This window comes from Rheinheimera sp. (assembly GCF_965283995.1).
Taxonomy (GTDB): domain Bacteria; phylum Pseudomonadota; class Gammaproteobacteria; order Enterobacterales; family Alteromonadaceae; genus Pararheinheimera.
This window is the reverse complement of sequence record NZ_CBDIQG010000001.1, coordinates 3,914,635-4,724,341: the sequence shown is the minus strand read 5'-3', so window position 1 is coordinate 4,724,341 and position 809,707 is coordinate 3,914,635. Positions and strand designations below refer to the sequence as shown.

The window sequence follows — 809,707 nt, the reverse complement described above, 5'->3', positions numbered from 1 at the left end:
CGGAACAAACGCTGGAATGGCAAGATTCAGCCGTGGAAGGCGCAATGCGTTTCCTGCGCCGGGTCTGGACGTTGGTCAATGAATTTAACGCGTTTGGTCCGATTGACAACCAACTTGCTGCGCTGGATAAATCCGCATTAAACGCCGACCAGAAAACGCTGCGCCGTGAACTGCACAAAACTATTGCCAAAGTAACCGACGACCTCGGTCGTCGTTACACCTTCAACACCGCAGTTGCCGCCATCATGGAGTTGATGAATAAACTGCAAAAAGCCGCGACTGAGACCGAGCAGGACAAAGCCGTACTGGCTGAAGCCATCATCGCCGTGCTGCAACTGCTGAACCCAATCACCCCGCATTTATCGCAATATCTGTGGAAAACGCTGGGCCATAGCACTGAGCTGGAACATAGCGGCTGGCCGGTGCTGGACGAATCTGCATTGGTAGAAGATGCCAAGCTGGTAGTAGTACAGATCAACGGTAAAGTGCGCAGCAAAGTCACAGTCGCGCTTGATGCAACGCAGGACGACGTGCTGGCGCTCGCGATGGCCGAAGACATAGTGCAAAAGTACTTAGAAGGCGTCGAACTGAAAAAGGTCGTCTACGTGCCGGGTAAACTGCTGAGCCTGGTGGTCGGCTGATGCGCGGCTGGCGTCTGTCTGCGCTGATGCTGCTGAGCCTGTTGCTCAGCAGCTGCGGCTTTCAGTTGCGGGGTTCATTACCGCTGGAAAAATATCCGGCGGTGTACCTGCAAGGCGACAAGCATTCAGAACTGCTGCAGCAATTAGGCACGCAGCTAGAACGCAATCAAGTCAAACTGCTGGACAGTTCAGACGCTACCGCAGCTATTTTTGTGCTGGATTCAGACAGTCTGCAGCGTCGTACCCTGTCGTTGTTTCCAAACGGTCAGGTCGCGGAGTATGAACTGATTTATAAAGTGAATTACCAACTGATATTGCCGGGGCAAGAGCCGCGGCCGTATCAGATTGAGTTGTACCGTGATTATCAGGACGACCCGTCCCGCGCGCTGGCGAAATCAAAAGAACTGGATCTGATGTTGACCGAGCTGCGCTCGCAGGCGGTCGCCCGCATTATCCGTCAGTTCGGCCGGCTGTAAGCCATGCAAAAACTCTATGCCAATCAACTGGCGGCCAGCATAAAAAAACAGCTGGCCACTGTTTATCTGGTATTTGGGGAAGAACCGCTGCAAAAACTGGAAAGCCTCGACGAGATCCGCCGCGCGGCCAAAGCGCAGGGGTTCACTGAGCGGCAAAGTTATCTGCTCGAAGCCCAACTCGACTGGGACAGCCTGTTTGGCGAATTTAATAGTCTGTCTTTGTTCTCTGATCGCAAGCTGGTTGAACTGGATCTTGGCAGCAGTAAAATTACCCCGGCACAACAAGACCAGCTGAAAAAAATCCCGGCCATGCTGCATCCGGACATTTGTCTGGTGCTGCATGGCGCCCGCAACAGCGGTGAATTCAGTAAAACCAGCTGGTTTAAGACCTTGTCAGAACAAGGCGTGCAGGTGCAGTTTTATCCGCTGGATGACCAGCAGTTTATGCGCTGGCTGAAAGAGCGGGCGCAGCAACTAGGTCTGAAACTGCAAACTGACGCGCTGCAATTACTGCAACACCATGCCGCCGGCAACTTACTGGCAGCGCGGCAAGAGCTGGAAAAACTGGCGCTTACAGCACAAGGCCAATGGCTCGATGGCGCGTTTTTACAACAATATCTGGCAGACCAATCGCATTTCACCGTCTTTCAGCTGGTCGACGCGTTGCTGGCTGGTCAAGGCGAAGAAGCACTACACCGGTTAGATCGGCTGCTACAGCAAGATACAGAGCCGGTGATTATCGCCTGGCAACTGCAAAAAGAAGCCACTACCTTACTGGCGCTGCAACAGGCCGGCCAGGTTGGTGATGAACAGTATAAAAAATATGGCATCTGGCCGAAGCGCCAGCCGCTTTATCAGCAGGCGCTGCTGAGGCTGTCACCGAACTGGTTGCATTTTTTACTGCAGGAACTGCAGACCTTTGACCGCGGTTTTAAATCCGGTCAGTTGACCCACACCGAAACTGCACTGGCGCATCTGGTGACGCTGTTTATCAAACCAGTGCCCAAAGTCTTTGCACTACAGCAACTGATAGCCGGGGACTAAGACGATGGCAACGCCTGCCCCATCGCCCAAACTCCGTGGCTTTTACGGCGGTACTTTTGACCCTATTCATCAGGGCCACCTGCAGTCGGCGTTATTTGTGCAGCAGTATTGTCAGCTCGATAGCCTGGATCTGCTGCCTTGTCATTTACCGTCGCATCGCGACTCGCCAAGCAGTAGTCTGCACCGCGCCGAAATGGTGCGCCTGGCCATCGCACCTTATCCGCAGCTGCAGCTGAATTTACTAGAGTTATCACGGCATACACCGTCTTACACCGTCGATACGCTGGAACAACTTCAGCGACAATATCCCGGCGATATCTTGTGCTTTGTCATCGGCATGGATTCACTGGCCTATCTGACGCGCTGGCACCGCTGGCGCGAGATTCTGGCGCTTTGCCATTTATTGGTGTTAGCCAGACCCGGTTACAGCAGCGCAGATGGTGATGCACCAGTGTTGTTGCAACAGTTTGGTGCGGCCAGTTTTGCCCAGTTAAAACACATCGGTTGCGGCCATATTTTACTGCTGCCCAATCCGCCGGTTGATGCCTCCGCGACGGCGATTCGCAGCGGTCAGGCCCCAGCGGCGCTGCAAATTTCAGCAGTGCAGGCATACATCCGCCAACATGGTCTGTATCCAAAGTAAAAATTGCGCAAAAGCCGGCACAAAGCCGGCTTCGCCGCTTTGGTTTGACCGGCAGAAACTGTTAACATGCAGTGTTAGCAACTGAAGGACTCCGCTCTGTGCACAGCCACCAATTAGTCGCCTTTGTGGTCGACAAACTCGACGACATGAAAGGCCGCGATATCATCCAACTCGACGTCAAAGGCAAATCGTCAGAAACCGAATATATGGTGATCTGTTCCGGCACTTCAAACCGCCACACCCGCTCTGTCGCCGGCTATCTGGTCAATGAAGCACGCAAAGCTGGCTTGCATATCATCGGCACCGAAGGCGACCGCGGTGGTGAATGGGTACTGATTGATTTGGGTGACGTGGTGGTGCATGTGATGCAAGAAGAATCCCGTCAGTTTTATCAATTGGAAAAACTCTGGGCGGCCTGATCAATGAAGCTGATGCTGATTGCCGTTGGTACCAAAATGCCGGCCTGGGTAACCACCGGCTTTGAAGAATATGCCCGGCGTTTCCCACGTGATATGCCGCTTGAGCTGATCGAAATAGCTGCCGGCAAACGCGGCAAAAATGCCGACATCAAACGAATTCTGGATCTCGAAGGCGAAAAAATGCTGGCAGCCGTGCCCAAAGGCGCCCGCATCATTACGCTGGAAGTCGAAGGCGGATATTGGTCCAGCCCACAACTGTCGCAAAAACTGGTGCAATGGCAGCTCGATGGCCGTGATGTTTGTTTGCTGGTCGGTGGGCCTGAAGGCCTGGCGCCAGCCTGTATCGCAGCCAGTGAAGGCAAGTGGTCATTATCTGCTTTGACTTTGCCACATCCGCTGGTTCGGGTGGTATTGGCAGAGAGCCTGTACCGCGCCTGGAGTATCAGTACTAACCATCCTTATCATCGCGAGTAACGGATGCGTAAATCCCGTATTGCCATCGCCGATCTGGCGTTTGAAACCCTGCTGTTTAATCGCCGGGCCTTGTTTGCTTTTGGTTTTATCCTGCTGTGCTTTGGCATCCTGATCGCGAATCTGTATAACCTGCAGGTGGTGCGTTACGAAGAGTATTCCACCCGCGCCGACGGCAACCGCATCAAACTGGTGCCGCTATCACCCAACCGTGGCATGATTTTCGACCGGCGTGGCACTTTACTGGCAGAAAACGCACCGGTGCACTCGGTGGAACTGGTGCCGGAACAAGTACCGGATCTGGCAGCCGCCGTGGAACAAATTGCCGCCATTATCGACATCACGCCGGAGCAAAAAGCTGACTTTTTTAAAGAAGTTAAAGCACAGCGCCGCTTTAAAAGTATCGCGCTGAAAGAACTGCTGAGTGAGCAGGAAGTTGCGCGTCTTGCCGTGCACCTGCACAAACTCAAAGGCGTGACCCTTGAAGCACGCTTAACCCGCCATTATCCGTACGGTGACTTGCTGACGCATGCGCTGGGTTATATCGGTAAAATTAACGATAAAGAATTTAAGAAAATCGAAGAAGACGGCCTGAGCCCAAACTATGCCGCCACCCGCGATATGGGCAAAATCGGTATTGAACGTTACTACGAACCCCAGCTACACGGCACCGTCGGTTTTCAGGAAGTGGAAGTGAACAACCGCGGCCGGGTGATCCGCACATTGCGCGAACAACCCGCCGTTTCGGGCGATGACCTGTATCTGACACTGGATTTAGGTCTGCAATTAAAAGCGCAGGAAGCGCTGGGTGAAAACCGCGGCGCTATTGTCGCACTTGACCCGCGCACTGGCGGCATTCTGGCGTTTTATTCCAACCCATCTTATAACCCGAATTTATTTGTTCATGGCATTAGCGGCAAGGATTACCGCATGCTCCTGAATTCTCCTGACCGCCCGCTGGTCAACCGGATGACCCAAGGCGTTTACCCACCGGCATCGACAGTCAAACCGCTGATGGCAGTAGCAGGTCTGGAAGCTGGCATCGTCACCGAGCATACCCGCGTCCCCGATCCGGGATTTTATCGTTTACCTAAAGTCAGCCGCCCATGGCGCGACCATGTCAAATATGGCCATGGTTATGTCGACGTGTACACCGGCATTATCAAAAGCTGTGATACCTATTTCTACGACCTCGCCTACAAAATGGGCGTCGACCGTATTTCTGACTTTATGCAAAAAGCCGGTTATGGCCATTTGTCTGGCATTGATATCGGCGAAGAAACCGCCGGTCTGATGCCTAGCCGCGAGTGGAAAAAAGTCCGGCGCAAACAAAACTGGGGCCCGGGTGATACCATCAATATCGGTATTGGTCAGGGTTACTGGCAATCCACCCCGCTACAAATTGCACTGACCACAGCGACACTGATTAACGATGGCGCCCGTATCACACCGCGCTTGGGTGAGAGCTTTCGTAACAGCACCAGCCAGACGTCGTTGTTAATGCCATTGCAACAGGTGATTGAAGTGGTCAACCCGCAGAACTGGGCGATCGCCCGCGACGCTATGTACCGCACGGCACATCAGGAAGGCGGTACCGCACGCGGCGCTTTTATCGGCGTCCCTTACACCGTGGGTGGTAAAACCGGCACGGCGCAGGTAATTAATATCGCCGCCGGCGTGAAATATAAAGCCACCAACATCAATGAACGTCATCGTGATAATGCATTGTTTGTCGGTTATGCGCCGCACGACAAACCGGAAATTGTCATTTCAGTCATTGTTGAAAACGTCGCCAGTGGCGGCGGTGGCACCAATGCTGCGCCTGTAGCACGACAGCTGATGGACTACTATTTCTCCGAGCAATACAACACACCGCAGTTACCAGACCGCGCGACCGTGCAAAAAATGCAGACCGAGCGTGCGCTGGCGATGGTTGCACGTGAACAGCGTTATGCCGAACAGGCCGCACAGGAGAAAGCGGAAAAAGAGCGGGCAGCGATCAAAGCAACTACGGCGCCATCGAGCCCAACAACACCGACAATTCCGGCAGCAGCGGCGGAAACCAACACCGACAACGTACCGGCGCGTGGTCAGCCACAAAATGCCGCACCGGTGATCGTCACACCGGAGCCGGAAAATTTACCGGCACCGCAGCTGGACGATGAAACCCAACAAAATGGTCAGCAGAACCGACAGCAGAATGGCGGCAATAACGCCGCTACTCCAACCGGAGGCGGTCTATGAATAGTTTCGCGGAAACCAGCAGCAACCGCCTGCAGCGCTGGCACATTGATTTACCCTTGCTGATTGGTTTGCTGTGCGCAACGATCCTGGGTCTGATCACACTGTACAGCGCTGACGGCCAGGACCTGATCAAACTGGAACAGCAAGCGGCACGACTTGGTTTCGCCCTGATTGTGATGTTTGCACTGGCCCAGATTAACCCCAAAACCTATCAGCACTGGTCAGTACCGCTGTATTCTGCCGGTGTTGTGATGCTGGTGCTGGTCGAGTTGTTTGGCTATACCGCCAAAGGTTCCACCCGCTGGCTCGACCTTGGTTTTACTAAATTCCAACCCTCCGAAGTGATGAAACTGGCAGTACCAATGGCCGTCGCCTGGTACATGGGGAATCAACCGATCCCACCACGGATCCGCGATATTTTGGTTGGATTTGCCATCTGTCTGGTGCCGACGTTGCTGATTGCAAAACAACCGGATCTCGGTACTTCGATCCTGGTCTGTGTCGCCGGGGTCTTCGTGATTTTTTTAAGCGGCATGAGCTGGAAGATCATCGGTGTGATTGCGGCGCTAATCGCCGGCTTTATTCCGATTCTGTGGAATTTTTTGATGCATGATTACCAGCGCCAGCGCGTGTTAACACTACTCGACGAAGAACGCGATCCTCTCGGTAAAGGTTTTCAGATCATCCAATCAAAAATCGCTATCGGTTCCGGCGGAATTGAAGGAAAAGGCTGGTTGCACGGTACTCAATCACAGCTGGAATTTTTGCCGGAACGCCATACCGACTTTATTTTTGCGGTTTATTCCGAAGAGTTTGGTCTGATGGGGGTACTGGCCCTGCTGGCGATTTACCTGTTTATTCTCGGACGCGGCCTGGTGATCGCCAGCCAGGCGCAGGACAACTACAGTAAGTTTCTCGCCGGCAGTATCACCCTGACGTTTTTTGTCTATGTGTTTGTCAATATCGGTATGGTATCTGGTATCCTGCCGGTGGTTGGTGTGCCTTTACCGCTCATTAGTTACGGCGGCACATCGATGGTTACTTTATTGGCCGGCTTTGGCATTCTGATGTCGATCAGTACCCACAAACGGATGTTAGCAAAACAATCATGAAATACAGCCCTGTTATTTTCTCCCTGCCCTGTGCCGGCAAAAAATTCTCCGTCATTGCGTTTGCGGTATTAATCAGTGCCTGTTCCAGCGCACCAGAGCAATCAGACTCAGGCCTGCGTGACAATATGGATCCGAACGCTGGCCGTTATTCGCAGGACAAAGACAGTATTCCACTGCGTTTACCAACTGAAGATGAACTGCGTGACCCGGAGCCTACGGTCGAAGGCTTAAGCCGCGGCGGCAATAAACCATACAATATTTATGGCGTGAATTACTCACCACGCACCGATATTCTGCAGTACGAAGAAGAAGGTGTCGCAAGCTGGTATGGCAGTAAGTTCCATGGCCATTTGACGTCAAACGGCGAAGTTTATAATGTATTTTCGATGACCGCGGCGCATAAAACCCTGCCACTGCCATCTTATGTGCGGGTGACCAACCTCGACAATTACCGGACGGCTATTGTGCGGGTCAATGATCGCGGGCCATTTCATGACAACCGTATTATCGATTTGTCTTATTCTGCAGCGTACAAACTGGGCATATTTCCGGGTGGTACCGGTCGGGTCAAGCTGGAATTAATCTCGTCACCGGCGATGGCATCGCAGGAAAGTTTCGCCACCCCAATTGCCAAATTGCCGGATATTCCATACCAGCCGGTGACCCCCAGCGAACGCCCGAGCCGTAGCAGCAATGAATTTGTCGAGCGGCCTTACAACCCGGCCGGGACAGCCACTGTCACAGCACCACGCGCCCCTAGCCAAGTCACACCAACCCGAAACATACCGGCTCAGGCGCGCAATTCAGCAGCGAGCCGCCCGCAGCTTGCTACGGCCTCAAGTGCCGAAGGCTGCTATATCCAGCTGCTCGCCAGCAGCGACAAAGCCAAAGTGCAGCGGCTCGGGAACGAATTGCAGCAGCAGTTGTCCGTACCTACAGCGATTGAAACAGTGAATGGCTTGTTCCGGCTGCTGGCCGGTCCGTTACAAAACAATGCACAGCATGTACTGGACACTGTGCGTTCCGGTGAATATCCAAATGCATATTTCACCAATAAAAGCTTATGTGGCTGAAAAGTCGAATAAAATTAACCTGTTAGCACAATAAGAAAGAGTCTCATGAATCAGTATCGTCGTCTTTTACTTGCCAGCAGCCTGAGCTGCTTTAGTTTTTTTGCGTACAGCCAGGCCGTGCAGATCACACCTACCGCGCCGGAAGTTAATGCAAAAGGTTATATCCTGATTGATTTTCATACCGGTAAGGTATTGGCAGAAGGCAATGCTGATGCATCCTTAGCGCCAGCAAGTCTGACTAAAATGATGACAAGCTATGTCATCGGCACTGAAATTAAAAATGGCAACGTCAAGCCGACTGATCAGGTCACGATCAGCGAAAATGCCTGGGCGAAAAAATATACCGACTCATCAAAGATGTTTATCGAAGTCGGTAAAACCATTTCAGTGGAAGAGTTAAACCGCGGCATTATTATCCAGTCCGGTAACGATGCCTGTGTGGCGATGGCTGAACATATCGCCGGTACTGAAGGCGCATTCGCTGAGCTGATGAACGCACACGCTAAACGTCTTGGCATGGAAAATTCACATTTCACCAACTCACACGGTTACCCGGACCCGGAGCTGAAAACAACACCACGTGATATGGCAAAATTATCCGTGGCCTTAATCCGCGACGTGCCGGAAGAATACAAAATCTATGCGGAAAAAGAATATGTGTTTAACGGCATCAAGCAATATAACCGCAATGGTCTGCTGTGGGACAAGAGTCTGAACGTTGACGGCATTAAAACCGGTCACACTTCTGAAGCTGGCTATAGTCTGGTTACCTCTGCCACCAAAGACGGCATGCGACTGATTTCTGTCGTAATGGGTACCGACAGTGCCAAAACCCGCGAAGCCGAAAACAAAAAACTGCTGACCTATGGCTTCCGTTTCTTCGAAACTTTCTCGCCATATAAAGCAGGTGAAGAATTTGCTTCGCAACGGGTCTGGCAAGGCAGCAAAGAAATGATCAGCCTGGGTGTCTTGTCTGAAACGCCGATCACCTTACAACGTGGCCAGCGTAAAAACATCAAAGCCGATTTTAAATTGAGCCAACAGTTGGTCGCGCCTATCGCCAAAGGCCAGGTGGTCGGCACTGTTTACCTGAAACTCAACGAAGCAGATATTGCTGAATATCCGCTGGTGGCGCTGGAAGATATTGAACAGGCAGGTATTTTCGGCCGCCTCGTCGATTATGTGAAGATGCAGCTGCAATAAACGCTGTCTCGACAACAGCGTTATGCAGAAAGTCCCGGCACGGCCCGGGACTTTTTGTTAGAATAAGGCCCGGTTTTTTTGCTGTGCAACACAGCTTCGCGGAGGTATGCAATGGTCACAGTGGTGAAAGATACCAAATTTGACGAATATCTGGAGTTTCCTTGTGCCTTTACGTTTAAGGTTCTGGGTGTGGCGCACGAAGACTTAGTGACGCAGGTCATTGCTGCCCTGCAGCAACATGCCGGTGCCAATGACTATGCCCCAACGATCAAACCATCCAGTAAAGGCAATTACCATTCAGTATCGGTCTCAGTGACTGTGCGGGACAAAGACCATATCGAGCTGCTATATACCGAACTTGGCCGGCTCGAACTGGTCCGCTATGTCATGTAACCGTGGGGTAATGCTCGCGCCCGGCGACACACTCCGTATAATGTCGCCGTCTCTGTTTTGACGATTTCAGCTGAGGAATGCATATTGCCCGGTTCTGCTGCGCTGATCATCCGTGATTTGGGTCAGGTCGATTACACCTCGACCTGGCAACGGATGCAGCAATTTACTGATCAGCGTGATGACAGCACTATCGATGAGATCTGGTTGCTGGAACATCCGCCCGTATTCACTCAAGGCCAGGCTGGCAAAGCTGAGCATCTGCTGTTTCCCGGTGACATTCCGGTGGTCCAGGTGGATCGCGGTGGTCAGGTGACTTATCACGGCCCGGGACAGCTGGTCGCCTATGTGCTGTTAAATATCAAACGTCGCAATCTGGGTGTCCGCCATCTGGTGAACCTGATTGAACAAAGCATTATTGATACGCTGGCGGCCAATCAGGTCAACGCCTATGCCAAGAGTGACGCGCCCGGTGTCTATGTTGATGAAAAAAAAGTGGCCTCATTAGGCCTGCGCGTACGTAAAGGCTGTACCTTTCATGGTTTGGCGCTGAACGTCGATATGGATCTGTCGCCATTCTCCCGGATTAATCCTTGTGGTTATGCCGGCATGCAAATGGTACAAAGCAAAGATTTGGGCGGACCTGTCAGCATGCTGCAGGCAAAACAACAACTGACCGCACAGCTGGTAAAGCTGCTGGATGTCAGTGAATTTCAGGAAATAACAGGGTTTTAGTACAGATGACCAAAACTGCCCGTATGGAACCAGGCGTCAAGCTGCGTGATGCTGACAAAATGGCGTTAATTCCGGTAAAAGTATTGCCAACGGAACCAGCAGAAATGCTGCGGAAGCCGTCCTGGCTGAAAATCAAATTACCGAAAAGTTCTGAACGCATCGACGAAATCAAAGGCGCACTGCGTAAGCACGGCCTGCACTCTGTCTGTGAAGAAGCGTCCTGCCCGAATTTAACTGAATGCTTTAACCATGGCACCGCGACTTTTATGATCCTCGGCGCCATTTGTACCCGTCGTTGCCCGTTTTGTGACGTTGCACATGGCCGTCCGCTGCCACCGAGCGCCGAAGAGCCGGAAAAGCTGGCGCTGACCATCAAAGATATGAAGCTGAAATATGTCGTGATCACCTCGGTTGACCGCGATGACCTGCGTGATGGTGGCGCTCAGCATTTTGCCGATTGTATCAGCGCCATCCGCCGTGAAACGCCGGCAATAAAAATTGAAGTGCTGGTACCGGATTTCCGCGGCCGCATGGATACTGCACTGGACATCCTGACCCAAACACCGCCAGACGTGTTTAACCACAATCTGGAAACTGCTCCGCGACTTTACAAACTGGCGCGGCCGGGTGCTGACTACAAATGGTCGCTGGAGCTGTTACGTCGCTATAAAGAAGCGCATCCGGAAGTGTCGACCAAATCAGGTCTGATGGTTGGCCTCGGTGAAACCACCGAAGAAATCATCGAAGTGATGAAAGACTTACGAGCCCATAATGTTGATATGCTGACGGTAGGTCAATATCTGCAACCGAGCAAACATCACCTGCCGGTCAAACGTTACATGCCACCGGAAGAATTTGATGAAATCAAACGGATCGGTTTTGAACTTGGTTTTAAACATGTTGCCGCCGGCCCCTTTGTCCGGTCCAGCTACCATGCTGACCGTCAGGCCGCCGGCGAAGACATCAGTTAATACTGATTAGTATTTCTGCGTTGATCCGAAACAGGCTGTGTCGCAACAGCCTGTTTTTTTTCAGCAAAAGAGCTTATGCTCTTAAAGTTTCTCAAGGAGCTGTCATGGACAACCGTAAGTTCAGCCGTATTTTATTTAGCAATCAGGCGACCCTGCGTTTTCAGGGGCAGAATTTCTTCACGCAAGTGACAGATCTGTCGTTAAAAGGCGCGTTGATCCAACGCCCTGCTGAATTTCAGGGGCTGGTTGGTGAGCATGCCCAACTACAATTTCAGTTAGATCAGTCCGAATTAGTGTTAGAAATGGATGTCAGCATCGCACATTTGCACCCCACCACCATCGGGCTGCGCTGCGAGCGTATTGATATTGAAAGTGCCAGCCACCTGCGGCGGTTACTTGAACTGAATCTTGGCGACGCTGAATTGTTAAGTCGTGAACTCAACGAGCTGTCGAACTAAGCCCTGCCGCGGTCAGCCCCTCTAGTGCGGCCGGATAGCCAAATGCGGCAGCCTGCTGCATCAGTTGTCGCCAACTCACCATGTCCTGCCGCTGGCGTGCAAGTGCAGCAAAATAATACTGTACAGGCATCACCTGTTGCGGTTGTTGCAATTGTTGCTGCATCAATCTGATGTAAAGATCCGGTACCGGCAATTCAAAGTGTTGCATGTGACTATCCGCCTCAATCACGCGGAATGCCCGCCGATTTACAGCGTCACAGGTAGCGACCGGCGTTAAACGTAACTGCTCGCCGGTGAGTTGCCAATAGTCGGCATATCGCGCCATATCAGCGGCGTTAAACAGAATATTCGGCGTCAAATCTGTCCGCAGGCATTCCGCTGCAGCCACAGATGCCGGTAACGCATATTCATCCAAAAAGCCCAAGGCATGACTGAATTCGTGGCGAAATAGAGCTGGCGTGAAATTCTCCGGCAATTGCAGCCAACCATTGTTAAAACTAGCATTGCCGCGTCCGCCAACGACCATCAGCAGCTGCGCGCTGCCTCTGCTGACAATCCCCTGCAACACCTGAGCATCGCACTGAATTCGACTGCCTGCATGCTCAGAACATTGCAACGCCCGGCTATCGACAAAAGCTGGCGGCAGAAAACATAGGGATAACTTGGCAAATGCAGAGGTAGGCCAGTCTTGCCGAAACCGCTGCCAATGACTGATGGCCGAGGCTGAGGTCAGTACCGGCTGGATGTGCAGCTGGCAATGCGAAGCAACTGGCTCCGGCGAAAGCTGTGGCGCTGCCAGGCCCGGTTGCTGCCAAAGTCCCAATACCGCAGCAGAATCTGGATCTGGCGGCTGCTGACGCCATTGCTGTAGTTGCTGATACTGCTGCAGCGGACCTTGCTCAGGTTGCGTCAGCCGCAGCCATTGTATTGCAGCATCTGGGTGGCCCTGCTGAATTGCCACCGCAAGGTGTTCTCCAGCCTTAATCGGCAGCTGCGCCTCTATCGCCTGCTGCGCTTTGGCGAACTCCAGGGCTCCAGGCACAACTGTCTCGTTGGGCTGACAGGCAGTTAACAGCAATAAAAAAAAGCCAGCAAGCCGGCCTTTTTGTTGTGACAGCGCCTGACTAGTGCGCATGACCACTGTCCTGCGGGTCTGCAGGCTCATGTTGATGATCATCTGCCTGTTCGACCACGGCCTGACGCAACCGCGTCATCTCCAGCCGGGCATAACGATGTTCAACAAACTCGTAGACATTGGTTGCCAATGACTTTTTGTAATAAGCCACTGCCTGCGTCGGGTTTTGCTTCAGGCCATGCCAACGCGCCAGATAAAAGTACACTTCACACAGTTGTTCAGCCAATTGCCGCGGTTCTGTGACATCGGTACTGGCTGCTTTTAACAGATCAGCCTCGCTGATTTGACCGAGGTAAAACGCCACAATCTGCGACGACCAGGCTTTTTTATCCAAAGCGCTCTGATGTTTAGTCAGAGTTTCCAGCGCCTGCGGGGCTGACTGTTCGACCTGTGCCAGATACAACCACAGACTGCGATATGGATCGTCCGGTTTCATTGCCTGAAACTGTTGGAAATCATTGATTGCCAGTGCCAGCTTGCCATCATATTGCAACGCAATGCCGCGATTCAGGTAGGCATACTGATACTTAGGTTCCAGCTCTAAAACCGAATCAAACGCATCGTAGGCCTGCTCAAAATCACCGCTGACTGTATGCTGGATCCCAATAAAATTATAGGCATCCGCCATATCTGGCTGTAAACGCAGCGCACGCATAAAATCATAACGCGCTAACGCCGACAAGCCGACGCTGTCGTACATTACTCCGCGATCATAATGCAGGCGGGCACGTTCAGGCTCAGACAGTTTGGCATTTTGTAACATTTCGCTGATGCGGGCGACCGCGATTTCAGTGCGAAATGGTGCAGCAAGAGGTTCTGGTTCAAGCGGATCTTCAACGAGGATACCAACTGGCGCTTTTGGCACCAGTTGGCAGGCAGGCAATGCCACTACTGCAGCAAGCAGTAGTGGCGCCAGCAGCAGCTTAGTTAACTGCTTCGGCATGGGCTTCGCCCGCTTTGCTGTTGGCTTCTTTGATAGACAGACGGACACGGCCTTGTTTGTCTACTTCCAGAACCTTCACTTTGACTTTCTGACCCAGTTGCAGGTGTTCTGCCACATTGTTCACGCGCTCATCAGAGATTTGTGAAATGTGAACCAGACCATCTTTACCCGGTAATACGTTGACGAAGGCACCGAAATCAACAATGCGCACCACTTCACCATCATAAATCGCACCGACTTCAATCTCAGCAGTAATCGCTTCGATTTTTGCGATAGCGATACCAGCAGCCGCGCTGTTGGTTGCAGCAATTTTCACGGTACCATCATCTTCGATTTCGATAGTCGTGCCTGATTCTTCAGTGATCTGACGGATCACCGCGCCACCTTTACCGATCACATCACGGATTTTCTCCGGGTTGATGTGTAAGGTATAGATGCGTGGTGCGTGCTCAGACAGCTCTGAGCGATGCGTGCTGATCGCTGAATCCATGACGCCCAGAATATGGATACGGGCGGCTTTGGCTTGTTTCAGTGCGATCTGCATGATTTCTTTGGTGATACCTTCGATCTTGATATCCATCTGCAGTGCAGTGATACCAGCGGTAGTACCAGCCACTTTGAAGTCCATGTCGCCCAGGTGGTCTTCGTCACCGAGGATGTCTGACAGCACTACAAAGTTGTCGCCTTCTTTAACCAGACCCATCGCGATACCCGCGACAGACGCTTTGATTGGTACACCAGCATCCATCAGAGCCAGAGAAGAACCACAAACTGATGCCATTGAGCTTGAACCGTTTGATTCAGTGATTTCAGACACCATCCGTACTGTGTACGGGAATTTTTCGAAGTCTGGCATCACTGCAGCAACACCACGTTTCGCCAGACGGCCATGACCGATTTCACGGCGTTTTGGTGAACCGACCATGCCGGTTTCGCCAACTGAGAACGGAGGGAAGTTGTAGTGGAACAGGAAGTTGTCGGTTTTGTCTGACAGCAGATCGTCTACTGTCTGCGCATCACGGGCAGTACCTAAAGTACAGGTCACCAGTGCCTGCGTCTCACCACGGGTAAACAGTGCAGAACCGTGTGTGCGTGGCAGTAAGCCAGTCATCACAGATAAACCACGGATCATTTCGTTGTCACGACCATCGATGCGTGGCTCGCCGGCGATGATACGGCTACGAACAATTTTTGATTCCAGATTGTGGAAGATGTCGCCAGCTTCAGTTTCATTGAAACTTTCGCCTTCAGCCAGTTCAGCTTTGATTTTGGCGAACACTTCAGCTTTGATCGCGCCGATACGCTCGTAACGTTTTGCTTTTTCAGTAATACGGTACGCTTCGCCCACAGCGGCAGTCGACAGCGTTTCAATTTTGCTGATCAGTGCGTCATTTGTTGGTTTTGCAACCCAGTTCCAAGCCGGTTTTGCTGCTTCTGCGGCAAACTCAGCGATGGCTTTGATGGCGATTTGCATTTGGTCATGACCATAAACCACTGCGCCTAACATCACGTCTTCTGACAGCACTTCGGCTTCAGATTCAACCATCAGTACTGCATTGGCAGTACCGGCAACAACCAGATCCAGTTTACTTGATTTCAGATCGGTTTCTGATGGGTTCAGTACGTACTGGTCATTGATGTAACCAACGCGGGCAGCGCCCAGCGGGCCGCTGAACGGAATACCAGAAATGGCCAGTGCAGCAGAAGTACCAAGCAGAGAGATGATGTCCGGCTGGATGTCCGGCTCAACAGAAACAACAGTCGCGATAACCTGAACTTCGTTCGTGAAGCCTTCAGGGAATAATGGACGGATTGGGCGGTCAATCAGGCGTGAAGTTAAGGTTTCGCCTTCGCTTGGACGGCCTTCACGTTTGAAGAAGCCACCTGGAATACGACCGGCAGCATACATCTTTTCCTGATAGTTTACGGTCAGCGGGAAGAAGTCCTGACCTGGTTTTGGTTCTCTTTTACCTACAACTGTCACCAGCACTGCGGTGTCGCCCATGCTGGCTAATACGGCACCGTCAGCCTGACGGGCAATAACGCCTGTTTCTAAGGTGACAGTATGCTGACCAAACTGGAATGATTTTACGATAGGATTCACTTGATATTTTTCCTTTGTCTTGTACGCGTGGATGAGGGCGCCTGATGGGCCTTTTACGCGGTGTATTTTTGGCTCGATAATGCGCGGCACAGTATAGCTGTTTAAGCATGAAAAAAGATAGGTCGGCGCCAGAAGGCGGCCGGAAAAAACCGAGGGGTTATAGTCTTGATGTGGAGAAGCTAATTTAGGCAACAGCTCAGTCGATTTTCAGTGGCGCTAAAATACAAAAAGGGGCTAGAAGCCCCTTTTTATTGGTTTGGTCGGTTAACGACGCAGACCTAAACGCTCGATCAGTGCAGCGTAACGTGCAGAGTCTGAACGCTTCAGGTAGTCCAGCAGCTTACGACGCTGAGAAACCATCCGCAGCAGACCACGACGTGAGTGGAAGTCGTGTTTGTGTTCAGCGAAGTGTGGTTGCAGCTTGGCGATAGAACCAGTCAGCAGAGCAACCTGAACTTCAGTAGAACCTGAATCAGCTGCGTTTGCACCGAAATCAGCCAGAATTTTTGCTTTTTCAGCAGTAGTTAGTGACATAGTATCCTCCAGGATATTAATACGATTGCAGCCAGGCACTAATCCAGCCTACAACCAAAAATGAGCGCGCATTCTAACACAGCGCGCTCTATGTACAAGGATTATCTCAGCTATTTGCCGTGTTCAACAGGCGACGGACTTTAAGCTCAGCGCCGTCTTGCATACCGACGCCAATAAACGCCTGACTTTCGTCATAAAGGGCGATTGCATCACTCGGTCCCACCGGCAGTAACTCAAGCAATGCCGGGGTCAACAACACTGTCTGGCCATGCCGCAAACGTTTGACCGCAGCCAAATCCAGCGTTAAGCGGGGCAAACCGGCCAGGGCATAGTCCATCGGCAACAACAAAGCATCGAGACCCGCCCAATCCTGCACCTGATTAAGCGGCGCCAAAAATTCGTCCGTCAACATCTGACTGGCCTGAAACGGGCCGACATGAGTACGGCGCAGTGCGGTGACATAAGCGCCGCTCCCCAGAGTCTCACCCAAATCATCGATCAGCGTACGAATATAAGTGCCTTTGCTGCAGTGCACGATAAAACGCGCATCCTGACCGTCAAAGTCGAGCAAATCAAACCGGAAGATGTTGATAGGCCGAGCTTCGCGCGGCACCGTGATGCCCTGCCGCGCATATTTGTATAGCGGCTGGCCCTGATACTTCAGCGCCGAAAACATCGTTGGCACCTGCAGCTGTGGACCGCGCATGTTTGCAACCGCAGCCTGCAGCTGATCCAGTTCAAAGTTAACCGGCTTTTGGCTAATTACTTCACCGGCAGCATCTGACGTGTCGGTACGCACACCAAAACGCGCACTGACTTCATAGGTCTTGTCAGTATCCAGCAGAAACTGGCTGAATTTAGTCGCTTCACCAAAACAGATCGGCAACAAGCCAGACGCCAGTGGATCTAAGGCGCCGGTATGACCGGCTTTCTCCGCCTGAAATAACCAGCGCACCCGCTGTAAGATACCGTTACTGGACACTTCCAGCGGTTTGTCTAACAGCAGAATGCCATCAACGATACGACGCGCCATGGTTATTCTTCTTCGTCTGACTTGGTCTCAGCACCTGGTCTTGGGTCCAGCTCCTGGCCTGCTGCAACGCGTTTCTGCTCGTCACTTTTCCGCACATTTTCAACCAGATTCGCCATCCGGATGCCTTCATCCAATGACTTGTCAAAGTAGAAACGCACCGTTGGGACGATACGCGCCTGGATCCGCTTCGCGATCAGACTGCGGATAAAACCACTGGCATCATTCAGAATGTCGAGGTTTTGTTTTACCTTATCGGCTTCCAGACCAAGGAAAGTCACATAGACTTTGGCGTGCGATAAGTCTTTTGACACGTCCACATCAGACACAGTGATCATGGTATGTAAGCGTGGATCTTTGATTTCCCGTTGCAGAATCAGCGCCATTTCTTGCTGCATCTGCTGGGCGAGCCGGTCAACCCGGCTAAATTCTTTTGCCATAATTCTCACCTGAAATCAGAAACAAACAGGGGCCGCTGGCCCCTGCTTCATTCAATAATTTCTGTTAACTCAATCAATTACAGTGTACGTTCAACCTGAACCACTTCGAAAACTTCGATTTGGTCGCCTTCACGCACATCATTGTAGTTCTTCACGCCGATACCACACTCGAAGCCGTTGCGGACTTCCGAGACGTCATCTTTGAAGCGACGCAGTGATTCCAGTTCGCCTTCGAAGATCACCACGTTGTCACGCAGTACACGAATTGGTGCGTTGCGCTTGACGATACCTTCGGTGACCATACAACCAGCAACGGCACCGAATTTAGGTGAGCGGAACACGTCGCGAACCTGCGCCAGACCGATGATCTGCTGCTTGAACTCAGGTGCCAGCATACCGGTCATTGCCGCTCTGACTTCGTCTAACAGTTCATAAATGATGCTGTAGTAGCGTAAATCCAGCGCTTCGTCTTCGATGATCTTGCGGGCATTGGCCTCGGCACGAACGTTGAAGCCGATCACGATGGCTGAAGACGCTGCAGCCAGTGTGGCGTCAGTTTCGGTGATACCACCAACACCACTACCGATGATGCGGATCTTCACTTCATCTGTAGACAGACGTGACAGCGATTCGCTGATCGCTTCGACAGAACCCTGTACGTCAGCTTTCAGTACGATGTTCAGCTCGGCCACATCGCCTTCGGTCATGTTGGCAAACATGTTTTCCAGCTTGGCTTTTTGCTGACGTGCCAGTTTGACGTCGCGGAATTTACCCTGACGGTACAGGGCTACTTCACGGGCTTTACGCTCGTCACGGACCACTGTCACTTCATCACCCGCAGACGGAACGCCAGACAGACCCAGAATTTCGACCGGGATTGACGGACCAGCTTCTTTCACGTCCTGACCATTTTCGTCGCGCATCGCACGGACACGGCCATATTCCAGACCACAGAGCACGATATCGCCCTGGCTCAGCGTGCCTTCCTGTACCAGGATAGACGCAACTGGACCGCGGCCTTTATCCAGACGCGATTCGATGACAACACCACGCGCCATGCCTTCACGAACTGCTGTCAGTTCCAACAATTCAGACTGCACCAGCAATGATTCCAACAGGTCATCAATACCTAAGCCCGTTTTTGCAGAAACCTGCACGAACTGGGTATCGCCGCCCCATTCTTCCGAAATCACGCCATATTGCGACAATTCGTTACGCACACGGTCCGGATCTGCATCTGGTTTATCAATTTTGTTCACTGCAACCACGATTGGCACACCGGCTGCTTTCGCATGCTGAATTGCTTCTTTGGTTTGTGGCATCACGCCGTCATCGGCAGCAACCACCAGCACCACGATATCTGTCGCTTTAGCACCACGGGCACGCATCGAAGTAAATGCCGCGTGACCTGGCGTATCAAGGAAGGTGATCATGCCACGGTCGGTTTCGACGTGGTAAGCACCGATATGCTGGGTGATACCACCGGCTTCGCCTGCAGCCACTTTCGCTTTACGAATGTAGTCAAGCAATGACGTTTTACCGTGGTCAACGTGACCCATTACAGTCACGACCGGCGCACGATGTTCCTGCGCACCTTCGCCCTCGCGATCAGCCATCACTGTTTCTTCCAGCTCGTTTTCACGAGTCAGCGTAAACTTATGGCCCATCTCTTCACAGACGATAGCGGCAGTTTCCTGGTCGATCACCTGGTTAATAGTCGCCATAGCGCCCATTTTCATCATCACTTTGATGACTTCAGATGCTTTCACAGCCATCTTGGCAGCCAGTTCGGCTACAGTGATCGTTTCACCAATCTTCACTTCACGCTCCACCGGCTGAGCTGGCTTATTAAAACCATGCTGCATGCTGGTTGGGGTTTTCTTTTTCTTGTGGCGATTGGCGCGGTTAAAGGCGTCTTTATCGTCCGCATCGTCTTTTTTCTTGGCTTTGCCCACTGGCGCTTTTTTGCCATGACGACGACCACCACGCTCATCGCGTGAATCCTCTTCGTCTTCAGCCTGTTTGGCGAAAACGTTGCTGGTCAGGTGGTAGTCACCGACTTCAACCGCTGGCGCAGCTTCTTGCGACCAACGTTCTGCGTTTTCTTCTGCCAGACGACGGGCCTCTTCAGCCTGACGCTGTGCATCCAGTTCCAGCTTGCGCAGACGCTCTGCGTCTTGCTGCGCGATAATCCGCTCAGCTTCGCGTTTGGCTTCTTCTTTTGCCGTGCGACGTGCCGCTTCTTCCGGGTCATCTTTTGCCAGCTGAGCGCGTTCTGCTTCACGGCGTTTAGCATCTGCTGCTTTACGTTCCGCTTCGGCTTTACGTTCCGCTTCGTCGCGGGCGCGTTTTTCAGCGGCCTGACGTTCTGCTTCCAGACGCGCTTCTTCTTTCGCTTTTTCTTCGGCCAGACGCGCTTCTTCTTCGGCTTTTAATGCAGCTTCATCAAGGATCGGGCGTTTGACATAGGTTTTTTGCTTGCGCACTTCAACCTGAATTTCGCGGTTGCGACCTGCGCCGCCGCTTACGCTCAACGTTGACTTTTCTTTGCGCTTCAGCGTCAGCCGTGACGGCTCGCTGCTGGCACCACCATGTTGTTTACTCAGGTGCTCAAGCAAAGATTTTTTCTCATCTTCGCTGACCATCTGACCAGACTGCTTTGCAATGCCTGCATCAGCAAATTGTTGAACCAACCGATCAACAGTCGTTCCCACATCACTGGCCAGTTTTTCTATCGTGACATCTGCCATGTAATAGTTTCCTCCGTTGACCTATCAGTTCTGCTCGCTAAACCAAACGATATTGCGCGCAGCCATAATTAATGCAGCAGCTTTTTCTTCTGCCATTTTTTCAATTTCAATCAAATCATCGACACCTAATTCGGCCAGATCATCGAGCGAAACCACACCTTTACTGGCCAGAACATAAGCGGTGTGGGTCTCCATTCCTTCCAGATTCTGCAGCGCTTCACTTGGCTGTGAACCTTCCAGTGATTCTTCACTGGCCAGCGCGCGGGTCGTCAATACAGCTTTGGCGCGCTTACGTAACTCTTCGACGGTGTCTTCGTCCAGACCATCGATACTCAGCAACTCAGACACTGGCACATATGCAACTTCTTCCAGCGTAGAGAAACCTTCGTCGACCAGAATTGACGCGAAATCTTCGTCGATTTCCAGCGCATCCATAAAGACGCTGAGAACTTTAGATGTCTCTTCCTGGTGTTTCTTCTTCATGTCAGACACTGACATCACGTTCAGTTCCCACTGTGTCAGCTGACTGGCCAGACGCACGTTTTGACCGGCACGGCCAATCGCCATCGGCAGATTTGAATCTTCAACAGCGATATCCATGGCATGGGCATCTTCATCAACAATGATTGATGCCACTTCAGCAGGCGCCATGGCATTGATGACATATTGTGCGGAGTTATCATCGTACAACACGATGTCCACGCGCTCGCCACCTAATTCACCAGACACAGCCTGAACACGTGAACCACGCATACCAACGCAAGCGCCAACCGGGTCGATCCGGCGGTCGTTGGTTTTCACTGCGATTTTGGCGCGTGAACCCGGGTCACGGGCTGCGCCGCGAATTTCAATCATTTCTTCGCCGATTTCCGGCACTTCAATGCGGAACAGCTCGATGAGCATTTCCGGACGGGTCCGGCTTAAGAACAGCTGGGCACCGCGGGCTTCCGGATTCACTGCATACAGCAAAGCACGGATGCGGTCACCAGGACGGAAAGTTTCGCGTGGGATCATCTCTTCACGGGCTAACATCGCTTCTGCGTTGTTGCCAAGGTCGACAATCACACTTTCACGGTTTACTTTTTTGACCACGCCGGTAACGAGCTCACCGACCTGATCAATATAAGCTTCAACAACCTGAGAACGTTCTGCTTCACGAACTTTTTGCACGATAACCTGTTTGGCCATCTGCGTAGTGATACGGTCGAATTGAATCGAGTCAATTTGCTCTTCGACATAATCGCCGACATTTAACTCTGGTTCGTCATACTGCGCCGCAGACAAAGTCATTTCGCGGAACGGGTGTTCCTGCACCTGGTCGTCCGGGATCACCAACCAGCGACGGAATGTTTCATAAGAGCCAGTCTTGCGGTCAATCGAAACACGAACTTCAATATCGCCTTCATTTTTCTTTTTGGTAGCTGCAGCCAGCGCAAATTCAAGCGCCTGGAAGATCTTTTCCCGCGGAACCGATTTCTCGTTTGAAACCGCATCAACAACTAATAGTATTTCTTTTGCCATGATTTATGCCTCACTAGAGCCGCGGTTCTACTCAGAACACCGGAACTACGTTTGCTTTCTCTACATTATCCATAAGCAAACGATATGGTTTGCCATCCACTTCGATGACTAGCATGTCATCTTCAATCGCATTTAGGATCCCTTTGAAACGACGACGGCCATCTTGTGGGATGGCCAGTTTGACTTCAATTTTTTGTCCGACAACTTTGGCAAAATGTGCCAGCGTAAACAAAGGACGATCCAAACCCGGAGATGAAACCTCCAGATTGTATTCGTTAGGAATTGGGTCTTCGACATCAAGGATGGCGCTGACTTCACGGCTGATCAACGCACAGTGGTCAACATTAACCCCGTCCGGATGATCAATAAATAAGCGCAAGGTGGAATGCCGCCCTGCCGCCATGAACTCGATGCCCAGCAGTTCAAAGCCATTGGCTGCAACTGTGGGTGCCAACAGCTCAGTTAAACGCTGTTCTTGTTTAGTCAAAGAGACCTCCGGAAATAAAAAAAGGGCATATAGCCCAGAATAGTAGTACAACGTTACCCCAGATATAAAAACGCCCCGACAGATCGGGGCGACTTTACACCGGTAAAACAGGATATCGCCAATCCCGTTTTAAATCTGGTTGCGAACTGGAAGTTAACACTTGCGGTTCGCGACAATGATGTTTTCAAGCTGAAATTATCATTGTCGGTGAAAGTGGTTGCGGGAGCCGGATTTGAACCGACGACCTTCGGGTTATGAGCCCGACGAGCTACCAGGCTGCTCCATCCCGCGTCCGTAACTGGCGTGCATTATATAGTGGTGACCACTGTATCGCAACATATTGTTTTGGCAGTTGACCTCAGAGTCTTACTGCAACATTGCTGTACTCTATCCACAGCAATATCAAGAATTGGTGCCGAGAGCGGGACTCGAACCCGCATGCCTAGGGCACTACCACCTCAAGGTAGCGTGTATACCAATTTCACCATCTCGGCATTATTCAGAGGGACTTCCGGTAGATTAATTACCGACCGGAATATCTTTTGAAGCTTCTTTCTTCTCTTCTGGCTTGGCTGGTGCGGTTTCTGCAGCAGCTGGCGCAGCGATATTTTCAAACTCAGATTTTTTCTGGATGTGCGACGTGTTGTAGTTACCTAAAATCAGGCTTAACACAAAAAATAACACTGCCAGAATACTGGTTGAGCGAGTCAGGAAATTACCGCGACCTGCTGAACCAAAAATTGTTGCCGAAGCACCGGCGCCAAATGAAGCGCCCATGTCTGCGCCTTTACCATGCTGGATTAAAACCAGACCGATAATTGCCAGCGCGACGATTGCGTATAATACGATAATAATTTCGTACATCATTATTCCTTTGCCATCTGGCAAATTGCAGCAAACTCTGCTGGTTTTAAACTGGCGCCACCGACCAGAGCACCATCAATGTCTGGCTGGCTAAACAGTGTTTGCCAATTTTCAGCGTTAACACTGCCACCGTATAAAATTCTGACCTGCGCTGCGGCATGTTGGTCAATGCGCGCCAGGTGTTGCCTGATGAATGCATGCACTTGCTGTGCTTGCTCAGGCGTTGCTGTCAGGCCTGAGCCTATCGCCCAAATTGGTTCGTAAGCGATAACAGTCTGGGCCAACAAATCAGGGTGCGCAGCATACACTGCATCCAAATGCTGTGCAAGAACCCACATGGTTTTTTCTTGCTGCCTTTCGGATAAAGTCTCGCCAAAACAAATAATTGGCGTAACCCCTGCTGCAATCGCCTGCTGAGCTTTCAGCAAGACCGTCGCATCAGTTTCACCGAATAAACTTCGGCGCTCGCTGTGACCGAGAATGACATAATCGGCCCCAACGGCGCGAATCATATCAGCACTGATTTCACCTGTGAAGGCACCGGCCTTCTCACTGCTGGTATTTTGAGCGCCCAGGCAATAATTAGTTGATTTTGGAAAGTCAGACAGAAAGATTACAGGAGGACAGATCAGAATTTCATGCGGGCATTCGATACTTTGCAACATCGTAGCAGTGGCCTGCACCAACTCACGGTTCCCATTCATTTTCCAGTTTGCAGCGATAAGCGGACGGCGAAATGTCATGCGGACTCCCCTGTTTAAGCCGGCGCGATCTTAACGAACCTCGCCGCTGCAGACAAGACAAAGCCGGAAAAAAACCTGTTTACAGGTATTTTTCCGGCTTTTGTTCTGTCGCACCTGATCCTGCAATTCCTGCAGCGGACCTGACAATTTCACCGCAGGAAATTTACGATTTTAGACTCAGTGATCAGCTTGCTAACTTCACTGCTGCGGCGATCCGCTCGGCATATTCCTGTACCTGGTCCTGTTCTCTTCCTTCGACCATTACACGAATCAACGGCTCAGTGCCGGATTTGCGGATTAAAACCCGGCCCTGACCATGCAATTCAGCTTCAACTTTGGCAATCACTTCTTTCACATGCATGTTGTCGAGCGGCGCCGAGCCTTTTTCAAACTTCACATTCACCAGCACCTGAGGCAATTTAGTCATGCCGTGGCTTAATTCAGCCAGACTCAGATTAGTATCCATCATCGATGCGAGTACTTGCAGTGATGCAACAATGCCATCGCCGGTGCCGGTATGATCGAGATTTATCACATGACCTGAATTTTCGCCGCCAATACGCCAGCCTTTTTCCTGCAGCAATTCCATCACGTAGCGATCACCGACTTTACTGCGCACAAAGGGGATATCAAGTTCGGCCAATGCCAGCTCAAGGCCCATATTGCTCATCAGCGTACCGACCACCCCACCGGTCAAACGACCGCGTTGTTTGGCTGAACGGGCAATCATATAAATAATTTCATCACCATCAATCTGCCGACCCAGATGATCGACCATCATGACGCGATCGCCGTCACCGTCGTATGCGATGCCTAAATCTGCACCAAGTTCCACCACCGCCTTTTGCAGCTCATCGGTGTGAGTCGCACCGCACTTTTCATTAATATTCAGACCGTTCGGGGTACAGGCAATGGTATGTACGTCAGCACCAAGTTCGCGAAACACGTTCGGTGCAATGTGATAGGTCGCGCCATTGGCACAGTCCAAAACGATTTTGTAACCACTGAGCGACATGTGGTTTGGCAAGTGGCTTTTGCAGAATTCGATATAACGTCCGGAAGCATCTTCGATCCGCTGGGCTTTACCGAGCTTTTCTGACGACTCACAAACCATAGGCTGTTCCAGCTCAGCTTCTATCGCCAGCTCAATCTCATCGGCAAGCTTGCTGCCATCGCCGGAGAAAAATTTAATCCCGTTGTCGTAGTACGGATTGTGTGATGCGCTGATCACGATACCAGCTTCGGCACGGAAGGTATGAGTCAGATAAGAGACAGCCGGCGTTGGCATTGGTCCAAGCAGTCGTACGTCGATACCTGCCGAGATCAACCCGGCTTCCAGTGCAGTTTCCAGTAAATATCCGGAGATCCGCGTATCTTTACCAATTAATACTTTGTGGGTACCGCGCTGCGAAAGGACACGCCCCGCAGCCCAGCCCAATTTCATTGCAAATTCCGGTGTGATTGGAAACTCGCCAACACGGCCACGTACACCATCAGTTCCAAAAAACTTCCTGCTCATTAAATGACTCCAGATTTGGTCGCGGCAACAATGGCTAATGCATCTGCCGTTTCTTTGACATCATGGACACGAATGATCTGTGCCCCTTGCATAGCGGCTATTGTGGCACAGGCAATACTACCTGCCAAACGTTCTGATACATCACGCTTAAGTAGTTGTCCAATCATCGACTTACGTGACATTCCTGCCAATACCGGATAGCCGGTGGCAACAAATTCCGGCAATGCTGCCAACAGCTGATAGTTGTGACTGAGACTCTTACCAAAACCAAATCCCGGGTCCAGCATAATCTGTGAGGACGCGATGCCCGCAGCTTCACATTGCTGTGCACGATGGAGCAACCAATCCAAGACCTCGGCGACCACCTGGTCATAGTCCGGTTGATGTTGCATCGAACGCGGCTGCCCTTGCATATGCATCAGACAGACTGGCAGCTGGCTGGTTACAGCAACCTCAAGCGCCCCAGGTTCCTGCAGAGCGCGCACATCGTTGATCATGTCTGCCCCTGCCGATGCAGCCTGTCGCATCACTTCGGCTTTGCTGGTGTCCACCGATATAATCACATCAGGAAACCGACGACGTATCGCTTCAATCACCGGGATCACCCGCTGAAGCTCATCATCGAGACACACATCTTCCGCGCCCGGCCGGGTTGACTCACCGCCGATATCAATAATCTCAGCGCCGCTGGCGATCAATTCAGCCACACGCGCCAGACACGCAGTTTCTCCGGTGAAACAGCCACCATCAGAGAAAGAATCAGGTGTCACATTGAGGATCGCCATCAGTCGGCTTTGCCGCAAATCCAGCCGGCGCTGGCGGGGTAATAATAATTCCATTGAGACTCCAAACAGAAAACCCCGGCGGACCGGGGTTTTAATTTAACAACAGAGGCTTAACTGCCGTGGCTTTCGCTTGGCGTTGCATCCGCTGCCGGAGCTGTAGTTGCCGCTGCGCCACCAGAACCAGGTGCTTCCGGCTTTTTATCCTTTGGCTCCCAATGCTCTGGCGGACGCACATCGCGACGTGCCATTAAGTCATCAATTTGTTTGGCGTCAATCGTTTCATACTGCATCAGACAATCTTTCATCGCATGCAGAATATCGATGTTGGCTTCAATCAGCTCTTTGGCTCGCACGTAGTTACGGTCAATAAAATCACGGATCTCATGATCGATCATTTTGACTGTATCTTCCGACATGTGTTTGTTTTTGGTGACTGAGCGGCCTAAGAATACTTCACCTTCTTCTTCGGCATATAACAGCGGTCCTAATTTTTCCGAGAACCCCCACTGCGTCACCATCTTACGTGCCAGATTCGTGGCGCGTTCAATGTCGTTGGAAGCGCCGGTACTGACTGCCTCGCTGCCGTAGATGATCTCTTCGGCGATCCGGCCACCAAACAACGAGCTAATCATACTTTCAAGGAAACGCTTCGAGTGGCTGTAACGGTCCTGTTCCGGCAAATACATGGTGACACCCAGGGCACGGCCCCGTGGAATGATACTCACTTTGTACACCGGGTCGTGCTCAGGCACCAGACGACCGACAATGGCATGACCTGCTTCGTGGTAAGCCGTCATCTCTTTTTCTTTCTCAGTCATCACCATGGAGCGACGTTCAGTCCCCATCATGATTTTGTCTTTGGCTTTTTCGAACTCGTCCATCGACACCACGCGACGATTGTTGCGTGCTGCAAACAGCGCAGCTTCGTTGACCAGATTGGCCAAATCAGCGCCAGAGAAACCTGGCGTGCCCCGAGCAATCAAGGATGCGTCCACACCATCACCCAACGGCACTTTACGCATGTGAACTTTCAAAATCTGCTCACGGCCACGTACATCTGGCAAGCCTACAACGACCTGACGGTCAAAGCGGCCCGGGCGCAATAATGCTGGATCTAAGACGTCAGGTCTGTTGGTCGCAGCAATCACGATAATGCCTTCATTACCATCAAAACCGTCCATTTCAACCAACATTTGGTTCAATGTCTGTTCGCGTTCGTCATGACCACCACCAAGACCTGCACCGCGCTGACGGCCGACCGCATCAATTTCGTCGATGAAAATGATACATGGTGCAGCTTTTTTCGCTTGTTCGAACATGTCACGGACGCGGCTTGCACCGACACCAACAAACATTTCGACAAAATCAGAACCGGAAATGGTGAAAAACGGTACTTTGGCTTCGCCGGCAATGGCTTTGGCCAGCAGCGTTTTACCAGTGCCCGGTGGGCCAACCATCAACACGCCTTTCGGAATGCGGCCACCTAGTTTCTGGAAGCGTGACGGATCTTTTAAGTAATCCACCAGCTCAGTGACTTCTTCTTTGGCTTCATCACAACCGGCGACGTCCGCAAAAGTCGTTTTGATTTGGTCTTCACCCATCAGGCGGGCACGGCTTTTGCCAAAGGACATCGCGCCTTTGCCACCGCCGCCCTGCATCTGGCGCATAAAGAAGATCCAGACGCCGATTAACAGCAGCATTGGGAACCAGGAAATAAAGATCTGACCCAACAGACTGGTTTCTTCCGGTTTAACACCGGTTGAGTCCACGTTGTTCTTGATCAGATCGTCGAGCAGCTTTTCGTCGTAGCCGCCAGGGATTGTAGTTTCAACCCGTTGCCCGTCTTTGCGTATCGCGCGGACAACACCGCCACGATCCACCTGGACTTCACGGATTTGGCCCTGATTCACATCATTGATGAATTGGGTATAGCTTGTTGTTCTGTCAGACCGGTCGGCCGGACTGAAACTGTTGAACATCGTCATCAGTACGACGGCGATCACCAGCCACACCATCAGATTCTTTGCCATGTCGCTCAAGGAAATAACCTCTTGTTACCAGAATTGCTTCTGTTGCTACTTTACTAGAGTTTGAAACCTGTCGCCACGATATATGTCTCGCTGGAACGGGCGCGGGACGAATCGGGTTTGCGGATCCGTACATTGGTAAATACGTCGCGGACCTGCTGGACAAAGGCATCGAACCCTTCCCCATGGAACACTTTGACGACAAAACTACCGTTTTTCTTCAGCACTTTGTTACACATATCCAGTGCCAGTTCGATCAAATACATGCTGCGACTCTGGTCTACCGTCGCATTACCACTCATGTTTGGAGCCATGTCAGACAACACGACGTCCACATTACGGCCATCAATCCGGTGTAATAACGCTTCCAACACTGCATCTTCGCGAAAATCTCCCTGCAAAAACGCGACACCAGCCAGCGGATCCATCGGCAGGATGTCGCAGGCAATCACGACCCCTTCGCGTCCAACCAGCTCTGCAGCCAGTTGCGACCAGCTGCCGGGAGCAGAGCCAAGATCTACGACCGTCATGCCGGATTTGATCAGTTTATCTTTCTGCTGGATCTCTTCGAGCTTAAATGAAGCCCGGGAACGCAGCCCCAGTTTTTGTGCTTTGTGCACAAAGGGATCGGTCACATGTTCTTGCAGCCAACGACTGGAACTGGCCGAGCGCTTTTTCTTTGTCATGGAAACACTCTTAATTGGTCTTCCCTGCAAGATGGCGGTACAATGACGCTATTTCAAGCTTTCCAAACGGAAAAAGTCATTTTATGAGTCTTACTAACAAACAAAAGCAATTTTTAAAAGCCAAAGCGCATGAGCTGAAGCCAGTGATCCTGCTCGGCGGCAATGGTCTGACAGAAGGTGTGATGGCCGAAGTTGACCTGGCGCTGGAACATCACGAACTGATTAAAATCAAAGTCCCGAGTATCGATCGGGAAGAAAAGATAGCAGTCATGGACGCCATTGTCCGTGAAGCGAAAGCCGACAAAGTGCAGGTGATCGGCCATATCCTGGTGCTGTACCGCGCCGCCAAAGAGAAAAAGCTGCAACTGCCACGCGGTTGATCTCAGTCCACTCAGCCGGTTTTTTGTTCATCCGGCAACACATTCACAGCGAGAAAACCTGCCGCAAATAAATTGCGGCGGGCCTCGTCTGCCGTGTCTGCGCGTTGTCTGACCAATGTCTCTGGCATCTCAATCGCGGTTGCTTTGAGAAACTGCCAACCAATCACATGATCGGCTGGTAACAAAGCAATGACGTGGGCAAGCCGATGTTGCACGCACCAGTTGGAATTATCAGTTACACCGGCGAAGATTTCTTTTGGGCTGGTTTGCCAATCCCGCACATCTAATACCAATGCCCAAGGCCGATTGATAATTGGCTGAACTAAGTCGCGGAAATCCCGGATATATTCCTTGATATCACGGCTGGTCCAGACCCCAATAGCCCGCACCCACAGCGTTTGCTGCTCCAAACATAATTCATAAGCCGGATTGACAACTTTCATGACAGACTCCTCAGCGCTCTGGTACCGGGCAATAGCGCCAGACTGCTGGTACCACAACTCGCTGCGCAATTTAACCATATCTCTTTGTAAATAAAACGACAAAAGCGGCCGAAGCCGCTTTTTTCCGTCAATCCGAGACTAAAGTCGTACTTAAAGGTACTTCACGTCCGTGATTTCAAACTCGACCACGCCGCTTGGTGTGGTGATATTGACGACGTCATCCTGCTGTTTACCAATCAGGCCACGTGCGATCGGCGAGTTGACCGAAATCAGATTGTTTTTAATATCTGCTTCGTCATCGCCAACGATCTTGTAAGTCACTTCTTCCTCTGAATCCAGATTCAGAATGGTGACTGTGGAGCCGAAGATCACTTTGCCGTTATTGGTCAGCTTGGTGATGTCGATGATCTGAGCATTCGCCAGCTTGCCTTCAATATCCTGGATCCGGCCTTCGCAGAACCCTTGCGCTTCACGCGCAGCATGGTATTCAGCGTTTTCTTTCAGATCACCGTGTTCACGTGCATCGGCAATCGCTTCGATAATTGCCGGCCGTTTCACTGTTTTCAGTTCATGCAGTTCATCGCGCAACCGTTGTGCGCCCTGAACTGTCATCGGGATTTGACTCATCCGTTTACTCTCTTATGTAACTCCTGCACCGAGTTCACTGTCGCAAACGCATTGGCAGCGTTGGCTTTACAGGTCGCAAAAGCGGCATTCAGGGTCGTGGTGTAATTGGCCTTATGTTGCAGAGCGCCACGGCGTAACACTTTGGAATCTTCAATGGCCTGACGACCTTCGGTGGTGTTCACGATGTAGCTGTACTCACCATTTTTAATCCGATCCAGAATGTGCGGACGACCTTCAAATACTTTGCTGACTGCACGGCATGGAATACCTGCAGCCTGCAATGCTTTCGCAGTACCGCCGGTGGCATCCAGTTCAAAACCAAGGGCGACCATGGTTTTCGCCAGCTCAACGACGCGCACTTTATCGCTATCACGTACTGAAAGTAAAGCGCGACCACCGGTTGGTATCAACGTCCCGGCGCCTAACTCTGCTTTGGCAAAGGCTTCCGCGAAAGTTTCGCCCACGCCCATGACTTCGCCGGTAGAGCGCATTTCAGGGCCAAGTAACGGGTCAACACCTGGGAACTTATTAAATGGGATCACCACTTCTTTCACCGAGAAATACGGTGGAATAATTTCGTTGGTGACGCCTTGTTCTTGCAGCGATTTGCCAGCCATACAACGGGCGCCCACTTTTGCCACAGCAACACCGGTCGCTTTTGACACAAATGGCACGGTCCGGGCAGCGCGCGGATTCACTTCAATCAGGTAAACTTCACCATCTTTAACGGCAAACTGAGTGTTCATCAGGCCGACAACGCCAAGTTCCAGTGCCAGTTTACGCACCTGTTCGCGCATCACGTCCTGAATTTGTTGACTCAGGCTATGTGGTGGTAACGAACAAGCCGAGTCACCGGAGTGCACGCCCGCCTGCTCGATGTGTTCCATAATGCCACCGATAATTACTTCAGTACCGTCACAGATCGCATCGATGTCTACTTCAATTGCATCATCAAGGAAACGGTCCAGCAATACCGGCGAATCATTGGACACGCTAACGGCTTCAGTCATATAGCGGCGTAAATCCTGGTCGTCGTAAACGATTTCCATCGCACGGCCACCGAGGACATAAGACGGACGCACCACCATCGGATAACCGATATCCGGTGCTTTCGCCAGCGCTTCTTCCATGCTAGTGACCGTGGCGTTTTTCGGTTGTTTCAGGCCAAGACGTTCGACAGCCTGCTGGAACCGCTCGCGGTCTTCTGCCCGGTCAATCGCATCCGGTGAAGTACCAATAATTGGCACGCCGTTCGCTTCCAGTGCGCGTGCCAATTTCAGTGGCGTCTGGCCACCGTATTGCACGATCACGCCTTTTGGCTGTTCTTTACGTACGATTTCCAGCACATCTTCCAACGTGATGGATTCAAAATACAGCCGGTCTGAGGTGTCGTAGTCAGTCGACACTGTTTCCGGGTTACAGTTGACCATAATGGTCTCGTAACCATCTTCGCGCAGTGCTAACGCCGCATGGACACAGCAATAGTCAAATTCAATACCTTGACCAATGCGGTTCGGGCCACCACCGATAATCATGATCTTATCGCGGTTGCTCGGTGCAGCTTCACATTCTTCATCGTAGGTGCTGTACATGTACGCAGTGTCTGAGGCAAATTCTGCCGCACAGGTATCGACGCGTTTGTACACCGGGTGCAGACCATAGCCATGGCGCTTTTTCCGCACTTCGGCTTCAGCAACGCCCAGCAGGTCAGCTATCCGTTTGTCTGCAAAACCTTTGCGTTTGAGTACCGTCAGACGCGCTTGATCCAGGCCGGCAAAACCCGCGGCCTGAATGGCAGCTTCTTCTTTGATCAAATCTTCCAGCTGGATCAGGAACCAAGGGTCGATATTGGTCAGCTTAAAAATCTCATCCATCGTCATGCCAAAACGAAACGCATCGGCGATGTACCAAATCCGGTGTGAGCCGGGTTCACGCAGCTCGCGGGTGATTTTCTCTTTTGCTTCCGGTGCTTGAATATCGATGATTGGGTCTAAACCACAAACGCCAATCTCGAGACCACGCAGCGCTTTTTGCAGCGATTCTTGCTGATTGCGGCCGATCGCCATCACTTCACCGACCGATTTCATCTGCGTCGTCAGGCGGTCATTGGCACCGACAAATTTTTCAAAGTTAAAGCGTGGCACTTTGGTTACCACATAGTCGATGCTTGGCTCAAACGACGCTGGCGTGCGACCGCCGGTAATGTCGTTGGCCAGCTCGTCCAGCGTGTAACCAATCGCCAGTTTCGCTGCCACTTTGGCAATCGGGAAACCGGTAGCTTTAGACGCCAGCGCTGATGAACGCGATACACGCGGGTTCATCTCGATGATCACCATGCGGCCATCAACCGGGTTGATACCGAACTGCACGTTGGAACCGCCGGTTTCAACGCCGATTTCACGCAGCACTGCCAGGGAGGCGTTGCGCATGATTTGATATTCTTTATCGGTCAGTGTCTGTGCTGGCGCGACCGTGATCGAATCACCGGTATGCACGCCCATTGGGTCAAAGTTTTCAATCGAACAGACGATGATGCAGTTGTCGTTTTTGTCACGCACCACTTCCATCTCATATTCTTTCCAACCGATCAGCGATTCGTCGATCAGCAGCTCTTTGGTCGGTGATAAATCTAAGCCGCGGCCACAGATCTCTTCGAACTCTTCACGGTTGTAAGCAATACCACCGCCTGAACCGCCCATTGTGAACGATGGACGAATAATGCATGGGAAACCAATGGTTTCCAGCACCTGATAGGCTTCTTCCATTGAATGGGCAAAACCAGCACGTGGACAGGCCAGACCGATCGAGCGCATCGCTTTGTCAAAGCGGCCCCGGTCTTCGGCTTTGTCGATGGCGTCTGCGGTGGCACCAATCATTTCGACATTGTATTTCGCCAGCACGCCATGGCGCTCTAAATCCAACGCACAGTTCAGTGCGGTCTGGCCGCCCATGGTTGGCAATACCGCACATGGCCGTTCTTTTTCGATGATTTTCTCTACCACTTGCCAGTGGATTGGCTCGATGTAGGTCGCATCAGCCATTTCCGGATCTGTCATGATGGTCGCTGGATTCGAGTTTACCAGGATCACCCGGTAACCCTCTTCTTTCAGCGCTTTACAGGCCTGAGCGCCTGAGTAGTCAAATTCGCAGGCCTGGCCAATCACAATTGGACCAGCGCCGAGGATTAAAATACTTTGAAGGTCGGTACGTTTTGGCATAGCTCTCTCAATCCTGGCTTATTTGGCGTTACGCTGTTGCATCAGTGCGATAAAGTGATCAAACAATTCACTGGCTTCATGCGGGCCCGGACTCGCTTCAGGGTGGCCCTGAAAGCTGAATGCCGGTTTGTCCGTGCGATGAATGCCCTGCAGGGAGCCATCAAACAGTGACTTATGCGTCGCGCGCAACGTGGCGGGCAACGTGGCTTCATCAACAGCAAAACCGTGGTTCTGCGCCGTGATTAAAACTTTTTTACTGTCGAGGTTTTGCACCGGGTGATTCCCACCGTGATGACCAAACTTCATCTTCAGGGTCTTGGCACCGCTGGCTAACGCCAATAACTGGTGGCCCAAACAAATACCAAACACCGGAATGTCGGTTTCAAGGAAAGTCTTAATCGCTTCGATGGCATAAGTACAAGGCGCCGGGTCACCAGGACCGTTCGACAGGAAAATCCCATCCGGATTCAGCGCTAACACGTCTGCTGCTGGCGTTTGCGCCGGAACTATGGTCAGGCGACAGCCACGATCAACCAACATACGTAAAATATTGCGTTTCACACCAAAATCGTAGGCAACGACGTGAAACACTGACTCTGGTGCTTTTTTATGACCGAGCCCCAGTTCCCAGCTGCCTTCGCTGAAGCTATATGGTGCTTTGACTGTGACTTCTTTGGCCAGATCCATGCCGGACAACCCCGGGAAACTGCGGGCCAGTTCCAGCGCTTTGGCTTCGTCGATATCACCAGCCATCAAGCAACCGTTCTGAGCGCCTTTTTCACGCAGAATGCGGGTCAGTTTACGCGTGTCAATGTCGGCGATGCCGAGCACGTTGTGATCTTTGAGGTATTGACTAAGGGAACGTTGATTACGGAAATTAGAAGCAAGCAGAGGAAGGTCGCGAATGATCAGGCCCTTGGCCCAGACTCTGCCGGATTCTTCGTCTTCATCATTGGTGCCGGTATTACCAATGTGGGGATAGGTCAAAGTGACCATTTGTTCTGCATACGAAGGGTCGGTCAGGATCTCCTGATACCCGGTCATTGAAGTGTTAAACACTACTTCACCAACCGACACACCTTCAGCGCCAATGGCTGTACCACGAAATACGGTGCCGTCTTCCAGTACGAGCAGGGCGGACTTAGTCAAGATAACCTCCAAACAGCAAAAAACGGGCGTAAAATGCTGCTGTTTTACCACCCGTTTTGACCCAGAAATTGTGTACTCAGTTCTGCCTAGGCAAACCTGCTTATTCTAGGTCATTTGCGCTCTTTGGTCTAATTATATTTTGGTATTTTGCAAAAATAACGACTTAACAGACAAATTGCGTTAAAAACGGCAAAAATCTATGTTAAGTCTGCCAAACCCAGCACTTGCTGCATAGAATAAAGTCCGACCTGTTGATTTTTCAACCACAAGGCTGCGCGCAGTGCACCTTGGGCAAAAGTGTTGCGGCTGGATGCTTTATGTGTAATTTCGAGGCGCTCGCCAAGGTCTGCAAAGAGTGCGGTATGGTCACCAATGATGTCACCGCCGCGCACTGTGGCAAATCCAATTGTCTGTTGGTCACGCTCGCCGGTGATGCCTTCGCGGCCATAAACAGCACATTGGCTTAAATCACGGCCAATCGCCTTGGCAATGCTGTTGCCAATTGCTAACGCCGTGCCGCTGGGCGCATCTTTTTTAAACCGATGATGTGCCTCAATGATTTCGATGTCGGCCGTCTGCCCCATCACCTGTGCCGCGGTTTGTACCAAATGCAGTAGTAAATTAACGCCAACACTCATATTGGGTGCCCAGACAATGGGAATAATCCGGCTGGCCGCTTGCACTTCAGCATATTGCGCATCGGTGAGCCCGGTGACACCTATTACCATGGCTTTTTTTGCCGCCACCGCCAGTTGCAGATGCACCAGCATGGCCTCTGGCATGGTGAAATCGACCCAGATATCGGCTTTTTCGACTTCGGCCAGACTGGTTTCGGTTAATGGCAACTGCAATTTGCCGCATCCAGCCAGTTCGCTGGCATCGGTCCCGGCAAGATCAGAACCTTTACGTACAGTCGCTGCAGTCAGTTGCAGTTGTTGCTCTTTTGCTACTGTAACGAGTGCACGGCCCATCCGGCCATTTGCACCAAAGATGCCAATTGTAGTCATCGGTAAGTTCCTGTTTTGCCAAAATGGCAGTCCAGACCGCCATATTTAAAAAAGTGGCTTATTAAAGCAAAAAACTGCCGGCGGCTCTAATCAAATTTGCAGCCATTGCGTTCGTCCTGTACATAAAAAATTGTCTGGAGCAATTTTTAACAACGCGAAGCGTTGGTCCGTAGGAGGAGCGCCAGGGATGGCGCGAATAAAAAATTGCCTGGAGCAATTTTTAACAACGAGAAGCGTTGGTCCGTAGGAGGAGCGCCAGGGATAGCGCGAATAAAAAATTGTCTGGAGCAATTTTTAACAACGCGAAGCGTTGGTCCGTAGGAGGAGCGCCAGGGATGGCGCGAATAAAAAATTGTCTGGAGCAATTTTTAACAACGCGAAGCGTTGGTCCGTAGGAGGAGCGCCAGGGATGGCGCGAATAAAAAATTGTCTGGAGCAATTTTTAACAACGCGAAGCGTTGGTCCGTAGGAGGAGCGCCAGGGATGGCGCGAATAAAAAATTGTCTGGAGCAATTTTTAACAACGCGAAGCGTTGGTCCGTAGGAGGAGCGCCAGGGATGGCGCGAATAAAAAAACGCACCCCGGAGGGTGCGCAAGTCAGACAACAACACTCACTCAGTCGGTGGGCGGGTCTGTTTAGTTGTAACGGGCTGGCAGAAACCGCAAATTATTTTAGCAATGGCTGCAATTGGTCTTGCTGCGCCAGTAGATCCAGGTAAAGACGCAACTGGTTTTCTGCCCGCTGCAGGTTATGGTTTGGTCTGTGCACGGTAAAATAGGTGTCACCATTTAAGTGGTCGGCAAGAAAGCGGATACCAATCATCAGGCACATCACTTTGGCGCCCAACCACAGACTTTGGCGCTCAGCCGCGGTGATGATACCGGCTAGCCCCTGCAAATACCCTTGCGCCAGCGCGGTAAAAATCTCCGGACGGATCCGCACGCCGGCCTGATTTAATGAATCTTCCGGTTCCGGCGAACAGCAGGTACGTACCATATCGCCAAAATCAAACAACCAATAACCCGGCATGCAGGTGTCCAGATCAATAGCGGCTATGCCGCGGCCTTCCACATCGGAGTACAACATGTTATTGATTTTGGTGTCATTGTGACAAACCCGCCGCGGTAAAGTGGCACAGGTTTGTTCCAGCTCATTCACCAGCGAACGCTGCGACAGGCAATACTTCACCAATTCGTGACAATCAACCAGCCGGCCCGCTTTATTGGCAGCAATAGCGTCATCGAGCTGACGGAAGCGGAAACCGAGATTATGAAAATCGGCGATCACTGTGTGCAGATTGTCGGCAGGAAAATCGGCCAAAGCTGCCGCAAATTGACCAAAAGTCAGCGCTGCAGCAAAAGCCTGCGCAGCCGTTTCAACGACTTCAATACTCCGTCCGCCGTCAATAAACGCCAAAGCACGCAGGTCGGCAGCGGGCCCACTTAAATAGCGGCCATCTTGGCGCGCTTGCTGACGCAAGATCTGCAATGGATAGCGTCCTTCGGACTGCTTTTGTTCAAGATGCCGCTCAATCCGCAGTGCATTGTCGACTAGCTGCTGCGGCAAGGGAAAAATCTGCGTATTGATTTGCTGTAAAATAAGCTTTTGTTTCGAATTTTCAATCAGATAAGTCCGATTGATATGACCATTACCAAACAACCGGACCGAAGCATCTGGTAAAAACTGATAAGCCGCCAGCACATCGGCTGGCAACAACGACGACACCGCAGCGGCGGTTGATTCAACTGACATAGAACTTACCTGATTAAAAGACGGGTCACGCAATAGCGAATTCAGCCTGCTATTGTGCTTGATTACATCTTATTGTCAAAAAAACTGCCAAGGGCGGCCAAATCTGCCGGATAAGTAATGCCCCGCCAGGCTTCTGTCGACACCTTGACGTCAAGGACCTGACCTTGTTGCAACGCCTGGTCAACCGCATAAGGCAGATATGATTCCGCTTTTTCACCTGGCCCATTCTGGAAAAATTGCTGCAACTGCGTTTCAAGCCGTGGCAGTAAATCTGGTGTAAAGGCCCAGATATTCATTGATACCAGCTGCTGCGCTGCTAAAGGCAAGGAGTCACCGGCGCTGTTACGACCACGCAGCTGACCAGTCGCATCGGTAAGAATTTCAGTCCATTCCTCAACCTTGCGCAGCCGCCCTGCCACGACATCACAGCAACCGCGATTGACACCACCATGCTCAGATAAGGTTAACTCCAGCGGATAAGCCACCATCGCCCAGTGCGCATTGTGTTCGGCAAAATGCTGCACCAGCTGTTGCATCGCATTGGCACCGTAATAGTCGTCCGCATTGATCACAATAAAAGGCTGAGTGAGCACATGGCGCGCCGACCACACGGCATGTGCGGTTCCCCATGGTTTCGTTCTGGTTTGCTCAGGTAATGTGCAAAGAGCCGGTATATCTTGCAGTTGTTGCAGCACCAACTCGACGGTTAAATCTGGCGGCAACGCCGGCAGTACCTGCTCTAAAAACACTGCCTGTAAATTCTGCCGGATCACCAGCACCAGATGGCGGACTCCCGCCTGATAAGCATCCATCACACTGAAATGCAGCAAAGGCCGCCCGGTTTGACCAACGGTTGCCAACTGCTTATCGCCACCAAAGCGGCTACCCATGCCACCCGCGAGTATTAATAATGAAACTGCTGTCGCCATTCCCTGCCAACTCCTGAAGGCTTTGATACGACGACGCCGGCAAAGCCGGCGTCGTTACAGATATGCACAATACTGTACCAGAAATTGTCAGACGCAGTCGCCTGACCAGATTTTACAATGCGCGCTGCAGGATCTGCGCAACAACGTCTGGTGTGATATCACCGTGCTCGCCAAGCCGATCTGCTTTTAATTCGGCCAACTTCGCCACGACCGCCGCTTTGGCTTCGGCTGTGATACCGTAATCCGCCAACCGCGTCGGCACGCCCATTTGCTCGAAGAACGCCCGGGTGTGGCTGATTGCTTCGTCAATCAACCGTTCTTCGTCGTTGTGCTCCAGACCAAATACACGACGGCCATACTGCAATAACTTATCGCGTTTTTGTTCGCGCTGCTGTTGCATCACCGCCGGTAACACAATGGCCAGCGTCTGAGCATGATCCAACCCATACAATGCGGTCAGCTGGTGCCCAATCATATGGGTCGACCAGTCCTGCGGCACGCCCACGCCAATCAGACCATTCAACGCCATCGTCGCGCTCCACATCAGATTTGAGCGGATATTGTAATCCTGCGGAGCCTGGACCGCTTTCGGTCCAAATTCCAGTAATGTCAGCAGCAGGCCTTCGGCGAAGCGGTCTTGCACAGCGGCGCCTACCGGATAGGTCAGATACTGCTCCATTACATGGATATAGGCATCAACAACACCATTTGCCAGCTGTTTTGCCGGCAGTGAATAGGTCACCGTTGGGTCCAGTACAGCAAACTGCGGATAAACCAACGGGCTGCCAAAGGATAATTTCTGCTGCGTCGCCTGTTTCGTGATCACGGCAAACCCGTTACTTTCCGAGCCAGTCGCCGGTAAGGTCAGTACGCAGCCCAAAGCCACAGCTGCTTTCAGTTTGACTTGTTTACTCAGAATGTCCCAGCCTTCGCCGTCATATCGTGCGGCCGCAGCGATGTATTTGGTGCCATCGACGACGCTGCCGCCGCCGACTGCCAGCAAAAAATCAATGCGCTGCGCATGGACCATTTCCACCGCTTTGCTCAGCGTTTCATAACTTGGATTGGGTTCAATGCCACCAAATTCAAATAGCTCGATGTCCGCCAGCGCGGCTTTTACCTGATCATACACACCATTGTGTTTGATCGAGCCACCACCATAAGTCATTAACACCCGGGCCCCGGCAGGGACCAACTGGCGTAGCGCTTTAATTTGGCCTTCGCCAAACACAATACGGGTCGGATTCTGGAAGGTAAAATTCAGCATAACGGGCTCCGGGAGAAAGGTGAAAACACAGGAAACTGCAGAACGGTCAAACAGATATGGTCGCAAAATGGTGTATTTCAAGGCAAAACATTCGGCATTTGCCGCAAATTGCGGTAAAACATCGATATAAGCAAGTCCGAATTCATATTGACAGGACTTCTGGACGTCCTTATATTCCGCAAAATTATTAAAAGAACAAATGTAATTAATTTAGTCATTTCTGCTGTGGCACCATGACGGGACACAGCATTGGAAACCGAGGTTCACCATGTCCGTAGTAGCTGTCGGCGCCAAACGGTCGTTATTGCCGTTGTTGCTGTTTGTAGTGTTATTTTTAGGCACTGGCCTGTACCTGCAAAGTCAGGGCGTAGCCTATGCGTTTTACCAATTACCGGGACCGGTGGCGATCCTGCCGGCATTAGTGCTGGCGGTCTGGTTACACCGGGCGCCGCTGACCGAGTCGATTGACCTGCTGGTCAAAGGTGCCGGCAACAGCAATATCATCACCATGTGTATCATCTACTTGTTGGCTGGCGCTTTTGCCACTGTGGCGCAGGCCACCGGTGGTGTTGATGCCGTCGTCAATGCAGGTCTGAGCCTGGTGCCGGCAAGCCTGATTTTGCCGGGTCTTTTTGTGATCTCCGCTGTTGTCGCAACGGCAATGGGCACATCAATGGGCACCATTGGCGCATTAGCGCCTATCGCGGTGGGCTTGTCGCAACAAGCGCAGATTGAGCCGGCGTTGATGGCGGGTGCATTACTGAGCGGCGCGATGTTTGGCGACAATCTGTCGATTATCTCCGATACCACCATTGCGGCGACCCGTACTCAGGGTGCAGAAATGAAAGACAAATTCCGCGAAAATCTGAAAATTGCCGCACCTGCAGCACTACTGACCGTGTTGTTATTTGCCGGCTTGGCCACCACAGATCAGGTGATTGAGGCCAAAGCGTTCAGCTGGACCGGTGTGCTGCCGTATGCCGCTATTTTGGTGCTGGCGATTGCAGGCATGAACGTGTTTGCTGTGTTGCTGCTCGGTATAGTTCTGGCCGCGATGCAAGGTGTGATATTTGCCGATTATGCGGTGGCGAATCTGGGGAAAGATATTTTTAAAGGTTTTGGCAGCATGCAGGAAATCTTTCTGCTGTCGATGTTTGTTGGCGCTTTGGGCGAATTTGTCAAAGCACAAGGCGGCCTGGCCTGGGTTGCCGGTGTCATTGATAGCTTGGCGAAACGCCTGACACTGGCCGGTAACAAAGCACAGCAACTGGCCATTGCGGCACTGGTGTTTGTCAGCAACCTCTGTATTGCCAATAACACGGTGGCGATTGTCATTGCTGCCGACGTTAGTCGTGATTTGGCTGAACATCATGATATCAGCCCAAAACGCAGCGCCAGCTTGCTGGATATCTTCGCCTGTATCAGTCAGGGCCTGGTGCCTTATGGTGCGCAAGCCCTGTTGCTTGGCGCCAGCTTTGGCCTGTCACCATGGGATGTGGTAACACAAAGTTATTATTGCCTGATTTTACTAGTCGTGGCGCTTGGCGTTGTCCTGCTGCGGCCGGCACGGGGTCACTGATGCCTCGCTGCTTTAAACCCGCATAAAAAAATCCCGCAGTTGCGGGATTTTTTTTACCTGTTGGTTCGTGCTGCAGTTCAGCGCTATTTATTGCAGGCTGGCAAGCCGCCGCTGGCTTTGCGTTGCTGATATTCAGCAGCGGCCTTTGGCATATTCTTTTGCAATGCTTTAATCCGGTTTTCCGGTACCGGGTGACTGGATAAAATCTGCGGTGTACCGCCACTGCCCTGCTTCGCCATGTTTTGCCACAGCTCAACCGATTCTTCCGGTTTAAACCCAGCCTTGGCCATCAGATCAAGGCCAATCAAATCGGCTTCCGATTCATGTACACGGCTAAACGGCAGGATCACGCCAACTTGCGCGCCCAGACCAAAAGCGGTCGACAGCTCGGTTTTAAACCGGGTGTCCATCGCACTTAACGCCACATCGGCTACGCCTAGCGTGGTCTGCACCGCCTGATTACTGGACAGGCGTTCATTCGAGTGACCTGACATCACGTGCGCAATTTCGTGGCCAATGACCGCTGCCAGTTGATGCTGATTTTCGGCAACCAGCAGCAAGCCGGTATACACGCCGATTTTGCCACCCGGCAGTGCAAAGGCGTTGACCTGATCGCTGTCAAATACCACGATTTCCCAAGGGTTTTGCTGGTATTTCGCCGGCGTGACACTGAGCACTTGCTTCGCCACGCACTGCACATACTGATTGGTTTTTTTGTCTTTGCTGACCGGCGTTTTTGCTTTCAGATCTTCAAATGTCTGAATGCCCATTTTGTTGACCTGGGTTTGATCAAATAACATCAGTTGTGGCCGGCCGGTTGGCGATTCAGCACAGGAGCTCAGCCCCAGCATGATTAAAGCAGCCATACCCAGCGTGAATGGTTTTTTCATCAGAAATCCTGTTCGTAAAAAAACTAAAATATTCTCTGGCCTTACAAACAACACCGCCAGCAATGCTGGCGGTGTTTCAGAGCCTGAACCTTAACCGGTTAAATCATCAAAGAACTTCTTCACACCATCGAAGAAACCTTTCGATTTGGGTCTGTGGGTCGCTTCACCGTCGCCGCCCCAGCTTTCATCCAGCTGACGCAACAGGTCTTTTTGTTTTTCTGACAAATTGACCGGCGTTTCCACCACCACTTTACAGACCAAATCACCGACACCGCCGCCACGTACTGACTGCACGCCTTTGCCGCGTAAGCGGAACATCTTGTCGGTCTGGGTCTCGGCCGGGATCTTCAATTTGACGCGACCATCCAGGGTCGGTACATCAATTTCGCCACCAAGGGCGGCAATCGAAAAACTGATCGGCACTTCACAGGCCAGATTGTTGCCATCACGGACAAAGATCGGGTGGTCTTTGACATGCACCTGCACATACAAATCGCCCGAAGGCGCGCCATGCATGCCCGCTTCACCTTCACCGGTTAAACGGATCCGATCGCCGGTATCAACGCCTGCCGGGATCTTCACTTTCAGCAGTTTGCTCTTTTCGATGCGGCCATCACCATGACATTTCGGGCATGGTTCCGGAATAATTTTGCCGCGACCGTTACAGGTTGGACAGGTTTGCTGCACCGCGAAGAAGCCCTGGCGCATAGTGACCTGACCATGGCCCTGACAAGTGCCGCAAGTCTTGGCCGAAGTGCCTTTTTTCGCGCCGGAACCATCACAGGTATCACAGGCCACCAACGTCGGAACTTTGATCTCCAGCTCTTTGCCTTTGACTGCTTCCTCGAGGCTTAATTCCAGGTTGTAGCGCAGATCAGAGCCGCGCTGTGCACGCTGTCCGCCGCCACCGCCGCGCCGGCCACCGCCGAAGATGTCACCAAACACGTCGCCAAAAATGTCGCCAAAGTCGCCGTTGCCACCGCCAAAACCACCGGCGCCACGATTTGGGTCGACACCGGCATGACCGTATTGATCATAAGCGGCGCGTTTTTGGTCGTCATTCAGGATCTCATAGGCTTCCTGAACTTCTTTAAACTTCTCTTCCATGGCTTTATCACCCTGCGTGCGATCAGGGTGATATTTCATCGCCAGGCGCTTATAAGCCTTTTTGATTTCTTTTTCATCGGCGCCTTTGCTGACGCCTAACACTTCGTAATAATCACGCTTTGACATAATGCTGCTTCAACTATTCAGGGTCTGCGGATAGACAAGCGACCGCCGTGGCGGTCGCTTTCCCTGTAACACTAACATTCCGGAAAACCGCAGCTTAATGCTTCGACTTCCTGAAGACAACGCTTACTTGTTGTCTTTCACTTCTTCAAACTCAGCGTCAACCACATCGTCGTTGGCGTTTTTGGCATTACCTGCCTCAGCACCCGGGTTGTGTTGTTGGGCAGCAGCCTGCAGTTTTTGCGCGGCCTGCACCAGCGCCTGAGTTTTGGCTTCGATCTCAGCTTTATCGCTGCCTTTGATCACGCTTTCCAGCGCACTGATCGCAGCTTCAATTTCTTGCTTGTCGTTGGTTGCAAGGTTGGCACCTGCCTCTTCGACCTGTTTACGGGTCGCGTGCACCAGTGCATCAGCCTGGTTGCGCGTCTGCACCAACTCTTCAAACTTTTTGTCTTCTTCCGCGTTCAGTTCAGCATCGCGTACCATGCGTTGAATTTCGTCATCGGTCAGACCTGAAGAAGACTTAATGGTGATCTTCTGTTCTTTACCGGTGTCTTTGTCTTTCGCAGATACGTGCAGAATACCGTCGGCATCTAGGTCAAAAGTCACTTCGATTTGCGGCTCGCCACGGCGACCGGCACGAATGCCTTCTAAGTTAAACTGACCCAGCGATTTGTTGGCAGACGCTTGTTTACGTTCACCCTGCAGTACATGGATGGTCACGGCAGACTGATTGTCTTCTGCTGTTGAGAAGGTTTGCGACTTCTTCGTTGGAATAGTCGTGTTTTTCTCAATCAGCGCTGTCATCACGCTACCCATCGTTTCGATACCCAGTGACAATGGCGTCACGTCCAGCAGCAACACGTCGGTCACATCACCAGACAATACTGCGCCCTGAATGGCCGCGCCTACGGCTACAGCTTCATCCGGGTTGACGTCTTTACGTGGCTCTTTGCCGAAGAAAGCGGTCACCGCTTCCTGCACTTTTGGCATCCGCGTCTGACCACCAACCAGAATGATATCGTTGATATCACTGACTGACAGATCGGCATCTTTTAATGCTTGTTTCAGCGGCTCAATGGTACGAGTGATTAAATCGTCTACCAGTGCTTCCAGTTTGGCGCGTGTCACTTTGATGTTCAGGTGTTTTGGACCTGTGGCATCAGCAGTGATGTACGGCAGATTCACTTCGGTCTGAGAGGCTGAAGACAGCTCGATTTTGGCTTTTTCAGCAGATTCTTTCAGACGCTGCATTGCCAGCGGGTCGTTCCGCAGGTCAATGCCTTGTTCTTTCTTGAACTCGTCTACCAGGTAGTTGATCAGACGTGAGTCGAAATCTTCACCACCTAAATGCGTGTCACCGTTGGTCGACAGTACTTCAAAGGTTTGCTCGCCATCAACATCATCGATTTCAATAATCGAGATATCGAAAGTACCGCCACCTAAGTCGTACACCGCAATTTTGGTGTCGCCTTTTTTCTTGTCCATACCGTAAGCCAGCGCCGCAGCGGTAGGCTCGTTGATAATGCGCTTCACTTCCAGACCTGCAATACGGCCGGCGTCTTTGGTCGCCTGACGCTGTGCATCGTTGAAGTAAGCAGGAACTGTGATCACCGCTTCAGTCACTGGCTCGCCCAGGTAATCTTCCGCAGTTTTCTTCATCTTTTTCAGCACTTCCGCAGAAATTTGCGGTGCTGCTAATTTTTTGCCTTTGACTTCAACCCAGGCGTCACCATTGTCGGCACGCACGATTTGGTAAGGCATGATTTTGATGTCGCGCTGCACTTCGGCGTCTTCAAAACGACGGCCGATCAGGCGTTTGATCGCGAATAAAGTATTTTTCGGGTTCGTGACGGCCTGACGTTTTGCCGGCTGACCGACCAGTACTTCACCATCTTCGGCATAAGCGATGATGGATGGCGTAGTGCGCGTGCCTTCAGCGTTCTCGATCACCCGAGGTTGATCGCCATCCAGAATGGCCACACAGCTGTTTGTTGTACCTAAGTCAATACCAATAATTCTGCCCATAATTTACTCCGCTCTATAATTTGGAACAATTTCATTGTGTTGACCAGTTAATGGGGTTAACCCCTAATGCATTCAAGGTTATTCCAATAAATTTTTTCATTTTTCTGCGTTTAACGGGGCGAAAACGTGGTTAAAGGCGGGAACTTCAGCGATTTGTAAGAGTCCGCCAGTCTGATACCACGGAATTTTCGTACCCAAGGCCAGACGGCGCCGCTATAATCGGCTCACTTGCTTTTATGGAGATACTTTGCATGCCATTACTCGACAGCTTTACCGTTGACCACACCATCATGAAAGCCCCTGCCGTGCGCGTGGCGAAAAAAATGACCACGCCAAAAGGCGACGATATCACCGTATTTGACCTGCGCTTTTGTGTGCCGAATCAGGAAATTCTGTCGGAAAAAGGTATCCATACGCTGGAACATTTATTTGCCGGTTTTATGCGTGACCATTTAAATGGTCAGGGTGTTGAAATCATCGACATCTCGCCGATGGGCTGTCGTACCGGCTTTTATATGAGCCTGATTGGCACACCAGACGAAGCGCGCGTTGCCAAAGCATGGCAGGCCGCAATGAATGACGTACTGCAGGTCCAGGATCAGAACAAGATCCCGGAATTGAATGTCTACCAATGCGGTACTTATGAAATGCATTCGCTGATCGAGGCCAAACAAATCGCCCAAAACGTGATTGACCGCGGCGTAGGTGTTAACCGCAACGAAGAACTGACGCTGGCGCCGGAGTTTTTACAGCACTGAGTGTCAGGCTGGTCTTCGCATTAAACGCCACTGCTGTGGCGTTTTTTTATGGCCGCAGCAAAAGGCGGGCGTTTTTCATCCCTGGATATCGCCGAAAATTGCTCCTGCATTTCCGGCATACCATCCGTCCCTGGATATAAAAAACCGGTCCATTGCTGGACCGGTTGGCAATACCTCCGCCGGACAGGATGCCGGCCGAAGTTACATCGCACTCATCACAGCATCATTGGCAGGCTGCACCTTTGGTCCAGACTTCGTTGGTGCCCGGCGTATTACCTTGTGTCCACCAGCGCGCGGTATAAATAAAGCCCTGATAGCTCACCTTATTCCCACCGACATAGACTTTGGTCGCTTCCCAGACCGGCGTAGTACAGCTGCTGCCCGCCTCAAAACTGACCACCACTGTGCCATTAGCTTTGACCTGAGTCAGCGTCAGACTATTGCTGACCGGCTGGGCCACGCCATTCACCAAAATGGATTTCACCTTAAAACCGGCATTCGGCGTGATGGTAAACAGCTGATTGGTGTTGTCCCTTACCTGCACTGCACCGCTTGGTGAAATCACGCCGCCACTACCGCTGACGCTGGCATTGATGGTGTGATAAATCGCATTGGATGGGTCATCAATAGTCACATCACTGAAGCTGCCACCTTTGAGGCCATAAAAATTCGCTGCGGTTAAATCTTTAACTTTGGTATTGAGCAAACGCAGCGTCTTGGTATCGCCCTGGCCCTGACTGCCAACCAGGCTGACCACAGTAGTGGTGCCATCCTGTGTCAGCTTCAGCGTGCTGAAGGTATAAGGGAAGGCACTCAAATTCAGCGTCGTATCTGCCGCTTTAAAATAGTCGACCGTTTTGGTCTGGCCCCAGCTCCAGCTGGTATTGGTCAGCAAAACAGTGAAACCTAAACGGTTGTAGCTGCCGGTCACATCAACAAACATCTCCGGGTTCACCTGGCTGCGATTGACGCCTTTGAGTTCAATCCAGGAATAAATGCCACCGTCTGCAGCCTGAGTGCCAACAAACAGACTGCCATTGTCCTGGAAGGCTTTCAGGTGTTTAAAGTCGATGCCAGCGGTGCCACGAATTTGGTCGGCTTGCGGGTTAAAGTTGTTCACGACAGATTTACCACTCCAGGCCAGCGGATAAATTTGCCCGGCCTGGATCACGGCGCCAACATTCGCCTGTACTTGCGCGACTGTGACATTTTCCAGAACCAGCGTCTGGCCGGCAAAACTCAGTTCAGCGCCTTGTACCCCTTGGGTCACAATCAGATTCGCCAGCGGATTGGCCACCGACCAGCCGCGCAGGACCACGCGGTCATCACCGACGGTAAAGCTTTTCACCAGCGTCCGGCCATTGGCACTTTGATTCAGCTGGATCAGATCTTTGCCGCCGCCGGTCTGTACCACATCATTGCCCCAGCCTGCCGCTAACACTTCGTTGTACGGACTGCCGCTGATTTGGTCATTGGCCGGCGTATCAAAAATAGTATCAAAACCACCAAACTTGTGAATATAAGTGGTGATACAGGTACCGAGCTCATCACAGCTTTGCTGGTTTTTGATCAGTAAATCGGCTGTGCCCCAGGCACCACGCAAATGGGCAGCCGCCAGTAAACCCGACATCGTCGCCTGAATGGTGATGTTATTGCCGGCTTCGTCTTTGCCCGGCCAGCTTTTTGCTAAGGCCTGTGCCCAGGTCATATTGGCTTTGGTCAGCAGTTCTGTCATCACGCCATAGTTAAACCGCATCACGTCGCGGATCACCACTTCTTGTTTATCGGGCACTTTTAAGTCGGCAAAACTGCTGACGCCGTTTTTGCCAACAAAGCTGCCTTGCCAGCGGTTGGTATCAGTCGCCAGAATAAAATTACCGCCAGAGCCGGGAATTTCGGAACGGGCTTGTTTGACGCCATTGGCCCAGGTGCTGTCCGGCATAAAAATATAAAAGCTATCGAGCGTTTCGTTGCCGGTGGTAACTTGTTTCGGGCTGTAATAACCGGCCGAAATCAACACCGCCTCACCGAGCTGGTAACCGATAAAACCCCAGGCATTCAGCGAGTTGTATTGCATGGTGCGGAACATCGCCGCTTCGTTGGCCGGAAATTCACTATAAAAAGACGCTACACCAAGTTTTTGGAAAAATTCGCGGATGGTGGTGGCTTCAGAAATCATCGAGCCGGTCACCGGATCGCGAATGATTTGGCCCGGCGCCGTCACTTTGGCGTAGTTGTAGACCGGCTGATCCAGGTTCTGCCGGTAAAAAGCGGCTTTGGCCGGGTCAATGCCCGATTCAAAAGCACGCATCGTATCGAGAAATTGCTGGAAACTGCCCTGCGCGGCCAGTGCCTGCGAACTTAAGCCCAAGCAACAGAAGGCGAACAGCCGGTTTAACGGCCGCTTTTTAAATGAAATAGGCATCGAAAACTCCTGCGTTTAATAAGAAGGTTGGCGAAAGCCATCGCGTAATACCCTGAGCCCGGGCCCGGCTCAGGACGCAAAGCCGTGAAGGGATACCGACAGCACAAAACTTCCGGTATCAGCCCGTCAACTGTCCTTGTCAGAAGTCGTAGCCAAACCGCACGCCGTACATCCGTGGCGGGTTGTAAGTAGAACGGATAAAACCGTCACGGAACTGGAAGTAGTTGGCATTGCGCACCACTTCGTCAGTCAGGTTGCTGCCATAAGCTTCCAGCCACCAATTACCTTGCGCCGGCAATAACCGCACGCTGGCATCCACTTTCCAGTAGGCGTCCTGAGCATCCGATAAATGCGCGCCATCGTAGTTATTCAGCGAGGTGTACATTTTGCTTTGCCAATGCGCGGTGATCTGCGGCTCCAGCGCATAACCCTGGGTCAGTTCCAGCGTATGTTTCAGTGTCAGACTGGTAGACCAGTCCGGTGAATACGGCAGGCTGTTGCCGCTGATGTCGACTTTGCCGGCACAAGGTTTTTGGCCATATTCCAACCGTTCGCTGCAGTAATAGGCATCTTCAAACGGAATGTCTTCGACCCGGGCGTTCAGCCAGGCGACATAACCGGTCAGCCGGCCACCGACCCAGGGAATATAATCCAGTTCGAGCTCCAGGCCTTTTAACGAGGCTTCGCCAATGTTGGTGGTGACGTTGTGCGTCTTTTCACTGCCATCCGGCCGGGTGCCGACTTTCTGGTTGTTGGTGACCTGCATATCGGTGTAATCGCTGTAAAACAGCGCCGCCGACAGGTTCATCTTGCCGTCCAGCAGACTGCCTTTGTAACCCGCCTCGTAGTTCAACACTTCTTCCGGCCCATACGGCAGGTTGGAGTACTGACCACAATCACAGATATCAAAATCTTCGAAGAAACCACCGGCTTTAAATCCGGTTGCGGCAAAGGCGTACAATAAGTCGTTGTTATCGAGGCGATAATCGGTGCCCAGTTTCCAGGTGCCTTTCTTCCAGTCTTCACTGGCATAGGTACGCCGGCCGGCGGTTAACACCTGGCCAAGTGGTGGATAGGTGCCCATCTCTTTGGTCAGACTGTCGCCCTGAATACTGCCGTTTTTGGTCGGGTCATATTTGCCGTTGTAGTATTTGTCGCTGAACACCAGCTCATAACCGACGCCGCCGTTATCGATTTTCTCGTCACGGGTCTGACGGTAACCAAACGTCAGCTGCTGTTTGTCACTGAGCTGATAGTCGAACTGGCCAAAAACGGCATCTGCGTTGGCGCGCCGGTCGTCCTGAGGATAAGAAAATGCTGCCGGGTGATAACCAAGCGCGGAATGGCGCAGGCCGTGCACCAGTTCAACATCAAACTTGATTTTGTTTTTCTCGCGCATCGAAAACACACCGGTGACAAACTTCAGGTCGTTGCTGGAATAGGTGAACTGCAGTTCGTGGATGGTCGATTTAAACTGCGCATCGGTGCGAGCATAACGGTCAAACAATAACGGATGACTGAAGCTGTCGAGCTTGGCGCGACTTGGCGCGGCAGCAAAACCGGCGTCTTCGTCAAACAACTGATAACGTTCCTGATCGGCCACGCTGAAACGGTAGTCAGCACTCCACAAATCATTAATTAGCCAGTTCAGGTGTGAACGCGTGGTGTCGATGGTCATATCCATATCGCCCGGCACGTTAATGTTGGCGTAGAACTGTTGCTGCGTACATTGATCGACAGTGCCTTTGGCCTGCTTACAGTCTTTTAAAAACAACTCACCGGCACTTTTATCAGCAAAGTGTTCCAGCGTCAGATCCCAGGTCAGTTTGTCGGTTGGTACCCAACGCGCCAGAGCCCGCACTGCCTGTTTATCGGCATTGCTGTAATAGTCTTCTTTACCGACGCGGCGGTTTTCACGCTGGTCGGTATCGGGCCGGCCATCGGCGACCATCGGCTTGCCGGTAAATGGATCTTTGATGTCCGGTCTGTTGATATCCCGTACGTCATAATCCTGCTGGATGTAACCATCACGGCGGTCCGCCATCAGCGCAAACCGCAGCGCAAAGCGGTCATTGACGGCAATATTGGTCAGGCCACGCAGCTGTTTATGCGCGTAGTTGCCATAACCAAGCACCACGCTGGAGTAAGAATCTGAGGTATCGGCTTTATTCGGGATCACGTTGATCGAGCCGCCAGTCGAGTTGCGACCAAATAAGGTACCTTGCGGACCGCGCAACACTTCAACCTGCGACACGTCATACAACAGCGCCAACGCACCTTGGGGCCGTGGTGAATAAATGCCGTCGATATGTACGCCGACTGCCGGATCACCAATTTCAGTGTTGTTGCCGGAACGCACACCGCGAATCGATGCCTGAATACCGGAATCGGTGCCGGAGACCACAAACTGAGTATTTGGAATGCTGGTGGTCAGTTCACGTAATTCTTTGATGCCGCCACGGGTCAGCTGGTCCTGGCTAATCGCCGTGATCGCGCCCGGTGTTTCCATCAGGTAGGTTTTGCGTTTGCTGGCGGTGACCGAGATCCGTTCAATTTTGCCATCGTCTGCGCTTACATTTTTGTTACTTTGCGCTACTGCGGTGCTGCTTAACAACGCAGCGGCCACGCAACAGCCCAGGTAAGTCATTTTGCCGTTCATCTGTAGTTCCCCGTGTATTATTTTTGGTTTTGGACAGTTACAGCGCTAGCAATATCAACAAGTTACTACTCAGCTCGAATGCTTCCCGACATCAGAACTGCAACATTATTGTCTTACCTTTGCTGCTTAAATTTTAGTCTATTTGCTTTACTAATTATTTGTCAATTGTTTTGACTATTTATTTCATTAAAATAAATAGCGTTTTGTTTACAAATTTATGATCAGTTCTGACTGTGGTTCTGCCTGCGCTACAACAGACTGCCCCAATAACATCGCGGTGGCCGCCAATGCACTGCAACGCCGGCTGGAATAGCTGCACAGATAAGTTTGCAGCTGTGGATAAGCGCTGAGTTCTGTGTCAGATCGCAGCGCCAGCAGCAGTACTTGCCCACCCCAGGCTTGCAGACATTGCTGTACTCGCTCGCGCTGACGCGGCAGATTGAGCCGGCTGCCCGGTAACGGATAGTCTTCACTCAGCAGCAACAATGGCAAATCCGGACGTTGACCGCGTTCCAGCCAGCCGGCGAGCACGGGCCAGCTGAGCACTTCGACTTGAGCGCCAGCCTGTTGCAGCGCTTCCAGCACCACACTGCTTGCCGGTATCGCGTCGTTCGGACCAATGCCGCGGCTATTGCAGATCTGCGCATACTCTACCGGATCGGCCATGCAGGCCAGATAAAATGGCTGCTGTAGCGGCAGCAGCCCAGCCTCATCACGCAGCACCCGACAGGCGCGGCGGGCCGCTGCAGCAGCCAGCACTGCACCATCCGGCACTGGCCGGATTTTGGGCTCCGCCAGCAGATAACGCAGCAGCAACACCCGCTGCAGCGCGGCATCAATGACACTGTGCGCCAGGTCACCACTTTGTACTGCGGCAATTACGCCCTGGATGGTCTGGCGTTGCAGCGTCTGATAGTCGGTGACGGCGTTTTCGTAGTGCTCTTCACTTAACATGATCATGTCGGCACCGGCGCGCAGCGCCTGCACTGCGGCCTCCACCGGGCCATAATGGCGGCGCATCGCGCCCATGTTCATGCTGTCAGTCAGGATCACGCCATCAAACCCCAGTTGCTGCCGCAGCAAACTGCGCAGAATGACCGGCGATAAGGTGGCCGGAAACTCAGCGTCCAGCTGTGGGTAACAGATATGGCTGGTCATCAGTAATGGCACGCCGGCTTCAATCGCTGCGATAAATGGCTTTAGATGCGTGTCGAGCAATTCGGACAGCGCCAGATCCACCACCGGCAGGCCATTGTGGCTGTCAGTGGCCGTATCGCCATGCCCCGGAAAATGTTTGGCACAAGCCAGCATGCCGGTTTGTAAAATTGCCGTTACCGCTGCACGGCTATGGCGTGATACCAACGCCGGCTCGGCGCCAAACGAACGCTGGCCGATAATCGGATTATCCGGGTTGCTGTTCACATCAACACAAGGCGCCAGTACTGTATTGTAACCAAGCGCCTGCATTTGCAGCGCCATACTTTGATACTGCCGCGCCGTCAGCGACACGTCATCGACGACACCCAGCGCCAGATTACCGGGCCCGGTGTCGGTATATTTTGTCAGCACACTCCAGGCACCTTCCTGATCCACGCCCAAAATCAGCGGCGCATCAACACTGCGCAGCGCCGCCAGCTTTTGCAGCTCCAGATTAAGCGCGGCCGCATGCTGTGGGTCGGCAGCATTGTCGTCGGTCAGATAAAAGCCACCAATCTGATATTGCTCGACCAACTGGCGGGCATAAGCCAGATCTGGGCCAGCAAACGCCAGCATAAACAGCTGACCGACTTTATGTTCCAGCGGCAGGCTGTCGATCAGCTGCCGGATCCGATGTTTCATTATTGCTCCTCAGGCGGCCAATGCCGCGCCGGTAATTAGTGCCACCAGATGTTCTTTGCTGACGTCGCCAAGCGCGACATCTGCTACCGAACAGCCCTGATACAACACCACGGCCCGGTCGCAGGTTTCCAGCACGTGCTGCATGTTGTGACTAATTAACAGCACCGCCACGCCCTGCGAGCTGATCAGCCGGATCAGCTCGTTGACCTGAGCGCTTTGCTCTACACCCAGTGCTGCGGTCGGCTCATCCATAATCACCAGATCGGCGCCCCAGTTGACGGCACGCGCAATCGCGATCGCCTGGCGCTGACCGCCGGACAGACTCTGCACCCGCGCGCTAAAATCTGGCATCCGGCTATTCAGCCGGTGCAGCGATTTGCGTGCCTGCCGCGCCATCGCCGCTTTGTCCAGCCAGCCAATCGCCCGCAGCAACGGGTTTTTGCTGAGAATTTCCCGGTTTAAATACAGATTGGCGGCGATATCAAACTCCGGCACCATCGCCAGATCCTGGAACACCGTTTCAATGCCGAGGGCGCGCGCCTGCTGTGGATTAGCCAGTTGCACCGGCTGACCGTTAAACAGCATGTCGCCGCGGTCCGGCTGATGGATACCGGCCAGGCAACGCACCAACGTGGTTTTACCGGCACCATTGTCGCCAAGCAGCGCCACCACTTCGCCTTTTTGGATCGAAAAGCTGACGTCTTTTAACGCCTGTACCGCGCCAAAAGATTTGCCGAGATGACGGATCTCTAAGGCGACCTGCCCCAATGCATTCCTAACCATGTTTCACCTCCCGCACACCAATTGCCACCGCTACAATCAGGATCACGCCACGCGCCACCATTTGTTCATTGGTGGAAAAACCAGACAGGATCAGGCCGTTATTAATCATCCCCATCAGCCAGGAGCCAAGCACGGCGCCGAAAATGCATACCCGGCCGCCAAACAGACTGGTACCGCCAATCGCTACTGCTGCGATCACTGTCAGTAGGTCCGCTTCACCCAGTGTATAACGCGCGCCCTGCAACCGGCCTGCGTACAGCAAGCCGGCAAGCGCCGCACCAGTGGCCGAAATCATCAGCGCCTGCACCCGCAGCCGTTGTAATGCAATCCCCATCGCGCGGGCGGCCTGCGGCTGACCACCCACCGCCAATAAATGCCGGCCAAACCGCAGCTTGTTCAGTAACAAATAGCCAAGCAGTGCCATTGCAACGGTCCACAGCAACAACGTCGGAATTCCAAACAGCTCACCGCCGCCAAACCAGAAAATAAAGCCGTCATGTAGTACCGGCACCGATTCCATCCCAGTCAGCTGCCGCGCCACGCCAGCCAGTACACTCATAGTGCCAAGCGTGATCAGCAGGCTAGACACCTGTAATTTTTCCGTCAGTACGCCATTGAGAAAGCCGACCGCTGCGCCGAGCCCCAGTGCCGCCACGGTCGCAACCAACACGCCATACTGCGGTAACAACAATGCGGCGACCAAAGCACTGACCGCGACCACGGCGCCAATCGACAAGTCAATGTGGCCGACCGCCAGGGCAAAACACAGCGCCACAGCCATCACAGTCACCGGCGTGGTCTGACGGACAATATTCAGTAAATTGTCGAGGCTTAAAAAGGCAGTATCATGCAGCAGCACTGCAAAAAAACTGAGTACAATCAAAAAGATGTAATAGATATAGGCGTCGCGGCGCAGGAGCAGCTGCTTCAGCATCGTCGCCTGGGTCTGAGTGGTCATTGGCTGTTCTCCGTTGCAATAAAAGGTTGTAATACTGGTGGCAGCGGGCTGTGAAAGGCCCGTAACCAGCCTTCACTGATGTTGTGGCGATGCACGGTGTCAAATGGCACCAGCGTCAGGGCCGGTGTTGGCTGTTGCAGTTCGGCCAGTAACGCGACTTTGGCCATGGTCTGGCCAATCAGATAAGGTTGGTCCGCGATCGTCGCCAGCATGTTGCCGCCGCGGGCCAGATCCAGCAGATTGTTGACCCCCAGATCATGGGTGACCACGCGGATATCCTTGCGCCCGGCCGCGCGCAGTGCTTCCAGCACGCCTTCGGCTGCGCTGTCCCATGACACATAAATCAGCTCCAGTTCCGGATGTTGCAGCAGCAAGGCCGCCGCCACGTCACTGGTTTCCTGTTCGCGAACAAACCCTTTCCGCGCAACCAGCTGCAACTGGGGATGGGCCTGTAGTGCTTTAGCAAAAGCCTGGTCGCGTGTATTGGTGATGAAATAGTCGGCATCATGAAAAATCATGCCAACTTTTAAAGGCTTGTTGCTGTACTCCGCCAGCACCGATGCTGCACGCTGGCCCATACCCAGCATGTCATCGGTGACAATGCCGGCGTAATCAGCCGGATGCTGGAAACCGGCGATCGGATTGCTGAGCAGCACCAGTTTTGCGCCCTGTTTCACCGCTCGTTGCAAGCTGCTTTTGACGCTGGAAGGATCAATCGCCAGTGTCAGAATAAAATCGGGTCGCATCGTTGTAACATTTTCAATGTCCGCCACTTGCCGGGCCGGATCAAAATTGGCATCGGTCACTGCAACCACATCGACGCCGGCAGCCGCAAATTCGGCGCGGGCACCGGCTGTCACCGCATTGATCCAAGCGCTGGAGCCGTGCCAGACCAGTGCGGCACGGCGCTTCGTCGTGTGCAGTTGTTGTTGCTGGGCCGGTGTCAATATCACCTGTTCCGCGCGGGCTGCACGGGTTAAATCCAGCGCAGGCGTCGACGCACTGACCAGCGGGCTGAGGATTGGCAACAGGCACATCAGAGCTACCTGCCGCCACTGCAGTATTTTTTGTTTCACTCGACACCTTTTATTCACAACTTTGATAGATTGGTTATATTCCAACCAGTATCATTAAGTCAATCATTTTTACTAATAACTTTAAGCTGACAAATTGTTTGCGTTTGCCGACGCTTCAGGTCAAGAATGACGGTCGATCTCCTGGCACGTAGTTCGTGCACAAACGCCAGACAAGGCCCTTGCATGAAAGGCTCTAACTCTAAACAAAACAAATCGTTAAATCTTCGGCTGGTGCTGTCACAAGTGGCTACCCAAAGCCCGTTGTCGCGCGCTGATCTGGCACGGGCCACCGCATTAACCAAACAGACCATCACCAATCTGGTTGATGAGTTGATCTCGCATCAACTGGTGATTGAGACAGGCCAGCTGAAATTAGGCGTTGGAAAACCGTCGACAATGCTGATGCTAAACGGTCCGGGCTTGTTCAGTCTGGGCATCCGGGTCTGGCCAACCCGGATTGAATTGGCTTTAAGCGATTTAACCGGTCAGTTGTTGCAGCATCAGACGCAGCCGCGACAAAATGATGTCAGCCTGATCAGTCAGATTGGTCAGTTCAGTACGCTGTTTTTGCAACAGTCGGCGCATAACCACAGCCAGCTGCTGGGTGCCGGCCTGACCATAGTGTCGGCCTCGGTCAGCGAGCCGGAGCAACGCCATCAGGAATTGCAGCTACTGCAACAACAGCTTGCCACTGTATTGCAACTACCGGTCTGTGCCGCTCATACGGCGGCGGCCTGCGCAGCCTGGCAACTGTTGCACGGTGAGGCGCGCCAGCTGAACAGCTTTTGTTATATCCATCTGGGCCAGCAAATTGATACGGCGATTGTATTTGAACGGCGGTTATTGCAGGGACAACATGGCTTAACAGGGGCTTTGGGTGAGATTTTTGTTACACCAGACCAAGATCACAGCAACGGTGATTTCGGCCGGCTGAATGATTTTGCGTCAGTGCGATCACTGCAGCAATTTGTTGATAAAAAACTGCCGGGACTGCAGCTGGACTCCGCCGACGGTTTTGACCGTCTCGCCGCGCAGGCGGACAAACTGAACCTGTGGTTTGACCGCGCCACCGAACCAATGCGGGTGGCAATCCATACCTTGGAAACCTTGTTTAACTGTCAGACCATTATTATTGGCGGTGAAGTCAGTACCTGGTTTCTCGATAGACTAATCAGCAAATTGCGGCCATTTATTCCATCGATCGCGCAATATGGACCGCGTGATGTGCCAAGGCTGATTAAAACCCCACAGGTTGAACAAGTCGCGATGCAAGGACTGACGGCGCTGCCGTTACACGCGGCTTTGCGGCCGGATCATGCCCGGCAAGTGCAATTGCCGCCCCAGTCACTGCTGGATGCACGTCAACAGTTGTTATTTTGCCTCGATAGTGTCGACGCAGCAGAGGACGAACAGTAAAGCCGATCAGGCCCGCCGCAAATTATCGTGCAACAGTTGGCGTAGCGCAGACGGCTGTTTGGCGCGGGTGGCCGATGTCGCATAATAGTTGGAGGTGTCGTTTTTTACCCGGTTCAGGATCACGCCACCAATATTGACGCCAGATTGTGATAACAGCTCCATTTTGGCAGCAAAATCGACCAGTGGTGTTTTTTTCACATCGACCACCAGTTCCAGTTTACCGACACATTTAGCCACGACCATCGCGTCAGATACCGATAAAATCGGCGGACATTCGATAATGACGCGATCATACTTTTTCGCCAGCACTTTGAGCACAGCGTCAAATCGTGGCATCGACAAAAACAGCAACGGGTTCATCGGCCGGATGCCGGATGGCAGTACATCGGCGTTCAGCTCTTTGCTGTAAAACACACATTGCTCAAAAGTATGGGTTTTCGCCAGCAGGTTGGTCAGGCCTGGCCGGTGCGGATTTTCGCCCAACGCTTCCGCCAGCGCCGGAAAGCGTAAGTCGGCGTCAATGATGATCACGCGTTCCAGCTCGGAAAACGATTTCGCCAGCTGCAGACAAATACTTGATTTACCTTCATTCGGTGAAATGGATGTCAGCGCCAGCAAACGTTGGGTACTGAGTTGTTTATCCAGCAGAATGTTGGTCCGTAACGAACGGATGTATTCCTGATACAAGGTGTATTGTTTGCCGGACTGCTGGATCACCGGCAGATTGCGGTCGATGCCTTTGATGCGGATTTGTGGCACCACGCCGAGTAACTTGTACCCATAGCGCGTGGCAATATGCCGGTACTTCGAGGTGACATCGGCAAAAAAGTGCAAACAAAGGACTAGAAAAACTGCGCTGATAATGCCAAGAACAAAAGCAGCCACTGACAACAACAAACGTTTCGGCCCGATAGGGTTGACCGGGACTATCGCCGGATCCACCACAAAAATGCTCGACGTTTTATTGATGTCTTTCATCAGTTCGGTTTCTTTCATTTTGTCCGACAATGTCGTCAGCAAATGCAAATTGGCCTGAATTTCAGCTTCGAGTTTTTTATGCGCCTGACCAACACCAACCAGTTGCTCCAGTCGGGTCGTTGCAGCATCAGCCTTCACAATGATTTCCTGCAAATTGCGTTGTAAATCGCGTTGGCGGATCAGGAAATTGCCAGATAGTTTGTTTACTTCGCTGTTAAGTTGCTGGCTGGTCACTTCTATTTTGCGATTGGCAGCAATATAACGCGGGTGTTTTTCCAGATAACTCAGGCGCAGTTGGGCAAATTCGGCTTGTTGCATCGCCAGTTGCTGTTGCAACGAAGCGATCACTGGCACTGCCGCCACTTCAGCGATGTTGATCAGCACTTCATAGTTCTGGCCCGCCTGTTGAATTTTGCCCAGTAGCACTGACAATTCATCGGCTTGTTTTTGCAGCAAGCGGCGTTCACTGAACAACTGGGAGATCTCGTGCTTACTCAGTTCAATATCGCTGCTGATATCGACAATGTTGCGTTCCTGACGGAACTGCTGCAGCTTTTGCTCCGACTCGGTCAGCTTATTCCGGACTTCATCGACCCGCTGTTTGATCCAGTCATTGGCCTGATGGTTGTGATGTTGCATCAGGTCGGTCTGATAATTCATGAAATGAGCCGCCAGGTGATTGACCACTTCGGCAGCAATAAATGGATTGTGGTGCTTATAAGAAATTTGCAACAACGTGGTTTTTGGCACCGCAGCTACCGATAAATCCGCCAGCAAAGCCTGTACGTCATCACGACGCATGTCGTTTGGTAAGCCGAGTTCCAGATCGGCGGGCAGATTTTTCACCACATCCTGCGCAAATTGCGTCGAGGTCAACAGCTTAATTTGCGTATCAAGTTCATCGTTACCACCGCCCATACCGGGGATCAGCGATTGCAACGGATTGGCAGACAAACCGCCTTTTACCATCAGCGTGGTGTCGGCACGAAACACAGATGGCAATTGCGATACAAAAGTAGTGACCAATGCAAAAATTACACTGGTGATTAGCACAATCAGCCAACGCCGCGCAGATAAGATTGCCAGAATGACGCTTAATTCGATCGCGTCATTGGACTGTTGCACCTGTTGCTGTTGCTGCTGTGACTGCATCAAAAAAAGCTCTTATCGATTTTGATCACATCACCGGGCAGGATGATCGTGTCCGAGCTGGCTTTAAACGTTGCTTTGTCGGCGCCACGCTGGATCTGCCAGGCGCTGCGCGAGGCCCGATCTAGCAAGCCGCCTGACAGCGCTATCGCCTGCTCCAGTGTGATATCCGGCTGATAGGAATAGCTGCCCGGATTACGCACTTCGCCATAGATAAAAAACGGCCGGTAGCTGTCGACAGTGATCGAAACACTCGGCGCGACCAGATAGCCATCTTTGAGTCGTTGTTCCAGGTATTCTTTGGCACTTTGCTGGGTGTGGCCGGTCAGCCGGATACTGCCGAGTAAAGGCATATCAATGAACCCTTGCTGGCTGATTTCAGCGGTCACCGACAGATCTGGTTCCAGATAAACACTGATTTTAATCGAGTCACCCGGGCCAAACTTGTAGCTTTGTAAGCCTTGCGTAGCAGGGGTCTGTGCCTGCACAGCGCCGAGCAGCAACAGGCTGATGAAAGCGCACCACCACTTCACCATGACCAGCTGACCTCAGCCATCAATTCGACACGGTCGCGATTTAATTGCTGCTGTTGACGCTGCCGTACCTGACTGAGTTGGACCAGGCTTTGCCATTGCTGTGCCCACTGCCAGCGCCAACCAGCACCGAGCGCATCGCGAGTTCTGTGGTAATCGTCCTGATCAAGCCGGGATGTCAGCTGGCTGAGTTCAATACTGAACTGATGTGACTGATCATATTGCCAGCGCATACTGGCGGCATGGCGGGTATCGAGCTGGCTGACGCTGCCGGTGGCATAAGACAATACCGAATTGCGACCGCTTTGCAGCTGGAGTTGCCAGCGTTGGTCAAACTGCCAGACGTTTTCCAGCTGCCAGTAACTTCCCGTCACTTTTGCCAGTTGATCGGCCGCATAGCTGCGCGAAAAGCGGCCACCGGTCAGGCGAAAAAACTGCTGGCCGGTCCACTGTACTGCGAGACCGCCACCATACTGAGTCAAGTCGGTACTCAGTTGGTTTTGTTGTTCCTGGCGTCTGGCGACATCCAATACCAAAGCGACATTTTCGTTTAATTTATGGCTGTATTGTGCTTCGGCAAAATCGCTGTCTAATGTGGAATATCTTTGCTCTTGGACATCTTGCTGACGTCTGTCTGTGCCGAGTGTGACCCGCAGATTCTGAATGTCTGGTGCACGACCAAAACTAAGCGCAGCCTGTGCACCGGTTTGTTTTGCAATTAACGCCCGCTCGGCAGCAGACAAAAACTCTGCCGCGCTATCCCCGGCCAGATGCTGGTCTTTGCGCAAGGTGGCCTGCAACGATAAATCAGTTTGTTGCGTCAGAAACAAACGCAATTCCGGCTGCAATTGATACAGCGTTTGCGCTAAGTCGCTGCTGTCCCGGTATTGTTGGCGGTTGATTTGCAGCGGCAGTTGCAGGCCATAGCCTTCAAACAGACCGAGCCAATCCCAGCGGATGCCCGCGGTGCCACTTTGATCTGACTGACGCTGCATTGCGGTATTAAATAAATTGGTATTACTCTGCACACCAAGGAAGGCACTGAGATCGTTGTGGGCCTGATCCCAGTCAGCAGCTACGCTTTGCGCTGAGGTGATTAAAAAAAGCGGTACAAATCCGACTAAATACGACCTGTTCATTCAAAATGCTCTTGAAAAATAAAATATCCATATTTTCCTTTTATTTTTCCCTTACCGCATGGTAATGGAGAACGGAAAAAAAACAAAGCCTTTATCCCGCGTCCGGTGCATTAAAACCGTGTAAAAATATTGATCGGATCAAGACCAGCAAGATCGGCTGCCAATACAACAAAATATGGCCTTTGCTGCTCTGTGCCATGAATAACAAAACGGCCGGAGTGTTACCACTCCGGCCGTTTTATGCTGATTCACCAAGGCACGATTCAGATGCGGAACTGTGCGACCACCTGATTTAACGCAGAGGCCGAATTATCCAGCTGACGCGCTTCCCCAGTCAGTTCCAGCGCATGATCTGCTGTATTGTCAACTAACGCCGTGATCGCGGTCAGGCTGCGGTTAATGTCGTCAGCCACAATCGTTTGCTGCTCGGTCGCCACCGCAATTTGAGTGCTTTGCTGTTGCACGACCATGATCGCTGCACTAATCGCGGTTAATGACTGCTGCATCGCCCGGGCACGCTCCGCACTGACCTCCGTCTGGCTGCGTCCTTGTTGCATCACGTCTTCCGCCTGCTTCGCAATATGTTGCAGTTTTTCCACCATCCGGCGGATATCATCCGTGCTTTCGCGCGTGCGCCCCGCCAATGAGCGGACTTCATCAGCGACCACTGCAAAGCCACGGCCTTGTTCACCGGCACGGGCCGCTTCGATGGCGGCATTTAATGCCAGCAGATTGGTCTGTTCGGCAATGCCTTTAATCACATCGACCACAGTGCCGATGTTTTCTGATTCTTTCGCAAGCCCTACCACAACATCAACGGCAGACACCATGCTTTGATTCAGCGATTCCATATCGTTAACTGCCAGCGCAGACAATTTCGCCCCTTGCTGACCACGCTCATCCGCATCCGCCGCAGCCTGGCTGGTTGATTGCGCATTGCGGCTAATCTCCTGCACAGTCGCAGCCATCTCAGTCACCGCAGCAGAAACTGAGTCAATCTGCGCTTTCTCATGCTGGATCTCCTGATTGGTCAGCCCAACCACCTGGTTCAGGTGCTCACTGGACAATTTGACCTGTTCAGCCTGCTGTTGGGTTTGTGCCAGTGACTGGCGTAATTTGCTGACAAAGGTATTAAAATGCCGGGCTAATGCGCCCACCTCGTCTTGTTGGGCAATATCGATGCGTCGTGTCAGATCGCCGTCTCCGCTGGCAATGTCCTGCATAGCATGAGTCAATTGTTGCAGTGGTTTGGTGATCACGCCGGTGGTGATCATAATACTTGCAGTGATCAGCGCCAGGATCAGCAGCGCGCCAAAGATTGACCACTGTACCGTCGACTCAATTGGCGCATCGATTAACGCGGCCGGGATCAGGATCCCCACCAACCAGTTCATTTGCGGAAAATCGCGGCTGACCGGCTGGTAAGCGACGTAATAATCCGCACCATTGAGGCGGATCTCGGCAAAACCTGACTGACTTTGCTGTGCCGCTTTCGCCAACACGGCAAAACCACTGCTGTCATTGTTTTTGTTGTCCAGCCCCTGGATCGGGTCATTCGCTTTAGTGGTGACGCCCGCCCGCTCGGAGAAATGCACAATCTGGCCTTTCCCATCGAGTAAAAACGGCAAGCCCTCGCCCTGATAGCGAATGGTTTCCACCTTGTCCCCGACTTTATTGATATGCAGATCGAGGCCACCCACACCGAGCAAAGTACCATCCGGCAGGTAGACCGGACCTTCCACGACGGCTGAGACGATGCCGGTGGTAAAATCTGCCGACGGTGAACCGACGAAAAACTTATTGTGTTTCATCGTCTCGATATACCAGGGCCGTTGGCTGGCGAAATAACCTTTGTCCACCACACCTTTGTCTGGCCCATCCACGTCAACACCGGTTCTGGAATCTTCGCGGAAATACTCGTCAGAGCGGGTCAAGGCAAAAAATGCCGACAGGATATTGGCGTCGCCGCCACTAATGGTTTTAAAAGTCTGATTAATCTGCGGATAACCTTCAGCGGTTGCCAAATCGGTGCCACGCCCCGGATATTGCAAAAACCATTGCTGAAATTGCGGACTGTGTAAAAAAGTCTTCGCGACCTGCGCATACTCCGCAAAGAACTGGCCCACAGCCACAGATTCTTTCTGCATCAGGCTATTTGCCTCTGCTTCAACCTGCGCTCTGGTTTGCGCCGCGATATGCTGGATCACCAGTAATGCGGCAACTGCTAATAAAATGGCCGTGGAGCCACCGACTGCAAACAAAATTTTCTTTTTTATTGATGTTATTTTTTGATACAACATAAGACCCCCAAACAAGTGCCGCTCCATCAAATCACAACAATTGAATTAAATCCAGCAGTTCAAAACAGACAATTAAATATTTGATCTATAAGAATTTATTGAATTAGAAACTCAAAATTCGCACCACTTTGACGCATCCTGGCTGTACAGCCTTCGGCCAAGCACACAAATAGGGCATAAAACTGCGCCGGCCGCGCTGTTTTGACGCAGCAAATTGGGGAGAACTGTATCGATTGCCGACATTTTAGGCAGCGCTACTGCCGAATTTTGCCCGGATAGCTCAGGACCGCCCCTGAGCTCGCTAAATGCAGAAGATATAGGATGATTTGTCTGATTGGTGTTTGTGGTACTGGAAGACGCCGGTAACGCCGCTTTGTTTGATGCTTTGACAGCGTCCAACCGGGAAGAAGCAAGCTCAACCCGACATCCATTTAGCGTGCTGCCGGCTGAACACGACGAGCTCCGCAAGGAGGGACGTTCTCACCGCCTGCGTCATCAGTTCTTAATTCAGGGGCTAGTTTTAAACAAAAAAACCTGCACTAAGCAGGTTTAATGGGTGAAATCAGCAGCGTGCGAGCCAACATTTTGGCTCGCACTGATTTCACGCCTGTTGCTCTGCAACAGGCCGGAGGACGCAGGAGGATTACAGCTGGCTGCGCCAACTGCCCTTCGGGTCGCGCTGCGCGCGCTCGGTCGGCAAAGCCGACACGTCGAACCAAACGGAGGTTCTCACCGCCTGCGTCATCAGTTCTTAATTCGGGGACTAGTTTTAAACAAAAAAACCTGCACTAAGCAGGTTTAATGGGTGAAATCAGCAGCGTGCGAGCCAACATTTTGGCTCGCACTGATTTCACGCCTGTTGCTCTGCAACAGGCCGGAGGACGCAGGAGGATTACAGCTGGCTGCGCCAACTGCCCTTCGGGTCGCGCTGCGCGTGCTCGGTCGGCAAAGCCGACACGTCGAACCAAACGGAGGTTCTCACCGCCTGCGTCATCAGTTCTTGATTTGGGGACTAGCTTTAAACAAAAAAACCTGCACTAAGCAGGTTTAATGGCGGACGCAGGAGGATTCGAACCTCCGACCGCTCGGTTCGTAGCCGAGTACTCTATCCAGCTGAGCTATGCGTCCTGGGAGTATGTCTTGCGACAGGTCTTACAACTTTCAATCTTGCAGGTAATGCCAGTGTTTCAGATGGCGGACGCAGGAGGATTCGAACCTCCGACCGCTCGGTTCGTAGCCGAGTACTCTATCCAGCTGAGCTATGCGTCCATCTAATCTAAAAACAACTGGCGGAGGGAGAGGGATTCGAACCCTCGATAGAGTTTCCCCTATACACCCTTAGCAGGGGTGCGCCTTCAGCCACTCGGCCATCTCTCCGCGCTACGTTGCGGTGCGTATATTAATGTCTCAGGAAAATATGTCAAACAAAATTTTGAACCTGACTGTGCGATTGCCGACCTTTTAGACAATCTGCACAATTAATAACGTAAACGACTACTTTTTACACAACAAAACAATAAAAACAATGATTTACGAAAACAGACTTATTGATCATCATCCTGGCTGTAACTGCCTGGTGTGCCCTTTTCCGCTTGTATCCGCATGTAGATTTCTTCACGGTGCACAGAGACTTCTTTTGGTGCATTCACACCGATCCGTACCTGATTGCCTTTTACGCCTAATACAGTGACTGTCACTTCATCACCGATCATTAATGTCTCACCAACGCGACGGGTCAAAATAAGCATTCGTTTGCTCCTATCCTTTAGTCACAGCTATATAAACGACGCTTAGCCTTTCACCAACGCGTCCATGTTGCCAATCATAACTCAGCATTCAAATTTATGAAAATCCAGCGATTAATTATCACTGTTGAACAAAACCTGATGCAATTTTGCTGCAGCACCTTCAACCAGCTCCGGTGCCATTAATACAGAAAACCGACTTTCAGTCTGCGTCATCGCCCAAATCTGAATATTCAGCTGGTTTAACAGCTGATGGATCCGCGCAACAACATCGGGTTGTGACCTGATGCCGATACCTACCACCGACAGTTTAGCAAGATTTGCTTGAATGCGGTGCTGAGCGTCCCGACAATTTTTCAGCAAATTCTGTACATCGTCAGCAACTTGCAGCCAATCGCTGTTGGTCAGCACCAATTGCACTGTCAGCTGATCGGGCCAAACGCCATACTGTTGTACCATATCCGTTTCAACGTTGTGCGCAGCTAAAAGGTTCAGTAGCCGGCAAAAATCAGTATGACTCAACGCCTGTAACTGCAGAAACGTCAGGCCATGCTGGCAGGCAATACCGGAAATTAACGGTAGTTGCATTGGATTTTCCTCGTAAGTCATCAGCGTGCCGGCATCCGGCCTGAAGGTCGATAACACGCGTAACAGCACCCGATGACGACCAGCGTATTCGACCGAGCGCGAGTGCAGCACCTTCGCACCAACACTAGCAAGCTCCAGCATGTCACCAAACGGGATCTGTGGCAGGCGGCGTGCACCGGGGCAAATCCGTGGGTCTATGGTATATACGCCATCCACATCGGTATAGATCTGACATTCGTCAGCCTTTACCGCTGCAGCGAGCGCGACGGCCGACGTATCGGAGCCGCCGCGTCCCAGCGTCGTCAGATTGCCTTCGATATCCCGGCCCTGAAAACCAGCGACCACGACAATATGGCCTTGTTCAAGTTCCTGCGCCAGCCGCTCTGTATCCACCCGCTCAATTCTGGCTTTGCCAAACTTGTTATCGGTGTGAATACAGACCTGATCGGCTAACAGAGATACCGCAGGGTAGCCACGTTTCACTAAGGCAATCGCCAGCAATGCGATAGTGACCTGTTCACCGGCAGCCGCCAGCACATCCAGCTCGCGCGCGCTGGCCTTCACGTCGATCCGTTGCGCCAGCCCGAGTAACCGGTTGGTTTCCCCGGCCATCGCTGACACCACTGCAATCACTTTATGGCCAGCCTGCACAGTGCGGATAATTAAATCCGCCACTGCTTCAATCCGTTCAGTGGTCCCTACTGAGGTACCACCGAACTTTTGCACCAGTAATGCCACCTGTTACAGCTTCGCTGCCAGATAGTCTGTGGCCGCCGCGAGTACCTTACCAAGACCTGCAACGTCGGTGCCTCCGGCCTGCGCCAGATCCGGTTTGCCGCCGCCTTTACCGCCCAGTTGTTCGGCCGCCCAGCCAACCAGCTGGCCGGCATTGACTTTGTCGGTCAGATCTTTGGTCACGCCCGCGATCAGGCTGACTTTACCGTCGCTGGCGGTGCCAAGCAGAATAACGCCGGAGCCGATGTTGTTTTTCAGCTCGTCGACCATAGTGCGGAAACCTTTTGGATCGACACCGGACAGCTCTGCAATCAACACTTTAGTGCCGTTCAGCACGACGGCTTTCTCCAGCAATGAAGCACCGGCAGCGCTGGCCATTTTCGCCTTCAGTTGTTCCAGCTCTTTTTCCAGCAGCTTGCTGCGGTCTAAAGTCTGTACAACGCGATCCGCAATCGACAGCACATCGCCTTTGAGTAATCCGGCAACTTGCTGCGCTTGCTGTTCCAGCTTGTGTAAATAAGCCAAAGCGCCCGCACCTGTCACCGCTTCTATCCGGCGTACACCTGCGGCGATACCGCTTTCCACGACGATTTTAAACAAACCGATATCACCGGTGCGGGCCACATGAGTACCGCCGCACAGTTCAATCGAGAACTCCCCCATTGATAAGACACGAACGTCGTCATCGTATTTTTCACCAAACAGCGCCATGGCGCCGGCAGCTTTAGCGGCATCCAGCTGCATCAACCGGGTCAACACTTCATTGTTGGCCTGAATTTGCGCATTGACCAGCTGTTCAATCTGGCGAACTTCGTCGGCTTTCACTGCTTCAAAGTGGGCGAAGTCAAAGCGCAGGCGGTCAGGCCCCACTTGTGAGCCTTTTTGTACCACGTGCGCGCCCAGTACCTGCTGCAGTGCAGCGTGTAACAAGTGGGTTGCGGAGTGGTTTTTGCGAATAGCGCTGCGCCGTTCGTTATCAATCTGCGCATCGACGCGCTCACCGACGGATAAAGTGCCACTGATGCTGCCGCGATGCGCAAAAGCTTTGCCGATTTTCAGTGTGTCAGCCACGGTGAACACGGCGCCGGACGCCAGCGTTAATGTACCGGTATCGCCCATCTGACCGCCGGACTCGGCATAAAATGGCGTTTGGTCGAGGATCACCAGCGCTTGCTGGCCATCGATAATTGAGTCTACTTTGTCACCGTCACGGACGATTTCCAGCACCACCGCATTGCCGTGCTGCTCGGTATAACCGGTAAAATCCGTCACTTGCTCAGAAGTCACCGTTTGGTTGTAGTCCTGGCCAAAGCTGGAAGCGGCCTGAGCGCGTTTGCGCTGGGCTTCCATTGCGGCTTCAAACCCAGCCTGATCAACGGTCAAACCTTGTTCGCGCGCGACATCGCTGGTCAAATCGACCGGGAAGCCATAAGTGTCGTACAGCTTAAAGACCACTTCGCCCGGAATCTCTTTGCTATCGCCAAGCGCAGCCAACGCATCTTTAAGCAGCAGCAATCCGCGTTCCAGTGTCTTGCCAAACTGCTCTTCTTCCATCCGCAGCACTTTTTCGATAATGGCTTGTTTCTCAATCAGTTCCGGATAGGCTTCGCCCATCTGGACTGCGAGTTCAGCCACTAACTTACTGAAGAATACACCTTTGGCGCCCAGCTGATTGCCGTGACGCACCGCGCGGCGGATGATGCGGCGCAGCACATAACCACGGCCTTCATTCGACGGCATCACACCATCGGCGACCAGGAAAGAACAAGAACGGATATGGTCGGCGATCACGCGCAGCGATTTGTTGTCCAAATCAGCAGTGCCGGTAACGGCTGCAGCCGCTTTGATCAGGCCCTGGAAGATATCGATTTCATAGTTGCTGTGTACGTGTTGCATAATAGCGGCAATACGTTCCATCCCCATGCCGGTATCCACGCTTGGTTTTGGCAGCGGTTCCATCCGACCATCGGCGTGGCGGTTGAACTGCATAAAGACGTTGTTCCAGATCTCGATGAAACGATCGCCGTCTTCCTCTGGTGAACCCGGTGGACCGCCGTAGATATGGTCACCGTGATCATAGAAAATCTCGGTACAAGGACCACAAGGACCGGTGTCACCCATGGCCCAGAAGTTGTCTGATGCATATGGTGCGCCTTTGTTGTCGCCGATGCGGATCGCCCGTTCGACCGGCACGCCAATCTTCTGGGTCCAGATGTCAAAAGCTTCGTCATCAGTGGCGTACACGGTGATCCACAGCTTTTCTTTCGGTAACTGTAAAACTTCAGTCAGGAATTCCCAGGCAAATTTGATGGCGTCTTCTTTAAAATAATCACCAAAGCTGAAATTCCCCAGCATTTCAAAAAAGGTGTGATGACGGGCGGTGTAACCGACGTTTTCCAGGTCGTTATGTTTACCACCGGCACGCACACAACGCTGCGACGTCACTGCACGGTTGTAATTACGTTTGTCCTGGCCAAGAAACACATCTTTAAATTGCACCATGCCGGCGTTGGTAAACAACAGCGTCGGGTCGTTGCCCGGAATTAACGAGCTGCTGGAAACAATTTGGTGGCCTTTGCTGGCAAAGAAGTCCAGAAAGGCGCGGCGCAGTTGCGCAGAGGTCATGTACATAGGCTGTCCTAACTATCTGAATGTTGTAATGCGTAGCGGATCTGCTCCGAATTGAAGCCACGGCGCTGTAAAAACGCCATCCGTTTTAATCGTTCTTTGTCTGAACCGGCCGCCAGCTCGCCGAATTTCTTCTGCGCACAGCTACGCGCCAGTTCAAACCAATCGGGTTCAGCGCTGTCGAGCGCTTGTTGTAACAACTCCTGGTCCAGCCGGTGTTGCCGGCTTAACTGCCGCAGCACCGCAAGACCTTGTCCTTTACTGACACAGTGGCGCAATAACATCTCGGCAAAACGCTGATCTGACTGATATTGTTCCAGTTGACAGCGTTCCAGTGTCGCCTGCGCCAAATCGTCATCGGCGCCACGCTGGCGCAGCTTATCCAGCAGTTCGTGACTGCTGTGCTCGCGCCGGCTCAGCAAGCCAATCGCCAGTTGCCAGACTTGCTGCGCGGTCAGGACTTCAGCGTCAGACTTCAAACACTGCCGCCTCATCAGGCCGCGCCGGCGTCAGCACAAAAAATTCCCGAAATGACAGGAAAAAGCTGATGGCAAGCCATGGCAATATCAAAATCCACGAAATCATCATGGTAAAAGGGCCGGTCATCGCCAGCAGCACGGAAACAAGACCAAACACCGTAAGGGCCGGAACATTGCGCCAGCACGCCATAAAACTGGCTTGCAGCACCGGCCACAGCCGTTGCTCCCGCAGAAAATAAATCACCGGCACCGCATAGGCAAATAACATCGCATTGACCGACGCCATCGCCACCAACGCAAATAAGGCCAATAAATCTGCCTCGCCGGTTTGCCACAGTGGCACTTGTTGCGCCAGCAACAACTGACTCGGGATTGATAATAGAATATTCAGACCCGCCAGCCGGATAAATGCTGCGCGATGGCTACTTTCCTTTAACGGTTGCCATAACAGGTCCAGCGTCAGGGGTTTCTGTTGTTGAGCCCAGACGATGCCGTCATAAAAACCAGCCAGTAAAAATGGCCCCAGCAGCGCCGCAACCACCGCCAGTAAAGGATGGACCAGCCCCACAAGCGACACGGCCAGCATCAACCAGAACATTGCGAGCAACAGCATATGCTGGCGCAGCAACAGCCAGCCTTGTTTCAGCCAGTCCAGACCGGCTTTCGCCGGCGCCCGGCGGATCACTAATTGTAATTTCATCCGGCTATCTCCTGCCAAGTCGGGCTGACGTCGCCCACGGTTGCAGCGCAAAGCCACTGTTGAAAGAACGACGCCTGCGCGTCCTGCTCAGTCGGTGCAAAAGGGGCAAAATGCCGCGGCTGCGCCGGGTCAAATGGCCCTTGTTTAACTTCAAGAAATACGGCGCCCGGCGCACGCGCTACTACGGTATGCCACTGACCCGGAGCCAGTTCCAGACCGGTTAAAGCCGAACCGGCACTGAGTTGCCTGCGTGCAGTGACAGTGCCGGCATCGTCAAATTGCAAAAAATCCACCGCGCCAGCCAGCATCACAAATAATTCCCACTGGTGTGATTCGGTATGCCGATGTGGTGGGACATAACTGTCTGGCTGCATCGCAATGACCACCCGCTGCACCGGCTCTGCGAAATTCTGATGTAAATTCAAAAATGTCCGGCGCCGCGGCTGTTGGGCCGCTGTCGCAAGTAATTCAGTAAATAAGGATTGATCTAATAACATGCCAGCAAAAATTCGGTTTAATTGCGGTGAATAAGGCGGCCTATCATACTGCAAATGTCGGCGCTTCCCATAGTGCTAAATCAGGGCAAAACCGCAGCCAGACTGACAAAAAAGGTGCCGTTGGCACCTTTTTTTCTGCTGATCGCCGCTTCAGCGGTATTTACTCGCGGACAATGTCCATCTCAGCGGTCAGATTGGTCGCGCCATCAACTTTTTCCATCTGCCACAGCAAGTACCGGCTATCGACATGGATAGAGCGGTTCAGCGCTGGATCATAGTCATAATTGCCAATAATCCCTTCGATCACACCGTCAAACAGCAGGCCCACCAGTTCAGCTTTGCCGTTTAACGTCGGCGAGCCTGAGTTACCGCCAGTTGTGTCGACTGTACTTAAAAAGTTCACTGGAACTGTATTCAATACCGGATGAGTAAAGCCGCTGACATCGGCTTTGGCAATGGCCGCCAGCTGCGCCGCAGGTGCGTTAAACGGAGTTTGGCCTGTCTGTTTTTCACTGATGCCCTTCAGCGTGGTAAACGGCTGATAGGCCACGCCATCGCGCGGCTGATACCCTTTCACTTCGCCAAAGGTAACCCGCAACGTGCCGTTGGCATCTGCGTACACCGGCTTCTGGCTGGCTTTGTTAAACGCAATCACAGCTTCCATTACTTTGGGCCGCGCAACGGCCAGCTTGCCGGCGTGGTTTTTGCTGTCGTTTTCCAATTGCAGATCAGTCTCAGCCAATGCAACGGCAAACTGAATGGCCGGGTCCTGGCTGGCCTTGAACTCTTCAACTGATTTGCCGATCCAGGCCAACCGCTCGATCTCATCACCGAGCAGGCTTGCCTGATAAATCTGCGTCAGTTTGGCGCGCACTGCAGTTTCGTCGAACCCTTCGGCAATGCCGAAATATTGATCCAATGCAGCCAGGCGCTGTGGTTTTGGCAGCGCGGCATAGTGCTTCAGGAAATGTAAGGCGATTTCCAAATCCACCGCACCATCAAAACTCCGTGACATCCGCTTCAAGCCAGCTTTGAACCGCTCCTGATCGCGCTGCTGAAAGCCGGTTTCGCGTTCTTCATCCGGTTTTTGTTGCTCCAGCGCCAACCGGTACAATTTACGACCGGTACTGAACAACTGGGCATAGTCGAAATAATTCAGGATAAGGTCGCGTTGTTGGGTGGTCGTTTCCACTTCAAGCAATTGCTGCAGGCTCAACAGTGCCGGTTTGTATTTGGCTTTGCGCGACGGCTCTGCTTCGATCCAACGCTGCAGGATCGCTTCAAATTCATCTTTGCGCTGTTGCGTGCTGCCTTTTTGATAGGTCTGGATCATGCCATCATAGTTTTTTGCATAGTTGGCAAGGCCGGCAAGAATAGACTCATATTTGATCCGGGCTTCTGTGCCTTCTGCCGCATGCTGCTTAATCAGCGCGATGGCTTCGTGGCGGTACTGCCGTGCAGCCGGCAGCACAGTGGTGAACTGGTTGCGGACTTCAAAAGCAGTGTTGTAACGGTTGGTGCGGCCCGGATAGCCCAGCACCATAACAAAATCGCCTTCCTGAATGCCTTTCGCCGACACCTTCAACGCACTGGGCGGCACAAAAGCGACGTTATCGGCACTGTAATCTGCCGGCTTGCCATCTTTGCCGACATAAGCGCGGTAAAACGCATAATCACCGGTATGGCGCGGCCACATCCAGTTATCAATGTCACCACCAAACACACCAACCCCACCCGGCGGCGCATGTACCAGCCGCACGTCACGGATCTCCAGTTGTTTGATCAGGTAATATTCCAACCCACCGTGAAAACTGTAGACGCCGCAGCGATAACCGGCAGTCGCTTCACATTCAGCCACCAGCTCTTTGCGCAGCTGGTCGATTTTTTCAAACCGATCTTTGCCCTGCAGTTGCGGCGTCAGCTCCTGTTTAATTTGCTGCGTGACATTGCTGACCGCTTCGGTCACTAAAATTTTGCTGCCAGGCGCAGCCGGCAATTCTTCAGCCGGCGTTCTAGCCAGAAAACCCCGCTCAATCAAGTTGTTCTGCGCGGTGCTATTGTGCTGAATACTGCTGTACGCACAGTGATGATTAGTCAGCGCCAGACCTTGTTTAGACACAAAAGATGCAGTACAGCCACCGAGGCTAATCACCGCATTCATAGGGAAAGCCGTCAGCTCGGCGATAGATTTGGCATCTATTTGCAAGCCTTTGGCTTTGAGTACGGCTTCCAGTTCCGGCAACTGATGCGGTTGCCACATGCCTTCATCGGCGTTTGCCACAGCGGCCGTCAATACTGAAACTACCGACAACGCCAGCACAGAAATTTTCATTCAACGATTCCTTTAGATCCACCCGCGCCAGCAAATCAGCTGACCAGGTCCACGACATGGATGATTTATCTGGATTTTGCCGCATTGTGCGATAAATCAGCCGGCAAATAACAGTCCCAACCGCAGAAAAAATACAGAACTTGAAAAAGCTGGCAAGATCCCCCAGATCCAGTGCAGTTTTAATGACCGGACGCTGCAGTAAAGACGATGGAAAAACAAATTGAAAAACTAATGTACGCCAGCCGTTGGTTGATGGCGCCGATTTATCTGGGACTGAGCCTGGTACTGATTGCGCTGGGTATTAAATTTTTCCAGGAAATTTTCCATATCCTGCCCAATATCTTCGCCATCAAAGAGGTTGATCTGATCCTGGTGGTTTTATCATTAATTGATCTCGCTTTGGTCGGTGGCCTGATTGTGATGGTGATGTTTTCCGGCTATGAGAACTTTATGTCGCGCCTGGATATAGATGAGTCGTCAGAAAAACTGACCTGGCTCGGCAAAGTGGATTCAGGTTCACTGAAAAACAAAGTCGCGGCGTCTATTGTGGCGATCTCTTCGATTCACCTGCTAAAAATATTTATGGACACGCCGAACATCGATAACGACAAAATTATGTGGTACCTGTTGATCCATATCACTTTTGTCTTGTCTGCCTTTGTGATGGGCTACCTCGACAAGCTGACGAAAGAGCGAGTCTGAAATTGACCCGGACGGATGGCTGAGTTAGTTTAGGAGATCCGCGCTCTGCGTGGTCAGTCATACGTCAAGAGGTTTTGCTGTGCAGGGATCCGCGCAAGTTTTTTACCGCTTCATTCAGGCCGCAGTCGTCACACTGCTGTTGTGCAGTTATCCGCTGTGGTCGATGGAAGCTGGCCTGCCACTGTTAAAAAACTTTAAGCCAAAAGATTACAATGCCGGTACGCAGAACTGGGCCATGCTGCAAGACAGCGATGGCTTGATTTACGCCGGTAATAATGTGGGTGTACTTGAGTTTGATGGCGTGCACTGGCGCGTCATCGCGACGACGAATCAGTCCGTCGTGCGTTCACTGGCGCTTGGCCACGACGGCAGGATTTATGTCGGTGCCAAAGGCGACCTCGGCTATATCAATAAAGCCCGCCCGCAAGGCGCCCAGTTTGTTTCGTGGCGCGACCGCATCCCAGCCGCTTACCGCAATTTCCAGGATATCCGCCAGACCTTTGTCACCGAGCAAGGGGTGCTATTTGTCGCCCGCTCCTATCTGTTTTTAATCAACGATCAGGAAGTGCGCAGCTGGACCAGTGAATCCGCCTTTATGAAAGCCTTTCAACTCAATGACCGGATCCTGATTAAAGAACAGGATACCGGCCTGCTTGAACTGAAGGACGGCCGGCTGGAGCCTGTCAACAGCACGCAGCCACTGGCGGATAAAGCGGTTTTTGTTGCGGAACAATGGAACGAAAATCAGGTGCTGATCGGCACGCGCGACGCCGGATTTTTTCTGTTGGGCCCAAATGGTATGGAACCATTTCAGATGCCCGCCAGCACTGAACTGGCGCAAGCGATGATTTACACCAGTCAGCGTCTGCGCAACGGCCTGCTGGCGATTGGCACCGTGCGGGATGGCATCTATCTGCTGGACCAACAAGGCAATATCCACAGCCATATCAATAAGTTTTCCGGCATGCTCGATGACAATGTGCGCGCACTGATGGAAGACCGCCAGCAAGGCTTATGGGTGGCGATGGATCATGGTTTGGCGAGGGTCGAAGCGTCCTCCGCCATTTCAATGTTTAATCATGTGATGGGCCTCAAAGGCAACGTGTTGTCGTTACACCGCTATCAACAACAGTTATTTGCCGGCACCAGTCAGGGCCTATTCCGTTTGCAGGCTGATGGCGTGAAAGCGGCGCATTTCAGCGCCATCGAGAACTTCAGCAACCAGACCTGGGATTTTGCTGATTTTGCCGACAGTATGCTGATCGCCAACAATAAAGGTGTTTATCAGTATCGCGATGGCAAATCTGAACTGATCTTCGACGCGCCGATACCGGCTAAAGTCTTGCTGGTGTCGCGCCAGCAGCCCGACACCGTCTGGGTTGGCCTGCAAAATGGCTTGCTGCGCCTGCAATACCGCGACGGTCAGTGGCGCAATCTCGGTGTAGTCGCCGGCGTGGTCGGCAATCTGAACAGTCTGATTGAAGAAACGGACGGTAGCCTGTGGATCGGCACGCTGGCGCACGGCGTTTACCGGCTGCAATTCAGTGGCGACACAGAACAAACGCCTTTATTGGATAACTTTACCGAAGCGGCTGGCTTACCCAGTCTGAACCGCAACTCGGTGCATCGCTGGTCTGGTGGTTTATTGTTTGCCACTGTGGCCGGTTTGTATCAGTTTAATCAAAGTACTCAGACGTTTGGCATCCATCCGGTGTTCAGCGGCCTGTTTGCGCAGCAACCCTGGGTCCGCTCGCCGACACAAGACAGCAGTGGCCGTATCTGGATGATTAACTGGGACAATCAGACCGGTGAACGTCAGGCCGGCGCTGCTGAAAAGCTCGGACCAGACCAGCCCTATCACTGGTCCACCGCACCATTATTTCCGCTGGCTGATACCCCCCTGGATGTGATCCTGGCCGAAGATGCGGCCATCACCTGGTTTGGTGGCGCTGAGGGTATTTTTCGCTTTGATGCCAGCCGGATCAGTCGCAGCATTGTGGCGCACCCTCCGCTGATCCGCCGGGTAATTAGCCGTGACAATCAGACGCACTTTGCCGGCGGTCAACTAGCCAAACTGCAACTGGCGTCTGACCAGAATTCACTGCGGCTTGAATATACAGTGCCCCGCTACGGCCACCTCGATACCAACCTGTTTCAGGTGCAGCTGATGGGGAATGACCCGGCCTGGTCTGATTGGCACAATGAAACGTACCGCGATTACACCAACTTAGCACCGGGCAATTATCAGTTTAAATTGCGCTATAAAAACGCTTTTGGTGAGATCAGCGAAGCGACGCCATTACATCTGCAAATCGCCTCGCCCTGGTATCAGAGCTGGTGGGCCTATATGGTTTACCTGCTGCTGGCACTGAGCCTGATGAAAGTGCTGGTTGGCTGGCGCGTGCGGCCGGTGTTACAGGAAAACAGCAAGCTGGAAGATTTGGTCAGACAACGGACCCAACATCTGGAAGACACCATGCAGATGCTGGAAGGCGCCAAACAAAAAGCGGAAACCGCGGCGGTGGCGAAAAGTGAGTTTCTGGCCAATATGAGCCATGAGATCCGCACGCCGATGAATGCCATTATCGGCTTCGCCCAGTTGGCGCAAAACAGTGAGTCTTTTGCCGATCAACAGCTGTACTTAAGTAAAATCACCGCTTCCAGCAAAATCTTATTAAGTATTATCAATGACATCCTTGATTTCTCTAAAGTCGAAGCCGGCAAGCTCGAGTTGGAACAGGTCCGCTTCCGGTTGCAGGATATGCTGCAGCAGATTCGCGATTTGTTTATCGAACAAGCGCGGCAAAAGCGGCTGGAATTGCAATTCAGCGTCGACCCGCAGGTGCCAGCCTGGCTGATTGGTGATCCGCTGCGGTTAAGTCAGGTACTGATTAACTTACTGAGCAATGCGGTGAAATTCACCGGTCAGGGCAAAGTGGTCCTGCGCGTTGATCTGGCGTTACAGGTCAACCCGCCGGAAACAGCAGCCGAAGTCTGGTTGCATTTTGCTGTGCAGGACACCGGCATTGGCCTGAGTCCGGAGCAATGTCAGAACCTGTTCCAGGCGTTTAGCCAAGCCGATACATCCACCAGTCGCAAATATGGCGGCACCGGCCTCGGCCTCAGTATCGCTCAGCGTCTGGTGCAGTTGATGGGCGGACGGATCGAGGTACAAAGTCTGGCTGGCATTGGCAGTACTTTTAGCTTCAGTATCCGCAGCTATCGCGCCGAAGCAGGCGGGCCGGTCAAATTAGTTGCTGAGCCGCAGCTGCAGGTCAATGCCACTGCGCCAGAGGGCGATGCAGCGCCTAAAGGCCGGATCTTACTGGTTGAAGATAACAGCTATAACCAGACTCTGGCGCGGATCATTCTGCAGCATGCCGGCTTTGCGGTGGATGTGGCCGATCATGGTGAACAGGCGTTACAGCAACTCAGTCAGCACCAATATGCGCTGGTGCTGATGGACGTACATATGCCGACTATGGATGGCTATACCGCGACCCGGATCTTACGCCAGCAAGCGGCGCATGCCCGTTTACCGGTGATTGCTTTGACGGCGCACGCCACCGAAGAATTCCGCCGCGAATGTCTCGATGCCGGTATGAACGATTTTATTGCCAAGCCATTTGATGCCCGCACCTTGCTCAGCAAAGTGCAGGAGTGGGCGTAGGGCTTTCAGGTGGATTTGTCAGCGCTACCGCGTCAACGGTATTGCGCCAGAATTTGTTCCAGCTGGCCTTGCTGGCGCAATGTCTCAATCGCCTGGTCAAGCTGCAGCACCGTGGATTCAGCCAGCATCGGTGAATACATACATTGGATCTGGTTTCGTTCGATTTCAACCGCATGCAGTCCGTGCTTATTTTTCAGCAAATAGCCATATTCAAATTCGGATACCACCACCGCAGTCAGATGCTTTTTCTGCAGATGGCGCAGACTTTCCGCCGGCGAATAACTGTCCACGCGCTGCAATTGGCCGCGGGCGAACATTGCACTCAGCGTCGGATAGACATAACCAAAAGTGGTCCCAACCTTGCCTTTACTGCGCCGGCTGAAATCAGTGAAATCGGTAAAAGCTTCTGCGGAGATATACAGGTCACGGTGGACAAATAGCGGCGGGCTCCAGCGTAATTGCGGCTCGGTGAACCACTCCGGCGTGCCGTTGCAATAAAAATCCAGCTGCCCCTGCAGCAATAAATCAGTGACCCGCTTTCGTGGGATCGCTTCGATTTGCATCGGACGATTTAAAGCGCGGGCCAGTTGCTGATAGATATCAAACAGGATGCCACCGACCGGAATTTGCTGTTCGTCGGTCAGCATAAAAGGCGGCGCATCGGCAATGTGCGGCACCCGCAGTGGCACATTGGTTGCCAGCGCGGATGGCGACAGCGCCAGATACGAGATACTCAGCCAGCAGCAGGTTTTTACATTCAATCCGACGGCTCCAGTGTCCCCTGAACAGACACTGAGCATAGTCCTAACAACAGACTAACTGCAAACCCGGTTGCGGCCCTGCGCTTTGGCCTGGTACAGCAATTGATCTGCCCGACTCAGCAGTTTGTCGTAACTGCCGACCTCATCGTGTTGTGCCACGCCAAAACTGGCGGTCACCTGCAAGCCTGGTACAGCGGCACTAAAATCCAATGCCGCGATCGCCAGCCGGATCCGCTGGCAGATCTCAACAGCATGCGTCAGATCAGTTTGCGGCAACAACAACGCAAACTCTTCCCCACCCCAGCGTGCGATACGGTCGATATCCCGCACCTGCTGGCGTAATAACTGCGCCAGTTGCTGTAACACCAAATCGCCGGCCTGATGCGACCAGCGATCGTTGATAGTTTTAAAATGGTCGATATCCAGCATCACCAGACACAATGGCTGGCCTGTGCGTTGCGCCCGGCTGAATTCAAATGCCAGTTGTTCATCAAAGGCGCGCCGGTTGGCAAGGCCGGTCAGGCCGTCTTCCCGGGCCTGTGCGGCAAAGGCCTGCGCCTGCAGTTGTAATTGCTCCGCCAGCTGGGTCTTTTCCGTCACCGCCTGACGCAATGACTGGGCCTGCGCCAGTAACTCGGCGGTTTTGCCGGCGACCTGCAGTTTCAGCCGCAATTCCGACTGGCTGAGCCGGTACAGCCGCCAACGGACAAAACCAAACACCGTACACAGGATCAGCAGCACCGCCAGCGTCTGCACCCAGCCTTTTTGCCAGAATAGCGGCAACACGGTAAATTCCACCCGTGCCACGTCGCTACTCCAGTCACTTTCCGGATAAGCCGCGCTGACCAGCAAGCGATAATCGCCGGGTGGCAGATTGGTGTATTCGGCATGATTGGCGGTGCCCCGTTCGACCCAGTCCTGTTCAAACCCCTGCAATTGTGTGCGGTACAAAATACGCGATGGCATCACATAACTAAGCCCGGCATACTGAAATACGACACGCAAAGTTCCGGCCGGTAATGTGGTGTGCTGCAACGAAACGGCGCGACCATCCGCGCTGAGTTGCTGCACCACCACCGGCGGCGGTTTCAGGCTGAACTGGGCCAGACGGGACGGATCAACCGTCGCGACGCCCTGCGAGGTGGCAAACCACAAGGTTCCGTCGCGACGCAAAGTGGCAGCCGGCACCGATCCACCATTACACTGCGAACTGAGCATGCCATCGGCTTCGCCAAATATATCAGTATTGCCCAAGCTGGTTTGCCGGCCATCTGCCACGGCATCGGCCTCGGTTTGCATGATCCGGACAATACCGCGATTACTGCTCAGCCAAAATGCACCGGCACTGTCGGCCAAGACGCTAAAAATTTTATCCACCGGTAAGCCGGCGGCGCGACCAACCAGCCGCAATTGGTTCTTCTGCTGGTCATAACGCACCAAACCACGGTCGGTCGCCAGCCACAACATATCCGTGCCGGGTGGATGATAAAAATCAAACACATACTCGGCTTGCTCCTGGCTGTGCAGATCCATTGGCCGGATCGCTCCGTCCGACCAGACGGCTGCCCCGGTGCCGGTGCCAATCCACAGCTGACCGGTCCGATCAGGCTCCGGCGGCTGATAATACAACGCAGAGACAAACAAACCGGGCAGCCCATCGGCCGTAGTCAGCGTGCTGATTTTCTGCTGCCACAACATATTGAGCCCACCCGAAGTGCCAAAAAACACCCGTTCGCCGGCCAGCGCAATAGCGCGCACTTCATTACTGGCCAGGCCGTTGCTGCGATCATAACGTTCAATCACCTTGCCCTGACGTAGCCGGTACACCCCATCACCGTAAGTGCCTACCCAAACCTCGCCATTTTCACCCTCAGCCAGGCTTAACACCGACACGCCGGCATGCAATGTCACCGGCTGCAGTTTGCCCGCTACCCAGCGATCCAGGCCGCCGGCGCTGCCGATCCAAACACTGCCGTCCGAGTGTTCCAGCACAGTGCGGACATAGTTATCCACCAGGCCTTGTTGTTGCGTCAGATTGGTAAAGGGCGTTTCGCGCAGCCGGTATAGACCGGCATTGGTGCCGACCCAGATACTCTGCTCAGTGTCCTGAAAAATGCTCAGCACCCGGTTATTGGGCAGGCCATCCTGCACACCCAGTTGCTCATAGCCCAGTGCACTGATCCGTTGCAGGCCCTGATTAATAGTGCCGATCCAGATCTGTCCGTCTGCCAGTACATGCAGCGCGGTGACGGCAACATTCGCCAGTGCCGGATGTACCAGCGCAAATTGCTGGCCGTCCAGACGGAACAGCCCTTGTTCTGACCCGACCAGCAACTGACCCTGCGCATCCAGTGCCAGCATAAAAGCTTTGAGATCCGGAGCTCCGGCCAGCAACGATACCTTTTCAAACCTGGGTTCAGCCGCCGTCGGATCGAGGCGATAGACGCCCTGCAAAGTCGCAAACCATAAAATACCTTCACGGTCCTGCAGCAGCTTATAAACCACCCGCACCATCAGGCCATCCTGCACGCCAAACCGCTGATATTGCCCGTCGGCCAGCTGACGGACCACGCCGCCGCCTTCAGTGGCAAACCATAGTTGGCCGCTGCTGTCGCGCAGCAAATCATTAATCAGATAGCCAAGAGGCGGAAAACGCTGCCAATTTCCTTTACTGACCCGGCTAAAGCCGCCGCGGGCGCCAGCCACCAGCATGCTGCCATCGTTTTCACGGTAAAAAGTCCGCACCCCGACATCCGGCAATCCGGTGACACTGTCGCGGCCAAAAATGGTAAAACTGCGGCCATCATAGCGCGCGGCGCCTTCCCAGGTGGCCAGCCACAGATAACCGTCGCCACTTTGATGGATGTTGTTGATGGTGTTATGGGGGAGTCCGTCGCGCGTAGTCCAGCTTTCGCGGAAATAGTCATGCAGCGGCGTGACCGCCTGAGCCGGACTGGCCAGCAGCGCGCTGATGCCAAGCAATAACGTAAGGAAAATCCATTGCATTTGCTTCTCCGGTCACGACAGCCGATAAACACGGCTGACCTTATTCAGCTAATTCCCAGCACAAGTGCTTCAGTTGCAGATAATCTGCCACGCCATATTTTGAGCCTTCCCGGCCAAACCCGGCACTGCCAACGCCGCCAAACGGAATGCGGGCATCCGAAATCGCCGTGGCATTAATCCCGACCATACCGGCTTTGAGCTGACGCGCCAGCCGATAATTGCGTTTTTCATCCCCGCCATACAGATAAGCCGCCAGGCCGCCATCGGTCTGATTGGCCAGTTGCAATGCCTGTGCTTCATCGGTAAAACACTGCAGGGTCAACACCGGACCGAAGATCTCCTGCTGACAAATCGCCATCTGCATCGTCACGTCGGCCAGCAAAGTCGGCGGAAAAAAATAACCGCCAGCCGGTCCTGGCTGCAACGCTGCGGCTAATGTCTGCTGACACACCAGTCGCGCGCCCTGTTGCATCGCCCCGTCAACCAGTTGCTGCACCTTTTGCACTGCTTTGGCCGAAATTAACGGCCCGATTTGCACAGTGTCAATCTGACCTGCCCCGACCTGCAATGCCATCACCGCCGCAGCGAGCCGCTGTTCCAGTGCTGGTGCGATGCGGGCGTCGGCCAGTACCCGGTTAACACAGATACAAGTCTGGCCGGCATTGCGGAATTTGGCCGCCATAATCCCGGCCACCGCGACATCAAGATCGGCGTCGGCGAATACCAGCACCGGGGCGTTACCGCCCAGTTCCAGCGACAGGCGTTTTAACGTGGCAGCGCTTTGCTGCATCAACAAGCGGCCAACAGCAGTGGAACCAGTGAAACTGACTTTGGCCACAGCTGGCGATGCGATCAGAAATGCCGCCAGCGGATCCGGTGTGGCACAAGGCAGCACCTGCAACACGCCGGGCGCAATGCCAGCTTCGATTGCCAGTTCCGCCAGCGCCAATGCGGTCAGTGGCGTCGCCTCCGCTGGTTTTAACAACACAGTGCAGCCGGCGGCCAATGCCGCGCCAAGCTTGCGCGTCACCATCGCAGCGGGGAAATTCCACGGCGTCAGCGCCAGCACCACACCAACAGGTTCAGGAATATTCAAGAGTTGCCGGCCCGCGACACTCGGATGTTGCCAGTCTCCTTCCAGCCGCAATGCTTCGCCGGCAAACCAATTCAGATAAGACGCCGCATAATCAATTTCCGCCCGAGCTTCGGCCAGTGGTTTGCCCTGCTCCGCGCAGAGCAGTTGCGCCAGCCGTTCACGCTGTTGCAGCATCAGCTGATGCCAGCGCTGTAATAATTGCGCTCGTTCAGTGGCGGTACTGCGCCGCCAATGAGCAAAAGCGCTGGTCGCGGCGCACAGAGCCTCTGCGGCATCGTCCAGCGACGCCGAAGCAACATGAGCCAGCACCTGACCATTGGCCGGATTCACCACGGCAAAGCTGGTACTGCTTTGCCGCCATTGACCATTAATCAACAAAGCACAAGGAGGCAACTGCAGTGGCGCCGGCGTGGCAGCGGATATCAGATCCATCAGAAATTCCTAGTATTCGATCCTGCCGATAATACCCGCATTTATCCCAACATTAGCAACGACGCGGATAAAAAAACCGCCAGGAGCGGTTTTTAACAACGCAACGCGTTGGCCTGAAAGGTAAGCGCCAGAGAAGCGGATACAAAAAAACCAGCCGAAGCTGGTTTTTTCTCAACGCATGGCGTTGGCTTACAAAGTAAGCGACCGGTTAATCCGGCTTTTTCGACACGCCGACCATCGCCGGGCGCAATAAACGGCCGTTCAGCTCGTAGCCTTTTTGCATGACGAAAATAACCGTATTTGGCGCCAGATCAGCATTTGGCTGAATTGACATCGCCTGATGGAAATCCGGGTTAAATGGCTGACCTTGCGGGTCAATTTGCTGGACGCCGTATTTGGCAACAGTATCAATCAAGCCTTTTAACGTCAGTTCCACGCCTTCGGCCAGCGCTTTAACCGCTTCATTGGCCGGATCGATAAAGCCTAACGAGCGTTCCAGGTTGTCCAGTGCCGGTAATAAATCGCCGGCAAATTTTTCCAGCGCGAATTTATGTGCTTTTTCCACATCCTGCGCCGCACGACGTTTCATATTCTCAGCTTCAGCCCGTACCCGCAGCGCTAAATCGGTCTGTTCAGCCGCTGTGGTCTTTGCCTTTTCCAGCTCAGCTTCGAGTTTAGCGATAATCTGTTGCTCATCAGACAGTTGCACTTGATCCTGCTCTGTTTGCGTTGCTTGTTCCGCGCTTTGTACCTTGTCTTGTTCGTTCATTGCTTACTTACTCCGAAATGAATGCGGCTATTATGGGGATTGTCACGGCTGATTCAAGTGCTTTGATAACTGCAAGCCAACCGCTTCGACCAATGGGATTAAATGCGCGTAATGCATCCGGCTCGGGCCCAGCAACGCCAGCACGCGATGTGGCTCGGCCTGATAGCGCAGCGCAATGATGCTGACATTGTGCAGTTCTGTGATCCCCGACTCGCGTCCCAAAATTAATTTGGTGCATTGATCCTGCAATACCGGCGCTAAAATCTGCAGCAAACAAGCAGGCTGCTCCAGCAATTGCACCACTTGTTGCAACGCGGCATCAGGCTGATGCTCGGCTTCCTGTAATAAATGATGCTGACCATACACCAGCGGCTGATTCTGCTGCATCTCGTCCAGACTGAGCTGCGCCATCACGTCCAGCAGCAAGCGTTCGGTATCGCCGCCCTCGGTGCGCGCCATCAGCGCCAGCCGGCCAATCGCATCCGGCCAGCATTGTCCACACAGCGCCGCATTCAGCACACAGAGGCTGCGACTTAACGTTTGTTGCGGGATATCGGCATTCTGTGCCAGCACGCGGTGTAACACGTCGCCTTCGGCATCAATGACCACCAACAGCAATTTATCCATTGCCAGCCGCACCAGCTCCGCCTGACGGATCACGCGGCCACCAGCTTTTGGTGGACTCAGCAGGCTGACCAGACCGGTTAAGTTCGCCAACAACTGTCCGGCGCGCTGGATCAGCACCGACGGTGGCAATTGCGGCAGCAAAGTCTGCTGAATTTCATTGAGCCAACGCTGTGGTACTGCTTCGAGCTGCAACATTTTATCGATAAACAGCCGGATCCCCTGCGTGGTCGGCACGCGGCCGGCCGAGGTATGCGGCGACCGGATCAACCCCATCTGCTCAAGCTGGACCATGGTATTGCGCACTGTGGCCGAGCTGACCTGCAACCCGCCCTGCTCGGAAATAAATTTCGACGATACCGGCGCTCCATCACTCAGGTACTGCTCAACGATCAGTTTCAGGATCAGCTCGGGCCGGCTCAGCATCGGGTCTGTTGCTCGTTAGGAATAAAACACTTGTCTATAGTGGGGATATAACCGAAAAAATCAATGACCTGATTTGCTGCAAGCGTAGCCGGCAAATAGAACACCAGCGGACCAGGCCTGACACTCTGCTGCAGGAAAGTCTGGCAGCCACCGCCCCGGCTTTGTATACTCGGCCGATAAGCAGCAAGCGGAATGTCCTGCATGACTACGAGTTTTCGCACCATTGGCCTTATCGGCAAACCCAATCATCAAGGCGCTAACCACACGTTGGTCAGTCTGTATCACTTCCTGTGCAAATATGATGTCCGCATTCTGGTGGAAGAACGCGTGGCCGCAACGCTTGGGCTGCCAGCCGTTGAAGCGGCAGATTTAGTCGATTTGGGCAAACAATGTGATTTGGCGATTGTGGTCGGTGGTGATGGCAATATGCTTGGCGCAGCGCGGGTGTTGGCACGGTTTGGCGTGGCGGTGCTTGGCGTCAACCGCGGCAATCTTGGTTTCCTGACCGACTTATCGCCGGAGAGTTTTCAACTACCGCTGTCGGAAGTCCTCGCCGGCCAGTTTGTCACCGAAAAACGCAATTTGCTGGAAATCGAAGTGCATCGCAATGATGCAATCAAAAGCAGTAACAGCGCGGTCAACGAAGCAGTACTGCATGCCGACAAAGTCGCGCATATGATTGAATTTGAAGCCTATATCAATAATGAGTTTGTGTTCAGCCAACGCAGCGATGGCCTGATTGTCAGCACGCCGACCGGTTCTACCGCTTATTCATTGTCCGGTGGTGGCCCGATCCTGACGCCTGAGCTGGACGCAATGAGCCTGGTGCCGATGTTCCCGCACACGCTGAGCAGCCGGCCGCTGGTCGTTGCCGGCACCAGCGAGATCCGCTTAAAAGTGGCGCCAAGTAATGATGCCCACCTGCAGATCAGCTGCGACAGTCACGTGATCCTGGCTGTGATGCCCGGCGATGAAATTGTCATCCGCAAGCATCCGAAGCCACTGTTTCTGGTACATCCACCGGGCTACAGTTATTTCCACGTCTTGCGCAATAAGCTCGGCTGGGGTTCAAAACTCTATTAATCGTTGTGAATCATCACTTTATAAATTTTTTCGCAATGCAGCTTGTCAGCCCGAAAAACACTGTATAAATTAACAGTTATTATCCGCCATGACTGGAACTGACATGCTGACCCATCTCCACATCAGTAACTTCGCGATAGTCCGAGCCCTTGAAATCGAATGGCAAGCCGGGATGACCACCATCACCGGCGAAACCGGCGCCGGCAAATCAATTTCCCTCGATGCCCTGGCATTGTGCCTCGGTGAGCGGGCCGACGGTCTGGCCGTCCGGCCAGGCGCTGACAAAGCCGATCTGGTCGCCACTTTTGATATCAGTGCGTTACCGGCGGCACAACAGTGGCTGGCAGAGCAAGACCTGGCGATGGGTCAGGAATGTATCGTGCGGCGGGTCATTGGTCATGAAGGCCGCTCCCGCGGTTATATCAATGGCGTGCAGGTGCCGGCGCAGCAATTAAAAGCCTTGGGCCAATACCTGCTCAGCATTCACGGCCAGCATGCCCATCAGCAACTATTAAAAAGCGACTATCAACGCCAGTTACTGGATGCGTTTGCCGCACATCCGGAGTTGCTCAGTCAGTGCAAACAACGCTGGAAACAAGCCCAACAGCTGAAAAGCGAATATCAGGCTCTGCAACAAAATCAGCAGCAACGTGAAGCACAGCGTCAATTACTGGAATATCAGGTAGCTGAGCTCGACCAGTTTGCGCCGCAAGAAGATGAATTCGCAGCGCTTGAAGCCGAACATCAGCGGCTGAGCCACAGCTCGGGCCTGATCCAAAGCAGTGAACTCGCGTTGCAGCTGCTGTATGACAACGACGAATCCAATGCTTTTGCCATGTTACGCCAGGCATGTTTTGCCGTGACCGACAGCGCTGCCGTCGATGCGCAGCTGAGCCCCATCGAGCAGATGCTGCAGGAAGCATTGGTCCAAATTGAAGAAGCCAGCCGCGAACTGCGCCGGTATGCGGAACGGGTTGAAATCGATCCGGAACGCTTACTTGAAATCGATCAGCGCCTCAGTCAGTGGCTGAACCTGAGCCGTAAGCACCAGATCGCACCAGACACGCTGGCGCTGCACCATCAGCTGCTCAGCCAACAATTACAGGCGTTAGCCGGTGATGATGAACGCTTAGTCGAACTGGAACTGCATATTCAGCAAGCGCTGCGCGAATTCAGCAGCACGGCGGAACAACTCAGTGTCAGCCGGCAACAGGCTGCGCTGGAGCTGTCCGCCCGGATCGCCAGCAGTATGGCCGAGCTCAGCATGCATAACGCCCGCTTTTTTATTGATATCCAGCCGCAGGCACCAGAGCGCGCCAATGGAAATGGCTGGGATCAGATTGAATTTTTGGTCAGCACCAACCCGGGCCAACCGCTGCAGCCGCTGCACAAAGTGGCTTCCGGCGGCGAGTTGTCGCGCATCAGTCTGGCGGTACAGGTGATCCTGGCAGACAAGGTCACCACGCCTACGCTGATTTTTGATGAAGTCGATGTCGGCATCAGCGGCCCGGTCGCTGCCGGTGTCGGCCGGATGCTGCGCCAGCTTGGCAGCAGTACCCAGCTGATTTGTGTCACGCATTTACCGCAAGTGGCGAGCCAGGGCCATCAGCAGCTGTATGTCGAAAAATACACTGACGGCATTCACACCGAAACCCGCATGCGCACACTGACCGACGATGAACGGGTGCAGGAAATTGCCCGCTTATTGGCCGGAGAAAACGTCAGCGCGCATGCAATTGCGAATGCCCGCGAACTTTTATGCACACCATAAGTCAGAACTTGGCACTTTAATCTTGGCCGGCGCTTGCGGTATGATGCCGGTCACTTTGCTAACTAAAGCTGATAATGAAGAGAATTATGCGCGAGTTGACGTTAAAAAAAGCCGGAGCCTGGCTGTTTGCCTCTGGCCTGATGCTGTCCGTGACAGCTTGCAGCAGCTGGATTTACCGGATCGATGTACCACAAGGCAACTTCCTGGAACAAAAAGACATCGATAAATTGCGGATCCAGATGAGCAAAGAACAAGTTCAGTATGTGCTCGGCAATCCGGTCGCTGAAAATAGTTTTGAAGACAACACCTGGCATTATTTTTATGCGTTAAAAGGTGGCCGCGGCGACAATTTTGAGAAGCAGCTGGTGCTGAATTTTCAAAATGGCAAGCTGGTAAAAATGAGCGGTGATTTTGATACGCCAAAAGAATTTAATGTGCCGCTGGATCAATAATCCAGCCGTCAGTCAGGCCCTGCTTCGTACTGGGTCAGATTTAAAATAAAAAACCCGCGGTTGCGGGTTTTTTATTGGCCTGTGCGGCCCTCAGCAGCATGTTGGTTTGTCCGGCACCTGTGACGCCATTTTACCGCACGCCAGTGTCAGTGCGTGGAGTCCGCACCATCCTGCTCGTGATTTTTGTGCTGTTGTGGCCGGCCGCCAGTAGTTTTATCGGCTCTGCCTTCTTCTTTGGCTTTATCCGCCCGCTTTTTACGCATGTCTTTAGGATCAGCGATTAGCGGCCGGTAAATCTCAATCCGGTCGCCGGCGTTCAAAGTGTCTTCCAGCCGCACCGTCCGGCTCCAGATGCCCACCTTATGCTGCGTCAGGTCAATTTCCGGATACATCCGTAAAATGCCCGAGCTTTCAATCGCCGATCTGACCGTCGCATCCACCGGCACACTGACACTCAGTAACGACTGACGCTGCGGCAACGCAAACGCCACTTCAATCAGAATGACATCAGCCATGTGACACCCCGTAGACTTGTTTGGCTCTGTTGGTAAACGCCTGCACCATGGCGCCGGTCAGCTCATTAAACACTTTGCCAAAGGCAAATTCGATTAATTTACTGGAGAATTCAAATTCCAGTTCCAGCACTACTTTACAGGCCTGGTCGTTCAGCGGCACAAACCGCCAGCCGCCGCGCAGAAATTTAAACGGGCCGTCGACCAGCTCCATACCAATGCGCTGATGCGGCTCTAAGCGATTGCGGGTGGTAAAGCTCTGGGTGATGCCGGCTTTACTGATATCTAAACGGGCGGTCTGTTCAGTATCGGTACAGGACAACACCACCGCATGACTGCAACCCGGCAGAAACTGCGGATATGAAGGTACGTCGTTAACCAGTTGATACATCTGTTGGCAGCTGTAAAAAACCAGCGCGCTGCGCTCAATTTGTGGCATACTCACTCCCCTGGATCAGGTCGGCGATTGTAACAGATCCTGCCCCTGTCACAAGTTTTCACGGCAGCGACACAGGCTGTGTTGCAAAGGCCCGCAAGTCTTCTCTGAGTTAGCATGACTAAGAAACAAAACCAAAAAGATCAGGGCGGTACCATCGCCCTCAACAGAAAAGCCCGCCACGAATACTCTCTTGAAGACAGATTCGAAGGCGGCATGGCATTGCAAGGCTGGGAAATTAAAAGTATCCGCCAAGGCAAAGCCAATATCGCCGATTCCTACGTCATTATTAAAGATGGCGAAGCCTTTTTGTTCGGCGCCATCATTCAGCCGCTGAACAGCGCTTCCAGTCATGTGGTGTGTGATCCCGAGCGTTCACGCAAATTGCTGCTGAACAAACGCGAAATAAACAAACTGATCGGCGCGAAAGAACGTGATGGCTACACCATGGTCGCAACCGCGATGTACTGGAAAGGCCCGTGGGTCAAACTCGAATTCTACCTGGCCAAAGGTAAACGCGAGTTCGATAAACGCGACGACATCAAAGATCGCGACTGGTCACGCGAAAAAGAACGGATGATGAAGCATTCCAAACGCTGATTATTTTTCGGCGCAGAGTTGAAACTGGCGAATAGATCGCCATTTAGAAGAAATGCAGTACAGAAAGGCGACAAAGCGTAAAAGCATTGCTTGCCGCGACGTGCTGCAGGGCATAGAATGCCCACGTTACTGAAGCGTTCGCTTCACGAAGAATTCGGGGCTGATACTGGATTCGACGGGATTCACGAACTCCTAAGTGCATGCCGAGGGGCGGTTGGCCTCGTAAAAAGCCGCAAAAAAGTAGTCGCAAACGACGAAACATACGCAATCGCCGCCTAATAAGCGGTAGATGCTCTTCCCCTCACGCATGCCTATAAGCTGAGACTCTGGAAGATCACCCCTAATAGGATCGCATGGCGGCTTTGTCCGGAGCCAAGATGCTAAAACCAATCGGACTCGCCCAACGATAGCCTGCCATTCGGCGCTCTTAGGGTTAACCAAACGAATGGATAAGCATGTAGTACTGAAGACGTAGGTTTTTCGGACGGGGGTTCAAATCCCCCCAGCTCCACCACTTAAAGCAAAAGGCCACCTTCGGGTGGCCTTTTGCTTTAAGTGGTAGTGTTGTGGCGGACGCGAAGCCACGTTCGGGGTTCAGCCGGAGCTTGCGCAGCAAGCGGAGACAACGCCCGCAGGGCGGCCTCTCGTTGTCAAACGAGAGGTGAGCGGCAAAGCCGCGAATAAATCCCTCCACTCGGGTGGCCTTTTGCTTTAAGTGGTAGTGTTGTGGCGGACGCGAAGCCACGTTCGGGGTTCAGCCGGAGCTTGCGTAGCAAGCGGAGACAACGCCCGCAGGGCGGTAAATCCCCCCAGGCCTCCTGATGGCACTTTGCTTTTGGCGGTAGTATTGCGACGGACGCGAAGCTACGTTCGAGGTTCAGCCGGAGCTTGCGTAGCAAGCGGAGACAACGCCCGCAGGGCGGTAAATCGCCCCAGGCCACCTCCCGGTGGCCTTTTGCTTTTCTGGCCGCTACCTAAGACATTTACACAATAAATCCGCCGAATTGTGCCGCCGGCTATTTAGTGTTCAGTATGTAAATGGTTACTATGGTTTTTATGCGGGCTTAGATCCCTGGAACAATATTGTGACAACCTCATTCAACACCGAATTAATCCTGCGCCTGCTGCAACAGCGTTTGCCAAACCTGCTTGCAGTCTATTTATTTGGCAGTCAAGCCAGTGGCCAGGCGACTCCGTCCAGTGATGTCGATTTGGCGGTATTAATGCCGGGTTATCTGGACCCGATTGAACTTTGGGATATCAGTAGCGATTTAGCCGAAGTGCTGCAGCTGGAGGTTGATTTACTCGACTTTCGCGCCGCTTCAACGGTGATGCAGCATCAAATTCTCAGCACCGGCATCCGCTTATTAGCGACCGATCCGCACATCAACAGCTACGAATCTGGTTTATTGTCCGATATGACGGATTTAAATGAAGCCCGGCAGGGTTTAATTGATGACATTCAGCAACAAGGCACAGTCTATGGCAAATGAACAGACAAAGGCGCCAGACGATGTGGTGCTGAATAAAGCCGCCAGCATCGAACGCGCGGTAAAACGGGCAGCAGAAGAATTTCATAAAGATCCGGCCAGTTTTGCCACCGATTTTACCCGGCAGGACGCAGCGGTGCTGAATATCCAGCGCGCTTGTGAAGCTGCGCTGGATATCGGCCAACATCTGATCCGCAAACACAAATTAGGCGTGCCACAAAGCTCACGCGATGTGTTTACCCTACTCGCCGGCGCCAGTTTTATCCCGGCAGATCTCGCTGAACAGTTGAAAAAAATGGTCGGATTTCGCAATATTGCTGTGCTCGAATATCAGCGTCTGCAGTTGCCTATTACCGAGCACATTATTCAACATCGCTTGGTCGATTTTCAGCGCTATTGTCAGCTGCTGCTGTGCAATCCAGAGCTTTAATCCGGTCCTCTCATCAGGTACTTTAGTTTCATTGACCACAGCACAAAACGGACATTGTGCTGCAATAACCAAGGAATGCGATGCTAGCAGGCAGCAAACAAAAAGGTAAAATCAGTCAGTGGGATGACGACAAAGGCTACGGCTTTATTGAACCTTGCCTCAAAGGCCCCCGACTTTTTGTTCACATCAGTGATTTCAGCCGCAAACCGCGGCGCCCGGTGGCCGGCGATATGGTGGTGTATCAGCCGACACAGGGCCCCGACGGCAAACACCGCGCAACCAATGTCATCTTCAGCGCGCTGGATAAAGCCTCAGCCGAACCGACAACCAGCAAGCGTAAACTCAGCAGTCTGCTTTGCCTTGGCTTTGTGATCTTATTCGCCATCGCCGTCTGGCTGCAAAAAGTACCCCTGCCACTCGCCTACTGCTACCTGGCATTATCGGTACTGACCTTCATCCTGTACTGGCATGACAAAGCCGCCGCCCGGCGCGGCAGCTGGCGCGTGCGGGAATCGACTTTATTACTGTTTGGACTACTCGGCGGCTGGCCCGGTGCCGTATTGGCATAACAACTCCTGCGGCATAAATCAGTTAAAGCCACCTTTCGCAACTGGTTCTGGCTGACAGTCGGGCTAAATATCTGCCTATTATTGCTGTGGTATGACCAAAGATTTATTGGTTTGCCCACCGGGTTATTTCACTAATCCCGGCACGTTACTATCAGAGCTGCTTTTGGCAGTTTTGCGGGCAGCAGATATTGGCCTCTATACTCTGAAAACCTAAAGCTATTCAGCGAAGGCTTTTTATCATGGCAACCGGAACCCTGTTTAAACACCACAACACACAAGCCGTTCGCCTGCCGGTTGATGCGCGTTTTCCCGACCACGTGAAAAAAGTCAGCGTGCGCATTGTAGGCCAAGACCGCATTCTGACTCCCGTCGCCAATACGTGGGATTCATTTTTCCTGCAAGTCGCACCTGTTACAGGTGACTTTATAACTGAGCGGGCAATCCAGGAACAGCAAGAGCGGGAATCGTTCTGATGCTGAAATTTATGCTGGACGCCAATATCTATGTGATAAGACGCCGGCCTATTGAAGTGCTAGCGACGCTTTACAAGTTTGCCGGCACTTTATTTATCCGCTCTATAACCGAAACATCCGGAACTATCATCCGAACCAAGCGCCAACTGTTCGGATATTTCTCGCCACAACAACGATGAACGCTTGAAAATACGACAGAGCTCAGAGGGAGCACCACTGGAAACCAGCATTAAATACTGAAGGTGTTCACTCGTTTTTAAAGCTTCGATGGCGAAACTGGCTTATTACAATCGATTGTTACTATTGCAATATTCCTATCACTATTAATTGATTGAAGACTATTTTCAAGTTCAACCAGGTCGTCATATTTCGATGGTTCATTAAATACATAAGGAATCGTTTTTCCTTTAAACCAAAGAACTAGAAACACACCTTGTTTTGCTCTTTCGGCTTTCATATATCTCGGCAGTTGTTTAGTTAAACCTTCTTGTAATTTTGCATTATGAGCCAGTTTCATTTCTACACAGACTCTAAGGGGGTCGTTTCTTGTATTTCTGTACGTAACCAAAAAGTCGATTTCGCCATTTGCCGACACACATTCACGAGAAATCTGAATGCCCATAAACTCATATATAACCTTTAGAAGGCCTAAAATATACGGTTGCATATTTGGCTCGCTGTGAGGTACGTTATTAACACCTCCTAATTCACACCATAGGTATCGATACCCCCCTTCATCTTCAACATTTTTCTTAACAACCAGCTCTAATGTTCTAATTACAAACTCTTTCAGATTACGTTCTGATTCAATTGCCGTGTTTTCAAGAAGTTGCCTGACACCAATATATGCATCGTTCAAATTTCTACTTGATAGCTTTTCCAAAAATTTTGATCTTGCTTTTGAAAATGAATCGTGACAAGTTAGCGCTATCATCTTTTCATATATTTTCTCCATTTTTCCACTATCGACATATTGAACAATATAGTTGGAAAACATGTTTGCAGAAATATCATTTCTACTCTTAAGACGAATTGCATCTTTAAGCACATCAAATCCATCCAGTAATTTTTTTACTGCAAGTTCTTTGTGAGGATAGTATGCTCTCCCCTCAATCTGCTCCTTTTCTTTAAAATCAACACTCCTATATGTATTTTCAAGTAGTTCTACGTCTGGAGCAAACAATCCATCAATTTCGATAATCACGTGACAAAATCGCCCTTCTGAGTCGGAACTTAGATCTGAAAAATAGCTCCACCCTACACCTCCAATTTTGTAGTCCATAAAAAGTTCAAACATTGGGTCAGTCCAAAACTCACGTATTGGTACTATGGTGATCTTTGTCTTGTCCTCGTCATTTTCAATTGTTACTGGTTGGTCATAAATGCATTCGACAGGCATCGAAAAACTAATCCACGTTTTTATCGCTTTACCCTTGGTGCTTTCAAGTGACAGTACTCCTTTACCCGTCTCAATTGAGAGAATATTAAGTGCCATAGCATCTGCATGTATCTCTGAATTCAAATACTTACTTTCATCGACACTTAAACTCTCACCAAACTCGTCGAGTTTATCTTCTAGATCTCTTTTGCTAAGTAAATTGTAAGATGTTGAAAAACCAATTAAACTTTTCAATAGAATTGTTCTTTGCAATGCAGAAGTTGCATTTTGCAAGTTGTTTTCAAGGTAGCTTAGACACTGAATTAACTGACCTTTTAAAGTCATTAACCTCAAAAATTGGTCAACAAAAAACGAATAGACGTGAACTACAGCGTCACTTGGGCATAAAGATGAATGTGATTCAGAAGATAAATATGAACAGATCAACTCTATTCTAATATGCAAACTTTCTATATTGAAATCTGCAAACTTGAAGTAATTTTCCAATACTCCCTCAGAATCTATCACTTCAAACAATATCATTTGAACTTTCAAATTTAATGGAATCAGAACATTCTTTAAGAAAAAATCCGTGGTCTGAAAATAATATTTTGCATCACGGAAAGGAGGGAATTTTTTTAAATTAAAAAACACTGGACCAAAAATTGGAGAGCTGTCTTCAAGCAAATTAAAATCATGCTTTTGCCCATCATGTACTAGACCTACCCGCAGCGCAGTACACTTCATTAATACGGCATCTGCAATAGTTCGAGCAAAATACTCTAAAACCTGAATGGTTTCTATATCAAACTTCGGCTTTTCCTCTGCCCTTAAACTTTTAAAGCGATTAATAAATTTTTCTAATTGCTTTTCTGTCATTAAAATAACTCCATCTTATAAAAGTCAAAGTTGATAGAGAATGAATTTACATTGAAAACAGTCTCTAGAAATTTAATAGATTAGTTTTTCAGTTTACACTCTATCAAAATAACTCTGTACTTGAAATGTTCGAGGCACTGGCAAATGAATGATTTATTTGAGAAAGGTATGGGGTCAAATTCCCCATTCTCCATCTAACTCCCCAACCACCATTCCGGGCCTTTTGCGCATTCCCCCCCACCCCATTCATTTAAAATTCATCCGCACCCGGTAGGCTGCAGTTATCCCTTGCTGCACATGTCCCGGAGTCTGAAATGGAAAAGCCTGTTTTACGCACTTTGTTAATTCTGACCGGCGTTGTGACATTTTCGATTTCGGCCTGGTCGTCGGCGCCGGCGCGTTGTCTGGGCTTGGCGGAAGCTGATTTAAAGGCGATGTGCCTCGCGAAAGCGCAGTTGGATGTCAGTCGTTGTGGTGATATCAGCAGCCCGCTGTTGCAGCAACAATGTCAGGCGTCTATCCAAACGCCATTCTGATCTCCCTGGTATTTGATTTCTCTGTAGTCTGATTCCCCTGCTGGCAGCCTGGTCTTTGTTGTCCTTTTGGCTGCCGGCTTTTTATTGGTCTGTTTCTTTCTCTGTTGTGGCGCCAATGCCTTGCTGTGGTGGCGCAATTCTGGGTATGTTGGTTTTATTCCCTGCCCACTGAAGCGACTTGCTGCCGATGCAGATCCCTGACCAGCCCCATCATTCATCGCCAACGTCTCCGTCTGCCGGGCTTGCCATCGCGCCGTTGCCGCGTCAGCTTGGCTTCTGGAGTTTGTGGTTACTGGTGATTAACGGGCTGATCGGTGCCGGTATTTTTGGTCTGCCGGCTGGTGCGGCGCGGCTAGCCGGTGATTTCAGTCTGTGGTTGTATCCACTGTGTGCGCTGTTAATACTGCCGGTGCTGTTGTGTTTTGCTGAGCTGTCGAGCCGTTTTGCCGGCAGTGGCGGCCCGGCGGTGTATGTCAGTGCGGCCTTTGGCCCGGCGGCCGGTTTTCAGGCCGGCTGGTTGTATTATCTGGCCCGGCTGGTTTCTGTGGCGGCCAATACCGTGTTGCTGGTCGATTCGGTTAGTTATTTTCTGCCGGCACTGCAAACAGGCCCGCTGCGGTTGTTATTGCTGGTGGTGGTGCTGGGGGCGATGACGCTGCTGAACGTCTGGGGCGTGCGCAAAACGATGCGCTGGCTGGGCGCTTTAACTGTCGCCAAGCTGGCCGTATTGGCGGGTTTTGCGCTGGCTGGCTGCAGTGTGTTGTTGTGGCCCAGCTTGTTGATGTTGCCAGCAACCAACACTGTGATACCAACGTTAAACACTACTTTAGATACAGCGGTGCAATGGCAACCGCTGCTCAGCTACCCGGATATTGTCGACGGACCGGCAGCGCTGTTGTTATTGGTGTATGCCTTTGTCGGTTTTGAATCAGCGCTGATCCCGGCCGGTGAAGCCGAAAACCCGCAACGCGATTTGCCACGGGCGCTGATCTCGGCGCTGTTGCTGGTCACGCTGTTGTATATGGCGGTGCAGGCGGCCTGTCTCGCCTTATTACCCGATCTGGCGCAAAGCAAAACGCCACTGCTGGACGCCACAGCGCAGCTTGCGACACATTTGACCCCACACATATCCACTGAGTCCGCAGCAGCATTGGTCAGTATCGCGACATCGTTGCTGATGCTGGGCATTATTGCGTCTGTAGCCGCTAATCTGCTTGGTGCGATGTTTTCCACGCCGCGGTTAAGTCATGCCTTAGCAGAACAAGGCCAGCTGCCGGCCTGGTTTGCCGCCGTGCATCCACGTTTTCTGACACCGGAGCACGCCATCTGGTTTTTTGGCCTGCTGGCCTTGCTGCTGGCAAGCCTCGGCAGCTTTTTATATCTGGCGGCAGCGACTGTGCTGATCCGCGCGCTGTTGTATGGCCTGTGCTGTGCGGCTTTACCGGTACTGCGCCGCCAGCAACAATCCCCGCTACAACTGCCGCTGGCCGCACTGCTGCCGCTGCTGGCGATCCTGGTCTGTCTGTGGCTGGCATCTCAGGTCAGTAGCACCTCAGTCTGGCTGACTGTTGCGCTCATCGCCTTAGGGCTTGTGCTGTCGCTGCTGGCCAAAAGCGCGTCAACACGCTGACAAGTTTATGCAGATCAAACGAATCGCAAGTTGTCGGCGTTTTTCTACCATATGTCGCCTATAGCACCGTCAGCGGATCCAGAACCGGCTATGCTGGGGTTTCACGCCGTTCGTTTGGCCAGCAGGAAAATTGGCGGCAGCAGGCTTTAAATTCGCCGCAGCTGACACCACAGTAACTATAGCGACATCAATCAAGGGCTTTGGCTCTGGCATCCGAGGATTTAATATGGCGAAGAAACAACCGAAATCAGCGCAACTGGATATTGGCATTTCACTGGAGCACCGGGAGAAAATCGTCAAAGGCTTGTCCGCACTGCTGGCCGACAGCTACACGCTGTATCTGATGACCCACAATTTTCACTGGAACGTGACCGGGCCGCAATTTAACAGCCTGCACAATATGTTTATGACGCAGTACACCGAACAGTGGAATGCGCTGGATATTATTGCTGAACGCATTCGCGCACTGGGTTTTCCGGCGCCGGGCACTTACAAAGAATTCGTCAAGCTGACGTCGATTAAAGAAGTCGAAGGCGTGCCAACCGCCAACGAGATGGTGCAACATCTGGTCACAGCGCAGGAAACCACCGCCCGTACCGCACGCAGTTTGTTTGAACTAGTTGGTGACGCCAATGACCAGCCGACGGCCGATGTACTGACGCAGCGGCTGAACGTGCATGAGAAAACCGCCTGGATGCTCAGAAGCCTGTTGGCGGAATAAGCCCATCCGATGCCGGCAGCATGGCCTTGAAGCCGCCATGCTGCTGACATTTTCAGCAAACTGTCGCAGCGCTGCCGGTGCAAGGTTGACAGCACCAGCCATAGCAATGAAGATAACAGCCTGAATCCGCGCCCGCGTTGCTCCAGCGCTTTATTAAGGTTGTCTTGTGTCTGCATCTCCCCAACAAACATTTCTGCAAGGCCTTGGTCTTGGCATCGGCGCTGCGGCGTTATTGTTTTATTTCTGGCACACCGAAACGGTGTATCAGCTGCAGCAACACTGGCTCAGTGAACAAAAAGCGCTGCTGACGCCAGCAAAACAAGTACCTACCGCGGCCGACAATATCGAAACCATTGATTTACTGATGCGCACTTATGCCGTGACCCCAGGCACCGAAGATGCGGATATGCGGGAAGCGCTGATCCGAAGCCGCCATCTGACGTTACTGCAGCAATTGCAGCAGACTACCCAGGTTGATATCAGCGATTTGGTTGACCCGGCCCGGCCTTTTAATGCCGCCCAGCTGTATGCCGCTTTGTTGCGCATCAAACAACAACAGGAAAAACTGCAGGCGCGTAAGCTGCTGGACGCCAGATTGCAGGCAAGCGCACCGCCGCCGGCCGCCGTCAGTCCACAGCCCTGATCCAGAAATATCTGTGAAGAAAATATCGCGCTCTGGCCTTTTCTGCGTAAACTAGGAACAGCATTTCCTCAGTCACGGCAGCTATGAAGGCTTTAATTCCACACAATGAAACTGAAAGACTGCAGGCACTGCGCCAGCTGCATATTTTAGATACGCCCGCTGAAGCCGCCTTTGATGCACTGACGGAGATCGCCGCTCAAATCAGCGGCGCCGGTTTTGCCGCATTAACACTGATTGATCAGAACCGGCAGTGGTTTAAAAGCACCTTTAATTTCTGTAGTCAGCAAAATAGCCGCGACGACTCCTTTTGTTCCCACGCCATTTTAACGCCAAGCCAACTGACCTATATTCCCGATGCCCGCCATGATCCCAGAGTGGCCGACAATCCGCTGGTGACCAGTGCTGACGGCATTCGCTTTTATGCCGGCGCACCGCTGGTGCTGCAGGATAATCTGGCGCTTGGCACTTTGTGTGTATTTGATACCAAGCCGTTAACTTTAACCGCAGCGCAGCAAAAATCGTTACTGCAACTGGCAGATCAGGCTGTGTTGCTGATGAATAACCGGTTACTGCAGCAACAAAGCGCGGAACAAAACCTGCATTTGCAGCAGGAAAAAAACCGCATTGACGCCATCATCAATGGCACCAATATGGGCACGTGGGAATGGAACGTGCAAACCGGCCACACCGTTTACAACCAATATTGGTACGGCATTCTGGGGCTGGATCCGCTGGTACAATCGGACGTCGAGATCTGGCGCAGCCGGGTGCATCCGGAAGATTTGCCGGCTACCGGCGCCGCGCTGGAACAACATTTTGCTGGCGTTTCACCATTTTTTGATGCGCGTTTTCGCATGCAGCATCAGCTGGGGCATTGGGTGTGGATCCATGCGGTCGGCCGGGTCATGGCCTGGACCGACGACCAACAGCCATTGCTGATGTTTGGCACGCACCGCGACATTACGCAGGAACGCCTGCAACAACAGGAAATGCAGCGCACCCGCTCGCATTTGCAGGCGATTATCGATTCATCGACCGAAGCCGCGATGATCTCCACCGATATTCATGGCGTGATCCGGCTGTTTAACCCCGGTGCCGAGCGGATGCTCGGTTATCAGGCCGCTGAGCTGGTTGGCACCGCGACACCGGCGATCTTGCATGATCCGGACGAAATACGCGCCCGCGCAGCGCAGCTCAGTGCCGAATATCAGCTGCCGATCGATGGCTTTGATGTGTTTGTCTATAAAGCGCGCCACGGCACCAGTGAAACGCGGCAATGGACCTATATTGGCAAGAATGGCGAACGTAAGCAGGTTCGCCTCAGCGTATCGGCCATCCGCACCGATCAGGGCGAGATCCGCGGCTATCTGGGCGTCGCCATCGATATCACTCAACTGGAACAACTGCATCACGCCTTGTTGCTCAGCGAGCAGCGTCATCGTTCCATGCTGGAAAACCTGCCGGGCGTGGTGTACCGCTGCATCAACGACTCGCAGTGGACCATGTTGTTTATCAGCGATGAAGTAGAAAAACTAACCGGCCACCCGGCGCGCAGTTTTATCCGCAATAAAAAGATTAACTTTGCCGAATTACAGCTAGCTGAAGATCAGCCTTTGCTGCGCGAAGTGGTCGACCGCGATCTGACTAATCACGCGCGCTTTAGTGTCGAATACCGCATCCGTCATGCCAATGGTGCCGTACGCTGGGTGCAGGAACTCGGTCGCGGCATTTATGATCCCAATGGCGAACTGTTGTATATCGATGGGTTTATCTGGGACGTCACCGCGCAAAAAGAAGTGCAGCTGGCGCTGCGCGCTGGCGAACAAAAACTGGCCTCGTTGTATCAGCTGGCTCCGCTTGCGATCTTACTCAGCCAGTTTGACAGCGGCGACATCCTCAACGTAAACCCGCAGTGGTACGAGTTATCCGGTCTCAGTGACGAGGTCCCGGCCCTACCGCTACCGACGTTATTGTCGTTTAACCAGAGCCAACTGGAAGCGCGCCAGCAAGCGCTGGCCAGCAATGCCAGCTTCGGCCCGATCGAACTCGAACTGAGTCATGTTGAAGGGCAGCAAATTCCGGTGCTGCTCAGTGAAGTGCTGATCCAAAACGCCAGCGGTACGGCGCAGGTCTGGTCGATTATTCAGGACATCACCGAGCGACGTCGTGTTGAGCAAATGAAAAACCAGTTTGTCTCGATGGTCAGCCACGAATTACGCACGCCGCTGACCGCTATTTCCGGCGCACTCGGCCTCATCAGTGGCGGTGCACTCGGTCCATTGCCGGACGCGATGCAGCCGATGCTGCAAATCGCCTGCGATAACAGCGAAAAACTGACGCAGCTGATTAACGATCTACTCGATATTGACAAACTGGTGGCCGGCAAAATGCAGTTTGAACTGCAGGATTGTTCGGTGCGTGAACTACTGACGCAAAGTGTGCGGCACAACCAGCCGTACGCCGACAAATTTCATACCCGGATTGTGCTGGAACCTGGTCCCGATGCCATGTTGTTGCTCGACCCGATGCGCTTCCACCAGATCATGGCGAATTTATTGTCCAATGCGGCGAAGTTTTCGCCGCCGGGCTCAGTCGTGGCGGTGCGGACTGAAAAAATCGCGCAAATGCTGCGGATCAGCGTGCAGGATCAAGGGCCCGGCATTCCCGACAATTTCCGCGCGCGCATCTTTGAAAAATTCTCCCAGGCCGATGCCGTGGACGCTCGCCAGCGCGGCGGTACCGGCCTTGGCCTCGCGATTGTGAAGGAACTGACCAACCGGCTTGGCGGTGAAATTGGGTTTGATAGTGTCACCGGCCATGGCAGTTGTTTTTATCTGGAATTTGCCCTGGATCAGCCAGGCGAAGAGAACAATGCCGGCGCTTTACATTAAAAGCACCGGTGCTGGCCTATGGATGATTAGTCGTTCAGGACCGGAGATGGCGGCTGGTACAAAATAACCTGATTGCGGCCGGCGCCTTTGGCCTGATACAGCGCCTGATCGGCATGTTCCACCACCACATCCACCTGCTGGCTGTCGCTGCCACTGGTGACACCGGCGCTGAGCGTGCAATGGAACGTCTGGCCATTACTGACAAACGGAATGCGGGCAAAGGCTTCACGCAGCTGATTGACCACCTGACAGGCTTTATCCAGCTGACACTCCGGCAATACCAATAAAAACTCTTCGCCGCCATAGCGGCCAATCAAATCGGTTTTACGCAGTTGTTGGCGTAACAGGTTGGCCAGACTGCTGATCACCTGATCGCCGGTCAGATGGCCGTAGACGTCATTGACCTTTTTAAAATGGTCGATATCCAGCATCGCCACGCTGACATTTTGTTGCAACCGCGCAGCGCGTTCCAGTTCCGCACCCAGCCGCTCTTTGATATGCGCATGCTGCAGCAGGCCGGTCAGGCTGTCTTTGGTCATCACCTCGGCCAACTGGCGGGCACGCTGGGCGCGGGCAAAGATTGCCACCACCAGCGCATTGTCACTGATTGGCTTGGTGAGGAAATCATCACCGGCTTTAATCAGCGACGCCATCTGGCGTTCACTGTCGGTTTCGGAGGATAAATAAATGATCGGCACACCTAGCCATTCATCCTGCAACCGGACCGTCTGCGCCAGTTCTGGCCCGGAACATTCCGGCATATTGACGTCGAGCAGGATCACATCCGGATGAAAGCGCCGCAGGCCCTGAAAAATTTCCGCCGGATCGGTCAGGATCTCGGCGCGTAGCCCGGCATTTTGCAGCACCAGCGCATAATGCTGCGCCAACAGCATGTCATCATCGACGATCAATACCCGAAAGGCGTCGCGCTCACGCACCGACAACAAGCGTTGTAACCGCGCTTCCAGCGTGGCCGGATTCAACGGTTTGACAAAATAACCAATGACTCCGGCGCGTACGGCCTGCAAATAATGGTTAAATTCATCATGCGACGACAACACAAACAGCGGGATCGGCTGGGCTTGCGGACATTGCAGATTGCTCAGCGACTGAAAGGCCGCAGTGGAATCGTCCAGCGCATCTAAATCAACAATGATCACGTCAGGCGGATCGAGTTTCGCAGACGCGACTAACTGCGTTAAATCGACAAAACGTTCGACCTGATGGCCAAAGGTTTTTAACGTTTGGCCCATCGGCTGTGAAATTAACGGGTCGTTACACAACAACAGAATGCGGGCGTCGGTTTTATCCTGACGCTGCGGCTTGGCTTTACTGAAATGTTGCTCGGTTGGCTGACCGGCGGCCTGCTGCATTTCGACAAAATACTGCTGCAGCAGCGCGTGTTCTTGCCGATCCGGCACTTGTTGCTGACTGAGCAGCGCTTTGACTTGTTTCTCAATACTTTTGGCCACGGTACCAACACGCGCCAAACCAAAAGTACCGGCGGAACCGGCTAAGGTATGAAAACGCAACACCAGCACAGCAGCCTGTTCACGCCATTCGAGCGGCCCTGCCTGGATAAACTGCAATAGCAGCCACTGCAACTGCGGGATCTCCTGTTGCAGACGCCGCAGATATTGCTGATTCAGTTCAGCCAGTTGTTGTTCCAGGTTTGCCGGAGTTCCCTGCATGCACTTCCCACATCAGTATCAAGCAATTACTGCCTACTATAGCAAGGGCCGCAGCGCGACTCCAGCACCGTCACAATCGCACTTGTAAACCCTGATTCAGACTTTGCCGGTACGCTTGTATCGCTGGCACTGCACCAAGCAACAACGCCAGACCGGCGACTATGCCAAGGCCTGCTGCAGTATGCGGGTGCCAGGCGAACAGACTGATCACCAGACCATATTCACTGCTAAGCCAGGGTTGCAGCGCCGCCAGACTACCGGTCAGCAGCAAGAAGGCACCGACGATACTACACAAGGTCAGGATCAACACTTCCAGTTCAATCAGCAGAAACAATTGCCAGGGCCTTGCGCCAATGGCCCGCAAGATCGCCAGTTCCCGCGCCCGCTCGCGCTGGGCTGCTAACAAAGTGGTCGTCAGACCAATCAGCGCCGCCAGCAATACCAACGCCGTGATCACCAGTAGCAGGTTTTCGACCACCACCAGCATCTGCCACAGCTCCGCCAGCGCGGCACCAGGCAAGATCGCCGTCAGCGGTTCGGCTTTAAATTCATTGATTTGACGCTGTACGGCAAAAGTTGCCACTTTTGATTTTAAGCCGAGCAAAGCGCCGGTCAGCACGCTGGGTTGCAGCGCCGCCAGCTCAGCGTCAGTCAGAGTTTGTTTGGCTTTACGCATCGCCGGTGCGCCGTTTTGCCAGCCTTGATGAATGGCTTCAATACCGGTCAGACTGACATGCACGGACTGATCAACCGGCGTACCTGTTGGTGCCAGGATCCCGACCACAGTAAATGGCTGGTCTTTATGCTGACTGAAACTGACTTTGCCCACACCGTGCGACAACACAATATCCTGCCCCAGCTGATAGCCAAGTTTTTTCGCCACGTCTGCACCGAGCACGGTTTCATACACAGAGGCAAATTCACGACCGCTACTGAGGCGCAGTGATTGTTGCTCGCCGTAGCGGAAATAACGGAAATAGTCGGTGTTGGTGCCCAAGACGCGGAAACCACGGTGCGAATCGCCGAGCGCCAGCGGGATCGCCCAGCGCACCTGCGGATGGCGGCTGATTTGTTCAAAATGAGCATAACTGATGTTATTGGTGGCATTGCCAATGCGAAATACAGTGTACAGCAACAGATTAAGCTGACCGGAGCGCGCACCGACAATCAAATCTGTGCCGGCCACTGTGCTGGTAAAACTGCGTTTGGCTTCTTGACGCAGATGGTCAATCCCAAGCAATAAGCTCAGCGAAATGATCAGTGAACACAACGTCAGCCAGGCCGTGCCGCGCCGGCTCCATAAACTCTGTCGGGCCAGTTTCAGCAGCATGATGCCTCCGCGATCACTGGCGTTACGCCATCCTGTAAACGATTCATATCCAGCTGAAAACCAAAATACTGCGCCAGCGCCTGATCATGACTGACAAAAATCACCGTGCTGCCGGCGTCATTGGCCTCTTGCAGCAGCACCCGCATAAAGGCATCGCGGTTGTCGGCGTCCAGCGCGGATGTCGGTTCGTCGGCAATCAACAAGGTTGGTTTACCGAGCAAGGCCCGCGCAATCGCCACCCGTTGCTGCTGCCCGACACTGAGCTGTGCCGCCGGCGCCTGCCAAAGACTGCCCGGCAACTGCAAGGCGGTTAGCAAAGCGCGGGCGCGCGCCTCATCAGCGGCGTTGCCGGAAAAGGCCTGCCCCAACACCACGTTATCCAGCACCGATAGATACGGGATCAGATTCAGCTGCTGAAACACCACGCCGATCTCGCGCGCGCGGATGCGGTCACGCACGGCCGCTTTGTTGGGCTGCAAGCGCTGTTGCTGTAACCAGATCTCGCCTTGTTGCAGCGTCAGCACCCCACACAATAAATTTAATAACGTGGTTTTACCGGAGCCGGAAGCGCCCCGCACAAACAAATGTTGTCCGGCGGCTAATTGCAACGCCGGGATCTCCAGCGTGAAAGCCTGCCCCGGCCATTGATGTCGCAGATTTTTGAGTTCAACTGCGGGAATATTCAGATCCGCGGCCACAAGCTGTCCTGTGAAAAATGATATGATGCAAAGAATCGTGATTTTATAACATATTGTCGGGAAAAAGCGCTTATGTTCAAACCGTTGTTAGTGGGATCCTGGCTGGTATTGGTCGCATCGGCGCCATTACAGGCCGCTGAAACAGCAAAAGCCGCAGAAAAAGCCGCAGAAAAAGCACCAGCAGCGCGGGTCCTGCCCGCCGATAAAAGCAAAGTCATCGAGCTGGAATGGACCGATCTGCTGCCTGACGCCGATTTGCAAAAAATGGAAGCATTACCGGAAGTCAGCCATGAAGGTGGTGAAGCTGCCGGCTCTGCGATCAACAAGAACCTCAATACCAGCAACGATCCGTCAATGAAAGCCTGGGCAGATGTGATGTCATCGGCCAATGTGCGTGGCGAGTTGAACGGCCGCCTCGTCAAAATTCCGGGCTTTGTGGTGCCGATTGAATACGATGCGGATCAAAACATCACCGCCTTTTTCCTGGTGCCATATTTTGGCGCCTGTATTCACGTACCACCGCCACCACCGAACCAGATTGTTTATGTCAGTGGCGCGAAAAACTTAAAAGCCGATTTGATTTACAACCCGTTCTGGATTGAAGGCACTTTAACCACAGATACGATGAGCCATGATCTGGCCAATTCGGCGTATAGCCTGAAAGTGAGTAAAATCAGCGAATACGTCTACGAATAAATTCGTGGCGCACGTCAATAAAAAAACACCGCTCATGCGGTGTTTTTTTATGCCGGTATTTTTTTTATTAAAGACCGCGTTAGTTGGCCGGTGCTAAGCGAAATTCGCGTTGTTTTGGCGTTAGCGTCGCTGCGCCCTGCTGCTGTCCACTCACCCATTGCACGTCAACCTGATGCAAATCGGCAGCATGACGAAACAGATCTAACCGCACCTCCGTCAGTGCAGCCGGGGTACTGCACTGATAAGTTAAACTCAATTCGACATCGGCATGGTGATGCGGATCCGCCGACTTCGACCAGGGCTCATTCAGCTGCTGTTGCTGCAACTGACAATTCGCCGCAGCCGGCAACTGTAACCACTGACCGCTTTGTAACAGCGTCTGGCTTTGTTGCCAGGCCGCTTTTTCTGCCGCGCTGCCGGGGGCATGTTCAAAACCGACTAAATTCACGACCGGGCTTTCCAGCAGCAGTTCGACTTGCTGCGCATCGGTGGCAAAGCTGAGCTGCGCCTGACCATGGACATGAGCCCCATGCGAGCTGCTCTGAGCAGGCTCTGCCGCAACGGCGGTGACTGGGATACTAAATACCGCCAGCAGCGGAATAACAGTGTGACAACGCATAGCAAAATCTCCACATCAGCAATGCCGCCGTTTCCGGCTAAAATGTGACACTATAACAAAACCATCGAACTGACCAGTCGGTTACGCCAGACAACTGATTTGCAGGCCGAAACCCGGACCGTCCAGCAGCCGCAATTCACCACTGAGTTTTTTCTCGACCAGTTGGCGCAATATCGACATGCCAAGGCCAGTACCGCCCTGATTCGGTTTCGTCGTGAAAAATGGTTCAAAAATCCGCTGGCGTACCTGTGGCGTCAGGCCACTGCCATTATCGCGATAAATAAAACTCAGCTCATGCTGCTCATTTAACGTGGCGCTGATGCTCACCGATGGATACGCGGTGTCCGTGAATGCATGCAGACAGCTGTTAATCACCAGATTGGTCAGAATTTGCAACCAGACATCGGCTGCGGTGATCAACATCAGATTCGGATCGATATACACATCCGGAAACACCGGTACTTGCCGGGTGGCCGGAGTCAGGCTGGCGAGCAAATCCACTACCAGCTGGCGAAACGCGACCGGCGCGGATTCAACCCGGGTCTGATGGGCGGCGGTGTCTTTGAATTGCTCCATTAAACGCTGCGCCCGCTGCAAATTCGCGGTCACTAACAACGAACTTTCATGCATCTGTTCCAGCACGCTCATCGCCTGAGTTGCGCTGAACGAGCGCTGGCGCATACCGTGGATAAAATCCTGCAGCCGCTGTTCCAGCAATGAATTGGCGGTCAGCGCCACGCCAAGTGGTGAATTCACTTCATGCGCCACACCGGCCACGATGCCGCCCAACGTGGCAAGCCGGGCCTGTGCTTCCATCTGCTGATGAGCGCGCCGGACAATTTCATCCGAATCAGCCAGCTGCTGGCTGCGTAGCATCACCCGTTGCTCCAGCTGCAGATTCAGTTGTTCCAGTTGGCTTTGTGCACTGAGAAACCTATCGGCATTTAGAGCGCGGCCGACCTGATCAGCCAGTGCAGCAGCAAAACGGACTTCACTATCCTGCCAGTAGCGCGGTTGCCCGGTCTGCTCACAACAAATAATGCCGATCATTTTGCCAAGGTGGCGGACCGGTAAATCCAGCATGGAAAAAATCTGATGTGAGCGCAGATAAGGTTCCAGAAACTCGGCGGTGTTGGCGTCATGACGGGCATCATGCGCCACAATCGCGCGCTCACGGCGCAGCGCCTGAAAATAGGCCGGAAACTGGCTGGCGGTTAACCGCAAAGGCTCTGTCGCCACCGCATGGCCATCCAATAACAATTGGCAGACCATGCTGTAATCATCCTGATCATACAGCCACAAACTGACGCGCTGCACCTGCAAGCCGTGTTGTACGCTTTGCAGAATTAACTGACTGGCTTGGTCCCAGGCGCCAAGATCAATCAGCGGCGATGCAGATACATCCAGTAAAATTTGTTCCAGTGGATCCACAACCCGCCCCCGCTACCTGTTTGCTGAAAAACTAACCTAACGAAAAGTGGCGCCGTTGTAAATTGATCTGCCGGGCTGAAACATTGATCCAGCGCAGAAAATCTCGCGTAGTCATTTCACAGATGCTGCTTTTGCGATGAAATTCCCCAAATGTTATACAAATCAATGAATTCCTACTGATGCCGGCGTTAATTCTGCTGACGGCCGACCAACTGAGCCCCGCGCTGAGTTCGCTGCGTGCGCTGCAACCCGGCGACCAGATCGTCATGGCGGAAGTAAAGGCCGAAGCCCATTACGCGCCGCATCATCAGCTCAAACTGGTGTTGTTGTTCAGTGCCATGCGTCACTTTGCCGCCACGCTGCAGGCGCAGGGTTATCAGGTGCATTATTTCGACTACGAACAGCAAGTGCCCTCCCTGCTGGCCGCAGTCCGCCAGGTGCTGGCGCAACAGAGCGGTATCGACAGCGTCCGCCTGACTGAATTGGCCGAACACCGGCTGGCGACTGAGATACAGACCTGGCAGCAACAACTTGGCCTGCCGGTGGAAATTGTCGAAGACGACCGGTTTATCTGCAGTCACGCCATGTTCCGGCGCTGGGCCGACGGCCGGCAGAGTTTTCGGATGGAATACTTTTACCGGGAGATGCGCCGTTACACCGGCCTGTTGATGGATGGAACTGGTCCGGTCGGCGGGCAATGGAATTTTGATGCAGAGAACCGGCTGCCCTGCCCGCCCGATTTAGCGTTACCACAAGCGCCAGAATTTGCGCCGGATGCGATCACCCTTGATGTGATCCGCATGGTGCAGCGCCATTTCGCCGGCCATATGGGCCAGGCGGAGCGCTTTTGTTTTGCTGTCACTGGCAAGGACGCCAGAGCAGCTTTTTTACATTTTGTGCAGCATCGCTTACCGCTGTTTGGCAAATATCAGGATGCGATGCGCCAGGATGAAGCCTTTTTGTTCCATAGCCTGGCCGGCATGTATCTGAACTGCGGCCTGCTTGACGCACGCTGGGTTTGCCTGCAAGTAGAACAGGCATGGAAAGCCGGCGCAGTGCCGCTGGCCGCCGCCGAGGGCTTTATCCGCCAAATCATTGGCTGGCGGGAATATGTGCGGGGTTTGTACTGGCTGAAGATGCCGCAGTACCGCGAGTTAAACTTTTTCGATGCGCACCGGCCTTTGCCGGGCTGGTATTGGCATGCCGGCACCAAGATGAACTGCATGGCTCAGGCGGTCCGTCATACTATCGATCATGCCTATTCGCACCATATCCAGCGCCTGATGCTGACCGGCAACTTCGCGCTGCTGGCCGGGTTATCCGTGGACGATGTGACACAATGGTATCTAGCGGTGTATGCCGATGCCTATGAGTGGGTCGAACTGCCAAATACACTCGGCATGGCGCTGTTTGCTGACGGTGGCGTGCTGGCGTCAAAACCTTATGTCGCCAGTGGCAATTACATCGCCAAAATGAGCAACTACTGTCAGCACTGTCACTACGATGTGAAACAAAGCACCGGCCCGACCGCCTGCCCGTTTAATGCGTTGTATTGGGACTTTATCGCCCGCAACAGCGACAAACTCGGCAGTAATGCCCGCATGCAACTGACCTATCAGCAATGGCGCCGCAAAAGCCCCGACGTACAGCAGGCACTGCGCGATAAGGCTGCTGACCTTTTGATCCATCTGGAGCAACTATGACCCGTTGGCTGCTGTTCTGTAATGACCTGTTGCGGCTTGATGACAACGCCTTACTGAGCCTGCCGGCAACACGCGATGTTGCGCTGCTGGTGTGTATTTTGCCTGCCGCCGAATTTCGCAAGCAGCGGGCCAGTTCCCGCCGCTTGCAACAGCAACTCGGCCTGCTTTATCAGTTTCAACAGCGCCTGGCTAATCTGGGGATCCCGTTATTATTGCGCCATGGCAAGCCCGCGACAGTACTGCGCCAGCTCTGTGCGCAATATCAGATAGACCGGATCGCCGCAGCCGAACCAACCGCCATTGACGAGTATCGCTGGGGCACAGATCTGCCGATGCAGTATCTGGATCTGAATTCACTGCTGGCCGACGAATTAAGACCGGACCTTGCTACATTGCCCCGTAGCTTTACCGCTTTTCGCCAGCAACGCGAGCCGCAACTGAATGTGCGGCCGCCACAGCATCAGCCTGTCGCGGTTTCACAGTTAAACGGCATTTTGGATGTCGCCACCGCTATCGCTTTATCAGATCTTCCGGCCATGCTTGCAGCGCCACCGGTAACAGTAGCGCCTGCGCTCGCCGCTCAGCTGAACGCAGGGATCATGGACTGGCAGGCACAAACCGAAACTGCCGCACTGGCCCGTTTTGAGCAATATCTGCAGCAGCATTTATCACATTACAAGCTCAGCCGTAATGCGCTGATCGGCACCGATTTTGCCAGTTTCCTGTCAATCCCGCTGAGCAAGGGCACGTTGTCGGTGCGTCTGGTATGGCAGTTGATCTTGCAATACGAGCATAAGTTTGGTCAGAGTGAGTCCAGTTACTGGTTGCGGTTTGAACTGCTGTGGCGCGAATATTTCCGCCATCTGCAACGCAAACATCCACTGGCATGTTTCCGCCATCAAGGGCTCGGGCTGCATCTGGTCCCCGGCCAACCCGGCGTGGCAGGAGAAGGTTTCGAGCGTTGGTGTCGGGGTGAAACCGGGCTGCCGTTTATTGATGCCAATATGCGGCTACTGGCACAAACCGGTTGGATGTCTAACCGTGGCCGGCAGAATGTCGCCAGTTATCTGATGTTTCAGCTTGGCTGTGACTGGCGCCTCGGCGCCGCCTGGTTTGAACAGCAGCTGCTGGATTACGACGTTGCCAGTAACTGGGGCAACTGGGCCTATATTGCCGGCGCTTTGTATTCAGCACCGCGCAGTTTTAATGCGCTGAAACAGGCGCTGGAATATGATCAGGCCGCTGCCTTTACCAGCTTACTGCTCGGAAAAGCGGACGACGGTCAACATCGCCATCAACCCTACGAGCAACCAGGCTGGCCGGCACCACAAGCCTGGACCTGGCAACAGTATTTACAACAGCTGCAGCAACTGCCGGAACACTGAGTCATGCTGACGCTGGTCTGGTTTAAACGTGATCTGCGGATCGACGATCATGAGCCGCTGGTGCGCGCGCTGCAACAGGGGGCAGTCCTACCGCTGTATATTGTTGAACCGGATTACTGGCAGCAGCCAGACACCTCGGTGCGCCAATGGCAATTTGTGCGCGATGCCGTCTATGGCTTACATCAGCAGCTCAGCCAATTGGGCCAACCTCTGCTCGTACGGCGCGGGCCTGCAACCCGTGTCCTGCGCGAACTGTGCCGCGAATTTCCGCTGCAGCAAGTGGTCAGTCACCAGGAAACCGGCAATCTGTGGACTTATCAACGCGATGAAGCGGTTGGCAAACTGCTGCGGGAACTCGGTCTGCCGTGGCAGCAATATCGCCAGCATGCGGTCAAACGTCGTCTGCAGCATCGGGATCAATGGTTCGAACAAGCCGATGCGTTTTTACGGAGCCCTTGTGTCGCCGCTCCGGCTGCATTGCCCTTCCTGACCGCAGCGCCTTGGTGCGAATCGTTGTGGCAAGTGCCGCAACGCCGCGAATTACCGCAGATGCTGCAGCTGCAACAAGCGCAGGCATTACAACCGACATTGGATTCTTTCTGGCAGTTTCGTAGTAAACATTATCAGCGCGATATCTCGATTGCGGCACGGGCCGGCCAGAGTTGTTCCAGACTCAGTCCTTATCTGAGCGCCGGTCAGCTAAGTCTGCGCCAGCTGCAGCAACACACTTACCTGCAGATGAAACAACAAACCGATCCGCGACAGCAGCAGGCCCTGGCGGCTTTTTTTAGCCGGCTGCGCTGGCATTGCCATTTTATCCAGAAGCTGGAAGATGAACCACGCATTGAATTTTTACCAATGCAGCCGCTGTATCAGGGCATGCGGGACCAGTTTGAACCGGCGTTGTTTCAGGCCTGGCAACGCGGTGAAACCGGTTATCCACTGATCGATGCGGCGATGCGGTGCTTAGTCGCCACCGGCTGGCTGCATTTTCGCGCCCGCGCGATGTTGGTTTCTTTTGCCAGCTATCAGCTATGGCTGGACTGGCGCCCGGTGGCTTTGCATCTGGCCCGTTGTTTTACCGACTACGAACCCGGCATTCACTATCCACAGATCCAAATGCAGGCTGGCACTACATCGATCAATCCGAACCGGATGTATAACCCGCTGAAACAAAGCCTGCTGAAAGATCCACAAGGCCATTTTATCAGGCAGTGGTGTCCGGAACTGGCGCGACTGCCGAACGACTGGCTACACCAGCCCTGGTTATTGCCCGCCACATTGCAACGACAATATCAGTGGGTGCCAGGTCGGGACTACCCGCTGCCCATCGTCGATTTAGTTCAGTCGACCCGATTAGCGCGCAGCCGGCTGACCCAGTGGCACAGCCAATATGACAAACAAGTCTGGCAACAAGGCCGCGAAGAGGTGCGGGAACGCCATGCCAGCCGCAAGCGGCCACTGCAGCGGCGCCCGCTCAAGACCGCACCAGCGCCTCAGTTGACGCTGGATTTCTGAGCCGCAGCCAGTTCAGCAAGCGGTAATGCATCAGCCCAGCGCCGGCTTTGCTCAATCAATTCAAGGGCAGCGCGGAAATAATCCGGATCAATCCGTTGCCAGTCATCTTGTGGCGTATGGTATTGCGGATGCACGTCGACACCAAAATACAAATACGGCATGCCGGCTTTGCGAAACACCGCATGATCACTAGCGTTAGCCCAATCAACGGCGGCGTTGCTGTGGCGACCGAGTCGTGACTGACGGCCGTCATGCGCCAGCGTCAACTTTAACGGCGTTTTTGCGGCGGCAGCGAACGTATTCAGCTGTGGTAATTGTTTTTTACCCGCCAGATACAAACGCTGATTCATTTCGCCGCGGCTGATCATATCCAAATTGATATTCAGCAGCAGTTGCGCACGCGGCACCGGCGGCGCCGCCAGAAACGCTTTCGCCCCGTCCAACCCCATCTCTTCGGCATCGGTCGCCAGAAACCAATACGAATAGGCCGGACACTGTGCCAAAGTTTGCGCGGCCAGATACAACAGGCCGGCAACGCCAGACGCATTGTCATCGGCACCATTAAAGATTTTTTTGCCGCGGGGTTTCAGATGATCGTAATGCGCCGTGACGACGATATAGCGGTCCGGATGCACACAGCCACGCCGCAGTCCCAGCACGTTGACGCCCTGGCGTTGACTGAAGCCTTCTGTAAAGGCAAAGGGTTGAAAATAGCTGTCGCCAGCTGTCAGCAGTTGTAACTCAGCAAAACGCGCCTGCAGATACAAACGAGCCGCCTGATTGCCGGCAGTCCCGGTAGCGCGGCCAGCCATGTCGTCCGCTGACAACTGCTGTACATCCTGCCAGGCCTGCAGCCAGTAAGTGTCGTGCTGCGTGGCATTGTCGCCTGCCGTTGCGAGCGGTACGACCATGCTCGGTACGATAACGCAGAGCGACAGCAGCAAGCCGATGCGCACAAGCTGCTGTTTAATCAGCTTGCGCCACAGCATTCAGCATCTCAATTTTATGGTCATACAAGCGGCGATCAGCACCCGGCGCAGCATGCAGTCTTGCACGCTGCAGATAACCAGACGCGGCGGCATAGTCATGCTGCAGCATCGCCACACGGGCTAGACCAAACAGCGCCTCCGGCATTTTCGGTTCTAAACGGATACTGCGGTGAAAGGCTATTTCAGCATCAGTAAACCGCTGCTGGCTCAGAGCTTCATTGCCCTGCATAACAAAATAATACGGATTACGCAGCCGTGTTTGCTGCACTTTATCGATAAGCCGCGTCGCATCGGCATGACGGCCGAGCAGGTCATATAAAATCGCCAGGTTTGCCATGGTATTCGGGTGGTCCGGTTCAAGTGCCAGGCTCTGTAAATATGCCAGCTCGGCAGCTTCGGGCATATTGCGCTGGCGATACAGCACCGCCAGATTATTCCAGGTGGCTGCGACTGTCGGCGCTACGGCAGCAGCCTCCTGCAAATAACGATAAGCTAAATCAAACTGCTGTGTCAGCATCGCATCAGCTGCTTTATTGTTGTAAAACAGCGCCACGATATCCGCTTCGCGAATTTTACGTACCGGCAGACGCTCACGCGAGCCACCTGCCCGTTCAAAATCAATCAGGAAATTGTGCGAAGCCGAGATAAAAGTTTTGGCCAGCGTTTGCAGATAAGGTGGAGTCACCACCAGATTGACGTGACCATTCAGCACGCTGGTGCCATTGCGGGTGATCCAGTATTCGGGGATTTGGACGTCCTGAAACTGCACGCGAAATCCCAACGACCGCGCCAGACTATAAGACAAGATGGTCAGAGACAGGCAATTGGCTTCGCGTTGCTCATAGGTTTGCAGTGCCGTCAGTGTGGCATTATTGACGTATTGCAACGGGTCGGTCTGCTCGCGAAAAATAAACTTCAATAACGCCAGACTACGTTCACGCGGATCCGAGTAGGCCAGTATTTCCTGGCGCGCCTTCAGCACCAGATCTTCTGGCAGGTTAAAAATCTGCTCACGCGTTTCGATGGGAGTATCAACCGGCATAAATGCCTGATCTTGTAATAAATCGTCAGCAGAACGCAACATTTGATTCGCCGGCGTCTGCTGACAGCCGGTGAGCGCTGCCACCAGCAGCATCAGTACTATTCGCCACATCACACACCTCCACCACCGCTGAAGTTGTCGCCCGTAGGATCTCAGGCAAGCAATATTTCAGCTTAGTGCTTTGTGACCCTGTCATGGCAAATATTTGTGATAAGCAGGGCGAAGAAGGGATGAAAGGACGACAACAACACTGGCAAATTCTGGCAACTTAACGTAACGCTGCCGAATGATTATTCAACGCATCAGCTGGCAAGGTAACGACCACAGCAAACGCCAACCTGCCTGCGCGTCATATTGCACAGCGACCAGCGTGCCCTTTTTCACCGACAATTGATGTGCACTGCACCCCAGCATCAGCGCCAACAACTGGGATAACTCAGGCTCGTGCCCGACCAGGAGCAACGTAGCCGGCCAGTCTGCCCGCGCTTGCTCGATTTGTGCCAGCTGTATTTCCGCGGCGGTGCCATGTGACAGCCACAAAGTCTCCTGGACTTGCGTTTGCAAATCGGCACTGGCACACACCAGCATCGCAGTTTGTAAGGCTCGGGGATAAGGACTGGTCAGCACCAGATCTGGCTGCAATTGCTGACGGCGAATAAAATTACCAATCCGCAGCGCCTGCTGCCGGCCTTTCTCCACCAGACAGCGATCGACATCAGGTCGCAACACCGATCGGTCTTCTGCTTTGGTATGACGTAACAGGTAAATGGTCTGAACCGACATAAGCACTCCGGGTACAAGTCAGCCCACAGTGTCAGCGATCCAGATGACAACAACAAGACAGAAAGCAATGAGAAAAAATACCGATTGAACGCTGTTGCAAGCGAGCGGCTCCCGCAGGGACATTTTACAGGGATGTAAAATGCAAAAAAATCGCCAGGAGCGATTTTTGACAGCCACAGGCTGGTTGCGAAGCAATTTTCTACATGGATGTAGAAAACACAAAACCGCCTTCGAGCGGTTTTGGACGGCGGAACGCCGGTCCCGCAGGGATTTTTGGCGAACGCCAAAAACACAAAAACGTCCGGAACGTTATTCACTCGCAACATCCGTGTCGCTCGCCTGACGGCAGCTAAAGCTGTGCAAAACGGCAATCCTACCGTTTTTTGGACCGCCATTGGGTGAAGCCGGTCTTTCAGCAAGCCAATAGTTTGGCTTGCTGCCGGCTGAACGCCTGCGCTTCTGGTGCAGGCCGGAGGGTCCCGCAGGGACATTTTACAGGGATGTAAAATGCAAAAAATCCAGCATTAAGCTGGATTATTTGGTGCCTAGGGGGGGACTCGAACCCCCACGCCGCGAAGCGCTAACACCTGAAGCTAGTGTGTCTACCAATTCCACCACCGAGGCATGTGTTCTGCGTATTTTGCAATACGACTTTATTTGTCTGCGACTTTGGTGCCTAGGGGGGGACTCGAACCCCCACGCCGCGAAGCGCTAACACCTGAAGCTAGTGTGTCTACCAATTCCACCACCGAGGCATATGCCGCCGACGCCGTGCATATTATGCGCCAGTGACAAAGTCGTCAACTGCTGAATGCAAAAAATCTGGCAAAAGCAGGTTGATTGCACAAATCATCAGCAACCTGCAGAAATCTGCGGCAGTCCCGCCCGATATGTCATTTTTAACTGTCTGCTTCGTTGTGCTGCCGGCATAAAAAAACGGAGCACTTGGCTCCGTTTTTCAGCTCAACACAAAGATCAGTACTTGGCTTTTTTCAGCAGACCAATTTCTTCCAGACGTTGTAATAAATAGTCGTTGGAATTAATCGGTTCCGGATAACGGTCCGGATTCTCAGCACTGACGCAAGAGCTCAGCGTTTCGATGACAAAATCCGGATTCGGGTGCATGAAAAACGGGATCGAATAACGTGGCTGACCTGCAGCAGCGCCAGCCGGATTCACCACGCGATGCGTCGTTGACGGCAGCACATGGTTGGTCAGACGTTGCAGCATATCGCCGATATTGACCACGATAGTGCCCGGAATGGTCGTTACCGGCAGCCAGCTGCCGTCGCGACGTAAAATTTCCAGACCTGATTCGTGCGAACCCACCAATAAGGTGATGAGGTTAATATCTTCATGCTGCCCGGCGCGGATACTTTGCGTCGAAGTATCCTGGATCGGCGGATAATGGATCGGCCGCAAAATCGAGTTGCCGTAATCCACTTTGTCAGCGAAATATTTTTGTTCTTGCTTTAAGAACAGCGCCAAAGCTTCCAGCACTTGGCAACCGAGGTTTTCCAGCGCCTGATACAGCGTATAAGTTGCCGCTTTAAACTCCGGCACTTCACTTGGCCAGACATTCGGATACAAGCATTCATGCTGGGCTGGGCCATTCAGCTCGCGGCCAACATGGAAGAACTCTTTTAAATCCGGATGCTTGCTGTCTTTGGCTTTCTCAACGCCAAATCCCGTGTAGCCCCGTGCGCCACCTTGACCCGGCACATGGTACTGCTGTTTTACTTCAGTCGGTAAAGCAAAAAACTGTTTAATTGCTTTGTAGGTTTCCCCAACCACTTCGTCTGCTATGCCATGGCCACTAATGCCACAGAATCCAAACTCAGTGTAGGCTTTGCCAATTTCGGCAACAAAGGCGTCTTTGTCGGTGGCAAACCGTCTGATGTCCAACGTAGGGACTTGTTGTTGAGTCATAATATCGACCTGTTTTTAACTTAACGAGAAGAAAAAGCCTGCGATGGCCGCACTCATCAGATTCGCTAATGTTGCGGCAAACAAGGCTTTTAAACCCAGCTCTGCGATATCACTGCGCCGACTTGGCGCCATGCTGCCAAGACCACCCAGCAAAATGGCAATCGACGAGAAATTCGCAAAGCCACACAGCGCTATCGTGACAATAATCTGCGTATGCGCCGACAATTCACCGGCCTGCACATGCTTCATAAAATCAACGTAAGCGACAAATTCATTGATCACCAGTTTCTGCCCGATAAAACTGCCGGCCAGACGTGCTTCTTCCCAGTTGACGCCCAAAATAAACGCCAGTGGCTGGAACAAATAACCAAAAATCAGCTGCAATGTCAGACCTTCAAAACCAGCCAGACCGCCGACCCAGCCAACGATACCGTTGACCAGTGCGATCAGACCGACAAAAGCCAGTAACATCGCACCCACATTCAGCGCCAGCTGCAAACCGCTGGCTGCGCCTGATGCGGCAGCATCGATCACGTTAGTATTGCTTTCGTTCGAACTGATTTCAGTTAGATCGTTTTTCGGCGTGTCCGTTTCCGGCAACAACAGTTTTGCCATCAGCAGACCGCCTGGTGCCGCCATAAAGCTGGCTGCAATTAAGTACTTCAGCTCAACCCCCATGCCGGCGTAACCTGCCAGTACCGAGCCAGCAACAGAAGCCAGGCCCCCTACCATCACCGCAAACAACTCGGAGCGGGTCATCGTTGGAATAAATGGCCGCACGACCAATGGCGCTTCGGTTTGGCCCACAAAGATATTGGCCGCCGCGCTCATCGATTCCGGCCGGCTGGTGCCAAGCAGTTTCTGCAAGCCACCACCAATGACGCCGATAACCACTTTCATCACGCCGATGTGATACAGCACAGCAATTAATGACGAAAAGAAAATAATGACGGTCAGGACGTGAATGGCGAACACAAAGCCATATTTTTTCGCGCCAGCGTCACCGAATAAAAATAAAATACCCTGGTTGGCATAACCAATGACCGAGCCAACTGCGTCTGACACACTAATCAGCACGTCTTTACCGGCCGGGACGTATAACACAAAAGCGCCAATCGCCAGCTGAATTGCAAAAGCACCACCGACGGTACGCCATTTAATGGCATGGCGGTGCGCTGAGCAAAGATAAGCGATTAATAAGATGGCAGCGATGCCAACTAAACTCATCATATTGATTTTCCTTGGATTTTAGGTCCGCTACAGCACTGCGGAATTATTGTTCTTGTGATGCTGAAATCCTAGGATAGCATCAAAAGATCAAGTAGTTACAGTTTCAAAGCGGGAGCCTGAGCTGAGTGCTCGGGCTTGGAATTGCTCTTATGGGGTTGTCTGAACTTGAAGTTTTGCCGGACAATTATATAGCAGAATACTTGCAGTTGAAAAGAGACTAATTTAACAGCAATGCAAACAAATAGATGGCTGGATATCACCGCAAGTTCGCTACCAGATCAAAGAAAATCACCGACAATCACTAAAAACAACAAATCCCGCCTTAGCGGGATTTGCTGTCGCATTTGAGGCCAGATTAATTAGCCAGCAATGCGCGGATTTTGGTTTTCAGAATATCAATCGCAATCTGGTTTTTACCACCGCGGGTCACCACGATGTCGGCATATTGCTTAGATGGCGCAATGAATTCAAAAAACGCCGGCCGGACATAGTTTTCATATTGTTCAGTAATCGAACTAATAGTGCGACCACGGTCTTCTACGTCGCGTTTAATCCGGCGCAATAAACAGATATCCAGCGGCGTATCCATAAACACTGTGATATTAAACTGCTCACGCAGACGTGCGTCGGTCAGCAGCAAAATGCCTTCGACTAGTACCACTTTGGCTGGTTGCACCTTAATCGTTTCGGCTTTACGGGTATGGGTTTTATAACAATATTGCGGCATTTCCACCGCACTGCCGTCGCGTAACTGCTGTAAATGCTGCGCCAGCAATTCGTGTTCAAAAGCTGCAGGATGGTCATAGTTGGTCAGCACGCGCTGGTCCATCGACAGATGATCCTGATTACGATAATAAGCATCCTCTGCTAACACGGAGATGCGTTCTCCGCCAAATTCTGCCACCAATTCCTGATAGACGGTGGAAGCAAATAAACTTTTGCCAGACGCTGAAGCGCCGGCGATAGCAATGATGGTAGGTTTGGCCACGATGTTTTTCTTCTTTTAGGATAGTTCGCTAATTATCGCCAATTCCGGCCAGATTAGAAACTGCCAGAAGCGGGAAAATGCGCCTGTCAGCCGGTCGGTGGCAGATAAAACAAAAACGCCGGCACAAGCCGGCGTTTTTTCAATCAACAACAGTTCTGATTAGAACTTGTAGCTGACGCCTACTTTGATACGCCAGGTTGATTCTTCAGTGTAGAACTTGTCCCAGTTACGGGTGTTGCTAGTCACGTTGCTGTACACATACTTGTTGTTGGTTTGATTCAACGTGAAGTTCGTCAGCGTCAAATCACCAAAGTCATCACCGTATACTTTGCCTTTATCTTTGTCGATCAGGTTCAGCAGGTTGTCGACTGTGAAGTAAACAGACCCTTTATGACCGTCGGCAAAACCAGGAATTTCCTGACGCACAGACAAGTCCAGCGTCGTTACCCAAGGCGTAGTGTTCGCGCCTTTTGGCAAGTATTGCCCCTGGTATTTGTCAAGGCCTAACGCAGTGACCGTGTTCCAGAACGCAGTTTCAGACGCTGCATCGGCGAACGTTACAACACTGGTATCACCCTTTTTCGGAATGAATGGCAGGAAGTAGTTGTTGGTCGTGCCCGGGCTTAACTGCAGGTACGGGTTCACTGCTTTGTTGGTGCTGTTGAACTCGGTGACACCCAATACATAAGTAATTGGCTTACCTGATTTACGCTCGTAGAACAGGTTGAAGTTAGTCGCGTAGTTGGCGAAGAACTCAGTTTCATAACCCAGGTTCAGTACAAAACGGTGTTCAGTTTCAAATGCACCACGGCCAATCAACATGTCGTTGCGGTTGATCACCGCATTGTTACCGAAGTTAGAACCAGCAGTAGAGCTAGTCGCAGGTGCACCTTCAGTGATGTCCATGTTGGTGTACGACGTGCGTAAGCTGACGCCGCTGTCCCAGTTTTTCGCTAACTGGGTGCTGAATACTTTAGAACGGCCGTCTTGATCAGCATTGGTCAGCATGATATCAACCACACCGTCAGCGTCGTTATAAATCACCCGTTGACCGTCTGCTGTAGTACCCACTTTTTCGCTGTCAGCCAGCGACAGGTCTTTCCACACTGCACTGTCTTCTTTCTTGATATACAGATATTCAGTGGTCCAGGTGATGTCATCACCAATCAGCGGCAGACTGAAAATGTAATCAGCGCCTAACTGCGCACGCCAGTCAGAAGGCAGGTTGAAGTTCGGGTCAACCAGGTTGGTGTTACCGCCAGTCGTGACACCAGCAACTGCATCTTTTAATGACTGTGGTACTTGGCTCAGGCTGACGTTCGCCACGTTGCTTTGTGAACGGTCACCGGTTCCGATCCCTGGGTTTGAGTAGCTGTTAGACACCCAAACTGTTGGTTGACCACCGGAGAAACGACCGACACCACCACGGACAGTCAGGTCTTCGGTCATCAGGTAGCTGAAACCAACACGTGGTAAGAAGATATCGACGCCATCCAGGTTCTCGTCGTTACGCAGACCAGTACGGGCTTCAGAGAATTTGTTATAGGTTGATTTATCGTTAGAACCTAAACGCTCATAACGCAGACCGTAGTTTAACGTGAATTCGTCAGTAACAGCCCATTCATCCTGTGCATACAGCGCATGTTCGTCACGCACGAAGCTCGCAGCGATATCATCCGGGTTGTGTGTCACAGAGTTCTGGTAACGCACTGATTGTGCTAAACGGTTTTGGAAGTTCGCGATGCTGCTGAAGGTGTACTCACCTTTAGTGCGTTGCAGGAACAAGTTAAAAATGTCGAGGCGTTTCATCTGGTAACCGAAAGACAAACGGTGCTCGTCCATCAGATACTCACCATCAGCGGCGATGATCCAGGTTTTCTTTCTCAGGTCATTTGAATGACGGCTAACATCGCTGCCGATATTCACTGAAGTCGTCTGAGTCGCAGTACCACCTACACGTGGCACGTTGATAATGGCTTCGCCGTAATTGCCCAGAGATGCCTGAACAGTGGCAACGTCCATATAAGTGGCGCTTAACTGGGTTGAGAACTCTGAAGTCCAATCTGAATACAGTTTCACTGCGTGGTTGTTCAGTGTTTCTTCTTTGTTATACCAGTTAGACGACAGGCGCATCCGAGTCGTGGTTGACTGGTTATTTTGCGTCTGGTTGCCTTTGTTGTACTGATAGGTGTAAGCCGCACGGTGAATATCAGAAATGTTCCAGTCCAATTTGACCAGTAACTTTTCATCTGTTTCTTCCGGGTTCACATTCCAGTCACCAGCGTCAACACCGTAGACGTTCTTGGCGATTTGCATGATCTGGTCAAGATCTGCCTGGCTGACTAATGCAGCGTTTGACAGACCAGAACCAACCGGACCCCACTCCAGCGGAGGCGTTGCATCATATTGCTCAGCAGCAACGAAGTAGAACAGTTTGTCTTCAACCACTGCACCACCTAATGTGGCAGCCCAGTTTTTGTTTTCAAAATTCAGTGGCACTTCACCCTTTGGATTGGTTGGAGTGGCTGCGAATTGGTTTTCTGGTGTACCGGCCAGACTGTCGTTTTTGATTTCATAACGCAGTGAGCCAAAAGTATCGTTGGCGCCAGACTTGGTCACAGCGTTGATATTACCACCCTGGAAACCACCAGCTTTGGCGTTAAATGGTGATACATCCACAGTAACCTGGTCGATAGCATCAAAAGAAATTGGTGTACGGGTCGTTGGGTAACCGTTGGCGTTCAGACCGAAATCGTCGTTCTGAGAGATACCATCGACGCTGATACTGTTAAAACGTGGGTTAGTCCCTGCCACGCTCAGCTCGCCGTCTTTTGGTGACAACACTGCTAACGGGTTGTTTTTAACGATGTCTTTTAAATCGTTGTTTAAGCTTGGCGCATTTTCGATTTCTTTGGCGCTGAAATAACTTGAACTGCCAGTCGCAACAACAGTTGCAATTGCAGAACCTGTCACCGCAATGCGTTCAACTGAAGCAGATTGCAGTTGACGGTTTAACTGGTAGGTATCGCCCAGTTGCAGGAAGACGTCGTTGACGGTTTCGTCGTTGTAAGTCTCTGAATCAACGATAACTTTGTATGGACCACCAACACGCAGACCGGAAGCAACAAAGCTGCCGGATTCGTTGGTGACGACAGTGCGGCTGGTGCCTGACGGCACGTGCAGAATGATGACTTTGGTTCCTGCAGCGGCTTCGCCTTGAGGATTCGAAATACGACCGCGGATTGCTGAAGAAGTATCAGCGATGGCATAGCTAGAACCTAAGGCTACGGCAACGGCCATAGCAATATGTCTGATTTTCATATCGTTTTTCACCTGGTAGTTGTAGGTATTGTCAAACCCTGAATAAAACCAAACTGTGTGTCCAATTTGGGTGGCAAGCTTAACGCAGTAACATTACGTTTTTCTTACACAAGCACTTACTGATGAAATATTTATATCAGTTTGCGGAACTAACCCGCACATCTGCAGTCAAGAGCCTGTTGTCATGCGAGTGTAACATATCAGACCAGAAATATGCAGGCAGGCTAAATAAGTTTGTTTAAATTTTCGCTGCATTTTGGCGACATTTGCAGCTATCCAGCCATCTAAATCCGAAATTTCTGGGATAACGCTGCAAATCTGGTTAGGCTACACTGGTCTTTTTCTGTCGGATTTTTATCAATGAAATCACTGATCACAAGTCTGTTAGCCGGACTGGGGCTCTGCGGAGGTCTGCACGTGCATGCAACTGAACTGACTATTGCCACCTTTAATGTCAGCATGGAATCCGAGAACTACGTCGCCAAAGGCAGCCCGCTGGGCCCGCAAGTACTGGCCCGCGAACTGGCCAGCGGCCAGAATGCGCAAATCCGTAATATCGCGGCGATTTTGCAGCAAGTGCGCCCGGATATTCTGTTATTAAACGAATTTGATTACATTGCCGATCCGGCGCACGGGGTAAAGCAATTCATTGCGCAGTATCTGCAGAAACCACAACACGGCGGTCAACCGCTGCAATATCCCTACTTTTATTACCAAACCGTCAATACCGGCCAGCCGAGTGGTTATGATCTGAATAGTGATGGCAAAGCCGCAGGCGCCGAAGATGCCTGGGGATTTGGGCATTATCCGGGCCAATATGGCATGCTGGTGTTATCGCGCTACCCCATTGACTCTGACAAAGCCCGCACCTTTCAGCATTTTAAATGGAAAGATATGCCGGGGCATAAAACAACCAAAAAAGCCGATGGCAGTCCCTGGTTCAGTCCAGACGCTTGGGCCAACATGCCACTATCCAGTAAATCGCATTGGGATTTACCGGTCAATGTCGATGGCAAACCACTGCACTTATTGATCAGCCACCCAACGCCACCGGTGTTTGATGGCGCGGAAAACCGCAATGGCCATCGCAACCATGACGAAGTCAGATTCTGGGTCGATTATATATCCGGCAACGCCGACTACATTTATGACGATAAAGGTACTCGCGGTGGCTATCAGAGTTCCGCTCCATTTGTGGTGATGGGCGATCAGAACTCGTCGCCGGATGAAGGCGATGCGCATCGAGATGCGATTCAGGCGCTGGTGAATCATGCAAAAATCCAGCATGAACCTGTGCCGCAAAGCGCTGGTGGAGCAGCGCACAGCCCGGATAATCCGCTGGCGAAATTCCACACCGCCGGCTGGCGGATGCGTGCTGACTATGTATTACCGTCAAAGCAAGGTGTGACTGTGCACAATAGCGGCGTGTTCTGGCCGGTTAAAGGCGAAGCCTTGTTTGATGCAGTCGCCAGCCGCGGCGCCAGCTCAGATCACCGGCTGGTTTGGGTCAAAATGAGCTTAACCGGCGCAAAATAATAAGCCGGTATTCGCTGTTGAGCAGCGACCGGCGCTTTCGCTCCGAAAAAAAACAGCAGCCTTGGCTGCTGTTTTTATATCCAACACCATTACTTAACGTGGTTGCTCTGCCAGCGGCGCACTGTACGCCAGCTCCATATCCCAAGGCAGATGGATCCAGGTGTCCTGCTCAATGTCGGTGACATATTTGTCGACCAGAGCTTTACCTTGTGGCTTAGCATAAACAGTGGCAAAACAAGCTTTAGGAAAGCGTTCACGCAGTGCGCGGGCGGTTTCACCAGTATCAACCAAATCGTCAATCACCAACAGCCGCTCCGAATCCGGCAGAGTGGCATCTTTGAGTACCTGCAACGAGCGTTGTTGATCATGGTCATAACTGGAGACACAAATCGTATCCAGCACCCGGATGTTCAGTTCACGCGCGATGATCGTTGCCGGCACCAGACCGCCGCGGCTGACCGCGACAATACTGTCAAAATTACCGTGCAGACACATTTTCGCCAGTTCTTTGGTCGCGCGGTGAAACGCTTCCCAGGACACATAAAAGTTTTTATTGCCGGATAAAGACATGTCAGAACTCTCCTGTTACACCAGTGCCAAAGCGATTTCGACCATTTCGTTGAAGCTGGTCTGGCGCTCATCCGGGCTTAACGATTCGCCGGTGCGGATATGATCAGAGACCGTCATGATCGCCAAAGCATTGATGCCATATTCGGCAGCAACGCCGTACAAACCGGCCGCTTCCATTTCCACGCCGAGAATGCCGTATTTTTCCAGCGTATCAAACAGCGTGTCGCTTGGGTTGTAGAACAAGTCTGACGTAAAGACGTTACCGACTTTCACGCCGATATTTTTCGCCCGGGCCGCAGCGACTGCGCGCTCGAGCAGGTCATAACTTGCCAGCGCGGCAAAATCCATGCCCTGCAGACGGTTACGGTTGACGGCAGAATCGGTGCTGGCACCCATCGCAACAACGACTTCGCGCACTTTGACCGACAGCGGCAGGCCGCCACAAGAACCAATACGGATAATATTTTTCACACCATAAAACTTCACCAGCTCAGTGGCATAAATCGACATCGACGGTACGCCCATGCCTGATCCCATCACGCTGACCGGCTTGCCCTGATATTTACCGGTGAAGCCATACATGTTACGCACCGTGTTAATGCACTGCACGTCAGTCAGGAAAGTATCAGCGATATGTTTGGCGCGCAGCGGGTCGCCCGGCATCAGCACGGTTTCAGCAAAAGCGCCGGCAGCGGCGTGGATATGTGGAGTGGTCATAAACTTAATTCTCTGATTATTTAATGAGTACGGGTGAGTTCTGTCAAAAACGACTGACCATATGCCAGCGCGTCCAATGCGAAATACTCAGCAAAGGTCTGGCCCATGTCGGCAAAGCTGGCGCGCTCGCCCAAAGAACCGGCGTTGATTTGTGGGCCGTAACACAATACCGGCACATATTCGCGGGTGTGTTCGGTGCCGATCCAGGTCGGATCACAGCCATGATCTGCAGTCAGCAGCATCAGACTGTCCGGTTCAAGCATCGCCATCAGCTCCGGCAGCCGGCTGTCGAAATACTCCAGCGCGTCGCCATAGCCAATCGGATCACGGCGATGGCCATAGTTCTGGTCAAAATCGACCAGATTGGTGAAGATCAGGCTTTTATCCGGCGCGGCGTGATATTCGCTGATGGTTTTGTCGACCAGCGCTTCGAGGCCATTGGCCTTCACCGCTTTACTGATGCCCTGATGAGCGTAAATATCAGCGATTTTACCGATACTGACCACGGTACCACCGGCTGCGGTCAGTTTGTCCAATACTGTCGGCGCTGGCGGCAACACGGAATAATCGCGGCGGTTACCGGTGCGGGCGTAGTTGTTCGGTGTATCGCCTAAAAATGGCCGAGCAATCACCCGACCGATATTGTAATCATCCAGCAACTGGCGGGCAGTTTCACAGAACTGATATAAGCGGTCCAAGCCAAAATGGCTTTCGTGGGCAGCGACCTGAAACACGCTGTCGGCCGAGGTATAACAAATTGGCATCCCGGTTCGGATATGTTCGTCACCGAGGCGCACCAGAATATCGGTGCCAGACGCATGACAGTTGCCCAGAATGCCGGGCACGCCGGTACGGCGGCATAATTCGTCGATCAGTTCCTGCGGAAAACTATGTTGTTTGTTCAGAAAGTAGCCCCATTCAAACAACACAGGCACCCCGGCGATTTCCCAATGGCCGCTCGGTGTGTCCTTCCCACTGGACAATTCGCGGGCATAACCAAAAGCGCCAACGGCGGGTTCATTGTCAGTCACGCATGCCATTTCAGAAGAGGCCGCAAACGCGGCTTTGACGAGACCCAGTCTCGCCAGGTTCGGCAGTTGCAACTGCCGGCCTTTATGATTGGCAAAAGCGCGGGCAATACTTGCAAAGGTATTGGCCCCGCTATCACCAAATTTATCAGCGTCCGGCGCACTGCCGACACCAAAACTGTCCAATACCAGAATCACAGCTTTTTTCATGGATTGACCCCTACAGCGCTTGATCTGCAAGCCAGTGGACTCACAGCAGATTTGATAACCATAGCTGAAGCGGAAACTGTTGAAACTCAGTCTGCACTGACCGCTGCTTTTTTCAGCAAAATGGCACAACCAGTCCCCTGATGCAGCGCGAATGCAAAAAGGGGCACGCAGATTAGAACGAATGCGACAAATTAGCAACTACTTAACTGATTGCTGACAACACAGGGCTGATTGCAGAACGTGATGTCGCGATGACAAGGCAAAAGCGAAACTGACAGCGTTGAAAAACAAAAGCCCCGGACACAGTCCGGGGCTTGTTGTTTTGGTGCCCAGAGGCGGAATCGAACCACCGACACGCGGATTTTCAATCCGCTGCTCTACCGACTGAGCTATCTGGGCAAAACTGGTCTTAAATGGTGCCGCTTATCCGAGTCGAACGGATGACCTACTGATTACAAGTCAGTTGCTCTACCAACTGAGCTAAAGCGGCATATATCAAGCGAAACGGTTTTTTGCTTGGCTAGCGAATTGATGAGGAAAATCAACACACTAAAAATTTGTGGTGCCCAGAGGCGGAATCGAACCACCGACACGCGGATTTTCAATCCGCTGCTCTACCGACTGAGCTATCTGGGCAACGGGGGGTATTAAACGGATTTTGCCGGATCAAGTCAACTTTTTTTTGGCCAGAACCTGCTGACCGCTTATGGATTGAACAAATCGAACGATTCTGCTGAAACTATCAGCATTTTTTCAGCAAGTAACAGCAGACACCAACACGGCCGAACTTTACCCATGCACGCGTTAGTCGCAAATTTTCTGAAAGTTCTCAGATAATTAGAAAAAACTGATTAAAATGAAAGGACTTTCACCTATTCGTACAAATCCGTATGCCGCAATCGAGCTTTAAAATGCCGCTGTTGGTCGTCTGGCTATTAGCTGTTAGTAGTTGTTTGGTATTCAGTGCGCTGTGGTGCCATTCCTGGTATCAACAACATCAGCATGATAATGGACAGCGGCTGCAATTACAGCATCAGCTGCAATTGGTGAGTCAGCTGGTGCCGGCGAACATTGCCGCGATGCCGCTGGAACAAGCAAATCAGCAACTGGTAAACCTGCTGGCTGGCGAGCAGCAACAAGCCTTGTATCTGCTCGGGCCCAACCAGAAGGTGCTGGCGCACACTCCCGGACTCGCGGGTTTTAATCCGTTACAGCCTGAAACACTCGCTGCAGAATTGCTGCTGGCACGTCAATCAGTGCCGCAAGGGGAACTGATCCTGGTCGCACAACCGCTGCAGAGCGACTGGCAACTCTGGTTCTTGTTCGCGGCGGCAGGCGCAGGCATGCTGCTGCTATTAGGGGTTGTGCCGATGCGCTTATTCGAGCGTCGCCTGCAACAGCAGCAGCAACAACTCAACGACCAATTACTGCTCTGTGTTGGCAGGCAGCAGTTTGAATTGGTGCTGACCTTGCCCGGCAGTCTGCAGGCGCTGGAACACCCGCTACAGTTGCTATTACAACATTGCCGTGAACAACAACTGCTATTGGAAAAAGCAAAAGCCGATTGCACCCTGTTACAGCTCGAACTGGATGATAAAATCCTGCAACGCACCGAAGCACTGGCCAGCGCCAAAATCAGTGCAGAGCGGGCAAATGAAGCGAAATCGACGTTTCTCGCCACGATGAGTCATGAGATCCGTACCCCGATGAATGGCATCATCGGCACCGTCGATTTGCTCAGAAATACCATGTTAAACAGCAATCAGTTCCGTCTGACCAATACGGTGCGTGAATCCGCCTTTGCGCTGCTGCGCATCCTCGACGACATTTTGGATTTTTCCAAAATCGAAGCAGGCAAAATGGAAATTGAGCATATTCCTTTGTCGCTGAACGAAGTGGTCGAAGCCGTCGCCCAAGTTATGTTTACCGTCGCATTACAGCGCCAGCTGCAGCTCAGCATCTTTGTGGATCCGGCCATTCCGGAAAGTCTGCTCGGTGATCCGGTGCGCTTGCGGCAAATCCTCTATAACCTGACCGGCAATGCGATTAAATTCACTGAAACCTTGCCGGGACAACGCGGCAAAGTGCAGATCAGAGCTGAACTGGTCGACAATAATATGGAGTTTTGTCAAATCCGGATCTCGGTGACAGATAACGGCAAAGGCATGACCCCGCGGCAGTTGAACCAGTTGTTTCAGCCCTTTTTACAAGCAGAAGGCTCCATTACGCGCAAATATGGTGGCACCGGTCTGGGTTTGTCGATTTGTCAGCATCTGACAGAATTGATGTTTGGCCGGATTGAAGTGCAAAGCGTGATTGGAAAAGGTAGTGAATTCAGTGTGTTGTTGCCGATGCGCCACGCTGAAGAAACGATCCCGCGCCAACAACCCGATCTGCAAAACCAGCGGGTATTGATTTGCAGCGATGACAGCGCACAACAAGAACTGTTGCAGCGGTATCTGGCATCTTTTGGTGCAACGCCGGTACTGGTCAATCTTGCAGAGCTCTGGTCCCCGCAGCATGGCGCAGATCTGGTCGTGCTTGACTGCAGTCAGTCGCCGGAAAGTACTTTGCAACAATTACCAGCGCCACTACCGCTGCCGACTTTATTGCTGGTCGCCGTGGAATCAGCGCTGCGCAGTGCGCCAGCCGGCAGCGAAGTGCTGGAGCTTAATCCACTGTGTCGTAGTAGCCTGGCCACAGCGTTGTTAAAACTGCAAGGCCAACTGAGCAACAAACCTGCGCTGCAATTTCCGCAAGCGCTGGACAGCGGCCCGGCCGTCGCAGGCGACAATGCGCCATTGTTGTTATTGGCCGAAGATAATCCGATGAATCAAAAGGTCTTGGTCGAACAGTTACAAACGCTCGGTTATCGGGTTGAAGTAGCCGACGACGGCCAAATCGCTCTGGATAAATGGCGTCAATATCGCTATCCCCTGCTGCTGACCGACCTGCATATGCCAAACCTCAGCGGCTATGATTTGGCCCGGGCGATCCGCAAAGAAGCCGCACAATATGACGACGAAGACATCGTCTTCACCCGCATTGTCGCCATTACCGCCAATGCCCTGAAAGGTGAGGCACAAAAATGCCTGAGTGTTGGCATGGACGACTATCTGACCAAACCGGTCGAATTGGCGAAATTGCATGCCGTGTTGCAGCGTTGGCTGCCGCTTGCTGCGCCTGAAGCGGCAGAGCCTCAACCAGCAACGGTACAAATCACGCCGGCGGCACCGGACGTTGCAGAAGTAAGCCCCATTTGTTTTACCACTATTGCCAATTTCCTAGGGCCGGATCCGGCAAAACATCAACAATATCTGAATTATTTTGTCAGTCATGCCGCCGATCTGCTGGTGCAACTGCAGGATGCGCAGCAACTGCAACAAGCAGAGGTCTGTCGCAGTCTGGCCCATCAATTAAAATCGATGGCAAAGAGTGTTGGCGCTTTAGCATTGTCAGAACTGGCATTGCAGCTGGAACAACAGGCAGAGCAGCCCTACTGGCCCGAATTGAGCGCATTGGCCGACCGCTTACAGCAGAGTTATCAACAAGTGGTGGTGTATGTGCAGGAACGTTACAAACGCTGAGCATCGCGCTGCAGCGTTTGTAACGGTTAAGGCGTATCACTTAATTGGCAGAAGTATCCAATGGTGCAAAGGATTTCACCAATTGATCCAACGCCTGCATTTGTTGCAGATAGTCTTCCAGCTTCGCCAGTGGCAACGCACACGGGCCATCGCATTTAGCCAGATTTGGATCCGGATGCGCTTCAATGAACAAACCGGCCAGTCCTAAAGCCATGCCTGACCGTGCCAGCTGTGCCGCTTGTGCGCGACGACCATCGGCCGAATCGGTGCGACCGCCTGGTTTTTGCAGCGCATGGGTCGCGTCAAAAATCACCGGACCATATTGCTTCATTTCGTCCATGCCCAGCATGTCAACGACCAGATTGTTATAGCCAAAACAAGAACCACGCTCACACAGGATCACTTTGTCGTTGCCGGCCTCGGCAAACTTGGTGATGATATGGCGCATTTCATGCGGGGCCAGAAATTGCGGCTTCTTCACATTGATCACCGCACCGGTATTAGCCATCGCCACAACCAAATCCGTCTGGCGCGCCAGAAATGCCGGCAGCTGGATCACATCGACCACTTCAGCGACAGGGGCCGCCTGATAGGGTTCATGCACGTCCGTGATCAGCGGGATATTAAATGTGCGTTTAATCTCTTCAAAAATCCGCAAACCTTCTTCAAGACCAGGCCCACGATAAGAATGCACGGACGACCGGTTGGCTTTATCAAAAGACGCTTTAAACACATAAGGAATACCGAGCTTTTCGCAAACTCTGACATAGTGTTCTGCCACCTGCAGCGCCATGTCACGCGATTCCAGCACATTCATACCACCGAACAACACAAAAGGTTTTTCGTTGGCAACTTCCAGCTTACCAATCTGAATATTCATCGACGCCACAGGGGCCTCCTTCAATAACACGGCTGATTGTTGCAGCCGGACACAAGTCCAAACTTAGCCAAATAATACCGGCGTCTTGGTGATTGCCACGCGGATCATCAGTGCCAACCAACCGAGGGCGCCGAAAAACGCGAACACCCGCAGCGCTTTGGTGCGGCCTTTTAACGCCATCACGCCAAGGGCGATGTAGGCCAGTAAACCGATAAACTTTTCTGTCAGCCACGGCGTGACAAACGGATATTGCTGAATGGTCAGCATCAGGCCGGCTGCAGATAACAACAACAAGGTATCAATCACATGCGGCAGCACTTTGAACAGTTTTTTCTGTAACAATGCTGAGTCACGCAGGCTCAGGACAAAGCGAATAAATAACAGGGAAACACTCAGGGCAACCAATAACAGATGGGTATGTTTTAATGCCATATACATCGCAATATGCTCCGGGATCTGACTGAGCAGTCGCATGCTGACGACGCGCAATCAATGGACTAGTTGAAGAAAAACGCATTTTGCATGTTAGACGCCTGATCGTCCATGCTTATCAGCAACAAAGCCGCCAGAAGGTGGCTTTGTCAGTCGTGTTGCGGGTTTATTCCTCGTCGGGATACTTGGTTAAAATCGCTTCAATTTTATCGATGCGGGTTTTCAGGAACTCAATCAGGCGCGGGTCAAATTGACGCCCTGCTTCGCTTTCCATATGCGCCAGTGTTGCATCGGCAGTCCACGGCGATTTATAACAGCGACGGTGCCGCAGCGCATCGTAGACATCAGCGACTGCCGCGATCCGGCCATACACATGAATTTCTTCGCCGCGTTTACCGGCCGGATAACCACTACCATCCCATTTTTCATGATGATCACGGGCGATCACCGCCCCCGCCTGAATAATGGCACGCTTGGAGTTTTTTAAGATCTCGTAACCGATACTGGAATGGGTTTTCATCACTTCCCACTCATGTTCAGCCAGTTTCATCGGTTTATTCAGGATGCCATCCGGGATCCCTACTTTGCCGACATCATGCAAAGGCGAGGCAAACATCAGTTTTTCTGCCTCATCCACCGGTAATCCATAAGCCGTTGCCAGTTCATAACAAATAAACGCAACACGTTTGACATGGTTGCCGGTTTCAATCGAGCGTTGCTCTACCGCTTCACTGAGCCGGTACACAATCTCACGCTGGGTATCTTCAATTTCATGCTGCAACTGCACGTTTTCATAGGCAATTTGCACGTTTTGCGAAAACAACTCGATCAGCCGTTTTTGCGTTTCATTGACCAGAGTCGGCAGACCTGACACATACAACAAGGAGCCATGAGTGAATTTACTGGTGCAGTAGGCCACCAGATAGTTTTCACGATAGACAATGCTGCGGCTTCTGAGCGCCTGATGGAAAGCATCCATCAGCGTATGGTCCAGTACATCAGATACCGCGCGGCCTTCCTGGTGTTCAAATTCACCGAGACCGGCAAATACCACCAACTGATCCGGGTCGGTATTTTCGTGAATATTACCGGCAACCAGTGACGACGTGACCAACAGTGCATTGTCATCGCAGCCAAGAATAGAAGTCAGTTGTTGCAGGACGCCATCAATGAACTGTTCCATCGAGTGCGACGAAAATAGATCGGCCGAGGCGGTGATAATTTTTTCCAGACCGCGCCGGCTGTTATCGATAGACAGAATATCGCGGTACGAGCGCAGGCTCGACATGATGACGGTAAAGAGTTTTTGCGCGGTCAGTTCGGTCTTGGATTTGTAGTCGTTGATGTCGTAATTGACGATCACCTGCCGCTCCGGCGCCTGTCCCGGCTGCCCGGTACGCAGGATAATGCGAACATAATGGTTGTGCAGCTCTTCACGGATGTAACGCGCCACAATCAAACCAGCGTCGTCTGACTCCATCACCACATCCAACAGAATGATGGCCGCGTCGTGGTGCGTTTCGATCAACTTTTTCGCTTCAGTACCGGAATAAGCGCTGTAAAACTCCAGATTTTTGCCCTGAAATGCGAAATCACTGAGTGCCAGTTTCGTCACAGCGTGAACTTCAGGTTCATCGTCGACGATTAGGATCTTCCAGCTGCCGTTATGTTGCGGCGCCTGCTCGTCTGGCTCATCCGCAAATAAAAAATCATTCGCCACGCTTGTTCCCTCTTGAGCTTCAGCCACTCGACTCTGGTAGTTTAAGTGATTGAGATGAATTAATTATTTTAAGAATAAACTGCAGTAGTTATATGCGTTAATCAAGCGATGGTCAAAAAGATTGCTGCAAATATCACTGAAAATATTCAGGAAAAGACTGAGGGTGAATACGTGTTAAAAGCGGGATAAGATCAGCGCGGCCAACAGCCACCGCTGATGCGCCAGTTGCCGCCGTAGTCGCGGCGGGATTGGATCGCGGTGAAGCCTGCTTGCTGCAGGATCAGTTGCACCGCTTCGTGCTGCTGATGACCATGTTCGAGCCAGAGCCAGCCGCCTGGCCGCAAATGCAGCGGCGCTTGTGTGCAAATGAGCCGGATGTCAGAAAGACCGTCATCCGCCGCCACCAGCGCACTGAGCGGTTCATACCGCACATCACCTTGTTGCAGATGCGGGTCCTCCGCGTCGATATACGGCGGGTTTGAAATGATTAAATCAAAACATTTCCCGGCAACGGCCTGATACCAGTCACTTTGCAAAACACAAGCATTGCCAAGCTGTAAGCGGCTGCGATTGCGTTCGGCCAAGGCGACGGCTTCTGCAGAAAAATCGACGGCAGTGACATGCCACTGTGGCCGCTGTGACGCGAGCGTCAAGGCAATTGCACCAGTACCTGTTCCTAAATCCAGCACTTTGGCATCTAACGGCAACGACAGCGCTAAGGCTTGCTCCACCAGTAACTCGGTATCCGGTCTTGGGATCAGCGTACAAGGGGCCACTTCGAGTTCCAGGTCCCAGAACCACCAGCGCCCAGTGATGTAGGCCAGAGGCTCGCCAGTGGCGCGCCGCTGTAACGCGGTATTTAAGCGGTTTAATTCAGCTTCGTTCAGTGACTGGTCCAGGTACAAACGCTGGCTGGCCGGGTTTTTATCCAGCACATCGGCCCAAAGCCGACTGGCTTCAAAAGCCAGATCGGAGGCGTGCGGGTCTTGCTGTGCCAGCGCCTGCAGCGCGGTTTCTGCCTGCTGCAGCCACTGACGCAATAACATCAGCGGTTTTCCTCGGCCAGCGCGGCCAATTGATCAGCCTGATATTCGTGACTTAGCGGACCCAATATCGGATCCAGATCACCTTCCATCACATCCAGTAATTTGTAGATAGTCAGGTTGATGCGGTGATCAGTCAAACGGCCTTGCGGGAAGTTATAGGTACGGATGCGCTCTGAACGATCCCCCGACCCCACCAACAAACGGCGCGTTGATTCTTCCGCCAGCCGGTGTTTTTCATCTTCGGCCGCCTGAATGCGCGACTGCAGCACCGACATGGCGCGAGCGCGGTTTTTATGTTGCGACCGTTCGTCCTGACATTCCACTACAATGCCAGTTGGCAAGTGCGTAATACGGATCGCAGAATCGGTCCGGTTCACGTGCTGTCCACCGGCGCCGGACGCACGGTAGGTATCCACTTTTAAATCGGCAGGATTGATTTCAATCGCTTCACTTTCCGGCACTTCCGGCATGATTGCCACAGTACAGGCTGAGGTATGCACCCGCCCCTGTGATTCGGTGGCTGGCACCCGTTGCACGCGGTGACCACCTGATTCAAACTTCAGTACGCCATAAGCGCCGTCGCCCTGCACACTGACGATAATTTCCTTGTAGCCGCCGTGTTCACCGTCGTTAAAACTGATGATCTCGGTTTTGAAGCGGCGTTTTTCACAATAGCGGCTGTACATGCGGAATAAATCACCGGCAAAAATGGCGGCTTCATCACCACCGGCACCAGCGCGGATCTCAAGGAAGCAGTTGTTGTTATCGTTCGGATCTTTTGGCAACAGCAGGATTTGTAATTCCTGATCCAGCACTTCAATCCGTTCTTTGCCAGATTTAAATTCTTCCTGCGCCATCTCCCGCATATCCGGATCGGCGTCTTTCAACATTTCTTCGGCGCTTTGCAAATCGTCCTGCGCCTGACAATACAGCGCGAAATGCTGAGCGATCGGCTCGAGCTGACTGTATTCGCGGGATAACTCGCGGAATTTATTCTGATCAGAGATCACGGCAGCGTCGCTTAACAGCGCCTGCACTTCTTCATAACGCTCGACCAGACCTTCGAGTTTGCGATATACCGATTCTTTCATGGAACAATAAATACCTGATTAAACATCCAACTACACATCTAACAGCGTGTTGATCAATGTTTGGGGTTGAGTAGTGTCATCTTGCAGCAACTGCCGGATGGTCCGGGTTGGTGCATGCATTAACCTGTTGCTGAGTTTAGTCGCTAATTCAGTCATCACCTTATCGGCGCTCTGGCCGCTGGCGAGCTGATTCAGCGCCCTTTGTAATAATTCTTGCTTCACCGCATCGCAGCGCTCGCGGTAATCCCGCACCCAGTCGATATTGCCCTGCAGCGCCAGCCACTGACTGAAATCTGCCACGCCAACGGCAATCATCTGTTCGGCCTGCTCGGCGGCTGCCTGGCGGGATTGCATATTCTGCGCAACGATATTCTGTAAGTCATCGACGGTATAGAGATACGCATCTTCAAGCTCTGCTACTTGCGCTTCGATATCGCGTGGCACGGCTAAATCGACCAGAAACATTGGCTTGTGCCGGCGTTTTTTCAGCGCTTGCTCCACCATCCCTTTACCAACAATCGGCAAGGTACTGGCGGTGGAACTGATCACCACATCGGCATCGACCAGCGCCTGCGGCACTTGTGCCAAGCTCACCACCTGACCGTTAAATTGTACCGCCAGCGCAGCAGCTCTGTCATACGAGCGATTTGCCACCGTCAGATGCGCCGCGCCTTGTTCCAGCAGATGTTTAGCTACCAATTCAATCGTTTCACCGGCACCAATCAGTAACACTTTGACATCATTAAGTTTGCCAAAAATTTGCCGCGCCAGCGTCACTGCGGCAAAAGCCACCGACACGGCACTTGCGCCAATTTCAGTGTCAGTACGAACCTGTTTGGCCACCGCAAAAGTTTTCTGAAACAGCCGTTCAAATACCGGCTGGATAGTGCCCAACTGGCGCGATTGGCTATAAGCTTGCTTGACCTGGCCAAGAATTTGCGGCTCGCCGAGCACTAGTGAATCTAAACCACAAGCGACCCGCATCAGATGCGTTGAAGCGGCATCCGCGCTGTGCAGATACAGGTGCGGCTCAACGTCTTGCAAGTTCAGCTGATGAAATTGCGCCAGCCAGTCAATCACTTGTTTCGATTGTTCGCTGCTACCGCTAAAATACAATTCAGTTCTGTTGCAGGTGGAAACGATCACAGCATCAGTCACCGCCGTTTTGGCAGTCAGATCCAGCAGCGCATCAGCGACTTGCTCTGGCGCAAAAGCCAGTTGCTCACGCAGGGCGACCGGCGCAGTTTTGTGATTGATGCCAAGTGCAAAAATAGCGATTCACCTGAAAATAAGTAAGGAAACTTTGGCAGGATAACGCCAGAGTACCGGATAAAGGCCGGATTGTACGAAAATCCACGGACGCTGAAAAGCCTGCTGCAACCGCTTGCAGGTCCGGCGCATCATTTTGAAGCAGGAAAAACTGTGTTTTTGAAGCAAAATCTCTGGGCCGGCTGTTTGCTGGGTCTTTTGTTAACCGGCTGCGCCAGCCAGCCGGCTCCGCAAGTTTCACGCCCCTTGCCCGCCACTGAACGCGAGCAGGCACTCGATGCGATGACCGAATATAAAGTGGTCGCTGCCCTCGGCGTCAAAGCGCCAGGAGAAAATGTCAGTGGCACGCTGAACTGGCAGCAACACGGCGAATATTATCAGGCATCCATGACCAACTTCCTTGGCCTGACCGTGTTTGAACTGGAGACACATCAACAAGGCGCGACAGTCAAAGTCGATGGTCAGACCCATCAGGCCATGTCTGCCGGTGCCTTGCTGGATTATTTATCCGGCTGGTCTTTGCCGATTGAAGAAATGCAGCTGTGGCTGAAGGGCCTGCCAGGCCCCAGCAGCGAAAACTTACAACGCGACGGCATGGGCCGCCTGACCAGTTTTACCCTGACCGACAGCCGTGACCGGCAATGGCAGGTCAGTTACAGTGATTTTTTCCCTGACGCCAAATCGCTGCCGCGCAAAATGCAGCTGCAATCCGGCGACACCCGCCTCAAACTGGTGATCCGGGAGTGGCAACCATGACAGGCACTTTCATCAATAACATGCTGACATTACCGGCCCCGGCCAAACTGAATTTATTTTTGCATATCACCGGGCGGCGCGCGGACGGCTACCACAATTTGCAAACGCTGTTTCGCATACTGGACGTCGGTGACGAGCTGATTTTTCGCGCCAATCAAAGCGGCGCTATCGATTTTCGCTGTTCTGATGCCAGCATTGCTGGTAGTGATAATCTGGTGGTGCGTGCTGCTAAGTTGTTGCAGCCGATGGCCACCGGGGATGCGGGTATTGAGATTTATCTGGAAAAACGCACGCCAATGGGCGGTGGGCTTGGTGGTGGTTCGTCCGATGCGGCGACTACTCTGCATGCATTAAATTTATTGTGGAAACTTGGATTATCAACCCAACAACTTGCCGATATCGGCTTAAAACTCGGGGCGGATGTACCGGTGTTTGTGTTTGGCCAGACTGCCTTTGCTGAAGGGGTTGGCGAGCAGTTGCAGCCGGTAGAACTGCCGGATTGCTGGTATCTGGTGGTCACGCCGGATGCGCATGTTTCAACCGCAGCGGTCTTTACTCATGCCGATTTGATCCGTGACAGTAAAGCGCTGACGCTGGCAGATTTAATGACCAGTCCGTGGCGAAATGACTGTCAGCCACTGGTTGAACGTCTGTGTCCGCAGGTTGCAATAACCTTACAGTGGTTGGTAGAATACGCGCCGTCTCGAATGACGGGTACTGGTGCCAGTGTTTTCGCTGAATTCGCCGATGAACTCAGTGCTCGTCGCGCCCTGGCTGACTTGCCGGCAAATTGCCGCGGATTTGTCGCCCGGGGGCTCAACCAGTCGCCGCTGCTGACTGCGTTACGACATGCCGTATGACGAGGGATCAGCGCCCTTTTGCTGCCGGGTGCTGATTTCAGATTTTAACCGGAGCAATCCCTGAGGATCCTACCGTGCCCGACATGAAGATATTCGCTGGTAACGCCGTACCAGAACTCGCCAGAAAAATCGCCAGCCGCCTGTACATCAAGCTCGGCGATGCCGAAGTTGGCCGTTTCAGCGATGGAGAAGTCAGCGTTCAGATTAATGAAAACGTCCGTGGATCGGACGTTTTTATTATCCAGTCTACCTGCGCCCCGACCAACGATAACCTGATTGAACTGATCGTGATGGTCGATGCGCTGCGCCGCGCTTCTGCCGGTCGTATCACTGCGGTGATCCCATATTTTGGTTATGCCCGTCAGGACCGTCGCGTCCGTTCAGCCCGGGTACCTATCACAGCGAAAGTTGTGGCAGATTTCTTGTCCAGCGTCGGTGTTGACCGCGTGTTAACCGTTGACCTGCATGCTGAACAAATCCAGGGTTTCTTCGACGTCCCGGTCGACAACGTTTTCGCATCGCCAGTGCTGCTGGATGATATGCGTAAGCGTGAGTTCCAGGCGCCTGTGGTGGTGTCGCCGGATATCGGTGGTGTGGTGCGGGCCCGTGCTATTGCCAAACTGCTGAACGATGCCGACCTTGCCATCATCGACAAACGCCGGCCAAAAGCCAACGTGGCTCAAGTGATGCACATCATTGGTGACGTGAGAGATCGCGACTGTATCATCGTCGACGATATGATCGACACCGGTGGTACGCTGTGTAAAGCCGCTGAAGCCTTAAAAGAACAAGGCGCCCGCCGCGTGTTCGCCTATGCGACGCACCCGGTCTTCTCTGGTAACGCCGCAGAAAACATCGCTAACTCAGTGATCGACGAATTGATCATTACTGACACTATTCCATTGTCACCAGCCATGCAGGCAGTGAGCAAAGTGAAACAGCTGACCCTGAGCGAGATGATGGCTGAATGTATCCGCCGTATCAGCAACGAAGAATCAATTTCTTCGATGTTTGATTAAGCGTCCGCATTGTTGATAAAAGCCGCTCCCTGAGCGGCTTTTTTGTTTGCCTGAACATAGGGCCGGTGCTATTATGTCGCGCTTTTTTCCGCCAGAGCGCCTCGCGTTTTTGTGGTGAGAAAAAAATCTGAGCTGGTTTTCTGGTCGCGGAAACCGGCATTCTTAATTTTTGGAGATCCAAATGTCTGAAGCCATTTACACGTTAAATGCCGAAATCCGTAACGACCTGGGGAAAGGTGCGAGCCGCCGCCTGCGTCACGCGGACAAAGTTCCTGCAATCATCTACGGTGGCCACCAAGCGCCTCTGTCAGTGACTCTGGAACACAACAAACTGATCCAGGCACAAGCCAACGAAGGCTTCTACACGCACATCCTGACTATCAACGTCGGCGGTGAAGAAGTAAAAGCAATCGTTAAAGCCATGCAACGCCACCCGTTCAAGCCAAAAGTAATGCACGTTGACTTCCAACGCGTTGAAGCTGGCCACGAGCTGCACACAATCGTTCCTCTGCACTTCGTTAACGAAGCTGCTGCTGGTAAAAAAGGCGGTATCGTTGCTCACCACATCAACGAAGTTGCTATCACTGTTCTGCCAGCAAACCTGCCAGAATTCATTGAAGTTGACCTGGCAAACGTTGAAGTTGGCGTAACACTGCACCTGTCAGACCTGAAAGTTCCAGCCGGCGTGACTATCGCTGAACTGGCAAAAGGCGCTGGTCATGACCAAGCCGTTGTTTCTGTCAACAAACCAGCCGGTAAAGCAGACGCTGAAGCCGCTGAGTAAGCATGACTGAGAACATTCAGTTAATCGTGGGCCTGGGTAATCCAGGCCCCGAGTATGAAAAGACCCGACACAATGCCGGACAGTGGTTTGTCGAACAACTGGCCCGCCGCTACAACGCCCCGCTCAAAGCTGATCCGAAGTTCTATGGTTTGTCAGGCAAGATTGTCTGCCAGGGCCGTGAAATTAAACTGCTGATCCCGACCACTTTTATGAATTTAAGTGGCAAAGCGACTTTGGCGCTGGCGCAATTTTACAAAATTCCACCTGAGCAGATCCTGGTTGCGCATGATGAAATGGCGCTGCCGGCCGGTACGGCGAAAATCAAACTCGGTGGTGGCCACGCCGGTCACAATGGTCTGAAAGATATTGCCGGCAAATTTGGCAACAACCTGAATTTTTACCGTTTGCGGCTTGGCATCGGCCATCCGGGTCACAAAGATAAAGTGACCGGCTATGTGCTGGGTAAAGCGCCGCAGGCGGAGCAAAAACTGCTGGATGAAGCGCTCGACGAAAGTCTGCGCTGTTTTGAACTGTGGCTGGAACAAGGCCTGGTCAAAGCGCAACATCGGCTGCATAGTTTTAACGCGGCTCCGGCGCAAGCCTGAGCCCTGTGCAAAAACGCACAACATCTTTTTTCTGGTCAGCACGCTGACCCCGGATAACACAGGATCTGAAAAATGGGCTTTAAATGTGGCATCGTTGGTTTACCCAACGTCGGTAAATCGACTTTATTCAATGCTTTGACCAAAGCTGGCATCGAAGCAGCCAACTTCCCGTTTTGTACCATTGAACCGAATACCGGTGTGGTCCCTGTGCCGGATCCGCGTCTGACGCAACTGGCTGACATCGTCAAACCACAACGCATCCTGCCAACGACGATGGAATTTGTTGATATCGCAGGCCTGGTCAAAGGCGCGTCTAAAGGCGAAGGTCTTGGCAATAAGTTCCTGGCCAACATCCGCGAAACCGACGCCATCGGCCACGTGGTGCGTTGTTTTGAAGATGAAAACGTGATCCACGTTGCCAACAAAGTCGACCCGGCTGACGACATCGATACCATCAATATGGAATTAGTCCTCGCTGATATGGATAGCGCGGAAAAAGCTATTTTCCGCGTCAGCAAAAAAGCCAAAGCCGGTGACAAAGATGCCAAAGCTGAAATTGAAGTGCTGGAAAAAGTCAAAGCGCACTTAGAATCAGGCCTGACGCTGCGCCAGCTGGAGCTGTCTCCAGAAGAAAAAGCGCTGATTTCTTACATGAATTTCCTGACCATCAAACCGACCATGTACATCGCCAACGTGCTGGAAGATGGCTTTGAAAATAACCCACACCTCGATGTCGTGCGTGAAATTGCCGCCAAAGAAGGCGCTATTGTCGTGCCAGTGTGCGCCGCCATTGAATCAGAAATTTCTGAACTGGAAGATGACGAAAAAGCCGAATTCTTAGAATCAATGGGCTTAAATGAACCTGGTTTAAACCGGGTGATCCGCGGCGGTTATTCGTTATTGAATCTGCACACTTATTTCACCGCTGGTGTGAAAGAAGTGCGTGCCTGGACTATTCCGGTTGGCGCGACAGCGCCTCAAGCAGCTGGCGTGATCCACACCGACTTCGAACGTGGTTTTATCCGTGCTCAAGTGGTGTCTTTTGACGACTTTATCGCCTGTAACGGTGAAGCCGGGGCTAAAGAAGCCGGGAAGCTGAAAGTTGAAGGTAAAACTTACGTCTGTAAAGACGGCGACGTGATGCACTTCCTGTTTAACGTCTGATTCATTTCTTGCAAAAAAAGCCCGCAACGCGGGCTTTTTTTATGGGCACACGGCGCTGATTAACCCGCAGCCCGGTAGTTATCCACCAGCTGATAACGCCTTGCATATAACGCGAACACGGCGGCAGCCACCAGCGCAAAACCTGCAAAAAAGTACATCAAAAACGCAGTTTGACTGAGACCTGTGCTGTCGACATGCGATAACACCGACTCACTGCGGATACTATTATTGGCGAGCAGCACCCACAGGTTCCCGACAGTGACCGACAATTGCCAAAATGCCGTGATAATGCCTTTCATCGTGGCCGGCGCCTGACTATAGGCAAATTCCAGACCGGTGGCAGAGACCAGGACCTCGCCAAAGGTCAGTAAGGCATATGGCAGCATCTGCCATAAAATACTGACAATATGGCCGTTATCCAGCCAAACCTGCAGGCTGCCTGCCACTATCCAAGCAAAACCGGAAAAAGCGATCCCCGCCCCCATCCGGCGTAACGCTGTGATTTTTAAGCCAGATCGTTCTAATAACGGATAAAGCACAAAGTTATTAAATGGGATCAGGATCATCACCAGTAAAGGATTCAGTGCCTGCATCATCGCCGGTTCAAACCACTCCGGCCGGCTCATCAGGTTTGCTTGCAGTACCCAGGTAGAGGCTTTTTGATCAAACAAAGACCAGAATGGCGTGACCAGAGCAAACAGCACTAATACCCGCAATACCACCCGCACACCATCTACTGCTTCGTCCGGATGTATTCCCCGCGCACGCTCAAGCTGCAAGGCGGCACCGCCTCCGCCAAAACCAATCATAAAAACTAAAGCCAGACAGAACGCCGCAACAAACCCTAAGTTCGGTGTTTGTGACAATGAAAACAGCGCCAGCGCCACACCGGCGCAGGCCAGATATAAACCTTTATCTGCGTGACCAGCCTGTTTGCTCAGCAGCGCTGTTTTCGCCACCTGCAAAAAGCTATGTGGATTATCCGGCTCCGGCGCAACGTGTACGTAGCGGCTACGTCCAAGCCAGAAGAACAACGTAGCCAACGCCATCAGCGCGCCAGGCAAACCAAAGGCCCAGGCCGCGCCATAGTGTTTCAGCACTAGCGGCATCGACAATGACGCGAAAAACGATCCGAAATTGATGGTGAAATAAAACCAGTCAAAGGCTTTGCGGGCCAGATGTTTATTCGACTGGTCAAATTGGTCACCCATAAAGGCCGACACCAGCGGTTTAATACCGCCTGAGCCTAAGGCTATTAAAAACAAGCCGGCATAAAAGCCTTCTTTGTTGGTCTCAAAGACTGCCAGAAAAGCATGACCAATACAGTACAGAATGCTTAAGTACAAAATAGTGCGGTATTTACCGAGGAATTTATCAGCGAGGTAGCCACCAAGCAGCGGGAAAAAGTACACACCGATAACAAAGGAGTGAAAAATGTCTTTAGCTTCACCGGCGCGGAATTGTTCCGGCACCGACAACAGCAACGCCGTCATTAAAAACGGCGTCAGAATATTGCGCATGCCATAAAAGCTAAAGCGTTCACAGGCTTCACTGGCAATAATATATGGTAGTTGGCGCGGCCAGCGCGCAGTTTTATCTGTCATTGGTCATCCAAAGGCAATTTTTTGCGTATAGAGGTAGGTAGCGATACTAACGCAAAAGAGCAAAGTGCCAAACCTTATCAGCCTCAGCGGCGATGATTTGGCCAGAAATTGCTGCGAACTGCAGCAAGGCGAACATAAATTCAGCAAACGATTCAAATGCATGGATTTGTGGTAAAAAAACGGTTGACGCAAAAAACATGGATGAGCATAATACGCGCCACTTGCTTAGGACAACTAAGACGCAGTGGCTACATAGCTCAGCTGGTTAGAGCACAGCACTCATAATGCTGGGGTCGCAGGTTCGATTCCCGCTGTAGCCACCACTTTCTCTGCGTTGTTCGCCGTATATTGCGGAAATGGCGAAATTGGTAGACGCACTGGATTTAGGTTCCAGCGCCGCGAGGCGTGAGAGTTCGAGTCTCTCTTTCCGCACCAAAGCAAGTAAGAATTCTGCAGTTTCTGCAGGGGTATAGCCAAGCGGTAAGGCAGCGGGTTTTGATCCCGCCATTCTGGGGTTCGAATCCCTGTACCCCTGCCATTAATTTTAGTGGCAGTATGGTCATCAGTTCATACGTTACAGCCACATGTGCTTCTGCAGGGGTATAGCCAAGCGGTAAGGCAGCGGGTTTTGATCCCGCCATTCTGGGGTTCGAATCCCTGTACCCCTGCCATTCTTTGATAACCCAGCTTCGGCTGGGTTTTCTTTTTCTGACGTTTTGAATAAATTCAGCCAGCTATTCAAATCCGGACAAAGCCTGACAGCACCGCAGTCGCTACTAACAAACTGCTGTGGTAGAACATCGCAAGCCTTGGTCTGCCAGCTGTTAGACGAAGCCCAAACCGTTTTTCCGCCAATACATAAGCGCCCATCAAAGCGAACCAGGGTGTGAAAAACAAAGCAACATCCTGTCGTACCAGCATCGTTACTGCATCATGCAACATGCCATTGCCAACGAAGGTTAACCACAGAGCCAGTGATTGCGGCAGTCGTCGCTGTAGCGGGCGATACAGCCACAGCTGCAAATAAAAACCAAACAGCGGGTTCCAGATCTGCCAGAAACGGCCGAAGCTACTGGCGGTGAAGGCCCGATAGAGATTTTGCCGTAACTCACCACGGCTACCGACCGGTAAACCGGTCCGGCGCGCAGCATAGTCACGCCATCCAAGACTCTGCATGCGATATGCCTCAGTGATCCAGCTGACCCCAGCGTAAAACAATGAAAACCGATAAGGCAAGCACCTTGTCCAGCGCAATCAATGTCTGAGTACTGGCGTCAGACCAGACCCGCCGCATATTTTCCCACATAAGTTTTCAGTGGCCCTGCCTTCGCGGCCACCTGTAAACCGAGCCGGCGTAGCTGTACCAATGGAGTCAGTTTGCTGCTGAAGACCTGATAAAACACATCCATCGCGGACATCATCAATAGATTCGCCTTACGCCTTTCACTCTCATATTGCGCCAACAACGCAGGGGCTGCCAAATCAGCACCAGCAGCGAACTGTTTAATCAGTAATGCCGCCAGGCACTGCGCGTCGGCAAACCCCAGATTAACACCCTGCCCGGCTAGTGGATTGATGGTATGCGCCGCATCACCGGCTAGCACCAGCCGGCCTTTGACATATTGATTGGCGTGGCTGCGGGTAAGCGGGAAATAACCCTGTTTGAGCACGCTGAATTCACCAAGCTCTGCCGGGAAATGCTGCTGGATTTGTTGTGCGAGCTGTTGCGGCGGGAGCGCTGCAAGTTGCTGAATGCGCAGATGGTCGTCATACCACACCAGTGATGCCTCGCGGCCCGGCAATGGTAAATAGGCCCGTGGCCCTTGCGGTGTAAACTGCTGCCAGGTCATCGGCAATGCGTCGTAGCTTGTACTGACATGCACCAGCAAACAGGCCTGGCTATATTGCCACCCTTGCGAGCCAATCCCTGCCAGTTGTTTCAGTTGCGACTGCGCGCCGTCGGCGGCGATCAGCAAACGGGCTTTTATCTCACCCTGATCAGTCTGCAGACTGGCATAATCGTTCATCTGCTGATAGCCCTGTAGTTGGACCGGGCAAAACCGTTCGACTGTATCTGGCAATTGCTGCCATAACGCTTGCTGGATATGTAAATTCTCGATGATGTGACCGAGGTGATCTTCACCCAGTTCGGCGGCAGTAAAATCCAGCGGTGCCGCATCGCCTTCAAAAGCACGTAATGTGGCATACGGAGCCAGCCGGCTGGTCATTAATTGCGGCCAGGCGCCAAGATCTTGAAGCCATTGCTCGCTGCGACGATTGATTGCACTGACCCGCAAGTCCACTTCACTGTGTTCACTGATCGTGACTGGCATTTGCCGCTCCAGTAACGCGACTTTCATACCAGCTCGCGCCGTTGCTACAGCCAAAGCCGCGCCAACCATGCCGCCACCGACAATTGCAATATCAAACACGCTGACCTGCCTTATTCATGATGACCATCAAACACTTATCCTGAGCCGGTATTTTACGCAGCTTCCGCAGCTGAAAGCTGCGATAAATCACAAAATGATAATTTTTTTCACAGCGCGAACGAAAATCCGGCGTGAACAGGTCTTGTGATCCCAGTGACTTTCATCAATCAAAGGCCCAAGTTATGACCCGTTACCGACAGATGTTGTTTTCCATTTCACTGCTGCTCAGCACTTTTTTTGCCGGTGCGGCAGAAATCGCGTTAAAACCCGAACAGATTAGGCCTCTATTAAACGGTCAGTCAGTACCTAGCGGATTACAGGTGCAAGATAGTAAAGGAGCGACTATCGATTTGTCGGCCTTGTTAAGTCAGCAAAAAACCATTCTGGTATTTTATCGTGGCGGCTGGTGCCCTTATTGCAACACGCAACTGGCGGGCCTTCGCGACATCGCACCGCAATTACAGAAACTCGGATACCGCATTCTGGCCGTCAGCCCTGAATTACCGACAGCCAGCAGCAAGTCTGAACTAATGACTAAAGATGCCGCGCTGAATTATCAGCTGTTGTCTGATCCTCACCTGAATGCCCTGCAAGGTTTTGGTGTGGCGTATTACATGGATGCCGCGACAGAGAAAACCTATAAAGGTACTTATGGCATACAGCTGACGTATGACAGTACAGGTCAGGCTGTGCTGCCGGCGCCCGCCGTTTTTATTATCAATAAAAGCGGCGAAATTCAGTTCAGTTATGTGCATATCAATTACAAAACCCGCCTGCAACCTCGGTTGTTGCTTTTGGCTGCTGAATTGGCAAATCAATAGACCTGGCGAAAACAGCATAAAATCCTAATGAATATCCGCGAATGCCGCATAGAAATTCGCGGATAATTCATCTCAGCCAAGGTGCGGAAAAATCAGCAGAATTTCATTGACCCGCGGGGAAAAATCCGGCATTTTGCGCGGCCAAACTGCATTATGTGCCAGTCCATTACTGCCCGTCAGTCTTTGCTGCGGTGACGATAAGTGGCTAAAGTAATGTGTCTATTTTGTTCTTTTGCCAGGAGATGCTTTGCATGCGTAAGGTAACTGTTGCTGCCACTCAGATGATCGGTGGCTGGAATGTAGAAGAAAATATTGCCCGCGGTGAAAAACTGGTGCGTGATGCCGCTGCAAAAGGCGCCCAAATTATCCTGCTGCAGGAACTGTTTGAACGTAACTACTTCTGCCAGAAGCAAAAACCAGAATATTTAGAATTCGCCACACCGCTGGAAAACAATCAGGCAGTCGCGCATTTCACTAAAATCGCTAAAGAACTGAATGTGGTTCTGCCAATCAGTTTCTATGAGCGCGCCGGTAACTGCCTGTATAACAGCGTTGCAGTCATTGATGCCGATGGCTCTTACCTCGGCACTTATCGCAAGAGCCACATCCCGGACGGCCCGGGTTACAGCGAAAAATACTATTTCACGCCGGGTGATTCCGGTTTTAAAGTCTGGGACACCGCCTACGCCAAAATCGGCATTGGCATCTGTTGGGATCAGTGGTTCCCGGAATGTGCCCGCACTATGGCATTGATGGGCGCAGAACTGTTGTTCTACCCAACGGCGATTGGCAGCGAACCGCATGACCCAACCATCTCTTCGCGCGACCACTGGCAACGTACCCAGCAAGGTCACGCCGCCGCCAACCTGGTGCCGCTGATTGCGTCAAACCGCATCGGTACTGAATCTGAACAGGATTTCTCTATCACTTTCTATGGCAGCTCCTTTATTGCCGACCAGTTTGGTGCCAAAGTGCAGGAAGCCGACGAAGTCAGCGAAGCAGTACTGGTGCACAGTTTTGACCTCGACGAGCTGGCACACATTCGCCGCAGCTGGGGCGTTTACCGTGACCGCCGTATCGACCTGTTTGACACGCTGCTGACTAAAGATGGCAAAACAGTGCCTAAAAACAGCAACTAAGCGCACTGCGGTACCACCGCAGGATATCAGCGACAGATAAACACTCAGGCCGGATTATTCTGGCCTGACGACTTTTCAGCAGCAGGCTGAACATTGAACAAGGAACCTGACGTGAGCGGATTTATTTCAGATCGTACCTTAACCAGCACGCCACGCGCGGAAGGCTTTTATATGCCTGCCGAATGGGCCCGCCACAAACAAACCTGGCTGGTGTGGCCGGAGCGGACCGACAACTGGCGCCTTGGTGCCAAGCCTGCACAGCAAGCCTTTACCGCCGTGATCCGCGCTATTGCCCGGTTTGAGCCAGTGACAGTGATGGCGTCAGCCCGTCAGTTTGCCAATGCGCAGGCACAATTGAGCCTGCTGGAAAGCGTGCATCCAATCCGTGTCGTTGAAGTCTCTAACAATGACGCCTGGTGCCGTGATACCGGCCCCACTTTTGTCACCAACGGCAAAGAAGTCCGTGGCATCGACTGGACCTTTAACGCCTGGGGCGGCCTCAATGGCGGCCTGTATTTCCCGTGGGATCTGGATGACCAGGTCGCGCAAAAAGTGCTGAATATTGAAGGCCTGCCGCGCTATCGCACTGAAGGTTTTGTGCTGGAAGGCGGCGCCATTCACACCGACGGTGAAGGCACTTTATTGACCACCGCCGAATGTTTGCTCAATCCAAATCGCAACCCGGATTTGACCAAAGCACAGATTGAACAACAACTCAGCGATTACCTCGGTATTGATAAAGTCATTTGGCTGGAAGAAGGCATTTTTAATGACGAGACCGACGGTCATGTCGATAACATGTGCTGTTTTGTCCGCCCCGGTGAAGTGCTGCTGGCCTGGACCGATGACGAATCCGACCCGCAATACGCCCGCTCGCGCGCGGCGCTCACAGTGCTGGAAAACAGCACAGACGCCAAAGGCCGGCCTTTTATCGTGCACAAACTGCCGGTACCGGGCCCATTACTAGCCAAAGCCGAAGAATATGCCAGTGTCGACTTAACAGGTGCTGCAGTGCCACGCGAAGCAGAAGCCCGTCTGGCCGGTTCTTACATCAACTTTTATCTGTGTAACGGTGGTTTGATCCTACCAACCTTTGACGACCCGATGGATAGCGTTGCCGCTGATATCCTCGCCAAGGTATTTCCACAGCATCAGGTGGTGACTGTGCCTGGCCGCGAAATTCTGTTAGGTGGCGGTAACGTTCACTGTATTACCCAGCAACAACCGGCGTAACGACAGTTACAACGTGAAAAAGGCGCCATCAGGCGCCTTTTTGTTATCGCATGGACGTAGGCCTGATTAGGCCGCTTTTTTCGCCGCGATATATTGGTCCACCACCCGCTCCAGGATCGCCAGCGGCATCGAGCCGTTTTGCAATACCACGTCATGGAAATCGGTCAGCTTAAATTTATCACCCAGTTCCTGCTGTGCTTTGCTGCGCAGCTCCAGCAACTTCATCATGCCGACTTTATAAGCACAAGCCTGGCCCGGCATCACGATATAACGCTCAATCTCCGCTTCGACATCCGATTTCGCCATGCCGGCATTGCCAGACATATAAGCAATCGCTTGTTCCCGGCTCCAGCGTTTGTGATGGATACCGGTATCAACCACCAGCCTGATCGCGCGGAACAACTCGGCCTGCAGCCGGCCTAAATCGCCAAAGGGGTCATCTTTATACAAACCCAGCTCTGCCATCAGTCGTTCGGTGTAAAGCGCCCAGCCTTCGGCATAGACGGTAAACGGCAGAATATTACGGAAAGTCGGCAGGCCTTTCAGTTCCTGCTGGATCGCAATCTGGAAATGATGACCAGGAATGCCTTCATGCACTGCCAGTGTTTTCATGCCAAATTTGGGGGTGGCACGGATGTCATACAGATTGGCATAAAACAGCCCCGGCCGTGAACCGTCCATTGCTGGTGCATAATAATAGGCGCCTGGTGAGGTTTTTTCGGAAAACTCAGGTACGCGTTTTACTTCTAAAGCAGCTTTAGGCCTGATATTAAAAGCTGGCGCCAAAAGCTGCTCATTTGCCTCTAGTAGTGACCTATAGTCAGCCAGGATCTGAGCACGTCCCTCGTCTGAATCCGGATATTGAAAACGTTTGTCATCGCCAAGTGCAGTCATCATTTGTGCAACATTGTCACCATTGATGCCTTGAGAATGCAAAATCGTCAGCATTTCCTGTTGGATACGGTCAACTTCTGACAATCCCATCTGATGGATTTGTTCAGGTGTCATATCTGTCGTGGTATGTTGTTTCAGAATATAGGCATAGTACTGATCACCATCCGGCAACTTCCAGACACCATCATCCTGTGTTGCGGACGCCACAGTATCAGCCCAAAAATCAGTCAATTTCTGATAGCCAGGTGATACTGATTTTTCCATCGCGGTTTTGGCATCCGCAGCGATCTTTTGCCGCTCTGTGTCTGTAAGCTCTGGCATTTTTGCCATCGCTTCGACCAGATGTTTATACATCATATTTTGCTCAGCACCGCCCGCAGTGAAGCCTTTTACCTCAGCCAGAACTTTTTCAAGAACAAAACGGGGCGGTACAATCCCCTTGCCAGCCCGAATATTTAAATCTTCAATCACCTGGCTAAAAACTCGATCAAACTGATTGAGCCTGCTGACATATTGCTCAGCGTCTGTTTTATCTTTTAATCGGTGAGTGGTGGTCATAAAGCGCGGCAATACATTCTGCACGCCAAATAACTGATTGACCGGATACTCGTGGTAACGCCACTTTTCCCCTTCTGCCTGATGGGCCATAAACCATTCCAACATGTCGTAGTTGAGTTTTTCACTGTCCGACATTCCGTCCCGGTCATAACTGCGCAGCGTCGCTAAATCTTGTTTCATTTTGGCATATTGTCTGTCACCGGCGGCTTGAGAGCGGTCATCCAATTCAGCATTGTGACTACGTAAACCAAAACTTTCTAACAATCCGAGTTGGCTCAACAATTCGGGACTATTGAAGCCAAATTCAAGGAAAACTCTTTCGTAAAACACCCGGGCTGATAGCGGCTTAAACCAAACCGCATTCACGACAAACGCTGTCACAACGAGCACTGCCAACAGCAATAAACGCCCCAACCACTTCCACATATCAACTTTCCTTTTTTTAGTTATAAATTAGTTATCCAGATACTTTTTTGTTACATCTTTACCATACCTGCAACTGCTGAAAAAAAACACAGCCAAACAGGTCCGATTAGCAGGTTTTTTTCGTCGTGAATTTCGATTAAACTACGCGCCCATTGCAAAAGGTCCGCCCGGGAAGGCAGAGCTGCTCATTTTAAGTGGTAGGAGTACTCAGTATGGCCAAAGCCTGTGCATGTCATATCCTGGTCAAGACCCAGGAAGAAGCGGAACAACTGAAAAAACAACTGGCCAAAGGCGCCAATTTTCAGGATCTTGCGAAGAAACATTCATTATGTCCTTCCGGCAAAAAAGGTGGTGATCTCGGTGAGTTCAGACCGGGTCAGATGGTCAAAGCCTTTGACGAAGTTGTATTCAAAAAGCCTGTCCTGGAAGTGCACGGCCCGGTGAAAACCCAGTTTGGCTTCCACCTGATTAAAACCTTATATCGCGCTTAACGCGCAGACAAAGCGAGTGCTGCATGCAGATTATTCAGTGTCAGTTTGAGTCGGAAGCGGCGCAGATCCTCGAGATCTTCAACCACGCCATTTTGCACACCACGGCACTGTATGAATACAAACCCCGCACCATGGCAACCATGCAGCAGTGGTTTGCTAATAAAAGCGCCGGCAACTTCCCCGTCATCGGCATTAAAGCCGACGACGGCACACTGCTGGCTTTTGGCAGTTATGGCACTTTCCGTGCTTTTCCGGCGTTTAAGTACTCAGTTGAGCATTCGGTGTATGTGCATCCGGAACATCAGGGCAAAGGCCTCGGCAAACAGATGCTGCAACTGCTGATTGAAGCGGGTCAAGCACAGGGCTATCACTTATTGATTGGTGGTATTGATGCGGAAAACAGCGGCAGTATCGCGCTGCATCAGAAGCTCGGTTTTGTTCATAGTGGCACGATTAAACAAGCTGGCTTTAAATTCGGCCGTTGGCTCGATCTGGCGTTTTATCAGCTGACACTGCCGACGCCGCTACAGCCGCACGACGATTAGTCCGTGAAATACCAAAAGCCCGCTCAACGCGGGCGTTTTTTTCCAGTCAATTCAGCACGTAAGCGCGATTTTTCCTGCGACAGTTTGCGATTGTTGGATAGTTTTTTCTTCAGCTGGATCTCTTCCTGCTCATCGGCGGATTTGTGGGTGCCTTTGCTGGAATGATTAAACCGCGGGTCGTGCTCATAACCGGGAAATACCTGTTGTGGGATCACCTGCTTGGTCAACACCTCAATCTCTTTGAGCATCGACAAATCGTCTGGAGTCACCAGCGTCACGGCAAGGCCAATATTGCCCGCCCGGCCGGTGCGGCCAATACGGTGCACATAGTCTTCGGCCTGATGCGGTAAATCAAAATTGACCACTATCGGCAGCTCTTCAATATCAAGGCCACGCGCAGCAATGTCAGTCGCCACCAGCACCCGGACTTTGCCTTCTTTAAAATCCTGCAACACCTTGCTGCGATGGCCCTGGCTTTTATCGCCATGGATCGCCTGCGCATCAATGCCATCGAGCTGTAGCTGTTTACTCAATCGGTCGGCACCAAACTTAGTGCGGCTGAAAATCAGTACCTGCTGCCAGTTTTTTTTGCCGATGACTTCAGAAATCAATTCGCGCTTACGCTGTGAATCCACCCGATACGCCAGCTGCTCGACCCCTGCAGCAGTGGAGTTCGCTTTGGCCACTTCAACCAGCACCGGGTTATTCAGTAATGAATCTGCCAGCGTTTTAATCTCAGGTGAGAAGGTGGCGGAGAAAAACAGTGTCTGACGCTGTGCCGGCAGTTTCGCCATAATGCGGCGGATATCGTGGATAAAGCCCATATCCAGCATCCGGTCGGCTTCATCCAGCACCAACACTTCGAGCTGATATAGGCTGATGCTTTGCTGATGTAAATGGTCCAGCAGCCGCCCGGGCGTTGCGATCAGAATATCGAGACCACCAGCCGCCTGCTCCAGCTGCGGATTAACCGATACCCCGCCATAAAACACCGCGGTTTTCAGCGGCAAATGCCGCGCATAAGCCGCGACGTTATCAGCCACTTGCTGCGCCAGTTCGCGTGTCGGTGTTAAAATCAGGCAACGCACCTGTTTTGCTACTAACGGCGTGGTGCCGGCAATCAGTTTTTGTAAAATCGGTAAGGTGAAAGCCGCGGTTTTACCGGTGCCGGTCTGGGCACCACCTAGCACGTCTTTACCTTGTAAAATCAATGGGATCGTTTGTTGCTGAATAGGCGTTGGCGTTTGATAGCCTTGCTCGGCGATGGCCGCTAAAATAGACGGCGCCAGGGCCAAATCGGTAAATTGCATAACACCTCAACGAACAACCAGAATGCAGGAGCACAATTGCAGAACGCGATTATAGCAGAAACAGACTCGCTGCCGAACACTCAGTGGCAGCTCTATGTGCTGCGCACCGCGGCTGGCAATCTCTATACCGGGATTTCAACCGATCCGCAGCGTCGCCTGCGCCAGCATCAGGGTGAACTGACCGGTGGCTCCCGCGCTTTACGTGGTAAAGGCCCGCTGCAGTTGGTCTGGCTTTTTCCGGCGCAAAACCGCAGCCACGCCAGCGTGCTGGAGTATCAACTGAAACAACTGAAGAAGACCGATAAAGAACGGCTGATCAGCGGCAGCTGGCAACCGGAATGGCTGCAATCCACGTCAGAGCCTGCGACAACAGTAACCGCAACAACAATAGCTTCCACCGAAGTCGCATAGTCAAGACAGGCTAAAACCGCTAATCTGCCTGCAAAGCCTGTCGTTTTCTTCGCTGAGATTTGTTGCACCTTGGACAATTTTATCCTGATCCTGATTTACCTGAGCCTTGGTTTTGCCATGCGCCGGGTGCCGAAATTCCCGACCGAAACACCGGTCGTGCTGAATACTTTTGTCATGTATGTCGCGCTACCGGCGCTGGTGCTACAGAAAATCCCTGCATTGCATTTTTCCTGGGATTTGTTGATCCCGGCGTTGGTGCCATGGATTTTATTATTGCTGGTCAGTGCGCTGATCTTAGTGCTGGGGCGTCTGCTGCACTGGTCACGCGATATCATCGTCGCGCTGTTGATTGTACTGCCGCTTGGCAATACCTCTTTCCTTGGCTTCCCGATGATTGAAGCGCTGTTTGGTGGCGACTGGCTGCCTTATGCGATGATTTATGACCAAGTCGGTTCTTTTGTCGCGCTGGCGACCTGGTCAACAATCTTGGCCGCACTCTATGGCACCGCACAGATTGGCCCGGACGGCCGCAGTCAGACCGCACAGAAAGTGTCAGCTGCGGCCATGGCGATGCGCATTCTGACCTTTCCGCCGTTTCTGGCGTTGCTGGCAGGTTTACTGCTGAAATCCTGGACTTATCCGCCACTGCTGCAAACGACGCTGGACAATCTGGCGGGCACCCTGGTGCCGCTGATTATGTTTGCCGTGGGTTTTCAGCTGAAGTTTTCTTTGGCGGGCGAGCGGTTGTCCCCGCTGCTGAGTGGTCTTGGTATCAAACTGCTGCTGATGCCGCTGCTAGTGCTGGCGGGTGCCCTGCTGCTGGGATTGTCGGGCAAAGCAGTGCAAGTCTCAGTGTTTGAGGCGGCGATGCCACCGATGATCTCGGCCGGCGCTATTGCGATGATGGCTGGTCTGGCGCCACGGCTGGTCGCGGCCCTAGTCGGCTTCGGGCTATTGTTGAGTTTTATCACGTTGCCGATTTGGGCCTGGTTGCTACACCAGCTCTGAGCCGCCCTCTGCCTATTCTTTAGTGCGCAGTAGCGCTAAATCCGCGCTGTCCAACAGCAGTAACGCGGTCAAAATGGTATCGCTGACCTTGTGATAAAAATCGACATCAGCGCGCTCAAAAGTATCTGTCGGCTGATGATAATCCGGATGATCCGGCACACCGAAATAGACAAAAGGCACACCGTGGCGGGCAAACACCGCGTGATCACTCGCGCTGCTCCAATCCTGCGTCTGCCCGACCAGTGAGGCCGGTCGGTCGTGACCGAATTTGACCGCGACCAGACTGTCCTGTTGCAGCGGCTGCAACAGCGGCAGCAACGCCGGATGCTGATAAGTGCCAACCGCAAACAAGCGGGCTTTGCTATCGCGACTTAACATGTCCAGATTCACATTCAGCGCCAGCTGCTCAGGTTTGAACAGTTTGCCGTCGAACAACTGCTGACTGCCACGCATGCCCTGCTCTTCATGGTCTACCGCCGCAAATATCAAGGTATGGCGCGGCGGATGCGCCTGAAAGTACGTCGCCAGCGCCAGCAATGCAGCAACTCCAGAGGCATTGTCATCCGATCCCGGGTACATCCGGCCTTGATGGACACCTAAATGATCATAATGCGCAGTGATCACAATCGCCGCTAACTGCGTTTCAGCACCGTTGATTTTTCCGACGAAATTCACACCAGCACCGTTATCATCGGTCTGATAGGCTTGCCGAAAGCCATCACTGCCAGCCGGCACTAAGCCCAATTCGCTGAAACGACGCTGCAGAAAGTCCCGCGCCAGATCACTGCCCGGTTGACCAGGCCGACGCCCTGCCATCTCCGTTGACGCCAGGGTACTGAAGTCCGCCGTTTGCTGCAGTTGGTCAAGCCTTGGCTGATAATCGCTGCGGCTTACATCAGGCTGTGCATCAATTCGCGCTTGCTCTGCTTTAGCCAGCTGCTGCTGACTCACCTGATAAAAAGGCCAAATGGCCGCGACCAGCACCAGGCCTATGGCGGCGGTGGATAGCAGCAAGCGGCTACTGCGGCGTATCGATAAAGACATGATCTGACTCCTGTGCATGCAATAGTCATCACTGGCATATTGGCGGCGCTATTGATGATCAAAAAGGGCTACGATCAAAAATGGCGGCCATGCCGCCATTTTTTGCTCTGACTACAGAGATAGCCGCCGGTTAATAATCGCGCGCCAGCTGTAACAACTTCGGTAAAAACTCTTTGTCCATTTTCGCCAGCGCCACTTGCTCATCCAGCACATCATGCAGGATTTGGTCAGTGGTAAGTGGATTCGCCAGCACAATTCGGAACACAACCGTATCCTGCCGGTGATAACGGGCCGGCGTCAAGCGCGTGCGCGACACAAAGGATTTGCCCTCTTCGCGCTGTCGCTTCTGGATAAACTTGGTCAGACCGCTCAGCAGATCATTAAACTTCTTTAAACGCTCAAGCTCGCCGGCAGCCTTGGCTTTTTGCATCGCCTGCTGCACTGTTGCCGGCACGTAGCGATAGGTCAGCAAACACAGCTCAGGCGCCGTCACTAACTCAAAATCTGCATGTAAATCAATCAGACCAGCAAAATAACGCGCTTTTTCCAGACTGCGGTTAATCAGAATTTCATAGCCTTTGCGGCCAATCACCTGTAAACAGGCATGGACCAGCATCGCCATGCCGGGACGCGAACCTTCCAGCGTCTGGCTACCCAAATCCTTGGAGCCTTTGCGCAGAATATATTCGGCATGATGTTCAATCGCATGCGCACTGGATGGATGTTTAAACACCACCATACCGGCGCCCATCGGCACGTACATTTGTTTGTGCGCATCGATCGTGACAGAGTCCGCCAGCTCAATACCTTTGAGTAGGTAGCGGTATTTCTCCGACAACATAGTCGCGCCGCCCCAGGCCGCGTCGACATGGAAGTGACACTGCAGTTCGGTGGCGAGCGCGGCAAGTTCTGCCAGCGGATCGACATTGCCGGTCTCAGTGGTGCCGGCCACACCGACAATTGCCATCACGCGGATATGCCGCGCCTGCAGTTCCAGTGCTTTTTCACGCATTTTAGCGACATCGACTTTGTTGTCGGCGTCGGTTGGGATCGGGATCAGCATGTCGCGGCCAATGCCGAGGATATCCGCCGCTTTTTTCAGGGAATAATGGCCGCGCTCTGACACCAGGATCGCCAGGTCGTCATAACCATAATGCCGCATGGCACGGAACAAACCTTCTTTGGCCACGCCTTTAAAATCACCGTCTGGCTTCAACAAGCGGTTACGGGCGATCCACAACGCCGTCATGTTCGCGACAGTACCGCCCGAGCAAAATGCGCCTAATGAATGATTGGCACTATGCTGCCATTTTTTGTAAAACCCTTCGCTTTCGCCATAGACCAAATGGTGCATCATGCCGAGCACCTGGCGTTCCAGCGGGGTAAAGGCTTTGGATGTTTCGATTTTGACCAGATTCTGGTTCAGCCCCACCATCATTTTGGAGAGTGGCAGGACGAAATACGGCAAGGCCGACGTCATGTGACCAATAAAACTGGGCGCTGCCGTGTGAACTGAGTGCGCGACCAGCTTTTCCATAATGTTTTCGGCGTAATCCGACACAAAGCTCGGTTCTGCCGGGATCTGATAGGCCTGGAAATCACGCTCGATTTGCCACAGCGGTTTTTCCACTGCCACAATGCTTTCGCGCAGGAAACCCGCCAGATTCTGCGAAATGTTCTGCTCGATAATGCTCAGCGTTGAATCCGGTGCTTCAGGGACGGTAAAGATCCGCCACAGAGCCTCTTCGGACGCTGTTGCCAGTCGTTTGTTATCTGTCATTTATCCTCGCCGTGGTAAGCTCAGACTCTGCGGTCTGTTGGCGCTGTTATGCGCATGGGCACTGATTTGGCCCAAAGGAAGCAATGTACTAAAACACATTACAAATGTCTTTAAAAAATATCCCGACTGGTCCGTGCAGTGTGGATATTGCCGTCGGGATAGCGCAGAGCGGTCAACTGGCGCTGACCACTCTGTACCCGCCTTTCGCTAACTACGCAGCCCGGTGCCGCGGCGGATCAATTGCATCGCCACCGCAAACAACACAACAATCAGGCCAATCAGCACTGAATAGGCCAGTGGCAGGCTGACGTCGGAATGGCCGAGAAAGCCATAACGAAACGCATTGACCATGTACACAATCGGATTGAGCGTCGACACGCCCTGCCAGAACTCCGGTAATAGGCTCAGCGAATAGAATACGCCGCCTAAATAGGTCAAAGGTGTCAGCACAAAGGTTGGCACTATGCTGATGTCGTCGAATGTCTTGGCATACACGGCGTTAATCAACCCGCCGAGTGAAAATACCGCGGAAGTGAGCAATACAGTACTGATAATCACCCACAGATGATGGATGCGGATATCGACAAAAAACAAACTGAGGATGGTGACAATCAACCCGACCAGCACGCCCCGTGCCACGCCACCACCAACAAAACCGAGCACAATGATGTAGTTCGGTACCGGCGCGACCAGCAACTCTTCGACATTTCGCTGAAACTTCGCACTGAAGAAACTCGACGCCACATTGGCATAAGAGTTGGTGATCACCGACATCATAATAAGGCCAGGCACAATAAATTCCATGTAGCTAAAGCCATGGATTTGACCAATCTGGCTACCGATTAGATTGCCGAAAATGACAAAATACAACGTCATTGTAATGGCTGGCGGTACCAGCGTCTGCACCCAAATCCGCAGGAATCGGTTGGTTTCTTTATTCAGGATACTTTGCAGTGCAATCAGATATCTTGGTCTAAACATCAGTGTTTCCCCTCACCTATCAGACTGACAAACAGCTCTTCCAGCCGATTGGCTTTGTTTCGCATCGACAACACTGTGATGTCCTGTTGCGCTAAAGCGCTGAACACGGCGTTCAGACCCTGATTTTTCTCGACGTCCACCTCAAAACTTTGTTCATCCAGTTTGCGGGTAACAAAGCCAGGTAGTATCAACTCAGCGCGGCCGGCTTTTAAATCCAGCACAAAAGTTTCTTTGTTCAGTTTGCCGAGCAAGGCCTTCATCGAAGTGTTTTCGACGATGCGGCCTTTGTCGATGATGGCGATATTGCGACACAGCATCTCTGCTTCTTCCAAATAATGCGTGGTCAAAATGATGGTTACCCCCTGCGCGTTGATCTCTTTGAGGAATTCCCACATCGAGCGGCGCAGTTCGATATCAACACCGGCGGTTGGCTCATCCAGAATTAACAGCTTAGGCTCATGCATCAAAGCGCGAGCGATCATCAGACGACGTTTCATGCCACCGGACAGTTCACGCGACCGCGCATGACGTTTTTCCCACAAGCCGAGTTGCCCGAGGTATTTTTCGGCCCGGACCAACGCGACACTTTTCGGCACGCCGTAATAACCCGCCTGATTCACCACAATCTGCAGCACCGTTTCAAACTGGTTAAAGTTAAATTCCTGCGGCACTAAACCTAGCTGACTTTTGGCATCTTCAAGATGGGTATCCGTATCAAAATCAAAGACCTTCACCGAGCCCGATGTCTTGTTGACGAGCGCACTGATGATACCGATGGTGGTACTTTTGCCCGCACCGTTGGGCCCCAGTAACGCAAAAAAATCGCCTTGCTGCACGTCAAGGTCAATGCCATTTAAAGCTTTGGTGCCGCTTTTATAGGATTTGTGTAAAGCGCGGATCGATAAAGCCAGCGTCACAGCGTACTCCTCTTAATCGCCAGGCGATTTCATCTTATGATTGGACTAACCCGTGACGGGTCAATCCCTGGTGGTGTGTGGTTGATAGCCCCAACGCGGCATCAGTTGCTGCGGTAGTCCCAAATGGTCCAGCAACCTGGCCACAATAAAATCAATCAGGTCTTCAATGGTCTTGGGCTGATGATAAAAACCTGGCGCAGCCGGCATGATAGTGGCGCCTAACCGCGCTAATGCCAGCAAATTCTCCAGATGCAGCGCGCTTAATGGCGCTTCCCGTGGCACCAGAATCAACTGACCTTTTTCCTTCAGCACCACATCGGCCGCCCGTTCGATCAGATTGTCGCTCATGCCATGCGCGATAGCAGCGACAGTGCCGGTTGAACAGGGGCATATCACCATAGTCTTCGGCGCTGCCGAGCCGGACGCGACCGGCGAAAACCAGTCATCTTTGCCATAGACAGCCAATAAATGGGGAGCACAGCCAAAGATTTCAACCAGTTGGGCCTGGCAAGCCTGTGGATTGCCATTCAGTTTCAAATCGTGCTCAGTGGCAAACACCACTTTTGCTGCGCTGGAAATCAGCAAATGCACCTTCACATTCAGGCTCAGCAGCACTTGCAGCAAGCGCCAGCCATACAGAGCGCCGGACGCACCGGTAAAGGCCAGCGTGACTTCACGCTGGGGGGAAACACTGTGTTGAACGTTCAGATCATCACTTACATGCATAAAAGTGCCTTCTTGCTGAATGCATCTGCCGGCAGCGGTCTGGATTCAGACGTCTGCAGACAGCGGCAAAAACCGGCTGGCTCAACCGCCAGCCAGCGCCTGTAATAACTTATCGTGAATGCCGCCGAAGCCCCCGTTGCTCATCACCAGAATCGAATCGCCTGGCTGTGCCGCCGTAACAATCCGCTGCACCAGTGCCGCAATATCCTGTTCAACCAACGCCGGAACGCCACATTCCTGGCTGATTTGGCCGGCGAGCGCGCCAAGCGACCAACCGCTATTGGCCGGTTCAAACAAGAACACCTGATCGGCATTTTGCAGTGACGCCGGTAAAGCTTCTTTGTGCACGCCCATCCGCATCGTGTTTGAGCGCGGTTCCAGTACGGCCAGAATGCGTTTTTGGCCCACCCGGGCGCGCAATCCGGCCAGTGTTGTTTCAATCGCGGTTGGGTGATGGGCAAAATCGTCATAGACGCTGATATCGTTGACGACGCCTTTGAGCTCCAGCCGGCGTTTCGGAGCAATAAACTGATTCAATGCTTCAATCGCGATGGCTACAGGCACGCCGGCATGTTGCGCCGCTGCCAGCGCCATCAGGCCGTTGTCGACACTATGCTGGCCACATAAAGCCCAGTTGACGGTACCTTTAACTTCGCCACGGAAACTGACTGCAAAACTAGAGCCATCGGCTTGCAGCAACTGCACCTGCCAGTCGGTACCGCTTTGTTGCTGCTCGCTCCAACAGCCCATGTCGAGCACTTGCTGCACGGCCGGAACACCGGACTGCGACAGCACTAAGCCGTTCCCCGGCACCATACGCAGCAAATGGTGGAACTGGCGCTGAATGGCGGCAAGGTCCGGGAAAATATCAGCGTGATCAAATTCAAGATTATTCAGAATTAACGTGCGGGGCCGGTAATGTACAAACTTACTGCGTTTATCAAAAAATGCGGTGTCGTATTCGTCCGCTTCGATGACAAAAAACGGTGCATCACCGAGGCGCGCCGACACATCAAAATTCTGCGGGATCCCGCCAATCAGAAAGCCGGGGTTCATGCCGGCAAATTCTAAAATCCACGCCAACATCGTTGTCGTGGTGGTTTTACCATGGGTACCTGACACCGCTAAGACCCAGCGATCTCTCAGTACGGTTTCCGCCAGCCACTGTGGGCCGGATGTATAGGGAATATTGCGGTTCAGCACATACTCGACACAAGGGTTACCGCGCGACATCGCGTTGCCGATGATGACCAAATCCGGTGCAGGTTCCAGTTGTGCCGGGTCATAACCCTGCGTCAGGCTGATCCCGAGCGCTTCGAGCTGTGTGCTCATCGGCGGATACACATTGGCGTCGGAACCTGTGACCTGATGGCCTAAACTCTTGGCGATGGCAGCAATGCCGCCCATAAAAGTGCCGCAAATACCCAAAATATGAAGATGCATTGAATAGTCCTGCTATTTATGGACCGGCATCTGACTGCGTCTGACCACAATCGCAAGCCTTTTAGCCGGTGTTTTAGCGCATTGTAACAAAAGAACAACCGGCTTTTTCGAAATAAAATCGGCGATAAAAATGCAATTTTTAGCCAGATTCTTTAAACTCTGGCCGGATCCAATGTCAGGTCGGCCAGCAGAGCCCTCGCAGAAATTCAATGATGACCGGCATAGTCCTCAACCTTACATCAAACAGAAGGAAACACCGATGCGCCGTCTGGCTCCCGTATTGCGACAAGATGGGGTCGATACCGACCTGATTGCCCTGATTAAAACCATTCTGGCAGCCTGTAAAGAGATCTCCTTCCGTGTTGGGCAAGGCGCGTTGGCTGGCGTATTAGGCTCCACGCTGGATGAGAATATCCAGGGCGAAACGCAGAAAAAGCTCGACGTACTGGCCAATGAATTGCTCAAAGATATGATCCTGGAAACCGGTGTGGTCAAAGCCATCTCCAGTGAAGAAGAAGACAATACGGTCGCCGGCAATCCGCAAGGCCGCTATCTGGTGACGTTTGACCCGCTGGATGGCTCGTCGAATACTGATATCAATAGCCTGATTGGCACCATTTTTTCCATTCTGCCGGCACAAGCCGGGCTCGACGCTGCAGACCCGGCACAGTTTTTACAGCCAGGCACCGCGCAATTGGCCGCCGGTTATGTGTTATACGGCCCGTCAACGATGCTGGCGCTGACCACAGGTAAAGGCACCCGCCTCTACACGCTGGATAAAACCTATGGCGGATTCCTGTTAACTCAGGAAGAAGTAGCCATTCCGTCAGTCACGGCTGAATTTGCCATCAACATGTCCAATCAGCGCTACTGGCAGCCTGGGATGCAGGCTTATGTTGACGATTTATTGCTGGGCAAAGCCGGGCCGCGTGGCAAGAACTTTAATATGCGCTGGATTGCGGCAATGGTCGGCGATGTCCACCGCATCCTGTGTCGCGGCGGCATCTTTATGTATCCGACTGACAACAAAGATCCAAACAAACCAGATAAATTACGTCTGATGTATGAAGCCAACCCGATGAGTTTTCTGGTCGAACAATCTGGCGGCGCCAGTTCAACCGGTTATCAACGCATTATGGACATTCAACCCGTGGATATTCACCAGCGCGTTGCGGTGATCCTGGGGTCGAAACACGAAGTCGACAGTTGCCTGAAGTATCATCAGGCCTGAATAAAAGCGGCGTCAGACCAAAGTCAGGCCGCACAAACATAGCCATTTTTGACGCCGCCGTTATAATAGGCGGCATATTTTTTAATGCATAAGGAAGCATCATGAGCTTAAGTCTGGTTCCGGCAGGAAAAAATCTGCCAGATGAAATCAACGTCATCATCGAAATTCCGGCCAATGCCGACCCAATCAAATATGAAGTCGACAAAGACAGCGGTACTGTTTGGGTTGACCGTTTTATGTCGACACCAATGTTCTATCCATGCAACTACGGTTTTGTGAACCACACGTTGTCACTGGACGGTGACCCGGTTGACGTGCTGGTGCCAACACCATACCCACTGGTACCAGGCGCAGTGATTAAATGCCGCCCGGTTGCAGTGCTGAAAATGGCTGATGAAGCCGGTGAAGACGCCAAAGTTCTGGCAGTACCAATCAGTAAACTGACCAAAATCTATGACCATATTCAGGACATCAATGACGTGCCTGAACTGTTAAAAGCGCAAATCCAGCATTTCTTTGAGCGTTACAAAGAACTGGAACCAGGTAAATGGGTGAAAGTGATTGGCTGGGGCGACAAAGCCGAAGCCAAAGCTGAGATCCAAACCTCATTCGAACGCGCACAAAACAAATAAGCAGATTAGTTTTGCGAAAACAGGCCCGCATGTCGGGCCTGTTTCATTTATATAAGCAAATCACGAATTTTCTGCACTATCCCTTTCTTTACATTAAGAAATTCTGTTCTAATGCGTTGAGATTGCAGCGGCAACGGCATTTGCTGTCTATACTGGCAATTGATTTCAAATCAAAGACATTCAAAATAAAACCGGCCATTGCGCTGATCCAACGGGGTATTCATCTATGGAATTTTTGCAACGCCTTTCGATTGCGAAAAAAATCTATTTAATTCCCCTCATAGGCACCCTGATGTTCGTGGTGTTTTTGGGGCTTTCGACTAAAACCGCACTGAGCAACGTAAAAACGTTGGAAAACACCAGGGATATTCAATTCCCGGTGTTGCAAGCTTCTGAAAGCGCTCTGGTGTCATTGGAACGGCTGAAGGAATCGCTCGCCAGCGCCGTGACGACGGGTGACGAAGAAGCCCTGAATGGCGCCAATAAACTCGCCGAGCAAATGAAAAAACAATTAACGACGGTCGGCCAGCTCGAATCTGAAGTGAGCCGCGAAGTCAGTCAGATCCTGCAGTCATTTGATGCGTATTACGCTGTTGCGTTTAAAGTGTCACAAGAGATGGTCAGCAACACAGCAGACATGGCATCGATTGGTGAACGCTCGCAAAAAATGAATGCGGATTACGAGAACACCGTGAAAAAACTGACATCTTTTCGCGATGTGCAGCTGAACGAGTTCAAAAATTCGATTGATGATGCCAATGGCCAGGCTTCACAGATGATCACCGTCGGTGTGATCATGATGGTGATCACCGTGCTGGCCTTATTTGGCACCGCATTGCCAGTGGTACGCGGCATCGACAGCAGCCTTGGGCATATCATCCGCTCATTACGCGACCTCGCCAAAGAAGACGGTGATTTGACCGTTCGCATCGAAACCAAATCTAAAGATGAGTTAGGTGACCTTGCCTACTGGTTTAACTCATTCATGGAGAAACTGCAGGGCGTCGTCAAGGAAATCGTCAACACTGCGCTGCCATTATCCTCATTGGCCAAAGACTTAAATCAGCTGACAGACGACACCAACAGAACTATCGCCGTGCAGCGAAGGGCTGCTGATCAAGCCAAAATTGCCGTCGATGATATGAGCAATAGTGTAATTGCCGAGGCAAGCAGCGCCAATGAAGCATCCAGCGCCGCCAATGACTCCAATACAGCGGCAGATCGCGGTCAGCAAACAGTCGGCATCACAGTCAACAATATCCGCCAGCTGGCGACCAACGTGCAGGAAGCATCGGAAGTAATTCTGAAACTGGAAACTGATGCGAACCAGGTCGGCGCTGTGCTGGATGTGATTAAAGGCATCGCAGAACAAACCAACTTGCTGGCACTAAACGCAGCAATTGAAGCGGCACGTGCGGGTGAACAAGGCCGTGGCTTTGCGGTTGTAGCAGATGAAGTCCGTACGCTGGCGTCAAGAACGCAGAAGTCTACTGAGGAAATTCAGAAAACTATTGAACAACTGCAGTCTGCTGCGCGTTCAGCAGTACAGAAGATGCAGCAAAGTACCGTACAGGCTGATCAGAGCGTGACTTCGGCCAATCAGGCAGGTGATTCACTGCAGGCCATCACCACCAGTATCCGGCGCATTCGCGAGATGAACCAGCACATTGCCTCAGCGACCGAAGAGCAGCAAGTGATGGCAGGCACTATTGTGGGTCACGTGGTGGACATTGTGAAACACACTGAACACACTTCGCAAAGCGCGGGTCATATTGCCAAGGCCAGCCGCGAACTGGCAAATCTGGCGCAGAACCTGGAAAATATTGCCCGCCTGTTCCGCGTTTGATCCGAAAAAATACAGCGGCGGACGCCGCTGTGCCCAATAAAAAATGCCGCTGAATGCGGCATTTTTTATTGGGCACACACAATGTTCAGGGCTGCCAGTTGCGGATAAACGCCAACAAATCAGGAGTTGGCATCGGCTTCGCGTACATAAAGCCCTGTACTTCGTCACAGCCCATCGCTTTTACTGCAGCAGCCTGCTCCGGAGTTTCAATCCCTTCAGCGATTGTCGACAGACCTAAGCGCTTACCGAGGCTGACAATAGTCTCTGCAATCACAGAGCCGTTTGGCTTGGCAAAATCGCGCACAAAGGCGCGATCTACTTTGATCCGATCCAGTGGCAACTGCTGCAGATAACTCAGGCTGGAAAAACCAATACCAAAATCATCAATTGCGACCTTGATACCATAGGTTTTAAGCTGATTCAGCGCTTCTATCACTATTTTCGGTTCATCCATCACCACAGATTCGGTAATTTCCAGCTCAAGCAACTGCGGATCAATTTGCGATGCCTGAACTGCTTCGATGACGGATTTTACAAAATGCGGACTTCTGAATTGTGGCATCGATACATTGACAGCGATCCGCAAAGGTTCCAGGCCTTGTTCTGCCAGATACCGAATTTGCCGGCAAGCCTGACGGATCACCCAATCGCCAATCTCAACAATCAACCCCGAATACTCAGCCAATGGGATAAAAACAGCCGGCGATATATAGCCACCCTGCCCATCCGGCCAGCGTAACAACGCTTCCATGCCAATGACTTTATTATCACTGAGTGAAATCTGCGGCTGATACCAAAGTGCCAGCTTGTCCTGACTAAAGTCCTGTCGCAGTCGGCGCAACAGAGCCAAGCGTTCAGCCATCTGATCTTCAAGCTCTGCATGGTAATACTCATAATTCTGCGCCAAGCTCTTTTTCGCCCGGTTTAAGGCGATGTAGACCTGTTTGAGTATACCCAGTCCTTGTCGCACGCTATCAGTCAGGCGGCAAAAACCGAAGGTCGCGTTAATTTGCAGACTATGCTCCGACGCCTGGAATGGCTCGGCAAACACCGCATTGAGCCGCTGTGGCGTCAAATCAGCTTCCGGTCCGATCAGACCAAACACGTCAGCACCAATCCTGGCAATTTGCGCCACGTCACCAAAAGTGACGACCAGACGACGGGTCACGGACACTAATAATTCGTTACCAACTTCCTGACCTAAGCCATCATTGACGTCAGAAAAATGATCGATATCGATCAGCACTGCAACGGTATTCTCCGGTGCCAGGCGGCGGGTCTCCTGCAATAACTGCGTGTATTCGTTTCGGTTCGGCGTTTTTGTCAGCGGATCGATATAGGCCGCATGCTTTAATTGCTGAAACAGCGTGACGTTCTCATAACCGATGGAAATATTGCTTAAAAAAACCTCAATCAGCTGGCGATCAAAATCTTCAATGGGCCGGTTAGTTTCGATATAGACCGCCGCACAGTGTTCGGCATTGCCGAGATACAAGACGGTATCAAATGCAGTAAAAATATGCCGTTTCTCGGCAAGACAATGCAGGATTTGCTGGATAATGCGCTCGTTACCAAGACGTTCCAGTTTGCACTTGATATAGGGAGCATAATGCCCTGCCGCACCCAGCATTTTCACTGGCTGAGCCGTCGTCTTCAATCTGCGCGCACAACACACCTTCGGCATGCAAGCCGATCAGCGACGAAATTTGCGTCACGACGCCTTCGGAAAACTCGTGTAGCGAATGCTGTTCCAACAAATTGGCGCCGGCATTGATAATTTTCTGCAGTCCCAGTCGATTCTGATTAATAGTGCGGATCTGCTGGTAAGAGCGAATGGAAGAGATAATGGATGTGACCAGCTTGCTGCGGGTCAATTCTGTTTTGGTTTTGTAATCGTTGATGTCATATTCTTTAATGACACTTTCTTCCGGGGCGTAACCAGGCTGGCCGGTCCTTAATACAATGCGGACTTCGTCCATACCCAGTTGTTCGCGGATCTGCTGGACAACAAGCAAACCGGCATCATCAGATTCCATCACCACGTCAAGTAAAATGACCGCAATATGTGGGTTTTTCTTTAGGAATTCTATCGCGGCGCGGCCTGAATAGGCATGGTGAAATACCAGCTTACGACCCTGTACTAATAAGTCACTTAACGCCAGTCTGGTGACAGTATGGATCTCTTCATCATCGTCAACGATCAGTAAATGCCATTCACCCGTCACCTGCGGCGCGGGTGTGTACACGCTATCGTCTTCTGCGAGGAACAGAAAATCATCATCTGTTACTTTTGACACCATTCAACGACCTTATCCTTAGAGTCTCACCGGGCAACACTGCGTGGTCTTCCATGATGTTGTGCCTGAACGTATCCGTTCATACTACCTGTGAGTCAACATCAACGACTGATTTTGTGCCTTATTACACTATACCCTTAAGTAAAAATTGCAATCAATTTTGCGTCAGCCAATGGTTGCGGCTGCAGCTAAAATGCCGATGACCGTATAAATTCAAATGTTTTTAGCCGGATCTCTGGCGACGGGTCATTGCGGGCCGATACAATCATTTCAGCAGTCGCAGCAGGAATAGTCTCTGATGAGCAAAATTCAACCCATGTCTGGCCAACAACGCTTACGACAACTGGCAAAACGCCAGCTCGGTCAGGAACTGGCATCCCGCCCCCGCCAGGATCACCAGGACAATACCATCTCAATTCAGCAAGTCCGCCAGGCCAGTGCCGTACATCAACAGCTTTCCTCACGTGCCGGTGTTGGCGCGGACCTCGATGTCCCCGAAGACACCTTAAGTACCCGCGCCGAACGACGTCGCCAAATGACAGTCGAGCGCCAACAGTACAATCTGGAAAAAGTCATGGTGCTGGCACAAGAATATTGTACCGATCAAGCGGTCAGCCAGGAGTTAGACCCAGATTGGTTTTATCATTTTTGTGAACTGGTACAGAACATTTCGGCGTTGTCGATGCAAAAACTCTGGGCCCGCATCCTCGCCGCCGAAATTAGTATGCCTGGCAGTTTCTCTTACAAAACGCTGAATATATTACGTCAAATGCACCACAAGGACGCTCAGGCGTTGCAACTGGCCAGTAGCCTGAGCTGCCGCATTTCTGCGCAGGAGCCATCACACATTTATTTTAGCTATTTACAACAAGGTTCATTTTGGCAATGGATCCGCGGCCGGCATCGCGGTGTGTTAAATCTGAGTCAATTCGGTTTAACTTACCCTCAGATCCTCAGTCTGACCGATCTGGGCCTATTGCATCCGGCAGAAATTGAAAGTGGCGTAATGAATAAAGGACAGGCATTGCAATGGATGTTTCCGCAAATGCCACTGCAGGGGCGGCTGAAAGCCAACGGCATTGTGTTGCAGTATTATAAATTTACCAATAATGGCGCCGAACTGATGAGTCTGTTAAACAGCCCCGTGCAGCCACTTTTCCTACAGGCGTTACAGACTTTGTTCGGCAGCGTTATTGAGTTTCAGCCAATGGCCTGAGCCGCGACATAATATGGGCTATTTTGCGGGCGTCTAAAGGTTTAGTCATGACGTCATCCATCCCGGCGAGGCGGAAACTGACTGCCTCTTCCGGTAATGCATGCCCGGTAAATGCCAATATGACTGTCTGCTGGTGGTGGCGTAATTGCCGGATCCGTTTTGTAACTTCAATGCCGCTAAGATCCGGTAACTGAATATCCATCAGGATCAATTGGTAACGGCTATGACTGGCCATTTTTAACGCTTCATGACCGGTGGTGGCAAAATCAATGCTGATGCCCTGCCCTGATAACATCGCGCGGACAAAACTCAGATTGGTTGGATTGTCATCGACGATGAGCAGTTGCTGGCTGGAAAACTGGCTGCCTGGTTGTGGCAGGTCCTGCAGATCCGCTAACAGCAGCGGCGAGATAAACTGCGTTCCGGACGGCTGCGTACCAAAACGTTGCTGTAAACCTTCGGGTGCAAACAAGATGAGCTGATAACGGCTACTGATTTGTTGCAGCTCCGCCAATTCGTTATCAGACATCTCTTCATAGTTCCAATGCACCACGACGGTATCAATCAAACGACTTTTTAACGCAGCTTGCAGCTCCGTTAAACTATTGGTTGCAACAACCTGCTCACTGACACCAAGCAGACTATGGCGCCACAGCTCTAACCGACATGGTCTTGGGTCATAAATGACCAAATTCTGGAAACGCTGGTTTAACAGCGGCTGTTGTCCGCTGACCCGGATACTCAGCTCCAAACGAGTCCCCAAATCAGCAAGCTCCTGAATCTGTAACTCAGCAGACAGTTGCTGCATCAGGCCACGGCAGACTTCAAATGGAATATCTTCCCATTGCGGCTCAGCCAGACCGCCCTGCGCTAACACCTGACGATTACGGGCACTCAGACTCTTGCCAGTGTATTGAATTTTTAATTGCAGTTTATCGCGCGCGCCAAAGTAAAAGCGGTAGCTAATTAACAGTTCTTTGCCATCGATCAGTGGCTTCACCGCCAACAGCAATGAATGCAGCAGTTGCTGCATGAGCTGTCCATCCATCTCGGCCTGATAACGACTCGCATCCGGATCTTCGTCCGGCAACAACAAAATTCCTGCAGGCCACATTGGCAGGATTGTGCGGATCGTTTGTGCAAACCACTGTGGGATGCCCTGCAATGCCAGATTCGGCTCGGCCGTTTGATGCTGTTTGCGGTTTAACATCGCCAGCCAAAAAGCCAATTCAGCTTGCGGCAACTGAGCGGCCTGACCGGCCAGACTCTGCCAACACTGCAAATCACGGCTTAGTTGTAAGGTTTTCCGCTCAGATTGCGTTAATTGTTGGCGGATCTCAGCCTGTTGTTCCACATGCAATTTTTGCTGACTCTGCATAATCTGCAAATTCAGTGTTGCCTGATGAGCTGCCACGTCATGTTGTGTTGCCAGTTGTCTGACAGCAAGGCTGAGTCGATTGACTTCAGTTTCAGCCGGATCCTGCTTGCGATGTGGCTCGGGAATACTCTGCCAAATCTGATAGAACAACCGCTGCAGCCGACGCTGCATTAACCGGCTAACCAACCAGATTGTCAAAGCAGCAGCGAGTAACCCATAGACCCAGACATATGACACAGCCGGGTCCGCTGCGCGGATCACTAAAAGTCTGCCATCGCTCAGTGACTGATGCCACAGGGTTGGACTTTGTTGCTTAGGATTTCCAGCCAGGAGTGAAGAGCTCTTTACGCTCTCGCCGACTAAAACCAGTTGTTTCCCGTTGGTATCAAGCAACTCCAGACTCAGTAGCTCAATAGGAGAATTTGTTCTGGCAAAGGTCATCAATTCTGCCGCATAAAGCGGTTCTGCAATCAAATGATGACTGAGGTGTTCTGCCACCCGGCTCAATTGCACTTGCTGATTTTTCGCCTGCTGCTGGTACTGTAACCAACAGACTGATAAAGCAGCCGTCAGCAAGGCTATGGCCAGAGCAATAAGCAATTTAGGCTTGAGCATCATTCGGTTCCGAATCACCACCGGGCACCCACAAAAGCGCGGCAGGAGCTGGGCACAAGAAAAACGTCAGTATAGCGGCGTTGGTTTTATTGCAGCAACCGTCTGCGATGCTAGTTTTACGAATTTACTGTACATTTTTTTAACAAAATTAAAAATCGACATCAATGCCAATAAAACCACCATCATTGGCAGCGACAAAATCTAACTGATCGCGATTGCTGACATTGGTTTGGCCATGCTGCCAACCAGCGCGCAGATGTGCCTGAAACATCGCAATATCAATAAACCGCCAGGCGATGCCACTGCGCCAGTCATAATTCAGATCGCTTTGATACCGACTGTAATTGCCAGTTAGAAACCAATGAGTATCGGTGCGCCACAGCCCGATCTCCGCATCGACAAATAACATAGGTAATACGACTGACAGATCACGTGCCGCCGCAGTGGAAGGCGTTGCCAACCGAACATCAGACTGTAATAGACGCGCTGTCACGCCCAAATCCAGTCGGAGTACAGGGTTGTCAAAAACTTCGTAATATCCTGTCAAATCAGTATATTTAAGTGAGTTGTACTGTGAGGTTATTGTACTGGCTGCGAAAGTTTTTTGTGCGAGCACCACTGTGCTGGTCAGCATCGCATCAGCACTTACTGCAGCACGTTGGTAGCGTACAGCAATATTGGGAAGCAACGGCAGCGGATGTTCAAATCGGCCATACCAGGCCAGTTCATTAGCATCATCCAATACTAACTGACCCGCCTTACCCGGATCACCGGCAGAAACCTTAGGCTGCGCCTGCCAATAATCCACACCAATTCTGGCACCGAGCATATCAGCCTGAGCGCTGCCCGCTGTAATGATGAAGCCCAAAACCCCCCCGGTAACAACCCGCATTATTTATCCTTGTGCTAATAATTCAGTCAAATCAATCAGCGCCGCATTGGCTCTGGAAATATAGTTTGCCATGACCAGGCTGTGGTTAGCCAACATACCGAACCCACTGCCATTTAACACCATTGGCGTCCAAATGGTTTGTTGGGTAGATTCCAGCTCGCGAATGATTTGTTGCAGGCTGACAGTCGCATTCTTCCGTTGCAATACGTCAGCAAAATCTACTTCAATCGCCTTTAGCAGATGCAACAGCGCCCAGCTGGCTCCCCGGGCTTCATAAAACTCATTATCGATCCGCCACCAGGACGTTTTAATCATCATCTCGTCTGGTGTTAACGTGGATTGTCGAGCGGCAATATCGCCGGCTAAATCGGTATTAAGGCGGTCTTGGCCAACGCTGGCACTCAGGCGTTGGCTATAACTACCTAAGCGTTTTTCTGCTTGTTTCAGCCAATCTCTTAAATTGTCAGCTCTGGCAAAAAACTGATGCTCTTGATTGCCAGCAGCCATCAACCCCTGCCGATACTGCCGCAGCAGTTTAATTGCTGCAGTATATTCCTCTTCCGGCGACGGGATCGCCCAACTACGATGTTCAATATTAAATTTCGGCTGGATCTGTTTAAGTAGACTGTTTTCAACCGATTGCGACTGCGAGCGGCTCAGGTCCGCCCGCATGGCCAAAGCCATGTCTCGGATCATTTCCAACGCACCCAGCTCCCAGGCTGGCATATCATCCATCAAAACAAACGGCGGCAAAATATCATTGCTGATAAAACCGCCGGGCTTATACAGCAGGGTCTCAGTAATGTGAATTAAGGTATTTGTCGTGGTAAAGCCCACCACAGCTTTTTCACCCGCGGCCGCAGTTTGGGCTACAGCGACGACATCAAATGTGGCAGGCTCGTCGCTGTAATAGAGCGTCATCCCCCATCCAATCAGCACTGTTGTGAAAAACAATGCCAGAGCAATCATCAGCTTATGCATATCTGGTTCCTACTGTTTGGGGATCCGCGTCACGTTTGCACTGACAGATTGCACAGTTCCATCCGACCAACGTAATTGTAGCGGCACCTGCTGACCAAGCTGGATCGGCTGGGTCGGGCCAAAGAGCATCAAATGCAAACCGCCCGGCTGCAGGTGCACAGTTTGGCCCGGCGCCACGGCAATTTTTTCGACTTCGACCATTTGCATCATCCCGTCCATCATCTGGTGAGCGTGAAGCTCAACCGAATCAAACTGAGGGCTGGTCACTGCCAGCAACGCAATGGGATCAGTGCCGGAATTCCTGATTGAGAAATATCCGGCGCTCAGAGTTTTACCTGGCAGCGGCTGGCGTACTGTTGCATTGCTGATCTCAGTCTGAGCAGCCAGGACGTCCAGGGTACAACAACTTAGAATTAACATTATGAGATGACGCATCAAAAGCTCCTGCGAGTGTTATCGCAACATCTTACACAGGAGCCAGCAATTTGTCAGACAACATAACGGCTTGGCAAAATTAATGCTGCTGCCAGGTATGCGACAAACATGACGCCTGGCAAAGCTAAAAATGCCAACACGGCGATACAGCGGATCAACGTTGCATTGTGGCCATAAGCCCGGGCTAGACCACTGCAAACCCCTGCAATCTTGCGATCCGCTTTATTACAATACCAGCGATTTTCATGGCGAGTTCTCATCGCGTTCTCCTGATTGTTGAAATTCAAGGAAAGACAATCAAATGACATGCCAAGTATTTTTTCATTAAAAATCAGATAGATAAACAAATAGGCAGCTATCGCTTATAACATAGGAAGGGAGGGCGCTAAAAATAGGCTATAAATGCTAAAAAGTGATTAATTTGACTAATAACCAATAGCAGGGCAAAAAAAACCCGGTACTGCTAAGACCGGGTTACGGGAGGGATATCAGCGGGCGGCAATAACCACAACCAAATTTTTGCCGTAATGAATATGCTAAACACAGGGAGCAAAAACATCCCAAGCAGCTGCGGAGACAGCGCCAGAATCACAACCTTACTCCACAGCAGCGACAGTGTTACTGTCCAGACCGGCAACGATATCCACTTGCACTGTCTCTGCTTCATCAGTCACCGCTTCTGCCAGACTTTCAGCCAGAGATTGTTTTAATTGCTCAGCAATATTGTTTTTCATTTCAGCTGCTTGCTCAGCAATTTGTGCTGTGGCGATAGCTGTCAGCTCACTGACCGGATCTGCATGTGCAATGCTGTGACTAAACAGGACAGTGGCGGCAAAAACGATTGAAGTAATTGATTTCATGATGGTTTCCTCGTTGGTTAATTTAACTGACTACAACCAATCAATTACAAACCTTGTGCCAACTCAGAAAACTATTTTATCTCGTTGTTTTTTATGCAATTTTTTTAGTTAACCATTTGAACGGCAACAGAGGCATAAAGGGCAAAAAACAAAAAGTGGTTAATTTAACCACTTTTTAGTATCACTCGGGAACTTTCGCTAACGCAGCGAGCATCACTTCAGGCCCACTCGTTGGCAAGTGACCTGTTTCACTCAAATGGCGTCGCCACAGCCTGGCTCCCGGTACGCCCTGAAATATTCCCAGCATATGCCGCGCAATATGCCAGAAACGTGCGCCTTGCTGCATCTGTTGTTCTATATAAGGAAGCATCTCACGTACCAGTTGATGTGGTGTTGGTACTGGTCGCGGGTCATCATAGAGAGCATGATCGATCTGTGCTAATAACAATGGATTGGTGTAAGCCTCCCGCCCGACCATTACTCCGTCCAGATACTGCAGATGCGCCAGACATTCTTCGACAGTCTTTACTCCGCCATTAATCGAAATATCCAGATCCGGAAACTGTTGTTTCAGCTGGTAGACTCTTGGGTAGTTCAGTGGCGGCACTTCGCGATTTTCTTTTGGACTCAAGCCCTGTAACCATGCCTTACGCGCATGAATGATAAATTGTGAACATCCGGCATCCCGGACAATGCCAACAAAATCTGTCAAAAACTGCATATCGTCAGAATCATCAATACCGATACGGGTTTTCACTGTCACCGGAATATCAACTACGGCGCGCATCGCGCTGACACACGCAGCGACTTTTTCAGGCTGAGCCATCAGACACGCGCCAAACATACCATTCTGTACCCGATCGGACGGACAGCCCACATTGATATTAATTGCATCATAGCCACGCTGCTGACATAACAGTGCGGACTTCGCCATCGCCTCCGGATCGGATCCACCAAGTTGCACAACAACCGGATGTTCTTCTTCGTTAAACGACAGATAATCACCCTGACCAAATAAAATAGCGCCGGTCGTGACCATTTCGGTATAGAGCACAGCATGGTGGCTTAATTTACGATGGAAATAACGACAATGTTTATCAGTCCAATCCAACATTGGCGCGACAGAAAATTTATGATTCAAGATGACCTCCAGCTAGGACCGTCATTTTAACCTGAATCACTTAGTTTTGTGACAGGCATGCCGATTTATCCGATTTTAATCTGTGTTACACTCGTAAAAAATAATGAAGCAGGTACAGACAGACATGTCAGTAGAGAGCTTAGTGCTGCGAGCACAACGCATTTGTGATCAAAACGGTGCCAGATTTACTTCAATCCGGGAAAAGGTATTTCGTTTGCTCGCTGGCACTCATAGTGGTGTTGGCGCCTACGAATTACTGGAACAACTGAAGCAGACAGAACCAGCCGCCAAACCTGCTACGATTTACCGGGCGCTGGAGTTTTTAACGGAGCAAGGTTTTATTCACAAAATTGAGTCCAGCAACGCTTTTATGCTGTGCCACCATTTTGACCATCATCACCCAGCTCAGTTATTGATCTGCCAGCAATGCGGGCACGTAGAGGAGTTGCATTCAAATGTGCTTTTTAAAGAATTCAGTAGCTTAGCTGACGCAAAAGGATTTAGCATTCAGCAGCAAACAATTGAAGCCCGGGGCTTGTGCAAGAACTGTCAGAACTAGTGATTTTTGTGTACGGTAACTGACTCGGCAGAGCAAACGGATTTATTTCGACAGATTTTTAATGGAATTCACTACGAAACTATCTCAAAAACAAAGAGCTAGTCTTGTTTATTCTATAAAATCTGCCTAACCTTAACGTCAGGGTAAAAAGCCAGGTGACGAACCAAAGCAGCGGGTCTTTTCAATGAATGTCGAGTATGTAAATCCATTCTTATCGTCGTTAGTGAATGTGCTGAGCACTATGGCCAATACAACAATTGTGCCCGGTCAGCCCCGTATCAAAAAAGATGAAGTCGCCCGTGGTGATGTATCAGGCTTAATCGGCATGATCGGCCCCCAGACTAAAGGATCTTTTTCGGTGAGTTTTGAAGAATCACTGGCATTGGAAATTATGAACCGGATGTTGGGTGAGAAGCCAAAAACCATCAATGAAGAGGTGACAGATATGGTGGGTGAAATCACCAATATGGTCACTGGTGGGGCAAAACGAATTTTGGGCGAAAAAGGCTATGAATTCAGTATGGCAACACCTGTTGTTGTATCTGGCAAAGGCCACACTATCACCCATAAATGTGACGGTCCGAAAATCCTGATGCCATTTGACTCAGAATTTGGCAAAGTTCACATCGAAGTCAGTTTTGATAATCAAGGCGGCGGTTAATTCTAAAGCTGCTGATTTATGAAACTAAAAAGCCGGTTATTGCACCGGCTTTTTTGTAGCTGAAACAACGACTTAATCGCCTATATATCTGAATTGCACTCTGCTGGTAATATTGCACAACAGCTCATAGGGAATTGTCTGGACCAACTCAGCTATTTCTTCAACTGGCAGTTCCTCGCCCCATAAAATCACTTGAGCTCCATGCGCAATATCAGCATCACCGATATCCACAGTGGTCATATCCATCGAAACCCGACCGACAATTGGGTAGCGTTTACCATTGATTAATACCGGCGTGCCGCAAGGTGCATTACGCGGATAACCATCACCATAGCCGATAGCAACTACTGCCAAACGTGTATCTTTAGCTGCAACCCAGCTGCCTCCATAGCCAACTGCATCGCCCTTGCGCACCTGCCGAACCGCAATCACAGAACTACTGAACGTCATTACTGGCTTTAAGCCATGGGTAGCCGACCGGCCAGCCTCCATTGGTGACACGCCGTATAATGCCAGGCCTGGTCGGATCCAATCACCATGACTCTGCGGCCAGGCCACCACGCCAGCAGAGTTGGCGATACTGAGTTCGCCGGCGGCATCGCCAATAGTTTGCCGGAACAGCGCCAGTTGACGGGAGGTCGCCGGATTATCTTTCTCGTCAGCACAGGCAAAATGAGTCATCAGTCGCATCGGTTGCAAAATATTTTTACACTGACTGAGTTTCTGATAAATCTGATTAAAATCGACGGGCTCAATGCCAAGCCGGTGCATACCACTGTCGATCTTCAACCAGACATGGATCGGAGATTCCAGCTCAGCCTTGAGTAAAGCTTCAACCTGTGCCGGATGATGCACTACGACTTGCAGATTTGATGCGACTATCTGAGACAACTCATCTGCGTGAAAAAAGCCTTCCAGTAGCACTATTGGCTTCACAATGCCACCGGCGCGCAATGTCAACGCTTCATCAATCCGCGCAACACCAAAGGCATGAACATCTTTCAGCTGCGCGGCAACCGCCAGCAAGCCATGGCCATAGGCATTTGCTTTGAGCACAGCAAGGATCTTGCTATGCGGTGCCATATCCCGAATCCGTTCTACGTTGTGTAATAAGGCGCTGGTATTGATTTGCGCAAGAGGTCTGCGGCTCATCAGTACTCATCCTCAAAGCGGGCCGTGCCGGCATAGTTGTCAAACCGGGAGTATCTGCCATGGAATGTCAGGCGGACCCGGCCAATAGGACCATTCCGCTGTTTACCGATAATGACTTCTGCGGTGCCTTTGTCAGGGCTATCATCGTGATAAACCTCATCACGATAAATAAACATGATGAGGTCCGCATCTTGTTCAATGGAACCGGACTCACGGAGATCCGAGTTAACCGGTCTTTTGTCAGCCCGTTGTTCCAACGAGCGGTTTAACTGTGACAGCGCAACCACAGGCACTTTTAGTTCTTTCGCCAGTGCTTTTAAAGAGCGTGAGATCTCAGCGATCTCCAGCGTACGATTGTCTGATAACCCCGGCACCGTCATCAACTGCAGATAGTCAACCATGATCATCGAGAGTCCGCCATGCTCCCGCGCAACCCGACGCGCCCGCGACCGCACTTCCGTCGGCGTCAGGCCAGAGGCATCGTCGATATACATTTTGCCTTTGCTATTGAGCAGTTCAATCGCTGAAGATAAGCGGGCCCAGTCCTCATCGTCGAGCTGACCGGTTCGGACTTTCGTTTGATCTATACGGCCAAGCGAGGCCAGCATCCGCATCATGATTTGTTCAGACGGCATCTCTAAGCTGAAGATAAGCACTGGCTTATCACTGCTTATCGCTGCATGTTCGCAGAGGTTCATCGCAAAGGTAGTTTTACCCATCGAAGGACGCGCGGCAACAATAATCAAATCCGACGGCTGCATACCGTTGGTCATTTTGTCGAGGTCCATATAACCGGTCGATACCCCGGTCAAACCGCCCGCGCTGGGGTTACGAAACAGTGCATCGATCTTGTCGATAGTCTTGGCCAGAATGCTGTTGATGGGCTCAGGGCCTTCATTGGCGTCAGCGCGTTGCTCGGCAATCTTAAAAACTTTCGTTTCAGCGAAGTCTAATAATTCAGCACTACTACGGCCTTGTGGGTCATAGCCGGCGTCAGCAATGTCATGCGCAACAGAAATCATATCGCGCACCACGGCTCGTTCACGCACAATATCAGCGTAAGCCAGGATATTTGCCGCACTTGGTGTGTTTTTCGCGATTTCACCGATATAGGCAAAACCACCGATATCGTCGAGCTGTTGATTACGTTCCAGCCATTCTGAAACAGTAATGAGATCTATCGGCTGGTTCAGCTCAGCAATTGCAGTCATTGCTTTGAAGATATGCTTGTGGGAACGCAGGTAAAAATCCTGCTCTACGACCTTTTCGGACACTTTGTCCCAAGCATCATTATCCAGCATCAGGCCGCCGAGCACTGATTGCTCGGCTTCAATAGAATGCGGCGGCATTTTTACCGCAGCGACTTGTTTATCTTTTATGTTTGCCATAACACCCAATAGCTTGAACTGAGCAGAAAACCGGAGAGATCAGGCGTTGGCTTCCACGATGCTGTGGCAGCAAGCAGACGCTGAAAATACGAAGCCTAGCCTAGCATTTTTCATCGAACAGAGCAGCGGAAAATTTATAGGTCATCAGACGTCTGTTGCGAAAACAGACAAGGTGATACATCTGGTGAAGAAATCAAAAGGGGAATTACAGAAGGGGAGATACTGACACGATAACAGCGTTACCGTGTCAGTTAAAGGCTTACGCCTCAGCAACAACAACCAGTTTAACGGTTGCAGTAACTTCAGCATGCAGCTGCAGGTCGATGTCAAAAGAACCAACGTCACGCAGAGTACCGTTTGGCAGTTTAACTTCGGCTTTAGTCACAGCTACACCGGCTTCAGTGATCGCATCAGCGATGTCACGAGTACCGATAGAACCGAACAGTTTGCCTTCATCACCGGCTTTAGCAGCGATAGTAACTTCGCCCAGCTCAGCAACTTTAGCAGCACGTTCTTGCGCAGCAACCAGGTTAGCAACCAGTTTGGCTTCTAACTCAGCACGGCGTGCTTCAAATTTTTCGATGTTAGCTTTGGTCGCTGGAACTGCTTTTCCCTGTGGGAATAAGAAGTTACGGGCATAACCAGATTTAACAACCACTTTGTCGCCTAAACCACCCAGGTTAGCAACTTTATCCAACAGAATGATATCCATTGTTTAATCCTCTCTGTATCGTTGAACCAGGCTTATGCGTGTGAATCGCTGTATGGCAGCAGAGCCAGGTAGCGGGCGCGTTTGATTGCACGAGCTAATTGGCGCTGATACTTAGCGCTGGTACCAGTGATACGGCTAGGAACAATTTTGCCACTTTCAGTGACATAATTTTTTAAAGTAGCGGTATCTTTGTAGTCGATCTCTTGCACGCCTTCGGCAGAGAAACGGCAGAATTTACGGCGACGGAAATAACGGGCCATGAACTTTCTCCTAACTTAAAATTTCAATCTGTTGGGCATGGAGCACAAGCTTTGCCTGACCGCTCCGGGTCTGATGCCGGTTTAAAAAGCCTTGCACCCTGACCACACTACCCTGCATCAAATTGTGACTTTGTCTGCTCAACTCGCCTGTTACCACCACATGAATGCGCAGGTAACTTGCTCTGTTGTATCCGGCTTCCAGTTGCATCGACTTGTGCTCAAGCACTAAGTACAGATGCGGGATACCGGCAGGACTCTCGTTCCGGTCGGGCTGACGGCATATGACGCCAGTAATGACCAGACAGTTGTCCATCAGATTACTCGTCGTTTGCTACCTGCTCTTCAGAGTCACGCGGAGCACGGTCACGACGTTCTTCACGTACTTTTGCCATTGGTGATGGCTCAGTGACAGCACCGTTTGTGCGCATGATCAGGTTACGCAGTACAGCATCGTTGTAGCGGAAGTTAGTTTCCAGTTCATCGATCACTGCTTGTGGCGCTTCTACGTTCAACAGAACATAGTGGGCTTTGTGCAGTTTTTCGATTGGGTAAGCCAGTTGACGGCGGCCCCAGTCTTCCAGACGGTGGATAGAACCGCCAGCTTCTTTGATAGCACCAGTGTAACGTTCGATCATACCTGGGACTTGTTCACTCTGATCAGGGTGAACCATAAACACGATTTCGTAATGACGCATGGTAGCTCCTTACGGTTAATTAGCCTCGGGTGAGCTCGACCAGACTCGCATAGAGGCAAGGAACATGGATGTGGGTCGAAGGTCGCGTATTCTACGGATCGATCGACCGAAATACAAGCAGTTAATCAGTGTTGGCGCAAAACAGCCGGCTGTTTTCCAGATTTAGCCGGTCGTGCGCTGCCGTACTGCTTCATACAAACAAATCCCGGTGGCAACCGACACGTTTAGGCTCGATACCGCGCCAAACATCGGGATTTTGACCAGGCCATCACAGAGTTCTTTTGTCAGGCGCCGCAGACCATCTCCTTCAGCCCCCATCGCCAGCGCCAACGGACCGCTGAGACTGGCCTGATAAATAGTGGTCTCAGTTTCACCGGCAGCACCCAGCACCCAAACACCAGCATCTTTTAATTCCCGGATAGTGCGGGCCAGGTTAGTCACGGCGATAAATGGCACCGCTTCCGCTGCACCACAGGCGACTTTGCGCACCACCGCGGTGAGCTTCGCGGCCCGGTCTTTGGGTGCGATCACAGCATTCACACCCGCTGCATCTGCACTGCGTAAAATGGCGCCGAGGTTATGCGGGTCGGTAATACCATCCAGAATCAACAGAAACGGCTGCGACTGAGTGTCGAGGATCCGTTTCAAGTCATGTTCGTCGCCGGCGTCAGACAAACGGGCTTTGGCAACAACGCCCTGATGCTGCGCGCCGTCGACTTTTTCATCCAGCGTTTTACGCTGACAGAACTGCACTGAAATACCGGATTTACGTGCTTGCTGGATTAGCGGTGTCATTCGCTGATCTTCGCGGTCCTTTAACACAAACAGCTCCAGCACATCCTCTGGGTGACGTTCCATAAAAGCGCTGACCGAATGCAGGCCAAAAATAAAATCTGTGCTCATAAGAGATCTCAAAATGCAACAGGCGCTTAGGCGCCTGTTGTGGTCGATAACCAAAGATGGTCAGGTGAATGGACGGCAGTGTAGCAAAAACTATGTGTTTTTTCAGCCCGCCGCCATTTGTCCCGGCTTACTTACGTCGCCGTGGTGCTTTTTTTGCGCCACCATCAGCTGTTTTAGCTCCCGATTTGGCGCCTGGTTTACTGCCACTGCGGCCAGCTTTAGTCTTGCCGGGACGCTGGGTTGGATCTGCAACAGCGCGGCCTTTTTTCGTGGAATGACCTTTACTTGCTTTACTATCAGTGGCCGGCGCTTTTTTTCCGCCCCCTCTGGCACTTTGCACTGTGGTCACGACACCCAAATCGATTTTGCGCGCTTCGAGATTGACCGCCAGCACTTTTACTTCCAGCAAATCACCCATGCGATAACTTTGCTTACTGTGTTCGCCCATCAACACCTGGCGTTCAATGTCAAAATGATAATAATCGTTCGGCAGTGACGTCACATGCACCAAGCCTTCAATATACAAATCAACCAGGCGTACAAACAAACCAAAGCTGGTCACAGTTGCCACCACGCCCTGGAAAGTGGCACCGAGGTGGTCCTGCATATACTCGCATTTCAGCCAGTCAGAGACTTCACGGGTCGCATCATCGGCGCGGCGTTCGGTCATCGAGCATTGTTCACCCAGCGGCACCATCTGCTCATGGCTATAACCACGGGCGCCGTTCACAGCTTCACCTTGTTTATGCAACACGGCTTTAATAGCACGGTGCAGCAGTAAATCCGGGTAACGACGAATTGGCGAGGTGAAATGCGCATAAGCTTCCAGCGCCAGACCGAAGTGGCCCTGATTATCCGGCTGATAAACCGCCTGTTTCAGCGAACGCAGCAATGTCGTTTCAATCAGTTCTTTGTCCGGCCTGTCGCCAATTTTTGCCAGCAACTGGGTCAGTTCCAGCGGTGTCGGTTCTGTTGGCAAATCAGCAGTGATGCCAAGCTCCAACAAGAAACGTTTGAAATTAGCAAACCGATCCGAATCGGGCTGTTCATGTACGCGGTACAGTGCCGGTGCTTCGTTTTTCTCTACCAGTTTTGCCGCTGCAACGTTGGCCAAAATCATACATTCTTCAATGATTTTATGCGCTTCGTTACGGTGGATTGGCACAATCTGCTCAATCTTGCGGTGACTGTTGAAAATAAACCGCGTTTCTACCGTTTCAAACTCAATCGCACCACGACCGGCGCGAACTTTGGCCATTTGTTTATACAGCGAATTCAGGTTGTCGATATTAGTCAGATTCTCCGCGTACTGCTGGCGCAGCTCGGGGTCCCCCTGTAAAATCGCATGCACTTTGTTGTATGTCAGGCGGGCTTTGGAATGCATCACCGCTTCGTAAAACCGGTAACTGCCGAGTTTGCCCTGCGCACTGATATGCATATCAGCAACAAAACACAGGCGGTCAACATGCGGATTCAGTGAACATAAGCCGTTAGATAAGGCTTCAGGCAACATCGGTACCACGTGGTCCGGGAAATAGACTGAGTTGCCGCGATCTAATGCTTCACGATCAAGCGCGGTATCTGGCTGCACATAAGCCGTGACGTCCGCGATCGCGACCCACAGATGCCAGCCACCGTCTTCTTTGCGTTCACAATACACTGCATCGTCGAAATCACGCGCATCTTCGCCGTCGATGGTGATAAGACCAATATCGGTTAAATCAACACGGCCGGCTTTAGCCGCTGCCGGTACTTCTGCGCCAAACTGACTGACCTGCTGTTCGACCGCCGGTGAAAAAGTATGGGGAATGTTGTGATTACGGATCGCTACTTCGATTTCCATTCCAGGCGCCATATGTTCACCCAGCACTTCCACGACTTTACCGACCGCATTGATACGTTTTGACGGCCGGCTGGTCACTTCGGCCAACACAATCTGACCATGGCGTGCGCCGTTTTCGTCACCGGCCGGGATCACGATATCCTGGGCAATACGCGGATCTTCAGGCACCACAACCGCTAAGGCAAAATCTTTAAAATAACGGCCAACAATCGGCTCTTTACGCGGCTCGAGCACCCGGACAATCCGTGCTTCGACTTTATCTTTGCCTTTAATCTCACCGGCACTGGCCAGTACAACGTCGCCCGGTAGCAAACGTTGCATTTCAAAATTCGGAATATACCAATCAGGTCCGCCCAGCTCTCGTTTCAGAAAGCCAAAGCCTTCACGATGGCCCAGCACGGTACCTTTAACCAGATCCAGGTCGTCGACCAGGCCATAGCGTTTGGTTTTGGTGAACAACAGCTGGCCATCTCGCTCCATCGCGCGAAGACGTTTTTTCAGTGCGAATAATGCTTCTTCGTCGCTCAGGTTAAGTTCTGCCGCTAATTCGTCGAAGTAGGCAGGTTGTTGCCGCTGTTTGATGTGTTCGAGGATAAATTCCCGACTCGGGATAGGGTTTTCATATTTTTCTTGCTCACGCGCAAGATGCGGATCTTTGATCGTCATGGAGACTCTTTCGTTGAATAACTGCGGCAAGTTTAACAGTCTGGCGCAGAATTTTCACTGAAACTGCAGAAATCTTCAGCAAACTGTCACAAAACCGAGGCGTAAACACAAATTATCAGACGAAATAGGGTCACGCAGTATGACAATCAAAGTGGCTTTTTCGCTCTGGCAACCACGCTCTCAGGCATCCGAACAGCAAGCCCTTTGAGCGCTCTATCGATGCGTGCATGCATATCCTTGTCAGCTGTTATGGCATGATGCAACCAGCGATACACTGTCTCGTAATCTGTCGGGCTGCCCTGGTTAGCCAGAAACAACTCCGCAAGGCGCACCTGAGCATTCAGATTGCCCATAGCACCAGCCTGATATAAATACAGCTGCGCTTTTGCCAGGTCCTTTTGCACTAATTTACCTTGCTGGTAATAACGACCAACCTGCTCCAGCCCTTCTGGCAAGCCTTGTAAAGCCGATGCCAACATCAAATCCCAGCCACGTTCAGCGTTTTTTGGTACACAAATGCCGAAGGCCAGCATGTCACCGAACAAAAACTGATAGGCCGGCAGTTTCATGATGTCTGCACGCGCTTCAATATCTTTGACCAACTGACATTCATCAGCCTGCACGCGTTTTAGATGAGTATTGGCGCGAATCATTTCAAGGAGCTCGTCTTGGGTATATAGCTGGACAACACCCAGCTCAGAAAGCGCTTCCTGCGCCAAGGCAGGTTTGACAAACATCACTCCGGCCAAAACCATTGCGTAGCAAGACCAAACAAACTTTTTCAATGCAGCCACCCGATCACAAAAATGGCGCTATGCACCCGCACAGCAACTCAGTTAAAAGAATACAAAATTTGTGCCTGAATTGCATCGTCATCAGCAACGCTTCGCTACCTCGCTGAAAAACACTGGGTACCGCGTGCCGGTGTTATTGGTTTACCGTATATGCTGAACATAAAAAAACGCTGCCGGAGCAGCGTTTTTTCTGATTACGCCTCGTAAGGGTGGCGTAGGACTATCGTCTGAACCCGATCCGGGCCAGTCGACACGATGTCGATTGGAACTTCAGTCACTTCTTCCAGACGCTTGATATAGTTACGGGCAGCCTGTGGTAAACCGTCCAGCGACTGCACGCCAAAAGTCGATTCACTCCAGCCAGGCATTGTCTCATACACTGGCGTCACTAACTCATAGCCCTCAGCAGCCATCGGCGGCACGGTGGAGACTGAACCATCCGGTTGGCGATAACCAACACAAATCTTCACTTCAGTCAGACCATCCAGCACGTCCAGCTTTGTCAGACAGAAGCCTGAAATACTGTTCAGTTGCACCGCACGGCGCACAGCAACCGCATCAAACCAGCCGCAACGGCGTTTACGGCCCGTGGTTGCGCCAAACTCATGGCCTTTCACGCCAAGGTACTCGCCGATCTCACAGCCCAGTTCTGTCGGGAATGGACCTGACCCGACGCGTGTGGTGTAGGCTTTGACGATACCGAGTACGTAATCCAGATAACAAGGACCGAAACCGGCACCTGTTGCAACACCGCCAGCGGTGGTATTCGATGATGTCACGTAAGGGTATGTCCCATGATCGATATCGAGCAGAGTCCCCTGCGCGCCTTCGAACATGATTTCTTTGCCTGCTTTACGGGCTTTATCCAGCAAATCAGTCACGTCAACAACCATCGACTTCAGCATATCGGCTAAGGCCAATGCATTATCCAGAGTGGTCTGATAATCCACCGCATCGACTTTATAATATTGCGTCAGCGTGAAGTTATGCAGTTCCATCAGCGCTTTTAATTTCTCAGCAAACAGTTCTTTATTGAACAGATCACCGACGCGCAGACTACGACGAGCCACTTTATCTTCATATGCAGGGCCGATACCACGGCCTGTGGTGCCGATTTTCTTGTCGCCACGCGCCTGTTCACGGGCAACGTCTAAAGCGACATGGAATGGCAGGATTAGCGGACAGGCTTCGGACAGCACCAAGCGCTCACGCACCGGTACACCGCGCTGTTCCAGCATGGTCATCTCTTTGAGCAACGCTTCCGGAGATAACACCACGCCGTTGCCAATCACACATTTCACGTTGTCACGTAAAATGCCTGATGGGATCAGGTGCAGTACGGTTTTTTCCCCGTCAATCACCAGAGTATGACCAGCATTATGGCCGCCCTGGTAACGCACAACGAAACTCGCCTTGTCGGTTAATAAATCGACAATCTTACCTTTTCCTTCGTCACCCCATTGGGTGCCGAGCACTACAACGTTCTTGGCCATGGTTCCTGCATCATGGAAAAAAATTAGGCGGGGATTCTAGCAAATTCAAAGTCAAAGTTCAGCCGCAAGGGCAAAAAAAAACCAGCTTATATTTCAGCTGGTTGATTTCACTTGGAATTAAAATGAAGACGTCTGGATTTCTACGGCGCCAACAGCCACCATAACCAGCAAATACCGGCAAAAACCAGCACCAGACCGAGCTGACGCAGATTTTGCACCGGCTCTGCTGACAGCTTGCGTAAATAGGCCTGCCAGCGGTTTGGAAACAATAACGGCCCGATACCTTCAACGATCAGCAATAACGCCAGCGCCGGCCAAATCCAGTCGGTGGTCATGACTGAACCTGGGTCAGGCAGCCTAAGTTAATATCTTCCACCTGATGATAAAGCGCAAAACCAAAGCGCAAACGGTCGCCCCGATAATCGGTTTCGATCTGGTTTTGCTTTAACAAGGCCGATAATTCAGCCACTGCGCCGGCATCAGGTCCGCGAAATGTGAAGAAATGACCATGCACAGCTAAATCTTCAGCCAATAAATGCGCCCGGTTTAACCAAGGGTGCTGCAACGCATCCAGCGCCTGCAAAAAAGTTTGCTGCAGTAGCTGTACATGTTGATGAATGGCACTGACCGTCAGACCATCTGCGGCAAATAACTCCAGCACGGCCTGCAAGCGGTATAGCGCCGTCAGATCCATCGTGGCGCCGGCAAATTGATAGCCGTCTGCAGCATATCCAACTTGCTGGCTTTTCACGCCTGCCAGGGCGCCAAACTCAGCAAACCAGCCGGTATACACTGGCCTGAAGGCATTGCCTGGTGGCACCAGCATAAAACAACAACCTTCGCCGCCTTGCGCATATTTATAGGCTCCGGCCAGATAAAAAACTCGGCCTTCCAATGCACGTAGATCGGTCGGCAATGCCATAAAGCCGTGATAGCCGTCAATCGCGATTGTCGCCTGACACTGATGCTCTAGCTGTGTCACCAAACCAGTCAGGTCAGTAACGACGACGCCTGAGTTAAAAAATACCTGACTGAAAAATACCAAATCCGGTTGCAGTGCTGTGGCCGCATCGACGAAACGCTGAGGAAAAGTGGCATAAGGCTCAGTCGGCACTTTCACGACCTGCACCCGAGGGTCTTCCATCAACCGGTTTATCTGACGGGAAAACGAATGAAATTCGCTGTCTGTCGTCAATACTTTAAACCCGGCAGACCAGTCAAAGCAGCTGAGCAACCGAAACAACAGCTCATGTGTATTGGGTGCAAACACCAACTGCTGTGGCTGTTTGATGTTCAATACATCGGCGATGAGCTGTTGTACCCGCGGGACTTTCTGGTCAAACATCATGTCCCACTTATCATCGACCAATGCGGCGGTATCATCCCAATACTGCAACATGGCGTCTCGCGTGACGTCAGGCCAATAATGGTGCGAATGACAGGCATAATGCTGAGTATTTGGGTGGGCGGCGAGAAAGCGCTGATAGTATTTTTTGTAATTCATTCATCACTCCGGCAGAGCAAAATCACGGGAACAGCGCTACTTACAGCAAGACAGATTGACGCTATCCAACGTTAAAAAAAAGGCCCGCAAGCGGGCCTTTTCCGGCAATCAACTCAGTTGCCTGACATTGACTGCATATGCTTAAAGAACTCGTTATCCGGCTGGATAATCATCACGTCTGATTTATTCTGGAAGCTGTTGCGGTAAGCTTCCATGCTTCGGACGAAGCTGAAGAAATCGGCGTTTTTACTGTAAGCATCGGCATATGTCTTCGCAGCTTCGGCATCACCTTCACCTTTGGTGGTGCGGGCGTTACGCTCAGCATCTGCCACCATAATGGTGACTTTAGCATCCACATCAGAACGCAGTACTTCGGCTTTTTCCATGCCGCGTGCCCGGTGTTCTTTGGCCACTGCAGTTCGTTCAGCACGCATCCGCTGGAAGATGTTGTTGCTGATCTCATCTGGCAGGTTAATTTTCTTCACCCGCACGTCAACGATCTCAATACCAAGCTCATCAGAACCTTTAGAAGCCTGCGCCATCGCGTTGACCATCAGTTCAGAACGCTCGCCAGAAACAATTTGCTGAATAGTACGGGTACCAAATTCAGTACGCAGACCGTTGTTAATATACTGCTTTAACAAGTTTTCAGCACGTTCAGTCCGACCGCCGGTTGCTAAATAGTACTTACCGAAGTCTTTAATCTTCCACTTCACGTAGCTATCGACCAACAAGTCTTTTTTCTCTGAGGTCACAAAGCGGTCCGCTGGATCGTCCAGTGTTTGCACTTTAGCATCGAGCTTACGCACAGTCTCAACCAGCGGTAACTTAAAATGCATACCTGGCTCGAACACCTGGATAGCACCGTCAGTGGTCCGCTGAATTTTACTGAATTGGAACACAATACCGCGTTCACCTTCCTGAATCACAAACACAGAAGACGTTGTGACAAACACACCTACAGCAATAAGGCCTAACAGGAAATTTTTCATGTCTTAACCTCTCCCTGTCCGACCGCTATCAGACCGTGGCGTCGACGTGCGAGCATCCACAGGCCGATTTTCAGGTAACTGCAACCGTGGCTCAGCAGACTGTGGCTGCGTTACTGCACCAGAGTTAGATTGATTAATCATTTTATCCAATGGGATATACATCATGTTATTGCCGTTTTTCACATCGACCAGCACTTTAGACGTGTTGGCGTACACTTGTTCCATTGTTTCGATATAGAGACGTTTGCGGGTCACTTCTGGTGCTGCCAGATATTCAGGCAGTAATTTCTGGAACCGGGCCACTTCACCCTGTGCTTTTAACAAGGTTTGTTGCTTATAAGCTTTGGCTTCCTGCTCCATCCGATAAACCTGGCCACTGGCTCTGGGTTCGATTTCACGGGCATAAGCCTCAGCTTCACGAATGAAACGTTGTTCGTCTTCCTGTGCGGCAATTGCATCGTCAAAAGCAGCTTTCACTTCTTCCGGCGGTCGCGCATCACGGAAGTTGACATCAACAATCTGCAAACCGAGATTGTATGGCTTGATGATGTTTTCCAGCTCGACGCGGGTATTTTGGCGAATCAACTCACGGCCTTTCGTCAGCACGTCGTCCATGATGGAATGACCAACAACATAACGCAGCGCTGCATCCGTCGCCTGTAGCAGACTGCTATCCGGATCAACGACTGCAAACTTGTATGCCCGCGCATCTTCGATTCGGTATTGAACTTCAAACGTCACGCGGACTAAGTTCTGATCCTGTGTCAGCATAAAGCCATCAGTTTTCAGTGTCTCAACGCTCGACACATCAACTGGTAACACCCGGTCGATGAAAGTTGGCTTCCAGTTAATGCCTGGATTCACCTCACCATGATATTGGCCAAGGCGTAACACCACTCCGCGTTCAGATTCTTTGATCGTGTAGATACCGCTGGCCAGCCAGCCTAACAACGCCAGAACCAAGACTAGCGTGATTATTGCTGAGCTACCGCCGCCACCAGCACTGCTGGCACCACCGGAACCGCCACCGCCGAAGATACCACCAAGCTTTTTGCTCAGATTCCGGAATACTTCGTCCATATCTGGTGGGCCCTGATTGCGCCCTCCCTGATTCCAGGGATCATTATTCTTGCCGTTATTACCCGGCTCGTTCCAAGCCATACGTTACTCCGTGTTGCTTCAGAAGGTTAAAAGTTACTATATCAAAATCTTAAGTCGTCAGGACACAGCTTTGTAACAGAGCCTGACTTTGTTTGTTCAGCCTTTCCCATAACGCCAGCGACAACTGGATGTGCAGCAAACAGTTGCCGTCTTCATCAAATAACTCCTGCCGCACGCAGCCTGCTTCATGCAACTTCGCCCGCCAGTTCAATGCATCAGGTGACAGTCGTAACTGCATAGACAGATATCGGTCTGATAATCTGGCCACGATAGCACGGGAAAGCAAATCCAGCCCCACGCCATTTTGTGCCGAAATATATACGGCCTGTGGTACACCATATTCATCATATTCAATGCGCGGTTCTTGCTCTGTCCGGTCAATTTTGTTGTAAACCCTCAGCTGCGGCAAATCATCGGCTTCGATTTCATGCAACACATGCTGGACCTGAGCAATATTGTCGTCCAGCCTGGGGTCGGACACATCAATCACATGCAGCTGTAAATCCGCTTCACGGGTTTCCTGCAACGTCGATTTAAATGCCGCCACCAGATCATGGGGCAGATGACGGATAAAACCAACGGTGTCCGCAAAAATCAATGCACCAAAATCCGGAAAACGCACTTGACGCAGTGTAGGATCCAAAGTCGCAAACAGCTGATCTGCGGCATAAACATCAGCCTGTGTCAGCTTGTTAAACAATGTCGACTTGCCGGCGTTGGTGTAGCCTACCAGCGACACGACAGGCACCTCAGCACGTTGCCGCGCTTTGCGGCCAGTTTCACGCTGACGACTGACCTTATCAAGACGCTGCATCAGTGCACTGATACGGTCCCGTAACAAGCGCCGATCAGTTTCCAGTGCGGTCTCACCTGGTCCACGCAAGCCAATACCGCCTTTTTGCCGCTCATTATCAAAACCGCGGATTAAACGGGACGCAAGATGTTTTAACTGCGCCAGCTCTACCTGAAGTTTCCCTTCGAAACTGCGGGCACGCTGAGCAAAAATATCGAGGATCAAGGTGGTGCGATCGATGACTTTGCATTGGCAAAGCCGTTCAAGATTGCGGGTCTGTGCGGGAGACAAGCTGTGGTTAAAGATAATCACGTCTGCAGAATACTGCTGAACTGCAGCCGCAATTTCTTGGGCTTTACCGCTGCCAACAAACAAGCGTGCGTCTATGGTCTGACGCGGGCCTGTTACAACTGTAGCAGCGTGCACGCCTGCGGACGAAACCAGCATCCGCAGTTCATCAAGATCTTCCCGCGCATGTTCCTGCGGAAAGGTGATATGGACAAGGATCGCTTGTTCAGCCGGCTGATGAAGGTCAAACAAGCAATATAGTCCTGATTACTCTTCCAGCTCGTCGTCACCAGAGCCACTGCCGTGCGTGGTCATAGTGTTTACCGCACGTGCCGGGACTACGGTTGAAATCGCATGCTTATAGACCATCTGGCTTACGGTGTTCTTCAGCAGAATGACAAACTGGTCAAATGACTCAATCTGGCCTTTCAGCTTAATCCCATTTACAAGGTAAATGGACACAGGAATACGTTCCCGCCGTAAAGTGTTTAAAAATGGGTCTTGTAAAGATTGGCCCTTTGCCATTTGCCGCTTTCCTTTTTCTTTGTTCTGATTCTTGATATATGGATTATTATATTATTTTCAAGTCGTTAAATAACGCTTTTTTTCTTCACTAATTTAGCGTAGCGAAGTTAAAACAGCTTGCAAGTTTTCTTGCTGGGTTAAATCAGCATTTAACCAGCTTAAATTCTGCCAACTGCGAAGCCATGTCAGCTGGCGTTTTGCCAGTTGTCTCGTTGCGGCAACACCACGATACACCATCTCGTCATAAGGCACTAGCCCGTCCAGATAGTCCCACATCTGCCGATAGCCCACACAACGTATAGATGGCAAATCAGGATGCAGATCAGTACGTTGTTTTAAAAGTCGCACTTCCTGCTCAAAACCTTGTGCCAGCATCTGTTCAAACCGTTGTGCAATGCGCCGGTGCAGTTCGGCGCGCTCGGTCGGCGCGATAGCAAATTGACAGACCGGATATGGAAAAGGTTCACCTTTTTCTGCCGTCAATTCAGTCAGACTGCGTCCGGTCAGACGATAAACTTCCAAAGCGCGATTGATCCGCTGCGGGTCATTTGGATGAATTCGCTCGGCTGAAACCGGGTCCACCTGTGCCAACTGCCGGTGCAGCGCGGCCCAGCCATGCTCAGCTGCTTCAGCTTCAATCTGAGCACGGATTTCCGGACAAGCTTCCGGCAATGGCGAGATGCCTTCCAGTAACGCTTTGAAATACAACATCGTGCCACCAACCAATAATGGCAGTGCACCGCGTTGTTGTATATCAGCAATAAGTCGCAATGCATCTGTGCGAAAATCTGCCGCCGAATAAGCCTGCGCCGGATCGAGAATATCAATCAGGTGATGCGGCACTGCTGCCAGCTCCGCCGCGTTCGGTTTCGCGGTGCCAATGTCCATGCCCCGGTAAATCAGCGCACTATCAACGCTGATAATCTCTACCGGCTGCTGTTCGGCCAGTGCCAGCGCCAGCGCGGTTTTACCGGAGGCAGTCGGCCCCATCAAAAATACGACCGGCGCAGTCATTGGATTTTCTCCTGTAGTTGTCGACGTGTTCCGGTTAAATCCACCGGCACGGCGTACCAATGTTCCGGTTGTTGCAATAAATCCACTTCGGTCTGCAACAGCAAGTGAAGTGACAACAACTGCTTACTTAACAACAATTGCAGCAGTTGTTGCCACATAAGCGTCAGCTTTGTTTGCGCGGGCCAACCCGCCCACCACAATGGCAATACATGACTTAACGGCGTGCCCTGCAGTAGTTGCGGCACAGCGCGGATGATCAGGACCTGATTGCTCAGCACCAGATCAAATCCCATTTGACAGAGCAAGCCTGCGCTCGCGGTTAACAAGTTGACTTCTGCCAGTTCCAGCCGCAACCGCTCCGGCAATAGCAACGCCGCTGATGCCATATTTTTTGTGGCCAACAGCGGCGCCACACTGGCCGGAACATCCAGTAACCACAGCTGATCTTGCTGCATCACCAATAGCTCTGTGTTGCTGACCATCAGGCTGCCAGACGGCGTGTTGACAGGAGCAACCACAGCAGGCGCGATTGGTGGAGTGACCCGTTGCTCCTGCACTAATGCGGTCCAGTCACTGCTGGCTGGGATCTGATTGCGCACCGACGCCAATCCCGCATAACTGCGGGCAGAGGGCGCGCCAAAGCTCCTGGTATTACTATTTTCAACATCGTGACTGCTTGGCGCCACTCTTTGCAGCGCTGGTGACAATGGCTGGCTTTGCTGCACAACCTGGCTTTGATTCAACTGCTCAGCCAGCAATAAATCACTTTGCGCCGTTTGCGTCAGCATCTGGCTCAACGCACTAAACACAAAATCATGCACCAGTCGCGCTTGATGAAACCGTACTTCGTGTTTGGCCGGATGCACGTTGACGTCGACCTGCTCCGGGTCAATTTGCAGATACAACACAAAAGCTGGTAGTGCTTCCGGTGCGAGCATCTCGGCGTATGCCTGGCGGATGGCGTGATTGAGCAATTTGTCACGCATCATGCGGCCATTGACGTAGCTGTATTGGCATTGCAATTGTGCGCTACAGGCTGCAGCCGGCAGGATCCAGCCACTGAGCTGCATGTGCTCATACTGACTTTCTACATAACAGGCCGCCTGCGCGAAGCTGCGGCCACATAACTGCTGAATGCGTCGTTGTCGCCCGGCGTCGTCGGTCACCGCTTTGAGTTGCCGCACCAGCTGACCATTGTGTGTAAGCGTCCAGCTGACATCGTCACGACTGAGCGCCAGCCGTTTCACTAACTCTTCAATATGACTGAATTCGGTTTTATCGGATTTCAGGAAACGCCGGCGGGCCGGTGTATTAAAAAACAAGTCCAGCACTTCAATACTGGTGCCAACCGGATGCGCCGCCGGCTTGATTTGTACCGCCATATCACGGCCTTCCGCCATCGCTTGCCAGGCGGTGTCCTGACTGGCCGGTCTTGATGTGAGAGTCAGTCGTGAGACTGAACTGATACTGGCCAGCGCTTCACCGCGAAATCCGAGGCTGACAATATGCGACAGATCGGCAAAATCGTGAATTTTGGAAGTGGCGTGACGACTGAGGGCCAGCGTCAATTGATCTTTGGCAATGCCCTGGCCATTGTCCCGCACACGCAATAACTTGCTGCCACCTTTCTCGACATCGATGTGAATATCGGTAGCTCCGGCATCGAGACTGTTCTCTACCAGCTCTTTAATCACCGACGCCGGCCGTTCTACCACTTCACCGGCAGCGATCTGGTTTGCCAGTTGCGGGGGTAGCAGCCGGATGGTCATGACTGTGGCACCAGCAGGGTCTGACCGATGCGGATATTGTCAGACTTCAGTTGATTGATCTGGCGCAGCCGCGACATCGGCACACCGTATTTGCGTGCCAGCATCGACAAGGACTCGCCGGATTTGACTTTGTGCGTTACCAGCCTTGCGCTGCCTTCGCTTCGAGCCGGCAGTGCAGGACCGGCGACTGTTGCCGTGTTGCTGCGCGGGCCCGATACAGTCGGGCTGGACGATGCTGGCAAGCTGGCACTGGCGCTGCTATTCCTTGCTGCGGCCGATTCAGCCGGCATCTGCAGATTACTTTTGCCCCGCCACTGCGCGAGCGCACTGTCAGCCGGCGGCGATTGCTGAAAATGTTTTTTCAGCGCGCGAAACATCGCATTGGCCAGCTTCTGCTGGTGCGAGGCAGTTTTCAGCTTTTGCTCTTCATTGTGATTGGAGATATAACCGGTTTCTACCAGAATCGACGGAATATCCGGTGCTTTTAACACGCCAAGACTGGCCGCCTGTGGCTGTTTTTTGTGCAACTTAGTGACACTATCCAGCTCCCGTAATACCGAGGCTGCCACTTCAAAACCGGTCGTCATGGAATGATTCATCGACAAATCCAGCACCGTCTGCGCCAAATAACGCTCGTTGGCAGAATCTTTTATCACTTCGGCCACACCACCGAGCAATTCAGAATGTTGCTCGGTCTGTTCCATCATCCGGCCAACTTCCGTCGTGGCGCGTTTTAATGACAATACCCAGACCGATGCGCCACTGGCTTTGCGGTTTTCTGCCGCGTCGGCGTGAATGGATATCAGCAAATCAGCTTGTTTGCTGCGTGCGACATCAGGTCTTTTACTGGGATAAATATAATAATCGCCGGTACGGGTCTGCACCGCTTTGAATCCGGGTTCTTTGTTCAGTAACGCGGCCAGTTTTTCCGCGACAGCCATCGTGATGTGTTTCTCGTAGGTGCCTTTAGGCCCAACTGCACCTGGATCATGGCCACCGTGACCGGCATCAATGGCAATAATAATGTCACGACCACTGCTGCCCGCAGTGCGTCTGGGCTGCGGTGGCGCGACAAAGGCTTTTTCCGCCTGAACATCAGTCAGATCAAGCACCAGCCGGTGGCCATATCGGTCTGAAGGCGGCAATGCAAAAGCTTTTTCTGTGGATTCCCGGCTTAAATCCAGCAACACGCGGATGGAAGTTTTGCCTGCAACTTTTTGCACCCGGATCGACTTCACTAGTTCCGACGCGCCGGACATTTTGCCAAGTTTCGGCTCACTGACGCCGTCAATTTCCAGCGTCACTAACGAGCCTTGTTTGGCCAGCAAGCGGAACACAGGTTTTTGCTCGACATCAAACACCACACGCGTACTGTCCGGTGACGGCCAAATCCGTACGCTGTCGATTTTATTTGCCGCCAAAACGACAAAACTGCAGAGCGTCAGGCACAAGCCTAATCCAAACATCCGGAAAAAATTCATATCAGACAATCAGTTCCAACATCGCTGCGCCACGCGCCGTCAGTGCGTTGATTTGCAACTGACGGGCCGAAGCGCTGGTTATTTTCAGTTGCAGGTCCAGATCAGGCACCGGCAATAAAGGCTGGCCACGCTCGGGCCATTCCACCACACATAAATGTTCAGGGGCAAAATAATCGCGGATCCCCATAAACTCGAGTTCTTCCGGATCATGCAGCCGGTACAGGTCAAAATGAAACACTGCCAAAGTATCCAGCTGATAGGTTTCTACCAGGGTATAAGTCGGGCTTTTGACGTTGCCCTGATGACCCAGCGCCTGCAACAAATATCGGCTGAAGGTGGTTTTACCCGCTCCCAGATCACCATGCAAATAAATCACCGCACCGTGCCGACAGCTTTGTGCCAGCTTACTTGCCAGGGTCTTCGTGGCAATTTCATCACTGAGATTTATCTGAAGGGTAAGTCCGGACATGGGCGGTTTGGCCTGTAAAACATCAACACAATGCTAATGCTACCAAAATCAACGCGTCAGCACTACCGCGCTGCGCACCGGACTGTGTGGTAATATCTGGCGATACACGACGTTTTATTCTCTGATATGACCAACACCATCAGCACCGACTGGTCCGCACTGGCGGCAGAAATCAAAGACTGGGCCCGGCAATTGGGCTTCAGCGCCTGCGGCATTACCGATACTGACCTGCAAAACGAAGAACCCAGGCTGCAACAATGGCTGGATGCCGGTTTCCATGGCGAGATGGATTATATGGCGTCACATGGCATGATGCGGGCACGGCCGCAGGAATTGCAGCCCGGCACGCTACGGGTCATTTCGGTGCGGATGGACTATCTGCCGGCGCAGGCAGGTTTTGCCACCAATCTGGCCGATCCAAATCTCGGCTACATCAGCCGTTATGCGCTGGGCCGCGATTATCATAAAGTACTGCGACAACGGCTGAAACAGCTTGGCGAGCGAATTGCAGTCAGAGTCAGCGATTTAGGTTTCCGGCCTTTTGTTGATTCGGCACCGGTACTGGAACGCCCGCTGGCCGCCAAAGCCGGTCTCGGCTGGGTTGGCAAACATAGCCTGTTACTCAGTGAAGAGGCCGGTTCCTGGTTTTTCCTCGGCGAACTTCTGGTGAACATTCCACTGCCGATTGACCAGCCAATCGAAAAAGACTGCGGTAACTGTGTTGCCTGTATCACCAGTTGCCCGACTGGCGCTATCGTGGCGCCTTTTGTGGTCGATGCACGACGCTGTATCAGTTACCTGACTATCGAATTAAAGGATGATATTCCCGAAGAATTGCGGCCGTTGCTCGGCAATCGGATCTATGGCTGTGACGATTGTCAGCTGGTGTGCCCGGTGAACCGCACTGCCCCACTGACGCAGGAAGCAGACTTCCAACGCCGGCCACAATGGCGGGACCAGTCATTGCTGCACTTATTCGGCTGGAGCGAAGCCGAATTCCTGCGACTGACCGAAGGCTCGGCCATTCGCCGGATTGGCTTTCAGCGCTGGCAACGCAATCTGGCAGTGGCGCTTGGCAATGCACCGCACTCGCCACAAATTCTGCAGGCACTGCAGGATTATCGCGGCGACGCGCTGGTCCAGCGGCATGTCGACTGGGCGGTGTTACAGCAACAACAAAAGGCTACGCAGGTGCTCAGCCGGGCGCAACAACGCCTGATACGGATTATTCAGGTCGGTTTGCCGCGCGACGCCTGAGCTGGCTGTCCGCCATCTGTTGTAAACGCTGCTGCGCCCGCTGCAATATTTGCTGTTTTTCCTGCTCATTGACCTCGCGCCAGCCGGTGATCTCCGGCAATGATCGGCCACAGCCCAGACAAACATCCGCAGGATCCAGGCAACAATTACGGACACACGGCTGCTCGGTCATATAAAAGCCTGTGGTTGTTGTACCAAAGACACAAAATCAGCTGTTGCCAGTGGCCGCGCACAGTAATAACCCTGAATGTAATCGCAGCCGAGTTGCAGTAATAAATCAAACTGCTCACGGGTTTCCACCCCTTCCGCCACGACCTGCACATCCAGCACTTTTGCCATATTAATCAACACGGCAACCAAGGCACAGGCTTTATCCTGCTCGGCTATATGATTGATAAAACTCTTATCAATCTTAATAAAATCAACCGGATAGCGGCTTAAGTAATTCAGTGCCGAATAGCCGGTACCAAAATCATCGATGGCCAGCTTCACGCCTTGCTGGTGCAGACTCAGCACATTAGATTGTTGTACCGACACCGTATCCATAAACACCGATTCGGTGATCTCCAGAATCAATTGTTCCGGCAGCAAACCAGCGCTACAAAGCTGTGCCAGCCATTCATCGGCGACTTTGCTTTGATTAAACTCTTGGCTACTGCGATTGACTGAAATCTGCAAATCAAGCCCAAGCTGTTGAAATAGCTGCATATCAGCAATGGCCTGCTGTAAAATCCACTGACCAAGCGGCCGGATGGCACCGGTGCGTTCCGCGACCGGAATAAAGTCAAAAGGCGAAATCAGGCCGCGCTCCGGATGTTGCCAGCGCACCAAGGCTTCACCTTTACTGAAGCGTCGGGCAGCGACATCAAAAATTGGTTGGTACACCAGAAAAAACTGACGCTGTTCGATGCCTTTGAGTATTTCATGGTGCAGGTGGACAAAATGATCGGCTTCTTTTTGCATGCCTGCGTCATAGAAATGAAAAGTATTGCGGCCCAGATGTTTAGCCGCATACATGGCGCGATCCGCATGTTTTAACAAATCAATCGCCAGCAAACCGTCACTGGGGTAAATCGCTACGCCGATACTGGTTGAGATCGACAATGGTGTATTGCGCACCATAAAGGGTGCTTGAAACGATTTTAATAGCGTCTGGCAGAAATTCTCGAGCGCTTCGCTCTGGCTTGACGTCGGCAAGACCAGCACAAACTCATCTCCGCCGGAACGCGCCACCAGCTCTGGGCCGTGCAATTGCTCTAATAACCTGTCCGCAACTAATTGCAGTAACTGGTCACCAACCGGGTGACCAAGGCTTTCATTAACCTGCTTAAATTCATCCAAATCCAGACTGAGTACCGCTAATTGCGTACGCTGCGCTTTGGCGTGTTTGAGCATCAATTCAAGCTGGCCTAACAACACAGAGCGATTCGCCAAACCGGTCAGCGGATCAAAACTAGCCTGCCATGCCACAGTTTGTAGCGCTTGCTGCCGTTCTTGTGACAAACGCAGCAACACATATAGGCCCGTACTCAGTAAAAAAATCACTAAGATACCGGCGGGTAGAAATAATGTGGGCAACCCGGCCAGCAGCGGCATATGTTGTTTTGGAAACGCATGTAAGCGCCAGTGGCCATTGGGTAATCGAATATTAGCGTATACGGACGGCAATCCCTGCAGGACCTGATCGCCCCAAAACAGTTCCGGGTTGTGCATGTCGCCATCGCGACCAGACAAACCCAGGTAATAATCAGGCTGTAGTTTTTCCAGTTGGGTTTGCTGCAGCAAACGTTCCAGTGGGATCACCGCCGCGATGATCCCCCATAACTGTTTATCCGCCAGAAATACCGGCACCCGCAGCACCAGGCCGCTACCGCCCTGCACCAGTTGCACCGGCCCTGCTAGCAAAGGCCCTCCGGCGGCGACCGCTTTTTCAACCGCAGCATATTGTTCCGGTACCAAGCGGTAATTGATACCCAGCGCGGCTTCATTGCCAGTCAGGGGATAGACATAACGGATCACCAGATCCGGCGCCACAGCAATGTGGCGAAAAAGAGGATAATCATCTAATAACAAGCGGATACGGGCATCAAGCTCGGACAGCGACTGAGCGGGGTTTAATACGATTTCGGTGCGCAGCGATTCACTGACTACCACCGCAGTGCGCACTGCAGCTTCTACGGCCGCCGCGTGGTGACTGATTTGCTGTAACAGCTGATAGCGTTCGACTTCAATATTTTTTTGCTGCTGTTGCCACACTAATGCGCCAAGCAGCAACACCAATAACAACGCCAAAGACACAGCAACACGCTTAGGGTGTCGCACCAGCCACGACAAATGTAAATCTTGACGGGTACCGGGGAGCCTGCTGCCTGCTTTGAGCTCTGTTGTTGTCACTTGCCATTCCTGTCGCCTGTCCTGTTGCCAAATCTAACAGGGATCAGACTGGCCTGCCAGTTCTCGCAACAATTGGTTATTTGCGAACTTTCGGGATCCATGCCCAGGTAAACAGTGCTTCGACGGGCTCGACACCCAGCTGGTCTTTGATTAAAACCCGAATCACCACTTCACCTTTGTCGGCAGTGCGGATCTGACTGATCTGGTCTTCGTCCAGCTGCGCCTGCGCGGTCAAAGCTCCGGTAGATCGCTTTAAATACTGGATTTGCATTGATTTTAATAACGGAATTTTGTCATCCGGCACATGCATGCCCAGTAAAAAACCGCTGGCAGATTCGCCTAATAAAGCGGTGGCGGCGGCATGAACCGAGCCAATATGATTCTGTACTTTTTTGCGGTTGGGGAGTTTTAACCGCGATTTATGCCAGTCAAGCTGTTCCACTTGCACACCCGCAGTCCCGGCAAACTTAATAGTGCGACCGAACAACAGCGACAACAGCCAACTGCGGCAAAAAGCCGGCGCTGAATTTACTTTCTGCACAAGACGACTGAGTTTATTCTGATTTTGCATACTGGTCATACCTGAAAAATTTGGCGCTACGCTAACAGCCCGCGCCATAGAGTTCAAGTATGCGAGGTCTTGCTATGGATGCAAATTGGCATAAACAGGAAACAGGAAATGAACAATAGCGACGATGAAACGCAAGGTTGTTTATGGAATGATGCTTGATTAAATAATGGAAACGAAGAGGGATTTCGACTGGAGCGGGCAACGAGACTCGAACTCGTGACCTCGACCTTGGCAAGGTAGCGCTCTACCAACTGAGCTATGCCCGCTCTCTGAACCGAACAACTTTTTAAATTTGGAGCGGGCAACGAGACTCGAACTCGTGACCTCGACCTTGGCAAGGTAGCGCTCTACCAACTGAGCTATGCCCGCATCCAGGCTGAAGATTTTGGAGCGGGCAACGAGACTCGAACTCGTGACCTCGACCTTGGCAAGGTAGCGCTCTACCAACTGAGCTATGCCCGCATAAAATCTTCAGCAGCGCTGCTTCAGTTCAAACGAACTTTGTGAAGCAAGCGCGGCGCATTTTACAAAATCACTCTGAGTTTGCAAGCCTTTTATGCAGGCAAACGGAAAAAGTGCTGCTGATAGGTGACTAATTCAGCAATTGAGTCGCGAATGTCATCCAGCGCCAGATGGCTTGATGATTTATTCACCAGTTTGGTCACTGCCGGATTCCAACGCTTCGCCAGTTCTTTTACCGTACTGACATCCAGATTACGGTAATGGAAAAACGTTTCCAGTTTCGGCGCGTACTTCACCAGAAAACGCCGGTCCTGACCGATACTGTTGCCGCACATCGGCGATTTGCCGGCAGAAACATACTGCGATAAAAAGGCAATCGTTTGCTCAACAGCGCTGTCCAGATCGGTTTCGCTGTCGCGGCAGCGTTGAGTCAGGCCACTTTTGCCATGCTGTTCGACACACCAGGCACTCATGTTGTCGAGGATATCGCCCGACGTTTTAATCGCAAAAGTCGGACCTTCCGCCAGAATATTCAGATTGCTGTCCGTGACAATAGTCGCCATTTCCAGGATCACGTCGGTGTCCGGTTCTAACCCGGTCATTTCCAGATCGATCCACACCAGATTGTTGTCATTCACTGCCATTTGCCGCCCCTTGCGCTTGTACTTTGTTAGTTTGCTGAATGCTAGTATGATACTACGCCCCGTGCCATCTGGAAAACGCCGCGCCCGTCGCCGTGACTTCCTTTGCAACAGACAGATTAAGCGTGACTAAAAAGAAACACCTGACACAACGCCAAAACGACCGCATCGCCGGCAACCAGCAAAAACGGCTGGACCGCCTGGCACAAAAAGCGGCCAAAGCCGATCAACAGATTGAACAGGCTGCTTTTAGTGAGGCAGAACCGGGGATTGTGATCAGCCGTTTTGGCCAGCATGCTGACATAGAAGCAAAGGACGGCACTATTACCCGGTGTAATTTGCGACGCACCATCGGGTCACTGGTTTGTGGTGACGCTGTCGTGTTTCGCCGCGCGCTGCAATCCCAGGGCACTATCGACGGTGTGGTCGAAGCGGTGCAGGAGCGCAGTTCAGTGTTAAGCCGGCCCGACTTCTACGACGGTTTAAAACCCGTTGCCGCGAATATCGATTTATTGATTATCGTCTCTGCCGTTCTACCGGCATTGTCGCTGAATATCATTGACCGTTATCTGGTTGCGGCCGAAACCATGCAAATCAAACCATTGTTATTGCTGAACAAAATTGATTTGCTCAATGAGCAGCAACGCACCGCGGTTGAACAACAACTCGAGATTTACCGGAAAATTGGTTATGAAACCTTGCTGCTCAGCGCCAAAAGCGGTGAAGGCATGGCTCAGCTCGATCACTATCTGAGCCAGGGCACCAGCATTTTTGTTGGCCAGTCTGGTGTTGGTAAATCTTCTTTATTAAACAACCTGCTGCCAGAAATGGGGGTTGTGACTCAGGAAGTGTCTGATGTGTCAGGCCTTGGCCAGCACACCACCACAGTGGCACGGCTTTATCATTTAACACAAGGTGGCCAGTTAATTGATTCGCCCGGCATCCGGGAGTTTGCCTTATGGCACCTGTCCGATGAAGAAGTCAGCTGGGGTTACCGCGAATTCCGTCCTTGGCTTGGCCGCTGCAAATTCCGCGATTGCACCCATGGTAACGATCCGGGCTGCGCGCTGCATCATGCGGTTGACACCGGCGATATCGCTGTGGAACGTTTTGACAACTATCATAAAATCCTGCTCAGTATGGCGCAGGACAAGCCTTCTTATCTTTAAATTCACGAGGTTATTTCCCCGATGGACCAGCTTAAAATTACTCTGCAATACATTCTGCCCAAGCATTTGATTTCTCGGCTGGTCGGTTATCTGGCCGCAGCCCGGCTGGGATTTATCAGTCATGCACTGATGAAACTGTTTATCCGCGCTTATGGCATTAATATGGCGGAAGCACGCTATGAAAACGCCAGCGATTACGCCAGTTTTAATGAGTTTTTTACCCGGCCGCTAAAAGATGGCATGCGTCCTGTGGTACAGGACGAACAAACTCTGGCACATCCGGTTGATGGCGCGATCAGTCAGGCTGGCGCTATTGCCGGTGACCAATTGCTGCAGGCGAAAGGCCATTTTTACACCGTCAAAGCTCTACTGGGCGGTGATGATGCGACCGCAGCTGAATTCACCGACGGGACTTTTGCCTGTATCTATCTGGCACCAAAAGACTATCACCGTATTCATATGCCAATCGCAGGCACCTTACGTGAGATGATTTACGTGCCGGGCGAGTTGTTTTCGGTCAATCCACTGACCGCAGCCAATGTGCCAGGCCTCTTTGCCCGCAATGAACGCGTAGTGACGATTTTTGACACCGAAGCGGGCCCGATGGCGCTGGTTTTAGTCGGTGCAACCATTGTTGCCAGCATTGAAACGGTCTGGGCCGGCACTGTCACACCACCGACGGGCAGCGAAGTTTTCCGCTGGCAATATCCAGCGGAAGGACCAAACGCAATCCGGCTGGAGAAAGGCGCCGAGATGGGCCGCTTTAAACTGGGTTCTACTGTAGTACTGACTTTTGCCAGAGATGCTGTCGAGTTGCTGCCGACGAATTTCCCGGGAGCCGTGACGCGAATGGGCACAGCGTTTGCGACTAAACTTGACTGATTGATACACCGTCAGCCAGAGGCTTGCTGATGAAAATCTTCGCGCACCGCGGTGCAAGTGGACATTATCCGGAAAATACGTTGCTGGCATTTACCGCAGCGCTTAACTCTGGCTGTGACGGTATTGAGCTGGATGTGTTTTTACATGCCGGTGAGCTGGTGGTCATACATGATCGTCAGGTCGATCGAACCACCAACGGCAAAGGCTATCTGGAAGATTTCAGCCCGGCAGCACTGAAGCAGCTGGACGCAGGCAATGGTCAATCAATTCCAACGCTTTGGCAGGTATTACAGCTATGCGCCAACAGGCTGGAAATCAACATCGAGCTTAAAGGCCATGATACTGCGGCCCCCGTGGCCGCGTTATTACAACAAGCGCAGCAGCAGTTGGGTTTGCGTCTGGACACTATTTTGTTGTCCTCCTTCCACCATCCGCTGCTGTATCAGCTCAAATCGCTGGATCCAAGCCTTCGGCTTGCAGTGTTAATCGGCCATTATCCGGCAGATGGTGTTTCAGTCGCGACGCGGCTTGGCGCGGTCGCACTGAATTGTGATCGGGGTTTTGTCGATGCAGCGCTGGTGCAGGCGGCACATCAGGCAAAGTTAAAATTGTACGTGTATACCGTAAACCAACGACGGGAACTGCTGGCTCTGCGCGATATTGACGTCGATGGGGTGTTTTGTAACTACCCAAAAGAGGCGCTGCAGTGGCTAGATGGTCACAGCTAAATTAGTGAGTCTCGCAACTAAATTAGTGCGTCTCGCAACTATGGCATTGATTGCATAAACGGATATTGAGAATGTGCGCCAGGACCACAAAAGCAGCGCCTACTATCAGCACAAAATGTTCGTATTCATGACCCAGCAAGTCTTTTTGCCAGTAAATAAACCCGCCAAGAAATAACGAATAAAACGGATAGAGTTTGCGATGATAGCGATGAAAACCGGCGAACAGCGTGATGAATCCCAGCACCATCGTTATAAGCAGAATGATCCGCTCAAAAGCATGGTTGTGCACTGACGTCAGGCCGAGTAAAGGTAATACAGGCAACAATACCGGCAGCATAATGCAGTGGATAGCGCACAAAGATGTGACGGCGATCCCTACTTTATCTAAAGTGTGGCGAATATTGTCGAACATAAAGCCCCCCAGGCGTACAAGGATTGAGATGATATAACAAATCCGGCTGCATTTGAATGGGTACAGCAAAAAAGACTGCCACTGCAAGTCCGGCTGTCTCTGTGGCATAATTCGGTTTTTATTGATGAGACCACGCGATGGAACAACTACTTCAGCAACTTGACCAGAATTTAAAAGAACTTTACCGTAAAGCGTTGGATGCGGATGCGACACTGGACGACCTGCAGCAACAGGGACATGGTAAATATCAGCAAATATTCCCGGCCGGATTATTCCAGATCGAAAGCAACAGATTCATGCCGTACCTGTCAGAAACCGCAGAACAAATCTCAGCGATCCGGCAAACTCAGCAATTTAATACCGCCACTCTGGAAAATGTAGTCAAGCAGTTACAGCACTTACACAAGACGCTGGCAGAATTCCGTGCAGCATTGGTGAGGTAATCTATACTGCCTGATGGCTGTGGTGATTCGATGAGTTGGCAAGTCTGTGGAGGTGCATATGATGACAACCACCAGCGTGTTATCGCAAGACGCCTTGCGAGTTGCGGCGCGAAGTCAAAGCAGCACTGAACAGCCAAAAACAGATACATCAGTACAACGGCAGCAAGTGATCAATAATGTTGTGGATTCGCAGCAAAAAAACCAACTGAGTGCACTGCCGGAAACACCATCTGCAAATCCATCTAACGATAGTGTCCGCGTCAGCAGCACTATCGGTAAAGCTGCCAGCAGCGGTATGTTAACCCGCGACGAAGCTGTCGCCATCTACCAGAAAATAGCGAACATGCTATAAAAACTATTTTCACCACCAAGACATAATCCAATAAAAAACGCTGCAGTCGATTATTCGGGGCAGCGTTATTTCGTTGAACAGTTCAAGGTATCGACCGATGTTTTATGGTTTGCTGAACTTTGGTGTCAGGTGCTTTTGGAACCAATTTTTCAGCATTTGTTTTTCGTAGATAAACTCGGTGTTGCCGAGGCCTATCGGCGACGAGTTCATAAACCCCATATCTTTCACTTTAACATCCTGTTCAGCCGCAACAACCTGGCCTGTGCTGTCGAGTAACTGATAATCAAAGGTCATCCGCGGAAAATAGATTTCTTTAATCACCCGAATATCGCTATGGTCAATCCGATACATCGGATTGACGTCACCAGCCAGATCCAGATCTTTTACTGTGACTTGCAATGTATGTCCGGCAGGTAATTTTTCAGCGAAATCAGCCCAAATTTTGTCAAAGGCTGCGATCACGCGTTTTTGATAAGATTTTTTTGTACCGGAAGATGGACGGATGTCGCTATATTTTTCCGGATGTTGCCAGTTGACCTTGATTGTCGGTTCTTGCTGACTGGCTGCTGCATTTGCGCTCATGAATATGCCAAGCATTAAAAAGACTAAGGTTCGCATTGCTAAACTCCTGAAATTGCTTTACCGGTACTATGACGATGAACTCACAACATTGCCACAGCGACTCTGCACACTATATCGCCATTTGATCCGAACTGCAGTGCTGAAATGTCAGAAGCTGTGGTGTTGTGTAATCCAGCTTTACATGATTCTGACATCGAGACTAGCGCTCTGCCGCCGACTTGAGCGGCAAGTAACGAATTTGCCACTCCAACGGTATGCCATGAACTGTTTTCAGCTGCTGCTCGGCCTGCATCAGTGCAGCGACGCTTCCTGTTAACAGATAGGTTGCTGCCGCAATTTCACTGACAGTCACTTTCTTATTGTCTTTTACGTACTTACGCAAAAACGCCGTGGCAGGCTCGCCCGTGACAACTAGCTGATTTAATAGATGGACTGTTTGAGATAGCTGCATGTCGTAGAGCACCCAATAATCCGGATAGCGCTGCAACAAGCGGTATTTTGTGCCATTGATGTAAACAAAGGCTGCCAGTTTGCTGCTATTTGACAAGGGGGCTGACAAGGATTTGGCTGTTGCAGGCTGGGCTGCGGTTATTGGGATCCTGAGGCAAGCACAGGATAGACAAATGAATAACAATAATTTAGGCCATCTCATACCGACGTTCCCCCACACTGCTGGTTAAAACTGCAGCATTCAACTGACTTCCGATTATCAGTTATAAAACTTCAATTGCCAAAACATTCACGACAGAGTTATAACTCCGCATGGCTATACCTACAAATTTTAACAAAAAATACAAAGGAACATGAATGAGTAACTTTAAACGTTCAGCAATCGCAATCTTTGTCAGCACGGCAGTTGCGCTGCCAGCTGCATCCGTATTCGCAGATACGTTACAGCATTATGCTACTGAGCAAGGACAAGCAGTCCAGGTTGTACAAGAAACGCCTACAGTCTCTGGTATGCGCAACCAGTACGATGCCCAAACCGGTGAGGCTACTTTTAGCTGGGCACCAACAGGTTTACAAAAACCAAACCTGACTGCGGTCGCTGCTGAGCACCAACTGGAATTCGCGGCTACCCATTATCTGAATGCTCTGACAGGCGCGGCAGCCAAAGGCGAGCTGGCGCAATTAAAGCCGGTGCTGGCGCATTCGTATCAGTCCGATGACGGCGTCAAAACGGCAAAATTCCGTCAGCAGTTTATGGGGATTGAAGTTTTTAACAAAGAATACAACATCCTGATGGATGCTGAATTTAATCTGGTCGCAGGTTCTGGGCGTCTGGCGGCTGTCAGTCTGGCGAAAACCACATTAGCGGCCAATCCGAAATTTGCTTATGCCGATGAGGCTGTCAGACATGCTTTCTCTGCATCAGGTGGCAATGGTGATCAGTTGTCACTGAGCGAAACTGAAAATACTGACGGCTATGCTATTTTCAGCGTCAACAACAATGATGCAGATAAAAAAGTTCTGGGGACGCCGCGGGTCAAACCGGTTTTCTTTGAGAAAAAAGGCAAACTGGTTGCTGCTCAGTACGTAGAAATTGAGACCTCCAACCATAACGATACCGACTCCGATTATTTTGCTTACGTCATTGCCGGCGATACCGGTGAAGTGTTGTTCAAAAACAACCTCAAAGCCCATGCTGGTGAGTTTGAATACCGCGTGTATGCCAATGCAGATGGCCGCCCATGGGACGGTCCGCATGGTAACGTCGTGCCGGCAGAATCGGCTGAGCAGGTTGACGCCACCGCCTACCTGACTGCACCGCTGGTTAAAATCGCCCATGGTCCAATCAAAACTAAAGATCTGTGGCTGAAGAGTGATGCAACCATTACGTCAGGCAACAACGTCTTTGCTTATGTAGATGCCATCGCGCCAAACGGTTTTAGTACCGGTGACTTTGCCGCTGAAACAACAGGTCCGCTGGTATTCGACTATAAGTACCGCACCAGTGAACCAGAATCTTCAGTGAACAACCGCAAAGCGGCCATTGTTAACCTGTTTTACATGAACAACTACCTGCACGATCAATTCTATGACTATGGTTTTGACGAGAAATCAGGCAATGCCCAGTTGGTCAACTATGGCCGCGGCGGTGTAGAAGGTGACCCAATCAGAGCTGAAGTGCAGGACAACTCAGGCTTCGATAACGCGAACATGTCAACGCCTGCCGATGGTGGCTCACCACGGATGCAAATGTATCTGTGGGCCAGTAAAGATGCTTTGTTCGGCAAAGATTTAGGTATCACGGCAATGACCGCTGATGGCGTGGCACTGCCACTGACCGCGATGCAGGGTGCAAGCTTTGGTCCTGGCCAATTTAGTCTGCAGGGATCAGCTATCGCATTCACCGATACTGCAGCACCAACCCGTGATGGCTGTACGGAAGCAGCAACGCCAGCGAATGTCGCGGGCAAAATTGCGATCATCGATCGCGGCACTTGTACTTTTACCATCAAAGTGAAAAATGCCCAATTAGCCGGTGCAATTGGCGTGGTCATCGTGAATAACTCGGCCTCAGGCCTGCCAGGCATGGGCGGTGCTGATGCAACCATCACTATCCCAAGCGTTGGTGTCTCACAGGCTGAAGGCAAAGCAATTTATGATGCGCTGGCAGCTGGCAAAGCTGTCGACATCAAAATGTTTAACAACAAACCTTACAAAGACAGTTCGTGGGATAACGCCATCGTATCGCACGAATGGGGTCACTACATCAGTAACCGCTTAGTCGGTAACGGTAACGGCCTGTACAACAACCAAGGCCGTGCTATGGGCGAAGGCTGGGGTGACTTCCACGCCCTGCTGACAGTGTCAGACGCATCAGATCTGAAACTGCCAGGCAATGACAAACTGCAACGCGCTTATGCTGCCATCAGTTATGTCGATTCGTTCTATTCCGGCATTCGTTCATTCCCGAACGGTAACAGCCTCGAGATCAACCCTCGTACCTTTAAACATATCGCTTTAGGTGATACCTCACAGTACTTTACGGCGCAAGATCCGGACACTGGCAATGCCCAGGTGCACTCTGCCGGTTCTGTCTGGGCTCAGATGCTGTGGCAAAGCTTTGTCAGTCTGGTTAATCACCACAAAGACTATGACAAAGCAAAAGATCGGATGATGGGTTATCTGGTCAACGGTTACAAACTGACCCCTGTTGGACCAACTTATACCGAAGCACGGGATGCGATCCTTGCTGCCGCCTATGCACGCGATCCAGAAGATTACAAAGTGATCCTCAAAGCCTTTGCTGACCGTGGTATGGGTCTGGGCGCAGTAGCGCCAAAACGTGACGATGGGAAACATACCGGCGTCGTAGAATCGTTCAAAACTGAACTGAGCACTTTTAATGTCACGGCGCACAGCCTCGACAAAGCGTTTAGCGATGCAACGACCGGTTACTGCACCAACAACAACACACTGGATAATGGCGAGACTGCCACTGTTCAGTTCAAAGTGACGAACAAAGGTTCGGCAGTGCTGAAAGATGTGAAGGCCAAAGTAGAAGTCACCAGCGGTCATCAGGTGACGTTCGCAAATGGTGGCGTCATTACTCTGCCTGAGCTGAAGCTGATGTCTTCCGTGACAACTGCACCACTTGCACTGAAATTGGATGGCGCAAAACCAGGTGATGTACTGAAACTGAAATTGTCTTTCCCTGAGCTTAGCGAGTCGGTCGTCACCAGCGAATACAGTCTGTCAGAGCGTGTCAACTTAGGTTTCAGCCCGGTTGCACCAGCGAACATGCAAAGTACTGACAACATGGAAACGTTAGCCACATTGAAAAATTTCAGTGAAAAAGTACTGAACGGTGGCGATTTGGCGAAAGATAGTCGTCAATTAAAACAAGAATTTGCCAGCTTCTTTGCCAGCAAAGGTCATCCGGTTGGCAGTCAATACATGCAAATTGCCAACAACGGTTTTACTTCTGATGTCGTTTATGAAACCAAGGCATTTACCGTCGGTTATGCTGGTGATTTCACGATGAGCTTCTGGCACTACTTTGAATTCGAAGAAGGCTACGATGGTGGTGTTTTAGAAATTAGCATCAATGGTTCGGCTTGGACTGATGTAACGAAAGTGATTCGCAGCGCGTCTGGTCAGCCAGTGCAATATGCCAACTTCAGCAGCCAAGGCTATACCGCTGAACTGGACGAATTGCTGCCAGGCCGTAAAGCCTTCACCGGCATCATGGATTTTGATGCAAAACTGGGTTCAACCACTTTTGGCCGTACAGAAACTGTTAACTTCGGCGCTGCACTGAATGGCAACGAAGTGAAGTTCCGTTTCCGCGCAGTGTCAGATTCAAACTCAAATGAATCTGGCTGGTACATTGACAATGTGCAGTTCAAAAATATCACCGCGCCAGTGTTCCATAGTGTCGTGTCAGGAGATGCCGTCGCTTGTGATAACCGCGCACCACTGCTGTCGTCAGCGAAAGCCAGTGTCGCAGAAGTCAATGAAGCAGGTACTTTCACATTAACTGCGGCAGCGACAGACCGTGATACAGCAGACAAGCTGAGCTACAGCTGGACACAATTGAGCGGTACAGCAGCCACTCTGGCCAATGCGACAACTGCGACAGCGACAGTGACTGCACCTTCTATTGCATCTGGTTCTGAAAATCTGGTGTTTGAAGTGTCAGTATCTGACGGAACTGCTGCAACAAAATCAACAGTGACAGTGAAAGTCAACGACGTGCCGGCTCCTGTCGTCGTGACTCCGGAGAAGAAAAGCAGCGGCGGTAGCTTGGGTTGGTTCACCCTGCTGTTAGCACCGTTAGCTTTACTGCGTCGTCGTAGTAAATAATCCTTCCCCCACGTTTTAACGATGCAAAGCACCACAGTTCACTGTGGTGCTTTTTTATTTGGGGTTACATCTGAGCAAGGCTGCATTTTTCTCGACAATAGAGTACCTGATCAACGATACAGGTTTAACAAACAACAAACCCGGCAGAAGCCGGGTTTGTTTTAGATAAAGGCAGTTGCCACTGTGGCTTACACCACAAGGACTTCTGTTATCACATCATGCCGCCCATACCGCCCATGCCGCCCATATCAGGCATTGCCGGCGCATCTTTCTTCGGCAGTTCAGTAACCATTGCTTCAGTGGTGATCATCAGAGAACCCACAGATGCAGCGAACTGCAGTGCAGAACGCGTCACTTTGGTCGGATCCAGAATACCCATTTCCAGCATGTCGCCGTAGATACCGGTTGCAGCATTGTAACCGTAGTTGCCGCTACCGTTCTTCACGTTATTGACGACTACTGATGGCTCTTCACCGGCGTTATCAACGATTTGACGCAGTGGCGCTTCCATTGCGCGCAGCGCAATTTTGATACCATGGTTCTGATCTTCATTGATACCACGCAGTTCACTGAGCTTACCGGCAACACGCACCAGCGCCACGCCGCCGCCAGGTACTACGCCTTCTTCAACGGCAGCACGGGTGGCGTGCAGCGCGTCTTCCACGCGGGCTTTTTTCTCTTTCATTTCGATTTCAGTCGACGCGCCGACTTTGATCACTGCGACACCGCCGGCCAGTTTAGCCAAACGTTCCTGCAGTTTCTCTTTGTCGTAGTCAGAAGTCGCATCTTCCACTTGCTGACGAATTTGTTTAACGCGGGCGCTGATTGCATCCTGGCTGCCGGCACCGTCGATCACTGTGGTGTTATCTTTCGTGATCACTACGCGCTTGGCTGTACCTAAATCTTCTAATGTCGCTTTTTCCAGCTCCAGGCCGATTTCTTCTGAAATCACCACACCACCAGTTAACACTGCGATGTCTTGCAGCATGGCTTTACGGCGATCACCGAAGCCTGGCGCTTTGACAGCTGACACTTTGACGATACCGCGCATGTTGTTGACAACCAGCGTTGCTAAGGCCTCGCCTTCTAAATCTTCAGCGATGATCAGCAGTGGTTTACCTGACTTGGCAACACCTTCCAGAACTGGCAGCAGTTCACGGATATTGCTGATTTTCTTGTCAACCGTCAGGATGAACGGGTTATCCAGCTCAACCTGGCCAGCTTCTGGATTGTTGATGAAGTATGGTGACAGGTAACCACGGTCAAACTGCATACCTTCAACCACAGCCAGCTCGTTGGCCAGACCTTGGCCTTCTTCGACCGTGATCACGCCTTCTTTACCGACTTTGTCCATCGCGTTAGCGATGATTTGACCGATTTCGTCATCAGAGTTGGCAGAGATAGTACCTACTTGGGCGATTGCCTTAGAGTCAGTGCAAGGCTGTGACAGCGCTTTTAACTCAGCAACAGCAGCAATTACCGCTTTGTCGATACCGCGTTTCAAATCCATCGGATTCATGCCAGCTGCAACAGCTTTAACGCCTTCGTTGATGATGTTCTGCGCCAGAACTGTCGCAGTGGTGGTACCGTCACCGGCTTCGTCGTTGGCTTTAGAAGCAACTTCTTTCACCATCTGGGCGCCCATGTTTTCGAACTTGTCTTCCAGCTCGATTTCTTTCGCTACAGATACACCGTCTTTGGTGATCAGCGGTGCGCCGAAAGATTTGTCCAGAATTACGTTGCGACCTTTCGGGCCCAGAGTTACGCGCACAGCGTTTGCTAAAATATTGACGCCTTTGAGCATCTTGTTACGGGCTTCATCGCCAAAACGTACGTCTTTTGCAGCCATTTTCTAATACCTCAAATCAATTCAATGCGTGGGAAAGGATACTACTGAATATTATTCAGTGATGATGCCAAGGATGTTGTCTTCTTTCGTGATCACATATTCCTGACCGTCGATTTTCTCAGAACGCTCGACGTAAGCACCAAAAATCACTTTATCGCCTACTTTCACTTCCAGCGGACGCACAGTGCCGTTTTCCAGAATACGGCCATTGCCTACTGCAACAACTTCACCGCGGGTTGACTTCTCAGCTGAGGCGCCAGTCAATACAATGCCACCAGCTGATTTGCTTTCGGCTTCCAGACGCTTGATGATGACGCGATCATGTAATGGACGAATATTCATGTTTAAAGCTCCTGAACATGGTTTGTGGTTTTACACCCAAATACTGGGTTAAAAAATTTTTGTATCCGGGATATGGGGTAAAGTCCGTAAAAAACCAAGGGGATTGGCAGAAGATTTTTAAAATCGCCGCAGCCGCAGGAATAAAATAGCGCGAAGGACGGTCTGGTAGCAGGACGTCGTATTGGCTGATTGCTCGGTAATTTTAACTAAGCGACTGAAGAGATGGAGCTTTCTGTGATGACAAATTTGCAGATTATTTTATGTAACTGTCCGGATGAACAGATTGCCGAACAGATCGCCAGACAGTTGCTCAGCGCGCAACTAGCAGCTTGCATCAATATATTGCCTGGCGTCCGTTCGATTTATCGCTGGCAAGGCCAAATAGAGACCGCTGTGGAAGTCACGCTGTTGATTAAAGCACCGGCGGCACAGTTTGACGCAATCAGTCAGACCATTTGCCGGCTGCATCCGTATACTGTGCCGGAAATTATTGCAGTCCCGGTCAATCAGGGCTTTTTACCTTATCTGAACTGGGTCAATGAGGAATGTTTACCGAATGAATAAATCAAAGTTGCTGGCAACAATATCAATGTTTGTCTTGTTGTCGCTGAGTTTGCTGACCGGCGCAAACGCCGATCCGCTGCAAAGCCCGCAAAGCAGTCAGAACCCGTTGCCGGCGCAAAATATCCTGAACGCGCTGCAACAGCCGAAATTTTTACCGGTCGATCAGGCGTTTATGCTGGATTTTGCCCAAAGTGGTGAGTCCGTGCGCATTAGTTTTCAGATTGCTGACGGCTACTACTTATATAAGCACAAACTGAAAATCGCCGGTGTGGCAGTCAACTTCAGTAATCCGGCGTTGCCGGCTGGTTTGCCGCATGAAGACGAATATTTTGGCAAAACCGAAATCTACCGCCATCAGTTGGTATTCGATGTCAAACTGGCCAATATCGATGCCGACGCCAAACTAAAAGTCCGTTATCAGGGCTGTGCGGAAGCAGGCTTATGTTATCCGCTGGAAACCCGTGAAATCCCGCTAATAAGCCAAGCCGCTGCCAAGCCTGCCGCAACCGACAGCAGCGCGGCGACAGCAAACAATGCCGCACCGGTCTCCAGTCAGATTGGTCTGGCGGAACGGCTCAGCACCGATAAAAGCCTGCTGACCTTAGGGTTGTTTTTCTTGCTTGGCTTAGGCCTTGCGTTCACGCCTTGTGTCTTTCCGATGTACCCCATTTTGACCAGTATTATTGTTGGTCAGGGCCAGCAGCTCAGCCATGGCCGCGCTTTTCGCTTATCTTTTGCTTACGTGCAGGGTATGGCGCTGACCTACTCTCTGCTGGGACTGGTCGTTGCCAGTGCCGGTGTGAAATTTCAGGCCGCCTTTCAGCATCCGGCCGTGTTGATTGGCATCAGTGTGTTATTCGTGCTGCTGGCTGGCGCGATGTTTGGCTGGTTCAATCTGCAGTTACCGGCTCGCTGGACTGAAAAACTAACCGCGACCAGCAATCGCCAGCAAGGTGGTTCACTCAAGGGCGCGCTGGTGATGGGCGCATTGTCCGGACTGGTGGCATCCCCCTGTACTACGGCCCCGCTGACAGGCGTACTGCTTTATATCGCACAAAGCGGCGATTTAGCTTATGGCGCGCTGGTGCTTTACATCCTGAGCCTCGGTATGGGCCTGCCGTTATTACTGCTCGGCAGTAGTGGCGGTAAATGGCTGCCAAAACCCGGCGCCTGGATGGACGTGATCAAAGCCATTTTCGGTTTCCTGCTGTTATCGGTGCCACTGATGCTGCTATCACGCATTGTGCCGGCTGAAGTCTTGTTGGTGCTTGGCTCCTTGTTGGCTCTGGGCTTTGCGCTTTATCTGCAGCAAGTACAGCAGCTGCTGAAAACTGCCGTGGCAAAAAGCCTGTGCTGGCTGGTCGCCACGCTTTTAGTGTGCGCCGTTGTGATGGCGAATTATCAGCAATGGTTCGCCCCGGAGCCACAGGTTCAGTCTGCCGCGGCAAATACGCAACAAGCCGGCCAGTTTATCGACATTAAAACGCTGGCGGATTTGGATGCACAGCTGCTAGAAGCCAAAGCGCAAAACCAATATGTGATGCTGGATTTGTTCGCTGAGTGGTGTGTCGCCTGTAAAGAATTCGAGCACATTACTTTTGCTGACGGCGGCGTTAAAACCGAAATGGCGAAAATCCGCTTATTACGCATCGATGTGACCAAAGCGACTGAACAGGATCAGCAGGTTTTGGACAAGTTTCAGGTGCTCGGTTTACCAACTTTACTGTTTTTTGCACCGAACGGCAGCGAATTAACGACATCGCGCATCACTGGCTTTATGGGTCCAGCTGAGTTCAAAGCCCATTTAATCCAGCTGCAGCAATAAGGCTACAGCACCCGACTGGCGTGGTCTGCGAAACTGCTCAGACCACGTTTTCTTCCCCCTGTTCAGCCCGATACAACAACAGCGTCGAAAAGTTCCCATCTGCTGATAAGACCAGTATTTTGCTGCCATTTGCTGCGATTTCACTATAATGAGGCGCAAATCTGTAAATGCCGGCCGCATTTCTGCGAAAAAGATTGTTTTTTCGCCGACCTTTGGCAGGATGGAAGCAGATCCAGAATTATCAACGGAATAATCGACAAATGACTGCCAAATTACGGATTTTGCTGTTAAACGGTCCGAACCTGAATATGCTGGGGCAACGCGAACCACATATTTATGGTGCTCAAACGCTGGACCAGATTGTCAGCGACTTACAGCAATATGCCAGCACATTGCAGGTGGAGTTATCCCACTTACAGTCCAATGCCGAGCATGAGCTGGTCGGTGCTATCCAGCAAAGCCTGGGACAACAGGACTACATCATTATCAATCCAGGCGCTTTCACCCATACCAGTGTTGCGATTCGCGACGCCTTACTGGCGGTGGCCATCCCATTTATTGAAGTACATTTGTCGAACGTACATGCCCGTGAAGCATTTCGCCGGCATTCTTATTTATCAGATATCGCAAAAGGCGTGATTTGTGGTCTGGGGGCAAACGGTTACCGTTATGCGCTCGACTCAGCGGTGGCAACACTGACCAGCACGCCACGAAACCCATAAATTCCAACCAAGTTAGGCGCAAACGTCATGGATATTAGAAAAATTAAAAAACTGATCGAACTTCTGGAAGAATCTGGCATTAATGAGCTGGAGATCACCGAAGGTGAAGAATCTGTGCGCATCAGTCGCGGTGGCCCGGTGCAACAATACGCTCCAGTGCACTACACCGCAGCACCCGCTGCACCAGCCGCTGCTCCGGCACCTGCAGCAGCGCCTGCTGCACCAGCCGCTCCAGTGGCAACAGGTTATCAGCTGCGCTCACCGATGGTGGGTTCTTTCTACCGTGCCGCGTCACCAACGTCGAAGAACTTCGCTGAAGTGGGTCAAACGGTCAAAGTCGGCGATACGCTGTGTATCGTTGAAGCGATGAAAATGATGAACCAGATCCAGTCAGACAAAGCCGGCGTTATCACGGCCATTCTGGTAGAAAACGGCGAGCCGGTTGAATTTGACCAGCCTTTATTTGTGATCGAATAACCGAAAAGGCCGACACATGTTAGAAAAAGTGCTGATAGCCAACCGGGGCGAAATTGCGCTGCGTATCTTACGCGCGTGCAAAGAACTCGGTATCAAAACTGTCGCGGTGCACTCCACCGTCGACCGTAACCTCAAGCACGTGTTGCTGGCGGATGAGACCATTTGTATTGGCCCTGCCCCATCACCACAAAGCTACCTGAATATTCCGGCGTTAATCGCCGCCGCAGAAGTCACCAATGCCCAGGCCATTCACCCTGGTTATGGCTTCCTGGCTGAGCGCGCCGATTTCGCTCAACAAGTTGAAGACAGCGGCCTGGTATTTATCGGTCCACGCCCTGAATCCATCAGTCTGATGGGTGACAAAGTCTCCGCCATCGAAGCAATGAAAAAAGCCGGCGTGCCTTGTGTACCAGGTTCTGACGGCGCGGTCGGTGACGATGCTGACACCAACAAAGCCATCGCCAAACGTATTGGTTACCCGATTATCGTCAAAGCCGCAGGCGGTGGCGGTGGTCGTGGTATGCGTGTGGTGCGCAGTGAAGATGAACTGGTGTCGTCGATTGAGATGACCAAAGCCGAAGCCAAAGCTGCTTTTGGTAACGACATGGTTTACATGGAGAAATTCCTGGAAAACCCACGTCATATCGAAATTCAGGTATTGGCAGATGGTCAGGGCAAAGCCATTCACTTAGGTGAGCGCGACTGCTCGATGCAGCGCCGTCACCAGAAAGTCGTCGAAGAAGCGCCAGCTCCGGGCATCACCCAGGAACAACGCGACTTTATCGGTGGCCGTTGTGTACAGGCTTGTATCGACCTGAACTATCGCGGTGCCGGTACTTTTGAATTCCTGTATGAAAACGGTGAGTTCTTCTTTATCGAGATGAACACGCGTATTCAGGTAGAACACCCGGTCACAGAAATGATCACCGGTGTGGATTTGATTAAAGAACAGCTGCGTATCGCTTCAGGCATGCCGCTGACTATCAAACAATCTGATATCGTCATTCGCGGCCATGCGGTGGAATGCCGGATCAACGCTGAAGATCCAAAAACCTTTATTCCATCGCCGGGTACTATCACCCGCTTCCACCCACCAGGTGGCAATGGTGTGCGTTGGGATTCGCATATTTATGCCGATTACACGGTACCGCCAAACTATGATTCGATGGTCGGCAAGCTGATCACTTACGGTGAGAACCGGGCTATTGCCATCGCGCGTATGCGCAACGCACTGAGTGAACTGCTGGTCGGTGGCATCAAAACCAATATCGATTTGCATAAAGAGATTATGACAGACGCCAACTTTAATCAGGGTGGCACCAATATTCATTATCTTGAGCACAAGCTCGGTATCAAATAAAACGAAGGCCTCAACTGAGGCCTTTTTTTATTGCGGCGATCATGAAACCAGCATGCGATCCGACCAGGCCGAATGCGCAGGTCGGGACGAAGTCTGCAGTGGATAACGCTGATGCACGGTCTTGGTCGTTGCAGCGCCTGACAGCCAGTGCAGCACATCCTGCTGCCAGTTGATCGCAGCCAGGTCCGCAGACAAAGTCTCCAGCCGTTGCATTCGAAGCGGGTTTTCTTTGCCAACCCGACGCAACACCCATTTAAACCAAGGTTGCTGGCGTAGCCAAAATACCGGCAGACCGTAATCCTGAATCAATTCCTGCTGTGTCGCAGCTGTGCAGAATTGCGGCAAACTTTGTAATTGCAGCCCGTGCAGGTATTGTCTGCAATGCTGGCTGCGAGCCGGTTCAGCCAGATTGGCAAAGCCATAATCCGCTTTCAGATGTTTCAGGTGGCAGTACAACACACCGAGGTATCGTTTTGGCAGCAGCGCTTTTTGCTCGCCAAACTGCAGCGTTTCAAATTTTTCCGCCTGTACAAAAAAGATTTCCGGATGAATTGGGAAAAACATAATGTCGCCAGTCCCGACCAGCGGGCAATTTCGGTACACCTGTGGTGCTGCCAAATTCCCGGCCAGATTAAGACCAGAAAAACGGAATAATGCCATCTGCCCTGCGGCACTGGCGGCGCGAACCGTGGCGACGGCGCGGCTCATATTGGCAGCGATGGCCAGATGGTCGTCATCCAGTTTTACCGCTAATTGGTAGCGACACTGCGCGAGAGCATAATTGTAGTAATTCGCCATGCTGTGCAGGCAAAAGGTCGCAGTAGAGGCATGGGCAGTACTGAGGATAGGATGGACCTGAGGTTCATAATGAAATATGCGGATTTTGTCAGGAAATTCAGTAGCAAGCTGCGTCAGGATCTGCGCGGTCTGGTCGGTGCAATCGTTGTAACAAGCCACAATTTCATCAAAATAAACCAAATGGCTGCGAATGGTTGCTTCGAGAAATTCAGCGCCGTTTTTAATCCGCATCACAGCGCTTATTCCCGGTAACCGGGGGCTGGCCAGCTGCTGCGGCCTGAACAGAAAATCCTGCACGAGTCGGAACCTATCAAAAAATATCGGGCCTGTCGGAATGCGCGCAGTTTACGAAATTAATATGTCAGAATTGGTATTTATATGTAAACAGATGCCCGATGGGTGACACTTTTCTGCCAGCGCCCAATGTGGCAGGGCCGATCGGCCGCATGCCAAGGCCGATAAAAACTGCTAAAATCGCCGCTTTTATGCTTTGCCAACCTGTCAGGAACTGCTGATGCCCTGGATCCAACTTCGTGTTCACACTACAGAAAAACATGCTGAGACTGTCAGCGACATGCTGATGAGCTGGGGCGCCCAGGCCGTCAGTTTTGTCGATGCGCACGACACCCCTATCTATGAACCCATGCCGGGTGAAGTGATTTATTGGGCAAATACCGTGGTGGTAGGTCTGTTTGATGCGGAACATCCGATGGATAAAGTGATCCGCAAACTCGAACAGGTCAGTTTGTTTAAACATGGCGTGCAGTACAAGCTGGAGCAACTGGAAGACAAAGACTGGGAACGCGAATGGATGGACAACTTCCACCCGATCCGCTTTGGTCAACGGCTGTGGGTTTGCCCGAGCTGGCGCGAAATTCCGGACCCGACAGCTGTCAACGTGATGCTGGACCCAGGCCTCGCCTTTGGTACCGGCACGCACCCAACCACCGCTTTATGTATGGAATGGCTCGACAGCCAGGATTTAACCGACAGTCTCGTCGTCGATTTTGGCTGTGGTTCCGGCATTTTGGGTATTGCCGCATTGAAACTGGGCGGCAAACGCGTCGTCGGGATCGACATCGACCCGCAAGCCATTGAAGCCAGCACCGCCAACGCGGCACGCAACGGCGTCGCCGGGCAGATTGAACTGTATTTACCGAAAGACCAGCCAAAGTTGGAAGCCGATGTGGTGGTGGCCAATATTCTCGCCGGCCCGCTGGCTGAACTGAGTCAGATCATCAGCGCTTATGTCCGGCCGGGTGGTTTACTGGCATTATCCGGTATTCTGGAGAGTCAGGCGCAATCGGTGATTGATGCTTACAGCGATGAATTTGACTTTGCCCCGGTTGCCGTCAAAGAAGAATGGGTGCGCTTAAGTGCGCGCAAACATCAGATCGGTTGAACCGGTTGCGTCGTCAGACAACACCAGCGTATACAGCTGGTGCTGTCGCCAGAAATAACGCCCCCGAAATAACTGGCCCTGTCGCCAGCGTTCACTCCAGGGTTGTGCCAGCCGTAGCTCAAACTGCTGCTCGGTGATCCCGACTAATTCAGCCGCAGTAAAATCCATCAAGCGCCGGCATTGCGGATATAAAGCTTTGTACAGACTTTCTTTGGCTGAAAACCCCAGCGTCAGCAAGGCGTTGTCTGTTAAACCGGCCGCGCGCCCCACCGCCCGTTCAGCGGCAGAAAGTAGTTCAGAGCCTAGCAGCTGCTGTTGCTCCAGCCTCAGAGCACTCTCGACATCAACACCAAGCACAGACTGATCAGCCCGCGTGACAGGCTGCAGCGCAGCAAATAACTGGCCAGCACTGTGCGACAAACTGCCAATCTGACCTGGTGGCCAGCGTGGACAACGATCGGCCGAGGCCAACAGTGGGAACACCGTCAGCCCGCAGTGTTGCTGTAAATAACGCACCAGCAAGCGGCCAGCGAGATATTCGGCCTGACGCGATGACACCGATGCCTGAATTTCAGCCGGAAACACAATATTGCATTGCCTGAAAGCATCACTGTTGTAATACGCCGCCCTAAAGTTCGCGATGGCAAAAGTTGCCGCTCCTTCGCGCCAAACCAGCTCCGGTTGCCAGAATGCCGTTTCCCTCCATGCCATGATCAGTCCTCTGCAGCGTCGGCCCCGTTATTTTGCAATATATTTTTTACATTCAGCAAGCACAACAACAACCTCACCACAGATCTGCCGGGCTGAGGCTATGCCCACTCATGCGCCAATGGGCAGTTACAAGACAGTTTCGTCACTTTGTTAATATTTTTAAAACCATAAGTTTATTTTTATCTGATATCAGCAGACCGCTCGCCCGGCCATGAAATCCCCTTTGTTATTCTCGCTGCCGCATAAACCACATCTCTGCCGTCATCACATGGCGGCAGAGAAACAACATTGAGGCGGCCAGCGGCCATCTGTCTATAAAGGAGAGCAGGGTGAATACCGAAACACGGAAAAATGAAATAGCGATTATTGGCATGGGTTGCCGCTTCCCTGGTGGTGCTGATGATCCGGCCGCTTTCTGGCAAATGCTGACCCAAGGCGTTGACGGCATTGTCGACGTGCCGCCCGAGCGCTGGGATATCCGTAAATACTACGATGCCGATCCACACAAAGCCGGCAAAACTTATGCGCGCCAGGGCGGCTTCATCCGCCAGCGGCTGGATCACTTTGACCCACAGCCTTTTTTGATGTCCCCCAAAGAAGCCGAAGTAATAGATCCGATGCAGCGACTGTTACTCGAAGTCACCTGGGAAACCCTGGAAGATGCCGGCATGCCGCAGGAGCTGGTGAAACAAAAAACGACAGGCGTGTTTATCGGCGCTTTTGCTATCGACAATAAAGCGATCCAGCTTGATGGTGACAACTTATACGAAACCGACTCTCATACCGCTTTTGGTGTGACTATGGCACTGTTGTCCAATCGAATTTCATATGCCTTTGATTTAACAGGACCAAGTTTTACCGTCGATACAGCCTGCTCAGCGTCAATGACAGCATTGCATCTGGCGGTGCAAAGCCTGCGCAATGGCGATTGCGAAATGGCGCTGGTCGGTGGCGCCAATGCCATGATGACGCCGCATTATCCGGTGGTGATGAGCAAAGGCCAGTTTTTGTCGGCTCACAGTCGCTGTAAGGCTTTTGATGCTGATGCCGGTGGCTATGTCCGGGCCGAAGGCGCCGGCATGGTGCTGTTAAAGCCGCTGTCGGATGCAGTCCGTGATGGCGATCACATTCACGCAGTGATTGTCGAAACCGGCATCAATCAGGATGGCCAGACCAAAGGTATCTCGCTGCCAAATCCGGATGCCCAGTTCCGGTTGCTGCAGCAGGTGTATCAGCGTGCCGGTGTAGCCGCAGAACAGCTGAGTTATATCGAAGCGCACGGTACCGGCACCCGGGCCGGTGATCCACTGGAAATTGCTGCACTGGGCCGTGCTCTGGCTGGTCGCTCATTGCAACAACCTTGTCTGGTCGGTTCGGTCAAAACCAATATCGGCCATACCGAAGCCGCATCCGCCATGGCGGGTCTGATTAAAGCGACATTGGTAGCGCGGGAAAAACAGGTACCAGCCAACCTGCACTTTCACACGCCAAACCCGGAGATCCCCTTCGCGCAGTTACCGCTGAAGGTTGTCACGGCATTGACGCCGCTGGATGCGGATAAAACCCATTTTATCGGGGTTAATTCATTTGGTTATGGTGGCAGTAATGGCCACGTCATTGTGCGCAGCGCCCAACAGCACGAATTACCATCGCCAGGACCGGCGCGGCAAAACGAATCGCGGCAAATGCTGGTGCCCTTCAGTGCCCGCTCGGAACGGGCGCTGCAGGAAGTTCTCCAGCGCTTTTTGCACCAATTGCAACAACAACCGGATATTGCGCTGGCGGATTGGGTTTATAGCCTGAGTGCAAGGCGGACCGCACTGACTCATCGCCTTTGCCTGCAGGCCGACAGCCCGGCCGAGCTGTTGCAGCAGATACAGCAGCAGCTCAGCCAGTCATCGCAGGTCCGGCAATGCCACCAGAAACTGCAGCGCCTGGCGATGGTCTGCACCGGCATGGGACCACAATGGTGGGGCATGGGTCAGGAACTGTACCGTACTGAACCGGTCTTTCGGGCAGCACTGGAGCGGGTTGATGAGGTCTTTTATGCAATAGCCGGCTGGTCTGTGCTCAGTGAAATGCAAAAAGATGAAGAAAGCTCCCGCATGCACGAAACACAAGTAGCGCAGCCGGCGAACTTCGCGCTGCAGGTGGCCTTGTTTGAGCTTTGGGCCCATTTTGCTGTGAAACCGGTGGTGCTGATTGGCCATAGTGTCGGTGAAGTGGCTTCCGCTTATCTGTCGGGTGCGCTAAGCCTGCAGGATGCCTGTAAAGTCAGTTACCACCGCAGTCGCTTACAGCAGCAATGCGCCAACCTTGACGGTGGCATGCTGGCCGTAGGTTTGACGGCAGCGGCTTGCCAAGCCTGGTTGCAACAATTCCCGACCATTGAAATCGCCGCGTTAAACGGTCCGGAAGCATTGACACTGGCCGGCCCACGCCCGGCGCTGCTGGCTCTGGCACAACAGCTTGAACAACAGCAGATTTTCTGCCGGATATTACAGGTTGAAATCGCTTATCACAGCAGTCAGATGCAACAGATCGAAAACGAGTTGCTGGAAGTCCTGTCAGATCTGCAGCCACGCGCCTGCAGCATTCCGCTGGTGTCGACCGTCACAGGTCAACAAATCTCCGGCGAAGAACTCGGTGCCGATTACTGGTGGCGCAATGTGCGCCAGACCGTGTTATTTGCCAGTAGTTTTCAAAGTGTATTGACGCTCACACCGGATGCGGTGCTTGAACTGGGGCCACACCCGGTACTGAAACAAAACATTCGTGAACTGCTGAGCCAACAAGGACTGGACCTGCCGCAGCTGGCCAGCTTACAGCGTAAAACACCGGAGCAGAGTTTTTTCCTCGGCGCACTGGCCAGTTGGTTTCACCAGGGCGGTGCGTTGCACTGGCCGGCCTTTTATGGCCCTTCGGCGCATTATGTGCCGCTGCCGTTGTACCCGTGGCAACGGGAACATTTATGGCGTGAATCCGGCCGCTCGGTGGAACGTCGTATCGGCCGTTCCGGCGCAGTGTATCTGAACGAACAATTACCTGGCTCCGGTACCGCCTGGGGCGGCGAGATCAACCGGCATTTTATGCCATACCTGCCTGACCATCAGGTCAATGCCAGTGTGGTCTTTCCGGGGGCGGCCATTATTGACGCGCTGTTCTGTGCGGCGGCGGAACTTAGTGGTGCAGCCAGCCTGACGCTGGAGCAGCTACAGATTGAAAAAATGTTGCAAGTGCCGGCCCAGGCAGTGATGAAAACCGAAATCCGTTATCACGAAGCGCAGCGTCTGCTGGAATTATCCAGCCGGGATCAGGCTGACAAACTGAGCCGGTGGCAACGCAATGCCAGCGCCCGACTTTGCCAGTATCCGGTACCAGTGCCTACGCTGGATGGTCAGCATTTACTGCACTTGTCCGCAGATCCAGCGCAAATACAGCAATTTTATCAGACTGCCGCCGGCATTGGGCTAGAGTATGGTCCGGCATTTCAGACGCTGACAGCACTACAGGTTCAGCCGGACAGCGTCAGCGCCCGTCTGGTGCTGGGTGAGGCTGCTGCACAGGAGGCGGGCCAGTATCTGTTGCACCCGACCCTGCTCGATGGCGCCTTTCAGTCATTGCTGGCGCTGGTTGGCAACGGACCGGCTTATGTCCCCCACAGCTGCGGCCGTCTGACGCTGCTGCAATTGCCTGGTGCAATCTGCTTCAGCCACTGCCGGCTGCTGGAGAAAACCGCACGCAGTCTGCATTGTGAACTGGCACTTTACAACGATGCCGGCGTACTGTGCCTGTTACTGGAAGATCTGGAATGCCGCGCTATTGAACTGGCTGGTGAGCAGCAGCCAGTGCAGAATCCGGTCAATTATCAGTTGCAATGGCTGCAACAGCCGGAAATACAGGCACTGCAGGCGCTGCCACGCCGGGTACTGATCATCGACGACGGCAGTGAGCTGGCATTTGCCACTAATGCAGCGCTGCAGCAACGGGGCGTCCTGGTGCGCAGTTATCGCGTTGGCAGCCTGCCGCCACAAGGACTTGAGCAACCGGACGTGCTGCTGGATTTCAGTACCTGTGGCTGGTCACAGCAACCTTGGCAGGAACCAGCACTGCTGCTGAGCCACCTGTCCGATTCCATTCAGTTCAGTCGTGCCGTCTTGCAGCGGTTAGATGATGGCAAGCAGCCATGGCGTTACCTGCGTCTGAGTATCGACGCTTATCAGGTCCTGCCGGATGAGTCCGCAGAAGCCTGGTCAGCCGCCGCACTGGCCGGCCTCAGCGCCGCCATCATCAATGAATATCCGGCGGTCTTTTGCCAGAATCTGGATTTAAGCAGGAACACCCAAACCGCGTTACAGCAGCTGTTGAAGGAGCTGCAGATCGCCGATCAGGCCAGCGATGTCGCCTGGCGCGAACATAGCCGTTACCGGCGTGAACTCTGTGCCGAAGCGGCGGAAAGCAGCACCTGGCAGCAAATTGCTGCAGATACCGACAGTGCAGTTGAGCTGCGTCAGTTTACGGTGGCCACTGCGCAGGACAAGGCACAACCCGATAGTTTCACCGGCTGGTCTGCCAGCTCGGCGACGGACACTGTTGACGCTCCCTATCAGCTGACACTGCACAGCGCGGCTTTATCTGATGCGCTGCGTCAGGCTCAGCCGGCGGATTTACTCGCAGTCGCGCAAATCAGCCAGGCGCCAGCCGCTGCAGCATTTAAGCACGGGGAGCTGGTGCTGCTGCGTCAGCGCCAGCAACGGCTGCAAAGCCAGCGCACCGCCACTGATGAGGAGATGTTAGCGCTGCCGGCCGGCTTTTTGCCAGCGCAAGTAGGTCTGATTGAGCCTTGTGTACAGGCCCTGTACTGCCTGACCGGGTTGTCTGCACCCATGGCAGGCCAGCGTTTGTTATTGGCCGATCTGCCTGCCGATCTGGAACATGCATTGCGGCATATTGCCGCCACCATGCAGCTGCAGGTCACAGTGCTGCATGACCGCACCGACACATCCGCCGACACTGCCGCCGTCCGGCTGTTTGTACAACAACAGTTTGGCTGCTACGACCTGAGCTTTTTCCGGCCATTGCTGCAACAGCCGCCATTTGACCTGATGATTTCGGCAGCCAGCAGCGAAATCCGCGACAAATTGCTGTGCCTGCCCGGCAGTCAGCGACAATTGATTGACCTCAGCCAGCAGCCACTGGACAGCGCCCGCTTCAGCCAGGACGACTTGCTCTGCCAGCCAGATCTGTCTGGCCTGCTGCATAGCCCTGAGCACACCAGGTTTATCAGCGCTGCGCTGCAATTTATCGTGGAGCACAGCAACGCTCTACGCGCAACACAATGTTGTCCGGCTGCATTACTGGCCCAAACTGACAAGCTCAGTGATAGCTTCGACAGCGTGTTGCTGTATCAGCAGCCCCTGCTGTTATTAGCGCCTTTTGCTACACCGTGGCTGCCGCCTCAAAGCTCAGTGTTGATCACCGGTGGTACTGCCGGGTTTGGTCTGACACTGGCCAGACAGCTGGCCGATTGGGGGGCCGCCCGTCTGGTGTTGGCGAGCCGCAGCGGTCAGGTTGATGCAAAAGCATTACAGCTGCTGCAAAACCGCGGAGTACAGGTCGAGACTGTCGCACTTGATGTAACTGATGCCGGCGCTGTCAACAACGCAGTGGCTTTAGCCAATGATCCGGCGATGCCGCTGCGGATAGTGGTGCATTGCGCCGGCGTGCTGGCAGATGGTTATCTGCGTGATCTCAGTGCAGACGCCTGCCGCACTGTGCTGGCCCCGAAAATTCTCGGCGCCCTGCATTTACATCAGGCGCTGGCAGCACTGCCACCACAGCAGCTGCAGCGCTTTATTTGCTGCTCATCAGTATCGGCGCTGGTCGGTAACCCGGGTCAGGCGAACTATGTGGTCGCCAACAACTGGCTGGATGAATTTTGTCACTGGCGCCGCCGGCAAGGTTTACCGGCCTTATCGGTGAACTGGGGGGCTCTGGCCGGTGCCGGCATGGTGGCCCGCGATGCCCAGGTCCGCACTATTCTGGCCGGACAAGGCGTCCACGCCATCAGCGACCATTATGCGTTTGACCAATTGCGGCATGCGCTGAGCAGCAACGCAACCCAGATCGGCATTATGGATATCGAATGGCCGTTGTGGTTCAACGCCAATCAGGCAGCCCGGCGTTCCGGCCGCTTCCGCCAGATAGTGCAGCAGTTTGGCCAACAACATAGCGCTGGCCGCCTGTTTCGCCAGCAATTACTGACCATGCCCCAAGCGGAACGCAAAAACGCTTTATTACAGGCGTTACAACAACAAGTTGCGGCCCTGCTGCGTTACCAGCCGGAGCAGGTTGATGTGCGCATCAGCCTGACCCAGCTTGGCGTCGACTCTCTGACCACCAACCAGCTCAGTAAACAGCTGCTGACCCAGCTGGGGCTGGCCATTTCCAGTATGAGCCTGCTGGCAGGTCCGTCGCTGGAACAACTGGCACAGCAGCAGCTGGCCGGGCTTAGCGAAGACGCCGCCCTGGTTTGACATATTGCCCGCACAGGCTGGCCGCTCTACGGCCAGCCTGCCAGATCTCAAAAACAGAAGGAGTTATGATATGTCTTTACTGCTCACGCCAAGCCCCATCCTGAAAGCGCTGCGCTGCAATGATCCGGCAGCGCCAGCCGTGGTGGTCTTTCATTATGCCGGCGGCAACAGCCGGATCTTCACCCCTTGGCTACAGGCATTGCCTGCCTCATTCAATCTGCTGGCCGTGCAGTTACCAGGCCGGGATGAACGCAGGCACGAACCTTTGCCGCAGGATCTGCGTCAGCTCGCCCGCGAATGCGCCGGCGCACTAAAGCTCTGTCCGGGCGAATTACTGCTGTTTGGCCACAGCATGGGCGCGCTGCTCGCTTTTGAAACGGCGCTGCAACTTCAGGCGCTTGGCAAACCAGTGCGGCATCTGCTGCTGTCGGCACGGCCGGCGCCGCAACTGCCGGTTCGGTCCCGCCGTTCGCACCTGACCAATGACATGCTCACTGATGAGCTGCGCCGGCTTGGCGGCACGCCGCAGGAACTGTTGCAAAATCCACAATTGCTAGCGCTGGTGCTGCCGGTACTCAGAGCAGATTACGCCATGCTGGAGAATTATCATTATCAGTCCCATCCGGCCGCGCGACAGCTGAGCGCAACTTTATTAGCAGGCCGGCAGGACCGGCTGGTCAGTCCATTTGAGATCACGGCCTGGCGTCAGGTGCTGGCAAACGACACGCCGCTGCGCCAGTTCGACGGTGATCACTTTTACCTGCACCAACAGGTCAGCGCCTTGTGCCAACTTTGCGCAGAACTGCTGCAGCCGGTGATGGCAAATGCCCGGGAGGAACTGGCATGACTGAATGGCAACAAGACCCGCGGGTGAAAGCACCGGGCAAAATAGCCTTGACGCTGCACAAGCTGGGGGGACTCACAATGGCGCTGCTGATCCGGCTCAGTATTCAGCTGCGTTATTGGCGGGCTTACCGCCATGCCGACTCTGCGCTCGAGCGTGGCAACTTGCGGTTACAACGCGATTTTCGGCTGAATTTTGCGCTCAGCGGAGACACAGCTATGCGCCGCTTTAAATTCCGCTGCCGGTATAGTCGCTACTATCAGCTGCAGTTACTGCGCCAAATCCTGCAGCAACAAGCTCAGACGGTGTTTGGCCGCGAACATGGTTTTGCCGATATTGAGAGCCTCAGACAATACCGAGAGCAAGTGCAGTTGCAGGATTATGAAACGCTCAGACCTTATATTCAGCGCCACCTGCAAGGCGAAGCCGACGTGCTGTTGCAAGGCAAACCCTGTTATTACGCCACCACCAGCGGCTCAACCGGCGAACCGAAATTTATTCCAGTGACCCGGGCCCAGCAGCAATCTGCCCATCAGGATGCGGCCCGGTTATGGGGCTACAGCCTGCAGCAGAATCATCCACGGGCTTTTGCCGGCAAATCGCTGGTGATTGTGTCACCGGCAGTGGAAGGCCATGCACCGGACGGCACGCCTTTTGGTTCGATTTCCGGCCAGTATATTCAGGATCTGGATGAGGCCATCAAACACAAATATCTGCTGCCTTATGCGGTGTACTGCATCAAAGACTACGATGCTCGTTATTACACCATATTGCGGCTGGGGATGGCTGCGGCCGATGTCAGCCTGGTATCGTCAACCAATCCATCGACATTGAGCCTGCTGGCCGAAAAAGGCGTTTTGTGGCAAGACATGCTGCTGGACGATTTGGCTCATGGCGGCATTAACAGCCAGTTTGCGCTGGAACCGGAGATCCGTGCCGTATTGTTACCGCTATGTCAGGCCAATCCGCAACGGGCAGCAGCACTGCGCGCTCTGCAGAAACAGGACCCGGAGCAGCGGCTACGGCCTTACCACTACTGGCCACAGCTGGCGGTGATCGCCTGCTGGACAGGTGGGAACTCCGCATTTTTCCTGCAAAAAATGCAGCAGTGGTACGGCCAGGTCCATATCAAAGATCTGGGGTTTCTCGCCTCAGAGATCCGCGGCTCTATACCGCTGGCACTGGACCAGAGCGCTGGCCTTTTGACCATTGAGGACAATTTCTTTGAATTTGCCCGGGTCAACGATGTGCAACAAGGCGATTTAAACCCTGAGCAACGGCAATATCTGCTGGCCGACGAACTGTGTACCGGCGAGCGCTATTACCTGTATTTCAGCAATATCGCCGGCCTGTACCGCTATGACCTGAACGACATTATCGAAGTCAAAGGCTTTCACGGCACGACACCGCTGATTGATTTTGTCCAGAAAGGTAAAGGGGTTACCAATATTACCGGGGAAAAAATCTACGAGCAGCAAGTGCTGGCAGCGATCACCGTTGCACAGCAACAAACGTCGCTGCACTGTGTATTTTTTCAGTGTCTTGCCTCTGCCCCTCAAGGCGGTTACCAGCTGTTTGCCGAGTTCAGTCAGCCACCAGCCCTCCAGCAACTACAGCACTTTGCCGGCGCCTTTGAACAAGCGCTGCAACAGCAAAACATTGAGTATCGCAGCAAACGTTTGTCACAACGCCTCAGCGCGGTGCAGGTCCATGCACTGGCCAGTGGCACATTGGAGCAATTTAAACGCCGCCGGGTCGCCGCTGGTGTCCGCGAAGCCCAATTTAAGACTGTCCCGCTGACGGCTGACGCCAGCCTCAGCACTGAATTTGTCATTATCAGCAGCACTGCTGCTAAGGAAAATCAATATGTTGCATGAATTTTACGCTGTGCTGCACCGCAGCCTTCTCTGGAGTTTGTTGTTGGTCTCGCTGTTGGGCTCGACGCTCAGCCAAGCCACCGGAAGCGCTTTTTTTCAGCTGAATCACTCGGGTCGCCAAGGGGTATTGCATTACAGTGACCCATTGCTCAGCCAGGCCGGCCAACCTGTGAATTACCAGCTGCGCTACACCTACTGGCTGCCCGGGCGCAGCAATGGCAAGGTTATTGTTTACAATCACGGCCTGCAGAGTCATCGCGGCTGGTTTTATGGCAGCGCGGAGTATCTGGCGATCCTCGGTTATACCGTGTATGCCTTTGACCGCGTGGGAGCTGGTCAGTCTTCGGCCGGTATCTCGCTGCAGCCGGACGATGGTAAAGACAGTGACAAAGCCGCCGGTTTGATCCGCCAGCAGGGCCATGTCGATCGCTGGCAGGTCTGGACCGACAGTCTGGCTCAGATGGTCCGGCTGGTGCGCAAACGCCATCCATCGCTTGAACTGAACCTGTGGGCAAACAGCTTTGCCGCGCATATTCTGACCGGATATATCAACAGTTATCCGCCTCAGGGCGTGCGCCGGCTGGTGTTTACCACTCCCGGGCTGTTTTCCCGCCTGCCGTTACCTTTTACTATTCCTGAGCTGATAGCTGCGGCCCCCGGCCAGTATTTTGCCTCAACCATTCCGGAACAACAGGGCGACAAAGGCGCCACACTCTTTACTTCAGATCCGTTTTATCAGTGGGCGATCAGCACTGATGGATATTCGCAGCGCCGTTTCAGCCGTGAGTTTTATCTGGCCGTCGGCAGTCTGACCCAATTTAACCTGTTACGTACCAGCTTCTCTACAGATCCACTGGCCCGTTACCCGCGCTTCTATTTGTATGTGCCGGCCGACCCGATGATGGACAATCAGCGGCTGCGCAGTTATCTGACGCTGGCACCAAACAACACAGTGGCTAAGGCTTACAGTGGCGGCGACGATCACCGTCATTTGCTGGCTTTCACTGCAGATATGCAGCAGAGTATTCTGGATATTGATGATTTCCTGCATGACCGGCCGGTGCAGGGACAAGAGGTATTGCAGGCGCCGGCACAGCAGCCATTACTAGTGTTACCGGAGCATTGGTTATGATATCTGATCTGCCATTTCAGCCGGAACTGCAGATCAGTGCGATCCGGTTGTATCAGACCGAAATCCCGTTTCAGCTGAGCTTTAATCACGCCACTCAGCAAAGAGCAGCAGTGACCGGCATCGTACTTCAATTCACATCGGCCTGCGGCCGGCATGGCTTTGGCGAAGTGCTGCCACGAGCTTATGTCAGCGGTGAGACTGATGCTTCTGTTGTGGCGGCGCTGCGCGACGAGGTGCTGCCGGCGCTCGCCGGCCAGTGCTTTGCCAGCGTTGGCGCTATCCTGCACTACCTTGACCACTTTTATCAGCAACACCCTGCTTTAGCGCCCACCGCCAGCTGTGTCAGGACTGCGGTTGATCTGGCGCTGCTGGATTTGGCCGGTCAGTGTCTGCAACAACCACTGATGGCACTACTCTCAGGCCGGCTGCCTGAAATCGGCATCGCTGCTATACAAAAAGAGGCTCTGCAGTACAGCGGTACTTACGGCCTGGGCGATGCCGCGCTGATCAACCGCTATCAGCGGGCATACCAGGCGCTGGACCTGCAGGCGTTTAAGCTGAAGGTCGGCATTGATCTTGATGCGGAGCTGGCGCTGCTGTACAACTTACAGCAAGCCCATCCGCAGGCAAGCTGGCGGGTTGATGCCAACGGCGCCTGGTCACTGACTAAGGCTCGTCAGGCGATCCCGCAGTTCCTGGCGCTGGGGGTTCAGTGTATTGAACAACCACTGGCTGCCAGTGACCGGGCTGGTTATCTGGCGCTTTTTGCTGATTTTGGCGAAGCTGTGCCCCTGATGCTCGATGAGTCCTTTTGTCGATGGTCAGATCTGACATATCTGCTGGACGCCGGGTTTAAACCGGCGCTGAATTTACGGGTTTCCAAGTGCGGCGGGATATTGTCAACTCTGGCGTTGGCCACACAGGCGCGACAACATGGCCTGATGTATCAATTGGGTGCTCAGGTAGGGGAAAGCGTGATCCTGACGCGGGCCGGCCAGTTGGTCGCAACACTGCTGGGGGACTGTCGCTATCACGAAGGAGCTTTTGGTGATTATCTGCTGTGTCATGACTTGCAGCAGCCATCCCTACGCTTTGGCGCGAAAGGACTGCTCCCCACTGCGGAGCTGCAAACCGCTCCCGGGCTGGCCCTGCAGATAGACCAGGCGCTGCTCAATGACTGCTGCCGCTACTGCGACAGCTGGTATGCCGGAGGACGATGTGGCTGACCTGATCACTACGGCACAGAAAAAAACCGTTGCGGTCCGTCACAGACATACTGCAACAGGCCGGCGTTGCAGCGGCCTGTGGCAGTATACGCAATTTGTGCCGCTGACTTTTTTTGTGCTGTACGCCAGCTGGCAGGGCCAGGACAGCTTTGCGCGCTGGCTGCAGGCCTTTGAATACAGCGCAGGGCTGGCGCTGCTGCAACTGTGGTTGTGCCGGCACCTGCGACCTGTTAACAAACTGATGCTGGCAGCCAATCTGTATTTGTTACTGGGGGCTGCCGCCAGTGTGTTGCAGCTGTCAGTGCTGCAGTGGCTGCTGGATCTATGGCGGGCGCAGGCGTTGTTTGTCGGTATTGTGCTGGTCAATCTGTTGTGTTTGTGTGGTCACCCTGCCGGCTGTCTGTCGGCATATCCACAACATCGCAGCAGTGACAAAAGGGCTTCATTGTTGTTATTTCTGGCCAGTCTGTTGGCCATGTTACCGGCCATGCTGACCCAATGGTCCCTGTTGTACAGTGCATTTTTACCCTTGCTGCTCTTGTCGTTGCTGGAAAAATGGCTGAGCCGGCAGATAACTCAGCCCAAGCGCCACCCGGCATAACATCCTGCCGCCAGCCGGGATTGACCTGGCTGGCGGCAGTTTTACTCAGAAGCGGATACTGATGCCCAGTCCGGGGAACGGAAAATCCGGGAACTCATAATCTTCTTCATAACTGGTGTAATCAGCATTCCACTCTTGTTCCTGCACTGTTTTGTTGCCATACAGATTCAGCACTTCAAAGTACATGGTCACCGGATACTGGCCCCAACGCGTGTGGTAATCGACCCGAGCATCCAGCCGATGCAGGGCATCGCGCCGGGCACCATTAAAGGTTCCCTCGGTCGGGTCATAAAAAATCGGCGCTTTACTTAAATCCGGCTGACCGTTGATCTGCGGATAGACAGGCCGGGCACCAAAAATTTCGGTGTAGCGCCGGCCACTCTGGAATCGCCATTTAAACCCCAGCTCCCAGTGCTCATCCCATTCGTAATTCACCACTGCATTGACGATCAGCGGAATGTCCCACTCATAGTTAAAATCCTGCCCGATCAGGTCGTTCCGCCGCTCAGTTTTGGCATAGCTGACACTGAACCAGCCATACCAACCATCGGCCAGATCCCGGTTTAACAAGAACTCAGCACCACTGGCAGTACCGCTGCCACCGTTTAAAAACGCCGGAGCCTGCAGCTGACCGGGCTGGGACAATCCGCTGGACTGACGGGCCGGATTGCTGACAAACAACTTATCCAGTTTTTTGTGGTATAAATCCAGTTGCCAGCGCCATAAATCACTCAGCCGGTGCTCCAACCCCAGTCCCAGCTGGTCGGCGGTTTCCAGTTCCAGGTCCGGATTGCCAAATACCGAAGACAGCATTTCGACCCGGCGAAACCACTGGTGATGCTGACCGGCTGTCAGGTCCAGCTGCCAGTCCGGTGCCAGTTGCCAGGTCAGTGCCAGCCGAGGTTCAGCAAAAGATTCACGAGTAAAATCATTATGATCCAAAGCCACACCGGCTTTCAGCTGCCACGCTGCCGCCAGTGGCCGCTGGTAATTCAGATGACCGCTGACAAAACGCACGTCAGTACTGGCGACATCTGACAGGATCGGGGCGTAATAACCCGGCGGGCATACATTTAATTCCGGATTACAGGGCTGCGCCCGCCCTTTAGCCTGCCAGTCGATATTCTGCTGACGCAGTTCCAGTCCCCAATGCAGTTCAGCATCACCAAGCGGGCTGACAGTGGCCGATTTGAGCAGCCATTCGCGGATATCATTTTGCAGGTTCCAGGCAATGCCTTCTTCGATATTTTCGCTACGATCAAGCAGGTTAAACGCCATTTTACTGTCACCGACAACGCTTTGATTGTCCCACAGCACACCAAATTGGCTGTAGCTACTGCGATAGCCCTCGCCTGTGGCCAGATCCGGATTTTTTGCTACATCGCGGCTGCCCTCGTCAAAGCGGCGCCTGACTTTGTCACGCGCACCGGTGGCAATCAGCCGCAGCTGGTTCTGTGCGTTGATATCCCAGACCAGCTTACTTTGAAAATCGTTGTTACGCGGTGGCGTGGAAAAATCGAATTCTTCGTCTTCGATAAACTGATCAATATATAAGTGGATAAAACTCTGACGCAGCGAAAAGTAAAACGCCGCCTGCGGGCTGATCTGACCTTCGTACATCAGTGAAGAGCGAATCGCACCGGCATCCAGAAACCAGCCGGACTGCTCAAATGACGGATCCCGCAGCTCAGTCACAATGACGCCGCCGGTGGCATCTTTGTACTGCGGACTCCAACTGCTGCTGTACAGGCTGAAACTTTGGATTAATAACGGGTTAAAGGTACTCAGACCATCATTGTGAAACACATAACCGACCGGCAGAAAATCAGTCTGATATTCATTATCCACCGGTGAACTGCCGCGAATAGCCGGCTTTGCGACAGGTCCGCCGGTACCAGGCGTTGCCAGCGTGACTCCGGGTAAAGCTTCCAGCGCCCGCAACGGATCGTTACCGGCGCCGGCAACGTTCAGAATTTTTTCGCTGCTGAGCGTCAGGCCGTCCGGCCGCCGCCCTAATACCTGGATCACTTCGAGCGGCTCTTGCGCAGGGATTGCAGTTGCAACGCTAGCGGGGGCGGTCTGATCTGCAGCCTGGTTTGCCGGCAGTGTAACGGCTGCGGTCTCGCCTGGCTCAGCACAAACGGGAAGCTGGCAGAGAAAACCAGCCAGTAAGGCACAAACAGGGACCGGTTTGTGATGAAACGTCATAGTACCTCCATGGATCACTGATAGTCAGATCAGATACACTGGGAAAAACATCTGATTAACCTGAAATCAACCTGTGTTATTCAAATCGGCAACTCAGGTTGCGCGCCTTAGGATACTGAGGACAAAAAGTCAGTTCGGTGACAGATGCACCAGTGGGCATAGTTTTGCACCAATGGGCATTAATGGCGCCGCGAGATACATCATTGGAGCAGTGGGAGCATAGGGATAAAATGTTGGTCACAGATTTATCAAATCACGAACTGAACCCCAAACATTATTTCTATTCGGTGGGATTTGTGCTGGCCCTGTTATTTGCCTTGCTGGATCGCAATGCAGAACAACTGGAATTTCCGCTGCTGCTGGGTATCTGGTTGCTGCAGGGCCTGTTGCCGGTGACTTTACTGATCCTGTGTCAGCAGCATTTGCAACATATGCCGGCACTGCAACAACGTGCGGCCTGGCTGAAACTGCTACTGTGTGGCCTCAGTGCCAGTCTGTTGTTTGCCGGTCCTGCATTGTTACTGGATGTAGCACTGGGTTTAGATCCGCGATATCAGGGCTGGCAAAACTGGGCCGGCGCCTGGTGGCGTGAAGTGCTGGCAGTGGCTCCGCTGATAACGGTGGCATGGATAGCGGCGAATGCGCCCTGGTTATTTGGTTTTCGGCTCATCCGGCCACGACAAAGCCCGGATGTCCCCCATATTCAGCCACTTGCGGCAAGCGGACAAGCGGTCACGCCAACCAGTTCATTGCCACTGACAGCTGATTTCAGCAGTCTGCAACGTCAGTTGCCACCAGAACGACGGGGTGAGCTGCTTTATCTGAAGTCAGAACTGCACTATTTACTCGTCGTGACATCGCAGGGGCGCAGTTTAATCCTCTGCAATCTGAAGGACGCTATCGCAGAATTACCTCAAAACAGTGGTTTTTCCCCACACCGCTCTTATTGGGTTAGCATCATTGCAGTGCAGAAATTCAGCCGGCAGGGACGACAAGGCCAGCTGCTATTGCAGGATGGTAGTAAAGTCCCGGTCAGCCGGACACAACTACCTATGGTGACTGCCTTGTTGCAAACACGACTGCCATAAGCATCGGCCGAATAGTCAGCGCCACAACCTGACTGGTGCAATGTTTTGTAGTGACGTTGAACCGTTTATCCGTCACAGCAACACTTTATCTGCTGACACTACCGACAATCTCATCACAGAGCGCCAGCATGCACAGACCATTACAGTACTGCTTCCTGATGCGGATTCTGACAAGGTGTCTGTATGTCTGTGACGTTTTGCCAACTCTGAATAATGCTACCCTGCGCCAGCATTTTTCTCAGTCTGCACTATGTTGTCGTACAAGCGGAACCCTGGCAGTTTGAGGCCGGCGCCGGTGTGATCGGCCAGCAGCAAATCTGGAAAAAAATGCCAGCGGTCAAAAACACAGTACCGTATTTTACTGCCAGCCATGGCCGATGGCGGCGCGGCATAGGTCAAGGTGATCTAGTCAACTATAGTTTTTATCAGCATAGCAATGTCAGGATCCAAGGCGGAGTTGGGATCCGTGACAACATCGACTACCGCGTGTCCGTACAAAGTTTGCTCCGGCTGGACAAAAACGGCAGCAACCATCTGATTTATGACGTGAAAAATGACGATGACCAAACCGTCGTAGCCTGGCAGGATCAGAGTGCTTATCGCATCAGTGCCTTTAAAAAACAAAGCAGTGACCAAAGCGGCGTGTACCAGGTTCGGTTTTTTGCCACCGCCAGTGGTATTGAAGTCAAAGCCGGCGGCAGCACGCAATTGCTGGAAAAGGGCCAGCCAAGCAACTGGTTCAGCCTGCAAAACTGTAAAGGTGAATTCAGCATCAATGGCAAAGCGCTGGATCTGTGCCAGGCCAGCGCCGGCCAGTCGTATCTGGCGGTGATCGATGCTGGCAAAGTGCTGAGCCTGAGTCGCGGCTGATGGATGCCGCTATTGATCGATACTTTTGAGTTATTTGTCGAATCAGCTTCGATTGACCTGTCGAAATTGAACGAAATGTTATACTATAACACTTGTGAGTTGTCGGCAGGCACATACAACTCTGAAAGCCAAAAACCATGTTCCTGGGATTTTCGCCTGTGGCACCTGAATATTCAGGTGCTTTTTTTTATGTCCATGGATGGACGGTACACGGAAAACGCAGGAGCAGTTTTCCGGGATGGACATGCCGTTTGACAGAGCGTGAACACCATCTGTTCGAAGACTCGCGAAGCAAATTCACCCCTTATTGCTTCTGGCTTGTGGTGACATTTTGCACAGCAACACAATTATCTGCGGGAAATCTTCACGCCAGCCCGCATTCCTAAATCCGATAAGTCCAGTTTTCAGCCGTTTAGCGATTGTCAACCCGCCAACTGCGGATAAATTTATATTTTTGTTTAAATATTAGCCTTTGCATTGTTGGCAAAAATCCGTAAACTTAGCGCCCCTTGAGGGTAGACCCCAGAGATAGAGCGGTGCGCATCGGTCCTTATCAACTTGACAACAATGTGATTTGTGCCCCGATGGCTGGTGTAACAGATTTCACTTTTCGTGAGCTGTGCCGCCGGTTTGGTGCCGGTTTAGCTGTATCAGAAATGATGTCCAGCAATCCTTTGGTCTGGCAAAGCGAAAAGTCATTGAAACGGATGACGCATGCAGATGAATCGGGTTTACGCTCGGTGCAAATTGCAGGTGCCGATCCGGAACAAATGGCGGATGCTGCCCGATTTAACGTCGAACATGGCGCCCAGATTATTGATATCAATATGGGTTGTCCGGCGAAGAAAGTGAATAAGAAGCTGGCGGGTTCGGCACTTTTACAGTACCCGGATTTAGTAAAGCAGATTATTCAGGCGGTTGTCGGTGCAGTGGATGTACCGGTGACGCTGAAAATCCGTACAGGCTGGGACCCGGAACACAAAAACGGGGTTCAGATCGCACGGATCGCCGAGGATAACGGCATTCAGGCACTGGCGGTACATGGCCGTACCAAAGCCTGTATGTATAAAGGTGAAGCCGAATACGACACGATCCGCGCAATTAAGCAGGCTGTGGCTATTCCGGTGGTCGCCAATGGTGATATCGACAACGTACAAAAAGCCCGGTTTGTGCTCGATTATACCGGTGCCGACGCCATTATGATTGGCCGTGCGGCGCAGGGCCGGCCCTGGATTTTCCGGGAAGTGGTGCACTATCTGACCACAGGACAAGAACTCCCTCCGCCTGCATTGCAGGAAGTGAAGGAGATTTTGCTGGAACATGTCCGCGGTCTGCACCAGCTTTATGGTGATGTGTTAGGTCCAAGAGTCGCCCGTAAACATGTCGGGTGGTATTTGGCCGAACAAGACAGCGCGGGACTGTTCCGCAGTGAATTTAATGGTATTGAGGATGCCAGCCGGCAACTCGATACTTTAAATCTGTATTTCGAACAACTAGCAGCAACCTAACGTAAAAGAGACTAGGCAATGTTTAATCAAAACGTGACTTCGCCATTTATCACCAACGCCCATGTACAGACTCAGGAAAAACCGCAGCCTTTAAGTAACGCGGTACAAAAAGCGGTGGCGAATTACCTGCAACAGCTGAACGGTCAGGACGTCAACGACCTGTACGAGCTGGTCCTGTCAGAGCTGGAACGCCCTCTGCTGGAAGAAGTGATGAAATATACCCGCGGCAACCAGACCCGGGCCGCCAACCTGATGGGCATCAACCGCGGTACGCTGCGTAAGAAGCTGAAACAATACGGCATGAGTTAATGCCCCCGCGGGAGGAGTCCCGCCAGAAAGCACCTTCGGGTGCTTTTTTGTTTCTCAAAGCCTGGTTCTTGCTGTGACCAGCTTTGACAGGACAAGCCAGGTTTCCCCGACTATTCTTCTGCAACCCTTGGCTGTCCATTCCTAAATTTTTAATTAACAGAAGAGACTGACGATGAGCTCAAACTTACCAATCCGTCGCGCGCTGCTGAGCGTGTCTGATAAAACTGGTATCCTGGAATTCGCCACTGCACTGCATGCACAGGGCGTTGAACTGCTGTCGACCGGTGGTACCGCGAAATTACTGGCCGATGCCGGTATTCCGGTCACTGAAGTATCTGATTACACCGGTCACCCGGAAATTATGGATGGCCGGGTCAAAACCCTGCATCCGAAAGTTCACGGCGGCATCTTAGGCCGTCGTGGCACTGACGAAGGCGTGATGACAACACACAGCATCAAGCCTATCGATTTAGTTGTGGTGAACCTGTATCCATTCGCGCAAACCGTGGCCAAAGCCGGTTGCACGCTGGAAGACGCGGTCGAGAACATCGATATCGGTGGCCCAACGATGGTACGCGCTGCCGCGAAGAACCATAAAGATGTGACTATTGTGGTCAATGCCGGCGACTACCATAAAGTACTGGCAGAAATGGCTGCCAACAATGGCGCCACCACGCATGCGACCCGTTTCAGTCTGGCGATCAGTGCCTATGAGCACACCGCGCAGTATGACGGCATGATTGCCAACTACTTCGGCACTATGCTGAGCGCCTACAACACCCCGGAAGCAGCGCCAAGCAAGTTCCCGCGCACCTTCAATAGCCAGTTCACCAAGAAACAAGATCTGCGTTATGGCGAAAACAGCCATCAGGCCGCCGCTTTTTATGTAGAAAACAGCATTCAGGAAGCATCGGTAGCAAGCGCGACCCAGCTGCAGGGCAAAGAGCTGTCGTACAACAATATCGCCGACACGGATGCTGCGCTCGAATGCGTAAAAGAATTCGCTGAACCGGCCTGTGTCATCGTCAAACACGCCAATCCTTGTGGTGTGGCGATCGGCGACGATATTCTGGCTGCGTACAATCGCGCTTACCAGACTGACCCGACGTCAGCCTTTGGCGGCATCATCGCCTTTAACCGCGAACTGGATGCCACCACAGCCGAAGCCATTGTCAGCCGTCAGTTTGTTGAAGTCATTATCGCACCAACCGCCACTGCCGAAGCAGCCGCAGTCGTCGCGAAAAAGCCAAACGTCCGCCTGCTGGTGTGTGGCCAGTGGTCAGAGAAAACCACTGGTTTTGACATCAAACGCGTCAACGGCGGTGTGTTGGTGCAAGACCGAGACCAGAAAATGGTCGGTCTGGATGATCTGAAAGTTGTGACTAAACGTCAACCAACTGCTGAAGAACTGCGTGACCTGCTGTTCTGCTGGAAAGTGGCCAAATACGTCAAATCAAATGCCATTGTTTATGCAAAAGATTCGATGACCATTGGCGTTGGCGCCGGCCAGATGAGCCGTGTCTACAGTGCAAAAATTGCCGGTATCAAAGCGGCCGACGAAAACCTGGAAGTCAAAGGCTCAGTGATGGCATCTGATGCCTTCTTCCCGTTCCGCGACGGCATCGACGCAGCAGCCGCCGCCGGGATCAAAGCGGTGATCCAGCCAGGTGGCTCGATGCGCGATGCTGAAGTGATTGCTGCGGCTGACGAGCACGGCATGACGATGGTCTTCACCGGCGTGCGTCATTTCCGTCACTAAGCGTTTTGACCAAGTTTGTATCTTGAGCAACAAAAACGGCAGCTTTGGCTGCCGTTTTTTATCCACAGAACATCAGGCAACCAGACAGATGACCAATATTCAATTCCCCGCTTTATTTTGTTACTCAGGTGCGGATGAGATGCTGCGCCTCGACAACCGGGCTGCGCTGCAAAGTCTATTGGCAGAAACACATGCGATGCTGCCGGACGCTGATTATATTATCGACAGCAGCGGGACCGAGTGGCTGTTCAATCACGAAGGCATGCCATACCCAACCACCCGGCGCTGGTCGTTGCCACAGCTGATTATCAGGGTTCAACAACACTTCTTCGCTCAGGCACAAAGTTGCGTCAGCAAAATTCAGGCGGCCGATTTACCGTCCTTGATTCTAATGGTTGATAATGATGAAGAACTCTGACAAACCAAATGTCTCAGCATGATTTATAGATGAAAAAAGCTTTATAAGCATTTTAACCATCTAAGGTAACAGGAATACACAGCCACAACCAATAAAAGCAGTCTATAAGCAAAGTTATAATTTAAATTAGAAAACATAACCAACTGTATTTATTATGCTTTTATACATTATTGTCATAATTAATGAATTATTTATTGAAATGACAACCTAATGCCTGCATTTTAGTGTTATCTGCGCACGTTCTATGTCAGGAGGCCCGCTATGGACGCGACAACCATCAATCATTTATTCCTGTTGGGAGCCGTATTGGTCGCGGCCGCCATCATGATGAGTTCGGTCGCGAGTAAAATTGGCGTGCCTATTCTGGTTATTTTCCTCGGTGTTGGTATGTTTGCCGGCATCGATGGTCCCGGCGGTATCGCTTTTGATGATTATTCGATGGCCTATCTGGTCGGCAACCTGGCGCTTGCGGTGATCTTGCTGGACGGCGGTATGCGCACCAACGTCAAAAGCTTTCGCGTCGCTTTAGGACCGTCGTTGTCGCTGGCGACAATCGGTGTGATGATTACGGCCGGCCTCACCGGTGTTGCCGCCGCCTGGCTATTTGACCTTACAGTACTCGAGGGCTTGCTGATTGGCGCCATTGTCGGCTCAACCGACGCCGCGGTTGTGTTTAACTTATTGAATGGCAAAGGTCTGAACGAACGGGTTGGCGCCACACTGGAAATCGAATCAGGCAGCAACGATCCGATGGCGATGTTTCTGACTGTTACCTTGATTTCCATTATCGCCAGCGGCCAAACCAGCCTTGACTGGTCCGTGCTGACCAGTCTGGTTCGGCAATTTGGTGTAGGGATTTTGCTTGGCCTGGCCGGTGGTTGGGTGCTGTTGAAACTCATCAATAGAATTCAGATTGCCGATGGCCTTTATCCGTTGCTTGCAGTCAGCGGTGGTTTATTCCTCTATGCCGTGTCCGGTTCTGTCGGTGGCAGCGGTATTCTCAGTGTTTATGTCTGTGGTCTGGTGCTGGGGAATCAGCCGATCCGGAACCGGCATGGCATAGTCCATATGTTTGACGGCCTGGCCTGGCTCAGTCAAATCGGTATGTTCCTGGTATTAGGCCTGTTACTGACCCCCAGCCAGTTGCTGCCGATTGCGGTGCCGGCGCTGCTACTGTCGTTGTGGATGATTTTGTTTGCACGGCCCCTGTCAGTATTTATTGGCTTGCTGCCGTTTAAAAGCTTCACACTGCGGGAGCGCACTTTTATCTCCTGGGTCGGCCTGCGTGGTGCTGTACCGGTCATTCTTGCCGTATTCCCGCTGATGGCGGGCCTGCCAAACGCCCAGCTATTTTTTAACGTGGCGTTTTTTATCGTGCTGGTGTCGTTACTCCTGCAAGGCACCACGCTGGGCTTTTTTGCGAAAAAAGCCCATGTGGTGGTGCCGCCAATGCCATCGCCCATTTCACGCGCCGGTATCGAAGTGCAGCTGGCCAGCCAGTGGGAAATGTTTGTTTATAAACTGAACCCGGATAAGTGGTGTATAGGCAGCGAACTGAAACAGCTAAACATGCCGGACCATACGCGGATTGTGGCACTGTTTCGTGACAATCAGCTGTTGCACCCCTCTGGCAGTAGCAAGCTGATGGCCGGCGATGTTCTGTGTATCATCGGGCATGATGCCGATTTACCTGTACTGGGCCGCATGTTCAGTGAAACGCCGCAACGTAACTTTGATTTTGAGTTCTTTGGCGATTTTATGTTGGACGGCGCTGCCCGACTGGATGATTTGGCCATGTTCTATTCGCTGGATTTAGCCGACTGCGGTGACGCTTTGACCCTGGCAGATTTTATTGCGAAAAAACTCGGTGGGAAACCGGTCGTCGGCGACACCTTGCAATGGTCCGGCATGGGCTGGACCGTGGCCGAGCTGGACGGTGAGCAGATCCGCCGCGTGGGTGTAAAGGCACAGGGCGAAGCGGAAGACTGACCAAAGCGATGAGCGCAGGGCCTGAGCCGCATCAGGCCATGTTCTGCAGACCGCTATGCAGCCGAAAATCACTTTACTTTTACCACCTAACGGCTACAATACGCGCCGCTCTTTTGACTGTTCTTTATACAATAAGGTATTCACTCTATGCATCCGATGTTAAACATCGCTGTTCGTGCTGCGCGTGGCGCAGGCAATATCATCGCCCGGGCCTGTGGTCAACTCGACATGGTTCAGACCAGCCAAAAAGGCACCAACGACTTTGTCACCAACGTCGACAAAGAAGCAGAACAGGCAATAGTGCAAATCCTGCGTAAATCCTACCCAACCCACGATATCGTTGGCGAAGAAGGTGGCGATTACGGCAGTTTTAACAGTGAATACCAATGGATCATCGACCCGCTCGATGGTACCGCCAACTTTATCAAAGGCATCCCCCACTTCGCCGTTTCTATCGCGCTGCGCCACAATGGCAAGCTCGATCAGGCCGTCATTTATGATCCGCTGCGTGGTGAAGTGTTCACCGCCAGCCGTGGTGGTGGCGCGCAATTAAACGGTCGCCGTATTCGCGTGACCAACGCCACTGACTTAACCGGCACTATTCTGGCAACAGGATTCCCGTTTAAGCAAAAGCATCATCTGGATGCTTATACCGAAACTTTCAAAACTTTCTTCACAACAGCTGCTGATGTCCGTCGTTCAGGCTCGGCTGCGCTGGACCTGGCTTATGTTGCCGCAGGCCGCTTAGACGGTTTCTGGGAAATTGGCTTAAAGCCATGGGATATCGCTGCAGGTGAACTGATTGTGCGTGAAGCCGGCGGCCTGGTCAGTGATTTTGTAGGCGGCAATAACCAGCTGAAAAGCGGTAACGTTGTTGCCGGCAATCCAAAAGTGCTGGCAGCAATGTTAAAAGGCATGCGTCCGCACCTGACTGAATCGCTGATGCGCTAAGCAGCAGAGACAAAAACGCCGGCGATTGCCGGCGTTTTTATGTACAGGATGTACGGTACGGTGAATAAGGACATTCGTAACGCCAATCAGTTGGCCTTACGCCTGATGAACGCCATGAGCTCCGCGAATGGCCGGCACAAATGCAGGCACTTGGTGCCCAGAGCTTTGTGGCGATTTTCAGCTGATAGGCAGCTCAATCATGCGCTACCGGCAAACCGGCATTGACCCAGGCGGTGTAACCACCGGCCAGACTCAGCACATCGCTGTAACCCATTTGCTGTAATGCATCGGCCGCCAAGGCTGAACGAAAACCACCCCCACAATACAAAATTAAAGTCTGTTGCTTGTCCTGAACTTTAGTCTCGATGTCGCGTTCAATCACACCTTTGCCAATATGCATCGCTTGTGGCAAATGGCCTTTTTGCCACTCCAGATCTTCCCGCACATCAATCAGCACACAAGGCGCCTGATGCGTATTGTATTGCTCAATAGAGATCTCACGCACCCGGCTTTTCGCTGCGTCGACCATCGCCAGAAAACCGGCATTATGTTGTTTGCTCATCTGCAACTCCTTCCACAAAAACCTGTGCAGCCACTACGCGACTGCCGGTAAGCCTCGGTATCTTATGCTTCAATCAAAAAAAAGCCAGTCACGAGACTGGCTTTCAGCGAGTTAGATGGACGGTGTATCCGCCCCTTCTTTCTCAATCACAGTGGGCATCAAATCTTCACGGCTTGCGCCAAGAATGACAGCTAATGCCGATGCGATGAAGATTGAAGAATAGGTACCAATCGCGATACCAAACAACAGCGCCGTGGCAAACCCGTGGATCATAGCGCCGCCCATAAAGAACAGGACTATCAAAGTTAATGCCGTAGTAAAAGACGTCATCGTGGTTCGGCTCAGCGTTGTCGTAATCGCTTCATTCACTGACTCATCGGTGGTCAGATCACGCATTTTGCGGAAAGTCTCGCGGATCCGGTCGAACACAACAATAGTGTCGTTGATGGAATAACCAATCAGCGCCAGAATTGCGGCCAGTACCGTCAGGTCAAATTCCATGCCTGTTACCGAGAACAAGCCCAGCGTGATAATCACGTCATGTAACAGAGATGCCACAGCACCGACCGAGAAGCGCCATTCAAACCGGGCAGCAACGTAAATTAAAATCCCTACCAATGCCGCAAGCACAGCCAGAAAACCATCTTCTTTAAGCTCATCACCAACCGCAGAACCCACTACGTCAACTTTGTTCACTGTGACCGGAGTCGCTGCGACAGTGTTGATGACGGTAAGGATTTGCTCACCGATGGCTTTTTGCTGTACCCCTTCACGTGGTGCGATCCGGATCATCACGTCCTGACTGCTACCGAAGTACTGCACCTGCGCATCAGCAAAACCAGCTGCAGCCAGCGCATCACGCACTTTGTCTAACTCAGCCTGTTGTTCAAATTGCACTTCAATGACGGTACCGCCGGTAAAATCCAAGCCCAGATTCAAGCCTTTGGTAAATAGACTGACTAATGAACCCAGCACCAAAAAGGTGGAGAAAATCAACGCCGGCCATTTGAACTTCATAAAGTTCAGCGCGTTTTTATAGATAAATAGACGCATCTTGCGCTCCTTAAACCGGCAGGTCAGCGCCGCGGCGCTGGCCCCAGACGGCATTGACGATCAAACGCGTGATCACAACCGCTGTGAAAATAGACGTCAGAATACCGAGCGCTAATGTCACCGCAAAACCTTTGACCGGACCTGTACCGACACCAAACAGAATCAACGCGACCAATAAGGTGGTGATATTCGAGTCAGCGATAGTAGCAAAAGCACGGTCATAGCCTTCATGGATCGCCTGCATCGCAGAACGACCATTCGCCAATTCTTCACGGATCCGCTCGTTAATCAATACGTTAGCGTCCACCGCCATACCGACAGTCAGCAAGATACCGGCCATACCAGGTAACGTCAGGGTCGCACCGGGGATCATCGCAATCATACCGACCAGCAACACCAGGTTACAGGCCAGCGCAATATTTGCGACCACACCAAACCACTTGTAATAGAACACCATAAAACCAACCACAGCCAGCATGCCCCAAAGAATGGCGTTCATACCCAGGTCGATATTTTCTTGACCCAAACTAGGGCCAATGGTCCGTTCTTCCACGATTTGGATCGGCGCAATCAGGGCACCGGCGCGTAACAACACTGCCAGATTCTGGGCTTCACCTGGCGCATCGAGGCCAGTGATGCGGAAGCTGCGGCCTAAACGAGCCTGAATAGTGGCGACAGACACCACTTCTTCTTTTTTCTCCAGAATCGTTTTGCCATCAGCGTCTTTTTTACCGGTTGGCTTGTATTCGATAAATACAGTGGCCATCGCTTTACCGATGGCGTCTTTCGTCGCCAGCGAGAAGCTATTGCCGCCTTTGGCGTCCAGATCAATATTGACCTGAGGCCGGCTGTATTCGTCAAAACCAGCATTGGCACCAACGATGTGGTTACCCGTCAGCATGATACGTTTTTGCAGCACGACCGGCGCACCACTGCGGTCATAAAAAAGCTGTGAAGCTGGCGGAACGCGGCCTGCCGCAGCACTGGCAACATCGGCAGATTCGTCAACTAAACGGAATTCCAGAGTCGCTGTGGCGCCGAGAATTTCTTTTGCGCGAGCGGTGTCTTGTACGCCAGGTAATTGCACCACAATCCGTTCAGCGCCCTGACGCTGTACCAAAGGTTCAGCCACGCCAATGGCGTTAACGCGGTTACGGATAATGGTAATGTTCTGAGCGACAGCGTCTTCACGCAGCGCTTTAACTTTAGCTTCGCTGAAACTAACCAATAAAGTATTGTCAGCACCTTCGGTGTACACCATATCGCGGTCTTTTTCTGACAAGACTTTCTGCGCTGCGGTGACATCTTCTGCACTGCGGAACGTTAACACCACCTGCTGTTTTGGCAGATCGGCAGTGACAGAGCGGTAGCGCACTTTGGCTTCACGCAAATCGGTGCGGTAGTTCTGCACCAGGTCGTTGACGTTTTTATCCATCGCGGTTTTCATGTCAATTTCCATCAGGAAATGCACACCACCACGTAAATCCAGACCCAGCTTCATCGGCGCAGCGCCAATGCTGTCCATCCAGGCCGGCGTCGCCGGTGCCAGATTCAGCGCCGTGACGTATTTGTCACCAAGCAATTGCTCAATGACTTCACGCGCTTTTAACTGGTCTTCGGTACTCAGAAAACGCGCCAGCACCTGACCGTCTTCTAGCACCACGCTTTTGCTGTTGATTTGTTTGGCAGTCAGTTCAGTGCTAATTTTGTCGACCACCTCGGCACTGACTTCAGCACCGCGGGTCGCATTAATTTGCAGCGACGGATCGCTTGGGTAGATGTTCGGCAAGGCGTAGATAAAACTAACCGCCATCACCACAACTACCAGCAAATAACGCCAGATTGAGTTTTGATTTAACACATTAAATTCCTTTCAGCCGTCCGCTTTACAGCGATTTCATCGTGCCTTTCGGCAACACAGCGCTGATCGAGCCTTTTTGCACTGTCACTTCAGTGGTGTCGTTCAGCGCAATCACGACAAAATCTTTGTCGTCAGCGATTTTGGCAATACGACCAACCAGACCGCCCTGCGTCAGCACTTCATCACCTTTTGCCAAAGACGACATCAGGTTTTTGTGCTCTTTCATCCGTTTACTTTGTGGACGGAAAATCATGAAGTAGAAAATCAGACCAAAAGCGGCCAGCATGATCACCAGATCAAGGCCACCACCTGGTTGGCCAGCAGGTGCAGTTTGTGCATGTGCATCAGAAATAAAAAAACTCATTGGTATCCCCTTAAATTTTAAAGATTAATTTCAAATTGTTATTCAGCAGACGCAGTCTCTGAGCTGTGCTCCAACACCGGCACTGGTGCATCAAGCGCCGGTACAGTCAAACCACGACGGGCATAAAAGTCAGTGATAAAGTCCTGCAGTGTGCCTTGTTCAATCGCATTGCGTAAGCCCTGCATTAATTTCTGATAATGGTGCAGGTTATGGATAGTATTCAGCCGGGCACCCAGGATCTCATTACAACGATCGAGATGATGGAGATATGCGCGCGAATAGTTTTTACAAGTGTAACAGTCACAATTTTCATCCAAAGGCGCGATATCGTCTTTGTATTTGGCATTACGGATCTTGATCACACCACTTGTCACGAATAAATGGCCGTTGCGGGCATTCCGGGTTGGCATCACACAATCGAACATATCAATGCCACGACGCACGCCTTCCACCAGATCTTCCGGTTTACCCACGCCCATCAGATAACGCGGTTTGTGCACCGGCATTTTGTCAGTGGTGTGATTGAGGATTTTGATCATTTCATGTTTCGGTTCACCAACCGATAAACCACCGATGGCGTAACCGTCAAAACCGATGTCTTCCAGTCCATTCAGCGACACATCGCGCAAGTTCGGATACATGCCGCCCTGAATAATGCCAAACAGTGCGGAAGGATTATCGCCATGTGCGTCTTTACTGCGTTTGGCCCAGCGCAATGACATTTCCATTGATTTTTTTGCTTGCTGCTCAGTGGCAGGATATGGCGTACATTCGTCGAAAATCATCACGATATCCGAGCCTAAATCGCGCTGGACTTCCATCGAACGCTCTGGCGTCAGCTGGATTTTTTCACCGTTCAGCGGGGAGCGGAACGTGACGCCTTCTTCTTTGATTTTACGCAGTTCGCCGAGGCTAAACACCTGAAAACCGCCGGAGTCGGTCAGGATGGGTTTGTCCCAGTGCATAAAGTCGTGTAAATCACCGTGTTTACGGATGATTTCAGTGCCAGGGCGCAGCATCAGGTGAAAGGTATTGCCCAGGCAGATTTGGGCGCCGGTCGCAGCCAGTTCTTCCGGCGTCATGCCTTTCACTGTGCCGTAAGTACCTACTGGCATAAACGCCGGGGTATCGACCACACCGCGGGCAAATGTCATACGTCCCCGCCGGGCTTTGCCGTCGGTCTTCATTAACTCAAATTTCATTGTGACCTCATTGACCGGAAAAACAGTCCAGCCTTTTAAAAAAACGCCCGATTGTAGCAGAAAGCCAGGCGGATGTTGACAATCCGACCTAGCCTCGACGCTTAAAGGATCAGCATCGCATCGCCATAGGAATAAAACCGATATTGCTGCTCAATCGCTTGCTGATAGGCATGCATGATGATGTCCCTGCTGCATAGCGCCGACACCAGCATAATCAGCGTCGATTCCGGTAAATGGAAATTCGTGATCAGGCCATCGATAACGGCAAACTGATAGCCCGGATAGATAAAAATCTGCGTATCACCATAATAAGGCTGCAACGGCTGACCGGCGGCTTTCGCGAACTGCGCAGCTGATTCCAGTGACCGCACCGACGTCGTCCCAACTGCAATCACCCGGTTGCCACGTGCTTTACAGGCTTCGACGGCAGCAACCACTTCCGGTGGCACTTCGATATATTCGGCGTGCATCTGATGCTCGAGAATATTGTCGACCCGCACCGGCTGAAAGGTACCGGCACCGACATGTAAAGTGACAAAGGCAAATTCCACACCTTTGGCTTTAAGTGCAGCCAACAGCGGTTCATCAAAGTGCAGACCGGCTGTTGGTGCCGCCACAGCGCCGGGTTTAGCGTTATAGACAGTCTGATAGCGTTCGCGGTCGCTGGCCGCATCCGGTCTGTCGATATAAGGGGGGAGTGGCATATGACCCAGTCGTTCCAGCATCGCCAGCACTGGTTCGTCGGATAACAGCGTCAGTTCAAATAACTCACCGTGACGGCTGGTCATCTCGACTTCGGCATCCTGCTCCAGAATGAGGCGATTACCGGGTTTAGGCGCTTTGCTGGCGCGGATATGCGCCAGAAACCTTTTGTCGTCGAGCAGGCGCTCGACCAGTACTTCAACTTTGCCGCCAGACGCTTTCTGGCCAAATAACCGCGCTGGGATCACGCGGGTATTGTTAAATACCAGCAGATCTCCTGGATTAACTGCATCCAGTACCGCTTTAAAGTGGGTATGTTCAATGTCACCAGTCTGGCGTTGTAGTTTTAACAACCGGCTGGCAGAACGTTCTGGCTGGGGAAAACGGGCAATCAGCTGCTCGGGCAGCTCAAAAGAAAAATCAGTTTTTTGCATCACAGGTCCGCTTTACTGACAAACACTGAAGGGGGCCATAGTCTAATGATTCACGCTGATTTTCTCAATGATCCTGCGGCTTTTGGCTTACAGAAATAAAGTTCAGAATCGCCATGGCTTCTTTGCCGACTGCTCTATAATCGAATTAAGCGCAGGACGCGCTGCAACATTCGTATTTGTAGATACAGGGAGTCACTATGGATATCTGGTTTAGTCTGATTTTGTTGGCTGCGAGTCAAATCATCTTATGCTGGTACAGTTACCAGCTTGCCATTGAAAAAGGCTACCCTGCCCTGCTGTTCGCCGGTGCGGGTCTTCTACCACTGCTCAATCTGATTGCACTGATGCTGTTACTATTATTACCAGACCGTCGATTGGCCGAGCATCAACTGTATTTCAGTAAATTCCGCCAACGCCCCTAATAGCCTTAGTGCACCGGTTTAACCGGTGCACTTCTGTTGCAACACTTCAGAGATCAGTGTTGCCATCAGGCGATAGTTGCGTGACTTGCTTGAGGTGGGTCGCCAGGCTACACCGATATCACGCGCGGCGCCGCTGCTGGCCGGCGCCTGACTGATAAGTTCCGTCCCCTGCAACAACCCGCTGTTGATCGCCATCTGCGGCATAAAAGTGACACCGAGTTTGTTATTCACCATTTGCGTCAACGTATGCAGGCTAGTGGCAAAAAACGGGTTCACTTTGCGCGAATCTTCCAGCTCACAAGCCTTCACCGCATGGCCGGTCAGACAATGTTCCCGCTCCAGTAAAAAGATACTTTCATCCGGCCACTGCGAGATATCCTGACTGAAACCGCGGTCCTGCCAGTCTTTGTGTAATACCAGTTTAAAGCCGTCTTGTGCCAGTACTTCCGTATGTAAAGCGCCGGTTTCATAAGGCAGCGCCAGTAATACCATGTCCAACCGGCCTTCAGTCAGCGCCCGTAATGAGTTTTCCGAGGTGTCTTCGCGCAGTAATAATTGCAATTCCGGAAAACGTTGACGACACAGCGCCATCACTTCGCTCAGCACAAAAGGCGCAATAGTCGGAATACAGCCGAGACGAAACTGTCCAGTCATCGGCTTTCCCTGATTCCGGGCAAAATCGGCCAATTCCTCGCATTGTTCAATGATATACCTGGCCTGACGCACCACATCTTCACCTAACGAGGTAAAAATAAAGGTCTTGTGATCACGTTCCAGCAACTGGGCGTCGATGGTTTCTTCCAGATTGGCAATGGCGGCGCTTAATGTCGACTGTCCGATGTAGCAGGCATCGGCTGCACGGCCAAAATGCTGATGTTCGTGCAGAGCAAGCAAGTATTGCAGTTGTTTCACACTGGGCAGTCGTTTCATCGTAAATTCCGTTATAAATTTTGATTTACCCGCAAGGATAGCGATGAAGATGCTAGTGCACTGAGCTCCCCTCTGCAACCCAAATACGTTAGGTTTTTCAAAGGATGAGGGCCATCGACTGCTCGACCCGACGAGGAGATGTCCAGCAAAAAAAAACCGCCCGAAGGCGGTTTTTTTTAAATCAACGCGCTTATAACGCTTCCATAACAGTCTTGATCACATAGAAGAATATGATCGACAGAAATGCGCCGATTGGCAATGTCACAACCCAGGACACGAAAATATTCCGGATGACACCTAAGTTCAGTGCGGCAATACCACGGGCCATCCCGACACCAAGTACCGCACCGACCAGAGTTTGTGTCGTGGAAATAGGCAAGCCCATACCCGAGGCTACAACAACAGTCGTTGCTGCGGCAATTTCAGCCGCGAAACCACGACTTGGTGTCAGATGGGTAATATTTTCGCCGATGGTTTGAATGACTTTTGCACCCAGAGTTGCCAAACCGACGACGATACCGATAGCACCAAGAGGCAGGATCCACCAATCCAACGACACTTTATCTAAGATCTGACCACCAGATTGGATGATGCCAACAACTGCAGCCAAAGGCCCGATTGCATTGGCTACATCGTTAGAACCGTGTGCAAATGCCATACAGCAAGCAGTGAAAATCATCAGGATACCGAAAATTTTCTCCACGTTGGTAAAGTGCATTTCCTTATCTGCATCCGGATCAATTTTCAAACGGCTGATTGCAAAAGCACCAATCAACGCAACAACCAGAGCGATGGCAAAACACAACAAGATGCCTTCGTTGGTAGATAAATCCAGGCCAACGTGTTTTAAGCCTTTGGTTACCGTGACATAAGACATAATGTAGGCGGCAAAAAACATATAGTAAGGCACAAACTTCTTCGCTGCTTTGAGCGGACTGTCTGTGTTAAAAATGAAATGCTGCGCACTCATAAAGATCAAGAATGCAAGCACCCCGGATAGCAAAGGCGTCACCACCCAACTACCGACGATCCCGCTGACAGAATCCCAGTGCACGTAGTCCATGCCAACGCCAACGGAAGCAAAACCGATGATAGCACCAACGATCGAATGCGTGGTCGATACCGGCCAGCCATAATGAGACGCAACCAACAACCAAGAACCTGCAGCTAACAAAGAGCCGATCATGCCGTAGACCAACAATTGCGGAACTTCTTTGAAGGCTTCCGCATCGACGATACCACTGCGAATAGTTGAAGTGACTTCGCCACCGGCTAACCAGGCGCCTGACGCTTCAAAAATCGCGGCGATGATCAGTGCTTGTTTTAGAGTTAAGGCTTTTGAACCGACTGAAGTTCCCATTGCATTGGCAACATCATTCGCGCCAACACCATAAGCCATAAAAAAGCCAAATAGTGCGGCAACAATTACCAGCACATGGCCATATTGAGCCAAAATTTCCATGAATTTTTACCTTTAGCGCTTAACGAGCCAACATGATTTCGAGACGTGAGCCTACTTTTAACGCGGTATCAGCTAAATCGCCGACCCACTCTAAAGTGCGGTACAGAAACATCACATCAACAGGGTTCAATGCACTTTCAGATTTGCGTACGAATTTGCGCAAACTGATTTGCATTTCGTCAGTGTCGTGTTCGATTTCGTCGATTTTTGCGATCATTTTGATCACCATATCGACTTCGCGTCCACGGAAACCAGTTTCCAGCAATTCGTCCAGTTCGTTGATCGCTTCGCACGCTAGGGCGACGGCATCGATACAACGTTGCAGGTAAGCATTAAATTCTTGTTGGATAGGTGCCGGGATTTCCAGCTCACGGCCCAATACACGGCCGGTGATATCTTTGGTTTTATTAGCAATTTTATCCTGTTGCGACACCAATTCCAGAATGTCAGTGCGATCAACAGGTAAAAACAAGCCGCGCGGTAAATGCACGCGGATATCGCGTTTCAAAGTGTCAGCTTCTTTTTCAAGGCTAACGATTACTTTTCTTACTTCCGCTGCAGTGTCCCAATCCTTGTTATATACGGCTGCGAAAAACGGCAGTAACTGCTCGCTCGCCGCCAGGACTTTGCGAATATGTTCTTCAATTGGTTTAATTGGAGATTTTGCGAAAACAGCCAAAAATGCACTTGGCATAGCTTTGCCTCTTGGTTTTGTAGTGGACGAAAGTCGGCGCGCATTGTACTGCAACCGTCGCATAATAAAAATGTCATAAAGCCGTAAAAATGCAAAAAGCCAGGCTGATTATAGTCAGCACTGGCTTTTTGGGCGCCTAATTCAGCGATTATTCAGCTACGGGCATTTTGTTCCAAGCTGTCTTCATCACTGTGGCGCACATCGCGGCCTTTAACAAAAGAGATCACGTACTCAGAAATGTTTTTACAGCGATCACCGATGCGTTCCAGTGCACGGGCGGACCACAACACATTCATGATTTTTGGAATTGAACGTGGATCTTCCATCATGTATGTCATCAATTGACGGGTAATAGCTTCATATTCGCGGTCGACTTTTTTGTCTTCTTTGTAGACCGCTAACGCTGCTTCAACATCCATCCGGGCGAATGCGTCCAACACATCGTGCAGCATCTGTGCAACATGGCGGCCCATATTCTCCAGATTGACCAGCAGATCCTGCTGAGCGCTGCTGAACGACTCCAGTGCGACTTTGGCGATCCGCTCGGCTTCGTCACCAATCCGTTCCAGATCCGAAATCGCGCGAATAATCGTCAGGATTAAACGCAAATCACTGGCCGCAGGCTGACGTTTCGCAATAATGCGCGTGCATTCTGCGTCAATTTTGATTTCCCAGTCATTGACCAGCAAATCATTGGCAATCACCTGTTGTGCCAGTTCCGCATTGCTGCCAGCGATTGCATTCAGTGCATCCGACAGCTGCTGCTCGATCAAGCCACCCATCGCCATAATGTGGTTACGGATCTGCTCGATCTCGTCATTAAACTGGCTGGAAATGTGTTTGGTTAAATTCAGTTTGTCCATGTGAAACCTCTGCTTAAGTCTGGTAATTAACCAAAACGGCCAGTGATGTAGTCTTCAGTCTGCTGTTGCGACGGGTTGGTAAACATCTTGTTCGTCGCCGCGTATTCCACCAGATTGCCCATGTACATAAAGGCAGTATAGTCCGATACCCGCGCAGCCTGCTGCATGTTGTGCGTGACAATCACAATGGTGTAGCGTTCTTTCAGCTCGTTAATCAACTCTTCAATCTTCAGCGTCGAAATCGGATCTAATGCAGACGCCGGTTCATCGAGCAATAACACTTCAGGTTCAATCGCGATAGCGCGAGCGATCACCAGACGTTGTTGCTGACCACCAGACAGACCAAAAGCATTGTCGTGTAAGCGGTCTTTCACTTCGTTCCACAATGCTGCGCCTTTGAGCGAGGTTTCTACCACTTCGTCCAGCACACGGCGGTCATTCACGCCTTGCAGGCGCAGGCCATAAGCGACATTTTCGTAAATAGTTTTTGGGAACGGGTTCGGCTTTTGGAACACCATACCGACCTGACGGCGCAGCTCAGCGACGTCGACCGCTTTATCATAGATATTCTGACCGTCGAGCAGGATCTGTCCTTCAATACGACAGATATCAACCAGGTCGTTCATCCGGTTAAAGCAACGCAGTAAGGTGGACTTACCACAGCCTGACGGCCCGATAAATGCCGTCACGCGTTTTTCCGGGATGAGCATGTTAATGGTTTTTAACGCCTGCGATTCAGCGTAGTACAAACGCAGGTCTTTCACTTCCAGCTTGATTTTTTCGTCTGCCAGATTCAGCTCACTGTAGCCGTTCAGAGTTTGTTGTGTGGTCATACGTCAGTTCACTCTTAAAATTCAGTTCAGGTTCTGCGGCGGGATGCCACGCATCCCGCGCCAGGTGCCCAACGGCACCAATTTCCGCTATGGATTCTAGTCAGACTCGCTGCGATATTTTTCCCGCAGTTTATTGCGTAAATGAATCGCCGCCATATTCAGCAGGACGATTAACACCACCAGGACTAATGCTGTGGCATATAACAACGGTCTTGACGCTTCAACGTTCGGGCTTTGGAAACCAACGTCAAACACGTGGAAACCTAAGTGCATAATTTTCTGATCTAAATGAACAAATGGGAAGGTACCGTCCACCGGTAAGGTTGGCGCGAGTTTCACCACGCCGACCAACATTAACGGCGCCACTTCACCGGCGGCCCGGGCGATCGCTAAAATCAGGCCGGTCATCATCGCTGGTGTCGCCAGCGGCACTACGACTTTCCATAATGTTTCAGATTTTGTCGCCCCTAACGCCAAGCTACCCATCCGAATCGTACTTGGGATCCGTGACAAACCTTCTTCTGTCGAAACAATCACCACTGGTAATGTTAACAATGCCAGTGTTAATGAAGCCCAAAACAGACCAGGAGTACCAAAAGTTGGCGCCGGCAGTTTCTCTGGGTAGAACAGCGCATCAATATTGCCGCCCATAATATAAACAAAGAAACCTAAACCAAACACACCATAAACAATCGATGGAACGCCCGCTAAGTTATACACGGAGATGCGGATAATTTTTAGCATGGTGCCTTGCTTGGCATATTCACGCAGGTAAATCGCTGCCAACACCCCAAATGGCGTCACAATGATCGACATCAAGATCACCATGGTCACGGTACCGAAAATGGCTGGGAAAATGCCGCCTTCGGTATTGGCTTCACGCGGATCTTCGCTCAGAAAGTGCCAAATCGCCGCAACATAGTGCACAGACTTATCCAGTACTGACATCCGGTTCGGCATATGCGCGTGGACAATATTAGACAGATTAATTGTCAGCTCTTTTCCTTCAGCCGTAACAACTTTCAGACTGTCACGCTTGGCTTGGGTGTAAAGCGCTTCTAATTCCTGCTGTAACTCGGCATATTGCGCATCCAGTGCCGCCTGGTCTTGCGCGGCTTGCTGCGCATAGCGGCTCAATTCTTCAGCGTTGGCCCCGTTCAGTTCAAGCGTCCGCTTGCCTAAACGCAGCGCTTCTAACGCCTTGTTAATTTTACCGATCTCACCATTTTCAATTTCACTGATGTCGTCGTGTAACGCGTTTGCACGTGCTATTGCTACCTGCAGTGCCGGCCACAATGCTTCACCTTCGGCCATCACTTTGTCTTGTTGCAACAGCTGCAGTGGGAACCCCTGGAAATTACCCCACTCACGCCGTTCAATCACGATGGCGTTGTCTGGTTTTTCCCAGTTTGACAAATCGTAATCCAGGAACCACGCAAAGTCGCGACCATACACGTCACGGTTGGACACCTTTAACAAATGCCGCGCATACGATTCTGCATTGTCTGGCAAGGATACGCCTGAGTCTTTCAGCGTGACCGCACTGACCTGTTCTGTGCGCACGTGTTCAGCCAGCAGCAATTTTTTGCTGCCATCTGCTTGCACCGCCTGCACACGTTGTAAATCAGCAGGCCAAAAGTGACTACCACCTTGCACTGCAATCAATCCAAGAACCCCAATCACCATCACCAAACACAAGGCGATCGCACCGGCGTTTAACCAAATCCACGGAGTACCCGTTTTAAACCAAGCTTTCATGCCGTTCACTCCGAATTACAGATTACTGAAGCGTTGACGTAACCGCTGCCGGATCACTTCAGCAAGCGTATTAAACACAAAGGTAAAGACAAACAGCACCAAAGCAGCCAGGAACAACACGCGGAAGTGCGTACTGCCTACCGCAGTTTCTGGTAACTCGACCGCAATATTGGCGGACAAAGTGCGCATACCTTCGAACAAATTGAAATTCACGACAGGGCTATTGCCGGTGGCCATTAACACGATCATCGTTTCACCGACCGCCCGACCGAAACCAACCATGACCGCGGCAAAAATACCAGGACTTGCCGTTGGTAAAACTACGCCCATCATGGTTTGCCAAGGAGTTGCCCCCAGCGCCAGTGAGCCTTGCGTTAAATGGCGTGGCACGTTAAACACTGCATCTTCAGCAATCGAGAAGATGTTCGGGATCACGGCAAAACCCATTGCGATACCAACGACTAAGGCGTTGCGTTGGTCATAGGTGATACCGTTATCGGTAAACCACTGACGCAAACTGCCATTAAAGAACAACTGGTCAACTGCTGGACTTAAACTGACGCACAGCCAAATAAAACCAATAATCACCGGGATCAGCAGCAACACTTCCCAACCGAGACCAAAACGCTCGCGCCAAGACAGCGGCGCAAAGCGCCACAGATACGCCGCAACCAACATCAGTAACGGCAGCAACAGCAGAATGGCGAATACCGCACTGAGATATTTCTCGATAAAAGGCGCCAACCATAAACCGGCGAGGAAACCCAAAATCACCGTTGGTAATGCCGCCATGATTTCAATGGTCGGTTTCACCTTGCCGCGTAATTTCGGTGTCATAAAATAGGCGGTATACAAAGCGCTCATAATGGCCAGCGGGGTGGCAAACAACATGGCGAAGACAGCTGCTTTGAGCGTACCCAGCGCCAGTGGCACCAGGCTCATTTTCGCTTCAAACTCATCAGAGCCTGAAGAGGCCTGCCAGATATAGTCCTTCTCGCCACGACCTTCATACCAGACTTCATTCCACATCGCTTTCCAGCTAACGTCCGGATGCGCATTTTCCAGCGCAAAACGCTGTACTTTGCCATCGGCGGCAAAAGCCAGTAACGCAGTATTGATCGGGCTGATCGCGATACGCTCAAAACTGGTGCCTTCCAACAACGGTTCCAGCGATAAAGTGCGGGCTGACGTGCCGTAATGGATGCCAAGGTTGGCAGCAGCATCTAATACCAGGAAACCTTTGCGGGAATACTCAGGTTCAATCTGGCGAATCGGCGCAGGATGTTGTTCAAAATCACGGATATGTTTTAAATGGAAGTTGTTGTGCTCATCGCGTACCAGAAACCACTGACTGAGACTACCGTCCGAACCACCGACAATCAGCGAGACCGCACCAACCAGAAACTCGACCGCGGTCACTTGCTGACCGGCAGCTACCGCACTGACTGCTTCAACATATCGGGCCTCTGCGGGATTTGTGACGTCATAATAATGAATCTTTTCATTACCTTCGGCGATGAACAGATTGTGCAGCGTGGTATCAAGTAAAATCCGGCTGACGTTTTTTGGTGCATCCGGCAACGAATAATCGGTACGTACTAACGTCGTCTCACCGGTCATAAACTCGGTTTGCGCTTCAAATACGTGGTAGCTCAAACGACCATCAGCGGCAAACGCGACTAACGCGGTACCCGCGCTGCCTTCCTGTACCGCCAGGCTCTTTAACGCCTGACCCGGATTTAAATCCAGTGGTGTTTCACCCAGTGGATAAGTGACCACAGGCACCACTTTGCGTTTGTCGTCCGGATAACTCAGGTTGTATTCGTGTTTGATCACCAGCGCCTGGCCATTGGATAAACCAAGTGCGAGTAAGCCTGAACGGGGTTCGCCACGGGCAAACGCTGAAATCGTGGTTTCTGGCGGCAATTGCAGCTGCACTTTTTCGCCGGGCTGACCAGTCAGCGCATCAAAAAATTGCAGTTCACCGGCTGCCGAGACATTCAGCCCCACTTCACTGTAGCGTTCCAGATTGGTATACAGCGGTTTGCTGCTGTTGATCTGGTAGCTTTGCTCTGCTTCCACGCTGGCTGACGAGAAAATCGGCCCAACTTCAGAAAACAGATAAACAAAAATAGTCGCAAAGGCTGCGACCACACTGATGCCGGCAAATGCGATACCGTATTTGGACATTTTATCTTTAAAACTGCGCCAACGGCGCAGACGGGCCCGTTTCTCACCGCTTGGCAATAATGATTGCCTTGTAGTGACAGGAGCTGACGTGGAGGTCTGTTGCATGTTTACACATCCAGTACTGACTTTTCGGATGCTGCAAAGCTTAGACGAGATTTATGTCAGAAATATTACAGCGCGGATCTTTGTCATAAATTAGCCACATTCAGGATCGGGCAAACTGGCAAATCGCAAGTTGGCAGCCGCGTTCCATGGGGCCCTAATGCAAAAGGCGCCCGCAGGCGCCTCAAAAAAGAGCAGAGATTTATTTGATACCAAGTTCGGCCAGTACTTTCGCCGCAACTTTGTTCGGAACTGGTACATAACCGTCACGAACCACAATCTCCTGACCGCGTTTTGATAACACCAGTTTGATAAACTCGCGTTCCATTGGTGTCAGTTCTTTGTTCGGGTGTTTGTTAACATAAACAAACAGGAAACGCGACAGTGGGTACTTGCCATCCAGCGCGTGGTCTGCGGTCGGTTCAACAAAAGGTGAGCCTTCTTTTTTCGCCAGTGGCAGTGCGCGAACACCAGAAGTCACATAACCGATACCTGAGTAACCGATACCGTTGATCGACTCACTGACACCCTGCACTACTGAAGCAGAACCAGGCTGTTCGTTGATGCTTGATTTAAAATCGCCTTTACATAACGCATGTTCTTTGAAGTAACCGTAAGTACCAGACACCGCGTTACGGCTGTACATGGTGAAATCGCGGTTCGCCCACGCACCATCCAGACCTAATTGACCCCAGCGCGTTACGTCTTCTTTGTAGCCACATTTGCGGGTTGCAGAAAACACTGCGTCAACCTGCGCCATGGTCATGCCTTTGATTGGGTTATCTTTGTTGACGTAAACCGCCAGTAAGTCGACCGCAACCGGCACTGCAGTTGGTTTGTAACCGAATTTGGCTTCAAACGCCTGAATTTCGCTTGGTTTCATCGCACGGCTCATTGGGCCGAAGTTTGAAGTACCTTCAGTCAATGCTGTTGGCGCTGTAGAAGAGCCGGCACCCTGAATTTGAATATTCACATTTGGGTACAGCTTACGGTAATCTTCAGCCCACAACGTCATCAGGTTGTTCAGCGTATCAGAACCGATACTGGAGATACTGCCCGATACGCCAGAGGCTTTCTGGTAGTCAGGTAAAGCCGGGTCGACTTTAGTCACCGCAGCGGCTTGAAAACTGAAAGTGGCAGCGATAATGGCTGCAGTCGATAAAATTTTAAAAGTTTTCACCTTAAAGTCCTCTTGTTGGCAATCGCAAGCCTGTGCCTGCAGTTCACGCTACACATCATATTTCGGTAATATGACAATAATATGACGAGAAAACAGTCTGGTGAATTTCTAGCAAAAATCGACCAGCAGTGTTGTTTTTTTGAAGTGGCTGGCTATAGTTTCGGCAGGCTGGGCGCCCGGATGGTTAACCGTTTGGCCTCTGGTCAAGTTGTTTTAATAACAAAAATTAAATTTTAATATGATATATTTTTTACGCTGAATCCAGCTAGTCGTGGGATTTCCAGCGCCGTACTAAAACAAGGAAATGCGCTATGAAGCAGTTGGTTTTAACGTTGATTGGTCAGGATAAAGCCGGCCTGGTCGAACAACTTGCAACGTTGATTGCCGAATATCACGGCAATTGGACCGCAAGTAACCTGAGCCATCTGGCTGGTTACTTCGCCGGGATTTTACAGGTTGAAGTGGCAGAACAACATGTAGCGGCTTTAACCGCTGCCCTGCAACAGATGAAGGATCTGGATATCCGCGTACAACATGGGGTGGACTCCCGCGTCAACGAGCAGAAACTGCTAAAATTCGTCATCACCGGCAACGACAGACCGGGTATTGTGCGTGAACTGTCGTCGGTCATTAAGCACAAAGGCACCAATATCATTCACTTTGAAAGCTCTAAGCAAAGCGCACCGAATTGGGGTGTGCCGCTGTTTAATGCGATCGCAACCGTCGAGTTACCAGAAGGTTTGAACAAAGACGAAGTGGTACATGCGCTCGAAGACATCGCCTCAGATGTGATGGTCGATGTTGAAAATCTGAACTGAAACGGTTCTGTCCAACAATAGCCCGTGCATGTTCTGACGTGACGGGCTATCTTATTCATAATTCTTTCATCAAATTGCCATAGATTAGGCTCAGCACCTCCCCCGCAGTGATGGAACTGATATGGAACTACCAAACAATTCAGAACACCCGATGCATTATTTCCCAAAAGAATTAAGCTGGCTTGCTTTTAATGAACGCGTATTGCAGGAAGCTGCTGACGAACGCAACCCATTAATTGAGCGTCTGCGTTTCCTCGGCATTTATTCCAATAACATGGACGAGTTCTACCGGGTGCGGGTTGCGGACGTGAAACGACGTATCATGCTGCAGATGTATCACAATGAAGACGCCAGCCAAACCGAACATTTATTAAAACAAATTCAACAGTTTGTATTGCGCCTCGGAGCCAAGTTCAATGCCATTCATATGGACCTGCAACTTGGATTGCGTAAACATAACATCGAGTTTATCGACCAGCACAAGCTGAACGAATCGCAAAGCGCCTGGGTGAAATCCTATTTCAAGGAAAAAGTCCTGCGCCACATCTCACCGGTACTGCTATCGAATGAACATCTGCAGTTGTCAAAACGCCTGGAAGACAATGCCACTTATCTGATGGTGGAAATGACCGGCCAAGGCAAGCCGGAATATGCCATAGTGCAGGTTCCGACCGATGATGTGTCACGTTTTCTAGAACTGCCGATTGCATTAAACCGCACCAAACGCCGCGGCAGGTATCGCCATCAGTTTATGATGCTGGACGATGTGATCATCCACTGCCTGCGCGACTTGTTCGCCGGTTTCTTTGATTTCTGTGACATCCAGGCCTACTCGATGAAACTGACCAAAGATGCCGAATATGACTTAAGCGAGTCATTGGATCAGAGCCTGCTCGACAAGATGTCGCACGGCATCCGGCAACGGCTGGAATCAGAGCCGGTACGACTGGTCTACGACGTGTCGATGCCTGAGCATATGCTGAAAATTTTGCGTAAATTGCTGGGTGCTAACACGCTGGACGCGCTAATTCCCGGCGGTCGTTACCGGAATTTCAAAGATTTCATTAATTTTCCGTATACCGGCCATGCCAGTCTGGAATTTTCGCCGCTACCGCCGTTGCCAAGCCCGGATTTTGAACAACACAACACCACCTTTGATGCGATCCGCAGCAATGACGTGTTATTGCATTACCCCTATCACAACTTCACTTATTTCACCGAATGGGTGCGTCAGGCGTCCTTTGACCCGCGAGTGAAGTCGATCAAAATGACGATGTACCGCGTGGCAAAAAATTCGCGGGTGATCCATTCCCTGCTCGATGCGGTCAGAAATGGTAAAAAAGTCACAGTGGTGGTGGAGCTCAAAGCGCGCTTTGATGAAGAAAATAACATCCAGTGGGCCAGACGGATGACTCAGGCTGGCGTGCAGGTGGTGTTTGGCCTGACCACACTGAAAATTCACTCGAAATTGTGCATCATCAGCCGCGAAGAAAAAGGCGGACTGGTGAAATATGCCCATATCGGTACCGGCAATTTCAACGAAAAAACCGCGCGCATTTACACCGACATGAGTTTGTTTACTTGTCACAAAGAAATCTGTGATGAAGTTGATCAGGTATTTGAGTTTGTTGAATACAGTTACAAGCCTTTTGTTTTTCAACACTTAATTGTCTCGCCGACCTGGAGCCGGCCAAAGCTCAACAGCTTAATTCAGCGCGAAATTGACTTTGCTTTGAGCGGGCGCAAAGCCGAAATTGTGTTGAAGCTGAATAATCTGGTCGATGACCCTATTGTTGATCTGCTGTATAAAGCCAGTCAGGCTGGCGTGAAGATCCGGATTATCGTACGCGGTATGTGTTCGTTGATCCCGGGTATCCCGGGTAAAAGTCACAATATCAAAGTGATCAGTGTGCTGGACCGTTACCTGGAACATGCGCGGGTTTACCAGTTCTTTAATGGCGGCGACATTGATTTGTATTTATCATCCGCAGACTGGATGACGCGCAATATCGAAATGCGCGTCGAAGTAGGCGTGCCGATTTATGATGCGCGGATCAAACAACAGATTATGACAGTGCTCGATTTGCAGTGGAATGACAACGTCAAAGCCCGTCTAATCGACCAAGAACAAAGCAACCCTTATGTCAAAAGGGGCAACAGAAAAAGTATCAGGTCTCAGCAGGCGATTTATGACTATCTCGCCAGCCAGCAGCTGGGACCGACTATTCAGGCAGAGTTATGACCCATTTGACGCCAAATGCGTTGTCTGCCGCCGAATTAATTGCGGCGGTAGACTTAGGCTCCAACAGTTTTCACCTGGTGATCGCGCGTATCGTTGACGGCGCGCTGCAATTGCTACACCGGGAAAAACAAAAAGTTCAGCTGGCCGATGGGCTGGATGAACAGCAGATGCTCAGCGATGAAGCGATGCAGCGTGGCCTGGCCGTGCTGCGTCAATTCGCCGATACGCTCAAAGATATGCCACCGCAATCCGTGCGCGTGATCGCCACCTACACCTTGCGCCGGGCAAAAAACAGCGCGCGCTTTTTGCAGCAGGCGCAGGATGTATTTCCGTTTCCGATTGAGGTCATTGCCGGGCAAGAAGAAGCGCGACTGATTTATCAGGGCGTGGCCCACTTTGAAACATACACCGGTCAACGCCTGGTCATCGATATTGGTGGTGGCAGTACTGAATTTGCCATTGGTGTGGATTTTCAGCCACTGAAACTGGCCAGTCGCAATATGGGCTGTGTCAGCTTCGCCAAATTCTATTTCCCGCGTGGCCGCATCAGCCCAAAACGGTTTGAACGGGCATTGATGCATGCCGAACAGGAACTGGAAAACATCTACACCGGTTATAAAAATACCGGTTGGCAACAGGCGGTAGGTACGTCCGGCACCATCAAAACCATTAAGGACATTGTCAGCGGACTGGGCTGGCATCCGCATGTGATAAAGCTCGAGCATCTGGAAAAACTGCAACAACTGTTGTTGGAAGTGGAGCTCTGCGATGCGTTAAATCTGCCTGGCCTGACCGAAGATCGTAAGCAATTACTGGCACCTGGCCTCGCGATTTTACTGGCATCCTTCCGGATGCTGGGGATCGACGAGATGGTGTATGTCGACGCTGCCCTGCGCGAAGGCGTGTTGTATGAGATGAGTGACCGGCTGCAACATCAGGATATCCGTCAGCATACGATTCAAAGCCTGATTAAACGTTATGTCGTCGATGCAGAACAGGCTGGTCGGGTCAGTCAGACCGTGCAGACCTTATGGGCACAAACGCAAACCCAATGGCAGCTCAGTGCAGAATGGGGACAACTATTACAGTTTGCCTGTTATGTCTATGAAATTGGCCTGCAAATCAATTCCTCCAGCGTACAGCGCCATAGTGCCTATATCCTGAACAACTCCAACTTACCGGGCTTTAACCAGGAACAACAGCGGGTACTGGCCAGTCTGGTGCGGTATCACCGGCGCAAAATCAAACCTGACGATATCACGCCGTTTTATCTGTATCGTCAGAGTGATTTTTACTACGCACTGAGTCTGTTTCGGCTAGCAATATTACTGAATCAGAAACGCCGGGAAGATATTCTGCCGGAGCTCCAGGTGCATGCAGCTGCGCAGCAACTGACGTTGTTAATGCCTGACAGCTGGTATCAGCAGCATACGGTGCTGGCCGCAGATTTACGCTCAGAGCAACAGTTTATCAAACGAGTAGGTCTGAGCTTAATTTGTCCGGGCTTGCCGGAACTCACTGACGAGATATGACGCATAGCGCTGCGGAACATACCGCAGCGCTATGGTTACTTGTTTACTGCCGCTATTTATCGTTTTGTTGTCCGCTTTCGGACTTTGCTTTTGCGGCAGCTTCAGCTTCTGTGAGATCGGTCACCGTCACTACCCCACCGCGATTTTCATGGTTAAATTTCATTTCTTTGAGTTTTTGTACCTGTTCGGCCGAGAAACGGCCATAAGTGACCGACTTCGCCTGGACTGTACTTGCCATCAGTTCCAGATTGGTCACTTCTTCGGATCCGAGCATAGTGCCGCCCTGCGAAAAAGCGCCAAGCAAAGCGGCGTCATTGGTCGCGGCGCCGCCGCCATAATTGCGGCTGGTGCCGTAGATGTCGGTCACCGTCCAGTCGTCGATATCAGCCACCAGCGTTGTCGCTTCATCCAGCAACGGAATTTCATCTTCACGCAGATACTCACGCAGGTGATTGCGCAGATCCGTCTCAAAGTCCGGGAAATAGCTGGCATTGCGCTGATAAAAACCGGCAACCCGGAAAGTCTTGCCGTCCGGGTAAGTGCCGCGATTGGTGTTGATAAAATCGTTGGCGTTAAACTGCAGCGAACGGTTAAGATTTGCGCCGGTATAAGCATATTTGCGGATGCTGGGGCTACCGATATAGCCCTGATATAAGCCGTAAATCACCAGCACTTCATCCGGATATTTCTGTTGCAGTACGCCGTACTGGATGTCGTTCAGACTCAGCCGCATACCGGCAGTGTTGATCAATTTTTTGCTGAGCACACCGTCTTTGGCCGTGACAAAATCTTCGAGACTTTTCAACGGATAGACTTTATTGATTTCATCAATCACCACCACGTTGTACAAATTTAACCAAAATGCGATTTGTTCTTTTTTGCTGAGCTGATTCAGTGGGATCTCAGCGGGTACCGCTTCCAGGCTGGTGCGGATCGTACTGATCACTGCCGCCATCGCAGGATTTTTCTTAAACTCCTCAAAAAACAGCCGGTTACCGGCATTGGTCGTCAACGGATTAAAATTATTTTTCAGCCGGGTACTGACTGTAGAAGATGATGACTTCGACTTTTTCCGGCTTGGCGGACCCGACATCAGCACCGCAGCATTTAAGACATAGTCCAGATCGTCATAATTAATGGTGATCGCAGAATCCTGAGTTTCGCCTAACCAGGCGTCCGGCAACGTCAGATCACTGGCTTGCGCCGAAAAGCTTCCAACTAAAATCAGGCACCACAGCAACGATGTTCGCAGCATTTTTCATTCTCCTTTTTGTCGCCAATCACCACATTAGGCGAATAAATCAGCAGTCTCAACTTTTGTTGCCAGCAATAGGTTGCGGTATTGGTCGATCCGCTGTTCTTATTTCTGGCCAGACGTCTATCTATGGTTGGCAAGTGTCGATTTACTGGTTAAGTTACCCATTGTCCCTTTTCTGTTATTCCCAGTCGGAGTGTTCCATGCGTGGTCGTCTCACCTCACTTGCCATCGCCTGCGCGGCTTGTTGCGCCGGTCTGTCAGCTGCACAAGCTGCTGATATTAAAAATGATTTAACTCCTGCCATCAGCGCCGTGATGCCGCAGGTGATTAGCTGGCGTCGGGATTTGCACCAACATCCGGAGCTGTCCAATCGGGAAAAACGCACCAGCGCGATGGTCGCCGCTGAGCTGAAAAAACTCGGGCTGGAAGTGCAGACCGGTATTGCCCATACCGGCGTGGTGGCACTGTTAAAAGGTGGGAAGCCAGGCAAACTGGTGGCGCTGCGGGCCGACATGGATGCACTGCCGGTGAAAGAACAAGTCGATCTGCCGTTTGCTTCCAAAGCCGTGGCAGAATTCAATGGCCAGCAAGTCGGCGTGATGCATGCTTGTGGCCACGATGCGCATGTCGCGATGCTGTTAGGTACGGCCACAGTGCTCAGTAAGATGAAAGCGCAGCTGTCCGGCGATGTGATGTTTATCTTCCAGCCGGCCGAAGAAGGCCCGCCACCGGGGGAAGAAGGCGGCGCTAAGCTGATGCTCAAAGAAGGTATTTTTGCCAAGCGTAAACCCGATGCCATTTTTGGTGTGCATGTCTGGCCAGGCCCTGCCGGGCAGTTACAGGTAAAGCCGGAAGGCATTATGGCAGCCGCGGACAGCTTCGAAATCATCGTAAAAGGCGTACAGGTGCATGGCTCCAGCCCTTGGCGTGGTATCGATCCTGTTGCGGTTACCGGACAGCTCATCACTGCACTGCATCAAATTCCGGCACGCCAGCTCGATGTGACGCAAGCGCCGGCGGTGATGTCGATTGGTCAGGTGAATGGTGGCGTGCGCTGGAACATTATTCCGGACGAAGTCAAACTCGGCGGCACCATCCGCACCTTTGATCCGGTGATGCGTGAACAGCTGATCAGTAAAATGCAGCACACCAGCGAACATATCGCGGCAGCCAGCGGCGCGACCGCCCACTTTCATTCGCAAAGTTTTGCGGCAGTGACCTGGAATCACGCGGGCCTGACTGAATGGGCGATGCCGTCGCTGAACTGGGCCGGCGCGAAAGCCGGTGTCAGCCCGATTAAGCCGATCACCGCCTCAGAAGATTTTTCGTTTTTCCAGCAGGAAGTTCCCGGCGTGTTTTTATTTCTTGGCATCGCCGAGCCGGGTCGGCCAATTGAGAAGACGGCCCCCAATCACTCGCCATTTTTCCGCGTTTATGAACCGGCGATGGAAAATGGTGTGAGGGCAATGGCAGGTTTAGCGGTAGATTTCCTGGCGCAGGCGCCGGCGTTGAAGTAGTCCCGACAAGCGTACGGCGGCGCTTCCGCTTGCCGTACCTACCTGACTCCATTTTAATGCCTGCGACTCAAGCAGCTTATTTCAGCTTTTTAGGTAACTTCGGTTGCGTTGCTGTTAACTCACCAACCACCAGTTCCGGCGGCAGTGCAAAAGAGAATGAACTGCCACGTTTCGGTTCACTGAAAATCATCAATCTGCTCTGATGGCGCGACAACACATGTTTGACGATGGCTAAACCCAGGCCTGTACCGCCAGTGGTGCGGGCCCGCGCCTGGTCAACACGGTAAAACCGCTCGGTTAAGCGTTTCACATGCTGCGACGCTATGCCTTCGCCATTATCGGTTACGGTAAACACTGCTTTGTGATGTTCACGTCGCCAGCTGACTTTGATCTCGCCGCCGTCCGGCGTGTATTTAATCGCGTTCGTCACCAGATTGGAAAAGGCACTGCGCAGTTCTTCGGTAATGGCGTTGACGCGCAAATCGAGGTCAATATCAAAACTGATTTGATGCTGTTTTTCCCGGTTCAGGCTATGCGCTTCCTGCTCCAGTAACGTCAGCATTGCCGGTGCATCGACGTTGTCGTCGTAGTGCACCTTGGCCGCAGCTTCAATTCGCGACAGAGTCAGCAGCTGCTGTACCAGATTGTCCATCCGTTTAGTTTGGTCGAGCATCACGGAATGGGCTTTTTGCCAGATCGCCTGCTGTGGCAGATGCTCAGGTTCCATCATTTCCAGATAGCCCTGCAGTACCGTCAATGGCGTACGTAATTCATGCGACACGTTAGCAACGAAGTCTTTGCGGATTTGTTCCAGCTGTTTGAGCTGCGTGATATCGCGGATGATCAGCAGATATTGCTTTTCACCATATTGCAGCACACGATATTCCAGCGTCAGATCTTCAGTCAGCGGCGATGGTAATTCAATCGCCTGCTCGAAGTTTTGCTGTTGCAGGTATTGCTGAAATTCCGGATTGCGAATCAGGTTATCAATGCGCTGGCGTTCATCCATGGGCCAGCGTAAACCCGCCATCTGTTGGGCCAGCTTGTTGCACCAGACGATAGTCCAGTCCAGACTCAGCACTACGATTGCATCCGGTAAGGCTTCGGCACCGTCGCGAAAACGCCGGACCAGCGCTCGTAAATCCTTGTTTTTCTTTCTGGCTTTTCGTTGCCGGTAGTTAATACCGTCGAAAATTTGCTGCCAGCTACCGTCACCGGCCGGCGGCGACAACTTGCGGTCCCGCCACAACCATTTATCCAATAAAAACAGGTGCTTGTAGTGCCAAAAAATCACACCGGCCGCAAAAACCAGCAGAAATTCACTGGTCAGGTCTAATAGCCAGCCTAAAGCCGCAGTCAGCATCGCTAATCCGACCAGACGTGTCATGATAGCCCGTTTGGACAGTAATAAACGCATATCACCTACTTGGTTGCGATGGCCTGTGACAACCACAGACCATCCGGCGGAATAAGGTTATTTTACCGAAAAACGATAGCCAGAGCCACGTACGGTTTGTACTAACCGATCATGACCGCCATGCGAGATGGCTTTGCGCAGGCGACGAATATGCACATCGACCGTGCGATCTTCGACATAAACATTGGTGCCCCAGACATGGTCCAGTAATTGTTCGCGGCTGTACACCCGCTCCGGATGTGTCATAAAAAAGTGCAGCAAACGGAATTCAGTCGGGCCCATATCCAGTGGCTGGTCTGTGGCGGTCACGCGGTGTGATACCGGATCAAGTTTCAGTCCCTGCACTTCAATCACTTCATCCAGACTGGTTGGCGCGACACGGCGGATCACCGCTTTAATCCGCGCCATCAGTTCTTTTGGCGAAAATGGCTTGGTGACATAATCATCCGCGCCCACTTCCAGGCCACGCACTTTGTCTTCTTCTTCACCGCGTGCCGTGATCATAATGATCGGAATGCTGCGGGTCAGTTCATGTTGTTTCATTTTTTTCGCGATTTGGATACCGCTGCCACCTGGCAGCATCCAGTCCAACAACACTAAATCCGGGTATGGTTCTACCAGTTGATTAATCGCGCTGTCAAAATCTGCCGCTGTACTGGCCTGATATCCATTTTGTTCCAGCACAAAACACAACATATCGCGAATTGGTGCTTCATCTTCCACTATCAGAATTCGTCTCGACATAGCCTGTTACCATCATCCGAGGTTTTGGGTACTTCAATCAGTATCCCGCCTAATTATGACATAATTATGAAAGCCGACTGTTCCCGCATCGACTTCTTCACAACTCGTTTGCATACATGACAGCCGTATGCTGTTTTTGCGACGCACTTCGCTGCGGCAGCGCAAACCACGGCGACAAAATATTACGAACCGGGAAGACAGTTCCGTGACTTTTTTATGAAGTATTTTTGACAACCCCCACGCTAGCAGGCGTCATTGCTGGACTTGGGGCTACTGTCATCTGCCTGCCAACATTCTGTCATAAAACAGTCACGCCCGAGATTTACCGTCTGTGCAGTTTTTTTACTGACCCACTGCATCGACGGAGATTAAGATGGCATTCGGCAAGATTTTAAAGTTAAGCGCAATTTCTACTGCTTTGTTCCTGGCTGGTTGTGGCGGCGGTGACATTGTGATTAGCACTGGCGCTGGCGGAACCACTCCTACTACACCAACTACACCAACTACGCCAATCAGCAAATGCCCGAGCTTTGCCAAAGAAGGCGCAGCAGTCGGTGGCATCAGCAAAACGATTTGTGAAGTCACCGGCACGCTGACCGCCGACGCGACTTTCACTTCAGGTATCGTTTGGGCTTTAAGCGGTAAAGTACAAGTCGGTAACGACAACGCCAACAGCGCAACGCTGACGATTGAACCAGGCACCACTGTGTTCGGTAAATCAGGCGCCGATTTCTTAGTAGTCGCCCGTGGTTCGAAAATCAGTGCCGTTGGTTCAGCCAACGCCCCTATCGTGTTCACTTCTGTCAACGACATGATTGGCACAGCCAATGATGCTTCTGCCGGCCAATGGGGCGGTATCGTTCTGCTGGGTAAAGCACCAACCAACAAGTGTGACGCAGCTGCACTGGCCACTTGTAAAATTGAAGCTGAAGGTAACGCCGGCCCATACGGTGGCGACCGTCCAACGGACAGCAGCGGGATCCTGAAATTTGTGCAGGTGAAATACGCGGGTTATGAAGTAATCAAAGATAACGAATTAAACGGTGTGACTTTCGCCGGCGTTGGTTCTGGCACTGTGGTTGATTACCTGCAAGTGCATAATAACTCAGACGATGGTGTTGAATTCTTCGGCGGTAACGTTGATGTCAAACACTTAGTGCTGACCGGTAACCGTGACGATTCACTGGATTGGGCTGATGGCTGGACTGGTCGTGTACAACATGTGCTGATCCGTCACAATCCGAACAATCTGGAAGCCAACCGCGCGATTGAAGCGGACAACCAGTCTTCTAAATTTGACGCTGCGCCGGTATCTAAACCACGTATTTCCAACATGACTATTATCGGTAACGCCTTTACTTCAGCGGCCGCCGATTCTGAAGGTATCCTGCTGCGCGCCGGTACCGCCGGTGAGATTTACAACACCATCATCACCGGACCAAAAGGCATGGGTGAGTGTTTTGAAATCGAAACGCCAGAATCCGTTGCCAATGCTAACAACGGCAAAATTATCTTCCGTAACTCTATCGTGAACTGCCCGGAAAACTTCAAATCGCCAAAAGACGCTGCCGGCAACACGCTGTTAGACGTAGCGAAATGGTTTGCCGCACAACCAGGCAACAGCGTAGCTGACCCGTTATTAGGCGGTTACATGCCAGCTGCAACTTCACCTGCGCTGGGCAAAGGCTACAACATGCAGAACTTTGTTGACCCATGGTTCGACAATACCAACTACATCGGCGCTTTTGATGGTGCAACGGACTGGACCAAAGGCTGGACGCACGGTTTACACGCCAGCAATGCAGCACTGACCGCTTGCCCGGCTGGTACTTCAGAAGTCGCGTCACTGACCGGCAAACTGAACTGTGAAGTCAAAGGTACTCTGACCAGCAACGTGGCATTAAAAGCCGGTGCTGATTACGTGTTAAACGGCAAAGTGACTGTCGGTGGCGACAATACAACGCCAGCAACACTGAGCATTGACCCGGGCGTGCGGATTTACGGCAAATCAGGTTCTGACTATCTGGTTGTCGCCCGCGGTAGCAAAATCATGGCTGAAGGCTCACCAACAGCACCAATCGTGTTCACTTCACTGCAAGACGTGATTGGCTCAGCCACCCGCGCCGGCCAATGGGGCGGTATCGTGGTACTGGGTAACGCACCAAGCAACAAGTGTGACCAGGCAGCAACGGCTTGCTCTATCGAAGCGGAAGGTAACGCCGGTCCATACGGTGGTTACAAAGCTGATGATAACTCTGGTGTAATCAAATACGTGCAAATCCGTAATGCGGGTTATGAAGTCATCAAGGACAACGAGCTGAACGGTCTGACTCTGGCTGGCGTTGGTAAAGGCACTGTGGTTGACCACATCCAAATCCACAAAAACCTCGACGACGGTCTGGAACTGTTCGGCGGTACTGTCAACGTGAAATATGTGGTGTTGACCGGTAACGAAGACGATTCACTGGACTGGACTGACGGCTGGAACGGTAAAGCGCAGTTCCTGCTGGTCAAACACGATGCAGCAAACACGGTAACCAACCGCGGTATCGAAGCAGACAACCAGTCAACGAATTTTTCTGCGACGCCACTGTCTGAGCCGACGGTTGCCAACATGACCATCATCGGTAACACCTTTAAGTCTGCCGATATGGATTCTGAAGGCATCCTGCTGCGCGCTGGTACTTCTGCCAAGCTGCACAACATCCTGATTGCAGGTCCAAAAACTGACACTGGCGCCATGGGCGAGTGTCTGGAAATTGAATCAACGCAATCTCAGGCCTTAGCAGCCAGCGCCAAACTGGTGATGACGCACTCAGTACTGGGTTGCCCGGAACCGTTTAAAGGCACCGTATCGCCAACTATGACAGTCAAACAATGGTTTGAAGGTCAGCAAGGCAATAAAACTGCCGCAGACCAAGCTGCAGTGCTGAACGGTCTTTACACCATCGACACGACAGCAGCCAAAGATATGGCCGCAGTCGACAGCTTCTTCACCAAGACCACCTTTGTCGGCGCCATGGATGCGGCCAATGACTGGACCAAAGGCTGGACCACTGGTTTAGGCAACTAAGCATGAAAAACAGCCGGCTTTTGAGTAATCAAAAGCCGGCTTTGTGCTGACGAAGACTTTTGTGAAGAACCCGGCAATGACCGGGCAGATAAAAACTCAGGCTGGAATTCGCAGCCGACAGGATTCAGAAAAAATGAGCAGCTTGCACCCATTTGGCCCATTTCATTTAAACCGCAACCGCGTCACCCGCGCAGTTCTGCTGGCCCTGAGCGCCAGTACTGCCCTGCCGCTGACTGCGGTTGTTGCACAGGAAGCCGCAGCACCGGCAGTAACAAGCCCGGCGCCAGCCAGCGACACTCAGGCCGTAGAACGGATCAACGTGTCCGGCCGTCTGTTAAGCTCAGCTGCCGCCACTGCCGAAGAACGTCGTCAGCAACCATTTGTCGCTGAGTTGCTGGGTATGGACCAAATCTCCCGCGCCGGTGACGGTAGCGCAGCCGCAGCACTGCGCCGCGTGACAGGTCTGACGCTGGTCAAAGATAAGTTTATTTATGTGCGTGGCCTCGGTGAGCGTTACTCATCCACGTTACTGAACGGCGCGCAGGTGCCAAGCCCGGATCCGACGCGTAACGTTGTGCCAATGGATATGTTCCCGGCCGGTATCATCGAAAGTATGGTGGTGCAGAAGTCGTATTCGCCGGAATTACCAGCCGCTTTTGGTGGTGGTAACATCAATATCCGCACCAGCAGTATCCCGCTGGAACAAGTGTTCAGTTTCTCAGTTGGTACTGAATACAACAGCCTCAGCAGTGACAAAGGCCTTGATTATACCGGCGGTGGCGATGACTGGCGTGGTCGTGATGACGGCACCCGCAGTCTGTCGGAGCCATTCCGTGACGCAGTGGCCAAATATGGCTCACTGGATTTAGTCACTATTGCACAAGGCCTTGGTGGCGTCAGCGCCGACAATCTGGCAAAAGCTGAGCTGATTAACCGCAATCTGGGTCTGGAAATGAATCGCCAGCTCGATGTGAATGAGAAAAGCTTAGGCCCGGCCTATGATGCCAGCATGTCCTGGGGTAACCGTTTTGATATCGGTGAGCGCGTGTTTGGTGTGATGGCGGGTGTCAGCTACGACCAGTCCAGCGAAAACAGCAAAGATCAGGAACGTTATTATTCCATCACGACCGGCACTGAGTTAACGCCGCTGAATCGTTACGATAACATCCTGCGTACCGAGCATCAGGTTAAATTGTCCGGCATGCTGAACTTTGGTTTTGAGTGGGACAACAATCACCGCTTTGAAACCTCCAGCATCTACCTGCAGGACACTAAAGATCGGATCAAACGCAAAATTGGTGACTCGATTGAGACCATCAACGAAGCAAACCGTGAAAACGAATTTTATAACATTCTGTATGAAGAGCGCTCCATGCTCAGCAACCAGATCCGCGGTAAACATACGCTGGATTGGGCAGGCGACCTGAATATTGACTGGCAATACACCGACGCTAAAGCTGAACGCAGTGCGCCGGGCGAAGTGGAATATCTGTATGTCCGCAGCCTGGATGATGCCGGTAAACTACAGAGCAAAACGATGCGTCGCAGCGACAACGCGGTGATTTATCAGTTTGGCGACATGCAAGACAATACTGAAAACGTCAGCTGGAACGCCAAGTACCCAGTGTCGACCGAAAAAACCGAATGGACGTTTAGCACTGGTTACAGCTACTTCGAACGTCAGCGTGACGCCAGTACTGCGCGTTACAAGTTTGATACCCGTGGTTTCTCCAACGACGACCTGAGTCTGGCGTATAGCCAGGTGTTTGCCGATGCCAATATCCAGAACGCCGCCAAGCGCTTCCAAATCTCTGATGTGACGGGCGATGCGGACGATTACAAAGCGGCTCAGATGATTGATGCGGCTTATGTCTCGATGGAAGCGACTTATGACTACACCTGGCGCGTCAATCTGGGTGTGCGTTATGAAGATTTCCGTCAGGTCTCTATCCCGCTGAACCCGTCAACCGGCGCGGTGCAGGGTGATATCACCAAGATGCCGATCCAGGAAGATGACCTGTATCCGGCCCTCTCGGTAACCTGGATGCGTACCGAAGAAACGCAACTGCGCTTTGGTTTCAGTGAAACCGTGGTTCGTCCTGACTTACGTGAAGTGACGCCGGTGTTGTTTATCGACCCGATCACTGACTTTAAAGTAATGGGCTTTGCCGACCTGAAGAGTACCGATATCAAAGGCTACGACATGCGGTTTGAATCCTATCTGGATTCGGGCAGCAATTACAGCATCGGTGTGTTCTACAAAGATATGATCAACCCGATTGAGGCCATTGAACTGAAAGGCTCAGACGGCAACCTGCTGATGTCATTCCGTAACGCCTTAGCCGGTGAAGTCTACGGTGTTGAAGCAGAAATGCTGCAAAAGCTGGACATGTTCGAAGGCAGTTTTGGCCAGTTTGTTGATAACTTCTTTATCAACACCAACCTGACGCTGAGCAAATCAGAAATCGAAATGCAGGCGCTCGGCGAGTCAAACCTGACCAACCTGGTACGGCCATTGACCGGTCACAGTAAAAACGTGGTGAACTTCCAGCTCGGTTACGATTCCGACAATGAAGACCATACGGCTACTCTGACTTATAACGTGTTTGGCAAACGGATCGCCTTCGCCGGTATTGATGGCAAAGATGATGCGTATGAACAGCCGTTCCACTCGCTCGATTTCACTTACAGCTACACAGTGCTGCCGGAAGGTAACCTGAAGTTCTCGGTGAAAAACCTGCTGAACGAAGAAACAGAAATTCTGCAACAAGGCGAAATTCTGCAAAAACGTGAAGAAGGTGTCAGCGTCGGTTTAAGTTACAGCCAGAAGTTCTGATAAAGCCCTTTAGGGTTGCACCACAACGGTTGGAGAACCGCGGACGCTGGCATGGATTGCCACTCCGCGGTTCTGTTTTTTTAACAGGTTTCCCCTGCTGTTCTGACCAGCTTTACCTTGACCAGACCGGTACGGGTTCTTTAAGATCAACCTAACTTATTGCCAGAGGCTGCATTTCCTTGGACATACCCAGTCGACCTTCTTTGTTGTAATTCAGTCTGCCGCCTCTTCCTGTCTTGTTTAGCCAGGTCAGTTGCAGTCTGACCGGCCTGTTGCCACCGCAAAGTATTTTCTCGCACTGTGTCATCCATAGGACCTCGTCTTTTTACCGGGAGTCACCTGATGCTGCGGATCTTCACCGTACAACAACAAAAACTGGCACGGCTCGAACTGCAAAGTGCTGAGCAGGTGCAGCAGGCGATTTGGCTCGATTTACAGGAGCCGGATGAAGCCGAGCGTAGTTTCATTAGCGACCAGTTTGGTCAACAACTCGCGCTCAGGGCTGAACTGGACGATATCGAAGCGTCAGCGCGTTTTTTCGAAGACGAAGACGGCCTGCACGTCCACTCGTTGTTTTTTTATCAGGAAGACCGCGCTGCGACTACCACTGTGGCATTTACCATTCGCGATGGCCGGCTGTTTACCCTGCGCGAACGCGAGTTGCCGGTGTTCCGTCTGTACCGGATGCGCGCACGTAATGCGCATTTGCAAAGCAGTAATGCGTTTGAGCTGTTACTGGATTTGTTTGAAGTGAAAATTGAACAATTAGCCGACAGCATCGAAGAGATTTCGCTGGCGCTCGAAGCCATTAGTCAGGTGATTTTGCAGGGCAAACAGAATGAAGCCTTTCAGGAATCGCTGTCTAAATTGACCGAACTGGAAGATATGAGCTGGAAAGTGCGGCTGTGCCTGATGGATACCCAAAGGGCTATCAGCTTTTTATTACGCAAAGCCCGTTTACCGGCCGATCAGCTGGAGCAGGCGCGTGACGTGTTACGCGACGTGGAATCTCTGCTGCCGCACAATGAATCCTTCTCGCAACGCGTTAACTTTCTGCTGCAATCAGCGATGGGTTTTATCAACATCGAGCAAAACCGCATCATCAAAATCTTCTCGGTCGTCTCGGTGATTTTTCTACCGCCGACACTGGTGGCCAGCAGCTATGGCATGAACTTCGCGCATATGCCGGAATTAAACCTGCAATTTGGTTATCCACTAGCGCTTGGCTTAATGCTGATAGCCGGCCTCACGCCTTATCTGTTTTTTAAGCGAAAGGGTTGGCTCTGAAAACAAAAAACCGGCAAATGCCGGTTTTTTGTTGTTGATGAGAGCATCAGAACTTATGTTCGATACCAATCGCCAGATAATCGGTATCGGCTTTGTTATAGAAATCAAAGCTGCTGTACCAGGCGAATAATTTCGTCTCTTTACCGAGTTTGTAATCAGTACCCAGGCTATAACCGTCGTGGTCTTCCAGCGTTTGGTACTGTGCTTTCACTTCAAACTTATCCAGTGGATAAGCTGCGTTCAGCAGATAACCATCTTCTTTTTTGCCGCCTGCCATCACTTCCTGTTGATGTAAACCAGCACCCAGTTTGATTTTCGCAACTTTGCCTTGCACAAACACGCGGCTGCTATCGTAACCATTCACATCGTTGTCCATAGACACTGAAGCGAACAGCGGGCTGTCTTTCAAGCCGTCATCGCCGTACATCAGTGCAACAGATTGACCATCCTGACCTTTTTCTGAGTCTTCCATAATGTGGCTGACCATCAGCGAGAAACCGGCAAACTTCGGCGTGATATAAGCCAAAGAATTGTTCATGCGGTTTTCGCCTTTCCACAGCGTTTTAATGTCGGCTTCGTAGTCGTTAAACAGGTCCATTTTGCCTTGCGACAGCTTTAATGCGGTGTCGTTGCGGCCGGCTTTAATGGTCCCGAAACTACCTGTTAAACCAATAAACTGGTCACGGCCTTTGATATTCTTTTCGTTCGCTTCGTCGGTCAGGTCCACTTCCCATTCCAGCTGATAAATCAGCGTCAGGTCGTTTTCCAGTTTGTAGTCACCTTTGACGCCAAAGCGCGAAGCATTGCTTTTTAATTCGGAGAACTGACCGGCGCCATCATCTGAGCTTTGCGCCGACACGTTAATTTTACCATAAACGGTCAGTGGATCAGCCTGCACAGTGCTTGCAGCACCGAACAGACCCAACAACACGGCAGCGGCCACAACTTTTTTTGCGAACATGGTTAAATCCTTCTTTTTTATGAAGAACGGCATTCTTGCAACAGAATGGCTTCAGTATAAACAGCGCCAGCAATTTGCAAGGGATGCGCGTGTAAAAACAGGTGTTTTTATGACGCAATGACAGTTTCATGAACTTATTAAGTATTTTTCATGGCGTTGTCATGTCGGTTGGATGGCTATTTTATGGCTTATTTATGACACCTTCATGACAAGCTATTTATTGTCACTCGTATTAGTACTGGTCTGACCCTGCGGCAATAACCGGCACTGCCCGCTTTTCGCCGCCCGATCAAAATCGATACCAGTCCAGAGCTTGCGCGATTGTGGCCTGAAAGCCGGATCGGCGAAGCTCATGGCTGTTTGCTGAGACGGATAGTGAATGTCAGCTAGTTGCAACATGGTATGGAATGTCTGGCTGGTCAGCAGCGGCAACTGTGCGGCTTTATTCAGCTGTTGGGTTTTCTGTGGAAACTGTTTACTGAATAGTTCCGACCCCCACCACAGCGCCCCGACACGATAATCAAATTCAGTGTTATGGCCATGACCGCTTTTATCGCAGTTGCCATCAAAGATGTTTTCGCCATGATCGGAAACCAGCAACAAACTGGCAATAGCCTGCTGCGACTGCAATTGTTTGATAAGGCCGGACACAACAAAATCGGTATAGAGCACCGTATTGTCATAGGCGTTATTCAATAGTTCGCGGTTGGCGCGGTCATGCATGCCTATTTTCTGGCCTTTGCCCGAGGGCAAAAACCGGTCAAACTCCGGCGGATAGCGATCGGTATAACTGAAATGACTACCGAGCGTATGCAATACAATCAACTGCTTTTGCTCGTTGCGCGCTAGGACCCGCTGGAAAGCATCCAACAACACCGCGTCGTAAAAGCCTTCTTTTTTATATCCGACCGGATTCAGATACTGCACTTCATCGGCTTCGCTGGCATGCAAAGCGACCGAGGAGTCGTGCACGCCGAGTGGGCTTTGTGTCGATAACCAATAAGTACGAAACCCTGCTTCAGTAAAAGCCGCAACCAGTGATTTTTCATTGAAAAAATAGCTGTGGTCTGCGGCTGTTTTACGCGAAATAATCACCGGCACCGACATCCGCGTCCAGGCCCAGGGACTGATCATATCCTTAAAGCTGACCACACCCGGGATGCTGGCCAACTCAGGCGTGGTGGCACGCGGGTAGCCATTGAGCTGCAGCCGGTCTGGCCGCAACGTTTCGCCAATCACCAGCACATAGATTTGCCGGTCGCCCAACACTTCTGGCTGGGCAGCACCGAAACGAAAGTCACGGCTTTGTGCGGCAACTGCACTCAGCGCTTGTTGTTGTACCCGATATTCGTTGCCGGCCAACAGCAGATTGAGCGGAAAACTCTGGTAAAACAGGTTATGACTTTGTGGTAAAGGTCGCCGGCTCAGCGCCGTCTGAGTCGCGTCAGCCTGCTGCACCACCGGATAGTCGATGGCGTACTGACGTTCCTGCAGCACGACCCAACCCACACCAACTACTGCGCAGCTCCAAATCACCGGCCGCAGATAGCGGGGCCAATACAGCTGTGCCGCGAACAGCACACTGCTGGTCAGGCCAAATAACAATAAAATGCCTAACAAGGCCGCAAACAACAGCCAGCCAATGCCGGACAAGTAGCCGGCGGCTTCGGCCAAATCAGTTTCGGCAATAATTGCCATCGCGTGCGCATCGGTGGCTTTGCCGTAGGTCAGCTGATAAAACCATTCCTGTGGTACTAACAGTGCTAAAGGCAACCACAACCATATTGAACGACCGAACGAGCGCTGCAGCGACAACAGCACTAACAGCAACAGCACTGCCGGCAGCATACCGAGCCGCAGCCAGGGCCCAAGGTCCTGCCCGCGTTGCAGTACCAGATACTGTGGCGATATCAACAGCAGCAACAAACACAGCAGCAATACAACGGCCAGTGGGCGGCTTTGCGGCAGTTTTTTTATCATCCGGTGCAATATCCTCGTTGCAGATCAGCGGCAGAATTGGCGCAAATCGGCGGCATTATTCATAAATTCAGCCTGTTACTCAACCAGTCTCGATAACAGCTGGCGAGCCATGCAAAGCACGTAACATTTTTCTGCTGAAGGGCGCTGGCATTCTGTCATATTTTTATAGTATGGTGCTCGCGACTTTATAAAAACCGGCCACCATGCGGATGCCCGTCAATGCTGGCCTCAGACAAGATCCAAAGGAAGTAGTAACATGCTCGCTCAACCAGTCGCTCTGACCCAGGACCAACACAAAGATCTGCGTATCCTGCCAAAATTCTCCGTTGAAATTCTGGAAAATCGCCATGTGGCGCCATTGATGCTGCAGGAATTCACCGCTGCTGCGCCATTCTATCCAATTTTCTTCTTAAAGGCCGGTGATGCCGACGTTTACAACCCGGTTGCAGTGTTTGGTCTGCAGGAAGCACAAAACCTGTTTTTAGAAAACGGCGAATGGAAAGGCGAATATGTCCCAGCCGGCATTCGTGCTTACCCGTTCACGCTGGCACAAGCGTCTGACGAGCAGTTGGTTCTGTGCGTGAACGAACAAGCGGACAATGTCAGCCGCACTGAAGGTCAGGCCTTGTTTGACGCTGAAGGCAAAGCCACTGAATTCTTTGATGGTATCAACAGCTTCTTCAAAGACTATATCGATGCTAACACTGTCAGCCGTAACATCCTGAACCAAATCACTGAGATGGGCCTGTTTAAAGCCGATGGTCTGCAATACCGCGACCTGGCCGGTAACGAGCGCCGCCTGAACGGTTTCCATGTCATTGACCGCGAAAAATTCGACGCGCTGAGCGATGAGCAATTCCTGCAACTGCGTAAGTTTGGTGTGTTACCGGCGATTTATGCCCATTTCACGTCACTGGAACGAATTGGCGTACTGATCGCCCGTTTACCGGCTGCTGCAGCAGTCTAATTGCGGATGATTGCATAAAAAAAGCGACTTCAGGTCGCTTTTTTGATCCGGCCAACTATTGAGGTTTATGCCATTCAGGTTTATACCACTCAGGTTTATGTCATTCAGGCATACTCACTGGCCAGCTGAACGCAATTTTTCCCGGCGGCTTTGGCGTCGTACATGGCGCGGTCTGCCGCATCGATCAGCGCTTCAGCCGGTGTTTCACCACCTGCACTGATCGCGACGCCGATGCTGACGCCGATACTGATTTGTTCAGTGCCATGATAAAACGGCAGCTGCATTTGTTTCAGCAGGCGTTGTGTTAACTGCACCAGCACAGCACCGCGACTGAGTCCTTCGCAGATCAACAAAAATTCATCGCCGCCAATCCGACAAATAACATCTGTTTCCCGCACCGCGTCGCGTAAACGCTCACTGGCCTCATACAACACTTTGTCGCCCACCAGATGACCAAGCTGGTCATTCACGGTTTTAAACCCATCGAGGTCCAGATACAACAAAGCAAGACTGCTGCGCTGGCGTTTGGCACGGGCTATCGCCTGATGCAGCTGCTGATACATCGCATTGCGATTTGCCAGGCCAGTCAGGGGGTCCGTGGTAGCGAGCAGCTGCAGGCGCACATTCATCGCTTCGAGTTCGGCGGTGCGCTCGGTCACTTTCTGTGCCAGTTGATTTTCGTGTTCACGCAGCTGCTGCACCAGTTGTTGCTGCGCGTCGAGCATTTGTTGCTGCGCCTGGCTGTGTTGCAATTTTAATTGGTTAAAACGCGCTGCCAGGCCAAAAGACACTAATAACATTTCCAGCGCCGACCCCAGCTGCATCGCGTGAATGGTGAAAAAATTTGACGGTAACAAGCCCAAATTGCGCAGTGACATCACAATTGTACCCAACAACAACATTGACCACGCCAGTGCAAACAACCGGGCACCAGGCGCACGGTTTAACACACTTTGGATCGCGCACAGCGTCAGCACCAGCACAATCAGGATGCCAATCAGCGACATCACAATCAGCGCCTGCTGCACCGTCATTACCAGCACAGCGAGCAGTGACGCTGCCATTAGCCACGCCATAGGCCGCAAGAATTTATCCCATAGCGGGCTGAATTGCGGTGTATCCAGAAAAGCACGGGTAAACAATACGGCCATCAGACTGGCACCGGTAAAACCCAGCGGTAACATGCGGTTCGATAACTCGGGCAGATCCGGCCACAGATAAATCGCGCCCAGTCCGTTTAACGATGCAGATCCGGCGCCAAAACACAGCACAAACAAGACATACCACAGGAAGACTTTTTCGCGCAGCACCATAAATAACAGCAGGTTATAACCAGCCAATGCCAGTAAAGCACCAAAATACAAGGCGGGCGTCAGGTAATTCTGCGCAGTACTCAACACAAAATCGTCGTCACTGAGCAGTTGATTTTGCAGGGTCATACTGCCCTGATTTTCCACCCGCAACCACAACGTAGTCGTATCGTTTTGGCTTAAATCTAATGGGAATACCGCCTGACGATGCACCAGTGCGCGCTGTTGCAGCGCCACCATATCGCCGCTTTGCATCTGCCGTACCCCTTGGCTGTCTTCCAGATACAGGGTTAGCTGGTCGAGCGAAGAATAGGTAAACAACCACCACCAGCGGCCAGAACGCTCTGGTGTGACCTTTAATAGTAGCCAAATGGCTCCTTGCCGGTAGCCATAACTGAGATCTTCGCGCAGCGGCATCTGAAAATCGGCCTGCGCTGCCCGCACTTGCTCGAACGTCAGCTGGCCTTGCGGATCAAGCAGTACCCGCACGTCCTGCTGCGTCTGACAACAATTGCTTCCCTGCAACAGCAACGGCTCTGCTACCGCGCTCCAGGTCAGCAACAATAGACAAAGACTCAACCATCTACCGCGCAACAATTCAGCCTCCGTACCGTGGTGCTAAAAACCTTGGTAATGACTGTACCTGCCCACTCCAGACCGGTCAATCAATGACTCAGCGGTAACGACACTGGCGTAGCAACTAACATTCAGGCAGCATAACCGGATGCTTTCGCGACAGAGCGACATGGTGATGAGAAACCGTTTTGGTTATGTTTTGGTCTTGCTGAGTGTCAGCCTGCTGCCAGAACTCGCTGCGGCGCCGGCGCATTGGTACAAATGGCAGAGCGTTAAGACCGGCAATTACATTTGCAAACAAACAGAACCGGGGCCCGGCTGGGTGCGTCACAGCGGGCCATATCTTGATGGGGGTTGTCGGAAATTACAAAAACCGCCGTGAGCGGGTTAACTTTGGCCGGCCGGAAAGGCTCTGAGTGCGGTGCGGGCAATATTATGTAACTGCTCAGCACAAGCCCCGTTGGTCGCCTGTACGGACAGGCCCTGTAATACAGTAATGATAAAACCGGCCAAGCCTTGCGGATCAGCATCGGCGGGCAAATCACCGCTGCTTTTAGCCTGTTCAAACCGTTGCACCAGCTGTTCAAAGCCGGCTTTACGCCGCGCAATCAACGCATCTTTCACCGACTGACCACTGTCACTGCAGGCCAAAGCCCCCTGCACCATCAGACAGCCCGGCGGATGCAGTGGATTACTGTGCTCAGCTGCCGCGCCCAATAAAATCCGTTCCGCCACCCGATACGCCGTTGGTTCCTGCATCGACGGATAGAAAAACGCGCTAGGCCGGTTTTCATAGCGTTCGATGGCTTTGAGAAATAACTGTTCTTTGTTACCAAAAGCCGCGTACAGGCTGGGTTTATTGATACCCATGGCTTCGGTCAGATCAGGCAAAGAAGCGCCTTCATAGCCCTTTTGCCAGAACACTTCGAGCGCTTTTTGCAGCGCAGTTTCCAAATCAAATGCACGCGGCCGGCCAACCGGCGCTGCGTTATTGCATGTGGTGCTGTTTAGTGTATTTGCACTCATCACTACCTCTGTGGCGGCCTCTGTAGCGACATAAAGCCGGGATCGCGGCCACCCTTCATCTGCATGGGCCAGAGAATAACGCAGCAGCCCGGCCGGGTAAACAGTCCGTCTGCACCGGACGTGCCGGCACGGCTGCGATGCTTATTCACTGACAGCTTTTTTTCTGCATATAACCCACAGAATCGCTGCCCTGCGAAAAAGTTCCAAAGATTCTTACCAATCAGTACAAAATTAAATTGACTCTGCGCCGCTTTTCTATATATTTACCGGTCAGTACATTATACCAATCAGTACAGAAGTCAAGCAATACAGACCTTCAAGCGGCATGGTGCCAAAACTCTCATGATACCGAACCTGATAAAGAGGAATTTCCGATGATGGCCAGACCCCAGTTAAGACTGCCCCGTCGCCTGCTGTTAACCAGCCTGGCAGCCTTAGTGCTTGCCGCCTGCCAGCCTGGCGCCCCAACTGCAAGTGGCCCGACCGCTGTGAAAGTCGATGTCGCTACAGTCCTCAGTCAGCAAATCAGCGAAACCGACGAATATACTGGCCGGTTACAGGCGCCGGAATCGGTGAGCCTGATGCCACGAGTGTCCGGTTATCTCGCTAAAGTACATTTCACTGAAGGTAGCAAAGTGGCCGCCGGTGATTTGTTATTCAGCCTCGATAACGCGCCATTTGCCGCCGAAGTGGCGCGCCTGAGTGCCAGTCAGGCCGAAGCCAAAAGCGCACTGGCGCTGGCTGAACGCGAATATCAGCGCGCGCTCAGCCTGAAAAAGCAAAATGCGATTGCCACAGAGTTACTCGACAGCCGCTTCAGCCGCTTTGAACAAGCCAAAGCGCAGCTCGCTGCTACCTCAGCTGCGTTGAAAAAAGCCGAGCTGGACTTGTCCTATACCGAGATCCGCGCACCGATCGCCGGCGTCGTCTCTAACGCTTTTATCACTGCCGGCAACTATGTCCATGCCGGTCAATCCGTGTTGACCAGTCTGGTATCCACCGGCCGCATTTACGCCTGGTTTGATGCCGACGAACAAAGCCTGTTGCGTTATCTCGGCCTCAACAGCGGTAGCGCCAGCCAGCTGCAGCAACAGCAGCGCCCAGTGTTACTGGCGTTAAGCGGCAGCACTGAATTCCGTCATCAGGGCACTATCGACTTTATCGACAACCAGCTCAATGCCGCCACTGGCACTATCCGCATCCGCGCCAATTTTGATAACAGTGATGCCAGCCTGCTGCCCGGTTTATTTGCCCGGCTGAAACTGACCGGCAGCGCGCCTTATCAGGCCGTGCTGGTCGACGACAAAGCCATCGGCACTGATTTATCCAACCGCTTTGTACTGGTTGTCGATAGCAAAGGCACCTTGCAATACCGCCCGGTGACGCTCGGCGAAAAAGCCGGTGGCCTGCGTATCATCAAAAATGGCCTGAAACCAGCCGAGCAAGTGGTCGTTAATGGTCTGCAACGGGTTCGTCCCGGTGTCGTGATTGAACCGAACCGGGTCGAAATGGCCACGACACAGCAGCTGGCCGTTCTTGCAACTGAACAACAATCCTTTCGCATCGCGCAGCAGCCGGCTTCCACCCAAGGAACCGGCAGCAGTAGCGCTAGCGTGAACGCAAGCGGCGCCGGTCAGTAACGGCTAGCCTCTGGGAGCATCATGATGTTATCGAATTATTTTTTACGCCGGCCGATATTCGCCGCCGTGCTGTCGCTGCTGTTTGTCATCAGCGGCGCCATTGCGGTCTGGCAACTGCCAATCACTGAATATCCGGAAGTAGTACCGCCAACTGTGGTGGTCACCGCCAGCTATCCGGGCGCGAACCCGAAAGTCATCGCTGACACAGTAGCAAGCCCACTCGAGCAGGAAATCAACGGCGTGGAAAACATGCTGTATATGTCCTCGCAGGCCACCAGTGATGGCCGCATGACGCTGACCATCACTTTTGCCATCGGCAGCGATATCGACAAAGCGCAGTCGCAGGTGCAGGCCCGCGTCGACCGTGCTAAACCACGCTTGCCGCAGGAAGTGCAGCGGCTTGGCATTGTCACGGAAAAATCCTCGCCGGATTTAACCATGGTGGTGCATTTAACCTCGCCGGATGACCGCTATGACATGCTGTATCTGTCGAACTATGCCGCGCAAAACATCAAAGATGAACTGGCGCGGATTGACGGTGTCGGTGCTGTACGCTTGTTTGGTGCCAGCGAATACAGCATGCGCGTCTGGTTAGATCCGAATAAAGTCGCCGCGCTGGGTCTTACGCCGCCGCAAATCGTCAATGCTATTCGCGAGCAGAACCAACAAGCTGCGGCCGGTAGTTTAGGCGCGCAACCGTCCGGTAGCAGCGAATTTCAGCTGCTGATTAATGTCAAAGGCCGGCTGACCTCCACCGAAGAATTCGGCAATATCATTATCAAAACCGGTGCCAATGGCGAACTCAGTTACCTCAAAGATGTGGCCCGGCTGGAACTGGGTGCCAGCTCTTATGCCCTGCGCTCTTTACTGGATAACAAAGACGCCATCGCGATCCCGGTGTTTCAGGCGTCTGGCTCCAATGCAATCCAAATTTCTGATGATGTGCGGGCGCGGATGGCTGAACTTTCACAGAATTTCCCGGAAGGGTTGAGCTACGACATCGTCTACGACCCGACCGTGTTTGTGCGCGGTTCAATTGAAGCGGTGGTGAAAACGCTGTTTGAAGCCATCTTATTGGTGGTGCTGGTGGTGGTGCTGTTCCTGCAAACCTGGCGTGCGTCGATTATCCCGCTGGTGGCGGTGCCGGTGTCATTGATTGGTACTTTTGCCTTTATGCACTTGTTTGGTTTTTCACTGAACGCACTGAGTTTATTTGGTCTGGTGCTGGCGATTGGTATTGTCGTCGACGATGCCATCGTCGTGGTGGAAAACGTTGAACGGAATATCGAAGCCGGTTTAAGCCCGCTCGCCGCTACCCAGCAGGCGATGAAAGAAGTGACAGGCCCTATTATTGCCACCACGCTGGTGCTGGCTGCTGTATTCGTGCCGACCGCCTTTATGACCGGTCTGACCGGCCAGTTCTATAAACAGTTTGCGCTGACCATCACCATTTCGACGGTGATTTCCGCACTGAACTCGCTGACGTTAAGCCCGGCTTTAGCAGCCCTGCTGTTAAAACCGCATGGCGCGGCGCCGGATAAACTGACAGTGCTGCTGGATAAGTTGTTTGGTCGTTTTGTGTTCCGACCCTTTAACCGCTTATTCGCCCGTGGCAGTGAGGGCTACGGCAGAGCTGTCCGTAAGATTATACGCTTTGGTGGACTGACCGGCGTGTTGTACCTCGGCCTGTTGGGTCTTACCGGTGGAATTTTTGCCAATACACCAACCGGTTATGTGCCACAGCAGGACAAACAATATCTGGTAGCTTTTGCCCAGTTACCGGACGCTGCCTCGCTGGAACGCACGGAAGCCGTGATTAAAAAGATGTCAGAAATTGCGCTGAAACATCCTGGTGTGGCGCATTCAGTGGCATTCCCGGGCTTGTCGATCAATGGTTTTACCAACAGCCCGAACGCCGGTATCGTGTTTACCCCGTTAAAAGACTTCAGTGAACGGCAGGATCCGTCGTTGTCTGCCGGCGCTATTGCTGCCGACTTAAACGCCCAGTTTGCAGGGATCCAGGACGCATTTATTGCGATCTTCCCGCCGCCACCGGTCCAGGGTTTGGGCACTATCGGCGGTTTCCGCCTGCAGCTCGAAGACAAAGCCAACCTCGGTTATGAAGAGCTGTACAAAGTGACGATGGCAGTACAAATGAAAGCCTGGCAAACGCCGGAACTGGCCGGGGTGTTCTCGGGATATCAGGTCAATGTACCGCAGCTGGATTTGGATGTTGACCGCGTTAAAGCCAAAGCACAGGGAGTGTCATTAGACGATTTGTTCGCGACGTTGCAGGGTTATCTGGGCGGTACTTATGCCAACGATTTCAACCAGTTTGGCCGCACATATCAGGTCAATGTGCAGGCGGACGAAGCCTTTCGGCAAGATCCGGCACAAATTGCCAACCTGAAAGTGAACAATCAACAAGGTGAGCTGGTGCCAATCGGCAGCTTCGTCAACGTCAATTACAGCGCAGGCCCGGACCGCGTCATGCATTACAACGGCTTTACCACCGCCGAAATTAACGGTGGTCCGGCGCCGGGTTACAGTAGTGGCGAAGCGCGCGCGGCCATTGAGAAAATTCTGGCCGAAACGCTGCCACCGGGTATCAGCTATGAATGGACTGAGCTGACTTATCAGCAAATTCTGGCCGGTCATGCCGAATATCTGGTGTTCCCGCTGGTGCTGTTGCTGGTGTTTATGGTGCTGGCTGCCTTGTATGAAAGCTTGCGTTTACCGCTCGCTATCCTGCTGATTGTGCCGATGACACTGTTATCCGCGATGATTGGCGTGTGGATTTTTGGCGGTGACAACAACATCTTCACCCAAATCGGTCTGATTGTGTTGGTCGGTCTTGCCACCAAAAACGCCATCCTGATTGTCGAATTTGCCCGCGAAAAACAACAGCATGGCATGACTGCGCTGCAGGCCGTGCAGGAAGCAGCGCGTTTACGTTTACGCCCAATTCTGATGACGTCTATTGCTTTTGTGATGGGTGTGGTGCCGCTGGTATTCAGTAGCGGTGCCGGCGAGGAAATGCGCCAGGCCATGGGCGTGGCAGTATTTGCCGGCATGATCGGTGTGACCTTGTTTGGTCTGCTGTTAACGCCACTGTTCTACACCATGCTGGCTGGCAAAAAACCAGCGCAGATCAGCGAAAATACCAACCTGCCAAACCATGCCGGGGTGACTCATGACTAAGCTGTTTCGTCTCTCTGCCATTGCCCTGCTGCTGAGTCTTGGCGGCTGTGTCAGCAGTGAATACCAGATCCCGGCTCAACTGACTGCCGAACAGCCATTGCCGGCACAATATCAGCTGGAAGCTGCGCCGGCGCGCTGGTGGCAGCAACTGAATGACCCGCAACTGATGACGCTGTTACAGCAGGCCGGTGCGCAAAACGCCAGCTTGCTGGCGGCCAGTGCCAATGTAAAACGCTATGCCGCGCTGCAAAGTGACGCCGCAGATAATGATCTGCCACAGCTCACCGCAGCGGCAGGCATGGAGCGCTCACAACAAGGCAAAGACGGCGTCGTTTCCAGCCGCTATCAACAAGGCGCCAGTCTCGCCTGGCAACTGGATTTATCCGGCGCGGTTGCGTTGGCAGCAGAAGCTGCGCAGCAAGATCGCGAAATCGCGCTGCTGCGCCTACAGGAAGTGCAACTGGCCGTGCTGACGCAGGTTGCCCGGCACTACGGCGACTGGCTCGGTGCCCAGCTGCAGATTGATGTGGCGCAGGCCAATCTGGCGAATCTGGCCAAGACCCGCACTATCGTGCAGGCGCAGCTCGATGCCGGCAGCGCTTCTGCACTGGAACTGACCCGGTTGCAGGCGCAGGTATATCAGGTTGAAGCCGGACTACCTGCGCTGTATCTGCAGCAGTCGCAGGCCCAGCTGGCACTGGCGGCACTGACCGCGCAAACGGAGGTGCAGCTGACCAAGCGCAGCCTGCCGCAATTCAGTCAGCCACTGGCGCTGTCGCAGTGGCAGGACGCGCTGACCAAACGACCGGATCTGGCGATTGCTGAACGGCAGCTCGCCAAAGCCCATACTCAACTGGCGATTGATAAAGCTGCCTGGTATCCGCAGTTGTCGCTGCAGGGTTTTCTTGGTTTTGTGTCACTTGGTAGTGTCAAAACCGGCAGCGACCAGCAAAGCTGGAGCCTGGCGCCGAGTCTGAGTCTGCCGGCGGCGGATCCGATGTCCGTAGCCGATCGCATCGACGCCAGCAGCGCTGGTACTGAAGTGGCGCTGCAGCAGTATCGTGCGCAGGTGTTTGCGGTGATGCGGGATGTGAAAGGCAGTCTGGACACTTACAATCAGGGCCGGCGCGCGCAGTTGCTGCAGCAGCAACAGTTGGCTGCCAGCGCAGAAGCAGTGCGGCTGACGCAATTGCGCTATCAAAGTGGCATGGCCGATTTTCTGCAATTGCTGGATGCTGAACGTGAGCTGCTGAGTGCCCGCGATCAGGCCGCAAGGCTCAGCCTCGCCAACTATCAGCATCTGGTGGGGTTGTATCAGGAATTCGCCGCCGGGCTGGTGTTATAGCCCTTTAGCTGCAGGCTGCACTCCGAGCTGCCAGCTGTATTTTTGCAACAGCGCTTTGAAATCGCCATGACTGGCGCGGGCGCTGATGTAATTATCTAACAGCTGGCGCTGCAACGGTTTTAAGCGCGGCGAATAGACACAATGCAATTGATAATGCGTCAGCTGCAGCTGTTGCAGCCGGTTCACCGGTAACAGGTAATGCGCCTCAATTTCTGACATCACCACAGTGTCTGCTTTGCCGGCAAGGAAGGCAGACGCTGCTTCTTCTGGCGATAAATAATCCTGTCGGGTTAACCGCCCAGCCCGGAATAACGGTTCCAGTTCCGGATACTTATATCCGCTGGTGGTCGCAACTACGGATTTTTGTTGCGCCAAGCTCTGTAGATCCTGCAATGGCCGATGACTCAGCAATACATCGGCATAAGCAAACAAAGGCGGGCTCCAGCGCAACAGTGGTTCGGGATACCAGGCCGGATTTGCCCGGCAATACACATCGGCGGCGCTTTTTAACAATGCGCCGGCGATATCAGCGCGGCGAAATGCTTTCAGTTGTAACTGCATGCCAAGCTGTTGACTCAGCTCGCGATAGATATCAATCAGATAACCAGAATCTGGCGTGGTGTCCGTACCGCGGATAAAGGCAGGAGGCGTAATAAAGTCACCGTAGACAGCAACGAGTGTCGCATCAGCCGCCTGAACCGGGCCGGTGATCAGGCAGGCGCCCAGCAATGCCAGAAATTTCACTTTTTTGCCCACAATAGCAATCCCTGTGGTTTTTTTGACCAGTCTACGCGCTGAAGAGCTGACTGACCAGTCAGATCTGTGGCTGTGCCCGACCTGCATTTTCACGGCGGCGATAGGTAGGATGTTTCACAGCACTCTGTCCGACCTGGAAGCGCTGACAGAAGAACTGCAGTACCGCATCCACGCTTAAACGGGCATAAGGTAAATGGTGCCGGGCAATCACGGCGGCACCGAGTTGGGTCAGGATTTGCTCCAGCGACTGGCCGGTTGGTTTGGGTAAACGATAAAGTTGAAATAGAAAATTGATAGCCGACACTGCATAAGAAGCGCCTGTCTGTACCCGGATCAATTGCAGCTCCTGTAAGCGGAAGCCAATGTCGCGGATACGTTGTAAGCGGAGGTGCTCGGTCATGATGCGGGTCCTTTATCAAACTGCAGATACCGCTGTATCGGGCATGGCCGGTCAAACTTGAGCGACATTCGTCACTCAATCTGGGGCATAGACTTTAATCCCAGCCAGATCAGCGAGTTAATTCTGAAATGGCAGAGACAGTGTGAACACAGGAAAAATATTTCTGGCCGCCCCTTTAATAACATCATGTGATTAATTAAGCTGTAGGTCTTATCTAGACGAGGAGAACAGCATGATTGCGGTGATTGGCGAAAACGTTATTGATATTTTTACAGAGGCGGATGGCCGTTTTATCGCGAAAACCGGCGGCTCTCCACTGAATCTGGCAATTGCCTGCGCGTTGCAGCAAGTGCCGGTCAGTTATCTGTCGCCGTTGTCTTCCGACGCGTTTGGCGATGCGTTTTTGCAGTTATTGCAGCAACGTGGCGTCACTGCCGGCTGGCCACAGCGTTCGGCCGCGCCCAGTTCACTGGCATTTGTCCGCATCGATGCCAATGGCCAGCCGAGTTACAGCTTATACCGCCAAGGTATTGCCGATCGTGATTACACGGCAGAACAACTGATTGCCGCACTGCCGGCGGACTGCCGGATTTTACATACCGGCTCGCTGGCATTAGAACCACAGGATGCTGGGAAATTAATGCCGGTGTTGCAGGCAGCGAAACAACGCGGCATTCGTCTCAGTGTTGATATCAATGTGCGTTTGCAGTTTGTCACCGATGTGGCAGCTTATCGCACGCACATTGAACAAGTGCTGCAGCTGGCTGACTATATCAAGGCCAGCGATGAAGATCTGGCGGCGCTCTACCCTGCGCTGGATCTGCAAAGTGCGGTCGACAAAGTCCGCGCACTGGCTCCAACCGCTTTGCTGGCGCTGACCTGTGGTGCCGAAGGGGCGACGCTATACCTCGGAACTCAGGCCATTGCACAAGCCGTGATCCAGCCTGAAATCTTCATCGACACCGTCGGTGCCGGCGATACCTTTTTTGCCAATCTGCTCGTGCAGCTGCTGCAGCTACACCCGGCTGGCGAGGCGCTGAGCACGCTGGATCTGACGCATTGCCGCAGTGCGCTGCAACGTGCTTGTCTGGCTGCCAGTCTGAATATCGCCAAAGCTGGCTGTGAACCGCCGGATAAAGTCAGTCTGGATCAGGCACTGGCTCAGCTATAAGCCTGGGTACTTGGTCGGGCACAAACTCTTTGTTATGCTGCGGTTAATACATAATATTTGGATCTGTGGTCGATGAAGAAGTTATTGATTTATATCGCAAACCGGCTGTGGCTTATTATCGGTTTGTATGCTGTCAGCCTGATTTTGGGTGCTGTGAGTTTTGCTGTCCTTGAACAAAAGTCCCTCGCCGACGGTCTGTGGTGGGCCACAGTGACGTCGTTGACGATTGGCTATGGCGACCTGACACCGGTCACTCCGGCCGGTCGCATTGTCGGGATTTTATTTGGCCACTTCTGGATTTTTATCGTGATCCCGATGATTGTCGCCAACATCATTATGCATCTGGTCGAAGACAAACATCTGTTCAGTGACGAAGAACAACGCGAGCTGATGCAGCGCTTAAAACGGATTGAAGCCAGACTGACTCAACAGGAACAGGACAATACCCGTTCCTGAAATCAGCCTGTTTACGTTCCTATTCTTGCGCCTGTCAGCGTTTAGCGATCTGCTGCTGATAAGGCGCCAGCCACTGCGCAGCTTGCACGTGGACAGACTCCAGCTGATGCCACTGTGCCAGACAAGCCTGTGCATTGATCTGCAGCAGCAAATAACCGCGGTGTGCCAGTTCGCACCACTGCAATTCATCAATCAGCTGAGGCAGAACGGTCGACAGTTCTGCCGCCTGCGCCGTATTCAGTTGCAAGTATTGCTCGATGCCTGGCGAAGAAACAGACGCGGTCGCCAGCTCCGTCGCGACATAATCGCCATTGCTGGTTTTCAGTTCACTGTGCCAGGCATTATGCGTATCACCGGCTAAGACAAGCACTTGCCGGCCACTGGCCCGCAACATCTGGTACAGCCGTTCACGCTCAACCGGGAACCCATCCCAGGCATCGAGGTTATAAGGCAAAGCACCCGCCAGCCGTTGTTGCTCCGTTTTGCTTAAACGGCCTGCAGGCCGTTGTTTCAGAGCCGCCAGTTCGCCCAGTTGTGTCGCCAGCGCCGGGCCAGGTTTGGCCAGCGCAGCCAGCGCTTCACCCGGTAATTCCATCCGCGCCATCAACACCTGCTGCGCCAGGACCTGCCAATGACAGCCGGATTGCTGTAAGCCTTGCGCCAGCCAATCAAATTGTGCGCTGCCAAGCAAGGTGCGGGCAGGATCCTGCACCGCTTTGACCATGGCCGCGACATCCAGTTGGCCATCACGCTGAAACTGCGGGAAATCCAGCCACTGGCTGCGGGCACAGACCCGGGTATCCAGCAGATAGAACTGGACTAAATCACCATAAGCGAGACTACGGTACAGCGGTTCGCCGCTATGGACCTGCGGCCGGATCGGCAGCCATTCGTAGTACGCCTGTAATGCGGCCAGTTTGCGTGCCTGGAAATCGCCTTCGGTGGCACTGTGGTTTTCGGCGCCGTCAGTCCAGGTGTCATTGGCAATTTCATGGTCATCCCAGACCAGTAAAAACGGATGGCGGCCGTGCAGTTGCTGCAGCGCCTGATCCGCGCGATAACAGGCGTAGCGACGACGATAGTCGTTTAAATTCAACAGTTCACACCGATTGTCCGGCGCATATAAACGGCCAAATTCCGCTGCCCGTTCCGTGGCATAGCCATCAGCGGCATATTCGTACAGGTAGTCACCGAGGTGGATCACCGCATCCAGATCCTGGCGTTCTGCCAGCTGCTGATACACATGAAAATAACCGGCCGGGTAATTACTGCAACTGACGACTGCAAAACGGGCTTCGGCTAATGAACCCTGCGGCAGGGTGCGGGTGCGTCCGACCGGCGAACTGACAGTGCCGGCGCGGAAACGATAATAATATGCGGTGCCGGCAACCAGACCTGCGGCGTCGACTTTGCAGCAATAATCCTGCTCTGCACGCGCAACACAATCTGCGGCCACCACTAACTGGCTGAAGGCGGCATCAGTGGCGACCTCAAGCCGAAGCGTCACTGTAGCCAGCGGCCCTGCCGGGGTGACACGGGTCCACAACACCACCCGGTCATGCAACGGATCACCGCTTGCCACGCCATGGTCAAAGCTCAGCGGAAATGCAGGTTCAGCGCTGGCAGCATTCGTTGCCCCCATACTGACGCAACCGCTGACCGTACTAAAACCGCCGGCCGCCGCCAACATGGCAGATACCCGTAAAAAATCGCGACGACTCCACTGCTTCATAACAAACTCCTGATTATTTTCCCAAGGGCGTGTTGACGTTTGGTGATTAAGTTTTGTTCGTTTCGGCCACCGCGTGGTGGTGGCGCTTTGGGCGCGAAACGAGGCGCGTGGCATAGTCATTCTATGTGAGCAACGAGTGAAGCTACCGCGTCCTGCTCTCGCCCCTGACCTGCATCCATGCAGGCCACAAAGCCCAAAGCGCCACCAAACGAACCCGCAGGGCAGCGTTTGGCAGCTCTTTCTGCGGCGTTAGTGCTCGTTTGTGTAGAATGACACACTGGGTACCACGTACAGCTCTCGCACTGCCTTGCATGAGCCGGCCACCGCGTGGTGCCAAACTGCTGCAAAAACAAACACTAAACGTCAACACGCCCTAGAGTTTGCAAGCGACAGATGACGGCCAGATGACGGTTGCAACAATGATGGCAGGCCATAAATCTTTCACAGAAATGTCAGAATTTTGCCGCACAACATTGCCAGAATGCGCTCGGCTTCTTCCTGTGGCCCGGCTTAAAAAGGCTGAGTTTGTTGTGTATCCTTGTCCTTGGTCCCTGCAGAATTCTTGGGATCCATCCAGGCAGCGTCTGTTGATGCTGCCTTTTTTATTTGCCATCTGCTGCCATGGTCAGCGCGGCCAGAGTCTGCTTGTTCTGGATGCTAATTGCGGATGCTAATTCCGGACACGCACTAAAGTTGTGCTGCCACGCGGGACTGATTCAGGCAATGATTGATTCAGGGAGTGCCTGTCTGCGGGAAAAACGTCTGCCAGGGTGCCGGATGCCCCAAGCCATAGCCTTGACCATAATGCACACCGATACTACGTAGCAGTACGCAAGTGGCCTCATCGGGCACGAATTCAGCAATGGTCTGAATTTGCATACTGCGGGCAATATCAGCCATGGCCCGTACCATCACTGCATCAGTGGCATTTTGCGTCATCGCTTTGACAAATGAGCCATCGATTTTCAGATAATCCACCGGCAAATGCTTCAGATAAGCAAAGGACGACATGCCAACGCCAAAATCATCCAACGCGAACTTGCAACCAATCTGCCGCAGACTGTCGATAAAACGATTGGCAGCCGCCATATTGGTGATCGCCGCCGTTTCGGTGATCTCAAAACAAATCTTCGCCGCCGGAATGGCAAACAGCTGTAACTGCTGCTGAATAAACGGCAATAAGTCCGGGTCGCTCAGCGACGGGCCTGACAAGTTGATGGCGATTTTGTCCAGCATCGGCAGTTGCGCAGGTGTGGCCGCCAGTTGCTGTAACACCCGGCGGATCACCCAGCGGTCAATCAGGCCCATTAGCCCCTGCTGCTCTGCCAGCGGGATAAACAAGGCCGGACTGACCATAGCGCCATCGGTATCACGTAGCCTCAGCAGCGCTTCGAGGTGCAGCCCCTGCGGTGGCACCGACAGCGACACTATCGGTTGGGCATATAATTCAAAGCGATGCTCGTCCAGCGCGGTATGTAACAACGACAGTAATTGCCGCTGTTGCTGCAAATGGTTCAGTTCAGGCCCATCCGCGTCGACGATAAAATAACGATTGCGGCCCTGATTTTTCGCCAGATAACAGCCGCTGTCAGCGGCCTTTAACAAGTCGGTCAGACTGCCCTGTTCGCCGCCAAGCGCCACCACACCAATACTGGCGCCGATAGTGAAAATCTGTTGATCCCAGCTGAAGCGGAACGCTGCAATACGACTGAGCAGTTGTTGCAAGTGCGTACTGACGGCTGAGATGTTGCGCCCAGCCAGCACCAGACAAAATTCATCGCCGCCGACGCGGGCCAGAATATCGGCGTGGTGCAAATCAATACTGAGCAGACTGGCAACATTGCGCAGCAACTCATCCCCGGCCAGATGGCCGCAGCTGTCATTGATGTGCTTAAACTGGTCCATGTCGATGTAGCATAATGCGCCGCCCTGCGCAGTGGTCAGCAATGCGGCCAGCCGTTGTTCAAACGCATAACGGTTTAACAGGCCGGTTAACTGATCATGCTCTGCCTGATAGCGGATCTGTTGTTGCAGCGCATGCTCGCGGCTGACGTCGCGAAATGTCAGCGCCAGACCCTGTGCCGATTTCACCACCTGCAAGCGCAGCCAGCTGGCATGAATGAGACCAGACGGCTGTGGCAGCACCGCTTCAAACGGTTCGCCGGACTGATCGACGTCAACACAGCGGCGGAAAAACCAGTTGGCACTCAGTTCTTTACACAGCTGCGCCAAGGACTGACCGGCCAGCAGCAGTGATGGATCACACAACTCTGCCGCGACTTTATTACTATGTTGCAGCAGAAAATCCGGCCCGTCCGGCCCCTGACAACGCGCTAGCAGCAAAATTGCATCGAGCGACGCATCAGCGGCGGACTGATACAGTTGCTGGAAACGCCGCACCTGCGCATCTTTGGCGAACTGGCGGTACAACAATAAACCGATACACAAGGCGATCAAACTGCCAATACCGCTCAGCCACCAGCTGGTTTGCCAGATATCAGATTGGCTTTGCACACTGAAATGCCAGCGCCGGCCGGCAAAATCCAGCGGCTGGATGACGACAGGCGCACTGCCTGACAAAGTACCGGATTGATGCAGCACTGCGTCACCGTCCTGCATCAGGAAACTAAGTCCGCCTGCATCCAGTTCACTGGTATACACGCCCAAAATAGTGTTGATATCGAAAAACGCCGCGACATAACCATGCGGTTTGCCTTGCATACTGATAGCGCGCATCACAATCAGACTATGCGGCCGATCGGGCGGGTACAATACGGCAGTGGTCGCGCCGGACGGCACTCCCAGCAGTGTTGGTAAATGTTGTCGCAGCAACTGTTTGCGGTTTTGTGGATCAATCGACCACAACACATGGCCCTGGCGGTCCAATAACGCCAGATCGCGTAAGCCTGGCAGCATTTTTGCCAACGTCACCGCCCGGACATTAAACCAGTCAATTTCATTGGCGCTGGCCACCGGCCAGTGTCCGACCAAATCATCGAGCGCACGTACCCGATCTGCCGCCATAATTTCCAACGCATTGCTGACTTGCTGCGCAACAGTGCGGGCTTTGATTTCACTGGTTTTCTGATTACTGATGCCCAGATAAAACGCGACAGCCAGAATACCCAGCGTGATAACAACAGTAGCGAAACTGGCGACAAGAGCGGGACGACGTTGCATAGACTTCTCCGGTAAACCGGGGCAGTCTATGTCGTCAATATGACAAAAATAAGTCGGTAGTACCGGGGTTAAACCCCGGCCCAGTGGCTGGCCTGCAATTGTGCCCGCCCCTGTTGCTTGGCTTTGTATAACAATTGGTCAGCCTGCTGCAGCAACTGCCGCGGCTGATGCTGTTCCTGCGGTACCGTGCTGGACAGACCGGCGCTCAGTGTAATGATGCCACCGGGAGTTAACGGATGAGGGATCGCCAGCTGAGTAATTTTTTGTAACATATTTTGCGCCAGATACTGCGCGCCGGTCAGATCGGTACGCGGCAATAACACCGCAAATTCTTCACCACCAAACCGCGCCAGTAAGTCGTATGGCCGACCTAAAGCTTGCTGCATCGTGCTGGCAACCTGGCGCAGGCACTCATCACCAGCCAGATGACCAAATTCATCGTTATATTGTTTGAAATAATCGATATCCAGCATCAGTAACGACAGCGGTTCCTGGGCGCGGCAACAAGTGCGCCAGTCCAGTTCCAGTTGCTGGTCAAAACGCCGGCGATTGGCGATCCCGGTCAGACCATCAACCTGTGAGATCCGCCGCAGTAAATCTGCTTGTTGCTTCAGTTGCAGCTGCGTTTTCACCCGGGCCTTGGTAATAATCGGATTCACCGGTTTATGGATAAAATCCACTGCACCGAGCTCAAACCCATGAACTTCGTCCGCTTCATCAAAATGTGACGTGATAAAAATCACCGGAATATCCGCCAGTTCTGGATCAGCTTTTAAGCGTCGGCACACTTCATAACCATCCATGCGCGGCATCACCACATCGAGCAGGATCAGATCCGGGTGCAACTCGTAACATTTCTCCAGTGCCTGTTCACCATTCAGTGCGATGAACACATCAAATTCATGCCGGAACATTTCGTACATCACGCGGATATTCAGCTGATGGTCGTCTACTAATAACAAACGGGGCTGACCGCCCGCTGCAGCATACCATTGGGTGTAATGAGACATCAGTGAACCTTCCTTGTTGGTAATTGCGGCGCCTGTTGTGGCAATGTCAGTTGCTCTAACATATGCAGGGCTGCCGTGAAATTAAGTTTTTCAACCTGCGCAGACAACTCAGCAAAGGCGGGATCCATCGCCGCCAGCCTGGCTGCTAAATCAAGTGCAGTTAAATGTTGTTGGGTCAGTGCCAGTTGCAATTGCGCCACCAATTCAGCCAACGCCGGCTGTTCTGATTGCAAAGATTCTGGCAGGTTCCCGGCCTGCTGCAAGGCCGCAGCGACCTGCGCTTTCAGCTGCGGCTCAATTTCAGCAGTGAACTGTTGCAGGCTTTGTGTCACCAACGCCGCGATCTCCGTCAGATCCGGCGACAGCCCTTGCCGTAACGCCTGACCAGCAGCACGCAGTACCGCCGCCAATTGCACTGCGCCCAAAGTCGCCGCGACGCCCTGTAAAGTATGCAGAACGGCCTGACGGCCGTCATTGTGCGCCGATGCCTCGTACAGCTGACGTTGTTGCTGCCATTCCTGCGGCAACTGAGCCCAGGCTTGCTGCAACAAGCCGGCATTCTGACCAAAGCGCTGCAGCATCTGCGCCAGTGGTTGCAGCACGGCTTGTGGAAACTCCGCATCGAGCGTTGATACCGGCTGCGCTGCGGCCAGCGCCAACTCGTGCCGCTGCTGACACAGCGCCAGTAATTGCGGACATAAGGTTTTCAAATCAATCGGCTTGGCGATATGCGCGTTCATGCCGGCAGCCTGACAAGCAACCTGATCATCGGCAGTGGCATTGGCGGTCATTGCTACTATCGGCAACTGCGCTGCATCAAAGCGCTGACGGATCTGCCGGGTAGCCGCTAACCCATCCATCCCCGGCATTTGTAAATCCATCAGCACCAAATCAAAAGGTTGCTGCTGCACCAGTGCCACCGCCATAAAACCATCCACCGCGAGTGTAACGCGCGCGCCAGCCGACAACAGCAGTTGCTCGGCAACCTGGCGGTTCAGGGCATTGTCTTCGACCACCAGCAGTGACAAGCCCTGCAGCGGCTTTAATGTTGCTTCGGCCGGCGACATCAGCCGATGCTGTCCAGGCTGCAACACCTTTTGCAAACGCTGTTGTAATTGCTGCGGGGTAATAGGTTTGATCAGCACATCGAGCACAGGTTGGTCACTCTGATGAGCCAGCTGCTGCAATACTTCGCTCTCAAATGCGGTGACCATCATCAGTAACGGCGGTGTGCCTTGGTTGCTTTGCTGCAAAATACTGCGCGCCGTTTGCAGGCCATCCATACCCGGCATGCGCCAGTCCAGCAATACCAGTTGATATGGCGAGTCTGTCTGCTGTGCCTGCCGGACTGCCTGTAATGCCGTCTCACCGTCGCTGACGGCAGTTGCCTGACAGCCCAGCTGCTGCAAACTGGCAACCAGACTCTGACGCACCATTGGTTGGTCATCGACCACCAGCACGCGCAGGGCCGCCAGCGCAGATGGCTGCAACATCGGCTGGGCATCCAGCACCGGCAAGTCGAGGTCAAAACTGAAACAACTCCCCTGACCAGGTTCACTCTGCAGCTTCAGCTCTGCCGACATCAGCGCCAGCAAGCGCTGACAAATCACCAGACCCAACCCGGTACCACCAAAACGCCGGCTGATCGAAGCTTCTGCCTGGCTAAAGGCGCTGAACAGACGTTGTTGTTGTGCGCTGGAGATGCCGATGCCACTATCTTCGATGCTAAAACCAAGCCTGACCCGGTCTGGGGTGCCGTCCAGTCGCCGCACACGCAGCTGCACATAGCCTTGCTGGGTAAACTTCAGCGCATTGCCGCCCAGATTGACCAGTACCTGCTGCAGCCGTAACCGATCGGCCAGCACCACCGCCGGCAGGTCCGGCGCCAGGTCGAGTAATAGTTCTACATGTGGATTCTGATGCGTCGCGCCGAGCAACACCGCCACGTCATGGAAAAACGCCGCCAGTGGTAACGGCGCCAGATCCAGCTCAAGCCGGCCCGCATCAATTTTGGAAAAATCGAGAATATTGTTCAGCAGGCCCAACAGCGCCGTAGCCGCAATTTGCGTTTTACTGGCATAGTCGGCCTGTAAATCGCTGAGCGCGGTTTGCTGCAACAACTGCAGCATACCGAGCACTGCATTGAGCGGTGTGCGGATCTCGTGGCTCATATTTGCGAGGAACTGCGTTTTCGCCTGATTGGCTGCATCTGCCTGTTCCTTGGCCTGGCGCAATTCCATTTCCAGCTCGCGCTGCGCGGTAATATCCAGATTGATTCCGGTCATCCGCCACGGGCTGCCGTCCGCTTTACGCTCTACGGTGGCGCCGCCCTGAATGTACCTGACACCATGGTCCGGCGTCACAATGCGAAACACCGGGTCATACAGCAGGACACCGTCCAGTGCCTGTTGCAGGCGCGCTTCGGTCGCGGCCAGATCGTCCGGATGCACCCGCTCCCGCCAGTGCCGATAGTTCAGGCTGCCTTGCGCTAACTGCGGATCCTGCTGATAAATGTCAAACATCCGGCCATTCCACCACAACTCATTGTTATCCGGATGCCAGGTCCAGACACCCAGCCGGGCCACATCCGCCGCGATGCTGAGCTGATCGCGTAACATGGTCAAATCCAACTCTGATTGCAGTTGCTCGCTGAAATCCAGCGCGATCAGCAAGAAGCCCAGCAATTCACAGCTGGTATCGCGGATCGCCGTCAGCGTTAGCAATACCGGGACAGAGCCGCCATCCTGCCCAATCAGCGCACTGCGCCAGGTCTCCGGAGTTCCGGTGCGAGCCAGATGTGCCAACATATCGCTCTGTGTTTCGCCACTGAGCCCTAACTCGCGCGCGCGCAGCGCCAAATCAGCCGGGCTGAGCAATGTGGTTAACTGCGAGCGGCCGGCCACATCGGCGGCTTCAAAACCTAACATCAGTTCGGCGCCGCGGTTAAACAACTGCACCTGACCTTGGCGATCCAGACTGATGATGGCCACTTCCGAAGCGGCACTTAATACGGTGTCAATCAGCTGATGTAATTCGGCACGATGCGCTTCGGCCTGTTTGCGCGCCGTGATGTCACTGGATAAAGCAATATACCGTTCGGTCAGCCCTGCCGCATTGCGTAGCGGCATGATCACCGTATCGTACCAGCGCAGCTCACCACTCTGATGCCGGTTACAGATCTCACCACGCCAGGCCTGCTGTTGACCGATTTGCTGCCAGACCGCCTGCCAGAACAGCGGTGGATGAACCCCGGCATTGACAAGCTGATGCGTCTGTCCGATCAGTTGCTGGCGGCTATAACCAAGACTTTGGCAAAACACCGGATTGACATCGAGGATCCGGCCGGATGGATCGGTTTCCACATACAAAAACTGCGTATTGATGGTTTCAAGCAGAGTTTTATGTTGCCGCAGTGCCTGATCAAGCTGACGTCGGCTCGCAACCAGTTCACCGATATCCCGTATCGTTTTTGCTGCTGCGATGATGCGGCCTTTTTCATCAAACACCGGCGACACATTGACCAGCACATCCAGCAGAGCACCGGATTTGTGTCGGCGCTGGGTGACAAATTGCTTCACACTGTCGCCGTTTCTCAGCTGTTGCAGGATCTGCAACTCCTGATAACCAAGATCTGGCGGAATGATCAATGCGGTCAGCGGCTGACCGACCGCTTCATCCGCATCCCAGCCAAACATTTGCTCAGCGCCCTGATTCCAGCTGGTGACTATGCCCTGCAAATCTTTACCGATAATGGCGTCATTCGAGCTGCGCACAATCGCCGCCAGCCTGCTGCGCTGATCATTAAACTGCTGACGCGACAGATAAATCCGCATCCCCATGCTGGCACTGAGCGTCAACAGTAAGGTCAGCAGCAAGCCGAGCAACACGTGTAACCGGGGTGACGGCAAACCGAGGCTTTGCACATAAGTTGGGTCTGAGCGCAATGTCCATTGCCACTGGCGGCCAAACACCGAAGATTGCAGCACCACTTCAGCGGTCATCACTTGCGAAGACACCATCTCTGGCACTGACTGAAAAAATACCGTCTGATCGCCGGTGATGTCTGCCATCTGCAGATGGACCCCGCGGTTTTGTGGTAAGAGGTCCTGTAACATTTCGCCGGAAATGAGCGGCGCATAACTCCAGCCCTGCAGCATCAGCTGACGCTGCGCCACTGAGTCCGGCGTCACCCATTCGCGATAGACTGGTAATAACATCAAAAACGCTTGCAGCGGCCTGCCGCTAGCCTGTACCAGCGTGACAGGCCCGGTCAGCCGCGGCTCACCACTTTGCATCGCATCCATCGCCGCAGCATACCGGCGGGGCTCGGAGCTGATATCCAGTCCGACTGCGGCGCGATTGCGCGCCAGCGGTTCAATGTACTGAATGATGAAATGTTCATGCGGATGGGCGGCAAGTTCGGTCAACTTAAAATCGGCTGAACCGGTCTGGCGCGCCTGTGCTAAAAACGCTGGCAGTTCAGCAGGCGCGACCCGGTGGATATAGCCAAAACCATGAGCTCCCGGGAATTCGACCGGCAGATCACGGGTTTTGCTATAGCGGGCAAAGCTCTGTTGATTGAGCGCCGGGCCAGCGGTCAGCACATGCCCACGCACACCGCGCAGACCGTATTGATAACGCCGCAGTCTGTCTTCGCTTTGCTGGACCACCTGCCGGGCAACTTCGGTCAGAGCCGTCAGCGTGCGTTGTTGGTTTTGCTGTTCCAGCCAGCCGGCGTACAGCAGGCTGAGCACCACGCCAATGCAACATAAGATGCTGGCCAACCAGAATGGCCAGCCGCTGATACTCCGGGGGCTGCCTTCCCGGCCTGAAACCCTGTGAAACTGCAACATGTGGCTGGTTATCCCCGCTGATCCCTGAGCGGCTGTCATCACTGACCCCGGACTTTTTAAGCTAGCAGAGCCACAGTGGATGTCCACTTTTCGGCTACAAACAAACGGAAAAAGCTGGTGTTGCCGGGCCGAAAACCTTACATTCAATCAAGCGAATGTTGCAGATAACTTCTGGCAATCTGCAGCGAACTAACAATAAAAATTGATAAAAAAACATTCCGGGAACTTCTGATGCTAAAAAAGATAATCTGGACAGCGGCTATAGGGCTGCTGTTATTAGTGGCGGTTCTGGCAGTGCGAACCCTAAGTTTCACCCCAGTGGCGACGACGCCGGTGAACCCGGTTACGCTGAACGTTGATGTGGCAAGCGTCAGCCAGCATTTGTCGGAGGCGATCCGCTTTCAAACCATTTCCTATGACAATAGTGCCAAACGGGATGTGGCAAAATTCCGTCAATTTATTCAGTGGGTACAACAAACTTACCCGCTGCTGCAACAACAGCTGGAGCTGACACCGGTCAATGAACTGACGTTGTTGTACCGCTGGAAAGGCCAGGACAGCAATAAAGCGGCCGTGCTGTTATCGGCTCATTACGATGTGGTGCCGGTCACGCCCGGTACAGAAAAACTGTGGCAACAAGCGCCTTTTTCCGGCGCCATCGCTGACGGATTTGTCTGGGGACGTGGTGCGATGGACGACAAAGGCGCCGCCGTCTCGATGCTCGAAGCGATCACCTTGTTGCTGCAACAAGGATTTCAGCCGCCACATGATGTCTATCTGGCGCTGACGCACGATGAAGAGATCGGCAGCAGCGAAGGTGCCGCAGCGGTCAGTGCCTTGCTGCAGCAACGTCAGGTCAACCTGGCCTGGTCGTTAGACGAAGGTTCATTTGTGTTGCGTCAGATGGTGCCGGGTGTCGCCGCCGATGTGGCCAGTATTAATGTGGCCGAAAAAGGTTTTTTGAATCTGCAGTTAACGGTGCAAAGTCCTGGTGGTCACAGCTCGATGCCACCGGCGCAAACTGCCGTCAGTATTCTGGCTCTCGCGTTGACCCGACTGACCGATCAACCGGTTGCAGGGGGCATTGACGGCCTCACCGCCGACTTTTATGACCAGCTGGGGCCGCATATGGCCTGGTTACAACGCATGCTACTGGCCAATCGCTGGTTGTTTGGCCCGCTGCTGGAACATGAGCTGAGCAAAATACCGACCGCCAATGCCATGCTGAGAACAACGACTGCACCGACGATGCTCACCGGCAGTATCAAAGCCAATGTGCTGCCGCAACAAGCCAGCGCTATTGTCAATTTCCGTCTGCATCCGCGCGACAGCATTGATGCCGTACTGGCACATGCCAGCAAGGTAATTGCAGATCCGCGGGTAGAACTCAGTGTGGTACAGGGCATGGCTGCATCCAGAGTGTCCGATCAACAGGCTATAGGTTTTGCCAGGATCGGTGATGCGGCGCGGCGCGCTTACGCAGCACCGGCCGGAACAGCAACAACAGATTTGATTGTGGTATCAGGCCTGACCATCGGCGGTACCGACAGTCGGATGTATGAAGCCGTCGCCAAAGACAGTTACCGTTTTAACCCGATGTTGCTGACCTCGGCCGAACTCGGCGGTTTTCATGGCAATAATGAACGCATCAGCCAGGACAATCTGCACAAAGCAGTACTGTTTTACCACACGCTGCTAGGCAGTCTTTAAGCGTCATTTCGCTTCATTGATCATCATTGCACAGCAAGCCCGAGCAGGGCTTGCTGCCATTTTAGGTCCGGCGTTGTACCGGACCGGCATCTGCTTCAATTTGTTGTTGTAACGGTTTGGCAAAACCGGCCATAAACGCCCATTCCGCCACAATAAACAACGGTCCAATCAGCAGGCCCATCAGATCATCGACAAACGCCGGCTTTTTGCCCTCAAAATAATGACCAATAAACTGTAAAACCCAACCGATGGCAAACACGGCCACCGACGCCCATAACCATTGTGCTCCCGCCCATTGCACCAGTTGCTGCGACAGCGCATAACACAAGCCACTGAACCCCAGCATCAGCACACCGAATTTCAGATCCAGCACCAGGTAATACAGGTTACTCAGTACAAATAACAGCAAGGCAGCACTGATCGCCGTGCCGAATACAGGAAATGACAACATGCCAAACACACTGATCACAATCAACGGGATGCCGGCAAAGTGCGTCTGAATATTCCGCGGGTCGCGATGGTAGCGCGCATATAAACTGAGTTGTTCTGTCAGGGTCCGCATTGTTTTTCCTTATTTTTATTGATGAGGGTATTGTTGAGACAGCCAATGTACGATCGGTTCTGGCGGGATTCTGTCAGGTACCCGACAATTTGCAATTTGGCAGTTACAGCAGCTCAGGACACCAAAGTGCCGTGTTGTGCCAGCTGCAGCAATGCCGGCCGGTTTAGCACTTCGATGGTGCCGTAACGGGTTTGCAGCAGTCCGGCCTGCGCCAGCTGACGCAGCAGCTGGTTGGTGGTCTGACGCGATAGCGATAGCAACTGGCCTAGCTGCTCCTGCTGCAGCGGGATCTGCAGCTGCTGATCTTGACTGAGCTGACACAGTCGCCGCGCCAGCCGTTGCTGCGCAGGTAACAGCGCCCGGTCTTCCAGCTCGACAAATAACAGCCGAAGTTTTACCGTTAACAGCTGGCCAAAACGCTGCCACCACAGCGGGTCTTGATGTACCAGCTGTTGCAATGCCGCTTTGGGAAATTGCAGCAGCTGACTGTCGGTCAGTGCCTGCACGTCATGGGTACGCGGCATTTGATCAAACCAGGCGATTTCCCCCAGCCATTGCCCCGGCGTCAGCAGTGTCAGCAATGCTTGCTGGCCGGATGGATGTAAGCCGGAGATCAGCAACTGGCCCTGCAACACCACATAAATGCCGCAGAATGGCGCGCCACGGGAAAATAGCGGTTGGCCTGCGCTGAGCACGCGACGCCGGCCTTGTTGCAACAGTTGCTGCTGCTGTGCGTCAGAAAAACCGCCAAACCAGGCATCGGTTTGTAACATGTCGCGTTCAGCAGGGTTCAGCACTGACAAATCCAGTTCAGCCTCCAACAGGGTTGGCAGGCGCTGCCGGCCAATAGGCCCGAAGACCACGAGCAGTCAACACCGCATCCAGCGCTGCGTCCGGCGTTGTAGCAGTTTGACGTTGGCGGGCCAGATACAGACACAGCGCCAGCGGTCGGTCAGCACAAGTGGCCAGTGCCTGCTGTTGTAACAGCAGATCGGCCAGTCCGGGAGCAAAGCCCCATAACGTCAACATGAATGCCCCCGCCTGAGCCGGATCAACGGCACTGATGTCGCCGGTCGCGCCTTGCAACAAAGCCATGCCAAGCTGATGAAACAGTGCCGCGACGACGATTTGCTCTAGCGCCGCATTATCGAGGCCAAGCCACTGCCCCACTTGTCGACAGCTGCTGGCCAATCGTAGCGAAGCCAATTCACTATCGGTGGTGCGATTATCACCGGCTAACGCCGGCGCTACACTGAGCGCCAGTAATAAGCCGTATAGCAAACTGAGACCAAGCCGGCTGATCGCCATCTGCACCGATGCCGTGTCGTGGTTAAATCCCATGTAAGCCGAGTTTGCCAGCTGCAACAACCGCGCACTGAGCACCAGATCCTGCTCAATCACAGCCGCCAGCCGGTCGATCCGTACATCCGGATCCAGCAATAACTGTTGCAGCTGTTGGATCACCGGCGGGATCACTGGTAAATGGGTGCAGGCCAGCAGTTGCTGATGACAGGCGGGCGGCAGTTTGAGCGCTGCCAGGGCCTGCGCGATCTGCATCAGCTGCGGCAATGCCTGTAGTTGCAGCGGTTGTGGATAGAACAAGTGAAAATCAGCGATATACGGCAGCAGTTGCTCGTCCTGACAATCTGGCACTGTCAGCACCCGGATACTTTGACTGCCGAGCACAGCAAGTTCGGCGACGGCTTGCTGTTGCAGCTGATCGACGATCAGTAAGGTCGGGCTTGGCTGGGATTGCAGCGCCTGTGCCGTATCGAATCGAAACAAAGTCCAGCCGGCAGGCAGTTGCGGCGGACTATCATCCGCCATGCCGGGCTGATCATCCGCCGGATACGGTTCGCAAATCCAATAAATCTGACCTGACACGCTCACCTCCGTCTGTGCTGCTGAAGCGCGCTGACTACAGGCGCTTGGTTACAGTCAGCAATGTTGTCGTTGCAACAGATCGATGCAAACCTTCACGGCACCACAACATTCAGCGCTTTCCGCAGGGTTCAACTGCCCCTTCGGACGAGCGTCGCGCTGAACTGTAGAGCCCCTTGCTCCAAGTGTATCGTTTTTTCGCATAACCAGATCAACAGCACCGATTTGGTTTTATTGTAGCCTTTTTGCCTGTTCAATGACCTGCAGATAAGTCAGACCATGAGTCTGCTGGCCAAGAAACTGATAATTAACATGCTTCATGGCACTGTCGCTATGCAATAACGCTGCAGCCTGCTGCTGGCCGGATTGTACCTGAATCTTCACCAGAGCCAACAAGAATTCGGCTTGCTGTGATTGCGGCATACTACGCACAATCCGCTGCACACTCTGTTCTGTGGAGGCTGCGCTGCTGCCATCAATGGTCAGACTTCGATAGGTCTGTGGTGCGCTGCAGGCCTGTAGAGTCAATAATATCAACACCAGTACAGCGCTTTTTATCGCAAGACCAACTCTGATGACATTCCGTCTGATTAATGTGTGTTTTCGCATTCCTTCGACCTCACGCGGATTAATGTTAACAATGTGTACTTTTCAGCTCTTTCTGTTGTAACAAAAAATCTCGTTGTCAACCAGTCAAAGTGCGTGGAAATTTTCCACACAATTTGTAGATCAGTAGCAGCGACCGCTTTGGCCCCTTTGGCGATGGCCGTCTTGATCGTCGCAATAACTATCTAGATGTGTTTGTTGTGATGGAACCTCTGGCCTTCAGGTCGGTCAGACAGCGCTACAGGTGATGTGAAGTCAGGGAAAACTGTTGTTGCAGAACAAGTTAAATTCATTTTTTGCCTTAGTGCTTTGCTCTTTATTGGCACATCTGGCGCTGGTCGCGCTGGTGCTGCAACAGCAGTTTGTCTACCAGCCGCTGCAGACTCTGCCGGCACCATTACAGGTATTTGCGGTAACCCGTGCTCCACAGTTGCCGCCGCCAGTTACGCTGCCTGCTGCAGAACCTGCAGCCAAGCCGCCAGCCCCGACATTCGCGCCGGCGCCACCAAAACAGCCGGAGCCAAAACGAGCAGCGACACGGCCAATTGTCCAAGCGGCCGCAACTCCAGCCAACATCAATCCGGCAAAAATCAGCCCAGCCAGCATCAATCCAGCCAATAGCAACACAGCGCCAGCTCCAACCTCAGCCGCGCCAGCCGACCGGCCGCTTGATCTTTCTGCCGTATTCAGCAGCGTGCAGCAACAGTCGGCGCGCCGGGAATTGTCTGCAGCAGAACTGGCGGCATTATCAGCCCCAAAAACTGAGACAATCACACCATCCCACGCAGTCCGCCGACCAACATTAAAACCAGGTAGCGGCCCCGCCAGCGATGTGCTGGAAACGCTGGCAGACGGTACGCAGCTGGTGCGCGTTGGAAAACAATGTGTGTTAGCCGCGCCCGGCGCCGATCTGCGTAAAGATATTCACAGCATGAAACTGGTTGGTTGTGGCGCCGGTGGCAATAGCGAACAAGATAAAATTGATGCACACTTTGAGCAGGTGATGTCAGGCGTAGGCCAGCACCGCTGAGCAGTAAATTCTCGCCTGCTTATCCCTTTGCCCGTTATCGCGAGTACCCGCACGACGACACTGTTGGCAATTCGTCAATTGTCGTACTGTGAGAACACCTGATGGTCGGTCTGATACTGAAATACCTGTTGTTACTGTCTGCTCTGCTGACCAGCCTGACCCTGGTTGCGTTGCCTGCCGGCTCCCGGCTTTATCCGTTGCCGGATGGCGCCTTACATGTGCGATTGCTGCAACCGGATACATTAACAAACCAAAGTGTCGACACTGCCATTGTGTTCATCGCCGGGCCCAATCAGAACTTCCATGCCGACAGCGCCTGGTTTGCCCTGCTACAACCGTTGCTGGCAAAGCAGTACCGCACTTATGCCGTCGATCGGCAAAGCAGCGGTTTCAGCTCGGACACGCTACGCCCGTCCTATCGCAAATTCGCCACCGATTTGGCCAGAATATTGCCACAGCTGCAGGCCAAAAAGTTTTTGCTGGTCAGCTTTGCCAGTAGCAGTATCACCGCCCGTTTGCTGGCTGATGATCCGGCCATAGCCCCGCGGCTGGCAGGTCTGGTGCTGATTGACCCGGACGTGCCGACCGCCACCGCGCAGGCACTGTACAACGGTTATCCGACGGACTGGTATCGCGCCAATCTCGCAGCGCTGTTACCTGAACTGGCCAAAGGTGTCTGGAATGAGCGCACGGCGCAAAAACTCAGCACAGAACTGATGCATCTGCGTCAGACGGTGCCCGCAGCATTGCAGCCGCAAACCGACTGGGATTATCTACAGCAGATCTTCACAACGCGTCAGCGTATTTCGCGCCAGCAGGCCCGTGCCATTGAAATTGCTGAATATCAGACCGATTTGACGTTGTACAACCAAAGCCCCTGGTTACACAGCCCGGTACCAGTATCAGTGGTGGATGGTGATTTTGAAGCGCCGCTGATCGCCGCAGCGACTGAGGATAAAGCCTTGCTGCAGCGCTGGCGCCAAGAGGGACTGGACTGGGGGAAAACTTTGGCCGGCAATAGCGGTGGCAATTATCTGGCATTGGCAGGCACTGAACATCTGTTGATGTTCAGTGCCGGCCCAGCGCTGGCCGATTTCATTAACCTGCTGATGGCTGCCGCGATCGCAACAAAAACAGCGTCCCGCTAATGCCCTAGCTCTGGCGGTTACAGCACACGCGGTTACAGATAATGACATCGCATTTCAGGCTGCCAGCCGGGCGCCCAGAATCGCCGCGCCACGTTCACCGCTGGCGGCGCCATATTCGGCCCGGCGCACCGGCGGTACCGTCACGCCACTGAATAAATGCCGGCCAATCGCGCCAGGCAAGGCCTGGAATATTTCATCAATGTCGGACAAGCCGCCACCAATCACCAGCACGTCCGGATCATACGCCAGCACTTGGGCTGCCAAAGCAGCGCCGAGGGCATCGAGATAACAGGCAAAACAATGTTGTGCCACCGGTTCGGCACGGCGCAGCGCCTGCAGCCAGTCGTAAGTGGTGTTGTCCTGCTGACTGAAATGGCTGTACAGCCGCGCGAGACCTGTCCCGGAAATGTACGTTTCGGCGCAACCATCCAGACCGCAACCACAGCGATACAGCGGCAACTGATATTGCATCAGCACACGCGCAGCAATGGACTGATGCCCGAGCTCACCGGCCAGCTGATGGCGGCCCTGATAAATCTGACCGTCAACACATAAACCGCCGCCGGCACCTGTGCCGAGAATAACGCCAAACACCCTGCTGAAGCCGCGGCCCGCGCCTAATAACGCTTCTGATAACACAAACAGCCGGCAGTCATTGCCAATCGCCACCGGTCGTTGCAATAGTGCGGTCAGATCAACACCAACCTGCTGTTGATTCAGACAGGCTACATTCGACGAGATCACCAGCCCCTGTGCTGCCACGACACCTGGCAGCGCGATACCAACTGGGGCTTTTGCACCAAATTTGGCATCAGCCAACTCGATCTGCGCCTGCACGGTGTCGAGAAACTCGACGTAGTCCGTGGTCGGGGTCGGCACACGCCAGCGTTCGGCCAGCACAAACTGCTCATCAAAGACGGCGATTTCGATTTTGGTGCCACCAATATCCAGGCCATAAATCATCTGGCTCACTCCGTGTCTGCGCTGGGCGAAAATGGATACAAGGTCACGCCCTGCACTACCCGATTCACTTCACCGGTCGGGCACGGATTGTCCGGCGAAATCCCCAGCTGCAGCGCCTTAAAAAAAGCCAGTGCCTGACAATACACAATCAGTGGCAGCGCCAGCCAGGCATCCAACAGTACGTCACCGCCTTTATAGCTGTCGGCATGCAACAAAGTGGTATAAGCCGCCCGGCGGTCTCGCGTCACTTCTTCAAATAAATCAATGTCATACTTTGCTGTATAACCGTCGTTGGATCGCAGAATAAACACCTGCGTCTGCGCATTCACCACTGATTTCGGCCCGTGGCGAAAACCTAGCGTGCTTTCATAAAAGCTGGTGATTTGGCCAGCGGTCAGTTCCAGGTATTTCAGCGCCGCTTCCCGCGCAATGCCGGCCAGCACGCCGGAGCCCACAAACACCACGCGCTCGGCTGGCAATTCAGCCTGATGGCGGATCGCAGAGCATTGTGCCAACAGCTGTTCAGTCACGGCGACCGTGCTTTGCAGCTGCACGGCATCCGGACAAAACAGCCACAAGGTCGCCAGATACATACCGGTAAAGCTGCTGGTCATGGCAAAACTGCGGTCATGACAGGCGTCCGGCAGTTGTAACACCGCACTTTGCCGGTGTTGTTTGCCATATTGCGCCAGCTGGCCATCAGCATTACAGGTGATCACCAGGTGCCGGCAATCCGGTAACAGCTGATCTGCCAGCTGCACCGCTTTCAGACTTTCCGGGCTATTGCCGGAACGGCCAAAACTGACCAATAAAGTAGGCTGATCAGCATGGAAATATTGCGCCGGATTGCTGACCAGATCTGTAGTGCTGATCGCCTCCAGTCGCTGCGTGTTTAACGGCGATTGTGCTGCCAGCTGCGACGCCAAATGTGGTAACAACGCCTGACCGATATAGGCCGAGGTACCGGCGCCGGTCAGAATGATCCGCAGGCGCGGTTCGGCCAGTTGCCCCTGCAGATAATGATTCAGCGCAGTATCTGCGTTGATTTGCGTGACAATTTGCTGCCATAGCGCCGGCTGCTGGGCAATTTCACGCGCCGTCCACTGTGCTGCAGCCTCACGCAGCGCGTTGCTGCCAAGACCAAGCCAACGATCATCCGATAAATTAACAAGTCCCACGGCCATTCTCCTGTACTACTTTTCAGGCGGCTTCTGCACGCTGTGCATTGACGCGACAATCACCAGCCAGACCACAGGCACTGGCATACATCTTCAACACCAGACCGATGTGGTGCTGCAGTAGAGCTTCTGGCGCACTGCTCAGCTCGCCGCTTAGTTCGCCGTTTAGCAGCGCCTGATATTGCAGCGGCATAAACTGACTGAGCAGCGGCAACGGTATTGCCACGCTACTTAGGTTTTGCAGCAGACGGTTGACCGCCTGTTGCAGCTCAGGCTGCTGCCAGTAGTAGCGGATGCGGTCGCTGAAGCTGTATTGCCGCAGCAGTTGCTGCTCGACGGCATTGCCCGGATAAAATTTCTGCCAGTGCGCCGGCTGCAGTTGCATCACGCGTTCAGACACGGCGATCAGGTGCGACTGCTGTTCCACCGGCACCAGCTGCTGTTCGATGTAACAGAGCGCAAATAAGGCTTCACGCAGCGCAAAGGTCAGCTGCGGCCCGACTTTGAGAATGGCAAAATGCTGCTGCACCAGTTGCTGATAGCGGCTTTGCGGTTGGAAATCGGTCGAATGCGCTTCAAACACCAGCTGTGGGTCTTTGGCAATAAAATCAGCCAGTTCTGTACTTGCGACCGCGTCAAAGGCATGCACCTGAGTGTTATCAAACTCGACACCGGGTTGTACCACCACCGCGATGACTTTCTGCCAGACATTAACGCCAAGCCCCAGCGCGGCAAACGCCTGCTGATGCAGGTTGATGGTATGCGCCACATTAGCCACCGGCGTTGGTTGCAGTTGATGCTCCAGTGTCGCAACACCACCTGGCGCCGGCACTTCAGTGCCAATGACGTAACAAAGCTGAGCCGGGGCCGGCAGGCTGGCAGTTTCGGCCATGCTGGCGGCAGTCTGCTCGGCAACCTGACACAACCGGGCGGCGCGTCCGGCGATGAGCGCATCCGGCAGCGGCTTGGGATCATCAGCACAAGGCATGCTGGTGTCGAGGTGAATTTTGCCAAAACCGGCACGGACATAAGCTTCAATCAGCGTTTCCGCTTTGGCCATGGCCTCAGCGGCTGGCAGTGCAGTCCAGCAAACCGGACCTAAATGATCACCACCAAAGCAGAGTTGTTGCTGCGACAGCCCAAGCGCTGTCGCCATACCTTCGACGAATTGAATAAAATCAGACGGTTGCATACCGGTGTAACCGCCGTCCTGATTGACCTGATTGGCAGTTGCCTCAATCAGCAGCAAGGAGTTATCCGCTTTGGCCTGTTGGATGGCCGCCCGAAGCACCATCGGGTGCGCCGAACAAACCGCATATATTCCTTTGCTCTGGCCTTGTTTATTCGCCCTGAGCAATTCAAGCAAAGCGTTCATATCTCTCCTTATGGACTGATGATATGCACCTGCACCCCCATTCTGGTCAGCTCTTCCACATACTGCGGCGGAATGCCAGCGTCTGTTACTAGGGTGTGCACTTGCATGGCACTGCAAATCAGATGAAAACCACGGCGTTCGAACTTGGATGAATCGGTGACCACAACCACTTCGCGGGCCACTTCACACATCAGCCGGTTTAACGTGGCTTCCGCTTCAAAATGGGTCGACAAGCCGGTTTTTAAGTCAAAGCCGTCAACGCCCAAAACTACTTTGTCGAATTGATAGTGCTTCAGTGCCTGTTCGGCCTGCGCACCATAAAACGACATCGATTTTTTCCTGAGCGTGCCGCCGGTCATCATCACTTCGACTTTGTCGACCTGCGACAACTCCAGCGCGATATTCAGACCATTGGTCATCACAATCAGGTTTTTGTGTTCGCGTAAATTCGCTGCCACTTCTTCGGTCGTGGTGCCGGAATCGAGGATGATGCGTTCATCATCTTTAATCAGCGCCGCTGCAGCACGGCCCAGCCGCTGCTTTAATTCCGAATGTTTTTGTCGTTTCTCTTTTAACGACAACTCCCGGCTCAGGTCATCGTTGACCATGGCGCCGCCACGCGAGCGCACCAGCAATCTTTTGCTGTCCAGCACCGCCAAATCGCTGCGGATCGTCACTTCAGACACACCAAAGCGTTGTGACAACTCCGTCACTGACACTTTGCCCTGCAGGTTGGTCAGCCGGACAATTTCCTGCTGTCGTTCAATGGTATTTAAGGTTTCCACCTCATCTCCCTGCCCACTGTCGGGCTGTTGCGTTGTACCTTACCAGCAAAAACAAAACTTTCAATATCTTTCGATTCATTTCTTTTGCTGCATTTTCAGTAAATCCTGCTGATATTTAAAAGTCTAAATGAGCAAATCGCAATAAAGAAAATTTAAATATCAATTAAAAATCAGATGTTTATATATAACTCTGGCAATTCCACAATCATACCAGCATAACTTTCAGATCTATTCGAAGCTGATTTTAGCGTCAAATCTTCTAAACGAAAACAAAATATATCTTGCGAATGTTTTCGATTCAGCATTATAAAGAACCTCGAAAGGTTTTGATTGCTGTCGTAATCGCCAAACTGTCATCAAACTGTGCTTTCACAGCAGTTTACGCCAACTGACGTCCTGACGATATCTGCTTTCGGAATTTTCAAAACAATAAATAACCACAGCGTGGAGGGACTATGTCACAGGGTAAATTTCGTTATCACCAGCTGGCGCAGCTGGTGATGCTGGCCGTACTGGCACCGCAGCAGGCTTTCGCGGCCGACGCGGACAGCGACAAACAAAAGCAGAAGAAAGCCAAAACCGAGCAGGTCGAAAAGATCCAGGTCACCGGTATTCGCAGCAGTATTAAAGAAGCGCTGTTTATAAAGCAAAACGCCGTGTCGGTGATTGACGTCGTCGTCGCCGAAGATATCGGTAAATTTCCTGACGAAAACCTGGCCGAAGCCCTGCAGCGCGTACCTGGTATCACCATTACCCGTAACGGCGGCGAAGGTCAGAAAGTCATTGTGCGCGGCATGGGCGATGGCTATAACGTGACGACCGTCAACGGCCGGCGTGTGGCCTCAGAAAACAGCGGCCGCGATTTTAACTACGACACCATCGCCTCTGAATTGGTCAATTCCATCGCGGTGTATAAATCACCGGAAGCACGCTTGCAAGAAGGTGGGATCGGCGCAGTCGTCGACATCCAGACCCGCAAACCACTGGATTTAGAAGGTTTTACCCTGACCGGTTCTGCCAAAGGCGTCTATGAAAGCCGTACCGGCGATACCCAGCCGCATGCATCTTTTCTGGTCGGTGATTTATTTGAAGATGGCAAACTCGGCGTCATTTTCACCGGGGCCTATTCTGAACGCACCATCCGCAACGACACTTATTCCGCCGCTGGTTTTTATGACGAACAGGAAGGCGTCACCGAAGCCACGCTGCCGATCGATAAAAACAATGACGGCAAAATTGACCAGGCCAACGAATTATTCCCGTCCAAAATCCCGGCTTATATGTATTACGCCAACGCGCAGGACGTGCGCGAACGGATGGGCGGCACGCTGTCACTGCAATATCAGCCGAACGACTGGATTGACCTGAGTCTGGATACTATCTACTCGCGTTACACCACCAACGGCAATCGCTACCAGATTGGCTTTGTGAACTATGACGAAGACTGGACGCCAGGCACTCCGCTATTTAGCAACGCCACTTTTGGCAATGACGGCCGGGTCCTTTCGGTCACTCAGACTGCCAATCCGATGGTGGAGCTGCTGAACTTAAGCACGCCACGCAAAACAGACACCTGGCAGGTCGGTGCCAATGCCAAATTTCAACTCAGTGACGCGCTCAGTGTCACGGCCGATGTCTCCAGCTCAGAAGCCAAAGATCAAAACAACGGCGACAACCGCTTTATCGTCGCCCGTGGTTTTGTTGACTCAATCAAAATCGACTACAGCAAAAACAATAAATTGCCGGACGTGACGATTGCCCCGGCACTGAATGCCGACCAAACCTACGGTGCGCATTACAGTTACAACAGCGGCACCGGCGTGACGGATAAAGTCGACGAAGCCAAGTTAATCGGTCAGTACAAAATCGACGATTCAGTGCTGACACAGCTGGATTTTGGTGTGACTTACGGCAAACAAAGCAAAGGCCGCAGCGAATATTCGTCAAAAAATGCCAGCCAGTTCAGTCGCGGTGGTTTTTACCTGGCCCGTGATAAATACACTTTTGACGCCAGCTCGGTATTTAAACAAGGCGATTTTGAGCTGTTCCGTATTCCAAAATCGGTGTTTGTCGCGCCGAATTTCGACAACTTCCTTGAAGGCGAAAACAGCATCCAACCCAATCCGTGGCCAAGTTTTGACTACGACAAACTGTTAGCCTTTTACCGTTCTATCAGCGCTGAAGCGGCAGATAAAAGCATCGTCGCGAGCTTAAATCAGGCAGGCGCTTTTGAAGTCAGTGAAGCCGTGACTGCAGCCTTTATTCAGGCGAATTTTGAAGACACGCTGTTTGGCCTGCCCTACTCGCTGAACCTGGGTCTGCGTCAAAGCAAAACCGAAGTCACCAGTGAAGGTTATTCTTATGACTTCAGCAAGTTACAATTAGATAGCGCCGGTCAGCCGACCAATAACGACTGGCGCACTGTGAAACGCATCAGTTACGAAGGCAGCTACAATAAGCTGTTACCGAGCATGAACTTTAAGCTAAGCCTGCAGGATGATTTACAGTTGCGCGTGTCGGCCGCAGAAGTGATGAGCCGCCCAAGTCTGGACCAGCTCAAACCCTGGGCCGCACCCAACTTCAGTACTAAGGTCAACGGCCTGCCACAACTGGACGTGCGGTATCCGGGTCTGGCGCCTGAACTCGCCAAGCAATATGACGTCACGCTGGAATGGTATCTGGCCGACAGCTCGCAGCTGGCTTTAGGCTATTTTGTCAAAGACATCGACGCCTTTATCGAAACGAAAAAAGGCAAAATCAACTTCGGTGGCATCGACTACTGGGGTACTTACGCCTCATCCGGTCAATACGGTGCCAACATCAATGGTTTAGAAGCAGCGTGGCAACAATCACTGGAACAATGGTTACCGTCGCCGTTTGATGGTTTTGGCATCCAGCTGAACTATACCTATGTCGACAGCAAGTTTGACGACCCTAAACTGAAAAACCTGTCGTACACCGGGATGTCGAAAGACTCCTACAACGCGGTGGTTTATTACGAAAAATATGGTGTGCAGGCACGATTGGCTTACAACTGGCGCAGCAAGTTCCTCAGCTACCCTGGTGATTGGGGTGGTGACAGCTGGACTGCGGCTTATGGCCAGCTGGATGCGAGCGCCAGCTACGACATCAACGAACACCTGACGGTGTACAGCGAAGTGTCGAACCTGACCAACGAGCGGTATTGGGGTTATGTCAAACAACCGGATCAGGTGAACTGGCTGGAACGGTTTGGCACCCAGGTGGCGGTTGGTGTACGCGGCAACTTCTGATGCCACGCAGCTAGCCCGATGCTGGCATGGCCAGTTGTAAACAAGTTGTAGGCTGCCCGGCTTTCGGGCAGCATCATTCGATGCCGCCGTTCCGGGCGGCACTGCTTTATCTGAGGAATTCTGAAAAATGCTGAAGTTGGCTGCAAAGTGTCCGCCCGATACCAAGTTTCAAAAACGCCCGCTGGCTGCTTATGTCTCTGCTGTTTTGCTATTAGCGCCATTGAGCCAAACCACTAGTGCTGCGCCGGTTGGCAATCTGACCGCACTGCAACCGCAAACAAGCTCGGTACAACTTTCCACAGATGCCAATGTGGCCATCGAGATCCAACTGTTAAAACCGGATTTATTGCGCATCCGCGCCGGCCTCAACGGCAAACTGACGGACGAAGGCAGTAAAGCCGCGCCCATAGTCATCAAAACCGACTATGCGCCGGTCACTTATCAACAAAAAGATATGGGTGACTATCAGCTGGTCAGCACCGATGCGATGGCGCTGCGCATCTATAAAAAACCACTGACTTTTGCGCTGTACAAAGCCGACAATCAGACGCTGATCGTGCAGGAACTGCAGCCGTTGGAGCTTAATGACAGCAAAGGCAGCGCGCAAAGTGTGCAAACGCTGAGCACCGCGCCGGACGAGCGTTTTTACGGCGGTGGTCAGCAAAATGGTGCCTTTGAATTTAAAGGCAAAAGTATGGAGATTTCCTATTCCGGTGGCTGGGAAGAAGGTGACAGACCAAGCCCGGCACCGTTTTATTTATCCAGCAAAGGCTACGGCGTGCTGCGCAATACCTGGGCCAACGGCAGCTATGATTTTCGCTCGGCTGAATACTTAAACTTGTCGCATCAGGAAGGCCGCTTTGATGCTTATTTTTTTGTTGGTGGCTCAGTTCAGGACGTCTTAGCGGATTACACCGAACTGACCGGCCGCGCCAAACTGATCCCACGCTGGGCCTTTGAATATGGCGACGCCGATTGTTATAACGACGGCGATAACGTGAAAAAACCCGGCACAGTACCGGATGGCTGGACTGACGGCCCCACCGGCACCACACCGGATGTGATTCAAACTGTTGCAAAAAAATACCGTGAACATGATATGCCGGGCGGCTGGATTTTACCGAATGATGGCTACGGCTGTGGTTACACCGATTTGCCCACAGTGGTCAAAGGCCTGGCCAAATACGGCTTTCGCACCGGCCTTTGGACCGAAAACGGCGTCGACAAAATTGCCTGGGAAGTTGGCACCGCCGGCTCGCGTGCGCAAAAACTCGATGTTGCCTGGACCGGCCAGGGCTACCAATTTGCCTTAGATGCGAACAAAGCTGCGGCCGACGGCATTTTAGATAATTCCGATTCACGGCCTTTTTTATGGACTGTGATGGGCTGGGCCGGCATGCAGCGCTACGCCGTGACCTGGACCGGCGACCAGTCGGCCAGCTGGGACTATATCCGCTGGCATATTCCGACGCTGATTGGCTCCGGCTTATCCGGTCAGGCCTACGCCACTGGTGATGTCGACGCTATTTTTGGCGGCAGCCCCGAGACTTATACCCGCGATTTACAGTGGAAAGCTTTTACGCCGGTGTTAATGGGCATGTCCGGCTGGTCGAAAGCAGCGCGCAAACACCCATGGTGGTATGACGAGCCCTACCGCAGCATCAACCGCGATTATTTAAAGCTGAAAATGCGCCTGACCCCTTATATGTACACGTTGGCGCATCACACCGAACAAACCGGTGCGCCCATTGTACGCGGCCTGATGTGGGATTATCCGCACACACCTAAAGCCTTGACCGAAGCGCATAAATATCAGTTTTTGCTCGGCCGCGATTTGCTGGTGGCGCCGGTATACCGTTCACAAACGGCCAGTCAGGGCTGGCGCAAAAACGTGTTTTTACCAAAAGGCCAATGGATTGATTATTGGGATGGCCGCGTCGTCAACGCACCTGAAACGGGCCAACTGCTCGACTACTCCGTGGATTTAAAAACCATCCCGCTATTCGTCCGCGCCGGCGCTATTATCCCGATGTACGACGCGATGTTGTATGACGGCGAAAAACCCAAAGATGTGCTGACGCTGGATATCTACCCGCATGGCGACAGCGAATTCACGCTGTATGAAGATGACGGCAACACACGCCAGTATCAGCAAGGCGCTTTTAGTACCCAGCAATTCAGTGTCAAAGCGCCGTCTTTTGTTGCCGGCAAGGCCGGTGATATTCAGATCGATATCGCGCCGGTGACGGGCCAATACCAAGGCCAGGAAAAAGCGCGGGTGTATCAGCTGCAGCTACATAGCCGGGTCAAGCCCGATGCAGTGAAGCTGGATGGTAAAACGCTCAAAGCGCTGCCAGATGCTGCAGCCTTTGCGAAAGCGAGCAGTGGCTGGTATTTCAGCACGGAAAAATACGGCTTGGTCCATGTCAAAACAGCGAAAACCGATATCCGCCAGCCGCTCAGTTTCAGCGTACAAATCGATGGCGCGCACAGCCTTGCCACCACTAAAGGCTATGACAAAGCGCCGGACCTTGGTAATGAAATCGCTGCGGATAGCATTCTGGTGCTGAACCGGCCGGCCGAAGAATCCGGTCATGTGCTGGAAAACGCCTTTGACGGCAAACCAGGCACCTGGTTTCGCACTAAACGCGATCAATCGGTGAAAACCGGTGCGCATGAGTTCACGCTGGCGCTCGGCGAACGGCGTATGGTGAATGGCTTTGAAATCGCGCCGCGCAATGACCAGCACTGGCAATATGGTCAGGTCGCCGATTATGAAGTGTATCTTGGTGATAACAATGGCGAATGGGGCCAGCCGGTCGCACGTGGCCGCTTACAAAAGCTGCAGCACAAACAAAAAGTCGAGTTTGCCGCCAAACCCGGTACTTTGTTCCGCTTTCGCATCTTAAGCACACAAGATCAAGCCGAAGCCGATCCGATGGTGACTGCAGCAGCACAAGGCACCGCCAAAGCCTATAACGCTCTGCTCCCGAAAGTGGTCAGCCCGATTGCAATTTCCGAGTTCCGCGTGCTGCAACAACCGGAACCTGAAACTGAGCCGGTCCAGCTGTTTTTAGCCGAACAAACAGCGCTGCGAAGCGACAATGCCATTGGCCCGGTGGAGCTGAACCAAAGTAATGGCGGCAACAAAGCCAATGATGGCAGCCTGATGTCGATGAACGGCCTGAAATTCCGTAAAGGCCTTGGCGTGTCGGCGCAAAGCCGGATTGATTATCAGCTGACAGGCCAGTGGCGCCTGCTACGGGCCGATGTTGGCATCGACGACAGCTGCCGTGCTAAAGGCGGTGTGCAGTTCCAGATCTTCGGCGACGACAAGTTGCTGTATGACTCAGGCCTGGTGCAGGCACCGGCGGTGGTCAAACCTGAACTCGATATCCGCGGTATCCGGCTACTCAGTTTGCGAACCACTGGCGGCAAGTCAGGCGTCTGTGCCAACTGGGCCAATGCGTCGGTACTGGGGTACCCGGACAAAAACGGCAAACTGTAGACGCTGACCTGTTCGATCAAGCCGGCCATAGTGCCGGCTTTTTTGTGACACTATCACACTTCATCGGGCAAAAATGGCATTCAGCCGCATTCAGTGGTATCCGCCCACCGTTCTGACGTATCAAGAGAACAATTTTGATTGTTTGAAGGAAACTTTATGCGTCTACGTCATTCTTTTGCCATGCTAGCCATCGGCCTCAGCGGTCTGGCTCAGGCCGCGATTGATCCGCAGTATCAATACCTGAACGCGCTGCCTGCAGCGCAGGATACGTTGGTACTGCCGCTGCGCAGCAGCGACCTGAAAAGTGGCAGTCACAGTTTGTTGGCCGACCCGCAGCTGAAACAACAATTAACTGCTGCCGGTTTTACCGGTAAAGCCGGCAGTATCAGCCAGCTGTATAGCGTTGCCGGTTACCAGCGCGTGTTGTTATTGGGCCTTGGTGACAAACCAGTCATCAGTGACGACAAGCTGGCCTCTTATGGCGCGGATCTCGCCGCTGCACTGGACAAAAACAACGCACAGCAAGTCACCATCGACGGTCGTTATCTGGCAGCCATACCGCAGCTGGTGCATGGTCTGGAACTGCGGGCCTACCGCTTCGACCAGCTCAAATCAAAAGCCGAAGCGCCGCGTAAATTAGCGGTCGACGTCGTGGTCGCCGATGTAAAAAGCGCCGAACAACAACATCAACAACTGCAAGCCATTGCCGATGGCGTCTATCTGGCTCGGGATCTGACCAATTTGCCGGCCGCCGACTTAACGCCGCAAACCTTCGCTGAAGCGGCGCAAGCGCTGGAAAAACTGGGCGTGAAAGTCACGGTTCTTGACGAAAAAGCGATCAATGCGTTAGGGATGGGGGCACTTGCTGCCGTTGGCCGTGGTAGTGATCGGCCACCCACGCTGGTGATCGCCCACTGGCAAGGTGACAACAAAGCGCCCCTGGCATTAATTGGTAAAGGCATCACCTTTGATACCGGCGGCTACAACCTGAAAACCGATGGCGAATCTATTGTGCGGATGACCAGTGACATGGCGGGCGCTGCAGCAGTGCTTGGCACCGTCAAAGCACTGGCACTGCAAAAAGCCAAAGTCAACGTGGTTGGTGTGATGGCGATGGCAGAAAACATGATTTCGTCGAACGCTTATTTACCGGGCGATGTATTAAAAACCGCGCAGGGCCTGACCATCCAAATCACTTCGACCGATGCCGAAGGCCGTTTAGTGATGGCGGATGCGATGTGGTATGCCCGCAAAGAGTATAAACCGCGGGCGATGGTGGATATCGCGACATTAACCGGCAGCAAAGTCGGTGCCTTGGGCAACTACTATGCCGGCCTGTTCACTGAAGATGAAGCGTTAAACAGCTCACTGCAGCAAGCGGCAAAAAACAGTGGCGAACCGTTGTGGCGCTTACCGCTCAGCGATGAATTTGCCAGCGAACTGAAAAGTGATGTCGCGGATTTACGCAATACCGGCAAAACGACGGGCGCTTCTACTGCAGCCTGGTTCTTAAAACAGTTCGCCGGTGACACACCGTGGGCCCATCTGGATATCGCCGGCAATGCACTGGCCAGCAGCGACAAAGGCGTCAACCCGGTTGGCGCCACTGGTTTTGGCGTGCGGCTGTTAACCCACTGGACCTTGCAGCAGCCATAACTCCCCTCGTTCGAAACAGCCCCCTGCGACTTATTGTCGCAGGGGGCTTTTTTCTTGCTGCAGCGCTGGTAAAGTATTTTTCTAATAAAAATCTGAGCCTTAGCTATGCCATTTTCATATCTGCGCCGCGAGCGCTTCTGGCGCAACCTGCACTTTTATCTCGGCCTGATATTGTCTTTGCAGCTGATTGCCTGGTTTGCCAGTGGTGTGGTGATGAGCTGGTTTCCGATTGAGCAAGTCCGGGGCGAACATTTGCAACGACCGGCGCCTGTGGTGCGCTGGAGCGATGTAACAGTGACACCGGCCCGTGCTTTACAGCAAGCACCAGCCGAATTTCAACAAGCACAGCTGAGCCTGAACCAACGCGGTAGTGAACCGGTTTATCAGTTACAACAAGGCGAGCAACAGCTGTTTATCAGTGCGGTGTCCGGCCAAATACTGGCGCCACTGACTGAACAAGACGCGCAGATGCTGGCGCAGCAACGCTATCAGGGCTCAGGCACGGTCCAACATGCCAGCCTGTTACAACAGGCGCCTGCCGAAGTTCGTGGATTAAACCCGCCGCTGTGGCAGGTGCAATTTGCTGATGCTGAGCACAGTGCTTTTTATTTTCATCCGGTTACCGGGCAGTTACTGCGGGTGCGCACCGACACCTGGCGTTTGTATGACTTCTTCTGGATGCTGCATATCATGGATTACGAGGACCGTAGCGACTTTAATCATCCGTTGCTGATCATCAGTGCCGTCAGCGCCTTAGGCTTTACGCTGGGTGGTTTTGTCTTGCTGGGCTTTCGTATCGCGCGGGGCAGCCGCCACCACAGTAATGTCAACGGCTAGCTTTTCGGTCACGGCAATGAAACCGAAACAGCTCTATACTGTCTGAAAATTAACCAATGACAGTGGAGGTGTGACATGGATACCAGTAAACATAATCTGTATACCCTGTTCGACCAGCTGGGCTTGCCCAGCGATGACGCAAGCATTGAACGCTTTGCCCGGCACTACCGGCTCACTGACGGCCAAAATCTTTATCAGGCGGAATTCTGGACACCAGCACAAGCCAGTTTTCTGCGCGACGCCTTTCACCAGGATGCCGAGTGGTCTGACGCACTGGACCAGCTGAATGGCTTGATGCGTTAGCTGATGATTCAGGGCTTAATCTGATACAGCGGCAATGCATTTAACCGACGATCGATTTCGGCGACCATTTGTTGATAAACCGCCGAATCGATCGACTGATACTGCTGCTCAAACATGGCTTGCGGTAAACCTTCCGGCAGGCGGCTTTTATTCGGAAACAATTCCTGCTCGGTCCGGTCTTGCTGCGTAAAGAATTGCTGCACCGCGCGGGCCGATTGCGGTGACGCAGCGGCCAAGCGGGCAAAACGAATACCGGCCCGGTCAGCCAGTAAATCAACAAAACTAAAACCACTACCGCCATTGAGTGAATCCAGCAATTCTTTTGCTTCACCAACTGCAGATGACAGCCGTTGATTACCGAGTACATGTAAACTGGCCGAATAAACAAAATGCTGTTGTAAATCCGGCCGGCGCGCCAGCGTCACCCGCGGCACCTTGCCTTGCGGATTAGTTTTGACTTCATTGACCAGCAGCTGCAGATTCCGTCCACCTAACAGCTGCGCCAGTGCCAGGATCACAGCCTGATTTTCCCGTACGGCCTGTTCCGGCGTATCTTTGCTGCGCCGGTCGGCTTCCCGCAGCAGCACTTGCAGATAACTAATCAGGCTATGTGACGACTGGGCGGCTGCCTGTTGTTGGCTGTGCGCCAGCGCCAACGCGTAATAATGTTCAATCAGAGCCGTTTGCTCATCTGAGCTAAACCATTGCTTATACAGACTGACGCCAGATTGTTTCAGCTCACTGAGACTAAACCCTTCAGACTTACTGAGTTCAACCTTAACCGCATCCTGCTGCACTGTCACCGAGCGGACTTTCGCCAATAACGCGGCGCCTTCGCCAGGTCCCCACAGCTGATCCGCGACCCAGCCCAGCAGACCCAGCGCCATATCACCCGGCAACGTCAGCCGCCCCAGTTTTACCTGACGCACCTGCAAAGGTCCGGCCGAAGGTTCAATTTGAATATCTGCATTGATATAAAGCTGGTAGGACAATAGTTCCAGCGGCATCGTCATCAAAATGGTCAGACCCGCCGGATTAATCTGCGTTTTGCCCTGAAAGCCCGGTAAGGTGCGGCTGGCCAGCGCAAAAGCTGCATTGAGTTCGTCAGCATTGGTTTGAATGACCAGCTGTTGACCCGGGTCACGCATCGATTGATTCAGATTGTTGAATAACTGCTGGCTGTTGCGCACCGCAGCCGCATTTAACTGGCCAGTTTCGCTGAGCAATGGTGTTTGTTGCAGCAATAACACCGCCAGCAATGCCAGTACAGTGGCAAGCAACAGCAGTAGAGTCAGGATCTGACGAAAAAGATGCTGGACAGCCTGCATCAATCAACCTCAAGTGGCGCAAAGGCCTTTATCTTAACAGAAGGATTTGCTGCGACGCGACGATTTCTGCCGCAGCCTGGTTTGTAACTAAATATTCTGCTAAACAGGCACTTGCTACTACCCCTTCAACTGCTTTTGTGGCTAAGATAACGGCAATATCGCAGATGCGAAGCGCCCGTGCCCGGTGCTATTACAACGACAATAAATTCGCTGAGGAGTTCGATTGAACCGATTTATCGCCGTCATTGGCCGTGCTCTGCTCACCCTTGGGTTTCTGCTCTGTACCGTTCGCGCAGATCCGCTGGACACACAGCTGGACCAGTTTCTGCGGCTGACCAATGAACAACCGGCACAGGCGTCGGCATTAATCCAGAGCTTAGAAGCGCAACTGTCGGCGGATACTGCGGCGCTGACCCGCGCCCGGCTTTGGTCCTATTTGGGCGGAGATTATCGCGACAAACAAGATTTCGCCAAAGCGCAGCATTACATTGACCTCAGTCTGGAACTGGCCGAGCAGGTGCAAAGTGACGACATCCGTGCCGAAGCGCTGACCGATCAACTTACGCTGTACCGCGCACAAAATCTACCGGGCAAAGCCCGCGCCCTGGTCAGCCAACTGCAGGAAACCCTGGCGAGCGCTAACCTCGAACGTATCCGCTATTATGCGGCCAACACGCTGGGTAGTTTTTTACAGGCTGAAGATCAATACGAACAAGCACTGCAGGCTTACTATCAGGCATTTCACGCCGTTGAAAATTCAACAGATCCGCGCACCGCAGTACGCAAAATCTACCTGCAGGGCGCTATCGCCGGCCTCAATACCGTCTTAGCTCAGTATTCAAAAGCCGATGAACTGCTGCAAGTCGCGATCAAACAGGCAGAGGCGCAAGAGACGCTGAACTTTCTGTTGCCAGAGCTTTACCTGCAACTCGGGGTGAACTTCGCATCACAACAGTTAAATGCTGAAGCGGAACAGGCTAACCAACAGGGCTTAGAGTGGGCGCGTAAACTGAACAACATTTTTTCGGTCGCAACTCTGCTGAATAATCTTGGCGATCTCCGGCTGAAACAGGGGCAATATACTGAGGCCGTGCCACTGTTTATCGAAGCGAAACAGCTGGCCGAACAACAACAATATACTGCCATGACGCTGACGGCCGAATTTAATCTCGGCTATATCAAAGTGTTGCAAGGCAATTTTGCCGAAGGTCTGGCGCAAATGGCCGCGATGGTTGCGAAAGCACGCGAACTGCAAATGGCGGATACCGAATTACTCACTTACGTCGGGGAACTGGCGGATGCCTATGGCACTGCGAAGGCATATGCCGACGAAGCCCGCTTATTGCGTGAGTACAATGTGCTCAGCCAGAACATTTTTAAAACCGACCGGGACCAGGAAATCAGTGCGTTGCAGGAAGCCTTTTCTGCCAAGGAAAAAGCCAAACAAATTGAAAGTCTGCAGCAACAAAACCAACTGAAATCGGCAGAAATCGCCCAAACACAATTACAACAACGCGTGATGTTTTTATTTGGTCTGGTTGTATTGCTGGCGACCATTTTGTTGTATCTGCTGTATCGCAAGGTCCGCAATGCCAACCAGCAGTTACGTCACGCCAATGACCAGCTGGCCTATAACTCGTTGCATGACCCGCTGACCGGGTTGCTGAATCGCCGCTCTTTGCACGAATTTATGCAAAAACGCACAGAACAAGGCGAACGCCGGCAGTTACCGACCGCGACAACCGATGGTTTTATCCTGCTCGATATCGATTATTTTAAGCATATTAATGACCATCACGGTCACGCCGCTGGTGATGTCGTGCTGATTGAAGTCGGCCGCCGGCTGAAGCAGCTGACCCGTCAGGGCGATATGGTGCTGCGCTGGGGTGGCGAGGAGTTTCTGATTGTCCTGCGCAATCTGAATCAGACGGCTTTGACCAACTTCACCAATCGTGCGCTGCAAGTGATTGGCAGTGAACCTGTGATCTATCAGAGCGTCAGTATTAAAGTAACCGCCTCGGCTGGCTTCCTGACGCTGCCATTCGCCGGTGTCGACGAACACCAGCTGAACTGGGAGAAAGCACTCAAACTGGCGGACATGGCGTTGTATATGGGCAAAGTGCATGGCCGGAACCGCGGTTATGGTCTGGTCGCCTTACACCGGCCTTATGAAGAACTGCGGGCGCAGCTGGAAACTGACCTCAGTATGCCTATCGAACAAGGCCATCTGGAAATCACGCTGGTACTGGGTCCGCCACAGGCCTGATCCGACCAGATTCGCCTGCAGGCGCCGCGTTCTATACTGCAAAGACTTGTTCTCACAGGCCTTTTTTATGTCTTTTCGCTTTCTGCTGCTGACACTACTGTGCTGTTCCTGCTCTGGCATTGCTGAAGTTCTATGGCAGGACTTTCGCCTGACTTATCTAAATGGCAGTCATTACCGGCTCGGTGATCCACAGCGCCAGGTGCTGACGATTGAACATGCCGCTACCACGTCCTGGGGCGACAGCTTTTTTTTTCTCGATCATATGAAATCAAGCAATGGCCAGCACAGCAATTATGCTGAACTGCAGCCCCGCTTTAGTCTTGGCAAAAACGGCTGGTTGGCACCTCCGGGCGGCCTCATCAAGGACGTGTTGCTGGCGAGTCATATTGAGATGTCATCGCAACGCACCAACCTGCTGTATGGCGTCGGGTTTGATTTGGCGGTGCCCGGTCTGAAGTTTACCCAGCTGAATTTTTACCGGCGTAACAATGAACAAATCGCCGATAACTGGCAGGCCACCCTGGTCTGGGGTGCACCGCTTCAAGTTAGCGGTCAGTCGTTTTTGTATGACGGTTTTATCGATTGGGCCAGCGGTAGCACGGACCAACACGCCAACCTGAACTGGACCTCACAACTGAAGTGGCTGGCAAGCGCGATGTGGCAAGGCAACAGTCAGATCTGGCTCGGTGTGGAGTACGTCTGGTGGCGACATAAGTTTGGTGTAAGCGACAGCCCGCAGCTGCGCAGCCACGAGAACAACGTCAATCTGCTGCTGAAATGGCATTTCTAAAAACAACAACGCCGGCGCAGGGCCGGCGTTGTGAAGCAAGTAATCAGCAAGACTACTCCCAGTTCAAAACCACTTTGCCGCTCTGACCGGAACACATAATGTCAAAGCCTTGCTGGAACTCAGCAACCGGCATTTCATGGGTCACGATTGGCGTGAGGTCCAGACCGGATTGGATCAGGCTCGCCATTTTGTACCAGGTTTCGAACATTTCGCGGCCATAAATGCCTTTAATCACCAGGCCTTTAAAAATCACTTTGTTCCAATCCACCGCCATATCAGACGGCGGAATGCCTAACATCGCGATCTTGCCACCGTGATTGATGGTGTCGAGCATCGAGCGAAACGCCGACGGTACACCGGACATCTCTAAACCGACATCAAACCCTTCGGTCATGCCTAATTCGGCCATCACATCAGTCAGATTTTGTTTACTGACATCGACAGCGCGGGTCGCGCCCATCTTCAGCGCGAGCTCGAGCCGGAATGGATTGACGTCCGTGATCACAATATGACGGGCACCGACATGACGGGCGACGGCCACAGCCATAATGCCAATCGGGCCGGCGCCGGTGATCAGCACATCTTCACCGACCAAATCAAACGACAGTGTGGTGTGCACAGCATTGCCGAACGGGTCAAAAATTGCCGCGATATTGTCCGGGATATTGTCCGGAATTTTAAAAGCGTTAAAGGCCGGGATCACCAGGTATTCAGCAAAAGAGCCCTGCCGGTTCACACCGACACCAATGGTGTTGCGGCACAAATGCACGCGACCGGCGCGGCAGTTGCGGCAATGACCACAGACTAAATGGCCTTCACCTGACACGCGATCACCCACAGAGAAACCGCGCACTTCCGAGCCCATGCCAACAACCACACCGACATACTCATGACCCACCACCATGCCGTGTGGAATGGTTTTTTGTGCCCAGTCGTCCCACTTGTAGATGTGGACGTCAGTGCCACAAATGGCGGTCTTTTTAATTTTGATTAAAACGTCGTTAGGACCGACTTCCGGCATTGGCACTTCGGTTTGCCAAATCCCCGGTTCTGCTTTTAATTTCGCTAATGCTTTCATGTTGCTACCTTAAGAAATCACGCCCATGTCTTTACCGGTACGGATAAAAGCGGCAATGGCTTTATCCAGCTGCGCTTTGCTGTGAGCGGCCGAAATTTGTGTGCGGATCCGCGCCTGCCCTTTCGGTACCACCGGGAAAGAGAAGCCAACCACATACACGCCTTGTTCCAGCATGCGACGGGCAAACTCACCGGCGACTTTTGCATCGCCCAGCATCACCGGAATAATCGCGTGGTCTTTCCCGGCTAGCGTGAAACCAGCTGCCGTCATCTGCTCACGGAAATACGCCGCGTTCTCCCACAGTTTAGCTCTGAGCGCATCGCCCTGCGCCAGCATGTCGAGCACTTTGATCGACGCGGTGACAATGGACGGTGCGAGGCTGTTGGAGAATAAATACGGCCGTGAACGCTGTCTGAGCCATTCGATCACTTCTTTTTTACCAGAGGTATAACCGCCTGAAGCACCGCCTAAGGCTTTGCCCAAGGTACCAGTGATGATGTCGACCCGATCTAACACATCGCAGTATTCATGGGTGCCGCGGCCATTTTTACCGACAAAACCCACAGCATGGCTGTCATCGACCATTACCAGAGCATTGTATTTGTCGGCTAAATCGCAAATGGATTTGAGGTCGGCAATGACACCGTCCATTGAAAACACGCCGTCGGTCGCGATCAGTTTAAAGCGTGCACCATCGGCATCGGCTTGTTTTAACTGCGCTTCTAATTCTGCCATATCGTTGTTGGCATAACGGTAACGTTTGGCTTTACACAGCCGTACGCCGTCGATGATCGACGCATGATTCAGTGCATCAGAAATGACTGCATCTTCAGCGCCTAAGATGGTTTCAAACAAACCACCGTTGGCATCAAAGCAGCTGGAATACAGAATAGTGTCTTCAGTACCTAAAAACGCACTGATGCGTGCTTCGAGGGTTTTGTGGATATCCTGAGTACCGCAAATAAACCGCACAGAGGCCACGCCAAAGCCATGGCTGTCGAGGCCTTGCTGCGCCGCCGCAATCAATTCAGGCGAATTGGCGAGGCCCAGATAGTTGTTGGCGCAGAAGTTTAAAACCTGCTCGCCATTGACGGTGACATCGGAAAATTGCTGCGACGTGATGATCCGCTCGCCTTTGTACAGGCCTTCGGCTTTGACGTCGTCGATTTGTTGCTGGATATGGCCGAGGAACGCGGAATTGCGCATGGAGCCTCCTGTTGGGACATTGGTATTTATACCCTTCTTCCTTGCGGATATGGCGTTGTTGGCTGCCTGCACTCACTGCGATCACATAGGGAGCTATGCTGATGTTTGAAAATCGCCGCAGATCCGTTTAGTTGCCGTCAGGCCAGTTCTTCAAAGATTTGGATATATCTTATTATCGAAAGCATTCGAAATCATCATTTATTTTCGATAAACAATGCATCGCTGCTTCTTTAGGGTTTGGCGCCGATTGTACCGCAAAGATTGGCCGATCGCAGTGAAATTGCGGCTGGTCGGTGCACAACCGGGATTAGTGTCAGTGCAGGTAGGGTTGGTCGCTGGCAGAAATAACAAAGGCCGCAGTTGCGGCCTTTATCAGGTCAAAAGAAACTTATTTCTTTTTCGCTTTTGGATTTGGCAGGTCGGTGATTGAACCTTCGTACATCTCAGCAGCGAGACCAATAGACTCGTTCAGCGTTGGGTGCGCGTGGATAGTCAGTGCGATATCTTCAGCATCTGCGCCCATTTCGACCGCTAAACAAATTTCACCCAGCATTTCACCGGCATTGATACCAACGATAGCGCCACCCAGAATCCGGTGTGACTCTTTGTCGAAAATCAGCTTAGTGAAGCCTTCAGTGCGGGCTGAAGCGATAGCACGGCCAGAAGCAGCCCATGGGAAAGTCGCGGTTTCAACAGCGATGCCTTTCTCTTTGGCTTCTTTCTCGGTGATACCAACCCAGGCCATTTCCGGATCTGTGTAAGCCACAGACGGAATGCAACGCGGGTCGAAGAAGTGTTTCATGCCAGAAATCACTTCAGCGGCAACGTGGCCTTCGTGGACGGCTTTGTGCGCCAGCATTGGCTGACCAATCACGTCACCAATCGCGAAAATGTGTGGCACGTTGGTGCGCAGTTGTTTGTCGACGTTGATGAAACCACGCTCATCGACGTTCACGCCTGCTTTCGCTGCATCCAGCAGGTTGCCGTTTGGACGACGACCCACTGCAACCAGAATTTTGTCATAACGAACCGGTGAAGCCGGTGCGTTTTTGCCTTCGAAGGTTACATACAGACCGTCGGCTTTGGCTTCAACTGCCGTCACTTTGGTGGACAGCATCAGCGTGTAATTGTCTTTGTTGTACTTGGTATAGGCTTTCACCAGGTCAGCATCGGCTGCAGGAACCAGCTGGTCAGCGAATTCAACCACAGACACTTTAGAGCCTAAAGCACGGTATACAGTGCCCATTTCCAGACCGATGATACCGCCGCCTAATACCAGCATTTCGCCAGGAATGTCTTTCAGTTCCAGCGCGCCGGTAGAATCGATGACGCGTGGGTCATCTTTTGGAATAAATGGCAGTGCAACTGGCTCAGAACCGGCAGCAATGATGGCGCTGTCAAAAGTGATAGTGGTATCGCCCACTACCAGCGTGTTCGGGCCAGTGAATTTGCCGTAGCCGTTCACGACTTTGACTTTACGCATTTTAGCCATGCCATTCAGACCGTTGGTCAGCTGACCTACTACTTTGTCTTTCCAGGCACGGATTTTATCTAAATCGATTTGTGGTGCGCCGAAGGTCACACCATGAGATGCCATATCGCGGGCATCGTCGATGACTTTGGCAACGTGTAATAAGGCTTTTGACGGGATACAGCCTACGTTTAAGCAGACACCGCCGAGGGTGCTGCGGGCTTCAACCAAGGTCACTTCCAGACCTAAATCGGCTGCACGGAATGCAGCTGAATAACCACCAGGGCCAGCGCCCAGCACTACTACCTGAGTTTTGATTTCGTTGCTCATTGTTTTACCTTGCTATTTTAGCTTGCAATTTTACTTGCTTCGGGCTCGTAGGTTGCCACGGCAGCGCCGGTGGCACAGCGTAAAAGTTGGCGGATTTTAGCACCCTGCCTGAAAGATGTCCCGTAACTTTTCAGCCACATCAACATCAGCTACATCAACATCAGACCGGGTTTGTTACCACCGCAACAATAGCGGCAGCCGAGGCTGCCGCTGACTGCATTACATAATAATCTGACGGATATCGGCCAAATAAGATGCCAGCGTTGCGGTGAAACGCGCCGCTAAAGCACCATCGATGACGCGATGGTCATACGACACCGACAACGGCACCATCAGACGCGGCTGGAAGGCTTTGCCATCCCATTTCGGCTTAATATCCGATTTGGATACGCCAAGAATAGCGACCTCCGGCGCGTTCACAATCGGCGTAAACGCCGTGCCGCCAATACCGCCGAGGCTGGAGATGGTGAAACAACCACCCTGCATATCCGCCGCCGTCAGTTTGCCTTCGCGGGCTTTGACTGAAATTTCCTGCAGCTCGCGCGACAGTTCGATAATGCCTTTTTTATTGACGTCACGAACTACCGGTACTACTAAGCCATTTGGCGTATCCACCGCAATGCCCAAGTGCACGTATTTCTTCAGAATGAGGCTCGCACCATCTTCCGATAACGAGCTGTTAAAGGTCGGGAATTCTTCCAGCGCCTTGGCTACAGCCTTCATGACAAACACCAGTGGCGTGTATTTGACGCCGAGTTTTTTCTTCTCTGCCAGGCTGTTCTGATCTTTACGGAATTCTTCCAGATCAGTGATATCAGCTTCATCGAACTGGGTCACATGCGGAATACGCACCCAGTTGCGGTGTAAATTGGCACCGGACAACTTCTGGATCCGTGACAGTGGTTTTTCTTCCACCGCGCCGAACTTGCTGAAATCGACTTTTGGCCAGGCAATTAAATCAAAACCAACACTGTTGCCACTGCTGGCCACACTGCCTTTGCCGGCGGCGACCTGGGCAATAATGTTTTTCACATAATTCTGCACGTCTTCACGTTGCACCCGGCCTTTACGCGCAGTCCCTGTCACTTTAGACAGGTCAACACCAAATTCACGCGCTAAGCGACGCACTACTGGTGATGCGTGAGCAAAAGCGGCGCTTTCTGTCACTACACTGTCAGCGACGGCAGCTGCCGGTGCTGAGCTTGCAGCAGGAGCCGCAGGTGCCGCAGCGACCGGAGCCGCTGCAACAGGAGCTGCTGGTGCTGCGGCAACTGATGCTGGTGCTGCTGCACCTGTTGAGAATACAAAGACTAACGAGCCAGTTTGTACTTTATCGCCGACTTTGACTTTGACTTCGGTCACAGTCCCGCCGAAAGGTGCCGGCACTTCCATCGCCGCTTTGTCGCCTTCGACCGATAACAGTGATTGTTCCGCTTTAACCACGTCGCCGACTTTGACCAGCACTTCAGTGACTTCCACCGCGTCACCACCGATATCCGGCACTTTCACGTCTTTGCTTTCGGTAAGCGCTGGGGCAGTAGCCACAGGTGCTGCAGCAACCGGCGCTGCTGCAACTGTGGCAGCAGCAGGAGCCGCCGCCGCGCCAGCTGGTACCGAGTTGGCACCGGCAAACAGCATAATCAGCGAGCCGGTTTTAACTTTATCGCCAGCCTTGACACGAATTTCCTGCACCACGCCCGCCTGGGCTGCTGGCACTTCCATCGAGGCTTTATCGCCTTCAACTGACAGCAGTGATTGGTCCACACTGACGGTATCGCCGACTTTCACCAGAATTTCGGTGACTTCCACTTCATCCGCGCCGATATCCGGCACAAAAATTTCGATTGTCATTGCCATTCCTCTTATGCGAACAGTGGGTTCGGCTTATTGGTGTCGATGCCAAAACGCACGATGGCATCGGCGACCAGTTGTTTGTCGATAGTGCCTTGTTTGGCCAGCTCACGCAGCGCAGCCAGCACCACGTAACCTGCGTTCACTTCGAAGTGACGACGCAGGTTTTCGCGACTGTCTGAGCGACCGAAGCCGTCGGTACCCAGCACTTTGTACGACACCGCCGGCACAAAAGCGCGGACCTGGTCGACATAGTTTTTGATGTAGTCTGTTGCAGCAATGGCAGGCTCTTTGCCCATCACTTGCGCGATATAAGGCACTTTTTCTGCTTCGTTTGGATGCAGCATATTGTGACGTTCACAGTCCTGACCATCACGCGCCAGCTCATTAAACGAAGTCACTGAATACACGTCTGAGGCAATGCCGTATTCTTCTGACAGAATTTCAGCCGCACGGCGCACTTCATTCAGGATGGTGCCTGAACCCAGTAACTGCACTTTGCCTTTGTTGCCGGTCAGCGTTTCCAGCTTGTAAATGCCGCGACGAATGCCGTCTTCAGCACCTTGTGGCATCGCCGGGTGATGATAGTTTTCGTTCATCACAGTGATGTAGTAATAAATGTTTTCTTGCGCCGGGCCGTACATCCGACGGATACCGTCCTGCATGATCACCGCAAGCTCGTAAGCGTAAGTCGGGTCGTAAGAGATACAGTTTGGTACTGTGCCTGCCAGAATATGGCTGTGACCGTCTTCGTGCTGTAAGCCTTCGCCGTTCAGCGTGGTGCGGCCAGCAGTAGCGCCTAACAGGAAACCACGGGCTTGTTGATCGCCCGCCAGCCAGGCCATATCGCCAACACGCTGGAAGCCGAACATTGAGTAATAAATGTAGAACGGGATCATCGGCAAATCGTTGGTGCTATATGACGTCGCCGCCGCTACCCAAGATGCCATTGCGCCCAGTTCGTTGATACCTTCCTGCAACACCTGACCTGAAGTTTCTTCCTTGTAGTAAGAAACAATCGAGCGGTCTTCCGGCGTGTACGTCTGACCGTGCGGGTTATAAATCCCGATTTGACGGAATAAACCTTCCATACCAAAGGTACGGGCTTCGTCGGCAATAATCGGCACAATTTGCTGGCCGATATTCGGGTCTTTTAACAGGATGTTCAGACCACGCACAAACGCCATGGTCGTCGAAATTTCACGTTTTTGCTCTTCCAGCAGGCCTTCAAATGCCGGTAATTCCGGCAAAGTCAGCGCTTTAGTGAAATTCGGCAGGCGCACCGGCGTGTAGCCGTTTAAGGCATCGCGGCGGGCATGCAGGTACTGATGCTCAGGCGAACCTTCCGGTAACGTCAGGTACGGCAGGCTGTATACGTCTTCTTCTGACAGATATTCTTCCAGATTCAGACGTTTACGGATCTGCAGCACATGCGTCATATCCATTTTCTTCACCTGGTGGGCGATGTTTTTGCCTTCGGCAGCTTCACCCATGCCGTAACCTTTGATGGTCTTGGCCAGAATCACGGTCGGACGACCTTTGGTGTCTTGTGCCGCTTTAAAGGCTGCGTACAGTTTTGACGGTTCATGACCACCGCGTTTTAACGCGAAGATCTCTTCGTCAGTCATATCGGCAACTAATGCCGCAGTTTCCGGGTAACGGCCGAAGAAATGCTGACGCACATAAGCGCCATCTTTAGATTTATAAGTCTGATAATCGCCGTCGATGGTTTCGTTCATCAGCTGCAGCAGTTTGCCGGTGGTATCTTTGGCCAACAGCTTATCCCAGCCACTGCCCCACACTACTTTGATCACGTTCCAGCCGGCGCCACGGAATAAACCTTCCAGTTCCTGGATGATTTTGCCGTTGCCCATCACCGGGCCGTCTAAACGCTGCAGGTTACAGTTGACCAGGAAACACAGGTTATCCAGTTTTTCCCGCGCGGCGAATGACAACGAACCACGGCTTTCCGGCTCGTCCATTTCACCGTCACCGAGGAAGGCATAAACACGCTGTGCGCTGGTGTCTTTCATGCCACGGCCGTGTAAATACTTCAGGAAACGCGCCTGATAAATCGACGTGATTGGACCTAAGCCCATCGACACCGTCGGGAACTGCCAGAACTCCGGCATCAGTTTCGGGTGCGGATATGATGATAAACCTTCGCCACCGACTTCCTGCCGGAAGTTGTCCAGCTGGTCAGCCGTTAAGCGGCCTTCAACAAAAGCACGGGCGTAAATACCCGGAGAAATATGGCCCTGGTAATAGACTAAATCGCCGCCGTCTTTTTCGTTCGGCGCGCGGAAGAAGTGGTTAAAACAGGTTTCGTAAAACGCGGCAGCGGACTGGTATGACGCCATATGGCCACCCAGTTCCAGCTCTTTTTTCGACGCGCGCAGCACGATCATGATGGCGTTCCAGCGGATCACCGAGCGGATCTTCTTCTCAAGATTCACATCGCCCGGATAAGCCGGTTCCTGCTGCGGCGGAATAGTGTTGATATAGTTGGTGGTGATGCCGGTCGGCATGTCCACACCTTCCAGCCGCGCCTGTTCCAGCACCTGCTCGAGCAGGAATTGCGCCCGCTCGACACCTTCGGTGCGTACTACGGATTCCAGCGCTTCCAACCACTCCTGGGTTTCGAGCACGTCGACGTCAAGCTTATTGACTTCAGACATATCAATTTTCCTTTCAAACCGTCCTGCCGCGCAGGACCTCAATGTTATTGTTCTGCTAGCGCTTAGTTCTGTTGCGAACGACGCAGCGAGCGTTCAAGTCGTGAGCGTTCCCGGTCGGCTTCCAGCAAAGCCTCTTCAATAAAGGCCAGATGGCTGTTGCTGGCTTGCCGGGCTTGTTCCGGCTCACCATTGATCACCGCTTCCATTAACCGTTGCCGATGTGAATTCAGCTGGCCCACAATGCCGTCCTTCTGCTGCAGAATTTCCAGGTTCAACCGGATATTCTGCTCCACCAGCGGCGTTAAGCCGCGCACCAGATGCAAAAGCACCACATTGTGTGATGCTTCTGCCACTGCTGAATAAAAACTTCCAACCGCCGCAGCTTCGGCATTGATGTCGTGTTGCTGCTGCGCCAGACAAATTTCGTCGTAGCGTTGTTTAATCTGCCCGTAATCGTTGGCAGTGCCACGCAGCGCCGCGTAATAGGCGCAGATTCCTTCTAAGGCGTGACGAAATTCCAGTAAATCAAATTGCGATTCGGGGTGACGGCCAATCAGCTCAAACAACGGATCAGTGAGGCCGCCAACCATAGTGTCACAAACAAAAGTACCGCCGCCTTGTTTGCGGCTGACCAGTCCTTTGGCTTCGAGTTTTTGCAGTGCTTCGCGCACCGATGGCCGGGACACTTCAAATTGTTCCGCCAATTCGCGTTCGGTCGGTAATTTCTGGCCAGGCGCAAAGCTGCCTTCGAGCAACATTTGCTCCAGCTGTCCGACGATTTGATCCGACAATTTTGCCGGTTTGATTTTGAGTGCGTTTTTCATGGCTTCAACAGCGTAGCAAAGCCGCGCTGTTTGTCATTCCTGTCCAAGACTGCTGTTATTGTCGGCGCTTTGACTGTCACGCCGTGTAAATTGGTAAGACCATTTTACTTTGTTGCGCATCAAATTAGCAGAAAAGGCTGAGGCTGTAAATCAGTCAACGCGACGCTGGGGGAATTTCAGTCATAAAACTTAGAGTTTAAACTCTAGAAAACCGATCGGTCAGTGAAATAACTCAATTGGTCAGACCATTGATGAAATACAGGTCTATCGTCCACGCGACGACCTGGTGATCGCGCGATATGCAGAATAAAAAAACGCCACAGTGTGGCGTTTTTTTACCAAGGGTTGGGTTAACTCAGCCAGCCACTAAGTGTCAGAACCGCCACCAGGGCAAGGAAAAACAGCACGTTGCGTTTTGCTAAAGCCACAGCGCTGACCGCAGCTTCCTGCGAATTCAGCAGTTCTTCCGGGACAGGCTCCGCCGCCTGGCTCAGTTCAGTCAGTAGTTGTGGCGCACTCATCTGCATAGCCCCGGCGTGTTGCAGTAACACCGCGCTGGTGCGGCTGAAATCACCAACCAATGCCAGACCTAAACCAAACAAGCGCACCGGCAACCAGTCAGCCCAATGCAGCAGATCATCAGCAAACAAGCGCCAACTGTTTGCTGCCGTTACAGGATCAGCAGACGCGGCCAGCGTTTCAGCCGCAGTCTCATCGGATAAACCGGCCGGATCTGTCGCAGCCGGCGTTGGCGAATCGTCTGCTGGCTGGGAGATATTGCGGTCATAAGTCAAAGGTTCGGCTAACTGGCGCAGACAGGCATAAGCTACGGCGCCAAAAGCGCCCAGCAGTGCGTACCAGAACAACACGGCGGCATAATAGCGAAAATTCAGCCAAATCAGTTGCGGGCCATAAGTCAGCTCCGGCGCGCCTTGGGCCTGCCGCATTTGTTGCATGGACAGAAAAGCCGCCTGCTCATCATCACGCTGACAAGCATTCAAAAATTGCTTGTACTGCTGCCGGTAATGCCAGCTGCCAATACACAACAGTAGCACCACAGTATTCAGCACCAGCTGAAACAACCAAAACTGCACACTATATATAAGCAGCGCAATCACCACTGCCGGCAACAACCAACCCACTAACAGAAAATAGGGTTGCTGACGGATACTGCCAACGCTGCCCGAACTACAAAAACGCAAGTATGGCTGCAGGTAAGTCACCAGCTGCCAGGCGCGTCCGCGCACCGCGAGACGCTCGACAATTAATGCGATCAGCATACTTAACAACGTCATAAAGATTCTCCTGCGCTCGGATCAGAATGGGTAGAGTTCGCCGGCGCCATGCCAAGCAATTGAAAATAATGCGGCCAGTTAAAAGCCGGCCCCGGATCGGTTTTGCGACCCGACGCAATATCACAGTGGCCGACGATCCGCTGTGGATTAATCGCCGGAAACTGTTGCAGTAACTGTCGGCTGAGACTGGCCAGCGCATGATATTGCACGTCGGTATAAGGCAGATCGTCGGTGCCTTCCAGCTCAATCCCAATCGAAAAATCATTACATTTATCGCGCCCATCAAACAAACTAAGGCCAGCATGCCAAGCGCGTTTGCTGAACGGCACATATTGCCAGATGCGGCCATCCCGATAAATTACACAATGCGCGGATACACGCACCCCCTGCAGCCGGGCAAAATATGGATGCGCCGTGCAATCCAGACGTCCGCCAAAGAAGTCATCAATATAAGGTGTGGAGAAAGTAGCAGGAGGCAAACTGATATTGTGGATCACCAGCAGACTAATGTCGGCCGGATCGGGTCTGTCGTCATAATGGCTGCAGGGCCGACTGACCAGTTCTACCGGTTGCGGTTGCTGTAATGCCGCATCGAATGCGGGATCCCGTGGAGCCATACTTGGCAAAGCCTTTCCTCAATGGTTATGCTGTCGCTTTATTCTCTGCGCCATGGCAATTGAATGCAAGCTTCAGATCCGTCTCCGTCGCAACAACCACCTGACAGTACCGCTCGTTTTGGCCGCAGCTTTGCGTGGATTGCATGGCTATGTGTATTGGCGCTGGTGTATCTGTTTTTTGCTGATGCGCTGGAGGAACAACGTAAGCCGAACCAACAATTGCAGCAAGAACTCGGTGCCGCGGGCGAACGGGTGGTCGTGTTGGATGCCAACCGGCAAGGTCATTATGTCGGGACTTTGTTACTGAACGGCCAGCCAGTCGAATTTCTGCTGGATACCGGCGCCACCGCAGTAGCGGTCTCTGAACAAGTTGCAACGCGCACCGGCATGGTCAAAGGGACGCCTTATCAAAGCGCGACTGCCAATGGCGTGGTGACAGTCCATCGCAGCCGGATCGCTGAGCTGCGGCTCGGTGACATTGTGCTCAGAGATCTGGATGCCAGTATTGTTCCCAATCTGGCAGGTGCAGAGATTTTGCTAGGAATGAGCGCATTAAACCATTTAGAATTTACTAAACAGCAGCAACAGCTGCGGCTGATCCAAAGATAAGCAGCACTCAACGATAAGAATGTTATGCAAAGCACTGATACCGAATTAAGCCATCAGGAACGCCTGATGCAAGAAATACGTCGTGGCGTCAGTCACGCACTGGCAGAAGACTTAGGTTATTTACCGATCCAACAAGGCGATATTACCGCTTCGTTGATCCCAGCAGAGCAACAAGCCACGGCAACAGTCATCACACGGGAAGATTGTGTCGTCTGCGGCACCGCCTGGGTTGATGAAGTGTTCGCCCAGCTGTCAGATCAGGCGGTGATCCAATGGTTTGTGCAGGATGGTGACAAAGTGACGGCAAATACTGTGCTGTGTGAAATCAGTGGGCCGGCCCGCATTTTACTGACCGGCGAGCGCACAGCGCTGAATTTCCTGCAGACCTTAAGTGGTACTGCGACGACAACCGCGCGTTATGTCGCATTATTAAATGGCAGCAAAACCCGATTGCTGGATACCCGTAAAACCTTACCCGGCATGCGGCTGGCGCAGAAATACGCCGTTAGCTGTGGTGGCGGCAAAAATCACCGCATTGGTCTTTACGATGCCTTCCTGATCAAAGAGAACCACATCGCCGCCGCCGGTTCTATCGCCAACGCCGTGCAAACTGCCCGGCAAAACTTCCCGGGCAAAACGGTCGAAGTCGAAGTTGAAGACTTAACCGAGCTGGAGCAGGCTTTGGCAGCCGGTGCAGATATCATCATGCTGGATAACTTCCATATCGCCGACATTATGCAGGCAGTGGCGCTGAATCAGGGTAGAGCCAAGCTCGAAGTCTCCGGCAATGTGACGGCCGATTCGCTAAAAGCCCTGGCCAGTACCAATGTCGACTATATTTCCAGCGGTGCTTTGACCAAAAATGTGCAATCTATTGATTTATCAATGCGGCTGCGTGTGCGCTGATTGAGTAACTTGAATCGGGCAAGTATAAAAAGATAAAGCCAGCAACAGCTGGCTTTTTTTATACGCTTGAACCAGAAAAAGTTGCGCTGTCAAGTCCAGTATTGGCCTGCCGGCAAGACACAATGCAAACCCATTTTATTAACAAAAACTTATTTTCTATACATTTCAATGATTAAAAAATATTGGCTTATAAATTGCATTTTATTCAAAACTTAAACCAACCTGCCAAAAACGCCATTCCCAAAACGGAAAAACATCTCAAAATAAATATATATTTCATAACGTTACAGTAAGAAAAAATAAATAATTACAAAATCGAATTTTTTTCTTGCGTAACATTTAAATTTGTCCAGAATAGAAAACAGCCCCCCGGGTTCATTACTCACAAACGGAGATGTACTATGAAACGTAACCAAGGTTTCACCTTAATCGAATTAATGATCGTTGTTGCAATCATCGGTATCTTGGCAGCGGTCGCTCTGCCTGCGTACCAGACTTACACCGCAAAATCGAAGTTCTCAGAAGTTGTGAATTCAACTGCAGCATTGAAAACAGCTGTTGAATTGTGTGCTCTGGACAAAGCGTCAGTGACAGGTTGTACTGACGGCGCGACAGGACCAGGTTATAGCATCGCAGCACTTGCTGCCTACGGCAAAGTAGCAAGCGTCACCACGACTAATGGTGTGATTACAGCAACAGCAGTCACTGGCCAGGGTTTAGCGGGTGAGACTTACATCCTGACCCCTACCTTTGCTGCTGGTCAGACTAAATGGGCGTCAAGCGGTACCTGTTCAGCTGCTGGCTTCTGCTGATAGCTCTCTCGTATAAAAGCCGCTTTATGCGGCTTTTTTTATTGCTGTTGGAATACACTCTGCTGAACTCGCAAAAATATGCCCCCTATCTGGCCAATCGCCATAATTAAACTTGAATCAGTTACTTTTGTTGGCATAATCAGAGATATACTGATTTTTTGCTGTTTTGCAGGACCGTTTTTATGGCACTAAACCCACAATCCATTCTGCTGCGTCGACTGAGCCAGGCAGGTTTAGTGGATACCGGGTTGGCCCAACGTTTAATCGTCGAAAAATCCCATCAATATCAGAACGTTGCTGAACTTCTTATCGCTGAGAAACTGATTACTGCCAAATCTCTGGCCGAGAATGTCGCGTCCTTCACCATGCATAGCCTGATCGATCTGGATTTTTATGATCTGGAATTTGTACCCGAACAGGAACGCAACGAAAAGCTGATCCGCAAACATCAGGTGCTGCCACTTGGTAAACGCGGCCGGACTTTATTTCTTGGCGTGGTTGACCCAACCGATATGCAGCCGGTGGAAGATTTTGAGTTCAGCACTGGTCTGCACGCCGAACTGATTGTTGTTGAATACGACAAACTGCTCAAACTGGTTGACCGGGTGTTTGACAGCAAAAATGCTGACAGCTTCGCCGGTTCGGATTGGGATTTATCCGCGCTGGGGGTTGGTGATAGTGACGACCTCGATGAGAAACCCGGCAGTGAAGCAGAAGATCAGCCGATCATCACTTTTATCAATAAAATGTTGCACGATGCCGTCCGCAAAGGCGCGTCGGATCTGCACTTTGAACCTTACGAAAAAAGCTATCGAATCCGCTTTCGTATTGACGGCATTTTACATGAAGTCGCATCACCACCGGTGGCGCTGGCGGGCCGGCTGTCTGCCCGATTGAAGGTCATGTCACGGCTCGATATCGCGGAAAAACGCGTACCGCAGGATGGTCGGATCAAACTCAAACTGTCGCAGAAAAAATCTATCGACTTTCGCGTCAGCAGCTTACCCACGTTGTGGGGCGAAAAAATCGTAATGCGGATCCTCGATTCTGACAGCGCGATGCTGGGTATCGATATTCTCGGTTATGAAGAATCGCAAAAACAACTGTATCTGAGCGCGCTGGAACAACCGCAGGGCATGATCCTGGTCACAGGCCCCACCGGTAGCGGTAAAACAGTCTCGCTATATACCGGTCTGAATATTCTGAATACCGAAGAGACCAATATCTCCACCGCCGAAGACCCGGTGGAAATTAACCTGGCCGGCATCAACCAGGTGCAGATGAACAACAAAGCCGGTCTGACCTTCCCTATCGCACTGAAAGCGTTTTTGCGGCAGGATCCGGACGTGATCATGGTTGGTGAGATCCGCGACCTCGAAACCGCCGAAATCGCCATTAAAGCCGCGCAAACCGGTCACTTAGTATTAAGCACGCTGCACACGAATTCCGCGCCCGAAACACTGACCCGTCTGTTAAATATGGGGGTGCCGGCTTACAACGTCGCAAGCTCGGTGTCGTTAATCATTGCGCAGCGGCTGGCGCGGCGCTTATGCAATCACTGTAAAAAGCCAGAGCAGTTACCGGAAGCAGAATTAATGCGCCAGGGCTTTACTGCTGAGCAGTTACCCACAATGAAACTATTTAAGCCGGTCGGCTGTGAGTATTGCACCGGCGGTTATAAAGGCCGCGTGGGTATTTACGAGGTCATGCCAATTTCGACACTGATTGCCGAGAAAATTATGGCCGGTGAGAACTCGTTAGAAATCGCCAAACAGGCACAGCGCGAAGGTATCAATAATTTACGTCAGTCCGGTCTGGCAAAAGCAGCTGCAGGCCTGACCTCTCTGGCGGAAATTAACCGGGTGACCAACGCCTGACCAGGCATGTAGACGTCAACAGGCTCAGCACAAGGAATTTTTATGGCGGCCGCTCCAAAAATAAAAGAGTTGGATAACTACGACTGGAAAGGCATCAACCGCCGTGGCAAAAAAACGCAGGGCGAGATTAAAGCCAGTTCCATCATGGAAGCCAAAGCTTTGTTGCGCCAGCAAGGCATTACGCCATCACTGGTGCGGAAACAGGCCAAATCCCTGTTTGGCGGCGACCCGAAAATTGTGCCGGTAGATATCGCCATTGTCACGCGGCAAATTGCCACGATGTTGCAAGCAGGTGTGCCATTAGTCCAGTCGATTGACTTGATCGCCACAGGGTCTGAGAAAAAAAATCTGCGTGTGTTGATGCAAAAAATATCGCTGAAAGTGCAAAGCGGTTTACCACTCTCTGAAGTGCTGCGCGAACAACCCAAGTATTTTGACGAGCTGTATTGTGACCTGGTCAAATCCGGCGAGCAGTCCGGTGCCTTGGACCGGATTTTTGACCGCATCGCCATTTACAAAGAAAAAGCCGAAGCACTGAAATCAAAAATCAAAAAAGCGATGTTTTACCCAATCGCCGTTGTCATTGTGGCGCTGATCGTCACCTCGATCCTGCTGATTTTTGTCGTGCCACAATTTGCGGAAATTTTTGCCGGCTTCGGCGCTGAGTTGCCGGCATTTACCTTGTTTGTCGTCAAACTGTCAGAACTGATGCAGGCCTATTGGTGGGTCGTACTTCTTAGTCTTGTCATTGCGTTTAAAGTGATCGGCAAAATGTATAACACCAGTCTGTCATTTCGCACCGGCGCTGATGCGATGATCCTCAAAGCGCCAGTAGTTGGCGATATTCTGAATAAAGCCGCTGTTGCGCGTTATGCCCGCACTTTGTCGACGACCTTTGCCGCTGGGGTGCCGCTCATCGAAGCATTAGAATCGGCGGCCGGTGCTGCGGGTAATGAAATCTACCGCAATGCGATTATGGAAGTGCGCGCCGATGTGTCGGCCGGTGGCCAGATGTTCAGTTCGATGAAAACGACCAACCGGTTCCCGGAAATGGTTATTCAGATGGTATCTATCGGCGAAGAATCAGGTTCACTCGATGATATGCTGGCGCGGGTTGCCAATATTTATGAACAGGAAGTCGACGATGCGGTGGACGGTTTAACAGCCCTGCTGGAACCGCTGATTATGGCGGTGCTGGGTGTATTAATCGGCGGTCTGATCATTGCAATGTATTTGCCAATTTTCCAAATGGGTGCGGTGATCAAATAATGCCATTTTCCGAACAGTTACAACTTATCCTCGCCTTTTTACAGCAACATCCGCTTTGGCTGCTGAGCACTGTGTTCGTGTTCAGCCTGTGTGTCGGCAGTTTCCTGAACGTGGTGATTTACCGGCTGCCAAAAATGATGGAACAAAGCTGGCAACAGGAGTATCAAGAGTATTTTCATCCAGCTGATAGCCACCCGGCTGACAATCAACCTGCTGCACCGACATTTAATCTGGCCACGCCACGTTCACGCTGCCCACATTGCAATACGCAGTTGTCGGCACTGGACAATATTCCACTAGTCAGCTGGATAACGTTAGGTGGTAAATGTCGCTACTGTAAAGCGCCAATCTCCGCCCGTTATCCGGCGGTTGAGTTGCTGACGGCGCTGTTATCGACCGTCGTGATCTGGCAAGCCGGCGCGACAGGCCTTGGCGCGCTGATGCTGGTCGTGACCTGGTGTCTGGTCGCGCTGACGTTTATCGACATTGACAAAATGTTGTTACCGGACCAAATCACCTTACCACTGCTGTGGTTGGTCTTGGCCGCGTCCGCTCTCGGTATTGGTATAGCCCCGCAACAGGCCATTATTGGCGCGGCCTGTGGTTATTTAGCGCTGTGGTTGGTGTACTGGGCCTTTAAACTACTGACAGGCAAAGAAGGCATGGGTTATGGCGACTTTAAGCTGCTGGCCATTTTTGGCGCTTTATTGGGCTGGCAGCAACTGCCGCTAATCATTCTGCTCTCGTCGTTGGTTGGCGCGGTAATTGGCAGCGTCATGTTGGCGGTGCAGAAAAAGCAACAAAGTACCGCCATTCCATTTGGACCTTATATCGCAGCTGCCGGCTGGATCGCGATGTTGTGGGGAACGCAGATCAGTGATGCTTACCTGCGTAGTATTGGTCTGTAAAGCAATGAGATCGGCGCTGTGAGTCAATTCTGGGTGGGGCTGACCGGTGGTATTGGCAGTGGTAAGTCCACTGTCGCTGCGGAATTTGTCCGGCTCGGTATTCAGCAAGTCGATGCCGATATCGTCGCCCGGCAAGTGGTCGCACCGGGTACTACTGCGTTGGCTGCGATAGTGCAGCAGTTTGGCGTCGCTGTCACCAGCGCAGATGGCCAGCTGGACCGCGCCAAATTACGCCAGATTGTCTTTAGCGACGATGCCGCCAAAACCTGGCTGAATCAGTTATTACATCCATTGATCCGTCAGGAAATGCTCAGGCAGCTGGCAGATGCCACCTCCCCTTATGTATTGCTGGTCGCGCCATTATTGCTGGAAAACAAACTGGATCAGCTGGTAGATACCGTGCTGGTCGTCGATGTGTCTGAACAAACCCAAATCAATCGCACCAGCGCGCGCGATGGCAGCCCCATTCCGCTGGTCCAATCTATCATGGCGGCGCAGTGTAGCCGGCCAGAGCGGCTGGCGCGCGCCAACCAGGTGATCAGCAACGAAGGCAGCACGGAAGCCTTACAGGCGAAGGTGGCAGAACTGCACCGGATCTTTCTGCGTTTGGCAGAAGAAAAACTAGCCAAATCGTTGACTTAGGTTTATTTTAATCCAATTATATGCTTTAAAACGGAGTATGCGACTTTTGACAGAAAGCTGCCTGGTATACGAACACCCGCTGAATGAAAAAGTCCGTACTTATTTGCGTGTCGAATACTTATTTCAACAAGTTCATCACCAGCTCGCGTTAGCCAACGAATCACAGCAACTTGGTTTTTTTACCTCATTGTTTGCCTTGATCGAAGTGTTGGATCGCAATGACATCCGGCCTGATTTGATTAAAGATGTCGAACGCTGTGAAGGCGCCTTAGTGAACTGGTCGCGTCACCCACACATCTCCGATGAATTGCTGAGTAACATGCTGCAAAGATCCGTGCGTCTGCAAAGCGAGTTGCTGCGCGGTGCCAAATTCGCGAATGTGCTCAAAGATGACAAGTTTCTCGGTCCGCTGCGGCAACGCTTTTTTATCCCGGGCGGCACCTGTTACTTTGACCTGCCGCAACTGCAATATTGGTACACGCTGGATTTGGCCACACGGCATAAACAGGCACAGGATTGGATCGCGCATTTAACGCTGGTTGAACAAGCTATTAGTTTTGTGCTGACGTTCATCCGTGAGCGCGGGCAATTCCAGCCTGCCAGTGCAGAAAACGGCTTTTTCCAAAGCAATACTGAACAATTTGAATTGTTACGTGTGCGCTACCCACTCAGCTATGGCTGTTATCCAACCATCAGTGGCAACAAATATCGTTATGCCATCCGCTTTATGCAGTTGTGTGATACGCAAGGCCGTGCCACCACCGATCAACAAATTGGTTTTGAACTAGCCTGCTGCTAGAAAGTTTAAAGCGCGACTGCAGATGCCGTATAATAGCGCTCTGTTTTTCCCGCGATGAGTAACCTCCTGATGTCTCCTACTATTGTGCAATGCCCGACTTGTCAGACTGCTGTGATCTGGCAGCCGGAGTCAAAGTACCGGCCCTTTTGCAGTGATCGCTGTCGCTTAATAGATTTGGGTGAATGGGCCAGCGAGAGCCGGCGCATCGCCGATAAACAACCTCTAGAAGCTGGTATTGGCGACGCCGACCTGTTGGCACTGGAAGATGAACTGATGCAACAGGACAATCAGTTCTTTAAAGACTGAGCGGAATGTCGTTAAAACAGCGTGGCAACAGCGGCCAGGATCGGGGCATTTGCATCCGGAAACTGATGCTCCTGTAACACGCTGTGATGCACCCAGGCCACTTGTTGGCCTTCACGCCCCTCACCGTCGCCTTGTGGGTTGCTCACGTGCCATACATCCAGTAAGACACGTTTTTCGGGATAATCATACTCCAGCTGCAATAACGGCACTGCGTCTGTCACCACCAAGCCAACTTCTTCCCACAGCTCGCGATGCAATGCCTGCAATACCGTTTCGCCGCTCTCTACTTTGCCGCCAGGAAACTCCCAGCGCCCGCCTTGATGCAGCTGTTCCGGTCTTTTGCTGATAAACACTTGCTCACCACGCGTGATCACGCCAACAGCGACATGGATAGATTTCATCGTTTTTCCTCATTTGCCGGTGATTCTGCCTGAATACCACCGAAAAGCTCCGGGTCCCCCCGGACATAAAAAAAGCAGAGCGAGCTCTGCTTTTTCCCTGGTTTGGCTGGCTTTATCAGCTCAGCTTACCATGACACTGTTTGTATTTTTTACCCGAGCCACAAGGACATGGATCATTCCGACCAATTTTTTCAGCTTCGCGGAATACTGGTCCTGGCGGCGTCGCCGGTACTTCACCGCCGATATGTTCAGCTTCTTCGTGTTGATAAGCCATTTCGACCTGATCGGCTTTGCGGCGTTGCTCTTCAACAGCTTCTACATCTTCCGGAGCACGGATTTGCACACGGCTCAGTACGCCAATCACGTCCAGTTTCAGCTGATCCAGCATCGTCGAGAACAGTTCAAAGGCTTCACGTTTGTATTCCTGTTTCGGGTTCTTCTGCGCATAACCACGCAGGTTGATGCCCTGACGCAGGTGGTCCATAGCCGCCAGATGCTCTTTCCAATGTGTATCCAGGCTTTGCAGCATCACGGCCTTCTCAAACTGACGCAACACCTGCACACCCACCATTTCTTCTTTGAGCTGGTAAGTTTTATCGACTACATCCTGAATACGCTCACGCAGCTTCTCTTCAAACAGTTTGCTGTCGTCCGCCAGCCATTTTGCAATCGGCATATCGATGCCAAAATCTTTGCGGAACCGCGCTTCCAGGCCCGGAATGTCCCACATTTCGTCTAAAGATTGTGGCGGAATATACTGGTTAATGACTGTCTCAACGACATCCTGCCGCACGGCAGCAATAGTTTCGGTAATATCATCGGCAGCCAGCAATTCATTGCGCTGCTCATACACCACTTTCCGTTGATCGTTGGCAACGTCATCAAATTCAAGCAGTTGCTTACGGATATCGAAGTTACGCGCTTCAACTTTACGCTGGGCGTTTTCGATGGCACGGCTGACCAGCGGGTGCTCAATCGCCTCGCCTGGCTCCATACCGAGTTTGCGCATCATGCCGGCCATGCGGTCTGAAGCGAAAATACGCATTAACGCATCGTCCAAGGCCAGGTAAAAACGGCTGGAACCGGCATCACCCTGACGACCAGCGCGACCACGCAGCTGATTATCAATCCGGCGCGATTCATGCCGTTCAGTACCGATGATGTGTAAACCACCGGCGGCAATTACTGCATCGTGGCGTTGTTGCCATTCTGCTTTTAATGCCGCAATTTGTTCTTCGGATGGATTGTCCAGCTTCGCAACATCGGACTGCCAGTTCCCGCCCAGCACGATATCGGTACCACGACCCGCCATGTTTGTAGCGATAGTCACAGTGCCCGGACGGCCGGCTTCAGCAATGATCTGCGCTTCATTGGCGTGGAATTTGGCGTTTAAGACCTGATGCGGGATCTTGTCTTTATGCAACAAGGTCGACAGGTATTCTGAACTTTCAATCGAGGCGGTACCAACCAGCACCGGCCGTGCCGCAGCGCGTGTCTGTTCGATATCTTTGATAATCGCCTGATATTTCTCTTCCGCTGTCAGGTACACCAGATCCGGCATATCTTTACGGACCATCGGTCTGTTCGTTGGTACAACGATGGTTTCAAGACCATAAATCGTCTGGAATTCAAAAGCCTCTGTATCTGCGGTACCGGTCATGCCGGCCAGTTTGTCGTACAGGCGGAAATAGTTCTGGAACGTGATTGAAGCCAGCGTCTGGTTCTCGTTCTGGATCCGCACGCCTTCTTTGGCTTCAATCGCCTGGTGCAGACCTTCAGACCAGCGGCGGCCTTCCATGGTGCGGCCGGTATGTTCGTCGACGATAACAATCTGATTTTCTTTGATCACATAATCAACGTCTTTCTTAAACAGATTGTGCGCGCGCAGACCAGCATAAACATGGTGTAACAAGGTGATATTCGTCGCTGAATACAGCGAATCGCCCGGCTGCATCAGACCACGCTCGACCAGAATCTCTTCGACGCGGATCTGACCACGTTCAGTCAGATAAATCTGCTTGGCTTTTTCGTCGATGGTGTAGTGGCCATCGCCCATTTCGCCTTCTTCATCTTCTTTTTCCTGACGCTGCAGCATCGGTACCACCTGGTCAATCTGGCGGTACAACTCTGAGCTGTCCTCAGCCTGACCTGAAATGATCAGTGGGGTACGGGCTTCATCGATCAGGATGGAGTCGACTTCATCGATGACGGCGTAGGCTAAATCACGTTGCACGCGGTCCGGCATACTGAATGCCATATTGTCGCGCAGGTAATCAAAACCAAATTCGTTATTGGTCCCATAAGTGATGTCAGCGTTATAAGCCTGCTGCTTTTCCATGTGCTGCATGCCGGGCACGTTGACACCCACGGTCAAGCCGAGGAAATTAAACAGCGGCTCATTGGTCGCTGCATCGCGACGTGCCAGGTAGTCGTTCACGGTAATGACATGCACGGCATTGCCGCTCAGTGCATTGAGGTAGGCTGGCAGCGTTGCAGTCAGCGTTTTACCTTCACCGGTACGCATTTCAGAGATTTTGCCCTGATGCAGGACGATTCCGCCAATCAACTGGACGTCAAAGTGACGCATGCCAAACACGCGTTTACTGGCTTCACGGACAGTGGCAAAGGCTTCAGGCAGTAAATCATCAAGCGAGATACCATCGGCATACCGTTGTTTAAAATCCGCGGTCTTCTGCTGCAGTTCAGCATCAGACAAGGCGGCAAACTGGCTTTCCATTGCATTAATCTGATCGACTGTTTTGCGCAGTTTTTTCAGATAACGATCGTTCCGGCTACCAACTAATTTGGTAAAAAGCTTTCCTAACATTGTCCTGGTACCACTATTTTAATGTTGAGACCGCAGTGCGGTCCTGGCAGAGCCATATAGTCTGTTATTGAGCGGGCCGATGAAAGCCTGCGGATTCATTTGTTTACCATTTCTGAGCACTTCGTAGTGCACATGCGGGCCTGTTGATCGGCCGGTGTTTCCCAGCGTTGCAACCTGTTGCCCTTTGTCGACCAATTGACCAATCTGAACGTTTACCGCTTTTGCATGCGCATACCGGGTACGATAGCCGCCTGCATGTTCAATTTCCACCATCCGGCCATAACCAAAACGTTCGCCCGCCCAGGTCACGATGCCACCGGCCGTTGCAATGATTGCACTGCCTTCTTCACCGGCAAAATCAACACCTTGGTGAATGGCGGGTTCTCCGGTAAACGGGTCGGTCCGTACACCAAAAGCCGATGACAAATAACCAGCAAGTACCGGCCGGCCAGACAACTGACTGTTTAATCCGATATGGTGATTCAGATCGAGAGATTCAAGCAGACTGAAGCGGGATTGTTCATACACCAGATCCTGTTCCAGTTCAGACATCCGTTGCAGCATATCAGTGACTTCAAACAAACCTTCGATACTAGTGGTCTGCGCCGGCCCGCCCATTGGTGGTGGCTGACGCAGATTAAACTGTTCCGCGGAAAGGTCCGCGGCATCGATCAAGCGTTCCCCGACCATATTCAGCCGATTTACCTGTGCTTGTAACGAGGCAACTTTTGCGGTTAATGCGGCGATTTGATGCTCGGCTTGTTGGCGGATAGCCAAAACCTCGGCGTTTTCAACTGCAGCATCAGGCAGTGGATTCAGCGGGTAAGTTGTCGGATCTGTCCAGATCCGGCCTAAAGCCACACCTGCACCGACGGCAATACAAAACAGCAACGCCGCACTGACCAGCCGCTGACTGGCGGTGGTTCCAAAACGACCGCTATGATGTCGGTCATCCGGAAAAACTGTTAGACTCATGGGACCTCAGTTTCTGTGTTTTTGTTATGGCCCGCTATTCGCGCAAACCGGTCGACCTGATGACGCTGTTGCAACAAAACCCTGTGTACCAGGGGCAACAGCAAGCAGATATAGTGCGACACCTTAATACCGAATTAATGCAGATTCTGCAACTGGAAAAGCTGACTTTCTGTAAGGTGAACCGGGTTCAGGCCGGCCGGGTACAAATTATGTGCAGTTCTGCAAGCTGGGCAGTGAGCCTCAAGATGCAGAACGGCGACATTCTAACGAAATTCCGCCAGAATGTCCTGCCTGAATGTATGGGCATTGATATTGAAGTGAATCCTAATCTGGATTTACGTTATCAGACTTTGAATCCAGCCGCCGCAGACCAGCCAGCCGCACGTCAAATCAGTGAACAAGCCGCAGGTTATTTGTTAGCGAGTGCCGAGAATGCTGACCCAATACTGGCAGATAAATTACGTAAACTGGCGGCATTGGCCCAAGCCGGCAAAAAGCCCTAACGGGCTGACCGTCATCAAAAACAAAAGGCGACCGAAGTCGCCTTTTTGTTGAAATCCTATCCGGTTTACGCCAGTTGCGGTGCCAGATAAGAAATTGGCAACTGTGCCGGTTTGTCGAAGGTGACAAACTCCCAGTTTTCCTGATTGGCTAATACCGCGCACAACAGCTGATTGTTCAGCGCATGACCGGTTTTATAGGCTTTGAACTCACCCAAAATGCTGTAACCGGCCATATATAAATCGCCGATCGCATCCAGAATTTTGTGTTTGATAAATTCGTCGTCGTAGCGCAAACCATCCTGATTCAGCACGCGGAACTCATCCAGTACCACAGCGTTATCAAAACTACCACCTAACGCCAGATTGTTCGCCCGCAGGTATTCAATATCCTGCAGAAAACCAAAAGTGCGTGCACGGCTGATGTCTTTGATAAAACCAGCAGCAGAGAAATCAACTTTCATATGCTGACGGGTTTCAGCGATGACCGGGTGGTCAAAGTCGATCGCGAAATCGATACGAAAACCGTGGTGCGGCTTAAACTCAGCCCACTTGTCGCCATCTTCAACGCGCACGGATTTCTTAATGCGGATAAATTTTTTCGCCAGTTTCTGTTCAGAAACGCCAGCTTCCAGCAGCAGGTACACAAACGGATTGGCGCTGCCATCCATGATCGGGATCTCGGCGGAATCAACCTCAACAACGAGGTTATCAATACCGAGGCCGGCGACCGCCGCCATCAGGTGTTCAGTCGTCGATAACCGGACGCCCTGAGGATTAATCAGACAGGTACACATCACTGTGTCACCCACCAGTTCTGGTGCGACTTTAAAGTCGACCACCGGGTTCAGATCGACACGACGGAACACAATTCCTGTGTTGTCAGGCGCAGGTCGGAGAGTAAGCGTAACCTTTTCGCCTTTGTGTAAACCCACTCCGATGGAGCTGATGGTCTTCGTGATAGTGCGTTGTTTAATCATCATTTTTTCCTGTTCAAAAACTGAACAATCCCAAACGGCGGCGAAGCATAGCATATGTTAACAAACTTGCCAATGCTACAGGTCCGACTTCAGACTAGCTTTAAAGCTGAAAGTTTCAGCTTATATCCAACGATTTTTTCGATTAATCGGCTTGCTTGCGCAGGAAGGCCGGAATGTCGAAAATATCAATATTGGCTTTGTTATCGGCCTGTGGTTTGCTTTGTGGTGCTTCCACTGCCGCCATTGCTGGCTGCGCATCACGCATTTCACGGGCCGTGTTACCGGCGTGGCCATATACGCTGCCGCCATGACCATAACCCGAAGGCGAGCCAGCGCTGTAACCACCGCGTACTGGCTCGGCACGGTGATGACCATGCACCAGGCTGATATCAGGACGACGCTCTGCGCCAATACCGGTTGCAACCACAGTCACGCGCAGCTCATCTGACATTTCTGGATCAATGACCGCACCAACAACAACAGTCGCATTCTCAGACGCGAACGCTTTGACGGCGTTACCGACAATCTCAAATTCTTCGATGGTCAGATCTAAACCAGCAGTGATGTTGACCAGAATGCCTTTCGCACCTGACAGGTCGATGTCTTCCAGCAGTGGGCTGGAGATCGCTTGTTCGGCAGCTTCTTCGGCACGATCCGGACCAGAGGCACGGCCAGTACCCATCATCGCAGTGCCCATTTCTGACATCACGGTACGCACGTCGGCGAAGTCGACGTTGATAAGACCAGGACGCGTGATCAGTTCAGCAATACCCTGCACCGCACCAAGCAGCACGTTATTGGCGGCTTTAAATGCATCGAGCAGGCTGGTGCCTTTGCCGAGGACTTTTAATAATTTATCGTTTGGAATAGTGATCAAAGAATCGACATGTTTTGCCAGTTCATTGATGCCTTCGTCCGCATAATTTGAGCGCTTCTTGCCTTCGAACGGGAATGGCTTGGTCACGACAGCAACAGTCAGAATACCCAGCTCTTTGGCCACTTGTGCGACGATTGGCGCAGCACCAGTACCAGTACCACCGCCCATACCGGCAGCGATAAACACCATATCCGCGCCCATGATGGTCTTTTTGATGGTGTCACGGTCTTCTTCAGCCGAACGACGACCGACGTCCGGGTTTGCACCGGCACCTAAACCTTTGGTGACGTTAGCGCCCAGCTGCAGCGTCACATTCGCGGACGAATTACGCAGTGCCTGCGCGTCCGTGTTGGCGGCAATAAATTCCACCCCTTCAATGTTGCTGGCAACCATGTATTCGACAGCGTTACCGCCACCGCCACCGACGCCAACCACTTTGATGACAGCTTCTTCGCTGTGGTTTTCCATTAACTCAAACATGTTGCTCTCTCCGTTTTACGCTTACTCAAAACTCGCCTTTAAACCAGCTGGTCAGTTTTTTCACAAAACCACCAACCGACTCCCGTGCCGCCACTGCTTTTTTCTGCTGGGCACGTGCATCTTTGCCATACAATAACAGACCGACCACACTGGCATAAGCCGGGTCGTTCACATACTCGGTCAAACCGGTAATATTGGCCGGGAAACCCAACCGCACCGGCATCTGGAAAATATCTTCGGCAAATTCGACCGCACCTTCCATCTTGGCGGTGCCGCCGGTCAGTACCACGCCGGCAGCAATTTGCTCTTCCAGACCACTGGCGCGGATCTCTTCCACCACCAGTTCAAATAATTCCTGATAACGCGGCTCAACCACTTCAGCCAGCGTGTGACGTGACATGCTGCGGGCTGGACGACCGCCGACGCTTGGCACTTCAATGTTTTCTTCTTTGCCAACCATGCTGCGCAGCGCACAGGCATATTGAATTTTAATATCTTCAGCATGACCAATCGGTGTGCGGAAGATCTTGGCGATGTCGCTGGTAACCTGGTTTCCGGCCACCGGGATCACTGCGGTGTGACGCAGCGCGCCATTGGTATAAATCGAAATATCGATAGTGCCGCCGCCCATATCGACCACACAAACACCCAGCTCTTTTTCATCTTCGGTCAGGATGGCAAAGCTTGACGCCAGCGAGCTGAATATCAGCTGATCAACATGTAGACTGCAGCGCTCGACGCATTTTTCAATATTTTTCGCCATATCGTTGGCGCAAGTGATGATGTGCGCCTTGGCTTCCATCCGCACGCCAGACATGCCAATCGGGCTTTTGATGCCTTCCTGCATGTCGACCGAAAATTCCTGCGGCAGTACATGTAATAAACGACGTTCTGCTGAAATCGGCACCGATTTGGCGGCGTGGATCACATTCGCCACATCTTCTGCGGTCACTTCAGTGTCGTTGATCGGCACCATACCACTTTCGTTCTGACAGCGGATATGTTTACCGGTAATGCCTAAATACACGGAAGACACCCGACAATCGGCCATCAGTTCAGCTTCATCGATGGCGCGTTGCACCGATTGCACCACCAGATTCAGATCGTTAACACCACCTTTATCCATACCGCGGGCAATGTGCGTACCGACGCCGACAATCGCCAGCTGGTTATCTGCGGTGATCTCACCGACGACGGCTTTAATTTGCGAGGTGCCGATATCTAAGCCAACAATCAGATCCCGATCTAACGACTTGGTCATGCTTTTCTCTTTTCCGTTATCACCGGAGGCGCGTACTGCACCGCCAATCCTGTGTCATACCGTAAATCGACTTGTACTATCGCTTCCGGTTTATGTTTTACCACCAACGGATACAGGTCGATAAATCGCTGTACCCGTTTTAATGTATCTTCGCGGCCCAATTTCAGGGCGATACCGTTACTCAGCTGCACTTCCCAGGCAAAACGCTCAGTGACCGATAAGCCTGCGGCATCAAACTGATGTAACGCCAACAGTGCCTGCACTTTACCGTACATACTCAGTGCGTCCTGCTCTGCCCCTTCCGGGCCAAACAGTTTTGGCAATGAAGCCTGCAGTTGTTCCAGCGGCGCGCGGAACACTTCGCCGCGTTTGTTCAGCAGATAGTCTTTGTTCCAGATCGCCACCGGGCTATGTTCAGTCACCACTACTACCAGAGTACCGGGCCACTGTTTGCGCACTGCCACTTGATGTACCCACGGCTGTTGCTGCAAAAAAGCGGCGACTTCGTCGACATCCAGTTTGAAATAGTTGCCAACCAGATGCTGTTGCAACTTGCTGTGCAGTTGCCCCGGCTGGATATGGCCGAAATCACCGTAGAGTTTCACTTGTTTGATCGGAGCCGTCTGCTGGTGCTGTACCCAGTGACTGACCTTGATCCCAAACCAGATAACTAAGGCTACTGCGCAGAGAAAAAACACCACTCCACCGACAAATGCCGGCGTGTAAGGCGTTTTCTGGCTCTGACGCAATGCTTTCATAGCGCCTGCTCTAAAATTCTTGCCACAAGCTGCTCAAAGCTGTAACCGGCAGCACGGGCAGCCATCGGCACCAGTGATTTTTCGGTCATGCCCGGCACCGTATTCACTTCCAGCAAGCGGAACTGACCGTCACTGTCGAGCATCGCATCGACCCGGCCCCAGCCGCTGGCACCGACCGCTTTAAAAGCGGCCATCGCCGATTGTTGCAGGCTGGCTGTTTGTTCAGCGCTGATTGGCGCCGGACACAGATATTCAGTGCTGTTCGACTGATATTTGGCTTCGTAATCATAAAAAGCCCGCGGCGTGCGCATTTCAATCACCGGCAGTGCCTGACCGTCCAGCATTGACACGGTAAATTCACGTCCGTTGATCCACTGCTCGACTAACACAGCGTCATCATATTCAAACGCCAGCGCTAACGCCTGTTCCAGCTCTGCTGCCGTAGTGGCCGCAGACATACCGATACTGGAACCTTCATTGGCCGGCTTAACCATCACTTTGCCATTGAGCTCGGCCAGCATTGCGGCGTAATCAATGTCGTCGCCTTTTTGTGCGACGCGAAATGGCGCTGTCGGTAAGCCATGCGCGCTGAACAGAAACTTGCAACGAATTTTGTCCATCGCCAGGGCAGAACCCAATACACCAGAACCGGTATACGGCATATCATGCAGTTGCAGCGCGCCCTGCATGGTGCCATCTTCACCACCGCGGCCATGCAATACAATAAATACCCGGTCAAAAGCCTGAGTTTCCAGCGCACTGAGCGGTTGGTCTTTTGGATCAAAAGCGTGTGCATCAATGCCTTGTGCCTGTAATGCTTTGAGCACTGCAGCACCCGACTTTAACGACACTTCCCGTTCTGCGGAAGTGCCACCAAACATCACAGCGACTTTGCCAAATTTACTGCTCATGATGCTCTCCCGGCACTTTGTTTCATCAATTCGATATTCAATTGCTGTGCGGCCAGCTGTTTCGCCAGTGCACCGATATTCCCGGCGCCCTGCGTCATCAGCACATCGCCGTCCTGCAGTACATCCGCTAAAGCTGCCGGTAAGTCGGCTGGTGTCGCGACATAGATCGGGTCAAGCTGACCACGGGCCCGAATGCTGCGGCATAAGCTGCGGCTGTCAGCGCCAGCGATGGCCGCTTCACCGGCACTGTAGACTTCAAGTAACAACAGGCTGTCGACTGTCGACAGCACCTTGGCAAAATCTTCGTATAAATCGCGGGTGCGGGTGTAACGGTGTGGCTGATAAGCCATTACCAAACGGCGTGTTGGCCAGGCATTGCGCGCGGCCGCAACTGTCGCCGCCACTTCACTCGGATGGTGGCCATAATCGTCAACTAACAGCACTTTGCCACGACCGGTGTCAAACTCACCATACTGCTGGAAGCGACGACCGATACCTTCAAATTTACTGAATGCCGATAAGATGGCTGCTTCGGCAACCCCTTCATCCTGCGCCATGGCAAATGCAGCGGTGGCGTTTAACGCGTTGTGACGGCCCGCCAGGTTTAATTCGATGCTACGGCTCTGTTTGGCCGGATCTGTCACGACAAAATGCGTTCTGGTACCGGACTGACTGAAATCACTGATGCGATAGTCCGCATCGTCGCTAAATCCATAAGTGATCACAGTGCGGCCAATCCGCGGCATCAGTTCGCGGAGTACCGGGTCATCGATACACAGCACTACAGCGCCGTAAAATGGCAGGTTGTGGCAGAACTCCAGGTACGTTGATTTCATTTTCTCGAAATCACCCTGGTAGGTTTCCATATGGTCCGGTTCGATATTGGTAATAATGGCGGCCATCGGCTGCAGATGCAGGAAAGACGCATCACTTTCATCGGCTTCAGCAATCAGGTAACGACCTGTGCCCAAGCGTGCATTGGTGCCGGCTGAATTTAATAAACCACCAATGACAAAAGTCGGATCTGCACCGGCTTCAGCGAAAATTGACGATACCAGGCTGGTCGTCGTCGTTTTGCCATGGGTTCCGGCGATGGCGATGCCATGACGATACCGCATCAGTTCGGCCAGCATTTGCGCGCGGCGCACCACTGGGATGCGTTGTTCCAGCGCCGCATTCACTTCCGGATTGTCCGTTTTGATTGCACTGGAGACCACAACCACGCTGGCGCCCCGGATATTCTCCGCTGCATGACCAAACTTGATTTCAGCGCCCAATGACGTCAGGCGTTCGACTACCGGATTCGGGCCCAAGTCTGAGCCAGAGATTTTGTAACCTTCATTGAGCAGGACTTCGGCGATACCACCCATCCCTGCACCACCAATCCCGACAAAATGAATGCAATCAACACGTCGCATTGCAGTTTTTTCCGGGTGCATGGTTTTCATTATCATATTAATTCACACCTGTCAGACGTCGACAAACAACTGCAACCTGCTCGGCTGCATCGTCGATGGCACAAGAACGTGCCAGTTGTGCCATGTGCGCCAGTGGAGTCTTATCTGACAACCAGCTTTGCAGCAGCGGCACTAATGTTTCCGGTTTTAATTCAGCCTGAGGCAGCAATAACGCGGCCTGTTTCGATACCAACACACTGGCGTTTGCCGTCTGATGGTCATCGATTGCAGTCGGCAGCGGCACAAACAGCGCAGCCACTCCGACACAAGCCACTTCACTGACAGTCAGCGCGCCGGCACGGCAAATCACCAGATCAGCCCAACGATACGCTTCGGCCATATCGTCAATAAAAGCAGTGACTTGCACTTCAAGATTTGCCGGCTTGGTGGCATATGCCAATTCGGTTTGCGCCAGTTCAAATTGCCCGGTCTGATGGCGCACCTTGATCTGGCCAGAAGCCGCGGCCTGCTTCAGGATCGGCGGTAAGACCTGATTAAAAACCCTGGCTCCTAAACTACCACCGACGATCAAAATATTTAAGCTTTTCTGCAAATAATTCTGCGGATTTAAGCCGATCAGCGCCTGGCGTACCGGATTTCCCAACACAAGTCGCTGTGGCAGATTGGAAAAGGCTTGTGGGAACGCGACCAGCACCTGATCGGCGATCCGCGCCAACAGTTTATTCGTTGTTCCGGCCACGGCATTTTGCTCATGGATCACCAGCGGAATGCCATCGAGCCAGGCCGCCAAACCACCGGGACCACTGGCGTAGCCACCAAAACCAAGTACCAGACTGGGCCGTAGTTGCTTCACCAGCGAGCGGGCCTGAGCGACTGAACGCCATAACATCCATGGCGCCTGCAACAGCGAGCGCCAGCCTTTGCCACGTAATCCGGCAACACTGATCGTGTGCAGCGGGTAACCAAATTCCGGCACCAGGCGCGCTTCCATCCGATCTGCAGTACCGAGCCAGTGCACAACCCAACCATCAGCAGCCAACACATCGGCTACGGCGCGCGCCGGAAAAATATGACCACCGGTACCACCGGCCATGATCAGTACTGTCGGCCTCAGCGCGTTCGCCGGAACCTCCGGCATAGAGAGTTCAGGCATGAACGCCTCCGCTGATCGCATGTTTACCTTTGAGGCGTACTTCAAAATCGATTCTGAGCACAATCGCAGCTGCCACCAGCATAATCACCAGACTACTACCGCCAGAGCTGACAAATGGCAGCGTCAGGCCTTTCGTTGGCAAAGCACCGGTCGCAACACCGATATTGACGAAGGTCTGACAGCCAATCCAAATCGCGATGGAATACGCCAGAAAGCCATGAAAACTCATGCCTTTTTGCACCGCGCGTTTCCCAATCCACAGGGCTCGCACCAGCATCAGAAATAACAAGCCACCAACAGTGATGACGCCCAATAAGCCGGTTTCCTCTGCGATGATTGCGAGTATAAAATCGGTATGTGCCTCCGGCAGGTACTCCAGCTTTTGTACCGAATTTCCGAGGCCCTGGCCGGACAAACCACCGCGGCCAAAGGCCATCAGCGATTGCGTCAGCTGGTAACCGCTGCCAAACGGGTCAGCCCAGGGGTCCAGAAACGCGGTCACCCGTCGCCAGCGGTATTCGCTGTAGACAATCAATACCGCCATCGATGCAAGGCCGGTCAGGATCAAACCAAAAAACTGCCAAAGCTTGGCACCGGCTAAAAACAATAGCACCACGCTGGTGCCGAACATCACAATCACGGTGCCTAAGTCGGGCTGCATCAGCAGTAACACCGCAAACACAAATAACACCAACAACGGTTTTAAAAAGCCTTTAAAGTTTTCGATGACCTCTTCATGCCGGCGCACCAGATAACTCGACAGGTAGATAAAAAAGAATAATTTAGCCGGTTCTGCTGCCTGAATACCAATAGGACCAACATAGAGCCAGCGGGTACTGCCGTTGACGTTACGGCCAAAAGCCAATACGGCGATAAGCCCGAGGATCCCCAGCACCAACAACACCATACTGCCCTGCAACCAGCGGTCTATCGGCACATTCAGCGCTAGATAAGCACAGCCAATGCCGATCACGATATACACCAGATGACGGATAGCATAATGCAGCGGGTCACCAAATAACCGTTCCGCCACCGGCACTGAGGCGCTGGTCACCATAACAAAACCAATACCGAGCAACAGGATCATCAGCGTAAAGAAAAAACGGTCATAACTGACGCCATCTTCCGCCCGCCACCAGTCGACCCAATGTTCGATTAACTGATCGCCCTGCTGCACTAACCACGCTTTCATTTGATCACCTGCTGCACAGCATCAGCGAATAAACGGCCGCGTTCTTCGTAATTTTTAAACATATCGAGGCTGGCACAAGCCGGCGATAACAACACCATGTCACCGGCGCGGGCCAGTGCCGCAGCCTGTTTAACCGCAGCCGTCAGATCGGCCACTTCGATGCTGCCGGGCACTAATGCCGCTATGGCCGGACCATCGCGTCCAAGCGTGATCACCTCATCAACCTGTTGCCGTAAGACCGTTGATAACTCCGTAAAATCAACGCCTTTACCGTCGCCACCGGCGATCAGAATTAACTTGCCCGGTACATCAGCACGCAGGCCTGCGATCGCCGCCAGCGTCGCGCCGACATTGGTCGCCTTGGAATCATTGACCCAACGTACACCGGCATGGTCAGCCACCAAAGCACAACGATGCGGTAACGGCTGATAGGTTTTTAACGCCTGTACCAGCGCCTCGCGGCTGCAACCGACCGCCAACGCTAAGGCACAGGACGCCAAGGCGTTAAATTGATTATGCCGGCCAACCATCGACATCTGGGCTACCGGTAACAAAGCGGCACCGTCGACCAGCAGCCAGGTTTCGCCCTGCTGTTGCACCAGACCATAACCATCCTGCGGTTGTTGCAGGTTCAGGCCGATCTGTGGCGCTGCACAACCGAGCGGACGAGTCAGTGGATCTTCGGCGTTGTAGATCGCCACATCGGTATGCAGGAAAATCCGTTGTTTGGCCGCGGTATAGGCGGCCATCGTGCCGTGACGGTCGAGATGATCTTCCGTCACATTCAGATTGGCAGCAGCACGCAGTTTTAAACTATGTGTGGTGTCGAGCTGAAAACTGGAAAGCTCCAATACGTAAACTTTCGCGTCGGTTCTTTCCAGCGCATCGAGCACGGCCAGACCGATATTCCCTGCAGCTAAGGCATTGATCCCACTACAATTGAGCATATGTTCGGTCAGCTTAGTGACCGTCGATTTGCCGTTTGAGCCTGTGACTGCCACCACCGGCTTTTCATTGCAAAGGGCAAATAACTCCACATCGCCCATCAGCTGAGCGCCTTGTGCTGTGGCAAAACGGATCGCCGGATGGCTGGTATCAAGGCCCGGACTTACCAGCAGCACATCCATCCGCGCCAGCCGGTTCGCATCCAGTTCACCAAAATAAATGCCATCGACTTTTTCCGCCGGAATGGTCTCGATGCCCGCGACTTTTAAGCGGGTATCCATCAACACCGGCTTGACGCCTTGTTTCAGCAAAAAACGCACAGTAGCAAGCCCGGTCACCCCAAGCCCAATTACCGCTACTCTTTTGCCCTGAAACAGCTTTGTCATGCGGGAATTTTCCTTTTGCGTTAACGCAGTTTTAAGGTCGCTAAACCAATCAGCACAAAAATAATCGACAGGATCCAGAAGCGTACAATCACGCGCGGTTCCGGCCAGCCTTTTAATTCATAATGGTGGTGAATAGGCGCCATGCGGAAGATGCGCTGGCCGCGTAATTTGTAAGAACCGACTTGCAGGATCACCGACATCGTTTCGATGACAAAAATACCACCCATCACAATCAGCACAATTTCCTGCCGCACCAGCACTGCAATCACGCCCAGCAATGCGCCTAAGGCTAAAGAGCCCACGTCGCCCATAAACACTTGTGCCGGATAGGTGTTAAACCATAAAAAGCCAAGGCCGGCGCCGACCATACTGGTACAGACCACCACTAGTTCTGAAGTTAAAGGTAAATGTGGGATATTCAGATAGTTGGCGAACACCGCATTACCACTGACATAAGCAATGATGGCAAATGCCGCCGCGACCATCACGGTCGGCACTATGGCAAGACCGTCCAGACCATCGGTCAGGTTCACCGCGTTGGAAAAACCGACCATGACAAAATAAGTGGTAACGAGGAAAAACAGCCCAAGCTGCGGCAATACGTCTTTGACAAAAGGCACCAGTAAAGCTGTTTCCGCCGGCCGTTCTGCGGTGACATACAGGAAAATCGCCGTCACCAGCGCAAACACCGATTGCCAGAAATATTTCCAGCGCGCGATTAAGCCTTTTGGGTCTTTGCGGATGACTTTGCGGTAGTCGTCGATAAAACCAATCCAGCCGTATGCGACCAGCACAAACAACACTACCCAAACGTATTTATTACTCAGGTCGGCCCACAGCAGTGTGCTGATACCGATTGAACCTAAAATCAGCAAACCGCCCATAGTCGGAGTGCCTTTTTTAGAAAAATGGCTCTCCGGCCCGTCATTGCGCACGGTCTGGCCGATTTGCAGACGTTGCAATGCAGCAATCAGTTTCGGGCCGAAATACAGACTCAGCAATAAAGCGGTCAGTACGCCAAGAATGGCGCGGAACGTCAGATAGCTGAAGACGTTAAAAGCATTGATATATTGAGTCAGAAACTCGGCTAACCAAACTAACATGCGCGTGTCTCCTGCTGACATCTTTCTAGCAAGTCCTGAACGACTAATTCCATCCGGGCGCTGCGCGAGCCTTTGACCAGAATGGATACTTCTTCTTTGTGCTGTAACAAGGTATGCAATTTGGCCAGCAGATGATCGCGGGAACTGAAATGCGCGCCTTGCTGATGGAATAGCTCGCTGGCGTTCTGTGACAACACGCCTAAAGTGAACAGTCCATTAATTCCCGCCTGTTTGGCATGGATACCCACTTCTTCGTGGTAAATCCGTGCGTCCGGGCCCAATTCGCCCATATCCCCCAGTACCAGATAACGCTGACCGCCATAAGAGGCCAGTAAATCAATGGCCGCTTTAGCTGATTCCACATTGGCATTGTAGGTATCGTCGATAATGCGCAGTCCGGCTTTTGGCTGATAAACGTTAATGCGGCCTTTGACCGGCTGCATTGCAGCGAGGCCAAGCTGCACGTCAGTCAGACTGGCACCGAGTGCCAGCGCTGCGGCGGTGGCTGCTAAGGCATTATGCACATTGTGTTTGCCCGGCAACGTCAACTGAATAAAGCAGTGACCTTGCGGCGAATGTAACTCAAAACCGGCACAGCCTTCGGCGTCCAGTTCGATATTATCGGCATAAATATCAGCAAGTTGGGTGGCACTAAAGCTCTGCACGTTTAAGTGCTGAACCTTAGGTAACCAATAACCATAATAGTCAGAATCCAGCGGCAGGATCGCGGTACCGCCGGCAGATAAACCACTGTATATTTCACCTTTGGCACGGGCGACACCAAAAATATCGCCAAAGCCTTCAATATGCGCCGGAGCGACTATGGTAATCATCGCGACATCCGGTTTCACCAGCGAGCTGGTATAAGCAATTTCACCTAAGTGATTGGCGCCGAGCTCCATCACAGCAAAATTGTGGCTTTCGTTCAGCCGCAATAAGGTCAGCGGTACGCCGATCTCGTTATTAAAATTGCCGGCTGTCGCCAGCACGTTGCCAATGCGCGATAAAATCGCGGCAATCATTTCTTTGACCGTGGTTTTACCAACGCTGCCGGTCACTGCAACAGTTTTCAGCTGCAGCTTACTTTTAACCAGTGCACCTAACTGACCTAACGCCAGCCGGGTATCCGCCACTATTAATTGTGGGACCGGCACATCCAGGTGCCGGGTCACCACCAGCGCACAGGCTCCTTTATTCACAACTTCTTCGGCAAACTTATGGCCGTCAAAATTCGGCCCTTGCAGGGCAATAAATAAATCACCGGGCGCGATGTGCCGGCTGTCCGTACTGACGCTGTTAATTGCAACATCAGCACCGACTAAGCGGGCCGATAACGCTGTAGCTATTTCACTGGCCATTAATGTGATCATCAGCTCATCTCCGCCAATAAATCATTGATAAATTTACGTTCGTCATAGTCCCGTACGATATTTCCCAATACCTGATAACTCTCGTGGCCTTTACCGGCCACCAGGATCATGTCATGCGCGTGGGCTTCAATCAGGGCCAGTTTAATGGCGGATTCCCGATCAGGTTCGATCTGGCAGTTGGCGCCGGTTTGCATACCGGCAGCAATGTCTTTACAGATATCGAGTACAGCTTCAGTGCGGGGGTTGTCAGCGGTAATGATAACATGATCCGCGTGCTGTTCGGCGATTTGTCCCATTAAAGGTCGTTTGCCTTTGTCGCGATCGCCACCACAGCCAAATACACACCAGATCCGGCCACGGCTTTGTTGCCGCAGTGCCTGCAAGCTTTGTTTCAGTGCATCAGGTGTATGCGCATAATCCACCACCAGCGACACATGGTCGGGAAAATGCCACAGTTCCATCCGGCCGGCGACCGCTTTGAGTTTTTTCACGGCGTCAACAATGGCAGACAGTTTGTGGCCGCACTGTAATAACGCGCCAACTGCGGCCAGCACGTTTTGTACGTTAAATTCAGCCAGTAACGGAATTTGTAAATCGAAGTCACCCAGATGACTGTGCAGGCGCAGCTGAAAACCTTTGCCGTCTGAGCGCAGGTGGTCATAGCCCAAATATTGTGGATAACCGGCACAATCAGCCAGACGGCCATAGACCAGCACCGGTACTTCGCATGCAGTAGCCAGAGTTTTGCCAAAGTCGTCAGTCACGTTAATCACCGCGGTCTGACATTGCTCTGCACGAAACAGCTGTGCTTTGGCAGCGCCATAAGCTTCCATCGTGCCGTGGTAGTCCAGATGATCACGGCTTAAATTAGTAAACACCGCGACTTTAAACTGCAGACCGGCCACGCGCTGTTGCACCAGTGCATGCGAGGATACTTCCATCGCACTGCGCAAACGACCTTGCTCGCAAAATCCATAAAAAATGCGATGTAAATCAACCAGATGAGGCGTGGTATTTTGTAACGGCGTCAGCGACTGATATGAACCATAACCCAAAGTGCCAATGACCGCAGCCGGCTTGCCAAGCAAGTCAGACAGCTGATTCACAAAAATCGCTGTACTGGATTTACCGTTGGTGCCGGTGATACCAATCAGTTCCAGCCGCTGGGCGGCATCCTGATAAAAACTGCTGACCAGCGCCGGTAACACAGTCAGCAAATCCGGCCAGACACAGACCTGTGGTTCCAGTTCAAGACCGGCGTCGCTGTCAGCCAGACTATCGGTCAGGATCAGCGCAGCTCCGCTATTAATAGCCTGACGGATATAGCGGTTGCCATGACCACCGACACCGGGCAGCGCGAGAAAAATATCACCATTTTTCAGATGTTTAGAATTGTACTGCAGATCTGCAGTGGCAGTTATTTCTGGCAGCTTCTCTAACGCACAAAGCGACTGCCCTGCGGCAGTCGCTTTGAACGGAGTCAACCAGCGCTGGAGTCGGTTAACCTGCATCGGGACCTCCGGTCACCTTGGTAATACGGCTGTCATTGCCATCAGGTGGTAAATTCAGCAGTTGCATCGCAGCTCCCATCACAGTGCTGAACACCGGAGCCGCCACTTCACCGCCATAATAATAATCACCGCTGGGTTCGTTAATAATCACTACACAGGCCAGGCGTGGGCTGGAGATCGGCCCAATACCGGCGAATGAACCGATATAGTCATTACCATAACCACCGGCAATGGCTTTTTTCGCAGTCCCTGTTTTACCGCCAACGCGGTAACCCGGTACGCGGGCTTTAGTTGCTGTACCGCCTTTTTCTGTCACTTGTTCCAGCATCTCAACCATGGCGTCGGCATATTGTTCCGAAACCACTTGTTTACCGGCTGGTGGCTGGTCAGATTTTAACAGCGTGAGTGGACGGACAACGCCACCATTAGCAATCGCCGAATACATTTTAGCCAGTTGTACTGCAGTCACAGACAAGCCGTAACCAAAAGATAAAGTAGCGCGTTCATGATCAGACCAGCGCGCGCGTTCACGCAACATACCAGCACTTTCACCGACCAGGCCAAGACCGGTATCAGAACCAATCCCCATGTCGTAATACATATCAAGCAGTTCTTCGTGCGGCATGCCGAGCGCCAGGCGGGTCACGCCAATGTTAGATGACTTGCGCATAATACCGGTCAGATCCAGATCGCCATAACCATTGGTGTCCTGCACCCGTCGGCCGCCGACCATAATGGTGCCGTGGCCGGTCGCAATGACGGTATTCATATTAGCAGTGCCATTTTCCAGTGCAGCTAAGACTGGCAACGGCTTAATGGTTGAACCCGGCTCAAAAGTGTCGGTGATGGCCCTGTTACGGAAACGGTGTACCGCAGTATTCTTGCGGTTATTTGGGTTATACGACGGACTATTCACCATCGCCAACACTTCACCGGTATGCACATCGACCAGCACCAGCGAGCCTGAGGCTGCACCAAAGGTCAGCACGGCTTTTTTCAATTCGCGATAAGCCACCGCCTGGATCCGCTGATCAATCGACAGCTGTAAATTGCGGGATGCTGTGGCGTCTTCCTGCTCCAGCACTTCAATTTCGCGGCCTTTGGCATCTTTACGCACCAGCTTACGACCCGGCGTGCCTTTTAAAATACTGTCAAACTGCCGCTCGACACCTTCCACGCCGTGATCGTCAACGTTGGTGAAACCAAGGATATGCGCGGTGACTTCACCTGATGGGTAATAACGTTTAGATTCCTGCTTGAAATAAACACCCGGCACTTTGAGTTTGCGGATGTAATCTACAGTCGCAGGACTGGCCTGACGCTGCAGATAGACATAACGTTTTTTCTTATCGCTGGCGATTTTCTTGGTCAGTTCTTCCGGTGTCACCTGCAGCATTTCTGCTAAGGCATGCCAGCGGCGCTGATCTTTATTGGCACCGGCTTCAATCACCATTTTTGAGTCGGCATAAATCGATTCAACCGGCACGCTGACGGCCAGCTCTTCGCCATTCCGGTCGGTGATCATGCCGCGCAGTACATCGTCCGACTTGACGCGCAATGAGCGTAAGTCGCCCTGGGCAATCAGTTTGTCCGGCTCAATCACCTGTAAATAAGCGGCACGCGCAATTAATCCAACAAATACGGTGGACAGTGTCAGCACGACAAAAGCAAAACGCCAGCTGATTAAAGTGGGTTGTTTGCGGCTCTTTGCCTGACGGCCGTTGCTCTTTCTCATGGTTCATCCACCACTATATCTTGCTGTCCCAGCGGACGAACCATCAGCAGCTGTTTCTTTGCCAGCTCTTCAACGCGGCTATGTTCAGACAAAGCACGCTGTTCGACCAATAAATTGCGCCATTCCATATCCAGCGCATCCCGTTGTTGAAATAATTTGTCCTGGCTAATCGTCAGCTGCCGGTTCATATGCGTCAGCTCAATCACCGCCAGTGCCGACCCCATAGCGCCTATCAACAGCAGGATCACCAGCTTGTGCTGGGCTAAATCCTGCAGGATCAGGCGATTGAGCCGAATCGCACTCATGCTTTAGCCTTTGGCGAGCTTGCCGCCATGCGCTCTGCCACCCGAAGCACCGCACTGCGTGACCGTGGATTGGCGGCGAGTTCCGCATCCGACGGCATCATCGCTTTGCCAATCAGCTTCAGAGCCAAGTCCTGACGCATTTGCGCTTCGGTCAGCACAATGCCTTTAGGCAGTTGTGCCGGCTTGCTGTGTTTGCGCATAAATTGTTTAACCAACCGGTCTTCCAGTGAATGGAAGCTAATCACGGCCAGACGTCCACCCGGTTTTAACACCGTCAAAGCCGCTTCCAGCGCCTGATTGACCTGTTCCAGCTCACTGTTGATATAAATGCGAATGCCCTGAAAACTGCGGGTGGCCGGGTGTTTTTTCTCTTTAAAACTTTTTGGCACGACACGGGCGATTAACGCCGCCAGCTGTGCAGTGCGGGTAAAAGGTTCAGTGGCGCGGGCTTCAACGATCGCATTGGCGATCTTCCAGGCGAATTTCTCTTCACCGTATTCGCGCAGCACAAAAGTGATGTCTTCGACGTCGGCTTTGGCCAGCCAGGCGGCTGCGGAAATACCCGAGGTTGGGTCCATCCGCATGTCTAAAGGACCGTCGCGCATAAAACTAAAACCGCGTTCAGCATCATCCAGTTGCGGTGATGACACGCCTAAATCCAATAAAATGCCATCGACTGCACCGGTGATTTGCTGGTCTGCAGCCACAGTGGCCAATTCAGCAAAAGCACAATGACTGATATGAAAACGCGCGTCTTTGGCGAACTCATCGGCGGCAGCTGCAGCAATGGCTGACGGGTCACGGTCAATAGCAAACAAGCGACCTGCTGGACCCAGCTGGCTTAACACCACCCGGCTATGCCCTCCCCTGCCAAAGGTGCCGTCGACATAAATGCCGTCTGGCTGAATGGCGAGGCCTTCGATGGTCTCGGTTAACAAGACTGAAATGTGTGCGGGCTGGCTCATAAGGACAAATCCATTAAACGTTCTGACAGCTCGGCATCACCGGCCTGGGCAAGTTCCTGTTCAGCAGCCATGTCTTCAGCAACGCGCTGATGCCAGGTCTCTTCATCCCAGATCTCAAATTTGTTCAGTTGTCCCACCAGGCGCAAGCCTTTGCTTAAGTGCGCATGGGAGCGCAGCGTGGCGGGCAGCAGAATGCGGCCGTTTTTGTCCATTTCACAATCGGTGGCATGGCCCAATAACAGTCGTTTTAAGCGTTGTTCTTGTGGGTTAAAGCTCGACAGCCGTTTAAGCTTCTCTTCGATTTCTTCCCATTCGGACAATGGATACAGCAGTAAGCAGGGATCTTTATGGTCGATCGTACAGATCAATTGGCCGCTGGCGTCAGATAACAACAGGTCACGGTAACGCGTTGGCAGCGTCAACCGACCCTTGTCGTCCAGGCTCAGAGCAAAAGACCCACGAAACATGAATTGATCCCACTTGATTATTATTTGATCCGTAGAAGATCCACACTGACCCACAATCTTCCACAATGTCACAGTTTAGGGCTGCAAATTCAGCATTGTCAAGGCGAAACCCCACTGGATCGATCGAATAAGATCCAATAAAAATGCGGCTTGCGGCCAAGGTGGGAAAAAAGGGGGAAAAAGTGGGAGAAAAATCCACGTTTAAGCAGATCAACAGGAAAAAGTGCCGCGTAACTAGTCGCAACAGACAGTGGCAGCGAATAGATTCGTTTGGCTGTCCAGCCATCCGTGTCCCGTATTACCCTCAGTGCAATAGCGACATCGGGTGATGGACGCCACGTGGTGGCCTGCGGGCTGCGCTTGCCGCTACCTAAGATTTGGCATTATGGTTCGGGGGAATGGAGTTGTTGGACGTCACACGTTGGGCATCACATGCTGGACGTCACACGTTGGGCATCACATGCTGGACGTCACATGCTGGGCGTCACACGCCCAATGCGATGGGCGTGGACGCCAAAACATCTTGTTTTATTGCACGCCGGCGCGACTGCCGGCCAGTTTAAACTCTTCGTTACTGAGCACACGCACAGCCGCGCCATCGGTCAACGTATCCGCGCCGCGAACCACCAGCTGGTCACCACTGCTAATCGCACCTTCAACCTGCAGCCACTCTCCCTGGCCTTGGCCTAATACCACTTTGACCTGCTGTGCTTTATTGCCGGCCACTTTAAATACCGTATGTTGTTGCTGCGCCAATACCAGCGCGTCACGGTGGATCACCAGGCTATCACGCGCGACAGCAGTGGGAATGCCGACGCTGACCAACTGGCCGACCTGAAAACCGCTGCCACCGGCCTGCAGCCGCAGTTCAAACGTCTGCGAACGGTTGTCCGATACCGGGATCGTCGATTGCACTTGCAGCGAACGCTGGCCCTGCTGATCAAACACACTGACCTGCTGGCCCGGCTGTATATAAGCCGCATACTGCAGCGGCGCATAGACCCGCACTTCCAGCTGTGCCAGATTCACCAGTTGCAATAATGGCGCACTGCGGCTGATCTCTTCGCCAATTTGATGAAAACGCTGGCTGACCACACCGTCAAACGGCGCCTTTAATTCAGCCCGGTTCAACTGATCCTGTAATTGCGCCAAAGACGCCTGGCTCAGTTCGATATCCGCCCGCGCCAGATCGGCTTCTGCCTGCGTTTGGTCGACTAGTGTTTGCGACACCAGCGCTTTGCTGAGCAAACTGCGTTGGCGCGTCAATTCTTTATCCAGCCGCTGCGACTGAATATGCGAGCGTTTCAGCTGCGCCTGTAACTCCGCAGCACGTAGTTGCAGCGGTTTTAGATCCAGCCGCGCCAGCACAGCGCCGGCCTGCACCTGCTGACCGGGTTCTGCGATCCAGTCCAGCCGGCCATCCACGCCAGTACTTAAATTCGACTGGTACTTACTTTGCACCTGACCGGAGACCATCATGGTCGGCGCGATTTGCATGGTCCGCACCGCAGCAGTGCTGACCACTCTGGCTGCAGCCTGCTCCTGCGCATGCAATGCAGGTGCTGTCAGCACAGCACCAAACAACAGGCTTAACAGTAATTTTTTCTCAGGCAATTTCATCAGCAACCTCGGCAACATCAACTTGTTTTTCCCGGCGTTTGGCGGGCAAAGCCTGCAACATCGCAGGTACTAAAATCAGACTAAACAGCATACTGAATGTCATGCCACCAACAATGACAATGGCCAGACCGCGATAGATTTCGGTACCCACGCCAGGGATCAGTGCCAGCGGCAGCATGCCAAAAATGCTGGTCAGGGTACTCATAAAAATCGGCCGCGCACGAATTTGTACTGCAAATTCAATCGCCTCCAACTGCGCCATGCCAAGCTGCAACGACTGGCGATACTGCTCTACCAGCAAAATCGCATTGTTGACGACCAGCCCAAGCAAGATGATAAAGCCGATCATTGTCAGTAAATCCAGCGACTGAAAGACAAAGAGATTCAGTAGTTTCAGGCCAATCACACCGCCAACCAGCGCCATTGGCATCGTCAACAGCACCAGCAAGCTGTCACGTGCCGATTTAAACAGTGCCGCCATCAGTAAAAACAGAATCATTACGGCAACAACAAAGTTGGCCAGCATCGAATGCATGGCTTTTTCCAGCCGGTCGGCACTGCCGCGAAATTGCACTGTCATGTCGTTACCATGCTGGTTGCGTAATGGTTGCACTATGTCCTGTTGCAACACATTGACCACATCTTCCAGCGCCATCGTTGCCGGCGGCGACACCTGCAAACTGACCGTGCGCAGGCCATTAACGCGTAATAACGTGGTTGGGCCGACCGTGCGCTGCATCTGTGTCAACTGGCCCAACGTCTGCACACCGGCTTGTTGGGTGAAGATTGGCGTGGCTTGCAATTGCTCCGGATTGTCCCATGGGAGCGCGCGCAGAATAATGTCCATCCGCTCGTTGCCGTCAAATTGTTCACCGACATAAATCCCGTCCGTCACCGCGCGAATGGCGGTTGCTACCGAAAAGCGGTCAATGCCGGCCTGCGCAATATTGTGCTCATCCGGCAGGATGCGCAGCTCCGGTTGATTCTGCTGTAAGCCCGGTTCGGCCTGCACGTTGGCGCCCGGCAGCTTTTGTTCGATCAGCGTTTTTGCAGCAGCAGCCTGTGCCATCAGGAAGTCGGTGTCCGGCCCCTGAAAATCAACAAACATCTCCCGGCCCGAGTTAAAACCAAAATTCAGCAGACTGGCGCGGAAACTAAAGGACTCGGTATCCGGCAGGTCTTTTAAGATTTCCGTGCGTAACAAGGTCATCATATCGTCAACCGCCCGCGGGTCTTCCGGATAGACAAACAACACGTTAAAGGCAGAGAACATCGACAGGTTGTAGCCTTTGATCGCCGGATATTTTTTCTCTTCGTAATAAGGTTGCAGCCGTTTGACCAATAACTGGCCAATTTCCTGCTCCATCACTTTGATATTGCCACCCGGCGGCAAGGTAAAACCGGTAAAAATACCGTCACCATTGGCTTGCGGCAGGAAATCGGCTTTGGGCAATAACAACATCATCAGCAACACGGCACCTGGCACTAAAGCCAGTGACCAGCCGATGGCGCGGCTTTTGCCTTTGGTCAACTGCATCACCCATTGCGCCAGTTGGGTCCAGCGCGCTGCCAATGGGTCGGCTTTGATGTCACCGGCTTTAAACCACAGCATGGTGCAAACCGGTAACAGCGTCAGCGCCACCAGCATCGAGGCCGAGATCGACACGGCGAGCGTCAGCGCCAAATCGTAAAACAGCTGACCCTCGACCCCCTGCATATAAAGCACCGGCAGGAAAATCGCCACAGTCGTCGCCGTGGACGCTAACAAAGCACCACCGACTTGCCGGCAACCAAGTTTAATCGCGGCTCCAAGCGCCAGTCCCTGTTGCATCAGCCGGACAATGTTCTCTTGCACCACAATCGCCGCATCGAGCACCATGCCCACGGCAAAGGCGAGGCCCGCCAGCGAAATGACGTTCAGGCTGCGGCCAAATGCCTGCAACACGACAAAAGCAATCAGCAAGCAGACCGGAATGGTCAGACCGATAAGCGCGGTAGCCTTCCAGCCGCGCAAGAAGATGTACAGAATGCCAAGACTGAGTGCGACGCCAAGCCACAGGTTAGAATTGACCAGTGCAATGGCGCGGCGGATATGAATAGAAGCGTCAAAGCTCAGCTCCATTTCCAGTTGTTTTGGCGCCAAAATGTCGCGATTCAGCTCAACAATGGCTTTATTCACTTCATCCAGAATCGCGACAGTGTTGGAATTCTCGCCGCGCTCCAGCGTCAGATAATAAGCCGGCAGGCCGTTGCGTTTGGTAAAGCCATTGATTTCCGGATAACCCAACTCAACTTCGGCGATTTCCTGCAAATACACCGGCCGGCCCTGATTGTAAGAGACAATCATCTGGGCGTAATCGGCAGGTTCAAACTGGCCTTCAAACCGCACTGTGTATTGCCGGCGACCGACCTCGGCAAAACCACCAGACATATTCACTGAGCGGCTGATACTGCTTTGCAGTTGTTCAATACCGATGCCCAATGCCGCCATTTTGTAAGGATCAAAAGTGATATGCAGTTCACGCGGCAAATCTGACGCCAGCTCGACACTGCTGACACCCGGGATCGCGCGCAGACGCGGCCCGACGTTGTCGCGGATTAGTTTCAGGTAAGGGCCAAAATCATCGCCGGCTTGCGGGTTCATTTGTTTAATCAGAATCGAGGCGACATTGCCGCGCCCGCTGCCCACACTAATTTGCGGCTCTGCTGCTTCGCGTGGTCGCGGCGGCGCCTGATTCAATGCGTTGATGACATCCAGCATAGCGCGCTGCATATCCTGACCGACTTCAAAAGTCAGTGAAATTGAGCCATAACCCTGGCCGACATTACTTTGGATCTCAACCACGCCGGGTACATTGCGCAGGGTATTTTCCTGCGGTTCGATAATAGTGGCTTCCATCTCCTGCGGCGCTGCAGCCCGCCAGCCATTATTGATAAAGATTTGTGGCCGGTCTAAATCCGGCAGCAACTGAATAGGCAGTTTGTAAAACGCCAGCAGGCCAAATAACACAATCAGGCAGACCAGCACAAAGGTGGCTGCTGGGTTTTTGCAGGCCGCTCGCGTCAAATTCATCGCTTATCATCCACAACTGTCATGCGCCGAGTATATGAGCCCACCTTGAAATTCCCAGCAAAAACTGGGACGGAAGAGGGATTAAATGCAACAAAATATTAAGTTGGGTGCTTCGTCGTATTCTGTCTGTCATTGACCGCAGGCCACATGTGTTTATTACCTTCAGTCGGCTCAGCCCGCGGCTTCAATGCACGGACGCAGTGCATCTGCGCCACATCGCAAGACTTAAGCGACTCAATGTGGCCAGATGCGGCCGCGGATTGGCCTTGATTCGGCGCTGATCACTGCTTTAAATCAAAAAGCAGCAGACTTTAATCAGCTAGAATCACATATCGAAGTAAATCCGGTGTCTGAAGTGATGAATCCAAAATTCTATTTATGGTGCGAACAGCGGGTCATTCTGGCTGTGGTGAATGGAAGCTGGGACCGACGAACAGCCGAAGAGTATTCGGCCGCATTTAAGCAGTTGGCCACGCCTCTGGCCGGCGCTGATTGGGCTCATATCGTCTATCTCGACCAATGGGAACTGGGTGTCCCCGCCATTGAGCCCGTTATTCAGGAATTAGTGCAATGGTGTATCCAGCATAAACTCAGGTGTGCTGCACAAATTTACTGCCCGCATATGGTGAAAAAATACCAACTGGAGCGCATGATTGTTGACCATACCGGTGCTTTTGAAAAACGGGTTTACCCAACACAACACGAAGCATTTCAATGGTTAGCAGCGGAAGGTTTCGATATGGAAACTCAAGACTTCCGGCAAAAAGCATCTTAGATCCGCAGTACCACGTTGCTGCTGAATAAAGCCTGTCGCCGGCAGGCAAACAAAAAAGGCACCACAGAGACCTGCGGTGCCTTTTTGTTGCAATGAAGTGTGAGTCAGCCGGTAAGCCGGGTTCTGTGCTCTGTTGCCAGAGTAGCAATCATTCCTCTAGGACGTACGTCGCCGCACGCCTCAAGCAACCTACCCGCCCCCAACGCGGGCCGCGCCAAAGGGGGCCTATTTGGTCTTGCTCCGGGTGGAGTTTACCGTGCCACGAACTGTTACCAGTCGCGCGGTGCGCTCTTACCGCACCCTTTCACCCTTACCTGATCCCTTGCGGGCCATCGGCGGTTTGCTCTCTGTTGCACTGGTCGTAGGCTCGCGCCCCCCAGGCGTTACCTGGCACCCTGCCCTGTGGAGCCCGGACTTTCCTCCCCCTGCTTGCGCAGGCAGCGATTGCCCTGGCCAACTCACGGCGCGGATTATACGCAGATCTTCTGCAGAACGCAGCAAGCTTTCTTTGCTTATTATCCCGATCGCCACGTTTTAACAGCACAATAAGATAATTACTTTCGCTGAATACACCGATTATGTAACATGGGTTGCTTTTATTTTTATAAGGACATACAAAAAATGTTAAACAAAGCTATTTTCGGTTTTATGCTGCTGGCTGCAGGCGCTGCTCAGGCGGAATCGGCGCATCCGTTGTACGCAGGGCTGGTGTTGCAATCCAATACGTTGAAAGTCACTGCAGTCACAGGTTACGCCAAATACGAACCTGCCATGACAGGTGTAACGCTTGGTTATGAATTTGCTGACTATTTTGCTGTGGAAGCTCGTGCGCTGAAAGACAGCAATTCAGATGAAATCCGCCCGGTGCAACTGAAAGTCAACAGCCAATTCCAGCTGCAGTTGCGCGCACATTACCCGGTGCTGGAACAAGTGCGGGTCTATACCACACTGAGCCATGTTCGCTCGAACTATGAAATGCACGCAGCACCAAACGGCAGCGGCGGTTCCACCACGCGCTTTAGCCAAAGTGGCGCCGGTTATGCTGCCGGCATCGAATATCTGTTGACCCCACAATGGAAATTCGCGGTCGAACAACAATGGTTACCAGAAGAAGATCTGAATGACCGTCTGACCGGTACCGATATCAGCACAGACGCCAAAGCACTGACGTTCACCGCCAGCTACGCATTCTGATTACTGCTCGCTAATCTGAAAAAAGCGCCTGGTGGCGCTTTTTGATTGCTCTGGTGAAATCAGCGTTCACCTTGGGTCAGCGTTGCGGTAAAAGCTGCCCTGCGCCACTATTCATCCTGTCCGCTCCAGCTGAGTCCCAGCTTGTATAAAGCATTTTTCTTTTCGCCATGAATTTCGGCGGTCAGCGCCGCAGCTTTTTTCAATGGCAATTCAGCCATCAGCAGTCGTAAGGTTTGTTGGGCTACCGAGGCTATATCATCGGCAGCTTTCTCCGCAGGCGGCGCGATCATCAGCACCATTTCGCCCTGACAACGCTGCGGATCTGCTTCCAACCACGCGATAATGCTGGTCGCAGTACCATGTTCGAAATGTTCAAAAGTCTTGGTCAGCTCTTTTGCCAGCACCAGTTCCCGATCGGCGCCGTATACGGCCATCACATCCTGTAAGGTATCGATGATGCGCCGCGCTGCTTCATAACAAATCAGCGTGCCGACTCCGGCCGGAATGTCTTTCAGCACTTGTTGGCGCTGACCGGATTTAGCCGGTAAAAATCCGATAAAATGAAACTTGTCTGTGGGTAAACCGGCGCAGCACAGCGCGCCAATCAAGGCGCAAGGCCCCGGAATGGGCACTACCCGCACGCCGGCGTCGCGGCATAATCGCACCAGACTGTAACCCGGATCTGAAATCAGCGGCGTCCCGGCATCACTAATCAGCGCGACGTTTTCGCCGGCTTTGATTTTCTCGACCAGACTGGCGGCGCGTTGTTTTTCATTGTGATCATGCAATGACAAAAACCGCGCTGAAATACCTAAATGACTGAGCAGTTTCCCGCTGTGCCGCGTATCTTCTGCTGCCACCCAGGCCACGTCACGCAGCACCTGAATCGCGCGCTGACTGATGTCATCCAAATGGCCAATCGGCGTGGCCACGATATATAAAACAGCTTCGGCTACAGACATGAAAATTCCCGGGTGATGGACAGAGCATTAAGGCAAGCAGGCCGGTGCTGCCACTTGCCAGCAAAAGGTCTGCTGCGTTGCAGGCAGGATGACCGGTCCGGACAAATGGTATAAACTAACGGCCATTCAATCAGCTATTGTACCTGCGCATTGTGAAATCCAGCAAACTCAAGCTTCGTTTATCTGTCCTGCTGCCGATTGGCGTCAGCCTGCTGACCGGTTGCGGCAGTACGCCGGCCCCAGTCGAAACCACGACTGCAGCACCAGTGCAACAATCCGCCCCAGTCAACAAAGCACCGACACCGGAAGCCTTGGCCGAGCCGCTGGCACTGGAACCGGCCGACGTCAGCTATCAGGCCGTCACGACCGCCGACGAAGCGGTGGCACAAGACGCGGACGAACAGCTGCAACGCGAATTACTGCAACAGGCCAAAGCTGCGCTCAGCACCGACCCTAAACGCACGCTGGCCATCTGTTTTGAGCTGCAACAATCGCTGTACAGCCAAATCCGCGCGCAAAATCAGCTGCCATTATTACAGTCAGCCCTGGCCGATAAACAGCATGCATTGGTGGCCCGCTTGGCTGAGCAAACTACCTTTACCGACGTGCCGGAAACCGACCGGCAAGCCTGGGCGCTGGCACTTGCTCAGTACTTCCAGCAACAGGATGACAATGTCAGTGCCACCCGCACTTTATTAGCGCTGGATGCCTGGCTGGGCAACAGTGCTGACAGCACAGCACAAGACCTGCTGTGGCAACAACTGGTGAAGTTATCCGACGCCGAACTGCGTGAACTGGGCCAGCAAAATCATCCGCGCGCGCAGGCCTGGCTGGAACTGCTGCAACTGACACAGAGTTTTGCCGGCGATCAGCAAGCCATCACGCAGGCACTGACCGATTGGCAACAACGCCACCCGATGTTGCCGGCCATGGATAAACTGCCCAAAGACGTCAAACTGCTGAGCCAGACACCCGCCTATAACCCGGAACGTATCGCCGTGTTATTGCCATTATCCGGCCCGCTGAAAACGCTGGGTGACGCGGTGCAATACGGCATGGCCGCTGCAGCGGCGAAACAACAACGCACACTGGTATTTATTGATTCGACTAAACCGGCGGCAGAATTGCAGGCTGAAGTGACTGCGGCGCAAGTGCAGTTTGTCATCGGTCCTTTGCTGCGTGAAGACATCGACAAAATCCAGCAATTACCAGACTGGCAATGGCCGACGCTGTTTTTAAATGGCAAAGGCGACTTGCCGGTGAAGCCGGAGCAATATTTCTTTGCGCTGGCCTGGGAAGATGAAGCCAGCCAGATGGTGCAAGTGTTCCGTCAGCGTCAGTATCAGCATCCGGTGCTGATTTATGCCGTCAATCCGATTGGCCAGCGCATGGCGCAGCATTTCCAAAGCCGCTGGCAACAAAGCGGTGGTCAGCCGGTCGAAACCTACAGTTATGGCTCGCAGGAACAGCTGCAGGCGCTGATTAACAAGTTCCTTGAAGCCGAAGCAAGCGAGGAAAGAGCAAAAGAAATCAACCGGTTAATTGGTCAGTCGATCAAAGCTGAGCTGCACAGCAGGCAGGATATCGATGCGATTTATCTGATTGCCGACCCGGTGCAGACGCGTTTTTTCAAACCATTTATCGATGTCACCGTCAGTCCGACTGCCCGGCGTTTGCCGATTTTTACCAGTTCGCGCAGTCATAGTCTGAAGGTCGATAAAACCGACCAACGTGATCTGGCCGGTCTGACCATGACGGAAATGCCGTGGCTGTTGCCGCAGGCTGCCATCGCACCACCGCTGCGGCAGGAATTCGACAGTTTGTTTGCCGAGCAGGACGAACAATTACAACGGCTGTTTGCCATGGGGCACGACGCGCTGATGCTGGTTGGACATTTGAAGCAACAGCAGCAATTTCCGGCCATGGCCTATCACGGTCTGACCGGCAGCCTGCGCTTGAGCGATGGCCACAGTATTTCGCGGCAATTAACGCTGGCACAATATCGTCAGGGCAAATTGCAGCTGGTGGACAAAAAAGCGCCGTGAGCCGCGACAAAGGTCAGTTTTTTGAAACATTAGCCGGGCAGTATTTGCAGCAACAAGGTCTGCAATTGCTGGCGCACAACGTCAGCTGCCGTTTTGGCGAGCTGGATTTAGTGATGCGCCAGCAGGATTGTCTGGTATTTGTCGAAGTGAAATATCGTCAGTCCAGTGCTTTTGGCGGCGCTGCGGCGATGGTGACCACCGCAAAACAACAAAAATTACGCGCGACCGCCCACTGGTATCTGCAACAACAACAGTGGCGCGGTGCAGCCCGGTTTGACGTGCTGGCAATTGAAGGCGAAGCGCCTTATCAGTTCAGCTGGCTAAAAAACGCATTTTAAGGATCCACACTGATGCAGGAACATATCCGGCAGCTTTTTTCCGAAAATATCCAGACGATGATTGCCACCGGCGAAGCATTGGCCGGGCCAATTGAAACGGCGGCGCTGACGATTGTGCATGCGTTGATCAACGACCGCAAAGTACTCTGTGCCGGTGAAGGTGCCGCTAATGCACTGTCCGGTCATTTTGCCCGGCTGCTGCTGGACCAGTTTGAAACGGAGCGGCCTTGCCTGCCGGCGTGCGCACTCAGCAACGACAGTTGTGGCCTGGTCCATCTGTCACAGCAACAGGATTTTCTCGCCCGCCAGGTGCGGGCATTGGGTCAGGAAGGCGATATTCTGCTGGTATTGTCGTTAAGCGGCGATGAAACCAGCCTGATCCGCGCCGTTGAAGCGGCACTGACCAAAGATATGACGGTAATTGCACTGACGGTCGACAATAACGGCGAGTTATCCGGTTTGCTCGGCAATACCGACGTTGAACTGCGGGTACCGGCGCACCGGCCGGCCCGAGTCTATGAATGTTATACTTTTTTATTACATTGTGTTGTTGAACTGATTGATAACACGTTGTTTCCACAGCAAGATGTGGATCCCATCTAACAGGAGAATCTGATGTTCAAGCTGCGAAATCTGTTGAAAGTGGCTGCGCTTGCCACGCTGGCAATTGCACTACAAGGCTGTGCGGCCAAAGACCGCCGGACGCTGGGCTCACAAATCGACGACAACAGCATCGTGATCAAAGCCGGCAATGCGATTGAAGCCAACAAAACACTGGACGAAAAAGCCAATATCAATGTGTACAGCTACAACGGCGTGATCCTGTTAACCGGCCAGGCGCCGAATCAGGCGATGGTGGAAGAAGCCGGTGAACTGGTGCGGCCGGTACAGGGTGCAAAAGACGTACAAAACCAAATCCGCGTCGGTAATCCAACCTCATTTACCACCCGCAGCCGTGACAGCTGGATCACCACCCGCGTCAAATCCCTGCTGTTGGCGGATAAAGAGATCAGCGCGCTGAATATCCGCGTGATCACCGAAAACGGTGAAGTATTCCTGATGGGTATCGTTGGTGAGCAGGAAGGCGATAAAGCCGTTGAAATTGCGCGCCACGTCAATGGCGTATCACGCGTGATCAAAGCCTTCGAGACGCAATACAACTGATTGATTTTATACCCTGATATGACGAACATGCACCGTGCATCCGGCAGGCACGGTGCGTTTTATAACGCACCCTACCGCAGATCCCGCAACGCGCTGCACCCTGTCATACATCCTGTAAAGCTTTTAACGCCTTGGAATGAAATTCACGGTGTTTCATCACAAACAACACGACGATCGTTGCCGCCATAAACAACCAGACATCGATAAACCACGCCAAAGTCGCCAGCGAAAAATAAATCGCCCGTAAACCATAGTTAAATGAGTGCGCAGCCTGATCTATCACCTTCGCGGCCTTATTGGCATACAAACTACGATCCGCCGCTGGCAACTCGCGACCATCCGGCGCGGCACCGATCAATACGCCACCAAAACCATATTGACGCAACGACCAGGTGAACTGAAAAAAGGTGAACACGTAAATCAGCACCAGGCAGAGAATTTTAAACTGCAGCAAGCCATCGACATGGTCCAGCCACGGCATTACCTGCATAAGCACTGCGGCAATTTTGTCACTGGACGCCAGCGCCGTCAGCAAACCCGCCAGGATCAGCATCGAACTGGAAGCAAAAAAACTGACATTGCGTTCTAACGTGGAGATCAGCGCGACATCGGCCATCTTATTGTCCCGGATCAGCATCTGCTCCATCCAGGCCGTGCGTTTGCGGCGTAACTCATACGACAAACAACTGACTTCACGGGCACGGCGTTTGGCAAACAGGGTGTACCCCACCCACACACCGACAAACCAACAAAGCGCGATTAAATCCAGATAAGGTAACTGCTGCCAGCTCACGACAACTCCTGTTGTTGCACTGCAGTGGCTGCGGGCGCAGCTTGCAGTGGTAATTCACAATAAAAACAGGCGCCACCCTGCTCTGCGGGCTGATAAAAAATAGTGCCGTGCATCCGCTCCAATAACTCTTTGCAAATCGCAAGGCCGAGGCCACTGCCACTTTGCAACCGGCTGTCAGAACTGTCGGCCTGCGAGAATTTCTCAAACAAACGTGGAATAAAATCTACCGGCACTCCAGGTCCCTCATCGCTGACCATCAGCTGAACCACATCGCCGGTTAACAAAGCCCGTAAGTGCACAGTGCTGTGTGGCGGCGAAAAACGGATCGCATTCGCCAATAAATTTGCCAGGATTTGCAGCAGGCGGCTGCCGTCGATAAACAAGGTTAGATCCGGTGCGATCGCCGCTTCCAGCGTCAGTTTGACCTGGCGGGACAAGGCTAACGCACTATGGCGCTGCAGCGCCTGCTGCAACAACGGCAGCAATAACTGCTGTTCCGGCTGCAGCGATAACTTGCCGGCCTGCAGTTTTTCCATATCCAGAATATCATTGACCAGATTAATCAACTGGTCGGCATTACTGCGGGCGATATCCAGCATCTGCTGCTGTGCCGGTAACAAGGCCCCGACCGCCCCGGCGGTAACCAGCGCCAAAGCGCCGTTGATGGCTGTGAGCGGCGTACGCAGCTCGTGACTGACTGTGGAAACAAATTCGCTTTTCAGTTTTTCCATGCGTTTGCGTTCGGTGATGTCGCGAAACAGCAAGACCTGTAGCGTCTGGTCTTGTAGCTGAATTTGGGTCTGCAGCAATTCCACCTGCAAGGTTTCACCGTGCAGCCGCTGCGCGGTCAGTTCCTGGGCGCCGCGGCCATGTTGCAATTCAGGTGGTTGTGGAAACAGGATCTGAAACGGCAGCCCACGCAGCTGCCGCGCCTGATAACCAAACATCTGTTCAGCGGCGTTGTTAAAGGTATGGATTTGCCCGGCCGGATTCAGCACGACGATGGCGTCGTCAACGTTATCCAGCACTGTCCGGTAATATTTTTCATTTTGTTCAAAGGCTTTACTGGTGTCTTTCCAACGCTGATTGGCGCGGAACACACCGGCGATCAGCAGCACCAGCATCAGACTGGTACTCCAGCCTATCAGCCGGAACCAGCCCGACAGGCTGTCCGCCTGCAACAGCGGCCAACTGGCCAGCTGCCAGTGCGCACCAGCGATATTCAGATCCAGCACCACGGCCGGTGCCTGAAAATTCAGGATCTCGCCGAACAACATGTCGCCCCAGTTTTCGCCGCCGGCGCGGCGTAATGCCACCCCAACATCCAGCTGCTGCGCTTGTTGCTTCATCAGCCGCCAGACATCGTCAACGTTGATCACAGTGCTGACAATGCCCCAATAGCTGCCATCATGCAGATACACCGGGATGCGGTAAACAAAAGCCCGGCCGCCCTGCGCCAGCTCCAGGGGCCCACTTAGTTTGGCTTTGCGACTCCGAATCGTTTGTTCAATATCCGGCCATTGTGACGCCAGATCGGGATAATACAGATTCAATGCTGCTTCATTGCCGGCCAGCGGATAGAGGTAAGTCAGGCGATTGCCGGGCGCGACGCCCATATTGCGGATATGTTTGCCCTGACGGACCAGATTGGGTAACAAAGTATTGAAATCTTCAGCACTGGCTTTGCCGGACAAGGCCTGCACATGAGCCACCAGACCCTGACTGAGCTGCAGTGGCGCATTTAATTCCATCTCCAGCAAGGCACGCAAACGGGCGGCACTTTCGGTCGTTTCGCGGACCAGCAGCATGTCATTACGCTGCTGCTCCTGCCGGGCCAGATACTCCACCACAGCGCCAAACAACAGCATCAGCAGCACTAACATTGCGCTTTGTAGCCGACTAAACCCGTATTGCCCTGCCTGCAAAATGCACCTGCTCCCGTAGTTTTTGCACAAATCAGGCGGGCTGAACGCTGCCTGCTCACACCGGATAATGATACACTCGGCTCTCTATTGCGACAGTTAATTTTTCACCGAAGGAGCCTGCTGTGACCGAACTGCTGCTGACCACCCCAGACGACTGGCATTTACATTTTCGTGATGGCGATATGCTGAAAGAGACCGTTCCTGCCACTGCGCGTTGTTTTCAGCGGGCTGTAGTGATGCCCAATCTGGTGCCGCCTGTCACTACCGGTGCTTTAGCCAGCGAATACCGCGCCCGCATTCTGGCAGCGCGCCCGGCCGGCAGCAGCTTTGAGCCGGTGATGACCATTTATCTGACCGACACCACCACAGCACAGGATATTGCCGAAGCTAAAGCCGCCGGCGTGCTGGCCGCCAAGCTGTATCCGGCCGGCGCCACCACCAATTCGCATTCAGGTGTCTCTAGCCTCAGCAAGTTATATCCGGTACTCGATGCCATGGTCGAACATGACATGTTGTTCCTGGTTCATGGCGAAGTGACCGACAACCACGTCGATATTTTTGACCGCGAAGCGGTATTTATCGAACAGCATCTGCGCCAGATCGTCGACCGCTTCCCAGCCTTACGTATCGTGCTGGAGCATATCACCACTGCCGATGCGGTGGAGTTTGTTAAAAACGCTGGGCCGAATGTCGCCGCGACTATCACCCCACAGCATTTATTACTGAACCGCAATGACATGCTGGTCGGTGGCATCCGTCCACACAACTACTGCCTGCCGGTACTGAAACGCCGCACGCATCAGGAAGCCTTGCGCGCCATCGTTGCCAGCGGCAATCCAAAGTTTTTCTTAGGCACAGATTCCGCGCCACACGCCAAACACCGCAAAGAAACCGCGTGCGGCTGCGCCGGTTGTTACAGTGCCTGGAGTGCTATTGAACTGTACGCACAGGTGTTTGAAGAGCTGGGTGTTATTGAAAAACTGGAAGGTTTTGCCAGCCACTATGGCGCCGATTTCTACCGCCTGCCACGCAACAGCGGTCAAATCAAACTGGTGAAACAATCCTGGACAGTGCCAGAAGAAATCACGCTGCCAGACGGCAGCCCGATAGTACCGTTTTACGCCGGTCAGACGCTGCACTGGCAATTGCAGGCCTAAATCAGCGGGTTATCAGCGCCAGTCTGGCGGTCTGTGACAGGGCCGCTATACTGGCAAAAAAACCTGTCTGAAGACATCGGATGAAATATTGCTGCTACGGACTGCTGGCATTGCTGAGCTGTTCCGTTAGCGCAATGCCAGAGCCTGAATTTGAACAACTGCGCGGGCCTTTGCTCAAAGGCGCTGCCGCCAATTACAGCCAGGCGGTCTTCGACACCGACAAACTGCTGCAACAACACCAACTAAAGCTAACGCTGGAGCAACAGATCCGGCTGAACTATCACAAAGCCATTTTTCAGGACCGCAGTAACCAGACGGAAACCGCCTTACAAACACTGGCCTTGTGCAAAAGCCTGAGTCTGGAATCAAAAGACCGCGGTATTTTATACAGCTACCACAATATTCTGGCCGGCATCTTTGCTAATCAGGGCTTATATCAGCAAGCACTCACGCATTATCAGCAAGCGTTGCCGCTGGCCACTTTATTACCCAACCCGCATTTTTTAGCGCAGACCGAAAACAATCTGGCGCTGGTGTTACTGAAACTCGGCCAGACCGGCGAAGCCAAGGCCTATTTCCAGCGTTTTTATCAACAAGGCCTGCAAACCAGCGATGCCAGTGTGCAGGCTATCGCGCTGAACAACCTGGGTGAGTCCGCGTTACAAGCGGGCGAAGTCAGCGCGGCGGAGCGGTATCACCAACAGGCGCTGGCCCTGCGTGGCGCCCATCAGCTGGAAGCCTCATGGTCCTTTTTGAATCTGGCGCGGGTTGCCCTGGCACAGCAGGATGCTGCACGCGCTGTGTTGCTGGCTCGCCATAGTTTGTTACTGCGGCGCAACAGACCGGAACTGGAACAGGCCGAAGCCGGTTTATTATTGGTGCAGGCGCTGATGCTGAGCGGCGACTTAACCGCAGCGGATCAGCAACTGCAGCACAGCCTGCAACTGGCCAAACAAATACAGGCACATCCGCTATTACAACAAGGCTGGCAGCAACAAGCTGAACTGGCGATGCGCCAGCAGAACTATGCGCAGGCTGTGATCGCGATGCAACAGGCGCAACAGGCTCAGCAACAGGTTGCTGATCAGCGCTTTAATTTGGCCGTGGCGCAACAAAGCGCAGAGCTTGGCGTGACGACGCGGGAAATCGAAATCAACCGGCTGCAACAACAGCAACAAGCCCAGCACGAGGCCAGTTTGGCCCGCCAGCAACGCTTATGGCTGCTGGTTGGCGCCGCAGTGCTGGTACTGCTGATAAGCCTTGGATTCAGCGCCCAGATCCGCCGCAAAAACCGCGCGCTCGCACTCAGCCTGCAGGAACTGGAACGCACCCGGCAGCAGCTGATTGAACAGCGCAAACTGGCGGCCCTCACCCATTTGGTCAGCGGCATGGCCCATCAGCTCAACACTCCACTAGGCACTATTCTGACCGCAGTGTCCTGCAGCAATGAGCAACTGCAGATACTGGCGAAAAAACTCGCGGGCAAACAGCTGAATTTGCAGGAATTGCAGCAGTTTATCAGTGAACAGCAGCAGCTAATGAGCCTGGCTGAGCAAAGCGCGCAACGCACTTCCGCGCTGGTGGAACGGTTCAAACTGATCTCGGCACAACGCCAGCTACCCGGCAGCGACAGCATCGAACTGAATAGTTACCTGCAGCAATGGCTGCAAACCCATCTGAGCATGCAGTCCAGACCGGCAGAGCTGACCATCAGCGGGCCTCTGCTGCGCGGTGTTTTGGATGTGGCCTTGCTAGGTAAAGTGCTGTCAGCGCTACTGGACAACGCTCTGCAGCATGCTGAACCGCCGTCAGGCCCGCTGCAGATTGAAGTCCGGCTGGCCAGCCAGCAGATCACATCGGGCGAAGCCCTGTGGCTACTGTATTTTTCCGACAATGGCGTCGGCATTGAGTCAGAAATACGTGACAAAATTTTTGACCCGTTTTTTACCACAAAGCTGGGGCAAGGTAATCTTGGGCTTGGCCTGAATATCGCCTATAACCAGCTACAACTGATTGGCGGTAGCCTGGAATATCTGCCAGACCAACCCGGCTGTTGTTTCCTGATCCGTTTACCGGCACCAGCCTAGTCGCTGCCACCCCAGCGCGACCCACAGCTACAGCTGCAGCGCCGCCAGCTCATCTGTCACCCAACAGCGCAGCTCATCGCGTAACATCAGCACCGCCGGCGTCACCTGATGGCGGCTGGCACAGACCAGGTGCAGCTGCAGCTTCGGCGCCGGATAATCCTGCAGTAACGGCACCACATAACCGGCGCGTAAATCAGCCGCCATATCCAGCGCCGATTTCAGCGCGATGCCATGACCGGCCACCGCCCAGCGTCGCACCAGTTCAGCGTCGTTGCTGATGCGGTTGCCCTGCACATTGACCTGCAACAGGCCCTGCGGCCCGCTGAAACGCCAGCGGTCAAAGGTGCGCTCGTCAATCATATACAGCAGGCAATTGTGCTGTTGCAGCTGCAGGGGTTGCTCCGGCGTGCCATAAACTTGCAGATATTGCGGAGCGGCACAGACGATGCGCGGCACTTCGGCAATAAAAAACGCCACCAGCGCCGGATCGGTCAAAGCGCCATACCGCAGCGCCACATCGACCTGTTCACGTTGTAAACCGGCCACCCGGTCGCCGAGTTCCAGTCGTAATTTCAGCTGCGGAAAACGCGCCAGCAGCGTATCGAGTTTGGGCAATAACCAGTTGCGGCCCAAGTCGCTGGGCGCGGCCAGCCGTAACTCACCGCCGATATCAACCGCCAGCTGTTGCATCGCCTGTTCGCCTTGCGCCAAAGCTTCCAGCGCGTTCTGGCAATGCTGTAAAAACAATTCACCAGCCGGCGTCAATTTTAAGCTGCGGGTACTGCGTAGCAATAACGCCGCACCGAGGTGCTGCTCCAGCCGTTTTAGCGCCGCCGAAGCCGCTGCCGGGGTTAAATCAAACTGTCGCGCCGCCGCACTGATATTGCCGGTGCGGACTATCTGCTGGAATAAAGCTAAATCCTGAACTTGCAGCATTTTCAAATTTCATTTGATAAAGAATGCTTAATTATGCTGTTTTTCTATCAATGTCAATCCGGCACAATGTGCAGCATCTGTTGAACATGGCTGCAAGCACGTGCTTGCAGCGGCCCTTTTCGATTGAACTATCCGGAGTTTTTATGTCAGCTACGCCATTAATCCCAACCATGATGCCCGCTGTGGGTTATCTGCAATCGCTGCCGATCAGCGACGCGGAAGCCCTGATTGATTTAGCCTTGCCGGTGCCGACACCCGGCCCGTATGACCTGCTGGTCAAAGTCGAAGCCATCGCCGCCAATCCGGTCGATTATAAAATCCGCCAGCGCCGTGCACCGCAAAGTAAAGACGGTATCGTCAGTGCGGAAGTGCTGGGCTGGGACGCGGCAGGTGTTGTGGTCGCGATCGGTGAGGCGGTGACAGGTTACAAAGTCGGTGATGCGGTATTTTATGCCGGTGCGTTAAACCGGCCGGGCGCCAATAGTGCTTATCATGTTGTTGACGAACGGCTGGTCGGCCCTAAACCACAAAGCTTGTCGTTTGCCGATGCTGCGGCGTTACCACTGACCGCAATCACTGCCTGGGAATTATTGTTTGACCGCCTGCAACTTGAGCAGCCGGCCCCGCAGTTCAAACGCAAAGTGTTGCTGGTCAGCGGCGCCGCCGGCGGTGTTGGCTCAGTATTGATTCAGCTGGCGAAATTAAAAACCGACGCTTTTGTCATTGCGACCGCATCACGGCCAGAATCACAGGCCTGGGTCAGCGCTTTAGGCGCCGACGCGGTGATTAATCACCAGCTACCGCTGCAGCAAGAACTGGCGCGGATTGGTGTCGAGCAAGTCAGCCATGTCGCCAGTCTGGTTGATACCGCGGCTTATTATCAGCAGTTTATTGATGCGTTAGCGCCGCAAGGCAAACTGGCGCTGATTGATGACCCGGTGGAAGCGCTGGATATCCGGCCGCTGAAATTAAAAAGTATCAGCCTGCACTGGGAACTGATGTTCACTCGTTCATTGTTCCAGACACCAGACCAAATTGCCCAGCAACAGCTGCTGCGCGCAGTGTCGGCGCTGGTCGACGCCGGTTTATTAAAAAGCACCGCAGGCCAGCATCTGGGGGTTATTAATGCCGCCAATCTGCGTCAGGCCCATACACTGTTGGAACAGGGCTCGGTGATTGGCAAGTTGGTGTTGGCAGGCTTTGGCGATATTTAACCTGCGACTCGCGGAGTGCGACACCCGGAGTGCGACTCGCGGAGTGCGACTCGCGGAGTGTTTCGCTGCGCTCTACTCACCCTACCAGTATCAAAATGAACCTGTGTAGGGTGAAATAAGCGCAGCGCATTGCACCGCACGCTGTTACAGCTGCACCTGTGACTGTGGCCGCACTTGCAACTTGTCGTCGATCAGACTTACACCCGGGGTGTTCCACACGGTCTGCACCAGCAGATGATGCTCTGGCAAGCTGTGTACGTAGCCACTCAGCGTTACTTTGTCTTTAAAGACGTCGAGCGTCACCGCAGATGTATCGATATCTCCCTGGCGCAGAAACGCAGCCTGCAAACTGGCCAGAATATCGGCGCTGGTCGGGCTTTGTGACAGTTCAATCTGATTGGTAACACCGCGCACGCCCATCAGATAACGCACCGAATCAAACGCCACCTGCCGCAAAAACTGCCACGGCACTTTGCCGTACAAAGTCACCCAGCCTTTTTCGACTTTGAGCGTCAGCTGATGCAACGCCTGATGATGCGACCAGTGCAAAATCGATTCGATACGCTTGGCCAGATCGACGTCAGATCTGTGGTCCAGCTCGGGCAGACAAACCTCCAGCTCGACCACTAAAGCGCGGACACCAGCCACCCGTAACGCGGCACGCTCCGCATTGGCTTTCTCGGCCAGCGACGCCACAGTACCGGTCAGCACCACCAAATCACCCTGCACATTGACCCGGATATCACTGGCATTCACCGACGCTTCCCAGCTCAGTTCATCCAGTACTTTTTGTTGTAATTCCATTGAAAAAATCATCAGCGCAACTCCATTGGTCGGAGCTTCAGCATGACAGCGCAACGACCGCCTGACCGTGCGCTAAGCAGCACAGCCAAAGTAATCAGACTCAGGCACAGCTCTGTTCGACGGCGCACGGACAGCCCGTCACGAATACGTCAGGCTCTGTGTGACGGAATAGCGCAGACCTGCAACTGCCACTGGAACAAGGAAGTCCCAACCCAGCGCTACCAACTCAGTGAGCAACACAGAGTGAGCTACGCAGAACGCAGGCAGAACACAGGTAGCTGTCTGCAAAAGGCGTCTTTTCGATAGCTCGCTTGCAATGAGGTTGCCGGCAAAACTTCATTTTTTGTCAGGAGTTCATGTCACGAGGCAGCGTACCTAGTAAAACCTCAACCCACGCCGCGTCTCACCAACTCCGCCATTGGCACCACTCGGTTTACTTTCAGCCGGGCGCTGAGGGCAAAACCGCCGGGATTGAGCAGGCTTTCGATGATGGATAAACGTGGGTCGGTTTTGCCTTTTTCGACTTCGCGCAGAGTTTTCTCTGACACTTTGCAAATGCGGGCGTATTCGACCTGGGTCATTTGATACAACTCGCTGCGGATCCGTTGCACTGCCTGGCCTAACGTCAGCTCGCCGCTACTGAGCTGTTCCTTAAGGTGCTGTTGCCACTGTAATTTTTCTACGGGTGTCATCGCAGTTTCATCCTGTGCAGTTTGTCAGGCAGATGTGCAAAGCCTATCGCCGGGAAATGCAGGATCTCTTCCGGGCAGCTATGTTGTGTTAATAGTTCCGGCACCTGCAACAGTTGCTGAGCCATGGCTCGCAGCGCCGTTAACAACAGGTCCGGATCAACCAAATCGGCAAGGCCTGCAGCGACGCGCTCGAAATTGACTTCTCCGGCCAGTTCCGCCCCCTGACCCCATTTAAACAGCCGGGTGACTTGTTCAGGATCGGCTTTCATCGGGGCGAAATCATAAATCGGTGCAAAGCAGACTTTGCCGGCGTTTTTCAGAAATGACATATTCCGGCCGTGGTTGTCGGAATTGCCAAAGACCAGATTCAGCAAATCGCGCAGCACATATTCGGTGACAAACTGCTCCCGGCTTTGTTCCAGTAATCCCGCCAACTTTTGCCACAGCTGCCGCACCACATCGAAGTGGTCCCATGCACTGCCGGGGCCGACATCCAGAATTGAATACACACTTTCCATAGCAAGGCGGTGCAAATAACCATCCTGCTCGACAACGTCAAACCGGGGCAACCACAAGCTGACCTGCCCTTCCACTTGATAGATTTGCATCTGCTGACTATCGATACTGCGGATCCCGCTCTGTTGCAGCAGCGTTGGCAGCACCCGGTAAAAAGCACCTTCTGCCAAGAGCACCTGATTGTCACGCGCGGTACGCAGATTGCGGGCGAATTTCACCAAAAATGGTCTTGCGGCACAGGGTTTTCCAGCAAAATCGCCGTCGATATAAACCTCATTGCCTTCCAGCATCAGCAATAACTTGGGTGCAACGCCGGTAGCACCTGTGGCACCACCGACAGCAGCCCCCTGGCTATTGGCGTATTCGAGAAAATCATGTTGCAAGCTGCACACTTCCCGGATGGGAAAGCGCATCAGCGCCTGCTCTGCAGGCTGCACGGCTTCTTTTATCCGGATATTGCCAACCGGCGACATACAGGTATGGCGCAGTAACTGGCAATCCGCTTCAAACACCGGCAAGTGGCCGATATCGAGCCGGTTCAGCCACCATTGTCGAGTTTTACCTGCAGGCAATAAATCGTCCAGCAGACCTGGCCAACGCGGGTATTCAGTTGGGATTGCCGTCACCGCAGCATTTACCGATACAGCTTGTTCACTGAGTGAATGATACTGCACTGCCTGATTTCGCAGATAATCTGGCAAATAGTCGAGATAAACGGCGCTGTCTTTACCAGTTCCGGCAAAACTTAATGTCGCAGCGTCATGCCAGCGCCCCGCCCAGTACAATTGCAGTAACATGGATCAGCACCTGAATCAAAGAAATGAAACGGTAGTTTAGGCCCGTTTTTTTCTGATGAACAGTAGTTTAATACCGTTTTCAGGTAAGATTAGGTTGATTTTCGGCAGTTTGTTACCGTTTCCGGTTTTTAACTGCCTTAAAACACACGCAAGCCGCAGCTGCAGCTTAAAACACCAGCTCGGCCCACAAAGCCAGATGGTCGGAATTTCGCGTCGGTGGGCCATCGGCGATAATGCCGGCGGCTGGCACTTTGAATTGATCGCCGCGCAGCAGGATAAAATCGAGCCGCACGGCGTCGGCTTCGCTGCCGCGCCACGGGATAAAGCTATAGCTGGGGCCTTGTGGCTTGGCGGTCAGCTCAAGTGCGTCCTGATACTGCGGCAATGAGGTGTTAATTTGCGCCAGCAGGCCATCGCCGGCGGCTGGATTAAAATCGCCGATGATGACCACAGGCGCGGCGGAGCTTTGTTGCCAGTGGCGGACTTTGGCGGCAATCAGCTGCACCGATTCGCGTCTTGCCAGCGCGCCCTGATGGTCCAGATGCAGGTTTAACACGCGCAGCGCTTTGCCGCTGTGTTTATCCTCAAGCAAAGCCCAGCTGCAAATACGTGGCAAGGCGGCGTCCCAACCGGCTTTTCCTATTAATTCATCGCCGATTTGCTCAGTACCCGTTGAGGCGATATCAGGGGCCCAACTCGGGTGAAACCAAAAAGTGCCGCTGTCTTTGATGGCAAAACGGCTGCTGCGGATCAGCAAAGGGCTGAATTCGCCGGCATTTTTGCCATCATCGCGGCCAACGCCAATGCGCTGAAAGCCCGGCATCGCGCTCTCAATCCGCACCAGCTGATGCAACATCACTTCCTGCAGGCCAACAATATCCGGCTGTTGTTGCTGCAACTGCCGGATCACGTTGCCGGCGCGATGCGGCCAGGCGAGTTCGGCGTCATGCGGTGTGTCGAGGCGGATATTCCAGCTGACGGCCTTGATCGGCTCGGCAATGGCCGCTGACGCCGCCAATAACAACACCGCCAAGGTAAACAAACTGCCTAAACGTCCTTGCTGCATCCGCCGCCTCCAAGCCAAAGTTACAGTTAAAACCGAAAATCAGAATTCAAACACCAGGTCACCGCCTTGCATCAGCTGACGATAATCGACGCTGATCGGCAGTTCAACCCCGTTCAGAGTCCAGCGCTTCACAGGTTTAAGCCGGTCGCCACGTGCCAGAATCCGCAGCTGTTTGCCATTATCCAGCAGTAGTGTGACGGATTGAAATTGCGGCGTGCCGCGCACATAACCACTGTCGACCGGATTCACCGGATAAAAACCAAGGCTGCTCAGCACATACCAGGCCGACATCTGGCCCAAATCATCGTTGCCGGCCAGACCATCCGGTTTGGCGTGGTACATGGTGTCGCGGATGTGGCGGATGCGCGCTTCGCCTTTGGCCGGCGCGCCTGCCAACGCATACAGATAAGGCACATGATGCACCGGCTCGTTGCCATGTGCGTACTGACCAATTAAGCCGGTGATATCCGGTGACACATCGCCTTCCATATGAGAACTCATGTCAAACATTTGGTCGAGCCGGGCGACAAAAGCCTGCTGGCCGCCATAACGCTGGATCATCGCGTCAACCTGATGCGGGACAAAAAAGCTGTACTGCCAGGCATTGGCTTCGGTGTAGTCGGTGGTGCGATGCGCAACATAAATCGGGTTAAACGGGCTTACCCATTCGCCTTTGGCGGTTTTGCCACGCATAAAACCTGAAGACTTATCAAAGAGTTGCTGCCAGGCCGCGGCTCTTTGGTTGAATTCAGCCGCAGTGTTCGCATCACCGGCAGCCTGTGCCAACCGCGCAATCGCATGATCATCAAAAGCATATTCCAGCGTTTTTGATACCGCTTCAACGTCTAAATCGGACGGCACGTAACCATATTTGCCGAATAAATCGATACCAAAACGGGGCTGACGCGCCGAGGCCAACGAGGCGTCCAGTAACTGTTTGGCGCTTAACGTGGTCAAGCCTTTAAAATAGGCGTCGGCCAGCACTGGCACTGCGTGATAACCAATCATCACGTCGGTTTCATTCGACATTAAATCCCAGGTCGGCAGCAGGCCTTGCTCCTGATAAAAACCATACAGCGAATGCATCATGCCATCGACCCGGCCCGGATCTGTGATGGTCAGAAGCGGATGCAAACCACGGAACGTATCCCACAACGAAAACAGCGTATAACGTGGCTGCTGCGGATCTTGCTGGTGCACAGCACCATCAGCACCAAAATAACGGCCATCAACATCACTGAATAACTGCGGCGCTAAATAGCTGTGATAGAGCGCGGTATAGAACTTGGTTTTATTGGTTTCGTTGACGGCATCTGCTGTGGCTGGCGCTGTGCCGGCAATAGCAGCTTCACCAGCATCAACCTGAAAGCGGCCCAACTGTGCCTGCCATTTGGCGGCCGCTTGCTGTTTGACTGCAGCAAAATCCAGTACCGGCAGTTCAGCGGCCAGGTTTTTTTGTGCGCCTGCAATACTGACATAAGACAGCGCCACAGCCACTTCGAGCGGCTTTTGCCGTAAGTCACCAAAGTTCAGCACCGCCGCGGTTTTTTCGCTGTGCAGCAGCGTGCCCTTTACGGCAACCCCATCCTGATACAACTGCGCCTGAAACGGCTGGTTAAAACGCGCGACAAAATACAACGGCTGCAATTTGGCCCAGCCGGTTGAAAAGCGATACCCCACCAGTGTCTGCGCGTCGACCTGCCGGATAAAGCCCATCACCGCTTTGTCGTAATTCTGCGCATAGCCTAAATCAATCATCAGCTGAGCGTCTTTGGCCTGACTGAACTGATAGCGATGCACACCGACCCGCTCTGTGGCGGTCAGCTCGGCGCTGATGCCCTGTTCTTTGAGCTGGACTGCATAATAACCGGGACGCGCCTGTTCATCGGCATGGCTATAAATCGCCACCGGCCGACCGGCCGGGCTCTTCAGTGCGGCCGCATAATCACCGTGAAACGGCAGCACTAAAATATCCAGCAGATCACCGACACCGGTGCCGGACAAATGGGTGTGACTAAACCCCAGCAGCTCACTGTCGGAATAGTGATAACCCGAGGTCCAGTCCCAGCCTTTGGATTTATTGTCCGGGCTCAACTGCACCATGCCAAACGGCACCACGGCGCCCGGAAAGGTATGGCCATGACCGCCGGTGGCGATAAAGGGATCGACATACTTGAGTACGTCTGGCAGCACATCGGTGGCAGGTTTTGCTGCAGATGATTCGGGCTGTTCGGCTGGCAAAGAGCAAGCGTTCAGCGTCAGCGCTACGGCAAAGCCGAGCGCTGTTGATGATATTTTCAACATGTTGATTAGTCCTTCAGGGTTTTATACCAGAAGCGGTACAGCCACAGGCTGGTCAACGCAAAGAGTGCAGTTGCCGCCCAAAAGCCAGACCACTGGCGGATCACCAGACAAATTGGCCACACCACCAGGCAGAGTTGCCAGGCCATGCCGACCAGGATATTCAGCGCATCGCGTCCCGGCGTCTGATCCGGTACAAAACCCGGATCTGCTGCCTGCACTTTGGCTGCGATCGGCCCCCACACACCCCAGGGCCGTACTTGTTTGTAGAACTGACAGAGCACCGCGTCCGGCTCAGGTTTGGTCAGCAAAGTACCAGCGACCGATCCCACCAGCCCCGCCACTAACAGATAAGGAAAAGCCTGCAGCGGTGGTAGCTCCGGGAACAACAACGGCAGCGCCAGCGATGCGATGAGGCCGGTCAGCATGCCGGCGGCATAACCCCAGGCGTTAAAGCGCCACCAGTGCCATTTCAGTAAATTGGCAGCAGCATAACCGCCAAACAAGGCACCAAAAATCCACTGCATAATGTCGTTGATGCTATTGAGCATCAGGCCGAGCAAAGTGCCGACTACCACCAGCGCCACTGCGACATAACGGCTCAGGCTGACATAAAATTGCTCAGATCTATTGGGGTTGATGAATTTACGGTAGACATCGTGCACCAGATACACCGGCGCGGCATTCAGTGACGCTGAGAACGTCGACATAAAGGCCGCCAGCAAACCGGCGATCAACAGCCCGGCCAGACCTGCCGGCACAAAACGTTCAATCGCCACCGGCAACAGCCGTTCAAAGTCAAAATTGCTGCCAGCTGCGGCGATTTCCGGGCGCAAATACACCAGCGCCAGCACGGCAAAACCGGCCACCATCAGATAACGCGGAATAAACATCACCAGCGACACTACAGCGCTCATTTTGGCCGCTTCACTCGGTGATTTCGCCGCCAGAATGCGCTGCATATCGTAGTTCGGCACCGGGCCTGCCATGCTAAATAACACGCCTTTACACAACATCAGCATGATCATGATGCCAAACAGCTGCATGCCGTCTTTTTCAATCTGCGCTGCTGCTGCCGGCAATTGCGCCGACCAATCCAGGTCTAAGTTCCAGCCAAACCATAGGGAATCCCAGCCGGCCGGGATCACTGCAGCCAATTGTTCCGGGCTGACCTGCTGCATCGCAATGACGCCAACAGCTACAGCGGCCAACGTCATCAGGATAAATTGCAGCAGCTCGGTCATCACCACGCCGTACATGCCGCCTTTAATCACATAGAGCGTGGTCAGGGCAAAAATAATCAGCGCATAAGTGTCAGACGATAAATCCCACGGCAGAAATACCGCAGCGAACTTACCGATACCCTGAAAGCCATAGGCAACAAAACCCACAGCACTGACCACGGCAAATAACACCACTACGCCTTGACACCATAAACTGCCGGGGCCGTCGCCAAAACGGCTTTTCAGCCAGTCGGCGCCGGTTAACGCGTTGGAGCGGCGCAACCAGGCCGACAGATACACCATCAGGAACACCTGATTAAAGATCGGCCAGACCCACGGCAACCAAGCGCTTTTCAGGCCATACAGAAAACAGACCGTCACCAGCCACATAGTGCCGGCGATATCAAACATACCGGACGCGTTGGAAATACCGAGCAGCCACCAGGGCATGGTTTTGCCGGCGAGGAAGTATTCCTGCAAATTGGCACCGGCCCGGCGCGACACCCACAGGCCGAGCCACAAAGTGCCCAGCAGGTAGGCAACAATGACGCCGCCATCAAGCCAGCCCAGTTGCATTGCGGTTTGTCCGTTATCCATCAATGTGTTCCTGTTGTATCGGCAATGGAGTAGCAGCTTAGTGAGGCCATCAGCTGCTGACACTGTGCATCGGTGCGCCCGGCGACGTCCAGCGTGACGCTGCGTGCTTGCCCCGGCAACAGATCAAAAAAGTTATCGGAGAAATTCCACACTAAAGCCGGTTCATCCGCCAGCGCCACCGCCAGCCAGAGCTGGCGCAGCAGTGCTTTACTGTGCAGCGTTAACTGCAGCTGGTTGCCTTGCCGCTGCCATTGAATTTCAGGCGCGCCGACAGTCAATTGCTGCGCCAGTGGCGGCACAAAATACCACAGCTGCTCGGCCAGTAACTGTTGTTCTGCGCCCTCCTGCTCACTAGGCTGCCAACTCAATAACCGCGCCTGCAGCACAGACCGTGCCGGTGCCACGACCTGCGGCTGGCCCTGCCAGATAGTTTCACTGCTAAGCTGCTGTACCTGCAGCTGTTGTTGCTGTTGCCACAGCACCTGACCATCAAAATCCAGCAGCTGAAGCTGCAGGGTCGCAGTAAGCGGCGCGCGGCTATCGGAGACTAACTGCAGTTGCAGGCTGCCTGCATCATCGACCGCACTGTCTGATGCACTAAAAACCAGCAACTGCGGCGCAAAGGAGCGTTTCGCCTGATAATGCAGTGCTTTCCACTGACCAAAATAATCGATACCAGACCAGCTTGCTGCCGGCCAGGTGTCGTTTAACTGCCAGTACAAAGTGCCCATACAAAACGGCATGGCTTTGCGATGTGCTTCAAACGCCTGGCGCATACCCTGCGCCTGCTGCACCTGGCTTAAATAAGTCAGCGCTTTAAAGTCAGCCGGCGGCGCATATTCGCCCTGCATATAACTGCGAATAAGCTGATTGCCGCGCGGATGTTTCTGATGCACTTTAAAAGCGTCGGCCTGTAAATCCCAGTCAGCAGGTGCAAGGAAACGATCGAAACTCTGCGGTAACGGGAACGACTGAAAACCATATTCGGTCATAAAACGCGGCACGCGGCGGGCAAATTCGCTAAACGGCGCTTCGCCATGCCAGACGCCCCAGTAATGCTGATTGCCAATATGGTCGGCATTGTCTTCCCAGAAGCCCTGCGGACTGGATCGCAGATAAAAACTCGTTGGATCAAGCTGTTGCATCAGCGTAGGCAACAACTCACCAAACAAACGATGATAATCCTGCTTCAGTTGCTGCCACTGCAAGTCGCTGTAACCAAACTTGGCCGGCCAGTCCCACCAGCTAATGGCCATATCCACTTCATTGTTGCCACACCAGAGCGCGACTGACGGATGCCGGCGCAGGCGGCGGATATTGGCGCGGGCTTCGCGCTCAACATTGTGCAGGAACTCCGGGGTCGCCGGATATAAACTGCAAGCGAACATAAAGTCCTGCCAAATCAGAATGCCGTGCTGGTCGGCCAGCTGATAAAAATACTCATCCTGATAATAACCACCACCCCAGACCCGCAGCATATTCATGCCGGCCGCCGTCACTGCAGCAAATTCAGCTTCGAGCCGAGCTTTGCTTATCCGGGCCGGAAAAGCATCGGCCGGAATATAGTTGGCACCTTTGCAAAACACCGGCACGCCGTTCACTTTGAGGTAAAAACATACGCCGTCGGCGTCCGGTTCGTTGATGACTTCAATCTGACGGATGCCGACCGGCAACGGCTGCACATCGATCGCCTCGCCGGCTGCTGTTGGCGTGACGCCAGCGCGCAACGTCAGCACAAATGGATATAAAAACGCCTCGCCAAAACCGGCCGGCCACCACAGCTGCGGATTGTCGACCTGCACTTTAAATTGCAGCGTCTGGCTGCCGGCTTTAGGCGTGACCGCAACGATTTGGCGGCAGTGCAGCAGGTCACAAGTTAATTCAAGCTGCAGCTCTGCCAGTTGCAGCTCAGCAGCAGTAGTCAGATCAACTTCAGCTTCAATCAGAAGCTCTGCCGCAACATCGCTGACTGACAACACTGTGGCATGGCTATCGATAATCTTTCCATGCGGCACACATTGCAAACTGATCGGCCGCCAGATGCCGCTGGAGACAAAGCGCGGGCCCCAGTCCCAACCAAAATGACAAGGCGCTTTGCGCACAAACACTGACAACTTGTCGTCCGACTTATCGTTCTCGGCCGGATAAATCAGTCCGGCGGCCTGTTGCAATGGCCTGGCGCGCAGAATGGGTGAGCGAAAAGTCAGTTCCAGCTGATTGCTGCCGACCCGCAATGCGCCAGCCAGCGCAAACGACCAGGGCACAAACATATTGTCCGTCTTACCGAGCAACACGCCGTTTAAGCGCACCTCACAGAAAGTATCGAGGCCGTCCGCCTGCAAAAACCATTGGCCCTGCGCCAGATCTGCTGCGCTCAGGTCAAACTGACACTGATACAGCCAATCACTGAGTTCAATATCCTGCAACTGGGTTTCATTGGCGCCAAAAAACGGATCCGCAATAGCGCCGGCGGCCAACAGATCGGTAAAGTTACAGCCCGGTACTGTCGCCGCAATCGCGTCTTGAATGCGCAAAAATGGCGTCGCGGCGGTGGGCAACTGGCGCAATTGCCAGTCGGTCAACGCCCGTTCTGAACAGGCTGCAGACATAACAAGGGCAGAGGCTGGCGCTGGCGCGACAGCAGAAGTGTTTATATTCAAACGATAATCCTCAGAAAAAATCAGCCTGGCTGGCAACTCAATGGGCTACTTAACGGGCTACTCAATGGGCAACTGAGTTGCGTGAACACAGCCTGTAACAAATCGGCCTGAAGCCTGCCCTGTCGCTGGACTGCAGAATGCAGGTGAAAGGAATAAGCGCTGCCCTCCGGCAACTGCGCCCGGATCGCGCCGATATTGCCGGCATTAACACCACCGCCAATCACCAGTTCAGGTCCGCCAGCGGCCAGAAATGCCTGCAACTGCGCGATACCCTGATTGGCCGGTAACTGGCTGTGCCAGGGCGTACCGGCGCTCAACACCCGCGCGACGCCTAGCCGGCTCAGTTGTAACCAGCTCAATGCCGGATCTGCGCTGGCATCAATGGCGCGGTGAAACGCCACTGTCAGCCCCAGTACAGCGGCGAATTCCACCAGCTCCCTGATCGCGCTCTGGTGTAACTGATGTTCAGCGGTTAACAGCCCGAGCACGACACTATCGGCTCCGGCAGCCGCCAGCTGTGCCATGTGTTGTCGCAATAACGCTACCTCTGCCGCGTCATAACAAAAATCGCCACCGCGTGGCCGCAGCATGGCCACCAGCCCGGGGCCGTCGCCCCAATGCTGACGGGCCACTGCGACCTCTGCCGGGCTTGGTGTCAGGCCCGACAGATCCATCCGGCTGCATAGCTCCAGCCGCGCCACGCCAAACTCGCGCGCCAGGCTGACATTGGCCGCCAGGTTGGTTTCCGTTTGTAGGCATAATTCCAGTGCAATCATGGTTTCACTCCCTGAACTGCCAAATCAGCTGCAACCGACTCAGGCGCAGCCGCATCAGTCAGGGCTAGATGACCCAGCCTGAACTGCAACTTCGCCGGTCTGCCAGCTTGCAGCGCCAGACTGATACGTTGTAATTGCTGACCTTTGAGCGCCGAAATATCAATGGTTTGTGCCTGCCATTGCTGTGCTTGTCTTTGCTGCGCCACCTTTTGTTGTGCAGGTGCCACATTGCCAAGCGGGAAACGATGGACACCCTGGTCCGTTTGCAGCAGCAGCTCGACCGCCCCCGGCGCGTCCGTTTGCAGTTGCAGCTGTAACTGCGCGGTAGCCGGCAGCGTCAGTGCTAATTGATACAGCGGCACCGTCAAATCACCGGCTTTACGCACCTGCAGTAACAAACTGCTGCCGCCAGACCAGCCATGATGAAAGTCGTATTGCATAGTCGACGCGGCGGCGGCACTGCCTTGCAGCGCAAATTGCCAGGTCGGTAACAGGTCCTGCTGACTGATATCGCTCCAGCCGCTGCTCGTCGCCGTCGCATCTTTTGCGCCGGTCAAAAATGGCGCAGGCTGGCGCTCGCCCTGCTCAAACCAATACAATCCCTGGCCGGTATTAAAACTGCTGACCAATGGCAGCCGGGTCAGTACGGTTTTTGCACTCAGATAAGCGCCAAGACCAGGCCAGCGTTTGGCTGGATCTGGTACCGCCACATTCAAATCATCGCCGGTAAACAAGCGTTGCTCCGTCTGATAAAACCGGTCGATATCCTGCGGATCTTTGGCAAAAGTGCTGTAAGCCGGCGTGGATTTATCCCCGGCAAAGTTAAAATTCACATTGGGCGCAAACAGCGCGATAGAGGTAAGTGGCTGTTGTCCGTCTGTTACATTGTGGTCAAACAAATCGCGCAGCCACTGCGTCTGGACAAAGGCCTGCTGCGCGTCACGCTGCGGCCATAAATCAGCGCCAAAAAACAGCTGATAAGGCGACACCCCTGTGGCTTTTGCCCGCTGCACCGACTGCTTGACCATAGCGCCATTCCACCAGTAATTCAGGAACATCGCATGCGAGCCGGCGGTGCCGCCTGCTTGCGCATCGGCTTTTAAATAGGCCTGATTGTTGGCGTTCAGTTCGTTTTGCCAGCGCACAGTGCCGTCGGCAATCATCGCGTCATACCAGTGTATTTCGATGCCGGCCGGCGCTTTTGCCGTCAGATACTGCATAAAGGCCAGCATTTTCGCCGCCAGTTGCTGACCGCGGACTTTGTCTTGCTGCGGTTTACCATTGGCCGCCAGGACCAGCTGGTTGTTCGCGTCTTTGACTGCAGTTAAATCCGTTTCCTGATTGACCAGCCAGCCGTCAAAGCCGTAATAACCGGCAATACGCAGCAGCTGATCCGCCATGATGAAATTACCCTCTGCGTCCTGCTCCAGCAGCTTTTCGACTGTGTCCGGGTTGCCACCCCACTCAGCGATGCCCAGAAACACCGACCCCAGCACTTTGACGCCATTTTTATGCGCCGTTTCGACCCAGGGCCGCGCCGGAATTTGCACCGATAAATCAGCGGTGCCGGCAAACCAGTTCAGCACATCGATTTGCGCCCAATTGCTGAAGCTATACAGATTGGCTTTGGGCTGCGGTTTTAAATAATTACCGAAATTGTTCATACCGTCCGGCGCGTACAGCACCTGCGCCTGCTGATTCATCGTCAGTGAAGAGTTCAGCGGCGCGGGCAGTCGCTCTGCCAGCGGCACCTGGCTGATATTGGCTTTGCTCGCAGTCGCGCCATGCGGCGTCCAGGCTTTGGTTTGCGCTAACGTCAGTGCAAACGGCGGTTGGTCCGGTGTCAGGCCAGTGATCTGAGTCGGCGTCGCCTGTAGCAGCAATGCCTGAGACTGCGCTGCCATCAGCAATGTGACGGTGAAAACCAGCGCCTTCATGCCACCACTCCCGGTAGCAGGTGCGTTGCATCGGTCAGCGTCGCACCACTGGCATCCTGCACCGCATAGTTAAAACCACCATGCAGACAATAAGCGCCCACTTCACCGTTGACACTTAACGCCAGAAAACCGACCTGTGCCTCGGCGGCATTGGGGATTTTTGCCGCGATGCGCTCAACCGCACGCTGACAAGCCAGCTGCGGGTTCAGGCCCTGGCGCATCAGTTCAACCACCAGATGGCAACCGACGGTTTTAATCATCAGTTCACCCAGACCAGTGGCCGTGGCGGCGCCAACATCCTGATCGACATATAAACCAGCGCCAATCAACGGCGAATCGCCTACCCGGCCCGGCAGTTTATAAGCCGCGCCACTGGTGGTGCAGGCACCGGCCAGATGACCGTGACTATCGAGTGCCAGCATGCCGATAGTGTCGTGATTCTCCAGATTAATCTGCGACTTCGCTTTGCCTTGTTCGCGCCACAGCAGCCAGTCTTGTTTACTTTGTTCGGTCAGCAGGTTCTCTTCGACAAAGCCCTGCGCTTTGGCAAACGCCAGCGCCCCTTCGCCGACCAGCATCACGTGCGGCGTTTTTTCCATCACGGCCCGCGCCACCGAGATCGGATGTTTGATGCGCTTGAGGCCAGCCACAGAACCGCAATTGAGCTGGTGGTCCATGATGCAGGCATCTAAGGTCACTTCGCCGGAGGCGTCCGGATAACCGCCAAGACCCACAGTCCGTACTGCAGGATCAGCTTCCGGTACCCGCGCGCCTTGCTCGACGGCATCGAGCGCACTGCCACCCAGGCTTAATACCTGCCAGGCCGCCGCGTTTGCCGGCATGCCATGTTCCCAGGTTGATACGACTATAGGTTTACGCACCGCTGAATTTTTCGGTGCTGGCGTCACAGCGACACTCGCTGGCGTTGCCGGCGCTGTTACGCTGGCGCAAGCGCCCAGACTACCCGCCAGCGGCAACGCCGCCGCCAGTTTTAATAAATCGCGACGGCCTTGTAACAGTGATTTTCTTTGCTTCGACGAGGTGGACTTATGAATCGTGGACTTGGTCATGCCGGCAACTCCGCCAGTTTTTGACTTAACCAACACCAGCTGCCGCGTTCACCGGCATTGGCAACAAAATGGCACGGCAGGCTCTGCTCCAGCAGCGGCACTAACTGACCGGCGATGCCACCGACCAGCCCTACTGCCGGCGCGCCGACCGCCAATAACCGGCGAACCACAGCTTCAACAAACTGCACAGCTTCTGCGCGAATACGCAATGCGACGGCATCGCCGTCCAGCGCCGCCTGCAATACCAGCGGAGCCAGCCGGGCATACACGGCCGGGCCCTGGCCCAGATATTGATTGGCCAGACTGGCCGAGGTCGCGGCGTCCGGCACTCGTTCGGTTAATACTGTGGCTGGCGCCAGGCCGTCCCGCGCCAGCAACACTGCCTTTACCGCTTCAAGGCCAAACCAGGAACCGCTGGCGTTGCAATTAATGGGAAAACCATAACCGCCGAGCTCAATCCGATCGGCGCCAACACTGGCTAACGCACTAAAGCCAGTGCCCAGAATGACCACTGCGCCATCCTGTTGCTGATGCACGCCGTATGCGGCGATTTGTAAATCGGTGGTCAGATGCAGACTGGCAAACGGATGTTGCCACTGCTGAAATTGCTGATAAAACTGCGGTAAATGCAGGCCGGCAAGACCGGCCGCCAGCGGCAGCTGCGCCAGCATACCGGGTGGTAACGCGGCGTCCTGCACTGCAGCAACAGCGGCGTCAGTGATAGCGGCGAAACTTTCGGTTAAGCCACCCACCGGATTGGCCGGGCCACTCTGGCCCTGCCCCAGCACCTGCCCTTTGGCATTAAATACCCAGGCGCGGCAATGACTGCCGCCGCCATCAATGCCAATCCCCACCGGCAGCGAGTCCGCCACGCGGGGAGCTTTAGATAAGGCAGTTGCGATCGAATTCATAATATTCCTCAACAGGAAAGCCTACAGCTTCAGGCTTTTCGCGGAAAAAAACCGGTGCAGAAAGACTGCACCGGGGGAAACACAAAACCGGAAACCGGTCGGTCAGGATTGGAATTTGGGGCCATCATTGGCCCCGCCTTCCATGCACACAGGTCACACAAAAGATACAGCTTAAAGTTCTGGCTAGGGCCCTAATCAAGGTAGAACAGGACCAATCAGTTCAAATTCAGCGACTTGCATCAAGGTATCATCGCCTTTGTTTTTGGTGATGTTGATGCGATAGCTGCTGTAAGCAAAGCCATTACCCATTTCAAACAACTTGCGTTCAAAGCGTTTATCAAACCCTTCACCGATCCAGCTGCCGAGGCGTACCCAGGTTGTGCCGCCATCGTTAGAACCTTCGATGTTAAAGTTCTCCGGATCGCGACCCGCTGCATCGTTAGCGCTGGTGATAGCCAGGCTCGACACGATCTGCGCTTTTGGCAAATCGATACGGACCCAGGACGGATTGGCTTCAGTCGGCGCGCCTTTCCAGTCATTATGGTCCAGCCATTTGGTATTGATATCATTATCAAAAGCTTTGCCTTCCGCTTCGGCGGCGCCGATACGGTTACGCGCAGTGAATGTCACGCCAGCCGCGGCCGAATGGTCCACTGACTGATACTGCGGGCCAATCATTTCGATTTCGGCAATTTGCATCAGCGTGTCATCGCCTTTGTTTTTGCTGATATTGAACCGGTAGTAGCTAAAGCCCAGGTCGTTACTGAAGTTAAACACCTTGCGCTCAAAACGCTGGTCGAAACTTTCACCGATCCAGCTGGCCAGTTTTATCCAGTTTTTGCCGTCACTAGAGGCTTCAATATTGAAGTTCTCCGGATCGCGCGCTGGTGCGTCGTTGGCACTGATTAAGCCAAGCTTGTTCACGGTCACCGGCGTTGGGAACTGCACCTGCACCCAGCTTGGTGCAGCTTCGGTCGGTGCGCCTTTCCAGTTATTGTGATCCAGCCACTTGGTGTCTGAGCGACCATCAAAGGCTTTGGGTCCGGCTTCACCGTCGCCAATAGCGTTACGCGCAGTGATCACCACACCGGCCATCAAACCATGGTTCAGATCCGGCAATTTCGGCCCAACCAGACCAATTTCCGCTACTTGCATCAGCGTGTCATCGCCTTTGTTTTTGCTGATATTGAGCTTGTAGCTGCTAAACGCCAGTGAGTTCGCCACGCTGAACTGCTTGCGTTCAAAACGTTTATCAAAACTCTCACCGATATAAGCCGACAGCGTGGTCCAGGTTTTACCGCCGTCGTTACTGCCCTGCAGGTTGAAGTTTTCCGGGTCGCGCGCCGGTGAGTCGTTGGCACTGGTCAGTACCAGCGTATCCACCGCTTTGGCTTCAGGCAGATCAATCTGCACCCAGGCTGGATTCGCCGCAGTCGGTGCGCCTTTCCAGTCGTTGTGATCCAGCCACTTGGTGTTGACGTCGTTATCAAAGGCTTTGCTTTCAGCTTCGCCGGCACCAATGCGGTTGCGTGCCGTGATGATGCCGGTACCAACCGGATCGGTGTGATCAGCGCTGGTATAAACCGGTCCAACAAACTCAATCTCCGCCAGCTGCATCAGCGTGTCATCACCTTTGTTTTTCGTGATGTTGAGCTTGTAGTAGCTGAACTCGAGGCCATTCACAAAACGGAACTGCTTACGTTCAAAACGCTTGTCAAAACTCTCACCGATAAACTCGGCCAGCGTCACCCAGTTCGTGCCGTCATTGGACGCCAACACCTGGAAGTTTTCCGGATCCCGCGCCGGCGCGTCGTTGGCGCTGGTGATCAGCACACTGTTGACCGCTTGCGGCTCGGCAAATTTCACTTGTACCCAGCTTGGTTTGGCCACGCTTGGCGCGCCTTTCCAGTCATTGTGATCAAGCCATTTGGTGGCAGTGTTGCCGTCAAAAGCCATCGCTTCGGCTTCAGCCGCACTGATGCGGTTGCTACCGGTGATCACGGCACTGGCGACTACCGCGTCAGTGGTGATTTCACGCACCGGGCCTGAGCTGACGGCAGCATCAATAAATGCCAGTTTCAGGTCGACCACGTTTTCAGCTTTCAAACCGACTTTCGCCAAATAGGGCAGACCACTGATCGCCGCCAGCATGCGCTCGCGCAGTGGGTTTAATACCGTGACATCCCCTTCCTGCGCCAATGGAATGGCTGCAGCAACGTCGTTCATCAGTTGGTTAAAGCTTTCGCCTTCAGCAATGCCGGCAAAGGCCGCATTTAACAGCGACAGTTTGATAATGTCCGGCGCAACTAAGGTGTCCTTACAGACGTCTTTTTCGCAGGTCTCGCCTGTGACCATGTTTTGATAAGCCTCAGCACTGACCAGCTCTGTGGTAAACACGTTGGCTTTCACAGCAACACCCAGCGCTTTGAGCAGCAAGGCCGAATTATCCGCCAGAGCCATCTCATATAAAGGACGTACCGACACATTGCGGCCCGCCGCGACATCCGCAGCTACCAGCTTACTGGCGATAGTCGTCAGCGCATTGGCCTGGAAGCGCGCATCCACCACGCCGTCTGATTTTGACGCATATGGCATTTGCACCCAGGTCAATGTGGTAAAGCTGGTGCCGGTCAGCGCGGCGCCACTGACAACATCGCCTAAAGCCACAGTGCCGCATTTGACTGCATCACAGACCATGCTGGACTGCGCATCGGCCAACACCTGCACTTTCAGCATACTGTTCAGGCCAAAACCTTCTTTGGCTGTGACCGAAAATGCCACTTTGCCGTTATTGCCGGTGCGATCACCGCTGCCGATAGTGATGGCAGAGCCATTCAGTTGCGACACAGTCACTTTGGCATTGCGTAAGGTGCCTTTGACCGCCGAGCCGCTGATGTCAGCAGCCGTGGTGTCCAGCGTCACCGGAATATTGGCCGGATCTGCTTCACCAGCACCGCCGCAGCCATACAGCGAGGTCAGCGCCAGCGCGACAACCCCATACATCATATTGATTTTAAACTGTTTCATCATTAATCCCTCTGTATCTGAGCCTTAGAACCGGTAAGTAGCACCCATGTAGTAACGACGACCGCCATAAGCGTTCTGGATAAAGCGCTTGTCGGTATCGTTACCAAGGTGGACATAGGTTTCTGACTTGGTCAGGTTGATGACAGAGGCTGATACCACCAGCATTTCGGTCAGGTTGTAGTTGGCGTTCAGATCGATTTGGTCATAAGCCGCGCTGTAGTAGTTGGTTTCCCACGACGCGTTATAACCGCCGACACTTGGCCCGCGTTTGTTGTAAGAAGCCCGCAGGTTAAACAGGTCATCTTCATAAAACGCCGAGAAGTTCAGCTGGTACTTCGAGCTGCCGATTAATGGCGACTCACCGACTTTCTGACCGTCCAGCTCGACATTGGCCTGGTTGGTATTGTTGCGGGTGTAGTTAGCATACACACCAAAACCGCCGCCGAAGAAATGTTGCCAGAACACTTCCGCGCCTTTGGAGGTGGCGTTGGTGCCGTTGGCGACGGTGCTGAAGTTACGCACCGTCAGGCCATCACCACCGGCCGTAATTTGCTTGCCACCGGCGTTTGGTAACGTGAAGTTCACCACAGGTAAGTCACGCACTGTGTCGATGATCAAAGGCACGACAAAGTTGTCGACATCCTTCTTAAACACGGCGATACCAAAGCCTGAGCCTTTGCCGTAGTAGTATTCCAAGGAGCTGTCGAACTGTGTCGATTCCAGTGGTTTCAGCGCGCTGTTGCCGCCTGAACCGACCCAGCCTTCACCGTCATAGATCGGGTCAAAGTCATCGGCCGCAGAGCGGTCGGCTGAGTATTCGTTGGACGTATAGCGCAGCGTCTGGAACTGACCAATATCGTCATAACCCGGCCGGGCAATGACTTTGGCGGCGGCAAAACGCCAGACCCAGTTGTCATCGATATCCCACACCAAGTTGGCGCTTGGCAGCACTTTGTTCTCAGTGTTTTCTTTTTCGATATAAACGAAATTCTCTACGCGTTGTTGCGCTTCCGGCAGCTGATTGCCTTTGGCGTCTTTCCAATCTAAGCGATACAGAATTTTGTCGGACGAGCCTGAGGTCGTCGTGGTGCGGACAAAACGCAGACCAAAGTTACCGCGCAGGCTTTCGTATTTGTAGTCGGCCTGGGCATAAGCTGCGGCGATCTCTTCTTGCACGCCATACACGTAGTTCGGCTCAATCCGCGTATATTTCTGGAAGTTATTCACCAGATGTTGCTGATATTTATGCCAGTCCACTGCCGGGAACAGGTTGGTATTGATCACGCCGGACAAATTGCCCAGTGATTCTGGCCGCACCACAGTGGTGATATTCGGGATGCCGCCGTTGCGTGAATAGTCGTCGTCCAGATCGATGCCACCGGCAGCTTCTGCCGCAGCCACATCAAAATCTTTGGCCAGATAAAAGGTGTTACGCGAATCACGGTGAATTTTACCGTCACGATATTTCGCGCCAAAGCGGACCGTATCGACAATCCCCCAGTCGGCAAAATAATCGATATCGAGGCTGGCGTATTTCTCTTCCTGCGTACCGGTAATAAAGCTGGAATCTGTCGCCCCCACATCGGCCTGACCACCAATCCCTGCTACCAGGTTATTGATCATGTTCGGGTCCATGTAAGTGGTCATCTTTTTGCCGGATAAGTCGTAGCCATAAAATGCCGATGCTTCATTGGCATAATAAGCAGCACGATATTTCTCTGACGGGCCACCTTCGGCTTCGGTGCAGCCAAAAGTCAGTTTCGATTTAACATCGTCACCTTCATATAACGCATAAAAATCAAAGGTATCTGAGGTCGATTCTTCGATTTTGTACTCGCCGTTGATCCGCGGGATCGGCGACAGTTTCTGCGCACCGGACACGCCGGTGGAGTAATCAATCCCGGTGACAAACTCGGCCTCTGCATCGACCCGCACATCAGTCCAGTAGTTGTCGTTGTTGTTCCACTCCGGATATTCCAGCTGATTCAGAATTGAGTTCTGCCCCAGCGTGAAGCGGAAGTAATTCATCCCCACTTCCAGTTTGTCAGTCAGACGCCACTGGCTGGTGAACTGGAAGCCTTCGCGGTTACGCTCTTCTTCCAGCACTTCCTGCACCATACTTTGCGCGGCATAACCTTTGGCGCCGTTCGCGACCAGCTGGTTGTCCTTGCGCTCCTGATACAGGAAGTTTTTATTCATGATGTTGACGCGCGAACTTTGCGAGCGGTTGGTGCGGTCCTGCCGGGTATATCCGACCAGCATACCGAAGGTGTCCGCATCATTTTTCCACGAGTAAATGCCGCTGTACTGCGGTTCATTTTTGTCGGTGATATCGGCGTTGCTGTATTCGACGTTCAGCACGCCGGAGCTTTGATCCATCGACAGCGGTTTACGGCTGTGCATGATCACGGTACCGCCGATGCCGCCTTCATCAAGGCGCGCTTCGGAAGATTTAAATACTTCCAGCCGCTCGATCATAGTCGATGGCAATAAGGCATAAGAGAATGACCGGCTTGGTTCACCCGGTGAAGAGGCAATAAAGTTGCCGTTGAGCTGGCTTAATGTCAGATCAGAGGACAGACCGCGAATACTGACAGTGGCGCCTTCCCCACCGTCACGCTGGATCACGACGCCCGGCACGCGCTGCAATGAATCGGCGACGTTTTTATCCGGGAATTTACCGATGTCTTCGGCGGTGATCACATCGACCACGCTGTCGGAAGCGCGTTTGTTCAGTAAGTTCTCGCTCATACTGGACAAAATGCCACGCACTTCAATGACTTCGATTTTTTCTTTTTCGGCGGCTTTTTTCTTAGCCGCAACAGTTGCCGGCGTGTTGTCTTGCTTCGTCTGCGCTGCTGCCGTCTGTACCGGTGCTGCCTGTTCGGCCGCGACCGGATTCAGACTGGCGATCACCGCCAGCGACAGCACAGATAATTTTAACCCTTGCTGCCACATAGTCCTGTCTATCCTGTTAACCATGGTCTTCTCCACAGTGAGATGTGAAAACGCACCGGTGTGTTCCGGCTTGTCCCTTTATTTTTTATTATTTTTCATGGTGTTGGTTTAGGATCCGCCAGCCATCCGGCCAGTACAAATCCGTCTCCCCTGCAACGCCATAAAAAAATCTGGATGTTGCGTCTGATGCGGTTCGATTAAATGTAATCGATTACATGACGTACTTGATACTAGCGAAGCGGCAAATTGCTGTCAATCTGTACAATCGCGAAAAGTTCAAATCAGTGCAAACAAAATGTAATCTAATATTTTTTATTTAAATTCAATTACATAAAGATCGATTATTGCGTCAGATTGGTGCAAGACGGCGCGAAAACTGCCCGTTTGCGGGCTGTTCAGACCAGTAAATTTTGGCAAAGATGGGCAATTGTAATCGGTAACAGCCATCTGGATGTGCAGGAATAGAGGGTATCGCTAACGGCAAGGTCACGGTGCAATTCGCAGGCTGGCAAAACGTAGGGTGGGTAGAACGAAGTGAAACCCACCGGATACGGGATACCGGGTATCGCATAACGGGTGTCACATCTCGGGTATCACACCGGTGCCGGGCCGCTACTTTCGCGTTCAATCAATTGAAATGGCAGGACTTCTTTACTGCGAGCTAAGGGTTCACCGCGGATTTGGTTGACCAGTACTTCGACCGCGCGCCGGCCCATGTCGTACGCCGGCTGGTCCACCGTAGTCAGCGGCGGATCGATAAAAGCCGATACTTTGATGTTATCAAAACCGACGACCGAGATATCTTCCGGCACCCGCAGTCCGGCTTTTTTAATCGCATGGACGGCACCGATAGCGATGTCGTCGTTAAAACAAAAGATCGCAGTCGGTCTGACCGACTGCGACAATAAATGCGTCGCACCGGCAATACCGGCTTCAATGGTGTAAGCGCCACCGGTGATTTGGCTTTGCTCAAACGGGATCTGTTCTTCCTGCAGCACACTGCGGATCCCGGCTAAACGTTCGCGGTAAATCTGACTGCTGACCTGACCGACAATGGCGGCGAAGTGCTTGTGGCCATACCCCAGCAGATGGTGCGCCAAAGCACGGCTCGCCGCATAGTTATCCAGCTCAATCACCGGATATTTCTTCTCGCTGTGGATGCGCTCACACACACTGACCATCGGTAAATCACCGGCTAAATCTGCGTCTGCCGCTGAAAACGGAAACGAATGATCGAGCTGAATCAAGCCATCGGCGCGGTTGGTCAGCACCATGCTGGCATATTCATGTTCGCGTTCGGGCGAGCCTTGCGTATCGCCGAGCAGCACCGAAAAGCCTTTTTCCTGCGCCGCCTGTTCAATACCGCCAATAATGCGCATAAAAAACGGGTTCACCAGGTTGGGCACCAGCACCACAATGGTATTGGAGCGGCCAGATTTGACGCTGCTGGCCAGCCAGTTCGGCCGGTAGCCGGCGGCTTTGACCGCTTCCAGCACTTTTTCCCTGGTCGCTGCCGACACCTGGTCCGGTGATTTCAGCGTGCGGGACACTGTTGCGGTCGACACACCAGCCAGCTCACTGACTTTTTTGATATTGGTCATTGCGGAACCTTCCCACAGCGGAATGTAAATACACAGATCTGCCTGTTCGCATTATTCAGATTCATCTGTTACAGAAACAACTGTAACAGGATCATCTTATTAAAGATCAGCAAGTTATTCGGCCATCTTAGCGCGAATTCAAACACGGCAAAAGCTATATAACCATTGCCGCAGCTAATGCGCAAGTATTGTCGCACAGCACAATGTAAACGGTATCATCGGAACAAAAACCAGCATAGTAGTAAAACACCCCGCCATACCCAATAAGCTCTGCCGTCACACTGGCTGTACCAGCCGAAAATCCGCTGGACAATTTTAAATGTAATCGATTACAGTCGGGCAAATTTTATCCGTTCTTGCAATTTTTGGCTGAGAGGTTCCGGCGCAATCGCTGGCGCAGCTGCGTTGAAAATACTGGCAAGAACTCCAGAAGAGGCTGAAACTTCATGTTTAACATCAGAACCTTACTGCTGTGCAGTAGCATCACTGCGCTGCTGGCCTGCCAACAACAGGGCCAGGCTTTGACGGCTACAGCTGCCCGGTCGGAGCCATCGTCTGAGCAATCGCCGGCACCACTGCCCACTGACCAAATCCGGCCGCAACAGAACTTATTGAGTTATGTCGACACCCGGATGGGCACCGACTCCAGTTTTGAACTGTCGCACGGTAATACCTATCCGGCAGTGGCGATGCCATGGGGGATGCATTTCTGGACGCCAATGACGGCGAAAATTGGCGACGGCTGGACCTATCAGTACGATCAGCACAAACTCCGCGGCATTAAACAAACCCATCAACCCAGTCCCTGGCTCAATGATTACGGTGCTTTTGCGCTGATGGCGGTGACCGGCGATTTGAAGTTTAGTCAGGACGACCGCGCCTCCTGGTTCTCGCATAAAACCGAAACGGCCAAACCGCACCATTACAAAGTCTATCTGGCCGATTATGACGTCACGGCCGAAGTCACACCGACCGCCCGCGCCGCTCAGTTCCGCTTTACGTTCCCGGAGCACAAAGCCTCTTACATTGTGCTGGACGCTTTTGACAAAGGCTCGATGGTCAAAATCCTGCCGCAGCAGCGCAAAATCATTGGCTACGCCCGCAATAACCACGGCGGCGTGCCAGACAACTTCCACAATTACTTTGTCTTAGAATTCAGCAAGCCATTTAAGCTGCAGCACACCTTTGGCGATGGCTACAAGTTGCAGCCCAATAGCCTTGAACAGAGCGGCCAGCATGTCGGCGCTATTCTGGGTTTTGACACCGCCAAAGGCGAACAGATTGAAGTAAAAGTGGCGTCGTCTTTTATCAGTCCCGCACAGGCCGAGCTGAACCTGCAGCAGGAAATTGGCAGCGATCGTTTTGCCGACACGCTGGCGAAAGCCGACACCGAGTGGCAACAACAGCTTGGCCGCATCCGGGTGCAACAGGGTTATCCGGACGACATCAAAACCTTTTATTCCGCCTTTTACCGGGTGTTGTTGTTTCCACGGCGGTTTTATGAAACTGACGCCGCGGGCCAGATTGTGCATTACAGCCCATACAATGGTCAGGTGCTGCCTGGCAAGATGTTCACCGATAACGGGTTTTGGGATACCTTCCGCGCCGTATTTCCGTTTTTCCATCTGATGTATCCGGAACTGGCCAGCGACATCATGCAGGGTCTGGTCAATACCTACAAAGAATCCGGCTGGTTGCCGGAATGGGCGAGCCCGGGCCATCGTGACGTGATGATTGGCTCCAATTCAGCGGTGATCATCGCCGACGCTTATGCCAAAGGTATCCGCGGTTTTGATATCGACACTTTGTATCAGGCTGCGCTGAAAAACACCCGGGTTGAAACTGGCCGGCCGGCCAAATCAGTCGGCCGTGAAGGCCTGAAGTTTTACAATCAGCTCGGTTACGTGCCTTATGACGTCGGTATTCACGAAAACGCCGCCCGTACGCTGGAATACGCGTTTGCCGACTTTAACCTGGCGCGCTTAGCCACGGCTTTGGGCAAAACCGACGATGCCAAACGCTTTACCGCACAAGCGCAGAACTATCGTCACCTGTTTGATGCCGACAGCGGCTGGATGCGCGGTCGCAACAAAGACGGCCAGTTCCAGAGCCCGTTTAATGCGCTGAAATGGGGCGATGCCTTTACCGAGGGCAACAGCCTGCATTACAGCTGGTCGGTGTTTCACGACATTGCCGGCCTGAAGCAACTGATGGGCGGCGACGAGCTGTTCAGCGCCAAACTCGACACGGTGTTTAACATGGCACCGGGCTTCGATGATTCCTACTACGGCTTCACTATCCATGAAATTCGCGAGATGCAGATTGTCGACTTTGGCAATTATGCGCATGGTAATCAGCCCATTCAGCACATGCCGTACCTGTACACCTATGCCGGCAAACCGTGGCGGACCCAGGCTGAAGTGCGCCGGATCATGCAAAAACTCTATAGCGCAGCCCCGGATGGGTATGCCGGCGATGAAGACAACGGCCAGACCTCAGCCTGGTATGTGTTTTCCGCGCTCGGTTTTTATCCGGTCACGCCAGGCGTGCCGGAATATGTCATTGGCAGCCCGCTGTTTAATGCAGTCACGCTGACGTTACCGCAAGGTAAACAGTTGCAGATCAATGCATTCAACAATCAACCCGACCGGCCTTTTGTGCAGGCATTGCAATTGAATGGCCAGCCGGTCGAACAGAACTTTCTGCGTCACAGCGCTCTGCTGCAAGGCGGTGAGCTGCGTTTTGACATGAGCGCCACGCCCAATACCAGCCGTGCGATCAATGCACAAAGCCGGCCGTTTTCAGTTTCAACATCGGCGGAAGCAACCACAATGGCGGACAGCCACCTGAATAAGGACACCCACTAATGGCTTTTATGCCCACTGCCGCGACTGCGGCAAACAACGCTGGTGACGCCCCACGCGGTCATTTCGCTTTTCTGGCGATGACGTCGTTGTTTTTTATCTGGGGTTTTGTCACGGCGTTGAATGACATTCTGATCCCGCACCTCAAAGCAGCGTTTGACCTGAGTTATACCCAGGCCATGCTGGTGCAGCTGTGTTTTTTTGGTGCCTATTTTTTGCTGTCGCCACTGGCAGGCCGGCTGATTGAACGGATTGGTTTTCTCGGCGGCATTCTGACCGGTCTGGTCACGCTGGCAACCGGTTGTCTGCTGTTTTATCCGGCGGCGGAACTGGCGACCTATCCGCTGTTTCTGACTGCGTTGTTTGTGCTGGCCGGCGGCATTACGCTGCTGCAGGTGTCCGCCAATCCTTATGTAGCCGCTCTCGGGCCGGCCCATACTGCGGCCAGCCGGCTCAGTCTGGCGCAGGCGGTCAATTCACTGGGCCATACCCTGGCACCTTTATTTGGTGCGGCTTTGATCTTCGCGGCTGCCAGCGCTGGTGCGAAAGCAGTACAGCTGCCCTATCTGCTGCTGGCCGGATTTTGTCTGGTGGTGACCGTGATCTTTGCCCGGTTAAAGCTGCCGACTTTGCAGGTCGAGTCTGAGGCCACAATCACAGCTTCGGCCACAGATTCGGCCAAACATGCAACCACACAACGGCTGCCACTACATTTTTACGGCGCCGTGGCGGCGATTTTCCTCTATGTCGGTGCGGAAGTGTCGATTGGCAGTTTCCTGATTAACTATCTGGCGTTGCCGGAACTGGGTGCACTCAGCGAACAAACCGCAAGCCAGTGGGTCAGTTATTACTGGGGCGGCGCCATGTTGGGCCGCTTTGCTGGCGCCGTGATCACGCGCTATATCAATGCGTTACTGGTGCTGGCCGTATACGCGGTCGTGGCTATCGCGCTGTTATTGCTGACGATGAGCCAGACCGGCATGCTGGCCGCTGTGGCAGTTATTGCCATCGGCTTTTTTAATTCAATTATGTTCCCGACTATTTTCACCCACGGCATCGCCGGCTTGGGTGCGTTGACCAGCCGAGGCTCGGGCTTATTGTGCCAGGCCATTGTCGGCGGCGCGTTGATCCCGCTGCTGCAGGGCGTCGCGGCCGACACTGTTGGCGTGCAACAGAGTTTTATCGTGCCGCTGCTGGCTTATATCTATATCGCCGGTTATGCGCTGTGGCACTGGCGCCAAAGCCGCCAATAAATTCCATGTAATTTCGAAAAAGGTGACCCAATGAACTTTTATACCTCAGAGTTTTTATTGCAGCATTGCCAGGACATTCTGAAGTTCTACGACGATAAAGTCGTAGATCCGACCGGCGGTTATTTTCACAATTATCTCGATGACGGCACTTTGTTTGCGCCGGGTTTTCGCCAGCTGGTCAGCAGCACCCGCATTATCGTCAACTATGTCAGCGCCGCGTTGTTGTTTGGCCGTGACGACTATAAAGCCATTGCTGAGCATGGTCTGCAGTATCTGGAACAGGTGCATTGGCGCGAGCAGTTAATGGCCGACGGCTCCGGCGGTTATGCCTGGACTCTGCAGGACCACCAGCCGCTGGATAACACGCAGCAGGCCTATGGCTATGCTTTTGTGCTGCTGGCTTATGCCGCGGCGGTCAAAGCCGGTCTGCGCGACAAGGCGCAGCTGCACCGGGTGTATCAGTTGCTGGAACAACGCTTCTGGCAGGCTGATTTTGGTCTGTATGCAGACGAATTGAGCCAACAAGGCGTGCTCAGCAGCTACCGTGGTCAGAATGCCAATATGCATTTATGTGAAGCGATGCTGGCCGCGTTTGAAGCCTGTGGCGACACACTGTTCCTCGACCGGGCTTCGACTCTGGCGGAGAATATCGCGGTGCGGCAGGCCGATCTGACCGACGGCTTGGTGTGGGAACACTACACGCCGGATTTCAACATCGATTATGACTACAACAAAGACGACCCGAGAAACCTGTACCGGCCATGGGGATTCCAGCCGGGCCACCAAACCGAGTGGGCCAAACTGCTGTTAATTCTGCACCGGCACAAAAACGAAGCCTGGATGCTGAACCGAGCCCGCGCACTGTTTGACCGGGCTTATGAGCAGGCCTGGGATCATCAGCATGGCGGTTTGGTCTATGGCTTTGCGCCGGACGGCCGCTGGTGTGACGACGACAAGTATTTCTGGGTGCAGGCCGAATCGATGGCTGCCGCTGCCCTGCTGTATCAGGCGACCGGCAGCATCAGTTATATGGCGGCATATCAGGCGCTGTGGCAATACAGCTGGGAGCATCTGGTCGACCATCAGTATGGCGCCTGGTTTCGCTTGTTAACCCGCGCCAACCAGAAAGTCAGCAATGAAAAATCGGCGGCCGGTGCCAAATGTGATTACCACACGCTGTGCGCCGTGATTGAAGTGCTGCGCGCTATGGGCGTCACCACGCTGGGCGTCACAGCTGTTTCAGCATCTGTCACAAGCAGCGAGGCTTAATATGGCACGGGGTCGAAAGTTGCAGTTGGTATGGCTTGCTCCATGTTTAGCGGTTTCAGGTGTGCTGCTAAGTGCTTGTCAGCAGCAAGTCTCATCCTCGCCACCAACATCAGCTGAAGTTGACGATCCGCTGCAGTGGGTCAATCCGTTTATTGGCACCGACGGTAAAGGGAAAACTTACCCCGGTGCGACAGTGCCTTATGGCATGGTGCAGTTAAGCCCCGATAATGGCCGCAGTGGCTGGGATTGGATCAGCGGCTACTTTTATCCGGATAGACAAATCGCTGGTTTCAGCCATTTGCATTTATCCGGCACCGGCGCCGGCGATTTATACGACATCTCGTTTTTGCCGTTCAGCGGCGACTTTTTTCAAACCTTGCCGGCGGCGGGTGGCAAGGATGCGCAGGTGCGGACTGAGCGCTTCAGCCATAGCAATGAAAAGGCCAGCCCCGGTTATTACCGGGTGCTGCTTGAGGACAGTCAGATTGACGTAGAACTGACCGCCGCACTGCGCTCTGGCCTGCAGCGCTACCGTTATTTGCAAGCTGACACGCCGGCGATGTTGCAGCTGGATTTAACCTATAGCCGCAACTGGGACAGCACCACGGCCACTTGCCTGTATCAGCCGGACGCCTACACGCTGGCCGGCTACCGCTTTTCCAGCGGCTGGGCCTCCGATCAAAAAGTATTTTTCTACAGCAAAAGCTCGGTACCACTGAAAGCTGCACGCAGCTTACCCACAGCACTGCCGGCGGACTTAAGCCAATGTGCACAGGCCGGCCCCACGCTGTTTCAGCTGCAATTTGCAACCAGCGCAGGCCAGGCGCCCAGCGAAGTATTGCTGCGCACCGCCCTGAGCTCTGTCAGCGTGGCCGGCGCTGCAGCCAATTTAACCGCCGATCTGGCGACAGCAACCACCACAGCTTCGGCGCCTGAACAGCAAACCGACCAGCAAACCGGCAACTTCGCCACCACACTGGCACAAGCGCAGGCGGCGTGGCGCGCCGAGCTGTCGCAAGTGCAGATTGATGCCGATGCGCAAACCAAAACCCAGTTTTATACCGCGCTGTATCACAGTGCCTTAGCGCCCCGCGTTTACAGCGACGCCGATGGCCACTATCGCGGCCCGGACGGCCAGGTGCACCGGCTGCAGCGGGTGCACCGGCTTGCGCGCACCACTGCCGCACTCAGCAGTGACCAAGGCAACAACAGTGCCGGACAGGCGCTCAGCAGCAATCAGCATTATGACTTTTTTAGCCTGTGGGACACTTTCCGCGCGCAGCATCCATGGAAAACGCTGTTTGATACACCGCGCCATCAGGCGATGATGTACAGCTTGCTGGAGCATTATCAAATCGCCGGCCGGCTGCCGGTGTGGAATTTTCAGGGTGTTGAGACCGACATGATGCTGGGTTATCACGCCGTGCCGGTGCTGGCCGACAGCTACCTCAAAGGTTTGTTGCCAGATCCGGATGGCAAACTCGGCGCTTTGATTTTGCAGGCTGCCTTAGATAGCGCCAACGACGTGCAAAACAACGAGAAGTTTGGCATCCAGAGTTACCGCCGCCTCGGTTATGTACCTTATCACGAGCGGCCCTGGAACGTGGCATTGACGCTGGAATATGCCTTTGACGACTCCGCCATTGCCCGCCTCGCCCACCGGCTTGGCAAGACCGAAATCGCCGCAGAATTTAGCCGGCGCGCACAAAACTACCGCCAGCACTATGATGCGGCCAGTGGTTTTATGCGCGCCAAAGACCAGCAAGGCCAGTTCCGGCTGCCATTTGACCCGGAGGCTTATCACCCGGAAGACTATTGCGAAGCGAATGCCTGGCAATACAGCTTTTTTGTGCCGCATGACGTAGCCGGACTCATCAGCTTGCATGGCGGCCAGCAGGCTTTTGTTGCCAAACTGGATGCGATGTTTTTAACCGGGCAACAGAAAAAAGGCGTGAAAGACCCGGTGCATAGCACCAGCGCGCTCGGTGACAATCATGGTCTGCCGGAATGGATCTCCGGTTTTATTGGCCAGTATGTGCATGGCAATGAACCGAGCCATCACGTGCCGTATTTATACGCCCTCGCCGGCCGGCCGGATAAAACCCAGACTTTAGTGCGGCAAATCATGCGCACGTTATATCAGCCGATCCCGGATGGCCTGGCGGGCAATGAAGACGCCGGCCAGATGTCGGCCTGGTATTTATTCAGCGCTTTGGGCTTTTATCCGGTCGACCCGGTGTCCGGCGACTATGTGCTGGGCTCCCCGCTGGTGCGGCAGGCGACGCTTCGGCTTGGCAATGGTAAAGTGCTGAAAATTATCGCGAATAACCAAAATGAGCAGCATCCGTATGTCAAAGCGGTGCGGCTGAATGGCAAGCCGCTGACCGGCGCCGTGCTTTCACATCAGGCACTGCTGCAAGGTGGTGTGCTGGAGTTTGATATGAGCGCAAGTCCAGCGCCAACCGGGAGTTTTTGACGATGCGCAGAAGTTTGGTTTTGTTTTTCAGCTCGCTGATAGTCCCGGCAGCCGTGGCAGCAACGCCAGCGCCTTATAGTCCGGCGCCTTCGCAGTATGTCGACCCGATGATTGGCACCGCCAATTTTGGCGCCACTCACCCCGGCGCCCAATATCCGCATGCGCTGCTGTCGGTCTCGCCGTTTAACGTAGCCTTTGGCGGCAAGCTCAATCCGTTTGACAAAGACGCGGCCTGGAATTCGCGGGTCTATGTCAAAGAAAACCAGTTTTTAACCGGTTTCAGTCATGTCAATTTAAGCGGCGTCGGCTGCCCGGATCTCGGTGTGTTACTGGCGATGCCAACCACAGGTCCGCTGCAGCTCGACCCGGCTTTGTACGGCAGCACCTATCAGCAGGAGCGCGCCAACGCCGGCTATTACGCGACAACGTTAAGCAAATATCAGACACGCGCCGAGATGACCAGCACGTTGCGCAGCGGGATCAGCCGCTATACCTTTCCGGCCGGTGAAGCGCATATTCTGCTGAATTTAGGTCTTGGCTTGAGTAACGAAAGCGGTGCGATGGCCAAACTGGTGTCTGATACCGAAGTGGAAGGTTATCGCCAAATCGGCACTTTCTGTTATCACAGCGAGCAGGCGCGGCCGGTGTATTTTGTCGCGAAGGTTAATAAAGCGCCCAAAGTAGCAGGCCTGTATAAAAAAATGCCGGCAGTGCGCGCCGTTGAAGCCGACTGGAGTTCGCATAACCAAAGTTATAAACCCTACCCGCAGTACCGCCAGGAGCTGGCCGGCGATGATATCGGTGCTTATTTCAGTTATGAGCTCCAGCATGGCGAACAGATTGAACTGCAGCTGGCGATTTCTTTTGTCTCGATCGCCAACGCCCGGCAGAACTTAGCGCAGGAACAAGCCAAATTCGCCTTCGACCAGACGCGCAATCAAGCCCGTGACGCCTGGGACCAACTGTTAAGCCGCATCGATATCGACGCCACCACTGAAGATAAAATCCGCTTTTATACCGCGCTGTACCACAGCCTGATCCACCCATCGGTGATCAGTGACAGCAACGGCGATTATCCTCAGTTTGGCCCGGCTGGTAGTGGCAACGGCAATAGCAGCAGCCCGCGTTACAGCGTGTTTTCGTTATGGGACACCCACCGCAATCTGCATCCGCTGTTAAGCCTGGTGTATCCGGCCATTCAGACGCAGATGCTGCAGTCGGTGGTCGCGATGGGCACTGAAGCCGGCTATCTGCCAAAGTGGGAACTGGCCGGCATGGAAAAAGCGGTGATGGTCGGTGACCCGGCGACGGTGATGGTCAACGACAGTTATCAGCGTGGCCTGACCGATTTTGACCACAACGCTGCCTATCAGGCGATGCGCCGCGCCGCCACAACAGTGTCCAGCGTCAGTAAACCAGATTTCAGCGCCAAACCGGGCCAGCAACAAGCGGCGCGGATGCAGGCGAAAAATCCGATCCGGCCAGAAAACAGCGATTATCTGGCGCTGGGTTATGTGCCGGTTGATGATGAAGGCCCGTTTGATGGCTCAGTGTCGACCAGTCTGGAATATTATCTCGCCGACTTTAATCTGGCGGCTTTTGCCAAAGTACTGGGACACGACGCCGATGCGGCGTCTTTTGCCAAGCAAGCGCAGCTGTTTAGCCATTTATTCGATGCGCAAACAGGCATGTTCAGACCAAAACAAAAAAACGGCGAGTGGCTTAGCGGCTTTAATCCGGATGCTGGCCGCAATTTCGAACCGACACAGGGTTACATCGAAGGCACGGCCTGGAATTATCGGTTTTATCTGCCGCACGCGATGCCGCAACTGATTGCTTTACTCGGCGGACCGGAAGCCTTTCGCACTGCACTCGACCAAACCTTTGATTTAAACAAATTTGATATGGCGAATGAGCCGGATATCAGTTATCCATTTTTATACAACTACTTAGAAGCAGACCGCCCCGGCAGCCGCGCCGCGACCAGCCGCAGAGTTCAACAGTTAATCCAACAGCATTACGGCCTGACTGCGGCCGGTTTACCGGGCAACGACGACGCCGGCACGCTGTCGGCCTGGTTGGTATTCAGCATGCTCGGCCTCTACCCCACCGAGCCGGGCACACCGAATTACACGCTGTTTCAACCCCGCGTCAAAGCCGCCCGCATCACGTTAGACCCGCAGTTTTATCCGGGCAAAATGATTGAAATCAAACAGAAAACCAGTGGTCAGTTGTTATGGAAACAACAGGCGCTGCCAACGCCCTTTGTCACACATCAGGCGTTGGTGCAAGGTGGCGTGCTGGAATTAAGTGCCAAGGATTAACCGAGAGAAAGCAATGGTTCATAACGCACATATTTAGCAAGTAGGTAGCGGTAAGCGCAGCCCGCTGGGCGTCACACGCTGGGCGTCACACGCTGCGCATCACAGGCCCTACCGTAACCGTCAAAATCCAAACACCAGTGCGCAAAACCCGAGAAACAACACAACAAGTATGCCCCACAACAACAACGGCGAAGTCGCGGCCGTTAATGGTGTGCGGGCTTTTTCCGCGACGACCTGACGCGCGTCATAGCGGATCGGAAACAAGAACAGCGCCGCCGTAGCAACCGCCGCCAAAACAGCAAATAAGCCTGGGTAGACCGTAAAAAAAGTCGCCAGCACAAACCCAAACCATAACAGCACCAGCGCTAAGCGCGGCTGTTTCAGGTTTAACATCAACGCACTCCAGTCATAGTGGCAACTCAACGGCTTATATTAGGTCCACAGCATCTGTTGACTACGCCTTACTGGCCAGCGCATAAGCCGCTATCGCATTGGCATGACCGTGTCCCAAACCATGTTCGGTTTTGAGCAAGGCCGCCATTTCCATATGCTTCATCGGTGGCAACCCGGCCACCAGCGTCAGCCAATGGCTGATCGGCTGGCCATATTTCTGCTCAATCGACGGAAAATAAGACGCCGGGCCTTTTACTTTTTCATTCACAGTCGTCGGCACTCCTTGATTGCTGCGGGCGGTTTGCAGCCGTTGGTTAGCCCGTTCTGCTGTAACTGATTTACCAATGCGCTTTTATTTTATGCAGCCGGATTAAATACGGAATTTGCACTAAAGGTTCTAACGCAATTTTGATGCCTTCAGCAAAGAACATCGACATGATAGCCAGTAGCAATCCGACATAACCAAATAGGATACAGGCCGTTAATCCCCAGTCTTTTGCAAACAAAAGTCCATAGGCGCAACACGCATTGATCAGGATCAGTGCGCTGATAAACATGGCCATCATTGCCAGAGGCGGGCCTTGATAACTCCAGCCAAACATCATGTAAGTGCCGACGCCACCGGTAAATATCACATAGAAATGAAATAGAGGCAGGATAGCCCCCATGACAATAAAGAGCCAACCAATCACCTTTATCCAGGTTGGGATCAACGATTTCCTTCGACTGATGATTTCATCGGATAGAGTTGGATTGAGTACATCGGATTGCATCAGAATTCCTTGAAATAAACTGAATAGGTTTAAGCGCCTGATTGCCGCTGACTTGAGAAACCGGGCTTACGCCATGTTTCAACATGCCTGCAGCAGTCCGGCAGCACACTCAGGGCGTAATTTTATAAATCACATTGACCGTTTTGGAGATTTCAATAAATTGCGGCACCAGCACCTGCTGGGCAGATCCGGTCCTCATCTCGGCGTTAACCAGCGTGCTGTCACTGACGCCAAAAGTGGCAAAAAAGCTGTTAAATGAACCGGAATCATTAAAGGCAAATACGCTGTGGATTTTTACGCCCAGCCCTTCTGCCATCTGTTCAGCTTTTTTGCGCGCTTGCGCCGCCGCTGCGCTGATTAAAGCGGTTTCAACCGCATCGCGCTCACTGGTGTCAAATACACTATTGAGATTGTGCACGTATTCAGCGACGTATAGCTGCGCCAGCAAGGCCGGATATTGTTTCAGTGAACTGAGACGGACTTCAAAGCGGCGGTTTAAGTCATAACCGAGAATTTCCAGCTCGTTATAGTTGTCGTCGCGTTTACGTTTTTCCGACTTCTCCAGCTCATATGCAGTGACCTGCTCATCACTGACGCCATTGGCTTTTAATAATGCCAACACCTTAGTGCTGGCCTGACTGAGCTGCGCATTCGCCACTTCGGCAGTCTGGTGAAAGGTGGTAATGCTAAAGGTCAGTGTCACACTGTCCGGCGCCACTTGTTTACTGCTTTGGCCGGTGACGGCGACAAAAGGGAAATCCGGCAACGGCGAGGCCAGACTAACAAAACTACTTAGCGCGAGGGCTACAGCGAGAACGAATTTCATAAATACAGCTCCTGATAAAAGTAGGAAGGCGTGCGTTAGCGGGACAGCACTACTAGCTTTGCGCCATCGGCGCATCTTTTAAATCCGCCATATGGCGGTAAATCCGGTAATACAACAACAAGCCCCAGGCAATAAATGGGACCAAGATAAAAGCATCACCAACAGCCGACTCACCGCGCATAGCAGCAGAAAAACTGAAATAAACCCAGCCCGCAATCAGTGGCAGTATGAACAGCAAAAAACGAATCGTCATGATCAGACTGACTGCAAAAAACTTACCGACAAAATCTCGACCCGCGGCAGCGCCATTAGCCAGGTAGGCAACATAAGTACCAACACCAACCAGCGATACAGAGTAAATCGACAGCAAATAATCACGAAGGCCGGCCTCGGCTCGCGCTGTTGTCGTTAAATATTCTAGTGTCACCGCGTTTAACAACAGGTACATCAGCAAATAGATAAAACGATCCCGCTCGCTGAAGTTACCAGTCAGTATTTTATTCTTTAATTTATTGATATTTAACAGATACATAAAAGTCCTCAAACGATGATAACCAGACTTAAAAATTTCATCAGTGTCCCTATTTTAACTTCCATGAAAAACGATTTGCTCAGCGACTATGCCGTTTTATTCTTCGACTCCAGCATCCAGATAAAAACGCTTTTTATCTTTACTGCGTGCCTGCTGCTGGTGATAAAACGCAATGGCTTTGTCGTTGTCTGCCGGAGTCTGCCACTGCAGATGCGAACAGTTCAGTTGCCGCGCCAGGGTTTTCAACTGATTAATAAACTGCGTACCAAGCCCCAAACCCCGCGCTTCGGCGCGCAGATACAAACAATCCATATGCAGGTAGTAGTCGGCATCCCAGGTAGAAAATTCTTTCGTCGCAGTGGCATAACCCAACAGGGTGCTACCTGAAACTGCAACCAGACAATGCAGCACGGCAGGGTCGGCAACTAATACTTGCGCCAATTTCTCCGCCTTCCCCAACGGATCATAAATCGCCCCTTCATACTCCGCGTGCAACTGACACAACTCGACCAACTGCCTGATATCAGCAGGCACGGCCTTTCTTAATAACACGTCCGTCATAAAAACCTTGTAAGCACTTAAAAGCTGAATTTGGCGATGTGGCGGAATGCCGCATTGTCAGACTGTAGCCACGACATTGGCCGGTGCCAGTTGATAACGTCGCCGCACCTCATCAATCAGGCGATGTCGTGAGCTTTTCGCCCTCTCGTGCGGCGCAAACAACGCACTGGCCGCATCTAACAGGTCCACCGCCGCGGTCAGCTTAATGATTTGCTCTGCAGACAAATCATCGCAGGCTGTCAGCTGGTTAATTTCAAGCACGGCCAGTTCTTTGGCAGCGATATCTTCCGGCAGGCCGGTTCTGGTGCATAAACCATAAATACCAGCCAGAAAATGTTGCCACTCCTGTTGCAGGTGACTATCCAGTTCGCTGGTGAGTTTTGTACTGTCTGCATGATGGCCTTGCGCCTGCAGCTCGCTCAGCGTCTGGCGGTATCGGCGGGAGAATATGCTGAACACTTCATCTGCAGATCCGACATGTTGCAGCAGCACCAACCAGGATGCATAACCTTTTGCATAATACTCAATGACTTGCTCATCAGTATGCACACCAAAAAATGAATCGCTGCACAGCTGCAGGTTTAACTTGTATGAACATTTTGGCATCACTGCGCCGGCCTGAAAGCGGGCAAAATCTGCCTCTGTCACTTTAGTCAGCGCAAGCAATTCCTGGCGGGTATAAAAGTACTGATTGAGGTAGTTAATTAATTCCAAGACCGAACTGCTCCATTGCACAACATCAAATCAGGACAAATGGCTATTCGGACCTGATCACAGTGCCTGAACATCATTTTTTAACAGACCGTTACGCTACCGTAAATAACTCGCTGTCTCAAGCTTTTTACCTGCCGCCAACCGCAGCTGAAAACCACAGCCCGGTGGAATTACGCTATCGGTTTGCTGGCGCACAGTGCGCAGCGCAGATCACAGATATATTCAGCGAAAGCGCCGGCGCAGCGTATGGCCGCAGCGATATGTGACCCACGAAGGAGCAACGGCATGAACTATATCAGCGGCAAAGATAACACCAGACTTTATGTCAAAGACTGGGGCAGCGGCCAGCCGGTCATTCTGATCCATGGCTGGCCCTTATCGGCCGACAGCTGGGATGAAGTGGCGATGGAAATTGCCAATGCCGGTTTTCGCGCTATCGCCTATGACCGGCGCGGATTTGGCCGCTCGGCGCAGCCGTGGAGCGGTTACGACTACGACACACTCAGTGACGACCTGGCCGCGGTGATCGACCATACCGGAGCCTCAGACGCGATCATTGCCGGCTTTTCGATGGGCGGTGGTGAAGTGGCGCGTTACATGTCGCGCCATGGCGGCAAATCTGTGGCCAAAGCTGCGCTAATTTCCTCGGTAGTCCCATTTCGGCTGAAAACCCCGGACAATCCGGCCGGTACCGCGCAATCGGCGTTTGACGACACCGCCCGGCTGCTGCATACCGACCGCGCCAAATTCTTCAGTCAGTTTTTCCGCAGCTTTTTTGGTGCCGACCAGCCGGGCCGTCAGATCAGCGCCGAGTTACTGGCGCAGATGCAGACGATCGCGCTGCAGGCCAGTTTTAAGGCCACGCTGGCTTGCCTGAAGTCGTTTTCCAGCACCGATTTCCGCCCGGATCTGGCTCATTTTAAAGTGCCGACGCTGATCATTCACGGCACCGAAGATCACACAGTGCCGATCGACGCCTCGGCCCGGCTGGCCGCCAAGGCGATAGCCCAAGCAACCTTGCTGGAATACGCCGGCGCGCCGCATGGCCTGTTTGTCAGCGATAAACTGCGACTGATTGAAGATTTGCTGAATTTTATCCGCCAGCCGTAAATAAGGCGGCGCAGAAAAAACAATGCCGCCAACAGCAAGCTGTGGCGGCATTAGTTTTATCAGAGCAGTGAATTAAGAAGCGCGTTTGCCACGGCCATTGCTGTTACCAGCGGCCGGTTTTTTTGGAGCAGTTGGCTTTTTCAGCTGCTGTGGTCTTGCCGCTGGCTTTTTCGCTGCGTCGCTGCCGGCTTCATGCGCTGGTTTGCTGCGACGTGGTTTGCCTTTTGGCTGGGCGTTACCTGAACTGCCCAGTTCAATAAAGGTTTCACTGGCTTTGTTCGAACGGCCTGAGACTACTTTGCGCGAAATGCTTTTCAGTAACGACACGCGGTTGCTCACTTCAAAACCTGGTTTAATCACGCGGCTGATTTTGCTGCCAATCAGTTTCTGGATGCGCTCTAACGTCAGCTCTTCTTCGCGGCTGACAAAAGACACGGCATGACCAGAGGCACCGGCGCGACCGGTGCGGCCAATGCGGTGCACATAATCTTCCGGTAAATACGGCAGGTTAAAATTCACTACGTAATCGAGGCCCTGGATATCCAGGCCGCGGGCCGCCACTTCAGTGGCGATCAATACCTGTAATTTCGCTGATTTAAACTCAGCAATGGCGCGGCGACGTGCGCCCTGGCTTTTATCACCATGGCAGACAGCGGCATTGATTTTACGCTGTTGCAGACCGGCCAGCAGACGGTCGGCCTGCTCTTTGGTACTGGTGAATACCAGCACCTGGAACCAGTTCTGCTCGGCCAGCAGCTGTTCAAATAATTCGATTTTGCGGCTTTCTTCCACCGGATACACCACATGGTGCACGGTGTCTGCGGTGCTGTTGACCTTGGTCACACGAATTTGCTGATGGTTATGCAGAATTTTATGCGACAGCTCATTCACCGCTGGTGAAGTGGTAGCAGAAAACAGCATGGTCTGACGTTTAGTCGCGGTCATTTGCAGCAGTTTCAGCACGTCGGCGCTGAAACCCATATCTAACATCCGGTCAGCTTCATCCAGCACGACAAATTCGACGTCAGATAAAATCACATTGCCAAGCGACATATGCTCTAACAAGCGGCCTGGTGTGCTGATCACAATATCAACACCGGCATTGAGTTTATTGGCCTGACCGCCCATTTTCACGCCGCCGTATAACGCGGTGATACTGATTGGTAAGTGTTTGGCATAGGCCGTGATATTGTCGGCGATTTGTTCCGCCAGTTCACGGGTTGGTGTCAGGATCAGGCAGCGTGGCCGTTTTTCCTGGGTAGGTTTTGGCGTGTCGAGCATGCGCTGTAACACTGGCACCGCAAAAGCAGCGGTTTTGCCGGTACCGGTTTGCGCCGTAACCTGTAAATCTTTACCACGACGCGCCGGCACAATGGCTTGTGCCTGCACCGGAGTCATTTCGCTGTAGCCGCATTCTGTCAGCGCGCGCTGCAGATCCGGAGCCAAATCTAAAGATGAAAATTGCATAAAAAATCCTCTGTAGAATTGCTACAGTCAAAAAATGAGGGGCGGAATATACAGCATTTCGCCGTCCAGGCAGAGCTTTGTTTGCATTTTGTGCAACGCGGCTGATTTACTCTGCGTTTGTGCGTGGCTGATGCTGACAAGCACGGGCCAGAATTTCGACATAAAACTCAGTCAGTTCCTGCGCCATTGCCGCATCAATATGTTTATTGATTTCAGGGGTAAACACTTTTGCGGCTGTGTCAGCGGACGCGCCAAACCGGCAATCAAAGGTCCAGTAATCCATACCAGCCGGCAGCGGCTTACGGCGTTCCCGGTTTAAGTATTTTTTAATTTCATGTTTGATCGAGTCTGCAACGCGGGCAGGTTGCAGTTTAGGATGGGCGAAAGTGAAGGTTTTTTTCATCGGAATTCCTACAGAGGGGCAGTCAACAGTAAAGGCGTAAAGCCTGAACCCTCGATTGTACACGCAAGGGCGCTCCTTGGCCGCCTAAATCTGTAAATGCTGACAAAAACTGAATGCAGTTTACCAGTCATTCTGACGATGAAACCAGAGTTGTCCTTTTTTCTATTACTTGTCGAACGACTGGAAATTGCGCTATTTCGGCTCTCACATACCTAAACATCTTAAGGATGAAAAAAACATCCGTCAGTAATTAAACTGTTATACATGATGCAAATACGTCATTTTGCACCTAAAATAGGGTTGATTTGTGATATGCATCACATGATGTATGTTATGCGCAGCTTCGGGCTTCACCGATGATTTTTTTGCCGTTAGTCAGACACCAAAAATTCAATAAATGCAGCTGTCAAAGGATTTGAATGTGACGCAGAAGTATCATTTTATTTCAGGATTACCCCGCTCCGGGTCAACTCTGTTATCCGGCATTTTAAAACAAAACCCGAAATTTCACGCGTCAATCAGTAGTCCCGTGGCTGCACTGATGAACGGCGCACTGGAGCAAATGGGTGCAAACAGTGAATCCTACACTTTTTTTAATGAACAAAAGCGCAAAGCGATTTCGAAAGCATTGTTTCAGGCTTACTACAGTGATATCTCAAACCCGGTTATTTTCGACACCAACAGGCAGTGGACAGCCCGGCTGCATCAGCTGGTGGAGTTGTTTGATGACTTTAAAGTGATCTGCTGTGTGCGAAACCCTGCCTGGGTGATGGATAGCTTCGAAAAAATCTACCGGAAAAACCCTTTTGATTACAGCCGGATGTTCAACGCAGCCTCCCGCCAGACAGTGTATAGCCGCTGCGACTCTTTAATTAGTGCAAACGGCACTGTTGGTAGCGCCTGGACCGCATTAAAAGAAGCCTATTATGGTGAGTTTTCCGATCGTTTATTGCTGGTCGATTACGACCTACTAACACAAAAACCAGCCAGAACCATTGAACTGATTTACCAGTTTATTGGTGAACCACTGTTTCCCCATGATTTTGACCAAGTGGACTACAACGAGAGCGAATTTGACCAGCAGCTTGGTGTGAAGGGCCTGCATCAGGTCAGGAAAAAAGTGGAATTTAAAGCCCGGCGCAGTATTTTGCCGCCTGACTTATTTGTGAAGTACCAAGAAATGGATTTTTGGCAGGATGCAACCGGCACCGGCGCCAATATTATCGCCAGTAAAAAGACACAACGTCTGTTGTAATACCATTCAGGACAGGAAACTATTATGGCTAACAAACTACTGATGGGGCTTTCCTCGTTGTTGATGCCTTTAGGGCTTTATTGCGGTCCCGCGCAATCAGCCCCTGGCTATCAGCGCTCATATCTGAATGCCGGAACGCCTGCGTCTGGTGCATTTGATAAACCTGTTTTAATCAGTAAGAAGTCTCGCGACTCTACTCTAGCCAGCACTGATGAGCTGGGCATCATGTCCGCAATGCCGGCTCATGAATTAGTTATTATCGATGCGGCGGTCCCAGATAAACATCAATTTTACCGCGCGGTAAAACCCGGCGTAGCTATTGTCGAAATCTCCTCTTCAGCTGCCGGACTGACACAACTCAAAGCTATTTTAGCGAATTATAAGAACCTGGCAGCATTGCATATTGTGTCGCACGCGCAGGCTGGCCAACTGCAACTTGGCAACTCAAGCATCTCAGCCGAAACTCTGAAAACTGAAGTGGAAATGTTTGCGGCCCTGAATGGCGCGGTGCGCGAAGGCGGCGATTTACTGTTGTACGGTTGTGATTTGGCCGCAACCGAAGCTGGCGAAGCCTTATTGGATATTGTGCAGCACCATACCCATCTTGATATTGCCGCCTCCAACGACCTGACCGGTAACCTTGCACAGGCAGCAGATTGGGATTTAGAAATCCAACGCGGCAATATTGAAACGGAATTAGCGTTTTCGGAAAAGGCGTTGAAGGATTTTTCGGGTGTGCTGGCGAGTTATAATCTCTCCACTTTTACCTATCATGCGGCCAACTCTACAACCAACTGTCCCGATGATACCCCTTCAAATACGTATAATTACAAATCGCTTTCGCAAAGTGGTTATATCGTTTGCGGTTTCGTGCATGACAATGGCTACGGTGGTACCACCGTTGGCGTCTCGAATGTTCCTAACTATGCCTATGCGGCACCGACGCTAAACCAAACCGTGACCGGGACGAACCACATTGAGGTGAGACGATCCAGCGGCTCATTTCAACTAAGCCAGGTAGTCGCGCAGGAGTTTGCCGGTAGCTACACGTTTAGCAGTGTGAAAGTGATTGGTTACGTCTCCGGCGGCGGGACAATAGAATCCACAGCCATCACCAACGACACCGCTGCGGTGAATAATTTCACCTTTACCTCGGGGAGTCACCTGGCCAACTTTGTCGGGGTCAACCTCACAAAATTCCGACTGACATTTGTTAATGCTAGTGGGTCGCATAAGGCGTATTTAGGTCTAAAAAGCTTTGATGCCACCCAAGACGCAACACCACCCACCGTCAGCTCGGTTAATTCCAGCACGGCCAATGGCACTTACAAAGTTGGCGATGTCATCAGTGTGCAAGTGAATTTCAGCGAGAACGTTGTTGTTGCCAGCGGTACGCCACAATTAACGCTTGAAACCGGCGCTACGGATCGCACTCTAAATTATTCGTCCGGATCGGGTTCCAGCACATTGAACTTCAGTTATACGGTCCAGGCGGGTGATACCTCTGCTGATCTGGATTATGTGCCAAGTTCATTGGTGCTGAATGGCGCCACTATTCGTGACAGTTCGTTCAATAACGCCGTCTTGACCTTGGCAACACCCGGTGCCGCCAATTCGCTGGGGGCCAATAAAAATATCGTGATCGATGGTGTTGCCCCCACGGTTTCCTCGGTCAGCTCCAGCACTGCCAACGGTAGTTATAAAGTGGGCGATGTCATCAGTGTGCAAGTCAATTTCAGCGAAGTGGTTAACGTGACAGGCACGCCACAATTGACGCTGGAGACCGGCAGCACAGACCGCACGGTTAACTACGCTAGTGGCAGTGGTTCCAGCACGCTAACTTTCAATTACACAGTGCAGGCGGGTGATGGCAACGCTGATTTGGACTATGTAGCAACCAATTCCCTGGCATTAAATGGTGGCACTATCAGCGATGCTGCTACTAATAGTGCCATCCTGACACTGGCAAGTCCCGGAGCTGCTAACTCATTAGGGAATAACAAAGCCTTAGTGGTGGATGGGCTCACCCCCTCAGTCACCAGTACGGCGCCAGCAGGCGGTGCATTGTCAACCGATAGCAGCGTGGCTTTCATTGTAAACTTTAGTGAGTCAGTGGCTAATATTTCGACCGATGACTTTGCACTGGGTACAACAGGTGGCGCTACCGGCACTATCGCCAATGTATCTGCAACTTCAGGCTCAAATGTCACAGTGACAGTGAATGGCATTACAGGCAGTGGCACTATCAAGCTGAACCTGAACGGCTCAACCAATATCAGTGATTTTGCCGGGAATGCCGCTCCGGCAGCCTATACCAGCGGGACTTTTCATAATGTCGCGATACCAACAGCACCTGATGCACCGTCTATCGGCACGGCAACAGGGGGGGATGGTCAGGTCTCTGTTGCCTTCACAGCACCTGTGAACAATGGCGGCTCAGCGATCACCGGTTATACCGTGACGTCGACCCCGGGTGGAATTACGGCGGGTGGCAACGGCTTTACCAGTTCACCAATTACAGTAGCTGGCCTGACTAACGGCACCCCTTATACATTTACGGTCACTGCGACAAATGCGATTGGCACCAGTACAGTGTCAGGTGCGTCGAACTCAGCAATACCAAAAGGCAATCAAAGCATTACCTTCGCGAATCCAAACGCGCAAACCTTTGGCACTTCGCCAACACTGACCGCAACAGCGACCTCTTCCACCGGGACTGATGGCTTGCCCGTTTCTTTTGGCTCGTCGACAACGGCTGTCTGTACCACCACCAGTGGCGGCACTCTGACTTTTGTCACTGCCGGTAGCTGTACTATTGATGCTGACCAAGCGGGTGATGCAGCAACCAGCCCGGCCCCCAGAATCTCCCACACATTCAACGTCAACCCGATAGCCCCAGATGCACCAACTATTGGTACTGCAACAGCAGGGAATACCCAGGCGACAGTGACCTTTAGCGCGCCGGCCAGCACCGGAGGAGCGCCTGTCCTTGCTGGCGGCTACACAGTTACCGCCAACCCTGGTGGTGCAACCGGTACTGGTTCGGCTTCGCCAATTACGGTGACAGGCCTGACGAATGGTGTCACCTACACCTTCACGGCCACTGCGGCCAACTCGGCGGGGCCTAGTGCAGCGTCTGCGCCATCCAACGCCATTACGCCAGCGGCGCCGCAAACCATCACCTTTAACACGCCGGGGGCACAAACCTTTGGTGCCACACCAACATTGATGGCCAGCTCTTCAGCTGGCGTGGGATATAACGTCACTTTTACATCCACCACACCCCTTGTTTGTACTGTGACCAGCAGCGGGGTCCTGACCTTTGTCAGCGCCGGCACTTGTACCATCAATGCTAATCAGGCGGGTGATTCTGCTTTTCTACCGGCCGCTCAGGTCAGCCGGTCTTTTCTCGTAAACCCAATACCGCCCACAGTCCCAACCAGCGTGGTAGCCACAGCTGGGGATACTCAGGCGAGCGTGGCGTTTGCGCCCCCTGCGAATAGCGGCGGCACCAACATCACTGGCTATGTCGTCTCTGTCACTCCGGCTGATGCAGGACCTGTAACGGGCACAAGCTCACCTATTGTAGTGACAGGGTTAACCAATGGCCAGACTTATACCTTCACGGTCGAAGCAGAAAATATGGCAGGTTTTGGCCCTGCCTCTGCCGCGTCGAATTCAGTGACACCAGCAGCACCCCAGACGATAACCTTTAATAACCCTGGCCCACAAAACTTTGGTACCACGCCAACGTTAAGCGCAACCACAAATGCCTCAGGCCTGACCGTTGCCCTTACCTCGTCGACGACTTCAGTCTGTACCATCACTACCGGTGGGCAACTAACTTTTGTGACTGCGGGCACTTGTACCATCCATGCTGACCAGGCAGGCAATGCCAGCTATTTAGCTGCGACTCAGGTCAGCCGTAGCTTCACTGTGAATGCGGTGGTACCGGGCGCGCCAGCTGTTGGCACTGCCACGGCAGGAAATGCCTCAGCCACGGTCAGCTTCAGTGCACCAGCCAGTGCAGGTGGCGCAGCAATTACGGCTTACACAGTCACAGCGAGTCCAGGGGGGGCGACCGCCACCGGGAGCGCTTCACCTTTGACTGTCAGCGGATTAAACAATGGTACTGCTTATACGTTTACAGTGACGGCAACTAACTCGGCAGGCATCAGTACTGCGTCAGCAGCATCAAATATCGTCACGCCTGAAGTGCCCAACTCAGCACCGACCATCAGTGGCTCACCTGCGACCACTGCGATCGAGGGGGCTGGATATAGTTTTGTGCCGGCCGCAGCTGACTCTGATGGTGACACTCTGACCTTCACTATCAGTAACAAACCGGCCTGGGCCAGCTTCTCTTCCAGCACTGGTGCCTTATCTGGCACACCGGGCAAAGCGGACATTGGCACCACCAGCGGTATCGTAATTAGTGTCAGTGACGGTGTGACCAGTGCCAGTCTGCCTGCGTTTAGTCTGACGGTCCTGCAGGCGAACCAGCTACCGGTCATCAGCGGTACACCGGCAAGCACTGTGGATACAGACGCGCTCTACAGCTTTACGCCTGTGGCGAGCGATGCGGATACTGCGGATACCCTGAACTTTAGCATCAGTAATAAACCAACCTGGGCGACCTTTAATGCCAGGACGGGCCAGTTAAGTGGTACACCGGCCAGCGCTGATATAGGCGTGACTTCAGGCATCGTTATCAGCGTGTCCGATGGTAAAGCCAGTGCCAGTCTGCCTGCGTTTAATCTGACAGTGAAAGCCAAAAATGTTGCACCTGTCGCGTCAGACAGCACAGCGACGCTGGCAGAAGACACAGTATTGACACTGACCCTGACGGCGCGGGACGCCAATCAGGATCCGCTGACTTATGACATCGTGTCACAACCGGCACATGGCAGTGTGACGCTGCAAGGCGCAACGCTGACCTACACACCGGCGGAAAACTACAATGGCACAGACAGTATTGGCTTTGTGGCGAAGGACGGAGCCTTAAGCTCAAATACTGCTACTGTCAGCGTGACGGTGACAGCGGTCAACGATAATCCTGTGGTTACCGATGACAGCTTTAACCTGCAACGCACAGCCAATAATCAGTACCAACTGGCAGTGTTAGCCAATGACACCGATATCGACGGTGACAAGTTAAGTATTGATGGTGCATCAAGTTCAGTCGGTACCGTCAGCTTTAATGCCCAAGGCTTAACTCTGACAGCTCCTGCGCTCTATGCGGGCCCTGTCAGCCTGCGCTACACAGCTACGGACGGTAAAGGTGGCCGTGATACTGCCACTGTCAACCTGACGATTAGCGGAGGCGATGCCAGCAATCTGCCGGTCATTACTGTGCCGGCCGATATCACCACCAATGCAACAGCGCTGTTTACCCGGGTGCCGCTAGGCACTGCTACAGCGGTTGACCGTAATGGTCGCCGGCTACGCGTGGGGCTGATCAACGGTAGTCTGTTCTTTGCACCAGGCGAGCATATCGTTTACTGGCAAGCAACTGACTCTGAAGGCAATACCGCTACTAAAGCGCAAAACGTGCGGGTCAACCCGTTAGTATCGCTGAGTAAAGATCAGCTGGTCACCGAAGGCAATGAGGTTGAAGTTCAGGTACTTTTAAACGGCCCGGCGCCGGTTTATCCGGTATCTGTGCCTTATACAGTCAGCGGCAACGCTGGTGGCAACGATCACACACTGACATCAGGTGTGGCTGAAATTAGCTCAGGACTGTCCGCAATCATTCGCTTTAACGTGCTGGAAGACGGAGTTGCGGAAGCATCTGAAGACATCGTTGTGACGCTGGATAGTAGTGTGAACCGTGGCAGTAAGCGCAGTAGCCGCATTCAGATCAGTGAAGCCAATGTCGCCCCTGTTGTGTCATTAAATGTGCAGCAGAAAGTGGAAAACCGCCTGACCGTGTCTGCCGCAGACGGCGTGGTGACTGTGACTGCTACGGTGACGGACAGCAACCCGCAAGACCAGCTGAGCGGTGTCTGGAATGGCGGCACACTGCAAAATAGCAGCGCAGACCAGAGCCAATTCAGTTTTGACCCGGCGCAACACAGCCCAGGGTTGTATCAAATCAGTTATACAGCCACAGATACCGGCACCCCCAACCTGTCGGCGACCTCACAGGTCTTTGTTGTGGTCCGGCCTGCCCTGCCGACGCTGGGCACAACCGACAGCGACGGCGATTTAATTCCGGATAATCAGGAAGGTTTTGCCGATTCAGACGCCGATGGTATTCCGGATTATCAGGATGCCATCAGCGAATGTAACGTGATGCCAACCGAGTTACTGGGACAGACTCAGTTTGTCGCCGAAGGTGATCCGGGCGTCTGTTTGCGGCTCGGAACTGTGGCAGCGTCCACTGATGCAGGTGGCTTGCAGATAGCAAAAGATGCCATAGAAACCGATAAAGCTGCCGTCAATATCGGCGGGATTTTCGATTTCATCGCGTATGGACTACCGGAACAAGGTAAGAGCTATAGTCTGGTGATCCCACAGCGGCTGCCGGTACCTGCCAATGCAGTTTATCGCAAGTACAATGACGTGACTGGCTGGGTCGATTTTGTCAGCAATGAACGCAATTCATTGTCCAGCGCGGCCGGTGAGCGTGGCTTCTGCCCACCACCGGGCGGCTCACAATGGAGCGCCGGCTTAACTGAAGGTCATTGGTGTGTTCAGGTCCGGGTTGAAGACGGTGGCCCGAACGATGCTGACGGTATTGCCAATAGTGCTATTGTGGACCCGGGTGGTGTTGCGGTCCGGCTGAACGGTAACAAGTTACCGGTAGCTGTCAAAGATCAAACCTCGGTACGAAAAGACAGCAGTATCGATGTCAATGTCCTTGGTAATGATACCGATGCTGACGGTGATAAGTTAACTGTCACTCAGGCCATCAGCAGCTTCGGCACTGTCACCATTCTGGCTGACCAGAAGTTGAGCTACAAACCTAATGCCGAATTCGTCGGCACTGATACGGTAATTTACACTATTACTGACGGCAAAGGCGGCACGGCGAGCAGCGAACTGATCGTGACAGTATTCAGCAATACTGCACCGGTGGCAGCACCGGATAGCGCAGCTACTGATGACAGAAGCCCAATCCTCATCGATGTATTGAAAAATGATACCGATGCCGATGGGGATGCACTGAAAGTCAGTGCTGCCAGCGCGCTGCAAGGGACCGTGACTATCGAGGCAGATCAACGTCTTCGCTACACACCCAAGACAGGCTTTAATGGCGTGGATACCATTAGCTACACCGTGAAAGACGGTACTGGTGATACTGCGACGTCTTCAGTCTCAGTGACAGTGCGGGCTTATCAGGATGTTGTGGTCGATAACAAATCCAGCGGTGGTAGCATGACGACCTGGATGCTACTCGCGCTCGGCGCAGTTGTGCTGACGCGCCGGCGTTCAGCCGTCGCTGGCGCGGCGCTGGTGTTACTGTCATACAGCGCAGCTAGCCACAGTTCAGACTGGTACCTGCAAGGGGCCTTTGGCTATAGCGACACAGATGCACAGCGAAACCAGCTTGCCGCTCAGTTACCCTCGGGCAGCCTTAGCGCTTTTGATGACAAGGACCAGACTTTTGGTCTGGGCCTCGGTTATCAATTCAATCACTATATGGCGCTGGAACTGGGATATCAGGACTCTGGTGAAGCCAGCAGTCAAATCAGCGCTGACAGTCTGACGCCACAGCAGTATCACGAGCAGGTCAAGGCGGTCAGCCCGGTTCTCACTCAAGGCTGGACTGTCGCAGCTCGTTTCACACCGTGGCAGAACGCGCAGTGGAGCCTGGAAGTTCCTATCGGGATCATCAATTGGGACCATGAAATCAGCAGCCGTGTGAGCAACACCACTCTAACCTCCAAACAGGATGGAACCGACTTGTTTGCCGGTGCGCAGCTAAATTATCGCCTGGCAGCGAGCTGGCAGACCGGTCTGGGTTATCAGCAGCAATGGCTTGACGCCAATACAGTCCGCAGCTGGTTACTGAGTGCACGTTATGCTTTTTAGTGGGTAATCAAATCAGATGACAAAGGGCGGTCCAGACCGCCCTTTTGTTTTTCTGCCGGAAAAAGCGGATGCTAATTTAGCCTGGCTCAGTTGTCCGATAGCGACTCAGGCACCAGCCAATCAGGCGAAGCCGTCAGCTCTGCCGCAGCTAGTGGCCAGGTCACAGCACTGTGCAAATACCAGTTGTTAAACACCAGATCTATCTGCTGTAGCGGCAGGTGACCAAACAGATAATCCTGATACTGCCGACACAGCGCCAGCACCGCTTCTGGCTGTTGCAGCGGTCGGGGGAAGCGACACAACGTCAGGTGCGCGCTTTGTTGGTGGTAACGACTGTCCATGCTGTGATGCAAACCACTTTGGCGATAAGCCTGACGTAGTTGGTCGCGCAGCCGGTTCAAACCTTCGCCTTGGGCAAAACCCTGCAACAAAATACAGGATGGCGACGCGGTAACTCCGCGCAATTCAATCTGCAGCGGCGGGATCCTGCGCTCGATGATGTCTTGCTGCAGCATAGTCAGTACGCGCTGAAATACTATGGCGTAAGCCGCCGCGTCACTCTGCGGCAAGGTAAATCCGCTAATGCAGGAAACAATCGACAGCAAGGTCAGATGTAGCTCGCTGGCCGGTTGCAGATATTGCGCCGGTTCCAGCGCAGCCAGCTGCTGCTGAAAAACCTGCACTTCGCTGCAGGCCGCTGGGCTATTCGGCTGCAAAAAAGCCAGAGCGGTAATACCCCGCCGGTCGTCAGCCAGGTTATCCAAATACGGGTCAGTGACGATTTGATGCTGAGCCAAGGCACACTGAAATTGCTGCCACAGCTGCTGATAGATTTCTGCTGACATACACTGCGTGAGTTATCTGAAGTCAGCCCGAGCTTAGCAGATCCAAAGTTGCATATTGGCGCTTTGTTCAGTCCTTCTCACGACAAGTGCAAGTTGCTGTTCAGATTGGAGTCGGATGCGTTTAGCGAAAAAACACCGCGCTTTACAAGCTGTGCCGCGTCGCAGCGCCCTGCTGCAAGCCCTTGCTAAACTCTGCCGAAATTGGTGGTAAGTACATGCTTGCGATAATGATTCCATTACAAACCGCCAGTAATTCATTCAGCGCTGACTCCCAACCGAATTCAATCGTTGGCCCCATTAGCGCAATCCACGGCAAGCCAACCAGAAAGCCTAAAACAGTACAGGTTCTCCCCCAGTTTTTAAACAGCAGCAACCCTGCAACAGACGCAACCCATATAGCGATTATGCCGGTCAGCACAATGACACCTAACAAGGTATCAGACAAATAGCTTTCAAAATCAGAACTTTGCGGCAAGGCTGCATAAGCTGCCTCCAGTTGCTGATTGTCGAGGAAAACAAAGATAAAGGCAGAAAGGACATAGGCCAAATTTGTGGTGATGACTAAAACTCTAAAGATATTTCTATGATTCATGGGGATGGAAGTACTGGTTGGAGTGTGTAAAAAATTAGTGATAAATAAACTAGCAGAAAGAAAACAGAGAACGCAACTTGGGTTTTAATTTTGTCTAGGCGAGAAACCGCACGAATAAAGCGACCTAATCTGGTGTTGGCTGTTAAACCTGTCGAAAACTTTAAAAACCGATTAAGGGCTCACGACTGACTAAAACGCAGAGGGGTGATTGCGCCGACGTCGTTTTAAGCCATTTGTTAGGGTAATTTGTATTCATAGATTCCATTTCCCATATTAAATATGGCCTTTCTTACGGTGGGGTCATAGCTAACAACTTCAGTAATTTCTCTCTTCAAAAAATCACTTGGTAGATCTTCTATTCTGAAATCTCTTTGATAAAGAACGAGCCAGCCTTCACTAGCTACTCCATCTTTATTTTTTTCAATCTGTCTTAGTTCAACATCTATAGAATAATAATCTGGAGTCTCATCATTCTCATCTTTATAGATTCCTGGCCCTATAGAAGCTATAAGGCACGTATCCCCCAGATAGGTACGTTGGGAATTCCATTCAGCAGGGCGGCCATGTTCATGTAAGCCAATTTCAACATCAAATGCATTCTTACTAGGCGATTCTGACACCAACCTATTACATCGGTCCATTTCCGCGAAATATCCATCAGGAATAGGAAACGAATTTTGAGAGTTGCCAGATCCGCCAAAATTGTCCTCGCAACCTAATAGAAAAATTGCCAAAATTAATACCGTATTCTTCATGTATTACCCTAGCTATAAGCGCACGCGCGCGAACCTTAATGAGCGTTGCCGTGGCCGCAGGCCGCAAAGTGCCGCGCCTTGTTAAATTATTTTTCACTGACAGGCAGTGCTATTGGTATAGAGAAACTTAAACGGCTGGCTGTATCATTTGAGCTTACTTTGTCAGTGTCCTTGCCCAGTTTAATGCCAGCAACATTAACGCCTATACCCTCTTTGCCATTTTGTTTGGTTGTAGCCGTTACGGATATATCAAAGCTCAACATATGAACTGGCCTTAGAAAGTTTGGGTCTGAATTTTTACTTCGCGATATGATGTAGCCCAGCAAGTTCGATTTGTCATTCTTTTCTATTTCAACTCTTCGCGGATTAACAATTACACCACGATCCTGTAGCTCAGAATTACTCTCAGTAATTGCTTCAGAAATATCTTTAATTGCTTCCTTAATGAAATCTTTGAGTTCCATTCATACTCCGGAATAATTTAACAACTTCATCAAAAGAACGAACCGCGCTTTTAAACGTGGTTCATCCTCGATTTCTTTTTCAGATAACATCACGCTAACGCAAAAATCCAAGGCTCTCAAGCGTTTGTACCCAATATTGTTCATACAGCTCGTACCAAGTGCGGGTATAGCCTCTGGGTTAGTTGATTACCTTCCATTTACAACATCTTTAAAACTGCTGTCGGATTGATTGGCTGGTGTGACGGGTTTTGATCGGCGGTTGGGTTTGGCGGGATTTGGGAGTTGTTAACGCGAGGCCGGTGGTGGCAATCGTACGGCGACGCTTCGCTTGCGCGTACCTACGCAAAATATGGTCCGTTTAAGATCTTGGTTGTTGAGTTTGCGATCTCCTAAAGTCTCGAACTTGCTGGATTCGATAGCACGCCACGTGGTGGCCATCGTGTGACGACCAGCGACGCTACATGTACGGCGGCGCTTCGCTTGCGCGTACCTACCCGCGTACCTACACACGTATCTAACCTCCCCCCATCCCACCCCGCTGCTTTTATAACCAATTCATCTTAAAAACCTGAAATTCCGCGCAAAATAAATCCATAAAAGGATATTGTATACAATATCCTTTGTGCTAAGTTTGTGAAGCCTGCGCAGGCGACACAACGATAACGACACATAACAGGGAACAAATAATGAAACTCAAACCTCTTCTACTGCCGCTTTTGCTCGGTAGTGGCCTGGTCATGGCGCAGGAAGTGAATTTGTCGCATCCGGGACAGATTAATCAGGATTTACAGCAACAACACCTGCAGCAGCGTTTAGCATTACAACAAGCGCATAGGGCCACGTCTACTGCGCAACATAGTACTCAAACAGCACCGCAACAGCCGCGGTTGATGTCGCCGGCTGAATTTGAAAAAGTGCAGGCGCAGATTTATGCCGAACATCAGGGCGTGACATTATCGGCCAAGTGGCAAACAGCGGCGCAGCAGGCGTATTTAACGGCCGATGTGCAATCCGCAGCGGCTTTAAGCGCTCAAGCAAAATCAAACCTCAGCAACGACGCGCAGCCAAATAACAGCCAGCTGGCTGCGGGATGCGCCAGCCCGGCTGATTTGTTGCCGTTACAGGATCAGGCGCTGATTGATGCGATCAGTAACAGCAGCCTGACCGGCTGTTTGTATCAGCTGTACAACATGGCGTATGTCGGTACTGCGCATTTCAGCGATCAGAAACTGCTGACCGTCGCCACGGCGATCAATAGCAAACTGGCCGGATTTGACGGCTCAGACGCGAGCGGTGCTGCGGTGCTGGAAAAACTGGTTACTTACCTTCGTGCTGTGCACTGGGCCGAATCCGGTGGTGGCCGCACTTTCCAGAGCAGCTACAAAACCCAGCTGCAACAAGCATTTAGCCAGTATGTCAACGGCGCGCATTTTGTGCAGTTTGATGGCATGGCGTCGCGCAACTTTATGCTGCGTTATGAAATGCTGATTTTAATGAACAGCTCTGGCACCAACCCGCTGCAGTTTTTACCGCGCATCAGCGCAGCAATCACCGGTTATCCCAATACCATTAACCGCGCCAATAACTGGGGCGTCGCCTATGAAGAAAACGGCATGACCCAGCTGCTGACGCATTATTTTAATGCAGTCAATCAGGGTTCTGACGAACTGCAAACCTTGCTGGCGCAACAGCCGCAAATCGTCACGCGGCTGCGCGATTTTGTGTTAAGCGATGGCCAGTGGCTGCTCGGTCATACCCGCGAATATCAACTGAATGATGCCGTGTCTGAACTGGGCCGGCTGCTGAAACTCGGTGGCGCGGTAGCGGATATGGTGCGGCCGGCGCTGCAGCATATTCTAAGTACCTATAGCTACGGCGGCACCGGCTCACAAGCCTGGGTCAATGCGCAGGGCATGGTCAAAGCCTACGACAGCGCCAACTGCGCTTTGTACGGCAACGCCTGCGCTTTTAATCTCGAAGATACCGTGTTATCCGGCAGACATCAGTGCAGCGACACGTTAAAACTGCGTTATCAGGGCAGTATCAGTGCCGCGAACTTAAGCCAGATCTGTAGCAAACTGGGTGCGGAAGAGCAGCTGTTCCATCAAACCTTTGGCACTAACAGCAATCAGCCGGTGGCCAATGATCAGAATACCGATCTGGAAATGGTGATCTTCAAATCCTCGACCGACTACCAGAACTATGCTGGCCAATTCTTTGATATCAATACCAATAATGGCGGGATGTATCTCGAAGGCACGCCTTCAGATCCGGACAATCAGGCGCGTTTTATCGCTTATCAGGCCACCTGGCTGCAGCCGGCTTTTGTGGTGTGGAACTTAGAGCACGAATACATCCACTATCTGGACGGGCGTTATAACCAGTGGGGCAGCTTCAGCGATCAGCCGGAAAATTCGGTCTGGTGGAGCGAAGGCCTGGCTGAATATCTGTCACAACCGCCGACCAATGCCAATGCGTTGGCCGCAGCGCCACAAAAAACCTATCAGCTCAGCCAGTTGTTCCAAACGACCTACGCCAACAGCAATACCAGCCGAACTTATCACTGGGGTTATCTGGCGGTGCGTTACATGTTTGAGCGTCAACGCGCTGAAATCAACCAGCCACTGCTGCCAACCTTACGCGCCGCGAAGTATGTGATTTCTTCTGCACCGTGCAGCTTTGCCTGGGGCTGGCAGGAAAAACCGACCGCGATCGCCAATAACTGGAGCTGGTTATATGACGACAGCGCCTGGGGTTCAGGCTATTGGGTCTGGACCTGTGGCCAGCAAAAAACCGCTGAGCCTGAGCTGCCGCCCTATACACCTTATCAGGACATCCTGACGCGCTGGGGCAGCAGTTTTGATGTGGGTTTCCATCAGTGGCTGGATTGTCTAATCGCAAAAACCGGCAACTGCAGTCTGTTCCGTCCGGCTGACTTAGATAAAAACGGCGCTGTCGACAGCCGTGATATCGACCTGTTTAACCAGCGCCTGCGCACTAAAACCAATCTGACGATGGATTTGGATTTTAACGGTGACAAAAAGGTCGATCAGCGTGACGTCACCGCAATGAGCAAACTCTGTGACCGCGCCCGCTGTGCGATCGCGCCTTAATCTTTTAATACTGGGAATAACATCATGAATAAATTTAAAAAATTACTGGGCGGTCTGTTGCTGGCTGCCAGTGCTTGCGGCCTTTGCAGCACGGCCCAAGCCGGCGTCATTCAGATTGAAACCAACAAAAGCAGTTATCAGCACGGCGAGCTGATCACCGCAACACTGCGCGCCAGCGCGCTCAGCGACGTGCTGACCGGTTTTTTCCTGGCACTGCAATATCAGCCAACCCAGTTGGCGCTGCAGAACTTCAGCTTTGGCAATGGCTTTGATGATGGCTTTGGCTCTTATCGGTTCTCTTCTGCCGATCAGGCCGGTGGCAGTCTGGCGCTGGAAGAGTATGCCGACTGGGCAGCGGCACTGGCCACTTTGGCGGCGCAGCAAAACGGCAGTTTTATTCTGGCAACCATCCAGTTTAAAGCGCTTGGCACCGGCCAGTTCAGCCTGAATCTGGACCCGGCCTATCTTGGTTTATTGACCGCAGGCGGCGATTTACAAACGCCGGATTGGCTCGGTGCCAGCTTTCAAGTCACAGACGGCGCCACAGTGCCGGCGCCGGCCCCGCTGGTGCTGATGTGTGGTTTGTTATTACTGCTGGCGCGGCCGCGTCAGACGGGCCAGATCAGCTAACAGCGTTAAACCCGTGAGGTACCAGCTGAAATCACCTAGGGTGCAATAAGCGCAGCGCATTGCACCTTTATCACTGTTCGGTGCGTTGCGCTTCGCTGAGCCACCCCCTACCCGGCGAGGTCAAGATTGCGCCTTGTTATTGTGCTGCTACAACGCTTGATCCAGGCTTTGACCCAGACTCTGCGCCGACCATTCGCGCCGTTTATCATCGTCCGGGTTGTTTTTTGCCAGCTCGTATTCGCGAATAAGCTGTTCCAACTGCTTCTGTAACTGCTTGATTTGCGTATCGATTTGCGTGATGGCGGTGGTCAGTTTGGCTGAATCGCCGCCCTGACTGGCCTGCGCCATCAGCTCTTTGCGTTTAAGCTCCAGCTCGGCAATTTTTTCTTTCAGCCGGTCCATTTCCTTTTTATTCAACCCAAGCCGGTTGGCCAACAATTGCTCCATCAGGCCATCAAGAAATTTCTGCGCCTGCTCGCTGTTTTGTTCGCTATTGGCTTCTTTGCCTGCAGATCCGCCGGTCTGGCTGTTGCCGCTGACACTCTGACCGTTACTCTGGCCGGCGCCAGACGGACTGACGGATTCCTGTTTCTCTTTCTGTTCAGCCGGCGCAGCAGCGAGTTGCTGTTGCACTGTCTGTGATTGCGCCATCGCCGCGGCAAAATCGGCGCTAAGGTCGTTGCCGTTTTCTGCCGGATCAGCGGCATTTTGTTGCAGTAAGCCAAGATTGCCGGATAACCCGGTGGTAGACGACCACAGGCTGGCTGTGCTCTGGAGTTGCAGTGACATGTTATTCCGCCTCAGGTGAAGATGCCTGAGGCAGAATTTGCAAAGGTTGTGCCGGGACCAGCCCGTGTTTAGTTGCGCAGCCGACCCAGCTGGCCATTGATATCATCGGTGATATTGCCAATCTGCTGACTAATTTGCAGATTGTCGCCGGATAACTGCTCCAGCTGCCGGGTGGCATCATCAATCGCGGTGATATTGCGGTTGATCTCTTCACTGACCTGATTTTGCTGCTCTGCCGCCGCCGCCACCTGAAAGGCATTATCGGCAATCGCCGAAATGCCGCTGGTGGCTGCCGACAACTGGGTATAAGAAGTTTCCGCTTCCTGCAGCGTGACCGTTACTTTGTTGGTGTTGGCGGTGATTTGACTAACGGTGCCGGCCACCTGCTTCTGCAAATCGTGGATCAGCTTTTTAATCTCGTCGGTCGAGCTGTGCGTACGGGCCGCCAGTGAGCGTACTTCATCGGCGACCACGGCAAAACCGCGGCCTTGCTCACCAGCGCGGGCTGCTTCAATGGCGGCATTCAGCGCCAGCAGGTTGGTTTGCTCGGCAATGGCCTGGATCACTTCGATGATGCCGTTGATTTGCTGACTGCTTTGCGACACCGACTGCACGGCCTGGCGGGTTTGTTCAAAATCGGCGGCGACCGTTTCGAATGCCGACACTGTGGTGCGGAACAACTGATTCGCCTGTTGCAACGACTGCAGGCTAGACTGCGCACCCTCCGCGGTGCGGCTGGCCAGGTTGGCCACTTCATGCGCCGTTGCCGTCATTTCATGCATGGCCGAGGCGACACTTTGCACCTCAGCCGCCTGCAAATGCGTGGCGTCATTGGTTTTCTGACCGATTTTTACCAGATGATCTGACTGGCCCTGCAGCGCCACCGACGATTGTTTTAATGCAGTGATCATCTGCCTTAATTTCGCTGTGAACGCATTAAAACCCTCGGCCATCAGCCGCAGCTCCAGCGCTTTGTGGCTTTGCAGCTGCCGGGTCAGATCGCCCTCGGCGCCCGCCAGCTCCTGCATCAACTGGCCCATCTGCATCACCGGGGTCATGGCACGTTTAAGCCACAGTGCAACTATTAATACCCCAGCCACCAGCAGCGCCAGACCGAGCATTAGCATGCGGCCCGACGTGCTGTCGGCGGCGCTGTTCAGTTGTTGCTCCAGCTGTCGCGCTGCCGCGAGGGCTACTGCGCGCGGGACGGCAACAACCACCTGCCAGTCGGCATTCGCCGCATCGACCCGCAGTGGGCTACTCATCACTAAATCGTCCTGATACACAGCAAGTTCGGCTTTGTGTTGCTGCAGATGCTGGTGCAACCCTTTATCCAGATCCGGCAAAGCTTTACCAAGATCCTTTGCCAGCACATTGCTGGCAAGCACCAGCCCATGTTTACTGAGCAGATACAGTTTTACTTTGCCGCCATACAACTGCGCCGCCTGCCGCTCGACCAATTCCTGCAACACCGGCAGGTTCATATCGACACCGGCGACACCGCGGAAAGTACCATTGCTGACCACCGGATAGACCAGCGACGTCAACAACACCGAATTACCAGGCGCGATCTCCCATAAATAAGGTTCCATCAGACAAGGTTTCAGGCTGTCGCGGCTGCACAGGTACCATTCCGCTTCGCGAATGCCATATTGATTGCGCGTTTCGACATATTTCACCGCTGGATCCGGCACCTGAACAAACTTAACGTCCTGGCCATCGCGCACCCAATAAATTTCCATGGTGCCTTGCTTTGAGCTGTGTTGCTGACTGCCGTCGTGCTGACTGTCTGCCTGGTCGTAACCATTGGCTTCAAACTGGGCGTACAAGGCGCTGATCCCTGCATTACTGCGTAGCAAGACACCGGCCTGTTGCTGCACCCGCTCACGGCTGTAAGGAGTATCACCACTGCCATGCGCTGTGCTGCTGAGCAGCGCAGACATCGACCGGGCCAGGTCAAAATTGCGGTTAATCAGCGCAGATGTCTCTTGTGCGATCCCACCCGCTGCATCAGAAAGCGTCGCCTCAGCCTGTTGTTGCAACGACTGATTGAGCAGCGCAATCGCCACATCATTATTACTTTTGGTAGAAAACCAACCAAGCACGGTCAGTAAAGACACCACCAGCGTGATCAGCACCGCCATACCGGCGCTTAATTTAAAACGTAACGAATCGACCTGCATAAAGCACCCCAAGCTAAGAAACGGCAGTTACCACTGAAAAGTTTTGCTGACACTGAGCGACAGCCGGGCATCACCCAGCACCGGTAACTCAAGATCTGTATCATCAAACGCCAGCAGGAAATTCATCCCCCATGCCGCTTGCTGATAGGCCAGCCGCCAATGATGGTAAGTGCCGTCATTGTCACGCATAAATTTATCGGTTTGAGTGGAAGTAGAACGGTCAACCTGTAACAACAGTTCTCCGTAGCCAAGCGGTATGCCATGATTGAGCGCGACGATATAATGGCCACCACCAGCGCCAAAATAATCTGAGGCATACCAATAAGATAACTTGGTTTTGCGATAAGCAATTTTCAGATACGCCTCAGGAAAATTAAAACCACGGCTTTGCGCGCCGTCGGAGCCATGATAGGTGTATTGCGCGATCCCGGCGTCCAGCAGCCAATCGTCATTCAGCTGCCACCAGTGGCCGACAGTCGCATCGAATTCCAGATCGGTGCCGTCGGCAAACTTGACATTAGACGCCCAGAAACCGGCGTATAAACCGGAGCCGTTGTTCCAGTCCAGACTAGGCTGCAATGCCGGGTCGTGGTCGGTCAGGGTCACCCCGTTAAATAAATAGTCACTGGTCAGTGTCACTGTGGAACTCAGTTCCGCCTGAGCTGCGGCGGATAACAGCACAGTAAATACAGAAAAAACTGCTGCAATCTTTCTCATGAAAACCTCGTTTGGAGCAGGCAATGAGGCCGGTCAGCCAACACCTGTAGGGCCTTCCACGGCAGACAAGTGTTTGTTTATCCTGCAAACACTGAAGTATGAAACTGATCTATAGCAGTAATTTGACTGTGGCGCCTGCTAGGGGCATTGATTCGGATCTGTTGCGGCAGCAATCCATGCCACAGCGTCTTTCGCCACCCACCTGACGGCATTCAACGCGACAAACAGAAATTGGGTTTGAATTCGGCGGCTAATTTAGCGACAATGACAATTATTATCATTTAGCTTGCCGGGAGTTTGTGCCTGATGAATGCTCATACCACCGCTATCCAAACGCCAGTGCGGCACACCTTATGGGATGCGCCGAAAAAAGCCTCGGTCTTAGTCGTTGAATTGCTGGCAGGGTTAAATCCGCTGGTCGTCAACCGGTTACGCGAAATGGGACTGGAACCGGGGCAACAGCTGCTGAGTCTGGGTCGGGGTCCGTTTAACGGTCCGCTGGTGGTTCAGATCCAGGACTGCGTCTACACGCTGGAGCGGCAAGTCGCCCAACATATTCTGATCCAACCGCAGCTCTAAACAGTTTTTGCTGGCTCAGATCAACCGATCTGCCAACACTCAAAGCGCCTTGTCCAGACAACTGGCGCCACGTTGTATAAAAGGCTTCTGATGAAAAAAATCGTTCTGGTGGGCAAACCCAATTCTGGTAAAAGCCTGTTATTTAATCAGCTGACCGGTTTACGGCAGAAAGTTGCGAACTACCCCGGTGTCACGGTCGAATTGAAATCCGGCCGCTTTGAACAGTTTGAATTGATTGATTATCCGGGCGCTTATTCACTCAGTAGTTTGTCGCGCGATGAAGAAATCGCCGTCAGTAAACTGAACGACGCGTTGCAGGATCCGGCCACCGCACTGGTGATTTGTAATCTGGATGCAACGCGGCTGGAAAGCAGCCTGATGTTTGGTTTGCAGGTGCAGGCATTGGCCCGCCGCCAGCAAAAAGCGGTGGTGTTTGCGCTGAATATGGCCGACGAACTGCAGCGCTTTGGCCATCAGCTCGATACCGTCGCGCTCAGTGCAGCACTTGGCAGCCCGGTGTTTGCCATCTCGGCCAAAACCTTATTGGGCATTCACGAATTCCGCCAGGGCGTGCTGGCGCTGGCCAGTGCCGCTGAGCCGGCAGTCCCTTCAGCCGATCATGGCGATGAGCAGGCAGTACGCGATCTGAGCCGAAGCCTGTCCCGTCAATACGGTATTCAGGCCAGCCTAGTGCTGAAAAATCAAAACCGCATCGACGCCTTTATGCTGAACAACCTCAGCGGCGGTCTGGCGTTTTTGGCAGTGATGTTTTTGTTATTCCAGAGTATTTTCACGCTCGCCGCGCCTTTGATGGACGCGGTGGAAGCCGGCATCGGCGCTTTGGCGCAGTTCGTCACCGGCTTTATTGGTGCAGGCACCACCACCGATTTCCTTAACGACGCTATTTTTGGTGGCGTCGGATCATTCCTGGTGTTTGTGCCGCAAATCATGATGCTGACGCTGATCATCGGTTTGCTGGAAGACAGTGGTTACCTCGCACGGGCCGCGCTGATTTGCCACCGGCCTTTGAGTTTTTTCGGCTTGTCCGGCCGCAGTTTTATCCCGTATTTATCCGGCCATGCCTGTGCCATTCCGGCCATTATGGCGGCGCGCACGATCGAATCGCCGCGTAAACGCTTAATCACGATGATGACCATTCCGTTGATGGCCTGCTCGGCGCGGCTACCGGTCTATGCCTTGCTGATTTCGGTGCTGATCCCGGAGCGCGCTTATCTGGGCGGACTGGTCAATTTGCAGGGCGTGGCGTTTTTTGGCTTATATATGATGGGGATTGTCATTGCGCTGCTGGTCAGCCTGATGTTGTCGCGGTTTGTGATAAGCCGCGACGAAAAATCCGATATGCCGTTTATTCTGGAGCTGCCGAACTACCGGCTGCCGCACTGGAAACCGCTGATTGTGCGCGTCATTAGCGCCGCGAAAAGCTTCGTGTATCGCTCAGGCCCGGTGATTTTTGCCGTGACTGTGCTGATTTGGTTATTCGGTTATTTCCCGCATGACGCCGGTGGCCTCGAGCATTCTTATTTAGGCCAGATTGGCCATTTTATTGAGCCGGTATTTGCACCGCTCGGTCTCGACTGGCGTTATGGCGTGGCAATTCTGATGTCCTTCCTGGCACGTGAAGTCTTTGTTGGTGCACTGGGCACGCTGTTTGGTATCGACGGTGCCGACGAAAACATCGCCGGTCTTGCCGCCAATATTCAGGCCGACGGCCTGGCGCTCGGTGCCGGTGTTGGCCTGTTACTGTTCTACGTGGTGGCGCTGCAATGTGTCGCCACAGTCGCCACCATCCGCGCCGAAACCGGCAGCAACCGGATCGCTGTCGGTCTAGTCGTCGGTTACGGCCTGCTCGCGTACGCGCTGGCCTATCTGGCTGCGAATCTGCTGTAACTGCTCCCGTTTGGGCGATTGCTTGCTGGCAATCGCCCATTCTATCCCTCTGCCATCTGCCATCTGCCATCTGCCGTCTGCCATCTGCCGTCTGCCATCTGCCGTCTGCCGTCTGCCGTCACTATCCGTGTTCATCTTGGCGTCCAGAGGCAAGTTGCAATCGTTTGACAGGTTCTGTACGGCGGCGCTGACGCTGGCCGATACCTACGCTACGAATGAATTAGTAGGTATCGGCGAGCAAAGCGTCGCCGTACACTGAATCCCAGTTTTAATGTCCGCAAAAGCTACCAAGCCAATATTTAACTAGCCGTAAGGCCAGATCAACCTAACAAACCCAGCAATCAAAAGTATTTATTACTTAATAATCAAACACATAACCTGCATTCATTCAAATTACAAAAATTTTGCTTGCGCGATAACTATTATCGCGATATCTTTATCTCAAGCCAGAACACAAATGACCTGGTGAACAGACTGCGGCACGGTAAACACCATACGGGCAACAGCAAAACAAAGGTTGTTTTTTTAGGTAAACAGTTATCGCGATAATATTTTGCGAAATACGCAAGACGCGAAACCATCAACATAATCAGGAGCTCTATCATGCAAGTTATCTATAAAGCAGTTGTAACCAGTACTTCAGGCCGTGACGGTCGCGCTGTGTCCAGCGACAACAACCTGGATGTGAAATTAAGCACGCCACGTGAACTGGGTGGTGCCGGTGGTGCAGCCACTAACCCGGAACAACTGTTTGCTGCTGGCTACTCAGCCTGTTTCTTAAGCGCAGTCAAATATGTGGCTGGCCAGAGTAAAATCGTTATCCCTGCTGACGCCAATATCCGTGCTGAAGTTGGTATCGGTCAAATCCCGGGCGGTTTTGGTCTGGATGTTGAACTCTTTATCGACCTGCCAGGTGTTGCTGCCGACGTAGCAAACGATTTAGTGCAAAAAGCGCATCAGGTATGTCCGTACTCAAATGCGACCCGTAATTCACTGCAAGTCCGTCTGACGCTGGTGTAACCAGCGTCCGTCCCGGACGGATTTTTTTTCAGTAAATAGTTATCGCAATAATATTTATCGAAGCAGCATAAACAAACATTAACCCAAGGCGTGCCGCAGGCCGCGAACTGAATACCGGAGCAAGAGATGAAAAATTTACAGAAATCTATTGGTTACAGCATTGTCGCATTTGGCCTGCTGAGCGCCGTTGGTAGTAACACTCTGTACGCTGCAGAGATCCCGGGCGTAGAAAAGAACACCGAAGCCTTTTTAAATGTCCTGGCACAAGGCGGTGGCAAACCACTGGAACAGTTAAGCCCAAAAGACGCCCGTGCCGTGTTAACAGGCGCACAAGCTGGTGCCGCCTTACCGGCAGCCGATGTCAGTGAAAAATGGATTGTCGCCGATGGCCAGAAATTAAAACTGGTGATTGTGCGCCCGGCCGGTAGCAAAGGCACGTTGCCCGCCTTTATGTTCTTCCACGGCGGTGGCTGGGTACTGGGTGATTTCCCAACCCACGAACGCTTGATCCGTGATTTAGTCGCCCGCTCCGGCGCAGCGGCTGTGTATGTTGATTACACGCCATCACCGGAAAGCAAATATCCGACCGCGATTAATCAGGCCTATGCTGCAACCAAATGGGTGGCGGAACATGGCGCAGAGATTAAGGTCGATGGCAAACGCTTAGCGGTCGCCGGCAATAGTGTTGGTGGCAATATGGCGGCAGTGGTCGCGCTGAAAGCCAAAGCGGCCGGCATGCCAGCGCTGAAATTCCAACTGCTGATGTGGCCGGTGACCGATGCCAGCTTTGAGAACGGCTCTTATCAGCAGTTCCAGCAAGGCTACTTCCTGACCCGCAATATGATGCACTGGTTCTGGGATAACTACACCGCCAATCCGGCTGAGCGCAACGAGATTTATGCGTCGCCACTGCGGGCCACGACTGCCCAGTTGCAGGGTTTACCACCAGCCCTGGTACAAACTGCTGAGCTGGATGTCCTGCGCGATGAAGGTGAAGCTTATGCAATAAAACTGGATCAGGCCGGTGTGACCGTGACCTCGGTGCGATATAACGGTATGATCCACGACTTTGGTCTGTTAAATCCGCTGAGCACAGTGCCGACAGTTCAGGCCCAGCTGGACCATGCCGCCAGCGCGTTGCAACAGCACCTGAAATAAGGCAGATTTGACACTGCTCCCGATAAGCCGGCACTGCCGGCTTGTTTCATCAGAGCGAATAAATCAGATAAAAGAGAATTGAAATGGCAGATGCAAAAAAGTCCCAATCCGAGCCAAAGCAGTTAAAACCACTGCTCATCGATCCCGGCTGTGCCTGGCCAGCCAGCGCTTTGCATCTGGATAATCAGCTATGTTTTGCGCTGTATTCCGCTTCACTGGCAATGACTAAAAGTTATAAACCACTGCTGGAACATATTGGACTGACCTATCCGCAATATCTGGTGATGCTGATTTTATGGCAACAGGACGGCGTGGCCCTGCGCGATATCGCCGAAAAACTGCATACCGAATCCGGCGCCTTAACCCCGGTATTAAAACGGATGCAGGAGATGGGTTTACTGATCCGCGCCCGCAGCCCACACAGCGAACGCACGCTGGAGATCCGCTTAACCGACGCGGGCCGCGCGATGCAGCAAGAAGCGCTGAAGATTAATCAGCATATCGCGATCAATTGCGGCAGTACGTTGACAGAGATTGACGCGCTGCGCGACCAGCTGATTAAACTGCGGCAGACTTTGACGGCGTGATGGTGGTTCTGATGGGCAACTGTTGAGTCTTTGTCTCGTTTTCGACTTTGCAGCGAGATCGTTTGTCGCGGCAAAGCCAGCACCGCCACCACCATGTTCGCCCGTCGCGCCTCCAGCGCTCACTCTAAACCGTTCACTCCGCTGCTGCCGATGGTGGCTTTGTTGGCGTTTGGGATGGCTGATTTGAGCGAGTTGCGGCTCTCCGATCTGTTGTAGGGGTAGGCCTTGCGCCTACCCGAATTTCGCGGACTACGGGTAGGCGCAAGGCCTACCCCTACGGCTCATCAAATGTCCGCAATTGGCACATTCCAGATCGCCGTCCATTGCTAAAAAAAGGGCATGCAAAAGCACGCCCTTTCTGAAAACTTCGCAACCCCTACTTTTCCACGCTCAGCATATATTTCGCCACCGCCAGCCGGGTTTCGGCGTCGAGATAATCCTGTTTTGGCATCGCCGGATAGTCTTCGCGTTTTTTCACCGGGTTGGCGATAAAGTTGGCCAACGCCTGCGGGTCATCCATGTACAGCGATTGGATCACTTGCACCGGTGGGCCAATCAGCCGGCCGGTGTAGGCGTGGCAGCCGGTACAGATGCCAAGATAAGCGTATTTGCCTTTGTCAGCAGTTGCGGTGTTGCGCGGCGCGGCCGGTGTTTCCAGTAAATAACTGACAACCGTATCAGTGTTGGTGAAACTACAGGCTGGCCAGTCGCCGACGCCTGCCGTGACATAACGCTCCGGGTTGGCGATACAACTTTGTGTCACTTTACCGACCCGCACAATATCCGGCTCGCCTTGTTTCAGTTCTGCACCGAGCAGCACTTTAGCTTCAGGAATTGTGTCAAAACCGTTGTGATACATCAGGTTATTCAACAGCTGGATTTTATCCGGCGTCGGGTCTGATTCCGGATCTAACGAGGCATTGGGCGCATTTTCGTGGTCCGTAATAATAATGCCGGCCACTTTGTTATCAACGATCAGGTTGTCTTCAACGATCACATTATCCGCCGCCATGATCAGGATACCGGTGCCGGCCGGAATGCCCGACACCATCGAACCCGGCGCACCAAAGTTGGCGGTGTTGTTATTGCGGATCCAGTTATTGCGGATAATGACTGTGTGGGTGTCTTTAATTGGCAGGCCTGGCGTAACAAAGGCGAGAATGCCGCCGGTGTTGTTATGGACAAAGTTGTTTTCGACCACGGCATAGCGGCTGTTTTCGATTTCAATACCGGCCACGCTGTCGAAAACTTCGTTATTGGCGACATGGATATGGTCGCTCATGCCGACATAAATCGCCGCATCTTCAATACCAGACACAATATTGTGTTCAATCAGACCGTTTTCGCCGAGCTGCGGGAAAATGCCGTACACGCCGGTGTCGTCGATGATGTTATTGCGAATTTCAAAGTTATTACCGGCCTGGCCCATGATGCCGTTGCCTTTGTATTTGGTAATCAGGAAGTTCTCAATCAGGATATTGTTGCCTGAATACAAAATGGCGTCGTTGAGGCGTTCTTCACCAAACAAGCGCGGTCTTTTGCCATCAATAATGACGCCGCTTAAGCGGATGCCGTCTTTGTCGATGTAGACGGTTTCAACGTAATCGCCCGGCCAGACCTGGATCACATCACCCGGCGCGGCCGCTTTCACCGCATCCATTATCAGCATGCCCGGTTTGACCTGATGCACTTTGCCGGGCGGCGTATCCGGTAGCACTGACTTTTTCGCGTTGCTGCTAACACCTGAATTGGCGCCACTGACTTGCAGGCTGGCTTCTTGCACCACGGCCGCCGGCGCCTGCGGTTTTTGCCCCCACAGATACCCACCGGCTAAAGTGACCGGCAATAGTGCCGCCAAAATCCAGTTTGTTTTCATTATTTGTGCTCCCCGTTTTTCGCTAATTCTGCGCCTTGGCCGATTGAGTTGTTTGGTGTGGGTGTCCACGTTGCAGACCGTTTTGGTGTGTTGTTTGAAGTGGGTGTCCATGCAGTGGTTCGTTCGTCGCCAATGCTGCGGCCTGGCTGATTGCTTGTTGTGTCTGTTGCGATGCTTGTTCTGATGCCTGCTGCGGTCTGACTTCAGCCGGCAGTGGCAAACCGGACGGCAGCTGCTGCGGCAACTGCGGGGTCAGGCTTTGATCGGTTAAGGTCTGCAAAAACGCAGCAATTTGCTGATTTTCTGCCGCGCTTAATTTGGGTTCCCAGATATGCCAATGCAGTAGCAGCTTCTCGCCTTTTGGCACGGCGTGACCCCGGCCTTTGCTGTAGAACTCGGCCGCTTCCTCTAAGTTGGTAAAACGGCCGGAATGCATATAAGGCGCGGTCAGCGCGACATTACGCAGTGTCGGCACTTTAAAACCACCCCGCAGTTTGGCGGTTTCCTCAGTGGTGCCGGCACCCACATCAAAAGGTTTGCCTTCAGGTTCCGGCGTGCCAATCACGGCAATTTGCTGATTGGTAAATAGCGGCGGCGTATGGCACTCGGCGCAGCGCGCAACAAAAGAGCGGAACACATTCATGCCTTTGATTTCTGTCTCATTCAGCGCCTGATGAAAGCCGTGCGCATAGTGGTCATAGCGGCTATTGAGGGAAATTAACGAACTTTGAAAAGCGGCGAGCGCCGTAACGATCTGCGGTAGCTCAATCGGCCCTGCCGTTGCAAAAGCTTCAGCAAACAAACGCGGATATACCGCATTGGCGTTTAAATCATGTAGTAGTTTTTCTGGCGTATTGGCCATTTCATCGGGCGCAAACAAAGGCCCGGCCGCTTGCTGTTCCAGACTGGGGCTGCGACCGTCCCAGAACAGTTTTTGCAAAAAGCCGACATTCCACAAAGTTGGTGCGCTGCGTTTGCCCTGCTGACCAAAAGCGCCGGTACTGACGGCTTTGCCATCGGCAAAGCCTTTGTCTGGCTGATGGCAGCTGGCGCAGGCTTGTTGTTTATTGGCAGATAACAGCGGGTCAAAAAACAGGAAACGGCCGAGGTCAATCTGCTGCGGGCTAAAGCCATCGCGCGCGGCCGGCAACGCAGTTTTGGTGCCACCGACGCCTTTGTTCTGCAACGAATCATATTGCTGATACAGATTCACCAGCTTGCACTGCTGGTCCACCAGCTCGAAACTGGGCGGACACTGCGTTGACAGCTGAATTGGCGCAGGTGCGACGCCAGAAAAATCCTCGCTGGTAAAACCGGCACCGGCCAGCCGCGGTGCTGCCGCGACAGCTGCAAACTGACACAGGACAGCACAGCACAGCAGCGCAAGACTCAGCCAGCTTTTCATGGCAAAGACCTGATATAGGCAATCACCTGAGTGATCTCCTGCTCGCCAGGAAGGGTGCGCGCCATCATCGCCATCTGCCGGCCCGGTTTGTCGGTTTTATCGCTGCCGCGCACGCCAGTGCGGAAATACTCGAGCTGACGGGTTAAATAAGCCGCATCGAGTTGGTGCAGCGACGGCGCTTTCAGTGCCGCAACGCCTTCGGCTTTGGCGCCATGACAAGCACCGCAACTATTGATGTAAATACGCCGGCCTTTGTCGACCTGTACCGGATCTGCTGGCTGCGTCGTGGTTTTGGCCGGCAGCGGCAACCCGGCAAAATGCCCGGCCAACGCCGTTAGTTCGTCTGTGGATAAATTCGTTGGCAGAGCCGCCCGCATCTGCGCCCCCGTCGTGTCTTGTGGGTGGGCACCACGCAAGCCAGTTTGAAAATGCTGTAACTGCCGCAGTAAATAGTCCTGCTGCTGACCGGCCAGCGCCGGCGCCTGCAGCACAGCGTTGCCGCTGCCATCCGCCTGATGACAGCTCTGGCACAGCGGCAATGCGGCCTGCGCAGCAGCACCGGCCGCACCAACCACACTAGAGGCCCACAACATAGTGAAACAAAATCTGTAGATGTTCACGCCAACTCCTGTGCCGTCATCACTGCGCTGACGATGCAATGCTGCATGTGTTCAGCGAATTCACCGCGCGATCCGAATCAGTTCCTGGTGCGCTTTTGATGTTTGTAGGGTGCGTCGGCGAGCAGTTCACGGCAAACAAAATAGTGTACAAAAGTGTACAAAATCGGGCCGAAAAACCGGCATTTCAGCGTGTTTGATTGCTGCTGAAACCGACTGACTGTGCTGGCTTAAACCAGTCTGTAACCTTTGTGCTGTATGAGTTTCCCTATTTGCCAGCGGCCAAATCGCCGCCATGTTTCTGCCATTTCGGGCCTCGCTACAAATAGCTGGGGCCGGCGGTGGCTCTGTTGCGTTCAACCTGCACACCGATATTATCGGGAAAGCCGGTGTCACGGCGTTGTTGTCGTAGCGACAACTGCGTTTGCGGGCGCCTTTTCGGCCCCCAAGGCAGACCGGTATCTGCCGACCATAACTAAAATAATCCGGAGAACAGAGATGACAGGTGTGAACAAACAACACAGGAAGACTCCCCTGGCGTTTTACATCGGCCTGGTCTGCAGCAGTGCGCTGTACAGCCAGGCCAGCAACGCGTTAGAGCAACAAAACAACGACAAAAACGCTGACTCAGCAATCGAAGTGATGACTGTCACGGCACAAAAACGGGTGCAAAACCTGATGGATGTGCCGGTGGCTATCGATTCGGTATCCGCCAAAGATTTAGAAGAAACCAACTCGGTGCTGCTGGGCGATATCGCCGACTACACGCCGGGCTTTAAATTCAGTAAAGACGGCGTGGCCCAGGCGACTGCGACGATGCGCGGCGTGTCGAGCTCGAATATCAGTACCGGCGGCGACCCGTCGGTCGCGATTTTCTACGACGACGTGTATCTGCCGCGGGCCGCACAAAGTGTGTTGTTTGCTGATATGCAGCGCATCGAAATATTAAAAGGCCCGCAAGGGACTTTGTTTGGCAAAAACGCCGCGGCCGGTGTCGTTAGCATGGTGCCAAACGGGCCAGAGCAAAGCGACGAAGCCTTTGTTAAAGGTACGCTCGGCGACTATGGCTTAAAACGGTTTGAAGGCATGGCGAATACCGCGTTATCGGACGAGTTCGCGATCCGCATCAATGCGATGTCGAACCAGCGCGACAGCTATCTCGACAACGTCTACCAAGATTATCGCGGCGAAGAACTCGGCAACGCCAACCATCAGGCCGCCCGCGCTGCCGCTCTGTGGACACCCACTCAAAGCACCAAAATCCAGCTCAGTTACGACTATGACGACATGGACCAGGGCTATTCACCTGCCATCGGCCTGAGCCCCTACGCCTACAGCATGAACCCGCTCGACCGCACCATCGAAAACGATGTGATAGACGGCCACGAGCGCCGTGACATGGACGCCTGGACGTTAAAAATCAATCATGAATTTAATAGCGACTGGTCCGGTAAACTGATCTCCAGTAAACGGCAATGGCAAGTGTCAGGCCGCGATGACGCCGACGGCACCGCCGATAAAACCCGTTATCTCGATACCATTAACTTCGAAGATTCAGACATTTTCTATAACGAGCTGCAAATCAACTACAGCCACGACAAGCTGAACTACGTCGGCGGTATCACCTACAGCAAAGAAAACGTGCATCAGACCACCACGCTGGATATCACCGCCGATACCATTGCGCGGCTGACCAGCGATAACCTGAACCAGATGCTCGGTGGCGCCCTGATGCAAGCCGGCGTGCCGGCCGAAGCATTGGGTCAGATGGGCCTGCCGATTGACCATATCTGGAAACCGGCCGACTGGGCCAGCGTGCTGAGCATTCTGGCGATGGTCGACCCGTCGGTGGCCGGTCTGCTGCAACAGCTAGGCGCTGAACCCTTCAGCCCGGAACTGGTGGCTGCGATCAGCGCCACCGGCGACCTGACCTATCAGCTGATTGGCGGTGGCCTTGGCATCGCCGAGATTTTTGGCCCTTCCTACGCCGGTAAGATGTGGAGTGAAGACATCATCAACAATGGTGTGTTTAATTCCTACGGCATCTATTCCGATGTCGATTATCAGTACAACGACCAATGGGGCTTCACCGCTGGCCTGCGCTATAGCCGCGATGAAAAAGACTTCAGTTGGGATATCCGCGAGCGTTCGTTTGGCGCGTCACTGCCAAGCCTGACTGAGTTTTTATTCCCGCTGGTGACGAATCTCAAAGCCAGCAAAGACTGGAGCAAACTGACCGGTCGTGGTGTGGTGCGCTTCCAGCCGGATGCAGATCAGCTGTGGTTTTTATCTTATTCAACTGGTTATAAATCAGGTGGTTATGATTCGTTAGACCCAACATCTGCTGCCAATCCCTATGCGCCGGAAGAAGTCACAAATATCGAGTTAGGCTACAAAGCCGAACTGTGGCAAAGCGTGCGGGTACAAACCTCGATTTACAATATGGACCTGACCAACCGCCAGCGTTCAGTCAGCAGTAAAAGGCCGGGCGACGGCGTCGCCGTGCCGCTGATTATCAACGGCGACCAGGATATTCGTGGCATGGAGCTGATTGTCGACTGGCAGGCGACTCCCGCGCTGAAACTGGGTGTGGTCACGGAATACCGCAAAACTGAATCCAGCTGGGAGCAGTTTTATAACGGCGACGGCGACTTAATCACCGATACCGAAAAAGACTCCAGCGCCGATGCTTACACGCTGACCGCCGACTGGACGCCAGACTGGGCCTTTGGCGACGGCCAATGGAAAGTGCATGTTGACTACGTTTATGAAGAAAACACCCGTGCCGACGACCCGGACATTCTGGCCATTGCCAAACAAATTCCGGCTTATTTTGCCGACAGCAAAAATCTCAATGCGCGCATCAGCTGGCAAAGCAACAGCGACCATTGGGAAGTCGCAGTCTTTGGCAAAAACCTGACGGATAACGAAATGACCGGCGGTATCGGTGGTTTCGCCGCAGCAGTACTCGGCACGCCAATTACGTCACTGAATCCGCCACGCACCGCCGGCGTTGAAGTGAAGTACCAGTTCTAACCCGCTTTTAACCTGTAACCTGTGGCAGCGCGCTCTCCCCTTGCTGCTGCAGGTTTTTTCAGCAACTTACAGCACGCATGAAACATCGGGGTTCACCACTAATTCGGCCATTCTTTCAGCGCTTTTTTTAATGCGTTGTCTGGAAGCTGCGCAATCAGATTCCTGAAATATTCATCGCTGATGCCATCAACCAGATAACCCGATAATGCGAGGACTAATGCAGATTCGTCTTGCTGCAGGTAGTTATCGTTCTTGCTATCGAGGATCAGCTGAATGATATCCTCTTCATAGCCCCAGGACGTTAGTAAGTACCAACTTAACAACGCTTCAGTTTTGATCCCAGACAGCAAGTCTGGTAATTGCACATGTTGATCTTTAAGAGCTAACGCTGCCAGCCGGCCTAAACCCGACAGAATGGCTGCGGTGAAGATTTTTTCCTGCTCATCATGGCATAGCCCTTGTGCCTCTGACAGCACCTGGCTGATGGTTGCCTGCTGGAACGCTTTTTCATTCGCAGCTCTGTAATGCGCATGCTCAGGCAAATGCGATTCGAGAGCCATCGCCGTCACAATCACTTCAACCAGACTAGTCCCCAACCGCATCAGACAGACGGCCAGCGAATGTGTCGGGTGTTTGAATCCTAAAAACGCGGAATTTGCCAGCTGCACCAACCGCGCAGAAATCACAGTATCCTGCGAGATCACGACGGCAATTTCGTGAATATTCACCTCTGGCTGGCGGATTTTTGCCCGGACTTTTCTGGCAATGAGCGGCAAGCCCGGTAAGCGCAATCCACTCGTTAGTTGAGCACGCAGCGCATCGGGTAGATTGAAACTCAGCAATCTGCTGAGGGCAACAAAGACACTATCAATATCGGCGTTTTGAAAAGGTTTGCTCAGCACAAAATGCGCATCATGACTCGCATCGCTGATAATCTCCTCACTCAGGTCACCGGTTAACAGCACTCTCAGACAATTTGGGTACATTGTTCTGCATTCAGCCAGAACTTTATCCCCTTTGCAGCCGGGCATTAAAAAATCGCAAAACACGATATCGGGTTGCACATCCACGCATGCGGCCTGCCAGACTTTGGGCTCATGACAAGTCAAGACTTGCCAATCTGGCCGCAACATTCTGGCTATCCGCTCCAGCGCTTTGAGCATAAAGGGGTCGTCGTCGATAAAGAGTACCGTGGCTTTCATCTTGTCCTTTCAACCAAGAATATGTATCTGATTGATTCAGCTATCCGGAGCATCACTTCAGACTTTAGCACTGAGAAGCTAGTTCCCACTACAAATCCAAAGCACTCGCTGTGCATTGGTAACTACGCATGTGGCCTGCATTGGAGCCACGCAAAGTATCAATTTTTCGCTGCGCCCAGTTTAATCAATTAAGACAATTGAGACAAGAGCGACAGATGAGCCAAGCAACGCATGCAGGACCCTATCAGGGTGGAGCGATACCGCCGAAAAACAGCCTCTAGGTCATTTGCCTGATATCCAGTTTTAGCTGTTCAACCTAGCATCAGAACCAGTAACTGGTGCCCACAGAAGGTTGAACGACATGACAACGCGTATTTATGATTTACCCACCCGTATGTTTCATTGGCTCTTTGCCGGAAGTTTTTTAACAGCATTCACCATCGCCAATACGATCGACGATGAATCAACAGCCTTCGCCTGGCACATGCTGGCCGGGCTTATCATGGTGTTTACTGTGCTGTTGCGGATAGTCTGGGGCTTTGTTGGTACGAAGCACGCGAGATTCAGTGATTTTCACCTCAATCCAGCCGCGCTTTTTCAATACATTAACGGAGTGTTTACCGGAAACAATATTCCCAGAGCAGGCCATAATCCAGCGTCGAGCTGGGCTGCGATGCTGATGATGCTTCTGGCTATTGGCCTTGGGGTGTCGGGTTATCTGATGGCATCAGGTTCAGCAGGAGACGTGCTGGAAGATGCCCATGAACTCATGGCTGACCTGTTTATTGGCGTGGTGATCCTTCATCTTGCAGGTCTCGTGCTGCATAACCTGAAACATCAGGATCAACTCAGTAAAAGCATGCTATCTGGAGATAAACAGGGTTTAGATCAAAGCACCCAGAGTGTTCGCTCACATAGACTGTTGGGGTTGCTGTTTGTCTGTCTGACATTGAGCTTTGGAATGTACCTGCAGCAGAACTTCGCCCCCGCCACCGGAACTCTTCATCTGTTGGGAACGACCTTACAACTCAGTGAAGCCGGGGAACACAGCAGCAACAAAAACGCATCCGAAGAAAACGATGACGATTAGAGAATCACTATGCAGACAAATGAACGCTGGGTGTTGTTGTTAACCTTACTGTTGATCGTGTTGGTTGTGGCGGTAGATCTTATTACTGACACTTCGCAGGGCGTTATTCTGTGGCATATTCTGGTCGAGGGATCTGCCGGAGTTCTTGCTCTGGTCGGAATTCTGTATCTGCTTCATCAACAATTTCAGCTCAAAGGCGCTCTGCAAACAGAGCGTCAGCTATCTGCGGCCTGGCAACAAGAATCGGAACAATGGCGCGCGCAATCAAAAGCCTATCTGGCAGGCCTATCCGTGATGATTGACCAGCAACTGCATGCTTGGGGCCTCACGCCTTCGGAGCGGGAAGTTGCCTTTTTCTTACTCAAAGGGATGAGCCTGAAGGAAATTGCTTCGCTTCGAAATACCAGCGAAAAAACAGCCCGTGTGCAATCCACCGCGATTTACGCCAAGTCTGGCTTGAATGGCCGCTCTGAATTGTCAGCATTTTTTCTTGAGGACCTGCTGCCTGAAACGGACGCGGGTCATTAACCTCTGCGTGTCGTTTTTTCTCCAATTTCGCGGATTGCCGGCAAGGGCGATCTTGTGACGACCAGCCAGCCCCCAAGCATCGTCACAAAATTCACAAGCGGCAGAGACACCAACCTGAGCCAGAAAACCGACCACAAAACCCCATAACTCTGACTTTGCATAGCGCCTCGCCCCCGCCGAAAGTCTAAGTTCTTTGCTACCGAAAACCCGCTACAGTCTGTTTTGTATTTTTCGTCGGGGAACATCTGCCATGACCAGCACTAATCAGCCACTCAGCACTTATCAGCAACTGCAGCGCCATGCCGCCAGCGCGCCGGAACTATTCTGGCAACAGCAGGCCGCGCTGCTCGATTGGTTTGAAGCGCCGACGCAAATTTTAACGCAGCAGGATAGCGATCATTACCAGTGGTTTGCCGATGGTGTGCTCAACACCTGTTATCTGGCGCTCGATAGTCAGGTCATTCAGGGCCGGGGCAATCAGACAGCACTGATTTATGACTCGCCAGTCACCGGCACTAAACGCAAGTACAGCTATTTGCAGCTGCTCGATGAAGTGGCGCTGTTTGCCGGTGTGTTGCAGCAACAGGGTGTTGGCAAAGGTGATCGTGTGGTGATTTATTTGCCGATGACGCCGCAGGCGGTGATTGCGATGCTCGCTGTGGCGCGGCTTGGCGCCGTGCATTCAGTGGTATTTGGTGGTTTTTCCGCGCATGAACTGGCGCTGCGTATCGACGACGCCACGCCCAAAGTTATTGTCAGCGCGTCCTGCGGCATCGAAATTAACCGACTGATTGCTTATAAACCGCTGTTAGATGAAGCGCTTGAATTAGCCACGCATCAGGTTGCACATTGCATTATTTTCCAGCGCGAACAGTTATTGGCCGAGATGCAACCGGGTCGCGATTTGGACTGGAACCAAGCAATGGCCAGCGCCAGCCCGGCCGCTTGTGTGCCAGTCAAATCAACAGACCCGCTGTACATCCTCTACACCTCCGGCACCACCGGTAAACCCAAAGGTGTGGTGCGCGATAATGGCGGCCATGCAGTGGCGCTTAGTTACAGCATGCGTACCATTTATGACTGCGGCCCCGGCGATGTGTTTTTTGCCGCGTCCGACGTCGGCTGGGTAGTCGGTCATTCCTACATCGTCTATGCACCGTTGTTCGCCGGCTGCACCAGCATTTTGTATGAAGGCAAGCCAGTATTTACGCCGGATGCCGGCGCCTTCTGGCGGCTTTGTGCCGAATACAAAGTCAAAGTGTTATTCGCTGCCCCCACCGCCTTTCGTGCGGTGCGTAAAGAAGACCCGGATGCAGCCTTACAAACTTATGATTTGTCGGCACTGAAATACATTTTTATGGCCGGCGAGCGCTTAGATCCAGCCACTTATTTTTGGGTGACCGACAAAATTGGTAAACCGGTGATTGACCATTGGTGGCAAACCGAAACCGGCTGGGCCATCAGCGCCAATCCGGCCGGTGTGGCGCTGTTACCGGCCAAAGCCGGCTCCGCAACAGTGCCAGTACCTGGCTATCAAGTCGAGATCCTCAGCGACAACGGCAGCCTACTCGGCCCGAATGAACAGGGTTACATTGCGATCCAATTGCCGCTGCCGCCGGGTTGCCTCAGCACCATTTGGGGCAATGACGACCGTTTTGTCGACGGTTACCTGCGCACATTCCCCGGCTACTACGCCAGCGGCGACGGCGGTTATCTCGACGAAGACGGCTATTTATTTGTGATGGGCCGCACCGACGACGTGATCAATGTCGCCGGACACCGCCTGTCGACCGGCGAAATGGAACAAATCGTCGCCAGCCACCCGGCCGTGGCGGAATGTTGCGTGATTGGCATTCATGAACCGATCAAAGGACAACAACCACTGGCCATGGTGTTATTAAAAAATGGCAGCGTTATCGCAGAATCTGTGCTCGAAGCGGAATTGGCGGCGATGGTGCGAAAGGAAATCGGCGCTTTGGCCTGCTTTAAAAAGGCGATTATCGTCAAACGCTTACCGAAGACCCGTTCCGGTAAAATCCTACGTAAACTGCTGCGACAAATCGCCGCCGGCAGCGAGTACAGCATTCCGTCGACCATCGATGACCCCGCCTGTCTGGCAGAGATCCAACACATCATGGCGGAAAAGCAATTGGTCGGGCAGCTGTGATGGCTGCCTACCGCACCCACTGAACCAGCAGAAATGGAATATCATCGCATTTTATCCGGCAGCGGCTTGTCGCTGCCAGCCCCGCCGGTTAGGGTGATAGATCATCCCTCTTTGCGATCTGAACAAGGCTGTTATGTCCGGTGTAAAAACTTTACTCACGCTGAGCCTGCTGCTCAGCAGTACCGTTGCTGTCGCTGCAGTGCAGCAAACCAAAGGCGATTTTGTCGACAAGTTCCGCCAGCTTGATGAAGAATTGCCAACACCGAATATCTACCGCAACGCCGCCGGCGAACCGGGCCAGCAATACTGGCAACAGCAGGTTGATTATCAGATCAAGGCTACGCTAGACGAATCTAAACGCCGGCTCAGCGCCAGTCAGCAAGTGACGTACCGCAACAACTCGCCGTACTCGCTGAAATACCTCTGGTTGCAGCTGGATCAGAACGTATTAAAAAACGATTCGATGGCGGAAATGACCGAGACTTTTGGCGCTGCAGAATTACGCGACGGCAAACCGGCGCGCATTAGCCTCGACCAGTTGCGCCGTCAGCAATTTATGGCCGATACGGAACTCGGCTACAGCATCAATAAATTAGCCAGTGATGGCAAAGCGCTGCGTTATGTCATCGTCGGCACGCAACTGCGGATTGACCTGCCAACCCCGTTAAAACCGGGCCAACAAACTGAATTCACGCTGGATTATGCGTTTAACATCGCCGAAGAAGATGCGGTGAATGAACGTGCCGGCTACGAGCATTTCCCGGACGATGCACGTAAAGGCGGTAACGATATTTTCCTGCTGGCGCAATGGTTTCCGCGCCTGGTGGCTTATACCGATTACGAAGCCTGGACCAATAAAGAATTTCTCGGTCAGGGCGAATTTACGCTGGAATTCGGCGATTACGATGTAGCCCTGACAGTCCCGGCCGACCATATTGTTTCTGCGACCGGTGAGCTGCAAAACCCGGCCGATGTGCTGACCAGCGCACAACGCCAGCGCCTGGAACAAGCAAAAACCGCCAAGGGCCCGGTGCTGGTGGTCACGCCGGCTGAAGCGCTGGAAAACGAAAAAGACGGCAGCAACAGCCAAAAAACCTGGCGCTTTAAAGCCGACAATGTACGCGATTTTGCCTGGGCTTCCTCGCGCAAATTTATCTGGGATGCCAAAGGTTATCAGCAAGGCGGCAGCGAGCAGCCTTTTGTCATGGCGATGTCGTTTTACCCGAAAGAAGGCGGCGAGTTATGGCAGAAGTATTCCACCGAAGCCGTGATCCACACGATGCAGGTGTACTCACGCTTTGCCTTTGATTACCCCTACCCGATTGCGCAGTCCGTCAATGGTCCGGTCGGTGGCATGGAATATCCGATGATCACCTTTAACGGCCCTCGCACAGAGCTGCAAAAAGACGGCAGCCGCACCTATTCACTGGCGGAAAAACTGTTCCTGGTTGGCGTCGTGATCCATGAAGTCGGTCATATCTATTTCCCGATGGTGGTGAATTCTGACGAACGGCAATGGACCTGGATGGATGAAGGCATCAACAGCTTCCTCGACGCTGTGGCCGGTCGCGAATGGGACCCGAAAATGCCTTGGGGCGTCGAAGCGCGTGATGTCGTTGATTATATGAAAGGCGACCAGCAAGAACCGATTATGACCCAGTCCGACAGCGTGACCAGCCTGGGACCTAATGCCTACACCAAACCAGCCGTGGCGCTTGGCATTTTGCGTGATGTCATTCTGGGACGCGAATTGTTTGATTTTGCCTTCCGTGAATACGCCACGCGCTGGAAATTCAAACGCCCGACGCCGGCCGATTTTTTCCGCACGATGGAAGAAGCCAGCGGCGTCGATCTGGACTGGTTCTGGCGCGGCTGGTTCTACAGCACTGACCATGTCGATATCGCACTGGAAAAAGTCTACAAACTACAGCTCGACACCGAAAACCCTGATATCGATATGGACCGGGAACGGCAGGAAGATCGGAAAAAACCGGCGTCCTACTTCGCCGAACTGAATGTCAAAGAAGGCAAAACGCCGTGGGTTGACAACAACAAAGACGTCACTGATTTTTATGATAAAAACGATCAGTTCACCGTCACCAATAAAGAGCGCAACAGTTATCAGCAATTCCTGAAAGACCTGAAACCCTGGGAGCGGCGGGTACTGGACCGTGCGGTCAAAGAAGACAAAAACTATTATGTGCTGCAGTTCCGCAATCAGGGCGGTCTGGTGATGCCCATTCTGCTGCAACTGACCTACGCCGACGGCTCAACCGAACAGCAATATATCGCTGCCGAAATTTGGCGCCAGTCGCCGCATGCGGTCAGCAAACTGCTGGTCAGCGACAAGGTATTAGTCAAAGCCGAAGTCGATCCGAAATGGCTGACTGCTGACGTGGATGTTGATAACAACGTCTACCCACGGCAGATCATTGAATCGCGCATCGAATCCTTTAAACGGGAAAAACGCAAAGGCCACACGCAGCGCGACATCATGCAAGACAGCAAAACCAAGCTGAAAAGCGCCGATGACCAAGACGACAAAGCTGAGAACCAACCATGATGCGCCAGACCTTTTGGCTGCTACTCACTGCGCTGTTGTGCTTTGGTGCGCCATTGCAGGCGCATCAGATGAAAACGGCCATCACTAAGCTGCTGTTTAATGATCGCAGCGGCCAGTTGGAAGTGATGCACCGTTTTTATCTGCATGACGCTGAACATGCGGTCAAACACCTGCAGGGCAAAGCCGCCGATATCCATCAGCAGGAAGCCGCACGGGCGCAGTTTGCCGCTTATGTCGCGACGCATTTTAGTCTGACCCTGAATGGCGAACCACTGCAGCTGAAGCTGCTCGGCAGCGAACTGGATGGCCGGCATATCTGGGTTTATCAGGAAATTGCGTTGCCAAAGGCAGAACTGAACACGCTGAGCGTGCGTCATGATTCCCTGATGAACATCTGGCCGGCACAAATCAATGTGGTCAATCTCGAAGGGCGGGGCCCGGTGCGGACTCTGAAGCTCAGTAAGCAGGAACCGCAGCAAAGCTTCAGTTTCAGTGCGGTGACCAAGCCAGACTCGCCAGCCCAACACTAACGCTCTGACATCGATTGCTGCCGACATCGTTTTATGTCTGTCATATCGCCCGTTGCATCAGGCAACGGGCCAGAACTACAAACACGCAGCTGCGCAATAGGTCAGCTCGCCTCTGGTAGCCTGACCTATACTGTCCCTTCTGGCAGAAAAAGAGGGACATTTGATGACCACCCGCACCGAATACGACAGCATGGGGGCGCTTGAGGTGCCCCAAAGCGCTTTGTATCAAGCGCAAACCCAGCGCGCTGTGCAGAATTTCCAGATAAGCCCCAGCCCAATGCCGGCCGGTTTTATCCGCGCCATGTTATTGATTAAACAGGCCGCCGCCCACAGCAACAGCGCGCTTGGCCTGCTCGATGCCGACATCGCCGACGCCATCATTAGTGCTGCCGCAGCTCAGCTGGCAAACCCGGACTGGTCGCAGTATCCGGTGCCGGTGTATCAGACCGGTTCCGGCACCAGCAGCAATATGAATGTTAATGAAGTGCTGGCGACGCTGGCCAGTGATGCACTAGGCCGGCCGGTGCACCCGAATGACCATGTGAATCTCGGGCAAAGCAGTAATGACACAGTGCCGACCGCTATTCACGTCAGCGCGGCCCTCGCTATCCAACAGCAACTACTGCCGGCACTGCAACAAATGCAGCACGCCATCGCGGCGCAAAACGCCGTATCCGGCACCATATTAAAAACCGGTCGCACCCATTTAATGGACGCGATGCCGGTGAAATTTTCGCAGGTATTCGCCGGTTGGCAGGCTCAACTAGGGCATGTCGAAACATTGCTGCAGGAACAGCTGCCGCGTTTACAACAGCTGGCACAGGGCGGAACTGCAGTGGGGACAGGCGTCAATGCGGCGCCCGGATTTGCCAATCGCTTTGCGGCGGAACTCAGTCAATTAACAGGCCTCTCCTTTATACCAAGTGCCAATTTTTTCTTTAGCATGGGCACTCAGGATACTGCGGTGGCCTGCTCTGGCGTGCTGAAAACGCTGGCAGTGGCGCTGCTGAAAATTGCCAATGACTTACGCTGGATGAACTCCGGGCCTTTGGCGGGTCTCGCTGAAATCGAATTACCGGCGCTGCAACCGGGTTCGTCGATTATGCCGGGGAAAGTGAATCCGGTGATCCCGGAAGCAGTGGCGATGGCTTGTGCTCAGGTGATTGGCCATGACGCCGCCATCACGATCGCCGGACAGTCCGGCAATTTTGAACTCAATGTGATGTTGCCTTTGGTGGCCAACAATCTACTCGGCAGCATTGATTTACTCAGCGGTAGCTGCGAGGCCTTTGCCCGGCAATGCATTGCAGAAATGAAAGTGCGCGCCGACAACACCGCCCGGGTGCTGGCGCTCAATCCAATTCTGGTGACTGCGCTGAATCCCCTGATTGGTTATGAAAAAGCGGCACAGATCGCCAAACAGGCCTATCAGCAGCAAAGACCAGTGCTCGATGTGGCGCTGGAATTATCCGGTTTACCGGAAGCGCAACTGCGGCAATTGTTAGATCCGGCTCGGCTGGTTTAACACTGTGATGTGCGCCGTCTCAGCGCGGCAACAACACCTGTGGTACCACTTCACCGGGAATAGCCGGGGCAAACCGGAACAGCTGCCCGGCCAGCGGTTGCTGTTGTAACTGCACAGCAGTTAGACCGACCCGGGCTGTGGTGATGTAAAGCTGGCGCAGGTCTGGTCCGGCAAACGCCAGATTCGTCACATTACTGACTGGCAGCGTAACACGATTTGTTAGCAGGCCATTGGCGTCAAACCGGCAAATGCCGCTGCCCTGCCACTGTGCCACCCACAAGCCGCCCGCAGCATCCAGCGCCATCCCATCCGGAAAGCCCTGCTCTGCTGTAAAACGAATAAAACACTGCTTGTCCGACAGGTCGCCGTCGGCAGAGACGGCAAAACGATAGATTTCACGGCTGGCTGAACTGGCGTGAAACAGCTGACGACCGTCAGCGCTGAACACCGGACCATTGCTGACGACATATCCGGTGTCGACACAATACAAACCACGTTGATCCAACCGGTAAAGTTGCCCGGTCGGCGCTTGTTCAGCATTGTCCATAGTGCCAAACCAAAGCCGGCCCTGGCGATCCGCCCCACCATCGTTCAGCCGGTTACCTGCAGGCTCTGAGCTCAACAGCGCCGGATCTAATGGCGTCACCAGACCCGTGTCCGGATCAAGCCAACCAATGCTGCGACACATTCCCAACAGGAATAATGGCCCCTGACTACCGACCAGCCAGCAGCCGGGTTCCTGCAACGCAATACGGCCCGCCAATTGGCTGGCAGGTTCAAACCAATATAACCAGGGATGCAGGATATCGACCCAAAACAAACGTTGCCGCACGGGATCCCAATGGACTCCTTCTGCCAGCGCGGCGGCAGATCCGGGGCAGACTTGCGCTTGGTCTGCAGCAATAACTTGACTGGATGGCATCTGATACTCGTTGTTGTCATTCTGGACGCGCCGGCGACGGTTTACAGCACTATAGACAACAGGCCGGCAGCAAAGGCTACCAGCAGAATCAGCTGCCGTAAACGTTGGCCAGGCAGATGGCGACCCACAAAACCCGACATGCCCCAGCCGATCAGCAGGGCCGGCACAGATTGCAGAAACAACCAGAGATCAGCCCAGCCGGAAATGCCCCCCAACCACAACACCACCATGCCAAACACATTGATATAAAGAAAAAATACACTGAGATTTGCATTGCGCTGTTTTGACGGCGCATGCTGATACAACAACCCCATCGGTGCGCCACCCGCAGATGTGGTAGTCCCCATAAAACCGGAAAAGATACCGGCAATAAAGTTATTGCGTGGACTCAGTTGCGGCCTCGCCCCAATCACTGACAACAACACTGCAATAACAATCAACGCGCCAAACAACATGCGATATTGCGAAAAAATCAGCACCGACATCAGCAACGCCGCGCCTAACACACCGACAGTGCCACCGGCCAACGCATAGCTGGTTTGGCGCCATTGCAGATCCTGATGGTTGCGGATCGACATCAGCAACGTCAGCAGCAAAGCATTTAGGATCATCGGCCCCGGCACATATTGCGGCGCCAGCAAAAACAGCAGTGGTGCACTGAACAGGCCAAGACCAAATCCCAATAAGCCCTGCAGACAGGCGCCAATCAACAGGATCAGGTTTACCAGTAATACTTCAATCAATCAGACAGCCTCTTGATCATCGCGGCACAGAAAGTAAATCATTTTAATATTATAATACAAATTGAAAAATACAAGAGAAGACATCTACTTGCAACATCAGACCTGGTGAATTTCCGCAAGCAGATTGGCACATTGACGTTGGATAAGGGGGAATAACCTATATACGGCGTGTGACGACAAGCGTGTGACGCCCAGCATGTGACGAGCATCGTGTGACGCCCATCGTGTGACGAGCAACAGCTTCAATTGCGCGTAGCTACTATCGCATTCGACCGCTATACCGGCTCAGCGCAGCGTCAGCGTAAATTTTCCAACATCAGCAGCTGATAGGTTTGTATAAAAGGAATTGCGGGCGACTACACCCAGCCGCCGTCAACAATGACACTTTGGGCAGTCAACATCCGGCTGTCGTCGGCGGCGAGGAATAAAGCCATATCGCAGATGTCGTCCGGCTCCAACGGTTGTTTGATGGACTGATGCCGGTTGATTTCTTTTACCGTATCAGCGTCCAGCCAGCGCGCCAGCTGGCGTTCAGTCATGACCCAGCCCGGGATCAGACTATTGACGCGGATATGGTCGACGCCATAACGGCCGGCCAGTGTGCGGGTCAGGCCTTCAATCGCTGCTTTGGCTGTGGTGTAAGCCGGCATGCAGGTTTGTTTAATCCGCCAGCTGATCGACCCCAGATTAATAATACTGCCGCCGCCCAGCTGCTGCATTTGTGGTAACACCGCTTGTGCGGCGAAAAAATAATGGCGCAGATTTACCGCAAAACGTTCATCCCAATACTCTACGGTCAGCTCTTCAACCTGATGGCGGGTGTCGTCGGCCGCATTGTTAATCAGCACACTGATCAGGCCAAAATGCTGCTGCGCCTGACTGATGCAGGCCTGTAATGCGTCGATGTCCCGAATGTCACAATGCATAAATAATGGCGGGTGGCCACCATGCTGGCTGACCTGACGCACCAGTGCTTCACCGGGCTCGCGGGCAATATCGACAAAAGCCACCTGAGCGCCCTGCAGACAAAAGCGTTCGACCATCCGGGCGCCAATGCCGGTGCCGCCGCCACTGATAAACACCACTTTGCCGTTCAGACTGGGGTAACTCGCTTTGTGGTTCAGCTGTTGTTGCATAGTGATCCCTGTGTACTGCCGGCGAAGTCGCTTAGCTGCGTCTTTTAATTTCAGCTTCGATAAAGGTCATCGCTTCGTCAATCAGATGCGTCATCAGATTCTTCGCGCGCTCTGGCTGACGATTACGGATCGCTGTGCAGATTTTGGCATGATCTTCTGCCACCGCGACATCATTGGCCTTAGCCGGTGTCGTGTGCTGAATACTGACATTCAGCGCCGTGCTGATAAAATCGCGCAACTGGAAAAAGAAGCGGTTCCGACTGGCGAACAACACACTGGTATGGAACGCCAGATCGGCATCATGCATGCTGGCGCTGGGGTCTACCGCTGCGACGCGCATCGCTTCAACGGCTTTTTCAATCTGATCGATGTCTTCATCAAGGGCGAATTCAGCGGCCAGGGCCGCGGCCTGGGGTTCAATCGCCAGGCGCATTTGCAGGAATTCTTTTAATACGTGTAATGACGGACTGCTGTCGAGCAACCAGCTCAATACGCTGGTGTCATACAGGTTCCAGTTGCTGGGCTGTTCAACACTGATCCCCTGACGCGGCCGGGATGAAATCAGGCCTTTGGCTGCCAGCATTTTTACCGCTTCACGCACTGCGGTGCGGCTGATACCGTATTCCTCACAGAGCTGTGCTTCCGTCGGTAAACCTGATTCGCAGCTGTATTCACCGGCCACAATGGCACGTCCCAGGTCGTTGGTCACTTGCTCGGACAGATTTAAATTCTCAATGATACGAACCATGATGGCTCCTCCAGACAAAGTTGGGCTGGCGTCTGATTGCCGCGGATGCTGTCATATTAACATATGTTGTGACGATATCCGCCAAACACCTGCACGCCCACATGGAATGAGACTCAGGCTCTCGCTCGGCGCTCGCGTACACATCAGTCGTCGCAATGTACCAACTTGCCGAAAAACCAGATGAAATTCAAGCTTTAAACCTATTTTCCCCCGACATCCTGCCAGTGACAGCCCCACCGCTTTGACCGCTGATGATCGACACCGATCAGGCTTCCTATTATTAATTTTGTATTATAATATGCTTTATGAACAATAATTGCCCATCCAGTGCCATGGTTCAGCTGCCAAGGCGGCGTGATGAGCTCAAAAAAGGACAGAGGACATGGTTGAACTAAGTACGATGGACTGGCTGGTACTGGCTGGTTTTGGTTTGCTGATGATCGGGGTCGTTGTCGCCTCGATGCGGCAAAAAGAAGAAGATACCGCCGATTATTTTCTGGCTGGCCGTAATGCCGGTTGGTTGGTCATTGGCGCGTCGATTTTCGCCTCCAATATCGGCTCCGAACATCTGGTCGGTTTGTCCGGCTCCGGCGCGGAATCCGGTATGGCGTTGGCACACTGGGAATTACAATCCTGGATCATCTTGTTGCTCGGCTGGCTCTTCGTGCCTTTTTACTGGAGCAGCAAGGTCTACACCATGCCGGAGTTTCTCGAGCGGCGCTTTAATCCACAATCGCGTAGCTTCTTATCGGTGATCTCGCTGGTTAGCTATGTGCTGACGAAAGTGGCCGTCACTGTCTATGCCGGCGGTGTCGCCTTTAAAACCATTCTGGGTATTGAAAGTATCTGGGGCATCGACTTTTTCTGGATCTCGGCCGTAGGGCTGGTCGTACTGACAGGTATCTACACCGTGCTCGGCGGCATGAAAGCGATCATGTGGACGTCGGTGATCCAGACGCCTGTGCTCATTATCGGTTCTGTGGTGATCCTGGTGGTCGGTTTGGATAAAGTCGGTGGTTGGGCTGAGATGGAACGGCTGAACGGTGAAAATATGCATCTGATGCGTGCCGCCACAGATCCGGATTTCCCTTGGCCGGGCATTTTGTTTGGCTCTTTTATCATTGGTTTCTGGTACTGGTGTACTGACCAGTACATTGTGCAGCGCGTGTTGTCAGCCAAAGGCATTCAGGCGGCACGACGCGGCGCGATTTTCGCCGGCTATCTAAAGTTATTGCCGGTATTTATTTTTCTGGTGCCAGGTCTGATCGCCCATGCGCTGCAGGCGAAAGGCCTGATCTCATTTGATAGCGCCGATCAGGCGTTCCCGACGCTGGTCGCTGAGCTGCTGCCATCCGGCGTCAAAGGCATTGTCATTGGCGGCCTCGTGGCCGCGCTGATGAGTTCGCTGGCATCTTTATTCAACTCATCTGCGACGCTCTTTACCATCGACTTCTATAAAAAATACAAACCGGAATCCACTGAACAGCAGCTACTGAAAGTGGGTCGTATCGCGACAGTGGTGGTTGTGGTGCTGGGCATTTTGTGGATCCCGGTGATGAGCCTGATCGCCGACGTGTTGTACGAATATCTGCAAAGTGTGCAGTCGCTGATTGCACCGGGGATTGCCGCAGTGTTTTTATTGGGGATTTGCAGCAAGCACATCACGCCAACGGCCGGTTATGTCGGCCTTGTTGCCGGCTTTGTGCTTGGCATGATCCGCCTGGTATTACTACCGTTTCGTGAAGCGATTCATGGCACGCCCATCGCCTGGATCGTCGAAATGAACTGGCTGTATTACTGTGTCTTGTTGTTTGTGGTGGTCTGTATCATTGTGATTGGTCTGAGCTTCGTCACCAAAGCCCCGAGCGAAGAGAATGTGAAGGGTCTGACATTCTCGACCTTAGGCAAAGATACAATGCAGCAAGTGATCCAGGGACTGGATAAATGGGATTACATCCATTCCGGTATCATTCTGGGGATCACTGCCTTTATCTACTGGCGCTTCTGGTAAAGAGTCACCGCTGTGCGGAAGCCGGCACTGCCGGCTTCCGTTTTCAAGCTTTAATCCGCCTGTTCCGGCGCAAACATTGGAAATCCTTCTGCATCAAATGGCAACACCCGCAACCGGGTGTGGCGGTTCGGATCCGTCAGCGGCGTGCCCTGCAAATCCCGATAGTCTCTGCTGTGATAAACCATCAAGTCGGTTTTGCCATCTTCGGCCAGCACAAAACTATTATGCCCGGGACCAAAGCGTTTTAACGCAGCATCGCTTGCAAACACAGGCTCGGCACGCTTCTGCCAGCTGGCCGGATTGAGCAGGTCCGTGTTGGCATCCGCCCAGAGCAACCCCATGGCATAACGATGATCAGTGGCACTGGCTGAATAGGTCACCAACACCCGGCCATGCTTCACCAGCACCGCCGGACCTTCATTGACCTTATAGCCCTGAGTTTCCCAGGGCAAAGTCGGCTCACTGAGTTTCACCGGCGTGCCTTTGATCTTTGTCGGGCCATCCATCGCAGCTATCCACAACGCTGAGTTATAGGTTTGGGCCAGATCCTGTTGTGCCCACAGCAGGTAACGCTGCCCACGATGCTCAAAAGTGGTGGCGTCCAGCGCAAAGGTATCCAGATGGGTGCTGAGTTCACCTTCTTCCTGCCAACTGCCCTGAGTGGGGTCTGCCGATTTGTTCGATAACACATACATCCGGATGTGGAAGGGGGCATCGATGCGGCTGGCGGCAAAATACAGATACCAGCTGTTGTTGATGCGGTGCAGCTCCGGCGCCCAGATATTGGCACTCATGGGGCCGCTGGCTTTTTTCTGCCATACCCGCACCGCTTTCGCCGTTTTTAATCCGGCCAGACTGCAGCTGGATCGGATCTCCAGTTCAGAAAAATCCGGTACTGTGGCGGTAAAGTGATAACAACCGCTCTGCGCATCGCGATAGATAAAAGGGTCTGCCCGTTGCAGCAATAACGGATTTTGCGGCAAAGTGACGGCAGCACCCACCTGAAATGCAAGCAAACCGCCCAAAGTGAAAACAGCCAAGCGCATCGTTCAATCTCCTGTGGTCGCCGCTCTTGTGAGCGTCGGATCTATTCTGTACTATTAATATTGTATTACTTATTATCAAGAATCAACCGGGCAGGAGCAGCTAAGATGCATTATCGGATCACCACCACATTGACCACTCTCGCGCTGTTATTGTGCAGCCCGCTGACCCAGGCAAAACAACTGGAAGTGCATGATCCGGTGATGGCCAAAGCCGGTGGTCAGTACTATGTGTTCAGTACAGGCCCAGGCATCACCATCTATCAGTCCAAAGACATGCAGCACTGGCAACCTGCCGGCCGCGTGTTCGCCACTGAACCGGACTGGGCAAAACGCATTGCGCCAGGTTTTGACGGCCATCTGTGGGCACCGGATATCTTCGAAAAAGACGGTGTTTTTTATTTGTATTATTCGGTCTCTGCATTTGGCAAAAACACTTCAGCCATCGGGGTAGCCACCAACAAAACGCTGGACCCAACGGCGAAAAACTACCAATGGCAGGACCGGGGCATTGTGCTGCAATCAGTGCCGGAGCGTGACCACTGGAATGCCATTGATCCGGCGATTATCCGCGATGAACGCGGCGATCACTGGATGAGTTTCGGATCGTTCTGGGAAGGTTTAAAACTGGTCAAACTGGACGCCAGCCTGACCCGTGTGGCCGAACCGCAGCAGTGGCACAGCATCGCGAAACGGCCACGCAACCCGGCGCTCCCTGATGGCGAGCCGGGTGATGGTGCCATTGAAGCACCATATATCTTCCATAAAAATGGCTATTACTACCTGTTTGTCTCTTTTGATAAATGTTGCCGCGGCAAAGATAGTGATTACAAAATCATGGTCGGCCGCAGTAAAAGTCTGACCGGGCCTTATGTCGACAAAACCGGTAAAGCCATGCTGCAGGGCGGCGGCTCTTTAGTGTTGCAAGGTGACAAAGACTGGGTCGCGCTCGGTCATAACGCCGCTTACAGCTTTGATGGCAAAGACTATCTGGTGTTTCACGCCTATGAAACTGCGGATAAAGCACTGCAAAAACTGAAAGTGCTGCCAATGCAATGGCAAGACGGCTGGCCTGTGGTCGAACAGCAAGCGCTGAATCAGTACCGGACTACCTTGCAGTCGAAATAACCCGACAGCAAATAACATCCCTTCACCAAGCCGGCATCTGCCGGCTGTTCAGTACCTTCAACAATTTAGGGCTTTAACAAACGAATGCCATAAATGCCGCCGGCAACCGAGCCGGGTTTGGCGATAAACTTCAACTGATGTTTGCCGTTCGTGCTGCGCTGTAACAACGTTTTGGCGATGGCGTAGTCGATGCTGTAGACACCGGTTTTAAGTTGTGGCTGTAAAGTCACGTCCGCCAGCAACTGGTCATTGAGCAGCACGGAAAACTGCCGGCCAGCGTCACCGCTGAAATATTCCAGCCGCAGGATTAAGTCTTGCTCCGCCGGGGCCGTCAGCTGATAACTGAACCAGGCTCGACTGTCGCGCCAATGCCGGCCATTGTTGTTGCCACTTTGGCTGTCTGCCCCCTGATACTGATGTTCCACTTCCGGTTGTTGCTGACCCGGCTGGATCTGATCCAGCGTCCGCCTGGCCAGTGCGGCTTCGGCATCAGCCCTGGCTGTCGCTGCGGCGACAAAAGCCGGATATGCATCGCTGGCCACTTGCTGCAGATAAATTTGATAACGCTGGTCGTGGACCCGGAAAAATGGCACCAATTGCGCCACCGGTTGCTGTTGCCAGATCTGTGGCCGCGCGGCCTGCAGACCAGGGGCCGCAAAAGCTAACAGCCCGGGCAGCCGACGCAGGTTTTGTAAAAATGCTGTCGGTTCCCCAACCAGCAGCGGTGCCGCACCTTCCGGGCACAAAGCGCCGGCAGCGATATGTCCCATCCGGCTATCATCCGCGACAAACCGCAGCTGCTCGCCCTGTAATGGTGGCAGCGGCTGCGCCAGGGCGATTGGACCATACAACACGGCATAGTTGGCCTGTTGATCGCCAGTCTGCCGACCGGGCAATCGCTCCAGCCGCAGCAGCGGATCCAGTGTAAAACTCAGCACGTCACCGGCGCGTAACGCCAGATCCACAGTCACATAACCAGGCCTGGCTTCCCGGGTATTGACCGCCTTGCCATTGCGCAGAAGTTGCAACGGCGCCCCCTGCCATGATGGCCGGCGAATACTGATCTGCTGGGTTTCACCTGAAGCCGGCGCTTGCAGCACATGAAGCTTTACCTGATTGTCATCGGGAAAAGCCGTTTCGAGCGCCAGTTTCAGCCCCTGCTCCGGCCATGCCAGCGTCGACGGGATAAACAGATTCACCAGCAGTTCCTGATCAGCGCGGGCGTAAATCAGCTCGGCATATTTGCTGTGATTTTCCAGACCCGACCCGACACAACACCACATCGACTGGTCATGCGATGAATACATCCGGTAATGGCCGGCACGCAGCGGGGTAAAATAGACCAGACCACCATGCTGCGGATGCTGTGACGCGAGAATATGGTTATAGCTGGCACGTTCATAAAAGCTGAGATATCGGGCATCACCACTTTGCAGATAAAGCAGCTTCGCCAGCTTTAACATATTGTATGTATTACAGGTTTCTGGGCCTTCGACATCTTCCAGCATCGGGCGAAAATCGTCCGCCTGATGAAAATGTTCCCGTACGCTGTTGCCGCCAATCACTACAGATCGGCGCTCTGTCACGGTTTGATAAAAAAACTGCGCGGCCTGCTGCCACTCGGGTAAGCCGGCACCAGCGCCCACGCGCCAAAAACCAATCACCTTTGGAATTTGTGTATTGGCATGCAGGCCACTGAGCTGATCTTTTTTCGCTAACAGTGGCTGCAGCAAGCTTTGTTGTGAATAACGCCGCGCCAGCAGCAGATAAGCCGGATCTCCGCTGATCTGTGCCAGATCAACCAGCGCTTCATTGATGCCGCCATGTTCGCTGATCAGTAGTTGCTGGATTTGCGCATCGGTCAGTGTGGCGTTGACGCGCAAAAACCACTGCCCGAGCTGCAGCAACAGCACTTTCGCCTGCGGTTTGCGCGTCAGTAACCAGACGTCGGCCAGACCCGCAAAAGTTTTATGCAGGTTATAAAGGGGTACCCAGCGCTGGTTCAGGCTGAATAAATCGCTGTTGATCTGACCGGCGCGGATTTGTTGCCACAGCAGGCGACTTCCGGGGATGCCACCGAGATAGCCCGAATCTGGCCCGCTGCCATAAGCTTGCTGCACTGCGCCAAGCCGCTGTAGCAGCGTATCCAGCCGCTCGTTGAGCCCGGCATCACCGGTCGCGGCGACAGCCAGTGCCAGCGCCGACAGATAGTGACCACCGATATGGCCATCGAGGCCACTATGCTCCCAGTTACCGTAGCCGGTCGCCTGAGGTGTTAAGCCTGCTTCGCGTTCAAAAGGCGCCAGCAGGCGATTGATCTCCAGATCGCGCAGGTATTGCAGATTGGTCTGCTGCGCCTGATAAAAAGGCCCGGCCGTTAAGCGCACCTGCGTCAGGCCAAACGGCTGCACCGCAGGTGCTCCGGCGCTGGCGGTCAGAGACCATGCGCTGCTCAGTAGCAGCGCGACACCAAATGAGATCAGGCGCATCAGGGGTTCCTGGCAGGAGACTCAGGGCTGGCCGGGTTTACCAAAGCGCGGCATGCCGTCTTGGTCCCACTGGATGGTTTTCACGAAGGTGTGCCGATCCGGATTCCATAACGGATCGCCTTCGATTTCGGTGTATTGCCGGCAATGGTATACCAGCACATCGGTGCCATCCGCCAGCGTGGTAAAACTGTTGTGGCCGGGACCAAACATTTTCACCGATGCATCGGTCTGAAACACTGGCTGCTGCGCTTTGCGCCAGCTGGCCGGGTTCAGAACATCGGCGTTGTCGTCGGCGCAAAGCAATCCCATGCAGTAGTTTTCGTCTGTCGCGCTGGCCGAATAGCTGATGAAAATCTTGCCATGACCTTTAAGTACCGCCGGGCCTTCATTGACCCAGAAACCGCGAATTTCCCAGTCCAGCTCAGGCTTCGTCAACAACACAGGCGTGCCTTTAATCGCCACAGGTGAGGCCATTTCGGCGATGTACAAATTCGAGTTCCCGGTGATACCCGGGCCTTTTTGTGCCCACAGATAATACAGTTTGTCCTGGTGGTAAAACGTCGTTGCATCCAGACAAAAGGTATCGATGCCGGTTTCGACCTGACCGACGAATTCCCAGGCGGCCGTTAATGGGTTATCCGCTGTGGCCCGGATCACATACATGCGGTGCTGAAACAGATTGTCTTTAATGGCGCGGCTTGGCGCCGCAGCAAAATAGACATACCAGCTGCCCTGATGAAAATGAATTTCCGGCGCCCAAATCAACTCAGAGTAAGGCCCTTGTTCAGGTTTACGCCAGACCATCACCGTTTGGGCGGTCGCTAAATCTTGCAGCTGCCGGGCGCGGCGCAGTTCAATGCCATCATAGGCAGGCACTGACGCGGTGAAATAATAAAAACCATCGGTATGCCGGTAGATAAAAGGGTCAGCACGTTGTGGAATTAAAGGTACATTGCTGTTAAGCATGAGTCGGAGTTCCTTCTGGGACTGCAGATGAAGCGGGAACGGCTTGCCGGGCCACCGGCGCAACCTGTAATTCAGCCAGTAACTGGCGATAAGCGGCATCAGTAATGCGATAGCGCTGCATCAGCACCCCAACACCATAGTGGAACACGCCCGGGATCACGGTCAGCATCAGCGCGATGCCGGTCAGTGCAAGTTCTGATTGAGCGACATCCGGCTGATAACCAAAACCGGCCAGCAACCAACCCACCACGGCGCCAGCTACACCCATGCCGGCTTTCTGGCAAAATGAAATGCCGCCGAATGACAAACCCGCCACGCGTTGCCCGGTTTTGTGTTCACCGTAATCGACCGCTTCGGCAATCGCCGACCAAAACACCGGGGCATGTAAATCAACCACAAAAGAAATCAGGAAGAACAGCACAAACGCCAGCACTACATCACCGGGGCCGACCAGCATAAACATCAGCAGACTCAGCACGCCCACAGCCATTTGGCTGTATTTAAACAACTTGACCTTGCAATACACTTTGGTGATCCAGGTCGAGGCCACCATCGACAAAATCGCAGCGCCGACACCGGTCGACAAGAACAGCGACTGCATGGTGGTGTCACCGCCCAAGTAGTATTTGGCGTAATACAGCGCCACAGAACCGCGCACGACATAACCGACAGTGCCCAGCACACAAACGCCGCACAGCACCAGCCACTGGTCATTTTTCAGTAGCAGCGCAAATTGCTGCGCCAACGGCTGCTTATCCACCTGATGTTCCAGCCGCTCTGTTGTGGTGAAAAAGCAAAACAGGAAAAACAACACGGCCAGGACCGCCATCAACCCCATCGCCGCCTGATACCCGGCCGCACGATCACCTTGCCAGTAATCGGCTCCGGCCAGAATGGGCACGATAATAGTGACTAAAAAGGCGGCAATTTTGGCGAAGAACAAGCGATAACCATTGGCGGATAACCGTTCTTTCGGGTCATCCGTCAACACGCCGATCAACGAGATGTAAGGGATCGTCACCGCCGTAAACATCAGCGTGACAAAAATATAAGTACTGTAAGCCCAGACCAGCTTGGCGTTGTAATCCAGATCGGGCGTACTGAAAGTTAAGAACACCGACAGACCAAAAGGCACGGCAAACACCAGCAAATATGGCCGGTAGCGGCCCCAGCGACTGGTATATTTATCGGTGATCATGCCCATCAGCGGGTCGGTAATGGCGTCGAGGATCCGGACCACCAATAACATCAGTGCCATATCCGAAGGCTTCATCCCGTAGACGTCGGTGTAGAAGAACGTGATGATTAGCATCATCGCCGAGATCACGACGTTGACCGCCATATCCCCGGCACCAAAGCCAATTTTTTCCAGATGCGATAATTTATGCGCGCTCATCACGCGGTTCTCCCCTGTCTGTCGGGCGCTTGCAATGCATTGACCCGTACTTGTGTCTGGCAACCTGAAGCTGCCTTATTGTTGTGTGTTCAAGATAATATTGTAGGATAATTGGTGCAACCATTAACGCTGAAACCCGGTTAAAAAAAGCCCCGCTTGGCGGGGCTAAAACACATCACACCAAATCAACTATCACATGGAGTAGCGTACACCGAGCGCAAAAGTGCGACTGTACAAGGCGGTACCGAAGTTATTTGTTGTGGCATTGCTACCGTAATAACTCTGATACAACTCGTTGGTCAGGTTGGTACCGTCCAGCGTCACTTCGAAGTTGTCGTTTAAGCGATAGCTCAGCTGGAAGTCCATACTGGCTTCAGCACGACGGCGCATTTCCAACGGGTTGGCAAACAGCGCGGCTTCATAGTTCGCCAGGAAGTCATCCCGCCATGAATACGACAACCGCATGCCTAACTTGTCTTTGTCATAAGCCAGAACAACGCTATATGACGAGTCCGACACACCAAACACATCGGTATCTTTGTAGCCGGTGATTTCACCTGCAGAGTTGGTATCCGGTGTGGTCTGCGACGACGACAAGCGGGTGTAGCTGGCTTGCACGCCAAAACCATCCAGCAATTGCGGCAGATTCTCCGGGAACCAGACCAGGCCAAGCTCAGCACCGGACAACTCGCCGTTGGAAGCGTTGTACGGCTGGGTCAGAATAAATTTGTATGGCGTTGGGTCTGTCGCAGACTTGTCATGCGTCACTGCACGGCGAAAGCCAACGACAAAACCATCGACATCACGGCGGAACAGCGTGCCGTATAACGAACTTGATTTGGCGAAGTACCATTCCAGCGACAAGTCATAGTTTTGCGACTCGGTAGGTTCCAGATCCGGATTACCACCACCGGCGGTACCGTAGCCAATCCCGGTCACGTCTTCGTTATAGATAATCAGCGGGTTTAAGTCGCCGAATGATGGATAACGCAGGGTCTCGGTATAGGCAAAACGTGCCTGCAGATCGTCGGTCAGTTCATAACGCGCGGTCAGACTTGGCAACAGTTTGCGGGTTTTGCTGTCACCGCCGGTGACCGGCTGTGGTACGCCCGGTGCGGTTTCCTGGTAAAACAACGAATCAGTGTCGATACCGGTGTAACGGACACCGATCTCGCCATCCAGAGTACGGCCGGCCAGTTCCGTTTCGTATTTCCCTTGCAGGTATACCGATAAAGTGGTGGATTCAATGTCAAAAGAGCGGTTTAAACCCAGCTTGGTCATGCCATAAATGCCGCGGTATTTATCTGCATTGCCGCGGATCTCGTGGCCATTGGCGACGGTCCAGCTACTCGGTACATTGGCTTCGCCATCCATAAAGCCGCTATTGGTGTAGGCCAGGCCTTCCAGCGACGCGACATTCAAACCACCGCCGCAACAGCGATCCTGCCGGCTGAAGGCCGTTTCAGCACCGCGTTTGTCGTAACGCACACCGGTATCAATCCGGGTGATAAAACCACTGCGGCTGTAACTCAGATCTGAAGTGAAAGTCACCGCATCGCCCTGATCGCTGTTGGCATTGTCGTACATACCATCAATCAGATAAGACGCCGGATTGACCATATCCGCTTCGTTTAACGCCGCAGTCGCCGGGTCATCTTCAAAATTAAAGCCAGGCACACCACCGTGTTCGTTAAAGTCCACGTTCAGTTTGTAAGTCGCACCCGGGCGAATAAAGCGCATTGCAAAGAAATCGCTGTCGTATTGGCTGTCCTGATACACCACTTCTGATTTTAACGTCAGATCTTCATTTAACTGCCAGGTTCCGCCTAAGGCGTACAGGTAACTGTCGGTTTTACCGGTTGATAAGTCACCGCTGGTAAAGACCCACGGATGTAATACCGAACGTGATTTGACGATATTAGTGCCTGGATGCAACACCACGTTACCAGCCGCTTTCGCTTGAGCTGCATTCATACCGGCATAGTCGCCCCACCAGTCGGCGAAGGAGAAAAACAGGCTGTTAAAGCCTTCGTTACGATAACCGTTGTAGAAAGTCTCAAACACGTATTCAGAGTTTTCATCCGGGGCGAACTGGAACGACAGATTAGCTGCCGGACGTTCACGTTCACCGTTGTAATCGCTCTGGAAAATTGCATCACGGCCCAGCATATAAGGCGTGGCTTTGCCATTGATGTTAAAAGTCGAGCCTGCCGCTGAAGGTAAACCTTCCAATAAGCCGGCCTGCCAGATTGGGTCTTCACTGACACCACCCCGGTTTGGCCAAACCCGCTCAAAAGGGGTAAAAGGCGCGGTGGTGCTCTCTGTCATAAAAGGCACCATAGCCCCGGCAGTCACGCTTTGATCGCGATAACGCAGACGGGAATAGGATAAGTTCACCAATGCCCCCACCTGACCTGCGCTGGTGGTCCACTGATTCGACGCCAACGCACTGATAGTCGGGTTGGTTTCTTCGTTTTGTTCGGTGTAAATGCCGCGGCCGGCTACGATAAATTTCGAACCTTCAAAATCAAATGGCCGCTGCGTTTTCACATCAATAGCCCCGGCAATACCACTTTCAATCTGGCTGGCAGACCGGGTTTTATAGACATCAACCTGCTTTAACAAGCTGGCTGGAATATCCTGCAGCGCAACAGCGGTGCCTGCAGCGGTGAAGATGTTGCGACCGTTCACGGTCGTGGTGATATCACTTAAACCACGGATGGATACGCCGGATACTTCGCCGGAGCCGCGGTTGGTAACCTGAACGCCGGTCACGCGCTGTAGCGACTCGACGACGTTGTTATCCGGAAATTTACCGATATCTTCGGCAACGATAACGTCAACAATCTGCTCTTCCAGACGTTTGACACCTAAGGCTTTATTCAGACTGCTGCGGATCCCTTTCACCTGAATCACTTCAATCGATTCAGCGGTTTCTTTGTCTGTTTTGGTGGTTGCAGCTTCCTGCGCATAGGCAACCTGGCCGGAAAGGACCAGCAGGATGGCGCTGGACAAGTGGCTTCGCTTAAACATGGGTCGTCTTCTCCCGTCATTGTGTATGAACGCCGTGTAAGTCCATTACAACCCGAACTCTTCCGGCTTATTGTTTTGTCCATGTACAGGTTGCAGAGCACTGATACCACTGCAAAACCGATACTGTCAAATTATTGTAGTTTTATAATACTATTGTATGATTATTTAACTGTCAACAACAGTTGCTGTTTCACTACATTTTTATTTCGTGATTTAAATCAATTATTTAGGTGTTTTCTGCCTAAAAAGGGACCGCGTTAGCGGATCCCTTCACTCGTCATGATCACGCGTTGTAGCGTACCGTCCGCGTTGTAATGCAATGGATCTATCGCCACAGATCGCCGGAAACGGCCGCCACTCGGCCGGCCTTCTGCCGGTGGCACTGCGCCTGTGTGATAGATGAAGTAGGATTTGCCCTGAAATTCGATAATCGCTTGGTGATTGGTTTCTGAATTGCCGGCAATTTCATTCAGAATGCCCTGATATTGCCAGGGGCCATCAATACTGCGGCTGCTGGCATAACAGATCTTTTCCGGAAAGCCGCAGGCGTAAGACAGATAATAGGTATCGCCTTTGCTATGCACCCAAGCAGCTTCAGTAAAGTCTTTTAAATCAATAGCTTTAATTTCACCATCGAGTTCAGTCATGTTCGGTTTCAGCTTGACGTACTTGGGGACCACATTGCCGAAAAACAGGTAGGCCTGGCCGTCTTTATCAATAAATACGGCCGGATCTATGTCATCCCAGTCGTTTTTGGTCTGCGTGGTCATGTCATTGGTGACCAGCGCTTTACCGATCGCGTCTTTAAAGGGGCCAAGCGGACTGTCCGCAACGGCCACCCCGATAGCGAAGCCGGGTTTGTCGTCTTTATGGCGTACCGTGGTGTAGAAATAGAACTTGCCGTTGCGGGCGATCGCATGGGCTGCCCAGGCATCCCCTTTGGCCCATTTGAAGTCGGTTGCTTTCATCACCGGCCCATGCCGCTGCCAGGTTTTCATATCATTAGAGCTGAATAACAACCAGTCATGCATGACAAAAAAACCATTGTTATCAAGGGCTTCATCATGGCCTGTGTACAAATAAACCCTATCACCATGCACGAGAGCGGCGGGATCCGCCGTCAGCACATCAGTAAACAACGGATTCGCCGCCTGCACGGGCGCTGCCAGCTGCAACAACATGGCGAGACTACTCAACAGCAGCGGTCGGATTAAAAATGAATGCATCAGGTTTCCTTTTTCTCTGCAGATGGTTGGGCGCACTCCGCAGCGTCAAACCATCATATTGTACTATTTTAAACGAATGAGACAGGCTTAAGGCGATACGCTTTGCTGGTACAACTGCAACACATCTTCAGCACTGATCGCTTCGCTGTAGATAGTCACTTCATCCAGCATGCCTTTAAACGGGGTGTCCCAGAAGTTCACGCCAAGACCAAAGCCTTTGGTGCCGGTTGCGCCAAATACATTCGGGAAATTACTGCCGCTGAACACCACCTGGCCGTTCAGATAGATCTTCACAGCGCCACTACTGACGACAAAGGTCAGATGCGACCAGCTGTTCAGCGCCACCCGCTGACCGATCCCGGCGTCATACCAGGCCGTTCCTGACCACAACATGGTATTTTCGCCAACGCCGCCATGGCCACGCGGTACCAGGCTGACCCAGCTGCTCAGATTGGCATAACCAAAAAAGGCCGTGGTGTAATTGGTTAACTGCGCCGGATTCAGCCATAACGCCACACTGTAGCTGTGGTCTGTAATGAGGTTATCCGGCAGCCGGACACCCGAACTACCATTGAGCACCAGCGCCTGACCCCGCACGCCCGGCTGGTAACTCAAAGCACCGCCAGCCTGATCCAGTTTACTGCCGGTGCTGCTACCCGCGTTAAAACGGCCCGTCGCATCGGCGAGGTTATTGAGGTCAAAACTGAAGTTCGCCAGCGGCGTTGGCGGCGCTAACGAACGCACGGTCACGACAAAATCACGGCTCTGTTGCAGACCATTCAGATTAACGGTTGCCGTCAGTGTTACCTGCCGATCCGGCTCTGTCAGGCCAGGTCGTGTCACTTTGCCTTGCAGGTCGATCGTGCTGGGATCTGAAGATTGCCACTGCACGACACTGGCAAAGGCAGCACTTCGCGGCAGCGTTAAGTCGGCGCGCACGGCCGTGATGTCGCCGAGATTGAGATTGTTGACGGCGATTTGCAGTAGTTGCGCATCCTGTAAGCGGTCCACATCCAGTGCTTTGATCTCAGCTGCTGACAATGCCGTTTCATATACAGCCAGTTCATCGATCGCGCCGTTAAACGGGATATCCCAGTAGTTCACCCCGAGCGCAAACACCGCCTGTGCCTGACTGAACAGGTCACGGAAGTTACTGCCGGTGAACTTCTGTACGCCATTGATATACAGACTGAGCTGGCCCTGCTGCACACTAAAAGCCACGTGCGTCCACTGATTGAGCGGAATTTGCAAACCGGCGCTGCCATCAAACCAGACCTGGCTGCCACTCCACAACATGGTGTTTTGATCCCAGCTGCGCGGCACCAGACTCAACCAGTTATCCGGGTTGGCTGCGGCAAAAAAAGCCGGCGTAAACTGAGTCAGTACTGCTGGTTTCAACCACAACGAAACGGTGTAGGTATGGCTACGAATTAAACCATCGGGCAACCGCACGCCGTTCTGACCGTTGAGCTGCAATGCCTGCCCGGCTTTACCGCTGGCAAAACTGACAACTCCGCTGCTGTCTGGTCTGCTGCCGGTCGCCTGACCCGGTGTTAGCAACCCCGTACTGTCGGTCAAGTCTTGTTCAAAGCGATACAGTGCTGTGCGGTTGTAGGCCTTGCGCGCTTTGACCAGCACACTGAAGGTTTTTTGTTGCTGGACGCCCAGCAGACTGACGGTGGCGGTCAACTCAACGACGGCGTCGCTGCTGCCCGCCGATGGCGCTTCAACTTTGCCGTTCGCCGCAATGACCTGTGGTACGGATGAACTCCACTGGATCACCGCACCTTGTGCGCCTCGGGTTGCCAACACCAGATCTGTCACGGTTTCAGCCGGTAACGTCAGGCTATTCAGGGTTTGTTGCACTAAATCTGCCGCGCTTTGCACCGGCAGACGACTGCCCCAAACGGCCTCACCTTTGATCGATAATGCACTGAATGTCGGTACCAACTGTGCCGTATTGTCGTTGTATTGCCAGGACCGCACGCCGTTAAAACTGCCAACCCCGTTGATATTCAGCGTGATTTGCTGCTTATCGCCAAGCTGATAGCTGCCAGTAAGGTCGCCGCTGATGCTACCGTCGGCGTTCAATGTCAGGTAGACCGACCGGTGCGGGGTCCGGTTGATGTCTTTGCCGTGATTGATGAACTGATAAGTGCCCAGCACATCGGTTTTATCGACCACATTGTCGCCCTGCACCGGCGCATAGCGGTGTGGCGCCGCGACCAGCCAGCCGTCTGCATTGACAAACAACTGATGCACGCGAATTTCATGGCCTTCGCCTTTATCCGGGAAGCGCGCATGAAAAATGACAAAGTGTTGTTTGGTTGCCGCATCGTAATAAGCGGAGTTATGGCCCGGTGCCATATACCCGTGATCGGACCCCGGATCGCCTGGGTTGTGCTCAAACAGGTGTCCACCCATCAACTTCACACCAAAGGGGGCAATGGACGACCAGCCACCGGATGCGCCCAGCATGTTACGACCTTCGGCATCAAGGAAAGGGCCTTGTGGCGTGCGCGCACGTGCGATGCGCATGTTGTAGCCGTCCTTCTGAGCGAAACCGCCAAAGGACGTAAACAGATAGTAGTAATCTGACTCCGGGCTGTAGAACATAAAAGGCCCTTCAATCGCACTGAAATAGCCACCCATAATCTTGGTGCCATAGCCCTGGCCCGGTAACGCAAAGCCGGTTTGCGGATTCAGCTCCAACACAAAAATGCCACCGGAATAAGAGCCATACACCATCCAGAGCCGGCCGGTTTTATCAAAAAATACATCAGGATCTATCGCATTCGGATGAATATTGCCGTTGTAGACATTGCCGTCCACGCCAGGGTTTTCGCTGCCGCGATGGCCACTTTTCAGCATTAAACCCAGATTGCGGTATGGGCCTTCGATCTGTTCTGACACCGCGACGCCCAAATACGAACGTGACGAGTCACATTCGCCGTTTTCCGGCGAGGCACAGTGGTTGTAATAGAAATAATATTTGCCGTCGGCGAGCTGGATCACGTCGGACGCCCAGGAACCGGCATGGCCACCGGACCAGGCGATGCCCTCAGCCGCCTCACTTTGATAGGTCGCAAACAGCGGGTTGGCGTTGTTGACGCCTTCTGCCACCAGCTGCCAGTTCATCAGGTCGGTGCTTTTCGCCACCGCCAAATGCGAACCAAACACGTAAAAACGACCATCGGTCAGGCGGATCACCGATGGGTCATGCACGGTCGCGTTTTGATAAGACACCGGCGTTTGCAGGGTCGGATCCGGCAGATTATTGTCAGACAACTGCTGAAACACTGCGGCACTGTAACTAAAAGTGCCACGACTGTTGGCGAAGTAGACGCGAACCGGAGTGGTCAGTGCCGCTACATCAAAATAGGGCCGGCCGGCACTGTCTTTGCCATGCGCATTGGTCACAGCATAGGTGCTGCTCATAATCACCAGTCGCAGCGGCTGTTCTGCTGTCGGCGCCGGAGCCTGCAGGATTTTGTTGTCGGTGTAGTAACCGACATTTCGTACTGTTACCCGGGCCCCCTGCTGCACCGTCGCGCCGGTCAGTTGTTGCCACTGTGCGGCCTGGACACTGAACAGCAGCGCAGGAGTCAGGCCGAGTAAGATCAATGAAAGCAACTGCTTAACCATGATGCTGCGCTCCTTTGGTCGGTGCAGAGCGTCGCAGCAACAGCAGTGCACTACAGACTAACAACAGACTGGCCGGCGCCGGCACATCTTGGGTGTCAAACTGTAGCTGACCGAAGGTCAGGGTATCACCAAGGACAAAGTCATTGTCCTGCACCCCAAATTCCAGCGTCAGATTGCGGCCAATCCAAGCGGTCAGATCAAAACGGCCACCTGCGGATAAATCCAGCACGTCGTTGCTGTCCAGATCGCGCAGCTGGGCGAAATAAAAATCATCAGTGCTGCTCAGCACAGCCTGAATATCCAGCTGCAGCCACAATGCCTTGCCGGCACCAACTGTATTTAATTGCAGGTCCTGATACATCAGCAGGCTCCACAGCTCACGCTGCGCTTGCAGCGCTGTGCTCAGCGTCACACTGCTGCCAGACTGGCTGAATGCTGCCGGGTAGGTACTAAAAAGGTCGCCGCTTTCCGTTGCAGAGCTGCCATCTTGCAGATCAGTCCAACTGACCGCCGCTTGCCAATGTTGATAGCCCTGACTGAAATCAGCGTTAAGCAGGCTTGCCTGTGCCATGCCGGAACATCCGAGCAAAATGGGCAGCAGACACCGCCGGAGTGTCTTGTTCATCGTCTTCTCCTGTTGTACCACCGATCTGGCGGTGGCCTTGTTATCTGCCCGAATAGACGGGCGATGCTCCTCTGTCTGCGGTTTTCCACAGACATGAAAACTGCGGGTCTGAAATCGTGGGCCACACAGCGCTGCCTGTGCCAGTGAGACAGGCGAAGGAATACAAGGCCGGAGGACGTCAGGCACAGTTCGGTGTTGCGAACCACGCAAATGCAATATTGTATTACAATATTAATAAACTAAGATCTGGGTTGCTGTAAAGAGATCAAAGCGGGAATTTTTGCGGATGAATTGATGGGTGTCCTGGGAATTGATGGGTGTCCGAGAAATTGTGGGTATTTCCAGTACGGCGGCGCTTTGCTTGCCGATACCTACGATCTGCGGATGAATCGGTGGGTGTCCACGGAATTGGTATAGTGGGGTAGGTACGGCACGCGCCAGCGCCGCCGTACATAGATAAGACAAATGCAGACTGACACACTCCACTATCTCATGCTTTTTTAGGGTTATTTCACCGCCCGCAGATGGAAAATCTGACAAACACTGCCATTGGCAGGCGCTTGCGCCAGCGCGGTGCCATCGGCCAGGCCACAATGCGCCAGATCGACCACCAGCTTGCTGTAGCTGTTAGTCAGCACCACGCCACCGCCGGGCTGTGGCGTCAGTTGCCAACGGGCCGTTTTTGCATCACAGCTGCTTGGCGTGAGTACTGCGCCCGGCACTATCGCATCGCCTTGCACCGCCAGACAGGCTTCAGGGGTATGGCTTGATTTCAACAAAATACTGCCGTCAACCCCAGCACTGTCTTTGCGTTGGGGAGCCTGCACTGCCTGCCATTGCTGGCAAGATCCAGCACGCCAGCCTTGCTGCGTCACCCGATCTTTTGTTTCAGCACTACACCCCGCAGCACTCAAGACTTTACCAGACTGCTGGCTGGCCACAGCAAACACCGCGTCAGGAACCAGCTGCCAGGGTCCGCATTGGGTTTGCCCGCTACCACAACGCAGCTCGGCGGCATCAGCCTGATTCGTCAGCGTCAGCCAGCCGTCAGCGGCCGCTTTCAGTTGCCACTGCTGGCTTAATTCATCACGCCACGGCTGTAACTGCTGGCTACCAGGCTGTCGAACAGAACCCGCTCCCAACACTTTGCCTGTTGCTTGGTCCAGTAAACGCACGGCATCGGTCGCCATCGCATCCGGTTGCCAGCGGTTTGCCGTCGGACAAGCGCTGAGTGTGGTCTGGCCTTTGTCGTCAACAGACAAACATTGGCCGGAGTTTTTGTCGCGTAACTGGTACGCCAGCCCCTGCACTTTGCCCACGCGCGGGCCTTGTTCGCCGGAAGGCCGCGCCACCTGAACACCCGGTGCCAATGGTTTGCCAAACTGCGGGAAGCCTTGCTTATCCATGGCAAATTTCTGCGCCCGCAGCGAGCGGGTGGCGCCACAGCCCTGACTGGCTTTGTCGTTGCCGTGGTAAATCAGCCACTGCTCTTTGCCATCCGGTGATTTGAAAAAACCGTTATGCCCGGGCCCAAACACTTGCTCAGTCCGGCTAAACACCGGCTGGTCGTATTTTTTCCAATGTGCCGGGTTCAGCGCATCCTCGCCGACCAGCTCCAGCAAGCCGAGTTTATAGTCCGGCGTGTCACAAAAACTGGCAGAGTAAGTGACAAAAGTCCGGCCCTGATAGGTCAGTGCGGCAGCGCCTTCTGTGACTTTGCGCCCACTGGTCTCCCAGTCGAGCACAGGCCGGGTCAGCACCTGATGCGCTTTGCCAGCAGTTAAGGTCCAGGGATTATCCATCTGCGCCATCAGATTGAGCTGTTCGTCGCCCTGCCACTGCGAATACAGCAGGTAGAGTTTGCCGTTGTGTTGCAAATAACTGCCGTCGATGTTCCAGCTATCCGGCATCATCGCCGCTTTATATTGGTAAGGCCCCATCGGATCATCGCCGGCGCTTTCCAGCACGTTCAGATGCTGGTGATCTAAAGTGCCGTCTTGCCCGGCGGTATACATCAGGTACCAGCGATAACCATTCGGGCCTTTGAGCCGGTGAAATTCAAATGCCCAGAAATTGCAGCAGCGTTTTGGATCTGTATCTGACCAGACATACACCGGCGTCGCGGTCGCAAGGCCCGCCAGCGTCGGTGATTTACGCATCACCAGCTGCGAGGTCCAGGTCGTTGTCGTCAGATAATAGTTGCCGTCGAAATACTCCAGCCAGGGATCTGCGCCATTTTCAAACAGCGGATTGGTAAAAGCACCGGCAGCTGCTGCCGGTATGGTCGTTGCCGGACTGGTGCTGGCCGTATTGGTCTCGGCTTGCGCCAGTACTCCAAGCGCCGAGACGCCGAAACTGGTCGCCACCAACAAAGCACTCAGGGGCAGCAGTAAGTGTTTCATCCGTTACTCCTTCGTCGCTTGCGTGCTGAAACGATAGACAATCCGGCTCTGATAGGTTTGACCCGGCTCCAGCACTGTGGATGCAAAGCCTGGCTGGTTGGGCGCATCCGGGAAATGCTGCGGCTCTAAGCAAAACCCGCTGCGATGCCCGTAAGTCTGGCCCTTGCCTTTGAGCGTGCCATCCAGGAAATTACCGGAATAAAACTGCACTGCGATGTCGTCGGTCAGTACTTCCAGCACGCGGCCACTGTTGGGCTCAAACACCCGGCCCGCCAGGATCAGATGCTGGTCCGGGCTGTTTTTCAGCACAAAGTTATGGTCATAACCGAGGCCTAGTTTCAGCTGTGCATCTTCCGCAGCGATATCGCGGCCAATGGCTTTGGCGCTGCGAAAATCAAAGGGAGTGCCGGTAACGTCCTGCAACTGGCCGGTTGGAATTAAACCCGCACTGACCGGGGTGATCCGATCCGCCGGGATCATCAGCTCATGGCTGAGAATATCGCCGCCACCGGCCAAATTAAAATAACTATGCTGCGTCAGGTTCACCACAGTGGTTTTGTCGGTTGTCGCGACAAAGGTCATCTGCAACTCGTTGCTGTTGGTGAGCCGGTAAGTCACTTCAACGTTCAGATTGCCCGGATAGCCCTGATCCCCATCGGGGCTGAGCAGACTGAGTACCACGCCGACCGCATCTTCCTGCTGAAAGGTTTTCGCTTCCCAGAGCTTTTTATCAAACCCCTGCACACCGCCATGCAGATGATTCACACCATCATTGGTAGCCAGCTGATAGGTGGTACCGTTTAAAGCAAATTTGCCAGCGGCGATCCGGTTACCATAGCGGCCAATAATGGCACCAAAATATGGGTTGTTTTCGACATACTGCGCCAGGTTGTCGTACCCCAGCACGATATCTGCGAACTGGCCTTTTGCATCCGGCGTGACCAGGCGGGTAATGATGCCACCATAATTAGTCACATCGAGCGCAACACCATTGGCATTGGTTAACTTGTATAAACTGACTTCCCGGCCGTCCGCCAGTTGGCCAAAACTCTGATGTTGGATTGAAAGCGTCATAGCGGTAGTTCCGGCTAAAGTGGCGGTCGGGGTTGGGATTGCGGCGTTACCTGGCACAGGCGCCGGACTACAAGCCGTTAATTGCAGGCAGATACAGGCGCTATACAACAGCGGCCCTGGCGTCCATCGCTTGAAAATCTTCATCATCACACCTTGTCTGGTTCGTTTATTTTTGTATTGTAGTTTTATAATACAATTAACCAGTTCAGTACAAGGGGCTACAGCGTTTTATTCATCGACGGGCTAGGGCGTGTTGACGTTTGGTGTTTGTTTTTGCAGCAGTTTGGCAGCTTTTTATGCAAGGCAGTGCGAGAGCCGTGTAGTTATTCTACACAAACGAGCACTAACGCCGCAGAAAGAGCTGCCAAACGCTGCCCTGCGGGTTCGTTTGGTGGCGCTTTGGGCTTTGTCACTCGTTGCTCACATAGAATAACTATGCCACGCGCCTCGTTTCGCGCCCAAAACGCCACCAACTCGAACAAAACTTAATCACCAAACGTCAACACGCCCTTGCGCAGCAACATGCCGTTCTGCACCAGAATACAGTCCATACCTGCGGCGGCGGCGGCTTGTTGGCCAATCGCCGTATCCTCAAACACGACACAGTGCTCTGGCGCGACACCAAGCTGGGCCGCCACTGTTAAAAAGGTTTCGGGATGTGGTTTGCCAAAAGTAACATCAGTGGCCGTCACCACCGTATCGACCTGAGTCAGCAGACCGGTTTGCGCCAGCATTTTCAGGGCGTGAGCTCGGTCGGCCCCGGTGCCAATACCGATTTTTAACCGGCCACGATAATACTGCAGCACTTCGACTGTGGCCGGGATCAGCATTGGCACTTCATCGAGCTGCTCCCACAACTCGCGTTTGAGCCGCGCCACGGTTTCGACATCATGCGACAAGCCATATTTTTCATTCAGCAGCACCACGGTCTGATCAGTGGGTACGCCGCCAAGGCTATGCATATAGGCCGGATCAAACGGATAGCCATAGCGCTCACATGTCTGACGCCAGGCAATACCATGGCTGCCCATCGAATCGATTAAAGTGCCATCCATATCAAAAACGATGGCTTGATAAGCGGATAAATCCAGCATCGGTACTCCGGTCAAATGCGATCTTTGTTGAGGTCAAAAAGCGCTGCAGCGCCATAAAAAACAACAGGCCCGCAGGCCTGTTGTTTGTCTGAGAGCCGCGGCAATGCCGCAGACTATTACAGTCCTTGTTTCAGGAAATAATAAGCAGAGCTCTGCCGCAATTCGTTTTTCAGCTGACGGATATTAGTGGCATCATCGATGATCACCGTTTCCACGCCGGCCATTTCGGCAAAATCGACCACCATGTCCGTCGTCACCGCCTGGCTAAACACGGTATGGTGTGCGCCACCCGCGTGGATCCAGGCCGCAGCCGCCACGCTTAAGTTTGGCTTAGGTTCCCATAAAGCAGACGCCACTGGCAACTCTGGTGTGCCTGCCGGTGGCACAACGGTGTCCACTTCATTGATCAGAATACGGAAGCGGTTGCCTAAATCAATCGGCGAGACGTTAATCGCCGGGCCTGGCGCTGCACTAAACAGCAAACGGGCAACGTCACATTTCACGCCGATAGTATGGCGATGCACTTCCAGCCGTGGTTTGGCGGCAGCAATGGACGGGCATACTTCCAGCATATGCGCACCCAATACCTGGTCGCGGCTGCCAAAGTTATAGGTGTAGTCTTCCATAAAAGAACAACCACCGGCGCGGCCCTGCCCCATCACTTTCATGATGCGTACCATGGCCGAGGTTTTCCAGTCGCCTTCGGCGCCGTAACCATAACCCTGAGCCATCAGACGCTGCGTAGCTAGCCCCGGTAAACCGGTTAAACCCGCCAGGTTTTCAAAGCAGTTGGTAAAGGCTTTAAAACCGCCTTTTTCCAGGAAAGTGCGCATGCCCAGTTCGAGCCGCGCTTCGTTTTTCAGCATCTGCAGCGCGTAATCATCAGTAAATACGGCCGGCGCAATCTCATAATCCTGCCGGTACAAGTCGAGCTGGCTGATGATGTCACTGTCAGACACGGCGTCGACCACAGCCACCAAATCGGCCAGGCTGTAAGCATGCACTTCATAACCAAACTGAATTTGCGCTGCGACTTTGTCGCCTTCGGTCACGGCCACCTGACGCATATTGTCGCCAAAGCGGGCGATTTTCAGCGAGCGGCTTTCCGCCCAGCCCAGTGCAGCCCGGCACCAGTCGTCCAGTTCCTGCACCACGGTCGGATTTTGCCAGTGACCCACCACCACTTTGCGTTCTTTGCGCATCCGGGTGCCGATAAAGCCAAACTCACGGCAACCATGGGCGCTCTGGTGCGTGTTCATATAGTTCATGTTGATCTCAGCCCATGGCAGCTCGGCATTGAACTGAGTGTGTAAATGCAGGAACGGCTTGCGCAGCTCATTGAGGCCAGCGATCCACATTTTGGCCGGTGAGAAGGTGTGCATCCACAGCACCAGACCGACACAATCAGGATTGGCATTGGCTTGCTGGCACACGGCGAAAATCTCTTCCGGGCTTTTCACTGTTGGCTTGACGACCAACCGCACCGGCAGTTTGCCGCTTTGATTGAGGCCAGCGACGATAATTTCGCTATCCTGCGCCACGGTTTGCAGCACTTTAGGGCCATATAAATGTTGTGAACCGGTGACGAACCAGACTTCTTTGTTACTCATCATCTTCAAATTCCTCTTGGCTGCGGCCGGCTCAAGCCTGACCGTAATAAGCGTTTTTGCCGTGTTTACGGAAATAGTGTTTGTCCATCACCGAACGCGCTAACAGATCGCCCTGTGGCGCCAGCGTGCGGGTTAAAAAAGCCATCCGCGCAATTTCCTCGAGGATCACTGCGTGATAGACGGATTTCGCTGCATCTTTGCCCCAGGTAAAAGGCGCATGACCGGCGACAACCACCATCGGCGCCGCCAGCGGGTCCCGGTCGGCGAAGGCGCGCACGATTTGCACGCCGGTTTCTTCTTCGTAGTCGCGTGCCACTTGCTCCGCACTCATCTCAGCGGTACAAGGCACTTCGCCATAAACAAAATCGGCGTGGGTAGTGCCGAGGCACGGAATGGCTAACTTGGCCTGTGCCCAGGCGGTCGCATGGGTGGAATGGGTATGAGTCACGCCGCCAATCGTGGCGAAGTGGCGGTATAAATGGGTATGGGTTTTGGTATCAGAGGATGGCCGCAAAGTGCCTTCAACAATCTGATTATCCAAATCGACAATCACCATGTCATCGGCGCGCATGTCTTCATAAGCCACACCGCTGGGTTTAATGGCGATGACGCCTTTGGCACGGTCGACTTGCGACACATTGCCGAAGGTGTACATCACCAGTCCGCGTTTTTGCAGCTCTAAATTGGCCTCAAATACTTCGCGTTTTAATTCGGTATAGCTCATACAGCCCCCTGACTTTCCACGGCAACACTGGTATTCACAAAATCGCCAAGCTGCTGATATTGTTTGTATAAACGGTCATAAACTGCGGCATTGACTGCGTTAGGCTGATAGGTCTGACACACCGGTGAGGCCATGACGGCCTGCGCTGCTGCAACAGTAGGGAACACGCCGCCAGCCACTGCGGCAAAGATGGCAGCGCCCAACGCACAGCTTTGTTCACTGTCGAGCACGGCGATCTCGCAGTTCCAGACATCGGCACAAATCTGCATCACCAGTGGCGATTTTTTCGAGATGCCACCAATAACGACAATGGAATCGACCGGCACGCCCTGTTCACGGAAACGTTCGGTAATAGCGCGGGAACCGTAGGCGGTGGCCTCGACCAAAGCGCGGAACATGTGCGGCGCCTGGCTGCCCATTTTCAGGCCGCTAATGGCCATGGCCACCCGTTGGCTGGCATCCGGCGTACGCCGGCCATTGACCCAGTCCAGCGCGGTGATGCCGGTTTGTCCCGGCGTCAGCTTGGCAGCTTCCAGCGACAAAGCCGGAATGATCTGCGCCTGCAAGGCTTCCAGTGCCGCAGGGGTCAGAGATTGACCTAACAATTGCAGCGGAAAACTCAGCAGGTCGCGAAACCATGCATATAAATCACCAAAAGCCGATTGCCCTGCTTCGAGGCCAATCATGCCGGGCAGCACTGAGCCGTCGACCTGACCGCAGATCCCGCGTACCGGCTTGTCGGCCAGCAGCTCTGGGCTTGCCACCGTAATATCGCAGGTGGACGTCCCCATCACTTTGGTCAGCACGCCAGGCCGCACATTGGCGGCGACCGCGCCCATATGGCAGTCAAAGGCGCCATAACCGATGGCGATGCCACGGGGCAAATCGAGGCGCTGCGCCCACTCCGCACATAAACGGCCGGCCGTTTGATCGGAAGTACGGGTGTCAGCGTTCAGCCGGGTAGCGAAACCGTCCAGCACAGGGTCAATGCCGGTGAAAAATGCATTGGGCGGAAAACCACCCCAGCGTTGATGCCACATCATTTTGTGGCCGGTGGCACAGCGCCCCATGACAAAATCAGCGGGAGCTGTGGTATCGGTCAGCACTGCCGTGATCCAGTCGCAGTGCTCAACAAAGCTATAAGCCGCAGCCCGCACAGCAGCGTCCTGGCGTAACACGTGCAGCGCTTTGGCCCAGTACCATTCGGATGAATAAATACCGCCGATAAACTGCAGATAATTCGGTCCGGCACCGCGAGCAGCATAATCATTCGCCGCCGCAGTAATTTCTGCTGCTTCGGCGACGGCAGTGTGATCTTTCCACAGCACAAACATCGCATTTGGGTTTTGCGCGAATTCCGGCAATAACGCCAGCGGTACCCCGGCACTATTAATAGCGACCGGCGTAGATCCGGTCGTATCCACACTGAGACCCACCACTTTACTGCTGCTGCCGGCCGGCACTTGTTGCCATAAGGCCTGCAACACCTGCTCAAGACTATCCAGATAATCCTGCGGATGCTGACGGAACTGGTCACGGCCCGGTTCACAATACAAGCCCTGACTCCAGCGCGGGTAATGCACCACAGCGCTTGCCAATTCGCGGCCGCTGCTGGTATCCACCAGCAAAGCCCGGACCGAGTCCGAGCCATAATCAATCCCAATTACATAAAGCGACATAAGTACCTTTCTCTGTCAGCATCGACATCACACATCATTAATTGTATGATAATATCACCATTTAATGACTGTAAAGATCATATAAAAATATATTTTGATTTTCACTGATGTTTTTTCGTTATGACTTAGCAAATATAAGGTGTGCAGCATTGAAATCAGCGTCATCCCATGCAGGAGTAGCGCTCAAACACAGAGTTTTCAGGCCGTTTTGCCACAATTAAATATGATAAATGAGGAAGTTATGTCAGACCAATTGAGCCAGTTAAAGCAGTTCACCACTGTCGTCGCCGATACCGGTGACTTTGCCGCCATTCAGCTGTATCAGCCACAAGACGCCACGACCAACCCATCGCTGATCCTGAAAACAATTGAACAGGCGCAATACCGCCATCTGGCGGCGGAAGCCTTACAGTGGGCCGCAACAACGACCGACGGCGATGCACGCATCACACTGGCAGCGGACAAACTGGCGGTGCTGATTGGCCAGCAGCTGATGGCACAGGTACCGGGTTATGTGTCCACTGAAGTCGATGCACGCCTGTCTTTTGATACGATGGCGACCATTGAAAAAGCGCATCAACTGCTGGAGCTGTATCAGGCACAAGGCTCAGATACCAGCCGGGTGCTGATTAAAATTGCCGCCACCTGGGAAGGGATCCAGGCAGCGCGCGTTTTGGAGCAGCAAGGCGTACGCTGCAACCTGACGCTGATTTTTAGCTTTGCTCAGGCACGCGCCTGCGCCGAAGCCGGCAGTTATCTGATTTCGCCTTTTGTTGGCCGGATCCTCGATTGGTACAAAAAGCAGCAACCGGCGCAAGATTTCAGTGGCGACCAAGATCCCGGTGTGCAGTTTGTCCGCCGCGTTTACCACTATTTTAAAACCCATCGTTACCCCACCATCGTGATGGGCGCGAGTTTTCGCAATAGCGAGGAGATCCGCCAGCTGGCCGGCTGCGATCGGTTGACGATAAGCCCAGCCCTGCTACAGGAACTCGCCGACAGCACAGGCCCAGTGCCGCGCCGGTTACATGCCGAGGTCCCGGCTGAAGAGACTCCGTCGACCTTGACTGAAGCGCAATTCCGTTGGCAAATGCTGGAAGACCAAATGGCCAGCGACAAACTACAGGAAGGCATCCGCCAGTTCGCCGCCGACCAGCAGAAACTGGAGGATATTCTGCGGGGGATTTGACGCTACGCTTGGCTTTGTCGCTACGCAGGCTTTGCCCTGCGGGCGGCTTTGCTCTACGTACTCATTTTTGCTTGCAGCCGCTAGATCGCCTAGCAAAGATTTCACCTGACGGTGAGGTACTTATTGCTGACGCTGATTCTTTACCCTGCGGTCGGCACTTGGTTTATTTTGCGTTTTTACATTCGCGGTGAGACCGTCTAGCAAAGATGTCACCTGACGGTGAGTTCCTTTCTTTTGTCTTGCCAAAAGAAAGGAACCAAAGAAAAGGCGTTACCCGATTCCGCTCGAAATCCCGTCTGAAAAATCGCTGTCCAAGGCGAAAATGTAACTCGCACGGCGCTAGCGTCGCCGTGCTCAGACACCCATTTTCTTAAAACCTTGGCCAACGATTTTCAGCCGGCTCGCTTCAACGGGGGGAAGGTTTTGAAGATGGTGTCGATGAAACAAACTAAAGCAGAATGCTGCAGTAGTTGGCTTTGCTTTTAATTGTCTTTCGTCCAAAACAAAAACAACTAAGAGAACCAATTCCCCGTTGAAGCGAGCCGATGCAAATCAATAGTTTGAGGTTTTAATCGTGCGACGACCGGCCGGGAGTGTTTGAGTGCGGCGACGGTAGTCGTGTGACGCCCAACCGCGCGAGTTGTCCCAGCGCCTCAAACTTTTGATTTTCAGCGGGCTTTCGAGCGGAGCCGAGGTCGGTTTTTCTTTGGTTACTTTCTTTTGCTGAAACAAAAGGAAGTGACTCACCGTCAGGTGAAATCTCTGATAGGCGGACTAGCGGCAGCAGGAAAAAATGATTCCCAAACCGCCGCCCGCCAGGGCAAGATGCTAGACCAGCAACTGCTGCGCAGCAGCCACAATATTCTCCACGCTAAAGCCAAAATGCTGCATCAGCGCCGGGCCTGGTGCTGATTCACCGAAGCTGCGCATGCCGATGATGGCGCCGTCGCGGCCGGTGTATTTGTACCAATAATCCTGATGCGCTGCTTCAATCGCCAGGATTTTGCTGCCTGCCGGCAACACCGTGGCCTGATAAGCAGCATCCTGAGCATCGAACACATCGGTGCTTGGCATCGACACCAGTCTTACCGCCGTCCCCGCTGCAGCCAATTGCTGATAAGCCTGTAACGCCAGCCCTACTTCGGCGCCGGTCGCCAGCAGAATTAATGCCGGAACTGCCTGTTCACCGCTCTGCGCCACCACATAAGCGCCGCGGCGGATCAAACCGACATCCAAATCTTTCGGCACCACCGCCTCGGTATTTTGCCGGCTGAATACCAGCGCAGTCGGGCCATGCTTGCGTTCGAGCGCATGTTGCCAGGCCACAGCAGTTTCGGTGGCATCGGCCGGCCGCCAGGTTGATAAGTTCGGCGTCAATCTGAGGTTAGGGACTTGCTCGACCGGTTGGTGCGTCGGTCCATCCTCACCCTGCGCAATCGAATCGTGGGTATAAACAAAAATACTCTGGATCCCCATCAGCGCCGCCATCCGCACAGCATTGCGGCCATATTCCATAAACATCAGGAAAGTGCCGCCAAAAGGCACGAAACCACCATGCAGCGCCACACCGTTCATGATGCTGTTCATACCGAATTCGCGTACACCGTAATGTAGATAGTTGCCGTCGGCATGTTGATGCAGCGCTTTGGCTGCAGGCCATAAAGTCAGGTTGGAACCGGCTAAATCGGCCGAACCGCCGAGAATTTCCGGCATCATCCCGGCAAACACGCCAATACTATTTTGCGACGCTTTGCGAGTCGCCATCGTCTGTGCCTGCTGCTGACAATCGAGGATATGGCCGCGTGCAACGTCGGCAAACTGCGGCGGTAACTGCCGATCCATTACGCGGCGGCTGAACTCTGCGGCCAGCTGCGGGAAGCGGCCCTGATAGTCCTGCCATAGCTGTTGCCAGACTTGTTGCTTGGCGACGCCTTTGGCACGCTGATCCCAAGCAGCGGCGATCTCGGCCGGGATCTCAAACGCTGGCCAGGGCCAACCGAGTTGGGCGCGCACTGCGGCGACTTCGGCCTCGCCTAAAGGGGCGCCGTGACAATCATGACTGCCGGCTTTGTTCGGCGAACCAAAGCCAATCACCGTTTTGCAGCAAATCAGTGTCGGTTGATCGGGATTGGCCTGCGCCTGACGGATCGCTTCCGCAATGGCCGCTGCGTCATGGCCGTCAACCGCAGAGATCACCTGCCAGCCATAAGCCGCAAACCGCTGTGGCGTGTTGTCGGTAAACCAGCCGTCGACATGCCCGTCAATCGAAATGCCGTTGTCATCCCAAAACGCAATGAGTTTCCCCAGCTTCAGCGTGCCGGCGAGTGAGCAGGCCTCATGCGACACCCCTTCCATCAGGCAACCGTCGCCGAGGAAGCAATATGTAAAGTGATCGATCAGTGCAAAACCGGGCTGATTAAACTGTGCAGCCAGCGTCTTTTCCGCAACGGCCATACCAACCGCATTAGCGATCCCGGCGCCCAGCGGGCCTGTGGTCGTTTCAACGCCCGGTGTATAGCCATATTCCGGATGGCCCGGAGTTTTCGAATGCAACTGGCGAAACCGTTTCAATTCGCTCATCGGCAGGTCATAGCCGGTCAGATGCAACAGCGCATACAGCAACATAGAGCCATGACCGTTCGATAGCACAAAACGGTCGCGATCCGGCCACGACGGGTCATGCGGGTTGTGTTTTAACACGTCACGCCACAGCACTGTGGCAATATCGGCCATGCCCATTGGCGCGCCTGGGTGGCCTGATTTAGCCTGTTGTACTGCATCCACGGCCAGTACGCGGATTGTGTTCGCCAGCTGCTGTGGCGATGTTGTTGCATGCATGATGTCACCCATTGTTAGCACTTCACATTATTAATATTGTAATACAATATAAGATTGCAACGACAAAAGAAAGCCTCCGACAGCCATAACAAGTGATACAAATGCTAATCGAAGACGTTACGTCTTCAGCTAGGCAGCTCAGCCAGCTTTTTGCGAAAAAATCGAAACAATATCATAGGTTTTTCATCAGTTTTACCTCAGGCAATGCGTTAGGATAAGCAGCACTGAACGCCGGAACTGCCGGTAGTCGCAAAACGGAGTAATAACGATGGATCTGTGGCAATGGCTGACGCTGGCAGGTGCGGTGATGCTGTCCGGCATCTCAAAAACCAGCTTTGCCGGCAGTTTGGGGCTTTTAGCCATGCCGTTGTTATTACTGGCTTTTCCGGCTGACCGGGCATTGGCACTGCTATTGCCGGTGCTGATCTTATGCGATGCATTTACGTTGCAAAGTAGCTGGAATAAGTGGGATTTGACTGCCCTGCGGTTTTTATTGTTGCCGGCCATTATCGGCATCGTCGCGGCCAGCTTTGTATTATTGCTGGTGACTATCCAGCAATTACAGCTGTTTATCGGTATCGGTGCGACCTTGTTCGCCCTGCGTTATTTTTATGGCAATGCCGATTTACGCCTGTTTGCCGGCGCCAAAGCCGGCATCAGCCTGGGCTTTATCAGTGGCGTCAGCTCAACGCTGCTGCACGCCGGTGGCCCGCCGTTGTCCCTACACTTATTGGCCCGCCAACTGCCGCCGGTCAGCTATATCGCCACCAGTGCAGTCTTTTTTGCCGTGTTGAATCTGCTGAAAGTACCGGCTTACTGGCTGACCGGTCAGTTTGACCCGGCCGATATTCTGCGTGTTCTGTACTGCACGCCGCTGGCATTTATCGCCGTGCGGGCTGGCGTCTGGGTGCAGCGCAACCTGCCACAACAGTATTTTATCCGCTTGTTATATTTGCTGTTATTACTGAGTGGCCTGGCGATCACCGCCGGGGCATTAAAGTCTTAAACCGGGCCTGCGGGGCCTTAAAATTCTTTTGCTGTGACCAAGGAAGTGCCGATGCAAACACAATGGCTAAATAAATACTGGAGTCAGGGGATCCGCGCGATGCCACCGCGGGATGTACATGAACATCACCGCGCCTCGACGCCATTAGAACTGTTGTTTGACCTGGTGGCAGTGATTGCCATCGCCGCTGCCGCCGGCGAGTTGCATCATGCTGTTGCGCATGGTCATGCGCTTGAGGGCGCCGGCAAATTTGTGCTGGCATTCTTTGCCATCTGGTGGGCCTGGATGAACTTCAGCTGGTTCGCCTCGGCCTATGACAATGATGATGCGATTTTCCGCGTGCTAACGATGGGCCTGATGATGGGGTCATTGACCATGTCAGCCGGTATCGCGCCGTTTTTCCAGCAGGGAGATCTGCAGCTGATAGTGCTGGGCTTTGTCTGGATGCGGCTCTGTATGGTGTTGCTGTGGCTGCGCGCGTCCCGCCATCATCCGGCGCTGCGTCGCACCACATTGACCTATGCGCTGGGGCTTGTGCTGGTGCAGTGTTATTGGGTCGGCCTGATGTTGGCGCAACCGCTGTCTTTACCGGTGTTATTGTTGCTTTTTGCCTTTGGCGCCGTGCTGGAACTGGCGGTGCCTGCGATCGCTGAACGTCAGGGTATTACGCCGTGGCACCGCCACCATATGATGGAACGCTATGGTTTGCTAAACCTGATCGTGCTTGGTGAAACCTTATTAGCTGGCTCTGTTGCGATTAGTCAGCTGCAACAGCTGGCGCAAAGTACAAGTGGCTTCTTACCGCTGCTGACGCTGGGCCTGGTGCCGCTGCTGGCGATGATCCTGCTGTTTTGTTTGTGGTGGCTGTATTTCTCCCGCGAAGAACATTTGCAGCAACAAAATCTGCGGATGGCGCTGACCTGGGGCTATGGTCATCTGCTGATTTATGCCGCAGGTGCTGCAGTCGGCGCCGGCATTGCCGTACAGGTTGACCTGCTGACTGGTAAAGCGCACATCAGCAATGTTATCGCCACAGGCGCTGTGGCATTGCCGGTCGCCTTATACCTGTTTGGCCTCTGGCTGGTGCGCGACCGTTTTGTATTTCGTGGTGCCAGCCGTTATTTACTGCTTGGCTTTGCCGTTGCATTGCCCCCCATCAGCCTGTTCGCTACCGGGTTTGGCCCGATTGCCGGGCTGCTGTGCATTACCCTTTGCACGCTGCTGGCCGTCTTGTTACGGAGCAGCCACGCCTGTTGTCAGGCCCATCATTTATCAGTCAGCGGAGTAGAACAATGAGTAACTTAACCCCAATGAATTCAGGTAACTATGCAGGTAACTATGCAGGTAACTATGCAGGTGAATATTCTGGCGACTGCACTGAAGAGCCAGGCTGTGGCGCTATTTTAAAAGTCATCCGGCCAAGGGAAAAAGACTTGGGTGGTTTTTCCGTACGCCGGTTGTTGCCAGTCGCCGGCCAGCAGATGGTCGGGCCCTGGATTTTCTTTGATCACATGGGACCGGCATTTTTTCCGGCGGGCTCTGGCATCAATGTGCGGCCACACCCGCATATCAATCTGGCGACTGTGACTTACCTGTTCGAAGGTGAAATTCTGCACCGCGATTCACTCGGCAGCCTGCAGCCAATAGTCCCCGGCGATATCAATCTGATGGTGGCAGGTAAAGGCATTGTGCATTCCGAGCGGGAAAGACCGGAAGTGACCGCAGTGGACCATCAGCTGCATGGCCTGCAACTGTGGCTGGTGTTACCGGAAGCCGACGAAGAAACAGAACCGGCGTTTTATCATTACCCGAGTGCACAGATCCCGACGGTCAGCGTTAACGGCGTATCGGTCAGGGTCATTATGGGTAGTGCTTATGGCCAGACCTCGCGAGTGAAACAATTTGCCCAGACGCTGTATATCGAAGCCCACCTCAAAGCCGGCCAGTGTCTGGCGCTGCCACAAGCAGCGGAGCGCGCGCTGTATGTCGCCAGTGGCCAAATTCAGCTGCGTGACGATCAGATTGACCAATACGAGATGGCAGTTTTAGATGCCAACACCATTGTGACCATTCATGCCAAAACCGACAGCCGCATAGCGCTGATTGGTGGTGAAGCGATGGCAAAACGCTTTATCGAATGGAATTTTGTCTCCAGCAAACGCGAGCGCATCGACCAGGCTAAGGCTGACTGGCAACAAGGCAATTTCCCGACCGTGCCAGGCGATGAAACCGAGTTTATTCCGTTGCCGTAATAGCGTCAGGGCTGTGCAGCATTTGGTGAAGGTTTTGCGCCAATTGTGGAAATTCGGTTCAGATTGTCTGAAGCCGTGACGGGTATCACGGTGCAATTTGCAAGCTCATTGCACCCTACCCCAACAAAGACAAACGTAGGGTGGGTAGAGCAAAGCGAAACCCATCGGTTGTCGAGCAACGGTTGTCGCACAACGGTTGTCGCACAACGGTTGTCGCACAATGGTGCAGCTAAAGCCCGCAATTGGTCCAACCCAGTCGCTGCTGCGTACACAGCGCACAAGTCACCAACTAGCATTCGCCGATGCCAACAGAATTCAGCCCCGCCGACTTATCCCGCATTATCGAAATGGCGTGGGAAGATCGCACGCCGTTTGAGGCAATAGAACAGTTATATGGCCTGAATCAGCACCAGCTGATCAAGCTGATGCGAAAAGAATTGAACGCCGGCAGTTTCCGCTTATGGCGCGCCCGCACCAGTGGCCGCAGCACTAAACACCTGGCACTGCGCTCACCGGAGATCAACCGCGGCTATTGCCCAAGCCAATACAAACGCTAAGCGCCCCCTCGCAGCCGGTGCTATAAATCGGCTACTATTGGCCAATGTTTCTGTCGTCCATAGGCAAGCTCCTATGCGTAACATCATCTGCTTGATTCTGCTTCCCCTGTTGCTGCTGTCCGGTTTTGCTCTGCAGGCCAATACTGAGGATCAATGGAGTGAGGAGCGCTGTGCGCAGCTCAGCCAGTCAGACCCCGCCGCTCAGCAACTACGGCAACAACATTGCGCTGAGACTGTAGCAGCACCGGCCAATGTTATGCCGGTGCAACTGGATGTCCAGTTGGACAAGCCAGCCGCTGTAACCGAGGCGCCTGTACCTGTGCAACGGGTGCAGCACAACAGCACGCTGGAGACGCTCGGCAGTGCGATGTTGCTGGTCTTAGTTGGTTTTTGGTTGTGGATGGGGCGCAAATAACTGCACCCCATCGGTGAGATTTTTAAGTAAAAGACCTCGACATCAACGTTGTGCAGCCGGCGTCAAATTGGCAATAGTCGACGCAACCGTATTGGCAACCGATTCAATTTTTTCCTGCGAATCATAGGCTTCATTGACTAACGTTAAGCCGTTTCCGGAAAAACTACTGGCATTTTTCATTCTGTCGAGCACGTCATGTGTCAGCTTCATATTGCGTTCGACGACTCGCTCAATCTCGATAGTCGATGCGCTGGTCCGCGCGGCCAGATTCCGCACTTCGTCGGCAACAACGGCAAAACCTCGCCCTTGATCCCCTGCCCGGGCCGCTTCAATGGCCGCATTAAGCGCTAGTAAATTCGTTTGTTCAGCGATGGACCGAATCGTGGTGACAATTGCAGAAATCGCTTTAGATTCAGTATCAAGTTGCGCGATTGAGCCAAAAGCGTGCTGCACCTCTGACGAAATCGATTCTGAATTCTGTAAGACCGATTGCAACAGCATTTTGCTTTGTTCTGCCACAGACACTGTTTGTTTTGACGACTGCAACGCCATATTCGCGACTTTTTGCACATCTTGTTCATGGGTTACTTTGTCGCTGATGTTGCTGGCAAACTTAATGACCTTCACGACTCGGCCATTTTCGTCAAAGATCGGATTGTAAGTCGCTTCCAGCCAAATGGTTTGACCGGCTTTGTTGACTCTTTCAAAACGGCCGCTCTTAAACTGGCCACTGGCCAGTTCAGCCCAAAACTTCGCATTGTGCGCCAGGTCAGCGGTGGTGCAGAACATGCGATGATGCTGGCCGACGATTTCCTGTAGCTTGTATTGCACGGTGTGCAGAAAGTTACTGTTGGCGCGGACAATAGTGCCGTCTGGTTGAAACTCGATCACCGCCAGAGATTTATCAAGGGCATTGATGATGGCTTGTTGATCTTCTGCCTGACGATATTCCTCAGTTACATCTGAGGCAAATTTCACCACCCAGCGCACCTTGCCATGCTCTTTGACGGTGAAGTAATTTGCTTTCAACATGATGGCTTGCCCATCTTTTTTATATCTGGTGAAGGTACCAGGCTGCGCGATGCCCCGGCCAAGCTGGCGCCAGAATTGGCTGTACTCTGCTTTACTGACATCAGCCGCGGCACAAAACACCCGGTGATGCTGGCCCAGCAATTCATCGCGGGAGTAGCCAAGCATGGTTAAAAACAACGGATTGGCATCAACGAACTGGCCATCCGGCGTAAAAACACACATCGGAGCTTCCTGGTGAACGGCGCTAAAAAACAAATCCTCAAGAGTTGCTGAAGGGGCTTCGACCTGTTGTTTCTGACGACCAAATATGTTGCGAAACATAGGACTACCTCACCGGAATAAGTTGTATCAGTAGAAAGTTGTTCAATGCATCCCCAAAACAACTTCACAGTATTAGATTATTCGCTTAAAAAAGGGGCTCCATCCCGGAGCCCCGGTCACGACTACATCGACTTCCTTCGGCCCCCCAGCTTCCGGTCGGTGATGTATCAGCGAACGCATTAACAGCAGGCGGCCAAATTGGCAGGCAGCCACCTGATGCGGTATTCAGTTAGACGATAAAGCGCACGACCAGACCGTTGAGGTCCACCGCCAGGCGCGACAAGTCATGCGCGGCCGCGCTGGTTTCATGCGCGCCAGCTGCGCTTTGTGTCGCTAAATCACTGATATTAATGATGTTGCGATCTACTTCGCGCGCCGCTTTCGATTGTTGTTCCGCGGCGCTGGCAATAATATGGTTGCTGTCACTGATCCGGCTGATTTGCTGGGCAATCATGTCCAAGGCATCACCCGCCTTGTTCGCCTGGTCTAAAGCCAGCTCAGCTTTGTCCCGGCTATGTTGCATCGAAGCAACGGCAGCCTGAGTACCGCCACGAATGTTCTGGACCATCAGTTCGATTTCTTTGGTCGAACTTTGGGTGCGATGCGCCAGCGCCCGCACTTCATCTGCAACCACAGCAAAGCCCCGTCCGGCGTCACCAGCCCGCGCCGCTTCAATCGCTGCGTTCAGTGCCAGTAAGTTAGTTTGTTCAGCAATAGCCCGGATCACATCCAGCACTTTGCCGATATGCTGCGACTGCTCAGCCAGTTCGCCAACCAGGCCGGCACTAATCGCCATATCTTTGTTGATATCTTTGATGGCCGTGACTGTCTGTGCGACTTGTTGTTTGCTGACTTGTGTATTGTGAGCAGACTGGGTCGACGCTTCGGAAGTTGCCATGGCCGTCTGTGCGACTTCATCCACCGCTGCACTCATTTCAGTAATGGCTGCAACCGCTTGCTGGATCTCATCATTTTGCTGCGTCATCCCGGCAGCAGCGCTGTCGGTTACGGTATTGAGTTCTTCTGATGCGGACGCCAGCGTTTGCGACGACGCCGCAATATGCCGGATGGTTTCGCGCAGGTTTTGCTGCATGGTCCGCATCGATTCGGCCAGTTCTGCTATCTCATCTTTGCCGCTGACTTCAATCGATTGGGTTAAATCACCGCCGGCGACTTTCTGCGCCAGACGTAACGCCCGCCGCACCGGGATCACAATACTGCGGCTCAGCACCACAGATGCAACGGCCGCCATCACTACACTCACCAGGACAATGCCAATAACATAACTCCAGCTGTGGCCATAGCTTTCTTCTGACAATTCGGCCTGCTCCGTGGCGTGCTTGGTGATCATCTCATTTAGCTGCAAAAGTGCTTTGGCCATGTCATTGGCGGCATCAGCCAAACTGGTGTTCGCCAATGTGGTCGCTTCCTGATGACGGTTAGCGTCCACTAGGGTCGCAACCTCAGATTTCAGCTGGCTGTAGCGTAAAAAAGCGCTGCCGAACTGGTCATAACTTGCTTGTTCACCATCAATGGAAATCAACGGCTCATAAAGCTGGCGGGCATCTGCGATATGCTGATTGATTTCTTTAATTGTATCTTTGGCAACCTGCAGCTCACTGTCGTTCTGCGCAATAAGTAAGCGCAACGTAAAAACCCGCATCCGCATCACATTCAGATTCAATGCGGCCAGATGTTCCAGACTTGGAATAGTTACTTTATCTATTGTTTCGGTGATTTTGTGCATCGAGTTCATGCTGTATAGGGCAAATGCGCCCTGAATCAACAACAAGATCCCGAGAAAAGCAAAACCTATCGTGAGTCGCACACTTATCCTGAAATTTTGTAACTGCATGACTTCAACCTCGTTTGGGGGGAACGAATTTCACTGGATCGTTGCTGATCGCTGACTGACAATATAGGGGACAGTTGAGACACTAGCAACATTTGAGACATTGTTAAATCGTTTAAGCTGGGCTATCAATCATTAAATTTGGCAGCTTTTTTGTACGACAAGGACATTTGAGACAACACTACGAAGAGAAATTCTGGTAAAACAAAATCTGGGTGACTTGCATCTGACTATCCATTGTCTGCGTAATCTGAACACTGGCAGGGCGATCTCTGCCGGGTGCACTAAGATGATTAGTCTCAGTTACGGAAACACTAGTTCGGGAATGCTGGAAATGCAAAATTTGATCGACGCAAAACTCTTAATGAAAGTTTTTAGCAAAATTGAACAGCAGGGTGAACCGGCTGAAACACCGGTCGGCAACGGTTTTGCCCTTGCCGGCATGCAAATCGCCACTGGTTTTGACGGCTACGATTTGTATTTTTTTGCTGATGGCGTCAGCCTCACTTTGGGGTTTCACCAGAAGTATCATATTGATGCCGCCAATGAGCAGCAAATCGATGCGTTTATCCAGCGCTTAAAACAGATCGATAGCCGCTACTGACCCATCGCGGCACTGCGCTTGTTGCTGCAAGCACCGGGTCATCCGGCGCCTCACATACATATTCCTCAGCCATAACTTTGTGCCAGCGCAAAAAACCAGCGCCTTTGCGCAGTTACACTGTCGTCACAGACTACACTGTGACCTGCAGTGTACCGACTCATCATGCGGAGATTTCTGATGGCAGATCCAGCTCAATTCAGCGTCCAACTTCGGCTGTTGGACGGTTACAAATTCGAAATCGACTTTGGCGATGCCGGTCAGCTGTTCAGCGATGAACCCGCGCCGCTTGGTGAGGGTACCGGGCCGAATCCTTCACGCTTATTGGCTGCAGCTGTGGCGAATTGTCTGGCCGCCAGCCTGCTATTTTCAGTACGTAAATTTAAAGAAGATCCGGGACCGGTCACTGCCGAAGTTCGCGGCGAGCTGGAGCGACAAGATGGTCGCTTGCGGATCAGTAAACTGCAGGTAGACCTGCAACTAGGTCACAACGCCGTTGAGATCCCACATCTGGAGCGCGCACTCAGTCAGTTTGAAAACTTCTGCGTCGTCACTCAAAGTGTGCGCCAGGGCATAGAAGTCAGTGTCCAGGTGCTGGATAGTGATGGGCAGCTGGTGCATCAGGGCTGAAGCGGACCCGGACACAGTCAGCAACAGACCGGCCCTGAAAAGCCCGATAGATGGCTAACAGACAGTAATTAAATCGTTATATACAATTTTAGAATAAGCATATTCCATTTATTGATTTATGCCCAATCACAGTCTATGTTGAATTATATTAGATATTACTAATTAAAATGAATCAGTGCCGCCCAGACAGTAAAGTGGCAGGTGCTCAGCCATCCAGTGAGGGTAGATATGAAAAGAACTGTGGTCGTAGGTGCCGGTTTAGGCGGTATGTCTGTGGTGTATGAGCTGCGCGAAAAGCTGCCAAAAGATCATGAAGTCATGCTGATCGGCGAAAGTAACGAGTTCCATTTTATTCCCTCAAACCCCTGGGTCGCTTTAGGCGAAAGAACTCGCGATCAGGTGATTCTGGACCTGACTCCTTATGTGAAGAAATACAAAATCCCGTTTAACGGTACTGGTGTCAGCCACATCGACAGCACCACACAACAACTGACCACCGGCGATGGCCAGCAATATACCTATGATTATCTGGTGCTATGTACCGGACCACGTCTGGCCTTTGAAACCGTGCCGGGCGCCGGACCAGAGCATGGTTTTACTCAGTCGATTTGTACAGTCGACCATGCGGTGAAAGCTTATGAAACCTATCAGCAATTACTGAAAAATCCAGGCCCTGTGCTAGTCGGTGCCATGCAAGGCGCCAGCTGCTTCGGCCCGGCCTACGAATATGTACTGACGCTGGAACATCTACTACGTAAGCAGAAGATCCGTGACCGCATCCCTATCACTTTTGTTACTTCTGAGCCCTACATCGGCCACATGGGGCTCGGTGGTGTTGGCGACTCCAAAGCACTGATGGAACATGAATTCCGCGACCGAGGCATCAAGTGGGTATGTAATGCCCGCGTCAAAGAATTTACTGACGGTATGGCGCATGTTGAGGAACTTAATCGCAAAGGCGAAGTGGATTTTAACCACGAATTGCCCTTCCATTTAGCGATGTTCCTGCCCTCATTTAAAGGATCTGAAGCCGTTGCGGCAGTGCCAGACTTGTGCAATCCAAAAGGTTTTGTCATCACCAACGAATTCCAGCAAAGCCCACAACACCCAGCGATTTTTGCTGCCGGCGTTTGTGTCGCATTGCCGCCACTGGAACAAACGCCGGTGCCGGTCGGCGTCCCCAAAACCGGCTTTATGATTGAGTCGATGACCACAGCCATCGTTGAAAATATTCTGAGCCTGGAACAAGGCGAAGTAATGAAAACCCGCCCTACCCTGAATGCGATTTGTCTGGCCGATATGGGCGATAAAGGTGCTGCTTTTGTTGCCTTGCCGCAAAACCCGCCACGCAACGTCAACTGGACGTCGATGGGTAAATGGGTCCATGTGGCCAAAGTGGCGTTTGAAAAGTACTTCATGTACAAGGTCAAACACGGCACCAGTGAACCGATTTATGAAAAGTATGTATTGGGTGCCGTTGGGATCCACCGCACCAAAGAATAAGGTTCGCCGCCTTAAAAACGATAAGCCCGCAACTGAGGGCTTATTGTTAACAAGACAAACTCAGACTTCCACCGGCAATCCGGCGTCCAACCAGGCCTGAAAGCCGCCGGCGACTGAGTAGACTTGGGCAAACCCCATCTGTTGCAGGCTGAATGCGGCGAGAGCAGAACGGGCGCCTGATCGGCAGATCAGGTAAACCGGACGCTGTGCCAGCTCAGTCAATGCCTGCAGCGGTTCGCAGTGGGCTGCGACCGCCGGGTGCTGGTGAATTTTCATTTCCAGCACGCCGCGCGGGTAATTCACGGCGCGATCGACCCGGCCTTGCTGAAATTCATCAGGCTCCCGCACATCAATCAGGATGGTCTGATGGTCAGCCAAAAGTGCCGACAGCTGCTGCACTGATACTTCTTTTATCTGTGCACGGGCTTCTGTCACGAGTTGTTGCGATGATTTGATCATGATGGTTCCCAGAGTCAATCAATGAAAGAGCAGATATTGATGCTCACTTGTTATCAGCATCCTATATTAGACATGCCTAAAATAAAAGAACCCGGAGGTATTTTGGCTAATATACGCTGAAACAACCTTGTTGCCATCTGACGGGTAAAACAACTGCCGGGCAAGGGCGGCTGAAAATACTTCATCGATTTAGCGTTAAATCACATATAATTCTAAATCAATCAATATGTTAATTAATAGTAACCAGGGCGAATATGCTGACAAACAGTGATGTAGTTTCCAGAAATAATGTCACGATCACCGGCACTGGGGATCAGGTCTTGCTGTTAGCGCATGGCTTTGGCTGTAATCAGCAGATGTGGCGTTTTTTGTTGCCGTTACTGAGCCCGCATTTTCGTATCGTGCTGTTTGATTATGTCGGCTCCGGTGCGTCTGACATGCAAGCCTACAATAAACAACGCTACGCCACCTTAGATGGGTATGCGATTGATATTATTGAAATTTGTACAGCGCTGAATTTAGAAAACGTCATTTTGTGCGGCCACTCGGTCAGCAGCATTATCGGCTTATTGGCAGCACAGAAAATCCCGCAGCGGATCCGGGCGCAAATTATGATCTGCCCTTCCCCCTGTTTCCTCAATTTGCCGCCGCATTACCAAGGCGGTTTCGCCGAAGCTGATCTGCAGGAACTGATGGATTTAATGGATAAAAATTACATCGGCTGGGCCCAGTATCTGGCACCTTTGGTCATCGGCGATCCGGATGCGGGGCAATATAGCGCAGAGTTATCTGACAGCTTTTGCAGTACCAATCCGGTGACGGCGAAAAATTTTGCCAAAGCGACGTTTTTTTCCGACTACCGGTCTTTGTTGCCTTTGAATCAACATCCTGTACTGTTGTTGCAAAGTGAGCGGGACGCACTGGCTTCGTTATTTATCGGCGAATACATGCAGGCACACATGCCACAAAGTGAACTAAAAGTAATTGAAGCAAAAGGACATTGCCTGCATATGACCCATCCTCGACAGGTAGCGGATCAGATCCATGCATTTTTACCACGACTCACTCCGACAATGGAATAAACCATGGATCCGGTGTTTACGCCCGATGTCTTTCCCTGTGGCTGCCTCGTCACCACGCTTTCAGAGCAAGTGATCCTGCGGGCGAACCCGTATTTTTATCAGGAATGCCAGCAAACCCCAAAAGCAAAGCAGCGGCTCAGTGATGTGCTGACTCCGGCATCAAAAATCGTGTTAGAAAGTTTTGTCATGCCGATGCTGTTGAACCTGGGACATTGTGAGGAAATCCAGCTGACCATTCAGAGCAACAGCGGCGAGCGTTTGCCGGTGTTAGTTAATGCCCATGTTCAGCACGGAGATGAGCCGCTGATCTTCTGGGTGATTAACAGCGCCAAACAACGTGACAAGCTCTATCAGGAACTGGTCGATCTGAGAAATGCGCTGGAAGAAAAAGCCGAGCGTTTGGAGTTATTGTCGCAGACCGACGAACTCACCGGTCTGCTCAATCGCCGCGCCTTTATCAGCCGGGCACAACTACTGCTGAAGCAGGCGGACCGACATCAACAAACCTGCTCGTTTCTGTTGCTTGATATTGACCATTTTAAGCAAATCAATGATCTGCACGGTCATGCCTGTGGTGATGCCGTGTTACGCCAACTCGGTCAGCTGTTGCAGACCAATTGCCGTGAACATGATGTGCTGGCTCGCATTGGCGGCGAAGAGTTTGCCATCATTTGCATGGATAGCCCCAGCGACTCCGCAGCTGCTTTTGCCGAAAAGCTGCTGATGCTGGTCAGTCAGCAACCAATAGAAGGTATTGCGGTGACCGTCAGTATTGGGGTCGCAACCGCCGGACAACTGTCTTTTGAGCAACTCTATAAACAAGCAGATTTATTATTATACGAAGCCAAACATGCCGGCCGTAACCGGCTTGAGGCTGCCTTGTATCCAGCGAACCCATCACGATTGAATCCTGATATCTGAGCCGACCCGCGAAAAAACATAAACCGGCGATCAAAATGCGCCAGTGTCAGCCGCGTGGGTAGTTTGTACTGTGGTCGCAGTATTTCTTACCCGCGATGAGCACTTTGATGAACCAACTTGAACAACTCCGCAGCTTAACAACGGTCGTGGCTGATACCGGCGATATTGCCGCGATCCAACAGCTGCAGCCGACTGAAGCCACCACCAACCCGTCGTTAATCCTGCAAGCCAGCCAGCTCCCGCAGTACCAGTCGTTGTTACTGGACGCCTACCGCGCCCATCCGGACTCACTGGCAGCCATTTCTGAACAGGTCACGGTCAATTTTGGCGCCGAGATCCTCCAACATATTCCAGGTCGGGTTTCGACCGAAATCGACGCGCGGCTGTCGTTTGACCGTGCCGCCAGCGTGGCAAAAGCACAAAGCATTATTGCGCGTTACGCTGCCAAAGGCATTGATAAATCACGGGTGCTGATCAAACTTGCCGCCACCTGGCAAGGGATCCAGGCGGCAGCTGAACTGGAACAACAAGGCATCGCCTGTAACCTGACGCTGGTGTTTTCACTGGCGCAGGCGAAAGCCTGCGCCGATGCGAAGGTCACACTGATTTCGCCTTTTGTTGGCCGTATTCTGGATTGGTATAAAAAACAACAGCCTGCAGCCGACTTTAGCGGGGCAGCGGATCCGGGTGTGCAGTCAGTCCGGCAGATTTATCAGCATTACAAAAGCCATGCCATCCGCACCGTGGTGATGGGCGCCAGCTTTCGTAATATCGACCAGATCCGCCAACTAGCCGGCTGTGACCTGCTGACGATTGCACCGGATTTACTGAATCAGCTGCAGGCTTCAGACGCTCTGCTGCCCCGCCAGCTACAGCCTGATGTCGCGCCGCCAGCCACACCAACGCAGCCGCTGACTGAAGCTGAATTCCTTTGGCAACTGAATGAAGATGCTATGGCCTGTGAAAAACTGGCCGAAGGCATCCGCAAATTCGCGGTGGATCAGCACAAACTAGAACTGTTGCTGCAACAGCTGCAGCAACAACTCTGAGTGAAAACCCGGTGAGGTTTGGTAGTAAAGTTTGATGGTGCAATTCGCGTCGCTCATTGCACCCTACGCTTTGGTTGATCTGGCGTAGGGTATGTAGAGCGCAGCGAAACACATCGGTTACCGCGTAATGGGTGTCGCACACTGGGTGTCACACACCGGTTACCGCGTAACGGTTACCGCGTAACGGTTACCGCGTAACGGTTATCGCGTAACGGGACTGCCTCACGGGCGGGCATCAACTGCGGCCGGCTTTGCAGTGTTCGTTGATAAACTGTTGATGAGACGGCATATAATCGACCGACTTACGGATCACCTGACGAATGCTGTCGAGCCGGCCCTGCACCTCCTGCTCACTGAACATATCCACCAACGGGTGATAACCGTCCGGCACTATGCCCTGACCATACATCACTTCAAACCAGCTTAAGTCGCTGAACATTTCGTTGTTGTGGCGAAAGATCCGGCCTGACGCCCGGAACTGCTGCAACTTCTGCGTGAGCTCAGCCGGCACCGCCATCGTCCGGCAGTACTGCCAGAATGGTGAGTCATTCCGTTGGGTCGCGTGATAATGCAGGATCAGAAAATCGCGGATCCGCTCATAGTCAAAAGCCATTTGGCGGTTAAATTCGTCTATATCGGCCTGCGAAAAGCCCTGCTGTGGAAAAAAGCTGAACATCTTGGCAATAGTGGCCTGGATCAGATGCAAACTGGTCGACTCCAGTGGTTCCATAAAACCACCGGACAGCCCAACCGCCAATACATTGTTTTTCCAAAACTGTTTCCGTTTCCCCGTGACGAAACGGATCTCACGCGGCTCAGCCAGCGCGGCACCATCGAGGTTTTGCAGCAAAATCGCGGTGGCTTCATCCGACGACATAAATTTGCTGGAAAATACATGGCCATTACCGATGCGATGCTGCAATGGAATGCGCCATTGCCAGCCGGCACTGTGCGCAGTAGCGCGGGTATAGGGCAAAGGTTCACCGGCACTGGCACAAGGCACCGCGATAGCCCGGTCGCACGGCAGCCAGTGTGACCAGTCGTCGTAACCAGTTTTTAATGCCTGCTCAATCAGTACGCCGCGAAAACCCGAACAATCAATAAAAAAATCAGCGTCATGCACAGTACCATCGGTCAGCTGTAATCCGCGAACAAAACCATTGTCATGTTGCAACACCTGCTCTACCTGACCTTCAGTACGCCGCACTCCCCAGCCTTCGGCCAGTTCGCGCAGATAGCGGGCAAACAACCCAGCATCAAAATGAAAGGCATAAGCGATATTGGAAAGCGGCGAATGGCCGGCATCGATGGAGCGCATAAAACGCTGCTCATTGCAGGCCAGTGAACTTAAGGTGTATTCATCAAGCGGCGCGGCCTTACCGAGCGCCCGCATTTTCAGCCAATAGTGGTAAAACTGGATCCCTTCCATGTTTTTACCGACCTCACCAAAAGCGTGATAATAGCGACTGCCGATTTCCGACCAATTCACAAACTCGATACCGAGCTTAAAAGTAGCCTGGGTGCGGCGCATAAACTCGTTTTCGTCGAGGCCAATTAAGTCGTTGTACAACATGATTTGCGGAATAGTGGCTTCGCCAACACCGACAGTGCCAATGTCATCAGATTCAATCAGCTGGATCTCGCAATAGCGATTTTTAAGCACTTTGCCTAAAGCTGCGGCCGTCATCCAGCCGGCTGAGCCGCCACCTAATATAATGATTTTTTTAATTTTATTGATCATAACAACCCTGGGGACTGTTGCTCCGGTGCAATTCACTGCGCTTATTGCACCCTACACAACTTCTGGTTGTGTAGGGTGGGTAGAGCGAAGTGAAACCCACCACTCGCCCTACCACAACGCACCAATCAGAAATTGGCCCGCATCACCAGCGCAATACGCCGATCTGAGACAAACCAGGACCGCCCGGCTGTTAAGCCAGCATCATTGAGCATCATCAGCGTTTCCGACTGCGAATTGGTGATGTTGGTGGCCTGCAAACCGACACTGATATTGTCGAAGTTGTAAAACACCGAGCCGTCCAGCTGACCGTGGTCGTCATACCACAACGGCGCTTTACTGATCACATCACGGGTGGTCAGCAGATACTTCGAACGCCAGTTGTAAGCAAGCCGCGCACTCCAGCCATTTTTCTCGTACATACCAACAATGTTAAAAGTTTTATCCGATTGGCCCTGCAGCGGTACGTTCGCCATGTTGACGCGGATACCGGTATCGGTGAAGTCATCACCGAGCCAGCTCTCATCTTCGACATCGACCTGATTATTCGGTACACCACCGGCGTCGATGTAGGTAAAACTTGCCTGTAAACCTAAACCGTTAAAGGGTTCAGGCAACTGGTCAAAAAATTGCTGATAGGCCAGTTCCAGACCGTCCATTTCGCCTTCACCGCCATTGATGGTGGTTGATACCAACGAGGTTTGGTTGGCGCCTGTGCTCGGATTCGTCACATTCTGCGCAAATGCACCCTGAATGAAGTAATTCGACAGATCTTTGTGGAACAGTGTCGCACTGAGCTGGCCCACATCGGCGAAATACCATTCGATCGATGCGTCATACTGCAATGATTCCATCGGCTGCAGATAAGGGTTGCCGCCACTACCAGTCCAGGCGGGTACATAAGCCCGGGTGACCATGTTGTCTTGCGGCAGCGGCGGGTTAGCCGGATCTATAACCAGAATTGGCCGTTCCGTTTGCACCGGTTCACTGCCCAGCGTCAGCCGGTTTTGCACGTCGCCCATATCCGGCAGCGCGATGGCTTTAGAGATGGCGAAACGCGTAATGAGTTCGTCGGTCAACTCGACTTTGAGGTTAAAGCTTGGCAACCAGGTCTTGTACTTGGATTCAGCAGTTAAACGGTCTTCAGCATCGTTGCCATAGGCCCGGTCCGCATCTGGCAGGTAGTTCACCGCATCGCCAATCCAGCGGTTTTCCGGCGCTTTTAAGGCGTCTTCAACCGAGGCATATTTGCCGGCACTTAACTGCTGATTGACCCAAGTCAGCACTTTATCTTTGGTCAGTTGCTGATTGCGCAAGCCTTCCGGCGGCAGGAAATCCGGTAGCAAGTCCGGGAATGTCACAAAACCATTGGCCTCGCGATCCAGTTCAACATATCGAATACCAAAGTTCCCGGCGTAGCGCATCGAACCGGCATCGCCTTCAAAATTAAAGCGGGCATAAACCGCTTTGTTGGTTTCCGTGGTGTCATTCACTTCACCCGGTGTGAAAATGCCATATTGCGCATCAACATTGCTGCGCTGTGGATAAGGCGTCCAGTTGCCGCCCGCCGACTTAAATGGCTGGCGTGCCGGATTGGCTCCCATGATCGAGCGCACATAAGCCTCTGTCATGTGGATAGTTTGATTACCCGGAATATTGGCGATACCGCCGCCATGAAAGTCGGACCAATCGACCATTTCATAATCTTTGGCATCCAGCGGGATTTTATCCAGCCAGCCGGCCGGCGCGGCACCTGAATATTCCGGCGCTAATGCCCCCCAGTTCCAGCTGGTCGACCGCACGGTTTGTTCCCGTTTGGCATAACGTAAACCGGCTTGCATCGAAGTCAGAATACCGAGATTATCCAGTTCATAACTGGCATCCAGCCGGGTTGCCACCGAATCGCCTTCTGAGCGTTCATAGTGGTCCATCGCGCTGCGCAAGAAATAGGATGTCGGGTCCTGGAAGTAGTTTTTATCACCATTTGCATCGCCGCTAAACCCCGGGTAGCCGGTGGCAAAAGCAGCCGGATTGGCATCACGATGACCAAACCAGGGTTCCAGTAACGTCATCGTCGGCGTCGAACCTGACACATCGTATTGCTGACCAGCAAAAGCGGCGGTATGCACCACGACGTCGTCGTCCTGCGTATCGGCTTCCACCCACTGCACGTCGCCGGTCAGTTTCAGTTTTTCAGTCACTTTCCACTGCAGGTTCAACGACATATCTTCAACCAGTGTGTTGGTATCCTTGATGCGGCTGTCAAACTGCGTGACATAACCAAACTGATTGCGGGCATTGGTGCCCCAGCCACGGGCGACCCGGTCGACGTTGCCGTCGGCGGCGCGCCAGCCATCGACACCCTGCACGATACTGCCAGACTCAAACAATCCTTGTTCATCAAACTCAAATTGAGTACCGGCAAGTGGCCGCGAGCGCCGGCCGGCGATATTGTAATAACCGCCCTGATATTTCACTGCCTGTTCATGCCAGGATAACCGGGCGTCCGAGCGGATATACTGCAGCGTACCTAACAAAGTTTCGTCTTTGTTTTGCCACTGTAGCGCACTGGAAAAACCGGTGCGCTCGCGGTCATCAAATTTTTGCAGCAGGTTGGCAGCGTTTGGCATCCAGACGGTGCCTTTATTGTCGGCACCGGCAAAAGCTTCAGCGCCGGCCAGGGTATTGGCTAAAAACGGCACATAAGCATCGGACTGGATGCCATGCGATTTGCCATAAAGCTGGGAATGGGCGGCGTTAAACAGGTAACCAATTTCGCCGCCGCTGTCTAATTCAAACCGGTCACTGAACAGACCGGACATGGTCGGGCTGCCTTTTTCTGCCAAGTCGCCATAAGACCAGTCGCCGCTGATCGCAAACACCCGGCCGTCGGAATCAAAGGGTTTGCGCGTGCGCAAACTGACAGTGCCGCCAATGCCGCCCTCAATCATATCGGCCGTTTGGTTTTTAAAGATATCAACGCCGCCCATCAGTTCAGGCGATACGTCCTGAAACGACAAACCGCGGCCTGAGTTGGCCGTAAATGAATCGCGACCGTTAAATTCACTGCGGGTTTGTGTCATGCCACGGATAATGGCGCCACTGCCTTCGACGCTGAAATGGTCCGGATCATCCGGGCCGGCAAAACGCTCGACCGAAACCCCCGGCACACGTTGGATAGCCTCCAACACGCTACGATCCGGCAGCACTCCGATATCTTCTGCCGAAATACCATCAATGATCGTGTCCGCCAGCCGTTTGATATTTTGTGCGCTTTGTAAATTGGCACGGGTGCCCTTGACTTCAATCACTTCGACGCTGGCTTCGTCTTTGGTCTTTTTACTGTCGGCTGGCGCGGCTTGCTGCGCATAAGCGCCAACCGACCACCCCAGCATCGCCATCGCCAGCACCGAGCGTTTAAACGCCGGTCGTTGTGAAGCAGACCGCTGTGCAGTCTGCTGGTATAAATCGCCTTTCCTCATCGCTTGTGTCTCCGCACTTATTCTTGTTTTTTTGCCAGTGCGAAAAATTCGGGGACAGCCCAATCCCGACACACAATCGCCTGACTCATTGATATCGCAGCAGTTTCTGGTGTGTTATGTATCGTTCATCTCCATCAGATCCGACATTGTTAACACCAGCGCTGGCCGATCTGATATTGCGGGGCGATGACAAAGCGGTCAAACCAAGTGGCAAAAAACGCAAAAGAGAAAACATAAAACGCACGGGGTTGTTGCTGAGCGAAAAAACGGGAGGCGCAAAAAAGACCAAGATCCAGCCAATCGCTGAGCAATGTTGTATCCGGTAAAAAAACATAAGCGTCAAATCAGCAATGATGCTGGCTGCGATGTCCGTTGATGCCTTAAAACAGCATGGTGGTCATTGATACAGGAGTTCAGCGATGCGGGTCATGTTTAACGGTTTCATTCTGCTGCTGGTTTGCAGTTTGGCTTGCTGTGTCAGCGACACAACACCGTCAACGCCGGCGCTACTGACTGAACGTATTCTGCTGGACCAACAATGGCGTTTTTTTAAATATGCCGATGCCAGTCAGGCCGATGCCCTGATTTACGACGTACGTCCGCCCCTGTTGGATGATGAAGACGGCAAAGCCGCCGACGCCGAGCCTGATGCTAAAATAGTGCTCACCGCCCGCCCCGATCAGCAAATATTGAAACCCTGGATCCTGCCGGGGGCGAACCCATTTATTGCCGATCCCACCGCAAGGCACCAACGCCCGGCCGGCCCGTCACCAGGCCAATCGTTTCCGTTTGTGCAAAGTAGTTTTGATGATAGCCAGTGGCAGCAAGTCCGCTTGCCACATGACTGGGCCATCAGCGGGCCTTTTTTGACCGGCGATGATGCTGCAGTCGGCGGAGGAATGGGACGTTTACCTAGCCCGGGAGTTGCCTGGTACCGCCGCCAGCTAGAGTTCAGCGCGGCGGATGCCGACCGACAGCTCTATCTGGAAGTCGAAGGGGCGATGTCTTATGCCATGGTCTGGCTGAACGGTCAGTTAGTCGGCGGTTGGCCTTATGGTTATGCATCCTGGCGCCTCGACTTAACCCCATATGTCCGGTTCGATGGGCCGAATCAACTGGCGATCCGGCTGGACAATCCGCCGGCGTCGTCACGCTGGTATCCAGGCGGTGGCTTGTATCGGCCGGTCTGGCTGGTGAAAACACCCAAACTGAGTTTTAGTCAGTGGGGACAGACCATTACCGCAATGCCACACCAGGCTCGCAACGGCAGGGCTGACAGCAATATTCAGCTGCAGACCCGGCTTAGCAACCAGAGCACAAGTCCGCAGCAAGCGGAACTGCGCGTTCACATTTATGCCCTGGAGCAAGGCCAGCCCGGCAGCGAAGTGCTGGCCCGTTTGCCGCTGACGAAAACTCAGGTGCCGGCTGGTGGCGAGATAACCCTCAGTAGTGCAGTCTTATTAAAGCAGGCCAAACTGTGGGGACCTCGCCCCAGTCAACAACCGCATATGTATCTGGCGGTTAGCGAAATTTGGCAAAACAATCAGTTAGTTGATCGGCAACAGCAACGCTTTGGCATCCGGGATCTGCAGTTTGACGCGGCAGCTGGCCTCAAGGTCAACGGCGAAAAAATCTATCTGCAGGGCGCTAACCAGCATCATGACCTGGGTGCACTTGGCGCTGCTTTTCATCCCGCCGCCGCCAGACGCCAGTTGTTGCTGCTACGCGAGATGGGCGTCAATGCGATCCGGCTGGCGCACAATCCGCCGGCACCGGCTTTACTGGACCTGACCGACGAACTGGGTTTCTTAGTGATCAACGAAATCTTTGATGCCTGGCAACGGAAAAAAACACCACTGGATTTCCATCTGATTTTTGATGACTGGTCCGAAGCCGACCTGCGCGCGTTGATCCGGCGTGACCGTCATCATCCATCCGTGATCGCCTGGAGTGTTGGCAACGAAGTTGGTGAGCAATATACCGGAGAAGCAGGGGCGGTGGTCGCGCGAAGGCTGCATAAGATCGCCAAATCTGAAGATCCGTCGCGCCCCACTGCTGCCGCTTTTAACTATGCCAAACCCGATATGCCCATCAGCGCGGTGATGGATTTGGTCAGCCTGAATTATCAGGGCGAAGGCATTCGCAATGCACCGGCCTATCAGCATTTAGCCGGTATTCGTACCAGCCCGCAGTATCCGGCATTTCGCCGGGCATTCCCGCACAAACTCATGCTCAGCAGTGAAAATGCAGCAGCGGTCAGCTCCCGCGGCGAGTATCTGTTCCCGCTGGCCGCTGGCAACAGTGCTCCGGTTGCCGATGGCGCCGGCGGGGATCCACATAGCCAGCAGGTCAGTAGCTATGAAATCTACACAGCCCCTTTTGGCTCTTCCGCCGACAAAGTACTGGCGTCACTGGCGGCCCATCCGGAAGTTGCCGGTGGCTTTGTCTGGAGTGGCTGGGATTATCTGGGCGAACCCACGCCTTATTATGGCGCCCGCAGTTCGTATTTTGGCGCCATTGATTTAGCAGGTTTTAAAAAGGACCGATTTTATCTGTATCAGGCAGCCTGGCGGCCGGATCTGCCGATGGTGCATATTCTGCCGCACTGGAATTGGCCGGACCGGCTAGGTCAAATCACGCCGGTTCACGTCTTCACCAGCGGCGATGCCGCCGAATTGTTTATCAATGGCAACAGTCAGGGTCTGAAGCAGAAAAAGCCCGGCGAATACCGTATACGCTGGGATCAGGTGCGCTATGAACCCGGCCGGCTCAAAGTTGTGGCTTATAAAAATGGTCAGGTCTGGGCAGAACAACAAATCGCTACCACCGGCGCACCTTGCCGGCTGACGTTACAGACCGAGCAGCCTGAACCGGCGGCCTTACTGTTCGTCACTATTCGGGTAGAAGACTGTGCAGGCCAGCTGGTCCCAACCGCTAAACTGCCGTTTCAGATCGATCTGCCCGGTGCGACTGATGCGGAGTTATTAGCCACTGATAATGGCGATCCGACCGATTTCACACCTTTCCCGGCCAGCGCCCGCAATACGTTTAATGGCCTGGGACTGGCGATTATCAGACCGGCGGCGGGTTCTGCTGTCACCCATATCACTGTCAGCTCCCCGGGTCTTATCCCGGCGCAGCTGACATGGCCTGCACGTCCGGCAAAGGAGCAGCACCTTGATTAAATCGTGCACCGGCCCCCTGAAATGGGCAGTCCTGCTCGCCAGCTTGTTCATCTGCAGCGCAGTCGCTGATCCAGCCCGTTACCGTGTCATTGTCGATAATGATTTTGGTGGCGATCCGGACGGACTCTACCAATTGGTCCATCAACTGTTATCTTCTGCGACTGAAGTTCGGGCCATTATTGCATCTCAGCATTATCCAACAGGTTTTTATGGAGCTCCCGGTGATACGGCTTATAGCCTGACGCGACTGCCGCCGCTGCTGGCGTCGCTACCTGCCGCGATCAAGCGCCCGAAAATCTTCCCCGGTCAGGCCAGCAACGCCAATGAAGCAGGTGCTGCTGCGACTTTTATTATTCAGGAAGCTTTGCGCGAAGATGATAGCAGGCCTTTATTCGTGCTGGCCGGTGCGGGGCTAACCACTATGGCCGCGGCACTGCGTCAGCAGCCGGATATCGCTAATCGGCTAACGCTGATTTGGATTGGTGGCGCCGAAGATCCGGCGCTGGCAATGCCACCTCCTGGCGTGCAGGGTCTTGAATACAACCTCGGTATCGATCCAGCTGCCGCCAATCTGGTGTTTTCGCAGCAGAACCTGGCGATCTGGCAGGTGCCGCGCAATGCCTACCGGCAAACTCTGGTCTCTAACGCTGAACTGGCCGCCCTGCAATCTCGCCCGGCTGTTGATATGTGGCGGCAGATCCAGACCATCCAGCAAAAAGAACAAGGCCGGCTCGGTGAAACTTATGCGCTGGGGGATAGTCCGCTGGTGCTGCTGAGCGCCCTGCAAAGTGGCTGGCAACCTGATGCGTCGTCCAGCCACTACGTGCTGCGTCAGACAGTTGGTTTTGATGCCATGGGCAAGCCGGTAGAAGCGAAACGGGTTACGCCGGTCCGGCTGTATCATCAGCTCGACACTAGGCTGATGCTGGCAGACTTTTTTGCCAAAATGCGGAGACTGGAGGCTTCAGACTGACAGCCATTTAGCGGATGCCTGAAGGCGCGTCCCTGCGCATCCAGCCACCGACTGGTCCGTTACAGACCTAAATCAGGCAGCGGCAACTCTATCTGCTGCTGACTGACCTTACCGCTGCGGATAAATTGCTGGATCACCGCAAGCACTTCAGGCGAGCTTTCCAGCAGGTTATGCCCGCCATATTGCACTGTGACCTGCTGGCGTGCAGTTAATCCGGCGACCGCCTGCTGTTGCTCCGCCAGGTAAGTGCGGCCATCGAGCGTACCGCTCAGCACCAGCGTCGGAATAGCATGGCTGGCTTCCTGGCGGAATGCGTCGCCAAGGTCTAAACCGGGCACAATATTGCTCAGCTGCGGTACCGGGAAATTCAGCATACCGCCGAGCAAAGCGGACGACTGCTGCTGGTTGAACTGCTGTAAACGCGCTGGTGAAATACCAGAAGCGACATCCATCATTAATGACATCATCTGCAGTTCAATCGGCCCGGCCATGAAACCATCGAGCATGCCAGTCCCGAGGATCTCTGCCAGTACCGGCTTCATCGCCTCCGGTTGCGCCTGTAAGCCCTGATACAACTGCAGTAATCTGCCCAGGCGCTGGTTAGGGTCGGCCAGCGACATCGACGTCAGCAGTTGCAGATGCAGGCGTTGAAACAAAAAGTCGCGACTGCTGCCATCGGCTTGTTTCAGGCTCAGCAGCAGTGGCGTTTTGTCGAGCTGCGTCAGGACCTGCTGCATCAACGCGGCAATATCCGGAAAACGTGCCTGCAATGCCGGGTCCAGCGCAATCCGCTGCTGCAGACGCGTCAAATACAGCTGGGTCTGTGCCGGCATTTTCACTGTCTGGTCCAGACCTTCCACACTGGCCAGCACCAGTTTGTCGAGGCGCTCCGGGAACAGCTTGCTGGCTGCCAATGCTAAATGCGTGCCGTAAGAAATGCCCCACAGTGTCACTTTGTCAGCGCCCAAATGCTGGCGCAGTGCATCGAGGTCTAACGCGTTCTGCACTGTGGTATAACCCAGCAGATCGACCCCTTGCTGCTGCCAGCGTTGTTGGCACTCGGCTGCAGCCTGCTGGTACAGTGCGGCAAATCGCGGCTCGTCGATCCGCTGATTGGTCGGCACCACAACAGACGACTGGCAAGGTTTCACGTCCGAAGACAAGCCGGCACCACGCTGATCCAGCGCAATCACATCGGCCTGAGCGGTCAAACCGGTAAACAATGGAAAACGCGGGCCTTTCGCGGTATGAATGCCGGAACCACCGGGGCCACCAGACAGATAGATAATCGGCGAGCCCGGTTGCGCTGTTGTGGCCGGGAAACGCACATAATGCAGTTTCAGCAAGCGACTGCCAGCGCGCTGCCGGTTCTCCGGCACTAAAAAGAAACCGCGAAAGGCATCGGTGCTTTCGCCATTGCCGGCAGTGAAGCGAAACGCCGTTTCATTAGCATACCGCTGCGCTTTGCTGTCCGCGGCCAGACTTTGCGCGCTTTGACCGGCCATCAGTAAACCCATCACAGCTAACACTATATTCCGCGGCAGCGGGCGGCGGGACAAACTGCTTGTCGATAGACATTTCAATGACATAACATGCACTCCTTGGTTAACTTTCCCGCAGTAAAACAAGGCTGGAACTGATCCGCGAGCTGTCATCTGCCAACGGTAGGATGTTTTGCAGCGGCGGCGCTGAACGGTCGTGTTTTTTCCGCTAAACGGCAGAGCTTTTCTGTCACCGGAGCCATCGATGCAGACCTTTGCCCTGCCCCGCAAGCAGCTGGCCCGCAGCAGTGCGCTGGCTGTGCTGCTGATCATCCTGTTCAGCTGCTTTGCGCTGGTGCTGCACCAACCGCGCGCGCTGCCGCAATTGCAGGAGTTAACCATTAAAGCCTGGTGTGATGGCGGGCAATTCCAGACTATCCCCAGCAGTTTCAGCGTGGCAGGTTGCCAGCAGCAGGCCGCGCAGCCGGCCGATCCACAGGGCCGCTTGCTGTGGTTAGAACTGCCGTTTGAACTGCCCTCCGGAGCCACCGAGCAACCGCTGGCGCTGTTTATTTTTGCCAAAGCCTCCAGCGCTGTGTATTTAAACGGCCAATTGGTAGGGCAAAATGGCCAGCCCGGTGATGCCGCCACTGAAATCGCCGGCCAGATGGACAGCCGGATTTACTTACCGTCCGAGTTGCTGCGCACCGGCAGCAATCAACTGGTTTTGTTGATGTCGGCACAACAAGGCTGGTTCAGACTGGCGCAGCCGATCCACTTTATCGGCATTGGCCCTTATGGCGATGTCAGTGTTTATCTGCAGCAATACACCGGCCTGGGTTTGTTAATCCTCGGCGTGTTATGCACCGGCCTGTTGTATTTCAGCGCGCTGGCATTGCTTGGCAATAGCTCAGCGGTCACCGGCGATGCCGCCCCCATATTTGCTGTTCGTGGCCAGGATGCGTTGCTGGCGCTGTTGTGTCTTTGTGCTGCGGCGCAGTTATGGCTGGAAATGAGCCGGGGACTGCTCGGATATGCATATCCGCTGCATGAACTGCGACTTTGCGCCATTTTGTTGTGCGCCTGTGGCTTTGGTTTTGCATTGTTGTGGCTCACGCTGCTGCGTTATCAGCCACAGCGCTGGCGCTTCTGGACGCTGCTGACGTTGCTGGTGCTGCTGCCGGTGCTGTGGTGGCTGGATAGCTTTGATGGCCGCATCGCCATCGCGACCTTGTTGCCGGCCGCTTTGGCGGCCCTGATCGCCGCCGTCCACTGGTATCAGGCGGAGCACAAAGATACTGCAAGCACAGAAGGCGCCGGTACCAGTGCCGTGTTGCTGCTGCTTTATCTGATCCTGGCGGTAGTGCTAAACGGTATTTTTCAGGAAATTCTGGCGTTTTTGCTGGTGACTTTGCTGCTCTGTGGCCTCTTTATCGAGCAGGCGCTGCAACGTCAGCAACAGCTCAGACAGCAACTTGCCGACCAACAACTGATCCTGCAACTTCAATTGCAATTACAACAAAATCAGAGCGCTACGCCCAAGGCCAGCCTGACCTTAACCAGTGCCGGCAAGGTGCAGCGGCTGCTGGCAGATGACATTGCTTATTGTCAGGCCGCGCGTGATTACAGTGAGATCTGGCTGACGGATGGCCGGCAACATTTGTACAGCGGTACGATCAAGGCGCTGGAACAGGAATTACCCGGTCACTTTATTCGCGTGCACCGTTCTTATCTGGTTAATGCGCATCAGGTCCGGCAATTTCGCACCACCACGGACGCCGACAGCGGCAGTGGTGCCGTGTTAATTCTGGCCAGTGGCCAGCAAGTCCCGGTCAGCCGGCGCTTAATCCCGGCGGTGCGCAGTGCCATGCTGACTCCTGCTGCTGCGAGCAGCTAGCGAGCACAGAGGGCTGGTTAGCAGCTCAGTTCAGCAACGCCGCTAATACATACACCAGCGGCGCATTCCAGTTAATCGCCACTTCGTTACTAGCATAGCTGCATTCGGTGTCACTGTAGGATTTGGCCGGCGCTTTGGACGGATAGACACAGCCGTCCTGCTGGCCCGGATTGGCACCACCGGCGAGCCAGCCTGGCACCGGCGCGGTCACCCCATCCGCTTCTGACGGCCGGTGATGCAGATGCTGCGGCGTTTTGCTGCCAAAACCACTGACATAGCTGTAACCGGTCGGATTGCGGCCCAGCACATAATCGACTAAACCCTGCGCTGCCTGCTGATATTGCTGCCGTTGACTGTTGCCAATGGCATCTGTGCCTGACAGCCGTGCGCTTTGTAATAACAGCATGGCTTTATTCAGCGCCACGGCATTGCTGCCCCAGACAAAATCGCTTTCCACCAGCGCCAGCGCCGCCGGCGATTGCTGCTGTTGCCGGACAAATTCATTGGCCAGCCCGGTCATTTGCTGTTGCAGGGTTGCCCGCAGTGCTGCCGGGACAACGGGCGTCGCGGCGAGTTCTGCCACGACCAGCGCCAGCGGATTGGCCCAGCCAGCCACCTGTAATGGCCCGGCTTTTTGCCTAAAAGCTTCAAAAGCCGCCAGATAGTCGGCCCGGCCGTTTTGCAGATACAAAGCACCGGCGGCAAAAGCGAACTCATCGCTCAGCACATCGTCGCCATAAGCACCGGTTTTCACATCAGCTGGTTGCCGGTACACCACGTCAGGATGAGCGAGTGCCCAGCGCCAGGCAGCTTCGGCACTTTGCGCATAATCAGCGGCCCGCGTTGCATAGCCGGCGGCCTGAGCCCGGTCAGCCGGAAATGCCGCCAACACCCGGCTGGCTTTGGCCATGACTGCGGCGTAATTCAGCGCCGCCGCCGTGGTTTTTTGCACGACAAAACGCGGTTTGCTGGCATCCTTTGGCATCACCACGCCATCAAACGTCAGATTGGTCAGTTTGTGATAGACGCCTCCGTCAAACGGGTCCTGCATCGCCCGCAGCCAGTCGAGGTTCCACTGCACCTCAGCCAACAGGTCCGGCATGGCATTTTTTGCTGAACCTAAGCCCGACTCCGGGATCTGCCATTGCCTGTTGGCATAAAAGGCCGGGAAGTCGCTATAGGCCTGCAGCAAGGTGTAAGTCGATACGCCGGAGTTCACCACATATTTGTTGTAATCACCGGCGTCATACCAGCCTTTTGGCGCTGAAAACTGCGTCCCGGCCGGACGGCTGGCCGAGGCTGCCGAGGCGTGTACAATCACCTGCTCATCCGGATGACCGGCCGCTCTGGCATAGGGCCCGGCGTGTTCCGGGCTTAACGCCGTCGACGCGCGGTTAAAATAAAACGCTTTGATGGCGCCATCATGCACAGCGCTGTAAACCGCAGGCGCCACCCGAAATGGCGTCAGCGGGCAGTCGTTTTGTAATTGCAGCTGATAAAAACCCGGTTGCTGCAGTGCGCTGAAATCCAGCGTCGCGACCTTTTCTGCAGCTAACGCCCAGTCAGCAGGCGCTGAGCTTTGCCCCGCAAACACCACAGTACCGCTGGCATCAAAGATGCGGAACTGCTGCGGCGCGATTGCGCCTTGTACCAGCGCCTGCTTGCTGGCTGACGGCAAATAGCCGGTTTGATTGACCTGCACCACTGCGCATGATGTACCGAACTGTTGCGCCAGCTGCGTTAAGGCCGCCACCGCAGGTTTGGCTTGCTGCTGCCGGTCAAACAACAACGGGTAGTCGGTGCGGCCCAGCATCGGGAAATTGTTCAGCCAACTCTCCGCATCATGCACGCCCCACAAAGTCACTCGATTGATACTGGCCTGATATTTTAAAAATAACCGGAATAAATCGACGTATCGCTGGCTATGCTGTGCCGCCACATCTGCCGGCAAACCGGCGACATAAGGGTTTAACTTTTGCTCCAGCGCCAGCTTGTGCGAAATCTCAGCACCGCCGGCAACTTGCTCGGGCCAGGGCAACACTGAGATATCAAGCTCGGTGATCATTACCTGAGCGCCGGTCGCGGCATAAGCGCGGATCGAGTCTTCCACCTCGCTCAGTAGCGGTGACTGCAGTCCATAATGGCCTTGCATACCAATACCAGCCACGCGGATGCCGGCGTCCTGCAGTTGTTTCACCAGCCTCAGCACGCCCTGGCGTTTTTCCGGTTTATACAGGTTAAAGTCGTTGTAATAGAGCTCTACCGCCGGGTCGGCTTCCTGTGCCAGCCGAAAAGCGGTGAGGATATAGTCATCACCAAGGATTTGTCGCCATTCGCTGTTACGCAGGCTACCGTCTTCATTCAGCGCTTCATTGACCACGTCCCAGCCTTTGATTTGGCCGCGATAACGCCCGACCACAGTCTGAATGTGCCGGCTCAGCCGTTCTAACAGCAACGCTTTGCTGGCTGGTTGACCGTCAGGGCCAAGAAATACCCAGGCCGGCGTTTGTTGATGCCAAAGCAAAGTATGCCCAATCACCACACTGCCCTGCGCCTTGGCCAGTGCTACCAGCGCATCACTGCCGCTAAAATCAAACTGGCCCTCCACGGGTTCAATGTTTTCCCATTTCATCAAGTTGGCGGCGGTCAGGCTATTAAAATGCTGCGCGAGCAGTGGCTGAATGCTGCTTTCAGCGCCGCTGATTTGTGCCTGACTCAGCGCTGTCCCCAGCAGAAAATATGGCGCAAAGGCATGACGCAGGCCGGTTGCAGTGGCTGGCTCTGCTGCCATTTGCTTCGCGGCTGTTTGTTCAGGCTGGCTTGGCTCACCGGCACAGCCACTGAGGCTCGCCAATAGCGGACTACACAAAGTGATGGCACAAAAAGTCATGGATAAAAAACGCAGTTTCATTGGTTCTCCTGTGGATGCAAGCGGCGGCTCTGCACCGGCCCTACATAACCCGGCTGTAATGCGCCGGTATCAATAGTGATTTTTTGCAACACCACTGCCGGGTCGACCAGATAAACCCGTAGTTGATGTAAACCCGGGCTGGCGACCTGCAGCCGGTGACTGAGGATGCGGATATTATCCAGCACTGATTGCTGCCAAACTTTGTCGTCGTAATTGGCCATCAGGTCCAGTAGCTGTGGCTCTGCATCGCCGAGCGCGACCGCGAGGCGCACGCCACGGCCCGGCGTGATTTGCAGCGCCGGTGACAGATATAACTGCAGATTAAATTCGCCGGCCTGCTGGAAATACAACGGGAACTGCAGTCGCGGCGCTTGTTTGATGGCAGCTGGGCTGATTTCGGCCGAGCTTGTATTGGCCGGGCTTGTATCGACCGGATTTGTATCGCCAAGCTGATCCACTGGCGTCACCGCCACCATGCTGCCCGCCTGCTCATCCAGCAAGAAACGACCGAGACCTGCGACCTGCTGCCAATAGCGTTCTGTACTGTTGCCTTGTACCTGTGCACTGCTGGCGTTGACTGCAATATAACCATCGGCGTCAGCAAAAGGCGCGTTCTGCCGTGCGGCCAATGCCGCCTGAATGGCCGGCGCGCGCGCGGCCGGGCTATCCAGTGCTGTCACTTTGATTTTGGCCCAGCCATAGCCGGTACCTTTCACCCAGACTTCTGCCTGATTCAGCCCCGGTTGGGTTTTGCTCCAGTCGATGCTGACTTTGAGCGGATAAGAGGTTTTCACTTCAGCTTGGCTGGCGCTGATTTGTAGCCAGCCTGCCTTGTTCTTACCAGAACTGGCATCAACCACTTTGGCTTCAACCACTTTGGCTTCAAACTGAAATGACTGGCTGCCACGATTAAATATATCAATGACACGTTGCTGCGTGCCAAGCCGGTCAAACCGCGGCAGCGTCAGGCTGTGCCCTAAATCATCACTTTGCGGCCAACTTGCGCTTGAACCTTCAGCCGCCACACCCATATCCGCCGCTTCGATAGGCTGGTTGGTCAGTAAAACGGGCATGGTGTTAGCTTCCGGATTACGCCAATACCGAAGGCCAATATGTGGCTGCGCCATCATCTGATCCCAGCGCCCGGCTTTATCCGACGTGCTGCCGATGGCGTGATAACGCGCCGTTAAAGCCGCATCGCGGTCAAACCAGCGTTTGACGTCAGCTGCGGCGGCATTGGTTTCGCGCCTCCCTTGACTCGCCAATAACTGATTACGCGCCTCGGCGTGATACAACTCAAACAAGGCTTGCGTCGCCTGTACCGGATGATCAACAAGCTGAATAAAGGCATCCTGTTGATTTTTAGGCAATTTAGCCAACAATGCGCTCGAGCGCTGCGCCAGATCAGCCAGCTCTGTACTGACCCGCGCAGCTTCCTGATTAGCCAGCAGCGGATAACTCTGGGCCGTCATCGCTTCAGGCCGGCGCCGGCCATTATGGCGGCTATAGCCTTCCAGTAACCAGGCGATCTCTGTCGCATGCTCAGGGCCAAACTGCTGGGTGGCAAAATCGCGGGCGTATTGTTCGAGGTTGCCCGCAGTAAACCGTGTCGGGTTCCAGGCCATCCGCAGGAAAAAGTCGATCGGATACTCCATCGGTTTTAAATCGCCGACATTGACTATCCAGATGCGGTCGGCCTGATAACGCCAGGCCAGATCCATTTGCTGCCAGATTTTGGCGATGGGCGTGGAGTTGATCCAGGTGTAGGAACGCGGCCCGCCGACATAATCAAAATGGTAATAGACCCCGGCACCACCGCTACGGCTGCGCTCTTGCGCTGTCGGTAAACGGCGTAAATGGCCGAAGTTATCGTCGGACCACAGCAAGGTTACGTCATCCGGCACCCGCATGCCGCGCTCGTAAAAGCCCTGCACTTCTTTATACAAAGCCCAGACTTGCGGCACCGTTTTAATGTCCCGATCTTTGAAGGTCTCCGTCAGGATCTGGCGTTGATCGGCGACAATTTTTTCCAGCAGGCCGATATTTTCGCCTTCACTCATCGGCTCATCTTGCTGACCGCGCATGCCGAGCGTGAAGATGCTCTCTAAGTTTTTGTGCCGTACCGCACCTTGTTGCCAGAACTGATAAATCGCCTCGCGATTTTTCGAATACTCCCACGGGCCTTTGCCATAGCGATTCCATTCTTTGTCCGCCCGCAACATCGGCTCGTGGTGGCTGTTGCTCATCACGATGCCCATTTCGTCGGCTAGCACGGCATTTTGCCAGTCGTCGTCGGCAAAAGCGTTGTTCCACATCGCCGGCCAGAGAAAATTGGCTTTGAGCCGCAGCAACAGTTCAAACACCTGCTGATAAAACTGATGGTTATAGCCACCGTATTTTTGCATCACCCAGCTGGTTAACGCCGGATATTCATCGTTGAGGAAAATACCGCGGTATTTGACTTTTGGCGCGTCCACTTTATGTGTGCCCGCTTTGATATACAGCACCTTGCTGGTTTTTACCGGCACATCGGCCCACCAAACCCAGGGCGACACGCCCATCTGCTCGGCCAGATCATAAACACCAAAAATTGCACCGCGTTTGTCGCTGCCGGCGATCACCAGCGCTTGGCTGATGCCAGGCATTGGCGCCTCCACCAGGCTGATTTGAAAGGCTTCCCAGCGGCCTTTGATAGCACTGACATCGAGTTTGCCGCGGGCGACCAAATCCGCCAGCAAGGCGGATTGGTCCAGACTGCCGACAATCAGCGCCAGATCTGACGCCGCGCCTGCAGTCACGCTGTGGTGAACAGGCAGTTGTTGGCCTGTCACTTTCTGCAGATCTTGCTGTAACGATTGTACGGCACGTTGCAGACCCGGATGATCTTTCGCGTTGACCAGGATCTGCGCCGTTGCCCTGTCACCAACCAGTGCAAAATCAGCAGGGTCCACAGACGCTGTCACTACATAAGGTTCGGCGGCCAGCACAAAGCTGCCGCTCCACCACAGGCATAACGCCGCACAAAGCCCCAACCGCATCAGGGTTTATCCGTCGCTGGGACAGTACTCTGCACCGCAGGCTCCAGCCGGCTATGCATACCGAGCATGGTGCCAACAAACCCTTTGGCGACCTGCGTACTGAGGATTTTGCCGTCAAACACCGCGCCTTGCAGGCTGGTCAAAGGCTGCCAGTCGGCTTTTGCATGATCGCCGCCCACGCCACCCGCACCGCCCAGCGCATAAAAAAACCGCACTTCGCCTTTGTCACCGGCAATTTTCAGCTGGATCTGTTGCTGCGCTCCCTTCACCACCTGACTCAGCAGTTGCTGCACAGCTGCACCTGCGGCCTGCTCAACAAAGATCTCAGCCCCATCCGGATGACGGCGCACGCCGAGATAATAATGATATTGTTCATTCTGGAACGCGGCGATCCCAGCCGAACTGCCGGCAGCCGGTAGCTGCAGTGCCGTGCTGGCATCATAATGCAGATGCTGCTGACGCCGCGCCACAAAGGCCGGTTGCTCCATAGTCGCCAGTGCCGCGGCCGGCTTCAGGTTTAACTGCTGGCCGTCCAGTGTGAAGCGGGCTTTGCTGTGTTCCCGCAGCTGGTACCAGTGTTTGGATAGCTGCTGCGCGGTGAATTCATCGCGCCAGCTGAAATTGCCGGTCAGCGGGTCGGCGACTTTCGGCATTTTACCGGCGAGACTGGCAGGAAGCGCCGGTCGCATCGGGATCACTTCCCCTTGCGGCAGAATCATCGGCCAGCCATCCTGCCAGCTGACCGGTAATAAAAAGGTCTCGCGACCGGCATTAAAATACTGCTCATCGTAGGCGCGCGTTGCCAGAAACACCGCCCACCAGCTGCCATCCGCCAATTGGACAAAATCAGCATGGCCGGCCGTGGTCACCGGATCGGGCCGGTTCGGTGCCAAATCTCGCTGCGTCAGGATCGGGTTTTTCTCCCAGGGCACAAAAGGCTCGTTCAGGCTTTTGCTGCGGAACACCACCTCAGAATGCTGGTCGGCGGTGCCGCCCTCGGCGCAGATCAGATAATACCAACCGTTGTGTTTAATCAGGTGCGGCGCTTCAATCCAGATTGGTTTTTTCGCCAAATCCACGCCGCCATTGACCAGCAGCTTTTTCGAATTTTTCAGCACGGCTTTTTGCACCGGATCGTATTGCCACATCCAGATAGCGCGATGGCCTTCGTACAGCGCTTCACCCGGCGCTTCGGCATTGTGGGTGATATAGACCTTACCGTCGTCGTCAAAAAAGATATCCGGATCTATGCCCGGCACTTCCGGCAACCAAATCGGATCAGACCAGGGACCGGCCGGATCGGTTGCGGTCATAATAAAATTGCCGCCTTTGGTCGTTTGGGTCGCGACTGTGGTGTTAATCAGATAAAACACGCCGTCGTGATAACGGATTGTTGGCGCGTAAATACCTTGCGAGATTTGCTGGCCGCGCATATCAAACTGCGAATCGCGTTCCAGCGCATGGCCAATCAGCTGCCAGTTCACCAGATCTTTACTGTGCAAAATCGGCAGACCCGGCGTCATGACAAAAGACGACACCGCCATGTAAAAATCTTCAGAACCGTCGGCATTGGTTCTTTTGGTGATGGTCGGATCCGGGAAATAACCGGCGAGTACCGGGTTCTGGTAAGTGCCGGCCGTTAATGGCGCGGCGAACTGCGGGTCACGGCCTTCATAACTGAACCAGTCAAATGCCGCAGCAGCAGGTGCTGCTTGAACAACAGGCGTTGCCGTCGCGGCTGGGGCAACCACCTTGGCATCCTGACAGGCGCCAAGGTGCAGACCGAACATTGCGATGGTGCTGAGTTTTCCAACCAACTTCAATGAGTAATTCATCAGTGTATCTCCATTTTTCCTGATGAATTAGAAGGAAAAAACCGCCAGGCGGCAATGCTTTGGCGGTTATGAAAACACATCAGCGCTGTGCGATTTTTGGCCGGATGCATCGCTAATCAAAATCGTACGGTGACGCGTTGCTTACCGTACCTACGATGTTCGAATGACCGTAGGTACGGCTAGCGCAGCGCGCTGGCCACCACGTGCCGTACGCAAGTGACCACCGAATAGGCCGTTCGGACAGCTACACTTTAATTTGGAACACACCTAACGGAGGCAATGGAATGCCAAACTATCGTCGGGCCCAAATTACAGGCGCCTGTTGGTTTTTTACCGTCAACCTGCAGCAACGCCACCAACACCTGCTGACGGAACAGATTGATTTGCTGAAATCTTGTATTCGCGATGTCCACCAACGACGGCCCTTTTTTATTGATGCATGGGTCGTGTTGCCGGAACACATGCATTGCATCTGGACTTTACCGGCAGGTGACTGCGACTTTGCCGGGCGTTGGCGTGACATTAAAAAAGCATTTTCGCGGGCAATTCCTGCCGGCGAATATCGCGCAGCCAGCCGGGAATTACGACGTGAACGCGGGATTTGGCAACGACACTACTGGGAGCATCTAATTCGTGACGCCAGTGATTACCAGTATCACTTTGATTATGTGCACCGCAATCCACTGAAACATGGTTGGGTACAACGGGTGCAGGACTGGCCGCATTCAACTTTTCATCGCTATGTTGCAGCAGGTGTGTACAGTGCAGATTGGTGTGGCGACAGTAAAGGTGTCATTCAAGGTGATGCCTGATCTACGTGCGCAGGAGAGAGCGTAGGACGGTTGAAAACGTACGGTGGCGCTTCGCTTACCGTACCTACGAAAAAATAAGTCGGTAGGTACGGCTAGCGCAGCGCCGCCGTACATAGCGAAGTCATCAGCCTAATCATTCACCGCCTGATCCACAAAGGCTTCACCGCGGGCCATGCGGTATTCCTTCGGCGTCTGACCAAAATGGCGTTTGAATACCGCGTACATATATTGCAGTGACGGGTAACCACAGAGGTTGGCGATTTCGGTTGGATTGACCTGGGTGTCGATCAGCATTTTGCAGGCACGGGTCAGTTTCTGATTGTGCAGCTCGGTGTGGATCGAATGGCCACGTTCGGCGCGAAACCGTTGCTCAAGATTGGACCGCGAGATCCCCACAAAATCGGTGACCTGCTCCACCTTCACACCACGGCTGGCATTGCGGCGGATGTAGTGCATCGCCTGAATGACATAAGGGTCGCGCAGTGCTTTAAAGTCGGTGGACTGCCGGGACGCTACGCCGACCGGCGACACCAGAATACGCTTGCGGCCGACATCGATATTATTGAGCTGAGTATGCAGCAATTTCGCCGCCTGATAACCCATTTCAAAACAACCCTGCGTGACCGAACTTAAGCTGATGCGGCTTAAATAACGGGCGATGTCATCATCGTCGATACCGATAATGGCGATATTGTCCGGCACTATAATGCCGACATGCTCACAAGCCTGCAGCAGATGGCGCGCCCGCGAATCGGTCACAGCGATAATACCGATAGGTTTCGGCAGGGACTGGATCCAGTCGGTCAGCCGGTTCATCGCATATTGCCAGGTTTCAGGCCGGGTGCAATGACCGCTATAAATCTGGCAGTCGTAGCCATCTTTGGCGGTCAGTTTTTTGATAGCGTTTTCGCGCTCGGCGGCCCAACGATGGTTTTCATCAGCCGGCACGCTGTAAAACGCGAAACGGTCCAGACCTTTGCGCTTTAAGTGCTCGTACGCGGCCTGTACCAACGCATAGTTGTCAGTGGCCACATAAGGTACCGGCGGATAATCCTGCGCATTGGCATACGAACCGCCGACCCCAACCACGGGTTTGCTGGCACCGGCTAAAGCGCGCTGGATCTCCATATCGTCGAAGTCGGCGATAATGCCGTCGCCGCCCCACTCCTGGATATGCTCCAGCCGGCATAAAAAGTCTTCTTCGAGGTACACATCCCAGTCGACTTTCGACGACTGCAGATAATGCCCAATACCTTCAATCACCTGTCGATCGTACACTTTGTTTGCGTTAAACAGCAGCGTAATACTGTGTTTTGCCTTGAACATAATTCCACCGTCTTTATCTTTTTTGTTTATCAGTAAAATCGTCTTATCCGCATCGATAATAGACTGACAAGGATCAAGACGGGAAGTCGAAAGCAGAATTCAACAGCAAATTATGAATTTTCATAATTGCCGCAAACCAGCCAAACCCCAAGCATGAGCCCATCTTTTCCAGGTAACAGAAGTGATTTGGCCCATGTATATAGGCATCGATTTAGGCACATCCGGCATCAAAGTGATTTTGCTGGATGCGCAAGACCATGTAATTGACCACGTGATAGACAGTGAGAGCGCGCCGCTGACCGTCAGCCGGCCACAGCCACTGTGGTCTGAACAGGACCCCGCGCATTGGTGGGCAGCCTTACAACAATGTTTGGACGCTTTAAGCGCCCGCCGCGACTTAAGCAGTGTCCAGGCCATTGGCCTGGCCGGTCAGATGCATGGCGCAACTTTACTGGATGCGCAGCATCAGATCCTGCGCCCGGCGATTTTATGGAACGATGGCCGAAGTGGCGCGCAGTGCCAACAACTGACAGAGCGCGTGCCAGAACTTTCTGATATCACCGGCAATCTGGCGATGCCGGGTTTTACCGCGCCAAAATTACTCTGGATACGTGAACATGAGCCGGACATTTTTGCCCGCGTCGCGATGGTGTTATTACCCAAAGATTACCTGCGGTTTTGTTTAAGCGGCGACTTCGCCTCAGACATGTCTGACTCGGCCGGCACTTTGTGGCTGGATATGGCCGCCCGTGACTGGAGCGATGAACTGCTGTGTGTCTGTGGCCTTAGCCGCAATCAAATGCCAAAACTGTATGAAGGCAATCAAATCACCGGTGTACTGAGCAGCGATCTAGCGGCACGCTGGGGCATGGCGCAAGTGCCGCTGGTGGCTGGTGGTGGTGATAATGCCGCTGGTGCGGTCGGCGCCGGTATTTTAGCGCCGGGTCAGGCGATGTTATCGCTTGGCACGTCCGGGGTTTATTTCGCGGTTAGTGATGGCTACAGCGCCAATCCGGATTCCGCCGTGCACGCCTTTTGCCATGCGCTGCCAAACAGCTGGCATCTGATGGCCGTCACCTTAAGCGCCGCCAGCTGCCTGCAATGGTACAGCGAACAACTGATGAAAGTCCCGGTGGCGGAGCTGTTAGCAGAGCTGGAGCAGACCCACGATTGGCCTGACGGCATTCCTTCAGCGGCACCGATTTTCCTGCCGTATTTATCCGGCGAACGCACCCCGCATAACAACCCCAATGCCCGTGGCGTCTGGTTTGGCCTGACGCACGACACCGACCGCGCCGCCATGACTTATTCGGTGCTAGAAGGCGTCAGTTTTGCCTTAGCGCAGGGCGCAGCAGCGCTACATAGCGCCAGCGGCATCCCGCATGAAATTAATCTGATTGGCGGTGGCGCGCGCAGCGCCTACTGGCGCCAGTTACTGGCCGACGTGCTGAATTTACCGCTGAATTTTCGCGAAGGTGGCGAAGTAGGCCCGGCACTCGGTGCGGCCCGACTGGCAGCGCTGGCGATGAATCCGGATGTCGCTGCGGCGACCTTGTGTCCACCGCCGCCGCTGGTCAGCGCGCACCAGCCGGACCCACAACGTCATCAGGCGCTGACAGCACGTTACAACAGCTTTAAAGCCTTGTACGACGCGCTGAAGCCACATTTTTAGGCCTATTGCCTGCGCGGCAGGCGCTTGGGGTCTCAGCGCCCCCCTTGTGATGAAAAGCACAAGATTGCTCTGAAAAAACATAATTGTGGGAATGCCAGCCAGCGCCCACCATGACAACAACAGCACCAACCGTATCGATGATATTCAGGAGAGCAGCGTGGCTCAGTATTTCGACAACTTAGACAAAATCGTTTTTGAAGGCGCCGACAGCACCAACCCACTGGCGTTTAAACATTACAACGCCAACGAAAAAATCCTTGGCAAAACCATGGCCGAGCATTTACGCATGGCCGCCTGTTACTGGCATAACTTCTGCTGGAATGGTCAGGACGTGTTTGGTCAGGGCACTTTTGGCCGGCCATGGCTGGAAGCCGGTGATGCGATGGAACGGGCCCGGCAAAAAGCCGATGTGGCTTTTGAATTCTTCAGCAAGCTGGGCATTCCTTATTACTGTTTCCATGACATTGACGTGGCGCCGGAAGGCAACAGCATCCGCGAGTACATCAATAACTTTGCGGCGATGACCGACGTACTGGAACAAAAACAGGCGGAAACCGGCGTCAAACTGCTGTGGGGCACCGCGAACCTGTTCAGTAACCCACGTTATGCTGCAGGTGCAGCGACCAACCCGGACCCGGAAGTGTTCAGTTACGGCGCCACTCAGGTGTTCCATGCAATGAATGCGACCCAGCGCTTAGGCGGCGAAAACTACGTGCTGTGGGGCGGCCGCGAAGGTTATGAAACACTGCTTAACACCGACCTGCGTCAGGAGCGCGAGCAACTCGGCCGCTTTATGCAGATGGTGGTTGAGCACAAACACAAAATCGGCTTTAAAGGCATGCTGCTGATTGAGCCAAAACCGCAGGAACCGACCAAACATCAATACGATTATGACTCGGCCACTGTGTACGGCTTCCTGAAGCAATACGGCCTCGAGAAAGAATTCCGCGTCAATATCGAAGCCAACCACGCCACCCTGGCCGGCCATTCGTTCCACCATGAAGTGGCCACCGCCATTTCGCTGGGCATCTTTGGCAGTATCGACGCCAACCGCGGCGACGCGCAAAACGGCTGGGATACTGACCAGTTCCCGAACAGCGTGGAAGAACTGAGCCTGGTGATGTACGAAATTCTCAAAGCAGGCGGCTTCTCGACTGGTGGCTTTAACTTCGACGCCAAGTTACGTCGTCAAAGCGTAGACCGTTACGACCTGTTCCACGGCCACATCGGCGGCATGGACCACTTAGCCTTAGCTCTGAAAAAGGCCGCGCTGCTGATTGAAAAAGACTTCCTCGGCCAGGCCGTTGCCAAACGCTACGCCGGCTGGAGCGCCCCGCTTGGTCAGGGCATTGTGCAAGGTCAACATTCGCTGCAATCGCTGGCAGAGCTGGTGGAACAGAAACAACTGAGCCCACAAGCCGTCAGTGGCCGGCAGGAATTGCTGGAAAACCAGGTCAACCTGGTGCTGTACCGCTAACCCCGTAGTCCCGGTGATCGAGGCCTCCCTGCCCCGATCACCAGTTAGTCCCAGTGTGTGTGATGTGTGTGTTTAACTGGTTTTAGCCCGGCGGTTTCGCCGGGCTTTTTTTATGCCGGGAAACCGGATTTAGCGCAGATGGGAGGCGCAGGTACCGGTCGTAGGTACCGGCAAGCAAAGCGTCGCCGTACACAATCAGGCAGTTTTCGAATCCAATGAATCCAAGGACACCCAAATTCAAAGGCGAATCCAAGGACAACGAATCCAAAGACACCCACATTTACGAATCCAAAGACGTGAATCCATGGACACCCACATTCAAAACGAACACCAGACTAAGACCGCAGCAAACGGGCGTCAGCGGCGTTCCAGGGTTTTGCAGAGCAAAACCCGTTCAGTCGGCAACAAGTCAGATTGCTGACTTGTTGAAATCCCGTCTTCACCCTTCCGCAGAGGGTCTGCTAACGTTGTCGTCCCACCGTTTTGCGAGTTCGTTTGTGGCGTCGCTATGTGCCAGTTGCAGACATTTGATGAACCGTAGGGGTAGGCCTTGCGCCTACCCGTAGTCCGCGAAATTCGGGTAGGCACAAGGCCTACCCCTACAACAGATCGGAGAGCTGCTATTCGCTCTAAACAAACATTTAAAGTCCCAACAAACTTGGTTCCCTGTGACATACCAAGCCAACGACAAGCTTTTGGGTCGTTGCAGAGCTGTACATGTTGGCGCGTCGACTAAATCGGGTGGGTGTCCTCGGAGTATCTTCTCGGAGTATCTGCGAACTTCACAATTCCAACTGAAAAATCACAGTGTATTGACACAAGGTTACAGTTGCCCTGAACAGTATTTCATAGGCTAAAAACTCCTTTCACTGCCCGGGAGATATCGCGATGAAGTTGCCGTGTTGGTTGCTTTTACCCTTTTGCTCAACCTTGTTTCTGACTGGTTGTGATCACGAAATAAAATCTGGGGATCATACCGATGTGATGAGTTTTGATTTCCGCCATGGTAGCCAAAACTGGACAGCAGGTTTTAGTGATTATCTGTTAAAACACGCTCCGCTCTACGAATTGGAAAGTGGCCTGCGCGACTTACCAGCAGGCTTTCAGGGGACCGGATTTATGCTCAGTGGCCACAACCGCAGTGCTGACCTCTTTATGTTCTTAAAACGCAAAATCAGCGGGCTCTCGCCGTCCAGTCGATACAGGGTCGAACTGAAAGTCACCTTCCTCAGTCCGGCAAGTAAAGACTGTGTCGGCGTAGGTATTGGTGGGTCGCCCGGTGAGTCAGTCTGGTTAAAGTTTGGTTATGCCGACAAAGAGCCACAACAGGATGGGTTTACTCTCAACGTGCCAAAAGGTGATCAGTCGCAGGACGGGACTCAGGCTAAAGTACAAGGCAATATTGCGACAGATGCCGGTAAATGTGACAACACTGTCTACCGGGCCAAGACATTAAAAAACACCGAAAAAGCCCTTGATTTGACCACCGATGCACAGGGTTCAATTTGGTTATTTGTCGGCACTGATTCTGGTTTCGAAGGTAAAACCACACTGTACTACCAGCAGATCGAAGTGAAGTTTACTCCAAGGTAAATTCGGACTGCACTGGCGCAGGTCAGGCAACTCTTAGTGGATACGTATTTCTCACCCAGCGCTGCTAGCTGGGTGTGCCCTTTCGGGGGTTCTGCTCGCCGTAAGGCAGTGTACTGCTCATCAACCTCAGCGAATGCCAGATCCGGCGGGATCTGGTCGCGCGGCGCAGCCAACTCACTCAGGCCGCCGGCGCCCTGGAAAAAATTTCAGGGCGTTGAATCTAAAACCACATCCCTTTGCATCAGAGTCTTTGCAACCAGTATTGGACTGGACGGAGATAGAACATGCATTTTTTCAACAAGAAAATTTCCCGGCTGACTTTGCTTTGTGCGGCCTTCGCTACTGCGACGGCTTGGGCTGAAATCAGCTGGCCACAGACGCCGGCGGCACAACTGGCGAAACAGCGGCTGGAGGCTTTTAACACCGGCGATGCAGCCAACTTACAAGCGTTCAAAACAGCACATGAACCCGATATGCAACTGGAGCGTGAACTGGCTTTCCGGCAGATGACGGGCGGCTTTGAGGCGTTGCGTGTAACGCAGGACAATGCCGGACAAGTCACGGTGATTATTCGCGAACAAGATGGCGACCGGGTCGGCAGCATGACGCTGCAGCTGGATGACAAAGACTCAACGCGGGTCAAATCGGTCAGCCTAAAGCCGATGGCAATTGTGCCCGCGGATTTGATGCCTACAAGGTTGTCCGAGCACGCTGCGCAACAGCGGCTGCAAAGCAAAGCGCAGAAACTGCTGGCAGAGGAACAATTCGCCGGCAACCTTTTGGTCGCTCGTGGCGGCGACATCCGTCTGCAGCAGCATTTTGGTGACGCCCGTCGCGACCCGGCACATAAAAATACCGCCAATACGCAATTCCGGCTCGGCTCTATGTACAAAATGTTCACGGCGATTGCCGTGCTGCAATTAGTGGAGCGCGGTCAGTTGCGCCTTGATGCGCCGTTGGTCACTTATTTGCCTGATTATCCTAACAAAACACTTGCCCAACAAACCACGGTGCGGCACTTGCTGACCCATACCGGCGGCACGGGCGACATTTTTACTGATGAATATCAGCAACAGCGACTGAAAACCCGTGAGCACGCTGATTATGTCCGGTTGTTTGGACACCGCGCGTCAGAGTTTACCCCCGGCAGTCGTGAGGCGTATTCCAACTACGGTTATGTGCTGCTTGGTGCTGTGATTGAACGGCGTACTGGTCAGTCTTACCACACCTATGTCCACGACCATGTCTTCAAACCGGCCGGCATGCACGCCACTGGTGCTGAACCGGAAGAACAGGTACGCACACAGCTATCGGTCGGCTATATGCACACAGAAAAAGGCTTGGTGGACAATCGCGATACCTTGCCGTGGCGCGGTACTGCCGCAGGTGGTGGCTATTCAACCACCGGCGATCTGCAACTTTTTGCACAGGCCTTGCTCAGCGGGAAATTGATATCAGCAAAAACACTGACAGACGCAACCCGCAGTCAGACGCCCAGTGGTTTGTATGGCTTTGGTTTCCAACTGGGTGGTGAAGGCACCGCCCGTCACTTCGGCCATGTCGGCGGTGCAGAGGGCATGAACGGCGCTTTACGCATTTATCCGGCGACAGCAGATGTGGTGATTGCCCTTTCCAATATGGACCCGCCCGCTGCAGAATCGCTGGTTGAATACTATGGTAACCGGATGCCGCTGGTGACGACTGTTACCACACAATCCAAATAGCCCCGCATAAAACAGTAGGTGTTTGCAGATGACCATCGAAATGATGATACCGCTTTTAGTACTGGCAACGCCTGTTGCCCTGGTCGCCCTTGCCCTGCGCTTTGTTCGCCAGCAAACCGAGGCGCGTTATCGCACCTTGCTGCAACTGGCCGACAAAGGCGTCGACTTACCCTTAACGGTTTTGGCCGAGCAGCACCAACCCCATGCTGATCGGCGGCGCGGGCTGGTTCTATTATGTGGTGGCATCGGTCTGATGCTGAGCTTACTGGTGTTGCCAGTGCAGAGTGATGAAGGGCAGCAGCTTGCAGATCTGTGGGGCCTCGGCCTGCTGCCAGTCATGCTGGGCCTTGGTTATCTCAGTAATTGGTGGCTCGATCAGCGTGCAGGCGACATGCGTGGTACCTGAAGTTGAGTCGCGCCTGGATCTTGCGCTGGTTAAACGTGTCCTGCTGCATGAAGACCGACAGGCGTTTAATCAGCTGGTCCGCAGGCATCAGAGCAACGTGCGCGCCCAATTGCGACGCCTGTGCCGGGATGATCACGCCTGGGCAGATGATTTAGCGCAGGAAACCTTCCTGCTGGCATGGCGCAAATTGTCGCAATTTCGCAGCGAAGCGCGGTTTTCGACCTGGTTGTATCGCATCGCACACAATTGCTTCCTGCAGGCGTATCGGCAGCAACCCATACACGAAATGCAGGAAGAAACTCTGCTTGATCAAGCCGCAGGACCCCGGCAGCGAGCGGGTTTGCAGCGTGATTTGCAAAAGGCGCTGCAAGCGCTGCCTGAAGGCGAGCGGGTGGTGATGCTTTATCACACGCAGATGGGACTGAGTCATGAGGAAACTGCCGACATCACCGGGTTGCCCCTTGGCACGGTTAAAACGCACGCAACACGCGGCAGTGCGCGTTTGCGTCAATGGTTGAAAGACTACCAAAGCAACGAGAATACAGGAGTGACGACATGAGTTTAAGCAAGGAAGATCAAGACGATGACCTGTTACACCAGCTGCTTCGCGACAGTGCAGCAGATGCAGTCCCAGATGACGGTTTTGTCGATACCGTCATGTCGCGCTTACCAGCCCCGCGCCGGCGCTCTAACCGCGCAGTGTGGTTGGGGCTGGCCTCAGGTGTTGGATTCGCGGCCTGGCAATTACAGGATAATCCCATGCTTAGTCATGTCGCCCGCGACTGGTCGGGAGGACAGTTCAGCATGGCAAGTGCATTAGTGTTGGTGCTGGTCGTCATAACAGCTTGCTGCACCAGCACCGGAGTACTAACGAAGTAATCTGTAGTGTTCGTTTTATTCAGACCACGGCATTGGATATCCATCAGCCGCTTTTGCCAGAAGCGGACATTTTTAATCGTCATGTACGGCGGCGCTATCGCTTGCGCGTACCTACTCGCTAATTAAGATCGTAGGTACCGGCAAGCGAAGCCCGCTGGGCGTCACACGCCGTACATTACCCCATATTCGATGACTACAACTCGCTCATAGCAGGCTTCTCCAAACCCCAACAAAGCCAGCACCGGCAACCACGGAGTGAGCGGTTAAGAGTGAGCGCGGGAGGCGCGAACGGGCGAACGGGCGAACCGGCGAACGCAGTGGTGGCGCTGTTGGCTTTGCCACGAATGGCGGGCTGTTCACACAACACAGCCATCAGTTCACAACCCGAATCAGCCCCGCCCACAAAGTCCAACCTAACTCTTAACGCCCAAATAAAACAAACCGTTTACCCAGTTTCATAACAGCCTTGCCGTTCCGTTTTGGCTGAATTTTCAACACACTAACTAACACTATTTGTTATCAGCCAGGGCTCATGGTGATGTTGATTTTGTCCTCTTTTCGCGCGGTAAAATCTCGGTTCGCATCGGCGTTATTGCTGGGCGCTATGCTGCTTCATCCCGCTACCAGCGCTACAAAAAACGAAATCTCAGCACCACCGACAACGACGCCAAGCCAGTTCGACAACCCAATCATTAAATCCGACAGCAAAGACCCAACATCCCCAAACGGCCCGCTGATTTACACCGCCGATCCGGCGGCGCTGGTGCATGACGGTACTGTGTACCTCTACACCACCCACGACGAACAGACCGCACAAGGCAAAGATTACCGCATGTATGACTACCGGCTTTGGACCAGTACCGACCTTATCAAGTGGCAAAATCATGGCGCCGTGTTTCGCTCCGCTGATTTTGGCTGGGCGCGTGGCGACCAAAAAACCGGCAATGCTTACGCCCATCATGTGATTGCGCGCAAAGATGCGGCCGGTAAAACCAAATTCTATTTTTATGCTGCGGTTGAAGGCGGCCAGACCGGCGGCGCCTTTAGCTTTTCGATTGGTGTGGCCGTGGGCGACAGCCCTTTAGGGCCTTTTACCGACCCACGCGGCATGCCGATGATTTTGCTCGAAGATACCGCCAAAGATAAACAACACAGCTGGCGCAATATTGACCCGGCGGTGTTTGTTGATGACGACGGCCGCGCTTATTTGTATTGGGGCAATCAGCAGTTATGGTGGGCAGAACTTGAACCTGATTTGGTCCATCTGAAAGGCGAAAAATACCAGCTGGATGCAAAAGGTCGGATGCAGAACCGCGATAGCAGTCAGGTCAACATCAACAAGGTGACGACTTTACCGAACTTCGAAGAAGGCCCGCATCTGTCCAAACATAATGGGATCTATTACCTCGTGTATGCGGCCGGCTTTCCGGAAAGTCTGGCTTATGCCACCAGCGACTCTGCCAGCGGCCCTTGGCAGTACCGCGGTGTCATCATGGACCCGCTGCCGGGCACGACGACCATCCATCCGGCCCTGTTTGATTTTAACGGCCAGACCTATCTGGCTTACCACAATGCCGACTTACCCGGCGGCGGCAATTACCGCCGGTCCGTCGCGCTGGACCAGGTGTTTTTTAATCCGGATGGCAGCATCCAGCCAATCATCCGCACACACAAACCCTAGTCGCAGCCATCGTGATGCACAGCAACCAACCAGGAGAAGGATAAAATGCACAACCTGAATAACAGACACAGGCTCTGCTCTGCCCGCCCCCGCTTGTACTGGCAGCAGAAAATACGCCAGTCGTTCTTACTCGCACTTTGCCTGTGTACTTTTAAGGCCGCCGCGCAAGCCAATGACCAGATGACGCCGATCGCCAAGCCGGAGCAGATCCAGGCGATTGAACTTGGCACGCCCACCCTGCCCGGCGCAAAGGCGCAAGAATCCTGGCACTCGCAATATGGCAGCCGCTTTGTGCGCAATGTTACAGTAGCAACCCTGACGCCAGTGTTGCCGGCGCCCGGCAAAGCCAGTGGTGCTGCGGTGATAGTGGCCCCCGGTGGCGGCTTTCGTACGCTGTCGATGGACAACGAAGGCTGGGATGTCGCCAACGCGCTGGCAAAACAAGGCATCACCGCTTTTGTGCTGAAATATCGCCTGAACCAGACCCCGGCAGACATGGCCGGTTTCCAGCAGGCGATGCATGAGATGTTTTCCGGCACTGCACGCCGTCCACCACGGCCTAATCCGGCAACAATGGCTACGCAGCTGGCGCCACAGTTAGAAGATGTCCGCGCCGCTTTTGCGCTGGTGCGTAGCCGCGCCGGCGAATGGCAAGTCGACCCGGACCGCATCGGTATGATTGGTTTCTCGGCTGGCGCTATGCTGACGATGGCAACCACGCTGGTCGGCAAAGATGCCAAACCCGCTTTTATTGCCAATATCTATGGCCCGCTCGATGCCGTGACCGTGCCGGCGGATGCGCCACCGTTGTTTGTCGCCCTGGCCGCCGACGATCCGTTTTTTGCTAATGGCAAATTTGGCCTGATTGAAAGCTGGCATCAGGCGAAAAAGCCGGTTGAGTTTCATTTTTACGAACAAGGCGGTCACGGCTTTGGCATGTACCCCAAAACCACCACCAGCACCGGCTGGTTTCCCGCATTCACCAACTGGTTAACGATGCACGGCATGCTGACGCCCAAAGGCTGAATATTTGGCTGAGCGCTGACTGCTTGGTCAGGATTGTGGCAATGGCGGATACAGCACATCCGCCATTGCCACTTATGTCAGCACCAACAGCATTACCCCGGTATTTTTTCGGCGTAAATACCGCTACAGTCTGTATCAACTCAGCCTGCGGAGATTGCGATGCTGCTTAATCACTCGACGTTACACTGCCATATTATGCAAAGTTTTGTTGATACCGGCACAGCGCCAACCATTGACGAAATGGCAACAGCCTTTGCGGTCAGCACCACTGAGCTGACGGCGGCGCTGGAAGATCTGCAGGATTACCACGGCGTGGTATTGCAGCCAAAAAGTAAAGAAGTCTGGGTGATGCACCCATTCTCAGCCGCCCCGACCAACTTTTTTATCAAAGCCGATCACTGTTGCTGGTGGGGCAATTGTGCCTGGTGTTCGATGGGCGCCGCCGCATTGTTAAAGTGTGACCTGACCATCACCACCACGGCCGGCGCTGAGGCTAAACAGTTGATAGTCAAAGTCAAAGATGGACAGCTAGAACAAAACAGTCTGTTGGTACACTTCCCCATTCCGATGCAACACGCCTGGGACAATGTCACTTATACCTGTAGCAATATGCTGCTGTTTGAATCGGAGCAAGACATTCTCAACTGGTGCCAACGCCACCGGATGCCGGTGGGCGATATCCAGCCACTACAAAAAATCTGGCAGTTTTCGCAAGTCTGGTATGGCAACCATATGCGGCAAGACTGGCATAAATGGACTATCGACGAAGCCAGAGCAATGTTTCAGCAATTTGGTTTGCAAGGGCCGATTTGGGATTTGCCGGTGCAACAAGGCCGGTTTTAGCGCGCTGCGAAAAATCGTAATGGCAGCCAGCTGCCTTTCGGCACTAAATTAAAGCACCCACTTATTTTTGGAGCCCATATGCAAATCTCTACTTACCTGTTATTTGATGGCCAATGTGCAGCGGCTTTTGCCTTTTATCAGCAAGTGTTTGGCGGCGAATTGCAGCTGACCACAGTTGGTGATTCACCGATGCAGCAGGCTTTTCCACCAGCGCTGCATGCACGCGTGGTGCATGCCCGGCTCACTTCCCCTCTGATTGATATTGCCGCGTCAGACTGGCTGCATCCGACAGAGCAACCACAGCCTGGCAATCTGATGTGTCTGTATGTCAGTGGCGGCAGCGCGGAAGAAACCACCAGACTGTTTCAGCAGCTCAGTGCTGGGGCGACCGTCACAGACCCACTGACGCAACACCCCTTTGGTTTATATGGTGCATTAAACGATGCGTTTGGCGTGCGCTGGATGTTTCATGCCTGAGGGATTGAGTAGCGCTCGGCGCAATTTCACTCATAGCGCTAACATGGCTTAGCCCAACATGCTAATCACAACTTTGCCTTTGGCACGGCCTTGGGCCAGATAGGTCAAAGCGGTTTTTGCTTCCGCAAATGGAAATACCTTGTCGATCACCGGCTTAATCTTTTCAACTTCCAGCAGTTGGCCGATCGCGGCGAGCTGCCGGCCATCAGGGCGCACAAAATGAAAATCGTAGCCGATGTTGCGTTGCCGGGCGCGGCGCAAAATGCCCAGACTCATCAGACCGAACACCCAGCGCAGCACAACATTTAACCCTTTTGCCCTGGCAAAACCGGCATCAAGCGGGCCGACAATAGATACAATCTTGCCACCAGGTCGCAGAATACCAATCGATTTTTCGACATTGTCGCCCTTCACTGTGGCAAGCACAGCATCGTAATCGCGCAGTATCTGTGCAAAGTCGTGCTGTTTATAATCAATAATTTCATCAGCGCCAAGGCTGCGGACCCAGTCAATATTGCCGCTACTGGTGGTCGTAGCAACTTTGGCCCCCAGCACTTTGGCCAGCTGGATCGCAAAAGAACCAATGCCACCCGACCCCGCTGGAATAAATACTTTTTGTTCTGGCTGAAGCTGCAGCCGTTCAGTCAGGACTTGCCACGACGTCAACCCCACCATAGGCATCGCGGCGGCCTGGACAAAATCCAGGTTAGCCGGTTTCAGCGCTGCGGCATGTTCCGGCACGACAGCGTATTCGGCGATGGCGCCTGTGCCCAAATCAAAAATGCTGGCATAGACCGCATCACCTGGCTTAAAGCGACTGACCTGACTGCCCACCGCAGTTACCACACCGGCCAGATCACTGCCAAGTGTGGCCGGCAGCTTAAAATGCAGCACAGGTTTAAACGTGCCGCTGGGGATGAGGTTATCGATTGGATTGAGCCCGGCCGCATACACTTTCACCATTAATTCATCCGGTTGCAGGCTGGGTCGCCGAATTTTGCTAAATCCAATCTCTGGTGATTTGCCATAACGTTGGAAGGTCAGGGCGTTCATTGTGGTGCTGTTATGCATAAATAATCCCGTTCTGGTGTCGCCTGGTGGCAATGCGCTGGCTATTTAATTGTCTAGTTGCAGATTTTTACGCAGCCCTGCATCCAGTAACCGGGCTGGAGCGAAGCGCCGCAAAAATTGCAATCTGGCTGCGGCTTTACCGGCGGTGTAATGCCGCTTCGGCCGTGCCGCCAAAAGCGCTTGTAACACTACATCGGCGACTACTGCGGGTTCGTCACCACCCTGCATCGCCGCGCTGACGACGTGTGCCAGATGCGCGCGGATCGGATTGTATTCTTCCAGCTTAGCGTCGGGTTCCAGGTTATTTGCCTCAAACTGAGTCCTGGTAAATGCCGGTGCAATCACCGAAGTTCTGATGCCATAACCACGCAACTCATGGTCCAGCGCTTCGGTATACCCTGCCACTGCATGTTTGCTGGCGGCATACAGTGCGACATACGGCATCGGCACCACACCAAGAATCGAGCCGATGTTAATGATGCGGCCACTGCGCTGCGCCCGCATTTGCGGCACTACGGCTCTCGTCATGCGTACCAGGCCAAGAAAATTGGTGTCGAAGATAGCTTTTGCCTGCTCGATAGAACTCTCTTCCGCAGAAGCAGGCGCCACGCCAAAGCCGGCGTTATTGACCAGCACATCAATCCGACCTTCAATTGCCAGCAGTTGATTCACCGCCATTTCAACCGATTCATCGTCGGTCACATCCAACGCCAACATCGGAAAGGCCGTCGCGCCTGCCTGACCGCCTCGCCTGCTGGTGCCATACACCCGGTAGCCAACTGCGGCAAGTTTGTGGGCGATAGCTTCGCCGATGCCCGACGACGCGCCGGTCACCAGTACCACAGGTTTTGTTATATTCATCTGAGTGCTTCCTGAAAGTTCTTGCATTAGTCGTAACAAGTGCGTCTAAACCGCAGTTGCAGACACCACAACGCAATGATGACGATCATAATCTAAACTGTCAATCCATTTGATTACGATCATCATCAATGTATAATCACCTGCATCTGGCAAGACTCAGGAGAATGCAATGAAAGTGTCGAAAGCGCAGGTGCAGGAAAATCGGGCGCGTATTGTCGGGACAGCATCAACCCTGTTTCGTCAGCGGGGCTATGATGGCGTTGGGGTTGCTGAGTTGATGGGTGCGGCCGGTTTAACCCACGGTGGTTTTTACAAACATTTTCGTTCTAAAGCCGATTTGATGGCTGAAGCCGCGGCAGAGGGCCTGGCACAATCGACCAACCTTGCCGCTGGCATGGATTTTAAAAGCTTTGTCGAACAATATCTGTCCCGCCAGCATCGTGATGCACCGGGCCAGGGCTGCACGATAGCCGCACTTGGTGCTGATGCGGCGCGTCAGTCCGACAACGTCAAAACGGTTTTTGCCGGCGGTATCGAACATCAGCTGGCGATGCTGGCGCAGAACGATAAATCGAGTGAAACGGGCACAGCGCCCACAAGAGCCATGTTGATTAACACCATTGCCCAGGCCGTTGGCGCTATGGTGTTATCCCGCGCCTGTCCGGATGATTCGGCTCTGGCCGATGAATTTCTGCAAACATGTCGACAGAGTATTCTGAGTCAATATCTGACAGGCCACGACAGTCAGGCCTCTGCCCATAAGGTCGTTAGCAACCTTTGCTCAGCACATAGCGGATCTTCGCCACAAAGGGCTGACCCGGCCGGGTGAAATGGAATGGGAAGCCTTTTTGGTTTGGTGAGTCGGGGAAAAACTGCGGTTCTAAACAGATTCCCTGACGCGCTACAAACGGGCTTTTGAGATGATCGCCGGTATAGACCTGCAGGCCGGGATAATCCGAGCTGACGCTAAGCGCTAAGTCGCCTTGTGGGCTGGTCAGTACGGCAGCCGCTTGCTGCAAATGACCATGTACCACAAAGTTATGGTCAAGCTGGGTGTCCGCCAACAAGCGCGGCTGGTGGAAATCAAAGGCCGTGCCCTGCACTTTGCGCAGTTCACCGGTCGGAATACTGTTCTCATCGACCACTGCATAGTGCGCCGCGGCCAGCTGCAGCTGATGCGCGTTCACATCTGCAGCGCTGCCGCAAAGATTAAAATACGGGTGTAAAGTCGGACCAATCAGCGTGGCGCAACTGCTGCTCGCTTCCAGCGTGACTTGCAATTCAGTTTGCTGCGCTGTGGGCGCACTGAACTGATAACGAATACAGAATTTTATGGGCCCGGGATAACCGCCCTGCCCATCTGGGACTTCGGCCGCTAACACCAGACTATCAGGGTTGTGTTCCTGCAGCTGCCACATAAGCCGGTGCAAGCCGATACTACCACCATGCAGATGCTGGGCCCCTTCATTTTGTTCGAGTTGCACCAACTGCTGGTCCAGCATAAAGCAACCACCGCCAATGCGGTTAGCATAAGGACCGACCACAGCCCCCAGATAAAACGGGTCCTGCCGGTAATATGCCGGCGCCGGATATCCTAAAATCAGCTCACGCCGCGCGCCGGCGAGCACCGTCGACCAGCGCTGTAGGATAGCGCCTTGTGCTAACACTACCAGTTCATCGCCATGCTGATTGATCAGAGAGAATTGTGTCATCGCGTCGCCTTGTCCGCCGAAAGTTTCAGCCTAGCCTGCGATTTCAGTGCTTTGAATGACTTTTGTTATTGATGCTGTTACGGAATTTGGTTGTTGGATGGATGGCAGCTGTGCAAGCAGATCTGCAGGCCTGCCGTGACCGCAGGCGGCTCACACTTTATTTGCTCCATTTACATTGCGAGCAGACACGCAGATGGAGGCCAGCAAAGCGAGCTGGCCTCCATCTGACAGGTATTGCAGTAAAAACACAGCTGCGACTTCGCTGTTTTATTCCATCTCTTCCAGCTCTTTGCCTTTGGTTTCATGCACCATTTTCAGCACAAAAAACACCGACAACAGCGCACCCAACGCATACAAACCATAAGCCCCGGCAAGGCCAATGCCGGTTAATAACAGCGGGAATGTCATCGTGATCAGGAAGTTACACAGCCACTGCGCCAAACCGCTGACCGCGAGGCCGACACCACGGATTTGATTCGGGAACATCTCGCCAAGCATCACCCACATTACCGGGCCCCACGACAGGTTAAAGAAAAACACATAAGCATTGGCACTGACCAGCGCCAAGGTGCCATAGTCGCCGAGCAGCAGATTGCCGGCGGCATCCTGATCGGCATTGGCGAACGCATATACCACCAGCGCCAGCGTGACCGTCATGCCAACAGAGCCCCACAATAACAGCGGCTTACGGCCGATGCGGTCAATCACCAGCAACGTCAGCACACAAGCAGCGATACTGATACCGCCACTGATCACATTGATCATCAGGGCGTCGGATTCGGAAAAACCGACCGCTTGCCACAACACGGCACCGTAATAAAACACCACATTAATGCCCACCAGCTGTTGAAAACTGGCGAGGCCAATGCCGACCCACACCAGTTTGCGTAATTTACCGGTCACAGGATCAAGTAAATCGGCCAGCCGTGGGGCGTGGTCAGCCTGCAGTGACTCGCGGATCTCCTGCACTTTGCGGCTTGCCGCCGCCTGACCATACAGCCGTTGCAGTACATTGGCACCAGCCTCGTCGCGGCCTTTTAACAACAGAAAACGCGGGCTTTCCGGAATAAAAAATAACATCAGCAGAAACAGCACCGCTGGCAGCAGTTCCATCCAGAACATCCAGCGCCAGGCTTCAAAGCCCCACCAAAACATTTCAGTTGAAGCACCGGCAAATTCGGCCAGCAGATAGTTGCTGACAAAAGCCATAAACAGGCCAAGGATAATGGCGATTTGCTGCAACGTCGTCAGCATGCCGCGATAGCGCGCCGGCGCCACTTCGGCAATATAAGCCGGCGTGATCACCGAAGCTGCACCGACCGCAAAACCGCCCAGAATGCGGTAAATCACAAATTCCAGCGAGCCGTCGGCAATACCAGAGCCCCAGGCGCTGACGATAAAAAACACGGCCGACCACAACAAAATCACTTTGCGGCCATAAATATCGGCCAGCCGGCCAGCGAAATAGGCGCCAACGGCACAGCCCAGTAACATACTGGCGACATTAAAGCCGGTGCCGACACTTTCAGATTGAAACGCCTGCTGCAGGCCATCGACAGTGCCGTTGATGACGCCGCTGTCAAAGCCAAATAAAAAACCACCAATAGTGGCGACCAGGCTGATAAACAGAATTAATGTTTTGTTTTCCTGCGCATGCGCCAGGTCTTTTAGTAAATGGTCTTGTTGCGAATTGCCGGCCGTTGGGGCCAGCGGATCATTTGCGGATTGCACGGGGTCGCTCCTTGTCAGATTTCTTGTTGTTGTCAGATGCTGTTATTTTCGCCAGCATAAGTTTTCTCTGTCAGGAACACACTGGCGATGTGAAAAAAGATAATTCTTTCAGAACATTCCGTTAGACCAGCCCCTCGGTTGTTCTTGTATGGTAAGGCTGTCATCTTGGCAACGGCGCGGTCGGCGCGGCAGTACTGAGCAGTATCTTGCCTTCGCAACTGCGGCAAAAAAAAGATAATAAATTATTGAAATAAAACATAATTATTAAAAAATCGATCACAGCAGGCGCAGACAGCCGGCATAGTGACAACACAGCGCTTTTAATCACAGGCAATAGACGATGCAAACTGCAGGACAAAACTTAAGTGTGACCGAGAAAATCGGTTATAGCCTCGGCGATTTGGCCGCCAATCTGATTTTTCAGACGTTGATGACATTTCTCGCTTTTTTCTACACCGATGTCTACCAGATCCCACCGGCTGCTGCGGCAACCATCATTTTCACCGGCGGTTTAATTGGCGCCTGTTTTAACCCGATCATGGGCATCATTGCTGACCGCACGCAAACGCGCTGGGGTAAATTCCGCCCGTGGATTTTGTGGACAGCCATCCCATTTGGTGTGATTGCGCTGGCCGCTTTCAGCACCCCGGCATTTAGCCCGGAAGGCAAAATCGCTTACGCATTCTGTACTTATGTATTGCTGGTGTTGGTGTATTCGGCCAATAACCTGCCCTACTCGGCGCTCAGTGGTGTGTTAACCGGCAATATGGCCGACCGCAACAGTTTGTCGGCATACCGTTTTGTCGCGGTGATGGTGGCGCAGTTTATTATTCAGGCGCTGTTGCTGCCGCTGGTACTGATTTTGGGTGATGGTGATAAAGCCGTTGGCTTTGAAAACACCATGACGCTGTTTGCCTGCGTCGGCATTGTGTTTTTCCTGATCACCTTTCTGACGACCCGCGAACGCGTGCTGACCATCGCCGCGCAGTCGTCCAGTATCCGCCAGGACATTGGCGACCTGCTGCATAACAAACCCTGGCTCATCATGTTGATTTTAACGGTGCTGGTGTTTATCACGCTGGCATTAAAAGGCGGCATGTATATTTTCTATTTTGAGAATTATCTCGATGAAACCAAGGTTGCGACTTTTCTGCAGGATATTGGTTTTAATGGCTTTATTGCTGGTCTAAATGCCGTGCTGACCAGCATAGGTTTAACCGAATTCCTATGGCCCAAAGATGCGGCGACATCAGGTTTCAGCCTGTTTAACGCCGGTGGCATCATCTGCATGATCTTCGGCATCGGCTTTTCCAAACCGTTGGCTGACCGCTTTGGCAAACGTGATGTATTTGCGGTGGCACTGTTGGTATCAACGCTGTTTATTCTGGCGTTTTACCTGTTTCCGTCCGATGCCATCGGCCTGGTGTTTTTGTCGCAAATTCTGCACGGCTTTTTCTACGGCATCACCATCCCGCTGCTGTGGGCGATGATCGCCGACGTAGCCGACTATTCCGAATGGAAAAACCACCGCCGCGCCACCGCCATCATTTTTTCCGCGATGATTTTTGGGTTGAAACTGGGCCTGTCGATTGGCGGCGCCCTGGTCGCCGGCATTCTGGCCAACGTCGGTTATGACGCCAGCCTTGCCACACAAAGCGCGGATACCATCGGCGGCATCAAATTATCGGTCAGCCTGTATGCCGCGCTGCCGTTTTTGCTCGGGGTTGGCATCGTTTGCCTGTACGAAATCAATAAACACAAAGAAAGCCAGATTGAGCGCGAGCTGAGCGCACGGCGCGCTGCCGCGGCACGGCTGGCAACAAATTAAAGTGAGTGAACCTGATGTCTGAATACACCAAAGCAGAACTTGCCGCGCTGAAACAACAAGCTATCTCCAGCGATTTGGTCGAGCATATTTACACCGCAGATCCATCTGCCCATGTGTTTGACGGCCGCATTTATATCTATCCGTCACACGATATCGATGCCGGCATTCCGTTTAACGACAACGGCGATCACTTTGGCATGGAGGACTATCATGTGCTGTCGCTGGCTGCGCCTGGCGAACCCGTGACAGATCACGGCGTGGCGCTGCATGTCAAAGACGTGCCCTGGGCCACGCGGCAAATGTGGGCACCGGATGCAGCGAAAAAAGGTGAGCAGTTTTATCTGTATTTCCCGGCGAAAAAAGCTGACGGGATCTTCCAGATTGGCGTCGCGGTAAGCGACAGCCCGACCGGCCCCTTCACGCCACAACCAGAACCAATCGCTGGCAGTTATTCGATAGATCCGGCGGTATTTGCCGACGATGACGGTGCATATTATCTGTATTTTGGCGGCATCTGGGGCGGACAACTGCAGCATTACCGCGACAACCAATGGCATGCCGACCATCAGGAACCGGCCGCCGCTGAAAAAGCGTTAGGCCCACGAGTAGCGCGGCTGCGCGACGATTTACTCGAATTTGCTGAAGTGCCGCGTGAAATCCTGATCCTGGATGAAAATGGCCAGCCTTTGCTGGCTGGCGATACCGCCCGACGCTTTTTTGAAGCGTCGTGGCTGCACAAATATCAGGGTAAATACTACTTCTCCTATTCAACCGGAGACACCCACTTATTGTGTTACGCCACGGGTGACAGCCCATACGGACCTTTTACTTATCAGGGTCATATGCTCGAACCTGTGGTCGGCTGGACGACCCATCACTCGATCGCCGAGTTCGAAGGCAAATGGTATCTGTTCTACCACGACTCGATTTTGTCGGGCGGCGTGACGCACCTGCGCAGCATCAAAATGGCCGAACTGCAGTATGACGCTGACGGCCGCATTGTGCCGCTGAAGCCTTATCTTGCATGAAGAGTTGTACATGAAGAGTCGTGAATAAAACACCGGGCTGTAGCGATTCACAGCCTGGCGTTAAACCGGTCAATTCAAGGAAGTTTTATGCGTAAATCGATCCTCAGTGCGATGTCAGCAGCCGCGTCAATTACAGTGCTAAGCGGCGCTGCCGTTGCCGCAACGTCAAAGTTGCCTTATCAGGACCCGGCGCGTTCCGTCACTGAGCGCACTGAGGATTTATTAAAACGCATGACGCTGGAAGAAAAACTGGCGCAGCTGCAGAGCGTCTGGCATCAACGCCGGCAGATTGAAGATGCAAAGCTGCAATTTATTCCGGAAAAAGCCGCCAGCCTGATGCCGCATGGCATTGGCCATATCGCCCGGCCCAGTGAATACAAAACACCGCGGCAAACCGCTGAGTTTAACAATGCGGCACAGCGCTGGCTGCGTGAACACACCCGGCTTGGCATTCCGGCGCTGATGCATGAAGAAGCACTGCATGGTTATGTCGCGTTTGATGCCACCAGTTTCCCGCAGGCGATGGCACTGGCCAGTAGCTGGTCGGCCGATGATGTACAGGCGATGTATAGCGTCGCCGCGCGTGAAATGCGCGCCACCGGTGCGCACTGGGCCTTAGCGCCGGTGCTGGATATTGCGCGCGACCCGCGCTGGGGCCGGATTGAAGAAACCATGGGGGAAGACCCTTATCTGGTAGCCACACTGGGGATTGCCGCCATTCGCGGTCTGCAGGGTGAACCTGCGCCAGAACATGGCTGGGACCAGCGCTTTGCCAATGACAAAGTGGTCGCGACGCTGAAGCATTTAACCGGCCATGGTCAGCCGCAAGCGGGCGTCAACACGGCGCCGGCTCATATTGCGCCACGCGAACTGGCCGAGGTGTTTTTAACGCCGTTTGAAGCCGCGGTGAAGCTGGCGCATGCCGCCAGTATTATGCCGTCTTATAACGAAGTAGACGGGTTGCCGTCGCATATCAATCAGCCGTTGCTGCGCGATGTGGTGCGTAAGCAATGGGGTTTTCAGGGTGCTGTGGTCAGTGACTATTTTGCCATTCAAGAACTGCGCAGCCGCCATCAGCTCTATGCCGATGACGCCGCAGCCGCCAAAGCCGCCTTGCTTGCTGGCGTCGATATGGAAACACCAGATCCCAAAGCCTACCCGCTGCTAGCCGAACAGGTCAAAAGCGGCGCGCTGGACTTGGCGGTGATTGATGACGCGGTACGGGTGGTGCTGCGGTTAAAGTTCCGCCTTGGTTTGTTTGAACAGCAGGACGTGGTGGTTGCAGAGGCAGATCAGGCGCTTGGTAGTGCGCAAAGCCGCAAACTGGCACAAAGCATCGCCGAAAAATCTATTGTGCTGTTAAAAAATGACAGCGTTGCAGCTTTGGGGGGCAGCGCTACCCTGCCACTGGATGCAAGTAAAATCCGGCATCTGGCCGTGATAGGCCCGCATGCCGATGAAACCTTATTAGGCGGTTACAGCAGTATTCCGCGGCAGACCGTCAATGTGCTACAGGGTCTGCAGGTCAAATTACAAGGCAAAGCCAAAGTCAGTTTTGCCCGCGGCGCCCGCATCACCACCAACAACTTTCTGCAGACTAAAAGCGCAGCCACAGCCACTTCAACAACAGACAGCACCGACACCTCCAGCACCAATGCGCTGCAAGCCGCTGCGGCCGCTGCCATCCAGCAGCGCAGCCAGCACGCCGGCACTTATTCGATGCTGCGCTGGAATCATGACGACACTGTGGCGGCAGATCCTTTAGAAAACGCCCGGCTACGCGCTGAAGCAGTCGCGCTGGCGAAAACCGCCGACGCCGTGGTGCTGGTACTCGGTGAAAACGAAGGGCTGGCCCGCGAAGCCTGGGCCGACAAACATTTAGGCGATCGCACCACGCTGGAACTGAGCGCCGATCAGCAACTGCTGGCCACACAAGTACAGGCCGCCGCCGGCAATAAACCAGTGGTGCTGGTGCTCAGCAACGGCCGGCCGCTGACGCTCGGCAGCCTCGCCACGCAAATGCCGGCGATTGTCGAGGCCTGGTATCTGGGGCAAGAAACCGGCAAAGCGCTTGCCAATATGCTGTTTGGCGACGTGAACCCATCCGGCAAATTGCCACTCACCTTCCCGCGCAGCGCCGGCCATATTCCAAGTTTTTATAATCACAAAGCATCGAGCAGCCGCGGTTATCTGCACGACAACATCAGCCCGCTGTATCCGTTTGGCCATGGCCTGAGTTACACCGAATTCAGCTACAGCGACCTGAGCATCAGCACGCCACAGGTGCAAGCCGGTGGTGAAGCGCTGATTAAATTTCAGCTGAAAAATAGCGGTCAGCGCGCCGGCACTGAAGTGGTGCAACTCTACGTGCAGGATCCGGTGGCCAGTTTAACCAGGCCGGTGCAACAACTGGCAGGCTTTGCCCGCGTCAGTTTAGAACCCGGCCAAACCGCACAGGTGCAATTTAATCTGCCGGTTAATCAGCTGGCCTTTCTCGACAGTCAGATGCGCTGGGTGGTGGAACCGGGTGAGATTCGTGTCATGATTGGCAGCTCGTCGGCTGATCTGCGCCTGCGCGGTGGGTTTAACATCGGTGGCGCAGTGCAGGATGTCAGCGCTGCCCGCGCTTTACAAAGCCGGGTTGCCGTCAGTTATGCCAGTCCGTGAACTATAAATCGTAGCGCCCCATGAAAAAACTGGCCAGCGTGGCACCACAGCCGAATTTATCAGGAGAACCCATGAACAAAGACCTCAGCACCGGCTTATTGCTGTCCGCCAGCCTGGCCTTAAGCGCCTGTGGCAAAGCGCCAGAGCCAGGCAGTACATCCGCTGTAGCGACTGAAACATCCGCAGTGGCAGCAGATCCTGCAACCGATGCAAAGGCAGCAAAAGTGCCGCAAATCGAAGCGAAAAACTGGCCATTGCAACCGTCCCCTATCGCCCGCCAACCAGCGGTCGAGGAGAAAATCAAAGCACTGCTGGCGCAAATGAGTCCAGAGCAAAAAGTTGGTCAATTAATTCAGGCCGACATCGCCTCAGTCACGCCACAGCAAGTGCGCGATTATTATCTTGGCAGTGTGTTGAACGGCGGGAATTCAGCGCCTGGTCGTGACAACAGAGTCGGCCCCAAAGCCTGGCTGGAACTGGCCGACGCGTTCTGGCAAGCCAGTACCGACACCAGCGACGGGCGGCCTTATATTCCGGTGATGTGGGGCACAGACGCAGTGCATGGCCACAGCAATGTCAAAGGCGCCATTATTTTCCCGCATAACATTGGCTTAGGCGCAATGCGCGAGCCAAAGCTGCTGCGCAAAATCGGCCAGGTGACGGCAATTGAAATGCAGGTGACCGGCCTCGACTGGACGTTCGCCCCGACCATCGCCGTCGTGCGCGACGATCGCTGGGGCCGCACTTACGAATCTTATGGCGAAGATCCGGCGCTGGTCGCCTCCTACGCGCCGGAAATTCTGCAGGGCATTCAGGGCGAACCGGGCAGCGCCGACTTCCTGCGTGGTAACCACATGCTGGCGACCGTCAAACATTTCCTTGGCGATGGCGGCACCATTGACGGCAAAGATCAGGGCGACAATCAGCATAGCGAAGCCGACTTACGTGACCTGCATGGCCTGCCCTACTACAGCGCGATCAAGGCCGGTGCCCGCGTGGTAATGGCGTCTTATAACAGCTGGTACGGCGAAAAAATGCATGGGTTCCAGCCAATGCTCAGCGACGTACTGGTTGGCCGGATGGGCTTTGACGGTTTTGTCGTTGGCGACTGGAACGGCCATGGTCAGGTTAAAGGCTGCACGCCAACCGACTGTGCCAATGCATTAAACGCGGGCCTTGATATGTTTATGGCGCCGGACAGCTGGCAGAAGCTGTACGACAACACGCTGGCACAGGTCAAAGACGGCCGCATCTCGATGGCCCGCCTCGACGAAGCGGTCAGCCGGGTGCTGCGCATTAAGGCCGAAATGGGCCTGTTTGAGCAGGTACAACCGTCCAAACGTCCGCTCGCCGGCAAGTTTGATTTGTTGGGGAGCGCAGAACACCGGGCGGTGGCGCGCGAAGCAGCGCGTAAATCCTTGGTACTGCTGAAGAACAACCAGAAGCTGCTGCCAATCAAAGCGGGCAGCAAAGTGTTACTGGCTGGTGATGGTGCCGACCATATCGGCAAACAAAGTGGCGGCTGGACCTTAAGCTGGCAAGGTGCCGGCAATAAAAACAGCGATTTCCCGAATGGTGAATCGATTTATGCCGGCCTTCAAGGCGCGCTGGCAGCCGGTGGTGGCAGCGTTGAACTCAGTGAAAACGGCCGCTTTACCAGTAAACCGGATCTCGCCGTGGTGGTGTTTGGTGAAGAACCTTACGCCGAATTTGTCGGTGACCGCGCCCATCTGGCGTTTGACGACAGCCGCGCGCTGCAGGTACTGACCGAGTTAAAAGCGCAGGGCATTCCGACCGTCTCGGTGTTTTTATCGGGCCGGCCTTTATGGGTCAATCCAGAGCTGAACCAGTCTGACGCTTTTGTCGCGGCGTTTTTACCGGGCTCTGAAGGCGGCGCTATCGCTGACGTGCTGGTACGGGCGCCGGATGGCAACATCCGTTTTGATTTCCAAGGCAAACTGCCATTTTCCTGGCCGGCAGATGCCACCGGCAAACCGCTTAATATTGGTGATACGGACTACAAACCACAATTCGCTTTTGGTTATGGCCTGAATTATCAGGATGATGTTGTGGTCGCTAAACTGAGCGAAAACTCAGGCATCAGCGCCGATTTGGTAGTGAACTTCAGCCGTTACCTGCATGCCGGCAAAGCAGTGAGTCCATGGCAGTTGCATCTCATTGACGGCGATCAGGTCACGATAGTGACAGATCCGCAGCAACAATCGGCCACAGGCGCTCTGACCAGTAAAGCGACTGATCGGCTGCAGCAGGAAGACTCAATACTACTGACATTCAACGCACCAGCCACGGCTGCTATTGCCCATGCGCAGCAGCAACAGATTGATCTGGCCCGCCAGGCCAACGGCGATATGGTGCTGGAGCTGGAGTATCAGTTATTGGCAATGCCGGAACAAAACGGCAAAGTACAGCTCGGCATGCGCTGCAGCGCTGATCAGCCGGGCTGTGAAACCCAACTCGACTTCAGCGCTTACTTCGCCGGCCAGCAAGGCAAAGGCTGGCAACAACTGAAGATCCCGCTGCGCTGTTTTACCGAGAACAACAAAGCCTTTGACCTGACCAAAATCAGTCATCCATTGCTGATTAGCGCCGGCAAAGGCCTGCAACTGCAACTGGCCAGAGTTCGTTTGACGGAGAACGAAGGCAACGGGATCTGTGGCGGCGGACAATAGCAAGCCAGGTGGTGGCCACCACGTGGCTTACATTGTTGATTGACCGCAACTGGCACAAGTACATTTGTGCCAGTTGCGGTTTTGCAGCAGAAGCGTTTGGCTTCAACATTTCAATACAACTAAACTGACTTCGGAACTAGCCACCGCTGGTCACTGCATTCGCCCGTTCGCGCCTCCCCACTCATAACCGCTCACTCCGTAGATACAGATGCTGGCTTTGTTGGAGGTTGGGGATAGCAACTTTAAGTGCATAACGATTGTTTAAGGCAGGATATCTAAAAAAAGCAAATATCGGCTTTGCCTTAACTGCGGACATTCGTTTTTGCGTGCATTTGACATGCAATAATATAAATCCAGTAATCAGGTAATCGATTTCGGTCTGCAACTACAGCCCCGTTTGAATAAACGGTTACAAATGCACGCGCAGAATAAGTACCGGTACCCTATTTTTCACACTGCTTAAGTTTCTCGATTACAGGCGCGGCGCTGTGCCATTCGATATCCAATAAGATTTTCCCATTATCGGACAGCCTGAATCTTTGCTTGTCACTCATCCCATTTAGCATCGCCGCCAGTCCAGGAACGGCAAACATGATAGTACCAACCTCCCTTGTTTCCATGTAATTAAAGACCTGCAGGGTTTGAGCGGGTTCGTTATCCTGCTGAAGAGTGATTTCCATTTTTTGAACGCTTTTCGGCTTTGGAAGCTTCGTACCTTGAAATATCAACCAAGCATCAGACTTTGGTTGTTGAAATCCCATGACGGTAATCACGCCGCCTATTACACCGTCACGAAAGCTATTTGTATATTTTGCAAATACTGCCGCACATAGATTTCCTTCGGGTGTGGGTTTGGAATCAACAGCCCAGGTACCTTTTTCAAGTAACAGCGTTTTTTCTTCTTTTTCTTTTTTTCTTTTTTTAGTTGTTTCTCGAGCTCTATCCTTTTGCGAATTTCCTCAGGAGAGGCTGAACTTTCATAGCTACTTTTATAGATTGAATCGGACCCGATAGCTTCAATGGCTGCACGACGGTCACGCATTAAGTCCCACCCCGTGGGCTACAACCGTTCCCGTTGAACTGCATGCCGATTGGGCATGCTATCGCTGTCAGTGGCAACTGTAAGGCAGTGAAAAAAAGAATCGCTAGCGGTCTCATATTTGCGCACCTGAATAAGTTATTTCACGGGGGTATTTCGTTGGCTCTAAGTCATTAACAAAAAAGACAGCAGTAGCAAGTCTAGCCCACGCTTCTTATGGATATTTTCTAATTGCCTTGTTAGCGCTTTATTTCAGATATAAAAAATGACCAATGTTGAAATTGGAATAACTTGCAATAGACGGGTTGGGAGCTCATGGCAAAATGCCATCGACTCGATGGCATTTACATGCAAACAACGGATACCAGAGGCAAAAATCTATAGATACATTCTCTATTGAATACTCTGATTATATTTGATGAGTGCTGATCTTAACTTTTAATCGTAGACCGGCGGGAATAGACAAGTCCTGCCAGACCTACTAGTAATAAAACAAGTGTTCCGGGCACAGATACTGGCGTTGGAACTGTCGTCTGCATCCGGACTAACGCAATACCAACTCCATAGTCTCTCTGAGTATCGGAATATAGTCCCTCATAAATGATAGCCTCGTGCGGTGCCTGATTTGAAGTGAATTCATCGTAATGATACAAACTGTCGTCAACTAAAGACGCCAGGTTGTAGTAGCCATCTTTGTTCAAGTCCGAGCCAAAAAAAGCCATGGCACTCCTATATGGATCAGTCGTTTCATAACAATATTCAGGCACATTAGTCCCACAATCCGACTGCCCCACAGCACCAAACAAAGAGAAGAATGCGTTGTAAGAACTATCTTCGCGAGTGTCCCATGCTTGGGAGGTATATTGTGTTTGGCTTTCTATAGAATTCCAGTCATTTTTACCGAATTGAAAAGAATTAAACAAACTAGCCATCTGAACATTCGTAGCCAATACCCACCCATCTTTAGTGAACTCGTCCAACGCGCTACTAATACTCATACCTTTTGTAACATCCCACATTAACCACTCAACACCGCCACCGGTGACTACTTTGTTAGTGCTTTCGGTATCGCGAGAGTACCCATAATGTGAAATAATACCGGCATGCGATGCAACACTAGTGAAGAATAAACAAGACACAATTAGAATTTTCTTTAACATTTTTCCACTTTCCATTTAATTATACTGCCGACGCAATAAGTGACAGCTTTCATTCAGTTGAATCTGGATCATCACATTATTCAAGCGACAGGCTTAAACGGTGTGGACAAATCCCAGATAGTTTATGCCCTGCCTGCCGCCTTATAAATTCACTTCCGATGCACAGACCTCTTGTATGTAATTTTTGCTAAAAAGCACGGTACTCTTAGCACTTACCTGCAGCATGAAGCAGGCTGTTGCAGTTCGGCTTAGTTTGTGGCGCAGTGGAGGTAGACCCGCCCGACGAGATCGAGCTGCACACCGCTTCAGAACCAGTGGCCATTCCCCAGCTCATAAATTTGCCGAAGCCTGATGGCTCTAAGATGTAGCAGCTATACTTCACCCCATCATTGGTCATTACCGAGTAATCAGTTCTGTTGGAACCGCCTGGCGCTTCAGATCCCTGCTGACTAGTGATGTTGAAAGCGTCGGTTTCTCGGCCGATGGCAAAACCGATCTTAGATTTCACCTTTGCCACATCAGTCGATGGGTCTTTGCCAGCCAAGGTGGTTGCACAACCACTTAGTAAGCCTGCAATCAAAAATAAAAATATTGGGTGATTCGGAGATTTGACCATTAAATTTTCCTATATAATTTATTGCCCTTGCGACTCATTGCAAAAGGCAGAGTGATTCACAAATAATTAAAACATTTGTTTGGACATACTAGTTAGAAGTGAACTAACTGCTCTACATAGCGACTCATTAATAAAAATAAAGCCTGACTATATCCTTACGAGCTCTACAACTTGAACAATAAAATTACTTAATTACATTCACACATCGCACCATGTTAGATAACTTCACCCTAAACTTGAAAAATAAAAAATAACAAAAAAAATTTAATATCGTGAAAAGCAAAACAAGGCGAAGGTCATAATTTATCGAATCAATATCATCCCCAGGACACACACCCGACTCAGCTACCACATTAAAAATTTCAGGTGAACAAGTTACAGCTCGCGGATTGACATAAAAATAATAGGCAGACTCAACCTTTAAAACATGCAACAAAACAGAGCTGGGATTTCATCTACTGGAAATAAATTATGCAAAAACAAAATCACCGCCAAAATATGTTTTATTACTAAGAGCAATTTTGTTAATGAATTCATAAATCCTCCTTCAATGTCTCTTTTTCTATTTCACTAGATAAAACTCTCTGTTTTGTAAACGACAATCGACAAATCCAGAAAATTGAAATGAGCACCACCAGAATCTGCGGAGCAGATAGCAGAGGATTCGCACGAATTGATTCAGGAAACACAATTGCACCGGGGCCCGTAAAAAGTGACGAGACAGCAAAAAACAGCCCACAGCTCAGCCGCCACACATGCCTGATAATTCTGTGCTTGCCACGGACACCGCCAATAAAAATGTTATGCACATCAAGGATCATGGCGAGAAATGCCAGAGCAGAAAAGAAAAAATAAGCTCTACTTAGTGGCAAGCCATCTTCTCCGATCTCGTCGCCGAGCGCGCTAAAGCCCATCATCAAACCGGCAATATAAATACAAATTGCGGCAACAGGTGCGACAATATCCAGAAGTCCAATGCCAGGTTCGGAACGGTGGATAGTCGACCAACCAGATACAACCAAGTAGACAATAAAAAACACAAAGAAAATGCCCAATGCAGATATGCTGCCGGGTGAGAGCCATGCACCTGCAGCAACAACCGGCCCCATCAATACCATCGATGCAACAAACAATCGGCCTGCTACTTTGTGCTGCGAAGAGCCCTTAGTAAATAAGAGGGCCATCGCACCGCTTAATACAACAGCAGAACCAGTCAGCATATGCACGGCTACTATGAATGAAATGTCAAAAATCATTTATTTACCAACTGGTCATTGAATACAAAAAGATATCCCGCAAAAGGCTAAGCTCAATATAATTAAATTTCTCTGGACACTATCTGTCGCAACCTATATTGACTAGTCTTTACATCAAGAACGCATGCGCTTACCACGTAAAGCCCAAACCGATACCCAGGACTGCTGATTGGCTGTCGTAAAAAGTGATATTTGCATCACTCTTATTCCAAATTGCCACTCCTAACAGGCTCCAATTTTTGTACCCCAGCGGTTCCGAGTACTTATACACGGCATCTAGCGAGAGTGTTCTGTCGTCCTGCGGAAGGTTAAAAATTGGATTTTCAAGACTGGATTCCTTTTTTCCAACACGCATTGATGCACTTAGGAAGTGTCTTTCTTTTATGTAAAGGGACTGCAGGATTAATGTCCCCTCAGCGAAATCATTCGCATCGCCTTGGGCTTCGGATGTAGTAATCTGCAGGCCGGGAACAAAAAAAACACCATCACCAACAGTGAAATTCATGTTGACATTAAAACGATGGAACTCTGCGTTTCGATTAAGCATCGAACGCTGCGGTTGATTCAACTGCATCAAGGATCTTCCACTTTCTTCTATATCTATGCTGTTTTTCGCAAACGCATACTGTACGTCGAAAGGATAGTCACCTGCATGTTCAAACTTGAGCCGCCCCCCCGCGGCTCTTTCATTCGTCTCCTGCCGGTCTTGTCCAGTCAAGAAAGGGTCTTTCCAGGTTTCTCCAGAAAATGGCAACTCAGGAAACATTGCGAACGTTATCTTGCTATGTTGGCTCAGTGAATGAACCAGGCCAAACTCCAAAGCAATCTGCCGTTTGGTCACGTTGTCCTGTCCATTACCAAAAAAGAAACTGGTTTGCGAGCTACCAGGCGTGTATTCCAGACGAGTTAAGGGAAATGCACTAAACAGATTGATCGTTTTTCCTGAATTATTCAAATCAGCAGTGCGCCGATTCTCATGTTCGGCTGCAAACTGCGACTTCTGCGTGAGGCTTACAGGCACAAGAAAGACTTCACCGCCCCAACCGGCTTTGTCAGCAGAAGCCGCCGCGAAAACTGAATAACATGGCAAGCTGAACGTCGCTGCTAAGACATAAACCGCTGGAGAGAAAACAGCCTTTTTTGAAATCATTACCTTCCCCAAAACATTACCCCTTCACACAAGCGCCATTGGACAAATACACACCTTTTACTCCTAAATTCTATCATGCCTAAAAGCATATCAAACCCTCCAAAGTCGACCATGCAAATGCATATATGCATGGTTTAGACCTAACGAAAGCCATGCATATTTGAATAATTAATGTGCGTTGTCAGCCTATGGAACATAGTTTTCAATGCGGTAGCATCTATCAACTAGTTTGCAGATCGGTGTCGGTTGTGATGGTTTTTGTCCTCATGGAATAGCTCTTCTTGCATCCAAAACAGAGCCCCTGCCAAGGTGAATATCCACAATTGATGGAACCAGTTAGTCGTCAAGTTGGTGCTCGCAACAGGCTTGCTATGGCTAAATTTTTTCCATTTTGCCTGCGTAAGCCAGAGATCTGTACCTTGCATTTCATTCGCAATGATTGAGTGGTTTCCAGTGGAAACTTGAATTCCTCACAGCTAAGTAAATTTCAACGCTACAAATCACTTTTGATTAAAAGTGGGATAGAGAAATATTGGTACTCTCAAAATATAAATATGGAGGTGTGGTTTATGCGGGGCGCCAGATTTACTTATCAAACCCTAGTCCGAAATGCATGGGATACACTTTTCCGGGAATTTTAGAATAAATTTCGATCTGCTTTCATGTGCTGCTGATGAGCGAGAGAGACAAAAACTCTTAGCTCAGTAATTTTTAGTGTGTTCGATTGTCGAGAAACAGTTTCGCAGTCTGAGTGCACAGCTTTGTGGGTGTGTTGTTATGCGGTTTAGTCAAAAAGTAGGTTTGATTGCGTTGTTCTCCAGTCTGATTCCCGCTATTAGCGTGTTATTGCTACTTTCCTGGCAGGCGTCTGAGAGTGTTGCTGACCTTAATCAAAAGCGGTTAGTTGTTGCCAGGGATATGAAGGCAGATCAAGTGACTGACTTCTTTGACCGCAGCGAACAAGGCCTCAAAGCTATAAGGGAGTTATTAAGACAGAGATTTACCCGAGAAGTGACCGCAACTCTGTCAGCTGAACTCGAATCAGTTATGGAAAAGCTTGGATATTACGATATTTTTATCATTTCCCCGAATGGACTTGTTGTTCACAGTGTCACAAAAGAGCCTGATTACCAGACAAACTTACTCTATGGTCCTTTTAAAGATTCGGGTTTAGGAAAAGCTTATAAAAACGCTATACGTACACAAGCCCTTGCTGTTGTCGACTTTTCCCCGTATGAGCCATCAAAAGGACAACCCGCAGCATTTATGGCGATTCCAATGAAACTGGGGAATGAGATTTGGGTAGTTGCAGTACAACTTTCGATCGAACGGATTAATCAGATCATGCAAAAGCGTTCGGGCATGGGACGAACAGGGGAAACTTATCTTGTTGGTCCGGACTATAGAATGCGATCTGACTCATTTTTGGCTCCAATCACACATTCGATCACAGCCTCTTTTGGCGGTACAGTCAGTGAGAATGGTGTGAAAACAATAGCAGTGGATAGAGCTTTAAGCGGCAAATCAGGTGTAATAGAAATTATAGATTACACCGGAAATAGCGTACTTTCGGCATACAAGGCTATTGAATATCATGAAATTCAATGGGCGCTGCTAACGGAGATGGATATCGCTGAAATCAATGAACCCCTCTACCAGCAAATTAGATGGTCAATCGTATTATTGGCAGGAGCAGTTTTGGTTGCCCTACTAGCCGCAGCCAGACTGCGCCGCCTTGTTATGCTGCCGCTCGGCGGCGATCCCCAGGAAATGCGTAGTCTGATGATGCGCCTTGCCGAAGGCGATCTGACGCAACGAATTTTCACTACAGATGATGGTAGCCTCAAAAGTCAACTGCATCAGACACAGCAACAGTTACGACAAATGCTGTTACAAATCGCCAACTACACCGACAGACTTGCCTCAACATCGGAAGAACTCAGCACTGTTACTTCGCATTCTACGATTACTATCCATCAGCAAGTCACGGAGCTAACTCAAGCAGCAACCGCTATGACACAGATGTCTGTAACTATCGAAGAAGTTGCCCGAACAACTATTCAGGCATCAGAGAATTCAATTGCTGCAGATTCGTCGGCGAATCAAAGCATTGAAACCATGGATTTGACCGTTAAACAATTGAACCAATTAGTATACCAAATCGACCATAGTTTATCCGGTGTCGATAGCCTTGTCTCCGGTGTAAATAGTATCAGTTCGGTACTGGATGTAATCCGCTCTATTGCGGATCAAACGAACTTATTGGCACTAAATGCCGCTATTGAAGCCGCCCGTGCTGGAAACAGTGGTCGCGGTTTTGCTGTTGTCGCTGATGAAATCAGAGCGCTTGCACTGCGAACCCGCCAATCAACCACCGAAATAGAATCGATGATCCATAGTATCCAGGAAAGTACTAATGATACCGTCAGAGCTATCGCCGAGTCAGAAAATCAAGCTGAGTTTACTGTAAAAAGTATGGAAGAAGCATGCACGGAAATGCGCGTTATTGCTCACTCACTCAATGAAATCTATCGCCAGAATGCTGCTATTGCAGCCGCAGCGGAGCAACAGGCTGTTGTTGCAAAACAGATTGACCGGAGTCTGCAATCGATTCAGGAGCTTTCTTCCTATTCCGCAAGCGGTGCCGAGGAAAACAGTGCATCAAGCGCTGAGTTGGCCAGATTGGCTGAAGAGTTGAATAGCTTATTACATCGTTTTAAGGTCTGAGACATAGATAAATCTCTTTCAACAGACTTTCAGATGATTGAACCTGAAGCGCAGAGTACAAATAGTGAGAACTACAACAACAGCATTCTCTGCATGATGTCATAGCTAACCCGAACTTTGGATGATGATGGGAAAGTTACTGGAAGTTAAGATAATAAATAAGGCAAGTAAGTAAGGTCAGTAGACCGCCCGAAGATTAAGTATTGTTCCATTTTTCATTAATAATGAGGTTTTTAATGTTTTATATGGTTCTGCTTGGTGGAAACCACCCTGCTACAAAAATTGAAGTTCACGACGTCGTATTTGTACTAGCTGATTCATTAGTAGATGCTTACCCGCTATTAAAAAGCAGATGGTTTGGTGACAAAGGCAGAGTTCATATAGATTGCTGGATGTTAATTCATGGCGTAGATGGGTATCGAATAGAATTTAGGGATACCCCATCTGATTCAGAGCTACACTTATATTTCGTGAATCTAGGAGGCTATATTCAAGGGCAATTTGGTGAAGAGCATAAATACATGATTGTCTCAGCAGAGAATGATATTATTGCAAAATCAAAAGCCAAAACAGCCGTTATAAACTTGTGGGATAAGCCACACAAAGATCATCTTACTGAGATAGATGATTGCATCAGACTTGATGGTATTGACGGGCGATTTATCCACTTAGTTACCGGAGATTACCCCAAAAGCGAGCTCAAACAAGAGCACATTGTTCTATGATTAACCTCCTTCTTAAGGTTTAGTAGCTCAGACTTGATCTGATCGTTATAAGTTTCGTGCTGGTGTCTGTCAGATTAGATTCAGGTCAGATTCTTTTCTGCCCAAACCCGTTTCCCATCAATCAATGTTTCAACTGGCATTCTGCCGTTGAACATTTTGTCCTGATGAGTTCGTTCATTGTTTTAGTAAGGCAGTCACTCGTCCAGATCTTTTTGCAGCTCCTCCAAAGTTTGGTAAAGCTTTTTACGGAAGGTCACCTGATAAAACTCGTTAAGGATCGTCTTATGGAAAAGCTCGCAGATGCCGTTGGTTTGCGGCGACATTGCTTTGGTTTTCGTGTGGTCGATATCATTAATAGCCAGATATAGCTGGTAGTCATTGCGCTCGACCTTGCCGCAATACTCTGTGTAGAATGCGAAGCACTGGCAACTGCTGTGACTCGTAAAGCGGCAATACTTTGTCGTTCAATAAGTCTGCTGCGGTGATCGGTGTTTTCGTGTTGTAGTCTAGGGATAGGTACTAAATCTTCCCTATGTAAGCCCTCAAAATTTTGAACTGAAGAATAGTGCTTTGTTAAGAGTTAGTGGATCAGATTAATAACCTACCATCGAATTAAACTCTTCTCAAAGTCAATCCTAAAATAATTATTTTTATAGAATCACCCATGCGAATAATAATATAGAGCGAAAACTAAATAAGGTTATTCTTGCAATGGCAGATAATAATTCTTTGCCAAAGAAAGCATTTCAATGATTTTTCTGGAACAATGCTAATGCAAATTGAGGGGAAGCCCTATTTTTTAACAATAAAATCCCTCACTTTAATCAATGCAGTCGCCACATATTTTCCCATGTATTTCTCAACAACATATAAATCACTTATCTTTGAAAAATGAGACCTCTCCTTCCCGACCTTAATTACAAAAATCCAAGCCAAAATGCTTTTATAATTATTTTCACACCTAATAAATATGCATTATCTCCGTCACACTCCTCCAAAAAACCTCTAAATAACTTCTCATTATTCCTAACGACACATAATTGCTCCATGCAATCTATTGCTGCTTGTCTTGTATTTATTTCGCCAAACACAATCATTGCTAAGGCACCATTATATTTCAAGTAGCAATTTGGCAAGAAACTGACCGAGACCATATGGTATGGTGTGCTATTTAAAACCATCTTTTAAAATATTTTTGGGGGCATTCCCCCAAAATTGGTAGACGACAAAATACATAATTGAAACTGCTGTAATGACGGGTTATCCGGCATGATAGCTACCTGCGGAAGGATAGTCAGCGGTGTTTCACACTAGGAAAAGCGCTTAAGTTAGCTGCGGACCTTTTGCGAATTGCATCTTCACTATGCCATTAAATTCTTCGCCTTTTCCTTCAGACTGATGAGTGCGGTAATTGAAATCACGCCTAATTTTTGACTGCAGGTCGCTCGCGTAATCTTCTGGATATAGTGCTTGCTCCATGGCGGGTAGTTCCTTGAAATGGTCGAGGACGGAGCCGAAAAAATTAGTCAGTTTCCCCGTGCTATTAAACTCCGCTATAGCCTCTGCGATCACTTTCCTCCGCCAAACTTCTTCCTGTTCGCAAGACTCTCGCCAGGCAGCTTGACGCTCATTGACCGTATACGAACCGCTTTCGTCGGTAAAAATGTTCGACAATTGTTCTCGTGATAGACCGGAAAATGGGTTTTTTACCGACTGCCCACCTTTTGCTGCATCATTAACAAATCTCGTTGCTTGCTTGGCTCTTGACAACAATTCTGGGTCAGTTGTTTTCGGGACCTCGCCGTCATGCAGTGTTTTATTTGCATAGTATGAATCTCCGACTATCTGGTTCAGTACGCTTTTTGCCTTGTCGGCCATTTCAGAGCGGGTGAGTGTTTTATCTCGTTCGTCGGCACGGCTCGCGCTCGCCGCTAGTTGACTGGCCATCGTAGAAATCGTTAACTTGATGCTGTTTTGGATGCCTGATGCACCTCGATTTACCGGAGTGTCAGAAATTTGCTCAATCGTCGAAGTTAACTTTGACGATATGTAGCTACCCGACCGAGCTGTCGAATACTGATTTATAGAGCCCGCCATAGTCGCTCTCCTGGATGACTGAAACGTCATAGTTAAGTGGTATTCGAAGTTGTCTGGTTTACGAATGTGATCCACAAGCGCTCTAGTCGCGTGTTTGTGCTGTCTTCGCAATTGTTCGGAGTGTTGATGGGTTGGACATCACGGCCTCTCGGAGCAAAAACAAGTCAAATCACAGTATTGTCTGTTGCGTATCATGGTTTCAAAAAATTCAATCAACTATGTGTGTTATTCTTAAATCCACTAGTTCATACGGCTATATTGATTCTGTCAGGAACCTTCGTTCCGTCTATTTCCTTCAGTTTTTTAAGAACGTTTTCTAGATAAGAGGCGTTTCTACCGCTGCTTTTTTCGAAGTCTATGTATCCTTGCACTTGGCCGAGATAATCTATTTTTGTATTGGCAGCATACTCATAACCTCGTTGATCATTATTCTGCGTGGCCATAGAAGGAATTGAGTTAAATTGCCCGGGCATATTTGGGACAATATCAAGAAACCCTTCAACTCCGGCCTTGATCAGTTCATTTATCTCATTAAAAGAAATGCTCCGCAGATCTATGGTTTTAGTCTTTGGCTCTGGCTCACTCGCCTTAATATTTTCCTCGCTATCTGGTTTGAACAATCCATTTGCATTTTGAATAGACGTTACGGCAAAACCTGGCCGTGAATTAGAAATATACAAAATGAACCTCCTGTTTTGGAATATGCAAGAGCTTTTCGACACAGGCTTGCAATCGGCTTTATCGTGTTCCAACAAAGCCGATCGATAGCCTACGCAGCCATGAACCGCTCAACACATGTAGGCCAAACTAATGATTCAATTTAGTGACATATCATCGACTATTTGAATCAACGGCAATTTATTCTATGGTTTTCCGGCGTTAATTCAGTGATATACGCCAGATTTTTGACTCACGGATATGAGAAGTTTATGAAGCTCTATACATGAGCATTGATGTTAGTTGCCTGCCCTTGGTGTCGATACATCTTGTCTATCGCAGCCTGCATCTTCTTGGCTAACGCTGGATCGTTGCTCGAGCGTGCGAACTCAATACTGGAACTCGCCCTCTCAAAAAAATCCATGGGTGAAGGATCGGTACTCATAGCAATTGTTTGACCTTCCTCCAGCGGGATTTTCAGACTCATCAACCGGAATGGAATACTTTCCTCAAAAGACATGTCTCCACTGCGGATTTGGCTGTTCGTCCATTCAGCCATATCCTTGCGGGTCATGTTGTGGAAATCAATTTGCTTGGTGGTTGACGAATCAGCTATCGCGGTTGAGAGCGCAGAGGAAAAGGATATGGCATTAGTATCTAAGGCCTCGACAGCACCGATGTGTTGAGTGTTGTAAGTATGACTTGATTCTATGTTAATCTTCATAAAAGCCTCTTTATTGTATCTAATCAATTATCTTTTCTTTCAGAGTGGACCATATAAAAATCCGTCGCTAACTGTGCTTTGGTAATGCTTTTTTGAACGCGTCCCAAAAAAAAATTTTATAAACCACCTGACGTCTCACTAAGACAGAGCAAGAGAAAGGCGCTGACAACTGTGAGCTCTAAATTTGGAGAAATGGCACAAAATAAAAGCCACTCTACTTACTACTTTTTTCCGAGAGCGTGGGAAACGCCATAACTGAGCGGTATAGAATACAGAGCGCAATTGTTAGATCATCAATTGATGCCCTATAAACAGACCTTTTCGAAATAGTTGAGAGCTTCACTGATACATACCGACTGACATGTCATTGAGCTCCAGAATTTAGCATGTTAAAATGCATATTCAACCTACAAAAACGCCCATAAGGTATGCAAACACGCATGAGCTGGAGTTCAGTACAATTCGATTGGAACAATGCATTAGCCTTTTTAGTCACAGCTGAGGAAGGTTCTCTTTCTGCCGCGGGCCGTGCACTTGGGATTGCTCAACCGACAGTGGGTCGGCAAGTTGCCGCTCTGGAGAAAGAACTCGATGTCATTCTGTTTGATAGGGTTGGCAAACAGCTGGTACTGACTGAGATTGGTCTTGAGTTGCTTGAATACCTGCGTCAGATGTCAGAAGCAGCATCTCGCGTATCAATCGCTGCCAGCGGCCGCTCTCAAGAAATAGATGGCGAAGTTTGCATCTCTGCAACCGATTCAATAGCTGCGCTTTGCTTACCCCCTATCATCAAAAAATTACGCGCGTGTTATCCGGAGATTAAAATTAAGGTTATTGCATCCAATGAACTTACCAACCTGGGGCAGAAAGAGGCGGATATTGCTATTCGAAATATCCAACCCACAAATCCTGATCTTGTTGCTAAGAAAGTTTGTGATGCAGCTGCACGTCTTTATGGGGCCATTGAATATATTGATAAATTAGGTCGCCCCATTACGGCTGCCAAACTTACAAATGCTGAGTTTGCATGGTTTGACCGAAGTAAAGAATCTATCAGACCACTACAGAATCTTGGTTTATCAATTACGCAAGATAATTTCTCAGTGATTTCTGAAAACCATTTGGTGCAGTGGGAGAATACAAAATTAGGAATTGCACTGGGAATCATGATAGAAGCGGTTGGAGACAAAGAACCACTTGTAGAGCGTGTACTTCCGGATTCTGAAGTAATTATTTTCCCGATCTGGCTGGTCGCTCATAAACAGCTTAAAAGCAGTAAGCGCGTTCGAGTTGTATTCGACCTGCTAGCAGATTCGCTGGCGGAATTGTCGGTGTCTGATACCACGCGAAATTAGCTGTAATCGCTCGGTTTGAATCGATGGGTTTAACCTCAGTTTCTCCTTCATGAGATCTTGGCCGGTTGCGGTTGCCCCCAACAGGCCGGATACTTCACGAGTGATGCCAAAAACTACGATAGGTTGACACCGTTGCTAGTCAAAAGCTGCTGATGCTGACCTTTCCCCGAGATTGGCACCAATCCGTGGATCATATTTTCCTGCTTATGACAGAAAGCGTCTACAACATCCATGCATAACTAATTTTAATGAAGACCGATCGTTCCAGAGCAGTCAAGTCTTGGACCTCATCATCTCTTACTGCATTATCACTGTAACCTGCGAAGAATAGTGTTTGTGGGTTAATTTTATATGAATACAGAAGCTGTGAGCCCAATGATGTTGAACGCTCAGATACTTCACCTACGTTATTCAATGGGTTTTGTTTGATATCCGAATAAATCAGAGTTAAACGTAGGTTGCTGCGAATTGAGAACTGATAACTTAACCTGAGATCTGTCAAGTTTGCAGAAAAGACTTGCGCAGATTCAGCATTGAGGGAACGATAAATATGCTTGGCGCGAACTTGAAAATGCTCATCAATATTCCACTCCAGTTCTGGAGCAAGTTCTAAACCGTCACCCATGCGATTATTACGAAAATCCAGCTTTTTCCCTGCTTCTGCTTCAATTCCTAAGAAAACACCAGCATACGGTTGAATTTCGAAACCGGAATTGAAGAGGTACTCTGTATATAATTGACTATTCCCATCTATAGAAAGATGCCCGTCGTCTAATCGGCTTCCAACTCGTTCACGCTCAATAAATCCAATAAAACCATCGGATTGTGAAATGCCCCTTACCCTCACTTCTAACTCAGATTCTTTTTCCAACAATGTTCCATCGGTATCATGGGTTATACCCCAGTTGCCTCTAAGTTGTAGTTGATTCCACCACGATGAGTCAGAAAACCACCGATAACCGCTACCATGCATCTGTTGATTGAAGTCAGTTTGTGGCTGATAGCCCATGTCAGCACGGAAGTTTTTATCCATCGCTAGATAGGTGCTATACCAATTCCAGTTTCGGTTTTCATGCTGATAGTCGAAGTATTGTGAGCCATCACTAATGTCAGTTTCTGCAGTTCTAAGAGACGCTTCGCCGTTTAATTTATCCGAAAGTAAACTTGGATAACGAGTGTCGCTTTGCAATATTTGCGCTGTAAATTTATTTTGGTCGGTCAACAAGAATCGCATATCCATACCATGCACATAGTTATGGTAATCATCAGACTGACGTAGTGTGCTTATCCATCCCATCGTAAACTCCGGTGTGATATCGTTTCGATAACGTATTACTGCGTTGTCACTTTTCTGGTCTAAAAAGGCGATACCAGAACTAACGTTTCCAGGCACAATAAATGTTGTGCTTTTATCATTGGCAGCAAAAAGAGCGAAGGATTGAAGTTCGTGGCGAGCCGTAAGCTTTACGCCTCCATCGGGTGATGCAACATTACGCGTATAAACTAAATCGAGAGGCGAAGTGAAATATTCGGCATTATCAAGGAAAAATGGCCGTTTCTCTTTAAGAAATAATGCAAAGGTATCATTGAGTGACACCTGAGATTCGTCTGCTTCTAGTTGGGAGAAGTCTGGATTAAAGGTTGCATTTAAACTCACATCGGGGGTTATACCCCATCTAATATCCGCACTCGGTTCGAGATTATCTTCTCTATTCCAATCACGAAGACTGGTTTTCGAAAGATCGCGTTGCTGGCTGGTTCCTGCGACCAGCGAAGGTACTAAGGTCAGGTGATTACCTTGCTTCACATCAGCAAAACCAGTCGCGATTGACATCTGGCAAGCAGCGCAAGGATTTTCCCGATTATCTTGGTTACTAGACAAGCGGTGTCTCAAATCACGCGGATAAAATCGGAGTAACTCGATCTTCCAAGTTTGATTTGGTAATCGATCATTGAAGTTAAGCATACGAAGTGGAATCGCGACTTCAACTTGGTAGCCAGTTGCCGTTACTTTTCCTGCACTATGCCAAATGCCATCCCAGGTTTCATTGTCTGTCCTGGTAATTTCATTTTCAATACCATCATATTGCACACCAAATGGATTAATAAAGAACTCATAGATCAACTTACTGTCGTTATATGTATCGAGTTTGAGGCCAACTCTGTCGTCATTTTGAATGGTGTCTCGGTCACGGTAGAATGCTCGAATTTGAGTTGGATCAGGGTCTTCAGCAATAAAGGCTATATAAAAAAAATCGCCGTCTTCCATAACCAATGCCGTCGTTTTGACCGGGGCTTTGGTGTTTTCACCTGGAGATGTTTCATACGCTATATCTATATTTTTTGCGCTCTTCCAGGCAATTTCAGATAAGTTCGCATCTATATTGACCTGACCACCAGCAGTCGTAATTCTAGGAATATCTATCTCACTAGCCTTGGATGATGAAAAAAACATGCTTCCAAGTAAAAGGATACAAGAATAAAATTTAGTCATTTTCAGACCAGCCTCATTTATATAGCTATTCATTAGTCAAAAATTCTAATCAAGTGTCATTACGGTCTATTTAGTGAAGGGAGAAAGCGACTAACTAAACCACATTTTTTCATGAACTAGCCCAATCAATTAGATCTCATCTTGGGCAATTTATAAAACCCTCCTCCTTACAAATAAAGTAATGACGTCTTTATGATAAATAATCATCACTTATATTTTACCAGGAGGGTTTTTAGGATTTGACACTATTAAGATTTATCGCGCTTGATAGGTGATTTTGAATAATCATGTAGAGAAAAAGATATAGACTTACCCGTTCCTGACTCCCCTACATATGTAGTCGAGTCAGGATTGGCAGTTAAATCGATCAAGCCGATTTTAGTTACCATAATTAAGCGCTTATCGTTTGCTGAGCGAAATGAATATAAAGGCCAGTTAGAGGACTTTTGTGGAGTTGGGTTAAATTTTTTCAGCCATGTGGATAATTTGCTCTTATCATCGTCTAAATTACATATTGCATTTGCACATTGCACCTGACCTTTAGTGGCCTCTTTTTGATACAAAAGATCATATGTCTGTCCACCAAAAACTACTTCAGGCTGTGAATCTGACAAGTACAATTCAACTAGCGTATTTGCAGTTTTTTCAATCGATGACACCCAACTGCTGTTGGATAAAAAGGCGACACTCAAATCCTGCTCTGGATAAATGATTAAAACAGAGCGGGCGCCGAAGGTTACTCCGGCGTGATGGTAAATTGTCTTACCCTGCTCGCTTTTTCCGATACGCCAACCAAAACCCAGCTGCTCTTTCGTTTCATGCAGGACTAAACTACCCTCGTTGGTTTTGACTGGAGTAAACAGCAAACGTTGATAACTCTCAGAGTTCTGACTTTTCTTAAGAACTTGTGCACCAAAGTATGCTAGGTCTGAAGCAGTCGCGGACAGACCTGCGCCAAAAACACTGAAAGAGTTATCATCAAAGGCAATCTTCTTGACGGTATCCCCATCTCGTTCATAAAGATTCGAACTCATCGGATGCAATTTATGAATATTCTCAACCAATGGGGTCGATTTGCCGGTTAGCGTTTTAATGTATTGCGGTAAGCTAGATTGCAGTTTTTGGTCGGTTATTTGTTCAAGGATTGCCCCAGCCAAGGTATAACCATGCGTGGAGTACTCATATTTTGCGCCTGGGCTGGAAAGTAAATGCCGGTCTTTCAGCGTAGTTAGAGCCGCAGTAGCAGAATAGTAATGATCTTTTCCAATGACCGTGTCCGTTAGCTGGTAATGCGGCATTCCCGAAGTATGCGCCAGCAGTTGCCTCATCGTGATCGCGTGATATCTTGGGTTTAATTCTGGATAGTAGTGACCAATCGGCTTATCGGGATCGAGCTTGTTATCCAGCACGGACTCAGCGATCAACGAGGCCCCAACGACTTTCGACACGCTCGCTAGGCGGAATAAATGTTCTGGCGTGGCAGGTTGCTTCTGTTCTTTGTCAGCATAACCTGCAGCGGCGGCCGCAACCAATTGTCCCCGGTGAACAATTGCAACGGAAAAAGCGGGTACCTCAGTAACGTCCACTAAACTTTGCAGAAGTTTTTCCACCTGTTGCTGGTAGGTCAGCGTTGGGCGGCTTTGAGGTTCCTCTAATGCTGAAACGCTCAGAGACATTGTTGAGAGCCCAACCAGAACGGTCAGGCTGGCAACTTGCTTTTTAAATAGATATTTCATGACGTGAATTCCTGTAGTTTCAAGACACAGGAACTACATCAAATCACGGGCGAAAGACCCAGTAAATTTGGGTTATGCGCAGTCAAGATTAGTTATGAAGCTGGTTAACGGCTGCTTTTTTGCTGAGCCAGGTTCTTTAGCTCCAGCCAAACAGGATCCTCCGCATTTTCTCGTTGCACTATTTCTAAGCTGAGTTTCCCTGAAGCAATCAAAGCCTGAATACTGGCGATCTGGTCCTCCATGCTCTGTTTAATTGTCGGATCGCCCGGAGTTAACAATTCGCTACGTAAAACTGTCGCGGTTGAACCTTCAATGATGCTAAGCCTCACCGATAAAATGTCGTTTTGATGCACCACTTCAAAAAGACTTATCAAAGCCGCTCGGCTTTTCCTTGCTTGCATTGACATTGGAATGTCGTCTTGAAGCTCCGAGAAAATCACCTGATAATTTTGTACAGTTTGGTTTGTTGTGATAAAACTGCGCCAAGTTTCATATGTGTCCAATGCTATAGCTGGCATCAAGCGAGCAGGCATGTTGGACCAAAGGACAACTCGATTATTCTTGTATAAATTTGATTGGCCATTTGTGAAGACCACCAAAGTGAGAATCATCAAAATAGCGGCTGCCACTGCGGTTACTGCAATAGGTAAATGCCATCGACGAGTGCTGAATTTGCCGTGTTCGGTAACTACCATTTGTGGTTCAATTAATAGCCGATAGCCTTCACCTCTTATCGCCTGGATTGATAATCCAGTGAGTTCAGACTCTTCTATAGCCTTACGAAGGACAAAAATCCTTTGCTTCAGTGTATCTGGGCTAACAGTGACACTTCCCCAAACCGCTTCGATTAGCGTATCGACTGCAATGACATCGTCAGGCGAGCTCGCGAGGGTTTCCAGTAGTCGAAAAGATAAGGGCTGTAACTTGATTACGCTGTTATTTAGGCTAACGGTATAATTAATCTTGTCAAAAATCAGCGCTGTGCCATTCCGATCCAAGGACTCTTTTGTCATAAATTGGTTCCGTAGTAGTCCCGAATTTCAAATAATTGTTCGCATCAAGTCTAGTTTCATACTTTTCTACTCTCCAGAATTCGTCCTGAGCAGCGAGTATGTCTTATGTGTGGCAACACTGCCTGTACATACAGAGCATAATTCTCCAGACAGCTAACGTTGCGATAGCCGGTGGTCTTTTTAGGCAAGTAAAGTGGAATGGGCTGCAATAACATGCCATTGATTTTCAGTATTTAGTGCCCAAACTCTGGTAAAACGAAAATTACCGTCAGCACAATTACCAGCAAATTTTCCTGATAGTTTTACTAATGCAGAAACTACAATGGTATTCCCACTAACGCTAGATATTTCTTCCAGCGTTTCAAGTGAGCTGATTTTCAATAACCCAGACTTGTGTAATTCAATGTCTTGAGATTTAGATACAAGTTGACCTAGATGGTTTGTAAAAATTAAATCTGGCGATAAAAGCCTATCTAACGTTGCCACATCAGATGTAGACATTGCGTTTTTAAGTTGCTCTTCAAGTCTTTTTGCGGTTACCACATTTTCCTTTTTTGGTGACTAACGATCAGTCCAGCCGCAGGCTAAAAGTTGATTTCTTGTGGAAAACTTTTGTACAGTAAAACCATAAAAAATCGCCTTACAGCATGTCGAGCGCACGAAGTGTGCGGTGCTGCAGTGCCTTGCTATATGCTAATTTACAGTGTGCGCTGAAACTGACCATTTTGATCTTCGAAACCCAATTTTTTAAACAAGGATTGAGACCGAATATTACCTTCATCTATATCGGCAAATAAAATTTTAATACCCCACGATTTTGAATGGAAAAACAATAAACTAAGCGCTTCTGTCATATAGCCGTGTTGCCAATATAATGAATTCAACAAGCATCCGACTCCACATGATTGACCACAATCACTAAAAATATGTATACCACAAGTGCCGATAACTTTATTTGTAGTCCGGTCAGCAATAGCCCATTCGAATGACTCACCGGATAGCTCTAGCCGAATTACGCTTTCCAACATCTCTTTAACGGTATCTTTTGATATGAAAACCGGGTCTGAAGCAAATTCCATTGTTTTAATATTGCTATAAATTTCAAACAATTCGTCGATATCATTCATTTGTATCGACCTTAAAATAACTCTACTTCCAAATAAATCAGGTTTCATATTTCTTGCTTTTCGTATATCACCCCGCGCATGCGCGCGAACATAATAAGTGTCTCTGGGGTCGAAGGCCTCGTATGACGCGGATTGTTATGTGTTTAACTAAGCGGGTACATTCTAAAATCAGCAAACTGCCCCCACTTTTTAACTACTACATTCCAGTTACAGTAGGTCGCATCTGAAATGGCATATACCAGACCTGCCTTTTTCGCCAGTCAGCTTGCTTCCACTTCCTGCAAAACTTCAATGATTTGTGTTTCTGTACAACGTGACCTTTTCATGTCGCTCTCTTCAGACGTAATTTACGATGGAGAACTCAAATCAAGATGCAACTATTTTAGGGGATGTTTAAAAGCCGACCCACGAAGCAGGTTCGGCTTTAAGGAATTGTTAGCCCGCAAGCGCTAGACCATCATTCTTTGGTGGCTTTTGTGGGCTTCTTCAAGCTTGCTGCATGCTTCCACAGCGCACCAAAGATTTTTTCAGAAGCTCCTTGGTCGGCCTCGCTGAGGGATGTATTCAAAAACAAAATGACTCCGACCTCTTTTGAAAGGTCCGAAAGCATTACTGTCTGGACGCCCGGATCATTGCCGCCGTGGCCAATCAGCGTACCGTTGTACTTCGTTCGCCAGAATAGCCCCGAGTTTCCGTCCGCTGCCGGAAAGTTCTCGAGCCGATTCGCATCGTTGAACTGGAATCGCAACATTTCCTCGGTGCTATCGGCGTCGAGGATGCGTAAGCCCTGATACTCGCCACCGTTCAACAGGGCGATGAAGAACTTTGACAAATCTGCAACGGACGTAAGCAGGCCACCGCCCGGATAAGTGGTGTCACCATAATATTGGATGGGAATGGAAAAGCCATCCTGCGCGACGTACAGCGTCGAAAGGTTTTTCGGGTCGACTTCGGACAGGAACCACCCGCTTCTCTTCATCTGAAGCGGCTTGAAGATGTGGGTGCGGGTATAGACATTTAGTGGTTCACCAACGGCTCGTTCCACAATGAACCCTGCGAGACCGGCTCCGATGTTGGAATAGTCGCGTTGAGAACCAGGCTTTGCATCTAGGAAATTATCCGGGGAGTAGTGTTTACCATCGAGCGCAAAATAATCCTCGAGGAAAGACCCCAGCGGCTCGGGCGAGTCGCCACCGTAGTGATAGGTGCTCCCATAGGCCTCCCATCGGTCGGTGATGCTAGAACTGTGGGTCGCAAGATGCCGGAGCGTAATTTTCTCCTTAGGGTAGTGCGGATTGACCACTCGGAACGGCAAATATTTGTTGATGTCCTCGTCGAGCGAGAGCTTTCCATCATGGACTGCACGCATCATTGCCACGCCGGTGAAAGGCTTAGCGATGGAGGCGACTTTCATAACCGTATCTGGGGTGAAAGGAGCCTCGCGCTGCTTGTCGGCAAAGCCGTATCCCTTCATCCAGACGACTTGCTTGTCCACGATGATGGCTGCTGCTAGACCCATGATTCCGACTTCACTCATTTGTTGCTCAATAACGCTGTCGAAAGTTGAACTGGCGCCAGCGGATTGTGGTGCCGCATCACTTGCCGCGGAGCACCGAACAGAAGTAAAGACGGAGATGATGATGGCTATAGAACAAATACTTTTTAAAATGTTCATCTGAACCTTCTTTATTGTTGAATAATCTAGCTTTGAATATTCTATCTGTAGTAACAAGTATCTAACATTGCGAATAAAGTGCCGTTATTCTGATTGAAATGGACCAAGAAGTTAGTGCTTGCGTATCACTGAACAATTTTTCAAGACAAAACACTGCATACAACTTAAAAAATGGCAATGTGCTAACGCTCAAACATAGGTTATTTTCACGGTTTAGCTACGTGTTACTTAGCTTAAACCGCTTTGAGTTTATCTCGGAACTACCGAACCAATTGGAACATTTCGATAGTTGGCGGGTTCACCCTGTATTTCAACTTGTGTTTCACTCCCAACAACTTTAACAGCTTCAAAAGTGAACACAACCAACCATAAACGCACATAAGCTATGCACATATGCATACATGGAGTTCAATTCTTGCTCTTGGTAACTCATTTAAATTTACCCGGCTTAGGTTTTGAATTCGTTAATCCAGAGTCAACTGGCAGCCCGGTTACAATCCTAGAGCGTTTTTCAAGCTCCATATCTACAACTATTTAAAACGAATTACGCCATCTCCGTTACCAATATCTACTAATATAATCAAATGTTTATTGTTACTCATCGTACTCTCGCTGAACCAGATGTTTCAGCAATCATTCAGTTACTTGATAGCTAGTTTTGTCCGAATTGCGGACATTTGCCTGATTGTGTACGCCACGTGGTGGCCAGCACGCTGACGCTTGCCATACCTACCGAACAGCTATGTATAGTAGGTACGCGCAAGCGAAGCCCGCCGGGCGTCACACGCCGTACATGACGTTTAAAAAACGTCCGCAACTGGCACAAAGCTCAGTTACAGACCAGATATTGCTCGGCGACGCCCTAACGTAAAGATCACAACATCTCACCAAAAACCATCCTGATGGCGCGCTAACCCGCCGTCAGAAACACAAGTTCTGATGATATCAATGCCCCGCATGCCCCCAAACTCCTGACATTTGTCACCCGCTCTTGCTGATGTCTGACACTGCCGATCTTGCTGCCGGCGCGCCATCATGCTTGCAACAACGCCAGGGTGGCGTTTTTCAGGAGCACATATCATGACAACCACAACACCTATTGCATCGAAACACACTGCATCGAAACACACTTCATCTACCCCATCGCTGCGTCTGGCTTTGCGCTCAGTTTTTTTGCTGGGGGCTCTGGCGGTCAGTCAGCTGGCACACGCAGCCGAGCCAGCAGTCAATCATCTCGCCGCTATTGACCTCGCCAGCCAACAGTTGGATGTCCAGGCCCTGCAGCAATTCAGCCAGCAGGCGCAGGATGATTATCAGTTCGCTTATGCGCAATATCGCCTGGCGGTCACCGCATCGGTGCGGGCGGATGAAGCGGTGTTAAAGCCGGCTTTATCGGCTGCTGCCGAGCGATTGGAGCAGCTGATCGCCAGTGAACCGGCAGCAACTTTACAAGCGGAAGCACTGGCCTTGCTGGCGCTGACCCGCGGTATGCAGGCTGGTTATTACCCGATTAAAGGCATGTATTACGGCCAGCTTTCCAGCAAAGCGCTGGCTACCGCGACCGCGCTGCAGCCGCAAAACCCGCGCGTCACGCTGGCTGCCGCGATTCTGGCTTATCAGACTCCCACCTTATTTGGCGGCGATAAAAAAGCCGCGTTAAGCCACGCCAATGCCGCCATTAGCGCCTTCGCCGCACCTTGTCAGGACATCTGCTGGGGCCAGGCTGAAGCTTATGTCTGGCGCGGTCTGGCGAAAAAAGCAGACGGTGACTTGAGCGGTGCCAAAGCCGACTGGCAACAGGCGCTGCAACTGGCCCCGGACTATGGCTGGGCGAAACAGCTGCTGCAAGGCGCTTAAACACCAAAGCGTCATACCCACAACAACACCGGGCTGTGCCTGCCCGGTGCTGTTTTTCTTGTCTGGGAGCGAACCATGCAAACAAACGCCATGCGCCGCGGTTATCTGGTATACCTCGGTTTTTATTTCCTGCCGCCACTGCTGCAACCTACAGCGCTCTGGCACTGGGCCATTCTGACGTTAGCGCTTGGCGCTTTTTTGTTTATCTATCAGAAGCTTGATCAGGCCAACCCACAGCAGCGCTGGTGGTGGCTGGCTGGGTTATGGGCCATCGCCAGTGCGGTGACGCCACTCAACAGCGGCAGTATGGCGATGTTTGCCTACCTCAGTTTTTTCCTCGGTTTCTGGCTCAGCGGCGCTCGTTTTGCTGCCGCCATCATGCTGTTATTGCTGTGGCAGGCCGCGTTATTGTGGCTGTGGCACCCGACGCTATGGTTGCAGGCCTATGCGGTGATAGTGGCGGTTGGTGTAGGAGTGACCGGTATCGTTGAGCGGATGCGTTTGCAGCATCAGCAAGCACAGCAGCGCAGCGACGCCGAACTGCAGTTGATGGCCCGCCAGCTGGAACGCGAACGCATCGCGCGCGATTTGCATGATTTACTCGGGCATAGCCTGGCCAGTATTGCGTTAAAAGCCGAGCTCGCCGAAGTCTGGCTGGCACAACAGCAGCCGCAGGCAGCACGGCAGCAACTGGCAGAGTTGCAGCAGCTGGCGCGACATAGCCTGCAGCAGGTCCGCCAGACCATCAGCGGCTACCGTCAGCAAGGCTTGGATGTGCTGTTACCGGAATTGTTAGCGTTACTGCGCAGCAACGGCTGGACTTGTCTGGTCGATGCGGATTTAACCACGTTGGCCGCGCAAAGCCCGCCGGAGCTGGAGCTCTGTCTGACCGAGCTCTGCACCAATCTGTTAAAACACAGCGATGGCGATGAACTTTATTTGCAGGCCAGCAGCGATGGCCACCACTGGCAACTGCAACTACAGGACAACGGTCCCTGCAGCAACCTGCTACCCGGCAGCGGCTTGACCGGCATCCGCCAGCGCCTGCAGGCGCTGGGCGGTAGCTTCAGCTGGCAGTTGGAACCCACCCGTTTTGTCTTGCGCTGGCCTTGTCAGCAATCCCCCGCAATCACGGAGCACGCCGCATGAACATTTTATTTGCTGAAGATCAGGCCATTTTACGCAGCACGCTGGCGACCTTATTGCGAATGCTCGGCCAGCATCAGGTCACCGAAGCCGAAGACGGCCAGCAAGCGCGGCAATTGCTGCGCCAGCACAGCTTTGATTTGTTGCTCACCGATATCGAAATGCCCGGTTTCAGTGGCCTGGAACTGGTAGAAATGCTGCAGCAGGAACAACAGCACAAGACTGAACGTCAGCGCTGCAAACTGATGATCCTAACCACCTTTTCACGCGCCGGTTACGTACGCCGCGCCTTGCAGGCCGGTGTCGACGGCTTTGTGCTAAAAGACAGCCCGGCCACGGAATTACTCGCCGCCATCGATAAAGTGATGGCCGGCGGCAAAGTGATAGCACCGGAACTGGCGATGCTGGCACTCGGGCAGGACAACCCGCTGCACGACAAAGAGCGCCGCGCGCTGCGGCTGTGCAGTGAAGGCAAAAGCACCAGTGACATCGCAGCGCTGTTGTTTCTGGCAGAAGGCACAGTGCGTAATTATTTGTCCGATGCGATCAATAAGCTTAATGCCGCCAACCGCGTCGACGCCGCACGCATCGCGAGGCAGCGTGGCTGGCTTTAACTGGCGGGCTTTTAGCAGGCAGCGTTCACCGCTGTTTTACGAAATTTCGCGACCGGCTGACCTTAACTGTCAAATGGCTTGACCTGCCGCGGGTACGTGGCAGTCTGGAGTTTTGTCCGATCTTGCCAAGGAACTGACTGATGCCAAAGCTGTTTTTGTCCGCCCTGCTCACTTTATTCATCACAGCCCCGCTGCAGGCGGACATCCGCCTGCCCAAACTCATCAGTGACCATCTGGTGTTACAAAGTGGTCAGCCGCTGCCGCTATGGGGTTACGCCGCACCGGGTGAACAGGTCACTGTCCGCCTGAATGACTCCGCTGCCGGCACAGTCACAACCGATGCAAACGGCCGCTGGCAACTGACTTTGCCACCGCAAGTGGCCGGTGGGCCGCATCTGCTGGAGTTTCAGGGTCAGAACCTGTTCAAAGTGCAGGATGTCTACTTCGGCGATGTGTTTGTCGCCTCCGGTCAGTCCAATATGGAACTGACGATGGCGCGGCTGGAAGAGGCCTATCCGGCGGACCTAGCGAGCGCCAACTATCCGCTGATCCGCCAGTTTAATGTGCCGCAACGCTATAATTTTAAAGCATCTCAGCAGGAGCTCCCTGAAGGGCAATGGCTGGTCGCCAGTCCAAAGACCATCCAGCATTTCTCCGCGCTGGCCTTTTATTTCGCCCGCGATTTACAAGCGCACAGTAAAACAGCCATTGGCATTTATAACGCCGCACTTGGTGGCTCACCGGTCGAATCATGGCTGGATGAGACGACACTGAAACAGTTTCCGGACGCTTATCAACTGGCGCAGATTTACAAAAGCGATGCGTTAATCCACGATATTGAAGCGGCAGATCAGGCCAAAAATGCCCGCTGGTATGGTGATTTACATAAAAATGACACGGGCCTGCATGCCAAAACGCCCTGGTATTCGCCGGCGCTCGATGACAGCAAGTGGGCGGATTTTACCGTGCCTGGCTTTCGGCAAGATGCCTTCACCGGCGTCTGGTGGTTGCGCAAAACCGTTCGCTTAACAGCAGAACAAGCCGCGCAGGCGCGGATTTTGCGGCTCGGATCTATCGTTGATGCCGAAGAGGTGTACGTCAACGGCAGTCAAATCGGCAATACCACTTATATGTATCCGCCGCGGCGTTATCCGCTGCCACAGGGCCTGCTTCAAGCCGGCGACAATCTGATTGCGGTTCGCGTCACGGTCACCAATGGCGCGCAGAACCGCAGTGGTTTTATCCCGGATAAACCTTATTGGCTCGGCACTGACAGCAATAAATTCGATTTAACCGGCCAGTGGAAAATGCAGACGTCGACGCCTGCCAAAGCGCTACCGATGGATGCTTTTATCCGCTGGAAGCCGCTTGGGCTCTATAACGCGATGATTGCGCCACTGCAAAAATTGCCGGTCAAAGCGGTGTTGTGGTATCAGGGCGAATCCAATGTTGGTGCCTATCCGCACTATGAACAGCGCTTTCGCGCCATGATCCGCCAGTGGCGGCTCCAGTGGCAGCAACCTGAGTTGCCGGTGTTATATGTGCAGCTGGCCAATTATCTGCCCAAACAGCCAAACCCGCAGCAAAGCAGTTGGGCTGGTCTGCGTGAAGCACAGGCCGCCGTGCTCACCGAACCGAAGACTGCCATGGTGGTCGCTATCGATACCGGCGAGTGGAATGACATCCACCCGGTCGACAAGCGCACACTCGGCAGCCGCATGGCGCTGGCAGCAAGGGCGGTGGTTTATGGCGAAAAAGTTGAATATCGCGGGCCTGTGCTGCATGGCTTGCAAGCTCAGGGCACATCGCTGCTGCTGAGTTTCCATCACACCGAGCACGGCTTGGTGCTGAAACCCGGCAAAGCCTTTGCCATTGCCGGCGCGGACGGCCAGTTTGTCTGGGCTGATGTTAGCCTAGAAGACGGCCAAATCCGCTTGTCTCATCCGCAAATCCCTGCCCCGACGCAAGTGCGTTATGGTCATGCCGACAATCCGGATGCGGTGCTCTACAACAGCGCCGGTCTGCCGGCATCGCCATTTAGCGCCCGGCTGGCAGAGTGATGGCTTGAGGTCCGCTGTTGGCTCTTTGCGACGGCCACTGCCGCGAACCGTCTTAGCCGCTAACACAGTCAATAAAACTGGAGATAGTCAGCCGGCCCTGCCGCGGATCTGGGGACAGTGGCGTGTCTGCGGTGACGATACCGCTATGCAGCAGGTGGCGCGGGTAGAAGATGATGCGGTTAAACACACCATGGGCGGCGCCGATTTGTTCAAATAACGCGGTGCTGCCCTGAATATAACCAGCATCGGCTTTGGGCAAATTGGGGCCGTCGTTTTCACTTTCTAACGCGCGGTAATAAGCCAGTTCCCGCTCGGGGGTAATGCATTCAAAACCAGTTTTACGGTGCCGGTAAAAAGCGGTACCGCTGGCACTGTTTGGCGTTGTCCCCTTGGCGTGAAACAGATAATGCACCGCGGCTAACGCATGCGGCGTGGTGGTATCAAAATGCGGAATGCGTTGCAGCAGTTTCAGTTGCGCTGCTGGTGTGGTGATCAGGGAAAAGTGACAGACTGACAAGCTCAATGTGCGGGCTGGCAGCTGAAAAAAATTAATCAGCGTCTGCTGTAAAGTGCCGAGCAATAGCTGACGATAAGCGGCGGGCGCTTCGGCGCGTACACCCGGGTAATACGGCGAATTCGCGACAAATTCAGCGCGGCATGCCGCATCGACCAGATGCTGTGGTTCTGCTACAAACTGATCGGCGATCAACACGGGCGTGCGCTCCGCACCAAAGCGCAAGGCACTGAGCTGCAGCGCCGGATGCAGCTGCAAAGCTGATGCCTGAACAGACTGATCCTTACAAGACTGAGCGCCAAAAGACCCTGTGTTCAAAGGCTGCGCCATCACTGCAAACCCGATGCGCAATAATGTGCAATAAATTCACGATGTGACGGCAGGCGTTCAACAGCACGGCCAATCGTGTCGCGGATTTGTTGCAGATGGCGGCTTAAATCCTGTGGCGGGATCTGCTGCACCAGCTGATGATAACTCTGCGGTTTTAAGCGCTGCCCGAGCAGTACATGAGTCCATGATTCCAGCCGGAACATCTCATCGCCGGTTTGAAAAGCCAGGGCGCTGTCGCGGAATAACTCAATCCGCTGCGCCAGACTGTCCGGCACTGTCATCGTGCGGCAATAGTCCCAGAACGGGCTGTCGCGCCGTTCGGTCTGATGATAATGCAGGATAATAAAATCGCGGATCTTCTCCAGCTCGCGCACCGACTGCTGGTTATACTCCGCCGCCAGCGCTGGCGTAACGCCGGCAAACGGAAACAGCCGCAGCAAACGGATCACGCTGTTCATAAACAGATAAATACTGGTCGATTCCAACGGTTCGATAAAACCACTCGACAGCCCCATCGCCACGCAGTTATTCAGCCAGACCTGTTTGCGTCGGCCGGTCTGATAGCTGATCACCCGCGGCTCCGTCAACGCCGGCGTTTCGAGACCATCGAGCAGGCGTTGCCGCGCCGCTTCGTCTGACAAAAAATCAGCGGCATAGACCAGACCATTGCCAACCCGGTGCTGCAGCGGGATCTTCCACTGCCAACCGGCGTCGTGCGCCATCGCGCGGGTATAAGGCGGCAAGGTCGCAGCGCTTTGTGTTTGCACCACCACGGCTTTATTGCACGGCAGCCAGTGATCCCAGCGTTCAAAGCCAGCATGCAGCGTTTGTTCAATCAGCAGCGCGCGAAAACCGGTGCAATCGATAAATAAATCGCCACTGACTTCCTGACCATCGTCCAGCACCAAACTACGGATATCGCCATTGGTATGCTGCGTCACCGTGTTGATTTTGCCTTCGATGCGCACACAACCGAGTTTTTCACTGAACTGGCGCAAAAACCGGGCATAGCGGCCGGCGTCCAGATGATAGGCATAACTGAGTAGCGGCGCCTCGCCCTGCCCCTGCGGTTTGGCGAACTTGTGCGCGCGGGCGGCCTGTAATTCAACACTATAATCGCCAAAAGGCGCATCAATGCCCTGAGTCAGACCATGCAGATAATAGTGCTGGAAATCGGCGAGAAAACTGCCTTTGCCGGTGGTGCCAAAAGGGTGAATGTAGCGATCGCCAACCTGCCCCCAGTTTTCAAACGAAATCCCCAGTTTAAAAGTGGCGTCGGTCGCACGCATAAACTCCTGCTCATCAATGCCCAGCAGGTTGTGAAACAAGGTCACCGGCGGGATCGTCGATTCGCCAACACCAACGGTGCCAATTTCCTCAGACTCGACCAGCACCACGTCGACCAGCCCCTGCAACCGTTTCGACAACGCCGCTGCGGCGACCCAACCGGCAGTGCCGCCACCGGCGATCACCACTTTTTTTACTGCACCTGAACTGGACATCTGCACTCCATTAAAAACCGGTATTCAGCGATTTAATCTGTTGATTAGCATGGCGCGTAATTGTCGCGCCATGCCTTCGTCTAAGTCTGCCAGCACGCCACGCGCTGCTGCCGGCAAATGCGCGCCAGCCTGCTGCGGGTCGTCAAACACATAAAAATTTAATAGTGCCTGCCAGCCGCGCCGTTCGTGCTCGGGTTTGTCGCGCAGGCACAGCAGCGCGTGGTACAGCAGATTCATGCCGGAGCCGGTATAACGCGGCGCACTGCTCCACCAATGGTTAATCAGGATATTAAAAGGCCCGGGAGCTTCGACCTGATGCCACCACATTGATGGCAAATACAAGGCGTCGCCGGGCGTCAAATCGGCGATTTGGCCAGCGGCCAGCGCTTTGGGGAAATTCGGGTATAAGGTCAGATCCGGTGCAGCAAAATCCACCATGCTGATGGCCTGGCCGCCCGGCGTTGGCTCCAGCGGGCCCGGATACAGGTTCGCCACCTGCTCCGGCGGAAACAAGGTAAAACGCCGCTTCCCGCGCACGCAGCAAGCCAGATTGTCCGACGCATCATAATGACAGGCCGCCAGACTTTGGTTGCCAAGCCAGATGCTGACGCGGTCTGGCGAGACGCGATCCGGCTCAGTCGCAAATGCTGCTTCTGTTTTGGGTATCGCCACACTGTGGCTGTCCTGTAAGCCGGGGAAATGGCTTTGCAGCAGATTGGAAGCAATATAAACCGAAGGCGCGGCGGCCGGATCCGGCAACTGCAGCGCATCGAGTAGTTGCGTCAACACGGCATCGACCTGACCGAGCTGAGTGTCGTAATTCAGTGCGGTGCGGCTTTCATTGTAAAAATAACGGCCGCGTTGCCCGGCGGCGCCCTGGTAGATCTGAGTCGGCCGGCCATTATAAAAACCAAGCAGATACTCCGCGCAGGCTTTGGCATTGTTTACAGCTGTGTCTGCTTCCTGCAGGCTCAGCTGTGTCAGTGGCCAGTGCAGCACCAGCCCGCGCAGGATCAATGGCGCTTTGGCTGCGGCTATCACTTCGGCAAAATCAGCCGGTAACTGACCGGCAGTGCACTGCACTTCAGCAGTGCGTTGCTGAATTCCGCTCGCGACATACAACTCGGCCATCTGCTCCTCCTTTTGCTACCGGCTCAGAGTTGCTGCTGGCGCAGCCGCTGATTTTTCCGATCCACTAACTGCTGAATATTCGACAAGGAACTTAACTGCGCATACAGCAGTGGCAAAAAGCCGGACTGATTGAGCCGTTGCAGATCAGCACCGCCAAGTGCAGCCAGCCGTGCGCTGCTGATGCTGTAATTACCGGTCAGCCGGTGTTTTTCGCCATTTTCCAGCGAAAATTCAATATTCAGTGGTTCGATTAAATCCAGCTGCTGCAGTGCCTGAAACAATACCGGCGCTAACGCCAGGCTGTGCTGAATTTGCTGCAACCGGCCAGAGATATACTGCAGATAAGGGCTGGCGCCACCTTGCGGTAAAAACAATGGCAGTCCTGCAACAGCGCGAGTCACTTTCGGATGCTCAACATCGATATGCACCACGGCATCACGCGGATCGGGTTGCTGCTGCTCAGTGACCAGCATGCCACCCGGGCGCTGAAAACCAATTAAAAACGGGCCTTTTTCGGCCGCCAGCGGAATATAACGGGCATCCCAGCCATTCGCGGTTGGATGTTGCGTTGGCGCTGTGGTTAAAAACAGATTTTCATCGGGGGCAAATCCAAGCAGCACCACCGCCTGAAAGCGCGGCTGTTGCGCAGCCGGATCCGCGACCGCACGCAGTAAAATCGGATAGTTTTTTTGCAGTTCAGTCCATTCCAGCGCAAAGGCCGGTAATACAGCGACCGCATCACCAAAGTTGCCGGCGAACTGATGCAGCACGCGCAAGTCCTGATGGTCGATATTATTCAGTAACATATGTCTGGTCATCAGCAAATCCCGGTCAGACAGCAGAAACGGCAACAGCCGGTGCCTCGATCGACAGGCCGGCTGTTGCTTCCCCCCGTTGCCTGCCCTACCGGGCAGCAACAGGTTTTAGTCTCAGAACTCGTAACGCATGCCAACCTGATAACGCGCATCAAGGTCAGTTAAATACCACAACATGGATTCGTTCCGGGCATGCGAACGGCTGTTCTCGCCGGTCAGGTTCAGACCTTCAACAAACACTGTCATCTTATCGTTGACATCGTAACTGAGGTTGACGTCAAGCTGCCAGTAGTCCTCTTCAAAGCGTGGGTTGTTGGAACCACCTTTGTTGACTTCTGCGAGGTATTTGTCACGCCAGTTCCACGCCACTCGGGCCTGCCAGCCATCTTTTTCGTAAATACCAATCAGGTTGGCAGTATCGCTAAGGCCGATCAGGGCAAACTGCGATTCCGCCGGATTGGCATTCACGTCAAAGCCGACGTCGCCGCGCACAATGGTGTAGTTCGCCTGCACACCAAAACCAGTTTCACCAAAGAAGTGCTGCACCGCTAGTTCGCTACCGTAGATCTTGGCGGATCTGTTGTTATCCGGCGTGTTGGTGCGGAACGTCATTTCCGGGTCATCACTGGTCGCGACTAAATCAAAGCCAGGGTTGTTGGCAAGGAAATCAATCTGTGCCTGGGTTGCAGTGAACTGTGGATTGGCGCCATATTTTGCAATCATATCCGGATGAGTACGGAACTGGGTGAACACCATCATCGCGTACAGATAAGTATCATCCTGTGGCAAACCGGCTGCGCGCAACGCCTGAATCGCTGATAATGCGCGTGGACCTGCCGTCACATCACGAATACCCAGCAATTTCTGGTCAACCTGCTTACTACCGATAAAGTTCACCACGTCTTTCTGGAACACACCGGCCGACACATAGCTGGCATCGTTGTAATACCATTCCAGCGATAAATCGTAGTTCGATGATTCCAGCGGTAATAATGCCGGGTTCGACGCATTCGCGGTCGGCTGCGCGCCAAACAGCGTAGAGCCGCCGCCACCACCGAAGTTCGATGCCGACACGCCGAGGCTGCCTAAACCAGCCCGCGCAATGGTTTTGCTAAACGAGAACCGGCTGATTAAGTCGTCATCCAGGTGCAGCGTTAAGTCGAAACTCGGCAACAGGTGGTCATAGTCATTTTCAGCACTGAATGGCGCTGCCGGCTTGCTGCCGTCGACATAAGATATGATGTCGTTGTTATCTTCCCAGCGGAAATACACTGAGTTCACCAGCGAGCTGGACTCAGACTCGGTTTTTTCGTAACGCAGACCGGTTAACACATCAAACGGCATCTTGCCGAGTTCACCATTCATCGACAGCTGGAAATATGCTGCCATGGTGTCTTCTTTGACGATGTTGTCAGACGACAAGGATTTTTCTGCCGATGTTGGGATCTTCGGATACAACTTCAACGCCGCGTCATACAAAGCCATTGGGTTAGCGATAAAGCCATAACCACCGGATCTTGGGCTGTAATCTTTAAATTCGCCCGGTAAATCAAACGGCTGGATTAAAGCGCCAAATTCACCCGGATTACCGACGTTCCAGTTACCCAGCGCAATGTTATTGCCTGCAGTCTGGATCGAACGCGATTCCATCGCACGGGTTTCTACACCGAAATCAAAACGACCGCCTTCAAGCTCATAGAGAAAATCGAGTTTGACCTGCTGAATATCGCTTTCCTGACTGGCGTTACGAATACGCGCAATCGATGAGCCGACGTCACCGGCATCAACCATGCCATTGGCATTGGCGCCTTTGCCCGGTACTTTGTCGTTGTAGACGTTTTGGTAGGTCGGCAGATCGGCGCCCCAGAACCATTCGCGCGACGTGACAATTGGCGCACCTAAACCAACCGCAAGTTCACCAGAGCCACGTGGGCCTGTGCCGCGGCTATACATGTTCGAGTCGTGCGCATCGAGCACAATAGTCAACTCGTCGTTGTATTCGTAAGCAAGATTAACGCCTAAGGATTTCAGTGTGTTGGTCTGCTCGCGCCACTGTTGCTCGTAACCTTCGTCGACCGCACCTGAGTATTCTTCTTTGATGTAACTTGGGGTTTTCACCAGATTGTTATCAAATTCAACAATCTTGGTGTTGCTGCCGGTTTGCACCCAGTTGGTAATTTCACCGCGGTGTTCAACCAGGTTGTTTTCGGCGTAGGTATAGTCGCCGGTCATGCTCAGTTTGTCAGACGGTTTGAACTGTAACGTCAGCTGGCCATTGTCACGCTTGCGCTGTGAATCAGAAAAAGCATAACGGATATCGTTCGGGCGCGCGTAAAGCTGGCCTTGGGCCGGTGCATTTTTCACTGTCGTTGCGGTGTTGTTCCACAAGCGGTTTAAGTCGGCCACGTCATCCCAATAATCGACCTGCCAGTCGTTGACGGTGGCGCCGGTATAACCAGAATCCCGTTCCTGATGGCTGGCTGTGATGCTGACGCCGAATTTACCATCGTCGGACGCCTGACTGAAAATACCGGAAATTTCCGGCGTGATGTCGTCGCCGGCGCGGTTGGTGGTGTCATGCGCCGCTTTCACGCCAATGCTGGCGATGTCGTCTTTGCGCTCGAGTGGCCGTGAGGTTTTCACGTTGACCGTCGCACCGATCCCGCCGGTGGCGATATTGGCTTTACTGGTTTTATACACTTCAACGCCGCTGATACTTTCTGATGCCAGGTTCGAGAAGTCAAAAGCACGGGCACTACCGCCGCGTGTTGTACCGTCCGCACCGGAACCAGCGCCGTAAGTGGTGGCTGACGGCATAGTACGGCCGTTCAGCGTCACCATATTGTTGTCGCCACCGAAACCACGCACTGTCACTTCAGCGCCTTCACCGTTGGTGCGGCTGATTGACACGCCGGTGATCCGCTGCAGTGATTCAGCCAGGTTGGTGTCGGGGAATTTGCCGATGTCTTCGGCCGAGATGGCGTCGACGACGCCCATCGATTCGCGTTTGATGGCGGTGGCTTGTTGCAGGCTGCCGCGCATGCCACGCACCTGGATCACTTCGATGTCGCTGGTTTCAGCTTTTTTATCGGCTGCCGGTGCTTGCTGGGCATAAAGTGGCAGCGCCGCAGTTCCGGTCAGCAGCAGGGTTACAGCCCTTGCTACCGCGGTTCTGGTGAATGTTTTTTTATTGTGCATCTATCCGTTCCCTATTGATTTATTGTGAGTCAGTCAACTCAAACCACTGGTCAGTAAGTGTGGATACGACTGTAATTGTTAGATAATGACCATCGGTTCGGGGTGTGGGATTGCAGTATCTTTTACCTGTACTTCTTAATCAGACGGATCTGTCCCACCCAAAACATTCTAGAGAGGAAGCTCCTCGAAAGTGTTTGCCAAAATGCGTTACCTTTTTGCTTTTTTTGTTTTATTCAGCCACCGGTGGCAGAACAGTTTATAGCAAAATGTGCTGGTTTTTGCGACGAAACTGACCACAGTTGGTTGACGGCAATGCATTTCAGCAATAGCCTTCTGTAAGCGCTTTCAGAAAGCGCTTACAGCAAATTGCACGCAACACAAAAAGATAAAAACAAACTGAGGCGTGGCTGGTCGGTTGTTATTCAGCCGCCGAACCACATCAGCAGTTCACCAGTTAACAGGACAAGCACAATGAACAAACGACACCCGCGAATGACGCCGGCGCGCACGTTGACACTGACAGGCGGCCTGTCCGGCGCCCGGCTCAGTAAAACGCTGTTTTGCTCGGCACTGCTTAGCAGCACGCTGCTGACCGGCTGCGGCGGCGACACCGCCACCCAGACTGATCTCAGCAAAACCGAAACCAGCAAACCAGCCACCGGCTGGAATTTAGTCTGGAGCGACGAATTCGACGGCCAAAGTATCGATAGCAATAAATGGAACTTTGAAGTGAACTGCGCCGGCGGCGGCAATAACGAAAAACAATGTTATACCGCGGACAAAGCCAACGCCTTTACCAGTGGCGGCATGCTGAATATTGTGGCGAAACCAGCCGCAGCAGGTGCTGAAAAACCTTATACCTCGGCCCGTATCACCACGAAGAAAAAAGCTGATTTTAAATATGGTCGCTTTGAGATGCGCGCCAAACTGCCATCAGGTCAAGGCGCCTGGCCAGCATTCTGGATGATGCCAACCGATTCTGTGTATGGCGATTGGCCACGTTCCGGCGAAATTGACATCATGGAAGCGGTGAACCTGAAGGTCAAAGACGCCAAAGGCAACGTCGAATCCAATGTGCACGGTACGCTGCATTACGGTAAACCCTGGCCGAATAACAGCAGCTCCGGCAAAAACTATGCACTGCCTGGCGGTAAAAATCCGGCTGACGACTTCCATACCTATGCGGTGGAATGGCAACAAGGCGAGGTCCGCTGGTACGTAGACGATTACCTCTATGCCACGCAGCGTCAATCCGAAGTGCGTTATAACAGCAAAGATCAGGCGGTGGGCCTGAAACATCGCGGCTGGTTCACTGAATATTTTGACCAGACCAGCGGTAAGTTAAATACCTATTGGACCAGTGCACCTTTTGATCAGAAATTCTTCCTGATCCTGAACTTCGCAGTCGGCGGTAACTGGCCGGAAAACGTCAATAACAAAGGCATCGACGCAGCAGCTTTTGCCAACGGCCAAAGCTTTGTCGTTGATTACGTCCGCGCCTATCAATGCGCCGCTAATCCGGACACCGGCAAAGGCTGTGAAACGATACGGCCTGGTTATGACAAAACCAGCGACGCTTTAGTCGAAGGCAAAGCGCCCATTCCGGTTCCACCATCAGATGGTGTAGCTCGCAATCTGGCTATTTTTGACAATGCCGAAAATCCAAGCTGGCCAGGCTGGGATTGCTGCGGTGGCAGCAAGCCAACAGTGGTCAATGACAATCAGCGTGGTGGCGTGATGGAATTCCGCGTCGGTGGAGCCCCTACCGTCAACGGTTTTATCAGCCGCGCGGAATTTATCAAAGATCCGGCCGGTACACCGTCACCGTTTGACGCTTCGCCGCTGGCCAATACCGGCAGCTTAAGTTTCGCCATGAAAGCCGTGTCGCTGCCGAACAACGCTGCAGCTGTGTGGAAATTGAAAGTTGAAAGTAACAACGCCGCCAGTGCGGTAGAAATGGACTTAACCGCGAGCAATGAAGGCAAAGCGCCGGCCGCCGGTGTCTGGCAAACCTACACCTTTCCGCTGAAAAAACTGGCCGATGCCGGCCTCGATTTATCATCGATTGATGTGGTGATGATTTTCCCAATCTGGGGCTCAGGCGAAGGCGCCGTGTATCAGGTGGATGATGTCAAAATCGCCGGCCCTGGCAGTGCTGCCCCGTCCTTAACCCTGTTTAAGGACAGTCAGAATCTGGACTGGCCAATGTGGGATTGTTGTGCCGGCAGTAAACCAACTGAACAGCTGGACGACGCTGCACATGGCATGACCGCTGAATTTACTATTGGCGGCGCACCAACGGTGATGGGCTTTATTACGCGCCCCAGCAATAACGGCGGCAACAAACCTTTTGATGCCAGCGCTATTTTGGCCAAAGGCGTGGTGAAGTTTGACCTCAAAGTTGTCAACGCGCCCAGCGATCCGGCCTCAGTGTGGAAATTTAAAGTCGAAGCCAATAACGCCGCCACCGCTGTGGAGTTGAATCTGACCGACAGTGTCGAAGGCAAAGCGCCGGTCACCGGCCAATGGCAAACCTACACGTTTAAACTCAGCGATTTAGCCGCAAAAGGTTTAGATGTCAGTGCCATCGACGTCGTGATGATCTTCCCGGCCTGGGGCACAGGCAATGGTGCCGTGTATCGTGTCGACAACGCCAGCATCGGCGAACCGGCTTTGCCGAGTAACAGCGGTCTGACACTGTTTGCCGACGCCGCGGCTGCCAACTGGTCGCTGTGGGATTGTTGTGGTGGCAGTAAACCAACGGTCGAAGACGACGATGCGGCACATGGCAAAACGGCCCAATACAAAATCGGTGGCCAACCAACAGTGATGGGCATCTTTGCCGCTGACGGCACTTATTTTGACGCCAGCAACATCCTCAACACCGCTGTGGTGAAATTCGAGATGAAAGTCGTCACACCGCCAAGTGACAGCAGCGCTGACTGGCTGTTTAAGATTGAAGCCAAAGACGCTGCCAGTGCCGTTCAGCTGAAACTGAGCGAAAGCCTCGAAGGCAAAGCACCGGTGGTTGGTCAGTGGCAAACCTACAGCTATCGCTTAAAAGATTTGGCCGACAAAGGTCTGGACGTCAGTGCTATCGACATCGTGATGGTATTCCCGGCCTGGGGCCAGGGTAATGGCGCTGTATACCGGCTCGACAACGTTCAGATCAAATAAGCATGCAAATTAAATGCGTTTACAGATCAAATAGTTGAACTAGAAACACCTGATCATTAAACAGATCACAGTCACCCGGCCCGCTGTCGTGTCGCCGCCGGGTGCAGTGAAAACAGGATTGCGTATGAACAAAACAATGTTTAGTAAAACCAAGCTCGCCAGCGCGATACTGCTGACGCTCGGCGCCGGCTTGCCGGCTTATGCCGCACAGCAGCAAACGGCCGCCAGCGCTGCAGAAGAAAAAGTAGAAGTGATTGAAATCAAAGGTATTCGCGGCAGTTTAATCCGCTCGATGGATATCAAACGCGAAGCCAATGGTGTGGTTGATGCGATTTCCGCTGAAGAGATGGGGAAATTCCCGGATACCAACCTGGCTGAATCGCTGCAGCGGATCACCGGCGTGTCGGTCAGCCGCGCCAATGGCGAAGGCAGTCAGATCACGGTACGCGGTTTTGGCCCGGATTTTAACCTGGTGACGCTGAATGGCCGGCAAATGCCGGGCACCGGCTATACCCGTTCTTATAGTCTGGAAAACTTATCCTCCGAAGGCGTCAGTGCGCTGGAAGTTTACAAAACCGCCCGCGCCTCCAACCCGAGTGGTGGTTTAGGCGCGACCGTCAATATAATCACCAGCCGGCCGCTGCAAAAACCGGGGTTACATGCTTCTGCTACTGCGAAAGCCATTTACGACAGCTCGAATGAGATTGGCGATGATGTGACGCCGGAACTGGCGACAGTGCTGAGTTCGACGATGTTTGACGACAAAGTCGGTCTGGCGTTGTCTTTGTCGCATCAGGAACGCGACTTCCAGAAGCAACAAGCCAACGTGCAAGGCTGGCAGGCCAATGTGGCGCTGCCAACGCTAGCAGCAGATAAAGTCAAAGACGCCCGCCCGGTCGGCGCGGACGGCAAACCAACCGGCAATTATTATTTTGCCAAAGACATGAACTACAGCATTGAAGACGTACAACGTGAGCGCAGCAACGGCCAGCTGACGTTACAGGTGCGGCCAATTGACGCCTTTACCGCAACCATCGACTACACCGCATCGCGCGCCATCACCGGCAGCCAGAGTATCGGCTGGGGCATCTGGAACGAGTTTGGCGGCAACATCAACGGCTATGAATTAGACGCCAACGGCACAGCCCTGTACGCCGATATCAGCGGCAACGACGGCTCGTTCACTGCCAGCAAAGGCACCACCGAAGTCAAAGCGGCATCGGTCGGCGTGAACTTTGACTGGCAGGTGTATGACGCGTTGCAACTGACGCTGGATTACCATGACTCGGACAACAAAGCCGACAATGGCGCCGACAAAGGCCTCGGCAGCCAAGGCCAGGTCATTTTGGGTTCAGACCAGCTGCTGCGCAAAGTCTACGACTACCGCAGTGGTGAGATCCCGCAAGCGCTGGTGTACTGGAAAAACGGCACCACCACGCTGAACCCGGGTGAGATTGACTCGAACTTCAGCCAGTTTATTCATTCACCGGGCAAAGCCGAAATTCAGCAATGGCAACTCGATGGTAAATGGGACAATGATTTCTTCAAGTTCCCGCTGACCGATGTCGGTTTTGGTATTGCGCGCACTGACCAGACCATGGGCGGCCAACAAGGCTGGAGCGGTCTGCGTGGCGGCCCGGGCTTTAACCCGGCATATCCGCAGATTTTCCCGGATGCGATGTTTATCCGTCATAGCACAGCGAACTTCCTCGACCAGTTCGCCGGCGGTGGCAATAATCTGCAACCAAACTACTACTACAGCTATGACTTTGACGAAGCCGTTGCCCGCCAGCTGGCGTTCCTGACCAAAGCCGTCATGGGCGCCGATGAATATTCGATTGACCCGTACATCGATGGCATCGACAGCGAAAGCTATGTCAACGAAGTCACCGACAGTGTCTATTTGCAAGGCCGTTTTGATTTCACGCTGAAGGATATCCCGCTGCAACTGAATCTGGGCCTGCGCTACGAAGAAACCAGCGTCGACAGCACCGTGCGCCAGCGCGTCGAAACACAAGTGAACTGGGAAAGCCCGTCCGAATGGATCACGCAGTATCAGCAAGGCGGCACAGCCAACTTCCTGGCGCAGGAAGGCAAGCACGACGTGTTATTGCCGATGTTTGACCTCAAAGCCGAACTGCGTGAGGACTTAGTCGGTCGTTTCTCTTATGGCAAAAGCATCACCCGGGCACCACTGGGCTTTCTGGCCGGTGGCCGTAGCTTAAGTGGCAGTCCAAAACCAGATGCGCGCAGCGGTAGTCAGGGCAATACCAATCTGTTGCCGTTTGAATCGACCAACCTCGATCTGAGCCTGGAATATTATTACGCCGAAGGCAGTTATGCCGCCGTCGGTTATTTCCGCAAAGACGTCGATAACTTTATTCAGACGACTATCACCCAAACGACTATCGAAGGCCTGCGCGATATCCTGAACGGCCCGCGCTACAAAAAAGCCGTGGCCGACCTCGCGGCCCGTGGCGAGCAAGCCACCAGCAGCGCGATTTATGCGCAAATGCTGGCCAATGGCAATGGCAACGCACAAGGCAAAATTGAACCGGCAGCGGATGATCCACTGATGGTGTGGCAAATCAGCCAGCCGGCCAATACCGACAGTAAAGCAGTGGACGGGTTTGAAGTGGCCTTCCAGCATCTGCTCGGCGAAACCGGTTTTGGCCTTGGAGCCAACGCGACTTTTGTACAGGGTGATGTCGAATTTGACGTGATGAGCCTGAGCCAGCAAGCGCCGCTGACCGGTTTGAGTGACTCAGCCAACATGCAGCTGTTTTATGAAAAAGACGGTCTGTCAGTCAAAGTTACTTACGCCTGGCGGGATTCATACCTGATCGGCGTCGGTCAGGCGCAAGGCTCCAGCGATGCACCACCGCAATTTGCTGAAACCTTTGGCCAGTGGGATTTGAGCGTCAACTACGACATCCTGCCAGAACTGACCGTGTTCCTCGAGGGCATTAACCTGAACAACGAAACCGAACGGGGTTACGGCCGCTTCGAAGAGCAGTTCCTGTTTGCCCGCCAATACGGCCCGCGCGTGGCGCTGGGTGTGCGCTACCGCCTGGAATAACCAGGCAGTGGCAAAGAAAAAACGCGGCGAAAGCCGCGTTTTTTTTTCAGCGGCAACAGCTGCTGGGCTTTTCAGTCAAGGCGCGCTTATTCAGGTTTAATGGTCAACTCGTTGTGCACGGTATGCACGCCGGCAGCCCCTTTCGCCAGAGTGAGTGCGGTATCCATTTGACTCTGAGTCTCGACCACACCGACCAAACGGACATCGCCGTTGGTGGTCAGAATTTCAATATTCAGATTTTTCAGTACCGGGTCATTCATCAGCGCCATTTTTACCTGCGTGGTCACGTCCAGATCGACCACTTCCGTTTTTAGCGGCGGTGTTGGCGCCGGGTTACAACCGGCAAGAAGCGCTGCCGTCATAAACAGCAGACCGGTAAATTTGTATGAGCCATAAAGTTTCATTGGACTGTCCTTGCTTTGAGGTCGGCAGATCATCACCTGCCCTGCCCAGACTAGCGCCTGCAAATGCAAAGCTCGGTGCGCTGGCACGCCAGACTGCAACATCATCAAGTCCTGTCTGCCGCCGGTTCAGCAATAATCAGCCCATCCACCACGTTGATGGTTCTGTCGCACCGGCTGGCAAGCGCTTCGTTATGCGTCACAAACAACACTGCCATGCCGGCGCTACGGCTGATGTCACGTAACAGTGCAAACACCGCATCAGCACTGACCGTATCGAGGTTGCCGGTCGGCTCATCAGCCAATAACAACGCCGGTTGCATCGCCAGCGCCCGGGCTAAAGCCACCCGCTGCTGCTGACCGCCCGATAATTGGGTGGCAGGTTGTGCCAGATAAGCGTGCAGACCGACCTGATCCAACAGATCCGTGGCGCGCTGCACCATCTGCTGATTGACGGAGCCGGCGTCGGCCAGCATGGGCATCAACACATTTTCCAGCGCGGTAAAAGCGCTGAGCAAATGATGATACTGAAAGACAAAGCCAATCCGATGGCCACGCAATTGCGTCAACGCCCGGTCTGCCAAGCCCTGCGTCAGTTGACCGCAAATGGTGACAGTGCCGGCGGTAGGCCGGTCCAGCAGCCCGACAATATTCAGCAAGGTACTTTTACCGGAGCCTGACGGCCCGACGACGGCACAAAATTCGCCGGCGTGCAGTGTCAAATCGATACCATGCAGCACTTCCACCGCATTTGGCAGGTCAGCATTAAAGGTTTTACGCACGCCTTGCAGTTGCAGTACCAGCGCGGGCACATCGCCGGATTCAGCCACGAATAGCCACCACAGGGTCTAACCGGGCGGCCCGCAGTGCCGGGATAAATGCCGATACTAAACCCGTCAGCATCGACAGACCTAAGGCACTGATAAATAACACCGGATCGAAACTCAGCGGAAATAATGGCGTGCCATCGGCATTGCGTTGCAGTTGCTGCCACAGCAATAAACCGAGCGCGCCCAGCACGGCGCCAAGAACAGCACCGCCCAGCCCCAATACACCGCCCTGCAACAAAAACAGCCGCAGGATCTGGCCACGACTAATGCCCATCGCCCGCAGGATCCCAATCTCCCGCGACTTTTGTACCACCGAAACCACCAACACACTGGCGATGCCAAGTGCGACCGACAAAGCGACAAATAAACGGATCACGGTATTGGAACTCTGTTGGGCGCCGACCGCGACAAAAAACTGCGCGTTGGTGGCGATCCAGCTTTGTGCGTCGGTGCCGGTCGCGGCACGAATACGCAGCGCGATGGTTTCGGCGGCATAAATGTCCTGCACCGTCACATCCAGCACTGACACGCCGCCGACCAGACCGAGCAGACTCTGCGCAGTGCGCAGTGCAACAAAGGTCGTTCGGGCATTGGCGCCTTTATTGCCAAGGTCAAATATGCCGGTCACGCGTAAAATTGTGGCAGTGCCGGAAGCCGCAGTCACATGCAACTGATCGCCGGTGCTGACGCCCAGATCGGTCGCCAGCTCAGAGCCAATTAACATATCAGCCCCGGTCAGGCGCAAACTGCCGCTGATGATTTTGTCGGCCAGCGGCACTATCTGAAAATACAGTTCAGGTTTGATGCCAATCACTGAGATAGCCCGGCTGGTGTCACCACGCAGGATCAACCCGGCTCCGGTTGCCGCCGGCGACACCACCAGCACTTCAGGCATCCGGCTGATCTGCTGCGCAATGCTTTGCCATTGATCGATACTTTTCAGCCGTTGCAGCGGCGCCTGCACTATCGCGTCATACAACACAGTCGCCGCTGTACCGGCGTTTTTACCTTGCTGCGGCCGCACCACTTCTTTGGCTGGCAATAACTGAATATGGGCCTGCCCGGTCAGCACGCGCTGCATAAAATTGGCCTGAACGCCGACCAACAGTGCTGACATAAACACAATGACCGCCACGCCGAGCGCGATGCCACTGATGATAAATGCAGTTTGAATACGGCCTTCGCGTAAAAAACGCAACGCCACAATCCATTCAAAGGGTTGCCAGGACGGCAAGGTATAAGCAACCGCTCCGCTCTCTGTCATTTGCTGACACCTGCCACAGCTGGCAGTTGCCGGATGCGCTGGCCTGGCTGAATTTGGCCGTTACTGACCGGCACCAGCCAGTCTCCCGGCTGCAATCCGCTCAGCACTTCAGACCAGCCTCGACTGCGCAGGCCCAGCTGCACATCCTGCCGCCGCACCCGCCAGCCATCCAGTAACAGTACCCAAGGTGCGCGCGGATCGTTGTCATGCACGGCGCCAGCCGGTACCAACACCGCCTGTAGCCGCGATGCCACCACTATATCCACCGACACCGTCATGTCCTGGCGTAAATACGCCGGTGGCGTCGCGACCGCCAGTTTGACTTCAACCACGCCACGGCCGGCATCAATACCGGGATTGATGTAGGTCAGCATTGCCGGAAAAGAAACATCGGCGTAGGCGTCGGCCGATACCAGCGCCCGTTGGCCAAGCTGAAGTAAATGCAGGTTTTTCTCTTCAATCTGCACCACCAGTTGGGTGCTGGTCGAAGGCGCCAGCTGCATCAGCACCAGACCCGGCTGCACCACACTGCCGGGTTCGACCTGCCTTGAGATCAACACGCCGGCGACCGGCGCTGTTAGCCTGGTGTAAGACAACCGCGCCAGCGCCAATTGCAAGCTGGCCTGCGCCTGTTGCAAAGTCACCGCTGCCAGCTCAGCCTGACTGCCCTGCGCGCCCGTGCTGAGCAACTGCTGCCGAAAGCTGCTGACTTTACTGCGCGTCACTTGCTCCGCGCGCTGCGCTTCGTCGAGCACCGACTGACTGATCATGTTGTCGGCTTTTAATTCCTGCTGACGTTGCAAGATCCGCAGCGCTGCCCGTTGATTTGCCTCGGCCTCTTGCAAAGCCAGTGCCGCCACTGGCGCCTGAACTTCCTGCAATTGGCGTAACTGCGCCCGGGCCAGCGCTACGCTGGCTTGGGCTTGTGTCACCACCGCCTGTAATTCGCTGGCGTCCAGCTCAATCAGGATGGTATCCACGTCGACCTGTTGCCCTTCATCAACCGGCACCCGTGCCACCGTGCCGGTGATTTGCGCACCGACACTGACGCGGTGCGGTGATTCCACCCGCCCACTGGCAACCACCGACTGGACAAAATCCTGTTGCACCACCTGCAGCAACGCCACTTGCGGCCCGCGCAATAAACGCGGCCCCAACCAGATGATGGCGCCGATCAGCACCACAATCAGCAGTACACCACGCCCGTAACGCTGCACCAGCAGGCGCCAGCGCGCTGGCTGAGTATCTGCCGGCTCAACCGTCGGAACAAACGCTGTTGCAGCAGGCGGAGCAGCAGTCGTAGCAGCGCCGGGCGATTCCGCTGATTCCGTTGGGGCTGCTGGTTTGGTCATACGACGGGCTTTGCCGGCGCCACCGCACTGGTCCGGCGCAGCAATTCAAGCCACAGCAGCATCAGCACAGCGCCAACCGCGGCCACCATGAAATCGGTCCCGGCCGGCGTTATAGTCCCCATCACGGCCCCCAGCGGCCGCAACCACATCAGCAGACCCAGCAGCAGAATCATGACCAGCGCCAGCCGCACCACCCAACGATTCTGACTGAACAGCCCCGACAAGGCCGGACGCGCGCGATCACGATTAGCCAGGATCAGCAGAAACACACTTAGTAATAACATCAGCACAATCAGACTGCTGCTGCGCACACCGGCGCCGTGCCGGGCGAATAACCAGCCGTACATGCAGAGTAAAATCACCGCGATGCCAGCGCCCTGCAACAAGCCCTGCCCCAGTTGGCGCAGACTGAATGGCGAGGTGTGAAGATCCCGGGGTGGCCGTTGCATCAGGTCGGTGGCGCCGGGCTCGGCTTCAAAAATAATGGAGCAAGTCGGATTGATGATCAGTTCCAGCAACACGATATGCACTGGCAATAACAACGCCGGCCAGTGCAGGAAAGCCGGCACCAGTGCCAGCGCAATAATCGGCATGTGTACCGCAAAGGTAAATTGGGTGGCTTTACCGATGTTGTCATAAATGCGCCGGCCTTGTCGGATGGCGCTGACAATGCGGCTGAAACTGTCGTCGAGCAACACCAGCGCGGCCGCTTCGCGCGCCACATCGGTGCCACGTTGCCCCATGGCAATACCGATATCCGCCGCCTTTAACGCCGGCGCATCATTGACGCCATCGCCGGTCATCGCCACCACTTCGCCTTGCTGTTGCAACAGCGTCACCAGCCGCAACTTGTCGCTCGGTTGCAGTCGGGCACAGATATCGGTTTTCTGCAGCCGCGCGGTTAAGGCCGCGTCATCCAGCGCGGCAATGTCGGCGCCGGTCAGCACTTCCGGCCGCTCGGACAAGCCAATTTGAGCGGCGATCGCCCGCGCCGTGTCGGCATGGTCGCCGGTCAGCATCAGCAGCCGGATCCCGGCCTGACGACATTCCGCAATGGCAGCCGGCACTTCGGGCCTTGGCGGATCGGCCAGCGCAACCAGACCACAAAAGCTGAAATCAAACTGATGTTGGCTCTCAGGCCAGCCGCTGTCCCGGCCATTTTGTTGTTGCCACAGACCACGGGCCACGCCCAACACGCGCCAGCCGCGCTCAGCCATGGCGTGGACCTGCGTTTGGATCTGCACACACTGTGCCGGCGTTAAATGACAAAGGTCGGCAATCGCCTCCGGGGCGCCTTTCGCCGCCAGCAGATATTGCTGCGGGGTATTGCCGGCAAAAACTTTGGTCATCGCCAGAATATCGGCACTTAGTGGATACTCCCGTTCGGGTTGCCGGCCATCCCGCACATGTTCAGTACCGGCTAACCAACGATCACTGAATTGTTGAATGGCTTGTTCCATCGGATCAAAAGGATCGCCCGGCGTCGCCAGCATGGCGAATTCGGTCAGGCTGTGAAAAGTTTCCGGCAGCAACTTAGCCTCTGCCGGACTAAACAATTCAGCGCTGTCTTGCCCCGTTGGAATAGCCAGCGCAGCCACCTGCATCTGATTCAATGTCAAAGTGCCGGTTTTATCTACCGCCAACACCGACACCGCACCGAGCGACTCCACTGCCGCGACACGGCGCGTCAATACTTGTTGCTGTGCCAGACGCCAGGCGCCCATCGCCAAAAATACCGTCAGGATCACCGGAATTTCTTCCGGCAAAATCGCCATCGCCAGCGCAATTCCAGACAGCAAACTAGGCAACAGTGGCTGTTGGTCCCACCACCAGGTCAGCAACACCTGACAAAGGGCAATCACTAATGCCAGCGCACCGAGCCGGCGCACTAATTGGCCGGATGCAGTTTGCAGCACCGATGGCTGAATTTGGCTCTTCGCCAGATCTTTGCCGATCTGACCAACGGCAGTCGCTCCTGCCGTCGCATGCACCACGGCTTGCCCCAGCCCGCTGACGACCACAGTACTGGCAAACAATGTACTGACATCAGCAGCTGCCCCGGCAGAAGCTTGCACCGATACGCTGGCATCCTGGTGCTGCTGCCGGGTCATTTTCGATACCGGCATCGCTTCACCGGTTAACAGCGACTCATTGACGGCGAGTTGTCCCGATAACAACGTGGCATCGGCGGCGATCCGATCGCCTTCACGCAAAATGATGATATCGCCGCACACCAGATCGCGGGCAGCAATGCGTAGCGTCTGTTGATCCCGGATCACCAGCGCCCGCGGCGCCGACAAATCACGCAACGACTCCAGCGTGCGCTGCGTTTTGCGCTGTTCCAGCCAGGTCAACGCTATCACCAGCACGACAAAGCCAAGCAGCAATATCGCTTCGGTACGATCGCCCAGCGCGAAATAGATAGAGCCGGCGGCCAGTAACATCAGAAACATCGGCTCAGTCAGCACCTGGCGCAACAGCTGCAGATTCGATGTTGGAGCATTGCCGGGCAGCTCATTCGGACCGTCGGCCGCCAGTTTTAATGCGGCGGCTGCAGCGGACAGACCTGCCGCCGGGCTCGCTGCCTCCCTGTTTAACGCTGGCGGTTCAACCAGCTGATTTTGTGTCCTATGCATTGCCAACACCCCGCTGTAACAGCGCTGGTCAGCGTTGTTTTATGGCAACGATAACAGCCTGCATCAAGCGGATATGTGCGTTGACACGCCTATCCATCCGGCCAGGCGCAGAAAAACAACTGGCGCAGTAAGTATGCGGGTCTTGAAGTGAACGACGCCAAGCAGGATGAGCCGTCCCAACAATGGTTGCGCCAGCAGCTCGAAAACCTGTTGCTCTGCTTTTAATTGAAACATTTCGCCTGAGTGAATAGGCTGTTTGCAGGTTGGGGGGTTGAGTCGCACCGCATTAGGGTATTAGCCCAAAAACATCGATAACTGCGTCCGGCAACGACTAAAGGCATTGGCGATCCAATATCCGCGTTACGGCTAACAACAGCACTGTATTTACCAGTAAGACTATGTACTTAATAGAGCAAAAAAACCTGCGGGAGTCTCGGATTGATTTAGCCTGGTAAATCAGGGCATCCAATAGATTACGACTCAAACACCGGGCATTCTCGAAATGGTCGTGCTTTTATATCCTTCGCAGACAGTATTGGCGATTCTACACACAGAGGCCACTGAATACCTATTTCAGGGTCATTCCATAGCAGGGCGTATTCATCGTCCGGGGTGTAATAGTCTGTGCACTTATACTGGAACTCTGCCGTTTCACTCAGAATATAGAATCCATGAGCAAAACCTGGTGGTACCCACAGCATTTGCTTATTCACATCATTTAAATAGCTACCCACCCATTGACCAAACGTCGGTGAGTTTTTGCGCATATCCACTACCACATCAAATACTTCACCACGACTCACACGTACTAATTTGCCCTGTGGGTATTTATACTGATAATGCAGACCACGCAAAATACCTTTGCCCGAACGTGAATGGTTGTCTTGCACAAACTGAAAATGACCGCAATGCTGCTCAAACTCGTTCTGACGAAAAGTTTCCATAAAAAAACCGCGTTCGTCATCAAACACTTTTGGTGTCAGCAATACCACATCCGGTATTGCAAGGCGGGTAAACTGCATGGTTCAGATTCCAAATCGTTGCAAGAAAATTCGTTAAGTACAGATCATTCTGTGTTGTCAGGTAAAGACGAGCCTGATGCTTTAGTTGCTTGCCGTGATTCAAGTCATAACGCCAGATCATTTCTTCTAAACTAACCAACCGCTGCTGATGCTCTGTGGTGCTCACAGGAACCGGCTTTTAGTAACGAACCATGAACGCTTCTATCCAGAACAGCGCCCCATGCGTTTTACCTCAACTTCGACCTACTATTGCGAAGAAGCCTTACCCACTCAGTTGATTTCCTGTTCGCCACGCACCGAAGATTGTATCAATTTAGCGATGTCACTGACCTGACTATCATAAAATTACAGACCTGTATTTCGGCTTGTTTTTCTAAAACAGCTTACCGTTCATATCAAGCTCAATCACTCAAAGGATGCAAGCGGGTGCCGGAACCGCCGGCAAACACAATACCTTTACGCATTAACAACCATCCTTATGCATATCATGATGAAAATACAGCATCACGATATTCGTGAAATGTCTGCGCTAACTGGCTGTGCCAGTCAGGCAGTGACAGACCAAAGGTCTGCTCTAGTTTAGACAAGTCTAATCTGGAATTGGCCGGCCGTTGCGCCGGTGTCGGATATTGTGCGGTGGTCATAGCGCTGAACTGTTGTTCTTGCAATGCCAGCGGCACTCCTGCCTGGCGAGCCATGGCAAAAATGGCTCCAGCAAACTGATACCAGTTGGTATAGCCCGCTGCCGCCAGATGATACACACCACTTTTATCGCTGCTTTTATCGCTAATGTGACCATCGTTGGCTTTAGATGATGGTGCCAGCACTTGTTGCAGTGCCAAAGCCGTCACATTGGCGATTAAGCGTGCTGGTGTCGGAGCGCCAAACTGGTCAGCAACCACACTGAGGCTTTCGCGCTGCGCGGCCAATCTCAGCATTGTTTTCATAAAGTTATTGCCACGGGCTGCATACACCCAGCTGGTGCGGAAAATCAGATGGCGCGCCCCGCTTTGTTGGATGGCAAGATCGCCGGCCAGTTTACTGGCACCATAGACAGATAAAGGTGCTGTAACGTCATCTTCGCGCCACGGTTGTTCACCTGTGCCCGGATAAACGTAGTCGGTGGAATAATGCACCAGCCAGCAGTTTAGTTGCCTGGCGATCGCTGCCAGTGCGCCGGGTAAAGCCGCGTTCAGCAGATAAGCCGCGTCCTGCTCGGTTTCGGCTTTATCCACCGCAGTCCAGGCCGCCGCATTAACGATAAGATCCGGTTGTAATGCCAGCACCTGTGCACTGGTTGCTGCGGTATCGCGAAAATCCACGTCTGCGCGGCTCAGGCAAAATAACTGTCCGAGCGGCGCCAGACTGCGCTGCAGTTCAAACCCAACCTGGCCATTTGGCGCCAACAATACAATGCGACGCATCATCTTTGCCCTGCCGGCTTTTGTTGATAAGTGTTGTCGAGGATCGCTTGCCACCAAGGCTGATTCTGCAAATACCACAACACCGTTTTGCGTAAGCCGGTTTCAAAGCTTTCCTGCGGCAGCCAACCCAGTTCATTGGCAATTTTGCCGGCATCGATGGCATAACGCACATCATGGCCGGGGCGGTCTTTGACATAAGTGATGAGGTCGGCAAACTGTGCCACTCCAGCCGGTTTATGCGGCGCCAGCTCTTCCAGCAACGCGCAGAGTGTTGTGACCACTTCAATATTCTGCTTCTCGTTGTGACCGCCAATATTGTAAGTTTCGCCAACTTGCCCGGTCGTTGCCACCAGCACCAAAGCGCGGGCATGGTCTTCTACATACAGCCAGTCGCGAATTTGTTTGCCATCGCCGTACACCGGCAGCGGTTTGCCGGCCAGCGCATTTAAAATCATCAATGGGATCAGTTTTTCCGGGAAATGATAAGGACCATAATTATTTGAGCAGTTGGTCACAACAGTTGGCAAACCAAAGGTGCGTAACCAGGCCCTCACTAAATGGTCCGACGCTGCTTTGCTGGCTGAATACGGGCTGCTGGGCGCATAAGGCGTGGCTTCGGTGAACAGATCATCAGTGCCATGCAAATCGCCGTACACTTCGTCGGTCGAAATATGATGGAAACGGAATGCCCCCTGTTTGGCCGCATCGAGTTGCAGCCAATAAGCGCGGGCCGCTTCCAGCAAGGTATAAGTACCGACAATGTTGGTCTGGATAAATTCACCGGCGCCGGTGATAGAACGGTCAACATGACTTTCAGCCGCCAGATGCATCACGATATCAGGTTGGTGATCGCTAAATATCTGCTGCAGTTTGTGCTGTTCACAAATATCAGCCTGAACAAACTGATAACGATCAGAAGCTGCCACTGATGTCAGCGAATTCAGATTGCCGGCGTAAGTCAGCTTATCCAGCACCACCACGTTGTGCGCAGTATGTTCAATCAGGTGACGTACAACAGCAGAGCCAATAAAACCGGCACCACCTGTGACTAAAAAAGTTCTAACAGACACGCATAACCTCTGACTTTAATTCCGGATATAACTGTCACTACCGGTGAAGCAGAACAATTTGTTCCGCAAGCTAAAAACCTTAGACAACAGCGCTGGCAAGCAACAATTTTAACAACAACCACATGAGTCACATCTGCGATGGCACAGCTGTCGTTTCAAATGTGCAGGCAAATGTTGAGGCTAAAGCACAGACTTCACAAAGCGACTCAATTTGGCGAAACCATTGAAAATGTCAATATAATCATTAATTTACCACTCAACACATTGCAGTCTTTTGGGGTCGTGATAAGTGCATGCTGCAGCCTGTCTGGCCAGCGGATGATGCACTTTGGGGTTTGTCGGGATCTGCAGGGCTTTTTCAAGCGCTCACAATTCCGGCTGTACTCGTCTGCCAGTTAACAATGACCTGGAACTGGTCACAGCGCTGGTATCCATCATCCAAATGATTGTCAAACTTCCCTGTAAATCAGCGTCGAAATTGTCTTGCCATCAACGAAAGTGGCTATTGTACTCTTAAATGCCCGTGGTTTTGTAGCCCGCACAGCGCAGCTATCTGCCGGTCAAACGTGGTTACGCGGATTGTCCAGGCGGGATAAACCCTGGGCAAGCTGGTGACCCTTTGAATACTTGCACTAGAGCCGGTAACTGCCCCTGCGCGACAACTCGTTAAACGCCAATTGTGCGATATCCGACAATGGACAAACCCGATCAACGGCCCCGGTCAGAATGGCTTCTTTTGGCATGCCAAATACCACACAACTATCCTCATCCTGTGCAATCGTATAGCCGCCCGCATGGTGAATCTCCTGGATCCCCATTGCACCATCTTTGCCCATCCCGGTTAGAATCGCCGCGACTGCATTAGGGCCTGCAGCTTTTGCCACCGAGCGGAACAACACATCAACCGATGGCTTATGCCCGCTGACCTTGTCACCGTCGCTCAGTTTCAAGCGAAAATCAGCACCGGAACGCACCAATTCAAGATGGAAACTACCGGGCGCAACGTAGATATGTCCTGGCAATACCCGATCATTATCTTCTGCTTCTTTCACCGTATGCGGGCATAACTTGTTCAGGCGTTCAGCGAAGGTTTTGGTAAAACCAGCCGGCATATGCTGCGTGATCAGCACGCCCGGGCAGTCTAGCGGCAAGGACAGTAACAATGTTTTCAGCGCTTCGGTGCCGCCTGTCGAAGCACCGATGGCGAGAATTTTCTCTGAAACATTGAACTGTTGCTGGTTCTTAACCTGCTTTACCGCGCTGCGCTGACGATTGCCGAGCTTGGCCTGAGCTGCACTTTTTATCTTAGCGATAATCTCCTGCCGGTAAGCTTCAATCCCGGCCGCGACGTCGATTCTGGGCTTCGCTATATAATCTACCGCGCCGAGCTCGAGCGCCCGCAAAGTCACATCTGCGCCCCGCTCTGTCAGGGTAGAAATCATCAGCACCGGCGTAGGTCTTGCTTTCATTAATCGATCTAAAAAGGTCAAACCATCAACTTTTGGCATTTCAATGTCTAACGTAATCACATCGGGCTGATACTGATTGACCAGATCTTTGGCCTGGTAAGCATCGGCAGCGGCACCGACTAAGACAAAACCAGGCTCAGATTTAATGATTTCAGTCAGTAAACTTCTGATCAACGCCGAATCATCAACGATCAATACCTTGGTCAAATGTAGTCCCTCTACTCATCAAATAATTCCACGTCACCGGATTGTCTGCTTTGCCGCAGTTGCATCCGGTAAGCACTTTCACGATCGATAATTGTGCTGTTGTGCAGATTTTTAATCTTACGCACCAGCACCTGACCTGTTTCGGCAAAAAAATACACCTTGCGCGGATACACATCGAGTAAGTCTTTGCCGATCACCGGAATGCCTTCAACTTTCAGATAATCCAGCACAAATTCCGCATTGCGCTCACCGACGTTGGTGGTCGTGAAGCCCTTCAGTACATTGCCGCCGCCAAAAACTTTCGCTTCGAGCCGATGTCGCGCTGCACCCAGCTTGAGCATATGGTTAATCAAAATATCCATGGCAAACACGCCATATCGGGCAGATTCAGACAACATGTCATTTGAACTGCCCCCTTCGGATGGCAACAGAAAATGATTCATGCCACTGATATCTGCTACCGGATCACGCAGACAAACAGAAACGCAAGACCCTAACACCGTGACAATCAACATTTGCTGGGCGGTGACGTAGTATTCGCCAGGCAAAATTTTCACGGCTTCTTGTTCAAAATGCCGGTCAAAGTAGCGGTTCGGTGCTAAATGCGGGTTATTCAGATCAAAATCCACCCATTAACTCCTGTTTGTTACCGGCTTATAAGTCGTTTTACCACTGGGTTTAACCAGATGGCTGGCATGAGCAAAATTTTCCGAATGGCCGGCAATATACAAACCGTCCGGTGACAATCGTTTCACCATTCGCTCCAGTATCTGCAGCTGCATACTTTTATCAAAATAAATCATCACGTTACGGCAAAAAATAACGTCAATCGATTCTGGTAGCGGCCACTTTTGGTCTAATAAGTTTATCCGGGTAAACTTCACCATGGCCGCCAGCTCAGGGACGACCCGCACTTGTCCTGCTTGTGCTGCAACACCGCGATGAAAGAAGTTTTTCAGCTGGGTCTGCGATAAATTCTCTACCCGTTCCTGCGGATAAATGCCTTTGGTGGCGATGGCCAGCACCTGGCTGTCGATATCTGAAGCGATAATGTCGATCGGAACCTGAAAGCTGCCAAAGTGTTCAGCCACCGTCATCGCGATGGAGTAAGGTTCTTCACCTGTACTGCTGGCTGCGCACCAAATGGTCTTGCAAGCCGGATGTTGCTTTAGGTACTGCGACAACACGTCAAAATGATGCGCTTCACGAAAAAAAGAGGTTAAGTTGGTCGTTAATGCATTGATAAAGTGCTGCTCTTCCTCCGGATGACGCGCAAGATATTGCAAATAATCGGCGAAGCCAGCCAGTCTGAGCGTGCGGATCCGACGCACTAAACGACTGTAAACCATCGAATCTTTGCTGGGATTTAATCTGATGCCGGCTAAATCGTATAAACGCCTGGCGATTGCCTGAAAGTCAGCAGCGGTAAAACTGAACTCTCGTTCCTGAACCAGCGCTGCAGGCTTATTCAACATACTTGTCCTCACCGGGTCTGAAACAAATGCAACGACGTCCCTTCACACAGCTCTGTGTAAAGGGACCACTGACAGCGCGCTCACACCTTATATCCGGTTAGAAGCTTTCCCACTCATCATCGCCAGGAGGAGCCTTCGGTAGTGCCTTCACCGGCTTGCCTGGTTTAGCCGGACGTTTTGGTGCAGCAATAACCGGCGGTTTTCTCACGCTGACCTGACGGGTTGTTGCTGGTTTTGGTGCTTTCATAGCTACACGCGGTTCTTCCGCATCATCCAGTTTGAACATGGCAACATGCTCATTTAACTGCTCCGCCTGCGCCAGCAGGCTTTCTGCGGCAGCGGCAGCTTGCTCCACTAACGCCGCATTTTGCTGTGTCATTTCGTCCATTTGATTAACAGCTTTGCTGATTTCATCAATACCGGTTGATTGCTCAAGCGACGCTGCAGCAATTTCAGCCATGATGTCATTGACCCGCTTAATCGAGACGACCACGTCTTTCATCGTGGCGCCGGATTTATCGACTAAATCATTGCCGTTGCGGATCTTGTTCACTGAATCCGAGATCAGCGCTTTGATGTCTTTGGCCGCATTTGCCGACCGTTGTGCCAGCGTACGAACTTCAGAAGCGACAACGGCAAAACCGCGGCCCTGCTCGCCCGCCCGCGCCGCTTCAACGGCAGCGTTCAACGCCAGGATGTTGGTTTGGAAGGCAATACCATCAATGACTCCGATGATATCCGAGATTTTTTGCGCCGATTCATTGATTGAAGCCATCGTCGCGACTACCTGCTCAATCAGCTGACCACCACTGACAGCCACTTCAGAAGCTTTTGCAGCTAACACGTTGGCCTGTCTGGAGTTATCCGAATTCTGCCGCACAGTGCCCGTTAACTCTTCCATACTGGACGCAGTTTCTTCCAGATTCGACGCTTGCTGTTCCGTGCGATTGGACAAATCAGTATTGCCTTCAGATATTTCACTGGCAGCGGTATTGATCGTTTCTGCAGCATGTCTGATTTCACCGAGCATTCTGGCTAAATTCTCAGCAGTTGCATTACAGCTGTCTTTTAACTCGCCAAACAAACCAGCGAAATTGCCTTCGATTCTCTCAGTGAGATCGCCGCTTGCTACAGCTGATAACACGCTGTTGATTTCACTCAACGCCGTTTCAGCTGTGGAGGTCAGCTCATTGAGCCCTTTTGCCAACACCAGCATAAAATCAGCTTTGTCAGCCTCATCAATCCGCTCCGCAAAATTGCCCTGGACTGCAGCCTCAACAATGCGGGCAATATCCTGTTCAACCAGCACTTCAGCGGTCCGGTCTTTCCATTCGACGACAGCACCAATCCGCACACCATCATCGTTAAACACCGGATTTGCCGTAAGCTTAAACACCCGGTTGGAGATTTTTATCGTCGTGGTGTAGGTACTGGATAGCTTTTCTAACAAGCTACGTTGGTGTGCCGGATTTTTATGGAAGTTATCGATACTTTGACCCAGCAAATTATGCGCCGAAAAGTTTGGCAGTGACTTGCGTAAATCAGATTCTGCTGTCTGCAGCATATTGATAACGGCTTTATTCATGTAAATGATATGGTTTGTTTCATTGGCAATCATCACGCAGGTATCGATATTACCCAGCGCGTCACGAATTCGCAGATTTTCATTGTGAATGGTGCGTTCTTCATGCCTGCGAGCCAACTCCTCCGTCATGTCATCCCATTCAACAACAGTACCTATTCTTTCATGCTCAAGGTTAAAAACCGGAGTCGCAATCAGATCAAAGGTTAAATCTCCGACTTTTATTTTTGTATTAAATGGAGTTTTAAGCTGAGCCAACATACCCCGCTGATGACTGGGGTTCTTGTGAAACACATCAATGTTAGTCCCAATCAATTTATTGCACTCAAATGCCGGCAGATGTTTTCGCAGCTCAGATTCATTGATGCGAAACATTCGCATCAGGGATTCATTGATATAAACAATATTAAGCTCTGCGTCGGCCATCATCACATTGGCCTGGCACACATCCAGCGCATTCTTCATCCGTTGATTGACGCTATTCATGAGCGCGGCCTGGGCCAGCTTGGCCAGCTCTTCAGTCAGGTCCTGCCACTCAACAACAGTGCCGAGCCGCACCCGGTTATGGTCAAACACCGGGGTCGCTATCAATGCAAAAGTGAGCGGGCCAATTTTGAGCTGGGTCTTAAAAACGTCTGTCAGGTTCGAGATCAGTCGTCGTTGATGAGCCGGATTTTTATGGAATGAATCAACATTAGTCCCAATCAGGGTCTCAGCACTGAAGCCGGTGATATGTCTCTGTATTTCAATTTCATTCCTTTTCAGCATCGCTTTCAGAGAATGGTTTACATAGTTAATGACCATATTCTCATCGGCCATCATAATGTTTGCCTGGCAAACATCTAACGCCGATTGCAATGCAAAAGCTTGCGCAGCCAGAGCACGTCCATTTGAATCATCACTATCTTGCCGATTGAATATATTACTCAAAAAACCCATGATGTAGACTCCATTATTCTGATGTTCTGCGCTATTAAAAATGGCAATACCTGTTACTTCATCAGGCTCTGCCGTACTGCGAAATTGAATATCGCGCCTTTAGCCGGAGATACCTCTAAATTAAATTCAGAATATATCCATTTTGCACAAATAATAGCACCCGAATTGGCTAACACTGCATTTCCTGAGAATCCACACCACATACTCATACTCGGAAATGATTCTTAACTGACCGAAATTATTATTTCACTGAGTAATTCCTGCAAGCGAGAATGCATTTTAACATTCCAGCACAACTCAAAAACGTCACAACCCAATAACTGAACAAGCATTTTATTCTATAAAACTTAAACCAACACAACTCCTTTCGAATAATTATATTGGTTAAATTTCGCGAGAAAATCAGCAATTTCCGGCACTGAAAAATTCAGTGCTAACCCAACGAAATATAAATATGATATTGAGCCACAACAACCTCTCACAGCGTCAAACACTGACTGAATTTTCAGCTGAATCAAAAAGCCCAAGCTCTTTACTTGAAATGAGAGACTCAATATTCAACAAAATAACCATAGTATCGCCAACTTGGCTTAACCCGTGTAGAAATTGATGATCAAAAGCCGCGCCAAACTCCGGCGGCGGCTTAATATCATCTTTTTGCAATCGGACCACATCTGACACTGCATCCACAACAATACCAACAATCCTTGCACCGATAGACAGCATAATTACAATAGTAAACTCATTGTATATTGCACTCCCTACATTAAATTTTAAGCGCAAATCTATAATTGGAACTATATCTCCCCGCAGATTCAAAACCCCTTTGACAAAAGGTGGGGCATTGGCAATTTTTGTCACAGCTTCATAACCACGAATTTCTTTGACCATCATAATTTCGAGACCATAATGCTCGTCTCCCAATGTGAAGGTTAAAAATTCCTGACTGTTATCTGATATTGATCCTGACATGCTGGCTCCTTAATTGATCGACGTTGCAGGAATGTCAGCCAAAGATTCGACATCAAGGATCAATGCGACACTGCCATCACCCATAATAGTCGCCCCCGCGACGCCATCTACCCGCCGATAGTGTTGCTCCAAACTTTTGATCACAACCTGTTGTTGTCCAAGCAAATCATCGACCAGCATCGCAAAACGGTTGCGGCTACTTTCGACAAGTACCAGGATCCCAGTCAGTGGGTCTTTGATGGCGTCAGGTAGTTGCATCAACTCACCTAACTTCACAATCGGCCAATACAAATCCCGCAAAAACAACATTTGCTGGTTGCTGATCAGCATCAATTGCTCTGACGAGGGTTGCACTGATTCAACAATATTGACCAAGGGCACAATGAATTGCTGGTCCGAGACGCTGACTGACATGCCATCAAGAATCGCCAGCGTCAGTGGCAATCGAATATGGATCACGGAGCCTTGACCAGTGCTTGATGTGATATCAATTTTCCCGCCCATCGCTTCAATATTCCGCCTGACCACGTCCATGCCAACGCCACGACCTGAGACATCGGTGACCTGTTCAGCAGTCGAAAAGCCCGGCGCCATGATCAGCTGCCACACCTCGCTGTCCGGCGCAGTCTCGCTGATCTCAATACCGCGCTCCCTGGCCTTTGCCATAATCTTCTGGCGGTTGAGGCCGCCGCCGTCATCATGTACCGAAATAAGCACATTCCCGCCTTTTTGTTCCGCTTTTAATATCAGCCGGCCGGTTTCTGCTTTACCTAACGCCCGGCGGGTCTCCGCGGGTTCAATGCCATGATCAAGACTATTGCGCACCAGGTGGGTCAAAGGGTCCACCAGTTTTTCGATTAAACTTTTATCAATCTCGGTATTCCCTCCCTCAACCACCAGCTCTACCTGTTTGCTGAGTTTTTGCGACAGATCGCGCACTACTCGGGGAAAACGATTGAAAACAAAAGACATCGGCAACATGCGAATAGACATGATGCCTTCCTGCAGGTCACGGGTATTGCGTTCGAGCTCACGCAAAGCGGTGGCAAGACGCTCGCTGAGATTCTCTGCCAGCTCTTCGCCGATGAGGGTCAGCATCGATTGGGTAATGACCAATTCACCAACGAGGTTTACCAGACTATCTACTTTGTGGATATCAACCCGAATACTGCTGGTGTCAGTGTCGGTTTTTCGTCTTTCGACCAGAACTTTCTGCTCAGCATCAACCGGCGCAGGCTTCAGTTCTGTGTCTTTTATGCTCGGGACTGCCGCCTGAACTGCGGCTGGGATGGTCTGCTCCGGCCGGTCAGAATGGTCGCCGTTGGCAGGAGCGGTAAGGGGTTCAAAGAAACCAAAACCGTCATCTTTAATTGCTTGCGGCAAAGGCTCAAAAAAACCAAAACCGTCATCTTCAGTGGCTTCCGGCAATGGTTCAAAAAAACCAAATGCGGCGTTATCCGCCTTAGTTGCCAAGGGTTCGAAAAAACCAAAGCCTTGCTCCGGCACATCCTTCACCGCAGCTGCCGGCTGAAGCAGGTTGTTTACTTTTTCAGTAGCATCCGCGACTAACTGCCAATTCACCGCTTCATTGCTGCCATAGGCGGCTAGCAAGCGGCGCAGCGTATCAACAACCACCAGTAAGTCGTCGACCACTTTCTGGCTGATATTAAATTGGCCCTGACGGGCCAAATCAAACAGGTTTTCCATGACGTGTGTGACAGAAATCAGCGCGTCAAAGCCAAAAATGCCGGCGCCACCTTTAATAGAATGTGCGGCCCTAAAAATGCAGTTCAGGTCTTCAATCTCGGGCTGTTCGGGGTCTAACGCCATCAGCAGATGCTCAATATCATCCAGATGTTCTGCGCTTTCTTCCAGAAAAACACCATGAAACTGACTCATGTCAATCGTCATAGAGGCACCTGCAGTTGAACCGTTAATTCAATACTTTGGCTGCGATTTGCAATAACTTTGCCGGGTCAAACGGCTTTACCATCCACCCCGTTGCCCCCGCAGCCCGTCCTTGTGCTTTCATCGCGTCACTGGCTTCAGTGGTTAACACGACGATCGGAACCGTGCGGTAGTTACCTAAACCCCGCAGAGATTTAATCAGCGTCAGGCCGTCCATCCGGGGCATATTCTGATCCGTCAGGACAAAATCGAAAGCTTTGGTCTGACATAACTCATAGGCCTCCTGACCATCTTTCGCTGCGGTGATCTGGTATCCGGCGGATTTCAGCGTCACCTCAACCATTTGCCGGACAGATGCCGAGTCATCCACTATCAATATATTTTTTGCCATATACTCATCCTATTATCACGGCGGTTACTTCATTGCCGCAGCCTTTAAAATTCACCTCGGTGCACAAGGAATAAATCATATTAATTCCCCGCCCATAGAAAAATTCATCTGTTGAGCGTTGTTCATTCATCACCTGATAATTAAATCCTTCACCAGAATCCACGACATCGATATGGATAGAATTATTATCCATCGACCAGTCAATGGTGAGTGAAATGAAATCATCTGATGTCAGAGACAACAAACCCTGCTCTCTTAAAAGGTAATAGTTGCTAAAACCATCTTCTGCCTGCTTTATTGCAGAATCTAATTTTAAAACGCCATGTTCAAGCGCATTTAAGTACAGCTCAGTTAACACAGAAAAAAGTGTATTGGTCAGATTTTTAGGCATTCCATAAGCGCTGAATGTCTGAACAATTTTCAATGGCGCATCAACTTGCGACAATGCAGATCCCATTGTTTTAAAATCTAAACGCAGGCGCCCGTCTTTTTTATCATGCACCTTCATATCTGCTAAAAGTGACTGGAAATACTGATTAAAATGAATAGAAAAAACTGAAATGTCGTCGACTGTCTGTGATAACCCATCAATGCACTGCTCGAGACATTGAAAAGCCTCTTCTGGCTGTTTCAGCCAGGTTTCAGCTAAGAAATCCGCGCTGAACTGGCCATGACCAACAAACTCCGTATCAGTCAGGCCGTCGGTAAATCCAACCGCATAGCTACCAGTAGTCCATTTGAACTTTTCCACGCTGACATCGATTTCCTGTTCATCGAGGATCCCAAGGGCCATATTCTTTGATTCAGCTTTTAAGATGCTTTTCTGCACGCTGTCGATGATTAATAGTGGTGGCATGCCACCGTTCCAGACTTCTAACTCCAAAGTTCTTGGATCTAAACGGATAAAAAGAGCGGCAACAAAACGGTCTGCCGGCAATTGCCGGTTGAGCTTTTTATTCAGTTCAAACACGATGTTAGATAATGGCAACGATTGCTGGCTCATGCTCTGAAACACCTCGAGCACCGGCATCAGTGAAATAGCGGCCGCTAAGCCATGCCCCATCGAATCAGCAAGCAACAGATACTGAGAGCCATCCTGGCCTTGTTGCTGTAACAAAATATCTCCGCTAAAACTGCTGCTCGGTTTGGTTTTCACCTGAATATATGCCGGCATTTGTTGCAAGCGCTGCGTTAAGTTTGCCAACACATGCACTGCTAATGCTTGTTCCTGTTGTTCCTGCGCCACCCAATTTGCCAACTCAGCCTGCTGCTGCCGCGATACACGTTGCAATTGGCGGACTTCAACCGCCCGGCAGATTTTGACCCACAACAGGTCGACATTCACCGGCTTCACCGCATAGTCATCCAGGCCCGACGCATAAGCCTGTAAAAAGAAATCAGCACTATCGTTTGCACTTACCATCAAAATCGCGGCGTCAGGATACTGCCCGATAAGCGGCGGCACTAACTGCAGGCCTTCTCCATCAGTTAACTGGTTATCCAGCACAATAGCGTCAAACTGAGCACTGGATTTCAAAATATCTCGTGCCTCAGCAATACTGTAGGCCGATACAACATCGACGCCTTTTGATTGAAAAAATATAGAATAAAACTGATTAAACAATAAATCATCTTCAACTATCAGGATATTCACAATGACGCCCTGATCACTTAATTGAATATAATTTGTTTAAATTTGCCATCATCAGTATATCTAATGCTGTCCCCTGGGCACCTTTTATCGATACAGATACATTTTGAGTTGATGCTTTTCTCGCTAAAAGTACCAACATCCCCAAAGCCGAACTATCAAGATATTGGACCTGAGAAAAATCCACTTCAATAGACTTCAGCTCACTCCGTACAAATGCTTCTTCTGTATGCTGAGAAAATAATTTATGATGACTAAAATCAAACCGATTCGGTAACCGAATAACTGCAATCGCATCAGCCATAAAAAATCCTTTAACTAAAATAATTCTATGTCGCCAGCCTGCACAGAATGTGAAGATACTGGATTTGCGCGCCGCTCATTATGTTTGGATAATAACTGCCGGGCGTTATTTATCTCATTGACTAACTGGTTTTCGTCCGTGATTTTTAATAATGACTGTTTAATATTCGATAAATCTTCGTTTATAAATTGCAGATGTTGGGCATTGATATCGCCAAACTGCAAACCACGAATGGCCTGATTAATTGAATCGGCTAAATCCTGAGCTTTTTCATCCAGCTGTTTGGCGATTTCCGTTTCAGCCGATGATTTACTGACTAACTGGGCAAGTGCAGCCTGTACTTGTTTTTTCGATGCCATGACATAGGTCACATCCTGAGAAGCAACTTTGCCGATATCAGCAGACAACTGTTCAATCTGCACTGCGATATCACGCAATTTCTGCTGGATTTGTTCACTAAAGCCAGCACTGCGATTTGATAGCGCCCGGACTTCATCGGCAACAACCGCGAAGCCTCTGCCCGCATCGCCGGCCCTGGCTGCTTCAATCGCAGCATTTAATGCAAGTAAGTTGGTTTGAGAAGCGATTTGGTCGATGTCTTTGAGTGCTTTCATAATGTCCGGCACGGCATTATTCACTTTGTCGACTTTATGCACTAAGTCCATCGACGCCGCCGACATACTGACCGTGGTCTCGACAAAGCGCTCCAACGTGACTGCGGTATTTCCGGCAAATTCGCTCATCCAGGAGACGCCTGTCGATGACTCTTGCCCCCCCTGCAACAGTGCCTGGATGTACTCCGTTTGTTTTTGTGTGGACTCTAACAAACCGATGAAGCTATCACTGAGGGTGTTGACTGCATCAGTCTGAGTTTGTTCGATTTTTTGCAAGTTTTGCTGGCCTTGCTGCAAAACGTCTACCAGTAGCTTTTTGTATTCCGCAAAATGGCTGACGAAGCTATCCAGATCTGCTGCGGGTTCCTGCCTTGCTTGCGGCACAACAGCAACGTTAACAAACAACTGGCGCCAAAACAGCAGCGCAGGGCCCCCTGATAACAACAGCAACGCGCTCACTTTGAAATCAACCAGAAATAACATCCAGGCAAATAATACCAAGACTAACAATGCGATTTTATGGGTCAATAACACGAGGCCTTTCTCCATGTTCAGGGAATATGCATTCTCTAAAGGGTCTATTGTTTATAGTCAGCACCACCCTAAATAGCCAATACACCTAAGTTAAATTGCTGATATTTATAGGATGGCTGCACGTAATATGTGTCGACTTGCTTCGAGCACCTGCTGTAAATGCAGAATTGTGTTGCATATGTACAAAGAGTTTGCGGTCGATCGCAAATCAGGTTGCTGTTGACTCAGACCTTGCGCGTATTGTTCAACTACGGCGGCAGCCTCTTTCAGCTCCGCCAGCAGCAGTTGACCGGACGACCCTTTTAACGAATGTGCTTTTATTTGAATTCCCCGCCAATCCTGCCGGGCGAGCATGTCATCCAACGTGGTCGCAATCGAATCTGTTTGTTCAAGGAATACCGGGATCAACTGCGGAATAAGACTTGCCATTGAACCAAACTGGCTCTGTAACGCGGCCAGATCCCAGCTAACTTGCGTTATTGAAGGAGGGGTGATTGCAGTGGATACTGACCCGGTCTGGTTGCTTGCAGATGAATTCTCAGACGAAACTTCCGGACATAAATACTCAGCGATTTTTGCTAACAATACCTTGGCCTGGATTGGCTTACTGAGAAAGTCGTTCATGCCGGCATCACGGCACTTTTTCTGCTCTTCAACGATAGCGTTGGCCGTTAAGGCAATAATCGGAATGGTTTGCCGGCAGGCGCCGGCCTCACCGCGCCGGATTGCCCGGGTAGCGGCAAATCCATCCATTTCCGGCATCAGGCAATCCATCAGTATCAATTCAATTTGCGCAGTCCCAGCCGACGACTCTGCTGCGAGTACTCGCAAGGCATCAAGCCCATTTTGCGCCTTGCTCACGACAACGCCTGCCTCTTGCAACATCATGCTGGCAATCATCATATTGACTTCATTGTCTTCCACCAGCAGCACTTTGCGCCCCGATAAGGCCTCAGTCCGCTGCGGATAAATCACACTACTGCGGCTTTTATTGGTTAAAGCAGTATCGAGTGCCACATAAAAACTAAAGCACGACCCCTGACCTAGCTGACTGCTTACCGAGATGTCCCCCCCCATCAGACGGCATAACTGGCGGGAGATCGCCAACCCCAACCCAGTGCCACCAAATCGTCTGGTGGTGGACACATCAGCTTGAGTAAAGGGACTAAAAAGGACATCCTGTTGCTCGGTCGACATGCCTATCCCCGTGTCAGTCACCTGCACATCACAAATCACTTTATTTCCCTCGAAGCGGCTGCTCAGTTCAATGGTCACCGCCCCTGCGCTGGTGAATTTCAGCGCATTCCCCAACAGATTACTGATGATCTGTTTAAACCGAACCTCATCCCCACAAACGTCGATCTGCTGCAGCGGCCCATATTGCACATGCACGGCGACATTCTTGGCGGCGGCGACATGGTCCAGCAAACTGACCACATCTTGCACGGCGCCGGTTAACGAAAAATCGGTTGACTCTAATGACACTTTACCGGCTTCAATTTTGGAAAAGTCCAATATGTCGTTGATAATACTCATCAAAGACTGGCCCGAGCGGATAGCAACCGCTAAGTGCGCCTGCTGCTGATCAGTTAGCGGTGTCCGGGCTAATAAATCGAGCATGCCAATGACGCCATTGAGCGGGGTACGGATCTCATGACTCATATTTGCCAAAAACATCGATTTCATTTGCGCTGCTGATTCAGCCATGGCTTTGGCATTTAACAACGCGGTTTCCGTCGCTTTCCGTACTGAAATATCTTCGACAATCGACCAAATCAAATCCCGGCCACTGCCATCTTTAAACAACACACCATTGAGCACGACCGGATAACGGCTGCCATCGCGTCGCAGATACTCTTTTTCGTATGGCCCATATCGGCCGGTTTGTTGCAGGATCTGCAGTTGTTGCTGCTCACGTTCAGCATATTCAGGCGGCGTCAGCTGCCAATAATCCAGCTGCATAAACTCATCAATTTCATAGCCTGAAGGTTGAACCATCGCCTGGTTTACGTCGACAAAGCGGCCACTGCGCAAATCATTCAGCGCAATCCCGACCGGTGACAAGGCAAAAAAGCTGCGTAATCTGGCCTCGCTCGAGGCCAGCTCAAGTGCGGTATTTTTTTCTTCTGTAATATCATGAATGTAGCCGTGCCAAAGGGTACTGCCGTCTTCCAACCTTTGGGGTTGCGCGCTGCCTTCGAGCCAGCGCACGACACCATCGCTTAACAAGGTACGATACACACAATGCCAGCGGGTTAACGTCGCGCTGGAGTCTTCAATCGATTGTTGAATTTTTGCCAGATCATCTGGATGCAATTTACTAAAGGCGATGGTTGCATCTTGCTCAACTTGCGCCGGCATCACTTCGTAAATAGCCCTAATGCCGGGGCTACTGTATGGGAAGGCGGTGCGGCCATCTGGCCAACTCTGAAACTGGTAGAGCATGCCTGGCAGCTGTGATGTGAGCCGTTGTAGCTGAGCTGAATGTTCAAATCGTTCTAAAGTTGCGTTCAACCAGCGTACAAACAAGGTGACAAACATTTTTTCAGAAGAAGTTAAGTTCAGTGTGAACCAGACATCCGTCGTAAACATCAACATGCCTTGCTGCTCACCCCAACGTAAGTACACCGCATAAACACAAGACCATTGATTAATCGCAAGCCAGGGATCAAAAGCGGCATTCATACCAGGACGGATTTCCTGTAACTCAGCGGCATTGAGCTGCTGCAGCAACGCAATGGAAGCCGGCATCGGTGTATAACTGGGCGATTTGTGGCACGAGAAAGCCAGCTGCAGCATGCCATTCCTTAACTCTAGAACCATGGCATCATCAAATCCCAGATGAGCTGTAGTTTTCATCAGTGCATCGCTGATCTGCAGCTCAGCATCGAGTTCGGCGGTCGATGCAATGTCACTGAGCGTCTCCAGAGCTGTAAGTTGACGTTTGATCGTTTGCTGAGCAACAACTTCATCAGAAATATCCAATAAAAACCCGTCGTAGCCAACACACTGTCCCTGCTCATCAAAACGCTGATGTACCCGCTCGTTCACCCAAACCCAATGCCCATCGCGGTGACGCAGGCGGAAGTTGGTATTCCAGAAGCCCTGAGTTGATGCCGTTGTCTTCACAATCTGATAGTCATCCAGATCATCCGGATGCATCAACTCAGTCAACAGCCGGCCATGCAACTCAAATTCAGCATGGGAGTGGCCAGTCAGCTGCTGGATTTGCGGACTAATAAAGGAAAAAACCCCATGCGCCGTTTGCCGGTAGCTGACAGCGGGCATGTTTGTTAACAAAGACTCCATGTCATCTTTATTTTGCTTCAGTGCCAGTTCAATCGCTTTTTGGGCGCTGACATCGGCATGAGTGCCATACATCAACAATGGCTTACCATCCGCGGTCCAGGTTTTCACCTGACCGCGATCATGCACCCACACCCAGTGCCCCTGTTTATGCCGCATGCGGCAGTACAGATCATAGTGACTGGTTTTGCCGGCAAAATGCTCTTGTAACGCGGCATTACTCGCTTCTAAATCCTCAGGATGGGAGAACTGCACCCAGGTATTGATCGAGAGCGGCTGCAACTCAGCCAGACTGTAACCGATGATGTCAGCCCAGCGTTCGTTGTAATTGGTTTCGCCGGTTTGAACATTCCACTCCCAGGTGGCAATTTGCGTCGCATCGAGCACTGCGGTTAAACGCTGTTCATTTTGTTCGAGCAGGGCGGTTTGCTGACGTTCGGCGCTGATATCACTCTCAATGGCAATAAAGCCCTGCAACTGCCCGTGCTCATCCAGCACCGGGTCACTTTGAATGCGCACCCAATAAGGTTCACCGGCTTTGGTGTAATTGACGATATCAACTTTGAATAGTTGTTCTTGCTGGATTGCCTGTCGCATCACGTCAATTTGAGTCGGATCCGAAGCCGGGCCTTGCAGCAAATCGCCGGGCTTCTGCCCTATCACTTCATCCAGCGTATAGCCGGTCAACTGCTCAAACGGCTGATTAACCCAAACAATTTTGCCGGAGACGTCAGTCAAAATGACTTGATTGGTAGTTTTGGTCGCAACGGCAGACAGTTTTGCCAGCTCCGTCTGGTATTGTAGATTTTGTGTTTCGACGCGACGGGCATGCACTAACTGACCAATCGCAACAAGCAGTGGCTGTAAAAATTCTACATCAGCTGCGCTGTAACCCTGCGGTTTATTGGCCAGACCGACCATCGCATTCATACTGCCATTAAAAAAAACCGGTAAACCTAAAAAAGAATTTAATGGAGGATGACCGGATGGAATACCGGTCGCGCGAGGATCAGTGGCAGGTGCATTGGCCATCACCACTTCGCCGGTGCGGATGGCAGCACCAAACAAAGTGTTTAAGTCGCGAAACTCCAGTGTCGTCGGCGCATTTTGTTGGTAAAAAGCCCGGGTGGTGTCGTCCCAGGAGATATTGGTCAATGCAAAGGTTTTTAAATAAGGCTGCCCTGCACTATCAATTAAGATCTCACCAACAAAGCCATATTCACTGTCCATGACCTGTAACAGCTCTTCGAGTAACTGATCATAAGCCTTATGGTTGTCGCGGGTTTGAATAAAAGCTGACTGCAGCTGCGTGACCGCCGAAACTAGTTTTTTACTTTTAATCAGACTCAGTTGCGCTTCATAGAGCAAAGAGTTTTGCAGTTCACGCTCACACAAAGCAGCAAAACCTGCCAACCGCTGTTTTTCCTCTGTATTTAATTGACGCGGCTCGCTGCCAATCAAACACAAAGTCCCCAGAGCATAACCATCAATACTTCTTAAAGTATGACCGGCGTAGAAGCGGATAAACGGCGCAGCTGTGACTAACGGGTTGTCGGCAAAACGCGGATCTGCGGCGGCATCACAGATCTCAAACAGACCGTCTTGCAAAATCGCGTGGCCGCAAAATGAGATATCACGGGAGGTCTGGCAGGCATCCAGCCCCTGACGGGACTTAAACCATTGCCGATCAGCGTCAACCAGCGACACCAAGACAATTTGGCAGTTAAATGTCAGGCTGACCAGAGCGGTGATCTGGTCAAAACGACTTTCAGCAGGCGTATCCAGCACGTGCAGATCTCGCAGCGCTGTTAAGCGGTGGATCTCTGTATCAGGCAGCTCTGGCTTTAACAAATACCACCTCGCTTGGCGTCGTCACTACACTTTGAATTGATCGGCTGACTTCAGGCTGCAGGAGCGTTATCAACAGCTTTGCAGCTTACTCATCACTTTTTCGATCAATTCTTTTTGCTGCCGACCGTTGGCAATACTCTCGTCAAACAAGTCACTGGCCTGCCGCAAGCCTTCGTCGATATGTCCAAGCAGCACTTCTTCTTCACTTTCAATTAAATTGAACTGAGCCAGCTCGGCTTTAATATTGGTCTGCATGTCGAGCATAATTCGTTCAAATTGCTCGGAATAGGCGCGACTGCTTTGTTCACTCTCTAATGCAATCGCAGCCAGAACATTAGAGGCACTCTTCATTTTAGCTTGCTTTTCAACGTCTTTACGCTGCATCAGCAATGTGGTCAGCCGAGTATCCATGCCATTGAATAACAAACAAATTTGATCTTTCAGTACGCCATAACGCTCTTCATCTTGTAACGGCATATTGTGAAACAACAAAGAGACATAGTCATAGTTGAGGAACGTCAGCTGCTTCCAGTGATACATTCTGCCTCTGGCGCGTGTTGCCAGCATCGTTTCGCGCTCTATCGACTTTTCCAGGCCATCAAAGCGGAAAAACAATGGCTCAGTCTCGTGGAAAAACATCATGGAGGCCTGCAAGTCGAAATGCTGCAACACCTCAAAACTAGCTGCCGCAATGGCTGCCGCATCCGGCAAACGGTGAATATTTTCCTGATAACGCAAGATTTCGCCTAATTCAGACGATGTACGCATCGCGCTAAAGGCCATTTGCATCGCGGCTTGCGCCTGTTCACCACGGCTGACAAACTCAATGCGCTGCTGATGTACCTGTTGTAGCTTGATACTCAACTCAGCCAAACGCACTGGCTTCACTAAATAGTCATCAGCACCAACCTCAAAGGCCTTGATGATGTCTTCATCATCCATCAGACCTGAGGTGAAGATCACGCCGGCGCTGTCCGGTAAGTACTCCTCCCTGAAGCGCTGACATAACTGATAGCCGTCAGTACCGGGTAAATTCACATCCAGGATCAGAATATCCGGCATGTCGGGCATTTGGTCGCGCACAGCACTAAAGCCGTTAGCCGGCCACTGGTCAAAATGGACCACCCGATGTCCCTTTGATTGCAGGTAGTCCAACGTCATGGCAGCAACCTGATGATCGTCTTCAATGTAGATAATTTTTAATTCGTTCGTATCGGTCATCAGCATTTCCTTATAGTACGACAGCTTTGAGTAGTTCTGTGGCCTGCGGGACAGTGAGCGGCGGGTGGAAAAAATAGCCTTGCGCATAATCACAGCCTATGGCCTGCAATGCCTGTAGCGTCTCCGCGGTTTCGACCCCTTCGGCCACAGTCCTGATGTGCATTTTGTGCGCAAGATTGATACACGTTTCAACAATAGCCTGACTTTCGGCTTCATGCAGAAAATTGGCAATAAAACGCCGGTCAATTTTTAACTCGGTAAATGGGATCCGCTGCAGTTGGGCTAAAGATGAATATCCTGTGCCAAAATCATCGATAGATAATTCAATACCGTTCATCCGTAAGCGGATCAGAATATCTAACGCTGTGACCACTTCATTCATGAAGGCTGATTCGGTCAGTTCCAGTACCAGTTGCTGCGGTTGTAGCTGATGACATTTGAGCTCGTGCAATAACCTTGCAGGAAAATTGATATTCTGCAGATTGATCAACGATAAATTCACCGCCACACAAGTTGATAATTTTTGCTCCGCCCAGCAGGATAGTTGCGCGATGACCTCGGCTAACACCCAGTCCGTCAATGCATCAATAACACCTGATTGTTCGGCCAGTTGAATAAAAACCGTCGGCGGTACCTGACCAAACAGCGGTGATTTCCAGCGGGCTAATGCTTCAAACCCAACCAGTTTGTTGTCTGTCAGCTGATACTTCGGCTGATAACACAAACTGAGCTCATTGCGCTGCAAAGCCGCCACCAGATCAGCCGCAGTGATAGCAGGTTGGTTGCCGGTCCCGGCTTTCGGTTGTAGCTGCACTTGCAACAGTTGCTGAATTTTCCTGCTAAATGCCTGCATATCCAGTGGCTTGGTCAGCGCGTCCGCCACCTGTAAGCCCTGCGCTTTGGCCAGTTCGCGGGCAGCATGCACAATAGAAATATCATGACCACTGACAATCACCAGGTGGCCTGAAAAAGCTTGCCGACTTAGCCAGCGCAGCGTTTCAACACCATCAATATGTGGCATATCCAAATCTAAAATCACCACTTTGGCCTGACAAACCGCATCGGCAGCATCATGCAGACAAGTAAAACCCTGCACGGCAATATCGGCAGAGGCCAAAAACTGCGAACACATCTGTAAATAATCGGGGTCGTCGTCGATCATGCAAACAAGATGCGACATCATATTGCACTCCGTATCCTAAGAAACTTTTGACAATAATTCCCTGACCCGCTTGATTAACAACGAGGCCCGCACTGGTTTCTCCAGACGTTGCTGGTAGCGTATTCGGTTTGCTTCATCGTCAATCAGGTTTTCATCGGCAAAAGCACTGACCAGCAGCATGGCTAAATCAGGCTGCTGCAGCGCAGCCGCACTGCATAACTCAAAGCCATTCATCTCAGGCATCAAGATATCGCTAATCAACAGCGCAAAGCGTTGTTGTTCCAGTTGTTGCAACGCTGCTTTAGCGCTGTTACAACTGCAAACGCTAAAACCGGCGGCCTCTAAAATGGTCGCGTGCACATCGAGTAGCTCAACATCATCGTCAACCAGCAGAATTTGCGCCGCCGTCGCTGTTGGTGACTTGTCTGCGGCCACGGGACGAAACGTCTCAGACTGCGCAGCCGGCACAGGGGGGCTTATCTGTGTGGCGACCGGCAAATAGAGTTCAAACCGGGTCCCCACCCCTTCGGTGGACTCGACCGTAATGCCACCCTGGCTACGCCTGATAAAGCCAAACACCTGGGCCAGACCCAACCCGGTGCCTTGCGCACCTTTGGTCGAAAAAAACGGTTCAAAAATTTTATGCTGAACTTGTTCAGACATCCCCCGGCCTGTATCGCTAATCGTCAGGCAGGCGTAATGCCCCACCGGCACAGGTTCGACAAAATGCACGGAATCCCGGACTTCTTTCTGGCAAAAACCAACCGTAATGACACCGGCAGGGGCTGTCGCATGGACCGCATTGATCACCATATTCAGCAGCACATCTTCAAGGCCACCTTTTTCAACAGTGACCCACAGCGGCGCTGCTGCTGGCTGCAAGACCAGCTTCACACCACTGCTGGGGCCACAGGCCTCTTTCAGCATCGGTGTTAACTCTTGCAACAATTGTCCAAGTTCAGTGGATTGGGTTTGCCGGCTGCGATTCGAAGAAAAATCCAACAAGCTTTTGGTCAGCGCACTGCCCCGGTCCGCCGCCTTGATCAGGTTATGAGCAGTCTTCACCACTTTTTCATCTGACTGCATACTGAGCAATTCAGCGTATCCGCGCACAATGCCCAGAATATTATTGAAATCATGGGCGATCCCGCTGGTCAGGGTGCCAATCGCACTCAGTTTACTCGCCTGCACGAGCTGATCTTGCTGCTGCTCGGCCTGGGTCAAATCATGCAAGCTGCCGACAAAAAACCGCTGCTGCAACTCGTCCATCGGTAATTCTGCGATGGATATCCGGATCGGAAATTCGCGGCCGGACTGATGGCGGGCCAGTATGCGCCGGCCTTTGCCCAGAATATGTTTTTGCCCGGTCTGTAAATAACGGTTCACGAAGTCCTGATGCTGACGGGAATCAGCCTCCGGCATCAGAATTTCAATATGTGCACCCAATAACTGCTCAGCCGTATAGCCAAACAACTGACATACCGCGGTATTAAAGCTGAGGATTTCGCCCTGCGCATTGATAGTGACGACGCCGTCAGTCATCGCCTGCAGCGTTTCACTCAGATGCTTTTGCTGACGGGCTAACGCCCGGGACAGCCGGTCCTGCTCGAGTTCGGCCAATTTACGCGCAGAGATATTGGTAATGGCTCCATATGAACTGTTTGCATCATCTGACTGGGTTCTGCGGATATCCTTGAGCCATAAATAGCTTTGCTGCGCGTGCGACCAGAATCGATATTCCTGAGAGTTTTCAGGCCATTCCTGTGTTAATAAGCTTTGGTCCTGCGGGTGCACCTGATGGAAGAAAAACATCGGATCTGACAAAATTTGCTCAACAGTACATCCCAAAATATCTGCCGCATTCGGACTGACGTAGAGAAAACCGTTACGCAGGTCGCCCATTGCCTGATAAAGCACAACCGGGCTGAAATTCAGTAAGTTCTCCATATGTTGGCGCATTTCGGACAGCACTTGTTGCAACTGAAATTGCTCTGACACATCCAACAACATACAAAACGCAACGACTTCAGGGTTATCAATGGTTTGCCGCAGCTGCCCGCGGCAATCGATCACCTTTTGCGATCCATCCGGAAAATCCAGCCGAAACCGCACCAGCTGCGTTTTTGTCAGCGCTTCCAGAAACCCTGATGGATCAACCCTGACAACATTGTCATGGTCGGTAAATTGCTGAAACACTACATGATGTAAGTTAAATTTGTCCGCGGGGTGGGTTTGCGCGGGCAACCACAGCAACTCGCGCGCAGTGCTATTGGCAAATACCAGTTCCGAGTGTTCATTCAGGCCAATCATCCCGGCCAGATCACTATCAAATAGCCCGTGTAACAACTTGTCTTGCTGCTGCAGATGACGTACCTGACGTTCAGCCGTGAAATCGGCCAATGTCAGTAACCATTGTTCTGAGGACATGTGCCAAAGCCTCAGCTCACAGAGGTTTGTGGCATGCAACAACCTGACGGTGGCCAGCTGCTGCGGCTTTAACCCTGCCAGTTGCTGCATCAGCCAGCACTGGATATTGTCATCGTTGAAAAACTCGGCCCTGGACGTGCTAAAAACATCAGTGGTTGCCAGCAGTTCGAGCCGGCCATCCTGCCATTGCACAAGTGCCTGACCAGACAAATGTTCAGTCTGATGAAATGGCCAGTGGCTTTTCAGATGCGAAGTGCGCTGCAACTGCCGGATCTGATCCATTGAGACTATTTTCATCGCGGCATGCGCCAGCATATCCATCGCTTGCTCTTGCAGCTCAGTCAGAGCCACCCGCGTATTGCGCACCATCAGCACGGTGAAGTTTAGGTCGCTATCGGTGCTTGATATCGTCTGATAGCAACAATGGTACCCCGGTAAAAAAAAACGCAATTCCTGCAGCCCGCTCGGCGCCGTCACCCCGGCCTGAGTAAACACCCAGGCGACCCACTTCGCGCGGTTCTCATCGCTCGCCAGATAATATTGAGTGCTTTCACTACGGACGACAAATAGCACAAAAGCCTGCTCAAACAAGCCACTCATCAGATTGGCATAGTGTTCGAGTTGCCGTGTCAGGCTGAGGTCAGGGAAATGCAAACAGAGATTGATGGGGGGCGATATTGAATCCATGCTGTGCCGCTTATCGAGAATCCGTCGCTAAAACCTAGTTCAGCCATTTCTACTTAGCAAATTTGCCGGAGCCTGCTCCTTTCCCAAAAAGCGACAACCGCAACTCGGCCTGGCGTTACGGTGTGTGACGGCCACGATGGCTTAACGACTGTATGGGCTAGAACACGGGCAGAGTTGGTTTGGCAACGGGTAGATAGCAGAAACTGGCAAGGCTTTATCAAACTGATGGGCGGCTCTGTTGGTCAGTGCAAAGACTAGCCATTACACCTCTACCGCAGATAAAAGCTGAATCAGGACAGTGGCGAAAGCAAAACCGGCCGATTTGACGGGCTGATCCTGCACAGGCTAAAAGGCATTTTAAGCGCAGGCAAAGCCGTGATCACCCGGCTACCCAATGGCGGCTAGAGCAGGCCAAAGGCCGCTCTACGCTTTTACTTGGAGTTCTGTAAATAACTGTACTAAACACTGACTATCTTAGTCGAACCAAATGGACTGATTCTAAACTGAAAAATATGTGTCCCTTTGCCTTTGTTAAAATTCCACTGCATTAAAATCACATCACATGCAACACTTTTTATATTTTTTTCCACTATGGCATGGACAAGGTTCGTTTCGACCAATTTTATGTCTTATCTTGTTTTTTGATTTATAGTCTATTTTTTGTTGTAGTTTAGGCAAATATCGAACTATTTCGCCCATCTTTTCTGAATACTTCCATTCAAAATCTAAGGTAACCCCAAATCTAAATGCTCCATCTTCTGGTTGAAGGCATATACCATGCCACCTGCTAGCTTTAGATGTATATTTTCTTTTTTCGCAATGTTCACTAAGTGCTTTAAGTGCAATTTCTTTGGGAAAGTAGTTTGTATGAATGGTAAAGCCACAATTTGGTTTATCAAAAAACAGTGTCAGGTCATGCGTCTTCCGATCTTTTCGCGATAACTCTGTAATTCGTTTAATTGCATTATTTATCTGCTGGATAGCTTCACCACTAAGAGAATGGAGTAAAAAAGCAAAATCTATGACATTACTATTTTCAGTCCTCTCAATCTGCTTAAGGATATGGTCTATGGGTGTGTCCTTGTACTCAGTCAAAATGCCTTCAGGTGTATCATTTCCGGGGATCCCCCTTCTACGTACCATCATTGCTAAATCTAATTCGGCAGAAATATCATCTCCGAGGTGCATATACGATAAATCATCTTCTATCCAAAGATTTTTCCTTAGATGATATGACAAAACAGTTAGTTCAAATGATGCATGAACTTGCTTGCTATACGTTGCTCTTCTATTTATATAGCTAAGAAAACTTAGTGGCCTATCCAACATTTCTGTGAGGGTATCTAAGAAGAAAACATCCATTACATACGGGGATAGGATTCCTTCGCAAACATGAGTTCTAAGAAACTGGCGTGATTGAACAAATAGCGCGGGGTAGTGATCTGACACTAAACATGAGATGTAAAATTCTTTTAATCCCCCAATTTTTTTTAACTCAATACCAGTTTCATGGTGCTTTAGATTGTATTTATCAGCTTGCCGCATAAATTGAGCACAGGCAAAGCCTTGGTCATAAGCTGCTTGTACAGCCTTTTCAAAATCACTTTCTAAATTAATTTTGTTACCTTGCCTTGCTTGCAAAGTAAGCTTTTTAGATTTTGCCTGTAAAATAATTGCTCTGTCCGCATATAGAACTAAAACATCTATTTCTCCAGCAATATTGCCATCAGGACCGAAAATATCGATGTTCTTATACACATTATTCTCGCCAAAAACCCGAACTAACCGCTCAAAAGCAAAGTTTTCTGTAAATTCACCTCTATTCTTTAGTGCAGTGGCCTTATATTCAGCGCTTTCTAAAAACCAAAAAAAAGGTGTCTCATAAAACGCTTCAACAATAGAGTAATATTGAAATAGCAAAAACTGACATTCATTCAACTTTATTACTGGATATGCATTAGCAATATTGAAGCTATCAAGAGATTTATATTCTTCATTCGAACCAAACGCTGTAAAACTATCCAAAACATTGCGAACAACATATAACTCACAATTACAAGCTTTAGCAACATCCTCATAATTAAAAGTAAAGGCTGGCAAAAAAGTCCATTCTGATGGGTTCTTTTCTTTTATAGCCTCCAAGCAATGGTTAAAATTATCATTTTGAATCTCCTCCAAACAATAAATAACTTCATAAGCTTGCTGAAGTGTATAGCCTTTTGTCTCTAAGAAAAATTGGCTGTCTCTTTCATATTTCTTTAAGCACAGGTCTCTATATTGAAAGTGATAGGCTGATTCACCACCGTAAAAAATCGCCTCACGCAACATTTCTCCACTATTAATCATCTCCTGCATTTTTTCTGGTGTAAATTGACCATTCACAAAAAATCTTTCAGGTGATGGCATAATAGCGCTATGATGATCACGCAAAAGATATTCTGCTTTATCTACATATTTTTGTAGCTCTTGCGGCTCTGGTATTTTTAAGTCAATTTCATGCTTAAATGCTAACCCGATAAGAGCTGAAATTTCTGTACGTACAAGTCTTTCCGTAGAAAACTGCTTTAAAACATCTTTGCTCTCAAGCCCTTTATCTATGTCATATGAAATGGTGTTATCTCTAAAGCAAAAATAAGCAATAGCATGAATGAATCCTGAGGACGCACTTAACTCACTAAGCTCATTAAATATTTCAGATTCACTCCTAACATCTGTAGCCATCATAATATTCCTTTATATTTTTGAAGTAATCTGCAGATATCCAATGATCCCAAACGCAACAATGGCAAGCAGGTTGACAAAACCAGATTTGGTCTGACGAGAAAAATCTCTGACAAAAGGCAGGCTATACACCAACGCAAAGATGCATACATAGGCCGCTACAACCGATACCGCAAAAGTGATTACTGAGCCACTCAGTTGGCTCATTGCTTCCGTTGCCTTGCTCATGGACTTCCATTCCCTGAAATAGAAAATTATTCCTTACTTTGAAGAATATTAACCAAGTTCGCAAGGCTGTGGTGATGAAACCGTTTGATGGACCAGAGTGCTTACAGTTGATCTAGCTTGGTCTTTTCGGTCTTAAGACCGCTATAAATCTGCTACATAGGTGCTACATGGAAAAATTGCAGGCATAAAAAAACCACTTGAGTTGCCTCTAAGTGGTTGATTTAAATGGCGCACCCGTCAGGATTACTCGGCGCTTCCTGCGCCTCGCCCTTCGGGCCGTCTTCGCAAGCGAAGACGTTCAAAAACGCTCCCGGCGTTTTACTCGTATCATCCTGATACTCGCTCTGCGAGCCGGCTGCGCCGTTCCGGTTTGCTCCAGGCAAACCGGTGTCGAACAACAGGTTCTCATCCGACAGGGTACTATAAACGCAAAAACCGCCGAAATGGCGGTTTTGACCGAATATTGTGACAGCATCGCATCAGGATTACTCGGCGCTTCCTGCGCCTCGCCCTTCGGGCCGTCTTCGCAAGCGAAGACGTTCAAAAACGCTCCCGGCGTTTTACTCGTATCATCCTGATACTCGCTCTGCGAGCCGGCTGCGCCGTTCCGGTTTGCTCCAGGCAAACCGGTGTCGAACAACAGGTTCTCATCCGACAGGGTGCTATAAACGCAAAAACCGCCGAAATGGCGGTTTTGACGTTTATGGCGCACCCGTCAGGATTCGAACCTGAGACCTCTGCCTCCGGAGGATGTTCGTACTGAGCTCAAATAGACACCAGCAAAGCGTAATTTAATTAATTATATCAACAATTTAATGATAATCAAAGATTTTTACAGCAACCGATTTACTGTCACAAAAGAGCGCTTTTTTACCCATTTTGTCACAGGCAACTGTCACAGATTTTTGTCTAAAAATGACCTCTGCTCACGACAAAACCGAAAAAAATGACCACAAAATTCTGAGTTTTTTTGTCGCATTTTTTCGACAGCTTTGACGTAGTTTAACTCAATAAATCTTGCTAATTGAAGTAGAGACCAATTCAAGCAAAAAGCCGTTTTACTTGATTGACGATGCGAGGCGGTAAAAAAAACTGGCAACAAAAGATAAATCGTCACCGTAAAGTTCATTTTTACCAAAAGTATCCATTTATCCCCTGCAAGGGATAACTTGCAAATAGCCCCTGTAGGGGTTATTGTTTATATATGCCTTATAGGGGATAAAATCAGGAGTTGGACGATGAGGATAACATCAGCTGCAGCGCTCGCGAATGCTGTCCGCAACCAGCGTAAGTTAGTGCAGAAAACGCAACGGGAAACTGCTGATCTGGTTGGCATCAAACAAACCACAGTCTCTGACTTTGAGCTTAAACCTGAATCGACCAAACTCGACACGTTATTCAAGATTTTAGCCGCATTAGATCTTGAGCTGCACGTCAGCAAAAGAGGGGCAGAACTGACTGATGGTAACAATAAGAAGCGGGAGTGGTAACCCATGCGCCTGCAGAGCTTAATGGTGGCGATGAACGGTGAGGAGGTTGGAACCCTCTATCGCGACGGTGACGGTGCCATGTCATTTCAGTATGCCACCAGCTGGTTGAAGGACGTCGATGCTCGTCCCATTTCATTATCATTACCACTGCGTTCAGAGCGCCATCGAGGCACCGCAGTATTTAACTTCTTTCAAAATTTATTGCCGGATTCAGATGCGATTCTGACCCGGATGCAGACTCGGTTTCAGGTTGCAACGACTCATCCATTCGATCTGCTTGCAGCAATAGGCCGTGATTGCGTCGGCGCGATTCAGCTCTATCCCGCGAATAGCCAACTGCCCCCAGTGACGTCGATGACAGCAACCCCGCTTACCGAGAGTCAAATTGCAGCGCTATTGGCAGGCTATCAAACAGCGCCACTCGGCATGACTGAGCACAATGATTTTCGTATTTCATTGGCGGGAGCGCAGGAAAAAACAGCACTGCTCTGGTTTCAGGGACTATGGCAACAACCGTTAGGCAGCAGCGCGACCAGTCATATCTTTAAATTGCCAATTGGCCGACTGGAACACCATAACATCGACCTTTCCGACAGCTGCGAAAATGAATGGTTATGCCTGCAAATCGCCAAAGCGTTTGGCTTTGAGGCGGCCAACGCCGAACTTGCCACTTTTGGCGACAAAAAAGTACTCATCGTCGAGCGGTTCGACCGACGCTGGTCCCAAAACGGCCAATGGCTGATGCGCCTGCCGCAGGAAGACTTTTGCCAGGCTATGGGAATAGCGCCCGCATTAAAGTATCAGGCTGATGGTGGGCCAGGTGTCGCGGATTCAATGAAATTACTGATGGGATCACGTTTGGCTAGTGCTGATCGGGAGACTTTTTTCCGCACACAAATTCTGTTTTGGTTGCTGGCCGCCATCGACGGTCACGGTAAGAACTTCAGCTTGTTTATCGAAGCCGGCTCATCCTATCGGCTAACCCCCATTTACGACGTGCTCTCAGCTTTCCCACTGTTTGCATCAGGGGGTATTCAGGAGAAGAAAGCCAAAATGGCAATGGCATTAGAGGGCAAAAACCGTCAGTACCATGTCTCTATGATCCAGCCCCGACATTTTATCAGCACCGCCGAAAAGGTTGGTTTCTCCGTCCCAAAAACCATCGAGATGATGCAGCAAATGGCAGATGCGGCTGAGCAAGTGGTCACACGGGTTCGAGCCAATTTGCCCGCGGGCTTTCCTGAATCGATTAGCAACGCCATTTTTGACGGCCTGAATGGGCAGGCAGATAAAATAAAGAGAGCCTTTTAACCAGAGAATGCTGTAGCGACTAAAACTGAGAACAAAGAATTTTTTCCGGGTCCGTATGCACTTTGGTGGTGCGATATAGGTCGTACGCTACTTGGTAATTCATCCATGCTGCAGCGCTTATCGAGGTAGCGGCCTCAAGCTTACGGGCAAATTCAATAGTGACGGGGGCATGGCCATTCACAAATCTAGAAAGGTGTTTTGTAGAAATACCAATTTTTTCCGCTACTGTCGCACGATTGAGATTAACTTTATCAAGAACCCTTCGCTTGAATACACTTCCAGGATGTGGTCGCGGAAGGTGTTCAGGAAGGCTTGTTGCAACCGCAGGTACCAGCTCTGCCTGTCGGTTATTGAATTCTTCAAATTCCTTTGTTTGGTCCTCATACCGGGTAATCACATTGCTCAGTGCTTCAATCACAACCAGATTCGCATCATAATCCTCGAGCAATAAGTCCATAAGTGCCAACGCCTGCTCATGCTCTTCCGCTGTGTGAATACCCTTAATAATTGGTAAATTGGCGACTATGCTCGCTGCAAGTTTTGTGACTTCGGCTATGGCTGACATAGTCCCCTCCTCGCCCTACATAGACGTTATGCTTCATTCCCAACAGTTGGAGAGCTATCCCATGCTGTCAACTCTTGCGGCATTGGTGCCGATGTATCGCACTTAGCCAGAAGATCCACCAATGTGTATTTCTTGCGCTTCTCGGCCAGTGCAATCACAAGCTTACTCTCAACAACAGTCATATCCAGCTTATCACCAAGCTGAAATCCCAACTCTTTGATTAACTCGTCGGCCAATATAATGCCTTGTGAATTATCGATTTTACGTAATACAGTTTCCATAATTTTCTTACTCAACCACGCGCTCAGTTCTAAGCGTAATGCAAATCTCTGTTGTATCAAAAACGACCTTTTGGGCATTCTTATCAGCCAGCAAAATTGGCTAGGTCAATCGGGTCATCCTTGAGAGTCAATGGTTTCATCCTTATACTCAGGTAACATGAAACCCGCTACTAAGGTGAAACGTGAGCGTAGAAACCTACAGCATTGTTCTAGTGATTGTTACAGTGTGCCTAGTGGTTGGTATCTTGGCATATGGTGAACGCATCGCGCGCAAAAAGTTTCTTAAATAACCGGTGGAAACACGCCTAGCGCTGAGTTCGAATATTCTGCTTAATCTAAATTATACTCAACATCCATATTTGCATTCGGGGAGCCATTCATGACCATGCAGCAAATCTCAATACTTATTTTGGTCGTAGGCTTTGCTCTTATCGGCCTGATTCTTTTTGCTGCTTACAAAGTGGCCGAGTACAAGGATATGAAGAAGATGCATAAATCTCAGAGATAAATTTACCCACCATAAAACCCTTTAATCGACGAAACTACATCGGTACTCAATCGCCATTCATTTCAATATCGTGTATTTCCAGAAAATCTGCGATATCACATTTCAAATACTTACATAAGACTTCCAAGGTCTCGAAATCTATCCGAGTTGTCTGCTCGTGATACAGCCTCGTTAAAGTACTGCGATTGATCCCTGTGTCTCTTACAACATCAGTAATCTTGAGTTTTCGAGCGCCCAGAAGCGTTGAGAAATTACATTTTATCACTTTAAAACACCAAAATGATTCTTTAAAGAATCAAAAAGCAGTTGACAAGAAACTCCAGAGCGCTTTAATGTATCTCTAGAGAATCATCATGATTCTTAAAAGGAGTAAAAATATGTTGCTAACTTATCTAACCACAAGCGAGTTGTCAAAACTCATCAAGTACAACCATCGGACTATCCGCGAACAACTGAAAGACCGTGTCCTATTTGAAGGGATCCACTACATCCGGCCATTTGGTGGCCGCAAAATCTTGTTCATTTGGGAAGCGATTCAACGCGACCTTCAAGTCCCGCAACAGCAACTTCAACGCGAGGTGATCCCGATGGCAAATGGTGGGGTGGCCTATGGGGCAAATTAGAGCTCGGCGGGAAACCGGTAATTTACTGATCGATTTTCATTTTCAAGGTGTCCGCTGTCGGGAGCAAACAGCATTACCGGATAACCCTGCGAATCGGAAAAAGCTGCAAAAGCTCCTTGATCAGATTGAGTTGGAAATCAAACTGGGACGTTTTGTCTATGACCATTACTTTCCGAACAGCAAACTTGCAGACCAGTTTTGTCAGCACCAACGCCACTTACTGGCCTTGAATAAAGCCGGACGCTTACCCACTTTTGCAGAATTCACGGAGATTTGGCTTGAAGAGATGGCCGTCACATGGCGAACATCCTACAAAGATACGGTAGTGACCTTGATTAAGCTTCGGATCTTACCGACGTTTGGAGACAAGTTGGTCGACCGCATCACTAAAGCGGACATCATGCAATTTCGCGCCTCACTCGGCAAAGTACGTCGCGAAAATGGCACTGGCTTGACCGCAGGGTACATCAACCGACACACCAAGATCATTTACATGATCCTCAATGAAGCAGCCGACCGGTACCATTTTACCGCGCCTGTGCGCCTCAAACCACTCAAAGTTCAAAAGACTGACGTCGATCCGTTCACGATGGAAGAAGTTGAATTGTTTATCAATCATGTAGACCCCCGGTTTCGTGATTACTTTATTGTCCGCTTTTTTACCGGGATGCGGACCGGCGAAGTCGATGGCTTGCAGTGGCGCTTTATTGACTGGACTCGCGGCATCATTTTGATCCGCGAGACCTGGGTCCGCGACCGTCTGGAATACACCAAAAACGATGGCAGCCAACGCGAAATCAAAATGTCCGAGCCCGTTCGAAACGCCCTGCTTCGTCAGCGCGAACTCACTGGCAAAGCAAAGTTTGTGTTTAGCACCAAAAAAGGCACACCTCACAATCATCGTAATGTCACGCAACGGATTTGGTACCCCACGTTACATGCTCTGGAATTACGCGACAGAACGCCTTATCAAACTAGGCATACGGCGGCCACTCTGTGGTTAGCGGCTGGCGAAAACCCCGAGTGGATCGCGCGGCAGATGGGCCATACCACCACAGAGATGCTCTTTCGCGTCTATAGCCGCTACGTCCCCAATCTGACCAGACAAGATGGCTCCGCAGCGGATGCATTACTGCAACGTTTTGAGTTTGGAGGTATTCAATGATTATGATTGAACAAACTGCCTGGTATAAGCAGTGCCTTGTTGAAAAAGAATTCGAACGGCGAATTCGACTACTTGGCACTTGGCTGATGTCAGAAGCGAACTTGACCCCGCATGGTCTCGAGCTTGCAATCGCATCTGATGACTTTGGTGACTGTTGCAATGAAGAGTACATCTACAACTGGCTCCGGGCGGCTGCCTGCTGCCCGAGTTGCCTTCGCGGCATGGGCAGGCAGAAGTTAAGGAAGAAATTCATTTACTGGCTGCTTGACCATCATTTTTACATAGAACCCCACTGACCGATCGGTCGCACTTTAAATGCTGAGTGAGGATCCACTATTTACTTTTAAGCAAAATCTCAATATCGTTAAGTCGTAGGCTCTGTAATTAAAGAGCTTCTGCATCGGGCGTTCCGGGACTTAGTCTGATGTAGCTGGACAGGTGTTCTAATCCGGAAGAACACTGGTAGTGGCAGCACCTAAAGTGCTGGTTTCCGAACCATAATGCTAAGGAAACGCTTCGCCTACCGCCTACATACAAAACGCGCTATATGCGCGTCTTGTGTTTCATACGTCTCAGGTTACGTGAGCTCATTCGAACGCGTTTACATTTCGCAGCAGCCTTTACCTGTCTATTGTTGTAGCTTGAGCAGCTATTGCCATTTGTCAGTGCAAAGCGCCACGTACCAACCAAACCCCTGCCCCGCCCTTTATTCGGATTGGCCGCTCGAACCAATATGTAAAAGAAGACCTGGATCTATGGCTGGGTACGTTATCCAATCAGCAACACCTGAAGCAAGTAGATTGATCTGCTAAAGCCTGCACCATCGAATTTTCGCAAAAGCTACTGCTGAAGTTGACAAGGCAGGTGTATGTGCGATCATAACTGTATATAGATACAGTTATTGGTGATTATGTCCGTTTCTTTTCTTGGCGAGTCTGCTATTCGCAGCACTCTGAAATTGCCACTTTTTGTCAGTAAAGTTTCGGCAGGTTTTCCGTCGCCGGCGCAGGACTACGTTGAGCAAACGCTGGATTTAAACGAACTGTGTATTAAGCGCCCGGCCGCGACTTTCTTTGTTCGGGTTGAAGGCGAATCCATGATTGAGGCTGGTATTTTCCATAACGATATTCTGGTGGTGGACCGCTCAGTGAAATCAGTCCATGGCGATATCGTCGTGGCGCAGGTGGACGGCGAGTTTACCGTCAAAGAACTGTGCTTGAGACCAAAACTGATGTTGGTGCCGCGCAATAATGCCTTTCAACCCATTTGTTTTGCCAACGACAATGAGCTGCAAATCTTTGGGGTGGTGACCAACGTCATCCGGCAGATGAGTCGCTCGCATAAAAACCTGTAGCGATGAACAGAACCTTTGCGCTGGTTGATTGCAATAACTTTTATGCCTCCTGTGAAAAGCTGTTCCGGCCGGACCTGGCCTGTACGCCGGTTGTTGTTCTCTCGAACAACGACGGCTGTGTGATTGCCCGCTCACGCGAAGCAAAAGCGCTGGGGATTAAAATGGGAGTGCCGTACTTTCAGGTGCGTGAGCTGATTGAAAAACACCGCATCGTGGTGTTTTCGTCTAACTATGCGCTGTATGCCGATATCTCTTCCCGGGTGATGTCGACGCTGGAGCAGTTGGCGCCTGCCGTGGAAGTCTATTCGATTGATGAAGCCTTCTTGGATTTAACCGGTGTTGACCATGCGGTATCACTCACTGAGCTGGGTTTAGATATCCGCCAGACCATTCAAGATTGGATTGGTATGACGGTGTGTGTCGGCATAGCCCCTAGTAAAACCCTGGCGAAACTGGCAAATCATGCCGCCAAGAAGTGGCAGAAAACCGCAGGCGTAGTCGATTTAACCAGTAAAGAACGGCAGCGCAAACTAATGGCATTATTGCCAGTAAGCGAAGTCTGGGGCGTTGGTGGCAAACTCACAAAACGCCTGAACGAGTTAGGTATCCACACTGTACTTCAGCTTGCAGATGCTTCGCCGAAAATGTTACGCCGGCAATTTTCGGTGGTAATTGAGCGCACCGTGGCAGAGCTCAATGGCGAATCCTGTCTGGCACTAGAGGATGTGGCAGCCAACAAAAAGGAAATTGTCAGCTCCCGCGCTTTTAGTGAGCGCATCACTGAGTTGAGTCAGATGCAACAGGCTGTGTCTGAATATGTGCATCGCGCCTCAGAAAAACTGCGTAGTCAACACAGCAAGGCCAAGCAGCTGACGGTATTTATCCGCACCAGCCCTTTTAGCAATCACGGCCAAGACACGTTTTACAGCAACTCTGCAACAGGCATCCTGATAAGCCCTACTGACGACACGCGCGATTTTCTGCACTTGGCCGGTGAGCTTTTAAAGAAAATCTGGAAAGACGGCTACCGCTATGCCAAAGCTGGCGCAATGCTGGCCGATTTCTACAAAGAAGGGATTGAGCAGTTGCAGTTATTTACTGATGCGGCCAGTAGCTGCGTCCATGAAGCAAAGCCCGCTTATCGAACAAACTCAGCACTAATGACAGTCCTAGATGAAATCAATCACAGCGGTAAAGCCAAAGTATTTTTTGCGGCTAAAGGCCTGCAACAAGACTGGGCAATGAAACGCCAGCTGTTATCACCGGCGTACACGACGAAGTGGAGGGATATCCCGAAGGTTAGCTAAGAGCGAAAAGCAGACGATAGCACGGCAAATTTGTGCAAAAACCGAATGTTCGAAACAGATTCATAGCGGACATTCATTTTTATGACATGGTTCGCAAAAAAATTTATGAGGAAAGTCTAACTTTGGACGCAGTTTTCTCAAATGTACTTGGAACGAATGAAGAATTGAGCTCGGTTTTATCTTCTATACATCACGCAACAGATGATGCTAAAGCATGGTTTCATGATCAATTAATAGGCAAAGACCCATTAATTCAGATTGCTTTAAGTTGCTAGAAATTGAACAAATTTATTTATAATCAATTACTTAATTAAATCGACTTTGCGTTCGCTTATGCTTAATTGAATTCTGTACCTGTTAGCGTTTGAGTTCAAAGAAAAGCCCTGTTGTTACTCAGGGCTTTGGATTTAATGCTTTTACTTCGGAATGACAAAGCATTCGTTAATTAGATTTAGTTCACTTCGAATAAATCAATACGTTTCGCGCCAATAGAAGAGAAACATGCCGTACATTCCTTTTGACTTCCTTGGAACTCAGTGGCTATAGCGCCAACTAAAATGAGATCACCGGACTCGATAACAAGCCCCTTGTGATACTCGCTGAAGGCTTTATCAACTTGTAATAACATTTGCTTGCTTGGTTGTGCAATTTTAATTAACGCGTATCGGTCGGTAGACAAAGGATTGAACAGATTACCTACGACGTTACCTAAAATGATTGAGTCAGTGTAGGCGGCGTAAAATAAGCAGTATCTTCTGCCTGTTGCCACTTTGCGTAAGCACATGAAATAACCTGCAGCGCCTGATGAGAAGCACCCAAATGCAGCTCCGCACCCTGCGGTCAGGCTTTCATAACTGACATTTAAAAAAAGATTTTGGACTTTGCTTTGCTTTGAGATGATGACTTCCTGATTGATCTCGGCAAAGCTCACGTGGTTGGACGATTTGTAGTCCGTTTTCATTTCTAAATATAAAACGCCACTGTTTTTATCAATTAGGTGCTCCGCCTTTAATGTTGAATTATTTTGATAATTTTTGGTGATGTTCCATCCTTTGGTATTGTCAGAAAAATCATAATTTTGGACAAGGTGCTTGTTCTTCCATGGCAAATAACGAGCACAAATAAATGCTACTTTACATCGAGTATTTTCATTTTCGAATGAACTAACCGACTCCGCAACTACAGCCTCTATAAAGGGAACTGCTTTGCCATTGGAAACAGATTTCATGTCGGCGCTAATGCTTCTGTAGTAGTCGAATTGTAGAGATGAATCGCTGAAAGAAGCATGTATTTTTTCATACTTAATAAAATCAGTTTTAAGGTTATCTTTATAAATGGCACCCGGATATGCGCTGTCGATGATCTTGGAAGCGTAAGTTTTAGCTTCGTTATAGGTTCGGCCTGCTTTCAGTAACCCTAGGATGATTTCGCCATGTATCGAAGATATCAGGTTGACGTCATAATATTTGCTGTTGACATATGCCTGTCTAGAAAAATCCCCTGTGACCGGATCTTTGATAACGCCAGCAGGCTCCGTAGCCTTCCATAGGTCATAGTGCAGTGGGATCAGTATGGTATGGGCATCATCAATGCTGGTTTGGTAATTTGCATAAACACATTTTAATAATAAATAGCCATCACTGCCTTTGAGCTTGTTTTTTAAGAACTCATTGTAACCATTTACTTGGCCAGGCCGTGTGTTTTCGTTGTTGACAAGGTTATAACTCCATCCAGAATCAAGGGACAACAAAAGCTCTTTTAATGAGCCTTTGTTATCTAAATGACTGATTTCAAATTTATAGGGGCCCGAAACAGACACCCCATTTATAAAATGAGAACAAGACGCCGTTATCGTGAAATCTAAATCATAGTTTGTAACAGCCATCGAATTGGCACTTAGCACACGCTCCCCTGATTTAGCGCCAGTAGTAGCGACAGGTACGACGGTCACGGTAATTTTCTTGTTCAAATCATTGGGGCTGATCTGATAGCGTTCGCGAGTGGCTCCATCGATGACGACCCCATCGCGATACCATTGGATTTTTGAATAGCCTTCGGCATCGTTCTCTGGATCTTTGTAGGTATATTTGACTTGTAAAAAACCGCCGACGTAGTTGTCGCCACTTACAGTCACATTGGATGCAAGTGGTGGACTGTTCGAATTGCCCCCGCTACTCGACTTATTATTAGACGATTCGTCTTGACCTCCACAGCTAGCGAGAAACAATAGCAGAAATACGTTACTTAAAATCCTTGGATGTTTCATTTTCAAACCATTTACTCCTGAGGGATAAATCATTTTCATAGTTCAGTTTAAGCTAGCAACATGGCAACGTTTTAAATAGCTGTTTGTTGACCCGAATGCTTTAGCTTATAGAGGCTGTAACGTAAGGGGCAAGTTTTTCTGTAGGGATTTTAAGCCGCTTTTTTTAACTCATTATATTTTTGATGTGGTGTCTTTAGGAAATCTTCGCTCTCCAGCAGCTCTAGTGCTGGCTATCAAATGTGAATAGTAAAATTAACAAGACTTCATCGCCCATTCCAAAGTTGGATACTGATTTTTAGTGGGGCTTGCAGAATGATGAGCCACATACTCGTCCCTATAGCCTTTCATTTCGTCCCAGTAATTCGACCACTCAGATTCAGTGCAGCCAACACACTTCAACAACTCATTTTTGAACTTGGCATGATCTGAAATCATACCTTTCCAGTGAGTTGGCTCAGCGTTTGAGCCAAATATCTTCGTCCATTCAAGAACTGACAAGTCCAACAGAGTTCCATGCATTAGACGCCAAAAATTGACATGTGGATCTGGATTTGTATTGGTCAAGACGCGCTTTAGATGAATACATCTAGCAATCTGAACCACCATCCTGATCTGGGTTTCTAGTTCATCCATGGCGAGGACCTCGGGAGACCTAACACCGCTTTCATCGGCTTGTCCGCTGCAATGCATGATTTGCAGCGTTCTCAAGCTCAAAGTAATCGAGCTCCCATGAGTTATGACTAATGCCGCAACCATAAACATTTATCTGTGGTTGATATTTGCGTATTTCTTTTATTAATCCCAGAGACTTATTGGGATCATTTAACAGCTGAGAGCGAGCTCCAATGTATACTTCTTTTATTACGTTCTTAGGTAAGTTCAGTAGGTACAAAGGCCGACCATCCACATCAATTTTAGTAAACTTGCCGCTTATAATAGAATTATTGTCTTCAATTCCTTTTATACATTTTGCAACTCGTACTTCTTCCTCATAGGCCCAACATGCTGGCTTATAGAGGAACATACGTTGTAAACGTTCAAGCTGCCCTGAAGGAAAATGAAACGTGCCACCCACTTCAATCGTCTCTGCAGACTTACTTAAGAAGGGAGTATCTGGTTTCTTGTTTGTATATATAACACTGCCATATTGAATAGGAACTAAATTGGTTTCTTCACAAGTAAATTCAGTTATTGAAGAATCAATACCAATAACCATTCCTTTGTGTTCGCATCCGTAATGCGCCCACATGAGAGGATTGAGTGGTTGCCTTGTTAAAGAAAGAATACCCGTATTTTCCTTCCAAATACCTTTTTTTCCCCAGTTTCGGATACTATTTAGCATAATATCTAAAGAATTGGTTCCTTCGGTTGAAGGGTATGCAGCTTCTACTTCGAAAGGATCATTGAAATGGCAAGGCTGCGTAAAACCTATAGATCCATTCTGAATAATCTTCATTCCTGCGTCATATGATACATACTTGTATAGAATCATAGCTATCCTTCGTTCATCCTAACCATTTCATCAAAAGGAAAAAACACGCATTTAAGCAGGGTTAGCCTTTTTGAGTTTTTAACATCCTGCAACGCTAACTTGAAAATAAATTCATATCAAGGCTTTATTGGCAAGCGCCTTGCGGCGTTAAACACAAAGCAGGCAGGAATTGCGCTTATTTTTTAGTCCGTGGGCAATACAAAACATCTCGAAAATTTCGAGCCCCATCTGAGCAATTACTTAGCAAACGTCCGGTTTCAGTGACAAGCGCCGTTGTAATCGAATCTTAGTGAATTTCCGCAATTGGCACAAAGCCGCGATCCGACGAAGTGGAACATTCCGTGAAAGTGGTGGTGCAATTAATTTGCAACACGTGGTAAGGAACGGTTACAAGGAGGTGGTAGACTAAATGCAATTATCCAGAAAGGATAAAAAGTGCCCGGCTCTAACAACTGGCCGGGCTAGTAGCATCATGAAAATGTCTGGCTAGTTTAGCCTGAATTTTGCGACAGTAGCATTCATTTGTTCTGCCAGTTCGGCCAATTGCTCACTGTTCTCTGCATTTTGCTGAGCCGCTTCGCTGGTGTCTTCCGCAACGGTGTTGATGCTTATGATTTTCTGGTTGATATCCTCGGCAACAACAGCCTGTTGCTCAGCAGCTGAAGCGATTTGCGTATTTTTGTCGCTGATGGCCTGGATGTTCATCAATACCGCCGCTAATGTCTGACCGACAGTTTCGATGCGGTTATTTCCCTCGCTCGCTTTAATTTGGCTTTTTGTAATGGCATCAGCAGCTTCTTGGGAGCCACTTTGAAAGGCTGAGATCATCTGTTGGATATCTTTCGTGGATGCGGCAGTGCGACTAGCAAGCGCTCTCACTTCATCGGCTACCACTGCAAAGCCTCTGCCCTGCTCGCCCGCCCGGGCCGCTTCGATTGCAGCATTCAACGCGAGTAAATTGGTTTGTTCCGCAATACTATTGATAACATCCAAGACAGCTGTAATTTCTGTACTTTTGCCTTTAAGAAGCTCAATAACCCGGGCTGTGGCACTGACTTCCTGAGATAACTCGCCAATCAAAGCGATTGTTTGTAGTAATTGCTGCTGACCCTGCACTGCATTTTTCTGCACAAGCTCTGAAAGCTCTGCAGCTTCTGTCGTTGTCAAAGCAACATCACGAACCGTCGTGCTCATCTCATGCATAGCGGTCGCTGCGAGTTCCGTATCCTGTTGTTGACGTTGGATCCCTTTAAAGGTCTGCGCTGTCACGACTGACGACTCTTCGGCAGCTGCGGCTAATTGGGCAGATGCACTACTCAGTCCACCAATCACTTTTTGCAACTGTGTAACTAAAGATGCTGTGGCCCGGGCTATATTCCCAAACTCATCATCGCCGGCACCTGCAGTGATTTGGTGGGGATCCATGGTTAAATCACCTGATGCAACAGCCACCAGCGTTTGTTCTATCGTAGTAACAGCATCGGTCATGGAGTGAATCATTTTGCGAATGACAATCACAGTGACAATACCGAGCAAGCTCAATAACACGGCCAAAAACATCAGTTGATTGAGCGCAGTTCGCTTTAACTCAGCAGCCTCTGCAGAAAGCTCATCAGACAACACTTTCTCGAACTCTGTGAGTTTGGCAATTCGTGCAGTAGCCAGGTCAAACCAAGCTGCATCATCAATTGAAAATTCTGTCGCGGTTGCTTTGGCAAAAGCTTGCTGATGAATATCGGCGACTTGGCGAAACTCCGGGAGTAACTGCATGTCATCCCAGCGTTTTTTCTGTGCTGCTGTGAGCATGCCAGACATGCTTTCAGCATAGGCACGATAAGCCCCCAGATTGTTGGCAAAAGTAGTCAGCGTTAGCTCGGTAAAACGGCTCTGGCTGAACACTATGCCTAAAATTGCGCGCTCCCGTCCGGCTCTTTCTTTTGTTTCAATGAGTTTATTCAGCGTGGCCAGGCTTCTACTTAACCCTAAGTGCTCAAGCTGAAGCTCAGCTTGATGATCATTAGCGATAAGATCTGCGATCAATTTGGTGTAACGGGTAGCAGATTCAGCACTCGCCACTGAAAGCCCGTCTATTTTTGTCCTGAGCTCATTTACTTCAACTTGAATGGCTGAAAATTCTTTGATACCGATTGGTCTTACTAAGCCAAGAGCGTCGTCTGTTTTGTTGCGCAGTCCGGATAACCGCTCTTTGAAGCGTGATCCCTTACTTGCCAGAACGACACCACTTGCGCCTCGTTCAGCCTGTAAGGTGCCGATCAATTGGCTTACTTTCACGGAATGGCTGACGGTCGTTTCAACCTGCAGTGCGATAGTGTAGTTTCCCACATCCATCAAAATACGATTGAGTGCCAACCCAAGCAGAGCCAGAACAGGCAGAGTGAGTAACAAGATTAGTTTTGCTTTGACTGTAAGATTGCGGATTTCCATCGTCATGATAGGCCTTCTATTTTTCCCTGATAGAAACAACATAGGAGATGCTCGGAAAAAGGCAAACAACTACCACTTTCGGATTAGACCTTGATTTAACTACCTAGAAAGTGCAAATAGCTGCCACATTGATCACCTATATTTCACTTGGGGCGCATGATTGTTTAAGCAGGCAACACTGTAAGTAAGCCGATATCCAAGCACTTAAACTCGTTCGCGAAGCAAATTATTGCGCAACAACGCGCGCCGGACGCTCAGACACATTTTTCCGAATCGGCGGATCTCGTCAAATTTCGGGCTTACACCACGTTTCATCGCACACTCCCAATAACAGATCTCGCTATCCACCATTTCGAGTAGCTTTTTAGGGCAGCCGGCACAATCAGTATTAGCACCACAAATAAAGGTGCTCGGCTCATACAACGGAAATTCAGCTTTTACCTGCTCAATAATCTCGCGCATTGCAGTCATGCGATCCGGCTTCATTATCGGCGCTCATTTGCATTATCTGATGCAGGAGGTCGGGTAGACTGAGCGTTTATAGCGGCATGCCTATCCGCTATTTCCTGTGCTATTAGCTCCTGAAAAAACAGCAGGTGCTGATTGAGTTTCAGAATGCCATCAAGCAATTGTTGCTGGGTGTTGAGCAGCCGAGCTTGGGCGTTTAATTCAGCAAGGCTCAAAGGTATTTGGTCTCCCTGTGAACATAGACCGCAGGATAATGTTATTGATTTCTCAATACTACCCGGACACAGGGATGAAACTTGTTTATCACGCGTAGACACTTATCCACCGAGACTTCATGATGAGTCGCTACATCATGAAGCCCGGCGCTCTTTGTGCCAATTCACCTTAAGAGGTAGTTCTTGTAGTTCTAGGCTGGAACTTTCTGCGCGAGGTACTCAGGATAAAACCTGAAATAGACGCCGGTGCCGCCTTCAGTACGTCGCTCTACCCGCAGTTCCCCGTGCAGTTGCCGGCTGCGTTCCTGCATGATGGCAAGACCATAATGATTGAGCTTTTCCGCTTTATCCGGAATACCAATGCCGTTGTCCTCAACACAAAGCTCTATCCATTTGTCCGGATGTTGTTTGAGTCCAACCAATACTTCGGATCCCTTACTATGGTGTACAGCATTCTGACTGGCCTCCCGCACTATTTGCAGCAAGTGGATTTCTTCTTGTGGTGACAGTGGAATATTCGCTAACTGGTAGTCGATGCGAAACCGCATTCCCGACTGCTCAGCTAACACGGTCACGGCCTGCTGCAGCGCAGCCTCGACACCGCCGCCATCTACTTTTAGTCTGAATGTGGTTAATAACTCACGCAGCTGACGATAGGCACTATCAAGCCCCTGCTTTAGTTCATCAGTGATTTCCTGCAGAAGCTCGGGGCGTTGTTTTTCAATAGCTTTATTCAGCCTTGTCACCTGAATTTTCAGATACGACAACGCCTGAGCTAAAGAATCATGCAGTTCACGGGCAATGACCGTACGCTCTTGCATTAAAACTAACCGGCGGCTCTGCTCTTGTTCTTGCTTTAAACTCAGCGCTATCGCGATATGACCTGCAACACTGCGGAATAACTGCAGCTGCCAATCACTTAAGGATTCTGTACTGTGAGTACGGACAACTAACACGCCATGATGCTGAGTCTCGCGCTGAACCTGAAATCGATACACCCAGCCACTATTATCCATCTGACCACTATCACTGGCCGAAGTACAATCACCACAGCTAGAACGTCCGCATTCTTCATGACTGTTATCAGGCAAGATTTGTAAATAAGGCCGGCTGCCCTGCTCGGTCAGTAGGCACAACTCAATGTCTGCCACCGATACAACCTGCTGTAATTGCTGCACTATGGTGTCCAGTCTATTGCGGTCCACAGTTTCAATAGTCAGGTCCCGCACCATATCGTATAAAAACTGCAGTTTCGTATTAGAAATTTGCAACGCCTGAGTTTGAGCGTCCACCCGTTTTTGCAAGGTGCCATACATAGACGCAATAGCGTCTGACATTTTATTCAGCGTTTGGGCCAAAACTCCCAGTTCATCCTTTTCCTGTGGCTCGACACGACAAGTAAAATCACCTTGGCCGATCCGATGCGCAGCGCGGGTTAATTCACTTAATGGTTGCTCAACCCTATTGCGTAACCAATGCAGGACCACAGCGGCGAGAAACACTGTGGTAAAAAGCGCGAAGATTTGCACGATGCGTAATAAGCGGACCTTATGCTCAGCATCCTGCTGAATGGTGCTGACCAATACTTCGATATCATTCACCTGACGCTGCGCACGAAGAAAGCGCTCTGATGCCGACAGTTGCTTCAGCTGCTGGTCCAGTTGCAGCCAATTTTGCCTCGCTTGGACGAACTGCAAATTCAGCTGTGGATTGGCCGTTTTCATGTGGCTGAATACCGGGTGCTGCCAGCTCTGTATCAGCTTTTCCCGCGCAGCCAGAAAATCTGTACTCGATGGCTGTTCACTTAACATCACCACTTTGAAAGTCTGCATCCGCAGTGACCCGGCGACGTTGATCGCTAACGCATCACTGTCGGCCCGTTCGGACAGCCAGTAGGAAATAATCATGGTCCCTAGCGCTAAAGTGACGATGATGCCAAGAGCGATGCCAATGCGACTGACAATTGAAGACTGATGCTTCAATAGAGGTTTGATTTTTGACATGCCGGCTCCTCGGGTTGATAACCGGATTCTACCTCTTTCTATGACCAATTTCAGGGGCTACTCCTTTTGCGCCAGACCTCAAACCACCACCAGCCCGACCGATTTATATTTTATATATTCACTAATTAATTCAGATAGATAGAAAAATACGAAACTACCCACTTAGTGGTACTTTCAACCTATTGTACCTTTTTTGACTCCGTGGATTGCTTGCGCCAAATCAATCATGATTCTGCTTGCGCATTCCAAACTACTGGCAAGTTCAGCAAATGATCCGGCATACCAATATCAACCGGGTCGGCAAGCAGGAGTAATACAATGAGTCACTTGCTCGACAAACTGCGTTTTTTTAAAACGCGCAGCACGCCATTCGCCGACGGGCACGGCGTTACCACCAATCAGGACAGAACCTGGGAACAGGGTTACCGCCAACGCTGGCAACATGACAAGATTGTCCGCTCCACTCATGGCGTTAACTGTACAGGTTCATGCAGCTGGAAGATATATGTCAAAGATGGTCTGGTGACCTGGGAAACCCAACAAACTGACTACCCACGCACTCGTCCGGATCTGCCGAATCACGAACCGCGCGGCTGTCCTCGCGGCGCCAGCTACTCATGGTACATCTATAGTGCGAACCGACTGAAATACCCGAAAGTTCGTCAGCATCTGATGAAACTGTGGCGCGAAGCCAAAGCGGTACATCAGGACCCGGTCAAGGCCTGGGAGTCGATTGTTTCTGATCCGGTCAAAGCCAAAAGCTATAAAGAACGCCGCGGTTTAGGTGGTTTTATCCGTGCCAGCTGGGATGAAGTCAATGAACTCATCGCAGCAGCCAATATTTACACAACCAAACAATATGGCCCAGACCGTGTCACCGGCTTCTCGCCGATTCCGGCGATGTCGATGGTGTCTTACGCCGCTGGCGCGCGTTATTTGTCGCTGATTGGCGGCAACTGCTTAAGTTTCTACGACTGGTACTGCGACTTACCTCCATCGTCACCACAAGTTTGGGGCGAGCAAACTGACGTACCTGAATCGGCCGACTGGTACAACTCCAATTACATTATTGTCTGGGGTTCCAACGTGCCACAAACACGGACACCAGACGCACACTTCTTATCTGAGGTGCGTTATAAAGGCACCAAAACCTGTGTGATCACATCGGATTATTCCGAAGCTTCCAAATTCGGTGACACCTGGCTCGCGCCAAAACAAGGCACTGATGCGGCCCTGGCCATGGCTTTTGGTCATGTCATTTTAAAAGAATTCCATGTCGACAGCCCAAGTAGTTATTTCACTGATTACGTGCGTCGCTATACCGATATGCCGATGCTGGTTTTATTGGAAGAACAAGACGGTAAGCTGGCTCAGGGCCGTTTCCTGCGCGCAGCAGATCTGATCGATAACCTAGGTGAAGCCAATAATCCAGACTGGAAAACGATTGGTGTCAAACAAGACGGCAGCCTGACCAGTCCAAACGGCGCCATTGGTTACCGCTGGGGCCAAAACACCGATCAGGTCGGTAAATGGAACCTGGAGCAAAAAGACAAAGACGGCGACGTTGAACTGAAACTGTCGTTAATTGACGCGCACGACGCTATTGCTGAAGTGGCCTTCCCGTATTTTGGTGGTGCGCCACATGAATACAAATACTTCCAACATACCGAACATGACGAAGTACAGATCCGTCGCATTCCGGTGCGTAAAGTCCAACTGAAAGATGGTACTGAAGCCTTAGTAGCCACAGTATATGACCTGACGCTGGCGCATTATGGCGTCGATAACGGCGCAGCTTTTGGTCTTGCCGATCCACATCGCGCCGCTTCATATAACGACAACGTGCCATACACTCCGGCCTGGCAACAAGCTATTACCGGCGTCGAGCCAGAAGCTGTAATTCGGGTGGCTCGCGAGTTTGCCCGCAATGCCGACAAAACTCGTGGCCGTTCTATGGTCATCGTCGGTGCTGCGCTCAATCACTGGTACCACATGGACATGAACTACCGCGGTCTCATCAATATGCTGATGATGTGTGGTTGTATCGGTCAAAGTGGTGGTGGCTGGGCACACTATGTTGGTCAGGAAAAACTGCGGCCACAAACTGGCTGGGCGCCGCTGGCATTTGCCACAGACTGGCAGAAACCACCACGTCACATGAACGGCACCTCATTTTTCTATAATCACGCCAGCCAATGGCGCTATGAAAAACTCGATATGGCTGAGGTGGTATCACCGCTGGCCAATAAGGAAAAATGGACCGGCTCCATTATCGATTTTAACAGCCGCGCCGAACGCATGGGCTGGTTGCCTTCTGCACCGCAGCTGGGCACCAACCCACTGCATCTGGCGGCCAAAGCCAAAGCGGCTGGCCTGGATTTAAAAGATTATGTGCTGCATCAGCTCAAATCTGGTGACATTAAGTTCGCCTGTCTGGAACCAGAAAATCCACAGAACTTTCCGCGCAATATGTTTATCTGGCGCTCAAACCTGCTGGGTTCCAGCGGCAAAGGCCATGAATATATGCTACGTCACCTGCTTGGCACCAAACATGGGTTGCTCGGCAAAGACTTAGGCGGTTTTGGCGGCAAAAAACCAGAAGACGTGCAATGGACCGACGCACCAGCCGAAGGCAAAGTTGATTTGTGGGTGACACTGGATTTCCGCATGTCGACTACTTGTCTGTATTCCGACATCGTGCTGCCAACAGCGACCTGGTATGAAAAAGACGATATGAATACCTCGGATATGCATCCGTTTATTCATCCGTTATCAGCTGCGATTGACCCGGTATGGGAAGCGCGCAGCGACTGGGAAATATTTAAAGGCATCGCCAAAGAATTCTCGCGGTTATGCCCGGGCCACTTGGGGGTTGAAACCGATCTGGTCACCACGCCAATGCACCATGACACCCCGGCAGAGCTCGCCCAGCCGTATGGCGTCAAAGCCTGGTGGAAAGGTGAATGTGAGGCCATTCCTGGCATCACCATGCCACACCTGAATGTGGTTGAGCGCGATTATCCTAATACCTATCAGCGGTTTACCTCGCTTGGGCCTTTGCTGGATAAAGCTGGCAACGGCGGTAAAGGCATCAGCTGGGATACCAAAAACGAGGTGCATTTCCTCAAAGAGCTGAACCGCACCCATACCGCTGAAGGCGCCAATAAAGGCCTAGCACGAATTGAAACTGCGATTGATGCCTGTGAAGTGATTTTAAGTCTGGCGCCGGAAACCAATGGTCAGGTTGCGGTGAAAGCCTGGGCGGCTTTATCGAAAATTACCGGCCGTGACCACCGCCATCTGGCGCTGAACAAAGAAGATGAAAAAATCCGCTGGCGCGACATCGTGGCACAACCACGTAAGATCATCTCCTCACCAACCTGGTCAGGCTTGGAAGACGAGCATGTCTCTTATAACGCCGGCTACACCAACGTGCATGAGCTGATCCCATGGCGCACCATCACCGGCCGCCAGCAGTTTTATCAGGACCACGAATGGATGCGAGATTTTGGTGAACAGCAATGTGCTTACAAGCCGCCCATCAACTTAAAAACCGTGGCACCGGTGCTGCATAAGAAGCCCAATGGCAATAAAGAGATCGTGCTGAACTGGATCACACCGCACCAGAAGTGGGGGATCCACAGTACTTACTCTGACAACTTGCTGATGCTGACCTTGTCGCGCGGTGGCCCGATTGTCTGGCTGAGTGAGTTAGATGCACAAGCGGCAGGTATCGAAGATAACGACTGGATTGAGATCTTCAACGTCAATGGTGCCATCGCAGCAAGGGCGGTCGTTTCGCAACGCGTACCGGAAGGCATGAGCATGATGTATCACGCACAGGAGCGGATTGTAAACGTACCTGGTGCAGAGACAACAGGTACCCGCGGCGGTATCCACAACTCAGTGACCCGCGCTGTGATGAAGCCGACTCACATGATCGGTGGTTATGCTCAGCAAGCCTATGGCTTTAACTATTACGGCACTGTCGGCTGTAACCGCGACGAGTTTGTCATCGTGCGCAAGATGAGCAATGTCGACTGGTTAGACACCAAATAAGGTTGGAGTAAGAATTTATGAAAGTCAGAGCCCAAATCGGCATGGTGTTAAACCTCGACAAATGTATCGGTTGCCACACCTGCTCTATCACATGTAAAAACGTCTGGACCTCACGGGAAGGCGTGGAATATGCCTGGTTCAATAACGTCGAAACCAAACCAGGCATTGGATTTCCGAAAGAATGGGAAAACCAGCAAAAATGGCACGGCGGCTGGACCAAAAATGGCAGCGGCGAGCTGGAATTAAAAATTGGCGGCAAACGTCGGGTGCTGGCGAATATTTTCGCCAACCCGGACCTACCGGAAATCGACGACTACTACGAGCCGTTTGATTTTGATTACCAATATCTGCATAACGCACCAGATAGCAAGCACCAGCCTGTCGCACGCCCGCGTTCACTGATTAGCGGCCAGCGCATGGAAAAAATCGAATGGGGGCCAAACTGGGAAGAAATTCTCGGCACCGAATTCGAGAAACGCAAGAAAGACCAGAACTTCAATGACGTGGTGCAAAAAGACATCTACGGCCAGTTTGAAAAAACTTTCATGATGTATCTGCCACGGCTCTGTGAGCACTGTCTGAACCCAGCTTGTGTTGCGGCATGTCCAAGCGGTGCCGTCTACAAACGCGAAGAAGACGGCATTGTATTGATTGATCAGGACAAATGCCGCGGTTGGCGTATGTGTGTCTCAGCCTGCCCGTACAAAAAAATCTATTACAACTGGAAAACCGGTAAATCAGAAAAATGTACTTTCTGCTTCCCGCGGATTGAAGCCGGTCAGCCGACTGTCTGTTCGGAAACCTGCGTTGGCCGCATCCGCTATCTAGGCGTATTGCTGTATGACGCAGATAAAATCGCCGCAGCCGCCAGCGTCGCTAACGAGCAGGATCTGTATCAGGCACAGCTGGATATCTTCTTAGATCCAAATGACCCGAAAGTCATCGCCGCCGCCCGCGCCGAAGGCATCAGTGATAACTGGATTAAAGCCGCGCAGCAAAGCCCGGTGTACATGATGGCGATGGAGTGGAAAGTCGCACTGCCGTTACACCCGGAGTACCGCACACTGCCGATGGTTTGGTATGTACCGCCATTGTCTCCAATCCAAAGCGCAGTTCAAGCTGGCCATGTCGGCATGAACGGTGAAATCCCGGATTTAAAATCGCTACGTATTCCATTGAAATATTTGGCGAATTTATTAACAGCCGGTGATGAAAAGCCTGTGGTGCGGGCCTTAGAGCGCATGATTGCAATGCGGGCGTTTAAACGGGCACAACAGGTCGACGGCGTCGAAGATCTCGCAGTGCTGAAACAGGTTGGTCTGAGTGCGATTCAGGTTGAAGAAATGTATCGCTACATGGCTTTAGCCAACTACGAAGACCGATTTGTTATTCCAACCAGTCATCGTGCTTATGCAGAAAATGCTTATGACCTCAAGAGTTCATGTGGCTTTAGCTTTGGTAACGGTTGTGGCGATGGCAACAACGGCGTGAATCTGTTTGGCGCAAAAACTAAAGGCGTCCGTCAGGTCATTCCAGTAGAGATTAAGGATTAATATCATGCAAATACTTCAGGTGATTTCGTTATTACTCGACTACCCGACTGAGCTGTTGCATGACAGTCAAAACGAGCTTGAACAAATAGTGGAGGCGTCGGTGTTGTCCGACGCCGCCAAGAATGCACTATTGGCTTTTATCAAAAACCGACTGGACAAAGAATTAATGGACTGGCAGGCCGAGTATGACAGCCAGTTCGAGCGTGGCCGCAGTTTAAGTTTATTGCTGTTTGAACATTTACATGGTGAGTCACGGGACCGTGGTCAGGCCATGGTAAACCTGCAAGCGCAGTATCGCGAAGCTGGACTCGATATTTCACAAAAAGAATTACCGGATTATCTGCCGCTGTACTTAGAGTTTTTGTCGACGCAAGGTGATGACAACGCGCGCTACGGTCTGCAGGAAGTTGCTCCCATTCTCGGCTTGTTGGCAGCCCGGCTGGCGCAGCGCGATTCGGATTATCAAATTTTGCTGCATACATTGCTGGAGCTATCAGAGGCTGAAATCGACCTTGCAGATCTGACCAAACAAATCAGCAGTGAGCAAAGAGATGACACGCCCAAAGCGCTGGACAAAGTCTGGGAAGAGGAAATGGTCAGCTTTATGTCACAGCAAGGCGAGAACAGTTGCCCAAGCAGCCAAAACCGTCCGGGCGAAGGCCAGCGCCGCGACCAAATGGTGCCGGTGCAATTTTTTAGCGGTATGGCACCCGGTCAGGACGTGTCCACCACTTCAGGAGTCTTATCATGAGTTACTTTGACCATTTTGCCTTTGGCATTTACCCCTACATCGCCTTTGCCGTGATGTTAATTGGCAGCTGGATACGCTACGACCGCGAGCAATACACCTGGAAGACCAGCTCCAGCCAGCTGCTGGAGAAAAAGGACTTACGTCGCGGCAGTATTCCATTCCATATTGGCATCATTGCCATTTTGGGCGGCCATGCAGTCGGCCTGCTGACACCACCAGAAGTCTGGCACTTGCTCGGCATCAGTGCGTCATTTAAACAAATGATCGCCATGGGCGTTGGTGGTTTTTTCGGCCTGATTTGCCTGTACGGTTTAGTGATCCTGCTCAAACGCCGGCTGACCAATCCGCGTGTAAGAGCCAGCAGCAACCCGATGGATATCGCGCTGCTGTGGTTGTTACTGGCACAACTGTTACTGGGTTTAAGCTCGATTTTTGTCTCCGCTGGTCATATGGACGGTAGCGAGATGTTAAAACTGATGGCATGGGCCCAAAATACTGTGACCTTTGATAGTGCAGAAGCCGTTGCGGCAATGCAGGGCGTACACTGGATTTTCAAAGCGCATATTGTGCTTGGCATGACGCTTTTTGTGGTATTTCCGTTCAGCCGTCTGGTGCATATGTTGAGCGTGCCGCTGCAATATATTGGTCGGCCACATCAGATTGTTCGTCAGCGTTTTATCCGTTAATACATGAAATAAACAGAAGGCCAGCAGAGTGCTGGCCTTTGGGAGTTTTAAAATGATCGAAGTCAATCAGCAGCAAATCTCCGAGGCGGATATCTTTGCTGAAATGCAATACCACCCAGCCAGCGATAAACGCGCAGCCATGGTCGCCGCCGCCCAAAGTTTGATCATTGAGAAATTGCTCTGCCAGCGTGCAGACGAACTGGGCTTAGGTCAGCAAGTTAATGCGATGCAAAACGCTGAAGACAACCAATTACGCCAGGCTGCACAGGATCAGCTGATCCAACAGGTGATCGATTTGGAAGTGGTTGTTCCAACCGCAACTTCCGCCGACTGCGAGCTTTATTACCAGCAAAATCCGGACAAGTTTATCAGCTCTCCGTTACTCGAAGTCCGTCACATTTTATTGGCATGCGCACCAGATGACCATATGGGCCGCAGTAACGCCCAGAAACAAGCTGAGGTACTGATTGAGCAAATTGACAACGGAGCATCCTTTGCTGATTTAGCCAGTCAGTTCTCGGCCTGCTCAACCAAGGACAGTGGTGGTTTGCTCGGTCAAATATCAAAAGGACAAACCGTGCCTGAACTGGAACGCCCATTATTTCGATTAATCCCCGGATTATTGCCTTATCCTCTTGAGAGTCGATATGGCTTGCACGTGATTGAGGTACTCAACCGGGTTGATGGAAAATCGCTGCCCTACCAGGCAGTCTCTCAACGCATTGCGGACTATCTGAATGAAAAAGTCCGGCGTAAAGCGGTCAGTCAGTACATCACGCAGCTGATCACTACATCACAGATTGATGGCTTTGATTTTAATGTGAATGCATCACCATTGATGCAATAGCTGACCAGGTCCTGCGACAGCCCGTTGCTGCAACGGGCTGTCCACGTATCAGTTCTATGCGTCAGTTTTATTCAAACACACCACCAAAGAACGTTGGCTGTCGAAAAAATAAGGTCTGATCCCCATGTTCATTCGATGCACCCGCTGGTTCAAACATGTATTTGCCTTAAAAAACCGCAACGGTCAGCGCCTGTCAGCGATTCCATTTACGCAACGCTTTAAAGTAATCTCTGCAGCTTTTATTGCCCTGTGGCTTGTTGCACAAATCAGCGAGTATTCTCTGCGTGGTACCGAACATTCTCTTCTACTCGCATCGATGGGCGCTTCTGCTGTTTTATTGTTTGGTTTGCCCGGCAGTCCTCTGGCAAAACCAGCGGTTTTCTTTTGGGGTCATTTGCTTTCAGCCGCTATCGGATTGTTGATCAGCCATCTGGTGACTCATTTTGCACTAATGGCAGCCCTAACCGTTTCTTTAGTAGTTTTAATGATGTATCTCTTTGAAGCTATGCATCCACCTGGAGGTGCTACAGCACTGGTTCCGGTGATCGCAACAACCAATGGACCAGCACCGGGGATGGATTTTCTGCTCTATCCGGTTGCCCTGAATTTAATCGTGATGCTGACCGTTAGTTTGTTCTTACAACGCTATTTGTTAAAAATCAACAAAGTCACTCCAGGTCCGGGCACACCCGAAACCAGAGATCTACCTCCCTTGGCTCGGAGCCAGTTACAGAAAGAAGATATTCAAGCAGCGATTCAGGAGTTCTCATCCGTGCTGGATATTAGTGAGTCCGATTTGGTCCGCTTATTCAGCCTCGCTCAGCAACAAGCGATGAACCGACAAACTACGACGCTTCACTGTAACGACATTATGGCGAAGGATTTAGTGACCGTCTCACCAGAAACGTCATTGCAAGAAGCATGGTCTCTGCTTCGTCAGCATAAAATCAGCATGTTGCCGGTGGTCGATGTCGATTATCGTTTGGTAGGTGTGATCTCTGTCCCTGATTTTTTAAAGGACCTTGCGATTAAAGAACTCACTGGAACCCGCCAACATCTGCACAGCCTGTGGCTTCATCTTCGCCTGAAATGGTCGGGTAGCCAACACTCTGCCGGCCATACGGTAGCAGACAAAATGAGTACCCGATTGATCGTTGCTGCCCCAGATGATGCGATATCAACGCTCGTGCCATTACTAGCCAACAATGGATTACATCAAGTTCCAATTGTGACCGAAAACTTTAAGCTCTGTGGTGTTGTTACTCAATCTGACCTGATAGCGGCATTAGCACATTTGCAGGTAATTCAGTAACTACAACCATGAAACGCCAAGATTACCTATTTGTGGTTATCCGACTGTTTATATTGGTATTTTTATCATCTTCATCGTCTAACACGCCTACAATACGCGCAGCGAACCGCAAGAGGAAAACTACGATGAAACGCGCGTTATTGCTGGCCAGCCTGGCCCTGTCTGAAGCAGCTTTTGCTGATGGCATCAATCAAATATGGCAAGACTCTAGCTTGAAATGGAATTTCCGTTATCGCATCGAACAAGTGCAACCTGATGGACCACTTGAAGATGCGTTAGCGTCAACATTGCGCAGCCGACTCACAGTCAATACTGGTAAATGGACATTGGCTTCCAATCAAAGTATCAGCGCGTTGATTGAAGCAGACCATGTGGCCGTGATTGGTGGCGAGACATACAACAATACAGTGAATGGTTCCAGCAGATACGCCACTATCGCAGATCCGGACGGCTTGGATTTAAATCAGGCGGCGCTACTGTTTAAAGCAGGAGATTCCAGTCAGATTACGCTTGGCCGGCAGCGCCTGAACTTCGGCGACCAGCGTTTTATTGGCAGTGTTGGTTGGCGGCAGAATGAACAGACCTTTGATGGGATCAGACTAGTACAGAGCTTCGGCAGTACGGTGCAACTCGACCTTGCCAGTTTACACAATGCCAATCGGGTGTTTGGTCCGGATGGTCCCAATGCAGATCTGCACGGGCGGTTTAATTTGGCGCAGGCCAATTGGACAGTAAAACCAGAACATGTGCTGCAAGGCTACGTGTATGACTTCGATTTTGACAGTCTGGTCGCTCGCTCCAGCAGCACGCGCGGCTTTGATTACAAAGGCGCCGCACAAGGATTTAAATGGCAACTGGCGCTTGCAAATCAACAGGATGCTCATCAAGCACCCGCCAATTACAATGTCGGTTATCATCGGATAGAACTGAGTTATCCCATCAGCCAAGTCACAGTCAAAGGGATTGTCGAGCGTTTAGGCTCGGACGGTAAAGTGGCATTCCAGACACCATTTGCCACTTTACATGCCTTTAATGGCTTTGCGGACATGTTCTTAACCACTCCGACAAATGGATTGCGTGAACAGGCTGTACAATTAGCGTTTCCGGTACTGAAAGCAAAGGCAACCTTGTCGTGGCACCACTTCAACAGTGATTACGCCGATATCCATTATGGCAATGAAGTCGACGCCAGTCTGGCTTACGAACTGAACTCACAATGGCAAATTCTGGGCAAAGTTGCTTTTTATCAGGCGGATAAATACCAGGCGGACACTACTAAATACTGGCTGATGCTGTCCTTTCAGCCATAGCTTCAATTTTCGTCAAGTCTCTCGGACCGACAGCTCCACGTCGGTTTTTTGCGGCGCCATTTCACGTTGATTTGGCGCTCTTTTTTTTGTGACATGCTAACTTTTCTACGACCTGCTCAGCGACTTCAGCAAGTGTCTCCTGCATATCCATGGCCAGTTTTTGTAATTGATGATGCGCTTGTTGCTCTGTCAGCTGATGCTGGTCGATTAACAACAGTTTTGCTCTTTGAATAATTTTGAGTTCTTGTACCGCAATTCTCGCATTACATAACTCTGCTTCAATACTTGAGATGTAGTGTGACTGCTCCCGCAACAAGTGCAGCAGCGAAGCTTGTTCCGGATATTTTGAAGCACTTGGAATGAGGGGGGGTACATCATCCGCCACAATTCCTGCAGGTTCAGACCGATGATGTTGTAGTACACGCTGTTCTTTATCGTAGGTTTGTTTAGAGTTGGTTAGTTGCTGTTCCAGGTTCGCTTTGACGGGCTCTAACATACTGTGTAACACATCAATGCGTTGACTGGCGCTTTGGTACCATAGCTCCGCTAATGTTGGCGACGCCTGTGAGTGAAGACACAGACCAAGCATTAGCTGTTTCAGTTCAGCATACTGTTGGCCATTATCTTGCTCAAAGTAAGGCCGATACTGCAGACAACTCTCGGCATCGATTGCCGGCCAAAGTGCCTGTAAAGCATCGTGTTGAGACTGCCCCAGTACTTGTAGTCGCTCTGCCAGCTCTCCTCCAGCCGCTTTACCAGAAAATGCAATGACCCCCCAAGCACGTTCCTGTCCTGCATACTCTTTGGCTTGAAGCAGATAGATCAGGCTAAGTACAGACCTGCTGACCTGCGCAGAAACCGACAGTCCTGCTGCTTCAATCACCACATCAAGCCATAGCCGAATCAATACTGAGTAATGCTCACAGGGTGTTTGACTTACTTCCTGCCGAAACTGGTAGCGCTGTACAGATTTTCTGATCTCCGCTAAGTCAAAACTACTTTGCAAAGCCAGCGCAATCGATGTTTGCAATCTCGCCGCACTGATGTAGCCCGAAGACATAATGGTTTGTATCACCCGGGCTGTATTTTCCAAGGCCTGATCCACTAATTTGGCCTGGTCATTCAACTGGATCTGAAATGAGGTTTGCGGTGTATACATCACCAAATTGCTGAGTCCACGCTCGCGTTGCAGGTGGTGAACGGCATCGCCGATTTGAGTCACTAACTCAATCAGCGCATGGAGCTGTCGCAACGCAGCCAAATCTTGCTGCTTTGCGGCCAACAATAAACGAAGCACTAAAGGGTCCATTGGAACTCAGCATCTATTTCAAGGAACTTTGCTATCGCAAATGCTGTTCCAACATAGCAAGTACAATCCTATGCCACTGATTTATATAGCGTATATGACCAATAGTCATTCAATACTCGAACACTGCGAAATGCGAAAATGCGCTATGGCTGTGCAAAGCCTGCACTGATATGGCGCACCATCAAGAAGATGTTGGACACACTAAAAGTATTTTTCCATAGATATGAAAGACTTAACTAGTTAGCAAATCTGGCATCTGAAATGCATTAACGATAAAGCGGAATAACCGCAGCAATCACCACAGAATATTGGACAAAGGCGTCCGCTCCTCACCAGAGGGCGGACGCTTTTTTTTTGCACACAGCACAACAAGGAAAAACTATGGCTTACCTCATTCCCGCTGAGTTTGTCACCAAAATGGTCGACGCTGGCGAATCAAAGATTTTTATGTCAACCCGGGATACTCTGATCCGTGCCTTCATGGCAGGGGCGATTCTGGCGCTGGCAGCCGTATTTGCCGTGACAGTCTCTGTACAAACCGGGTCACCGTTGGCTGGCGCTATGTTGTTTCCGGTTGGCTTTATCATGTTGTATTTAATGGGTTTTGATTTGTTAACCGGTGTGTTTGTGTTAACACCTTTAGCATGGTTAGATAAACGCCCCGGCGTGACCATCAGCGGTATTTTACGAAACTGGGGATTGGTATTTTGCGGCAATTTCGCCGGTGCGTTAACGGTTGCGTTCATGATGGCCTTTGTATTCACGATGGGGTTTGATGCCCCGGCCGGACCTGTCGGTGAAAAACTGGCTGGCGTTGGTGAAGCCAGAACCGTGGGTTATGCCGCACATGGCGTTAGCGGATGGCTGACAATCTTTTTACGCGGCATGCTGTGTAACTGGATGGTATCGATGGGCGTCGTTGGCGCCATGATATCTACCAATGTCAGTGGCAAAGTGATCGCGATGTGGATGCCGATCATGTTGTTCTTTTATATGGTATTCGAGCATTCGGTCGTCAATATGTTTCTGTTTCCTTTTGCCTTGATGATGGGCGGCGATTTTTCCGTGATGGACTATCTGCTGTGGAACGAGATCCCGACAGCACTGGGCAATCTGGTGGGTGGTTTGGCATTTACCGGTCTCACTTTGTATAGCACTCACTACAAAACGGCACCGAAGCGGGATTTGTTGAACACCAGCAGTTACACTACGAATAAAAAGGCCGCCTGATAGTGGGTTTGCAATTAAATATCGGCCAGTACAGTACCGCTGGCCGTAAATCGATCAATCAGGACTTTATTGACTACAGCATGCCTGCCAGAGCACTTTTGCAGGAAAAAGGTGCCGTATTGGCCATCGCAGATGGGATTGGCAGCAGTCAGGTCAGCCAGATCGCCAGTGAAACTGCAGTGCGCAGTTTTATTCTGGATTATTTTGCGACCAATCCTGCCTGGTCAGTGCAACATGCAGGTCAACAGGTGTTGCAGGCCTGCCATCGTTGGCTCTATCAGCAAAACAGACAAAGCAGCTACGGGCAGGATCCCGATAAAGGCTATTGCTGCGCCTTTTCGGCGGTGATTTTCCGGCAAAAACAGGCACATCTTTTTCATGTCGGAGATTGCCGGATCTATTTGTATCGGCAGTCAAGATTGTCTCAGCTCACCCGTGACCAGCGTACCTGGCAAGCGAATCAACTATTACTGAGCCAGGCCCTTGGCGCCCAACCCACTATTTTGCCTGACTATCAGCAACTCGATATCGCAGTTGACGACCTTTTTCTACTGGCATCCGATGGCTTTTTTGAGTTTATCGAACAAAGTAAATTAGCTGATGTGCTGGCTCAAGCGAATCAGGTTGAAGATCTCACTGAAATGGCCCGCCAACTTGCAGACATCGCGCTCGCCCATGGCAGCGATGATAATATTTCAGTGCAACTTGCCTTGGTCAGGCAGCTCCCCGTGGAGACCACCTTACCAGGTGGCTCGCTAGAAGAGCTGCCACTACCGCCGCTGCTGCATGAAGGTAGTCAGTTTGATGGACTCACCGTGATACGGGTACTCAGCCAGAGTAACCGCAGTCATTTATATCTGGTTGAATTACCTGCCGGTCAACAAGCAGTGTTAAAAGCGCCGTCGCTCGAATTGGCTACAGACGATTCCTATCTCGAGAGTCTGCTGCGTGAAGAATGGATCGCGAATCGGGTACATAGCCCCTATGTGCTTCGTGCGGCAAGCATTGAACATCATCGGACCGCCCTTTACAGCTTGTTTGAATACATTCCCGGTGAAACGTTACATCAATGGCGCTTGCGACAACCTCAACCAGATCTTAATCAGGTCATTGATATCATTGAACAAGCAGGCAAAGCTTTGCAGGCACTGCACCGCGCGGAGATCCTGCACCAGGACATAAGGCCTGATAACGTGATGTTGGATCAACAAGGTCAGGTCAGAGTGATCGACTTTGGTGCTGCACGACTTGCAGGTTTACAAGCGGATCATGAAGTCGCAGGTTTAATTCCGGGCACGGCGCTTTTTACCGCTCCTGAATATTTCACCGGTCAGGCCGGCAGTACTCAATCTGATCTTTATTCATTAGCAGCCCTTTGCTATTACCTGCTCACAGGACAATCGCCCTATGGGCCGGACATTGCTCGTTGTAAAAATCTGCCAGCTCAGCAAAAGCTCAGTTATCGGCCGATCATTGGTCAACATGCTGATTGGCCAGAATGGCTGGATCTGACTTTGCAAAAAGCATTGCAAGTTGATCCATTAAAACGCTATCAGCACCTTTCAGAATTTTTATATGACTTACGTCACCCGAATCCGGGGCTTTGGCGTGAGTTGACGCTACAAGTCGCCTACCCGGTACGAATTTGGCAAACGATCTGTTATCTGCAGACATTGCTCATTCTCTGGCTATTGTTTGTTGTGAACTAATTTAGCGACTGGGACGCATGCTTGTTACACCGCGTCCCATCCGCTCATCTTTGACAACACGGGCATTCATTGAGCCATTGATTTGTCAGAACTTGGCTAACAGCTGTATCCAGTACTTGCTGGTATCTGTCAAATAGTGCTTGGCATCATACTGCGCCGCTTTTACTAGCAAACCATACTGCGGATTGAACTTATATTGCAGAGTTGCATTGAGTTCATTTCCGTAATCCATGTTGCCTATAGCCGCATCTAACCAGTGATATTGCAACTGTAAGTCCCATTTTGGTTGCACATAACCGGCCTTGAGCTGAAGGTCTTTCACACCATTCGCCGGAGTGTTGAGGAACTTGTCCGCGAATCCCTGAAACTTATGCAAAGTTGCTAATGGCGTTGTAAAACCGACACCATTGTCTGAGCCTAGTTTTTCATAACCAGCTCCAAAGACATAAGACTGGTAGCTAATCTGGCCTTCGATATTCTGGTAAGAAGCCCGGTAAGACTTCGGATTATCGGCAGCCTCTTGTTGCGTTGCGATTGCCGCAGCCCATTGCCAACTGAGTGCGCCCGTCCGACCGCTTTGCTGATAGTCCAGGCCCAAAGTCCGATTCGACTGCAGCGGTGCTTCGCGGAAGTCCATGTCATAGGCATAGGCTTTTAATTGCTGTGTGGCAGAGATGGCGTAATTCAGATCCAGCAAATGAATATTACTACGCCAGTCACCTTGCGGGCTCTTGCTACCAAAGACCCGGTTGACTCTGTTACTGAAGCTGTAATCCAGTTTGACTGCTGAACTGAGCTGAGTCTGATAGCGAATCGCATCAAAAGTCTGTTCGTTTTGCCGCCAGCCCACGCTACCAACAAAACGCTCATTACCAAGCGCCAGCTTTTGCCGGCCTATTTTCAGCTGATGGCCTTGATGCTGGTATTGCACGAACACCTGATTTAAATCACTGCCTGCCGGATCTGCAATCAACGGATATTGTGTTTTACCGTTGAAACTATTGTTGTAGCTGGTATCCCCCAGCTCGGCCACATAATCAAACTCAACACCAGCGCTGAATTGCTCAGTGATCCCCTGCAGTACAGTCAGTCGCGATAGCAAGGTACTGGCCAGGGCGTTTTCAGCCAGTCCATCCTGATCAACGCTTTCCAATCGATAACGAAAGAGCCAGTTCACGCTTTGTTGCCCGGCTTTTAACGGCGCTGTTTTTGCAGGCGCAGTTGTAGACGCGGGTTGGGTTGTTTGTGCAGCTAATGACAAGGGCAGCAAAGCGAGCGCTGCCACTTGCAGGTTCATACACAGCATGAACTTGTTTTTACGCGCCTTTGGTACAGGTATTGAAGCCATCATAAACACTCCTTTTACGTTTTTTGGCGACACCAAGCCTCGGAGGTCAATCCGACAACTGTGTGTGGTTTAATGGCCTTTGGCCTGGGGTTTAATTAGCCTGCAGCAGGTTTTCAGGGACCTTTAGCAAGGTCGGGGAGACTGCCATTGGCGTACTGACAACCAGTCCAATAACAATCAGTGTTGGACCCGACAGCGGATTGGGCCCTTGCTGGTGGCAAGCATAACGGGCACAGATATCAGATAGATTTCCGATCAGTTGTTGTTGAGCATCGGTACTCACTTGATCGAGCAAGGCCACCGGCATTTCACCGGGCCAGCCGACATTCATCAGACCAAGGCACAACTCATTAAGACGGTTTAATCCCATGTACACCACTAATGTGGGATTATTGCCATATTGATAGCGATAGTTTTGCCAGTCTGGCTGGCGACTGGGATCGGCAAACTGTGCCGTCAAAAACTGTACCGCGGTAGCCTGACCACGGGCTGTTAACGCAATCCCGCTATAGGCACTGGCAGCACAAGCGCTGGTGATCCCAGGGACTATAGCAAATCGTAATCCGGCCTGTTCCAGCGCTTCGGCCTCTTCACTGACCCGGCCAAAAATAGTCGGATCACCGCCTTTGAGGCGGACGATCACTTTGTCCGCTGTGACACTGAGCCTGCCGTATTCAACTAATAGCTGGTTGATCTGCGCTTGAGGCATCGCGTGCTGACCGGCGCGTTTACCGACGTAGATCTGTTGGCAACTGCGTCGGCACAAGGCTAACACTTGCGGGGACACTAAATTGTCATACAAAACGACATCTGCAGCGCGTAGTAACCGTTCACCTTTTCGCGTTAACAGCTCTGGATCGCCAGGTCCTGCGCCCAGTAAATAGACACCAGGAATCGTTTCGCCGGAAGCCGGGAGCGGGACTGTGCGTCGAGTAGCACCAGTACCTGCAATATAATCACCGAGGTTGGTACCAAAACTACTGCCAAACTGGCGCAAATTGAGGCCAGCTTGCTGGAAAAAACTTAGTACACTCATATCACTCTCCCGCAGCTGGTCTTGCGCCAGTTTGCTGTTGCTGCATCCGTAAAAAAGCTGGTATACCCTGTCGCTTTAAATAGTCACTTAAATTTGTCACTCGACCTGTAAAGCACTGCATGATCAGGCTGCGACAGCGTCTACCGCGAACGGCTGGCTACCAATCAGGACCTTTTGATGTGACAACATCACCGGATACACCGGCACACTAAACGACGGGTCTTGCAAACACTGGCCAGTGCGCAAACAAAAATGTTGTTTGTACAAGGGCGAAGCGACAACCAGCTTGTCGCCAACAGAACCTAAAATGCCGCGTGATAACACATTGGCGCCACCAACTGGATCAAAATTGCCGACGGCAAACAATTCGCCGGTCCCGCCCGAATCGTCGGGACGTAACCAGAACAGTGCAACCTGTTGCTCTGCAACTAACACGCAAACACCACTATTTTCGACTAAATCGTCGAGACTACAGATCTCCTGAAAGCTCATGCGATACTCTCCTCTGTCAGATTTTTAACTGGGATTTGAAGCTGAAATTGTTGCTTTTCTTCTGCCGTCGCCGGGCGGATCTGGGCGCGCTCTTCGACAAACAAAATGTTTGGATCGGCCTTATCACTGTTCACAAAATGCCGGAAACGCTTTAGTGATTGCGGATCGTCAAGTGTTGCTTTCCATTCACAAGCGTATGTACCTGCCAGGCGTTGCATTTGAGCCTCAAGCTCTGACGCGATCCCCAGGCTGTCATTGATCACGACGTCTTGCAGGTACGCGAGACCGCCGTCCAACTTCTCAAGCCACACAGACGTTCGGGTCAGGCGGTCGGCTGTTTTGATGTAAAACATCAGGATGCGATCGATGTAACTGATAAGAGTCTCGGTGTCTAAGTCGGTGGCAAAGAGATCGGCATGGCGTGGACGCATGCCACCGTTCCCGCAAACGTACAAATTCCAGCCGCGTTCTGTGGCAATAATACCGATGTCTTTGCTTTGTGCTTCGGCGCACTCCCGGGTGCATCCGGATACCGCCATTTTGATTTTGTGTGGCGCACGCAGGCCTTTATAGCGGTTCTCAATGGCAATGGCCTGACCGACACTGTCCTGTACGCCATAACGACACCAGGTGCTGCCCACACAGGATTTTACTGTTCGCAAAGATTTTCCATAGGCATGGCCGGTTTCAAAACCAGCATCGACCAGTAACCGCCAGATTTGGGGTAACTGTTCTAAACGCGCTCCAAACAAGTCGATACGCTGGCCACCAGTGATTTTGCAATACAAATTATAATCCTTGGCGACCTGACCAATGACAATCAGTTTATCCGCAGTAATTTCGCCACCGGCAATGCGTGGGACTATTGAATACGAACCGTCTTTTTGCATATTGGCGAGGAATGTGTCGTTGGTATCCTGCAAACCGACATGTGGTTTTTTCAGCACATATTCGTTGTGCACAGAGGCGAGCAATGACCCTATCGTTGGTTTGCAGATCTCGCAGCCATGCCCCTTGCCGTGTTGACTCAGAATTTGGTAGAACGTCGTGAGCCCCTCAACCTGGATCAAATGCAGCAGTTCTTGGCGTGAAAAGGCAAAGTGCTCGCATAAATGATTGCTGACTTCTACGCCACGGGCTTTGAGTTCTTCATCAACCACCGATTTCAGTAATGCACTGCAACCACCGCAGCCGGTTGCAGCTTTGGTGCATTGTTTAATACTGGCGAGGTCACAGACCCCGGCGCCAATGGCACCGACAATGTCGCCTTTGGCGACGTTGTGACAGGAGCAGATAGTCGCACTATCTGGTAACACTAATGCCGGTAATACCGTTTGGCCCGACGCTGGCAATATCAGCTGCTCTGGATTTGCCGGCAGCGGCATGCCATTCAGCGCATATTGCAGCAGAGTATCGTAGGGGCTGGTGTCTCCGACCAGCACAGCGCCCAATAGCTTTTTGCCATTTTGGCTGACGACCAGTTTTTTATAGTGACCAGCTTTCGGATCGGTAAACAGATAGCTCATCGCACCAGGCGTTTTCCCATGCGCATCACCGATAGAGCCGACTTCCACGCCCAGCAGCTTCAGTTTGGTGCTCATATCTGCACCGCTGAAAGTCAGCGTAGCCTGTTGTTGATTTACCAGCTGGTCAGCAACAACCCGCGCCATCTGATAACCGGGCGCAACCAGACCGAATATTTTTTGTTGCCATAACGCACATTCGCCAATGGCATAGATGCTCGGATCAGAAGTTTGACATAGGTCGTTAATGACAATACCGCCGCGCTCACCCACGGCGAGCCCGCTTGAACGTCCCAGTTGGTCATAAGGCCTGATGCCCGCAGAAAACAACACCAAATCAGTTTCAAGCGTGGAACCATCGGCAAACTGCAGCTGATAACGACACTGCGTGCCAGGCACAATAGCCTGAGTCCCTTTACCGGTATGCACTGTGACACCAAGCTGCTGAATTTTCTGAGCAAGTAAAGCACCACCGGCTTGATCAAGTTGCACCGCCATCAACTGCGGCGCAAATTCGACCACATGAGTCTCAAGACCAAGCTGTTTTAGCGCATTAGCCGCTTCTAACCCTAACAAGCCACCGCCAATCACCACGCCTACTTTGCTTTGTGCAGCGCTTGCTTCGATATTCTGTAAATCCTGCAAAGTGCGGTACACCAGACAATGCGGTTGGTCATTGCCCGGAATGGGCGGTACAAAGGGATATGAGCCTGTCGCTAATACCAGCTTTTCATATGAGTACACCCGACCATCCCGGCAATAAACCAGGCGTTCTGTGGGAACAATTCGCTCGACCCAACAGTTCAGTTGTAAATCAACTTGCTGCTCCTGATACCATTGTTCCGTCGACATCGACAGTTCGGAAAAAGGCGTGCCGGTAAAGTAGGATGACAAATAGACTCGGTCATAGGCCAGCTGTGGCTCACCACACAATACTGTCACACGGCAGCCGGCATCGCGCTGGCGTAATTGTTCAATAAAATGATGTCCAACCATTCCGTTGCCGATCACCAGGATCTGCGTCTTCACTGTGTCCTGTAACGTCTGTTGCATGTTGCTTTCCCCTTGCCTTTGCCTGCCGAGCGTGCCCACGGACTGTCATTTGCAGACAATAAAAAAAGCCCAGGTCTTCCCTGCAGTTTTGCAGGTTCAACTTGGGCTTCTTTGCCGGGGCAGAGTCTCGCTCTGCCTGAAATGTGTGACCAACCGGTCTTTACCGGATAAAAGAGTAAAAGCATTAATCGAGCCAATTTAATATGCTTTTGAATTTACTGAATAAATCTAAATCCCCCCCTGAGCCGCTCAGGCTTTTTGCACTTTTTTGGGGAAGCTGTGCACCAGTTCGCAGCAACTACTCCTGATGGGGTATCAGGCCCTGGTTTGGAGCAATCTTTGATCTGGATCAAATTTCGGCTACAGGCAAAGCCTAACCTAAACACCATATCTAGTATTGGAAACTCAAAAGAACACCATATATGGGATCTTCAAGACCAAATCAGCTCAACACCACGGCCTGCGAAATTTTGCTGCAGGAGATCCCTGGGGAAGTCAGCCTGGCCTATCTGATCAGTGGCTGCCCCCTTGGTTGTAAAGGCTGCCACAGCAGCGACAGTTGGTCCGCTGCAAATGGAGAGTCATTGACCGTAGACCGGCTAAATTCTGACTGTGAAAAATACCGGGGGCTTTTGAGCTGTGTGCTGTTTCTGGGCGGTGAATGGCAATCTACATCCCTTGCGGAGCTGCTGGATGAGTGCAGAAAAATGGGGTTACGGACCGCCCTGTACACCGGCCTTACCTATTGCCCTTCAGCGCTGCGGCCTCTGCTGGATTATGTCAAAACCGGCCCCTGGCAGGCTGAACTCGGTGGCCTCAACAACCCCAACAGTAATCAACGCTTGTACGACTTACAACGTCAGCTGTGCCTGAATCCATTGCTCTGGCCAACACCGGCACCTGCTTATGCCGCAGTGCCTGCTTTTTCACCTCAATAAAAACTTAAGAAAGGAAATCATCATGCAAGTGCTGCCACCGGATCAACTCGCTCAAAAACTAGAATTTATTCAGCAATATGTATCAGCCGCGAACCCGGCTGATGGCTCGAAACTGGATGCCAACGCCAATGTGACACAGAAAAACATCGCTACGCTGGAAGCCGAGCTGATGAAAGACTGTTTTATTCAGGTCAATCGCGCGTTGGTCAGCAGCAAAATTGCCAGTTTATTCGGTCAGCCGCTGGCAGATGAATATCACCGGCAGATTGAAGCGCATGAAATCTACGTTCATGACGAAACCAGCCTGAAACCCTATTGCGTCTCCGTCACCATGTATCCATTTTTATTGGATGGCCTGACCAAACTGGGTGGAGAATCACAGGCACCAAAACACCTGGAGTCTTTCTGTGGTTGCTTTGTTAATTTTGTTTTTGCCGTATCGAGTCAGTTTGCTGGCGCCGTCGCAACCGTCGAATTTCTCACCTATTTTGACTATTTTGCCCGCAAAGATTACGGCGATGATTATTTGACAACACACCGTCATCAAATTAAAAACCACTTACAGCATGTGGTCTACGCGCTAAATCAACCGGCGGCGGCACGCGGCTATCAGAGCGTGTTCTGGAACATCTCGGTCTACGACCAACATTATTTTTCCGCGATGTTTGGTGATTTTGTCTTTCCCGATTTCACTAAGCCGGATTGGAACAGTGTGCAGGCCCTGCAACTGTTTTTCTTACGCTGGTTTAATCTGGAACGGATGAAAACAGTCCTGACTTTTCCAGTGGTGACGGTGGCGATGTTGACAGAAAATCAACAATGCAAAGACCGCGAGTTCGCCAGCCACATTGCAGATGAAATGGCGCAGGCCAACAGCTTTTTTGTTTATCTATCTGAAAATGCTGACTCTTTAGCATCCTGCTGTCGTTTACGCAGTGAAATCAGCGATAAGACTTTTTCCTATTCATTAGGTGCAGGCGGTGTTGCCACCGGTTCTATTAATGTGATCACGCTGAATATGAACCGGCTGATCCAGGATGGTCGTGACCTCGCAACAGAAGTCAGCAAAATTCAGCGTTATCAGGTGGCCTATCGTGCCTTGATGGAAGAATACAAAAATGCCGGTCTGCTCACGGTGTACGATGCTGGTTTCATCAGTCTGGATAAACAGTTCCTGACCATCGGCATTAATGGCATGACCGAAGCTGCAGAGTTTCTAGGCCTCACTCCAGGTAATAATGCGCCCTATCTGGATTTCGTCCGCGCCCAGCTGAAAGTGATTTATGACGCGAACCGACAAGCGCGTGCGGACTATGGCTACATGTTTAATACCGAATTTGTACCGGCTGAGAATCTGGGCGTTAAAAACGCAAAATGGGATCGGGCCGACGGCTATATGGTGAACCGGGATTGCTATAACTCCTATTTCTATCTGGTAGAGGATGAACGAAGTAATCTTTTAGATAAATTTGTCCTGCATGGCAAAACCTTGCTGGAGTATCTCGACGGTGGCTCTGCGCTGCATCTGAATCTGGAAGAAAAACTGCATGCGAAGGGCAATTTAGCTCTGTTGGATTTGGCAGCAAAAACAGGCTGCAATTATTTTTGTGTCAATGTCCGCATCACCATATGCAACTGCTGTGAGCATATTGATAAACGCACACTGACAACGTGTTCGAATTGCGGTAGCAACGATATTGATTACGGTACCCGTGTCATTGGTTATCTCAAACGGGTGTCGGCTTTTAGTAAAGCCCGCCGGGCCGAACATCAGCGCAGGCATTACCACTTGCAATCCGCAGCAGCAAAACAACAGCAGACAACTGGCAGCAGCAATCGAGCGATAGAACTTCAATCTGAAACTACTACTCCCTAAGGAGTATTCAACTGCTCCCTTCGGGGAGCAGTTTGCCCTGAACTGATTTGCTATGCTGCGGATCTGTGAATTTACTTTTTACCAGGGAGCCCCTGTTATGAGCTGCGCACATCATCACCATCCTAAATCAGTAACCAGTGAACCTCTCATTGACAGCTACGCCAGCTTTATTGCTATCGCGAATGCGCAGCAGGAACCCCAGCGGCTGCTTTGGGTGTTTGCCAGAGCTGAATTACCCAATGGGTATACGGAAGCGCAAAAACAACATTTCACGCAGGGTCAAGGCGGCGCTTTAGAGCCGGTACTTTGCGTCGACAAACTCCCGTCTGAGGTCACTGATTTTGCCAATCTGGTAACTGAATCTGCAGAAACTGGTATTGAATGGGATATCGCATTTGTTGCCAGTATGTCTGGCCGGGCCGGTATTGCGCCCAATAGTGATGAAGCCATTCAACCCATGCGACTGATGCTGAATAAAATCCAGTCAGGCATTATTGCCGAGTTTTTGACTTTTGATAAAAAAGGCGAGCTGGTCAGTCTAAGCTGACTGCTACTTTGAGGACTTCAGACGAATTGTCTGCAATTTTTTTGCAGACTCCGTCTAAAGTTCGATGATTGCCAATGCTACTGGAATGCACCGCTCCGCAGCTTTCATATCATGATAAAGATACGCCATGACGGTTGCGCCCTCTTTCAATGTACAGATTTGATCGATTGTTGTCTCACTGACACCGGATAAGTACTGCCTCAACAACGACTTAACTCTGTCTTTGTGCTCGGTACAGTATTGAAATAAGCGACTGTCTGCATTCGTGCATTCCGCGGATGCCTTAATAAAATAGCACCCTCTGAATTTATCCAGCTCCGGCACCTGGTTGCAAAACCACTTTGTTAATGCACCAAACAGATTGTTGATCACCTCGGTATACCTTCTACCTGGCGCGAGTTCACTTTCGAGCCATCGCAGGAAAATCGCATCCCGCTCCATTAATGTTTCCAGCACCAGCTCATCTTTACTTTCGAATTTTGCATAAAGTGTTTTTTTTGCGATCCCGGAAACAGTCAGTATTTCGTTGATCCCAACACTGTTAATACCTTTTTCATAAAAAAGCTGAAAGGCAGTATCAATCAATAGTCGACGCTTTTCGTCCATAAATACCTCTGGTAACAAAACTGACATCCACTCACAATGGAGTCACAACGCACACAATTACAACACATCAAGACGCCACAGCGTCTGAATTAAGCTGGCGTCGTCGACGTAATCTCAATCATCCAGCAGATGAGCTGGGGCGGTAGCAGTAATTCTGGTTCAACAGTATCCAGAAAGTTCTTTAACTGCAGACCGAGTTCAGTGTCGCCAATGATGGTCAGACGCCGCTGGAAAAACAAAGTATCGGGGTCTACCTGTTGGCTCAACAATAACAGCAGCTCGGTACTGTTGGCCCGAAATAACACCTCGCCGGTACAGAGCTGGGCTGATGAACCGGCGGCTGCCAGCCAGAACTGTCTTTGTGCATCAAGCCCAAGGTCATAATGCATCTGTAAATCCGGCACCTCAATGCTCAAACGCTTGCCACACAAAAAATCGAGGGCACCTTGATGCGCCACTTTGCCAAAAATCATGCTGAGTGCGTACTTAAGTCCGGCGGTTCGAACTGATACCGGCAGTCGCTGCTCTGACGCTCTGATGATTGCCAGACCATACTGACGATGCTGCAGTAACCATAACCCGACGCTGGATTGAGGCGTCGGGATTTTCGGCAGCAAACACTTGCCCAACTTCAATCCAAGGCTCAGGAATACCTCTTTTGGTGTAAAACTCTGATACCCGTTTTGCATCCGACACCTCATCCGCTGCGTCTTTATAATGGCGCCATAGTGCCAAATTCACTGGCCAGTGCCCATAACAACAAAGAGGTAAACCTGCATGGATAGTCCGCGAAGTCGTGCATGTTCAGACGTTGCAACATCGCAATATCAAGCAGTATCACAGCCAGTGGCACCGTTACTTGAACTGCTGTGTCCGGCTGGCTCGATGCCCGCCCTGAAAGCTGCGATCCATGAAGGGGCAGATGCTGTTTATGTTGGCATCAATAATGATACCAATGCGCGGCATTTTGCCGGGTTGAACTTCACCCCGGAACAACTAACCGACGCCGTGCATTTTACCCATCAGGCGAAACGAAAACTGCATGTTGCAATCAACACCTTTGCGCATCCGGGCCAGCTTGCCAGATGGCAACAAACGGTAGACATCGCAGTCGCCGCAGGTGCTGATGTTCTAATACTGGCTGATATTGCGCTGCTGGAGTACGCACAAAACCGTTATCCGGACACTGAAGTACATTTGTCGGTACAAGCCAGTGCGACCAATGTTGCTGCGTTGGAGTTTTATCAACAGTTTGGAATCAGCCGTGCTGTACTGCCACGGGTTTTAACCTTGCAACAGGTCCGGGCGCTCGCCCGGCAGACCACGCTGGAGCTCGAAGTTTTTGCTTTTGGCAGCCTGTGTATTATGGCGGAGGGCCGCTGTTATCTGAGTTCTTACCTGACCGGCGAGTCGCCGAATACCGCAGGAGCGTGCTCGCCAGCGGCTTTTGTACGGTGGCAGGAACAAGAAGGTCAGTTACAGTCCAGGTTAAACAATGTATTGATTGATCGCTTCAATCCTGATGAAACTGCCGGCTATCCAACTCTTTGCAAAGGCAGGTTTGATGTCGATGGTGAGCGTTATCATGTGCTGGAAGAGCCCACTAGTCTCAATACTTTAGAGCTTCTGCCACTGCTGCATCGTGAAGGCATTGCGTCGCTGAAGATTGAAGGCCGGCAACGCAGCCCCGCTTATGTCCGGGCTCTTACGAAGGTTTGGCGGGCTGCGATTGATAACGTCAAAGCGGCCCCAGACAAGTTTCAGACCCAAGCCAGTTGGCAAGCTGTGCTGGCTGGGTTATCAGAAGGCAGTCAAACCACCTTGGGTGCTTATCACCGGCACTGGAAATAACCTCAACAAAACCGATTGTCTATTCATAGGAGCACATTGTGGTTGCATGTTCCGAGCAAACTGTAGTGCCAAAAGTCAGTGTCGGCCCCATTTTGTACTATTGGCCAAAAACACAGATTGAGCAGTTTTATCAGCAACTTGCAGACAGCGCCGCTACCGTCATTTATCTCGGCGAAACGGTCTGTAGCAAAAGACGTGAATTCAGCTTTGCCGACTATCTGCGCACTGCGCAAATGCTGCAGGAGGCTGGCAAGCAAGTGGTCTTATCCGGCCTGACATTATTGGAAAGCCAAGCTGACCTGCGAGCTCTACAGCAATTGACCGCTCAGGGCCAGTTTATGGTCGAAGCCAATGATGTGGGGACAGCCCATTATTTATCCAGCCGGCATCTGCCTTTTGTCGGTGGCGCAGCTCTCAGTCTGTATAACGAGCAAAGTGTGCTGAAACTTTGGCAACTCGGCATGCGACGCTGGGTCGTGCCGGTGGAATTATCCCGCGACTGGCTGCAGGCCTTATTGTCTCAACCGGCACTAGACTCTATTTGTCAGCAGCTGGAAATTGAAGTTTTCGCTTATGGCCATCTGCCACTGGCATGGTCCGGTCGCTGCTTTACAGCGCGCTCAGAGAACCGGCATAAAGATGATTGCCAGCTCTGTTGCATTAAATATCCAACCGGGCGGCTCAGCACCAGCCAGGAAGGACAACCCCTGTTCGTATTAAACGGTATTCAGACACAGTCAGGGGCTAAATACAATTTGCAAAACGACCTGCCGTCGATGCAGGGTTTAGTGCATTATGTTCGGCTAAGCCCTGACCCGCAGAATTTTATGGAGAAATTAGCGCAATTCAGTCAGGGCGTGGCATCGCCTCTTTTGGCCAATGAAGTGAATGGCTACTGGCATCGTCTTGCTGGGTTCAACCAACACGGACCAAGTATTGAATGAGTCCTCAAGTTTTAATTGAATGAGCACCTCGAGTTTATGAAAAACGACAAGATACGTATTGGAATTCTGACGGTCAGTGACCGAGCGTCACAAGGGATTTACGACGACATTTCCGGCAAAGCGATTGAACAAACGCTGGCCGAATATTTAACCTCGCCATGGGAAAAAGTCTATCGGCTGATCCCCGATGAGCAGATATTGATTGAACAAACCCTGATTGAGTTGACGGACGAAATGCAATGTTGTCTCGTTGTGACTACCGGTGGTACCGGACCGGCGAAACGCGATGTCACGCCCGAAGCAACTGAAGCGGTTTGCGACCGGATGATGCCGGGCTTTGGTGAACTGATGCGCACAGAATCGTTGAAGTATGTGCCTACGGCGATTTTATCGCGCCAGACTGCGGGCCTGCGCGGGCAGCGGTTGATTGTGAATTTACCGGGCAAACCCAGTGCTATTCGTCAATGTCTGGATGCCGTATTTCCGGCCATCCCCTACTGCATCGATTTGATGGAAGGGCCTTATCTCGAAGTAAACCCGGAAGCCATTCAAGTGTTCAGGCCAAAAGCCTGAGCACTTTGCGCAGCATAGTCAGATCAGCCACGTAAACTAAACAACCAGAACAACAGGATAAAGGTGATAAACCAGAATCCGCTCATTAATTGCCAGAACAACAACTTATTATTCTTATGCGCTAGGCTCACTTGCTGATGCAGAAATAAAGGGTTGGGTTGCTGTAAATCCTGCATCAACTGACTGATATGCAGATAACGCTCAGATAAATCAAAGCTCACACCCTTTTGCAATGCACGGTCGAACCAGAGCGGGATCCTGCTGCTATGGATGCGGGCGCTTTGATAACGCAGCCGCTGATAGTCTGCTAACGAGCTGCAATCTTCAACTTTATCACCATATGGCAGGTTGCCAGTGAACAGTTCATAAGCAATAGTCGCAAGTGCATACACATCGCCTTGTTCACCGGAGTTATGACCATGCAGATAATGTGGATCGGAATAACTGGCCGTGCCAAGTGCTAGCTCCTGCGTTAACGGCGAATATAGTTCCGCAAGACCTGGCACATATGCGGAACCAAAATCGACAATTTTCAGCTGACCATCGCTCAAGCGCATAATATTGGCAGGCTTTAAGTCCTGATGAATGATCCCCAGCTGGTGAAAAGCGCCGAGCGCCTCGGCAATTTGTCGCAACAAAGCGATAGCCACCGAAGGCCGCATTGGTTGTGGTTGGGTTGCCAGATAACAATCCAGCGAATCACCGGGCAGATATTCCATCAGGTAATACAAAAAAGTGCGGCGCCGTTGTTGACGGATCACCCGAACCACCGCGGGGTGATCAATGCGAAGCCCCACCCATTCCTCGCGGATAAAACGTTCAATATAAGCACTATCATCGGCAAAGTTTTGCGACGGTGTTTTCAGTACCAAGTCAGTGTTATTTGCCAGATCGTGCACCAGATATAAATGGCTACGGGCACTGGCAAATAATGGCCGCAGCACCTCATAACCATCAACCTTCATGCCGACTTCCAGCGCCGGCAAAAACGGTAGCCGGGTCAGCCGCTCGTTATAATCGTCCAGTGACTCTGCCGGAAGTTGCCGCACCTTGGCCAGCACAACGCTGATATTGTCGTCACTGTGCTGCGCCGCCTGTAAAAGAGTATCGACCTGTTGTTGCAAAGACTGCGCAGAGAGCAGGATGCCGGTGATATCAGCATCCGAAACAAAATCACTGAGCCCATCAGAACAAAGCAAAAAAAGGTCACCGGCTTCCAGAGGGACAGCGCCATGTTGCCACTGCACCTGCTCATCCATACCTAGTGCCCGTCCTAAAAACTGCCGATTTTCTGAGAGTTTGGTCGTGTGATCTGTGCTGATTTGCCTTAGTTTGCCAGCTCGTAGCAAATACAGTCTGCTATCACCGATATGAAACCAACGGGCCGTCGCTGATTTTAAGACTAGTCCGGTAAAGGTGCACAAATGGCCACGGTCATCTTGTTGATATTGGTGTGAGCGCTGATACAAGGTACTGTTGATCGAGGTCAGTACCGTTGCAACGCTGTGGTCGGTACTCCAGCTATCCGGCGTTTTATAGTAGTCAGCAACAAAACTGGTACAAGCATATAAACTTGCACTGGCCCCCGCCTCGGCTGAACTGACACCATCCGCCAATGCAACAGCAATGCCTTTATAGATGTGAGCATGATCAGTGACGTCTGATGGCAGGCAAATCGCATCTTCATTCGGGAATTTTCCGCCGGCAATACTTTCACCGGCGGTTTCAACCAACAATTGATGGCCGCTGACCTGCGCGCTTTGTTGCCACGGTGGCGATAACACGAGCTCAGTCTCTGCCATTCCCTGGCTCACCATCAATGTGGGTCTACTCATCTTAACTTACCTGAATATGGTGCACATTACCGTCTTCATCGACTTCAGTCAGATGGCCTTTTGGCTCTGCCAGAAACATCACAGAAACCAGACCAATTAGGGCGGTACCGCCAATCATGTAGAAGAAAGTCGCATAATCAACGTAGCTGAAAATAGTCAGGTACACGACAGCACCTACGTTACCGTACGCACCCGCCATCCCGGCAATTTGCCCCGTCATCCGACGTTTAATCAACGGCACTATGGCAAACACTGCGCCCTCACCACCTTGTACGAAGAAGCTACAGGTCATACAGAGGATCACTGCGGCGGCAATAGGCCAGCTGCTATTGATAGTCCCCATCAGTAAATAACCAACTGCTAATCCGCCAATCAACAACACCATACTTTTGCGCCGGCCGAATTTATCAGAGAACCAGCCGCCCAGCGGTCTGGAAACCAGATTCATAAAGGCATAACCCGACGCCAGCAAACCTGCAGTTACGGGTGTCAGACTGCTAAATGTTTCGAGGAAGAACAATGGCAACATCGAAACAACAGCAAGCTCAGAACCGAAAGTAGTGAAATATGCAACGTCCAGAATGGCGACTTGCTTAAATGAATACTTCTCGTGCTCAGGTACACCTTTGCGCAAGTGCTCCGCGTTGATCCGCCATACCTGATGGGTCTGGATCACAAACAGCACCACTAGTCCGATCCAAATCGCTTCCATAGCGGCGGTGCTGAACAGGTTGACGCCGGCAGGAGACATTTTCCAGGCTAGCATCGCTAAAGCCAGATACATCGGGATGTTCATCAGAATGAGTAACCATAAATCCCCCCAACTGGTCACTTCCATCGCGCCGGATTTTTTCGGTTTAAAATACACCGAGCCTTTTGGTGTATTGCGTGCAGCATAATAAAACACCAACGCATAACCCATACTGAAGATGCCTACGCTTGCCAGCGCATAACGCCAACCTTCTGCACCACCAAACATCAAAGCAATAGTCGGCAAGGTCATCGCAGCTGCAGCTGAGCCAAAATTCCCCCAGCCGCCATAGATGCCTTCTGCGGTCCCCACCTGATGAGACGGGAACCACTCACTAACCAGGCGGATACCAATCACAAAACCGGCTCCGACAAACCCCAATAAAAAGCGGAACAGCGCCAAACTTTCAAAAGTGTTGGCAAAAGCAAAGCCTATACAGAAAATCGACGATAAAAACAGCAACACACTGTACATAATGCGCGGGCCGAATTTATCGACCAGAATGCCAACGACAATCCGCGCCGGAATCGTCAGCGCCACGTTGAGAATCAACAATGCTTTGATCTGCGCATCGGTCAAACTTAACGCTTGCTTCAAATCCGCCAGAATTGGCGCGTGGTTAAACCACATGACAAAGGTCAGAAAGAACGCAAACCAGGTTAAGTGTAAAGTTTTAATCTTCGGGTCAGCAAAGTTCAGTAACTCAACTTTGCCAGCGCCCCCATGGGCGGTACTCGCCATAATGTCCTCCACTGGCATCCCAGTTATTTATAAATCCCGATCTACTTTAGGTAGCCTAATGGACATTTCCTTTGACCGACATCAAAGTATTTAACTGCTATCTCATTGATTAATATTGAGTATACCTACAACTAGGTAGACCTCACTCAACGGGAGACGCAGGTAAAAGCAGCAGAAGCTACTCCTTTATGGTTAGGTTGATTGTTCGTATTGCTGAAGATGGCAATTGCGGAGTACCTCTTTACTCAGACAGCGTATTGATACCGGTTGCGATAGCATTACTACCATCAACTTTCAGACTGGGAAATAAAATGACCAAGCTGCCGTGGCCTGTTGTGATTGCCGCAACTATGACTTTTGGCTGGTGTTTTGCTGTCTGGACTTGGTATGCGGCCGCAGGTTTGTTATTGCAGGACCAGTGGCAACTCAGCGGCACTGAATTAGGCCTGTTATTAGCAAGCCCGATACTATCAGGAGCATTATTGCGCCTGCCTGCCGGCATTCTGGCTGACCGGATTTGTCCGCGGCAACTCTGGCAAATATTGTTATTGCTGCAAACGCCACCGCTTTTTCTGCTCAGTTATGTCGAAACTTTCACTGGCTATCTGTTTTGTGGGCTTTGGTTAGGCATCTCAGGTGTCAGCTTTACTCTTGGCACCCGCTATTTGACCCTGTTGGTGGCGCCGCAAAAAGCAGGTTTTGTGCTGGGCATTTTCGGTATTGGTAACGCCGGCGCGGCAGTCTCGTTATTTGTCGCCAGCCTGGTTGCTGACCAAATTGCTTTGTTGTTGGACGCCGGATTTTATCTGGGTTGGCTGAATTTACTGGTGTTGTGCTTATTCAGCTGGTTCTGTCCACCGGTAAACTCGCAGAACCAGGCAAAAACCTTGCATCCGCAGTCTATTGCTGTGGATGTGGATATGGATATGGATATGGATATGGAAACCATACGTCCAGATTGGCGAGATTTGTTGTCCGACAGCCGGCTCTGGCGTTTTTCACTGTATTACTACTTTGTGTTTGGTTGTTTTTTGGCATTACTGTTGTGGTTACCGCATTACTACATGACGGCCTATCAGTTACCGATGGCACAAGCGCTCAGTTTCACCCTGTTTTTTGTCGCGACCTCCAGTATGGTCCGTGGGCTTGGCGGCTACCTCGCGCAACGATTTGGCAGCAGAACCATCAACTGGAGCGTGTTCTGGATTTGCCTGTGTTGTTTGTTTTTCTTAAGTTACCCGCCCACCGACTTAGTGATCCGCGGCATTGATAAGCAGGTTGCACTGCACATTGAAATTAATGTTTGGCTGTTCACTGCACTGTTGTTTATCGTCGGCATCGCCCAGGGCTTAGGCCGTGCCAGCGTGTACAGCTTGTTATATCGCTATTACCCGCAACGATTTGGTGCTGCATCGGGCATGGTCTCTGCGATTGCAGCAACCGGCGGTTTCACACTCCCCATCCTATTTGGCTTATCTCAGGACTTGCTGGGCATTTACAGCGGTTGTTTTATGCTGCTGTATGGCGTGCTGGCCCTTTGCATGATCCTGATGTTTTTTGCTAACCAACGTGAGCAATTCCAACTAGCGCTTGCCAAAGCACGCGCGGACAACTTTCTAGCTGACGACCATTAACTCGTCGCTGTATGAGGACTTTATGCAAATCACAGATCTAGCTCAGGAGCAGAAAATTCCAGTGTTACTGCGTCTGGCGTTTCGGCCGTTATTTTTAGGCGCTGCCTCTTTTTCAGCTCTGGCTATTGCATGGTGGGGCGCCATTCTCGCCGGTTGGGTTACTTTCAAACCTGCACTGCCTATAGTTTTTTGGCACAGCCACGAAATGGTGTTCGGTTTTGGCAGTGCCGTTGTTGCCGGATTTTTGCTGACTGCGATGCAAAACTGGACCGGGCTGCGCGCGCCGCATGGCAAACCATTAGCCCTGTTAGTGGCCTGTTGGTTGCTGGCGCGACTGGCGAACGCAGCGCCAGTCGCAATGCCGTTACCACTGTTGATATTGATTGATTTGAGCTTTTTACCATTGGCTGCCGGGTTACTGGCAAAACCATTGATTGCCGCCCGGCAATATCGCAACTTGTTTTTTATTCCGTTATTGCTGGTATTAACCATCTGCAATGCTCTGATGTGGTTTGGCCTAACACCGGGTTATGAACAGTTACAGAATCATGGGTCTACCAGTGCGGTGTTGTTGATCACGCTGGTGATGGCGATTGTTGGCGGCCGCGTGCTGCCGATGTTTACCGCCAATGGCACTCGCACCACGCGGGTTACCTCACTGGTTTGGTTGGATCGGGCGGCACTTGGCAGCTGCTGGGCGGTATTTGGCTTTCACTTTTTCCATTTGCAAACGTGGCTTCCCACCCAAGTACCTTTTTTATTGTGTTCAGTCGCCGCAACGCTGCTCGCAGTGCGGGCTGCCCGCTGGAAAATTTGGATCACCTGGCAAGAGCCACTACTGTGGTCTTTACATGTGGCTTATTGGTGTATTCCGGCCGGTCTGGCGCTCTTTGCCGCACGCTACGCAGGTCTTGCGGTGACACAGAGTCTTGCGATCCATATGCTGACGGTTGGCGCTATGGGGGCGATGATCCTGTCAATGATGTCCAGAGTGTCACTGGGACATACCGGCCGGCAACTGAAGACATCGCGCTGGATGCCGCTGGCGTTCGCTGCCTTAATCGCCGCCATGGTTTGTCGTGTATTGCTGCCTTTGCAATCCAGCCAGTGGTACCTGACCGGGGTGTTAATATCAGCCGTTTGTTGGGTTGTCGGGTTTATGCTGTTTCTGCTCTGTTACTGGAAAATTCTGACTAGCCCGCGTGCAGATGGGCATCCCGGATAATGGTGATGAGTAACGAAGGCTGATTCGGTGCCGCTGCTGCTATAAGAACAGTCTGACGAATGGGTGAAAAAGGAAAACGATGTGAATATCAGTTTTCGTCAGCTCAAAGCTTTTGTCGCCGTGGCGCGGCTCGGTAATTTAGGCGCGGCCGCTGACCAGCTATGCCTGACGCGTGGCGCCATTTCCCAAGCGCTGAAAGAGCTGGAACTGCAGCTCGGTACGCCGTTATTTGACCGCGCCCATCCGCATCTGCTGCTGAACAGTGAAGGCGCGTTGTTGCTGCCGCTGGCGGATGAAATGCTGACACGGCTGGATGATATCAGCGCGCTGTTTCAGCAGAGCGGTGAAACAGGCGGCAGCGGCAAAGCCGTGCTGCGCATCGGTGCCAGTCAGACCATCGGCAATTATCTGTTGCCGTCTTTGCTGGCGCAGCTCGGGCCGGAGTGGCGGCTTAGTGTGTTTATCGCCAACAGTCAGCAACTGGCCGAACGGTTGCTGGCATTTGAGCTCGATTTGGCGCTGATTGAAGGTGAAGTGACGCATCCGCAGCTGCACAGCGAAGCCTGGCAGCAGGACCAAATGCTGCTGGTGACCAGCCCAATACATCCGCTGGCGCAGCGCACGGCAGCCAGCGACGCAGTGCTGAGCGCCGCCGATTTGGCTGGTCAATATTGGGTGCTGCGGGAAGCACAGTCCGGCAGCCGCGAGCAGTTTGATAAATACTTGCGGCCACAGTTATCAGCGCTTGGCACAGTGTTGGAACTGAATACGTTAGAAGCGGTGCTGAATACCGTGCAACAAGGCCTCGGCCTGACACTGGTGTCTGAACTCGCGGTGCAGGACCGGCTGCGCAGCGGCGCCTTAGTCGTGTTGCCGTTCAGCCAACCCATGCCGCGCCAGCTGCACTTATGCTGGCATCAGGACAAATATCTATCAGCCGTCAGCCAACGATTTAAAAGTATCTGCAAGAAAAATAAAGTGAGTTCAGTGCAGTCAGCAACAATCGCATTTTAAAAACTCGGTGGTTCTTAAGCCCTTAGAGATTATTAGTCAGAAAACGGTTTTCATTGAATAGATCATTGTTTTAACCTCTCCGAGTAACACAACTACCCCTGAATGAGTAGGCGCGAACCCAGCTTGATTTATATCAAGTTCTAACACGCAACCAAGCCGCAGACTGAGTCCAATACTTCAACAGGAGTTTTCAGGATGTCTCATTTTGCCAATCAAAAACCGCTGGTGTATGCCTGTTCAGGCTGCTCAAACGTAGCACAACTGACCAATGATTTAGCGGTTGTGCTGGACAGAGAAGGGATCGCCGAAATGTCTTGTATAGCAGGGATCGGCGGCAAAATTAAATCTCTGGTCAAAGTCGCACAGTCAGGGCGGCCGGTGCTGGCACTGGATGGCTGCCCACTAAATTGCGTGCGTCAGACACTGGCTACCGTGAACGTCATTCCGACTTGGCACATTGAAGTCACTTCCTTTGGTTATAAAAAATCGCGACAAGAAGATTGTACTTTAAGTGCCGCCTATGAATTGCTGCAACATATTCAGGGCGAGTTGCTGTCAGAACCTCATGCGGGCTTGCACTGAATTCTGCAAAATTTACGTGGCTTTATCACAACAACAATTCTGTTGTTTCATGATACTGAAACTCTGCCACTGGCTTTGTAATGCATCAAATATCCTGAGCTGGTGCCATGGTAAATCCTGAGCACCCGATAGCCACAACATGGCCCATAGGGCTTGTTGCACGCCAATCAGTCCAACCACCGGTGCAAAAATCCCGGCCTCCAGACAGGTTAACTGTTGTTCGCCGAACAGTCTGGATACACAACGATAACAAGGCCCGCTACCGTCATTTTTGAAGCAGCAGAGCTGACCTTCGAAGCGGATAGCCGCAGCGCTGATTAATGGTGTTTGTGCCTGCACGCAAGCATCACTGATTTGTTGGCGGATAACCAAATTATCTGTGCAATCAAGCACCAGGTCATGGCGCCCAACCAATTCTGTTAAAAGGTCTTCATCAGCAAACTGACAAATCGCTTCGATACGAATGTCCGGATTTTGCTGTGAAAGCCAATGTGCTGCGGTTTGTGCCTTAAATTTACCGATGTCTGCGTTGGTGTATAAAATCTGGCGCTGCAAATTCGTCAGATCAATCGTATCACCGTCAACCAGGGTTAACTGCCCTACACCACCGCTGCATAAATATGGCGCCGCCGCACAGCCTAAGCCACCCATGCCTACCAGCAAAACTTTACTGTTCAGCAATCGTTCCTGCCCATCTAAGTCGACAGCTGGCAGCATAATTTGCCTGCTATAACGGCGGGTTTGCTGCAAAGAATCCAAGCTTACCATTGGACTAACCATGGCATTATTCCTTATCCGATAAAGTAGTTGCAGCTAATTGTGTCAGCTTTTCACTATGTTTCGCAGACTGCTTGATACCGAGCTTTAAGGCGAGCTTATGCAAATTACTTGGGTCCAACGCCAACTTTCTGGCAGCAATTGACCAATTTGCATCGCTAGTTTGTAACGTAGTCACAATCATCTCACGCTGAAAATGCGCAACTGCCGCTTTTAACCCTATGCCAGATGGCAGCTGGATTGTAGTTTCAGACGGACCCTCTCGACATTGCATGGTCGACTCCGTCGGACTCTGGCTAAAAGCCGATGGTTCACTCAGCTCCAACAGTGATGGCGTCAAAGTAATGATATCCTGCCGGCTCGCCCCTTGTGACAGAGCTTTTAGCGCAGCCCGACTAATGCAGTGCTCTAATTCACGCACATTTCCGGGCCAATGGTAAACCTCGAGCGCTTGTGCGGCGCTAATGGATAAACGCAGTGCCCGCACGCCAAGCCTCACCCGGTTCAGTTCCAGGTAATGGCCCGCCAGCAAGACGATATCGCCTTGCCGCTTACGCAGTGGTGGAATATGGATGGGATAAACCGACAGCCGATGGAATAAATCAGCACGAAAATTGCCGGCAGTAACTTCTGCTGCCAGATCACGGTTTGTGGCTGCCACTACTCTAACATCCACACGGCGGCAATCATCACTGCCTAGCCGCTGAATGTCGCCGTTTTGCAGGACTCGCAACAGCTTGGCTTGCACGGACAAAGACAACTCACCTATTTCGTCTAAAAATAATGTTCCGCCATCCGCATGCTCGAACTTACCAAGTCGGTCTTGCACTGCTCCGGAAAATGCGCCTTTTTTATGGCCGAATAACTCACTTTCAGCCAAGGTTTCCGGCAATGCGGCACAATTGACATAAATCATCGCTTTTTGCTTTCGCGACGACTTTTGTAGCAGCCGTCTGGCGAACAGCTCTTTTCCCACGCCGGTCTCGCCAGATAACAACACCGGTAATTCAGTACGAGCCACCGTATCAAGCTCGGAAAGCACAGCTTTGAGCTCCATGCTTTGACCAATCAGCTCCTGGGTGTGCTCAATTTTGCTGTCAAAAGGTAGAGGTTGGTTAATACCTGCGATGCGGGCTTGTCGCAGTTGGTTTTCCAGTTGACCAATCCGGATAATGGCTTCAACCAACAAAGAGAAGCGCTGTAACTCCAGCACCGTCAGCCGGCTGAAAGTGCCGGCACTTAGCGCATCGAGCGTCAACACGCCCCAACATTTCCCCTCAACATAAAGGGACACCCCCATACAATCGTGCACCGCTAAGGATTGCCCTGCATGAGATTCAACCAAGCCATCATAGGGATCCGGTAAACTGGGGTCTGGCGGAAAATGCACAATTTGCCGGGTGGCGACTAACTGCGCCAGACGTGGATGCTGAGACACTTCAAAGCGGCGGCCCCGAACTTCTTCAACCAGACCAATGAATGCGACCGGTTTTAATGTTTCTTGTTCAAGCTGTAACAAAGCGACTGCATGACAGCCAAAATGCATTTTAAGCGTTATAACCAGACGCTCCAGGCGCACCGCAACGGGCAATTCAGTGACCAAATCGGCTATCAAACTTTCATCCAGCATCTATTCAGTCATCCTATTGCTTAACTATTGCTAAGGGGGCCTGCAGGGTGATTTATACCCAGCTGGGTCATTCACACCATGACGATTCAGGGTTGATTTTACCCGACCTCAATAAAACTCTATATAAATCAAAGGTGGTAGTTCTGGCCCAAATTTTGACTGTATAAAGCGTCCGGCTGTGGTTTTGTAAAATGAAACCGGCCTCACTTTTTCAATTAGTTGCGGAGTAATGTCATGATCCATGCAAATCAAAGTCTTGGCCAGTTGGCGACCAGTATCCCGGGGGCTACCGGCGTTTTTCATCAATACAAACTCGACTTTTGTTGTGGCGGGTCCAGAACCTTGGCAGAAGTCGCTGCGGAACGGGGTTTGGATGCTACAGAAATCATCACCAAACTCAGTGAACTCCAACAACAAATCACCACCCGGGATTGGCGCTTTGCAAAACCTGCAGAGCTGGTGCACCATATTTTAGAACGCTTCCATGCTAAACACCGTGAGCAATTACCAGAATTAATCCGGCTTGCACGCCGGGTCGAGACAGTCCATGGCGACCATGCAGAATGCCCAACCGGTCTTGCAGAACATTTAAGTCATATGCAGCAAGAACTGGAAAGCCATATGATGAAAGAAGAACAAATTCTGTTTCCAATGCTGTGCAACGGCTTTTACCCCGCGGGCCCCATTCATGTGATGCAACACGAACATTTACAGCATGGCGATGCACTGGGCGACATGCTCAAACTCGCACATGAGCTGCAGTTGCCGGATGGTGCCTGTAACACCTGGACCGCTTTGTATCTGAGTCTGAATGAGCTCAAAGAAGATTTGATGGAGCATATCCTGCTTGAAAACGAAATTCTATTTGTAGAGCCGGTCAGCCAGAAAGGCAGTTGCTGTGGTTCCTGCCAATAAGTTCCTGCACTGATTTACGGACGCCAATGCCCATACAGCAATCTTGGTGCGTTCTCGCACCAAGATTGTACAAAAAACGACTTCCCCAGATGTTCCCCTGCTGATTGATTCTTACATTTTAATATACATTTCAATTGCTTAAAAAGTATTGGAGACGGTGGCACAATACCTGAATAAACAAACAGCCAGCAAAGTTCTGGCGCACTTAAGATGTCACAGCAAAGACGCTGATAGGCCCGCTCGACGGCAGCCATCAGCGTTTTTTTTTGCCTGTGATTTCACCAGACAGATACCGGAGGCATGATTTGAAACAATTAATGAAAAAAACGACTCTGTGGATAAGCGGCATCTTGTTGACTCTGCCCCTTTCCGGCATCAGTGCAGAAGCTGAAAAACAGCAGCTTAAACTGGGATTTGTCAAACTGACCGATATGGCACCATTGGCGGTAGCTTTAGAACAAGGATTTTTCGACGATGAAGGGTTATCAGTGCAACTGGAAGCCCAACCAAACTGGAAAGTATTGCAAGACCGGGTACTGGATGGTCAGTTAGACGCCGCCCACATGCTGGCCGGCCAGGTGCTGGCCAGTCAGGCAGGTATGACTGGCACTGAGAAGCTGCAGACAGCACTGGTACTGGATCTGCACGGCAATGCCTGCACGCTCAGCAGCCAAATCTGGCAACAACTGTCCACCAAATCAACACCGCAAATTCCGCTGGATGCCAAAGCGCTGCAAAGCATTCCGACCCAGCTCAAATTTGGCATGGTGTTCCCGGTGTCCAGCCATAACTATGAACTGCGTTATTGGCTGGCAGCTGGGGGGTTACATCCTGGTTTTTATGCTCCTAAAACCGGTGACAATTCGGGTCAGCTCGAAGCTGATGTGTTGATTTCTGTGGTGCCGCCGCCACAAATGCCTGCAGCGCTTGAATCTGGCACCGTCGCTGGTTTTTGTGTTGGTGAACCCTGGAATCAACAGGCCGCAGCCCGAAAACTTGGTGTCCCGGTGATTAGCAACAGTGACATTCGCGGTTTTATGGCGGAAAAGGTGCTGGGCGTTAACAGCCGTTGGGCCGCAAAGCACCCGGTCACGCATCTGAAGTTAGTCAAAGCCTTAATCCGCGCAGGCGCCTGGCTGGATGAACAGGACAATAAAAACCGGTCTGAGGCTGCACAAATGATCTCCGCCGCGCACTATGTCGGTGCGGATGCCGCCATCATCAAACGCAGTATGACCGGTCAGTTTGAATTTGCTCCGGGCGATATTCGAAAAGCACCTGATTTTAATGTGTTTTTTCGCCATCACGCCACCTATCCATTTTACTCCGACGCCATATGGTATCTAACACAAATGCGCCGTTGGGGCCAGCTGAGCGAAGCCAAAGCGGACAGCTGGTATCAGGCCACCGCAAAGGCTGCTTTTGACACCGTTTTGTACCAACAAGCTGCAAAAGCGTTGATCACTGAAGGCAAATTCAGCAGCACGGATTTCCCAGACTTTACCAAGGAGACTGGCATTAAAGCGCCGGAACGCTACAAATTTGCCGACAACAAAGCCTTTGATGCCAATAAACCGAATCAGTACCTGCTGCAATTTGATATTGGTTACAAGGACTAACAGATGATTATTCAACTGAAAAACTCGATGCCAGCCAGCGCTATTGCCAGCTGGCAGCCAAAACTACGGGAACTCTTACGTCAGGGCAGTCTGACACTGGCCGGCCTTGCTATCTTTGTCTTGTGCTGGGCGGCTTTAGCGGCAAATTTGCAGACATCATTGGGTCAGTTTCCCGGGCCCACTGCTGTGGCCGTTCAGTTCAAAGCCTTAATAGCTGAACATCAGGCAGAAAAAAGCCGGGAGCAGCTGTTTTATCAGCGCCAGCAGGAGCGTTTGGAGAAAAACCCAGAGGCGGTGCGTCGGCCTTATAGTGGTCGCCCCACTTTTTTCAGTCAAATTCAAACCAGTTTACAAACGGTGCTAAGCGGCTTTTTGCTCGCCAGTCTGTTTGCAATTCCGGCCGGTGTGCTGATTGGCTTAAGTCCGCTTTGCTACAGCGCTGCCAACCCGCTCATCCAGTTGCTGAAGCCAATATCACCGCTGGCCTGGCTGCCCCTCATTACTATTGTGGTCAGCGCCAGTTATCCGGCAGACGGGTTACTGAGCCGTTCCTATCTGGTGTCGGCCCTGACGGTAGCGCTCTGTTCGTTGTGGCCCACGCTCATCAACACCATTGTGGGTGTATCGCAGGTGCCGGCTGATTTACAAAACGTCAGCAAAGTGTTGCGGCTCAACTGGTTCCGCCATGTGCGCGCAATTGTGTTGCCCTCTGCTGTACCGATGATTTTTACCGGTTTACGCCTGTCGCTGGGCATCGCCTGGATGGTGCTGATAGCGGCAGAGATGCTGGCGCAAAACCCCGGCCTTGGCAAATTCGTCTGGGACGAATTCCAGAACGGTTCCAGCGATTCGCTGGCGCGTATTTGTGTCGCTGTCGCAGTGATTGGTTTGATTGGTTTACTGCTGGACAGGCTGATGCTCAGCCTGCAAAAAGCAGTCAGCTGGGACAAAAGTGTGCAGCTGCGCTGATCCGTCAGTATTCAGTGGCCCCTGTTTAAAAGAGGAATTGTCATGCAAAAACATCTGGAACTCAGTCAGGTTGGTATTAGTTTCCCAACGCCAAAAGGCCCTTTTGTCGCGCTGCAGAATGTCAATCTGAGCATCGCCAAAGGCGAAATCATCAGTCTGATTGGCCACTCCGGCTGCGGCAAATCGACGGTGCTCAATATCATTGCGGGTTTGTTAAAAGCAACCGAAGGTGGCGTGATTTTAAATCACAAAGAAGTGAACGAACCGGGGCCGGAACGCGCCGTGGTGTTTCAGCACCACTCGTTATTGCCCTGGTTGTCGGTCTATGAAAACGTTGCTTTGGCAGTGCGTCAGGTGTTTTCCGGCAAAATGACCAAAAGCCAGATGCAGGACTGGATAGAACACAATCTGGCACTGGTGCAGATGAGCCACGCCCGCGATAAAAAGCCGGCGGAAATTTCCGGCGGTATGAAGCAACGGGTTGGTATAGCGCGCGCTTTGGCAATGCAGCCACAAGTGTTGTTGATGGATGAACCTTTTGGCGCACTGGACGCACTGACACGGGCGCATTTGCAAGACAGCGTACAACAAATTCAGGCAGAACTAGGCAATACAGTGATCCTCATTACCCACGATGTGGATGAAGCAGTGCTGCTATCCGACCGCATCGTAATGATGACCAATGGCCCCGCGGCAACTGTGGGCGAAGTGCTGCAGATTGATTTGCCGCGCCCGCGTGACCGGCTGGCGCTGGCAGATTGCCCGAAATATAACCACTACCGGCATCAGGTTTTAAGTTTCCTGTATGAAAAGCAACGCAAAGTGGAGCCGCTGCCCGTTGCTTCTGCAAAAGCCAGCCAAGACAAACGACTCATCAAAGAGGAGGCGCGTGCATGACGGCGCACAGTCACCATTCAACCGCCTATGATCTGGTCATTATTGGCTTTGGTATGGCAAGCCACCGGCTGTTACAGGAACTTGGGCAGCTGTCGCTGGCGCCCAAACGTATTCTGGTGCTGGGGGAAGAGACATTACCGGCTTATAACCGGGTATTGCTGCCACAGTTGATCGAAGATAGCAGTACCGATATATCTCTGCCTGCGCTTAATTTTGGTCAAAACATCGTCACTGTGTTGTCAGATGAAAAGGTTGTTAGCATTAGTCGACAGACGCAACAGCTGCACACCGAGTCAGGCAAATGTTTTGTGTACCGGCAATTGGTGTTCGCCACCGGCTCTGCTCCTGTGTTTCCGGATTTTTGCAACGAGGAAGACATCGCAGGCAGCGGAATGTGCGGACGCATGTTGGCACTGCGACACACTGGCGATGTGGCAAAGATCAGCGAATTTCCAGCCGGAAGCCATATCGTCATTCAGGGCGGTGGCTTTATTGCACTGGAAACTGCCGCAGCACTCAGTGCGCATTATCGGGTGTCTGTTTGTCACCGCGGTCCGTATTTAATGAACCGGCTGTTGGATGAAACCGCCTCGCTGTTGTTACAAGCGTCTTTAGAACAGCGTGGTATTGAGGTCTTACTGCAAACCGAGATTAATGGAGCCAAAGCAAGTCCGCACAAACTGCAGCTCGCACTGTCCGGACCTGCAGGTTTACGCACTGTCGCTGCAGACTTGCTGATTGCCGCGCTTGGGGTAAAACCGCGTTGCGAACTGGCGAAGCTGGCTGGCATCAACACCAACCGAGGCATTCTGGTAAACCACCAGATGCAAAGCAGTGATCCTGACATCTTTGCCATCGGAGAATGCGCAGAATGTAACGGCGAAACGGTCGGCTTAGTCGCGCCGGTGTACCAGCAGGCGGTTGTGCTGGCGCAAGTGCTGACCCGGCCAGCTCTATCCGGCCAGACACATGCGCGGTATCAAGCCAATACCAGCGCAACAAATCTAAAAATCAGTGGTCTTGCGATTAGCACTGTCGGTGACATTGGTGCACTGCTTAAAAATACTAATCCCGCGTTAAACAGTTTGGTATATCAAGACCAGCAACAAGGTGATTATCGGCGAATTTGGTTGCTCAATGGCCAGTTGCAAGGCGCAGTTTTATGTGGGGATACCAGCCTCATCCAGCACTATCAACAACTGATGCATGTACCGCAGACAACAAGCCCTGTAACTGGAAAAGAGGACTGGCTGAATACGTGGTTGTTTCAGGTTGCTTGATTCGAAACCAATGCTCTTTCAGCCCGTTCTGTCCGCTGCCGGCCTCTTGCTGCATGCATGCTTGCTTCGCTTTCGCTGCGCACGCCTCAGATTTTCAGCACTGGCGCATGCTGCAATAATTGCCTGATTTCAGGTAAACAAGAGCCACAGCCGGTGCCGCATTTGAGCTGTTGACCCAAACTGGCGCTGCAGCGCGCCCCTTTTGTGATCGCCTGTTGGATACTCTGTTGTCGGACCTGAAAACAGCTACAGACCAGTGCTGAACAATCTCCGGCTTCCAGCGGCGCACCGCGTAATAACTGACGCCTGATTGTTGCTGTGAGCAGATTAGCAAAACATTGGTCAAGCCAGACACGATCCAGCGCCGGCAATGTCGGGCCGGCATAAAGCAAGGCTTGTAACTGATCGTCCTGCACATAAGCCTGACGCCAGTGTTGCGGTGCCTGTGCCTGGATTTGTTCTGGCGGTGTGCCTGCCGCAGACTGCTGAATAGCAGAGATTAACTGATGACTGATTAAACTGATGAGTTGCGCCAAGGCGTTAGCCGGCACTGTCAGTGCCATTCTGTATTCAGTCATATTGGCATGGGGCACAGTCACGACATAACTGCAAAGCCCATGTAGCTGAGGCAGTAAGTCCGGCTGACGGCTGAACAGAACCAGTTCTGCACTGACAACCAGCTTTTTTAACTGCACCTGACCTTGTTTAAAGGCTGGCTGGCGGGAGATAGGATCCCGGCTGTCATCGTAGAGCACGTCACAACGCGACAAAAAGCCAAACTGACCACTCCAGTGCATCGGGACAAACAATTCACCGCAACGCTGTGCATCGGTCAACTGGGCACGGCCACGAAAAATGCCCAATGCGTTCGACAACTCAACCAAATCACCGTCTTTGAGCTGATAGCGCCGGGCGTCATTTGGATGCATGGCGACAAAGGGCTCACTTTGATGTTGCATCAACGCAGGAACCCGCCCGGTCCGAGTCATCGTATGCCATTGATCCCGGATCCGGCCGCTATTGAGCACAAAGTCGCCTCCTTGGCTTGGCAAAACCTCTAGCCCTGATAACGGCACCAGCTTTGCTTTACGATCTGCCGTATAAAACTGGCCATCTGCAAACAAGCGGGCGCTGTCATAGCCAACCTGCGGCAATGGCCATTGTTGTGGTTGCCAGGCATCATAAGCTGCGTCAGACATGGCACGGCACGCAGTTAAGTCCAGCGCACGTCGGCCGTTGTTACATAAAGTGGTTAATGCCGCATGTTCACGGAAAATTTGTGCCGGGTTCTGGTAGTTAAACCCGTGCGCAAATCCAAGTGCTTTGGCGACATCACAGACAATCTGCCAGTCCGCTCTGGCCTCTCCGGGGGCTGGTAAAAAAGCGCGCTGACGTGAGATGCGCCGTTCGGAATTGGTCACTGTGCCATCTTTTTCGGCAAAACCGAGGGCCGGAAACACAATATCGGCCAGGGCAACCGTATCCGAGTCCTGATAAATATCGGAGACCAAAACCAGTTCACAGCGCTGCAACGCCTGCTTCACCAAATCAGCCTGCGGCATACTGACCACAGGATTGGTAGCCATGATCCAAACTGCTTTAATTTCACCGCGGCCAATAGCCGCAAACAAATCGACGGCGGTATAACCGCCTTGTTGCACCAAAGCAGGCGCACGCCAAAACTGTCGCAGTGCTTGCCACTCTGCATCCGGGGTTTCGTCAATTCCGGTCAGCTCAGACGGAAAACGCAAATGGCCGGCTAATTGATTGGCCAGCGCGCCCACCTCCCTGCCCCCCATCGCATTTGGCTGCCCCGTCACCGATAACGGACAAGCGCCGGGTTTTCCGATACGGCCAGTAGCGAGATGAACGTTGATGATGGCGTTGACTTTGTCAGTACCATTGGCGGCCTGATTGACCCCTTGCGAAAATACAGTCACGGTGCGGGCTGTTGCGCCAAACCACTGAAAAAACGTCGTTAAATCGAATACTGAGACGTCACAATAGTCAGCTAGTTGCGCGATGTTCTGCCAACACTGTGCTGCCTCCAAGGTTTGCGTCAGGCCAGTACAATGTTGCTGAGTAAAATCGGTATCGAGCTGACCTTGCCGGGCGAGATAGGCCAGCAAACCACTAAACATTGCAACATCTGTCCCTGGCCTTATTGGCAAAAATAAATCAGCAGATTCAGCGGTCGCCGTGCGCCGGGGGTCAATCACGACGATTTTTTTGTCCGGGTTTGCCGCTTTTGCCGCCAGCAGGCGCTGAAAAAGGACCGGATGTGCCCAGGCCAGGTTGCTGCCCACCAGCACGGTCAGGTCGGCCAGCTCCAGATCTTCATAACAGCCCGGCACGGCATCCTCGCCGAAGGCTCTTTTGTGCCCCGCCACGGTAGAAGCCATACATAAGCGCGAATTGGTGTCCAGATGGCTGCTGCCGATAAAGCCCTTCAGCAACTTGTTGGCGACATAATAATCCTCCGTGAGCAGCTGACCACTTAGATACATCGCTACACTCCCAGGGCCGTGCTCAGCGATAATTTTTTGCAAGCGGGACGCAGCCGTGGTCAGCGCCAACGGCCAGTCTGCCGGCATGCCGTCGACCACCGGCTGCAACAACCTGCCCTGAGTATTCAGGGTTTCAGCCAATGCAGTGCCTTTGACACATAACCGGCCAAAGTTCGCCGGATGTAGCAGATCTCCGGCAATGGTTGCACTGCCTTTGTTGCTGACAACACCGCAGCCTACGCCACAATAAGGGCAAGTACTGTGGGTATTCTGGGGGGCGTGAGACTGCATGCGTTGCTCCAAAACAAAAAAGGCGCCGCTGCCGACTGTTTTGTCGGCGCAGGCGCCTTTACCGGAATAAGAATGTCCCCCAACACAGCATATCTGATGCCAGTTATTAAGTGATTGATTTGTATAGAAGTGATCGAGTGCTTTGCTGCACATGTGGTTCAGGCTGGTGCAGTGCTGCCCCATTTTTGTACATCTGGCGACCGGAGCCAGCAACAATTTCATATATTTCTATATTTTTCATAAACTTAATCTACGGCATTAAAATTGAAAGCCTAGAGAAAACAGTCATTCTGATTGGCAATGAGGCCAACTGCCGGAACACCGGTGGTTGGCCTTTTTGTTTTTGCACGCTCTACCCACAAAGAGGTAATGAAACTGCCCAGAGAAGGCAATAACGACCGGAGCACCGGACTTTTACAATACAAACAACGCCGAGCCCTACTGTGCTAACTCAGGGATACCTGACATGCCAGAGCGGCCGTGGCAATCATGCCACCGGGCCTGACTGGAAACGGTCTGACCTCCCCACTTGGAAAGGTGTCGATTTATGCTGCAAGACTCATTCGAACGCCGGTTCAGCTATTTACGTTTATCGCTGACCGAAAGCTGCAATTTCCGTTGCAACTATTGCCTGCCTGATGGCAGCGCTTGTGACAATAAAGCGGCTGAACTGACGCTGGCTGAAATTAAGCAATTGGTCCAAGGCTTTGCCCATGCCGGCACCACAAAAGTTCGGCTGACAGGCGGCGAGCCAACCTTACGCCGCGACTTATGCAGCATTATTGAAACGGTGCGGGCCACCGACGGCATCACCCAAGTTGCCCTGACCACCAATGGCTATCGTTTGAATAAAGACATCCATCAATGGCTGGACGCGGGCCTCACTGCGCTGAATGTCAGTGTCGACAGCCTGGATGCAGATACTTTTCATCTCGTCACAGGTCAGGACCGGCTGCCGGATATCCTGGCCGGCATTGACCGCGCCCTCGCACTGGGTTTGCAAAAAGTCAAAATCAATACCGTATTATTGCGCCAGTACAATGGCCGCTCGTTAAGCAGCTTTCTTGAATTTGTCCGCGATAAACCGATCAGCTTGCGTTTTATCGAACTGATGCAAACGGGCGATAACGGTGCATTTTTTAAAACGCAGCATGTCAGTGGCCAAAGCATTATCAGTCAGCTCACTGCCGCCGGCTGGCAACTTATGCCAAGGTTGGCCAACGCAGGCCCAGCGCTGGAATATGCCCATCCCGACTATCTGGGCACTATTGGCCTTATCATGCCTTACAGCGATCACTTTTGCGATGACTGCAACCGACTACGTGTCTCCAGCACAGGCCAGTTGTTTTTATGTTTATTCGCCGAACAACATCAGAATTTACGCCACTTGCTGAACCAGGATAACCCGGCTGCAATTGTCGAATTTCTGCAGGCACAACTCCAATTCAAGCCGTTTAGTCATCAACTGGCGAAAGCGCAGACCGGTCAGACCCGCCAACTCGCTATGATCGGAGGTTGAGGATGCCTCAGATGACTAAGCCTGCTTTTTCAGTTCTGGTGCTCTGTGGCGGGAAATCGAGCCGGATGGGACGAGACAAAGCTTTACTGCAACTGGATGGTGAAACTTTGTTAGCGCGCAGCAAACGACTGGGCGAGGCGCTTGGTGCGCAACAAGTGCTGGTCAGCCGTAATGAACCCGGTTTTATTCAGGACCTGGTCCACGACGCCGGTCCGATGGCAGGCATTGCTGCGGCACTACCTCATTGCCATACAGACTGGTTATTGGTATTGCCGGTTGATATGCCACTGCTGACGTCTGCAGCGCTGGAACCTTTGTTTTTAAGTTCATGCCCGGCAGGCAGCTTTATCGAATGTTTTCCATTGCCGGTATTACTCAGAAAAACAGCCGAGTTACAACAAACTCTGGCTGCAACGCTATCAGATCCAACGGCAAAACGCTCTTTACATCAGGCCTGGGGAAAACTGGGGCTGAGACCTCTCCCCCTGCTCGCGCCTTTTGCATTTCAAAACTGCAATGACCCGACAAGCTTTGCCAGTATTCAGGCACTTCTGTTGCCAGATGATGCCCATCAACAAAGTGCCGCACAAATATGCAGTTAATTATCAGGAGCTTTATATGACTTCGTTTCCGGGTGAATCGCCTTTGCAAATAGCGCTTCTGACCATATCTAACCGGCACACACTCGAGACGGACGATACCGGTATGTGGCTCAACAATGCATTACAACAGCAGGGGCATCAGCTTTATCAGCGCGGTATAGTGAAAGAAGACCTGTATCAAATCCGTGCGGCTGTCAGTTCATTAATTGCAGACGCAGTAGCACAAGTCATTTTGCTGGCTGGTGGCACTGGCTTCCATGCTAAAAACTGTACGGTCGAAGCTGTCACGCCATTATTTGACCGGGAGATCCCTGGATTTGGCGAGTTGTTCCGGACCCTGTCCTATCAAAAAATTGGCAGTGCCGCCCTGCAATCCGGTGCTATCGCAGGGATTGCCAACCAAAAACTTATTTTTGCCATACCTGGCAGTGTTGATGCCGCTCATCTGGCAGCAGACCAGATTATTTGGCCTCAGCTCATTGCGCATACCAAACCCTGTAATTTTACCAGTCTGCTGCGCCGTGGCAGCCCTTGTGGTACTTCTGCAGTAAAAGGAACTAAAGATGACTGATTTGACCCACCTGAATGCACAAGGTGAAGCGCAAATGGTTGATATTGCTGGAAAGCTCGCGACTAGCCGTACTGCCGTCGCCCAGGCAGAAGTCAGTATGTTACCTTCAATCGTTTCGACCTTAAGCCAATTACCTAAAGGTGATGCTCTGGCCTGCGCCCGGATCGCAGGCATCATGGCCGCGAAAAAAACTGCAGAATTAATTCCGCTGTGCCATCCATTGTTGCTCAGCAAAATCGATATTCAATTTGAATTAGACGCTACGCTTGGCAAAGTATTGATCCGGGCTTTATGTAAAGTAGAAGGCAGTACCGGTGTAGAAATGGAAGCTTTAACTGCGGTGAGTGTCGCAGCCCTGACATTACACGACATGGCCAAAGCCGCAGATCCAGCCATTGAAATCAACAAAATCCATCTTATCGAGAAAATTGGCGGCAAATCAGGCCACTGGATAAGAACTGAATCAAGCGGAAAATGACAACATGAATCAAGCGCCTGTCACAGAGGTGTTATTTTTTGCATCTTTGCGTGAAGCCATGCAGATCGGCAATCTAAAGCTAACACTCACTAAACCGGTAGAGGTCAAAGATTTAATCCTGATGATTGCCGGACAGTCGGCTCTTTTCGCCGCGGCCCTGACTGAGCGGGAGCTGTTGGTTGCCATCAATGAGCAACTGGCAAGTCAGCAAAGTATGGTCCAACCCGGCGACACCATCGCCCTCTTTCCACCAGTGACCGGGGGCTGATGATGACGTGGATTAACTGCCGGATCCAAGTAGAGGATTTTTCACTAACTGAAGAGTATCAGACACTTGTTCGGCAAGATTGCGGTGCAGTGGTATTGTTTTCCGGCCTTGTGCGCGACCAGTTTAAGCCGGACACCGACAATTCAACTAACGTTGACCGGCTTCAGGCGCTTGAACTGGAACATTATCCTGGCATGACCGAGCGCAGCATCACAACAATTGCAGAGCAAGCGGCGCGACGCTTTGACTTACGGGCTGTCACTATTATTCACCGGGTTGGCGTATTGCCTGTTGGTGAGCAGATAGTGCTGGTTGGTATTGCCGCACCACACCGGCGCGATGCGTTCGCTGCCTGCGAGATGCTGATGGATTATCTTAAAAATGAAGTGCCACTGTGGAAAAAAGCCCATTTTCATCAATCCGCCGAGTGGGTGGAAGCAAAAGCCGCGGATAAAAACGCTTTGCAACGCTGGGAACAACCAAAGTGATGAACCTCTTGCTGCGTCTGGTGTTTGTGCTGATATTCAGTGGTATCTGGATCAATGTTTCTGCGCAAGACAAGCTCTTTATCGCCGCAGCGTCAGATCTGCGTTTTGCGCTGGAAGACGTTCTGCGTGATTTTAAAGCGAAATATGCGCAGGACCTCACTGGAGTATCGGTTCAGGTGATTTACGGTTCGTCGGGAAAAATCAGCAATCAGATCCGCCAAGGCGCACCATTTGATGTGTTTTTTTCAGCAGATAAGCATTTCACTCAAGAGCTGTTTCGCGGAAACTTCACCACTGACGAGGGAACCGTTTATGCACGCGGTCGTCTGGTGCTTTGGAGTCCAAAGCATGATCTGCGCGGTGTCTCGCTAAAAGAGCTTACAGCAGATAAGTATCTGAAAATCGCCATTGCGCAGCCTCTTCATGCGCCATATGGCGAAAGAGCCCGCCAAAGTCTGGTATCTGCCGGAGTGTGGTCACAACTGGAACATAAGCTGGTTTATGGCGAAAACATCGCGCAAACTGCACAATTAGCACAAAGTGGCGCAGCAGATGTGGCGATCATCGCCCTGTCATTGGTGAAAAATCAGCGATTAACTCCAGGCACTGCAGCGCATTATCAGTTGCTCGATGCATCAACCCATCAACCGCTGCTACAAAGTTACGCTTTAACCAAGGCGGGCGCCGAAAAACCATCGGCGCGACTTCTGGTTCAATTTATGCGCACCGCCAAAGCTCAGCAAACTTTGGCGAACTATGGGTTTGAGTTACCTGAGCCAACACCAAAGGCGGCTGAATGACAGCGCTAACTGCAGCAGACTGGCAAGCAATTCAGCTGACCCTGACACTTGCTTTTTACACAATGCTGCTGCTGTTAGTGATTGCTACACCATTAGCCTGGTGGCTGGCTGGCGAACGACGTGGCTTATCCGTTTTTAGTTATTGGTTGCGGACTTTGGTGCAAACAGTGGTTGCTCTGCCTTTAGTCCTCCCACCCACAGTGCTTGGGTTTTATTTGCTGTTGTTTCTTGGCCCGCAAGGCGTTGTCGGCAACACACTGCAACAACTGGGGTTGCCGCATCTGGCATTTTCCTTTTCGGGTATATTGCTGGCGTCGGTGCTGTATTCGTTGCCATTTGCCGTGCAGCCTTTGCAACAGGCATTTGAGCAGCTGGGCCGTCAGCCGGTTGAGATCGCGGCAAGCCTGGGCGCTGGCCCGGTAGACCGGTTTTTTACTGTGATCCTGCCTTTGTGCCGTGGTGGATTTATCGTCGCGGCGACGCTGAGTTTTGCCCATACCCTTGGCGAATTTGGCGTGATCCTGATGTTAGGTGGCAGTATTCCGGGCCAGACCAAAGTGTTGTCCATCGCTATCTACGATCATGCAGAGGCCATGAACTATGCGGCAGCACAGCAGCTTTCATTGTTGTTATTGCTGTTTTCGTTTGTGGTGCTTTTTGTGGTTTACGGTGCTCGTCGCAAAATCGGGAGTCTCTGATGACGGCATTACGGATAAAAGCGCACTGGCAAAGACATCACTTCAATCTGAACATCGATACCACTTTGCCTGCCAGCGGCATCACCGCATTGTTCGGCAGATCAGGCTGTGGCAAAAGCAGTTTACTGCGACTGATAGCAGGCCTCGAGATCGTCCCTGATGCAACGGTCATGTTTGCCGACCACCCCTGGCAACACCAGCAAAATTTTGTCCCGCTGCATCGACGCCGCATTGGTCTGGTCTTTCAGCAAAGCGGATTATTACCTCACTTATCCACAGAGCAGAATCTTTTATATGGTTTTCAGCGCGTACCGCCAGACCTACGCCGGTTAATGCCTGCAGACGTCATCAGGATGCTTGAACTGCAACCATTACTGAGGCAACCGTTAGCCAGCCTGTCCGGTGGGCAACAACAACGCTTGGTTCTTGGCAGGGCCTTGCTGGCGAATCCCCAATTGTTGCTGTTAGATGAACCCTTCGCGGCCTTGGACAATCAGAGTAAAACGGCGATACTGCCCTATATCCGGACCCTGGTTGATGAAACCGGTATTCCGCTGTTTTTTGTCTCGCATGACAGCCGGGAGGTTGAAAAACTTGCAGACCAGCTAGTTTTGATGGATGCCGGTCAAATCACAGAACAATCCAGTCTCACTGCTGCATTGGCAAACCCAAATAATCCTTTGTTTGATGGTTCCGACATCATCTCTTTGTTTTTCGGGGTACCGGCTGAAAAAGACAGCTGGGGGCGGATTCCAGTTCTCAGCAACGCTTGTTGTCTTTGGCTGGGAGATTGCACGGCTCCAATTCCAACGTCGCAAGGTCAGATCAGACTCAGTATTCGGGCCAAAGACGTGAGTCTGGCTCTTTCACCAATCGCAGATTTGTCGATCCAAAATCAGTTACCAGCACAAATCATCAACATAATACCTTACCGTCAGCAATTCCTAATCCAACTGCAATTGGCCGATGGCCAGCTATTACAAGCTGAAATAACACCATACGCAGTTGCACAGCTAAAGCTTACTATCGGCCTGCAAGTGTTTGCCCTGGTTAAAGCAATCGCCATCCGCTAACCACACTCACTATGTCACTTGCTTATGCGCTGTTACACAGTCCGCGCTGAAAACTCGCCAGAGTCTCACTGTAGCTGTGCTGTGGCAACATGACTTCAATCAACCTTGGTCTACGTATATCCGCAAGTGCGTCGGCCAGCGCGCCATCGAACTGGTGCAGATTCCAGATTTGACTGGCACCACAACCCATAGCTCTGCCAAGCGCGGCATATTGCCAGCCGGCTAACCCGGCAGCTGTCAGCTCAGGTGCAAATGCTTTAATCATGCCCCAACTTTGATTGTTCAATACTATGACGATCGGATTCAGTCCATACCGCTGGCAATGACCAAGCTCCAGCCCTGTCATCTGAAATGCACCATCACCGACCAGTACTATCGGACGTAATCCAGAACTTAACTGCAGACCAAGCGCAGCAGGCACTGCAAAACCCATCGAGGCATAGAATGCTGGTGCTAGTAGCTTAGAAGGATTGGCTGATAAGGCTGCAAACAAACAATCACCGATGTCTACAACAAAAGGGTAGGTGTCCGTTTGTTGACTTAATAATTGATGCAAGCGATTTACCAGCGTGTCAGAACGCCAGCCTTTATCTGTTTGTGCGTTTTGTGCTGATGCTGACTTGCAGGCATTTTCACTGGAGTCAGTGGGCATCTGCACCTGTGGTTTTGCCTCAGCTCGGGCAGTAAAAGCATGTTGCAGTGCGGCGAATACCTCAACTGCAGGTAATTTAATGACATGGCCATCTGGCAATTGAGTTCGCTGCTCGTCCACCCACAGCACAGGTCTTCCGGCCAAAAGGCTGGGATGTGCAGCAAAGTTACTATCAGAGCGAATAACACCGGCACATATTAACAAGTCAGATTGCAGCAGCCAGGGTAATACCGGGTCGTCCTTCGCCCCGCTATATACGCCTTTGTAACTGGCGGCACTGATATCTAACACGCCACGCCCCAATAACGTGGTCAGCGCCGGGATCCCGCAGCGCTGCGCCAATTCGGCGACTGCATGGTCAAAGCCAAAACGCTTTGCTTTCACGCCGATCAATAAACAGGGGGTTGTTACTTTGGTCGGCAAATCCAGACAAAACTGCTCCAGCTGACGTTGTGCATCCCTGAGAGCTGTTTCATTGACATCATCCGACGCGCCAGATTGCATCTCCGGAAGAGAAAGACACAACACTTGTGCATTCGCCATATCGCGGGGCAGTTCTATCAATACCGGTCTACTTTCAGCTATTGCCCGTTGAATCACCTCAGTAAGCTGCTGAACTGCCGTTGCGGGATCATCGAGCCGGCATTGCCCGCAGGTGACTTCAGTTAAAATTCTTCGCTGCGCGTCAAGATCACTTACCTGATGATGTAGCAATAAACCAGAGGCTACTTCCTGCTGCGATGGATAGCCGGCAAACACCAGCAGTGGCACAAATTCCATGTAGGCCTGGGCAATCGCATTCACCGCATTCAGAGCTCCTGCGCCATAGGTCAGCATCACCGCAGAAGGCGCATTGCGCCAACGCGCCGCTGCATCGGCTGCATATACTGCTGAGGGCTCATGACTGAGTTGTACAATACGCAAGGATTTCAAAAGTCCTGATACAGTCGATTTCTCTTTTGTCATTCCAAAGGTTGGTAGTGTCTCTTCTAATGCTTGTAGCCAGGGCAGGATGAAATCTCCCGGTATGGCATACAATTCGGAGATCCCATGGACATCAAGTTGTTGACGTAAAGCATGAGCCATTGTTTGGGTTTGCATCTGTTGATCCTATCCGGTTTATCGCGAACTCGTTTTGAGTTTGATCATCAGGCGCTATTTGAAGCTTATTACTCTTGAACTTCTTTGCGTTAAATCAACGAATTGAAACGCCCCAGATGGCGCAAAATGAGTACTCAAGAAGTGAACACAGACAAAAAGGAAAATACTTTTACACGCCGGTCAGGGCATTTTGCATTGATATAAAGCAACGTTATTTTTACCGTTTGCTTTGACAGAATAGAGGGCTCGATCGGCGTCTCGTAGCCACGCTTTATGCGGCTCCGAGTTTTTGTCCAGCCTCGCGTCAGCAAGTGTTGCGACGCCGGCACTAAATGAAAATATATAAGGACCGGAGCTCAACCGTTCAGTGATCTCAGGCTGAATGGACTTTATAAAACTAAAGAGGTAGTGAGCATCTGGGTTTTGCGAGACTAGCAAAAACTCCTCGCCACCCATGCGATAAAAACTGCAGTCTGAAGGCATACGAAATGTAAGGTAGCTAGCAAAGCGTTTTAAAATGTCGTCACCAAACTCATGACCGTACTCATCATTACAGCGTTTAAAATTATCGATATCTAAAATTGCTATCACTGCATTTTCACTTGCCCTATTACTGGAGACAGCTTGTAAATCTTCGTCCATTTTCCTGCGGTTAAATGTACCTGTCAGGCCGTCATGATACGCCAAATAATGGTCGTTCAGATTAATACTGCCAAACACAAACAAGATTACGCAGGTAAAAGAAAGCGTCAGCGAGGCGGTTATCAGATACCGAACGACATCCAGTAATTCAAAATTTTGATAGGCAATAACGCTAGAGCAGCATAGAAAGACAATGCAGGCGACAAAAGCAGAACGAACCCTGACAAGCAAAAAAGACGTCAGTAAGAATGGATAAGTCCAGAAAAGCAGTGCCATGCCATTGGCAGGAACTGACACATACATACCCAAAACCAGCAATGGAACAATCAACAAAAACGAACGTCGAGGCGTTTGCGGGGCTGTTTCAAGCCGAATAGCTGCAGTTGCTAAAATAGTCATCATAGCGATCATCACAGCGACGACAACCCATTGCATGTGATAAAGATTGATCAATAAAGGTAGTGACAGCGCGGTCAAACAAGATACTGCAAGCGGTCGAAACGCCATCTCCCGGTAATGCGCCAACGGGTCCTCATCACCGCAGATGAAATGCATGAACTCTTTGAGTTTAAAAAGTTTCTTCTTATGCATTTGCCTGCCTGATTTGCGATTATAGGGACGTCAATTAAAACAGAACTACCTAATAAACTCCAACCATTCTGGTCCTAACGCCACCAGCAACTTTTAGGCTGTACCCAGATTTCCTCGCCTGGCGCCACATCACTGCGTTGTTGTTCAAGCCACGTCAGTGCATCGGCATGCATCATCGAACTCAACATTCCTGAACTATCAGTTCCTACAGACTCCGCTTTGACGCCGTCAACGGTGACCTGTAAATTGACTCGTTGCATATCAAGCCGGCCGGGCTTTTTACGCAAGCCCTGCACCGTTTTAGCCGGCCACAACACCGGTTTTTGAACTTGTTGACCACTTAATAATTGCAGCGCCGGTATCAGTAGCTGTTCACAGGTGACCGCGGCAGAAACCGGGTTGCCTGGCAGGCCAAATAACCAAACAGGCGGGATTTTATCGTGACATTCGCTATCAGCCCGGTTCAGCCAACCAAACGCAAATGGTTTGCCTGGTTTGATGGCAACCTGCCAAAAATCCATTTCACCGAGTTCGCTGAGTACCTGACGGGTGTAATCAGCGTCCCCCACTGACACGCCACCACTTGATACGATGACATCGACCTTGTTTGCCGCAGTCTGCAGTAACGACCTGAGCGCCTCCGGGTCATCCTTCACCCAACCTAAATCGACGACATCGCAACCAAATCGCTTCAGAACTGACAGCAGCATAATTCTATTACTATCAAATAAATCGCCATCGGACAGAGATTCTCCAGGCTGTTTTAATTCATCACCACTGGATAACACGCCGACCCGAACCTGTTGATAAACCGAGACCTGCGCAATCCCTAAAGTCGCCAGTAAACCAAGTTGTAATGGGCCTAATACCGTGCCCTGTTGCAAAACTAATTGACCGACTTCTAATTCACTGCCGCATAAACGGATATGTTGCCCGGCAATCGGCCGTCGTTTAATGACCAGCGATGCGGTATCGAGCTCAACCGACTGTGTATCCTCTTGCATCACCACTGTATCCAGATCTGCCGGAACCACAGCCCCCGTGGTGATCCGAATACAAGCCCCTGTAGGTATCTCGCCCTCGAACGGGTGACCGGCCAGACTTTGTCCAACTATCTGCCAGCGTTGCTGTGTGCTTAACATCACATCAGCAAAACGCAACGCGTAACCGTCCATTGCTGAGTTAGTCGCTGTTGGGACCGCAATAGGTGAAAACACATCAGCAGCAAGTGTGCGGTCTAGCGCAGAGAAAATACTGACGGTTGTGGCGGTCAGCTGCATTCTGCTGCGGATAACAGCTAATAAACGCTCTTGTGCCTCGGAGAGCGGTAGCATCGCCACTTTTGGTTGCATGTTGTTGGTTATCAAGTTCTAGCTACCTTTTTTGCCTTGAAAATTGACCATCCACACTGCTGCCTCTACGCGTGAGCGTAAGTTCAGTTTTTTCAGCAAGTGCTTCACATGTACCTTGACGGTGCCATCAGAAATATCGAGCTCGCGGGCAATCAATTTATTGCTCCGCCCTTTCGCAATCAATTCCAGAATTTCTTGTTCGCGGTTAGTCAGTTGACTGAGATCTGTCGCTGGCTTTTCGACAGGTCTGCGGATCGCATCAGCAAGTGCTGCGTTCACCGCTTCGCTGAGCACCATTTTGCCATGCACTGCTTTTTTGATTTGCTCGAGTAATTCATCAGGATCTGAGTCTTTGAGCAAATATCCATCAGCGCCCAGACTGATCGCTTTGATCACATCTTCATTCGAATCCGATACCGTCAGCATCACGATGCGGGAAGTGACGCCATCGTCGCGTAATTTTTTCAGCGTCTGATGGCCATCCATTCCCTGCATGTTCAAATCAAGGATGATTAAATCCGGGTCCAGCTCATTAGCCAGTACGATAGCTTCGGCTCCGGAGCTGGCCTCTGCAACAATCTGTAGCTCTTCCTCAAACGCCAGCAACTGGCGTAATCCCTTGCGAAGTAAAGGGTGGTCATCGACCAGCATCACACTGAAACTGTCGGTTTCTGCTGTATCGGTTGTGTTTTTTTGCTGCTCTGGCATTTCAGGTGTCCTGTTAGCATCCGGTCAGGTGCCTATTAAGAAATATTCCGTTTGTCTGTATGTTGATTTATATCATGTCTGAGCATTTGACCGAAATGCAGGGGTAATTCTCAACCATAGAACACGCTCCTTCAACAGCTCATATCCATCTGTTTCTAATGAACTTTTCTATCAAGCTATGAATCAACCTACCCAATAATAGGTATCACCAACAAGCTAATAGCTGATTTTTGCTAACTATTCAGATCCATTGAGGTCGCCTGAACCACCCTGCATAGTGATTGTGATACGCAAAAATATGCAGGAGTTTTTATGGCCGATCTAAAACGATGGCAACCAGAAGATGAACAGTTTTGGTCACAAACTGGTAAAGCCATTGCCACACGGAATCTATGGATCTCGATCCCTAGCTTGTTATGCGGCTTTGCCGTCTGGATGTTGTGGAGCATTCTGACCGTTCAGATGCTCAACCTTGGCTTTCCTTACAGCGCCAGTGATTTATTCTCGTTAACTGCGATTGCCGGATTAACCGGGGCAACTTTGCGCATCCCGGCAAGTTTCTTTGTGCGGTTATGCGGCGGCCGCTACACCATATTTCTGACGACATCACTATTGATGATACCGGCGATTGGCACCGGCTTGGCCTTACAGGACAAAAACACGCCGTTTTGGGTATTCCAGCTGATGGCGCTTCTATCCGGTATTGGTGGTGGTAACTTTGCGGCGTCGATGTCGAATATCAGTTTCTTTTTTCCAAAAAAACAACAAGGCCTGGCCTTGGGGTTAAATGCCGGTCTTGGTAACTTTGGTGTCACCAGTATGCAAATTCTGGTGCCTCTTTTCATGACTTTCGGCGCCTTCACTGTACTTGGCGGTGGCGACTCCATGATCCTGCAAAAGGCGAGCGGCACCCTGATTGGCGCGATTCCGGCAGGCAGTGAAACCTGGGTACAAAATGGCGGCTTTGTCTGGTTACTGCTGTTAGTACCATTGGCGTTTGCTACCTGGTTTGGTATGAACAACATCAATACCGATGAAGTAACGCCAAAACTACCATCCGCGCCTGTGTCTTTTGCGATCCAACTCTCCATGCTGACCATCGGCTTTTTAACTGCCATTGCCGGCTTGTGGTTGATGCTACCAGCCACAGCAAACGGTTCAGGCTTTGGCATCCCAAAAGAGCTGGTGTTAATTGCGGTATTGTTTGCCACAGTCTTTCTGCTGAAACTGCTTCCTGGCGCTATTAGAGCCAGTTTAGAACGTCAGTATCAAATCTTTGGTAATAAACACACCTGGGTGATGAGCGTATTATATGTAATGACGTTCGGTTCATTTATTGGGTTCTCTGCAGCATTCCCACTCTCTATCCAAGTCATTTTTGGTTACAGCCATCAACTGGCAGACGGCGTCATGACACACACCACGGTGAATCCAAATGCCCCCAGCGCTTTGACTTATGCCTGGATAGCACCATTTATCGGCGCGCTTATTCGCCCTGTAGGCGGCTGGCTGGCTGATAAACTGGGCGGTGCCTTTGTGACCCAATTGTGTTCTATCGTCATGATTGTCTGTGCACTCGGAGCCGGTTACTACATGCAACAGGCCTATCAATCCGCAACGCCAGAGCAATTTTTCATGCCATTCTTTTTAATCTTTTTGGGCCTGTTTGCTGCCAGCGGTATCGGTAATGGCTCAACGTTCCGCACAATCGCGGTTGTCTTCCCGAAAGAACAGGCAGGCCCGGTACTGGGTTGGACTTCGGCTGTTGCAGCTTACGGCGCGTTTTATATTCCTCAGGTATTTGGTGAACAAATTAAAGCAGCGACGCCTGAATATGCGATGGTCGGTTTTGCAGTGTTCTATGCCATTTGCTTGGTACTGAACTGGTTCTTTTACCTGCGTAAAAACGGCGAGTTTTATAATCCGTAGAGCAATGCAAAGTACGTTTTTAGCGAACGAAAAAGCCAGCTTCAGTTTACCTGCGGCTGGCTTTTTAACTTATATTGAACGCACCGCAGTAACTCACTTCAGGCTCAGACATCATCTGTCGCTGGTTTTTACTTTTTTGATAGAGTTGCTGTTGTGGCAACCTTTGTTACAAGCGAATTAATGGGTCAAGTCGCCGATTAGCAAGCTGACAATCAGTTCCGTAGTGTTCTTCGTCGGCGAGTTGCCAAAGACACAACTATAGAACAACCAGTTCTCTGGCTTGAGCAGTTCCTGCTTTAACCTGTATTCGACAAACTCTGGAGTGGTCTAACAAACAGCGCAACTCCAAGAGGGGAAGCTCAATCCCCACATCCATCTCCAAAGAACTCAAACTAACCGAATGATTACACCTGATGATCCACATCGAGTGGCTCGGTAATGGCCAACATTACAAATTCGTCTTCATTGCTGGAAGGCCTGATTAAAAGCCGCTCTTCACGAGATAACAGACCGTGGATTTTTAATTTTTCGTATGAATTAAAGCATGCTAATGCTGAAAACAACTGGTCACGATTAACGACAACCGCGGGGCCGTTGGTTGCACCTTTGTCGGCTATTACATCAGTATGAAATGAACCGCTCGCATACTCGGTCAATTGCAGAAGATGGATTTGACCGTCAATCATTTGAATTTCGACGATGTCCTCCGAAGGCCTCGTTGTTACGACTATCTGTTTCAGTCCTTGCTGCAACCGCCAGTTCGAATCAACACACCAGCCTTTTTTTGCCACGCCGAAGATAGGTTGTTCTATCAACTCGAAGTCATCGCGCTGTGAGAGCTCACAACATATGCCCTGGCAGGTCAAAACTAGTTGTGATTGATTGCCAACACTCATCTCCACTGGGCCAAGTTTCGAGTTCAAAAGTAGCGCTAAAGCTTTTGTGAGATAATTCAACTGATCTGAATTCAAACGAATGCATGCATCACTCTCGAGCTCGTGTTCTAACAGCCGCAGCCGCGCAGAAATATCAAGTGCAACTAAATCGATGAACAGTGTGGATGCATCGCTCGAAAGTATGGCCTGCAATTTCTTTTGTTTTTTTGAGGACATCGCATACGCTTTTATGCACTTAAAAGTTTCAAGGAGGTTATTACGACAATAAAAGATGTTTGACTGGTCAACAGTCACAGAACTGTAGTCGGTAATTAATTTTGTCGGTTGGTATATAACATGATGTAGGCTAGCGGTTTGAATTTCGCTGAAATCATCAGTGTTAAAGATGTCATTAGTATACATAGCCGGCTGAATTCGCAGCCGTGAATCCTCTAAAGTTAGCTTCACAAAGCTTGTACAATCCAATCCATTCAAACACTTGAGCATAGGTTCCGCCGATACAGTAATGTCTAGATCACCATCCCACTTGTTATTGATTTTCAACGAAGCGACAACAATGGCTGGCTGCAAAGTCGTGTGTGTTTGGATTGACATACAATCTTTGTTTCGCTGTGCAAAAATACGGATTTCTTGATGTTTTTGGAAATTATGTGTGGGGGCCTTCAGATTGCTAATGAGTGTTAAAATCACTATAAATTTATCGTATTCAACGTATATACAATTAGTCATTAATGACACCTCGACTCTGGTTATAAAAATTAATAAGTTCAATCATTTCAGATAAATACAGCGTGCCGTTTTGACATCTCTTAAATGACGACATCGAAATAGATGTTTTTGGCGAAGTGCTAACTTCAAACTGCAAAGCGCAGTCAAAACGCTGAGCAACCTCGAGCCATGCCTGGGGTGGAACATCGTTAATTGGCAAACTGACAACAGCCTGCAACCTGCAGAAACCAATCGAATTCAGTGCAAAAAGCACTTGCCGTAGCGTTCTGACATCCCGAATCTCATGGCCTTGAGTAACAAGTTCTTGCAGTGTGTAAAGCGCTCGAATGGATTTGGCGGTCCAGCGTTGTTGCGAAATAAACTCGATTTGTTGCAGCGTGCGAGGCTGATTGAGCATTTGCGTGAGCGTTTTGGCGCCGATCGCCGGCACGTCTTGGCTGTGCTGAAAAACTGCAGAGCTTTGGTTCGTAGTTAAAAATTCATGTAGCGCCGTGACATAATCTGAAAACGAAAAAGTGCTCGCCTCCTCATGTTCATCAACCACATTTCGAACTACTGTTTTCTTGAGACCACGACTGGCATGTTTAAACCATTTAGTTTCGTCAAACTGTTGATGACCCAGAATTTCATAGCGATAGCTATTGGCGGACAGGAGCAAGGCCAGCATGTCTCGGTCTGGAGCTTCGGTTCGTAATGAGTTGAGTTCAAAAGCCAAAAACGGCAAAAAATGTAGGTAACATGCTGCGCTGACCACAGGTGATGCATGGCCTAATTGACACGCCAGAATGTTGAAAACTGATGCCTGAGGTAACAACGGATGGCCGACCCGCCGAAACTGCTCTTTTAACTGTGAGATCGTGTCATCACTAAATAATTGATGTTGAAACAGCGCGTAACGTTCTCGCCAATCCGAACTGTCAAACGCCGCCATCATCAACATAAACAGCATGTTGTTGGCTGCACAATGACGTAGCGAGTGCACAACAAACTGATTGTTACCTGCCAGTTTGCGAAGCGCGGCAAGAGCGCCAGGCAGGTAAAAAGCGATCACGCGCGGAGAAAATATCTTGATTGAGTGCTGCCTTCGCATCGCCACAAATTGCAGAAAAGCTGAACGTAAATCAGCTGGCATAAACATCAAGCTGACACGTCGCACCGAGGTTCGGCTCTTACGTTTAGAGCGCTTGGTTACATACAAAAATTCGGCGCTGACATCATCGACATATAATGTCATCGCCTCATCATGTCGGAGCCCCAGACAATAACAAATCCGCAGAAACCACTGTGTTGAAACATCTGATACTGCAGTAATCGCCTGCTCGAAAAGCATCGGAGACAGATAGTGTGTGCGCGTTACGGCCACTTTCTGAGAGAGCACATCTAGCGACTCACCAACCAAGCGGATCGGCACGTACTCGCTAACGAACTGCAGAAAAATCAGCACAGTATTTTGTTTATCTGGCGCCAATGTGACCAGATAATCCTCGATCAACTCAGTGAGATCCGCGAGTGCATCGCCTTGCAACTGAGCTAGTTGGAGCAGCGCTTCATCGTTGAACACGTTTATACAAAACTGTTGCAGCGTCGATAAATAGGTCAACACTGTATTCACCGCCAAGCGCGTTTTCCAAGCAGAGCCATGCAGAAAAAGCGAGATGCAATAATTCAGAAGCACTCCACATATCCCGCTGCAGTTTTTGCTTTGAAGCAAAAGTTGCTTAATCGAAGCCTTACAATCTGTAAATGCACGACAGTTTCGGCGCTCATCTGTCGATTGTTGCTGAAAGCGGCGCAAACATAACGACAATCCAGGCATGACGACAGCATCGTCCTGGCAGTGGCCAAATGCCAAAGATGCAGCAGTTTGCACTTGCTCCCGCGTGCCAAAAACCACACGCCGCTTGCGCCGTTTTGATGACTTATCGCTTACTTCATTTTTATTTGCGTGCGGTTGATTGGTCAGGTGCGTGATGATATCTGGCGCGCATAACGAAGAACTAAGTGGATTCAGTTCATGGTAGAACAGCGGTTGCTGCATCAAGCCGATAGCAGATATAGCATCGTCAAGCGTGCGAAGCTGTCCAAATTCTGGCGAGTATATGTCTGCATAAGCTGCGCGGAGCTGGTCAGCCGATATCCGCGATTCGTGCAATTGTCGCCACAGCAGTAATCCAGTGGCATCCAGCATCAAGTAGCCATCGCCGTGTTGAAGGAGTGCTCGATTCGCATCCGGCATTACGACAATTTCATCGATACAGAAAAGCTGTTCGACTCGAGTCACTGCGACATGTTTTGCCAGCAGCAATACAGTTGCCAACTTTTGTAGTGTCGTGTCGGAATGCTTCAGCAGAGGCTGGAAATACGCTAACACTGCGGCAATTTCACCGACTCTTGCCGTTGACTCGTTAAAAAATGGCTCAGGCGGTAGCAATCGTATTGTTTGAACCGGCGGCAATAAATGTGGCAGGTCCAGTACAGCAGATTCATAGCACCACCAAAGCGCTTTTTGTAGCGCGCTTAGCTCAAGTTCAGTTGTCGCCTCGAAGTAAATTTCTCTCGATATTTCAATGAAATGGCGTTTCGATGGCGTCGACTTAAATACTTTGTACTGCTCGAACACATCAAGGACAAAATCGAGCGTCTGGCGAAGCGATTTATCCTCATTCGCAAAGCAGGTGATTAATTGGTCTGGAGTCATCATGCCAATGCCTCCAACTGCGCTAAAGCTTGTGCATCGAGTTCAGCGAATTCAAGGTCATATTGCTCCATTTGTTGGCGCAATAAATCAGCGGCGTATCTGGGTGATAACGCCGAAAAGCGGTCCAGCAGACCGACGCCCGCACGTGAGTGATTCATCAGAAAATTCAGCAGTCGCTGGTCAAATCGGCCGCTTGATGTTAGGAAACGACTAGCCGCAACATGGCGAAAGCTGTGCGATTTGAGCACTTCATTGGTCCGTTGATGCAGTAACGAATCCACCGTTTTGCGGCCAAAGTGTTGCCATTGCCGGGCATCATCGTCGAACCACATTAATGCGTGTGTCGGTGAGGCGATGAGTTTCCTAAGTGCATTAGCAACAGCGGCGTTACGCCACGCCCTGAGCAGTTGGCATGCCGAGGATGTCAGTACGACTAAGCGCCTTTCGTCCGCGTGATGCACCCGCTTATCTGAAATCGTCATAGAGCCGGCATCAACATTTAAATGCTGGAACTCTGGAAATGGCTCACGGACAGGGCGCAGTGCAGATGTGCTGGCGATCCGTAGGTAAACATAAAAAGCAATGGAATTGAGGTCAGGTTCAGCCAGCAACACCTGATATAAGGCCGCAACCAGCTCGGATCTCAAAGTGATTTTGGAGCCAACCTCGCAATGAAACTGCCGCGAGACCGCAAATCTAGCGGTCTCATGTGCATCAATATGCGACCACCGCATGCCCGTTACATCGCAAAAATCTCGCCATGCACGAAGCATTGTCGAGCCGATTTTATGCGGTTCAGCAGACACATAGTGGCTCTGCACAATGGTGTTTTGCGCTAAAAACGCACGGTAGACTTCAGGAATTGTATGTTTTGAATACTGCAAAAATGCTCGGTGAAGTGCTGAGCTACCAATTCCCCGGAGCGGCAAAGATGTCGCTTTTAGTTTTGTATTCAACCACCGGCGGTAGTCTGCAACATCGATATCTAACGCTTTTTGCAGTGTGCAACCGTGGCGCGCGTCACTACCTATGCCACGCAGGGTGGTATTGAGAAGCTCCAAAATCGACGATGGCAAAGGTAATTGCAGTCGGCTTGATGCCGCAAAATGAATGCGTGCATCGCTATCTTCGGGAGACAGTGTCTGCAATAAATCAGCGCGCAGATTAAGCTCGGCACTGATAAACCGCCCCTCGCGCTCAAATTGATAGGCAATGTAGTTCTGTGATTGCTCGGCTGGTAATCGCTCTGCCAACTTGTTATTGAGAATTAACTGTAGCGGCGATGGCACACCAAACAGCTGAAATAGGAACAGTAGTAGATAGCCAGCATCAACAAAAGCTATCGCCACTGTGCTGTTACGTAATAAACCTGGCGCACAAACTTGTAAAAACTCATAAAGCTCATTTGGTAACGCAGCCTGCATACCAAGCGCGGTTGCGTTTTCAAAAGCATAAAAAGCACGCTGTGCACCAGCTATTTTGAATCGAAACTTGCGACGCTGCTGCTCAGTGTTAAGTGACAGCTCACTCGCCAGACGCACGACACTGCATGATGTCTCGCCAGTTTCATCGCTGGTTTCAACATACTCAATGTCATCGTCAATCGTCTGCATGTGATGATTGTCGGCAAATAACAATGAATTGGTACTCGGCCTCGAGCGCTGCGCTTTCAGAAAAAATGGCGTGACGAGACGCAAATCTTGCACATGAGCAGCAGCGCTACTCAAGCGCTGATGCACCTCACGAGTAGTCAGGTGAAGCAACTGATGAAGTGGCAGGACGGCTAACTTACATTCAATAAAAGTACGATAAAATTGTAGGTACGCTGTATAGTCATGGAGGCCGCGAACACAATACAAATGCGTCAACAGCGCGTATTGTTGGTTGAGTAAATTCTCCGCGTACAGGTCGTCACTAGGTTCAGCCAAGAGTAACAATGTCGCGACAAATGGATCCGATTTCAGATGGTTATGCAGGGCAGACCTAGTCCGTTTTGGAACTGAAGCTGATGGCACCTGCGACAAAAATTCAATCATCTCCTGACTTTGCAAGATTTCAAATCGCGTAAGCGGTGCGATATCGATTTTGTACTGCAGAATGCGTTTGAGCCGCGTCACAAGTTCCAACAAGTAAAACTCTTCTGGGACTTGAAAAAGCTCGAGAATTTTCAGTTTCATTTGCCATCCCCCCGCGGCGAAGGGATAGCTTTCAACACACGTTGGATATCAACCGTCGTGATCGACTTCTTCTTTTGAAGTTTTGGCTTGCGGCGATAGACCGCAGAGCGATGTCTATCGATGATTTCAGACCACTGACGCATGGAAAACAGCTGTTCAATGGCATAGTCGTCCGCCACAGCTTGGTGCCATGCTGGTGTTGCGGCAGCAGAACGCTGAGTGACATATTGAATACTCGCGATATTCAGCAACTGCCTCATCAGCTCAGGTTTTGATTTGGCCTTCGAGACAATAACGACCGTAGCGTCAAAACGTGGCAACTGCTCTGCGGCGACTGCAATCAGATTATGCTGCTCCAACGCATAAAATTCTTTTTGGTATTCGAGCACACGAATGTTCGAGAGCAGTGTTTCGAGAAGACTACTGTCACCACGTCGATGCAAGATATCGAATAGACGTTTGGAATTCGCGTATGCATCGGCCGCTAAAAAATCTGGCAACACGATGATTTTTTGAAGTGAAATTTTGGGCATGGCTGCTACCTGTTTTGTTCAGATAGCTAGTTAATCTACGCACTTTTTTGCGTCTGTGTAAAATTGGACGTAGTTAAAACAGGGGGTCTGAGATCTTTCTTCATTCTCTTGCTCCTTTAAAAGGTAAAAAATACCTTTTTCGGATACATGTCGAGATGTTTCACCAAATGATGTGTGGAACACTTCCTTACGTACTCAAACTGACCTTCTCATTGCAATTGCCGCACACAAGCAACAGGGATTCAGCAAGGAGCCACTTTGCTTTGACCTAATTGCAGCTGTCTAAACCAGGTGATCTCGAAAAAACGAATCTCTGCTTTGCCTTATTTGTGGACATTCGTTTTTTCTGAGCTCTGAGATTCTCTTCCAAATTAGTTGGCTAAATTCAGTTGGCCACCGCCCCCAATTGAAGTCAACATTGAGCAGGTGTTGTAGTTCACAAACCAGTGCCAACTGACTAGATCAAATTCAGTTTCTCGACTCACGCTAATTGCTAGCACGATCTATTCTTACGAAATTGAGCTTGATTTATCCTGAACGGCTTAACATGCTTGCAAGCGAAAAAACGAGCTTTGACTTTTGGGTCATCGTCGCAAATGAATCAGGAATAGCTCAAGTGTATTTACGCGCACAGGGTGAGGACTACGAGTCCTGCTTTTTCCCTACAAGCGCTAATATTTCTCTGAGCTCTTCCGGAATGGCCATCGGCTTAAAGGCACAGGCGTTCGAACGCCCCGTATTGCCAAGTGGCAGGCGATTAAAAAGATGACCAAAAGGTGTTAACAACAACCGATAGCTTAGGCCTGCCAGTTCGCGCCAGTCTGCGGTACAAAGGGCCAACCAGAGCATCTGCAAATGACACAAAACGTCTTGTTGACCAAGGATGTGGGCGTACTCCAGGTACGTAAAACTTCTCTCATAGTCCTTTGGTTTGCGCGCTTGGTCGGCCAGCGCCAGGTATTCAAAATAGGCGAGCAATACCTTTGGTTCCATCACTATCCCTGGTCAATTAAAATGCAGTTTCTGCTGGCTGCATTATGATACATTTAATGCTTAAAGTAACTTTAGAGTTGGTGAAAGGCAATGAAAATTGGTGAACTGGCGGCACTGGCCGGATGTGAAACGGAAACCATCCGATTTTATGAAAAGCAGGGATTGTTAGCCGCTCCTGCAAGAACCGCCTCCGGATATCGGACTTATCAGCAGCGCCATCTCGAAGATTTACAATTTATCCGGCATTGCCGGGCCTTTGATATGAGTCTGTCGTTGGTCCGGCAACTCCTGAAGTTTCGTGAAGCTCCCAGCCAACCTTGTGGGCAGGTCAATACGCTGATCGATGAGCAATTGGGGCATTTAGACACGCAATTAACCCAACTTCATCAATTAAAAGCGGATTTACAGGCATTACGGGCGCTTTGCCAGGATGACCATCAGGCCAAAGACTGCGAGATCCTGAAAAATCTGGTGCATCCATGTGCCAGTGATTGTGTACAACATCGGTGAAAAAACTGTTGACCTTAAAGTGGCTTTATAGTTTTTAATGGCGGTATCTTGTTCAAAGTGAGGCCGCTATGTCAGATTGCCAATGTAAAGCCCAGGTGCAAGCCTCTGAAAATGCTCCGTTGCCTGAGTGTTCTGTATCAGATTTGCACCACAAAACCCGCTACCACATTCGCAAGATGGACTGCCCCTCAGAAGAAAATCTTATTCGAATGGCGCTTGGCGCGTTGCCACAGGTGCTACAGTTGCAATTTTTCCTGCAAGACCGGCAGCTTGATGTGGTGCATCAAGGCGGTACGGACGCCATCACCCAACGTCTGGAGTCATTAAATTTAGGTGCAGTACTGCAAAGCTCAGCGCCGTTTCAGGCCGACCCAACAGCGTCAGTTGATAACAGCAAAGCCGATGCAGACGAACGTAAGTTATTACAGCGATTGTTGGCGATTAATGCCGTGATGTTCGTCACAGAACTTATTGTCGGAGTCTGGGCACAATCCACCGGCCTTATTGCCGACTCGTTAGATATGCTGGCCGATGCCGCTGTCTACAGTGTTGCCTTGCTGGCTGTTGGCCTTAGCGCCGCCAAAAAAGTCAGGGCTGCCCATCTTTCAGGTTGGTTGCAGGCGTTGCTTGCAGCCGGTGTGTTGTTCGAAGTAGCACGACGGTTTTGGGCTGGCACTGAACCCATGTCGACGCTGATGATTGTAATGGCGAGTGTGGCACTTATAGCGAACACTTTATGTCTTTATCTCATCTCACAGTCACGCAGTGACGGTGCGCATATGAAAGCGACCAAAATATTCTCGACCAATGATGTTCTGGCGAACCTCGGGGTGATTGTTGCCGGTGGCCTAGTCGCCTGGACGGGATCGGGCTATCCGGATTTAGTGATTGGCGGTATCATTGGGATAATTGTCCTTGATGGTGCAAGACGTATATTAGCGCTACGCACTTAACATAAAGGATTGTTGTGTCTAAATATTCCCGATGGATATTGTGGTTTATGTTTACGATTATGCTTAATCATGCTTTTGTAGCCTGTGACAGCATTGTCGTACATTTACCGACAGAACATCATAATCTGATTTCTTTCGGGGATAATGCTGCGCACCAACACAATGAACATCAAACATCTCACGCCAATGAGGCCGTCAATGATGTTGACGACCCACATGAGCCCCATGTGCATGTGATGTGTTTTGTCGCTTATATGACAAGCGCAGCGGCAGAGTCCGTTGTTCAGACCATAGTTCCGTTTTCCCGTGCTGAAGCCTTCAGCATGACGTACGCTCCTGCTGTGCCCCCGCCAAATGCCTGAGATCATCGTTTTTAGTTAACAACGTGATTTTACATTTGACGGAGAATTTCTATGTCCCGCCCTTATTGCAAAGGCGCTGTTGCCTTGGCATTGCTGTGTGTCGCATCTTTTTCGGTGACGGCGCAAGAGCTTGCGATCACTACAGCGTTAGAAAGAACTTTAACGAGCAGTCCACAACTGCAACTTTATCCTTATCAGCTTCGGATTGATGAAGCTAAAACCCTACAAGCTGGTCTTAAACCAAACCCTGAGCTTGGTGTTTCTGTGGAGAACGTCCTTGGAAATGGCAGCCTCAGCGGCGTTAAAAGCGCAGAGCTTACGCTGACACTGAGTCAGGTCATTGAACTTGGCGACAAGCGTCAGCGCCGTCTGGAGAGCGCAAGTGCAGGGAAAGCACTGACACAGGCCCAATACGAACTCGACCGGGTGGATGTTCTGGCCAAAACCATGACCGACTATCTGGATGTGTTGGAATTACAGACGGTACGCAGCTGGACCGCTGAACGCCTGGTGATGGAGCAAAACGCACTGCAGGTCGCGACAGAGCGGTCACGGGCAGGACTAGTCACTGACGCGGATGTATTGCGGCTGAAAAGTCGGGTGCTCAAAAGCCAGATGGATTTAAAAGCGCTCAAAGCCGAACTGCAGGTTGCAGTACGCCAGTTAGCCGCCAATTGGTCCAATGAACCGGATTTCGATACGGTGCAGGGGCAGTTGGCGGTGTTGCCGATGCTGCCATCGCTCAATGAGATGCTGGCAGCGATTGATAGCTCGCCACAACTTGGGTTCTATCTGACACAGGAGCGTTTGGCGGGCACGCTGCAAAACCTGGCGATCGCCAATGGCCAAACCGACCTTACAGTCGGGGCTGGGGTGCGCCGTAACGAGCAGCTGAATGAGAATGCGTTTGTGCTCAGTGTCAGCATGCCTCTGGCACTTTCAAACCCCAATGCCGGTGAGATTGAAGCAGCGAGGGTGACTTCAGAGCGTTCAGCGCATCAGTTAAAGCTCAGTCGTCAGCAATTGCAGCTCTCTACGGGCCGGTTATATCAGCAATTAACCCTGCTTTCAGAGCAAATCCATGATCAGCAACAGGCCATTCTTCCGGCGGCGGAGTCGGTCGTGCAAAGCACACTTAAAGGGTATGAGACCGGCATCTTTGATATGACGGATTTGCTATCTGCCCATGAAGATTTGCTAAGCGCCAAACGCAACATGATTGACGCTCAGGCCCAGTTTCACCGTCAGTTAGTCGAACTCGAACGTCTGGTGGGAATGCCTTTAGTGGTCAACGGACCTGCTGCATTACCATCCCGCATGAAGGAATAACAATATGATGAATTACATCCGTTTTATATCAACGGCTTTACTGCTAACGGCATTCACAGGGTTTTGTGGCCCGTTACAAGCCAGCGAAGAGCATGACCATGCTGACGAACACGCACAAACCGAAGAGAGAAAAGGCCCCAATGGCGGGCATTTACTGGAAAAAGGCTCGCTGACACTGGAAGTTGTGCTCAGTGAAAACGGCGGCAAACCAGAGTTTCGTTTATTTGCATCTGATAATGGAGAGCCTCTGGCCCCCGGGACTTATCAGGCCGGACTGACACTGGAGCGTCTGGGAGGTCGTCGGGATGTGCTGACTTTGCGCCCACGTGGTGACATGCTGGTCAGTCAGGAGCCGGTCGCAGAGCCGCATTCATTTGAAGTGGAAGTTGCACTCAGTGCCAAAGGTCAAAATCATACCTGGCACTTTGAGTCCTACGAGGGACGCACCGAACTTGAAGCGGATGTGGCAAAAGAGTCCGGTTTAATCAGCGAGCCTGTGACTTCAGGTCGTATTCGCACTCAGGCGCATTTGTTTGGTGTGGTATCGGTGATCCCAGAGCAGCAAAGCAGGCTCAGTGCGGTCTATCCGGGCGTCGTGCAAAGTGTGGCGGTGCGGATTGGCGACAAGGTCAAAGCGGGTCAGGTTGTGGCCACGGTACAAAACGCAGCGACATTAAAAAATTACAGCATTAAGGCGTTGTCGGACGGTGAAGTTACTAACCGGTTTGTGAATCCCGGAGAAAAGGTATCGGACCAGGCGTTAGTGGAGATCAGTGATTTATCCACCGTGTATGTCGAAATGTCGGCCTTTCCGGGGGATACCGCCAAAATGGCGCGGGGCAATCCGGTGGTCGTGCGTGATGTTCATGGCGAAGAGCAAACTTCCAGCCAGATTGAATATATTGCGCCACAAATGACCGGTGGCCATATCGCCAGAGCCCGTGCCGTTGTGCGTAATGACAACGGGTACTGGCGTCCGGGTATGCACGTGAAAGCCGATGTGGAAGTGGCCTCGGTGGAAGCGCGCCAAATCGTGAAGAAATCAGCCCTGCAGGAATTTAACGGTGAGACCGTTGTGTTCATCCGGGTTGGCGATATTTATGAAGTGCGAATGCCGGAATTTGGTGCCAGTGACGATAGCTTTATCGAGGTGTTGTCAGGTCTGGAAGAATACGTTGAGGTGGTCACCCAGAATAGTTTTTTAATCAAAGCCGACATCCTGAAGTCTGGCGCCAGCCATGAAGACTAGGAGCCAGCCATGATCAAGAATATATTGCGACTATCGCTCAGTCGCCCGTGGATGATGATGGTCTTCGGACTGCTGATCCTCGGCGTGGGCGTCTGGCAGACATTACGACTGCCGGTTGATGCGGTTCCCGACATTACCAATGTGCAGATCCAAATCAATACGGCTGCGCCTGGTTATTCCCCGCTTGAATCTGAGCAGCGCATCACCTATCCGGTCGAAACCGCGATGGCGGGTCTGCCACAGCTGGAGTACACCCGCTCATTATCCCGCTATGGTTTGTCTCAGGTGACCGTCGTCTTTGAAGAAGGCACCGATATTTATTGGGCCAGACAGCAAGTGGCAGAGCGATTACAGATGGCCCGTCAGGATATTCCACCAGGCATTGAGCCGGAAATGGGGCCTATTGTCTCGGGGCTTGGCGAGATTTTTTCCTATACCGTCAAAGCCACCGGCGAGGCACTGAACGCAGATGGCAAGCCTTATACCGCTGAAGATCTGCGGACCATTCAGGATTGGGTGATCAAACCCCAGTTGCTGAAAGTCAAAGGCGTGACGGAAATCAATACCATTGGTGGTTTTGTCCGCGAATATCAGGTTGCCCCTGATCTGGTCAAATTGCTGGCGTTTAAGCTGACGCTGGATGATCTTGCCGATGCCTTAGAGCGCAACAATGCCAATATCGGTGCAGGCTACATTGAACGCAATGGGGAACAATGGTTGATCCGCTCACCAGGTCAGCTGAAGTCAATTACCGAGATTGAAGAGCTGGTCGTGACAAAACGCGATGATGCCCCGGTCCGGGTCAAAGACGTCGCGCAGGTGGCTATCGGCAAACAGCTTCGCACCGGCGCAGCGACGCAGGACGGACAGGAAGTGGTCCTTGGCACTGTGATGATGTTGCTTGGCCAAAACAGCCGAACCGTGTCACAGGATGTTGCCCTGAAGCTTGCAGATATTAATCAGCGGTTACCCAAAGGCGTGCAAACGGAAATCAGCTACAACCGGGAAGTGTTGGTTGATAAAACCATCGATACGGTGAAGCGCAATCTGTTTGAAGGCGCGGTGCTGGTGATTGTCGTGCTGTTTTTGTTTTTGGGTAACATCCGCGCCGCCATTATCACGGCCCTGGTGATCCCCTTGAGTATGCTGTTTGCGATCTCCGGCATGGCAGCCAATAAAATGAGCGGCAATCTGATGAGCCTTGGCGCAATTGACTTTGGCCTGATTGTCGATGGTGCGGTGATCGTGGTTGAAAACTGTCTGCGACGCTTAGGCATGGCTCAGCACCATCATGGCCGGTTACTAACACTGTCTGAACGGCTGGAGATTGTCTATCACGCCACAAAAGAGGTGATCACGCCCGCAATGTTTGGTGTCTTTATCATCATGCTGGTGTATCTGCCGATTTTTGCGCTCAGTGGTGTCGAGGGCAAAATGTTCGAGCCGATGGCTTTCACGGTGATTGCTGCATTATTGGGTGCCATGATCCTGGCCCTGACCTTTGTGCCAGCGGCCATCGGTTTATTTGTCAGTGGTCCTCTCTCTGAGAAAGAAAACCGCCTGATGGTTGCCGTGCGTCGCACGTACCATCCGATGCTGAAATTTGCATTGGGTCAGCCGTTGCTTGTTGCCATTACAGCTCTGTTTCTGGTCGGTGGCTCTGTGTGGCAGGCCTCCAGAATGGGCAGTGAGTTTTTGCCCCGCCTGGACGAAGGGGATATTGCGATGTTTGCCATGCGTATTCCCGGCACCGGCCTTGCGCAATCCGTTCAGATGCAATTGGCGCTGGAAGCAAAAATTGCACAGGTACCTGAAGTAGAACGGGTATTCTCTAAAATTGGCACTCCAGAGATAGCCAACGATCCGATGCCACCGAATGTCGCGGATACCTTCATCATGTTCAAAGAGCGCAGCCAGTGGCCAGAGCCTTCGGATACCAAAGCGGACGTGGAGCAGCGCATTCGTGCTGTTGTGGAAAAAGTCCCCGGCAACAATTACGAGTTCACGCAGCCTATCGAGATGCGCTTTAACGAGCTCATTGCCGGAGTCAGAGCGGATGTGGCTATTCGGATTTACGGTGATGATCTGGATGCACTGAATGCCGTCGGCGCGAAAGTAGCTGCCGTGCTTGCCGATGTGCCGGGAGCGGTTGATACCCGGATGGAGCAAGCCGACGGATTGCCGATGATTTCGATTGAGCCGGAGCGTGACCACCTGGCATTGGTGGGGATGGATGTCGCGATGATGCAGCAGGTGATTCAGACCGCTATTGGTGGCCGGGAACTGGGCCTGATGTATGAAGGCGACAGGCGCTTTAAATTATTGATGCGCTTACCTGAATCGCTGCGGGAAGATCCGTCTGCACTGGCGCAAATCCCTGTGGCCTTACCGGTCGATGATTCGGCAGAGCTGCGTTATGTTCCACTGGGTGAAATTGCGCGGATCAATGAAATTGTGGGTCCTAACCAAATCAACCGGGAAAGTGGCAAACGTAATGTGGTGGTCACCGCCAACGTTGATGGTCGGGATATCAGCAGTTTTATTCAGGATGTGCAAAAGGTGATGGCCGATGTTGTCCTGCCTGATGGCTATTGGGTGGATTATGGCGGCACCTTCAAACAACTGCAGTCCGCATCGGAACGACTATCCATTGTTGTGCCGTTGACGCTGCTGTTGATATTCGCCTTGCTCTATAGCGCGTTAAATTCCTGGCGGGATTCATTGGTGGTGTTCAGTGGTGTGCCACTGGCACTGACCGGTGGTGTTTTTGCCTTAGTGCTGCGTGATATGCCGATGTCTATTTCTGCGGCCGTTGGCTTTATTGCGCTGTCGGGGATCGCTGTACTGAACGGTATCGTGCTGGTGAGTTTTATTAAGCAGTTGCAGGAAGAAGGTCAGCGATGGTGTCAGGCAATTGAAAATGGCGCTTTATCACGCTTAAGACCGGTACTGATGACGGCGTTGGTGGCAAGTCTTGGTTTTGTGCCTATGGCATTTAACACCGGAACCGGAGCGGAAATTCAGCGGCCACTGGCAACAGTGGTGATTGGCGGCATTATTTCGTCAACCTTGCTAACTCTGGTGGTATTGCCCGCGTTGTGCCGGCTTATCCGGTCTAACAAGTAACCTAATGAACGCAGCGAAAGCTGCGTTTTATCCTCAAAGGAGGATGTATGCGTCTTATCAAACTGCTGTTGATAGTTACCATGGCTTTAGTGTTGTGGCCAAATATTACCTACGCGCACCCCATCACCCGGAAAGTCTCTCCTGCTGATGGCGACGTGTTTCCAACATGCCCAGATACGTTCTATGTCCGATTCACGCAAAAGCATAAACTAAAGCAGTTCATGCTCTCTGATGCGAAAGGGACACTTATTGACGTCGGGTTTCGGCCAAGGACCACTACGAATTGGGAGCATCGTGTTCAGCTGCCTTGTTTACCGGCAGGCCAATATACGATTAGTTATATGGTAAAGGGTCGGGATTTACACGAGATAACCAATAAAGTTAGCTTCACTGTGAAATGACGTTGTTTAAGAGCCCTCGAAACTCCATTGAGCATCGAGGGCTCTAAATGAAAGCGAAGATGTTCAGCAGAGCGTTTGCAGTCAATTGTTCCTTACATAGCTATCTGATTGTCAGTCTCCCTTGATGGTGGTTTTTATTACATAAAAATGTCATTGCTCGTCTTATCGGCACAGTGCTTTCTGGCTCGGTTTATTGTAGTGGACAGCTAATTTGTGCCACATCGTTATAATCCGAACGCTGATAACCAGTAAAAAAAGAAAAAATCAATGTGCGCTTTTTTACGTTTTAACGATGTATTGAAGTCTCGAAATTTTCGAGAGCTCAGCTTTAGTTTTGGCAGGATTGTCTGCTTTCAGTGAAAAGCAGCGATTCGATTATTCGTAGGGTCAACGTCCATAAATGACAAATAACACCAATCCCCAAAAGCCGCTCTAGTGAAATAGATTGTTGTTTTAATACTAAGGCTCTCTCAGACAAGGATATCTGGCAGCTTGTAGCCTGCTGATATGTTCTCGCCAAAACCAGGAATAATCACAACACTGAAGTTGAGAACGTGCCTATTCAGGCACAAAATGCTGAAAAACGAGACGCAGAGCAGAGGTCAAAAATAGCAGTTCCCAGTACAGGGAAAGTGTCACAAAATTCGATTTTTACTGTCACAGAAAATAAAAAAACCACTTGAGTTGCCTCTAAGTGGTTGATTTATATGGCGCACCCGTCAGGATTCGAACCTGAGACCTCTGCCTCCGGAGGGCAGCGCTCTATCCAGCTGAGCTACGGGTGCGCGACGGCGGCCATTGTATTGTGCGCGGCGGCGCTTGTCCAGCCGCAAAAACGGCGGTTTGTCCACTTTATCAATTGATTAGTCAAAATTTGACCAGTCTGTCGTTCACTGGTTTTTTCTATGCGATAGACGGGCGGGACAAGGTGGTTTTTCAGAGTATATTAGACCTTTGTATATTAAAGGACGCAGGATGCTAAAAGCGGCTTTGCTGGTGTTGCTGTGCTGTTTCGCTGCTCATGTCTCGGGGCGGACCGAACACCCGCTGCTGTGGCTGACGGAACATGCACCAGACCAGAACTTACAGATGCTGGATATTAATGACAGCACCTTCCGCTTACTGGAAGCACAGTTAGAGGGGGTGACGGTCAGCCGGCAACAGGCCACTACGCTGCGTGCCGCCAAATTGCTGCAAAGCAATCCGCATGCTTGTGTTGGTAACAAACTTCCGCTACCGGCGCGGCGTGACTGGGGACTCATCAGCCATCAACCGCAGGTGATTTTTCCGGGGCTGCGGCTCTATGTGTTGCAATCTTCAGGCTTGGTGCCCTGGCTGCAACAACTCAGCGCAACCAAGCCGCTAAGCCTGCAACGTTTGCTGGACAGCAATCAACGCTTCAAGTTGGGTTTTGCTGCCGGGCGCAGTTATGGCGATAAGCTGGACCGGCTGCTGAAGCAAGCGCCCGGCGAAAGCCAATTGTTCTCTCGCAGCGGCCCTGATGACGCCGGCGCCATTCTGCAGATGTTCAGCCGTGGCCGCATTGACCTGCTGATTGAATACCCGAATGTGGTGCAACACTATCTGGCGCAACTGCCGCAGCAACCCGCAGTGAAAAGTTTTGCCTTAGCGGAGTCGCCGACCACATTACCTGGCCATATTATTTGCGCTGATACGTCAGAAGGCCGGTTTTTCCTGGCCAGGCTAGAATACGCTATCAGTAGCGTCAGCAAACAATGCGCCTATCTGGACGCACATTTGCGCTGGTTTTCCCCTGATTTACATAGCGAATTGACCCAGCTGTACAATACTGCGTATGGCACAAATTTCTGATATTCAACCCGGAGAATGACTGATGAATAAGATAAAAATGCTGGGCGCAACGGCCCTGCTCAGCTTGTCGGCTCTTTGCAGCCCACTGGCGCTGGCCGCTGACAAAATCTGGATTGACGTGCGTAGTGTCGAAGAGTTTCAGGCTGGTCATCTCGACGGCGCCGTCAATATCGTCCATACCGACATCGCCGCTAAAATCGCTACAGTGACCCAGGATAAAAATGCCGAGATCCAGCTGTACTGCCGCTCAGGCCGCCGCTCGGGTCTGGCGGAAGCCGAATTGAAAAAGCTGGGTTTTACCAATGTGCACAACGCTGGCGGTTATGAGGCGTTAAAAGCGGCGGCAGAAAAAAGCGGCACATCCAACTAGCGCTGTGGCCAGACAAAACCCGGTCGGGGCGCTTCGGCAGCCCCGCCCACAATAGCCTGCCGCTACTGCAACAACTGCAGGCTCTGCTCGAGCCGTTCGGCGCTTAAGTTGTCGGTAATAAACACCAACTTGCAGCGCCGGTCTTCGTCCGGCCATTCTTTTAAAAGCCCGGCCGGATGCAACAGATGTTGTACCGCGTGTACCACCAGCGGCCCCGGGAATCCGACCACATTTAAAATCGCTTTGAGGCGCAGTAACTGCGGCCCCAGTTCCGGCATCAGCGCGTCCAACCACTGGTCGATTTGCGCCGCAGTGACCGGATGTTCCAACACATAACAATAGGCACGGATGCGGTCGTTATGGCGGTTCAGATCGGCCGGTGCTGCGCTGGATTGATCGGCGCGGAGCAGCCCTTGTTTGCCACTAACCGGTGCAAAGCTCAGCTGTTCGGTAGGCAACCAGCTGTGTAGCGGCGCGGTCGATTGCACCGGCTCCGCATGGTCAAGCGCCAAAATCTCACTGACCTGCGTCTGCCCCTGCAGCACCAGCTGCACCGGCGCCGTCGGATTCAGTAGCAACATCGCATCGCGTGTCGCGGTTTCTTGGGCTTGCGTAGCAAGGTCCGATTTACTCAGCAGCAGTAAATCAGCAACCGCGACCTGCTTTTGCGCTTCGGGATGTGTAGCCAGGGTGCCGGCGCCATTTACCGCATCGACTACCGTCACAGTGCCCTGCATCCGGTAGCTGTCATACAGTTTTGGCGTATTGCTGATGATTTGCAGAATGGGGGTTGGTTCGGCCAAACCTGTGGTTTCAATCACCACCCGGTCAAACTGGCGCACGCCGTTGCGGGCAAAACGCCAGGTGGCATCACTGAGCGTTTTGGCGAGATCGCCACGAATAGTGCAGCAGATACAACCGCTCGATAGCTCGACAATCTGGTCGTCGCTGCTTTTACTAACCAACAAATGGTCCAGGCTGGTTTCACCAAACTCGTTGATGATGACCAGCGTGCGGCTGAACTCCGGCAACTGCACCAGCTGATTTAATAAAGTGGTTTTGCCACTACCTAAAAAACCAGTTAATAAAATCAGTGGGATACGTTCATGGCGCATAAAAACTCCGGGGCAGTTGCAGGCGAAAACAGCGTGATAGTATCACAAAACCCTGCCCGCCATGACGCCGGCGTTGCAGCAATTTTTCCACTCATATTCATTAATTTTTGTTATTGATAACTATTCGCATTTAGTTATACTGCTGTTATCCCTGCTGTGGAGGAACCACAAATGAACTTCCGTAAAAAAATAGCCCCGCTTTGCACTGTGGCACTAGTCACGCTGTTTTTAGTATTAAATCAGCAATATCAGTGGTTTCCGACGCAACCGCTAGCAGGCTGACCAGCAGATCACAGCACAGGAAGGCTTTATGCAGATTTGGCAACATTGGATGGAACTGGGCAATCAGGCCTATTTTGCTGACAACTGGCCGGAGGCCCAACACTGCTATCAACAAGCAATGCAGGATGTCTGGCCGGTCTGGCTGGAAAGCACTTTAGGCGCTGCGGCCGAATCGGGTGCTCTGCAGCGCCTGAGTGATGATGAATTATGTCTGCCGAGTTGCTGCTTAGTGGTGGCCGTGCGCAACTTAGCCAACAGCTATCGCGCCGCCGGCCAGCCAGGTCGCAGCCGCGCCTTACTGAAACAAACCCAACATTGGTTCTGCTGTGCGCTGCAACAACCCAAACTCCCCGCGGCGCTCTACGCCAGCCTGCTGAAGCTGCAGGCTGATTTGCAGGAGGCGTTGCTGCACTGTGCAGACCGTCTGGTCATACAGCAAGATCAAACCAAAACGATGCTGCACTGAGCGGTATTGTGCTGCCATATGTCGCGCTTGCTGACAAACTGGCCGCATGGCAGTATAGGATTTCCAGCTTAAAATATTGATTTTAAAAAATTTTTTATACTGATCCCACTTCTGTTATCTCAAGCCAATATGCCGTACTTACCTTATAACACCCAATGATGCGAGTAGACCTGGCCTTGCCAGTCTTCGATAATCAACCAGAGTTTGTCGCCGGCTTTGAGTTGCTGCGGCGTGCGCGCGTGCACATGCAGGCCGTGTCTATTGCCGTGCAACAGGCTGCTGTGGTCGCGGCTTAAGCTGGCTAAATCCGGCTCATTGTCGCTGACCAGCAAAAAGCCCTGACGGATCTTTTCGACACAACCGGCACACCACTGCAGGTAATAGTCTTTGACCCATTCGCCATGATGCGCATAAGGACCGTCCTCACTGAGCGGCATCGCCGTCACTGCATAAGGCCCAAGCTGCGCTTTTGGCAATGCCGGCGGGAACTGCAGGTTCAGCGACTGATATAAAAACCAGAACGGCAGGATTAACACCAGACCATTCAGTTTAAACTTGTGCCGCGCCCAAAATTGGCGCAGTCCTTGATACTGCTGTGTCATTGGCTAGCTCCTGCGCTGCTGTCGGTGGTGCGGGAAAGAGTCGGTATTTGCTGCGGTGCTGTCATCGCTGTTTCAACCCGCTCACGCGCTTCGCGACCGGCAGCACCACGGATAGTCCGGCTGCCCCAGATCATAAAACCTGTGATCGCCATGCCGCTAACCAGCAAACCAAACGCAAACCAGATGGCTTTGGTCCAGAGGCCGCCAATAGTGCCGTAGTGCAGCGGGTCCGCCACTGACATCAGCGTTTCCAGCGCGCCCATTTGCGCCGGCACCCGGGTGTCGGCCACTTCGCCGGTCCAGGGATTGATCCAGACGTTGTAGGAATACTGATCAAACCAAATCGAATCGCCATAACCTGAGATCCGGTAGTAATCCCGCGGATGTTCCGGCATCGCGACAAAAGCTGGTTTCAGTTCAGGCAAGAACTGCTGTGCACGCGCAACCGCCTGCGCCAGTGGGATCATCGCCGGTACTTTTTGTAAGGCGTCGCCGTCCGCTACCGGTGCCGGCACATAGAGACTGCTCAGCGGTGCCACTTCATAAGAAAACTCTACCTCGTTGTGCCACAGCACCGCCTGAACCAGATACCACAAGCCGGTCAGTGACATCAGCAGTAAAAACCACAGCGACCAGACGCCCGCCAGCCGGTGCAAGTCCGCCAGTACCGTCTTTTTGCCCTGATGTAGCCGCAGTTTTGGCGCGGTAAACGACTGCCAGAATCTCTTGTAAATGATCAGGCCGGTGATTAAAGCGCCCAGCATTAGCAACGACATCGCGCTGACCAGGTAATAACCGACGCTGTAACTGTGCTGCCACGGAAATAACAACCAGCCATGCAAACTACGCATAAAAGTGATGAAGTTGATGCCGGGGTTAATCTCCTGCACGAGGCCGGTATAAGGATTTACATAGGCAATGGCGGCAGGCATGGTTTCAGTGGTGAACAGCACCGCAGTCACCAGATATGGCTCCAGCACCATCACAGAAGTGACAGCAGCCGTCGGCTCAGCCTGCTGCAAGGCAGCAACCAATTCAGCGACAGGTTTGGCTGGCAGGTTTTGCGGATTCAGTGCCCGGGCATTTTCGTTAAACAACCAGGTCAGTTCATGGCTGAGTACGGCAATAGTGCCGGTCAGGCAGACCGCAGTAAAAATCAGCCAGACCGGTAGCGAACACCAGCCATGTAACTGAAACCAGAGTTTTTGCGAGATTTTCATCGAACTTTACCTGTTACTTTGCCTGTCACCGGACCAACCACCACTCGCCTGCCAGCAGCAGCCACAGCACAGATCGCCGCCAGTCACACTGCCGTAAAAACCTGCGGCAATGACGTTGGAAAAACGCAATGTACCTGAATTATCATTAGGTCTCAAATATATTTGAGAATTATTCGCGTTAAGATTTGCAAACAAACTCAGTTAATTCAATTTAAAAACAATCACTTAGCAACAAGCCGAAAATTTATTAGTCGAAATCAGCAAAAACGCATGTGATAATGATTCTTATTTGCGTACTTAACATAGGTTTTTGTCATGTCCAAGTCAGTGGTTACCCCTTTGCAAAACATGCCTGCTGCCACCGGTATCAAGGCTCCTTCTTTGCTTGCGCTTGCCATCAGCAGTGCCCTTTTTAGCCCGGTTGTGTTGGCTGCAGACAACAGCGCCATCGCGGCTGATCGCAGTGTCGAGCGGATTGAAGTCACCGGCAGCCGCACTCAGGGCTATCTGGTTAATCAAAACAGCAGCGCCACCAAGCTCGACTTGTCGTTAAAAGACACGCCGCAAGCCATCAGCATTTTGTCTGCAGAACAACTGCAGGATTTTGGCCTGACCAACATCAATCTGGCACTGGACCAGGCGACTGGGGTGAACGTTGAACGCATAGAAACCGACCGCACTTATTACAACGCCCGCGGTTTTGATATCACCAACTTCCAGGTCGACGGCCTGGGTTTGCCGTTCACCGGCGGTGGTATCGAAGGTGATTTGGACACCGCCTTGTTTGAACGGATAGAAGTGATCCGCGGCGCCAATGGCCTGATGTCTGGCGTCGGCAATCCATCGGCAACGGTGAATATGGTGCGTAAACGCCCTGGCAATGATTTCGCTGCCAACGTCAAAGCCAGCTACGGTTCATGGGCCAATACCCGGCTTGAAGGCGATGTGCAGGGCGCTTTAACTGACGGCCTGAACGCCCGCGCCGTGTTAGTCAAAGAAGACAAAGATTCTTATCTCGACCGCTACAACCACGATAAAACTGTCGGTTATGTCGTAGCGAGTGCAGCACTTGGCGACAACACCCAGCTGACGTTTGGCCACAGCGCACAGGACAGCCAGGGCAATGGCGGCATGTGGGGCGCTTTGACGCTGCATTATGGTGACGGCAGCCGCATAAACTACGACCGTTCCGCCAGCACGTCCGCCAACTGGTCTTATTGGCAGGTCAAAGACAACCGCTCTTTTGTTGAACTGGCGCACCAGATCAATGCCGACTGGAAACTGGTGACCTCCTACCAGCTGATGAACGTCGATCAGGCCGGTGACTTGTTTTATGTCTACGTCAGCGCGCCGAACGGCATCGACCCGAAAACCGGTTTAGGCAGCACCGGTTACGGCAGTTTCTATGGCAAAGACGAAAACACCCAGTTTGGCGACCTGTACCTGCAGGGCAAATTCAGCCTCGGTGGTCGCCAACATGAACTGGTCACTGGCCTCAATATCGCCGACCGTGAATACACCGATGTGTCGCTGTACGACTACAGCACCGGTCTTGGCTTCCCGGCGATGCCGGCATTAACCAGCTGGGATGGCAACACCGCACTGCCGAGCTTTAAAGACGGCCAAAGTGGCAGCGCCATCGACGCCGACCAGCGCGCGCTTTATAGCGTGGTGCGCTGGGACCTGGCAGATAGCCTGAAACTGATCACCGGCGTGCGCTGGATTGATGCCGAAGTGTCTGGTGAATCTTATGGCGTCGACCAAACCACTGCAGATGATGGCTTAGTGCCCTATGTTGGCGCCGTTTGGGAGCTGACGCCACAGGTCAGTCTGTATGCCAGCCATACCGCGATTTTCCAGCCGCAAAAAGAACGTGATGAAAATCGCCAGTTACTGCCAGCGGTGGACGGCAAAGCGCTGGAGCTGGGCCTCAAAGCCAGCTTGTTTGACGACAAAGCGTTGTTATCAGTCGCCGCTTTTGATATCGAGCAGCAAAACCTCGCAGTATTTGATAAAACCGTGTCGGACCCGGTGCAGGGCCTGTATCAGGTTTACCGCAGCGCCGATGGCATCAACAGCAAAGGGCTGGAACTGGAATTGGCCGGCAGCCTGACCGAACAGCTGCAATTAAGTGGCTCGTTCACCAGCATCGATATCGACGGCGACGATTTAGTCAAAGGCTATACGCCGGAGCGCGTCGCCAAGCTTGCCGCCGTCTATCAGTTGCCGCAATTACCGGGCGCCCGCGTCGGTCTGAACTATCGCTGGCAGTCGGCTATTTCGCGTAAACAAGGCACAGTCGCGGCAGTCTATGCCAACGCTGGTCAGGATATTGTCACGACCCAAGATGCCTATGGCTTGCTGGGTGTGATGGCCAGCTACGACATCAATGGTCAGTGGCAGGTTCAGGTCAACGCCAATAACCTGACCGACGAAACCTATCTGAACAGCTTATATTGGGCGCAGGCTTATTATGGCGCGCCGGCCAATTACAGCCTGAGCGTCAGTTACCAGTTCTGATGCTGTTTTCAGCAAATCGCTGAAAGAAAAGTCGATGTACCGCGGTCTTTGTGGGGACAATTTCCCCACAGAGACTTGCCTATGTTTGCCTGGTATTCCCGCCTTTTAGCAGGCCTGCGCATGAGCGAAGGCCTGCCTTTATTGTTGTTACGCCTCTATCTGACCCCGGTGCTGTTGCAGGCCGGCTGGAACAAGTATCTACATTTTGCCGACACCGTCGCCTGGTTTGGCAACACTGAATGGGGCCTGGGACTGCCGTTCCCTACCCTGCTGGCTGCGCTGGCTATCGCGGCTGAGATCGGTGGTAGTCTGTTGTTATTATTCGGCTTATTGACGCGTCTCGCCGCATTCTCGCTGGCGATCACCATGCTCGTTGCGATGGTCACTGTGCATGCCAAAAATGGCTGGCTGGCGATAGCCGATGCAACAAGTTGGCTGGCCGACGGCACTATCCTGCATTCAGAGCGAATATTGGCGGCACCGGAGAAACTACAGCGCGCGCGGGATTTGCTACAAGAACACGGCAACTACGACTGGCTGATCGAAAGCGGCAATCTGGTGGTGCTGAATAACGGCATCGAATTCGCCGCTACGTATTTTGTAATGCTACTTTGCCTGTTCTGGTTTGGTGGCGGCCGTTATCTGAGTCTGGATTATTATCTGCAGCGTGGTAAGTTGAGCTAGCGGCTTATGCCATCACAGCCAGATCTGCCAGGGAGGCCCCGATGAAAATCACCAGTAAACAATTACAAGCAGCCGTCACACAAGGCATTCTGCAACCAGGCCAGGACCAAAAACTCTGGCAATTTCTGCAGCAACAACAGCAAGGTGTCGCACAGTTTAACACCGCTCATCTGCTGTATTACTTCGGCGGCGTGCTGGCGATTGCGGCGATGTCGTTATTTATGAGCCTCAGCCATGATTTTTATGGTGGATTAGGCCTCGCCACGCTGGCTGCTTGTTATGCCTTGCTGGGGCTGGCATTGGCCGAACATCAGCGCGGCCGGCAACAACCGCTGTTAACCGGCATCTTTGCCACTTTTGCGCTCGTGCAAACGCCTTTGTTGGTATTTGGCCTGTTGCTGGGATATGGCTTGTGGGATAACCGCGACTACCAGCATTACCATCAATGGATTGACGCGCGCTGGCTCTGGATGGAACTGGCGACTTTATTGACCTCGGCAGTGGCTTTATATCGCTACCGGCTGCCGTTTTTATTGCTGCCGGTCGCTGTAACTCTGTGGTATCTCGGCATGGATTTGGCGCCGCTGCTGTTGCAGGATTTAGATCCGGACTGGCAACAACGCAAATGGGTGGCGGTCGGCTGGGGTCTGCTGACGCTGGCACTGGCGTTTTATGTCGACCTGCGCAATCGTCGACAAGCCGATTTTTCCTTTTGGTTGTATCTATCCGGCCTGCTGAGTTTTTGGGGTGGCCTGACGTCGATGGATTCGGACAGCGAAATAGGTAAAGCCATTTATGCCGCCATTAACATTGGCCTGTTATTGATTGGCGTCGCACTGGCGCGGCGTATGTTCGCGGTGTTTGGCGGCTTTGGTGTGCTGATCTATCTGAGCCACCTGGCTTTTGATTTATTCGAAGACAGCAACTGGTTCCCATTGGTGCTCTGCGCCATTGGTTTTGCCGTGATTTACGCCGGCGTGTTGTGGCAGCGCCACGAAGCGCGCTGGTCGTCGGCATTGCAAAGACTGTTACCCCTGCAAGTGCAGCAGTTGGTTGCAAGGCGCAGTTAAGATTTGATGACGCGATGACGGCTTTGCACGCCACGTGGTGGCCAGCGGGCTTAGCGTGCCGTACCTACCATCCCAACCAATCCGTAGGTACGGCAAACGCAGTGCCGCCGTACACAACATCGCCGTACGCGCCGGGTCACAAGGCGGAATCAAAACCCACTGGCTGCCGGCGCGCTGTCGATCGGGATCTCCAGCAGTAACGCCACGCCCTGCAGCACCAGCAATTCGTCCAGCAACAGCTGACCGTCGGCGGCGACCGCTGCCCGCAACGACTGCCAAATCTGCTGTTTGACGGTCGGAGTACTGTTAATCAGCGGCATCAGCTGCATGCTGCCGAGCGCCTGGGTCTCAGGTTGCAGCAAAGACGCCGGCTCTAAGCCCAGCGCGCGGATCCCCGCTTGCCAGCTGTCGAGCTGAGCAGCAGGATTTGCCGACTGCAGGCTGACCCAATGTAATAACGGCAACAGCGTCGGCAATACTTGCGACAAACGGCCATGCCGCGCTTTTGCCTGTGCTTGTGGCGCGAATTCGGCGGCGATCACATGATCCAGCCATAACCAAACCAGCGCTTCAAAGGTGTCACAACGGCCATCGAGATCAATCAGTGCCCGGCATAACTGCTGTAAATGAGTAAACCGGCTCTGGCTCAACTGCTTCAATGTTGGCACCAGCTGTTGCAGCAACGTCAGTCGCGTTAACGGCTGCAGCGGCTGCACCAGATCAAACAAGCGGTCCACTTCACTGAGTAAACCCGGCATGCCGAGGCCCTGCACCAGTTTGAGCTGGCGCGGCAATTCGTGTTCGCTCATCAGGCAACAGCATAACAACGCCTGCGCTGGTAATTCGTGTTGGCTGGCATGGCGCACTGCGGCCGGTAGATTGTCAAATTCGGCCTGCAACTGCTGGCGCTGTAACTTCAAATCGGCAGCTAGCAACTGCTCCGGCGCGCCTGCCACAACACCAGCTATTTGTCCGCCGGCTGTTCCGGCTGATTGTCCTGCCAGTAGTGCAGCCTGCAATAACGCCATGCGCTGTTCCAGTGGTTGCGATACAGCCTCTGTACGCGGGGCATCAGGCGGCGTCGCGGCAGTGGCTGCATCGGGCAGGCCGCCAATCCAATGTGGTTCGATGCGTTTAATCCGATCCGGTAACGGCGGATGGGTAGCAAACCAGCCGCCGATAAAGCCCATTTGCCAGCGCGACAAGGCGTCAGCAAAAAACAAATGGCTCATCTCGCTCGCCTGCGGATGTTTGACCCGCCCGCCTTGTTGCAATGCGGCGATGCGCTTTAACGCGCCGGCAATGCCGGCCGGATTGCGGGTAAACTGCACCGCGCTGGCATCGGCCAGATACTCGCGCTGCCGGCTGACTGCGGCTTTGATCAACTGGCCAAACAACACGCCGATGTAGCCAATGATGATAAAACTAAGCCCTAGCCCCAGCACCACCAGTACAGCACCGTTGCGGTCACGGCCGCCGCCGTGACGGACAAACAGCAATTGCTGCCCAGCCTCGCTGATAAACAAAATACCGTGCAACAGCGCCAATAAGCGCAGGTTCAGCCGCATATCGCCATTGAGGATATGGCTGAATTCATGCGCAATCACGCCCTGTAATTCATCGCGGTTGAGTAAATTTAACGTGCCTTCAGTCACGCCGATCACAGCATCTGCCGGCGAAAAACCGGCGGCAAAAGCATTGATACTTTGCTCCGGTAATACATAAAGCGGTGGTGTAGGCACGCCGGCGGCGATGGCCATTTCACTGACCACGTTTTGCAAGATCCGCACTTTGGGGTCGGTTTCGTCACTTTTTAACCGGCGGCCGCCGAGTGCTTCCGCCACCACTTTGCCGCCTTTTTTCAGCTGCAATAGCCGGAACAACACCACAGCACCGATGACCGCAACCACTGCCAGGCTGCTGACTGCCAGATAGCCCCAGGGGAACTGCTCTGGTGCGGCCGGATCTAGCTGATCCGCCTGCAAAAACGCCAGCGCGATCAACACCACCAGGTCGGTCAGCGCGACTAATAGCAACACGGCCACAGCAAACAAAAATACCAGCAGCCGGGTGCGGCTGCGGGCTTGTTGCTGCGCTTCAAAGAAGTTCATCGCCATTGGCGCAGGCTCAGAACTTGATCACTGGGGCAGCCTGGATCGCGGCGCTGTCGGCAAACTCCAGCAAAGTTGCGTCTTTACCATGGCCAAAACTGCCGGCCAGTACCACCGCCGGGAAGCTCTGCCGATAGCTGTTATAGTCCATCACGGCGTCGTTAAAGGCCTGACGGGCAAAGGCCACGCGGTTTTCGGTGCTGCTGAGTTCTTCACTCAGTTGCAGCATATTTTGATTGGCTTTTAAATCAGGATAGGCTTCCATCACCACACTGAACCGGCTCATTGCTTGTTGCACAGCATTTTCCGCACCGGCCAGTGCATGCACTGCCGAGCCGTCAGTCGGCGCCGCTGCGGCCGCCGCTAAACCAGACACTGCGCTGTTGCGTGCCGCGATCACCGCTTCCAGCGTGTCCCGTTCATGCGCCATATAACCTTTCGCCGTTTCGACCAGATTCGGGATCAGGTCATAACGGCGCTTTAACTGCACTTCGATTTGGGCAAAGCCGTTTTGCCAGCGGTTTTTCAGCGCAACTAAGCGGTTGTAAACGCCAATCACCACAAACACCAATACCGCGATCAGCACCAGCAGAATAATCCCAGTCATCTTAACTCCTTGATTTGGTTGATTCGTTCAGACAAAACAGCAACTAAATTTTAACCACTGTCGCGCAAAGCCATCGGGCATGCAAGCAAAAAAAACGGCGACCAATGGCCGCCGCAACAGGGAAGACAGGCGCACAGCCTGCCGTGCTTACATCACCGGGAAAGTGAAGGATGGTCCTGCGCCGCCAGTCGGGCCGCAGCAGGTTTAAACAGGGTATTGAGCCACATCAGCAGACAGAGCGCGCCGGCCACGCCGGTCGCCAGATAAAAGCCATAACGCACTTCGCCAAACCAGTCGCCGACAATGCCCATTAATAGTGGGCCTACTGCAGCGGCCAGCGCGGTAAAAGCCAACAGTAATCCGGCGACGGCGCCATGCTGGGCACGCGGGAAACAACTAATGCCTTTGGAATTAATGGTCGGATACATCATCGACATAAACAGGCCGGACAATGGCATCAGCCACACCGCGACCTCAACACCGCCGAGCATACTGGCGACATAACAGAGTAAAATCGCGCTACTGAACAACGCCAGCACCAGGCTCCATTCCAGTTTGCTTAAAATCCATTCCGCCAGAAAACGCCCCAGGGTACGCAGCACAAAGAAAATGGTAATGGCATGCAGCGCCAGCCACTGATATTCACCCTGGTAGCTTTGCAGCAAAGTCGGCAGCCAGACAAATACTGCCACCTCCACCGCAACGTAACAGGCGATAGCAATAGAAAACCCGAGCGCATAAGGGTCGCGCACCAGCTTCAGGCTATGCCATAAGTCCGCTTGCTGCTCAGCCGGTTCATAGTCCGGGTACTGCACCATCGCGGCAAGTGCCAATAACAAGCCACAAATCAAACCGGCCAGCAGGTAAAGCTGCGTCCAGTCCAGTTCGTAGCTAATTAGTAAAGTGACGAGTAAAGGGCCGGCAATGGCGCCTAAGCCAAAAAAGCCTTCAACGCGGTTCATCAGGCGGGTGTGTTGCTGATTATCCGGGCTGATATCGCCAATCAGCGCTAAGGCTCCGGTTTTAAACAAACCGATGGCAAGGCCAGAGACGCCTAATAAACCTAAGTAAAACAAGAAGGTATCGCCAAAGGCAAAGGCGATGCAGGCTAGCGTATAAATCGCGAGACCAGCCATAATCACGGTTTTGCGACCGATAGTGTCAGCCAGACGGCCCAGCAATAAACCCGACAGGCCAATTAATACCATCGGCACATAATGAAACGCGGCGGCTTCAGTCAGGCTCAAATTAAACTGCTGCACCACTTTGGGGATAATGACGCCAACGGCATCCGTGGTCATGGCAAAGACAAAAAACATCAGGCAGGTCATCCACTTAACCTGACTGAGCTGACGCTGCTGTGTTTGTTGCTCCGTCATGCCTACCTGTATTGAATCGCTATTGATCATGGCTGCCTCGTCCGTTCGCGCTGCGAAAACCGGAACACTGCAGTCCAACTCAATTCCGTTGCAGGGGTTCCAGCGCTCTGCCGGTGTAATGACCGACAGCTGTGCCAAGGTATACATCTTAAACGTTTAAGAATCAATAATACTGCGGCAGAAAAGTGAAATTTTTTTGTCTGGCTGATTTCAGCTATCTGCGCGCCCGGTGTTCAGTGCCCGCCCCCGGCGTGAAAAACAGAATACGGCATGACTCACCCGGCCTGACGTCGGCGCTGTGCCAGCAGCCTTTGGCAATCACCTGCACCTGCCCTGGTGTATCAAAAGGAATGCGCTGCGTCTGCCCTTGTTGCTCCAGCAACAGCTCACAGCGGCCAGATAACAGATACAACACTTCATCGCCGGCCGGGTGCATCTCATAGGATGACCAGTTGGCGCTAAATGCATATTCCGACAACAGCACACAACCATGAAATTGATTAAACTGCGTATCAAGCTGCGGGTATAACTCGGGCCCGGTTGGCATCGCGTGGACCCGCTGCTGAGTATCAAGCACCAGCGCAACATCGCGCAGGTTCAGCGGTTTATCTGCAGGTTCAGCCATATCAGCCTCCAACAATCAGTTTTTTGCATCGAGTATGCACTGTAGCAGCAGTTACTGGCATAGTAACGGCTGCACAGATCCCGGAGCATCTTATGTCATTAACCGCTGAGTCATTAGCCGCTGAGTTATTAACCGCCGATCACAGTCTGTTACTACTGATTGACCTGCAAAGTAAATTGGCGCCAGCCATTCACAACAACGCTGAAGTTGAGCAACACTGCCGCTGGCTCGTCGAAGTCGCGCGCGAACTGGCGGTGCCGGTGCTCGCGACCGAGCAATATCCGCAGGGGCTTGGCGTGACAGTGCCATCAGTGCTGGCGCTGCTGAAAAGCGAAGAAATTCTGGAGAAAATCCATTTCAGTGCGTACAAAGAGCCGCATATTCAGGCCGCTTTCGCAGATGTCGGCCGCCGTCAGATCATCCTCTGTGGCACTGAAACCCATGTCTGTGTGCTGCAAACTGCGCTCGATTTAGTTGCCGCCGGTTATCAGGTCTATCTGGTGGCAGAAGCCTGTGGATCGCGGCGCGACAGCGATAAACAGCTAGCGCTTGGCAGGTTACAGCAAGCGGGTGTGGTGATTGTCAGCCGTGAAATGGTCGCGTTTGAATGGTTGCAGCGGGCCGGTACTGCGCAGTTTCGCCAGATCAGTAAAGGCTGGCTGCGCTAAAGATACAGCGATAAAGTCGTGGGAAGATCAGCCCTGTCGTAGCGGATGATCAGGGGGCACCTGCAACAGGTCGAGCACCGCCAGATTGGGGCGGCGCGCGGTAACCGCTGGGATCACCAGCGTGGTGATTTGATTCAGTGTCGCCCGCGGTAAATCAGCCAGCGCGATGTACTCAATGCGTGGTTGCCAAATCGGCAAATCGGCCGCTTCGTACAAAATCACCTGATGTGCGGCCGGATAATGTTTCAATAGTTCGCTGGTCAGCACGCCGATGCGCTGCGCTTCGCTGTCGAGCGCGGTCAGGCTGAAATCACCGGCGATGCAGACCTGCCATAAAATCAGCAGTGCCGACACGTCAATCTGGCGCTGATAAAACAACCACTGACTGGCCTCATATTGCTGACAGCCCTCGGCCATTGGATCTATGCCTAAATCGGCATACAAACAGGCGTCGGCGGAAATGCCTGGCTCCATTTTGGCCAAGAAACCTTCTGCTTTGGCCTGACGCAGCGCTTCATGCGGCGGCCAGCTGGCGACACCGGGGTGACCATAACAGGCCCAAACCACTTTTTTGCCGGCCCGAACTGCGTCCAGCACCGCATCGACCATCGCCTGATAACTGACAGCTCTGGACTGACCCGGCCGGTAAAACGGCTGTAAATCGACCAGCGCAGGATTAAACTGCGCCAGCCAATTGGCCAGATATTGTGTATTAGCGTGGAAAAACACCAGATCAGCGCTGCGCAGCAACTCCGCATTCAGCAGTGTCAGCTGGCTGCCCAAGGTGATGCCAAGCCCGATGCAATGCAACCGGCCTTGTTGCATCAAATTATCCTGTCGCATCATTCCACCCGTTGCAGCGGCTTACTGATACAACAGTTGCGGCCGGCGGTCTTGGCCTGATACAGCAGCTGATCGGCGCTTTGCAGCAGGGTTTCCAGCTCTGCCGGGGCCGGGCCTGCCACCACACCAAAACTGGCACTGATGCTGATCTGCTGTTGTTGCCACTGCAGTGGCTCGTTGCATAAAGCTAACCGGCACTGTTCGGCCAGCCACGCGGCTTCGGTCAGGCTGGCGCCACCCAGCCAGATGGCAAATTCTTCACCGCCAAGCCGGGCAAACCAGCCTTGAGGCGGCAGCAGTTGCTGCAGCCGGCTCACCAGCGCTTTGAGCACAGCATCACCGGCACTGTGGCCATAACGGTCGTTAATATTTTTAAATAAATCGATATCAAACAATAACAAAGCGACGTTTTGCTGCGGATGTTGACTGAGCCACTGCTGCGCCAACTCGCTAAAACGGCGGCGATTTAAGCAGCCGGTCAGGCCGTCGGTATTGGCCAGTAAAAACAGCTGGCGTTGTTTGCGTTGTAATAATCCTAACACTGCCAGCAGCAGGCAGATAAAAGCGGTACCAGCCAGTACTGTCCACCATAACTCTTGTTTTTTCAGCTCGGCTTCCAACTGCAACACGGCGTTCTGCTGTTGCAATAGCAGCAATTTGTTCTGGTTTTCCATGTAATTGGCCTGCGCCAGATGGTAGGCAATACTGCGTTCTTTGTATTCGCTCAGGTGCTGGTTCAGTGCGGCAATATGTTGTTTGTACAACAACACCGCCTGCGGCTGCGGCCCGGCCTGTTCCGCCAGTTCGGCCAGATGCAATACAGCTTTGTTGGCAATATCGTGGTCCTGCAGCTGTTCGGCCTGGCTAAACACCTGCTGCAGTGCCTGTTTGGCTTCACTGAGGCGTTGCAGCTGCAATAGCGCCAGCCCACGGTAATAACGCGCTTTGAGGATGGTAAACTGGAAGCCGATTTTCTCGAGTTCCGGCAAAATGTCCTGCATGCGTTGCAGCAAAGCAGCCGGGTCACGTTTTAATTCAATATCCGCCGTAAAAACATACAATGCCAGTGCCATCAGCCGTTCGTTTGCGGCTTCACAGTGCGCAAATGCCGATTGAAAACTGGTCGGGTCGTAACTGTTTTTCAGCCCAATCAACGCATGCAGTTGTTGTGACTGACTGATACATAAATGTCGCTCCGTCGTAGCGATCGACTCCATGGTCCGGGCGAATTCATAAGCTTTTTCATAGGCACCAGCGCTGATATGTAGCTGTGCAGCGACGGTGTAGATGTTGTTCAGGATCGCATTGTCTTTCAGATGATGGGAATCTTTTAATGCTTCATATAAGTAGCTATATGCCTTACGAAAATCCTTAATTGATTCGTTCATATTGGCAAGTAACAAATTTGCTTTAACGCGGGTGTCAACAAAAGGCGTAGTTGTGATCGACTCGGCTAACACAATTGCTTTATCCAGCTTTCCGCTAAAGGCGCTGGAATACGCAGAAATAAATACATAACGCGCATGTTGTTCCGGCGTTAATTCAGCGAGCCTGGCTTCAATTGACTGTAGATTTTGTTGTGTCAGTGTGGGATTGCTGGTTCTGTTGTTTTCGGCAGATGCTAAAAGGTCGGCAATTTCACTTGCCGACCAAGCTGGAACGCTGAATAACGTTCCGAAAAAGAACAGTATATGTTTTAACTTCAATTACTTGGCAGGGAAGTAATAAGTCACCGGCTTCACGCCATGGCCAACCAGTTGTTCCACGGCAGATTTATCACCGTTTAACACTGCGGCGGCTTCAGCAGCACTGACACCATGTTGTTGTAAGGTTGCAGCTGCGTCTTGGGCGTATGCGGCTTGTAATGCAGGATCTGTGGCCAGTTGCTGGATAAATTGCGCTAAAGTCGACATACATACTCCGTGTCTGATTCAGAAAAAGTTGTGAGCCAAATGATAATGTTGTAACAGCGAGGGCTCAATCTATTGCACTTTAAGCCATGCCGCAAGCCATATCACTGAAATTTCACACAAATTTTCCAAATGACCGGGAGCTGCCCCGAACCCTTCAACGCTGCACGGAGCGGCAGCTTTCGCCGGCGCGGATTTCATAAGGCAATAACATCCGGCCTTCTTCACCGCGGATAAAGGCCTCGACCGCCGCAATACCTTTTTGGTCACTGTGTTGCCAAACGGTGCTTAGCGTCGGGTGGTAACGCTGGCCTTCTTCGATGCCATCAAAGCCAACCACCTGCACATCTTCCGGAATACGTAAGCCCAGCTGCAGCACTTCACGCATCGCGCTTAATGCAATCAGGTCACTCATACACAGCAGCGTGTCGGGTCTGGGGTTTAATGCCAGCGCGGCGCGCGCAGCCAGCGCGGCTTGTTGCTGGTTACTTTCCGGAATGTGCCAGATCCGCTCTGGCGCTAAAGTTTGGCCAACATCGCTTAACGCACGTTGATAGCCGTCGAGCCGGCGGTGAGCGACAGAGCTTTGATTATCCCACAGCGGCGCATCGCCAACCGGACGCGTATCCGGTGCGTCAATCAGCCGCAAGCCTAACACCGCCACTGTTGAATCCTTACTCAGCACCTGGCGGGCGATTTCATAAGCGGCCTGTTCATTGTCGATATTGACTGACGGCCGGTCGGTTAAATCGCAATCCACCGTCAGTACCCGCTTGCGGGTCTTTTCCAGTTGAGAAATCAAATCTGTGTTGCGCGGCGCACCATAACAGATGAAACCGTCAACAAAATCGACGATAGCATCAAGGCTTGGCGCACTGCCGGAAAACAGCAGTAAATGGCGTTTATGCTGTTCCAGCGCGTTGGCGACGCCGCGGATAAACTGGCTGGCGACCGGGTCGCTGACCATATATTCCAGCGAGTCAGATAAGATCACCGCGATAATGCCGGAACTGCCTTTACGCAGCGACTGCGCCGCTTTGTTCGGACCTTGATAACCGAGCTCAGCACAGGCGGTCAGGATTTTTTCCCGCAGTTGGGCAGAGAGCTGATCAGGTCGGCTGAAGGCGTTAGAGATAGTGGCCGTCGACACCCCAAGTTGCTGGGCGACGGTTTTCAGGGTTTGGGTCGGTTTTGGCATAAATGGCAAACAAAATCCGCAATAATCCCTCGTTATACACAAATTCGCGCGGAAAGGACAACAGGCTAACGTTTTTTTGCCGGATTAATCGACACGCAGTTTTTCGGTTTTTAACCAAACGTAATAGATGTAGCCAAAGGTCACTGCTTTCTTTCGCCAGTAACGCAGATAAATAGCAGCCTGATTCAAAACCCAGTAAAAACATTTGCACTTTTTCGGCCCCGGCGCAGTATATAAAATCGATACATTGCCGCGGTCTCAATACCGCGTTTTTTTTGCCGACCAAGCACCAGGAGCCTGTTTATGTCTGAGCGTAAAACCGCCAACGATTTTCATCCGGAAACAATGCGATTGTTTGACCGTTATGTGCATGGCGATATCAGCCGGCGCGATTTTCTGTTGGGTGCTGCGAAGTTCACGGTCGCTGGTGTTACCGCTTTATCGGTGCTGGAAGCCTTAACGCCGAACTATGCGCTGGGTCAGCAGGTCAAGCCGGACGATAACAGTATCACCACCAGCTTTGTTGAATTCCCAAGCCCACAAGGCAATGGCACTGTGCGTGGTTATCTGGTGAAGCCGGCCAAAGCAACAGGGCCGCTGCCAGTGGTGTTGGTCGTGCATGAAAACCGTGGCTTAAACCCACATATTGAAGATGTAGCGCGCCGTTTCGCGCTGGCCGGTTTTATCGCGTTGGCGCCGGATGCACTCTTTACACTCGGCGGTTATCCGGGCGATGAAGACAAAGCCCGTGAATTATTTGGCAAGCTGGATCAAACCAAAACGCGGCAGGATTTCGTCCAGAGCGTGGCGTATCTGCAAAAACTGCAGGGCGGCAATGGCAAAGTCGGAGTAGTTGGTTTCTGTTATGGCGGCGGTATCGCCAACTTCCTTGCCACTGAATTACCTACATTAGCGGCAGCAGTGCCGTTTTATGGCCGTCAGGGCGAGTTGAGCAAAGTTACGCAGATTAAAGCGCCATTGCTGATCCATTACGCCGGCAACGACGAGCGGGTCAATGCCGGTGCTCAGGCCTATGACGACGCTTTAAAAGCCGCCGGCAAAAACGCACAGAGTTTTGTCTATGCGGACACGCAACACGGTTTCCACAACGACACCACGCCCCGCTACGACAAAGCCGCAGCCGAACTGGCCTGGCAGCGGACTGTGGCATTTTTTAACCAGCATCTGAAGGCCTGACGGCCCGTTTTGTTGGATCTTGTACCGTTCATGGCCGCGCCTTGTTTCAAGGCCGGCCATCAAAACCACATCAGGCAATCGCGGCCATTCTCTTTGGCTTTGTACAACGCCACATCGGCATCGGCCATTTGCAGGTGCAAGTCCTCCACTTCACCGGCCGGCACATAACGCGCGCCGATACTGACGGTGACAGACACATCGGCATCTGCGGTATGCACCACTTCGGCGCTGATTTCCAACCGCAGATTTTCCAGCAACAGATGCACCATATCGATTTCGGTATGTTCAATCAGCAGCGCAAATTCTTCACCACCGAGCCGGGCACTGTAATCGTCAGATCGCAGGCAAAACTGTAGTTTGCGGCCAATCAGCTTGATCACCTCATCGCCGGCGGCGTGGCCATAGGTGTCATTGACTCTTTTGAAATGATCGATATCGAGGATCGCCAGCACATAGCCAGTCGGACTGTTTTTCAGCCGGGCACAATGTTCGATAAAAGCTCTTCGGTTTGGGATGCCGGTCAGCGGATCTGTCATTGCCAGATTCTTCAGTTGTTCCTCGGCGCGCACCCGCGCCTGTTCCTGCTCCACCGCGTAAAACAAGCCCGCCAGCGCATCACACAGCGGCTGCAAAAACGCAGCATCAGCCGCGCTGTAATCAGAAAACTTATTGGCAAGGCCTATCATGCCGACGAGCCCGTCTTTGAGCATGATCGGCAGGCCAAGAAACCGGAAAATCTTCGGATGCCCGACCGGCGTGCCTTTGGACGCCGGATGACTGGCGGGCTCGTTACTGATCAGCAGTGCCTGACTGGTGATCACTTTGCCAAACAGGTTATCGAAGCTGTCAAAATACAGCTGGCCCTGCTGATACAACTCCACCAGCTGGCTGCTGTGTTCATTCCAGGATAACTCGGTGATTGCATGAATAAACAGACTCTGCTGCCCGTTATGTGGCAGCATCTGACCGATAAATGCAAACTGACTGTCAGCGATCTCGGTCAGTTCGGCTAACACTTCACGACAGGCATCTGACAAATCACCGGTTCGCAGGTAAATCGCCTGCGCTTTATTGATAAAACTCAGCAATTGGCGCTGTTTGGTTTCCAGTAACTCCGCTTCTTTTTTGGCCGTGATATCGCGGTGCGTGCCGGCTAGGCGAACCGGTTGTTGCTGACTGTCGCGCGTCACGACTTTGCCGTAAGTTTCAATCCAGACCCAATGTCCAGCCTGATGTTTCATCCGGTACACCGTATTGAACACCAACGTTTTACCGTCAAGATGACGTTGCAGCTCAGCATCGAGGCCGGCTTGGTCAGCTGGATGGATCAGCTGGCGCCAAAACAAACTGCTGCTATCGAAGAGTTCATAATCCAACCCGAGCATTTCACACCAGCGCCGGTTTACTTTGCTGACATCCGACTGAATATTCCAATCCCAGGTACCAAGGCCTGAAGCATCTAATAACAAGCGCATCTGTTGATTGGTTTCGGTCAGTTTGACCTCGGTGTAGCGATTGGCAGTGTGATCAATCAGCATGGCGTGAATGGCATCGAGCCGGCCGTCATTGGTGAAAAACGCCCGCGAGATTAATTTGACCCAAAACAGCTTGTTGTTCCGTGATTTAATCTGGAAATGCGCTTCGGCAGCTGCAACCCCACTTTGGTGGTTAGTCAGCAGGAAATTAAAGTCATTGAGACTGGATGGCAGAATAAAGTCTTCGAGCACTGCTTGTTTCTGCCTGAGCGCCTCTGCCGGCAGGTCAAACAGAGTGTCGATATTGCCAGACACATAACTCAGACTCAGGCCATGTAAATTACGCCATTGCATCAGGACTGCAGGAGACTGTTCCAGCAGGTCCTGTTCCTGCTGCAGCAGCTTATGTTGATGCCACAGCGTCAGATAATGCGACACATGCGCACTGACTTTTTCCAGCAATGCCAGCTGCAGGGTACTGACTGTGCGGGGCACCTGATCGATCACACAAACCGCGCCGACCGGTACATGATTCAGCTGCAGCGGCACACCCGCATAAAAGCGGATATGCGGAGCACCTGTCACCAGCGGGTTATGATGAAAATCGGCGTGTATGCTGGCATCTTCCACCACCAGCGGCGCGTCTTGTGCCACGACATGGGCACAAAACGCATCTTCCAGCCGGGTTCTGTCTGCAGCTAGGCCATAGCGGGCTTTAAAAAACTGGAAATCAGCGCCGATCAGACTGACCAGCGCAATAGGCGCGTCAAATAATTGCGCCAATGCGGCCAGCAACTGGTTCAGGCTCGGGTCTTCTTCAGCGACCTGCAACGAGTACTCGGCGATGGTATCTAAGCGCGTTACTTCATTCATACATCAGTCTCTGCATCTGCCTTGATTGTTCAGAGTTGCCACAGAATAATCCTGCACTTGTCAGGCAAAATTAGCAGTCCCGCCGCCAGTTACCAGTTTTACCACGACATTTAGTATTTATTTTTGCCACAGCGATGCGGCCACACTGACTACGGTACGGCACGGCGCCCGCTTCGGACCAAATCGTCGCAGCATAAATCGACACCTCAGACCGATTACAGGGCCAGCAAAAACACGGTTTATATTTCACGCACTTAGTGAAAACTCTAATTTAAACACCGCTAAATCCTGCTTTTATCCAAAATTTATCGCGCAGATATCAAGCCGGAGCGTGACAGTTTTGTTGCTTTAACATTGCACCGACAGCGTTGTCATTTCAGCCAGCCTGCATGGCTGTCCGAGTCGCACATCCACAGATGTTAAAAATAAAAGACGTCAACAATAAAAAATCAGACAACAGGAAACACCATCATGCACGTTTTATCCCGTTTAAACTCCGGCCGGAGCGGGCTTGCCATCAGCGCCCTTGCACTCTGTGTCGCCAGCAGCTTGAGCGCAGCGGAGCAAAGCAGCCGCTATATCGTGGTCCTTAACGCCGGCGCAAAACTCGAAGGCGCCCACCAACAAGCTTCATTACAGGCACAGCAACAACGCCTGCAACACTTTGCCAATGCTTTGCAACTGGAGCCACAACTCACGGTACCGCAGCAAAATCTGATCAGCGTCGAGCTGACGCCGGAGCAACTGCTCAAGGTCAAAGCCAACCCGCAAGTGGCATTGGTCGAGGTAGACCCGATCCGCTATCTGCAAGCAGAATCCACGCCTTATGGTATTGAGATGGTAAAAGCCTTGCAGGTGCCGGATAACCTGGTCAGTAATCGCAAGGTTTGTATTTTGGACACCGGCTATACGTTGAATCACCCCGATCTGATTAACAGCGGTGTCACCGGTGATGATGGGTATGGCAATAACGACACCGGTAACTGGTATGAAGACGGCAACGGTCATGGCACCCATGTCGCCGGCACTATCGCCGCCGTCGGCGGTAACAATCAAGGCGTGGTCGGCGTCAACCGCAACGGTCAGCTGAAACTGCATATCGTCAAAGTATTTAACAATGCCGGCAATTGGGCCTATGGTTCCGACCTGATTGCCGCCATTAATCAATGTAAAGCGGCCGGCGCCAATGTCACCAGCATGAGCCTGGGCGGCAGTGGTCAATCTACCGCGGAACGCACGGCCTTTGAACAAAGTTATGCTGCAGGCATGCTGCATATCGCCGCTGCAGGTAACGCCGGCAACAGCACTTTGTCCTACCCGGCGTCTTATGATGCCGTGGTGTCGGTTGCTGCGGTCGACAGCAACAGTGCCAAAGCCAGTTTCTCGCAATATAACAATCAGGTGGAAATTGCCGCGCCAGGGGTTGGCGTCAATTCAACCTGGCGTGATGGCGGTTACAAATCAATTAGCGGTACGTCGATGGCAACTCCACATGTATCGGGCGTTGCGGCTTTAGTGTGGAGCCATTATCCGCAATGCAGCAACGTACAAATCCGTAATGCACTGAATAAAACGGCTGTGGACAAAGGCAGTGCTGGCCGCGATGTCAATTTTGGCTTTGGTATTGTCAACGCCAAAGCCGCGTATGACTATCTGACCGCAGGCTGTAACGGCGGCGGCACGGGTCAGAACCAGGCGCCGGTCGCCAAGTTCAACGTCAGCATCAACGGCCGAAGCGTAACCCTGAGTAATCAGTCAACCGACGATAAAGCGGTGGTATCAAGCGCCTGGACCTTTGGTGATGGCAACAGCTCCAGCGCAAACGCGCCGACCCATACGTACGCGGCAGATGGCAGTTACACCGTCACCCTGACCGTCAAAGACGCGGAGGGCTTAAGCCATAGCGCCAGTCAGACACTGAACGTCAGCAGTGGTAACACCGGCGGCTGTAACGGTCTGCCAACCTGGTCGGCCACCGGTATTTATGTAGCCGGTAACAGCGTCGCGCATCAGGGTGTCAAATACACAGCCAAATGGTGGACGCAAGGTGAAAACCCGGCGCAAAAATCTGGCCAATGGGACGTGTGGAAAAATAATGGCAGTTGCCAGTAACCATAACAACGCCGCGGGATGCAGGGCTGCCATGCCCTGTATTCCATGGCATGGAATACAGGGCATGCGCCTACAACAACGCCGTTAAAGACACCGGTCGCGCATAATAAAACCCCTGCATCTGCTGGCAGCCAGTGCGACGGATCTGGTCGACCTGTTCGGCCTGCTCCACCCCTTCGGCGACAATGCGGCAGCCTAAGTCAGTGCCTAACCGGCAAATCGCGGCGCACAACACAAAACTGTTGTCATCCAGTGCGATGCGGTCGACAAAAGACTTATCGATTTTAATCTCGTCGAACCGCACCAGTTGCAGGTACTTCAGCGAAGAAAAGCCGGTACCAAAATCATCCAGCGACACTTCAACCCCCATCTGCTGCAATTCCTGCGTCACGGCAATGATCCGGGCCGGTTCAGTGGCAAACACTTCTTCGGTGATCTCCAGCACCAGATTTTGTGGCGCCACGTGGTGATGTGCCAAACAATCGCGGATAAAAGCAGTAAAACCCTGCGCCAGAAACAACGGCGGTGACACATTGGCCGACACTTTTAATGCCGCGCCGAATTTCTGCTGTAACACCGGAATATCACCAATAATCAGCTGTAACATCGAGCGGCCAAACTCATCCATCCAGCCCTCTTCGTGCAACAGCGGAATAAACTGCCCCGGCGTCAGTGGCGGCAGCTGATCAAAACTCTGCATCCGCGCCAGACCTTCAAAACCACAAATATGGCTGTCATGACTACTGACTTTGCTTTGATAAACCGGATAAAACAGTTGGGTATCCAGCGCATGGCGCACCCGTTGTTTGGCCAGGTTGTGTGCACTCAGTTGCTGGGCCATTTGTGCCGAAAACGCGGTAAATCTCTCACCTTGACGTTGGTGACTAAACACCACATCGGCATTTTTTAACAGCTCGGCCAAATCAGCGCCATGCGCCGGGGCAGTCACGGCAGCTGCGATCAGATTGACCCCGCTCAGTCCCAGATCGAGCTCGGCCTGGCAAACCTGCAGCAGCTGCTTTACCAGCGGTTGCGCGTCAGAAAGATCCGGCAACCAGATGGCAAACTGGGGGCCATTCAACCTCGCCAGCTGTTGCGGCGGTCGCAGACTATTTGCCATATGGCGCGCCAGCGCCCGGATATACTCATCGCCTTGCTGATGACCGTGTAATGCGTTGAGCTGACGTAAATGTGTCAACCGCAGTACCAGTAAAGTGCCGCAACCGCCAGCTTTGAGCTGAGGGTCGAGCTGTTGTTGCAATAGATGTTTGTTGACGCAGCCGGTCAGCTCATCGTGATAGGCGGCACTGAATAATTGCTGATTACTGGTCTGCAGATGCTGAATTTTTTGCCAGAGCCGCGCTTTCAGCTCAAAAATACTGGCGCCCATCGCCAGCAATAACAATAAAAATGACCCACTGCTGATCAGCCACAATCCCGCATGATTGACGTCCGCCAATACATCCAGCGGATACTGCACATAGCGCAGCGCGACCAGTAGCGTCAGGCATAACAGATAACTGAGGCATAAGGCTGGGATCCACAGTGCTTTGCCACCGGACCAATTGCTAAATGCCAGCGCAGACACACCGGCCAGCACCATCAGACCATCCGCGGTAAAAGGCCCCTGCAGCACGGCAACAGCACCGACAACGCCCCCGCAGCTCATCAGTAACCACAACTTCTGCTCCGGTTGCAGCTGTTTGCGCCATACAAATCCCAACGCCAACAACAAACCCGCTCCGCCGTCAATCACCATCGACAGCGGATAAATTTGCTCCATATACAACAACAGCGCAGTGCCAAGCCCAACGACGCCGCCTGTGAATAAGATGCGGTTCAGCGTTCTGGCGCTCATTTGTGTCTGCATGCAGGCGTGAACTCATTGCTCCAATGCGTCCTTGTGTTATAGCAGGCAAAAGCCAGCCTCACGAATGCACGCCATTGAATTCAACCTTTTCACATCAAAAGAACGTGACCAGCCGATCAATACTGCAGCAGTTACCACAAATGTGGTTGCGCTACCGCCGAAGGCTGTTCCTGCTGCCAGTTCAGTTGCAACCAGGCCTGCCACACCTTGGGCCGCTCGGTTTCAGGAAAAGGCGCCAATAACATTTGCCGAAACTCCGGGGACAGACGAAACGCCATGATGGCCTGATCCAGCTGCTGCATGACCTGGGCACTTTGTGCATCATTGGCGCAAGCGAAATACGCCAGCGAATAATCAGCCGCTTCGGTCAGCCGGAATGCGGTGAATTTCTCTTTTTCTTCAGCCGGCAGCGCTTCGACAAATTCAAGCGTGGCATCGACAAAATCCTTCTGCAACATCGGCAGTAAATCACCGTAACGCGCTGTTTTCGCGGTGCGGACATACACCGATTGCACTTCGCGCAGCAATGTCAGCAACTGGTCGAGTTTGTCCCCATAAGAGCGGCCATCTTCAGTCGCCAGCACCGGCGGATGCGGCAACTGCATCAGACTTTCCAGGCTAATCCGGCCATTGCGATCTTGCATCCGTTGTAAACGGGCCGACCAAGGGGAACCGGTTTTCACCAGCAGGCGGATATCTGGCGCGATAATAAAAGCGCTGCTGAACAAAAATTCCTGCAGACGGGCTGCCGATTTACGCGCCACCGGCGTACAGCTGCCCGGCGTTTTGCGTAACACCACAAAGGCACGGTTCAGGCTGACCGATTCAATAGCATAGGGCTCGGGATAATACTTCAACACCTGGCGCACCATTTTCACCGGATGATAATCGTTATATTCATCCTGATAATCCACCGGCGGTGTCAGCGATAGCAGCAATAACTCGGTCGCATGCAGCGGCTGTAACAATAAAAAACAGAGGAATAATTTCAGCCCATGCATAACCAATTCCTTGTCAGCCGGCCACAGTGTGTTTGCAGTGTAGGAGTACAGCTGGCAGTGTCAAACTGACAGCACGGGCAAACCGACCGGATCCTGCCTATCCGGTTGATGTTCCTGAAAAATTAATTTTATAGCGAAAAGCGGGACTGAGCCCGCTTTGCCTTAGCAGCAGCATCCGCACGTTTTTTAACGTACAGCCAACCCGCAAATAATTCCGTGCTCACTGGATCTGCTGGCGAAAGGACGGTCGGCGTTGCAGATAGTTAAACAACGGCGTCGCCATCATCGTGGTAACGATGGTCATCAATACCAGCACCGAAAACAAATCAGCTTTAATCACGCCATTTTGCAGCGCGATATTCAGCAAAATTAGTTCCATCATGCCGCGGGCATTCATCAGAATGCCGACCGCCAGCGCCATCGGATGGTTTTCGCCACACAGCCGCGCCGCGATATAACAGGCCACCGCTTTGGCAAAGATAGACGCAGCGATGACGGCCAGCGCCACTTGCCACAAGGTGCCCTCTGCCAGCAACGACAGGTCGGTTTTCAGACCCGACACGGTGAAAAATAACGGCACCAGCGCGATCAAAACAACCGGCTGCAAGCGTTTGATTAAATGGCTGGCCAATAAACCCCGTGGCATCACCACCCCCAGCACAAAACCACCAAACACTGCATGCAAGCCAATCCATTCGGTGGTGCTGACACTGACCACCCACAACAGCAAAATCACCAGCAATAGTCGCGGTGTCAGCCGGGTTTCACGCAGATACCAGTCTTCCAACCGGACGGTATATCTGCGCACCAGCGTCAGCATCAGGCCGGCAAAAATCACTGCGCCCAGCACCGCTTTAACAAACAACGAATCGTCACCACTGAAGCTGGCCAGCAATAACGCCATCAGACACCAGGCCGCCACGTCGTCTATCGCACCCGCCGCCAGTACCAGCGTGCCGATTTTACTATTGGCGAGGCCCTGCTCCTGAATCACCCGTGCCAGCATTGGAAACGCGGTGATCCCAATGGCCGCTCCCAGAAATAACGTGGCCTGACTCCAGCTGATATTGTCGGCGAACAAGCCGCCGTGACTCACCAGCCAGGTTGCCAATAGGCAAGCCATGAGAAATGGCACCAGAATGCCGGAGACAGAAATTGCGATGGCACTGCGCGCCCGGCTTTTAAACATGCCGGTATCAAAATCTAACCCCACCAGAAACATGTAAAGGCCGATGCCAACCTGCGCACCGAGGTTTAAATAGGGCCGGTATTCCGGCGCAAACAATTGTTGTTGCAGCTGTGGCGCCAGCGCGCCAAATAAAGTCGGCCCGAGCAAAATGCCGGCGATCATCTCACCGACCACCCGTGGCTGGCCAATTTGCAACGCCAGCGCACCAACTCCGCGAGCCACAGCCAGGATCACCAACAACTGAATAAAAAAGGCACTGACACCGGCCGGCAATTGTTCCGCATTTCGCTCCAAGCGCTAATTAAGACGCGGCATTGTAACGGCGACTCTGTGACAGGCCAAAGAAAATCGGCTGGCAGGTTGGTGCTGCGCGGTATCTTGGATCGGCGAGAGCTCGCCAGCAGGCAGCGGTGGTTTTATGGCGATTTGAACGCTGCGCCACCCATCAGTCTGCTGGCGCGAGACAGGCTCCCGCGCTGCTGATAGATCAGCGCCGACGGCTACAACACCTGCCCGATGCGCAGCAAACTGCCATCTTCATCGATCACGGCAAATTCGCGCATACCCCAGGGTTTATTCTCCAGCACGGTGATACGTGGGATGCCATGATGCGGCAAATGCGCCTGACAAAAAGCGGCATAAATACTGTCGACATCCTGCACCCGGCAATAACAGCCAAAGGCCGATTCGGCCGGATTTAGCGCGGTATGCAGGAAAAAGTGGATCTCCAGACTGCCGCGATCGACGATGGCATAGTCGCCATGTGGCGAAACCACTTCGCCGTCAAAACCCAGTTTTTGATAAAAACGCAAGGTATCAGCCATAGACCGGCTGGGTAACAAGGGGATGGCGATATCTGCTGCGGACATTGATCTCTCCTGTTCATTGGCGAAGTCGATATTGGCATTTGGTTGTAACCTCTGCAATGGTCAGCAGTCCGGTTCTCTTGTCTCGGCAAGTCGTCTGTTGCTGGTAAAAATCCATAAAAAAAGCCCGTCGCAAAGGCCGACGGGCTATTGGGTGGCTCACCGCATCAGAAGATTACAGGCCGCAGGTTGGACCATAAATCGCTTTCACCCATTGCGGGTTGTCGATAAAGGGGTTGCGGTTTTTCTGCAATTCAAAGATGCGATTGTTACGACGTTGTTCGAAACTATCGACCGGATCAGCCAAATGCCAGGCCACCAGTGTGCAGAGTTTGCCCATTTCTGGCGCGCTGCTACCAGTAGGGGCAACGTTTGGAATTTCCAGATCTGGTGTGCCGCTGTCATCGGCCGCTTCGTAGCGCACGTCCATATAAAACATCATCCGGGCGACGTCCCCTTTCACTGCTGCGCGGGGTTCAAAGCTGTCACTGTCGGTCTTATTGGCCGGCGCTTCGCTGATAGTGGAGCCGCCATTATCAAAGTCTTTGTTGCCGCGGGTAGAATTCAGTGACACATCTTCGGGTCTTAAATGATGGATGTCGGTATGGGCATATTGCGATTCCGCCGGGAAACCATGGCTTTTGGCCCAAACATGTTCACGGTTCCAGGCATCCTGTGAAGTCGAAGTGCCGGCACGGAAAGTTTTGGCTTGTGAGCGGCCTGCATACAATAAGATCACGTTGCTGGTATTGGCCGGATCTTCGTCGGTATAACTGATAGCATCCCAGACTTCCGCATAACTCAGGCGGACATGGCCGCGCAGAACATTATTCAGCGCAGTTTTTAACGCTTCACCGCTTTTGCCACTGGTGTTGACATAATAAGACGGCAGGTTAATCGCATCGCCTGTGCCACCGCCGCCGGTATCTCCGCCGCCGCCACAACTGGCTGACAAAGCACCGGAGCCCGGATTACCGACATTGCTGCTGACTTGCCAGTCGTTCACGGTATTGCTGTCAGCGACATTTTTACGCGCAATCGATTTATCTATGGCGTCAATAGTCCAGCCACTGATAGCATTTTCAAAGGCCACCGAATCCAATTCAGTGCTGCCTTGACGCAGTTTGACGTAATCACCGCTATTGCCGAGTGACAATGTCATACCAGTTTGATTGGCGACCTTGCCGGTTAAGCTCTGTAACGCGGCGCTGTTTTTCGCCACCACAAAATAGCTACCAACGCCGATGCTGCCGGATAAATTAAAGCTGCCACCATTATCGGCTAGGCTATAACCGGTCAGGCTGACTGCTGTACAACCGTCATTAAAAATCTCAACAAATTCTTCGGTGCTGTCATTGTTCGGTGCGTCGTACAACACTTCACTAATGACAAGTTTGGCCTGCGCTTGCATGGCGCAGCACAGCGCCAGCGCTGTGAACATCGGGAAAATGGCTTTCATCGGTTCCTCTGGGTTTGATGGATCTGCTACCCGGCAAAACGCTGCTGCCGGCAATCTGTTATTTTGTTAATCAACAATAACAACATAACTCACCAATATGACATTTATCTTAAATAAGCAACATCTTACCTATACTGGCGCCACGGTTTGGTACAGCAGTTTACAAGCTGACCGGTGCTGCAGTAGTCTGCTGTTGACCCTCGATAAAAATTAATCCCTGGAAGGACTCACATGGACAATCTGCATTCCCCTGATAAAGACAGTAAAAATATTGCGGCCATCACCCATATCGCGGCAATTTTCTTTGCCTTTCTAGCGCCATTGGCGGTGTATCTGCTGAAAAGTGACGATGTGTTTGTCAAAGAAACCGCCAAAGAATGCCTTAATTTCGCCATTACGGTATTGCTGGTTTATATCGTGCTGGGGATCAGTATTATTGGCATCAGTCTGATGCCGTTGCTGTGGTTGGTCACCGTGGTGCTGTATGTACTGGCGGCCAAAGGTGCGACTGAAGGCCAGATCTTCCGCTTTCCGCTGACCTGGCGCTTATTGCAGTAACAGGTCAGGGTTTCGCATCGAACCAAAACACCGCCTGGTGGCATTCAGCCGTCATAGCGGCCACAATGTTCAGAAGATCCGGCTCAGGAATACCACCGGTAAACACACACAACAAAGCTCTGGCAGCAGGCGGATTTTTCATCAACCAGTGCCTGCTGCAGCAGGAAAATATTCGCCTACCGCAGCAAAGCTCTTCTTAGGATTCGGTTAATAGCGGTAACCCAGGCTCAGGCGGAAAGTGTCAGCCTGCAGGTTGTTCTTTTTAAACAAATGGACGATTTCTGCCCGGCCAAACCATTGGGCACTGAAGTATTGCTCCAGGCCCAGACCCAACACCCCGTGAACCAGATCATCATCTATGTCTTTATAACCAACTGTGGTCACGACAGTGGCATTTGGCAGAGTTTTCTTACTGACCACGTATGGATAATAACCCTCATGATCCACACTGCTGGCGCCAGCGCGGTAAAACAGCACAGCATCATCACTGATCCGGGTTTTGCCCAACACTGATAGCGTCAGCGCATCACTGTCCAGTCGGCTCTGTCCGAGTTCAACTTGCTTCTTTTCCGCAAATAACTGTTCAGCACTGAGCTCAACGGACCACTGCTGGTTGATCACATAACCAGCGCCTAGCTGATAACCGGCGCCGCTCACATCAACAGGTTCACCACTGCGGCTGTATTGCGCGCCGGCGACCGCATAAAAATCGCTGGTCGCATGCGCTTGCGACGCCAGTACTGCAACCCCAATCAACAACATTTTAGAGCACACACGTAACATCTTAAGTTCCTTTTTTAGACACTAAAGTCTTGTTCAAGTTACATTAAGTAAATGTTAACTGCAAGCTGACCTGGTGCGATAACGGAACCACTGCACTGGCTCCAGTCGCCGTTTTTCCTGATGGAACGCCGTTTATCACTATTTTTCCCTGCAACTGAGCCACTCAGGCAGAATGCATTCATCAACTGCGCAATAACCAAACGCAGTCGCCGCCCCCTGACCATCCGGAGAGACTAATGAACGAACTGATGCAAACTTTTAGCAATGCCAGCCCGATGTTCTGGGCTACTCTGATCCCACTGGTACTGTTTATCTGGTTTTTACCGGTGATCCTGGCAGTCTTTTTTAACCGGCCACATCTGAAATATATCGCCATTGCGGCAGTACCGGCCGGCGTGTCCTTTATCGCCTGGGGCGCACTGATTATCTGGGCCTGTAGCGGTAAAGTCAGTGGCCGTTTTAACCAGTGGTTCGAGAAACAACAAGGGCGCAATTAAGCGCCCTTTTTACTGATAACCAAGCCTCAACTGACTTTAAACTTACCCACCAGACCAAACAGCATCTGTGACAAGGTGCTGATTTCATTTGATAACTGATCGTTACGTTTCGCCACTTCACCGGCCGCCAGCGCCTGGTCATTGAGCGCATACAGGTTTTTACTGATCTCATCCGACACTGTGGTCTGCTCTTCAGTGGCAGCCGCAGTGCGAACTGCCATGTCATTTACCTGCAGACTGGACTGCATAATGTCCTGAAATACCTGTTCAGCGCGGGCGAAGTTGTTCACCGTCAAATCGGCATTATCTTTACCACTCCCGATGGCCTGCCGCGACTCCGTGACCCGCAGATGCAACTGCTCAATCATCTGCTGAATATGATTGGTGCTTTGTTGAGTACGAGACGCCAGCGTCCTGACTTCATCCGCCACCACCGCAAAACCACGGCCATGTTCACCGGCGCGTGCCGCTTCGATCGCTGCATTCAGCGCCAGCAAGTTGGTCTGATCGGCAATGCTGCGGATCACTTCGAGCACAGACGAAATAGTCGAAGAGCTTTGTTCCAGCTCTTCGGCCGCCCCCAGCGCCTGATGCACGTCACGCGTTAAGTTCTGCATGCTGCTGTTCACTACTTTCACCACTTCGAGGCCCTGACCGGCACTACGTTTGGCCTGCTCTGAAACTTGCGCCGTTTCCGTGGCTACCTGCGCCATTTCTTTATTCGCCATCGCCATTTCATGTACGGCACTGACAATAGAATCTGAGGCCGTATTCAGTGACTGCGTGATCGCACTGGTCCTGTCAGCCGACTCTGACAAATGTCCGGTTAACTGGCTGAGCTGATTGGCCTGGCGCAAAATGGCCGCGATCATTTCACATTGCTTCCCAATGAAGTTATTGAATTCATGCGCTAAATCAGCCACTTCATCTTTGGTATCGATCTGCAGCCGCGCAGTTAAATCACCATCACCATTGGCAATATCGCTTAAGCGGGCGGATAAAGTGCGGATTTGTTCTGCCAGTTTTTTCGGCCCCTGATAGCTAAACCAGCCGGCAATCACCAGCAGTAACAACGACAGGCTGTATACCCAAATTTTGGTCATCGAGATACTGGCATTGAGCTCTTTTTGCTCTTGTTCAGACCGCGCCAGTGCAGCTTCTCCAGCCTTATCCAGCACATCGCGTAGTGCAGAGAACTCCGTTTGCTCCTGCTCTGCCAATGCGGCCTTTTGCCCAGCATCCTGATTATCCAGCAAGGTCACGGCACTTTGTTGCCAACGCTGAAACTGAGTTTCGAAGCCGGAAAAACGGCCAGTAATATCGGGGTAAGCTTTTAAAGTACTCAGATACTGATCAAAACGTTCTTTCACCTGCGACGCATTGTCGGCAAAATCTTTGCGCTCCGCGGCGGCATCACCCACCCCACTAAGCAAATGAGTGGTTGCGAGTTTAGCCTGATAAATATCGCGGTCCGCGTTTAACACTAACGAGATTGCCTGCAAAAACTTCTCGGCCTGCACTTCCAGCGCTTTATGCTGCATCGCAATTAAACTGCTGAACATTAACATCACAGCGAGCAGGCTGACGCCTAACATCACCACCGGAATACTACTTTTGACTCGGATACTCTGCCAGTTCATCGTGTCTTACCTCAGTCCTGAGAATGGTCGGTAAACACCCAATCAGGTGTTTTACTAATGGGGGTACATTGCAGTATGGTCGGCTCTTTCACTTTCTGCCAAATCTGCTCCTAAATCAGTCAGATGCGATATGATACTGAACTGTGCTGATAGCATGATGCCGACGAGGATAATCCCAGTGAGAACAGCAGCAAATTCCGCGACCCTCGGCGACCTGAATGTCCGACTACTTCTGGGCGCCGTGCGCCGGCGTGGTCAGGTCTCAAGGCCTGAACTGGCGACGGAGCTGGCCTTGTCGTTACAAGCAGTGACGCGGATTGTCGCCGGCCTTTGTCGCGATGGATTGCTGCAGAGCTGTGGTAAAAAAACTCTGGGTGTGGGCCAGCCGACCCAGTTTTATCAGCTTGTGCCAGACGCGGTGTTCAGTATTGGGATCCAATTACAACGCACGCAACTGCAGCTGGTGCTCGTCGATTTCTGCGGCAATATTCTGCGCCGCCAGCGCTGCCCCTTAAGCGACTGGCTGCCGCAGCAAGTTCAGCCCGCCTTATTACAGCAAACCCGGCAGTTATTGACGCAGCTGTCCGCACTGCAGCTGGAGCGACTCTGTGGTATTGGCCTTGCCATGCCCTGGTTTGCCGGCAATAGTCAGTTTGCTGCCCGCTTATATCCGCAACTGACGGCGCAGCAACTACAGGCTTTGCAACAGGCCTGGCAAGGCGTTGATCTCGCAACCGCGTTACAGACTGAACTCGAGGTACCGGTTTATCTGGAAAATGATGGCTCTGCCGCTGCTGCAGCCGAGTTGTGGCTTGGCAAACCGACGGCAACGGATTTTTTGTATCTGTATCTCGACCAGCTGGTCGCAGGAGGGTTAGTGCTCAACGGTCAGCTGTGGCGTGGCCGCCACGGTAACGCCGCTCATCTGGCGGTGTTACCGGTGACACAAGGCCAGTTGTTGCTACAACAGCCAGATGCCGACGCAATTAGCACAGGGCTGCAAGCGGCTATGGCGCTGTTGGATATTCCGCTGGTCATTATCGACAGCAGCACAGCACGCGATCTTGCGCCGCTGCTGGCCGGCATACAACAGCAACTACAAACCTGGCCCACATTTGGTCTGCTGGCTCCAACGCTGCAGCAGGGCAGCCTCGGCGCTAACGCAATGCTGCTTGGCGCCGCGATGTTACCTTTGTATCAGACCTATGCAGCAGACCGGACTGTGCTGTAAGCAACTGACCTTACAGCTCTGTCGCCGGCACGCTGGCACGACTGGCCTTGCGCCTGAACCGGCTTAACATCAGATACACCGCCGGAGTGCTATACAGCGTGAACAGTTGGCTGAGCAATAAACCACCGACAATGCTGGTGCCGAGTGGTTGTCGAAGCTCCGAGCCTTCGCCCATACCAAGCAGCAGCGGCACCGCACCCAGCATCGCGGCGCAGTTGGTCATCAGAATAGGCCGTAGCCGTTGCTGACCGGCCAGTACTATGGCTTCGAGCGGCGACAGGCCCTGCTGGCGTTCAGCCGCTAGGGCAAAATCAACCAGCAGAATGGCGTTTTTCATCACAATACCAATCAGCAGGAACAAACCGAGCTGCGCGATCAGATTCAGCGGTGTATCAGTCAGATACAACGCCAGCAATGCACCAAGCGCCGTACAGGGCAAGGTCGACAGGATCACCAGCGGCTGCAGCGTGCTTTCATACAAAATACCAAGCAGCAGATACACCGCCAGCACCACACCGATAAACAACCACAGCTGGTCGCCCTGACTGAACACCGCGTTGCGCTGATCTTCACCATTAAGCGCATAAATTGCCGTCGGCACCATCAATTCGGCCAGCATCCGGTCCAGTGCAGCATCCGCTTGTTGTGCGCTGACCCCTTCGGCCAGGGCATAGCCGATCCCTTGTGCGGCGAATTGATTGTCGCGACGAATGCGGTCGTTAGCCAGGCCATACTGATAACTGGTAAAGGCGCTGAGCGGCACCCGCTCACCACGGCTATTGATTAACTGCAGCTGTTTCAGCACTTCCGGCTGAGCGGTGTAGCCTGGCAACAACTCCATCACGACCCGGTACTGGTTCATTTCGTCATACAGCGTCGCAACCTGACGCTGTGAAAATGAGTTGTTCAACAGCGTGGCGACCGCACGCATATCAACACCGAGCCGCTGCGCCGCTTCACGGTCAACCGACAACACAATTTGTTGGGTGTCCTCGCCGCCCGGCGTATTCACGTCGACCAGCTCCGGCAATTCCTGCATCGCCTTGGCGATTTTCTTCGACCAGCTCTTCAGCAGTTTCAGATCGCCCGACATCAGTAGCAGTTCATAGTCGGAACTGGCAAAAGGTGAGGCAAGCCGGATGTCCTGATCGACACTTAAAAACATCATGCCGCCTGGGATCACCGGTGCGCCAGCGCGGATGCGGTTGACGACTTCCTGCGCCGAAACTCCGCGTTCGTCCAATGGTTTTAACCGGATGCGCAGGAATGAATTACTGGTGCCCATCGCACCGCCACTGGCCCCAGTGACATCAGCAATGGCCGGATCTTTTAGCAGATATTGGCGATAAGCTTCGATTTTTGGCTGCATCAGCTGATAAGAAAAGCCATCGTCACCACGGACAAAACCATTCAGCTGGCCCGTGTCCTGCTCCGGTAGCATGCCGCCAGGCAGCGTGCGGAACAACCAGACCGAGGCGGCAAATAACAACACCAACAGCGCCAGCACCCAATACCGTTTACCCAGCACCCAGCGTAAACTGCGCTGATAACGTTGCTGAAAGCGGTAGAAAAAACCGTCCGCCTGATCTCGCGGCGCTTCTTTCACCATCAGCCGCGCCGACAGACCTGGCGTCAGCGTTAACGACACCAGCAACGAGATCAGCATAGCGCCGACCAGTGTGATCGAGAACTCGCGAAACAGCCGTTCGACCAAACCGCCCATAAACAGAATCGATAAAAACACCACCACCAGCGCCAGGTTCATCGCCACCAGCGTGACCCCCACTTCACTGGCGCCGCGCCGGGCAGCACTCAACGGCGACAAGCCCTGCTCCAGATGGCGTTTGATATTCTCCACCACGACGATGGCGTCATCAACGACCAGACCGGCAGCGACAATCAGCGCCATCACCGACAAATTATTCAGTGAAAATCCAAATACATACATGATACAAAACGCGCCAATCAACGACACCGGGATCGCGAGCGTCGGGATCAGTGCCACCCGGACACTGCGTAAAAACAGCAGCACGACGGCGACGACCAGGCCAATCGATAACAGCAAACTGAACTGCGCTTCATCTAAGGTTGCGCGGATCACCGGACTGCGATCCATCACCACCGCCAGCTTTGCGTCTTCGGGGATTAACGCTTCGAGCACCGGCATCTGCTGATAAATTGCATCGATGGTGGCAACAATATTGGCGCCGCTGCGCCGGCTGATCTGCAAAATCACCGCGGGTTTATCATTGTGAAAGCCGGCGCTGTAGCGGTTTTCAGTCGAATCGCTGACCACAGCCACATCTTTTAACCGGATCGCCGCCTGATTGACGTATTTAACTACCAGATCGCCATAATCATCGGCGTTTCTGAGCGTCTGACTGAGGTTGATCTGCCAGCGCACATCACCTTGTTCCAGCGTGCCAATCGGCAGGTTGGAGTTGACCGCACCAATGGCGCTACGTACTTCATCCAGCGCTACGCCATATTGGCTCAGCAGCGCCGGATTCAGTTGCACCCGAACTGCCGGCAGCGACGAACCGGTGACTTCGACTTCACCAACGCCTTGAATTTGGGCGATTTTCTGCGCCAGAATCGTTGCGGCAGTATCGTATAACGCGGAAGCCGGCAAGCTGTCACTGGATAAGGCCAGCGCCATCACCGGCATTTGCGACGGGTTCATTTTGCGATAAGTCGGATTGCCCGGCATCCCGGCCGGCAGCTGGCCACGCACGGTGTTGATCGCCGCCTGTACTTCGCGCGCGGCTTCATCAACATTGCGGTCTAAATCAAACTCCAGCCGGACCTGGGTCGAGCCCTGATTACTGGAAGAACTTAACCGGCGCAGGCCCGCGATAGTGCCAAGCTGGCGCTCCAGCGGCGTGGCGACTGTTGCCGCCATCGCTTCCGGACTGGCACCCGGCAAACTGGCGGTCACCACCACCATCGGAAAATCCACCGCTGGCAGCGGCGACACCGGCAACGCGCGGTAACTCAGTAAACCAAGCAGGACTATGGCAAGCGCCAATAAACTGCTGGCAATGGGCCGCTGAATGAGCGCCAGACTCAGTTTCATAACGCCTCCGCCGGCACCACAGCTTTGCGGCTTAAATGCCGGTCAAACCACAAATACACTACCGGCGTGGTAAACAGCGTCAGCACCTGACTGACCAATAGCCCGCCGACCATCACCAGCCCCAACGGCTGACGCAGTTCGGCGCCCGAGCCATCGGCTAACAATAACGGCACCGCGCCAAATAACGCGGCTAATGTGGTCATCAGGATCGGTCTGAAACGTAGCAAGGCCGCTTCAAAAATGGCCTGTTGTGGCGTTAAACCACGACTACGCTGCGCTTCGAGCGCAAAGTCGACCATCATGATGCCGTTTTTCTTTACGAGGCCAATCAGCAACACAATACCGATCACAGCGATCAAATCCAGCGGCCGGTCAGTGATCAGCAATGCCGCTAAGGCGCCGACGGTCGCAGAAGGCAACGTCGACAAAATGGTCACCGGATGAATGAGGCTTTCATACAACACACCAAGTACGATGTACATCGTCACGACAGCCGCCAAAATAAGCCACAAGGTGTTACTTAAACTGGCACGGAAGGCTTCTGCCGCGCCCTGGAACGTCAGTTCCATCGACGCCGGCAGCTGTAAATCCTGCTGCACTTGTTCAATCGCCGCCACCGCATCGCCGAGCGAATAGCCTTCAGCCAGGTTAAACGACAGCGTCACCGCCGGAAACTGACCCTGATGGTTAATCAATAAACGCGCCGGTTTCTGCGTCACTGTGGCAACCGATGACAGCGGCACCGGACTGCCGGACGCCGTGTTGATAAACAGTTTATCGAGCGCATCCAAGCCCTGTGCCTGCTCCGGATCGACTTCCAGAATCACGCGGTACTGATTGGCCTGAGTAAACAAGGTCGTGATTTGACGCTGGGCAAACGCACTTTGCAGCGCCGTGCCGATTTGGCTGACGCTAATGCCAAGGCGCGCCGCCGCGGTGCGGTCGATATCAACATAAGCCTGCAAGCCGTTTTCCGCCAAATCGTCCGCCACGTCAGCCAGTTCAGGCCGGGTTTGCAGCGCTGCCATCACTTCCGGTAACCACTCAGCCAGCACGGCGCTGTCCGGCGAGGTCAGCGTAAACTGATATTGGGTACGGCTGATTTTGTCTTCAATACTGAGTTCCTGCACGCTCTGGAACCAGGCTTTGATGCCAGGCACCTGCTCTGCTTTATCACGCAGCCGGTCGATCACCGCCAGCGCATGGTCGTCCCGCTCGGCATGCGGTTTCAGATTGAGCTGGATCCGACCGGCATTCAGGCTGACATTGCTGCCATCAACGCCGATAAAACTACTGAGACTCGCCACGGCCGGGTCGTCCTGCAATACCGCCGCCAGTTGCTGCTGGCGCTCCGTCATCGCGGCAAACGAAATATCCTGTGGCGCTTCGGTGACAATCTGAATAACGCCACTATCCTGCACCGGGAAAAAGCCTTTCGGCACAGCCAGATACAACACCGCAGTCAGCGCGACGCTGGCCGCCATCGCCGCCATGCCAAGGCGCTGATGTGCCAGTACCCACTGCAGCATCTCGCCATAACGGCGGATCACACGGGCCATAAAACCAGTGCCGTCGTCATGCGGTGGTAAGGTTTTTAATAAATGCGCACAGAGCATTGGCGTCAGCGTCAGCGACACCAACAAGGAGATTAAAATTGCTACCGCCAGTGTCACGGCAAATTCAAAGAATAACCGCCCGACCACATCAGCCATAAACAGCAACGGGATCAGCACGGCGATCAATGAGAAGGTTAATGAAATCAGCGTAAAACCAATTTCTTTCGCGCCCTTTTTTGCCGCTTCCAGCGCCGACTCGCCTTGTTCACGGTGCCGCGCAATGTTTTCCAGCATCACAATGGCATCATCGACAACAAAACCGGTGGCGATCACCAGCGCCATCAGCGTCAGGTTGTTAATCGAAAATTCCAGCAAATACATTACGGCAAAGGTGCCGATAATCGACAGCGGTACCGCCAGTGACGGAATAATAGTGGCAGGTATAGTGCGTAAAAAGACAAAGGTCACCGCAATGACCAGCGCCACGGCAAATAACAGCTCTTTTTGCACATCGCGCACAGAAGCACGGATACTTTCAGTGCGGTCACTGAGGATCGATACGTCCAGCTCTGCCGGCAGAGTCGCGGTCAGCTGCGGCAATAACTCACGCACCCGATCGGTCACTTCAATCACATTGGCGCCGGGTTGGCGCTGAATATTAATCAGCACTGCTGCGCTTTGATTCGCCCAGGCCGCCAGAAAACGGTCTTCGGCACCCTGCTCGATTTTCGCCACATCGCCAAGCCGTACTGGCGCATCGCCTTTAAACGCCACAATCAGCGCTTCGTATTCGGCGGTCGAACTGAGCTGGTCATTGACTTCCAGCATGGTAGAACGGAACGGGCCGTCAAAATTGCCTTTCGGCTGGTTGGTGTTGGCGGCAACAATGGCGGTACGCAGGGCATCCATCGTCAGGCCAAGACCGGCCAACGCGGACGGATTGGCTTTGACCCGAATGGCCGGCCGTTGCCCGCCCGCCAGACTGACCATGCCGACCCCATTGACCTGCGCCAGTTTCTGCGCCATCCGGGTGTCGACTAAGTCATACACCTGCGGCAACGCCATCGCTTTGGCACTGACCGCCAGCGTCAGAATAGGCGCGTCGGCCGGGTTAACCTTGCGGTAGACCGGCGGAATTGGCATATCGTTCGGTAACAACGATGACGCGGTATTGATCGCCGCCTGCACTTCCTGCTCGGCGACGCCCATGTCCACCACTAAAGCAAACTGCAGCGTCAGCACCGAAGCGCCACCACTGCTGGACGACGACATCTGTTTCAGGCCGGGAATTTGGCCCAGCCGGCGCTCCAGCGGTGCAGTCACAGTGCGCGCCATCACATCGGGACTCGCGCCCGGATAAAAGCTAAACACCTGAATGATCGGATAATCTACTTGCGGCAAAGCTGCCACCGGCAGTTGCCGCCAGCCCAGCATGCCGGCGATCAGTAGCGCCAACATCAGTAACGACGTGGCAACGGGACGCAAAATAAAGGGTTTGGACAGTTGCATGGCTTAATCCTGCTTGCTGCTTTGCACCACTGTCACGTCGCGACCTGGTCTTAACCGGTCGAGACCTTCCATCACGATCTGGTCGCCAGCAGTCAGGCCCTTGCGCACTTCAACCTGGCCGTTGTCGACCACGCCCAGCTCCAGCATTTTCAGCTGCGCTTTATTGTTTTCCACTACGTAAATGTAAGTGCCGTCGGCGCCATATTGCACCGCGTCCTGCGGAATAGTGACTGCCCCGGCTTGTTCGGCGATATTCAGCCGCACGTTAACAAACTGATTCGGGAACAGACTGTCGTCACTGTTGGCAAACTGCGCTTTGAGTTTCAGCGTGCCGGTGGCCGGATCTATCTGGTTGTCCAGGGTGGTCAGCTCGCCGGTGGCCAATAGCTGTTTGTCACTGCGATCCCAGGCTTCGACGACCAGTTTTTTCTGCTGCTTTTGTTGATCCTGCACCGCGAGACGCAAGCTCTGCAGCTGGCTTTCCGGGATACTGAACACGACAAAAATCGGCGCACTCTGCGTGATACTGACCAGGCCTTCAGCGCTATTGGCCTGCACCAGATTGCCGGCATCCACTTTACGTAAACCGGTTTTGCCGCTGATCGGTGCCAAAATACGGGTATAGGATAATTCCAGCTTGGCAGCGTCGATTTGCGCCTGATTCGATTTCATCGAGCCTTTCAGCTGATTCACCAGTGCCTGTTGCGTGTTGTATTGCTGGCGCGAAATTGAATTCTGGCTTTTCAGTGTTTCGTACAACGCTAAGTCCAGCTCGGCATTTTTCAGCTGCGCGACATTTTGTTGCAGTTGACCTTCGGCCTGCGCCAGTTTGACCTGATAGGGTGCCGGATCGATTTCAGCCAGCAACTGACCGGCTTCGACTTTCTGCCCCTCAGTGAAATGCAGCTGCAGTAATGGGCCGCCGACCCGCGGTTGTACCAGCACTGTGTTTAATGCGGTCGCGGTACCAATAGTTTTGAACTGCACTTTTAAATCTGTGGTTTGTGCTTCGATCACCCGGACCGGCACGGCGGCGTTCCATGGATTGCCACCGGCACCACCAGGGCCACCGGCGCGGCGCGGCCCACGCCCTTCACCGCCACCCGCCGGACGCTGGCCCGCTTGGGGTCCACCTGCTTGTGGTCCACCTGCGGCAGGGCCGGCAGCAGGCGCCGCGCCTTGCGATGTGGCTCCTTGCCCGGGTGCAGCCGGAGCTTCAGCCTGCTGTTGCCAGAAATATCCGCCAATCCCTGCTGCTGCCAGCAATACTGCGCCTGAAACCCAAGTCTTTACCTGCATCTTTCCCTATCCAACTCTGTCTGATTGCTGAGTGCGCTCAGAGCACAAAACCAGCCTGCAAGGCCTGCTGTCGCTCCGATGCATTTAATTTGATGGCGCCCTGTTGGTGCGCCCGCGCCAGAAACAGACAATTGCTGATCTGCGCGCCGATCCCCGCGGCCTGCCAGCTGTGTTGGTTCAACACTGCGGCGACCACCCAATTTTCAAAACCCCACAACGTCAGTAAAAAAGCTGACACTGCGAGATAACTGCCACGTCCGGCCGGATTGACTTCTGTCAGCTCAGCATCGCCGGCTTCACGGCCATTCTGCAGCAACACCAGCTTGCCAAAACCGCTAAGCAGTGCCGCGATAAAAACCTGATCCTGCAGCACCCGATTAAAGCCGGAACTGCGGGCATAACTGCGTGCTTGTCCGGCCTGTGCCAGGACCTGGTCAAGCACCAGCTGATACTCGGCCTGTTGCTCCGCCTGCACGTTGCCGCCTTTCATCGCCAGCAACACCACCAGACTGCGCAAACTCTGATAACCGAGCCGGCTGATCGCCACTTCCAGATTCCAGGTTTCGCTGACAAAGCCCATGTAAGGCGAATTAATCAGCTGGAATAGTCTGGATACGACCAATGGGTCAGTACTGACCAAACCAGCCACCGCAGCAGAACTGACGTTCGGCTCAGCCAGCTGTTTGTCCAGGCCGCTCAGCAACGCCGGCAACTGCGGAAAATCAATCAGGCCACCCACCAGCCGGCGCTCATGTTCACCTAAAGGCAACTCAGATAACCGCGCCGCGTTGCTGAACAACAACTCCAGATGTTCGGTATTCAGTTCACTGCCAACAAAACTGTGGAAATGGCTCAGGTGCCCCAGCACCACATCGTCATGTTCCGGCGTCGTCACAATGACGCGCAGCGCCAACGGTGCCTGAAAACAGATCAGTCGTTTATCTTCCAGACTGGCGGTGGTATTCAGACCATCAAAAATCAATAAATCAATCTGACTATCGAGCCGCGGCGCCTGCAGGTAGCTGCCCACTGTTGGAAAAAAGCGGCACTGCCAGAGTTGCGAACGTTCCGCGCACAGATGCCGGACCAGGCTTTGTAATGTCGGATTGACGCCGATAACAACTACTTGAAACATTTGATGATTCTCTCCGAAGCAGTCACGGCAGCTGTACTTTAGCAGCAGCTTTGCCGTGTCCGTAGTGAATTTACATAACCTTTGCATCGCGCCAAAACGCGTCTTCATTAGCATAATCCGGCTGGTTGGAGCCAGCCGTGTTGCCGTCAAATCCGATAAGCGGCCTGCGTGGCGGGATCGATGACCAGCGACAGGCTAAAGATCGAAGTCACGGCAACAGATGCAGCGCCAGTGCCACCAAAGCCGCAGCCAGTAACATCAGCTGAGCCAGCAACGGTCGCCATAATTGGCAGCGTGCCAGCAACCAGACCATCGCCAATGCCGGCACAGTCAGCGTCAGCACCGCCAGCCGCCACAACTGACTGTCGACCGGTAATCCGAGCCAGAGTTCAGCACTTTGCCGCTCTAACCCTTGCCACAATACCAGAGCCAGACCAGACCAGGCGCACAGTGTCAGGCCGATAAGACCCCCACTCAGCAGCTCCGGTCTCGACCAGTGCAGTGAAGTACCGGCTAACCAGCGCCAGCCTCCCGCCAGTAACGGCCAGATCAAGCCAAACAACGCACCGGCGACCAGCAACGTGACCAGCGCCAACACCAAGGTGCCCGGCTTGCGCTGACTGAGCGCAGCAGACTCAGCGGCCAGCCGCGCATTGGGCTCAAGATCGGTGATCAGATAGGGTATTGCAGTTTGTTTCAGGCAAGCCGGCGGGCCAAACCGCTCTGGGGCGCGGACAAAATCGCTGACCATTTTGCGCAAACACGGATCTGGCCCCCGCACGCCATGCAAAGCAAATGGCACTGCCACCAGCTGGCTGTGCGGTCCGAGCCATTGTGACAGCACCAGACTGTCCGGCTGAAACAGATCAAGACCACCGGCCAGGATTAATACCGGTGTACGGACTTTGGCAGTTTCCGGCACCAGCGGCGGTTGCAAGGCTGTCGCGACGCCAGCAAAAGCAGCGCAAACGCCATCGGGCAGGCCAAATAACTGCTCCAGACTGTCCGCCCGCCCTTGTTGATAAAATCTCTTACGATCGGCGCATTCAGTTGCCATCGCCGCAGCAAGCTGCAGATCCGCTGGCTCCGACAACAACCGTGCCCAAGGTGACAACAGCGCAGGTTTGCCCTGACTGACCGCTTCGAGCCACAACGGTAACAAGGACAGCGGTTGTTCTGCAGTTGCAGCAGCCATCACGGCTAAGCGCAGCTTGTCCGGCGTCAGCAGCATTTGTACCGGTGTAGCCCCGATCTGCAGCGGGGTCTGGCTAAGCTGCGCCAGCGCCCGGTTAAACAGCTGTGGCATCTCGCCAAAACGTTGGCTGCAACCGGGCTGTTGCCGGCACAACTGATCAAGCTGACGCAGCCATTGATCTTGCTGCAGTTTAAACGAAGTCAGCAGTTCGTCAGGTGGATACACCGAGTCCAGCGTCACCGACTTGATGGCCTTCGGCGCCACCGCTAAATAGTGCAAAGCGACCACGGTGCCATAAGAAACTGAATACAAATGCCATTTTTCGATATTCAGCTGCTCTCGCAGCAGCTCCAGATCCTGTACCGTTTGGACAGTGCCAAAATCGGCGGGACTATAGCCTTGTGCCAGCATCTGTTGCTGGCATTGCAATAACGCGTCGCGTCTTTGCAGTAGCAAGCTGCTGTCATCCGGGCTTTGCTGCAGCAGCTGGTTTAAGTTCGCCGCCAGTTGCGGGCAAAACAATGGCGTGCTGCGACCAGAGCCGCGCATGTCAATAGCGATCAGCTCGTGGCCCGACACAAAATCGCCGTCCGACAGGCCGAGAAACCGGGTGATCTCAGCGCCGGGCCCCCCATGCAGATACAACACCGGCGCTGCACCCGCTTTGGGTTCGGCGGCAGCTTTACGCACGACGGCCAGCTGAAACACGCTACCATCCGGGCTTTGTACTTTCAGCGTGCCGCAGTGCAGCCGCGTCGCGACCGCAGCCGACGCCACCGCGACATCACAAGGCTGTGCCGTAAAGGCCGGCGGTGGCTCTTTGACAGGCGGCGGTTCGTCCGCCCGCGTTGATGCAACAAACAAGCTCAGCACACCCAAAAACATCAGTCTGATCATGCAGTTCTATCCTTTTATCCGGCTCCTGCTGAGCCTATACCAGCACCGTGCTCTGCGCCAGTACGCTGCTCCTCAGCGCTGTCAGCGACACCTCGCGCCTTCTTGCTGACTCTCTGAATAACAGCCTGGCTCACGCGGGCAACTATTGCCGCGACTGCAAATCAGCTGCGCCGGTTTGTCCAGCGAGCGCGCCACCCAGTTAATATTCAGAATGTTACTGACAGTCGTTAGGGTAGCGCGGATCGCGGCCGGCACCGCAACTTTGCCGCCGCCTTTGACGCAAAGTTGTTTTAACTCCAGTGCCAGGCTATCCGCATCCAGGCCCTGCGCATTAATCGCCGGATTCAGGTCAATGCCGGCGCACAACACATGCGGATTCCCGGCCAGATCCATCACTTTGGTCGACTCACAGCAATAAATCCGTGGCTGCCCCTGCACTTCCAGCAAGGACAACTGCGCTGAATGCTGCTGGGTTGCCGCTTCAAACATGCGGAACACCGCCCAGTGCTGACAAGGGTCTTCTACCTGGCGCATGTTGCCCCAGGGCAATGGAATGCCATTGCCACGGTATACGGCTTTGAGTTTGCCCGGCGTGTACGCATCAAAATAATGCCAGTGTTGATACGGTGACACCGCCGTCATCCGCCGCATCGCTACCGAGGCCGACACACCAGCCGCCTGATGGCTACTGATTTCATAACCGTGCCGGTCCAGCAACTGTCGGAATGGTAATTTTGGACAGAGCAGCGCGCCGGCAAAAAAGCTCGATTCAAAGTCACGCCAGGCATGCAGAATATCCTGCGGCGCCAGATTGACGTTGCCATCAGAGGCTTCATGCGCGCCGCCGACACGCATGCTGCTTTTCACGCCGTCTTTGTTATGCAGCACCGCATGGCCGATATGCACCGCCAGCTCATACTTCAGCCGGGTTGGATGTTGTTCCAGAATGCGGTTTAAATGCAAAGTGCCGGGTGGCAGGAAATACGATGTTTGCACGTTTTTACTACGCACACCGAGCTCGTCTAACAGCTCAGTGGGGACCTCGTTGAACCAGCGTACCTGCAGGCCAACTTTTTTCGCGATCTGCAACAGCTCATCGCTACTGAGCGGCATCCGTTTCTGACCAATTTCTTCAGCGGCTCGCTCCAGTTCCGGGAAGTGGTTCTGGTGATGTTCCTGATGCGCGCGGATCAGCAGCTGGGCAAACTGGCGGCCACCGGTGCCGGTTTGTGACAACAGCTCCGGAATAGCAATTTGCAGAATATCCGGCGCAAATAAAAAGCCCGGTTCCAGCGCCATCCCCGAAATACCGCCACGGCTGCCTTTAGCCGGCGTTAAATCATGGCCGGCTTCCTCGCCATCTAAAAACCAGTCCGGCGCTTTTTGAAAAACTTCCGCGATCACTTCCAGCATTTCGGGCGAAGGCACCCGTTTGCCGGTTTCGATCATCGATAAATATGACACCGACGGCGCGTATTCCGCATTGATGCGGATACAGCGAGTGGACAAGTCATCCATCGTTAAGTTATTGCGTTTCCTCAGGTTTCTAATCTTAGTCCCGAGGAAATGTGATTGGCGTAACAGGCTTTTTGTATTGGTCATTTTGTAAAATTCACACTGTGAAGTTTTAATTGTGAAATTTTGCTTAAAAACAACATAGACTGTTTTTCAGGCAAGTACAACAGCCGCGATGCCCGCCACCCTACCGGGCCCAAACAGACAAAGAGTGAGCGAGGATACGACGATGACCATGACCGCACAGCAGATTGAAACCGACCCAATGATCCAGCAACAGCTGCAACAACTGACGGCGCTGAACGACGCGCACCTGCGTCAGGTGCTGGATTATTCCAAAGCCATGCTGGATAAACTGTTTCCACTGGAACATGGCTCACATCAGCAAGTGAAAAGCTATGTGGTCTATTACCAGCACCTGTTGGCATTTTTCGCCGACGGCCAAAGCACAGGCCTGAAAAATCCGGCGCAGTTTGTCGCTTTGTGCGGCAGCAAAGAACAACCACAAACCTTGCTGTTCAACGATGGCAGCCGCCATCTGGAGATCAGCCTGTGCCGCCACAGCGACCGCGGTCAGCAAAACAGCGCCGGCATCGAAGACATCCAGCTTCAGCTGTCTGGTGATGAGTGGTTCTCGCTGGTGCGCGGCACTGTCGTCACCACACAGAAACAGTGCCGCAGCGGCGCCTGCTACACGCACAAAGCCGGCGGCGACTACCGGTTAAATTAAAGCCACAGCATCATGCGATGGGCCTATGCCAGTGCAGAACAGGCGTAGGCCCATAAAACCCTCTGCCCTCCTGCCTGCTGACAAAATCGCCAATGCGACGGAATTTTTTACCCTGTCTTCACTCTGAGGTAAACTATGGCGGTTTTTTCAGCGACCCATCGTTTGCAACCCGAAGCGGCTGTGCTGCTTCATGCAACGTTGCGCAACTCCCGGAGCCGATTCATCTTGATCCTGCGCTTACTCCTGTTACTGGCAGCTGTGCTGCTTTGGGTATTCTGGCCCACTGCGACGGCGCTTAAAGCCCCGATCGGCAGTAAAACCGCCAGTTGTGATCAGGTGATCCTGTGGCGTCTGGACTCGATAGACCCGGCTTTTGGCCTCAGCCCAGAGCAAGCTCTGCCCTTGATCCAGGATGCCGCTTCGCGCTGGAATCAGAAGCTTGGCAAAGAAGTGTTGCGTTATGACGCACAACACGGATTTCCGATCCGCTTTGTCTTTGACGCCCGCCAGCAACAACAGCTGGAGCAATTAATGCTCGAGCGTAATTTACACCGCTATGACGACCGCATCGGTGATCAGCAGCAGGATTTCGAACGGCAGTTGGCGGAATTTCAGCAGCAAAAAGCCACCTTTGAAGGCAAAGACCGGCAACTTGCAGCTGATATTCAGGCATTTAATGACAAAGCCCAGCAAGCAGATCCAGGCGCCGCAGCGTTGCTGGGTAAGCAGCAGGCCGAATTATTGAGCCGGCAAAAGGAACATGCACTGGAAGCAGAACAGCTGGATGCCTGGTCGGAGAAATTGCAGGACCGGCAACAACATCTCAATAGCCTCATCAACGACCGCAACGCGTTATTGCCAGCGCAACCAGCAAGCGGCCTGGCTGAAGTCGGTTTGTTAGAGCAACAGGGCGCTCAGCGCACGATGACGATTTTCGCTTACAAAGACGCTCATCACCTGACGTTGACCTTGCTCCATGAATTTGGTCATGCCCTCGGCATCGACCACCTGGCGGACAGCAGTAGCATCATGTACAGCCAGTTAAACGCTACACAGCAGGACATCACCCATGCTGATATCAGTGCCTGGCAGCAACAATGTCAGCAAGCCGGGCCACGCTAACGCCCGGTCATCACCAAGTCTGAACCGTACTTATTAACAAAAAGTTACAAACCACATTCACCGGTACGAATAAGACCGCTTTATTTACGCGCCTTTGCAGCACTGATTTGCATAAACTCACGGTATTTTTACATTCATCAGGAAATCATCAGGTTTTCCTCCGTTTTTTTTTATGGCCGCGCAGGCTAGTTGATCACAGTCTCTGTGCTACGCATCACCCGGTCTCGGTCAGGAAAGTCCGGCGCCGGGTGCTGTGCAGCGAGTCGGTCCGGCACTGGTGCTGATTCGTCACTTCGCCAGTGGTCTGCGCCCATCAATTGCTGGGCTGACATCCAAAAATGAGAATCACTTTTTAGTGATCGACGGAGATAATCTGCATGTTTATTGCAAAATTGCAAACAAGTTACAAAAATCCATCCGCACGGCCCTCGTACTCGGTACTACCGCTTCCGCGTTAACTTTTATGTCCTCTGCTTCTGCCGTACAGACGACTGAAACCACCAATAAAAAAGACGTTGAACGTATCCAGGTGACTGGTTCCAGTATTAAACGGACAGATATGGAAGGGGCATTACCTGTTCAAGTCATGAACCGTGAAGATATTGATAAAACAGGTCTGACTTCCGCAGGTGAGTTAATTCAGAGTTTACCGGCGATGCAAGGCTTTACTGTCGCCGCACAGTCGGTTGGTGGTGGCGGTGGCGGTCAGAAAACCGCTTCATTACGCGGTCTTGGTTCCGACTACACTTTGGTATTGCTGAACGGCCGCCGCTTAGCGCCGCGTGGTTCAGGCAGTACGATCGACTTAAACTCTATTCCATTAGCCGCCATTGAGCGGATTGAAGTCTTAACAGATGGCGCATCCGCTATTTATGGCTCTGATGCGATTGCCGGGGTTGTCAACTTCATCACTAAGTCCGACATGCAAGGCTTTAACCTGAGCGCCCGTTACAACAAGCCGCAGGAAACTGGTGGCGAAAGCCACAACATCTCTGCTTCAGCCGGTTTTGGTGATTTTAATACCGATGGTTACAACGTGCTGGTTTCAGTGTCCCGTGATGAGCAGGCACAGCTGAAATCAACCGACCGTAAGTTTGCCAAATCAGGCATTATTCCATTCCGCTACAATGAAACCGACTATACATTTGTCGCAGGATCGCCCAACGGTATTCCAGCCAATGCTCAGGTGTTCCTGTCAGGCTCCAATACACCATTAGTCTTTAGCCCATATGCCCGTACCAACGGCGGTTGCCCGCAGGACACTTTTGCTGAAGGCACCGAATGTTCGTGGGACTTTACCTCGACGATTGAAGTATTCCCGGAGAGTGTGCGTGATAACATCATGGTCAATTCACTGTTCAAAGTGACTGATGATTTCCGTGTTTTTGCTAACCTCAATGCCACAGATTACTCTGAAACCAACCGCGTTGCGCCTTACCCAACCGGTTATTTCCCACTGCCACTGACATCTCCGGTTGTGCAGCAATGGATTATGCCAAACCTGACACCGGCAGAAAGGGCCACCGTCACAGGCGTCAATGCACGTTGGCGTGCACTGCCGGTTGGCACCCGTGCCACCGAGTGGAACAACAAAGGAACCAATCTGGTATTAGGTTTTGAAGGGGTGAGCGGCGAGCTCGATTACTCAGGTGGTTACACTTACTCAGTCAACGATTCAACTCAGAACTTTGTCGGCGGCTGGTTACTGCGTGATGACTTCGTCAACCTGATGCGTTCAGGCACCATCGATATTTTCACTACACCAGACAAGTTAAGTTATGCCAACCGTGATGCCTTGATGAAGACGGTTTACAACGGTGAATGGACCAACGACAAAACCACGATGCAAGCAGTAGACCTCAAAGCATCGATGCCAGTCTTTGAGTTGCCGGCTGGCCAGGTGTACATCGGTACCGGTGCTGAATACCGCAAAATGGATTACAGCAACAAAATCGCTGAAGCCAACGAACAGGAGAAGATTCTGTTCCTCGGTCGCGACACCGCTTACGATCTGGACCGTGACTCTTATGGCCTGTTCTCAGAAGCAATAGTGCCGGTGATGGAAGGGATGGAATTGTCTGCTGCAGTCCGTTACGACAGCATTGGCGCTGTTTATAACGGTTCTACCTACAATGCTGCAGGCTTCCCAATCAAAGGCTCGTCAGGCTTTACCGTTAACGATGATATGTCAGATCTCACTTACAAGATGTCACTGAAATATCAGGCAACCGACGATTTGTTGTTACGGGCTTCCAGCGGCACCGGCTTTAAAGCACCATCAATGTTAGATATTGCACAGCCACGCGTACCGGCTGGTGTGACCGGTGGCGCCTACGATTGTCCTTTTGCAGCCAATGATCCAAAAGCGGCCTGGTGTTTATCGACCCGCTCGCAGTACACCATTTTTAATCAGGGTAGCCCGTCGTTGAAGCCGGAAACCTCTGAGCAGTTTGCCTATGGTTTTGTCTATGCACCGTCGAACGATTTCAGCCTGGCGCTGGATTACTGGCGCATCAACATGGAAAACCTGGTAACAGCTCTGACGGAAGCGCAGATTTTTGCTGATTCTGCCCGTTATTACGACCGCTTCCTGCCAAATACCAATTTAGCGACCGGCCGTACTGAGCTGGCTATTTTGCGCAGTTCGGTCAACGTTGGTAAATCAATTACCCGCGGTGTTGACTGGGACTTGATGGTCGGGCACGACCTGTCATTCGGACGTTGGACTACCAGCTTTGCCGGCACCTATTTACTGCAAAAAGAATATACCCGCCCAGGGACTACCAATGAGTGGATCAGCAGTTTAGGCCGGTTTGGCGCGAACCAGGCTGTGGACTTCCGCACTATGGCCAAGTGGACCAATAGCTTACAGCACGGCGATTTTAGCCACTCTGTGATCCTGAGCTACCGTTCAGGTTATGAAGACCGCGCAATCACTGCGGCCAGCCGGGAAGTTCGGTTAGGCGGTACCGGTGGTGCCGGTGTTGCTATCCAGCTGGCTGTGCCGTCTTATTCGACTGTGAACTATCAGACCACATACAAAGGGATTGAAAATACCGTCTTAACCTTTGGTATCAATAACCTGACGGACGTTGCACCGCCGCTGTCATTACGTGGCGGCCAAGGTCACCAGACTGGTTATGATCACCGCTATACCGATGCATTTGGTCGCACCTTCTATCTGGGCGTCGACTATAGCTTCTGATAATGACATTGGATAATGTCTTGATATAGCTGAATGTGCGGCAGTCTCTCTGCCGCACTTTTTTATGCTGCAGTTAAACGGGCGGAACCAGCCAATAGATATCACCTTGCACCTGATGTGCATTGACAAAATACAGCTGAGAACCTTGCACACTGTACTGGTGCACAAAGCCTGGGCTTTCCGGGAATACACAATCTTGACGGCCACTCGCCAGATGGTAACGCATCACACCAAGGCCGGCTTTAAAATAGTACAGCTCGTCACCGACGATCTGCCAATTCAGCCAATTGATGACACTAAAATCGGCCAACAACAGGCTCTCCGCTGCATTACCCAACTTTTTCTGATAAAGGCCGGGTTGGTTAAACTTACTGTAAATCAAACGATCACCAAGCAAATATCCACTGTAGCCGCCATCCATGGTTAATTGCCGTAACTGCTGATTGGCCGGTTGGTATTGCCATAACTGCCAATCACCGGATTGCGTGCTGCCAAAAATCACACTTTGGCCATCTGCAGCCCAATTGGCACTGTGTGCTTTTGCACTGGCTGGCAGCAGCAACTCTGGCGCTGCATGACCAATCCTTTGCGTATAAAGCGCATCCCCCTGGCTATACACGATTTGCCCGCTATCGGGCGCCCAGCTGAAACGCAAAAAATCTTGCATCGCAGGCGCACTGGGCAAAGCAGCTTCCGACGCCATCAGATCCTGACCATCGGCAGCGAGCGGTTTCAGCCACATGTTAAAAACACCCATGCGATCAGATAAAAATGCCAGCGAGCGGCCATCTGGGCTGATGCGCGGCAGCAGGTCCATCTTGGAGCTTTGCACCACTGGGGTGGCGGCATCAAAGGCGGCCTGGCGTTGTCCGGCGGCGCAGGATTGCGGTAAGGCGACACGTAAAATATCAGTGTTTTGTTCACTGACGCCGACAAACCAGCGCGATGGACTCACCGCCAAACTATTGATGTAGCCTTTTTCCGCCAACACCAAATGATGAGTCTGCGTTGGAATGTGATAACGGTAGACTTTTTTATCAGTGACCAACAGTAAATGGTCTGGATCCAGCCAATGCAATTGTCGAACGGCTAAATCGACCAGATGGGTATGCTGGCGTTGATATCCGCGGACTTGCCAAAACTGCAACTCGGTCTGCGTAACGGTTTTATAGTGCGCTATCGCCAGTTGCTGGTGATCCGGTGATGGCGCGGCCGCGAGATCACCGTTCGTCACATAGGCAGCCGGCAAGGAAATCTGTTGTGGCTGACCGGTAGCGACATCCAGATAAAACGTGCTGTATGGCTGCGTTTTATCAAGACGCTGCCGAAAGTAAAAACCACGGCTATCGGCCCGCCATTGCATTCTGAAATGGCTGTCGGTCGGACAATTCAGCAGTGGCTTCAACCCAATTGGTGTCGTATCCAGCGTCGCTAACAAGACCTGGCAACCCACGGTCGGTTGCTCGCTATGGGTGACGAGCACCACTTGCCTGCCGTCCGGTGACAACATGGCAAAACGCAGTCCCTGCAACTCTGGCAATAACTGCGCATGCTGACCGGCCTGATGACGCCAAAGCACGGCCTTATCCGCTTGATTGTATTGCAAATATAATTGCACTTGGCCGCTGTGATCCGTACTGACATGAGTTTCACTGCCCTGATGACTGGTCAGCGGGTATTGTTGGATAAAAGGCGTGGGGTCTGCGCCTGTTGAACGCTCTGTACTGGCTATCAACCAATATCCGGCAGCGAACACACTTACCATGAAGATACCGAGCAAGAACGGCCGATACTGCCAATAGCGATTGCGCCGTGACTTTGTTTCTGCCGGATGAATAGCCAGGCGCGCAGCGGATTCAATCTGATGCAAGTTGGCAGCTGCTGCGGGTTCCATCTGCACCTGTGACTCTGCATGCGGGCCAGAGGCCGCTGCGACGCGAAGCGCAGTGTCAGTGTGCGGTGTGATTCGTTCGACTTTCGCGACCAGCCGATAACCGACTTTGGCAATGGTTTGAATATAATCCTGCGAATCATCGAGGCTGGCAAAATGTTTGCGCAACTGTGAGAACACCCGGTGGATCACGCTGTCGCTCACGACGCGCTGCTGCCAGATCCCCTCAATGAGCTGTTCGCGGCTCACCTGCAGATTGGGGCTGTGGACCATCAACCACAAAACATTAAAAATCTTCGGCTCGATATGCAGCCGCTGTTCTTCCCGGCAGAGCGTTCGACAGAATGGATCCAATACAACTAACCCTATACGGATAGCGGTCGGCGGCAATGGCGAAGGATCTGTTGTGCTCTTCATCGTTGGTGTAGAGGTATGTCCGTTTAAAACCAGCAGGATCAAATTTGTGACTGATGTTGCATTTCAGGATGGGCTTTGTCAAACATATTGCACAAGACGGCAGCGCATAAAAAAAACCACCAAAGGTGGTTTTTTTATGCGCTGCTAACAATAGCACTCAATGTACAGACCAACGCGTTGGGTTGCTATAAACCACTTTCGGTGATTTATAGCAACAGAGCCAACATTAGCCCATTGCAGCCAGACCGATAAAGCCGGCAAAGGCCAATGCCGCGGCAATCAGGCAATAGGGCAGTTGTGTCACTGCGTGCGAGATCAGATTACAACCTGAACCTTGTGCCGCCAGCACCGTCGAATCGCTGTAGAAACAAGCCTGCGAACCGAAAGACGCCGCAGATAACAGCGCACCAATCACCAGTGGAATGTCGGCATTTACCGCAGTGGCCAGTGGCATCACAATCGGAATCGACACGGCGAAAATCCCCCAGCTTGAGCCCGTCGCGAACGACAATAGCGCCATCGCCACAAACACCAGCGCCGGTAACATGGTTGCGTTCATGTAAGGCGTCAGGTTCTCGATGACATACTGCGGCAGCATGATTTTGTCGCAGACGTCTTTGAAAATAAACGCAGCGATGACGGTGCTAATCGCCGGCAACATCGTCTTAAAGCCGTTCATCATCACTTCCATCATTTCGCTGATCGTCATCAGTTTCTGGAAATAATAATAAGGAATAATCAGCAGCAAAGTCGCAATCACGCCTTTGAGCACGTCGATATCGAAGTAAATAGTGAAGGCAATCAGCGCCAGCATTGGCACCACGAAATTATGCAACTGGCCTTGTTTATCCGAGTGTTCAAACTCTTGCTCAATAGCCTGTACCGCATATTCGTCGCTGGTATGGTGCGGCATTTCGTGCTGTGCATGGTGTTGTCCATGGCTGCCCTGCACAATATTTTTGGCGTCTGCCGCCAGCTCGCAATCAATCGGCGTCCCGGCTTGCGTTGCCAATTCAGCTTTTTTCATTGGCCCGATATCAGGAATGATTTTCAGCGCAACCAGCATCACCATCAACACGGCAAGCCATGCATAAAACATGTACGGAATGGCCTGCATATAAACTTCAATGCCTTTGCCTTTTTCCGCGATGCCGTTGTCGACCAGCAAGCCACCAAAAAACACGGCCCACGTCGAGATCGGAATAATCACGCAGATAGGTGCCGCAGTTGAATCAACGATATACGCCAGTTTCTGCCGGGAAACCTTGTATTTGTCCGTCACCCGCTTCATCGCTTCGCCAACCGACAGCGCATTGAGGTAATCATCAATAAAGATGATACAGCCCAGAATAAAGGTCATAAACATCGACGAGCGCTGACCTGTCGCCAGGCGCGAGCCAAAACGGCCAAAGGCCAGGGCACCACCGGTGTGGATCAGCAACGAGATCAAAGCACCAAAACCACCACAGACCAGAATTAACCAACCAATGGTTTCATCCTGCATCACTTGCAGCGAGATCTCGGCAAAATTGTTAAAAGAATCTGCTGGTGACAACAGCAGTAAACCTGCAACAGCACCAACAACCAGCGACAGAATTGGCCGTTTCGACCAAATTGCAATCGCCATCACCACAACTGGTGGGATTAAACTTAACGCACTGGGTGAATCCATCAGGGGTTCCTTTCAAAAACTCCAGGTGACTGGTCAATAACACCACGACAAACAGACAGCTTGTCGTCAGATTTCACTCGGGCTCTGGCAGATTGACGCCTGCGTGCTGCCTTTGTTGTTTTTTTGTTTGCACAACTCAGCGGGAATTGTGGTCGGATATGATAACAAAATATGCTGCTGACTCAATCTTTGATTCAGATTCTGTGCAGCAACAATCTCTCGGAAACGCTGCGGCTGAGCTTGTAAAAAATGGGGACTCTTCATTCATAAGCTTCTGTTTATGTATAAAATTTGCAGTTTAGTGCTTTTAAGCAGCACACTATGCTGATGAATCTGCGCGCAAGGGGCGGCCCATGTTGTTAAATCTGGTAATTGCTTATTGGATATTCTCGGTCTTGCTGGGGCTCTGGGCAGCCCGCCGGGTCAAAAGCAGCGCTGATTTCGCTGTCGCCGGCCGGCATCTGCCCTTTTACATGGTGACAGCCACCGTTTTTGCCACCTGGTTTGGTTCTGAAGCGGTACTGGGCATCCCTGCCACTTTCCTTGACGGCAATCTCGGTTCTATTGTTGCCGACCCTTTTGGCACTTCTATCTGTCTGATTTTAGTTGGGTTATTCTTCGCCGCGCCGTTGTACCGCATGCGTTTACTGACCATTGGTGACTTTTATAAGCGCCGCTATGGCCGCAGCGCCGAAGTGTTTTGTTCGCTGGCCATTGTGATTTCGTATCTGGGCTGGGTCGGCGCCCAAATCACCGCTCTGGGGCTGGTATTTAATGTTGTCTCCGCCGGCATGATCAGCCAAGAAATGGGCATGTGGATTGGCGCAGGTTCTATTCTGATCTACACCCTGGTCGGCGGTATGTGGGCCGTTGCTGTGACCGATTTGGTGCAGATGGTGGTGATTATTCTCGGGCTGCTGTACATCAGCCATGAAGTGGCCGATATGGCCGGCGGTGTTGCAACCGTGGTGCAGCATGCCGCGGACGCCGGAAAATTTACCTTTTGGCCAGCATGGGATTTAAAAGCGGTGTTAGCTTTTGTCGCCGTGTCGCTGACGATGATGCTGGGTTCTATTCCGCAGCAAGACATTTTCCAGCGCGTGCAAAGTGCCAAAACGGAAAAAATTGCGGTGTGGGCGACGATCTGCGGCGGCACCGGTTACTTCTTTTTCGCTTTTATTCCACTGTTTATCGCCTATGCCGCCACGCTGTTGCAGCCCGACATGGTAGCGCGGCTGATGCAGACCGACAGCCAGCTGATCCTGCCGCAATTTGTGATGGATCAGATGCCTTTTGTCGCGCAAGTGATCTTTTTTGGCGCCCTGCTCTCGGCGATTAAAGGTTGTGCCTCCGCGACCTTGCTGGCGCCTTCAGTATCCTTTTCTGAGAACATCCTGCGGCCGTTATTGCCACCGTTGAATGACCGGCAGCTACTGCGACTGATGCAGGCAGTGACTTTTGTATTTTGCTGCGCGGTGCTGGCTTACGCCCTGCATAGTGACGCCTCGATTTTTGCCATGGTGGAAAGTGCTTACCAGGTCACACTGGTCACCGCTTTTGTACCGCTGGCGTTTGGCGTGTACTGGCGTCGCGCCACCAATCAGGGTGCGCTCTGTGCTATTGGCGCCGGACTGCTGGTCTGGCAGGGCATGATCTGGCTGGGACCGGAAGACCCACTGCTGGCCCCGCAATTTGCCGGCTTTCTGGCTAGCCTTGCCGGGATGCTGCTGGGGTCTTTATTACCGCAATATCTGCCCCACAACCACGACGTCCACGATCAGCTGCACCGGGGTGAACATGGCCATAGCGCGTTATAAGCAGAAAATGCGTTGTCTCAGTTCAGGGCTGTTGCTGGCCCTGCTCTGTTTCGCCGGTAAAGCCGTCGCCGAACCGCTGAAATTTTTCACCGAACACAGCCCACCGGGTGAATATCTGGCTGCAGATGGACAGGTCAAAGGGCCTACAGTTGAACTCATCCGTATCCTGCAACAGCGGCTGCAGGACGAAGGCCCGATTGAGATTTATCCCTGGGCACGCGCTGTACAACTGGCTAATCAGGAACCCAATGCCGTGCTGTTTGAAACGGTGCGAAATGCGCTGCGCGAAGATAAATATCAATGGGTGGGTCCGCTTAAAATCCATGAAATCATGCTGTATAGCCGGACGACACACAGCAAAAACGCCAACAAACGCCAAATCGCTTGCGACTACCGCGACTCTGCCGTGTTAAGTCAAATCCGCCAGCTGGGTTATGAAGAAAATCGCAATCTGGTAGTGACGATCAGAGCCGGCGAATGCAATGAACTGCTACTCAAAGGCCGGGTCGATCTGGTGGCACTGAATCAGCTGGTCGTAGCAGAACTTAATCAACAGCTGGCCGCGCAGCAAGACAGCCTGAAACCAGTGCAACCACTAGCCGCCGCCCGCCTGTACATGGCGTTCTCAGTAAAAATCGCCCCAGAACGCGTCGCCCGCTGGCAACAAGCCCTGCTGGAAAGCTACCGCGACGGCACCATGCGTAGGCTCTATCAAAACATCTACAGTGAAGCGATGATTTTGCAGTTGGAGCAATTGGCAGCAGCGCCGGCCGCACAGCAGTAATCAGCATCAATAAACACTGCACAAATAGCCTGTACTCAGCGTCGGTTTTACCAACACAAAGTGGCGATGGTTATCGCCCCCGCTTGTCTTTAAACACCAAACCCTCTTCTGTTATTCTGCAACGCTAGTGCTTGCACACCGACTGCAAAGGATAGCTCTGATGGTGAAACACATTTTGACATTGATTGGCGCAGCGCTGATCCTGGCCGCCAGCATTTTTTTGCTGCGTTCCGCACCAGATACAGCAGCGCCAGCGGCTACCCAACAACAGCAGTTGCCGCCATTGGCAACACTATTACTGGAATACCCCAGTGGCGAAGTTTCAGCCGACACCAAATTAACCTATCGGTTTAACCAAGCCATAGTCCCATCGAATCTCGTCGGCAAACCGGCTGAAACGATGCTGAGCTCCACCCCGGCCAACTTATTCACGCCGGTGTGGCTTGACCAAAAAACCTTGCAGTTAACCCCGGTCAAACCATTAGCATCAGCCGCCGCCGTTACGCTGACGTTGTCGGGTCAAGCATTGGCCAGCAGCGGTCTCATAAACCCCCACGCCGACTTTAACAGTCAAATCCATGCCATTTCACAGCGTTTGTCGTTACAGGAACAAGGTTTTGAGGTTGATGCAACGCAAATCAATTATGTGCTCGAAGTCAGTAGTCATGATGATTTGACCGCTGACACGCTCGGACAGCTGTTGGTGTTGGATCAAAGCAGTGCCAAAGAGGCTAAGTTACTGTTTAAACAACTGACGCCAAGACGCTGGCAGGTGACTGCCACTGCGCTTGGCCCAGCGCCGGGCAGTTTCCGTCTGCGCTGGAAACATCAACTCAACGCCAGCGAATTTGCTGCTGAGCGCATTTTAACCTTGCCAGAACCAGAACGGCTGTCGGTGCTATCAACTCGCTTTGACGACCAGGATGGTCAGCGTATCAGTGTAAGTTTTAGCCAGCCACTGGCAAATCAGCAATTGACCGGGCTGGTGAAGTTAAATGATCAAGAAGTTCGAGCCCGTATTCATGGCAATCGGTTGGACATATTTCCAGCCAACAAAATCAGTGGCTTAGTAAAACTCTGGGTCGCCGACACGCTGAAATCGGCCAAAGGCCAAGCGCTTGGCAGCAGTTACCAGCACGAGTTACAAGTCAGCGCTTTGTTGCCTGAAATCAAATTCATTGGCAATGGGTATATCCTGCCGCAGGCCGAGCGCCTGCTGATCCCGGTGGAAGCCACGAACGTCAGTGCAGTGCAACTGCGCATCTTCCGAATTTTTTCTGACAATATTCCGCAATTACTGCGTGCTGCAAATGACAACCTCAGCACCGATCATTGGACGCAGCAAGCACTTGGCCGTTACATCGCCGAGCGCACGCTGCCACTGAAAGATGCTATCCGCGACACGACAACGGTCTGGCAGCTGGATGTCACCGATTTAGTCGGACAATACCGCGGCAGTGTGTTTAGCATTGAAGCGCGAGTATTACCGCAACATAGTTTGTACCCTTGTGATCAGAAAGTGGCGGATGAACCACTGACCCCGCTGACCCGCCTGAGTTACGATGGTTATGACAAAGAAAGTGAGATCCCGTGGCGCCTGTGGAAGTTCTATCAAATCAAAGGTGATTACGACTGGGAGCAGCGGAACAATCCGTGCCATGAATCGTTTTACCGCTACGACCGCAGCACGACAAAAACCTTTATCGCTTCGAATTTAGGCCTGATCGCCAAAAGCGGTCAAGACGGCCAACTGCACTTGTTTAGTACTGCATTAGATAAAGGCGTACCACTTGGCGGCGTGCAGATCAGCGCCTTTAACTATCAACAGCAGCTGATTGGCCAGGGAAAGACTGATGCCAACGGCATGATCAGCATCAAGCCAGAAGGCGAAAGCTATTTTATCAAAGCTGAAAAAGACGGTGACACCGGCTATCTGAAAGTGCCCGGCAATGCGCCGCTGCCAACCAACCAGTTCGACACCGGCGGTGTCACCAGCATCAGTGGCGTCAAAGCGTTTTTCTATGCCGAACGTAATGTCTGGCGACCAGGTGACAACATCTATTTGAATTTAATCGTGCAAGACAAAGCACAACAAATTCCACCAGATTTCCCCATCAGTCTGGATTTTTTCTCACCCAAAGGGCAGAAAATCAGCAGCGTGACGGCCAAGCCGGTCGGCAATGGTTTTTATCGGTTTGACCTCGCCACCGCTGCCGAAGCGCCAACCGGCAACTACACCGCTATCGCCAAAGTGGCAGATAACTATTTCGATACTGTGCTGAAAGTTGAAAACATCCTGCCCAACCGCTTAAAACTGAATTTAGCTTTACCCCAAACGTTCACGCTGGCCGACAACGCAATGACGCTCAGCGCTCAGTGGTTAAGTGGCGCCAGCGCCGAAGGCCTCAAAGCCGATATCGAATTAAAATTAAGCACAGTGCCCACCGAATTTGACGGTCTGCAAGGCTATGTGTTTGACGATGCTCGCCGCCAGTTTAATTCGCAAAAAAGTCTGATTTGGCAGGGTAAATTAGGCCCAACTGCCGAAGCCGATTTCAGCCACAAGCCTGCGTTGAATACCGCCGCGCCCGGCGCACTCAGAGCGCTGTTTTTGCTGCGGGTGTTTGAACCCAGCGGCCAATTCAGTACCCAATACAAAGAAAGTTTACTGCATCCCTATAGCCGTTATGCCGGACTGTCGCTGCCGGCGCAATACAAAGACGAACCGCTGGCCGACGATGCCAGCATGGCGGTCAACACGGTATTGGTCGACCAGCAGGGTAAAAAGCAGTCAGGCCAACGGCTCATTGTGCAAGTGTTTAAACTGCGCTGGAGCTGGTGGTGGGACAGCCAGGATAGCGAATACAATTACGCCAGCGATGACGATGCACAGGAAATTTCGCGCAGCGAATTAATCACTGATGCAGCCGGTATGGCAGGGTTTAATCTGCAGGCAGCCGACTATGCCCAGGGCCGTTACCGGCTGGTGCTGTGTGACAGCACGCCGGATGGTCATTGCAGCAGCCAAATTTTCTATATTGGGTGGGGCTGGAGTGAGCAACAAGACCGCGACAGCGCGACGCGTTTAGGCATCAGCGCCGACAAAGAAGAATATCAGGTCGGTGACAGCGCCAACATCAATTTACCGGCCGGCACCAAACGTCAGGTGCTGTTAACGCTGGAAAATGGCAGTCAGCTGATCGATAAACGCTGGTACAGGCTCGAAGCCGGCCAAAACCAGCTCAGCATAGTGCTGGACAAGCGCATGGTGCCAAATGTGTATGCCCATGTCAGTCAGATTTTGCCGCATGCCAACCGGCCATCAGACTTACCGCTGCGCAGTTACGGCGTGGTGAATTTGCCGGTGAAAGATCCGGCATCAATCTTACAGCCCGAGCTGACCTTACCGGCAGAGGTCGCACCGCAAAGCAGCTTTACGGTCACAGTGCGGGAGCAACAAGGCCAAGCCATGACTTATACCCTGGCGCTGGTCGATGAAGGCTTACTCGGTATTACCGATTTTAAAACACCAGCCCCGCATAGTACGTTTTACCGCAGAGAAGCGCTTGGCGTACGAACCTGGGATTTGTTTGATGACGTGGTTGGCGCATACGCCAGTGATTTGAGCAGGTTACTCGCGGTTGGCGGCTCAGAGCTTATCGCCAAGCGCGACAACAAGCGCATGCAACGCTTTAAACCGCTGGTGCAAACCTTTGGTCCCTTTACATTGGCGGCAGGCGCCAGTGCAGAACATCAGATCAACTTACCGCCTTATGTCGGTGCGGTGCGGGCCATGCTGGTGGCGGGGAACGGCTATGCCTATGGTCAAACCGAAGCACCGGTGAGGATCCGGCAAGATTTAGATTTACTGACCACGGCGCCCCGACTGGTCGGCCCGGGCGATGAATTCAGCGTACCGGTCACGCTGTTTTGGCAAGGCAAACAAGCCACCACCGTCAAAGTCACCGCCAGCGCCGATGACAAACTGAGCCTGATCGAAGCCAGTCAAAGCGCAACCTTCAGTGGCCCCGGTGAGCAAACCGTACTGTTACGCCTCAAAGCCAAAGACAGCAGCGGCATCGCAACGCTGACCGTTCAGGCCAGTAATGGCCAACTGCACAGCCAAGAGGTGATCCATCTGCCAATCAGGCTCCCCAACGCACCGGAACAACGTGTGCTGGCACAACTGTTAGCGCCGGGGGAAAGCTGGCAACCCAAAGCGGAGCGCTTTGGCATCGCCGGCAGCAATGCACAGTGGTTTAGCGTGCTTGGCTTAAATAATTTCAACCTGACCGCGTACTTAAACGCGCTGGCGCAATATCCGCATGGCTGCGTGGAACAAACCACGTCCAGAGTCCTGCCGCTGTTGTTTGCCGGACGGTATCAAAGCTTTAGCCCGGCCGAGCTGGACAAAATGACCCTGGCGATTAATCAACAACTGCAATTTTTAGCGGGTTACCAGTTAAACGACGGTCGGTTTGCCTATTGGCGCGATGGCGGCTATTACGTCGAATGGGCAGATTTATATGCCGGTTATTTTATGCAAAAAGCCAAAAGCCAGGGCTATCAACTGCCACAGCCAGCCGCTACCAATTGGTTGAACTACCAGAAAAAACGCGCCAATCAATTCGATGGGCGCAGCGACGATGACTTAACCTTGCAAGGGTTACGCTTGTCACTGCTGGCGCAAGCTGAACAAGCCGATCAAGGCGCCATGAACCGGCTGCGTGACATCTTGCTGCAGCCGCGCAGCAGTGCCACCACGCCGGCTTCGCAATCAGCCAACAACCCGTTAGTGTTGGCGCGGATGTATCTGGCGCAAGCCTATCTGCAACAAGGACAACAAGCTGCTGCGCGGGAGCTGATGGATGCAACAACGCTGACCGGTACGCAACAGTCGCAGTTACCCATCGGCAGCGAACTGGCACAGCGGCTGGTGCGGATCCAAACGCTGGCAGCTGCCGGCCAGGACGCCGCGGCCATGCTGCAAGCGAACGATGTGCTTGCCGATATTGATTTATCTGCCGGCGCGACTGTCGAACAAGCCTTAGGTGGGCAAATTCTCACTGAATTACTCAGCACCCGCGGCGCGACGAATGGTTCAGTGCGTCGATTCAGCCTGATCGCCAAAGACCAACCGATGGATATCGCGCTCAGCCAACCTGGTTATAGTTTGGCATTGGCGGAATATCAGCCTGAACAATTTAAAGTGACGAATACCGGCACCGCCCCCTTATTTGTCAGCTTGCTACGCGAAGGGATTCCGGCAGCAGGCACCGAACAAGCCAGTAGCCAGGGGCTGCGGCTAAGCAGTCATTACACCGATCTGGCTGGCCAGCCGATTGATATCAGTACGCTGAAACAGGGCAGTGATTTTATTGCCTGGGTCAGCGTGGAAAATACCGGTCCAGATGCACTATCGCAGTTGGCGCTGACCCAAGTATTTGCCGCCGGTTTTGAGCTGCGCTCGGCGATGCTGGCAGAAGAAGCGCAAAGCCCCGCCGTCAGTTATCAAAAAACCGGCGACGACAGGCTGTACACCTATCTGGATTTAGCCGCGGCAGGTAAATCCGGCGCACGAGTGGTATTAAAAGCGACGTTAAATGCCAGCTATGCCGGGCGGTTTTATCTGCCGGCCTGGTCGGTGCAATCGATGTATAAACCGCAAATACAAAGCCGTATTAGCGGGCAATGGGTGGAGATTAGGCCCTGAACCGGCTGCGCCGCCGGCACTATGCTGCCGGCTTACTTGGGGCAATCTTAGCGCTATTGGCAGGCCTGCAATGGCCACATTGGCCGGCCCGGCTGCAGCAACCGGACTGGTCGGTCGCGTTATATGACCGCAACGGCCAGTTGATTGATGTGCAGTTGGCGCGCGACGAACAATGGCGTTTGTTTTATCAGGACGAGACCATTCCTGCGCGCTATCGCGATGCGCTGCTGCAATTTGAAGATCGCTATTTTTATCAACATCCGGGCATTAACCCCGCAGCCATCCTGCGGGCCAGCCGCGATAACCTGTGGCAACAGCAGATTGTCAGCGGCGCCAGCACCATCACCATGCAACTGGCCCGGCTGGCCTATGGCAAAACTAACCGGACGGTTTGGCAAAAAGGCCGGGAGATTTGGCTGGCACTGCAGCTGGAATGGCATTATTCCAAAGACCAGCTGCTGGTGATGTATGCCAGCCACGCGCCATTTGGCGGCAATATTGTTGGCCTGCAGGCTGCCAGCTGGTGGTATTTTGGCCGCGCGCCTGCCGCGCTGAGCTGGTCTGAAGCCGCATTACTGGCGGTGTTGCCGAACAATCCCGGAGCGCTGTTCCCCGGCCGGCGCAGCAGCCTGGTCGCTTCGCAACAGCAAGATGAACTGCGCAACAAACGCAATCGACTGTTGCAACAACTCGCCAAGGCCGGTCGCTTAAACCCGATTGATCTGGAATTGGCCCTGGCCGAACCCTTGCCAACGCGGCCGGATGGCTGGCCGCATCAGGCCCCCCATTTGCTGCGCTATTTACAGCAGCAACAGCCGGCTCAATTCCGCTTCGACAGCACTATCGACGGCACGCTGCAACAACAAACCCAACAGGCCTTACAGCGGCATTTGCGCTTATTGGGCCAACAAGACGTGGCCAACCTCGCCTCGATCATCGTCGACCATCAGACAATGCAAGTACTGGCCTATCACGGCAATCAAACGCTGAATGCGCAAGCCGCCGGGTTTGTCGATATCGCCCAAAGCCCACGCTCCAGTGGCAGTATTCTCAAACCATTTTTATACGCGGCTTCACTGGATGCCGGCTTGATTTTACCCACCACTTTGCAGGCCGATGTGCGCAGCCAATTCGGCAGCTACAGCCCGGCGAATTTTGATTTGCAGTTTCGCGGCGCTGTCGCGGCCAACCGCGCCTTGGCGGAATCGCTGAATGTGCCGGCAGTAAGGCAACTGGCCAGTTTTGGGGTCAGCCCGTTTAAAGATTTGCTGCTGCAAAGCGGCCTGACCACGCTGACGCAAAGTGCTGATCACTATGGTTTATCGCTGATTTTAGGCGGCGCCGAAACGCGGCTAACTGAACTAACCCAACTGTATGCCGCCGTGACACACAGTGTCGGCGCCCAATCGGTAACAGTCCCGCCGCTGCGTTATCTGCAACAGCCTCCATCCGGCACGCCGCTGCAACTGCCCTACTCCATTGGCGCCGCCTACTTAACTTTGCAGGCATTGACTGAGGTGGAACGGCCAGACTCCGAAGGTAGTTGGCGCGATTACAGCACAGTGCAGACTATCGCGTGGAAAACCGGCACCAGTTTTGGCCTGCGTGACGCCTGGGCTATTGGCAGTAACGGCCGCTACAGCATTGGCGTTTGGGCCGGGAATGCGGATGGCAAAAGCGCACCGGTGCTGACCGGTGGCCAGAGTGCCGGTCCGGTGTTATTTGATTTGTTTCATCAACTGCCCAGCGCCAACTGGTTAAGCCCGCCCTGGCAGGCGCTGACCGAACTCAATGTCTGTAAGGCGGATGGATTTCCGCAACGCCTGGGCTGTGACAGCGAATTAACGCAAAAACCCAAAGCCGCGCAATTGCAGCTAGGCGCCGGCTATATGCGTCAGCTGTGGTTAGATCCGACCGGTCGCTACCAGCTACCACAAGGCTGTGTGCCCGGCGTGCAGAGCCAGCCACAAACCCGACTGGTATTGCCTCTGGCGATGGCGTGGTTTTATCAGCAACAACATCCTGATTACGCACCACCACCACCACGCTGGCCGGTGTGCACTGCAGCCGGGTTGCCGGCATCATCCGACGAAGAGCAGATCGCGATTATTGCGCCAGTCAGTCAAGCGTCAATCATGTTGCCTCTGCAAAGCGATGGCAAACTCGGCGTGGCCGTGTTTCGGGCGGTAACCCAAGACCGGCGGCAAACCTTAGATTGGCATCTGGCCGGCCAATATTTAGGCCGTACCCACAGTCCGCATCAGATGGCGCTGCAGGTGCCATCTGGCCAATACGAATTAGTGCTGACCGACGCCGCCGGCCACCGCTTAACCCGACAGCTTCAGGTGGTACGGGCTGAATTCGCCAGCAGCAGAACCAGTCCAGTGCAGCCATAACACCAGGTTAGTTCAGACAACATCAGCCTGTGATCGTCGGCAACCAAATGGTTGCGCCGATGGCCGCAATGCCACCAAGCGTGACCACACACCCCAGCAGCATCAGACCCGCCACTGCCCATTTCACTGCAGCACTGCGCTGACGCTGTGCCCAGAACACCAGTTCGGCGACGGCCATCGGCAGCAGATAGCAGGCAAAGCTGAAGAATAAATCCATCGGCCCGTCGAGCTTTTTGTTATTACCCAGTGGTCCCTGGTTCAACACATACCAGCCAAACAGATACAAACGGAAACTCCAGACGCCATTGACCAGCAAAAAGCTATGGACGGCCCAGCGTTTATGCGCGTTGAAATTGCGGGCGATGGCATAACGCCAGGCGAAGAAAATCGCCACCGGGATCAGCAACCCGTTCAGCGTGATGCCAATAGCACCGAGGTCGCTGAGCCGGTTGCCGGCGCCCCAGGTTAAGTACAGCCCCGTGATAGCGCCGCTCAAGCCCAGCGTCATAAACATCCGGCCATTCCAGCGGTGCAACTTGGGCATTTTCTGCCGGATCTGCGGCACAAACTGCAGAATGCCGCCAAGCCCGAGCAGCACGACCGGCAGAATATGGCCGAAATAAATCAGATTGTAAAAACCTTCGCCTGGTTTATAACCACCGATATGATTGCCCTGATTGACGCTTTGATAATCACCGCTCAGCAGCGGCGAGCCATAACGCGCCATGATGTAGATAGCAAATAACCACTGGCCGCACAGCGCCAGCACAAACCAGCCGTACACACTGCCTTTGAGCATGGCGGCAGCGCGGTCGACGCGACGCGGTATCGGCGACAATTCTCGAACCGATGAGGTCATCATAAAAAACTCCTGAAGCAACAAATGTTCAGGCAGCATCGCGGCAAAACCCGCGTTGATCGCGCCGGATTCGGAATTCGGCCTATGGTTTTTGCCAGTTTCCACGTGGCTTTGGCAGCCACTGAACCGCCGTTACCTTTTGTAACAGTACCGTGCATGCAATCAGCAGCTTCTGCTTTGACGCTCGCTAAAACCAGCTGTTACCATCGACGCTCTGCCGGTTCCGGAACGAGCACCATGTACCAAAGCATTCATCTGTTATTACTCGTCGTTAGTTTTGCTTTGTTATGCAGTCAGTTGCTGGTGCGGCAGAAACAACTGGTGCATCTGCTGTTTGCGGCGTTTTGCGGCTCCGTCTGTCTGATGGCAATTAAACGGCTGGGCGGCGCTGACCTCGGCCTGTATCAATATCTGGTCGGTATGGGTATTTGCATGACCTGTAACGGCTATTGGTTGTTATCCAGAGCGATGTTTCGCAAACAGGACGCAATTAACTGGCAACACGTGCTGGTGGCAGGCGCCATTGCGCTGTTGATTGTGGCCTCGCAAGGGCTGTCTTTACTGCAACAACTCTGGCCTGATGCCCAGCCGCTGTTTGCCTCCAGCCGCGTCGTCGTTAACGAACTGCTGAATTTATTCTCTTCGACGATTTTGATGTTAACGGCCTGGGAAGCCTGCCGTGGGTATGTGCAGACCCAAGGTGCAGAACGCCGGCACCGCCAGCTGTTTCTGGCTACCTTCGGCAGCGCAGTGACCGTATGCGCCATCATTGCCAAAATCTGGCTGCCGGCGCAGGGCGCCGCGCTGCAGATGGAAGTTTTAAGTGCCGGCGCCGCAGTGGCTATCCTGATCATGACACAATGGTTGATCCGCCAACGCTTTGCCGCGCCAACCACAGACTCAGCCGGGGCTGATGAGTCGGAAACGAAACCGCAGGCACTATCGAGCGCCATAGCGCAACAACTGCAGGCACAACCTGCCCTGCCAACTGAAGCCAGCGCCGACACCACCGTCACCACAGCGCTGAGTCAGGCCGATATCGCGCTTATCGCGCAGCTGCAACAGCTGCTGTTTCAGGAAAAACTCTACCTGCAGGCCAATTTACGCCTGACCGACGTTGCGCAGCAGCTGCAAGTGCCGGAATACCGCGTCAGCCGACTGATCCGCAGTCAGTTTCACGCCAGCAATTTTAATAACTTCATCAATACCTTACGGATAGAACACGCCAAATCCCTGCTAACAGATCCCGCCACACAACATTGGTCAGTGTTGGTGATTGGTTTGGAAAGCGGCTTTGCCTCGGTCGGCCCTTTTACCCGTGCCTTTAAAACCCAGACCGGCGATACGCCGAACGAATACCGGCTGAAACAACGCGAGCCGGTGCATCTGGCAGATTGGGTGCATTCGTGATGGTGTGAAAAACGAGGTACTTTTTGGTTGGTCGGTTACTTATCTGCTGACCTTCGCCCCTGAATGGGCCACCTCAGCCAATATCGAGACTAATCGGCTGATTTCAGTTTCTGACGAAATACCCTGCCCAACTGCAAGAAATGACAGCAAAGTGATCGGGGCATGTTGCTTGGCAGCAGCCTGCATTTTATGGTGCCCATCAAGCAAATAATGGGTTAAACACCAATGGCTGCCCACTGCGGAATCGTCCTCGCAATAGGCCGGCGCTTTGATATCCAAGATACTCAACGCGACAGCCGTAGGCTCACGCCCCTCGCTCAACGCCTTTACATAGGCCTGAATTTGACCGCTATCGAGCCAGGAAGCAGGAAACATCGGCACGACAAACTGAAACAGTCGCTCAGTGGCGGACATCAGGAGATCTGGCAAGCGGTAGTATTGAATTTTGGGCGAATGTGGCAGGCCCCAAAACCCATCCATGCCCCATAGCGCAATTTGTTCATGGCTAAAATAGTCGCCAGCACCACCTAACTGGACCTGCTGCGGCAACACCCGCAGCAACAACATCTGGTATTTTTCGTTTGGTAAAATCTTGGTCAGTGCCGCAACAACATCCGCATCCAACCTGGCAACACCTGCTTGCAAAGCTCCCGCAATAGCATCTGCACTGATGTTTTTGTTTGCGCCTTCCAAGCGCTCAAAGAAGAAAGTGCAGGTATTGCAGATATTGCCAATGTGGTAGGCCTTTTTGCCATCAACAGTCAGGTACCGGTCCCAGATTTGCCAAGCACCACCACCCGTCGTGGCAAAGCCCAAAATACTATCCGAACCGGATACTTCAATAGATTGCTGTTCCATTAACATGTCAGGCATAACCCACAGGTAGCTCTTGAATGAAATCAATTGAGACCGTTTTGCATTTTATTTGGCCACCCAAACCCCAAATTGCATCAATACACACAAGTATTTCGCCATCCTCGGTCGGCGTGAATTGCATGGAGTCAATGACGTTCTGGTGGTTGAACTCTGCGATGGTCATGTGACTGAGACCGCCAAATAAAAAACTGATCAAGACGCTTTTAGTGAGTGCGAGCTCATAGTTGGCGGTCCCTTCACCAATAGCTTGGTACTGCCTGACATGAACGCGCAAATTTGCAGATGACGAGTTGGCTTCTAGTGGCATCGCCCGCATCGCAGAAAACGATATGATTTCAGCGTCATGGAAAGTCGGCCAGTCGCCCAAAGCTTGCACCACTTTTTCTGCACCGCGAATGAGCTTTGTCACAGCCATTGCTAACCCTGCACCTTGGTTGACCATTTCAATCATCAGCTTCCCGTAGCATGCCGTTATTCCAACGGCTCCATCAGCCCAATCCGGTTCCCTTCGCTATCTTGGATTTCCGCGACATAGACATGGTCGCCAGCTTTAGTTTTCGGGAACAGCACTTTCGCGCCGGCCAATTGCGCCGCGTTGAGCGTGTTATCAATACTGGCAGTGTGCAGATAGATGAGAGTGCCATTGACGGTCGGTTTATAAATCTCGCCCTTCGCCAGGGCACCGCTGATGCCGCTACCATCAACTGCAAACGGCATTAACGCCATCTGATTGCCGTGGATCTCTTCAAGCTCAAAATCAAAACCGAACACTGTTGCATAAAAAGCCATGGCGCGTGTCATGTCGTTAACCGGGATCTCAAAATACAGTGCCGGGTTCTGTTTCTGTACCATCTCTTGCCTCTGATAGGTTGAACAGGCTGATAGCTGGAGCGCCATAAAGGCCACCACGAACATCAGCGCTGCGTTTTTGGTTGCGGCGCGGCAAGACATTTTCATCAAGCGGAACA

General features: G+C 52.2%; 628 protein-coding genes, 18 tRNA genes, 2 other RNA genes, 3 pseudogenes and 1 riboswitch (1 of these 652 cut by a window edge). Of the genes and pseudogenes, 268 read left to right on the top strand and 383 right to left on the bottom strand.

Features of this window, described 5'->3' with window-relative positions; all coding sequences use genetic code 11:
- The 14 genes from ACQ66Q_RS20805 to ACQ66Q_RS20740 all read left to right on the top strand — a co-directional run.
- The coding region (locus ACQ66Q_RS20805) for a class I tRNA ligase family protein (RefSeq protein ID WP_430458517.1) at positions 1–641 on the top strand (641 nt) is incomplete at its 5' end.
- Entirely contained in the window at positions 641–1,117 is a 477-nt protein-coding gene (lptE, locus tag ACQ66Q_RS20800; RefSeq protein WP_430458516.1) for an LPS assembly lipoprotein LptE, read from the top strand. The genes ACQ66Q_RS20805 and lptE, both read left to right, overlap by 1 nt.
- A 3-nt stretch (positions 1,118–1,120) precedes the next feature.
- Positions 1,121–2,161 (top strand): DNA polymerase III subunit delta, encoded by a 1,041-nt coding sequence (gene holA / locus ACQ66Q_RS20795; protein WP_430458515.1) that lies wholly within the window; start codon positions 1,121–1,123, stop codon positions 2,159–2,161.
- A gap of 4 nt (positions 2,162–2,165) precedes the next feature.
- Positions 2,166–2,804 (top strand): nicotinate-nucleotide adenylyltransferase, encoded by a 639-nt coding sequence (gene nadD, locus ACQ66Q_RS20790; RefSeq protein ID WP_430458514.1) that lies wholly within the window; start codon positions 2,166–2,168, stop codon positions 2,802–2,804.
- A 98-nt stretch (positions 2,805–2,902) separates the two neighbouring features.
- Entirely contained in the window at positions 2,903–3,223 is a 321-nt protein-coding gene (rsfS, locus tag ACQ66Q_RS20785) for a ribosome silencing factor (protein WP_208930651.1), read from the top strand.
- Between the two features lie 3 nt (positions 3,224–3,226).
- The gene (gene rlmH, locus ACQ66Q_RS20780) at positions 3,227–3,697 is read left to right on the top strand and encodes a 23S rRNA (pseudouridine(1915)-N(3))-methyltransferase RlmH (RefSeq protein WP_430458513.1); all 471 of its coding nucleotides are present in this window, start codon (positions 3,227–3,229) and stop codon (positions 3,695–3,697) included.
- A gap of 3 nt (positions 3,698–3,700) precedes the next feature.
- Positions 3,701–5,938: a penicillin-binding protein 2 gene (gene mrdA, locus ACQ66Q_RS20775; protein WP_430458512.1), complete on the top strand. Its 2,238-nt coding sequence runs from the start codon at positions 3,701–3,703 to the stop codon at positions 5,936–5,938.
- A complete protein-coding gene (rodA, locus tag ACQ66Q_RS20770) occupies positions 5,935–7,050 on the top strand; it encodes a rod shape-determining protein RodA (RefSeq protein WP_430458511.1) in 1,116 nt (371 codons plus the stop codon). Before mrdA ends, rodA begins: the two co-directional genes overlap by 4 nt.
- Positions 7,047–8,123, top strand: a complete 1,077-nt coding sequence (locus ACQ66Q_RS20765) for a septal ring lytic transglycosylase RlpA family protein (RefSeq protein WP_430458510.1) — start codon at positions 7,047–7,049, stop codon at positions 8,121–8,123. The genes rodA and ACQ66Q_RS20765 overlap by 4 nt, the downstream gene beginning before the upstream one ends.
- Positions 8,124–8,168: 45 nt before the next feature.
- Positions 8,169–9,326 carry a serine hydrolase gene (locus tag ACQ66Q_RS20760; protein ID WP_430458509.1) on the top strand — a complete coding sequence of 386 codons (1,158 nt, stop codon included), beginning with the start codon at positions 8,169–8,171 and terminating at the stop codon, positions 9,324–9,326.
- Positions 9,327–9,437: 111 nt separating this feature from the next.
- Entirely contained in the window at positions 9,438–9,719 is a 282-nt protein-coding gene (ybeD, locus tag ACQ66Q_RS20755) for a DUF493 family protein YbeD (protein WP_377241215.1), read from the top strand.
- Between the two features lie 84 nt (positions 9,720–9,803).
- A complete protein-coding gene (gene lipB, locus ACQ66Q_RS20750; RefSeq protein ID WP_430458508.1) occupies positions 9,804–10,451 on the top strand; it encodes a lipoyl(octanoyl) transferase LipB in 648 nt (215 codons plus the stop codon).
- 5 nt (positions 10,452–10,456) lie between these two features.
- Complete coding sequence (gene lipA / locus ACQ66Q_RS20745; RefSeq protein WP_430458507.1) at positions 10,457–11,422, top strand: lipoyl synthase; 966 nt, start codon at positions 10,457–10,459, stop codon at positions 11,420–11,422.
- A gap of 104 nt (positions 11,423–11,526) precedes the next feature.
- Positions 11,527–11,880: a PilZ domain-containing protein gene (locus ACQ66Q_RS20740; RefSeq protein ID WP_377241211.1), complete on the top strand. Its 354-nt coding sequence runs from the start codon at positions 11,527–11,529 to the stop codon at positions 11,878–11,880.
- Here the strand turns inward: ACQ66Q_RS20740 and ACQ66Q_RS20735 are convergent.
- The 17 genes from ACQ66Q_RS20735 to rlmE form a co-directional block, all read right to left on the bottom strand.
- Complete coding sequence (locus ACQ66Q_RS20735; protein WP_430458506.1) at positions 11,861–13,015, bottom strand: hypothetical protein; 1,155 nt, start codon at positions 13,013–13,015, stop codon at positions 11,861–11,863. The two genes, ACQ66Q_RS20740 and ACQ66Q_RS20735, sit on opposite strands and share 20 nt — an antisense overlap.
- Entirely contained in the window at positions 13,005–13,958 is a 954-nt protein-coding gene (gene nlpI / locus ACQ66Q_RS20730) for a lipoprotein NlpI (protein WP_430458505.1), read from the bottom strand. Before nlpI ends, ACQ66Q_RS20735 begins: the two co-directional genes overlap by 11 nt.
- Positions 13,939–16,062, bottom strand: a complete 2,124-nt coding sequence (pnp, locus tag ACQ66Q_RS20725) for a polyribonucleotide nucleotidyltransferase (protein ID WP_430458504.1) — start codon at positions 16,060–16,062, stop codon at positions 13,939–13,941. Before pnp ends, nlpI begins: the two co-directional genes overlap by 20 nt.
- A gap of 264 nt (positions 16,063–16,326) precedes the next feature.
- Entirely contained in the window at positions 16,327–16,596 is a 270-nt protein-coding gene (rpsO, locus tag ACQ66Q_RS20720; protein WP_208930639.1) for a 30S ribosomal protein S15, read from the bottom strand.
- 106 nt (positions 16,597–16,702) lie between these two features.
- On the bottom strand, positions 16,703–17,629 hold the full coding sequence (truB, locus tag ACQ66Q_RS20715) for a tRNA pseudouridine(55) synthase TruB (RefSeq protein ID WP_430458503.1): 927 nt from the start codon (positions 17,627–17,629) through the stop codon (positions 16,703–16,705).
- A 2-nt stretch (positions 17,630–17,631) separates the two neighbouring features.
- Positions 17,632–18,066, bottom strand: coding sequence for a 30S ribosome-binding factor RbfA (gene rbfA, locus ACQ66Q_RS20710; RefSeq protein ID WP_430458502.1), 435 nt, complete (start codon positions 18,064–18,066; stop codon positions 17,632–17,634).
- Between the two features lie 77 nt (positions 18,067–18,143).
- A complete protein-coding gene (gene infB, locus ACQ66Q_RS20705) occupies positions 18,144–20,816 on the bottom strand; it encodes a translation initiation factor IF-2 (RefSeq protein WP_430458501.1) in 2,673 nt (890 codons plus the stop codon).
- A gap of 24 nt (positions 20,817–20,840) precedes the next feature.
- Positions 20,841–22,337 (bottom strand): transcription termination factor NusA, encoded by a 1,497-nt coding sequence (nusA, locus tag ACQ66Q_RS20700; RefSeq protein WP_430458500.1) that lies wholly within the window; start codon positions 22,335–22,337, stop codon positions 20,841–20,843.
- 31 nt (positions 22,338–22,368) lie between these two features.
- On the bottom strand, positions 22,369–22,824 hold the full coding sequence (gene rimP / locus ACQ66Q_RS20695; protein ID WP_208930634.1) for a ribosome maturation factor RimP: 456 nt from the start codon (positions 22,822–22,824) through the stop codon (positions 22,369–22,371).
- A 214-nt stretch (positions 22,825–23,038) separates the two neighbouring features.
- Positions 23,039–23,115: transfer RNA gene (locus ACQ66Q_RS20690), tRNA-Met, on the bottom strand.
- A gap of 119 nt (positions 23,116–23,234) precedes the next feature.
- Positions 23,235–23,318: transfer RNA gene (locus tag ACQ66Q_RS20685), tRNA-Leu, on the bottom strand.
- A gap of 25 nt (positions 23,319–23,343) precedes the next feature.
- Positions 23,344–23,691 carry a preprotein translocase subunit SecG gene (secG, locus tag ACQ66Q_RS20680; protein WP_430458499.1) on the bottom strand — a complete coding sequence of 116 codons (348 nt, stop codon included), beginning with the start codon at positions 23,689–23,691 and terminating at the stop codon, positions 23,344–23,346.
- The gene (gene tpiA, locus ACQ66Q_RS20675) at positions 23,691–24,431 is read right to left on the bottom strand and encodes a triose-phosphate isomerase (protein WP_430458498.1); all 741 of its coding nucleotides are present in this window, start codon (positions 24,429–24,431) and stop codon (positions 23,691–23,693) included. The genes secG and tpiA overlap by 1 nt, the downstream gene beginning before the upstream one ends.
- A 184-nt stretch (positions 24,432–24,615) precedes the next feature.
- On the bottom strand, positions 24,616–25,950 hold the full coding sequence (gene glmM, locus ACQ66Q_RS20670; RefSeq protein WP_430458497.1) for a phosphoglucosamine mutase: 1,335 nt from the start codon (positions 25,948–25,950) through the stop codon (positions 24,616–24,618).
- Entirely contained in the window at positions 25,950–26,789 is an 840-nt protein-coding gene (gene folP, locus ACQ66Q_RS20665; RefSeq protein ID WP_430458496.1) for a dihydropteroate synthase, read from the bottom strand. Before folP ends, glmM begins: the two co-directional genes overlap by 1 nt.
- A 56-nt stretch (positions 26,790–26,845) precedes the next feature.
- Entirely contained in the window at positions 26,846–28,774 is a 1,929-nt protein-coding gene (gene ftsH / locus ACQ66Q_RS20660) for an ATP-dependent zinc metalloprotease FtsH (RefSeq protein WP_430458495.1), read from the bottom strand.
- 44 nt (positions 28,775–28,818) lie between these two features.
- Entirely contained in the window at positions 28,819–29,448 is a 630-nt protein-coding gene (gene rlmE / locus ACQ66Q_RS20655) for a 23S rRNA (uridine(2552)-2'-O)-methyltransferase RlmE (protein ID WP_430458494.1), read from the bottom strand.
- A gap of 83 nt (positions 29,449–29,531) precedes the next feature.
- Here rlmE and yhbY point away from each other — a divergent pair, with 83 nt between their 5' ends.
- Positions 29,532–29,828: a ribosome assembly RNA-binding protein YhbY gene (gene yhbY / locus ACQ66Q_RS20650; protein WP_430458493.1), complete on the top strand. Its 297-nt coding sequence runs from the start codon at positions 29,532–29,534 to the stop codon at positions 29,826–29,828.
- Between the two features lie 11 nt (positions 29,829–29,839).
- On the opposite strand, the gene ACQ66Q_RS20645 is transcribed toward yhbY, so the two are convergent.
- The 8 genes from ACQ66Q_RS20645 to ACQ66Q_RS20610 form a co-directional block, all read right to left on the bottom strand.
- Entirely contained in the window at positions 29,840–30,271 is a 432-nt protein-coding gene (locus ACQ66Q_RS20645) for a hypothetical protein (protein ID WP_430458492.1), read from the bottom strand.
- A 150-nt stretch (positions 30,272–30,421) separates the two neighbouring features.
- On the bottom strand, positions 30,422–30,898 hold the full coding sequence (gene greA, locus ACQ66Q_RS20640) for a transcription elongation factor GreA (RefSeq protein WP_430458491.1): 477 nt from the start codon (positions 30,896–30,898) through the stop codon (positions 30,422–30,424).
- A complete protein-coding gene (gene carB / locus ACQ66Q_RS20635) occupies positions 30,895–34,116 on the bottom strand; it encodes a carbamoyl-phosphate synthase large subunit (protein WP_430458490.1) in 3,222 nt (1,073 codons plus the stop codon). The genes greA and carB overlap by 4 nt, the downstream gene beginning before the upstream one ends.
- Positions 34,117–34,134: 18 nt before the next feature.
- Positions 34,135–35,265 carry a glutamine-hydrolyzing carbamoyl-phosphate synthase small subunit gene (gene carA, locus ACQ66Q_RS20630; protein WP_430458489.1) on the bottom strand — a complete coding sequence of 377 codons (1,131 nt, stop codon included), beginning with the start codon at positions 35,263–35,265 and terminating at the stop codon, positions 34,135–34,137.
- Between the two features lie 197 nt (positions 35,266–35,462).
- Positions 35,463–36,272 carry a 4-hydroxy-tetrahydrodipicolinate reductase gene (gene dapB, locus ACQ66Q_RS20625; RefSeq protein WP_430458488.1) on the bottom strand — a complete coding sequence of 270 codons (810 nt, stop codon included), beginning with the start codon at positions 36,270–36,272 and terminating at the stop codon, positions 35,463–35,465.
- A gap of 667 nt (positions 36,273–36,939) precedes the next feature.
- Positions 36,940–38,025 carry a phosphotransferase enzyme family protein gene (locus tag ACQ66Q_RS20620; protein WP_430458487.1) on the bottom strand — a complete coding sequence of 362 codons (1,086 nt, stop codon included), beginning with the start codon at positions 38,023–38,025 and terminating at the stop codon, positions 36,940–36,942.
- A 62-nt stretch (positions 38,026–38,087) separates the two neighbouring features.
- A complete protein-coding gene (locus ACQ66Q_RS20615) occupies positions 38,088–38,954 on the bottom strand; it encodes a nucleotidyltransferase family protein (protein WP_430458486.1) in 867 nt (288 codons plus the stop codon).
- Positions 38,955–39,066: 112 nt separating this feature from the next.
- On the bottom strand, positions 39,067–40,221 hold the full coding sequence (locus ACQ66Q_RS20610; RefSeq protein WP_430458485.1) for an iron-containing alcohol dehydrogenase: 1,155 nt from the start codon (positions 40,219–40,221) through the stop codon (positions 39,067–39,069).
- A 268-nt stretch (positions 40,222–40,489) separates the two neighbouring features.
- Between ACQ66Q_RS20610 and ACQ66Q_RS20605 the strand changes: the two genes are divergently transcribed.
- The gene (locus tag ACQ66Q_RS20605) at positions 40,490–41,800 is read left to right on the top strand and encodes a Na+/H+ antiporter NhaC family protein (RefSeq protein ID WP_430458484.1); all 1,311 of its coding nucleotides are present in this window, start codon (positions 40,490–40,492) and stop codon (positions 41,798–41,800) included.
- An 83-nt stretch (positions 41,801–41,883) separates the two neighbouring features.
- Here ACQ66Q_RS20605 and ACQ66Q_RS20600 read toward each other — a convergent pair whose 3' ends face one another.
- The 3 genes from ACQ66Q_RS20600 to dnaK all read right to left on the bottom strand — a co-directional run bounded on the left by ACQ66Q_RS20600 (position 41,884) and on the right by dnaK (position 45,948).
- Positions 41,884–42,690 (bottom strand): M48 family metallopeptidase, encoded by an 807-nt coding sequence (locus ACQ66Q_RS20600; RefSeq protein ID WP_430458483.1) that lies wholly within the window; start codon positions 42,688–42,690, stop codon positions 41,884–41,886.
- A gap of 90 nt (positions 42,691–42,780) precedes the next feature.
- Complete coding sequence (gene dnaJ / locus ACQ66Q_RS20595; RefSeq protein ID WP_430458482.1) at positions 42,781–43,923, bottom strand: molecular chaperone DnaJ; 1,143 nt, start codon at positions 43,921–43,923, stop codon at positions 42,781–42,783.
- 123 nt (positions 43,924–44,046) lie between these two features.
- Positions 44,047–45,948, bottom strand: a complete 1,902-nt coding sequence (dnaK, locus tag ACQ66Q_RS20590) for a molecular chaperone DnaK (RefSeq protein WP_208930615.1) — start codon at positions 45,946–45,948, stop codon at positions 44,047–44,049.
- A 251-nt stretch (positions 45,949–46,199) separates the two neighbouring features.
- Between dnaK and luxS the strand changes: the two genes are divergently transcribed.
- Complete coding sequence (gene luxS, locus ACQ66Q_RS20585; protein WP_430458481.1) at positions 46,200–46,706, top strand: S-ribosylhomocysteine lyase; 507 nt, start codon at positions 46,200–46,202, stop codon at positions 46,704–46,706.
- A 223-nt stretch (positions 46,707–46,929) separates the two neighbouring features.
- Here the strand turns inward: luxS and ACQ66Q_RS20580 are convergent, their stop codons facing one another.
- The 6 genes from ACQ66Q_RS20580 to ACQ66Q_RS20555 form a co-directional block, all read right to left on the bottom strand.
- Entirely contained in the window at positions 46,930–49,131 is a 2,202-nt protein-coding gene (locus tag ACQ66Q_RS20580; RefSeq protein WP_430458480.1) for a carbohydrate-binding protein, read from the bottom strand.
- A gap of 139 nt (positions 49,132–49,270) precedes the next feature.
- Complete coding sequence (locus tag ACQ66Q_RS20575) at positions 49,271–51,790, bottom strand: TonB-dependent receptor (RefSeq protein WP_430458479.1); 2,520 nt, start codon at positions 51,788–51,790, stop codon at positions 49,271–49,273.
- 207 nt (positions 51,791–51,997) lie between these two features.
- Complete coding sequence (locus ACQ66Q_RS20570) at positions 51,998–53,629, bottom strand: glycoside hydrolase family 3 protein (RefSeq protein ID WP_430458478.1); 1,632 nt, start codon at positions 53,627–53,629, stop codon at positions 51,998–52,000.
- Between the two features lie 9 nt (positions 53,630–53,638).
- On the bottom strand, positions 53,639–54,412 hold the full coding sequence (locus ACQ66Q_RS20565) for an ATP-binding cassette domain-containing protein (RefSeq protein ID WP_430458477.1): 774 nt from the start codon (positions 54,410–54,412) through the stop codon (positions 53,639–53,641).
- A complete protein-coding gene (locus ACQ66Q_RS20560; RefSeq protein ID WP_430458476.1) occupies positions 54,405–55,370 on the bottom strand; it encodes an ABC transporter permease in 966 nt (321 codons plus the stop codon). The genes ACQ66Q_RS20565 and ACQ66Q_RS20560 overlap by 8 nt, the downstream gene beginning before the upstream one ends.
- Complete coding sequence (locus tag ACQ66Q_RS20555; protein WP_430458475.1) at positions 55,367–56,407, bottom strand: substrate-binding domain-containing protein; 1,041 nt, start codon at positions 56,405–56,407, stop codon at positions 55,367–55,369. The genes ACQ66Q_RS20560 and ACQ66Q_RS20555 overlap by 4 nt, the downstream gene beginning before the upstream one ends.
- Positions 56,408–56,629: 222 nt before the next feature.
- Between ACQ66Q_RS20555 and ACQ66Q_RS20550 the strand changes: the two genes are divergently transcribed.
- Positions 56,630–57,862: an ROK family transcriptional regulator gene (locus ACQ66Q_RS20550; RefSeq protein WP_430458474.1), complete on the top strand. Its 1,233-nt coding sequence runs from the start codon at positions 56,630–56,632 to the stop codon at positions 57,860–57,862.
- A gap of 6 nt (positions 57,863–57,868) precedes the next feature.
- On the opposite strand, the gene ACQ66Q_RS20545 is transcribed toward ACQ66Q_RS20550, so the two are convergent.
- From ACQ66Q_RS20545 to ACQ66Q_RS20480, 14 genes are all read right to left on the bottom strand, one after another.
- Entirely contained in the window at positions 57,869–59,992 is a 2,124-nt protein-coding gene (locus ACQ66Q_RS20545) for a GumC family protein (RefSeq protein WP_430458580.1), read from the bottom strand.
- Positions 59,992–60,525, bottom strand: a complete 534-nt coding sequence (locus ACQ66Q_RS20540) for a polysaccharide biosynthesis/export family protein (RefSeq protein ID WP_430458473.1) — start codon at positions 60,523–60,525, stop codon at positions 59,992–59,994. Before ACQ66Q_RS20540 ends, ACQ66Q_RS20545 begins: the two co-directional genes overlap by 1 nt.
- On the bottom strand, positions 60,519–61,661 hold the full coding sequence (locus tag ACQ66Q_RS20535) for a hypothetical protein (RefSeq protein WP_430458472.1): 1,143 nt from the start codon (positions 61,659–61,661) through the stop codon (positions 60,519–60,521). Before ACQ66Q_RS20535 ends, ACQ66Q_RS20540 begins: the two co-directional genes overlap by 7 nt.
- Positions 61,662–61,924: 263 nt before the next feature.
- On the bottom strand, positions 61,925–63,922 hold the full coding sequence (locus ACQ66Q_RS20530; RefSeq protein ID WP_430458471.1) for a methyl-accepting chemotaxis protein: 1,998 nt from the start codon (positions 63,920–63,922) through the stop codon (positions 61,925–61,927).
- Between the two features lie 1,090 nt (positions 63,923–65,012).
- Positions 65,013–65,089 (bottom strand) — tRNA-Arg (locus tag ACQ66Q_RS20525).
- Positions 65,090–65,153: 64 nt separating this feature from the next.
- Positions 65,154–65,230, bottom strand: a tRNA-Arg gene (locus ACQ66Q_RS20520).
- Positions 65,231–65,248: 18 nt separating this feature from the next.
- Positions 65,249–65,338, bottom strand: a tRNA-Ser gene (locus ACQ66Q_RS20515).
- Between the two features lie 167 nt (positions 65,339–65,505).
- Entirely contained in the window at positions 65,506–65,709 is a 204-nt protein-coding gene (csrA, locus tag ACQ66Q_RS20510) for a carbon storage regulator CsrA (RefSeq protein ID WP_031568392.1), read from the bottom strand.
- 111 nt (positions 65,710–65,820) lie between these two features.
- Positions 65,821–67,020 carry an aspartate kinase gene (locus tag ACQ66Q_RS20505; RefSeq protein WP_430458470.1) on the bottom strand — a complete coding sequence of 400 codons (1,200 nt, stop codon included), beginning with the start codon at positions 67,018–67,020 and terminating at the stop codon, positions 65,821–65,823.
- 15 nt (positions 67,021–67,035) lie between these two features.
- The gene (gene alaS, locus ACQ66Q_RS20500) at positions 67,036–69,654 is read right to left on the bottom strand and encodes an alanine--tRNA ligase (protein WP_430458579.1); all 2,619 of its coding nucleotides are present in this window, start codon (positions 69,652–69,654) and stop codon (positions 67,036–67,038) included.
- Positions 69,655–69,668: 14 nt separating this feature from the next.
- Positions 69,669–70,136: a regulatory protein RecX gene (locus ACQ66Q_RS20495; protein WP_430458469.1), complete on the bottom strand. Its 468-nt coding sequence runs from the start codon at positions 70,134–70,136 to the stop codon at positions 69,669–69,671.
- Positions 70,126–70,836 carry a hypothetical protein gene (locus ACQ66Q_RS20490; protein ID WP_430458468.1) on the bottom strand — a complete coding sequence of 237 codons (711 nt, stop codon included), beginning with the start codon at positions 70,834–70,836 and terminating at the stop codon, positions 70,126–70,128. Before ACQ66Q_RS20490 ends, ACQ66Q_RS20495 begins: the two co-directional genes overlap by 11 nt.
- Positions 70,833–71,333, bottom strand: coding sequence for a WbuC family cupin fold metalloprotein (locus tag ACQ66Q_RS20485; RefSeq protein ID WP_430458467.1), 501 nt, complete (start codon positions 71,331–71,333; stop codon positions 70,833–70,835). The genes ACQ66Q_RS20490 and ACQ66Q_RS20485 overlap by 4 nt, the downstream gene beginning before the upstream one ends.
- Positions 71,334–71,493: 160 nt before the next feature.
- Positions 71,494–73,665, bottom strand: coding sequence for a S46 family peptidase (locus ACQ66Q_RS20480; RefSeq protein ID WP_430458466.1), 2,172 nt, complete (start codon positions 73,663–73,665; stop codon positions 71,494–71,496).
- Positions 73,666–73,872: 207 nt separating this feature from the next.
- Between ACQ66Q_RS20480 and ACQ66Q_RS20475 the strand changes: the two genes are divergently transcribed.
- Positions 73,873–74,367 carry a TIGR00645 family protein gene (locus ACQ66Q_RS20475; protein WP_430458465.1) on the top strand — a complete coding sequence of 165 codons (495 nt, stop codon included), beginning with the start codon at positions 73,873–73,875 and terminating at the stop codon, positions 74,365–74,367.
- A gap of 79 nt (positions 74,368–74,446) precedes the next feature.
- Positions 74,447–78,037 (top strand): response regulator, encoded by a 3,591-nt coding sequence (locus ACQ66Q_RS20470; protein WP_430458464.1) that lies wholly within the window; start codon positions 74,447–74,449, stop codon positions 78,035–78,037.
- Positions 78,038–78,069: 32 nt separating this feature from the next.
- On the opposite strand, the gene ACQ66Q_RS20465 is transcribed toward ACQ66Q_RS20470, so the two are convergent.
- The 5 genes from ACQ66Q_RS20465 to hrcA all read right to left on the bottom strand — a co-directional run bounded on the left by ACQ66Q_RS20465 (position 78,070) and on the right by hrcA (position 85,151).
- Positions 78,070–78,798 (bottom strand): substrate-binding periplasmic protein, encoded by a 729-nt coding sequence (locus ACQ66Q_RS20465; RefSeq protein ID WP_430458463.1) that lies wholly within the window; start codon positions 78,796–78,798, stop codon positions 78,070–78,072.
- Positions 78,799–78,852: 54 nt separating this feature from the next.
- On the bottom strand, positions 78,853–81,804 hold the full coding sequence (locus ACQ66Q_RS20460; protein WP_430458462.1) for a diguanylate cyclase: 2,952 nt from the start codon (positions 81,802–81,804) through the stop codon (positions 78,853–78,855).
- A gap of 40 nt (positions 81,805–81,844) precedes the next feature.
- Entirely contained in the window at positions 81,845–83,332 is a 1,488-nt protein-coding gene (locus ACQ66Q_RS20455) for an NAD-dependent succinate-semialdehyde dehydrogenase (protein ID WP_430458461.1), read from the bottom strand.
- A gap of 208 nt (positions 83,333–83,540) precedes the next feature.
- On the bottom strand, positions 83,541–84,101 hold the full coding sequence (grpE, locus tag ACQ66Q_RS20450) for a nucleotide exchange factor GrpE (RefSeq protein ID WP_430458460.1): 561 nt from the start codon (positions 84,099–84,101) through the stop codon (positions 83,541–83,543).
- Positions 84,102–84,143: 42 nt separating this feature from the next.
- On the bottom strand, positions 84,144–85,151 hold the full coding sequence (gene hrcA, locus ACQ66Q_RS20445) for a heat-inducible transcriptional repressor HrcA (RefSeq protein WP_430458459.1): 1,008 nt from the start codon (positions 85,149–85,151) through the stop codon (positions 84,144–84,146).
- 201 nt (positions 85,152–85,352) lie between these two features.
- Here hrcA and nadK point away from each other — a divergent pair, with 201 nt between their 5' ends.
- The 3 genes from nadK to ACQ66Q_RS20430 all read left to right on the top strand — a co-directional run bounded on the left by nadK (position 85,353) and on the right by ACQ66Q_RS20430 (position 88,457).
- The gene (gene nadK, locus ACQ66Q_RS20440) at positions 85,353–86,234 is read left to right on the top strand and encodes an NAD(+) kinase (RefSeq protein WP_430458458.1); all 882 of its coding nucleotides are present in this window, start codon (positions 85,353–85,355) and stop codon (positions 86,232–86,234) included.
- Positions 86,235–86,337: 103 nt separating this feature from the next.
- Positions 86,338–88,005, top strand: coding sequence for a DNA repair protein RecN (gene recN / locus ACQ66Q_RS20435; protein ID WP_430458457.1), 1,668 nt, complete (start codon positions 86,338–86,340; stop codon positions 88,003–88,005).
- 74 nt (positions 88,006–88,079) lie between these two features.
- Positions 88,080–88,457: an outer membrane protein assembly factor BamE gene (locus tag ACQ66Q_RS20430; RefSeq protein WP_430458456.1), complete on the top strand. Its 378-nt coding sequence runs from the start codon at positions 88,080–88,082 to the stop codon at positions 88,455–88,457.
- 146 nt (positions 88,458–88,603) lie between these two features.
- On the opposite strand, the gene ACQ66Q_RS20425 is transcribed toward ACQ66Q_RS20430, so the two are convergent.
- Positions 88,604–88,972 carry an RnfH family protein gene (locus ACQ66Q_RS20425; protein WP_430458455.1) on the bottom strand — a complete coding sequence of 123 codons (369 nt, stop codon included), beginning with the start codon at positions 88,970–88,972 and terminating at the stop codon, positions 88,604–88,606.
- The gene (locus ACQ66Q_RS20420; RefSeq protein WP_430458454.1) at positions 88,965–89,408 is read right to left on the bottom strand and encodes an SRPBCC family protein; all 444 of its coding nucleotides are present in this window, start codon (positions 89,406–89,408) and stop codon (positions 88,965–88,967) included. Before ACQ66Q_RS20420 ends, ACQ66Q_RS20425 begins: the two co-directional genes overlap by 8 nt.
- Before the next feature lie 114 nt (positions 89,409–89,522).
- Here ACQ66Q_RS20420 and smpB point away from each other — a divergent pair, with 114 nt between their 5' ends.
- The 7 genes from smpB to ACQ66Q_RS20385 all read left to right on the top strand — a co-directional run bounded on the left by smpB (position 89,523) and on the right by ACQ66Q_RS20385 (position 93,146).
- Positions 89,523–90,005, top strand: coding sequence for an SsrA-binding protein SmpB (gene smpB, locus ACQ66Q_RS20415; RefSeq protein ID WP_430458453.1), 483 nt, complete (start codon positions 89,523–89,525; stop codon positions 90,003–90,005).
- 156 nt (positions 90,006–90,161) lie between these two features.
- Positions 90,162–90,519: a transfer-messenger RNA gene (ssrA, locus tag ACQ66Q_RS20410) on the top strand.
- A 571-nt stretch (positions 90,520–91,090) separates the two neighbouring features.
- Positions 91,091–91,498, top strand: coding sequence for a type VII toxin-antitoxin system MntA family adenylyltransferase antitoxin (gene mntA / locus ACQ66Q_RS20405; protein WP_430458452.1), 408 nt, complete (start codon positions 91,091–91,093; stop codon positions 91,496–91,498).
- A complete protein-coding gene (hepT, locus tag ACQ66Q_RS20400; protein WP_430458451.1) occupies positions 91,488–91,925 on the top strand; it encodes a type VII toxin-antitoxin system HepT family RNase toxin in 438 nt (145 codons plus the stop codon). Before mntA ends, hepT begins: the two co-directional genes overlap by 11 nt.
- Before the next feature lie 80 nt (positions 91,926–92,005).
- Positions 92,006–92,494: a DUF1294 domain-containing protein gene (locus ACQ66Q_RS20395; RefSeq protein ID WP_430458450.1), complete on the top strand. Its 489-nt coding sequence runs from the start codon at positions 92,006–92,008 to the stop codon at positions 92,492–92,494.
- Between the two features lie 239 nt (positions 92,495–92,733).
- Complete coding sequence (gene vapB, locus ACQ66Q_RS20390) at positions 92,734–92,967, top strand: type II toxin-antitoxin system VapB family antitoxin (RefSeq protein WP_430458449.1); 234 nt, start codon at positions 92,734–92,736, stop codon at positions 92,965–92,967.
- Positions 92,967–93,146, top strand: a complete 180-nt coding sequence (locus tag ACQ66Q_RS20385; RefSeq protein ID WP_430458448.1) for a hypothetical protein — start codon at positions 92,967–92,969, stop codon at positions 93,144–93,146. Before vapB ends, ACQ66Q_RS20385 begins: the two co-directional genes overlap by 1 nt.
- A 77-nt stretch (positions 93,147–93,223) precedes the next feature.
- Here ACQ66Q_RS20385 and ACQ66Q_RS20380 read toward each other — a convergent pair whose 3' ends face one another.
- Complete coding sequence (locus ACQ66Q_RS20380; protein ID WP_430458447.1) at positions 93,224–95,224, bottom strand: hypothetical protein; 2,001 nt, start codon at positions 95,222–95,224, stop codon at positions 93,224–93,226.
- Positions 95,225–95,538: 314 nt separating this feature from the next.
- Between ACQ66Q_RS20380 and ACQ66Q_RS20375 the strand changes: the two genes are divergently transcribed.
- From ACQ66Q_RS20375 to ACQ66Q_RS20355, 5 genes are all read left to right on the top strand, one after another.
- On the top strand, positions 95,539–95,760 hold the full coding sequence (locus ACQ66Q_RS20375) for a hypothetical protein (RefSeq protein ID WP_430458446.1): 222 nt from the start codon (positions 95,539–95,541) through the stop codon (positions 95,758–95,760).
- A 187-nt stretch (positions 95,761–95,947) separates the two neighbouring features.
- Entirely contained in the window at positions 95,948–97,390 is a 1,443-nt protein-coding gene (locus ACQ66Q_RS20370; RefSeq protein WP_430458445.1) for an APC family permease, read from the top strand.
- A 226-nt stretch (positions 97,391–97,616) separates the two neighbouring features.
- Positions 97,617–98,111: a Dps family protein gene (locus ACQ66Q_RS20365; protein ID WP_430458444.1), complete on the top strand. Its 495-nt coding sequence runs from the start codon at positions 97,617–97,619 to the stop codon at positions 98,109–98,111.
- Between the two features lie 166 nt (positions 98,112–98,277).
- Positions 98,278–98,754 carry a hypothetical protein gene (locus ACQ66Q_RS20360; RefSeq protein ID WP_430458443.1) on the top strand — a complete coding sequence of 159 codons (477 nt, stop codon included), beginning with the start codon at positions 98,278–98,280 and terminating at the stop codon, positions 98,752–98,754.
- Positions 98,755–98,837: 83 nt separating this feature from the next.
- A complete protein-coding gene (locus tag ACQ66Q_RS20355) occupies positions 98,838–101,645 on the top strand; it encodes a PAS domain S-box protein (protein WP_430458442.1) in 2,808 nt (935 codons plus the stop codon).
- 26 nt (positions 101,646–101,671) lie between these two features.
- Here ACQ66Q_RS20355 and ACQ66Q_RS20350 read toward each other — a convergent pair whose 3' ends face one another.
- From ACQ66Q_RS20350 to ACQ66Q_RS20340, 3 genes are all read right to left on the bottom strand, one after another.
- Positions 101,672–103,336, bottom strand: coding sequence for a diguanylate cyclase (locus ACQ66Q_RS20350; RefSeq protein WP_430458441.1), 1,665 nt, complete (start codon positions 103,334–103,336; stop codon positions 101,672–101,674).
- A 70-nt stretch (positions 103,337–103,406) separates the two neighbouring features.
- Positions 103,407–104,666, bottom strand: a complete 1,260-nt coding sequence (locus ACQ66Q_RS20345) for an ABC transporter permease (RefSeq protein WP_430458440.1) — start codon at positions 104,664–104,666, stop codon at positions 103,407–103,409.
- The gene (locus tag ACQ66Q_RS20340; protein ID WP_430458439.1) at positions 104,657–105,364 is read right to left on the bottom strand and encodes an ABC transporter ATP-binding protein; all 708 of its coding nucleotides are present in this window, start codon (positions 105,362–105,364) and stop codon (positions 104,657–104,659) included. The genes ACQ66Q_RS20345 and ACQ66Q_RS20340 overlap by 10 nt, the downstream gene beginning before the upstream one ends.
- 72 nt (positions 105,365–105,436) lie before the next feature.
- Here ACQ66Q_RS20340 and ACQ66Q_RS20335 point away from each other — a divergent pair, with 72 nt between their 5' ends.
- Positions 105,437–106,060, top strand: coding sequence for a DUF3299 domain-containing protein (locus ACQ66Q_RS20335; RefSeq protein ID WP_430458438.1), 624 nt, complete (start codon positions 105,437–105,439; stop codon positions 106,058–106,060).
- A 79-nt stretch (positions 106,061–106,139) separates the two neighbouring features.
- Here ACQ66Q_RS20335 and ACQ66Q_RS20330 read toward each other — a convergent pair whose 3' ends face one another.
- Both ACQ66Q_RS20330 and ACQ66Q_RS20325 read right to left on the bottom strand, forming a co-directional pair.
- The gene (locus ACQ66Q_RS20330; RefSeq protein WP_430458437.1) at positions 106,140–106,679 is read right to left on the bottom strand and encodes a ZrgA family zinc uptake protein; all 540 of its coding nucleotides are present in this window, start codon (positions 106,677–106,679) and stop codon (positions 106,140–106,142) included.
- 81 nt (positions 106,680–106,760) lie between these two features.
- Positions 106,761–108,110 (bottom strand): sensor histidine kinase, encoded by a 1,350-nt coding sequence (locus ACQ66Q_RS20325; RefSeq protein ID WP_430458436.1) that lies wholly within the window; start codon positions 108,108–108,110, stop codon positions 106,761–106,763.
- 179 nt (positions 108,111–108,289) lie between these two features.
- Between ACQ66Q_RS20325 and ACQ66Q_RS20320 the strand changes: the two genes are divergently transcribed.
- The 3 genes from ACQ66Q_RS20320 to ACQ66Q_RS20310 are packed head-to-tail and all read left to right on the top strand — an operon-like array spanning position 108,290 to position 112,716.
- A complete protein-coding gene (locus ACQ66Q_RS20320; protein ID WP_430458435.1) occupies positions 108,290–109,813 on the top strand; it encodes a cryptochrome/photolyase family protein in 1,524 nt (507 codons plus the stop codon).
- Positions 109,810–111,198, top strand: a complete 1,389-nt coding sequence (locus ACQ66Q_RS20315; protein WP_430458434.1) for an FAD-binding domain-containing protein — start codon at positions 109,810–109,812, stop codon at positions 111,196–111,198. The genes ACQ66Q_RS20320 and ACQ66Q_RS20315 overlap by 4 nt, the downstream gene beginning before the upstream one ends.
- Before the next feature lie 3 nt (positions 111,199–111,201).
- Positions 111,202–112,716: an FAD-binding domain-containing protein gene (locus ACQ66Q_RS20310; protein WP_430458433.1), complete on the top strand. Its 1,515-nt coding sequence runs from the start codon at positions 111,202–111,204 to the stop codon at positions 112,714–112,716.
- Here the strand turns inward: ACQ66Q_RS20310 and ACQ66Q_RS20305 are convergent.
- The 9 genes from ACQ66Q_RS20305 to ACQ66Q_RS20265 form a co-directional block, all read right to left on the bottom strand.
- Entirely contained in the window at positions 112,695–113,705 is a 1,011-nt protein-coding gene (locus ACQ66Q_RS20305; protein WP_430458432.1) for a M28 family peptidase, read from the bottom strand. The genes ACQ66Q_RS20310 and ACQ66Q_RS20305 overlap by 22 nt on opposite strands.
- Positions 113,683–114,858 (bottom strand): tetratricopeptide repeat protein, encoded by a 1,176-nt coding sequence (locus ACQ66Q_RS20300; RefSeq protein WP_430458431.1) that lies wholly within the window; start codon positions 114,856–114,858, stop codon positions 113,683–113,685. The genes ACQ66Q_RS20305 and ACQ66Q_RS20300 overlap by 23 nt, the downstream gene beginning before the upstream one ends.
- A gap of 183 nt (positions 114,859–115,041) precedes the next feature.
- Positions 115,042–115,530 carry a phosphohistidine phosphatase SixA gene (gene sixA, locus ACQ66Q_RS20295; RefSeq protein ID WP_430458430.1) on the bottom strand — a complete coding sequence of 163 codons (489 nt, stop codon included), beginning with the start codon at positions 115,528–115,530 and terminating at the stop codon, positions 115,042–115,044.
- A 539-nt stretch (positions 115,531–116,069) separates the two neighbouring features.
- Positions 116,070–116,154 (bottom strand) — tRNA-Leu (locus ACQ66Q_RS20290).
- A 46-nt stretch (positions 116,155–116,200) separates the two neighbouring features.
- Positions 116,201–116,285: transfer RNA gene (locus ACQ66Q_RS20285), tRNA-Leu, on the bottom strand.
- Between the two features lie 220 nt (positions 116,286–116,505).
- Complete coding sequence (locus tag ACQ66Q_RS20280) at positions 116,506–117,459, bottom strand: isopenicillin N synthase family dioxygenase (protein WP_430458429.1); 954 nt, start codon at positions 117,457–117,459, stop codon at positions 116,506–116,508.
- Between the two features lie 15 nt (positions 117,460–117,474).
- On the bottom strand, positions 117,475–118,689 hold the full coding sequence (locus ACQ66Q_RS20275) for a NupC/NupG family nucleoside CNT transporter (protein WP_377241057.1): 1,215 nt from the start codon (positions 118,687–118,689) through the stop codon (positions 117,475–117,477).
- Positions 118,690–119,044: 355 nt separating this feature from the next.
- A complete protein-coding gene (gene udk, locus ACQ66Q_RS20270; RefSeq protein WP_430458428.1) occupies positions 119,045–119,677 on the bottom strand; it encodes a uridine kinase in 633 nt (210 codons plus the stop codon).
- 159 nt (positions 119,678–119,836) lie between these two features.
- Positions 119,837–122,998 (bottom strand): TonB-dependent receptor, encoded by a 3,162-nt coding sequence (locus ACQ66Q_RS20265; protein ID WP_430458427.1) that lies wholly within the window; start codon positions 122,996–122,998, stop codon positions 119,837–119,839.
- A 360-nt stretch (positions 122,999–123,358) separates the two neighbouring features.
- On the opposite strand from ACQ66Q_RS20265, the gene ACQ66Q_RS20260 reads away from it, so the two are divergent.
- Positions 123,359–124,534: an endonuclease/exonuclease/phosphatase family protein gene (locus ACQ66Q_RS20260; RefSeq protein WP_430458426.1), complete on the top strand. Its 1,176-nt coding sequence runs from the start codon at positions 123,359–123,361 to the stop codon at positions 124,532–124,534.
- A gap of 93 nt (positions 124,535–124,627) precedes the next feature.
- On the opposite strand, the gene gpt is transcribed toward ACQ66Q_RS20260, so the two are convergent.
- The 6 genes from gpt to ACQ66Q_RS20230 form a co-directional block, all read right to left on the bottom strand.
- On the bottom strand, positions 124,628–125,104 hold the full coding sequence (gpt, locus tag ACQ66Q_RS20255) for a xanthine phosphoribosyltransferase (protein ID WP_208930561.1): 477 nt from the start codon (positions 125,102–125,104) through the stop codon (positions 124,628–124,630).
- Positions 125,105–125,119: 15 nt separating this feature from the next.
- On the bottom strand, positions 125,120–125,821 hold the full coding sequence (gene deoD / locus ACQ66Q_RS20250) for a purine-nucleoside phosphorylase (protein WP_208930560.1): 702 nt from the start codon (positions 125,819–125,821) through the stop codon (positions 125,120–125,122).
- Between the two features lie 20 nt (positions 125,822–125,841).
- Positions 125,842–127,059, bottom strand: a complete 1,218-nt coding sequence (locus tag ACQ66Q_RS20245; RefSeq protein WP_430458425.1) for a phosphopentomutase — start codon at positions 127,057–127,059, stop codon at positions 125,842–125,844.
- Positions 127,060–127,382: 323 nt separating this feature from the next.
- A tRNA-Phe gene (locus ACQ66Q_RS20240) sits at positions 127,383–127,458 on the bottom strand.
- 15 nt (positions 127,459–127,473) lie between these two features.
- A tRNA-Thr gene (locus tag ACQ66Q_RS20235) sits at positions 127,474–127,549 on the bottom strand.
- Between the two features lie 70 nt (positions 127,550–127,619).
- Positions 127,620–127,695 (bottom strand) — tRNA-Phe (locus ACQ66Q_RS20230).
- Between the two features lie 275 nt (positions 127,696–127,970).
- Here ACQ66Q_RS20230 and ACQ66Q_RS20225 point away from each other — a divergent pair.
- On the top strand, positions 127,971–130,646 hold the full coding sequence (locus ACQ66Q_RS20225) for an ATP-binding protein (RefSeq protein WP_430458424.1): 2,676 nt from the start codon (positions 127,971–127,973) through the stop codon (positions 130,644–130,646).
- A gap of 40 nt (positions 130,647–130,686) precedes the next feature.
- On the opposite strand, the gene kdsA is transcribed toward ACQ66Q_RS20225, so the two are convergent.
- From kdsA to hemA, 6 genes are all read right to left on the bottom strand, one after another.
- On the bottom strand, positions 130,687–131,526 hold the full coding sequence (gene kdsA, locus ACQ66Q_RS20220; RefSeq protein ID WP_430458578.1) for a 3-deoxy-8-phosphooctulonate synthase: 840 nt from the start codon (positions 131,524–131,526) through the stop codon (positions 130,687–130,689).
- 63 nt (positions 131,527–131,589) lie between these two features.
- Positions 131,590–132,000: a SirB2 family protein gene (locus tag ACQ66Q_RS20215; RefSeq protein WP_430458423.1), complete on the bottom strand. Its 411-nt coding sequence runs from the start codon at positions 131,998–132,000 to the stop codon at positions 131,590–131,592.
- 124 nt (positions 132,001–132,124) lie between these two features.
- On the bottom strand, positions 132,125–133,678 hold the full coding sequence (locus ACQ66Q_RS20210; RefSeq protein WP_430458422.1) for a DUF3369 domain-containing protein: 1,554 nt from the start codon (positions 133,676–133,678) through the stop codon (positions 132,125–132,127).
- Between the two features lie 191 nt (positions 133,679–133,869).
- The gene (gene prmC / locus ACQ66Q_RS20205; RefSeq protein ID WP_430458421.1) at positions 133,870–134,724 is read right to left on the bottom strand and encodes a peptide chain release factor N(5)-glutamine methyltransferase; all 855 of its coding nucleotides are present in this window, start codon (positions 134,722–134,724) and stop codon (positions 133,870–133,872) included.
- On the bottom strand, positions 134,724–135,815 hold the full coding sequence (gene prfA, locus ACQ66Q_RS20200) for a peptide chain release factor 1 (RefSeq protein WP_430458420.1): 1,092 nt from the start codon (positions 135,813–135,815) through the stop codon (positions 134,724–134,726). Before prfA ends, prmC begins: the two co-directional genes overlap by 1 nt.
- Positions 135,816–135,845: 30 nt before the next feature.
- On the bottom strand, positions 135,846–137,087 hold the full coding sequence (hemA, locus tag ACQ66Q_RS20195) for a glutamyl-tRNA reductase (RefSeq protein ID WP_430458577.1): 1,242 nt from the start codon (positions 137,085–137,087) through the stop codon (positions 135,846–135,848).
- 150 nt (positions 137,088–137,237) lie between these two features.
- On the opposite strand from hemA, the gene lolB reads away from it, so the two are divergent.
- The 6 genes from lolB to ychF all read left to right on the top strand — a co-directional run bounded on the left by lolB (position 137,238) and on the right by ychF (position 142,272).
- Positions 137,238–137,840, top strand: coding sequence for a lipoprotein insertase outer membrane protein LolB (gene lolB, locus ACQ66Q_RS20190; protein ID WP_430458419.1), 603 nt, complete (start codon positions 137,238–137,240; stop codon positions 137,838–137,840).
- 20 nt (positions 137,841–137,860) lie between these two features.
- A complete protein-coding gene (gene ispE / locus ACQ66Q_RS20185) occupies positions 137,861–138,700 on the top strand; it encodes a 4-(cytidine 5'-diphospho)-2-C-methyl-D-erythritol kinase (RefSeq protein WP_430458576.1) in 840 nt (279 codons plus the stop codon).
- Between the two features lie 83 nt (positions 138,701–138,783).
- A complete protein-coding gene (locus ACQ66Q_RS20180; protein ID WP_430458575.1) occupies positions 138,784–139,719 on the top strand; it encodes a ribose-phosphate pyrophosphokinase in 936 nt (311 codons plus the stop codon).
- Positions 139,720–139,900: 181 nt separating this feature from the next.
- Positions 139,901–140,503 (top strand): 50S ribosomal protein L25/general stress protein Ctc, encoded by a 603-nt coding sequence (locus ACQ66Q_RS20175; protein WP_430458418.1) that lies wholly within the window; start codon positions 139,901–139,903, stop codon positions 140,501–140,503.
- Positions 140,504–140,505: 2 nt separating this feature from the next.
- Positions 140,506–141,108 carry an aminoacyl-tRNA hydrolase gene (gene pth, locus ACQ66Q_RS20170; RefSeq protein WP_430458417.1) on the top strand — a complete coding sequence of 201 codons (603 nt, stop codon included), beginning with the start codon at positions 140,506–140,508 and terminating at the stop codon, positions 141,106–141,108.
- 72 nt (positions 141,109–141,180) lie between these two features.
- Positions 141,181–142,272, top strand: coding sequence for a redox-regulated ATPase YchF (ychF, locus tag ACQ66Q_RS20165; RefSeq protein WP_208930549.1), 1,092 nt, complete (start codon positions 141,181–141,183; stop codon positions 142,270–142,272).
- A 59-nt stretch (positions 142,273–142,331) separates the two neighbouring features.
- Here the strand turns inward: ychF and ACQ66Q_RS20160 are convergent, their stop codons facing one another.
- Positions 142,332–143,876, bottom strand: a complete 1,545-nt coding sequence (locus ACQ66Q_RS20160; protein ID WP_430458416.1) for an oligopeptide:H+ symporter — start codon at positions 143,874–143,876, stop codon at positions 142,332–142,334.
- Between the two features lie 246 nt (positions 143,877–144,122).
- On the opposite strand from ACQ66Q_RS20160, the gene ACQ66Q_RS20155 reads away from it, so the two are divergent.
- The 4 genes from ACQ66Q_RS20155 (at position 144,123) to ACQ66Q_RS20140 (ending at position 144,547) form a co-directional block, all read left to right on the top strand.
- A tRNA-Met gene (locus ACQ66Q_RS20155) sits at positions 144,123–144,199 on the top strand.
- Between the two features lie 27 nt (positions 144,200–144,226).
- A tRNA-Leu gene (locus tag ACQ66Q_RS20150) sits at positions 144,227–144,311 on the top strand.
- A gap of 28 nt (positions 144,312–144,339) precedes the next feature.
- A tRNA-Gln gene (locus ACQ66Q_RS20145) sits at positions 144,340–144,414 on the top strand.
- Between the two features lie 58 nt (positions 144,415–144,472).
- A tRNA-Gln gene (locus tag ACQ66Q_RS20140) sits at positions 144,473–144,547 on the top strand.
- A gap of 67 nt (positions 144,548–144,614) precedes the next feature.
- Here ACQ66Q_RS20140 and ACQ66Q_RS20135 read toward each other — a convergent pair.
- The gene (locus ACQ66Q_RS20135; RefSeq protein WP_430458415.1) at positions 144,615–145,052 is read right to left on the bottom strand and encodes a hypothetical protein; all 438 of its coding nucleotides are present in this window, start codon (positions 145,050–145,052) and stop codon (positions 144,615–144,617) included.
- Positions 145,053–145,150: 98 nt separating this feature from the next.
- Entirely contained in the window at positions 145,151–146,308 is a 1,158-nt protein-coding gene (locus ACQ66Q_RS20130; RefSeq protein ID WP_430458414.1) for an FAD-dependent oxidoreductase, read from the bottom strand.
- Between the two features lie 182 nt (positions 146,309–146,490).
- Between ACQ66Q_RS20130 and ACQ66Q_RS20125 the strand changes: the two genes are divergently transcribed.
- The 3 genes from ACQ66Q_RS20125 (at position 146,491) to aguA (ending at position 149,501) form a co-directional block, all read left to right on the top strand.
- The gene (locus ACQ66Q_RS20125) at positions 146,491–147,129 is read left to right on the top strand and encodes a peroxiredoxin-like family protein (protein ID WP_430458413.1); all 639 of its coding nucleotides are present in this window, start codon (positions 146,491–146,493) and stop codon (positions 147,127–147,129) included.
- A 251-nt stretch (positions 147,130–147,380) separates the two neighbouring features.
- The gene (gene aguB, locus ACQ66Q_RS20120; RefSeq protein WP_377241021.1) at positions 147,381–148,268 is read left to right on the top strand and encodes an N-carbamoylputrescine amidase; all 888 of its coding nucleotides are present in this window, start codon (positions 147,381–147,383) and stop codon (positions 148,266–148,268) included.
- Between the two features lie 111 nt (positions 148,269–148,379).
- On the top strand, positions 148,380–149,501 hold the full coding sequence (gene aguA, locus ACQ66Q_RS20115; protein ID WP_430458412.1) for an agmatine deiminase: 1,122 nt from the start codon (positions 148,380–148,382) through the stop codon (positions 149,499–149,501).
- Between the two features lie 66 nt (positions 149,502–149,567).
- Here aguA and ACQ66Q_RS20110 read toward each other — a convergent pair whose 3' ends face one another.
- Positions 149,568–151,379 carry a DUF885 domain-containing protein gene (locus ACQ66Q_RS20110; RefSeq protein WP_430458411.1) on the bottom strand — a complete coding sequence of 604 codons (1,812 nt, stop codon included), beginning with the start codon at positions 151,377–151,379 and terminating at the stop codon, positions 149,568–149,570.
- 212 nt (positions 151,380–151,591) lie between these two features.
- Between ACQ66Q_RS20110 and ppiC the strand changes: the two genes are divergently transcribed.
- On the top strand, positions 151,592–151,870 hold the full coding sequence (ppiC, locus tag ACQ66Q_RS20105; RefSeq protein ID WP_031568523.1) for a peptidylprolyl isomerase PpiC: 279 nt from the start codon (positions 151,592–151,594) through the stop codon (positions 151,868–151,870).
- 23 nt (positions 151,871–151,893) lie between these two features.
- Positions 151,894–152,415: an N-acetyltransferase family protein gene (locus ACQ66Q_RS20100; protein ID WP_430458410.1), complete on the top strand. Its 522-nt coding sequence runs from the start codon at positions 151,894–151,896 to the stop codon at positions 152,413–152,415.
- 23 nt (positions 152,416–152,438) lie between these two features.
- On the opposite strand, the gene ACQ66Q_RS20095 is transcribed toward ACQ66Q_RS20100, so the two are convergent.
- A complete protein-coding gene (locus ACQ66Q_RS20095) occupies positions 152,439–153,725 on the bottom strand; it encodes a DEAD/DEAH box helicase (protein WP_430458409.1) in 1,287 nt (428 codons plus the stop codon).
- Between the two features lie 36 nt (positions 153,726–153,761).
- Here ACQ66Q_RS20095 and ACQ66Q_RS20090 point away from each other — a divergent pair, with 36 nt between their 5' ends.
- Entirely contained in the window at positions 153,762–154,136 is a 375-nt protein-coding gene (locus ACQ66Q_RS20090; protein ID WP_430458408.1) for a GIY-YIG nuclease family protein, read from the top strand.
- Positions 154,137–154,205: 69 nt separating this feature from the next.
- Positions 154,206–155,144 carry an AEC family transporter gene (locus ACQ66Q_RS20085; RefSeq protein WP_430458407.1) on the top strand — a complete coding sequence of 313 codons (939 nt, stop codon included), beginning with the start codon at positions 154,206–154,208 and terminating at the stop codon, positions 155,142–155,144.
- A 12-nt stretch (positions 155,145–155,156) separates the two neighbouring features.
- Here ACQ66Q_RS20085 and ACQ66Q_RS20080 read toward each other — a convergent pair whose 3' ends face one another.
- The 6 genes from ACQ66Q_RS20080 to mpl form a co-directional block, all read right to left on the bottom strand.
- The gene (locus ACQ66Q_RS20080) at positions 155,157–156,188 is read right to left on the bottom strand and encodes a M20/M25/M40 family metallo-hydrolase (RefSeq protein WP_430458406.1); all 1,032 of its coding nucleotides are present in this window, start codon (positions 156,186–156,188) and stop codon (positions 155,157–155,159) included.
- Between the two features lie 130 nt (positions 156,189–156,318).
- A complete protein-coding gene (gene panP / locus ACQ66Q_RS20075) occupies positions 156,319–157,968 on the bottom strand; it encodes a pyridoxal-dependent aspartate 1-decarboxylase PanP (RefSeq protein ID WP_430458405.1) in 1,650 nt (549 codons plus the stop codon).
- 207 nt (positions 157,969–158,175) lie between these two features.
- Positions 158,176–158,949 carry an ABC transporter permease gene (locus ACQ66Q_RS20070; protein ID WP_430458404.1) on the bottom strand — a complete coding sequence of 258 codons (774 nt, stop codon included), beginning with the start codon at positions 158,947–158,949 and terminating at the stop codon, positions 158,176–158,178.
- On the bottom strand, positions 158,949–159,866 hold the full coding sequence (locus tag ACQ66Q_RS20065) for an ABC transporter ATP-binding protein (protein ID WP_430458403.1): 918 nt from the start codon (positions 159,864–159,866) through the stop codon (positions 158,949–158,951). Before ACQ66Q_RS20065 ends, ACQ66Q_RS20070 begins: the two co-directional genes overlap by 1 nt.
- A gap of 60 nt (positions 159,867–159,926) precedes the next feature.
- Positions 159,927–160,592 (bottom strand): flavin prenyltransferase UbiX, encoded by a 666-nt coding sequence (locus ACQ66Q_RS20060; RefSeq protein WP_430458402.1) that lies wholly within the window; start codon positions 160,590–160,592, stop codon positions 159,927–159,929.
- 81 nt (positions 160,593–160,673) lie between these two features.
- A complete protein-coding gene (gene mpl, locus ACQ66Q_RS20055; RefSeq protein ID WP_430458401.1) occupies positions 160,674–162,035 on the bottom strand; it encodes a UDP-N-acetylmuramate:L-alanyl-gamma-D-glutamyl-meso-diaminopimelate ligase in 1,362 nt (453 codons plus the stop codon).
- A gap of 130 nt (positions 162,036–162,165) precedes the next feature.
- Between mpl and ACQ66Q_RS20050 the strand changes: the two genes are divergently transcribed.
- From ACQ66Q_RS20050 to ACQ66Q_RS20040, 3 genes are all read left to right on the top strand, one after another.
- Positions 162,166–163,266, top strand: a complete 1,101-nt coding sequence (locus tag ACQ66Q_RS20050; protein WP_430458400.1) for a class 1 fructose-bisphosphatase — start codon at positions 162,166–162,168, stop codon at positions 163,264–163,266.
- 101 nt (positions 163,267–163,367) lie between these two features.
- A complete protein-coding gene (ppa, locus tag ACQ66Q_RS20045; RefSeq protein WP_430458399.1) occupies positions 163,368–163,898 on the top strand; it encodes an inorganic diphosphatase in 531 nt (176 codons plus the stop codon).
- Between the two features lie 292 nt (positions 163,899–164,190).
- A complete protein-coding gene (locus ACQ66Q_RS20040) occupies positions 164,191–165,744 on the top strand; it encodes a methyl-accepting chemotaxis protein (RefSeq protein ID WP_430458398.1) in 1,554 nt (517 codons plus the stop codon).
- 88 nt (positions 165,745–165,832) lie between these two features.
- Here ACQ66Q_RS20040 and ACQ66Q_RS20035 read toward each other — a convergent pair.
- Positions 165,833–167,896, bottom strand: a pseudogene (locus tag ACQ66Q_RS20035) (DUF3369 domain-containing protein); the annotation flags it as partial.
- 443 nt (positions 167,897–168,339) lie between these two features.
- On the opposite strand from ACQ66Q_RS20035, the gene ACQ66Q_RS20030 reads away from it, so the two are divergent.
- Positions 168,340–169,257: a TIGR03899 family protein gene (locus ACQ66Q_RS20030; protein ID WP_430458397.1), complete on the top strand. Its 918-nt coding sequence runs from the start codon at positions 168,340–168,342 to the stop codon at positions 169,255–169,257.
- On the opposite strand, the gene ACQ66Q_RS20025 is transcribed toward ACQ66Q_RS20030, so the two are convergent.
- The 7 genes from ACQ66Q_RS20025 to dusA form a co-directional block, all read right to left on the bottom strand.
- A complete protein-coding gene (locus tag ACQ66Q_RS20025) occupies positions 169,232–171,253 on the bottom strand; it encodes a response regulator (protein ID WP_430458396.1) in 2,022 nt (673 codons plus the stop codon). The two genes, ACQ66Q_RS20030 and ACQ66Q_RS20025, sit on opposite strands and share 26 nt — an antisense overlap.
- Before the next feature lie 145 nt (positions 171,254–171,398).
- Entirely contained in the window at positions 171,399–172,142 is a 744-nt protein-coding gene (locus tag ACQ66Q_RS20020) for a TIGR04219 family outer membrane beta-barrel protein (protein WP_430458395.1), read from the bottom strand.
- A gap of 3 nt (positions 172,143–172,145) precedes the next feature.
- Complete coding sequence (locus ACQ66Q_RS20015) at positions 172,146–173,123, bottom strand: DUF2333 family protein (RefSeq protein WP_430458394.1); 978 nt, start codon at positions 173,121–173,123, stop codon at positions 172,146–172,148.
- A 9-nt stretch (positions 173,124–173,132) separates the two neighbouring features.
- Positions 173,133–173,558 (bottom strand): copper chaperone PCu(A)C, encoded by a 426-nt coding sequence (locus ACQ66Q_RS20010; RefSeq protein WP_430458393.1) that lies wholly within the window; start codon positions 173,556–173,558, stop codon positions 173,133–173,135.
- Between the two features lie 53 nt (positions 173,559–173,611).
- Positions 173,612–173,905 carry a PspC domain-containing protein gene (locus ACQ66Q_RS20005; RefSeq protein WP_430458392.1) on the bottom strand — a complete coding sequence of 98 codons (294 nt, stop codon included), beginning with the start codon at positions 173,903–173,905 and terminating at the stop codon, positions 173,612–173,614.
- A 249-nt stretch (positions 173,906–174,154) separates the two neighbouring features.
- Entirely contained in the window at positions 174,155–174,418 is a 264-nt protein-coding gene (locus ACQ66Q_RS20000; protein ID WP_430458391.1) for a hypothetical protein, read from the bottom strand.
- A gap of 181 nt (positions 174,419–174,599) precedes the next feature.
- On the bottom strand, positions 174,600–175,559 hold the full coding sequence (gene dusA, locus ACQ66Q_RS19995; RefSeq protein WP_430458390.1) for a tRNA dihydrouridine(20/20a) synthase DusA: 960 nt from the start codon (positions 175,557–175,559) through the stop codon (positions 174,600–174,602).
- A gap of 124 nt (positions 175,560–175,683) precedes the next feature.
- Between dusA and ACQ66Q_RS19990 the strand changes: the two genes are divergently transcribed.
- Complete coding sequence (locus tag ACQ66Q_RS19990; protein ID WP_430458389.1) at positions 175,684–176,118, top strand: transcriptional repressor; 435 nt, start codon at positions 175,684–175,686, stop codon at positions 176,116–176,118.
- A gap of 184 nt (positions 176,119–176,302) precedes the next feature.
- A complete protein-coding gene (locus ACQ66Q_RS19985) occupies positions 176,303–176,779 on the top strand; it encodes a chemotaxis protein CheX (RefSeq protein ID WP_031568563.1) in 477 nt (158 codons plus the stop codon).
- A 72-nt stretch (positions 176,780–176,851) separates the two neighbouring features.
- On the opposite strand, the gene alr is transcribed toward ACQ66Q_RS19985, so the two are convergent.
- From alr to tsaE, 20 genes are all read right to left on the bottom strand, one after another.
- Positions 176,852–177,931, bottom strand: coding sequence for an alanine racemase (gene alr / locus ACQ66Q_RS19980; RefSeq protein WP_430458388.1), 1,080 nt, complete (start codon positions 177,929–177,931; stop codon positions 176,852–176,854).
- On the bottom strand, positions 177,931–179,319 hold the full coding sequence (gene dnaB, locus ACQ66Q_RS19975) for a replicative DNA helicase (protein ID WP_208933359.1): 1,389 nt from the start codon (positions 179,317–179,319) through the stop codon (positions 177,931–177,933). Before dnaB ends, alr begins: the two co-directional genes overlap by 1 nt.
- Positions 179,320–179,578: 259 nt before the next feature.
- Entirely contained in the window at positions 179,579–180,031 is a 453-nt protein-coding gene (rplI, locus tag ACQ66Q_RS19970; protein ID WP_208933358.1) for a 50S ribosomal protein L9, read from the bottom strand.
- Positions 180,032–180,063: 32 nt separating this feature from the next.
- Entirely contained in the window at positions 180,064–180,291 is a 228-nt protein-coding gene (rpsR, locus tag ACQ66Q_RS19965; protein WP_031568572.1) for a 30S ribosomal protein S18, read from the bottom strand.
- A gap of 10 nt (positions 180,292–180,301) precedes the next feature.
- Complete coding sequence (gene priB, locus ACQ66Q_RS19960) at positions 180,302–180,604, bottom strand: primosomal replication protein N (protein WP_208933357.1); 303 nt, start codon at positions 180,602–180,604, stop codon at positions 180,302–180,304.
- 4 nt (positions 180,605–180,608) lie between these two features.
- A complete protein-coding gene (rpsF, locus tag ACQ66Q_RS19955; protein ID WP_208933356.1) occupies positions 180,609–180,986 on the bottom strand; it encodes a 30S ribosomal protein S6 in 378 nt (125 codons plus the stop codon).
- A 162-nt stretch (positions 180,987–181,148) separates the two neighbouring features.
- Positions 181,149–181,889 (bottom strand): 23S rRNA (guanosine(2251)-2'-O)-methyltransferase RlmB, encoded by a 741-nt coding sequence (gene rlmB / locus ACQ66Q_RS19950; RefSeq protein ID WP_430458387.1) that lies wholly within the window; start codon positions 181,887–181,889, stop codon positions 181,149–181,151.
- A gap of 127 nt (positions 181,890–182,016) precedes the next feature.
- Complete coding sequence (gene rnr / locus ACQ66Q_RS19945; RefSeq protein WP_430458386.1) at positions 182,017–184,398, bottom strand: ribonuclease R; 2,382 nt, start codon at positions 184,396–184,398, stop codon at positions 182,017–182,019.
- 146 nt (positions 184,399–184,544) lie between these two features.
- A complete protein-coding gene (locus tag ACQ66Q_RS19940) occupies positions 184,545–185,135 on the bottom strand; it encodes a tetratricopeptide repeat protein (RefSeq protein WP_430458385.1) in 591 nt (196 codons plus the stop codon).
- A gap of 251 nt (positions 185,136–185,386) precedes the next feature.
- Positions 185,387–186,685, bottom strand: a complete 1,299-nt coding sequence (locus ACQ66Q_RS19935) for an adenylosuccinate synthase (RefSeq protein WP_430458384.1) — start codon at positions 186,683–186,685, stop codon at positions 185,387–185,389.
- 140 nt (positions 186,686–186,825) lie between these two features.
- Positions 186,826–187,020, bottom strand: a complete 195-nt coding sequence (locus ACQ66Q_RS19930) for a DUF2065 domain-containing protein (protein WP_430458383.1) — start codon at positions 187,018–187,020, stop codon at positions 186,826–186,828.
- Positions 187,017–188,189, bottom strand: coding sequence for an aminotransferase class V-fold PLP-dependent enzyme (locus ACQ66Q_RS19925; protein WP_430458382.1), 1,173 nt, complete (start codon positions 188,187–188,189; stop codon positions 187,017–187,019). Before ACQ66Q_RS19925 ends, ACQ66Q_RS19930 begins: the two co-directional genes overlap by 4 nt.
- Before the next feature lie 113 nt (positions 188,190–188,302).
- Positions 188,303–189,181 (bottom strand): protease modulator HflC, encoded by an 879-nt coding sequence (hflC, locus tag ACQ66Q_RS19920; protein ID WP_430458381.1) that lies wholly within the window; start codon positions 189,179–189,181, stop codon positions 188,303–188,305.
- Positions 189,182–189,184: 3 nt separating this feature from the next.
- Positions 189,185–190,342 carry an FtsH protease activity modulator HflK gene (gene hflK, locus ACQ66Q_RS19915; RefSeq protein WP_430458380.1) on the bottom strand — a complete coding sequence of 386 codons (1,158 nt, stop codon included), beginning with the start codon at positions 190,340–190,342 and terminating at the stop codon, positions 189,185–189,187.
- A 49-nt stretch (positions 190,343–190,391) separates the two neighbouring features.
- Positions 190,392–191,675, bottom strand: a complete 1,284-nt coding sequence (gene hflX, locus ACQ66Q_RS19910) for a ribosome rescue GTPase HflX (protein ID WP_430458379.1) — start codon at positions 191,673–191,675, stop codon at positions 190,392–190,394.
- A gap of 15 nt (positions 191,676–191,690) precedes the next feature.
- Positions 191,691–191,948, bottom strand: coding sequence for an RNA chaperone Hfq (gene hfq, locus ACQ66Q_RS19905; RefSeq protein WP_430458378.1), 258 nt, complete (start codon positions 191,946–191,948; stop codon positions 191,691–191,693).
- 93 nt (positions 191,949–192,041) lie between these two features.
- Positions 192,042–192,962, bottom strand: coding sequence for a tRNA (adenosine(37)-N6)-dimethylallyltransferase MiaA (gene miaA / locus ACQ66Q_RS19900; protein WP_430458377.1), 921 nt, complete (start codon positions 192,960–192,962; stop codon positions 192,042–192,044).
- Complete coding sequence (gene mutL / locus ACQ66Q_RS19895) at positions 192,959–194,731, bottom strand: DNA mismatch repair endonuclease MutL (protein ID WP_430458376.1); 1,773 nt, start codon at positions 194,729–194,731, stop codon at positions 192,959–192,961. Before mutL ends, miaA begins: the two co-directional genes overlap by 4 nt.
- Positions 194,728–196,212 (bottom strand): N-acetylmuramoyl-L-alanine amidase, encoded by a 1,485-nt coding sequence (locus tag ACQ66Q_RS19890; RefSeq protein WP_430458375.1) that lies wholly within the window; start codon positions 196,210–196,212, stop codon positions 194,728–194,730. The genes mutL and ACQ66Q_RS19890 overlap by 4 nt, the downstream gene beginning before the upstream one ends.
- Position 196,213: 1 nt before the next feature.
- Complete coding sequence (tsaE, locus tag ACQ66Q_RS19885) at positions 196,214–196,681, bottom strand: tRNA (adenosine(37)-N6)-threonylcarbamoyltransferase complex ATPase subunit type 1 TsaE (protein WP_430458374.1); 468 nt, start codon at positions 196,679–196,681, stop codon at positions 196,214–196,216.
- 126 nt (positions 196,682–196,807) lie between these two features.
- Between tsaE and queG the strand changes: the two genes are divergently transcribed.
- The gene (gene queG / locus ACQ66Q_RS19880; protein ID WP_430458373.1) at positions 196,808–197,938 is read left to right on the top strand and encodes a tRNA epoxyqueuosine(34) reductase QueG; all 1,131 of its coding nucleotides are present in this window, start codon (positions 196,808–196,810) and stop codon (positions 197,936–197,938) included.
- Here the strand turns inward: queG and ACQ66Q_RS19875 are convergent.
- The 7 genes from ACQ66Q_RS19875 to orn all read right to left on the bottom strand — a co-directional run bounded on the left by ACQ66Q_RS19875 (position 197,907) and on the right by orn (position 202,009).
- The gene (locus tag ACQ66Q_RS19875; RefSeq protein WP_430458372.1) at positions 197,907–198,110 is read right to left on the bottom strand and encodes a DUF1289 domain-containing protein; all 204 of its coding nucleotides are present in this window, start codon (positions 198,108–198,110) and stop codon (positions 197,907–197,909) included. The two genes, queG and ACQ66Q_RS19875, sit on opposite strands and share 32 nt — an antisense overlap.
- Positions 198,107–200,332, bottom strand: a complete 2,226-nt coding sequence (locus ACQ66Q_RS19870; protein ID WP_430458371.1) for a putative bifunctional diguanylate cyclase/phosphodiesterase — start codon at positions 200,330–200,332, stop codon at positions 198,107–198,109. Before ACQ66Q_RS19870 ends, ACQ66Q_RS19875 begins: the two co-directional genes overlap by 4 nt.
- 76 nt (positions 200,333–200,408) lie before the next feature.
- Positions 200,409–200,903, bottom strand: coding sequence for a DUF4442 domain-containing protein (locus tag ACQ66Q_RS19865; RefSeq protein WP_430458370.1), 495 nt, complete (start codon positions 200,901–200,903; stop codon positions 200,409–200,411).
- A 190-nt stretch (positions 200,904–201,093) separates the two neighbouring features.
- Positions 201,094–201,169 (bottom strand) — tRNA-Gly (locus ACQ66Q_RS19860).
- 27 nt (positions 201,170–201,196) lie between these two features.
- A tRNA-Gly gene (locus ACQ66Q_RS19855) sits at positions 201,197–201,272 on the bottom strand.
- A 17-nt stretch (positions 201,273–201,289) separates the two neighbouring features.
- A tRNA-Gly gene (locus ACQ66Q_RS19850) sits at positions 201,290–201,365 on the bottom strand.
- A gap of 92 nt (positions 201,366–201,457) precedes the next feature.
- The gene (gene orn / locus ACQ66Q_RS19845; RefSeq protein ID WP_430458369.1) at positions 201,458–202,009 is read right to left on the bottom strand and encodes an oligoribonuclease; all 552 of its coding nucleotides are present in this window, start codon (positions 202,007–202,009) and stop codon (positions 201,458–201,460) included.
- A 122-nt stretch (positions 202,010–202,131) separates the two neighbouring features.
- Here orn and rsgA point away from each other — a divergent pair, with 122 nt between their 5' ends.
- Genes rsgA through ACQ66Q_RS19830 form a run of 3 tightly spaced genes read left to right on the top strand, consistent with a single transcriptional unit; the run spans position 202,132 to position 204,785 of the window.
- On the top strand, positions 202,132–203,175 hold the full coding sequence (rsgA, locus tag ACQ66Q_RS19840) for a small ribosomal subunit biogenesis GTPase RsgA (RefSeq protein ID WP_430458368.1): 1,044 nt from the start codon (positions 202,132–202,134) through the stop codon (positions 203,173–203,175).
- Between the two features lie 21 nt (positions 203,176–203,196).
- Positions 203,197–204,057: an archaetidylserine decarboxylase gene (gene asd, locus ACQ66Q_RS19835; protein WP_430458367.1), complete on the top strand. Its 861-nt coding sequence runs from the start codon at positions 203,197–203,199 to the stop codon at positions 204,055–204,057.
- A 29-nt stretch (positions 204,058–204,086) separates the two neighbouring features.
- Positions 204,087–204,785, top strand: coding sequence for a glycerophosphodiester phosphodiesterase (locus ACQ66Q_RS19830; RefSeq protein ID WP_430458366.1), 699 nt, complete (start codon positions 204,087–204,089; stop codon positions 204,783–204,785).
- Between the two features lie 22 nt (positions 204,786–204,807).
- On the opposite strand, the gene ACQ66Q_RS19825 is transcribed toward ACQ66Q_RS19830, so the two are convergent.
- Positions 204,808–205,197: a MerC domain-containing protein gene (locus ACQ66Q_RS19825; RefSeq protein ID WP_208933334.1), complete on the bottom strand. Its 390-nt coding sequence runs from the start codon at positions 205,195–205,197 to the stop codon at positions 204,808–204,810.
- Between the two features lie 137 nt (positions 205,198–205,334).
- Between ACQ66Q_RS19825 and priC the strand changes: the two genes are divergently transcribed.
- Positions 205,335–205,640, top strand: a complete 306-nt coding sequence (gene priC, locus ACQ66Q_RS19820) for a primosomal replication protein PriC (protein ID WP_430458365.1) — start codon at positions 205,335–205,337, stop codon at positions 205,638–205,640.
- Between the two features lie 58 nt (positions 205,641–205,698).
- On the top strand, positions 205,699–205,992 hold the full coding sequence (locus ACQ66Q_RS19815; protein ID WP_430458364.1) for a hypothetical protein: 294 nt from the start codon (positions 205,699–205,701) through the stop codon (positions 205,990–205,992).
- A gap of 102 nt (positions 205,993–206,094) precedes the next feature.
- On the opposite strand, the gene ACQ66Q_RS19810 is transcribed toward ACQ66Q_RS19815, so the two are convergent.
- Positions 206,095–206,610, bottom strand: coding sequence for a DUF3016 domain-containing protein (locus ACQ66Q_RS19810; RefSeq protein ID WP_430458363.1), 516 nt, complete (start codon positions 206,608–206,610; stop codon positions 206,095–206,097).
- Positions 206,611–206,773: 163 nt separating this feature from the next.
- The gene (locus tag ACQ66Q_RS19805) at positions 206,774–207,037 is read right to left on the bottom strand and encodes a hypothetical protein (RefSeq protein WP_430458362.1); all 264 of its coding nucleotides are present in this window, start codon (positions 207,035–207,037) and stop codon (positions 206,774–206,776) included.
- A gap of 344 nt (positions 207,038–207,381) precedes the next feature.
- Here ACQ66Q_RS19805 and ACQ66Q_RS19800 point away from each other — a divergent pair, with 344 nt between their 5' ends.
- Complete coding sequence (locus ACQ66Q_RS19800; protein WP_430458361.1) at positions 207,382–211,386, top strand: rhombosortase-dependent M36 family metallopeptidase; 4,005 nt, start codon at positions 207,382–207,384, stop codon at positions 211,384–211,386.
- Between the two features lie 211 nt (positions 211,387–211,597).
- On the opposite strand, the gene groL is transcribed toward ACQ66Q_RS19800, so the two are convergent.
- Complete coding sequence (gene groL / locus ACQ66Q_RS19795; RefSeq protein WP_377240915.1) at positions 211,598–213,235, bottom strand: chaperonin GroEL; 1,638 nt, start codon at positions 213,233–213,235, stop codon at positions 211,598–211,600.
- 51 nt (positions 213,236–213,286) lie between these two features.
- Positions 213,287–213,577 carry a co-chaperone GroES gene (locus ACQ66Q_RS19790; RefSeq protein WP_296294486.1) on the bottom strand — a complete coding sequence of 97 codons (291 nt, stop codon included), beginning with the start codon at positions 213,575–213,577 and terminating at the stop codon, positions 213,287–213,289.
- A gap of 237 nt (positions 213,578–213,814) precedes the next feature.
- Here ACQ66Q_RS19790 and cutA point away from each other — a divergent pair, with 237 nt between their 5' ends.
- From cutA to accC, 5 genes are all read left to right on the top strand, one after another.
- Complete coding sequence (gene cutA, locus ACQ66Q_RS19785) at positions 213,815–214,141, top strand: divalent-cation tolerance protein CutA (RefSeq protein ID WP_430458574.1); 327 nt, start codon at positions 213,815–213,817, stop codon at positions 214,139–214,141.
- Positions 214,134–215,966, top strand: a complete 1,833-nt coding sequence (locus ACQ66Q_RS19780; RefSeq protein ID WP_430458360.1) for a protein-disulfide reductase DsbD — start codon at positions 214,134–214,136, stop codon at positions 215,964–215,966. Before cutA ends, ACQ66Q_RS19780 begins: the two co-directional genes overlap by 8 nt.
- A gap of 260 nt (positions 215,967–216,226) precedes the next feature.
- Entirely contained in the window at positions 216,227–216,688 is a 462-nt protein-coding gene (gene aroQ, locus ACQ66Q_RS19775; protein ID WP_377240909.1) for a type II 3-dehydroquinate dehydratase, read from the top strand.
- 27 nt (positions 216,689–216,715) lie between these two features.
- Positions 216,716–217,165, top strand: a complete 450-nt coding sequence (gene accB / locus ACQ66Q_RS19770) for an acetyl-CoA carboxylase biotin carboxyl carrier protein (RefSeq protein ID WP_208933323.1) — start codon at positions 216,716–216,718, stop codon at positions 217,163–217,165.
- A 16-nt stretch (positions 217,166–217,181) separates the two neighbouring features.
- On the top strand, positions 217,182–218,525 hold the full coding sequence (gene accC, locus ACQ66Q_RS19765; RefSeq protein WP_430458359.1) for an acetyl-CoA carboxylase biotin carboxylase subunit: 1,344 nt from the start codon (positions 217,182–217,184) through the stop codon (positions 218,523–218,525).
- Positions 218,526–218,564: 39 nt separating this feature from the next.
- Here the strand turns inward: accC and ACQ66Q_RS19760 are convergent, their stop codons facing one another.
- Complete coding sequence (locus tag ACQ66Q_RS19760) at positions 218,565–219,554, bottom strand: hypothetical protein (RefSeq protein ID WP_430458573.1); 990 nt, start codon at positions 219,552–219,554, stop codon at positions 218,565–218,567.
- A gap of 283 nt (positions 219,555–219,837) precedes the next feature.
- On the opposite strand from ACQ66Q_RS19760, the gene prmA reads away from it, so the two are divergent.
- A complete protein-coding gene (gene prmA, locus ACQ66Q_RS19755; protein WP_430458358.1) occupies positions 219,838–220,725 on the top strand; it encodes a 50S ribosomal protein L11 methyltransferase in 888 nt (295 codons plus the stop codon).
- Here prmA and ACQ66Q_RS19750 read toward each other — a convergent pair.
- On the bottom strand, positions 220,696–221,436 hold the full coding sequence (locus ACQ66Q_RS19750) for a 4'-phosphopantetheinyl transferase family protein (RefSeq protein ID WP_430458357.1): 741 nt from the start codon (positions 221,434–221,436) through the stop codon (positions 220,696–220,698). The two genes, prmA and ACQ66Q_RS19750, sit on opposite strands and share 30 nt — an antisense overlap.
- Positions 221,437–221,765: 329 nt before the next feature.
- Here ACQ66Q_RS19750 and ACQ66Q_RS19745 point away from each other — a divergent pair, with 329 nt between their 5' ends.
- The 6 genes from ACQ66Q_RS19745 (at position 221,766) to ACQ66Q_RS19720 (ending at position 233,652) form a co-directional block, all read left to right on the top strand.
- Positions 221,766–227,972 (top strand): type I polyketide synthase, encoded by a 6,207-nt coding sequence (locus ACQ66Q_RS19745; protein ID WP_430458356.1) that lies wholly within the window; start codon positions 221,766–221,768, stop codon positions 227,970–227,972.
- A gap of 70 nt (positions 227,973–228,042) precedes the next feature.
- The gene (locus tag ACQ66Q_RS19740; protein ID WP_430458355.1) at positions 228,043–228,819 is read left to right on the top strand and encodes a thioesterase II family protein; all 777 of its coding nucleotides are present in this window, start codon (positions 228,043–228,045) and stop codon (positions 228,817–228,819) included.
- Positions 228,816–230,693, top strand: a complete 1,878-nt coding sequence (locus ACQ66Q_RS19735; protein ID WP_430458354.1) for a GH3 auxin-responsive promoter family protein — start codon at positions 228,816–228,818, stop codon at positions 230,691–230,693. Before ACQ66Q_RS19740 ends, ACQ66Q_RS19735 begins: the two co-directional genes overlap by 4 nt.
- Positions 230,683–231,825 (top strand): alpha/beta hydrolase, encoded by a 1,143-nt coding sequence (locus ACQ66Q_RS19730; RefSeq protein WP_430458353.1) that lies wholly within the window; start codon positions 230,683–230,685, stop codon positions 231,823–231,825. Before ACQ66Q_RS19735 ends, ACQ66Q_RS19730 begins: the two co-directional genes overlap by 11 nt.
- Positions 231,822–233,051 carry a mandelate racemase/muconate lactonizing enzyme family protein gene (locus ACQ66Q_RS19725; RefSeq protein WP_430458352.1) on the top strand — a complete coding sequence of 410 codons (1,230 nt, stop codon included), beginning with the start codon at positions 231,822–231,824 and terminating at the stop codon, positions 233,049–233,051. The genes ACQ66Q_RS19730 and ACQ66Q_RS19725 overlap by 4 nt, the downstream gene beginning before the upstream one ends.
- The gene (locus tag ACQ66Q_RS19720; protein ID WP_430458351.1) at positions 233,044–233,652 is read left to right on the top strand and encodes a hypothetical protein; all 609 of its coding nucleotides are present in this window, start codon (positions 233,044–233,046) and stop codon (positions 233,650–233,652) included. Before ACQ66Q_RS19725 ends, ACQ66Q_RS19720 begins: the two co-directional genes overlap by 8 nt.
- A gap of 45 nt (positions 233,653–233,697) precedes the next feature.
- On the opposite strand, the gene ACQ66Q_RS19715 is transcribed toward ACQ66Q_RS19720, so the two are convergent.
- Positions 233,698–235,860, bottom strand: a complete 2,163-nt coding sequence (locus ACQ66Q_RS19715) for a TonB-dependent receptor plug domain-containing protein (protein WP_430458350.1) — start codon at positions 235,858–235,860, stop codon at positions 233,698–233,700.
- 230 nt (positions 235,861–236,090) lie between these two features.
- On the opposite strand from ACQ66Q_RS19715, the gene ACQ66Q_RS19710 reads away from it, so the two are divergent.
- The 8 genes from ACQ66Q_RS19710 (at position 236,091) to suhB (ending at position 244,752) form a co-directional block, all read left to right on the top strand.
- Positions 236,091–236,948 carry a LytTR family DNA-binding domain-containing protein gene (locus ACQ66Q_RS19710; RefSeq protein WP_430458349.1) on the top strand — a complete coding sequence of 286 codons (858 nt, stop codon included), beginning with the start codon at positions 236,091–236,093 and terminating at the stop codon, positions 236,946–236,948.
- A gap of 213 nt (positions 236,949–237,161) precedes the next feature.
- Positions 237,162–237,818, top strand: coding sequence for a hypothetical protein (locus tag ACQ66Q_RS19705; protein WP_430458348.1), 657 nt, complete (start codon positions 237,162–237,164; stop codon positions 237,816–237,818).
- Positions 237,819–238,354: 536 nt separating this feature from the next.
- Positions 238,355–239,326 carry a tRNA dihydrouridine synthase DusB gene (dusB, locus tag ACQ66Q_RS19700; protein ID WP_430458347.1) on the top strand — a complete coding sequence of 324 codons (972 nt, stop codon included), beginning with the start codon at positions 238,355–238,357 and terminating at the stop codon, positions 239,324–239,326.
- Between the two features lie 18 nt (positions 239,327–239,344).
- Positions 239,345–239,635, top strand: a complete 291-nt coding sequence (gene fis / locus ACQ66Q_RS19695; RefSeq protein WP_031568655.1) for a DNA-binding transcriptional regulator Fis — start codon at positions 239,345–239,347, stop codon at positions 239,633–239,635.
- A gap of 172 nt (positions 239,636–239,807) precedes the next feature.
- Positions 239,808–241,394, top strand: coding sequence for a bifunctional phosphoribosylaminoimidazolecarboxamide formyltransferase/IMP cyclohydrolase (gene purH, locus ACQ66Q_RS19690; RefSeq protein ID WP_430458346.1), 1,587 nt, complete (start codon positions 239,808–239,810; stop codon positions 241,392–241,394).
- Between the two features lie 88 nt (positions 241,395–241,482).
- Entirely contained in the window at positions 241,483–241,812 is a 330-nt protein-coding gene (locus ACQ66Q_RS19685) for a DUF4144 family protein (RefSeq protein ID WP_430458345.1), read from the top strand.
- A 261-nt stretch (positions 241,813–242,073) separates the two neighbouring features.
- On the top strand, positions 242,074–243,801 hold the full coding sequence (locus ACQ66Q_RS19680; RefSeq protein WP_430458344.1) for a potassium/proton antiporter: 1,728 nt from the start codon (positions 242,074–242,076) through the stop codon (positions 243,799–243,801).
- A gap of 147 nt (positions 243,802–243,948) precedes the next feature.
- Positions 243,949–244,752, top strand: a complete 804-nt coding sequence (gene suhB / locus ACQ66Q_RS19675; RefSeq protein WP_208933297.1) for an inositol-1-monophosphatase — start codon at positions 243,949–243,951, stop codon at positions 244,750–244,752.
- A 193-nt stretch (positions 244,753–244,945) separates the two neighbouring features.
- Here suhB and ACQ66Q_RS19670 read toward each other — a convergent pair whose 3' ends face one another.
- The 6 genes from ACQ66Q_RS19670 to queA all read right to left on the bottom strand — a co-directional run bounded on the left by ACQ66Q_RS19670 (position 244,946) and on the right by queA (position 250,930).
- Complete coding sequence (locus ACQ66Q_RS19670; RefSeq protein ID WP_430458343.1) at positions 244,946–245,314, bottom strand: rhodanese-like domain-containing protein; 369 nt, start codon at positions 245,312–245,314, stop codon at positions 244,946–244,948.
- Between the two features lie 111 nt (positions 245,315–245,425).
- Positions 245,426–246,367: a protein translocase subunit SecF gene (gene secF, locus ACQ66Q_RS19665; protein ID WP_430458342.1), complete on the bottom strand. Its 942-nt coding sequence runs from the start codon at positions 246,365–246,367 to the stop codon at positions 245,426–245,428.
- 10 nt (positions 246,368–246,377) lie between these two features.
- Positions 246,378–248,228 carry a protein translocase subunit SecD gene (gene secD / locus ACQ66Q_RS19660; RefSeq protein ID WP_430458341.1) on the bottom strand — a complete coding sequence of 617 codons (1,851 nt, stop codon included), beginning with the start codon at positions 248,226–248,228 and terminating at the stop codon, positions 246,378–246,380.
- Between the two features lie 25 nt (positions 248,229–248,253).
- Complete coding sequence (gene yajC / locus ACQ66Q_RS19655; RefSeq protein ID WP_430458340.1) at positions 248,254–248,592, bottom strand: preprotein translocase subunit YajC; 339 nt, start codon at positions 248,590–248,592, stop codon at positions 248,254–248,256.
- Between the two features lie 38 nt (positions 248,593–248,630).
- Entirely contained in the window at positions 248,631–249,794 is a 1,164-nt protein-coding gene (tgt, locus tag ACQ66Q_RS19650; protein WP_430458339.1) for a tRNA guanosine(34) transglycosylase Tgt, read from the bottom strand.
- Positions 249,795–249,895: 101 nt separating this feature from the next.
- Positions 249,896–250,930: a tRNA preQ1(34) S-adenosylmethionine ribosyltransferase-isomerase QueA gene (queA, locus tag ACQ66Q_RS19645; RefSeq protein WP_430458338.1), complete on the bottom strand. Its 1,035-nt coding sequence runs from the start codon at positions 250,928–250,930 to the stop codon at positions 249,896–249,898.
- Positions 250,931–251,127: 197 nt separating this feature from the next.
- Here queA and ACQ66Q_RS19640 point away from each other — a divergent pair, with 197 nt between their 5' ends.
- Positions 251,128–251,352, top strand: a complete 225-nt coding sequence (locus tag ACQ66Q_RS19640; protein ID WP_430458337.1) for a hypothetical protein — start codon at positions 251,128–251,130, stop codon at positions 251,350–251,352.
- Between the two features lie 18 nt (positions 251,353–251,370).
- Here ACQ66Q_RS19640 and ACQ66Q_RS19635 read toward each other — a convergent pair whose 3' ends face one another.
- The 8 genes from ACQ66Q_RS19635 to ACQ66Q_RS19600 form a co-directional block, all read right to left on the bottom strand.
- On the bottom strand, positions 251,371–252,282 hold the full coding sequence (locus ACQ66Q_RS19635; protein WP_430458336.1) for a LysR substrate-binding domain-containing protein: 912 nt from the start codon (positions 252,280–252,282) through the stop codon (positions 251,371–251,373).
- 190 nt (positions 252,283–252,472) lie between these two features.
- Positions 252,473–253,744 carry an inorganic phosphate transporter gene (locus ACQ66Q_RS19630; protein ID WP_377240861.1) on the bottom strand — a complete coding sequence of 424 codons (1,272 nt, stop codon included), beginning with the start codon at positions 253,742–253,744 and terminating at the stop codon, positions 252,473–252,475.
- Between the two features lie 19 nt (positions 253,745–253,763).
- A complete protein-coding gene (locus ACQ66Q_RS19625; RefSeq protein ID WP_430458335.1) occupies positions 253,764–254,438 on the bottom strand; it encodes a TIGR00153 family protein in 675 nt (224 codons plus the stop codon).
- 152 nt (positions 254,439–254,590) lie between these two features.
- Positions 254,591–255,301 (bottom strand): phosphate signaling complex protein PhoU, encoded by a 711-nt coding sequence (gene phoU, locus ACQ66Q_RS19620; protein WP_208933287.1) that lies wholly within the window; start codon positions 255,299–255,301, stop codon positions 254,591–254,593.
- Between the two features lie 26 nt (positions 255,302–255,327).
- A complete protein-coding gene (gene pstB / locus ACQ66Q_RS19615; RefSeq protein WP_430458334.1) occupies positions 255,328–256,134 on the bottom strand; it encodes a phosphate ABC transporter ATP-binding protein PstB in 807 nt (268 codons plus the stop codon).
- 96 nt (positions 256,135–256,230) lie between these two features.
- Positions 256,231–257,892 carry a phosphate ABC transporter permease PstA gene (gene pstA, locus ACQ66Q_RS19610; protein WP_430458333.1) on the bottom strand — a complete coding sequence of 554 codons (1,662 nt, stop codon included), beginning with the start codon at positions 257,890–257,892 and terminating at the stop codon, positions 256,231–256,233.
- Between the two features lie 15 nt (positions 257,893–257,907).
- Positions 257,908–260,187: an ABC transporter permease subunit gene (locus tag ACQ66Q_RS19605; RefSeq protein WP_430458332.1), complete on the bottom strand. Its 2,280-nt coding sequence runs from the start codon at positions 260,185–260,187 to the stop codon at positions 257,908–257,910.
- Positions 260,188–260,386: 199 nt separating this feature from the next.
- On the bottom strand, positions 260,387–261,364 hold the full coding sequence (locus ACQ66Q_RS19600; RefSeq protein WP_377240851.1) for a PstS family phosphate ABC transporter substrate-binding protein: 978 nt from the start codon (positions 261,362–261,364) through the stop codon (positions 260,387–260,389).
- Positions 261,365–261,675: 311 nt separating this feature from the next.
- Between ACQ66Q_RS19600 and ACQ66Q_RS19595 the strand changes: the two genes are divergently transcribed.
- From ACQ66Q_RS19595 to ppx, 3 genes are all read left to right on the top strand, one after another.
- Positions 261,676–262,182 (top strand): glycine cleavage system protein R, encoded by a 507-nt coding sequence (locus tag ACQ66Q_RS19595; RefSeq protein ID WP_430458331.1) that lies wholly within the window; start codon positions 261,676–261,678, stop codon positions 262,180–262,182.
- A gap of 121 nt (positions 262,183–262,303) precedes the next feature.
- Entirely contained in the window at positions 262,304–264,424 is a 2,121-nt protein-coding gene (gene ppk1, locus ACQ66Q_RS19590; protein WP_430458330.1) for a polyphosphate kinase 1, read from the top strand.
- On the top strand, positions 264,421–265,956 hold the full coding sequence (ppx, locus tag ACQ66Q_RS19585; protein ID WP_430458329.1) for an exopolyphosphatase: 1,536 nt from the start codon (positions 264,421–264,423) through the stop codon (positions 265,954–265,956). Before ppk1 ends, ppx begins: the two co-directional genes overlap by 4 nt.
- A 52-nt stretch (positions 265,957–266,008) precedes the next feature.
- Here the strand turns inward: ppx and ACQ66Q_RS19580 are convergent, their stop codons facing one another.
- Positions 266,009–267,211 carry a DUF547 domain-containing protein gene (locus tag ACQ66Q_RS19580; protein WP_430458328.1) on the bottom strand — a complete coding sequence of 401 codons (1,203 nt, stop codon included), beginning with the start codon at positions 267,209–267,211 and terminating at the stop codon, positions 266,009–266,011.
- Between the two features lie 203 nt (positions 267,212–267,414).
- Between ACQ66Q_RS19580 and ACQ66Q_RS19575 the strand changes: the two genes are divergently transcribed.
- Positions 267,415–268,731 carry an amidohydrolase gene (locus ACQ66Q_RS19575; RefSeq protein WP_430458327.1) on the top strand — a complete coding sequence of 439 codons (1,317 nt, stop codon included), beginning with the start codon at positions 267,415–267,417 and terminating at the stop codon, positions 268,729–268,731.
- 76 nt (positions 268,732–268,807) lie between these two features.
- Here ACQ66Q_RS19575 and phoR read toward each other — a convergent pair whose 3' ends face one another.
- On the bottom strand, positions 268,808–270,148 hold the full coding sequence (gene phoR / locus ACQ66Q_RS19570; RefSeq protein ID WP_430458326.1) for a phosphate regulon sensor histidine kinase PhoR: 1,341 nt from the start codon (positions 270,146–270,148) through the stop codon (positions 268,808–268,810).
- A 57-nt stretch (positions 270,149–270,205) separates the two neighbouring features.
- Positions 270,206–270,892 carry a phosphate regulon transcriptional regulator PhoB gene (phoB, locus tag ACQ66Q_RS19565; protein WP_430458325.1) on the bottom strand — a complete coding sequence of 229 codons (687 nt, stop codon included), beginning with the start codon at positions 270,890–270,892 and terminating at the stop codon, positions 270,206–270,208.
- Positions 270,893–271,265: 373 nt separating this feature from the next.
- On the opposite strand from phoB, the gene ACQ66Q_RS19560 reads away from it, so the two are divergent.
- From ACQ66Q_RS19560 to corA, 3 genes are all read left to right on the top strand, one after another.
- Positions 271,266–273,965 carry a hypothetical protein gene (locus tag ACQ66Q_RS19560; RefSeq protein ID WP_430458324.1) on the top strand — a complete coding sequence of 900 codons (2,700 nt, stop codon included), beginning with the start codon at positions 271,266–271,268 and terminating at the stop codon, positions 273,963–273,965.
- Between the two features lie 133 nt (positions 273,966–274,098).
- Positions 274,099–276,801 (top strand): TonB-dependent receptor domain-containing protein, encoded by a 2,703-nt coding sequence (locus ACQ66Q_RS19555; RefSeq protein WP_430458323.1) that lies wholly within the window; start codon positions 274,099–274,101, stop codon positions 276,799–276,801.
- A gap of 342 nt (positions 276,802–277,143) precedes the next feature.
- On the top strand, positions 277,144–278,088 hold the full coding sequence (corA, locus tag ACQ66Q_RS19550; protein WP_430458322.1) for a magnesium/cobalt transporter CorA: 945 nt from the start codon (positions 277,144–277,146) through the stop codon (positions 278,086–278,088).
- Positions 278,089–278,134: 46 nt separating this feature from the next.
- On the opposite strand, the gene ACQ66Q_RS19545 is transcribed toward corA, so the two are convergent.
- Both ACQ66Q_RS19545 and ACQ66Q_RS19540 read right to left on the bottom strand, forming a co-directional pair.
- Entirely contained in the window at positions 278,135–279,049 is a 915-nt protein-coding gene (locus ACQ66Q_RS19545; RefSeq protein WP_430458321.1) for a porin, read from the bottom strand.
- Positions 279,050–279,262: 213 nt separating this feature from the next.
- Positions 279,263–281,029, bottom strand: a complete 1,767-nt coding sequence (locus ACQ66Q_RS19540) for a phosphoethanolamine transferase (RefSeq protein ID WP_430458320.1) — start codon at positions 281,027–281,029, stop codon at positions 279,263–279,265.
- A 256-nt stretch (positions 281,030–281,285) separates the two neighbouring features.
- On the opposite strand from ACQ66Q_RS19540, the gene ACQ66Q_RS19535 reads away from it, so the two are divergent.
- Positions 281,286–281,996 (top strand): SapC family protein, encoded by a 711-nt coding sequence (locus ACQ66Q_RS19535; protein ID WP_430458319.1) that lies wholly within the window; start codon positions 281,286–281,288, stop codon positions 281,994–281,996.
- A 104-nt stretch (positions 281,997–282,100) separates the two neighbouring features.
- Here ACQ66Q_RS19535 and ACQ66Q_RS19530 read toward each other — a convergent pair whose 3' ends face one another.
- Both ACQ66Q_RS19530 and ACQ66Q_RS19525 read right to left on the bottom strand, forming a co-directional pair.
- Complete coding sequence (locus tag ACQ66Q_RS19530) at positions 282,101–283,885, bottom strand: 7TM diverse intracellular signaling domain-containing protein (RefSeq protein ID WP_430458318.1); 1,785 nt, start codon at positions 283,883–283,885, stop codon at positions 282,101–282,103.
- 384 nt (positions 283,886–284,269) lie between these two features.
- Positions 284,270–284,908, bottom strand: coding sequence for a TetR/AcrR family transcriptional regulator (locus tag ACQ66Q_RS19525; RefSeq protein WP_430458317.1), 639 nt, complete (start codon positions 284,906–284,908; stop codon positions 284,270–284,272).
- Between the two features lie 374 nt (positions 284,909–285,282).
- Between ACQ66Q_RS19525 and ACQ66Q_RS19520 the strand changes: the two genes are divergently transcribed.
- Genes ACQ66Q_RS19520 through ACQ66Q_RS19510 form a run of 3 tightly spaced genes read left to right on the top strand, consistent with a single transcriptional unit; the run spans position 285,283 to position 291,094 of the window.
- Entirely contained in the window at positions 285,283–286,548 is a 1,266-nt protein-coding gene (locus tag ACQ66Q_RS19520; RefSeq protein WP_430458316.1) for an efflux RND transporter periplasmic adaptor subunit, read from the top strand.
- Positions 286,549–286,569: 21 nt separating this feature from the next.
- Positions 286,570–289,749 (top strand): efflux RND transporter permease subunit, encoded by a 3,180-nt coding sequence (locus ACQ66Q_RS19515; RefSeq protein ID WP_430458315.1) that lies wholly within the window; start codon positions 286,570–286,572, stop codon positions 289,747–289,749.
- Positions 289,742–291,094, top strand: coding sequence for a TolC family protein (locus tag ACQ66Q_RS19510; protein ID WP_430458314.1), 1,353 nt, complete (start codon positions 289,742–289,744; stop codon positions 291,092–291,094). Before ACQ66Q_RS19515 ends, ACQ66Q_RS19510 begins: the two co-directional genes overlap by 8 nt.
- Here ACQ66Q_RS19510 and ACQ66Q_RS19505 read toward each other — a convergent pair.
- Both ACQ66Q_RS19505 and ACQ66Q_RS19500 read right to left on the bottom strand, forming a co-directional pair.
- A complete protein-coding gene (locus ACQ66Q_RS19505; RefSeq protein ID WP_430458313.1) occupies positions 291,089–291,850 on the bottom strand; it encodes a substrate-binding periplasmic protein in 762 nt (253 codons plus the stop codon). The two genes, ACQ66Q_RS19510 and ACQ66Q_RS19505, sit on opposite strands and share 6 nt — an antisense overlap.
- Positions 291,851–291,908: 58 nt before the next feature.
- Positions 291,909–292,250: a hypothetical protein gene (locus tag ACQ66Q_RS19500; protein ID WP_430458312.1), complete on the bottom strand. Its 342-nt coding sequence runs from the start codon at positions 292,248–292,250 to the stop codon at positions 291,909–291,911.
- Positions 292,251–292,482: 232 nt separating this feature from the next.
- Here ACQ66Q_RS19500 and ACQ66Q_RS19495 point away from each other — a divergent pair, with 232 nt between their 5' ends.
- Positions 292,483–293,421, top strand: coding sequence for a PfkB family carbohydrate kinase (locus tag ACQ66Q_RS19495; protein ID WP_430458311.1), 939 nt, complete (start codon positions 292,483–292,485; stop codon positions 293,419–293,421).
- Positions 293,422–293,493: 72 nt separating this feature from the next.
- Complete coding sequence (locus ACQ66Q_RS19490; protein ID WP_377240807.1) at positions 293,494–293,877, top strand: potassium channel family protein; 384 nt, start codon at positions 293,494–293,496, stop codon at positions 293,875–293,877.
- Between the two features lie 34 nt (positions 293,878–293,911).
- Here the strand turns inward: ACQ66Q_RS19490 and ACQ66Q_RS19485 are convergent, their stop codons facing one another.
- The 4 genes from ACQ66Q_RS19485 to ACQ66Q_RS19470 all read right to left on the bottom strand — a co-directional run bounded on the left by ACQ66Q_RS19485 (position 293,912) and on the right by ACQ66Q_RS19470 (position 304,583).
- Positions 293,912–295,609 carry an alkaline phosphatase D family protein gene (locus ACQ66Q_RS19485; protein ID WP_430458310.1) on the bottom strand — a complete coding sequence of 566 codons (1,698 nt, stop codon included), beginning with the start codon at positions 295,607–295,609 and terminating at the stop codon, positions 293,912–293,914.
- A gap of 732 nt (positions 295,610–296,341) precedes the next feature.
- Positions 296,342–298,789 carry an EAL domain-containing protein gene (locus ACQ66Q_RS19480; protein ID WP_430458309.1) on the bottom strand — a complete coding sequence of 816 codons (2,448 nt, stop codon included), beginning with the start codon at positions 298,787–298,789 and terminating at the stop codon, positions 296,342–296,344.
- Between the two features lie 68 nt (positions 298,790–298,857).
- The gene (locus tag ACQ66Q_RS19475; RefSeq protein ID WP_430458308.1) at positions 298,858–299,799 is read right to left on the bottom strand and encodes a diguanylate cyclase domain-containing protein; all 942 of its coding nucleotides are present in this window, start codon (positions 299,797–299,799) and stop codon (positions 298,858–298,860) included.
- Positions 299,799–304,583 (bottom strand): PAS domain S-box protein, encoded by a 4,785-nt coding sequence (locus tag ACQ66Q_RS19470; RefSeq protein WP_430458307.1) that lies wholly within the window; start codon positions 304,581–304,583, stop codon positions 299,799–299,801. The genes ACQ66Q_RS19475 and ACQ66Q_RS19470 overlap by 1 nt, the downstream gene beginning before the upstream one ends.
- 300 nt (positions 304,584–304,883) lie before the next feature.
- Here ACQ66Q_RS19470 and ACQ66Q_RS19465 point away from each other — a divergent pair, with 300 nt between their 5' ends.
- Positions 304,884–306,362 carry a M20 family peptidase gene (locus ACQ66Q_RS19465; protein ID WP_430458306.1) on the top strand — a complete coding sequence of 493 codons (1,479 nt, stop codon included), beginning with the start codon at positions 304,884–304,886 and terminating at the stop codon, positions 306,360–306,362.
- A 61-nt stretch (positions 306,363–306,423) separates the two neighbouring features.
- Here the strand turns inward: ACQ66Q_RS19465 and ACQ66Q_RS19460 are convergent, their stop codons facing one another.
- From ACQ66Q_RS19460 to ACQ66Q_RS19445, 4 genes are all read right to left on the bottom strand, one after another.
- The gene (locus ACQ66Q_RS19460; RefSeq protein WP_430458305.1) at positions 306,424–306,924 is read right to left on the bottom strand and encodes a DUF962 domain-containing protein; all 501 of its coding nucleotides are present in this window, start codon (positions 306,922–306,924) and stop codon (positions 306,424–306,426) included.
- Positions 306,925–307,037: 113 nt separating this feature from the next.
- A complete protein-coding gene (locus ACQ66Q_RS19455) occupies positions 307,038–307,721 on the bottom strand; it encodes a Crp/Fnr family transcriptional regulator (RefSeq protein WP_430458304.1) in 684 nt (227 codons plus the stop codon).
- Between the two features lie 13 nt (positions 307,722–307,734).
- Positions 307,735–308,808: an HDOD domain-containing protein gene (locus ACQ66Q_RS19450; protein WP_430458303.1), complete on the bottom strand. Its 1,074-nt coding sequence runs from the start codon at positions 308,806–308,808 to the stop codon at positions 307,735–307,737.
- A gap of 228 nt (positions 308,809–309,036) precedes the next feature.
- Positions 309,037–309,414: a DUF6694 family lipoprotein gene (locus tag ACQ66Q_RS19445; RefSeq protein WP_430458302.1), complete on the bottom strand. Its 378-nt coding sequence runs from the start codon at positions 309,412–309,414 to the stop codon at positions 309,037–309,039.
- Between the two features lie 265 nt (positions 309,415–309,679).
- On the opposite strand from ACQ66Q_RS19445, the gene ACQ66Q_RS19440 reads away from it, so the two are divergent.
- Both ACQ66Q_RS19440 and ACQ66Q_RS19435 read left to right on the top strand, forming a co-directional pair.
- Positions 309,680–310,441 (top strand): hypothetical protein, encoded by a 762-nt coding sequence (locus ACQ66Q_RS19440; RefSeq protein ID WP_430458301.1) that lies wholly within the window; start codon positions 309,680–309,682, stop codon positions 310,439–310,441.
- Positions 310,442–310,542: 101 nt separating this feature from the next.
- Positions 310,543–311,589, top strand: coding sequence for an alpha/beta fold hydrolase (locus ACQ66Q_RS19435; protein ID WP_430458300.1), 1,047 nt, complete (start codon positions 310,543–310,545; stop codon positions 311,587–311,589).
- Between the two features lie 54 nt (positions 311,590–311,643).
- Here the strand turns inward: ACQ66Q_RS19435 and ACQ66Q_RS19430 are convergent, their stop codons facing one another.
- The 4 genes from ACQ66Q_RS19430 to agaR are packed head-to-tail and all read right to left on the bottom strand — an operon-like array spanning position 311,644 to position 315,890.
- Positions 311,644–312,552, bottom strand: coding sequence for an ROK family protein (locus ACQ66Q_RS19430; protein WP_430458299.1), 909 nt, complete (start codon positions 312,550–312,552; stop codon positions 311,644–311,646).
- Positions 312,553–312,557: 5 nt separating this feature from the next.
- Complete coding sequence (locus ACQ66Q_RS19425) at positions 312,558–313,730, bottom strand: SIS domain-containing protein (RefSeq protein ID WP_430458298.1); 1,173 nt, start codon at positions 313,728–313,730, stop codon at positions 312,558–312,560.
- A gap of 22 nt (positions 313,731–313,752) precedes the next feature.
- Positions 313,753–315,105 (bottom strand): D-tagatose-bisphosphate aldolase, class II, non-catalytic subunit, encoded by a 1,353-nt coding sequence (locus ACQ66Q_RS19420; protein ID WP_430458297.1) that lies wholly within the window; start codon positions 315,103–315,105, stop codon positions 313,753–313,755.
- 8 nt (positions 315,106–315,113) lie between these two features.
- Positions 315,114–315,890 carry a transcriptional repressor AgaR gene (gene agaR, locus ACQ66Q_RS19415; protein ID WP_430458296.1) on the bottom strand — a complete coding sequence of 259 codons (777 nt, stop codon included), beginning with the start codon at positions 315,888–315,890 and terminating at the stop codon, positions 315,114–315,116.
- Between the two features lie 455 nt (positions 315,891–316,345).
- Between agaR and ACQ66Q_RS19410 the strand changes: the two genes are divergently transcribed.
- The 5 genes from ACQ66Q_RS19410 to ACQ66Q_RS19390 all read left to right on the top strand — a co-directional run bounded on the left by ACQ66Q_RS19410 (position 316,346) and on the right by ACQ66Q_RS19390 (position 325,466).
- Complete coding sequence (locus ACQ66Q_RS19410; RefSeq protein ID WP_430458295.1) at positions 316,346–319,162, top strand: TonB-dependent receptor; 2,817 nt, start codon at positions 316,346–316,348, stop codon at positions 319,160–319,162.
- 127 nt (positions 319,163–319,289) lie between these two features.
- Complete coding sequence (locus ACQ66Q_RS19405) at positions 319,290–322,670, top strand: NPCBM/NEW2 domain-containing protein (protein ID WP_430458294.1); 3,381 nt, start codon at positions 319,290–319,292, stop codon at positions 322,668–322,670.
- 156 nt (positions 322,671–322,826) lie between these two features.
- Positions 322,827–324,326 carry a leucyl aminopeptidase gene (locus tag ACQ66Q_RS19400; protein WP_430458293.1) on the top strand — a complete coding sequence of 500 codons (1,500 nt, stop codon included), beginning with the start codon at positions 322,827–322,829 and terminating at the stop codon, positions 324,324–324,326.
- A 105-nt stretch (positions 324,327–324,431) separates the two neighbouring features.
- Positions 324,432–325,163, top strand: coding sequence for a PepSY domain-containing protein (locus ACQ66Q_RS19395; RefSeq protein WP_430458292.1), 732 nt, complete (start codon positions 324,432–324,434; stop codon positions 325,161–325,163).
- A 75-nt stretch (positions 325,164–325,238) separates the two neighbouring features.
- Entirely contained in the window at positions 325,239–325,466 is a 228-nt protein-coding gene (locus ACQ66Q_RS19390) for a DUF2789 family protein (protein WP_377240765.1), read from the top strand.
- An 8-nt stretch (positions 325,467–325,474) separates the two neighbouring features.
- On the opposite strand, the gene ACQ66Q_RS19385 is transcribed toward ACQ66Q_RS19390, so the two are convergent.
- Positions 325,475–326,794, bottom strand: a complete 1,320-nt coding sequence (locus ACQ66Q_RS19385) for a hypothetical protein (RefSeq protein ID WP_430458291.1) — start codon at positions 326,792–326,794, stop codon at positions 325,475–325,477.
- A gap of 223 nt (positions 326,795–327,017) precedes the next feature.
- Here ACQ66Q_RS19385 and ACQ66Q_RS19380 point away from each other — a divergent pair, with 223 nt between their 5' ends.
- Both ACQ66Q_RS19380 and ACQ66Q_RS19375 read left to right on the top strand, forming a co-directional pair.
- Complete coding sequence (locus ACQ66Q_RS19380) at positions 327,018–329,060, top strand: diguanylate cyclase (protein ID WP_430458290.1); 2,043 nt, start codon at positions 327,018–327,020, stop codon at positions 329,058–329,060.
- 67 nt (positions 329,061–329,127) lie between these two features.
- On the top strand, positions 329,128–329,850 hold the full coding sequence (locus ACQ66Q_RS19375; RefSeq protein ID WP_430458289.1) for an outer membrane protein OmpK: 723 nt from the start codon (positions 329,128–329,130) through the stop codon (positions 329,848–329,850).
- 52 nt (positions 329,851–329,902) lie between these two features.
- Here the strand turns inward: ACQ66Q_RS19375 and tdh are convergent, their stop codons facing one another.
- The 8 genes from tdh to ampD form a co-directional block, all read right to left on the bottom strand.
- Positions 329,903–330,928 carry an L-threonine 3-dehydrogenase gene (gene tdh / locus ACQ66Q_RS19370; RefSeq protein WP_377240757.1) on the bottom strand — a complete coding sequence of 342 codons (1,026 nt, stop codon included), beginning with the start codon at positions 330,926–330,928 and terminating at the stop codon, positions 329,903–329,905.
- Positions 330,929–330,937: 9 nt separating this feature from the next.
- Positions 330,938–332,134: a glycine C-acetyltransferase gene (locus ACQ66Q_RS19365; protein ID WP_430458288.1), complete on the bottom strand. Its 1,197-nt coding sequence runs from the start codon at positions 332,132–332,134 to the stop codon at positions 330,938–330,940.
- A gap of 388 nt (positions 332,135–332,522) precedes the next feature.
- On the bottom strand, positions 332,523–333,935 hold the full coding sequence (gene lpdA / locus ACQ66Q_RS19360; RefSeq protein WP_430458287.1) for a dihydrolipoyl dehydrogenase: 1,413 nt from the start codon (positions 333,933–333,935) through the stop codon (positions 332,523–332,525).
- 219 nt (positions 333,936–334,154) lie between these two features.
- On the bottom strand, positions 334,155–335,786 hold the full coding sequence (gene aceF / locus ACQ66Q_RS19355) for a pyruvate dehydrogenase complex dihydrolipoyllysine-residue acetyltransferase (protein ID WP_430458286.1): 1,632 nt from the start codon (positions 335,784–335,786) through the stop codon (positions 334,155–334,157).
- An 11-nt stretch (positions 335,787–335,797) separates the two neighbouring features.
- Positions 335,798–338,464: a pyruvate dehydrogenase (acetyl-transferring), homodimeric type gene (gene aceE / locus ACQ66Q_RS19350; RefSeq protein WP_430458285.1), complete on the bottom strand. Its 2,667-nt coding sequence runs from the start codon at positions 338,462–338,464 to the stop codon at positions 335,798–335,800.
- Between the two features lie 62 nt (positions 338,465–338,526).
- The gene (pdhR, locus tag ACQ66Q_RS19345; protein WP_430458284.1) at positions 338,527–339,288 is read right to left on the bottom strand and encodes a pyruvate dehydrogenase complex transcriptional repressor PdhR; all 762 of its coding nucleotides are present in this window, start codon (positions 339,286–339,288) and stop codon (positions 338,527–338,529) included.
- Positions 339,289–339,638: 350 nt separating this feature from the next.
- A complete protein-coding gene (ampE, locus tag ACQ66Q_RS19340; RefSeq protein ID WP_430458283.1) occupies positions 339,639–340,583 on the bottom strand; it encodes a regulatory signaling modulator protein AmpE in 945 nt (314 codons plus the stop codon).
- Positions 340,580–341,200 carry a 1,6-anhydro-N-acetylmuramyl-L-alanine amidase AmpD gene (ampD, locus tag ACQ66Q_RS19335; RefSeq protein ID WP_430458572.1) on the bottom strand — a complete coding sequence of 207 codons (621 nt, stop codon included), beginning with the start codon at positions 341,198–341,200 and terminating at the stop codon, positions 340,580–340,582. Before ampD ends, ampE begins: the two co-directional genes overlap by 4 nt.
- A gap of 63 nt (positions 341,201–341,263) precedes the next feature.
- Between ampD and ACQ66Q_RS19330 the strand changes: the two genes are divergently transcribed.
- From ACQ66Q_RS19330 to yacG, 9 genes are all read left to right on the top strand, one after another.
- Positions 341,264–341,809, top strand: a complete 546-nt coding sequence (locus tag ACQ66Q_RS19330) for a retropepsin-like aspartic protease family protein (RefSeq protein WP_430458282.1) — start codon at positions 341,264–341,266, stop codon at positions 341,807–341,809.
- 66 nt (positions 341,810–341,875) lie between these two features.
- Positions 341,876–342,715, top strand: a complete 840-nt coding sequence (gene nadC / locus ACQ66Q_RS19325) for a carboxylating nicotinate-nucleotide diphosphorylase (RefSeq protein WP_430458281.1) — start codon at positions 341,876–341,878, stop codon at positions 342,713–342,715.
- 401 nt (positions 342,716–343,116) lie between these two features.
- Positions 343,117–343,527: a pilin gene (locus ACQ66Q_RS19320; RefSeq protein WP_430458280.1), complete on the top strand. Its 411-nt coding sequence runs from the start codon at positions 343,117–343,119 to the stop codon at positions 343,525–343,527.
- A gap of 182 nt (positions 343,528–343,709) precedes the next feature.
- A complete protein-coding gene (gene pilB / locus ACQ66Q_RS19315; RefSeq protein WP_430458279.1) occupies positions 343,710–345,404 on the top strand; it encodes a type IV-A pilus assembly ATPase PilB in 1,695 nt (564 codons plus the stop codon).
- Between the two features lie 42 nt (positions 345,405–345,446).
- Positions 345,447–346,673 carry a type II secretion system F family protein gene (locus tag ACQ66Q_RS19310; RefSeq protein ID WP_430458278.1) on the top strand — a complete coding sequence of 409 codons (1,227 nt, stop codon included), beginning with the start codon at positions 345,447–345,449 and terminating at the stop codon, positions 346,671–346,673.
- Positions 346,673–347,581 (top strand): prepilin peptidase, encoded by a 909-nt coding sequence (locus ACQ66Q_RS19305; RefSeq protein WP_430458277.1) that lies wholly within the window; start codon positions 346,673–346,675, stop codon positions 347,579–347,581. Before ACQ66Q_RS19310 ends, ACQ66Q_RS19305 begins: the two co-directional genes overlap by 1 nt.
- 18 nt (positions 347,582–347,599) lie before the next feature.
- On the top strand, positions 347,600–348,223 hold the full coding sequence (gene coaE / locus ACQ66Q_RS19300; RefSeq protein ID WP_430458276.1) for a dephospho-CoA kinase: 624 nt from the start codon (positions 347,600–347,602) through the stop codon (positions 348,221–348,223).
- Positions 348,224–348,269: 46 nt separating this feature from the next.
- On the top strand, positions 348,270–349,022 hold the full coding sequence (zapD, locus tag ACQ66Q_RS19295; RefSeq protein WP_430458275.1) for a cell division protein ZapD: 753 nt from the start codon (positions 348,270–348,272) through the stop codon (positions 349,020–349,022).
- Positions 349,023–349,091: 69 nt separating this feature from the next.
- The gene (gene yacG, locus ACQ66Q_RS19290) at positions 349,092–349,328 is read left to right on the top strand and encodes a DNA gyrase inhibitor YacG (RefSeq protein ID WP_377240727.1); all 237 of its coding nucleotides are present in this window, start codon (positions 349,092–349,094) and stop codon (positions 349,326–349,328) included.
- An 11-nt stretch (positions 349,329–349,339) separates the two neighbouring features.
- Here yacG and mutT read toward each other — a convergent pair whose 3' ends face one another.
- The 3 genes from mutT to ACQ66Q_RS19275 form a co-directional block, all read right to left on the bottom strand.
- Positions 349,340–349,729 (bottom strand): 8-oxo-dGTP diphosphatase MutT, encoded by a 390-nt coding sequence (gene mutT / locus ACQ66Q_RS19285; RefSeq protein ID WP_377240725.1) that lies wholly within the window; start codon positions 349,727–349,729, stop codon positions 349,340–349,342.
- A gap of 115 nt (positions 349,730–349,844) precedes the next feature.
- Positions 349,845–352,556, bottom strand: a complete 2,712-nt coding sequence (gene secA, locus ACQ66Q_RS19280) for a preprotein translocase subunit SecA (protein WP_430458274.1) — start codon at positions 352,554–352,556, stop codon at positions 349,845–349,847.
- A gap of 18 nt (positions 352,557–352,574) precedes the next feature.
- Positions 352,575–353,531: a peptidoglycan DD-metalloendopeptidase family protein gene (locus tag ACQ66Q_RS19275; RefSeq protein WP_430458273.1), complete on the bottom strand. Its 957-nt coding sequence runs from the start codon at positions 353,529–353,531 to the stop codon at positions 352,575–352,577.
- Between the two features lie 26 nt (positions 353,532–353,557).
- On the opposite strand from ACQ66Q_RS19275, the gene ACQ66Q_RS19270 reads away from it, so the two are divergent.
- Complete coding sequence (locus ACQ66Q_RS19270) at positions 353,558–354,034, top strand: DciA family protein (RefSeq protein WP_430458272.1); 477 nt, start codon at positions 353,558–353,560, stop codon at positions 354,032–354,034.
- Positions 354,035–354,099: 65 nt separating this feature from the next.
- On the opposite strand, the gene lpxC is transcribed toward ACQ66Q_RS19270, so the two are convergent.
- The 18 genes from lpxC to ACQ66Q_RS19180 all read right to left on the bottom strand — a co-directional run bounded on the left by lpxC (position 354,100) and on the right by ACQ66Q_RS19180 (position 376,541).
- Entirely contained in the window at positions 354,100–355,011 is a 912-nt protein-coding gene (lpxC, locus tag ACQ66Q_RS19265) for a UDP-3-O-acyl-N-acetylglucosamine deacetylase (protein WP_430458571.1), read from the bottom strand.
- Between the two features lie 142 nt (positions 355,012–355,153).
- Positions 355,154–356,368, bottom strand: coding sequence for a cell division protein FtsZ (ftsZ, locus tag ACQ66Q_RS19260; RefSeq protein WP_430458271.1), 1,215 nt, complete (start codon positions 356,366–356,368; stop codon positions 355,154–355,156).
- A gap of 25 nt (positions 356,369–356,393) precedes the next feature.
- Positions 356,394–357,629 carry a cell division protein FtsA gene (gene ftsA, locus ACQ66Q_RS19255; protein ID WP_377240715.1) on the bottom strand — a complete coding sequence of 412 codons (1,236 nt, stop codon included), beginning with the start codon at positions 357,627–357,629 and terminating at the stop codon, positions 356,394–356,396.
- Complete coding sequence (locus ACQ66Q_RS19250; RefSeq protein WP_430458270.1) at positions 357,626–358,387, bottom strand: cell division protein FtsQ/DivIB; 762 nt, start codon at positions 358,385–358,387, stop codon at positions 357,626–357,628. Before ACQ66Q_RS19250 ends, ftsA begins: the two co-directional genes overlap by 4 nt.
- Complete coding sequence (locus ACQ66Q_RS19245) at positions 358,384–359,298, bottom strand: D-alanine--D-alanine ligase (protein ID WP_430458269.1); 915 nt, start codon at positions 359,296–359,298, stop codon at positions 358,384–358,386. The genes ACQ66Q_RS19250 and ACQ66Q_RS19245 overlap by 4 nt, the downstream gene beginning before the upstream one ends.
- Complete coding sequence (murC, locus tag ACQ66Q_RS19240) at positions 359,295–360,716, bottom strand: UDP-N-acetylmuramate--L-alanine ligase (protein ID WP_430458268.1); 1,422 nt, start codon at positions 360,714–360,716, stop codon at positions 359,295–359,297. The genes ACQ66Q_RS19245 and murC overlap by 4 nt, the downstream gene beginning before the upstream one ends.
- Before the next feature lie 37 nt (positions 360,717–360,753).
- Positions 360,754–361,869, bottom strand: a complete 1,116-nt coding sequence (gene murG / locus ACQ66Q_RS19235; protein ID WP_430458267.1) for an undecaprenyldiphospho-muramoylpentapeptide beta-N-acetylglucosaminyltransferase — start codon at positions 361,867–361,869, stop codon at positions 360,754–360,756.
- The gene (gene ftsW, locus ACQ66Q_RS19230; RefSeq protein ID WP_430458266.1) at positions 361,862–363,061 is read right to left on the bottom strand and encodes a putative lipid II flippase FtsW; all 1,200 of its coding nucleotides are present in this window, start codon (positions 363,059–363,061) and stop codon (positions 361,862–361,864) included. Before ftsW ends, murG begins: the two co-directional genes overlap by 8 nt.
- Positions 363,058–364,392: a UDP-N-acetylmuramoyl-L-alanine--D-glutamate ligase gene (gene murD / locus ACQ66Q_RS19225; protein ID WP_430458265.1), complete on the bottom strand. Its 1,335-nt coding sequence runs from the start codon at positions 364,390–364,392 to the stop codon at positions 363,058–363,060. The genes ftsW and murD overlap by 4 nt, the downstream gene beginning before the upstream one ends.
- A gap of 20 nt (positions 364,393–364,412) precedes the next feature.
- A complete protein-coding gene (mraY, locus tag ACQ66Q_RS19220) occupies positions 364,413–365,495 on the bottom strand; it encodes a phospho-N-acetylmuramoyl-pentapeptide-transferase (RefSeq protein ID WP_430458264.1) in 1,083 nt (360 codons plus the stop codon).
- The gene (locus tag ACQ66Q_RS19215) at positions 365,489–366,865 is read right to left on the bottom strand and encodes a UDP-N-acetylmuramoyl-tripeptide--D-alanyl-D-alanine ligase (protein ID WP_430458263.1); all 1,377 of its coding nucleotides are present in this window, start codon (positions 366,863–366,865) and stop codon (positions 365,489–365,491) included. The genes mraY and ACQ66Q_RS19215 overlap by 7 nt, the downstream gene beginning before the upstream one ends.
- Entirely contained in the window at positions 366,865–368,376 is a 1,512-nt protein-coding gene (locus tag ACQ66Q_RS19210) for a UDP-N-acetylmuramoyl-L-alanyl-D-glutamate--2,6-diaminopimelate ligase (protein WP_430458262.1), read from the bottom strand. The genes ACQ66Q_RS19215 and ACQ66Q_RS19210 overlap by 1 nt, the downstream gene beginning before the upstream one ends.
- Positions 368,366–370,111, bottom strand: a complete 1,746-nt coding sequence (locus ACQ66Q_RS19205; protein ID WP_377240695.1) for a penicillin-binding transpeptidase domain-containing protein — start codon at positions 370,109–370,111, stop codon at positions 368,366–368,368. The genes ACQ66Q_RS19210 and ACQ66Q_RS19205 overlap by 11 nt, the downstream gene beginning before the upstream one ends.
- Positions 370,108–370,416 (bottom strand): cell division protein FtsL, encoded by a 309-nt coding sequence (ftsL, locus tag ACQ66Q_RS19200; protein ID WP_208933185.1) that lies wholly within the window; start codon positions 370,414–370,416, stop codon positions 370,108–370,110. The genes ACQ66Q_RS19205 and ftsL overlap by 4 nt, the downstream gene beginning before the upstream one ends.
- Positions 370,413–371,381, bottom strand: coding sequence for a 16S rRNA (cytosine(1402)-N(4))-methyltransferase RsmH (rsmH, locus tag ACQ66Q_RS19195; protein WP_430458261.1), 969 nt, complete (start codon positions 371,379–371,381; stop codon positions 370,413–370,415). Before rsmH ends, ftsL begins: the two co-directional genes overlap by 4 nt.
- A complete protein-coding gene (mraZ, locus tag ACQ66Q_RS19190; protein WP_208933183.1) occupies positions 371,378–371,848 on the bottom strand; it encodes a division/cell wall cluster transcriptional repressor MraZ in 471 nt (156 codons plus the stop codon). The genes rsmH and mraZ overlap by 4 nt, the downstream gene beginning before the upstream one ends.
- Before the next feature lie 528 nt (positions 371,849–372,376).
- A complete protein-coding gene (locus ACQ66Q_RS19185) occupies positions 372,377–373,468 on the bottom strand; it encodes an efflux RND transporter periplasmic adaptor subunit (RefSeq protein ID WP_430458260.1) in 1,092 nt (363 codons plus the stop codon).
- On the bottom strand, positions 373,455–376,541 hold the full coding sequence (locus ACQ66Q_RS19180) for an efflux RND transporter permease subunit (protein WP_430458259.1): 3,087 nt from the start codon (positions 376,539–376,541) through the stop codon (positions 373,455–373,457). The genes ACQ66Q_RS19185 and ACQ66Q_RS19180 overlap by 14 nt, the downstream gene beginning before the upstream one ends.
- A gap of 346 nt (positions 376,542–376,887) precedes the next feature.
- Here ACQ66Q_RS19180 and ACQ66Q_RS19175 point away from each other — a divergent pair, with 346 nt between their 5' ends.
- On the top strand, positions 376,888–377,316 hold the full coding sequence (locus tag ACQ66Q_RS19175; protein WP_430458258.1) for a hypothetical protein: 429 nt from the start codon (positions 376,888–376,890) through the stop codon (positions 377,314–377,316).
- A gap of 96 nt (positions 377,317–377,412) precedes the next feature.
- Here ACQ66Q_RS19175 and rnpB read toward each other — a convergent pair.
- Positions 377,413–377,777: RNase P RNA component class A (gene rnpB, locus ACQ66Q_RS19170), an RNA gene on the bottom strand.
- 160 nt (positions 377,778–377,937) lie between these two features.
- Here rnpB and ACQ66Q_RS19165 point away from each other — a divergent pair.
- Positions 377,938–378,510: an outer membrane beta-barrel protein gene (locus ACQ66Q_RS19165; protein WP_430458257.1), complete on the top strand. Its 573-nt coding sequence runs from the start codon at positions 377,938–377,940 to the stop codon at positions 378,508–378,510.
- Positions 378,511–378,617: 107 nt separating this feature from the next.
- Here the strand turns inward: ACQ66Q_RS19165 and rsmI are convergent, their stop codons facing one another.
- Positions 378,618–379,472 carry a 16S rRNA (cytidine(1402)-2'-O)-methyltransferase gene (gene rsmI / locus ACQ66Q_RS19160; RefSeq protein ID WP_430458256.1) on the bottom strand — a complete coding sequence of 285 codons (855 nt, stop codon included), beginning with the start codon at positions 379,470–379,472 and terminating at the stop codon, positions 378,618–378,620.
- A 152-nt stretch (positions 379,473–379,624) separates the two neighbouring features.
- On the opposite strand from rsmI, the gene ACQ66Q_RS19155 reads away from it, so the two are divergent.
- Genes ACQ66Q_RS19155 through ACQ66Q_RS19140 form a run of 4 tightly spaced genes read left to right on the top strand, consistent with a single transcriptional unit; the run spans position 379,625 to position 383,019 of the window.
- Positions 379,625–381,517: a penicillin-binding protein activator gene (locus ACQ66Q_RS19155; RefSeq protein WP_430458255.1), complete on the top strand. Its 1,893-nt coding sequence runs from the start codon at positions 379,625–379,627 to the stop codon at positions 381,515–381,517.
- Positions 381,514–381,855: a YraN family protein gene (locus ACQ66Q_RS19150; protein WP_430458254.1), complete on the top strand. Its 342-nt coding sequence runs from the start codon at positions 381,514–381,516 to the stop codon at positions 381,853–381,855. Before ACQ66Q_RS19155 ends, ACQ66Q_RS19150 begins: the two co-directional genes overlap by 4 nt.
- 12 nt (positions 381,856–381,867) lie before the next feature.
- Positions 381,868–382,458, top strand: a complete 591-nt coding sequence (locus ACQ66Q_RS19145) for an SIS domain-containing protein (RefSeq protein WP_430458253.1) — start codon at positions 381,868–381,870, stop codon at positions 382,456–382,458.
- A gap of 12 nt (positions 382,459–382,470) precedes the next feature.
- Positions 382,471–383,019, top strand: coding sequence for a BON domain-containing protein (locus ACQ66Q_RS19140; RefSeq protein WP_430458252.1), 549 nt, complete (start codon positions 382,471–382,473; stop codon positions 383,017–383,019).
- A gap of 103 nt (positions 383,020–383,122) precedes the next feature.
- Here the strand turns inward: ACQ66Q_RS19140 and ACQ66Q_RS19135 are convergent, their stop codons facing one another.
- Positions 383,123–383,812, bottom strand: a complete 690-nt coding sequence (locus ACQ66Q_RS19135) for a DUF599 domain-containing protein (RefSeq protein WP_430458251.1) — start codon at positions 383,810–383,812, stop codon at positions 383,123–383,125.
- The gene (locus tag ACQ66Q_RS19130) at positions 383,809–385,695 is read right to left on the bottom strand and encodes an ATP-binding protein (RefSeq protein WP_430458250.1); all 1,887 of its coding nucleotides are present in this window, start codon (positions 385,693–385,695) and stop codon (positions 383,809–383,811) included. The genes ACQ66Q_RS19135 and ACQ66Q_RS19130 overlap by 4 nt, the downstream gene beginning before the upstream one ends.
- A gap of 164 nt (positions 385,696–385,859) precedes the next feature.
- On the opposite strand from ACQ66Q_RS19130, the gene pyrC reads away from it, so the two are divergent.
- On the top strand, positions 385,860–386,894 hold the full coding sequence (gene pyrC, locus ACQ66Q_RS19125; protein WP_430458249.1) for a dihydroorotase: 1,035 nt from the start codon (positions 385,860–385,862) through the stop codon (positions 386,892–386,894).
- Between the two features lie 80 nt (positions 386,895–386,974).
- Positions 386,975–388,981 (top strand): ATP-binding protein, encoded by a 2,007-nt coding sequence (locus ACQ66Q_RS19120; RefSeq protein ID WP_430458248.1) that lies wholly within the window; start codon positions 386,975–386,977, stop codon positions 388,979–388,981.
- Positions 388,982–389,008: 27 nt separating this feature from the next.
- Here the strand turns inward: ACQ66Q_RS19120 and ACQ66Q_RS19115 are convergent, their stop codons facing one another.
- On the bottom strand, positions 389,009–389,917 hold the full coding sequence (locus ACQ66Q_RS19115; protein WP_430458247.1) for a LysR family transcriptional regulator: 909 nt from the start codon (positions 389,915–389,917) through the stop codon (positions 389,009–389,011).
- A gap of 143 nt (positions 389,918–390,060) precedes the next feature.
- Between ACQ66Q_RS19115 and ACQ66Q_RS19110 the strand changes: the two genes are divergently transcribed.
- Entirely contained in the window at positions 390,061–391,131 is a 1,071-nt protein-coding gene (locus ACQ66Q_RS19110) for a zinc-binding alcohol dehydrogenase family protein (RefSeq protein WP_430458246.1), read from the top strand.
- Between the two features lie 144 nt (positions 391,132–391,275).
- On the opposite strand, the gene ACQ66Q_RS19105 is transcribed toward ACQ66Q_RS19110, so the two are convergent.
- The 14 genes from ACQ66Q_RS19105 to ACQ66Q_RS19040 form a co-directional block, all read right to left on the bottom strand.
- Positions 391,276–391,947, bottom strand: a complete 672-nt coding sequence (locus ACQ66Q_RS19105) for a BON domain-containing protein (RefSeq protein WP_430458245.1) — start codon at positions 391,945–391,947, stop codon at positions 391,276–391,278.
- Positions 391,948–392,321: 374 nt separating this feature from the next.
- The gene (locus ACQ66Q_RS19100; protein ID WP_430458244.1) at positions 392,322–392,627 is read right to left on the bottom strand and encodes a helix-turn-helix domain-containing protein; all 306 of its coding nucleotides are present in this window, start codon (positions 392,625–392,627) and stop codon (positions 392,322–392,324) included.
- Positions 392,624–393,940 (bottom strand): type II toxin-antitoxin system HipA family toxin, encoded by a 1,317-nt coding sequence (locus ACQ66Q_RS19095; protein WP_430458243.1) that lies wholly within the window; start codon positions 393,938–393,940, stop codon positions 392,624–392,626. Before ACQ66Q_RS19095 ends, ACQ66Q_RS19100 begins: the two co-directional genes overlap by 4 nt.
- Before the next feature lie 166 nt (positions 393,941–394,106).
- Positions 394,107–395,006, bottom strand: a complete 900-nt coding sequence (locus ACQ66Q_RS19090; RefSeq protein WP_430458242.1) for an endonuclease/exonuclease/phosphatase family protein — start codon at positions 395,004–395,006, stop codon at positions 394,107–394,109.
- Between the two features lie 39 nt (positions 395,007–395,045).
- A complete protein-coding gene (locus ACQ66Q_RS19085; RefSeq protein ID WP_430458241.1) occupies positions 395,046–397,310 on the bottom strand; it encodes a GH92 family glycosyl hydrolase in 2,265 nt (754 codons plus the stop codon).
- A gap of 5 nt (positions 397,311–397,315) precedes the next feature.
- Positions 397,316–399,127 carry a sodium:solute symporter family protein gene (locus tag ACQ66Q_RS19080; protein ID WP_430458240.1) on the bottom strand — a complete coding sequence of 604 codons (1,812 nt, stop codon included), beginning with the start codon at positions 399,125–399,127 and terminating at the stop codon, positions 397,316–397,318.
- Entirely contained in the window at positions 399,127–401,736 is a 2,610-nt protein-coding gene (locus ACQ66Q_RS19075) for a beta-mannosidase (protein ID WP_430458239.1), read from the bottom strand. The genes ACQ66Q_RS19080 and ACQ66Q_RS19075 overlap by 1 nt, the downstream gene beginning before the upstream one ends.
- 71 nt (positions 401,737–401,807) lie before the next feature.
- Positions 401,808–402,563 (bottom strand): copper homeostasis protein CutC, encoded by a 756-nt coding sequence (locus ACQ66Q_RS19070; protein ID WP_430458238.1) that lies wholly within the window; start codon positions 402,561–402,563, stop codon positions 401,808–401,810.
- The gene (locus ACQ66Q_RS19065; RefSeq protein ID WP_430458237.1) at positions 402,560–404,500 is read right to left on the bottom strand and encodes an endo-beta-N-acetylglucosaminidase; all 1,941 of its coding nucleotides are present in this window, start codon (positions 404,498–404,500) and stop codon (positions 402,560–402,562) included. The genes ACQ66Q_RS19070 and ACQ66Q_RS19065 overlap by 4 nt, the downstream gene beginning before the upstream one ends.
- Positions 404,497–405,570 (bottom strand): N(4)-(beta-N-acetylglucosaminyl)-L-asparaginase, encoded by a 1,074-nt coding sequence (locus ACQ66Q_RS19060; protein ID WP_430458236.1) that lies wholly within the window; start codon positions 405,568–405,570, stop codon positions 404,497–404,499. Before ACQ66Q_RS19060 ends, ACQ66Q_RS19065 begins: the two co-directional genes overlap by 4 nt.
- Positions 405,567–406,481 (bottom strand): BadF/BadG/BcrA/BcrD ATPase family protein, encoded by a 915-nt coding sequence (locus tag ACQ66Q_RS19055; RefSeq protein ID WP_430458235.1) that lies wholly within the window; start codon positions 406,479–406,481, stop codon positions 405,567–405,569. The genes ACQ66Q_RS19060 and ACQ66Q_RS19055 overlap by 4 nt, the downstream gene beginning before the upstream one ends.
- A gap of 195 nt (positions 406,482–406,676) precedes the next feature.
- Positions 406,677–409,511 carry a discoidin domain-containing protein gene (locus ACQ66Q_RS19050; RefSeq protein WP_430458234.1) on the bottom strand — a complete coding sequence of 945 codons (2,835 nt, stop codon included), beginning with the start codon at positions 409,509–409,511 and terminating at the stop codon, positions 406,677–406,679.
- A 21-nt stretch (positions 409,512–409,532) separates the two neighbouring features.
- Positions 409,533–412,490, bottom strand: a complete 2,958-nt coding sequence (locus ACQ66Q_RS19045; RefSeq protein WP_430458233.1) for a TonB-dependent receptor — start codon at positions 412,488–412,490, stop codon at positions 409,533–409,535.
- Between the two features lie 569 nt (positions 412,491–413,059).
- Positions 413,060–414,067, bottom strand: coding sequence for a LacI family DNA-binding transcriptional regulator (locus ACQ66Q_RS19040; RefSeq protein WP_430458232.1), 1,008 nt, complete (start codon positions 414,065–414,067; stop codon positions 413,060–413,062).
- A gap of 446 nt (positions 414,068–414,513) precedes the next feature.
- Between ACQ66Q_RS19040 and ACQ66Q_RS19035 the strand changes: the two genes are divergently transcribed.
- Genes ACQ66Q_RS19035 through ACQ66Q_RS19015 form a run of 5 tightly spaced genes read left to right on the top strand, consistent with a single transcriptional unit; the run spans position 414,514 to position 424,253 of the window.
- Positions 414,514–416,934, top strand: a complete 2,421-nt coding sequence (locus ACQ66Q_RS19035; RefSeq protein WP_430458231.1) for a GH92 family glycosyl hydrolase — start codon at positions 414,514–414,516, stop codon at positions 416,932–416,934.
- Positions 416,934–418,184 carry a sugar MFS transporter gene (locus ACQ66Q_RS19030; protein ID WP_430458230.1) on the top strand — a complete coding sequence of 417 codons (1,251 nt, stop codon included), beginning with the start codon at positions 416,934–416,936 and terminating at the stop codon, positions 418,182–418,184. The genes ACQ66Q_RS19035 and ACQ66Q_RS19030 overlap by 1 nt, the downstream gene beginning before the upstream one ends.
- A gap of 30 nt (positions 418,185–418,214) precedes the next feature.
- Positions 418,215–419,453 (top strand): AGE family epimerase/isomerase, encoded by a 1,239-nt coding sequence (locus ACQ66Q_RS19025; RefSeq protein ID WP_430458229.1) that lies wholly within the window; start codon positions 418,215–418,217, stop codon positions 419,451–419,453.
- Between the two features lie 19 nt (positions 419,454–419,472).
- Positions 419,473–421,929 (top strand): GH92 family glycosyl hydrolase, encoded by a 2,457-nt coding sequence (locus tag ACQ66Q_RS19020; RefSeq protein ID WP_430458228.1) that lies wholly within the window; start codon positions 419,473–419,475, stop codon positions 421,927–421,929.
- A gap of 2 nt (positions 421,930–421,931) precedes the next feature.
- The gene (locus ACQ66Q_RS19015) at positions 421,932–424,253 is read left to right on the top strand and encodes a GH92 family glycosyl hydrolase (protein WP_430458227.1); all 2,322 of its coding nucleotides are present in this window, start codon (positions 421,932–421,934) and stop codon (positions 424,251–424,253) included.
- Between the two features lie 120 nt (positions 424,254–424,373).
- Here ACQ66Q_RS19015 and ACQ66Q_RS19010 read toward each other — a convergent pair whose 3' ends face one another.
- The 7 genes from ACQ66Q_RS19010 to ACQ66Q_RS18980 form a co-directional block, all read right to left on the bottom strand.
- Positions 424,374–424,646 carry a hypothetical protein gene (locus ACQ66Q_RS19010; protein WP_430458226.1) on the bottom strand — a complete coding sequence of 91 codons (273 nt, stop codon included), beginning with the start codon at positions 424,644–424,646 and terminating at the stop codon, positions 424,374–424,376.
- A gap of 61 nt (positions 424,647–424,707) precedes the next feature.
- Complete coding sequence (locus tag ACQ66Q_RS19005; RefSeq protein WP_430458225.1) at positions 424,708–424,914, bottom strand: DUF4287 domain-containing protein; 207 nt, start codon at positions 424,912–424,914, stop codon at positions 424,708–424,710.
- A gap of 70 nt (positions 424,915–424,984) precedes the next feature.
- Complete coding sequence (locus ACQ66Q_RS19000; protein WP_430458224.1) at positions 424,985–425,419, bottom strand: hypothetical protein; 435 nt, start codon at positions 425,417–425,419, stop codon at positions 424,985–424,987.
- A gap of 109 nt (positions 425,420–425,528) precedes the next feature.
- Positions 425,529–426,245 carry an SIMPL domain-containing protein gene (locus ACQ66Q_RS18995; protein WP_430458223.1) on the bottom strand — a complete coding sequence of 239 codons (717 nt, stop codon included), beginning with the start codon at positions 426,243–426,245 and terminating at the stop codon, positions 425,529–425,531.
- A 52-nt stretch (positions 426,246–426,297) separates the two neighbouring features.
- Positions 426,298–426,777 carry a hypothetical protein gene (locus tag ACQ66Q_RS18990; RefSeq protein WP_430458222.1) on the bottom strand — a complete coding sequence of 160 codons (480 nt, stop codon included), beginning with the start codon at positions 426,775–426,777 and terminating at the stop codon, positions 426,298–426,300.
- A 96-nt stretch (positions 426,778–426,873) separates the two neighbouring features.
- Positions 426,874–427,338, bottom strand: a complete 465-nt coding sequence (locus ACQ66Q_RS18985) for an N-acetyltransferase family protein (protein WP_430458221.1) — start codon at positions 427,336–427,338, stop codon at positions 426,874–426,876.
- Positions 427,339–427,395: 57 nt separating this feature from the next.
- Positions 427,396–428,052 carry a DUF6058 family natural product biosynthesis protein gene (locus tag ACQ66Q_RS18980; protein ID WP_430458220.1) on the bottom strand — a complete coding sequence of 219 codons (657 nt, stop codon included), beginning with the start codon at positions 428,050–428,052 and terminating at the stop codon, positions 427,396–427,398.
- Between the two features lie 285 nt (positions 428,053–428,337).
- On the opposite strand from ACQ66Q_RS18980, the gene ACQ66Q_RS18975 reads away from it, so the two are divergent.
- Entirely contained in the window at positions 428,338–429,162 is an 825-nt protein-coding gene (locus ACQ66Q_RS18975) for an alpha/beta fold hydrolase (protein WP_430458219.1), read from the top strand.
- Between the two features lie 72 nt (positions 429,163–429,234).
- On the opposite strand, the gene ACQ66Q_RS18970 is transcribed toward ACQ66Q_RS18975, so the two are convergent.
- Positions 429,235–430,629: a DEAD/DEAH box helicase gene (locus tag ACQ66Q_RS18970; RefSeq protein WP_430458218.1), complete on the bottom strand. Its 1,395-nt coding sequence runs from the start codon at positions 430,627–430,629 to the stop codon at positions 429,235–429,237.
- A 106-nt stretch (positions 430,630–430,735) separates the two neighbouring features.
- Positions 430,736–431,032 (bottom strand): DUF6172 family protein, encoded by a 297-nt coding sequence (locus ACQ66Q_RS18965; protein ID WP_377240609.1) that lies wholly within the window; start codon positions 431,030–431,032, stop codon positions 430,736–430,738.
- 421 nt (positions 431,033–431,453) lie between these two features.
- Between ACQ66Q_RS18965 and ACQ66Q_RS18960 the strand changes: the two genes are divergently transcribed.
- Together ACQ66Q_RS18960 and ACQ66Q_RS18955 are read left to right on the top strand one after the other, a co-directional pair.
- Positions 431,454–432,287 (top strand): sulfotransferase family protein, encoded by an 834-nt coding sequence (locus tag ACQ66Q_RS18960; RefSeq protein ID WP_430458217.1) that lies wholly within the window; start codon positions 431,454–431,456, stop codon positions 432,285–432,287.
- A 24-nt stretch (positions 432,288–432,311) separates the two neighbouring features.
- Complete coding sequence (locus ACQ66Q_RS18955) at positions 432,312–440,324, top strand: Ig-like domain-containing protein (RefSeq protein WP_430458216.1); 8,013 nt, start codon at positions 432,312–432,314, stop codon at positions 440,322–440,324.
- 86 nt (positions 440,325–440,410) lie between these two features.
- On the opposite strand, the gene ACQ66Q_RS18950 is transcribed toward ACQ66Q_RS18955, so the two are convergent.
- From ACQ66Q_RS18950 to ACQ66Q_RS18935, 4 genes are all read right to left on the bottom strand, one after another.
- Positions 440,411–441,169 carry a 2'-5' RNA ligase family protein gene (locus ACQ66Q_RS18950; protein ID WP_430458215.1) on the bottom strand — a complete coding sequence of 253 codons (759 nt, stop codon included), beginning with the start codon at positions 441,167–441,169 and terminating at the stop codon, positions 440,411–440,413.
- 142 nt (positions 441,170–441,311) lie between these two features.
- On the bottom strand, positions 441,312–441,761 hold the full coding sequence (locus ACQ66Q_RS18945) for a hypothetical protein (RefSeq protein ID WP_430458214.1): 450 nt from the start codon (positions 441,759–441,761) through the stop codon (positions 441,312–441,314).
- 236 nt (positions 441,762–441,997) lie between these two features.
- The gene (locus tag ACQ66Q_RS18940) at positions 441,998–442,516 is read right to left on the bottom strand and encodes a hypothetical protein (protein ID WP_430458213.1); all 519 of its coding nucleotides are present in this window, start codon (positions 442,514–442,516) and stop codon (positions 441,998–442,000) included.
- Between the two features lie 86 nt (positions 442,517–442,602).
- Positions 442,603–442,980, bottom strand: a complete 378-nt coding sequence (locus tag ACQ66Q_RS18935) for a hypothetical protein (protein ID WP_430458212.1) — start codon at positions 442,978–442,980, stop codon at positions 442,603–442,605.
- Positions 442,981–443,666: 686 nt separating this feature from the next.
- Between ACQ66Q_RS18935 and ACQ66Q_RS18930 the strand changes: the two genes are divergently transcribed.
- Both ACQ66Q_RS18930 and ACQ66Q_RS18925 read left to right on the top strand, forming a co-directional pair.
- The gene (locus ACQ66Q_RS18930; protein WP_430458211.1) at positions 443,667–446,093 is read left to right on the top strand and encodes a collagenase; all 2,427 of its coding nucleotides are present in this window, start codon (positions 443,667–443,669) and stop codon (positions 446,091–446,093) included.
- 24 nt (positions 446,094–446,117) lie between these two features.
- On the top strand, positions 446,118–446,723 hold the full coding sequence (locus ACQ66Q_RS18925; protein WP_430458210.1) for a hypothetical protein: 606 nt from the start codon (positions 446,118–446,120) through the stop codon (positions 446,721–446,723).
- Between the two features lie 147 nt (positions 446,724–446,870).
- Here the strand turns inward: ACQ66Q_RS18925 and ACQ66Q_RS18920 are convergent, their stop codons facing one another.
- The 3 genes from ACQ66Q_RS18920 to ACQ66Q_RS18910 all read right to left on the bottom strand — a co-directional run bounded on the left by ACQ66Q_RS18920 (position 446,871) and on the right by ACQ66Q_RS18910 (position 450,412).
- The gene (locus ACQ66Q_RS18920) at positions 446,871–447,512 is read right to left on the bottom strand and encodes a hypothetical protein (RefSeq protein ID WP_430458209.1); all 642 of its coding nucleotides are present in this window, start codon (positions 447,510–447,512) and stop codon (positions 446,871–446,873) included.
- Positions 447,513–447,580: 68 nt separating this feature from the next.
- Positions 447,581–449,695: a methyl-accepting chemotaxis protein gene (locus ACQ66Q_RS18915; protein WP_430458208.1), complete on the bottom strand. Its 2,115-nt coding sequence runs from the start codon at positions 449,693–449,695 to the stop codon at positions 447,581–447,583.
- Positions 449,696–449,722: 27 nt separating this feature from the next.
- Positions 449,723–450,412 carry a TorF family putative porin gene (locus ACQ66Q_RS18910; protein ID WP_430458207.1) on the bottom strand — a complete coding sequence of 230 codons (690 nt, stop codon included), beginning with the start codon at positions 450,410–450,412 and terminating at the stop codon, positions 449,723–449,725.
- Between the two features lie 306 nt (positions 450,413–450,718).
- On the opposite strand from ACQ66Q_RS18910, the gene ACQ66Q_RS18905 reads away from it, so the two are divergent.
- The 5 genes from ACQ66Q_RS18905 to ACQ66Q_RS18885 all read left to right on the top strand — a co-directional run bounded on the left by ACQ66Q_RS18905 (position 450,719) and on the right by ACQ66Q_RS18885 (position 455,664).
- Positions 450,719–450,991, top strand: a complete 273-nt coding sequence (locus ACQ66Q_RS18905) for a FeoA family protein (RefSeq protein ID WP_430458206.1) — start codon at positions 450,719–450,721, stop codon at positions 450,989–450,991.
- A 90-nt stretch (positions 450,992–451,081) separates the two neighbouring features.
- Entirely contained in the window at positions 451,082–452,899 is a 1,818-nt protein-coding gene (gene feoB / locus ACQ66Q_RS18900) for a ferrous iron transporter B (RefSeq protein ID WP_430458205.1), read from the top strand.
- A gap of 603 nt (positions 452,900–453,502) precedes the next feature.
- Complete coding sequence (locus ACQ66Q_RS18895; protein WP_430458204.1) at positions 453,503–453,919, top strand: organic hydroperoxide resistance protein; 417 nt, start codon at positions 453,503–453,505, stop codon at positions 453,917–453,919.
- 126 nt (positions 453,920–454,045) lie between these two features.
- Entirely contained in the window at positions 454,046–455,077 is a 1,032-nt protein-coding gene (locus ACQ66Q_RS18890) for an alpha/beta hydrolase (protein ID WP_430458203.1), read from the top strand.
- An 83-nt stretch (positions 455,078–455,160) separates the two neighbouring features.
- Entirely contained in the window at positions 455,161–455,664 is a 504-nt protein-coding gene (locus tag ACQ66Q_RS18885; protein ID WP_430458202.1) for a MarR family winged helix-turn-helix transcriptional regulator, read from the top strand.
- 376 nt (positions 455,665–456,040) lie between these two features.
- Here ACQ66Q_RS18885 and ACQ66Q_RS18880 read toward each other — a convergent pair whose 3' ends face one another.
- From ACQ66Q_RS18880 to ACQ66Q_RS18870, 3 genes are read right to left on the bottom strand one after another with little or no spacing between them, the layout of a single operon-like run.
- Positions 456,041–457,540: a parallel beta-helix domain-containing protein gene (locus ACQ66Q_RS18880; protein ID WP_430458201.1), complete on the bottom strand. Its 1,500-nt coding sequence runs from the start codon at positions 457,538–457,540 to the stop codon at positions 456,041–456,043.
- Positions 457,541–457,562: 22 nt separating this feature from the next.
- Positions 457,563–458,945, bottom strand: coding sequence for a cytochrome-c peroxidase (locus ACQ66Q_RS18875; protein ID WP_430458200.1), 1,383 nt, complete (start codon positions 458,943–458,945; stop codon positions 457,563–457,565).
- Positions 458,942–459,565: a c-type cytochrome gene (locus ACQ66Q_RS18870; protein WP_430458199.1), complete on the bottom strand. Its 624-nt coding sequence runs from the start codon at positions 459,563–459,565 to the stop codon at positions 458,942–458,944. The genes ACQ66Q_RS18875 and ACQ66Q_RS18870 overlap by 4 nt, the downstream gene beginning before the upstream one ends.
- 495 nt (positions 459,566–460,060) lie before the next feature.
- Here ACQ66Q_RS18870 and ACQ66Q_RS18865 point away from each other — a divergent pair, with 495 nt between their 5' ends.
- Entirely contained in the window at positions 460,061–462,598 is a 2,538-nt protein-coding gene (locus tag ACQ66Q_RS18865) for a TonB-dependent receptor (RefSeq protein ID WP_430458198.1), read from the top strand.
- A gap of 98 nt (positions 462,599–462,696) precedes the next feature.
- Here ACQ66Q_RS18865 and ACQ66Q_RS18860 read toward each other — a convergent pair whose 3' ends face one another.
- Positions 462,697–463,800 (bottom strand): HDOD domain-containing protein, encoded by a 1,104-nt coding sequence (locus ACQ66Q_RS18860; protein WP_430458197.1) that lies wholly within the window; start codon positions 463,798–463,800, stop codon positions 462,697–462,699.
- A 361-nt stretch (positions 463,801–464,161) separates the two neighbouring features.
- Between ACQ66Q_RS18860 and ACQ66Q_RS18855 the strand changes: the two genes are divergently transcribed.
- The 6 genes from ACQ66Q_RS18855 (at position 464,162) to ACQ66Q_RS18830 (ending at position 472,203) form a co-directional block, all read left to right on the top strand.
- Positions 464,162–464,890, top strand: a complete 729-nt coding sequence (locus ACQ66Q_RS18855) for a cytochrome b/b6 domain-containing protein (protein ID WP_430458196.1) — start codon at positions 464,162–464,164, stop codon at positions 464,888–464,890.
- A gap of 9 nt (positions 464,891–464,899) precedes the next feature.
- Positions 464,900–465,418: a helix-turn-helix transcriptional regulator gene (locus ACQ66Q_RS18850; RefSeq protein WP_430458195.1), complete on the top strand. Its 519-nt coding sequence runs from the start codon at positions 464,900–464,902 to the stop codon at positions 465,416–465,418.
- Between the two features lie 250 nt (positions 465,419–465,668).
- Complete coding sequence (locus ACQ66Q_RS18845) at positions 465,669–467,585, top strand: propionyl-CoA synthetase (RefSeq protein ID WP_430458194.1); 1,917 nt, start codon at positions 465,669–465,671, stop codon at positions 467,583–467,585.
- 133 nt (positions 467,586–467,718) lie between these two features.
- Positions 467,719–470,148 (top strand): M1 family metallopeptidase, encoded by a 2,430-nt coding sequence (locus ACQ66Q_RS18840; protein ID WP_430458193.1) that lies wholly within the window; start codon positions 467,719–467,721, stop codon positions 470,146–470,148.
- Positions 470,145–470,678, top strand: a complete 534-nt coding sequence (locus ACQ66Q_RS18835) for a DUF6702 family protein (protein WP_430458192.1) — start codon at positions 470,145–470,147, stop codon at positions 470,676–470,678. The genes ACQ66Q_RS18840 and ACQ66Q_RS18835 overlap by 4 nt, the downstream gene beginning before the upstream one ends.
- Positions 470,679–470,841: 163 nt before the next feature.
- The gene (locus tag ACQ66Q_RS18830; RefSeq protein ID WP_430458191.1) at positions 470,842–472,203 is read left to right on the top strand and encodes a class II fumarate hydratase; all 1,362 of its coding nucleotides are present in this window, start codon (positions 470,842–470,844) and stop codon (positions 472,201–472,203) included.
- A 19-nt stretch (positions 472,204–472,222) separates the two neighbouring features.
- Here ACQ66Q_RS18830 and ACQ66Q_RS18825 read toward each other — a convergent pair whose 3' ends face one another.
- The 4 genes from ACQ66Q_RS18825 to ACQ66Q_RS18810 form a co-directional block, all read right to left on the bottom strand.
- The gene (locus ACQ66Q_RS18825) at positions 472,223–473,125 is read right to left on the bottom strand and encodes an SMP-30/gluconolactonase/LRE family protein (protein ID WP_430458190.1); all 903 of its coding nucleotides are present in this window, start codon (positions 473,123–473,125) and stop codon (positions 472,223–472,225) included.
- Between the two features lie 41 nt (positions 473,126–473,166).
- Positions 473,167–473,868 carry a sulfite exporter TauE/SafE family protein gene (locus ACQ66Q_RS18820; protein ID WP_430458189.1) on the bottom strand — a complete coding sequence of 234 codons (702 nt, stop codon included), beginning with the start codon at positions 473,866–473,868 and terminating at the stop codon, positions 473,167–473,169.
- Between the two features lie 356 nt (positions 473,869–474,224).
- Positions 474,225–475,004, bottom strand: coding sequence for an SDR family NAD(P)-dependent oxidoreductase (locus ACQ66Q_RS18815; protein ID WP_430458188.1), 780 nt, complete (start codon positions 475,002–475,004; stop codon positions 474,225–474,227).
- Positions 475,005–475,035: 31 nt separating this feature from the next.
- Positions 475,036–475,752 carry a FadR/GntR family transcriptional regulator gene (locus ACQ66Q_RS18810; protein WP_430458187.1) on the bottom strand — a complete coding sequence of 239 codons (717 nt, stop codon included), beginning with the start codon at positions 475,750–475,752 and terminating at the stop codon, positions 475,036–475,038.
- 382 nt (positions 475,753–476,134) lie between these two features.
- Between ACQ66Q_RS18810 and ACQ66Q_RS18805 the strand changes: the two genes are divergently transcribed.
- Complete coding sequence (locus tag ACQ66Q_RS18805; protein ID WP_430458186.1) at positions 476,135–477,763, top strand: sodium:solute symporter; 1,629 nt, start codon at positions 476,135–476,137, stop codon at positions 477,761–477,763.
- A gap of 50 nt (positions 477,764–477,813) precedes the next feature.
- On the opposite strand, the gene ACQ66Q_RS18800 is transcribed toward ACQ66Q_RS18805, so the two are convergent.
- On the bottom strand, positions 477,814–478,809 hold the full coding sequence (locus ACQ66Q_RS18800; RefSeq protein ID WP_430458185.1) for a glycoside hydrolase family 43 protein: 996 nt from the start codon (positions 478,807–478,809) through the stop codon (positions 477,814–477,816).
- A 105-nt stretch (positions 478,810–478,914) separates the two neighbouring features.
- Here ACQ66Q_RS18800 and ACQ66Q_RS18795 point away from each other — a divergent pair, with 105 nt between their 5' ends.
- Complete coding sequence (locus tag ACQ66Q_RS18795; protein WP_430458184.1) at positions 478,915–479,934, top strand: arabinan endo-1,5-alpha-L-arabinosidase; 1,020 nt, start codon at positions 478,915–478,917, stop codon at positions 479,932–479,934.
- A 65-nt stretch (positions 479,935–479,999) separates the two neighbouring features.
- Here the strand turns inward: ACQ66Q_RS18795 and ACQ66Q_RS18790 are convergent, their stop codons facing one another.
- From ACQ66Q_RS18790 to ACQ66Q_RS18730, 13 genes are all read right to left on the bottom strand, one after another.
- Entirely contained in the window at positions 480,000–482,423 is a 2,424-nt protein-coding gene (locus tag ACQ66Q_RS18790) for a beta-L-arabinofuranosidase domain-containing protein (protein WP_430458183.1), read from the bottom strand.
- 21 nt (positions 482,424–482,444) lie between these two features.
- Positions 482,445–483,389 carry a glycoside hydrolase family 43 protein gene (locus ACQ66Q_RS18785; protein WP_430458182.1) on the bottom strand — a complete coding sequence of 315 codons (945 nt, stop codon included), beginning with the start codon at positions 483,387–483,389 and terminating at the stop codon, positions 482,445–482,447.
- Positions 483,382–484,785 carry an MFS transporter gene (locus ACQ66Q_RS18780; protein ID WP_430458181.1) on the bottom strand — a complete coding sequence of 468 codons (1,404 nt, stop codon included), beginning with the start codon at positions 484,783–484,785 and terminating at the stop codon, positions 483,382–483,384. Before ACQ66Q_RS18780 ends, ACQ66Q_RS18785 begins: the two co-directional genes overlap by 8 nt.
- 192 nt (positions 484,786–484,977) lie before the next feature.
- Positions 484,978–487,818, bottom strand: coding sequence for a TonB-dependent receptor (locus ACQ66Q_RS18775; protein WP_430458180.1), 2,841 nt, complete (start codon positions 487,816–487,818; stop codon positions 484,978–484,980).
- Positions 487,819–488,075: 257 nt separating this feature from the next.
- Positions 488,076–489,044 carry a glycoside hydrolase family 43 protein gene (locus ACQ66Q_RS18770; protein ID WP_430458179.1) on the bottom strand — a complete coding sequence of 323 codons (969 nt, stop codon included), beginning with the start codon at positions 489,042–489,044 and terminating at the stop codon, positions 488,076–488,078.
- 87 nt (positions 489,045–489,131) lie between these two features.
- Complete coding sequence (locus tag ACQ66Q_RS18765) at positions 489,132–492,689, bottom strand: LamG-like jellyroll fold domain-containing protein (RefSeq protein ID WP_430458178.1); 3,558 nt, start codon at positions 492,687–492,689, stop codon at positions 489,132–489,134.
- Complete coding sequence (locus ACQ66Q_RS18760) at positions 492,682–493,314, bottom strand: hypothetical protein (RefSeq protein ID WP_430458177.1); 633 nt, start codon at positions 493,312–493,314, stop codon at positions 492,682–492,684. The genes ACQ66Q_RS18765 and ACQ66Q_RS18760 overlap by 8 nt, the downstream gene beginning before the upstream one ends.
- A 506-nt stretch (positions 493,315–493,820) precedes the next feature.
- Complete coding sequence (locus ACQ66Q_RS18755; RefSeq protein ID WP_430458176.1) at positions 493,821–495,716, bottom strand: family 43 glycosylhydrolase; 1,896 nt, start codon at positions 495,714–495,716, stop codon at positions 493,821–493,823.
- Between the two features lie 3 nt (positions 495,717–495,719).
- Positions 495,720–496,790, bottom strand: coding sequence for an aldose epimerase family protein (locus ACQ66Q_RS18750; RefSeq protein WP_430458175.1), 1,071 nt, complete (start codon positions 496,788–496,790; stop codon positions 495,720–495,722).
- A gap of 485 nt (positions 496,791–497,275) precedes the next feature.
- Entirely contained in the window at positions 497,276–497,884 is a 609-nt protein-coding gene (locus ACQ66Q_RS18745) for an HAD family hydrolase (protein ID WP_430458174.1), read from the bottom strand.
- Between the two features lie 116 nt (positions 497,885–498,000).
- A complete protein-coding gene (araA, locus tag ACQ66Q_RS18740; protein WP_377240517.1) occupies positions 498,001–499,497 on the bottom strand; it encodes an L-arabinose isomerase in 1,497 nt (498 codons plus the stop codon).
- A gap of 28 nt (positions 499,498–499,525) precedes the next feature.
- Positions 499,526–500,218, bottom strand: coding sequence for an L-ribulose-5-phosphate 4-epimerase (locus tag ACQ66Q_RS18735; RefSeq protein WP_430458173.1), 693 nt, complete (start codon positions 500,216–500,218; stop codon positions 499,526–499,528).
- On the bottom strand, positions 500,215–501,897 hold the full coding sequence (locus tag ACQ66Q_RS18730; protein ID WP_430458172.1) for a ribulokinase: 1,683 nt from the start codon (positions 501,895–501,897) through the stop codon (positions 500,215–500,217). The genes ACQ66Q_RS18735 and ACQ66Q_RS18730 overlap by 4 nt, the downstream gene beginning before the upstream one ends.
- 241 nt (positions 501,898–502,138) lie before the next feature.
- On the opposite strand from ACQ66Q_RS18730, the gene tal (ACQ66Q_RS18725) reads away from it, so the two are divergent.
- Positions 502,139–503,086, top strand: coding sequence for a transaldolase (gene tal / locus ACQ66Q_RS18725; RefSeq protein ID WP_430458171.1), 948 nt, complete (start codon positions 502,139–502,141; stop codon positions 503,084–503,086).
- A gap of 828 nt (positions 503,087–503,914) precedes the next feature.
- On the opposite strand, the gene tkt is transcribed toward tal (ACQ66Q_RS18725), so the two are convergent.
- Positions 503,915–505,924: a transketolase gene (gene tkt, locus ACQ66Q_RS18720; protein WP_430458170.1), complete on the bottom strand. Its 2,010-nt coding sequence runs from the start codon at positions 505,922–505,924 to the stop codon at positions 503,915–503,917.
- A gap of 268 nt (positions 505,925–506,192) precedes the next feature.
- Here tkt and ACQ66Q_RS18715 point away from each other — a divergent pair, with 268 nt between their 5' ends.
- From ACQ66Q_RS18715 to ACQ66Q_RS18695, 5 genes are all read left to right on the top strand, one after another.
- A complete protein-coding gene (locus ACQ66Q_RS18715; protein ID WP_430458169.1) occupies positions 506,193–506,930 on the top strand; it encodes a sulfite exporter TauE/SafE family protein in 738 nt (245 codons plus the stop codon).
- Between the two features lie 51 nt (positions 506,931–506,981).
- The gene (locus ACQ66Q_RS18710; protein WP_430458168.1) at positions 506,982–508,226 is read left to right on the top strand and encodes a low temperature requirement protein A; all 1,245 of its coding nucleotides are present in this window, start codon (positions 506,982–506,984) and stop codon (positions 508,224–508,226) included.
- The gene (locus tag ACQ66Q_RS18705) at positions 508,223–509,182 is read left to right on the top strand and encodes a pirin family protein (protein WP_430458167.1); all 960 of its coding nucleotides are present in this window, start codon (positions 508,223–508,225) and stop codon (positions 509,180–509,182) included. The genes ACQ66Q_RS18710 and ACQ66Q_RS18705 overlap by 4 nt, the downstream gene beginning before the upstream one ends.
- A gap of 302 nt (positions 509,183–509,484) precedes the next feature.
- Positions 509,485–509,739: a TIGR03643 family protein gene (locus ACQ66Q_RS18700; protein WP_430458166.1), complete on the top strand. Its 255-nt coding sequence runs from the start codon at positions 509,485–509,487 to the stop codon at positions 509,737–509,739.
- A gap of 73 nt (positions 509,740–509,812) precedes the next feature.
- A complete protein-coding gene (locus ACQ66Q_RS18695) occupies positions 509,813–510,154 on the top strand; it encodes a hypothetical protein (protein WP_430458165.1) in 342 nt (113 codons plus the stop codon).
- A 42-nt stretch (positions 510,155–510,196) separates the two neighbouring features.
- Here the strand turns inward: ACQ66Q_RS18695 and ACQ66Q_RS18690 are convergent, their stop codons facing one another.
- Positions 510,197–511,507: a methyl-accepting chemotaxis protein gene (locus tag ACQ66Q_RS18690; protein WP_430458164.1), complete on the bottom strand. Its 1,311-nt coding sequence runs from the start codon at positions 511,505–511,507 to the stop codon at positions 510,197–510,199.
- A 229-nt stretch (positions 511,508–511,736) separates the two neighbouring features.
- Positions 511,737–513,362, bottom strand: a complete 1,626-nt coding sequence (locus tag ACQ66Q_RS18685) for a methyl-accepting chemotaxis protein (protein ID WP_430458163.1) — start codon at positions 513,360–513,362, stop codon at positions 511,737–511,739.
- Between the two features lie 331 nt (positions 513,363–513,693).
- On the opposite strand from ACQ66Q_RS18685, the gene ACQ66Q_RS18680 reads away from it, so the two are divergent.
- The 3 genes from ACQ66Q_RS18680 to ACQ66Q_RS18670 all read left to right on the top strand — a co-directional run bounded on the left by ACQ66Q_RS18680 (position 513,694) and on the right by ACQ66Q_RS18670 (position 516,093).
- Positions 513,694–513,963: a DUF3081 family protein gene (locus ACQ66Q_RS18680; RefSeq protein ID WP_430458162.1), complete on the top strand. Its 270-nt coding sequence runs from the start codon at positions 513,694–513,696 to the stop codon at positions 513,961–513,963.
- Between the two features lie 177 nt (positions 513,964–514,140).
- Entirely contained in the window at positions 514,141–514,590 is a 450-nt protein-coding gene (locus ACQ66Q_RS18675; RefSeq protein WP_430458161.1) for an OsmC family protein, read from the top strand.
- A 228-nt stretch (positions 514,591–514,818) separates the two neighbouring features.
- Positions 514,819–516,093 carry an NAD(P)/FAD-dependent oxidoreductase gene (locus tag ACQ66Q_RS18670; protein ID WP_430458160.1) on the top strand — a complete coding sequence of 425 codons (1,275 nt, stop codon included), beginning with the start codon at positions 514,819–514,821 and terminating at the stop codon, positions 516,091–516,093.
- A 60-nt stretch (positions 516,094–516,153) separates the two neighbouring features.
- On the opposite strand, the gene ACQ66Q_RS18665 is transcribed toward ACQ66Q_RS18670, so the two are convergent.
- Complete coding sequence (locus ACQ66Q_RS18665) at positions 516,154–516,552, bottom strand: rhodanese-like domain-containing protein (RefSeq protein WP_430458159.1); 399 nt, start codon at positions 516,550–516,552, stop codon at positions 516,154–516,156.
- Between the two features lie 254 nt (positions 516,553–516,806).
- Between ACQ66Q_RS18665 and ACQ66Q_RS18660 the strand changes: the two genes are divergently transcribed.
- From ACQ66Q_RS18660 to tal (ACQ66Q_RS18650), 3 genes are all read left to right on the top strand, one after another.
- Positions 516,807–517,634, top strand: coding sequence for an alpha/beta fold hydrolase (locus tag ACQ66Q_RS18660; RefSeq protein ID WP_430458158.1), 828 nt, complete (start codon positions 516,807–516,809; stop codon positions 517,632–517,634).
- A 3-nt stretch (positions 517,635–517,637) separates the two neighbouring features.
- Positions 517,638–518,555: a GGDEF domain-containing protein gene (locus ACQ66Q_RS18655; protein WP_430458157.1), complete on the top strand. Its 918-nt coding sequence runs from the start codon at positions 517,638–517,640 to the stop codon at positions 518,553–518,555.
- Between the two features lie 107 nt (positions 518,556–518,662).
- Positions 518,663–519,604 (top strand): transaldolase, encoded by a 942-nt coding sequence (tal, locus tag ACQ66Q_RS18650; RefSeq protein WP_430458156.1) that lies wholly within the window; start codon positions 518,663–518,665, stop codon positions 519,602–519,604.
- A gap of 235 nt (positions 519,605–519,839) precedes the next feature.
- Here tal (ACQ66Q_RS18650) and ACQ66Q_RS18645 read toward each other — a convergent pair whose 3' ends face one another.
- Together ACQ66Q_RS18645 and ACQ66Q_RS18640 are read right to left on the bottom strand one after the other, a co-directional pair.
- Positions 519,840–521,345, bottom strand: a complete 1,506-nt coding sequence (locus ACQ66Q_RS18645) for a tryptophan halogenase family protein (RefSeq protein WP_430458155.1) — start codon at positions 521,343–521,345, stop codon at positions 519,840–519,842.
- Between the two features lie 125 nt (positions 521,346–521,470).
- Entirely contained in the window at positions 521,471–524,824 is a 3,354-nt protein-coding gene (locus ACQ66Q_RS18640) for a TonB-dependent receptor (RefSeq protein WP_430458154.1), read from the bottom strand.
- 116 nt (positions 524,825–524,940) lie between these two features.
- Between ACQ66Q_RS18640 and ACQ66Q_RS18635 the strand changes: the two genes are divergently transcribed.
- The 3 genes from ACQ66Q_RS18635 to ACQ66Q_RS18625 all read left to right on the top strand — a co-directional run bounded on the left by ACQ66Q_RS18635 (position 524,941) and on the right by ACQ66Q_RS18625 (position 528,982).
- On the top strand, positions 524,941–525,150 hold the full coding sequence (locus ACQ66Q_RS18635; RefSeq protein WP_430458153.1) for a hypothetical protein: 210 nt from the start codon (positions 524,941–524,943) through the stop codon (positions 525,148–525,150).
- Between the two features lie 93 nt (positions 525,151–525,243).
- Positions 525,244–528,009: a beta-galactosidase GalB gene (gene galB / locus ACQ66Q_RS18630; protein WP_430458152.1), complete on the top strand. Its 2,766-nt coding sequence runs from the start codon at positions 525,244–525,246 to the stop codon at positions 528,007–528,009.
- Positions 528,002–528,982: a nucleoside hydrolase gene (locus ACQ66Q_RS18625; RefSeq protein WP_430458151.1), complete on the top strand. Its 981-nt coding sequence runs from the start codon at positions 528,002–528,004 to the stop codon at positions 528,980–528,982. The genes galB and ACQ66Q_RS18625 overlap by 8 nt, the downstream gene beginning before the upstream one ends.
- 59 nt (positions 528,983–529,041) lie before the next feature.
- On the opposite strand, the gene ACQ66Q_RS18620 is transcribed toward ACQ66Q_RS18625, so the two are convergent.
- Positions 529,042–530,511, bottom strand: a complete 1,470-nt coding sequence (locus ACQ66Q_RS18620) for an alpha/beta fold hydrolase (protein WP_430458150.1) — start codon at positions 530,509–530,511, stop codon at positions 529,042–529,044.
- A gap of 217 nt (positions 530,512–530,728) precedes the next feature.
- Between ACQ66Q_RS18620 and ACQ66Q_RS18615 the strand changes: the two genes are divergently transcribed.
- Positions 530,729–532,360, top strand: a complete 1,632-nt coding sequence (locus ACQ66Q_RS18615) for a LytR/AlgR family response regulator transcription factor (RefSeq protein WP_430458149.1) — start codon at positions 530,729–530,731, stop codon at positions 532,358–532,360.
- Positions 532,361–532,385: 25 nt separating this feature from the next.
- Here ACQ66Q_RS18615 and ACQ66Q_RS18610 read toward each other — a convergent pair whose 3' ends face one another.
- The 3 genes from ACQ66Q_RS18610 to ACQ66Q_RS18600 are packed head-to-tail and all read right to left on the bottom strand — an operon-like array spanning position 532,386 to position 540,144.
- The gene (locus tag ACQ66Q_RS18610) at positions 532,386–535,271 is read right to left on the bottom strand and encodes an endo-1,4-beta-xylanase (RefSeq protein ID WP_430458148.1); all 2,886 of its coding nucleotides are present in this window, start codon (positions 535,269–535,271) and stop codon (positions 532,386–532,388) included.
- Entirely contained in the window at positions 535,268–538,309 is a 3,042-nt protein-coding gene (locus tag ACQ66Q_RS18605) for a glycosyl hydrolase 115 family protein (protein ID WP_430458147.1), read from the bottom strand. Before ACQ66Q_RS18605 ends, ACQ66Q_RS18610 begins: the two co-directional genes overlap by 4 nt.
- Positions 538,309–540,144, bottom strand: coding sequence for a glycoside hydrolase family 43 protein (locus ACQ66Q_RS18600; protein WP_430458146.1), 1,836 nt, complete (start codon positions 540,142–540,144; stop codon positions 538,309–538,311). Before ACQ66Q_RS18600 ends, ACQ66Q_RS18605 begins: the two co-directional genes overlap by 1 nt.
- 284 nt (positions 540,145–540,428) lie before the next feature.
- Between ACQ66Q_RS18600 and ACQ66Q_RS18595 the strand changes: the two genes are divergently transcribed.
- A complete protein-coding gene (locus ACQ66Q_RS18595) occupies positions 540,429–540,956 on the top strand; it encodes an REP-associated tyrosine transposase (RefSeq protein WP_430458145.1) in 528 nt (175 codons plus the stop codon).
- Between the two features lie 129 nt (positions 540,957–541,085).
- Here the strand turns inward: ACQ66Q_RS18595 and ACQ66Q_RS18590 are convergent, their stop codons facing one another.
- Complete coding sequence (locus ACQ66Q_RS18590) at positions 541,086–542,282, bottom strand: XylR family transcriptional regulator (protein ID WP_377240457.1); 1,197 nt, start codon at positions 542,280–542,282, stop codon at positions 541,086–541,088.
- Between the two features lie 181 nt (positions 542,283–542,463).
- On the opposite strand from ACQ66Q_RS18590, the gene xylB reads away from it, so the two are divergent.
- From xylB to ACQ66Q_RS18535, 11 genes are all read left to right on the top strand, one after another.
- Positions 542,464–543,954 (top strand): xylulokinase, encoded by a 1,491-nt coding sequence (gene xylB, locus ACQ66Q_RS18585; protein ID WP_430458144.1) that lies wholly within the window; start codon positions 542,464–542,466, stop codon positions 543,952–543,954.
- Positions 543,955–544,111: 157 nt separating this feature from the next.
- Positions 544,112–545,431 (top strand): xylose isomerase, encoded by a 1,320-nt coding sequence (gene xylA, locus ACQ66Q_RS18580; protein ID WP_430458143.1) that lies wholly within the window; start codon positions 544,112–544,114, stop codon positions 545,429–545,431.
- A gap of 984 nt (positions 545,432–546,415) precedes the next feature.
- The gene (locus ACQ66Q_RS18575) at positions 546,416–547,024 is read left to right on the top strand and encodes a hypothetical protein (RefSeq protein WP_430458142.1); all 609 of its coding nucleotides are present in this window, start codon (positions 546,416–546,418) and stop codon (positions 547,022–547,024) included.
- A 284-nt stretch (positions 547,025–547,308) separates the two neighbouring features.
- Positions 547,309–548,748, top strand: coding sequence for a serine hydrolase domain-containing protein (locus ACQ66Q_RS18570; protein ID WP_430458141.1), 1,440 nt, complete (start codon positions 547,309–547,311; stop codon positions 548,746–548,748).
- 28 nt (positions 548,749–548,776) lie between these two features.
- Positions 548,777–549,154, top strand: a complete 378-nt coding sequence (locus tag ACQ66Q_RS18565; protein ID WP_430458140.1) for a DUF6249 domain-containing protein — start codon at positions 548,777–548,779, stop codon at positions 549,152–549,154.
- Positions 549,144–549,713, top strand: a complete 570-nt coding sequence (locus tag ACQ66Q_RS18560) for an RNA polymerase sigma factor (protein ID WP_377240437.1) — start codon at positions 549,144–549,146, stop codon at positions 549,711–549,713. Before ACQ66Q_RS18565 ends, ACQ66Q_RS18560 begins: the two co-directional genes overlap by 11 nt.
- Positions 549,710–550,033: a hypothetical protein gene (locus tag ACQ66Q_RS18555; RefSeq protein WP_430458139.1), complete on the top strand. Its 324-nt coding sequence runs from the start codon at positions 549,710–549,712 to the stop codon at positions 550,031–550,033. Before ACQ66Q_RS18560 ends, ACQ66Q_RS18555 begins: the two co-directional genes overlap by 4 nt.
- 538 nt (positions 550,034–550,571) lie before the next feature.
- On the top strand, positions 550,572–551,714 hold the full coding sequence (locus ACQ66Q_RS18550; RefSeq protein ID WP_430458138.1) for a glycoside hydrolase family 43 protein: 1,143 nt from the start codon (positions 550,572–550,574) through the stop codon (positions 551,712–551,714).
- 45 nt (positions 551,715–551,759) lie between these two features.
- Positions 551,760–552,740, top strand: coding sequence for an alpha/beta hydrolase (locus tag ACQ66Q_RS18545; RefSeq protein WP_430458137.1), 981 nt, complete (start codon positions 551,760–551,762; stop codon positions 552,738–552,740).
- Positions 552,741–552,899: 159 nt separating this feature from the next.
- The gene (locus tag ACQ66Q_RS18540) at positions 552,900–553,583 is read left to right on the top strand and encodes an alkylmercury lyase family protein (protein WP_430458136.1); all 684 of its coding nucleotides are present in this window, start codon (positions 552,900–552,902) and stop codon (positions 553,581–553,583) included.
- A gap of 78 nt (positions 553,584–553,661) precedes the next feature.
- A complete protein-coding gene (locus tag ACQ66Q_RS18535; RefSeq protein WP_377240425.1) occupies positions 553,662–554,060 on the top strand; it encodes a VOC family protein in 399 nt (132 codons plus the stop codon).
- A 48-nt stretch (positions 554,061–554,108) separates the two neighbouring features.
- Here ACQ66Q_RS18535 and ACQ66Q_RS18530 read toward each other — a convergent pair whose 3' ends face one another.
- Together ACQ66Q_RS18530 and ACQ66Q_RS18525 are read right to left on the bottom strand one after the other, a co-directional pair.
- Positions 554,109–555,131, bottom strand: a complete 1,023-nt coding sequence (locus tag ACQ66Q_RS18530; RefSeq protein WP_430458135.1) for an NADP-dependent oxidoreductase — start codon at positions 555,129–555,131, stop codon at positions 554,109–554,111.
- Between the two features lie 45 nt (positions 555,132–555,176).
- Positions 555,177–555,992 (bottom strand): oxidoreductase, encoded by an 816-nt coding sequence (locus ACQ66Q_RS18525; RefSeq protein WP_430458134.1) that lies wholly within the window; start codon positions 555,990–555,992, stop codon positions 555,177–555,179.
- 169 nt (positions 555,993–556,161) lie between these two features.
- On the opposite strand from ACQ66Q_RS18525, the gene ACQ66Q_RS18520 reads away from it, so the two are divergent.
- Positions 556,162–556,821 carry a TetR/AcrR family transcriptional regulator gene (locus tag ACQ66Q_RS18520; protein ID WP_430458133.1) on the top strand — a complete coding sequence of 220 codons (660 nt, stop codon included), beginning with the start codon at positions 556,162–556,164 and terminating at the stop codon, positions 556,819–556,821.
- Here ACQ66Q_RS18520 and ACQ66Q_RS18515 read toward each other — a convergent pair.
- Both ACQ66Q_RS18515 and ACQ66Q_RS18510 read right to left on the bottom strand, forming a co-directional pair.
- Positions 556,760–557,704 carry an aldose epimerase family protein gene (locus ACQ66Q_RS18515; RefSeq protein ID WP_430458132.1) on the bottom strand — a complete coding sequence of 315 codons (945 nt, stop codon included), beginning with the start codon at positions 557,702–557,704 and terminating at the stop codon, positions 556,760–556,762. The two genes, ACQ66Q_RS18520 and ACQ66Q_RS18515, sit on opposite strands and share 62 nt — an antisense overlap.
- A gap of 267 nt (positions 557,705–557,971) precedes the next feature.
- The gene (locus tag ACQ66Q_RS18510) at positions 557,972–559,435 is read right to left on the bottom strand and encodes a sugar porter family MFS transporter (protein WP_430458131.1); all 1,464 of its coding nucleotides are present in this window, start codon (positions 559,433–559,435) and stop codon (positions 557,972–557,974) included.
- Positions 559,436–559,775: 340 nt separating this feature from the next.
- Between ACQ66Q_RS18510 and ACQ66Q_RS18505 the strand changes: the two genes are divergently transcribed.
- The 4 genes from ACQ66Q_RS18505 to ACQ66Q_RS18490 all read left to right on the top strand — a co-directional run bounded on the left by ACQ66Q_RS18505 (position 559,776) and on the right by ACQ66Q_RS18490 (position 567,648).
- The gene (locus ACQ66Q_RS18505; RefSeq protein WP_430458130.1) at positions 559,776–561,263 is read left to right on the top strand and encodes an MFS transporter; all 1,488 of its coding nucleotides are present in this window, start codon (positions 559,776–559,778) and stop codon (positions 561,261–561,263) included.
- 14 nt (positions 561,264–561,277) lie between these two features.
- Positions 561,278–562,291 (top strand): glycoside hydrolase family 43 protein, encoded by a 1,014-nt coding sequence (locus ACQ66Q_RS18500; RefSeq protein WP_430458129.1) that lies wholly within the window; start codon positions 561,278–561,280, stop codon positions 562,289–562,291.
- 87 nt (positions 562,292–562,378) lie between these two features.
- Entirely contained in the window at positions 562,379–564,958 is a 2,580-nt protein-coding gene (locus ACQ66Q_RS18495) for a glycoside hydrolase family 3 N-terminal domain-containing protein (RefSeq protein WP_430458128.1), read from the top strand.
- Between the two features lie 71 nt (positions 564,959–565,029).
- Positions 565,030–567,648: a glycoside hydrolase family 3 N-terminal domain-containing protein gene (locus ACQ66Q_RS18490; protein WP_430458127.1), complete on the top strand. Its 2,619-nt coding sequence runs from the start codon at positions 565,030–565,032 to the stop codon at positions 567,646–567,648.
- A gap of 443 nt (positions 567,649–568,091) precedes the next feature.
- Here ACQ66Q_RS18490 and ACQ66Q_RS18485 read toward each other — a convergent pair whose 3' ends face one another.
- From ACQ66Q_RS18485 to ACQ66Q_RS18460, 6 genes are all read right to left on the bottom strand, one after another.
- Positions 568,092–568,409 carry a hypothetical protein gene (locus tag ACQ66Q_RS18485; protein WP_430458126.1) on the bottom strand — a complete coding sequence of 106 codons (318 nt, stop codon included), beginning with the start codon at positions 568,407–568,409 and terminating at the stop codon, positions 568,092–568,094.
- A 20-nt stretch (positions 568,410–568,429) separates the two neighbouring features.
- Positions 568,430–568,690 carry a hypothetical protein gene (locus ACQ66Q_RS18480; protein WP_430458125.1) on the bottom strand — a complete coding sequence of 87 codons (261 nt, stop codon included), beginning with the start codon at positions 568,688–568,690 and terminating at the stop codon, positions 568,430–568,432.
- 428 nt (positions 568,691–569,118) lie between these two features.
- On the bottom strand, positions 569,119–569,847 hold the full coding sequence (locus tag ACQ66Q_RS18475; protein ID WP_430458124.1) for a hypothetical protein: 729 nt from the start codon (positions 569,845–569,847) through the stop codon (positions 569,119–569,121).
- A gap of 205 nt (positions 569,848–570,052) precedes the next feature.
- Positions 570,053–570,463 (bottom strand): hypothetical protein, encoded by a 411-nt coding sequence (locus tag ACQ66Q_RS18470; protein WP_430458123.1) that lies wholly within the window; start codon positions 570,461–570,463, stop codon positions 570,053–570,055.
- Between the two features lie 533 nt (positions 570,464–570,996).
- Complete coding sequence (locus ACQ66Q_RS18465; protein ID WP_430458122.1) at positions 570,997–571,719, bottom strand: hypothetical protein; 723 nt, start codon at positions 571,717–571,719, stop codon at positions 570,997–570,999.
- A 130-nt stretch (positions 571,720–571,849) separates the two neighbouring features.
- Positions 571,850–572,881, bottom strand: coding sequence for a DUF2860 family protein (locus ACQ66Q_RS18460; RefSeq protein ID WP_430458121.1), 1,032 nt, complete (start codon positions 572,879–572,881; stop codon positions 571,850–571,852).
- A gap of 765 nt (positions 572,882–573,646) precedes the next feature.
- Between ACQ66Q_RS18460 and ACQ66Q_RS18455 the strand changes: the two genes are divergently transcribed.
- Both ACQ66Q_RS18455 and ACQ66Q_RS18450 read left to right on the top strand, forming a co-directional pair.
- Complete coding sequence (locus tag ACQ66Q_RS18455) at positions 573,647–575,596, top strand: methyl-accepting chemotaxis protein (RefSeq protein ID WP_430458120.1); 1,950 nt, start codon at positions 573,647–573,649, stop codon at positions 575,594–575,596.
- A gap of 236 nt (positions 575,597–575,832) precedes the next feature.
- The gene (locus ACQ66Q_RS18450) at positions 575,833–576,321 is read left to right on the top strand and encodes a DUF1543 domain-containing protein (RefSeq protein ID WP_430458119.1); all 489 of its coding nucleotides are present in this window, start codon (positions 575,833–575,835) and stop codon (positions 576,319–576,321) included.
- An 80-nt stretch (positions 576,322–576,401) separates the two neighbouring features.
- Here the strand turns inward: ACQ66Q_RS18450 and ACQ66Q_RS18445 are convergent.
- The 4 genes and pseudogenes from ACQ66Q_RS18445 to ACQ66Q_RS18430 form a co-directional block, all read right to left on the bottom strand.
- Positions 576,402–576,825: pseudogene (locus tag ACQ66Q_RS18445) on the bottom strand (IS481 family transposase); the annotation flags it as partial.
- An 819-nt stretch (positions 576,826–577,644) separates the two neighbouring features.
- The gene (locus ACQ66Q_RS18440; RefSeq protein ID WP_430458118.1) at positions 577,645–578,418 is read right to left on the bottom strand and encodes a hypothetical protein; all 774 of its coding nucleotides are present in this window, start codon (positions 578,416–578,418) and stop codon (positions 577,645–577,647) included.
- Between the two features lie 245 nt (positions 578,419–578,663).
- Positions 578,664–579,098: a hypothetical protein gene (locus ACQ66Q_RS18435; RefSeq protein ID WP_430458117.1), complete on the bottom strand. Its 435-nt coding sequence runs from the start codon at positions 579,096–579,098 to the stop codon at positions 578,664–578,666.
- Between the two features lie 257 nt (positions 579,099–579,355).
- Positions 579,356–579,799, bottom strand: coding sequence for a hypothetical protein (locus ACQ66Q_RS18430; protein WP_430458116.1), 444 nt, complete (start codon positions 579,797–579,799; stop codon positions 579,356–579,358).
- A gap of 440 nt (positions 579,800–580,239) precedes the next feature.
- Here ACQ66Q_RS18430 and ACQ66Q_RS18425 point away from each other — a divergent pair, with 440 nt between their 5' ends.
- A complete protein-coding gene (locus tag ACQ66Q_RS18425; protein WP_430458115.1) occupies positions 580,240–581,154 on the top strand; it encodes a LysR family transcriptional regulator in 915 nt (304 codons plus the stop codon).
- Positions 581,155–581,374: 220 nt separating this feature from the next.
- On the opposite strand, the gene ACQ66Q_RS18420 is transcribed toward ACQ66Q_RS18425, so the two are convergent.
- The 6 genes from ACQ66Q_RS18420 to ACQ66Q_RS18395 form a co-directional block, all read right to left on the bottom strand.
- Complete coding sequence (locus ACQ66Q_RS18420) at positions 581,375–583,648, bottom strand: DUF5916 domain-containing protein (RefSeq protein ID WP_430458114.1); 2,274 nt, start codon at positions 583,646–583,648, stop codon at positions 581,375–581,377.
- A gap of 248 nt (positions 583,649–583,896) precedes the next feature.
- Positions 583,897–585,384: a serine hydrolase domain-containing protein gene (locus ACQ66Q_RS18415; protein WP_430458113.1), complete on the bottom strand. Its 1,488-nt coding sequence runs from the start codon at positions 585,382–585,384 to the stop codon at positions 583,897–583,899.
- Between the two features lie 104 nt (positions 585,385–585,488).
- Positions 585,489–586,397, bottom strand: coding sequence for a winged helix-turn-helix domain-containing protein (locus ACQ66Q_RS18410; RefSeq protein WP_430458112.1), 909 nt, complete (start codon positions 586,395–586,397; stop codon positions 585,489–585,491).
- 180 nt (positions 586,398–586,577) lie between these two features.
- The gene (locus ACQ66Q_RS18405; protein WP_430458111.1) at positions 586,578–586,940 is read right to left on the bottom strand and encodes a nuclear transport factor 2 family protein; all 363 of its coding nucleotides are present in this window, start codon (positions 586,938–586,940) and stop codon (positions 586,578–586,580) included.
- Between the two features lie 155 nt (positions 586,941–587,095).
- Positions 587,096–587,572 carry a GNAT family N-acetyltransferase gene (locus ACQ66Q_RS18400; RefSeq protein WP_430458110.1) on the bottom strand — a complete coding sequence of 159 codons (477 nt, stop codon included), beginning with the start codon at positions 587,570–587,572 and terminating at the stop codon, positions 587,096–587,098.
- Positions 587,573–587,981: 409 nt separating this feature from the next.
- Positions 587,982–589,199: a serine hydrolase domain-containing protein gene (locus tag ACQ66Q_RS18395; protein ID WP_430458109.1), complete on the bottom strand. Its 1,218-nt coding sequence runs from the start codon at positions 589,197–589,199 to the stop codon at positions 587,982–587,984.
- Between the two features lie 1,080 nt (positions 589,200–590,279).
- Between ACQ66Q_RS18395 and ACQ66Q_RS18390 the strand changes: the two genes are divergently transcribed.
- The 4 genes from ACQ66Q_RS18390 (at position 590,280) to ACQ66Q_RS18375 (ending at position 594,876) form a co-directional block, all read left to right on the top strand.
- Positions 590,280–591,056: a hypothetical protein gene (locus tag ACQ66Q_RS18390; RefSeq protein WP_430458108.1), complete on the top strand. Its 777-nt coding sequence runs from the start codon at positions 590,280–590,282 to the stop codon at positions 591,054–591,056.
- 75 nt (positions 591,057–591,131) lie between these two features.
- Positions 591,132–592,205, top strand: coding sequence for a sensor histidine kinase (locus ACQ66Q_RS18385; RefSeq protein WP_430458107.1), 1,074 nt, complete (start codon positions 591,132–591,134; stop codon positions 592,203–592,205).
- A complete protein-coding gene (locus ACQ66Q_RS18380; protein ID WP_377240407.1) occupies positions 592,202–592,816 on the top strand; it encodes a response regulator transcription factor in 615 nt (204 codons plus the stop codon). The genes ACQ66Q_RS18385 and ACQ66Q_RS18380 overlap by 4 nt, the downstream gene beginning before the upstream one ends.
- 140 nt (positions 592,817–592,956) lie before the next feature.
- Complete coding sequence (locus ACQ66Q_RS18375; RefSeq protein WP_430458106.1) at positions 592,957–594,876, top strand: sialate O-acetylesterase; 1,920 nt, start codon at positions 592,957–592,959, stop codon at positions 594,874–594,876.
- A gap of 52 nt (positions 594,877–594,928) precedes the next feature.
- On the opposite strand, the gene ACQ66Q_RS18370 is transcribed toward ACQ66Q_RS18375, so the two are convergent.
- The 5 genes from ACQ66Q_RS18370 to ACQ66Q_RS18350 form a co-directional block, all read right to left on the bottom strand.
- Positions 594,929–595,648, bottom strand: coding sequence for a DUF6445 family protein (locus tag ACQ66Q_RS18370; RefSeq protein WP_430458105.1), 720 nt, complete (start codon positions 595,646–595,648; stop codon positions 594,929–594,931).
- Between the two features lie 71 nt (positions 595,649–595,719).
- Positions 595,720–597,222, bottom strand: a complete 1,503-nt coding sequence (locus tag ACQ66Q_RS18365) for a tryptophan halogenase family protein (RefSeq protein ID WP_430458104.1) — start codon at positions 597,220–597,222, stop codon at positions 595,720–595,722.
- Between the two features lie 24 nt (positions 597,223–597,246).
- Positions 597,247–598,353 carry a cupin-like domain-containing protein gene (locus ACQ66Q_RS18360; RefSeq protein WP_430458103.1) on the bottom strand — a complete coding sequence of 369 codons (1,107 nt, stop codon included), beginning with the start codon at positions 598,351–598,353 and terminating at the stop codon, positions 597,247–597,249.
- A 23-nt stretch (positions 598,354–598,376) separates the two neighbouring features.
- Positions 598,377–599,171 carry a SapC family protein gene (locus tag ACQ66Q_RS18355; protein WP_430458102.1) on the bottom strand — a complete coding sequence of 265 codons (795 nt, stop codon included), beginning with the start codon at positions 599,169–599,171 and terminating at the stop codon, positions 598,377–598,379.
- A gap of 111 nt (positions 599,172–599,282) precedes the next feature.
- Positions 599,283–602,366 carry a TonB-dependent receptor gene (locus ACQ66Q_RS18350; RefSeq protein ID WP_430458101.1) on the bottom strand — a complete coding sequence of 1,028 codons (3,084 nt, stop codon included), beginning with the start codon at positions 602,364–602,366 and terminating at the stop codon, positions 599,283–599,285.
- Between the two features lie 471 nt (positions 602,367–602,837).
- Here ACQ66Q_RS18350 and ACQ66Q_RS18345 point away from each other — a divergent pair, with 471 nt between their 5' ends.
- A complete protein-coding gene (locus tag ACQ66Q_RS18345; RefSeq protein WP_430458100.1) occupies positions 602,838–605,543 on the top strand; it encodes a family 16 glycosylhydrolase in 2,706 nt (901 codons plus the stop codon).
- A gap of 124 nt (positions 605,544–605,667) precedes the next feature.
- Positions 605,668–608,622, top strand: a complete 2,955-nt coding sequence (locus tag ACQ66Q_RS18340) for a TonB-dependent receptor (RefSeq protein ID WP_430458099.1) — start codon at positions 605,668–605,670, stop codon at positions 608,620–608,622.
- Positions 608,623–608,708: 86 nt separating this feature from the next.
- Here the strand turns inward: ACQ66Q_RS18340 and ACQ66Q_RS18335 are convergent, their stop codons facing one another.
- The 26 genes and pseudogenes from ACQ66Q_RS18335 to ACQ66Q_RS18210 form a co-directional block, all read right to left on the bottom strand.
- The gene (locus tag ACQ66Q_RS18335) at positions 608,709–609,026 is read right to left on the bottom strand and encodes a BON domain-containing protein (protein WP_430458098.1); all 318 of its coding nucleotides are present in this window, start codon (positions 609,024–609,026) and stop codon (positions 608,709–608,711) included.
- A 104-nt stretch (positions 609,027–609,130) separates the two neighbouring features.
- A complete protein-coding gene (locus tag ACQ66Q_RS18330) occupies positions 609,131–609,853 on the bottom strand; it encodes an ABC transporter ATP-binding protein (protein WP_430458097.1) in 723 nt (240 codons plus the stop codon).
- Entirely contained in the window at positions 609,846–611,117 is a 1,272-nt protein-coding gene (locus ACQ66Q_RS18325) for an ABC transporter permease (RefSeq protein WP_430458096.1), read from the bottom strand. Before ACQ66Q_RS18325 ends, ACQ66Q_RS18330 begins: the two co-directional genes overlap by 8 nt.
- A complete protein-coding gene (locus ACQ66Q_RS18320; RefSeq protein WP_430458095.1) occupies positions 611,114–612,469 on the bottom strand; it encodes an efflux RND transporter periplasmic adaptor subunit in 1,356 nt (451 codons plus the stop codon). The genes ACQ66Q_RS18325 and ACQ66Q_RS18320 overlap by 4 nt, the downstream gene beginning before the upstream one ends.
- Entirely contained in the window at positions 612,466–615,105 is a 2,640-nt protein-coding gene (locus ACQ66Q_RS18315) for a cation-translocating P-type ATPase (protein WP_430458094.1), read from the bottom strand. Before ACQ66Q_RS18315 ends, ACQ66Q_RS18320 begins: the two co-directional genes overlap by 4 nt.
- Before the next feature lie 63 nt (positions 615,106–615,168).
- Entirely contained in the window at positions 615,169–615,339 is a 171-nt protein-coding gene (locus ACQ66Q_RS18310) for a hypothetical protein (protein WP_430458093.1), read from the bottom strand.
- A gap of 239 nt (positions 615,340–615,578) precedes the next feature.
- The gene (gene rfbC / locus ACQ66Q_RS18305) at positions 615,579–616,127 is read right to left on the bottom strand and encodes a dTDP-4-dehydrorhamnose 3,5-epimerase (protein ID WP_430458092.1); all 549 of its coding nucleotides are present in this window, start codon (positions 616,125–616,127) and stop codon (positions 615,579–615,581) included.
- A gap of 485 nt (positions 616,128–616,612) precedes the next feature.
- Positions 616,613–617,554, bottom strand: coding sequence for a dTDP-4-dehydrorhamnose reductase (gene rfbD, locus ACQ66Q_RS18300; protein ID WP_430458091.1), 942 nt, complete (start codon positions 617,552–617,554; stop codon positions 616,613–616,615).
- Entirely contained in the window at positions 617,551–618,621 is a 1,071-nt protein-coding gene (gene rfbB / locus ACQ66Q_RS18295; protein ID WP_430458090.1) for a dTDP-glucose 4,6-dehydratase, read from the bottom strand. Before rfbB ends, rfbD begins: the two co-directional genes overlap by 4 nt.
- Before the next feature lie 632 nt (positions 618,622–619,253).
- Positions 619,254–620,297 (bottom strand): protein-glutamate methylesterase/protein-glutamine glutaminase, encoded by a 1,044-nt coding sequence (locus ACQ66Q_RS18290; RefSeq protein WP_430458089.1) that lies wholly within the window; start codon positions 620,295–620,297, stop codon positions 619,254–619,256.
- A gap of 11 nt (positions 620,298–620,308) precedes the next feature.
- Positions 620,309–620,926, bottom strand: a complete 618-nt coding sequence (gene cheD / locus ACQ66Q_RS18285; protein WP_430458088.1) for a chemoreceptor glutamine deamidase CheD — start codon at positions 620,924–620,926, stop codon at positions 620,309–620,311.
- 3 nt (positions 620,927–620,929) lie between these two features.
- Complete coding sequence (locus tag ACQ66Q_RS18280; protein ID WP_430458087.1) at positions 620,930–621,772, bottom strand: CheR family methyltransferase; 843 nt, start codon at positions 621,770–621,772, stop codon at positions 620,930–620,932.
- Positions 621,773–622,205: 433 nt separating this feature from the next.
- Positions 622,206–624,176: pseudogene (locus ACQ66Q_RS18275) on the bottom strand (methyl-accepting chemotaxis protein); the annotation flags it as partial.
- A 603-nt stretch (positions 624,177–624,779) separates the two neighbouring features.
- Positions 624,780–625,265, bottom strand: coding sequence for a chemotaxis protein CheW (locus tag ACQ66Q_RS18270; RefSeq protein WP_430458086.1), 486 nt, complete (start codon positions 625,263–625,265; stop codon positions 624,780–624,782).
- A gap of 9 nt (positions 625,266–625,274) precedes the next feature.
- On the bottom strand, positions 625,275–627,176 hold the full coding sequence (locus ACQ66Q_RS18265) for a chemotaxis protein CheA (protein WP_430458085.1): 1,902 nt from the start codon (positions 627,174–627,176) through the stop codon (positions 625,275–625,277).
- A gap of 22 nt (positions 627,177–627,198) precedes the next feature.
- Entirely contained in the window at positions 627,199–627,564 is a 366-nt protein-coding gene (locus tag ACQ66Q_RS18260; RefSeq protein WP_430458084.1) for a response regulator, read from the bottom strand.
- 4 nt (positions 627,565–627,568) lie between these two features.
- Entirely contained in the window at positions 627,569–629,218 is a 1,650-nt protein-coding gene (locus ACQ66Q_RS18255) for a SpoIIE family protein phosphatase (RefSeq protein WP_430458083.1), read from the bottom strand.
- Between the two features lie 13 nt (positions 629,219–629,231).
- Positions 629,232–629,519: an STAS domain-containing protein gene (locus tag ACQ66Q_RS18250; RefSeq protein WP_430458082.1), complete on the bottom strand. Its 288-nt coding sequence runs from the start codon at positions 629,517–629,519 to the stop codon at positions 629,232–629,234.
- Between the two features lie 14 nt (positions 629,520–629,533).
- A complete protein-coding gene (locus ACQ66Q_RS18245) occupies positions 629,534–630,667 on the bottom strand; it encodes a methyl-accepting chemotaxis protein (RefSeq protein WP_430458081.1) in 1,134 nt (377 codons plus the stop codon).
- Positions 630,668–630,772: 105 nt separating this feature from the next.
- Positions 630,773–635,824 carry a PAS domain S-box protein gene (locus ACQ66Q_RS18240; protein WP_430458080.1) on the bottom strand — a complete coding sequence of 1,684 codons (5,052 nt, stop codon included), beginning with the start codon at positions 635,822–635,824 and terminating at the stop codon, positions 630,773–630,775.
- Between the two features lie 69 nt (positions 635,825–635,893).
- Positions 635,894–637,045, bottom strand: coding sequence for a response regulator transcription factor (locus ACQ66Q_RS18235; RefSeq protein ID WP_430458079.1), 1,152 nt, complete (start codon positions 637,043–637,045; stop codon positions 635,894–635,896).
- 10 nt (positions 637,046–637,055) lie between these two features.
- Complete coding sequence (locus ACQ66Q_RS18230) at positions 637,056–638,228, bottom strand: GGDEF/EAL domain-containing response regulator (RefSeq protein ID WP_430458078.1); 1,173 nt, start codon at positions 638,226–638,228, stop codon at positions 637,056–637,058.
- A gap of 15 nt (positions 638,229–638,243) precedes the next feature.
- Positions 638,244–641,321 (bottom strand): PAS domain S-box protein, encoded by a 3,078-nt coding sequence (locus ACQ66Q_RS18225; RefSeq protein WP_430458077.1) that lies wholly within the window; start codon positions 641,319–641,321, stop codon positions 638,244–638,246.
- A gap of 558 nt (positions 641,322–641,879) precedes the next feature.
- A complete protein-coding gene (locus ACQ66Q_RS18220; protein ID WP_430458076.1) occupies positions 641,880–644,045 on the bottom strand; it encodes a YecA family protein in 2,166 nt (721 codons plus the stop codon).
- A 9-nt stretch (positions 644,046–644,054) separates the two neighbouring features.
- Positions 644,055–644,270, bottom strand: coding sequence for a hypothetical protein (locus tag ACQ66Q_RS18215; RefSeq protein ID WP_430458075.1), 216 nt, complete (start codon positions 644,268–644,270; stop codon positions 644,055–644,057).
- A 298-nt stretch (positions 644,271–644,568) separates the two neighbouring features.
- The gene (locus ACQ66Q_RS18210) at positions 644,569–644,982 is read right to left on the bottom strand and encodes a hypothetical protein (protein WP_430458074.1); all 414 of its coding nucleotides are present in this window, start codon (positions 644,980–644,982) and stop codon (positions 644,569–644,571) included.
- Between the two features lie 526 nt (positions 644,983–645,508).
- Here ACQ66Q_RS18210 and ACQ66Q_RS18205 point away from each other — a divergent pair.
- Positions 645,509–645,760 carry a helix-turn-helix domain-containing protein gene (locus tag ACQ66Q_RS18205; protein ID WP_377240210.1) on the top strand — a complete coding sequence of 84 codons (252 nt, stop codon included), beginning with the start codon at positions 645,509–645,511 and terminating at the stop codon, positions 645,758–645,760.
- Positions 645,761–645,763: 3 nt separating this feature from the next.
- The gene (locus tag ACQ66Q_RS18200) at positions 645,764–647,071 is read left to right on the top strand and encodes a type II toxin-antitoxin system HipA family toxin (protein WP_430458073.1); all 1,308 of its coding nucleotides are present in this window, start codon (positions 645,764–645,766) and stop codon (positions 647,069–647,071) included.
- Positions 647,072–647,090: 19 nt separating this feature from the next.
- Here ACQ66Q_RS18200 and ACQ66Q_RS18195 read toward each other — a convergent pair whose 3' ends face one another.
- From ACQ66Q_RS18195 to ACQ66Q_RS18185, 3 genes are all read right to left on the bottom strand, one after another.
- A complete protein-coding gene (locus ACQ66Q_RS18195) occupies positions 647,091–647,636 on the bottom strand; it encodes a HigA family addiction module antitoxin (RefSeq protein WP_430458072.1) in 546 nt (181 codons plus the stop codon).
- A gap of 26 nt (positions 647,637–647,662) precedes the next feature.
- The gene (locus tag ACQ66Q_RS18190) at positions 647,663–647,932 is read right to left on the bottom strand and encodes an AbrB/MazE/SpoVT family DNA-binding domain-containing protein (RefSeq protein ID WP_430458071.1); all 270 of its coding nucleotides are present in this window, start codon (positions 647,930–647,932) and stop codon (positions 647,663–647,665) included.
- A gap of 539 nt (positions 647,933–648,471) precedes the next feature.
- Positions 648,472–648,690 carry a helix-turn-helix domain-containing protein gene (locus ACQ66Q_RS18185; RefSeq protein WP_430458070.1) on the bottom strand — a complete coding sequence of 73 codons (219 nt, stop codon included), beginning with the start codon at positions 648,688–648,690 and terminating at the stop codon, positions 648,472–648,474.
- A 112-nt stretch (positions 648,691–648,802) separates the two neighbouring features.
- On the opposite strand from ACQ66Q_RS18185, the gene ACQ66Q_RS18180 reads away from it, so the two are divergent.
- The 5 genes from ACQ66Q_RS18180 to umuC all read left to right on the top strand — a co-directional run bounded on the left by ACQ66Q_RS18180 (position 648,803) and on the right by umuC (position 652,874).
- Positions 648,803–649,048 (top strand): hypothetical protein, encoded by a 246-nt coding sequence (locus tag ACQ66Q_RS18180; protein ID WP_430458069.1) that lies wholly within the window; start codon positions 648,803–648,805, stop codon positions 649,046–649,048.
- Entirely contained in the window at positions 649,035–650,213 is a 1,179-nt protein-coding gene (locus ACQ66Q_RS18175) for an Arm DNA-binding domain-containing protein (protein WP_430458068.1), read from the top strand. Before ACQ66Q_RS18180 ends, ACQ66Q_RS18175 begins: the two co-directional genes overlap by 14 nt.
- Positions 650,210–650,509 carry a hypothetical protein gene (locus tag ACQ66Q_RS18170; RefSeq protein ID WP_430458067.1) on the top strand — a complete coding sequence of 100 codons (300 nt, stop codon included), beginning with the start codon at positions 650,210–650,212 and terminating at the stop codon, positions 650,507–650,509. The genes ACQ66Q_RS18175 and ACQ66Q_RS18170 overlap by 4 nt, the downstream gene beginning before the upstream one ends.
- A 614-nt stretch (positions 650,510–651,123) precedes the next feature.
- Entirely contained in the window at positions 651,124–651,567 is a 444-nt protein-coding gene (gene umuD / locus ACQ66Q_RS18165) for a translesion error-prone DNA polymerase V autoproteolytic subunit (protein ID WP_430458066.1), read from the top strand.
- 2 nt (positions 651,568–651,569) lie between these two features.
- The gene (gene umuC / locus ACQ66Q_RS18160; protein ID WP_430458065.1) at positions 651,570–652,874 is read left to right on the top strand and encodes a translesion error-prone DNA polymerase V subunit UmuC; all 1,305 of its coding nucleotides are present in this window, start codon (positions 651,570–651,572) and stop codon (positions 652,872–652,874) included.
- 451 nt (positions 652,875–653,325) lie between these two features.
- Here umuC and ACQ66Q_RS18155 read toward each other — a convergent pair whose 3' ends face one another.
- The 6 genes from ACQ66Q_RS18155 to ACQ66Q_RS18130 form a co-directional block, all read right to left on the bottom strand.
- Entirely contained in the window at positions 653,326–655,146 is a 1,821-nt protein-coding gene (locus tag ACQ66Q_RS18155; RefSeq protein ID WP_430458064.1) for a hypothetical protein, read from the bottom strand.
- Positions 655,147–655,392: 246 nt separating this feature from the next.
- Positions 655,393–655,773, bottom strand: a complete 381-nt coding sequence (locus tag ACQ66Q_RS18150) for a hypothetical protein (RefSeq protein WP_430458063.1) — start codon at positions 655,771–655,773, stop codon at positions 655,393–655,395.
- Between the two features lie 31 nt (positions 655,774–655,804).
- Positions 655,805–656,632 carry a DUF2971 domain-containing protein gene (locus ACQ66Q_RS18145; RefSeq protein ID WP_430458062.1) on the bottom strand — a complete coding sequence of 276 codons (828 nt, stop codon included), beginning with the start codon at positions 656,630–656,632 and terminating at the stop codon, positions 655,805–655,807.
- Positions 656,633–657,118: 486 nt separating this feature from the next.
- Positions 657,119–659,083, bottom strand: a complete 1,965-nt coding sequence (locus ACQ66Q_RS18140; protein ID WP_430458061.1) for a methyl-accepting chemotaxis protein — start codon at positions 659,081–659,083, stop codon at positions 657,119–657,121.
- Positions 659,084–659,281: 198 nt separating this feature from the next.
- Complete coding sequence (locus ACQ66Q_RS18135; protein WP_377240187.1) at positions 659,282–659,563, bottom strand: hypothetical protein; 282 nt, start codon at positions 659,561–659,563, stop codon at positions 659,282–659,284.
- Between the two features lie 388 nt (positions 659,564–659,951).
- Positions 659,952–661,763, bottom strand: coding sequence for an ATP-binding protein (locus ACQ66Q_RS18130; protein WP_377240185.1), 1,812 nt, complete (start codon positions 661,761–661,763; stop codon positions 659,952–659,954).
- A 318-nt stretch (positions 661,764–662,081) separates the two neighbouring features.
- On the opposite strand from ACQ66Q_RS18130, the gene ACQ66Q_RS18125 reads away from it, so the two are divergent.
- The 7 genes from ACQ66Q_RS18125 (at position 662,082) to ACQ66Q_RS18095 (ending at position 672,281) form a co-directional block, all read left to right on the top strand.
- Positions 662,082–665,822 (top strand): nitrate reductase subunit alpha, encoded by a 3,741-nt coding sequence (locus tag ACQ66Q_RS18125; protein ID WP_377240183.1) that lies wholly within the window; start codon positions 662,082–662,084, stop codon positions 665,820–665,822.
- Positions 665,823–665,839: 17 nt separating this feature from the next.
- Positions 665,840–667,375: a nitrate reductase subunit beta gene (gene narH / locus ACQ66Q_RS18120; RefSeq protein ID WP_430458060.1), complete on the top strand. Its 1,536-nt coding sequence runs from the start codon at positions 665,840–665,842 to the stop codon at positions 667,373–667,375.
- Between the two features lie 4 nt (positions 667,376–667,379).
- Positions 667,380–668,126: a nitrate reductase molybdenum cofactor assembly chaperone gene (gene narJ, locus ACQ66Q_RS18115; protein ID WP_430458059.1), complete on the top strand. Its 747-nt coding sequence runs from the start codon at positions 667,380–667,382 to the stop codon at positions 668,124–668,126.
- A complete protein-coding gene (narI, locus tag ACQ66Q_RS18110) occupies positions 668,123–668,812 on the top strand; it encodes a respiratory nitrate reductase subunit gamma (RefSeq protein WP_430458058.1) in 690 nt (229 codons plus the stop codon). The genes narJ and narI overlap by 4 nt, the downstream gene beginning before the upstream one ends.
- A gap of 52 nt (positions 668,813–668,864) precedes the next feature.
- Positions 668,865–669,659, top strand: coding sequence for a peptidylprolyl isomerase (locus ACQ66Q_RS18105; RefSeq protein WP_377240174.1), 795 nt, complete (start codon positions 668,865–668,867; stop codon positions 669,657–669,659).
- Between the two features lie 124 nt (positions 669,660–669,783).
- Positions 669,784–670,971 carry an HPP family protein gene (locus tag ACQ66Q_RS18100; RefSeq protein WP_430458057.1) on the top strand — a complete coding sequence of 396 codons (1,188 nt, stop codon included), beginning with the start codon at positions 669,784–669,786 and terminating at the stop codon, positions 670,969–670,971.
- 125 nt (positions 670,972–671,096) lie between these two features.
- Positions 671,097–672,281: an alginate export family protein gene (locus tag ACQ66Q_RS18095; protein ID WP_377240170.1), complete on the top strand. Its 1,185-nt coding sequence runs from the start codon at positions 671,097–671,099 to the stop codon at positions 672,279–672,281.
- 61 nt (positions 672,282–672,342) lie between these two features.
- Here the strand turns inward: ACQ66Q_RS18095 and ACQ66Q_RS18090 are convergent, their stop codons facing one another.
- Entirely contained in the window at positions 672,343–673,563 is a 1,221-nt protein-coding gene (locus tag ACQ66Q_RS18090) for a nitrate- and nitrite sensing domain-containing protein (protein WP_430458056.1), read from the bottom strand.
- 408 nt (positions 673,564–673,971) lie between these two features.
- Between ACQ66Q_RS18090 and ACQ66Q_RS18085 the strand changes: the two genes are divergently transcribed.
- Entirely contained in the window at positions 673,972–674,820 is an 849-nt protein-coding gene (locus ACQ66Q_RS18085; protein ID WP_430458055.1) for a formate/nitrite transporter family protein, read from the top strand.
- An 8-nt stretch (positions 674,821–674,828) separates the two neighbouring features.
- Entirely contained in the window at positions 674,829–676,529 is a 1,701-nt protein-coding gene (locus tag ACQ66Q_RS18080) for a protein kinase domain-containing protein (protein ID WP_430458054.1), read from the top strand.
- Positions 676,530–676,614: 85 nt separating this feature from the next.
- Here the strand turns inward: ACQ66Q_RS18080 and ACQ66Q_RS18075 are convergent, their stop codons facing one another.
- The 4 genes from ACQ66Q_RS18075 to nirB all read right to left on the bottom strand — a co-directional run bounded on the left by ACQ66Q_RS18075 (position 676,615) and on the right by nirB (position 681,981).
- Entirely contained in the window at positions 676,615–677,880 is a 1,266-nt protein-coding gene (locus tag ACQ66Q_RS18075) for an alginate export family protein (protein WP_430458053.1), read from the bottom strand.
- An 88-nt stretch (positions 677,881–677,968) separates the two neighbouring features.
- Positions 677,969–678,913, bottom strand: a complete 945-nt coding sequence (gene cobA, locus ACQ66Q_RS18070) for a uroporphyrinogen-III C-methyltransferase (RefSeq protein ID WP_430458052.1) — start codon at positions 678,911–678,913, stop codon at positions 677,969–677,971.
- A 123-nt stretch (positions 678,914–679,036) separates the two neighbouring features.
- A complete protein-coding gene (nirD, locus tag ACQ66Q_RS18065) occupies positions 679,037–679,405 on the bottom strand; it encodes a nitrite reductase small subunit NirD (protein ID WP_377240159.1) in 369 nt (122 codons plus the stop codon).
- Positions 679,402–681,981 (bottom strand): nitrite reductase large subunit NirB, encoded by a 2,580-nt coding sequence (gene nirB / locus ACQ66Q_RS18060; protein ID WP_430458051.1) that lies wholly within the window; start codon positions 681,979–681,981, stop codon positions 679,402–679,404. Before nirB ends, nirD begins: the two co-directional genes overlap by 4 nt.
- A 422-nt stretch (positions 681,982–682,403) precedes the next feature.
- Between nirB and ACQ66Q_RS18055 the strand changes: the two genes are divergently transcribed.
- The 3 genes from ACQ66Q_RS18055 to ACQ66Q_RS18045 all read left to right on the top strand — a co-directional run bounded on the left by ACQ66Q_RS18055 (position 682,404) and on the right by ACQ66Q_RS18045 (position 685,342).
- Positions 682,404–682,919, top strand: coding sequence for a 4Fe-4S cluster-binding domain-containing protein (locus tag ACQ66Q_RS18055; protein ID WP_377240155.1), 516 nt, complete (start codon positions 682,404–682,406; stop codon positions 682,917–682,919).
- A 22-nt stretch (positions 682,920–682,941) separates the two neighbouring features.
- Positions 682,942–684,795: an anaerobic ribonucleoside-triphosphate reductase gene (gene nrdD, locus ACQ66Q_RS18050; RefSeq protein WP_430458050.1), complete on the top strand. Its 1,854-nt coding sequence runs from the start codon at positions 682,942–682,944 to the stop codon at positions 684,793–684,795.
- 97 nt (positions 684,796–684,892) lie between these two features.
- Positions 684,893–685,342, top strand: coding sequence for a ribonucleotide reductase subunit alpha (locus ACQ66Q_RS18045; protein ID WP_377240150.1), 450 nt, complete (start codon positions 684,893–684,895; stop codon positions 685,340–685,342).
- Between the two features lie 54 nt (positions 685,343–685,396).
- Here ACQ66Q_RS18045 and ACQ66Q_RS18040 read toward each other — a convergent pair whose 3' ends face one another.
- The 3 genes from ACQ66Q_RS18040 to ACQ66Q_RS18030 form a co-directional block, all read right to left on the bottom strand.
- Positions 685,397–685,948, bottom strand: coding sequence for a TetR/AcrR family transcriptional regulator (locus tag ACQ66Q_RS18040; protein ID WP_377240148.1), 552 nt, complete (start codon positions 685,946–685,948; stop codon positions 685,397–685,399).
- A gap of 89 nt (positions 685,949–686,037) precedes the next feature.
- Positions 686,038–686,637 (bottom strand): ubiquinone anaerobic biosynthesis accessory factor UbiT, encoded by a 600-nt coding sequence (gene ubiT, locus ACQ66Q_RS18035; RefSeq protein ID WP_377240145.1) that lies wholly within the window; start codon positions 686,635–686,637, stop codon positions 686,038–686,040.
- Between the two features lie 23 nt (positions 686,638–686,660).
- A complete protein-coding gene (locus ACQ66Q_RS18030; RefSeq protein WP_377240143.1) occupies positions 686,661–686,789 on the bottom strand; it encodes a hypothetical protein in 129 nt (42 codons plus the stop codon).
- Positions 686,790–686,794: 5 nt separating this feature from the next.
- Here ACQ66Q_RS18030 and ubiU point away from each other — a divergent pair, with 5 nt between their 5' ends.
- Genes ubiU through mog form a run of 3 tightly spaced genes read left to right on the top strand, consistent with a single transcriptional unit; the run spans position 686,795 to position 689,316 of the window.
- The gene (gene ubiU, locus ACQ66Q_RS18025) at positions 686,795–687,799 is read left to right on the top strand and encodes a ubiquinone anaerobic biosynthesis protein UbiU (protein ID WP_430458049.1); all 1,005 of its coding nucleotides are present in this window, start codon (positions 686,795–686,797) and stop codon (positions 687,797–687,799) included.
- Positions 687,800–687,837: 38 nt separating this feature from the next.
- Positions 687,838–688,743, top strand: a complete 906-nt coding sequence (locus ACQ66Q_RS18020; protein ID WP_430458048.1) for a U32 family peptidase — start codon at positions 687,838–687,840, stop codon at positions 688,741–688,743.
- 36 nt (positions 688,744–688,779) lie between these two features.
- On the top strand, positions 688,780–689,316 hold the full coding sequence (gene mog / locus ACQ66Q_RS18015) for a molybdopterin adenylyltransferase (protein WP_377240139.1): 537 nt from the start codon (positions 688,780–688,782) through the stop codon (positions 689,314–689,316).
- Between the two features lie 23 nt (positions 689,317–689,339).
- On the opposite strand, the gene ACQ66Q_RS18010 is transcribed toward mog, so the two are convergent.
- Together ACQ66Q_RS18010 and ACQ66Q_RS18005 are read right to left on the bottom strand one after the other, a co-directional pair.
- Positions 689,340–691,151 (bottom strand): protein kinase domain-containing protein, encoded by a 1,812-nt coding sequence (locus tag ACQ66Q_RS18010; protein ID WP_430458047.1) that lies wholly within the window; start codon positions 691,149–691,151, stop codon positions 689,340–689,342.
- A 1-nt stretch (position 691,152) separates the two neighbouring features.
- Entirely contained in the window at positions 691,153–692,643 is a 1,491-nt protein-coding gene (locus ACQ66Q_RS18005) for a NarK family nitrate/nitrite MFS transporter (RefSeq protein ID WP_377240135.1), read from the bottom strand.
- A 311-nt stretch (positions 692,644–692,954) separates the two neighbouring features.
- On the opposite strand from ACQ66Q_RS18005, the gene ACQ66Q_RS18000 reads away from it, so the two are divergent.
- The 4 genes from ACQ66Q_RS18000 to ACQ66Q_RS17985 all read left to right on the top strand — a co-directional run bounded on the left by ACQ66Q_RS18000 (position 692,955) and on the right by ACQ66Q_RS17985 (position 697,098).
- Positions 692,955–694,277: an MFS transporter gene (locus ACQ66Q_RS18000; RefSeq protein ID WP_377240133.1), complete on the top strand. Its 1,323-nt coding sequence runs from the start codon at positions 692,955–692,957 to the stop codon at positions 694,275–694,277.
- A 22-nt stretch (positions 694,278–694,299) separates the two neighbouring features.
- Positions 694,300–695,502 (top strand): NnrS family protein, encoded by a 1,203-nt coding sequence (locus ACQ66Q_RS17995; protein WP_377240131.1) that lies wholly within the window; start codon positions 694,300–694,302, stop codon positions 695,500–695,502.
- A gap of 81 nt (positions 695,503–695,583) precedes the next feature.
- A complete protein-coding gene (locus tag ACQ66Q_RS17990) occupies positions 695,584–696,516 on the top strand; it encodes a LysR family transcriptional regulator (protein ID WP_377240129.1) in 933 nt (310 codons plus the stop codon).
- 195 nt (positions 696,517–696,711) lie between these two features.
- On the top strand, positions 696,712–697,098 hold the full coding sequence (locus ACQ66Q_RS17985; RefSeq protein WP_377240127.1) for a putative zinc-binding protein: 387 nt from the start codon (positions 696,712–696,714) through the stop codon (positions 697,096–697,098).
- A gap of 12 nt (positions 697,099–697,110) precedes the next feature.
- Here ACQ66Q_RS17985 and ACQ66Q_RS17980 read toward each other — a convergent pair whose 3' ends face one another.
- On the bottom strand, positions 697,111–697,878 hold the full coding sequence (locus tag ACQ66Q_RS17980) for a HesA/MoeB/ThiF family protein (RefSeq protein WP_377240125.1): 768 nt from the start codon (positions 697,876–697,878) through the stop codon (positions 697,111–697,113).
- Positions 697,879–697,882: 4 nt separating this feature from the next.
- Positions 697,883–699,505 (bottom strand): nitric oxide reductase transcriptional regulator NorR, encoded by a 1,623-nt coding sequence (gene norR, locus ACQ66Q_RS17975; RefSeq protein WP_377240123.1) that lies wholly within the window; start codon positions 699,503–699,505, stop codon positions 697,883–697,885.
- A gap of 234 nt (positions 699,506–699,739) precedes the next feature.
- Here norR and ytfE point away from each other — a divergent pair, with 234 nt between their 5' ends.
- From ytfE to ACQ66Q_RS17950, 5 genes are all read left to right on the top strand, one after another.
- Positions 699,740–700,420 (top strand): iron-sulfur cluster repair protein YtfE, encoded by a 681-nt coding sequence (gene ytfE / locus ACQ66Q_RS17970; protein ID WP_430458046.1) that lies wholly within the window; start codon positions 699,740–699,742, stop codon positions 700,418–700,420.
- A gap of 305 nt (positions 700,421–700,725) precedes the next feature.
- A complete protein-coding gene (locus ACQ66Q_RS17965; protein ID WP_430458045.1) occupies positions 700,726–702,039 on the top strand; it encodes a CmpA/NrtA family ABC transporter substrate-binding protein in 1,314 nt (437 codons plus the stop codon).
- A gap of 3 nt (positions 702,040–702,042) precedes the next feature.
- A complete protein-coding gene (locus ACQ66Q_RS17960; protein ID WP_377240116.1) occupies positions 702,043–703,008 on the top strand; it encodes an ABC transporter permease in 966 nt (321 codons plus the stop codon).
- 42 nt (positions 703,009–703,050) lie between these two features.
- Positions 703,051–703,905 carry an ABC transporter ATP-binding protein gene (locus ACQ66Q_RS17955; RefSeq protein WP_430458044.1) on the top strand — a complete coding sequence of 285 codons (855 nt, stop codon included), beginning with the start codon at positions 703,051–703,053 and terminating at the stop codon, positions 703,903–703,905.
- Positions 703,902–705,185 carry an NAD(P)/FAD-dependent oxidoreductase gene (locus tag ACQ66Q_RS17950; RefSeq protein ID WP_430458043.1) on the top strand — a complete coding sequence of 428 codons (1,284 nt, stop codon included), beginning with the start codon at positions 703,902–703,904 and terminating at the stop codon, positions 705,183–705,185. Before ACQ66Q_RS17955 ends, ACQ66Q_RS17950 begins: the two co-directional genes overlap by 4 nt.
- Before the next feature lie 86 nt (positions 705,186–705,271).
- Here ACQ66Q_RS17950 and ACQ66Q_RS17945 read toward each other — a convergent pair whose 3' ends face one another.
- Positions 705,272–707,983, bottom strand: coding sequence for a molybdopterin-dependent oxidoreductase (locus ACQ66Q_RS17945; RefSeq protein ID WP_430458042.1), 2,712 nt, complete (start codon positions 707,981–707,983; stop codon positions 705,272–705,274).
- A gap of 418 nt (positions 707,984–708,401) precedes the next feature.
- A riboswitch (molybdenum cofactor riboswitch) is annotated at positions 708,402–708,539 on the top strand.
- On the opposite strand from ACQ66Q_RS17945, the gene moaA reads away from it, so the two are divergent.
- The 9 genes from moaA (at position 708,531) to modC (ending at position 714,480) form a co-directional block, all read left to right on the top strand.
- A complete protein-coding gene (moaA, locus tag ACQ66Q_RS17940; protein ID WP_377240107.1) occupies positions 708,531–709,502 on the top strand; it encodes a GTP 3',8-cyclase MoaA in 972 nt (323 codons plus the stop codon). It overlaps the preceding riboswitch by 9 nt.
- 11 nt (positions 709,503–709,513) lie before the next feature.
- Positions 709,514–710,104 (top strand): molybdenum cofactor guanylyltransferase, encoded by a 591-nt coding sequence (locus ACQ66Q_RS17935; protein WP_430458041.1) that lies wholly within the window; start codon positions 709,514–709,516, stop codon positions 710,102–710,104.
- Between the two features lie 16 nt (positions 710,105–710,120).
- Positions 710,121–710,675, top strand: coding sequence for a molybdenum cofactor synthesis domain-containing protein (locus ACQ66Q_RS17930; RefSeq protein ID WP_430458040.1), 555 nt, complete (start codon positions 710,121–710,123; stop codon positions 710,673–710,675).
- Entirely contained in the window at positions 710,668–711,153 is a 486-nt protein-coding gene (gene moaC / locus ACQ66Q_RS17925; protein ID WP_377240099.1) for a cyclic pyranopterin monophosphate synthase MoaC, read from the top strand. Before ACQ66Q_RS17930 ends, moaC begins: the two co-directional genes overlap by 8 nt.
- Positions 711,154–711,157: 4 nt before the next feature.
- Complete coding sequence (locus ACQ66Q_RS17920) at positions 711,158–711,421, top strand: MoaD/ThiS family protein (protein WP_377240097.1); 264 nt, start codon at positions 711,158–711,160, stop codon at positions 711,419–711,421.
- Positions 711,421–711,909 carry a molybdenum cofactor biosynthesis protein MoaE gene (locus ACQ66Q_RS17915; protein ID WP_377240095.1) on the top strand — a complete coding sequence of 163 codons (489 nt, stop codon included), beginning with the start codon at positions 711,421–711,423 and terminating at the stop codon, positions 711,907–711,909. Before ACQ66Q_RS17920 ends, ACQ66Q_RS17915 begins: the two co-directional genes overlap by 1 nt.
- Positions 711,909–712,709: a molybdate ABC transporter substrate-binding protein gene (modA, locus tag ACQ66Q_RS17910; RefSeq protein WP_430458570.1), complete on the top strand. Its 801-nt coding sequence runs from the start codon at positions 711,909–711,911 to the stop codon at positions 712,707–712,709. The genes ACQ66Q_RS17915 and modA overlap by 1 nt, the downstream gene beginning before the upstream one ends.
- The gene (gene modB, locus ACQ66Q_RS17905; protein WP_377240093.1) at positions 712,706–713,407 is read left to right on the top strand and encodes a molybdate ABC transporter permease subunit; all 702 of its coding nucleotides are present in this window, start codon (positions 712,706–712,708) and stop codon (positions 713,405–713,407) included. The genes modA and modB overlap by 4 nt, the downstream gene beginning before the upstream one ends.
- Complete coding sequence (gene modC, locus ACQ66Q_RS17900; protein WP_430458039.1) at positions 713,407–714,480, top strand: molybdenum ABC transporter ATP-binding protein; 1,074 nt, start codon at positions 713,407–713,409, stop codon at positions 714,478–714,480. Before modB ends, modC begins: the two co-directional genes overlap by 1 nt.
- A gap of 22 nt (positions 714,481–714,502) precedes the next feature.
- On the opposite strand, the gene ACQ66Q_RS17895 is transcribed toward modC, so the two are convergent.
- The 4 genes from ACQ66Q_RS17895 to narL form a co-directional block, all read right to left on the bottom strand.
- Positions 714,503–716,233 carry a thiamine pyrophosphate-dependent enzyme gene (locus tag ACQ66Q_RS17895; protein ID WP_430458038.1) on the bottom strand — a complete coding sequence of 577 codons (1,731 nt, stop codon included), beginning with the start codon at positions 716,231–716,233 and terminating at the stop codon, positions 714,503–714,505.
- A gap of 180 nt (positions 716,234–716,413) precedes the next feature.
- The gene (locus ACQ66Q_RS17890; protein ID WP_430458037.1) at positions 716,414–717,466 is read right to left on the bottom strand and encodes a GGDEF domain-containing protein; all 1,053 of its coding nucleotides are present in this window, start codon (positions 717,464–717,466) and stop codon (positions 716,414–716,416) included.
- 74 nt (positions 717,467–717,540) lie between these two features.
- On the bottom strand, positions 717,541–718,818 hold the full coding sequence (gene moeA / locus ACQ66Q_RS17885; protein ID WP_430458036.1) for a molybdopterin molybdotransferase MoeA: 1,278 nt from the start codon (positions 718,816–718,818) through the stop codon (positions 717,541–717,543).
- Between the two features lie 18 nt (positions 718,819–718,836).
- Positions 718,837–719,526, bottom strand: a complete 690-nt coding sequence (gene narL / locus ACQ66Q_RS17880) for a two-component system response regulator NarL (RefSeq protein WP_377240084.1) — start codon at positions 719,524–719,526, stop codon at positions 718,837–718,839.
- 312 nt (positions 719,527–719,838) lie between these two features.
- Here narL and ACQ66Q_RS17875 point away from each other — a divergent pair, with 312 nt between their 5' ends.
- The gene (locus ACQ66Q_RS17875) at positions 719,839–721,455 is read left to right on the top strand and encodes an antiporter (RefSeq protein WP_430458035.1); all 1,617 of its coding nucleotides are present in this window, start codon (positions 719,839–719,841) and stop codon (positions 721,453–721,455) included.
- A 404-nt stretch (positions 721,456–721,859) separates the two neighbouring features.
- On the opposite strand, the gene ACQ66Q_RS17870 is transcribed toward ACQ66Q_RS17875, so the two are convergent.
- From ACQ66Q_RS17870 to ACQ66Q_RS17850, 5 genes are all read right to left on the bottom strand, one after another.
- Positions 721,860–723,080 carry a hypothetical protein gene (locus tag ACQ66Q_RS17870; protein ID WP_430458034.1) on the bottom strand — a complete coding sequence of 407 codons (1,221 nt, stop codon included), beginning with the start codon at positions 723,078–723,080 and terminating at the stop codon, positions 721,860–721,862.
- On the bottom strand, positions 723,073–725,781 hold the full coding sequence (locus ACQ66Q_RS17865) for a hypothetical protein (RefSeq protein ID WP_430458033.1): 2,709 nt from the start codon (positions 725,779–725,781) through the stop codon (positions 723,073–723,075). Before ACQ66Q_RS17865 ends, ACQ66Q_RS17870 begins: the two co-directional genes overlap by 8 nt.
- Positions 725,778–727,955 (bottom strand): hypothetical protein, encoded by a 2,178-nt coding sequence (locus tag ACQ66Q_RS17860; protein WP_430458032.1) that lies wholly within the window; start codon positions 727,953–727,955, stop codon positions 725,778–725,780. Before ACQ66Q_RS17860 ends, ACQ66Q_RS17865 begins: the two co-directional genes overlap by 4 nt.
- On the bottom strand, positions 727,952–728,488 hold the full coding sequence (locus tag ACQ66Q_RS17855) for a hypothetical protein (RefSeq protein ID WP_430458031.1): 537 nt from the start codon (positions 728,486–728,488) through the stop codon (positions 727,952–727,954). The genes ACQ66Q_RS17860 and ACQ66Q_RS17855 overlap by 4 nt, the downstream gene beginning before the upstream one ends.
- Before the next feature lie 642 nt (positions 728,489–729,130).
- The gene (locus ACQ66Q_RS17850; RefSeq protein WP_377240071.1) at positions 729,131–729,481 is read right to left on the bottom strand and encodes a DUF3703 domain-containing protein; all 351 of its coding nucleotides are present in this window, start codon (positions 729,479–729,481) and stop codon (positions 729,131–729,133) included.
- 90 nt (positions 729,482–729,571) lie between these two features.
- Between ACQ66Q_RS17850 and cadR the strand changes: the two genes are divergently transcribed.
- The 7 genes from cadR (at position 729,572) to ACQ66Q_RS17815 (ending at position 737,411) form a co-directional block, all read left to right on the top strand.
- Positions 729,572–729,991: a Cd(II)/Pb(II)-responsive transcriptional regulator gene (cadR, locus tag ACQ66Q_RS17845; protein ID WP_306518624.1), complete on the top strand. Its 420-nt coding sequence runs from the start codon at positions 729,572–729,574 to the stop codon at positions 729,989–729,991.
- A gap of 176 nt (positions 729,992–730,167) precedes the next feature.
- Positions 730,168–730,944 (top strand): cation transporter, encoded by a 777-nt coding sequence (locus ACQ66Q_RS17840; RefSeq protein WP_430458030.1) that lies wholly within the window; start codon positions 730,168–730,170, stop codon positions 730,942–730,944.
- 47 nt (positions 730,945–730,991) lie between these two features.
- Positions 730,992–731,306, top strand: a complete 315-nt coding sequence (locus ACQ66Q_RS17835; protein ID WP_233080762.1) for a hypothetical protein — start codon at positions 730,992–730,994, stop codon at positions 731,304–731,306.
- Positions 731,307–731,357: 51 nt separating this feature from the next.
- Positions 731,358–732,635, top strand: a complete 1,278-nt coding sequence (locus ACQ66Q_RS17830) for a TolC family protein (protein ID WP_377240068.1) — start codon at positions 731,358–731,360, stop codon at positions 732,633–732,635.
- 4 nt (positions 732,636–732,639) lie between these two features.
- Positions 732,640–733,884, top strand: a complete 1,245-nt coding sequence (locus ACQ66Q_RS17825; RefSeq protein WP_377240066.1) for an efflux RND transporter periplasmic adaptor subunit — start codon at positions 732,640–732,642, stop codon at positions 733,882–733,884.
- A 9-nt stretch (positions 733,885–733,893) separates the two neighbouring features.
- Positions 733,894–737,010, top strand: coding sequence for an efflux RND transporter permease subunit (locus ACQ66Q_RS17820; protein WP_377240064.1), 3,117 nt, complete (start codon positions 733,894–733,896; stop codon positions 737,008–737,010).
- A gap of 47 nt (positions 737,011–737,057) precedes the next feature.
- On the top strand, positions 737,058–737,411 hold the full coding sequence (locus ACQ66Q_RS17815; RefSeq protein ID WP_377240062.1) for a copper resistance CopC family protein: 354 nt from the start codon (positions 737,058–737,060) through the stop codon (positions 737,409–737,411).
- 708 nt (positions 737,412–738,119) lie between these two features.
- Here the strand turns inward: ACQ66Q_RS17815 and ACQ66Q_RS17810 are convergent.
- Positions 738,120–738,196: transfer RNA gene (locus ACQ66Q_RS17810), tRNA-Arg, on the bottom strand.
- A gap of 190 nt (positions 738,197–738,386) precedes the next feature.
- On the opposite strand from ACQ66Q_RS17810, the gene ACQ66Q_RS17805 reads away from it, so the two are divergent.
- Entirely contained in the window at positions 738,387–739,244 is an 858-nt protein-coding gene (locus ACQ66Q_RS17805) for a hypothetical protein (protein WP_430458029.1), read from the top strand.
- 22 nt (positions 739,245–739,266) lie between these two features.
- Positions 739,267–739,614: a rhodanese-like domain-containing protein gene (locus ACQ66Q_RS17800; protein ID WP_430458028.1), complete on the top strand. Its 348-nt coding sequence runs from the start codon at positions 739,267–739,269 to the stop codon at positions 739,612–739,614.
- 62 nt (positions 739,615–739,676) lie between these two features.
- Here the strand turns inward: ACQ66Q_RS17800 and ACQ66Q_RS17795 are convergent, their stop codons facing one another.
- On the bottom strand, positions 739,677–740,729 hold the full coding sequence (locus ACQ66Q_RS17795; protein WP_430458027.1) for a CobW family GTP-binding protein: 1,053 nt from the start codon (positions 740,727–740,729) through the stop codon (positions 739,677–739,679).
- Positions 740,730–741,039: 310 nt separating this feature from the next.
- Here ACQ66Q_RS17795 and ACQ66Q_RS17790 point away from each other — a divergent pair, with 310 nt between their 5' ends.
- Positions 741,040–741,477 carry a hypothetical protein gene (locus ACQ66Q_RS17790; protein ID WP_430458026.1) on the top strand — a complete coding sequence of 146 codons (438 nt, stop codon included), beginning with the start codon at positions 741,040–741,042 and terminating at the stop codon, positions 741,475–741,477.
- Between the two features lie 143 nt (positions 741,478–741,620).
- Here ACQ66Q_RS17790 and ACQ66Q_RS17785 read toward each other — a convergent pair whose 3' ends face one another.
- Entirely contained in the window at positions 741,621–742,079 is a 459-nt protein-coding gene (locus ACQ66Q_RS17785) for a hypothetical protein (RefSeq protein WP_430458025.1), read from the bottom strand.
- Positions 742,076–743,299 (bottom strand): PepSY-associated TM helix domain-containing protein, encoded by a 1,224-nt coding sequence (locus tag ACQ66Q_RS17780; RefSeq protein ID WP_430458024.1) that lies wholly within the window; start codon positions 743,297–743,299, stop codon positions 742,076–742,078. Before ACQ66Q_RS17780 ends, ACQ66Q_RS17785 begins: the two co-directional genes overlap by 4 nt.
- Before the next feature lie 315 nt (positions 743,300–743,614).
- Here ACQ66Q_RS17780 and ACQ66Q_RS17775 point away from each other — a divergent pair, with 315 nt between their 5' ends.
- The 3 genes from ACQ66Q_RS17775 to ACQ66Q_RS17765 all read left to right on the top strand — a co-directional run bounded on the left by ACQ66Q_RS17775 (position 743,615) and on the right by ACQ66Q_RS17765 (position 747,573).
- On the top strand, positions 743,615–745,819 hold the full coding sequence (locus ACQ66Q_RS17775) for a TonB-dependent siderophore receptor (protein WP_430458023.1): 2,205 nt from the start codon (positions 743,615–743,617) through the stop codon (positions 745,817–745,819).
- Positions 745,820–745,939: 120 nt separating this feature from the next.
- Positions 745,940–746,503, top strand: a complete 564-nt coding sequence (locus tag ACQ66Q_RS17770) for an HvfX family Cu-binding RiPP maturation protein (protein ID WP_430458022.1) — start codon at positions 745,940–745,942, stop codon at positions 746,501–746,503.
- Between the two features lie 41 nt (positions 746,504–746,544).
- The gene (locus ACQ66Q_RS17765) at positions 746,545–747,573 is read left to right on the top strand and encodes a DUF2157 domain-containing protein (protein WP_430458021.1); all 1,029 of its coding nucleotides are present in this window, start codon (positions 746,545–746,547) and stop codon (positions 747,571–747,573) included.
- A gap of 149 nt (positions 747,574–747,722) precedes the next feature.
- Here the strand turns inward: ACQ66Q_RS17765 and ACQ66Q_RS17760 are convergent, their stop codons facing one another.
- The 4 genes from ACQ66Q_RS17760 to ACQ66Q_RS17745 form a co-directional block, all read right to left on the bottom strand.
- Positions 747,723–749,690, bottom strand: coding sequence for a M48 family metallopeptidase (locus ACQ66Q_RS17760; RefSeq protein ID WP_430458020.1), 1,968 nt, complete (start codon positions 749,688–749,690; stop codon positions 747,723–747,725).
- A gap of 10 nt (positions 749,691–749,700) precedes the next feature.
- On the bottom strand, positions 749,701–750,291 hold the full coding sequence (locus tag ACQ66Q_RS17755; protein WP_430458019.1) for a LemA family protein: 591 nt from the start codon (positions 750,289–750,291) through the stop codon (positions 749,701–749,703).
- A gap of 152 nt (positions 750,292–750,443) precedes the next feature.
- Entirely contained in the window at positions 750,444–751,700 is a 1,257-nt protein-coding gene (locus tag ACQ66Q_RS17750; RefSeq protein WP_430458018.1) for an MFS transporter, read from the bottom strand.
- 184 nt (positions 751,701–751,884) lie between these two features.
- A complete protein-coding gene (locus tag ACQ66Q_RS17745) occupies positions 751,885–752,295 on the bottom strand; it encodes a cupin domain-containing protein (RefSeq protein WP_430458017.1) in 411 nt (136 codons plus the stop codon).
- A gap of 92 nt (positions 752,296–752,387) precedes the next feature.
- On the opposite strand from ACQ66Q_RS17745, the gene ACQ66Q_RS17740 reads away from it, so the two are divergent.
- Entirely contained in the window at positions 752,388–752,963 is a 576-nt protein-coding gene (locus ACQ66Q_RS17740; protein WP_430458016.1) for a hydrolase, read from the top strand.
- A gap of 27 nt (positions 752,964–752,990) precedes the next feature.
- On the opposite strand, the gene ACQ66Q_RS17735 is transcribed toward ACQ66Q_RS17740, so the two are convergent.
- From ACQ66Q_RS17735 to ACQ66Q_RS17720, 4 genes are all read right to left on the bottom strand, one after another.
- The gene (locus ACQ66Q_RS17735; protein ID WP_430458015.1) at positions 752,991–753,788 is read right to left on the bottom strand and encodes an SAM-dependent methyltransferase; all 798 of its coding nucleotides are present in this window, start codon (positions 753,786–753,788) and stop codon (positions 752,991–752,993) included.
- A 17-nt stretch (positions 753,789–753,805) separates the two neighbouring features.
- A complete protein-coding gene (locus tag ACQ66Q_RS17730) occupies positions 753,806–755,266 on the bottom strand; it encodes a diguanylate cyclase domain-containing protein (protein ID WP_430458014.1) in 1,461 nt (486 codons plus the stop codon).
- A 246-nt stretch (positions 755,267–755,512) separates the two neighbouring features.
- Complete coding sequence (locus ACQ66Q_RS17725; protein ID WP_430458013.1) at positions 755,513–755,719, bottom strand: hypothetical protein; 207 nt, start codon at positions 755,717–755,719, stop codon at positions 755,513–755,515.
- 154 nt (positions 755,720–755,873) lie between these two features.
- Positions 755,874–756,914 (bottom strand): LacI family DNA-binding transcriptional regulator, encoded by a 1,041-nt coding sequence (locus tag ACQ66Q_RS17720; RefSeq protein WP_430458012.1) that lies wholly within the window; start codon positions 756,912–756,914, stop codon positions 755,874–755,876.
- 303 nt (positions 756,915–757,217) lie between these two features.
- Between ACQ66Q_RS17720 and ACQ66Q_RS17715 the strand changes: the two genes are divergently transcribed.
- Complete coding sequence (locus tag ACQ66Q_RS17715; protein WP_430458011.1) at positions 757,218–758,111, top strand: dienelactone hydrolase family protein; 894 nt, start codon at positions 757,218–757,220, stop codon at positions 758,109–758,111.
- Between the two features lie 59 nt (positions 758,112–758,170).
- Here the strand turns inward: ACQ66Q_RS17715 and ACQ66Q_RS17710 are convergent, their stop codons facing one another.
- Complete coding sequence (locus ACQ66Q_RS17710) at positions 758,171–760,459, bottom strand: sensor domain-containing diguanylate cyclase (RefSeq protein WP_430458010.1); 2,289 nt, start codon at positions 760,457–760,459, stop codon at positions 758,171–758,173.
- 471 nt (positions 760,460–760,930) lie between these two features.
- Between ACQ66Q_RS17710 and ACQ66Q_RS17705 the strand changes: the two genes are divergently transcribed.
- Positions 760,931–762,571 (top strand): S8 family serine peptidase, encoded by a 1,641-nt coding sequence (locus ACQ66Q_RS17705; RefSeq protein WP_430458009.1) that lies wholly within the window; start codon positions 760,931–760,933, stop codon positions 762,569–762,571.
- Between the two features lie 70 nt (positions 762,572–762,641).
- Here ACQ66Q_RS17705 and ACQ66Q_RS17700 read toward each other — a convergent pair whose 3' ends face one another.
- The 5 genes from ACQ66Q_RS17700 to ACQ66Q_RS17680 form a co-directional block, all read right to left on the bottom strand.
- Positions 762,642–764,429 (bottom strand): putative bifunctional diguanylate cyclase/phosphodiesterase, encoded by a 1,788-nt coding sequence (locus tag ACQ66Q_RS17700; RefSeq protein ID WP_430458008.1) that lies wholly within the window; start codon positions 764,427–764,429, stop codon positions 762,642–762,644.
- A gap of 143 nt (positions 764,430–764,572) precedes the next feature.
- Complete coding sequence (locus ACQ66Q_RS17695; RefSeq protein ID WP_430458007.1) at positions 764,573–765,442, bottom strand: hypothetical protein; 870 nt, start codon at positions 765,440–765,442, stop codon at positions 764,573–764,575.
- A gap of 220 nt (positions 765,443–765,662) precedes the next feature.
- Positions 765,663–766,925 (bottom strand): cation:proton antiporter, encoded by a 1,263-nt coding sequence (locus tag ACQ66Q_RS17690; RefSeq protein WP_430458006.1) that lies wholly within the window; start codon positions 766,923–766,925, stop codon positions 765,663–765,665.
- 206 nt (positions 766,926–767,131) lie between these two features.
- Positions 767,132–767,500, bottom strand: a complete 369-nt coding sequence (locus ACQ66Q_RS17685) for a bleomycin resistance protein (protein ID WP_430458005.1) — start codon at positions 767,498–767,500, stop codon at positions 767,132–767,134.
- A gap of 172 nt (positions 767,501–767,672) precedes the next feature.
- Positions 767,673–768,956 (bottom strand): endonuclease, encoded by a 1,284-nt coding sequence (locus ACQ66Q_RS17680; protein WP_430458004.1) that lies wholly within the window; start codon positions 768,954–768,956, stop codon positions 767,673–767,675.
- Positions 768,957–769,187: 231 nt separating this feature from the next.
- Between ACQ66Q_RS17680 and ACQ66Q_RS17675 the strand changes: the two genes are divergently transcribed.
- Positions 769,188–769,514, top strand: a complete 327-nt coding sequence (locus ACQ66Q_RS17675; RefSeq protein ID WP_377239986.1) for a DUF4870 domain-containing protein — start codon at positions 769,188–769,190, stop codon at positions 769,512–769,514.
- A gap of 207 nt (positions 769,515–769,721) precedes the next feature.
- Here the strand turns inward: ACQ66Q_RS17675 and ACQ66Q_RS17670 are convergent, their stop codons facing one another.
- A complete protein-coding gene (locus ACQ66Q_RS17670) occupies positions 769,722–770,297 on the bottom strand; it encodes an outer membrane beta-barrel protein (protein ID WP_430458003.1) in 576 nt (191 codons plus the stop codon).
- Positions 770,298–770,533: 236 nt separating this feature from the next.
- Here ACQ66Q_RS17670 and ACQ66Q_RS17665 point away from each other — a divergent pair, with 236 nt between their 5' ends.
- Positions 770,534–770,794: a superinfection immunity protein gene (locus tag ACQ66Q_RS17665; protein ID WP_377239980.1), complete on the top strand. Its 261-nt coding sequence runs from the start codon at positions 770,534–770,536 to the stop codon at positions 770,792–770,794.
- A 26-nt stretch (positions 770,795–770,820) separates the two neighbouring features.
- Here the strand turns inward: ACQ66Q_RS17665 and ACQ66Q_RS17660 are convergent, their stop codons facing one another.
- On the bottom strand, positions 770,821–772,434 hold the full coding sequence (locus tag ACQ66Q_RS17660) for a methyl-accepting chemotaxis protein (protein WP_430458002.1): 1,614 nt from the start codon (positions 772,432–772,434) through the stop codon (positions 770,821–770,823).
- Between the two features lie 178 nt (positions 772,435–772,612).
- Between ACQ66Q_RS17660 and ACQ66Q_RS17655 the strand changes: the two genes are divergently transcribed.
- Positions 772,613–773,665: an ROK family protein gene (locus ACQ66Q_RS17655; protein WP_430458001.1), complete on the top strand. Its 1,053-nt coding sequence runs from the start codon at positions 772,613–772,615 to the stop codon at positions 773,663–773,665.
- A 10-nt stretch (positions 773,666–773,675) separates the two neighbouring features.
- Here ACQ66Q_RS17655 and ACQ66Q_RS17650 read toward each other — a convergent pair whose 3' ends face one another.
- The 6 genes from ACQ66Q_RS17650 to ACQ66Q_RS17625 all read right to left on the bottom strand — a co-directional run bounded on the left by ACQ66Q_RS17650 (position 773,676) and on the right by ACQ66Q_RS17625 (position 785,934).
- Positions 773,676–776,741 (bottom strand): efflux RND transporter permease subunit, encoded by a 3,066-nt coding sequence (locus ACQ66Q_RS17650; protein ID WP_430458000.1) that lies wholly within the window; start codon positions 776,739–776,741, stop codon positions 773,676–773,678.
- Complete coding sequence (locus ACQ66Q_RS17645; RefSeq protein ID WP_430457999.1) at positions 776,738–779,806, bottom strand: multidrug efflux RND transporter permease subunit; 3,069 nt, start codon at positions 779,804–779,806, stop codon at positions 776,738–776,740. Before ACQ66Q_RS17645 ends, ACQ66Q_RS17650 begins: the two co-directional genes overlap by 4 nt.
- A gap of 3 nt (positions 779,807–779,809) precedes the next feature.
- Positions 779,810–781,105 (bottom strand): efflux RND transporter periplasmic adaptor subunit, encoded by a 1,296-nt coding sequence (locus ACQ66Q_RS17640; protein WP_430457998.1) that lies wholly within the window; start codon positions 781,103–781,105, stop codon positions 779,810–779,812.
- 37 nt (positions 781,106–781,142) lie between these two features.
- The gene (locus ACQ66Q_RS17635) at positions 781,143–782,240 is read right to left on the bottom strand and encodes an HDOD domain-containing protein (RefSeq protein WP_430457997.1); all 1,098 of its coding nucleotides are present in this window, start codon (positions 782,238–782,240) and stop codon (positions 781,143–781,145) included.
- Positions 782,241–782,448: 208 nt separating this feature from the next.
- Positions 782,449–784,332, bottom strand: coding sequence for an alpha/beta fold hydrolase (locus ACQ66Q_RS17630; protein ID WP_430457996.1), 1,884 nt, complete (start codon positions 784,330–784,332; stop codon positions 782,449–782,451).
- 81 nt (positions 784,333–784,413) lie between these two features.
- Positions 784,414–785,934, bottom strand: coding sequence for a DUF3612 domain-containing protein (locus tag ACQ66Q_RS17625; protein ID WP_430457995.1), 1,521 nt, complete (start codon positions 785,932–785,934; stop codon positions 784,414–784,416).
- 142 nt (positions 785,935–786,076) lie between these two features.
- On the opposite strand from ACQ66Q_RS17625, the gene ACQ66Q_RS17620 reads away from it, so the two are divergent.
- The 3 genes from ACQ66Q_RS17620 to ACQ66Q_RS17610 all read left to right on the top strand — a co-directional run bounded on the left by ACQ66Q_RS17620 (position 786,077) and on the right by ACQ66Q_RS17610 (position 790,904).
- Positions 786,077–786,577: a malate synthase gene (locus ACQ66Q_RS17620; protein ID WP_430457994.1), complete on the top strand. Its 501-nt coding sequence runs from the start codon at positions 786,077–786,079 to the stop codon at positions 786,575–786,577.
- 225 nt (positions 786,578–786,802) lie between these two features.
- Positions 786,803–787,699, top strand: coding sequence for a matrixin family metalloprotease (locus ACQ66Q_RS17615; protein ID WP_430457993.1), 897 nt, complete (start codon positions 786,803–786,805; stop codon positions 787,697–787,699).
- A 253-nt stretch (positions 787,700–787,952) separates the two neighbouring features.
- Positions 787,953–790,904, top strand: coding sequence for a TonB-dependent receptor (locus ACQ66Q_RS17610; RefSeq protein WP_430457992.1), 2,952 nt, complete (start codon positions 787,953–787,955; stop codon positions 790,902–790,904).
- Positions 790,905–790,977: 73 nt separating this feature from the next.
- Here ACQ66Q_RS17610 and ACQ66Q_RS17605 read toward each other — a convergent pair whose 3' ends face one another.
- Together ACQ66Q_RS17605 and ACQ66Q_RS17600 are read right to left on the bottom strand one after the other, a co-directional pair.
- Positions 790,978–793,212 (bottom strand): winged helix-turn-helix domain-containing protein, encoded by a 2,235-nt coding sequence (locus tag ACQ66Q_RS17605; RefSeq protein ID WP_430457991.1) that lies wholly within the window; start codon positions 793,210–793,212, stop codon positions 790,978–790,980.
- Positions 793,213–793,438: 226 nt separating this feature from the next.
- Complete coding sequence (locus ACQ66Q_RS17600; RefSeq protein ID WP_430457990.1) at positions 793,439–794,884, bottom strand: Na+/H+ antiporter NhaC family protein; 1,446 nt, start codon at positions 794,882–794,884, stop codon at positions 793,439–793,441.
- Between the two features lie 353 nt (positions 794,885–795,237).
- On the opposite strand from ACQ66Q_RS17600, the gene ACQ66Q_RS17595 reads away from it, so the two are divergent.
- The 4 genes from ACQ66Q_RS17595 to pbpC all read left to right on the top strand — a co-directional run bounded on the left by ACQ66Q_RS17595 (position 795,238) and on the right by pbpC (position 805,594).
- Positions 795,238–796,701, top strand: coding sequence for a sodium:solute symporter family protein (locus ACQ66Q_RS17595; protein WP_430457989.1), 1,464 nt, complete (start codon positions 795,238–795,240; stop codon positions 796,699–796,701).
- Entirely contained in the window at positions 796,682–797,485 is an 804-nt protein-coding gene (locus tag ACQ66Q_RS17590) for a substrate-binding periplasmic protein (RefSeq protein ID WP_430457988.1), read from the top strand. The genes ACQ66Q_RS17595 and ACQ66Q_RS17590 overlap by 20 nt, the downstream gene beginning before the upstream one ends.
- Before the next feature lie 160 nt (positions 797,486–797,645).
- On the top strand, positions 797,646–803,198 hold the full coding sequence (locus tag ACQ66Q_RS17585) for an alpha-2-macroglobulin family protein (protein WP_430457987.1): 5,553 nt from the start codon (positions 797,646–797,648) through the stop codon (positions 803,196–803,198).
- Between the two features lie 56 nt (positions 803,199–803,254).
- Positions 803,255–805,594: a penicillin-binding protein 1C gene (gene pbpC, locus ACQ66Q_RS17580; protein ID WP_430457986.1), complete on the top strand. Its 2,340-nt coding sequence runs from the start codon at positions 803,255–803,257 to the stop codon at positions 805,592–805,594.
- 22 nt (positions 805,595–805,616) lie between these two features.
- Here the strand turns inward: pbpC and ACQ66Q_RS17575 are convergent, their stop codons facing one another.
- Positions 805,617–806,456, bottom strand: coding sequence for a DUF2306 domain-containing protein (locus tag ACQ66Q_RS17575; RefSeq protein WP_430457985.1), 840 nt, complete (start codon positions 806,454–806,456; stop codon positions 805,617–805,619).
- A 234-nt stretch (positions 806,457–806,690) separates the two neighbouring features.
- Here ACQ66Q_RS17575 and ACQ66Q_RS17570 point away from each other — a divergent pair, with 234 nt between their 5' ends.
- A complete protein-coding gene (locus ACQ66Q_RS17570) occupies positions 806,691–807,863 on the top strand; it encodes a helix-turn-helix domain-containing protein (protein WP_430457984.1) in 1,173 nt (390 codons plus the stop codon).
- Between the two features lie 39 nt (positions 807,864–807,902).
- On the opposite strand, the gene ACQ66Q_RS17565 is transcribed toward ACQ66Q_RS17570, so the two are convergent.
- The 3 genes in view from ACQ66Q_RS17565 to ACQ66Q_RS17555 are tightly spaced (at most 20 nt apart) and all read right to left on the bottom strand, a layout consistent with a single transcriptional unit that may run on beyond the window.
- Positions 807,903–808,721, bottom strand: coding sequence for a hypothetical protein (locus ACQ66Q_RS17565; protein ID WP_430457983.1), 819 nt, complete (start codon positions 808,719–808,721; stop codon positions 807,903–807,905).
- A 7-nt stretch (positions 808,722–808,728) separates the two neighbouring features.
- Positions 808,729–809,190, bottom strand: a complete 462-nt coding sequence (locus tag ACQ66Q_RS17560; RefSeq protein WP_430457982.1) for an Imm50 family immunity protein — start codon at positions 809,188–809,190, stop codon at positions 808,729–808,731.
- Positions 809,191–809,210: 20 nt separating this feature from the next.
- Positions 809,211–809,707, bottom strand: partial view of a VOC family protein gene (locus ACQ66Q_RS17555; protein WP_430457981.1) — the 3' portion only. 73 nt of this gene lie beyond the right edge of the window; only the last 497 of its 570 coding nucleotides appear in the window; its start codon lies off the right edge, out of view — the gene reads right to left on this strand; its stop codon occupies positions 809,211–809,213.

Coding starts and splice junctions, on each gene's coding strand:
- tal (WP_430458156.1), top strand. CDS start 518,663: ATGAACCAACTTGAACAACTCCGCAGCTTAACAACGGTCGTGGCTGAT.
- ACQ66Q_RS19730 (WP_430458353.1), top strand. CDS start 230,683: ATGTTGCATGAATTTTACGCTGTGCTGCACCGCAGCCTTCTCTGGAGT.
- ACQ66Q_RS20375 (WP_430458446.1), top strand. CDS start 95,539: ATGGAAAAGCCTGTTTTACGCACTTTGTTAATTCTGACCGGCGTTGTG.
- ACQ66Q_RS18910 (WP_430458207.1), bottom strand. CDS start 450,412: ATGAGAAAGATTGCAGCAGTTTTTTCTGTATTTACTGTGCTGTTATCC.
- ACQ66Q_RS20280 (WP_430458429.1), bottom strand. CDS start 117,459: ATGACTCAACAACAAGTCCCTACGTTGGACATCAGACGGTTTGCCACC.
- prmC (WP_430458421.1), bottom strand. CDS start 134,724: ATGTTATTGCGTCAGTGGCTGCAGCAGGCAGAAACCGCGCTGCAGGCG.
- ACQ66Q_RS19930 (WP_430458383.1), bottom strand. CDS start 187,020: ATGACCACCGACTGGATTTGGCCGGCGCTGGCGTTATTGCTGATCGTT.
- ACQ66Q_RS20605 (WP_430458484.1), top strand. CDS start 40,490: ATGTCCGTAGTAGCTGTCGGCGCCAAACGGTCGTTATTGCCGTTGTTG.
- priC (WP_430458365.1), top strand. CDS start 205,335: ATGGAACAACTACTTCAGCAACTTGACCAGAATTTAAAAGAACTTTAC.
- rlmH (WP_430458513.1), top strand. CDS start 3,227: ATGAAGCTGATGCTGATTGCCGTTGGTACCAAAATGCCGGCCTGGGTA.
- deoD (WP_208930560.1), bottom strand. CDS start 125,821: ATGACCACTCCACATATCCACGCCGCTGCCGGCGCTTTTGCTGAAACC.
- ACQ66Q_RS19750 (WP_430458357.1), bottom strand. CDS start 221,436: ATGGCATGGAGGGAAACGGCATTCTGGCAACCGGAGCTGGTTTGGCGC.
- ACQ66Q_RS18935 (WP_430458212.1), bottom strand. CDS start 442,980: ATGGAACTCAAAGATTTCATTAAGGAAGCAATTAAAGATATTTCTGAA.
- nadC (WP_430458281.1), top strand. CDS start 341,876: ATGCAAGAAATACGTCGTGGCGTCAGTCACGCACTGGCAGAAGACTTA.
- dnaJ (WP_430458482.1), bottom strand. CDS start 43,923: ATGTCAAAGCGTGATTATTACGAAGTGTTAGGCGTCAGCAAAGGCGCC.
- norR (WP_377240123.1), bottom strand. CDS start 699,505: ATGCTGGATGAAAGTTTGATAGCCGATTTGGTCACTGAATTGCCCGTT.
- lpxC (WP_430458571.1), bottom strand. CDS start 355,011: ATGATTAAACAACGCACTATCACGAAGACCATCAGCTCCATCGGAGTG.
- ACQ66Q_RS18985 (WP_430458221.1), bottom strand. CDS start 427,338: ATGACGGACGTGTTATTAAGAAAGGCCGTGCCTGCTGATATCAGGCAG.
- ACQ66Q_RS19045 (WP_430458233.1), bottom strand. CDS start 412,490: ATGGTTAACAGGATAGACAGGACTATGTGGCAGCAAGGGTTAAAATTA.
- ACQ66Q_RS18905 (WP_430458206.1), top strand. CDS start 450,719: ATGAATGCTCATACCACCGCTATCCAAACGCCAGTGCGGCACACCTTA.
- ACQ66Q_RS18675 (WP_430458161.1), top strand. CDS start 514,141: ATGGCAGATCCAGCTCAATTCAGCGTCCAACTTCGGCTGTTGGACGGT.
- ACQ66Q_RS18795 (WP_430458184.1), top strand. CDS start 478,915: ATGCATTATCGGATCACCACCACATTGACCACTCTCGCGCTGTTATTG.
- mutL (WP_430458376.1), bottom strand. CDS start 194,731: ATGACCATCCGGCTGCTACCCCCGCAACTGGCAAACCAGATCGCTGCC.
- ACQ66Q_RS17815 (WP_377240062.1), top strand. CDS start 737,058: ATGCGTCTTATCAAACTGCTGTTGATAGTTACCATGGCTTTAGTGTTG.
- ACQ66Q_RS18420 (WP_430458114.1), bottom strand. CDS start 583,648: ATGACTAAATTTTATTCTTGTATCCTTTTACTTGGAAGCATGTTTTTT.
- hrcA (WP_430458459.1), bottom strand. CDS start 85,151: ATGCTGAGCCGGCCCGAGCTGATCCTGAAACTGATCGTTGAGCAGTAC.
- ACQ66Q_RS17680 (WP_430458004.1), bottom strand. CDS start 768,956: ATGAAAGCCATTTTCCCGATGTTCACAGCGCTGGCGCTGTGCTGCGCC.
- ACQ66Q_RS19740 (WP_430458355.1), top strand. CDS start 228,043: ATGTCTTTACTGCTCACGCCAAGCCCCATCCTGAAAGCGCTGCGCTGC.
- ACQ66Q_RS18520 (WP_430458133.1), top strand. CDS start 556,162: ATGAAAGTGTCGAAAGCGCAGGTGCAGGAAAATCGGGCGCGTATTGTC.
- ACQ66Q_RS19395 (WP_430458292.1), top strand. CDS start 324,432: ATGCCATTTTCATATCTGCGCCGCGAGCGCTTCTGGCGCAACCTGCAC.
- ACQ66Q_RS19120 (WP_430458248.1), top strand. CDS start 386,975: ATGAAATATTGCTGCTACGGACTGCTGGCATTGCTGAGCTGTTCCGTT.
- ACQ66Q_RS18005 (WP_377240135.1), bottom strand. CDS start 692,643: ATGGCGAGTACCGCCCATGGGGGCGCTGGCAAAGTTGAGTTACTGAAC.
- ACQ66Q_RS18535 (WP_377240425.1), top strand. CDS start 553,662: ATGCAAATCTCTACTTACCTGTTATTTGATGGCCAATGTGCAGCGGCT.
- ACQ66Q_RS20460 (WP_430458462.1), bottom strand. CDS start 81,804: ATGCAATGGATTTTCCTTACGTTATTGCTTGGCATCAGCGCGCTGCTG.
- mraZ (WP_208933183.1), bottom strand. CDS start 371,848: ATGTTTCGTGGGTCTTTTGCTCTGAGCCTGGACGACAAGGGTCGGTTG.
- lptE (WP_430458516.1), top strand. CDS start 641: ATGCGCGGCTGGCGTCTGTCTGCGCTGATGCTGCTGAGCCTGTTGCTC.
- ACQ66Q_RS19390 (WP_377240765.1), top strand. CDS start 325,239: ATGGATACCAGTAAACATAATCTGTATACCCTGTTCGACCAGCTGGGC.
- grpE (WP_430458460.1), bottom strand. CDS start 84,101: ATGAACGAACAAGACAAGGTACAAAGCGCGGAACAAGCAACGCAAACA.
- ACQ66Q_RS17600 (WP_430457990.1), bottom strand. CDS start 794,884: ATGGATTCACCCAGTGCGTTAAGTTTAATCCCACCAGTTGTGGTGATG.
- ACQ66Q_RS19575 (WP_430458327.1), top strand. CDS start 267,415: ATGCGTGGTCGTCTCACCTCACTTGCCATCGCCTGCGCGGCTTGTTGC.
- ACQ66Q_RS18045 (WP_377240150.1), top strand. CDS start 684,893: ATGAGCTGCGCACATCATCACCATCCTAAATCAGTAACCAGTGAACCT.
- aceE (WP_430458285.1), bottom strand. CDS start 338,464: ATGTCTGAAGTCAATAAGCTTGACGTCGACGTGCTCGAAACCCAGGAG.
- ACQ66Q_RS17765 (WP_430458021.1), top strand. CDS start 746,545: ATGAAAATCACCAGTAAACAATTACAAGCAGCCGTCACACAAGGCATT.
- hflK (WP_430458380.1), bottom strand. CDS start 190,342: ATGGCTTGGAACGAGCCGGGTAATAACGGCAAGAATAATGATCCCTGG.
- ACQ66Q_RS18865 (WP_430458198.1), top strand. CDS start 460,061: ATGACAGGTGTGAACAAACAACACAGGAAGACTCCCCTGGCGTTTTAC.
- ACQ66Q_RS19500 (WP_430458312.1), bottom strand. CDS start 292,250: ATGACCGAGCACCTCCGCTTACAACGTATCCGCGACATTGGCTTCCGC.
- ACQ66Q_RS18440 (WP_430458118.1), bottom strand. CDS start 578,418: ATGGCGGGCTCTATAAATCAGTATTCGACAGCTCGGTCGGGTAGCTAC.
- ACQ66Q_RS18525 (WP_430458134.1), bottom strand. CDS start 555,992: ATGAATATAACAAAACCTGTGGTACTGGTGACCGGCGCGTCGTCGGGC.
- araA (WP_377240517.1), bottom strand. CDS start 499,497: ATGATGAGTAACAAAGAAGTCTGGTTCGTCACCGGTTCACAACATTTA.
- ACQ66Q_RS19925 (WP_430458382.1), bottom strand. CDS start 188,189: ATGAATTACAAAAAATACTATCAGCGCTTTCTCGCCGCCCACCCAAAT.
- ACQ66Q_RS18860 (WP_430458197.1), bottom strand. CDS start 463,800: ATGAAAGCCACGGTACTCTTTATCGACGACGACCCCTTTATGCTCAAA.
- ACQ66Q_RS17605 (WP_430457991.1), bottom strand. CDS start 793,212: ATGAAGAGCACAACAGATCCTTCGCCATTGCCGCCGACCGCTATCCGT.
- ACQ66Q_RS18950 (WP_430458215.1), bottom strand. CDS start 441,169: ATGTCAGCAGAAATCTATCAGCAGCTGTGGCAGCAATTTCAGTGTGCC.
- ACQ66Q_RS18485 (WP_430458126.1), bottom strand. CDS start 568,409: ATGGGATTTCAACAACCAAAGTCTGATGCTTGGTTGATATTTCAAGGT.
- ACQ66Q_RS18215 (WP_430458075.1), bottom strand. CDS start 644,270: ATGAGCAAGGCAACGGAAGCAATGAGCCAACTGAGTGGCTCAGTAATC.
- yhbY (WP_430458493.1), top strand. CDS start 29,532: ATGAGTCTTACTAACAAACAAAAGCAATTTTTAAAAGCCAAAGCGCAT.
- ACQ66Q_RS20100 (WP_430458410.1), top strand. CDS start 151,894: ATGCAGATTATTCAGTGTCAGTTTGAGTCGGAAGCGGCGCAGATCCTC.
- ACQ66Q_RS18925 (WP_430458210.1), top strand. CDS start 446,118: ATGAATAAATTTAAAAAATTACTGGGCGGTCTGTTGCTGGCTGCCAGT.
- ACQ66Q_RS19715 (WP_430458350.1), bottom strand. CDS start 235,860: ATGACGTTTCATCACAAACCGGTCCCTGTTTGTGCCTTACTGGCTGGT.
- ACQ66Q_RS19555 (WP_430458323.1), top strand. CDS start 274,099: ATGAGCAGCTTGCACCCATTTGGCCCATTTCATTTAAACCGCAACCGC.
- ACQ66Q_RS19040 (WP_430458232.1), bottom strand. CDS start 414,067: ATGACCAATATCAAAAAAGTCAGTGAGCTGGCTGGTGTGTCGACCGCA.
- ACQ66Q_RS18825 (WP_430458190.1), bottom strand. CDS start 473,125: ATGCCATCCAGTCAAGTTATTGCTGCAGACCAAGCGCAAGTCTGCCCC.
- ACQ66Q_RS18170 (WP_430458067.1), top strand. CDS start 650,210: ATGATTATGATTGAACAAACTGCCTGGTATAAGCAGTGCCTTGTTGAA.
- ACQ66Q_RS20355 (WP_430458442.1), top strand. CDS start 98,838: ATGAAGGCTTTAATTCCACACAATGAAACTGAAAGACTGCAGGCACTG.
- yajC (WP_430458340.1), bottom strand. CDS start 248,592: ATGAGTTTTTTTATTTCTGATGCACATGCACAAACTGCACCTGCTGGC.
- ACQ66Q_RS20160 (WP_430458416.1), bottom strand. CDS start 143,876: ATGACAGATAAAACTGCGCGCTGGCCGCGCCAACTACCATATATTATT.
- moaC (WP_377240099.1), top strand. CDS start 710,668: ATGACTGATTTGACCCACCTGAATGCACAAGGTGAAGCGCAAATGGTT.
- ACQ66Q_RS17865 (WP_430458033.1), bottom strand. CDS start 725,781: ATGATGACTCCAGACCAATTAATCACCTGCTTTGCGAATGAGGATAAA.
- murD (WP_430458265.1), bottom strand. CDS start 364,392: ATGACAAAGCTGTTTCAGGGCAAAAGAGTAGCGGTAATTGGGCTTGGG.
- ACQ66Q_RS18205 (WP_377240210.1), top strand. CDS start 645,509: ATGAGGATAACATCAGCTGCAGCGCTCGCGAATGCTGTCCGCAACCAG.
- ACQ66Q_RS18515 (WP_430458132.1), bottom strand. CDS start 557,704: ATGACACAATTCTCTCTGATCAATCAGCATGGCGATGAACTGGTAGTG.
- ACQ66Q_RS19070 (WP_430458238.1), bottom strand. CDS start 402,563: ATGATTGCACTGGAATTATGCCTACAAACGGAAACCAACCTGGCGGCC.
- kdsA (WP_430458578.1), bottom strand. CDS start 131,526: ATGAATATTCAGATTGGTAAGCTGGAAGTTGCCAACGAAAAACCTTTT.
- ACQ66Q_RS20030 (WP_430458397.1), top strand. CDS start 168,340: ATGAGCAAAATTCAACCCATGTCTGGCCAACAACGCTTACGACAACTG.
- ACQ66Q_RS19560 (WP_430458324.1), top strand. CDS start 271,266: ATGGCATTCGGCAAGATTTTAAAGTTAAGCGCAATTTCTACTGCTTTG.
- nusA (WP_430458500.1), bottom strand. CDS start 22,337: ATGGCAAAAGAAATACTATTAGTTGTTGATGCGGTTTCAAACGAGAAA.
- ACQ66Q_RS17660 (WP_430458002.1), bottom strand. CDS start 772,434: ATGAACTGGCAGAGTATCCGAGTCAAAAGTAGTATTCCGGTGGTGATG.
- ACQ66Q_RS18545 (WP_430458137.1), top strand. CDS start 551,760: ATGCACAACCTGAATAACAGACACAGGCTCTGCTCTGCCCGCCCCCGC.
- ACQ66Q_RS18220 (WP_430458076.1), bottom strand. CDS start 644,045: ATGATGGCTACAGATGTTAGGAGTGAATCTGAAATATTTAATGAGCTT.
- ACQ66Q_RS18665 (WP_430458159.1), bottom strand. CDS start 516,552: ATGATCAAATCATCGCAACAACTCGTGACAGAAGCCCGTGCACAGATA.
- ACQ66Q_RS20425 (WP_430458455.1), bottom strand. CDS start 88,972: ATGGCTGATGTCATTCTGATTGAAGTGGCGTTTGCGTTGCCGCAGCGT.
- ACQ66Q_RS19025 (WP_430458229.1), top strand. CDS start 418,215: ATGAACTTTTATACCTCAGAGTTTTTATTGCAGCATTGCCAGGACATT.
- ACQ66Q_RS18990 (WP_430458222.1), bottom strand. CDS start 426,777: ATGTATCTGTTAAATATCAATAAATTAAAGAATAAAATACTGACTGGT.
- ACQ66Q_RS17950 (WP_430458043.1), top strand. CDS start 703,902: ATGACGGCGCACAGTCACCATTCAACCGCCTATGATCTGGTCATTATT.
- ACQ66Q_RS20560 (WP_430458476.1), bottom strand. CDS start 55,370: ATGACCACTCAGACCCAGGCGACGATGCTGAAGCAGCTGCTCCTGCGC.
- vapB (WP_430458449.1), top strand. CDS start 92,734: ATGGCAACCGGAACCCTGTTTAAACACCACAACACACAAGCCGTTCGC.
- csrA (WP_031568392.1), bottom strand. CDS start 65,709: ATGCTTATTTTGACCCGTCGCGTTGGTGAGACATTAATGATCGGTGAT.
- ACQ66Q_RS18790 (WP_430458183.1), bottom strand. CDS start 482,423: ATGCGCCTGATCTCATTTGGTGTCGCGCTGCTACTGAGCAGCGCATGG.
- ACQ66Q_RS19050 (WP_430458234.1), bottom strand. CDS start 409,511: ATGATGAAACAGTTTAAAATCAATATGATGTATGGGGTTGTCGCGCTG.
- ACQ66Q_RS18855 (WP_430458196.1), top strand. CDS start 464,162: ATGACAACGCGTATTTATGATTTACCCACCCGTATGTTTCATTGGCTC.
- aroQ (WP_377240909.1), top strand. CDS start 216,227: ATGACTGCCAAATTACGGATTTTGCTGTTAAACGGTCCGAACCTGAAT.
- ACQ66Q_RS19445 (WP_430458302.1), bottom strand. CDS start 309,414: ATGCGAAAACACACATTAATCAGACGGAATGTCATCAGAGTTGGTCTT.
- narL (WP_377240084.1), bottom strand. CDS start 719,526: ATGCCAGAGCAGCAAAAAAACACAACCGATACAGCAGAAACCGACAGT.
- ACQ66Q_RS19105 (WP_430458245.1), bottom strand. CDS start 391,947: ATGATTTTTTCAATGGAATTACAACAAAAAGTACTGGATGAACTGAGC.
- ACQ66Q_RS18685 (WP_430458163.1), bottom strand. CDS start 513,362: ATGCAGTTACAAAATTTCAGGATAAGTGTGCGACTCACGATAGGTTTT.
- ACQ66Q_RS18895 (WP_430458204.1), top strand. CDS start 453,503: ATGCAAGTTATCTATAAAGCAGTTGTAACCAGTACTTCAGGCCGTGAC.
- ACQ66Q_RS20275 (WP_377241057.1), bottom strand. CDS start 118,689: ATGATGAGTTTAGTTGGCATCGCTGCCATCTTATTAATCGCTTATCTT.
- lpdA (WP_430458287.1), bottom strand. CDS start 333,935: ATGAGCAACGAAATCAAAACTCAGGTAGTAGTGCTGGGCGCTGGCCCT.
- ACQ66Q_RS18225 (WP_430458077.1), bottom strand. CDS start 641,321: ATGGATTCAATATCGCCCCCCATCAATCTCTGTTTGCATTTCCCTGAC.
- ACQ66Q_RS17735 (WP_430458015.1), bottom strand. CDS start 753,788: ATGCAACAAGGCCGGTTGCATTGCATCGGGCTTGGCATCACCTTGGGC.
- ACQ66Q_RS20395 (WP_430458450.1), top strand. CDS start 92,006: ATGCTAGCAGGCAGCAAACAAAAAGGTAAAATCAGTCAGTGGGATGAC.
- ACQ66Q_RS19705 (WP_430458348.1), top strand. CDS start 237,162: ATGCTACCCTGCGCCAGCATTTTTCTCAGTCTGCACTATGTTGTCGTA.
- ACQ66Q_RS18765 (WP_430458178.1), bottom strand. CDS start 492,689: ATGGTTAAGCAGTTGCTTTCATTGATCTTACTCGGCCTGACTCCTGCG.
- aguB (WP_377241021.1), top strand. CDS start 147,381: ATGCGTAAGGTAACTGTTGCTGCCACTCAGATGATCGGTGGCTGGAAT.
- nadD (WP_430458514.1), top strand. CDS start 2,166: ATGGCAACGCCTGCCCCATCGCCCAAACTCCGTGGCTTTTACGGCGGT.
- ACQ66Q_RS19115 (WP_430458247.1), bottom strand. CDS start 389,917: ATGCTGCAAGTTCAGGATTTAGCTTTATTCCAGCAGATAGTCCGCACC.
- ACQ66Q_RS20370 (WP_430458445.1), top strand. CDS start 95,948: ATGCAGATCCCTGACCAGCCCCATCATTCATCGCCAACGTCTCCGTCT.
- phoU (WP_208933287.1), bottom strand. CDS start 255,301: ATGGACAAACTGAATTTAACCAAACACATTTCCAGCCAGTTTAATGAC.
- ACQ66Q_RS19205 (WP_377240695.1), bottom strand. CDS start 370,111: ATGAGAAAGAGCAACGGCCGTCAGGCAAAGAGCCGCAAACAACCCACT.
- panP (WP_430458405.1), bottom strand. CDS start 157,968: ATGACAGATAACAAACGACTGGCAACAGCGTCCGAAGAGGCTCTGTGG.
- ACQ66Q_RS18270 (WP_430458086.1), bottom strand. CDS start 625,265: ATGTCAGGATCAATATCAGATAACAGTCAGGAATTTTTAACCTTCACA.
- ACQ66Q_RS19435 (WP_430458300.1), top strand. CDS start 310,543: ATGGTCGGTCTGATACTGAAATACCTGTTGTTACTGTCTGCTCTGCTG.
- ACQ66Q_RS19545 (WP_430458321.1), bottom strand. CDS start 279,049: ATGTTCGCAAAAAAAGTTGTGGCCGCTGCCGTGTTGTTGGGTCTGTTC.
- ACQ66Q_RS20545 (WP_430458580.1), bottom strand. CDS start 59,992: ATGCAGTCACAGCAGCAACAGCAACAGGTGCAACAGTCCAATGACGCG.
- accC (WP_430458359.1), top strand. CDS start 217,182: ATGTTAGAAAAAGTGCTGATAGCCAACCGGGGCGAAATTGCGCTGCGT.
- ACQ66Q_RS18715 (WP_430458169.1), top strand. CDS start 506,193: ATGGATCTGTGGCAATGGCTGACGCTGGCAGGTGCGGTGATGCTGTCC.
- dapB (WP_430458488.1), bottom strand. CDS start 36,272: ATGACTACAATTGGCATCTTTGGTGCAAATGGCCGGATGGGCCGTGCA.
- ACQ66Q_RS17935 (WP_430458041.1), top strand. CDS start 709,514: ATGACTAAGCCTGCTTTTTCAGTTCTGGTGCTCTGTGGCGGGAAATCG.
- ACQ66Q_RS20245 (WP_430458425.1), bottom strand. CDS start 127,059: ATGAAAAAAGCTGTGATTCTGGTATTGGACAGTTTTGGTGTCGGCAGT.
- ACQ66Q_RS19375 (WP_430458289.1), top strand. CDS start 329,128: ATGTCTTTTCGCTTTCTGCTGCTGACACTACTGTGCTGTTCCTGCTCT.
- ACQ66Q_RS17825 (WP_377240066.1), top strand. CDS start 732,640: ATGATGAATTACATCCGTTTTATATCAACGGCTTTACTGCTAACGGCA.
- ACQ66Q_RS18755 (WP_430458176.1), bottom strand. CDS start 495,716: ATGAAACACTTACTGCTGCCCCTGAGTGCTTTGTTGGTGGCGACCAGT.
- ACQ66Q_RS18500 (WP_430458129.1), top strand. CDS start 561,278: ATGTCTGAATACACCAAAGCAGAACTTGCCGCGCTGAAACAACAAGCT.
- ACQ66Q_RS20735 (WP_430458506.1), bottom strand. CDS start 13,015: ATGCGCACTAGTCAGGCGCTGTCACAACAAAAAGGCCGGCTTGCTGGC.
- pilB (WP_430458279.1), top strand. CDS start 343,710: ATGGCACTAAACCCACAATCCATTCTGCTGCGTCGACTGAGCCAGGCA.
- ACQ66Q_RS17855 (WP_430458031.1), bottom strand. CDS start 728,488: ATGCCCAAAATTTCACTTCAAAAAATCATCGTGTTGCCAGATTTTTTA.
- rsmI (WP_430458256.1), bottom strand. CDS start 379,472: ATGTCTGTAGCCGAAGCTGTTTTATATATCGTGGCCACGCCGATTGGC.
- narH (WP_430458060.1), top strand. CDS start 665,840: ATGAAAGTCAGAGCCCAAATCGGCATGGTGTTAAACCTCGACAAATGT.
- umuC (WP_430458065.1), top strand. CDS start 651,570: ATGAACAGAACCTTTGCGCTGGTTGATTGCAATAACTTTTATGCCTCC.
- ACQ66Q_RS19535 (WP_430458319.1), top strand. CDS start 281,286: ATGCTCGCTCAACCAGTCGCTCTGACCCAGGACCAACACAAAGATCTG.
- ACQ66Q_RS19320 (WP_430458280.1), top strand. CDS start 343,117: ATGAAACGTAACCAAGGTTTCACCTTAATCGAATTAATGATCGTTGTT.
- ACQ66Q_RS18590 (WP_377240457.1), bottom strand. CDS start 542,282: ATGTTCAAGGCAAAACACAGTATTACGCTGCTGTTTAACGCAAACAAA.
- ACQ66Q_RS17630 (WP_430457996.1), bottom strand. CDS start 784,332: ATGATCAGACTGATGTTTTTGGGTGTGCTGAGCTTGTTTGTTGCATCA.
- ACQ66Q_RS19635 (WP_430458336.1), bottom strand. CDS start 252,282: ATGAAACGACTGCCCAGTGTGAAACAACTGCAATACTTGCTTGCTCTG.
- ACQ66Q_RS18840 (WP_430458193.1), top strand. CDS start 467,719: ATGTCCGGTGTAAAAACTTTACTCACGCTGAGCCTGCTGCTCAGCAGT.
- phoB (WP_430458325.1), bottom strand. CDS start 270,892: ATGTCGAGACGAATTCTGATAGTGGAAGATGAAGCACCAATTCGCGAT.
- ACQ66Q_RS18480 (WP_430458125.1), bottom strand. CDS start 568,690: ATGCGTGACCGTCGTGCAGCCATTGAAGCTATCGGGTCCGATTCAATC.
- ACQ66Q_RS18775 (WP_430458180.1), bottom strand. CDS start 487,818: ATGTTTAAGCGAAGCCACTTGTCCAGCGCCATCCTGCTGGTCCTTTCC.
- ACQ66Q_RS20615 (WP_430458486.1), bottom strand. CDS start 38,954: ATGGCGACAGCAGTTTCATTATTAATACTCGCGGGTGGCATGGGTAGC.
- ACQ66Q_RS17625 (WP_430457995.1), bottom strand. CDS start 785,934: ATGACCAATACAAAAAGCCTGTTACGCCAATCACATTTCCTCGGGACT.
- ACQ66Q_RS18320 (WP_430458095.1), bottom strand. CDS start 612,469: ATGACCAAACCAGCAGCCCCAACGGAATCAGCGGAATCGCCCGGCGCT.
- ACQ66Q_RS19810 (WP_430458363.1), bottom strand. CDS start 206,610: ATGCGAACCTTAGTCTTTTTAATGCTTGGCATATTCATGAGCGCAAAT.
- alaS (WP_430458579.1), bottom strand. CDS start 69,654: ATGACCTCTGCGCAACTGCGCCGCGCCTTTCTGGACTTCTTTGCCAGC.
- ACQ66Q_RS17890 (WP_430458037.1), bottom strand. CDS start 717,466: ATGCATAAGAAGAAACTTTTTAAACTCAAAGAGTTCATGCATTTCATC.
- ACQ66Q_RS18670 (WP_430458160.1), top strand. CDS start 514,819: ATGAAAAGAACTGTGGTCGTAGGTGCCGGTTTAGGCGGTATGTCTGTG.
- ACQ66Q_RS18040 (WP_377240148.1), bottom strand. CDS start 685,948: ATGGACGAAAAGCGTCGACTATTGATTGATACTGCCTTTCAGCTTTTT.
- ACQ66Q_RS18125 (WP_377240183.1), top strand. CDS start 662,082: ATGAGTCACTTGCTCGACAAACTGCGTTTTTTTAAAACGCGCAGCACG.
- ACQ66Q_RS18735 (WP_430458173.1), bottom strand. CDS start 500,218: ATGAGCTATACCGAATTAAAACGCGAAGTATTTGAGGCCAATTTAGAG.
- ACQ66Q_RS17675 (WP_377239986.1), top strand. CDS start 769,188: ATGGACAATCTGCATTCCCCTGATAAAGACAGTAAAAATATTGCGGCC.
- ACQ66Q_RS18880 (WP_430458201.1), bottom strand. CDS start 457,540: ATGAAAACAAACTGGATTTTGGCGGCACTATTGCCGGTCACTTTAGCC.
- ACQ66Q_RS18470 (WP_430458123.1), bottom strand. CDS start 570,463: ATGGTCAAATCTCCGAATCACCCAATATTTTTATTTTTGATTGCAGGC.
- tsaE (WP_430458374.1), bottom strand. CDS start 196,681: ATGTCCGGACTTACCCTTCAGATAAATCTCAGTGATGAAATTGCCACG.
- ACQ66Q_RS18250 (WP_430458082.1), bottom strand. CDS start 629,519: ATGGCTGATGCGATTGCAGTTATTCGGTTACCGAATCGGTTTGATTTT.
- ACQ66Q_RS20480 (WP_430458466.1), bottom strand. CDS start 73,665: ATGAAAATTTCTGTGCTGGCGTTGTCGGTAGTTTCAGTATTGACGGCC.
- ACQ66Q_RS19680 (WP_430458344.1), top strand. CDS start 242,074: ATGGACGCGACAACCATCAATCATTTATTCCTGTTGGGAGCCGTATTG.
- nirD (WP_377240159.1), bottom strand. CDS start 679,405: ATGAGCTTTCAGGAGATCTGTAGTCTCGACGATTTAGTCGAAAATAGT.
- rodA (WP_430458511.1), top strand. CDS start 5,935: ATGAATAGTTTCGCGGAAACCAGCAGCAACCGCCTGCAGCGCTGGCAC.
- ACQ66Q_RS17705 (WP_430458009.1), top strand. CDS start 760,931: ATGCACGTTTTATCCCGTTTAAACTCCGGCCGGAGCGGGCTTGCCATC.
- ACQ66Q_RS20475 (WP_430458465.1), top strand. CDS start 73,873: ATGGAAAAACAAATTGAAAAACTAATGTACGCCAGCCGTTGGTTGATG.
- ACQ66Q_RS17875 (WP_430458035.1), top strand. CDS start 719,839: ATGGCCGATCTAAAACGATGGCAACCAGAAGATGAACAGTTTTGGTCA.
- ACQ66Q_RS18360 (WP_430458103.1), bottom strand. CDS start 598,353: ATGGCCGAGTTGTATGTCGCGAGCGGAATTCAGCAACGCACTGCTGAA.
- ACQ66Q_RS20110 (WP_430458411.1), bottom strand. CDS start 151,379: ATGTGGAAGTGGTTGGGGCGTTTATTGCTGTTGGCAGTGCTCGTTGTG.
- galB (WP_430458152.1), top strand. CDS start 525,244: ATGCGGGTCATGTTTAACGGTTTCATTCTGCTGCTGGTTTGCAGTTTG.
- ACQ66Q_RS18430 (WP_430458116.1), bottom strand. CDS start 579,799: ATGAAGATTAACATAGAATCAAGTCATACTTACAACACTCAACACATC.
- ACQ66Q_RS18730 (WP_430458172.1), bottom strand. CDS start 501,897: ATGTCGCTTTATGTAATTGGGATTGATTATGGCTCGGACTCGGTCCGG.
- ACQ66Q_RS18940 (WP_430458213.1), bottom strand. CDS start 442,516: ATGAAGAATACGGTATTAATTTTGGCAATTTTTCTATTAGGTTGCGAG.
- tgt (WP_430458339.1), bottom strand. CDS start 249,794: ATGAAATTTGAGTTAATGAAGACCGACGGCAAAGCCCGGCGGGGACGT.
- ACQ66Q_RS18350 (WP_430458101.1), bottom strand. CDS start 602,366: ATGCACAATAAAAAAACATTCACCAGAACCGCGGTAGCAAGGGCTGTA.
- ACQ66Q_RS18345 (WP_430458100.1), top strand. CDS start 602,838: ATGAACAAACGACACCCGCGAATGACGCCGGCGCGCACGTTGACACTG.
- ACQ66Q_RS19580 (WP_430458328.1), bottom strand. CDS start 267,211: ATGCTGCGAACATCGTTGCTGTGGTGCCTGATTTTAGTTGGAAGCTTT.
- ACQ66Q_RS18340 (WP_430458099.1), top strand. CDS start 605,668: ATGAACAAAACAATGTTTAGTAAAACCAAGCTCGCCAGCGCGATACTG.
- ftsW (WP_430458266.1), bottom strand. CDS start 363,061: ATGAAAGCGTGGTTAGTGCAGCAGGGCGATCAGTTAATCGAACATTGG.
- ACQ66Q_RS18355 (WP_430458102.1), bottom strand. CDS start 599,171: ATGACCAGACATATGTTACTGAATAATATCGACCATCAGGACTTGCGC.
- ACQ66Q_RS17770 (WP_430458022.1), top strand. CDS start 745,940: ATGAGCGAAGGCCTGCCTTTATTGTTGTTACGCCTCTATCTGACCCCG.
- ACQ66Q_RS18875 (WP_430458200.1), bottom strand. CDS start 458,945: ATGAAAAGCTGGCTGAGTCTTGCGCTGCTGTGCTGTGCTGTCCTGTGT.
- nlpI (WP_430458505.1), bottom strand. CDS start 13,958: ATGCCGAAGCAGTTAACTAAGCTGCTGCTGGCGCCACTACTGCTTGCT.
- ACQ66Q_RS19825 (WP_208933334.1), bottom strand. CDS start 205,197: ATGTTCGACAATATTCGCCACACTTTAGATAAAGTAGGGATCGCCGTC.
- suhB (WP_208933297.1), top strand. CDS start 243,949: ATGCATCCGATGTTAAACATCGCTGTTCGTGCTGCGCGTGGCGCAGGC.
- ACQ66Q_RS20365 (WP_430458444.1), top strand. CDS start 97,617: ATGGCGAAGAAACAACCGAAATCAGCGCAACTGGATATTGGCATTTCA.
- ACQ66Q_RS18325 (WP_430458096.1), bottom strand. CDS start 611,117: ATGACAGAGAGCGGAGCGGTTGCTTATACCTTGCCGTCCTGGCAACCC.
- ACQ66Q_RS18180 (WP_430458069.1), top strand. CDS start 648,803: ATGTTGCTAACTTATCTAACCACAAGCGAGTTGTCAAAACTCATCAAG.
- rsmH (WP_430458261.1), bottom strand. CDS start 371,381: ATGAGCCAGCCCGCACACATTTCAGTCTTGTTAACCGAGACCATCGAA.
- pstA (WP_430458333.1), bottom strand. CDS start 257,892: ATGAAAGCTTGGTTTAAAACGGGTACTCCGTGGATTTGGTTAAACGCC.
- luxS (WP_430458481.1), top strand. CDS start 46,200: ATGCCATTACTCGACAGCTTTACCGTTGACCACACCATCATGAAAGCC.
- ACQ66Q_RS20610 (WP_430458485.1), bottom strand. CDS start 40,221: ATGCTGAATTTTACCTTCCAGAATCCGACCCGTATTGTGTTTGGCGAA.
- ACQ66Q_RS20025 (WP_430458396.1), bottom strand. CDS start 171,253: ATGATGCTCAAGCCTAAATTGCTTATTGCTCTGGCCATAGCCTTGCTG.
- queA (WP_430458338.1), bottom strand. CDS start 250,930: ATGCAAAAAACTGATTTTTCTTTTGAGCTGCCCGAGCAGCTGATTGCC.
- ACQ66Q_RS18395 (WP_430458109.1), bottom strand. CDS start 589,199: ATGAACATTTTAAAAAGTATTTGTTCTATAGCCATCATCATCTCCGTC.
- rpsR (WP_031568572.1), bottom strand. CDS start 180,291: ATGGCCCGTTATTTCCGTCGCCGTAAATTCTGCCGTTTCTCTGCCGAA.
- ACQ66Q_RS18785 (WP_430458182.1), bottom strand. CDS start 483,389: ATGCTTAACAGCAATGTACCTTTAATTCCACAACGTGCTGACCCTTTT.
- ACQ66Q_RS18845 (WP_430458194.1), top strand. CDS start 465,669: ATGACCAGCACTAATCAGCCACTCAGCACTTATCAGCAACTGCAGCGC.
- ACQ66Q_RS19815 (WP_430458364.1), top strand. CDS start 205,699: ATGATGACAACCACCAGCGTGTTATCGCAAGACGCCTTGCGAGTTGCG.
- ACQ66Q_RS17985 (WP_377240127.1), top strand. CDS start 696,712: ATGTCTCATTTTGCCAATCAAAAACCGCTGGTGTATGCCTGTTCAGGC.
- ACQ66Q_RS19735 (WP_430458354.1), top strand. CDS start 228,816: ATGACTGAATGGCAACAAGACCCGCGGGTGAAAGCACCGGGCAAAATA.
- tpiA (WP_430458498.1), bottom strand. CDS start 24,431: ATGACATTTCGCCGTCCGCTTATCGCTGCAAACTGGAAAATGAATGGG.
- modA (WP_430458570.1), top strand. CDS start 711,909: ATGAACCTCTTGCTGCGTCTGGTGTTTGTGCTGATATTCAGTGGTATC.
- ACQ66Q_RS19630 (WP_377240861.1), bottom strand. CDS start 253,744: ATGGAAATTTTGGCTCAATATGGCCATGTGCTGGTAATTGTTGCCGCA.
- ACQ66Q_RS18145 (WP_430458062.1), bottom strand. CDS start 656,632: ATGATTCTATACAAGTATGTATCATATGACGCAGGAATGAAGATTATT.
- ACQ66Q_RS19540 (WP_430458320.1), bottom strand. CDS start 281,029: ATGATAAAAAAACTGCCGCAAAGCCGCCCACTGGCCGTTGTATTGCTG.
- ACQ66Q_RS18495 (WP_430458128.1), top strand. CDS start 562,379: ATGCGTAAATCGATCCTCAGTGCGATGTCAGCAGCCGCGTCAATTACA.
- ACQ66Q_RS18130 (WP_377240185.1), bottom strand. CDS start 661,763: ATGTCAAAAATCAAACCTCTATTGAAGCATCAGTCTTCAATTGTCAGT.
- accB (WP_208933323.1), top strand. CDS start 216,716: ATGGATATTAGAAAAATTAAAAAACTGATCGAACTTCTGGAAGAATCT.
- ACQ66Q_RS18800 (WP_430458185.1), bottom strand. CDS start 478,809: ATGCGCTTGGCTGTTTTCACTTTGGGCGGTTTGCTTGCATTTCAGGTG.
- ACQ66Q_RS18975 (WP_430458219.1), top strand. CDS start 428,338: ATGAACTATATCAGCGGCAAAGATAACACCAGACTTTATGTCAAAGAC.
- ACQ66Q_RS19800 (WP_430458361.1), top strand. CDS start 207,382: ATGAGTAACTTTAAACGTTCAGCAATCGCAATCTTTGTCAGCACGGCA.
- ACQ66Q_RS17670 (WP_430458003.1), bottom strand. CDS start 770,297: ATGTTACGTGTGTGCTCTAAAATGTTGTTGATTGGGGTTGCAGTACTG.
- ACQ66Q_RS17945 (WP_430458042.1), bottom strand. CDS start 707,983: ATGCAGTCTCACGCCCCCCAGAATACCCACAGTACTTGCCCTTATTGT.
- ACQ66Q_RS20000 (WP_430458391.1), bottom strand. CDS start 174,418: ATGAAATCAATTACTTCAATCGTTTTTGCCGCCACTGTCCTGTTTAGT.
- sixA (WP_430458430.1), bottom strand. CDS start 115,530: ATGTCGGTTCAGACCATTTACCTGTTACGTCATACCAAAGCAGAAGAC.
- secA (WP_430458274.1), bottom strand. CDS start 352,556: ATGTTAGGAAAGCTTTTTACCAAATTAGTTGGTAGCCGGAACGATCGT.
- ACQ66Q_RS20225 (WP_430458424.1), top strand. CDS start 127,971: ATGCCGCTGTTGGTCGTCTGGCTATTAGCTGTTAGTAGTTGTTTGGTA.
- ACQ66Q_RS18140 (WP_430458061.1), bottom strand. CDS start 659,083: ATGACGATGGAAATCCGCAATCTTACAGTCAAAGCAAAACTAATCTTG.
- ACQ66Q_RS18505 (WP_430458130.1), top strand. CDS start 559,776: ATGCAAACTGCAGGACAAAACTTAAGTGTGACCGAGAAAATCGGTTAT.
- ACQ66Q_RS20040 (WP_430458398.1), top strand. CDS start 164,191: ATGTTCGTGGTGTTTTTGGGGCTTTCGACTAAAACCGCACTGAGCAAC.
- ACQ66Q_RS18175 (WP_430458068.1), top strand. CDS start 649,035: ATGGGGCAAATTAGAGCTCGGCGGGAAACCGGTAATTTACTGATCGAT.
- modC (WP_430458039.1), top strand. CDS start 713,407: ATGACGGCATTACGGATAAAAGCGCACTGGCAAAGACATCACTTCAAT.
- ACQ66Q_RS17955 (WP_430458044.1), top strand. CDS start 703,051: ATGCAAAAACATCTGGAACTCAGTCAGGTTGGTATTAGTTTCCCAACG.
- moeA (WP_430458036.1), bottom strand. CDS start 718,818: ATGCAACCAAAAGTGGCGATGCTACCGCTCTCCGAGGCACAAGAGCGT.
- secG (WP_430458499.1), bottom strand. CDS start 23,691: ATGATGTACGAAATTATTATCGTATTATACGCAATCGTCGCGCTGGCA.
- feoB (WP_430458205.1), top strand. CDS start 451,082: ATGAAAAAAATCGTTCTGGTGGGCAAACCCAATTCTGGTAAAAGCCTG.
- ACQ66Q_RS20310 (WP_430458433.1), top strand. CDS start 111,202: ATGCTGACGCTGGTCTGGTTTAAACGTGATCTGCGGATCGACGATCAT.
- ACQ66Q_RS18640 (WP_430458154.1), bottom strand. CDS start 524,824: ATGAGGAAAGGCGATTTATACCAGCAGACTGCACAGCGGTCTGCTTCA.
- ACQ66Q_RS17685 (WP_430458005.1), bottom strand. CDS start 767,500: ATGTCCGCAGCAGATATCGCCATCCCCTTGTTACCCAGCCGGTCTATG.
- holA (WP_430458515.1), top strand. CDS start 1,121: ATGCAAAAACTCTATGCCAATCAACTGGCGGCCAGCATAAAAAAACAG.
- ACQ66Q_RS19510 (WP_430458314.1), top strand. CDS start 289,742: ATGACTAAGCTGTTTCGTCTCTCTGCCATTGCCCTGCTGCTGAGTCTT.
- tal (WP_430458171.1), top strand. CDS start 502,139: ATGTCAGACCAATTGAGCCAGTTAAAGCAGTTCACCACTGTCGTCGCC.
- ACQ66Q_RS18010 (WP_430458047.1), bottom strand. CDS start 691,151: ATGAGTAGACCCACATTGATGGTGAGCCAGGGAATGGCAGAGACTGAG.
- ACQ66Q_RS18100 (WP_430458057.1), top strand. CDS start 669,784: ATGTTCATTCGATGCACCCGCTGGTTCAAACATGTATTTGCCTTAAAA.
- ACQ66Q_RS18605 (WP_430458147.1), bottom strand. CDS start 538,309: ATGCGGTTGGGGCTTTGTGCGGCGTTATGCCTGTGGTGGAGCGGCAGC.
- ACQ66Q_RS18195 (WP_430458072.1), bottom strand. CDS start 647,636: ATGTCAGCCATAGCCGAAGTCACAAAACTTGCAGCGAGCATAGTCGCC.
- ACQ66Q_RS18690 (WP_430458164.1), bottom strand. CDS start 511,507: ATGTTTCGCAACATATTTGGTCGTCAGAAACAACAGGTCGAAGCCCCT.
- ACQ66Q_RS19270 (WP_430458272.1), top strand. CDS start 353,558: ATGGCCCGCTATTCGCGCAAACCGGTCGACCTGATGACGCTGTTGCAA.
- ACQ66Q_RS19685 (WP_430458345.1), top strand. CDS start 241,483: ATGACCAATATTCAATTCCCCGCTTTATTTTGTTACTCAGGTGCGGAT.
- ACQ66Q_RS18540 (WP_430458136.1), top strand. CDS start 552,900: ATGCTGCTTAATCACTCGACGTTACACTGCCATATTATGCAAAGTTTT.
- ACQ66Q_RS20330 (WP_430458437.1), bottom strand. CDS start 106,679: ATGCGTTGTCACACTGTTATTCCGCTGCTGGCGGTATTTAGTATCCCA.
- ACQ66Q_RS18390 (WP_430458108.1), top strand. CDS start 590,280: ATGACAACCACAACACCTATTGCATCGAAACACACTGCATCGAAACAC.
- ACQ66Q_RS18600 (WP_430458146.1), bottom strand. CDS start 540,144: ATGAATTACTCATTGAAGTTGGTTGGAAAACTCAGCACCATCGCAATG.
- ACQ66Q_RS19185 (WP_430458260.1), bottom strand. CDS start 373,468: ATGAAATTGCCTGAGAAAAAATTACTGTTAAGCCTGTTGTTTGGTGCT.
- ACQ66Q_RS18410 (WP_430458112.1), bottom strand. CDS start 586,397: ATGACAAAAGAGTCCTTGGATCGGAATGGCACAGCGCTGATTTTTGAC.
- hflC (WP_430458381.1), bottom strand. CDS start 189,181: ATGAAAAATTTCCTGTTAGGCCTTATTGCTGTAGGTGTGTTTGTCACA.
- ACQ66Q_RS19310 (WP_430458278.1), top strand. CDS start 345,447: ATGGCGGCCGCTCCAAAAATAAAAGAGTTGGATAACTACGACTGGAAA.
- ACQ66Q_RS20060 (WP_430458402.1), bottom strand. CDS start 160,592: ATGCATGTAAGTGATGATCTGAACGTTCAACACAGTGTTTCCCCCCAG.
- ACQ66Q_RS17980 (WP_377240125.1), bottom strand. CDS start 697,878: ATGGTTAGTCCAATGGTAAGCTTGGATTCTTTGCAGCAAACCCGCCGT.
- ACQ66Q_RS18645 (WP_430458155.1), bottom strand. CDS start 521,345: ATGATCAATAAAATTAAAAAAATCATTATATTAGGTGGCGGCTCAGCC.
- ACQ66Q_RS18695 (WP_430458165.1), top strand. CDS start 509,813: ATGCGTAACATCATCTGCTTGATTCTGCTTCCCCTGTTGCTGCTGTCC.
- ACQ66Q_RS18235 (WP_430458079.1), bottom strand. CDS start 637,045: ATGACCGATACGAACGAATTAAAAATTATCTACATTGAAGACGATCAT.
- ACQ66Q_RS20300 (WP_430458431.1), bottom strand. CDS start 114,858: ATGTGGCGAATAGTACTGATGCTGCTGGTGGCAGCGCTCACCGGCTGT.
- ACQ66Q_RS19790 (WP_296294486.1), bottom strand. CDS start 213,577: ATGAATATTCGTCCATTACATGATCGCGTCATCATCAAGCGTCTGGAA.
- ACQ66Q_RS20550 (WP_430458474.1), top strand. CDS start 56,630: ATGAAAGGCTCTAACTCTAAACAAAACAAATCGTTAAATCTTCGGCTG.
- ACQ66Q_RS18805 (WP_430458186.1), top strand. CDS start 476,135: ATGGTTGAACTAAGTACGATGGACTGGCTGGTACTGGCTGGTTTTGGT.
- narJ (WP_430458059.1), top strand. CDS start 667,380: ATGCAAATACTTCAGGTGATTTCGTTATTACTCGACTACCCGACTGAG.
- ACQ66Q_RS20335 (WP_430458438.1), top strand. CDS start 105,437: ATGTTCAAACCGTTGTTAGTGGGATCCTGGCTGGTATTGGTCGCATCG.
- ACQ66Q_RS20600 (WP_430458483.1), bottom strand. CDS start 42,690: ATGAAAAAACCATTCACGCTGGGTATGGCTGCTTTAATCATGCTGGGG.
- greA (WP_430458491.1), bottom strand. CDS start 30,898: ATGAGTCAAATCCCGATGACAGTTCAGGGCGCACAACGGTTGCGCGAT.
- ACQ66Q_RS18700 (WP_430458166.1), top strand. CDS start 509,485: ATGCCAACAGAATTCAGCCCCGCCGACTTATCCCGCATTATCGAAATG.
- rlmE (WP_430458494.1), bottom strand. CDS start 29,448: ATGACAAAGAAAAAGCGCTCGGCCAGTTCCAGTCGTTGGCTGCAAGAA.
- pth (WP_430458417.1), top strand. CDS start 140,506: ATGACTGAGAACATTCAGTTAATCGTGGGCCTGGGTAATCCAGGCCCC.
- ACQ66Q_RS18745 (WP_430458174.1), bottom strand. CDS start 497,884: ATGCTGGATTTATCCGCTTATCAAGCCATCGTTTTTGATATGGATGGC.
- ACQ66Q_RS19605 (WP_430458332.1), bottom strand. CDS start 260,187: ATGCAACAGACCTCCACGTCAGCTCCTGTCACTACAAGGCAATCATTA.
- ACQ66Q_RS20385 (WP_430458448.1), top strand. CDS start 92,967: ATGCTGAAATTTATGCTGGACGCCAATATCTATGTGATAAGACGCCGG.
- ACQ66Q_RS18425 (WP_430458115.1), top strand. CDS start 580,240: ATGAGCTGGAGTTCAGTACAATTCGATTGGAACAATGCATTAGCCTTT.
- ACQ66Q_RS18945 (WP_430458214.1), bottom strand. CDS start 441,761: ATGAATCATAGAAATATCTTTAGAGTTTTAGTCATCACCACAAATTTG.
- rlmB (WP_430458387.1), bottom strand. CDS start 181,889: ATGAGCACAGATTTTATTTTTGGCCTGCATTCGGTCAGCGCTTTTATG.
- hepT (WP_430458451.1), top strand. CDS start 91,488: ATGGCAAATGAACAGACAAAGGCGCCAGACGATGTGGTGCTGAATAAA.
- ACQ66Q_RS19400 (WP_430458293.1), top strand. CDS start 322,827: ATGCGTCTACGTCATTCTTTTGCCATGCTAGCCATCGGCCTCAGCGGT.
- ACQ66Q_RS17760 (WP_430458020.1), bottom strand. CDS start 749,690: ATGGCGATGAACTTCTTTGAAGCGCAGCAACAAGCCCGCAGCCGCACC.
- ACQ66Q_RS17920 (WP_377240097.1), top strand. CDS start 711,158: ATGAATCAAGCGCCTGTCACAGAGGTGTTATTTTTTGCATCTTTGCGT.
- ACQ66Q_RS17840 (WP_430458030.1), top strand. CDS start 730,168: ATGGACTGCCCCTCAGAAGAAAATCTTATTCGAATGGCGCTTGGCGCG.
- ACQ66Q_RS18475 (WP_430458124.1), bottom strand. CDS start 569,847: ATGTTAAAGAAAATTCTAATTGTGTCTTGTTTATTCTTCACTAGTGTT.
- hfq (WP_430458378.1), bottom strand. CDS start 191,948: ATGGCAAAGGGCCAATCTTTACAAGACCCATTTTTAAACACTTTACGG.
- ACQ66Q_RS20430 (WP_430458456.1), top strand. CDS start 88,080: ATGAAGAGAATTATGCGCGAGTTGACGTTAAAAAAAGCCGGAGCCTGG.
- ubiT (WP_377240145.1), bottom strand. CDS start 686,637: ATGCAAAACGGGTATCAGAGTTTTACACCAAAAGAGGTATTCCTGAGC.
- ACQ66Q_RS19780 (WP_430458360.1), top strand. CDS start 214,134: ATGAATAAATCAAAGTTGCTGGCAACAATATCAATGTTTGTCTTGTTG.
- rpsF (WP_208933356.1), bottom strand. CDS start 180,986: ATGCGTCATTACGAAATCGTGTTTATGGTTCACCCTGATCAGAGTGAA.
- ACQ66Q_RS19595 (WP_430458331.1), top strand. CDS start 261,676: ATGAAGCAGTTGGTTTTAACGTTGATTGGTCAGGATAAAGCCGGCCTG.
- nrdD (WP_430458050.1), top strand. CDS start 682,942: ATGCAAGTGCTGCCACCGGATCAACTCGCTCAAAAACTAGAATTTATT.
- ACQ66Q_RS18365 (WP_430458104.1), bottom strand. CDS start 597,222: ATGTCCAGTTCAGGTGCAGTAAAAAAAGTGGTGATCGCCGGTGGCGGC.
- ACQ66Q_RS19515 (WP_430458315.1), top strand. CDS start 286,570: ATGATGTTATCGAATTATTTTTTACGCCGGCCGATATTCGCCGCCGTG.
- ACQ66Q_RS20490 (WP_430458468.1), bottom strand. CDS start 70,836: ATGAAATTACAATTAGTGATCCGCCGGGCGCCGGCGAAAGCCGGTCTG.
- ychF (WP_208930549.1), top strand. CDS start 141,181: ATGGGCTTTAAATGTGGCATCGTTGGTTTACCCAACGTCGGTAAATCG.
- ACQ66Q_RS18550 (WP_430458138.1), top strand. CDS start 550,572: ATGTTGATTTTGTCCTCTTTTCGCGCGGTAAAATCTCGGTTCGCATCG.
- ACQ66Q_RS20620 (WP_430458487.1), bottom strand. CDS start 38,025: ATGTCAGTTGAATCAACCGCCGCTGCGGTGTCGTCGTTGTTGCCAGCC.
- ACQ66Q_RS18380 (WP_377240407.1), top strand. CDS start 592,202: ATGAACATTTTATTTGCTGAAGATCAGGCCATTTTACGCAGCACGCTG.
- gpt (WP_208930561.1), bottom strand. CDS start 125,104: ATGTCTTTATCCGGCAATAAAAACTTTTATGTGTCCTGGGAAGCGTTT.
- ACQ66Q_RS18995 (WP_430458223.1), bottom strand. CDS start 426,245: ATGAAATTCGTTCTCGCTGTAGCCCTCGCGCTAAGTAGTTTTGTTAGT.
- ACQ66Q_RS20540 (WP_430458473.1), bottom strand. CDS start 60,525: ATGGTGAAGTGGTGGTGCGCTTTCATCAGCCTGTTGCTGCTCGGCGCT.
- recN (WP_430458457.1), top strand. CDS start 86,338: ATGCTGACCCATCTCCACATCAGTAACTTCGCGATAGTCCGAGCCCTT.
- asd (WP_430458367.1), top strand. CDS start 203,197: ATGGACCAGCTTAAAATTACTCTGCAATACATTCTGCCCAAGCATTTG.
- ACQ66Q_RS18915 (WP_430458208.1), bottom strand. CDS start 449,695: ATGCAGGTCGATTCGTTACGTTTTAAATTAAGCGCCGGTATGGCGGTG.
- ACQ66Q_RS18150 (WP_430458063.1), bottom strand. CDS start 655,773: ATGGATGAACTAGAAACCCAGATCAGGATGGTGGTTCAGATTGCTAGA.
- dnaB (WP_208933359.1), bottom strand. CDS start 179,319: ATGGCAAACATAAAAGATAAACAAGTCGCTGCGGTAAAAATGCCGCCG.
- ACQ66Q_RS18375 (WP_430458106.1), top strand. CDS start 592,957: ATGCCAAAGCTGTTTTTGTCCGCCCTGCTCACTTTATTCATCACAGCC.
- ACQ66Q_RS18680 (WP_430458162.1), top strand. CDS start 513,694: ATGCAAAATTTGATCGACGCAAAACTCTTAATGAAAGTTTTTAGCAAA.
- ACQ66Q_RS20320 (WP_430458435.1), top strand. CDS start 108,290: ATGCCGGCGTTAATTCTGCTGACGGCCGACCAACTGAGCCCCGCGCTG.
- ACQ66Q_RS17725 (WP_430458013.1), bottom strand. CDS start 755,719: ATGTCGACTTTAGCGCAATTTATCCAGCAACTGGCCACAGATCCTGCA.
- ACQ66Q_RS19935 (WP_430458384.1), bottom strand. CDS start 186,685: ATGGCCAAGAACGTTGTAGTGCTCGGCACCCAATGGGGTGACGAAGGA.
- infB (WP_430458501.1), bottom strand. CDS start 20,816: ATGGCAGATGTCACGATAGAAAAACTGGCCAGTGATGTGGGAACGACT.
- ACQ66Q_RS20265 (WP_430458427.1), bottom strand. CDS start 122,998: ATGAAAATCAGACATATTGCTATGGCCGTTGCCGTAGCCTTAGGTTCT.
- ACQ66Q_RS19210 (WP_430458262.1), bottom strand. CDS start 368,376: ATGCAGGTTAACCGACTCCAGCGCTGGTTGACTCCGTTCAAAGCGACT.
- ACQ66Q_RS18315 (WP_430458094.1), bottom strand. CDS start 615,105: ATGCATAGGACACAAAATCAGCTGGTTGAACCGCCAGCGTTAAACAGG.
- ACQ66Q_RS18955 (WP_430458216.1), top strand. CDS start 432,312: ATGGCTAACAAACTACTGATGGGGCTTTCCTCGTTGTTGATGCCTTTA.
- ppk1 (WP_430458330.1), top strand. CDS start 262,304: ATGGAACTACCAAACAATTCAGAACACCCGATGCATTATTTCCCAAAA.
- ACQ66Q_RS17805 (WP_430458029.1), top strand. CDS start 738,387: ATGCTAAAAGCGGCTTTGCTGGTGTTGCTGTGCTGTTTCGCTGCTCAT.
- ACQ66Q_RS18930 (WP_430458211.1), top strand. CDS start 443,667: ATGAAACTCAAACCTCTTCTACTGCCGCTTTTGCTCGGTAGTGGCCTG.
- ACQ66Q_RS19275 (WP_430458273.1), bottom strand. CDS start 353,531: ATGAGTCTAACAGTTTTTCCGGATGACCGACATCATAGCGGTCGTTTT.
- ACQ66Q_RS18850 (WP_430458195.1), top strand. CDS start 464,900: ATGCAGACAAATGAACGCTGGGTGTTGTTGTTAACCTTACTGTTGATC.
- ACQ66Q_RS17560 (WP_430457982.1), bottom strand. CDS start 809,190: ATGATTGAAATGGTCAACCAAGGTGCAGGGTTAGCAATGGCTGTGACA.
- ACQ66Q_RS19670 (WP_430458343.1), bottom strand. CDS start 245,314: ATGAGCAAACAACATAATGCCGGTTTTCTGGCGATGGTCGACGCAGCG.
- cutA (WP_430458574.1), top strand. CDS start 213,815: ATGACAAATTTGCAGATTATTTTATGTAACTGTCCGGATGAACAGATT.
- ACQ66Q_RS17995 (WP_377240131.1), top strand. CDS start 694,300: ATGCAAATCACAGATCTAGCTCAGGAGCAGAAAATTCCAGTGTTACTG.
- ACQ66Q_RS19250 (WP_430458270.1), bottom strand. CDS start 358,387: ATGAAAGCATTGCGTCAGAGCCAGAAAACGCCTTACACGCCGGCATTT.
- secF (WP_430458342.1), bottom strand. CDS start 246,367: ATGCGTCTATTTATCTATAAAAACGCGCTGAACTTTATGAAGTTCAAA.
- ppiC (WP_031568523.1), top strand. CDS start 151,592: ATGGCCAAAGCCTGTGCATGTCATATCCTGGTCAAGACCCAGGAAGAA.
- ACQ66Q_RS17860 (WP_430458032.1), bottom strand. CDS start 727,955: ATGAAACTGAAAATTCTCGAGCTTTTTCAAGTCCCAGAAGAGTTTTAC.
- ACQ66Q_RS20080 (WP_430458406.1), bottom strand. CDS start 156,188: ATGTCTTTATCGATACGCCGCAGTAGCCGCTTGCTGCTATCCACCGCC.
- ACQ66Q_RS17820 (WP_377240064.1), top strand. CDS start 733,894: ATGATCAAGAATATATTGCGACTATCGCTCAGTCGCCCGTGGATGATG.
- ACQ66Q_RS18135 (WP_377240187.1), bottom strand. CDS start 659,563: ATGAAGCCGGATCGCATGACTGCAATGCGCGAGATTATTGAGCAGGTA.
- ACQ66Q_RS17745 (WP_430458017.1), bottom strand. CDS start 752,295: ATGGCTGAACCTGCAGATAAACCGCTGAACCTGCGCGATGTTGCGCTG.
- ACQ66Q_RS20215 (WP_430458423.1), bottom strand. CDS start 132,000: ATGCGACTGCTCAGTCAGATCCCGGAGCATATTGCGATGTATATGGCA.
- umuD (WP_430458066.1), top strand. CDS start 651,124: ATGTCCGTTTCTTTTCTTGGCGAGTCTGCTATTCGCAGCACTCTGAAA.
- ACQ66Q_RS17755 (WP_430458019.1), bottom strand. CDS start 750,291: ATGACTGGGATTATTCTGCTGGTGCTGATCGCGGTATTGGTGTTTGTG.
- ACQ66Q_RS17780 (WP_430458024.1), bottom strand. CDS start 743,299: ATGAAAATCTCGCAAAAACTCTGGTTTCAGTTACATGGCTGGTGTTCG.
- aceF (WP_430458286.1), bottom strand. CDS start 335,786: ATGACAATCGAAATTTTTGTGCCGGATATCGGCGCGGATGAAGTGGAA.
- ACQ66Q_RS18310 (WP_430458093.1), bottom strand. CDS start 615,339: ATGTTTCAATTAAAAGCAGAGCAACAGGTTTTCGAGCTGCTGGCGCAA.
- ftsA (WP_377240715.1), bottom strand. CDS start 357,629: ATGACCAAGTCGTTAGATCGGGATCTGATTGTTGGCTTAGATATCGGC.
- ppa (WP_430458399.1), top strand. CDS start 163,368: ATGAGCTTAAGTCTGGTTCCGGCAGGAAAAAATCTGCCAGATGAAATC.
- ACQ66Q_RS20125 (WP_430458413.1), top strand. CDS start 146,491: ATGACCCGTTACCGACAGATGTTGTTTTCCATTTCACTGCTGCTCAGC.
- ACQ66Q_RS20645 (WP_430458492.1), bottom strand. CDS start 30,271: ATGAAAGTTGTCAATCCGGCTTATGAATTATGTTTGGAGCAGCAAACG.
- alr (WP_430458388.1), bottom strand. CDS start 177,931: ATGAGCCGCAGACCTCTTGCGCAAATCAATACCAGCGCCTTATTACAC.
- prmA (WP_430458358.1), top strand. CDS start 219,838: ATGCCCTGGATCCAACTTCGTGTTCACACTACAGAAAAACATGCTGAG.
- ACQ66Q_RS18655 (WP_430458157.1), top strand. CDS start 517,638: ATGGATCCGGTGTTTACGCCCGATGTCTTTCCCTGTGGCTGCCTCGTC.
- ACQ66Q_RS17570 (WP_430457984.1), top strand. CDS start 806,691: ATGTACCAAAGCATTCATCTGTTATTACTCGTCGTTAGTTTTGCTTTG.
- purH (WP_430458346.1), top strand. CDS start 239,808: ATGAGCTCAAACTTACCAATCCGTCGCGCGCTGCTGAGCGTGTCTGAT.
- ACQ66Q_RS18835 (WP_430458192.1), top strand. CDS start 470,145: ATGATGCGCCAGACCTTTTGGCTGCTACTCACTGCGCTGTTGTGCTTT.
- ACQ66Q_RS18885 (WP_430458202.1), top strand. CDS start 455,161: ATGGCAGATGCAAAAAAGTCCCAATCCGAGCCAAAGCAGTTAAAACCA.
- ACQ66Q_RS20570 (WP_430458478.1), bottom strand. CDS start 53,629: ATGAAACATCGGATCCGGCAGCTGATCGACAGCCTGCCGCTGGAACAT.
- ACQ66Q_RS17750 (WP_430458018.1), bottom strand. CDS start 751,700: ATGATCAATAGCGATTCAATACAGGTAGGCATGACGGAGCAACAAACA.
- orn (WP_430458369.1), bottom strand. CDS start 202,009: ATGGCAGTGAATGACAACAATCTGGTGTGGATCGATCTGGAAATGACC.
- ACQ66Q_RS19875 (WP_430458372.1), bottom strand. CDS start 198,110: ATGACCGAGCAGCCGTGTGTCCGTAATTGTTGCCTGGATCCTGCGGAT.
- ACQ66Q_RS17740 (WP_430458016.1), top strand. CDS start 752,388: ATGTCATTAACCGCTGAGTCATTAGCCGCTGAGTTATTAACCGCCGAT.
- ACQ66Q_RS19430 (WP_430458299.1), bottom strand. CDS start 312,552: ATGATTTATGGCCTGGATATTGGTGGCACCAAAATCGAAATCGCCGTC.
- ACQ66Q_RS18075 (WP_430458053.1), bottom strand. CDS start 677,880: ATGATGGCTTCAATACCTGTACCAAAGGCGCGTAAAAACAAGTTCATG.
- ACQ66Q_RS20350 (WP_430458441.1), bottom strand. CDS start 103,336: ATGCAGGGAACTCCGGCAAACCTGGAACAACAACTGGCTGAACTGAAT.
- ACQ66Q_RS19060 (WP_430458236.1), bottom strand. CDS start 405,570: ATGACCAAGTCCACGATTCATAAGTCCACCTCGTCGAAGCAAAGAAAA.
- ACQ66Q_RS17645 (WP_430457999.1), bottom strand. CDS start 779,806: ATGCAACTGTCCAAACCCTTTATTTTGCGTCCCGTTGCCACGTCGTTA.
- ACQ66Q_RS17700 (WP_430458008.1), bottom strand. CDS start 764,429: ATGAGCGCCAGAACGCTGAACCGCATCTTATTCACAGGCGGCGTCGTT.
- cadR (WP_306518624.1), top strand. CDS start 729,572: ATGAAAATTGGTGAACTGGCGGCACTGGCCGGATGTGAAACGGAAACC.
- ACQ66Q_RS17960 (WP_377240116.1), top strand. CDS start 702,043: ATGATTATTCAACTGAAAAACTCGATGCCAGCCAGCGCTATTGCCAGC.
- ppx (WP_430458329.1), top strand. CDS start 264,421: ATGACCCATTTGACGCCAAATGCGTTGTCTGCCGCCGAATTAATTGCG.
- ACQ66Q_RS18230 (WP_430458078.1), bottom strand. CDS start 638,228: ATGATGTCGCATCTTGTTTGCATGATCGACGACGACCCCGATTATTTA.
- ACQ66Q_RS17595 (WP_430457989.1), top strand. CDS start 795,238: ATGTTGTTAAATCTGGTAATTGCTTATTGGATATTCTCGGTCTTGCTG.
- ACQ66Q_RS18920 (WP_430458209.1), bottom strand. CDS start 447,512: ATGTCACTGCAACTCCAGAGCACAGCCAGCCTGTGGTCGTCTACCACC.
- ACQ66Q_RS20180 (WP_430458575.1), top strand. CDS start 138,784: ATGAAGATATTCGCTGGTAACGCCGTACCAGAACTCGCCAGAAAAATC.
- ACQ66Q_RS19365 (WP_430458288.1), bottom strand. CDS start 332,134: ATGCGCAATTCCGCGTTCCTCGGCCATATCCAGCAACAAATCGACGAC.
- ACQ66Q_RS17800 (WP_430458028.1), top strand. CDS start 739,267: ATGAATAAGATAAAAATGCTGGGCGCAACGGCCCTGCTCAGCTTGTCG.
- mrdA (WP_430458512.1), top strand. CDS start 3,701: ATGCGTAAATCCCGTATTGCCATCGCCGATCTGGCGTTTGAAACCCTG.
- ACQ66Q_RS20095 (WP_430458409.1), bottom strand. CDS start 153,725: ATGCAATTTACCGATTTGGCCCTGGCGCCGTCTATTTTAGCGGCCATC.
- ACQ66Q_RS18265 (WP_430458085.1), bottom strand. CDS start 627,176: ATGACGATTGACATGAGTCAGTTTCATGGTGTTTTTCTGGAAGAAAGC.
- ACQ66Q_RS18200 (WP_430458073.1), top strand. CDS start 645,764: ATGCGCCTGCAGAGCTTAATGGTGGCGATGAACGGTGAGGAGGTTGGA.
- rnr (WP_430458386.1), bottom strand. CDS start 184,398: ATGACGATCAAAGATCCGCATCTTGCGCGTGAGCAAGAAAAATATGAA.
- ACQ66Q_RS18770 (WP_430458179.1), bottom strand. CDS start 489,044: ATGCATTCATTTTTAATCCGACCGCTGCTGTTGAGTAGTCTCGCCATG.
- ACQ66Q_RS19525 (WP_430458317.1), bottom strand. CDS start 284,908: ATGAGTGCAAATACACTAAACAGCACCACATGCAATAACGCAGCGCCG.
- ACQ66Q_RS17640 (WP_430457998.1), bottom strand. CDS start 781,105: ATGCAGGTAAAGACTTGGGTTTCAGGCGCAGTATTGCTGGCAGCAGCA.
- ACQ66Q_RS19090 (WP_430458242.1), bottom strand. CDS start 395,006: ATGCAGCAAGGACGTTTAGGCAGTTTGTTTACCTTGGCGGTGTTGTTA.
- ACQ66Q_RS20420 (WP_430458454.1), bottom strand. CDS start 89,408: ATGCCACAAATTGAGCGCAGCGCGCTGGTTTTTTACAGCTGCCAACAG.
- ACQ66Q_RS17650 (WP_430458000.1), bottom strand. CDS start 776,741: ATGAAACTGAGTCTGGCGCTCATTCAGCGGCCCATTGCCAGCAGTTTA.
- ftsL (WP_208933185.1), bottom strand. CDS start 370,416: ATGAGTGCGATTCGGCTCAATCGCCTGATCCTGCAGGATTTAGCCCAG.
- ybeD (WP_377241215.1), top strand. CDS start 9,438: ATGGTCACAGTGGTGAAAGATACCAAATTTGACGAATATCTGGAGTTT.
- mraY (WP_430458264.1), bottom strand. CDS start 365,495: ATGTTAGTTTGGTTAGCCGAGTTTCTGACTCAATATATCAATGCTTTT.
- ACQ66Q_RS19100 (WP_430458244.1), bottom strand. CDS start 392,627: ATGACACCCGTAGAAAAATTACAGTGGCAACAGCACCTTAAGGAACAG.
- mpl (WP_430458401.1), bottom strand. CDS start 162,035: ATGCATCTTCATATTTTGGGTATTTGCGGCACTTTTATGGGCGGCATT.
- ACQ66Q_RS19110 (WP_430458246.1), top strand. CDS start 390,061: ATGTCAGCTACGCCATTAATCCCAACCATGATGCCCGCTGTGGGTTAT.
- ACQ66Q_RS18530 (WP_430458135.1), bottom strand. CDS start 555,131: ATGCATAACAGCACCACAATGAACGCCCTGACCTTCCAACGTTATGGC.
- ACQ66Q_RS20555 (WP_430458475.1), bottom strand. CDS start 56,407: ATGTGCCTGTTGCCAATCCTCAGCCCGCTGGTCAGTGCGTCGACGCCT.
- ACQ66Q_RS20135 (WP_430458415.1), bottom strand. CDS start 145,052: ATGCAGAGTCTTGGATGGCGTGACTATGCTGCGCGCCGGACCGGTTTA.
- ACQ66Q_RS20015 (WP_430458394.1), bottom strand. CDS start 173,123: ATGCATAAGCTGATGATTGCTCTGGCATTGTTTTTCACAACAGTGCTG.
- ACQ66Q_RS19485 (WP_430458310.1), bottom strand. CDS start 295,609: ATGAAGCAGTGGAGTCGTCGCGATTTTTTACGGGTATCTGCCATGTTG.
- ACQ66Q_RS20455 (WP_430458461.1), bottom strand. CDS start 83,332: ATGGATCTGATATCCGCTGCCACGCCGGCGCCACTGCAGTTGCCTCCT.
- ACQ66Q_RS20305 (WP_430458432.1), bottom strand. CDS start 113,705: ATGCTGTGGCGCAAGCTGATTAAACAGCAGCTTGTGCGCATCGGCTTG.
- ACQ66Q_RS19010 (WP_430458226.1), bottom strand. CDS start 424,646: ATGTTAAACCTGAAACAGCCGCGCTTAGCGCTGGTGCTGTTATGGTTT.
- ACQ66Q_RS17695 (WP_430458007.1), bottom strand. CDS start 765,442: ATGCATGGGCTGAAATTATTCCTCTGTTTTTTATTGTTACAGCCGCTG.
- ACQ66Q_RS19065 (WP_430458237.1), bottom strand. CDS start 404,500: ATGAAGGCGCTGGTTTTCACCGTCACATTGCTGATGGCAGCGCAGTCT.
- ACQ66Q_RS19140 (WP_430458252.1), top strand. CDS start 382,471: ATGTTCAAGCTGCGAAATCTGTTGAAAGTGGCTGCGCTTGCCACGCTG.
- truB (WP_430458503.1), bottom strand. CDS start 17,629: ATGGCGCGTCGTATCGTTGATGGCATTCTGCTGTTAGACAAACCGCTG.
- ACQ66Q_RS17775 (WP_430458023.1), top strand. CDS start 743,615: ATGTCCAAGTCAGTGGTTACCCCTTTGCAAAACATGCCTGCTGCCACC.
- ACQ66Q_RS19305 (WP_430458277.1), top strand. CDS start 346,673: ATGCCATTTTCCGAACAGTTACAACTTATCCTCGCCTTTTTACAGCAA.
- ACQ66Q_RS17830 (WP_377240068.1), top strand. CDS start 731,358: ATGTCCCGCCCTTATTGCAAAGGCGCTGTTGCCTTGGCATTGCTGTGT.
- ACQ66Q_RS18830 (WP_430458191.1), top strand. CDS start 470,842: ATGACCACCCGCACCGAATACGACAGCATGGGGGCGCTTGAGGTGCCC.
- murC (WP_430458268.1), bottom strand. CDS start 360,716: ATGCGACGTGTTGATTGCATTCATTTTGTCGGGATTGGTGGTGCAGGG.
- corA (WP_430458322.1), top strand. CDS start 277,144: ATGCTGCGGATCTTCACCGTACAACAACAAAAACTGGCACGGCTCGAA.
- ACQ66Q_RS19085 (WP_430458241.1), bottom strand. CDS start 397,310: ATGTTGAAAATATCATCAACAGCGCTCGGCTTTGCCGTAGCGCTGACG.
- nirB (WP_430458051.1), bottom strand. CDS start 681,981: ATGCAACAGACGTTACAGGACACAGTGAAGACGCAGATCCTGGTGATC.
- miaA (WP_430458377.1), bottom strand. CDS start 192,962: ATGACTGCGCCGGTCGTATTTTTGATGGGGCCGACTGCCTCCGGTAAA.
- ACQ66Q_RS18465 (WP_430458122.1), bottom strand. CDS start 571,719: ATGATTTTTGACATTTCATTCATAGTAGCCGTGCATATGCTGACTGGT.
- ACQ66Q_RS18095 (WP_377240170.1), top strand. CDS start 671,097: ATGAAACGCGCGTTATTGCTGGCCAGCCTGGCCCTGTCTGAAGCAGCT.
- ACQ66Q_RS19145 (WP_430458253.1), top strand. CDS start 381,868: ATGCAGGAACATATCCGGCAGCTTTTTTCCGAAAATATCCAGACGATG.
- ACQ66Q_RS19490 (WP_377240807.1), top strand. CDS start 293,494: ATGAAGAAGTTATTGATTTATATCGCAAACCGGCTGTGGCTTATTATC.
- ACQ66Q_RS19000 (WP_430458224.1), bottom strand. CDS start 425,419: ATGCAATCCGATGTACTCAATCCAACTCTATCCGATGAAATCATCAGT.
- ACQ66Q_RS18335 (WP_430458098.1), bottom strand. CDS start 609,026: ATGAAACTTTATGGCTCATACAAATTTACCGGTCTGCTGTTTATGACG.
- ACQ66Q_RS17870 (WP_430458034.1), bottom strand. CDS start 723,080: ATGACTAATTGTATATACGTTGAATACGATAAATTTATAGTGATTTTA.
- ACQ66Q_RS19245 (WP_430458269.1), bottom strand. CDS start 359,298: ATGAGCAGTAAATTTGGCAAAGTCGCTGTGATGTTTGGTGGCACTTCC.
- ACQ66Q_RS19725 (WP_430458352.1), top strand. CDS start 231,822: ATGATATCTGATCTGCCATTTCAGCCGGAACTGCAGATCAGTGCGATC.
- ACQ66Q_RS18615 (WP_430458149.1), top strand. CDS start 530,729: ATGCAGACCTTTGCCCTGCCCCGCAAGCAGCTGGCCCGCAGCAGTGCG.
- ACQ66Q_RS17850 (WP_377240071.1), bottom strand. CDS start 729,481: ATGGAACCAAAGGTATTGCTCGCCTATTTTGAATACCTGGCGCTGGCC.
- ACQ66Q_RS19080 (WP_430458240.1), bottom strand. CDS start 399,127: ATGGATAACGGACAAACCGCAATGCAACTGGGCTGGCTTGATGGCGGC.
- ACQ66Q_RS20765 (WP_430458510.1), top strand. CDS start 7,047: ATGAAATACAGCCCTGTTATTTTCTCCCTGCCCTGTGCCGGCAAAAAA.
- ACQ66Q_RS18760 (WP_430458177.1), bottom strand. CDS start 493,314: ATGAACAAGACACTCCGGCGGTGTCTGCTGCCCATTTTGCTCGGATGT.
- fis (WP_031568655.1), top strand. CDS start 239,345: ATGTTTAATCAAAACGTGACTTCGCCATTTATCACCAACGCCCATGTA.
- lipA (WP_430458507.1), top strand. CDS start 10,457: ATGACCAAAACTGCCCGTATGGAACCAGGCGTCAAGCTGCGTGATGCT.
- ACQ66Q_RS18660 (WP_430458158.1), top strand. CDS start 516,807: ATGCTGACAAACAGTGATGTAGTTTCCAGAAATAATGTCACGATCACC.
- ACQ66Q_RS18570 (WP_430458141.1), top strand. CDS start 547,309: ATGCATTTTTTCAACAAGAAAATTTCCCGGCTGACTTTGCTTTGTGCG.
- ACQ66Q_RS17835 (WP_233080762.1), top strand. CDS start 730,992: ATGTTTACGATTATGCTTAATCATGCTTTTGTAGCCTGTGACAGCATT.
- ACQ66Q_RS19130 (WP_430458250.1), bottom strand. CDS start 385,695: ATGTTAGTGCTGCTGATGCTGTTGTTTGGCGCTGTGGTGGAGTATCTG.
- ACQ66Q_RS19710 (WP_430458349.1), top strand. CDS start 236,091: ATGTTGGTCACAGATTTATCAAATCACGAACTGAACCCCAAACATTAT.
- ACQ66Q_RS19475 (WP_430458308.1), bottom strand. CDS start 299,799: ATGTCTCATTACACCCAATGGTATGCTGCAGCGGGCGGTCAGCCCCGT.
- carB (WP_430458490.1), bottom strand. CDS start 34,116: ATGCCAAAACGTACCGACCTTCAAAGTATTTTAATCCTCGGCGCTGGT.
- ACQ66Q_RS20380 (WP_430458447.1), bottom strand. CDS start 95,224: ATGACAGAAAAGCAATTAGAAAAATTTATTAATCGCTTTAAAAGTTTA.
- moaA (WP_377240107.1), top strand. CDS start 708,531: ATGCTGCAAGACTCATTCGAACGCCGGTTCAGCTATTTACGTTTATCG.
- ACQ66Q_RS18450 (WP_430458119.1), top strand. CDS start 575,833: ATGTTTTATATGGTTCTGCTTGGTGGAAACCACCCTGCTACAAAAATT.
- ACQ66Q_RS20175 (WP_430458418.1), top strand. CDS start 139,901: ATGTCTGAAGCCATTTACACGTTAAATGCCGAAATCCGTAACGACCTG.
- ytfE (WP_430458046.1), top strand. CDS start 699,740: ATGATCCATGCAAATCAAAGTCTTGGCCAGTTGGCGACCAGTATCCCG.
- ACQ66Q_RS20345 (WP_430458440.1), bottom strand. CDS start 104,666: ATGCTGCTGAAACTGGCCCGACAGAGTTTATGGAGCCGGCGCGGCACG.
- ACQ66Q_RS17895 (WP_430458038.1), bottom strand. CDS start 716,233: ATGCAAACCCAAACAATGGCTCATGCTTTACGTCAACAACTTGATGTC.
- mutT (WP_377240725.1), bottom strand. CDS start 349,729: ATGAAATCTATCCATGTCGCTGTTGGCGTGATCACGCGTGGTGAGCAA.
- ACQ66Q_RS19165 (WP_430458257.1), top strand. CDS start 377,938: ATGTTAAACAAAGCTATTTTCGGTTTTATGCTGCTGGCTGCAGGCGCT.
- ampD (WP_430458572.1), bottom strand. CDS start 341,200: ATGGCTCCACGGGATCCCGCATTCGATGCGGCATTACAGCAACCGCAA.
- ACQ66Q_RS19055 (WP_430458235.1), bottom strand. CDS start 406,481: ATGAATTCGATCGCAACTGCCTTATCTAAAGCTCCCCGCGTGGCGGAC.
- folP (WP_430458496.1), bottom strand. CDS start 26,789: ATGGAATTATTATTACCCCGCCAGCGCCGGCTGGATTTGCGGCAAAGC.
- ACQ66Q_RS20535 (WP_430458472.1), bottom strand. CDS start 61,661: ATGAACAGGTCGTATTTAGTCGGATTTGTACCGCTTTTTTTAATCACC.
- ACQ66Q_RS20760 (WP_430458509.1), top strand. CDS start 8,169: ATGAATCAGTATCGTCGTCTTTTACTTGCCAGCAGCCTGAGCTGCTTT.
- ACQ66Q_RS19095 (WP_430458243.1), bottom strand. CDS start 393,940: ATGTTACTGCAATTGTACTGGGCGGGGCGCTGGCATGACGCTGCGACA.
- ACQ66Q_RS20070 (WP_430458404.1), bottom strand. CDS start 158,949: ATGTTTAGACCAAGATATCTGATTGCACTGCAAAGTATCCTGAATAAA.
- ACQ66Q_RS20575 (WP_430458479.1), bottom strand. CDS start 51,790: ATGAACGGCAAAATGACTTACCTGGGCTGTTGCGTGGCCGCTGCGTTG.
- ACQ66Q_RS17565 (WP_430457983.1), bottom strand. CDS start 808,721: ATGGAACAGCAATCTATTGAAGTATCCGGTTCGGATAGTATTTTGGGC.
- ACQ66Q_RS18970 (WP_430458218.1), bottom strand. CDS start 430,629: ATGCAATTTTCATCTTTAGATTTGGCTCCGGATCTGCAGCGCGCGCTG.
- ACQ66Q_RS17635 (WP_430457997.1), bottom strand. CDS start 782,240: ATGTTTCAAGTAGTTGTTATCGGCGTCAATCCGACATTACAAAGCCTG.
- ACQ66Q_RS20260 (WP_430458426.1), top strand. CDS start 123,359: ATGAAATCACTGATCACAAGTCTGTTAGCCGGACTGGGGCTCTGCGGA.
- ACQ66Q_RS19985 (WP_031568563.1), top strand. CDS start 176,303: ATGAATGTCGAGTATGTAAATCCATTCTTATCGTCGTTAGTGAATGTG.
- ACQ66Q_RS18000 (WP_377240133.1), top strand. CDS start 692,955: ATGACCAAGCTGCCGTGGCCTGTTGTGATTGCCGCAACTATGACTTTT.
- ACQ66Q_RS20740 (WP_377241211.1), top strand. CDS start 11,527: ATGGACAACCGTAAGTTCAGCCGTATTTTATTTAGCAATCAGGCGACC.
- ACQ66Q_RS19460 (WP_430458305.1), bottom strand. CDS start 306,924: ATGCGGACCCTGACAGAACAACTCAGTTTATATGCGCGCTACCATCGC.
- ACQ66Q_RS17710 (WP_430458010.1), bottom strand. CDS start 760,459: ATGAATGAAGTAACGCGCTTAGATACCATCGCCGAGTACTCGTTGCAG.
- prfA (WP_430458420.1), bottom strand. CDS start 135,815: ATGAAAGAATCGGTATATCGCAAACTCGAAGGTCTGGTCGAGCGTTAT.
- ACQ66Q_RS18105 (WP_377240174.1), top strand. CDS start 668,865: ATGATCGAAGTCAATCAGCAGCAAATCTCCGAGGCGGATATCTTTGCT.
- ACQ66Q_RS18260 (WP_430458084.1), bottom strand. CDS start 627,564: ATGGCAAAAAATATATTGATAGTGGATGACTCGGCATCTGTCCGGCAA.
- ACQ66Q_RS18490 (WP_430458127.1), top strand. CDS start 565,030: ATGAACAAAGACCTCAGCACCGGCTTATTGCTGTCCGCCAGCCTGGCC.
- rplI (WP_208933358.1), bottom strand. CDS start 180,031: ATGGATATCATTCTGTTGGATAAAGTTGCTAACCTGGGTGGTTTAGGC.
- ACQ66Q_RS19385 (WP_430458291.1), bottom strand. CDS start 326,794: ATGCAGGCTGTCCAGCATCTTTTTCGTCAGATCCTGACTCTACTGCTG.
- ACQ66Q_RS18055 (WP_377240155.1), top strand. CDS start 682,404: ATGGGATCTTCAAGACCAAATCAGCTCAACACCACGGCCTGCGAAATT.
- ACQ66Q_RS19215 (WP_430458263.1), bottom strand. CDS start 366,865: ATGATCACATTAATGGCCAGTGAAATAGCTACAGCGTTATCGGCCCGC.
- ACQ66Q_RS20315 (WP_430458434.1), top strand. CDS start 109,810: ATGACCCGTTGGCTGCTGTTCTGTAATGACCTGTTGCGGCTTGATGAC.
- ACQ66Q_RS17585 (WP_430457987.1), top strand. CDS start 797,646: ATGGTGAAACACATTTTGACATTGATTGGCGCAGCGCTGATCCTGGCC.
- ACQ66Q_RS20485 (WP_430458467.1), bottom strand. CDS start 71,333: ATGTTATTAGATCAATCCTTATTTACTGAATTACTTGCGACAGCGGCC.
- ACQ66Q_RS19035 (WP_430458231.1), top strand. CDS start 414,514: ATGTTTAACATCAGAACCTTACTGCTGTGCAGTAGCATCACTGCGCTG.
- ACQ66Q_RS20050 (WP_430458400.1), top strand. CDS start 162,166: ATGCAATTTTTAGCCAGATTCTTTAAACTCTGGCCGGATCCAATGTCA.
- ftsZ (WP_430458271.1), bottom strand. CDS start 356,368: ATGTTTGAGTTAATGGAAAACCACAGCGAAGAAGCTGTCATCAAAGTG.
- ACQ66Q_RS18085 (WP_430458055.1), top strand. CDS start 673,972: ATGGCTTACCTCATTCCCGCTGAGTTTGTCACCAAAATGGTCGACGCT.
- rfbD (WP_430458091.1), bottom strand. CDS start 617,554: ATGATGCGTCGCATTGTATTGTTGGCGCCAAATGGCCAGGTTGGGTTT.
- mog (WP_377240139.1), top strand. CDS start 688,780: ATGAAAAACGACAAGATACGTATTGGAATTCTGACGGTCAGTGACCGA.
- ACQ66Q_RS17930 (WP_430458040.1), top strand. CDS start 710,121: ATGACTTCGTTTCCGGGTGAATCGCCTTTGCAAATAGCGCTTCTGACC.
- dnaK (WP_208930615.1), bottom strand. CDS start 45,948: ATGGGCAGAATTATTGGTATTGACTTAGGTACAACAAACAGCTGTGTG.
- ACQ66Q_RS18565 (WP_430458140.1), top strand. CDS start 548,777: ATGACCATCGAAATGATGATACCGCTTTTAGTACTGGCAACGCCTGTT.
- ACQ66Q_RS17590 (WP_430457988.1), top strand. CDS start 796,682: ATGGCCATAGCGCGTTATAAGCAGAAAATGCGTTGTCTCAGTTCAGGG.
- ACQ66Q_RS19990 (WP_430458389.1), top strand. CDS start 175,684: ATGTCAGTAGAGAGCTTAGTGCTGCGAGCACAACGCATTTGTGATCAA.
- murG (WP_430458267.1), bottom strand. CDS start 361,869: ATGCCTGAACTCTCTATGCCGGAGGTTCCGGCGAACGCGCTGAGGCCG.
- ACQ66Q_RS19015 (WP_430458227.1), top strand. CDS start 421,932: ATGCGCAGAAGTTTGGTTTTGTTTTTCAGCTCGCTGATAGTCCCGGCA.
- ispE (WP_430458576.1), top strand. CDS start 137,861: ATGCTGACATTACCGGCCCCGGCCAAACTGAATTTATTTTTGCATATC.
- ACQ66Q_RS20020 (WP_430458395.1), bottom strand. CDS start 172,142: ATGCGGGTTGTTACCGGGGGGGTTTTGGGCTTCATCATTACAGCGGGC.
- ACQ66Q_RS17720 (WP_430458012.1), bottom strand. CDS start 756,914: ATGCCAAAACCGACCCAAACCCTGAAAACCGTCGCCCAGCAACTTGGG.
- ACQ66Q_RS19625 (WP_430458335.1), bottom strand. CDS start 254,438: ATGCCAAGTGCATTTTTGGCTGTTTTCGCAAAATCTCCAATTAAACCA.
- ACQ66Q_RS17715 (WP_430458011.1), top strand. CDS start 757,218: ATGTCTGAGCGTAAAACCGCCAACGATTTTCATCCGGAAACAATGCGA.
- ACQ66Q_RS19640 (WP_430458337.1), top strand. CDS start 251,128: ATGGATATCTGGTTTAGTCTGATTTTGTTGGCTGCGAGTCAAATCATC.
- narI (WP_430458058.1), top strand. CDS start 668,123: ATGAGTTACTTTGACCATTTTGCCTTTGGCATTTACCCCTACATCGCC.
- ACQ66Q_RS18810 (WP_430458187.1), bottom strand. CDS start 475,752: ATGGTTCGTATCATTGAGAATTTAAATCTGTCCGAGCAAGTGACCAAC.
- ACQ66Q_RS19465 (WP_430458306.1), top strand. CDS start 304,884: ATGCTAAAAAAGATAATCTGGACAGCGGCTATAGGGCTGCTGTTATTA.
- tdh (WP_377240757.1), bottom strand. CDS start 330,928: ATGAAAGCATTAGCGAAATTAAAAGCAGAACCGGGGATTTGGCAAACC.
- ACQ66Q_RS19520 (WP_430458316.1), top strand. CDS start 285,283: ATGATGGCCAGACCCCAGTTAAGACTGCCCCGTCGCCTGCTGTTAACC.
- ACQ66Q_RS19865 (WP_430458370.1), bottom strand. CDS start 200,903: ATGCAAAATCAGAATAAACTCAGTCGTCTTGTGCAGAAAGTAAATTCA.
- ACQ66Q_RS20580 (WP_430458480.1), bottom strand. CDS start 49,131: ATGCCTATTTCATTTAAAAAGCGGCCGTTAAACCGGCTGTTCGCCTTC.
- ACQ66Q_RS18385 (WP_430458107.1), top strand. CDS start 591,132: ATGCAAACAAACGCCATGCGCCGCGGTTATCTGGTATACCTCGGTTTT.
- tkt (WP_430458170.1), bottom strand. CDS start 505,924: ATGCATGCAACAACATCGCCACAGCAGCTGGCGAACACAATCCGCGTA.
- ACQ66Q_RS19760 (WP_430458573.1), bottom strand. CDS start 219,554: ATGCGGATTAAAAACGGCGCTGAATTTCTCGAAGCAACCATTCGCAGC.
- ACQ66Q_RS19480 (WP_430458309.1), bottom strand. CDS start 298,789: ATGCAACGTCGTCCCGCTCTTGTCGCCAGTTTCGCTACTGTTGTTATC.
- ACQ66Q_RS17620 (WP_430457994.1), top strand. CDS start 786,077: ATGACCATGACCGCACAGCAGATTGAAACCGACCCAATGATCCAGCAA.
- ACQ66Q_RS18705 (WP_430458167.1), top strand. CDS start 508,223: ATGAGTAACTTAACCCCAATGAATTCAGGTAACTATGCAGGTAACTAT.
- ACQ66Q_RS18815 (WP_430458188.1), bottom strand. CDS start 475,004: ATGCAACAACAGCTGAACCACAAAGCGAGTTACCCCAGTCTGAACGGC.
- ACQ66Q_RS19890 (WP_430458375.1), bottom strand. CDS start 196,212: ATGAATTTTTTCCGGATGTTTGGATTAGGCTTGTGCCTGACGCTCTGC.
- cobA (WP_430458052.1), bottom strand. CDS start 678,913: ATGAGTGTACTAAGTTTTTTCCAGCAAGCTGGCCTCAATTTGCGCCAG.
- pdhR (WP_430458284.1), bottom strand. CDS start 339,288: ATGAAAAACGCACTCAAAATCAAACCGGCAAAATTGTCGGATCAAATC.
- rfbC (WP_430458092.1), bottom strand. CDS start 616,127: ATGCAGTTTACCCGCCTTGCAATACCGGATGTGGTATTGCTGACACCA.
- ACQ66Q_RS20010 (WP_430458393.1), bottom strand. CDS start 173,558: ATGCGTCATCTCATAATGTTAATTCTAAGTTGTTGTACCCTGGACGTC.
- ACQ66Q_RS18415 (WP_430458113.1), bottom strand. CDS start 585,384: ATGAAATATCTATTTAAAAAGCAAGTTGCCAGCCTGACCGTTCTGGTT.
- ACQ66Q_RS18595 (WP_430458145.1), top strand. CDS start 540,429: ATGCCAAACTATCGTCGGGCCCAAATTACAGGCGCCTGTTGGTTTTTT.
- rbfA (WP_430458502.1), bottom strand. CDS start 18,066: ATGGCAAAAGAATTTAGCCGGGTTGACCGGCTCGCCCAGCAGATGCAG.
- ACQ66Q_RS18890 (WP_430458203.1), top strand. CDS start 454,046: ATGAAAAATTTACAGAAATCTATTGGTTACAGCATTGTCGCATTTGGC.
- ampE (WP_430458283.1), bottom strand. CDS start 340,583: ATGACGTTGTTAAGTATGCTGATCGCATTAATTGTCGAGCGTCTCGCG.
- glmM (WP_430458497.1), bottom strand. CDS start 25,950: ATGAGCAGGAAGTTTTTTGGAACTGATGGTGTACGTGGCCGTGTTGGC.
- ACQ66Q_RS20565 (WP_430458477.1), bottom strand. CDS start 54,412: ATGGTTAGGAATGCATTGGGGCAGGTCGCCTTAGAGATCCGTCATCTC.
- ACQ66Q_RS17790 (WP_430458026.1), top strand. CDS start 741,040: ATGCAGATTTGGCAACATTGGATGGAACTGGGCAATCAGGCCTATTTT.
- ACQ66Q_RS17795 (WP_430458027.1), bottom strand. CDS start 740,729: ATGCGCCATGAACGTATCCCACTGATTTTATTAACTGGTTTTTTAGGT.
- nadK (WP_430458458.1), top strand. CDS start 85,353: ATGACTACGAGTTTTCGCACCATTGGCCTTATCGGCAAACCCAATCAT.
- ACQ66Q_RS18635 (WP_430458153.1), top strand. CDS start 524,941: ATGTATCGTTCATCTCCATCAGATCCGACATTGTTAACACCAGCGCTG.
- ACQ66Q_RS17785 (WP_430458025.1), bottom strand. CDS start 742,079: ATGACACAGCAGTATCAAGGACTGCGCCAATTTTGGGCGCGGCACAAG.
- ACQ66Q_RS19495 (WP_430458311.1), top strand. CDS start 292,483: ATGATTGCGGTGATTGGCGAAAACGTTATTGATATTTTTACAGAGGCG.
- phoR (WP_430458326.1), bottom strand. CDS start 270,148: ATGCGTTTATTACTGTCCAAACGGGCTATCATGACACGTCTGGTCGGA.
- groL (WP_377240915.1), bottom strand. CDS start 213,235: ATGGCTGCAAAAGACGTACGTTTTGGCGATGAAGCCCGTAACAAGATG.
- ACQ66Q_RS19420 (WP_430458297.1), bottom strand. CDS start 315,105: ATGAACGCTTTGCTTGAATTGCTCAGGGCGAATAAACAAGGCCAGAGC.
- ACQ66Q_RS19940 (WP_430458385.1), bottom strand. CDS start 185,135: ATGTTTGTCAAACCTGCCTTGGCGCAGGAAGCGCTTTCTGAGCTGGGT.
- ACQ66Q_RS19830 (WP_430458366.1), top strand. CDS start 204,087: ATGAAAATCTTCGCGCACCGCGGTGCAAGTGGACATTATCCGGAAAAT.
- ACQ66Q_RS18750 (WP_430458175.1), bottom strand. CDS start 496,790: ATGACGCTTTCAATCCAACATCAGAGTTTTGGCCAACTGGCGGACGGC.
- rpsO (WP_208930639.1), bottom strand. CDS start 16,596: ATGTCACTAACTACTGCTGAAAAAGCAAAAATTCTGGCTGATTTCGGT.
- ACQ66Q_RS17915 (WP_377240095.1), top strand. CDS start 711,421: ATGATGACGTGGATTAACTGCCGGATCCAAGTAGAGGATTTTTCACTA.
- modB (WP_377240093.1), top strand. CDS start 712,706: ATGACAGCGCTAACTGCAGCAGACTGGCAAGCAATTCAGCTGACCCTG.
- ACQ66Q_RS19405 (WP_430458294.1), top strand. CDS start 319,290: ATGCTGAAGTTGGCTGCAAAGTGTCCGCCCGATACCAAGTTTCAAAAA.
- ACQ66Q_RS18455 (WP_430458120.1), top strand. CDS start 573,647: ATGCGGTTTAGTCAAAAAGTAGGTTTGATTGCGTTGTTCTCCAGTCTG.
- ACQ66Q_RS19330 (WP_430458282.1), top strand. CDS start 341,264: ATGCAAGCTTCAGATCCGTCTCCGTCGCAACAACCACCTGACAGTACC.
- ACQ66Q_RS17575 (WP_430457985.1), bottom strand. CDS start 806,456: ATGATGACCTCATCGGTTCGAGAATTGTCGCCGATACCGCGTCGCGTC.
- pstB (WP_430458334.1), bottom strand. CDS start 256,134: ATGACCACACAACAAACTCTGAACGGCTACAGTGAGCTGAATCTGGCA.
- ACQ66Q_RS17665 (WP_377239980.1), top strand. CDS start 770,534: ATGAACGAACTGATGCAAACTTTTAGCAATGCCAGCCCGATGTTCTGG.
- ACQ66Q_RS18555 (WP_430458139.1), top strand. CDS start 549,710: ATGAGTTTAAGCAAGGAAGATCAAGACGATGACCTGTTACACCAGCTG.
- ACQ66Q_RS19410 (WP_430458295.1), top strand. CDS start 316,346: ATGTCACAGGGTAAATTTCGTTATCACCAGCTGGCGCAGCTGGTGATG.
- ACQ66Q_RS18610 (WP_430458148.1), bottom strand. CDS start 535,271: ATGAAACTGCGTTTTTTATCCATGACTTTTTGTGCCATCACTTTGTGT.
- priB (WP_208933357.1), bottom strand. CDS start 180,604: ATGGACAACTGTCTGGTCATTACTGGCGTCATATGCCGTCAGCCCGAC.
- smpB (WP_430458453.1), top strand. CDS start 89,523: ATGACTAAGAAACAAAACCAAAAAGATCAGGGCGGTACCATCGCCCTC.
- ACQ66Q_RS18400 (WP_430458110.1), bottom strand. CDS start 587,572: ATGAAACCTGATTTATTTGGAAGTAGAGTTATTTTAAGGTCGATACAA.
- ACQ66Q_RS18965 (WP_377240609.1), bottom strand. CDS start 431,032: ATGAAAAAAACCTTCACTTTCGCCCATCCTAAACTGCAACCTGCCCGC.
- queG (WP_430458373.1), top strand. CDS start 196,808: ATGACCAACACCATCAGCACCGACTGGTCCGCACTGGCGGCAGAAATC.
- ACQ66Q_RS19180 (WP_430458259.1), bottom strand. CDS start 376,541: ATGAATTTGACGCGAGCGGCCTGCAAAAACCCAGCAGCCACCTTTGTG.
- ACQ66Q_RS19075 (WP_430458239.1), bottom strand. CDS start 401,736: ATGTCTGCAGCCTGTTCAGAACGGGCGTTGACCGACTGGCAATTGCGC.
- ACQ66Q_RS18710 (WP_430458168.1), top strand. CDS start 506,982: ATGCAAACACAATGGCTAAATAAATACTGGAGTCAGGGGATCCGCGCG.
- ACQ66Q_RS18780 (WP_430458181.1), bottom strand. CDS start 484,785: ATGAGCGCGCATAAATTATCGCATCTGGAAAAAATTGGCTTTGGTGCC.
- ACQ66Q_RS18280 (WP_430458087.1), bottom strand. CDS start 621,772: ATGTTGAATAAGCCTGCAGCGCTGGTTCAGGAACGAGAGTTCAGTTTT.
- yacG (WP_377240727.1), top strand. CDS start 349,092: ATGTCTCCTACTATTGTGCAATGCCCGACTTGTCAGACTGCTGTGATC.
- ACQ66Q_RS19030 (WP_430458230.1), top strand. CDS start 416,934: ATGGCTTTTATGCCCACTGCCGCGACTGCGGCAAACAACGCTGGTGAC.
- ACQ66Q_RS18575 (WP_430458142.1), top strand. CDS start 546,416: ATGAGTTTTGATTTCCGCCATGGTAGCCAAAACTGGACAGCAGGTTTT.